831 protein-coding genes, 24 tRNA genes, 3 rRNA genes, 2 other RNA genes and 8 pseudogenes (2 of these 868 only partly in view) are annotated in these 919,284 nt (G+C 64.2%); 497 read left to right on the top strand and 371 right to left on the bottom strand.

Annotated elements, in window-relative coordinates; translation table 11 throughout:
- The 8 genes from LDZ26_RS09935 to LDZ26_RS09905 all read left to right on the top strand — a co-directional run.
- Positions 1-593, top strand: partial view of an integrase domain-containing protein gene (locus LDZ26_RS09935; RefSeq protein ID WP_244847088.1) — the 3' end only. It extends 688 nt beyond the left edge of the window; the window shows 593 of its 1,281 coding nt (coding positions 689-1,281); its start codon lies beyond the left edge, outside the window; the stop codon is at positions 591-593.
- 250 nt (positions 594-843) lie between these two features.
- Positions 844-2,067, top strand: coding sequence for an IS21 family transposase (istA, locus tag LDZ26_RS09930; RefSeq protein ID WP_244847086.1), 1,224 nt, complete (start codon positions 844-846; stop codon positions 2,065-2,067).
- The gene (gene istB, locus LDZ26_RS09925; protein WP_053572918.1) at positions 2,064-2,930 is read left to right on the top strand and encodes an IS21-like element helper ATPase IstB; all 867 of its coding nucleotides are present in this window, start codon (positions 2,064-2,066) and stop codon (positions 2,928-2,930) included. Before istA ends, istB begins: the two co-directional genes overlap by 4 nt.
- A gap of 1,100 nt (positions 2,931-4,030) precedes the next feature.
- Positions 4,031-4,165 (top strand): hypothetical protein, encoded by a 135-nt coding sequence (locus tag LDZ26_RS25535; protein ID WP_255774788.1) that lies wholly within the window; start codon positions 4,031-4,033, stop codon positions 4,163-4,165.
- Positions 4,166-4,405: 240 nt separating this feature from the next.
- Entirely contained in the window at positions 4,406-5,050 is a 645-nt protein-coding gene (locus LDZ26_RS09920) for a hypothetical protein (protein WP_244847084.1), read from the top strand.
- 99 nt (positions 5,051-5,149) lie between these two features.
- Entirely contained in the window at positions 5,150-5,803 is a 654-nt protein-coding gene (locus LDZ26_RS09915; protein WP_244847082.1) for a hypothetical protein, read from the top strand.
- A gap of 1,185 nt (positions 5,804-6,988) precedes the next feature.
- Positions 6,989-7,654 (top strand): nuclease-related domain-containing protein, encoded by a 666-nt coding sequence (locus LDZ26_RS09910; RefSeq protein ID WP_244847081.1) that lies wholly within the window; start codon positions 6,989-6,991, stop codon positions 7,652-7,654.
- A 687-nt stretch (positions 7,655-8,341) separates the two neighbouring features.
- On the top strand, positions 8,342-8,815 hold the full coding sequence (locus LDZ26_RS09905; protein ID WP_244847080.1) for a hypothetical protein: 474 nt from the start codon (positions 8,342-8,344) through the stop codon (positions 8,813-8,815).
- 608 nt (positions 8,816-9,423) lie between these two features.
- On the opposite strand, the gene LDZ26_RS09900 is transcribed toward LDZ26_RS09905, so the two are convergent.
- Genes LDZ26_RS09900 through LDZ26_RS09890 form a run of 3 tightly spaced genes read right to left on the bottom strand, consistent with a single transcriptional unit; the run spans position 9,424 to position 11,774 of the window.
- Positions 9,424-10,977: an IS66 family transposase gene (locus LDZ26_RS09900; protein ID WP_244847079.1), complete on the bottom strand. Its 1,554-nt coding sequence runs from the start codon at positions 10,975-10,977 to the stop codon at positions 9,424-9,426.
- Between the two features lie 30 nt (positions 10,978-11,007).
- Entirely contained in the window at positions 11,008-11,352 is a 345-nt protein-coding gene (tnpB, locus tag LDZ26_RS09895) for an IS66 family insertion sequence element accessory protein TnpB (protein WP_008343402.1), read from the bottom strand.
- Complete coding sequence (locus LDZ26_RS09890) at positions 11,349-11,774, bottom strand: transposase (protein WP_008343400.1); 426 nt, start codon at positions 11,772-11,774, stop codon at positions 11,349-11,351. The genes tnpB and LDZ26_RS09890 overlap by 4 nt, the downstream gene beginning before the upstream one ends.
- 525 nt (positions 11,775-12,299) lie before the next feature.
- Here LDZ26_RS09890 and LDZ26_RS09885 point away from each other — a divergent pair.
- The 5 genes from LDZ26_RS09885 (at position 12,300) to LDZ26_RS09865 (ending at position 19,011) form a co-directional block, all read left to right on the top strand.
- Entirely contained in the window at positions 12,300-13,040 is a 741-nt protein-coding gene (locus tag LDZ26_RS09885) for a hypothetical protein (RefSeq protein ID WP_244847078.1), read from the top strand.
- A gap of 1,119 nt (positions 13,041-14,159) precedes the next feature.
- Positions 14,160-15,008, top strand: coding sequence for a glycosyltransferase family 2 protein (locus tag LDZ26_RS09880; protein WP_244849146.1), 849 nt, complete (start codon positions 14,160-14,162; stop codon positions 15,006-15,008).
- Positions 15,005-15,955, top strand: a complete 951-nt coding sequence (locus tag LDZ26_RS09875; protein WP_244847077.1) for an SDR family oxidoreductase — start codon at positions 15,005-15,007, stop codon at positions 15,953-15,955. Before LDZ26_RS09880 ends, LDZ26_RS09875 begins: the two co-directional genes overlap by 4 nt.
- A 123-nt stretch (positions 15,956-16,078) precedes the next feature.
- Positions 16,079-17,128, top strand: coding sequence for a glycosyltransferase family 4 protein (locus LDZ26_RS09870; protein WP_244847076.1), 1,050 nt, complete (start codon positions 16,079-16,081; stop codon positions 17,126-17,128).
- Complete coding sequence (locus LDZ26_RS09865) at positions 17,125-19,011, top strand: nucleoside-diphosphate sugar epimerase/dehydratase (protein WP_244847074.1); 1,887 nt, start codon at positions 17,125-17,127, stop codon at positions 19,009-19,011. Before LDZ26_RS09870 ends, LDZ26_RS09865 begins: the two co-directional genes overlap by 4 nt.
- Positions 19,012-19,030: 19 nt before the next feature.
- On the opposite strand, the gene LDZ26_RS09860 is transcribed toward LDZ26_RS09865, so the two are convergent.
- The 3 genes from LDZ26_RS09860 to LDZ26_RS09850 all read right to left on the bottom strand — a co-directional run bounded on the left by LDZ26_RS09860 (position 19,031) and on the right by LDZ26_RS09850 (position 21,760).
- A complete protein-coding gene (locus LDZ26_RS09860; protein WP_244847073.1) occupies positions 19,031-19,954 on the bottom strand; it encodes a LysR family transcriptional regulator in 924 nt (307 codons plus the stop codon).
- Positions 19,955-20,050: 96 nt separating this feature from the next.
- Positions 20,051-20,638 (bottom strand): phosphatase PAP2 family protein, encoded by a 588-nt coding sequence (locus LDZ26_RS09855; RefSeq protein WP_244847071.1) that lies wholly within the window; start codon positions 20,636-20,638, stop codon positions 20,051-20,053.
- A gap of 39 nt (positions 20,639-20,677) precedes the next feature.
- Positions 20,678-21,760, bottom strand: a complete 1,083-nt coding sequence (locus LDZ26_RS09850) for a GlxA family transcriptional regulator (RefSeq protein ID WP_244847069.1) — start codon at positions 21,758-21,760, stop codon at positions 20,678-20,680.
- Positions 21,761-22,041: 281 nt separating this feature from the next.
- Between LDZ26_RS09850 and galU (LDZ26_RS09845) the strand changes: the two genes are divergently transcribed.
- Positions 22,042-22,986 (top strand): UTP--glucose-1-phosphate uridylyltransferase GalU, encoded by a 945-nt coding sequence (galU, locus tag LDZ26_RS09845; RefSeq protein WP_244847067.1) that lies wholly within the window; start codon positions 22,042-22,044, stop codon positions 22,984-22,986.
- A 66-nt stretch (positions 22,987-23,052) separates the two neighbouring features.
- On the opposite strand, the gene LDZ26_RS09840 is transcribed toward galU (LDZ26_RS09845), so the two are convergent.
- The gene (locus tag LDZ26_RS09840; protein ID WP_244849145.1) at positions 23,053-23,505 is read right to left on the bottom strand and encodes a GDP-mannose mannosyl hydrolase; all 453 of its coding nucleotides are present in this window, start codon (positions 23,503-23,505) and stop codon (positions 23,053-23,055) included.
- Positions 23,506-23,667: 162 nt separating this feature from the next.
- Positions 23,668-25,623 (bottom strand): hypothetical protein, encoded by a 1,956-nt coding sequence (locus LDZ26_RS09835; protein WP_244847065.1) that lies wholly within the window; start codon positions 25,621-25,623, stop codon positions 23,668-23,670.
- Positions 25,624-26,767: 1,144 nt separating this feature from the next.
- On the opposite strand from LDZ26_RS09835, the gene LDZ26_RS09830 reads away from it, so the two are divergent.
- The 9 genes from LDZ26_RS09830 (at position 26,768) to LDZ26_RS09790 (ending at position 39,335) form a co-directional block, all read left to right on the top strand.
- Positions 26,768-27,760, top strand: a complete 993-nt coding sequence (locus LDZ26_RS09830; RefSeq protein WP_244847064.1) for a GlxA family transcriptional regulator — start codon at positions 26,768-26,770, stop codon at positions 27,758-27,760.
- Positions 27,761-28,023: 263 nt separating this feature from the next.
- Positions 28,024-29,484, top strand: coding sequence for a mannose-1-phosphate guanylyltransferase/mannose-6-phosphate isomerase (locus LDZ26_RS09825; protein ID WP_244847063.1), 1,461 nt, complete (start codon positions 28,024-28,026; stop codon positions 29,482-29,484).
- Positions 29,485-29,603: 119 nt separating this feature from the next.
- On the top strand, positions 29,604-30,983 hold the full coding sequence (locus LDZ26_RS09820) for an undecaprenyl-phosphate glucose phosphotransferase (RefSeq protein ID WP_244847062.1): 1,380 nt from the start codon (positions 29,604-29,606) through the stop codon (positions 30,981-30,983).
- A gap of 50 nt (positions 30,984-31,033) precedes the next feature.
- A complete protein-coding gene (locus LDZ26_RS09815; RefSeq protein ID WP_244849144.1) occupies positions 31,034-32,188 on the top strand; it encodes a polysaccharide biosynthesis/export family protein in 1,155 nt (384 codons plus the stop codon).
- A gap of 102 nt (positions 32,189-32,290) precedes the next feature.
- The gene (locus LDZ26_RS09810; RefSeq protein ID WP_244847061.1) at positions 32,291-34,519 is read left to right on the top strand and encodes a polysaccharide biosynthesis tyrosine autokinase; all 2,229 of its coding nucleotides are present in this window, start codon (positions 32,291-32,293) and stop codon (positions 34,517-34,519) included.
- A 76-nt stretch (positions 34,520-34,595) separates the two neighbouring features.
- The gene (gene gmd / locus LDZ26_RS09805; protein ID WP_244847060.1) at positions 34,596-35,714 is read left to right on the top strand and encodes a GDP-mannose 4,6-dehydratase; all 1,119 of its coding nucleotides are present in this window, start codon (positions 34,596-34,598) and stop codon (positions 35,712-35,714) included.
- Positions 35,715-35,717: 3 nt separating this feature from the next.
- Positions 35,718-36,674, top strand: coding sequence for a GDP-L-fucose synthase (locus tag LDZ26_RS09800; RefSeq protein ID WP_206466804.1), 957 nt, complete (start codon positions 35,718-35,720; stop codon positions 36,672-36,674).
- A gap of 33 nt (positions 36,675-36,707) precedes the next feature.
- A complete protein-coding gene (locus LDZ26_RS09795) occupies positions 36,708-37,847 on the top strand; it encodes a glycosyltransferase family 4 protein (protein ID WP_244847059.1) in 1,140 nt (379 codons plus the stop codon).
- A 171-nt stretch (positions 37,848-38,018) separates the two neighbouring features.
- Positions 38,019-39,335 (top strand): glycosyltransferase WbuB, encoded by a 1,317-nt coding sequence (locus tag LDZ26_RS09790; protein WP_244847058.1) that lies wholly within the window; start codon positions 38,019-38,021, stop codon positions 39,333-39,335.
- A gap of 61 nt (positions 39,336-39,396) precedes the next feature.
- Here the strand turns inward: LDZ26_RS09790 and LDZ26_RS09785 are convergent, their stop codons facing one another.
- Positions 39,397-39,867, bottom strand: a complete 471-nt coding sequence (locus LDZ26_RS09785; protein ID WP_244847056.1) for a hypothetical protein — start codon at positions 39,865-39,867, stop codon at positions 39,397-39,399.
- 327 nt (positions 39,868-40,194) lie between these two features.
- Between LDZ26_RS09785 and LDZ26_RS09780 the strand changes: the two genes are divergently transcribed.
- From LDZ26_RS09780 to LDZ26_RS09770, 3 genes are all read left to right on the top strand, one after another.
- Entirely contained in the window at positions 40,195-40,827 is a 633-nt protein-coding gene (locus tag LDZ26_RS09780) for a DapH/DapD/GlmU-related protein (RefSeq protein WP_244847055.1), read from the top strand.
- Positions 40,828-40,928: 101 nt separating this feature from the next.
- The gene (locus LDZ26_RS09775; protein WP_244847054.1) at positions 40,929-42,650 is read left to right on the top strand and encodes an FAD-dependent oxidoreductase; all 1,722 of its coding nucleotides are present in this window, start codon (positions 40,929-40,931) and stop codon (positions 42,648-42,650) included.
- 114 nt (positions 42,651-42,764) lie between these two features.
- Positions 42,765-43,214, top strand: a complete 450-nt coding sequence (locus LDZ26_RS09770; RefSeq protein ID WP_244847053.1) for a hypothetical protein — start codon at positions 42,765-42,767, stop codon at positions 43,212-43,214.
- On the opposite strand, the gene LDZ26_RS09765 is transcribed toward LDZ26_RS09770, so the two are convergent.
- Together LDZ26_RS09765 and LDZ26_RS09760 are read right to left on the bottom strand one after the other, a co-directional pair.
- Positions 43,211-44,416, bottom strand: coding sequence for a glycosyltransferase (locus LDZ26_RS09765; RefSeq protein WP_244847052.1), 1,206 nt, complete (start codon positions 44,414-44,416; stop codon positions 43,211-43,213). The genes LDZ26_RS09770 and LDZ26_RS09765 overlap by 4 nt on opposite strands.
- A gap of 56 nt (positions 44,417-44,472) precedes the next feature.
- The gene (locus LDZ26_RS09760; RefSeq protein ID WP_244847051.1) at positions 44,473-45,951 is read right to left on the bottom strand and encodes a hypothetical protein; all 1,479 of its coding nucleotides are present in this window, start codon (positions 45,949-45,951) and stop codon (positions 44,473-44,475) included.
- A gap of 512 nt (positions 45,952-46,463) precedes the next feature.
- Between LDZ26_RS09760 and LDZ26_RS09755 the strand changes: the two genes are divergently transcribed.
- The gene (locus LDZ26_RS09755; RefSeq protein WP_244847050.1) at positions 46,464-47,618 is read left to right on the top strand and encodes an acyltransferase; all 1,155 of its coding nucleotides are present in this window, start codon (positions 46,464-46,466) and stop codon (positions 47,616-47,618) included.
- Between the two features lie 83 nt (positions 47,619-47,701).
- On the opposite strand, the gene LDZ26_RS09750 is transcribed toward LDZ26_RS09755, so the two are convergent.
- Positions 47,702-48,883 carry a glycosyltransferase gene (locus LDZ26_RS09750; protein ID WP_244847049.1) on the bottom strand — a complete coding sequence of 394 codons (1,182 nt, stop codon included), beginning with the start codon at positions 48,881-48,883 and terminating at the stop codon, positions 47,702-47,704.
- A gap of 371 nt (positions 48,884-49,254) precedes the next feature.
- On the opposite strand from LDZ26_RS09750, the gene LDZ26_RS09745 reads away from it, so the two are divergent.
- The 3 genes from LDZ26_RS09745 (at position 49,255) to LDZ26_RS09735 (ending at position 52,396) form a co-directional block, all read left to right on the top strand.
- The gene (locus tag LDZ26_RS09745) at positions 49,255-50,502 is read left to right on the top strand and encodes an oligosaccharide flippase family protein (RefSeq protein ID WP_244847047.1); all 1,248 of its coding nucleotides are present in this window, start codon (positions 49,255-49,257) and stop codon (positions 50,500-50,502) included.
- 1 nt (position 50,503) lies between these two features.
- Positions 50,504-51,586 carry a glycosyltransferase gene (locus tag LDZ26_RS09740; RefSeq protein ID WP_244847046.1) on the top strand — a complete coding sequence of 361 codons (1,083 nt, stop codon included), beginning with the start codon at positions 50,504-50,506 and terminating at the stop codon, positions 51,584-51,586.
- Between the two features lie 114 nt (positions 51,587-51,700).
- The gene (locus LDZ26_RS09735; protein ID WP_244847045.1) at positions 51,701-52,396 is read left to right on the top strand and encodes a dienelactone hydrolase family protein; all 696 of its coding nucleotides are present in this window, start codon (positions 51,701-51,703) and stop codon (positions 52,394-52,396) included.
- A gap of 58 nt (positions 52,397-52,454) precedes the next feature.
- Here LDZ26_RS09735 and LDZ26_RS09730 read toward each other — a convergent pair whose 3' ends face one another.
- The 5 genes from LDZ26_RS09730 to LDZ26_RS09710 form a co-directional block, all read right to left on the bottom strand.
- Entirely contained in the window at positions 52,455-53,564 is a 1,110-nt protein-coding gene (locus LDZ26_RS09730; RefSeq protein ID WP_244847044.1) for a glycosyltransferase, read from the bottom strand.
- A 69-nt stretch (positions 53,565-53,633) separates the two neighbouring features.
- Complete coding sequence (galE, locus tag LDZ26_RS09725; RefSeq protein WP_244847043.1) at positions 53,634-54,692, bottom strand: UDP-glucose 4-epimerase GalE; 1,059 nt, start codon at positions 54,690-54,692, stop codon at positions 53,634-53,636.
- A gap of 21 nt (positions 54,693-54,713) precedes the next feature.
- A complete protein-coding gene (locus LDZ26_RS09720; RefSeq protein ID WP_244847042.1) occupies positions 54,714-55,853 on the bottom strand; it encodes a glycosyltransferase family 4 protein in 1,140 nt (379 codons plus the stop codon).
- 37 nt (positions 55,854-55,890) lie between these two features.
- Positions 55,891-56,697 (bottom strand): glycosyltransferase, encoded by an 807-nt coding sequence (locus LDZ26_RS09715; RefSeq protein WP_244847041.1) that lies wholly within the window; start codon positions 56,695-56,697, stop codon positions 55,891-55,893.
- Complete coding sequence (locus LDZ26_RS09710) at positions 56,694-57,956, bottom strand: oligosaccharide flippase family protein (RefSeq protein WP_244847039.1); 1,263 nt, start codon at positions 57,954-57,956, stop codon at positions 56,694-56,696. Before LDZ26_RS09710 ends, LDZ26_RS09715 begins: the two co-directional genes overlap by 4 nt.
- 455 nt (positions 57,957-58,411) lie before the next feature.
- Between LDZ26_RS09710 and LDZ26_RS09705 the strand changes: the two genes are divergently transcribed.
- Positions 58,412-59,812: a phosphomannomutase/phosphoglucomutase gene (locus LDZ26_RS09705; RefSeq protein ID WP_244847037.1), complete on the top strand. Its 1,401-nt coding sequence runs from the start codon at positions 58,412-58,414 to the stop codon at positions 59,810-59,812.
- 52 nt (positions 59,813-59,864) lie between these two features.
- On the opposite strand, the gene LDZ26_RS09700 is transcribed toward LDZ26_RS09705, so the two are convergent.
- Positions 59,865-60,296, bottom strand: a complete 432-nt coding sequence (locus LDZ26_RS09700; protein WP_244847035.1) for a DUF29 domain-containing protein — start codon at positions 60,294-60,296, stop codon at positions 59,865-59,867.
- 182 nt (positions 60,297-60,478) lie between these two features.
- Here LDZ26_RS09700 and waaC point away from each other — a divergent pair, with 182 nt between their 5' ends.
- The 4 genes from waaC (at position 60,479) to LDZ26_RS09680 (ending at position 64,128) form a co-directional block, all read left to right on the top strand.
- Positions 60,479-61,474 carry a lipopolysaccharide heptosyltransferase I gene (waaC, locus tag LDZ26_RS09695; RefSeq protein WP_244847033.1) on the top strand — a complete coding sequence of 332 codons (996 nt, stop codon included), beginning with the start codon at positions 60,479-60,481 and terminating at the stop codon, positions 61,472-61,474.
- Between the two features lie 56 nt (positions 61,475-61,530).
- The gene (locus LDZ26_RS09690) at positions 61,531-62,415 is read left to right on the top strand and encodes a Kdo hydroxylase family protein (protein WP_244847031.1); all 885 of its coding nucleotides are present in this window, start codon (positions 61,531-61,533) and stop codon (positions 62,413-62,415) included.
- A 50-nt stretch (positions 62,416-62,465) separates the two neighbouring features.
- Positions 62,466-63,815 carry a lipid IV(A) 3-deoxy-D-manno-octulosonic acid transferase gene (waaA, locus tag LDZ26_RS09685; protein WP_244849143.1) on the top strand — a complete coding sequence of 450 codons (1,350 nt, stop codon included), beginning with the start codon at positions 62,466-62,468 and terminating at the stop codon, positions 63,813-63,815.
- Between the two features lie 130 nt (positions 63,816-63,945).
- Complete coding sequence (locus LDZ26_RS09680; protein WP_175944707.1) at positions 63,946-64,128, top strand: hypothetical protein; 183 nt, start codon at positions 63,946-63,948, stop codon at positions 64,126-64,128.
- 76 nt (positions 64,129-64,204) lie between these two features.
- Here LDZ26_RS09680 and ureG read toward each other — a convergent pair whose 3' ends face one another.
- The 18 genes from ureG to LDZ26_RS09590 form a co-directional block, all read right to left on the bottom strand.
- Positions 64,205-64,855, bottom strand: coding sequence for an urease accessory protein UreG (gene ureG / locus LDZ26_RS09675; RefSeq protein WP_244847030.1), 651 nt, complete (start codon positions 64,853-64,855; stop codon positions 64,205-64,207).
- Positions 64,856-64,880: 25 nt separating this feature from the next.
- Positions 64,881-65,561, bottom strand: coding sequence for an urease accessory protein UreF (locus LDZ26_RS09670; protein WP_244849142.1), 681 nt, complete (start codon positions 65,559-65,561; stop codon positions 64,881-64,883).
- Entirely contained in the window at positions 65,548-66,144 is a 597-nt protein-coding gene (ureE, locus tag LDZ26_RS09665) for an urease accessory protein UreE (protein WP_244847029.1), read from the bottom strand. The genes LDZ26_RS09670 and ureE overlap by 14 nt, the downstream gene beginning before the upstream one ends.
- Before the next feature lie 7 nt (positions 66,145-66,151).
- The gene (ureC, locus tag LDZ26_RS09660) at positions 66,152-67,858 is read right to left on the bottom strand and encodes an urease subunit alpha (protein ID WP_244847027.1); all 1,707 of its coding nucleotides are present in this window, start codon (positions 67,856-67,858) and stop codon (positions 66,152-66,154) included.
- A 16-nt stretch (positions 67,859-67,874) separates the two neighbouring features.
- Entirely contained in the window at positions 67,875-68,180 is a 306-nt protein-coding gene (locus LDZ26_RS09655) for an urease subunit beta (protein WP_206466784.1), read from the bottom strand.
- A 10-nt stretch (positions 68,181-68,190) separates the two neighbouring features.
- Complete coding sequence (locus LDZ26_RS09650; protein ID WP_008342482.1) at positions 68,191-68,493, bottom strand: urease subunit gamma; 303 nt, start codon at positions 68,491-68,493, stop codon at positions 68,191-68,193.
- Between the two features lie 89 nt (positions 68,494-68,582).
- Positions 68,583-69,302, bottom strand: a complete 720-nt coding sequence (locus LDZ26_RS09645; protein ID WP_244847026.1) for an amino acid ABC transporter ATP-binding protein — start codon at positions 69,300-69,302, stop codon at positions 68,583-68,585.
- Positions 69,289-69,939: an amino acid ABC transporter permease gene (locus LDZ26_RS09640; RefSeq protein ID WP_244847024.1), complete on the bottom strand. Its 651-nt coding sequence runs from the start codon at positions 69,937-69,939 to the stop codon at positions 69,289-69,291. Before LDZ26_RS09640 ends, LDZ26_RS09645 begins: the two co-directional genes overlap by 14 nt.
- Positions 69,936-70,625: an amino acid ABC transporter permease gene (locus tag LDZ26_RS09635; RefSeq protein ID WP_244847023.1), complete on the bottom strand. Its 690-nt coding sequence runs from the start codon at positions 70,623-70,625 to the stop codon at positions 69,936-69,938. The genes LDZ26_RS09640 and LDZ26_RS09635 overlap by 4 nt, the downstream gene beginning before the upstream one ends.
- 18 nt (positions 70,626-70,643) lie before the next feature.
- Positions 70,644-71,441 (bottom strand): transporter substrate-binding domain-containing protein, encoded by a 798-nt coding sequence (locus LDZ26_RS09630; RefSeq protein WP_244847022.1) that lies wholly within the window; start codon positions 71,439-71,441, stop codon positions 70,644-70,646.
- 175 nt (positions 71,442-71,616) lie between these two features.
- On the bottom strand, positions 71,617-72,477 hold the full coding sequence (locus tag LDZ26_RS09625) for an urease accessory protein UreD (RefSeq protein WP_244847021.1): 861 nt from the start codon (positions 72,475-72,477) through the stop codon (positions 71,617-71,619).
- 29 nt (positions 72,478-72,506) lie between these two features.
- Complete coding sequence (urtE, locus tag LDZ26_RS09620; RefSeq protein ID WP_244847020.1) at positions 72,507-73,199, bottom strand: urea ABC transporter ATP-binding subunit UrtE; 693 nt, start codon at positions 73,197-73,199, stop codon at positions 72,507-72,509.
- 15 nt (positions 73,200-73,214) lie between these two features.
- Positions 73,215-74,099 carry an urea ABC transporter ATP-binding protein UrtD gene (gene urtD / locus LDZ26_RS09615; RefSeq protein WP_244847019.1) on the bottom strand — a complete coding sequence of 295 codons (885 nt, stop codon included), beginning with the start codon at positions 74,097-74,099 and terminating at the stop codon, positions 73,215-73,217.
- Entirely contained in the window at positions 74,096-75,286 is a 1,191-nt protein-coding gene (gene urtC / locus LDZ26_RS09610) for an urea ABC transporter permease subunit UrtC (protein ID WP_244847018.1), read from the bottom strand. Before urtC ends, urtD begins: the two co-directional genes overlap by 4 nt.
- Before the next feature lie 3 nt (positions 75,287-75,289).
- Positions 75,290-76,906 (bottom strand): urea ABC transporter permease subunit UrtB, encoded by a 1,617-nt coding sequence (urtB, locus tag LDZ26_RS09605; RefSeq protein WP_244847017.1) that lies wholly within the window; start codon positions 76,904-76,906, stop codon positions 75,290-75,292.
- Positions 76,907-76,972: 66 nt separating this feature from the next.
- Entirely contained in the window at positions 76,973-78,274 is a 1,302-nt protein-coding gene (gene urtA, locus LDZ26_RS09600; protein ID WP_244847016.1) for an urea ABC transporter substrate-binding protein, read from the bottom strand.
- Between the two features lie 844 nt (positions 78,275-79,118).
- Positions 79,119-79,895: an SDR family oxidoreductase gene (locus LDZ26_RS09595; RefSeq protein ID WP_244847014.1), complete on the bottom strand. Its 777-nt coding sequence runs from the start codon at positions 79,893-79,895 to the stop codon at positions 79,119-79,121.
- Positions 79,896-79,906: 11 nt separating this feature from the next.
- On the bottom strand, positions 79,907-81,346 hold the full coding sequence (locus tag LDZ26_RS09590; RefSeq protein WP_244849141.1) for an aldehyde dehydrogenase family protein: 1,440 nt from the start codon (positions 81,344-81,346) through the stop codon (positions 79,907-79,909).
- A 188-nt stretch (positions 81,347-81,534) separates the two neighbouring features.
- Between LDZ26_RS09590 and ppa the strand changes: the two genes are divergently transcribed.
- The gene (gene ppa, locus LDZ26_RS09585; RefSeq protein WP_175944678.1) at positions 81,535-82,062 is read left to right on the top strand and encodes an inorganic diphosphatase; all 528 of its coding nucleotides are present in this window, start codon (positions 81,535-81,537) and stop codon (positions 82,060-82,062) included.
- An 88-nt stretch (positions 82,063-82,150) separates the two neighbouring features.
- Here the strand turns inward: ppa and LDZ26_RS09580 are convergent, their stop codons facing one another.
- Entirely contained in the window at positions 82,151-82,435 is a 285-nt protein-coding gene (locus LDZ26_RS09580) for a GIY-YIG nuclease family protein (RefSeq protein WP_244847013.1), read from the bottom strand.
- A gap of 148 nt (positions 82,436-82,583) precedes the next feature.
- On the opposite strand from LDZ26_RS09580, the gene LDZ26_RS09575 reads away from it, so the two are divergent.
- The 5 genes from LDZ26_RS09575 (at position 82,584) to LDZ26_RS09555 (ending at position 89,767) form a co-directional block, all read left to right on the top strand.
- A complete protein-coding gene (locus tag LDZ26_RS09575; RefSeq protein ID WP_244847012.1) occupies positions 82,584-83,726 on the top strand; it encodes a GNAT family N-acetyltransferase in 1,143 nt (380 codons plus the stop codon).
- Positions 83,727-83,795: 69 nt separating this feature from the next.
- Positions 83,796-85,850 (top strand): NAD(+) synthase, encoded by a 2,055-nt coding sequence (locus tag LDZ26_RS09570; RefSeq protein ID WP_244847011.1) that lies wholly within the window; start codon positions 83,796-83,798, stop codon positions 85,848-85,850.
- Between the two features lie 127 nt (positions 85,851-85,977).
- Positions 85,978-86,316: a P-II family nitrogen regulator gene (glnK, locus tag LDZ26_RS09565; protein ID WP_008342452.1), complete on the top strand. Its 339-nt coding sequence runs from the start codon at positions 85,978-85,980 to the stop codon at positions 86,314-86,316.
- A 117-nt stretch (positions 86,317-86,433) separates the two neighbouring features.
- Positions 86,434-88,191 (top strand): cation:proton antiporter, encoded by a 1,758-nt coding sequence (locus tag LDZ26_RS09560; RefSeq protein WP_244847010.1) that lies wholly within the window; start codon positions 86,434-86,436, stop codon positions 88,189-88,191.
- 136 nt (positions 88,192-88,327) lie between these two features.
- On the top strand, positions 88,328-89,767 hold the full coding sequence (locus tag LDZ26_RS09555) for a gamma-glutamyl-gamma-aminobutyrate hydrolase family protein (RefSeq protein ID WP_244847008.1): 1,440 nt from the start codon (positions 88,328-88,330) through the stop codon (positions 89,765-89,767).
- A 72-nt stretch (positions 89,768-89,839) separates the two neighbouring features.
- Here the strand turns inward: LDZ26_RS09555 and LDZ26_RS09550 are convergent, their stop codons facing one another.
- The 3 genes from LDZ26_RS09550 to LDZ26_RS09540 form a co-directional block, all read right to left on the bottom strand.
- Positions 89,840-90,532: a DUF2968 domain-containing protein gene (locus LDZ26_RS09550; protein WP_244847007.1), complete on the bottom strand. Its 693-nt coding sequence runs from the start codon at positions 90,530-90,532 to the stop codon at positions 89,840-89,842.
- 47 nt (positions 90,533-90,579) lie between these two features.
- The gene (locus tag LDZ26_RS09545) at positions 90,580-91,584 is read right to left on the bottom strand and encodes a hypothetical protein (RefSeq protein WP_244847006.1); all 1,005 of its coding nucleotides are present in this window, start codon (positions 91,582-91,584) and stop codon (positions 90,580-90,582) included.
- Positions 91,585-91,819: 235 nt separating this feature from the next.
- Positions 91,820-92,338, bottom strand: a complete 519-nt coding sequence (locus LDZ26_RS09540; protein WP_244847004.1) for a GNAT family N-acetyltransferase — start codon at positions 92,336-92,338, stop codon at positions 91,820-91,822.
- 187 nt (positions 92,339-92,525) lie between these two features.
- Between LDZ26_RS09540 and LDZ26_RS09535 the strand changes: the two genes are divergently transcribed.
- Positions 92,526-93,821 carry an MFS transporter gene (locus LDZ26_RS09535; protein ID WP_244847002.1) on the top strand — a complete coding sequence of 432 codons (1,296 nt, stop codon included), beginning with the start codon at positions 92,526-92,528 and terminating at the stop codon, positions 93,819-93,821.
- A gap of 75 nt (positions 93,822-93,896) precedes the next feature.
- Here the strand turns inward: LDZ26_RS09535 and LDZ26_RS09530 are convergent, their stop codons facing one another.
- A complete protein-coding gene (locus tag LDZ26_RS09530; RefSeq protein WP_244847001.1) occupies positions 93,897-95,747 on the bottom strand; it encodes a tetratricopeptide repeat protein in 1,851 nt (616 codons plus the stop codon).
- 116 nt (positions 95,748-95,863) lie between these two features.
- Here LDZ26_RS09530 and LDZ26_RS09525 point away from each other — a divergent pair, with 116 nt between their 5' ends.
- From LDZ26_RS09525 to LDZ26_RS09515, 3 genes are all read left to right on the top strand, one after another.
- Positions 95,864-96,214, top strand: coding sequence for a helix-turn-helix transcriptional regulator (locus LDZ26_RS09525; RefSeq protein ID WP_244847000.1), 351 nt, complete (start codon positions 95,864-95,866; stop codon positions 96,212-96,214).
- 25 nt (positions 96,215-96,239) lie between these two features.
- Positions 96,240-97,238, top strand: a complete 999-nt coding sequence (locus LDZ26_RS09520; protein WP_244846999.1) for a cation diffusion facilitator family transporter — start codon at positions 96,240-96,242, stop codon at positions 97,236-97,238.
- Positions 97,239-97,323: 85 nt separating this feature from the next.
- The gene (locus LDZ26_RS09515; RefSeq protein ID WP_244846998.1) at positions 97,324-99,072 is read left to right on the top strand and encodes an FAD-dependent monooxygenase; all 1,749 of its coding nucleotides are present in this window, start codon (positions 97,324-97,326) and stop codon (positions 99,070-99,072) included.
- 84 nt (positions 99,073-99,156) lie between these two features.
- Here LDZ26_RS09515 and LDZ26_RS09510 read toward each other — a convergent pair whose 3' ends face one another.
- Genes LDZ26_RS09510 through LDZ26_RS09495 form a run of 4 tightly spaced genes read right to left on the bottom strand, consistent with a single transcriptional unit; the run spans position 99,157 to position 104,400 of the window.
- The gene (locus LDZ26_RS09510) at positions 99,157-99,402 is read right to left on the bottom strand and encodes a formate dehydrogenase subunit delta (protein ID WP_244846997.1); all 246 of its coding nucleotides are present in this window, start codon (positions 99,400-99,402) and stop codon (positions 99,157-99,159) included.
- A gap of 3 nt (positions 99,403-99,405) precedes the next feature.
- The gene (gene fdhF, locus LDZ26_RS09505; protein WP_244846996.1) at positions 99,406-102,333 is read right to left on the bottom strand and encodes a formate dehydrogenase subunit alpha; all 2,928 of its coding nucleotides are present in this window, start codon (positions 102,331-102,333) and stop codon (positions 99,406-99,408) included.
- A gap of 28 nt (positions 102,334-102,361) precedes the next feature.
- Positions 102,362-103,918 carry an NADH-quinone oxidoreductase subunit NuoF gene (locus LDZ26_RS09500; protein ID WP_244846995.1) on the bottom strand — a complete coding sequence of 519 codons (1,557 nt, stop codon included), beginning with the start codon at positions 103,916-103,918 and terminating at the stop codon, positions 102,362-102,364.
- Complete coding sequence (locus LDZ26_RS09495; protein ID WP_244846993.1) at positions 103,915-104,400, bottom strand: NAD(P)H-dependent oxidoreductase subunit E; 486 nt, start codon at positions 104,398-104,400, stop codon at positions 103,915-103,917. Before LDZ26_RS09495 ends, LDZ26_RS09500 begins: the two co-directional genes overlap by 4 nt.
- Before the next feature lie 127 nt (positions 104,401-104,527).
- Here LDZ26_RS09495 and LDZ26_RS09490 point away from each other — a divergent pair, with 127 nt between their 5' ends.
- The 3 genes from LDZ26_RS09490 (at position 104,528) to LDZ26_RS09480 (ending at position 107,522) form a co-directional block, all read left to right on the top strand.
- Positions 104,528-105,598 carry a substrate-binding domain-containing protein gene (locus LDZ26_RS09490; protein ID WP_244846991.1) on the top strand — a complete coding sequence of 357 codons (1,071 nt, stop codon included), beginning with the start codon at positions 104,528-104,530 and terminating at the stop codon, positions 105,596-105,598.
- A 176-nt stretch (positions 105,599-105,774) separates the two neighbouring features.
- Entirely contained in the window at positions 105,775-106,044 is a 270-nt protein-coding gene (locus tag LDZ26_RS09485; protein ID WP_159836746.1) for a hypothetical protein, read from the top strand.
- 401 nt (positions 106,045-106,445) lie between these two features.
- Positions 106,446-107,522 carry a glycosyltransferase family 4 protein gene (locus LDZ26_RS09480; RefSeq protein WP_244846990.1) on the top strand — a complete coding sequence of 359 codons (1,077 nt, stop codon included), beginning with the start codon at positions 106,446-106,448 and terminating at the stop codon, positions 107,520-107,522.
- Between the two features lie 605 nt (positions 107,523-108,127).
- On the opposite strand, the gene LDZ26_RS09475 is transcribed toward LDZ26_RS09480, so the two are convergent.
- The 5 genes from LDZ26_RS09475 to ompA form a co-directional block, all read right to left on the bottom strand.
- Positions 108,128-110,542: an FG-GAP-like repeat-containing protein gene (locus tag LDZ26_RS09475; protein ID WP_244846989.1), complete on the bottom strand. Its 2,415-nt coding sequence runs from the start codon at positions 110,540-110,542 to the stop codon at positions 108,128-108,130.
- Positions 110,543-111,098: 556 nt separating this feature from the next.
- Positions 111,099-111,456, bottom strand: a transfer-messenger RNA (tmRNA) gene (ssrA, locus tag LDZ26_RS09470).
- 84 nt (positions 111,457-111,540) lie between these two features.
- Complete coding sequence (gph, locus tag LDZ26_RS09465; RefSeq protein ID WP_244846988.1) at positions 111,541-112,305, bottom strand: phosphoglycolate phosphatase; 765 nt, start codon at positions 112,303-112,305, stop codon at positions 111,541-111,543.
- A 4-nt stretch (positions 112,306-112,309) separates the two neighbouring features.
- Positions 112,310-113,008 carry a bifunctional 2-polyprenyl-6-hydroxyphenol methylase/3-demethylubiquinol 3-O-methyltransferase UbiG gene (gene ubiG / locus LDZ26_RS09460; RefSeq protein ID WP_175944635.1) on the bottom strand — a complete coding sequence of 233 codons (699 nt, stop codon included), beginning with the start codon at positions 113,006-113,008 and terminating at the stop codon, positions 112,310-112,312.
- Between the two features lie 183 nt (positions 113,009-113,191).
- Positions 113,192-113,857, bottom strand: a complete 666-nt coding sequence (gene ompA / locus LDZ26_RS09455) for an outer membrane protein OmpA (protein WP_175944633.1) — start codon at positions 113,855-113,857, stop codon at positions 113,192-113,194.
- A gap of 659 nt (positions 113,858-114,516) precedes the next feature.
- On the opposite strand from ompA, the gene gyrA reads away from it, so the two are divergent.
- The 16 genes from gyrA to cysM all read left to right on the top strand — a co-directional run bounded on the left by gyrA (position 114,517) and on the right by cysM (position 132,558).
- Positions 114,517-117,180: a DNA gyrase subunit A gene (gene gyrA, locus LDZ26_RS09450; RefSeq protein WP_244846987.1), complete on the top strand. Its 2,664-nt coding sequence runs from the start codon at positions 114,517-114,519 to the stop codon at positions 117,178-117,180.
- A 178-nt stretch (positions 117,181-117,358) separates the two neighbouring features.
- Entirely contained in the window at positions 117,359-117,967 is a 609-nt protein-coding gene (locus tag LDZ26_RS09445; protein ID WP_159838093.1) for a DUF2059 domain-containing protein, read from the top strand.
- A gap of 182 nt (positions 117,968-118,149) precedes the next feature.
- Positions 118,150-119,232, top strand: a complete 1,083-nt coding sequence (serC, locus tag LDZ26_RS09440; RefSeq protein WP_244846986.1) for a 3-phosphoserine/phosphohydroxythreonine transaminase — start codon at positions 118,150-118,152, stop codon at positions 119,230-119,232.
- Positions 119,233-119,276: 44 nt separating this feature from the next.
- Positions 119,277-120,359 carry a prephenate dehydratase gene (gene pheA / locus LDZ26_RS09435; RefSeq protein ID WP_244846985.1) on the top strand — a complete coding sequence of 361 codons (1,083 nt, stop codon included), beginning with the start codon at positions 119,277-119,279 and terminating at the stop codon, positions 120,357-120,359.
- Between the two features lie 60 nt (positions 120,360-120,419).
- Positions 120,420-121,346 carry a prephenate dehydrogenase/arogenate dehydrogenase family protein gene (locus LDZ26_RS09430; protein WP_244846984.1) on the top strand — a complete coding sequence of 309 codons (927 nt, stop codon included), beginning with the start codon at positions 120,420-120,422 and terminating at the stop codon, positions 121,344-121,346.
- Positions 121,347-121,363: 17 nt separating this feature from the next.
- Positions 121,364-122,668, top strand: a complete 1,305-nt coding sequence (gene aroA, locus LDZ26_RS09425) for a 3-phosphoshikimate 1-carboxyvinyltransferase (RefSeq protein ID WP_244846983.1) — start codon at positions 121,364-121,366, stop codon at positions 122,666-122,668.
- 58 nt (positions 122,669-122,726) lie between these two features.
- Positions 122,727-123,407 (top strand): (d)CMP kinase, encoded by a 681-nt coding sequence (gene cmk, locus LDZ26_RS09420; RefSeq protein ID WP_244846982.1) that lies wholly within the window; start codon positions 122,727-122,729, stop codon positions 123,405-123,407.
- 152 nt (positions 123,408-123,559) lie between these two features.
- Entirely contained in the window at positions 123,560-125,293 is a 1,734-nt protein-coding gene (rpsA, locus tag LDZ26_RS09415; RefSeq protein WP_175944619.1) for a 30S ribosomal protein S1, read from the top strand.
- Between the two features lie 22 nt (positions 125,294-125,315).
- Positions 125,316-125,645, top strand: a complete 330-nt coding sequence (locus LDZ26_RS09410) for an integration host factor subunit beta (protein WP_008342376.1) — start codon at positions 125,316-125,318, stop codon at positions 125,643-125,645.
- A gap of 306 nt (positions 125,646-125,951) precedes the next feature.
- Complete coding sequence (locus tag LDZ26_RS09405) at positions 125,952-126,245, top strand: lipopolysaccharide assembly LapA domain-containing protein (protein ID WP_244849139.1); 294 nt, start codon at positions 125,952-125,954, stop codon at positions 126,243-126,245.
- 77 nt (positions 126,246-126,322) lie between these two features.
- On the top strand, positions 126,323-127,498 hold the full coding sequence (lapB, locus tag LDZ26_RS09400) for a lipopolysaccharide assembly protein LapB (protein ID WP_244846981.1): 1,176 nt from the start codon (positions 126,323-126,325) through the stop codon (positions 127,496-127,498).
- Positions 127,499-127,573: 75 nt separating this feature from the next.
- Positions 127,574-128,965 carry a UDP-glucose/GDP-mannose dehydrogenase family protein gene (locus LDZ26_RS09395; protein WP_244846980.1) on the top strand — a complete coding sequence of 464 codons (1,392 nt, stop codon included), beginning with the start codon at positions 127,574-127,576 and terminating at the stop codon, positions 128,963-128,965.
- Positions 128,931-129,908: a D-glycero-beta-D-manno-heptose-7-phosphate kinase gene (gene rfaE1 / locus LDZ26_RS09390; protein WP_244846979.1), complete on the top strand. Its 978-nt coding sequence runs from the start codon at positions 128,931-128,933 to the stop codon at positions 129,906-129,908. The genes LDZ26_RS09395 and rfaE1 overlap by 35 nt, the downstream gene beginning before the upstream one ends.
- A 6-nt stretch (positions 129,909-129,914) precedes the next feature.
- A complete protein-coding gene (gene rfaD, locus LDZ26_RS09385) occupies positions 129,915-130,907 on the top strand; it encodes an ADP-glyceromanno-heptose 6-epimerase (RefSeq protein ID WP_244846978.1) in 993 nt (330 codons plus the stop codon).
- A gap of 74 nt (positions 130,908-130,981) precedes the next feature.
- Entirely contained in the window at positions 130,982-131,368 is a 387-nt protein-coding gene (locus LDZ26_RS09380; protein ID WP_244846977.1) for a helix-hairpin-helix domain-containing protein, read from the top strand.
- Between the two features lie 287 nt (positions 131,369-131,655).
- Positions 131,656-132,558 (top strand): cysteine synthase CysM, encoded by a 903-nt coding sequence (gene cysM / locus LDZ26_RS09375; RefSeq protein WP_244846976.1) that lies wholly within the window; start codon positions 131,656-131,658, stop codon positions 132,556-132,558.
- 53 nt (positions 132,559-132,611) lie between these two features.
- On the opposite strand, the gene mltB is transcribed toward cysM, so the two are convergent.
- Positions 132,612-133,769: a lytic murein transglycosylase B gene (mltB, locus tag LDZ26_RS09370; protein ID WP_244846975.1), complete on the bottom strand. Its 1,158-nt coding sequence runs from the start codon at positions 133,767-133,769 to the stop codon at positions 132,612-132,614.
- Between the two features lie 283 nt (positions 133,770-134,052).
- On the opposite strand from mltB, the gene LDZ26_RS09365 reads away from it, so the two are divergent.
- From LDZ26_RS09365 to LDZ26_RS09335, 7 genes are all read left to right on the top strand, one after another.
- Positions 134,053-134,976 (top strand): histone deacetylase family protein, encoded by a 924-nt coding sequence (locus LDZ26_RS09365; protein ID WP_244846974.1) that lies wholly within the window; start codon positions 134,053-134,055, stop codon positions 134,974-134,976.
- A gap of 178 nt (positions 134,977-135,154) precedes the next feature.
- Positions 135,155-136,189, top strand: coding sequence for a methionine ABC transporter ATP-binding protein (locus LDZ26_RS09360; RefSeq protein WP_244846973.1), 1,035 nt, complete (start codon positions 135,155-135,157; stop codon positions 136,187-136,189).
- On the top strand, positions 136,179-136,832 hold the full coding sequence (locus LDZ26_RS09355) for a methionine ABC transporter permease (protein WP_175944601.1): 654 nt from the start codon (positions 136,179-136,181) through the stop codon (positions 136,830-136,832). The genes LDZ26_RS09360 and LDZ26_RS09355 overlap by 11 nt, the downstream gene beginning before the upstream one ends.
- Before the next feature lie 23 nt (positions 136,833-136,855).
- Positions 136,856-137,653 (top strand): MetQ/NlpA family ABC transporter substrate-binding protein, encoded by a 798-nt coding sequence (locus LDZ26_RS09350; protein WP_244846972.1) that lies wholly within the window; start codon positions 136,856-136,858, stop codon positions 137,651-137,653.
- A gap of 172 nt (positions 137,654-137,825) precedes the next feature.
- On the top strand, positions 137,826-138,575 hold the full coding sequence (locus LDZ26_RS09345; protein ID WP_244846971.1) for an electron transfer flavoprotein subunit beta/FixA family protein: 750 nt from the start codon (positions 137,826-137,828) through the stop codon (positions 138,573-138,575).
- Between the two features lies 1 nt (position 138,576).
- Entirely contained in the window at positions 138,577-139,512 is a 936-nt protein-coding gene (locus LDZ26_RS09340; RefSeq protein WP_244846970.1) for an electron transfer flavoprotein subunit alpha/FixB family protein, read from the top strand.
- Between the two features lie 96 nt (positions 139,513-139,608).
- On the top strand, positions 139,609-141,399 hold the full coding sequence (locus tag LDZ26_RS09335; protein ID WP_244846969.1) for an acyl-CoA dehydrogenase: 1,791 nt from the start codon (positions 139,609-139,611) through the stop codon (positions 141,397-141,399).
- A 53-nt stretch (positions 141,400-141,452) separates the two neighbouring features.
- Here LDZ26_RS09335 and LDZ26_RS09330 read toward each other — a convergent pair whose 3' ends face one another.
- Complete coding sequence (locus LDZ26_RS09330) at positions 141,453-142,745, bottom strand: D-amino acid dehydrogenase (protein ID WP_244846968.1); 1,293 nt, start codon at positions 142,743-142,745, stop codon at positions 141,453-141,455.
- A gap of 142 nt (positions 142,746-142,887) precedes the next feature.
- Between LDZ26_RS09330 and LDZ26_RS09325 the strand changes: the two genes are divergently transcribed.
- Positions 142,888-143,376: an Lrp/AsnC ligand binding domain-containing protein gene (locus LDZ26_RS09325; RefSeq protein WP_175944590.1), complete on the top strand. Its 489-nt coding sequence runs from the start codon at positions 142,888-142,890 to the stop codon at positions 143,374-143,376.
- 71 nt (positions 143,377-143,447) lie between these two features.
- Positions 143,448-144,587 (top strand): PA0069 family radical SAM protein, encoded by a 1,140-nt coding sequence (locus LDZ26_RS09320; RefSeq protein WP_244849138.1) that lies wholly within the window; start codon positions 143,448-143,450, stop codon positions 144,585-144,587.
- 2 nt (positions 144,588-144,589) lie between these two features.
- Here the strand turns inward: LDZ26_RS09320 and LDZ26_RS09315 are convergent, their stop codons facing one another.
- Positions 144,590-145,093, bottom strand: coding sequence for an NINE protein (locus tag LDZ26_RS09315; RefSeq protein WP_244846967.1), 504 nt, complete (start codon positions 145,091-145,093; stop codon positions 144,590-144,592).
- A gap of 201 nt (positions 145,094-145,294) precedes the next feature.
- Here LDZ26_RS09315 and rpsP point away from each other — a divergent pair, with 201 nt between their 5' ends.
- From rpsP to LDZ26_RS09285, 6 genes are all read left to right on the top strand, one after another.
- Positions 145,295-145,549 carry a 30S ribosomal protein S16 gene (gene rpsP / locus LDZ26_RS09310; protein WP_175944588.1) on the top strand — a complete coding sequence of 85 codons (255 nt, stop codon included), beginning with the start codon at positions 145,295-145,297 and terminating at the stop codon, positions 145,547-145,549.
- Between the two features lie 92 nt (positions 145,550-145,641).
- Positions 145,642-146,373 (top strand): ribosome maturation factor RimM, encoded by a 732-nt coding sequence (gene rimM, locus LDZ26_RS09305; protein WP_244849137.1) that lies wholly within the window; start codon positions 145,642-145,644, stop codon positions 146,371-146,373.
- A gap of 28 nt (positions 146,374-146,401) precedes the next feature.
- On the top strand, positions 146,402-147,172 hold the full coding sequence (gene trmD / locus LDZ26_RS09300) for a tRNA (guanosine(37)-N1)-methyltransferase TrmD (RefSeq protein ID WP_244846966.1): 771 nt from the start codon (positions 146,402-146,404) through the stop codon (positions 147,170-147,172).
- Between the two features lie 133 nt (positions 147,173-147,305).
- Complete coding sequence (gene rplS / locus LDZ26_RS09295; RefSeq protein ID WP_159836713.1) at positions 147,306-147,695, top strand: 50S ribosomal protein L19; 390 nt, start codon at positions 147,306-147,308, stop codon at positions 147,693-147,695.
- Between the two features lie 144 nt (positions 147,696-147,839).
- Positions 147,840-148,496, top strand: a complete 657-nt coding sequence (locus LDZ26_RS09290; RefSeq protein WP_244849135.1) for a CoA pyrophosphatase — start codon at positions 147,840-147,842, stop codon at positions 148,494-148,496.
- Between the two features lie 101 nt (positions 148,497-148,597).
- Positions 148,598-149,536: a CobD/CbiB family protein gene (locus LDZ26_RS09285; RefSeq protein WP_244846965.1), complete on the top strand. Its 939-nt coding sequence runs from the start codon at positions 148,598-148,600 to the stop codon at positions 149,534-149,536.
- 3 nt (positions 149,537-149,539) lie between these two features.
- On the opposite strand, the gene LDZ26_RS09280 is transcribed toward LDZ26_RS09285, so the two are convergent.
- From LDZ26_RS09280 to LDZ26_RS09270, 3 genes are read right to left on the bottom strand one after another with little or no spacing between them, the layout of a single operon-like run.
- Entirely contained in the window at positions 149,540-149,863 is a 324-nt protein-coding gene (locus tag LDZ26_RS09280; protein WP_244846964.1) for a DUF2007 domain-containing protein, read from the bottom strand.
- A complete protein-coding gene (gene rsgA, locus LDZ26_RS09275) occupies positions 149,860-150,795 on the bottom strand; it encodes a ribosome small subunit-dependent GTPase A (protein WP_244846963.1) in 936 nt (311 codons plus the stop codon). The genes LDZ26_RS09280 and rsgA overlap by 4 nt, the downstream gene beginning before the upstream one ends.
- Positions 150,792-152,060, bottom strand: coding sequence for a M48 family metallopeptidase (locus LDZ26_RS09270; RefSeq protein ID WP_244846962.1), 1,269 nt, complete (start codon positions 152,058-152,060; stop codon positions 150,792-150,794). Before LDZ26_RS09270 ends, rsgA begins: the two co-directional genes overlap by 4 nt.
- 129 nt (positions 152,061-152,189) lie before the next feature.
- Between LDZ26_RS09270 and orn the strand changes: the two genes are divergently transcribed.
- On the top strand, positions 152,190-152,810 hold the full coding sequence (gene orn, locus LDZ26_RS09265) for an oligoribonuclease (RefSeq protein WP_244846961.1): 621 nt from the start codon (positions 152,190-152,192) through the stop codon (positions 152,808-152,810).
- Here the strand turns inward: orn and mog are convergent.
- Together mog and yjgA are read right to left on the bottom strand one after the other, a co-directional pair.
- Entirely contained in the window at positions 152,807-153,427 is a 621-nt protein-coding gene (gene mog / locus LDZ26_RS09260) for a molybdopterin adenylyltransferase (protein WP_244846960.1), read from the bottom strand. The two genes, orn and mog, sit on opposite strands and share 4 nt — an antisense overlap.
- The gene (yjgA, locus tag LDZ26_RS09255) at positions 153,417-154,031 is read right to left on the bottom strand and encodes a ribosome biogenesis factor YjgA (protein WP_244846959.1); all 615 of its coding nucleotides are present in this window, start codon (positions 154,029-154,031) and stop codon (positions 153,417-153,419) included. The genes mog and yjgA overlap by 11 nt, the downstream gene beginning before the upstream one ends.
- 192 nt (positions 154,032-154,223) lie before the next feature.
- Here yjgA and pmbA point away from each other — a divergent pair, with 192 nt between their 5' ends.
- On the top strand, positions 154,224-155,594 hold the full coding sequence (gene pmbA / locus LDZ26_RS09250; protein WP_244846958.1) for a metalloprotease PmbA: 1,371 nt from the start codon (positions 154,224-154,226) through the stop codon (positions 155,592-155,594).
- A 97-nt stretch (positions 155,595-155,691) separates the two neighbouring features.
- On the opposite strand, the gene LDZ26_RS09245 is transcribed toward pmbA, so the two are convergent.
- Positions 155,692-156,189 carry a dihydrofolate reductase gene (locus LDZ26_RS09245; RefSeq protein WP_244846957.1) on the bottom strand — a complete coding sequence of 166 codons (498 nt, stop codon included), beginning with the start codon at positions 156,187-156,189 and terminating at the stop codon, positions 155,692-155,694.
- Positions 156,190-157,118: 929 nt separating this feature from the next.
- On the opposite strand from LDZ26_RS09245, the gene LDZ26_RS09240 reads away from it, so the two are divergent.
- Together LDZ26_RS09240 and LDZ26_RS09235 are read left to right on the top strand one after the other, a co-directional pair.
- The gene (locus LDZ26_RS09240; protein WP_244846956.1) at positions 157,119-158,498 is read left to right on the top strand and encodes a sigma-54 dependent transcriptional regulator; all 1,380 of its coding nucleotides are present in this window, start codon (positions 157,119-157,121) and stop codon (positions 158,496-158,498) included.
- 149 nt (positions 158,499-158,647) lie between these two features.
- The gene (locus tag LDZ26_RS09235) at positions 158,648-159,619 is read left to right on the top strand and encodes a thymidylate synthase (RefSeq protein WP_244846955.1); all 972 of its coding nucleotides are present in this window, start codon (positions 158,648-158,650) and stop codon (positions 159,617-159,619) included.
- A gap of 50 nt (positions 159,620-159,669) precedes the next feature.
- On the opposite strand, the gene LDZ26_RS09230 is transcribed toward LDZ26_RS09235, so the two are convergent.
- On the bottom strand, positions 159,670-160,413 hold the full coding sequence (locus tag LDZ26_RS09230) for a helix-turn-helix transcriptional regulator (RefSeq protein WP_244846954.1): 744 nt from the start codon (positions 160,411-160,413) through the stop codon (positions 159,670-159,672).
- A gap of 137 nt (positions 160,414-160,550) precedes the next feature.
- Between LDZ26_RS09230 and LDZ26_RS09225 the strand changes: the two genes are divergently transcribed.
- Together LDZ26_RS09225 and LDZ26_RS09220 are read left to right on the top strand one after the other, a co-directional pair.
- Positions 160,551-160,694 (top strand): hypothetical protein, encoded by a 144-nt coding sequence (locus tag LDZ26_RS09225; RefSeq protein ID WP_244846953.1) that lies wholly within the window; start codon positions 160,551-160,553, stop codon positions 160,692-160,694.
- 53 nt (positions 160,695-160,747) lie between these two features.
- On the top strand, positions 160,748-161,263 hold the full coding sequence (locus LDZ26_RS09220) for an acyl-CoA thioesterase (RefSeq protein ID WP_175944551.1): 516 nt from the start codon (positions 160,748-160,750) through the stop codon (positions 161,261-161,263).
- Positions 161,264-161,293: 30 nt separating this feature from the next.
- Here LDZ26_RS09220 and fumC read toward each other — a convergent pair whose 3' ends face one another.
- Both fumC and LDZ26_RS09210 read right to left on the bottom strand, forming a co-directional pair.
- Positions 161,294-162,700 (bottom strand): class II fumarate hydratase, encoded by a 1,407-nt coding sequence (fumC, locus tag LDZ26_RS09215; protein WP_244846952.1) that lies wholly within the window; start codon positions 162,698-162,700, stop codon positions 161,294-161,296.
- A gap of 23 nt (positions 162,701-162,723) precedes the next feature.
- Positions 162,724-164,307 (bottom strand): phospholipase D family protein, encoded by a 1,584-nt coding sequence (locus LDZ26_RS09210; protein WP_244846951.1) that lies wholly within the window; start codon positions 164,305-164,307, stop codon positions 162,724-162,726.
- Between LDZ26_RS09210 and LDZ26_RS09205 the strand changes: the two genes are divergently transcribed.
- Entirely contained in the window at positions 164,297-164,536 is a 240-nt protein-coding gene (locus LDZ26_RS09205; RefSeq protein ID WP_244846950.1) for a hypothetical protein, read from the top strand. The genes LDZ26_RS09210 and LDZ26_RS09205 overlap by 11 nt on opposite strands.
- 268 nt (positions 164,537-164,804) lie before the next feature.
- On the opposite strand, the gene LDZ26_RS09200 is transcribed toward LDZ26_RS09205, so the two are convergent.
- From LDZ26_RS09200 to LDZ26_RS09190, 3 genes are all read right to left on the bottom strand, one after another.
- On the bottom strand, positions 164,805-166,958 hold the full coding sequence (locus tag LDZ26_RS09200) for a hypothetical protein (protein ID WP_244846949.1): 2,154 nt from the start codon (positions 166,956-166,958) through the stop codon (positions 164,805-164,807).
- Between the two features lie 524 nt (positions 166,959-167,482).
- On the bottom strand, positions 167,483-168,922 hold the full coding sequence (locus LDZ26_RS09195; RefSeq protein ID WP_244846948.1) for an MATE family efflux transporter: 1,440 nt from the start codon (positions 168,920-168,922) through the stop codon (positions 167,483-167,485).
- Between the two features lie 162 nt (positions 168,923-169,084).
- Positions 169,085-169,306: an RNA-binding S4 domain-containing protein gene (locus LDZ26_RS09190; protein ID WP_175944540.1), complete on the bottom strand. Its 222-nt coding sequence runs from the start codon at positions 169,304-169,306 to the stop codon at positions 169,085-169,087.
- Between the two features lie 286 nt (positions 169,307-169,592).
- Between LDZ26_RS09190 and LDZ26_RS09185 the strand changes: the two genes are divergently transcribed.
- From LDZ26_RS09185 to LDZ26_RS09175, 3 genes are all read left to right on the top strand, one after another.
- A complete protein-coding gene (locus LDZ26_RS09185; RefSeq protein WP_244846947.1) occupies positions 169,593-169,994 on the top strand; it encodes a hypothetical protein in 402 nt (133 codons plus the stop codon).
- Between the two features lie 83 nt (positions 169,995-170,077).
- The gene (locus tag LDZ26_RS09180; protein ID WP_244846946.1) at positions 170,078-170,338 is read left to right on the top strand and encodes a hypothetical protein; all 261 of its coding nucleotides are present in this window, start codon (positions 170,078-170,080) and stop codon (positions 170,336-170,338) included.
- Positions 170,339-170,467: 129 nt separating this feature from the next.
- The gene (locus tag LDZ26_RS09175) at positions 170,468-172,591 is read left to right on the top strand and encodes an ATP-dependent helicase (RefSeq protein WP_244846945.1); all 2,124 of its coding nucleotides are present in this window, start codon (positions 170,468-170,470) and stop codon (positions 172,589-172,591) included.
- Between the two features lie 12 nt (positions 172,592-172,603).
- Here LDZ26_RS09175 and LDZ26_RS09170 read toward each other — a convergent pair whose 3' ends face one another.
- From LDZ26_RS09170 to LDZ26_RS09145, 6 genes are all read right to left on the bottom strand, one after another.
- Positions 172,604-173,368, bottom strand: a complete 765-nt coding sequence (locus tag LDZ26_RS09170; RefSeq protein ID WP_244846944.1) for a DUF4088 family protein — start codon at positions 173,366-173,368, stop codon at positions 172,604-172,606.
- A gap of 142 nt (positions 173,369-173,510) precedes the next feature.
- Positions 173,511-173,834 (bottom strand): AzlD domain-containing protein, encoded by a 324-nt coding sequence (locus LDZ26_RS09165; protein WP_244846943.1) that lies wholly within the window; start codon positions 173,832-173,834, stop codon positions 173,511-173,513.
- Positions 173,831-174,508 carry an AzlC family ABC transporter permease gene (locus LDZ26_RS09160; RefSeq protein WP_244849134.1) on the bottom strand — a complete coding sequence of 226 codons (678 nt, stop codon included), beginning with the start codon at positions 174,506-174,508 and terminating at the stop codon, positions 173,831-173,833. The genes LDZ26_RS09165 and LDZ26_RS09160 overlap by 4 nt, the downstream gene beginning before the upstream one ends.
- A gap of 149 nt (positions 174,509-174,657) precedes the next feature.
- Entirely contained in the window at positions 174,658-175,506 is an 849-nt protein-coding gene (locus tag LDZ26_RS09155; RefSeq protein ID WP_244846942.1) for an AraC family transcriptional regulator, read from the bottom strand.
- Positions 175,507-175,585: 79 nt separating this feature from the next.
- Entirely contained in the window at positions 175,586-176,065 is a 480-nt protein-coding gene (locus tag LDZ26_RS09150) for a CreA family protein (RefSeq protein ID WP_244846941.1), read from the bottom strand.
- A gap of 285 nt (positions 176,066-176,350) precedes the next feature.
- The gene (locus LDZ26_RS09145) at positions 176,351-177,121 is read right to left on the bottom strand and encodes a FadR/GntR family transcriptional regulator (protein ID WP_244846940.1); all 771 of its coding nucleotides are present in this window, start codon (positions 177,119-177,121) and stop codon (positions 176,351-176,353) included.
- Positions 177,122-177,240: 119 nt separating this feature from the next.
- On the opposite strand from LDZ26_RS09145, the gene LDZ26_RS09140 reads away from it, so the two are divergent.
- The 3 genes from LDZ26_RS09140 to LDZ26_RS09130 are packed head-to-tail and all read left to right on the top strand — an operon-like array spanning position 177,241 to position 179,950.
- Entirely contained in the window at positions 177,241-177,984 is a 744-nt protein-coding gene (locus LDZ26_RS09140) for a (Fe-S)-binding protein (protein ID WP_244846939.1), read from the top strand.
- Positions 177,981-179,372 (top strand): lactate utilization protein B, encoded by a 1,392-nt coding sequence (locus LDZ26_RS09135; protein WP_244846938.1) that lies wholly within the window; start codon positions 177,981-177,983, stop codon positions 179,370-179,372. The genes LDZ26_RS09140 and LDZ26_RS09135 overlap by 4 nt, the downstream gene beginning before the upstream one ends.
- Entirely contained in the window at positions 179,369-179,950 is a 582-nt protein-coding gene (locus tag LDZ26_RS09130; protein WP_244846937.1) for an LUD domain-containing protein, read from the top strand. The genes LDZ26_RS09135 and LDZ26_RS09130 overlap by 4 nt, the downstream gene beginning before the upstream one ends.
- On the opposite strand, the gene lpxO is transcribed toward LDZ26_RS09130, so the two are convergent.
- The 4 genes from lpxO to fdxA form a co-directional block, all read right to left on the bottom strand.
- The gene (gene lpxO / locus LDZ26_RS09125; protein ID WP_244849133.1) at positions 179,944-180,846 is read right to left on the bottom strand and encodes a lipid A hydroxylase LpxO; all 903 of its coding nucleotides are present in this window, start codon (positions 180,844-180,846) and stop codon (positions 179,944-179,946) included. The genes LDZ26_RS09130 and lpxO overlap by 7 nt on opposite strands.
- Before the next feature lie 162 nt (positions 180,847-181,008).
- Positions 181,009-181,084: transfer RNA gene (locus tag LDZ26_RS09120), tRNA-Asn, on the bottom strand.
- A gap of 62 nt (positions 181,085-181,146) precedes the next feature.
- A tRNA-Asn gene (locus LDZ26_RS09115) sits at positions 181,147-181,222 on the bottom strand.
- Between the two features lie 131 nt (positions 181,223-181,353).
- Entirely contained in the window at positions 181,354-181,677 is a 324-nt protein-coding gene (gene fdxA, locus LDZ26_RS09110) for a ferredoxin FdxA (protein ID WP_175944513.1), read from the bottom strand.
- Between the two features lie 275 nt (positions 181,678-181,952).
- On the opposite strand from fdxA, the gene pncB reads away from it, so the two are divergent.
- The 5 genes from pncB to LDZ26_RS09085 all read left to right on the top strand — a co-directional run bounded on the left by pncB (position 181,953) and on the right by LDZ26_RS09085 (position 187,803).
- Positions 181,953-183,143: a nicotinate phosphoribosyltransferase gene (gene pncB, locus LDZ26_RS09105; RefSeq protein WP_244846936.1), complete on the top strand. Its 1,191-nt coding sequence runs from the start codon at positions 181,953-181,955 to the stop codon at positions 183,141-183,143.
- 129 nt (positions 183,144-183,272) lie between these two features.
- Positions 183,273-183,944: a lactate utilization protein C gene (locus tag LDZ26_RS09100; RefSeq protein ID WP_244846935.1), complete on the top strand. Its 672-nt coding sequence runs from the start codon at positions 183,273-183,275 to the stop codon at positions 183,942-183,944.
- Between the two features lie 5 nt (positions 183,945-183,949).
- Positions 183,950-185,359, top strand: a complete 1,410-nt coding sequence (locus LDZ26_RS09095) for a sodium:proton antiporter (protein WP_244846934.1) — start codon at positions 183,950-183,952, stop codon at positions 185,357-185,359.
- Between the two features lie 9 nt (positions 185,360-185,368).
- A complete protein-coding gene (locus LDZ26_RS09090) occupies positions 185,369-186,349 on the top strand; it encodes a D-glycerate dehydrogenase (RefSeq protein WP_244846933.1) in 981 nt (326 codons plus the stop codon).
- Complete coding sequence (locus LDZ26_RS09085) at positions 186,346-187,803, top strand: DNA recombination protein RmuC (RefSeq protein WP_244846932.1); 1,458 nt, start codon at positions 186,346-186,348, stop codon at positions 187,801-187,803. The genes LDZ26_RS09090 and LDZ26_RS09085 overlap by 4 nt, the downstream gene beginning before the upstream one ends.
- Positions 187,804-187,810: 7 nt before the next feature.
- Here the strand turns inward: LDZ26_RS09085 and LDZ26_RS09080 are convergent, their stop codons facing one another.
- The 6 genes from LDZ26_RS09080 to LDZ26_RS09055 form a co-directional block, all read right to left on the bottom strand.
- Positions 187,811-188,299, bottom strand: coding sequence for a GNAT family N-acetyltransferase (locus LDZ26_RS09080; protein ID WP_244846931.1), 489 nt, complete (start codon positions 188,297-188,299; stop codon positions 187,811-187,813).
- Positions 188,296-188,571: a hypothetical protein gene (locus tag LDZ26_RS09075; RefSeq protein WP_049655276.1), complete on the bottom strand. Its 276-nt coding sequence runs from the start codon at positions 188,569-188,571 to the stop codon at positions 188,296-188,298. Before LDZ26_RS09075 ends, LDZ26_RS09080 begins: the two co-directional genes overlap by 4 nt.
- An 84-nt stretch (positions 188,572-188,655) precedes the next feature.
- A complete protein-coding gene (glp, locus tag LDZ26_RS09070; RefSeq protein ID WP_244846930.1) occupies positions 188,656-189,957 on the bottom strand; it encodes a gephyrin-like molybdotransferase Glp in 1,302 nt (433 codons plus the stop codon).
- Positions 189,958-190,057: 100 nt separating this feature from the next.
- Positions 190,058-190,612, bottom strand: coding sequence for a molybdenum cofactor guanylyltransferase MobA (gene mobA, locus LDZ26_RS09065; RefSeq protein ID WP_244849122.1), 555 nt, complete (start codon positions 190,610-190,612; stop codon positions 190,058-190,060).
- A gap of 85 nt (positions 190,613-190,697) precedes the next feature.
- On the bottom strand, positions 190,698-191,804 hold the full coding sequence (gene moaA, locus LDZ26_RS09060; protein ID WP_244846929.1) for a GTP 3',8-cyclase MoaA: 1,107 nt from the start codon (positions 191,802-191,804) through the stop codon (positions 190,698-190,700).
- Between the two features lie 190 nt (positions 191,805-191,994).
- Positions 191,995-195,363, bottom strand: a complete 3,369-nt coding sequence (locus LDZ26_RS09055) for an Rne/Rng family ribonuclease (RefSeq protein WP_244846928.1) — start codon at positions 195,361-195,363, stop codon at positions 191,995-191,997.
- A gap of 895 nt (positions 195,364-196,258) precedes the next feature.
- Between LDZ26_RS09055 and LDZ26_RS09050 the strand changes: the two genes are divergently transcribed.
- Genes LDZ26_RS09050 through LDZ26_RS09035 form a run of 4 tightly spaced genes read left to right on the top strand, consistent with a single transcriptional unit; the run spans position 196,259 to position 199,311 of the window.
- A complete protein-coding gene (locus LDZ26_RS09050) occupies positions 196,259-197,254 on the top strand; it encodes an RluA family pseudouridine synthase (RefSeq protein ID WP_244846927.1) in 996 nt (331 codons plus the stop codon).
- Positions 197,255-197,914 carry an HAD-IA family hydrolase gene (locus LDZ26_RS09045; protein WP_206466723.1) on the top strand — a complete coding sequence of 220 codons (660 nt, stop codon included), beginning with the start codon at positions 197,255-197,257 and terminating at the stop codon, positions 197,912-197,914.
- Positions 197,911-198,297 carry a Rieske 2Fe-2S domain-containing protein gene (locus tag LDZ26_RS09040; protein WP_244846926.1) on the top strand — a complete coding sequence of 129 codons (387 nt, stop codon included), beginning with the start codon at positions 197,911-197,913 and terminating at the stop codon, positions 198,295-198,297. The genes LDZ26_RS09045 and LDZ26_RS09040 overlap by 4 nt, the downstream gene beginning before the upstream one ends.
- 45 nt (positions 198,298-198,342) lie before the next feature.
- The gene (locus LDZ26_RS09035; protein WP_244846925.1) at positions 198,343-199,311 is read left to right on the top strand and encodes a S49 family peptidase; all 969 of its coding nucleotides are present in this window, start codon (positions 198,343-198,345) and stop codon (positions 199,309-199,311) included.
- A gap of 12 nt (positions 199,312-199,323) precedes the next feature.
- On the opposite strand, the gene LDZ26_RS09030 is transcribed toward LDZ26_RS09035, so the two are convergent.
- Positions 199,324-200,043: an SAM-dependent methyltransferase gene (locus tag LDZ26_RS09030; RefSeq protein WP_244846924.1), complete on the bottom strand. Its 720-nt coding sequence runs from the start codon at positions 200,041-200,043 to the stop codon at positions 199,324-199,326.
- Entirely contained in the window at positions 200,040-200,651 is a 612-nt protein-coding gene (locus LDZ26_RS09025; RefSeq protein WP_244846923.1) for a Maf-like protein, read from the bottom strand. The genes LDZ26_RS09030 and LDZ26_RS09025 overlap by 4 nt, the downstream gene beginning before the upstream one ends.
- Before the next feature lie 292 nt (positions 200,652-200,943).
- On the opposite strand from LDZ26_RS09025, the gene LDZ26_RS09020 reads away from it, so the two are divergent.
- From LDZ26_RS09020 to nagZ, 22 genes are all read left to right on the top strand, one after another.
- Positions 200,944-201,561, top strand: a complete 618-nt coding sequence (locus LDZ26_RS09020) for a DUF177 domain-containing protein (RefSeq protein ID WP_244846922.1) — start codon at positions 200,944-200,946, stop codon at positions 201,559-201,561.
- Positions 201,562-201,694: 133 nt separating this feature from the next.
- Positions 201,695-201,874: a 50S ribosomal protein L32 gene (gene rpmF, locus LDZ26_RS09015; protein WP_159836666.1), complete on the top strand. Its 180-nt coding sequence runs from the start codon at positions 201,695-201,697 to the stop codon at positions 201,872-201,874.
- A gap of 139 nt (positions 201,875-202,013) precedes the next feature.
- Positions 202,014-203,156 carry a phosphate acyltransferase PlsX gene (plsX, locus tag LDZ26_RS09010; RefSeq protein ID WP_244846921.1) on the top strand — a complete coding sequence of 381 codons (1,143 nt, stop codon included), beginning with the start codon at positions 202,014-202,016 and terminating at the stop codon, positions 203,154-203,156.
- Positions 203,156-204,145 carry a beta-ketoacyl-ACP synthase III gene (locus LDZ26_RS09005; protein WP_175944475.1) on the top strand — a complete coding sequence of 330 codons (990 nt, stop codon included), beginning with the start codon at positions 203,156-203,158 and terminating at the stop codon, positions 204,143-204,145. The genes plsX and LDZ26_RS09005 overlap by 1 nt, the downstream gene beginning before the upstream one ends.
- Positions 204,146-204,278: 133 nt before the next feature.
- On the top strand, positions 204,279-205,211 hold the full coding sequence (gene fabD, locus LDZ26_RS09000; RefSeq protein ID WP_244846920.1) for an ACP S-malonyltransferase: 933 nt from the start codon (positions 204,279-204,281) through the stop codon (positions 205,209-205,211).
- A gap of 11 nt (positions 205,212-205,222) precedes the next feature.
- Positions 205,223-205,963 (top strand): 3-oxoacyl-ACP reductase FabG, encoded by a 741-nt coding sequence (fabG, locus tag LDZ26_RS08995; protein WP_244846919.1) that lies wholly within the window; start codon positions 205,223-205,225, stop codon positions 205,961-205,963.
- Between the two features lie 239 nt (positions 205,964-206,202).
- Positions 206,203-206,442, top strand: a complete 240-nt coding sequence (acpP, locus tag LDZ26_RS08990; protein WP_004197638.1) for an acyl carrier protein — start codon at positions 206,203-206,205, stop codon at positions 206,440-206,442.
- A gap of 146 nt (positions 206,443-206,588) precedes the next feature.
- Positions 206,589-207,827: a beta-ketoacyl-ACP synthase II gene (gene fabF, locus LDZ26_RS08985; protein ID WP_244846918.1), complete on the top strand. Its 1,239-nt coding sequence runs from the start codon at positions 206,589-206,591 to the stop codon at positions 207,825-207,827.
- Positions 207,828-207,846: 19 nt separating this feature from the next.
- Positions 207,847-208,320 (top strand): protein YgfX, encoded by a 474-nt coding sequence (locus tag LDZ26_RS08980; protein WP_244846917.1) that lies wholly within the window; start codon positions 207,847-207,849, stop codon positions 208,318-208,320.
- Between the two features lie 95 nt (positions 208,321-208,415).
- Positions 208,416-209,015 carry an RNA polymerase sigma factor RpoE gene (gene rpoE, locus LDZ26_RS08975; RefSeq protein ID WP_159836660.1) on the top strand — a complete coding sequence of 200 codons (600 nt, stop codon included), beginning with the start codon at positions 208,416-208,418 and terminating at the stop codon, positions 209,013-209,015.
- 83 nt (positions 209,016-209,098) lie between these two features.
- A complete protein-coding gene (locus LDZ26_RS08970; RefSeq protein WP_244846916.1) occupies positions 209,099-209,743 on the top strand; it encodes a sigma-E factor negative regulatory protein in 645 nt (214 codons plus the stop codon).
- 57 nt (positions 209,744-209,800) lie between these two features.
- Positions 209,801-210,787, top strand: coding sequence for a MucB/RseB C-terminal domain-containing protein (locus tag LDZ26_RS08965; protein ID WP_244849120.1), 987 nt, complete (start codon positions 209,801-209,803; stop codon positions 210,785-210,787).
- Positions 210,788-210,810: 23 nt separating this feature from the next.
- A complete protein-coding gene (locus LDZ26_RS08960; protein WP_244846915.1) occupies positions 210,811-212,349 on the top strand; it encodes a DegQ family serine endoprotease in 1,539 nt (512 codons plus the stop codon).
- Positions 212,350-212,359: 10 nt separating this feature from the next.
- A complete protein-coding gene (locus LDZ26_RS08955) occupies positions 212,360-212,620 on the top strand; it encodes a glutaredoxin family protein (protein ID WP_244846914.1) in 261 nt (86 codons plus the stop codon).
- Positions 212,621-212,752: 132 nt separating this feature from the next.
- Positions 212,753-214,543, top strand: coding sequence for a translation elongation factor 4 (gene lepA, locus LDZ26_RS08950; RefSeq protein WP_244846913.1), 1,791 nt, complete (start codon positions 212,753-212,755; stop codon positions 214,541-214,543).
- Between the two features lie 57 nt (positions 214,544-214,600).
- A complete protein-coding gene (gene lepB, locus LDZ26_RS08945; protein ID WP_244846912.1) occupies positions 214,601-215,494 on the top strand; it encodes a signal peptidase I in 894 nt (297 codons plus the stop codon).
- A 139-nt stretch (positions 215,495-215,633) separates the two neighbouring features.
- A complete protein-coding gene (gene rnc, locus LDZ26_RS08940) occupies positions 215,634-216,728 on the top strand; it encodes a ribonuclease III (protein ID WP_244846911.1) in 1,095 nt (364 codons plus the stop codon).
- 73 nt (positions 216,729-216,801) lie between these two features.
- Entirely contained in the window at positions 216,802-217,701 is a 900-nt protein-coding gene (gene era / locus LDZ26_RS08935) for a GTPase Era (protein ID WP_175944455.1), read from the top strand.
- Positions 217,702-217,717: 16 nt separating this feature from the next.
- Positions 217,718-218,602, top strand: a complete 885-nt coding sequence (recO, locus tag LDZ26_RS08930) for a DNA repair protein RecO (protein WP_244846910.1) — start codon at positions 217,718-217,720, stop codon at positions 218,600-218,602.
- Positions 218,599-219,372, top strand: a complete 774-nt coding sequence (gene pdxJ, locus LDZ26_RS08925; protein WP_244846909.1) for a pyridoxine 5'-phosphate synthase — start codon at positions 218,599-218,601, stop codon at positions 219,370-219,372. The genes recO and pdxJ overlap by 4 nt, the downstream gene beginning before the upstream one ends.
- A gap of 7 nt (positions 219,373-219,379) precedes the next feature.
- Positions 219,380-219,793 carry a holo-ACP synthase gene (gene acpS / locus LDZ26_RS08920; protein ID WP_244846908.1) on the top strand — a complete coding sequence of 138 codons (414 nt, stop codon included), beginning with the start codon at positions 219,380-219,382 and terminating at the stop codon, positions 219,791-219,793.
- 49 nt (positions 219,794-219,842) lie between these two features.
- Complete coding sequence (gene nagZ / locus LDZ26_RS08915) at positions 219,843-220,871, top strand: beta-N-acetylhexosaminidase (protein WP_244846907.1); 1,029 nt, start codon at positions 219,843-219,845, stop codon at positions 220,869-220,871.
- A gap of 73 nt (positions 220,872-220,944) precedes the next feature.
- Here the strand turns inward: nagZ and LDZ26_RS08910 are convergent, their stop codons facing one another.
- The 4 genes from LDZ26_RS08910 to earP form a co-directional block, all read right to left on the bottom strand.
- Complete coding sequence (locus LDZ26_RS08910) at positions 220,945-222,336, bottom strand: sigma-54 dependent transcriptional regulator (RefSeq protein WP_175944445.1); 1,392 nt, start codon at positions 222,334-222,336, stop codon at positions 220,945-220,947.
- Positions 222,337-222,521: 185 nt separating this feature from the next.
- Positions 222,522-222,854, bottom strand: a complete 333-nt coding sequence (locus LDZ26_RS08905; protein ID WP_244846906.1) for a BON domain-containing protein — start codon at positions 222,852-222,854, stop codon at positions 222,522-222,524.
- A gap of 299 nt (positions 222,855-223,153) precedes the next feature.
- Entirely contained in the window at positions 223,154-223,711 is a 558-nt protein-coding gene (gene efp, locus LDZ26_RS08900) for an elongation factor P (RefSeq protein WP_175944441.1), read from the bottom strand.
- Positions 223,712-223,964: 253 nt separating this feature from the next.
- On the bottom strand, positions 223,965-225,131 hold the full coding sequence (gene earP / locus LDZ26_RS08895) for an elongation factor P maturation arginine rhamnosyltransferase EarP (RefSeq protein ID WP_244846905.1): 1,167 nt from the start codon (positions 225,129-225,131) through the stop codon (positions 223,965-223,967).
- Positions 225,132-226,273: 1,142 nt separating this feature from the next.
- Here earP and ltrA point away from each other — a divergent pair.
- The 7 genes from ltrA to LDZ26_RS08860 all read left to right on the top strand — a co-directional run bounded on the left by ltrA (position 226,274) and on the right by LDZ26_RS08860 (position 232,144).
- Positions 226,274-227,974 carry a group II intron reverse transcriptase/maturase gene (gene ltrA / locus LDZ26_RS08890; protein ID WP_238215416.1) on the top strand — a complete coding sequence of 567 codons (1,701 nt, stop codon included), beginning with the start codon at positions 226,274-226,276 and terminating at the stop codon, positions 227,972-227,974.
- Between the two features lie 164 nt (positions 227,975-228,138).
- The gene (uvrC, locus tag LDZ26_RS08885) at positions 228,139-230,262 is read left to right on the top strand and encodes an excinuclease ABC subunit UvrC (RefSeq protein ID WP_244846904.1); all 2,124 of its coding nucleotides are present in this window, start codon (positions 228,139-228,141) and stop codon (positions 230,260-230,262) included.
- A 118-nt stretch (positions 230,263-230,380) separates the two neighbouring features.
- Positions 230,381-230,977, top strand: a complete 597-nt coding sequence (pgsA, locus tag LDZ26_RS08880; protein ID WP_244846903.1) for a CDP-diacylglycerol--glycerol-3-phosphate 3-phosphatidyltransferase — start codon at positions 230,381-230,383, stop codon at positions 230,975-230,977.
- A 157-nt stretch (positions 230,978-231,134) separates the two neighbouring features.
- Positions 231,135-231,210, top strand: a tRNA-Gly gene (locus tag LDZ26_RS08875).
- 94 nt (positions 231,211-231,304) lie between these two features.
- Positions 231,305-231,380 (top strand) — tRNA-Gly (locus LDZ26_RS08870).
- An 80-nt stretch (positions 231,381-231,460) separates the two neighbouring features.
- Positions 231,461-231,534 (top strand) — tRNA-Cys (locus LDZ26_RS08865).
- A gap of 115 nt (positions 231,535-231,649) precedes the next feature.
- Positions 231,650-232,144, top strand: coding sequence for a GNAT family N-acetyltransferase (locus tag LDZ26_RS08860; RefSeq protein ID WP_244846902.1), 495 nt, complete (start codon positions 231,650-231,652; stop codon positions 232,142-232,144).
- Between the two features lie 4 nt (positions 232,145-232,148).
- Here the strand turns inward: LDZ26_RS08860 and LDZ26_RS08855 are convergent, their stop codons facing one another.
- Both LDZ26_RS08855 and LDZ26_RS08850 read right to left on the bottom strand, forming a co-directional pair.
- Entirely contained in the window at positions 232,149-233,012 is an 864-nt protein-coding gene (locus tag LDZ26_RS08855) for a cytochrome c oxidase assembly protein (protein ID WP_244846901.1), read from the bottom strand.
- 1 nt (position 233,013) lies between these two features.
- Positions 233,014-233,646: an SCO family protein gene (locus tag LDZ26_RS08850; RefSeq protein WP_244846900.1), complete on the bottom strand. Its 633-nt coding sequence runs from the start codon at positions 233,644-233,646 to the stop codon at positions 233,014-233,016.
- Between the two features lie 287 nt (positions 233,647-233,933).
- Between LDZ26_RS08850 and otsB the strand changes: the two genes are divergently transcribed.
- Complete coding sequence (gene otsB, locus LDZ26_RS08845; RefSeq protein ID WP_244846899.1) at positions 233,934-234,686, top strand: trehalose-phosphatase; 753 nt, start codon at positions 233,934-233,936, stop codon at positions 234,684-234,686.
- A complete protein-coding gene (gene otsA, locus LDZ26_RS08840; protein WP_244846898.1) occupies positions 234,683-236,065 on the top strand; it encodes an alpha,alpha-trehalose-phosphate synthase (UDP-forming) in 1,383 nt (460 codons plus the stop codon). Before otsB ends, otsA (LDZ26_RS08840) begins: the two co-directional genes overlap by 4 nt.
- Positions 236,066-236,122: 57 nt before the next feature.
- Here the strand turns inward: otsA (LDZ26_RS08840) and LDZ26_RS08835 are convergent, their stop codons facing one another.
- The gene (locus tag LDZ26_RS08835) at positions 236,123-238,003 is read right to left on the bottom strand and encodes an ABC transporter ATP-binding protein (protein WP_244846897.1); all 1,881 of its coding nucleotides are present in this window, start codon (positions 238,001-238,003) and stop codon (positions 236,123-236,125) included.
- Between the two features lie 806 nt (positions 238,004-238,809).
- On the opposite strand from LDZ26_RS08835, the gene LDZ26_RS08830 reads away from it, so the two are divergent.
- The 3 genes from LDZ26_RS08830 to LDZ26_RS08820 all read left to right on the top strand — a co-directional run bounded on the left by LDZ26_RS08830 (position 238,810) and on the right by LDZ26_RS08820 (position 241,457).
- Positions 238,810-239,871, top strand: coding sequence for a glycosyltransferase family 4 protein (locus tag LDZ26_RS08830; RefSeq protein ID WP_244846896.1), 1,062 nt, complete (start codon positions 238,810-238,812; stop codon positions 239,869-239,871).
- 261 nt (positions 239,872-240,132) lie between these two features.
- Positions 240,133-240,930, top strand: a complete 798-nt coding sequence (locus tag LDZ26_RS08825) for a hypothetical protein (RefSeq protein WP_244846895.1) — start codon at positions 240,133-240,135, stop codon at positions 240,928-240,930.
- Between the two features lie 53 nt (positions 240,931-240,983).
- A complete protein-coding gene (locus LDZ26_RS08820; RefSeq protein WP_244846894.1) occupies positions 240,984-241,457 on the top strand; it encodes a DUF2214 family protein in 474 nt (157 codons plus the stop codon).
- Between the two features lie 93 nt (positions 241,458-241,550).
- On the opposite strand, the gene LDZ26_RS08815 is transcribed toward LDZ26_RS08820, so the two are convergent.
- From LDZ26_RS08815 to LDZ26_RS08800, 4 genes are all read right to left on the bottom strand, one after another.
- Positions 241,551-241,625 (bottom strand) — tRNA-Val (locus tag LDZ26_RS08815).
- 67 nt (positions 241,626-241,692) lie between these two features.
- Positions 241,693-242,430, bottom strand: coding sequence for a DNA polymerase III subunit epsilon (gene dnaQ, locus LDZ26_RS08810; protein WP_244846893.1), 738 nt, complete (start codon positions 242,428-242,430; stop codon positions 241,693-241,695).
- A gap of 22 nt (positions 242,431-242,452) precedes the next feature.
- Positions 242,453-242,914 (bottom strand): ribonuclease HI, encoded by a 462-nt coding sequence (rnhA, locus tag LDZ26_RS08805; RefSeq protein WP_244846892.1) that lies wholly within the window; start codon positions 242,912-242,914, stop codon positions 242,453-242,455.
- Positions 242,914-243,717: a class I SAM-dependent methyltransferase gene (locus LDZ26_RS08800; protein ID WP_244846891.1), complete on the bottom strand. Its 804-nt coding sequence runs from the start codon at positions 243,715-243,717 to the stop codon at positions 242,914-242,916. Before LDZ26_RS08800 ends, rnhA begins: the two co-directional genes overlap by 1 nt.
- 17 nt (positions 243,718-243,734) lie before the next feature.
- On the opposite strand from LDZ26_RS08800, the gene gloB reads away from it, so the two are divergent.
- The 7 genes from gloB (at position 243,735) to LDZ26_RS08765 (ending at position 253,609) form a co-directional block, all read left to right on the top strand.
- Positions 243,735-244,583, top strand: coding sequence for a hydroxyacylglutathione hydrolase (gloB, locus tag LDZ26_RS08795; protein WP_244846890.1), 849 nt, complete (start codon positions 243,735-243,737; stop codon positions 244,581-244,583).
- A 149-nt stretch (positions 244,584-244,732) separates the two neighbouring features.
- Complete coding sequence (locus LDZ26_RS08790) at positions 244,733-246,385, top strand: transglycosylase SLT domain-containing protein (protein WP_244846889.1); 1,653 nt, start codon at positions 244,733-244,735, stop codon at positions 246,383-246,385.
- A gap of 110 nt (positions 246,386-246,495) precedes the next feature.
- The gene (locus LDZ26_RS08785) at positions 246,496-247,728 is read left to right on the top strand and encodes a nitrate/nitrite transporter (RefSeq protein WP_244846888.1); all 1,233 of its coding nucleotides are present in this window, start codon (positions 246,496-246,498) and stop codon (positions 247,726-247,728) included.
- Between the two features lie 350 nt (positions 247,729-248,078).
- Positions 248,079-249,221 carry a glutamine-hydrolyzing carbamoyl-phosphate synthase small subunit gene (gene carA, locus LDZ26_RS08780; protein ID WP_244846887.1) on the top strand — a complete coding sequence of 381 codons (1,143 nt, stop codon included), beginning with the start codon at positions 248,079-248,081 and terminating at the stop codon, positions 249,219-249,221.
- A 21-nt stretch (positions 249,222-249,242) separates the two neighbouring features.
- Positions 249,243-252,497: a carbamoyl-phosphate synthase large subunit gene (gene carB, locus LDZ26_RS08775; RefSeq protein WP_244846886.1), complete on the top strand. Its 3,255-nt coding sequence runs from the start codon at positions 249,243-249,245 to the stop codon at positions 252,495-252,497.
- Between the two features lie 114 nt (positions 252,498-252,611).
- Positions 252,612-253,088, top strand: a complete 477-nt coding sequence (gene greA / locus LDZ26_RS08770) for a transcription elongation factor GreA (RefSeq protein WP_175944399.1) — start codon at positions 252,612-252,614, stop codon at positions 253,086-253,088.
- Entirely contained in the window at positions 253,088-253,609 is a 522-nt protein-coding gene (locus tag LDZ26_RS08765) for a DUF4149 domain-containing protein (RefSeq protein ID WP_370650545.1), read from the top strand. Before greA ends, LDZ26_RS08765 begins: the two co-directional genes overlap by 1 nt.
- A gap of 47 nt (positions 253,610-253,656) precedes the next feature.
- On the opposite strand, the gene LDZ26_RS08760 is transcribed toward LDZ26_RS08765, so the two are convergent.
- Positions 253,657-254,196: a YhbY family RNA-binding protein gene (locus LDZ26_RS08760; protein WP_244846885.1), complete on the bottom strand. Its 540-nt coding sequence runs from the start codon at positions 254,194-254,196 to the stop codon at positions 253,657-253,659.
- 364 nt (positions 254,197-254,560) lie between these two features.
- Here LDZ26_RS08760 and LDZ26_RS08755 point away from each other — a divergent pair, with 364 nt between their 5' ends.
- From LDZ26_RS08755 to phoR, 11 genes and pseudogenes are all read left to right on the top strand, one after another.
- Complete coding sequence (locus LDZ26_RS08755; protein ID WP_244846884.1) at positions 254,561-255,235, top strand: RlmE family RNA methyltransferase; 675 nt, start codon at positions 254,561-254,563, stop codon at positions 255,233-255,235.
- A gap of 173 nt (positions 255,236-255,408) precedes the next feature.
- The gene (gene ftsH / locus LDZ26_RS08750; protein WP_175944393.1) at positions 255,409-257,295 is read left to right on the top strand and encodes an ATP-dependent zinc metalloprotease FtsH; all 1,887 of its coding nucleotides are present in this window, start codon (positions 255,409-255,411) and stop codon (positions 257,293-257,295) included.
- A 195-nt stretch (positions 257,296-257,490) separates the two neighbouring features.
- A pseudogene (gene folP, locus LDZ26_RS08745) lies at positions 257,491-258,282 on the top strand (dihydropteroate synthase); the annotation flags it as partial.
- A gap of 116 nt (positions 258,283-258,398) precedes the next feature.
- Positions 258,399-259,757, top strand: a complete 1,359-nt coding sequence (gene glmM, locus LDZ26_RS08740) for a phosphoglucosamine mutase (protein ID WP_244846883.1) — start codon at positions 258,399-258,401, stop codon at positions 259,755-259,757.
- A gap of 206 nt (positions 259,758-259,963) precedes the next feature.
- On the top strand, positions 259,964-260,995 hold the full coding sequence (gene pstS / locus LDZ26_RS08735; RefSeq protein ID WP_244846882.1) for a phosphate ABC transporter substrate-binding protein PstS: 1,032 nt from the start codon (positions 259,964-259,966) through the stop codon (positions 260,993-260,995).
- Between the two features lie 164 nt (positions 260,996-261,159).
- A complete protein-coding gene (pstC, locus tag LDZ26_RS08730; RefSeq protein ID WP_244846881.1) occupies positions 261,160-262,143 on the top strand; it encodes a phosphate ABC transporter permease PstC in 984 nt (327 codons plus the stop codon).
- On the top strand, positions 262,140-263,027 hold the full coding sequence (gene pstA / locus LDZ26_RS08725; RefSeq protein ID WP_370650544.1) for a phosphate ABC transporter permease PstA: 888 nt from the start codon (positions 262,140-262,142) through the stop codon (positions 263,025-263,027). Before pstC ends, pstA begins: the two co-directional genes overlap by 4 nt.
- 15 nt (positions 263,028-263,042) lie before the next feature.
- On the top strand, positions 263,043-263,918 hold the full coding sequence (pstB, locus tag LDZ26_RS08720) for a phosphate ABC transporter ATP-binding protein PstB (protein ID WP_244846880.1): 876 nt from the start codon (positions 263,043-263,045) through the stop codon (positions 263,916-263,918).
- A gap of 42 nt (positions 263,919-263,960) precedes the next feature.
- Positions 263,961-264,665, top strand: a complete 705-nt coding sequence (gene phoU / locus LDZ26_RS08715) for a phosphate signaling complex protein PhoU (protein ID WP_244846879.1) — start codon at positions 263,961-263,963, stop codon at positions 264,663-264,665.
- 40 nt (positions 264,666-264,705) lie between these two features.
- The gene (phoB, locus tag LDZ26_RS08710; protein WP_159836615.1) at positions 264,706-265,407 is read left to right on the top strand and encodes a phosphate regulon transcriptional regulator PhoB; all 702 of its coding nucleotides are present in this window, start codon (positions 264,706-264,708) and stop codon (positions 265,405-265,407) included.
- Between the two features lie 39 nt (positions 265,408-265,446).
- Entirely contained in the window at positions 265,447-266,760 is a 1,314-nt protein-coding gene (gene phoR / locus LDZ26_RS08705; RefSeq protein WP_244846878.1) for a phosphate regulon sensor histidine kinase PhoR, read from the top strand.
- A gap of 36 nt (positions 266,761-266,796) precedes the next feature.
- Here phoR and ppk1 read toward each other — a convergent pair whose 3' ends face one another.
- Entirely contained in the window at positions 266,797-268,860 is a 2,064-nt protein-coding gene (ppk1, locus tag LDZ26_RS08700; RefSeq protein ID WP_244846877.1) for a polyphosphate kinase 1, read from the bottom strand.
- 260 nt (positions 268,861-269,120) lie between these two features.
- On the opposite strand from ppk1, the gene ppx reads away from it, so the two are divergent.
- Positions 269,121-270,629, top strand: coding sequence for an exopolyphosphatase (ppx, locus tag LDZ26_RS08695; RefSeq protein WP_206466690.1), 1,509 nt, complete (start codon positions 269,121-269,123; stop codon positions 270,627-270,629).
- A gap of 15 nt (positions 270,630-270,644) precedes the next feature.
- Here ppx and LDZ26_RS08690 read toward each other — a convergent pair whose 3' ends face one another.
- Entirely contained in the window at positions 270,645-271,466 is an 822-nt protein-coding gene (locus tag LDZ26_RS08690) for a GNAT family N-acetyltransferase (protein WP_244846876.1), read from the bottom strand.
- 126 nt (positions 271,467-271,592) lie between these two features.
- Complete coding sequence (locus LDZ26_RS08685) at positions 271,593-272,051, bottom strand: histidine phosphatase family protein (RefSeq protein WP_244846875.1); 459 nt, start codon at positions 272,049-272,051, stop codon at positions 271,593-271,595.
- A 121-nt stretch (positions 272,052-272,172) separates the two neighbouring features.
- Between LDZ26_RS08685 and LDZ26_RS08680 the strand changes: the two genes are divergently transcribed.
- Positions 272,173-272,249, top strand: a tRNA-Pro gene (locus tag LDZ26_RS08680).
- Between the two features lie 62 nt (positions 272,250-272,311).
- The gene (locus LDZ26_RS08675) at positions 272,312-272,491 is read left to right on the top strand and encodes a hypothetical protein (RefSeq protein WP_244846874.1); all 180 of its coding nucleotides are present in this window, start codon (positions 272,312-272,314) and stop codon (positions 272,489-272,491) included.
- Positions 272,492-272,754: 263 nt separating this feature from the next.
- Here the strand turns inward: LDZ26_RS08675 and LDZ26_RS08670 are convergent, their stop codons facing one another.
- The 3 genes from LDZ26_RS08670 to LDZ26_RS08660 form a co-directional block, all read right to left on the bottom strand.
- Positions 272,755-273,075, bottom strand: a complete 321-nt coding sequence (locus LDZ26_RS08670) for a hypothetical protein (RefSeq protein WP_370650542.1) — start codon at positions 273,073-273,075, stop codon at positions 272,755-272,757.
- A gap of 28 nt (positions 273,076-273,103) precedes the next feature.
- The gene (locus LDZ26_RS08665; RefSeq protein ID WP_370650672.1) at positions 273,104-273,766 is read right to left on the bottom strand and encodes a peptidoglycan DD-metalloendopeptidase family protein; all 663 of its coding nucleotides are present in this window, start codon (positions 273,764-273,766) and stop codon (positions 273,104-273,106) included.
- 164 nt (positions 273,767-273,930) lie between these two features.
- On the bottom strand, positions 273,931-274,836 hold the full coding sequence (locus LDZ26_RS08660) for an aldose epimerase (RefSeq protein ID WP_244846873.1): 906 nt from the start codon (positions 274,834-274,836) through the stop codon (positions 273,931-273,933).
- Between the two features lie 509 nt (positions 274,837-275,345).
- Between LDZ26_RS08660 and LDZ26_RS08655 the strand changes: the two genes are divergently transcribed.
- The 5 genes from LDZ26_RS08655 (at position 275,346) to LDZ26_RS08635 (ending at position 278,103) form a co-directional block, all read left to right on the top strand.
- Positions 275,346-276,176, top strand: coding sequence for an undecaprenyl-diphosphate phosphatase (locus LDZ26_RS08655; RefSeq protein ID WP_244846872.1), 831 nt, complete (start codon positions 275,346-275,348; stop codon positions 276,174-276,176).
- Positions 276,177-276,255: 79 nt separating this feature from the next.
- Positions 276,256-276,332 (top strand) — tRNA-Arg (locus LDZ26_RS08650).
- A 266-nt stretch (positions 276,333-276,598) separates the two neighbouring features.
- Positions 276,599-277,054, top strand: a complete 456-nt coding sequence (locus LDZ26_RS08645) for a hypothetical protein (protein ID WP_244846871.1) — start codon at positions 276,599-276,601, stop codon at positions 277,052-277,054.
- Positions 277,055-277,208: 154 nt separating this feature from the next.
- Positions 277,209-277,619 (top strand): RT0821/Lpp0805 family surface protein, encoded by a 411-nt coding sequence (locus LDZ26_RS08640; protein WP_244846870.1) that lies wholly within the window; start codon positions 277,209-277,211, stop codon positions 277,617-277,619.
- Positions 277,620-277,641: 22 nt separating this feature from the next.
- The gene (locus tag LDZ26_RS08635) at positions 277,642-278,103 is read left to right on the top strand and encodes an NUDIX hydrolase (protein ID WP_244846869.1); all 462 of its coding nucleotides are present in this window, start codon (positions 277,642-277,644) and stop codon (positions 278,101-278,103) included.
- A 14-nt stretch (positions 278,104-278,117) separates the two neighbouring features.
- On the opposite strand, the gene LDZ26_RS08630 is transcribed toward LDZ26_RS08635, so the two are convergent.
- Together LDZ26_RS08630 and LDZ26_RS08625 are read right to left on the bottom strand one after the other, a co-directional pair.
- Positions 278,118-279,059 (bottom strand): transporter substrate-binding domain-containing protein, encoded by a 942-nt coding sequence (locus LDZ26_RS08630; protein WP_370650541.1) that lies wholly within the window; start codon positions 279,057-279,059, stop codon positions 278,118-278,120.
- Between the two features lie 34 nt (positions 279,060-279,093).
- Positions 279,094-280,803, bottom strand: coding sequence for a glutamine--tRNA ligase/YqeY domain fusion protein (locus tag LDZ26_RS08625; protein ID WP_244846868.1), 1,710 nt, complete (start codon positions 280,801-280,803; stop codon positions 279,094-279,096).
- Positions 280,804-281,121: 318 nt separating this feature from the next.
- Here LDZ26_RS08625 and LDZ26_RS08620 point away from each other — a divergent pair, with 318 nt between their 5' ends.
- A complete protein-coding gene (locus LDZ26_RS08620) occupies positions 281,122-281,334 on the top strand; it encodes an ornithine carbamoyltransferase (RefSeq protein WP_175944351.1) in 213 nt (70 codons plus the stop codon).
- Positions 281,335-281,341: 7 nt separating this feature from the next.
- Here LDZ26_RS08620 and LDZ26_RS08615 read toward each other — a convergent pair whose 3' ends face one another.
- Positions 281,342-282,562: a CaiB/BaiF CoA-transferase family protein gene (locus LDZ26_RS08615; RefSeq protein WP_244846867.1), complete on the bottom strand. Its 1,221-nt coding sequence runs from the start codon at positions 282,560-282,562 to the stop codon at positions 281,342-281,344.
- A gap of 271 nt (positions 282,563-282,833) precedes the next feature.
- Between LDZ26_RS08615 and alaS the strand changes: the two genes are divergently transcribed.
- From alaS to LDZ26_RS08570, 9 genes are all read left to right on the top strand, one after another.
- On the top strand, positions 282,834-285,458 hold the full coding sequence (gene alaS / locus LDZ26_RS08610) for an alanine--tRNA ligase (RefSeq protein ID WP_244846866.1): 2,625 nt from the start codon (positions 282,834-282,836) through the stop codon (positions 285,456-285,458).
- A 138-nt stretch (positions 285,459-285,596) separates the two neighbouring features.
- Positions 285,597-285,833: a hypothetical protein gene (locus tag LDZ26_RS08605; RefSeq protein WP_244846865.1), complete on the top strand. Its 237-nt coding sequence runs from the start codon at positions 285,597-285,599 to the stop codon at positions 285,831-285,833.
- Between the two features lie 185 nt (positions 285,834-286,018).
- On the top strand, positions 286,019-287,074 hold the full coding sequence (locus LDZ26_RS08600) for a low specificity L-threonine aldolase (RefSeq protein WP_244849101.1): 1,056 nt from the start codon (positions 286,019-286,021) through the stop codon (positions 287,072-287,074).
- 96 nt (positions 287,075-287,170) lie between these two features.
- Positions 287,171-288,319, top strand: a complete 1,149-nt coding sequence (locus LDZ26_RS08595; protein ID WP_244846864.1) for an iron-containing alcohol dehydrogenase — start codon at positions 287,171-287,173, stop codon at positions 288,317-288,319.
- A gap of 3 nt (positions 288,320-288,322) precedes the next feature.
- Positions 288,323-288,760: a thioesterase family protein gene (locus tag LDZ26_RS08590; protein WP_244846863.1), complete on the top strand. Its 438-nt coding sequence runs from the start codon at positions 288,323-288,325 to the stop codon at positions 288,758-288,760.
- Between the two features lie 78 nt (positions 288,761-288,838).
- Complete coding sequence (locus LDZ26_RS08585) at positions 288,839-289,720, top strand: branched-chain amino acid ABC transporter permease (protein WP_244849099.1); 882 nt, start codon at positions 288,839-288,841, stop codon at positions 289,718-289,720.
- Positions 289,713-290,825, top strand: coding sequence for a branched-chain amino acid ABC transporter permease (locus LDZ26_RS08580; protein ID WP_244846862.1), 1,113 nt, complete (start codon positions 289,713-289,715; stop codon positions 290,823-290,825). The genes LDZ26_RS08585 and LDZ26_RS08580 overlap by 8 nt, the downstream gene beginning before the upstream one ends.
- A complete protein-coding gene (locus tag LDZ26_RS08575; RefSeq protein WP_244846861.1) occupies positions 290,822-291,559 on the top strand; it encodes an ABC transporter ATP-binding protein in 738 nt (245 codons plus the stop codon). Before LDZ26_RS08580 ends, LDZ26_RS08575 begins: the two co-directional genes overlap by 4 nt.
- Positions 291,556-292,254 (top strand): ABC transporter ATP-binding protein, encoded by a 699-nt coding sequence (locus tag LDZ26_RS08570; protein WP_244846860.1) that lies wholly within the window; start codon positions 291,556-291,558, stop codon positions 292,252-292,254. The genes LDZ26_RS08575 and LDZ26_RS08570 overlap by 4 nt, the downstream gene beginning before the upstream one ends.
- Before the next feature lies 1 nt (position 292,255).
- Here the strand turns inward: LDZ26_RS08570 and iolB are convergent, their stop codons facing one another.
- The 7 genes from iolB to LDZ26_RS08535 form a co-directional block, all read right to left on the bottom strand.
- Positions 292,256-293,062, bottom strand: coding sequence for a 5-deoxy-glucuronate isomerase (gene iolB / locus LDZ26_RS08565; RefSeq protein ID WP_244846859.1), 807 nt, complete (start codon positions 293,060-293,062; stop codon positions 292,256-292,258).
- On the bottom strand, positions 293,059-293,961 hold the full coding sequence (gene iolE / locus LDZ26_RS08560) for a myo-inosose-2 dehydratase (RefSeq protein WP_244846858.1): 903 nt from the start codon (positions 293,959-293,961) through the stop codon (positions 293,059-293,061). The genes iolB and iolE overlap by 4 nt, the downstream gene beginning before the upstream one ends.
- 23 nt (positions 293,962-293,984) lie before the next feature.
- The gene (iolD, locus tag LDZ26_RS08555) at positions 293,985-295,853 is read right to left on the bottom strand and encodes a 3D-(3,5/4)-trihydroxycyclohexane-1,2-dione acylhydrolase (decyclizing) (protein ID WP_244846857.1); all 1,869 of its coding nucleotides are present in this window, start codon (positions 295,851-295,853) and stop codon (positions 293,985-293,987) included.
- Positions 295,850-297,856: a 5-dehydro-2-deoxygluconokinase gene (iolC, locus tag LDZ26_RS08550; RefSeq protein WP_244846856.1), complete on the bottom strand. Its 2,007-nt coding sequence runs from the start codon at positions 297,854-297,856 to the stop codon at positions 295,850-295,852. Before iolC ends, iolD begins: the two co-directional genes overlap by 4 nt.
- A 17-nt stretch (positions 297,857-297,873) precedes the next feature.
- On the bottom strand, positions 297,874-298,662 hold the full coding sequence (locus LDZ26_RS08545; protein ID WP_370650540.1) for an ATP-binding cassette domain-containing protein: 789 nt from the start codon (positions 298,660-298,662) through the stop codon (positions 297,874-297,876).
- An 11-nt stretch (positions 298,663-298,673) separates the two neighbouring features.
- Positions 298,674-299,843 carry an ABC transporter permease gene (locus LDZ26_RS08540; RefSeq protein ID WP_244846854.1) on the bottom strand — a complete coding sequence of 390 codons (1,170 nt, stop codon included), beginning with the start codon at positions 299,841-299,843 and terminating at the stop codon, positions 298,674-298,676.
- Between the two features lie 144 nt (positions 299,844-299,987).
- On the bottom strand, positions 299,988-301,040 hold the full coding sequence (locus tag LDZ26_RS08535) for a sugar ABC transporter substrate-binding protein (RefSeq protein ID WP_175944318.1): 1,053 nt from the start codon (positions 301,038-301,040) through the stop codon (positions 299,988-299,990).
- 227 nt (positions 301,041-301,267) lie between these two features.
- On the opposite strand from LDZ26_RS08535, the gene LDZ26_RS08530 reads away from it, so the two are divergent.
- Genes LDZ26_RS08530 through LDZ26_RS08520 form a run of 3 tightly spaced genes read left to right on the top strand, consistent with a single transcriptional unit; the run spans position 301,268 to position 304,153 of the window.
- Positions 301,268-302,146 (top strand): MurR/RpiR family transcriptional regulator, encoded by an 879-nt coding sequence (locus tag LDZ26_RS08530; RefSeq protein ID WP_244846853.1) that lies wholly within the window; start codon positions 301,268-301,270, stop codon positions 302,144-302,146.
- The gene (gene iolG / locus LDZ26_RS08525) at positions 302,136-303,140 is read left to right on the top strand and encodes an inositol 2-dehydrogenase (protein ID WP_244846852.1); all 1,005 of its coding nucleotides are present in this window, start codon (positions 302,136-302,138) and stop codon (positions 303,138-303,140) included. Before LDZ26_RS08530 ends, iolG begins: the two co-directional genes overlap by 11 nt.
- Entirely contained in the window at positions 303,137-304,153 is a 1,017-nt protein-coding gene (locus LDZ26_RS08520; RefSeq protein WP_244846851.1) for a Gfo/Idh/MocA family oxidoreductase, read from the top strand. Before iolG ends, LDZ26_RS08520 begins: the two co-directional genes overlap by 4 nt.
- Positions 304,154-304,195: 42 nt before the next feature.
- Here the strand turns inward: LDZ26_RS08520 and LDZ26_RS08515 are convergent, their stop codons facing one another.
- Together LDZ26_RS08515 and LDZ26_RS08510 are read right to left on the bottom strand one after the other, a co-directional pair.
- A complete protein-coding gene (locus LDZ26_RS08515) occupies positions 304,196-304,531 on the bottom strand; it encodes a helix-turn-helix domain-containing protein (protein ID WP_244846850.1) in 336 nt (111 codons plus the stop codon).
- Positions 304,528-304,872 (bottom strand): type II toxin-antitoxin system RelE/ParE family toxin, encoded by a 345-nt coding sequence (locus LDZ26_RS08510; protein WP_244846849.1) that lies wholly within the window; start codon positions 304,870-304,872, stop codon positions 304,528-304,530. Before LDZ26_RS08510 ends, LDZ26_RS08515 begins: the two co-directional genes overlap by 4 nt.
- A 223-nt stretch (positions 304,873-305,095) precedes the next feature.
- On the opposite strand from LDZ26_RS08510, the gene LDZ26_RS08505 reads away from it, so the two are divergent.
- A complete protein-coding gene (locus LDZ26_RS08505; protein WP_206466644.1) occupies positions 305,096-305,323 on the top strand; it encodes a sulfurtransferase TusA family protein in 228 nt (75 codons plus the stop codon).
- 73 nt (positions 305,324-305,396) lie between these two features.
- Here LDZ26_RS08505 and galU (LDZ26_RS08500) read toward each other — a convergent pair whose 3' ends face one another.
- A complete protein-coding gene (galU, locus tag LDZ26_RS08500) occupies positions 305,397-306,278 on the bottom strand; it encodes a UTP--glucose-1-phosphate uridylyltransferase GalU (protein ID WP_244846848.1) in 882 nt (293 codons plus the stop codon).
- Positions 306,279-306,363: 85 nt separating this feature from the next.
- Complete coding sequence (locus LDZ26_RS08495; protein ID WP_244846847.1) at positions 306,364-309,231, bottom strand: valine--tRNA ligase; 2,868 nt, start codon at positions 309,229-309,231, stop codon at positions 306,364-306,366.
- A 208-nt stretch (positions 309,232-309,439) separates the two neighbouring features.
- Here LDZ26_RS08495 and LDZ26_RS08490 point away from each other — a divergent pair, with 208 nt between their 5' ends.
- The 7 genes from LDZ26_RS08490 (at position 309,440) to LDZ26_RS08460 (ending at position 316,436) form a co-directional block, all read left to right on the top strand.
- Positions 309,440-311,794: a UvrD-helicase domain-containing protein gene (locus LDZ26_RS08490; RefSeq protein WP_244846846.1), complete on the top strand. Its 2,355-nt coding sequence runs from the start codon at positions 309,440-309,442 to the stop codon at positions 311,792-311,794.
- On the top strand, positions 311,791-312,543 hold the full coding sequence (locus LDZ26_RS08485; protein WP_370650539.1) for a 5'-methylthioadenosine/adenosylhomocysteine nucleosidase: 753 nt from the start codon (positions 311,791-311,793) through the stop codon (positions 312,541-312,543). The genes LDZ26_RS08490 and LDZ26_RS08485 overlap by 4 nt, the downstream gene beginning before the upstream one ends.
- Before the next feature lie 180 nt (positions 312,544-312,723).
- Complete coding sequence (locus tag LDZ26_RS08480) at positions 312,724-312,984, top strand: hypothetical protein (protein ID WP_244846844.1); 261 nt, start codon at positions 312,724-312,726, stop codon at positions 312,982-312,984.
- 38 nt (positions 312,985-313,022) lie between these two features.
- Positions 313,023-313,445, top strand: coding sequence for a hypothetical protein (locus tag LDZ26_RS08475; protein ID WP_244846843.1), 423 nt, complete (start codon positions 313,023-313,025; stop codon positions 313,443-313,445).
- A gap of 135 nt (positions 313,446-313,580) precedes the next feature.
- On the top strand, positions 313,581-315,485 hold the full coding sequence (locus LDZ26_RS08470) for a propionate--CoA ligase (protein ID WP_244846842.1): 1,905 nt from the start codon (positions 313,581-313,583) through the stop codon (positions 315,483-315,485).
- 115 nt (positions 315,486-315,600) lie between these two features.
- Positions 315,601-315,993, top strand: coding sequence for a BPSL0067 family protein (locus tag LDZ26_RS08465; protein ID WP_244846841.1), 393 nt, complete (start codon positions 315,601-315,603; stop codon positions 315,991-315,993).
- On the top strand, positions 315,990-316,436 hold the full coding sequence (locus tag LDZ26_RS08460) for an STY0301 family protein (protein WP_370650538.1): 447 nt from the start codon (positions 315,990-315,992) through the stop codon (positions 316,434-316,436). Before LDZ26_RS08465 ends, LDZ26_RS08460 begins: the two co-directional genes overlap by 4 nt.
- 66 nt (positions 316,437-316,502) lie before the next feature.
- Here the strand turns inward: LDZ26_RS08460 and LDZ26_RS08455 are convergent, their stop codons facing one another.
- Positions 316,503-317,753 (bottom strand): MFS transporter, encoded by a 1,251-nt coding sequence (locus LDZ26_RS08455; protein WP_244846839.1) that lies wholly within the window; start codon positions 317,751-317,753, stop codon positions 316,503-316,505.
- A gap of 314 nt (positions 317,754-318,067) precedes the next feature.
- On the opposite strand from LDZ26_RS08455, the gene LDZ26_RS08450 reads away from it, so the two are divergent.
- Positions 318,068-319,735: a methyl-accepting chemotaxis protein gene (locus LDZ26_RS08450; protein ID WP_305038315.1), complete on the top strand. Its 1,668-nt coding sequence runs from the start codon at positions 318,068-318,070 to the stop codon at positions 319,733-319,735.
- Positions 319,736-319,965: 230 nt separating this feature from the next.
- Here LDZ26_RS08450 and LDZ26_RS08445 read toward each other — a convergent pair whose 3' ends face one another.
- From LDZ26_RS08445 to LDZ26_RS08430, 4 genes are all read right to left on the bottom strand, one after another.
- On the bottom strand, positions 319,966-320,244 hold the full coding sequence (locus tag LDZ26_RS08445) for a hypothetical protein (protein ID WP_244846837.1): 279 nt from the start codon (positions 320,242-320,244) through the stop codon (positions 319,966-319,968).
- Positions 320,244-321,236: a hypothetical protein gene (locus LDZ26_RS08440; RefSeq protein ID WP_244846836.1), complete on the bottom strand. Its 993-nt coding sequence runs from the start codon at positions 321,234-321,236 to the stop codon at positions 320,244-320,246. The genes LDZ26_RS08445 and LDZ26_RS08440 overlap by 1 nt, the downstream gene beginning before the upstream one ends.
- A 411-nt stretch (positions 321,237-321,647) precedes the next feature.
- The gene (locus tag LDZ26_RS08435) at positions 321,648-323,120 is read right to left on the bottom strand and encodes an HDOD domain-containing protein (protein ID WP_244846835.1); all 1,473 of its coding nucleotides are present in this window, start codon (positions 323,118-323,120) and stop codon (positions 321,648-321,650) included.
- Between the two features lie 141 nt (positions 323,121-323,261).
- Entirely contained in the window at positions 323,262-325,154 is a 1,893-nt protein-coding gene (locus LDZ26_RS08430) for a bifunctional diguanylate cyclase/phosphodiesterase (RefSeq protein ID WP_244846834.1), read from the bottom strand.
- 522 nt (positions 325,155-325,676) lie between these two features.
- Between LDZ26_RS08430 and LDZ26_RS08425 the strand changes: the two genes are divergently transcribed.
- Genes LDZ26_RS08425 through LDZ26_RS08415 form a run of 3 tightly spaced genes read left to right on the top strand, consistent with a single transcriptional unit; the run spans position 325,677 to position 328,079 of the window.
- A complete protein-coding gene (locus tag LDZ26_RS08425; protein WP_244846833.1) occupies positions 325,677-326,951 on the top strand; it encodes an EAL and HDOD domain-containing protein in 1,275 nt (424 codons plus the stop codon).
- A gap of 35 nt (positions 326,952-326,986) precedes the next feature.
- A complete protein-coding gene (locus LDZ26_RS08420; protein WP_244846832.1) occupies positions 326,987-327,556 on the top strand; it encodes a peroxiredoxin in 570 nt (189 codons plus the stop codon).
- 37 nt (positions 327,557-327,593) lie between these two features.
- Positions 327,594-328,079 carry a hypothetical protein gene (locus tag LDZ26_RS08415; RefSeq protein WP_244846831.1) on the top strand — a complete coding sequence of 162 codons (486 nt, stop codon included), beginning with the start codon at positions 327,594-327,596 and terminating at the stop codon, positions 328,077-328,079.
- 4 nt (positions 328,080-328,083) lie between these two features.
- Here LDZ26_RS08415 and cydB read toward each other — a convergent pair whose 3' ends face one another.
- Together cydB and LDZ26_RS08405 are read right to left on the bottom strand one after the other, a co-directional pair.
- Complete coding sequence (gene cydB / locus LDZ26_RS08410) at positions 328,084-329,091, bottom strand: cytochrome d ubiquinol oxidase subunit II (protein WP_244846830.1); 1,008 nt, start codon at positions 329,089-329,091, stop codon at positions 328,084-328,086.
- Positions 329,092-329,116: 25 nt separating this feature from the next.
- A complete protein-coding gene (locus tag LDZ26_RS08405; protein WP_244846829.1) occupies positions 329,117-330,580 on the bottom strand; it encodes a cytochrome ubiquinol oxidase subunit I in 1,464 nt (487 codons plus the stop codon).
- A gap of 215 nt (positions 330,581-330,795) precedes the next feature.
- Between LDZ26_RS08405 and sugE the strand changes: the two genes are divergently transcribed.
- The 6 genes from sugE to LDZ26_RS08375 all read left to right on the top strand — a co-directional run bounded on the left by sugE (position 330,796) and on the right by LDZ26_RS08375 (position 336,488).
- Positions 330,796-331,116, top strand: a complete 321-nt coding sequence (gene sugE / locus LDZ26_RS08400; protein WP_244846828.1) for a quaternary ammonium compound efflux SMR transporter SugE — start codon at positions 330,796-330,798, stop codon at positions 331,114-331,116.
- 271 nt (positions 331,117-331,387) lie between these two features.
- Positions 331,388-332,017 carry a DUF4126 domain-containing protein gene (locus LDZ26_RS08395; protein WP_244846827.1) on the top strand — a complete coding sequence of 210 codons (630 nt, stop codon included), beginning with the start codon at positions 331,388-331,390 and terminating at the stop codon, positions 332,015-332,017.
- 116 nt (positions 332,018-332,133) lie between these two features.
- Complete coding sequence (locus tag LDZ26_RS08390) at positions 332,134-334,623, top strand: ABC transporter permease (RefSeq protein ID WP_244849096.1); 2,490 nt, start codon at positions 332,134-332,136, stop codon at positions 334,621-334,623.
- 20 nt (positions 334,624-334,643) lie between these two features.
- On the top strand, positions 334,644-335,075 hold the full coding sequence (locus LDZ26_RS08385; RefSeq protein WP_244846826.1) for a group II truncated hemoglobin: 432 nt from the start codon (positions 334,644-334,646) through the stop codon (positions 335,073-335,075).
- Between the two features lie 91 nt (positions 335,076-335,166).
- Positions 335,167-335,898 (top strand): alanyl-tRNA editing protein, encoded by a 732-nt coding sequence (locus LDZ26_RS08380; RefSeq protein ID WP_244846825.1) that lies wholly within the window; start codon positions 335,167-335,169, stop codon positions 335,896-335,898.
- Positions 335,895-336,488 (top strand): DUF924 family protein, encoded by a 594-nt coding sequence (locus LDZ26_RS08375; RefSeq protein ID WP_244846824.1) that lies wholly within the window; start codon positions 335,895-335,897, stop codon positions 336,486-336,488. The genes LDZ26_RS08380 and LDZ26_RS08375 overlap by 4 nt, the downstream gene beginning before the upstream one ends.
- A gap of 13 nt (positions 336,489-336,501) precedes the next feature.
- On the opposite strand, the gene LDZ26_RS08370 is transcribed toward LDZ26_RS08375, so the two are convergent.
- From LDZ26_RS08370 to LDZ26_RS08325, 10 genes are all read right to left on the bottom strand, one after another.
- On the bottom strand, positions 336,502-337,248 hold the full coding sequence (locus LDZ26_RS08370) for an SDR family oxidoreductase (RefSeq protein ID WP_244846823.1): 747 nt from the start codon (positions 337,246-337,248) through the stop codon (positions 336,502-336,504).
- A 13-nt stretch (positions 337,249-337,261) separates the two neighbouring features.
- Complete coding sequence (locus LDZ26_RS08365; RefSeq protein ID WP_244846822.1) at positions 337,262-337,846, bottom strand: TIGR00730 family Rossman fold protein; 585 nt, start codon at positions 337,844-337,846, stop codon at positions 337,262-337,264.
- Positions 337,846-338,583, bottom strand: coding sequence for a TetR/AcrR family transcriptional regulator (locus LDZ26_RS08360; RefSeq protein ID WP_244846821.1), 738 nt, complete (start codon positions 338,581-338,583; stop codon positions 337,846-337,848). The genes LDZ26_RS08365 and LDZ26_RS08360 overlap by 1 nt, the downstream gene beginning before the upstream one ends.
- 161 nt (positions 338,584-338,744) lie before the next feature.
- Complete coding sequence (locus tag LDZ26_RS08355) at positions 338,745-339,320, bottom strand: diacylglycerol kinase (protein ID WP_244846820.1); 576 nt, start codon at positions 339,318-339,320, stop codon at positions 338,745-338,747.
- Positions 339,317-340,348: a glycosyltransferase family 1 protein gene (locus LDZ26_RS08350; protein ID WP_244846819.1), complete on the bottom strand. Its 1,032-nt coding sequence runs from the start codon at positions 340,346-340,348 to the stop codon at positions 339,317-339,319. The genes LDZ26_RS08355 and LDZ26_RS08350 overlap by 4 nt, the downstream gene beginning before the upstream one ends.
- 31 nt (positions 340,349-340,379) lie before the next feature.
- Positions 340,380-341,315, bottom strand: a complete 936-nt coding sequence (locus LDZ26_RS08345) for a UDP-2,3-diacylglucosamine diphosphatase (protein WP_244846818.1) — start codon at positions 341,313-341,315, stop codon at positions 340,380-340,382.
- Positions 341,316-341,420: 105 nt separating this feature from the next.
- Positions 341,421-341,924, bottom strand: a complete 504-nt coding sequence (locus LDZ26_RS08340) for an RDD family protein (protein ID WP_244846817.1) — start codon at positions 341,922-341,924, stop codon at positions 341,421-341,423.
- Positions 341,925-341,931: 7 nt separating this feature from the next.
- Positions 341,932-342,687 (bottom strand): DUF3106 domain-containing protein, encoded by a 756-nt coding sequence (locus LDZ26_RS08335; RefSeq protein ID WP_244846816.1) that lies wholly within the window; start codon positions 342,685-342,687, stop codon positions 341,932-341,934.
- 27 nt (positions 342,688-342,714) lie between these two features.
- Positions 342,715-343,167, bottom strand: a complete 453-nt coding sequence (locus LDZ26_RS08330; RefSeq protein WP_244846815.1) for a DUF3619 family protein — start codon at positions 343,165-343,167, stop codon at positions 342,715-342,717.
- A complete protein-coding gene (locus LDZ26_RS08325) occupies positions 343,164-343,727 on the bottom strand; it encodes an RNA polymerase sigma factor (RefSeq protein WP_175944243.1) in 564 nt (187 codons plus the stop codon). Before LDZ26_RS08325 ends, LDZ26_RS08330 begins: the two co-directional genes overlap by 4 nt.
- 368 nt (positions 343,728-344,095) lie before the next feature.
- Between LDZ26_RS08325 and LDZ26_RS08320 the strand changes: the two genes are divergently transcribed.
- From LDZ26_RS08320 to pssA, 5 genes are all read left to right on the top strand, one after another.
- Positions 344,096-345,859, top strand: a complete 1,764-nt coding sequence (locus tag LDZ26_RS08320; RefSeq protein WP_244846814.1) for an acetolactate synthase 3 catalytic subunit — start codon at positions 344,096-344,098, stop codon at positions 345,857-345,859.
- Between the two features lie 109 nt (positions 345,860-345,968).
- Entirely contained in the window at positions 345,969-346,460 is a 492-nt protein-coding gene (ilvN, locus tag LDZ26_RS08315; RefSeq protein WP_008341906.1) for an acetolactate synthase small subunit, read from the top strand.
- A 68-nt stretch (positions 346,461-346,528) separates the two neighbouring features.
- The gene (ilvC, locus tag LDZ26_RS08310; RefSeq protein WP_175944239.1) at positions 346,529-347,545 is read left to right on the top strand and encodes a ketol-acid reductoisomerase; all 1,017 of its coding nucleotides are present in this window, start codon (positions 346,529-346,531) and stop codon (positions 347,543-347,545) included.
- 106 nt (positions 347,546-347,651) lie between these two features.
- A complete protein-coding gene (locus tag LDZ26_RS08305; RefSeq protein WP_244846813.1) occupies positions 347,652-348,296 on the top strand; it encodes a phosphatidylserine decarboxylase in 645 nt (214 codons plus the stop codon).
- Between the two features lie 13 nt (positions 348,297-348,309).
- Positions 348,310-349,176 (top strand): CDP-diacylglycerol--serine O-phosphatidyltransferase, encoded by an 867-nt coding sequence (pssA, locus tag LDZ26_RS08300; protein ID WP_175944235.1) that lies wholly within the window; start codon positions 348,310-348,312, stop codon positions 349,174-349,176.
- A 74-nt stretch (positions 349,177-349,250) separates the two neighbouring features.
- On the opposite strand, the gene LDZ26_RS08295 is transcribed toward pssA, so the two are convergent.
- The 7 genes from LDZ26_RS08295 to LDZ26_RS08265 form a co-directional block, all read right to left on the bottom strand.
- A complete protein-coding gene (locus tag LDZ26_RS08295; RefSeq protein ID WP_244846812.1) occupies positions 349,251-349,961 on the bottom strand; it encodes a glycine zipper 2TM domain-containing protein in 711 nt (236 codons plus the stop codon).
- A gap of 374 nt (positions 349,962-350,335) precedes the next feature.
- Positions 350,336-350,869, bottom strand: a complete 534-nt coding sequence (locus LDZ26_RS08290; RefSeq protein ID WP_244846811.1) for a serine protease — start codon at positions 350,867-350,869, stop codon at positions 350,336-350,338.
- Between the two features lie 299 nt (positions 350,870-351,168).
- Positions 351,169-351,951 carry a hypothetical protein gene (locus LDZ26_RS08285; protein WP_244846810.1) on the bottom strand — a complete coding sequence of 261 codons (783 nt, stop codon included), beginning with the start codon at positions 351,949-351,951 and terminating at the stop codon, positions 351,169-351,171.
- Between the two features lie 301 nt (positions 351,952-352,252).
- On the bottom strand, positions 352,253-353,779 hold the full coding sequence (gene lysS, locus LDZ26_RS08280; protein WP_244846809.1) for a lysine--tRNA ligase: 1,527 nt from the start codon (positions 353,777-353,779) through the stop codon (positions 352,253-352,255).
- 84 nt (positions 353,780-353,863) lie between these two features.
- Positions 353,864-354,968, bottom strand: a protein-coding gene (prfB, locus tag LDZ26_RS08275) for a peptide chain release factor 2 (protein ID WP_244846808.1) whose coding sequence is annotated in 2 segments (ribosomal slippage) — positions 353,864-354,886 and positions 354,888-354,968 — 1,104 coding nt in all. Because the reading frame shifts where the segments join, the coding sequence is not laid out codon by codon here.
- 238 nt (positions 354,969-355,206) lie between these two features.
- Positions 355,207-356,907, bottom strand: a complete 1,701-nt coding sequence (recJ, locus tag LDZ26_RS08270) for a single-stranded-DNA-specific exonuclease RecJ (RefSeq protein ID WP_244846807.1) — start codon at positions 356,905-356,907, stop codon at positions 355,207-355,209.
- 12 nt (positions 356,908-356,919) lie between these two features.
- Positions 356,920-358,032 carry a regulator gene (locus tag LDZ26_RS08265; RefSeq protein ID WP_244846806.1) on the bottom strand — a complete coding sequence of 371 codons (1,113 nt, stop codon included), beginning with the start codon at positions 358,030-358,032 and terminating at the stop codon, positions 356,920-356,922.
- 221 nt (positions 358,033-358,253) lie between these two features.
- Between LDZ26_RS08265 and LDZ26_RS08260 the strand changes: the two genes are divergently transcribed.
- The 9 genes from LDZ26_RS08260 to ftsB all read left to right on the top strand — a co-directional run bounded on the left by LDZ26_RS08260 (position 358,254) and on the right by ftsB (position 369,212).
- The gene (locus tag LDZ26_RS08260; protein WP_175944223.1) at positions 358,254-359,507 is read left to right on the top strand and encodes a lipoprotein-releasing ABC transporter permease subunit; all 1,254 of its coding nucleotides are present in this window, start codon (positions 358,254-358,256) and stop codon (positions 359,505-359,507) included.
- Positions 359,500-360,213, top strand: coding sequence for a lipoprotein-releasing ABC transporter ATP-binding protein LolD (gene lolD / locus LDZ26_RS08255; RefSeq protein WP_244846805.1), 714 nt, complete (start codon positions 359,500-359,502; stop codon positions 360,211-360,213). The genes LDZ26_RS08260 and lolD overlap by 8 nt, the downstream gene beginning before the upstream one ends.
- Positions 360,214-360,237: 24 nt before the next feature.
- The gene (locus LDZ26_RS08250; protein ID WP_244846804.1) at positions 360,238-361,026 is read left to right on the top strand and encodes a TatD family hydrolase; all 789 of its coding nucleotides are present in this window, start codon (positions 360,238-360,240) and stop codon (positions 361,024-361,026) included.
- 83 nt (positions 361,027-361,109) lie between these two features.
- A complete protein-coding gene (locus LDZ26_RS08245) occupies positions 361,110-363,629 on the top strand; it encodes a ComEC/Rec2 family competence protein (protein ID WP_244849093.1) in 2,520 nt (839 codons plus the stop codon).
- Positions 363,630-363,657: 28 nt separating this feature from the next.
- Positions 363,658-364,461 carry an alpha/beta fold hydrolase gene (locus LDZ26_RS08240; RefSeq protein ID WP_244846803.1) on the top strand — a complete coding sequence of 268 codons (804 nt, stop codon included), beginning with the start codon at positions 363,658-363,660 and terminating at the stop codon, positions 364,459-364,461.
- Between the two features lie 158 nt (positions 364,462-364,619).
- The gene (locus tag LDZ26_RS08235; RefSeq protein WP_244846801.1) at positions 364,620-366,314 is read left to right on the top strand and encodes a CTP synthase; all 1,695 of its coding nucleotides are present in this window, start codon (positions 364,620-364,622) and stop codon (positions 366,312-366,314) included.
- The gene (kdsA, locus tag LDZ26_RS08230; protein WP_244846799.1) at positions 366,311-367,165 is read left to right on the top strand and encodes a 3-deoxy-8-phosphooctulonate synthase; all 855 of its coding nucleotides are present in this window, start codon (positions 366,311-366,313) and stop codon (positions 367,163-367,165) included. Before LDZ26_RS08235 ends, kdsA begins: the two co-directional genes overlap by 4 nt.
- A 179-nt stretch (positions 367,166-367,344) precedes the next feature.
- On the top strand, positions 367,345-368,628 hold the full coding sequence (gene eno, locus LDZ26_RS08225; RefSeq protein WP_244846797.1) for a phosphopyruvate hydratase: 1,284 nt from the start codon (positions 367,345-367,347) through the stop codon (positions 368,626-368,628).
- 119 nt (positions 368,629-368,747) lie between these two features.
- Positions 368,748-369,212, top strand: a complete 465-nt coding sequence (ftsB, locus tag LDZ26_RS08220; RefSeq protein WP_175944209.1) for a cell division protein FtsB — start codon at positions 368,748-368,750, stop codon at positions 369,210-369,212.
- 79 nt (positions 369,213-369,291) lie between these two features.
- Here the strand turns inward: ftsB and LDZ26_RS08215 are convergent, their stop codons facing one another.
- From LDZ26_RS08215 to LDZ26_RS08205, 3 genes are all read right to left on the bottom strand, one after another.
- On the bottom strand, positions 369,292-369,639 hold the full coding sequence (locus LDZ26_RS08215; protein ID WP_244846796.1) for a hypothetical protein: 348 nt from the start codon (positions 369,637-369,639) through the stop codon (positions 369,292-369,294).
- A 148-nt stretch (positions 369,640-369,787) separates the two neighbouring features.
- Complete coding sequence (gene hslO / locus LDZ26_RS08210; RefSeq protein ID WP_244846795.1) at positions 369,788-370,738, bottom strand: Hsp33 family molecular chaperone HslO; 951 nt, start codon at positions 370,736-370,738, stop codon at positions 369,788-369,790.
- Between the two features lie 60 nt (positions 370,739-370,798).
- Entirely contained in the window at positions 370,799-371,323 is a 525-nt protein-coding gene (locus LDZ26_RS08205; protein ID WP_244846794.1) for a gamma carbonic anhydrase family protein, read from the bottom strand.
- A gap of 186 nt (positions 371,324-371,509) precedes the next feature.
- Here LDZ26_RS08205 and LDZ26_RS08200 point away from each other — a divergent pair, with 186 nt between their 5' ends.
- From LDZ26_RS08200 to LDZ26_RS08155, 10 genes are all read left to right on the top strand, one after another.
- Positions 371,510-372,358: a ferritin-like domain-containing protein gene (locus tag LDZ26_RS08200; protein ID WP_244846793.1), complete on the top strand. Its 849-nt coding sequence runs from the start codon at positions 371,510-371,512 to the stop codon at positions 372,356-372,358.
- 49 nt (positions 372,359-372,407) lie between these two features.
- Complete coding sequence (locus LDZ26_RS08195; RefSeq protein WP_244846792.1) at positions 372,408-373,292, top strand: alpha/beta fold hydrolase; 885 nt, start codon at positions 372,408-372,410, stop codon at positions 373,290-373,292.
- Between the two features lie 88 nt (positions 373,293-373,380).
- A complete protein-coding gene (locus tag LDZ26_RS08190; RefSeq protein ID WP_244849092.1) occupies positions 373,381-374,211 on the top strand; it encodes a 3',5'-nucleoside bisphosphate phosphatase in 831 nt (276 codons plus the stop codon).
- Between the two features lie 146 nt (positions 374,212-374,357).
- Positions 374,358-374,987 (top strand): L-threonylcarbamoyladenylate synthase, encoded by a 630-nt coding sequence (locus LDZ26_RS08185; RefSeq protein WP_244846791.1) that lies wholly within the window; start codon positions 374,358-374,360, stop codon positions 374,985-374,987.
- 97 nt (positions 374,988-375,084) lie between these two features.
- Positions 375,085-375,750, top strand: coding sequence for a site-2 protease family protein (locus LDZ26_RS08180; RefSeq protein ID WP_159836517.1), 666 nt, complete (start codon positions 375,085-375,087; stop codon positions 375,748-375,750).
- A 4-nt stretch (positions 375,751-375,754) separates the two neighbouring features.
- Positions 375,755-376,957 (top strand): tryptophan--tRNA ligase, encoded by a 1,203-nt coding sequence (locus LDZ26_RS08175; protein WP_244846789.1) that lies wholly within the window; start codon positions 375,755-375,757, stop codon positions 376,955-376,957.
- Positions 376,957-377,565 carry a bifunctional 2-polyprenyl-6-hydroxyphenol methylase/3-demethylubiquinol 3-O-methyltransferase UbiG gene (locus LDZ26_RS08170; RefSeq protein ID WP_244846787.1) on the top strand — a complete coding sequence of 203 codons (609 nt, stop codon included), beginning with the start codon at positions 376,957-376,959 and terminating at the stop codon, positions 377,563-377,565. Before LDZ26_RS08175 ends, LDZ26_RS08170 begins: the two co-directional genes overlap by 1 nt.
- Positions 377,566-377,628: 63 nt before the next feature.
- Entirely contained in the window at positions 377,629-378,549 is a 921-nt protein-coding gene (gene dapA / locus LDZ26_RS08165; RefSeq protein ID WP_206466601.1) for a 4-hydroxy-tetrahydrodipicolinate synthase, read from the top strand.
- Between the two features lie 186 nt (positions 378,550-378,735).
- Positions 378,736-379,878, top strand: a complete 1,143-nt coding sequence (gene bamC, locus LDZ26_RS08160; protein WP_244846785.1) for an outer membrane protein assembly factor BamC — start codon at positions 378,736-378,738, stop codon at positions 379,876-379,878.
- A gap of 19 nt (positions 379,879-379,897) precedes the next feature.
- Positions 379,898-380,671 carry an MBL fold metallo-hydrolase gene (locus tag LDZ26_RS08155; protein ID WP_244846784.1) on the top strand — a complete coding sequence of 258 codons (774 nt, stop codon included), beginning with the start codon at positions 379,898-379,900 and terminating at the stop codon, positions 380,669-380,671.
- A gap of 111 nt (positions 380,672-380,782) precedes the next feature.
- On the opposite strand, the gene LDZ26_RS08150 is transcribed toward LDZ26_RS08155, so the two are convergent.
- A complete protein-coding gene (locus tag LDZ26_RS08150; RefSeq protein WP_236572749.1) occupies positions 380,783-381,037 on the bottom strand; it encodes a hypothetical protein in 255 nt (84 codons plus the stop codon).
- A gap of 264 nt (positions 381,038-381,301) precedes the next feature.
- Positions 381,302-382,540 carry a cupin domain-containing protein gene (locus LDZ26_RS08145; protein WP_244846783.1) on the bottom strand — a complete coding sequence of 413 codons (1,239 nt, stop codon included), beginning with the start codon at positions 382,538-382,540 and terminating at the stop codon, positions 381,302-381,304.
- A gap of 33 nt (positions 382,541-382,573) precedes the next feature.
- Here LDZ26_RS08145 and LDZ26_RS08140 point away from each other — a divergent pair, with 33 nt between their 5' ends.
- Positions 382,574-383,119, top strand: coding sequence for a peptidylprolyl isomerase (locus LDZ26_RS08140; RefSeq protein ID WP_244846782.1), 546 nt, complete (start codon positions 382,574-382,576; stop codon positions 383,117-383,119).
- Between the two features lie 53 nt (positions 383,120-383,172).
- On the opposite strand, the gene LDZ26_RS08135 is transcribed toward LDZ26_RS08140, so the two are convergent.
- From LDZ26_RS08135 to LDZ26_RS08115, 5 genes are all read right to left on the bottom strand, one after another.
- Positions 383,173-384,525 carry a hypothetical protein gene (locus tag LDZ26_RS08135; RefSeq protein ID WP_244846781.1) on the bottom strand — a complete coding sequence of 451 codons (1,353 nt, stop codon included), beginning with the start codon at positions 384,523-384,525 and terminating at the stop codon, positions 383,173-383,175.
- Positions 384,512-387,136, bottom strand: a complete 2,625-nt coding sequence (mutS, locus tag LDZ26_RS08130) for a DNA mismatch repair protein MutS (RefSeq protein ID WP_244849090.1) — start codon at positions 387,134-387,136, stop codon at positions 384,512-384,514. The genes LDZ26_RS08135 and mutS overlap by 14 nt, the downstream gene beginning before the upstream one ends.
- A 290-nt stretch (positions 387,137-387,426) precedes the next feature.
- The gene (locus LDZ26_RS08125; RefSeq protein ID WP_244846780.1) at positions 387,427-387,795 is read right to left on the bottom strand and encodes a YqjD family protein; all 369 of its coding nucleotides are present in this window, start codon (positions 387,793-387,795) and stop codon (positions 387,427-387,429) included.
- A gap of 183 nt (positions 387,796-387,978) precedes the next feature.
- Positions 387,979-389,277, bottom strand: coding sequence for a lysophospholipid transporter LplT (gene lplT, locus LDZ26_RS08120; RefSeq protein ID WP_244846778.1), 1,299 nt, complete (start codon positions 389,275-389,277; stop codon positions 387,979-387,981).
- A gap of 211 nt (positions 389,278-389,488) precedes the next feature.
- On the bottom strand, positions 389,489-390,292 hold the full coding sequence (locus LDZ26_RS08115) for an inositol monophosphatase family protein (protein ID WP_244846776.1): 804 nt from the start codon (positions 390,290-390,292) through the stop codon (positions 389,489-389,491).
- A 269-nt stretch (positions 390,293-390,561) separates the two neighbouring features.
- Between LDZ26_RS08115 and LDZ26_RS08110 the strand changes: the two genes are divergently transcribed.
- Both LDZ26_RS08110 and cysE read left to right on the top strand, forming a co-directional pair.
- Positions 390,562-391,329, top strand: coding sequence for an RNA methyltransferase (locus LDZ26_RS08110; RefSeq protein WP_244846774.1), 768 nt, complete (start codon positions 390,562-390,564; stop codon positions 391,327-391,329).
- A 195-nt stretch (positions 391,330-391,524) separates the two neighbouring features.
- Positions 391,525-392,319 (top strand): serine O-acetyltransferase, encoded by a 795-nt coding sequence (gene cysE / locus LDZ26_RS08105; protein ID WP_244846772.1) that lies wholly within the window; start codon positions 391,525-391,527, stop codon positions 392,317-392,319.
- On the opposite strand, the gene LDZ26_RS08100 is transcribed toward cysE, so the two are convergent.
- From LDZ26_RS08100 to LDZ26_RS08085, 4 genes are all read right to left on the bottom strand, one after another.
- Positions 392,314-393,123, bottom strand: coding sequence for a UDP-2,3-diacylglucosamine diphosphatase (locus LDZ26_RS08100; RefSeq protein ID WP_244846770.1), 810 nt, complete (start codon positions 393,121-393,123; stop codon positions 392,314-392,316). The genes cysE and LDZ26_RS08100 overlap by 6 nt on opposite strands.
- Positions 393,124-393,134: 11 nt before the next feature.
- Positions 393,135-393,626 carry a peptidylprolyl isomerase gene (locus LDZ26_RS08095; RefSeq protein ID WP_244846768.1) on the bottom strand — a complete coding sequence of 164 codons (492 nt, stop codon included), beginning with the start codon at positions 393,624-393,626 and terminating at the stop codon, positions 393,135-393,137.
- Between the two features lie 73 nt (positions 393,627-393,699).
- On the bottom strand, positions 393,700-394,278 hold the full coding sequence (locus tag LDZ26_RS08090) for a peptidylprolyl isomerase (RefSeq protein ID WP_206466594.1): 579 nt from the start codon (positions 394,276-394,278) through the stop codon (positions 393,700-393,702).
- 93 nt (positions 394,279-394,371) lie between these two features.
- A complete protein-coding gene (locus tag LDZ26_RS08085; protein ID WP_244846766.1) occupies positions 394,372-395,172 on the bottom strand; it encodes a M48 family metallopeptidase in 801 nt (266 codons plus the stop codon).
- A 463-nt stretch (positions 395,173-395,635) separates the two neighbouring features.
- On the opposite strand from LDZ26_RS08085, the gene cysS reads away from it, so the two are divergent.
- The 6 genes from cysS (at position 395,636) to LDZ26_RS08055 (ending at position 402,556) form a co-directional block, all read left to right on the top strand.
- A complete protein-coding gene (cysS, locus tag LDZ26_RS08080) occupies positions 395,636-397,033 on the top strand; it encodes a cysteine--tRNA ligase (protein WP_244846764.1) in 1,398 nt (465 codons plus the stop codon).
- 47 nt (positions 397,034-397,080) lie between these two features.
- Positions 397,081-398,121, top strand: a complete 1,041-nt coding sequence (locus LDZ26_RS08075; protein WP_244846762.1) for a DNA-3-methyladenine glycosylase — start codon at positions 397,081-397,083, stop codon at positions 398,119-398,121.
- A 127-nt stretch (positions 398,122-398,248) separates the two neighbouring features.
- Entirely contained in the window at positions 398,249-399,220 is a 972-nt protein-coding gene (locus tag LDZ26_RS08070) for an acetyl-CoA carboxylase carboxyltransferase subunit alpha (RefSeq protein WP_244846761.1), read from the top strand.
- Between the two features lie 49 nt (positions 399,221-399,269).
- Entirely contained in the window at positions 399,270-400,697 is a 1,428-nt protein-coding gene (gene tilS, locus LDZ26_RS08065; RefSeq protein ID WP_244846760.1) for a tRNA lysidine(34) synthetase TilS, read from the top strand.
- Positions 400,698-401,037: 340 nt separating this feature from the next.
- The gene (locus LDZ26_RS08060) at positions 401,038-402,288 is read left to right on the top strand and encodes an aspartate kinase (protein WP_175944160.1); all 1,251 of its coding nucleotides are present in this window, start codon (positions 401,038-401,040) and stop codon (positions 402,286-402,288) included.
- 175 nt (positions 402,289-402,463) lie between these two features.
- Positions 402,464-402,556: transfer RNA gene (locus LDZ26_RS08055), tRNA-Ser, on the top strand.
- Between the two features lie 226 nt (positions 402,557-402,782).
- On the opposite strand, the gene LDZ26_RS08050 is transcribed toward LDZ26_RS08055, so the two are convergent.
- The 12 genes from LDZ26_RS08050 to LDZ26_RS07995 form a co-directional block, all read right to left on the bottom strand.
- The gene (locus LDZ26_RS08050) at positions 402,783-403,988 is read right to left on the bottom strand and encodes a type VI immunity family protein (protein WP_244846759.1); all 1,206 of its coding nucleotides are present in this window, start codon (positions 403,986-403,988) and stop codon (positions 402,783-402,785) included.
- The gene (locus tag LDZ26_RS08045; RefSeq protein ID WP_244846758.1) at positions 403,985-405,334 is read right to left on the bottom strand and encodes a VRR-NUC domain-containing protein; all 1,350 of its coding nucleotides are present in this window, start codon (positions 405,332-405,334) and stop codon (positions 403,985-403,987) included. The genes LDZ26_RS08050 and LDZ26_RS08045 overlap by 4 nt, the downstream gene beginning before the upstream one ends.
- Positions 405,335-405,337: 3 nt before the next feature.
- Positions 405,338-407,713 carry a type VI secretion system Vgr family protein gene (locus LDZ26_RS08040; RefSeq protein ID WP_244846757.1) on the bottom strand — a complete coding sequence of 792 codons (2,376 nt, stop codon included), beginning with the start codon at positions 407,711-407,713 and terminating at the stop codon, positions 405,338-405,340.
- A gap of 1,255 nt (positions 407,714-408,968) precedes the next feature.
- Positions 408,969-409,733: a M48 family metalloprotease gene (locus LDZ26_RS08035; protein WP_244846756.1), complete on the bottom strand. Its 765-nt coding sequence runs from the start codon at positions 409,731-409,733 to the stop codon at positions 408,969-408,971.
- A 143-nt stretch (positions 409,734-409,876) separates the two neighbouring features.
- The gene (mdcH, locus tag LDZ26_RS08030; protein WP_244846754.1) at positions 409,877-410,824 is read right to left on the bottom strand and encodes a malonate decarboxylase subunit epsilon; all 948 of its coding nucleotides are present in this window, start codon (positions 410,822-410,824) and stop codon (positions 409,877-409,879) included.
- The gene (locus LDZ26_RS08025; RefSeq protein WP_244846753.1) at positions 410,821-411,459 is read right to left on the bottom strand and encodes a malonate decarboxylase holo-ACP synthase; all 639 of its coding nucleotides are present in this window, start codon (positions 411,457-411,459) and stop codon (positions 410,821-410,823) included. The genes mdcH and LDZ26_RS08025 overlap by 4 nt, the downstream gene beginning before the upstream one ends.
- 120 nt (positions 411,460-411,579) lie before the next feature.
- Positions 411,580-412,404 carry a biotin-independent malonate decarboxylase subunit gamma gene (gene mdcE, locus LDZ26_RS08020; RefSeq protein WP_244846752.1) on the bottom strand — a complete coding sequence of 275 codons (825 nt, stop codon included), beginning with the start codon at positions 412,402-412,404 and terminating at the stop codon, positions 411,580-411,582.
- The gene (locus LDZ26_RS08015; RefSeq protein ID WP_244846751.1) at positions 412,401-413,258 is read right to left on the bottom strand and encodes a biotin-independent malonate decarboxylase subunit beta; all 858 of its coding nucleotides are present in this window, start codon (positions 413,256-413,258) and stop codon (positions 412,401-412,403) included. The genes mdcE and LDZ26_RS08015 overlap by 4 nt, the downstream gene beginning before the upstream one ends.
- The gene (locus LDZ26_RS08010) at positions 413,255-413,569 is read right to left on the bottom strand and encodes a malonate decarboxylase subunit delta (RefSeq protein ID WP_244846750.1); all 315 of its coding nucleotides are present in this window, start codon (positions 413,567-413,569) and stop codon (positions 413,255-413,257) included. Before LDZ26_RS08010 ends, LDZ26_RS08015 begins: the two co-directional genes overlap by 4 nt.
- A 21-nt stretch (positions 413,570-413,590) precedes the next feature.
- Positions 413,591-414,466: a triphosphoribosyl-dephospho-CoA synthase gene (locus tag LDZ26_RS08005; RefSeq protein ID WP_244846749.1), complete on the bottom strand. Its 876-nt coding sequence runs from the start codon at positions 414,464-414,466 to the stop codon at positions 413,591-413,593.
- Positions 414,467-414,471: 5 nt separating this feature from the next.
- Positions 414,472-416,148 (bottom strand): malonate decarboxylase subunit alpha, encoded by a 1,677-nt coding sequence (mdcA, locus tag LDZ26_RS08000; RefSeq protein WP_244846748.1) that lies wholly within the window; start codon positions 416,146-416,148, stop codon positions 414,472-414,474.
- Positions 416,145-416,927 carry a GntR family transcriptional regulator gene (locus LDZ26_RS07995; protein WP_244846746.1) on the bottom strand — a complete coding sequence of 261 codons (783 nt, stop codon included), beginning with the start codon at positions 416,925-416,927 and terminating at the stop codon, positions 416,145-416,147. Before LDZ26_RS07995 ends, mdcA begins: the two co-directional genes overlap by 4 nt.
- A gap of 167 nt (positions 416,928-417,094) precedes the next feature.
- On the opposite strand from LDZ26_RS07995, the gene LDZ26_RS07990 reads away from it, so the two are divergent.
- The 3 genes from LDZ26_RS07990 to LDZ26_RS07980 all read left to right on the top strand — a co-directional run bounded on the left by LDZ26_RS07990 (position 417,095) and on the right by LDZ26_RS07980 (position 419,523).
- Positions 417,095-418,411 carry an MFS transporter gene (locus LDZ26_RS07990; RefSeq protein ID WP_244846744.1) on the top strand — a complete coding sequence of 439 codons (1,317 nt, stop codon included), beginning with the start codon at positions 417,095-417,097 and terminating at the stop codon, positions 418,409-418,411.
- A gap of 178 nt (positions 418,412-418,589) precedes the next feature.
- On the top strand, positions 418,590-418,940 hold the full coding sequence (locus tag LDZ26_RS07985) for a hypothetical protein (protein ID WP_175944137.1): 351 nt from the start codon (positions 418,590-418,592) through the stop codon (positions 418,938-418,940).
- Between the two features lie 211 nt (positions 418,941-419,151).
- Positions 419,152-419,523 carry a hypothetical protein gene (locus tag LDZ26_RS07980; RefSeq protein ID WP_244846742.1) on the top strand — a complete coding sequence of 124 codons (372 nt, stop codon included), beginning with the start codon at positions 419,152-419,154 and terminating at the stop codon, positions 419,521-419,523.
- An 80-nt stretch (positions 419,524-419,603) separates the two neighbouring features.
- Here the strand turns inward: LDZ26_RS07980 and fabI are convergent, their stop codons facing one another.
- Positions 419,604-420,395, bottom strand: a complete 792-nt coding sequence (gene fabI, locus LDZ26_RS07975) for an enoyl-ACP reductase FabI (protein ID WP_244846740.1) — start codon at positions 420,393-420,395, stop codon at positions 419,604-419,606.
- Positions 420,396-420,717: 322 nt separating this feature from the next.
- Between fabI and LDZ26_RS07970 the strand changes: the two genes are divergently transcribed.
- The 6 genes from LDZ26_RS07970 to LDZ26_RS07945 all read left to right on the top strand — a co-directional run bounded on the left by LDZ26_RS07970 (position 420,718) and on the right by LDZ26_RS07945 (position 429,027).
- The gene (locus LDZ26_RS07970; protein WP_244849087.1) at positions 420,718-422,541 is read left to right on the top strand and encodes an extracellular solute-binding protein; all 1,824 of its coding nucleotides are present in this window, start codon (positions 420,718-420,720) and stop codon (positions 422,539-422,541) included.
- Positions 422,542-422,551: 10 nt separating this feature from the next.
- Positions 422,552-423,592 (top strand): microcin C ABC transporter permease YejB, encoded by a 1,041-nt coding sequence (locus LDZ26_RS07965; RefSeq protein ID WP_244846738.1) that lies wholly within the window; start codon positions 422,552-422,554, stop codon positions 423,590-423,592.
- 1 nt (position 423,593) lies between these two features.
- The gene (locus LDZ26_RS07960) at positions 423,594-424,706 is read left to right on the top strand and encodes an ABC transporter permease (protein WP_370650536.1); all 1,113 of its coding nucleotides are present in this window, start codon (positions 423,594-423,596) and stop codon (positions 424,704-424,706) included.
- Positions 424,703-426,301, top strand: coding sequence for an ABC transporter ATP-binding protein (locus LDZ26_RS07955; RefSeq protein WP_244846736.1), 1,599 nt, complete (start codon positions 424,703-424,705; stop codon positions 426,299-426,301). Before LDZ26_RS07960 ends, LDZ26_RS07955 begins: the two co-directional genes overlap by 4 nt.
- Positions 426,302-426,448: 147 nt before the next feature.
- Positions 426,449-427,120 carry a C40 family peptidase gene (locus LDZ26_RS07950; RefSeq protein WP_244846734.1) on the top strand — a complete coding sequence of 224 codons (672 nt, stop codon included), beginning with the start codon at positions 426,449-426,451 and terminating at the stop codon, positions 427,118-427,120.
- Between the two features lie 362 nt (positions 427,121-427,482).
- The gene (locus LDZ26_RS07945; protein WP_244846732.1) at positions 427,483-429,027 is read left to right on the top strand and encodes a 2-isopropylmalate synthase; all 1,545 of its coding nucleotides are present in this window, start codon (positions 427,483-427,485) and stop codon (positions 429,025-429,027) included.
- A 77-nt stretch (positions 429,028-429,104) separates the two neighbouring features.
- Here LDZ26_RS07945 and LDZ26_RS07940 read toward each other — a convergent pair whose 3' ends face one another.
- Entirely contained in the window at positions 429,105-429,620 is a 516-nt protein-coding gene (locus tag LDZ26_RS07940; protein ID WP_244846730.1) for a hypothetical protein, read from the bottom strand.
- A 170-nt stretch (positions 429,621-429,790) separates the two neighbouring features.
- Here LDZ26_RS07940 and LDZ26_RS07935 point away from each other — a divergent pair, with 170 nt between their 5' ends.
- From LDZ26_RS07935 to LDZ26_RS07815, 25 genes are all read left to right on the top strand, one after another.
- A complete protein-coding gene (locus LDZ26_RS07935) occupies positions 429,791-431,068 on the top strand; it encodes a branched-chain amino acid ABC transporter substrate-binding protein (RefSeq protein WP_370650671.1) in 1,278 nt (425 codons plus the stop codon).
- Positions 431,069-431,275: 207 nt separating this feature from the next.
- Positions 431,276-431,545 (top strand): 30S ribosomal protein S15, encoded by a 270-nt coding sequence (rpsO, locus tag LDZ26_RS07930; RefSeq protein WP_175944121.1) that lies wholly within the window; start codon positions 431,276-431,278, stop codon positions 431,543-431,545.
- A 351-nt stretch (positions 431,546-431,896) separates the two neighbouring features.
- Positions 431,897-434,035 carry a polyribonucleotide nucleotidyltransferase gene (gene pnp, locus LDZ26_RS07925; protein WP_244846726.1) on the top strand — a complete coding sequence of 713 codons (2,139 nt, stop codon included), beginning with the start codon at positions 431,897-431,899 and terminating at the stop codon, positions 434,033-434,035.
- 218 nt (positions 434,036-434,253) lie between these two features.
- The gene (locus tag LDZ26_RS07920; protein ID WP_244846723.1) at positions 434,254-435,285 is read left to right on the top strand and encodes an NAD(P)H-quinone oxidoreductase; all 1,032 of its coding nucleotides are present in this window, start codon (positions 434,254-434,256) and stop codon (positions 435,283-435,285) included.
- A 171-nt stretch (positions 435,286-435,456) separates the two neighbouring features.
- Entirely contained in the window at positions 435,457-436,230 is a 774-nt protein-coding gene (tpiA, locus tag LDZ26_RS07915) for a triose-phosphate isomerase (RefSeq protein ID WP_244846721.1), read from the top strand.
- An 81-nt stretch (positions 436,231-436,311) separates the two neighbouring features.
- Complete coding sequence (gene secG / locus LDZ26_RS07910) at positions 436,312-436,698, top strand: preprotein translocase subunit SecG (protein ID WP_244846719.1); 387 nt, start codon at positions 436,312-436,314, stop codon at positions 436,696-436,698.
- Positions 436,699-436,825: 127 nt separating this feature from the next.
- Positions 436,826-436,910, top strand: a tRNA-Leu gene (locus LDZ26_RS07905).
- Positions 436,911-437,084: 174 nt separating this feature from the next.
- Positions 437,085-437,444, top strand: coding sequence for an NADH-quinone oxidoreductase subunit A (locus LDZ26_RS07900; RefSeq protein ID WP_159836469.1), 360 nt, complete (start codon positions 437,085-437,087; stop codon positions 437,442-437,444).
- Between the two features lie 61 nt (positions 437,445-437,505).
- Complete coding sequence (locus tag LDZ26_RS07895; RefSeq protein ID WP_006052903.1) at positions 437,506-437,985, top strand: NADH-quinone oxidoreductase subunit B family protein; 480 nt, start codon at positions 437,506-437,508, stop codon at positions 437,983-437,985.
- 20 nt (positions 437,986-438,005) lie between these two features.
- A complete protein-coding gene (locus LDZ26_RS07890; protein WP_244846717.1) occupies positions 438,006-438,608 on the top strand; it encodes an NADH-quinone oxidoreductase subunit C in 603 nt (200 codons plus the stop codon).
- Between the two features lie 9 nt (positions 438,609-438,617).
- Complete coding sequence (locus tag LDZ26_RS07885; RefSeq protein WP_244846715.1) at positions 438,618-439,871, top strand: NADH-quinone oxidoreductase subunit D; 1,254 nt, start codon at positions 438,618-438,620, stop codon at positions 439,869-439,871.
- Between the two features lie 168 nt (positions 439,872-440,039).
- Positions 440,040-440,525: an NADH-quinone oxidoreductase subunit NuoE gene (nuoE, locus tag LDZ26_RS07880; RefSeq protein ID WP_244846713.1), complete on the top strand. Its 486-nt coding sequence runs from the start codon at positions 440,040-440,042 to the stop codon at positions 440,523-440,525.
- Positions 440,522-441,844, top strand: a complete 1,323-nt coding sequence (gene nuoF, locus LDZ26_RS07875; protein WP_244846712.1) for an NADH-quinone oxidoreductase subunit NuoF — start codon at positions 440,522-440,524, stop codon at positions 441,842-441,844. The genes nuoE and nuoF overlap by 4 nt, the downstream gene beginning before the upstream one ends.
- A 49-nt stretch (positions 441,845-441,893) precedes the next feature.
- A complete protein-coding gene (gene nuoG, locus LDZ26_RS07870; RefSeq protein WP_244846710.1) occupies positions 441,894-444,230 on the top strand; it encodes an NADH-quinone oxidoreductase subunit NuoG in 2,337 nt (778 codons plus the stop codon).
- Positions 444,231-445,295, top strand: a complete 1,065-nt coding sequence (gene nuoH / locus LDZ26_RS07865; RefSeq protein WP_175944100.1) for an NADH-quinone oxidoreductase subunit NuoH — start codon at positions 444,231-444,233, stop codon at positions 445,293-445,295.
- A 35-nt stretch (positions 445,296-445,330) separates the two neighbouring features.
- A complete protein-coding gene (gene nuoI / locus LDZ26_RS07860; protein ID WP_159836462.1) occupies positions 445,331-445,819 on the top strand; it encodes an NADH-quinone oxidoreductase subunit NuoI in 489 nt (162 codons plus the stop codon).
- 131 nt (positions 445,820-445,950) lie between these two features.
- Complete coding sequence (locus LDZ26_RS07855) at positions 445,951-446,649, top strand: NADH-quinone oxidoreductase subunit J (protein WP_244846708.1); 699 nt, start codon at positions 445,951-445,953, stop codon at positions 446,647-446,649.
- Positions 446,650-446,669: 20 nt separating this feature from the next.
- Positions 446,670-446,975 (top strand): NADH-quinone oxidoreductase subunit NuoK, encoded by a 306-nt coding sequence (gene nuoK, locus LDZ26_RS07850; RefSeq protein ID WP_007588140.1) that lies wholly within the window; start codon positions 446,670-446,672, stop codon positions 446,973-446,975.
- Between the two features lie 17 nt (positions 446,976-446,992).
- A complete protein-coding gene (nuoL, locus tag LDZ26_RS07845) occupies positions 446,993-449,080 on the top strand; it encodes an NADH-quinone oxidoreductase subunit L (protein WP_244846706.1) in 2,088 nt (695 codons plus the stop codon).
- Between the two features lie 13 nt (positions 449,081-449,093).
- Entirely contained in the window at positions 449,094-450,584 is a 1,491-nt protein-coding gene (locus LDZ26_RS07840) for an NADH-quinone oxidoreductase subunit M (RefSeq protein ID WP_244846704.1), read from the top strand.
- Between the two features lie 25 nt (positions 450,585-450,609).
- Complete coding sequence (gene nuoN, locus LDZ26_RS07835; RefSeq protein WP_244846702.1) at positions 450,610-452,082, top strand: NADH-quinone oxidoreductase subunit NuoN; 1,473 nt, start codon at positions 450,610-450,612, stop codon at positions 452,080-452,082.
- Positions 452,082-452,402 (top strand): DUF2818 family protein, encoded by a 321-nt coding sequence (locus LDZ26_RS07830; RefSeq protein ID WP_244846700.1) that lies wholly within the window; start codon positions 452,082-452,084, stop codon positions 452,400-452,402. Before nuoN ends, LDZ26_RS07830 begins: the two co-directional genes overlap by 1 nt.
- Before the next feature lie 49 nt (positions 452,403-452,451).
- Positions 452,452-453,048 (top strand): NUDIX domain-containing protein, encoded by a 597-nt coding sequence (locus LDZ26_RS07825; RefSeq protein WP_244846698.1) that lies wholly within the window; start codon positions 452,452-452,454, stop codon positions 453,046-453,048.
- A 197-nt stretch (positions 453,049-453,245) separates the two neighbouring features.
- Positions 453,246-453,695 (top strand): DUF1178 family protein, encoded by a 450-nt coding sequence (locus LDZ26_RS07820; RefSeq protein ID WP_244846696.1) that lies wholly within the window; start codon positions 453,246-453,248, stop codon positions 453,693-453,695.
- 219 nt (positions 453,696-453,914) lie between these two features.
- Positions 453,915-454,370, top strand: coding sequence for a MaoC family dehydratase (locus tag LDZ26_RS07815; RefSeq protein WP_244846694.1), 456 nt, complete (start codon positions 453,915-453,917; stop codon positions 454,368-454,370).
- On the opposite strand, the gene LDZ26_RS07810 is transcribed toward LDZ26_RS07815, so the two are convergent.
- From LDZ26_RS07810 to LDZ26_RS07775, 8 genes are all read right to left on the bottom strand, one after another.
- On the bottom strand, positions 454,367-455,056 hold the full coding sequence (locus LDZ26_RS07810) for a glutathione binding-like protein (RefSeq protein WP_244846692.1): 690 nt from the start codon (positions 455,054-455,056) through the stop codon (positions 454,367-454,369). The genes LDZ26_RS07815 and LDZ26_RS07810 overlap by 4 nt on opposite strands.
- Before the next feature lie 116 nt (positions 455,057-455,172).
- The gene (locus LDZ26_RS07805; protein WP_244846690.1) at positions 455,173-456,399 is read right to left on the bottom strand and encodes an acyl-CoA dehydrogenase family protein; all 1,227 of its coding nucleotides are present in this window, start codon (positions 456,397-456,399) and stop codon (positions 455,173-455,175) included.
- Between the two features lie 22 nt (positions 456,400-456,421).
- Positions 456,422-457,519: a phosphotransferase gene (locus LDZ26_RS07800; RefSeq protein WP_244846687.1), complete on the bottom strand. Its 1,098-nt coding sequence runs from the start codon at positions 457,517-457,519 to the stop codon at positions 456,422-456,424.
- A gap of 29 nt (positions 457,520-457,548) precedes the next feature.
- Positions 457,549-458,274, bottom strand: coding sequence for a histidine phosphatase family protein (locus LDZ26_RS07795; RefSeq protein WP_244846685.1), 726 nt, complete (start codon positions 458,272-458,274; stop codon positions 457,549-457,551).
- Between the two features lie 4 nt (positions 458,275-458,278).
- Positions 458,279-459,067 carry an oxepin-CoA hydrolase, alternative type gene (locus LDZ26_RS07790; protein ID WP_244846683.1) on the bottom strand — a complete coding sequence of 263 codons (789 nt, stop codon included), beginning with the start codon at positions 459,065-459,067 and terminating at the stop codon, positions 458,279-458,281.
- Positions 459,064-460,605: a 3-hydroxyacyl-CoA dehydrogenase gene (locus tag LDZ26_RS07785; protein ID WP_244846681.1), complete on the bottom strand. Its 1,542-nt coding sequence runs from the start codon at positions 460,603-460,605 to the stop codon at positions 459,064-459,066. The genes LDZ26_RS07790 and LDZ26_RS07785 overlap by 4 nt, the downstream gene beginning before the upstream one ends.
- 62 nt (positions 460,606-460,667) lie before the next feature.
- Positions 460,668-461,849 carry a pyridoxal phosphate-dependent aminotransferase gene (locus tag LDZ26_RS07780; RefSeq protein WP_244846679.1) on the bottom strand — a complete coding sequence of 394 codons (1,182 nt, stop codon included), beginning with the start codon at positions 461,847-461,849 and terminating at the stop codon, positions 460,668-460,670.
- A gap of 42 nt (positions 461,850-461,891) precedes the next feature.
- Positions 461,892-462,386, bottom strand: coding sequence for a putative toxin-antitoxin system toxin component, PIN family (locus tag LDZ26_RS07775; RefSeq protein WP_244846677.1), 495 nt, complete (start codon positions 462,384-462,386; stop codon positions 461,892-461,894).
- A 55-nt stretch (positions 462,387-462,441) separates the two neighbouring features.
- On the opposite strand from LDZ26_RS07775, the gene yaaA reads away from it, so the two are divergent.
- Positions 462,442-463,221, top strand: a complete 780-nt coding sequence (yaaA, locus tag LDZ26_RS07770) for a peroxide stress protein YaaA (RefSeq protein WP_244846675.1) — start codon at positions 462,442-462,444, stop codon at positions 463,219-463,221.
- A gap of 24 nt (positions 463,222-463,245) precedes the next feature.
- Entirely contained in the window at positions 463,246-464,406 is a 1,161-nt protein-coding gene (locus tag LDZ26_RS07765; protein WP_244846672.1) for a M14-type cytosolic carboxypeptidase, read from the top strand.
- An 88-nt stretch (positions 464,407-464,494) separates the two neighbouring features.
- Here LDZ26_RS07765 and LDZ26_RS07760 read toward each other — a convergent pair whose 3' ends face one another.
- The 4 genes from LDZ26_RS07760 to LDZ26_RS07745 form a co-directional block, all read right to left on the bottom strand.
- Positions 464,495-465,094, bottom strand: a complete 600-nt coding sequence (locus LDZ26_RS07760; RefSeq protein ID WP_244846670.1) for a BspC domain-containing protein — start codon at positions 465,092-465,094, stop codon at positions 464,495-464,497.
- 147 nt (positions 465,095-465,241) lie between these two features.
- The gene (locus tag LDZ26_RS07755; protein WP_206466562.1) at positions 465,242-465,916 is read right to left on the bottom strand and encodes a hypothetical protein; all 675 of its coding nucleotides are present in this window, start codon (positions 465,914-465,916) and stop codon (positions 465,242-465,244) included.
- Positions 465,917-465,983: 67 nt separating this feature from the next.
- On the bottom strand, positions 465,984-466,793 hold the full coding sequence (locus LDZ26_RS07750; protein WP_244846668.1) for a response regulator transcription factor: 810 nt from the start codon (positions 466,791-466,793) through the stop codon (positions 465,984-465,986).
- A 187-nt stretch (positions 466,794-466,980) separates the two neighbouring features.
- Positions 466,981-468,192, bottom strand: a complete 1,212-nt coding sequence (locus LDZ26_RS07745; protein WP_244846666.1) for a DUF2863 family protein — start codon at positions 468,190-468,192, stop codon at positions 466,981-466,983.
- 617 nt (positions 468,193-468,809) lie between these two features.
- Between LDZ26_RS07745 and LDZ26_RS07740 the strand changes: the two genes are divergently transcribed.
- From LDZ26_RS07740 to LDZ26_RS07705, 8 genes are all read left to right on the top strand, one after another.
- Positions 468,810-470,341 (top strand): 16S ribosomal RNA (locus LDZ26_RS07740).
- Between the two features lie 64 nt (positions 470,342-470,405).
- Positions 470,406-470,482: transfer RNA gene (locus tag LDZ26_RS07735), tRNA-Ile, on the top strand.
- 4 nt (positions 470,483-470,486) lie between these two features.
- A tRNA-Ala gene (locus LDZ26_RS07730) sits at positions 470,487-470,562 on the top strand.
- A 291-nt stretch (positions 470,563-470,853) separates the two neighbouring features.
- Positions 470,854-473,736 (top strand): 23S ribosomal RNA (locus tag LDZ26_RS07725).
- A gap of 169 nt (positions 473,737-473,905) precedes the next feature.
- A 5S ribosomal RNA gene (gene rrf, locus LDZ26_RS07720) occupies positions 473,906-474,019 on the top strand.
- Together the 16S, 23S and 5S rRNA genes with 2 tRNA genes alongside form the textbook arrangement of a ribosomal RNA operon.
- 214 nt (positions 474,020-474,233) lie before the next feature.
- On the top strand, positions 474,234-475,097 hold the full coding sequence (gene imuA, locus LDZ26_RS07715; protein WP_175940535.1) for a translesion DNA synthesis-associated protein ImuA: 864 nt from the start codon (positions 474,234-474,236) through the stop codon (positions 475,095-475,097).
- Positions 475,042-476,640, top strand: a complete 1,599-nt coding sequence (locus tag LDZ26_RS07710; protein WP_244846664.1) for a DNA polymerase Y family protein — start codon at positions 475,042-475,044, stop codon at positions 476,638-476,640. Before imuA ends, LDZ26_RS07710 begins: the two co-directional genes overlap by 56 nt.
- A 5-nt stretch (positions 476,641-476,645) precedes the next feature.
- The gene (locus tag LDZ26_RS07705) at positions 476,646-480,110 is read left to right on the top strand and encodes an error-prone DNA polymerase (protein WP_244846663.1); all 3,465 of its coding nucleotides are present in this window, start codon (positions 476,646-476,648) and stop codon (positions 480,108-480,110) included.
- 1 nt (position 480,111) lies between these two features.
- Here the strand turns inward: LDZ26_RS07705 and LDZ26_RS07700 are convergent, their stop codons facing one another.
- Both LDZ26_RS07700 and LDZ26_RS07695 read right to left on the bottom strand, forming a co-directional pair.
- Positions 480,112-481,041 carry an SDR family oxidoreductase gene (locus LDZ26_RS07700; RefSeq protein WP_244846662.1) on the bottom strand — a complete coding sequence of 310 codons (930 nt, stop codon included), beginning with the start codon at positions 481,039-481,041 and terminating at the stop codon, positions 480,112-480,114.
- Positions 481,038-481,244, bottom strand: a complete 207-nt coding sequence (locus tag LDZ26_RS07695; RefSeq protein ID WP_175940532.1) for a heavy-metal-associated domain-containing protein — start codon at positions 481,242-481,244, stop codon at positions 481,038-481,040. The genes LDZ26_RS07700 and LDZ26_RS07695 overlap by 4 nt, the downstream gene beginning before the upstream one ends.
- Positions 481,245-481,338: 94 nt before the next feature.
- Here LDZ26_RS07695 and cueR point away from each other — a divergent pair, with 94 nt between their 5' ends.
- Both cueR and LDZ26_RS07685 read left to right on the top strand, forming a co-directional pair.
- Positions 481,339-481,725: a Cu(I)-responsive transcriptional regulator gene (cueR, locus tag LDZ26_RS07690; protein ID WP_244846661.1), complete on the top strand. Its 387-nt coding sequence runs from the start codon at positions 481,339-481,341 to the stop codon at positions 481,723-481,725.
- 222 nt (positions 481,726-481,947) lie between these two features.
- Positions 481,948-482,094, top strand: coding sequence for a DUF3563 family protein (locus tag LDZ26_RS07685; protein ID WP_175940530.1), 147 nt, complete (start codon positions 481,948-481,950; stop codon positions 482,092-482,094).
- A gap of 97 nt (positions 482,095-482,191) precedes the next feature.
- Here LDZ26_RS07685 and LDZ26_RS07680 read toward each other — a convergent pair whose 3' ends face one another.
- Positions 482,192-482,596 carry a DUF305 domain-containing protein gene (locus LDZ26_RS07680; RefSeq protein WP_244846660.1) on the bottom strand — a complete coding sequence of 135 codons (405 nt, stop codon included), beginning with the start codon at positions 482,594-482,596 and terminating at the stop codon, positions 482,192-482,194.
- 100 nt (positions 482,597-482,696) lie between these two features.
- Between LDZ26_RS07680 and LDZ26_RS07675 the strand changes: the two genes are divergently transcribed.
- Positions 482,697-483,041 (top strand): hypothetical protein, encoded by a 345-nt coding sequence (locus tag LDZ26_RS07675; RefSeq protein WP_244846659.1) that lies wholly within the window; start codon positions 482,697-482,699, stop codon positions 483,039-483,041.
- Between the two features lie 10 nt (positions 483,042-483,051).
- Here LDZ26_RS07675 and LDZ26_RS07670 read toward each other — a convergent pair whose 3' ends face one another.
- The gene (locus LDZ26_RS07670; protein ID WP_244846658.1) at positions 483,052-483,897 is read right to left on the bottom strand and encodes a 23S rRNA (adenine(2030)-N(6))-methyltransferase RlmJ; all 846 of its coding nucleotides are present in this window, start codon (positions 483,895-483,897) and stop codon (positions 483,052-483,054) included.
- A 480-nt stretch (positions 483,898-484,377) separates the two neighbouring features.
- Between LDZ26_RS07670 and LDZ26_RS07665 the strand changes: the two genes are divergently transcribed.
- From LDZ26_RS07665 to LDZ26_RS07605, 13 genes and pseudogenes are all read left to right on the top strand, one after another.
- Positions 484,378-485,520, top strand: a complete 1,143-nt coding sequence (locus tag LDZ26_RS07665; protein WP_244849083.1) for a patatin-like phospholipase family protein — start codon at positions 484,378-484,380, stop codon at positions 485,518-485,520.
- Between the two features lie 129 nt (positions 485,521-485,649).
- Complete coding sequence (locus LDZ26_RS07660; RefSeq protein WP_244846656.1) at positions 485,650-486,132, top strand: low molecular weight protein-tyrosine-phosphatase; 483 nt, start codon at positions 485,650-485,652, stop codon at positions 486,130-486,132.
- 127 nt (positions 486,133-486,259) lie between these two features.
- Positions 486,260-486,787: a Fe-S cluster assembly transcriptional regulator IscR gene (gene iscR, locus LDZ26_RS07655; RefSeq protein ID WP_040050918.1), complete on the top strand. Its 528-nt coding sequence runs from the start codon at positions 486,260-486,262 to the stop codon at positions 486,785-486,787.
- A gap of 91 nt (positions 486,788-486,878) precedes the next feature.
- Complete coding sequence (locus tag LDZ26_RS07650) at positions 486,879-488,102, top strand: IscS subfamily cysteine desulfurase (RefSeq protein ID WP_206466554.1); 1,224 nt, start codon at positions 486,879-486,881, stop codon at positions 488,100-488,102.
- Positions 488,103-488,150: 48 nt separating this feature from the next.
- Positions 488,151-488,579 (top strand): Fe-S cluster assembly scaffold IscU, encoded by a 429-nt coding sequence (gene iscU, locus LDZ26_RS07645; protein WP_244846654.1) that lies wholly within the window; start codon positions 488,151-488,153, stop codon positions 488,577-488,579.
- A gap of 99 nt (positions 488,580-488,678) precedes the next feature.
- Complete coding sequence (gene iscA / locus LDZ26_RS07640; protein ID WP_244846652.1) at positions 488,679-489,002, top strand: iron-sulfur cluster assembly protein IscA; 324 nt, start codon at positions 488,679-488,681, stop codon at positions 489,000-489,002.
- 84 nt (positions 489,003-489,086) lie between these two features.
- Positions 489,087-489,617: a Fe-S protein assembly co-chaperone HscB gene (hscB, locus tag LDZ26_RS07635; protein ID WP_244846649.1), complete on the top strand. Its 531-nt coding sequence runs from the start codon at positions 489,087-489,089 to the stop codon at positions 489,615-489,617.
- 75 nt (positions 489,618-489,692) lie between these two features.
- On the top strand, positions 489,693-491,558 hold the full coding sequence (hscA, locus tag LDZ26_RS07630) for a Fe-S protein assembly chaperone HscA (protein WP_244846647.1): 1,866 nt from the start codon (positions 489,693-489,695) through the stop codon (positions 491,556-491,558).
- A 25-nt stretch (positions 491,559-491,583) separates the two neighbouring features.
- A complete protein-coding gene (fdx, locus tag LDZ26_RS07625) occupies positions 491,584-491,925 on the top strand; it encodes an ISC system 2Fe-2S type ferredoxin (protein ID WP_206466551.1) in 342 nt (113 codons plus the stop codon).
- Between the two features lie 14 nt (positions 491,926-491,939).
- On the top strand, positions 491,940-492,137 hold the full coding sequence (gene iscX, locus LDZ26_RS07620) for a Fe-S cluster assembly protein IscX (RefSeq protein ID WP_175940519.1): 198 nt from the start codon (positions 491,940-491,942) through the stop codon (positions 492,135-492,137).
- A gap of 311 nt (positions 492,138-492,448) precedes the next feature.
- Positions 492,449-495,268: pseudogene (locus tag LDZ26_RS07615) on the top strand (xanthine dehydrogenase family protein molybdopterin-binding subunit).
- Complete coding sequence (locus tag LDZ26_RS07610; protein WP_244846645.1) at positions 495,265-495,837, top strand: (2Fe-2S)-binding protein; 573 nt, start codon at positions 495,265-495,267, stop codon at positions 495,835-495,837. The pseudogene LDZ26_RS07615 and the gene LDZ26_RS07610 overlap by 4 nt, the downstream one beginning before the upstream one ends.
- Positions 495,834-497,087: a cytochrome c gene (locus LDZ26_RS07605; RefSeq protein WP_244846643.1), complete on the top strand. Its 1,254-nt coding sequence runs from the start codon at positions 495,834-495,836 to the stop codon at positions 497,085-497,087. Before LDZ26_RS07610 ends, LDZ26_RS07605 begins: the two co-directional genes overlap by 4 nt.
- Before the next feature lie 45 nt (positions 497,088-497,132).
- On the opposite strand, the gene LDZ26_RS07600 is transcribed toward LDZ26_RS07605, so the two are convergent.
- Positions 497,133-498,071 carry a patatin-like phospholipase family protein gene (locus tag LDZ26_RS07600; protein WP_244846641.1) on the bottom strand — a complete coding sequence of 313 codons (939 nt, stop codon included), beginning with the start codon at positions 498,069-498,071 and terminating at the stop codon, positions 497,133-497,135.
- A gap of 303 nt (positions 498,072-498,374) precedes the next feature.
- On the opposite strand from LDZ26_RS07600, the gene gltX reads away from it, so the two are divergent.
- From gltX to LDZ26_RS07565, 7 genes are all read left to right on the top strand, one after another.
- Complete coding sequence (gene gltX, locus LDZ26_RS07595; RefSeq protein ID WP_244846639.1) at positions 498,375-499,781, top strand: glutamate--tRNA ligase; 1,407 nt, start codon at positions 498,375-498,377, stop codon at positions 499,779-499,781.
- 138 nt (positions 499,782-499,919) lie between these two features.
- Positions 499,920-499,995, top strand: a tRNA-Ala gene (locus tag LDZ26_RS07590).
- A gap of 155 nt (positions 499,996-500,150) precedes the next feature.
- Positions 500,151-500,226: transfer RNA gene (locus LDZ26_RS07585), tRNA-Glu, on the top strand.
- 76 nt (positions 500,227-500,302) lie between these two features.
- A tRNA-Asp gene (locus tag LDZ26_RS07580) sits at positions 500,303-500,379 on the top strand.
- Between the two features lie 73 nt (positions 500,380-500,452).
- Positions 500,453-500,528 (top strand) — tRNA-Glu (locus tag LDZ26_RS07575).
- Between the two features lie 74 nt (positions 500,529-500,602).
- Positions 500,603-500,679 (top strand) — tRNA-Asp (locus tag LDZ26_RS07570).
- Positions 500,680-500,835: 156 nt separating this feature from the next.
- Entirely contained in the window at positions 500,836-501,300 is a 465-nt protein-coding gene (locus tag LDZ26_RS07565; RefSeq protein ID WP_244846637.1) for a GNAT family N-acetyltransferase, read from the top strand.
- Positions 501,301-501,318: 18 nt separating this feature from the next.
- Here LDZ26_RS07565 and LDZ26_RS07560 read toward each other — a convergent pair whose 3' ends face one another.
- The gene (locus LDZ26_RS07560) at positions 501,319-502,161 is read right to left on the bottom strand and encodes a helix-turn-helix domain-containing protein (protein WP_244846634.1); all 843 of its coding nucleotides are present in this window, start codon (positions 502,159-502,161) and stop codon (positions 501,319-501,321) included.
- A gap of 116 nt (positions 502,162-502,277) precedes the next feature.
- On the opposite strand from LDZ26_RS07560, the gene LDZ26_RS07555 reads away from it, so the two are divergent.
- Positions 502,278-502,697, top strand: coding sequence for a gamma-glutamylcyclotransferase (locus LDZ26_RS07555; RefSeq protein WP_244846631.1), 420 nt, complete (start codon positions 502,278-502,280; stop codon positions 502,695-502,697).
- 90 nt (positions 502,698-502,787) lie between these two features.
- On the opposite strand, the gene LDZ26_RS07550 is transcribed toward LDZ26_RS07555, so the two are convergent.
- Positions 502,788-503,036: a hypothetical protein gene (locus LDZ26_RS07550; protein ID WP_244846628.1), complete on the bottom strand. Its 249-nt coding sequence runs from the start codon at positions 503,034-503,036 to the stop codon at positions 502,788-502,790.
- A gap of 285 nt (positions 503,037-503,321) precedes the next feature.
- Positions 503,322-503,834 carry a YdcF family protein gene (locus LDZ26_RS07545; RefSeq protein ID WP_244846625.1) on the bottom strand — a complete coding sequence of 171 codons (513 nt, stop codon included), beginning with the start codon at positions 503,832-503,834 and terminating at the stop codon, positions 503,322-503,324.
- Positions 503,835-504,318: 484 nt separating this feature from the next.
- On the opposite strand from LDZ26_RS07545, the gene LDZ26_RS07540 reads away from it, so the two are divergent.
- Positions 504,319-504,630 (top strand): hypothetical protein, encoded by a 312-nt coding sequence (locus LDZ26_RS07540; protein WP_244846623.1) that lies wholly within the window; start codon positions 504,319-504,321, stop codon positions 504,628-504,630.
- A gap of 168 nt (positions 504,631-504,798) precedes the next feature.
- Here LDZ26_RS07540 and LDZ26_RS07535 read toward each other — a convergent pair whose 3' ends face one another.
- Complete coding sequence (locus tag LDZ26_RS07535) at positions 504,799-505,050, bottom strand: hypothetical protein (RefSeq protein WP_244846621.1); 252 nt, start codon at positions 505,048-505,050, stop codon at positions 504,799-504,801.
- Positions 505,051-505,234: 184 nt separating this feature from the next.
- A complete protein-coding gene (locus LDZ26_RS07530; protein WP_035969202.1) occupies positions 505,235-505,636 on the bottom strand; it encodes a transposase in 402 nt (133 codons plus the stop codon).
- A gap of 401 nt (positions 505,637-506,037) precedes the next feature.
- On the opposite strand from LDZ26_RS07530, the gene LDZ26_RS07525 reads away from it, so the two are divergent.
- The 9 genes from LDZ26_RS07525 (at position 506,038) to truB (ending at position 518,325) form a co-directional block, all read left to right on the top strand.
- Positions 506,038-506,937, top strand: coding sequence for a LysR family transcriptional regulator (locus LDZ26_RS07525; protein WP_244849081.1), 900 nt, complete (start codon positions 506,038-506,040; stop codon positions 506,935-506,937).
- Positions 506,938-506,996: 59 nt separating this feature from the next.
- Positions 506,997-508,235, top strand: coding sequence for a pyridoxal phosphate-dependent aminotransferase (locus tag LDZ26_RS07520; RefSeq protein WP_244846619.1), 1,239 nt, complete (start codon positions 506,997-506,999; stop codon positions 508,233-508,235).
- 332 nt (positions 508,236-508,567) lie between these two features.
- The gene (scpB, locus tag LDZ26_RS07515; protein ID WP_244846616.1) at positions 508,568-509,509 is read left to right on the top strand and encodes an SMC-Scp complex subunit ScpB; all 942 of its coding nucleotides are present in this window, start codon (positions 508,568-508,570) and stop codon (positions 509,507-509,509) included.
- Between the two features lie 128 nt (positions 509,510-509,637).
- Positions 509,638-511,560, top strand: coding sequence for a 23S rRNA pseudouridine(2605) synthase RluB (gene rluB, locus LDZ26_RS07510; protein ID WP_244846613.1), 1,923 nt, complete (start codon positions 509,638-509,640; stop codon positions 511,558-511,560).
- A gap of 350 nt (positions 511,561-511,910) precedes the next feature.
- Entirely contained in the window at positions 511,911-512,369 is a 459-nt protein-coding gene (rimP, locus tag LDZ26_RS07505; RefSeq protein ID WP_175940666.1) for a ribosome maturation factor RimP, read from the top strand.
- A complete protein-coding gene (gene nusA / locus LDZ26_RS07500; protein WP_244846610.1) occupies positions 512,366-513,841 on the top strand; it encodes a transcription termination factor NusA in 1,476 nt (491 codons plus the stop codon). The genes rimP and nusA overlap by 4 nt, the downstream gene beginning before the upstream one ends.
- Before the next feature lie 92 nt (positions 513,842-513,933).
- Complete coding sequence (gene infB, locus LDZ26_RS07495) at positions 513,934-516,918, top strand: translation initiation factor IF-2 (RefSeq protein WP_244846607.1); 2,985 nt, start codon at positions 513,934-513,936, stop codon at positions 516,916-516,918.
- A gap of 96 nt (positions 516,919-517,014) precedes the next feature.
- Positions 517,015-517,392 (top strand): 30S ribosome-binding factor RbfA, encoded by a 378-nt coding sequence (gene rbfA, locus LDZ26_RS07490; RefSeq protein WP_175940501.1) that lies wholly within the window; start codon positions 517,015-517,017, stop codon positions 517,390-517,392.
- The gene (gene truB / locus LDZ26_RS07485) at positions 517,393-518,325 is read left to right on the top strand and encodes a tRNA pseudouridine(55) synthase TruB (protein WP_244846605.1); all 933 of its coding nucleotides are present in this window, start codon (positions 517,393-517,395) and stop codon (positions 518,323-518,325) included.
- 79 nt (positions 518,326-518,404) lie between these two features.
- Here the strand turns inward: truB and LDZ26_RS07480 are convergent, their stop codons facing one another.
- The 4 genes from LDZ26_RS07480 to LDZ26_RS07465 all read right to left on the bottom strand — a co-directional run bounded on the left by LDZ26_RS07480 (position 518,405) and on the right by LDZ26_RS07465 (position 523,417).
- Complete coding sequence (locus tag LDZ26_RS07480) at positions 518,405-519,964, bottom strand: DHA2 family efflux MFS transporter permease subunit (RefSeq protein ID WP_244846604.1); 1,560 nt, start codon at positions 519,962-519,964, stop codon at positions 518,405-518,407.
- Between the two features lie 24 nt (positions 519,965-519,988).
- The gene (locus LDZ26_RS07475) at positions 519,989-521,242 is read right to left on the bottom strand and encodes an HlyD family secretion protein (RefSeq protein WP_244846603.1); all 1,254 of its coding nucleotides are present in this window, start codon (positions 521,240-521,242) and stop codon (positions 519,989-519,991) included.
- A 52-nt stretch (positions 521,243-521,294) separates the two neighbouring features.
- On the bottom strand, positions 521,295-522,818 hold the full coding sequence (locus LDZ26_RS07470; RefSeq protein WP_244846602.1) for an efflux transporter outer membrane subunit: 1,524 nt from the start codon (positions 522,816-522,818) through the stop codon (positions 521,295-521,297).
- An 86-nt stretch (positions 522,819-522,904) separates the two neighbouring features.
- A complete protein-coding gene (locus tag LDZ26_RS07465) occupies positions 522,905-523,417 on the bottom strand; it encodes a MarR family winged helix-turn-helix transcriptional regulator (protein WP_175940496.1) in 513 nt (170 codons plus the stop codon).
- 333 nt (positions 523,418-523,750) lie between these two features.
- Here LDZ26_RS07465 and typA point away from each other — a divergent pair, with 333 nt between their 5' ends.
- The 6 genes from typA to LDZ26_RS07435 all read left to right on the top strand — a co-directional run bounded on the left by typA (position 523,751) and on the right by LDZ26_RS07435 (position 533,459).
- A complete protein-coding gene (gene typA, locus LDZ26_RS07460) occupies positions 523,751-525,574 on the top strand; it encodes a translational GTPase TypA (protein WP_244846601.1) in 1,824 nt (607 codons plus the stop codon).
- 356 nt (positions 525,575-525,930) lie between these two features.
- Entirely contained in the window at positions 525,931-528,792 is a 2,862-nt protein-coding gene (locus LDZ26_RS07455; protein ID WP_244846599.1) for a 2-oxoglutarate dehydrogenase E1 component, read from the top strand.
- A gap of 82 nt (positions 528,793-528,874) precedes the next feature.
- The gene (odhB, locus tag LDZ26_RS07450; RefSeq protein WP_244846596.1) at positions 528,875-530,188 is read left to right on the top strand and encodes a 2-oxoglutarate dehydrogenase complex dihydrolipoyllysine-residue succinyltransferase; all 1,314 of its coding nucleotides are present in this window, start codon (positions 528,875-528,877) and stop codon (positions 530,186-530,188) included.
- A gap of 88 nt (positions 530,189-530,276) precedes the next feature.
- The gene (gene lpdA, locus LDZ26_RS07445) at positions 530,277-531,707 is read left to right on the top strand and encodes a dihydrolipoyl dehydrogenase (RefSeq protein WP_244846594.1); all 1,431 of its coding nucleotides are present in this window, start codon (positions 530,277-530,279) and stop codon (positions 531,705-531,707) included.
- A gap of 89 nt (positions 531,708-531,796) precedes the next feature.
- Entirely contained in the window at positions 531,797-532,894 is a 1,098-nt protein-coding gene (gene zapE / locus LDZ26_RS07440; RefSeq protein ID WP_244846592.1) for a cell division protein ZapE, read from the top strand.
- A 148-nt stretch (positions 532,895-533,042) separates the two neighbouring features.
- Positions 533,043-533,459 carry a transposase gene (locus tag LDZ26_RS07435; protein WP_244846590.1) on the top strand — a complete coding sequence of 139 codons (417 nt, stop codon included), beginning with the start codon at positions 533,043-533,045 and terminating at the stop codon, positions 533,457-533,459.
- 76 nt (positions 533,460-533,535) lie between these two features.
- On the opposite strand, the gene LDZ26_RS07430 is transcribed toward LDZ26_RS07435, so the two are convergent.
- From LDZ26_RS07430 to LDZ26_RS07400, 7 genes are all read right to left on the bottom strand, one after another.
- A complete protein-coding gene (locus tag LDZ26_RS07430; protein WP_244846588.1) occupies positions 533,536-533,985 on the bottom strand; it encodes a DUF2147 domain-containing protein in 450 nt (149 codons plus the stop codon).
- A 107-nt stretch (positions 533,986-534,092) separates the two neighbouring features.
- Entirely contained in the window at positions 534,093-534,881 is a 789-nt protein-coding gene (gene surE / locus LDZ26_RS07425; protein ID WP_244846586.1) for a 5'/3'-nucleotidase SurE, read from the bottom strand.
- A gap of 71 nt (positions 534,882-534,952) precedes the next feature.
- The gene (locus LDZ26_RS07420) at positions 534,953-535,192 is read right to left on the bottom strand and encodes a hypothetical protein (RefSeq protein ID WP_244846583.1); all 240 of its coding nucleotides are present in this window, start codon (positions 535,190-535,192) and stop codon (positions 534,953-534,955) included.
- 180 nt (positions 535,193-535,372) lie between these two features.
- Positions 535,373-536,254 (bottom strand): DUF1571 domain-containing protein, encoded by an 882-nt coding sequence (locus LDZ26_RS07415; protein ID WP_244846582.1) that lies wholly within the window; start codon positions 536,252-536,254, stop codon positions 535,373-535,375.
- 123 nt (positions 536,255-536,377) lie between these two features.
- Positions 536,378-537,598, bottom strand: coding sequence for an MFS transporter (locus tag LDZ26_RS07410; protein ID WP_244846581.1), 1,221 nt, complete (start codon positions 537,596-537,598; stop codon positions 536,378-536,380).
- A gap of 291 nt (positions 537,599-537,889) precedes the next feature.
- Positions 537,890-537,976, bottom strand: a tRNA-Leu gene (locus LDZ26_RS07405).
- Between the two features lie 135 nt (positions 537,977-538,111).
- Positions 538,112-538,198: transfer RNA gene (locus tag LDZ26_RS07400), tRNA-Leu, on the bottom strand.
- Between the two features lie 255 nt (positions 538,199-538,453).
- Between LDZ26_RS07400 and rnr the strand changes: the two genes are divergently transcribed.
- The 6 genes from rnr (at position 538,454) to rpiA (ending at position 544,835) form a co-directional block, all read left to right on the top strand.
- Positions 538,454-540,931: a ribonuclease R gene (gene rnr / locus LDZ26_RS07395; RefSeq protein ID WP_244846580.1), complete on the top strand. Its 2,478-nt coding sequence runs from the start codon at positions 538,454-538,456 to the stop codon at positions 540,929-540,931.
- Between the two features lie 97 nt (positions 540,932-541,028).
- Positions 541,029-541,772, top strand: coding sequence for a 23S rRNA (guanosine(2251)-2'-O)-methyltransferase RlmB (gene rlmB / locus LDZ26_RS07390; RefSeq protein WP_244846579.1), 744 nt, complete (start codon positions 541,029-541,031; stop codon positions 541,770-541,772).
- 36 nt (positions 541,773-541,808) lie between these two features.
- On the top strand, positions 541,809-542,813 hold the full coding sequence (locus LDZ26_RS07385; protein ID WP_244846577.1) for an HNH endonuclease: 1,005 nt from the start codon (positions 541,809-541,811) through the stop codon (positions 542,811-542,813).
- 2 nt (positions 542,814-542,815) lie between these two features.
- Complete coding sequence (locus LDZ26_RS07380; protein ID WP_244849080.1) at positions 542,816-543,649, top strand: N-acetylmuramoyl-L-alanine amidase; 834 nt, start codon at positions 542,816-542,818, stop codon at positions 543,647-543,649.
- Between the two features lie 24 nt (positions 543,650-543,673).
- Entirely contained in the window at positions 543,674-544,069 is a 396-nt protein-coding gene (locus LDZ26_RS07375) for a SirB2 family protein (RefSeq protein WP_244846574.1), read from the top strand.
- Positions 544,070-544,148: 79 nt separating this feature from the next.
- Complete coding sequence (rpiA, locus tag LDZ26_RS07370) at positions 544,149-544,835, top strand: ribose-5-phosphate isomerase RpiA (RefSeq protein ID WP_244846571.1); 687 nt, start codon at positions 544,149-544,151, stop codon at positions 544,833-544,835.
- A gap of 71 nt (positions 544,836-544,906) precedes the next feature.
- Here rpiA and LDZ26_RS07365 read toward each other — a convergent pair whose 3' ends face one another.
- The 3 genes from LDZ26_RS07365 to LDZ26_RS07355 all read right to left on the bottom strand — a co-directional run bounded on the left by LDZ26_RS07365 (position 544,907) and on the right by LDZ26_RS07355 (position 549,017).
- The gene (locus LDZ26_RS07365) at positions 544,907-546,307 is read right to left on the bottom strand and encodes an undecaprenyl-phosphate glucose phosphotransferase (RefSeq protein WP_244846568.1); all 1,401 of its coding nucleotides are present in this window, start codon (positions 546,305-546,307) and stop codon (positions 544,907-544,909) included.
- Positions 546,308-546,335: 28 nt separating this feature from the next.
- Positions 546,336-547,082 (bottom strand): Crp/Fnr family transcriptional regulator, encoded by a 747-nt coding sequence (locus LDZ26_RS07360; protein ID WP_159836384.1) that lies wholly within the window; start codon positions 547,080-547,082, stop codon positions 546,336-546,338.
- 948 nt (positions 547,083-548,030) lie between these two features.
- Positions 548,031-549,017, bottom strand: a complete 987-nt coding sequence (locus tag LDZ26_RS07355) for a DUF1839 family protein (protein ID WP_244846565.1) — start codon at positions 549,015-549,017, stop codon at positions 548,031-548,033.
- 482 nt (positions 549,018-549,499) lie between these two features.
- Here LDZ26_RS07355 and LDZ26_RS07350 point away from each other — a divergent pair, with 482 nt between their 5' ends.
- The 4 genes from LDZ26_RS07350 (at position 549,500) to LDZ26_RS07335 (ending at position 553,753) form a co-directional block, all read left to right on the top strand.
- On the top strand, positions 549,500-550,033 hold the full coding sequence (locus LDZ26_RS07350; RefSeq protein ID WP_244846562.1) for a GNAT family N-acetyltransferase: 534 nt from the start codon (positions 549,500-549,502) through the stop codon (positions 550,031-550,033).
- A 126-nt stretch (positions 550,034-550,159) separates the two neighbouring features.
- On the top strand, positions 550,160-551,311 hold the full coding sequence (locus tag LDZ26_RS07345) for a glycosyltransferase family 4 protein (protein WP_244846559.1): 1,152 nt from the start codon (positions 550,160-550,162) through the stop codon (positions 551,309-551,311).
- Positions 551,312-551,883: 572 nt separating this feature from the next.
- Positions 551,884-552,645, top strand: a complete 762-nt coding sequence (locus LDZ26_RS07340) for a FadR/GntR family transcriptional regulator (protein WP_244846556.1) — start codon at positions 551,884-551,886, stop codon at positions 552,643-552,645.
- 136 nt (positions 552,646-552,781) lie between these two features.
- Positions 552,782-553,753, top strand: a complete 972-nt coding sequence (locus LDZ26_RS07335) for a Gfo/Idh/MocA family protein (RefSeq protein WP_244846553.1) — start codon at positions 552,782-552,784, stop codon at positions 553,751-553,753.
- 17 nt (positions 553,754-553,770) lie between these two features.
- Here the strand turns inward: LDZ26_RS07335 and LDZ26_RS07330 are convergent, their stop codons facing one another.
- The 6 genes from LDZ26_RS07330 to LDZ26_RS07305 form a co-directional block, all read right to left on the bottom strand.
- Positions 553,771-554,430 carry an amino acid ABC transporter permease gene (locus tag LDZ26_RS07330; RefSeq protein ID WP_244846550.1) on the bottom strand — a complete coding sequence of 220 codons (660 nt, stop codon included), beginning with the start codon at positions 554,428-554,430 and terminating at the stop codon, positions 553,771-553,773.
- Between the two features lie 152 nt (positions 554,431-554,582).
- Positions 554,583-555,383 carry a cystine ABC transporter substrate-binding protein gene (locus LDZ26_RS07325; protein ID WP_244846547.1) on the bottom strand — a complete coding sequence of 267 codons (801 nt, stop codon included), beginning with the start codon at positions 555,381-555,383 and terminating at the stop codon, positions 554,583-554,585.
- A 114-nt stretch (positions 555,384-555,497) separates the two neighbouring features.
- Entirely contained in the window at positions 555,498-556,529 is a 1,032-nt protein-coding gene (locus LDZ26_RS07320; protein WP_244846544.1) for a quinone-dependent dihydroorotate dehydrogenase, read from the bottom strand.
- Between the two features lie 96 nt (positions 556,530-556,625).
- Entirely contained in the window at positions 556,626-557,453 is an 828-nt protein-coding gene (locus LDZ26_RS07315; RefSeq protein ID WP_244846541.1) for an arginyltransferase, read from the bottom strand.
- A gap of 132 nt (positions 557,454-557,585) precedes the next feature.
- The gene (aat, locus tag LDZ26_RS07310) at positions 557,586-558,326 is read right to left on the bottom strand and encodes a leucyl/phenylalanyl-tRNA--protein transferase (RefSeq protein WP_244846538.1); all 741 of its coding nucleotides are present in this window, start codon (positions 558,324-558,326) and stop codon (positions 557,586-557,588) included.
- 16 nt (positions 558,327-558,342) lie between these two features.
- Positions 558,343-558,888: an NUDIX hydrolase gene (locus LDZ26_RS07305; RefSeq protein WP_175940470.1), complete on the bottom strand. Its 546-nt coding sequence runs from the start codon at positions 558,886-558,888 to the stop codon at positions 558,343-558,345.
- A gap of 193 nt (positions 558,889-559,081) precedes the next feature.
- Between LDZ26_RS07305 and glp (LDZ26_RS07300) the strand changes: the two genes are divergently transcribed.
- The 3 genes from glp (LDZ26_RS07300) to moaE are packed head-to-tail and all read left to right on the top strand — an operon-like array spanning position 559,082 to position 561,054.
- Positions 559,082-560,308: a gephyrin-like molybdotransferase Glp gene (glp, locus tag LDZ26_RS07300; RefSeq protein ID WP_370650535.1), complete on the top strand. Its 1,227-nt coding sequence runs from the start codon at positions 559,082-559,084 to the stop codon at positions 560,306-560,308.
- Between the two features lie 13 nt (positions 560,309-560,321).
- Positions 560,322-560,579 (top strand): molybdopterin converting factor subunit 1, encoded by a 258-nt coding sequence (gene moaD / locus LDZ26_RS07295; protein WP_035970519.1) that lies wholly within the window; start codon positions 560,322-560,324, stop codon positions 560,577-560,579.
- Position 560,580: 1 nt separating this feature from the next.
- Complete coding sequence (gene moaE / locus LDZ26_RS07290; protein WP_244846533.1) at positions 560,581-561,054, top strand: molybdopterin synthase catalytic subunit MoaE; 474 nt, start codon at positions 560,581-560,583, stop codon at positions 561,052-561,054.
- Positions 561,055-561,064: 10 nt separating this feature from the next.
- Here the strand turns inward: moaE and LDZ26_RS07285 are convergent, their stop codons facing one another.
- On the bottom strand, positions 561,065-561,607 hold the full coding sequence (locus tag LDZ26_RS07285; RefSeq protein ID WP_244846530.1) for a group III truncated hemoglobin: 543 nt from the start codon (positions 561,605-561,607) through the stop codon (positions 561,065-561,067).
- A 276-nt stretch (positions 561,608-561,883) separates the two neighbouring features.
- Between LDZ26_RS07285 and LDZ26_RS07280 the strand changes: the two genes are divergently transcribed.
- Complete coding sequence (locus tag LDZ26_RS07280) at positions 561,884-562,372, top strand: Rrf2 family transcriptional regulator (protein ID WP_244846527.1); 489 nt, start codon at positions 561,884-561,886, stop codon at positions 562,370-562,372.
- 184 nt (positions 562,373-562,556) lie between these two features.
- Positions 562,557-565,154: an ATP-dependent chaperone ClpB gene (clpB, locus tag LDZ26_RS07275; protein ID WP_244846524.1), complete on the top strand. Its 2,598-nt coding sequence runs from the start codon at positions 562,557-562,559 to the stop codon at positions 565,152-565,154.
- Between the two features lie 149 nt (positions 565,155-565,303).
- On the opposite strand, the gene LDZ26_RS07270 is transcribed toward clpB, so the two are convergent.
- From LDZ26_RS07270 to trxA, 10 genes are all read right to left on the bottom strand, one after another.
- Positions 565,304-565,771, bottom strand: coding sequence for a YidB family protein (locus tag LDZ26_RS07270; protein WP_244846519.1), 468 nt, complete (start codon positions 565,769-565,771; stop codon positions 565,304-565,306).
- A 31-nt stretch (positions 565,772-565,802) separates the two neighbouring features.
- Positions 565,803-566,366 carry a helix-hairpin-helix domain-containing protein gene (locus LDZ26_RS07265; RefSeq protein WP_244846517.1) on the bottom strand — a complete coding sequence of 188 codons (564 nt, stop codon included), beginning with the start codon at positions 566,364-566,366 and terminating at the stop codon, positions 565,803-565,805.
- A 257-nt stretch (positions 566,367-566,623) separates the two neighbouring features.
- The gene (gene pbpC / locus LDZ26_RS07260; RefSeq protein WP_244846515.1) at positions 566,624-568,909 is read right to left on the bottom strand and encodes a penicillin-binding protein 1C; all 2,286 of its coding nucleotides are present in this window, start codon (positions 568,907-568,909) and stop codon (positions 566,624-566,626) included.
- A 4-nt stretch (positions 568,910-568,913) separates the two neighbouring features.
- Positions 568,914-574,904: an Ig-like domain-containing alpha-2-macroglobulin family protein gene (locus LDZ26_RS07255; RefSeq protein ID WP_244846513.1), complete on the bottom strand. Its 5,991-nt coding sequence runs from the start codon at positions 574,902-574,904 to the stop codon at positions 568,914-568,916.
- A gap of 119 nt (positions 574,905-575,023) precedes the next feature.
- On the bottom strand, positions 575,024-576,385 hold the full coding sequence (locus LDZ26_RS07250) for an MATE family efflux transporter (protein ID WP_244849079.1): 1,362 nt from the start codon (positions 576,383-576,385) through the stop codon (positions 575,024-575,026).
- A gap of 43 nt (positions 576,386-576,428) precedes the next feature.
- A complete protein-coding gene (locus LDZ26_RS07245; RefSeq protein ID WP_244846511.1) occupies positions 576,429-578,192 on the bottom strand; it encodes a glycosyltransferase family 39 protein in 1,764 nt (587 codons plus the stop codon).
- A 236-nt stretch (positions 578,193-578,428) separates the two neighbouring features.
- Complete coding sequence (locus tag LDZ26_RS07240; RefSeq protein WP_175940459.1) at positions 578,429-578,683, bottom strand: type B 50S ribosomal protein L31; 255 nt, start codon at positions 578,681-578,683, stop codon at positions 578,429-578,431.
- Positions 578,684-578,838: 155 nt separating this feature from the next.
- Positions 578,839-579,666 (bottom strand): zinc-dependent peptidase, encoded by an 828-nt coding sequence (locus tag LDZ26_RS07235; RefSeq protein ID WP_244846510.1) that lies wholly within the window; start codon positions 579,664-579,666, stop codon positions 578,839-578,841.
- Between the two features lie 152 nt (positions 579,667-579,818).
- Positions 579,819-581,084 carry a transcription termination factor Rho gene (rho, locus tag LDZ26_RS07230; protein ID WP_159836362.1) on the bottom strand — a complete coding sequence of 422 codons (1,266 nt, stop codon included), beginning with the start codon at positions 581,082-581,084 and terminating at the stop codon, positions 579,819-579,821.
- A 291-nt stretch (positions 581,085-581,375) separates the two neighbouring features.
- The gene (gene trxA, locus LDZ26_RS07225) at positions 581,376-581,702 is read right to left on the bottom strand and encodes a thioredoxin TrxA (protein WP_008349330.1); all 327 of its coding nucleotides are present in this window, start codon (positions 581,700-581,702) and stop codon (positions 581,376-581,378) included.
- A gap of 351 nt (positions 581,703-582,053) precedes the next feature.
- Here trxA and ffs point away from each other — a divergent pair.
- The 9 genes from ffs to LDZ26_RS07180 all read left to right on the top strand — a co-directional run bounded on the left by ffs (position 582,054) and on the right by LDZ26_RS07180 (position 590,350).
- An RNA gene (gene ffs, locus LDZ26_RS07220) (signal recognition particle sRNA small type) lies at positions 582,054-582,152 on the top strand.
- A 129-nt stretch (positions 582,153-582,281) separates the two neighbouring features.
- The gene (locus tag LDZ26_RS07215) at positions 582,282-584,972 is read left to right on the top strand and encodes a DNA polymerase III subunit gamma/tau (RefSeq protein WP_244846508.1); all 2,691 of its coding nucleotides are present in this window, start codon (positions 582,282-582,284) and stop codon (positions 584,970-584,972) included.
- A gap of 135 nt (positions 584,973-585,107) precedes the next feature.
- A complete protein-coding gene (locus tag LDZ26_RS07210) occupies positions 585,108-585,434 on the top strand; it encodes a YbaB/EbfC family nucleoid-associated protein (protein WP_159836360.1) in 327 nt (108 codons plus the stop codon).
- 50 nt (positions 585,435-585,484) lie between these two features.
- Positions 585,485-586,081, top strand: coding sequence for a recombination mediator RecR (recR, locus tag LDZ26_RS07205; RefSeq protein WP_244846505.1), 597 nt, complete (start codon positions 585,485-585,487; stop codon positions 586,079-586,081).
- Positions 586,082-586,091: 10 nt separating this feature from the next.
- Positions 586,092-586,316, top strand: coding sequence for a DUF1653 domain-containing protein (locus LDZ26_RS07200; RefSeq protein WP_244846502.1), 225 nt, complete (start codon positions 586,092-586,094; stop codon positions 586,314-586,316).
- A gap of 31 nt (positions 586,317-586,347) precedes the next feature.
- The gene (locus LDZ26_RS07195) at positions 586,348-587,553 is read left to right on the top strand and encodes a CaiB/BaiF CoA-transferase family protein (protein ID WP_244846498.1); all 1,206 of its coding nucleotides are present in this window, start codon (positions 586,348-586,350) and stop codon (positions 587,551-587,553) included.
- 91 nt (positions 587,554-587,644) lie between these two features.
- Positions 587,645-588,682, top strand: a complete 1,038-nt coding sequence (locus tag LDZ26_RS07190; RefSeq protein ID WP_244846496.1) for an ABC transporter substrate-binding protein — start codon at positions 587,645-587,647, stop codon at positions 588,680-588,682.
- Between the two features lie 2 nt (positions 588,683-588,684).
- A complete protein-coding gene (locus LDZ26_RS07185) occupies positions 588,685-589,515 on the top strand; it encodes an ABC transporter ATP-binding protein (protein ID WP_244846494.1) in 831 nt (276 codons plus the stop codon).
- Between the two features lie 10 nt (positions 589,516-589,525).
- Positions 589,526-590,350, top strand: coding sequence for an ABC transporter permease (locus tag LDZ26_RS07180; RefSeq protein ID WP_244846491.1), 825 nt, complete (start codon positions 589,526-589,528; stop codon positions 590,348-590,350).
- Between the two features lie 12 nt (positions 590,351-590,362).
- Here LDZ26_RS07180 and LDZ26_RS07175 read toward each other — a convergent pair whose 3' ends face one another.
- The gene (locus tag LDZ26_RS07175) at positions 590,363-591,337 is read right to left on the bottom strand and encodes an NADPH:quinone oxidoreductase family protein (RefSeq protein WP_244846490.1); all 975 of its coding nucleotides are present in this window, start codon (positions 591,335-591,337) and stop codon (positions 590,363-590,365) included.
- A gap of 103 nt (positions 591,338-591,440) precedes the next feature.
- Between LDZ26_RS07175 and surE (LDZ26_RS07170) the strand changes: the two genes are divergently transcribed.
- From surE (LDZ26_RS07170) to rlmD, 6 genes are read left to right on the top strand one after another with little or no spacing between them, the layout of a single operon-like run.
- Positions 591,441-592,199 carry a 5'/3'-nucleotidase SurE gene (gene surE / locus LDZ26_RS07170; protein ID WP_175940449.1) on the top strand — a complete coding sequence of 253 codons (759 nt, stop codon included), beginning with the start codon at positions 591,441-591,443 and terminating at the stop codon, positions 592,197-592,199.
- A complete protein-coding gene (locus LDZ26_RS07165) occupies positions 592,196-593,191 on the top strand; it encodes a protein-L-isoaspartate(D-aspartate) O-methyltransferase (RefSeq protein WP_244846488.1) in 996 nt (331 codons plus the stop codon). The genes surE (LDZ26_RS07170) and LDZ26_RS07165 overlap by 4 nt, the downstream gene beginning before the upstream one ends.
- Positions 593,192-593,196: 5 nt before the next feature.
- Positions 593,197-594,150 carry a peptidoglycan DD-metalloendopeptidase family protein gene (locus LDZ26_RS07160; protein ID WP_244849076.1) on the top strand — a complete coding sequence of 318 codons (954 nt, stop codon included), beginning with the start codon at positions 593,197-593,199 and terminating at the stop codon, positions 594,148-594,150.
- A 13-nt stretch (positions 594,151-594,163) separates the two neighbouring features.
- Complete coding sequence (gene rpoS, locus LDZ26_RS07155) at positions 594,164-595,270, top strand: RNA polymerase sigma factor RpoS (RefSeq protein ID WP_244846487.1); 1,107 nt, start codon at positions 594,164-594,166, stop codon at positions 595,268-595,270.
- A 60-nt stretch (positions 595,271-595,330) separates the two neighbouring features.
- Positions 595,331-596,107, top strand: coding sequence for a 3'-5' exonuclease (locus tag LDZ26_RS07150; RefSeq protein ID WP_175940446.1), 777 nt, complete (start codon positions 595,331-595,333; stop codon positions 596,105-596,107).
- A gap of 60 nt (positions 596,108-596,167) precedes the next feature.
- Positions 596,168-597,586: a 23S rRNA (uracil(1939)-C(5))-methyltransferase RlmD gene (gene rlmD, locus LDZ26_RS07145; RefSeq protein WP_370650534.1), complete on the top strand. Its 1,419-nt coding sequence runs from the start codon at positions 596,168-596,170 to the stop codon at positions 597,584-597,586.
- Between the two features lie 75 nt (positions 597,587-597,661).
- Here the strand turns inward: rlmD and LDZ26_RS07140 are convergent, their stop codons facing one another.
- Positions 597,662-598,360, bottom strand: a complete 699-nt coding sequence (locus LDZ26_RS07140) for a Bax inhibitor-1/YccA family protein (RefSeq protein ID WP_244846485.1) — start codon at positions 598,358-598,360, stop codon at positions 597,662-597,664.
- A gap of 327 nt (positions 598,361-598,687) precedes the next feature.
- Between LDZ26_RS07140 and ndk the strand changes: the two genes are divergently transcribed.
- From ndk to LDZ26_RS07055, 17 genes and pseudogenes are all read left to right on the top strand, one after another.
- Positions 598,688-599,113, top strand: coding sequence for a nucleoside-diphosphate kinase (ndk, locus tag LDZ26_RS07135; protein WP_244846483.1), 426 nt, complete (start codon positions 598,688-598,690; stop codon positions 599,111-599,113).
- Positions 599,114-599,268: 155 nt separating this feature from the next.
- Positions 599,269-600,411: a 23S rRNA (adenine(2503)-C(2))-methyltransferase RlmN gene (gene rlmN, locus LDZ26_RS07130; protein ID WP_244849066.1), complete on the top strand. Its 1,143-nt coding sequence runs from the start codon at positions 599,269-599,271 to the stop codon at positions 600,409-600,411.
- Positions 600,412-600,596: 185 nt separating this feature from the next.
- The gene (locus tag LDZ26_RS07125; RefSeq protein WP_244846481.1) at positions 600,597-601,709 is read left to right on the top strand and encodes a helix-turn-helix domain-containing protein; all 1,113 of its coding nucleotides are present in this window, start codon (positions 600,597-600,599) and stop codon (positions 601,707-601,709) included.
- A 143-nt stretch (positions 601,710-601,852) separates the two neighbouring features.
- A complete protein-coding gene (gene ispG, locus LDZ26_RS07120) occupies positions 601,853-603,169 on the top strand; it encodes a flavodoxin-dependent (E)-4-hydroxy-3-methylbut-2-enyl-diphosphate synthase (RefSeq protein ID WP_175940440.1) in 1,317 nt (438 codons plus the stop codon).
- Positions 603,170-603,175: 6 nt separating this feature from the next.
- Positions 603,176-604,525, top strand: a complete 1,350-nt coding sequence (hisS, locus tag LDZ26_RS07115; protein WP_175940439.1) for a histidine--tRNA ligase — start codon at positions 603,176-603,178, stop codon at positions 604,523-604,525.
- Between the two features lie 134 nt (positions 604,526-604,659).
- Positions 604,660-605,289 carry a tetratricopeptide repeat protein gene (locus LDZ26_RS07110; protein ID WP_175940438.1) on the top strand — a complete coding sequence of 210 codons (630 nt, stop codon included), beginning with the start codon at positions 604,660-604,662 and terminating at the stop codon, positions 605,287-605,289.
- Between the two features lie 137 nt (positions 605,290-605,426).
- The gene (gene bamB, locus LDZ26_RS07105) at positions 605,427-606,569 is read left to right on the top strand and encodes an outer membrane protein assembly factor BamB (protein WP_244849050.1); all 1,143 of its coding nucleotides are present in this window, start codon (positions 605,427-605,429) and stop codon (positions 606,567-606,569) included.
- A gap of 361 nt (positions 606,570-606,930) precedes the next feature.
- The gene (der, locus tag LDZ26_RS07100) at positions 606,931-608,271 is read left to right on the top strand and encodes a ribosome biogenesis GTPase Der (RefSeq protein WP_175940437.1); all 1,341 of its coding nucleotides are present in this window, start codon (positions 606,931-606,933) and stop codon (positions 608,269-608,271) included.
- Between the two features lie 149 nt (positions 608,272-608,420).
- Positions 608,421-608,657 carry an RNA chaperone Hfq gene (gene hfq, locus LDZ26_RS07095; RefSeq protein WP_006999489.1) on the top strand — a complete coding sequence of 79 codons (237 nt, stop codon included), beginning with the start codon at positions 608,421-608,423 and terminating at the stop codon, positions 608,655-608,657.
- Between the two features lie 73 nt (positions 608,658-608,730).
- A pseudogene (gene hflX / locus LDZ26_RS07090) lies at positions 608,731-609,811 on the top strand (GTPase HflX); the annotation flags it as partial.
- A gap of 307 nt (positions 609,812-610,118) precedes the next feature.
- Complete coding sequence (gene hflK, locus LDZ26_RS07085) at positions 610,119-611,513, top strand: FtsH protease activity modulator HflK (protein ID WP_244846477.1); 1,395 nt, start codon at positions 610,119-610,121, stop codon at positions 611,511-611,513.
- Positions 611,514-611,525: 12 nt separating this feature from the next.
- On the top strand, positions 611,526-612,425 hold the full coding sequence (gene hflC, locus LDZ26_RS07080; RefSeq protein ID WP_244846474.1) for a protease modulator HflC: 900 nt from the start codon (positions 611,526-611,528) through the stop codon (positions 612,423-612,425).
- A gap of 55 nt (positions 612,426-612,480) precedes the next feature.
- Entirely contained in the window at positions 612,481-612,666 is a 186-nt protein-coding gene (locus LDZ26_RS07075; protein WP_175940433.1) for a DUF2065 domain-containing protein, read from the top strand.
- 90 nt (positions 612,667-612,756) lie between these two features.
- Entirely contained in the window at positions 612,757-613,929 is a 1,173-nt protein-coding gene (locus tag LDZ26_RS07070) for an ATP phosphoribosyltransferase regulatory subunit (RefSeq protein ID WP_244846471.1), read from the top strand.
- A 129-nt stretch (positions 613,930-614,058) separates the two neighbouring features.
- Positions 614,059-615,405 carry an adenylosuccinate synthase gene (locus LDZ26_RS07065; protein ID WP_244846469.1) on the top strand — a complete coding sequence of 449 codons (1,347 nt, stop codon included), beginning with the start codon at positions 614,059-614,061 and terminating at the stop codon, positions 615,403-615,405.
- Between the two features lie 104 nt (positions 615,406-615,509).
- Positions 615,510-616,070 (top strand): phosphoribosyltransferase, encoded by a 561-nt coding sequence (locus LDZ26_RS07060; protein WP_244846467.1) that lies wholly within the window; start codon positions 615,510-615,512, stop codon positions 616,068-616,070.
- A 285-nt stretch (positions 616,071-616,355) separates the two neighbouring features.
- On the top strand, positions 616,356-618,248 hold the full coding sequence (locus tag LDZ26_RS07055) for a potassium transporter Kup (RefSeq protein WP_244846466.1): 1,893 nt from the start codon (positions 616,356-616,358) through the stop codon (positions 618,246-618,248).
- Between the two features lie 75 nt (positions 618,249-618,323).
- Here the strand turns inward: LDZ26_RS07055 and LDZ26_RS07050 are convergent, their stop codons facing one another.
- Both LDZ26_RS07050 and LDZ26_RS07045 read right to left on the bottom strand, forming a co-directional pair.
- Positions 618,324-620,666 (bottom strand): Tex family protein, encoded by a 2,343-nt coding sequence (locus LDZ26_RS07050; protein ID WP_244846463.1) that lies wholly within the window; start codon positions 620,664-620,666, stop codon positions 618,324-618,326.
- Complete coding sequence (locus tag LDZ26_RS07045) at positions 620,663-621,043, bottom strand: hypothetical protein (RefSeq protein ID WP_244849183.1); 381 nt, start codon at positions 621,041-621,043, stop codon at positions 620,663-620,665. The genes LDZ26_RS07050 and LDZ26_RS07045 overlap by 4 nt, the downstream gene beginning before the upstream one ends.
- On the opposite strand from LDZ26_RS07045, the gene LDZ26_RS07040 reads away from it, so the two are divergent.
- The 3 genes from LDZ26_RS07040 to LDZ26_RS07030 are packed head-to-tail and all read left to right on the top strand — an operon-like array spanning position 620,940 to position 624,334.
- Positions 620,940-621,773: a colicin transporter gene (locus LDZ26_RS07040; RefSeq protein ID WP_244846462.1), complete on the top strand. Its 834-nt coding sequence runs from the start codon at positions 620,940-620,942 to the stop codon at positions 621,771-621,773. The two genes, LDZ26_RS07045 and LDZ26_RS07040, sit on opposite strands and share 104 nt — an antisense overlap.
- Before the next feature lie 51 nt (positions 621,774-621,824).
- A complete protein-coding gene (locus tag LDZ26_RS07035) occupies positions 621,825-622,046 on the top strand; it encodes a DUF465 domain-containing protein (RefSeq protein ID WP_175940425.1) in 222 nt (73 codons plus the stop codon).
- A 59-nt stretch (positions 622,047-622,105) separates the two neighbouring features.
- Positions 622,106-624,334, top strand: a complete 2,229-nt coding sequence (locus tag LDZ26_RS07030; protein ID WP_244846460.1) for an ATP-dependent DNA helicase — start codon at positions 622,106-622,108, stop codon at positions 624,332-624,334.
- On the opposite strand, the gene LDZ26_RS07025 is transcribed toward LDZ26_RS07030, so the two are convergent.
- Entirely contained in the window at positions 624,331-624,924 is a 594-nt protein-coding gene (locus tag LDZ26_RS07025) for a transposase (protein WP_244846457.1), read from the bottom strand. The genes LDZ26_RS07030 and LDZ26_RS07025 overlap by 4 nt on opposite strands.
- Positions 624,925-625,101: 177 nt before the next feature.
- The gene (locus LDZ26_RS07020; RefSeq protein ID WP_244846454.1) at positions 625,102-625,935 is read right to left on the bottom strand and encodes an outer membrane protein assembly factor BamD; all 834 of its coding nucleotides are present in this window, start codon (positions 625,933-625,935) and stop codon (positions 625,102-625,104) included.
- 223 nt (positions 625,936-626,158) lie between these two features.
- Here LDZ26_RS07020 and LDZ26_RS07015 point away from each other — a divergent pair, with 223 nt between their 5' ends.
- From LDZ26_RS07015 to LDZ26_RS06965, 11 genes are all read left to right on the top strand, one after another.
- Complete coding sequence (locus tag LDZ26_RS07015) at positions 626,159-627,331, top strand: RluA family pseudouridine synthase (RefSeq protein WP_244846452.1); 1,173 nt, start codon at positions 626,159-626,161, stop codon at positions 627,329-627,331.
- Entirely contained in the window at positions 627,328-628,170 is an 843-nt protein-coding gene (pgeF, locus tag LDZ26_RS07010; RefSeq protein ID WP_244846449.1) for a peptidoglycan editing factor PgeF, read from the top strand. The genes LDZ26_RS07015 and pgeF overlap by 4 nt, the downstream gene beginning before the upstream one ends.
- Positions 628,171-628,468: 298 nt before the next feature.
- Complete coding sequence (gene phaC, locus LDZ26_RS07005; protein WP_244846446.1) at positions 628,469-630,520, top strand: class I poly(R)-hydroxyalkanoic acid synthase; 2,052 nt, start codon at positions 628,469-628,471, stop codon at positions 630,518-630,520.
- 60 nt (positions 630,521-630,580) lie between these two features.
- A complete protein-coding gene (locus LDZ26_RS07000; protein ID WP_175940418.1) occupies positions 630,581-631,762 on the top strand; it encodes an acetyl-CoA C-acetyltransferase in 1,182 nt (393 codons plus the stop codon).
- A gap of 79 nt (positions 631,763-631,841) precedes the next feature.
- Positions 631,842-632,582 (top strand): 3-ketoacyl-ACP reductase, encoded by a 741-nt coding sequence (locus tag LDZ26_RS06995; RefSeq protein WP_244846443.1) that lies wholly within the window; start codon positions 631,842-631,844, stop codon positions 632,580-632,582.
- A 159-nt stretch (positions 632,583-632,741) separates the two neighbouring features.
- Complete coding sequence (phaR, locus tag LDZ26_RS06990; protein WP_244846440.1) at positions 632,742-633,317, top strand: polyhydroxyalkanoate synthesis repressor PhaR; 576 nt, start codon at positions 632,742-632,744, stop codon at positions 633,315-633,317.
- 174 nt (positions 633,318-633,491) lie between these two features.
- The gene (gene rimO / locus LDZ26_RS06985) at positions 633,492-634,829 is read left to right on the top strand and encodes a 30S ribosomal protein S12 methylthiotransferase RimO (protein ID WP_244849048.1); all 1,338 of its coding nucleotides are present in this window, start codon (positions 633,492-633,494) and stop codon (positions 634,827-634,829) included.
- Positions 634,830-634,832: 3 nt separating this feature from the next.
- Positions 634,833-635,765: a sugar kinase gene (locus LDZ26_RS06980; RefSeq protein ID WP_244846437.1), complete on the top strand. Its 933-nt coding sequence runs from the start codon at positions 634,833-634,835 to the stop codon at positions 635,763-635,765.
- Between the two features lie 36 nt (positions 635,766-635,801).
- A complete protein-coding gene (gene bktB / locus LDZ26_RS06975) occupies positions 635,802-636,986 on the top strand; it encodes a beta-ketothiolase BktB (RefSeq protein WP_244846434.1) in 1,185 nt (394 codons plus the stop codon).
- Positions 636,987-637,008: 22 nt separating this feature from the next.
- Positions 637,009-637,692 carry a hypothetical protein gene (locus LDZ26_RS06970; RefSeq protein ID WP_244846432.1) on the top strand — a complete coding sequence of 228 codons (684 nt, stop codon included), beginning with the start codon at positions 637,009-637,011 and terminating at the stop codon, positions 637,690-637,692.
- A gap of 32 nt (positions 637,693-637,724) precedes the next feature.
- A complete protein-coding gene (locus LDZ26_RS06965; protein ID WP_244846430.1) occupies positions 637,725-638,918 on the top strand; it encodes a cystathionine beta-lyase in 1,194 nt (397 codons plus the stop codon).
- On the opposite strand, the gene serB is transcribed toward LDZ26_RS06965, so the two are convergent.
- Together serB and LDZ26_RS06955 are read right to left on the bottom strand one after the other, a co-directional pair.
- Positions 638,919-639,758: a phosphoserine phosphatase SerB gene (serB, locus tag LDZ26_RS06960; protein ID WP_244846428.1), complete on the bottom strand. Its 840-nt coding sequence runs from the start codon at positions 639,756-639,758 to the stop codon at positions 638,919-638,921. It abuts the gene before it with no gap.
- Between the two features lie 444 nt (positions 639,759-640,202).
- Positions 640,203-641,159 (bottom strand): LysR family transcriptional regulator, encoded by a 957-nt coding sequence (locus LDZ26_RS06955; RefSeq protein ID WP_244846425.1) that lies wholly within the window; start codon positions 641,157-641,159, stop codon positions 640,203-640,205.
- 120 nt (positions 641,160-641,279) lie between these two features.
- Here LDZ26_RS06955 and LDZ26_RS06950 point away from each other — a divergent pair, with 120 nt between their 5' ends.
- The 11 genes from LDZ26_RS06950 to LDZ26_RS06900 all read left to right on the top strand — a co-directional run bounded on the left by LDZ26_RS06950 (position 641,280) and on the right by LDZ26_RS06900 (position 654,048).
- On the top strand, positions 641,280-642,296 hold the full coding sequence (locus LDZ26_RS06950; protein WP_244846423.1) for a zinc-binding alcohol dehydrogenase family protein: 1,017 nt from the start codon (positions 641,280-641,282) through the stop codon (positions 642,294-642,296).
- 148 nt (positions 642,297-642,444) lie between these two features.
- Entirely contained in the window at positions 642,445-642,999 is a 555-nt protein-coding gene (locus tag LDZ26_RS06945) for a DUF6013 family protein (protein ID WP_244846421.1), read from the top strand.
- Positions 643,000-643,199: 200 nt separating this feature from the next.
- On the top strand, positions 643,200-644,117 hold the full coding sequence (locus LDZ26_RS06940) for a Ku protein (RefSeq protein ID WP_244846418.1): 918 nt from the start codon (positions 643,200-643,202) through the stop codon (positions 644,115-644,117).
- A 75-nt stretch (positions 644,118-644,192) separates the two neighbouring features.
- On the top strand, positions 644,193-646,967 hold the full coding sequence (ligD, locus tag LDZ26_RS06935) for a DNA ligase D (RefSeq protein WP_244846415.1): 2,775 nt from the start codon (positions 644,193-644,195) through the stop codon (positions 646,965-646,967).
- 43 nt (positions 646,968-647,010) lie between these two features.
- Positions 647,011-647,247 (top strand): hypothetical protein, encoded by a 237-nt coding sequence (locus tag LDZ26_RS06930; RefSeq protein ID WP_244846413.1) that lies wholly within the window; start codon positions 647,011-647,013, stop codon positions 647,245-647,247.
- A gap of 209 nt (positions 647,248-647,456) precedes the next feature.
- Positions 647,457-648,074, top strand: a complete 618-nt coding sequence (locus LDZ26_RS06925) for a biliverdin-producing heme oxygenase (RefSeq protein WP_244846411.1) — start codon at positions 647,457-647,459, stop codon at positions 648,072-648,074.
- The gene (locus tag LDZ26_RS06920) at positions 648,071-650,452 is read left to right on the top strand and encodes an ATP-binding protein (protein WP_244846409.1); all 2,382 of its coding nucleotides are present in this window, start codon (positions 648,071-648,073) and stop codon (positions 650,450-650,452) included. The genes LDZ26_RS06925 and LDZ26_RS06920 overlap by 4 nt, the downstream gene beginning before the upstream one ends.
- Entirely contained in the window at positions 650,445-650,909 is a 465-nt protein-coding gene (locus LDZ26_RS06915) for a response regulator (protein ID WP_175940403.1), read from the top strand. Before LDZ26_RS06920 ends, LDZ26_RS06915 begins: the two co-directional genes overlap by 8 nt.
- Positions 650,910-650,983: 74 nt before the next feature.
- Positions 650,984-652,921 (top strand): response regulator, encoded by a 1,938-nt coding sequence (locus LDZ26_RS06910; RefSeq protein WP_244846408.1) that lies wholly within the window; start codon positions 650,984-650,986, stop codon positions 652,919-652,921.
- Positions 652,922-653,068: 147 nt separating this feature from the next.
- A complete protein-coding gene (locus LDZ26_RS06905; RefSeq protein ID WP_244846407.1) occupies positions 653,069-653,536 on the top strand; it encodes a VOC family protein in 468 nt (155 codons plus the stop codon).
- A 35-nt stretch (positions 653,537-653,571) separates the two neighbouring features.
- Entirely contained in the window at positions 653,572-654,048 is a 477-nt protein-coding gene (locus tag LDZ26_RS06900) for a VOC family protein (RefSeq protein WP_244846406.1), read from the top strand.
- Here the strand turns inward: LDZ26_RS06900 and fetB are convergent, their stop codons facing one another.
- Both fetB and LDZ26_RS06890 read right to left on the bottom strand, forming a co-directional pair.
- Positions 654,049-654,864: an iron export ABC transporter permease subunit FetB gene (gene fetB, locus LDZ26_RS06895; RefSeq protein WP_244846404.1), complete on the bottom strand. Its 816-nt coding sequence runs from the start codon at positions 654,862-654,864 to the stop codon at positions 654,049-654,051.
- Positions 654,861-655,568: an ATP-binding cassette domain-containing protein gene (locus LDZ26_RS06890; RefSeq protein WP_244846403.1), complete on the bottom strand. Its 708-nt coding sequence runs from the start codon at positions 655,566-655,568 to the stop codon at positions 654,861-654,863. The genes fetB and LDZ26_RS06890 overlap by 4 nt, the downstream gene beginning before the upstream one ends.
- 115 nt (positions 655,569-655,683) lie before the next feature.
- On the opposite strand from LDZ26_RS06890, the gene LDZ26_RS06885 reads away from it, so the two are divergent.
- Complete coding sequence (locus LDZ26_RS06885; RefSeq protein WP_244846401.1) at positions 655,684-658,047, top strand: AsmA family protein; 2,364 nt, start codon at positions 655,684-655,686, stop codon at positions 658,045-658,047.
- Between the two features lie 287 nt (positions 658,048-658,334).
- On the opposite strand, the gene LDZ26_RS06880 is transcribed toward LDZ26_RS06885, so the two are convergent.
- The 5 genes from LDZ26_RS06880 to LDZ26_RS06860 all read right to left on the bottom strand — a co-directional run bounded on the left by LDZ26_RS06880 (position 658,335) and on the right by LDZ26_RS06860 (position 662,577).
- Positions 658,335-658,580: a DUF2795 domain-containing protein gene (locus LDZ26_RS06880; RefSeq protein ID WP_175940396.1), complete on the bottom strand. Its 246-nt coding sequence runs from the start codon at positions 658,578-658,580 to the stop codon at positions 658,335-658,337.
- A gap of 33 nt (positions 658,581-658,613) precedes the next feature.
- A complete protein-coding gene (locus tag LDZ26_RS06875) occupies positions 658,614-658,874 on the bottom strand; it encodes a hypothetical protein (RefSeq protein WP_244846399.1) in 261 nt (86 codons plus the stop codon).
- Positions 658,875-659,110: 236 nt separating this feature from the next.
- Positions 659,111-660,847: a ClcB-like voltage-gated chloride channel protein gene (locus LDZ26_RS06870; protein ID WP_244846396.1), complete on the bottom strand. Its 1,737-nt coding sequence runs from the start codon at positions 660,845-660,847 to the stop codon at positions 659,111-659,113.
- A 148-nt stretch (positions 660,848-660,995) separates the two neighbouring features.
- Complete coding sequence (gene dkgB, locus LDZ26_RS06865; protein WP_244846394.1) at positions 660,996-661,799, bottom strand: 2,5-didehydrogluconate reductase DkgB; 804 nt, start codon at positions 661,797-661,799, stop codon at positions 660,996-660,998.
- A gap of 40 nt (positions 661,800-661,839) precedes the next feature.
- A complete protein-coding gene (locus LDZ26_RS06860) occupies positions 661,840-662,577 on the bottom strand; it encodes a glutathione S-transferase (RefSeq protein WP_244846391.1) in 738 nt (245 codons plus the stop codon).
- 218 nt (positions 662,578-662,795) lie between these two features.
- Between LDZ26_RS06860 and LDZ26_RS06855 the strand changes: the two genes are divergently transcribed.
- Positions 662,796-664,034, top strand: a complete 1,239-nt coding sequence (locus tag LDZ26_RS06855; RefSeq protein WP_244846388.1) for a cystathionine gamma-synthase family protein — start codon at positions 662,796-662,798, stop codon at positions 664,032-664,034.
- Positions 664,035-664,212: 178 nt separating this feature from the next.
- Here the strand turns inward: LDZ26_RS06855 and LDZ26_RS06850 are convergent, their stop codons facing one another.
- Complete coding sequence (locus LDZ26_RS06850; RefSeq protein WP_244846385.1) at positions 664,213-664,467, bottom strand: hypothetical protein; 255 nt, start codon at positions 664,465-664,467, stop codon at positions 664,213-664,215.
- 40 nt (positions 664,468-664,507) lie between these two features.
- On the opposite strand from LDZ26_RS06850, the gene LDZ26_RS06845 reads away from it, so the two are divergent.
- Positions 664,508-664,663, top strand: coding sequence for a hypothetical protein (locus LDZ26_RS06845; RefSeq protein ID WP_244846382.1), 156 nt, complete (start codon positions 664,508-664,510; stop codon positions 664,661-664,663).
- Between the two features lie 106 nt (positions 664,664-664,769).
- Here LDZ26_RS06845 and LDZ26_RS06840 read toward each other — a convergent pair whose 3' ends face one another.
- Complete coding sequence (locus LDZ26_RS06840) at positions 664,770-665,834, bottom strand: YeiH family protein (protein ID WP_244846379.1); 1,065 nt, start codon at positions 665,832-665,834, stop codon at positions 664,770-664,772.
- Positions 665,835-665,948: 114 nt separating this feature from the next.
- Here LDZ26_RS06840 and LDZ26_RS06835 point away from each other — a divergent pair, with 114 nt between their 5' ends.
- From LDZ26_RS06835 to LDZ26_RS06800, 8 genes are all read left to right on the top strand, one after another.
- On the top strand, positions 665,949-666,839 hold the full coding sequence (locus LDZ26_RS06835) for a LysR family transcriptional regulator (RefSeq protein ID WP_244846377.1): 891 nt from the start codon (positions 665,949-665,951) through the stop codon (positions 666,837-666,839).
- Positions 666,840-666,938: 99 nt separating this feature from the next.
- Positions 666,939-667,715: a sugar phosphate isomerase/epimerase gene (locus LDZ26_RS06830; protein WP_244846375.1), complete on the top strand. Its 777-nt coding sequence runs from the start codon at positions 666,939-666,941 to the stop codon at positions 667,713-667,715.
- A gap of 34 nt (positions 667,716-667,749) precedes the next feature.
- Positions 667,750-668,766 carry a sugar kinase gene (locus LDZ26_RS06825; RefSeq protein ID WP_244846373.1) on the top strand — a complete coding sequence of 339 codons (1,017 nt, stop codon included), beginning with the start codon at positions 667,750-667,752 and terminating at the stop codon, positions 668,764-668,766.
- Between the two features lie 76 nt (positions 668,767-668,842).
- On the top strand, positions 668,843-670,126 hold the full coding sequence (locus LDZ26_RS06820; protein WP_244846370.1) for an MFS transporter: 1,284 nt from the start codon (positions 668,843-668,845) through the stop codon (positions 670,124-670,126).
- A 151-nt stretch (positions 670,127-670,277) separates the two neighbouring features.
- Complete coding sequence (locus tag LDZ26_RS06815) at positions 670,278-671,249, top strand: D-glycerate dehydrogenase (RefSeq protein WP_244846369.1); 972 nt, start codon at positions 670,278-670,280, stop codon at positions 671,247-671,249.
- 125 nt (positions 671,250-671,374) lie between these two features.
- Complete coding sequence (locus tag LDZ26_RS06810) at positions 671,375-672,469, top strand: LacI family DNA-binding transcriptional regulator (RefSeq protein ID WP_244846367.1); 1,095 nt, start codon at positions 671,375-671,377, stop codon at positions 672,467-672,469.
- A 10-nt stretch (positions 672,470-672,479) separates the two neighbouring features.
- Positions 672,480-673,298: a YhfC family intramembrane metalloprotease gene (locus tag LDZ26_RS06805; protein WP_244846365.1), complete on the top strand. Its 819-nt coding sequence runs from the start codon at positions 672,480-672,482 to the stop codon at positions 673,296-673,298.
- Between the two features lie 14 nt (positions 673,299-673,312).
- The gene (locus LDZ26_RS06800; RefSeq protein WP_244846364.1) at positions 673,313-673,678 is read left to right on the top strand and encodes a DUF3022 domain-containing protein; all 366 of its coding nucleotides are present in this window, start codon (positions 673,313-673,315) and stop codon (positions 673,676-673,678) included.
- A 268-nt stretch (positions 673,679-673,946) separates the two neighbouring features.
- Here LDZ26_RS06800 and LDZ26_RS06795 read toward each other — a convergent pair whose 3' ends face one another.
- Both LDZ26_RS06795 and LDZ26_RS06790 read right to left on the bottom strand, forming a co-directional pair.
- The gene (locus tag LDZ26_RS06795) at positions 673,947-674,375 is read right to left on the bottom strand and encodes a PGDYG domain-containing protein (protein WP_244846363.1); all 429 of its coding nucleotides are present in this window, start codon (positions 674,373-674,375) and stop codon (positions 673,947-673,949) included.
- 168 nt (positions 674,376-674,543) lie between these two features.
- On the bottom strand, positions 674,544-675,077 hold the full coding sequence (locus LDZ26_RS06790) for a Spy/CpxP family protein refolding chaperone (RefSeq protein WP_244846362.1): 534 nt from the start codon (positions 675,075-675,077) through the stop codon (positions 674,544-674,546).
- Between the two features lie 231 nt (positions 675,078-675,308).
- On the opposite strand from LDZ26_RS06790, the gene LDZ26_RS06785 reads away from it, so the two are divergent.
- Both LDZ26_RS06785 and LDZ26_RS06780 read left to right on the top strand, forming a co-directional pair.
- Positions 675,309-675,764: an Lrp/AsnC family transcriptional regulator gene (locus LDZ26_RS06785; protein WP_244846360.1), complete on the top strand. Its 456-nt coding sequence runs from the start codon at positions 675,309-675,311 to the stop codon at positions 675,762-675,764.
- Between the two features lie 136 nt (positions 675,765-675,900).
- Positions 675,901-677,019, top strand: a complete 1,119-nt coding sequence (locus tag LDZ26_RS06780; RefSeq protein WP_244846358.1) for a saccharopine dehydrogenase family protein — start codon at positions 675,901-675,903, stop codon at positions 677,017-677,019.
- Positions 677,020-677,038: 19 nt separating this feature from the next.
- Here LDZ26_RS06780 and LDZ26_RS06775 read toward each other — a convergent pair whose 3' ends face one another.
- Together LDZ26_RS06775 and LDZ26_RS06770 are read right to left on the bottom strand one after the other, a co-directional pair.
- The gene (locus tag LDZ26_RS06775) at positions 677,039-677,623 is read right to left on the bottom strand and encodes an ATP-binding protein (RefSeq protein ID WP_244846356.1); all 585 of its coding nucleotides are present in this window, start codon (positions 677,621-677,623) and stop codon (positions 677,039-677,041) included.
- 17 nt (positions 677,624-677,640) lie between these two features.
- Positions 677,641-678,954: a sodium:proton antiporter gene (locus tag LDZ26_RS06770; protein WP_244846354.1), complete on the bottom strand. Its 1,314-nt coding sequence runs from the start codon at positions 678,952-678,954 to the stop codon at positions 677,641-677,643.
- A gap of 192 nt (positions 678,955-679,146) precedes the next feature.
- Between LDZ26_RS06770 and LDZ26_RS06765 the strand changes: the two genes are divergently transcribed.
- Positions 679,147-680,529: an FAD-containing oxidoreductase gene (locus tag LDZ26_RS06765; protein WP_244846351.1), complete on the top strand. Its 1,383-nt coding sequence runs from the start codon at positions 679,147-679,149 to the stop codon at positions 680,527-680,529.
- 1,086 nt (positions 680,530-681,615) lie between these two features.
- Here LDZ26_RS06765 and LDZ26_RS06760 read toward each other — a convergent pair.
- From LDZ26_RS06760 to LDZ26_RS06750, 3 genes are all read right to left on the bottom strand, one after another.
- The gene (locus tag LDZ26_RS06760) at positions 681,616-682,854 is read right to left on the bottom strand and encodes an MFS transporter (RefSeq protein WP_244846348.1); all 1,239 of its coding nucleotides are present in this window, start codon (positions 682,852-682,854) and stop codon (positions 681,616-681,618) included.
- Positions 682,855-682,885: 31 nt separating this feature from the next.
- Positions 682,886-684,055, bottom strand: coding sequence for a hypothetical protein (locus LDZ26_RS06755; protein ID WP_244846345.1), 1,170 nt, complete (start codon positions 684,053-684,055; stop codon positions 682,886-682,888).
- Between the two features lie 91 nt (positions 684,056-684,146).
- Positions 684,147-684,707 carry an ankyrin repeat domain-containing protein gene (locus tag LDZ26_RS06750; protein ID WP_244846342.1) on the bottom strand — a complete coding sequence of 187 codons (561 nt, stop codon included), beginning with the start codon at positions 684,705-684,707 and terminating at the stop codon, positions 684,147-684,149.
- A gap of 299 nt (positions 684,708-685,006) precedes the next feature.
- Between LDZ26_RS06750 and LDZ26_RS06745 the strand changes: the two genes are divergently transcribed.
- The 4 genes from LDZ26_RS06745 to LDZ26_RS06730 all read left to right on the top strand — a co-directional run bounded on the left by LDZ26_RS06745 (position 685,007) and on the right by LDZ26_RS06730 (position 688,847).
- On the top strand, positions 685,007-685,636 hold the full coding sequence (locus LDZ26_RS06745; RefSeq protein ID WP_244846341.1) for a DUF938 domain-containing protein: 630 nt from the start codon (positions 685,007-685,009) through the stop codon (positions 685,634-685,636).
- A 134-nt stretch (positions 685,637-685,770) separates the two neighbouring features.
- Positions 685,771-686,928: an aromatic ring-hydroxylating dioxygenase subunit alpha gene (locus LDZ26_RS06740; RefSeq protein WP_244846339.1), complete on the top strand. Its 1,158-nt coding sequence runs from the start codon at positions 685,771-685,773 to the stop codon at positions 686,926-686,928.
- A gap of 90 nt (positions 686,929-687,018) precedes the next feature.
- Positions 687,019-687,291, top strand: coding sequence for a hypothetical protein (locus LDZ26_RS06735; RefSeq protein ID WP_244846337.1), 273 nt, complete (start codon positions 687,019-687,021; stop codon positions 687,289-687,291).
- A gap of 320 nt (positions 687,292-687,611) precedes the next feature.
- Positions 687,612-688,847, top strand: coding sequence for a porin (locus LDZ26_RS06730; protein WP_244846335.1), 1,236 nt, complete (start codon positions 687,612-687,614; stop codon positions 688,845-688,847).
- Positions 688,848-688,925: 78 nt separating this feature from the next.
- Here LDZ26_RS06730 and LDZ26_RS06725 read toward each other — a convergent pair whose 3' ends face one another.
- On the bottom strand, positions 688,926-689,684 hold the full coding sequence (locus LDZ26_RS06725; RefSeq protein ID WP_244846334.1) for an SDR family NAD(P)-dependent oxidoreductase: 759 nt from the start codon (positions 689,682-689,684) through the stop codon (positions 688,926-688,928).
- Positions 689,685-689,889: 205 nt separating this feature from the next.
- Here LDZ26_RS06725 and LDZ26_RS06720 point away from each other — a divergent pair, with 205 nt between their 5' ends.
- The gene (locus tag LDZ26_RS06720) at positions 689,890-690,300 is read left to right on the top strand and encodes a hypothetical protein (protein WP_244846331.1); all 411 of its coding nucleotides are present in this window, start codon (positions 689,890-689,892) and stop codon (positions 690,298-690,300) included.
- A gap of 180 nt (positions 690,301-690,480) precedes the next feature.
- On the opposite strand, the gene LDZ26_RS06715 is transcribed toward LDZ26_RS06720, so the two are convergent.
- Positions 690,481-691,524 (bottom strand): DUF2235 domain-containing protein, encoded by a 1,044-nt coding sequence (locus LDZ26_RS06715; RefSeq protein ID WP_244846329.1) that lies wholly within the window; start codon positions 691,522-691,524, stop codon positions 690,481-690,483.
- Positions 691,525-692,082: 558 nt separating this feature from the next.
- Here LDZ26_RS06715 and LDZ26_RS06710 point away from each other — a divergent pair.
- Together LDZ26_RS06710 and LDZ26_RS06705 are read left to right on the top strand one after the other, a co-directional pair.
- A complete protein-coding gene (locus LDZ26_RS06710; protein ID WP_244848791.1) occupies positions 692,083-693,174 on the top strand; it encodes a hypothetical protein in 1,092 nt (363 codons plus the stop codon).
- Between the two features lie 7 nt (positions 693,175-693,181).
- A pseudogene (locus LDZ26_RS06705) lies at positions 693,182-693,456 on the top strand (porin); the annotation flags it as partial.
- 868 nt (positions 693,457-694,324) lie between these two features.
- Here the strand turns inward: LDZ26_RS06705 and LDZ26_RS06700 are convergent.
- The 3 genes from LDZ26_RS06700 to LDZ26_RS06690 all read right to left on the bottom strand — a co-directional run bounded on the left by LDZ26_RS06700 (position 694,325) and on the right by LDZ26_RS06690 (position 697,275).
- Positions 694,325-695,014, bottom strand: a complete 690-nt coding sequence (locus LDZ26_RS06700) for a bifunctional 2-polyprenyl-6-hydroxyphenol methylase/3-demethylubiquinol 3-O-methyltransferase UbiG (protein ID WP_244848789.1) — start codon at positions 695,012-695,014, stop codon at positions 694,325-694,327.
- 196 nt (positions 695,015-695,210) lie between these two features.
- Positions 695,211-695,858 carry a hypothetical protein gene (locus tag LDZ26_RS06695; protein WP_244848787.1) on the bottom strand — a complete coding sequence of 216 codons (648 nt, stop codon included), beginning with the start codon at positions 695,856-695,858 and terminating at the stop codon, positions 695,211-695,213.
- 22 nt (positions 695,859-695,880) lie between these two features.
- Positions 695,881-697,275, bottom strand: coding sequence for a selenium-binding family protein (locus LDZ26_RS06690; protein WP_244848785.1), 1,395 nt, complete (start codon positions 697,273-697,275; stop codon positions 695,881-695,883).
- Between the two features lie 152 nt (positions 697,276-697,427).
- Here LDZ26_RS06690 and LDZ26_RS06685 point away from each other — a divergent pair, with 152 nt between their 5' ends.
- Both LDZ26_RS06685 and LDZ26_RS06680 read left to right on the top strand, forming a co-directional pair.
- On the top strand, positions 697,428-698,255 hold the full coding sequence (locus LDZ26_RS06685; RefSeq protein WP_244848779.1) for a DMT family transporter: 828 nt from the start codon (positions 697,428-697,430) through the stop codon (positions 698,253-698,255).
- Positions 698,256-698,327: 72 nt separating this feature from the next.
- Positions 698,328-698,486 (top strand): hypothetical protein, encoded by a 159-nt coding sequence (locus tag LDZ26_RS06680; protein ID WP_175940360.1) that lies wholly within the window; start codon positions 698,328-698,330, stop codon positions 698,484-698,486.
- 33 nt (positions 698,487-698,519) lie between these two features.
- On the opposite strand, the gene LDZ26_RS06675 is transcribed toward LDZ26_RS06680, so the two are convergent.
- A complete protein-coding gene (locus tag LDZ26_RS06675; protein WP_244848770.1) occupies positions 698,520-698,837 on the bottom strand; it encodes a hypothetical protein in 318 nt (105 codons plus the stop codon).
- 166 nt (positions 698,838-699,003) lie between these two features.
- On the opposite strand from LDZ26_RS06675, the gene LDZ26_RS06670 reads away from it, so the two are divergent.
- Positions 699,004-699,915 (top strand): recombination-associated protein RdgC, encoded by a 912-nt coding sequence (locus LDZ26_RS06670; protein ID WP_244848768.1) that lies wholly within the window; start codon positions 699,004-699,006, stop codon positions 699,913-699,915.
- Positions 699,916-699,942: 27 nt separating this feature from the next.
- Here LDZ26_RS06670 and LDZ26_RS06665 read toward each other — a convergent pair whose 3' ends face one another.
- Positions 699,943-701,001, bottom strand: a complete 1,059-nt coding sequence (locus tag LDZ26_RS06665; RefSeq protein WP_370650670.1) for a diguanylate cyclase domain-containing protein — start codon at positions 700,999-701,001, stop codon at positions 699,943-699,945.
- A gap of 73 nt (positions 701,002-701,074) precedes the next feature.
- Positions 701,075-701,806: a hypothetical protein gene (locus tag LDZ26_RS06660; RefSeq protein ID WP_244848766.1), complete on the bottom strand. Its 732-nt coding sequence runs from the start codon at positions 701,804-701,806 to the stop codon at positions 701,075-701,077.
- 141 nt (positions 701,807-701,947) lie between these two features.
- Here LDZ26_RS06660 and LDZ26_RS06655 point away from each other — a divergent pair, with 141 nt between their 5' ends.
- The gene (locus LDZ26_RS06655) at positions 701,948-702,181 is read left to right on the top strand and encodes a hypothetical protein (RefSeq protein ID WP_244848764.1); all 234 of its coding nucleotides are present in this window, start codon (positions 701,948-701,950) and stop codon (positions 702,179-702,181) included.
- Positions 702,182-702,289: 108 nt separating this feature from the next.
- Here the strand turns inward: LDZ26_RS06655 and LDZ26_RS06650 are convergent, their stop codons facing one another.
- The 3 genes from LDZ26_RS06650 to LDZ26_RS06640 form a co-directional block, all read right to left on the bottom strand.
- Positions 702,290-703,156 carry a DMT family transporter gene (locus LDZ26_RS06650; protein ID WP_244848762.1) on the bottom strand — a complete coding sequence of 289 codons (867 nt, stop codon included), beginning with the start codon at positions 703,154-703,156 and terminating at the stop codon, positions 702,290-702,292.
- Positions 703,157-703,234: 78 nt separating this feature from the next.
- Positions 703,235-704,146 (bottom strand): YihY/virulence factor BrkB family protein, encoded by a 912-nt coding sequence (locus tag LDZ26_RS06645; RefSeq protein ID WP_244848760.1) that lies wholly within the window; start codon positions 704,144-704,146, stop codon positions 703,235-703,237.
- A gap of 103 nt (positions 704,147-704,249) precedes the next feature.
- A complete protein-coding gene (locus LDZ26_RS06640) occupies positions 704,250-704,453 on the bottom strand; it encodes a hypothetical protein (protein ID WP_244848746.1) in 204 nt (67 codons plus the stop codon).
- A 206-nt stretch (positions 704,454-704,659) separates the two neighbouring features.
- Between LDZ26_RS06640 and LDZ26_RS06635 the strand changes: the two genes are divergently transcribed.
- Positions 704,660-706,138 (top strand): NCS1 family nucleobase:cation symporter-1, encoded by a 1,479-nt coding sequence (locus tag LDZ26_RS06635; RefSeq protein ID WP_244848738.1) that lies wholly within the window; start codon positions 704,660-704,662, stop codon positions 706,136-706,138.
- Positions 706,139-706,163: 25 nt separating this feature from the next.
- Positions 706,164-706,365: pseudogene (locus LDZ26_RS25650) on the top strand (class II aldolase/adducin family protein); the annotation flags it as partial.
- A 113-nt stretch (positions 706,366-706,478) separates the two neighbouring features.
- Here the strand turns inward: LDZ26_RS25650 and LDZ26_RS06625 are convergent.
- Positions 706,479-706,907 carry a hypothetical protein gene (locus LDZ26_RS06625; RefSeq protein ID WP_244848736.1) on the bottom strand — a complete coding sequence of 143 codons (429 nt, stop codon included), beginning with the start codon at positions 706,905-706,907 and terminating at the stop codon, positions 706,479-706,481.
- A gap of 85 nt (positions 706,908-706,992) precedes the next feature.
- Between LDZ26_RS06625 and tehA the strand changes: the two genes are divergently transcribed.
- Positions 706,993-707,991 carry a dicarboxylate transporter/tellurite-resistance protein TehA gene (tehA, locus tag LDZ26_RS06620; protein WP_244848734.1) on the top strand — a complete coding sequence of 333 codons (999 nt, stop codon included), beginning with the start codon at positions 706,993-706,995 and terminating at the stop codon, positions 707,989-707,991.
- A gap of 712 nt (positions 707,992-708,703) precedes the next feature.
- Here tehA and LDZ26_RS06615 read toward each other — a convergent pair.
- The gene (locus LDZ26_RS06615; RefSeq protein ID WP_244848726.1) at positions 708,704-709,621 is read right to left on the bottom strand and encodes a LysR family transcriptional regulator; all 918 of its coding nucleotides are present in this window, start codon (positions 709,619-709,621) and stop codon (positions 708,704-708,706) included.
- Between the two features lie 201 nt (positions 709,622-709,822).
- Here LDZ26_RS06615 and LDZ26_RS06610 point away from each other — a divergent pair, with 201 nt between their 5' ends.
- The 3 genes from LDZ26_RS06610 (at position 709,823) to LDZ26_RS06600 (ending at position 711,242) form a co-directional block, all read left to right on the top strand.
- Entirely contained in the window at positions 709,823-710,179 is a 357-nt protein-coding gene (locus tag LDZ26_RS06610) for a hypothetical protein (protein WP_244848710.1), read from the top strand.
- Between the two features lie 26 nt (positions 710,180-710,205).
- Positions 710,206-710,448 carry a hypothetical protein gene (locus LDZ26_RS06605; protein ID WP_244848708.1) on the top strand — a complete coding sequence of 81 codons (243 nt, stop codon included), beginning with the start codon at positions 710,206-710,208 and terminating at the stop codon, positions 710,446-710,448.
- A 260-nt stretch (positions 710,449-710,708) separates the two neighbouring features.
- Positions 710,709-711,242: a cupin domain-containing protein gene (locus tag LDZ26_RS06600; RefSeq protein ID WP_244848706.1), complete on the top strand. Its 534-nt coding sequence runs from the start codon at positions 710,709-710,711 to the stop codon at positions 711,240-711,242.
- A gap of 21 nt (positions 711,243-711,263) precedes the next feature.
- Here the strand turns inward: LDZ26_RS06600 and LDZ26_RS06595 are convergent, their stop codons facing one another.
- Positions 711,264-712,205, bottom strand: a complete 942-nt coding sequence (locus LDZ26_RS06595) for a DMT family transporter (protein WP_244848704.1) — start codon at positions 712,203-712,205, stop codon at positions 711,264-711,266.
- A gap of 328 nt (positions 712,206-712,533) precedes the next feature.
- Here LDZ26_RS06595 and LDZ26_RS06590 point away from each other — a divergent pair, with 328 nt between their 5' ends.
- Complete coding sequence (locus tag LDZ26_RS06590; RefSeq protein WP_244848702.1) at positions 712,534-713,019, top strand: YqjD family protein; 486 nt, start codon at positions 712,534-712,536, stop codon at positions 713,017-713,019.
- Between the two features lie 563 nt (positions 713,020-713,582).
- Here LDZ26_RS06590 and LDZ26_RS06585 read toward each other — a convergent pair.
- Entirely contained in the window at positions 713,583-713,852 is a 270-nt protein-coding gene (locus tag LDZ26_RS06585) for a DUF1488 domain-containing protein (RefSeq protein WP_175940343.1), read from the bottom strand.
- A 221-nt stretch (positions 713,853-714,073) separates the two neighbouring features.
- Entirely contained in the window at positions 714,074-714,298 is a 225-nt protein-coding gene (locus tag LDZ26_RS06580) for a zinc ribbon domain-containing protein (RefSeq protein WP_244848700.1), read from the bottom strand.
- A gap of 151 nt (positions 714,299-714,449) precedes the next feature.
- Between LDZ26_RS06580 and LDZ26_RS06575 the strand changes: the two genes are divergently transcribed.
- Complete coding sequence (locus LDZ26_RS06575; protein ID WP_244848698.1) at positions 714,450-714,995, top strand: DUF4142 domain-containing protein; 546 nt, start codon at positions 714,450-714,452, stop codon at positions 714,993-714,995.
- A 70-nt stretch (positions 714,996-715,065) separates the two neighbouring features.
- On the opposite strand, the gene LDZ26_RS06570 is transcribed toward LDZ26_RS06575, so the two are convergent.
- On the bottom strand, positions 715,066-715,767 hold the full coding sequence (locus LDZ26_RS06570; RefSeq protein WP_244848696.1) for a carbonic anhydrase: 702 nt from the start codon (positions 715,765-715,767) through the stop codon (positions 715,066-715,068).
- A 31-nt stretch (positions 715,768-715,798) separates the two neighbouring features.
- Positions 715,799-716,014, bottom strand: coding sequence for a hypothetical protein (locus LDZ26_RS06565; protein ID WP_244848694.1), 216 nt, complete (start codon positions 716,012-716,014; stop codon positions 715,799-715,801).
- Between LDZ26_RS06565 and LDZ26_RS06560 the strand changes: the two genes are divergently transcribed.
- Entirely contained in the window at positions 716,013-718,610 is a 2,598-nt protein-coding gene (locus LDZ26_RS06560) for a tetratricopeptide repeat protein (protein WP_244848692.1), read from the top strand. The genes LDZ26_RS06565 and LDZ26_RS06560 overlap by 2 nt on opposite strands.
- A 5-nt stretch (positions 718,611-718,615) precedes the next feature.
- Here LDZ26_RS06560 and LDZ26_RS06555 read toward each other — a convergent pair whose 3' ends face one another.
- Complete coding sequence (locus tag LDZ26_RS06555) at positions 718,616-719,392, bottom strand: hypothetical protein (protein ID WP_244848684.1); 777 nt, start codon at positions 719,390-719,392, stop codon at positions 718,616-718,618.
- Positions 719,393-720,057: 665 nt separating this feature from the next.
- On the opposite strand from LDZ26_RS06555, the gene LDZ26_RS06550 reads away from it, so the two are divergent.
- The 3 genes from LDZ26_RS06550 (at position 720,058) to LDZ26_RS06540 (ending at position 725,173) form a co-directional block, all read left to right on the top strand.
- On the top strand, positions 720,058-721,395 hold the full coding sequence (locus LDZ26_RS06550) for a hypothetical protein (protein WP_244848677.1): 1,338 nt from the start codon (positions 720,058-720,060) through the stop codon (positions 721,393-721,395).
- Between the two features lies 1 nt (position 721,396).
- A complete protein-coding gene (locus LDZ26_RS06545) occupies positions 721,397-722,707 on the top strand; it encodes a cellulase family glycosylhydrolase (protein WP_370650655.1) in 1,311 nt (436 codons plus the stop codon).
- 123 nt (positions 722,708-722,830) lie between these two features.
- Positions 722,831-725,173, top strand: a complete 2,343-nt coding sequence (locus LDZ26_RS06540) for a GNVR domain-containing protein (RefSeq protein WP_244848675.1) — start codon at positions 722,831-722,833, stop codon at positions 725,171-725,173.
- Between the two features lie 6 nt (positions 725,174-725,179).
- On the opposite strand, the gene LDZ26_RS06535 is transcribed toward LDZ26_RS06540, so the two are convergent.
- The 3 genes from LDZ26_RS06535 to LDZ26_RS06525 form a co-directional block, all read right to left on the bottom strand.
- Positions 725,180-726,559 carry a glycosyltransferase family 9 protein gene (locus LDZ26_RS06535; RefSeq protein WP_244848674.1) on the bottom strand — a complete coding sequence of 460 codons (1,380 nt, stop codon included), beginning with the start codon at positions 726,557-726,559 and terminating at the stop codon, positions 725,180-725,182.
- A 211-nt stretch (positions 726,560-726,770) separates the two neighbouring features.
- Positions 726,771-727,226, bottom strand: a complete 456-nt coding sequence (locus LDZ26_RS06530; protein WP_244848672.1) for a hypothetical protein — start codon at positions 727,224-727,226, stop codon at positions 726,771-726,773.
- 250 nt (positions 727,227-727,476) lie between these two features.
- Positions 727,477-727,650, bottom strand: a complete 174-nt coding sequence (locus tag LDZ26_RS06525) for a hypothetical protein (protein ID WP_244848665.1) — start codon at positions 727,648-727,650, stop codon at positions 727,477-727,479.
- Positions 727,651-727,756: 106 nt separating this feature from the next.
- On the opposite strand from LDZ26_RS06525, the gene LDZ26_RS06520 reads away from it, so the two are divergent.
- Entirely contained in the window at positions 727,757-727,912 is a 156-nt protein-coding gene (locus LDZ26_RS06520; protein ID WP_244848664.1) for a hypothetical protein, read from the top strand.
- Positions 727,913-728,035: 123 nt separating this feature from the next.
- Here the strand turns inward: LDZ26_RS06520 and LDZ26_RS06515 are convergent, their stop codons facing one another.
- The 4 genes and pseudogenes from LDZ26_RS06515 to LDZ26_RS06500 all read right to left on the bottom strand — a co-directional run bounded on the left by LDZ26_RS06515 (position 728,036) and on the right by LDZ26_RS06500 (position 731,731).
- The gene (locus tag LDZ26_RS06515; protein ID WP_244848663.1) at positions 728,036-729,475 is read right to left on the bottom strand and encodes an ISNCY family transposase; all 1,440 of its coding nucleotides are present in this window, start codon (positions 729,473-729,475) and stop codon (positions 728,036-728,038) included.
- 150 nt (positions 729,476-729,625) lie between these two features.
- Positions 729,626-730,836 (bottom strand): annotated as a pseudogene (locus tag LDZ26_RS06510) (RNA polymerase sigma factor).
- A 74-nt stretch (positions 730,837-730,910) separates the two neighbouring features.
- Positions 730,911-731,309 carry a VOC family protein gene (locus LDZ26_RS06505; protein ID WP_244849037.1) on the bottom strand — a complete coding sequence of 133 codons (399 nt, stop codon included), beginning with the start codon at positions 731,307-731,309 and terminating at the stop codon, positions 730,911-730,913.
- Between the two features lie 68 nt (positions 731,310-731,377).
- Entirely contained in the window at positions 731,378-731,731 is a 354-nt protein-coding gene (locus LDZ26_RS06500) for a YciI family protein (protein ID WP_244848662.1), read from the bottom strand.
- A gap of 421 nt (positions 731,732-732,152) precedes the next feature.
- On the opposite strand from LDZ26_RS06500, the gene LDZ26_RS06495 reads away from it, so the two are divergent.
- Entirely contained in the window at positions 732,153-734,069 is a 1,917-nt protein-coding gene (locus LDZ26_RS06495) for a hypothetical protein (RefSeq protein WP_244848661.1), read from the top strand.
- 272 nt (positions 734,070-734,341) lie between these two features.
- A complete protein-coding gene (locus LDZ26_RS06490; RefSeq protein WP_244848660.1) occupies positions 734,342-734,719 on the top strand; it encodes a DUF2917 domain-containing protein in 378 nt (125 codons plus the stop codon).
- Between the two features lie 12 nt (positions 734,720-734,731).
- Here LDZ26_RS06490 and LDZ26_RS06485 read toward each other — a convergent pair whose 3' ends face one another.
- Both LDZ26_RS06485 and LDZ26_RS06480 read right to left on the bottom strand, forming a co-directional pair.
- Complete coding sequence (locus tag LDZ26_RS06485; RefSeq protein WP_244849035.1) at positions 734,732-736,342, bottom strand: tannase/feruloyl esterase family alpha/beta hydrolase; 1,611 nt, start codon at positions 736,340-736,342, stop codon at positions 734,732-734,734.
- Positions 736,343-736,525: 183 nt separating this feature from the next.
- On the bottom strand, positions 736,526-737,386 hold the full coding sequence (locus LDZ26_RS06480; RefSeq protein WP_244848659.1) for a LysR family transcriptional regulator: 861 nt from the start codon (positions 737,384-737,386) through the stop codon (positions 736,526-736,528).
- Between the two features lie 130 nt (positions 737,387-737,516).
- Here LDZ26_RS06480 and LDZ26_RS06475 point away from each other — a divergent pair, with 130 nt between their 5' ends.
- Positions 737,517-738,902 (top strand): DHA2 family efflux MFS transporter permease subunit, encoded by a 1,386-nt coding sequence (locus tag LDZ26_RS06475; RefSeq protein WP_244848658.1) that lies wholly within the window; start codon positions 737,517-737,519, stop codon positions 738,900-738,902.
- 70 nt (positions 738,903-738,972) lie between these two features.
- Positions 738,973-739,968, top strand: a complete 996-nt coding sequence (locus tag LDZ26_RS06470) for an aldo/keto reductase (RefSeq protein ID WP_244848657.1) — start codon at positions 738,973-738,975, stop codon at positions 739,966-739,968.
- Positions 739,969-739,983: 15 nt separating this feature from the next.
- Here LDZ26_RS06470 and rarD read toward each other — a convergent pair whose 3' ends face one another.
- A complete protein-coding gene (gene rarD / locus LDZ26_RS06465; RefSeq protein ID WP_244848656.1) occupies positions 739,984-740,862 on the bottom strand; it encodes an EamA family transporter RarD in 879 nt (292 codons plus the stop codon).
- A 225-nt stretch (positions 740,863-741,087) separates the two neighbouring features.
- Here rarD and LDZ26_RS06460 point away from each other — a divergent pair, with 225 nt between their 5' ends.
- Complete coding sequence (locus LDZ26_RS06460) at positions 741,088-742,143, top strand: AI-2E family transporter (protein WP_244848655.1); 1,056 nt, start codon at positions 741,088-741,090, stop codon at positions 742,141-742,143.
- A 53-nt stretch (positions 742,144-742,196) separates the two neighbouring features.
- On the opposite strand, the gene LDZ26_RS06455 is transcribed toward LDZ26_RS06460, so the two are convergent.
- The 11 genes from LDZ26_RS06455 to LDZ26_RS06405 form a co-directional block, all read right to left on the bottom strand.
- Positions 742,197-743,849, bottom strand: a complete 1,653-nt coding sequence (locus LDZ26_RS06455) for a SpoVR family protein (protein WP_244848654.1) — start codon at positions 743,847-743,849, stop codon at positions 742,197-742,199.
- The gene (locus LDZ26_RS06450) at positions 743,846-745,111 is read right to left on the bottom strand and encodes a YeaH/YhbH family protein (protein ID WP_175940321.1); all 1,266 of its coding nucleotides are present in this window, start codon (positions 745,109-745,111) and stop codon (positions 743,846-743,848) included. The genes LDZ26_RS06455 and LDZ26_RS06450 overlap by 4 nt, the downstream gene beginning before the upstream one ends.
- 171 nt (positions 745,112-745,282) lie before the next feature.
- Complete coding sequence (locus LDZ26_RS06445; protein WP_159836168.1) at positions 745,283-747,205, bottom strand: PrkA family serine protein kinase; 1,923 nt, start codon at positions 747,203-747,205, stop codon at positions 745,283-745,285.
- A gap of 325 nt (positions 747,206-747,530) precedes the next feature.
- Positions 747,531-748,292 (bottom strand): 2-keto-4-pentenoate hydratase, encoded by a 762-nt coding sequence (locus LDZ26_RS06440; RefSeq protein WP_244848653.1) that lies wholly within the window; start codon positions 748,290-748,292, stop codon positions 747,531-747,533.
- A 130-nt stretch (positions 748,293-748,422) separates the two neighbouring features.
- Complete coding sequence (locus LDZ26_RS06435; protein WP_244848652.1) at positions 748,423-750,114, bottom strand: methyl-accepting chemotaxis protein; 1,692 nt, start codon at positions 750,112-750,114, stop codon at positions 748,423-748,425.
- A 189-nt stretch (positions 750,115-750,303) separates the two neighbouring features.
- Complete coding sequence (gene rbsK / locus LDZ26_RS06430) at positions 750,304-751,248, bottom strand: ribokinase (protein WP_244848651.1); 945 nt, start codon at positions 751,246-751,248, stop codon at positions 750,304-750,306.
- 34 nt (positions 751,249-751,282) lie between these two features.
- The gene (locus tag LDZ26_RS06425) at positions 751,283-752,332 is read right to left on the bottom strand and encodes a LacI family DNA-binding transcriptional regulator (RefSeq protein ID WP_244848650.1); all 1,050 of its coding nucleotides are present in this window, start codon (positions 752,330-752,332) and stop codon (positions 751,283-751,285) included.
- 220 nt (positions 752,333-752,552) lie between these two features.
- Positions 752,553-753,560, bottom strand: coding sequence for an ABC transporter permease (locus tag LDZ26_RS06420; RefSeq protein WP_244848649.1), 1,008 nt, complete (start codon positions 753,558-753,560; stop codon positions 752,553-752,555).
- Positions 753,561-755,168 (bottom strand): sugar ABC transporter ATP-binding protein, encoded by a 1,608-nt coding sequence (locus LDZ26_RS06415; RefSeq protein ID WP_370650654.1) that lies wholly within the window; start codon positions 755,166-755,168, stop codon positions 753,561-753,563.
- Positions 755,169-755,339: 171 nt separating this feature from the next.
- Positions 755,340-756,302 (bottom strand): sugar ABC transporter substrate-binding protein, encoded by a 963-nt coding sequence (locus LDZ26_RS06410; RefSeq protein ID WP_244848648.1) that lies wholly within the window; start codon positions 756,300-756,302, stop codon positions 755,340-755,342.
- 179 nt (positions 756,303-756,481) lie between these two features.
- On the bottom strand, positions 756,482-756,763 hold the full coding sequence (locus LDZ26_RS06405) for a hypothetical protein (RefSeq protein WP_244848647.1): 282 nt from the start codon (positions 756,761-756,763) through the stop codon (positions 756,482-756,484).
- Positions 756,764-756,991: 228 nt separating this feature from the next.
- Here LDZ26_RS06405 and LDZ26_RS06400 point away from each other — a divergent pair, with 228 nt between their 5' ends.
- From LDZ26_RS06400 to LDZ26_RS06390, 3 genes are all read left to right on the top strand, one after another.
- A complete protein-coding gene (locus tag LDZ26_RS06400) occupies positions 756,992-757,294 on the top strand; it encodes a PsiF family protein (RefSeq protein WP_244848646.1) in 303 nt (100 codons plus the stop codon).
- Positions 757,295-757,517: 223 nt separating this feature from the next.
- Positions 757,518-757,988: a hypothetical protein gene (locus LDZ26_RS06395; RefSeq protein WP_244848645.1), complete on the top strand. Its 471-nt coding sequence runs from the start codon at positions 757,518-757,520 to the stop codon at positions 757,986-757,988.
- Positions 757,989-758,283: 295 nt separating this feature from the next.
- The gene (locus LDZ26_RS06390) at positions 758,284-758,874 is read left to right on the top strand and encodes a YSC84-related protein (RefSeq protein WP_175940651.1); all 591 of its coding nucleotides are present in this window, start codon (positions 758,284-758,286) and stop codon (positions 758,872-758,874) included.
- Positions 758,875-758,981: 107 nt separating this feature from the next.
- Here the strand turns inward: LDZ26_RS06390 and LDZ26_RS06385 are convergent, their stop codons facing one another.
- From LDZ26_RS06385 to mltG, 9 genes are all read right to left on the bottom strand, one after another.
- Positions 758,982-760,049, bottom strand: coding sequence for a glycosyltransferase family 4 protein (locus LDZ26_RS06385; RefSeq protein WP_244848644.1), 1,068 nt, complete (start codon positions 760,047-760,049; stop codon positions 758,982-758,984).
- A 242-nt stretch (positions 760,050-760,291) separates the two neighbouring features.
- Complete coding sequence (gene otsA, locus LDZ26_RS06380; RefSeq protein ID WP_244848643.1) at positions 760,292-761,677, bottom strand: alpha,alpha-trehalose-phosphate synthase (UDP-forming); 1,386 nt, start codon at positions 761,675-761,677, stop codon at positions 760,292-760,294.
- 138 nt (positions 761,678-761,815) lie between these two features.
- Positions 761,816-762,172: a Rap1a/Tai family immunity protein gene (locus LDZ26_RS06375; RefSeq protein WP_175940309.1), complete on the bottom strand. Its 357-nt coding sequence runs from the start codon at positions 762,170-762,172 to the stop codon at positions 761,816-761,818.
- An 85-nt stretch (positions 762,173-762,257) separates the two neighbouring features.
- Positions 762,258-762,992 (bottom strand): ankyrin repeat domain-containing protein, encoded by a 735-nt coding sequence (locus LDZ26_RS06370; RefSeq protein ID WP_244848642.1) that lies wholly within the window; start codon positions 762,990-762,992, stop codon positions 762,258-762,260.
- A 70-nt stretch (positions 762,993-763,062) separates the two neighbouring features.
- Positions 763,063-763,851: a TatD family hydrolase gene (locus LDZ26_RS06365; protein ID WP_244848641.1), complete on the bottom strand. Its 789-nt coding sequence runs from the start codon at positions 763,849-763,851 to the stop codon at positions 763,063-763,065.
- A 13-nt stretch (positions 763,852-763,864) separates the two neighbouring features.
- Positions 763,865-764,401 carry a GNAT family N-acetyltransferase gene (locus LDZ26_RS06360; protein ID WP_244848640.1) on the bottom strand — a complete coding sequence of 179 codons (537 nt, stop codon included), beginning with the start codon at positions 764,399-764,401 and terminating at the stop codon, positions 763,865-763,867.
- Positions 764,402-764,431: 30 nt separating this feature from the next.
- A complete protein-coding gene (locus LDZ26_RS06355) occupies positions 764,432-765,478 on the bottom strand; it encodes a DNA polymerase III subunit delta' (RefSeq protein ID WP_244848639.1) in 1,047 nt (348 codons plus the stop codon).
- Positions 765,479-765,494: 16 nt separating this feature from the next.
- Complete coding sequence (gene tmk, locus LDZ26_RS06350) at positions 765,495-766,115, bottom strand: dTMP kinase (protein WP_244848638.1); 621 nt, start codon at positions 766,113-766,115, stop codon at positions 765,495-765,497.
- A complete protein-coding gene (mltG, locus tag LDZ26_RS06345; RefSeq protein WP_206468128.1) occupies positions 766,115-767,125 on the bottom strand; it encodes an endolytic transglycosylase MltG in 1,011 nt (336 codons plus the stop codon). The genes tmk and mltG overlap by 1 nt, the downstream gene beginning before the upstream one ends.
- 252 nt (positions 767,126-767,377) lie before the next feature.
- On the opposite strand from mltG, the gene LDZ26_RS06340 reads away from it, so the two are divergent.
- The 3 genes from LDZ26_RS06340 to LDZ26_RS06330 all read left to right on the top strand — a co-directional run bounded on the left by LDZ26_RS06340 (position 767,378) and on the right by LDZ26_RS06330 (position 770,187).
- Positions 767,378-767,719: a hypothetical protein gene (locus tag LDZ26_RS06340; protein WP_244848637.1), complete on the top strand. Its 342-nt coding sequence runs from the start codon at positions 767,378-767,380 to the stop codon at positions 767,717-767,719.
- Between the two features lie 644 nt (positions 767,720-768,363).
- Positions 768,364-769,350, top strand: a complete 987-nt coding sequence (locus tag LDZ26_RS06335) for a folate-binding protein YgfZ (protein ID WP_244848636.1) — start codon at positions 768,364-768,366, stop codon at positions 769,348-769,350.
- A gap of 6 nt (positions 769,351-769,356) precedes the next feature.
- Positions 769,357-770,187 carry an NRDE family protein gene (locus LDZ26_RS06330; RefSeq protein ID WP_244848635.1) on the top strand — a complete coding sequence of 277 codons (831 nt, stop codon included), beginning with the start codon at positions 769,357-769,359 and terminating at the stop codon, positions 770,185-770,187.
- A gap of 587 nt (positions 770,188-770,774) precedes the next feature.
- Here the strand turns inward: LDZ26_RS06330 and LDZ26_RS06320 are convergent.
- The 8 genes from LDZ26_RS06320 to LDZ26_RS06285 all read right to left on the bottom strand — a co-directional run bounded on the left by LDZ26_RS06320 (position 770,775) and on the right by LDZ26_RS06285 (position 779,003).
- On the bottom strand, positions 770,775-771,731 hold the full coding sequence (locus LDZ26_RS06320; RefSeq protein ID WP_244848634.1) for an alpha/beta hydrolase: 957 nt from the start codon (positions 771,729-771,731) through the stop codon (positions 770,775-770,777).
- 2 nt (positions 771,732-771,733) lie between these two features.
- Positions 771,734-772,603 (bottom strand): SDR family oxidoreductase, encoded by an 870-nt coding sequence (locus LDZ26_RS06315; protein ID WP_244848633.1) that lies wholly within the window; start codon positions 772,601-772,603, stop codon positions 771,734-771,736.
- Between the two features lie 19 nt (positions 772,604-772,622).
- A complete protein-coding gene (locus tag LDZ26_RS06310) occupies positions 772,623-773,627 on the bottom strand; it encodes an NADP-dependent oxidoreductase (RefSeq protein WP_244848632.1) in 1,005 nt (334 codons plus the stop codon).
- Between the two features lie 14 nt (positions 773,628-773,641).
- Positions 773,642-774,127, bottom strand: a complete 486-nt coding sequence (locus LDZ26_RS06305) for a PaaI family thioesterase (protein ID WP_244849031.1) — start codon at positions 774,125-774,127, stop codon at positions 773,642-773,644.
- A gap of 5 nt (positions 774,128-774,132) precedes the next feature.
- Entirely contained in the window at positions 774,133-774,435 is a 303-nt protein-coding gene (locus tag LDZ26_RS06300; protein ID WP_244848631.1) for a Dabb family protein, read from the bottom strand.
- Between the two features lie 63 nt (positions 774,436-774,498).
- Positions 774,499-775,125: a bifunctional nicotinamidase/pyrazinamidase gene (gene pncA, locus LDZ26_RS06295; protein ID WP_244848630.1), complete on the bottom strand. Its 627-nt coding sequence runs from the start codon at positions 775,123-775,125 to the stop codon at positions 774,499-774,501.
- A 7-nt stretch (positions 775,126-775,132) separates the two neighbouring features.
- Entirely contained in the window at positions 775,133-777,217 is a 2,085-nt protein-coding gene (locus LDZ26_RS06290) for a 3-hydroxyacyl-CoA dehydrogenase NAD-binding domain-containing protein (RefSeq protein WP_244848629.1), read from the bottom strand.
- 127 nt (positions 777,218-777,344) lie between these two features.
- Positions 777,345-779,003, bottom strand: a complete 1,659-nt coding sequence (locus LDZ26_RS06285) for a 3-(methylthio)propionyl-CoA ligase (protein WP_244848628.1) — start codon at positions 779,001-779,003, stop codon at positions 777,345-777,347.
- Between the two features lie 176 nt (positions 779,004-779,179).
- Here LDZ26_RS06285 and LDZ26_RS06280 point away from each other — a divergent pair, with 176 nt between their 5' ends.
- From LDZ26_RS06280 to LDZ26_RS06260, 5 genes are all read left to right on the top strand, one after another.
- Complete coding sequence (locus LDZ26_RS06280; protein ID WP_370650669.1) at positions 779,180-780,715, top strand: YdiU family protein; 1,536 nt, start codon at positions 779,180-779,182, stop codon at positions 780,713-780,715.
- A 43-nt stretch (positions 780,716-780,758) separates the two neighbouring features.
- Positions 780,759-781,181, top strand: coding sequence for a peptide-methionine (R)-S-oxide reductase MsrB (gene msrB, locus LDZ26_RS06275; RefSeq protein ID WP_175940290.1), 423 nt, complete (start codon positions 780,759-780,761; stop codon positions 781,179-781,181).
- A gap of 140 nt (positions 781,182-781,321) precedes the next feature.
- On the top strand, positions 781,322-781,858 hold the full coding sequence (locus LDZ26_RS06270; protein WP_244848627.1) for a septation protein A: 537 nt from the start codon (positions 781,322-781,324) through the stop codon (positions 781,856-781,858).
- A gap of 17 nt (positions 781,859-781,875) precedes the next feature.
- Positions 781,876-782,169 carry a BolA family transcriptional regulator gene (locus LDZ26_RS06265; protein WP_175940650.1) on the top strand — a complete coding sequence of 98 codons (294 nt, stop codon included), beginning with the start codon at positions 781,876-781,878 and terminating at the stop codon, positions 782,167-782,169.
- Positions 782,170-782,251: 82 nt separating this feature from the next.
- On the top strand, positions 782,252-783,034 hold the full coding sequence (locus LDZ26_RS06260; RefSeq protein ID WP_244848626.1) for a peptidylprolyl isomerase: 783 nt from the start codon (positions 782,252-782,254) through the stop codon (positions 783,032-783,034).
- 140 nt (positions 783,035-783,174) lie between these two features.
- On the opposite strand, the gene purL is transcribed toward LDZ26_RS06260, so the two are convergent.
- Positions 783,175-787,212 carry a phosphoribosylformylglycinamidine synthase gene (purL, locus tag LDZ26_RS06255; protein ID WP_244848625.1) on the bottom strand — a complete coding sequence of 1,346 codons (4,038 nt, stop codon included), beginning with the start codon at positions 787,210-787,212 and terminating at the stop codon, positions 783,175-783,177.
- A gap of 389 nt (positions 787,213-787,601) precedes the next feature.
- Here purL and LDZ26_RS06250 point away from each other — a divergent pair, with 389 nt between their 5' ends.
- The 3 genes from LDZ26_RS06250 to pgi all read left to right on the top strand — a co-directional run bounded on the left by LDZ26_RS06250 (position 787,602) and on the right by pgi (position 792,364).
- Positions 787,602-788,894, top strand: a complete 1,293-nt coding sequence (locus LDZ26_RS06250; protein WP_244848624.1) for an FAD-dependent oxidoreductase — start codon at positions 787,602-787,604, stop codon at positions 788,892-788,894.
- A 97-nt stretch (positions 788,895-788,991) separates the two neighbouring features.
- Positions 788,992-790,545 carry an NAD(P)H-hydrate dehydratase gene (locus LDZ26_RS06245; RefSeq protein WP_244848623.1) on the top strand — a complete coding sequence of 518 codons (1,554 nt, stop codon included), beginning with the start codon at positions 788,992-788,994 and terminating at the stop codon, positions 790,543-790,545.
- Positions 790,546-790,741: 196 nt separating this feature from the next.
- The gene (gene pgi, locus LDZ26_RS06240; RefSeq protein ID WP_244848622.1) at positions 790,742-792,364 is read left to right on the top strand and encodes a glucose-6-phosphate isomerase; all 1,623 of its coding nucleotides are present in this window, start codon (positions 790,742-790,744) and stop codon (positions 792,362-792,364) included.
- 52 nt (positions 792,365-792,416) lie between these two features.
- Here the strand turns inward: pgi and LDZ26_RS06235 are convergent, their stop codons facing one another.
- A complete protein-coding gene (locus LDZ26_RS06235; protein ID WP_244848621.1) occupies positions 792,417-793,118 on the bottom strand; it encodes an ABC transporter ATP-binding protein in 702 nt (233 codons plus the stop codon).
- A gap of 58 nt (positions 793,119-793,176) precedes the next feature.
- Here LDZ26_RS06235 and LDZ26_RS06230 point away from each other — a divergent pair, with 58 nt between their 5' ends.
- Both LDZ26_RS06230 and LDZ26_RS06225 read left to right on the top strand, forming a co-directional pair.
- A complete protein-coding gene (locus LDZ26_RS06230; RefSeq protein WP_244849024.1) occupies positions 793,177-793,794 on the top strand; it encodes an arylesterase in 618 nt (205 codons plus the stop codon).
- A 117-nt stretch (positions 793,795-793,911) separates the two neighbouring features.
- Positions 793,912-794,253, top strand: a complete 342-nt coding sequence (locus LDZ26_RS06225; protein ID WP_244848620.1) for a hypothetical protein — start codon at positions 793,912-793,914, stop codon at positions 794,251-794,253.
- A 123-nt stretch (positions 794,254-794,376) separates the two neighbouring features.
- On the opposite strand, the gene LDZ26_RS06220 is transcribed toward LDZ26_RS06225, so the two are convergent.
- The 8 genes and pseudogenes from LDZ26_RS06220 to tig form a co-directional block, all read right to left on the bottom strand.
- Entirely contained in the window at positions 794,377-796,302 is a 1,926-nt protein-coding gene (locus tag LDZ26_RS06220; RefSeq protein WP_244849022.1) for a SurA N-terminal domain-containing protein, read from the bottom strand.
- A gap of 243 nt (positions 796,303-796,545) precedes the next feature.
- Positions 796,546-796,622: transfer RNA gene (locus tag LDZ26_RS06215), tRNA-Asp, on the bottom strand.
- A 42-nt stretch (positions 796,623-796,664) separates the two neighbouring features.
- A tRNA-Val gene (locus LDZ26_RS06210) sits at positions 796,665-796,740 on the bottom strand.
- 59 nt (positions 796,741-796,799) lie between these two features.
- Positions 796,800-797,020: pseudogene (locus LDZ26_RS06205) on the bottom strand (HU family DNA-binding protein).
- An 88-nt stretch (positions 797,021-797,108) separates the two neighbouring features.
- The gene (gene lon, locus LDZ26_RS06200; RefSeq protein WP_206468111.1) at positions 797,109-799,532 is read right to left on the bottom strand and encodes an endopeptidase La; all 2,424 of its coding nucleotides are present in this window, start codon (positions 799,530-799,532) and stop codon (positions 797,109-797,111) included.
- Between the two features lie 187 nt (positions 799,533-799,719).
- Positions 799,720-800,991, bottom strand: coding sequence for an ATP-dependent Clp protease ATP-binding subunit ClpX (gene clpX, locus LDZ26_RS06195; protein ID WP_106855990.1), 1,272 nt, complete (start codon positions 800,989-800,991; stop codon positions 799,720-799,722).
- Between the two features lie 170 nt (positions 800,992-801,161).
- Positions 801,162-801,815: an ATP-dependent Clp endopeptidase proteolytic subunit ClpP gene (gene clpP, locus LDZ26_RS06190; protein WP_014191278.1), complete on the bottom strand. Its 654-nt coding sequence runs from the start codon at positions 801,813-801,815 to the stop codon at positions 801,162-801,164.
- Positions 801,816-801,953: 138 nt separating this feature from the next.
- Complete coding sequence (gene tig / locus LDZ26_RS06185; RefSeq protein ID WP_244849014.1) at positions 801,954-803,300, bottom strand: trigger factor; 1,347 nt, start codon at positions 803,298-803,300, stop codon at positions 801,954-801,956.
- Between the two features lie 450 nt (positions 803,301-803,750).
- Here tig and LDZ26_RS06180 point away from each other — a divergent pair, with 450 nt between their 5' ends.
- Both LDZ26_RS06180 and LDZ26_RS06175 read left to right on the top strand, forming a co-directional pair.
- Positions 803,751-804,911: a glycerate kinase gene (locus LDZ26_RS06180; RefSeq protein ID WP_370650668.1), complete on the top strand. Its 1,161-nt coding sequence runs from the start codon at positions 803,751-803,753 to the stop codon at positions 804,909-804,911.
- Between the two features lie 148 nt (positions 804,912-805,059).
- Entirely contained in the window at positions 805,060-805,215 is a 156-nt protein-coding gene (locus LDZ26_RS06175) for a hypothetical protein (RefSeq protein ID WP_244848618.1), read from the top strand.
- A gap of 144 nt (positions 805,216-805,359) precedes the next feature.
- Here LDZ26_RS06175 and LDZ26_RS06170 read toward each other — a convergent pair whose 3' ends face one another.
- The 3 genes from LDZ26_RS06170 to LDZ26_RS06160 form a co-directional block, all read right to left on the bottom strand.
- Positions 805,360-806,775 (bottom strand): PepSY domain-containing protein, encoded by a 1,416-nt coding sequence (locus tag LDZ26_RS06170; RefSeq protein WP_244848617.1) that lies wholly within the window; start codon positions 806,773-806,775, stop codon positions 805,360-805,362.
- Between the two features lie 41 nt (positions 806,776-806,816).
- Entirely contained in the window at positions 806,817-809,159 is a 2,343-nt protein-coding gene (locus tag LDZ26_RS06165; protein ID WP_244848616.1) for a TonB-dependent receptor, read from the bottom strand.
- Positions 809,160-809,252: 93 nt separating this feature from the next.
- Positions 809,253-809,678: a DUF2946 domain-containing protein gene (locus LDZ26_RS06160; protein ID WP_244848615.1), complete on the bottom strand. Its 426-nt coding sequence runs from the start codon at positions 809,676-809,678 to the stop codon at positions 809,253-809,255.
- 255 nt (positions 809,679-809,933) lie between these two features.
- Here LDZ26_RS06160 and LDZ26_RS06155 point away from each other — a divergent pair.
- Positions 809,934-810,020: transfer RNA gene (locus tag LDZ26_RS06155), tRNA-Leu, on the top strand.
- 26 nt (positions 810,021-810,046) lie between these two features.
- Here the strand turns inward: LDZ26_RS06155 and LDZ26_RS06150 are convergent.
- Positions 810,047-810,433, bottom strand: a complete 387-nt coding sequence (locus tag LDZ26_RS06150; RefSeq protein WP_244848614.1) for a hypothetical protein — start codon at positions 810,431-810,433, stop codon at positions 810,047-810,049.
- A gap of 219 nt (positions 810,434-810,652) precedes the next feature.
- Here LDZ26_RS06150 and LDZ26_RS06145 point away from each other — a divergent pair, with 219 nt between their 5' ends.
- On the top strand, positions 810,653-811,495 hold the full coding sequence (locus LDZ26_RS06145; protein WP_244848613.1) for a squalene/phytoene synthase family protein: 843 nt from the start codon (positions 810,653-810,655) through the stop codon (positions 811,493-811,495).
- Between the two features lie 146 nt (positions 811,496-811,641).
- Here LDZ26_RS06145 and LDZ26_RS06140 read toward each other — a convergent pair whose 3' ends face one another.
- The gene (locus LDZ26_RS06140; RefSeq protein WP_244848612.1) at positions 811,642-812,592 is read right to left on the bottom strand and encodes a DUF1501 domain-containing protein; all 951 of its coding nucleotides are present in this window, start codon (positions 812,590-812,592) and stop codon (positions 811,642-811,644) included.
- Between the two features lie 20 nt (positions 812,593-812,612).
- On the bottom strand, positions 812,613-813,041 hold the full coding sequence (locus LDZ26_RS06135; protein ID WP_244848611.1) for a hypothetical protein: 429 nt from the start codon (positions 813,039-813,041) through the stop codon (positions 812,613-812,615).
- Positions 813,042-813,259: 218 nt separating this feature from the next.
- On the opposite strand from LDZ26_RS06135, the gene ompR reads away from it, so the two are divergent.
- The 4 genes from ompR to LDZ26_RS06115 all read left to right on the top strand — a co-directional run bounded on the left by ompR (position 813,260) and on the right by LDZ26_RS06115 (position 816,827).
- The gene (gene ompR, locus LDZ26_RS06130; RefSeq protein ID WP_008349770.1) at positions 813,260-813,985 is read left to right on the top strand and encodes a two-component system response regulator OmpR; all 726 of its coding nucleotides are present in this window, start codon (positions 813,260-813,262) and stop codon (positions 813,983-813,985) included.
- An 84-nt stretch (positions 813,986-814,069) separates the two neighbouring features.
- The gene (locus LDZ26_RS06125; RefSeq protein ID WP_244848610.1) at positions 814,070-815,440 is read left to right on the top strand and encodes an ATP-binding protein; all 1,371 of its coding nucleotides are present in this window, start codon (positions 814,070-814,072) and stop codon (positions 815,438-815,440) included.
- 214 nt (positions 815,441-815,654) lie between these two features.
- Entirely contained in the window at positions 815,655-816,203 is a 549-nt protein-coding gene (locus tag LDZ26_RS06120; RefSeq protein WP_175940269.1) for a peroxiredoxin, read from the top strand.
- A 99-nt stretch (positions 816,204-816,302) separates the two neighbouring features.
- A complete protein-coding gene (locus tag LDZ26_RS06115; RefSeq protein WP_159836112.1) occupies positions 816,303-816,827 on the top strand; it encodes a carboxymuconolactone decarboxylase family protein in 525 nt (174 codons plus the stop codon).
- 53 nt (positions 816,828-816,880) lie between these two features.
- On the opposite strand, the gene ispF is transcribed toward LDZ26_RS06115, so the two are convergent.
- Positions 816,881-817,372 carry a 2-C-methyl-D-erythritol 2,4-cyclodiphosphate synthase gene (gene ispF / locus LDZ26_RS06110; RefSeq protein WP_206468103.1) on the bottom strand — a complete coding sequence of 164 codons (492 nt, stop codon included), beginning with the start codon at positions 817,370-817,372 and terminating at the stop codon, positions 816,881-816,883.
- A gap of 34 nt (positions 817,373-817,406) precedes the next feature.
- The gene (ispD, locus tag LDZ26_RS06105) at positions 817,407-818,066 is read right to left on the bottom strand and encodes a 2-C-methyl-D-erythritol 4-phosphate cytidylyltransferase (RefSeq protein WP_244848609.1); all 660 of its coding nucleotides are present in this window, start codon (positions 818,064-818,066) and stop codon (positions 817,407-817,409) included.
- A gap of 203 nt (positions 818,067-818,269) precedes the next feature.
- Between ispD and mfd the strand changes: the two genes are divergently transcribed.
- From mfd to LDZ26_RS06080, 5 genes are all read left to right on the top strand, one after another.
- Complete coding sequence (gene mfd / locus LDZ26_RS06100; RefSeq protein ID WP_244848608.1) at positions 818,270-821,743, top strand: transcription-repair coupling factor; 3,474 nt, start codon at positions 818,270-818,272, stop codon at positions 821,741-821,743.
- Positions 821,744-822,292: 549 nt separating this feature from the next.
- Positions 822,293-823,285 carry a hypothetical protein gene (locus LDZ26_RS06095; protein ID WP_244848607.1) on the top strand — a complete coding sequence of 331 codons (993 nt, stop codon included), beginning with the start codon at positions 822,293-822,295 and terminating at the stop codon, positions 823,283-823,285.
- Positions 823,286-823,287: 2 nt separating this feature from the next.
- On the top strand, positions 823,288-823,596 hold the full coding sequence (locus LDZ26_RS06090; protein WP_244848606.1) for a hypothetical protein: 309 nt from the start codon (positions 823,288-823,290) through the stop codon (positions 823,594-823,596).
- A gap of 674 nt (positions 823,597-824,270) precedes the next feature.
- Positions 824,271-825,503, top strand: a complete 1,233-nt coding sequence (gene argE, locus LDZ26_RS06085) for an acetylornithine deacetylase (protein WP_244848605.1) — start codon at positions 824,271-824,273, stop codon at positions 825,501-825,503.
- Positions 825,504-825,532: 29 nt separating this feature from the next.
- Positions 825,533-826,537, top strand: coding sequence for a threonine/serine dehydratase (locus LDZ26_RS06080; protein WP_244848604.1), 1,005 nt, complete (start codon positions 825,533-825,535; stop codon positions 826,535-826,537).
- 53 nt (positions 826,538-826,590) lie between these two features.
- On the opposite strand, the gene LDZ26_RS06075 is transcribed toward LDZ26_RS06080, so the two are convergent.
- From LDZ26_RS06075 to LDZ26_RS06060, 4 genes are all read right to left on the bottom strand, one after another.
- A complete protein-coding gene (locus LDZ26_RS06075; protein WP_175940647.1) occupies positions 826,591-827,409 on the bottom strand; it encodes an ABC transporter permease subunit in 819 nt (272 codons plus the stop codon).
- A complete protein-coding gene (locus tag LDZ26_RS06070) occupies positions 827,409-828,317 on the bottom strand; it encodes an ABC transporter permease subunit (protein ID WP_244848603.1) in 909 nt (302 codons plus the stop codon). The genes LDZ26_RS06075 and LDZ26_RS06070 overlap by 1 nt, the downstream gene beginning before the upstream one ends.
- Entirely contained in the window at positions 828,314-829,486 is a 1,173-nt protein-coding gene (locus LDZ26_RS06065) for an ABC transporter ATP-binding protein (RefSeq protein WP_244848602.1), read from the bottom strand. Before LDZ26_RS06065 ends, LDZ26_RS06070 begins: the two co-directional genes overlap by 4 nt.
- A 122-nt stretch (positions 829,487-829,608) precedes the next feature.
- Positions 829,609-830,664, bottom strand: a complete 1,056-nt coding sequence (locus LDZ26_RS06060) for a polyamine ABC transporter substrate-binding protein (RefSeq protein WP_244848998.1) — start codon at positions 830,662-830,664, stop codon at positions 829,609-829,611.
- Positions 830,665-831,220: 556 nt separating this feature from the next.
- Here LDZ26_RS06060 and LDZ26_RS06055 point away from each other — a divergent pair.
- The 3 genes from LDZ26_RS06055 to LDZ26_RS06045 all read left to right on the top strand — a co-directional run bounded on the left by LDZ26_RS06055 (position 831,221) and on the right by LDZ26_RS06045 (position 834,201).
- Complete coding sequence (locus tag LDZ26_RS06055) at positions 831,221-832,552, top strand: Nramp family divalent metal transporter (RefSeq protein ID WP_244848601.1); 1,332 nt, start codon at positions 831,221-831,223, stop codon at positions 832,550-832,552.
- A 211-nt stretch (positions 832,553-832,763) separates the two neighbouring features.
- Positions 832,764-833,975 carry a phospholipase A gene (locus LDZ26_RS06050; protein WP_244848996.1) on the top strand — a complete coding sequence of 404 codons (1,212 nt, stop codon included), beginning with the start codon at positions 832,764-832,766 and terminating at the stop codon, positions 833,973-833,975.
- 22 nt (positions 833,976-833,997) lie between these two features.
- The gene (locus tag LDZ26_RS06045) at positions 833,998-834,201 is read left to right on the top strand and encodes a DUF1289 domain-containing protein (protein WP_244848600.1); all 204 of its coding nucleotides are present in this window, start codon (positions 833,998-834,000) and stop codon (positions 834,199-834,201) included.
- Positions 834,202-834,296: 95 nt separating this feature from the next.
- Here LDZ26_RS06045 and LDZ26_RS06040 read toward each other — a convergent pair whose 3' ends face one another.
- From LDZ26_RS06040 to LDZ26_RS06025, 4 genes are all read right to left on the bottom strand, one after another.
- On the bottom strand, positions 834,297-835,889 hold the full coding sequence (locus LDZ26_RS06040) for an ABC-F family ATPase (RefSeq protein ID WP_244848599.1): 1,593 nt from the start codon (positions 835,887-835,889) through the stop codon (positions 834,297-834,299).
- A 222-nt stretch (positions 835,890-836,111) separates the two neighbouring features.
- Entirely contained in the window at positions 836,112-837,557 is a 1,446-nt protein-coding gene (gene thrC, locus LDZ26_RS06035; RefSeq protein WP_244848598.1) for a threonine synthase, read from the bottom strand.
- A 15-nt stretch (positions 837,558-837,572) separates the two neighbouring features.
- Positions 837,573-838,889 (bottom strand): homoserine dehydrogenase, encoded by a 1,317-nt coding sequence (locus tag LDZ26_RS06030; RefSeq protein ID WP_244848597.1) that lies wholly within the window; start codon positions 838,887-838,889, stop codon positions 837,573-837,575.
- A 26-nt stretch (positions 838,890-838,915) separates the two neighbouring features.
- Positions 838,916-840,154, bottom strand: coding sequence for a pyridoxal phosphate-dependent aminotransferase (locus tag LDZ26_RS06025; RefSeq protein WP_206468098.1), 1,239 nt, complete (start codon positions 840,152-840,154; stop codon positions 838,916-838,918).
- A gap of 492 nt (positions 840,155-840,646) precedes the next feature.
- Between LDZ26_RS06025 and LDZ26_RS06020 the strand changes: the two genes are divergently transcribed.
- From LDZ26_RS06020 to LDZ26_RS05965, 12 genes and pseudogenes are all read left to right on the top strand, one after another.
- The gene (locus tag LDZ26_RS06020) at positions 840,647-841,021 is read left to right on the top strand and encodes an Mth938-like domain-containing protein (RefSeq protein WP_244848596.1); all 375 of its coding nucleotides are present in this window, start codon (positions 840,647-840,649) and stop codon (positions 841,019-841,021) included.
- Positions 841,022-841,352: 331 nt separating this feature from the next.
- Positions 841,353-843,026: a glycosyltransferase family 39 protein gene (locus LDZ26_RS06015; protein WP_244848595.1), complete on the top strand. Its 1,674-nt coding sequence runs from the start codon at positions 841,353-841,355 to the stop codon at positions 843,024-843,026.
- 85 nt (positions 843,027-843,111) lie between these two features.
- Positions 843,112-843,483 carry an SMR family transporter gene (locus LDZ26_RS06010; protein WP_244848594.1) on the top strand — a complete coding sequence of 124 codons (372 nt, stop codon included), beginning with the start codon at positions 843,112-843,114 and terminating at the stop codon, positions 843,481-843,483.
- Between the two features lie 35 nt (positions 843,484-843,518).
- Positions 843,519-844,676, top strand: coding sequence for a DegT/DnrJ/EryC1/StrS aminotransferase family protein (locus LDZ26_RS06005; RefSeq protein WP_244848593.1), 1,158 nt, complete (start codon positions 843,519-843,521; stop codon positions 844,674-844,676).
- A gap of 16 nt (positions 844,677-844,692) precedes the next feature.
- The gene (locus tag LDZ26_RS06000) at positions 844,693-845,736 is read left to right on the top strand and encodes a glycosyltransferase (protein ID WP_244848592.1); all 1,044 of its coding nucleotides are present in this window, start codon (positions 844,693-844,695) and stop codon (positions 845,734-845,736) included.
- Positions 845,733-846,719: a formyltransferase gene (locus LDZ26_RS05995; RefSeq protein ID WP_244848591.1), complete on the top strand. Its 987-nt coding sequence runs from the start codon at positions 845,733-845,735 to the stop codon at positions 846,717-846,719. Before LDZ26_RS06000 ends, LDZ26_RS05995 begins: the two co-directional genes overlap by 4 nt.
- A complete protein-coding gene (locus tag LDZ26_RS05990) occupies positions 846,716-847,762 on the top strand; it encodes a bifunctional UDP-4-keto-pentose/UDP-xylose synthase (RefSeq protein ID WP_244848590.1) in 1,047 nt (348 codons plus the stop codon). Before LDZ26_RS05995 ends, LDZ26_RS05990 begins: the two co-directional genes overlap by 4 nt.
- A 9-nt stretch (positions 847,763-847,771) precedes the next feature.
- Positions 847,772-848,668, top strand: coding sequence for a polysaccharide deacetylase family protein (locus LDZ26_RS05985; RefSeq protein ID WP_175940247.1), 897 nt, complete (start codon positions 847,772-847,774; stop codon positions 848,666-848,668).
- A gap of 59 nt (positions 848,669-848,727) precedes the next feature.
- Positions 848,728-849,189 (top strand): peroxiredoxin, encoded by a 462-nt coding sequence (locus LDZ26_RS05980; protein WP_244848589.1) that lies wholly within the window; start codon positions 848,728-848,730, stop codon positions 849,187-849,189.
- A gap of 381 nt (positions 849,190-849,570) precedes the next feature.
- Positions 849,571-851,454 carry a PhoH family protein gene (locus LDZ26_RS05975; RefSeq protein ID WP_244848588.1) on the top strand — a complete coding sequence of 628 codons (1,884 nt, stop codon included), beginning with the start codon at positions 849,571-849,573 and terminating at the stop codon, positions 851,452-851,454.
- Positions 851,455-851,647: 193 nt separating this feature from the next.
- Positions 851,648-852,823: pseudogene (locus LDZ26_RS05970) on the top strand (NlpC/P60 family protein); the annotation flags it as partial.
- A 606-nt stretch (positions 852,824-853,429) separates the two neighbouring features.
- Complete coding sequence (locus LDZ26_RS05965) at positions 853,430-854,236, top strand: SDR family oxidoreductase (RefSeq protein ID WP_244848587.1); 807 nt, start codon at positions 853,430-853,432, stop codon at positions 854,234-854,236.
- A gap of 48 nt (positions 854,237-854,284) precedes the next feature.
- On the opposite strand, the gene LDZ26_RS05960 is transcribed toward LDZ26_RS05965, so the two are convergent.
- The 8 genes from LDZ26_RS05960 to LDZ26_RS05925 form a co-directional block, all read right to left on the bottom strand.
- A complete protein-coding gene (locus tag LDZ26_RS05960) occupies positions 854,285-855,295 on the bottom strand; it encodes an inorganic phosphate transporter (protein ID WP_244848586.1) in 1,011 nt (336 codons plus the stop codon).
- 101 nt (positions 855,296-855,396) lie between these two features.
- Positions 855,397-856,023, bottom strand: coding sequence for a DUF47 domain-containing protein (locus tag LDZ26_RS05955; protein WP_175940242.1), 627 nt, complete (start codon positions 856,021-856,023; stop codon positions 855,397-855,399).
- Between the two features lie 137 nt (positions 856,024-856,160).
- Complete coding sequence (locus LDZ26_RS05950; protein ID WP_175940241.1) at positions 856,161-857,549, bottom strand: replicative DNA helicase; 1,389 nt, start codon at positions 857,547-857,549, stop codon at positions 856,161-856,163.
- A gap of 122 nt (positions 857,550-857,671) precedes the next feature.
- Positions 857,672-858,127, bottom strand: a complete 456-nt coding sequence (gene rplI, locus LDZ26_RS05945) for a 50S ribosomal protein L9 (protein WP_175940240.1) — start codon at positions 858,125-858,127, stop codon at positions 857,672-857,674.
- 28 nt (positions 858,128-858,155) lie between these two features.
- Positions 858,156-858,431 (bottom strand): 30S ribosomal protein S18, encoded by a 276-nt coding sequence (rpsR, locus tag LDZ26_RS05940; protein WP_007000150.1) that lies wholly within the window; start codon positions 858,429-858,431, stop codon positions 858,156-858,158.
- A gap of 2 nt (positions 858,432-858,433) precedes the next feature.
- Positions 858,434-858,733, bottom strand: coding sequence for a primosomal replication protein N (priB, locus tag LDZ26_RS05935; protein ID WP_159836079.1), 300 nt, complete (start codon positions 858,731-858,733; stop codon positions 858,434-858,436).
- Between the two features lie 45 nt (positions 858,734-858,778).
- Positions 858,779-859,150 (bottom strand): 30S ribosomal protein S6, encoded by a 372-nt coding sequence (gene rpsF, locus LDZ26_RS05930; protein ID WP_061117413.1) that lies wholly within the window; start codon positions 859,148-859,150, stop codon positions 858,779-858,781.
- A 142-nt stretch (positions 859,151-859,292) separates the two neighbouring features.
- Positions 859,293-860,255 carry a LysR family transcriptional regulator gene (locus LDZ26_RS05925; protein ID WP_244848585.1) on the bottom strand — a complete coding sequence of 321 codons (963 nt, stop codon included), beginning with the start codon at positions 860,253-860,255 and terminating at the stop codon, positions 859,293-859,295.
- A gap of 171 nt (positions 860,256-860,426) precedes the next feature.
- Here LDZ26_RS05925 and gcl point away from each other — a divergent pair, with 171 nt between their 5' ends.
- Genes gcl through LDZ26_RS05910 form a run of 3 tightly spaced genes read left to right on the top strand, consistent with a single transcriptional unit; the run spans position 860,427 to position 863,984 of the window.
- Positions 860,427-862,202 (top strand): glyoxylate carboligase, encoded by a 1,776-nt coding sequence (gcl, locus tag LDZ26_RS05920; RefSeq protein WP_244848584.1) that lies wholly within the window; start codon positions 860,427-860,429, stop codon positions 862,200-862,202.
- A 44-nt stretch (positions 862,203-862,246) separates the two neighbouring features.
- On the top strand, positions 862,247-863,047 hold the full coding sequence (gene hyi, locus LDZ26_RS05915) for a hydroxypyruvate isomerase (protein WP_244848583.1): 801 nt from the start codon (positions 862,247-862,249) through the stop codon (positions 863,045-863,047).
- Between the two features lie 28 nt (positions 863,048-863,075).
- Positions 863,076-863,984, top strand: coding sequence for a 2-hydroxy-3-oxopropionate reductase (locus LDZ26_RS05910; RefSeq protein WP_244848582.1), 909 nt, complete (start codon positions 863,076-863,078; stop codon positions 863,982-863,984).
- Between the two features lie 162 nt (positions 863,985-864,146).
- Here LDZ26_RS05910 and LDZ26_RS05905 read toward each other — a convergent pair whose 3' ends face one another.
- The 6 genes from LDZ26_RS05905 to LDZ26_RS05880 form a co-directional block, all read right to left on the bottom strand.
- Positions 864,147-865,160, bottom strand: coding sequence for an asparaginase (locus LDZ26_RS05905; RefSeq protein WP_244848581.1), 1,014 nt, complete (start codon positions 865,158-865,160; stop codon positions 864,147-864,149).
- 33 nt (positions 865,161-865,193) lie between these two features.
- Positions 865,194-866,120, bottom strand: a complete 927-nt coding sequence (locus LDZ26_RS05900) for a CysB family HTH-type transcriptional regulator (RefSeq protein ID WP_175940234.1) — start codon at positions 866,118-866,120, stop codon at positions 865,194-865,196.
- 39 nt (positions 866,121-866,159) lie between these two features.
- Positions 866,160-867,230, bottom strand: a complete 1,071-nt coding sequence (locus LDZ26_RS05895; RefSeq protein WP_244848580.1) for a sulfate/molybdate ABC transporter ATP-binding protein — start codon at positions 867,228-867,230, stop codon at positions 866,160-866,162.
- 15 nt (positions 867,231-867,245) lie between these two features.
- On the bottom strand, positions 867,246-868,148 hold the full coding sequence (cysW, locus tag LDZ26_RS05890) for a sulfate ABC transporter permease subunit CysW (protein ID WP_244848579.1): 903 nt from the start codon (positions 868,146-868,148) through the stop codon (positions 867,246-867,248).
- Positions 868,145-869,029: a sulfate ABC transporter permease subunit CysT gene (gene cysT / locus LDZ26_RS05885; RefSeq protein WP_244848578.1), complete on the bottom strand. Its 885-nt coding sequence runs from the start codon at positions 869,027-869,029 to the stop codon at positions 868,145-868,147. Before cysT ends, cysW begins: the two co-directional genes overlap by 4 nt.
- Positions 869,030-869,170: 141 nt before the next feature.
- Positions 869,171-870,217 carry a sulfate ABC transporter substrate-binding protein gene (locus LDZ26_RS05880; RefSeq protein ID WP_244848577.1) on the bottom strand — a complete coding sequence of 349 codons (1,047 nt, stop codon included), beginning with the start codon at positions 870,215-870,217 and terminating at the stop codon, positions 869,171-869,173.
- Between the two features lie 248 nt (positions 870,218-870,465).
- On the opposite strand from LDZ26_RS05880, the gene lexA reads away from it, so the two are divergent.
- The 3 genes from lexA (at position 870,466) to LDZ26_RS05865 (ending at position 872,284) form a co-directional block, all read left to right on the top strand.
- A complete protein-coding gene (gene lexA / locus LDZ26_RS05875) occupies positions 870,466-871,134 on the top strand; it encodes a transcriptional repressor LexA (RefSeq protein ID WP_175940229.1) in 669 nt (222 codons plus the stop codon).
- Positions 871,135-871,274: 140 nt separating this feature from the next.
- Positions 871,275-871,610 carry a hypothetical protein gene (locus LDZ26_RS05870; protein ID WP_244848994.1) on the top strand — a complete coding sequence of 112 codons (336 nt, stop codon included), beginning with the start codon at positions 871,275-871,277 and terminating at the stop codon, positions 871,608-871,610.
- Between the two features lie 80 nt (positions 871,611-871,690).
- Positions 871,691-872,284, top strand: coding sequence for a DUF2939 domain-containing protein (locus LDZ26_RS05865; protein WP_244848576.1), 594 nt, complete (start codon positions 871,691-871,693; stop codon positions 872,282-872,284).
- Positions 872,285-872,308: 24 nt separating this feature from the next.
- On the opposite strand, the gene LDZ26_RS05860 is transcribed toward LDZ26_RS05865, so the two are convergent.
- A complete protein-coding gene (locus LDZ26_RS05860) occupies positions 872,309-872,818 on the bottom strand; it encodes a universal stress protein (protein WP_244848575.1) in 510 nt (169 codons plus the stop codon).
- A 295-nt stretch (positions 872,819-873,113) separates the two neighbouring features.
- On the opposite strand from LDZ26_RS05860, the gene nodI reads away from it, so the two are divergent.
- Positions 873,114-874,067 (top strand): nodulation factor ABC transporter ATP-binding protein NodI, encoded by a 954-nt coding sequence (gene nodI / locus LDZ26_RS05855; protein WP_244848574.1) that lies wholly within the window; start codon positions 873,114-873,116, stop codon positions 874,065-874,067.
- Between the two features lie 5 nt (positions 874,068-874,072).
- Complete coding sequence (locus LDZ26_RS05850; RefSeq protein WP_255774908.1) at positions 874,073-874,921, top strand: ABC transporter permease; 849 nt, start codon at positions 874,073-874,075, stop codon at positions 874,919-874,921.
- 54 nt (positions 874,922-874,975) lie between these two features.
- Here LDZ26_RS05850 and gnd read toward each other — a convergent pair whose 3' ends face one another.
- From gnd to LDZ26_RS05835, 3 genes are all read right to left on the bottom strand, one after another.
- The gene (gnd, locus tag LDZ26_RS05845; RefSeq protein ID WP_244848990.1) at positions 874,976-875,977 is read right to left on the bottom strand and encodes a phosphogluconate dehydrogenase (NAD(+)-dependent, decarboxylating); all 1,002 of its coding nucleotides are present in this window, start codon (positions 875,975-875,977) and stop codon (positions 874,976-874,978) included.
- Positions 875,962-878,052: a transketolase gene (gene tkt / locus LDZ26_RS05840; RefSeq protein WP_244848573.1), complete on the bottom strand. Its 2,091-nt coding sequence runs from the start codon at positions 878,050-878,052 to the stop codon at positions 875,962-875,964. The genes gnd and tkt overlap by 16 nt, the downstream gene beginning before the upstream one ends.
- 350 nt (positions 878,053-878,402) lie before the next feature.
- On the bottom strand, positions 878,403-879,455 hold the full coding sequence (locus LDZ26_RS05835) for an NADP(H)-dependent aldo-keto reductase (RefSeq protein ID WP_244848572.1): 1,053 nt from the start codon (positions 879,453-879,455) through the stop codon (positions 878,403-878,405).
- Positions 879,456-879,657: 202 nt separating this feature from the next.
- Between LDZ26_RS05835 and LDZ26_RS05830 the strand changes: the two genes are divergently transcribed.
- The gene (locus tag LDZ26_RS05830) at positions 879,658-881,106 is read left to right on the top strand and encodes an MFS transporter (RefSeq protein WP_244848571.1); all 1,449 of its coding nucleotides are present in this window, start codon (positions 879,658-879,660) and stop codon (positions 881,104-881,106) included.
- A gap of 250 nt (positions 881,107-881,356) precedes the next feature.
- On the top strand, positions 881,357-881,554 hold the full coding sequence (locus LDZ26_RS05825; RefSeq protein ID WP_244848570.1) for a hypothetical protein: 198 nt from the start codon (positions 881,357-881,359) through the stop codon (positions 881,552-881,554).
- 14 nt (positions 881,555-881,568) lie between these two features.
- Here LDZ26_RS05825 and LDZ26_RS05820 read toward each other — a convergent pair whose 3' ends face one another.
- The 6 genes from LDZ26_RS05820 to dusA form a co-directional block, all read right to left on the bottom strand.
- On the bottom strand, positions 881,569-881,928 hold the full coding sequence (locus LDZ26_RS05820; protein WP_244848569.1) for a hypothetical protein: 360 nt from the start codon (positions 881,926-881,928) through the stop codon (positions 881,569-881,571).
- Positions 881,929-881,956: 28 nt separating this feature from the next.
- Positions 881,957-882,160 carry a hypothetical protein gene (locus tag LDZ26_RS05815; RefSeq protein ID WP_244848568.1) on the bottom strand — a complete coding sequence of 68 codons (204 nt, stop codon included), beginning with the start codon at positions 882,158-882,160 and terminating at the stop codon, positions 881,957-881,959.
- 45 nt (positions 882,161-882,205) lie between these two features.
- Complete coding sequence (locus LDZ26_RS05810) at positions 882,206-882,595, bottom strand: DUF5594 family protein (RefSeq protein WP_255774907.1); 390 nt, start codon at positions 882,593-882,595, stop codon at positions 882,206-882,208.
- A gap of 21 nt (positions 882,596-882,616) precedes the next feature.
- Entirely contained in the window at positions 882,617-882,919 is a 303-nt protein-coding gene (locus LDZ26_RS05805) for a hypothetical protein (RefSeq protein WP_159836054.1), read from the bottom strand.
- A 137-nt stretch (positions 882,920-883,056) separates the two neighbouring features.
- A tRNA-His gene (locus LDZ26_RS05800) sits at positions 883,057-883,132 on the bottom strand.
- Positions 883,133-883,259: 127 nt separating this feature from the next.
- A complete protein-coding gene (gene dusA / locus LDZ26_RS05795; protein ID WP_244848566.1) occupies positions 883,260-884,264 on the bottom strand; it encodes a tRNA dihydrouridine(20/20a) synthase DusA in 1,005 nt (334 codons plus the stop codon).
- Positions 884,265-884,407: 143 nt separating this feature from the next.
- On the opposite strand from dusA, the gene LDZ26_RS05790 reads away from it, so the two are divergent.
- Positions 884,408-884,650 carry a hypothetical protein gene (locus tag LDZ26_RS05790; RefSeq protein ID WP_244848565.1) on the top strand — a complete coding sequence of 81 codons (243 nt, stop codon included), beginning with the start codon at positions 884,408-884,410 and terminating at the stop codon, positions 884,648-884,650.
- Positions 884,651-884,752: 102 nt separating this feature from the next.
- A complete protein-coding gene (locus LDZ26_RS05785; RefSeq protein WP_175940213.1) occupies positions 884,753-885,178 on the top strand; it encodes a hypothetical protein in 426 nt (141 codons plus the stop codon).
- A 33-nt stretch (positions 885,179-885,211) separates the two neighbouring features.
- On the opposite strand, the gene LDZ26_RS05780 is transcribed toward LDZ26_RS05785, so the two are convergent.
- From LDZ26_RS05780 to LDZ26_RS05755, 6 genes are all read right to left on the bottom strand, one after another.
- Positions 885,212-886,324 (bottom strand): enoyl-CoA hydratase/isomerase family protein, encoded by a 1,113-nt coding sequence (locus LDZ26_RS05780; protein WP_244848564.1) that lies wholly within the window; start codon positions 886,322-886,324, stop codon positions 885,212-885,214.
- Between the two features lie 39 nt (positions 886,325-886,363).
- On the bottom strand, positions 886,364-886,996 hold the full coding sequence (locus tag LDZ26_RS05775; protein WP_244848563.1) for a TetR/AcrR family transcriptional regulator: 633 nt from the start codon (positions 886,994-886,996) through the stop codon (positions 886,364-886,366).
- A 73-nt stretch (positions 886,997-887,069) separates the two neighbouring features.
- The gene (locus LDZ26_RS05770; RefSeq protein ID WP_244848562.1) at positions 887,070-887,258 is read right to left on the bottom strand and encodes a hypothetical protein; all 189 of its coding nucleotides are present in this window, start codon (positions 887,256-887,258) and stop codon (positions 887,070-887,072) included.
- 199 nt (positions 887,259-887,457) lie between these two features.
- Positions 887,458-887,745 carry a DUF1488 domain-containing protein gene (locus LDZ26_RS05765; protein WP_244848561.1) on the bottom strand — a complete coding sequence of 96 codons (288 nt, stop codon included), beginning with the start codon at positions 887,743-887,745 and terminating at the stop codon, positions 887,458-887,460.
- Between the two features lie 177 nt (positions 887,746-887,922).
- A complete protein-coding gene (locus LDZ26_RS05760; protein WP_244848989.1) occupies positions 887,923-888,282 on the bottom strand; it encodes a hypothetical protein in 360 nt (119 codons plus the stop codon).
- Positions 888,282-888,554, bottom strand: a complete 273-nt coding sequence (locus tag LDZ26_RS05755; RefSeq protein ID WP_244848560.1) for a hypothetical protein — start codon at positions 888,552-888,554, stop codon at positions 888,282-888,284. The genes LDZ26_RS05760 and LDZ26_RS05755 overlap by 1 nt, the downstream gene beginning before the upstream one ends.
- A 328-nt stretch (positions 888,555-888,882) precedes the next feature.
- On the opposite strand from LDZ26_RS05755, the gene LDZ26_RS05750 reads away from it, so the two are divergent.
- The gene (locus LDZ26_RS05750; protein WP_370650667.1) at positions 888,883-889,200 is read left to right on the top strand and encodes a hypothetical protein; all 318 of its coding nucleotides are present in this window, start codon (positions 888,883-888,885) and stop codon (positions 889,198-889,200) included.
- Positions 889,201-889,237: 37 nt separating this feature from the next.
- Here the strand turns inward: LDZ26_RS05750 and LDZ26_RS05745 are convergent, their stop codons facing one another.
- Complete coding sequence (locus LDZ26_RS05745) at positions 889,238-889,735, bottom strand: heme-degrading domain-containing protein (protein ID WP_244848558.1); 498 nt, start codon at positions 889,733-889,735, stop codon at positions 889,238-889,240.
- A gap of 177 nt (positions 889,736-889,912) precedes the next feature.
- Positions 889,913-889,989: transfer RNA gene (locus LDZ26_RS05740), tRNA-Met, on the bottom strand.
- 230 nt (positions 889,990-890,219) lie between these two features.
- Between LDZ26_RS05740 and LDZ26_RS05735 the strand changes: the two genes are divergently transcribed.
- The 3 genes from LDZ26_RS05735 (at position 890,220) to LDZ26_RS05725 (ending at position 891,489) form a co-directional block, all read left to right on the top strand.
- A complete protein-coding gene (locus LDZ26_RS05735; protein ID WP_244848557.1) occupies positions 890,220-890,585 on the top strand; it encodes a DUF2946 domain-containing protein in 366 nt (121 codons plus the stop codon).
- A gap of 84 nt (positions 890,586-890,669) precedes the next feature.
- Positions 890,670-891,032, top strand: coding sequence for a copper resistance protein CopC (locus LDZ26_RS05730; RefSeq protein ID WP_244848556.1), 363 nt, complete (start codon positions 890,670-890,672; stop codon positions 891,030-891,032).
- Positions 891,033-891,039: 7 nt separating this feature from the next.
- Positions 891,040-891,489: a copper chaperone PCu(A)C gene (locus LDZ26_RS05725; RefSeq protein WP_244848555.1), complete on the top strand. Its 450-nt coding sequence runs from the start codon at positions 891,040-891,042 to the stop codon at positions 891,487-891,489.
- Positions 891,490-891,553: 64 nt separating this feature from the next.
- Here the strand turns inward: LDZ26_RS05725 and LDZ26_RS05720 are convergent, their stop codons facing one another.
- Entirely contained in the window at positions 891,554-894,115 is a 2,562-nt protein-coding gene (locus tag LDZ26_RS05720; protein ID WP_244848554.1) for a penicillin-binding protein 1A, read from the bottom strand.
- 552 nt (positions 894,116-894,667) lie between these two features.
- Here LDZ26_RS05720 and LDZ26_RS05715 point away from each other — a divergent pair.
- The 3 genes from LDZ26_RS05715 (at position 894,668) to LDZ26_RS05705 (ending at position 897,342) form a co-directional block, all read left to right on the top strand.
- The gene (locus LDZ26_RS05715) at positions 894,668-895,078 is read left to right on the top strand and encodes a hypothetical protein (RefSeq protein WP_244848553.1); all 411 of its coding nucleotides are present in this window, start codon (positions 894,668-894,670) and stop codon (positions 895,076-895,078) included.
- Between the two features lie 224 nt (positions 895,079-895,302).
- The gene (locus LDZ26_RS05710) at positions 895,303-895,983 is read left to right on the top strand and encodes a PspA/IM30 family protein (RefSeq protein WP_244848552.1); all 681 of its coding nucleotides are present in this window, start codon (positions 895,303-895,305) and stop codon (positions 895,981-895,983) included.
- A gap of 123 nt (positions 895,984-896,106) precedes the next feature.
- Positions 896,107-897,342, top strand: coding sequence for a tetratricopeptide repeat protein (locus tag LDZ26_RS05705; protein ID WP_244848551.1), 1,236 nt, complete (start codon positions 896,107-896,109; stop codon positions 897,340-897,342).
- Between the two features lie 312 nt (positions 897,343-897,654).
- Here LDZ26_RS05705 and glgX read toward each other — a convergent pair whose 3' ends face one another.
- The gene (gene glgX / locus LDZ26_RS05700; RefSeq protein WP_244848550.1) at positions 897,655-899,868 is read right to left on the bottom strand and encodes a glycogen debranching protein GlgX; all 2,214 of its coding nucleotides are present in this window, start codon (positions 899,866-899,868) and stop codon (positions 897,655-897,657) included.
- 193 nt (positions 899,869-900,061) lie between these two features.
- Here glgX and LDZ26_RS05695 point away from each other — a divergent pair, with 193 nt between their 5' ends.
- The 7 genes from LDZ26_RS05695 (at position 900,062) to LDZ26_RS05665 (ending at position 905,362) form a co-directional block, all read left to right on the top strand.
- On the top strand, positions 900,062-901,447 hold the full coding sequence (locus tag LDZ26_RS05695; protein WP_244848549.1) for a DUF2252 domain-containing protein: 1,386 nt from the start codon (positions 900,062-900,064) through the stop codon (positions 901,445-901,447).
- Between the two features lie 141 nt (positions 901,448-901,588).
- Positions 901,589-902,032: a large conductance mechanosensitive channel protein MscL gene (gene mscL / locus LDZ26_RS05690; protein WP_244848548.1), complete on the top strand. Its 444-nt coding sequence runs from the start codon at positions 901,589-901,591 to the stop codon at positions 902,030-902,032.
- A gap of 339 nt (positions 902,033-902,371) precedes the next feature.
- A complete protein-coding gene (locus LDZ26_RS05685) occupies positions 902,372-902,863 on the top strand; it encodes a hypothetical protein (RefSeq protein ID WP_206468060.1) in 492 nt (163 codons plus the stop codon).
- A 107-nt stretch (positions 902,864-902,970) separates the two neighbouring features.
- Positions 902,971-903,180, top strand: a complete 210-nt coding sequence (locus LDZ26_RS05680; protein WP_175940183.1) for a dodecin — start codon at positions 902,971-902,973, stop codon at positions 903,178-903,180.
- A 520-nt stretch (positions 903,181-903,700) separates the two neighbouring features.
- Complete coding sequence (locus tag LDZ26_RS05675; protein ID WP_255774934.1) at positions 903,701-904,228, top strand: PAAR domain-containing protein; 528 nt, start codon at positions 903,701-903,703, stop codon at positions 904,226-904,228.
- The gene (locus LDZ26_RS05670; protein ID WP_244848547.1) at positions 904,221-904,874 is read left to right on the top strand and encodes a M35 family metallo-endopeptidase; all 654 of its coding nucleotides are present in this window, start codon (positions 904,221-904,223) and stop codon (positions 904,872-904,874) included. The genes LDZ26_RS05675 and LDZ26_RS05670 overlap by 8 nt, the downstream gene beginning before the upstream one ends.
- A 5-nt stretch (positions 904,875-904,879) precedes the next feature.
- Positions 904,880-905,362 carry a hypothetical protein gene (locus LDZ26_RS05665; RefSeq protein ID WP_244848546.1) on the top strand — a complete coding sequence of 161 codons (483 nt, stop codon included), beginning with the start codon at positions 904,880-904,882 and terminating at the stop codon, positions 905,360-905,362.
- 167 nt (positions 905,363-905,529) lie between these two features.
- Here the strand turns inward: LDZ26_RS05665 and LDZ26_RS05660 are convergent, their stop codons facing one another.
- The 4 genes from LDZ26_RS05660 to LDZ26_RS05645 all read right to left on the bottom strand — a co-directional run bounded on the left by LDZ26_RS05660 (position 905,530) and on the right by LDZ26_RS05645 (position 910,437).
- On the bottom strand, positions 905,530-906,615 hold the full coding sequence (locus LDZ26_RS05660; RefSeq protein WP_244848545.1) for a BMP family ABC transporter substrate-binding protein: 1,086 nt from the start codon (positions 906,613-906,615) through the stop codon (positions 905,530-905,532).
- 189 nt (positions 906,616-906,804) lie between these two features.
- A complete protein-coding gene (locus LDZ26_RS05655; protein ID WP_244848544.1) occupies positions 906,805-907,734 on the bottom strand; it encodes an ABC transporter permease in 930 nt (309 codons plus the stop codon).
- Between the two features lie 22 nt (positions 907,735-907,756).
- Entirely contained in the window at positions 907,757-908,863 is a 1,107-nt protein-coding gene (locus LDZ26_RS05650) for an ABC transporter permease (RefSeq protein ID WP_244848543.1), read from the bottom strand.
- Positions 908,864-908,865: 2 nt separating this feature from the next.
- Positions 908,866-910,437 (bottom strand): ABC transporter ATP-binding protein, encoded by a 1,572-nt coding sequence (locus LDZ26_RS05645; protein ID WP_244848542.1) that lies wholly within the window; start codon positions 910,435-910,437, stop codon positions 908,866-908,868.
- A 270-nt stretch (positions 910,438-910,707) separates the two neighbouring features.
- Between LDZ26_RS05645 and LDZ26_RS05640 the strand changes: the two genes are divergently transcribed.
- Positions 910,708-911,640 carry a LysR substrate-binding domain-containing protein gene (locus LDZ26_RS05640; RefSeq protein WP_244848541.1) on the top strand — a complete coding sequence of 311 codons (933 nt, stop codon included), beginning with the start codon at positions 910,708-910,710 and terminating at the stop codon, positions 911,638-911,640.
- Between the two features lie 317 nt (positions 911,641-911,957).
- Here the strand turns inward: LDZ26_RS05640 and LDZ26_RS05635 are convergent, their stop codons facing one another.
- A complete protein-coding gene (locus tag LDZ26_RS05635; protein WP_244848540.1) occupies positions 911,958-913,328 on the bottom strand; it encodes an 8-oxoguanine deaminase in 1,371 nt (456 codons plus the stop codon).
- 467 nt (positions 913,329-913,795) lie between these two features.
- Here LDZ26_RS05635 and uraH point away from each other — a divergent pair, with 467 nt between their 5' ends.
- A complete protein-coding gene (gene uraH, locus LDZ26_RS05630; RefSeq protein ID WP_244848539.1) occupies positions 913,796-914,149 on the top strand; it encodes a hydroxyisourate hydrolase in 354 nt (117 codons plus the stop codon).
- Between the two features lie 76 nt (positions 914,150-914,225).
- Positions 914,226-915,419, top strand: a complete 1,194-nt coding sequence (locus LDZ26_RS05625; RefSeq protein ID WP_244848538.1) for a urate hydroxylase PuuD — start codon at positions 914,226-914,228, stop codon at positions 915,417-915,419.
- Between the two features lie 55 nt (positions 915,420-915,474).
- On the opposite strand, the gene ltaE is transcribed toward LDZ26_RS05625, so the two are convergent.
- From ltaE to puuE, 5 genes are all read right to left on the bottom strand, one after another.
- Complete coding sequence (ltaE, locus tag LDZ26_RS05620) at positions 915,475-916,494, bottom strand: low-specificity L-threonine aldolase (RefSeq protein WP_244848537.1); 1,020 nt, start codon at positions 916,492-916,494, stop codon at positions 915,475-915,477.
- 114 nt (positions 916,495-916,608) lie between these two features.
- Positions 916,609-917,109 carry an ureidoglycolate lyase gene (locus tag LDZ26_RS05615; RefSeq protein WP_244848985.1) on the bottom strand — a complete coding sequence of 167 codons (501 nt, stop codon included), beginning with the start codon at positions 917,107-917,109 and terminating at the stop codon, positions 916,609-916,611.
- Positions 917,109-918,119 (bottom strand): allantoicase, encoded by a 1,011-nt coding sequence (gene alc, locus LDZ26_RS05610; RefSeq protein ID WP_175940172.1) that lies wholly within the window; start codon positions 918,117-918,119, stop codon positions 917,109-917,111. The genes LDZ26_RS05615 and alc overlap by 1 nt, the downstream gene beginning before the upstream one ends.
- Positions 918,120-918,151: 32 nt before the next feature.
- A complete protein-coding gene (uraD, locus tag LDZ26_RS05605) occupies positions 918,152-918,673 on the bottom strand; it encodes a 2-oxo-4-hydroxy-4-carboxy-5-ureidoimidazoline decarboxylase (protein WP_244848536.1) in 522 nt (173 codons plus the stop codon).
- On the bottom strand, positions 918,670-919,284 hold the 3' portion of the coding sequence (gene puuE / locus LDZ26_RS05600) for an allantoinase PuuE (protein WP_244848535.1). The gene runs 342 nt beyond the window's last position; 615 of the gene's 957 nt are visible here — the last part of the coding sequence; the start codon falls outside the window, past its right edge — the gene reads right to left on this strand; it ends in the stop codon at positions 918,670-918,672. The genes uraD and puuE overlap by 4 nt, the downstream gene beginning before the upstream one ends.

The following is a 919,284-nucleotide window of genomic DNA, read 5'->3' as shown; positions in this document are numbered from 1 at the left end:
TCGCAAATCCGCGCACCGGCTCAATGGTTCCGGAGCCCTGGTCGCTCAAGCGGTGGTACCGCCATTTCTATCACGTCCTCCAGAAAGATGGCATCACGCGTAGTGGCTTGGGCGTCACAGTTCACGGACTGCGCCACGCTTACCTCCAGAAGATGTACGAGGATATAACCGGGGTGCCGGCGCCGATCAAACTGCCCGATCATCGGCCCGATCCGGAACTCCATCAAAGGGCCATGCAACAGCTGGTCGAAGCCGCGGGGCATAGCCTTGCAGCGAAGGCGACGGCCTACATCTCGACCTTCGCGACGGCGGAGCGCCTATCGCGACCTGTGGTGACTTTCGAGCGGGCGATTGCGGCTCTTGATGCGGCGAACGGCGTCAAATCAGAGGCGGCAAAGCGCCTGAAAATCTCCAGGCAGGCGTTTTATCGGATACTTGCAAAAGGCGGCCCGTTGCCGACTGCAACGCCTGCAAACGCCGCCGAGACCGGAGCACCGGCAACATCGGCGCCTAAGGAGGTCCTCCAAGGTCCACCGTTGGCTCTGACGGTCAACAATGCCACACCGGACCAGCCTTCACTGCTCGCCGAATAGGGTTGCCGTCGCCATCCGACGACGTGGCAGTCGTAATCATCTGCGACGGCTTTTGTCCTGAGATGCAGTCGATGGTCGACGCTTGTCGCGATGTGTCAGCGTCGGATAGATACTCCTCATTTTCGTCGAAGTAAATTTCCCCAGTTTTTTGTTTGGCGCCGCCGCGTAAGCGGTGGCGCCCCGTCGATCACCGACCATATAGGCCTTCGCATCCGTCGGGGAGATATCGGTGGTCGAGTTGGGAGAGGTTATGACGATTCTGGAATTGCATCGGCAAGGGCTGAGCATCTCGGCTATCGCCGCTCGACTAAATATGGATCGCAAGACCGTTCGCAAATACATTAAGAATGGTGTGCAGGCGCCTCGTTATGGTCCGCGTGCGCCGCGTCCTTGTGTCGTCGATTCGTTTGTCCATTACGTGACCGAGCGTGTGCGTGAGTACCCCGAGCTGAGCATCGAACGAGTTTTTCGCGAGGTTCAGGCGATGGGCTACGTCGGCGGCCGCACAGCATTGGGTGATTTGATCCGAGAAGTTCGTCCACCCAAGCAGCGCGGCTTCGAGGTGCGCTTCGAGACGCCGGCTGGAGCTCAAGCTCAGGTGGACTTTGCCCACTTCAATGTCGAATTTGATGACGTCCCTGGACAGCGGCGCTCGATCTGGTTGTTCTCGCTCGTGCTTGGACACAGCCGTTATTTGTGGGGCCGCTTCGTCGAGCACCAAGACCTTCAAACGGTTTTGCGCTGTCACATGGAAGCGTTTGAGCACATCGGCGGTGTTCCTCGAGAGGTGCTTTACGACCGCATGAAGGCGGCCGTGCTGGGCGAAGTCGAGAAGCACATCGTCTACAACGCAAAGCTAGTCGCATTCGCGCAGCACTATGGCTTTGCTCCGCGCGCATGCAAGGCATATCGCGCAAAGACTAAGGGTAAGGTCGAACGCCCATTTCGATACATCCGTCAGGACTTCTTCCTCGCTCGACGATTTCAGAATCTTGCCGATATGAATCGCCAGTTACGTGAGTGGCTTGACTCAGTAGCCAACGTTCGTGTGCATGGCACGACGCACCGAGTTGTCGCGGAGCATTTTCGCGAGGAGCGCCCGACGTTGCTAGCGCTTCCCGCCGGTTTGTTCAATGGCGTGATCCGACTCGAGCGGCGTGTGAGTCACGAAGGACTCGTCTCAGTCGGCGGAAACTACTATAGCGTGCCCGATCGAACGCGCAAACGCACCCTCGACGTTCACAGTCTGGCTCACGAGATCCGTATCTACGAGCAGGGCGAACTGCTGGCAGTGCATCCCGTGCTGGAAGGCCGACGACGAACGTCACTGCTGCCTGGCCATAGACGCTCCGGTAAGCGCAACCCGCAAACCAGACGCGCGCTTCCACCTTCGAAGGCAGGCGTCGCGCGGCGGCCCCTATCGTTCTATGATCAGGTCGCAAAACGCCTAGCCGACGCTGGGAGGCACGCATGAACAGCGTTCCAAGCTCGACTGTCGAGCGGATACAGCGTTACCTCGTTGGCTTGCGCATGCCACGCGCGCTCGAAGCTCTAGATGCCACTCTGAAGCGCTTTGAGCAGGGCGACAGTTCAATGCTCGAAGTGCTCGAGACGCTGCTGGGCGAAGAATTCACTACGCGCGAGACACGGCGTATTCGGATGGCACTACAGACAGCAAGACTGGGCACAATCAAGACGCTCGCCGGATATGACTTCAGTTTCCAGCCGAGCCTTGATCGTGATCGGATCATGACGCTGGCGCAGCTGGATTTCATCGAGCGGCGACAGGCGGTTCATTTCCTCGGGCCGCCTGGAACCGGTAAATCACACCTTTCCATCGCGTTGGGTGTCGAAGCGGTCCGCGCCGGCAAGAGCGTGTACTTCGGCTCGCTCGCTGAAATCGTCAACTCGATGGCGAAGGCCGAGCGCGAAGGCAATTTGCCGCAACGCGTGCGCTTCCTCGCGCGCAACAGCCTGCTTATTGTCGACGAAATCGGATATCTTCCCATCGGCTCAAACGGCGGCAACCTGTTCTTCCAACTGATCAACGCCTGCTATGAGCGATGCGCGATTATCTTGACTTCCAATCGCAGCTTCGGTGAATGGGGCGAGGTATTCGGCGACAGTGTCGTTGCAGCAGCACTGCTCGACAGGTTGCTGCATCACGCGATCGTGGTACAGATTGAAGGGTCTTCCTACCGTCTGCGCGAGCACGCCGATTTGCTCCCCGACCATTTACGCAACCGTCCATCATCTCTACACTCGGCATCCGCCGAAACGCCGCGCCGGCGCCCAGGCCGCCCCCGGAGGAGCTCACACGATCCCGAGAACGGCTGATCACCACGCAAATACAGGGTGGGGATTTTTACTCCGACAGTTTTGGGGAAACTAGGTCCGACGTTGACACGATGGACGGCCATCAGTCCAGTACCCAAGGCAGGCGAGGAAGAAGCCGTGCGCTTGCCTATACCCGCGTTGCTCGTCGCCTTTCGCCGTGTCGCTTGAGTTGCACCACCACGGAGGGGAAACCACCGTTCCCATTGACCGGGGGCATTTCACCATGTGGAAAGCGTGCCGAATAAGGGGGGTGTGAATATTCGGCACGCTTTGTAGCATGCTGATTAACTAGAAAAATCAAGGTGTTGGCTCACACTAAGAACGAAGAGGGACGCTATCCGGATAGCGTTGCTCCACGCTATAAGTGCGGTTCGCAGTACTTGGGTCGCCTCGACCTACGCAAGTAAACATGCAACATTCCGGCCTTAACGCGCTATCTCACGATATGAAAAGCATGCCGAATAAGGGGGTGAATTTCGGAACGTCCTGCAACAAATCAGTTTCCCATATAAATCCAGCGGTTGAGTGGGCGTAGAACGGTACGCGACGATCTCCCGGTGAACGTTGCTCGACGCTAGAACGCGGGCCCGCAGTTGTTGCGCGCCACGACCTAGGCAATTTGGCTACACGCAACACGCCGGCGAGGCCGGCGCCCGTCGGAAGTCTGGTCTGCCTAGCCATCTAAATCCGTCCGCGCCGGACGTGAATGAGTGTAATGACGAGGTAGTCGCAGAGTGCATGACCGCAGTCGTCGCCGGTTCGATGAGGTGTGGACCCATGCGATCGCATGGTCGTGCTCGTCCGGGAAGACGCGTGCAGATGCGTCCCTTGAAGCGTGTCGTCTTTTCGCCGGTCGTAGTTGTCGTGCACGGACTGTTTCTTGACGGGCAACCGAGCATTGCGGACCCGATCGCGCCGTTTCAAAACGTGAAAACCGTGCCGGATAAGGGGGGTGTAAATATTCGGCACGTTTCGGAGCAGGGCAGTTTCGCAATGAAATCAGACGGTTGCCTTTGCATAAGAATTGAGTGGGACGCTATCCGGATAGCGCTGCTCGACGCTAAGAATCCCGGCCCGCAGTACTTGCGCCACGACCCGGCATGGCGGTGATCGTCATCGATCCTCTTGTGCATCACTCGACGATCTTCGAGTTCAACGTCGAATGTTACCGCCGCCGCAAGGCCGGAGACAAACAGAACGCGCAAACGCCGGCCGTGCTGCTTGACGTTCTCTAGCGACGGTTTCCGCATCCCGGCGGTAGTCGCTCGGTCACACCGAACGATATCGCCGAAAGCTCGCATCCGTGGGAACTGCCTGTTTGCGATCGATATCACGGTCGCGCGAGGGAAAGAGATATGAAATTCGTCACCATAGTCCGTAATCGGTCGACTGACGCCCTCTACTATTTCCAGTGCTGAGCTGCACCCGGTTTCATCACGGGTAGTAGCGGACGACTAAAAAGGGAGGTAGTACCAATGGATGTGTGCGGGCACTGTGAACACGAGAGAAGCGATGAACTCTCCAAGGCCATACATTTACGCCTTGGTTACCGAGGATACCTAGGTAACCTCGACGGATTGACTGCAAAACGGCACAGATACATTGACTTCGCACATCACTTAAACGGCATCCTCTTCCGTTTCCTAGGAGACGACTTCGTTCTAGAGGAGGAATTGAGCGTGTTTGTAGGTCGGCCGTTTGCTACCCCAGTGATGCGCGCCGATAGCGTCCTCGTGACCTCCTTCGGGGTGTTCGTCATTGCTCGCATCAGCGCCAGCGGATACATCACCAGCGACGAGCAGCCTGGGGCACTCGGCGCACGCCACGGACTGGCCAATCGAGACGTTTTCAGCTATGAAGACCCCGCCCCCGTTGCGGGCGCGCTTAAGCTCGTCCTCAGAGGTTTGCCAGTCCCCGTCGAGGCCGTCACCATCTTTGACAACCCCGACTGCAAACTTGAAAACGCGCTCCCACTCAACATGTTGAAGCTGTGCGAGCTACACCACTTCTTGAGAGTTAAGGAAGAGCAGATGCGCGGTTACTATCGGCGAGTCGATATGGAAGACATATACCGGCGATTGCGAGCGTGTTGCAACAGACCAATTCACGGTAAGCATTGACCCGTGCCGTCCCATATCAGCTCGGCCCGCCACGCAATAGCAGCGCTCGTTACCTCATGACGGAACCCGGTAGTACCCGCAACCCAGCGATTACCTCGCATGTCACAATCTAACAAGATGAGTATGCAACAGCAATGCGCAACCTGTGGTTACTGGCACGATGCGCCCTTCATTCCAACGCGGGCCGTGCTCGGCCACCCGAAGGGAAACCCACGTGATACAAAGCCAGAGGAGCGACAACGAAAGATTGAAGCGTTCACTAGAAATCTGGGCGATGTCATGTCATCGATTGGCGCTGGCCATGCCCACATTGTTCAACAGCTCACGGTGCTGACGTCGCAGGGGATAACTGGTCCCGTGGCTCAAGCAGACTTCGTGGTTGTGACAGGCATTGGTGTGTTTGTCATCAGCCGGATGGAGGGCCATGGTTTCGTCAGCCGCGGCGAAGATCAGCACAGTCTGGTAGTGCAGGACTCAACTGGCGACATCCGCCGTTACAGATCGCCATTAAGATGCACCATGGCGGTGGTTGGCTTCCTGCGAGCGCTTTTCGCCGACTTCCCGGCTTCGATTGAGGCGCTCGCCGTCTTTGACGACGAGCGCTGCACGTTGGCTCGCGCGCTGCCGACGTCGCTAGTTACGATGAAGGAACTCGAACACTTTTTCCGCATCCGTCAAGACGCTGCATATTGCAAGGGCTGGAACTTGGAACGCAGCAAGATGACCGACCTGCTGCTCAGCGCTTGCAAGTAGCGGTGGCGGCCCACTAACCAACGCTCGATTGCGCCGACGCATTCCATCATCACGACCGGTGAAGGCATTCTCTTTGGGGAGCGTCTGCAGGCGTTCCCCCGAAGTTTCGCGAGCGATTCCTTGCGACGCTTAGCTATGTCGTGGGGTTGTGACGCCCAACTTCGCGCATCGGCGACGTGACGTAACCGACGCGCTTCGTTCGTATGTTGGTCACCGGCGCCAGTCCGCGAACTAGCATGCACGCGGGATGTCCAGAAAAGGCCACTACTCATTGCGTCGGCGGACTCATTAATAAGGAATCCAAATGCATTAGGCGGGCTTTGCGTCAACTTAAATCAACGTTTCACGCAGTCGGAAAACGGTTGCGTCAGCGCGGGTTGTAAAGCGACGTCTAATAAACGTGGTCGACCGCCGAGCGCGGCGGAGCCCTCGCAGGCTCGAGGTGTTGGAGGCGAACACTGAGATCGAAATCCGGCCTCATGCCGTCCCTATGCCTTGACATCGTGAACTCACAGGCATGCTGGATTTGTCCCAACGAGATGAGTGCAGACATGCCAATACACAAACGTTCCTGCCGCGCGCATTCCGCCCAGCGACCGGCGCCGACCCATGCTCGCGGTTCGATCGAACACCCGTCCGACCGCAAACGCACTCGCACGCCAGTGCGTGCAGCGCGCAAGCATCCCCTCCGGCAAGGGTTAGCACGATCAACAGGTCCGTCTGCCCTCAGCATACCGTCCCCAACGGTGCGTCTGCCCGCACGGTGCGCGGACGCCGAAATCCGACATCTTGAAGCGGTGATTCGTCACGTCACTCGCGCTCACGGCCCGTCTTTACATGCCTACCTGCCTCAGTCTTATTGGCTCGCACGGCTAGAGCGACTCAAGCAAAAGACTTGCCTCATCCCAACTCAGCAGCAGCGCATCGCGGCATTGCGAAGCTTGCTGCTGGAAAGCGAGCCGCACGAGTGTCAATGCGCGTAGGTTCGCCTGGCGGTGTTTTCATAGCGCAACCTATCCACCTTCTTATTGGCCAATTACCGCTCGCGTCACTCAAAGATGCTCGGTCGAGCTATGCCGCCAGGCGCGGTCGCGCGGGTGGCGGCCTGACTTGCAAATGAGACCGCAGTGGCATGCGATGACTTCCCTTGAAAGTCACCCCTATCAACGAAAGCCGAGGGACCAAATGAGAAAGCACAATCAAGACGGAATACCGACGCACGACGTGCCGAACGAGACGGCCTGCGCCGCTGACGATACCCTCAGCCATTCCCCGAGGACAAGGAAAGAGGCGACCAACGGTACGGAACGCCGTCAACGCGTGAGCCAATCGTTGCTAATGCGCATCGCGCCGATCTTTCAGCATGCGTGCGATGGCCGGGCGCATGTGCGCCATTCAATCGAACTCGAACATGCACCGGGCACCAAGAACCCGACAACACAGGTTGATTGCCTCGCGATCACACCGTTTGGCGTGTTCGTCGTGAACCACTTCCACTGGACAGGCCTGGTCAAACCGGGACCCAACGACGATGAACTGGCCGTCGTCGATGACCGTGGCGACGTGACGATTCATACGTCGCCGCTGCGCCGAGCGAAGCCGGCCGTGCGGCATTTGCGGTCGGTGCTGTCTCAGCATGACTGTCCGGTCGAGAGTATCGCCGTTCTAGGCGAAGCGGGCGGCAGCCTGCATCCGACCGTGCCGGATGGCGTCTTGACCTTGCCAGACGTGCACTACTTCGTGCGCACGAGGTTGAACCGCTTCCGCGCAACGCACCGGCGCTATTTAGATGTGGACAACCTCGCTTCCCATATCGACTGGCTTTGCTCTCGCGGGCGCTCGCGCCCGTGATACCGGTACCCGGAATCGCTGTTTCGTTATATCGCAGCGCGCCCGCCACGTTAAACCAGAGCCAACCCTCGAAAGTTGTCCGTGGCGCAGCGTCGGGCAAACCGATCTCTATCGCGCTCGAACGGCAACCGCCGCTTGAGCTGCCCGCTCCGTGAAATCGATATCCGCCAGCAGACAGAAAAGACGCCGTTTTTACGAAGCTTTCCAGCGGAAACGATCAAATGGGGGCGCTATATTGGTTGCACCTACCGCGTATTCACGCATCGACCTTGCCAAGCGCACGGCTGACGCGCGCTTGCCACTCCTTTTATGCCTGGCGGCTCGGGGAAAATGCAGTCCCGGCTCGCACGCGAGTTTATTGAGCAACCCGCCACCGTTTCCCATCGTTGTATCCGAGCGCTGGTCCCCAGTCGCGTCGTCCTTCAAGTTTGCGTGCAAGACAAGCGCGCTTGCGGCTATGAACGAAGCCGTTGTCTCACACCAACACAGTTATCTGTTCGGCGGACACGCCTGCGCACGCGTGGTCGCAGGACGTTGCTCGTCACCGTATTCAGCATCTCGCCGCCACGCTGGTTCGCTGCGCGATCAGTGATGGGTCGCGCACGATCCACCGCTGTCTTATTTCACCACCGTAGTCTGGCCCGGCAAACCGCCGAAGGCCGCTACTTTATTAGCCAAGGAGGCTTTATGAAACTCGCCGTACTAGAAGTCCGCTATGCAGGTGGCTTGATCCTGACCGACCGTGTCGTCGTTCAGGCGTCATCCCGCATTTTGCTGCCGCCGCGCTTGAGCGCGATGCTTACCGAACTCGAGAAGGCAGAGCGCCGCTCGTCGATTCGAGTTTCGGTAGACGGCGTCACCTATCGCGTAACAGGCGCCCCCGACGGCGAACTTGCGGTGGGGGCCAAACTGCCTTTGGGTGAGCGTCTAGTCACGACGCTGAAAAGTGTCGCAACTCCCAATCGCGCTCAACGGCGACTCAATCGGCGCTTCGCCCATATGCTGAGTGCCTTTTCGTTGATCGGCGCGTGCTACCTGGTTCAGTCAAGCAAGGACTGGGACGCAGGTGTCATCGTTGAAACCGCGTTGCTTTGCGTCACGTCCGCGGCTCTGTTCATCATCGGACATATGTGCTTTCCGGGTGACAACGAATCGACGTGACGATGATGCTGAAGCTTGCCTCATTGGCTTCTTCTTTGCAGTGGTTCGGCCGTTCGTCGACGCGACGTTGACTTCAAACTCGATCGACGTTGTTTGTGCAGACCACGCCGCTTGGCGTGGTCTGCCTCATTGCCGACTGGCGATTCCGCTCGCGCCACTTACGGGTCCAATCAATCCGGGCACTCACGTCTTGCTCAGAATTCCGGTCGTCACAGCCGCCGGGCCATGCGCCGCAGTGCGCCCTTCGTTGCTCCAGCGACAGAATCCTCTAACCGTCAATCTCTAAGGCGTTGTGCAGCCTCCGGCGTCGGCGTACTCGAACCGGGATGCTCTGCTTTGCCCGGCCTACGAGGGCCGGGTTAGAAGACCGACGCACAGCGAGATGCAAGGGCGAGGGTGCCTCCGGTGCCCACGAACTCAGTTGTCGTTGTTGGCGAGCGGCGTTCGTCGGCAACGGGACGCTCATCACCGTCACCGCTGCCACAACCGAAGAGCAGCGACGTAACCCCACCGTAAAAAGTAAGCACCTCGCGACGGCCGTTCGCAACGGGACGTTCGCGTGAGGCATGATCGGGGAATCAGGCTACGTGCTTCTCACTGGCCGGCAGTCAGGCAGTAGACGCGGGTAAGTCAGGGTGCGGAGGCAGCTTGCTGGCCATGTTCCAGGGCAGCAGTTCATCGACGCGGTTGATGGGATGGTCCGCGATATGAGTCAGGACGTATTCGAGGTAGACGCGCGGGTTGATCCCATTGAGCTTGCAAGTTCCGATCAGACCGTACATAGCGGCGGCCCGCTCGCCCCCGCTGTCGGAGCCCGCGAACAAGAAGTTCTTCCGGCCCAGACTCACGCAACGCAGCGCGTTTTCGGCCAAGGCGTTGCTGATCTCGGCGCGGCCCTCTTCGCCATACAGCACGAGGGCATCCCACTGGTTGAGCGAGTAACGGATCGCTTTGGCCAGCTCGGATTTCTTCGACAGCGTCGTGAGCTTGTCCGTCATCCACGCCTTGATCGCCGCCAGCAGCGGCACGCTTTTCTCCTGTCTTACTCGCAGCCGTTCAGCGACCGGTTTGCCACGGATGTGAGCCTCGATGCCGTAGAGCTCGCCGATCAATCCGAGCACCTGTCGAGTCGCTTCGGTGGGCGTGCGGGCGTGAACGTCGTATATGTACCGTCTCGCATGATCCCAACATGCAACCTCACGGACCTTCCCGCTCTCGTACAGCTCGTTGAAGCCGCCGTAGGCGTCGGCCTGCAGGATGCCCTCGAATCCGGCGAGATGGGTCTGTGGATGGATGCCCTTGCGGTCGGGCGAGTAGGCAAACCACACCGCAGCCGGCTCCGTCGAGCCCGAACGGCTGTCGTCGCGCACGTACACCCAGAGTCGCCCGGTCTTCGTCTTCTTGTTGCCCGGCGCGAGCACCGGGATCGGCGTGTCGTCCGCGTGCAGCTTCGACGTTGCCATCGTGTAGCGGCGCAGCGCCTCGGTCAGCGGCCCGCAAAGCGCCTCGCACTGGCCGACCCAGCGTCCCATGCTGGCCGGGTCGAGCTTCACGCCATCGCGCGCGGCAATCTGCGACTGCCGGTACAACGGAGTGTGGTCCGCGTACTTCGAGACGAGGATGTCGGCCAGCAGGCTTGGATGGGCGATACTGCGCGTGATCGGCAGGCCAGGCATAGGCGGCTGCGAGAAGTGGTGGCCGCACGGACAGACCGTCTTGTGTCGGATCGTGCGAATCACCTTGAACATCGCCGAGACGCGAGCGAGTTGCTCGGACACATTTTCTCCGAGCGGCTGCATGGCGCTGCCGCACTTCGGGCAGGTCGCGTCGGCTTCCAGCACGCGCTCTTCGCGTGGCAGATGCGGCGGCAGCGCTTCTTTCGGCGACGCGTCACCGACAGGCGTGCTCGCACTCGATTGGCGAGCACGTCGCACATCAGCGACGCCACGCTCACCGGTCAGATCCTCAAGGGCGGTCTCGAGCCGCGCGACCTCGCGGTCCAACTGCTCGGACTTGCGTCCGAACTGCATGCGCTTGAGCTTGTCGATCTGCGCCTTGAGTTGCTCGATCTCGAGATCGCGCTCGGCAAGCTGGGCACGGGCCTCGGCCAGCAAGGCCCGCAGGGTTTCGACATCGTCAGGAAATTCGGCGCCGTTCGACATGCGGCGCAGTTTACGAGCCTTCCGGGCGGTTTACAACATCGACATTGCAGCGGTCCGACGCGGCTGCCGCCAATCGATGCCTTCGAGCAACATCGACAGTTGCGCCGCCGTCAGATAGACCTTGCCGCCATCGGTCTGGGGCCAGACGAAACGGCCTCGCTCAAGCCGTTTTGCGAGGAGCCAGAGCCCGTCCTCGGTCGCCCACAGGACCTTCACGAGATCGCCGCGACGACCGCGGAAGATGAACACGTTGCCGCCCAGCGGATTCTCCTCGAGCGCCGTTTGTACCTTCGCCGCCAGTCCCTGGAATCCGCAGCGCATGTCGGTGACGCCTGCCACCAGCCAGACGCGTGTACCCGTAGGCAGCGCAATCACGATCGCACGCTCGCTAGTACGACCCGTAGCGTATCGGCATCGACGACGCCGTCAACCTTGACGACTACGCTGCCGATTCGAATCTCGATCGTCCCGGCGAGTGGCGTCCGATTGCCAACGTCCCGTGCTTCCGGCGTCATCGCCACGTGCGCGGGCAGCGTATCATGGACCACCGCCACTGGAATCATGGAAGTCGTTTCGGCCTGCAATTGCTCGCGATACCGACGCCGCCATGTGAACAGCATGTTTGCATTAATGCCACTCTCCCGGGCCAGCTTTGCGACCGACACGCCAGGCTCACATGCCGCGGCCGCAAGCCGGCGTCGAAATTCCGGATCATGGTTCGGGCGTCCCTTGCGGCTACCCGGCTTGGCTTCCGACTCTGTCACAGTGGTGTCCATCAAATCGAAAATGATGGGCACTACTTTGATCTCGTGCCGCGCCGGCGTCTACGACGGCCGCCGCGAGGTGCTTACCGTAAAAACAGCATCGCGCGGAAAAAGATCGGCGCCGGGCTAGCGCGCTGGCTTTCGGAACGTGCCAGCCGAGGCTTCACCAAGCGAGCCGTCGCCCGCACTTTCGTATCCGCCCCGCGATCTCCTCTTGCGGTCAGCGCACGCAGAGACGCCAGGGTTGACTAGCGCGCGCTGAAAGAACAGGAAGTGGCATCAAATCATCGCGTCATTGCATGGTCTTCACCGTGTCTCGCAAATGAACAACGAGGGAGAAAGATGGCTGCAAGAATGTGGGTAGCTAGGACAATGGACGGGCAAGAAGTCTCCGCCGAGACGATCGGTTGTCTCCAAGATCCTCCGCCGTTGAGATGTGTGTCTTGCAGCGCGCCCGTCAGTTACGTTCCGCAGCACGCACGCGAGAGTCGGGGCAAAGCCTACGCGGTCAAGGCTTATTTCCGCTTGTTTCCGAAGGGGGCGCATAACGAGCGCTGCATGTTCGATGTCGACGAGCAACTAAAAGTCATTGCGCGTCGTTCGTTTGGTCTCTTGCAGGCCATCGAACGAGGACAATATCGTTTTCGGCTGCTTGCGATTGATGATATACGCGACGTAGACACGGATTCAAAGCGTTCGAGAATATCTCCGAAGGGCGATATGGCAGGACACGGCAGTGCGTTGTTTTCAAGCGACCCTCGCCATCTTCTGTCTGCCTACATTAACGCGGCGAAGCGAGTTATTGAACTTCGAAGTTTGTGTGCGAGCGATTCCGATCTGAGTGAGCGTCTCCAGTTCGTCTTCAATGGGATGTCAGTAACCTGGGAAGACTTCTATTACGACGAAGCGCGGTTCCTCGCAGCCTATCGTTGGCTCGGTAAGACTGCAACTTCTTTTCCGGTCACGCTTGTGGGTACGGTGTCCAACATAGAGTCCATTGAAAGACATGGTCGATCTTTGTATGCCTTGCATATGAAGCCGTCAGCAGCACAGCCATATTTTCGTGACTCAACGGTGGGAGAACTCGCGCGCGCTACGGCATGGACCAGTCAAGCTGAATGGTTGCATCCGCTCAAGCGAAACGACACCGTGCTCGTTTTCGGCCATTGGCGGCATGCGACAGCCAATACAGTTACGACCCTTGCACGCAATGGCGATAACATCTTTCGAAAGTACCTGGAGCGGCAGTTGTCAATCTGGCTACATGTTAAGTCTCAGATATCGCGGATAGATGGGTAGTGGGCGATGGGGTCGCCATAGGTATTATCGTTACGTGGCGTCTGTTGAATAACGATTGTTCCGGATCTAGCGCGCGCATCGTTGCCATCGAAGGTCCGGTATGTTGCTCACTGCAGTCGGGCCCACGCGAATCGGAGCGGCAGCCTTACCGTTGCGCACCCGTCCTAGCAATAGCGCTTGAAAAGATTGTGATTGGACTTGGGTGAACACAAAGCTGGTCGTGGCGTCCGCGCGGACGTATCCTCAGTCGCTGCTCCTTTTCGTTGGGGGCTGCCAGTCATAGCACGCGTGCGTCCGGCAGCACTCAGGCTCCGAAGGCCCTCGCGGAAGCAGCGTCCCAGAGCCGCAGGCGCATTAATAAAACCGATTCGCGGTGCACGCTGTTAGAGAAGAGCGGAGAGCGCGCGCCGGCCGCAGCGTTAAACGCTGACAGCAACGGCGCTTGTCCGCGTCGTTGCTTGTATTAGTTTCTTGTGGCGCATCAGTGATGTCATTGCGCGTGCAATTCCATTGTGAAAGGGGAAGCGAGGCGCAGGGGTCACGGTACGGAGTTAATCTGTGTTGAACCTAGGCCTCTTGCTAGTCCTGAGAAATCCAATCCTCACCCCAAGAAAATGACCGGATATGCCAGTGTATTCTTGCGCGATCGACACCAATGGTTCCGTAATAGAGATGAGATTGAAGCAGCGAGTAAGTCAAGTGACTTGCTGCGTCGAATTCGATTTCGGCGCCTCCTGAACTGCGGGTCCACCTGTTCACAACCGTCCTCCCTATCGGAACTTCGAAGCACACGTCGTTCTTTCAACGTGACGGTGACGCGGCGGAGGCCGCGTCATGCCAATCAGAGAGAGTAGCCCGCGCGCTTGCACGAGCCCAACGCTCATACGCTGATTGCTCTCAAGCATTTGCTTCGCGCATGAATTCACTAACGTTTGAAAGAGCGCCGAGACGAGCACCTTCGGAGAATTCTCGGTTCGCAGGCGTCTAGAGTAGCGCAGGGCCATCGATCCCGCCGGTTAGCCGCGTTCGATTATTTCCTACGCGCGGCCGATTTCAGGGAAAATGCCGCATGCGTCGTCCGACAAAACATGCCGCAAATCCAGGATTCAGTCACCAAGGATGCAGTTGAACTCCCAATACGCCAGCGCAGGCTCAGCCCCATTGATAAGCGTATCTCTCGTTGTGTACCGCCCGCATCGGCAACTCCTCGTACGCACGCTGCATACGCTCGATACCGCGCTGCATCGCCTGTCGCTTGCCGATCAAAGCGCCTCTGCACCACTGTATTTAATAAACAACGGCACAGACGATGGATTCGACCTATCCGCGTTTGCCCGGGAAGCTGCGCGCCAGACTCACGTGATCGAAGGCCAGGGCAACGTCGGCTACGGCCGCGGCCACAATCTAGCCATCGAGCGCACGTCTAGCCGTTACCATGTCATCCTGAACCCCGACATCGAACTAGACGCTGACGCACTGACCCACGCGCTCGCCTTCATGGACGCTCACCCGGAAGTCGGTCTTCTTTCGCCGCAGATCATCGAAGACGACGGCAGCCGACAATTCCTCTGCCGCCGCTACCCGACAGTGTTCGACCTCTTCATTCGCGGCTTCCTCCCACGGAGCCTGAGAAAGCCATTCAAAGCGCGACTCGCGCGATACGAAATGCGCGACGTGATCGGAGACAAGGACATCGTCTGGGACCCGCCCATCGTCAGCGGCTGCTTCATGCTGTTTCGCACCGAAGTCCTGAAGAAGCTCGGTGGCTTCGATCCGCGCTATTTCCTCTATTTCGAAGACTACGACCTGAGCCTGCGCACGCACGACGTCGCGCGCGTGGCCTACGTGCCGTCCGTGCGCGTGCTGCATCATGGCGGCGACGCGGCCGGCAAGGGCTGGACGCACATCAAGCTCTTCATCGCGTCGGCGTACAAGTTCTTCAGCCGCTTCGGCTGGAAATGGCTATGACCGGGCGCATCGCCGTCACAGGAGCCAACGGCTTCGTCGGCCGCGCGGTCACGCGGGCGCTGATCGACGCGGGCAGAGAACCGCTAGGCATTGTTCGTCAGAGCGCGGGGCCGCATACCGTTCAAATCGAATCGCTCGATGCCATCACGCCCACCGTCTTCGAAGGCTGCGATGCGGTGATTCACCTCGCCGCGCGCGTGCACGTCATGCGCGACGCCGCCGCCGATCCGCTCGCCGCGTTTCGCGCGGTCAATGTCGACGGGGCGCTCCAGACCGCCGATGCCGCCCGTCGCGCCGGCGCGACGCGCTTCGTCTTCGTGAGCAGCATCAAGGCGCTCGCGGAGTTCGACCACGGCGAGCCGCTGAAGGAAACCGACGAGCGCCGTCCGCCGGACGCGTATGGCGTCTCCAAAGCGGAAGCCGAAGTCAGGCTCCAGGAGTTCGGCGCGCGCACCGGGCTCGAAATCGTGATCGCGCGTCCGCCGCTCGTCTACGGGCCCGAGGTGCGGGCCAACTTTCTGGCGCTGATGCGGGCGATCGCGAAGGGCATGCCGCTGCCCATCGGCGCGGTGACGGCGCAACGAAGCCTCGTCTATGTCGATAACCTGGCGAGCGCGCTCGTCGAATGCGCGACGAATCCCCGCGCGGCCGGCCACATCTTCCACGTAACCGACGGTGAAAATCCCGGCGTCGCCGAACTCGCGCGCCGGCTCGGGCATCATCTGAAGCGTCCGGCGCGTCTTCTGCCCGTGCCGGTCGGGCTGTTGCAAGCGGCGGGACGGCTCACCGGCAAAACCGCGCAGGTCGAGCGGCTCACCGGCAGCTTGCGTGTTGATTCGGCGCATATCCGCGATGTGCTAGGCTGGCGCCCCTCGTACTCGCTGGAGGCGGGTCTCGCAGCCACCGCCGCGTGGTTTCTCCAGCAACGTGCGGCAGAAGGACGCTAATTCCCGCCGGGTCGCGGCGAGTTAACGTCCGGTAACAACCGATAAGTGGCGGTAACACGCGGGTCAGCGCGGAACCGGCATCATCGGCTTAGCTTAAAAAACGTACACAAGGCCAATCGGGAAATGAGTGCCTCGCTGTTTCCTTTCCTCGTGCATTCGCCGTGGACAGCAGCCGTATGGGTCGCGGCTGCGTCGCTCGGAGTTTGCGCGTCGATCCTGTTCGCGCTGCTGCGCACCGGTCTCGCGTGGCGGCTCGCCACCGATATCCCGAACGATCGTTCGCTGCACACTCGCCCGACGCCGCGTGTCGGCGGATGGGGCATCGTGCCGGTCGCCGTCATCACGATGCTGCTGCTCACGCCGTCGATGTGGCTCGCCGCAGTGCTCGCCGCCGCGCTCGCCGCCGTGTCGCAGATCGACGATCGCCGCGGCCTGCCTGCGCGCGTCCGGTTCGGAGCGCATGTCGCTGCTGTCGCATTCTTGATCTTGCTGAACCCGGCTCCGGTGCCGTGGTGGGCGTTGGTCGCGGTCGGTTTCCTGATGGTCTGGCTCGTCAATCTTTACAACTTCATGGACGGTTCGGACGGGCTCGCGGGCGGCATGGCGCTCATCGGTTTCGGCGGCTACGCGGTCGCGGCGCTGTCCGGCCCCGTGCCGCAGATCGATCTGGGCATCGCCAGCGCGGCCCTCGCGGGCGCGGCGGCGGGATTTCTGCTCTTCAACTTCCATCCGGCACGAATATTTCTAGGCGATTCAGGGTCGATTCCTCTAGGATTCTTCGCAGGAGCACTCGGTTATTGGGGCTGGCTGAAGGGGACGTGGCCGGTCTGGTTTCCGGCGCTCGTGTTTGCCCCGTTCATCGGCGATGCATCCGTCACGCTGCTGCGGCGCCTCGCGCGCGGCGAGCAGTTCTGGCAGGCGCATCGCGAGCATTACTATCAGCGCATGGTGCGGCTCGGCGTGGGCCACGCGCGCACCGCGCTCGCTTGGTACGCGCTGATGCTGGCGGGCGTCGTTCTGGCCAACCTGGCGCTCGCGTTTGCGCCGGTGGGGCAGTGGGTCGCGGTCGCGGCCTGGGCTATCGTTTTGGTGGTGGCGGGACTCGCAGTCGATACATGCTGGCGGCGCCACGCGGCGCTGGCCTCCGAACACTCTCGAGGTAGTCGCGGATGATTCGATTCAAAGCTTCATGGCTTTCCGCAGGCGCCTTCACGTTCGACCTTTGCGCGGTCGCAGGCACCTGGCTTGCCGCTTACCTGATCCGCTTCAACGGCACGGTGCCGCATGACTTCCGGCACGGCGCGCTCGTTGCGCTGACGTGGGTGCTGCCCGTGTACGGCGTCATGTTCCGCGTCTTCGGGCTGTATCGCGGCATGTGGGTGTTCGCGAGCCTGCCTGATCTCATGCGCATTTCGAAGTCGGTGGTGGTCGGCGCGCTCGTCGTGATGATCGGCGCTGTCATGGCGCAGCCCACGCCCGTCATTCCGCGCTCGGTGCTGATTGTCGCGCCGCTGCTATTGTTTCTCGCGATGGGCGGCGCGCGGGCGCTGTATCGCGCGGGCAAGGAGTTTTATCTGTACGGTGGGCTCGTCGGGCAGGGCAAGCCGGTGATCGTGCTCGGCGCGGGCACGGCCGGCGCAATGCTGGCGCGCGAACTCGCGCGGTCGTCGGAATGGCGTCTCGTCGGCCTGCTCGACGACGATCCCGCCAAGCAAGGCCGCGAAGTGCTCGGCCACAAGGTGCTCGGCTCGTTCAGCGACTTGCCGAAGGTCGCGGAGCAGTACAAGACCGACTACGCGATCATCGCGATTCCGTCTTCCTCCGTCGATGAGCAGCGGCGGGTCGCGACGCTCTGCGTGCGCGCGGGCGTCAAGGTGATGGTGCTGCCCGCGCTCAATCAGTTGACGCAAGGCGAGGGCGGTTTCCTCTCGCGCGTGCGCCAGATCGACCTTGAAGATTTGCTCGGCCGCGAGCCGGTGAAGATCGACATGCCGCACGTCGAGCAACTGCTGCACGGGCGCGTCGTGATGGTGACGGGCGCGGGCGGTTCCATCGGTTCGGAGCTGTGCCGGCAGATTCTGCGTTTCTCGCCGGCGCAACTCGTCGCGTATGACTTGAGCGAATACGCGATGTATCGCCTCATCGAAGAGCTGCACGAGAAGTTTCCGGACTTCTCCGTGGTGCCGGTGGTCGGCGACGCGAAAGACTCGCTGCTGCTCGATCAGACGATGGCGCGTTTCACGCCGCATATCGTCTTCCATGCGGCGGCCTACAAGCATGTCCCGTTGATGGAAGAGCAGAACGCATGGCAGGCCGTGCGCAACAACGTGCTCGGCACGCTGCGCGTCGCGCGCTCGGCGATCCGCCATGACGTGCGGCACTTCGTGCTCATTTCCACCGACAAGGCCGTCAACCCGACCAACGTGATGGGCGCGAGCAAGCGCCTCGCCGAGATGACGTGTCAGGCGTTGCAGCAGACCGCGCCGCGCACGCAGTTCGAGACCGTGCGCTTCGGCAACGTGCTCGGCAGCGCGGGCAGCGTGATCCCGAAGTTCCAGCAGCAGATCGCGAAGGGCGGCCCGGTAACGGTCACGCATCCGGAGATCACGCGCTTCTTCATGACGATTCCCGAAGCCGCGCAGCTCGTGTTGCAGGCATCGAGCATGGGGCGGGGCGGCGAGATCTTCATTCTCGACATGGGGCAGCCGGTGCGCATCGTCGATCTGGCGCGCGACCTGATTCGCCTCTATGGCTATAGCGAAGAGCAGATTCGCATCGTGTTCACGGGCTTGCGTCCGGGCGAGAAGCTCTACGAAGAACTGCTCGCCGACGACGAAACCACCACGCGCACGCCGCATCCGAAACTGCGCATTGCGCAAGCGCGGGGCGTGCCGGACGGGTTCATCGACGAACTCTTGCCGTGGCTCATGCAGCATCGCGTGCTGTCGGACGACGAAGTGCGCCGCGATCTGCGCAGATGGGTGCCGGAGTATCAGACGGCCGCCGCGCCGGTGCTGCAAAGCGTGCAGGTCACGAAGGCGAAGGCGGCGAACTGATCGCTCGACGCTAGGACCGCTAGGACCGTGTTTCGCTCTCCTGAAACGCCGGCAGGCGCGCGTACAGTTCCGCGACCCAGTCGATGAATACGCGCACGCGCCGCGGCTGATGCCGATTCGCCGCATACAGCACCGACACGACGCGCGGTTGCGCCGGATAGTCCGCGAGCACGCGGCGCAACGCGCCGCTTTTCAGATGCGGATCGAGCGTATAGCTCGAACTCTGGATCAGCCCGAGCCCCGACAGACCGCACGCGACGTACGAATCCGCGTCGTTGACGGCGATCTTGTACTTGAGCGCGACGGCGCGCGTTTCGCCGTTCACGAGGAATTCCCAGTTGCGCACGCGTCCGGACTTGTTGAGCACATAGCCCACGGCCAGATGCCGGTCCAGGTCGTCGAGCGTCTGCGGCTCGCCGTATTGCTCGATATAGCCCGGCGACGCGCACGTGATCTGCGTATAAGCGCCGATGCGCTTTGCCACGAGTCCCACATCGCCGATCGCGCCCACGCGCACGACGCAATCCACGGCTTCTTCCACCAGATCCACCTGCCGGTCCGTGAGCACGAGTTCGATGCCGATATCGGGATACGCCGCGAAGAACTCCGGCAGCGCGGGAATGATGGTGTTCTTCGCCATCACTTGCGGCAGACTCACCTTGACGTTGCCCTTGGGACTCAGCTTCGAACGCGAGAGCGACGCCTCCATGTCGTCGACTTCCCCGAGCACGCGCACGCATCGCTCGTAATAGGCTTCGCCGTCTTCGGTGATGCTGATGCTGCGCGTCGTGCGATTGAGCAGGCGCGCGCCGAGATGCGCTTCAAGCGCCTGCAGCGTTCGCGACACGCTCGCGGGCGGCAGGCGAAGCGCGTCGGCGGCTTTCGAAAAGCTGCCCGCCTCGACCACGCGCGCGAAGACTTTCATTGCAAGGAAGCGGTCCATCCCGAGATCCCGAATCGTGAATATGAGCCTGTAATCAACAGAGGACCATACTTGGGGATCGCTCGCCGTGCGCCACGCACGGCGTGAGGCGTGGCGTCAGAGGCCGAGCCCCTTGCACAGCCACCACGAGTAATGCTCGATCAGCCGCTGAAACGGCGCGTGATGTCCGTAAGCAATGGACGACACCGCCAGCAGACCGACGCCCGCCACGACGGCGCGCGGCATCTTGCGCGGCTGCTCGAACACGCGCACGAGCAGCATCGTCGCGATGGCCGCGCCGAGCACCCAGCCCACGACGACTTCGCTCGGCGTATGCGCGTCCTGAATGATGCGGCTCGCGCCGATCAGCGCCGCGAGGCCAAGACCGCCCGCCGCGCCCAGCCGATACCACCAGCCGCCGAGGCTGCCCGCGAGCAGTCCGCCCGCGACCGTATAAATGGACGCAGCGAGCATAGTGTGCCCGCTGATCATGCGGAAATTGACCGCCGCCAGTTCCAGCCCGCAGCCCGCATACAGAATCTTCGAGAGTCCGACGAGGCCCATGCCGATGCCGAGCAGCACGGCCCAGCGCACGGCAAGGCGCATGGCCACCGAGCGCAGCCAGACCGCACAGACCAACGCGAGCGGCAGTAAAAGCGCCGCATCCCCGAGATTAGAAAAAATCCACAGTACCCGTTCTTGCATACGTATCCGTCTTAGGTATCCGTCGATGTGACGATGTTGTTATGAACTGTCCGCCTGCTTTCTGCGGCCGGCGAGCCGATATTCGGTCGGCGAAATCGAAAGGCGCTTGCGGAAAATCTTCGCGAGGCCGTCGCCGCTGCCCGCGCCGCAGCGCCGCGCGATCTTGTCCACCGGCAAGTCCGTCGCGGCGAGCAGCATGCAGCTTGCATCCAGGCGCGCCCGCAACAGGTATTCCGACGGCGTGAGCCCGATCTGCGCCTTGAAGCGCCGCAAGAAGTTGCGTTCGCTCATCGCGGCGACGCGTGCCGCATCCGTGATGGAAATCGGCTTCACGTAGTTCTCGCGGATCCAGCGCGCGGCAGCGTCGATCTTCTGGCGCACGCCGACGCTGTCGCTGTCGTCGAGCACCATCGCAAGCTTCTGCCACGCGCCCGGAATGGACCGCTCCGATACTTCGCGGGCCACGGCGGCGCCGTAATCGCGCTTGACCATCGAGAGCGCCGCGGCGATCGGGCCTTTCGGATCGTCGAGCGTGAGCGTCTGCTCGGCGATGCACAGCGCATTCGATAACGCCGGCGACAGCGCCGACGACAATGCCTGCGCGCCCGGCTCTTCGTTGAAATCGAGCGACCGATTCTGCAGCGTCAAATTCGCCGCCGCAAGAATGTGCGCGCCTTCGCCGATGGCCTTGATGAACGGAATCTTCGGCGCGACGCGGCCCAACTGCTTTCTCAGGAGCGCGTCCTGGCGAGCCAGCCGCGCGCCCGCGCCGCCCGCGATGAAAAGCGCATCGCAGTCGTTCATCCAGCGCGCTTCGATGCTTTCGGTCCAGATGCGCATGGAGCAGCTGCTTGCAATGCTGCCCCCCATGCTTGACACGAACTGCAGCGAATAGTTCGGCGTGCGCTGCGGGAAAGCGTGCGGCTCCCCACGTTCGACGCCGGCCGCGGGCAGGCGCACTTCATTCGCGAGCGAAAAGACCTCGGAGATCGAACTGACTTCCACGAGCGAGAAGTCCTCGAAGATCAGAATGCCGATCCGCTTTGCCGTGTCGGCGGACGGCGCATGACGTTCGGGCGAGCGCACCGCTTCGAGCCTGCCCGTACCACTGGCGTACATCATCGACTTTCTCCCTTTTTCCCTTTCATCCCCTTTGTTCGCGAAAGAACGTCGAAAGCGGGAAAAGTAAGCACACATGCGACGCACTATACGCGGCAGCCAACAGTCGCCGCGCCGCCAGTCTGAAAATGACGATGTGTTGGCAGATGATTTCGATATCGGACGAATAAGCTGATGCCACTCGTGTCGTCTGATGAAATCGGGCGATTGCGACTCTACGAAGAGGCGGCCGGTGCTCACACGGCGGCGCGCTGCCTCGTACAACAATTCAACAAGGTGAGCCGATGCTAAAAGTGCGCAAGGCGGTATTTCCGGTGGCGGGCCTCGGCACGCGATTCCTTCCTGCAACGAAGGCGAGCCCGAAGGAAATGCTTCCGGTGGTGGACAAGCCACTGATTCAATACGCGGTCGAAGAAGCGATGGCCGCAGGTATCACCGAGATGATCTTCGTGACCGGGCGCAGCAAGCGCGCGATCGAAGACCACTTCGACAAGTCGTACGAGATCGAAGCCGAGCTCGAAGCGCGCGGCAAGGAAAAGCTGCTCGAACTCGTGCGCGGCATTCTCCCGAGCCATGTGACCTGCATGTACGTGCGTCAGGCCGAAGCGCTCGGTCTCGGCCACGCGGTGCTGTGCGCGGAGAAGCTCGTCGGCGACGAGCCGTTCGCCGTAGTGCTGGCGGACGACCTGCTCGACGGCCAGCCGCCGGTGCTCGCGCAGATGGTCGAGGTGTTCGACCACTACCATTCGTCGGTGATCGGCGTCGAAGAGATCGACCGCAAGGATTCGCGCTCGTACGGCGTGATCGAAGGCAAGCCGTGGGACGACGGCCTCTTCAAGCTCTCGCGCGTGGTCGAAAAGCCGGAGCCGGCAGTCGCGCCGTCGAACTTCGGCGTGGTCGGCCGCTATGTGCTGATGCCGCGCATCTTCGAATTCCTGCGCTCGCAGAAGCCCGGCGCAGGCGGCGAAATTCAGTTGACCGATGGAATCGAGACGCTCCTTTCGCAAGAGCAAGTGCTGGCGTACCGGTATCGCGGCAAGCGCTTCGATTGCGGCAGCAAGCTCGGCTATCTGAAGGCGACGGTCGAATTCGCGCTGCGTCACCCCGAAGTGCGCGATGAATTCTCGGAGTATCTGCGCTCGCAGTTTGCGCCGGCGCCGGCTCCGGTGATCGAGCCGCTCGAGATCGAATCCGGTGATGCGGAAGACGAACTTCCTGTCGATGCCTAAGCCGTGTTGAATACGCTTCGAGGCGCTGATCGCGCCTCGAAGCGGTTATGCAGTTGCCCCACGCAGTTACCGAAAATACGCCTTCGTGTTCTCATGCACGTCTTCGCGTGCCAGCAGTTCATCCGCGAGTAGCCACTCGTATCCGCTGTGCTGATCGAATCGTCCGATCGGCACCGACCCACTCAAGCTCATTGCGTAAGCCAGCACGATGTAATGCGTGCCGAACCCCGGCGTTCCCGCGAAATTGTCGTCGTAGCGATGCTCGAAGACGCCATAGAATCGCGCCGACGATCGCTCCGCACTCGCGACACCCAGTTCGTTATGCACGATGCGCCTGAAGGCCGCATCGAGCGATTCGTCCTTCGCGATCCGTCCGCCCGGAACGAACCACGTATCCTGCGCGGGCCGGTTACGCCGCTGTCCGACGAGCACGCGCCGGTTGCCGTCGGTCACGATCAGATCGATCGAAACGAGCGGCGCGAGCCGTACCACTGTCATGAAATCCGCTTCGCTCAACATCGCCATTGCGTTGGTCATTTGCTTTAATCGTTATGAATGTTGTTGCCGGTCCCCGCTGAACCGTCTCAGCCCGGCGCGAACAGTGTAGCGTGAGGGTGCATGCGGCAGGCCGCCGCAGCACTGGTATTAAACGACTAAAGATCGCTTAGTCGTGCCATGGACTTATTGGCCGGCGTAACCCACTGGTTTCGTGACGTTCGCGCGCATGACATCGGCGTTGGTGGAGACGACGTAGACCGGCGCTTCGGTCAGCTTGAGCGCCACACGGCCGTCGCTATACGGCATCGTCGATGCGTTGCCCATCATGTCGAACACGGTCACCGTTCCAGACTTGCCCGGCGCATCCACGGCGAGGCTGTAGTCGACCGCATGCGTCGCGTCGAAACCGTTCGCGCCGGGCCACGACGCGTTGCTGTGCGTCCAGAGCGCCGTGACCACCTTGCCGCCATTGAGCCGCTGGAACGCATACGCATAGACGCCCTTGGGCGTGCCGTTGAGATAGCCGAGCGTCGTCGTGCCGTCGACGATGCGCGTCATCGCGGCCACGGCCATCGCGGCCGGCTTCGGGCTGATGAGCTTCTGACCGAATCCGCCTTGCGCGTTGACGAGATCGAAGAACACGCCGTAGCCCACCTCGGGCGGATCGGCGGCATAGAAGACGAAGCTCACGTCCGCGCCTTCGCCGAGCAGCATCAGATGCGTGCGCGCGAGCACTGCGCCCTGCGCGTACAGCACGTTCCAGTTCGGCGTGTTCGGCCCGTACTTGCTGCCGATGTCGTAGCTCACGCCCGTTTCCGTGACGAAGAGCTTCGCGCCCGGCTTCACGACTTCGCTCATCGTGCGGCGCAGTTCGCGCATGGCGGCGGGCATCGCTTTGGCGGCGGTCGCCGGGTTCGCATCGAAGCGTTCCGGCGGATGCGACGGCGACGTGCCCACGTCGTAATAGCCATGCGCGCTCACGCCATCCAGATACTTGCCGATGCCGAGCGGCGCGAGACGCTTGAGCCACGCCGCATTCGACGCGAGATTCGAAAGCGTCAGGCCCATCACGACGGCGTTCGGATCGCCCGCGTGAATGGCTTCGTGCGTGGCCTTGTACATCGCGACGAGATTGGCGTCGGAGTCGCGCCACGGCAAGCCGCCTTCATAGTCCGGCTCCCACGTCACCTGATAGTAGTTGTGCGACTGTCGCGGGAACCAGCGTTTCTGCACCGCGTTCGATTCGTCGCCGACGCGCTTCATGTAGTCGCGGTAGGCATCGAGCGATGCGGGCGCGTAGCTGTGCGTGGTCGTCTTCGTCGGGCTCGCCCATGCGGGAATGCCATCGAGCTGAATGAGGCGCAACAGGTTGCCGGGCTTGAAGAAGGGCGCGAGATTGTCCTTGGATGCATCGAACGTGTTCGGCCCTTTCTCCTCCGTCATGTACCAGTTGCGGTTGTCGTTGACCCACGTGAGGCCGAGGTCCGGGTACAGCGGCCGATAGCCGTCGCCCGAGCAGCATCCTTCGCCCGGCTTCAGATACGCCGCGCCCTGGCCGCCGAAGCGATGCTCGTCCGGATGCGCGAACGTCACGGCAGGCAGCGCCGACGACACGTCCGGCAGCACGCCGAACGTGGCGATGCCGGCGGGCCGCGTGCCGCGCATGGGCAACGCCTGCTTGGCCGATTCGAGCGATGCGCTCACCGCGAAGTAGCCCGACGCGCGAGACCTGCACGTGAGCGTGACCGTCGCGGCCCTCGCATCGACGGCGAAGCGGCCGCTCGCCTTCACCGTGTTCCAAGCATCGCGGATCTGCCAGTTCACCGTGTCGGCGGATGAGGCGCGCGTCGTAATCGCAATGCGCAGCGGCGCATCGAGCGGGAACATGCGCGTGCGGTCGCTGCCGGGCGTATCGGCTTCGATGACGGCAGCGTTCGCGCTCGTGGCGGCAGCCGCGCTGACCGGCGATGCAGGCCTTTCGCAGCGGAACGCGGGCGTATCGGACGCCGTGCGTTGTACCGCGACGGCGGGCAACTCGCGCGGCGGGGCTTCGTCGGAAGCCGCCTTGTCGCAGCCGGTGATCGTCAAGAGCGCGGCGCTGGCTATCGTCAGGCGACGCATACGTGGATATGGCTTCATGGTACGAACGTTCGGCAGATGAGCGCGGCGCGCGCGAAGTGGGCCAACGATGGCGCGCGCGGCCCTGCGCGACCGTGCGCGCACGCACGCGCGGATGCCCTTCGTCGGATGAATGCGTCACGCGAAGCTACGCATGTTCGCTTCGCCGCCGCGCGACATATCAGAATTGAAACAGGACATCCGCGACGTCATTAATGCGCTTGGCGAAAATGTCGGAAAACCTGACCGATGAATTCTTGCACGATGGTCGGCCTTCGAATTCCTTTCGAGCTTGCGCCATCCCTCGTACGAACTCACCGCTTTCACCCGACGATTACATGCTAACCATGAGCATCGGTATCTAATGCGCTTTCCCTGCGCCGCCGCAAACAACTAGCAATTGGCGGAAATGTCCGAAGGGCGAAGCCCCGCGTGTGCGCTGGTCGCGGGCCTGCGCGCGCGGTTCGCAGCGCAACATCGGCCCCGATTTTAAGCCAGCGGATTATGTCGCTTAATAATTAATCCGCCGGCATTTTAACGAGCGATCGCTTTCGGTTTCCGGTGGGATTATGAAAACGAAGTGGAGTTAATCGATTCCTTGAAATCCCATTAAATGCCTTGCACGGAAATTGGAATCGACATCCAACCGCTTCCCTGCGCATGAACCAGGAATTGCCGATTAGCGCTGTACATCAGCTCGTTGGCTTGTCGACCGATGTTTCACGAATGAATCAGTTTTGCCGGCCGCGAGACATCGCGCAATTAGTCTGAAACCCGCTCAGGGCCGGCCGGAGCGGGTTTGCGGCCGGGTCGGTGTCCCATCGCACAGAAGACTATTTACACCGCATCAAAGAATCGTGTAACCGTTTGTATGAGGAATCGGCAATTCTTTTCCGATCCGCTTTGATAAGCGCGGTCATCCTGATTCGAAGCGGGTTATCAATGTGCGCTCACCCTCATAACCGGACAGGTTTTGTGGTTCAGGCGCGAAAATCAGTCCACAAATAATCTTTGTCTGCTTATTATTCACACCAGCGGACCGATTCCGCCAACGTCTCGTTCCCATCGGTCACGGCAACCCGGCGAAGTTCGGGAAACGCCTTGATGCAACGCAATGGCCGAGTAACTCTTCCGCACCCTGGAAACAAAGCTGCAGAGGATGACCATGCCTTACGCCACACTCGAACCCGCTGTGATGGGTTGGACGCCTCCCTCGACGCGACCGTCGCAGGTCGAGGTCAAACGCATCGCGATACTGCTGTTCGACGGATTCTCGCTTTTGGGCGCGGGGATCGTCGCTGAAGTTTTTCACATGGCAAACGAACTGTCGTCGTTGAAGACGCGCGCCGAATGCACCTATGACGTGCGATTCCTGTCGGTCGAAGGCGGCAACGTGGCCTGCGCCTCGTCGGTGCGCGTCTGGACCGACGGACTCGACGCGCGCCATTACGGCGGCTTCGACGCGCTCTTCGTCGCGGGCGGCCGCGGCGCTGAAGAAGCGGCGAAGGACGAGCGCATCGTCGAATGGGTGCGCCGCATGAATTCGAAGACCACGGTCGTCAAGGCGATCTCCGAAGGCCGCAAGGTGCTGGAAGCAGCGGGCATCGGCGGCGATGCTCAGGCGCGCTACGGCAACGCGATGATCCAGCTGCGCGACGACGCGTCCGCCGACGGCGGCGACCGCTACGAGTCGATGAAGGGCGCGCTCATGCTCGTGAAGCGCGATCTCGGCCTCGACGTATCGCGCAGTGTCGCCGAACGCCTGATGCCGGGCTCGGCTGCGAAGCTCGTGTCGATTCTCGGCGACAGCGGCGCGGCCTCCGCGGGCGACAAGATTCGCGCGGCGGCGCGCTGGCTTCAGGACAACTGCGAGAGACCCATCTCCGTGGTCGATGCCGCGCAGGTCGCCGCCATGAGCGAGCGCAACTTCCTGCGCCGCTTCAAGATCGAGATGGGCATCACGCCATCGGACTATTTGCTTCAGGCACGCCTAGCCGTCACCTGCGCGCTGCTCACCGACTCGGAACTGCCGGTGGACAAGATCGCGCGGCGCAGCGGCATGGGCAACGGCGACCGGCTCGCCAAGATTTTCCGCAAGCGTCTTCTGATCTCGCCGACCGAATACCGGATGCAGAGCCGTCGCGAAGCCAACGGCTAAAGCGCGGCACGGCATGGCAGGAGACAGAAGGTCGAAGGTACAAGAATGCGCGCCGTCTTGTGTGTGATAGCGGACAGGGGTGGCGCAAAGCGTCGAACATTTGGCCGGACCATCTTGGTCCGCGGGCCAATCATTCTCGGGCGGCCAGTGGTACACAGCGCCGCGCACACGAACATGCAGGCAGGAGTCCTACGATGAGTAATGAGGCACGCACGGAAGGTGAGGTGATGGTAGGTAGGAGCGGTGAGGAGGCAGGCTCGGCTATGACGGCCGAGCCTTGCCGCCGGATCGTGCCGGTCATTCTCGCCGGCGGCTCGGGCACGCGCCTGTGGCCGATGTCCCGTGAGCAGTTTCCGAAGCAGTTGATCGGCATTGTCGGCCGCGACTCGCTTCTGCAGGCGACCGTTTCGCGCATGAAAGGCTTCAAGGGCGGCTTCGATGTCAGCGCCGAGCCGATCATCGTATGCGGCGAAGAGCATCGCTTCACGACGGAAGAGCAGACGCGCGAAAGCGGCGTGACGGCGCAGATCATCGTCGAGCCCGCGCGCCGCGATACGGCGCCCGCGCTCACGCTCGCCGCGCTCGCCGCATGCAAGGACGGCCGCGACGCGATCATGGTGGCGATGCCCGCCGATCACTCCATCGCGGACATCCCCGCGCTGCATCGCGCGATCGAGGTCGCGGCGGGGTACGCAGAGCGCGGCATGATCGCGACGCTCGGCATTCCGCCGACGCGCCCCGACACCGGCTTCGGCTACATCCGTCTCGGCGATGCGCTCGAAGACGGCGCGCATCGGATCCAGCGCTTCGTCGAGAAGCCGGCCGCCGAAGTCGCCGCGCAATACGTCGCGGCGGGCACGTACTGGTGGAACAGCGGCATTTTCGTGGTGCGCGCGAGCGTGTGGCTTGCGGCGCTGCAAGCGCTCAACGCCGACATGCACGCGGCCTGCTGCGCGGCCCTGAGCGAAGGCAAGGCCGACGGCAAGTTCTTCCGTCCGAACGCGGGCGAGTTCGGACGCGCGCCGTCCGATTCGATCGACTATGCAGTGATGGAGCACATCGGCACGGCGAACGCGCCGTTCGAAGGCGTGGTCGTGCCGCTCGTCGCGGGCTGGTCGGACCTCGGCTCGTGGGATGCCGTGTGGGACGCGATGGACAAGGACGACTCGGGCAACGTGGCGAGCGGCCGCGTGGTGTTCGAAGGCGCGACCTCCAGCTATGCGCGCTCGGAAGGCGGACGTCTCGTCGCGTGCGTGGGCACGACCAACATCATCGTCGTCGAAACGGATGACGCGGTGCTCGTCGCGGACCGTTCGCGCGTGCAGGACATCAAGGGCCTCGTCGCCCGCATCCGCGAACAGCATGCGCCCGAAGCGGACACGCATCGCAAGGTGCGCCGCCCCTGGGGTTTCTACGATTCCATCGAGCATGGCGAACGCTTCCAGGTGAAGCGCATCGTCGTGGCGCCGGGCGCGCGCCTGTCGCTGCAGATGCATCACCATCGCGCAGAACACTGGATCGTCGTGTGCGGCACGGCGCTCGTCACGCGCGGCGACGAAGAGTTCCTCCTGAGCGAGAACGAATCCACGTTCATTCCGCTCGGCGTGCGCCATCGTCTGGAGAACCCGGGCAAGGTGCCGCTCGAAATGATCGAAGTGCAGTCGGGCAGCTATCTCGGCGAGGACGACATCGTGCGTTTCGACGACAAGTACGGCCGCAACTGAGTAGCGCTTCGGGGGCAGTGAGACAGCTTTCTTGCAACGGCGGGCAACACACCAAGACCGGCATGCGAGGAGGAGACACAGGTAGTTCTTCAGCAAGTTGAATCGTTCGGGGAAGAGACATGCGCGATTTACAAGGGTTGCTCGCGCGCCTGTTCGACGTCGCCATGATCGTCGGCGGCGCGGCGGTGGCGTCGCAGATCAGGTTCGAGTACATAGAGGCACATGCGCATTCGGCAGCGTTCGTCGCGTTCGCGGCGGCGTTTTCGCTTGCGCTGTTTCCGGGCTTCGGCGTCTATGAATCATGGCGCGGCCGCAGCAAGGTGATGCTCGCCTGCCAGGTGTCGCTCGGCTGGCTGGTCGTGCAGGGCTGCGCGCTTGCGCTGATGTTCTCGCTGCACCGCCTCGACTACGTGTCGCGCCTCTGGTTCGCCTATTGGACGGCGGTATCGGGCGGGCTCATGATCGCGGGACGGCTCGCCATGCACGTCGTGCTGGCGCGCATGCGCAACGCGGGCATGAACCTGCATCAGGTGGCGATCGTGGGTTGCGGCAGGCATGGCAACTCCATCGCGAAGAAGCTGGACCGCGCGAAGAACTCCGGCTTTCGTGTGACCGCCGCGCTGAACGTCGCGCCGGAAGCGGGCCGGCTCAACACGCGCGTTCCGGTGTACGAAGACTACGACGCGTTCGTGAACTTCGTGCGCACGCAGAACGTGCATGAGGTCTGGCTCGCGTTGCCGTTGTCGGAGGAGCGCACCATCCTGCGCTTCGTGAACGAGTTTCGCGACGATCTCGTCAACGTGCGATTCCTTCCGGATGTGCGCAGTCTCGCGCTCTTCGAAGCGGGCGTGACCGATCTGCTCGGCGAAACGGCGATCAATCTCGTGGCTTCGCCGCTGTCGCAAAGCGCGCTGCTGCAGAAGGAAATCTTCGACCGTCTGTTCGCACTGCTTGCGATCATCGCCGTGTCGCCGTTGCTCATCGCCATTGCCATTGCGATCAAGCTCACGTCGCGCGGACCGGTGCTTTTCAAGCAACGCCGCAAGGGCGCGGATGGCCGCGTCTTCAAGATCTACAAGTTCCGTTCCATGCGTGTGCATACGGAACAGGCCGGCGTGCTTCGCCAGGCCACGCGCAACGATCCGCGCGTGACCCGTGTGGGAGCATTTCTGCGCCGTACCAGCCTCGACGAGCTGCCGCAGTTCTTCAACGTTCTGCTCGGCGACATGTCCGTTGTGGGCCCGCGTCCGCACGCACTGGAGCATGACGACCTGTATCAGAAGGTCGTGTCGGGGTATATCCATCGTTACCGGATCAAGCCGGGCATCACCGGCTGGGCCCAGGTTAACGGCTTTCGCGGGGAAACTGATCTGATTGAAAAAATGGAAGGACGCGTCGCTCACGATTTGTACTACCTCGGTAACTGGTCGTTCGGACTCGATATGAGAATCATCGCCGCTACGATCTTCAAGGGACTACGCCACACCAACGCATATTGATGCAGGGGACGACCATCATGCACAACCAACAACAACCGGGCACCACATCCATGGCCGCCAATACGAACGTGTCGGGCGTCTTCCGGCTCTCGAGCCTGGCAGCGGCCGCTTCACTCTGCGTCATCTTCGCGGGTTGCGCGCTCGCACCGGGCATGCACATGGACAAGCCCGCCGCGCTCACCGAAACGTCCAACGACCAGGGCGATCCGGTCACGGCGCAAAACATTCCGATCACGCCGATCGATCTCACGCTCGTGCGCAAGCTGAAGGCCGCGCAGCCGACCAGCTCGGTCGATCCGAACGCGAGCCTCTACGGCAAGGCGCGTGCATACACGCTCGGGCCGGGCGACGTGCTGCAGATCACCGTGTGGGATCACCCGGAACTCGTGGCCGCGGTCGGCCAGCCGCCGCAGCAGACGCGCCCCGCGGATGCCGCACCCGGCTTCGTGGTCGATGCCGACGGCAACCTGCAATTCCCGTACGTCAACCGCGCGATTCATGTCGCGGGCAAGACCGAATCGCAAGTGCAGCGGGAACTGTATAACGAGTTGTCCAAAGTATTCGTGAAGCCGCAGCTGACGGTGCGCGTCGCATCGTTCCGTGCGCAACAAGTCTATATCGACGGCGAAGTGCGCACGCCCGGCTCGCAGCAAATCAACGACATTCCGATGACGCTGACGGAAGCTATCGGCCGTGCGGGCGGTTTCGCACCAACGGCGGATCAAAGTCGTGTCACGCTTATCCGTGATGGTGTGACGTATCACATCAACATCGCCGGGATGACCGCGAAGGGCCGCAACCCGGCGGACATCCTGTTGAAGGGCGGCGATGCATTGCGCATCGATTCGCGTGAAGACAACGGCGTGTACGTGATGGGCGAAGTGACGAAGCCGGCAACGGTGATCCCGATGCGCAACGGCAAGCTGACGCTCTCGGATGCGATCTCGCAAGCCGGCAGCTTCAACGCCGAGACGTCGGACCCGAAGGAGCTGTACGTGATCCGCAATGGCCAGACGGACAACCCCGAGGTGTACAAGCTCGATGCGCGTTCCCCGGTGTCCATGCTGCTTGCGAACAGCTTCGAGCTGCAGCCGAAGGACGTGGTCTATGTGGACAACAACGGGCTCGTCCGCTTCAGCCGTGTCCTGAACCTGCTGTTGCCGGCGATCAACGCCGGTCTGACGGCAGCGGTCATCACCAAGTAAAAGCAATAGCAATAGCAAGCATTAGATTCTTGCAGTATGACCGGCGCGCAGGGGCGCGCCGGAGACCTTGTGCGACATTCAAAGAAATAAGCGAGCGAGACCATGGCCATGAACTTTGATGCACGCTACTCGGACGTCTCGACCGGCGACGAGTTGCGATTATCCGACTATCTGGCTGCCGTATTCGGCAACTGGAAACTCGTGACGGTCGTCATGCTCGCGGTGGTCGCGCTGGGGACGGCCTACGCGTTCATCGCGCCGCCGACCTACAAAGCGGACGCCCTCATCCAGGTCGAAGAGACCAACGCGAACAACAACGCCAACGCGAACGTCAACGCGGTGCAAGCCGTGTCGCAGATGTTCGATGCGAAGTCCACCACCGCCGCGCAGATCGAACTGCTGCGTTCGCGCCTCGTCGTCGACGACACGGTGCGCCGCCTGCACCTCGACATCAGCGCCGCGCCGCATTCCATTCCGGTGATCGGCGGCGCGGTCGGCAGCGTGTTCTCGATGCTGAACGTGACGCCGCCCGCGGGCTATCTGTCGCGCTTCGCATGGGGCAACGAACAGATCAGCGTGCCGCTCTTCGACACGCCGAAGGAACTCTACGACCAGAAGTTCACGCTGGTTGCAGGCGAAGACGGCACGTATGCGCTGAACGATCCGGAAGGCGTCGTGGTGCTCACGGGCAAGGTCGGCGAGGAAGCCACCGGCATGACCGCGCACGGCCCGGTCAAGCTGAAGGTGGAGAAGCTCGTGGGCGCGCCTGGCGTGCACTTCGACCTGCAACGCTTCTCGACGCTCACGACCATCGACAACCTGCAGCAGCGTCTGACCGTGGCTGAAACGGCGCTGCAATCGGGCATCATCAGCGTGAGCCTCGAAGGGCGCAATCCGAAGGAAGCGGCGCAGATCGTCAACAACATCGCGAACCGCTACGTGCAGCAGGATGCCGACAAGCGTTCGGCCGAAGCAGAACACACGCTGGCCTTTCTCGATCAGCAACTGCCTGTGCTGAAGAAGCAGCTCGACGATGCCGAACAGCGCTACAACACGTTCCGCAATCACCAGGGCACGGTTGACCTGAGCGAGGAAAGCCGTCTGTTGCTGCAACAGATCGTCGATAACAAGACCAAGCTCACGGACCTGCAACAGCAACGCGCCGAACTGTCGCAACGCTTCACGCCGAATCATCCGTCGGTGCAGGCACTGGATGCGCAGATCGCATCGCTGTCGGGCGCGCAGACGCGTCTTGGCAAGAGCGTGTCTACGCTGCCCGATACGGAGCAGACGGCACTGCGTTATCTGCGCGACGTCCGCGTGAACACCGAGCTGTACACGAACCTGCTCAACAGCGCGCAACAACTTCGCATCGCAAAGGCAGGGCAGATCGGCAACGTGCGCGTGGTGGACTACGCGCAAGCCGCCGACGATCCCGTGCGCCCGAAGCGCCTGCTCGTGATCCTGATTTCGGCTGGCGTGGGCCTCGTGCTCGGCGTGATCGTCGCGTTCATCCGCAAGTCGCTGTACGGCGGCGTGGAGCGTCCGGAAGAGATCGAAAAGCAACTGGGCGTGCGTGTGTTCGCCATCGTGCCGCGCAGCACGCAGCAACTGCGCCTGCAACGCAAGGTCGGCATGCGTCGCGAAGGTCTGCATGTGCTGGCCGCTCAGGCGCCGGAAGATGCAGCGGTGGAAGGCATTCGCGGCCTGCGTACGTCGCTGCAACTGCAAATGGCCGATGCGCGCAACAACGTGGTGATGCTCACGGGCTCGCGTCCGGAAGCGGGCAAGTCGTTCCTGTCGGTGAATCTCGCGACGCTCGTTGCATCCACGAGAAAGCGCGTGCTCCTGATCGATGGCGACATGCGTCGCGGCGACATCCACTCGCACTTCGGCGTGCGTCATTCGCCGGGTCTCTCGGATGTGCTGATGGGCGCAGACGTGTCGAGCGCGATCCTGCACGATGTGCTGCCGGGCGTGGACCTGATCACGAAGGGCTCGCTGCCGTCGCATCCGTCGGAACTGCTCGCCAGCGACCGCCTCGGCGAAGTGCTGGAGCAACTGAAGCAGATGTATGACCTCGTGGTCGTCGATACGCCGCCTGTGCTGGCTGTCACTGACGCGACGGTCATCGGCAAGCACGCGGGAACGAGCCTGCTCGTCGTGCGCCACGGCAAGAATCAGGTGCAGGAAATTGGCGAGACGATGAAGCGCCTGCATCACGGGGGCGTGAGCATGAAGGGCGTGTTGCTTACCGACGTTCCGCAATCGAAGATTTTGATGGGCAGCACCTACGCCGGCTACTACGGCTACGAGAGCATCGCCGAATAAGGCGAGCAATAACAGAAATAACAATGATGGCGCGTCGCCGCGCGCCAACTTCAGACCGCAGAATAAGAGGTTAAACATGGACCGCAAAGTTGCTTTGATCACGGGTATTACGGGGCAAGACGGGTCGTATCTTGCCGAACTGCTGCTCGAGAAGGGTTACGAAGTCCACGGCATCAAGCGCCGTAGCTCGCTCTTCAACACGGACCGCATCGATCATCTGTATCGCGATCCGCACGATCCGGACCAGCGTTTGTTCCTGCATCACGGCGACCTGACCGATTCGACGAGCCTCGTGCGCATCATCCAGCGCGTGATGCCCGACGAAATCTACAACCTGGCAGCGCAGTCGCATGTGGGCGTGTCGTTCGAAGAGCCGGAATACACGGCCAATGCCGACGGTCTCGGCGCGCTGCGCATTCTCGAAGCAATCCGCATTCTCGGCCTCGAAAAGAAGACGCGTTTCTATCAGGCCTCGACGTCCGAACTGTATGGTCTCGTGCAGGAAATCCCGCAGCGCGAAACCACGCCGTTCTATCCGCGCAGCCCGTATGCGGTGGCCAAGCTCTACGCTTACTGGATCACCGTGAACTACCGCGAAGCGTATGGCATGTACGCATGCAACGGCATTCTGTTCAACCATGAATCGCCGGTGCGTGGCGAGACGTTCGTGACGCGCAAGATCACGCGCGCCATTGCACGCATGGCGGTGGGCCTGCAGGAAGATCTGTACCTCGGCAATCTGTCCGCCATGCGCGACTGGGGCCATGCGCGCGACTACGTCGAGATGCAGTGGATGATGCTGCAACAGGAACAGGCCGAAGACTTCGTGATCGCCACGGGCGTGCAGTACAGCGTGCGCGAATTCGTGCAGCACGCGGCTGCCGAACTCGGCGTGCACGTTCGCTTCGAAGGCGAGGGCGTGAATGAAGTGGGTATCGTCGATCGTGTCGATAACCGCGACACCAAGTTCAAGCCGGGCCAGGTGATCGTCAAGGTCGATCCGCGCTACTTCCGTCCGACCGAAGTGGAAACGCTGCTCGGCGACCCCACGAAGGCGCACGACAAGCTCGGCTGGAAGCCGTCGACTTCCTTCGAGTCCCTCGTGAAGGAGATGGTCCGCGCGGACTATCAGATCGCCCGTCGCGACGCGCTCGTGACGCTCGCCGGTTTCAAGGCTCTCGAACATCACGAGTAAGCCATGAACAAGCACGCACGTATCTTCGTCGCGGGACACCGCGGCATGGTCGGCTCGGCGCTCGTGCGCCGTCTGAGCGCAGCCGGCTACGACAACATCGTGACGCGCACCAAGGCGCATCTCGATCTGACGGATCAGGGCGGCGTGAACCTCTTCTTCGAAGAAGAGCAGATCGACGTCGTGTTCCTGGCGGCGGCGCGCGTCGGCGGCATTCTCGCCAATTCGACGATGCCCGCCTCGTTCATCTACGAGAACCTCGCCATCGAAACGAACGTGATTCACGCGGCTTGCCGCTGGAACGTTTCGAAGCTCGTGTTCTTCGGGTCTTCGTGCATCTATCCGAAGGCGTGCCCGCAGCCGATCAAGGAGGAGTACCTCCTGCAATCCGCGCTCGAGCCGACCAACGAGGCGTATGCCATCGCGAAGATCGCGGGTCTCAAGATGTGCGAGGCGTACAACCGTCAATACGGCACGCATTTCGTCTCGCTCATGCCGACGAACCTGTACGGCCCGAACGACAACTACGACCTGAAGAGCAGCCACGTGCTGCCCGCGCTCATCCGCAAGGCACACGAAGCGAAGCTGCGCGGCGACGCGACGCTGCCCGTGTGGGGTACGGGCTCGCCGCGTCGCGAGTTTCTGCATGTGGACGATCTCGCCGATGCAGCGACCTTCCTGATGGAAAGCGACGTCAACGAAGGCGTGTTCAACGTCGGCGTGGGCCATGACCTGACCATCAGCGAACTGGCGCACACGGTATGCCGCGTGGTCGGCTTCGAAGGCGAGCTCGTGTTCGATGCGAGCAAGCCGGACGGCACGCCGCGCAAGCTGCTCGACGTGTCGAAGCTCGAAGGCATGGGCTGGAAGGCGTCGACCGGCCTCGAAGACGGCATTCGCGCGACTTATCGCGACTTCCTCGATCGCTACGCATCCATGCAGCCGGCGCCTGTCGCTGCCTGAAAACGCGTGGCATCCAGTCAAGGGAGAATAAAAATGGCTTCAGTGACCATATTTCATAACGTCGTCTGGTCGCGGCACAAGGGGGCGGTGCTGTCGGCGCTGCACAACATCGCGGGGTCCGGTTCCATCCGCTATTCGATGGTGCAGATCGCCGATACGGAGCACGATCGCATCGGCTTCTCCGATGTCGATTACTCGTATCACCGCTATCCGATGACCAAGCTCTACAGCGGCTGCTACGAGGACGTGCCGACGTGGCGCATGACGGTGCGTCTCGTGTGGGAAGTGCTCAAGGCGAAGTCGGATCTCGTGGTTCTTCCCGGTTATCACCGCCCCGAATATTGGGCGATGATGGCAGCGTGCATCGTGACCGGAAAGCGCCGCGCCGTGTTCTGCGATTCGACCGGCCGCGACAATCCGCGCCGCATGTTGACGTCGATTCCGAAGCGCGTGTTTTTTGCCCTGTGCGACGGCTACTTCGCATTCGGCACGCGCAGCCGCGAGTATCTGATGTCGCTCGGCGCGAAGCAGGAGAAGATCTTCATTCCGTGCCAGGCCGCCGCGCTGCCGCGCTCGTTCTCGCCGGAGACGGTGGTGGACGATCGCCTGGCGCATCGGCAGGGCAATAAGCCGGTGTTTCTGTTCGTCGGGCGCTTGTCGGCGGAAAAAGGTATCGATACGCTCGTCGATGCGTTCAAGCAGTTGAGAAAGAACGTGCCGAATGCGGAATTGCGCATAGTCGGCACCGGTCCTCTCGGGGATGATCTGAAGAAGCAGGTGGCCGAAGCCGGTCTGCAAGACGCCGTGCATTTCCTGGGCAGCCTTCAGGACGAGCCGCTCTCGCGCGAGTATTTCGGCGCCACCTGCATGGTGCTGCCGAGCAAGCGCGAACCGTGGGGTCTCGTGACCAATGAAGCGTTGAGTCACGGTTGCCCGGTGGTCGTGAGCGAGAGTTGCGGCTGCGTGCCGGAGCTGGTGGTCGAGGGCGTGTCGGGCTATTCGTTCCCCGCAGGCGATGTCGCGAGCCTGCATCGGACGATGCTCAAGTCGCTCGAAGCCTTCGCGGATACGGCAGGCGTCGCCAAGCGTTGTACCGATGTGATTCAGCGTTTCGATCCGCCTTCGGCTGCGGCGAACATCGCGCGGGGTTGCGCGCTGTTGCTGACGAATTGACGGTTCGGTGGTTCGTGGGAATCATCAACGGGGGAAACGTCAAGGAGGACGAACGGAAAGGGGAAGGGTGAGACGCCGTCGGGTCGCGGTCTTCGCGTCCCGATGGCTGGCGCTTTGCGGGCGAAAGGGCACGTTCGGGGCTCAGGGCGCGATTGTCGGGCGAGGGACCACATGAGAATACTGATCTACGGGCTGAACTATGCGCCCGAGTTGACGGGAACCGGCAAATACACGGCGGAAATGGCGGAAGCGTTGGCCCAGAACGGGCACGACGTGCGCGTCGTTTGTGCGCCGCCGTACTATCCGGAATGGAAGATCGGCGATGGCTATGCAAGCTGGCGGCATCGCTTCGAAACGCGCAAGGGCGTGCGTCTGTGGCGCGCGCCGTTGTGGGTGCCGAAAAAGCCGAGCGGCGCGAAGCGCATGCTGCATCTCGGCTCGTTCGCGCTGGCGTCGCTGCCTGCGCTCATGGCGCATGCGCTGTGGCGTCCGCATGTCGTGATGACGATTGCGCCGAGTCTGATGAACGCGCCGGGCGCGCTCGCGCTCGCCCGCCTGACGGGCGCGCGGTCATGGCTGCATATTCAGGACTTCGAAGTAGACGCTGCGTTCGACCTCGGCCTCTTGAAGAACGCACGCGCGGCGAAGAGCGCGCTCGCATTCGAACGCTGGCTGATGAAGCGGTTCGACGTGGTGTCGTCCATCTCGGACAAGATGGTCGAGCGCGCGGTGAAGAAAGGCGTGGCGCCTGCCGACGCCTTCCACTTCCCGAACTGGGTCGATACGACGGCGATCTACCCCATTGACGGTCCGAGCAGTTTCCGCAAGGAACTCGGCATCGGCGAGCACACGAAGGTCGTGCTCTATTCGGGCAACATGGGCGCGAAGCAGGGCCTGGAAGTGCTGGCCGAGGCCGCCGCCGCGCTCGCCGCCCGCGACGATATCGTGTTCGTGTTCTGCGGCAACGGCGCGACCAAGAAAAAGCTGCAGGAACGTTGCGCGGACCTGCCGAACACGCGCTTCCTTTCGTTGCAGCCTATCGAGCGTCTCAACGAGTTGCTCAACCTCGCGGACATTCACGTGTTGCCGCAACGCGGCGACGTGGCCGATCTCGTGATGCCTTCCAAACTCACGGGCATGTTCGCGAGTGCGCGCGCGGTCGTCGCGATGGCGCAGCCGGGCACCGAGCTGTACGAGGCTGTAGCCGGGCGTGGCGTGGTGATTCCGCCGGAGAACGTCGAGGCATTGACGGACGCCATCACCATGCTCGTCCGCAATCCGGCACTGCGTGCGCGCTACGGCGAAGAAGGGCGTCTGTTCGCGCAGGAACGCCTGTCGCCGCAGTCGGTGTTCGCGCGGCTGGAAGAACGCCTGAAGTCGCTGATCGGCGATACGGCCGACACCCGCCTGAGCGATGCCGTCGACATGTCCATCGCGCGCATCGCGGAGCGCGCGCCCATTCTGCCGCAGGTCGAGAAGATCGAGTAGCAGTCTTGCCGGCGATACGGGGCGTCATTCACGACGCGCCGTATCGCCGCGCGTCGTTTCATCAATAAGGCGATTTGTAGATGTCCCGCGCCCGCGCAGCTTTGGCCGGCGCCTTCAGGCCATTGGCCGTCGGATAGAGCGTGGCCGCTGCGCCTTGCGGCATCAGCATGGCTTTTGCGTCGCCCTGGCGTCCCACGCGCCGCAACTGCGCGCCGGCGCCCGGATTGCCCACGTATCCGTTCTGTTGCGCGAGCAGCTTGTCCGTCGGCGAGATGCCCTGCGCCGTCTGCGCATTGGTGATCGGGCCGCGCTGGCCGCCCCGGCCGTTGGTCGGCGCGCCGTACGGATCGGCATAGATATCCGGACTCCCAAGCAAATCCATTTCCGACGGCACGCCGCCGCCCGCCTGTTGCTTGCTGATGGCCGCATTGGCGAAGTTGCCCGCATGCGCAACGGACGATGCAGCGAGCGCGCAGGGCCCCAATGCAGCGATGAGAAGCGGCATGAGCGCCGCGCGTAGCTCGTGTTTCATGGTCTCTCCTGGCTGATTACGTTAAGCGTTATACAGAGCGCGCATCGGCCTATCGGTACGCTACGTCACGCGGCGCAATTGTTCGGATGCAGCATAGAGCGATGCATCAGCCGCCAGCGCCAAAAGTCTTGCCGTTACGGCCAACCGTGCCGCACCGCACATGGCGCTTCTTAACGTTCGCTGATAATCGGTTCACCGTACGCAGTCTTGAACGAAGAAGCGAGACGACACGGATGCGCGCACGCAAGGCGCGCCGACATACAAGGCCAATAAAGAGTCGCTTGCGCGTAAGGCGCAGCAGGCGGACAGCGAAACGGGCGGGGAACCATGGACAGAGCGATCGACGAGCGAGGCATCGGCGCGGCCAGCAGTGACGGCTTCGACGGCGTGCGCGAGACATCCGCGAGACGCGGCAAGGTGATCGACCTGTCACGCGCAGGCCCGGGCAATTTCGTGGCGAAGCGTAGCTTCGTGATCGAGCTCGTATGGTTCTTCGTCGAAGCATGCTTCATCAATAACAAGCTCATACCGGTTTCGTTCGTGCGGGTCGCATTGCTGCGCGCGTTCGGCGCGCGCATCGGCAGAAACTGTCGGATGCCGCATCCCATCCGGGTGAAAGCACCGTGGAATTTGAGTGTCGGCGACAACTGCTGGTTCGGCGTCGATGCATGGATCTATAACCAGACCGATATTCGCATCGGCTCGAATGTCTGCATTTCGCAGGGGACGTTTCTCACGACGGGATCGCACGATGCCGCCGGCAACATGGACTTGCAGGTCGCACCGATCGTGATCGAGGACGGCGTCTGGATCACATCCAGGTGTGTCGTGCAGATGGGCGTCACCATTGGCCGCTCGGCGCTCGTTACGCCGCAGTCGGTGGTGCATCGCTCGCTGGAAGCGGAAGGCGTATACGGCGGTAATCCGGTGCGCTTCATCAGAAAACGCTTCCCGGCGTGAATGGATATTGGCAGTCGAGAGTGCAGTGATCTTGTCGGGACCACACACCGAATGCGATCCTGCTACACCGCTTAAGCATAAAACAAGAAGGAGCACGGGGAATGTTCATTGACAGCCGCAGCCTTGACCAGGGCGCAGTCATAGAGACCACGGTTTGTATCGTCGGCGCGGGCGTGGCGGGGATCACGCTTGCACTGGAACTCGAAAAGCAGGGCATCGACGCGGTGCTGCTCGAAAGCGGCGGATACCGCGCCGATGACGAAACACGCGACCTGTATCGCGGCGAAAACGTTGGGGTTCCTTACGAATTCGCCGATGGCTGCCGCAGCCGCTTTCTCGGCGGCAGCAGCAATTGCTGGGGCGGATGGTGCCGGCCGCTCGACCCGTGGGATTTCGAAAAGCGCGACTGGGTGGCCGACAGCGGCTGGCCCTTCGGCCTCGAAGAGCTGCGTCCTTACTACGCGCGCACGCATGCGTTGTTGCAGCTCGGCGAGAACAACTTCGACCCGGCCTACTGGGAAGCGGCGGTTCATCGCCCGGACGTGCGGCGTCATCCGTTCCCGAGCGGGAACGTGCGCGACACGATCTCGCAGTTCAGCCCGCCCGTGCGCTTCGGCAAGGTGTATCGCAAGCAACTGCTGGCCGCGAAGAACGTGCGCGTATTCCTGTACGCTAACGCGCTGAACATCGATACCGATGGCGACGCGCGTTCGGTCACGAAGATCGATGTCGGCACGCTGTCCGGCCGCCGCTTCGGGATCCGCGCCAAGGTGTTCGTGCTCGCGACGGGCGGCATCGAAAATGCGCGCCTTCTGCTGTCGTCGAACAAGGTGCAGGCAGCCGGCGTCGGCAACCAGAATGACCTCGTCGGCCGATATTTCATGGACCATCCGCGGATCATGTCGGCGAACGTGCGCTTCAAGAAGGAATGGGCGCGCAACAAGCTCTACGACATCAAGTATCACTATCAGAACAAGGCGGTGTCCGCGCACGGCACGTTCATCTCGTCGCAGTTCGCGCTCACGCAACAAGTGCTCGAACGCGAGAAGCTGCTCAACGCGCGCGCATGGTTCTACTCGGTGTTCCGTGGCGAAAACACGAAGGGCTCCGAAGCCCTGATTCGCGCGAAGCAGGCGCTCTTGAAGAAAGACCAGCCCGGCTACAGCATGACCGGCGATGTCATGACCATGCTCGCGCATCCGGTCGATACCGCGTGCTTCGGTCTCGCGCGTCTGTTGCAGCCGCGTCCGCTCATCACCGAAGTGAAGATTCAGACGATCGTCGAAGCCGAGCCTAACCGCGACAGCCGCGTGACGCTGTCCGCGCAGAAGGACTCGCTCGGCATGAATCGCGTGAAGGTGAACTGGCAGGTGACCGAGCTGGTGAAGCGCACGTTCGACCGCACCGTCGCGCATCTGGCGGCGGAACTGCAACGCGGCGGCGTGGCCGACGTGACGCTCGACGAGCCGCTGGAAGGCAAGCCGTGGCCCGCGCAGCTGGAAGGCACGTGGCATCACATGGGTACGACGCGCATGCACGATTCGCCGAAGCAGGGCGTGGTGGATCGCAACCTCAAGATCCACGGCATGAGCAACCTGTATGTGGCAGGCAGCTCCGTGTTCCCGACGGTCGGCGCGAACTTCCCGACCATCACGATCGCCGCGTTGACGTTGAGGCTTGCGGCGCATCTGGGGCGCGTTATCAAGGGCGACGACACCATCGGCACGCTTGTCACGTCGTCGGGCACGCCGCTTCGTAACGAGACACCAGCCGAGCTTCCGATGGCGGCTTCGGCAATGCATATGCGGGGAGACCTGGCTTAAAAGCCGGCGTTTGGGGAAAGGGGACGCCGCCGGTCGAACGACCGGCGGCGTTTTCTTTTGGCGAAACGGTCGTCGCTATAATCGAAATCCGTTCCCGCTCATCGCTCATTCGCCGTGAAAAAGCTCACCGTTCTTGCGCTCGCTTCGTTATTCCTCGCTGCTTGCTCGTCCGCCGAAAAAGAGGCGCAGCGTGCGGAAGGGTTCTCGTACTCGGAACGATCGCTCGATATGGCGCAGCGCAATGCGACCGTCCCGTGCCGCGACGCCGCGCAATGCGATGCCATGTGGAAGCTGACCAAGCGTTATATCGAAGAGAATTCGAATCAGCCGGTGATTCGCGCGGATGCGGTGGCCATCGAAACGGATGTGCCTTCGCGTTCGGGCAAGCCCGTTTATTCGGCGACGCGTGTGGCGAATGGCAATGGCGCGACGATTGCGCTCTATGCGCAATGTCGCGGCATGTATGGCCCGGAACGGGCGCGGGGTTCGGATTACGACGACTGCGCGAGCAAGATCATCGCGGCGCAAAACCGCTTCGCCGCTTACTTACGCTCGGCTCATTAACGTTCGAAGGATGCGGACAGCATGCCTCGCGTGAGGCCGCCGTCGCGTTTGTTGGCCGTTTCCCGCAGCACGCGTGCGAGGTCCTTCGACATGGCTTCCACGTGAAAGCGTTGCATGAAGGTGGCGAGCGCCTGTTCGCGCATCGCGGCCGCGGCCTGTGGGTCCATGCGCAGCCATGTGGACAGGGCGTCGATGGTGCCCTCGACCGTATCGCTCGCGACGATGCCCGCGCCATCCTCTTGCACTTCGCGCCAGATGTTGACCTTGTCCGAGATCAGCACCGGCAGCTTGGAGCCAAGTGCTTCGGCCACCGCGATGCCGAAGTTCTCCTGATGCGAAGGCAGCGCGAAGGCATCGCTCGTGCGAAATGCGCCCCACTTGAGATCGCCGCTCAGCATGCCGGTCCACGTCACGCGGTCCTCGATGCCCAGTTCCTTCGATAGCGTGCGCAGTTGCGCGGCCCATTCGCTATCGTCGGGGCCGGCCATCACGAGATGCGCGCGGGCGTCGATATCGCGTACGGCAGCGAAAGCCTTGAGCAGCAGGTCGCAGCCCTTCTTTTCATGGATGCGGCCGAGAAACAGAATGGAACGCTTGCCGGCGAGCTGCGGGAATCGCGCCAGGAACGCCTGACGCAATGCGGTGGAATCCGCAGGCGGCTGGCGCGTGCCGAACGCCACCACTTCTTCCTTCGCGCGATACAGTCTGAACGATTCGCGCGCGAGCAAGCGTTCTTCCTGCGTCGTGAAGAGCACGCGCCTCGCATCGCGCAGTACGCGATATTCTGCCCACGGCCAATAGAGGCACTTCTTCAGATGCTTGAGCGGATACGCGCGTTTGAACCACGGATCGAGCATGCCGTGCGGGAACACGTAGTAGGGCACGTCGCTGTCGCGCAATGCCTTCCACGCGCCGAAGCTGTGGTACTGCCAGAGACCGTTGACGATCACCGCATCGAAGCGCGCGGCGTGCTCCTGCAGCCACGGCACGAGCCGCGGGCAGAACCGATAGAAGCCGCGCGACGGCCCGAGCGCGTGCAGACGCAACGGAAAGGCGCCGAGATAGGGCGCATCCGGCGCGTCGAGCGAGACGACTTCGATTTCATGCCCCATCGCCCGCATGCTGAGGCCGCTTTGCAGCACGCCTTCGGTTGGGCCGCCCGCGCGCGGATCGACAGTGGAAAGCAGATGCAGAATCTTCATGGCGAAACGATCCCCGGTTCGTTAGCGTATAAGGCCCGCTGGCTTTTCGAAGCCTTTTATGCGGACGGTGCGAAGCTGCTCGCTCCCGGCGGCGCGTCATGCCGGCTTTCGCCGTGATGCTCGTGTGCGAGTCCCGGTGCCTGCGCGGGCTTCAGTTCCGGCTGCGGGCCGTACGGACGCCATTCGGGGCGCCAGTCCGCGTGAATATCGTCGCGCGAGCGTCCGTAAGGCGTCCTGAACGAACGTCGATTCACCGGCTGCGTGCGCATGGTATGAGCGATCCGCGCGAATGCCGCGACGAGCAGACCCAGCGCCACGCCGAATACGATGCCCGAGAAGCGATTGCCGAGCGGATTGCCGCCGACGGAGGTGGCCGGCAGCGAGGCCACGACCAGCAACGCGCGGCCGAGCACCGGCAGATACATCGCGTCGGGCGCGCGATTGCGCCACGAGCGGTACGCCATGGATCCGCGGTAGAGCGCCCACAGCACGGCGAGAGGCAGTGCGATGCCGAAGAGAATGCCGCCCGCGAAGAACTGATAGACCCAGAAGTTATGGCCCGCGGCCCATTCCTTGATCGCGTAGAAGTCCTTCTTCGTGAACTGGCCCGCGAGGTCCGGCAGGTACGTCGGCGAATAGCGATAGTCGTGACCGTAGCCCTTGCCGACCAGCATCGCGAGCGTGTCGGACGTGGTCTGATCGTACTGGTCCTTCATTTCGGCCAGACGCGTGATGGTCGTCGGATCGCGGCCGGATTCGGTGGCTTTCGCGAAGTTCAGGCGCTGCGACCAGTGTTCGGCCACGCCGGGAAAGAAAGCGGCGGACGCAGCGACCATTGCGCCGAGCAGCGAGGCGATCATGATCGCGCGCAGCGCCGCCGTGAAGAGATGCTTGACGGACGGCGCGGCAAGCCACGTCGCATACGCGAAGAGCAGCACGGTGCCGACGAGCAGACTGCGCGTCACGCTCAACAGCTCGATCACGACGGTCGCAAGAAAGAGCAGCACCGTGAACTTGGTCATGCGCTTGGCGATGACGAACTCATGCAGCAGCAGCCCTTGCAAACAAAGGAACGTGACTGACACGATGCGAAAACGCACGTTCTCCAGCCCGCCGCCCGTGGCCATGCCATAGACGAAGCTGAAGATGAGCGAGGCGATCATCGACCAGTACATGGCGCGTTCGAACTGTTCGAGGCGTTGCGCATCCCACGGACGGCACGCGACGAGATAACCGAGCAGCATCAGCGCGAATGGCAGGATCACGCGCATGTAGTTGCCCGAGTCATTGCCCTGGATCATTTGCGTCGCGATACTGCCGACGATGGTCAGCATGAAGAGCGACGTAACCGATGTGCGAAGCCGCGAGCGTTGCGCAAAGCGTGGCGCAATCAGCAATAGCGCACCGCCTGCGAATATCGCGGGAACGGTAAGGAGAATCTGTATGGCTTTGCTGGCCGTTTCCGCACCCTTGAAGTCGAATGCGAGCGGAAGCAGAAATAGCCAGATCCAGACGACGGCGAACTTGTTGCGCATGGCGTTCTCTTTAGATGGCAAAGCTCGTCGAGCTTTACTTCTCGCGGTTGGATCCGCTTCGTGCCCTGGAAGCCTTGAGTCGCGTGTTGTGTGTTTGAATCAGCTTGAGCGACGGTCCCGGGTACCCCGTATTTGTGGGTCGAATATATCAGCGGCCAAAAGCGCACGCCGTCGCGGCGGCGTTTAGCGACTAGCGTTCGGCGCGAAACGACGGATGCCCATGTGCGCCGCGCCACGCTCGCTCAGGCGCCGTTCGCAGCGCGCGAACGGCTATGTTGTCGATGCCGCATAGCGCGCGCGGCGCTGTCCGCCAACGATGCGATTCTGGCGGATCACGCCGCAATTCCCGAACGATTATGGTCATGCCGGCAATTGGCCCTCGCGGGTCAGTGGCGGCATTGACCAAATGACATCCGCGATGCGCGTGCGTGCGCCGATATGAGGACTCCCGGCGGCGAGGCATCCAATACAACAGAAGCAGCATAAGACCATCGCAGAAGGGGGGGAAGGCCATGAGCCTTTTCGGCGCCACACGCATGCCAGGACCCAATCGATCGATCGAGCTCGATTTCATCCGGGGACTCGCCATCATCGCAGTCATGGGGTATCACTTTCACTCATACCCGACCGGCAGCGCGTTCATTGCCGCCATCGAGTATCCGCTCAAGAGCTTCGGGCACGAAGGCGTGAATCTGTTCTTCACGCTGAGCGGCTTTCTCGTCGGCGGTCTGTTGCTCAAGCAGTATGCGCAGGAAGGACGCATCGACGCGGCGCGCTTCATCGTACGACGTCTCTTCAAGATCTGGCCCGCGTACTACGCACTGATTCTTTTTCACGTGCTGGTGGGACGCCATCCGACGAATACGTTCCTCGTGCAGAACCTCACGCACATGCAGAACTATTTCGGTACGTCGATTGCGCAGACGTGGAGCCTCGCAGTGGAAGAGCACTTCTATCTCTTCCTGCCGTTGCTGCTGATCGTCTTCGCGCGGTGGCAGACGCGCATCAACACGATTCTCAGCGTGCTCGCCTCGATCTGCGTGGCGGTGCTGATTGCGCGGACCGTCGCGGTCTATAACGGCGATCTCGACGGCACGTTCTTCTATACGCAATACCGCATCGACAGCCTGTTGTTCGGGGTCATGCTCGCCGCGCTCTATTGGCTGAAGCCTGCGGTATATCGCGGTATCGCAGAGAGAAAGGGCCTATTGTTGGCCGCCGTCGCGGGGCTTGTGCTGTGGCTCGTGTTCGGCACGCGCAACGTGGAGCTGGATCAAAGCATCGGTTATACCGTGCAGGCCATCGGCTTCTGCGCGCTCATCGTGCTGACGGTCGAGTACTCGGGGCGCATTCGTGAGTCGCGGCTTTATCGGCTGATCGGGTGGATCGGCGTGTATTCCTATGGCATCTACCTGTGGCATTCGCTGGCGCTCGCACCGGGCGATATGCTCATCCGGAAGGCGGCCGCGCTGCATCTTCCGGCGATACCCGCGTGGGGCGTCATCATGGCGGCGCAGTTCGCCATTGCGATCGTAGTTGGATATGTGACGACGCGTGCAGTGGAGTTCCCGTTCCTGCGCATGCGCGATGCGCTCTTCCCCGCGAAGCGGAAAGTGCAGGCGCAGAACGTGGTGGACGCGGTGGAAGTGGTCGGAAAGCAGGCTTGATGCGAATCAGCCGGTTCCTGCGATGCTCGCAGGAACCGGCTTCATGCTTATTGCGTCATGCTCATTGCTTCATGCTTACTGCGTCAGGCGATCGCCTGACGCAGCGTTTCTTTGAATTGCCCGAGCGTATTGCGCTCCAGCAGATGTCCGGCAGCGACGGGCCGCTTGCGGCGCGCGAGAACATCGTCGAGCGCGCGATTGATCGAGCCCGGCGTGAGATCGTCGATCACCGGTCCTAGCTCGCCCGTGCGACAGAACCAACCGATCAGACCATCGGCCGTTGCAATGACCGGCTTGCCGAAGCGGAATGCCTGCACGAGCACGCCGCTCATGCCGTAGTGGCCTTTATAGCCGAGCCAGACGACATCGCAGGCCGAGAAGAGGTCGAGCTCCATCTCGCTCGAAATGAAGCGGTCCAGCACGATCGGCGCGGGCATGAGCTTGCCGGCGGCTTCGCTCAATAGCGCCCGCACGTCCTTGTCCTGAGCGCCGGCGATCACCAGCTTCGGCGTGTGCACGCCGTCCTTGCGCTGCGCCAACGCTTCGATCAGCTCGAAGATGCCCTTGCGGTCGTTGATCGCGCCATAGACCAGCACGTGCATGCCTTTCGAGAGGCCGAGCCTGCGCCTCGCAGCCGATGGCTCCGCAGCATGCGCATCGGGAAACGGATCGGCGAGATAGTCGATGCTCGTTCCGTGCGCATGGCCGCCGTTGCGCTTCCACCAGTCGGGCAGCGTCGGGTCGATGGTCAGGAGCGTCTTCATGCCGCCCACGCGAATGGCACGCGCAAATAGCCGCGACTTCACCGCATTGATAAGAGGCCGGCGCGGCGCGCGCACGCCGACGAGATGATGATGGAAGTTCGAGCGCATGGTGACGCCGACCCACGGCGTATTGCCGAACGGCGAGCGCAGAAACGGCAGCGCGAGCAGAAAGTAGTCGACGTACGGCACGACGACGAGCGCCACCTTGCGGTCGCGGCTCGCTACTGCATAGGCGTGTTTGAAGTTCGCATGCGCGCGCATATAGCTGATGGACCCGAGCCCCTTGCGCGTGCCGTGCTCCGGCGGCGCAACGAACGTGATGTTAAGCGCGTCGTTGCCTTGCTCCTGAATCTGCTTCACGAGCGCATGCCCGGCATTGCGCGGCTCAGTGACGATCAGGCAGCGCATGCCCGCTTCCATATAAGCATTCGCGGCCCATTGCGCGTAGCGCCAGCGGTGACCGCTGAAATCAGGCTCGATGATGAGAACGGTATCGTTCATCGTGAAGTGGCATCCGTCATGGTGTTTTCTAATCAGACACGGTGTGTCGTCGAAGATCGAACGTAACACCGCGCCCGCGCATTGAATGGCCATATTTCAGCGCTTATCCGCGTCGCGCGATGTGGTGAAGAACACCAAACGCCATCCGTCAACCCGCGATAACGCGCACCGTTGCCGAATAGTGCTACGCGTTGGCGTCCGCGACCCCGGCGCCCACGCTATTTTTCCCACAGTCGCCTGAAAAGAAGCGCGGCCTCGCGCGTACCTGTCGTTCAGACAGGGTGCGTGGGCGCGACGCGCAAGGTGGACCGCACGCGATACCGACATATCGCGGCGCCACGAATCGAAATGCAGCAGTACGGGGAATGTGAGTGAGATCTGTCCGGCTATCCTTCTTGCCAGCACGCGCGCGGTTCGAGCACGATGCGGCCTTCTGGGTGCTCCTTCAACAAGTGGTCGTGCGCGGCTTCGTCGCGCTGAAGTTTCTGGCCATCGGCCGTATTCTCGGGCCTGAAGCGATCGGCGCGGTCAGCATCGCGCTGCTCGCGGTCGCGATTGCGGAAGCGTTGTCCGATACCGGACTTGCACAGGCCGTCGTGCAAGGACGCGATGCACCCTCGCAAAGCGAGCTCGGCGCGGTATGGGCCACGCTCGCGATGCGCGGCGTAGTGATCGGTCTCTTGATCGCCGCGCTCGCGCCGTTCATGACGAGTCAGTTCCACATGACCGGCTCTGTCGGGCTGATTCTGCTTGCCGCCGCCTTGCCGATGGTGCGCGGCGTCGCATCGCCTGCGTACTTCACCGTGACGCGGCAGCGCGGCTTTCAGAAGCTCGCGGGCGTGGAGACGTCCGCCGCGTTCACCGACTGCGCTGTCGGCCTCCTATGCGCGTTGTCGGGCGCGGGCGCGTACTCGGTGCTGATCGGCCTCGTCGCGGGTGAGCTTCTCAAGACGACGCTGACGTGGACCGCCATGTCGCCGCGTCCGCCTGTCCGCTTCTCGTTCGCGGGCATTTCGCATTATGTGAACTTCAGCCGCTGGATCTGGGCGGGCAGCGTCGTCAATCTTCTGCTGAACCAGTTCGACAAGGTCGTCGTCGCGAAGCTGCTCGGTCCGCTGCAACTGGGCGCCTATCAGATGTCGTCGAAGCTCGCGCAAATGCTGCTTGCCGATGCCGCCATCGCGATGTCGCAGTATCTGTTTCCGACTTTCTCGGAGCATCATCGGCGCGATGTCGCGGGCGCGCGCAAGCTCTTTCGCCGCTATCTGCTGCTCGCGGCGGTGGGGCTCACCGTGCTCGTCGTTGCATTGCGCGTCGCGGCCGAGCCGCTCTTCAATCTCGTGCTCGGGCCCGCGTGGCTGTCGGCGGTGCCGCTCTTTCGCATCTTCGTCATCAACATGGCGATAGGCGCGGTGATCGCGGTGCTCGTGTCGTGGCTGCGCGCGAGCGGCATGCCGAAGGTGGCGACGCATGCGTCCATCGTGCAGGCAGTCGTGCTGTGCGTGACGGTGCCCATCGCCACGCATCTGTGGGGCGTGACGGGCATCGCATGGTCCATGACCGCGGGGCTTGCATCGGCAACGGCGTGGATGCTTTATCGCATCGTCAGGGAGGCTTGAAATGCGCATCGTACATCTCGTCCTGGCGCCGCGACTTTCCGGCGCCGAGGTATTGGCCAAAGACCTGGCGATTCACCAGCAAAGAAGCGGCGAAACCGTGGCTATTGCGTCGCTCATGCCGGCGCACGACGACTTCACCGCGCTGCAGGCGGAGCTCGTGGCGAACGGCGTGCAGTGTCTCTTTCCCGACCGCATGCATGGACGCTTCGGCAAGCTGTTGGAACTGCATCGAACGATCCGCGCGTATCAGGCGGACGTGCTCTTCGCGCACGCGACCATTCCCGCGTTCTACGCGCGCATGCTGCCGCTCGCCGTGCCGGTCGTCTATGTGATGCACTCGGCGACCAACGACTTCGAGAGCCGCATGTTCCGGCGCGTCGAGCGCATGCTCTCGCGTCGGGCGCGTGCGGTGATCGCGGTGTCGCCCGCGAATATCGACGATTACGTCGGCGCGGTCGGGCGTCATCCAGCGATGACGCTCATTCCGAACGGCGTCGACATGTCGCGCTTTTCGATGCGTTCCGCGAGCACGACGGGTCACGCATTCAAGCAGATCGTGCAGATCGGGCGCTATACGTCGGTGAAGAATCAGCTCTCGACCGTGCATGCGTTCGAACAGGTGGTTCAGCGCGTGCCGGATGCGCGGCTGCTGTTGTGCGGCGTGATCGAAGATCCCGCATATCACGCGGCCGTGGGCGATCTGATCGAGAAGCTCGGGCTTTCGAACAACGTGAGCTTGCAAGGTCCGCGTTCGGACGTGGCGGAACTGCTGTTCTCGTCGAATGTGTTTGCCATGCCTTCGCGGTCGGAAGGACACAGCATCGCGTTTCTGGAAGCGCTTGCGTCCGGCGTGCCCGTGGTCGCGAGCACGATCCGTCCGTTCAGCTTCGCGGCGGACTTTCCGAGCGTGCGCCTGTGCGATCCCGACGATACGAAAGCCTATGCGGATGCGCTCGTCGTCGCGCTCGGCCAGCCGCGCGCGCACCGGCCGCTCAACGGTCTGACGCTAGCGGACACAGCCGCGCGCTATCTCGCCGTCGCGCGAGATGTGACGCAGCGTGTGCCGCGCCCCGCGCCGGCCTGAAGCGGCAAGTTCTACGCGTAGCTGAAAAAACGCAGCGCGCGCCAGCCATTCAATGCTGGCGCGCGCTTCTTTTTTCGCCTATGAAATAGCGTAGTGCCGCTCAATGGAGACACCATGTCCGACATGCTCAGCATCTCGACGCCCGATGGCGATTTCGACGCCTACGTCGCGTATCCCGCGCAAACGCCCGCGCCTGCCATCGTCGTTCTGCAGGAGATTTTCGGCATCAACGGCGACATGCGCGAAACCACCGACGAATACGCGCGACAAGGCTATGTCGCGCTATGTCCTGACCTGTTCTGGCGAATCGACCCGAATGTGAATCTGACCGATCGCACCGAGGCCGAGTGGCAGCAGGCGATGAAGTACTACAACGCATTCGACCTGAACACGGGCGTCGAGGATATCGCCGCGACCATCGGGTTCGCACGCGGTCTGGGACAGGTGCGGGGCAAGGTGGGATCGGTCGGCTTCTGTCTGGGCGGCCTCTTGTCGTTTCTGACGGCCGCGCGCACCGATATCGACGCAGCCGTCTCGTACTACGGCGGCGGCACGGACCAGCACTTGAGCGAGCTGCCGAAGATCACGGCGCCCTTGCTCATTCATCTGGCGGAACAGGACGAGTTCATCGATGCCGATGCGCGCAATCGCGTACTGACCGCCGTGCAGGGGCACGCCAACGTCGAGGCGTACACGTATCCCGGATGTCATCATGCCTTCGCTCGCAATCGTGGCGTGCACTACGATGCGGCGGCGGCGCAACTGGCGAACACGCGCACGGCCGAGTTCTTCGCAAAGCACCTGAAATAAGGCATCAAAACGACAACGCCGCCCGGAAGGAGGCGGCGTTGTGTTCGTGCGCAAAGGACTACTTCTTCACCGGATGCGGCCGGCGAAATACCATCCAGCGCGGCACCTTGAAGCGCACGATGCTCACATAGAGCCAGACATAAGTGGCCGCGAACACCACGACGAAGCAGAAGAGATGCACCGTATGACGCCAGAAGAGCGTCGCGGGAATCACCGCAATGAGGCACAACAGCCACAGATAGGGCGACGTCAGCGAGTTTCGCCGCGTGAGCTCGCGGGCGTTCTGCACGCCGACGGCCCAGCGCATCAGCCGCTTATAGACGAGCATATGCAGATGCACGCCGTCCGGAATGCCGGGCGACATGCCGCGAATGAACTTCTTGCGATAGATCGAGAAGCAGGTCTCGAAGATCGGGTACATGAAGAGCAGCACCGGATACCACGCGGAAACGTCGCGGTTGCGCATGACGAGCATGATCGCGAGTTCGGCGAGCATGAAGCCGACGAAGTACGCGCCGCCATCGCCGAGAAAAATGAGGCCGGCGGGAAAGTTCCAGATGAAGAAGCCCATCACCGCGCCCATCATGATGAGCGATCCCGACAGCACCACCGGATCATGCACCTGGAACGCGACGTAAGCGAGCGACGCGAACATCATGAACGTGACCATCGACGCGAGGCCGTTGAAGCCGTCGATGATGTTCACTGCGTTGGCGAGCGCCGCCACGGCGAGCACCGTCACCGCGCATGAAATAATTGCGTAGGACAACAGAAAATCGAGCGGCGGCACGCTGATGCGCGTGACCGCGATATCGAGCAGCGCATACGCGAGACCCGCAGCGGCCATCGTGCAGATGAGACGCACGAGCGGCGTCACGCGCTTGGTCAGGTCTTCGAGAAGCCCGGAGAGAAACGCGGGCAAGCCGCACGCGATGATGCCGAGAATGCCGCCCGACACGAGCGGATAACTCCATCGCAATTGCACGGCGGAGGCGGTGAGTCCGCACAGAATGCCGACGCCGCCGATGCGCGGAACGGGCCGCGCATGAAATTTCTGCACGCCGGCGAGATCGGTATCGCCGAGCACGCCTTCCTGCAAGTGCGCAAAGCGCACGATCAACAAGGTCACGAAGAGCGAGACCAGAAAAGCAAGCGCAAAACTAAGCATGAAAGTAGACCAGTTGATGACAGCCGCCTCGCATCGCCGCTAATGGACGATGCGAGGCTCGGCGCCGCTTTATGCGAACCCTTGCGGATTCTGCGACTGCCAGCGCCAGTGATCGGCACACATGCGCTCGATGCCGTGCTCCGCGCGCCAGCCGAGCAGCTTCTCGGCGGCGGCGGGATCGGCGTAGCACGAGGCCACATCGCCGGGGCGGCGCGGCACGAGTTCGTACGGCACACGCTTGCCCGAGGCTACTTCGAACGCCTTCACGACATCCAGCACGCTATAACCGTGGCCCGTGCCGAGATTGACGACGAAACTGCGATCGAGCGAGCGCAGTGCGTCGATGGCCGCAATGTGTCCGCGCGCCAGATCGACCACATGAATATAGTCGCGCACGCCGGTGCCGTCGTGCGTATCGTAATCGCTGCCGAACACGCGCAGCTTGTCCAGCTTGCCGACCGCGACCTGCGCGACATACGGCATCAGGTTGTTCGGAACGCCTGCCGGGTCCTCGCCGATCAGGCCGCTTTCATGCGCGCCGACCGGGTTGAAGTAACGCAGCGTCGCGATGCGCCACGACGGATCGGAGACTTCGAGATCGCGCAGAATCTGTTCGGCGATGAGTTTCGACTGACCGTACGGGTTCGTCGCGGAAAGCGGAAAGCTCTCGTCGATGGGCACGCTTTGCGGCACGCCGTACACCGTGGCCGAAGAACTGAACACGAAGTTGCGGACGTTCCGTTCACGCATCACGTTGAGCACGGCGAGCAGGCTGCCGATGTTATTGCTGTAATACTCGATCGGCTTCGCGACCGATTCGCCCACGGCCTTCAGCGCCGCGAAATGGATGGCGCCAGTGATGGCGTGTTCGTCGAAGATGCGGTTCAGCGCGGCTTCGTCGCGCGCGTCTTCCTGATAAAACGCGACGCGCTTGCCCGTGATGCGCTCCACGCGGTTCAAAGATTCCGCGCGGCTATTGACGAGATTGTCGATGACCGCGACGTCGAAACCCGCGTCGAGCAATTCGACGCACGTATGCGAACCGATGAAGCCCGCGCCGCCCGTCACGAGAATCGTGCCCTTCGTACCTTTTCCAGCGTCGTTCGGCGACATGTTGCCGTTCATCATGTGCTCTCCAGGAAGCGCAAATCAGAGTGAAATGCCGGTAATGGCGTGTATTGTGCTCTTGTATCGTTCGACGACGTTCTTCTCGTCGAATTCGCGGGCGACTTTCTCGCGGCCGCGTTGGGCCATCGCCTCGCGTTCTTCGATCGGCAGCGTCAGCATGCGTTCGAGTTGCTCGGTGAGGCTGTCCGCGCTTTTGACCTCGCACAGCAGGCCGTTTATGCCGTGTTCGACCACTTCGCGGCAGCCGGGGACGTCGGTGGCGACGATCGGGCGGCCCATCGCGGACGCTTCCATCAGCGTGCGCGGCACGCCTTCGCGATACGACGGCAGCACGACGCAATCGGCCGCCGCAACGAGCGGGCGCACATCGTTCGCTTCGCCCAGATACTCGACGATATTCTCACGTTCCCATGCCTCGACGTCCGTGCGGCTGATCGCGCTGGGATTATCCACGCCCACGGGCCCGAGCAATTGAAACCGCGCGTGCGGATAACGCCTGCGCAAACGCCGCGCCGCCTCGACGTATTCGGCGACGCCCTTATCCCACAGCAGCCGCCCGATGAGTATGAACACGAAGTCTTCGCGGCGCGGCAAAGGCACGAGCGAGAAATCATCGAGATCGACGCCTTCTCCGTGCAAACGGCGCGCACGGTCAGGATGCGCGAGCAGGTTTTCATCGACAAAAGCCTGATGATCGTCGCGATTGAGGAACCACACTTCGCGCGGAAAGCGGAACGCGAAGCGATAGAGACGCTTGGCGATCTGCGCGGTGCGGCTCTTCTGAATGAACACGTAGCCGAGGCCGGTCGTCACCGCGATGGACGGCACGCGCGCCAGCATCGCGGCAAGCGAGCCGTAGATGTTCGGCTTGATCGTGTAATGAAACACGAGATGCGGGCGCGTCGCGCGATATTCGCGGTACAGCGCCATCATCGTCTTGAGGTCTTCACGCGGGTTCGTGCCTTTGGACGCCACCGGCAATTCCACGCAACGGCAGCCCATTCCGATGAGCGGCTCGAACGTGCGGTCGCGCGGCGCGATGATCGTCACTTGCGCGCCGCGTTCGGTCAACATGCGAAGCACGCCGCGACGATACGTATAAATGGCCCACGCGGTGTTGCACACGAGGGCGATGCGTAGGCTGGACTGGGCTTTGTTCATCCGGTGCTTATGGTTGTGTCGCGCGATGCCGCCGGCCTCATGCCGGCGACGATGCCTTGAAGAGCTTCGCCTTGAGTCCGCGCAGCGCGCGATAGGGCAGCAGCAAGTGAGCGATGCTTTTCGCGACGCCGATCCAGTCGAACGGATTCGCCGCACGGAAGTAACGCAATTGCAGGCGCAGCGTTGACAGCGTTTGTGTCCGGCGCTTGGTCGCGCTGATGCCCGCTTCGTTCAGTTCGTAAAAGAGGCCGAATTCCGGCAGATTCGCGCCGTCGTAGCGCGCCATGAGACGCAGCACGAGATCAAGGTCTTCAGCCGCACGATAGTCCGCGCGATAGTTGCCGACTTCGCGCACCGCATCGACACGCAGCATCAGCGACGGATGCGCGAAACATGAGCGCGCGAGCATGGCGCGGCGAATCGCGGCGGTATCGGTGGGCGGCGTGAGGTCGAAAAGCGGCGCGCCGTTCGTCGCGACGACATGCGTCCACATGCCGAGCACCGCCACATGCGGATGCGCCTCCAGATACGCGCGCTGTTTCGCGAGGCGGCCGGGTGTGGCGCGATCGCCTGCATCGATGCGCGCGGCGTAGCGGATGCCGCGTTCAGCGAGCGCGTCGATGCCCGCTTGCAATGCGCGCTCGATGCCGACGTTCTTCGCCATGCGCAAGATTTCGATGTCGAGGCCGTCGATAACAGGCGCGGCGATCGGCGGCGTGCTGCCGTCATCGACGATCAACACGCGCACCGGCGACGCCTCGCGAAACGACGCGAGCGTGCGTTCCACTTCGGACTGGCCGTTGAACGCAGGCATCAGGATGGCGACATCGGAGAGGGCGTTCATGCGCGCAGCCGGAATCGAATGTAGTAGAAGTTGACCGACGCCGCCGCGAGATAACCCGCCGCCAGACCGACGAGCGCGCCGTAGCCGTTGAAGCGGGGAATGGCCCATGCGTTCACCGCGAAGGCGACGGCGAGCGCAAGCAGCCACTTCGACAACAGCACGTACCTCGCCTGGAACTTCAGCACGACGAGATTGCCGATGGCCTCGATGCCGGCAGGTACCGAGAGCCACACGGCCCAGCGAAAGATGCTCGCCGCGCCCGCATAGTTCGGGCCGAACACGCGCGCGATGATGAATCCCGCGAGCGCATCGAGAACGGCGGCGCCCGCGATCATCAGCGCGGCGGTCATGGCGAAAAGGCGCAACAGATTGCGCTTGAGGCGCGGCGTTTCCTGCACGCGATACACGAACGCCGGCGCGATGGTCTGCGAGAGCATCAGCGCGAGCGCGATCCAGTTCTCGTTCAACTGTTGCGCAGCCGAATAGAGCCCGAGTTCCGCGAACGACACGCGATGCGCGAGCATCAACCGGTCGAGCTTGAGGAACAGATACATGCAAATGAGGCCGAGCCAGAACACGGTGCCTGCGCTCGCGAAGTGGCGAAAGAGCGTGCGATCGAAGCGCCAGCCGAGCGTGCCGCCATGACGCCGCATGTAATAGACGACGAGCGCAGCGCCGATAACCGCGGCTTCCAGCGCCCATAGCCAGCCGAAGCTCGACGCGCGCGCGGCCATGCGCACGAGCAGATACACGAGCGCGGCCTTTGCGATGGCCGTGAACATGCTCGCGATCAATTGCGGCTTGCTGTAGGTCATGCTTTGGAGCCACGCGTTGATGACGCCGATAAACGGCTCGCGAAACAGCATGGTGACGGCAAGCCCCGCGAGCATCGCGCCGACGAGCGGGTCCGTGCCGCCCGCCGCGATCCATGCCCACGTCAACAAGAGCGCGACGACGGACACGCTCATGCGCAGCACGAACGCGCTGCCGAGCACCGCGCCGGTCTCGGCGGGCGGCTTCGCGACGATGGTCGGCACGAGAATCTCCGCGCCGCACACCCATGTGATCGGCGCGATGACGAGCAAGAGCGTGTTCGCGTATTGCCATTTGCCGAACGCATCGGGGCCGAGATGGCGCGCAAGCAACCCCGAAATGACGATCGCGACGGCAATCTGCGTGAGCCGTTCCAGCCCTAGCCAGACGATGTTGGTAAGCGCGCGGGCGACGTCCGGATTGCCCGAGCGCATGAGCATCTTCATGCTTATCGTCCGCCTGCGAGATCAGGCACGCCGCCTGCTACCGGAACCTGTTCGCTGCGCAATGGCGTGCGGGGAAGCGTATCACCGTGAATGTCGGTGAAGTTTTGTGCGTTTGCGCGCGAACGCGCCTCATTCGTCGGGCAGAAGGCGAAAGAGCGTATAGGCATTGGATTAGAATGAATGCGCAGGCTTGAACCGCGGCGCGCAACGTCGAAGGCGCTGAAAGACAGCGATTATAAGTGCGAACGGAAAGGCTTCCTTCGCACGAGCTTTCAAACTGGCTTGCCTGTTTCGCGATGCTCGAATACACATGCGCAGCATTCGTCATGTCATGCCTCGCAGTCGTTCGCGCGCATGCCGGCGTGGTCGGGCGCGCTCATATCGTCACGACCTGCACGCCCTTATGGCTGCATCGCCGAGAATTCATCAATTAATACAGAAGAGGTAGCCATCTCATGAGCCAAGTATCCCAGTCCATTTTCAAGGCGTACGACATTCGCGGGATCGTCGGCAAGACGGTCGATAGCGATGTCGCGAAGAGCATCGGCCGCGCGTTCGGCAGCGAGATCCGCAAGCAGGGCGGCGATTCGGTCGTCGTCGCGCGCGATGGCCGGCTCTCCGGTCCCGAACTCGTCGGCGCGCTCGCGAACGGCCTGCGCGAAGCGGGCGTCGACGTGATCGATATCGGCATGGTGCCCACGCCCGTCGGCTATTTCGCGGCGAGCGTGCCGCTGCCTTTGCCAACGGGCGAGCGGCGCGTGGATTCGTGCATCGTCGTGACGGGCAGCCACAATCCGCCCGATTACAACGGCTTCAAGATGGTCCTGCGCGGCGCGGCCATCTATGGCGAGCAGATTCAGGGCTTGTATCAACGCATCGTCAATGACGACTTCAGCTCGGGCGAAGGCAGCTACACCGAGTTCGACGTATCGCAGATGTATCTGGACCGCATCGTGTCGGACGTGAAGCCGGTGCGCGGAATGAAGATCGTCGTCGATACGGGCAACGGCGTCGCGGGCGGACTCGCGCCGCGTCTTTTCAAGGCACTCGGCTGCGAACTCGTCGAACTCTTCACGGACATCGACGGCAACTTCCCGAACCATCACCCGGACCCGGCGCATCCCGAGAATCTGCAGGACGTGATTCGCGCGTTGAAGGAAACGGACGCCGAAGTGGGCTTCGCATTCGATGGCGACGGCGACCGTCTCGGCGTCGTGACGAAGGACGGCCAGGTGATCTACCCCGATCGCCAGTTGATGCTGTTCGCGCAGGAAGTGTTGTCGCGCAACAAGGGCGGCCAGATCATCTATGACGTGAAATGCACGCGCAATCTCGCGAAGTGGGTGCGCGATCAGGGCGGCGAGCCGGTCATGTGGAAGACGGGCCACTCGCTCGTGAAAGCGAAGCTGCGTGAAACGGGCGCGCCGCTCGCGGGCGAAATGAGCGGCCACGTGTTCTTCAAGGACCGCTGGTACGGCTTCGACGACGGCCTGTACACCGGCGCGCGCATGCTCGAAATCCTGTCGCGCGTGGACGATCCGAGCAAGCTGCTCAACGACCTGCCGAACTCTCTCTCGACGCCGGAACTGCAGTTGAAGCTGGAAGAGGGCGAGAACTTCGAACTCATCTCGCGCCTGCAGAAATCGGCGAAGTTCGAAGGCGCGGACGACGTGCTGACCATCGACGGTTTGCGCGTCGAGTACCCGGACGGTTTCGGTCTCGCGCGTTCGTCGAATACGACGCCCGTGGTCGTGATGCGTTTCGAAGCGGATAGCGAAGAAGCGTTGAAGCGCATTCAGGAAGACTTCCGCCGCGTGATTCTGGCGGAGAAGGCGGACGCGAAGCTGCCGTTCTGATCGGGGCTTTGCGAAGACGGCGCAATCGGGAGGTCGCGCCGTTTTTGTTTGCTTATTCGGGGTAGAACGCGGGCGAGAGGATCTGGTCAGTCGACCACGGAAGTTCTTCCGGAAAGACATCCAAGCCCGTTTCTTCAGCCGCTTTGGACACGGCATCGGCCCATGTACCTAAGAGCCAATCCGGGTCTCGCAATGAAGCGTTCAGACTGGGCGTCTTTTGCAGCGCCACGCCCACGGCGCGGCGCTGTTCCTTGATCGTGCGTTGCCAGCTCGAACCACGGCGTCCCGGCTGGTATTGCCATTTGAGCAAATGCGCCAGCAGCAGCGCCATGCGGCGCGCTAGATCGCGTTGCTCGCTCTTGCCCACGTCCTCGATTTCGTCTGCGATATGTTCTACGTCGATGGCCGAGAAGTCACCGGCACGCAGCAAGGCCGCCTGCTCGCGCGCCCAAGCCACGACGTCCTGTTCGTATCGTGTTGCCATCGCGAAGTCCTTTCCTGTTCGAATAGTCGGTTCAGCTTCATCGTCAGCGGGATATTACGGGCTTTTTTTGCGGTGGAAGGGCTTCGCGAGGCCATGAACCACCCCGCCTCCCAACCAACCCGCGCTAAAATCCCCGCTCCCGTTTCCTCTTCGTCGCGCGAGCCGCGCCTCTTTCTCACAGCGTGCAAAAGATCCTGATTGTCCGGGTGTCGTCGCTTGGCGACGTCGTTCACAACGTGCCGGCCATCGCCGACATTCGCCGCCGCTATCCCGATGCGCAAATCGACTGGCTCGTGGAAGAGAGTTTCGCGAGCCTCGTCGAACTCGTCAGTGGCGTGCGCCGCGCGATTCCGTTTTCGCTAAGACGCTGGCGCAAGGGCTTCGCGTCCGCGGCGAACTGGCGCGAGATCGCCAAGTTCCGGCGTGAACTGGCCGCCGAAAAGTATGATCTCGTCATCGATTGTCAGGGGCTCATCAAGACCGCATGGGTCGCGAGCTGGGCGCGCGGGCCGCTCGTCGGACTCGCGAATCGCACGGACGGCGCGGGCTTCGAATGGCCCGTGCGCTTCTTCTACGACCGGCGCGTGCCGATCGAGCCGCGCACGCATGTCGTCGAGCGCACTCGGCAACTCGTGGCCGCCGCGCTCGATTTGCCGCGGCCGCAGACGACCGATCACATCGACTTCGGCATCGACACGCGCCGCGCCGCGCTCGCCGTGTCCGCGCTCGGGCTGAATCTGCCCGTGCCGTACGTCACCTTCGTGCACGCCACGTCGCGCGCCGACAAGCAATGGCCCGAAGCCGCGTGGATCGAACTGGGACAGGCGCTCGTGACGCGCGGCGCGTCCATCGTCCTGCCGTGGGGCAGCGAGGCCGAGCGCGCGACGAGCGAGAAGCTCGCGAAGGAGTTCGGCGCGGCCGCCATCGTGCCGCCGAAGCTCTCGCTGCCCGCCGTGGTCGGCCTGATCGACGGCGCGGCCGCGACCGTCGGCGTCGACACGGGCCTCGTTCATATTGCCGCAGCACTGAAGCGGCCCACCGTCGAGTTGTACAATTTCTCGACCGCATGGCGCACAGGCGGTTACTGGTCGCCGAACGTGATCAACCTGGGCGACGCGAGCCGGCATCCGACGCTCTCGGAAGTGAAGGCCGCGCTCGCAGGTTTCGGCCTGCTGTAACGCGTCGGGTCAGTCGCCTTGGCGCCGTGCGCGAGCCAACTCAAGTTCGAGAGCACATGACGGAATCTCAAATCATCGAAGTCGCTTCGTGCGACTGGCAGGGCAAGAACCTGTCGGTGCCGCGCGAGGCGCTGCTTGCCGGCGTGGAAAACGGCAAGGTCCTCTATTTTCCCAATCTGCGCTTCGCAATCGAAGGCGGCGAGCGCGCGCTGCTCGACCCGAAGATCGCGGACCCGAAGCGCAAGAACATCAGCCTCGCGCCCAACGGCGGCGCGCTCAACGGCGTGCTCGGCGACCACGTGATGCAGTCGGCGGTGCGCTCGCTCATCGCGCGGTATCAGGCGAATGCGCGCTCGCTCGTCGACGGCCTCTTTCCCGAATACGACGGCAAGCTGCGCGTCGCGCCCACGAGTCTGCGGCTGCATCAGGTGGAAACGCGCGAAACGTCGTGGCGCAAGGACGATAGCCGCCTGCACGTCGATGCCTTTCCGTCGCGCCCCAACTACGGCGAGCGCATCCTGCGCGTCTTCACCAACGTGAACCCCAACGGCACGCCGCGCGTGTGGCGCGTCGGCGAGCCGTTCGAGCACATGGCGCGGCGCTTCTTGCCCGACATCAAGCCGCAGGCGCCGGGTTCGGCGTGGCTCATGAATCTGCTGCACATCACCAAGAGCAAGCGCAGCGAGTATGACCATCTCATGCTGCACCTGCACGACGCGATGAAGGCCGACCTCGATTATCAGAAGTCCTCGCCGCAGGAAACCATGCCGTTTCCGCCCGGCTCGGTGTGGATCTGTTTCTCGGATCAAACCTCGCACGCCGTGATGTCCGGCCAGTTCATGATGGAGCAGACCTTCTTCCTGCCCGTGAAAGCGATGGCGCGGCCCGATCACGCGCCGCTCGGCATCCTTGAACGGCTCAAGGGCAGGGCGCTCGTTTGAGCGGCGCCCGTTCTGCCGCCTCGGCGCCCGCTGCGCCGCTCTCGGCTGTCGTGCTGAGGGCGATCTATCGCGCGATGTGGTGGATCGTCGCGCCGCTCGCGGTGCTGCGGCTTCTCATCCGCTCGCGCAAGGAACGCGGCTATCGCGAGCATATCGGCGAACGCTTCGGACGCGGCCCCGCGCGCCGCGCCGACGATCTCGCGCCGCTCATCTGGGTGCATGCGGTGTCGGTCGGCGAGACGCGCGCCGCGCAGCCGCTCATCGAAGCGTTGATGAAGGCGCACCCCGAAGCGCGTCTGCTCATCACGCACATGACGCCGAGCGGCCGCGCAACGGGCGTCGAGCTCTTCGGCAATCGCGTGATGCGCAGCTATCTTCCGTACGATCTGCCGCACCTCGTGCGGCGTTTTTTGCGCGCGTTTCGGCCGTCGCTCGGCATCGTGATGGAGACGGAAGTCTGGCCGACGCTCATCGACGAATGCCGTCGCGCCGACGTGCCGCTCGTGCTGACGAATGCGCGCATGTCGGAGCGGTCGTATCGGCGGGCGGCGCGCTTTGGGCGTCCGGTGCGCGAAGTGTTCGGCGGCTTCTCGCGCGTGCTCGCGCAGACGCCATCCGATGCCGAACGGCTCACCGCGCTCGGCGCGCGCAACGTGGCGGTGCTTGGCAATCTCAAGTTCGACATGACCGCGCCGCCCGAACTCGTCGCGCGCGGGCAGGCATGGCGCGCGGCTATCGGCGAGCGGCCCGTCTGGGTCGCGGCGAGCACGCGCGAAGGCGAGGAATCGCTCGTGCTGCGCGCGTTCGCCGCTCTGAACGTGCCGAACGCGCTGCTTATTCTCGTGCCGCGCCATCCACAACGTTTCGACGAAGTCTCCGCGCTGATCGCGACCGCGGGCATGACGAGCGCGCGCCGTTCCGTGTGGGCGCCGAAGCCCGTGGCGGCGGGATCGGGCGCGGACGTGCCGCCGCCGTTGCCGTCGAGCGTGCAGGTTCTGCTCGGCGATTCGATGGGCGAACTCGGCGCGTACTATGCAGCGGCGGACCTCGCGTTTATCGGTGGAAGTCTGCTGCCGCTCGGCGGGCAGAATCTCATCGAAGCGTGCGCGGCGGGCGTGCCGGTGCTGATCGGCCCGCATACGTTCAACTTCACGCAGGCGACCAACGACGCCATCGCGGCGGGCGCGGCGTTGCGCGTCGACAGTCCGCAGACGCTCGCACAGGGCTTGCGCGAGCTCTTCAACGACAAGGCGCGCCGCATTGCGATGAGCGCGGCGGCGGCGGCGTTCGCGGCGCGGCATCGCGGAGCGACGGAACGGACGGTGGAAATCCTCGGCGTCATGCTGGAAGAAGAGAGCGGGCGGCTCGGTCAGGCGGACTCCGCGCGGTTCGTGGAATGACGCTTGCGAAACGATGAGTGGATCGATCGCTTATGCAGCAACAGGCATAAAGCGCACGGTCGGTCGGAAACAGGCGACCGGCAGACGCAGATCGACCCTTCAACGTTGTGCGAACGAAGAGGACTCCAGCATGAAGACAGCTCCGCCCACCAGCAAGACCGAGCAGGACGTCAAGGCAGAAAAACAGTCCGGCAAGCCTGCGACGACGAGCAGCAGCAAGCCCGCAAGCGGCCAGCATGCGGCGAATCACACCAAGGCCGGAAAGGACCACGGCGCGGGCGGCGGCGCGAAGCAGCGGCACGGGCCGCGCTGAACTGTTTCGCTGAACTGTTTGCTAGCCGGAACTGCGCGGCCACCGGCGACATCGTTCGCCGGTGGCCGCGCGGCATTCAGCCGATGAGCAGGCCCTTCTTCTCGATGAACGCAATCACGGTATCGAGCCCTTCGAGCGCCTTCAAGTTGCACATGACGAAAGGCCGCTCGCCGCGCATCTTTTTCGCATCGGATGCCATGACGTCCAGATTCGCGCCGACGTAGCGCGCGAGGTCCGTCTTGTTGATGACGAGCAGATCCGACTTCGTAATGCCCGGCCCGCCCTTGCGCGGAATCTTCTCGCCGCCCGCCACGTCGATCACGTAGATGGTCAGGTCCGAGAGTTCGGGGCTGAACGTCGCGGCGAGATTATCGCCGCCCGATTCGATGAAGACGATATCCGCATCCGGAAAGCGCGACACCATGCGATCCACCGCTTCGAGATTGATGGATGCGTCCTCGCGAATCGCGGTATGCGGGCAGCCGCCCGTTTCCACGCCCATGATGCGTTCAGCCGGCAACGCGCCCGCGACCGTCAACAGACGCTGATCTTCCTTCGTGTAGATGTCGTTCGTAATGGCGACGAGATCGTAGCGATCGCGCATCGCCTTGCAGAGCATTTCGAGCAGCGTCGTCTTGCCGGAGCCCACCGGTCCGCCGACGCCCACGCGCAACGGCGGCAGTTTTTTCGTTCGACGAGCGGCGGCGGAATAAGCGGGAGCGTTCATGCGATATCGGTTCTAAGCAGAGAAGTTACGAGCGAAAGAGCCGCGAGTATTGCGACTCGTGCCGCGCGGAAAGAATGCCGAGTTGCGGTGCGAATGTATTGATCTCATCGGGCGATGTAACCAGCGCGCGAGCCACCGCTTCGTCTATCGGCCCACGCAACGCGACGATGATGCGCTGACCCGCGAGTTGACCGAGCGGCACGGCCTTCAACGCGGCGGCCGCCTGATTCTCGACCCAGCTGAACGCATACGCGGCAAGCGCGGCATCGGGCGCGGCGTCGTGTGCATACGCGGCGAATGCGAACGCCGTCGGTTGCGCGATGGGCTTCATCGCGGCGAGCGTTTCACGGCGCGCCGCATCGCCCCATTCGAGCGATGCGCACAGTTGCGCGAGGGACCATCCCATCTGCTCGGTTTCGCGTCGCAGTTCGGCGGACTCGCGGCTTGCGATGTATTCGTCGTTCGCATGCGCGAGCGATGCTGCGTCGTGCGCGCGCCAGCGTTGCAACTGATGCGCGATGAAAGGTAGTTCGCCGCGCGCCAGCACGTTCGCGAGACCGCTTGCGATCCACTCGCGGGTGGTGTCGGCATCGCGAATGAAGCCGTGTTCGATCGCGGCTTCCAGACCCTGCGAATAACTGAACGCGCCGATAGGCAGGGCCGGCGACGCGAGATGCAAAAGCGCAGTGAGTTCAGTCGTGCGCATGACCGTGGTGGTGGTGATCGTGCGAATGATCATGTCGGCATGACGAATGATCGTGGCCGTGATGCTCGTGCCCATGATGCTCGTGATACACCTTCTGCGCGAGCGCATAGTCTTCGCTGAAGGTTTCGTCATGACCATGCTTGTGACCGCCGCCATACGCGCCGGTCTCCGGCTGGAACGGCTGCGATTCGCGCGTCACGGTGGCGCCGAGCCGCGCGACCATGTCTTCGAGCACGGCATCGGCTTCGAGCTTCAGATGATCCGCGTGAATCTCCACAGGCGTGTGCCGATTGCCGAGGTGATAGGCCACGCGCATCAGCGTGAGCGGGTTCAGCGCGCGCACGACGAGCACGTCTTCAGCCGCTGCGATGATACGCACGAGCCCGCCGTCGTCGGCCACGAGAACGTCGTCGTTCGCGAGCACGGTGCCGCGCGGCATCACGAGCGCGACTTCCTCGCCGTTATCGAGCGTGGCGGCGAGGCGGCTCCTGCAGCGCGCATCGAAAGCGAGCGTCAGCGTGGGCGCGCGCTTGATGAGCACGGATGCCAGTTTGGCGGTAAGACGTTTGTCGATGGTGCGCATGAGACGATCAGAACAGGAAGTAGCGTTGCGCCATCGGCAGCACGGTGGCGGGTTCGCAAGTGAGCAGTTGTCCGTTCGCGATCACCTGATAGGTCTGCGGATCGACGCTGATGGACGGCTGCCATGCATTGTGAATCATGTCGGCCTTCGTCACATTGCGGCAGTTCTTCACGACGACGACCTGTTTCTTCAGGCCATAACGATCGGTTATACGCGACTCCATCGCCAGTTGTGACACGAACGTAAGCGATGTCTTGCCGAGCGCGCCGCCGCGCGTCGCGAACATCTCGCGGTAATGCACCGGCTGCGGCGTCGGAATCGATGCGTTCGGATCGCCCATTTGCGCGAGCGCGATCATGCCGCCCTTGACGATCATCGCGGGCTTCACGCCGAAGAACGCCGGCTCCCAGAAGACGAGGTCGGCCCACTTGCCCGGCTCGATGGAACCGACTTCATGCGCGATGCCGTGCGTGATCGCAGGGTTGATCGTGTACTTCGCGACATAGCGTTTCGCGCGGAAATTGTCGTTGCGTGCGTTGTCCTCCGCAAGCGCGCCACGCTGCACCTTCATCTTGTGCGCCGTCTGCCATGTGCGGATGATGACTTCGCCCACGCGGCCCATTGCCTGCGAGTCGGACGACAACATCGAGAGCGCGCCGAGATCGTGGAGAATGTCCTCGGCCGCGATGGTCTCGCGGCGAATGCGCGACTCAGCGAACGCAATGTCTTCGGCAATCGACGGGTCCAGATGATGGCACACCATCAGCATGTCGAGATGCTCGTCGAGCGTGTTGACGGTGTAGGGCCGCGTCGGATTGGTGGAGGAGGGCAGCACGTTCGGCTCGCCGCACACCTTGATGATGTCCGGCGCATGACCGCCGCCCGCGCCTTCCGTGTGATACGTGTGGATCGTGCGGCCCTTGAACGCGGCGACCGTCGTTTCGACGAAGCCCGCTTCGTTCAGCGTGTCCGTGTGGATGGCGACTTGCGTGTCGGTATCGTCCGCGACGGAAAGACAGTTGTCGATGGCTGCGGGCGTCGTGCCCCAGTCCTCGTGCAGCTTGAGACCAATGGCGCCCGCCTTCACTTGCTCAATGAGCGGCTCGGGCAGGCTCGCGTTGCCCTTGCCGAGAAAGCCGAGGTTCATCGGCCAGCCATCGGCGGCTTGCAGCATGCGTTCCATGTGCCACGGCCCCGGCGTGCAGGTGGTCGCGTTCGTGCCGGTGGCGGGGCCGGTGCCGCCGCCGAGCATCGTCGTGACGCCGCTCGCGAGCGCCTCGTCGATCTGCTGCGGGCTGATGAAGTGGATATGCGTGTCGATGCCGCCCGCGGTCACGATCATGCCTTCGCCCGCGATCACTTCGGTGGCCGCGCCGATCGCAATGGTCACGTTCGGCTGAATGTCGGGATTGCCCGCCTTGCCGATCGCGAAGATGCGCCCGCTCTTGATGCCGATATCGGCCTTCACGATGCCCCAGTGATCGAGAATCAGCGCATTCGTGATGACCGTATCGACGACATCGGCGGACGTGCGTTGCGACTGGCCCATGCCGTCGCGAATCACCTTGCCGCCGCCGAACTTCACTTCTTCGCCGTACGTGGTGAAGTCCCGTTCGACTTCGATGATGAGATCGGTGTCCGCAAGGCGCACGCGGTCGCCGGTCGTCGGGCCGAACATTTCCGCATATGCGCGGCGGCCGATGCGTAGCGTCATGTCGTTGATGTCCTGATCAGAGTGGGCCCATTACGAGGCCGTTGAAGCCGTACACGTGACGATCGCCCGCGAGCGCGACGAGTTCGACCGTGCGTTCCTGTCCCGGCTCGAAGCGCACGGCGGTGCCCGCCGCGATGTTCAGCCGAAAGCCGCGCGTCTTCTCGCGATCGAAGAGGAGCGCCGTGTTGACTTCGTAGAAGTGATAGTGCGAGCCGACCTGCACGGGCCGGTCGCCGCTGTTCGCGACGACGACGGACACGGTCTCGCGGCCTGCATTGAGTTCGTGCTCGCCGTCGTCGATCAGATATTCGCCGGGAATCATCGCGTGCGTCTCAAGGAATGGGATGGTGGACGGTCACGAGCTTCGTGCCATCGGGGAACGTGGCTTCGATCTGTATGTCGGGAATCATCTCGGGCACGCCTTCCATGACGTCGTCGCGCGTGAGCAGCGTGGTGCCGTAATGCATGACTTCTGCGACGGTCTTGCCATCGCGTGCGGCTTCCATCAACGCGGCGGAGATGAACGCGACGGCTTCCGGATGATTGAGCTTGAGGCCGCGTGCGCGGCGCCGTTCGGCGAGCAGCGCCGCCGTGAAGATCAGGAGCTTGTCCTTTTCGCGAGGCGTCAGTTTCATGAACTTGTTCTATAGGCGATGGGCTTCGTCATGCTAGCACTTGCTCCCTGTTTCCGGGCCGCTTTGTGAGCGAGCTTTCAGCGGGCTTGTCATTGAATGAAGCGTTGCAGCTCGACGCTCGCGGGCCGCTCGAAGATCTGCTCGGGCGCGCCGGATTCCCACACGCGTCCGTGATGCATGAAGACGACCTTGTCGCTCACGTTGCGCGCAAACCGCATCTCGTGCGTCACCATGATGAGCGTCATGCCATCGCGCGCAAGATCTTCGACGACAGCCAGTACTTCGCCGACGAGTTCGGGATCGAGCGCAGAGGTGATTTCATCGCACAAGAGCACGCTCGGATTCATCGCCAACGCGCGTGCAATGGCGACGCGCTGCTGTTGTCCGCCGGATAACTGCTCCGGATAGGAATCGAACTTGTCGCCGAGGCCGACGCGTTCCAGCACCGTATGCGCACTCGCGCGCGCCTTCGCCTTATGAATCTTCTTGACGACCGTTTGCGCCAGCATCACGTTCTGCCCGGCGGTGAGATGCGGGAAGAGATTGTATTGCTGGAAGACCATGCCGACCTTGAGCCGCAGCGCGCGCAAGTCGGCGCGGCGCGCGTCGATATGCTCGCCGTCGATTTCGATCGAGCCTTCGTCGATGCTTTCAAGACCATTGAGCGTGCGCAGCAGCGTGCTCTTGCCCGAGCCGCTCTTGCCGATGATGGACACCACTTGCCCGCGCTCGACCGTGAAGTCGATGCCCTTCAGGACCTGATTCGAGCCGAAGTGCTTGTGCAGATTGCGCGTTTCAACGAGCGGCATGCCATTTCCTTTCGAGCGTGCGCGCAAAGCGCGTCAGCGGATAACAGAGAACGAAGTAGATGATCGCGACGAGGCCATAGACGAGAAACGGGCGGAACGTCGCGTTCGAGATCATCGTGCCGGCCTTCGTGAGTTCGGTGAAGCCGATGATGGAGACGAGCGCCGTATCCTTCACCGCCTGCACGGCGAAGCCGGCCGTCGGCCCGACGGCGATGCGCGTGGCCTGCGGGAGGATCACATGGCGAAGCTGCTCGAAGTAGCTCATTGCAAGGCTCGCGGACGCTTCCCACTGGCCCTTCGGCACCGCTTCGACCGCGCCGCGCCATATCTCCGCGAGATAGGCGCTCGTGAAAAGCGTGAGTCCGACAGTGGCGGCGAGCCACGGCGACACATCGATGCCGAGCAAAGGCAGCCCGAAGAAGACGAGGAACAGTTGCATCAGAAGCGGCGTGCCCTGGAAAAGCTGAATGTAGCCCTTCACCAGCGTGCGCAGGACTTCGTACTTCGACACGCGCATCACCAGAAGCGCGAAGCCGACGATGCCGCCGAGCACGAACGATACGATCGACAGCACGATGGTCCAGCGCGCGGCCAAGAGCAGGTTCTCGACGATTTGCGTGAAGGTGAATTCGATCATCGCGCGCGGCTTCCGTTGGCGCTTGCGCCGTGCATGAAAAGACGCTTGCCCGCAGCGTTGAGCGCCGCGCGCAGCACGAGCGCGAGCGCCAGATACGAAGCGGTGACGAGAAAGCACGTTTCGAATGCGCGAAAGTTGCGCGACTGGATATAGCTCGCGGCATACGTCAGATCGGGCACGGAAATCTGCGAGACCACGGCGGAGCCGAGCATCGTGATGACGATCTGGCTCGTGAGCGCGGGAAAGACCTTGGCGAGCGCCTGTGGCAGCACGACATGCCGAAAGGCTTCATTGCGCGACATCGCAAGCGACGCGGCCGCTTCGTGATGCCCCTTCGGCACCGCCGCGATGCCCGCGCGAATGATCTCGACGGAATACGCGCCGAGGTTCAACGTCATCGCGACAATGGCTGCGACGTACTCGCTCAGATGAATGCCGAGCGCGGGCAGCCCGAAGAACACGAAGAACAGTTGCACGATGAACGGCGTGTTGCGGATCGCCTCGACATAGCCGCCGACGAGCGAACGCAGCCACGCGCGATCGCTGTCGCGACCGGCTGCGCCGGCCACGCCGAGCGATACGCCAAGCGCGGTCGAGATGGCGGTCAGCGCAAGCGTCGTCGCCGCGCCGCTCGCAAACATGCCCCCGTAGTTCGCGAAGTCGGCGAATTCCAGTTGATAGGCCATGCGATGTAGCGCCTTGCGTTACAGACTGGCAGGCAGCGGCTGGCCGAACCACTTCTTCGACATGGCGTTGAGCGTGCCGTCCTTTTTCGCCTGCGCGATGGTGTCGTCGACCTTGGTCATCAAGCGCGGCTCGTTCTTGTTCATGCCGACGAAGCAGGGCGAATCCTTGATGATGAACTTCGCTTCGGGCCGACGCGGCGGATTCTTCGCAAGGATCGCCGCGGCGACGATATTGCCCGCCGCGATCAACTGAACCTGTCCCGAGAGAAATGCGGAGATGGTCGCGTTGTTGTCCTCGAAGCGTTTGATGGTGGCGTTCGGCGCCATTTGCGACAGCGCGATCTCCTCCAGCGCGCCGCGCGTCGCGCCTACGGTCTTGCCGGTGAGATCGGCCGGACCGCTCACCTTGATGTCGGCGGGACCGAAAACCCCTTGAAAATAGGGTGCATAAGGCGTCGAGAAGTCCAGCACCTTCTCTCGCTCAGGGGTCTTGCCGAGCGACGAAATCACCAGATCGACCTTGTTCGTCGTGAGATACGGAATGCGGTTCGCGCTGTTCACGGGCACGAGCTGGAGCTTGACCTTCATCGACTTGGCGAGCAATGCGGCCATGTCCACGTCATAGCCTTGCGGCTGCATGTCGGCGCCGACCGAGCCGAACGGCGGATAGTCCTCGGGCACGGCCACGCGCAGGGTGCCGCTCTTGGCGATGGTATCGAGCGCGTCGGCGTGTGCCTGCGCAGTAAAGGCGAAAAGCGGCGTGAGGGCGAGCGCGGCGAGTGCGGTGCGTCGCGCACGGAAGAAGAGCTTCGGCATGGATGATCCTTCGGGCTTTGTGACGGCCGCGTCGCATGCGCGGCTCTTGGAGCCGTGCTCTAAAGCGAGAGCCGTGCCATCGACGCTAAAGCCTTATGCCGTATGCGATGCCCGGCTGGTCACGCGGCCCTGCGCACACACGCGGGGCGCGCTCGTGCGCCGCGATGGTGCGTGCTCAAGTGGTCCACAACCTGAGCGGCCGCGCGGCCACGCCATGCACGAGCGGACGAAGCTGAGTCCAGCAATCGGTCAATGCGCGTTGCAGCGGCTCCATCGAACGGCTGATGGCGCGCACGATCAATACGCCGGGCGCTACGCACGATGCCCCTGCGCGCGTCTCATCATTGAACGGCAACTGCGCGGTGAGCGCCTCGGCCAACGCGTCGTCGCATGCGGGTCCGATGGCCCATAGCGTGCCATAGGCGGGATAGCCCGCGAGTCCTTGCGATGCATCGCGCAAGGGATCGTTCGCATCGATCAGCGCGCGCTCGAACCACAGCGTGCGTCCATCGCTATATGCGATACGCGACACCGCCTCGATGCGCCCCTGCGTCCAGCGTTCGCCGGCGGCGGCGCGGCCGAGCAGCATCGCATCCCAGCCGATGGCCGTTGCGCCATCGTCGAGCGTGACGTTGAACGCAAGCTCCACATTCGACGATTCGAACACGATGTTGTTCTGCGGTAGCCAGTCGAGCTTCGCGTGTCGCCCGAGATGAACGTCGATACGCTGCGTCGCGAGCTTGCCGTTCGCCTTGTACCACTTCGTCGCGCCGGGCGTTGTAATGACGGCATGCGTGTCTTCGCCGAGCTTTACATCGACGGATAGACGATCGCCACCCGCGACGCCGCCCGGCGGATGCACGATCACCGCGTGGCAGATATCGCCTTCGGGATAGAGCGGCCGTTGCACGCGCAGCGGACCTTCATGCTTGCGATGCGCGCATACCGTGCGGTCATGCTGCCGGGCAAAGCCGAGTTCGAGCGTGCCGCGCCAGACATCGGGATGAGCGAGCGCCGCGTGAGATTCGTGATGCATGGAAGCAATGCGTTATGAGCGGTCCACCATCATACGGCGATCAGCTCGCGCACTCCATGCGCATCCATCTCCGATCCCTCGCCGCCCGCGACGATCTCGCCGCGATTCATCACCCAATAGTGGTCCGCGAGTTCGCGGGCGAAGTCGTAATACTGCTCGACGAGCAGCACCGTCATGCCCATTTCATCGACGAGCTGGCGCAGCGTTCGGCCGATGTCGCGAATGATGGATGGCTGGATGCCTTCGGTCGGTTCATCGAGAATAAGCAGTTGCGGCTGGCTCATCAGCGCGCGGCCGATGGCGAGCTGCTGCTGCTGACCGCCCGACAGATCGCCGCCGCGCCGATGCTTCATCTCGCGCAGCACGGGGAAAAGCGCATAGATATGGTCGGGAATCTTCGAAGGCGCCTTGCGGCTCGCGGCGCCGACGAGCAGGTTCTCCTCCACCGTCAGACGCCCGAAGATATCGCGGCCCTGCGGAACATAAGCAAGACCGCTCGCGACGCGCGCATGCGTGGGCATCGACGAGAGCTTTGCGCCGCGCCATGTGATGCTGCCGCTTTTGGACGGCACCACGCCCATGAGACAGCGCAGCAGTGTGGTCTTGCCGACGCCGTTGCGGCCGAGCAGCACGGTGAGCTTGCCCTCGGGCACCGTCATCTTCACGTCGCGCAGAATGTGACTGCCGCCGTAATACTGATTGAGCGATTCGACTTCGAGCATGGAGTGGTTCCGGTATCAACGGCCAAGATACGATTCGATCACGGCCTCATCGCGCTTCACGCTATCGAGCGTGCCTTCGGCGAGCACGCTGCCTTCGGCCATGACCGTCACCTTGCCGCTGTCGCCCGCGAGCGCCGCGACGAACTCCATGTCGTGCTCGACCACCATTATCGAACATGAACCCCGTAGCGTGTTCAGCAATTCCGCGAGTTCCATGGTCTCGTGATCGGTCATGCCGGCAGCGGGTTCATCGAGCAAGAGCAGGGCGGGCTGCTGCATGAGCAACATGCCAATTTCGAGCCGCTGCTTCTGTCCATGCGACAACTCGCCGGCAAGCCGCGTCGCCTGATGCTCCAAGCGAATCAGTTCGAGCGTCTCTTCGATGCGCGCCTGCGCCGCGCGATCCAGCCGCGCGCGCAACGACGCGAACCATCGCTTGTCCGTCTTCATCGCGAGTTCGAGGTTCTCCCACACGGGATGATTCTCGAAGACAGTCGGCTTCTGAAACTTGCGGCCGATGCCCGTGCGCGCGATCACCGGCTCCGACATGCGCGTGAGATCGAACGTTTGACCGAGAAACACGCGGCCGTCGTCGGGCCGCGTCTTGCCGGTGATGACGTCCATCATCGTGGTCTTGCCCGCGCCGTTGGGACCGATCACGCAGCGCAACTCGCCTACGTCGATGGACAGCGTTAGCTTGTTGAGCGCACGAAAGCCGTCGAAACTGACGGTCACGTCTTCGAGATAGAGAATCGTTCCATGCGATACGTCGATCTCGCCGGGCTTGAGCACATGGCCGAGTCCGGAGTTGACGTTGATGTTCTTGTGGCCCGGCTCGTTCAAACCGGGCGGCTGAGGAATCGGCGGCAAGTCGACGATCAATGCGTGATACGCGGTCATTCTGCGGCGCCTCCTTGCGTCTTGCGGCGGGCGAGTCCGATAAGACCCATGATTCCGTTCGGCAACAAGAGCGGCACGAGCGTGAAGATAAGCCCGAGGAAGAAGAGCCAGTATTCCGCGAAATACGCCGTGAAAAAGCTCTTCGCGCCATTGACGGCGAACGCGCCGATGATCGGCCCGATGAGCGTCCCGCGTCCGCCGACTGCGACCCAGATCGCCATTTCGATGGAGTTGGCGGGCGACATCTCGCTCGGATTGATGATGCCGACTTGCGGCACGTACAGCGCGCCCGCGATGCCGCACAGCACGGCCGATACGGTCCAGATGAAAAGCTTGTACGCGAGCGGGCTATAGCCGAGAAACATGAGCCGCGCTTCGCCATCGCGCACGCCGGTCACCACGCGCCCGAGCTTCGACGTGACGATCCAGCGCGCCACGAGGAACGCGAGCACGAGCACCGCGAACGTGATGAGGAAGAGGACCGTGCGTGTTCCCGCATGCGTGATCGGAAAGCCCGCGATGCGCTTGAAATCCGTAAAGCCGTTATTGCCACCGAAGCCCGTTTCGTTGCGATAGAAGAGCAGCATCGCGGCGAAGGTCATGGCCTGCGTGATGATCGACAGATACACGCCCTTCACGCGCGAGCGAAACGTGAAGAAGCCGAAGACCCAGGCCAGCACGCCGGGCACGAGCACGACGAGCAAGAGCGCGTACCAGAGGTGCTCCGTGCCTTGCCAGTACCACGGCAGTGCGTGCCAGTCGAGAAACACCATGAAGTCCGGCAGATCGCTTTGATACGTGCCTTGGCGTCCGATGGAGCGCATCAGGTACATGCCCATCGCATAGCCGCCGAGCGCGAAGAAGAGCGCGTGGCCCAGGCTCAGAATGCCGCAATAACCCCAGACGAGATCGAGTGCGAGCGCGCCGATCGCATAGCACATGAGCTTGCCGACAAGCGTCATCGCGTAAGCCGACAAATGAAACGCGCTCGTTTCCGGCAGCACGAGCGCCGAGAGCGGCACGCAGATGCCCATTGCAACGATGAGCGCCAGCAACGCGATCCAGCCGTTGCGCGGCAACAGCGCGGCGCGCGGCGGCAGGCCGAGCGCGAAGCCTGCGTGCGCGGCGCTTGCATCCGGTTGCGGCGTGACGTCCAGATTGGCGGTGATGTTGGTCGAGGCGGTCATGGCTCAGGCCTCCGCGCTGCGGCCCTTCAGGGCGAACATGCCCTGCGGACGCTTCTGGATGAACAGCACGATCAGCACGAGCACCGCGATCTTCGCGAGCACCGCGCCCCAGAACGGCTCGATCGCCTTGTTGACGAGACCGAGCCCGAAGCCGCCGATCACGGTGCCCGCGAGCTGGCCTACGCCGCCGAGCACCACGGCCATGAACGAATCGATGATGTAGCTCTGCCCGAGGTCAGGGCCCACGTTGCCGATCTGCGAGAGCGCGCATCCGCCGAGCCCTGCGATGCCCGCGCCGAACGCGAACGCGTACGAATCGACGCGCGCGGTCTTCACGCCGACGCACGCGGCCATGCGGCGATTCTGCGTGACGGCGCGCACGAAGAGGCCGAGCCGTGTGCGCGTCAACGCGGCCCATGCAATCAGCACCACGGCGAGCGAGAACGCGAGAATCGTCAGGCGGTTATACGGCAGGATCAGGTTCTGCATCACCGCGACGCCGCCGCTCATCCACGAAGGATTCGTGACCTGCACGTTCTGCGCGCCGAATATCGTTCGCGTCGCTTGAATGAGGATGAGGCTGATGCCGAAGGTCGTCAGCAACGTTTCGAGCGGACGCCCATAAAGATGCTTCAGCACGAGCCTTTCCAGCACGATGCCGACGAGCGCAGCTGCAACGAACGATGCGGGCACCGCGAAGAGCGGATACCAGTTGAACGCGGCAGGCGCGTAATGCTGCACGAGGTTCTGCACGACATAGGTCGCATAAGCGCCGATCATCAGGAATTCGCCGTGCGCCATGTTGATGACGCCGATCAGGCCGTACGTGATCGCCAGTCCCAATGCGGCCAGCAGCAGCACGCTGCCGAGCGATAGACCGGCGAACAGCGTGCCCGCGATTTCGCTGCGGCGCTGGATAGAGTCGAGGGCTTCGATACCGGTCTGCGCCGCCGCGCGCACGCGTTCATCGGGTTCATTGAAGGTGCCATCGCTTTTCTTCGCGACGATGGGGCGCAGCAATTCATACATGTCGAGGTCATGCCGTGCTGCGACGAGTTGAGCGGCCTCGAGGCGCTTGTTCACATCGGGATCATGCAGCGCGGTCATCGCCCACAGCGTGTCGAGGCGCTTCTTCAACTCAGCGTCGGTCTCGGCGGCGCGGGCGCGATCGATGAGCGGCTTCATCGACGCGTCGGGGTTCTTCAACAGCGCGGCCACTGCTTCACGGCGCTTGGCCAGGTCCGGCGATGCGAGTTGAAGTCCGGATAGGGCGCCCGCTACTTTCGTGCGCAACTGGTTGTTCAGCGTGATCGCTTGCGCATCGGGCGCTTCCGCGATCTTGCCTGTGATGGCGTCCTTGTTGCCCTCGTCGGTCTGCACATAGACGTGGCCGTTATCGGTGGCGACGAGCGAACCGTCCGCGAGCGCATTGAGGACGGCGACAGAAGGTGCATCCGCATTCGCGATGAGCTTGTCGATGGCGGCGGACTTGGCCTGATAGTCATCGCCTGCAAGCGGCGCGAGTTCGTCGGCGGTCAGCGCGTGCGCGGTGAACGGCGTAAGCGCGATGCACAGCACGAGCATCGCACGCAAGAAGGGAAGCACAACGGAGCCGTTCATAAGGGCCTTTCTGATGAGACTCGAACGGCCGCGCGCAACGTCACGTCACGCGCGGCCTTGCTTGCGTTAGGCTACGCGCGAGCGCCGCAAGAACGACGGAATCGAGCTGACGACATCCGGCTTACCCTGATTGCCCGCGATATAGGGGCTCCACGGCTGCGCGCGAATCGCGGTCTTCGTTTTCCATACGACATTGAACTGACCGTCGCCGCGAATCTCGCCGATCATCACCGGCTTGTGCAGATGATGGTTGCCGTCCATCGTGAGCGTGAAGCCCGAAGGCGCGGCGAAGCTCTGGCCGATCATGGCGGTGCGCACCTTGTCCACGTCCGTGCTTTTCGCTTTCTCGACGGCCTGCTTCCACATGTGAATGCCGACGAAGGTCGCTTCCATCGGATCGTTCGTCACGCGCTTGTCGCCGCCCGGCAGGTTCTGCGTCTTCACCCATTCGGCGAACTGTGTCTCGAACTTCTTGTTGTTCGGGTTCTTGACCGACATGAAGTAGTTCCATGCGGCGAGATGGCCGACGAGCGGCTTCGTGTCGATGCCGCGCAGTTCTTCTTCGCCGACGGAGAATGCGACCACCGGCACGTCCGTCGCTTTCAGCCCTTGATTGCCGAGTTCCTTGTAGAACGGAACGTTCGAATCCCCGTTGATCGTCGAGACGACCGTGGTCTTTCCCCCTTGCGAGAAGGTCTTGATGTTCGCGACGATGGTCTGATAGTCGCTATGTCCGAACGGTGTGTAGACCTCCTGAATATCTGCATCCTTGACTCCTTTCGAATGGAGGAAGGCGCGCAGGATCTTGTTGGTCGTGCGCGGGTACACGTAGTCGGTGCCGAGCAGGAAGAAGCGCTTGGCGCTGCCGCCTTCCGGTCCCATCAGATACTCGACAGCGGGAATGGCCTGCTGGTTCGGCGCGGCGCCGGTGTAGAACACGTTGCGCGACATCTCTTCGCCTTCGTACTGCACGGGATAGAAGAGCAAGCCGTTGAGTTCCTCGAACACGGGCAGCACGGACTTGCGCGACACGGACGTCCAGCAGCCGAACACGCAGGCGACCTTGTCCTGCGTGAGAAGCTGACGCGCCTTCTCGGCGAAGAGCGGCCAGTTGGAAGCGGGATCGACGACGACGGCTTCGAGCTGCCGGCCCATCACGCCGCCGTTCTTGTTGATATCGGCGATGGTCATGAGCGCGGTGTCCTTGAGCGATGTCTCGGAGATCGCCATGGTGCCGGAGAGCGAATGCAGCACGCCGACCTTGATCGGGCCGGTATCGGCGGCTTGCGCCCTGGAGATGGGAAGCTGGCCTGCGAGGGCGAGCGCGCCCGACATGGAACCGAGCTTCAGCAGACTGCGTCGTTTCATTGATGTGTTCCCCTTGCCGATATGTTTGTGTTGCCCCGGGTGGAGCAGAGATGAGGCGGGTCGCTTGGCGTGGTTGACGGCTGACCGGCGGGGAAGGAATTGCAAGGGGTATGCCAATGGGGGCTTGACTCAAGGCTGGCGGGGGTTTGCGGGGGATGGTGGTGCGCTGGTCTGGTGGGCATGGATCGGCTGCGGACCCTAATTGGTGCATGCGGGATGGGGCTTGCATTGTTCCGGTGCGGCGGTGTTTTTTCCTGCGCATTTTTTTCGGAGCGCTCGTCTTGCTCTTTGTGTCGTGGCGACGGGAGCGCTCAAGTCCTTAACCCTGCAGTTGTGGTCGGCCGCCTCTTTGTCGCTATCACGGCACCCACCGGCTCGGACGCATAGGCGATTGGCGTCAACAAAAGTAGCGACATCGTGACCTCAGCACCGTGAGTTTTATGTTATGGTGGCATCGCTACATAGTTAGGAAAACAAAGTAAATGGCAGGAACTCGCGAGCGTTATGTGATTGCGGAGTGGGGCTGCGGCTCTGCTTGTGTCATGGCGGCGGTCATCGACAAGTCCTCAGGACGGGGCACGTCTCTGCCGTTTACCGTGTCTGACTGGCCGGTTGATGTGACAGAGCCACTGGAATATCGCGCGAATAGCTGCCTTGTGATCGTTCGAGGGAGTCGTAACGAAAGCCGTGAGCATGGGACCTATTACTATACGTTCGATGGTGCCCAGTTCCACTTGCTGGCTACGGAGCCCACGCACTCGCACTAGCAGGGCGCTTGCGCAGGCTCACACCGCTGCCGCGCAGCGTGCGATGCAAGCCCGGCACCCTGCACCCCCCCCAACCCTCAAACACACCTCCCCCCATCCACCTCCAGCGCCACCCCCGTAATAAACTCCGCATCATCCGAAGCCAGATAAAGCGCCGCATTCGCAATATCCTGCGGCGTCGACAAGCGCCCGAGCGGAATCGTCGCGAGAAACTTCTGGCGATTCGCGGGCGTATCCTCCATGCCCATGAATTCGGACAGCAACCCGGTCTCGCCCATCACCGGATTGATGCAATTCACGCGAATGCGGTCCGGGCCCAGTTCCACCGCCAGCGCCTTGCTCGCGACGATCACCGCTGCCTTGCTGCCGTTGTACCAGACGAGGCCGGGACGCGGCCGCACGCCCGCCGTCGATGCAATGTTGATGAACGCACCGCCGCCTTGCTCGCGAAAGTACGGCACGAACTGCTCGACGCTCCAGTAGATGCTCTTCACGTTCACCGCATACACGCGGTCGAACTCGGCCTCGGTGACATCCAGCACCGGCTTGTTACGGTGCGTCGTGCCCGCGTTGTTCACGACCACCTGCACGCTGCCGAAGTCCTGAATCGCGGCATCGAAAAGCGCCTGCCAGTCCGCGCGCTTCGTGACGTCGCCCGTGACCGCGATCGCGCGTCCATGCGTCGCCGATGACGACGACCCGAGCGCGATCTCGCTCGCCACGCGTTCGGCCGCCGGGCCGTTCAGATCGTTGACCACCACGTTCGCGCCTTCGCGTGCGAACGTCTTCGCAATGCCTTCGCCGAAACCCGAGCCCGCGCCCGTCACGATCACCGTTTTGCCTTGCAGTCGCATGTCGTCTCCTTTTATCCGTGTTTGATGGCAATAGTCTTGAGCGTCGTGAAGCCATACAGCGCCTCGAAGCCTTTCTCGCGTCCGTGTCCCGAATGCTTGACGCCGCCGAACGGCAATTCGATGCCGCCGCCCGCGCCATAGTTGTTAATGAACACTTGTCCCGAGCGCACGCGGCGCGCAAGACGCATCTGCCGCGCGCCGTCGCGTGTCCAGATGGCCGCGACGAGGCCGTAGTCCGTGCCGTTCGCGAGCCTGAGCGCGTCGGCTTCGTCGTCGAAGGGCATCGCGGCGAGCACCGGGCCGAACACTTCCTCGCGCGCCAGGCGATGCGTCGGCGGCACGTCGCGCAAAAGCGTCGGCGCCTGATAGAAGCCCGCTTCGGGCGCATCGGCGACGACTTCGCCATGCGCGGCCATCGCGATGCCGTCGTGCTGCGCATCGGAGAGAAAGTCCCACACGCGCTGCTGCTGCTTCGCGCTGATGAGCGGGCCGCAGTCCAGATCGAGCGCGCTCGGTCCGACCTTCAGCGCAGCGAACGCCGTTGATAACCGGTCGATGAGCGGCTCGTAAGCCGCGCGTTCGATCAGCACGCGGCTGCCCGCCGAGCACGTCTGTCCCGCGTTCTGCACGATGGCCGCGACGAGCACGGGCAGGGCGGCGTCGAAGTCCGCATCGGCGAAAACGATCTGCGGCGACTTGCCGCCCAGCTCCAGCGTGACGGGTACGTGGTTGTCGGCGGCCATCTTGGTGACCGCCGCGCCCGTCGCGGGGGAGCCCGTGAACGAAATGTGATCGATGCCCGGATGACGCGCGAGCGCCGCGCCGGCTTCGTGGCCGTAGCCGGTGACGATGTTGAGCGCGCCATCGGGCAGGCCCGCTTCGGCGGCGAGTTCGGCGACGCGCAACAGCGAGAGGCACGCGTCCTCGGCAGGCTTCACGACGCACGCGTTGCCGGTGGCGAGCGCCGCGCCGACGCTGCGCCCGAAGATCTGCAGCGGATAGTTCCACGGCACGATGTGCCCGGTCACGCCATGCGGCTCGCGGATGGTCAGCACCGTGAAGCCGGACTGATACGGCAGCGTCTCGCCGTGCAGCTTGTCGGCGGCGCCCGCGTAGAACTCGAAATAGCGCGCGATGCCGGTGGCATCGGCGCGCGCCTGCTTGAGCGGCTTGCCGGTGTCGCGCGCCTCGATCTGCGCGATTTCCTCGTGGCACGCGGCAATCAGCATCGAGAGCCGCGCGAGAATGCGGCCGCGCTCGGCTGCGCTCGTCGCGCCCCAGACGCCGTCGTATGCCGCGCGCGCCGCGCTCACGGCGCGGTCGATGTCCGCGCTCGTGCCGCGCGCAAGCTCCGCGAACACTTGCCCGTCGGATGGATCGACCACGGGAATCGTCTCTCCGCCCGATGCGGCGATCCATCGGTTGCCGATGAAATGCTTCGCTTCCTCCATGCGCGTCTCCTTGTCGGTTCGTTCGCTCACTGTGGTCGAATCGATTATCACGCACCCGGGCCGCCGGGCGCCTTTGGCTATAATGCCTGAGTGTCTCACCTGGCAGCGCCCGCGTTCCATTCGTGACGCGTCCGAACGCGCCGCACGCAATTCCCGGTTTCCGAACTCAACTTCTCCAGAGAGTGCTCATGAGCTTCAATAACGTACCTCCCGGCCGTGATCTCCCGCAGGATTTCAACGTCATCATCGAAATTCCCGCGCAAAGCGATCCGGTCAAATACGAAGCGGACAAGGACATGGGCCTGCTCGTCGTCGATCGTTTCATCGGCACCGGCATGCGCTATCCGGCCAACTACGGCTTCATTCCGCAGACGCTGTCGGGCGACGGCGATCCGGTCGACGTGCTCGTCATCACGCCGTATCCGCTGCTCGCGGGTTCGGTCGTGCGCGCGCGCGCGCTCGGCATGCTGCAGATGACCGACGAATCGGGCGTGGACGCCAAGCTCATCGCCGTGCCGCACGACAAGGTCTGCCCGATGACGGCGAACCTCAAGTCCGTGGACGACGTGCCCGAATTCCTGAAGGATCAGATCAAGCACTTCTTCGAGCAGTACAAGGCGCTCGAAAAGGGCAAGTGGGTGAAGGTGGAAGGCTGGGCGGGCATCGACGCCGCGCACAAGGAAATCACGGAAGGCATCGCGAATTACAAGAAGTAAGCGCGGAACTTTCCCGCGTTGTGATCAGACGCCGCCGTCCGCTCGCCGGGCGCGCGGCGTTTTGTTTTGATGCGCGGTCGTGATTCCATCAGCCGGTTTCCGCGCGCGGCAGCACCGAGTCCAGCGTGCGTTCGCCCGCGATCAACGCGCGCTTCTGCTGCACCGGCAGGCGTTTGACCCAGTACTCGGCGCGCGATGCCTCCGATCTTCCCGCCACCTCGAACGACGCGACCACGCGCAGCGGTTTCTTCGCCCGCGTATAGCGCGCGCCCTTGCCGGTCGCGTGCGCGGTGAAGCGCGCTTCGACATCCGTCGCGATGCCGGTGTAGAGACTACCGTCGTCGCATTCGATCAGATAGAGAAACCACGGCATCGCGTGTTTTACGGCTCGCAGACTTCGATGCCGCGCATTATCGCCGATGCAGCCGCGCGAGCACGCCGACGCCTTCGCGCGAGTTGCGCGAGAATAGCCGCTTTCGGGCGCGCGAGCGCCCATCGGTCCATTCTGCGAGGGTGCCTGTTTGAATCGCGAGATCGAAATTCATGTGGTCGATTCGCTCGACGACATTCCGGCCGACGACTGGAACCGGCTCGCCGGCGACAATCCGTTCGTGCGGCACGGCTTCTTGTCCGCGTTGCAAGAGACGCAATGCGCGGTCAAGCGCACCGGCTGGCGCGCGCATCATCTGATTCTGGAGCGCGGCGGGCAGTTTGCAGGCGCGATGCCGCTTTATCTGAAGTCGCATTCGCGCGGCGAATACGTGTTCGATCACGCGTGGGCCGACGCGTTCGAGCGGCACGGCCTGCGCTATTACCCGAAGGCGCTGTCGGCGGTGCCGTTTTCGCCGGTGACCGGGCCGCGGCTCATTGCCGCCGAGCACGAGGACCGCGTGCTGCTGGCGCGCGGCGCAATCGAGCTGACGCGCCGGCTCGACATCTCGTCGCTGCACGTTTTGTTTCCGCACGCGCAGGACATCGAGGCGCTCACGGACGCTGGCTACATGCTGCGCGAGGGCGTGCAGTTCCACTGGGAGAATCTGCCCGGCGACGGTTATGCGAGCTTCGACGCATTCCTCGCGACGATGAGCCACGACAAGCGCAAGAAGGTCAAGCAGGATCGCCGCCGCGTGATGGAGGCGGGCGTCACGTACACGTGGCTGCGCGGCGCGCAAATCGACGAGCGCGCGCTCGACTTCTTCTATGACTGCTACGAGAACACGTACCGCGAGCACTGGAACGCGCCGTATCTGTCGCGCGAATTCTTCGGCCGGATTCATGCGGATGCGCCTGAAAGCATGCTGCTCGTGATCGCCGAAGCGGACGGCCAGCGGCTCGCATGCGCGCTCGATATGATCGGCGGCGACGTCATGTATGGCCGCTACTGGGGCACGCGCGAGTTCATCTCGGGGCTGCACTTCGAGACGTGCTACATGCAGGGCATCGCGTATTGCATCGAGCATCGGCTCGCGCGCTTCGAAGGCGGCGCGCAGGGCGTGCACAAGATGTCGCGCGGGCTTCTGCCGACGCCGACGTGGTCCGCGCACTGGATCGCGGACGAGCGGTTCCGCGAAGCCATCGCCGAGTTTCTCGATGCCGAAACCGAAGCGATGGATCAGCACATCGAAGAGCTCGAAGCGCACACGCCGTTCAGAAAGAAGGGCTAGAACTGCGATAATCGTTGCGGCTCTTCCCACGTCCAAACAACGCTCCACGCGCCGAAGGTAACGACGACCATGAGCAAGAACTTCTTCAATCTGTATAGCCACGACTTCGCGCGCGTCGCGGTCGCCATTCCGAACTGCAAGGTCGCCGATCCCGCGTTCAACGCGGCGGGGACCATCGAACTTGCAGAGCAGGCGGCGGCGCGCGGCGCGGTGCTCGTCGCGTTTCCCGAACTGGGATTGTCCGCTTATAGCTGCGACGATCTCTTTCATCAGCGCGCCTTGCTCGACGCCTGCAAAGACGCGCTGCAAAGCATCGTCGATGCATCGAAGTCGCTCAAGGTCGCGATGATCGTCGGCATGCCGCTGCTCATCGAGCACAAGCTCTTCAACTGCGCGGTCGTGATCGCGGATGGCGTCATTCGCGGCGTCGTGCCGAAGAGCTATCTGCCGAACTACGGCGAGTTCTACGAAGCGCGGCAGTTCAGTCCCGCCGATGCCGCGACCACGCATACCGTCTCGCTGTGCGGGCAGGAAGCGCCCTTCGGCGCGTCGCTGCTGTTTCAGATCAAGAACTTGCCGCTTTTCCGCTTTCACGTCGAGATTTGCGAGGACGTGTGGGTGCCCATTCCGCCGTCGTCGTTCGCGGCGCTCGCGGGCGCGACGGTGCTCGTCAATCTGTCGGCGTCGAATATCGTCGTGGGCAAGTCGGCGTATCGGCATCAGCTGGTCGGCCAGCAGTCCGCGCGCTGTATCGCCGCGTATCTCTACACATCGGCGGGCGAGGGCGAATCGACCACGGATCTCGCATGGGACGGGCAGGGCCTGATCTATGAGAACGGCGAGATGCTCGCGGAATCGGAGCGATTCGCGGGCGAGTCGCACATCATCTTTGCCGATGTGGATCTCGAACGCCTCTCGCGCGAACGCATGCGGCAAACCACGTTCGGCCGATCGACGCAGCGGCACGCCGACGAAGTCGCGCAGTTCCGCGTGGTCGAATTCGATTTGCCGGCGCCCGTGGACGGCACCTTGCCGCTCGAACGCCGCGTGCAGCGTTTCCCGTACGTGCCGGCGGATGCCGCCCGCCGCGACGCGCGATGCAACGAGGTCTACAACATCCAGGTGCAGGCGCTGCTGCAACGGCTGCGCTCGTCGGGCATTTCGAAGGTCGTCATCGGTGTGTCCGGCGGACTCGACTCGACGCATGCGCTGCTCGTGTGCGCGAAAGCGATGGACCGCCTCGGCCTGCCGCGCTCGAACATCCTCGCCTACACGATGCCGGGCTTCGCGACGAGCGAGCGCACGCTCAGGCAGGCGCGCGAGTTGATGGAAGTGATCGGCTGCACGGCGGAAGAGATCGACATCCGCCCGAGCTGCACGCAGATGCTCGCCGATATCGGCCATCCGCATAGCGAGGACAATCAGCAATACGACATCACGTACGAGAACGTGCAGGCCGGCGAGCGCACGAGCCATCTTTTCAGGCTCGCAAATTTCCATAACGCGATCGTCGTCGGAACGGGCGATCTGAGCGAGCTTGCGCTCGGATGGTGCACGTACGGCGTGGGCGATCACATGTCGCACTACAACGTCAACGCGAGCGTGCCGAAGACGCTCATCACGCATCTGGTGCGGTGGGTCGCGGAGTCGGGCCAGATCGGCGATGCGGGCAGCGACGTGCTGGAGAACGTCCTCGCCACGGACATCAGCCCCGAGCTCATCCCGGGCAAGGCGAGCGGCGCGCTCGAACAGAAGACGGAGAGCGTGATCGGGCCGTACGAGTTGCAGGACTTCAACCTGTACTACACGGTCCGCTTCGGCTTCGCGCCGTCGAAGGTCGCGTTCCTCGCGTTCACGGCATGGCGCGACCGCGAGGCGGGCGCGTGGCCGGAAGGTCGGAACGTCGCGCGCAATCAGTACGGGCTCGCGGACATTCGCAAGAACCTGCGCATTTTTCTCGACCGGTTCTTCCGCACGAGCCAGTTCAAGCGTTCGTGCATACCGAATGCACCGAAGGTGGGCTCGGGCGGCTCGCTTTCGCCGCGCGGCGACTGGCGCGCGCCGAGCGATTCGCAGGCAACGGTCTGGCTCAACGATCTCGAACGCGTGCCGGAGAGCGAGTGAGCGCAAGGGCGGTTATCGCGGTTAACCAGGCCGATGACTCGATGAAAGGCGGCTAGAATCGAAGGCATCGGTCGCGCGAGCGACGACCCTTTCCCTGAACCGTCTGTTTTCCGAAGCGAGGTCCGCCATGAAACGCATCACCGCCATCATCAAACCGTTCAAGCTCGACGAAGTTCGCGAGGCGCTCGCCGAAGTCGGGCTGACGGGCTTGACGGTCACGGAAGTCAAGGGCTTCGGACGCCAAAAAGGGCACACCGAGCTCTATCGTGGTGCGGAGTACGTGGTGGACTTCCTGCCGAAGGTGAAGATCGAAGTCGTCGTCGCGAACGATCAGACCGATCAGGTCATCGACGCGATCATCGGCGCGGCGCGCACTGGCAAGATCGGCGACGGCAAGATCTTCGTGGCGGACGTCGAGCGCGTGATCCGCATCCGCACCGGCGAGGAGAACGAAGCGGCGGTCTGATCGTCCCACGCATCTCGCCTGCCACGCCCGCTCACCGTAGCGGGCGTTCGTTTTCGACGGCGGCGCATCGCCTGCTGTAACATCGACTGCCTATAATCTTCTTGTAAGGATCAGTCGATGCACCACGCGATCGGCTTCATTCAGGATCTCGCCGTCATCATGGCGATCGCGGGCGTCGTGACGGTGCTGTTTCATCGCCTGCGGCAGCCGGTCGTGCTGGGCTACATCGTGGCGGGCGTCATCATCGGGCCGTACACGCCGCCGTTCCAACTCATCAACGACGAAGCCACCATTCAGACGCTCGGCGAACTGGGCGTCGTGTTCCTGATGTTTTCGCTCGGGCTCGAATTCAGCCTGCGCAAGCTCTTTCGCGTCGGCGCGACGGCGTTCGTCGCGGCGCTGTCCGAGATCGTGCTGATGATCTGGATCGGCTACGAAATCGGCCGCTGGTTCGGCTGGAGCGCGATGGATTCGCTCTTTCTCGGCGCGATGCTCGCCATCTCTTCGACCACGATCATCGTGAAGGCGCTCTCGGAACTCGGGCTGAAAAGCGAGGGCTTCGCGCAACTCGTGTTCGGCATTCTGATCGTCGAGGACATTCTCGCCATCGCGATGCTCGTGCTGCTGTCGGGCATCGCCCAGACGGGTTCGGTGAGCGCAGGCGTGGCAGCCGTGACGCTCGGCAAGCTGCTGCTCTTCATGACGGTGTCGCTCGTGGTCGGCATCGTGGTCGTGCCGCGCGCGCTCGATTACGTGGCGCGTTCAAAAAGCGACGAGGTGCTGCTCGTCACGGTGCTGGGCTTCTGCTTCGGCTTCTGTCTGCTGGTCGTCAAGCTCGATTATTCGATCGCGCTCGGCGCGTTCCTGATCGGCGCGATCATGGCCGAATCGAAGCACCTCGCGCGCATCGAGCATCTGATCGCGCCGGTGCGCGACATGTTCTCCGCGATCTTCTTCGTGACCATCGGGCTCCTGCTGAATCCGTCGGTGCTGGTCGATTACGCGTGGCCGATCGGCGTCATCACGGTGGCGGTGGTGCTCGGCAAGATCGTGTCGTGCGGGCTCGGCAGCTTTCTCGCGGGCAAGGACGGACGCACCGCGATGCGCGTCGGCATGAGCGTCGCGCAGATCGGCGAGTTCTCGTTCATCATCGCGTCGCTCGGGCTGTCGCTGAAAGTGACGAGCAGCTTTCTCTATCCGATCGCGGTGGCCGTCTCCGCGCTGACGACGCTCTCCACGCCGTATCTGATGCGCGCCGCCGATCCGCTCACGCTGCGCCTCGCGCGCGCGATGCCCGCGCCGCTCGCGCACACGTTCGGCGCCTATTCGCAATGGCTCGCGAGCCTCGCGCCGGCCGCCGAGGGCGCGACGCTCGTCGCGATGACGAGGCGTATCGTGCTGCAGATCGCCGTGAATCTGGCGCTCGTCGCGGCGATCTTTCTTGGTGCATCGTATGCGGCGCCGTTTGCGTCGAGCCATCTCGCGCGCTGGCTCGAAACGGACAACGCGCAGCGCGTGGTGCTGTGGAGCGCCGCGCTCGTCATTGCGCTGCCGTTTCTGGTCGCGGTGTATCGCAAGCTGGAATCGCTCGCGCTGCTGCTCGCGGAAGTGAGCGTGCAGCCGGCCAAAGCCGGGCGCTTCACGCACGCCATCCGCTCGGCCGTCTCGGGCCTGATTCCGATTGTCGCGATGTTCGGCGTCTTTCTGCTCGTCGCGGCGCTGTCGGGCGGCATCCTCCCGCCGTTCGGCCTGATGCTCGGCGTGCTGCTGTGCGTGGCGCTCCTTTTGACCGTCTTGTGGCGCTGGTGCGTGAAGATCCACGCGACCCTGCAGATCGCGTTGCGCGAGACGCTGCAGGAACCGCGCGATCACTGAGCACGCTCACTGAGCGCGTGACATCGCTCGCGATAATGTGAGCAAATGTGTGCTGGTTTGCTTCACCGCGTTCGATGGGCGGATAATCGAAGCCTCTCCATTCTCCTAGTGGCGCTTTTGTGCGCCTGACATCGGGATGAGCGAAAAGAACACGTCGAACGACTCGGGCATCACCGGCAACAACGACATTTCCAACACGGCGGCGTCGCGGGGCGCGGACGCATCCGCCGCCGCGCAGGCGAGCGCGCGGGCATCGACGGATACGCCTTCGAGCGCGTCCACCGTCGAGCCCGTGGACCGCAACGCGGCGCGGCGCGAAGAGGCGCAGCAAACCGCCCGCGATGCGCGCGCCCATGTTGCGAGCGCCACCGCCGCGCAGGAAGCCGCGGTTCGCGCGGCAAGTCCCGCAAGTCCGGCGACTGCGGCAAGTCCGGCACGCGCCGAACGTGTCGATGCCAAGACGAGCCTCGCGCAGAACCTCGAAGCCGCGACCGAAGCCGAGGCGCAAAGCACGCAGGCCGAAGCCGTGCTGCAAGCCGAGGCTGCATTAGAGGCCGAGGCGGAAGTCCAGGCCGAAGCCGCGCTCTCGCGGCCCGCCACCGGCCTGCCCCCGGAATTCACCGCCGCGCCGGATTTCGGCAAGTTCAATCCGCCGCCCATTCCGCCGCAGTCCGCCGCCGAGACGACGGCGGCCCAGCCCGCCTATCTGAAGACGTCCGATTCGGCGTGGTCGGTGTTCGGCCGCATCGTCGCGGCGCGGGCGCGGCAGATCTTCGACCGCGCCGGGCAGCGCATCACGCAACGCACGCTGCGCATCGGCGTCTCGGCACGCATCTTTCATCCGGAGCCGGGCGCGAAGGGCTTGCGCGGCAAGACGTTGCAGTATCTCGAGGAATCCATCGCGCACTGGGTCATGTCGCGCGACGTGCTGGTGTTCATGATTCCGACGGTCGGTCATCAGGGCATGCTGCATCCGAGCAATATTCGCCTGCGTGACTACGCGAAACATCTCGACGGCTTGCTGCTGCAAGGCGGCGCGGACGTCTCGCCGCAGTCGTACGAGGAAGTGACCACGCGCCCGGAATGGCCCGGCGACCGCGTGCGCGACATGTACGAACTGGAACTGCTGCACGAGTTCGTCGAATCGGGCAAGCCGGTGCTCGGCGTGTGCCGTGGCTGTCAGCTGATCAACGTGGCGTTCGGCGGGACGCTGTACGGCGACATCGCTACCGACGTCCCGACTGCCGGCATCCACGTCAACGAGCATTACGACCAGCATCGTCACTCCATCCGGTTTCCGGACGGCTCGTCGCTCGTCAACATGTTCCCGAACCAGCGCGAAGCAATCGTCAATTCGATCCACCATCAGGCCGTGCGGACGCTGGGCCGCGATCTGAACATCGAGGCGGTGTCGTCGTCGGACGGGATCATCGAGGCGGTGCGTTATCGCAAGGCGCCGTTCGTGGTGGGCGTGCAGTGGCACCCGGAGTTTCATCGCGCGGGCGGCGACGAACTGCTCGATTGCACGCCGCTTCTCGATACGTTCCTGCGCGTGGCGCGCGAAACGCGGTTCTAGGCGCGCGGGTTCTTCCGTGCAAAAGCACAAGGCCCGCTGCATCGAGCGGGCCTTGTGCTTTTTTGCTTGCGATCAGCGCAGCGGGGTCGGTGGCGCGGACGTCAGACCTGCCTCGGTCGCGCGCTGAAGCTGCTCGACTTGCTGCTGCAGCGCGCGCAGCTTGCGTTCCGCTTCGAGCTTGTCGGTTTGCAATGCGGCGGATTCCGCTTGCAGCTTCTGCTGACGCTCCGACACCTGCGAATCCTGCTGCTGCGCGAGCGCGAGATCCGCGGACAAGCGGCTCGCCCGGTTCGACGACACCGCGATCACGCGTTCGAGCAGCGCCGTCTGCGCCTGCAACTGCGCGCGGCGAATTTCGCCGTCCGCGAGTTCGTAGCTCTTGCGCGCGAACTGCGCGTAGAGCGCTTCGGCGCGGCTGGCGTCTTGTGTCTTGACCACGCGCCACAACTGCGTTTCCTGCTGAAGCGCGACGTAATAGACCATGTCCTTCGGCAGAAAGTAGAGCTTCGCGCCGTAGCTCGCGTTACGCGTGGCGCGCAGTTCCGTGACGCTGCCCGCCTGCACGAGCTCCTGCAATTCGGCCAGGTTGCCGGCGGTGGGCGCGGAGCCGTCCGCTTTCACGTTCGACAAGTCCTCGGCGGGCAGTTGCGCGAGCGACGCTTGCGCGGCGTTTGCGACGGGCGCGGCGAATGCGCTGGCGAATGCGCCGAGGACGGACAGAGCGACAGCGAGCGTCGCGGTACGGATAAAACGTGAGTGCTTCATGTTGGCGTGATGCCGATAAGGTTGGCGGGCGGCGCGGGCCGTCCTGGCTAGTTCGAGGGCGCGTCGGCCGAACGGTGGTCCGCTCGCGACACGGCGTTGCTGTCGAGCGTCGGCGAGTGCTGAAGCACGGCGTAGAGCGCCTCGACGTTCATCGCGTTCGTCACGTTCGTCGCGCTGGCGGATGCGTTGTGGCGCGGCTCGCCGGCTCGCGCAATGGTCTGTCTGCCGTGCGCCGTCGCAATGTGGGATGCACGCTTGCCCTGCGCCGCCGACGCCGCCGACGCCGCCACGCGCGTGTGCGCTTGCCGGCGCGACGCCTTGACCGGCGACGTCGAAGCGGTGCGCGCGACGCTGCGCCACTTCATGCCCGCGTGGCGGACGCCGACATGGGTCGCGACCGGTGGCGCGGCGCTGTTATCCACGTGCGATGCCGCCTGAACCGCGCTCGCCGGCGCCGGTTCCGCGGCAACGACTTTGGCTTCGACGCCTGAAGCCGCGTGCGCGACGATGCGCGTCGTTTCGACCATTGCGGGCGGCGTCGATTGAACCGGAGCCGCCGATGAGAGGGCCGCCGGTTCGTCGCTTGCCGGACGGTGCTGGTAGCCGAAGAGCAGCCACGCGATCAACGCGGCGCACGCAATGGCGATGGCCGTGCGAAGCGGCTTGTGCGAAGCGCCTGCGCGGCTTTGCTCGGAGACCGGCGCGCTGACCGCGATCGGAATGGGCGCCGCGCCGGCTGGCGTTTCCTTGCGATGCGCCGCCGACGGTTCGGCCGCCTGCATCAGCTGCAGCATCTTCCGGCGAATCTGGTCCTCCGAGAACACGCCCCACAGGCTCGCCGCGCGATACGGCGAACTCGCGTCCGACAGACGCGCTGCTTCGACGTAAGCGGTCTCGAAGCGCGCCGCGCTGATCGGAACTTCGGAGTCCGAGCGAACGGGGCGCGTAGGCGCGGGCGACCACTCGCGACCGAACGTCAGCGACGGATCGGCGAGGGGGCGCAGCGGCGGCAGGCCCAGCTTGCCTTCGATGGCGATCAGAGGTTCGGTCATGGAGATTCCAGAAGCATGGGGCAGCATGGGGCATGCACGCGGGACCGGGCCGCGTCCAGGCCCGGAGTGCGTCGCGCCCGGCGATGGACGGGGCTTCGGACGCGTCCTGCGGCAAAGCCGAAGTTGACCCGCGATCATACGAAACGCCCGCGCACCACGCGACAGGATTACTCCGAAAGACGAATTTTTATAGGACCGCTGATTGACGAATGCAGGTGGCTGTGGTTGCGAGTCGTCAGGCAAATGCGCGAACGTAACGAAGACAGACGACATCGACGCCGCCCAGCTTGTCCTCTTCGCGTGCTGAGCGCGTCCAGCCGCGCGATTCGTAGAAGCCGATGGCCGCCGTGTTGGCTTCGAGCACCGACAGATGCAATTGACGCGCGCCGCGCGCTCGCGCCCACGCGGCGGCGGCATCGAGCAGGACGCTGCCCACGCCGCAGCCGCGAAACGCCGGCAACGCGTGCAGATTGTCGATCAGCGCGCTGCCGGTTTCATCCGGCGTTTCGACGCATACGAAGCCGGCAGGCTCGCCACCCGACTCGGCGATCAGCACGCACCCCGCGCCGCTCACGATGTCCTTCATGCGCGTTTGCCAGTGTTCCGCTCGTTCAAGAGGCAACGCTTCGTCGAGGTAAGCGTCCGGAAGCATGCCGCGATACGACGACGCCCAGCTTCGCGTATGCATCGATGCAATCAACTCCGTATCGTCGACGCCCGCTTCACGCAGGCTCAATTGAGTGGGTGTAGGCATATAGTCGGCAAACAGTAAGGCTAAATTAATGATAGTAGACGGAAATTGCGCGAACTTCGTGCAGCAACGCATGTGCAGGCGTTAAGATCCCACTAGACCCACGCTTACAAATAATGTAACGGGTTAACCCTAAGAAATCGGGACTCGCGGCCTCGCGCCGTGCGCTCGCCAAGATTCGAGAAAGTTCATGTCCACGACCCACGTTGCACCCGCCAATGAATCGAAGTTCAAGACGGTTTTTCGCGTCGTCAGCGGAAACTTCCTTGAGATGTACGACTTCATGGTTTATGGCTATTACGCCTCGGCCATCGCCAAGACGTACTTCCCGAGCGGCAGCGATTTCGCTTCGCTCATGCTCGCATTGTCCGTCTTCGGCGCGGGCTTTTTGATGCGCCCGGTCGGCGCCATCGTGCTCGGCGCGTACATCGACCATCACGGCCGGCGCAAGGGCCTCATTCTCACGCTCACGTTGATGGCGATCGGCACCGCGTGCGTCGCGCTCGTGCCGGGCTACGCGACCATCGGCGCGCTCGCGCCGATCGTCGTGCTCGGCGGGCGGCTGCTGCAAGGCTTCTCGGCGGGCGTCGAACTGGGCGGCGTGTCGGTGTATTTGTCCGAAATCGCGACCAAGGGCAACAAGGGATTCTATTGCTCGTGGCAGTCCGGCAGCCAGCAGGTGGCGGTCGTGTTCGCGGCGCTCATCGGCGTCATCATGAACCGCGCGCTGCCGCCGGAGCAAATGGGCGCGTGGGGCTGGCGCGTGCCGTTCCTGATCGGCTGCCTGATCGTGCCGTTCCTCTTCATCATCCGCCGCTCGCTGCGTGAGACGGACGAGTTCCTCGCGAGAAAGCATCGCCCGGACATGGGCCAGATCGCGCGCTCGATCTTGCAGAACTGGCCGATCGTCATCGCCGGCATGGGCATGGTCATCATGACGACGGTGTCGTTCTACATGATCACCGCGTACACGCCGACCTTCGGCAAGGAAGTGCTGAAGCTGTCGGCCATCGACGCGCTCGTCGTCACGGTTTGCGTCGGTCTCTCGAACCTCGTGTGGCTGCCGGTGATGGGCGCGTTGTCCGACCGCATCGGCCGCCGTCCGGTGCTGCTCTTCTTCACCATCGCGACGATTCTCACGTCGTATCCGGCGGTGCAGTGGCTGGTCGCGGACCCGTCGTTCGCGCGCCTTCTGATGGTCGAACTGTGGCTCTCGTTCCTGTACGGCAGCTATAACGGCGCGATGGTCGTGGCGCTCACCGAAGTGATGCCGGTCGAAGTGCGCACCACCGGCTTCTCGATGGCCTACAGCCTCGCGACGACCATCGGCGGCTTCACGCCCGCCATCTCGACGTATCTGATCCACGCGACCGGCAACAAGGCCGCGCCGGGCCTGTGGATGGGTCTCGCCGCCGTGTGCGGACTGATCGCGACGCTCGTGCTGTATCGCTCGTCCGAGGCGCGCAACCAGTACAAGACCGCCTGAGTTCGTCGCGAACCTTCTGCGTAGAACGCCTCGCGTCCATGTGACGCGAGGCGTTTTTTACTGGCGCGACGGAAATCAGCCGCGCAATGCGGCCGCGACTTGTGCGACCACGCCGTGCCAGTCGCCGGGCGCGCGCTGCCGCACGAGTCGCGCGTTCGGATACCACGCGCTGCGCTCGTCATCGACGCCCCAGCGCCAGTCGGCCGCGAACGGCAGCATCACCCAGACCGGTTTGCCGAGCGCGCCCGCCAGATGCGCGACCGATGTATCGACGCTCACGACCGCGTCGAGCCGGTCGACGATCGCGCCGGTATCCGCGAAGTTTTCGAGCCTTCCTTCGAAGCGATGTATCGACTTGGCCTGCGGATGCGCGAGCAGCACCGCGCGTTCATCTTCGGTGAGAAACGGCTGAAGCACGATCCAGTCGATGCCTTCCAGCGCGAAGAGCGGCGCGAGCGCCTCGACGGGCGCCGAGCGCGTCTCGCCGGGCTGCAACCGCCCGGACCACGCGATGCCGATCTTGCGCTTCGCCTGACCGCCCAGCGAGCCGCGCCATTTGCGGCGGTAATCGGCGGGCACGACGAGATACGGCGTGCGCGCGGGAAGCGCGTCCGGCGACGTGACGCCGAGCGCGAGCGGCAGGCTCAGGAGCGGGCAGAACGCGTCGGCGGTTGCGAGGGGAGCATCCGCGCGGCTTCTCAGTTCGATGCGCGCCGCATGCGCGGCCGGTGCCAGCAGCGGCACGAGCGCGGGCTGCACTTCCAGCACCAGCTTGCCGACGCGCTTTGCCGCATACGCCGCGAAGCGCACGAACTGCAGCGTGTCGCCGAAGCCTTGCTCCGCGCGCACGAGCAGCGTGCGGCCGGGCAGCGGTTCGCCCCGCCAGCGCGGCAGCGGCGGCGCGTTTTCGCTGCCGGGCGTCTTCAGGCGCCATTCGTATTCGGGCAGGCCGCGTTCGTAGTCGCCGGTGGCAAGGAGCGCGAGTCCGCGATTCAGATGCGCCGCGGGCATCTCGGCATCGAGCCGCAACGCCTGATCGAACGCGCGGATCGCGGCGGCGTGCGCGGCGAGCGCGAGATGCGAATTGCCAAGACACAGCCACGCGACCGCGTATTTCGGATCAAGGCCGACGGCGCGCTCGTAACACTGCACGGCTTCGTCGTGACGGTTCAGCTTGGCGAGCGCGTGTCCGAGCCCGAAGTGCCCCGGCGCGAAGCGCGGCTGCAGGCGCACCGTCTTCTCTAGCGAGGGCAGCGCTTCTTCGGGATGGCCGCGCGAATCCAGCAGATTGCCGAGATTGAAATGCGCGGCGACGTAGTCCGGCTCGGCGTCGATGGCCGCGCGAAAGTGCGCGATCGCGCCGAGCGGATCGCCGAGCGCGTTCAGCGCCATGCCGAGGTTGTTGTGCGCGCCGGCGTGTCGCGGCCGCAGGGCGAGCGCGCGGCGAAACGCGCGCGCGGCGTCCTCGTGGCGCGACAGCGACGCCAGCGCGTTGCCGAAGTTGTTCCACGCGGCCGGATCGTTCGGTTGCGCGCGCAGCGCCTTTTCGAAGGCATCGGCGGCGTCTTCGTGGCGACCGAGCGCCGTGTACGCGTTGCCGAGGTTGTACTGCGCGAGCGGGAAACCGGGCGCGAGCGTGAGCGCATTGCGAAAGCGTTCGATAGCGTCGTCCAGACGCCCGAGCGCCTTCAGCGCGTTGCCGAGATTGAGCTGCAGGGCGGCGTCCGTCGGGCGCAGATCGACGGCGCGCGCGACGAGCGCCGCAGCTTCTTCGTGCTGTCCCTGTTGATGACGCAGCACGCCGAGATAGTGCAGTGCTTCGACGTGGGAGGGTTCGGCGGCGAGCGCGGCTTGATAGTCGCGTTCCGCTTCGGTCAGGCGGCCGTCACGATGGGCCGCGAAGCCGCGGGCGAATACGGTGTCCATGACGAAGAAATTTTGCAAACCCCGCATTTTCCCACACTGGAAAGGCCCGCTCCGGATTCTTCTGTTGACATGTTGCGACAATGGTAACTAACATGTGAACACCTATTCATATGTTGATGACTCCGTTGGCCTCGTCTCCATTCGCGCTCGGCGGCGCGACTTCCGATGATCGCGTCGTTCCGCTCGCCGACCTGTTCCGTCTGCTCGGCGACCCGACGCGCCTGCGCATCGTGCTGGCGTGCGTCGAGCAGAAGCGCGCGGTCGGCTCCATTGCCGAATCGCTCGGCCTGTCGGGGTCGCTCGTGAGCCACCATTTGCGTTTGTTGCGCGCGGCGCGGATCGTGCGAGCGGAGCGGCAGGGCAAGCAGGTGTTCTACGTGGCCGCGGACCGCCACATCAGCGGCATGCTGGCGGAACTGCTGGAACACGTCGCCGAGCCGCAGTCCGACGCAACCGACATCAACTGACACCGACTCGAACACCGTCACGCTCATGAGCACGCATACGCATCACGAACACGATCACCACGATCACCACGATCACCACGCGCACGACCATCACGCCGCGCACGAAGGCCACAGCCACGGGGCGGGCGGGCATCATCATCACCATCACGCGCCGCAGGCCGGGCAAGGGCGCACGTTCGCGCTCGCGGTCGGGCTAAACGTGCTGATCGTCGTCGTGCAGGCGGTGTACGGTCTGCTCGCGCATTCGACCGCGCTGCTCGCCGACGCCGGCCACAATCTCTCCGACGTGCTCGGTTTGCTGCTCGCGTGGGGCGCGGTATGGCTCGGCACGCGCCGGCCGAGCGCGCGCTACACGTTCGGGCTCGGCAGCTCGTCGATTCTGGCTTCGCTCGCCAATGCCGCGCTGCTCTTGCTCGCGTGCGGCGCGATCATCCTCGAAGCCGTTCAGCGCCTCCTGAACCCGGCGCCCGTGGCGGGACTGGACGTGTTCATCGTCGCGATGGTCGGGCTCGTCGTGAACGGCTTCTCCGCGTGGCTCTTCATGCGCGGCAGCAAGGAAGACCTGAACGTGCGCGGCGCGTTCATGCACATGGCCGCCGATGCCGCCATTTCCGCCGCCGTCGCCGTGAGCGGGCTCGTCATCCTCTACACGGGATGGAACTGGCTCGACCCGGTGATGAGCATCATCGTGGTGGCCGTTATTTTGTACGGCACCTGGGGCCTCGGCCGGGACGCGATGCGTCTCGCGCTCGCCGCGGTGCCGCCCGGCGTCGACACGGCGCGCATTCGCGGCTATCTGTCGGGGCTGCCGGGCGTGCGCGGCGTGCACGATCTGCACGTCTGGGCGCTCTCGACCACGGAGAACGCGCTGACCGTGCACCTCGTCATGCCGCAGGGCCATCCGGGCGATGCCTTCTTGCAGGGCGTCGTCGCGACCTTGCGGCGCGATCACGCGATGCATCACACCACCGTGCAGGTGGACGTCACGGACAGCGCTTCCGAGTGCGTCTTGCAACACCGCTGAACTGTCGGAGCGAACCGCCGCAGGCAACCCGGCGTACACTAGCCGGAGACAAAAACCCGCTAAAAACCTGCCGGAGATTCCGTGCATGTTCACGCGCAAGCCGAATCCGAACGACATGCTCGACGTCGCGCCGGTGTTGATCGTCGGCGCCGGACCCACGGGCCTCGCCGCCGCGATGAGCCTCTCGCGCGCCCACGTTCCCGTGCGCCTCGTCGACCAGGCGCCGCAGCCTTCGCCGTATTCGCGCGCCATCGGCATTCAGGCGCGCACGCTCGAACTCTTCGAGCAGCATCGCACGGTGGAGCCGTTTCTCGAACTCGGGCATCGGGCGCGCGTCGCCAATCTCTATTCCAACGGCCAGCGCCTCGCGCGTCTCGACTTCGATCCGCTGCAAACGCGCTATCCGTATCTGCTCTTTCTGCCGCAATGCGAGACTGAGCGGCTGCTCGCCGAGCATCTTGCCGAGTCGGGCGTGAAGGTCGAGCGCGGCGTGGCGCTGACCGATTTCACGCAGGGCTCGGCGGGCATTCAGGCGACGCTGCGGCATCCCGGCGGACGCGAAGAAACGCTGCGCCCGTCGTACATGATCGCGGCGGACGGCGCGCATAGCATCGTACGGCACAGGCTCGATATCGGCTTCGAGGGCAAGACCTTCGACCAGACGTTCCTGCTCGCCGACGTTCAGGCCGATTACGACTGGCCCGACGACGAATTCCACATCTTTGCGTCACAAGAAGGGCTGGCCGCGCTCTTTCCGATGGGCGGCGGCCGCGCCCGTCTCATCGGCGATCTCGCGACGCACGCGACGCAAGCGACCCACGAGCCAACTCCCGCCGACGCGCCGAAGAGCGGTCCCGATCTCGACGAATGCCGCGCGCTCGTCGAGCGGCGCGTGCATCATCGCGTGAAGCTGTGGGACCTCGCGTGGTCGTCGTATTTCCGCGTGAACAGCCGCATGGTGGACCGCCTGCGCGTGCAACGCATCTTCCTCGCGGGCGATGCCGCGCACGTGCACAGCCCCGCCGGCGCGCAGGGCATGAACACGGGCATTCAGGAAGCGTTCAACATCGGCTGGAAGATTGCGCGCCTGCTCGCGGGCGGCGCGTCGGACCGCCTGCTCGACACGTACTACACGGAGCGGCATCCGATTGAACGCGACGTGCTGCGTCAGACGAGCATGCTCACGCAATTGGCGGAAGCCGGACACGGCCCGATGAAGCTGATGCGCGAGCACGTGATGCCCGCGCTCGCGGCTATCGGCCCGCTGCGCGACGCGATGCGCCGCACGGTAAGCGAACTGTCGATCAACTATCGCAAGAGCCCGCTCACGCTCGAACGGGTGCTGGATGGCGGACCGCGCGCCGGTGAACGCGCGCCGGATGCGCGCGTGCATGTCGTCGATGGCCCGCTCGGGCGTCTGCCGGGCGTCGGCTGTCTGTACGATCTGCACGATCCCGGTTGCTTCTCGCTCTTTCTGCTCGTCGATCCGACGGGCGAGGACGACATCGCGCTCGCGCCCGCGACCCTCACTGCGGCCCACGCGATGCGCGACAGCAATCTGGACGGCCTCGTGCAGTCAATCGAAGCGATTTTCTCGGACGCGGTGCGCATCTGGCGCATCACGGATACGAGCGGCGACGACGCGCAATCGCTCACCGATCAGTACGGCCGCACGCGCCCGGCGTTCTACCTCGTGCGGCCGGACGGCTATATCGCGGCGCGCGGGCGCGTGCCGGCGGATACGCAGGCGCTGTTGCGTCACTGCGAAACGTGGTTCGGCGCCGAACGTCCGGAAAGCGGCAAGCGCGCGGCGGGCGAGGACGCCGAAGACTGAGCGGTGAGCGGCAAAAGAAAACGCCCCGATACTGCCGGGGCGCAATGGGCACTACAGAGAGCCCGAATATCTCGAAGCGCGGTGTCAGGCGGTCGCCGCCTTCGGCTGCAGATCCGCCTTGTGGAGCGTGAGCGCCTCGCGCAGGATCGGCTCCATCGAGGCGCTTGCCTCCGGGTTATCCAGCGCGGTCAGAATCGCCACGCGCATGCGCGGTTCCCAGAAGCGGCGGATATGATCCGCCACGCCATCGACGGCTTCGGCATGATCCGGCATCGAATCGAAAAACTCGCCGATGCGGTTCGCCATCTCGATCAGATTATCCACGTCCATGTGTCATTTCCCTGAAGTGGTCGCGAGGCTGCGCATGTTGAGCAGTTCGAGCTGCTGCGTGCTGAAGCGCGAGTAGTCCTTCTGCCATTGCGACGGCTGCTCCACCGGCAACACCTGCACCGCCGTGACCTTGTACTCCGGGCAATTGGTCGCCCAGTCGGACGAATCGGTGGTGATGACGTTCGCGCCCGATTCCGGGAAGTGGAACGTCGTATAGACGACGCCCGGCTGCATGCGGTCGGTGATCTTCGCGCGCAGCACGGTCTGCCCGGCGCGGGATTCGATGCCGACCCAGTCGCCCGTCTTGATGCCGCGGTCCTCGGCGTCGTGCGGGTGAATCTCCAGGCGGTCCTCGTCGTGCCAGCGCGAATTTTCGGTGCGCCGCGTCTGCGCGCCGACGTTGTACTGCGACAGAATGCGCCCCGTCGTCAGCAGAAGCGGGTACTTGCGCGTGACCTTCTCCGGCGTCGGCACGAACTTCGTGATGACGAAGCGTCCCTTGCCGCGCACGAACTCGTCGATATGCATCGTCGGCGTGCCGTCGGGCGCCTTCTCGTTGCACGGCCACTGGATGCTGCCCATCTCGTCGAGCTTCTCGTACGAGACGCCGTGGAAGGTCGGCGTGAGGCGCGCGATCTCGTCCATGATTTCGGACGGATGCGTGTAGTTCATCTCGTAGCCGAGCGCGCGGGAAAGCAGGATCGTCACTTCCCAGTCCGAGTAGCCCGCGAGCGGCGGCATGACCTTGCGCACGCGTGAGATGCGGCGTTCGGCGTTGGTGAAAGTGCCGTCCTTTTCGAGGAAGGTCGAGCCCGGCAAGAGCACGTGCGCGTACTTCGCGGTCTCGTTCAGGAAGATGTCCTGCACGACGATGCATTCCATCGCCGACAGGGCGCCCGCGACATGCTGCGTGTTCGGATCCGACTGAACGATGTCCTCGCCCTGGCAATAGAGCCCCATGAACGTGCCGTGCGTGGCGGCATCGAACATGTTCGGGATGCGCAGGCCGGGCTCCGGTTGCAGCGTCACGTTCCACGCTTCTTCGAAGAGCGCGCGCGTCGCGGCATCGCCGATATGGCGATAGCCCGGCAACTCGTGCGGGAACGAGCCCATGTCGCACGAGCCCTGCACGTTGTTCTGGCCGCGCAGCGGATTCACGCCGACGCCTTCGCGGCCGACATTGGCCGTCGCCATCGCGAGGTTCGCGATGCCCATCACGGTGGTCGAACCTTGCGCGTGCTCCGTCACGCCGAGCCCGTAGTAGATCGCCGCGTTGCCGCCGGTCGCGTAGATACGCGCGGCTTCGCGGACTTGCTGCGCGGGGACGCCCGTGACCGCTTCCGTCGCCTCGGGCGAGTTTTCTTCGAGCGCGACGAAATCGCGCCATTGCTGGAACGCGCGCGGCTCGCAGCGTTGCGCAATGAATGCTTCGTCGAGCAAGCCTTCGGTGACGATCACATGCGCGAGCGCGTTGACCATCGCGACGTTCGTTCCCGGCCGCAGCGCCAGATGGTGCGACGCCTTCACGTGCGGCGTATCGACGATATCGATGCGGCGCGGATCGATCACGATCAGCGTCGCGCCCTCGCGCACGCGGCGCTTCAGGCGCGAGGCGAAGACCGGATGGCCATCGGTCGGGTTCGCGCCCATCACCACGATCACGTCCGACTTTTCGATGGACGCGAACGTCTGCGTGCCCGCGGATTCGCCGAGCGTCGTCTTCAGACCGTAGCCGGTCGGCGAATGGCAGACGCGCGCGCAGGTATCGACGTTGTTGTTGCCGAACGCGGCGCGCACGAGCTTCTGCACGAGATACGTCTCTTCGTTCGTGCAGCGCGACGATGTGATGCCGCCGATCGAATCGCGCCCGTACTTGTCCTGAATGCGGCGGAATTCGCTCGCCGCATAGCTGATCGCTTCGTCCCACGACACTTCGCGCCACGGATCGGTGATCTTCGCGCGAATCATCGGCTTCGTGATGCGGTCCTTGTGCGTCGCATAGCCCCATGCGAAGCGGCCCTTGACGCACGCATGGCCTTCGTTCGCCTGGCCGTTCTTGTTCGGCGTCATGCGCACGACGGTGTTGCCCTTCATCTCCGCCTTGAGCGAACAGCCGACGCCGCAGTACGCGCAGGTCGTCACGACAGAATGCTCCGCCTGGCCGAGCATGATGACGCTCTTCTCTTGCAGCGTCGCGGTCGGGCACGCGGCGACGCACGCGCCGCACGACACGCATTCCGATTCCATGAACGGCACGTTCTCGCTTGCCGCCACGCGCGATTCGAAACCGCGTCCGGCGATGGTCAGCGCGAACGTGCCTTGCGTTTCCTCGCACGCGCGCACGCAGCGATTGCAGACGATGCACTTCGACGGATCGTAGGTGAAGTACGGATTCGACTCGTCCTTCTTGTCCTTCAGATGGTTCGCGCCTTCGTAGCCGTAGCGCACTTCGCGCAGGCCGACCACGCCCGCCATGTCCTGCAATTCGCAGTCGCCGTTGGCGGGGCAGGTGAGGCAATCGAGCGGGTGATCGGAGATGTAAAGCTCCATCACGTTACGCCGCAGCAATTGCAGCTTGTCGCTTTGCGTGCGCACTTTCATGCCCGCTTCGACGGGCGTCGTGCAGGACGCCGGATAACCGCGCTTGCCTTCGATCTCCACGAGGCACAGACGGCACGAGCCCCACGGTTCCAGCGAATCGGTGGCGCAGAGCTTCGGCACGTTGACGCCCGCTTCGATCGCGGCGCGCATCACTGACGTGCCCGCGGGCACCGTGACCGACTGGCCGTCGATGTCGAGCGTCACGTCGATGTCGGCATGGCGCAGCGGCGTGCCGTAGTCGGTCTCGTCGAACGGATCGCGGCGTTGCACCGATGCCGCGCTCTTGCACGCGCAATTGCCCGAACCGCAGCCGTTGATGGTGTTGGACATGTTCTGTGTCTCCGTACTTTTATGCCGCTTATGCCGCTTTCCGTGCAGGCGTGCGGGGCAGGCCGAAGTCTTCGGGGAAATGATCGAGCGCGGAGAGCACCGGGAACGGCGTCATGCCGCCCATCGCGCAGAGCGAGCCGCCGATCATGGTGTCGCACAGTTCGCGCAACAGCGTGATCTGCCTGACCGACGTATCGCCTTCGCGGATCTTCGCGATGACTTCCTCGCCGCGCGTCGAACCGATGCGGCAGGGCGTGCACTTGCCGCACGATTCGATCGCGCAGAAGCGCATCGCGTATTGCGCGAGCTCGGCGAGATTCGAGGTGTCGTCGTGAATCACGAGGCCGCCGTGGCCGACCACCGCGCCGACCTTCGCATACTCTTCGTAGTCGAGCGGAATGTCCCACTGGCTTTCCGGCAGATACGTGCCGAGCGGGCCGCCCACTTGCACCGCGCGCGCCGGCCGGCCGCTCGCCGTCCCGCCGCCGAAATCGCGGATGAGTTCGCGCAGCGTCACGCCGAACGCGAGTTCGACGAGCCCGCCTTGCTTCACGTTGCCCGCGAGCTGGAAGGGCAGCGTGCCGCGCGAGCGGCCCATGCCGTAGTCGCGATAGAACGCCGCGCCCTTCGCGAAGATGATCGGCACGGTCGCGAGCGTAATCACGTTGTTGATGACGGTCGGCTTGCCGTACAACCCGGTGAGCGCCGGCACCGGCGGCTTCGCGCGCACGATGCCGCGCTTGCCTTCGAGCGATTCGAGCAGCGCCGTTTCCTCGCCGCAGACATACGAGCCCGCGCCCTTGGCCACGTAAAGCTCGAACGCGTGCGACGTGCCGAGCACGCTCGCGCCGAGCCATCCGGCTTCGCGCGCGTGGTCGATCGCGCGATTGAGCGTCGCGATCGAATGCGGATACTCGCTGCGGACGTAGATATAACCTTTGGTCGCGCCGGTCGCGACGCCCGCGATAATCATGCCTTCGATCAGCATGTACGGATCGCTTTCCATCACGAGCCGGTCGGAGAACGTGCCGGAGTCGCCTTCGTCCGCATTGCAGACGATGTACTTCTGGTCCGCCAGCGCCGCGCGCACCGTCTTCCACTTGATGCCGGCCGGGAACGCCGCGCCGCCGCGCCCGCGCAGGCCGGAATCGACGAGCGCCTCGCAGACCGCGTCGCCGTTCATCTCGAGCACGTTGCGCAGACCTTGCAGGCCGCCGAGCGACACGTAGTCGTCGATCGAGACCGGGTCCGTGATGCCGATGCGCGCGAACGTGAGCCGCTGCTGCTTCTTCAAATACGGAATCTCGTCGACGATGCCGACGTTCGTCTCGTGCGCGCCGCCTCCGTGGAAGCCTGCATCGAATAGGGCGGCGATCTCGTCTTCTTCGACGTTCGCGTAGCCGATGCGCCCTTGCGCCGTCTCCACTTCGACGAGCGGTTCCAGATACAAGAGCCCGCGCGAGCCGTTGCGCACGATCTGCACGTCGATGCCGCGTTGTGCTGCTTCGCTCGCAATCGCCTTCGCGATGCGATCGGCGCCGAGCGCGAGCGCCGACGAGTCGCAGGGAACGTAGATGCGCGTCATGCCGTCACCTCGCTGCTTTGCTTCGCCGCGTCGTACAGGCGATCGAATTTTTGCGGCGTCACCTTCGCGTAAAGCTCGCCGTTGATGGTCATGGCGGGCGAGAGCGCGCACTGGCCGAGGCAATACACGGATTCGAGTTCCGTGTCCTCTGCATGGCCGCTGTCGAAACGACAGCCGGTGTGCCCTTCGATGTGATCCTTCAGCGCCTCCGTCCCCATGCTGCGGCATGCTTCCGCGCGGCATAGCTGCACGGTCACGCGCGCGGGCGGCGCGGAACGGAAGTGATGGTAATAGGTGATCGTGCCATGCACTTCGGCGCGCGAAAGCGATAAGGTGCGAGCGAGCGGCGCGACGACTTCGGCCGGCACGAAGCCGGTTTCGTCCTGAATGGCGTGCAGGATCGTCATCAATGTCGCGCCTTGCACGGCGTGACGGCGCACGAGTTCGTCTGCTTCGGCGGCGGACAGCTGCGGTTGCGTCATGGGGCTCCTCCAAGGTCTCGGCATATGTTTTATCGGTGCATATATCAGTCGTATAATCGGGGCGCCGAGCCCGTGAAAGAACAATAGGCGTCGTGATATATCTTGGCAATAGGAAAGGACAATACATATGGTCGACGTCGAATGCCGCGCCGAACTCATCCTGCGCGACCCCGATGGCCGCGAAACCAGTCTCAGCGCGGTTGTCCCGCTTTTGCAGCTCGTGGCGCAGACGGGCAGCATCGCCAACGCAGCGAGCGCTAAGGGTTTGTCCTATCGCCATGCGTGGGGTCTGCTGCGTGAAATCGAGGCGCGGCTGGGCGGCGCGCTCGTCACGAAATCACGCGGGCGCGGATCGGTGCTGTCGGAACTCGGCGAGTCGGTGCTGCGTGCGCAGCGCCTTTGCGGCGATCGCCTCGAAGCGCCGTTGCAGGCAGTCGCCACCGATGTCGCCGACGAACTGAATCGCCGGCTCGCGGGCGAAGTATCGAACCTGCGCATTCACGCATCGCACGGCTACGCGGTCGCCACGCTCGTTCGCGCGCTCGGCGAACGGCGTGTGCCGGTGGACATCAAGTACCGCGAGAGCGCGGAAGCGGTGAGGGCGCTCGCGCGCAGCGAATGCGAGCTCGCCGGTTTCCACTTGCCTATAGGCAAGTTCCGCTCGACGTGCGCGGAAATCTATCGACCGTATCTCGATCCGAAGAAGCATCAGCTGATTCGCCTGACGCGGCGCACGCAGGGACTTTTTCTGCCGAAGGGCAACCCGAAGCAGATCAGCGGCTTGCGCGATCTGGCGCGCAACGACGTGCGTTTCGTGAACCGGCAGCCGGGGTCGGGCACGCGCATGCTGCTCGACCTGTCGCTGCGCGGCGTGGGCGTCGATCCGGACGAAATCAATGGTTACGCGTCGACGGAGCTCACGCATTCGGCCATCGCGGCGTTCGTCGCGAGCGGCATGGCCGACCTGGGCTTCGGCGTGCAGCCTGCGGCGCAGCACTTCGGGCTCGATTTCATTCCGGTCATCGACGAGGACTATTTCTTCGCCTGCGAGCGCGCACGGCTCGCCGAAGCGCGGCTCGTGAGCGTGCTCGGCGTGCTGCGCAGCGCGGCGTTCAACGAAAGCGTCGCGCACCTGGACGGCTACGATCCGCAACGCTGCGGGACGCTCTTGGAAGTCGAGGAGGGGCTTCACGGCTGAGTGAGCGAGCTTAGTCAGCGGGCCGACTGAGCGCCGACGCGCGAAACGGACGGTAAGACGAATCTCTCCCGTCGAAACCGCCGGCTTGAGCGAATTGCGTTAACCTAGCGGCTTCGGTTTTTCGTTTCAGCGTTTTCTTCTCGTTCCAGACGCGCCTTCGACGCGCGAAAATCGCCATGAAATTCACGTTGCTCGCTTCACTGTCCGCCGCGCTCGTCGCCGGCGCCGTTTATCTCGCTCCCGCCGCGTTCGCGCAGAATTCGCCCGGCATTCCTGGCGGCGTGTTGCAGGACAACTTCCGCATCAACGAGCATCCGCAGATGCCGTTCGCCGCCTCGGCGCCTTCCGACAAATATCAGCGCGGCACGTCCGCGATGCGCCGCCGCGGCGACAACGGCGACCCCGACGGCTGCAACCTCAAGTGCCCGAAAGACGGCAGCAATTGAAGCCGCATTAAGGCCGGATCAAAGCCGGATCAAAGCCGGACGAATCGCGGCGCGTGCAATGCGCGCCGTCAGCGTGTCTTTCCTTCCATCGCTTTTCCGTTGTATCGCTTCGCGCCATGTGCGCGCCGCCTCATACGGCAGCCATTGAATTCCGCAGCGACCGAAAAACACTACGAGATGGCCGACGTGCCATGCGAGCCAAGGAGTACCTTGATCGACGTGTCATCGAGCGATAGTTCGATGCGCACGGCCGTTTTTTCTCCGATCTAAAAACCATAAAAACAGGAAGTGCTCGGCTGCACGAACCACGCGAGACAGCGTGGGCAAGCGGCGACGGACGCCACGCAACCGTGGGCAGACGTGGCCCCGAACGCACTTCGGACCACCGAGGGACTGCACGCATGCGAATTCTCCAGGTCATACTGGCGCCTCGCCTTTCGGGGGCGGAAGTTCTCGCCAAGGGCGTCGCGATCGGTCATCAGCGCGCGGGACACAGCGTCTCGATCGCCTCGCTGATGCCCGAGCACGACGACTTCCGACACATCAGCGCAGAGTTGCGCGCGCACGGCGTTTCGTGCGTTTTCCCGGCGAAGAATCCGACGAAGCTGGGCCGGCTGCTGTTTCTGCATCGCGCGATCCGGTCGTTCAAGCCCGACATCATCTTCGCGCACGCGACCATTCCGGCGCTTTACGTGCGCGCGTTGCCGACGCGCGTGCCGATCGTCTGGGTCATGCACTCGGGCGCGAACGACTTCGCCAATGCCGCGCTGATGCGCGCCGAGCGCCTGCTGTCGAATCGCGCGAAGGCGGTGATCGGCGTATCGCAGAAGAACATCGACGACTACGTGAAGGAAGTCGGCCTGCATCCGTCGATGATCGTGGTGCCGAACGGCGTCGATGTCTCGCGCTTCGCCGACGATGCCGGGCCGCGCGTGCCCGTCGCGCACAAGCAGATCGTGCAGGTCGGCCGCTATATCCCCGAGAAGAATCAGTTGCAGACGGTCGAAGCCTTCGCGCACGTGGCCTGCGCCGATCGCGATGCGCGGCTTCTGTTGTGCGGCGTCGTCGAAAACCTCGACTATCACGCGGCGGTGATCGAGCGCGTCGCCCAGTTGGGGCTGAAGGATCGCGTGTCGATTCAGGGACCGCAGCAGAACGTCGCGCAGATTCTGCGGGCATCGAGCGTGTTCGCCATGCCGTCGAGCTTCGAAGCCCACAGCATCGGTTTTCTGGAGGCGCTGGCGTCGGGCATTCCGGTGGTGGGCAACGCCATTGCGTCGTTCGCGTTCGCGGGCGGTTTCCCGGGCGTGCAACTGCTCGATACGAGCGACACTGCCGCCTATGGCCGGGCGCTTCTCGATGCGCTCTCGCAGCCGCGCGCCACGCGCCCGCTGCAAGGACTGACGCTGCAAAGCACGGCCGACCGGTATCTTGCCATCGCGCGCGACGTGCTGGGTTTGCGCGTGGGGCTTGGTTGACGGGCGGGGGGCGGGAACGCGCGGTCCGAAGGGGACGGGGCGGCGCGTTAGAGCGATTCCGAATGCAATTGCGGCACGTCGCGGTGAACTATGCGTAGGCGTCCGTTAATCGGCAAGACTTGAAGATGACGCGCCGCGGATCGAAAGGGCGGCGTGCTTTCGTTTGCCGCCGCAGGAAGCGAGCGTCTCGATCCAGAGCGACTCTAATGTAATCCCGGCACGTCGCCCTGAACTGCGCGTAGGCGTCCGTTGAACGGCGAGACTTGCAGATCACGCGCCGGCCAGATCGAGAGGGCGGCGCATTTGTCGTTTGCCGCTTCAGTAAGCGAGCGTCTCCATCCGGAGCGATTCCGAATACAGTTCCGGCACGTCGCCCCCACTACGCGTCGGCGTTCGGTGAACGGCAAGCCTTGGAGATCACGCATGCTCGGATCGCGAGGGGCGGCGCATTGTTTGTTGCCGCCATAGAAAACGAGCGCCTTCAGCACAAACGATTCGGAGTACGCACGGGGCAAACTCGGCCAAGTCCGCGCGTGGGCCTGAGCGAAACAGCAACGATCAGAGAAGCCACGCGCCGACGCTCGAAGCACAAGCGCGGCGCGTTCTTATTTGCCGCCCCAGTAAGCGAGCGTCTTCAGCCAAAGTGATTCCGAATACAGCCCCGGCAAGTCGCCCCAGATCTGCACCGGTCCCAGCCTGAACGACGAGTCGACGTCATAGCCGGATAAGCTCGGCGCGCCGCCGGTGTAATAGAACTCCTTGAGAATCGCGTTCGCGCGGTGGAACAGGATCAGCGTGGCGTGATTGTCGTGGTCGTTGCGGCGAATCAGCGCCGGCATGGAATCGGCGTAGGACGTGCCGGGCAGCGTCGCGGTTTCCTCGGCCGGGCCGAACACCTTGCCGCCCTCGATGCCGAAGACGCGCGTGCTGGCCGAGTCCGCACGCGGCGCGAGCACCGCGAGGTCGTCGATGCCATCGCCGTCGATATCACCCGCCGCAACTTTCACGGACGCAGCGCGCAGTTGCGGGTACACGTTCGTGCGGTAGCTGGCTTCGAACGCGGCACCCGTGCTCGCCAGTTGCGAAAGCGCGAGCGCGCCGTTCACGTTCTCCATCGCGATGAGTCCCGCCCGCTCCGATCCCGCGACGCGCGCAGGCACGAAGCGGGCGCTCGCGGACAGCGCGGGCGCATTGAGCCAGAGCGCAGGGGCACTTGCCGTCGCTCCGTTCGATGCGAGCACCCAGAGGTCCAGCCCTGCGTCCTTGCGCTGCTGCGCGATCGCGACGTCGGCGCGGCCGTCGCCGTTGAAGTCGCCCGCGACGTATTGCTGCGCGGTGGCAGGCGTCCATTGGGCGCTCGTCTGGAACCACAGGCGCGGCGCTTCGAAGCGCGTGCCCGCGCTTTTCAGCACCCAGAACGCGGTGCCGCCGTTTCGTGGCGTGACCACCATCAGATCGGCGCGGCCGTCGCCGTCGAAGTCGCCGAGCAGAAAGCGCGCGCTGTCGAAGCAGAGCGTATCCGCCTCGCAGGTCGGCGAGCTCGCCTGCGGATCGAACGGCACGGCGTTCAGATACCACGGCGCGGCCTGGTCCATGCGCGACATCTCCGCGACCCAGACGTTGAACCCCGGCCCGTCCTTCCGACGCTGCACGTACACGGCGCTGTCGCGGCCCGTGCCGCGCACGTCGCCGAAGAGCGCGCCTTCCTGGCGGGTATCGGTCCACACGGTCTGCGGCGTCGGCGACCAGCGATACTCCGCCGTCAGAAGCGAGCAACTGCCGGCGGTGACTGCGCCGTTCTTCTCGCCCAGACAGTGATTGAGCGGCGTATAGACGAAGCCGAAATCCCACGGCGTCCACCGCTGCGACGCGCTCTTCGCGTTGCACGCTTCTTCGACGAGCCCCGCATCGCGTTCGGCGATGCACGCGTGGGTGGCGGCGTTCACGAGCAGCGCGTCGTTCTTTTCGCCGGGCGTCGCGGGCAACTGTTGCCAGAACCAGTTCTGCGATGCATCGCCCGAGCACGCGCCAAGGCGCGGTGGCCGCCCCGCGCCGCCGGATTGCAGGCATCGGCTCGAATATTCGTTGACGAGCTGAAACGGCCGCAACTGGAAGTCCGGGCCGGCGTCGTTGGCGCGCGCGCTGCTCCAGTAGCGGCGAGCCACCCAGTTGCCGTCCCACATGTATTCGTCGAAGACGTGGCCGGCGTCGTTGCCGTCGACGGAAAAGTAGCTGCCGACGACATCGCGCTTGCGCAGCGTCTCTTCGGCGTCGAGATTCTTGGGCAGGCCGCCGGTCGGGTAGGTGACGTGATAGCCGATCGGCAGATCGCGTTTCAGGCTCTGCGCGACCACGCGCGTAATGCGCGCCGCGTAGATGTGGTCCGGATGCTCCATGAACGCGACGGTGTCCGGATTGAGCGTGTAGATGGCGGTGGCCTGCGAGAGAATGGCGCGCACCGTCGCGGACAGGGACGCCCGATCGTACGTCGTCGCACCCGCGCCGTCGGACTGCATCGGATACGTGGTCACCGTCTGGCCGCGATCCCACAGCAGCCCGAGCGGAACCTTGCCGCCGCGCACGCCGCCGCCCGGCAGGCGAAGTTCGAGCAGCTTCACGCGCGGCTGTCCCGCAAGCACCAGTTGATGCACCGGCTTGCCCGCGAGCATGACGGTCGATTCCTGCCACCGGTCGGGCACGCCCGCCATGCGCGCGTAGGCGAGCTTGGTGCCGGTCTCGCGCAGCAGCACGTAGTCGAACTTGGCGCCGTTCGCGCCGCCGATCAAGTGGACGGTGGTGACGCACCAGCCGGCGTCGAGCTTGTCGCTGATGCCGGGATTCACGAACAGCAGGTCGTCGTCCAGATGCGCGACTACGGTAACGAGCGTGCCTGCGCGGCAATCGGCGGATGCGGACGCGGCGGCCGCCTGCGCGTACGTCGGAAAGAAGAGGGCGAGCATGGCCCACGCCAACGCGATCACGCTTGTTCGGATGTTCTTGGTGCCGCTTTCTCGATACATGCTTTTCCCGCCACGCGAGCCGGTTCGCCGGATAAAGCAGAAGATTGCATTCGCGGGGACGGCACGGTCGGTTGCCGAGCGAACACGTATGACGGATCCGAGCCCAGTCGGCCAGACGAAAAAAAGCCTCGCCGAATGGCGAGGCTAAAGTACCTGGAATGACTTCCCGTCCACGAGAACGAGAAGCGTCAGAAGCGTAACGTCGCTGCGCTAGGAGAAAAATCGGATTTGTCGGAGAACCGGCTTTGGATCGAGCCTGCGAACTCGAATCGTTGACTAAGCTCAGTCATGTAAGGGAAACGGAGGCGAATCGTGTTTTGATCGACAGATAGCTGACGCACAGCAATAGATTCGGACGGCTCCGATACGAACCGCGCACTGCGGCCTCTATTCTGTGGCCCGTAGCTCGCGTCGTCTCTGCCGCAGCTATGTCTCTCAAGGATGTTTGCCCCGCCTCGCGCGGGGCTTTTTTTCGTCTGCGCTGAGCGACAGACGCGCACGCTGCGCCAAACAAAAAACCCGCGACGCTTGCGCGATCGCGGGTTTCCAAATGGGGTGGTGGAGGCGGCGGGAATCGAACCCGCGTCCAGAAGCGCTCTACGACCAGTTCTACATACTTAGTTCTGTCTTTTGATTTAACCGCAACGACGCGGACGAACACGCTGCGTTACGGCGATTCACTAAATTTTCGATCTTGGCGTCGTGACGCCACCAAGACTTATCTGACGTATATGACCTCTCGCGGTATTGCTACCCTAACCCGTCAGCGAATTAGTGAGAGGACGGCGGCCCTTAGGCTGCCAGTGCGAACGTATCGTCGTTTGCAGTTACGTTTTTCCCATTGATTAACGAGGTGACGGGTCCTCGGTATGCCCTGACCGCTTCACAACCCCTGTCGAAACCAGGTCGCCCCCAGCGGAACTGAGATTATCCCACGAAATACTGTATGAGGCGAACGGCGGCTTTTTCAAGAGCCTTCATCCGCCGCGCACGCGCCGTCACGGGATCTCGCGCAGCAGCAGCTGCAATTCCCCGGTTGATTCGACGACGTGATCCGCGTGCCAGCGATGCGGCGGGATGTCGTCGCCGCAATAGCCGTACGCGGCGGCGACCGTGATCATCCCGGCGGCGAAGCCCGCTTGCACGTCGCGCAGGTCGTCGCCGACGTAGACGATGCGCTCCGGCGCCACGTCGAGCAAATCCGCCGCGTGCAAGAGCGGCGCGGGATGCGGCTTCGAATGCGGCGTCGTGTCGCCGCACACGAGGCAGCCGGCGCGCGTATCGAGCCCGAGCAGCGCGACGAGCGGCGCCGCGAGCCGCGTCACCTTGTTCGTGACGATGCCCCAGCGCACGCCACGCGCGTCGAGCTGGTCCAGCAATTCGATGATGCCGGGGAAGAGCGTCGTTTCGATGCAGAGGTCGGCCTCGTAATTGGCGAGGAATTCCTCGCGCATCGAGGCGAACTCGTGGTGCTCCGGCCCGATTTCGAACGCGCCGCCCAGCAACCCGCGCGCGCCCGCCGATGCGTATGGCCGCAGCGCCTCCAGCGGACGCATTTCGAGCCCGCGGTCGTGGCGCATCTTGTTGACGGCCGCCACGAGGTCCGGCGCGGTATCGGCGATGGTGCCGTCCAGATCGAACAGCACCGCTTGGCAGAGCCCGAGCGAGCGGCCATCGGCCGCGCGTTGCGGCTGCGGCGTGGGGTCGTCGGGCAGGGGCTTCGTCTCGACGATGCCCGTTTCGCCTTGTTCTTCCGGAGTCATGGCGTCACGCTTCCCGACGGCAAGCCATCATGTAGTTGATGCTCGTGTCGTTGGAAAGGCCGAAGTGCTGCGAGATCGGCCGGTACGTGATGCCCTTGATATCCACCGGCAAGAGCGACGCGGTGCGCGCGAACGTCGCCAGTTCCGAGGGCTTGATGAAGCGCGCGTAGTCGTGCGTGCCGCGCGGCAGCATCCGCGCGATGTACTCGGCGCCGATCACGGCGAAGAGATACGCCTTGGCGTTCCGGTTGAGCGTGGAGAAGAACACCCAGCCGCCGGGTTTGACGAGCGCGGCGCACGCCGCGACGGTGCCAGCGGGGTTCGGCACGTGCTCCAGCATCTCCATGCAGGTCACGACGTCGTACGAGCCCGGCTCGCGCGCGGCGAGCGCCTCCGCCGAGATTTCCTCGTACGCCACCTCGACGCCGCTTTCGAGACTATGCAGATCCGCGACGCCGAGCGCGTTCGACGACAGATCGATGCCTTTCACCGTTGCGCCGCGCGTAGCCATCGACTCCGACAAGATGCCGCCTCCGCAGCCGATGTCGAGGACACGCTTGCCCATCAAATGCGCATGCGCGTCAATCCAGTCGAGCCGCACCGGGTTCAGCTCGTGCAGCGGCTTGAATTCGGCGTTCGGGTCCCACCAGCGATGCGCGAGATCGCTGAATTTCTGCAGTTCGTGGGGATCGACATTCGTCATGAGGAAGACCTTGGCTAAACGTGAATCGGTAGGGTCGAGTATATAGGCGGTCAACAGGGCGGGCAAAACGCACGGCGCGTTCGGCGGCGGCATTCGGCAAGAAACTGCGTGAATGCGCCGCCGTAGGGCATAAAAAAACCCCCGCCGAGGCGGGGGTTCGAGTCTGCGGCAAGCCGGCAGAACTTACTGTTGCGGCTGACGCGTCGTGCCGACAACTTCGACTTCCACGCGACGATCCGGTGCGAGGCAGGCGATGAGTTGCTTGCGGTTCTTCTGCGTGCAGGAACCCTTCGTGACCGGGTCGCGCTTGCCCTTGCCTTCCGTGTAGATGCGGTTGGCTTCGATGCCCTTGCTGACCAGGTACGCCTTCACAGCTTGCGCACGGCGCAGCGACAGACGGTCGTTGTACTTGTCCGAACCGATGCGGTCCGTGTAACCCGTTGCAACCACGACTTCGAGGTTCAGTGCGCCGATCTTCGATGCGAGATCGTCCAGCGCGGTCTTGCCGGCCGGCTTCAGGACTGCCTTGTCGAAGTCGAACAGGGCGTCGGCCTGGTACGTAACCTTCTGGCTGGTGATAGCGGGTGCGGCGGGCGGCGGCGGAGCAACTGCCGGAGCCGGGGCTTGCGCGACCAGTGCGCCATCGCACTTCGCGTTAGCCGTGGCCGGCGTCCAGAATGCGTCGCGCCAGCACAGTTCGTTCGTGCCGTTCATCCACACATACTCGCCCGTGCCATTCACCCAGTTGTCATTGACGGCTTGTCGCGAGGCCGGCACCGATTGCGCCGAGGCCGATGCAGCCATAACTGCGGTAGCTGCAATGAACGCGAGCTTTGAAAGTTTATTCATATTTCTCCTCTCGAAATTGAGATTACCGCAGGTTTACTGCGAGCCTGTAGACGAAGACAAGTCATACATTGCTCGAAGTATAACATTCCCCTGCGGAACAAAACGCTTTGTATAGACTTCGAGCAGTGTCTAACTTTGTGCGTTGGCATTTTGCCATATCGTTCCCTTGCAACGATAAAAATATCCCCGCACCGAGTTCGGCCGCAACCTTATGTGGTGCCTCCGCAACAAGAAAGGGACAGGAACCGGCCGCGCGCCAAGGGGCGCCGAGCATGCGCATATCACGTGCCTGAGCGGCCTTTCCCGCACATTTTCATCGCCGCCGCTTCGCCGTTCGCGAAACGCTGAGGCGGCATGATAGCCCGGCTCGATGACCAATTGACGGAAATCGTTCCCCGGTTTTGTAAGTAATTGGTACAGCTTCACCGGACTAGGAATCCGTCCGACGCCGCTCCTACCGCGCACCAACACTATGTATACGCACGCCGCCGGGCGCGAAGGTGCCGCATGGTAGAATCTCGCGATGCGCTGCGTTCGCAGCGCCGCAGCGTACGCCGGCTACGCGCCTGGCCGGCGCAAGTCGCGCGGCCGGCTGGCGGGTGTCGCGAAACTCACGAACGCGCTGCCGTGTCGCTGCTGCACAGTTCAAGACACGGATAATGGATCAATTCGCCAAAGAGACTCTGCCTATCTCCCTCGAGGAGGAAATGCGCCGTTCGTATCTCGATTACGCGATGAGCGTAATCGTCGGGCGCGCGCTTCCCGATGTCCGCGATGGCCTGAAGCCGGTGCATCGCCGGGCGCTGTACTCGATGCATGAACTGAATAACGACTGGAATCGCGCGTACAAGAAGTCGGCGCGTATCGTCGGCGACGTCATCGGTAAGTACCATCCGCACGGCGACGCCTCGGTGTACGAAACCATCGTCCGCATGGCGCAGCCGTTCTCGCTGCGCTACATGCTCGTGGACGGGCAGGGCAACTTCGGTTCCGTCGACGGCGACAACGCCGCGGCCATGCGCTACACCGAAATCCGCATGGCGAAGATCGGCCACGAGCTGCTCGCCGACATCGACAAGGAAACCGTCGACTTCGGTCCCAACTACGACGGCAGCGAGAACGAACCGCTCGTGCTGCCGGCGCGCATTCCCAATCTGCTGATCAACGGCTCGGCCGGCATCGCGGTCGGCATGGCCACCAACATTCCGCCGCACAATCTGCGCGAAATCGTCGATGCCTGCCTGCACCTGCTGAACAATCCGGAATCGTCGGTCGACGAACTCATCGAGATCGTGCCCGCGCCGGACTTCCCGACCGCCGGCATCATCTACGGCGTGGCCGGCGTGCGCGACGGCTACCGCACCGGGCGCGGGCGCGTCGTCATGCGCGCGGCCACGCACTTCGAAGAGATCGACCGCGGCCAGCGCATGGCCATCATCGTCGATGAAATTCCGTATCAGGTGAACAAGCGCACGCTGCTCGAGCGCATCGCGGAACTCGTCAACGAGAAGAAGATCGAGGGCATCTCCGACATTCGCGACGAATCCGACAAGAGCGGCATGCGCGTCGTGATCGAGCTCAAGCGCGGGGAAGTGCCGGAAGTCGTCCTGAACAACCTGTACAAGCAGACGCAGCTTCAGGACACGTTCGGCATGAATCTGGTCGCGCTCGTCGACGGCCAGCCCAAACTGCTGAATCTGAAGGAAATGCTGGAGTGCTTCCTGTCGCATCGACGGGAAGTGCTGACGCGGCGCACTGTATACGAACTGCGCAAGGCGCGCGACCGCGGTCACGTGCTGGAAGGCCTCGCCGTGGCGCTCGCGAACATCGACGAGTTCATCGCCATCATCAAGGCTGCGCCCACGCCGCCGATCGCGAAGCAAGAGCTGATGAACCGTCCGTGGGACTCGTCGCTCGTGCGCGAAATGCTGACGCGCGCGGAGACGGAAGCCTCGGGCGGGCGCCTCGCGTATCGTCCGGAAGGGTTGAATCCGGCTTACGGTCTGCAGGAAGACGGCCTGTACAAACTGTCGGACGTGCAGGCGCAGGAAATTCTGCAGATGCGCCTGCAGCGCCTGACCGGCCTCGAGCAGGACAAGATCGTCGGCGAATACCGCGAGGTCATGGCGCAGATTGCCGACCTGCTCGACATCCTCGCGCGGCCGGAACGCATCCGGCAGATGATCGTGGAAGAACTCGGCCAGGTGCGCGCGGAATTCGGCGACGAGCGCCGCTCGCGCATCGAAATGAATGCGACCGAGCTCAATACCGAAGACCTGATCACGCCGCAGGAAATGGTCGTGACCATGTCGCATGCCGGCTACGTAAAGTCGCAGCCGCTTTCCGAATACCGCGCGCAGAAGCGCGGCGGGCGCGGCAAGCAGGCCACGCAGATGAAGGAAGACGACTGGATCGACACGCTCTTCATCGCGAACACGCACGACCATATGCTGTGCTTCTCGAACCGTGGCCGCGTGTACTGGGTCAAGGTCTACGAAGTGCCGCAAGGCTCGCGCAACTCGCGCGGCCGGCCGATCGTCAATATGTTCCCGTTGCAGGACGGCGAGAAGATCAACGTCGTTCTGCCGATCAAGGAATTCTCGGCGGACAAGTACGTGTTCATGGCCACCGCGCTCGGCACCGTCAAGAAGACGCCGCTCGAAGCGTTCAGCCGTCCGCTCAAGAAGGGCATCATCGCGGTCGGTCTGGATGACGGCGACTACCTGATCGGCGCGGCCATCACCGATGGCGCGCACGACGTCATGCTGTTCTCGGACTCGGGCAAGGCCGTGCGTTTCGACGAAAACGACGTCCGCGCAATGGGCCGCGAAGCGCGCGGCGTGCGCGGCATGCAGCTCGAAGAAGGGCAGCAGGTCATCGCGCTCTTGGTGGCGGGCGGCGAGAACCAGTCCGTCCTGACGGCCACGCAGAACGGCTTCGGTAAGCGCACGCCGATCAACGAGTACACGCGCCACGGCCGCGGCACCAAGGGCATGATCGCGATCCAGACGTCGGAGCGCAACGGCAAGGTGGTCGCCGCGACGCTCGTCGATTCGGAAAGCCAGATCATGCTGATCACCACGGCGGGCGTGCTGATTCGTACGCGCGTGTCTGAGATCCGCGAAATGGGCCGCGCAACCCAAGGTGTTACACTCATCAGCCTTGACGAGGGCACGAAGTTGTCGGGACTGCAGCATATCGCCGAGGCCGAGGCGGATGCCGAACTCGAAGAAGCGGACGCAGCCGATGCCGCCGCGGACGCCGACGCTTCCGCCGCACCGCCCGACGAATCTCAAGATGGCGACGCGGGCGAAGACGCCTGATATTTTTTGTGTCGCCGGTTTCTCGTTATCCGCTTTTGAAAGCCTGAATTGGTTAAGCTGCGCGACGTGAGCCTGAGGCCGGCGCTGCGATTCTCCATTGAGAACGCCAGCGCCGCTCATGCGGACGTGCAAGGCTCGTCGCGAGTGCTGAACTGAATATTTTTTACAGGGAGTAATGATGCAAGGACGTTTCAAGCAGTGGATGTTGCTGGCCGCTTTCGTGCCGACTTTCGCGATGGCTCAGTCGCTTCAGAACCAGGCGCCGAACCAGGCGGCGGCGCCGGCCGCAGCAGCACCGGTTGATCCTGCCAAGCAAGCTGCGATCAAGGATCTGCTCGACGCAATCGACGCGCAAAAGCTCGTCGGCGCAATCGGCAACAGCGCACAGATGCAAGCGAAGCAGCTCGTGCCGGCCATCCTGTCGGACGCGCTGTCGGAAAACAAGTCGCTGAACGACAAGCAGAAGCAGGCCGCTGTCCCGACGCTGCAGAAGAACGCAGTGCCGAAACTGGTGGACTCGGCAGGCCAGGTGTTCGCCACGGATAACTTCCGCCAGGACGCCATGAAGGCCCAGTACGACGCGTATGCGAAGTACTACTCGACCGACGAGATCAAGGACCTGACGAACTTCTACAAGAGCCCGACGGGCCGCAAGTTCATTCAAGTGCAAGACCAGGTCGGCCGTGACGTCGTCAACGGTCTGATGCAGAAGTACATGCCGCAAGCCATCAAGGCAACCCGCACGCAAGCGGACCAGGAAGTGGCGAGCGTCAAGCCGGGCAAGTAAGCACCGCGCGACAACCTGGAAACCCGCTACGGGGCGCTGCCCCGCGCGTTGGCGGGTTTTCAGGACAGTGCGATAATGGCTGTTTGTGCGAAAGCGCAAGCAGCCATTTCTTTTTCAGGCGCGCGTCATCCGCTGAATCCAGCGACTCGACCCAACGCCGCGCCTGCCATTCGGGATTCCACATGCGCGTGTTCAATTTCTCCGCCGGCCCGGCCGCGATGCCAGAAGAAGTGTTGAGGCAAGCTGCCGACGAAATGCTCGACTGGCACGGCAGCGGCATGAGCGTGATGGAAATGAGCCACCGCGGCGCCGAATTCATGTCGATCCACGAAGCGGCGCTCACCGACCTGCGTGAACTGCTCAAGGTGCCGGCTTCGCATCGCATTTTGTTTCTGCAAGGCGGCGGCATCGGCGAAAACGCCATCGTGCCGATGAATCTGCTCGGCGCGAAGAAGACCGCGGATTTCGTCGTGACGGGTTCGTGGTCGACGAAGTCCCTCAAGGAAGCGGAGAAGTACTGCACGCCGCACATCGCGGCTACGGGCAAGACGGAGCAAGGCTTCACGCGCGTGCCGGCCATCGGCGAATGGAAGCTCTCGGACGATCCCGCCTACGTGCATCTGTGCACGAACGAAACCATCGACGGCGTCGAGGCGTTCGACATTCCCGATCTCGGCGACATTCCGCTCGTCGCGGATGCCTCGTCGCATATCCTGTCGCGTCCGATGGACGTCGCCAAGTTCGGCGTGCTCTTCGCGGGCGCGCAGAAGAACATCGGCATGGCGGGCGTGACGGTGGTGATGGTGCGCGAAGACCTGCTCGACCGCGCGCTGTCCATTTGTCCGTCCGCGTTCGAATGGAAGACGGTCGCCGAGAACAACTCGATGTTCAACACGCCGCCCACGTACGCCATCTACATGGCCGGGCTCGTCTTCAAGTGGCTGAAGAAGCAGGGCGGCCTCGAGGCGATGGAAGCGCGCAACGTCGAAAAGGCGAAGCTGCTCTACGACGCCATCGACGCCAGCGATTTCTACGTCAACAAGGTCGAGCGGCAGAATCGTTCGCGCATGAATGTGCCGTTCTTCCTTGCCGATGAATCGCGCAATACCGATTTCCTGGCCGGCGCCAAAGCGCGCGGGCTACTGCAGCTGAAGGGCCACAAGTCCGTCGGTGGCATGCGGGCATCGATCTACAACGCGGTGCCGGTCGAGGGCGTCAGGGCGCTCGTCGACTATATGAAGGAATTCGAGCGGACGAGCGCGTGAACGCGCCGTCGCTCCTCTAACCGCATTCGCTCAACACGCACCGCATGGACGACGATCTCAATTCAAGACTCAAACCGCTGCGTGAGCGCATCGACGCGCTCGACGCACAACTCATCGCGCTCCTGAACCAGCGCGCTTCCGTGGCGCTCGAAGTGGGCGAGGTGAAGAAGCACTTCAACGCGCCGGTGTTTCGTCCGGAGCGTGAGATGCAGGTCATCGCGCGCTTGCAGGCCATGAGCGACGGCCCGCTCGCGGCCGACCACATCAGCGCCATCTGGCGCGAGATCATGGCCGCGAGCCGCGCGCTCGAACAGACGCTGCGCGCCGCGTTCCTCGGGCCGGTCGGCACCTACAGCGAACAGGCGATGTTCGAATACTTCGGACACTCGATCGAAGGTCTGCCGTGCCCGTCCATCGACGAAGTGTTCCGCTCGGTCGAAGCCGGCGCGGCGCAGTACGGCGTCGTGCCCGTCGAGAATTCGGCGGAAGGCGCGGTGTCGCGCACGCTGGATTTGCTGCTGCAAACGCAACTCGTGATCGGCGGCGAGCTGGCCCTGCCGATTCATCACAATCTGCTTACGGCCTCAGGCTCGCTGGAAGGCGTGACGCGCGTGTGCGCGCACCCGCAGGCGCTCGCGCAGTGCCAGCGGTGGCTTTCCGCGAACGTGCCGCATCTGGAGCGGCAGGCGGTGTCGAGCAATGCGGAAGCCGCGCGCATGGCCGTGGCGGACTCGACCGTGGCCGCGATCGCCGGCGACCGCGCAGCGACGCATTACGGCCTGGGCGTCGTGTACTCGCTGATCCAGGACGATCCGCACAACCGCACGCGTTTCGTGATTATCGGCAAGCAGCCGTCGGACGCGAGCGGCCACGATCAGACCTCGCTGATCGTGTCTGTCGCAAACGAGCCGGGCGCGGTGTTCAAGCTGCTGGAACCGCTCGCGAAGCACGGCGTCTCGATGACGCGCTTCGAGTCGCGGCCCGCGCGCGTCGGGACGTGGGAGTACTACTTCTATATCGATGTCGAAGGCCATCGCAACGATGCGTCGGTGGCCGCCGCGCTGGAAGAACTCGGGCAAAAGGCCGCGTTTCTCAAGATTCTCGGGTCGTATCCGCGCGCCCGGTAAAATTCGCGCTTTCAGCCGTTCCGTCTTCCGCGTCTTTCGACGCGCTTTTTGCGATGTCCCGTGGCCGCGTTCACTTCCAATAAACTGGTTATTTTCGGCGTCGGCCTGATCGGCGGGTCGCTCGCGCGCGCGCTGCGCGAACGCGCCGGGCTCGCGGGGCGCGTGGTCGGCGTCGGGCGCTCGGCGCAGTCGGTGGCGCGCGCGGTCGAACTCGGCGTGATCGACGAAGCCTCCGCGCTGGACGACGACGCCGCGCTCTCGCGCGCGTTGCACGGCGCCGATATCGTGCTGCTCGCCGCGCCGGTCGCGCAGACGCAGCCGTTGCTCGCGCGCATCGCGCCGTTTCTCGATGCGCAGACGCTCGTCACCGACGCGGGCAGCACGAAGAGCGACGTCGTCGCGGCCGCACGGGCGGCGCTGTCCGAACGCGTTGCGCAGTTCGTGCCGGGGCATCCGATTGCCGGGCGCGAGTCGAGCGGCGTCGATGCCGCGTTGCCTGATCTTTACGTCGATCGCAATGTGGTGCTGTGTCCGCTCGCCGAGAACGCGCCGGAAGCCGTCGAGCGCATCGCCGCGATGTGGCGGGCGACCGGCGCGGCGGTGCACACGATGAGCGAGGCGCAGCATGATCGCGTGTTCGCGTCGGTGAGTCATCTGCCGCATGTGCTTTCGTTCGCGCTCGTCGAGCAGATTCTCGAAGCGCCGGACGCGCAACTGAAGTTCTCGTTCGCGGCGGGCGGTTTTCGCGATTTCACGCGCATTGCGGCGTCGAGCCCGGAAATGTGGCGCGACGTGTGTCTGGCGAACCGCGCGGCGCTGCTCGCCGAGCTCGACGCCTACACCGACGTGCTCGCGCGGTTTCGCGCGGCCATCGACGCATCGGACGGCGCGGCGCTCGAAGCGGCGTTCGCGCGCTCGCGCGTGGCGCGCACGGAGTGGCAGGAACGCGGCGGCGTGAAGATTCCCGGCGATTCGCCCACGAAATAAGACACCCAGGAAACAGCATGGAACATCTCGATCTCGGACCCTTCGCGCGCGCGTCCGGCACGGTGCGGCTGCCCGGTTCGAAGAGCATCTCGAACCGCGTGCTGCTGCTCGCCGCGCTTTCGACCGGTGAAACGGCGATCACCAATCTGCTCGATTCCGACGACACGCGCGTGATGCTGGCCGCGCTCGAAACGCTCGGCGTGACGCTTCGGCGCGATGGCGAGCGGGTGATCGTGACGGGCACGGGCGGCGCGTTTCCGTCGAAGTCGGCGGAGCTTTTTCTCGGCAACGCGGGAACGGCGGTGCGTCCGCTGACGGCGGCGCTCGCGGTCAACGGCGGCGAATACCGCGTGCACGGCGTGCCGCGCATGCATGAGCGGCCGATCGGCGATCTCGTCGACGGGCTGCGTCAGATCGGCGCGAAGATCGACTACGAGCAGAACGACGGCTTTCCGCCGCTCAGGATTCACGCATCGAAAATCGCCGTGGACAAGCTCATTCGCGTGCGCGGCGACGTGTCGAGCCAGTTTCTTACCGCGCTTCTGATGAGCCTGCCGGTTATCGAGGGCCGCAGCGGCCCGGTGACGATCGAAGTCGAAGGCGAGCTCATTTCCAAGCCGTATATCGAGATCACCGTGCGGCTGATGGAACGCTTCGGCGTCACTGTCGAGCGCGACGGCTGGGCGCGCTTCACCGTGCCCGCGGGCGCGTCGTACCGGTCTCCCGGCGCGATCATGGTGGAAGGCGACGCGTCGTCCGCGTCGTATTTCCTGGCGGCGGGCGCCATCGGCCACGGGCCGGTGCGCGTGGAAGGCGTCGGGCGGTCGAGCATTCAGGGCGACGTCGGCTTCGCGGACGCGCTCAATCGCATGGGCGCGAACGTGATGATGGGCGACGACTGGATCGAGGTACGCGGCGTCGAGTCCGACGACGGCAAGCTCGCGCCCATCGACATGGACTTCAACCTGATTCCCGACGCCGCGATGACCATTGCCGTGGCCGCGCTTTTCGCGAACGGCACGACGACGCTGCGCAATATCGCGAGCTGGCGGGTGAAGGAAACCGACCGCATCGCCGCGATGGCGACCGAACTGCGCAAGGTCGGCGCGACGGTCGAAGAGGGCGCGGATCATCTGGTCGTCACGCCGCCGGCGAAGCTCACCGCGAACGCCGCCATCGACACGTACGACGATCACCGCATGGCGATGTGCTTTTCCCTCGTGAGTCTGGGCGGCGTGCCGGTGCGCATCAACGATCCGAAGTGCGTGAACAAGACTTTCCCCGACTATTTCGACCGTTTCGCGACGCTCGTCAGAACCTGAGCCGCGCCATGCCTTCCATCACGAAAACAGCAACAACGGGCCGCAACGGCCATACGCAATGAAACCGAGCCGTCCATTCGACCCCACTCCAGTCATCACCATCGACGGGCCGACGGCCTCCGGCAAGGGCACGGTCGCGGCGGTCGTCGCGGCCACGCTCGGCTTTCACCTGCTCGACAGCGGCGCGCTGTACCGGCTCGCGGCGCTCGCGAGCGTCCGCTACGGCATCGACAAGGGCGACGCCCCGGCGCTTGCAAACCTCGTCGGCGACCTCCATATCACCTTTCGCGAAGGATGCGCGCAGCTCGACGGCGTCGATGTGTCGACTGAAATCCGCGCCGAGGAAATTGGCAATCGCGCGTCCGCTATCGCGGTGCATCCCGAAGTGCGGCAGGCGCTCGTCGCCCGCCAGCGGGCGTTCCGCAAGCGCCCGGGGCTCGTGGCCGACGGCCGCGACATGGGCACGGTCATCTTCCCCGACGCGACGCTAAAGGTCTTCCTGACCGCGAGCGTCGAGGCCCGCGCGGCGAGACGCCATAAGCAATTGATGCAAAAAGGCTTTTCTGCTAATATGGATGACTTGCTGCGCGATTTGCGCGAACGCGACGCCCGCGACATGAACCGGGTAGCCGCGCCGCTCAAGCCCGCGGCGGACGCGAAGACGCTGGACACCTCCGGTTTGTCGATCGATCAAGCGGTCGAGCAGATCATCGGCTGGTACAGCGAAGTGCGCGTGTAGCTGAAACTGTAGTAGATGTGCCGGTTCGCCCGCCACGTGGTCGGCTGCCGGATAGTTGGGTGCTCCGTCATGTGGCGCAGCGTGTGTTAAACCCCTTAACCCCGTACGGCTTCGCGCATCGTCGGCCCTTGGCGGCCATTAGCGCAAAGGCTGTGCAAATATTGATTTTTATGTCCGACCTGCAAACCTCCACCCCGAATAACGAATCTTTCGCGGCTCTGTTCGAAGAGTCGCTGACCAAGCAGGACATGCGCGCCGGCGAAGTGATCTCCGCCGAAGTCGTGCGTGTCGACCACAACTTCGTGGTCGTGAATGCTGGTCTGAAGTCCGAAGCCTATATTCCGCTCGAAGAGTTCCTGAACGACGCGGGTGAAGTGGAAGTGCAGGCGGGCGACTTCGTTTCCGTCGCGATCGACGCGCTGGAAAACGGCTATGGCGACACCATCCTGTCGCGCGACAAGGCGAAGCGTCTGGCTTCGTGGCTGTCGCTGGAAAAAGCGCTGGACAACAACGAGCTCGTCACCGGCACCATCACCGGCAAGGTGAAGGGCGGCATGACCGTGATGGTCAACGGCATCCGCGCGTTCCTGCCGGGTTCCCTCGTGGACACGCGTCCGGTCAAGGACACGACCCCGTACGAAGGCAAGACGCTCGAATTCCGCGTCATCAAGCTCGACCGCAAGCGTAACAACGTCGTGCTGTCGCGCCGCGCCGTGATCGAAGCCACGCAAGGCGAAGAGCGCGCGAAGCTGCTCGAAACGCTGAAGGAAGGCGCGATCGTGGAAGGCGTGGTCAAGAACATCACCGACTACGGCGCGTTCGTGGACCTCGGCGGCATCGACGGCCTGCTGCACATCACCGACATCGCATGGCGTCGCGTGCGTCACCCGTCGGAAGTGCTGTCGGTCGGCCAGGAAGTCACCGCGAAGATCCTCAAGTTCGACCAAGAGAAGAACCGCGTTTCGCTCGGTATCAAGCAACTGGGCGACGATCCGTGGGAAGGCATCTCGCGCCGTTACCCGTCGGGCACGCGTCTGTTCGGCAAGGTCACGAACATCACCGACTACGGCGCATTCGTCGAAGTGGAATCGGGCATCGAAGGCCTCGTCCACGTGTCGGAAATGGACTGGACGAACAAGAACGTTGCACCGTCGAAGGTCGTGCAGCTGGGCGACGAAGTCGAAGTCATGGTTCTCGAGATCGACGAAGACCGCCGCCGTATCAGCCTCGGCATGAAGCAGTGCAAGCCGAATCCGTGGGACGACTTCAGCCGCAACTTCAAGAAGGGCGACAAGCTGCAAGGCGCGATCAAGTCGATCACCGACTTCGGCGTCTTCATCGGTCTGCCGGGCGGCATCGACGGTCTGGTTCACCTGTCGGACCTGTCGTGGTCGGAAACGGGCGAAGAAGCAGTTCGCAAGTACAAGAAGGGCGACGAAGTCGAAGCCGTGGTTCTGGGCATCGACGTCGAGAAGGAGCGCATTTCGCTCGGCATCAAGCAGCTCGAAGGCGATCCGTTCAGCAACTTCGTCGCGATCAACGACAAGGGCGCAATCGTCGACGGCGTCGTGAAGTCGGTCGATCCGAAGGGTGCGGTCGTCACGCTGTCGGGCGAAGTCGAAGGCTACCTGCGCGCTTCGGAAATCGCACAAGACCGCGTGGAAGATGCGCGCAACGTGCTGAAGGAAGGCGACAAGGTCAACGCGATGATCATCAACATCGATCGCAAGTCGCGCGGCATCAACCTGTCGATCAAGGCGAAGGATTCGGCCGAGCAGCAGGAAGCCATGCGCGGCCTGCAAGCTTCGGACTCGAACGCCGCCGCTACCGGCACGACCAACCTCGGCGCGCTGCTGAAGGCCAAGCTCGACGGCCAGAACAGCTAAGCCTTAACGGTACTGCTGCAGTATGACCAAATCGGAATTGGTCGCCCAGTTGGCCTCGCGATTTCCGCAACTTGTGCTCAAGGATGCGGATTTCGCGGTCAAGACGATGCTCGATGCGATGTCGGAGGCGCTTGCCAACGGTCATCGCATCGAAATTCGCGGCTTCGGCAGCTTCGGGCTCAACCGTCGTCCGTCGCGCGTCGGGCGCAATCCCAAGTCGGGTGAAAAAGTGCTGGTGCCGGAGAAATTCGTGCCGCATTTCAAGCCGGGCAAGGAATTGCGTGAACGCGTCGATGGCCGCGCAGGCGAGCCGCTGAAGGCGTCGAATGACGACGATGCGGACGATCTCTGATCGGCGCGCATCGCTACGAATCGTTGCGTGCGCGTGCGCGCAAGTGATCCGCCGCGGCGTCCGGCCATCAGGCAATCGACCAGAAAAGCACCCCTTGCGGGTGCTTTTTTTTCGCCCCGACGGGCTGCACGCCGCGCCTCGCGTTCGGTAACGCACATAGCTCAGCCATTTCGTCGGAGGCATGGGCCGCGCCGGTGCTTCGAAGCAAACGCATCCATTACAATACCGGTCACTTTGACTCGGGTAATCACGTAGGCCGAACGGCGAAGCGACGGCCGCGAGATGCACCGCCATTGCGAGACGTTCATGAAATTCATTGTCTGGCTGATCCGCGTTCTGGTCTTCGTGTTGTTGCTCGTGCTGGCGCTCGCCAACACGCAGCCGGCGACGCTGAATTTCCTCGCAGGCTACGCCTGGCAGGCGCCGCTGATCCTGATCGGCCTGGCGTTCTTCGCAGTAGGCCTGCTCGCCGGGCTCGTTTCGGCTGTGCCGGCGATGCTGCGCTTGCGGATCGAAAACGGGCGTTTGAAGCGCGACGTGCGCGCCGCACGGGAAACGCCGCTGGTCAAAGAAGAACCGCCGATGCCGCCGCTCATCTGACACGCGCATCGTCCGGCGGCGGCGCTTGCGCTCGATTCGCCCGAAGCAGACACCTAAACCGACTCACGAACATTCGCATGGATCTAGACTTCTGGTGGCTGCTCGTCATCCCGGTCGCTTTCGCGCTAGGCTGGATGGCATCCCGCTACGACCTGAAAACGCTGTTATCCGAGAATGCGAACCTGCCGCGCTCGTACTTTCGCGGCCTGAATTTCCTGCTCAACGAGCAACACGACAAGGCGATCGACGCGTTCATCGAAGTCGCCAAGCTGGACCCTGAAACCATCGAGCTGCACTTCGCGCTCGGCAATCTGTTTCGGCGGCGCGGCGAGACGGACCGCGCTATCCGCGTGCATCAGAACCTGTTGAGCCGGGCGGACCTGCCGGTTGCCGAACGCGATCACGCGCTGTACGAACTGGGGCAGGACTTTCTGAAAGCGGGCCTCTTGGATCGGGCGGAGGAAACGTTTCGGTCGCTGGAAGCCGGCGAATATTCGCTCGGCGCCCAACGCGCGCTGCTCACCATTTACGAGATCGAGAAGGACTGGCCGAAATCCATCACCACGGCCGAGCGCATCGAGAAGATGGGCGCGCCGTCGCTGCATATGGAAATCGCGCATTTCCACTGCGAACTCGCGCAGGAAGCGTTGCAGCGCAAGAATCTGGACGATGCGCGCGCCGAACTGAAGCTCGCGCTGGCGTCGAATCCGGACAACGTCCGCGCCACGATTCTCTCGGGCGACGCCGAAGCCGCTGCCGGAAACGTCGAAGCCGCGATCGCCGTCTGGAAGCGCGTCGAGGCGCAGAACGAAGCGTATTTGCCGCTCGTCGCCGAGAAACTGATGAAAGCGTACGCCGCGCTCGGGCGCAAGGAAGACGGCGTCGACTTGCTGATCGACTACGCGACGCGCTATCCGTCGAATGATCTGCTGGATGTCGCGTACAAGCATGTCCAGGAACTGCGCGGTCTCGATGCGGCGCACGCGCTCGTGCGCAGGCAAATGGAGATCGCCCCGAATCTCGCGGGCATGACGCGCCTGCTCGAAGCGCAGGAAGCAACCGCCGAGGAGCCGCGCCGGGGCGAACTGCAACTCATGCGCACGCTCGTCAAGCAACGCACCAAGAATTTGCCGCGGTATACATGTCAAACGTGTGGATTCCGCGCGCGCCTGTTTTATTGGCAGTGCCCCGGCTGCAGCGGCTGGGAGACTTACGCGCCACGACGCGTCGAACCGATCACGAGTTCGGCCTGAGTTCGCACACCATCGCGAGCGCGGCGTTTTCGCGCTCATCATCATCGCCGCTATCTTAGAAACCCACGGAGAGCTATGAAAGTTACCATCGTTGGTACGGGTTACGTCGGTCTTGTGACCGGTGCTTGCCTCGCTGAAATCGGCAATGACGTGTTTTGTGTCGACGTCGATCCGCGCAAGATCGAAATCCTCAATAACGGCGGCGTGCCGATTCACGAGCCGGGCCTTCAGGAAATGCTCAAGCGCACGCGTGCAGCGGGCCGCATCCAGTTCTCCACCGACGTGAAGGCGAGCGTTGAGCACGGCGACGTGCAGTTCATCGCGGTCGGCACGCCGCCCGACGAAGACGGCTCGGCCGACTTGCAGTATGTGCTCGCGGCTGCGCGCAACATCGGACGCTATTCGAACGGCTTCAAGGTGATCGTCGACAAATCGACGGTGCCGGTCGGCACGGCGCTGCAAGTCAGGCGTGTCGTGGAAGAAGAGTTGAAGGCTCGCGGCGTCGCCGACGGCTTCTCTGTCGTGTCGAATCCCGAGTTCCTGAAGGAAGGCGCCGCGGTCGACGACTTCATGCGCCCGGACCGCATCGTGATCGGCATCGACGACGATCAGGCCGGCAACCGCGCGCGCGAAATGATGAAGCGCCTCTACGCGCCGTTCAACCGCAATCACGAACGCACGCTCTACATGGACGTGCGCTCTGCCGAGTTCACGAAGTACGCGGCCAACGCGATGCTCGCCACGCGCATTTCGTTCATGAACGATCTGTCGAATCTGGCGGATGCGGTCGGCGCGGACATCGAATCCGTGCGTCGCGGCATCGGGTCGGACCCGCGCATCGGCTATCACTTCCTGTATGCGGGCTGCGGCTACGGCGGCTCCTGCTTCCCGAAGGACGTGCAGGCACTCGTGCAGACGGCGCGCGAAAACGGACATCGGCTGCAGATTCTCGAATCGGTCGAAGCGGTCAACAACGCGCAGAAGGAAGTGCTCGTCAACAAGATCGTCAAGCGCATGGGCGAGGACCTGCGCGGCCGCACGTTCGCCGTGTGGGGCCTTGCATTCAAGCCGAATACCGACGACATGCGCGAGGCGTCGAGCCGGCGTCTGATCGCGTCGCTGCTCGAACGCGGCGCGACGGTGCGGGCGTATGATCCTGTCGCCATGACTGAAGCGCAGCGCGTGTTCGCGCTCGATCTCGAAGGCCGCCGCGAGGACATGGAGCGTCTTCACTTCGTGCAAACGCAGCAGGAAGCCTTGACGGGCGCGGACGCGCTTGTCATCGTGACCGAATGGAAGGAATTCAAGAGCCCGGACTTCGGGCACTTGAAGAGCGAGCTGAAGATGCCGGTTATCTTCGACGGCCGCAATTTGTATGAACCGGAAGCGATGGCTGAACTAGGCATCGATTATTTTGCAATAGGACGTCCCCATGTCGAACTCGACGGCAATGGAAGCCGGCAATAGCCCGGCAAATATCCCAGTGGTGCCGCGCGCCCGCATTTCCGCGGCGCGCGTGCTGGTGGTCGGCGATGTGATGCTCGACCGCTACTGGTTCGGCGATGTGAACCGCATCTCGCCCGAGGCGCCCGTGCCGGTCGTGCACGTGCAGAAGAAGGAGGATCGCCTGGGCGGGGCGGCGAACGTCGCGCGCAACGCGGCGGCGCTCGGCGCGCAGGCGGGTCTGCTGTGCGTCGTGGGGCATGACGAGCCGGGCGAGCGCATCGTCGAGTTGCTCGGCGAAAGCCGGGTCGCCGCGCACCTCGCGCGCGACCCGGAGCTGCTCACGACGATTAAGCTGCGCGTGTTGTCGCGCCAGCAGCAACTGCTGCGCGTCGACTTCGAGAACACGCCGAATCACGAAGTGCTGCGCGCGTGCCTCGAACGCTTCACCGAACTGCTGCCGCAGCACGACGTCATTCTGATGTCGGACTACGCGAAGGGCGGTCTCACGCACGTCACGAAGATGATCGCCGACGCGCGCGAGGCCGGCAAACCCGTGCTCGTCGATCCGAAGGGCGACGACTGGGAGCGTTATCGCGGCGCGACGCTCATCACGCCGAACCGCGCCGAGCTGCGCGAAGTGATCGGCCACTGGAAGTCCGAAGAAGACCTGCACGAACGCGTGACGAGGCTGCGCGCGGATCTGGATCTCGGCGCGCTCTTGCTGACGCGCTCGGAGGAGGGCATGACGCTCTTCACGGAGAACCAGGTGCTGCACAATTCGGCGGAAGCGCGCGAAGTGTATGATGTGTCGGGCGCGGGCGACACCGTCATCGCAACGGTCGCGACGATGCTCGGCGCAGGCGTGCCGCTCGTCGATTCGATCGTGTATGCGAATCGCGCGGCCGGCATTGTCGTGGGCAAGCTCGGCACGGCGACCGTCGACTACAACGAACTCTTCGCCTGATCTCACATGACTTTCATCGTTACCGGGGCGGCCGGCTTTATCGGCAGCAATATCGTCAAGGCGCTCAACGAGCGCGGCGAGCATCGCGTGATCGCGGTGGACAACCTCACGCGCGCCGACAAGTTCAGGAATCTCGTCGATTGCGAGATCGACGATTACCTCGACAAGACGGAGTTCGTCGAGCGCTTCCGGCGCGGGGACTTCGGCAAGGTGCGCGCGGTGTTCCACGAAGGCGCCTGCTCCGACACGATGGAAACCGACGGCCGCTACATGATGGACAACAACTTCCGGTACAGCCGGGACGTGATGGACATCTGTCTCGCGCAGGGCGCGCAGTTTCTGTATGCGTCGTCGGCGGCGACCTACGGCGGGTCGAGCCGGTTTGTCGAGGAACGCGAAGTCGAGAAGCCGCTCAACGTGTACGGCTACTCGAAGTTCCTCTTCGACCAGATCGTGCGTCAGGTGTTGCCGAAGGCAGGCAGCCAGATCGTCGGCTTCCGCTATTTCAACGTGTACGGGCCGCGCGAGACGCACAAGGGGCGCATGGCGTCGGTCGCGTTCCACAACTTCAACCAGTTCCGCGCGGAAGGCAAGGTCAAGCTCTTCGGCGAGTACAACGGCTACGCGGCCGGCGAGCAGACGCGCGATTTCGTGTCCGTGGAAGACGTGGTGAAGGTCAATCTGCACTTCCTCGATCACCCGGAGAAGTCGGGCATCTTCAATCTCGGCACGGGGCGCGCGCAGCCGTTCAACGACATTGCGTCGACGGTCGTCAACTCGCTCCGCGCAATCGACGGCGAAGCGCCGCTGTCGCTCGCTGAACTCGTGCAGCGCGGGCTGATCGAGTACGTTCCGTTTCCCGACGCGCTGCGCGGCAAGTACCAGTGCTTCACGCAAGCGGACCAGACGCGCCTGCGCGCAGCCGGTTACGAAGCGCCGTTTCTTACCGTTCAGGAAGGCGTCGACCGCTACGTGCGTTGGCTATTCGGCCAGCTATAAACGCGTTCGAAGTCTCTCTACACTGGGTCTCGCGGTCGGCACTGTTCGCCGGCCGGTTCTTCTGGAGACTCAGTATGTTCAAGCAAGCCCTTTCGACCCTCGTTGCGCTCGCGCTCACCCTGTCCATCGGTTCGGCGCTCGCAGCGGTCGATGTCAACACCGCCAATACCGATGCCTTGCGCGGCATCAAGGGCATCGGTCCGGCGAAGGCGAAAGCCATTCTCGATGAACGTCAGGCGCACGGCCCCTTCAAGGATGCGGCCGATCTCAGCTCGCGCGTCAAAGGCATGGGCGGCAAGACGGTGCAACGGCTCACGGCCGAAGGTCTGACCATCGGCACGGCGTCGAAGACGGCGGCCACGGGCACGCCTGCGGCCACCGGCGCCAATGGCGCCAATGGCGTCAGCGCGACGCCCGTGCTGTCGTCGCAGGCGTCGAAGCCGGTGGTCGTCAAGAAGTAAGCGGTAGGGCGCGCGGCGCGGCTTGTCGGCGGCCGCGCCGCGCGCTGCAACGGGTTTCTTCGCTCCTTCAGCCTTCGGATGTTTGGGCTCCCGCGGTTTGCCTCGCCGCGGGTTTTTTGCATGACGAAAGATGCGCGCTCGGCCGCTCGCGTAGCCATCTGCGCAGGAGGGGCGAGGCGCATGGCGGGAAGCGGTGGGCTACAATCAGTGGACTCGCATATCCATATTCCGGCGAACGCGCGCACAAGCATGCGCAGTCGTTCCGTCGAACCCGAATTCGGTCCGCTATGGCTTACATGACTATCGAAGACACGATCGGCAATACGCCGCTCGTGCAACTCGTCCGCGTGGTGGACGATGAAATCCGCAGCCGCAACAACGTCGTGCTCGGCAAGCTCGAAGGCAATAACCCGGCCGGCTCGGTGAAGGACCGCCCGGCGCTGTCGATGATCAGGAAAGCTGAGGAGCGCGGCCGCATCAAGCCGGGCGACACGCTGATCGAGGCGACGAGCGGCAATACCGGCATTGCGCTCGCGATGGCAGCAGCCGTGCGCGGCTACAAGATGGTGCTCATCATGCCGGAGGACTTGTCCATCGAGCGGCGTCAGAGCATGGGCGCGTACGGCGCGCAGATCATCCTCACGCCGGTCACGGGCGGCATGGAATACGCGCGCGATCTCGCCGATCAGATGCAGCGCGACGGCCGCGGCATCATCCTCGATCAGTTCGCGAATCCGGACAATCCGCTCGCGCACTACGAAACCACCGGTCCTGAACTGTGGCGGCAGACCGAAGGACGCATCACGCATTTTGTCTCGTCGATGGGCACGACCGGCACGATCATGGGCGTGTCGCAGTATCTGAAGGAGAAGAACGAGAAGATCGAGATCATCGGCGCGCAGCCGGAAGAAGGCTCGCGCATTCCGGGCATCCGCAAATGGCCGGAAGCGTACCTGCCGAAGATTTTCGATCGCAGCCGCGTGGATCGCGTGGAGAACGTGAGTCAGGCTGCAGCCGAGGCGATGGCGCGGCGGCTCGCGTCGGTGGAAGGCATCTTCGCCGGCATTTCGTCGGGCGGCGCGTGCGAGGTCGCGCTGCGCGTTGCGCGTCAGCTCGAGAACGCGACCATTGTGTTCATCGTCTGCGACCGCGGCGACCGCTATCTGTCGACGGGCGTTTTTCCCGCCTGAGCACTGATTAATCGCGGTCCGCTTGGCACGGCGGACCGCCGAGAAAAACGCGCTTACTGCGACGCGTCGCCCGCCGCCATGCGCGCCTTGACGGCCTCGCCCAACTGATACACGGCGAGCGCGTAGAAGAAGCTGCGGTTGTAGCGCGTCAGCACATAGAAGTTCTTGAGGCCCAGCGTGTATTCCGTCGCGCGGCCCGGCGTCGGCAGGTCGACGACGGTCAGCGGCGTGGCCGCTTCCGCGCTCAGGTTCAGGGCCGGCTCGGTCAGCAGCATGCCGGCCTTCGTCAACTGCGCGAGCGACCAGTGCGGCTCGGGCTGCCCGTCGGCTGCGGCTTGCGCGATGCCCTGGCTGCCTTCATCGCCCGCAATGCGCCACACGACCGGACGACCCGGCTCCCAGCCGTTCTGCTTCAGATAATTCGCGACACTGCCGATGGCATCCGCCGGGCTCGTGCGCAAGTCGATGCGGCCGTTGCCGTCGAAGTCCACCGCGTACTGCACGATGCTGCTCGGCAGAAACTGCGGAATGCCGATCGCGCCGGTGTAAGAGCCGAGCACGGTGGTCGGATCGATTTGCGAATCGCGCGTCCAGACGAGCAGGTCTTCGAGATTCTTGCGGAACGTCGCCTGACGTTCGGCGCGGTTCGGCGTGTTCGGGTAGTCGAACGTGAGCGTGGTCAGCGCGTCGAGCGCGCGGAAATTGCCCATGTACTTGCCGTAGATGGTCTCGACACCGATGATCCCAACGATCACTTCCGGCGGCACGCCAAACTGCGCGGACGCGCGCTGCAACGTGGCCTGATTCGCGCGCCAGAACTTCACGCCCGCGTTGATACGAATCGGTTCGATGAAACGCGACTGGTACGTGCGCCAGTTCTTGAGCGAAGGCGTGGGCGACGGCAACACCAGCTTCACCGCCGTCGCGGAATAGCTCACGTGATTGAAGAGGTCGTGCAGCGCGGCGGGATCGAAGTCGTAGCGCGCGACCATGTCGTTGATGAACGCCTCGACATTCGGGTTGTTCGCGTACCGCTGCGGCACGATCTCTTCTTCGAACACTTGCCCTTGCGGCGTCGCGCTCTGCGGCTGCTGCGACTGCGCAAGCGCGCTGTTGCCGCAGACGCCGCCGATTGCGCACAGCAAGGAAGCGATGAACGCGCGCGTCAGCGGCTTGAGAGAGGAATCGAGCGAGGCAAACTGAAAAGTCATAGTGTGCTTGGTGAGCGATTGAGGGCGATGCCGGATGTTCTGCCGTCGCGTGCAGCTACTCGCAACGATTCTTGACCGGGCGCATTGGCCTGCAAGCTGCCGTCGGCGCTGGCTGCCGGGGCGTCGGGGCAGTATAACCGACGCCCCACGGTGCAATGCCCGCGCCAGCCCGCGAGCCGGCCGTTCCGAACGGTGTGGTAACTTAACGTCAAATGCGCGGCACAGGATCGCGTATGACGAAAAAAGACGAGACGCGCCGACGACAGCGGCACTGCGAGACATCATGGCCACCGGCTTCTACACCCACACCGACTGCCTGCAGCACGATAACGGCCAATGGCATCCCGAATGCCCGGCGCGCCTACAGGCCATCGAAGATCAACTCATCGCGAGCCGTATCGACGCCCTGATCGAGCGCGAAGAAGCGCCGCTCGCCGACGAAGCCGATCTGGCGCGCGTGCACACGCAGGCGCACATCGACTACATCAAGAGCCGCACGCCGGAGCAGGGGCGCAGCGAACTGGACCCGGACACGTCGATGTGTCCGCAGTCGTATCGCGCGGCGTTGCGCGCCGCGGGCGCGGCCATCGCCGCGACCGATGCCGTCATCGAAGGCCGCTACGACAACGCGTTTTGCAGCGTGCGTCCGCCGGGCCATCACGCGGAGCCCGCGCGCGCAATGGGCTTCTGTCTCTTCAACAACATCGCGATCGCCGCGCGTCATGCGCTGGAAGTGCACGGACTGCAACGCGTCGCGGTCATCGACTTCGACGTGCATCACGGCAACGGCACCGAAGCCGCGTTCACCGGCGACTCGCGCGTGCTGATGTGCAGCTTCTTCCAGCATCCGTTCTATCCGTTCAGCGGCGCGGACAGCCACGCGCCGAACATGGTGAACGTGCCGCTGCCCGCGCGCACGAAGGGCATGGCGGTGCGCGAAGTGATCGACATGATGTGGCTGCCGCGTCTGGAGGATTTCAAGCCGCAGATGCTGTTCGTCTCGGCCGGTTTCGACGCGCACCGCGAGGACGACCTCGGCAACATGGGACTCGTCGAAGACGATTACGCGTGGATCACCGAGCAGATTCGCGCGGTCGCCGAGCGCCATGCAGAAGGGCGCATCGTCAGTTGTCTAGAAGGTGGATACAACCTGTCCGCGCTCGGGCGCAGCGTCGTCGCGCATGTGCGGGCATTGGCGCAGATCTAGCAGAAGCGGCCAAATAGGCGTACGTAATTAGCCGATCCGAAATCGTTATTAAGCGGAAAGATCAGCGTCCTGTAAAATCGCGCTTCTCAAAAAGCGGCAATCCAACAAGCGGCGGCCGGCTGCGCGGGTGCTTTCACCTGGCGAAGCCTTCCGCCGTTTGCATTTTCCAGATCGGCGCATGATCGACATACGTAACCTCTCGCAGCGTTTCGCGGGACCCCGAGGCTGGGTCGAAGCGCTGCACAACGTCAACTTGACGATTCCCGCCGGCGAAGTGTTCGGCATCATCGGGCGCAGCGGGGCGGGCAAGAGCACGCTGGTGCGCACGCTCAATCTGCTGACGAGGCCGAGCGAAGGCAACGTGATCGTCGATGGACGCGATCTCACGACGCTGCGCCCGGACGACTTGCGCGCCGCGCGCCGCGACATCGGCATGATCTTTCAGCACTTCAACCTGCTGTCGTCGCGCACGGTGTACGGCAACGTCGCGCTGCCGCTCGAACTCGCGGGCAAGAAGCGCGCGGAAGTAGAAGCGGCCGTGCTGCCGCTGCTCGACCTCGTCGGCCTCACCACGCACAAGGACAAATATCCGGCGCAGATCAGCGGCGGGCAGAAGCAGCGCGTGGGCATCGCGCGGGCGCTCGCGAGCAATCCGAAAGTGCTGCTCTCCGACGAAGCCACGTCCGCGCTCGATCCCGAAACCACGCGCGCGATTCTCGACCTGCTGCGCAAGATCAATCGCGAGCTCGGGCTGACCATCGTGCTCATCACGCATCAGATGGAAGTCATCAAGCAGGTCTGCGACCGCGTGGCCGTGCTGGATGCGGGACGCGTAGTCGAGGAAGGCAAGGTCGTCGATGTCTTCATGCAGCCGCATCACGAAGTCACGCGCGCGCTCATCGGCGATGTCATCGCGCACGAACTGCCGCCCGCGTTGAAGGCGCGCGTCGCCGAGCGGCTGAAGAGCGGCAGCGGCCATTTGCTGCGGCTCGCGTTCACGGGCTCGGGCGTCGACCAGCCGATCCTTTCCGAGACGATTCGCCGCTACGAACTGGACTTCAACATCTTGCACGGCCAGATCGACGAGATTCAGGGTCAGGCGTTCGGATCGCTCGCCGTGCTGGCGGGCGGTCAGCCGGTCAAGGTCGCGGAGGCGATCGCTTATTTGCGCACGCAAGGCGTGGTGGTGGAGGAGTTGTCCCATGTTGAGTGAAATGTTCGACATGTTCGTGCAGTCGTTCTGGGAAACGCTGATCATGGTCGGCATCTCAGGGCTCGTCGGCGCGGCCGTGGGTCTGCCGCTCGGCGTGCTGCTCTATCTGACCGACCGCGACGGCGTGCTGCGAAACATGGCCGTGAACCGCGTGCTCGGCGGCATCGTCAATGCGGTGCGCTCGACGCCGTTCATCATCCTGCTCGTCGCGGTCATTCCGTTCACGCGGCTCATCGTCGGCTCGTCCATCGGCACGGCGGCGGCGGTCGTGCCGCTCACCATCGCGGCGGCGCCGTTCATCGCGCGGCTCGTCGAAACGGCGCTGCGCGAAGTGGATCGCGGTCTCATCGAAGCGGCGCAAGCCATGGGCGCGACCACGAGTCAGATCGTTTTCAAGGTGCTGCTGCCGGAGTCGCTGCCGGGCGTCGTCGCGGGACTCACCATCACGTTCGTCTCGCTGGTCGGCTATTCGGCGATGGCGGGCGCGATCGGCGGCGGCGGGCTCGGCGATCTCGGCATCCGCTACGGTTATCAGCGGTTCCTGCCGGAAGTCATGCTGGCGGTCGTCGTCATTCTCATCGTGTTCGTGCAGCTCGTGCAGTCGTTCGGCGACTGGCTCGTGCGCCGTCTGAGCCACAAATAATTCCACCGAAAAAAGGTCAGCACATGCAACGTCGATTCATCCTGAAGTTCGCCGCAGCGCTCGGCGCGGCATCGCTCATGAGCACGCTCGCGCACGCGGACGACAACGCCATCAAGGTCGGCGTGACGGGCGGCCCGCACGCGCAAGTGATGGAAGTCGTGAAGCAGGTCGCCGCGAAAAGCGGGCTGAAGATCACGGTCGTCGAGTTCTCCGACTACGTGCAGCCGAACGCGGCGCTCGCGGCGGGCGATCTCGACGCCAACAGCTACCAGCATCAGCCGTATCTGGACGCGCAGGTGAAAGACCGCGGCTACAAGCTCATCAAGGTCGCCGATACGGTCACGTTCCCGATGGGCATCTATTCGAAGAAGGTGAAGTCGCTGAGCGAACTGGGCAACGGCGCGCGCATCGCCGTGCCGAACGATCCGACCAACGGCGGCCGCGCGTTGCTGCTGCTGCAGAAACAGGGCTTGCTGAAGCTGCGCGCCGATGCGGGCCTGAAGGCGACGCCGCTCGATATCGTCGAGAATCCGAAGAAGCTGAAGATCGTCGAACTGGATGCCGCGCAGATTCCGCGCTCGCTCGCCGATGTCGACGCCGCCGCCATCAACACGAACTTCGCGATGGAAGCGGGCCTGAAGCCGAAGTCCGACGCCATCGCCATCGAAGATCCGCGCGGCCCGTACGCGAACGTCATCGCCATCCGCGCCGCCGACAAGGACAAGCCGTGGGTCGGCAAGCTCGTGGCCGCCTATCATTCGCCGGAAGTGAAGCAGTTCATCGAGGGCAAGTACGCCGGCGCGGTCATCGCGGCCTGGTGAACGTTGCCCAGCGCCTCCGGGTTTTTTGGGATGGAAAGCGAACGACCGTTCTTTTAGAGTAGCCTCAAATGTATTGCACGCTGACCCGGCTCGCTCGTCGATGGCCGAAGCGCAAACGCGCCGCTCGTATAATGAGGCTGGGTTGACGTAATCGTAACTTTGGAGCGTGTGGATGAAAATTCTGGTGCCAGTCAAGCGCGTGGTCGACTACAACGTGAAGGTCCGGGTGAAATCGGACAACACGGGCGTCGAACTCGCCAACGTGAAGATGTCGATGAACCCGTTCGACGAAATCGCCGTGGAAGAGGCGGTGCGGCTGAAGGAAGCGGGCGTCGCAACTGAAGTGATCGCGGTGTCGTGCGGCGTCACGCAATGTCAGGAAACGCTGCGCACGGCGCTGGCGATCGGCGCGGATCGGGCGATTCTCGTTGAAACGTCAGAAGAGTTGCAGCCGCTCGCAGTGGCGAAGCTGCTGAAGGCTTTGGTCGATCAGGAAAAGCCGGAACTCGTGATTCTCGGCAAGCAGGCCATTGACGACGATTCGAACCAGACCGGTCAGATGCTTGCCGCTTTGGCGGGTCTGCCGCAGGCGACGTTCGCATCGAAAGTCGTGATCGCCGATGGCCGCGCCACTGTCGCGCGTGAAGTGGATGGTGGCGCGGAAACGCTGTCGCTCAAGCTGCCCGCCGTCGTCACGACGGACCTGCGCCTGAACGAGCCGCGCTACGTGACGCTGCCCAACATCATGAAGGCCAAGAAGAAGCCGCTGACGACCGTGACGCCCGCCGATCTCGGCGTCGATGTCGCACCGCGTCTGAAGACGCTCAAAGTCACCGAGCCGCCGAAGCGCAGCGCCGGCGTGACGGTGCCCGACGTCAAGACGCTGGTCGAGAAACTGAAAACCGAAGCAAAGGTGATCTAACGTGACGACTCTCGTAATTGCGGAACACGACAACGCGTCGATCAAGGCGGCGACGTTGAACACGGTCGCGGCAGCGGCCAAGCTGGGCGGCGATATTCACATTCTCGTCGCGGGTTCGAACGCCCACGGCGCGGCGGAACAGGCGGCGAAGATCGCGGGCGTTTCGAAGGTGCTGCTGGCCGATGCGCCGCAACTCGCCGAAGGACTCGCGGAGAACGTCGAAGGCACGGTGCTGAATATCGCGAAGGATTATTCGCACATCGTCGCGCCCGCGACGGCTTACGGCAAGAACATCGCGCCGCGTATCGCCGCGCATCTGGATGTCGCGCAGATCAGCGAGATCACGGCTGTCGTCAGCGCCGATACGTTCGAGCGCCCGATCTACGCGGGCAATGCCATCGCGACGGTGCAATCGGCTGATGCCATCAAGGTCATCACCGTGCGCGCGACGGGCTTCGATCCGGTTGCGGCGGAAGGCGGTAGCGCATCGGTCGAGAAGATCGAAGCAGCAGCCGATGCAGGCGTCTCGCAGTTCGTGAACCGCGAAGTGACGAAGCTCGATCGCCCGGAATTGACAAGCGCGAACATCATCGTCTCGGGCGGGCGCGGTCTCGGCAGCGGCGAGAACTACACGCAAGTGCTGGAGCCGCTCGCGGACAAGCTCGGCGCGGCGCTTGGCGCATCGCGTGCAGCCGTCGATGCGGGCTACGTGCCGAACGATTATCAAGTGGGTCAGACGGGCAAGATCGTCGCGCCGCAGTTGTATGTGGCGGTCGGCATCTCGGGCGCGATTCAGCACTTGGCCGGCATGAAGGACAGCAAGGTGATCGTCGCGATCAACAAGGACGCCGAAGCGCCTATCTTCAGCGTGGCGGATTACGGCCTCGTCGGCGATCTGTTCTCGGTGGTGCCGGAGCTGGTCAAAGAACTCGGCTGATCGCGTGCGTCGCGAGCGGCGCCTGCAATAGAAGAACAAAGGGCGCGACAACCGTTGCGCCCTTTTTGCATCCGGAAACGATAGAGGAGACAAACGATGAGCTACCGCGCTCCCGTGAAGGACATGCTGTTCGTCATGAAGGAACTGGCCGATATCGACAGCATCGCGGCGCTGCCGGGCTTTGAGGACGGCAACTTCGACACCGCGCAGGCTGTCGTCGAAGAAGCCGCGCGTTTCTGCGGCGAAGTGCTTGCGCCGCTGAACGTCACGGGCGACAGGCAACCCAGCACGTGGGCGAACGGACAGGTGACGACGACGCCCGGCTTCAAGGACGCGTTTCGCCAGTTCGCGGAGGGCGGGTGGCAAGGCATCGTGCATCCGGCGGAGTTCGGCGGACAGAACTTGCCGAAGCTCATCGCGACCGCCTGCATCGAAATGCTCAACTCGGCCAATCTCTCGTTCGCGCTCTGTCCGCTGCTGACAGACGGCGCCATCGAAGCGTTGCTGACTGCCGGCAGCGAAGAGCAGAAGGCGCGCTATCTGCCGAAGTTCATTTCCGGCGAATGGACCGGCACGATGAACTTGACCGAGCCGCAAGCCGGCTCCGATCTCGCGCTCGTGCGCACGCGCGCCGAGCCGCAGGGCGATGGCACGTACAAGCTCTTCGGCACGAAAATCTTCATCACGTACGGCGAGCACGACATGACGGAGAACATCGTGCATCTGGTGCTCGCTCGCACGCCGGATGCGCCGGAGGGCGTGAAGGGCATCTCGCTCTTTATCGTGCCGAAGTTTCTCGTCAACCACGACGGGTCGCTCGGAGAACGCAACGACGTGCATTGCGTGTCCATCGAGCACAAGCTCGGCATCAAGGCGAGCCCGACCGCCGTGCTGCAATATGGCGACCAAGGCGGCGCGATCGGCTATCTGATCGGCGAGGAGAATCGCGGCCTCGAATACATGTTCATCATGATGAACGCCGCGCGTTTCGCCGTCGGCATGCAGGGCGTCGCGGTGTCCGAGCGGGCGTATCAGCAGGCCGTCGCGTATGCGAAAGAGCGCGTGCAGAGCCGCCCGGTGGATGGCAGCGCGAAAGCCGCGGTGCCGATCATTCAACATCCGGACGTGCGCCGCATGCTCGCCACCATGCGCGCCTATACGGAAGGCGCACGCGCGCTCGCGTATGTCGCCGCCGCGCATAGCGACCTGGCGCATGCGCATCCCGAGGAGCCGGTGCGCAAGCGGCATCAGGCGGTCTATGAATTCCTCGTGCCGATCGTCAAGGGCTTCAGCACCGAAATCTCGGTGGACGTCGCGAGCCTCGGCGTGCAGGTGCATGGCGGCATGGGCTTCATCGAGGAAACCGGCGCCGCGCAGCATTATCGCGATGCGCGCATCCTGCCCATCTACGAAGGCACGACCGCAATTCAGGCCAACGATCTGATCGGGCGCAAGACCGTGCGCGATGGAGGCGCGACCGCGCAGGCGCTGCTCGCACAGATCGACCAGACCATCGCGGCGCTCGCCGAGGTCGACGGGCAGGCGTTCAAGTCGATGCATCGTCATCTGAGCGCGGGCAGCTTGTCGCTCGCGCGCGTCATCGAGTTCGTCGTCGCGCGGTTCAAGAGCGATCCGAACGCGGTGTTCGCGGGCAGCGTGCCGTATCTGAAGCTCGCCGGCATTGTGCTTTCCGGCTGGCAAATGGCCCGCGCGATGCTCGTCGCGCAAGCGAAACGCGCCGAGGACGAGCCGTTCTATTCGGCGAAGATCGCCACCGCCGAGTTCTTCGCGGAACACATCTTGTCGCACGCGCCCGGCTTCGAGGCGGCGATCGTGAGCGCCAACGGACACGAAGGCGTGCTCGCCCTGAGCGAAGATCAGTTCTGAAAACGACGACGGCGCCCTTGCAGGCGCCGTCGTTCGATCAGCCGGTCAGAACGTCAGACTTTGGCGTAGGCCGGTCGCCCGGTGACGCTGGCATCGCCGAAATAGCGATGCACCGACAAGTCGTCCGAGCGGATAGCGGGCTGTCTGCCGGACATCAGGTCCGCGAGCAACTGGCCCGAACCGCACGACATCGTCCAGCCGAGCGTGCCGTGGCCGGTGTTGAGGAACAGATTGGGCACGGGCGTGCGGCCGACGATCGGCGTGCCGTCCGGCGTCATCGGGCGCAGGCCGGTCCAGAAACTCGCGCTCGCGGTATCGCCGCCGCCGGGGAACAGGTCGTTCACGCACATTTCGAGCGTCTCGCGGCGCGCCTGCTTCAGCGTCTTGTCATAGCCGACGATCTCCGCCATGCCACCGACGCGAATGCGGTCGTCGAAGCGCGTGATCGCAATCTTGTACGTTTCGTCGAGCACCGTGGAGACCGGGGCGCGCTTCGCATCGACGATCGGCGCGGTGATCGAATAGCCCTTCAGCGGATACACCGGAATCTTGACGAGATCGCCGAGGAGCTTCGGCGAATACGACCCGAGCGCGACGACATACGAATCCGCCGTGATGAGCTCGCTGCCGCATTGCACGCCGGCGATGCGGCCGTTGCTCACGCGCAGCGCGTCGATCGGCGTGTTGTAGCGGAACTGGACGCCGAGCGCTTCGGCCATCGCGGCCAAGCGCGTGGTGAACATCTGGCAGTCGCCGGTTTCGTCGTTCGGCAGGCGCAGGCCGCCCGTCAGCTTGTGCGACACCGCAGCGAGCGCGGGTTCGGCCTTCGCCAGTTCCGCCGCCGACAGCAATTCGAACGGCACGTTGGCTTCCTTCAGCACGGCGATGTCTTTGGCCGCGCCGTCCAACTGCTGCTGCGTGCGGAACACTTGCAACGTGCCGCCGGTGCGGCCTTCGTATTCAATGCCGGTGTCTGCGCGCAGTGCCTGCAGGCAATCGCGGCTGTATTCGGCGAGGCGCACCATGCGGCCTTTGTTCACCGTATAGCGCTCCTGCGTGCAGTTGCGCAGCATCTGCCACATCCACTGAAGCTGGCTCATCGTGCCGTCGAGGCGGATGGCGAGCGGCGCGTGCTTTTCGAACATCCATTTGACGGCCTTGAGTGGCACGCCCGGCGCGGCCCACGGCGACGCGTAGCCCGGCGAAATCTGTCCCGCATTGGCGAAACTGGTTTCGAGCGCCGGGCCGGCTTCGCGGTCGATGACCGTGACTTCGTGCCCGGCGCGGGCGAGGTAATACGCGCTCGTGACGCCGACGACGCCGCTTCCCAGAATAACGATTCGCATGTGATCTCCGTTTCCGATCCGACTGGACAGTCGCGAATCGCACGAGGTCTGCGACGGATTGTCCGGCTAGTGTTATCGCCTATACTATTGGCAGTAAGGCAGTTTTAGTTATTGTATTTCGCGGATTTTCAGGAAAGAGACGATGAGAACGCAGCGAAATCCGCTTCGGACGCTCGATAAACTCGATCACAAGATTTTGAGCATCCTGCAGCAGGACGGACGCATCGCGATGAAGGATCTGGCGGAGCGTGTCGGCCTGTCGGTGACGCCGTGCATCGAGCGCGTGCGGCGCATGGAACGCGACGGCGTCATCACCGGCTATTACGCGCGCGTGAACCCTGCGCAACTGGGCGCGGCGCTGCTCGTGTTCGTCGAAATCACGCTGGATCACAAGAGCGGCAACATGTTCGACCAGTTCCGGCGCGAGGTTCAGCGCATTCCCGAAGTGCTCGAATGTCATCTCGTTTCCGGTGATTTCGACTATCTGATCAAGGCGCGCATCGGCGAAATGGCCGACTACCGCAAGCTGCTCGGCGATATTCTTCTGCAACTGCCTGGCGCCGTGCAGTCGAAAAGCTACGTGGTGATGGAGGAGATCAAGGAGACGCTGACCATTCCGGTCGACGTCTAAAAAACCGCTTGCGGTCGCGGCGCGATACTGTATATTTGTACAGTACTTTACGACGCAATTCTGTGACCGCAATGCCCACGCCGGACGATGAATTTCCTGTCGCGCCGCCTTCGCCGCTGAAGGGGCGCGGCGCTGTGTCCAATCTTCAGGGGCGCTACGAGAAGGACGAGCGCGAGCGCGTCGACGACGGCTGGACGCACGGAACCGCCGACGACGAAGGCTCGCCGCCGCTGCGCACGCAGGTTTTCGAGGAACGCGCGAAGACCATTCTCACGCGCAACAACTCGCCGGACATCCCATTCACGGTTTCGCTGAACCCGTACCGCGGCTGCGAACACGGCTGCATCTACTGCTTCGCGCGTCCGACTCACAGCTATCTCGGCCTCTCGCCGGGGCTGGATTTCGAGAGCCGCATCTACGCGAAAATCAACGCAGGAGAATTGCTCGAGCGCGAACTGGCGAAGCCGAGCTACCAGCCGGATTCCATCGCGCTCGGCGTGAATACCGACGCGTATCAGCCGGTCGAGCGCGATCTGAAGCTGACGCGGCGGGTCATCGAGATTCTGCACGACTGCGGGCATCCGTTCGGGGCGATCACAAAGTCGTCGCTGATCGAACGCGATATCGACCTGCTCGCGCCCATGGCCGAGCGCAAGCAGTTCATGGCGGCGATCACCGTCACGACGCTCGACGCCGACATCGCGCGCACGCTGGAGCCGCGCGCCGCCACGCCGTCGCGCCGGCTGCGGACCATTCGCACGCTCGCCGACGCGGGCATTCCGGTCGGCGTCAGCATCGCGCCGGTGATCCCGTTCGTCACGGAACCGGACCTCGAGCGCGTGCTCGAAGCGTGCGCGGAGGCGGGCGCGACCACGGCGAGCTATATCGTGCTGCGCTTGCCGTGGGAAGTCGCGCCGCTTTTCAAGGACTGGCTCGCTGCGCATTTCCCGGATCGCGCGGACCGTGTGATGAGCCGCGTGCGCGACATGCGCGGCGGCAAGGACTACGACTCGGACTTCGCCACGCGCATGAAGGGCGAGGGCCTGTGGGCGGACATGCTGAAACAGCGCTTTAGTCAGGCGACGAAGCGGCTGGGTTTGAATCTGCGCAATCGCGGCATTCTGGATATGTCGGAGTTCCAGCGGCCAGCGAGCGTCAAGGTCCAGCGGGCGGCGCTGCCTGCCGCTGGCGGCCAGCTGGATCTATTCTGACCTTATTGCGACAACGTCTTGGCGGCTTCCACCTGGCCTTCGAAATACGTCTGGAACGTCAGGGCGAGGCCGGTCATCAACAGGAACGCGCCGATCAGCAGCGAGAAGATCACCACGAAGATCACCGTCCAGCCCGAGTGGCTTTGACGGCCGGTATGGGCGTTGAACTGCGCGTCCCACTTCGCGTCGGGCCGCAGTCCGTAGACGATTGCCGAGAGAAACGCCGCGAGCAGCGACACCGCGCCCGGCAGGGCGAGCGCCCAGCCGAGCACCGACGTACGCTCGGTCGCGGCGAGCAGCAGATAGCCGACCGCGCCCATCGCGATCCCGACGATATGCGCCCAGCCGTACTTGTCGCGCATGCCATATAGATAGAAGCGGTGAAGGCCGATGCTGCCGAACAGAAACGCGAGCGCGGCGGTCAGCGTTTTCGAACGGAAGTAGGGCGGAGCAGCCTTGCCGGCAGGCTTCGAGTCGCACGGCGCGGCAACGGACGAGGAAGTCATCTTGGAGAGCGGTGATCAGTGCAGATTCGTCATTTTACGATGCGGGGCGCGGCGCAGACAGAACGCGACATTTCGCTCGCAGCGGCTCCCGGCGCTGCACGTTGCCAGCAAAAAATGCGTTAAGTGTTTGTTAGGGCTTCGGATTCCCGTTATAATCGCGTGTTCTGGTAGTTCCGAACCCCGGTTTTCAAGGATTTCAGCATGGTCATCATCCGCTTGGCTCGTGGCGGCTCGAAGAAGCGCCCGTTCTACAACATCGTCGCAACCGATTCGCGTAGCCGCCGTGACGGCCGCTTCATCGAGCGCGTGGGTTTCTACAACCCGGTCGCCACGAAGGGCGAATCGCTGCGTATCGCTCAAGACCGCCTGACCTACTGGCAAGGCGTCGGCGCGCAACTGTCGCCGACCGTCGAGCGTCTGGTCAAGCAGTCGAAGCAAGCTCAGCCGGCTGCTTAAGCTGTCTCGCTGCTTTTCGATTGGGGCGACGCGTCACGCTTTCAAGCGTAACCGGTCGCCCGAGTCGCACATATTTGCCCAAAGGTTCGCTGATGCCCGCGCGTGATCCCCAAAACGGCCACGAGTCCGGTTCCGTCAGTCAACCGAAGCCGGGGCAACAGGAAGGTGCCGCCACGTTCGGCGCGTTCGTCCGCAAGCCGGGCGCGCGCCGCGTGGCGGCCGGCGTTTCGGACGCAGGCAAGACGGAAGGCGGCGTCGAGGTCATCGAGCCGGCGGAGCATCTGCCGGAAGATGCAGTCGAAGTCGGCTTTATCGTGGATGCCTACGGCCTGAAGGGCTGGGTCAAGGTCATGCCGCATGCGCACGGCAAGTCGGGCGGCGACGCGCTGCTTACGGCGAAGCGTTGGTGGCTCGTCAAGAATCGCGACCGCAAGTCCGCGCGCCGTTTGCAGTCGAAGGTGCACGGAGATTCGATCGTCGCGAGTCTGGCGGGTTGCGATGACCGCGACGCCGCGCTGACGCTGAAAGGCTACGCGGTGCATATCGCGCGCAGCGACTTTCCGAAGCTCGAAGACGAAGACGAGTTCTACTGGGTCGATCTGATCGGCCTCGATGTCGAAAACGAAGCGGGCGTGGCGCTTGGCCGCGTCGCCGACATGATCGACAACGGCGCGCACTCCATCCTGCGGGTCGAGTACCCGGCCACGAACAAGGATGGCGAGCCCGTCACCGGCGAGCGGCTCATTCCGTTCGTCGGCGTGTACGTGAAGACGGTGGATCGGGCGGCGAAGCGTATCGTCGTCGACTGGGACGCCGATTATTGAAAGCCATCGGCAGAACACGGAGAGGGCGATGCAGTTCGATGTCGTGACGCTCTTTCCAGAGATGTTTCGCGCGCTGACCGACTGGGGCATCACCAGCCGGGCGGTGAAGCAGGGGCGGTTCGGTCTGCGCACGTGGAATCCGCGCGATTTCACCACGGACAACTACCGCACCATCGACGACCGTCCTTACGGCGGCGGCCCCGGCATGGTCATGCTGGCGCGCCCGCTGGAAGACGCGATCGCTGCGGCCAGGACAGCGCAGCGCGAGCAAGGCATCGAGAACACGCGCGTCGTGATGATGTCGCCGCAAGGCGCGAAGCTCGACCATGATCGCGTGATGCGTTTCTCGCAGGAACCCGGCCTCGTGCTGTTGTGTGGCCGGTACGAAGCAATCGACCAGCGTTTGATCGATCGCGTGGTGGACGAGGAAGTGAGCCTCGGCGACTTCGTGCTCTCGGGCGGCGAATTGCCCGCCATGGCGCTGATGGATGCCGTCGTGCGCCACTTGCCCGGCGTGCTGAACGACGCGCAATCGGCGGTGCAGGACAGTTTCGTCGACGTATTGCTCGACTGTCCGCACTACACGCGCCCGGAGGAATACGAAGGCGTGCGCGTGCCGGATGTGCTGCTCGGCGGCCACCACAAGGAAATCGACGCCTGGCGCAGGCGCGAAGCATTACGCAATACGTTCATCAAGCGGCCCGATCTGATCGAGCGGGCGCGCAAAAGCAAGTTGCTGAGCGGTGCCGACGAGGCGTGGCTCGCAAGTCTCGCGAAGGACGCGTCGAAGCCGCAATAAGCTTCGGGCGACGAGCGGGACAAAAGGGGGCGCCGACCAACATCGGCGCCGGAAGTGAACCCATCCTCTACCGGGGCCTCATTACCAGAAGTCGAGGCACACAACTCCGGCAAGATGGCACAAGGAGTCAGTAATGAATCTGATTGAACAACTCGAGAAGGAAGAGATCGCACGCGTGCTGGGCGAGAAGGCCATCCCCGACTTCGGTCCGGGCGACACGGTCGTCGTCAACGTGAACGTCGTCGAAGGTACGCGCAAGCGCGTGCAGGCTTACGAAGGCGTCGTGATCGCAAAGCGCAATCGTGGCCTGAACTCGAACTTCATCGTCCGCAAGATTTCGTCGGGCGAAGGCGTCGAGCGTACGTTCCAGACCTACTCGCCGCTGCTCGCGAGCATCGTCGTGAAGCGTCGCGGTGACGTTCGTCGCGCGAAGCTGTACTACCTGCGCGAGCGTTCGGGCAAGTCGGCTCGAATCAAGGAAAAGCTGGTCTCGAAGGACCGTGCCGCTACCGCCGCCGAGTAAGTTCTCAGCAGCGCAGTCGCACCGGAAAAAGCACCCCTCGCGGGTGCTTTTTTCTTTTGTGTTCAAATCGTATCTTCCCCATTCAGGCTTGCGACCGTGTCCACTGGCAAGACATCGACTCCGCGCATTCTCGAACCCGAACAGATGCCCGTCGTCTCGACGGGCGAAGCCATGCCGTCCATTCCGCCGGAGCGCCTGACGCCCGACGGACTGCGCGAACGCTTCACGAAAGAACTGGAGTGGACGCAGGAGCCGCCCGAGCAGCGCATCAAGGCGATCGGCGGCGATCCGCGCGTCGCATCGGTGCTCGTGCCGCTCGTCGTGCGCGAGGGCGGGCTCACGGTGCTGTTGACTCAGCGCGCCGATCATCTCTCCGACCATGCCGGCCAGATCAGCTTCCCCGGCGGACGCCGCGAACCCGAAGACGCCGATGCCGCCGCCACCGCGCTACGCGAGGCGCGCGAGGAAGTCGGCCTTGGCGCGGAGCATTGCGAAGTCATCGGCGCGATGCCCGACTATCTGACCGGCACCGGCTTTCGCGTGACGCCGGTCGTTGCGCTCGTCTATCCGCCGTTCACGTTGAAGGCCGACACGAGCGAAGTCGCCGATATCTTCGAAGTGCCGCTCGCGTGGCTCATGAATCCGGCGAACCACGAAGTGCGCGTGTTCCGCTGGGAAGGCGGCGAACGTCGGTTCTTCGCCATGCCGTACACGCCGAGCGAAGGCAAGGCGCCGTACTTCATCTGGGGCGCGACGGCGGGCATGCTGCGCAATTTTTATCGCTTCCTCGCTGCACGTTAGCCACGCTCGCAACGCGCGCAGCGACCGATCGTACAAAACGCGCAAGGCGCTGTGCTATCGTTACGCGAAACTCGAATCAACCGACTGTTTCGGCGCTTCGCATGACTTTTTTCTCCGTATTGCTGGCTCTCATCATCGAGCAAGTGCGTGCCCTGTCGCCGCACAATCCTGTTTCGTCGTTGCTTCAGTATCATGCGGAATCCACCGCGCACGGCTTCGATGCCGGCAAGCCCAAGCACGGCGTCGTCGCGTGGCTGCTGGTGGTATTGCCGTGGACGCTCGCGGTCGGCCTCGTCTATTACGTGCTGTATCGCATCAACTTCGTTCTGGCGTTCTTGTGGAACGTGGTGATCGTGTACTTCACGCTCGGCTTTCGCCAGTTCAGCCACTATTTCACCGACATCCATCTCGCGCTCAATAACGACGACGTGCCACGCGCGCGCGAAGTGCTGACCGAATGGACCGGGCTGGATACCGTCGACATGCCCGTGAGCGAAATCGTGCGGCACACGCTGGTTCACGCGGTGGTCGCGTCGCACCGGCACGTGTTCGGCGTGTTCTTCTGGTTCCTTATTCCGATCGGTCCGGCGGGCGCGGTGTTCTATCGCATCGCCGAATATCTGGCGCGTGCGTGGGCGATGCCGAGCCCCGAGCGCACCGCGGAGTTCTCGTCGTTCGCGCAGCGGGCGTTCTTCGTGATCGACTGGATTCCGACGCGCCTGACCGCAATGGGCTTCGCGATCGTCGGCAACTTCGAGGACGCGATCTACGCATGGCGCAATCACGCGCGGCAATGGCCGGACTCGAACGACGGCGTGCTGCTGGCCGCAGGCAGCGGCGCGTTGGGCGCGCGTCTCGCGGGGCCGCTCGCCGAACCGTTGAGCGTGGAAGCGCTCGCTGTCGGCGATGCGAGTCCGCTTCCCGTCGGCGACGATTGCACGCCGCGCACGCTGCAATCCGCGGTCGGGCTCGTGTGGCGCGCCGTCATCTTGTGGATGCTGCTCTTGCTGATGCTTACCATCGCGGTGTGGCTAGCCTGAGCGTCAGCCGTCGAGCGGATCGCGCTCCGTCTGACATTGCCAGCACACGGTGAACTGCGGCTCCAGCCGTTCGCCGCAATGCTTGCAGAACCAGGGCCGGGCGTTCGCGTCCGGCCCTTTTTGCGCGCGGTCCAGCAGACGGCGCGCCAACGCTTCGTCGCGATCGTCGACGATCCAGATCTCAGGTGCGCACTGATCCGCCGGAATCTCGCCTAACGCACCGTTGAGATAGCGGTTGTGCAGCTCGCACGGCACGCCCGCTGTCGCCAGCACGTTCACCCAATGTTGCGCCGTGATCAGGTTGGGCGCCCAGGTGAGCCGTTTCATCGCACGATCTGGCTGGCTTCGTGGACGAGTTGCGCGTAGAGCGCATGCCGCTCCGGCCTGATCTTGCCGGCTTCGACCGCTTCGAGCACCGCGCACCCCGGCTCTTGCAGATGATGGCAGTTGTAGAAGCGGCAGTGGCCCAGATACGGGCGGAAGTCGGCGAATGCGCGTTCCAGCTGGCCTTCCGACAGGTGATGCAGGCCGAACTCCTGAAAGCCGGGCGAATCGATCAGCGAGCCGCCCCCGGGCAACGTGTAGAGGCGCGTGAACGTGGTCGTGTGACGGCCGCTGTTGAGCGCCGACGAGATCTCGCGCGTGGCGGCGTCCGCATCGGGCACGAGCAGATTCACGAGCGTCGACTTGCCCATGCCGGATTGCCCGAGCAGGATCGTCGCGCGGTTGTGCAGATGCGCATCCAGTTGCGGATGCACTTCGCCCGGACGCGCCTTCGCCGATAATTCGATCACCGTGTAGCCGAGCTCGCGATACGGCGCGAGGCGTTCTCGCGCGAGCGGCAGCGCGTCCGTCACGTCGGTCTTGTTGAGCACGATGAGCGCGTCGAGTTCGTGCGCTTCGGCTGCGATGAGCGCGCGCCCGAGCAGGTCTTCGCTGAAATGCGGCTCGGTGGCGAGCACGATCAGCAATTGATCGAGATTCGCCGCGAAGAGCTTCGACTTGAACTGGTCGGAGCGGTAGAGCAAATTGCGCCGCTCGTCGATCTCGACGATCACTCCCTGATCCGCCGACGACTGTTCGTACATCACATGATCGCCGACCGCGACGTCGCTCTTTTTGCCGCGCGGGAAGCATTGAAGCATCGCGCCGCCGTCGTCCGGCATCACGAGATAGTGCCGGCCGTGCGCGGCGATCACCGTGCCGCGCAGGCGCGCGGCGGACGACGCGCCGGTCTTGCGCGTGGCGCGCGTCGTCATGCGGCGTGTTGCATCAGACGGTCGATGCGCTGCGAGGCGGGTGGATGCGAATAATAGAACGCGGTGTAGATCGGATCGGGCGTCAACGTGGACGCGTTGTCCTCGTACAGCTTCACGAGCGCGTTGACGAGGTCCTTCGGGTCGGTCTGGCTCGCGGCGAAAGCGTCGGCTTCGAACTCGTTCTTGCGCGATGTCAGGCTGCCGAGCGGCGTCACGAAGAACATGAACACGGGCAGCACGAGCATGAACAGCACGAGCGCGAGCCCGTTGTTGCCGCCGATGAGCGACGGCCGCACGCCGAGGCCTTCGTAGAACCAGACCGTCTGCACGAGCCAGCCGAGCAGCGCGAGCATCGCGAGGCTGATGCCGAACATCACGATCATCAGCTTGAGCACGTGACGGCGCTTGAAGTGGCCGAGTTCGTGCGCGAGCACCGCTTCGATCTCGCTGCCGGACAGCCGCGCGAGCAGGGTGTCGAAGAACACAATGCGCTTGGCCGCGCCGAAGCCCGTGAAGTACGCGTTGCCGTGCGCCGACCGGCGGCTGCCGTCCATCACGAAAAGGCCCTTGGCGGCAAAGCCCGTGCGCGACATCAGGTTTTCGATGCGCGCGCGCAGCGCCTCGTCTTTCAGCGGCTCGAACTTGTTGAAGAGCGGCGCGATGAACGTCGGGTAGATGATCATGGCGAGCAACTGGAACGCGACCCAGACCATCCACGTCCACAGCCACCAGTAAGCACCGGCGCGATCCATGAGCCACAGCGTGAGCAGGAGCAGCGGCGCGCCAATCACGACGCCGAGCACCGTGCCCTTCACCAGATCGACGAAGAAGAGCTTCTTCGACATGCGGTTGAAGCCGAACTTCTCTTCCACGACGAAGTGGCGGATGTAGTCGAACGGCAGGTCGATGAGGCTCGTGATCGCGACGACCGAAGCCACCAGCGCGATCTGCCCGAGATAGCCGCGCCCGAGCCAGCCGGAGATGGCGGTATCGAGCGCCTGCACGCCGCCGAGCAGCGTCAGCGCGACCAGCACGACGGCGCTCGTCACGACTTCGATCATCGTGAGGCGCGTGCGCTCGATCGTGTAATCCGCTGCCCGCTGATGCGCCGCGAGCGGGATGGTGCCGGTGAACTGCGGCGGCACGCCGTTGCGGTGCGCGGCGACGTGGCGAATCTGGCGCGACGCGAGCCAGAGCTTGGTCGAGACCATCGCGGCGAGCGCCACGACGAAGAGGGTCGAGAAGGCGAGCGAGAGGTGGGTCATCCGGGCATTCCGATTGAACTATGCGAGAATTATAGGTTCTTGGCCGTGTCGCCGTTGTCACATCATGCCATCGCGGTGGCTTCCGAGATGCCTTCGGCCCGCGCCTCATTCTCTTCTCAGGCAGCATCCATGACTGACTCTTCCGACCGTCCCGCAAGCGCCGACCTCGCCGCCGAATCCGCACTCGCGCGCAGCGACATGAATCTCATCTGGCTCGACATGGAAATGACCGGGCTCGACCCGGACAACGACCGCATCATCGAAATCGCCGTGGTCGTGACGAACTCGACGCTCGACAAGATGGTGGAAGGTCCGGTGCTCGCCATCCACCAGACGGAAGAAGCGCTCGAACGCATGGACGAGTGGAACCGCAACACGCACGGCCGCTCGGGGCTGATCGAGCGCGTGAAGGCGTCCACGGTGGATGAAGCCGAAGCGACGCGGCAGATTCGCGAGTTTCTCGGCCAGTACGTGCCGCCCGGCAAGTCGCCGATGTGCGGCAACTCCATCTGCCAGGACCGCCGTTTCATGGCGCGCTGGATGCCGGAACTGGAGACGTTCTTCCACTACCGCAATCTGGACGTCAGCACGCTCAAGGAACTGTGCCGCCGCTGGCAGCCGGCCATCTATAAGGGCTTTCAGAAGCGCGCGATGCACACGGCGCTCGCCGACATTCACGAGTCGATCGACGAACTGAAGTACTACCGCGAGCACTTCCTGATTCCGGCGGCGGCGAGCAGCGCGTCTTAAACCTTCGGCGGCCGGATTGCGCTCTTGGGACGGAACGCGGCGACGACTTCCGGCAGCGTGTCGATATACGGCCCGCCGATCAGGTCGATGCAATACGGAACCGCCGCGAAGATGCCGGGCACGGTCGTCTTGCCGTCCGCGTCCTTCACGCCTTCCAGCGTCTCGCGAATCGACTTCGGCTGGCCCGGCAGATTGATGATGAGCGCGGCGTGGTCGGCGGTTTCGCGAATGACTGCCACTTGCCGCGAAAGAATGGCGGTCGGCACGAAGTTCAGGCTGATCTGGCGCATCTGTTCGCCGAAGCCCGGCATCGGCTTCGTGGCGACGGCGAGCGTGGCTTCCGGCGTCACGTCGCGGCGCGCGGGGCCGGTGCCGCCGGTGGTCAGCACGAGATCGCAGCCGAGCGTATCGACGAGTTCGATCAGCGTCGCGGAGATGGTGGCCGCGTCGTCCTGAATCAAGCGCGTTTCGGCGCGCCAGGGCGATGCCATCGCGCCGCCGAGCCACGCTTGCAGCGACGGCAAGCCCTTGTCCTCATACACGCCTTGCGACGCGCGATCGCTGATGGACACGAGTCCGACGATCAACTCGTCCGGATGACTGCGCTCAGGCTTCATCTTTGCCTTCCTCGTCGCCCTCGTTGCTCTCGTCGATGTCTTCGTCTTCCTCGTCTTCCACGCCCGCCGCGTTCTTGATCCACTGGAACAGCTCGCGGTAATAGCGCGGCGGCTTCTGCTGCTGGCGCTCCTTGCGCGCGTTGCGAATGAGCGTGCGGCCTTCCTGCGGATCGACGCCCGGATGCTCGCGAATGAAGTCGGTGAGCGCGGCGTCATCGGCGAGCAACTGTTCGCGTGCGCGTTCGATCCAGTGCAGCCGCGCCGTTTCCGCCTTGTTCACGCCGCGATGCGTGTCGAGCGCGGTGCGCAGCGCGGCGACTTCCTCGTCCGAAAGCGAGCGCATTACGCGCCCGACATACTGCAACTGACGGCGCTTGCCCTCGTGATCCGTGATGCGGCGTGCTTCGCGCACGGCGCTGTCGAGATCTTCGTTCATCGGCATGCGCTTGAGCGCGTCTTTCGGCAGCGCGATGAGCGCTTCGCCGAGCTCTTGCAGCGCGTGCATCTCGCGCTTCAGTTGCGATTTGCTCGGGCGGTCGTAGGCCTGATCGGGCGTGTCGTCGCGATCGGCTTCCATCGGTTGAATGCGGGTTTTACGGTTCATGGCGACATTGTAGCTTGCGCTCGCGCGCGAGCCGACGCGGTTGCGACGGGTGAACGCGCGCCGTCCTTGCTATGATCGCGTGGAGAGTCGGCGTGCGTCTTGAGCAACAACGGGCGCGACGACAGGCGCGACATTCATGACACGGAGCGCGACGGGCGCTTGCGCGGTCAACAAAACCGAAGGCAACGACACATGGCAGCAGACATCGACGTCAGGCAACGCTTTTTTCCGCACACGCAAGATGAGTTGAAGGAGATCGCGTCGGACATCCTGCGCTACGCGAAGGAACTCGGCGCGAGCGATGCCGCCACCGAAATCTCCGAAGGCGACGGCCTCTCGGTGAGCGTGCGGCGCGGCGAAGTGGACACGATCGAGCATAACCGCGACAAGATGGTCGGCGTCACGGTGTTCATCGGCAAGAAGCGCGGCAACGCGAGCACCGCCGACTTCACGCGCGAGGCGTTGCGCGACACGGTCGCGGCGGCGTACAACATCGCGCGATTCACGGCGGAAGACAGCGCCGCCGGGCTCGCCGAGGAAGAACTGCTCGAGAAGTCGCCGCAGGACCTCGATCTCTATCACCCGTGGGACATCGACGCCGAAGAGGCCGCCGACATCGCGCGCCGCGCCGAGGCTGCGGCATTTGCGGTCGACAAGCGCATCACGAATTCGGAAGGCGCGAGCGTCTCCGCGCAGCATTCGCAATTCGTGCTCGCCACTTCGCGCGGTTTCATGGCGGGCTATCCGTATTCGCGGCACTACATCGCATGCGCGCCGATCGCGGCGAGCGGCCGCGACATGCAGCGCGACGACTGGTACACGTCGAAGCGCGACGCCTCCGAGCTTGCCGATCCGGAAGCGGTCGGCCGCTACGCCGCCGAGCGCGCGCTCGCGCGACTGAACGCGCGCAGCCTCGACACGCGCAAGTGCCGCGTGCTGTTCGAAGCGCCGCTCGCTGCGGGCATTCTCGGCGCGTTCGTGCAGGCCGTGAGCGGCGGGGCGCTGTATCGCAAGACGACGTTTCTCGTCGACAGTCTCGGCAAGCCGGTGTTCGCGCCGCATATTCAGATCGTCGAGGACCCGCACGTGCGCGGCGGCATGGGCAGCGCGCCGTTCGACGAAGAAGGCGTACGCACGCAGCGGCGCAACGTCGTGGAAGACGGCGTGGTGCAGGGCTATTTCCTCTCGACGTATTCGGCGCGCAAGCTCGGCATGCAAACGACCGGCAACGCGGGAGGCTCGCACAATCTCTCGATGAAAAGCACGCACACGCAGCCCGGCGACGACTTCGAAGCCATGCTGAAGAAGCTCGGCACGGGCCTTCTGCTGACCGAGCTGATGGGGCAGGGCGTGAACTACGTGACAGGCGACTATTCGCGCGGCGCGTCGGGCTTCTGGGTCGAGAACGGGCAGATCCAGCACGCCGTGGAGGAAATCACGGTCGCGGGCACGCTACAGGAAATGTTCCGCCATATCGAAGCCGTGGGCGCGGACACGGTCGTGCGCGGCACCAAGGCAATCGGTTCGGTGCTGATCGAGCGGATGACGGTGGCGGGGCAGTAAGCGCCGCCTCCCGCGCTGCTGGCTAAACGAAAGGCCCCGGACGATGAGCAATCGTCCGGGGCCTTAGTCGTTGAGTCGCTGCGTCGTTGAGTCGTTGTCATGCGCGCCGCTCGTAAGTGACGAACGCGAACTCGAAGTCGTTGGGCGCCGCCGCGCGATGCCGCTCGCGCGACACTTCGCGCCACTGCGACGCGTCGGGCGCTGGGAAATGCGTGTTGCCGTCGAAATCGGCGTCGATTTCCGTGACGATCAGCTTGCTCGCGCGGTCCATCGCATCGCCATACAGCTGCGCGCCGCCGATCAGGAACGCTTCGGCTGCACCGTCGGCAGTTGCAAGAGCGAGGGCTTCGTCGATGCCCGTCACGGTGTCGCAGCCTTCGAAGCGGCGGCTGGCGTCGCGCGTCACGACGATATTGCGCCGCCCCGGCAACGGCCGCCCGATGGACTCGTGCGTCTTGCGTCCCATGATGATGGGCGCGCCCATCGTCGTGCGTTTGAAGAAGGCGAGGTCTTCGGGCAGGCGCCACGGCAGTTGGTTATCGCGTCCGATCACGCCGTTGCGTGCGCGGGCGACGATGAGAGTGAGCGTCGTCATGTGCAGTCAGGAGAGTGGCGGCGCGCGCCGCCGGGCCGGGCACGAATTCTAACCGACGCGCTCGCGGCGCGGCCCGCTGCCTTCGGCTAGCGCGCGCTCAGCCTCCGGATGCGTCGGCCGCGCCCTCGCAGTGGGCACGCGGGAGTTCCGGCGCGATCTCGTCCCATAGCGTCACGCTCGGGGTCGATGCCGGTCCGCGCCAAAACGAGGCGTCTGAATCATTGGCCGCGCTGTCGCTTATGCGAGACCAGTCGATTGCTTCCGTCTCGCACGCGTCCGACCGTGCATTAGCCATTGATTCAAGGCGCGGTAAATTGTGATCGAGAGCCATTGTGGACAAAGAAATACGAGTAATTAATTCCGCAGGTCGGTGCAGGGAATAAAAACGCTGGGCAACGGGTATCGAAGACATTCTCACCGCATCATAAGCGCAGCGCAGGTTATAGCTAAATGCATGCCATTCTCATCAACGCCTTGTCGGGCAATGCGTCGCGGGCACGAGTTGCGGTTGAATCAGCTAAAACCTCGGGAAAACGTTTCATCAGCGAAACGTGGGGCAAGAAAAGCCGAAAAGGCGGTCAGAATCGGTATAAGCTCTCGTCGTATAAAAAGCGCGACTCGAACTTGCAATAAATCCGTGCGAAGCTGGTCGCAACCCTTAGCCAGCAAGGTTTCGCGACCAGTCAAGGCGTTTGCGACGGTATTTGTTTTCGGTGATTCTGGGTTATAGTAGTCTCTTCAATGCGGTGCTGAATCAAACCAAAAGGGTTTCGCGGAAGGCTGCCGGCGCGGTGCGCGGCACGTTCCAGGGGGCGAGGTATCGAATTGCAAGTCCGGACGCATCACCTGCGAGGGCCAAGAATTCTGCTTGAAGCGAAAGCCTGAACTACGCGACCTTTTCAACGAACGTTGAACCAAGGATCTGAATAATGGACGTCGCTCGGCGGCAACTGATCTATGTGACTCGGGACCCCAGCGAAACGCTATGCGCGCGTTTCGAGGAACGCGGCTGGCAAATCGAGATCGTGGCAAGCGCGCGAGACACGCGCAAAGCGCTGCGCAGCGACCTCGCAATGGGCGGGCTGCTCGATTTATCGGGACATTTCGAATCACACGAACTGGCGGCGTTCGAATCGTCGCTGACCATGACCAACGTGGGCTGGGTGGCGGCAACCGTCGCCGGCCAGCTCGAAGACGCCGCGGTGCGCCGGTTGATCCGCGACTACTGTTTCGACTACGTCACGCTTCCCACTTCGAACGACCGCGTGGTCGATTCCGTCGGCCACGCCTACGGCATGGTCGCGCTGCACGACGCCGCCTCGAACGACGCGCGCAGCGAAGGCCGCGCCGAGGGCGAGATGGTCGGCTCGTGCGACGCCATGCTCGCGCTGTTCCGCTCGATCCGCAAAGTGGCGATGACGGATGCGCCTGTCTTCATCTCGGGCGAATCGGGCACCGGCAAGGAACTCACCGCCGTCGCCATTCACGAGCGCTCGGCGCGCCGGGATCAGCCGTTCGTCGCCATCAATTGCGGCGCGATTCCCGCGCATCTGCTGCAATCCGAACTGTTCGGCTACGAGCGCGGCGCTTTCACGGGCGCGAACCAGCGCAAGATCGGCCGCGTGGAAGCGGCCAACGGCGGCACGCTGTTTCTCGACGAAATCGGCGATCTGCCGCTCGAAAGCCAGGCGAGCCTGTTGCGCTTCCTGCAGGAGCGCAAGGTCGAGCGTCTGGGCGGCCACGGGTCCACGCCGGTGGACGTGCGCATCATTTCGGCGACGCACGTCGACATGCAGACCGCGATGATCGAAGGGCGTTTCCGCGCCGACCTGTATCACCGTCTTTGCGTGCTGCAGATCGACGAGCCGCCGCTGCGCGCGCGCGGCAAGGACATCGAACTGCTCGCGAAGCACATGCTCGACCGCTTCAAGAGAGACGCGAGCCGCCGCCTGCGCGGTTTTTCGCCGGATGCGATCGCCGCGATTCACAACTACGGCTGGCCGGGCAACGTGCGTGAACTGATCAACCGCGTCCGCCGGGCCATCGTGATGTCGGAAGGGCGGCAGATCACCGCGCGCGATCTGGAACTCGGCGAATATGTCGAAGTGGCGCCGGTCTCGCTCGCTCAGGCGCGGGAAGCGGCGGAGCGGCAGGCCATCGAACTCGCACTTCTTCGGCATCGCGGTCGGCTGGGCGACGCGGCGCAAGAACTCGGCATCTCGCGCGTCACGCTGTATCGGCTGCTGAGCGCGCACGGCATGCGTCACATCGAAGTGGACGCGCCCCCGGAACACGCCACGCGCGGCTAACCGACGCATTGTTTCTGCTCACCGGAACGGGCGCCGCATGGCGCCCGTTCTTCTTTTCGCGAACGTCAGCGCCGAGCCGGGCCGCTTGATAAAATCGGTGGTTTCCGCCTCTTTTCGCGTGGCCCGTGCCCGCATTCAAGGAACATCGAATGAAACAGTATCTCGAGCTCGTCCAGACGATCCTCGATACCGGCACGTGGCAGGAAAACCGCACGGGCATCCGCACCATCAGCATTCCGGGCGCAATGCTGCGCTTCGATCTGCAAGAGGGCTTTCCCGCCGTCACGACGAAAAAGCTCGCATTCAAGTCGGCGATCGGCGAAATGATCGGTTTTCTGCGCGCGTCGAAAAGCGCGGCGGACTTCCGCGCGCTCGGCTGCAAGGTGTGGGACGCGAACGCGAACGAAAATCCGCAGTGGCTGGAAAATCCGTATCGCCGCGGCACCGACGATCTCGGCGACGTCTACGGCGTGCAGTGGCGCAATTGGCCGGCGTACAAGCTGATCGACGCCGGCGCGGGCGACCAGATCGCCGATGCGACGAATCGCGGATACGAACTCGTGACGAGCTTCGTCGAGAACGGGCGCGAGCAGGTGCTGCTGTACAAGGCCATCGACCAGTTGCGCCAGTGTCTCGACACCATCATCGAACGGCCGACTGACCGGCGCATTCTCTTTCACGCGTGGAATCCTGCGAAGCTCGACGAGATCGCGTTGCCCGCGTGTCATCTGCTGTATCAGTTCATCCCGAACGTGGCGAAGGCCGAGATTTCGCTGTGCCTCTACATCCGCAGCAACGATGTCGGCCTCGGCACGCCGTTCAATCTGACCGAGGGCGCGGCGCTCCTGCATCTCGTCGGGCGGCTGACGGGCTACAAGCCGCGCTGGTTCACCTACTTCATCGGCGACGCGCACATCTACGAGAATCAGCTCGACATGCTCAACGAGCAGTTGAAGCGCGAGCCGTATCCGCTGCCGCAGTTGATCATCTCCGATCGCGTGCCGGACTACGCGGTGACGAAGCGCTATGAGCCGGAGTGGCTGGAGAAGGTCGAGCCGAAGGACTTCGCGCTGGAAGGCTACCGGCATCACGATCCGATCAGCGCGCCGATGGCGGTCTGATCGAATCGAGAACCTTTGCAACGCGCGGCCCCGGTCGCGCGTTTTTGTTTCTAGCGACCCGATAGGAACCCTTCGAAATGCCGCTGTCCGGCGGGCGTCACGCGCAACACGCGGCGTTTCGCCGTGTGCTCGATCCAGCCGTGCGTTTCGCAGGCTTCGAGGTACGCCGCGCCGAGCGCGCCGCCCAAATGCGGACGCCGCTCGCTCCAGTCGATGCACGTGCACGCGAAGCGCCGCCGCCGCGCGCGCTGCGCGGTCACGTCGATGCCCAATTCCGCGAAGGCCTGCGTTCCGTCGGGCGTGGTATCGAGCGCGGACGATTCGCGCGTCGCCGGATCGTCTTGCGGCGCCGCGAGCCAGCGCCGGGCGAGCATGCCGTCGAAGAGCCGCACGGCCAGTTCGCCCGCGAGGTGGTCGTAGCAGGTGCGCGCATAGCGCATGTCGAGCGGCACGGCGCTCGCCGGACGCTGCGGCGCGGCTTGCGGCGCGCTCGCGCGCGCGAGATTCGCGAGCGCCTCGATGGCGGCGGCGATATCCGGCGTCGCGATGCGGTAGTAGCGATGCCGCCCGCTGACTTCAAGCGCGAGCAGGCCGCCCTCGGTCAGCCGCGCGAGATGCGCGCTCGCGGCGGACGGCGAGAGGCCCGCGATCACCGTCAGTTCGCCGGCGGGACGCGCGGTGCCGTCCATCAGCGACCAGAGCATCGCGGCGCGGCCCGGATCGGCCAGCAGCGCGCCGATGCGCGAGAGGCCGGGACAATGCCGCGAACGGACGTCATCGAGAGCGGAATTCATGGCGGGAAGGTTCGCAACGGTCGATATCACTACTCTAGCGCGCCCGCGCACCCGACGTTTCACATCCGCGTGAAATGTCGATGCGGCGCTCGCGGCGCTAGAATGAGCGCTCGTATCACCACGCAGCAGGAACTCGTATGTCCAAGCTCATCATCGCAGCCGCGCTCGCCGTTCTCACCCTCTGCGCGGGCTGCGCGGGCGGACCGTCGTCGCCGTCGGCGGGCGGCGGCAGCATCACGATGTACGGCACCATCGATCAGGGCGTCACCGTCCACAACTAGCCGCCAATTTTCGCGGCCTATAATCGCGGCTTCTTTCTCCGCTGCGAGCCGCCATGACCACGCCGACCCCGCCCGCCGCCTTGCGCGCAGGCCGTGCCGAAACCACCTTCCGCTTCCTTGCCGAGCCGATTTCCGTCAACTTCGGCGGCAAGGTGCACGGCGGCGCGCTCATGAAATGGATCGACGAAACCGCCTACGCCTGCGCCGCGATGTGGAGCGGACGCTACGCGGTGACGGTGAGCGTCGGCAACATCCGCTTCAGGCGGCCGATTCTCGTCGGCAATCTCGTCGAGTTGCGCGCGCGCGTGGTGCTGACGGGCCGCACCAGCATGCACATTCACGTCTCGGTGCACGCGGGCGATCCGAAAGTCGGCGAACTGGAGCAGACCACCGACTGCCTGATGGTGTTCGTCGCCGTCGACGAAAAGGGGCAGCCCACGCCCGTGCCGGCGTTCGTGCCCGAATCGGAAGAAGAGAAACGTCTCGCGAAATACGCGATGGACGTGAAAGACGCGCTCGATGCAATCGTCGAGCTGAAGCCGGAAGAAGTGGCGGCGGGCAAGGTCTGACGCCGCCGCGTTCCTCCACGTCGTACGCGCCTATTTGCTGCCGACCATCTCGTGCGGCTTCACCCACTCGTCGAACTGCTGCTCGGTCACGTGCCCGAGCGCGAGCGCGGCGGCCTTGAGCGTCGTGCCTTCCTTGTGCGCTTTCTTCGCGATCTGCGCGGCCTTGTCGTAGCCGATGTGCGGATTGAGCGCCGTCACCAGCATCAGCGATTCGTTGAGCAGGCTGTCGATGCGCTGCTGATTCGCCTCGATGCCCACCGCGCAGTTGTCGTTGAAACTCTGCGCGCCGTCCGCGAGCAGGCGGATGGACTGCAGCACGTTATGCGCGATCATCGGGCGGAAGACGTTCAGTTCGAAGTTGCCGCTCGCGCCGCCGAAGTTCACCGCGACGTCGTTGCCGAACACCTGGCAGCAGAGCATGGTCACGGCTTCGGACTGCGTCGGGTTCACCTTGCCGGGCATGATCGAACTGCCCGGCTCGTTCTCCGGAATCGATAGTTCGCCCAGGCCGCAGCGCGGGCCGCTCGCGAGCCAGCGAATGTCATTGGCGATCTTCATCATGCTCGCCGCGACGGTTTTGAGCGCGCCGTGCGCGGCGACGAGCGCGTCGGCGGCGGCCATCACCTCGAACTTGTTGGGCGCGGTTTCGAACGGCAGGCCGGTCAGCTTGCCGATGGCCTGCGCTACTTTCACCGCGAACTCCGGATGCGCGTTCAGACCCGTGCCGACCGCCGTGCCGCCCTGCGCGAGCTGATAGAGATGCGGCAGCGTCGCTTCGACGTGGCGGATGCCCTGATCGAGCTGCGCAACGTAGCCGGAGAACTCCTGACCGAGCGTGAGCGGCGTCGCGTCCTGCAAGTGCGTGCGGCCGATCTTCACGATATCCGCGAACTGCTTCGCCTTCTTGTCGAGCGTCTCGCGCAGCGTCTTGAGCGACGGCACCAGATGCTTGACGATCGCATACGCGGCGGCGACGTGCATCGCGGTCGGGAACACGTCGTTGGACGACTGGCCGCGGTTCACGTCATCGTTCGGATGCACGAGGCGCTCTTCGCCGCGCGGCCCGCCGAGCAGTTCGCTCGCGCGATTCGCGATGACCTCGTTCAGATTCATGTTCGTCTGCGTGCCGGAACCCGTCTGCCACACGGCGAGCGGAAATTCGTCCGGATGCTTGCCGTCGATGATCTCGTCGGCGGCCTGCATGATCGCCTGCGCCTTCTTTGCGTCGAGCACCTTAAGGTCCTGATTCACCTCGGCGGCGGCGCGCTTGATGATCGCGAGCGCGGTGATGAGTTCGGGCGACTGCTTTTCCGTCGATATCTTGAAGTTCTGCAACGACCGCTGCGTCTGCGCGCCCCAGAGCTTGCCGTTGGGCACGGCGATCTCGCCGAACGTGTCCTTCTCCATGCGTACATCGCCCTGTGCGTTCTGTGTCATGGCCTGATGTTCCTTTGAAGTGGTCAAAGCTGTTCGTCGACGGGCAGCAGCTTGAAGAGGCCCGTCATCGCGTTACGGTAAAAGCCGGCGTCGGGATCGAAGTTATAGGTCACCGTGCCGATGTCTTCCTGGCTCGTCCACACGAGACCGGACTGCGGCGAGCCGGTGCGGCGCAACTCCGCCATCACCGCCGCGCTCGCCAGTTCCACGCGCCAGCTCGCTTTCGGCGAGATGCCTCGGTCGAACAGCGCCGCGACCTGCTCCGCGACCGGTTTGCTGTGAATCACGAGCGCCAGTTCGGTGTTGAGCCGCGCCGAGCGGGGATCGAGATTCATCGATCCGATCACGAGGATACTCCGATCGATCACATACGCCTTCGCATGCAGACTCGCGCGCGACGAGGAGCCGAAGAGGCCGGGCGGCGGGCGGCCTTCGCCTTCGGGCTGAAGCGGCTTGAATTCGTACAGTTCGACGCCGTTTTGCAGAAGCGGCATGCGATACGGCGCATAGCCCGCCTGAACCGCGACGGCATCCGTGGCGGCGAGCGAGTTCGTCAGCACCGCGACGCGCACGTGGCGGCGCGTCAGGTCGGCCAGCGCCTTCACGCCCACGTCGTGCGGCACGAAGTACGGCGACAGAATGAGGAACTCGCTCTGCGCGTTCTTCATCAGCTCGGCGAGCCGCGTCATCGGAGGGCTTTGGTAGTCGTCGCTCGGATGCTCGATTTTCGAGGGCGAATCCGCTTCGAACTCGGTCGGCGCCCAGACGAGGCCCATCTCGCCGCGTGAAATCTGCTGGGCGAGCGGTGTCGCGTTGAGCGGCTTGGCGTTCAGCGGGTCCGCTTGCTCGCGCCAGTGCTTGCGCAGATCCTCGCGCGTCTTGTCGAGTTCGGACGCATCGAACTTCTGCTTGTTCAGCACGCGCAGCGGGTAGGAGAGCGTGCTGTTCCAGTAATCGTCGAAGCTCGCGGAGACTTTGTGCACGACCGGGCCGGCCGTGAACATGTCGAGGTCGCGGAATTGCAGCGTGGGACTCGCGTTGAAGTATTCGTCGCCGAGATTCCGGCCGCCGACGATCGCGATCTGGTTATCCGCGATCATCGCCTTGTTGTGCATGCGGCGCGTGAAGTGGTTCAGGTTCGTGAAGAAGTTCTGCGTGCGCTCGGCGAAACTGCGCTGCGCGCTGCCGTACGGATTGAACACGCGTATCTCGATGTTCTCGTGCGAGTTCAGCGCCGCCATGATGCGGTCGATGTCCTTGAAGTTCAGGTCGTCGACCAGCATGCGCACGCGCACGCCGCGATCCGCCGCGTAGAGCGCCGCGCCCAGCAGCAGCTTGCCGGTGTTGTCCTCTTCGGCGATGTAGTACTGCATGTCGAGCGTCTTCGTCGCGGCGCGAGCCAGCGCGACGCGCGCCTGAAGCGCGTCCGATCCGGTCGGCAGAAGACGCACGGCCGATTCGTCCGGATGCTGCTTTTCGAGCGGCGCGAGCGCCGTTTGCAGCGGCGTCGGCTCCGTCGCGGGCAGCGCGTGCGTCACCGGACGATCGAACGCGGTGGCGGGCGGGCGCGTCGCGCATCCGGCGCAGAGCGCGGCGATGACCGCCATGACCGCGATGCGGCGCGTGCGGCTGACCCATCTTGTTGTTCTTGTCGCGACCGATGTGTTGTTCCGAACGCGCGCGACTTCCCATCCAGCTTGGTGGATTCCCCGGATTTCCGACACTTCGCTTCCTCTTTTTTGTTTATCTCGATTCGGCTGCTTCCGTGCGACCGCTTACAGCAACAGCAGCTTCGCGACGCAGCAAGAAGCGTTCTCGCCGCTGCAGCATCTCTAGAAGGTTCCAAAGACATTGGCGGGTAGCCCGGAAGTGAACAATTCGACGCGGAGGTATCCGGGGGACGCAGGTGAGGGGCGAAGAGAGCCTTCTCAAGTTTTCGGAGTCACCTGAGGTCATTGACCGAAGGGTACGCGCTGAAGCGTTGCGTGCCGCCCATCCACGTAGTTGCACGCTGGAGGCGCTATCGGATTAGGCGCCCGACTGCATCAGATGTCTGCTCGCCGGTTGGTTCTCCGCACCATTCGCCGGTGCCCGCTTCGGTCACTCAATCGAATGTCTCAAGTTCAATCCAAAGTGGATCCTTGCTCAACGCGAGCTGATCTCGGATCGCTTTCATGCGGGAAGTGTATTCGCGCTTTGGGTTATAAATGTAACCCGACACGTCTTTGCTCTTCTCTACTAAACCCTTCGATACAAGCATTGATAAGATTTTATCAATCAGCTTCTTATCGAAGTTTTGGCCGAAGCCACCTTTGTAAAGCGAATTTTCCTTTCGGCCACCGCCTCGTTGAAAGAAAATTTTGTGAACGATTGCGAGGAATAGCTTCTGTGCAGGTGGCAACCGGCTAGCCTTGATTCTAGAAGCGTTTGAAATATTGTCGGCACTATACAACTTGCAATCTTCGACCCAGTCCGGCAGCGCTGAGGCAGACGAAAGGCCGGTCGCTCGAACAATTTCTGTTTTTCTGATCGTCACTAAGGAATTGGCATCCACGAGGCAGTTGTCGAACGATGCCAGTTCGATGATACAGTCGGAGAATGCAATGTTTGAGAATGACCGAAACCCAAACGCTAGAAGGCATATATCAGCCCCAACAATCTGAGTTCCAGAAAAATCTAGCGGCTCGCCTCCCAATAGAAGCAAGGCCGCCGCGAGCTCACCTATAACTTGTGAATTCCGTGCTCCTCCTTGTCGGTGAACGAACGCAAGGACTTCCAATTCGAAATCGTAGGTGTCAATCCATTGAGCCAAGAAATAAAGCCCCAATGGTTCAAGCACTTGACTATAAGATTCATCAAGTACCTCGTGATTCTTATTAAGGACATCTTCTACGATGCATTCTGCGAACAGCAATTGAACGATGTAGGGGTCAACGAACTGCCTATCCGGAGACTCGGGTTCGATCCGTCCCAACGTACAGAGACGCGAAAGCATCAATTGTCCAGACTCGTCAGGTGCGTATCCCGTAGCCAATTCATATGCATGGTCCACGTCTTTGGGAGTGAGGCGTCCGAGATTTCGGCTACTCTTTCTGGTGAGGCGAGCGAGGTTGCCCAGAACGGTACGGACGGTGGAAGCTTCTATCGAGGTATGCATTTTCGCTTCGCGAACGCACACGGTATCTATGAATTGCCCCCAGAAACCGATTTCGCCTGCCTCTGACTTCAGAATTTCTTCAGCATCCTTTCGCTCGACCGTCGCGAGAATCTGAAACATTAGTGGCTTTTTCGGAAGCCACTTCGGTGCTCTGGCGCTCAGTCCGAGCGCCCTCAGGTAAGCGTCTGCTTCCGACTCCCCAAACTCTTCAGGGCATCGAACTATAGAATGCTCATTGTTGCGCAATGTGAGTCCAAGCGCATCTAAGAGTTCGGCGTCGTCATTAAAATAATGTGGCCGCCCAGTAATGATTGCCCCGCCGGCAGATAGCGATAGCAAGTCGCGCACACCGCTAAGTGCATGTTTGCGAATAGAGGCTCGTCGGTCCTCGCTATTTCCAAAGGTCTGTGTGCCGACTTCGTCAAAGCCATCGAGAAGCAGTAATATTCCGCCGGCGCGTAACAACTGCATCACGCGATCGACAGAATTCGAAAGACCCAGCCTTTGGAAGTGGCCCGCAATTATCTCGACGCCAGAAAGCGCGCCCCAATGTTCTCGCAGATTGATCGCAAGTGGATAGGCCGAAGCGCTTCGGAAGTTTTGTGCAAGTATTCTGAACGATTCGCGCACGCAACGGCTTTTCCCCGTTCCATATTCCCCCAACAGGACAAGGCGATTCTTCCTCGATAGCTTTTCACAAATATCTTGGACAGTGAGGGGCTTCGATTCCCCCGCCATGGAATACGTCACTGGAATGTATTCGTTCGAATCTGGCTGTCCAGTAATTGGATCGATTGCGCTGCCAAAAGTACTATTCAAACGAGCCGACTCGTAAGCGGGAAAGTCAAACGCCTGCTGAGCAAACGTCTTCGCAGACATGACCTGGATCTTGTGGGGTTTGCCAACGTCGACCATGCCTGGCGTAGGTTCCGACGCGAGAATGATATAGCCACGGGCAACAACAGATTGCGCCGCTTGACTGAACTTCACCGGCGCGATCTTGGCCACGTCCGTTCGGATCTTATCAAGGCTATGTTCTTCGGTGATCTCGAGGAGCACAATCTCGTCGTCTCCTATCCGTGCGACGCCGTCAAAATTCACCCCGTCGATTCGGTCGGGTACTACCGGTCTTTGCCAAACTATTTGGGCTAGGCTTCGAACATAGTGTTCAAGCGATCGCCAAGACTTATCCATTTTGAGCAACCTTTTTTTGTTTTCTCGATGCGCAGGTCGATGATCGGTCGAGACTAGGCGAACTACCCCTTGCTCTTCACGAGTCTAACATTGTCGGGCGACCAGTTCGTCGTTCCTGAGGCATTTGGCGGACCTATGCGTCCGTGCACCGCTTTTTTATTTCGGCAGTTCGACAAGGTGCCTTGCCCCATGCGTGAGCCGTTAGGCAGGGTGGAAGTAGAAGTGCGGCCCAGAGGGGACGTCACCGTGAACGGCCGGAAGAATCTCTCACCAACAACTCGGAAGAGCCGAAAAAAAAGCCCGCTCGGCAGAGCGGGCTATAACCCCTGTTACTGGAAGTCTCAAGGAGGAGACGGGTTCATGCTAACAACGCGCGCCACGAGCACCAACCAAGCATTCTTGCTTTGCATATGCGTGACACGTTGAACTCGTCAGGCGACGCTTTTCGAAGCAGCATCGACGCTTTCGTCGGCACGCGCGACGCCGGTTTCCACCAGCCGCCTGCTGATGCGATGAAAGCGCAGCGTCATCAACACGGCGACGCTCGCCAGTCCCGCGGCGAGCCCCCACCACAAGCCTTTTGCGCCCAGCTCGAAGTGAAACGCGAGCACATAGCCCGTCGGAAAGCCGACGCCCCAGTAGCCGAACGCGGCGGCGAGCATCGGCACGCGCGTGTCTTTCAGGCCGCGCAGGCAGCCCGAGCCGACCGTCTGCATGCCGTCGACGATCTGGAACACCGCCGCGACGCTCAACAGCGATGCGGCAAGCGCGACGGTCCGCGCATTGGCGGGATCGTCGAGATGCAGATACAGGCCGACGATCGCGCGCGGCGCGGTAATGAGCACGAGCCCCGAACACATCATGAAGCCGACGCCGAGCGCCAGCGCGACGAAGCCCGCGTGACGCGCCGCGACCGGCACGCCCGCGCCGGCCCAGTAGCCGACGCGCACGTTCGCGGCCTGCCCGATGGCAAGCGGCACCATGAATGCCGCCGACGCCACGTTGAGCGCGATCTGATGCGCGGCGAGCGGCGCTTCGCCGAGCAGGCCGACCATCATGCCGGTCGCGAGAAAGAGCGTCGATTCGACGCCATACGTGATGGCGACCGGCCAGCCGATGCCGAAGAGTTCGCCCATGAGCGGCAGATGCGGCCGCGCGGCGGCGACGAAATGGCGGTAGCGCGGGCGCAGATGCAGCAGCCCGACGAGCGCGAAGGCCGTCAGCCAGACGGTGATCGCGGTGGCCGCGGCCGAGCCGAGAAAGCCTTCGCGCGGCAGGCCGTACGCGCCGTGGATCAGCCCGTAGTTCAGAAAGCCGTTGACGAACACGCCGCCGATGGACACCCACAGCAGGCGCTTCGCCGCGCCGATGGCCGGCAGGAACGCGCGCATCATGCCGATGCCGATCAGGCTGCCCGGCGTGCCCCAGCGCAGCACCGCGCAGTATTCGCCGACGTTGTGCGCGAGCGTCGCGGGCTCGTGGAACGCGAGCAAAATCGGCTCGGCATACGACAGCAGCACGAACGCCGGCACGGCGAGCAGCACTGACAAGACGAGCCCCGTCCAGTAGATGCCGGGCACGCGGTGTTCCGCATCCGCGCCGCGCGCATGGGCGACGGCCACGCTCACCGACGTCAGTACGCCTTGCAGCAGCGTCACCACGACGAAGAACATGTTGGCGCCCAGACCGCCGGCCGCTAGCGCGTCCGGCCCGAGCGAGCCGAGCAGAATCGTGTCGGTGACGCCCATCGCCATTTGCGACAGTTGCGCGATGGCGAGCGGCGCGGCGAGGCGCGCGGTATCGACGGCATGGCGAGACAGACTCACGTGTCCCGAATGCGCGCGGGTCGCGCGGCTGGTGTGCGATTGCATGATCGAGAGAAAGAAGCGACAAAGGCGCGCGGACGCGTCCGTGTCGTGCGCTGAAACCGGAACGAAAGACGCCTAGCTTATTGCCTCGCGCGCGGCATGTCGATGACGCGCTCCGTTATGGCCGCCTTTTCGCAATCGGCCGGCGCATGGGCGCAAGCGGTATCAGTCGGGCGCGCGCACGCGGATCTTCTGGCCGTCGAGCATCACGACCTGACCCGCGCGGATCTTGCAGGTCTTGCGCAGTTCCACTTTGCCGTCGACGGTGACATCGCCCATCGCGACGCGCGCCTTCGCCGAGCCGCCGCTATCGGCAAGGCCCATGAGCTTGAGCAGGTTATGGAGTTCGACGTAGTCGCCCGTGAGGGTGAATTGAAGCTGCGGCATGGCGGGCGTTCGGATGCAGAAAGGCTTCGATGATAAACCAGCGCGGGATATCTTTCGGGCATAGGGCATGCTCATACACGATCGACCGTTCGGTTCGCCGCTTTAAGCAGATGTAGCGAAGTGAAACCGCCGGTAACAATGACCCGTTTCGCGAAACTCGCGCGTCGTCCGGCCGGTCTGTACGTTTGATCGATGCAGCTTCGGTCATCTTCTAAACGACAAGTCGCGTCATCGCGCTCGCAGTTGTCGAACGCGTTTGGCGGACATACCCAGAGAGGACAAGCTCATGACTAAGGCTCGAATTCTAATGATCGGCGCCGCTTTTGCCGCGATGGCTGCCACCGGCGCACAGGCGCAAACCGCCCAGCCGGCCGATTCCGCTGCCGGTCAGGCGCCGATGCAGGCCCAGCAGCAAGTGTCGCCGCCGCCGCAGAACGTGGTCGCGCCGGCATCGCCCGATCCGCTCGTGCAGAAGCGCAACGCCGACGCTGAGGCCAACGCCGAATATCGCGCGTCCAAGAAGGCGTCGAAGGCAGAGATGAAGGCTGCCGACAAACAGGCCAAGCAGCAGTACAAGGAGCAGGTCCGCAACGCGAAGATCAACCGCAAGGCCGACAAGGCCGCCGCGAAGGACGACCTCAACGCCGCGACCGACCGCACGCCGAAGGATGAAGGCGAGCAGCACTGATCGCGCAGAACGCCGCGAAGCCTCGGTGTCTCCGGCTTCGCGGCGGGAACACAAAGACCACTAACGACCACACGGAGGACGCCATGAATCGACGCACCCATACCTTGCTGGCTGCGCTCATCGCGGGCGCACTGACGAGCGTGAGCGCGGCACCGGCTTTCGCCCAAACGACGAGCGACGCGCCGACCCACGCCGACAAGAAGGCCGCGAAGAAGCAGGCCGAAGCCGACAAGGAATCCGCCGTCGCGCAGGCGAAGGCGGACAAGAAGAAGACCGAAGCGCAGTCGGAGGCGAACGAAGCCGCTGCGAAAGCGAACCTGAAGGACGCCAAGAAGGCGGACTGAGAGGCCGACTGAGCCGTTTCTGGCAAGCCGCGGCCCGTCGCAGGAAAGACGTGCCGCGGCAAAGACTTGCGTGCGCGGGTTGTATGGATATACAGTGTGCGTCACTTCTTTCGACGCCCGCTTTTCTCTGTGCTGACCCTTCCGGACGACACCGCCACCGCCGACGCCTCCTCGGAGAACGTTGCCGCCTACCTCGCCAAGCTCAACGATGCGCAGCGCCGGGCGGTCGAATTCGGCGTCGACGCGCCGGGGCGCTGCGGCGGTCCGTTGCTTGTGATTGCGGGCGCGGGCTCGGGCAAGACCAACACGCTCGCGCACCGCGTCGCCCATCTGCTGGTGAAGGGCGCGGATCCGCATCGCATTTTGCTGCTGACGTTTTCGCGCCGGGCGGCGCTCGAAATGACGCGGCGCGTGACGCGCATCGCGACGAGCGCGCTCGGCACGAAGAGCGCCATCGCGCAGGGGCTCACGTGGTCCGGCACGTTCCACGGCATCGGCGCGCGGCTGCTGCGCGATTACGCCGATCTCGTCGGCCTGGCGCCGTCGTTCACCATCAACGACCGCGAAGACTCCGCCGACCTGATGAACCTCGTGCGCCACGAGCTCGGGCTCTCGTCGAAAGAGAAACGCTTTCCCGCCAAATCCACATGTTTTGCCATCTATTCGCGCGTCGTCAACACGGGCGCGTCGCTCGCCACCGTGCTGGACCAGGCGTATCCGTGGTGCCGCGAGTGGGAAGCGGACCTGAAGCGCCTCTTCGCCGCGTACGTGAGCGCGAAGCAGGCGCAAAGCGTCCTCGACTACGACGACCTGCTGCTCTACTGGTCGCACCTCGCCGCCGAGCCGAGCATCGCGGCCGACTTGTCGAGCCGCTTCGACCACGTGCTCGTCGACGAATATCAGGACACCAACCGCCTGCAAGCCACCATCCTGCTCGCAATGAAACCGGACGGACGCGGCCTGACCGTCGTGGGCGACGACGCGCAGTCCATCTATTCGTTTCGCGGCGCGACGGTGCGCAATATTCTCGACTTCCCGCAGCACTTCGACCCGCCCGCCGCGACCGTCACGCTCGACCGCAACTATCGGTCGACGCAGCCGATTCTCGAAGCGTCGAACGCCGTGATCGGGCTTGCCACCGAGCGCTATACGAAGGATCTGTGGACCGACAAGGCATCGGCGCAAAGGCCGCGCGTCGTCTCCGTCGCGGACGAAGCCGATCAGGCGCGCTACGTCGTCGAGAAAGTGCTGGAGGCGCGCGAGGCCGGCATGAAGCTCAAGTCGCAGGCGGTGCTGTTCCGCGCGGCGCATCACAGCGCGACGCTCGAAATCGAGCTCACGCGGCGCAACATTCCGTTCGTGAAGTTCGGCGGCCTCAAGTTTCTGGATTCCGTGCACGTGAAAGACGTGCTCGCGGTGCTGCGCTGGGCCGAGAATCCGCGTGATCGCGTCGCGGGCTTTCGCGTCGCGCAACTGCTGCCGGGCATCGGGCCGGCGATCGCCGGGCGCCTGCTGGATAGCGTCGCGCAGGCCGAGCGCGCGCCGACTGCGATCGCGGCGTTCGGCGCGCCCGCGCGGGCGAGCGAAGACTGGCCGCGCTTCGTCGCGCTGATGGGCAAGCTGTGCGGGCGCGAATCGCCGTGGCCCGCCGAATTCGAGATGATCCGCCGCTGGTACGAGCCGCACCTCGAACGCAATCACGAAGACGCGGCTATCCGCATCGGCGACGTGTTGCAGATGGAAAGCATCGCGTCCACGTACCCGACGCGCGAGCGTTTCTTGACCGAACTCACGCTCGATCCGCCCGACGCGACGAGCGACGAGTCCGGCGTGCCGCTCATCGACGAGGACTATCTGATTCTCTCGACCATCCACTCGGCGAAAGGGCAGGAGTGGCGCAACGTGTTCGTGCTGAACGGCGTGGACGGCTGCATTCCGTCCGATATGGGCACGGGCAGCGACGAGGAAATCGACGAAGAGCGCCGCCTGCTGTATGTGGCGATGACGCGGGCGAAGGAAGATCTGCACATCGTCACGCCGCAGCGTTTTTACGTGCACAACCAGACGAATCTGGGCGATCGCCACGTGTGGGCGCAGCGCACGCGTTTCATCCCGCCGCAGCTGATGCAGCACTTCGAGGCAGGCGCATGGCCGCCGGTGCCGGTCGCGGCCGCGCCGACGGCGGCGGGGCTCGCCGCAGCGGCGAAAGCGAAGATCGATATCGCCGCGCGGCTGAAGGGAATGTGGGAGTAGGGCGTCGCTCGTTCAGCGCGGGGCGCGTGAAGCGCTCGGCACGCGCGGCGCGCTTCCGAAAATGCTGCGCAGCCACGCCGCGAAGCGCGTGAAGCCGTCGTAGGGTTCGTCGACGAACAGCTCCGGCCGCATCGAGCGCAGATACTCCAGCAGTTGCTGCGCTTCCTGTTTCTGGATCGATCCGTAGAAGATGCCGAGCCGCAGCAGCGCGCGCAGCTCGCCGAGCTTTTCGCGCGCAGTCGAGCCGACGTTCGTTTCGACCGCGATCTTCGCATCGAACACGCGCTGGCGCAGCGAATCGGCGAGCCGCCAGGCGGGCGTCTGCATCTTCTGTTCGACTTCGCGGATATCCACCGCCGCCGACTTGATCTGCGAGGCGAGCACGTCCACCTGCGAGGCGTCGCCCTTGGCTTCGGTGACGATGGCCGTCGCCCATTCGCGCGACGCTTTCACGAGATCCTCGGCGCTCCAGTCTGAGCGGATCGCAAACGCAAAGCCGTGCTCGGCCGCCTGCCGGATCAGGATTTCGACGACATCCGGGAACTCCTTGTCGAGCGCGCGCTTCGCCCACGCATACTGGCCGTGCGTGAGCATGCGCTGCACGGCCTGCTCGGTGAGCGGCGTGTCGTTGTCGAGCAGCTTCGCGCGCAGAAAGTCCTCGAACGACGGCGTGACGAACTGCGGGTCGAGCTTGAGCGACAGACGCAGGAACGCCTCGAAGTCGCGGTTCAGCGACGCGATCGTTTCATCGCGCAACGAAAGAGTGATTTGACGCATGTCGGTTTCCGGGTTCCGCGCTCGGCTGGCCCGATGGCGGGAAGTGCTGTCGGCCTGCCGCGCGGGCGGAGTCCGTTCGTTTCAGATAACGGCGGGCGGGCCGGAAACTTGAGGGCTTTCGGAAGACGCCTCGCTTTGGTATTCAGCGCAGCACGACGAGCTGCCAGACGAAGAACACGCCGAGCGATACGGCGATCGTCAGCAGCGCGCGGCGTGTCAGCGCGCAAACGACGATGGCCGCCAGCGCCGCGATCAGTTGCGGATTGCGCCACGTCAGCTCGGCGCCCTTGCCGTGCGGCGAAACCGTCATCGGCACGATGATCGCGGTGAGCACCGTCACCGGCACAAAGCCGAGCGCGGTGCGCACGACCGGCGCAAACGACAGCCGCTCGCCGAGCACGAACACGGCGGCGCGGATCAGATACGTGACGAGCGCCATGCCGACAATCAGGACGACGTAGTTCATTGCGCGCGCTCCTTGGCGTCTTTGACGCGGGGCCTTTGTTCGACGAGCGTGAGCAGCAGACCCACGGCGACGCCCGCGAGCACGGCCGCGAGCAGCCCGAGCTTGTACGGCCAGCCTTGCCACGCGAACGACAGCACGCCCGAAGCCAGCGCCGCCGCGACGAAGCGCAGCGCCACCAGTTGCGGCACGATGATCGCGATGAACGTGGCGACCATCGCGAAATCGAGCCCGAGCGACTTGAGCCCCGGAAACGCCGCGCCGAAGAAGAGCCCGATGAGCGTCCACGCTTGCCAGTTCACATACATCGCGATACCGGAGCCGAGGAAGTAGTGCGGCCCGGTCTCGCCCGGCGGGCGCGCTCGATAGTGCGCGTAGGCGACGGCGAACACTTCGTCGGTCAAGAGGCCGGCCAGCGCCCAGCGCCAGCGCGCGGGCAAGTGAGCGACGTAGGGCGCGAGCGTCGCCGAATAGAGCACGTGGCGCAGATTGACGACGAAGGTCGTCGCCCAGATGACGGCGAAGCTCGCGTGTCCCGCGATCATGCCGACCGCGATGAACTGCGCCGAGCCCGCGAAGACCGCGAGCGACATCAACTGGCCGTGCCAGAGCGTGAGCGGACTGGCAGTGACCAGCGTGCCGAAGATCACGCCGAAGGGCGCGGCGCCGATCATCATCGGAATGGTGTCGCGTGCGCCGGCGGCGAGTTCGCGCCAGGCGTTGCCGGATGGTGCGGATGGTGCGTTCAAAGTCGTCCTCCTGATTCGCGGAGGATAGGCCCATTACGGTGCGCGGGCTTGTACGTTCTTGCGGTGCCGGCCCTCACTCACCGCCAGCGCCCCGGCGCGACGCCGAACGCGCGCTTGAAATGCCGCGTGAAGTGGCTTTGATCGGTGAAGCCGCTCGCCGCCGCGACCTGCGCGATCGACGCCCCCGCGCGCAACGCCGGCAGTGCCCGCGCGATGCGCAACTGATTGCGCCACGCATGCGGCGCGAGACCGGTTTCGCGCGTGAAAAGCCGCGCCGCGTGAAAGGTGGAAAGCCCGACGACGCGCGCCAGTTCGGCAAGCGTGACCGGTTCGAGCAGATCGTCGGCGAGGCGTGATTTCATCGTGGCGACGCGGGCGGCATCGGCGGCGGGCGGCCCGCACGACGGGCGTTGCAGCGCGTGCCGGGCGAGCAGGGTCGTCACGGCATCGACGAGCGCGGTTTCGGCGGCGAGGGGATCGGCGCGGGCGGTGTCGTTTGTGGCATCGGTCGTCAGGCTTTCCAGCGCCCGATGCGCGCGCAAAAGCCGGCGCGCTAGGTCGTCGTCTCGGATGATCTCGGTCGAGAACCACGGCGAGGCCGCGCGCGGCGACAGTTCACGCGCGAGCGCTTCCACGAACGGCACGGGCAGATAGAACACGCGATAACGCCATCCCGTATCGACGGCCCGCGCGCCGGTATGCACCTCGCCCGGATTGATGACCGGCACCGATCCCGCTTCCGCCACATGATGCGAGCCGCGATAGTCGTAACACTCGGAACCCGCTTCGATGACCGGCACCGTGTACGCGTCGTGCCAGTGCGGCGTGAACGCGTGATCGTAGTACTCGGCCGTGACCATATCCGCGTCCGGCACCAGCGGCGAGCGCCAGTAACGCGCGGCGTTGCGAACGCGTGGGGCGCTCATCGGTAGATGCGAAGGGTGCGAACGGCGCGAAGGCGGATCGCCCAGTCTACCGCTTCCGTGCCCGGCAGGCGTCCGGCGCTCACTTGACCGGGATCGTCGTGCCTTCGGGCACCGGCACCGCCGTGACGCTGTTCTTCGCGCTGCCGCTCGCGACGCGGTCGCTGTACGTCAGGTACACGAGCGTGTTGCGCTTGGTATCGACGATACGCACGACATGCAGCGTCTTGAAGATGAACGACATGCGGTCCGTGAAGACATCGGTCTTCTGCTTGAGCGGCTGCGCGATCTTGATCGGCGCGACCTGACGGCAGGCGATGGACGCTTCTGTCGGGTCTTCCGCGATGCCTAGCGTGCCTTTCACGCCGCCCGTGCGCGCCCGCGACACGTAGCACGTCACGCCGGAGACGAGCGGATCGTCGTACGCCTCGACGCTCACGCGGTCGGAGCCGGTGAAGCGGAAGTTGGTATTGACGCTCGCGATCTCCTCGGCGTGCGCGAAGCCCGCGCCGAAAAGAAACAGGAGCGATGCGCTCAGAACAAACGGTGCGGTGCGCTTCATCGAGATCCCAGGCATAAAAGAAAAAGGGCGTCGTATTGTAGCGACGCCCTTCGGTCTCTTCGTTTCTTCTGCTGCGTGCGGCGCCGGCATCAATGGAAGATCAGATAAAGAATTACCAGCACCACGACCGGCACACCGAGCAGCCATCCGAGTAGGTAAGGCATATCGTCCTCCTTGCGCATGTTTGTTTTCGACGGTTCCAGTATCGCGGACCGCGAAGGCCCGCGTTAGCGGTGCGCGTCCGAAATGCGTGTAGGCGCTGTCCTATCAGGTCTTACGGCAGCGTTACGGATTGGTCATGCCATCATGAGATACGCCGTCGCGCGATTTCTTCGCTGGCCGGTCGCGATACAGCGCGCGCACATAGTCGAGATGCGCGCCTGCGCAGTCGCGCGCGCGGGCCGGATCGCGCGCCACGATGGCATCGAGCATCGCGCGGTGCTGTGCGAGCAGGTCGGCTTCCACGGCGTCGTCGTAATCGACCAGGCGATGCGACGTGAGCATCGACTCGCGCATCACTTCGTTGAGGCCGTGCATCACGTGCGTCAGCGCGATGTTGTGCGTCGCATCGGCGATGGCGAGATGGAAGGCGGCGTCTTTTTCCGCGATGCGCGTGCTTCTCTGGGCGACCGCGGCCTGCAGCGCGTCGAACGCGGCGGCAATGCGCGCGAGATCGGCATCGGTGGCGCGCTCGGCGGCGTAGGCCGTTGCGAGCGTTTCCAGGCCGTGACGCAGTTCGAGCACGTCGGCGCTCGCGTCGGGCTGCTGTTCGAGCAGTGCGGCGAGCGGATGCGAGACGAGCGGCGCCGTCACGTCCGACACGACGAAGCCGCCGCGCCCCGCCGCGCGGATGAATCCGTCCGATTCCAGACGAATGAGCGCTTCGCGCAGCGACGGCCGCGACACGTTCAATTGCTCGGCGAGATCGCGCTCGGCAGGCAGGCGCTGGCCGGGCAGCAGGGTGCCGTTCGAAATCAGTTGACGAATCTGGCCGGACACGACATCGGAGAGGCGCACGCGGGCGTAGGCGTGCGAGTGGACGGGCTGGAAGGTCATCGGTCGGAGCAACGCGGCGAGAGGCTTTGGATTACCCTAGTTTGACACGAAAGCCCCGCTTCCCTAAAGTCTTGGTCAGACCAAGCTGACCAACGCGGACTGTCCGCCAAGCGATCACCATGAAAGTTGCCCTTTTCGTCCCCTGTTTCATCGACGCGTTCTATCCGCAGATCGGCATCGCCACGCTGGAATTGCTGGAGCGGCTCGGCCTCGACGTCGACTATCCGCAGGATCAGACATGCTGCGGCCAGCCGATGGCCAATAGCGGCGCGCACGCGGACGCAGCCGGCGCGGAGCGCGTCTTCGCCCGAAACTTCGCGGATTACGACTATGTGGTCGGCCCGTCGGCGAGTTGCACGCATCACGTGCGCGAGCACTTCACGGCCATCGAGCAGACGAGCGCGGTCCAGAAGGTGCGCAAAAGCACCTATGAACTGGTCGAATTCCTGCACGACGTCTTAGAGGTGCGCGACTTTCCGTGGGCCGAATTCCCGCATCGCGTCGGCCTGCACAACAGTTGCAGCGCCGTGCGGCATCTGCGCGAGACGTCGAATTCGGAAGTCGCGGGCACGCCGTACTCGAAGCCGCGCGCATTGCTCGAACGCGTGAAGGGCATCGAGTTCGTCTCGCCCGCGCGGCCCGACGAATGCTGCGGCTTCGGCGGCACGTTTTCCGTCACCGAAGAGGCCGTGTCCGTGCGCATGGGCCAGGACAAGGTGCGCGACCACATCGGCGCGGGCGCGGAGTACATCGTCTCGGGCGACATGTCGTGTCTCATGCATCAGCAGGGCTGCGCCGAGCGCATGAAGCTCGACGCGAAGTTCATCCACATTGCGCAGGTTCTGAACGGAGCGCGGGCATGACGAAGACCGTTCGCATCGATCACGCGAAGGCTGCGGGCGCGTTCCTGCAGAAAGCCGACCACGTGGCGTTTCACGACAAGCGTCTCTGGGACTTGCGTTCGAAGCGCGACGCGCAGGCGCACGGCATTCCCGAGTGGGAAGCGTTGCGCAATCTGGCATCGGGCATCAAGGAACACACGCTGTCCAATCTCGCGGATTACATCGCGCAGTTCGCGGATCAGGCCGGAAAAAACGGCGTCGTCGTCCATTTCGCGGCGGACGCGGAAGAGCACAACGCGATCGTCTACAAGCTGATGAGCGAGCGTGGCATGACCACGCTCGTCAAAAGCAAGTCGATGCTGACCGACGAATGCTACATGCGCGACTATCTGGAGCCGCGCGGCATCACGGTGATGGAAACCGATCTGGGCGAGCGCATTCAGCAGCTCGATCATCAGGACCCGAGCCATATGGTCGTGCCCGCCGTCCACAAGCTGCGCGCGGACGTGGCCGAACTCTTCGGCAAGACCATCGGCACCGATCCGAAGAACAGCGACATCCACTATCTCGCCGAAAGCCAGCGCATGAACACGCGGCCGTACTTCGTGCGTGAAAAGACGGCGGGCATGACGGGCTGCAACTTCGCGGTGGCGGAGACGGGGACGGTCGTCGTCTGCACGAACGAGGGCAACGCGGATCTCTCGGCGAACGTGCCGCCGCTGCATATCGCGTCCATCGGCATCGAGAAGCTCATTCCGACCATCGCCGATCTCGGCGTGTTCGTGCGCATGCTCTCGCGCAGCGCGCTCGGCTCGCCGATCACGCAGTACACGTCGCACTTTCGCGCGCCGCGGCCGGGCACGGAGATGCACTTCATCCTCGTCGACAACGGACGCTCGGAACGGCTCGCGCTCGAAGACTTCTGGTATTCGCTCAAGTGCATCCGCTGCGGCGCGTGCATGAACACATGTCCGGTGTATCGGCGTAGCGGCGGGCTGTCGTATGGCGGCACGTATTCCGGGCCGATCGGCGCGATCATCAACCCGACTTACGACCTGAAGCGCTACAGCAGCCTGCCGTTCGCCTCCACGCTCAACGGCAGTTGCACGAACGTCTGCCCGACGAAGGTCAACATTCACGAGCAGATCTACAAGTGGCGCGCGGTGATCGCGGAGCGTCACGAAGTGCCGTTCGTGAAGCAGGAAGTGCTGAAGATGGCGGGGCGTCTGCTCGCGAGCCCGACGCTTTACCGCGCGACGGTCGCGTCGCTCGGCGGCGCGCTGAAGCGGTTGCCGAACTTCGTGCTGTACAACCCGCTCAACATCTGGGGCCGCGGGCGCGACTTGCCTGAAGCGCCGGCCGAGACCTTTCACGAGTGGTACAAGAAAAACCGGAAGCCTGCCAAATGACGACCCGCGATGCCTTTCTCGCAAAGATTCGCGCCGCGCAGCCCGCAGCGCGTCCGCGCCCCGAACTGCCGATTTTTCCGTCGCCGGAAGGCGATTTGCAGACGCGCTTCATCGCCGCGCTGACCACGATGGGCGGCACCACGGCGCACGCGCACAGCCTCGCCGAAGTAAAAGAGATGATCGCCGCGCGTTTCGGCGCGGATGCGGTCGTGGCGTCCGCCGTGCCGGGTCTCGAAGGGACTCGTGTTCTCACGCCGGATACGGCCCCGGCGTCGATGCAAGATGTCGATGTGGGCGTCGTGCGCGGGCGCTTCGGCGTCGCGGAGACGGGGTCCGCCTGGTTCAGCGAAGACGAGTACGTCGTCAATTCGATCGGCTATCTCGTGCAGCATCTCGTGGTGCTGCTCGACCCCGCGCAACTCGTCGACGGCTTGCAGCAAGTGTATCGACGGCCCGACTTCGAGTCGGCGCGCTATGCCGTGCTGGTGACGGGTCCGTCCGCGACGGCGGATATCGAAGGCGTGCTCATTCGCGGAGCGCAGGGCGTGCGTTCGCTGACCGTCGTGTGGATTCAGTAGCGCCAAAAGATTGCCACCGCGATGCCGCCGAACAGCAGCCACTTCACGATGTAATAGACGGTCCGGTTCCACGCCTTCAGCCGCTTGCCGACGAGCCGGATCGAATAGAGATACTTGAACGCGCGATTCAGGCCGCCGGTGCGGTCGCCGGTTTCGTTGGGCGAGGCCGCCGCGCGCATCAGAAAGCCGCCGACTGCGTTGTTCACTGCCTGCGCCCAGCGGTACTTCATCGGCCGCTCGATGTCGCAGAACAGAATGATGCGGTCTTTGTCCGTCGTGTTCTCGGCCCAATGCAGATAGGTTTCGTCGAAGACGACTTCCTCGCCGTCGCGCCACGAGTACCGCTCGCCGTCCACAACGATCGCGCAGCCGTCGTCGTTCGGCGTCACGAGCCCGAGGTGATAACGCAGCGACCCGGCATACGGATCGCGATGCAGCGTGAGTGTGCCGCCGGGCGGCAACATGGCGAACATCGCGGCTTTGACGCTCGGGATGTTCTGCAGAATCGAGAGCGTCTTCGGGCAGACCGCGACCGCCGACGGATGCGGCCGGTCATACCACTTCAGATAAAAGCGCCGCCAGCCGCGCCGGAAAAACGAGTTGAAGCCGATGTCGTTGTAGGCGCCGGCCGCCTGAATCTTGCTCGCTTCGTGCAGGGCGAGGGCTTCGGCGCGAATCGTCTGCCAGTGCGCCTTGAGCGGCGCCAAGTCCGGAAACAGGGAAGGGTGAAGGTACGGCGTGGACGGCACGCGCGAGAAAAGATAGACGAAGCCGTTTACCGGCGACATGAACGTCGAGTGGTCTGATAGCTGCCGGAAGAAACCGTGGCGGACCTTGCCTCGCCAGTGCGTGTACGCGGCACACGCGATAAACAGCATGAGAATCAGCCAGCGCATCTGCGTTTCCCCTTGCGTCACTGTCGCCGTTAGCGTCAACAAAACCTGACGGAATTATCGAACCGAAACGCAGTGTCTGCATAAACCGCCGGGCGAAGGGCAGAGCGCGCCCAGAAAGCAAAAAGCCCAGTCACGCGACTGGGCTTTATTGCTTGGAGCTTTTGGCTCCCCGACCTGGGCTCGAACCAGGGACCTACGGATTAACAGTCCGGCGCTCTACCGACTGAGCTATCGGGGAACATCTACAACAGTGCAACTGACTAAAAAGCCCAGTGAACTGACTGGGCTTTGCTGAATTCTTGGCTCCCCGACCTGGGCTCGAACCAGGGACCTACGGATTAACAGTCCGGCGCTCTACCGACTGAGCTATCGGGGAACATCTACAGCAGAGAAGCGGAATTATAGGGAGCGTCTCTTACCCTGTCAACGCCGATTCTTCACTCGAAACACCTTTTTGCACCGGCGCGAACTCGTCCTAACCTGACCACAGAAGGACTCCCGTCCGCCTCAACGCTCGAGCAGATTCAGTTTGTCCTTCACGTCCTTGAATTCGTCGGCTTCGGGCAGCGGCGCCTTCGTCTTCGTGATGCTCGGCCAGTTGCGCGCGAGGTCCGCGTTCAGTTCGATGAACTGCTGCTGGTCGCCGGGCACGTCTTCTTCGGCGTAAATGGCATTCACCGGGCATTCGGCCACGCACACGGCGCAGTCGATGCACTCGTCAGGATCGATCGCGAGAAAGTTGGGACCTTCACGGAAGCAATCCACCGGGCACACATCCACACAGTCGGTGTAGCGGCACTTGATGCAGCTTTCGGTCACAACGTGAGTCATTCAGGCTCCTGCATACGCAATTCGTGGGGGCGGCGTCCGGCAGCCTGCGTGGGCCAAGGCGGGTACGCGCGCCGAAACGCGTATTGTAGCGTAACGGTCAAAACGGGCGCGACCGCCGCGGGACGTGCCTTATATCGTTTTGGAATGTATGTATGCGCGGTTGCCAAAAAGGGTCGGCGAGCGTCTTGCCGGTCCGCGCATTCGGGTAACATGGCCCCAAGGCACGCCGCAGCAAGACGGCGCGCGGTCTCATCGCTCGATGTTCCAGCCAAACCATGATCATCAATTCGCTGCTCGATACCGACCTCTACAAGTTCACGATGATGCAGGTCGTGCTGCATCACTTCCCGGCTGCGCACGTGGAATATCGCTTCCGCTGCCGCACGCCGAATGTGGATCTCGTGCCGTACATCGACGAGATTCGCGACGAAGTGCGCCAGCTCTGCAATCTGCGCTTCCGTGAAGAAGAGCTCGACTATCTGCGGCGCATGCGCTTCATGAAGAGCGATTTCATCGACTTTCTCGCGCTTTTTCATCTCAACGAGAAGTCCATCCGGATTTCGCCGTCGCCGAAGAACAACGGCGAGATCGACATTCTGATCGAAGGGCCGTGGCTGCATACGATCCTGTTCGAGATTCCGGTGCTCGCGATCGTCAACGAGGTCTACTTCCGCAACACGCAGCGTCGGCCGGAGTACGAAACCGGGCGCGAGCGCCTGCGCGACAAGATCAAGCTGCTCGCCACGCCGCCCGAGTATTCCGATTGCAAGATCGCCGATTACGGCACGCGCCGCCGTTTCTCGAAGCAGTGGCACGAGGAAGTGGTGCTGACGCTCAAGGAGCGCCTCGGCGAACAGTTCGCGGGCACGAGCAACGTGTTCTACGCGATGAAGCACGGCCTGCGGCCGCTCGGCACCATGGCCCACGAGTATCTGCAGGCGTGTCAGGCGCTGGGACCGCGCCTGCGCGATTCGCAGATCTTCGGCTTCGAGATGTGGGCGAAGGAATATCGCGGCGACCTCGGTATCGCGCTGTCGGACGTGTACGGCATGAAGGCGTTCCTGCGCGACTTCGACATGTACTTCTGCAAGCTCTTCGACGGCGCGCGCCACGATTCGGGCGATCCGTTCGACTGGGGCGAGCGCCTCATCCGGCATTACGAAGAAAACCGCTGCGATCCGCGCACGAAGGTGCTCGTCTTTTCGGACGCGCTCGACATTCCCAAGGTGCTGCAACTCTACGAGCGTTTCCGTGGCCGCTGCCAGCTGGCGTTCGGCGTCGGCACGAATCTCACGAACGATCTCGGTTATCAGCCGCTGCAGATCGTCATCAAGATGGTCCGCTGCAATGGGCAGCCGGTGGCGAAGCTCTCCGATTCGCCCGGCAAGAACATGTGCGACGACAAGGCGTATCTCGCTTACTTGCGTCAGGTGTTCGGCATCGAGCAGCCGGTCGAGGAAAGCTGACACTGCACGCGGCCTATGCCGTTCGGCCGAGGTCCGTACACCCGGACCGGTCGATATAATCAGCGTCAGTCTTACGTCGCGCAGACACCGCCGCGACGTTCCCACGCACGCATCCACGAGGACGGCACCATGGACACATCGGCCGCGCGCCGCAACATTCTCGCGCGCATTCGCAGCGCGCAGGGCAGGAAAGGCGCGCCGACCGAGGCCGAGCGTGCCGCCGTCGAAGACTATCTCGCGCGTCATCCCGCCGGTCCGCGTCCGCCGCTTCCCGCCACGCGCGACGAACTGATCGCGCGTTTTCGTCTGGAGGCCGAGCGACTTTCGACGAGCGTCGCCGAAGTCGAGGCGCTCACCGACGCTCCCGCCGAAGCCGCGCGCTATCTCGACGCGCTCGGCCTTTCGCGCGATGTCGTCGCGTGGCCCACGCTCGCTGATCTGCCGTGGATGCAAGCGGGCATCGCCGCGTCGCTGCGCAAGCCCGTCGATGCGGACCTCGTCGGCATCACCGGCTGCTTTTGCGCGGCAGCGGAGACCGGCTCCATCGTGCTGCTGTCGGGACCACAGACGCCCGCGTCCGGCGCGCTTCTGCCGCAGACGCATATCGCCATCGTGCCGGCGTCACGCATCGTCGCCGCGCACGAAGACGCCTTCGCGCTGATGCGCGCCGAGCGGGGCGAGTTGCCGCGCGCCGTCAACTTCGTGTCGGGGCCGTCCCGCACGGGCGATATCGAACAGACCATCGTGCTCGGCGCGCATGGCCCGTATCGTGTCCACGCCATCATCGTGCGGGGAGCGTAAGGACAGTGCCGCGTTTCGTTTTGGGCTTTCTGCTGTCGCTTTGCGCGATCTCTGACGCTTCGGCCGCCGCGCTCGACGGCGCCTCCCTGTCGGCGGCGTGGGGCGTTCCGTTCATCGGCATCCTGCTGTCCATCGCGGTGTTTCCGCTCGTCGCCGGCAAAGTGTGGCATCGCCATTTCGGCAAGATCGCGGCGGCGTGGGCGCTGGCGCTCCTCGTGCCGTTCGCGTTCGCGTTCAGCATCGGCACGGCGTTCGGCGTGCTCGTTCACGCGATGCTCGAAGAGTACGTGCCGTTCATCATCTTGCTCGCCGCGCTCTATACGGTGGCGGGCGGCATCTGCGTGCGCGGCAATCTGCACGGCTCGCCGCGCGTGAACACCGCGTTGCTCGCGCTCGGGACCGCGCTTGCCAGCATCATGGGGACGACGGGCGCGGCCATGCTGCTGATCCGTCCGCTCTTGCGGGCCAACGATAATCGCAAGCATGTCGCGCATGTCGTGGTGTTCTTCATTTTTCTGGTGGCGAATGCGGGCGGTTCGCTCTCCCCGCTCGGCGACCCGCCGCTCTTTCTCGGCTTTCTGAACGGCGTCGATTTCTTCTGGACGACGCGTCATCTCGCGCTGCCCACGCTCTTCGTCTGCGGCGTGCTGCTCGCGCTCTTCTACGCGCTCGACAGCTACTTCTGGCATAGCAAAGAGGAGTCGCGACGGCCGTTTCTCGATCCGACGCCGGACACGCCCACGTTCGGCGTCGACGGCACCATCAATTTCGTACTGCTGGCGGTCATCATCGGGCTCGTGCTGATGAGCGGCTTGTGGAAGCCGGGCGTTGCTTTCGATGTGTTCGGCACGCACGTCGCGTTGCAGAACATCGTGCGCGATACCGCGCTGGTGCTCGTGCTGATTGCATCGCTCGCGCTCACGCCGAAGCGCGCCCGCGCGGGCAACGCGTTCAACTGGGCGCCGATGATCGAAGTCGCCAAGCTCTTCGCGGCCATCTTCGTCACCATCGCGCCGGTCATCACCATCCTGCGCGCCGGCGAGGCAGGCGCGTTCGCCGCAATCGTGCGCGCGGTATCGGATGCGAACGGCGAGCCTGCTCATCTCGCCTATTTCTGGGCGACGGGGCTGCTCTCGTCGTTCCTCGACAATGCGCCGACCTACCTCGTGTTCTTCAACCTCGCGGGCGGCGACGCAGACACGCTGATGACCACGGGCGCCACGACGCTCGCCGCCATCTCGGCGGGCGCGGTGTTCATGGGCGCGAATTCGTACATCGGCAATGCGCCGAATTTCATGGTGAAGGCCATCGCGGAATCGCGCGGCGTGCGCATGCCGGGTTTCTTCGGCTACCTCGGCTGGTCATGCGTCGTGCTGCTGCCGCTTTTCGCCGTCACCGGCTGGCTATTTTTCTAGGAGCATGAGATGAAGAAAGTGCTTGTGGCTCGCCCTACGTTTCCCGATGTGATCGAGCGCCTGAAACAGTATTTCGAAGTCGACGTGAACCTGGGCGACGTGCTGCCGCAAGATGAATTCGTGCGCCGGCTCGCCGATAAGGACGGCGCGTTCACGGCCGGCGAGATGGTCGGGGAGAAGGAACTGGCGGGCGCCCCGAACTTGAAGGTGGTCGCCAACATGGCGGTCGGCTACAACAACTTCGACATGCAGGCGTTCGACGCGCACAAGGTGCTCGGCACGAACACGCCGCATGTGCTGAACGAAAGCACCGCCGATTTCGGCTGGGCGCTGATGATGGCGGCGGCGCGCCGCGTCACCGAGTCCGAGCACTTTCTGCGCGCGGGCAAGTGGCAGAAGTGGTCGTTCGATTCGTTTCTCGGCGTCGACGTGTACGGCTCGACGCTCGGCGTGATCGGCATGGGACGCATCGGGCAGGCGCTCGCGCGGCGTGCGAGCGGCTTCAACATGCGCGTGATCTATCACAACCGCTCGCGCGTCGCGCCCGAAATCGAGGCGCAGCTCAACGCGGAATATGCGTCGAAGGAAGATCTGCTCAAGCGCGCGGACCACGTCGTGCTCGTGCTGCCGTACTCGAAGGAAAGCCACCACACGATCGGCGCGGCCGAGCTTGCGCTGATGAAGCCGACGGCCACGTTGACGAACATCGCGCGCGGCGGAATCGTCGATGACGCGGCGCTGATCGAAGCGCTGCGCGAGAAGCGCATCGCGGCAGCGGGCATCGACGTGTTCGAAGGCGAGCCGAATCTCAATCCCGGTTTCCTCGCGCTGGAGAACGTCGTGCTCACGCCGCACATCGCGAGCGCGACGGAGACGACGCGTCGCGCCATGGCGAATCTCGCCGCGGACAATCTGATCGCCGCGCTGGGCGAAGGCCCGCGCGCAGGCAATCCGCCGAATCCGATCAACGCTGGCGTGCTCGGCTCATGATCGAATTGCTGTACGGCGCGCTCGCGTTGCTCGCGGTCGCGCTGGTCATCGCGTTGATCGCGCTCGTCGCTGTCATGCGGCGTGCCGCGAACGTCGATATCGACGAGGAGTTCGCCGCGCTCACCGATCGCGTGAACGACATGGGCGAAGCGCATGCGCGCGCGCAGGAGCGGCTCGAACGCGGACTGCGCGGCGATATCGCGGAACATGCGCGCGTCTCGCGCATGGAATCGCAGGGCGGCTTCGCGCAGTTTCACCAGACGCTCGCGACGCAACTGGCGAGCACGTCGAGCGTGCAGAACGCGCAGTTCGACGCGCTTGCCCAGCAACTCGCGCAGCAAAGCCAGCAGGCGCGCGAAGATCAGAGCAATGCGCTGAAGCGTTTCGCCGATTCCATGACGCTGCATCTCGCGCAACTTTCGGAAGCGAACGACCGGCGTCTGGCGGAAGTGCGCGCGACGCTGGAAGCGCGTCTTAAGGACATCGAAGCGAACAACGCGGCGAAGCTCGAAGAAATGCGCCGCACGGTCGACGAGAAACTGCACGCGACGCTGGAGCAGCGGCTCGGCGAATCGTTTCGGCTGGTGTCGGAAAGGCTGGAGCAGGTCCATCGCGGGCTCGGCGAAATGCAGTCGCTGGCTGCAGGCGTCGGCGACCTGAAGAAGGTGCTCACCAACGTCAAAACGCGCGGCATCTGGGGCGAAGTGCAGCTCGAATCGCTGCTGGAGCAGTTGCTCACGCCCGATCAGTACGCAAAAAACGTCGCGACCGTGCCGAACAGCAACGAACGCGTCGAGTTCGCGATCAAGCTGCCGGGCCGGCACGACGCGCCGGGTATCGCCGGTTCATCGGGCGATGTCGCGACGCCGGTGTGGCTGCCCATCGACGCCAAGTTTCCCCGCGAGGACTACGAGCGTCTCATCGATGCGCAGGAGCGTGCCGATCCCGTCGCGGTGGAAGAAGCGTCGCGTGCGCTCGAAGGACGCTTGCGCGCCGAGGCGCGGGCGATCGCGCAGAAGTACGTCGCGCCGCCTTATACGACGGACTTCGCGTTGCTCTTCCTGCCGACCGAAGGCTTGTACGCCGAAGTGTTGCGTCGTCCGGGCCTGAGCGACTTCTTGCAACGCGAGTATCGCGTGAGCGTGGCTGGTCCGACGACGCTCACCGCGCTGCTCAACAGTTTGCAGATGGGGTTCCGGACGCTCGCCATCGAGAAGCGGTCGAGCGAAGTGTGGCAAGTGCTCGGCGCGGTGAAGACGGAGTTCGGCAAGTTCGGCGACGTGCTCGCGCGCACCAAGGCGCAGCTGGAAACCGTCACGCGGTCGATCGAGGCGGCGCAGACGCGCACGCGTCAGATGGGCAAGCGCCTGCGCGACGTGGAGGCGCTGCCGCACGAAAAGGCGGCAGGCGTGCTCGGAGATTTATCGTCGCCCGAGAGCGACGACGAGCTATGAATCGCGCTCAGGCCGCGCCGTCCGCCAGGCGATCCAGCGAATCGCCGGTAATGCGCACTACGCGCCAGTCCGGCAGCACCGTCGCGCCCATCTTCTCGTAGAAGTCGATGGCGTTCTGATTCCAGTCCAGCACCGACCATTCGAAGCGCCCGCACTGACGCTCGACGGCGAGCGCGGCCAGTTTCCTGAGCATCATCGTGCCGACGCCGCTGCCGCGCAGCGCGGGGCGCACGTAGAGGTCTTCGAGATAGAGACCGCGCTTGCCGAGGAAGGTCGAGAAGTTGTGGAAGAAGAGGGCATAGGCGACGACCTCGCCTGCCTGCTCCGCGACGAGCGCCTCCGCTGCCGGGCGCGCGCCGAACAGTGCGTCGCGCAAGCCGTCCTGCGTCACGACAAAGAGATGCGTGAGCTTCTCGAACTCCGCGAGTTCGAGCATCAGGCCGTAGATGGCGGCGATATCGGCGGGCGTGGCCGGACGAATGGACGCGGCGCTCATGCTTCTTCCGGTGCGTCGGACAGCACGATTTCGATGCCGCCGAAGCGCGACGCCACCCAGTTATAGGCGTGGCAGGCAATCCACAGCAGCACGAAGCCGAGAATCGCGTTGAGCAGCAGCGCGCTCGTGACCGTGCTCACCTCGACCGAGCCGTAGCGCACGAATGCGACCACGACGCCGAGCAGCACGATCGGCACGCTGAACGTCAGATACACGAGGATCAGCGCCTTGGCCGTCTGTCCCGGTGCGATGGATGAGATCTGCTTTTTCATGGGAGGAGAACCCCGTCTATCGATAGTTGGAATGTGGGCCGCCGCGGCTTCGCGCATGATGAGTTCGCTATTAACTGTTAGCTGTCAGATGAGGCCGTCGAACGGCACGATGTTCACTTCTTCGCCCGCGTCGATATCGGCGCGGTCGTGTTCCAGCACGATGAAACAGTTCGCCTCGCTCATCGAACTCAGCACGCCCGAGCCTTGCGGGCCGGTCGTCACGACGCTCCACAGTCCGGCGGCATCAAGCGTGGCGATGCCGCGCTGGAATTCTGTGCGGCCCGCGCGCTTGCGGATCGGCTCGCTGCAACGCGCCCGGATCACGATCGGCGCTTGCCGCGCGGCACCGGACATTGCGATCAGCGCCTCGCGCACGATGAAGTAGAAGGTCGCCATGACCGCGACCGGATTGCCCGGCAAGCCGAAAAAGAGCGCGGACTTGCCGGTGCCCGCACGCGGACCGGACCACAGACGGCCGAACGCGAGCGGCCGCCCGGGGCGCATCGCGATTTTCCAGAACGCCACGTCGCCGAGCGAGTTCATCAGTTCGCGCGTGAAGTCGGCATCGCCCACGGACACGCCGCCCGAGCTGATGACCACGTCCGCCGCTTCCGTCGCTTGGCGCAGCGCTTTTTCCAGCGACGCGCGATCGTCGCGAACAATGCCCAGATCGACGGTTTCGACATTCAGCCGGCGCAGCATCGCAAAAAGCGTGTAGCGGTTGCTGTCGTAAAGCGTGCCGGGCGTCAGTGGTTCGCCGACAGAGCGCAGTTCGTCGCCGGTCGAGAAGAACGCGACGACGAGGCGCTTCTGCACGTCGACCTCCGCGATCCCGAGCGACGCCAGCAAGCCGAGATCCGACGCGCGCACGACGCGGCCCGCGCGCAACGCCGGTTTGCCCCGCGCGAGGTCTTCGCCCGACAGCCGCCGGTTCTGGCCCGCGCGGACGGCGTCGGCGGAGAAGCGAATGGCGTCGCCTTCGCGCGTGACGAGTTCTTGCGGCACGACGGTGTCGCAGCCCTCGGGCATCAGCGCGCCGGTCATGATGCGCACGCATTCGCTCGCCGCCGGGCGACCCGCGAACGGCCGTCCGGCGAGCGCGGCACCCGCGACTTCGAGCGTCAAGGACTGCGTTGCCGACGAGAGTGCCGCGCCGGAGAACGCATAGCCATCCATCGCGGAGTTGTCGAACGCCGGCACGTCGATGGGCGAGACGACGTCGTCGGCGAGCACGCGGTTCAGCGCATCGAAGAGGGCGACGCGCTCCACCTGCGCCTGCCCGCGCGGCATTGCCCATTGACGCACGATTTCCTGCGCCGCCTCGACGGGCAACGCATTCGGATCGTAGTGAGCGACGCAACCGGACAGTGGCTTCAACGTGGTCATGAACTGGCGTGAGGCGCGACGTGCGCGAGAAGCGGCAGACGCCGCGTGACGAAAGGCCGCCGGTAGGCTGGCGCAATGCTGTGCGAGCGCCGGCGTCTCTCTACCGGCGCTCCAGCTCGGCTAGCTGGCGTAAATCATTAATATTGTAAAACGCGCGATCCTCGTGAAATGGCACTTGCACCGCCTTGTGGCGCGCGTACCACGCGCGTACTTTGCGCTCGCCGGCCGCGAGCCGGGCGTCGAGATCGTCGGCGAGCGAGGCGCGCTGAAGCGCGAAAACCGGATGCGCGATGCGTTCGCCGCCAGGTTCGATCGTCGCGGCATAGGCGATGTCGGCGTTTTCGGCGTCGAGCGCTTCGCCGAGCAGCACGCCGAGCCGTTCATCGACGAACGGGGCGTCGCACGGCGCGATCAGCACGAACTCGGTGTGCGCCGCCCGCAACGCCGCCGCGATGCCCGCGAGCGGACCGGGGTAGTCGCCGAGCGTGTCCGCGATCACCCGGGCGCCGAACGGCGCAGCGAGTTGCGAATATGCGTCGATGTTGCGGTTGGCGCTGATCAGCATGGCGCTCGCTTGCGGCGCGAGGCGGCGCAGCACGTGCAGCGCGAGAGGTTCGCCGAGAAACGGCTGCATGCCCTTGTCGACGCCGCCCATGCGCGAGCCGCGCCCGCCCGCGAGCACGAGCCCGGTGACGTTCGAAGCCAGAGCGGCGGGCGCAGTCGCGAACACGTTAAAAAACTCAGCCGCCGATGTACGACATTTCCACGCGCGGGCCGTCTTCGCGCGAGGCCGCCGACGCGCTGCCGCGCAACTGCGAGTAGCGGTCGCCGCGCGCTTCCCAGATGCGGGCGATGGCCGTGGCCACGTCTTCATCGCTCGCACCGCCGCGGATCAGCGCGCGCAGGTCGTGGCCCGCGGACGCGAAGAGGCACAGATAGAGCTTGCCTTCGGTGGAAAGCCGGGCGCGCGTGCACGAGCCGCAGAAGGCGCGCGTCACGCTCGAGATCACGCCGATTTCGCCGCTTCCATCGCGATAGCCCCAGCGCTGCGCGGTCTCGGCGGCGGTGTGCGCTTCGAGCGGCGCGAGCGGGAAGTGCGCGGCGATGCGCTCGACCACCTGCGCGGACGGCAGTACTTCGCCCATGTTCCAGCCGTTGGACGCGCCGACGTCCATGTATTCGATGAAGCGCAGAACCACGCCGCTGCCTCGGAAATGGCGCGCCATCGGCACGATTTCCTGGTCGTTCGTGCCACGCTTGACGACCATGTTCACCTTGATCGGCGCAAGACCGGCCGATTGCGCCGCCGCGATGCCGTCCAGCACGTCGGCGACGGCGAAGTCGGCGTCGTTCATGCGGCGAAAGAGGGCGTCGTCGAGCGCATCGAGGCTGACCGTGACGCGCGAAAGACCCGCGTCCTTCAGCGACCGAGCCTTGCGCGCCAGCAGCGAACCGTTGGTCGTAAGCGTGATGTCGAGCGGCCGGCCCTCGGGCGTGCGCAGTTGCGCGAGCCGGTCGATCAGGAATTCGATGTTCTTGCGCAGCAGTGGCTCGCCGCCCGTCAGGCGAATTTTCTCGACGCCGTGCGCGACGAACACGCGTGCGAGCCGCTCGATTTCCTCGAACGACAGCAGCGCGGAATGGGGGAGAAACGGATAGTCCTTGTCGAACACATCGCGCGGCATGCAGTAGACGCAGCGGAAGTTGCAGCGATCCGTGACCGAAATGCGCAAGTCGCGCAGGGGACGCGCGAGCGTGTCCGTCAGCAAGCCGGATGGCGCTGCGGCGGCGCCGGCGAAATCCGGAATCGCGCTGACATCGGCTAACGGGATGATGCGTCGGGACATGGCTGCTCGGGACTTCGGTCGAAAAGGCGATCAGCCCATTTTAGCGGAAGCGGGCAAGTCCGGCCGGGCACGGCCAGGCTCGGCGGACCGGGCTTTCCACTAGTGCGGAAAGAAAAAACGCCATCGACCTGAGGTCGATGGCGTTCTGCGTGCTGCATCGCGCGGTCCGGGAGACGGCCGCGCGACCCGGTCAGTGCGCGCTCTTGCCGGTTTCCACCTGCTGCATCGGGGCGGTGTCGAGCGGCGGAAGCGGCTTGCGCTCGCGCGGCACGCGCACCGGCGCCGGTTCCTGCGCGGCGGCGGCACTGGCCGCGCGCAGCTTGTCGGCGTCCGTGTTCACCCAGACGAGGCCGGCGGTGTCGAGCATCGGCTTCAACGCGTCGGTTCCCGTCGACGATGCGGCGGGCGTCGGTTGCGTCGCGGCAGGCTTCACCGGCTCGGACACGACCGGAACCTGCGGCTCTGTCGTCGGTTCGGGCTGCGCCATCGGCGCGGCTTCCGACTGGATCGGCTCGACGGCGGTTGCAGCCGGCGTCGAAGCGATCGCGGCGGTTTTCACCGGCTCGGAGACCACGGGTGCCACGGGTGCTTCGGGCGCCGTTTCCGCGTGGCTCGCAGCTTCGACGGGCTTCGGCTCGTCCACGACCACCGGCGCGAACGGATCGACCGGCTTCGTTTCCGCGACCTTCGACGACGGCCCGAACGGGTTCTCGACGGCCGGTGCCGCCGCGGGCTTCGCGAAGATGTCCGGCGCAGGCTGCGAATCCGCGTTGGCTTCTGCCTTCGCTTCTTCGCTCGCTTGCAACGGCTCGGCTTGCGCGGCCGGCGCTGCTACGGGCGCGGCTTCCTGCGGCTGCGCCTGGCGGCTGTCCGCAACCGGCTCCGACTCGGCTGCAACCGGACGCGTTTCACGGCGTGCGGCGGCTTCCTGCGCGGCTTCGGCGTCGAAGACACCGGCTTGCGCCGACACGCTTTCGGCTGCGCCTTCGGCTTCCGCGACATCGGCGGCGTGGTTCACGGTCATGCCTTCTTCATCGCGATCACGGCGACCGCCACGGCGGCCCCGGCGACGGCGGCGGCGCTCTTCGCCTTCGCGCGCGGCTGCGGCCTGATCGGCGGAGAGGGCATCGACGTCTTGCGGCAAAGCGTCGGCATCGAGCGGCGTGGTGTCCGCGATATCCGATGCGGTCGTCTCACCTTGCGTCAATGCTTCGACGGCGGCTTCCGGCTGCGGCTTGCGGCGCTCAGCGCGTTCGGGGCGCTCGGCACGTTCCGGACGCTCAGCACGCTCCGTCCGTTCGGCGCGTTCGCCACGGTCGGCCCGCTCGCCACGGTCCGGACGCTCGCGGCGTTCGGCACGCTCGGCGGCTTCCGGACGCGGTGCGCGCTCGGCGCCACGGTCCTGGCCGCGATCGCGCGTTTCACGCGGCTCACGAGCCTCACGCGGTTCGCGGGCTTCACGCGGTTCCCGCGTCTCGCGGGGTTCACGCGCCTCGCGCGGTTCCCGGGCTTCGCGCGGCTCCCGGACTTCGCGCAGTTCACGGCCTTCGCGTCCTTCGCGTGCTTCACGCGGCTCGCGGCCTTCACGCGTGCCACGTCCTTCGCGATCTTCGCGACGCGCAGGCTGACGGCTCGCACCGTTGCCGGCTGCCGCCGCGCCATTGGCGGCCGCGCCTTCACGGCCCGCGCCGCCGCGACGATTGCGATTGCGGTCGCCGCCGCCCGTACGTTCGCCGCGCTCGCCGCGTTCCGTACGCTCGCGCTGCGGGCGCGCTGCCGGCTGCGCTTCTACGGGCGCCGGCGCCGGCTTCACTTCAGGCTGAATGCCGAAGAGGTTCTTGATCCACGCGATGAAACCGCCCGTCGCCGGAACCGGGGTCGGTGCGGGCGCGGGCGCGGCCTCGACAGGCGCGGGCTTGACCGGCGCGCTCGGCGCCGGCTTCTCGGGCGTGATGCCCTTGACCGCCGCTTCCTGCTTCGGCTTCACTTCTTCGGCGCGCTTGCTGTAGCCGGTCTCGGATTCGAGTTCGCTCGCCGCTTCGACGGCCATCTTCCACGAGGCGCGCGGGTCGTCCAGACGCGCATCGTCGTGACGCAGGCGCTCCAGCTTGTAATGCGGTGTCTCCAGATGCTTGTTCGGAATCAGAACGACGTTGACCTTGAAGCGCGATTCGATCTTGTTGATTTCCGAGCGCTTTTCGTTCAGCAGGAAGGCGGTCACCTCGACCGGCACCTGGCAATGGATTGCCGCGGTGTTTTCCTTCATCGCTTCTTCCTGAATGATCCGCAGCACTTGCAGCGCGGACGATTCGGTATCGCGGATATGGCCCGTGCCGTTGCAGCGCGGGCAGGTCACGTGGCTGCCTTCGGACAGCGCCGGACGCAGACGCTGACGCGACAGTTCCATCAGACCGAAGCGCGAAATCTTGCCCATTTGCACGCGCGCGCGGTCGTGCTTGAGCGCGTCTTTCAGGCGCTGCTCGACTTCGCGCTGGCTCTTGGCCGACTCCATGTCGATGAAGTCGATCACGATCAGGCCGCCCAGGTCGCGCAGGCGCAACTGGCGCGCGACTTCGTCGGCGGCTTCGAGATTGGTGCGCGTGGCGGTTTCCTCGATATCCGCGCCCTTGGTGGCGCGCGCCGAGTTCACGTCGATGGCGACGAGCGCCTCGGTGTGATCGATCACGATCGCGCCGCCCGAGGGCAGCGGCACCGTGCGCGAGTACGCCGTTTCGATCTGATGCTCGATCTGGAAGCGCGAGAAGAGCGGCACGTCGTCGTGATAGCGCTTCACCTTTTGCAGGTTGTCGGGCATCACGATATCCATGAAGGCGCGCGCCTGGTCATGGATTTCGGTCGTGTCGATGAGGATTTCGCCGATATCCGGCTGGAAGTAGTCGCGAATCGCGCGGATGACGAGGCTCGATTCGAGATAGATGAGCATCGGCTGGCCGGCGACGCCGCTCTGCGACGCGGCTTCGATCGCGCGCCACAGTTGCATCAGGTAGTTCAGGTCCCACTGGAGCTCTTCCGCCGAACGGCCGATACCGGCCGTGCGCGCGATGATGCTCATGCCTTCGGGCAGTTCGAGCTGCGCCATGGTTTCGCGCAGTTCCTGCCGCTCGTCGCCTTCGATTCTGCGCGACACGCCGCCGCCGCGCGGGTTGTTCGGCATCAGCACCAGATAGCGGCCGGCCAGCGAAATGAACGTGGTCAGCGCCGCGCCCTTGTTGCCGCGCTCTTCCTTTTCGACCTGAACGATGAGTTCCTGGCCTTCGCGCAGCGCGTCCTGGATGCGCGCGGAGCGCATCTCGACGCCGTCGCGGAAATACTGGCGGGCGACTTCCTTGAACGGCAGAAAGCCGTGGCGGTCTTCGCCGTAGTTGACGAAGCAGGCTTCGAGCGACGGCTCGATGCGGGTGACGACTCCCTTGTAGATGTTGCCTTTGCGCTGTTCGCGCCCGGCGGTTTCGATGTCGATGTCGATGAGCTTCTGTCCATCGACGATGGCGACGCGCAGTTCTTCTTGCTGCGTCGCATTGAACAGCATGCGTTTCATTGAACGGCTCCAGAGCGGCTTTGACCCTTCCTCGTCTGGCGAATCGGCGCGGATTCGAACATCGGCGCGCGAAGCGGGAGGGCGGGCGTGCCACGCTTTTTGTGTTGTCACAAAAGCACGCCGGAGCGGATTTTAGGCGGGAGAATTGCCGAAAGCTGGCATCGGGCCGACGAATGCGGCGGCCGGGCCAAGGGGCACATGCGACAACGGCAGCGCGCGGAGGCGATGCGGCCCGTGGCAAGGACGAACGGCGGCGCGGGGCTTTCCGCGTCTCGAAGTGGACGCACGGAAAGCCGCAGCGCTCTCAACAGAGCCTTTCCCTCCCGACGGCGTACGCGAAAGGAAGAGCGGTGTCGCGCGAACCGGCGCGATGCTTCGTTACCGATCTTCGTCTTCGCGGACGTGCCGCGCCGGCAGCTGCGGGCTACGTGCTCCCGCCTGCTTGCCGTGTCTCGCCTCGTTGCGGCGTTTTCTTCGCGTCTCGCGCTTCGCAGAAATCAGCGCAGCAGCGAGATGCGTCGCCGTTGTTCGCAAATCGGCGAGCCCCGATGTGCCGTCTTCGCCCCTTGCTCGATGGCAGGGCTGAATCGGGCGGGCAACCGGTTGAACGCCCGGTTGCCATCAGTTCTCGCCGATGAAATTCTTTTTGACCAAAAATCCGTTACCGATCGGCGATCGACCCGACCGAACGCGCCTGTGGGCTCCGTCCCTGCCGGTGATATCGCCGTGCGTGCAACTCGTTGCTCGATTTTCCGGGCGAGCAACCGGCCCTGGGCGCAAGTAAAATAATGGTTTATCGCTTGCACCTGTACAGTCTGATGAATCGCGCCGTAGCTCCTCATGGGTAACTGAGTCGAGTCCGGCCTTTTCAGGCTGCTCGCAAATTATATTCAGAATGAATGAGTTAGGCAAAACATCCCATAAACAAGTTGCAAGCGAGCGCACGTCGATGATCGAAGTCGATGAAACCGCTGCCGGACAGCGCATCGACAACTTCCTTCTGCGCGTCTGCAAGGGCGTGCCCAAGAGCCATATTTACCGGATTCTCCGCAGCGGCGAAGTGCGCGTGAACAAGGGTCGCATCGACGCCGCGTACCGGCTGGAACTGGGCGATGTCGTGCGCGTGCCGCCGATTCGCATCGCGCAGGCCGACGAAGCGCCCGTCTCGTCGAATGCACCTGCCGCCGAATTTCCGATTCTTTTCGAAGACGAGCACCTGATCGTCATCGACAAGCCGTCGGGCGTCGCGGTGCACGGGGGCAGCGGCGTGGCGTTCGGCGTCATCGAGCAACTTCGCAATGCGCGGCCGCAGGCGAAGTTTCTGGAACTGGTGCATCGGCTGGACCGGGAGACGTCCGGCGTGCTCATGCTCGCCAAAAAACGTGCGGCGCTCGTCAATCTGCACGAGCAGATTCGCGAGAATCGCGTGGACAAGCGGTATTACGCGCTCGGACACGGCGACTGGCCGAGCGACTGGGGCCGGCGGCGCATCGTGAAGGCGCCGCTGCATAAATACGTGGCGGCGGACGGCGAGCGGCGCGTGCGCGTTCAGGAAAACGGGCTGGCGTCGCATACGGTGTTCAACTTGATCGAACGCTGGCCGGATTACGCGTGGGTCGAAGCGGAACTCAAGACCGGCCGCACGCACCAGATTCGCGTGCACATGCAGAGCATCGGCCTGCCGATTGCGGGCGACGCGAAATACGGCGACTTCGCGCTGAACAAGGAACTCGCGCGGCCGAGCGCGATGCCTTCGCTCAAGCGCATGTTTTTGCACGCCTATCGGCTGAAAATCACGCATCCCGCGACGGGCGCGCCGCTGCAGTTCGAAGCGCCGCTGCCCGCCGAGTGCAAGCGCTTCATCGAACAACTCAAAAACCGAGAGACATAAATGGCGCGGCAGCAATTCGATCTGATCGTTTTCGACTGGGACGGCACGCTCATGGATTCGACCGTCCATATCACGCGGAGCATTCAGGCGGCGTGCCGCGATCTCGGCTTGCCCGTGCCCGCCGACGAATCCGCGAGCTACGTGATCGGCCTGGGTCTCAAGGACGCGCTGCAAATCTGCGCGCCGACGCTCGACACGAAGGACTATCCGCGCCTCGCGGAGCGGTATCGCTTCCACTTTCTGACGATGGGCCAGCAAACCGAACTCTTCGCGGGCGTGCGCGAGCTGCTGCAGGAATTGCGCGACGAAGGCTATTTTCTGGCGGTGGCGACGGGCAAGAGCCGCGTCGGGCTGAACCGCGCGCTGGATCAGTCGCGCTTGACGAGCGTTTTCGACGGCACGCGCTGCGCCGACGAAACTTTCTCGAAGCCGCACCCCGCGATGCTTCAGGAACTCACGCGCGAACTCGGGCAGGACCTGTCCCGCACGCTGATGATCGGCGACACCACGCACGACCTGCAAATGGCGATCAACGCGGGCGCGGCGGGCGTGGGCGTCGCATACGGCGCGCATCCGGCGAATTCGCTCACCGCGTTGCAGCCGCGTTTTTGCGCGGATAGCGTCGCGTCGCTGGCCGGCTGGCTGCGGGAGCACGCATGAGCGAGCCGACACTGGAAGCGGTGCGCGTCTGCGCATCGGACCAACTGGTCGATGGCGGCGCGGGCGTGCGGCTCGGCGCGCAGGACGCGAGCGGCGAGGCGGTGGTTTTCTTCGTCCGCTACGACGGCAAGCCGTATGGCTACCTGAACCGCTGCGCGCACGTGCCGATGGAACTCGACTGGGCCGAGGGCCAGTTCTTCGAAAGCTCGGGCCTATACTTGATGTGCGCGACGCACGGCGCGATCTACGAGCCCGACACCGGCAAGTGCGTCGGCGGCCCGTGCCGCGGCGCGCGGCTTCGGCCTGTCGCGGTCGAGGAGCGCGAGACGCCGGAAGGCCGCGCGGTGTTCTGGCTCCCCGACGACGCGCTTCGCCCCGCCTGATTCCCCCATTTTTCTTTGACCCGGCTGCACGCCGGAAGACCACGCATGTCCGATAACCTTTCGCCCAACCCGCGCGGCAACGACAACTGGGAACGCGACGCGCTGGAACGCATCGCGCTTGCCGCGATTCGCGAGCAACGCGCGGCGCGCCGCTGGCGCATCTTTTTCCGCTTCGTCTTCCTCGCGGTGCTCGCGCTGATCGCGTGGGGCGTGTTCGATTTCACCGGCGATCACGTCGCCAAGTCCAGCAAGCACACGGCGCTGATCGATCTTCAGGGCGAAATCTCCGCGAACAGCGACGCGAGCGCCGACAACATCGACGGCGCGCTGCAAAGCGCGTTCGAAGACGATGGCACGGCGGGCGTGATCCTGCGCATCAACAGTCCGGGCGGCAGTCCGGTGCAGGCGGGCATCATCAATCGCGAGATTCGCCGGCTACGCGCGAAGTATCCGAAGACGCCGCTCTACGTTGTCGTCGACGACATGTGCGCCTCAGGCGGCTATTACGTCGCGGCGGCGGCGGACCGCATTTACGTGGATCGCGCGAGCATCGTCGGGTCGATCGGCGTGCTGATGGACGGCTTCGGCTTCACCGGCCTGATGGACAAGCTCGGCATCCAGCGGCGCATGCACACGTCGGGCGCGAACAAGGGCGCGTTCGATCCGTTCTCGCCCGAAACGCCGCAGATGACCGCGCACGCGCAGGACATGCTCGACGAGATTCACACGCAGTTCATCGACGCGGTGAAACAGGGACGCGGCAAGCGCCTGAAGGACGATCCGGATCTCTTCTCCGGCATGTTCTGGACGGGCGAGAAGAGCGTGCAACTCGGCTTGGCGGACGGCTTCGGCGACGCGAACTACGTGGCGCGCGAGATCATCAAAGAGCCGGATATCGTCGATTACACGCAAAAGGAAAGCATCAGCGAGCGCGTGGTGCGGCGCTTCGGCGCCTCCGTGGGCGATGCCGCCGTGCGCGCGCTGACGCTCGGCGGCAAGGTGCAGTTGCGCTGATTCGGGCCGCGCTTACGACGCGAGCAGCAGAAAAATGGCCGGGCGCTTGTGCAGGTCCGGCGCGGCGTGCTTTTTCCAGTCCGCCGCCGTGCGCGTGACGATTTTTTCGCCCGGCAGCGTCAGGTCCACGGCCACGCAGATCAGCGTCGAAGGCGCGCAGGCCGCGACGAGCGTGTCGAGCATCGCGCGGTTGCGGTACGGCGTTTCGATGAAAATCTGCGTCTGATTCGCCTTGCGCGACAGCTGTTCGAGCTCGCGCAGGCGCTTGCCGCGTTCCGCGGCATCCACCGGCAGATAGCCGTTGAACGCGAAGCTCTGGCCGTTCATGCCCGAGGCCATCAGCGCGAGCAGAATCGAACTCGGACCGACGAACGGCACCACTTTCACGCCGCGCTCGTGCGCCCGCCGCACCAGCAGCGCGCCGGGATCGGCGACGGCGGGGCAGCCCGCTTCTGAAACGAGGCCCGCGTCGGTGCCCGCGAGGATCGGCGCAAGAAGCCGGTCGAGTTCGGCGCGCGGCGTGTTCACGTTCAGCTCGCGTATCTCGATTTCCTGAATCGGCCGGTCGGTGCCGACTTTCTTCAGAAACGCCCGGGTGGTCTTCGCGTTTTCGCCGATGTAATAACCGAGCGCCGCAGCCTGCGCGCGCACCGGCTCCGGAAGCACGGACGCGAGCGCGGCGGCGTCGCCTTCGCCGAGCGTGTTCGGGATCAAATAGAGAACGCCGCTCATGCCGCCCCCAGAACAGGGAAGCCGGCGGCGCGGAGCATCTTCGTCAGCGCGATGAGCGGCAGGCCGATGAGCGCTGTCGGGTCGTCCGAGTCGATCGCATCCAGGAGCGCGATGCCCAGACCCTCGGATTTGGCGCTTCCCGCGCAGTCGTAAGGCGTTTCGGCGCGCAAGTAGGCTTCGATTTCGGCGTCGGAATAATCGCGAAAGCGCACGCGCGTGACGATGTCGGCGGATTGCACGTCGCCCGTGCGCGTGTCGAAGAGGGCGAGCGCCGAGTGGAATTCGACGCTGCGGCCACGCATCGACCGAAGCTGTTCGACGGCGTTGTCGTGCGTGCCCGGCTTGCCGAGCTGAAGGCCATCGAAGGTCGCGACCTGATCGGAGCCGATCACGAGCGCGCCCGCCGCGTCCGTCATGCGCTCGGCGGCGGCGCGCGCCTTCGCGATCGAAAGCCGCACGGCGGTGATTTCAGGCGTTTCGCCTTCGAGCGGGGTTTCGTCGATATCGGGCGAAACGACGTCGAACGGAAGGCGCAGGCGCTGCAGCAACTCGCGCCGATACGGCGAACTGGACGCCAGCACGAGGCGCGGCGCTTGAGGAATCGACATGTTCAAAACCGGTGAGATGGGTGGATAAGCCACAGACCGCGTGCGCAGCCTTAACTATTTGACTCGAAAGAATAAAGCCTATATGATTTTGGGCTTTTCATCGGCTGTCAGGGCATTGGCGCGGGCGGCAACGCAAATGAGTACGTCCCTGGCGTGCTCTGAGCGGACGGGCAGTGCATACTGAGCGCACGGTGAGCGCACGGAACACCAGCCGGTCGCATGCAAGCCGCACGAAAAAACGCTGCATCGGCCGATGAAAGAATGAACAACCCGGCATAAGGCAGGAGCGCGCATGACTCAGAATCCTGGCAAACCTGCGAGCCTCGCTGATCTGCGCGCGCTCGACCTTTACGATTTCGCCGAGAACAAGCGGCAGGCAGCGGGCGCGTTGCGTACGTCGCAAATGCCGCGCATGTTAGCCGAAGTACCGGCGGACGCGCCAGAGGACGACACGGTCTTCACCTGGCAGGGCGAGGGCTCGACCCAGCCGGAATTGCAGGACGACGGCACGGAAGCGCCGCAGCCGTATCTGCGCCTCGCGGTGCACGGTTCGGTGTGGCTCACGTGCCAGCGCTGTCTTTCGCCGTACTCGCAGCATCTCGACGTCGACGCGACGTATCGGATCGTCGCGACGGAGGAAGAAGCAGACGAGTATCCGCTCGACGAAGATGAAATCGAAGTGATCGTCGGCTCGCGCCAGTTTGATCTCATCGACTTGATCGAAGAAGAGCTGTTGCTGTCCTTGCCGCTCGTGCCGAAGCACAGCGTCTGTCCCGAAGTGCATGAAAGCCTGCTCGCAGGCAGCGCCGAGGACGACGCCGAAGAAGGCGGCGAGGAAGCCGAGAAACCGAATCCGTTTGCCGTTCTGGAAAAGCTCAAGACGAGCGGTCCGGACGACAAGAAGCATTGATGGCGCGGTGCGGCGAGTCTTCGCCGCACGCAATCTCCCGCTTCGAGCGGTGGGCCGGGACGGCCGGAGTTTTCCGCGAACGCGGAGACGGGCCGCCCTGTGTTAGAATTCGCAAAATTTTTCTGGAGTAATCATGGCAGTTCAGCAAAACAAGAAGTCGCCGTCCAAGCGCGGCATGCACCGTTCCCACGACTTCCTCCCGACGGCGCCGCTGGCTGTCGAGCCGAGCACGGGCGAAGCGCATCTGCGTCACCACGTGAGCCCGAACGGCTACTATCGTGGCAAGAAAGTCGTCAAGACGAAGAACGACTAAGCGTTCGTTCTCTGCTTTGCCGCGTGCGCATCGCCGTCTTGCGGTGGCTCGCGCCTGGCACGCTGTTGACACTTTCCCGGTACGACAAGAAGGCGGCATTTCACTGCCGCTTTTTTGTGCCTGAAATTCGTCGCTTTCCATGACCGTAAAGATAACCATTGACTGCATGGGAGGCGACCACGGTCCGGCCGTGACCGTTCCCGCCGCTGTCAATTTCGTGCGCTCGCATCCCGACGCGCACCTGATGCTCGTCGGCATCGAACAGGCGATCCGCGCCCAGCTGAAAAAGTCGAAGGCGCTCGACGAGCCGCGCCTGGCCGTCGTTCCAGCAACCGAAGTCGTCGCCATGGACGACCCGGTCGAAGTCGCGCTGCGCAAGAAAAAAGATTCGTCGATGCGCGTGGCGCTCAACCTCGTGAAAGAAGGCGAGGCGCAGACCTGCATTTCCGCGGGCAATACCGGCGCGCTCATGGCCGTGTCGCGCTACGTGCTCAAGACGCTCGCCGGCATCGAGCGGCCGGCCATCGCCTTTGCGATGCCGAGCCAGAAGGGCTATACGACCGTGCTGGATCTCGGCGCGAACGTCGATTGCGAGCCCGAGCATCTGCTGCAGTTCGCCGAAATGGGCCACGCGCTCGTGTCCGCGATCGAAGGCCGCGAGCGGCCGACCATCGGGCTGCTCAACATCGGTGAAGAAGTCATCAAGGGCAACGAAACGATCAAGCGCGCGGGCGAGCTGCTGCGCGCGAGCACGCTCAACTTCTACGGCAACGTGGAAGGCAACGACATCTACAAAGGCACGACCGATGTCGTCGTCTGCGACGGCTTCGTCGGCAATGTCGCGCTGAAAACGTCGGAAGGGCTCGCCAAGATGCTCTCCGACATGATCAAGGAAGAGTTCACGCGCTCGCTTTCGAGCAAGCTGATGGCGCTCGTCGCCATGCCGGTGCTCAAGCGGTTCAGAAAGCGCGTCGATCCGGCGCAATACAACGGCGCGGCGCTCCTCGGCCTGCGCGGGCTCGTGATCAAAAGTCACGGCTCGGCGGAAGCGTACGGTTTTGAGTGGGCGATCAAACGCGGGTATGATGCCGTCAAAAATGGCGTGCTCGAACGCCTCGTGCGCGCGATGGAGGAAAATGCGCTGTCCGCGCAAGATGCGGGCGCGAGCGCCCCGGCTGCCGATGCGCCCGCCGACGCGCTCGCGCTTCAGCCGCATTCCTCGCCCAACCCCTCGCCTAACCCGCCGGACGCGTCCGGCACCGCGCAACACACGAAGGCATAATGGCTCAATCCAATCTCTACGCTCGCGTGCTCGGCACTGGCAGCTATCTGCCCTCCGAGCGCATCACGAATCAGGCATTGGCGGACCGTCTCTCGCAGCAAGGCGTCGAGACGAGCGACGAATGGATCGTCGCGCGCACGGGCATTCACGCGCGGCACTTTGCGGCTCCCGATCAGACCACGAGCGATCTCGCGCTCATCGCTTCGCAAAAGGCCATCGCGGCGGCGGGCATCGATCCGCAGTCGATCGACCTCATCATCGTCGCCACGTCGACGCCCGACTTCGTGTTTCCGAGCACCGCGTGCCTCTTGCAAAACAAGCTGGGCATCAAGAACAACGGCGCGGCGTTCGACGTGCAGGCCGTGTGCTCGGGCTTCGCGTACGGCATGGCGACGGCGGACAGCTTCATTCGTAGCGGCATGCATCGCACGGCGCTCGTCGTCGGCGCGGAGACCTTCTCGCGCATTCTCGACTTCAAGGACCGCACGACCTGCGTGCTGTTCGGCGACGGCGCGGGCGCGGTCGTGCTTCAGGCGTCCGAAGAGCCGGGCGTGCTCGCGAGCGCGCTCCACGCGGACGGCAGCTACGCGGACATTCTTTGCACGCCGGGCAACGTGAACGGCGGCGTCGTGAGCGGCAGCGCGTTCCTGCACATGGACGGCCAGGCGGTGTTCAAGCTCGCCGTCAACGTGTTGGAAAAGGTCGCGATCGAAGCCCTGCAGAAGGCGCATCTCACGCCGCAGGAAATCGACTGGCTCATTCCGCATCAGGCGAACATCCGCATCATGCAGAGCACCTGCCGCAAGCTGCACTTGCCGCAGGAACGCATGGTGGTGACGGTCGGCGACCACGGCAATACCTCGGCGGCGTCGATTCCGCTCGCGCTCGACGTCGCGGTGCGCGACGGCCGCATCAAGCGCGGACAGAACGTGCTGATCGAAGGCGTCGGCGGCGGCTTCACGTGGGGCGCATCGGTCTTCCGCTACTGATTCTTTCATCCGTCTCCCTCCATTAATCTGCAACTGATCCGCTGCCGATGAAGCTGCGCGCCGCGTGCGCAACCGGCGCCGCCGCGTACGCCCTCGACGCACAAGCGGATCATTCCAATCCAACGAGGACGATATGAAATTTGCGTTCGTTTTCCCGGGCCAAGGCTCGCAATCGATCGGTATGCTCAACGCATTCGCCGATCACGCCGTGGTGCGCGAGACGGTGCAGCAGGCATCGGATGCGCTCGGGCAAGATCTCGCCAAGCTGATCGCCGAAGGCCCGGCCGAAGAGCTCAATCTGACGACGAACACTCAGCCGGTCATGCTCACGGCGGCGTACGCCATCTACCGCGTGTGGAAAAAGGAAACCGGCCTTACGCCCGCGCTGGTCGCGGGTCACAGCCTCGGCGAATACACGGCGCTGGTCGCGGCCGGCGCGCTCGCATTCGCGGACGCCGTGCCGCTCGTGCGCTTTCGCGCGCAGGCGATGCAAAGCGCGGTGCCGGTCGGCGAGGGCGGCATGGCGGCGATTCTCGGTCTCGACGACGACACCGTGCGCGCGGTGTGCGCAGAGAGCGCGTCCGCGGGCGTCGTGGAAGCGGTGAACTTCAATGCGCCGTCGCAAGTGGTGATCGCGGGCGCAAAGGCGGCGGTCGAAAAGGCCTGCGAAGTGGCCAAGGCGAAGGGCGCAAAGCGCGCGTTGCCGCTGCCGGTTTCCGCGCCGTTCCACTCGTCGCTGCTGAAGCCCGCATCGGACCAATTGCGCGACTATCTCGCGAATGTCCGCATCGAGCCGCCGCGTATTCCGCTGATCAATAACATCGACGTCGCGAAGGTCTCGGACCCCGCCGCGATCAAGGACGCGCTCGTGCGTCAGGCCGCGGGTCCCGTGCGCTGGGTCGAGTGCGTGCAGGCGATGGCGCGCGAGGGCGTCACGCATGTGATCGAATGCGGTCCGGGCAAAGTGCTCGCGGGGCTCACCAAGCGAATCGACGGCAATCTGGTCGGCGGCGCGGTGTTCGACCCCGCCTCGCTCGAGGAAACGCGCAAACTGATCGCTGGATAAGAGGCAACGACATGAACTTGGACAATCAGGTAGCTATCGTCACCGGCGCGTCGCGCGGCATCGGGCGCGCCATCGCGCTCGAACTCGCTCGTCAGGGCGCGACCGTCATCGGCACGGCCACGAGCGAAAGCGGCGCGGCAGGCATCAGCGAAGCGCTGGCGCAGGCGGGCGGCAAGGGCCGCGGCGCGGTGCTGAACGTGAACGACGCCGCAGCGGCCGACGCGTTCATCGATGCCACCGTGAAGGAGTTCGGCGGCCTCAACGTGCTCGTGAACAACGCGGGCATCACGAAAGATCAGCTCGCCATGCGCATGAAGGACGACGAATTCGACGCCGTCATCGACACGAACCTGCGTGCGGTGTTCCGCCTGTCGCGCGCCGTGCTGCGCCCGATGATGAAAGCGCGCGGCGGCCGCATCATCAACATCACGTCGGTGGTGGGCTCGTCGGGCAATCCCGGTCAGGCGAACTACGCGGCGGCGAAGGCCGGCGTCGCGGGCATGACGCGGGCGCTGGCACGCGAGATCGGCAGCCGCGGCATTACCGTGAACTGCATCGCGCCGGGCTTCATCGACACGGACATGACGAAGGTTTTGCCGGAAGAGCAGCGCACCGCGCTGACGGCGCAGATTCCGCTCGGCCGGCTCGGCAGTCCCGAAGACATCGCCCATGCGGTGGCGTTCCTGGCGTCGCCGTTTGCCGGCTACATCACGGGCACGACGCTGCACGTGAACGGCGGCATGTACATGTAATAGGCATTTCGCCAAATATCGCTTAATATCCGCGCGGCACACGGGCGCGCAAAATGCTCTTACCAGCATGCGCGCACCGTACAGCGCGGCAGCAACGAACGATGCAGGCCGTCGGCTCGCGCCTTGATGACGCGCAGCAGGCGGCGAAGCATGGAACTGACGCGCCGTATTTTGCGGGTACAAACCTGATAAAATGCGCGCACTCGTATTTTTGAACTTTTATTCCCTCGGAGGGCTGCATGGACAACATCGAACAGCGCGTGAAGAAGATCGTCGCCGAACAACTGGGCGTGGCGGAAGCCGAAATCAAGAACGAAGCGTCGTTCGTGAACGATCTGGGCGCTGACTCGCTCGACACGGTGGAACTGGTGATGGCGCTGGAAGACGAGTTCGGCATGGAAATCCCCGATGAAGAAGCCGAGAAGATCACCACGGTTCAGCAAGCGATCGACTACGCTCGCGCCAACGTCAAGGCCTAAGGCCGCACGCGCCAGCGACCCGTCGCTCTTCGAGCTTGAAGCATCGTCGCTGCAAAGACCGATTTAACAGCCACAGGGCACACAGGGCGGTTTCCTGTGGCCGCTGTGGCTTTTGCTTTTCGTCATTCTATGGATAAGGGGTTACCGTGAGCCGTCGTCGAGTTGTTGTTACAGGCCTTGGGCTCGTTTCGCCTGTCGGCAATACTGTTGCCGACGGCTGGGCCAATCTGGTGGCGGGCAAGTCGGGCATCGCCAACATCACGAAGTTCGACGCCGCGAACTTCTCCACGCGTTTCGCGGGCGAGGTGAAGGGCTTCAACATCGAAGACTACATGCCCGCCAAGGAAGCGCGCCACATGGATACCTTCATCCATTACGGCTTCGCGGCAGGCGTTCAGGCGATGCAGGACAGCGGCCTTGCGATCACCGACGAAAACGCGGAGCGCGTGGGCGTCGTGGTCGGCTCGGGCATTGGCGGGCTGCCGATGATCGAAGTCACGCAGACGGAACTGCTCAATCGCGGTCCGCGCCGCATCTCGCCGTTCTTCGTCCCGGCGTCGATCATCAACATGATCTCGGGCCATCTGTCGATTCGCTTCGGCCTGAAGGGTCCGAATCTGTCGATGGTAACGGCGTGCACCACCGGCCTGCACTGCATCGGTGAAGCGTCGCGCCTGATCGAATATGGCGACGCCGACGTGATGGTCGCGGGCGGCGCGGAAGCGACGGTTTCCCCGCTCGGCATCGGCGGCTTCGCTGCGGCGCGCGCGCTTTCGCAGCGCAACGACGACCCCGCGACGGCCAGCCGCCCGTGGGACACCGACCGCGACGGCTTCGTGCTCGGCGAAGGCGCGGGCGTCATGGTGCTCGAAGAATACGAGCATGCCAAAGCGCGCGGCGCGAAGATCTACGCGGAAGTGCTCGGCTACGGCATGAGCGGCGACGCTTACCACATGACCGCGCCGCCCGAAGACGGCGACGGCGGCCGCCGCGCGATGGTCAACGCGCTGAAGAACGCGAAGGTCAATGCGGACCAGGTCAACTACGTGAACGCGCACGGCACGTCCACGCCGCTCGGCGACATCGCGGAAACCATCGGCATCAAGCGCGCGCTCGGCGATCACGCGAAGAACATCGTCGTGAACTCCACGAAGTCGATGACCGGGCACTTGCTCGGCGGCGCGGGCGGACTGGAGTCGGTGTTCACGGTCCTCGCCGTGCATCATCAGATCTCGCCGCCGACCATCAACATCTTCAATCAGGACCCGCAGTGCGACCTGGACTACTGCGCGAACACGGCGCGGGAAATGAAGATCGACGTCGCGGTGAAGAACTCGTTCGGCTTCGGCGGCACGAACGGCTCGCTCGTCTTCAAGCGTTTCTGAGCACGGCGCACTCGTCGGGATGGGGGACACGATGACGGGCGCGCATCTGAATCGGCCGCATGGGGAAGCGGGCACGCCGCCGCGCATCCCCATGCGGCCTTCGCGCTTCCTGCTCGCGGCGCTCATCGGTTTTGTCGTTCTGGCGGACGCGGCCGTCTTCCGGGCTGTCTTTGCGCAATTAGGGCCGCTTCACGCAACCGTGGCCGCGCTCGCGTGTCTAGCGGTCCTCGCGCTCGCGGGCGTGCGCTGGACGCTGCGCCAACCGGCGGCCATCGGCCTGCACGCGGACGGCGTCACGGTGTGGAACCGCGCGGGCTACGCGCAGTACCGGCGCATCGTCGGCTGCGCGCAATGGGGCGTGGTCGTCGCTCTCACATTGTCATCGGAAAATGGCAGGCCGCGCGCGCTTCTCGTCGCGGCGGATTCCATCGATTCCGACACGTTCCGCCAGCTTGCCGTGCGCGCCCGCCGCGCGGCGAGCGCCTACCTGTAACGACTGTAACGGTAGATGAGCGTCCGGGATAACGCGAAGTCCGTGACGCTACAATACCCGTCCGCGCAACAGCCCCAAGTCAAACGGATTCCCAGGTGAGCGAAAAAGAAATCGACCAAGTGCTGGTCGAACGCGTGCAAAAGGGCGACAAAGCCGCGTTCGAACTGCTGGTCGCCAAATACCACCGCAAGATCATTCGACTGATCTCGCGCCTCGTGCGCGATCCCGCCGAAGTCGAGGACGTCGCCCAAGACGCCTTTATCAAAGCCTACCGCGCGCTGCCGCAGTTTCGCGGCGAATCCGCGTTCTACACCTGGCTGTACCGCATTGCCGTCAACACGGCGAAAAACTACCTCGCGACGCAGGGACGCCGCGCTCCCACTTCTACCGAAGCAGATGCGGAAGAAGCGGAAACTTTCTCCGACGCCGACCAACTAAGGGATATCAACACGCCCGAGTCAATGTTGATGAGCAAGCAGATCGCTCAAACGGTCAATGCTGCGATGGCGCTTCTGCCCGAGGAATTGCGCACCGCCATCACGCTCCGGGAAATCGAAGGATTGAGTTACGAGGAAATCGCGGAGATGATGGACTGCCCGATCGGCACCGTCAGATCAAGAATTTTCCGTGCTCGGGAAGCCATTGCGGCAAAATTGCGTCCGTTGTTGGACACACCCGAAGGCAAACGCTGGTAAGCCGGCTGGAACTTCGGGACAGGGACGCGATATCTGGGTTAGGTGGTGTCACTACGGCTGGTTTCGAAGGATTGGGGAGCATCATGGGGTCGGTCTCGATGCAGGCGCAGGGAAATTCGCAGGCAAGCTCGCGCGGAGAGCGCGTGTCGTCGTTCGTCGACGGTGAATCGCTCGGCGAAATCGGAAACATCGGTCAGTTCCTGGCGGAACTGACGAGCGAGGACCGCGCGGCGTGGTCCGACTATCATCTGATCGGCGACGCGCTGCGTTCCGACGATCTCGCCGAAAGCCCGGCGCGCAGCCGCGCGTTCATGGCGTCGTTCGCGTCACGCTTCGAGGCCGAAGCGCACGTGCTGGCGCCTGCGGCCCTGCCAGCGGCGTCGGCGCAAAAGGCGCGCAGCGGCATGCTGCGCCGGCGCGTGGTTCCGGCGTTCGCGGTGGCGGCCGCTGCGGCCACGCTCACGTGGATCGTCGTGCCGCAAATGCAGGGCGTCGGCTCGCAGTCGGGCGCGCAAGTGGCGAGCGTCGCGCAGCCGGATTCGGTGCAGCGCGTCGCGCTGGCGTCGGTGCCGGCCGTGACCACCGCCGCGCCGGTCGTCGAGGCGAACATCATCCGCGACGCGAATCTCGATCAATACCTGGAAGCGCATCAGCAGTTCTCGCAGCAGCCTGCGATGCCCGGCGCCATGCCACTGATTCGCGCCGCGGTGACAACGCAGAGCCAATAACTGAAGGCAGGTGTGCGGTTGAATAAAACTAGATATTGGGGGCGGCTGCCGGCATTCATGTTGTGTGCAGCCGCGTTGTTGTGCGCGGCATCCGCATCGTTCGCTGACAGCGGCAACGCGCCGGATCGCAAAACCGCCGCCAACCTGCTCAACCGCATTCAGGAAGCGGCCCAGCAGCAGAATTACGAGGGCACCTTCCTTTATCAGCGCGGCGCGACGGTGCAGTCGTCGCGCATCACGCACGTCGCCACCCGCGGCGACGGCGACTACGAATCGCTCGAAAGTCTCGACGGCGCGCCGCGCCGGATGCTGCGCCACGACGACGACATGCTCACGTTCGTGCCGGAGCGGCATCTGCTCGTCATGGAGCATCGGCAGAGCAAGGATTCGTTTCCGTCGCTGCTCGCCACGAGCGGCGATCAGGTGCTCGCGGTGTACGAGCCGAAGCTGGTCGGCACCGACCGAGTCGCGGGCATCGAGAGTCAGGTGATCGAGCTCGATCCGAAAGATGCCTATCGTTTCGCCTACAAGCTGTGGGCGGACGCGAAGACCGGTCTCTTGCTGCGCGCGCAGACGCTCGATCCGGACGGCCAGGTGCTCGAACAGCTTTCGTTCTCGCAGGTGCGCATCGGCGGAGCAATCGATAAAGCCTCGATCGCGAACGGCATGCGCGCCACGGCGGGCTGGAACGTCGTGCGCCCGCCGGTGCAGCCGGTCGACATGCAGGCGCAGGGCTGGCAGATCAAGCCGACCATCCCCGGCTTCAGGCTGATCCGCCAACTGCGCCGGCCCATGGCGTCGAGCGAGCAGGGCCAGCCGCCGATTCCGGTCGATCAGGCAGTGTTCTCGGACGGCCTCGCTGCCATTTCCGTGTTCGTCGAGCCGGTCGAGAAGAATTCCCGCAAGGAAGGCGCGGGCAATAACGGCGCAACGCATGTGCTCGTGAAGCGTCGCGGCGATTTCTGGATTACTTTGCTGGGCGAAGTGCCGCAAGCCACGTTGCAGCAATTTGCTTCTACCATAGAATACAAGCCTTCCAAGTAATCGAATCCCTCGGCCTTCCATCCATGAGCAACTACTCGCTGCGCAAGTTCATCGCGGCCGCGGCGCTCGCCGTGTGCCTGCCGTTCATCTCGCACGCGGCGGCGGCAGCGCCCACGGTGAACCTGCCGGACTTTACCTCGCTCGTCGACAAGGTCGGGCCTTCGGTCGTGAACATCCGCACGACTTCGCGCGTCGGCTCGTCGGGCGAGTTGCGCGGCTTGCCGCCGGGCCTCGACGAAGGCGACATGTCGGAATTTTTCCGCCGCTTCTTCGGCATTCCGATGCCGGGACAGCCCGGCTCGCCGCGCGGCAACGGCGGCGGTGGCGGCGGTGGTGGTGGCGGAGGCGATCAGGGCAAGGGCGGCAGCCGCAGCCTTCCCGATGACAGTCAGGACAACTCGGAGCAGAGCAGCGGCGTCGGCTCGGGCTTCATCCTCTCGACCGACGGCTACGTGATGACCAACGCGCACGTCGTCGACGACGCGGACACCATCTACGTCACGCTCACCGACAAGCGCGAGTTCAAGGCGCGGCTCGTCGGCGTCGATGAGCGCACGGACGTCGCGGTCGTGAAGATCAGCGCGTCGAACCTGCCGGCCATCACCATCGGCGATTCGAACAAGGTGCGCGTCGGCGAATGGGTGCTCGCCATCGGTTCGCCGTTCGGGCTCGACAACACGGTGACGGCCGGCATCGTCAGCGCCAAGGGCCGCGACACCGGCGACTACCTGCCGTTCATCCAGACCGATGTCGCGGTGAATCCCGGCAATTCGGGCGGTCCGCTCATCAACATGGCGGGCGAAGTCATCGGCATCAATTCGCAGATTTATAGCCGCACCGGCGGCTTCATGGGCATCTCGTTCGCGATTCCGATCGACGAGGCGATGCGCGTGGCGGATCAGCTGAAGACGTCGGGCAAGGTCACGCGCGGGCGCATTGCGGTCGCGATCGGCGAAGTCACCAAGGACGTCGCCGATTCGCTCGGCTTGCCGAAGGCGCAGGGCGCGCTCGTCAGCAGCGTCGAGGCGGGCGGGCCGGCCGACAAGGCGGGCATCCAGCCGGGCGACATCATCTTGAAGTTCAACGGCGCGAACGTGGAAACGGCGACCGACCTGCCGCGCATGGTCGGCGACAGCAAGCCGGGCATGAAAGCGACGATCACCATCTGGCGCAAGGGCCAGTCGCGCGATCTGCCGATCACCATCGCGGAAATGCAGCCGGACAAGGTCGCGAAGACCGAGCAGCGCCGCGCGCCGCAGCCTAAGGAGCGCGCGAGCAATTCGCTCGGCCTCGCGGTGAGCGACATTCCGGCTGAGCAGAAGAAGGCGCTCAAGCTCAGCGGCGGCGTGCAGGTGGATGCCGTCGAAGGGCCGGCGGCGCGTGCGGGCTTCCAGAAGGGCGACATCATCATGCGAATCGGCGATACGGACGTCACGAGCGCGAAGCAGTTCGAATCCATCGCGCAGGGGCTCGATGCCAGCAAGATGGTCGCGATTCTCGTGCGCCGTGGCGACAACACGCAGTTCGTGCCGCTGCGACCGCGCGTGCCGGCGCAGAAGTGACGACCGCGCGATGAGTGAAGACCACGCCGCGCTTTTCGTGCTGTACGGGCGCGCGTGGTGCCATCTGTGTGAGGAGATGCGCGCGGAGCTCGAACCCATCGCGCAACGCTTCGGCGTGGCGATCGAGTGGATCGATATCGACGACGATCCGCTCTTGGAGGCGCGCTACAACGAGCGCGTGCCGGTGCTGATGCTGGACGGCGTCGAGTTGTGCGAGCACCGGCTCGACGCGGATGCAGTCCTGGCGGCGCTCGCCTCGCGCCGTTTGTAGGTCAAAGCGCAGCCGAACGCCGAAAACGCCTGTCCACCCCCTTTTCGGCTAAAATGCAGAAGTTTTCCCCCAATTTTTCAAGGCGTGCTCCGCATGTGTGAGGGCGCGCCTTTTTCGCTTGATCGGCACTGAATGAATCATATTCGTAACTTTTCGATCATTGCGCACATCGATCACGGCAAGTCCACGCTCGCGGACCGCATCATCCAGTTGTGCGGCGGGCTGTCCGATCGTGAGATGGAAGCGCAGGTGCTCGATTCGATGGACCTGGAACGCGAGCGCGGCATCACGATCAAGGCGCAGACGGCGGCGCTCACCTACAAGGCGCGCGACGGCCAGGTCTACAACCTCAATCTGATCGACACCCCCGGACACGTCGACTTCTCGTACGAAGTCAGCCGTTCGCTTTCCGCTTGCGAAGGTGCGCTGCTCGTCGTCGACGCGAGCCAGGGCGTCGAGGCGCAGACCGTTGCGAATTGCTACACGGCAATCGAACTGGGCGTCGAAGTCGTACCGGTGCTGAACAAGATCGACTTGCCGGCCGCGAATCCGGAAAACGCGATCGCCGAGATCGAAGACGTGATCGGCATCGACGCGACGGACGCCGTGCATTGCAGCGCGAAGACCGGCCTCGGCGTGGAAGACGTGCTCGAATCGCTGATCGCGAAGGTGCCGCCGCCGAAGGGCGATCCGGACGCGCCGCTGCAGGCGCTCATCATCGACTCGTGGTTCGACAATTACGTCGGCGTCGTGATGCTCGTGCGCATCTTCAACGGCACGCTGAAGCCGAAGGACAAGATCAAGATGATGGCGACCGGCGCTCAATATCCGGTCGAGCATCTTGGCGTGTTCGCGCCCAAGTCGACCAACCTGTCGCAATTGTCGGCCGGACAGGTCGGCTTCGTGATCGCGGGCATCAAGGAACTGACGGCCGCGAAGGTCGGCGACACCGTGACGGTCGCGAATCGTCCGGCCGCCGAGCCGCTGCCAGGCTTCAAGGAAGTGAAGCCGCAGGTTTTCGCGGGGCTGTATCCGGTCGAAGCGAATCAATACGATGCGCTGCGCGAATCGCTCGAAAAGCTGAAGCTGAACGATGCCTCGCTGCAGTTCGAGCCGGAAGTGTCGCAGGCGCTGGGCTTCGGTTTCCGTTGCGGCTTCCTCGGCCTCCTTCACATGGAGATCGTGCAGGAACGGCTGGAGCGCGAATTCGACATGGACCTGATCACCACCGCGCCGACGGTGGTGTACGAAGTCGTCCAGCGCGACGGCAGCACCATTCAGGTCGAGAACCCGGCGAAGATGCCGGAGCCGTCGAAGATCGAGGAAGTGCGCGAGCCGATCGTCACGGTGAATCTGTACATGCCGCAGGAGTATGTCGGCTCGGTCATCACGCTGTGCACGAACAAGCGCGGCCAGCAGATCAACATGCAGTACCACGGCCGTCAGGTTCAGTTGACCTACGAAATCCCGATGGCCGAGATCGTGCTCGACTTTTTCGATCGCCTGAAGTCGACGTCGCGCGGCTACGCGTCGATGGACTACGAGTTCAAGGAATACCGCGCGGCGGATGTCGTGAAGGTGGACATGCTGATCAACGGCGACAAGGTCGATGCCTTGTCCGTCATCGTTCACCGCTCGCAAAGCCAGAGCCGCGGCCGCGAAGTCGCGTCGAAGATGCGCGAACTGATCCCGCGCCAGATGTACGACGTGGCGATTCAGGCGACCATCGGCTCGAACATCATCGCGCGCGAGAACATCAAGGCGCTGCGCAAGAACGTGCTCGCGAAGTGCTATGGCGGCGACATCACGCGCAAGAAGAAGCTGCTCGAAAAGCAGAAGGCGGGCAAGAAGCGCATGAAGCAGGTCGGCTCTGTCGAGATTCCGCAAGAGGCTTTCCTCGCCATCCTGCGCGTGGACGAATGACGTTCGCGCGCCGCCGGGCGCAGAACAACAACCGACGATAACAACCGGAAGCGATTGATGAATTTCGCATTGATTCTCTTGATCCTCGTCGTGGTGACGGGTATTGCATGGGTGCTGGACAAACTCGTGTTCGTCAAGCAGCGCCGTCGCGCGGCGGACGCTGCCGTGGCCGAGTTCGACCGCCAGCAGGAACGCGTCGGCGAGCGCTTTGCCGATGAAAACGCCGATCAAACGCGCGCGCGCCTGCGCAACGAGGCGCTGCGCCAGCCGTGGTGGCTCGAATACACGGCGAGCTTCTTCCCGGTGATTCTCGCAGTGTTCGTGGTGCGCTCGTTCATCGTCGAGCCGTTCAAGATTCCGTCCGGGTCGATGGTGCCGACGCTGCTCGTCGGCGACTTCATCCTCGTGAACAAATACGAGTACGGCCTGCGCCTGCCGATCAGCAACACGAAGCTGACGCAAGGCAAGCCGCTCACGCGCGGCGATGTCGTCGTGTTCCGCTACCCGAAAGACGAATCGGTCGACTACATCAAGCGCGTGATCGGCTTGCCGGGCGATACCGTCGCGTACGAAAACAAGCAGCTGACGATTAACGGCAAGCCGGTTCCGGAAACGCCGCAGCCGGACTACTTCGACGACGAGCGCATCGGCTACGCGAAGCAGTTCATCGAAGATCTCGACGGCCGCAAGAACGCCATCCTCAACAATCCGCAAGTGCCGCCGTTCGTCGTCGGCGCTGACGACTTCCCGTACCGCGACAACTGCGTCTACAACGCGCAAGGCGTGACGTGCAAGGTGCCGCCGGGCCATTACTTCATGATGGGCGACAACCGCGACAACAGCGCCGACAGCCGCTACTGGGGCTTCGTGCCGGACAACAACATCGTCGGCCGCGCGTTCTTCATCTGGATGAACTTCAGCAACCTGAAGCGCATCGGCTCATTCGAGTGATCCATCGCGGTGCCGTCGCGCTCGCGTCGGCGCTGCTTCGAAACGGCGTGAAGAAGCGCGGCTAAGACCGTCTCGCCACGCGTTTTCCCGGCTCGCCGGGCGGAATCGGCCGCCCGCGCGGGCGCGTTATACTCTGTCCATGCCATCTTCTCCGTTGGAAAGCCGGCTGCAGTATGAATTTCGCAATGCGGAATTGCTGCGCCAGGCGATGACCCACCGCAGTCACAGCGCCACGCACAACGAACGGCTCGAATTTCTCGGCGACTCCGTTCTCAATTGCGTGGTGGCGGCGCTTTTGTTCCAACGTTTCAGCAAGCTCGACGAAGGCGACCTCTCGCGCGTGCGGGCGAACCTCGTCAAACAGCAATCGCTTTACGAAATCGCGCAGGCGCTCAATGTGTCCGAAGGCTTGCGTCTGGGCGAAGGCGAACTGCGCAGCGGCGGCTTCCGGCGTCCGTCGATTCTGGCGGACACGCTCGAAGCAATCTTCGGCGCGATCTTCCTCGACGGCGGCTTCGACGCCGCGTTTGCCGTCATCAAGCGTCTCTATACGCCGGTGCTCGATCACATCGATCCGCGCACCATCGGCAAGGACGCGAAGACGCTGCTTCAGGAATATTTGCAGGGCCACAAGATCGCGCTGCCGACTTACACCGTGGTCGCGACTCACGGCGCCGCGCATAACCAGCAGTTCGAAGTCGAATGCTCGGTGCCCAAGCTCGATGTGAAAGTGTCCGGCTCCGGCGCGAGCCGCCGCGCGGCGGAACAGGCGGCGGCCAAGAAGGCGCTGGATGAAGTCATGGCCGCGGCGCCCACGCTCGGCGTGAAGCCGAAGCGCAAGGGCGCGCGCGCCGCCAAGCTCGCGCAGGTGGAAGTGGTGCCGGGCGTGACCGGCGTGCAGGCCGCGCTCGACTTGCGTTCGCCGGAGCGCCGCGAGCGCGATCGTCAGCGCAACCATTCCGCCGATGCGAGCGCGTCCGCCGAGCCGACGCCCGCCGCGCCGCTTGCCGTGATTCGCGCAACGCACGTCGAGCCGTCCGCTGCGTCGTATGCAGCCGCCGAGAAGCCGGAGCGGCACGTCATCCATCGCCCGGAGAAGGCGGTGAAGGGTGACGCGGCGCAAGCGACGGAGGCGAGCGCCGACAACGCGCCGCCCACCGACGACGCGCGCAGCACCGCCAGCGACGACGCCCCGGCCAGCCGCGTCGTGCGCGCCGCCGACGCCGGCCACTGACGCGCCTTCAGCCGCACATGCGCCATCGCGCCCTCGCAACATCGCGCTCAACGAACCTTCGCCGCACACCACTATGAACGCTCCCACATCTCCCGGTTTCCGCTGCGGCATGGTCGCCATCGTCGGCCGGCCCAACGTCGGCAAGTCGACGCTCATGAACGCGCTCGTCGGCCAGAAGGTGAGCATCACGTCGCGCAAGGCGCAGACGACGCGCCATCGCATCACCGGCATCAACACGGTCGAGGACGCGCAGTACATCTTCGTCGACACGCCCGGCTTCCAGACGCGCCACAGCGGCGCGCTCAACCGCTCGCTGAATCGCGCGGTGACGTCCACGCTGACGTCGGTCGATGCGATCCTGTTCGTGATCGAAGCGGGCCGCTTCGGTCCCGACGACGAGAAAGTGCTCGACCTGATTCCGGCCGGCACGCCGACGCTTCTGATCGCGAACAAGCTCGACCGCGTCGGCGACAAGGATTCGCTTTTCCCGTTCATGCAGCAGATGTCCGCGCGGCGCGACTTCCGCGAAATCGTGCCGCTCTCGGCGAAGAATCCGGACGACATCAAGCGGCTCATGTCGGTGGTGAAGCCGTATCTGCCGGAAGGCGAGCCGATTTACGGCGAGGACGATCTGACCGACCGCAGCGAACGCTTCCTCGCAGCGGAAATTCTGCGCGAGAAAGTCTTCCGCTGGACCGGCGACGAGTTGCCTTATACGAGCACCGTGCTCATCGACAAGTTCGAGACCGAAGGGCGCCTGCGCCGCGTGTTCGCGACCATTCTCGTGGAACGCGACGGCCACAAGGCGATGATCATCGGTCAGAAGGGTGCGAAGCTGAAGCAGATCAGCACCGAGGCGCGGCTCGACATGGAAAAGCTCTTCGACGGTCCCGTGTATCTGGAAACCTTCGTCAAGGTGAAAAGCGGCTGGGCCGACAACGAAGCAGGCCTGCGCGCGTACGGCTACGAGTGAGGCCCGGACGACGCTCATGGACGCCGGCTCGAACGACGCGTGGATGACCCCGCCCGCCGACGATCGTCCCGAGGACGACTTCGGCGCGAGCGAGCGCCCGGCGCCGAAGCGGCGGCGGGCATCGTCGTCAACAGCCGCGGGCACGGGCGGCACGGGCACGAACGCCCAACGCCCGCGCCCGCGCTCCGACTTTCGCGTCAGCGAGCAGCCGGGCTTCGTGCTGCATAGCTATCCGTATCGCGAGACGAGTCTCATCATCGACGTGTTTTCGCGCGATCACGGACGCATTGCGCTCGTCGCGAAGGGTGCGAAGCGGCCGCATTCCGCGCTGCGCGGCGTGCTGCAAACCTTCCAGCCGCTCGGCCTTTCGTGGACCGGCAAAGGCGAAGTCCGCACGCTGACCACCGCCGAATGGGTCGGCGGCATGCTGCCGCTGCGAGGCGACGCGCTCCTGTGCGGCTTCTACGTCAACGAACTGCTCGTCAAGTTCTGCGCGCGCGAAGACCCGCATCCCGCGCTCTTCAATCACTACGTGCTGACGCTGTCGCGGCTCGCGCACGACGAGCCCGCCATTCAAGTGCTGCGCTCGTTCGAACGCGTGCTGTTGCGCGAAACGGGCTACGCGATGGCGCTCACGCGCACGGTGGCGCGCCAGGCCGTGCTGCCCGAAGGCCGCTACACGTTCGATCCCGAGCGCGGCGTGCGCGAAGCGTCCGACGATCTCCCCGCGCAATGGCCGGTCATTGCGGGGCAGACGCTCATCGACATGGAGCGCGACGACTACACGAGCCCGCAAACCGGCGCGCAGAGCAAGACGCTGATGCGCTTTCTGCTCAACTATCATCTGGGCGGCGCGCCGCTCGCCACCCGTCAGATTCTGATCGACCTGCAAAATCTATGAGCTTCTTTCTCTCATCGCCCGCGAGCGTGATCGATCTCGGCGTGAACATCGATCACGTCGCCACGCTGCGCAACGCACGCGGGACGTCGTATCCCGACCCCATTCGCGCCGCGCTCGCCGCCGAAGAAGCGGGCGCGGACGCCATCACGCTGCATCTGCGCGAGGATCGGCGTCATATCGTCGATGCCGACGTGCGCACGCTGCGTCCGCTTTTGAAAACGCGCATGAATCTGGAATGCGCCGTCACGCGCGAAATGCTCGATATCGCGTGTGAAATCAAGCCGCACGATGTCTGCCTCGTGCCGGAAAAGCGCCAGGAATTGACGACCGAAGGCGGACTCGACGTCGCCGGCCAGTTCGAAGCGGTGAAGGCCGCGTGCGCGCAGCTCGCGGGCGCGGGCAGCCGCGTGTCGCTTTTCATCGATCCCGACGAGACGCAGATTCGCGCGGCGAAGGAAGCCGGCGCGCCCGTGATCGAACTGCACACCGGGCGCTATGCCGAAGCGCACGACGAAGCCGGGCAGCAGCGCGAATTCGAGCGCGTCGCGAAAAGCGTCGAGTTCGGCAATTCGCTCGGCCTGAAAGTGAACGCGGGCCACGGGCTGCATTACACCAACGTGCAGCCGATCGCCGCGCTCGATGGCATCGTCGAATTGAACATCGGGCACGCAATCGTCGCGCACGCGATCTTCGCGGGCTGGGACAACGCGGTGCGCGAGATGAAGGCGATCATGGGCGCTTCGCGTCTCGCCGCGCAAACGAAGCGTTGAGGCGGCCATGGCGATCTACGGAATCGGCACGGACCTCGTGCAAGTGAGCCGCGTCGCGGGCGTCATGGAGCGCACCAACGGGCGCTTCGCCGAGAAAGTGCTCGGCCCGGACGAACTGCGCATTTATCACGCACGGCGCGCGCGCTCGGAAGTGCGCGGCCTCGCGTTTCTCGCCACGCGCTTTTCCGCGAAGGAAGCGTTCTCGAAGGCGATCGGCCTCGGCATGCGCTGGCCGATGACATGGCGCGCGCTGCAAACGCTCAACGAGCCGAGCGGCAAGCCGGTGATCGTGGCGTCGGGCGAACTGGCCGAATGGCTCGCGCAACGCGGCATCACGGCGCAAGTGACGCTCAGCGACGAGCGGGACTATGCGGTGACGTTCGTTATCGCGGAAATCGCGGAAATCGCGGACAAGGCGTGACCTGCGCAACCATCACACATTCTCCACAACAAGAAGCCAATTGAATCCGATGAAACGCATTCCCGGCCCCGTCATGTTCGACGTCGCCGGCACGACGCTCACCGACGCGGATATCGAGCGCCTTTCGCATCCGATGACGGGCGGCATCATTCTCTTCGCGCGGCATTTTCAGGACCGCGCGCAACTGGTGGCGCTCACCGACGCGATCCGCGCGGTGCGCGACGACATTCTGATCGCGGTCGATCACGAAGGCGGGCGCGTGCAGCGTTTCCGCACCGACGGCTTCACGGTGCTGCCCGCGCCGGGCAAGCTCGGCGCGCTGTGGGACCGCGATGTTCTGGCCGCGAGCAAGGCGGCCACCGCGTTCGGTTACGTGCTGGCGTCGGAACTGCGCGCGTGCGGCATCGACATGAGCTTCACGCCGGTGCTCGATCTGAACTACGGGCAATCGCAGGTGATCGGCGACCGCGCGCTGCATAGCGATCCGCGCGTGGTGACGATGCTCGCGAAGAGCCTGAACCACGGTCTTGCGCTCGCGGGCATGGCGAACTGCGGCAAGCACTTTCCGGGGCATGGCTTCGCGGCGGCGGATTCGCACGTCGCGTTGCCGACGGACGATCGTCCGCTCGACGAGATCCTCGCTGCCGACGTGCGTCCGTATGATTGGCTCGGGTTGTCGCTCGCGTCGGTGATTCCGGCGCACGTCATTTACACGCAGGTCGACGACAAGCCCGCCGGTTTCTCGCGCATCTGGCTGCAAGACATTCTGCGCGCCAAGCTCGGCTTCAACGGCGCGATCTTCAGCGACGATCTTTCGATGGAAGCCGCCCGCGCGGGCGGCACGCTCACCGAAGCCGCGACGGCCGCGCTGGCGGCGGGTTGCGACATGGTGCTGATCTGCAATCAGCCGGACGAGGCGGGCAAGGTGCTGGAACAGTTGCGCTTCACGCCGACGAAGGCGTCGCAGCAGCGCATCAAGCAGATGCGTCCGCGCGGCAAGGCGCTGCGCTGGAGCAAGCTGCAAAGCCAGCCGGAATATCAGGCCGCGCGCCAGCTCGTGAAAACGGCGCTGGGCTGAACGGCTTGCCCGAATGACAAAACGCCACGGCAACTGCTTGCCGTGGCGTTTTCATTTGGCGACTCGCGTCGCTTTACGACGATTCCAGCTTCATGCGCTGGAGCTTGTTGTAGAGCGTCTTGGGACTGATGCCGAGCAGCGTCGCCGCGCGATGCCGCGTGCCGCCGACCGCTTCGAGCGTCGCGCGGATCAGCATGTCCTCGACATCGGCGAGCGCCGTGCCGACCGTCACCTGCACGCTGCTGCCGTTGAGGCCGCGCCCGCCGATTCCGCCCGGCTCGTCGACGCGCAACGTCTCGATCGTCTCGCCCGAGGCGTGATACGCGCGCCGCACGCGCTCGCGCATTTCGCGCACGTTGCCAGGCCATTCGTTCGCGAGGCATTCGCGCAGGAAAGCCGGGCTGATGCGCTTGGGCGACCCGCTCGTGATGCCGGCGATGTGGTTCTCGCGGTTCAATTCGTCGACGAACTGCTCGGCCATGAGCGCGATGTCGTCGTCGCGTTCGCGCAGCGGCGGGAGCACGATTGACGACGCCGAGAGGCGCTGGAACAGGTCTTCGCGCAGGGCGCCGCTCGACACGGCATCGCGGGCCGGCGCGCGCAACGCGGCGATCAGGCGGAAGTCCGTCATGATGCGATTGCTGCCGCCGACGCGCATGAACGTCTGCGAGTCCAGCGCGCGCAACAACGCTTCCTGTTGAGCGGCGGGCAGCGAGTCGATCTGATCGAGGAACAGCGTGCCGCCGCCCGCTTGTTCGAGCAGGCCCGGCTCGCGGTTTTCCGCGCCGGCGAACGCGTTGCGCTCGTGGCCGAAAAGGACGCTGTCCATCGAGCGGTGCGCGCCTTCTTCGCGGATCGTCGAGCAATCGAAGCTGATGAACGGCCCCTTGCGACGCCGGCTCAGCTGATGGATCGTGTGCGCCGCGAGCTTCTTGCCGGTGCCCGGCTCGCCGCTGATCAGCACGGCGGCTTCCGTGGGCGCGGTGTGCTCGATCTGATCGTAGACGTGCTGCATCGGCACGCTGCGCCCGAGCATGTCGCCGAAATGGCCGAGTTCGCGCAGCGTCGAGCGCAGCGCCTGCACTTCTTCCGTCAGCTCGTACGGACGCGGAATGCGCGCCAGAAGGCTGCGCAGACGCGGAATGTTGACGGGCTTCAGCAAGTAATCCCAAATACCGTGGCGCAGACCCTCGATCGCGCTTTCCACCGTCGCATTGCCCGTCATCACGATGACGGGAAGCGCGCCGTCGGGCGGTTGCGAGGGCAGGCTCGGCAGCAGGTCGAGGCCGCTGCCGTCGGGCAGGTTCAGGTCGATCAGCACGACGTCCGGAATGAAGCGCGTCAATGCGGAACGGGCTTCGGCCAGCGTCGTCGCGGTGTCGACCGAGAAGCCGTCGGCGGACAAGATCGCGGACAGGCCGGAAAGGCTATTGGGATCGTCTTCGACAATCAGAGCGTGTGGCATGGCAGACACAACGTATCAAAATGGACTGTAATTGCCGTTGCCGCATGCGTCGCCAGGCGAGGGCGGCGCTTGAAACTCGGGCGCTCGTGGGCGGGCTGCGGCGTCTCGTCCCGGTCGAACATCGGATCGGCGTGGCATCCCGCTGCGGTTTTCTTTTTGTCCTGCGATTGGATGGGGCTAGTGCGTCATTGCGGCTTCACGTGCAGATCGTTGTTGACGGATTGCACCCCCGACACGCTGCGAGTTACTGCGACGGCCTTCCGAATCTGTTCCTCCGAGTTCACGTTTCCGGACAGCACCACGACGCCGCGATACGTCGACACGCTGACCGCGAGCGACTTCAATCCCGGGTCGCCCAAGAGCGCCGTTTTCACGCGCGCAGTCACCGAGGCATCCGACGCGTAGTCTCCGGCGGATTCAGTGGTCGGTGCCGACGCGCATCCCGCCAGGAAGAAGGCGGGAAGAGCAAGCGCGGCGACCACCACCAGTCGGCCTGAGAGGGACGGCGAATTGCGCATGTCGTGTTGTTTAGTCCGTATTTAGCGAACTGAGCAGGAACTGTGCCAATTGATTATTGACGAACTGCCGTCCACCTCCGCGCTTGATTTCGAAGGGAAAAGGGGGCGCGAAGAACACGCGTTCGGAACGCGCACCGCCACGCCAGTTGCAACGATGACCGGTAAAGTTTGCCTGAAATTGTCAAAAACTTCATGCAAAAGAAAAAGCGCCCGCGATGGGGCGCTTTTTTGTGACAGCGGCGGGAGGCGGTTTCGGAACCGCCGCGCCGCGTGCGGCGCGAGAGCGTAATGGTTACGTCTTACGCGCGGCTGCGGTACTCGTTCGTGCGCGTGTCGATTTCGATCTTGTCGCCGATGTTGCAGAAGAGCGGCACTTGCAGTTCGAAGCCGGTGTGGAGCTTCGCGGTCTTCAGCACCTTGCCCGACGACGTATCGCCCTTGACGGCCGGTTCCGTGTAGACGATCTCGCGAACCAGCGTGGTCGGCAGTTCGACCGAGATGGCCTTCTCGTTGTAGAACACGACTTCGCACGCCATGCCGTCTTCGAGGTAGTTGAGCGCGTCGCCCATCATTTCGGCTTCGACTTCGTACTGGTTGTAGTCGGCGTCCATGAACACGTACATCGGGTCGGCAAAGTACGAGTACGTCACTTCCTTGCGGTCGAGCACGACGACGTCGAACTTGTCGTCCGCCTTGTAGACGGTTTCCATGCCCGCGTTGGTCAGCAGGTTCTTGAACTTCATTTTGACGACCGCTGCGTTACGGCCGGACTTGTTGTATTCGGCGCGCTGCACGACCATGGCATCGTTGCCGATCATGACGACGTTGCCGACGCGGAGTTCTTGTGCGGTCTTCATAAAACTGGATCCTTACGAATGAATATGGCCAGACTTGGCTGATTGGTGTTGATAGTGGCTGATCGGATTCGCGGCGCTGTCGGAACGTTTTCGTCATGGGCCTTTTCGTCATGGGCCGCGACAGATCCGCGCGACAGAAAGCGGCTTGCTCATCGGATAACCGCTTATTTTAACTGAGTTTTTGCTTATTTGGCGAGCCGGGCCGGCACCGTGCACGCTTTCATGCGATTCGGAAGACGGCGCGTTCGCGTGGTCACGCCGCCATGCGGGCCGCCACATGCGAGACCAGATTGCCGGCCAGATCGCCGACGCTCGCCAGTTCATCCGCCCAGGCCGGAGCCCGCGACTCGAATTCGCCCCGATGCCGCCAGAAGTCCGCCCAGTCCGGCGTGCCCGCGCCGTTCCATGCGTGCCAGAAGCGGCTGATCGACTGTTCCGCCGCTGGCGACATCCCGCGCGTAATGTGCGCGAGCGCGGCATCGAGCTTCGGCAGATGCGCGTCGTCGGCCTGCGGATAGATCTGCCAGATGAAAGGCTTTCGCGCCCACTGCGCGCGCACGAACGAGTCTTCGCCGCGCACGAAGTTGATATCGGATGCCCACAGCAGTTCGTCGAAACGCGGTTGCTCGACGAATCCGAGTGCGTGCGCCTGAAGCGCGCCCGCCTGCGCCGATGTGCCTGCCGCGAACCCGGGCAGGCCGAAGAAGCGCGCGACCGCGCCGGAGATGCGGCCTTCGGGCACAAGGAGAACGATGGGCGCCGCGCCGTCGCGCCATTGCGCGAGCAGCGCATCGACGGCGGGATTCTCGTACGCGAACAGGGAAACGACGGTCGAGCCGTCGTCCGGACGTTCGATGCCCACGCGTTCTCGCCACCACGCCGCTGCATCGAAGCGCGTGCGCGCGTTGTCCAGATCGCGCTCCTTCAACACGCCGCCCGTGCCCGCGCCCAGGCCCGGAAAGAAGAAGGTCTTGTCGAGCGGATAGCGCGGATGCGGCGAGGGCCGCAGATGAAAGTCCGCGACCCAGTCCTCGCCGCTCAGATATTCGAGGTTGATCCACACGGGCTTGCGCTCGCGCCGCGCCATCGCCGCGATGTACGCGTGCGGCAGCTCGCAGGCGAAGGCTTCGACGACGACATCCGCGATCTCGATCGTCTCGCCGGCATGCGTCGGCTCGCGCCAGTGCTCGATAACCACGCCCGCTGCCTCCTGCCGCACGAGCGACGCATCGACGGCGGGGCAGAGCGTGTGAAAAACGGCGAGGTCATCGACGAAAAGCCGCACGCGCCAGCCATGTTCCGCGCGCAGTTGACGCGCGAGCCGCCAGCACACGCCGATGTCGCCGAAGTTGTCGACGACCGCGCAGAAGATGTCGCAGGCGAGTTCCGGGGAGGAAGATGTCGTGGAGGCGGTGGACATGACGAGAGGGCGGCCGGCGGGACCGCGCCGTAATGTTCTAAACTGGCGATTCTAGTGCGACACGCACGCTCGTGTCCGTGGGCCTCGCGTTAAGAGGCATCGACTAGAGGGATATCGCCTGAGACTTCGGTCTTGGTCGCTCTACCCTCCGCAGGCGGCCCCCTTGTGGGCCGCGCCCTTGTAGTAGGGGTGGTTTCGGCCACTTCCCGGTTGGAACGAACCGCGGCGCAGCTTAGCCGTGGGACGTGTTGCATTAGTCTGGTTACCACCAGATTCCGCCCAGTCAGCGGCTTCACTTCCGCTGACAAAGCGGAGTGTTGTTTGCAGCGTTCGCCGCCTAGTGTGGTGAACCCGCTACACGATACGAGCGAAAGCTCGGGATGTCATTGTTCGGCCCGACCTGCTGTTTAGGGGAGGGCAGTGAACCTGCTGTACGACCAGCAGTAGCCTACGAGGACATGCGTCACTGGCAACGGTGGGGTGTGAAGCTCCTCGGACAATGTAGCCCCCGGACGTATCGGGCGAACCGCTCCCGTGAGGGACTGTTCGGAGACTCCCAGCAGCAAGGGGGTTGAGGAGCTAGGCTGGCTGATAGGGTTAATGTAAGTGAACTGCTGATAAACCTCGTTACCAGTGAGGAGCTGAAGCTGCTTGAATCATCGGGCTCTAACCAAAACGGTAGGTGGTCGGATAGCCCACTTAGAATTTGGGCTACGTCGTCACAGCACCACCGGGGGATAGGCAGAACCTACGTCAGTCGTGTGACATGCCGGGAACGTGGTAAGCCCGTATGGTCGCCAGCGCTGTGCGGCTGGCAGACGAACCGTAAGGAACGTTGTTGATCATGCGGGTATGGGAGGACGGAAAAAGCGAATGCCGGGCTGTAATGGCACGGATAGGGGTTGAGACATTATCCCACGCGAAAGCGGGCAGACTTCCGTCTGGTCTACCGTCGCAAGGCGGCTGACTACCCTCTGTAACTTGGTCAGGTGCGGGTGCATGCGCCCGTACTGAGGTGTTTGTCTGAGATAGGGGCGTGCGCGCTCTTATTGAGGTGTCTGTTGTTCCCCAGAGGGGTGTGTCTGCCCCTCTGGGGAAGATGCGCCTTCTGCCTGGGGACCTTTTCCAAGTAGGAGAGCAGCATGAAAGTATCTGGTCGAAAGACTGGATCTGCGCTTTCCCACGCGCCTGCCAACTGGAATGCCGTCAATTGGCGGCGGGTTGAACGGAACGTGAGAGGGATGCAGATTCGAATTGCGAAGGCGACGCGGGAAGGTGACTGGCGCAGGGTGAAAGCCTTGCAACGGATGCTTACCCGCATGTTGTCCGCAAAGTTGTACGCGGTACGACGTGTTACGCAGAACCAGGGTGCGCGAACGGCTGGAGTCGATCGCGAACTGTGGGAATCGCCTGAGAGCCGGTGGGAAGCCATCGGCAGGTTGAAGCGGCGTGGATATAAGCCTTTGCCATTACGGAGAGTCTTTATCCCCAAGGCCAATGGAAAGGAGCGTCCTTTGGGCATTCCGACCATGCGGGACAGGGCGATGCAAGCCTTGTATCTGCTGGCTTTGGAGCCGGTAGCAGAGTCGACGAGCGACCCGAACTCGTATGGGTTCCGGATCAATCGTTCAACGGCTGATGCTATGGGTCAGGTACGAGCTTGTACGTCCCGGAGGGATTCGTCCCGATGGGTACTGGAAGCGGATATCAAAGGCTGCTTTGACCACATCAACCATGATTGGCTGGAAAACCATGTCCCCATGGACAGGGAAATTCTCCGGAAGTGGTTGAAGGCTGGCCTGATTTACAAGGGGCAGCTACAGGCGACTGAGGCCGGTACGCCGCAGGGAGGCATCATCTCCCCGACGCTGGCCAACGTGACGCTGAACGGGCTGGAGCGTGAACTGATTGCGCACCTCGGTGCGAAATTCGGGATCGCAAAGGCAAAGAAGCTGAAAGTGAATGTGGTGCGATACGCGGATGACTTCGTGATCACCGGCGACTCGAAAGAGATTCTGGAAAACGAGGTCAGGCCTTGGGTGGAAGCATTCCTTGCTGTACGAGGCTTGCACCTGTCAGAGGCGAAAACGCGGATCACCCACATTGACGAAGGCTTCGATTTCCTTGGGTGGAATTTCCGGAAGTACTCGGGAAAGCTGCTCATCAAGCCGAGCAAGAAAAACGCGCAAGCGTTTTATCGCAAGGTGGCGGAAACGATCAGCGGCAACAAAACGGTAAAGCAGGAGGATCTAGTCCAACTGCTGAACCCGATGTTGCGCGGATGGGCGCAGTATCACCGTCCGGTCTCGGCCAAGCAGACGTACAGCCGGATGGAGCATCTGATTTTTCGGAAGCTCTGGCGGTGGTCGAAGCGGAGGCATCCGCAGAAGAGCGCTGTATGGGTGAAGCAGAAGTACTTTCACCCTGTTGGTGCCCGGAATTGGGTGTTTGCCGTTCGCACGGAGCGCGAGGACGGCAGTTGGGGGCTGAATGAGCTGTACCAGCTTAGCGGTACAGCTATCAAACGGCACACGAGGATCAAGGGCGAGTTCAATCCTTTTGATCCGAAGTGGGAGCAGTATGGCGAGACATTGCGGCAAGGGCGCATGTGGGAACAGATGCGTTACCGGAAGCAGTGGGCCGCGCTCTATCTGTCACAAAGCGGGCTATGCGCGCATTGTGGCTGTGCCTTGACGGACGAAACGGGTTGGCACGACCATCATCTGGAATATCGGATGCATGGTGGCACCGACGCCTTGTCCAACCGGGCGCTGCTTCACCCGCACTGCCACCGGCAAGTGCATGCTGGAAAACTAGTTGTAACTAAGCCGGTTCTGTCGTAGACAGAACTTTGTTTGTAGATTTGAGCCGTATGCGGGGAAACTCGCACGTACGGTTCTCGGGGGGCCCGGCTTTCGCAAGAAAGTCGGGCTACCCGACAGATACCGTCCGCCCCACGGCTCGCCGCCGCCCTTGTCCCTTCGCGCTTCGTCGCGATATTCGCTGCATGACTCAGACCGACGCCCCCGAATCCCATTTCGACCCGAAGAAGACGCTCGCGCAACTGCCGCATCTGCCGGGCGTGTACCGCTATTACGACGGCGACGGCAACGTGCTCTACGTCGGCAAGGCGCGCAACCTGAAGAAGCGCGTGTCGAGCTACTTCACGAAGACGCTGCATTCGCCGCGCATCGCGATGATGGTCACGCGCATCCGCAAGATCGAGACGACGGTGACGCGCTCGGAAGCCGAAGCGCTGCTGCTCGAAAACAATCTGATCAAGGCGCTCGCGCCGCGCTACAACATCCTGTTTCGCGACGACAAGTCGTATCCGTTCCTCAAGCTCACCGGTCATCAGTTTCCGCGCATGGCGTACTACCGTGGCGCGGTGGACAAGAAGAATCAGTATTTCGGGCCGTTTCCGAGCGCGTGGGCGGTGCGCGAGAGCATCCAGATACTGCAGCGCGTGTTCCAGTTGCGCACGTGCGAGGACTCGGTGTTCAGCAACCGCACGCGTCCGTGTCTCTTGCATCAGATCGGGCGATGCACCGCGCCGTGCACCGGCCTCATCACCGAGGAGGATTACGCGCGCGACGTGGCCAACGCGTCGCGCTTTCTGCTCGGGCGGCAGGGCGAGGTGATGAAGGAACTGGAGCAGAAGATGCACGCGTTCGCCGCCGACCTCAAGTTCGAGCAGGCAGCGGCCGTGCGCAACCAGATGAGTTCGCTCTCGACGGTGCTGCATCAGCAGGCGATCGAAGTCGGCAGCGACAGCGACGTGGATATCCTCGCGGTCGTCGCGCTGGGCGGCAAGGTGTGCGTGAATCTGGCGATGGTGCGCGGCGGGCGGCATCTGGGCGACAAGGCGTATTTCCCGGCGCATGTGGAAAGCGCGGTGGCGCTCGGCGGTGACGAAGACGACATCGAGGATGGCGAGCCGGGGGAAGAGGCGGTCGAGGGCGATGTTGGCGCGGATGTGGACGTGTCGGCGAGCGTGGTCAACGCGAACTCAGACTTGAACGCTAACGCCGAACCGCCACCCGATGCCAGCGCAGAGACAAAAGCCACTCCCGAACCCCACGAAGCCACACTCGAAGCCGAAGTGCTCGAAGCCTTCATGGCGCAGCACTACATCGGCAATCGCGTGCCGCCGGTGCTGATCGTGACGCATGCGCCGAGCCGCGAACTCGTCGATCTGCTCATCGAACAGGCGGGGCACAAGGTCGCGCTGCTGCGACAGCCGCAGGGCCAGAAGCGCGTATGGCTTTCGATGGCCGAGCAAAACGCGAAGCTCGCGCTTGCGCGTCTCTTGTCGGAGCAGGGCTCGCAGCAGGCGCGCACCCGCTCGCTAGCGGAAACACTCGGGCTCGACATGGACGATCTCGCGCTCATGCGCATCGAGTGCTTCGACATCAGCCATACGATGGGCGAGGCGACGCAGGCGTCGTGCGTCGTCTATCACCATCACAAGATGCAGACGGGCGAATACCGCCGTTACAACATCAACGGCATCACGCCCGGCGACGACTACGCCGCGATGCGCCAGGTGCTCACGCGCCGCTACGAGAAGATGGTCGCCCAGGCGGCCGCCAACGCGAACGAGGAAGCGGCGGCCCTGCAACCCGAAGACGCCGCCGATCCGAACGTCACGCCCGATGCGGCGCCCGCGGTCGCGGCAGGCGGCACGCTGCCGAACATCGTGCTGATCGACGGCGGCAAGGGGCAGGTCGAGATCGCGCGGCAGGTGTTCTCGGAACTCGGGCTGGATCACGGCATGCTCGTTGGCGTGGCGAAGGGCGAAGGGCGCAAGGTCGGCCTGGAGACGTTGATCTTCGCGGACGGGCGGCCGGCGCTCGAACTCGGCAAGGAAAGCGCCGCGCTGATGCTCGTCGCGCAGATTCGCGACGAAGCGCACCGCTTCGCGATCACCGGCATGCGGGCAAAGCGCGCGAAGGCGCGGCAGACGTCGCGGCTGGAGGAACTGGAAGGCGTCGGCGCAAAACGGCGCCAGCGGCTGCTGTCGCGCTTCGGCGGATTGCGCGGCGTGCAGGCGGCGAGCGTCGAAGACCTGGCGAGCGTCGAAGGCATTTCGCTTGCGCTCGCACAGCAGATTTACCGGCAGTTGCATTGACGAGCCCCGCCGCGCGGCCCGCTGCAAGCCGCGCCGCGCGGGGCGCGCGCCTTGTGAGCGGCAGAGCGACACGGCACAATGGCGGCTCCCTTACATGTCCTTCACTCGCTGATCGCCCATGCCGTTCAACTTACCGATCTTTCTGACGTGGTTGCGAATCGTGCTGATTCCGCTCGTCGTGGGCGTGTTCTATCTGCCGGACGTGATGTTGAGCCCGGAGCATCGCAATTTGCTCGCGATGATCATCTTCGTGCTCGCCGCGCTCACCGATTGGTTCGACGGCTTTCTCGCGCGCAAGCTGGATCAGACCTCCGCGTTCGGCGCGTTCCTCGATCCGGTCGCCGACAAGCTGATGGTGACGGCCGCGCTCCTCGTGCTCGTGCAGCTTTCGCGTCTGAACGCGGTGATCGCGCTCGTGATCGTCGGCCGGGAGATCACCATTTCGGCGCTGCGCGAATGGATGGCGCAGATCGGCGCATCGAAGAGCGTGGCGGTGAATTCGCTCGGCAAGTTCAAGACTGTCTGCCAGATGGTCGCCATTCCGATGCTGCTGTTCTACGGCCCGCTGCGCATCGCGGGCACGCAGTGGATCATGGACACGCGCGTGTGGGGCTTGTGGCTCATCGACGTCGCGGCTTTTCTCACCGTCTGGTCGATGCTGTACTACATGAAGCTCGCATGGCCGCAGATTCGGGAGCGCGGCGGCATGTTGTGAGCCGGTGTCGGCGTAGTGCAAAAAATTGCGTCGAACGCGAATAAACCGCATCAGAGACAGTTGACAGGTGCCTTTTCCTTCTACATAATCTCGTTTCTCTGATGCGCGACGCAAAGCAGCAAGCGAAATAAGCGAAGCGGTCAAGCAAGAAGTGAATGCGGGAGTAGCTCAGTTGGTAGAGCGCAACCTTGCCAAGGTTGAGGTCGCGAGTTCGAGACTCGTCTCCCGCTCCAGGTTTCGAAGTTTCCGGTGCAGGCAGCGCATGAGCGAAGCGGTACTGGAAACGGCAGCATCAGACATCAAGCAGTAAAGCAGCGCAGGATTTACGCGGGAGTAGCTCAGTTGGTAGAGCGCAACCTTGCCAAGGTTGAGGTCGCGAGTTCGAGACTCGTCTCCCGCTCCAGTCAAAGGGGAAGCAACGCTTCCCTTTTTGTTTGGTGAGTCAGCCGGCGTCGTTCGACCGGCGCGCACCACACCGCTTTCGGCGCGATAGCAAAGCGGTTATGCAGCGGCCTGCAAAGCCGTTTAGACCGGTTCGACTCCGGTTCGCGCCTCCACTTGAAAAGCCCTGACCCGTCAGGGCTTTTTCTTTATCCGCGCTTCACTCGATACCGATGCAACCGGCCGCGCGGCATAATCGCAGAACGCCCGTGCGATCCGATACCTATTCCCATGACCGACCGACTCTCCGACATTCAATGGCGCTGGAAGCCCTTCGACGACCTGACGCCCGCTGAAGTCTACGACATGCTCGCCGCCCGCAGCGCGGTCTTCGTCGTCGAGCAGAATTGCGTGTATGGCGATGTCGACGGGCTCGATACCAACGCGTGGCATCTTCTCGCGTACGGGCAAGGGGACAAGCGTCCGCGCCTGGCAGGCTATCTGCGCGTATTGCTGCCGGGCAATCCGGACGCGAGCGAGAAGGACGTGCGCATCGGCCGCGTGCTGACGACCGCCGGCTTTCGCGGCATGAAGCTCGGCAACGCCATGCTCGAACGCGCGCTGAAGCACATCCTCGAACAATGGCCGGACGAGCCCATCAGCCTGCACGCGCAAGCCCACTTGCAGCGGTTCTATGGCGCATTCGGCTTCGTCGCGTCCTCGGGCGTGCACGACGAGGACGGCATCCCGCATGTCTGGATGCGCCGTCCGGGCTTCGGCTCATGATGGCTCATGAAGCAGTCGCGCGCACCGGCTTGACCGGCGTCGCGCGCTCCTGACGCAGCCGCGAGCGCGCCGACAGCCGCAGCCAGTGGCGCAGCGCGATCAACGCGCCGATTACGCTCATCATGGAGCCGGGAATCCACAGCAAAAGACCGCCGATCTGCTGATCGCGCATCGGCGTGATCCAGGTGAACGCGCGGCCGCAGATCGAATAGATCGGATACAGCTCGTGCGGCGTGAAAAAGATGAACGCGCCGAGAATGATCTGCGGCGGAATCGCGGCGATCACGACGAGAATGCGTCGTCCCGGCGCGAGCCGCGCGGGCGGCGCGGGCCGCGGGTCCAGCACGAGCCACCAGAACAGCAGGCCGTCGATCACCATGCTCCAGTTCATCACGCGATAGAGCCGGGCATCGAGCATCGCCTTGAAGTGGATCGGCGAGAGCAGCCAGAAGTAGATCAGGCCGACGAACAGCAGCACCGCGACGGCCGGATTGAACACGATATCGAAGAACATGCGCGCGGCGCGCGTCTCGGTGAGCGGGCGCAGCCAGCGTTGCCGCCAGGCGAACGGCACCCCCGCGCGCAGCGCCGCGCCCGGATACGACAGCGCGATCAAAAACGGCCCGAGGTGATGCAGCACCAGATGTTGCAGCCGATGCATGAAGAACTCGTGCTCGAAGAAGTAATCGAGCCGCGTGTGCAGCGCCACGTAGAGCGCGCTCAAGCCCAGCCAGAACGCGATGTGCCGCGAGATCGACACTCGCGCATGCCGCGCGCCGCGCGCGAACAGAATTGCGGCGATGAGCACTGCGATCACGACCGTCGGCGACGGCTCCCACGGGTCGAGCCAATACAAGAGCGTGTCCATGTCACGCGTCCTTCGAATGGATGATGCGGCGCAGATCGGCCGCGATCGCGTCGATGGAGTCGCGGTCCGTCGCCAGCAGGCGCGCGTGGCCTTCGCGATCGAAGATATAGACGCCCGAGCTGTGCGAGACCTCGTAGGCGCCGTGCGGATCGCGCTTTTCCATCTGATACGCAATGCGATACCGCTGCGCGACCGCTTCGATGGCGCGGTCGCTGCCGGTCAGGCCGACGGCATGCTTTTCGTCGAACGCGCGGACGTACGCGCGCAAGAGCGGCGGCGTGTCGCGCGCGGGATCGACGGAGACGAACAGGATGCGCGTATTGTCCGCGTCGGGGCCCACGCGCTGTAAGACCTGCATCAGGCGCGCCATCGTTTCGGGGCACAGATCCGGACAATGCGTGTAGCCGAAGTAGACGAGCGTCGTGTGGCCCTCGAACGAGCGTCCGGTCACGGGCGCGCCGCTGTCGTCGGTGAGCGAGAAGTCGAGGTCGGGCAAGTCTCCCGAGACGTCCGTCAGATGCCACGGCTCGCCCGGCCGCGAGCACGCGGCGAGCGCGAGGAAAGCAAGCAGAGCGGCAAAACGGCGCCAGCGCGCGGCCGGCGTTAAAGGCGAAGCGGGGAACGAAGTGTGCATCGGGAGGATCGGGCCGCGATAGGCGGCGGGCTTTGACGGCAGGAACATCTGTCGCAAAATACACGCCTTTGCGGACCGAGGTGGCGCATCATCTACGTTGCGGACCATTTTTGAGACGATTTGCCGCACAATCCCGGCGTGCTGAAAGCTCGTCGAAGATGAACGGAAGGCTCGCCGAATGCGTCCGTCAGTCACGCGGCTTTCCGGACCGAAAGCTGGCGCACGTAAGATGCGCAACACTTCGCGCGCCGCGCGCCGTCAAAAGGGAAACCACAGGCCAACGACCGATGCAAATTCTTCCCGATTCCCTGTCTCTCGCCGAGACCGCGTTTTTCCTCGATTTCGACGGCACGCTCGTCGAACTCGCCTCCACGCCGGACGGCATTTTCGTGCCGCGATCGGTGCCCGACATTCTCGCTGCGTTGAGACGCGCGACCAACAACGCGGTCGCGGTCGTGTCGGGGCGGGGCATCGATAATATCGACTCGTTCTTGCAGATTCCGGATCTGCCCGTCGCGGGCATGCACGGCGCGGAGCGGCGCGACGCCAATGGCGATGTCCAGCGCATCGGCTTCAACGACGAGCGGCTCCTGCGCATGGAGCACGTGCTGGAGGGCGTGGTGAGCGCCAATCCCGGCATGCTGCTGGAGATCAAGGGCGCGGCGCTCGCACTGCATTACCGTAACGCGCCCGACCGCGAGCCGGCTGCGCGCGCGGCGACCGAGCGGCTCGTCGCCGACTACGCCGATGCCTACGTGCTCCAGCCCGGCAAGATGGTGTACGAGATCAAGCCGAAGGACGTGGACAAGGGCCGCGCGTTGCGCGCCTTCATGGCCGAGCCGCCGTTCACGGGCCGAAAGCCTGTCTTCATCGGCGACGATCTGACCGACGAAAAAGGCTTCGCGGTCGTCAACGAGTTCGATGGTCTGTCCATCAAGGTCGGCCCGGGCGAGACCGTGGCGCGCGCGCGTATCGAATCGGTGGAACTGCTGCTCGACTGGCTGCAAGTGATCGCGGGAACGGCGGGGAAGCACGCGTGAGCCGTCTGATTATCGTTTCGAACCGGGTCGCGCCGATTTCCGAGGGCGGTCCGGCAGCGGGCGGGCTGGCGGTCGGCGTCTACGACGCGCTCAAGGAAACCGGCGGCGTATGGTTCGGCTGGAGCGGCGAAGTGCTCTCCACGCCGCCCGACGGCATCACGCTGGAGGAGCACGGACCGGTGACGTTCGCGACCATCGGGCTCGTGCGGCGCGACTACGACCAGTATTACCGCGGCTTTTCGAATGCGACGCTGTGGCCCGCGTTTCACTATCGTCCGGACCTGATCGAGTTCGATCGCCACGAATACGACGGCTACTGCCGCGTGAATCACTGGCTCGCCGCGCGGCTCGCGCCGCTGCTGCGGCCCGACGACGTCATCTGGGTCCACGACTATCACCTGATTCCGTTCGCGCAGGCTTTGCGCGCGCTGGGCGTCGGGAATCGCATCGGCTTCTTTCTGCACATTCCGTTTCCCGCGTCGCAGATTCTGTTGAGCGTGCCGCGTCACCGCGAACTGGTCGAGGCGCTTTGCGCGTTCGATCTGCTCGGCTTTCAGACGGAGCCGGACGTGCGCGCGTTTTGCGATTACATCGAAAGCGAGGCGGGCGGGGCGCTCACGCGGCACGCTAACGGGCCTGTCGAAATTCACGCGTTCGGCCAGACGCTGAAGGCGGCGGCGTATCCGATCGGCGTCTATCCGGACGAAGTGCGCGCGCTCGCGAAGGACGGCGAGGGCGGGCGCGACGTGCAGATCGTCAAGGAGACGCTGCATCAGCGCAAGCTGGTGATGAGCGTCGACCGGCTGGATTACTCGAAGGGCCTCGTCGAGCGTTTTCGCGCGTTCGAGCGTCTGTTCGAGCACGATCCGCAGCAGCGCAACAACGTGTCGTTGCTCCAGATCGCGCCGCCGACGCGCACGGACGTCGACGCTTACCGCGACATTCGTCAGCAACTCGAAGCCGAATCGGGGCGCATCAACGGGCGCTATGCGGAGCTGGACTGGACGCCGATTCGCTATATCCACCGCCAGTACGAGCGGCCGGTGCTCGCCGCGCTCTTTCGCGAGGCGCATGTCGGCCTCGTGACGCCGCTGCGCGACGGCATGAATCTGGTCGCGAAGGAATACGTGTCCGCGCAGAACCCCGAGGATCCCGGCGTGCTCGTGCTCTCGCAATTTGCGGGCGCGGCGCGCGAACTGACGGCGGCGCTGATCGTGAATCCGCTCGACATCGACGGCATGGCGGATGCGCTCGCCACCGCGCTCGCGATGCCGCTCGACGAGCGCCGCGCCCGGCACCGGGAGATGTATGCGCTCTTGCGCGACAACAACGTATCGGTGTGGCGCGACAACTTCCTGCGGGACCTGAAAGCGCGATAGACGCAAAAAAGCCGCGTTTCCTTGAACAGAAAACGCGGCTTATTCGTCACTCGCTTGTCAGGCCGGCTGCTTGTGCGGCGTCGCGACGATGGAAGGCAGCTTGCCGTGTTGCTTCGCCAGCAACTCGCGATACAGCCCCGGACGCTCGCGCAGTTCTTGCGGCGAGCCGTCGTCGATCACGCGGCCCGCGCTCATCACGATGATCCGGTCGAAGTTCTGCAGCGTCGAGAGCCGGTGCGCGATGGCAATCACCGTGCGGCCGATCATCAGCCGGTCGAGCGCCTGCTGGATCGCTTCTTCCGACGCGCTATCGAGCGCGGACGTGGCTTCGTCGAGCAGCAGGATCGGCGCGTTCTTCAGAATGGCCCGCGCGATGGCGATGCGTTGGCGCTGGCCGCCCGACAGCTTCACGCCGCGATCGCCGACGATCGTGTCGAAGCCTTCCGGCATCGCCTCGATGAAGTCCGTGCAGCGCGCCTCGCGGGCGGCGGCGAGCACTTCCTCGCGGCTCGCATCCGGACGCCCGTACGCGATGTTCTCGAACACCGTGCGATGGAACAGCGAAATATCCTGCGGCACGAGCGCGATGGCGTGACGCAAGCTGTCCTGCGTGATCGTGGCGATATCCTGGCCGTCGATCTTGATGCTGCCTTTCTGCGTCTCGTAGAAGCGTTGCAGCAGGGCGAGCACCGTGGACTTGCCCGCGCCCGACTTGCCGATCAGGCCCACGCGCTGCCCCGGCTCGATATGCAGATGGAAGTTGTCGAGAATCGGACGGCGGCGCGGATACGCGAACGTCACGCCTTCGAAATCGACGCGCCCGCCTTGCGGCACGAGCTCCGTCGCGTCCGACCGGTCCGGCATGCCGTGCGGCTCCAGCAGCGTCTGCACGGCTTCGGCGAGACGCGCGACGTGCTGCGTCACATCGACGAGGGCGACGGCGAGATCGCGCGTGCCGTGCAGGATGGTGAAGCCGAGCGAGCTGACGAGCACGATATCGCCCGAGGTCGCGCGGCCTTGCGACCACAGCCACAGCGCCCAGCCGAGCAGGCCAGCGGAAAGAATCGCGGTGACGACCGCATGGAAGAGGCGCAGCTTTTCCAAGTAGAGCAGGCTTTGCTGACGCGCGACCATTTCGGCCTTCACAGTCGAGCCGAAGCGTTTCTGCTCGCGGAACGTCATGCCGAACGCGCGCACCAGCGCCATGTTGCCGATGACGTCGACGAGTTCGCCATCCACCGACGCCGCCTTCGACGCGAAGCTGTGATGCCGGGCCGATCCGCGCTTCGCGAGCCGGTAGAGCACGAGCGCGAGAATGATGGAGGCGGTCATGAGGCCCGCCGCCATCAACGGATTGACCGCGACGATCATCACGATTGCGCCCAGCACCGCGATGCACGGCGGCAAGACGTTCCACGCCATCACGTTTTCTGACGTGTAGATGGCGTTCGAGGTCGCGGTGATGCGGCTCGCGAGCATGCCGGGCTGCTTTTCGGAGAAGTACGTTGGCGAATGGCCGGACAGGTACGAGAACAGGTCTTTGCGCAGATCGCCCGTGACGATCACGAACACATGCGCGCCGACCCAGCCGCCGACCCGCCACAGCAGGTTGTCGGCGGCGATCAGGCCGACGAGGATCATGAACGCGCCCCAGAGCGGGCCGGGGTGGCCGCGCCCTTGACCGAGCACGTCGATCAGATGCTTGATCGCATATTGCGACGCCAGCGCGCAGCCGACGGCCGCGAAGACGCTCGCGAGCACGATGGCATGGGCGACCGGATGCCGGCGGATGTAGCGCATGAGAAACGCGAGCGGGCGGTGCGCATAGCTCGCGAGCTTGGCGTTGTGCGCGTTACGCTGGGAGACGGTGAGTTGGTCCAATGGTCTTTTTGGGTCGTAAAGCGGTTGAGCGTGTGTTGCGCCTTCGGGCGATGCCATGCGGATGCACTGCCTGTCCGATGCGTCGGCACGGCCGGCGCGAGTGACATCGAAACCGAGGCGGCGCGGCGCCGTCTCCATCGCTGAATTGTAGCCAGTAACCGGGCGTGCGAACGTCGTTCAGGCAAATGATGCGCGTCGGATGTTGCCGTCCGTACATCGACTGTGCGCTTCGCGTTGAAACCGCGAGCACGTCTCTTCGGCTTGGGCGCGCATTGTAAGCACATCGCGCGCATTTTTGCGATGAAGCGGCGGCTGGCGCGGCCCGCCGCGCGTGCTCCTGTCCGGGAGCTTCTCGCGCGGCAGCGTCGATATAAGCATGGGATGCGCCAGCATCCCGTTTCCAGGTGTCTCGCGATGATAACGAGCGAGTCGCCGCCCGTGCATCGCCGCAGCACGTGCTCCAATGTAGAACAACCTTAATAAACAGGGGTTTGTTAAATGTTTCCCCGGTGTAACAAGGTAAATAAGTTGAAATGACTCCCTGTCGCCGGTGTAAAAGGCTCCATAATGCGCTCCGGGTTTTCACTTAGACTTTTTGACAGCTTTCTGTAGGAAGTGGTCAACCGCCCGAGCCCGAGCGCGTTTATTGCTGGGCGCGGCGGTTTTTGAGATATGGCTCCGAAGTTGCTTGCGGCAACGCCCGCGTGGAGCCGGTGATCAGCGACCCGCTTTTTCACTCGAGCACCAGCCGCTGCCGAGGCCGCCGCGCCGCGAAAAGCTCTCGCCCGAGCCGAGCGATTCGCTCCCGATGTCAAACATGACAGCAGTACCTTGCCTGACCTTTTATTAGGAGTTTCACGATCATGCGAATCGCTCAAATCGCGCCCCTCCACGAGGCTGTTCCGCCGAAGCTCTACGGTGGCACGGAACGCGTGGTGTCTTATCTGACCGAGGCTCTTGTCGAGGCTGGACACGACGTCACGCTCTTCGCGAGCGGTGATTCGCAGACGTCCGCGAAGCTCGAAGCCTTCTGGCCGCAAGCGCTGCGCCTCGACCCGACCATCCGCGACACGATGGCGCCGCACATGCTGCTGCTCGAAGAAGTCCGCCGCCGCGCCGACGAGTTCGACGTACTGCACTTCCATATCGACTATTACCCGTTCTCGCTGTTCGCGCGCCAGCCGGTGCCGTTCCTGACGACGATGCACGGCCGCCTCGATCTGCCGGAACTGCAGCCGATTTTCAACACGTTCAAGGATGTGCCGGTGGTGTCGATTTCCGACAACCAGCGCCAGCCGCTGCCGCAAGCCAACTGGCTCTCGACGGTGTACCACGGCCTGCCGGAAAACCTGCTGAAGCCGATTCCGAACGTGAAGCCCGGCTATCTCGCGTTCCTCGGCCGCATCTCGCCGGAGAAGCGCGTGGATCGCGCCATCCGCATCGCGCAGGCCGCGGGCATGAAGATCAAGATCGCCGCGAAGCTGGACAAGGCCGACCGCGCTTATTACGAAGAAGAGATCAAGCCGCTCTTCGCGCTGCCGCACGTCGAGTACATCGGCGAGATCAGCGAGGCCGAGAAGACCGAGTTCCTCGGCAACGCGCATGCGCTGCTGTTCCCGATCGACTGGCCGGAGCCCTTCGGCCTCGTGATGATCGAGGCGATGGCCTGCGGCACGCCGGTGATCGCGTTCAATCGCGGCTCGGTGCCGGAAGTGATCGACAACGGCGTGTCGGGCTTCGTCGTGGAAGACGAACTCTCGGCGATCGCCGCGGTCAAGCGCCTCGACTCGCTGTCGCGCGCGAAGGTTCGCGAGACGTTCGAGACGCGCTTCTCGTCGAAGGTCATGGCGGCGCGCTACGTGCAGAACTACGAGGAACTGCTGCGCCAGAAGCGCCGCACCGTTCTGCGCGAAGTGAACGCCTGATAGCGGTAAGCCGTCCGCTGTCCTGCGGCCGCAGCAATGCGGCTCGGAGAACGCCCCGCCCGCCGAAAGGCGCGCGGGGCGTTGTCGTAATGGCACAGTCGCGGCGTAATTCGAGCGCCGCGCCGCATGCGCAAAGCGAAACCAATGACGGCCTCCGTAATCTCCCTATAATGTCCGAGCTTTGCGCTGCGCAAGGCGCAGTGGCCGCCCGCTCGCACAGACAGCGGCGGCAGGCAACGTTCGTGGACAGGAGCGCACCCTTTGGCGAGAACCAAGCAAACCAGCGCGAGCCCGGCACCGGGCGCAGGCACTCTGTTCGCGCTGCGGGCCATCGGCGTGATTCTCGCGGCGCGATGGGCGCTCTCCATGTCGCAGATGGGCTATCTCTCCTCGGTGCGCGCGATGACTTCGTCGCCGTGGGCGTGCCTCAATCTCGTCCTCATCTTCCTTTTGATCGTGCTGCCGGGCGCGAAGCCGCGCATGGAGCGTCCGCTGCATCCGTTGCCGCAGTGGCTTCGGCAGGCGCTGAGGCTGCTCGCGCTGCTGACCTTCGGCTTCGCGATTTTCTCGGTCGGGGCGTTCGTCTGGACGTCGGGCTGGCGGCGCTTCGTTCACGCGCTCGCTGAAACCAACGGCTGGCTGGCGGTCGCGCCGGCGCTCTATGCGGTGGTGATGTGGATTTGCCGGCCGCGCGCGCTGTGGCGCACGAACATCGCGGCGCGGCGCTTTGCAATCGGCCGCTATGCCATTTCGCTCGATCCGGTCACGCGCACGGCGATGGTCTGGGCCGAGAGCCGCAAGCTCGGCCAGTACGACGCACGAGAACTGTCGGTGAAGTGGCCGGTGCTGGCGGCATCGGCGCAGCCGGCCGCGGCGCCTGCGGTATCGAACGGTATCGCGCGGCGAAGCTGGTTCTCGCGGCGTCCGAAAGTGGAATTGCTGTGGGATTCACCTGCCGCGGCCGGTCACAATCGCACGACGGTTTTTCGCGCGCCGCTTTCCACCGAGAGCGACCGCAGCGCCGCACGCGCGCTCGACGCCACGCTAAGCCAGGTCTAAGCTGCGTCGCGCCGAGCCGTACCGATCTTTCTTGTCGACCGTGGGAGGAAAGCATGCTGATACGTTGGTTGCTCGCCGCGTTGCATCTGCTCGCCTTCGGCTTCGCGCTCGGTTCCGTGCTCGCGCGTGCGCGCGCATTGCGCCGGCTGGACGCGGCGGAGTCGGTGCAAGCGAACGCATTGCGTCTGCGTGACGTGTTCCGGTCGGATGCGCTGTGGGGCATCGCGGCTGTCGTCCTGATCGTCACTGGCCTGACGCGCGCGTTCGGCGGCTTCGAGAAGGGCGGCGCTTACTATCTGCACGAGCCGCTTTTTCACCTGAAGATGACCGCGCTCGTGGTCATTCTGCTGATCGAAGTCTCGCCGATGCTCGCGCTGATCCGCTGGCGTGCGGCGCTGGCGGAGGGCGGGGCAATCGACCTGACGCGCGCGCGGCGCTTCGCGTGGATGAGCGACGTTGAGGCGGCGCTCGTTATCGTCATGGTGATTGCGGCGAGCGGCATGGCGCGGGGCGTTTGGGCGACCTGAGTGCCTCGTTCGCGGGCGAAATGAAAAAGGCCCAAGTCGCTAGGCTTGGGCCTTTTGGTCTTCGGTGTCTTGGCGTTACCAGCACCAGAATTCTGGTGGGTAGTACTGGGATCGAACCAGTGACCCCTGCCGTGTGAAGGCAGTGCTCTACCGCTGAGCTAACCACCCGAAGAGATTGAGATTATGTCAGGACTATCTCGTCTCGTAAAGCGATTCTTTAAGCAATTTCGAAAAATTATGCGGCGACCGCATCCGGCTCGGTCTGCGGCGCTTCTGTCCGCCACACGCTCGTGCCCTTGAGCGCCTTGTCGAGATCGTTCAGCACCGCTTCGTGCGCGGCGAGTTCTTCGCCGCTCGCGACGATCACCGGCAGATCGAGGTCGTCCAGCGCGATGCGCGGCGCTGCCGTCGCGCCTTCCGTTTCGGCGTCGCCCAGCATGTCGATGACGAGGCTCTCCTGGCCGCGCGTCATCGCCAGATAGACCTCGGCGAGCAATTCGGAGTCGAGCAGCGCGCCGTGCAGCGTGCGGTGCGCGTTGCTGATGCCGAAGCGGTCGCACAGCGCGTCGAGCGAGTTGCGCTTGCCGGGGAAAATCTGCTTCGCGTGCGCGAGCGAATCGATCACGCCGGCGCAGATCTCGGACACCTTCGGCAGCCCGAGCAGCGCGAATTCCATGTCGAGAAAGCCGATATCGAAGGGCGCGTTGTGGATGATCAGCTCCGCGCCCGCGATGAAGTCGCGCAGTTGCGCGGCGATCTCCGCGAACTTCGGCTTGTCGCTCAGGAATTCGGTGGTGAGGCCGTGCACCGCCAGCGCGCCGGGGTCGCTGTCGCGTTCCGGGTTGACGTAAATGTGCAGGTTGTTGCCCGTCAGCCGGCGATTGATCAGCTCGACGCAGCCGATTTCGATGATCCTGTCGCCCGTGCGGGCATTCAGGCCGGTGGTTTCGGTGTCCAGTATCAGTTGGCGCATGAGTATTGTGTCAGTGCTGCGTTCAGCTTTCGGCAAGCGATGTCACGCCGCGATTGGCGAGCGCATCGGCGCGTTCGTTTTCGGGATGCCCGGCGTGACCCTTGACCCAGCGCCATTCGATCTGATGCTGCGCGACCAGCGCGTCCAGGCGCTTCCACAAGTCGGCGTTCTTCACGGGCGTCTTGGCGGCCGTCATCCAGTTCTTTTTCTTCCAGCCGTGAATCCACTCGCTGATGCCTTTCTGCACATATTGGGAGTCGGTGTGGATCACGGCGTGGCACGGCCGCTTCAACGCCTCGAGGGCGGCGATCACGGCCATCAATTCCATGCGGTTGTTCGTGGTCGCGGCTTCGCCGCCGAACAGTTCCTTCTCGAGCGAGCCGAAACGCAGCAGGGCGCCCCAGCCGCCCGGACCGGGATTGCCTTTGCAGGCGCCGTCAGTATAGATGTCGATTACTTTGGCCGATGCGGATTCGTCAGTCATCAATGCTCGTTGCGAGTGTGCGGGGCCGCGACCGGGGCGAGTCCGGGCGCGAGCGCGGGTTTCTTCAGCTTGCGTGGACCGATGAGCCGCATGCCGCGCACGCGCTTCACCGCCGTGATCATGTACGCGGCGCCGAAAATGGGCCACCAGCGGTCGCCGGCGGGCTCCATGAATTCATAACGCTGCAGCCATTTGTCCGTCAGCAGCGGCGGACGATAGCAGCCGAAGCGCCCGCGTTCAAGGTCGAAGCCGAGCAATTTGATCCAGTCCTTGATGCGCGTGAACGCGATCATGTCGTGCGCTTCCGGCACGAACGGGCGTCCCGCCACCTTGCCGAGCGACTGCCGCGCGCCCCACAAACTGAGCGAATTGAAGCCGAGAATGATCAGCTGGCCTTCGGGGACGAGCACGCGCTCGGCTTCGCGCAAGAGCCGGTGCGGATCACTCGAGAATTCCAGCGTATGCGGAAGCACGAGCAAATCGACGCTCTGCGCTTCGAACGGCAGATCCAGGAATTCGCACCAGACCGTGCTGCGTCCTTCCGGCGCGCTCGCGCCTCTTGAGGATGTGCGCGGCAGCGTGTACGGCGCGCTCGCGCCGCTTTCGGCGTCGAGCACGAGCGCGCGCCCGGTCATGCGATTCTCGCGCAGGGCATCCAGTTGCGGCATGCCGAGCTGAAGCGCGTGATAGCCGAAGATATCGCAGACCACGCGGTCGAGCTGCGCCTGCTCCCAGTCCAGCACGTAGCGTCCGGGCGCGGAGCTCGTCCAGGCGGGCCAGTCTATAATCGCTCGGTCAGACATGTTCGGATGCCGCGTAGATGATCGCCATGGATTCGTTTGCTGAAGATTCGTCCAAACGCGCGCCCAGGCGCGAACTCGAGTACGTGCCGGTCCCGGCCTTCGAAGACAACTACATCTGGCTCGTGTCGGATTCGCGCGATGCCGTCGTGATCGACCCGGGCGACGCCGCGCCCGTCGAGGCCTATCTCGCGGAACGCGGCTGGCGGCTGACCGCTATTTTACTCACGCACCATCATCGCGACCATGTCGGCGGCGTGAAAGCATTGCTCGATAGCCGATCGGACGAGGGCATTCCCGTGTACGGACCGGCGGGCGAGCGCATCGAGCATCTGACCGAGCGGCTGGCAGGCGGCGACACGGTGCGCATCGCGCAGCCGGAACTCAGCTTCATCGTCATGGATGTGCCTGGCCATACGGCCGGCCATATCGCGTATTTTCAGGAAGACGACAGCAGCGGCACGCCGCATGTCTTCTGCGGCGACACGCTGTTCGCGAGCGGCTGCGGGCGTCTTTTCGAAGGCACGCCGCAGCAGATGCTCACCTCGCTCGACGCGCTTGCGGCGCTTCCCGATGCGACGCTCGTGCACTGCGCGCACGAATACACGCTGTCGAACATTCGCTTCGCGCGGGCCTGCGAGCCGGACAGCGCGGCGCTCTCGCGCTGGAGCGACGAAGCGCAGGCGCTGCGCGCCGCCGGCAAGCCGACGCTGCCCACGACCATCGGTCATGAAAAAGCGGTAAATCCGTTCTTGCGCGTCGATCAGCCGGCAATTCAGGCGGCGCTTGTCGCGCAGTTCAAGGAGCCGGTCGCCGGCCGCACCGAGGCGTTTCGCATGCTGCGCGGATGGAAGGATAACTTCCGCTAATCGCAGGGAACTTCATCCAATACTTTAGGAACGGCGATAGATGCAAGATTTTGCAGGGGTTTTACGTGCATTCTTATTGACGTCCTAGGTTCGGTTCCGTACTATCGGCTCCAAATTTCCAGGCATATCTTTTGGAAGCCGAGACGTTCATGCGACTAACATTGAGCGCGCTATCCGTCCTGACGCTGGCCGCGTGTGCCAGCCAGGGGCCGACAGCGCCCGCCTCCGATCCTACTTCCGCTACTCCTACCGCCGCCTCGCAGCAACAAGTCGCCGACACGATTCGCCGCACCGCAGCCGCCAAGGAAACCATCAACGTCGACAAGACGCCTGTCACTTCGCTCGCCGGTTCGGCGGACTTGTGGAGCCGCATTCGCAATGGCTTCCAGATTCCGGACCTGCAAAGCGATCTCGTCGACATGCAGGTGAACTGGTACGCGCAGCGCCCGGACTACGTCGAGCGCATGACCACGCGCTCGCAGAAGTACCTGTATCACATCGTCGAGGAATTGGAGCAGCGCCATATGCCGACGGAACTGGCGCTTCTGCCGTTCATCGAGTCGGCGTACAACCCGCAGGCGCTATCGGTTGCGAAGGCGGCCGGCATGTGGCAGTTCGTGCCGGGCACCGGCCGCGACTACAACCTCAAGCAGAACATGTGGCAGGACGAGCGCCGCGACGTGCTCGCGTCGACGAGCGCCGCGCTGGATTACCTCTCGCGTCTGCATGACATGTTCGGCGACTGGCACCTGGCGCTCGCCGCGTACAACTGGGGCGAGGGCAACGTGCAGCGGGCCATTGCGCGCAACGAAGCGGCCGGTTTGCCGACCGACTACGAAAGCCTGCGCATGCCCAACGAAACGCGCAATTACGTGCCGAAGCTGCAGGCCGTCAAGAACATCGTGATGAGCCCGCAGCAGTACGGCCTCGCGCTGCCGGACATTCCGAATCACCCGTACTTCGTCACGGTCACGACCGCGCGCGATATCGACGTGACCATGGCCGCGAAGCTCGCCGGCATGAGCGTCGAGGAATTCCGCTCGCTGAATCCGTCGTTCTCGAAGCCGGTCATTCTCGGCGCGACGAATCCGCAAATCCTGCTGCCGTTCGACAACGCCGCCACGTTCCAGCGCAACCTCGGTTCGTACACGGGCGCGTTGTCGTCGTGGACCACGTACACGGTGACGGAGCGGGCGCGGCCCGCGGCCATCGCAGAAAAAATCGGCGTCGACGCGGACACGCTCATGTCGGTCAACCGCATTCCGGCGGGCATGCGTCTGAAGCCGGGTTCGACCATCGTCGTGCCGCGCACGGACGATGACGACGAAGACATCAGCGCGGACGTCGCCGCGAACGCAATGCTTGCGGTCGAGCGCGATGTGCCCGATACGCGCAAGATGGCCATTCGCGTGCGCCGCAAGCAGTCCATCGCGACGCTGGCGGACCGTTACAACGTATCGGTGGCGCAGGTGCGGGCCTGGAACCATACGCATCGCGACATGTTCATGCCGGGGCAAGTCGTCGTGCTGCACGTGCCGTACGGTCGTGCCGTGCCGGCCGAGCCCGGTCCGGTGCGCGTCGAGACGGTGGCGGCGTCGAGCCGTTCGTCGGGCGGCGTCAGCCGAATCGGCACGCATGTCACCGCGAAAACGCCGCACGGCAAGGCGCCGGGACATACGCTCACGCGCGTGTCGACTACGATCTCGCCGAAGACGGGCGCTTCGGCCAAGCCCGCTGCCTCGGCCAGAACGGAAAAGCACGCCGCCGCGCATTCGGGCGGTTCCAAGGCCAAGAAGAAATAAGGGCAGCGCGGCGCGCGCTTTCTGCTTATTCCACGCCGTCACCAAGGTGACGGCGTTTTCGTTTGGCGGCGCAGTTAAACTGGCGTTTCAAAAGAACAACTGTCCAGCGCATGCCGTCCTCCGTTCGTCTGCGGGTATTCTTCCTCTTCGCCGCCGGGTATTTCGTCTCGTACGTGTTTCGCGGCGTCAACCTCGGCTTTGCGCCGCTCATCACGCATGATCTCGGTCTGTCCGCCGCCGATCTCGGCTTGCTGACGTCGCTCTATTTCATCGGCTTCGCGATCGCGCAGATTCCGGTCGGCGTGCTGCTGGACCACTACGGCCCGCGCCGCGTCACCGCCGGCATGCTGGTGTTCGCGGCGGCCGGCATATGGACGTTCGGTGCGTCGCACGGGCTGGGCGGATTGATGGTGGGGCGTTTGCTGATCGGCATCGGCGTCTCCGTCTGTCTGAGCGCGGCGTTCAAGGCGTCCGCGCAGCATTTTCCGGTCGCGCGCCTGCCGCTCGTCAACGGCTTCACCATGGCGGTCGGCGGGCTCGGCGGGGTGGTGGTCGGCTCACCGCTCGCGTCGCTATTGCAAACGACTACGTGGCGACAGGTATCGATCGGCCTCGGCGTGTTCACGCTGGTCGTCGCGGCAGCCATCGCGCTGTTCGCGCCTCGCAACGCGGACTCGCATCATCAGGCCGACGTCATCAGCCAGTTCAAGGGCACCTGGCATATCCTCAAAAGCGGCGCGTTCTGGAAGATCGCGTCGTTCTCCGTCGTCACGCAGGGCGTCTTCTACGCGATGCAATCGCTCTGGATCCGCCCCTATCTGCTCGACGTGATGAACCTGACGCCCGCGCACGCCGCCGCGCTCGTCTCGGTGCTCGGCTTCGCGATGATGCTCGGGTGCGTCGGCTTCGGCGCGGCGGCGCGCGGCATGGAGCGGCGCGGCGTGTCGGTGTACGCGTTCTGCGGCGTGGGGATGGCGCTCTACGTTCTCGTGCAGGTGCTGATGGTGCTGCGCGTGCCGCTGCCGCCCGCGACGCTGCTCGCCGCCTACGGCGTGTTCGGCGGCACCGGCATTTTGAGCTACGCGGTGATGGCGGAGTACTTCCCCTCGCACATGATCGGCCGGGCGACGACGACGCTCACGCTCGTCATTTTCCTGCTGATCTTCGGGTTCCAGGTCGGCGTGGGCGCGGTGCTTTCGCATTGGACGCCGGAAGGCGGTCACTATCCGGCTGTCGCGCATGTGACGGTATGGAGCATTCTGATCGCGTTGCAATTGGCGAGCGCGGTCTGGTACGTGTTGCCCAGCCGCGTGCTGCACAAGACCAGACGGACTGCATCGTAGAGGCGTCGCAGGAAACGGGGCGCGGCAAGCAGAGACTTCCGAAATTTGGCGAAACGTCTGATTTCACGCTATAATTCGAAGGTTTGAGCATATCAACCCGCACCCTAGCGCCTACCTCCCATACACCGTCGTTCGCTGCGCCTGGCAGCGCGCGCTGCACGTCGCAATCGTCCGCTTGGCAACCTCGTTCGCTCGCTGCGAGCATGCCGGTCCGAGCTTCGATTCCCGGGTTTCCCGCGTGTAAGCCGCCGCCCTCGCGCAAGGATGCCCGCGCTCGCTTCGTGCCGCGGCCCCACGCCTGAATTTCGGACAGACAGGTCGGTAACAGGGTGTTCCCCAAGGAGCTTCCCGTGTTGCCGTCATTCTCCCCAGCACTTCTCGCACTTGCCGACGGCACGGTCTTTCGTGGTCAATCGATCGGCGCCGCAGGTTCGACGATCGGCGAAGTGGTGTTCAACACCGCGATCACCGGCTATCAGGAAATCCTGACCGATCCGAGCTACGCCCGCCAGATCGTCACCCTGACTTATCCGCACATCGGCAACGTCGGCGTCAACGCCGAGGACGTCGAAGCCAGCCGAGTCCATGCCGCCGGCCTCATCATCCGTGATCTGCCGGTGCTCGCTTCGAATTTCCGTTCCGAGCAAACCCTCTCCGACTATCTGAAGGCGCAGGGCATCCCCGCCATTGCGGGCATCGACACGCGCAAGCTCACGCGCATTCTGCGCGACAAGGGCGCGCAGAACGGCTGCATCCTCGCCGGCAGCGACGACGAGGCGAAGGCTCTCGAACTCGCGCGCTCGTTCCCCGGACTCGCCGGCATGGACCTCGCGAAGGTCGTGTCGACGAAAGAGCGTTACGAATGGACGCAGCGCGAATGGCGCCTCGGCAGCGGCTACGGCACGCAGGACGCGCCGAAATTCCGCGTCGTCGCGTTCGATTACGGCGTGAAGTACAACATCCTCCGCATGCTGGCCGAGCGCGGCTGTCACGTGACCGTGCTTCCCGCCGAAGCGACCGCCGCCGACGCGCTGGCGCTCAACCCGGACGGCATCTTCCTGTCCAACGGCCCCGGCGACCCCGAACCGTGCGACTACGCGATCGCCGCCACGCGTGAATTCATCGAGCGCGGCATTCCCACGTTCGGCATCTGCCTCGGGCATCAGATCATGGGGCTCGCCGTCGGTGCCAAGACCACGAAGATGAAGACCGGCCACCACGGCGCGAACCATCCGGTGAAGGACATGGAAGACGGCCGCGTCGTGATCACGTCGCAGAACCACGGCTTCGCGGTCGATGCCGCGACGCTCCCCGCGAACGCGAAGGTCACGCACGTCTCGCTCTTCGACGGCACGTTGCAAGGCTTCGCGCTGACCGACAAGCCCGCGTTCTGCTTCCAGGGCCATCCGGAAGCGTCGCCCGGCCCGCACGACATCGCGTATCTGTTCGACCGCTTCATCAAGCTGATGGAGACGGCGAAGGTCGCCGCATAAAGAACACCACAGAGCACAGTTATGCCGAAGCGCACAGACATCAAGAGCATTCTCATCATCGGCGCGGGCCCGATCATCATCGGTCAGGCGTGCGAGTTCGACTATTCCGGCGCGCAGGCGTGCAAGGCGCTGCGCGAGGAAGGCTACAAGGTCATTCTCGTCAACAGCAATCCCGCGACGATCATGACCGACCCGAACACGGCGGACGTCACCTACATCGAGCCGATCTCGTGGGAAGTGGTCGAGCGCATCATCGCGAAAGAGCGCCCGGACGCGATCCTGCCGACCATGGGCGGGCAGACCGCGCTCAATTGCGCGCTCGACCTGTTCCATCACGGCGTGCTGGAGAAGTACAACGTCGAGCTGATCGGCGCGTCGCCGGAAGCCATCGACAAGGCGGAAGACCGCCAGAAGTTCAAGGACGCGATGACCAAGATCGGCCTCGGTTCGGCCAAGTCGGGCATCGCGCATTCGATGGAAGAGGCGCTCGCCGTGCAGGCCCAGATCGCCGAAGCGACCGGCAGCGGCGGTTATCCGACCGTGATCCGGCCGTCGTTCACGCTCGGCGGATCGGGCGGCGGCATCGCGTACAACAAGGAAGAGTTCGAGGAAATCTGCCGTCGCGGTCTCGATCTTTCGCCGACGCGCGAGCTCTTGATCGAAGAATCGCTGCTCGGCTGGAAAGAGTACGAGATGGAAGTGGTCCGCGATAAAAAGGACAACTGCATCATCGTGTGCTCCATCGAAAACCTCGATCCGATGGGCGTGCACACCGGCGACTCCATCACCGTCGCGCCCGCGCAGACGCTCACCGACAAGGAGTATCAGGTGCTGCGTAACGCGTCGCTCGCGGTGCTGCGCGAGATCGGCGTGGACACGGGCGGCTCGAACGTGCAGTTCGCGATCAATCCGAAGGACGGCCGCATGGTCGTCATCGAAATGAATCCGCGTGTGTCGCGCTCATCCGCTTTGGCATCGAAGGCGACGGGCTTCCCGATCGCCAAGGTCGCCGCGAAGCTCGCATGCGGCTACACGCTCGACGAGCTCAAGAACGAAATCACCGGCGGGCAGACGCCGGCATCGTTCGAGCCGACCATCGACTATGTCGTGACGAAGGTGCCGCGTTTCGCGTTCGAGAAATTCCGCGAAGCCGATTCGCGTCTCACGACGCAGATGAAGTCGGTCGGCGAAGTCATGGCCATCGGCCGCACGTTCCAGGAGTCGTTCCAGAAGGCGCTGCGCGGTCTGGAAGTCGGCGTGGACGGTCTCGACGAAAAGACCACGAGCCGCGACGAAGTGATCCGCGAGATCGGCGAGCCGGGCCCGGACCGCATCTGGTATCTCGGCGACGCGTTCCGCCTCGGCCTCACGCCCGAGGAAATCTTCGAGGAAACGTCGATCGATCCGTGGTTCCTCGCGCAGATCGAACAAATCGTGCTGAAGGAAAAGGCGCTGCAAGGCCGCACGCTCGAAAGCCTCACGCGTGACGAACTGCTGTATCTGAAAAAGAGCGGCTTCTCGGATCGGCGTCTCGCCAAACTCACGGGCTCGACGCAAGCCGACGTGCGCAAGAAGCGCCATGCGCTGAAGGTGCGTCCGGTGTACAAGCGCGTCGACACGTGCGCGGCCGAATTCGCGACGAAGACCGCCTACATGTACTCGACCTACGAGGAAGAGTGCGAAGCGAATCCGACGGACAAGAAGAAGATCATGGTGCTCGGCGGCGGGCCGAACCGGATCGGGCAGGGCATCGAGTTCGACTACTGCTGCGTTCACGCCGCGCTCGCCATGCGCGAAGACGGCTATGAAACCATCATGGTCAACTGCAATCCGGAGACCGTGTCCACGGACTACGACACCTCCGACCGCCTCTACTTCGAATCGCTCACGCTCGAAGACGTGCTCGAAGTCGTCGATCTGGAAAAGCCGGTCGGCGTGATCGTGCAGTACGGCGGCCAGACGCCGCTCAAGCTCGCGCTGGATCTCGAGGCGAACGGTGTACCGATCATCGGCACGTCGCCGGACATGATCGACGCCGCCGAAGACCGCGAACGCTTCCAGAAGCTGCTGAAGGATCTGGATCTGCGTCAGCCGCCGAATCGCACCGCGCGCGCGGAAGACGAAGCGCTGAAGCTCGCGGAAGAGATCGGTTATCCGCTCGTCGTGCGTCCTTCGTATGTGCTGGGCGGCCGCGCGATGGAAATCGTGCACGAGCCGCGCGACCTCGAACGCTACATGCGCGAGGCCGTGAAGGTGTCGAACGATTCGCCGGTGCTGCTCGACCGCTTCCTCAACGACGCGATCGAATGCGACGTCGACTGCATCTCGGACGGCGAAGCCGTGTTCATCGGCGGCGTGATGGAGCACATCGAGCAGGCGGGCGTGCATTCGGGCGATTCGGCCTGTTCGCTGCCGCCGTATTCGCTGTCGGATGCGACCGTCGACGAGCTGAAGCGTCAAACCGCAGCGATGGCCAAGGCGCTGAACGTCGTCGGCCTGATGAACGTGCAGTTCGCCATCCAGCAGGTTCCGCAGGAAGACGGCACGAAGAAGGACGTCATCTACGTGCTGGAAGTGAACCCGCGCGCATCGCGCACGGTGCCGTATGTGTCGAAGGCGACGAGCCTGCCGCTCGCGAAAATCGCCGCGCGCGCCATGGTCGGTCAGACGCTCGCGCAGCAAGGCGTGACGAAGGAAATCGTGCCGCCGTACTTCAGCGTGAAGGAAGCGGTGTTCCCGTTCGTCAAGTTCCCGACCGTCGATCCGGTTCTCGGACCGGAAATGCGTTCGACCGGCGAAGTGATGGGCGTGGGCCGCACGTTCGGCGAGGCGCTCTTCAAGTCGCAGCTCGCGGCCGGTTCGCGCTTGCCGGAATCGGGCACGGTGCTTCTCACGGTGATGGACGCGGACAAGCCGAAGGCGGTCGAAGTGGCGAGCATGCTGCACGAGCTCGGCTATCCGATCGTCGCGACCAAGGGCACGGCTGCGGCCATCGCGGCGGCGGGCGTGCCGGTCAAGGTCGTCAACAAGGTGAAGGACGGCCGGCCGCATATCGTCGACATGATCAAGAACGGCGAGATCGCGCTCGTCTTCACGACGGTCGATGAAACCCGCGCGGCGATCGCCGATTCGCGCTCGATTCGCATGAGCGCGCAGGCCAATAAGGTCACGTACTACACGACGATGTCCGGCGCGCGTGCCGCCGTGGAAGGCCTGCGTTATCTGCGCGATTTGGAAGTCTATGATTTACAAGGCTTGCATGCTCGCCTAAACTAAGGCTTCGACGACTGGTCTAAGTAACACGAGCCGCGGTTGAGCGGTATCTCCTCATACGGGAGATGCGCTAACCGCGGTAATTTTTTTACGGCTGTTTTTTGCTTTGGGTTGTCTATGAGCACGATTCCCTTGACCAAGCGCGGCGCGGAGTTGCTGCGCGACGAATTGCAACGCCTGAAGGCTGTCGAGCGTCCGGCGGTCATCAACGCGATCGCGGAAGCGCGCGCGCAGGGCGATCTGTCTGAGAACGCAGAATACGATGCCGCGAAGGAGAAGCAGGGTTTCATCGAGGGCCGGATCGCCGAACTCGAATCGAAGCTGGCCGCGGCGCAAGTGATCGACCCGACGACCGTGGATGCCGACGGCCGCGTGGTGTTCGGCGCGACCGTCGAATTGGAAGACCTGGAATCCGGCGACACCGTGACCTACCAGATCGTCGGCGACGACGAAGCGGATATCGATCACGGCCTGATCTCGGTGAGCTCGCCGATTGCGCGCGCGCTGATTTCGAAGTCTGAAGGCGACGTCGCGTCGGTGCAGGCGCCGGGCGGCGCGCGCGAGTACGAAATCATCGCTGTCCGTTACGTCTGATGGCCATCGCGCACCGCGTTTTTCGCATCGTCAGCATGCTCTGGGTCGGCAGCCTGCTGACGCTCGGCCTCGTCGCCACGCCCGTTCTCTTTTCGATGCTGGACTCTGCCGTGGCCGGATCGGTGGCCGCGCAGTACTTCAGAATCGAGGCGTTCGTCGGCGTCGTCAGCGCGTTGGTTCTGATTCTGATCGGCAATCGCTTCGTGAAAAGCGGTATCGCCGACTATAAGCGCGTGCGGTGGATTGTCGCGGTCATGCTGGTGTGCGTGCTCGCCGGTTACTTCGCGTTGCAGCCGTTCATGAACTCGCTGCGCATGGCGGCGCAGGCAGCCGGCACCGATCTCGCCAGTTCGCCCTATGCGCGGCAGTTCGGCATTCTGCACGGCATATCGAGCGCCATCTATCTGATCGAATGTCTTTTCGGCATTGCGCTCGTGTGGCGCTTGCCGGGCAGTGCGCCTAGCGCCATCGTGCCGAAGAACAAGTCGGCGAAGATGGCGGCCAAGCGGGCGCGGAGCTGATCCGCGCCGTGGCCGCATGCGGCGCGAGCGTTCTCGCGCCGCGCTGCTTACTTCGCGGCCTGATGCTGGCGCTTCGAGCTCGTCTGACGCTTCTTCGCGCGCTTCACGTTACCGCCCGCGGTCACGCGCTCATTGCCGAGCACCTTGAGCGTCTGCTTCTTGGGCTTTTTGAACGCAGGCGCATCGCGCGAAATCTTTACGGCCTTGACGATGCGCGGCGCGCGGCCCTTCGAAGGACGCTCGACGGCTTCGGCCGCGCTCGGCGGCATGGTGCTGCGCGTGCGCGTTCCGCGGCTCTTGGCCGGCGCGGCGCCTTCGGGCCTCCAGATGACCAGCAGCTTGCCGATATGCTGGATAGGCGCTGCGTTCAGGCGGTCGCAGATTTCGTCGTAAATGGCGATGCGCGCCTCGCGGTCGTCGCCGAATACGCGAATCTTGATGAGCTGGTGCGCTTCGAGGTGCACGCCGATTTCGTTCAGCACGGCATCCGTCAAACCCTCCGCGCCGACGAGCACGACGGGCTTGAGCGCATGGGCCTGGGAGCGCAGGTCGGAGCGTTGGGCAGGAGAGAGTTCGAGAGCTGGCATGAGAAATTGGGGAGTCGACTAAAATAGGGCGGCGCGGGCCTGACGGCGTGCCAGACGCGTAATGCGAAGTGCGAAGAAGCCGGCAAGATGGCCTGGTTCGGCCGGCCGAGGTGGACCGCCGCCAAAAACAAAATAGGCCGGAGACGCGATTGCCGGGCGCATTCGAGCGCCCGCGGAAACGTTCCGGCCGACAAGACGGGTATTATCCGCTAAAAGCGCCGCATGTTGCTGCAAGTTTTCGCGCACGCAACGGCAAGCAACGACACGCAGGGGCACGCAATCCGGAGACCACGCATTGGCGCGCGTTGCTCGCGCCACCGAAACACCTTCCACGCCGCACGAACGCGGCATGAGTTCAGCTTGAATGGCAAAGAATCGCTTCAATCATTCGTGGTTGCATGACCACATCAACGATCCGTACGTGAAGATGGCGCAGCGCGAGGGCTATCGGGCCCGCGCGGCGTACAAGCTCAAGGAGATCGACGAGCAGGACAAGCTCATCAAGCCGGGGCAGGTCATCGTCGATCTGGGTTCGACGCCCGGAAGCTGGAGCCAGTACGCGCGCAACAAGCTCGCGCAGGGTTCGAAGCGCGACGCGCAGCGCGAAGGCGGCATCGACGGCACGATCATCGCGCTCGATATTCTGCCGATGGAGCCGATCGCGGACGTGACGTTCATCCAGGGCGACTTCCGCGAAGACTCGGTGCTCGCGCAACTGGACGAAATCGTCGGCGAGCGGCAAGTGGACCTTGTAATCTCCGACATGGCCCCCAACCTCTCCGGAGTAGCGAGTGCGGATGCGGCGCGGATCGAGCATCTTTGCGATCTGGCGCTGGAATTCGCTCAAAACCATCTGAAACCCGAGGGGTCGCTGCTAGTCAAATGTTTTCATGGCAGCGGCTATAGCCAGATCGTCGAGAAGTTCAAGCACCAGTTCAAAGTGGTCGCGCCGCGCAAGCCGAAGGCGTCCCGAGACAAATCGTCCGAGACTTTTATCCTCGGGCGGCGGCTCAAAAATCCGGCTGCAGGACCCGCTTAAACGATGTCGGCGAATTTCAGCGATATTTTCGCGGATTATGCCGAAAAAAGACCATCTAACGCTATTTAGGCGGTAGTGAAACCTTATGGCAGGGGTTAGCGGTCTGGATTAGAATGCTTTGGTGGCGCCGCAAGGTTTATGTAGGCGCCCGTCTATGAGTGAGGAGTGGTGCTTTGAACAACAATATGTTCTCTAAAGCGGCAGTGTGGCTCGTGATCGCACTGGTGCTGTTTACGGTGTTCAAGCAGTTCGATAAGCCCCGCGTCCAGGAAGGCGTGTCGTATTCGCAGTTCATGGACGACGCGAAGAACGGCAAGGTCAAGAACGTCACGGTTCAGGGGCGCAATCTCACGGTCACTCCGACAGACGGCCAGAAGTACCAGATCGTGTCGCCCGGCGACATCTGGATGGTCGGCGATCTGATGAAATACGGCGTTCAGGTCAGCGGCAAGGCTGACGATGAACCGAATGCGCTCGTCTCCGCGCTGTACTACCTTGGGCCGACGATCCTGATCATCGGTTTCTGGTTCTACATGATGCGGCAGATGCAGGGAGGCGGCAAAGGCGGGGCGTTCTCGTTCGGCAAGTCGCGAGCGCGGCTGATCGACGAAAACAACAACGCGATCAACTTCACGGACGTGGCCGGCTGCGACGAAGCCAAGGAAGAAGTGTCGGAACTGGTGGACTTCCTGCGCGATCCGCAGAAATTCCAGAAGCTCGGCGGGCGCATTCCGCGCGGCGTGCTGCTGGTCGGCCCTCCGGGTACCGGTAAGACGCTTCTGGCGCGCGCCATCGCGGGCGAAGCCAAGGTGCCGTTCTTCAGCATTTCGGGTTCGGACTTCGTGGAAATGTTCGTCGGCGTGGGCGCGGCCCGCGTGCGCGACATGTTCGAGCAGGCCAAGAAGCATGCGCCGTGTATCGTCTTCATCGACGAAATCGACGCGGTCGGTCGTCATCGCGGCGCCGGCATGGGCGGCGGCAACGACGAGCGCGAGCAGACGCTGAACCAGATGCTCGTCGAAATGGACGGCTTCGAGGCGAATTCCGGCGTGATCGTGATCGCCGCGACGAACCGTTCGGACGTGCTCGACAAGGCGCTCTTGCGTCCGGGCCGTTTCGACCGCCAGGTGTACGTCGGTCTGCCGGACATCCGCGGCCGCGAGCACATCATGAAGGTGCACCTGCGCAAGGTGCCGATTGCGAACGACGTGGACGCATCGGTCATCGCGCGCGGCACGCCGGGCTTCTCGGGTGCGGATCTCGCGAACCTCGTGAACGAAGCCGCGCTCTTTGCGGCGCGTCGCGGCAAGCGGATCGTCGAAATGCAGGACTTCGAGGACGCGAAGGACAAGATCTTCATGGGTCCGGAGCGCAAGTCGGCGGTCATGCGCGAAGAGGAACGCCGCAACACGGCGTACCACGAGTCGGGCCACGCGGTCGTCGCCAAGCTGCTGCCGCATGCGGACCCGGTTCACAAGGTCACGATCATGCCGCGCGGCTGGGCGCTGGGCGTCACGTGGCAGTTGCCGGAGCATGATCGCGTGAATCTGTATCGCGACAAGATGCTGGAAGAAATCGCGATCCTGTTCGGCGGCCGCGCAGCGGAAGAAGTGTTCCTGAACTCGATGTCGACCGGTGCTTCGAACGACTTCGAGCGCGCAACGAAGATGGCGCGCGACATGGTCACGCGTTACGGCATGTCCGACGTGCTCGGCACCATGGTGTACGTCGACACGGAACCGGATGGCATGTTCGGCAAGCTCGCGTCGAAGACGGTTTCGGAAGCGACGCTGCAAAAGGTCGATGCTGAAATCCGCCGCATTCTCGACGAGCAGTACGCGCTTGCGCGCAAGCTGCTGGAAGACAACCGCGAGAAGGTCGAAGCCATGACCAAGGCGCTGCTCGAATGGGAAACCATCGACGCAGACCAGATCAGCGACATCATGGCCGGCCGTCCGCCGCGTCCGCCGAAGAACATGCCGCCGCCGTCGGGCGATTCGCCTTCGAGCGGCAATAGCGGCACCGAAGTGAAGCCGGGCAGCGCAACCGCGCCGGCCTAAGCTTCCCGAGTCGTATCATGGGCCGGCGTGCAATGCACGCCGGCCCATTTTTATTTTCAGGCCCGCGTTCTGCCGGGTCGAACGCCCAGTCACTCGCTCTCGCCCATTCGCTTGACCACACTCACTGCCTCCCCCGTCCTCGCCGAGCCGCTGCAATGCGGACGTTTCACGCTGACGTTCGAACGACCGCTCGTCATGGGCATCCTGAACGTCACGCCGGACTCGTTTTCTGACGGCGGTCGCTTCCTTTCCCGCGACGCGGCGCTGGCGCGCGCCGAGCAGATGCTCGCCGATGGCGCGGACATGATCGACATCGGTGGCGAATCGACTCGTCCGGGCGCGCCGCCCGTGCCGCTCGACGAAGAACTCGAACGCGTCGTCCCGATTGTCGAAGCATTGCGCGGCGTGCAGGTTCCGCTTTCGGTCGATACATACAAGCCCGCCGTGATGCGCGCCGCGCTCGAAGCGGGCGCGGACATGATCAACGACATCTGGGGGCTGCGTCAGGACGGCGCGCTGGATGCGGTGAAGGACAGCAACTGCGGACTGTGCGTGATGCACATGCTCGGCGAGCCCCGCACGATGCAACTGCACGAACCGGTCTACGACGACGTCGTCGCGTCGGTGCGAGACTTTTTCGCCGAGCGGCTCGCCGCGCTCACGGCGGCGGACATTGCGGCGAATCGCATCACATTCGATCCCGGCTACGGCTTCGGCAAAACCGTCGGGCATAATTACACGCTACTTGCCGAACTCGCGGCAACGCTGCCAGTCGGCACGCATCGCGCGCTGCTGGCCGGCATGTCGCGCAAATCGATGCTCGGTGCCATCACCGGTCGCAGCGCGGGCGAGCGCGTATTCGCGAGCATCGCGGCGGCGGTGTGCGCTGCCGAACGTGGCGCGGCCATCATCCGTGTGCACGATGTGGCCGAGACCGTAGACGCATTGAAAGTTTGGCAAGCCACCAGGCAGGCGGCGCGTCGCGCGCACGATAGACGCGCTCGCGTCGCAGCACTGCGGCGAAGGCGCTCGCGCTCGCAGCTTTCCAACGAACAACGCGGATCAAAACAGGCGCCGTAATCCGCGAGGAGGGTCAGGCAACAATGGCAAGACGATATTTCGGAACGGACGGCATTCGCGGACGCGTCGGCGCGGCCCCGATCACGCCGGACTTCGTGCTCAGGCTCGGCTACGCGGCCGGCAAGGTGCTTGCGGGCGGCGACCGGTCGCTACAGAAGGGCAACCGGCCGACGGTGCTCATCGGCAAGGACACGCGCGTGTCCGGCTACATGCTGGAAGCGGCGCTCGAGTCCGGCTTCTCGGCAGCCGGCGTCGACGTGATGCTCGCGGGCCCCATGCCCACGCCCGGCGTCGCCTATCTGACGCGCGCACTGCGGCTGTCGGCGGGCGTCGTCATCAGCGCGTCGCACAATCCCTACGAGGACAACGGCATCAAGTTCTTCTCCGCCGATGGCAACAAGCTGCCCGACGAAGTCGAACACGAGATCGAGGCGCAACTCGAACAGCCGATGGACTGCGCGCCGTCGGAACGGCTCGGCAAGGCGCGCCGTCTCGACGACGCGGGCGGTCGTTACATCGAATTCTGCAAGAGCACGTTCCCCGCGAGCTTCGACTTGCGCGGCCTGAAGCTGGTGGTCGACTGCGCGCACGGCGCGGCGTACGACGTCGCGCCGCACGTGTTCCACGAACTCGGCGCGGAAGTGGTGCCGATCGGCGTGTCGCCGAACGGCTTCAATATCAACGATGGCGTCGGCGCGACGGCCCCGGATGCGCTCGTGCGCGCGGTGAAGGAGCATGGCGCGGATATCGGCATCGCGCTGGACGGCGACGCGGACCGGCTGCAGATCGTCGATTCGGCCGGGCGCCTCTATAACGGCGACGAGTTGCTCTACGTGCTGGTGAAGGATCGCATTGCGACGCACGGCAACGTGGAAGGCGCGGTCGGCACGCTGATGACGAACATGGCGGTCGAAGTCGCGCTGAAGGAGGCGGGCGTGCAGTTCGTCCGTGCCGCGGTCGGCGACCGCTACGTGCTCGAAAAGCTGCGCGAGCACGGCTGGCAGCTCGGCGCGGAAGGTTCGGGCCACATTTTGTCGCTGGATCGGCACTCGACGGGCGACGGCATCGTCTCGGCGCTTCTCGTGCTTGCGGCGCTCAAGCGCAGCGGCAAGACGCTCGCCGAACTGCTCGACGGCGTGAGCCTGTTCCCGCAAAAGCTGATCAACGTGCGCATGAAACCGGGCGCGGACTGGAAAAACAGCGACGCGATCCGCCGCGCCGTCGAGCAAGCCGAGCATTCCCTCGAATCGCGCGGCCGGGTCTTGATCCGCGCGTCGGGAACGGAACCGGTGTTGCGCGTGATGGTGGAAGCCGCCGCGCAGGCAGACGCCGTCCGGCACGCGGAAACGATTGCGCAGGTCGTGAAGGACGTGACTTCGTAAGCGTTCGCGAAAGAACGCGCATGTCGCCAAAAGCGGGCTTCGGCCCGCTTTTTTTTTGCCGTTGGCAGCCTGACGAATGAACGCTCGATCGACTTTCCGTTTGAAAGTCGGCTGTCATATGCCCTTAACCGAGAGTCACATTACTGTCACAGAGACTGCCTATATTTCGCGTGTCGTCCCACACGCTATTCAACCCTGGAGGTCTCATGAAATTGATGCACACCGCGCTCGCTGGCGTAATTGGCGCAATGCTGGCCATCTCTGCGCAAGCGGCCGATATCACCGGCGCGGGCAGTACCTTCGCAGCTCCGATCTACACCAAGTGGGCAGATGCCTATCAGAAAAGCGGCGGCGGCAAGGTCAACTATCAGGGCATCGGGTCGTCGGGCGGCGTGAAGCAGATCATCGCGAAGACGGTCGATTTCGCGGGCTCGGACGCTCCGCTGAAAGATGACGAACTCGCGAAAGACGGCCTCTTCCAGTTCCCGACGGTGGTCGGCGGCGTGGTGCCGGTCATCAACGTGCCGGGCGTGAAGGCAGGCGAACTGACGCTGTCGGGCCAGGTGCTCGGCGACATCTACCTCGGCAAGATCAAGAAGTGGAACGACCCGGCTATCGCGGCGCTGAACCCGAAGGCCAAGCTGCCGGACACGGATATCGCCGTGGTGCGCCGCGCGGACGGCTCGGGCACGAGCTTCATCTGGACGAACTATCTGTCGAAGGTCAACGCCGACTGGAAGTCGAAGGTGGGCGAGGGTTCGACGGTCAACTGGCCGACGGGAACGGGCGGCAAGGGTAACGACGGCGTCGCGGCGTTCGTGCAGCGTCTGCCGGGCGCGATCGGCTATGTCGAGTGGGCGTACGCGAAGCAGAACCACATGACCTACGTCGGCCTCAAGAACTCGGCGGGCACGGTGGTGGAGCCGAAGACGGAGACGTTCAAGGCGGCGGCCGCGGGCGCGGACTGGTCGAAGTCGTTCTATCAGATCCTGACGAACGAGCCGGGCAAGGACGCATGGCCGATCGTCGGCGCGACCTTCGTGCTGCTGCATTCGACGCAGGACAAGGCGGCGCAGGGCGCGGAAACGCTCAAGTTCTTCGACTGGGCGTTCAAGAACGGCGGCCAGGCTGCGAACGACCTCGACTACATCTCGCTGCCGGAATCGGTCGTGTCGGAAATCCGCACGCAATGGAAGGCGAAGGTCAAGGACAGCGCGGGCAAGCCGGTCGCGGAGTAATAGCCAGGAAGTATCGCAGTCAGACAAGCTGAAACTGTCCTAAGCTGAAGCGGCGGACAAATAAAGCAGCGTAAGCAGCAAAGAAGCAGCAAAGAAGCAGCAACAAGCCGCGCGGCGATCGAAAGGTTGCCGCGCGTCTGACACGTAGCGTAACCAAGGCTCCCATGTCGGACATCAACTTAGCGTCGGCACCGCCGGCGGCGCAATCGCAGCGCGCGCCGAGCCGTATCGGCGACATCATTTTCGGCGGCATCACGCGGCTCGCAGCCGTCGTGACGCTGCTCCTGCTTGGCGGCATCATCGTCTCGCTCATCATTGCGTCGATGCCGACCATCGAGAAATTCGGCCTCAGCTTTCTCTGGCGCGCGGAGTGGGATCCGCCCAGCGAGAGCTTCGGCGCGCTCGTGCCCATCTACGGCACCATCGCCACCTCGATCATCGCGCTGATCATCGCGGTGCCGGTGAGCTTCGGCATCGCGCTCTTTCTGACGGAACTGTCGCCGACGTGGCTGCGCCGGCCGCTCGGCGTCGCCATCGAACTGCTCGCGGCGATTCCGTCGATCGTCTACGGCATGTGGGGCCTGCTCGTATTCGCGCCGATCTTCGCGACGTACTTCGAAAAGCCCCTCGGCGCGCTGCTCGGCGGCGTGCCGCTCATCGGCGCGTTGTTTCAGGGGCCGCCCATCGGCATCGGCATTCTGTGCGCGGGCGTCATTCTCGCCATCATGATCATTCCGTACATCGCGTCCGTGATGCGCGACGTGTTCGAAGTCACGCCGGTGCTGCTGAAGGAATCGGCGTACGGCATCGGCTGCACGACGTGGGAAGTGATGTGGAAGATCGTGCTGCCGTACACGCGCGCCGGCGTGATCGGCGGCGTCATGCTCGGTCTTGGCCGCGCGCTCGGCGAGACCATGGCGGTGACCTTCGTGATCGGCAACACCAATCTGCTCGACAACGTGTCGCTCTTTTCGCCGGGCAACAGCATCACGTCCGCGCTCGCAAATGAATTCGCCGAAGCGAGCCCCGGCCTGCATACGTCCGCACTGATGGAACTGGGCCTGATTCTCTTCGTCATCACGTTCATCGTGCTCGCGCTTTCGAAGCTGCTCTTGATGCGCATGCAGCGTGCGGAGGGTGCAAAGTGAGCCGTCCCGCAACGTTCAATCAGGACCAAGAGCGCACGGTCGCCACGCGCATGAAGCTGCAACGCCGCCGCCGCGGCACCAACGCGATCGCGCTGACGCTTTCGCTCGCGGCCATGGCGTTCGGCCTTATCTGGCTCGTGTGGATTCTCTTCACGACGCTGAAGCTCGGCGTCTCGGGCCTCTCCGTCGAACTGTTCACGCAGTCGACGCCTCCGCCGAACACCGATGGCGGCGGTCTCGCCAACGCGATCGTCGGCAGTCTCATGCTCGTCGTGCTCGCAACGTGCATCGGCACGCCGCTCGGCATTCTCGCGGGCGTGTATCTCGCGGAATACGGGCAGAAGCGCTGGCTCGCGAACGTGACGCGCTTCATCAACGACATTCTGTTGTCCGCGCCGTCCATCGTCGTCGGTCTCTTTGTTTATGCGCTCGTCGTCGCGAAGATGGGGCGTTTCTCGGGCTGGGCCGGCGTGATCGCGCTCGGACTCTTGCAGATTCCCATCGTCATCCGCACGACGGAAAACATGCTGAACCTCGTGCCCAACGCGCTGCGAGAGGCCGCCTTCGCGCTCGGCACGCCGAAGTGGAAGATGGTGATGTCGATCACGCTGAAGGCGTCGGTTGGCGGCATCGTGACGGGCGTGCTGCTGGCGGTTGCGCGCATTGCAGGCGAGACCGCGCCGCTGCTCTTCACGGCGCTGTCGAACCAGTTCTTCACGCTCGACATGAATCAGCCGGTGGCGAACTTGCCGGTGACGATCTACAAGTTCGCGATGAGTCCGTTCCCGCAATGGCAAACGCTCGCGTGGGCCGGCGTGTTCCTGATTACGCTCGGCGTGCTGGGTCTGAATATCCTGGCGCGCGCGATTTTCTCCAAGAAATAAGGGTGGAGTGATTCCATGAACATGGTCGAAAGTGGTGTCAGCCACCTGAATTCGAAGACTGAAGACAAGCCGGTGGAGCGCGGCCCGGCGCCGGGCAGCGTACGTCCGACGCACGGTTCGCAACCGGCGGATTCCATCAAGCCGAAGATCGAGGTGAACAACCTCAACTTCTTCTACAACAAGTATCACGCGCTGAAGAACATCAACTTGCGCATTCCGGAGAAGAAAGTGACCGCGTTCATCGGTCCTTCGGGATGCGGCAAGTCCACGCTCTTGCGCACGTTCAACAAGATGTACGCGCTCTATCCGGAGCAGCGCGCGGAAGGCGAGATCCTGATGGACGGCGCCAATCTGCTCGACACGACCAAGGACATCTCGCTCTTGCGCGCGCGCGTCGGCATGGTGTTCCAGAAGCCGACGCCGTTCCCGATGTCGATCTACGACAACATCGCGTTCGGCGTGAAGATGTTCGAGCAGCTGTCGCGCTCGGAAATGGACGACCGCGTGGAATGGGCGCTCACGAAGGCTGCGCTCTGGACCGAAGTGAAGGACAAGCTCACGCAAAGCGGCTACGGTCTTTCGGGCGGCCAGCAGCAGCGTCTGTGCATTGCGCGCGGCATCGCCATCCGGCCGGAAGTGCTGCTGCTCGACGAACCGTGCTCGGCGCTCGATCCGATTTCGACCGGCCGCATCGAAGAACTGATCGCGGAGCTGAAGAGCGACTACACGGTCGTGATCGTCACGCACAACATGCAACAGGCCGCGCGCTGCTCGGACTACACTGCCTATATGTACCTCGGTGAATTGATCGAATTTGGCGACACGGAAAAGATCTTCATCAAGCCGGCCCGCAAGGAAACGGAAGACTACATCACGGGCCGCTTTGGCTGATCGGCCGGTCAGCCAACGAACAAAGGACTACAGGAGCAGAACATGTCCGATAAACATCTGTCGAGCCAGTTCGACGCCGATCTGAACGCGGTGTCCTCGAAAGTGCTGGAAATGGGCGGTCTCGTCGAGTCGCAGATCACCGCGGCGATGCAGGCGCTGAACGAATTCGACGTGCAGATCGCCGATCGGGTGATCGCGGCGGAAGCGCGCCTGAATACGATGGAAGTCGAAATCGACGAGGAGTGCAGCAACATCATCGCGCGCCGTCAGCCGGCCGCGCGCGACCTGCGTCTGCTCATGGCGATCTCGAAGACCATCACGAATCTCGAACGCGCCGGCGACGAAGCCGAGAAGATCGCGAAGCGCGTGAAGCGCATCAACGAAGACGGCGCGGGCCGCACGGTGAACATCGCGGAAATCAAGCTCTCGGGCGAGATGGCCGTGTCGATTCTGCGCCGTGCGCTCGATGCGTTCGCGCGTCTCGATACGGTCGCCGCCGCGCAGATCGTGCGCGACGACAAGGCCATCGACGACGAATTCCGCGCCTTCGTACGGAAGCTCGTGACCTACATGATGGAAGACCCGCGCACCATTTCGGCGGGGCTCGATTATCTCTTCATCGCCAAAGCGGTCGAGCGTATCGGCGATCACGCGAAGAACATCGCCGAGTTCATCATCTACATCGTGAAGGGCACGGACGTGCGCCACATCTCGCGCGACCAGCTCGAACGCGAGGCGCTCAGTTAATCCAACGATTCACTTCAAGCAAAAAGGTCAAGAGGTGCCGATGCCCAGCAGTATCCTCGTCGTCGAAGACGAACCCGCGATCTCCGAGCTGATCTCGGTGAATCTGCAACATGCGGGACATTGCCCGATTCGCGCCTATAACGCGGAGCAGGCGCAAAACCTGATCAGCGACGTGCTGCCCGACCTCGTGCTGCTCGACTGGATGCTGCCCGCGAAGTCCGGCATCGCGTTCGCGCGCGAGCTGCGCAACAACGAGCGCACGAAGCACATTCCGATCATCATGCTCACCGCGCGCGGCGACGAGCAGGACAAGGTGCTCGGACTCGAAATCGGCGCGGACGATTACGTGACCAAGCCGTTCTCGCCGAAGGAACTGATGGCGCGCATCAAGGCGGTGCTGCGCCGGCGCGCGCCGCAGTTGACGGAAGACGTCGTCGCGATCAACGGCCTGCGGCTCGATCCGGCGACGCATCGCGTGGCGGCGAATCATTCGGGCAACGACATCAAGCTCGATCTCGGGCCGACGGAGTTCCGCCTGCTGCATTTCTTCATGACGCATCCGGAGCGCGTGCACAGCCGCACGCAGCTGCTCGATCAGGTCTGGGGGGATCACGTGTTCGTCGAGGAGCGCACGGTCGATGTGCACATCAAGCGTCTGCGCGCCGCGCTCAAGCCCGCAGGCTGCGATGCTATGATCGAAACGGTACGCGGCAGCGGCTACCGGCTCGCGAAGGGCGCCTGAGCCCGCGCGCATCTTCGCCTTCATCGATCTCCCGACAACATGAATATCATCTGGACGCGTTCCATCGTGTCCCTCGCGCTCCTCGCGGTGCTCTGCGCCGCGATCGGCGCAATCGCGGGCGTGCGAGTAGCGCTCGCGGTCGCCGTCGTCATGCTCGTCGTGCAGAGCTTCGTGAGCACGTATCACACGCAGCGGCTGTGGCGTCTCCTGGACGCGCCGGTGTACGGCCAGGTGCCGAGCGCGCTCGGCATCTGGGGCGAGATCTATTACCGCCTGCACAAGCTCGCCAAACGCTGGCACGCGCAGGTGCGTCAGGTCGAGCAGCAGCATTCGCGCTTCATCCAGGCGATTCAGGCGTCGCCGAACGGCGTCGCGATGCTGGACGATCACGACCAGATCGAATGGTGCAACGCCATCGCGGAGAAGCACTTCGGGCTGGACGCGAAGCGCGATCTGCGGCAGCACATCACGCATCTCGTGCGTCATCCGGATTTCATCCGCTATCTGAATTCGCACCGCTACGAAGAGATGCTCATCATGCGGGGCATGGGCGCGAACCGGCAGCGCAGTGTCTCGGTGCAGGTGTTTCCGTACGGCGAGAATCGCAAGCTGATCCTCACGCAAGACATTACCGAACTCGAGCGCACCGATTCCATGCGCCGCGATTTCGTCGCGAACGTCTCGCACGAACTGAAGACGCCGCTCACCGTGCTTTCCGGCTTCCTCGAAACGATGCGCGAGTTGCCGCTCGACGAAGCCGACCGCGCGCGTTATCTCGACATGATGAATCAGCAGGCCATGCGCATGCAGAACATCGTGCGCGATCTGCTCGTGCTGGCGAATCTCGAAGGCGATGTCCATCCGCCCGGCGACGAACTGCTCGACATGCGCGCGGTGCTGCGTCATCTGGAAGACGACGCCAACAGTCTTTCGGGCGGACGTCATCGCATCCACTTCCATAACGACGACGCGCTGACCGTGGCCGGCGCGGAGACGGAACTGGTCAGCGCGCTCGGCAATCTCGTGACCAACGCGGTGCGCTACACGCCGGATGGCGGCAGCATCGACGTGTCATGGGAGCGCGTGGAGGATCGCGCGGTCTTTACCGTGCGCGATTCCGGCTTAGGCATTCCGGCGGAGCATATTCCGCGCTTGACAGAGCGCTTTTATCGCGTGGACCGGAGCCGTTCGCGCGATACGGGCGGCACGGGGCTCGGGCTTGCCATCGTGAAGCATGTGCTGCAACGGCATCATGCCGATCTCGACGTGAAAAGCGAAGTGGGGCGGGGCAGCACGTTCATCGTGCGCTTTCCCGCGTCGCGCACGGCATTGCGCAAGTCCGTGGCGGCTTGAATTCGCACGGCGCGTTGCGCGCCGTGTCGTCAGGAATCAGGAACAGAACTTCGCGAGCAGTCCCAACTGTGCATTGCGCAGCGCCTTGCCCGAACGGCGCTTGCGATAGTGCCCGTCGCTTTGCATGACCCAGGCCGACTGATTGTCGCCGAGACACACGGACAGGCCTTCGGCGATCACGCGGCGCTTGAGACGCCGGTCGCGGATCGGGAACGCCACTTCGACGCGGCGAAAGAAGTTGCGATCCATCCAGTCGGCGCTCGACAGATACACGTCTTCCTTGCCGTTCGCATAGAAATAGAAGATGCGGTGATGTTCGAGGAAACGCCCGACGATCGAGCGCACCGTGATGTTCTCCGACAGATCTTCGACGCCCGGCTTCAGCGAACACACACCACGCACGATCAGGTCGATCTTCACGCCCGCATGCGATGCCTCGTAGAGCGCCGCGATCACGGTCGGTTCGAGCAGCGCGTTCATCTTCGCGACGATGCGCGCCCGCCGTCCCGCGCGCGCATGTTCGGCTTCGGCGCGAATCGCTTCGATCAGCTTCGCATGCAGCGTGAACGGCGACTGCCATAGCTGATGCAGCGCAAGCTCGCCGCCGATGCCCGTCAACTGCTGAAAGACGTGATGCACGTCTTCGCACATCTGCTGATCGGCGGTCATGAGGCCGAAGTCGGTATAGAGACGCGCCGTGCGCGGATGATAGTTGCCGGTGCCGAGATGCGCGTAACGCTTGAGCACGGTCTTGCCGCCTTGCGACACGCGGCGCACGATCAGCATCATCTTCGCGTGGCACTTGTGGCCGACCACGCCGTACACGACATGCGCGCCCACCGCTTCGAGCTGCGACGCCCAGTTGATGTTCGTTTCTTCGTCGAAGCGCGCGAGCAGTTCCACCACCACGGTCACTTCCTTGCCGTTGCGCGCGGCCTGCATGAGCGCGTCCATCAGCGGCGAATCGGTGCCCGTGCGGTAGATGGTCTGCTTGATCGCCACCACTTGCGGATCTTTGGCCGCTTGCAACAGCAGTTCCAGGACGGGCTGAAAGCTCTCGTACGGATGATGCAGCAGGATATCGCCCTGATCGATGGCATCGAAGAGATTGGTCGTATTCGCAATCGACTTCGGCACCGACGGAATGTGCGGCACGAACTTGAGGTCCGGCCGGTCCACCATTTCGGGCAACTGCATGAGCCGCACGAGATTGACCGGTCCGTTCACGCGATAGCAGTCGCGCGGATTGAGCTGGCTTTCGTCGAGCAGACGGCGAATGAGATGCGGCGGCGTTTCCGCGGATACTTCGAGCCGCACCGCGTTGCCCAGATGCCGCGCGGGCAGTTCGCCCTGCAACGCGACGCGCAGATTCGTGATTTCGTCTTCGTCGACGAAAAGCTCGCTATTGCGCGTGATGCGAAACTGATTGCAGTTGCGCACCGTCAGATGCGGAAAGAGTTCGCTCACGAAGTGCTGCATGAAAGAACTCAGCAGCACGAAACCATGCGGATAACCCGAGAGCGCTTCCGGCATGCGCACGAGGCGCGGCAACGCGCGCGGCGCCTGCACGATGCCCATCATCGCCTGACGGCCGAACGCGTCGGTGCCTTCGAGTTCGACGACGAAGTTCAGGCTCTTGTTCAGCACGCGCGGAAAAGGGTGCGCGGGATCGAGCCCGATCGGCGTCAGCACCGGCAGCAGTTCGTTCTGGAAGTATTCGCGCGCCCACGCGGTCTGCTGTTCGCTCCAGGTCTCCGCGCCGTGAAAATAAATTCCTTCCATTTCGAGCGCGGGCAATACTGTCTCGTGCAGCATCGCGTATTGTTGATGCACGAGGCGTTGCGCGCGTTCAGAGACGAGATCGTAGACGTGTTGCAGCGACATGCCGTCCGGCGAGAGCGTGCCGGGGTTGTCGCGCATCTGCTCCTGAAGACCGGCCATGCGGACTTCGAAAAATTCGTCGAGATTGCTGCTCGTAATGCAGATAAAGCGCAGACGTTCGAGCAGCGGCACCGATGTGTCGGCGGCTTGCGCCAGTACCCGCTCGTTGAAACCCAGGATGCCTAGTTCACGGTTGAAGAGCGGATAACGTATGGACATCGGCTGGGCGTAAGGTGTCTCGATCGGAAGGGCAGAAAAGCGTTCGGATGATCTCACACTAGGATGTCTTTATTGTGACAGAACGATTTTCACAAATTCTACTCACATTGCGGATAGCGTCGCTAGCGGGCGCGCGCGTTCGCGCTTCTAGTTTGGTTTCCGATGTTCGCGCCGGCATGAAATAGAATTCGTGTCTCTCTCGGCAGCGTGTCGCTGACACGCGGTTGCGCTTTCTCACCTCACCGTTTCCCGGATATCCGATGGTCACTCATCCTCATCTTCTCGCCGCCGTCGACCTCGGATCGAACAGTTTCCGGCTGATCGTCGGCCGGGTCGAGGAAACGCCCGCGGGCAGCCAGATCTACCAGGTCGATGCGTTGCGCGAGCCGGTGCGTCTCGCCGCCGGTCTTTCGAAGGACAAGATGCTCGATCGCGCGTCGCAGTTGCGCGGCTGGGATGCGCTCAAGCGTTTCGGCGAGCGTCTGCGCGACTTCCACCCGGATCAGGTGCGCGCGGTCGCCACCAACACGCTGCGCGTCGCAAAAAACGCGCACGACTTCCTGATCGAAGCCGAAATAGCGTTGGGGTTTCCGATCGAAGTGATCGCGGGCCGCGAGGAAGCGCGCCTCATTTACGCGGGCGCGGCGCATTCGGTGCCGGCGAGCGCGGGCAAGCGGCTCGTCGTGGATATCGGCGGCGGATCGACGGAGTTCATCATCGGCGCGCATTACACGCCGATCCACATGGAAAGCCTGTACATCGGCTGCGTGAGCCACAGCCGCCAGTTCTTCCCGGCCGGCAACGTCGACGAATACACGATGCGTCAGGCCGAACTCGCCGCCAAGCGCGAGATTCAGATCATCTCGCGCGAATACAAGCAGACCGGCTGGGATCAGGCGATCGGCTCGTCGGGCACGGCGCGGGCGCTCGCCGAACTGGTCGAGGCGAACGGCTTCAACGATCCCGAGTACACGCACGGCATCTCGCGCGGCGGGCTGGAACGGCTGAAGCGCGCGCTCATCAAGGCGGAGAACGTGAACCGGCTGAAGCTCGTCGCGCTGAAGCCGGACCGCATTCCGGTGCTCGCGGGCGGCCTGTCCATCATGCTCGGCGTGTTCGAGGAACTGGGGATCGAATACGTCGATACGACCGACGCCGCGCTGCGTCTCGGCGTGCTGTACGACCTGCTCGGCCGCTCGCAGCATCAGGACATGCGCACGGTGACGGTCGAAGGCTTCAAGCGCCGTTACGGCGTCGATGCCGCGCAGGCGGAGCGCATCGGCAATCTGGCCATCAGCTTCTACGATCAGCTCGGCGAGCCGGACGGCGAGCGCAGCGCGGAGAACCGCATGTTTCTCGCGTGGGCGGCGTCGCTGCACGAGATCGGCTTGTCGATCGCGCACAGCGCGTACCACAAGCATTCGGCGTATATCGCGAGCAATGCCGACATGCCCGGCTTCTCGCGCACGGATCAGGCGCGGCTCGCGGCGCTCGTGCTCGGTCACGCGGGCAAGCTCGGCAAGCTCGCGCAGGCGCGCGGCGTCGACTGGACGCTGCTGTTCTGCCTGCGACTCGCCGCGCTTCTGTCGCGCCGCCGCACGGACGTCGGGCTGCCCGGCATCGAGGTGAAAGCCGCGGGCGGCGGCTTCGAAGTGCGTTTGCCGAGCGAGTGGGTCACGAACAATCCGCTGACCGACTACAGCCTCGCGCAGGAAGCGATGGAATGGGAAAAGATTGGGCGGCCGTATCGCGTGATCTACACGGATTGAGCATCCTCCCGACGCTTAACGTCCCGCGTCGCCCATGAAGTGCCGCGCGTAACGCGCGTTGATGTCGGAGAGGCGGAAGAGCGTCAGAAAATCCGCCGTGTTGAAGTCCGGGTCCCACGCGGGCGCGCCGCAAATCTTCGCGCCGAGGCGCAGATAGCCTTTGACGAGCGGCGGCGGGCTCACCGCGACGCCCGTGCGCAATTCCTCGACCGGCAGCGGCGTATGCGCGAACGCGCGGTACTCATGCGCGGTGAGCGCGTCCGTGGGCAGCGAAGCGTACAGATTCGCCGCGTAGTGACCGCCATCGTTCATGCCGACGCTCGCGCAGCCGAGCATCGTCTCATAGCCGTTCTGCATCATGTACGTGGCGAGCCCGCCCCACAGCGACATGATGACCGCGCCGTTGCGATAGTCCGGATGCACGCACGAGCGGCCCACTTCGACGAGCTTCGGCCGCAGATGCGTGAGACGCGACACGTCGAATTCGCTTTCCGCATAGAGACGGCCGATGCGCGCCGCCTGATGCGGCGGCAACGCGCGATAGGTGCCGACCACTTTCAGCGTATCGAGATCGCGCACGAGCAGGTGATCGCAATAGGCGTCGAACGCGTCGACGTCGAGCCCGGCGGGGCCCGACAGACGCGCGCCCATTTCCTCGGCGAACACGCGGTAGCGCAGACGCTGGGCTTCACGCAGCGCGTCGTCGGAGCGCGCCCACGCCACCTGCAAGCGGTGCTGACCGGCGACGGTCTCGGCCGTGCGCGGAAGGTGGCGGCGCGAATCGAGCGAGAGCGATGACGCTCCGAAGGGCAGGAAAGGCGTCGGCAGATCGTGCATTGGCATTCCTCGGCGGAAAGGTGACTAACTTTCCGCCAATGTAGGGATGCCGGGTGACGCTCGCATGGCGTGGCAGTGACGTTTCGATGAAACGACATATGCCTCGACGCCCCGCGAATTAGACGCTCAAAGCAAGTCCGGACACATCACCGCGCGCACCACGACTTGCCCGTCGCCGCCGCGCGAGCGGCCCTGAAACCACCACACGCCGCTTTTCTTGATGGACCAATCCGCTTCGTGTCCGGTCAGAAGGCGTGCGGCCACGCGCCCGAGCGTCGGTTGATGCCCGATCACGACGACCGTTTCGCTCACGCCATCGGGCCAGCCGGCGGCGTCGAGCACGTGCTGCGCGGTCTTGCCGGGCGCGAGATCGTCCACCACGCGATAGCGGTCGCCGAACGCTTCGGCGGTCTGGATCGTGCGCGTGGCGGGACTCGCGAGGAACAGGGCGTCGTCGTCGATGCGCGCCCTCAGCCACTTCGCGATGCCTTGCGCCTGCTTGCGTCCCCGCGAGGTGAGCTGACGCGCCAGGTCGCTCGACGCCTGGTCTTCGGCTTCGGCGTGACGCCAGAGAATGAGGTTCATCGATCGTCTCCAGAATGAATGGCTTTTGCCAATGGCTTAGAACGTTGCGTGCCCGCTCGTCGCGTCGCCGCGCCGACGCATTTGCGGATATGGGGCATCGACGCTACAATACGCGGCTCGTCGGAGCGTAGCGCAGCCTGGTAGCGCATCTGATTTGGGATCAGAGGGTCGAAGGTTCGAATCCTTTCGCTCCGACCACGATACAACGAAGGGGTTACAAGTCTCGGCTTGTAACCCCTTCGTCTTTTCCAGGAAACCTCATGCCGCGTATCGCTTTGTGGTTCGCATGCTCCGCCGTCTTCGCGCTCGCGCTGTCCGCGTGCGCCGATTCCTCCAGCCAGAAGCATCCTCCGCAAGATCCGCCCGACTATCACGGCGTGCCGACCGACACGCGTCCGCCGTCGATGTTGATCGCGCCGGCGCAGCCGCAGCCGAAGTAAGAAGGACCGCGAATCGGTCATAACGACTGAGCGACCGGCTCTAACGCGGATCGAAGCGAAATTCTTGCAGCACGGTTATGATGGGGCAACTCGTCGCAACTGGGTTTCGCCATGGATCTGTTGTGGGTTTTCGCTGCCGTCGCGCCTGTCGCGCTCGCTGGGCTTTTCGGGTTCGCCGCCCACATCGACCCGGCGTCAGGCCGCTGGCGCACGCGAAGGAGTACGCGAAAAGACACGCCTTCGGACGCGTGAGTGCGCAAGCCTTACTGCTTGCAGCGGATCACCATCGAACGATTCTTGATGTTCGCGCCGAAGATGCCCGCCACCGAACCGCCGGAAGTCGCGCCGTTGTCGGCGTCCTTCGAAATCACGTCGTAGCCGTACGCGCCGCACACTTCGCCCGCTTGTTTGTAGCACGCCGCCCAGCTCGTGCTCGCGTCGCTGCCGCTGCAATTGATGGCAAAACCCGTGTCGCCCGAGGGCAGGTACGTCATCGTGGCGGTGTGCGCGCAGCCGGCCAGCGCGCCGCTCAAGGCCGCCGCCGCGAACAGCGCGCCCGCGGTCATCGTGTTTGCGAATCTCATTCTCTTCCTCGTAACGGCCGCGCGCCTCTTAGCGCGGCGGCAAATAGCGCGACGGGTCCGTCGAGCGGCCCATGTAGCGCACCTCGAAGTGCAGCATCGTGCGATCGCTGTCCGTGTCGCCCATTTCGGCGATCCGCTGTCCCTGCTGCACCGTCTGGCCTTCCTTCACCAGCAGCGTGCGATTGTGGGCGTAGGCGGTCAGATAGTCGTCGTTATGCTTGACGATCAGCATGTTGCCGTAGCCGCGCAGGCCGTTGCCGGCATAGACGACGCTGCCGGTCGCCGCCGCCACGACCGGCGTGCCTGCCGAGTTCGCGATGTCGATGCCTTTCGAATTCTTGCCGTCGAAGCCGCGAATAACGGTGCCTTGCGCGGGCCACACCAGTGAGACGCCCGGTCCGGGCTTCGCCGGTGCATCGGCCTTTGCTTCGCTTCTTGCGTCGCTCTTTGCGGTCGTGGCGGCGCCCGCCGATGGCGCGCCGGACGCGCTTGCGCTGCCCGCAGGCGGCTCGACGCGCAGCACCTGGCCGACTTCGATGGCGTCCGGATTCGTGAGCGCGTTCCAGCGCGCGATGTTCCTGGTCGACGTGCGGTTCTCCCGCGCGATCTTCGAGAGCGTGTCGCCGCGCTGCACCCGATAGTATCCCGGCGCGACCGGGGCCGATCCGCACGCGGCGAGCGCGGCGACCAAGGATGCCACGACCGATGCTCGGACGACCTGTCCAATTCTTTTCTGCAAAACCTGACCTCGTAGAGCGCCGCCGCGCGTCGGGCGGCGGCGGATAGGAAGGCAGGATTTTACCGTCCCGCATTTGCGCGCACAGAAAGGCGCGTGCGTGCCGGCGCGCGCGGGCTTTAGGGCGCTGACGTGACCACGAGCCGAAGCGACGCCGTCTCGGTCTTGCCCGGCGCGAGCCAGCGCAGGCCGCGGCCGTTGTGGATGGCGTCGGGCAGGCCGATCCACGGCTCGACGCAATAGAAGTCCGACGTATCCGATTCGGTCCACGTCGTGACGGCGTACCACGGCACCGAATCCGGCTGTTGCAGCTCGAAGCTCACGGTGCGGTTCGGCAAGACGAGCCGCACGGGTTCATCGGAAGGCCCGGTCAGGCAGTGAAAGCAATCGACGATACTCGCATCCGCCAGCGAATAGCGCGGCGCGCCGGTTTCGGCATCGGTAATCGAACCGTCCGGCAACTGACGCCGCCGCTCCGTGCGCGGCAGCTCGACGCTGCTTTGCGCGCGCTGATCGTGCGGCAGATGAAAGTAGAAGTGGTGCCCCGCGTAGTAAGGCAGCGCGACTTCGCCCGGATTCGATGTCGTGAGTTCGACCTCCAGCGTCACGGCATCGATGAGACGGTAGGCCGCCTCGAAGCGGAATGCGAACGGGTAGCCCTCGCGCGTGGCATCGCTGTCGACCAGCGTCATCCGCACGCCGTGGCCGTCGGCATCGCGCGTGGAGGAGAAGGGCAGATTGCGCGCGAAGCCGTGCGTCGGCAGCGCATGCACGGCGCCGTCGGGATCGCGCCACTTGCCGATCTCGCCATCGACGAAATGCCGCCCGAGAAACGGGAACAGCAGCGGATTGCCGCCGCGGATCTTCGCGGCATTGGACCAGGCGGCTTCATCGAGCGAATCCGGCCAGTGGATGACCGACTCGCCGCCGACGCGCCAGGTCATGAGCCGGCCGCCCGCATGCGGCGCGAGCCGGATGACCGCGCCGTCGCGCTCGATTTCGATGACGTCTTTCTCGGATGACATGGTGGCAACGCACTCCGTTCAATGGCCGACTGGTTTAAGGATTCGTCGATTCTGCCTTGGATTGTTCTACGCATAAACCCTCTGCGGGAAACCGCGACTGCCCGGCGTCATCGCGATGTGTTGTTATATGTACCTAATGTGAGGAACCAGACGGACAGGAGTCGACATGGATCTGGCGATGGCAATGGGCGTCGCGATGTTTAGCCTCTTCGGCGGGAGCACGGCGCTCTTTCTTTATAAACTCAAAGGCTGAAACCCTAATAAACGGTCACGCGTTTCTTTCGGTTTTATTCGTCTCTGCTTACCGTTTTATTCTGATTCGCCGACGTTCTCCTGTCGGTGTCCATTTGTGTGCGCAAGCCGCTTGGCGCTGGGTTTTCCCCTAGGCATAATCGGTCCCGGCTTGCGCGCCGCACCATTTTTTCCCCATCTATCTTCGCTTCGCGTCATACGGCGCGGCGAGCGATTTCGCGGCGCGTCCTTCACTCCTCCACGACAAGGACCGACGCGTGACTCTCTGGTTTCTCGTATTTCTCAGCGTGCTTCAGGGCGTAACCGAACTCTTTCCGGTGAGCAGCCTCGGCCATACATTGCTGGTTCCCGGTCTTATCGGCATGCATATCGACAAGCACGCGCCGCAGTTGCTGCCGTTTCTCGTGGCGCTGCACCTCGGCACGGCGCTCGCGCTGCTCTGGTATTTCCGCAAGCGCTGGATTGCGCTGATCGGCGGCTGGTTCGCCTCCTTCGGCGGACGCCGCAACGATGACGCGCATATGATGTGGGCGCTCATCATCGGCACGATTCCGACGGGCATCGTCGGTCTGTTGCTGGAAAAGCGGCTGGAGGCGATTTTTCATGATCTGCGGATCGTCGCGGCGGCGCTGATCGTCAACGGCGTGTTGCTGTGGCTCGGCGATCGCCTGCAGAGAAGCCGCGCCGCGCGCGCGCCGGAGAAGCTCACGTTCAAGCAGGCGTTTCTCGTCGGCCTGGCGCAGATCGGCGCGCTGATTCCCGGCTTCTCGCGCAGCGGTCTGACGATGATCGCGGGCGTCAGCGCGGGTCTCACGGCCGAAGCGGCGGCGGAATTCTCTTTCCTGCTCGGCACGCCGATCATCTTCGCGGCGGGCGTGCTCGAGTTGCCGAAGCTCTTTCACGCGCCGGGCCAACTGTTCGACGCCATCCTCGGCGGCGTGCTGACGGGCATCGCCGCTTATCTGAGCGTGCGGTTCCTGATGCGCTATTTCGAAGGCCACGGCAAGCTCGCGTCGTTCGGCGTGTATTGCGTGATCGCGGGCATCTTCTTCCTGGGCTGGTTCATGATGCACCCCCAGCCGGTTTGATGCGCGTGTCCGCGCGGCATGTCGGATGAGGTAAAATCCCGGGTCTCCCCGCTGCGCGACTTCTTCGTGCAGCCGTCACCCGCCCTTAGCTCAGTTGGATAGAGCAACGGCCTTCTAAGCCGTAGGTCACACGTTCGAATCGTGTAGGGCGGGCCAGAGGAATATCGAAGGGCCACGCTTAGCGTGGCCCTTTGTCGTTTAGGTTCGCCGGTTTCGTGTCTGCTTCGTTTAATTAGACATCCTATTGAACGGATAAAGCTCAGATCATTCGCTCATCAAACTGGCCCGCTTCCTGCCCGTAGTCCGCACGCGCGGCGCCTCACGACAAACGCCTTCGAACGTCCGGAGCGCCGCTCGCTTGCGGTGCGCGCCTGCATCATCGCGGCGCGCGATGCACCGAATGAATCCGCGAAAGAGGGCGCATGAACAAACGAGCCTACGAATCGAGTACGGCGCAATGCGCGCTGTGGAACCGCAGGCAACTGCGCGTCGAACGCGATGCGCGGCGCGTGCTCGTCGCATCGACGGAGCGCGCGCTCGGCGAGTCGCTCGTCAAGCTGTTCGATCTCAAAGGCTTTCCCGCGCGATTCGTCGCCGACGTGTCTTCGCTCAGGCAAGGCGTCAGCGAATGGCATCCGCACGTGCTGTTCATCGATACGCGCATCGGCGGATGCGCGCACTACGCGCTCGTCCGCGAACTGCGGACCCATCCGGACGATGCGACGCGTCTCGTCGTCGCCATGAGCGGCTTTCTGCCTGAAGAGCCGCTCGCCGCGCTGAAAGAAGCGGGCTACGACGGTCATTGTCGCCGCCCGTGTCCGGTGTGGCAGATGACCGATATCCTCGACGAGTACTTCGCCTGTCACCTCGTGCGCTAACGGACATCCTTGTGTAACGAAGCGCGAGCTCGAAAGCGAGCCGAGATCGGTCAGAAAACCGACTGCCGCCCATGCTATTCTCGCTGCACGCCGGCTGGCGAGCGACAAGGTCGACGCGCCGGCGCCGCACGACTTCGCAACGAGGAGAATCTTCATGCCGATCCATCATCGAGCGCCCGCTCGCGCCTGCATCCGCACGACCGTGGCCGTCGCGTTCGCCGTCGCGTTCGCCGTCGCGAGCGCAGGCGCTTTCGCGGCCAACCTGGGCTTTCTGAATAACACGCCGATCACGTACATGAAGCAGCGCGATCTACAGGCGCTCAACAAGGCCGCGCAAACCGCGCTCGATACCGAGAAGGACGGCGAATCGCTCGACTGGAGCAACGCAGGCACCGGCAATACCGTGCCGATCGACGGCACCGTGACGCCGCAGAATACGTTCGATTCCGACGGGCTCAAGTGCCGCAAGATCACGCTGGTCGCCAACGCGAAAGGGCAGACGCAGACGTGGGCCCCGACCGCCTGCAAACAAGCCGACGGCAAATGGAAGCTGAAAAAACAATGAGCATGAGCGGAGCGAACGCGCGATGACCGGCCGCACCGTATCGTGCGGCGTCGTCATTCTGAACGCACAGGGCGACGTCCTGCTGTGCCATGCGACCGAAACCGCGCATTGGGACGTGCCCAAGGGTCAGGCCGATCCGGACGAGAACCCGCGCGATGCGGCGTTGCGCGAGCTCGTCGAAGAGACGGGCATCGTGCTGTCGGCCGAGCGCCTGGCGCATCTGAAAGATCTGGGCCGCTTCGTCTATCGACGCGACAAGGACCTGCACCTTTTCGCGGTGCGCGTCGCGGACGACGAAGTGGACCTGGCCAAGTGCGTGTGCGAGTCGTACTTCCCGCGCTATAGCGACGGCACCATGATTCCGGAGATGGACGCCTACCGCTGGGTCAGTCCCGCGGAAGTCGACCGCTTTGCGAGCCGCAGTCTCGCGCGGCTCTTTCAGACGACGCTTTCCCTCGCGGAACTGCACGAAACGCTCGACTGAACCCTACTCGCGCCTCAGTCGACCCGGTGATCGTTGGGATGCGCGAAGAGCGCCTTCATCTCCGGCGACATCGGGAATCGCAGATTGATGCCGTCGGGCGGAATCGGCTGCATGAACCACGCTTCGTAGAGCTTCGCGGCTTCGCCGCTGCGCTGCATGTTCGCAATCACGTCGTCGACCATGCGCTTGAACACCGGATCGCCCCTGCGCATCATGCAGCCGTACGTCTCGGTCGCGAGCGATTCGCCGGTCACCATATAGTCGCTGCGCGCCGTGCCTTGCTCGGCGATCTGCCCGTAGAGCAGCGGATCGTCCATCACGAACGCAACCGCGCGATCGTTCTTCAGTGCTCCGAACGCTTCCGCGTGATCGCGCGCGCTGATGATGCGCATGTTCAGCTTGCGCTCCAGCGTCATCTGCCGAAGGATGCGCTCATCCGACGTGCCCGCCGTCGTGGCGACGGTCTTGCCCGCGAGGTCCGCGTAGTCGCGAATGCCCGACTTGCGCTTCACCGCCATGCGGATGCCGTACTGAAAGATGCTGTTGGAAAACGCGACGAGCGGATCGCGCTCGGCGATATGCGCCGTCGAGCCGCATTCCAGATCGATCTGGTTGTTGACCACGTAGGAGATGCGGTTCGCGGACGTGACCACCACGTTCTTGATCGCGAGGTTCGGCATGTTGAGCCGCCGCTTGACTTCGTCGACCACCTTCAGCGCGATGGCGTACGAATAGCCCGTCGGCTGCTGCCGCACCATGTACGAGAACGGCACCGACGACTCGCGCGCGCCCAGCACGATGGCGCCGTTCTCCGCGATCTTGCGCAGCGTCGCCGACGGCGGCATCTGATCGATCGCCGCCTGCGCGGAAGCCGCATGTGCGGCCGGGCAGGCGAGCGCAAGCGCCGCCGCCATCGCGCAGACCATGCGAACTGCCGGCGGTTGTGGCACTTTCATGCGGTCCTCGCCCGGAGCGTGCGCCTTCGGGCGATCACGCCGGCTTGCCCCAGCTGTCGCGCAGGCTGACGATCCGGTTGAACACCGGCTTGCCCGGCTGCGAATCGACGCGGTCCGCGACGAAGTAGCCGTGCCGCTCGAACTGAAAGCGGTCTTCGGGCATGGCTTCGCGGGCGCTCGGCTCCAGATACGCGTTGACGACGCGCTTCGAGTCCGGATTCAGCGCGTCGAGAAACTCCGCGCCGCCCGCGCCCGGTTGCGGCTCCTTGAACAGCCGGTCGTAGATGCGCACTTCGGCGGGGTAGGCGGTGGCCGCGCTGACCCAATGGATCGTGCCCTTGACCTTGTACGCGTTCGCGCCTTCCGTGCCGGACTTGCTGTCCGGGAAGTAGTTGCAATGCACGGCGGTCACGTTGCCGTTCTCGTCCTTGTCCGCGCCCGTGCATTCCACGACGAAGCCGTACTTCAGTCGCACCTTGTTGCCCGGGAACAGCCGGAAGTAGCCCTTCGGCGGCGTTTCCTGGAAGTCCTCGCGCTCGATCCACAGTTCGCGCGAAAACGGAAACGTGCGCGCGCCACGGTCCGGATGATGCGGATGCACCGGCGCGCTGCACTCGTCGGTCTGGCCTTCCGGATAGTTGTCGATGACGAGCTTCAGCGGATCCAGCACGGCGATCGCGCGCGGCGCTTTCTCGTCGAGATCGTCGCGCAGCGCGCCTTCGAGCACGCTCATGTCGATCCACGAATCCACCTTCGTCACGCCGACGCGCTCCACCATCAAGCGGATGCTTTCGGGCGTGAAGCCGCGACGCCGTACGCCGACGATGGTCGGCATGCGCGGATCGTCCCAGCCATCGACGTGATGCTCCTGCACGAGTTGCAAGAGCTTGCGCTTGCTCGTGATCGCATACGTGAGGTTCAGGCGCGAGAACTCGATTTGCTGCGGCAGCGGACGCTTGAAGACGCCGTCGTTCGCGAGCTGCGCGAGAAACCAGTCGTACAGCGGACGATGATCCTCGAATTCGAGCGTACACAGCGAATGCGTGATGTTCTCGAGCGCATCCGACACGCAATGCGCATAGTCGTACATCGGGTAGATGCACCAAGTGTCGCCGGTACGGTAGTGATGCGCGAAACGAATGCGGTAGATGACCGGATCGCGCATGTTGAAGTTGGGCGAAGCCATGTCGATCTTCGCGCGCAGCACGTGCTCGCCTTCCTTGAACTCGCCCGCCTTCATGCGGCGGAAGAGGTCGAGGTTCTCTTCGGGCGTGCGGTCGCGATACGGCGAGTTGATGCCCGCTTCGGTGGCCGAGCCGCGCGTCGCGCGCATTTCCTCGGCGCTCTGGCTGTCGACGTACGCCTGACCCTTCGCGATCAGCATTTCCGCGAACTCGTACAGCTTGTCGTAGTAGTCGCTCGCGAAGTACTTGTGCTCGCGGCCGTCCTTGTTCCAGTCGTAGCCGAGCCACTTCACGGCGTCGATGATGGAGTCCACGTACTCGACGCTTTCCTTCTCGGGATTGGTGTCGTCGAAACGCAGATGGCACACGCCGCCGTAATCCGCGGCCAGCCCGAAGTTCACGCAGATGCTCTTCGCATGGCCGATGTGCAGGTAGCCGTTCGGCTCGGGCGGAAAGCGCGTCTCGACCCGCTGCGCCCATTTGCCGGAGCGGTTGTCGTCTTCAATGATGTTGCGGATGAAATTGGATGGCGCCGGGGCGTCGTTGCGATCGGTGTTCATGCGAAAAAGAGTGCCAACGGATGCGCTCGCGTGTGATCGGTTCGGCAACCGTTCCGCGCGGCTCGGAACGGGTTCGAATCATGACTGGATATCGGGTCGATTCTACCTTACGCAACCGGCGCGGGCAGGCGGGTTGCGCCTCGTCGCCGGCGGGTGGCGCGCGAGCCGTTTCGTAACGACCGTAACGGGACGTAAATCGCCTTGTGAGCCGCATCGGGCGGATTTTATGATCGGCTCGCCACGTCGGGTTTCGCCCCGGCGAAGCAGTACACAACAAGACATCACAACGACAACACAAGCAGAAGAAGGAACCCAGCCATGAAGAAGATCGCTATCACGACCATCAAGCTCGCCGCGGCAGCCGCCCTCGTTTCGAGCCTCGCCGCGTGCTCGGGTATGTCGCGCCAGCAGGCGCACGCCGGCGTCGGCGCCGCTGCCGGCGGCGCGCTCGGCTATCTCGTGACGGGCGGGCCGCTCGGCACCGTCGCGGGCGCGGCGGCGGGCGGGCTGATCGGCGCGGGCGTGCGCTGATCTCGGCTCAAATCGCCTTCGACGCCCGTAGTCGCGCGATTTTCTCGTCGTCGTAACCCAGCACGTCGGCGAGCACGCTCGCCGTATGTTCGCCGAGCATCGGCGGATGCGTGCGCGCTTCGGGCGGAGTCGCGCTCATCTTGATCGGGCTCGCGACGAGCTTTACCGCGCCGCCTTCCGGATGCCGCAAGTCGATCTGCATCCGCCGCGCGATCACCTGCGGGTCGTCGAACACTTCCGCGAGATCGTTGATCGGCCCGCACGGCACGCCCGCCGCTTCCAGCGCCGCAAGCCATGCGTGCTTGCCGCGCGCGCGCACCATGTCCGCGAGAATCGGCACGAGCAGGTCGCGATTGCGCACGCGCGAGGGGTTCGTCGCGAAGCGCGGATCGTCGGCCAGTTCCGCGCGTCCGCCCGCTTCGACGAACTTGCGGAACTGGCCGTCGTTGCCCACCGCGACGATGATCCAGCCATCGCTCGTCTGGAAGGTCTGATACGGCACGATGTTGGGATGCGCGTTGCCCCAGCGCACCGGCGGCTTGCCGCTCGCGAGGAAGTTCGTGTTCATGTTGGCGAGCATCGCCACCTGCACGTCGAGCAGCGCCATGTCGATGTACTGGCCTTCGCCCGTTCTGTCGCGATGACTCAGCGCCGCCAGGACGCCGACCGTCGCGTACATGCCGGTCATCAGGTCCGCGATGGCAACGCCGGCCTTCTGCGGGCCGCCGCCCGGCTGGCCGTCGCGCTCGCCGGTAATGCTCATGAACCCGCCGATGCCCTGAATGATGAAGTCGTAGCCCGCGCGCTGCGCATACGGACCCGTCTGCCCGAAGCCCGTTACCGAGCAATAGACGATGTCCGGCTTGACCTGCGCAAGCGATTCATAGTCGAGCCCGTACTTCTTCAACTGGCCGACCTTGTAGTTCTCCAGCACCACGTCGCTTTGCGCGGCGAGTTCGCGCACGATGCGCTGGCCTTCTTCGGTGGCGATATCCACCGTCACCGAGCGCTTGTTGCGGTTCGCCGCGAGATAGTAGGCGGCTTCGCGCGTGTCCTCGCCGTCGGGCGTCTTCAGATACGGCGGGCCCCAGTGGCGCGTGTCGTCGCCGGTTCCGGGCCGCTCGATCTTGATGACGTCCGCGCCGAGATCGGCCAGGGTCTGCGCGCACCACGGTCCCGCCAGCACGCGGGTGAGATCCAGTACGCGGATATGGCTCAGTGCTCCCATTCGATATATCGCTCGCTTGAATGTGGTTCGGTGAATCGGCTGCTGTTCACGCGACTGTCGCACGAAACCGCGCAGACGCGAAAGCAGGGCGGACGCGAACTGCGCGTAACGACTTTCGAGGACTCGCTCCAAGGCCGTTATCGGGCGGGGCCGCGCGGCGAATCCCGTATAATCGAACATTACGTCTGCCTGGCCGAAAGTCCTTGTCGCAAGGCCGTGCCGGGCAATACCAAAAACCGCATCAGAGAACGCAGACCGCGCCCCGTACGCCATGAAAGCCGCCGAAATACGCGAGAAATTCCTGAAGTTCTTCGAATCGAAGGGCCACACGATCGTCCGCTCGTCGAGCCTCGTGCCCGGCAACGACCCGACGCTGCTTTTCACGAACTCGGGCATGGTCCAGTTCAAGGACGTGTTCCTCGGCGCCGAATCGCGCCCGTACACGCGTGCGACCACCGCGCAGCGCAGCGTGCGCGCGGGCGGCAAGCATAACGATCTGGAGAACGTCGGCTACACCGCGCGGCATCACACGTTCTTCGAGATGCTCGGCAACTTTTCGTTCGGCGATTATTTCAAGCGCGACGCCATCCACTATTGCTGGGAGCTGTTGACGAAGGTCTACATGCTGCCGCCGGAAAAGCTCACCGTCACCGTCTATCAGGAAGACGACGAAGCCTACGATATCTGGGCGAAGGAAATCGGCGTGCCGACCGAGCGCATCATCCGCATCGGCGACAACAAGGGCGCGCGCTACGCATCGGACAACTTCTGGCAGATGGCCGATACCGGCCCGTGCGGTCCGTGCTCCGAAGTGTTCTATGACCACGGCCCGGAAATCTGGGGCGGCCCGCCGGGGTCGCCGGAGGAAGACGGCGACCGCTTCATCGAGATCTGGAATCTCGTGTTCATGCAGTTCAACCGCGACGCGCAGGGCAACATGACGCCGCTGCCGAAGCAGTGCGTTGATACTGGCATGGGTCTCGAACGTCTTGCGGCCGTGCTCCAGCACGTGCATAGCAACTACGAAATCGACCTGTTCCAGACGCTCATCAAGGCCGCCGGCCGCGAAACGAACACGGCCGATCTTGAGAACAACTCGCTGAAGGTGATCGCGGACCACATTCGCGCGTGCTCGTTTTTGATCGTCGACGGCGTGATTCCCGGCAACGAAGGCCGCGGCTACGTGCTGCGCCGTATCGTGCGCCGCGCGATCCGTCACGGCTACAAGCTCGGCAAGAAGAGCGCGTTCTTCCATAAGCTCGTGGCCGATCTCGTCGCGGAAATGGGCGCGGCCTATCCGGAACTGAAAGACGCGCAGCAGCGCGTGACCGACGTGCTGCGTCAGGAAGAAGAACGCTTCTTCGAGACGATCGAGCACGGCATGTCGATTCTCGAAGGCGAACTCGCGGAGCTGGAAAAGAAGGGCGTCAAGCAACTGGACGGCGAACTCGCGTTCAAGCTGCACGACACCTACGGTTTCCCGCTGGACCTGACGGCGGACGTGTGCCGCGAGCGCGGCGTGACGGTCGACGAACCCGCGTTCGACGACGCCATGGCCCGCCAGCGCGATCAGGCGCGCGCGGCCGGCAAGTTCAAGCTCGCGCAGGGCCTCGAATACTCGGGCGCGAAGACCACGTTCCACGGCTACGAGAAAGAGATTTTCGACGACGCGAAGATCGTCGCGCTGTATGTGGAAGGCGCGTCGGTTCAGGAGGCGCAAGCGGGACAACAGGCGGTCGTCGTGCTCGACCACACGCCGTTCTACGCGGAATCGGGCGGTCAGGTCGGCGATCAGGGCGTGCTCGTGAACGCGTCGACGCGCTTCGAAGTGGCCGACACGCTGAAAGTGCAGGCCGATGTCGTCGGTCATCACGGCACGGTCGCGCAGGGCACGCTCAAGGTCGGCGACGTGGTGAAGGCGCAGATCGACGCCGTGCGCCGCGCCCGCACCGCGCGCAACCACTCGGCCACGCACCTGATGCACAAGGCGCTGCGTGAAGTGCTCGGCGGCCATGTGCAGCAGAAAGGCTCGCTCGTCGATGCCGACAAGACGCGCTTCGACTTCGCGCATAACGCGCCGATGACGGACGAGCAGATCCGCCGCGTCGAAGAGATCGTCAACGCGGAGATTCTGGCGAACGCGCCGGGCGTCGTGCGCGTCATGCCTTACGACGAAGCGGTGAAGGGCGGCGCAATGGCGCTCTTCGGCGAGAAATACGGCGACACGGTGCGCGTGCTCGATCTCGGCTTCTCGCGCGAACTCTGCGGCGGCACGCACGTGCAGCGCACGGGCGACATCGGCTTCTTCAAGATCGTGATGGAAGGCGGCGTGGCGGCGGGCATTCGCCGCGTCGAGGCCATTACCGGCGACAACGCGGTGCGCTACGTGCAGGAACTGGAGGCGCGCATCAACGCGGCGGCGAGCGTGCTGAAGGCGCAGCCCTCGGAACTGACGCAGCGCATCGGACAGGTTCAGGAGCACGTGAAGTCGCTCGAAAAGGAACTGGCCGCGCTCAAGTCGAAGCTCGCGTCGAGCCAGGGCGATGAACTCGTCTCGCAAGCGGTGGACGTCTCCGGCGTTCATGTGCTCGCCGCCGAACTCGAAGGCGCGGACGTGAAGACGCTGCGCGAAACCGTCGACAAGCTGAAGGACAAGCTGAAGAGCGCGGCCATCGTGCTCGCATCGGTCGATGGCGGCAAGGTGAGCCTGATCGCGGGCGTGACGCCGGATGCATCGAAGAAGGTGAAGGCGGGCGAGCTCGTCAACTTCGTCGCGCAGCAAGTGGGCGGCAAGGGCGGCGGTCGTCCCGACATGGCGCAGGCGGGCGGCACGGAGCCTGCCAAGCTGCCGGCCGCGCTCGCAGGCGTGACAGGCTGGGTGCAGCAACAGCTCTAACGCAGCGCATCTGGCGTTAGGCAGTTCGAAGCGGCCCGATTCGGCGAAAGTCGATCGGGCCGTTCTTATTGTTGATTACAAGCTGTCAGGCATACGGCGTGCAACCTCGGTTTATCCAACCACAAAGGGAGATGAACCATGAATCGCACATTCGCATCCGTTTTGTTCGCCACCGCGATGATCGCTTCGACGGGAGCGGCGCAAGCGAAGGGCTGCATGGAAGGCGCGGCTGTCGGCGGCGTCGCGGGGCACGTGGCGGGCAAGCATGGCACGGCGGGCGCCGTCGGCGGCTGCGCGATCGGCCATCATGAAGCCAACAAGAAAGACAAGAAGGCTCAACAGGCAGCGGCAGCAAGCGCGCCGAGCGGCAAGTAAGCCGTAGCACGCGGGCGGCTGGCGGCCCACTTGCCGCTCGCTTGCCGCTCGCGTTCGCCGGTCGCGCGCAGAGCGGCATCGCTTGACCGCGCCCGCGCGACCGAACCGCTAAAATGGCCGGCATTGCGCACGGACGCATCACGCATACCGTTCGCGCGCAGCCCCGAGCCATGACAGCGATTCCCATGACAGCGCCCACGCCACTCACCCAGCATTTCGCCTCCGACAACTACGCCGGCATCTGCCCCGAGGCGCTCGCCGCCCTCGTCGAGGCCAACACCAGCGGCCACGAGCCTGCGTATGGCGACGATTCGTGGACCGCGCGCGTCTGCGACCGCATCCGCGAACTGTTCCAGACCGATTGCGAGGTCTTCTTCGTCTTCAACGGCACGGCGGCCAATTCGCTCGCGTTGGCTTCGCTGTGCCAGTCGTATCACTCGGTCATTTGCCACGAACTCGCGCATATCGAAACCGACGAATGCGGCGGTCCGGAGTTCTTCTCCGGCGGCTCGAAGCTGCTCACCGCGAAGGGCGAGAACGGCAAGCTCACGCCCGATGCCATCGAGGAACTCGTCACGAAGCGCGCCGACATCCACTATCCGAAGCCGAAGGTGGTCGCGCTCACGCAGGCGACGGAAGTGGGCACGGTCTATACCGTCGAGGAAGTGCGCGCGATCGCCGCAATCGCGAAGCGCCGGCATCTGAAGGTGCATATGGACGGCGCGCGTTTCGCGAATGCGGTCGCGACGCTGAACGTGCATCCGTCCGAGATCACGTGGCGCGCGGGCGTCGACGTGCTGTGCTTCGGCGGCACCAAGAACGGCCTGCCGGTCGGCGAGGCGGTCGTGTTCTTCGACAAGGCGCTCGCCACGGATTTCGCGTATCGCCTGAAGCAGGCGGGGCAGCTCGCATCGAAGATGCGCTTCATCTCGGCGCCGTGGCTCGGCCTGCTCGATGGCGACGTGTGGCTGCGCAACGCCCGTCACTCGAACGCAATGGCGCAACTCATGGCCGCACGCCTCGCGGACATTCCCGGCGTGAACGTCCTCTTCAAGCCCGAGGCCAACGCGGTGTTCGCGGAACTGCCCGCGCATGTGTCGGCGGCGCTGCGGGCGAAGGGCTGGCGCTTCTATCAGTTCATCGGCTCGGGCGGTTGCCGGCTGATGTGCGCGTGGGACACGAAGCCCGAAACCGTCGAGCGCTTCGCGGACGAAGTGCGCGCGCTGTGCGCCGCGCCCTGAATTCTGATTTGCGTTCGCGCGCGGCTGACCCGGATTGACACGTTCGCCGCGCGGCTCCTAACATGGCCGCAACCTAATTCCACCCCACCGAGCGCCATGGCTTTCATCTTCTATCTGACGCATATCCATCTCGGCTACGACTCGCTCGACATGCTGCAAAGCGAATGCGCGCGCATCGGCATGAAGCGGCCGCTCGTCATCACGGACAAGGGTGTCGCGGCGGCGGGGCTGTCCGCGCGCGTGATCGAAAGCGCGAAGCTCGGCGCGCCGCCCGTATTCGACGACACGCCGTCCAACCCGACCGAAGCGATGGTCATGGAAGCTGCCGCGCAGTACAAGCGCGAAGGCTGCGACGGGTTGATCGCGGTCGGCGGCGGTTCGGCCATCGATCTGGCGAAGGGCGTCGCGATTGCCGCCACGCATGACGAGCCGCTCACGCACTATGCGACGATCGAAGGCGGCAGCGGCAAGATCACCGAGCGCGCCGCGCCGCTCATCGCGGTGCCGACCACGTCCGGCACCGGCAGCGAAGTGGCGCGCGGCGCGATCATCATCCTGAACGACGGGCGCAAGCTCGGCTTTCATTCGTGGCACCTGCTGCCGAAATCCGCCATCTGCGATCCTTCGCTCACGCTCGGCCTGCCGCCCGGCCTCACCGCCGCGACCGGCATGGACGCGATCGCGCATTGCATCGAAACGTTCCTGGCGCCGGCGTTCAATCCGCCCGCGGACGGCATCGCGCTCGACGGGCTCGAACGCGCGTGGGCGAACATCGAGCGGGCCACGCGCGACGGTCAGGACCGTGACGCGCGCCTCAACATGATGTCGGCGTCGATGCAAGGCGCGATGGCGTTTCAAAAGGGACTCGGCTGCGTACATTCGCTGTCGCATCCGCTGGGCGGCCTCGCGGTGAACGGGCGCACGTCGCTGCATCACGGCACGCTCAACGCGGTCGTTCTGCCCGCCGTGCTGCGCTTCAACGAAAGCGCGCCGACAGTCGTCGCCGAACGCCGTCTCGCGCGCATGCGCCGCGTGATGAACCTCGCGGATAACGCGGATGTCGCGCAGGCGCTTCACGACATGACCGAACGCCTCGGCTTGCCGACGCGTCTGTCGCAAATGGGCGTGGACGAAAGCATGTTCGACAAGGTGGTCAAAGGCGCGCTCGCGGACCATTGCCACAAGACGAACCCGCGCGAGGCGAGCGCCGACGACTATCGCCGCATGCTGATGGAATCGCTCTGAACCATGACCAAGCCGGTTCGAACCACGCGAGCGGATTACCCGCACTTTCTCGCGATCAGCACGCGCTGGTCCGATAACGACGTGTATGGGCACGTCAATAACGTGGTCTATTACAGCTACTTCGATACGGTGGTGAACGAGTATCTACTGCGCCAGCGCGTGCTCGATTTCACCGGAGGCGAGACTATCGGGCTCGTGGTCGAGACGCACTGCAACTACTTCGCGTCGGTGGCGTTTCCCGAGCGCATCGACGCGGGCTTGCGCGTGGAGCGGCTCGGCACGTCGAGCGTGCGTTATGAAGTCGGCATCTTCGCGGAAGGCTCCGACGAGGCGGCCGCGCAGGGGCATTTCGTGCATGTGTACGTGGATCGCGTGACGCGCAGGCCAGTGCCGTTGCCCGCACCGCTCGTCGATGCGTTGAAGCCGTTGGTCAACGCCTGAACGCCTGAGGGTTTCGTGTCGCTTCAGTGGTTCACCGTCAGCCTGGTCAACGGCGTGAGTGTCGGGCTGCTGCTTTTCATGCTGTCGGCCGGTCTCACGCTGATCTTCTCGATGCTCGGCGTCCTCAACTTCGCGCACGCGAGCTTCTACATGCTGGGCGCGTATGTCGGTCAGGCGCTCGCGGTTCACGCCGGATTCTGGGTCGCGCTCGTTCTCGCGCCGCTCGCGGTCGGCGCGCTCGGCGCGCTGTTCGAGCGATATCTTCTGCGACGCGTGCATTCGCGCGGCGCGCTCGCGGAACTGCTGCTGACATTCGGCGCGGCCATGGTGATCGGCGAGGGCGTCAAGCTCGTCTGGGGCCTCGGTCCCTTGCCCGCAAACATTCCGCGCGCGCTCGACGGCCCGCTCTTCACGCTGTACGGCGCGGCCTTCCCGCGCTATCGCGTTTTCATGATGACGCTTTCCATCGCGATGCTCGGCGCGCTCGCCATCGTGCTTCGCACGTCCCGCACGGGCCTCGTCGTGCGCGCGGCGCTGACGCATCCGGCAACCGTCGAGACGCTCGGCCACGACGTGCCGCGCGTCTTCACGACGGTCTTCGCGGTCGGCACCGCGCTGGCCGCGCTGGCGGGCGTGATCGGCGCGCCGCTCGCCGTCATCGAGCCCGCAATGGCCGATGCGCTCGGGCCTATCGTCTTCGTCGTCGTGGTGATCGGCGGCATCGGCTCGCTGTCGGGCGCGCTCATCGCGTCGTTGTTGATCGGCTGCGCGCAGACCTTCGCTGTCGGCTCGACGGCGTCGGCGGGCAGCATCGCGGCATCGTTCGGTATCGCATTGCCCGATGCGTGGAGTGCGCTCACCCTCGCGCAGCTTGCGCCGGTCCTGCCGTATCTGCTGCTCGTGGCGATGCTCGCCGCGCGCCCGCACGGATTCATGGGCGAGCGCACGCGCGATGCATAGGTTAGTCGCGTTCGTTCTGCTGATGGCCGCGCTCGCGCTGCCGCCGGTTGTCTTCCATCAATCGTGGCTGCTCGCGTATCTCGCGCAGACGGCGACGTTGATCGTCTTCGCGCTCTCGTACAACCTGCTGCTCGGCGAAACCGGCTTGCTGTCGTTCGGGCACGCGGTGTATGCGGGCCTCGGCGCGTTCGCCGCCGCGCATGTGTTCAACGGCTTGCGCGTGCCCTTGCCGCTGCTGCCGCTCATCGGCGGATGCGCCGCCGCGCTGGCCGCCGTGCCCATCGGCGCGCTCTCGACGCAGCGCGCGGGCACCGCGTTCGCGATGATCACGCTCGGCATCGGCGAGCTCGTGGCGGCGAGTGTGTGGCTCGTTCCCGGCTGGTTCGGCGGCGAGGGCGGCGTGAGCATCGACCGCGCGAGCGGACCGCCGTTCTTCGCGTGGACGTTCGGTCCGCTGTGGCAGGCGTATGCGCTGATCGCGTGCTGGTGCATCGTCTCGACACTCGCGATGTTCGCGTTCACGCGCACGCCGATGTGCCGGCTCGCCAACGCCGTGCGCGACAACCCGGCGCGCGCCGCGGCCATCGGCTTCGCGCCGCGCCGCGTGCGCTTCACGATGCTTTTGGTGTCGGCGTTCTTTGCGGGCGTCGCGGGCGTGCTGTCGCTCGTCAGTGTCGAGCTCGTGTCGGCCGAAAGCGTCGGGCTCGCGCGCTCGACGGGCGTGCTCGTGGCAACGGTGATCGGCGGCACGGCGTCGTTCTTCGGTCCCGTGATCGGCGCGGTGCTGCTGACGTTCTTTAGCGTAGGCGTCGCGAGCGTGTCCGCCGCCTGGCCGATGTACCTCGGGCTTTTCTTCGTGTGGGCGGTCGTCGCGTTGCCGGAAGGCGTCGCGGGCATCTCGGCGCGTGACAGACGCGCGCTCGCCTTGCGCGTGCTTGGCGCGATTGCCTGGGGCGTTGCAGTGGTCGTCGCCGTCGAGACGCTCTATGCGCGCCACGCCGATGCCGCCACGCTGCCACGCGGCGCGTCATGGATCGCGGTGCCGTGTGCGTTGCTTGGGCTTTGGCTGGCCCGGATAAACGCACAAAGGAAGCACACGCGATGACCTCGGCACTGCACGTCGAAGGCATCGTCAAGCGATTCGGCGCGACCGAAGTTCTGCGCGGCGTCGATCTGCGCATCGAGAAAGGCGAGCGCCACGCGATCATCGGACCGAACGGCGCGGGGAAGTCGACGCTCTTCGATCTGATCTCGGGCCGCGCGAAGCCGGACGCGGGCCGCATCGTCGCGCGGGGCGTCGATATCACCGGCAAGCCGCCGCAGCGCGTGAGCCGCGTGCTCGCGCGCAGCTTTCAGACGACGAGCGTGTTCTCGCGGCTTTCGGTGCTCGACAACCTTCGATGCGCGGTGCTGGGCGCGGCGTCGTCGCGATGGGTGAACCGCTGGTTCCGCTCGCATGCGATCGACGAGCGTGCCCGCGCGATGCTCGAAGCAATCGGTCTTTCTTCGCGCGCCGACGAGCCTGCCGCGCGCCTCACGTACGCCGAGCAGCGCGCGCTGGATCTGGGCATCGCGCTCGCAACGGATGCGCCGCTCATTCTGCTCGACGAGCCCACTGCGGGCATGAATCGCGCGGAAGCGGCGCGCGCGCTCGCGTTGATTCGCGCGACGACGGAAGGGCGCACGCTGCTCGTCATCGAGCACGACATGGATGCGGTGTTCTCGCTTGCCCATCGCGTATCGGTGCTGGTTCGAGGGCGCGTGATCGCATCCGATACGCCCGATGCGATCCGCCGCCATCGTGATGTGCAGGAGGCTTACCTGGGAGCCGCGCCATGAGCGGGCTTTTGCGCATCGAGGACTTGCGCGCGTGGTACGGCGCGGCGCAAGTGCTGCATGGCGTGAACTTGTCGGTCGGGGAAGGCGAGGCGGTCGCGCTCGTCGGCCGCAATGGCTCGGGCCGTTCGACGCTCGCGAAAGCCATCATGGGCCTCGTGCGATGCGCGGGCAATATGCGTTATCGCGACGTGCAACTCGTCGGACAGCGTGCGTTTCGCATCGCGCGGCTGGGCATCGGCTATGTGCCGGAGACACGCGACGTATTTCCCGCCCTGAGCGTACGCGAGAACCTCGCGCTCGGCGAACGTAAAGGCACGCGCTTCACTTTCGACGATGCCTACGCGCTCTTTCCCGCGTTGAAGGAGCGCGCGTCGGTGAAGGCCGGCGCGCTATCCGGCGGCGAGCAGCAGATGCTGTCGCTCGCGCGCACGCTGATGGGCGATCCATCGCTCATCGTCATCGACGAACCCGGTGAAGGACTCGCGCCGCAAGTCATCGCGCAAGTGGCCGCATGCCTCGCGACGCTGCGTGAACGCGGCGTGGCGATATTGCTGATCGAAGAGCGGCTTGCGATCGCGCGCATGCTCGATGCGCGCGTCGCAGTGATGGGACACGGCGCGGTGCGCTTCGACGGTTCGCTCGCGCAACTCGATCAGCGTGGCGACGTAGTGCGCGAGTGGTTGTCGGTAGGGTGAATCAGCCCTGGCTGTCGCGCTCCACGATCCATTCGTGCTTCGGATCGTTCTTGAAGTGCCACGTCCGCTTGTCGCCCGCCATGACGTTCAGATAGTAGTTGTCGTACCCATACGGCACGACGACCGGGTGATAGCCGCGCGGCACCATCACGACATCGTGATCTTCCACGGCCATGGTTTCGTCGAGATCGCGTTCGTCGGTATAGACGCGCTGGAACGCAAAGCCCTGCGGCGGGTTCAAGCGATGATAATACGTCTCTTCGAGCGCGCTTTCAGTTGGTACGTTGTCCTGATCATGTTTATGCGGAGGATAACTCGATGCGTGTCCGCCGGGCGTTCTCACTTCCACCACGAGCAGCGACTCGGCGGCTTCGGTTTGCGGAAGAATATCGCAGACGTAGCGCGTATTCGCGTGTTTGCCGCGCGTCGAGCGTTTCATCTGCGAAGGCTCGATCAGACGCGGCGGATAGCGTCCCGTTGCAGGCGCGCTTGCCACCGCAAGCTCCGTTTCGCGCTCGGCGCGCACGATGGCGGCGAGCTTCGGCGGCACGTAGACCGCATACGGCGCGGCGTCTTCGAACACGCTGTCGCGCGAGCCGATGGACTGCCAATGCTCATCGCCCGCTTCGATGCTCACTGTCCCGGTCAGCACGACGATGCAGCTTTCGCGATCCGCGTCGTACACGTGCACGACATCGTCCGCATCCATGCGATACGCGGCGAAGCCCACATGCTTCCAGCCCGCGGAATCCGGTGTGACGCGCGCGATGGTCTGTCCTTCGCGCGATGCTTTCACTAGCAGGCTCATGCCGCCTCCTTGTACGTTGCATCGACGAGTGCGCGCAGCGTGCGATAGCCCCTGTCGGCATACGCATAGCTCGGCGCAATCACGGGATCCTGCTCCGCTTCCACCACGAGCCAGCCGCGATAGTCGTGCGCAGCAAGACACGCGACGATGCCGGGATAATCCACCGCGCCGTCGCCCGGCACGGTGAACGCGCCGTTGATGACCGCATCGAGAAAGCTCCAGTTGCGGTTACGCGCGAGCTTCACGATATCGGGCCGCACATCCTTGCAATGCACATGGCACACGCGCGCAATGTGCTTTTGCAGCACGCTCAACGCGTCGCCGCCGGCAAACGTGATATGGCCTGCATCGAAAAGCAGGCCGACGTCATCGCTCGTCAGCATCATCAAACGGTCCACGTCGGCCGGGGTTTCGACATACGCGCCCATGTGATGATGATAGGCGACGCGCACGCCCTTAGAAAGCGTGTATTCGGCAAAGCGGTTCAGCCGCTCGGCGTATTGCGACCATTGCGCATCCGAGAAGAAGCGCGGCCGCTGATACAGCGGACGAGGCGCGCCTTGAATCGAATCGGCGACTTCGCCATAGACCATCACGCTCGCGCCGTTTTGCGCAAGCAGGTCGAGATGCGGGCCTACAGCTTCGATCTCTTCTTCGGCGCTGCGTCGCGCGAGCTGGCCGGAATACCAGCCGGAGACGAGCGCCAGATCGTATTGCGCGAGCAGCGCCTTCAACGCTTGGGGTTCGCGCGGGAACTTGTTGCCGAGCTCGAAGCCTTCATAGCCGATGCGCTTGCCTTCGGTCAGCGCCACCGAAAGCGGCGTCTCGCCGCCGAGCGAAGGCAAGTCGTCGTTCATCCATGACAAGGGATTGATGCCGATGCGGACATTCAGGGGCATGGTGTCGTGTCCTTTGTTGATGCTTAGTCGATGTTGCCTGCGCGAGCCTTCAGCGCGCGTTCATACTTCGCGCGCGCGGACATGACCGCATCGCGATCCGAGACTTCGGGCACCGCCACTTCCCACCACCATCCGCCTTCTTCGGTGGTGCGGGCGGGATCGGTGTCGATGGAGATCAGATAGCTGCGGTCCGCAGCCCGTGCGCGCTTCATCGCGTCCTGCAGTTCGTTAATGTTTGCTACGTGTTCCGCGAGCGCGCCCATCGAACGTGCATGCATGGCGAAGTCGATATGCGGCGCGCCGGCTTCTCCTTGTCTGCAATCGTCGAGCAGATTGTTAAACGGCGCGCCGCCGCACGCCTGCTGCAAGCGGTTGATGCAGCCGTAACCGCGATTGTCGAGCAACACGACGATCAGCTTCGCGCCGAGCATCACCGATGTAGCGAGCTCGCTATTCATCATCAGATAGCTGCCGTCGCCGACGATCACGATCACTTCGCGCTCGGGCCGCGCGAGCTTCACGCCGAGGCCGCCCGCAATTTCATAGCCCATGCACGAATAGCCGTATTCGACGTGATAGCCGCCCGGCGCGCCCGTGCGCCACAGCTTCTGCAAGTCGGCGGGCAGCGTGCCCGCGGCGCAGACGACGATATCTTCAGCCGGCGATGCATCGTGCGAGCGTTGCACCGCGCCGATCACCTCCGCTTCGCGCGGCAAGCGGCCGTCCGGCGGCGGCGTGTTCGTCACGTGCGCGACGGTCTCGCGCCAGTCGTTCGACAGACGTTGCGCACGCGTGGTCCATTCGGGCGCGGCACGCCAGTCGCCGAGCGCTTGCGATAGGGCATCGAGCGCGAGACGCGCATCTGCTTCGACGGCCACGGCGTTTTGCTTGAGCGCATCGAATGGATTGGCGTTGATGGCGAGAAGCCTGGCCGCTGTGAAGAGCGTGTTCGATCCCGTCGTGAAGTCCTGCAAGCGCGTGCCGACGGCAAGCACGCAATCGCTCGCGTGCGCCAGTTCGTTCGCGGACGACGATCCCGTCACGCCGATGCCGCCCACGTTCAACGCGTCGTCCCATGCGAGCGCGCCCTTGCCGGCCTGCGTTTCCGCGACCGGGATGCCGTGCTTGTGCGCGAAGTCGCGCAGCGCCTCGGTGGCGAGGCCATACAGCACGCCGCCGCCCGACACGATCATCGGCTCGCGTGATCCACGCAGCAACGCGGCCGCACGCGCGATCTCGCGCGACGATGCGGCCGGCGCATGAAACTCGACTGCACGCGGCTGGAAGAACGAAGCAGGGTAGTCATACGCCATCGCCTGCACGTCTTGCGGCAGCGCGAGCGTCACGGGTCCGCATTGCGCGGCATCGGTCAACACGCGAATGGCGCGCGGCAACGCGATCAACAACTGCGCGGGATGCACGATGCGATCGAAATATCGCGACACGGCCTTGAGCGCATCGTTCGCGGATGCCCCGCCGTCATGCGCGTCTTCGACTTGCTGCAACACCGGATCAGGCGCGCGCGAGACGAAGATATCGCCGGGCAAGAGCAGCACCGGCAAGCGGTTGACGTGGGCAAGCGCGGCGGCTGTGACGAGATTCGTCGCGCCCGGGCCGATGGATGTCGTCACCGCCATCATGCGGCGCCGCATGTGCGCCTTGGCGAAGGCAATCGCGCTATGCGCCATCGCTTGTTCGTTATGCGCGCGATACGTCGGCAATTCCTCGCGATGCCGGTACAGCGCCTCGCCCATGCCCGCGACATTGCCATGCCCGAAGATCGCGAAGACGCCGCCGAACAGCGGCTCGCCGTGTTCCGTGGAGAGTGCCGCAAGATAGCGCACGAGCGCCTGCGCGGCAGTCAGTCTGATGGTGGAAGCCACTGCGTTCATGCGGCTTGCTCCTGGGTTGCGTGAAGGGTCTTGATATCGGCTGTCGTGTCCTGGGATGCGCGCGCATCGCGCCATGCCGCGATCAAGGTCTCGAAGGTGCGGCGCACGCGGGCGATGAGTTCGTCGTCGCTTATCTCGCCCGCAAGCCATGCGTGGCTCGGCTCATGAAAGATGGTGCGGCCTACCGTGAAGCCTTTGCATGCCTTCGACGATGCCGCTTGCCTGAAGCCATCGCGCAACTGATCGACGCCCGCCGACAATCCCAGCAGCACGACGCCGCGACAATACGGATCGCGCTCGGCGATCAAGCCATCGACGGCTTGCCATTGCGCGGCGCTCATCGGTTCGAGCTTCCACCATTCGGGGTATAACTGAAGGTTATAGAGCCGCTTCAGCGCGCGATACACGGTGTCGTCGGCAACGGGCGGTCCGTTCTTCGGCACGATCACTTCGAGCAGCAGTTCGTGGCCGCTTGCCTGCACTGCATGGTATAGCGCGCGCAACTGCGCTTCCTGTTCGAGGCGCACGTCATGCGGATGATCCGGGTGATAGTGAACGAGGCACTTCACCACATGCTCGCGCGGCCATTCGACGAGCGTCGTGCCGACCGATCGGCCATGATCGAAGACGAGCGGCATCGAGCCGGGCAACTCCACCGGCCGGCCGATCCACCAGCCGCGCCCAGTTGCCGCGTTCAGCGCATCCTGTCCGTAGCGGTCGTCGATCAACACGCCGATACGTCCTTCGAGTTGCAGTTCCTTTTCCGTCTGCGAGACCGCTTCGACGAACAAGCCCTTGAGCGCCGAGATGCGCGCTTCGCTCGCGCCCGTTTGCTGCGCGAGTTCGAAGAACTGGTTGCGATGATCGAACGCAAAGCCCAGCACTTCGTCCCATGCGTTGCGCGCAGGGCTCACGCGATGCAGCCGCGCGAGCGTCGCATCGCGGTCGGGGCGGCGCATGCGCGCCGGGTCCTGTTTTGCTGCGGCAAGGAAATAGTCGAGTTCGGCGGGCGTCGGCATGGCGGGCGCGCAGCCGTGTCGCGAAACGACGAGCGCGCCGCACGCATTGGCCGCGCTCGCGCAGGCTTCGAGCGGCGCATCGCGCAGCCAGCCGGAGAGGAAGCCGGAGGCGAACGCATCGCCTGCGCCGAGCACGTTCAGCACTTCCACTTCGACGCCGCCGTGAATGGGCGCATCGTCGATGGAAGCGGGCACCGCGCCTTCGATGATCGAACATCCGAGCGGCCCGCGCTTCACCACGAGCGTCGCGCTCGTGACGGTACGCACCATCATCAGCGCATCGATGAGACGGTCCTTGCCGCCCGCGATACGAAACTCTTCTTCGGTGCCGATCACGAGATCCATCAGCGGCAAGATGCGCTGCAAATGCGCGGTCACGCCTTCGTTGGCGACAAAGCGCGTCTCGCCGTCGGCCTTGCCCGTGAGACCCCACAGCACCGGCCGATAGTCGATGTCGAGTATCGTGCGCACCTGATTGCGCCGCGCATATTCGAGCGCGCGGCGGCTCGTGCGATTCACGTGCTCCGTCGAGAAGTGCGTGCCGGTGATGAGCAGCGCCTTCGATGACGCGATATACGCTTCGTCGAAGTCGCTTTCGTCGACGGCCATGTCCGCGCAATTCTCGCGATAGAAGACGAGCGGGAACGTATCGCGATCTTCTATGCCGAGCAGCACGAGCGCGGTCAGCCGCTCGGGATCGATTCGAACATGGCTGATATCGCAGCCTTCGCGCGCGAGCGTTTCGGTGAGAAAGCGCCCCATGTGGTCATTGCCGACGCGTGCGAGCATCGACGACTTGAGCCCGAGCCGCGCGCAGCCGAACGCGATGTTCGCCGACGATCCGCCCAGATACTTTGCAAACGTCGATACGTCTTCGAGCCGCGCGCCGACTTGCTGTGCATACAGATCGACGGCGAGACGCCCGAGGCACACGATATCGCGCGTGCGGTCCGGCGCGAAACGGGAAGTGTTTTGTGCAGGCATGAATGATGTCCTCGGTATCAGATGGTCGCGCCTTCGAGTTCGCCGATCATCTTCTGCATCTCCGCGCCGCCCGCCATCATGTCGAGCACTTCGTTCTTCGTGATGGTGTCCTTCGTGAAGGTGCCCATCGAACGGCCGCGGTTGAGCAGCGTGAAGGAATCGCCGATCGGATACGCGTGATGCACGTTATGCGTGATGAAGATCACGGAGATGCCTTTCGCGCGCGCCTTGTGAATGAGCTTGAGCACATTGAAGCTCTGCTTCACGCCGAGCGCGGCGGTCGGTTCGTCCAGAATGAGCACGCGTGCGCCGAAGTGAATGGCGCGCGCAATCGCGAGGCATTGCTTCTCGCCACCGGACATGGTGCCGATCGGCTGATGCGCATCGCGCACGTTGATGCCCATTTCCGCGAGCTTGGCGCGCGACGTTTCGGCGGCGAGGTCGAGGTCCATCACGCTGAATAGGCCGAAACGCTTCTTCTGCGGCTCGCGGCCCATGAAGAAGTTGCGCGCGACCGACAGCAGCGGCACGAGCGCGAGGTCTTGATACACCGTCGCGATGCCGAGATCGAGCGCCTCTTTCGGCGATTCGAAATGCACGGGCTTGCCATCGACCAGATACTGGCCGGCCGAAGGCGCATGCACGCCTGCCAGCGTCTTGATGAGCGTGGACTTGCCCGCGCCGTTATCGCCGAGCAGACAGTGCACTTCGCCGCGTTTGAGGCGCAACGTCACGCCGTTGAGCGCGATCACCTTGCCGAAGAACTTGCTGACGTTTTCCAGCGCGAGAATGTTGTCGTCGTTCATGGCGGTCGTCCTCATTGCGCCTGCGACACTCGGCGGCGCACGTAGTGATTGAAGAGCACGGCGATCAGCAGCATCACGCCGAGAAACACGCGGAACCAGTCGGAGCTGACGTTCGTGTACGTGATGCCGATTTGCACGACGCCGAAGATCAGGGCTCCGAAGCATGCGCCGACGACCGAGCCATAACCGCCCGTGAGCAACGTGCCTCCGATGACCGCCGCGATGATCGCTTCGAATTCCTTCTGCAAGCCGCGATCCGCCGCCGCCGAGCCGATATCGCACACTTGCAGCACGGCGAAGAGGCACGAGCAGAACGCGGTCAGCACGAAGAGCGAAATCTTCACGCGCTTGACCGGCACGCCGACGTTCTTCGCGGCGTTCGCATCGCCGCCGACCGCGAGAATCCAGTTGCCGTAGCGCGTTTTTGCAAGCACGAACGCGCCGATCGCCGCGAGCACGAGCCACCAGATGATGACCTTCGGGATGCCGGGCACGAGCGGCTCGCCGCTATCGAGCAGCTTGCCGATGCCCAGATGCGCGAGCCACGTGAAGAAGCCGTGCAGCGCGACGCCATGAAAGAACGTATCGGCGACCCAGTCCTTCTGCGCGAGATCGCCGACGCCGGAGATGATCGTGCGGTCCGCGAACATGATCGACAGCGCGAGCGTCAGCCCGCGCAGAATGAACAGAAACGCGAGCGTGACGATGAACGATGGCAGGCGCGTGCGCATCACGAGATAGCCGTTGAGCGCTCCGAGCAGCATGGACGAGACGAACGCGAAGAGAATGGCGAGCGAGATCGGCCAGTGGAAATAGACCGAGGGCAGCGCGACCATCATGCCGGCGAAGCCGATCATCGAGCCGATGGACAGGTCGAACTCGCCCGCGATCATCAACAGGCACGCGCCGACAGCTAGCAGTCCTAAGTAAGCGGCGACCTGTGACCAGTTCATCACGCCGTCGAGGTTGAACATGCCCGACGAACCCGCGCCGAAGCCGAATACGATGAATACCAGCACCGTGCCCGATATCGCGGCGAATTCCGGACGATTGAGCAGATGCCCGAACCACGACTGCCGGCGTACCCGCTCGTCCGATGGCCTGTCCTTGTCGGTCGCAGCGTCGGCGCTGTCGTGCTGAGGATTCGCGTGTGGAGGATAGTGCTTGCCGGCTACGCCCATGATGGCTCCTTGAAACGATCACAAATGCGGTACGGATGCGTGCGGTCCTGCCGCGTCCGGGAATGGACGCAGCAGCATGTCGATGTCTGAGAAACGCGGGCGGCGGCTCGCGTGACGCGCCGCCCGAAGAAGGTCAGCCGCGCATCAGCGATACTGCCCGGCGTACTTCACGACCTTGTCGAGATTGTCTTTAGTGATGAAGCCCGGGCCCGAGCGAATGTTCTTCGGCCCGTACGACGGCTGCAAGCCATAGGTTTCGAGGCGCGCCTTGAACTTCGGGTTCGCTTCGAGCAGCTGGCGGATCTTCGCCGGATCGGTGGTGTGTTCCTTCTTCACGATGGCGAGCACCGCGACCGGAATGTAGCCCTGCAAATACGGCTGCTGGTCGATGGCGAACTTGATCGTGCCGTCCTTGATCGCCTTCGCGATGTCGTCGGAGAAGTCGAAGGTCACGAAATAGACCTTGTTTTGCAGGCCCATTTGCGTCACGGCCTTGAGCGTCGCGGAAGCGGGCGTCGGTCCGAGCGTGAGAATAGCCTGCGTGTCCGGATGGTTGCGCAGGAACGCCGAGACCTTCGACTGGATCTCGGTCGGGTCCTGTCCCGAGTCGACCGTGGACGCCTTGTAGTCCACGCCGATGGCATCGGCGAAACCGCGGCAACGGTCGAACGACACGGTGTTCGTCGCGATATGGTTCACGCACAGGAACGACTTCACGCCGGCCGCTTTCGCCTTCTCGCCCGCCGCCTTGCCCGCCACGTATTCCGGCTGACCGATGTGCATGATCGCGCCGAGTTGCGCGCTTTGTTCCTCGGTGCCCGAGTTGATCGTGACGAGCGGGATCTTCTTGGCCGTCACCTTGTTGAGCGCGCTCTTCAGCACGTCGAAGTCCGCGATCGTCGTGATCACGCCGTCGTAATTGCGCGCGGCGGCCTGTTCGATGAGACGCGCCATGTCGGCGATGTCGCCGTTGGGCGGATTGCGATAGTCGGTCTGGACATTGAAGTCCTCGTCCGCCTGTTTGATCGCGTTCTTGATGGTGTTCCACCACGAGTCCGAGTCCGGCGCGTGGCTGATGAGCACGAATCTGGCGTCCGGCGCCGCGTGAGCGGGGGACGTCGTGAACAACGCGGCGCTGCACAGCGCAGCAGCAGCCGCCAGCGCGCGCAGCGCGGCCCGACCGTTGCAAAGGGTCATTGTCTCCACCTATCTCGGTTGTTGTCTGGTGTGATTTTCTGGCGAGCCGTTCGAGGGCCAGAGGCCCGTCAACCATGCTCACGAGCAAGAGTAGGTCAGTTTTCGGCGGTCTGCAATAGATATTTCAACGGTGCGACAAATGGAAAATGCTTTCCAAATTGCGGGCGGGCTTTCTATAATCGGCTGCACCGGCGCTCGCTTTCGGGCGCCGACGAACCGGGCTTTCCATGCAGGATGAAACCAGTACCGACGTTCTTCCCGTCGACGACCTGATGCAGCGGATCACCGATGCGTATGACTCGCTGCCGCGCCAGTTGAAGAGCGTGGCGTCGTACATCGAGCAGCATCGGCAGAGCGTGATGATGGACCGCACGAGCGATATCGCCGCGTCGTGCGGCGTGCATCCGTCCGCGGTCGTGCGTTTTGCGCAGCGTTTCGGCTTCTCCGGCTTCTCCGACCTCCAGGCGGTGTTCCGGCAGGCGTACGCGGGCGGCAGCACGGCGCAGAGCTATCAGCAGCGCATTCGCAAGCTGATCGACGAGAAAGCCGGCGTCGCCTCGGGTGTATCCGTGGCGCGCGAATTCATCGCGGCGAGCCGCGCGGGCCTCGACGAACTTGAAGCGGGTCTGGACGACGCGCAGTTCGAAGCCGCCGTCGAGATGCTCGAGAAGGCGGAGAACATCTATGTGATCGGCGTGCGCCGCTCGTTCGCGGTGGCGAGCTACATCGTCTATGCGCTCGGCCATACGAAAAAGCGCGTGCATCTGATCTCGGGTGTCGGCGGCATGTTCCGCGAGCAGATCCGCAGCGTGAAGAAGGGCGACGTGCTCATCGCGATCAGCTTCGCGCCGTACGGCAAGGAGACGCAATATTGCGTGCGCGCGGCGCAGCATCACGGCGCGGCGACGCTCGTCATCACCGATAGCCAGCTTTCGCCGCTCGCGCGTCATGCGAGCGCGAGTCTGCTCGTGAAGGAGGGCAGCGCGTTCGCGTTCCGCTCGCTCACGAGCACCATCTGCCTGTGCCAGGCGCTTTTCATCGCGCTCGCGTACCGGCTCGAATTGAACGTCGAAGAATCCAGGGAGACAGGCGGTTATGACGATTGACGTGGCAGTGTTTGGAGCGGGGCGCATCGGCAAGATTCACGCGGCGAATCTGGCGCGGCAGCCGGGCGTGCGGCTGAAGTATGTCGTCGATGTGAACCGTGACGCGGCGGCCGCGCTTGCGGAACAGCACGGCGCGCAAGTAGCCGATATCGACGGCGCAATGGGCGATGCGGCGATCGGCGCGACCGTCGTGTGTTCGAGCACGGACACGCACGCGGACCTCATCATGCAGTCGGCATCACAAGGCAAGCACGTGTTCTGCGAGAAGCCGGTGGACCTGACGCTCGAACGCGCGCGCGCCTGCGCCGATGCCGTTCAACGCGCGGGCGTCGTGTGCATGATCGGCTTTCAGCGGCGCTTCGATCCGACGTTCTCGGCGCTGAAGGCGCGCGTCGATGCGGGCGAGATCGGCGATCCGGAAATGCTGATCGTCACGAGCCGCGATCCGGGCGCGCCGCCGGTGGAGTACATCAAGCATTCGGGCGGCATCTTCAAGGACATGCTGATCCACGACTTCGACATCTTCCGCTGGATGCTCGACGACGAAGCCGAGACGCTGCACGCGACCGGCAGCTGCCTCTCCGATCCGGCTATCGCGGATGCCGGCGATATCGATTCGACCGCGGTCACGATCCGCACGAAGCGCGGCCGGCTGTGCCAGATCAACACGGCGCGGCGCGCGGCGTATGGCTACGACCAGCGGTTCGAGTTGCTCGGCAGCGCGGGCATGCTTCAGGCGGGCAATGTGCGGCCGACGGAAGTGACCGCGTATTCGAAGACGTCCGTCTCGACGGACGTGCCCGAAGCGTTTTTCCTCGAACGTTACCGCGCGGCGTATGCGCTCGAAATCGCGCATTTCTTCGATGCCGTCAATCATGGCAAGCCGGTCCGCACGACGGTCGCCGATGGCCTGAAGGCGCTGGAACTGGCCGAAGCCGCGACGCTGTCGTGGCGCGAGAAGCGCATCGTGCGGCTTGCGGAGCAAGCGGCGTGAGCGCGGTTCGTGTGGGCATCGTCGGGCTCGGGCGGCTGGGACGGCGCCACGCGGAGAACCTCGCGTGGCACGTGCCGGGCGCGAGGCTCGTTGCCGCGTGCAGTCCCGTCGACGAGGAGCGCGCGTGGGCGCGCGAACGCTTGCCGGAGCTTGCGCTCTACGCGGACTACGACGCGCTGCTCGCCGACGCATCGGTCGATGCGGTGTGGCTCGTCACGCCGACCTCGCTGCACGCGCGGCAGATCATCGCCGCGCTGGAGGCGGGCAAGCACGTCTTCTGCGAGAAGCCGCTCTCGCTCGATCTCGCCGAATGCGACCGCGTGATCGAAGCGCACGCGCGGCATTCGCACTTGCACGTGATGATCGGCTTCGTGCGCCGCTTCGACGCGAGTTACCGCGATGCGTTCGAGCAGGTCGGGAAGGGCGCGATTGGCCGGCCGTTCATGGTGCGCTCGCAGACCTGCGACAAGAATGACCCTGACGGTTTCTTCGTGCGCTTCGCGCCGACTTCGGGCGGACTCTTTCTCGATTGCAGCGTCCACGACATCGACCTCGCGCGCTGGATGCTCGGCAATCCGCGTGCGAAGCGCGTGTTCGCGAGCGGCACCATCGCGATTCACGAGGGCTTGCGCGAATGCGGCGACATCGACAACGGCGTGGGCGTCGTCGAGTTCGACGATGGCCGGCTCGCCGTGTTCTACGCCTCGCGCACGATGGCACACGGGCATGATACGCAGACCGAAGTAATCGGCACGGCGGGGGCGTTGTCGGTGGGGCGCAATCCGCGGTTGAATCGCGTCGAAATCGCGGATGAGCACGGCATGCGCAACGCGTGCACGCCGACGTTCTTCGAGCGTTTCGAGGATGCGTTCTTGCGCGAGGCGCAGGCGTTCGTCGCGTTGCTGAACGACGGCACGCCGACCGGTCTCACGCTCAACGATGCGCGAGAAGCGACGCGCATCGGGATTGCGCTGCGGGAAGCGTATGGGAGCGGGCGGCCGGTGGATCTGTGAGCGCTGCGGAACGCATCGCCCGCATTCGCGTTGATGCCGCCGTCAGCCCACGACCAACGAAACCGGCTTGCCGATGCGGGCGAGCATCTCCACGAGCGAGTCGATCGTGAACTTGCTCGACTTCTTGTTGACGACGTCCGATACACGTGGCCGGGTGACGTGGAGAATTTCGGCCGCATCGGCTTGCTTCAGGTTTTGGGCTTCGATCCAGGCCGCCAGCTCGTCCATGAGTTGCTGTTTGAGCAGCAGCGTCTGACCGATGAGCGCCTGCGATTCGGCTTGATACCGGCGTGCTTCCGCCGGCGCGAAACCCAGCTCTGCGAAGATGTTCGCACCTCGCTTGGTCACGTGCCGGACTTTGGTGTCGACCTTGTTCATGTTCGTGCCTTTCTTTCCCGAACGATCGCCCGATAGCGAGCGGCGGCGATTTCCCTGTCGTGCGTGGATGTTGCTTGCGATTTCTTCTGGAAGCAATGCAATACGAAAACGGCTTCTTCGAACTTCGCTACATACATGACGCGATAGATCCCGCTTGTGTCCCTGATGCGGATCTCCCGCACACCGGGGCCGACATCGTCGAAGGGCTTCCAGTCTTCGGGATCGAGCCCGACTTGTAGACGGCCAAGCTGGAACCCTGCTTCGCGCCGTGCCGCAGAAGGGAACTCAAGAATGTCGTCATAGGACGAGCCGACCCAGCGGATTTCTTTCTCATCGGTCATTGTACAAAATTTTATACAGCCTCGTCGACGCTTGCCGTCGAAAGACGCCTGGCAGAGAGAGACTGCGTAGGGTGGTGAACGAGAGTTTGAAAATCTATCCGCTCGCGCTGCGTGAAGTGGAAAACTCCCAGGCGAGAAGAGGGAAGGCAACGAGCGGCACCCGGTGGATCTCTGACCGCTGCGTTAAAATCGAACCATCAGGCACACGGAAGGTTCAATCGCGATGGAAGTTCACAAGGAAGTCGACGCACGCGGGCTCAACTGCCCGTTGCCGATTCTGCGGGCGAAGAAGGCGCTGGCCGACATGACGAGCGGCCAGATTTTGAAAGTACTCGCGACCGACCCCGGCTCGCAGCGCGATTTCGCCGCGTTCGCCAAGCAGACCGGCAATGAAATCGTCGAGTCGAGTTCGCAGGACAAGACGTTCATCTTCTTGATGCGGCGCCGCTGAGAATCAGAAGCGCAAAAGCAAAATGCCCGTCACGAGCGTGACGGGCATTTTTTTGTGCAAAGGCCGTTGACGCTTAGCCTTCGAGAACCGGCGAACGCGTGCGCAGGTATTCTTCGAAGTCCTTCGCCACTTCCGGATGGCGCAGCGCGAATTCGACCGTCGCCTTCAGATAGCCGAGCTTGCTGCCGCAATCGAAACGCGTGCCGTGATACTTGTACGCGAGCACTTGCTCGTCCGACAGCAGCGACTGAATGGCATCCGTCAGTTGCAGCTCGCCGCCCGCGCCGGGCTTTAGCGCGCGGATGTGGTCGAAAATGCGCGGCTTCAGCACATAGCGGCCGACCACGCCCAGGTTCGACGGCGCGACCGCCGGCTCCGGCTTCTCGACGATGCCCGACAGCTTGACGATGTTGTCTTCCCACTCCTTCCCGTCGATGATGCCGTACGACTTCGTCTCTTGCGGCGGGATCTCTTCCACGCCGATCACCGAGCTGTGATAGTGGTCGAACACCTCGATCATCTGCGACATGACCGGCGGCCTGCCGTACAGCAAGTCGTCCGCGAGGATCACGGCAAACGGGTTGTCGCCGACGAGCTTTTCGGCGCACAACACCGCGTGACCGAGACCGAGCGCTTCGGCCTGACGCACATAGAAGCAATCCACGTGGCTCGGCTTGATGCTGCGCACGAGCTCCAGGAGCTTCTCTTTGCCGCGCGCCTCCAGCTCGGCTTCGATCTCGTAGGACTTGTCGAAATGATCCTCGATGGCACGCTTGCTGCGGCCGGTGACGAAGATCATTTCGGTGATGCCGGCGGCCATCGCTTCTTCGACCGCGTACTGAATCAGCGGCTTGTCGACGACCGGCAGCATTTCCTTCGGGCTAGCCTTGGTCGCGGGGAGGAACCGCGTGCCGAGACCCGCAACGGGAAAAACCGCTTTGGTAACTTTTAGCATGTGATGACCCTGATCCTCTTAATCATTTAGAACATCGAGTGAAGCGACTGAACAGGGCGTAAAAACGACTCCCATTAAACTTCCATCACACGGGCAGCCGCAATAATTGCGCCTGGAGCTTCTCGATAGTGGTCTTGTATTCTGCCAGCCTTTTGCGCTCCTGTTCAACGACAGCGGCCGGCGCCTTTGCAACAAAGCTTTCATTGCCCAGCTTCGCGTTACATTTGACGATCTCGCCGCCAAGACGTTCGACTTCCTTCGTCAAACGCTCGCGTTCCGCCGCCACGTCGATCTCGACTTTCAGCACCAGCTTGTGCGTGCCGACGATCGCCACCGGCGCGCCATGCGCTTCTTTATCGAGCGCGGCTTCGTCGTCGATGATCTTCACTTCCGCGAGACGCGCGAGTGCCGCGATGTAGGGCGCGAACGACGAAAGACGCGCGGCGTCGCCATGCGCGAGCAAGGGCACCTTCACCGCGGGCGACAGGTTCATTTCGCCACGCAGATTACGACATGCGTCGATCACTGCTTTCAGTTCGGCGGCCCACTGTTCAGCGGATTCATCCAGCTTTTTCGTCTCGGCGCACGGATACGGCTGCGTCATGATCGACGCTTCGCCTTCTTTCGCGCCCGCCGGGTACGCGTCCGTCAACGGGGCGACCTTCTGCCACAACGCTTCGGTGATGAACGGAATGACCGGATGCGCCAAACGCAGCACCGTCTCCAGCACGCGCAAGAGCGTGCGGCGCGTGGCGCGCTGCTGCTCGGGCGTGCCGTTCTGAATCTGCACCTTCGCGAGTTCGAGGTACCAGTCGCAGTACTCGTCCCACACGAACTTGTAAATTGCGCTTGCGACATTGTCGAAGCGATAGTCCCCGAAGCCCTTCTCGACTTCCGCTTCCACGCGCTGAAGCAGCGACACGATCCAGCGGTCCGCCTGCGAGAAGTCGGTATAGCCGCCGGGTCCGCAGTCGCCGGGCTTGCAGCCGGCCGCGTTCGCGAAACCGCAATCGTGGCCTTCGCAATTCATCAAGACGAAACGCGTGGCGTTCCAGAGCTTGTTGCAGAAGTTGCGATACCCCTCGCAGCGTGCCAGATCAAAATTCACATTGCGACCGAGCGTGGCCATCGACGCCATCGTGAAGCGCAGCGCATCCGTGCCGAACGCCGGAATGCCGTCGGGGAATTCCTTACGCGTCTTCTTCTCGATCTGCGCGGCCTGCTTCGGATTCATGAGGCCGCTCGTGCGCTTGGCGACGAGCGTTTCGAGGTCGATGCCATCCACGATGTCGATCGGGTCGAGCGTGTTGCCCTTGCTCTTCGACATCTTCTGGCCTTCCGCGTCGCGCACGAGGCCGTGCACATAGACGGTTTCGAAGGGCACCTTGCCGGTGAAATGCGTGGTCATCATCACCATCCGGGCGACCCAGAAGAAGATGATGTCGAAGCCCGTCACGAGCACCGACGAAGGCAGGAACGCCTTCAGTTCCTTCGTCTCGTTCGGCCAGCCGAGCGACGAGAAGGGCACGAGCGCGGAGGAGAACCACGTGTCGAGCACGTCGTCGTCGCGCTTGAGCGAGCCGGTGTAACCCTGGCGCTCGGCGTCCGCGCGGGCTTCGTCTTCGGTCTTCGCGACGAAGATTTCGCCGTTCTCGCCGTACCACGCGGGGATCTGATGCCCCCACCACAACTGACGCGAGATGCACCAGTCCTGAATGTTTTCGAGCCACTGATAGTAGGTCGTGGTCCAGTTCTCCGGCACGAACTTGATCTCGCCGTTGCGCACGACATCGAGCGCGGTCTCTGCAATCGACTTGCCCGGATTGAACGTGCCTTCGGGTGCGGGCTTGCTCATCGCGACGAACCATTGGTCGGTGAGCATCGGCTCGATGACGACGCCCGTGCGGTCGCCGCGCGGCACCATCAGCTTGTGCGGCTTGACCGAATCGAGCAGACCTTGCGCTTCGAGATCGGCGACGACCTGCTTGCGCGCCTCGAACCGGTCCATGCCGCGATATTTCTCGGGCGCGTTGTCGTTGATCTTCGCGTCGAGCGTGAGGATTTCGATCTGCGGCAGCTTGTGGCGCTGGCCGACCGCGTAGTCGTTGAAGTCGTGCGCGGGCGTGACCTTCACGACGCCGGTGCCGAACTCGCGGTCCACGTAGTCGTCCGCGATCACGGGAATCTCGCGGTCACACAGCGGCAACACGACGCTCTTGCCGATGAGATGCGCATAACGCTCGTCTTCCGGATGCACCATCACGGCGACGTCGCCGAGCATGGTTTCGGGGCGCGTCGTCGCGACCGTGAGATGCCCCGAGCCGTCCGGCAGCGGGTACTTGATGTGCCACAGGCTGCCGTTCTCTTCCTCGCTCACGACTTCGAGATCGGACACGGCCGTGCCGAGCACCGGGTCCCAGTTCACGAGCCGCTTGCCGCGATAAATGAGCCCTTGCTTGTAGAGCGTGACGAAGACGTCGCGCACGGCGGCGGACATCTTGTCGTCCATCGTGAAGTATTCGCGCGACCAGTCGATCGACGCGCCGAGCCTGCGCACCTGCCGCGTGATGGTCGAGCCGGATTCCTGCTTCCACGCCCACACGCGCTTCAGAAACTCTTCGCGGCCCAGGTCGTGGCGCGAGATGCCTTGCGCGTCGAGCTGTCGTTCCACGACGATCTGCGTCGCGATGCCAGCGTGGTCCGTGCCCGGCACCCACAGCGTGTTTTCGCCGAGCATGCGGTGATAGCGCGTGAGGCCATCCATGATGGTCTGGTTGAACGCGTGCCCCATATGCAGCGTGCCGGTGACGTTCGGCGGCGGCAGTTGAATGGAGAAGTTCTTGGCACCTTCCTTGAAGGTCGGCGCGGAATAGCCGCGTTTCTCCCATTCCGGGCCCCACTGGGACTCGATGTTCTGGGGCTCGAAACTCTTCGCAAGCGTGCTGTCGCTCATCGTGAAATCTGCCGAAAAATGCGTGAAAAGATGCGGGGTAATCACCGATTATAAGGTTTGGACCGCGAAATCGGACGAATCCGGGCGCGGCCGGTCCATGGCCGCGAACGGTTCTCCGGGCGACGCCATCGGCGCGGTCTTATAATGGTCGGCTCGCCGGCGACTTCTTGCCGGCTTCTTCGGTGCGCTTGCCGCCGCTCACTTTCCCATGCCCGATTTACTCGCCAACCTCAATCCCGAACAGCTCGCCGCCGTGACGCTGCCGAACGAGCCCGCGCTGATTCTCGCGGGCGCGGGCAGCGGCAAGACGCGCGTGCTCATCACCCGCATCGCGTGGCTCATCCAGCAGGGTTACGCATCGCCGCAGACCATTCTCGCCGTCACGTTCACGAACAAGGCGGCGCGCGAGATGATGTCGCGCCTGTCCGCGCTTCTGCCCATCGACACGCGCGGCATGTGGATCGGCACGTTCCACGGCCTCTGCAACCGCATGTTGCGCGCGCATTACCGCGACGCGGGCCTGCCGCAGTCGTTCCAGATTCTCGATACGGCGGACCAGCTTTCCGCGATCAAGCGGCTCATGAAGGGCCTGAACGTCGACGACGAGAAGTATCCGGCGAAAAATCTCCAGTACTTCATCAACAACGCGAAGGAACAAGGGCTGCGTCCGAAGGATGTCGATGCGACCGACAACTTCAACCGCAAGTTCGTCGAGCTGTACGAGGCTTACGACCAGCAATGCCAGCGCGAAGGCGTCGTCGATTTTCCGGAGCTTCTGCTGCGCTGCTATGAACTGCTCGCGCACAACCCGCCGCTGCGCGCGCATTATCAGGCGCGCTTTCGCAATATCCTCGTCGACGAGTTTCAGGACACGAACAAGCTGCAATACGCGTGGCTGAAGCAGCTCGCGGGCGAGCACAACGCGATCTTCGCCGTGGGCGACGACGATCAGTCCATCTACGCGTTTCGCGGCGCGAACGTCGGCAACATGCACGATTTCGAGCGCGAGTTCCGCGTGCGCAATCTCATCAAGCTGGAGCAGAACTACCGCTCGCACGGCCATATTCTCGATACCGCGAATTACCTGATCGCGAACAACGCGCGGCGGCTCGGCAAGAATCTGCGCACCGACGCGGGGCACGGCGAGCCGGTGCGCGTCTACGAAGCCGCGACCGATTCGCAGGAAGCCGGCTGGATCGTCGAGGAAATCAAGGCGCTCATCAACACGGGACTCGCGCGCGGCGAGATCGCGGTGCTGTATCGAAGCAACGCGCAGTCGCGCACCATCGAACATACGCTCGTGAACGCGGGCATTGCGTATCGCGTGTATGGCGGCTTGCGGTTCTTCGAGCGTCAGGAAATCAAGCACGCGCTCGCATATCTGCGCCTGATCGACAATCCGAACGACGACACCGCGTTTGCGCGTGTCGTCAATTTTCCGACGCGCGGCATCGGTGCGCGTTCCATCGAGCAACTGGCCGACGCCGCGCGTCTCTACAACTGTTCGATGGCCGCCGCCGTGCCTTACGTGACCGGCAAGGCGGGATCGAGCCTCGGCGCGTTCGCGACGCTCATCGCGAAGATGCGCGCCGAAACGCAGCAGATGAGCCTGCCGGAAACGGTCGAATACGTCGTGCGCGCAAGCGGACTCGCCGCGTTCTACGAGACCGAGCGGGAAGGGCAGGACCGGCTCGAAAACTTGCAGGAACTGGTCAACGCGGCAGCGGCGTTCGTGAGCGAAGAAGGCTACGGACTGGACACGCCCGCGCGCTCGATTCCGTTGCGCCCCGGCGCGACCGCCGCGCAGGAGATCACGGCGGTCAGCGACGACGGCGAGATCGAAGTGCTGGATGCGCCCGGCATCGCCGATCCCGCGCAGAATCCGGACACCATGACGCCGCTCGCGGGCTTTCTGTCGCATGCATCGCTCGAAGCCGGCGACAACCAGGCGCAAGCCGGGCAGGACGCCGTGCAGTTGATGACCGTCCACGCGGCGAAGGGGCTGGAGTTCACGGCGGTGTTCATCACCGGGCTGGAAGAAGGACTCTTTCCGCACGAAAACAGCGCGCAGGAATCGGACGGCCTCGAAGAAGAGCGGCGGCTCGCGTATGTCGCGATCACGCGGGCGAAGGAGCGGCTGTATCTGTCGTTCGCGCAGAGCCGCATGCTGCACGGCCAGACGCGCTACAACATCCGCTCGCGCTTCTTCGACGAATTGCCGGAAGGCTCGCTCAAGTGGCTCACGCCCAAAGTGGAGGCGGGCGCGCGCTGGGGCGGACGCGCCGACAACGCCGGCTGGGGCCGCGACTGGTTCGCGCGGCCGGGACAGGAACGCGGCGGTCCGTCGACGGCGAGCGCGGCGCTGCCGTCGTTCGCGAACGAACAGCGCGCGGCCGATACCGGCTTCAAGGTCGGGCAGGCCGTCTTCCACACGAAGTTCGGCGAAGGCACCGTGACGGCGCTCGAAGGTTCCGGCGCGGACGCCCGCGCGCAGGTGCGCTTCAAGCGTCACGGCGAGAAATGGCTGGCGCTGGCGGTGGCCAAGCTACAGGCGGTCGAGTGAAGCGGCTTGCGATCATGGCGGCGCTGCCGCAGGAACTGGGCGATCTCATCGCGCACATGCGGGGCGCGGGCGACGTGCGCACGGTCACACTCGGCAAGCGCGAATATCACGTCGGCGAGGCGCATGGCGTGCCGGTTGTCGTGACGCTCGCGCGCATCGGCAAGGTCGCGGCGGCCGCGACGGCGAGCGCGCTCATCCACGTCTTCGGCGTCGATGCGATTCTCTTCACCGGCGTCGCGGGCGGCGTGCGGGCGGACGTGCGCGTGGGCGATATCGTCGTCGCGAACGCGCTGCTTCAGCACGATCTCGACGCGTCGCCGTTCTTCCCGCGCTACGAAGTGCCGCTGCTCGAGCGCACGCATTTCGACGCCGACAGCGCGCTGTCGGACGCGCTCGCCGCTGCGGCGCTCGCGTTCATCGAAACCGAAGGCGATGCGCTCGCCGAGCGCTTCGCGGTCGTGCGGCCGCGCGTGCATCGCGGGCTGGTGGTCAGCGGCGACAAGTTCATCGCGAGTCACGAGGCAGTGAGCGCGTTGCGCGTTGCGCTGCCGGATGCGCTCGCGGTCGAGATGGAAGGCGCGGCGCTCGCGCAGGTCTGCTACGAGCACGGCGTGCCGTGCGCCGTTGTCCGCACCGTTTCCGATACGGCCGATGCCGCCGCGCCCGCGTCCTTCGCGGAATTCTTGACGGCGATCGCGGGGATGTATTCGTCGGGGGTGTTGTCGCGGTTTTTGATGCGGGCTGGGTGAGCGGTTGAGGCGGTCGTTCGACCCGGGCCGTTTGCTCGCACTACTTCAACCACCGCAAGCAGCAGCGTGCGAATCGGCGGCTGCCACATCTTGCCGCATCCGTCCCATCACGCTTGTTATTGAGAATGATTCTCAATACAATGAGGTCATACATCGTGGATACACGACTGGAGGCCCAACGTGACCAACGATCCGAACCCCAACGCCGTAGCACACAGCGACCCGCCCGATGCGCACGCGGACCGCGCCATCGCAGCGAACGCCGCCAAAGTCCTGGAAACAACCCGCCGCGCTTGGGCCGAAGCGCCCGCCGCGCCGTCGTCCGCGAGCGTCGAATGCCCGCCGCCGCGCGCCGCGCGAAAAAAGCGCGTCGTGCCGCGCCGTTCCCGCTGGGCGAGTCTCGTCGCCGCCCTGAACGAATGGAGCCCGAAGCCGCTGTGATCGCCGCCGACCATACTTCCAAAGCCCTCGACACGTCCATGCTCGACGCAAGCCGCTTCCCGCTCGTGCGCGTGCGGCGCCGGGCGATGAAGCCCGGCTACGCGTTCGCGTGGTCCGCGCAGATGCGCCGGCTGCTCGCCCTCGCGACGCCGTTCGTCATCGTCGCGGAACACAGCGACGACGAAACGCCCGGCGACTTCGCTCTGCGCGCTGCTTGGCTGCGCACGCATCGCGTGGCGCTTGCGGCGTACTGCCGCGGATTCATCGTGATCGAACCGCGCATCGAGGCCCGGGCGACGACGCGCGAAACGCTGCGCGCGCTCACGCAAGACAGCGGCGTGCGAACGGTCGTTGTATCGAGCATGCGCGTGGCAGGCGAACTAGCGCCGGTGCTGCTCAGGCACGGCGCGGCACCGGCCAGCGCGCCGCGATCGCGCAGATCGGAGAGCCGCGCGGTCTGAACCCGCGGACCGCGCGCAGCTGCTCACACGATCAGGGCGCGCCCTCTCTAGCCAGCCATTCGCCCGCTGCTCTATGCTGTGGAGCGAGTCGATTTGCATCGACTCGCCACCGCTTGCATCTTGCAGAGGACGCGCATGCCGACTTACCGAGAAGCGTATCGCCAGTCGATCGAAGAGCCCGAAGCGTTCTGGGCCGAACAGGCCCGCCGCATCCATTGGCAGACGCCGTTCGAACAGGTGCTCGATGCGAGCAACCCGCCGTTCGCGCGATGGTTCGTCGGCGGACGCACGAACCTGTGCCATAACGCGGTCGATCGCCATCTCGCTTCGCGCGCGCAGCAGGACGCGCTCGTGTATGTCTCGACGGAAACGGGCATCGAGCGCCGCTACACCTACGCCGAGCTGCACGCGGAAGTGAACCGCATGGCCGCCGTGATGCGCTCGCTCTCGGTCAAGAAGGGCGACCGCGTGCTCATCTATCTGCCGATGATTCCCGAGGCGCTGTTCGCGATGCTCGCGTGCGCGCGCATCGGCGCGATCCATTCGGTCGTGTTCGGCGGCTTCGCGGCGCCGAATCTCGCGGCGCGCATCGACGATGCCGAGCCCACGCTCATCGTCACCGCCGATGCGGGCGCGCGCGCGGGCAAGGTGATCGACTACACGCCGCTCGTCGACGAAGCCTTGTCGCGCGCCGAATTCAAGGTGCCGCAAGTGCTTTTGATCGACCGGCAGCTTGCGCCCGAGCGCCTTCAGGCGAGTTATCTGGTCGCGTACGAGCCGCTGCGCGAGCAATTCTTCGACGCGCACGTTCCCTGCGAATGGCTAGAATCGAACGAGCCGTCGTATGTGCTCTACACGTCCGGCACCACGGGCAAGCCGAAGGGCGTGCAGCGCGATGTCGGCGGCTATGCGGTCGCGCTCGCGGCGTCGATGGAGCATATCTTTCAGGGCGCGGCGGGCGACACCATGTTCACGGCATCGGACATCGGCTGGGTCGTGGGGCATAGCTACATCATCTATGCGCCGCTGATTGCGGGACTCACGACCGTCATGTACGAAGGCACGCCCGTTCGTCCGGATGGCGGCATCTGGTGGCGGCTCGTCGAGCAGCACAAGATCAACCTGATGTTCACCGCGCCCACCGCGATCCGCGTCTTGAAGAAGCAGGACCCGGCGCTGATGGAGAAATACGACCTGTCGAGCCTGCGCACGCTTTTTCTGGCGGGCGAGCCGCTCGACGAACCCACCGCGCAGTGGATCCACAGCGCGTTGCAAAAGCCCGTGATCGACAACTACTGGCAGACGGAAACCGGCTGGCCGATGCTGGCGATACCGCGCGGCATCGAGGCATTGCCGTCGAAGCTCGGCTCGCCGGGCGTGCCGTCGATGGGTTTCAACCTGACCTTGCGCAACGAGCTGACCGGCGAGCCGTGCGCGCCGGGCGAGAAGGGCGTCGTGACGCTCGGCTATCCGCTGCCGCCGGGCTGCATGCAGACCGTCTGGGGCGACGACCGGCGCTTCGTCGAGACGTACTGGCAGAGCGTGCCGAACCAGATGGTCTATTCGACGTTCGACTGGGGCGTGCAGGACGAGGACGGCTACGTGTCGATACTCGGGCGCACCGACGACGTGATCAACGTGGCGGGGCATCGGCTGGGCACGCGCGAGATCGAGGAGGCGTTGTCGGCGCACGCGGCGGTCGCGGAAGTGGCGGTCGTCGGCGTGACGGATGCGCTCAAGGGGCAGACGGCAACGGCGTTCGTGGTGTTGCGCGACGCCGATCGCATCAATGCGCCGGGCGCGCGCGAAGGCATGGAAGCGGAGTTGTGCCACGCGGTCGATACGCAACTCGGCGCGATTGCGCGTCCGGCGCGCGTGCATTTCGTCACGATGCTGCCGAAGACGCGATCGGGCAAGCTGCTGCGCCGCGCGATTGCCGCACTGGCCGAAGGCCGCGATCCCGGCGATCTGCCGACGATCGAGGACGCCGGCGCGCTCGCGCAGATTCGGGCGGCGCTGGGAGCATTCGGCAAGCGATAAGGCAGACACGCGGCATTGATCTTACGCAAGCGGAGCCGCAATTCAACGCTCGCGGGCGATATTGCCTGATGCGGTGGCGCATACGATCAGGAGACCTTTTCAAAGGAGGGTCTCCATGTCATACCGATATTCCGACGCAGCCAGCCTGGAAGGCACCGACATGGTCGGATCGCACCAGTGCGTCGATCTGGTCAAGCACTATGCGCACGCGCCTGTCACCGCTTTGTGGCGCGAGGGGCAGCGCGTGCTCGACGCCACGTTGATTCCAGCGGGCACTGCCATCGCCACGTTCGTGGAGGGCAGATACCGTAGCCACGCTCACGGCAATCATGCCGCGCTTTTTCTGCGCCGCGAGGGCGATTGCATCTGGGTGATGGATCAATGGGCGAACGACGAAGACAACAAGCCGGTCGTCTCGTCGCGTGCCATTTGTCGGAAGGGGCGGCTGAAGAACGGCCACTACGCGGACCCGAGCAATAACGCCGACGCCTTTTCCATCATCGAATGAGGGCGCGCGTGATGTCATGCAGCAAGCCTCGGATGTGGGCGGCAATCGGCGCTGCACTTCTCGCGGCATCGGGTGCGGCTGCCGCCATGGAGATCGCATGCCCCGCGCGCGTGACGATGCAGCCGGCCCTCATCACCGATGCACCAGACGGATGGCAGCCGCAACAACGGCGCACGACGCTATCGGTGCAGGACGTCGTCGTGACGATCGGGCCGCCAGAGCAACGGCATGATCTGAAGCCGGACATCACGATGGTCAACGGCCGCAGGTCGTACAACTGGCGATTCGTCGCCGCCGAGAACGAGCACGGCGTCTGGCTATCGTGCGGATATGGCAACACGATACTGCTTTCGCAAAAGCTCTCGACGCCGGTAGCCCAGTGTCAGGCGCAGGAGCCCATCGTCGAAAACGGCTACAGGAAGCTTGTCATCACCTGTCGTTGAGCCTGCCCGCCAACACAGACGCCCGGCCACGTTTCCATGACCGGGCGTCCTACCGAAGCACGAGGCTCAAGCCTTCGCGTCGTGGGTCTTGGGCAGAAACACCGTCAGCACGCCGATCAACGGCAAGAACGCACAAAGCTTGTAGACAAAGTCGATGCTCGTCACATCCGCGAGATGCCCGAGCACCGCCGCGCCGACGCCGCCCATGCCGAACGCGAAGCCGAAGAACAGGCCCGCGACCATGCCGACCTTGCCGGGAATCAGTTCCTGCGCGTAGACCAGAATCGCCGAGAACGCCGAGGCCAGCACGAGCCCGATCACCACCGACAGCACGCCGGTCCAGAACAGGTTCACATACGGCATGAGCAAGGTGAACGGCGCGACGCCGAGAATCGATACCCAGATCACCGCCTTGCGTCCGACCTTGTCGCCCACCGGCCCGCCGATGATCGTTCCGGCCGCGACCGCCGCGAGGAACACGAACAGGTGAATCTGCGCGGCCTGCACCGACACGCCGAACTTGCTGATCAGATAGAACGTGAAATAGCTCGTGATGCTGGCAAGGTAGAAGTACTTCGAAAAGACGAGCAGAACGAGCACGCTCATCGCCAGCATCACCTTCTCGCGCGGCAGCGCCGCGTGCGCCGTCTTCGCGCGGCCTTTCTTGACCGCCGGATGACGCTTGTACCAGCGGCCGATGTTCGCGAGCACGACCATCGCGAGGAGCGCCGCCGCCGAGAACCACGCGATCGAGCGCTGGCCGTGCGGAATCACGACGAGCGCGGCAAGCAGCGGCCCGAGCGACGAGCCCGCGTTGCCGCCCACCTGAAAGAGCGACTGCGCGAGTCCGTGCTTGCCGCCCGACGCCATGCGCGCCACCCGCGACGATTCCGGATGGAACACCGACGAGCCGCAGCCCACCAGCGCCGCCGCGATCAGCAACGTGCCGAAGTTGCCCGCAATCGACATCAGCAGAAGACCGGACAGCGTGAAGCCCATCCCGACGGGCAGCGAATACGGTTTCGGGTGCTTGTCCGTGTACAGCCCGACGATCGGTTGCAAGAGCGACGCGGTGATCTGATACGTCAGCGTGATCAGCCCAATCTGCCCGAAGGTGAGCGCGAACTCGCTCTTGAACATGGGGTAGATCGCCAGAATCAGCGACTGAATCATGTCGTTGAGCAGATGCGAGAAGCTGATCGCGCCCAGCACGGAATACACGGTGCGCGGCGCCGGCGCGGGCGCCGCGCTGGCCGCATTCACTGCCGACGCGCCGCCCGAACTCGGGAAGGCGCCTTTGTCGATGCTTGTTTGCATGGTTGAAGTGAGGAGAAAGAAGCGGTGGTGTCGGATTCGTTCTGCTCGCGATTCATGCGCGAACCGAATGTCTGCACAGTGTAGGTTGGCTCGCTTGCGTTGTCATGCCAAGGTTTGTCGAGAATCGGACACGGCGTTGTCGATGCCGCGCGTATCGTCGGAACAAACGAATTTTGGCCGGTTATAAGACTGGCCGGGCATCGAACGACCGTACGTACCCGCTAAAGAAAAACGAGGCATATGCCGTAGAACAGCGATGTGGGCGTCCCGGACAGCGGGCGTACCGTTCGAAGAAAATCACTCGGGGATACATGATGAGACTCTTTCCGCTACGCGGCGCGCGAGGCGCCGGCCTGATGCCGAACGCCGCTTCGGGCCGGCCGGCACTCGCCGCAGGAAACCAGACGGCTTCGAAGCGCACGCTGTCCGTGAAGGCGACGTTGCGCCTCGCCTTCGGCCTCGTTCTGGCGGGCACGCTCGGCATCGGCGCGATTGCGCTCACGCAGATCAGCCGGCTCAACGGCGCGACGGAGTCCATCTATACGCAAGGCTATGTCGCGAGCCGGGCGGCCGAGGAAACGCGCGGCTATCTGCTGCGCGCGAGCCGTTCGCAGAAGATGCTGCTCACCGCATCGACGGCGAAGGAGCGCGACGACCTCGGTAACGAGATCGAACACGCGCTGACCGAGATCGGCAAGGAGCAGGCGCAACTGGCGCAGTACATCGACCATGCGGATACGGACGCGCTCGCGCAACAGAAGCGTTTTGCCGCCGCGCTCGCGACGTGGAGCGGCAACCTGCGCGGCTTCGTCAAGCTCGTGAAGGAGCAGCCGCTCGATCTCTCGCAGATGAACTGGCAAGTCGGCATGCAGGACGTCTCGCTGCTCGTCGAGACCAGCAAGCTGGAGAAGATGGTCGATGAGCTCGTCGCGCGCCGGGGCGCCGCCGCGAAAGCGACCATCGATGCCGCCGCGTTCATCTTCCATTCGTCGTTCGTGATGGTGGCGGCGCTGACGATTGCGCTTTTCGTGCTCGCGATCATCGTCAGCGAATGGGTCGTGCGGCGTCTGTCCGGACAACTCGGCGGCGAGCCGGGCTATGCGAAGGAAATCGCGAGCCGCATCGCGTCGGGCGATCTCGCTTATCCGATCCGCCTCAAGCGCCGCGACGACGCCAGCATGCTCTATGCGTTGTCCGAGATGCAGTCGGGCTTGTCGGCGACGGTCGGCGAGATTGCGGCGAGCGCGGAGGCGATCGCGTCGGCGTCGAGCGAAATCTCGACCGGCAACGTGGATCTGTCGCGCCGCACGGAAGAGCAGGCGGTCGCGCTGGAGAAGACCGCGGCCAGCATGGAGCAACTGACGTCGACGGTGCGCCAGAACGCGGATAACGCGATGCAGGCGACGACGCTTGCGCACAACGCGTCGGAGATCGCGGAGAAGGGCGGCAAGGTGGTGGGCCGCGTGGTCGAGACGATGGAGCGCATTGACGCGAGCGCGAAGAGCATCGGCGACATCATCGGCGTGATCGAGGGCATCGCGTTTCAGACGAACATTCTCGCGCTGAACGCGGCCGTGGAAGCGGCGCGCGCCGGCGAGCAGGGACGCGGCTTCGCGGTCGTGGCGGGCGAAGTGCGCGCGCTGGCGCAGCGGTCGTCGGCGGCGGCCAAGGAGATCAAGACGCTGATAGACACGTCGGTTTCGCGCGTGTCGGATGGCTCGACCTTTGCGCACGAGGCGGGCGCGACGATGGAGGAAGTGGTGCGCGCCGTGCGACGCGTGACGGACATCATGGGCGAGATTTCGGCGGCTTCGGCCGAGCAGAAGTCGGGCATCGAGGCGATTGGACACGCCGTGTCGCAGATGGACGCCGGGACGCAGCAGAACGCGGCGCTCGTCGAGCAGGCGGCGGCTGCGGCGCAATCGCTCGATGATCAAGCGCGCGCGCTTAAGGGGCTTGTTGGGAAGTTTCAGTTGGTCTGAGGGGTCTTTTTGTTGCGGGGTTGGGCGCGTGCGCGGGCTGTTGGCGTAGCCGTTGCTTTTTTAATTTAGAACGAACGAGCCGCGCAAGTTAGGCGCGCGAATGACCGGCGGCCAGTAAAGTCCCGCTTCGAGCGAAGCGGGACAAAGCGTTTGAAGTGTCACTCTGTTCTCGGCTTTTCCGTGAGCCATTCAACCGGCGAGGCAGTCGAGATTTGCAGACTGCAGTGTGACTATTCATTCTCAGGCAAGGCCGGCGGCTCCAATTTGACCTTCAACATGGGCTTTAACGCTGGATAATAAAGGGCAAGCACTGATAATGCCGTCGCGCCGAGCCGCTGAGCTACGGCATCGGTGAGTTCATGTTTGACGCTTTCGAGCGACCAGTCTGCTTTGACCGCACGGGCGACAAACGGCGCGATGTCAGCATCGTTCAAGGAACAGACCGTCAACTTGTCCGCCGCCTCGTCGTACGACACGACGACTGAACGTTTTGGGGGGGGATTCTTCATCAATACCCTCTGCATTGGTTGTAGTTGGCAAACGCCTGCGCTTTGCAAGCGACGTATGTATAGGAGTCCTGGGTCATTGCACTATAGAGCTTGCACTCGTCAAGCTCTCGCTCGTATTGAGCGTGGCATTCAGCTTCGTCAGCCTCGCTAACGCCACGCGCCGCAAGGGCGGTGACGTCGTCCTTCGAAGAGCCGTCGCCATACTCGAGCGGTTCCGTATCGCCGAGCGGTGCAGAGCCGTCGCCGTCGTCTGAGTCATCGTCACCGCCGCCGAGCAAAGCGCCCGCCGCTGAGTTCACCGCACCGAGCAAGTCGAACCCATTGTCCGCCGAAGCGGGAGCGCCTCGACTGGGTAACGGATCGAGCGTAGCGCCTGCAACGCCGCTAGCGGATGAGTCTAGCGCGGGGAGTTCGCCGTTTGCTCGCTTGAGGGCGAAGAACTTCGCGCTAGTCAAGACGTCAGCCGGGTACGAATAGCCACCGCCGCCTATTGCGGGCCAGTATTGCGGCGCGGGGTCGGGCTGCATGACGCGCGGCGCTGCCCTATAGCGGCGGTTCACTACAGGCACAAGCCGGCCGGATGCCACCGCATCCATCAGCAGGTTCTGCACTCCGATGTTGTCGGTTGGCAGCTTCCAGTGTGCCAACCGCAGCCAGTCGCGGACGAACGCCTGAATGTCGCGTAGCGCTTTCGCGCCGACAATGGAACGCAAATCCCAACCGGAGCGAAAGTGTCGAGCGAAAGCCGCCCGGTCGTCCGCAAGTTGCCTTAAGCGGAATTTCTCCCACAACTCGCCCTTATCGATTTCGCTGAGAGGTCTTGCATTCCACGAACGGGCAAGGGTTTCAAGCTCGGCGTCCGGATACAGCACGCGAGCCCACATATCACTGTATCCGCGCCCCCAACGGATGAGATCGTAATACTGGAACTCCGGAATGAGCATGCATTGCCACCCAGTTTCGAGTGGCACAGAAAGCGTATTCCACGTCATGACTTAGCCGTTCAGTCTTCGAACTTTCAGCGTAGCGCGCATTCATGAGCGAAGGTGCAAAATTGGGTCAAGGTTTCAGCAGGGTAGGGGGCCTCTGTGGGGTGACGTTGGACCTGGCCCTCGTGTGTCGTGCACGCGTCGCACGGAAAGGACGAGACAATAAAAAGCCCCGCTCGGCGAGAAGCGGGGCTAACGAATCAAAAAGTTGAATCCACTACTGCGTGTCGTGGCCAATTCGACGAAGCGTGTCAACCACGTCCGCGCACACCGGACGGCTATGTCTCCGGTTCATTCACAGCAGCAAAGAAAGTGACCCCCGCCCCGGGGAGGGGCAACGCTAATAGACCGACGCGAAAGCAAGTTCCCCGATGAAAGAGGGCGGCGAGAGCAAAAAGCCCAAAAGCCCTCAAATCAAATCAACTCAACTTCCTTCCAATTAGCATTGAAAAAAAAACGGCTAAGCTCCCGTGTGAGCTCATTGAGCGCTCCCATCTCCTGTGGAGAGATCTTGTGCACATGCTGCCCGACAGTCCAGTCGCCATAAACGAGCGCGACAGTCGAATCGTTCGCCTTCACGGGCAGCAGCACGAAAGCCTGCGCCTCGCCGAGCGTCTCCTTGTACCAGCGCGGCAAACGCGCGTCGATCCGCGGATCGTGCGCATTCTCGATGAAGATGCCCACAGGATTCGTGATCGCGAGATGGAACACATCCGGCCGGAACTCGGCGCTGAAACAAAGCGAAGAAAGCATCGGCTCGATGCCCGCGCCCATGCCGAGACGCGCCTGGAATTCATTGTTGGCCTGGCGCACGAAGACGACCGTGCGCGACAGACCGAGCCCCGCGAGCACCGCCTCCGACGCCAGCGCGAGCACCGGTGAGAGCGCGTTCTTCGACGGCAGCGAGCGCAAGTCGGCAAGACTCGCGCCGATGCGCGCCTCCGCCGATACGCTCGCCCGCGCCATCGCGTCCGCGTCCGCCTGTAGTTCGACAATCTCGCGCATCACGCCGTCGCCGCTGTCCTCGCTCGCGAGCGCAAGGCTCATCGACGCGAGCGTTTCCGCGTCCGCGTTGAGCGCGCCGCTGTAGCGCTCGGCGATATCGACGAGCATGGATTCGCGCCCGCCCGCCGCGACGTTCTGCGCGGTGAGCGCATCGGCGACTTCGGTCGAATAGTTGGTGACGGCCTGCAGCCAGCGCACGTGCTTCGGCACGGTTTCATCCGGCGGCGCGGTCGGGTCGCTCACGCGCATGCCGGCGCGGATCGTTTCCGGCAGGCGCCAGCGGTCCGCCGCCTCGATGCCGATTTCCTCGAACGTCACGCCGAGCAGCGCGGCGCACGCGCTGCTGTCGCTGATGTTCTCGGTGGCCGCCTTGCGGCGCAACTGGTCCCACTCGTGTTCGAGATAGAACGCGACGAGCAGCTTGCCGATCTGCCGCATCAGCGTGCAGACCACGGCTTCTTCCGCCGAACGCAGGTCGATGCGCTCGGTCACTTGCCGCGCGACCGTGCCCGAAAGCAGCGTGCGGTTGAGTTCGAGCTTGGCGTCGATGCGGCGCGGCGCGCTCTGATGAAAGTGGTCGACGAGCTTGAGCCCGACGACGAGATGCCCGACCGCGTCCATGCCGAGCACCATCAGCGCGCGGGTGACGGTCGTGATGTTGCCGCCGAAAGCCATGTACATCGCGGAATTCGCGAGCCGCAGCACCTTCTGCGTGAGCCCGAAGTCCGACAGCACGACTTGCACGAGTGCAGTGAAGTCGAGGTCGTCGTCGCTCATCGCGGACACGGTCGTGCGCAGCGCCTGCGAAAGCATCGGGAAGTCCCCGCGCTCGCTCATGCGCTGCCACAACTTGTCCAGTAGTTCGGCCTTGGTGCGTGCCATGCGTAAAAAAACCTGTTGTTGCGAGAACGGCTAACCCGAAGCGGCTCTGCCCGATTCATCATTCAGCGGCCGGTCCCGGAAGATACACGGATTCAGGGCGTTAAGGCGCGCTCTTTGATTAGAACACGAACATTCGTACGCTCATATTGTCTCGTGCAGCACGAGCGAACTCGATTGGAACGAACGCGCGAGTTCGTCCGACGGCATGGCCTGGCCAATCAGCCAGCCCTGTATGTGGTCGCAGCCCAGTTCGGCGAGCAAGTCACGCTGCGCCTCCGTCTCGACGCCTTCCGCGACGAGTTCCAGCCCGAGCGACTGCGCGAGCCCGACCACCGCGCCCACGATCGCGCGGTTGTTGCGCGACGTAATCAGGTTTTCGACAAAGCTGCGGTCGATCTTGAGCTTCGCGAGGGGAAAGCGTTGCAAATAGGCGAGGCTCGAATAGCCGGTGCCGAAGTCGTCCACGGCGAAGCGGATGCCGAGCGCGCGCAGTGCTTCGAGCAGGCGCGTCGCTTCTTCCGGGTCCTGCATCAACAGGCTTTCGGTGATCTCGAAGACGAGCCGCTCGGCGTCGATGCCCGTCAGCGCGATGGCTTCTTTCACCGCCGCCATGAAGCGCTTGTCGCGGAACTGCCGCGGCGACACGTTCACCGACACGTAATCGAGCCGGATGCCGATGGCGTCCCACTGCACGAGCTGCATGCACGCCGCCTTCAGCACCCAGTTGCCGAGATAGTTGATGAGGCCGATGGATTCCGCGAGCGGAATGAACGTCGAGGGCGGCACGAGCCCATGCGCCGGATGATGCCAGCGCATCAGCGCTTCCACGCCGACGACCGCGCCCGTGCGGATCTTCGTGATCGGCTGGAAAAAGAGCGAGAACTCGCCGTTGCGCACGGCCTCGTAAAGATCGGCTTCGAGCTTGAGGCGCTCCGCGTCGGCGGGATCGTCGTCGAGCGAATGGACGACGAGCGTGTTGCCGCCCGCGGCCTTCGCCTGCGCGAGCGCGAGATCGGCCATGCGCAGAAGGCTCGCCTGCACGCCGGACTTCGCGGTCGCGCCGTCTTTCACGGCGTGGTCCGGATACAACGCCACGCCGACGCTCGCCGACAAATGCGTGTGCTGTCCGCGATTCCGGTACGGCTGCGCGATGGCCGTCAGCAGCCGGCGCGCGAGATTCTCGGCGGCTTCGGCGGTCGCGCCCGCGGGCAGCAGCAGCGCGAACTCGTCGCCGGCCACGCGCGCCACGCGCTCGCCGTGCGTGGCCGTATGCTGAATGCGGCGCGCGGTTTCGCGCAGCATGTCGTCGCCGGCCTCGGAGCCGAGCGCCCGGTTGATGCGCTGATAGTCGTCGATATCGAGCAGGACGAGCGCCGTCTGCGTGCGCGTGCGTTCGGCCTCCGCCTGCATCGCGCCGACCGCCGCCTGAAGCGCGGTCGCGTTTTCGAGGCCGGTGAGCGGATCGTGATGCAGCGCGTGCGTGAGCGACGCTTCGCGTTCGCGCCAGCGCGACACGTCGAACGCGGCGAGCGCGAAGCCGGGCGTGCCCTGCGAGGCGGTCGCCAAAACCCGCAGCTCGACGCAGATCGGGTAGGTGAGCGACTTCACGAGATGGAGCGTCGCGCATTCGAGCTGGCCGCTCTCGCGCGCGCGGGCGACGAGCGCGTCAAGTTCGCCCGCTTCCTCGGACGGCACGAGATCGTGCAGCGTCAGCATGCTCAGGTAGTCGTGGTGATAGCCGATGAAGTCGATGCTCGCGTGCGACACGTACTGAAAGCGCAGCGCGTCGTCCACCTGCGCGAGGAAATCGACCGCGCCGAGCGTCGCTTCGAGCGCGGCGGCGGGCCTGCCCGCGCCGTGAGCAGTTAACGAGGCGGAAGCAGAGGCGGAGGAAGAGGCGGACGCGGGCGACCCAGCATCGTGCGCGTGTGCATCGCGGTCGTCTCGCGCGGCGGGTCTCCATGCGCGGCAAAGCACATCGAACGCGATGCGCCAGGGTGCGCGGCGGGAGACGGAAGTCCGGTTCGCTTGCATGGTCAGTTAAGGTTCTCGCGGCGGCGCGCAGCCAATGGTCGACGCACAAGCTGATCGTCGGATGCTTCGGCGGCGCGCGAATGCCGCTTCGAGCGGCTCGGCGTACGGCGCGCCGGCATGAGGCGCGGCACGCTCTATCAGGCGAGTTATCGGCGGATTGGCGAATTTCTTTAACCGTCATGCCGCGTCACGCGGGACGCCGGCGGCAATCAGGGAAAACGCGCGGCGCGGCCGTTGCGCGCCTGGCGTAAAACATGGACGCAAGGCGATTTTCGGTTACAGTGCGCGTTTCCGGCGACAAACGCCTCGGCCCCGGTCGCCATGTTGGCGGGCGTCCCGCGTTACGGTCGCCCGATTCGGGAATTCCCACACGTCACGCTTCATGATCGATTGCCTTCTATCGCCGACCCGCGCAGGTCGTTGCGGCTTCGAGACCGCTCAGGTGCGGGCGTCGGCGCAAACCTTTGCGCGCGCGGTCGTTGTCCTGCCTGACGGATTCGTCGGCCTCATTCGGTTTCCGTCATGCCCGATTCAACGCTGAAGCTGCGCGCCCGACGCGAGCCGAGCGTCTACGTCGGCCGTCAGCCGATTCTCGACGGCGCGGGCGCGCTCGCCGCCTACGAACTCCTCTTCCGCGACAGCCCGGAAAACCGCGCCCGCGTCGATAACGACGTGCAGGCGACGGCGCATGTCGTCGCGCGCACGGTCGGCGAAATCGGCGTGCCGGCCGTGCTCGGACTGCATCCCGGCTACGTGAACATGAGCCGCGAACTCATCTTCGACGACATCGTGCATCTCATGCAGCCCGAGCGATTCGTGCTCGAGTTGCTGGAGAGCATCGAGTTCGACGACGCGCTCTTCAAGCGATGCGCGCAGTTGCGCCGCGACGGCTTTCGCTTCGCGCTCGACGACGTGACGCGCCTCGACGATACATTGCTCGCCGCGCTGCCGTCGGTCGATATCGTCAAGGTGGACGTGCTCGCGGCCGAGCGCGCGCACTTGCGTGAACTGACGGCGCTCGTCAAGAAGCACGGCAAGCTGCTCGTCGCGGAAAAGGTCGAGACGCACGAGGATTTCGCGCAGGCGCGTGCATTGGGCTTCGATCTCTTTCAAGGCTATTTCTTCGCGCGGCCCCAAGTGCTGTCGGCGCGGCGCGCGAGCCCGGCACGCGGCACGCTCCTGCGGCTCTTGTCCGTGCTCGGCAGCGATCCGAGCCTGCGCGAGCTCGAAGTGGAGCTGAAGCGTAATCCTGACATCGTGCTGCAACTCATGCGCCTCGCCAATTCGAGCGCCCACGCGCGGGGGCGCAACGTGTCGTCGCTGAAGGAAGCCATGGCCGCCGCCGGCACGCGCCAGTTGATGCGCTGGACGCAACTGCTGCTGTACGCGGACGGCAGCGGCCTGCCGTGGCGCTCCGACCCGCTCTTGCAACTCGTCGGCACGCGGGCGCGCTTCATGGAACTGGCGGCGGATGCACTGCGTCCATCGGATGAAGCGTTCTCGGATGCCGCGTTCATGACCGGCATCTTTTCGCTCGTGCACGTGGTGGTGGATCTGCAGCCGGCCGAGATTGTCGATAAGCTGCATCTGACCGCCGATATTCGCTCGGCCATTCTCGCGGGCGAGGGCGAACTGGGCGCCCTGCTCGGCATCGCGCGGGCGACCGAACGCGGCGATGTCGAAGCCATCGACGCACGACGGCTCGCCGATCCGGCGCTCGACGCGCTGAGCCCCGCGCTTCTGGCTTCGCTTCAGGTGGAAGCGGCGGCATGGTTCGGCGAGCAAAGGCTCGACTGAACGCGGCACCAACCCGATCACGGAGACACATCCGCATGAAAAGAAGAACGAAGCTGGCAGGCGCGGCGCTTTCGGGCTTGATCGCGTGCGCGGTCGCGGCGTATCCGCTCTTGGCGCGCGCCACGCTCAAGCCGGGCGATGCCGCGCCTGCGTTCGTCACGCAGGCGTCGCTCGGCGGCAACGTCTTCGACTACTCGCTCGCCGACGCGCTCAAGAAAGGCCCCGTCGTGCTGTACTTCTATCCGGCGGCGTTCACGAAGGGCTGCACGATCGAAGCGCACGAGTTCGCCGAAGCGGTCGATCAATACAAGGCGCAGGGCGCGACGGTGATCGGCGTGTCGCACGACGATATCGGCACGCTGCAGCGTTTTTCAGTGAGCGAATGCCGCAGCAAGTTCCCGGTCGCCGCCGATACCGACGCGAAGATCATCGGCGCGTACGACGCCGCATTGCCCTTCAAGAGGTCGATGGCCAACCGCGTGTCGTACGTGATCGCGCCGGACGGCAAGGTCATCTACGAGTACACGAGTCTGTCGCCGGATCAGCATGTCGCGAACACGCTGCAGGCGCTGCGCGAGTGGAACGCGAAGCACAAGGCGCAGTGATGGCGGCCGCTCCGTTCGTTCGCAAAGGGTAGCCGTCATGCCGATCGTTCTCGCGCTTATCGCGCTCGCTGCGCTGATCTACGGCGCGGTGTGGTCCTTCGACGCGCTCGATGCGCGCTTCGGGCTGGGCGTCGCCGTCGGCGTCGCGGTGGTCGTGGCGGCGGCGGTCGCGGCGGGCATCGCGTACTGGCTCGCGCGGCGTCGCGAGATCGCGCCGAATCTGCCGCGCGTGAAGGGCGACGCCACCAACTGGACGCACGAACTGAAGCGCGACTGGGGCGGCGTGCGGCTCGCCGCGGGCAAGCGCCTGCTGGACGTGCGCGTAGGCGAGGCGACCGGCCACTACATCTTCGCCGACCTGCGCGACGCGCAACTCGCGCGGGACGACGCGCGTGGCGAGTGGCACGTCGTTCTCGATGTCGCCGACAAGGTTCACGGCCAATGGCGTCTGCCGATGGCCGACCGCGCCGAGGCCCGCAAGTGGACGCGCATTCTCTCGCTCGCGGTCCGGCAAAAGCTCTGATGCGTCATTCCACGTGATAGCCAATGTCGCTGCGCACCTTGCCGCGAAACACCCAGTACGACCACGTCACGTAGATCATCAGCACCGGCAGCAGGAACAGCGTTCCGATCAGGAAGAACTGATGCGTGATGGGCGCGGCCGACGCGTCCCATAGCGTCACCGAAGGCGGCGCGATGAACGGCCACAGGCTGATGACGAGCCCGGTGAACGCGAGGAAGAAAAGGCCCATCGAGCAGACGAAGGGCAGCACTTCGCGGCCTTTCGAGAGACTCGACCAGAGCTTCCACGCGAGAAAGGCCGTGAGCAAGGGCACGGGCGCGAACGCGAAGGCCATCGGAAAGCCGAACCAGCGCGCCGCGATGCGCGCGTCTTTCAGCGGCGTCCACAAGCTGATGAGCAGAACGAACGCCAGCACGCCGATGAGCGCGAAGCGCGCCATCTTGCGGCCCCACGCCTGCAAGTCGCCTTCGGTCTTGAGCACGAGCCACGTCGAGCCTTGCAGCGCGTAGCCGAAAATCAGGCCGACGCCGACCAGGAGCGGAAACGGCGCGAGCCAGTCCCAGCTCGTTCCCGAGTACTGCCGGCCCACGATCGGAAAGCCCTGAATGAACATGCCGAGCACGATGCCTTGCGAGAACGTGGCGAGCAGCGACCCGTACGCGAACGCGCGATCCCACAGCCACTTGCGCGCGCCGACGACCTCGCGGAATTCGAACGCCACGCCGCGAAAGATCAGCCCGAGCAGCATGAAGAGAATCGGGAAATAGACGGCCGGCACGATGATCGCGTAGGCGAGCGGAAACACCGCGAACAGTCCGCCGCCGCCGAGCACGAGCCACGTTTCGTTGAAATCCCAGACGGGCGCGACGGAGTTGATCATCAGATTGCGCTCGTCGTGGTCGCGGCGCAGCAGAAAGAGCATGCCGACGCCGAGATCGAAGCCGTCGAGCAGCACGTACATGAACACGGCCAGCGCGAGAATGGCGGCCCACAGCGGCACGAGATCGAGCATCGCGTTCTCCGGTTGTCAGGATGAGCTAGTTGGGCCGGCGCGGCGGCACGATGTCGTCGCTCGGCGCGACGTCCGCCGTCTGCCGCGAGGTGTCTCTGCTCGACGATACGGCCGAAAGCGGCCGCGCCGCGCGCGTCTTCGGCTGAAGCAGTTCGTTCTCGTGACCCTGCGTGGCTTCGGACGGACCGATGCGCACGAGACGCCGCAAGAGGATGTATCCCGAGCCGAAGATCACGGCGTACGCGAGCACGTAAAGCAGCCACGACAGCCCGACATCGCCGGTGGTGAGCGAGGGCGTCACCGAATCGCGGGTGCGCAGCACGCCGTACACGGTCCACGGCTGCCGGCCGGCTTCGGTCGTCGTCCACCCGGCGAGCACGGCGATGAAGCCGAGCGGCATCGCGAGCGTCGCCGCGCGCAGCCATCGCCTGCTGCGTTCGAGCTTGCCGCGCGCGAAGAGCACGATGCCCGACAGCACGATCGCGAGCATCAGCATCGCGATGCCGACCATGAGGTGAAACGCGAAGAACACGACTGCGACGGGCGGGCGGTCCTCGCGCGGAAAGTCCTTGAGGCCGCGCACGTAGCCGTTCGGATCGTGCGTCAGATAGATGCTGCCGAGCACCGGCACCGAGATCTCGAAGTGATTGCGCTCTTCGTCCTGATCGGGAATGGAGAAAAGATTGGCGGGCACGCGCGAGCCCGATTCCCATAGCGCCTCCATCGCGGCGAGCTTGGCGGGCTGATGCTTGAGCGTGTTGAGGCCGTGGGCGTCGCCGAGCACCATCTGCACGGGCACCATGATGATGAGAAAGATCAGCGACATCTTGAGCATCACGCGGCTTTCCTCGATCGCGCGCCCCTGACGCATATACATGGCGCCGACGCCGAGAATGACGAAGGCGGTGGTCACGAGAAACGCGCTGACCGTGTGGCTCAGCCGGAACGGAAACGACGGCGAGAAGATCACGTCGAAGAAGCTGACCACTTCGAAGCGGCCGTCGGGCATGAGGCGGTAGCCTTGCGGCGTCTGCATCCAGCTATTGACGGCGAGAATCCAGAACGACGAAATGAGCGTGCCGAGCGCGACGAACAGCGCGGACATCACGTGCGCCCACTGCGGCACGAGCTTGCGGCCGAAGAGCAGCACGCCGAGAAACGCCGACTCCAGAAAGAACGCGGTCAGCACCTCGTAGCCCATCAGCGGGCCGACGACGTTCGCGGTGCGGTCGGCGTAGCGGCTCCAGTTAGTGCCGAACTGAAACGGCATCACGATGCCCGACACCACGCCCATGCCGAACGACACCGCGAAGATCTTGAGCCAGAACGCCGACAGCCGCCGGTAGACATCGCGCTTGGTGATCCACCAGTTGACTTCCAGCGTGGCGATGAAACAGGATAGCCCGACGGTGAAAGCCGGCAGCAAGATATGAAACGCGATGACCCACGCGAACTGAAAGCGCGAGAGCAAAACCGAGTCGATATGCATGAACGCTCCTTGGCGATTCTTGCAACGTTTGCGTCGAACGATGCGACTGTACGCACGTCGTTCCTTAATACACCGTTTGCCGGCGCGGGACACGCGGCGCGCATGACCCTGTTTGCTACAATTTCGGCCTCGCGCTCATCAGCTAACCGCGTGCCGGACGACCGGGGCGCGCATCGACTCATTGGGGACGGCCCCATCTTCATGGGAGTGACCCGATGTCCTGGATTCTTCTCTTCATTGCCGGTCTGCTGGAAGTCGCGTGGGCGGCGGGCTTAAAGACGTCCGACGGCTTCACGAAGCTCGGCCCGTCCGTTTTCACGCTCGTGACGGCCATCGGCAGCTTCGTGCTGCTCGCGCTCGCCATGCGCCAGTTGCCGCTCGGCACCGCGTATGCGGTGTGGACGGGCATCGGCGCGGTCGGCGCGTTCGTGTTCGGCATCGTGTTCATGGGCGAGGCGGTGTCGGCGGCGCGCATCGTGAGCGCGGTGCTCATCATCGCGGGCTTGATCGGACTCAAGCTCACGTCGGGGCACTGAAAGGCGCGGGAACGGCAATCGCTTGGCCGCTGCGGTGCCACGCGCCCACTGCGGGCATTTTGCGTGGATATAATGATCTGAAGTCAGTCTGACGGGCGCCTCGCGTGCGGTTGCGGTTTTCGCGGCGGGAGGCTGGCGGTCCATCTTACGCGCGCCCGCGTCGCGGCTTCTTTCGGTCACGCTTCGGTCAGCGGAGCGGGCCGATTGTTTCAGCCGGTACAGCATCGAGCCGTGGCCCCAAGCGCGCGGCTGGCGCAACAAGGAGGCGGCAATGCTGGAATCACTTTCGCTCGCTGCGGGCCTTTCATGGGCGAGCGGGCTGCGCCTGTACCTCACGGTCTTCGTCGCCGGCCTGTTCGCCCGCATGGGCGTCATTCATCTGCCCGACACGCTCGCCGTGCTCGCTTCGCCGTGGGTAATCGGCGTCGCCGCGTTCCTCGCGTTCGTCGAATTTCTCGCCGACAAGATCCCCGCGCTCGATTCCCTGTGGGACGCCATTCATACGTTCATTCGCATTCCGGCGGGCGCCGTGCTCGCGGCGGGCTCGCTCGGCCACGCCGATCCGACGCTGCTCACCGTTGCCGCGCTCGCGGGCGGCACGCTCGCCGGGGCGTCGCATTTCGCGAAGGCCGGCACGCGCGCGCTCATCAATCTTTCGCCGGAGCCGGTGTCGAACTGGGCGGCATCCGCCACCGAAGATGTCGGCGCGACGCTCGGCCTCGTGCTCGCGTTCTTCGTGCCGCTCCTGTTCCTCGTCATGCTGATCGCGTTTCTGGTGGTGGCCGGCTGGGCGCTGCCGCGCCTCGTGCGCGGCGTGCACGGCGGCGTGTCGCGCATGGCCAAGCACATGCTGCCGGGCACGCATAACCCGATCAGCCGACTGCGGAGCAAGCACGATTGAGCACGGCGGCCAACGACAAACCGGCGGCCAAGGCGTCGCAAGGACCGCACGCGCCTCACCACACGCATCCGGGCGCCCGGCTCGACTTCCTCCAGACCGTGCGCCAGTCGTGGCGCATGACCGCGCGCGACTGGCGCGCGGGCGAACTCACGATGCTGTTGCTCGCGCTCGTGCTGGCGGTCGCCGCGTTGTCGAGCGTCGGTTTTCTCGCGGATCGCATGCGGCAGGGGCTGGCCCGCGACGCCCGCCAGATGATCGCCGCCGATTTCGTCGTGCGCGCCGATCACCCCGTCGATCCGATGTTCGCGCAAGAAGCGCGTGCGCTCGGGCTCGAAACGGCAGGCACGACCATCTTCCCGAGCATGGTCAGCTCGGCCGGGCAGACGCCGCTTTCGCGGCTCGCGGCGATCAAGGGCGTGACGCCGGGCTATCCGTTGCGCGGCGCGCTGCGCATCGCGCCCGGCCCCGATGCTCCTGACTCGCCCGCGCAAGGCATTCCCGCGCCCGGCACCGTCTGGGTCGATCCCGCGCTGCTCGACGCGCTCAAGACGAAAGTCGGCGGCGCGGTGAAGGTCGGCACGCGCACCTTCACGGTCGCGGCGGTCATCATGCGGGAAATGGACCGCGGCTTCTCGTTCGTGAACTTCTCGCCGCGTCTCATGATGCGCGCCGATGAAATCGCGGCGACGGGGCTCATCGGCTACGGCAGCCGCGTGACGTACCGGCTGCTCGTCGCGGGACCGGACGCGCAGGTCGAGCGGTTCGCGCAGTTCGCGCGCGGCAAGACCGACGGCGGCAAGCTGCGCGGCGTCGCGCTCGAATCGCTCTCGGACGGCCAGCCGCAAGTGCGGCAGACCATCGACCGCGCGAGCCACTTTCTTACGCTCGTCTCGCTCCTGACGGCGCTGCTCGCGGCGGTCGCCATCGCCATGGCCGCGCACCGTTTCGCGCGACGCCATCTGGACGGCTGCGCCGCAATGCGCTGCCTCGGCATCAGCCAGCGGACGCTGCGCGCGCTCTTCGTCAACGAATTCCTGGCGATCGGCGTGATCGGCAGCGTGGCGGGCATCGTGCTCGGGTTCATCGGGCATCTGGTGCTGCTGCGCGCGCTGGGTTCGCTCGTCGATGTCGAGTTGCCGCAGGCGAGCGTCTGGCCCGCGTTGCAAGGCATCGCGATGGGTCTCGTGCTGCTGCTCGGCTTCGCGCTGCCGCCGCTTTTGCCGCTCACGCGCGTGCCGCCGGTCCACGTAATCCGCCGCGAACTGGGCGATGCGAGCCGTATCGCGTATGCGGCGTACGGCGTCGGCGTGCTGCTCTTCGCGGCGCTGCTCGTGATCGCGGCGGGCGAGCTGAAGCTCGGCGTGATCGTCGCGGGCGGATTCGCGGCGGGGCTGCTGCTCTTCGGCGTGATCGCGCGGGCGGCGCTGTGGGCGGCGGCGCGCTTCGTGCGGCGCGAAAGGAGCCGCGCGGGCGTCGGCTGGCGCTATGCGCTCGCGTCGCTGGAGCGGCGCAGCGGCGGGAGCGCGTTGCAGATCACGGCGCTCGGCATCGGGCTGATGTGCCTGCTGCTGATCGGCATGACGCGCAACGATCTCATCAAGGGATGGCGCGACGCCACGCCGCCGGATGCGCCCAACGAATTCCTGATCGACATTCAGCCGGACCAGCGCGACGGCGTGCTCGCCTATCTGCACGGCCACGGCCAGCCCGACGCCGTGCTCTCGCCGATGGTGCGCGCGCGCCTCGTCGCGATCAACGGCAAAGCGGTGAATCCGGACAGCTACGACAAGCCGGACGCGAAGCGGCTGGTGGACCGCGAGTTCAATCTCTCCTACACGACCGCGCTGCCCGACGACAACCGCGTGACGCAGGGCGCGTGGTACGGCGCGAGCGGCAAGCCGCAGGTGTCGATGGAAGAGGGCATCGCGAAGACGATCCGCGTGAAGATGGGCGACATGCTGCGTTTCGACGTGGCCGGCCTGCCGGTGGAAGCGCCCGTCACCAGTCTGCGCAAGGTGGACTGGAATTCGTTCAAGGTGAACTTCTTCGTGCTGATGCCGCCCGAGGCGCTCGCGGACTTGCCCGCGACCTTCATCACGAGCTTCCATCTGCCTGCGAACGATCAGCGCATGATCGACGGCCTGATCGCCGCGTACCCGAACGTCACGGCCATCGACACCGCGCCGATTCTCGCGCAGATTCAGCGCACGCTCGCGCAGGTGATCGGCGCGGTGCAATTCCTCTTCATCTTCACGCTCGCGGCGGGCGTGCTCGTGCTGTACGCGGCGCTCGCCGGCACGCGCGACGAGCGCATGCGCGAGTCCGCGCTGTTGCGCGCGCTCGGCGCGTCGCACCGGCAAGTGCGCTCGGTGCAGGTCGCGGAGTTCGTCGCGGTCGGTGCGTTGTCGGGCTTCATGGCCGCGCTCGGCGCGCAGGGCATCGGCTACGTGCTCGCGTCGCGCGTGTTCGAGTTTCATATCGATTTCAATCCGTGGCTCGTGCCGGCGGGCGTCGTCGCGGGCATCGCGTGCGCGGGGCTCGGCGGCTGGCTCAGCCTGCGGCGCGTGCTGGCGCGCCCGGCGCTGCAATCGCTACGGGACGCATAGTTTTCCGTCAAAGCAAAGCAATGAGCGAAGTGAATCAACCGGCTTCCGAAGACGAAGCGACCAATCAACGAGCGCCGACCGCGTTCGAACTCATCGGCGGCGAGGAGCGCGTGCGCGCGCTCGTCGACCGTTTCTACGATTTGATGGACCTGGAGCCCGAGTTCGCGGGCATTCGCGCGCTGCATCCGCCGACGCTCGACAATTCGCGCGACAAGACCTTCTGGTTCCTGTGCGGCTGGATGGGCGGACCGGATCACTACATCAGCCGCTTCGGGCATCCACGGCTGCGGGCGCGGCATCTGCCGTTCGCCATCGCGTCGAGCGAGCGCGATCAATGGCTGCGCTGCATGGCCTGGGCGATGGAGGACATCGGTCTTGACGAGCCGCTGCGCGAGCGCCTGCTCACGTCGTTCTTCGATACCGCCGACTGGATGCGCAACCGTCCCGGCTGATTCGCCCGCTTGTGTACCGGGCGAGGCCGCGCCGCTTTGCGGCATCATCTGCGATCAACCGACCATCCAAGGCTTTCGAGGACACGAAGTCATGACTACACGCGCGCTCTTTCGCGAGGACGCTTATCAAAGACGCTGCGAGGCGACCGTCACCGCCATCGACGAGGCGGGCATCCATCTGGACCAGACCGTGTTCTATCCGCTCGGCGGCGGGCAGGCGGGCGACGCCGGAACGCTGACGCTCGCCGACGGCACGGTCGTCGCCATCGCGGATACGCGCAAGGCCAAGTTCGAAGGCGCGACGCCCGACGATGCCGTCCATGTGCCCGCGCCCGGTCAGGAAGACGCGCTCGCGAAGCTCAAGGTGGGCGACAGAGTGAGCGCGGAAATCGACTGGGAGCGGCGGTATCGGCATATGCGGCTGCACACCGCGAGCCACCTGATCTGCGCGGTGCTGCCGTATCCGGTCGATGGCTGCAGCATCACGACCGACTACGCGCGGCTCGATCTCGCGACCGTCGAGCCGATCGAGCGCGAAGCAGTGGAAGCGAAGCTGCGCGAGCTCGTCGGCGGCTCGCACGACGTGCGCACGGAATGGATCACCGATGACGAAATGTCCGCGCGCCCCGAACTCGTCCGCACGATGAGCGTGAAGCCGCCGATGGGTCTCGGCCGCGTGCGGCTTCTGCGCATCGAGAACGTGGACTTGCAGCCGTGCGGCGGCACGCATGTGCGCAATACCGGCGAAATCGGCACGCTGCGCATCGCCAAGCTGGAAAAGAAGAGCGCGCGCACGCGGCGGCTGGTGCTGGAACTGGCTTGACGGTCGTGACCGGCGACCGGCGCGCGCAGGGCGTGCTGGACTTTTGGTTCGGCGCGGAGGGTTCGCCCGAGTTCGGCACCGAGCGCAAGGAGTGGTGGAGAAAGAAGCGCGCATTCGACGCCATGCTGACCGAACGCTTCGGCGCGCTGCTCGACGAAGCGCAGGCGGGCGGGTTAGAAGAGTGGGAACGCGAGCCGCTTTCGGCGCTCGCGCTAATCGTGGTGCTGGATCAGTTCTCGCGCAACTGCTATCGCAACACGCCGCGCGCTTTTGCCGGCGACGCGCGGGCGCTCGCGGTCGCGAAGACGCTCGTCGAGCAGGGCGACGATTTGCGAATGCCGAGCGCCTGTCATCGCGCGTTCGTGTACACGCCGTTCGAACACGACGAAACGCTCGCCAGCCAGCGTGAATCGGTGCGCCTTTTCGCGAAACTGCGCGACGACACGGGCGTCGCGAGCTTCTACGACTCCGCGTTGAGACACGCGGAAGTCATCGAAAGATTCGGGCGCTTTCCGCATCGGAACAGGATACTCGGGCGCAAGACGCTGCCCGACGAAGAAGCGTGGCTCGCCGAGCACGGCGGCTTTTGAACGCCCGAGACGATCACCGTCCGCCCGTCACGTCCAGTATCGCGCCGGTCACATAGGACGACGCATCGGAGAGCAGCCAGACGATCGATTCTCCGACTTCGTCCGCCGTGCCGGGGCGTCCGAGCGGCGTGTGCACGCCGAGCACGTGCGCGCGGTCCGGCTTGCCGCCGCTCGCGTGGATGTCGGTTTCGATGAGGCCGGGGCGAATCGCGTTGACGCGCACGCCTTCCGGGCCGAGTTCCTTGGAAAGCCCGATGGTCATCGCGTCGATCGCGCCTTTGGAACCCGCGTAGTCCACGTATTCGTTCGGCGACCCGAGCCGCGCCGCCGCCGACGACACGTTCACGAGCGAGCCGCCGTGGCCGCCGCGCGAGCGCGACAGACGCCGCGCCGCCTCGCGCGCGCACAGATACGCGCCGAGCACGTTGGTGTCGAAGATGCGCTTGAGCCGCTCGATGTCCATGTCGGCCAGAGGCGCCCCCGGCGCGACGATGCCCGCGTTGTTCACCACGCCGTCGAGCTTGCCGAAGGCTTGCTCGGTGGCGTCGAACATGGAAATGATCGCGGCTTCGTCGCGCACGTCGCCGGCTATCGCGATGGCCTTGCCGCCCGCCGCGCGCACCGCCGCGACGGTTTCTTCGGCGGCTTGCGCGTTCGACGCGTAGTTCACGCCGACCGACCAGCCCCGCGCGCCCGCGAGAATGGCAGCCGACCGGCCGATGCCGCGGCTCGCGCCGGTGATCAGGATGACTTTGGACATCGCTCGACTCTCCTCAGACTGCGTTGCGTTTCTCGGACCACTTGTCGTTCGCGGGCGGTATGTAGGCCGCGAGCTTCGCGATCATCTCGTCCGGCTCGGCGGCCACCTGAATCATGTCCAGATACGGCTTGCGCATGAAGCCTTCCTCGATGGTATGACGCAGCATCGACAGAAGCGGGTCGAAATAGCCGTTCACGTCCAGGAGGCCGACGGGCTTCTGGTGATAGCCGAGTTGCGCCCACGTGTACACCTCGAAGAACTCTTCGTACGTGCCGACGCCGCCGGGCATCGCGACGAAGGCATCGGCGAGATCGGCCATCTTCTTCTTGCGCTCGTGCATGTCGGGCACGACGTGCAGTTCGGTGAGATCCGTATGGCCGACTTCCTTCGCGAGCAGCAACTCGGGAATCACGCCGACCGCGCGTCCGCCGGCGGCGAGCACTTCATCGGCGATCAGGCCCATCAGCCCGACGCGGCCGCCGCCGTAGACGAGCGACAGGTTCGCTTCAACGAGCGCGCGGCCGAACGCGCGCGCGGCTTCGGCATAGACGGGGCGGGCTCCGGTGGCGGAGCCGCAATAGACACACACTGCCTTCATTATCGGGAATCCTTCGGTGTTTCGTTCTTCGATGCGCTGGCGGCATCGTCGCGCGGCGGCAGGAAGTCCGCGAATCCGCGCTTGGGCATCTTACCGGACACCAGATCGTCGAAAAGCTGGCGCGAGCGGCCGCGCAGATACGGCGCCATGATCGAGATGATGTGCACGCTCACCTGATGAAGTTCCGCGCGAATCGCTTCCTGATCGTTGTACTTGCGCGGATTCATCACGTACTGATACGACAGCCAGTATGTGGCGATCACGCCGATGTTGGTCGCGATCACCTCGATCTCGGCGGGCGTCGCGACCATTTCCTGATCGGCGACGAGCGCCTCGCACAGCTGCTGCGCAAAGCGCACCTTGTGCGTGATGATCTGCTTGAAGTGCGTCTCCAGCGTGCGGTTGCGCGCGAGAAGGTCGTTCAGGTCGCGGTAGAGAAAGCGATACGTCCAGAGAAAATCGGCCATGTACTGCAGATAGGACCACATCTCGTCGATGGTCGGCCGGTGATCGTCCGGAAAGCGCAGGCGCTTCTGAATCTGCTGCTCGAACTGCGCGAAGATGCTGTTGATGATGTCGTCTTTGTTGCGGAAATGGTAGTACAGATTGCCTGGACTGATTTCCATCTCCTCGGCGATCGTCGTCGTGGTGACGTTGGGTTCGCCGATATCGTTGAACAACTTCAGCGACAGCTCGAGAATCCGTTCGCGGGTACGGCGGGGAGGTTTCGCTTCCATGTCGTCCGACCTTGGCATCCGGTTGCGGCGGCCTCGTGCAAGCATGCCCGCGTCCGGTTCCGTTGCTATTTTTGAGAATATCGGACGATTATAAACCGCTCGTTCTCCGTTCCGGACGCGGCCTCGCAGACCCGGCGACGACTTTACGAGATACCGCGCGCTCAAGCCAAAAGACGCCCGAGCCACGCAGCCGCAGCGGGCGCGTGCGGCCACAGAATCATGGCCCACGTGAGCACGCATACCGCGAGTGCGACCATCACGGCGGCGCTGCCGAAGTCCTTCGCGCGCTTCGAGAGTTCGTGGCGTTCCAGCGAGATACGGTCGATCGCTGCCTCGACGCTCGAATTCAGCAGCTCGACGATCAGCACCAGCAGCACCGAGCCGATCAGCGCGGCGCGCTCGACCGGCGCCACCGGCACAAACAGGCTGCACGGCAACAGAATGGCCGCGAGCGTCAGTTCCTGCCGGAAGGCGCTTTCCTCGCGGATCGCGATGCGAAAGCCCGCGATCGAGTTCTTCATCGCGTGCCAGGCGCGCGTGAAGCCGCGATTGCCCTTGTACGGATTGAAGGGCAGGTCGTCGGTGCCGAGCGGTTCGGTTGCCTGAGCGGGCGAATCGGGAGAATCGGGCAAATCGACGCCGGCGTCGGTTTCGTCGTCGAACGGGTCCATGATGCGGCCCGCCGCCGCGCGGGCGTTCGCTTCGGCGCGTTCCTCCGCCAACGGGCGACGCGTCATGCGGGCGCCCGGTCGGTGCGCGGCGCGCGCGGCTCGAACTGCCGCAGATGCGACGCGAACTGCTCGGACGCCGCGCGCCACGAGAAGCGTTCGGCCCAGGCGCGCGCGTCGGCACGGTCGATCTTCAGCGCCTGAAGGCACGCCTCGCGCAGGTCGTCGTCGAGCGCGCCGGGTCCGTGTTCGCCGAGCACGTCGATCGGACCCGTGACCGGATACGCCGCGATGGGCGTGCCGCAGGCCATCGCTTCCAGCAGCACGAGGCCGAACGTATCGGTGCGGCTCGGAAACACGAAGACATCGGCGGCGGCGTACACCTTCGCGAGTTCCGGCTGCGACAGCACGCCGAGATAGTTGACGTTCGTGTAGCGAGATTTCAGTTCGGCGAGCGCGGGGCCTTCGCCCGCGACCCATTTCGAGCCGGGCAGGTCGAGCTTCAGGAACGCTTCGACGTTCTTCTCGATCGCCACGCGCCCGACATACAGAAAGATCGGCCGCGCGGTGTTGAGCACCTTCGAGTCCATCGGATGGAAGATGTCGAGATCCACGCCGCGCGTCCACAGCACGACGTTCGTGAATCCGTAGGCTTCCAGATCTTTCTTGACCACGGGCGTCGGCGCCATGACCGCCTGCGACGGTCCGTGGAACCAGCGCAGAAAGCGATATGTCATCGCGAGCGGAATGCCGAAGCGCGCCTTCACGTATTCGGGAAACCGCGTGTGATAGGCGGTCGTGTACGGCAGCTTGTGACGCAGTGCGTACGCGCGGGCGGCGAGGCCGAGCGGGCCTTCTGTCGCGATGTGCAGCGCATCGGGATCGAACGCGTCGATGCGCTCGGCGACATGACGGCGCGGCATCAGCGACAGGCGAATCTCGGGATAGGTCGGGCAGGGAATCGTCTTGAATTCCAGCGGCGTGAGCATGTCCACGCGATGCCCGAGCGCCGTCAGTTCCTTGCTCGTGTTCTTGAGTGTGCGCACGACGCCGTTGACTTGCGGCTCCCATGCATCGGTCACGATCATGATCTTCATTGCGGTTCCTCGTGTGGCCTGATGGATGAGTTCACACCGTCGCGCGTGCTTTCGCGGCCGGCTGTCCGGGCGAACGCATGACGGTCCAGTAGACGACCTTAAGTTCGCCGTCGTACGTCTCGACGAGCGCGGAGAGACTCTCGACCCAGTCCCCGTCGTTGCAATACAGGATGCCGTCGATATCGCGAATCTCGGCCTTGTGAATGTGCCCGCACACGACGCCGTCGCAGCCGCGGCGGCGCGCTTCATCGGTCATCACACGTTCGAACTGCGAAATGAAATTGACCGCGTTCTTGACCTGATGCTTCAGGTACTGCGAGAGCGACCAGTAATTGAAGCCGAGCTTCGTGCGCACGCGATTGAACCAGCGGTTGAGCAGCAGGATCGCGGTGTACGCGGTGTCGCCGAGATAGGCGAGCCATTTGGCGTGCTGAATGACGCCGTCGAAGAGATCGCCGTGAACGATCCACAGGCGCTTGCCCGCGAGCGTCGTGTGAAACGCTTCGCCGCGCACGTGAATGTCGCCGAACGCGAGGTCGCAGAACTGGCGCGCGGCTTCGTCGTGATTGCCGGGGATATAGACGACTTGCGTGCCCTTGCGCGCCTTGCGCAGGATTTTCTGCACCACGTCGTTGTGCGCCTGCGGCCAGAACCAGCCTTTGCGAAGCTGCCATCCGTCGATGATGTCGCCGACGAGATACAGGTAGTCCGATTCGTGATGCCGCAGGAAGTCGAGCAGATACGCGGCCTGGCAGCCGCCGGAGCCTAAGTGGATATCCGAGAGCCAGATCGTGCGATAGCGATGCGTTCCGTCTGCCGATTCACCGTCGACGACGGGCGATGCGGCTTCAGGCGACGCAGGGGAATCGGGCACGAGCGCCGACGGATCGACGCGCAAGCCGGAACTGCGAAAACGATAAGCGGTGGAGGGATCGAATGCCGGCGTGACTGTCGGGTGGAGGGCCATTGGCTCGCGCATCGAGTTTTGGTATGCGCATTACGCCGTGCGGCCGTGACCGAGCCGTGACAGTCACGAGAAGTTCGTATTACAGGGGGACAGGCAGGGGATGACTTAGGCGGCGACGATGCGCGTGCCGGCGAGGCGGTCGTGCAGGAACTGGCGGGCGGGATCGAGCCACACGGCTGCCGCCCACAGCGCGATCCAGACGGCAAGCACGATCAGCGTCTGCGGCACCGCCAGCGAAAGGAGCGGGTGCAGCGCGAGCGGCGGAAGGAACCACAGCCACGCGAGCGCGTAGCGCGCGAGTGCTCGGCCGACAGTGAGCGGCTCGCCGCGCGCATCGACGACTTTCAGGCGCCAGGTTTTCATCGGCAGCGTCTGGCCGCCGTGCGTCCAGAACCACACGAAATACGCCGCCAGCACGAGACCGATCCACGACATCAGCCAGTCGTGATGCGTGAGTCCGTTGCGCTGCTGCGTGAGCGTGCTGAAGAGGTATCCGGCGATGAATACGACGCCGAACAGGATGACGCCTTCGTAGACCATCGTGGAGAGGCGCCGGCGCAGGCTGGGCGCGCGAAGCGGCGGGATCGTCGCGGTGGCGGAGACGCTCATCGCGCGATCAGGAACCGTTGTACATCGACGGCGCCTGCTGCGGCGAAACGGGAATCGGCGTGGCCGGGACGATGCTCGCGGCGTTCGGCACGGCGGGCTGCAACGGCGTGCCCGATGCCGGCGCGCCCGCGCCCGGCCCGGCTTCCGCGTGCGAAGCCGCGTGGCCCTGCTCGCGCGCCGCCACCAGTCGGTTGATGTCCTTCACTTCGGCCTTGCCGGTCGGCGGCGCGCTGACCACGGTGGGGCGGCGGCTGCGCTCGCTCGCGGCGAGCTTTTTCTTTTGTTCTTCCGAGAGCTTCTGATACGCGTCCCAGGCCTTCTCACGCTTGTCGGGCGGCACGAGCTTCGACACCTGGTAGTTTTCCCGCGCGACCTTGCGCTGGTCGGGCGTCATGCGCACCCATTCGTCCATGCGCTGCTGCAGCCGCTTCTGCGCTTCGGGCGACATGCGGTGATAGCGCGATGCGATCTTGAGCCACTTTTGCTTGCGCTCGTCGCTGAAGGAATCCCACTGCGTCGCGAAAGGCGCGAGCGCGACGCGCTGTGCCTCGGTCAGACGGCTCCACGAAAGCGGGTTGTCCGATGAAAGCGCGGCAAGCGGCGAGAGCGACCCGTCCGCGCCCGCGCTCGCGCCGCTGGGCGCGGCGGCGGACAGCGACGCCGTGGCGGAGGACGAATAGAAGCGCGGGTAAGTAGCGGCGAACGCGACCAGACCCGCAATCGCGCAGCCGAAGACAATCGCGAGACCGCGCTTGTAACTCACCCGAATTTCCCCCGCTCGGTTTGATGCTTAGTGATTGCGCGTCAGATACGCGTTGAAGCCGTGATCGAGATACGCGTCGAGCGGCAGGCTGTCGCTCATCATGGCCGCGTCGATGTCGGCCAGTTCGGCTTTGCGCTGCTGATCTTCCCAGTAAGCGATGCCCGCCAGCGCCACGGCGAGCGCGAACACCGGGCCCGCCAGCCCGAAGCCGCCCAAGCGCGCGAACAGGCTCTTGCGGCCGTGCGCGTCGCCGGAACCGCCGGCCGAGAGCGTGGCGCCCGCGCCGGCCAGCACCGGCGTGAACACAGGCGCAGCGGCGGCGACCGCCACTTTCTCGGGCTTCTTGCGCGCGATCGCGGCGCGGCGCGCCTCGGCGAGCCGATCCATCGCGGCGGCCGGAATGGCCGACGCGCTTTCGTCGAGCGCGCGCACGACCTTCAGCGCGAACTCGTTTTCCTTCGTTTCAAGAGCGGAACTCATAGCGTGATCCCTTTGGCTTTCAGGGCTTGCGCGAGAGCGTGCGTGGCGCGTGAACAGTGCGTCTTCACGCTGCCCTCGGAGCAGCCCATCGCGGCGGCCGTCTCTGCGACATCCATATCTTCCCAGTAACGCATGAGAAAAGCTTCTCGTTGACGCGCCGGTAATTTCTGGATTTCCGCGTCGATCAGGTTGAGCACCTGCTCGCGTTCCAGCCGGCTCTCACTGCTTTCGCTGCCGGTCGCGCCGTCCTCGGATTCGAAGGTTTCGAGCGGGTCGAACTCGTCGTCGTCGGCGCTGCCGAACGAGGAGAACAGGCTGATCCAGGTGTTGCGAACCTTCTGACGGCGAAAGTAGTCGTGCGTCGCATTCTGGAGGATACGCTGGAACAAAAGAGGAAGCTCGGCCGACGGCTTGTCGCCGTATTTTTCCGCGAGCTTGATCATGGCGTCCTGGACGATGTCGAGCGCCGCGTCGTCGTCGCGGACGGTGTACACGGTCTGCTTGAACGCGCGTCTTTCGACGCCCGCCAGAAAATCGGCGAGTTCCTTGTCTGATGCCATCCGTTGGGGACCCGGCGCAACGAATTTGCGTCGAAAGAGATTGTGGAGTTCCAGGAAAACCTGCGGATGCTAGCAAATTTTCGCTGTCGCGGGAGGATCGGGAAACGATTTGTTGCGCCGTATCGCGCACGGCAGGCGCGGGAAAAACGGCCGAACGGAGCACTCAGAGCGCGCCCGGGAAGTTTTTGCTTGACCGTGTGCGCAAAAACGGGCTATCGTTCCCGACTCGCATCATAAAGTGAATTGTCTGCTTTGAGGCGAGCCCAAGAAGTTCGCCTGTCAAACCAAGACGCGCCGCTTGAACCCGAGCCACAAGCCCGGCAGAGAGCACCCGATCAATTTTTTGCCGAAAATTCGAAAGGTGATGAATGAACATGCCTAGCGCGGAATTCTCCACGTCGGATACCACTCCCTCTCACGAAGCCGATTCCATCGGCGCGACGGTGCTCATGCGCGCGCTCGCCGACGAAAACGTCGAGTTCGTGTGGGGCTATCCCGGCGGCTCGGTACTCTACATCTACGACGAGCTGTACAAGCAGGACCAGATTCAGCACATTCTCGTGCGACACGAGCAGGCCGCCGTGCACGCCGCCGACGCGTATTCGCGCTCGACCGGCAAAGTGGGCGTGTGCCTCGTGACCTCCGGCCCGGGCGTCACCAATGCCGTCACCGGCATCGCCACGGCCTACATGGATTCGATTCCGCTCGTCGTCATCAGCGGGCAGGTGCCCACCGCGGCCATCGGCCTCGACGCGTTCCAGGAATGCGACACCGTCGGCATTACACGGCCCTGCGTCAAGCACAACTTCCTCGTGAAGGACGTGCGCGATCTCGCCGCCACCGTCAAGAAAGCCTTCTACATTGCGCGCACGGGGCGTCCCGGCCCGGTGCTGATCGACGTTCCGAAGGATGTGTCGAAAGCGCCGTGCCGCTACGAGCCGGTCAAGAGCGTGTCGCTGCGCTCGTACAACCCGGTCACGAAGGGCCACTCCGGCCAGATCCGCAAGGCGGTGCAACTGCTCTTGTCGGCCAAGCGGCCGTATATCTACACCGGCGGCGGCATCATTCTCGCGGACGCATCGCGCGAACTGAACCAGTTCGCCGATCTGCTCGGCTATCCCGTCACCAATACGCTGATGGGCCTGGGCGGCTATCGCGCGAGCGACAAGAAGTTCCTCGGCATGCTCGGCATGCACGGCACCTACGAAGCCAACATGGCCATGCAGCACTGCGACGTTCTGATCGCCATCGGCGCGCGCTTCGACGACCGCGTGATCGGCGACCCGAAGCACTTCGCTTCGTCGCCGCGCAAGATCATTCATATCGACGTCGATCCGTCGTCCATCTCGAAGCGCGTGAAGGTCGATATCCCGATCGTCGGCGACGTGAAGGAAGTCCTGAAAGAGCTGATCGAGCAGCTTCAGCACGCGGAGCACGGGCCGGACACGGCCGCGCTCAAGTCGTGGTGGGACGAGATCGAAGGCTGGCGCTCGAAAGACTGCCTCGCCTACGACCGCAAGAGCGAGATCATCAAGCCGCAGTACGTCGTCGAGAAGCTCGCGGAGCTGACGGACGGCAACGCCTTCGTGTGTTCGGATGTCGGCCAGCATCAAATGTGGGCGGCGCAGTTCTATCCGTTCAACAAGCCGCGCCGCTGGATCAACTCGGGCGGCCTCGGCACGATGGGCTTCGGCCTGCCGGCAGCGATGGGCGTGAAGATGGCGTATCCCGACGAGGACGTGGTCTGCATCACGGGCGAAGGCTCCATTCAGATGTGCATTCAGGAGCTCTCGACCTGCAAGCAGTACAACACGCCGGTCAAGATCATCTCGCTCAACAACCGCTATCTCGGCATGGTTCGCCAGTGGCAGCAGATCGAATACAAGAAGCGCTATTCCAGTTCGTACATGGACGCGCTGCCCGACTTCGTGAAGCTCGCCGAAGCGTACGGCCACGTCGGCATTCGCGTCGAAAAGACCGCGGACGTCGAACCGGCGCTCAAGGAAGCGCTGCGTCTGAAAGATCGCACCGTGTTTCTCGACTTCCAGACCGATCCGACCGAAAACGTATTCCCGATGGTGCAGGCAGGCAAGGGCATCACGGAAATGCTGCTCGGCTCTGAGGATCTCTAACGCGGCTTTGTCACGCGAGGCTCGCGCGCGCCCGTCTTCACAAAGGACGAGCGCCGCGCGCGGGTCTTTCGGACGAACGCTTCTTCTGGACATATCGGGAAACACGCACATGAAACACATCATCTCCGTACTGCTGGAAAACGAGCCGGGCGCGTTATCGCGTGTCGTCGGGCTCTTTTCCGCGCGCGGCTACAACATCGAAACGCTGACGGTGGCGCCGACCGAAGACAGTTCGCTGTCGCGGCTCACCATCGTCTCCATCGGCTCGGACGACGTGATCGAACAGATCACGAAGCACCTGAACCGCCTGATCGAGGTGGTGAAAGTGGTCGACCTGACAGAGGGCGCCCACATCGAGCGCGAGCTGATGCTCATCAAGGTAAGGGCAGTCGGCAAGGAACGCGAAGAGATGAAGCGGATGGCGGATATCTTCCGCGGCCGCATCATCGACGTGACCGAAAAGACCTACACCATGGAACTGACGGGCGCCTCCGACAAGCTCGACGCGTTCATTCAGGCGCTCGACGCCACGGCGATTCTGGAGACGGTTCGCACGGGCAGTTCCGGCATCGGCCGGGGCGAGCGCATCCTGAAGGTGTAGCACCACACGCAACTCGACTCATTTCCTCTGCTTCTCGCGGAGACAGACCCAGGACTCAAGGAACCACCATGAAAGTTTTCTACGACAAAGACGCCGACCTCTCCCTCATCAAGGGCAAGCAAGTCACCATCATCGGTTATGGCTCGCAAGGCCATGCGCACGCGCTGAACCTGAAGGAAAGCGGCGTGAACGTGACGGTCGGCCTGCGCAAGGGCGGCGCTTCGTGGAGCAAGGCCGAGAACGCCGGTCTGCCGGTCAAGGAAGTGGCCGAAGCGGTGAAGGGCGCCGACGTCGTGATGATGCTGCTGCCCGACGAGCAGATCGCCGAGGTGTACGCGAAGGAAGTTCACGCGAACATCAAGAACGGCGCGGCGCTCGCGTTCGCGCACGGCTTCAACGTGCATTACGGCCAGGTGATCCCGCGCGCCGATCTCGACGTCATCATGATCGCGCCGAAGGCGCCGGGTCACACCGTGCGCAACACGTACACGCAAGGCGGCGGCGTGCCGCACCTGATCGCGGTCGCGCAGGACAAGACCGGCTCGGCGCGCGACGTGGCGCTCTCGTACGCGGTGGCCAACGGCGGCGGCCGCGCGGGCATCATCGAAACGAACTTCCGTGAAGAGACCGAAACCGACCTCTTCGGCGAACAGGCGGTGCTGTGCGGCGGCACGGTCGACCTGATCAAGGCCGGCTTCGAAACGCTGGTGGAAGCAGGCTACGCGCCGGAAATGGCGTACTTCGAGTGCCTGCACGAATTGAAGCTGATCGTCGACCTGATCTATGAAGGCGGCATCGCCAACATGAACTACTCGATCTCGAACAACGCCGAGTACGGCGAGTACGTGACGGGCCCGCGCATCGTCACGGAAGAGACGAAGAAGGCGATGAAGGCCGTGCTGAAGGACATCCAGACCGGCGAATACGCGAAGAGCTTCATTATCGAGAACCGCGCCGGCGCGCCGACGCTGCAATCGCGCCGCCGCCTGACGGCCGAGCATCAGATCGAGCAAGTCGGCGAGAAGCTGCGCGCGATGATGCCGTGGATCGCGAAGAACAAGCTCGTCGACCAGTCGAAGAACTAAGTTTTTCGCGCGTCACGGTTCTTGCTGTCACGAAAGCCGCCCGAAGCCGCTGTGCCGAGGGCGGCTTTTGCTATCCTACGGGTTTTAAAAAACACAGACCTCGTTCATGAACTATCCCCATCCGATCATTGCCCGCGAAGGCTGGCCGTTCATCGCCATCGCGGCCGTCATTGCCATTCTCGTGCAGGCGGTCGGCGGCTTCGGCTTCGCCTGGATCTTCTGGCTGATCGTGATTTTCGTCGTCCAGTTCTTCCGCGATCCGCCGCGCCCCATTCCCACGCAGGCCAATGCCGTGCTGTGTCCGGCGGACGGGCGCATCGTCGCGGTGGAAACCGCGCATGATCCGTACGCGGGCCGCGAGGCGCTGAAGATCAGCGTGTTCATGAACGTGTTCAACGTGCACTCGCAGCGTTCGCCGGTCGATGGCGCGATCACCAAGGTGCAGTACTTCCCGGGTGCGTATCTGAACGCGGCCGTCGACAAGGCATCGACCGAAAACGAGCGCAACGCCATCGTGCTGCAGACGGCGACCGGGCATACGGTGACGTCGGTGCAGATCGCCGGGCTGATCGCGCGGCGCATTCTCTGCTACGTCCACGCGGGCGAGCCGCTCACGCGCGGTCAACGCTACGGCTTCATCCGCTTCGGTTCGCGCGTCGACGTGTATCTGCCGGTCGGCAGCCGGCCGCGCGTGGCGATCGGCGAGAAGGTGTCCGCCTCGTCGACGATTCTCGCCGAGTTCGCGGAATAACGCGGAGGCGTCGATGGCGGCATTCAAACCGCGCCGGAACCGCATGAACGGGGCGCCGCCGCGCGCGTTTCGTCGCAACAAGGCGGTGCAAGATGTCGGCGCCGTGGAAACGCGGCGCGCGAAGCGGCAGCAATTCCTGAGGAAGCGCGGCATCTATCTGCTGCCGAATGCGTTCACCACGGCCGCGCTCTTCTGCGGCTTCTTCGCCGTGGTGCAGGCGATGAACGTGCGCTTCGAGATCGCGGCCATCGCCATTTTCGTCGCGATGGTGCTCGACGGCATGGACGGCCGCGTCGCGCGCATGACGCATACGCAGAGCGCATTCGGCGAGCAGTTCGACAGCCTGTCGGACATGGTGTCGTTCGGCGTCGCGCCGGCGCTCGTCATGTACGAATGGGTGCTGAAGGACCTCGGGCGCTGGGGCTGGCTCGCGGCGTTCGTGTACTGCTCGGGCGCGGCGCTGCGGCTCGCGCGCTTCAACACGAACGTCGGCGTGGTCGACAAGCGCTATTTCCAGGGCTTGCCGAGTCCGGCCGCGGCGGCGCTGATCGCCGGCTTCGTGTGGCTCGCGACCGACAATCGCGTGCCGCTCAAGCTCGTGTGGCTGCCGTGGGTCGCGTTCGCGCTGACCGTCTACGCGGGCGTCACGATGGTGTCGAACGCGCCGTTCTACAGCGGCAAGGCGCTCGATGTGCGCTATCGGGTGCCGTTCGCGGGCGTATTGTTGGTCGTGGTGGCGTTCGTGCTCGTTTCGTCGGATCCGCCCGTCATGCTGTTTTGCCTCTTCGTGCTGTATGGCTTCTCGGGCTACGTCTGGTGGGCGTACATGGCCATGCGCGGCAGACCGAATCCGGCGCGCAGTTCTCAGCGCGACCACTAACGCGGGTTTTGGCGATACAAAAGGGCGGCGGGTTGCTGACCCCGTCGCCCTTTTTGCGTGAGGCGGTCGGCCTATCAGCCCGCGTCGACCAGCGTTCCGTTATGCACGCGCACATGCTGCCCCTGCGCGAACGGCGGCTGCTGATGATAGGTGAAATAACGCGTCTTGCCGTTTTCCATCCGCACGCGTACCGAGTAATCGGTCTCGCTGCGCAGGTGCTTTTCGACCGAGTTGCCCGCGAGCCCACCGCCGAGCGCGCCGAGCAGCGTCATCGCAGTGCGGCCGCCGCCGCGTCCGAACTGATTCCCGACGACGCCGCCCGCCACCGCGCCCCCGACCGCGCCGATGCCGGTTCCGTGCCCTTCGCGACGCACCGCGGAGATGGCTTCGACGGTGCCGCACGTTGAGCAATAGGCCGGGTGTTGCGGCGGCTGCTGTGCGTATGATGGTTGCGCAGGCTGCTGCTGTACGGGTGCTTGCTGTACCGGCTGAGTCGCGGTTTGCGCCGCCGGTGCAGGCGCGGGCGCGGTTTGCGCGACTACCGGCTGGGCGGCCGACGGCGCGGCGGGCGCGACCACTGGTTGTTGCTGGGCGACCGCGGCGGTCTGCGTCTGCGCGTTCTGCGCGGAATTGCTGTGCGCGCCGGGGAAGATCCCGGTCACGGCGGCCGTTGCCGCGAGGCTCGCGACGATGACTGCGCCCGCAGCCGTCGCAACCAGCGGATGCAGGCGGCGCGGCTCGCCCGTGCCGGGCGTGGGCGTGATGTTGTTGGTCCCGTTGTCCATTTTTGACCTCCGTTCGAGGCGAAGTGCCGATAGCGTCAATTCTGGCGCAGATGCCGCATCGGCGCTTTTTCAGGTTGTAACCGCGTTTTTCTTGGCAGAAGCACGTTGGATGCCAGGCGTGACGGGCGAATATGGATCTTCGGGGATTGCCGAGACAGGCCGTATGCGACCCAAAGCAGTCACCGACCGTGCTTGATAGCGGCCGCTCGACCGAGATCTCGAGGACCTGACACGGATGCGTGTAAGGGAGGAACGCGGCACTCACTGTGGACCGTCACGCATTTAAGGAGGGCACACATCGAGTCTCGCAGTCGCGTCGAACTGCCGGTTTTTATAGAGTCATTTATAATGAAGTTGGTCCGACTGCACGAAGTTTAACTCACTTGGTGAGGTGGGAAGGGATGATTCACTACATTTCCAACTTGGAATGCCTCGACCAGCGCTTCAATACGCCAAACCTTCCCCAAGCCGTAATCACCCTGTCCGCTCTTTCCCGTCGGCCCTGTGATGCGAGAGGAATAAATTCCGACGAGTCTATAGTCCGTTTCCCAATGTGGTGTCTGACTTGCGAACGCCCCTAGCGAGGCTAGGGCTTCTAGTGCGCCCGACTTCCCGGAAGAGACCTTTTCCAAAGTCTCGGCTTCTTCGAAAGTTGCCAGCATCTTTAGCCGCTTCTCGATCGCGAAAACGGGCGATCCAGACATTCCTGGCGCAGTGTTCGCATCAATCAAAAAATACGGCAAATCTTCATGCGACAGCAAAGGTTCACTTGCAATCGTTCCTCTCTTATAAACAGGAAACGGTTGAATGGGAATATATCCATAGGGGAACCCCACAATGAAAAGGTCAGCGCCCACACCCAAAGAAATGTCGGAAACAAGCGGTAATGCGCGGTTTGACAGGCACATACATTGTCTGGCATAGCCAACGGAATCGCCACGAAATCTACACCGCGCCCGCGCATTACAATTTCTCACCGGTCTACATTTTTGACAGGTTTCGTTTCCTTCACGGCATCAGGCCTCCGGGTTGCTAGCGACGTCGCATGTCGCGTAGAGTGACCAAAACGGGCGCCTTCCGCCAAATGCGGCCGGCCCTAGGCGACCCTGTTCCGCCGTTCAATTTTCTCGATGACAGACAGTCGAGGTTCAAGATATTGCTGGCAAAACGGCTGCCTCCGACTTACAGATGACGCTGTTACGGTGAATCAGGAATTGGCTGCCTCATCATCGATCAGGTGATCATCGACATAACGCTCATAAAGTCGCTCGTAGGCAATTGTCGGTGTTTTGTCGACGTAAGGCGTCGGCTGGGCAATGAGCAAAGGGCTCGCCTTAACTGAAGCAACGCCGTTTGATTGCTTCTCGACAGTGCGAATTAGACAGTAGATAATATATCGATTTTTGCCGCCAATTCGATGTATTGCCGACATGGACATCAAAAAGCTCGGATCCAGGATCCATTCGATTTTTAGATTTTTTCTTGAGTAACGAACGATAATCGGCGGCGTATTTGCGGCGATCGGAAATGTTGGGCGCTTCGCGGTTACACCACCAATGAAAAAAGCGTACTTGCCCTCTGTCGATTTTAACTTGTCAAATCCGCAAGATGCGACTGAATCTAGGTCAATGAAATCAGTCACTTTTGCAATCTCTTGCATTAGCTGTTTGTAATGTTCTGTCTCTTGATTAGTTATGTAATCGAAGAGATAACGTCCGCCAGAAAGATTGGTCTGAACGTATTTTTGGTCGAATGAATTGTTAGCACCGAGTATGCCCGCGCGTCGTAGGTTGGGTGTTAGGGACGTTTTGGGAATCTTCTTGAATAGCCGTACGCAAAGCTCCTCGATGCGCTTGACATTGACATAGTCAATCGCATCATCGTCGACTTCGATTGTTTGCGCGGCGCGCTGTGCATTTGCGATTTGAACTTGCTTTTCCCAATTTTCCTTGGCCTTACGGAGCTGTTTATCAGTAAGACGAAGGGTCAATCCACCTTGATGGGCTATATCATGATCACTAGGGCAAAGCACCGCAAGATTATTGTAGGTGTTGTCCTGAGTTTTCTCGTATTCGACATCATTTGATACTCGTTTCGATTAGAGACGCCAGGCTAAACTCCCGCATGCTTTCGACGCGGCGCCGCTCATTGTCAACGATGTATGCATTGGTGTCGACTGCTCTTGGCCGAACGAAGCCTATCGCGAACGGTTCCCCGGACATCCGCCAACGACCAAAAAAAACGCGCCCCGAAGGACGCGCTTTTCACCGGACACAAACCGCACTGTTCGTTCACTCTTCCCGACGCAGATGCGGAAACAGAATCACATCGCGGATGCTCGGGCTGTCGGTCAGCAGCATCACCAGACGGTCGATGCCGATGCCGCAGCCGCCCGTCGGCGGCATGCCGTACTCGAGCGCGCGAATATAGTCGGCGTCGAAGTACATGGCTTCCTCGTCGCCCGCGTCTTTCTGATCGACCTGCTTCTGGAAGCGCGCGGCCTGATCTTCCGGATCGTTCAGTTCCGAGAACCCGTTCGCAATCTCGCGGCCCGTGATGAACAACTCGAAGCGCTCCGTGATGCCCGGCACCGAATCCGACGCCCGCGCGAGCGGCGACACTTCCACCGGATAGTCGACGATATACGTCGGTTCCCACAACTGCGATTCCGCGGTCTCTTCGAAGAGCGCGAGCTGCAACGCGCCGATGCCTGCGTTCAGGAAGGCGGGCTGCGTCGTATCGACGCCGAACTTCTTCAGCTCCGCGCGCAGGAACACGGCGTCGGCAAGCTGCGCGTCGGTGTACTGCGGCGCGTACTTTTGAATCGCCTGATTGATGGTCAGGCGATGGAACGGCTTCGACAAATCCAGCTCGCGTCCCTGATACGTGATGGTCGCGGTGCCGAGCGCATCGACGGCGGCCTGACGGATCAGTTGTTCGGTGAAGTCCATCAGCCAGCGGTAATCCGTGTACGCCGCGTAGAACTCCATCATCGTGAATTCCGGGTTGTGGCGCGGCGACACGCCTTCGTTCCGGAAATTACGATTGATCTCGAACACGCGCTCGAAGCCGCCGACGATCAGCCGCTTGAGATAAAGCTCCGGCGCGATGCGCAGGAACATCTGCATGTCGAGCGCGTTGTGGTGCGTGACAAAAGGCTTCGCCGCCGCGCCGCCCGGAATCGGGTGCAGCATCGGCGTTTCGACTTCCATGAAGTTCGCCTGCGCCATGAAGTTGCGAATCGACGTGACGGCCTTCGTGCGCGCCATGAACGTCTTGCGCGACTCCGGCGTGACGATCAGATCGACGTAACGCTGGCGATAGCGCGTTTCCTGATCGGCGAGGCCGTGGAACTTGTCCGGCAGCGGACGCAGCGCCTTCGACAAGAGCCGCAGTTCCGTGCAGCGCACCGACAGCTCGCCCTTGTTCGTGCGAAACAGCACGCCTTTTGCCGCGATGATGTCGCCCAGATCCCACTTCTTGAATGCCTCGTAGACGTCCGCGCCGACATCGGCGGGCGTCACGAAGAACTGAATCTGGCCGCTGCCGTCCTGAACCGTCGCGAAGCTCGCCTTGCCCATCACGCGCTTGAGCATCATGCGGCCCGCGAGCGCGACGGGCAGGGGATTCGCTTCGAGCGTCTCCTTGTCGGTCTCGGCGTAGTCGCTTTGCAGCGCGGCCGCCTGATGCGTCGGGCGGAAGTCGTTCGGATAGGCGACGCCTTGCTCACGCAGCGAGCGCAGCTTGTCGCGGCGCTCGGCGATGATCTGGTTGTCTTCCAGTTCGGGAGCGGCGCTCGTCTGAGTCGGTTCGGTCATGATGATTCTTGGCTTTGGAATGCGGCAGATGCGCGGCGAATTTAACGAACGCGGCGCGACCGGAGGGCCGCGCCGCCGCAGGACTTAAACGCCCTGTTTCAGGCTCGCGCTGATGAAGTCGTCGAGGTCGCCGTCGAGCACGGCGCGCGTGTTGCTCATTTCGACGTTGGTGCGAAGGTCCTTCACGCGGCTCTGGTCGAGCACGTACGAGCGGATCTGATGGCCCCAGCCCACGTCCGTCTTGCTGGATTCGAGCTTGTCCTGCTCCGCCTGACGCTTGCGCATTTCGAATTCGTACAGACGCGCCTTGAGCATCTGCATGGCTTCGGCGCGGTTGCGGTGCTGCGAGCGGTCGTTCTGGCACTGCACGACGATGCCGGTCGGCGCGTGCGTGAGACGCACGGCGGAGTCCGTCTTGTTGATGTGCTGGCCGCCCGCGCCCGATGCGCGATACGTGTCCGTGCGAATATCGGCCGGATTGATCTCGATCTCGATGGAGTCGTCGATTTCCGGATACACGAACACCGACGAGAACGACGTGTGCCGCCCGCCCGACGAATCGAACGGCGACTTGCGCACGAGCCGGTGAATGCCGGTTTCGGTGCGCAGATAGCCGTACGCGTACTCGCCTTCGACCTTGATCGTCGCGCTCTTGATGCCGGCGACGTCGCCTTCGGATTCTTCGAGCACTTCGGTCTTGAAGCCCTTGCGCTCGCAATAGCGCAGGTACTGGCGCAGCAGCATGGACGCCCAGTCGCACGCCTCGGTGCCGCCCGCGCCCGCCTGAATGTCGATGAAGCAGTTGTTCGGATCGGCCGGATTCGAGAACATCCGGCGGAATTCCATGTCTTCGACGCGCGCTCTCAATGCGTCGGCGTCGGATTCGCAGGCGACGAGCGTGTCTTCGTCGCCTTCCTCGCGCGCCATCTCGAAGAGTTCTTCGGCGTCGCGCAGATCGTTGTCGAGGGCGGAAAGCGTCGACACCACGCCGTCGAGCAGCTTCTTTTCACGACCGAGCGCCTGCGCGTTCTTCGAGTCGTTCCAGACGTTCGGGTCTTCGAGTTCCTTGTTGACTTCGGCTAGACGCGCGGACTTGGCGTCGTAGTCAAAGATACCCCCGTAGCTCGCCCGCGCGGCGGCGCAGGTCGGCCAGAAGGCTTTCGATCGCGTTGAGACGTTCTGCTTCCATTGTCGATCTTCGGCTTCGTAAAAAGGTCAAATTATAGCCGATCGACACGCTTTTCCCGCGCTGGCGGCGCAGGCGGACGCACGCCGCTACGCGCGAAGCGGGGCGCTTTGTCGTCCGCGTGCAGGCGCCTCGCGCAAGGCTCGGTGTTCCTTGCCAGCGGGAACGCCGGCCGTAATCGCGCGACCGTATTGGCGAGCCGGCGATCAGTGAATGTTGCGCGGGCGCATGCCGACTCCGCTTAAGCCGCGTGCTCGACGATCAGCTGCACGCGCGCCACGCCGTTCCACGAATCGCTGACGAGCCGGTACGCGACCGTCGCGCGCGGTGGCAGCGGATCGACGTGGTTGAACCAGATCGCGTTGAAACGCTGACGACCGCGCATCAATTGCAGCTTCAGGTGCTTGTCTTTCACGAGCGATTGCGAAGCGACGTCGAACTCGCCCGAAAACGTCGGCGCCGGAAAGCCCTGTCCCCAGACCGCCGCGTCCAGCAGCTCGATGAATTGCGGCGTGAAGTACGCATCCTCCAGCTCGCCGTCCGTCTCGATGGTCCGCGAGAGCGCGTCGGCGGTCAGCCACTCGCGGCCGACCGCTTCGAACGCGTCGGTGAAGCGCGGAATGTCGGCGGTGGCGAGCGTGAGGCCCGCCGCCATCGCGTGGCCGCCGAACTTGTGGATGAGACCGGGCTCCCGCTTGCTGATGAGATCGACGGCATCGCGCAGATGGAAGCCCGGAATCGAGCGGCCGGAGCCTTTCGAGAGCGTGCCCGCGTCGTCGGCGTGCGCGAACGTGAACGACGGCCGGTGAAAGCGCTCCTTCAGCCGTCCCGCGACGATGCCGATCACGCCCTGATGCCAGCTCGCGTCGTAGAGCGTGAGCGTCGCGCGCTCGCCGGCATCGAACGATTGCAGTTCGGCGAGCGCCTGTTGCTGCATGCCGGCTTCGATTTCGCGCCGCTCGCGGTTCATCGCGTCCAGCTGCTGCGCGAGTTCCCATGCGCGGCCGATGTCGTCGGTCGTCAAGCATTCGATGCCGAGCGACATGTCCGAGAGCCGTCCCGCCGCGTTCAGGCGCGGCCCGAGCGCGAAGCCGAGATCGAAGCCCGACGCGGCGCGCGCATCGCGGCCCGCCGCGCGGAACAGCGCGGCGATGCCCGGCTGCATGCGGCCCGCGCGGATGCGCTTCAAACCCTGCGCGACGAGGATGCGGTTGTTGCCGTCGAGCTTCACGACGTCGGCCACGGTGCCGAGCGCGACGAGATCGAGCAAGCCGTCGAGACGCGGCTCCGGCGTGCGCTCGTACGCGCCGCGCCGGCGCAACTCCGCACGCAGCGCGAGCAGCACGTAGAACATCACGCCGACGCCCGCGATGCATTTGCTCGGAAAGCCGCAGCCCGGCTGATTCGGATTGACGATCGCGCGGGCGGCCGGCAGTTCGTCGCCGGGCAGGTGATGATCGGTCACGACGACGTCGATGCCGAGCGCGTTGGCCGCCGCGACGCCTTCGACGCTCGCGATGCCGTTATCGACGGTGATCAGCAAGTCGGGCGTGCCGAGCGGCGAGCGCGCGGCCAGTTCGACGATCTCGGGCGTCAGTCCGTAGCCGTATTCAAAGCGGTTCGGCACGAGATAGTCGATGGTCGCGCCGAACATGCGCAGGCCGCGCACGGCGACCGCGCAGGCGGTCGCGCCGTCGCAGTCGTAGTCCGCGACGACGAGCATGCGCTTGCCCGCCGCGAGCGCATCGGCGAGCACGGCGGCGGCGGCGTCGCAGCCCTTCAGGCCGACCGGCGCGTGCAGGCGCTTCAACTCGGTTTCGACTTCGTCCGGCGACGTGACGCCGCGCGCCGCGTAGAGCCGCGCGATCACGGGATGCAGGCCGTGGCGCATCAGGGCTTCGGCATCGGCGGGGGACGAGGCGCGGGTAACGATTCGCGTCATGCGGAAAGAGCCTTATTCGATGAGAAGCGCCGCAATCGGCCGGCGGCGCCAGAACTTGCGCAAGTCGCCGCGCGTGACCGATAGCGTGACCGAGCCGGTATCGCCGCATAACGTGAGACGCAGGCGCTTGAGCGAAGCGTTCGATAGCGCATCGAGCGCCGGCGCGAACCACGCGTCTTCGAGCGTCTTCAGCGCGGCGTTCCAGCGCGCCCAGTCCTGCTCGATGAAAGGCGCGGAGAACGGGTCCAGTTCGACGAGCGTCGCGCCTTCGCCGCCTTTCGGAAGCGCTGCAAACGACTCCGGCGGCGTCGACGGTTTCACGCCTGAAGCGAGCGCGAGGCCGCGCGTGGCGGCGGCATCGGACATTACGGCGGCGAACGGGCGCGTGACCGGACGCATCGCGCCTTGTCCGTGCAGCCAGATCGAATTGATCGGCGGCAGTCCGCGCGACTCGCGCTCGACGTTCAGCGGGTGCTCGAACCACGCCATCTGCACTTCGTTCTGCAACTTCATCCACGGGCGCGAGCGTTCGCCGGTGCGGGCTTCGTGCGGCAGCCAGATTTCGATGTTGCGTCCCGCCGCGCGCAACGGCGACGCGCCCGCGAGCGCGCCGAGCGCGTCGCCCGAAACGTACCAGCGCAGCGGCGTAGGCGCCTGCAACGCGAGCCCCAAGTCTTCGATAACCGGCCGCGCGGTGTCCAGCAGCGCGCGCGCTTCTTCGGTGCGCACGCCGAGCGTGGCCGGGTCGATCAACACGAGATGATCGTGCGCGATGCGGACATGAACCGGCTCGATGCAGGCCCAAAGGGCCGCGTCCCCGGCATCGGAGGCGCCGGGATCGCCGCCATCGGCGAGGAGCATGAAGGGCGCGAGCGGGGCGTCGTCGGCATAACGTTGGCCCGCGTTCGGCGAAGCGAGCCCGAAGCGTTGCGCGATCCAGCGCTCGTGCGGCAGCGTGCGCTGAAAATCTTCGCCGATCACGCGTTCTTCGAGCGTCGCGCGGGCGAGCAGCATGTCGAGCGCCGCGCTTTCCAGTCCGTGCAGCGCGGTTGCGGCGTCCGCCGCCGAGGGCAGGGCGAACGGCAGCAGAAGGTGAAGGTCGGGAACGGGCATGATGGTCGGCATTGTAGGGCAAAGCGGCAGGCGTGATCGGCGCGGGCGCGATGCGCCGAGCGCTGCACGACCCGCGCTTGTTACGGCGCCGACTCCAGGTGTGGCAAACTTTCGCAAATTTCGCGGCGCGCGGCGAATGGACCTGTCATGCGCCGCCATCAACGGGCGATTTACACGGCATTCGTCATGCGCCGTCGTACAGCCACGCAGCAACACCAGACACAAGGATTCGCTTGAAACTTCCGTACGAATGGCAGATCGGCTGGCGCTACACGCGCGCCAGCAAACGCACGACAGGCAACGGCTTCATCTCATTCATCGCGCTCGTGTCGATGGCGGGCATCGCGCTCGGCGTCGCCGCGCTGATCGTCGTGCTCTCGGTCATGAACGGCTTTCAGAAGGAAGTGCGCGACCGCATGCTCTCCGTGCTCGCGCACGTCGAGATCTTCTCGCCGACCGGCTCCATGCCCAACTGGCAACTGACCGCGCAGGAAGCCAAGCGCAATCCCGAAGTGATCGGCGCGGCGCCCTATGTCGAAGCGCAGGCGCTGCTCACGCGGCAAGGCGCGGTGAGCGGCGTCGCGCTGCGCGGCGTGGAACCGTCGCTGGAGCCGGAAGTGTCGGATATCGGCAAGGAGATGCGCGCCGGCAAGCTCGCGGACCTGGTTCCCGGTGAATTCGGCATCGTGCTCGGCGCCGATCTCGCGACCAACCTCGGCGTTATGACAGGCGACAAAATCACGCTCGTCGCGCCCGAAGGCACCATCACGCCCGCGGGCATGATGCCGCGCCTCAAGCAGTTCACGGTCGTCGGCATCTTTGAATCCGGTCACTACGAATACGATTCGACGCTCGCGCTCATTTCGATCCGCGACGCGCAGGCGCTCTTTCGCTTGCCCGCGCCGACCGGCGTGCGCCTGCGCCTGAAAGACATGCAGCGCGCGCCCGAAGTCGCGCGGCAACTGTCGCACACGCTCTCCGGCGAACTCTATATCCGCGACTGGACGCAGCAGAACAAGACGTGGTTCTCCGCCGTGCAGATCGAAAAGCGCATGATGTTCATCATTCTCACGCTGATCATCGCGGTGGCGGCGTTCAATCTCGTGTCGTCGCTCGTGATGACCGTCACCGACAAGCAGGCCGATATCGCCATTCTGCGCACGCTCGGCGCGCAGCCCGGCTCGATCATGAAGATATTCGTGGTGCAGGGCGTGACGATCGGCTTTATTGGCACGGCGCTGGGCGTGTCGCTCGGCTGCCTGATCGCGTGGAGCATTCCGTGGCTCGTGCCGATGATCGAGCATCTGCTCGGCGTGCAGTTCCTGCCGCCTTCGGTGTATTTCATCAGCGAGCTGCCGTCCGAGCTCGTGCCGGGCGATGTCATGAAGATCGGCGTCATCGCGTTTCTGTTGTCGTCGCTCGCGACGCTCTATCCGAGCTGGCGCGGCGCGAAGGTTCGTCCGGCGGAGGCGCTGCGCTATGAGTGACCTGATTCCGGCAAACAATATCGTGCTGCAGGCGTCCGCCATTTCGAAGGCGTTCGTGCAGGGCGGCTCGAACGTGCAGGTGCTCGACAACGCACAACTCGAAATCTATCGCGGCGAGAAGCTCGCGATCGTCGGCGCGTCGGGTTCCGGCAAGAGCACGCTCCTGCATGTGCTCGGTGGCCTCGATGAGCCGAGCGCGGGCAAGGTCTCGCTGCTCGGCAAGCCGTTCACAGAGCTGAAAGAGAAGGAGCGCAACGAACTGCGCAACCGCGCGCTCGGCTTCGTGTACCAGTTTCATCATCTGCTGCCCGAGTTCACCGCGGTCGATAACGTCGCGATGCCGCTGCGCATTCGCCGCATGAGCGAAGACGCCGCGCGCAAGGAAGCGATGGGCATGCTGGAGCGCGTCGGCATCGCGCATCGCGCGAAGCATCGGCCGGGCGCATTGTCGGGCGGCGAGCGGCAGCGCGTGGCTATTGCGCGGGCGCTCGTCACGCGCCCGGCGTGCGTGCTCGCCGACGAGCCGACCGGCAACCTCGACGGCGGCACCGCCGATACGGTCTTCAACCTGATGCTGGAGCTGTCGCAGACGCTGGAGACGAGCTTCGTGATCGTCACGCACGATCCCGATCTCGCCGCGCGCTGCGACCGCATCATGCGTCTGCGCGACGGCGTGCTGCACGAAGAGCCGCCGGTGCCGGTCTAAGCGCCGCGCGCCTCGGAGGACGCCATGTGGATCGACACGCACTGTCACCTCGATGCCTCCGAGTTCGACGCGGACCGCGACGCCGTGGTCCGCGCGGCCATCGACGCAGCGGTGACGCGCATCGTGATTCCGGGCGTCGAGCGGTCGAACTTCGATACGGTGCGCGCGCTGGCGCATCGCATCGAGGGCGGCGCGTATGCGCTCGGCATCCATCCGCTATTCACGCCGCGCGCCACCGACGATGATCTGCACGTGCTGCGCGAGCAGATCGCGGCGAGCATGGATGATCCGCGCTTCGTCGGCATCGGCGAGATCGGGCTGGATTACTTCGTGCCGACGCTCGACGACGCGCGCCAGCAGTTCTTCTACTACGAGCAACTGAAGCTCGCCCGCGAGTTCCAGTTGCCCGTGATTTGCCACGTGCGCAAGTCGCAGGACAAGGTGCTGAAGGGCCTGCGCGTGCACGACATTCATTGCGGCATCGCGCATGCGTTCAACGGCAGCTTCCAGCAGGCCGAGGCGTTCATCGCGCAGGGCATGCGGCTCGGTTTCGGCGGCAATCTGACGTTCGAGCGGGCGCGCCAGATCAGACGGCTCGCGGCCGATCTTCCGCTCGATGCCATCGTGCTCGAAACCGACGCGCCCGACATTGCGCCCGCCTGGCGCTACAAGGGCCGCAATACGCCGGATCAGGTCGCGGGCATCGCGAAGGTGCTCGCGCAACTGCGCGGCATCGGCGAAGACGCGCTTTCACTAGGCACAACGGCTAACGCCCACGCCGCGCTGCCCCGGCTCGCACTCGCGGCTTCATAATCGTTCACGGTTGCATTTGCTTCGGATCACTGATTTTGATCCGGGCGGATGCGTTTCGCGTGACGATAGAAGAGAGCAGAGGCGTGCGGGCGGTGTTGCTGTGTTTTGCATTGGGCGTTGCGTGGTTGCAGCAACAGGCCGCGTTGCCGGGTGTCGGCGGCTGGGCGGCTTGCTTCGCACTTGCTTGCGTGGCGGCGTGCGTCGGTTGCGTGCTGCGCGGGCGGCGGCGTATCGTGGCTTTCGCGATTGCAGCCGCTGCAATCGGCTTCGCCTACGCCGCCGTGCGCGCCGAAGTGCGCTTGCAGCAGCACTTGCCGGTCGAGTTCGAGCAGCGCGATATCGAACTGACCGGCTTCGTGCGCGGTCTGCCTGAGCCGCAAGCGGAAGGCACGCGCTTTCTCTTCGAAGTCGAGTCGAACGGCGCGCGCTTACGCGATTTCCCGCGCATCGTGAGGCTGCTTTCGATGCCCGCGACGCTGCCAGCGCTCGTGGCGGGTCAACGCTGGACGCTCACGGCGCGGCTCAAGCGCGCGCATGCCAACGCAAACTTCTCGTTGCGCGATAGCGAAGTGAGCTTGCTCGAGCGCGGCATTCGCGCGACCGGCTCGGTGTCCGCCAGCCGGCCCGCGCGACGCCTTCGCGGCGATGCGATCGGACCGTGGCTCACCATCGACCGGTGGCGCGCGCGCATCCGGCAGCGCATCGAAACCGTGATCGCGGATGCGCCGCATCGCGGGATCGTCGTCGCGCTGGCGGTGGGCGCGCAGGATTCCGTGAGCGATGCCGACTGGGCCATTCTGCGCGCGACCGGCACGAGTCATCTCGTCGCCATTTCCGGCCTGCACATCGGCTTCGTCGCGGGGCTTGCGGCGTTCATCTGCGGCTTCGTGTGGAAGCGCATCCGCTTGCGTGGCGTGCCGGCGCCGCTCGTCGTGGCGGCGCCGAAAGTGGCGGCGCTCGGCGCGGCGTCGTTCGCGGCGTTCTATGCCGCGCTCGCCGGCTTCAACGTACCCGCGCAGCGCACCTTGTGGACGCTCGCGGTGTTCGCCGTCGCGTTCGTCGGCGGGCGGCGGCCGGCGGCGTCGCTCGTGCTCGCGTGGGCGCTCGGGTTCGTGCTGATCGCGGACCCGTGGGCGGTGACATCGCCCGGATTCTGGCTCTCGTTCGTCGCGGTGGCGGCGATTCTGCATGCCATCGCGGCGTACGGCAGGCACGCCAAGAAAGCGCCGTCCGATGACACCGACGACTGGCTCGCGGGCATGGAGGCGCGTGATCCGGTGCTGCCGGATGAGGGCGCGTCGGGCGAAGCCGTCGCCGATGCGCCGTCGCGTAAGCCCTCGCGCTCGCTGACAAGCGCGTGCCGCCGCGCCGCTGACAAGATACGCGGGCATCTGGCATCGAGCGCACGCGTTCAATACGCCGTCACGCTGTCACTCGCGCCGTTGACCGCCTACTGGTTCTCGCAGATTCCGCTCGTCGGCCCGCTCGCCAACGCGTTCGCGATTCCCTGGATCAGCTTCGTCGTGACGCCGGCGACGCTTGCCGCGCTGATCCTTCCGGCACCGCTCGACGTACCGATGCTTCACCTAGCGCACGGCGCACTCTGCATCCTCTTCGACGCGCTCGAACGTCTAGCCGACGCGGGCCCCGCATGGTCGCTGTGGCGCTTGCCGCAGCCCGGCATGTTCGCGCTCGCCGCGTCGCTCGCGGGCGCGGCATGGGCGCTCGCGCCGCGCGGCTGGCCCCTGCGCTTCGCCGTGCCGCTCACGTGGCTGCCGCTTGTCATGCCGGCGTCGAGCGGCGTCGCACAAGGCGCGTTTCGCGTGACCGCGCTCGATATCGGACAAGGCTCGGCGCTCGTCGTCGAGACAGCGCGGCACACGCTGCTTTTCGACGCCGGTCCCGGCCCCGAGTCGACGCACGCGGGCGAGCGCATCGTCGCGCCGTATCTGCTTGCAACGGGCGTGCGTTCGCTGGATGCGCTCGTCGTGAGCCATTCCGATTCGGATCACGCGGGCGGCGCGCCCGCAGTGCTGCAAGCGGTCCCGGTGCGGCAACTGCTGGCGTCGCTGCCCGCAAGCCATCCGCTCTGGTCCGATGCCGGGAAGCGCGGCGGTGATACGCTGCGTTGCGTCGCCGGCCAGCACTGGACATGGGACCGCGTGGATTTCCGCGTGCTATGGCCCGACCCGGGGCCGCTCACGGGCACGCCGAATCATCAGGCTTGCGTGCTGAAGGTGACGAACGCGGCGGGGCGCGCCGCGCTTTTCACCGCCGATATCGAAGCGGACGTCGAACGCACGCTGCTCGCGCGCGATGCCGCCGCGCTGCGCGCCGACGTGCTGATCGTGCCGCATCACGGCAGCCGCACGTCGTCGACCGAGCCGTTCCTCGATTCGGTCGGGCCGCTCGCCGCGGTATTTCAGGTAGGCTATCGCAACCGCTTTCACCATCCAAATCCCACGGTGTACGCGCGCTACCGGTTGCGCGACATCGCGCTCACGCGCACCGACGAGGACGGCGCGGCGCGCATCGACATGGGTGAGGAGATCGTGCTCGATCGCTACCGGCAAACGCACGCGCGTTACTGGATGGGGCGCTGAAAACAATACGAAAAGAACGAGGAGCCGCTTGAAGGACATCATCCATTTCTCCCACGCGAACGGCTTTCCGGCGTCCACTTACCGCACCGTGTTCGCCGAGCTCGCGGACGACTATGAGATCCGCAGCATCGAACGATACGGGCACGATCCGCGCTTTCCGGTCACGCAGGGTTGGCCGCATCTCGCGGATCAACTGATCGAGGACATGAGCCGCTACCGGCAAGACAAGCATCCGAAGGTGTGGCTCGTCGGGCATTCGCTCGGCGGCTATCTTTCGCTGATGGCGGCGCAAAAGCGCCCGCAGTGGGTGAAGGGCGTGGTCATGCTGGATTCGCCGATCATCGCGGGATGGCGCAGCGGCCTGCTGCGCGCGACGCAATGGACTGGACTCGACGAACGCCTCTCGCCGGCGGCCGCGACGAAAAAGCGCCGCACGCACTGGGCGAGCCGCGACGAAGCGTGGCGGCATTTTCGCGCGAAGCCCGCATTTGCGCGCTGGGACGAGCGCATGCTGGCCGACTACATCGACTTCGGCATTCCGCAGACGCACGCCGACGGCACGCGCACGCTCTCGTTCGACCGGCACGTCGAATATCTGATCTATCGCACGCTGCCGCACACGCTCGGCGCGCGCTTCGCGCACGGCGCGCCGGTGCCCGTCGGCTTCGTCGCGGGCACGCATTCCACCGAAGTGCGGCAGGTCGGACTGCGCATGACGCGGCGCGTCGCGGGCGGGCATTTCGAATGGATCGAAGGCAGCCATCTCTTTCCGATGGAGCGGCCCATCGAGACGGCGCGCGCCATTCGGCGGCTGCTTCACGCGATGAGTTGATCGCTGTCGAAAGGGCGCGAGCGTGGAGGGAAATGGTGCGCGTGGATACCACGAAAAAGCACCGAAAAGCGGATCGGCAAGCGTGATTCCGGCGCGTCGGCCGCTGGGTCGCGGACGGCCTTTACGGTATAATCCGTTTTTCCCGCGAGCATCTAGCGATGACCAAATATGTATTCGTCACCGGCGGCGTAGTTTCTTCCCTCGGCAAGGGTATTGCCGCCGCCTCCCTCGCCGCGATCCTCGAATCGCGCGGTCTGAAAGTCACCCTCCTCAAGCTCGATCCCTACATCAACGTCGACCCCGGCACGATGTCCCCGTTTCAGCACGGCGAAGTGTTCGTGACGGAAGACGGCGCGGAGACGGACCTCGACCTCGGCCACTATGAGCGCTTCATCAGCACGAAGATGCGCAAGGCCAACAACTTCACCACGGGCCAGATTTACGAATCGGTGATCCGCAAGGAACGCCGCGGCGAGTATCTCGGCAAGACGGTGCAGGTCATTCCGCATATCACCAACGAAATCCAGGCGTTCGTCGAGCGCGGCGCGGCTGCGGCCACGTGCGGCCAGCCGGATGTCGCGATCGTCGAGATCGGCGGCACGGTGGGCGACATCGAATCGCTGCCGTTCCTCGAAGCCGCGCGTCAGATGAGCCTGCGCATGGGCCGCCACAGCGCCTGCTTCGTGCACCTGACGCTCGTGCCGTTCATCGCCACCGCGGGCGAACTCAAGACCAAGCCCACGCAGCATAGCGTGCAGAAGCTGCGCGAAATCGGTATCTATCCGAACGTGCTCTTGTGCCGCGCGGACCGCCCGATTCCGGACGACGAGCGCCAGAAGATTTCGCTGTTCTCGAACGTGCATGAGGAAGCGGTCATTTCGGTGTGGGACGTGGACAGCATCTACAAGATTCCGCAGATGCTCAACGACCAGGGCCTCGACGAAATCGTCTGCAACGAACTGAAGCTCTCGCCGAAGCCCGCCGACCTGAAGATGTGGTCGGACCTCGTCGAGAAGCTGGAGAATCCGAAGCACGAAGTGACCATCGGCATGGTCGGCAAGTACGTGGAACTCACCGAGTCGTACAAGTCGCTGATCGAGGCGCTGCGTCACGCGGCCATCCACACGTCGACCAAGGTCAACATCGAATATATCGATTCCGAGCAGATCGAAGCCGAAGGCGCCGATGGCCTGAAGCACCTCGACGCCGTGCTCGTGCCGGGCGGTTTCGGCCGTCGCGGCACCGAAGGCAAGATCAAGGCGATCCGCTATGCGCGCGAGTCGAAGACGCCGTATCTCGGCATCTGCCTCGGCATGCAGCTCGCGGTCATCGAGTTCGCGCGCGACGTCGCCGGCCTCGCGGACGCCAACAGCACCGAATTCGATTCCGGCACCACGAACCCGGTCGTCGCGCTCATCACCGAGTGGTACGACCGCGCGGGACGCATCGAAAAGCGCAGCGAAGAGTCGGATCTGGGCGGCACCATGCGCCTCGGCTCGCAGAAGTGCCCGATCAAGCCCGGCACGATGGCCGAGCGCATCTACGGCACGGATGTGAACGAGCGTCATCGTCACCGTTATGAGGTCAATAACCGTTTCGTGCCCCAGCTCGAAGCGGGCGGCCTTATCATCAGCGCCCGTACGCCGAGCGAGGACCTGCCCGAGATGATGGAGTTGCCGCAGTCGATGCATCCGTGGTTCGTCGGCGTGCAGTTCCACCCCGAGTTCACCTCGACGCCGCGCGACGGGCATCCGCTCTTCAAGGCGTTCGTCGAAGCGGCGCGCGCGCACAGCATCGCGGCGGGCGGCGAGAACGCTGCGCCGGTCGCGGCAACGGCGGGAGCACAGGCATGAAGCTCTGTCACTTCGAAGCGGGACTCGACCAGCCGTTCTTCCTTATCGCGGGCACGTGCGTCGTCGAATCGGAGCAGATGACCATCGACGTCGCGGGCCAACTCAAAGAAATCACGCAGAAGCTCGGCATCCCGTTCATCTACAAGTCGTCATACGACAAGGCGAACCGCAGTTCGGGCAAGTCGTTTCGCGGCCTCGGCATGAACGAGGGCTTGCGCATTCTCGGCGAAGTGAAGAAGCAACTCGGCGTGCCGGTTCTCACGGACGTTCACGCCGAGCATGAGATCGAAGCGGTCGCATCGGTCGTGGACGTGTTGCAGACGCCCGCGTTCCTGTGCCGTCAGACCGACTTCATCCACGCGTGCGCGCGCTCCGGCAAGCCTGTCAATATCAAGAAGGGCCAGTTCCTCGCGCCGCACGACATGAAGAACGTGATCGACAAGGCGCGCGACGCCGCGCGCGAGGCGGGGCTCTCGGAAGACCGCTTCATGGCGTGCGAGCGCGGCGTGTCGTTCGGCTATAACAATCTGGTGTCGGACATGCGCTCCCTCGCGATCATGCGCGAAACCAACGCGCCGGTCGTCTTCGACGCCACGCACTCGGTGCAGTTGCCGGGCGGGCAGGGCACGAGTTCGGGCGGCCAGCGCGAGTTCGTGCCGGTGCTGGCGCGGGCGGCGGTCGCCACGGGCGTCGCCGGGCTGTTCATGGAGACGCATCCTGATCCGGCCTGCGCGAAGTCGGATGGTCCGAATGCAGTGCCGCTCGCGCGCATGGAATCGCTGCTGACGACGCTCATCGCGCTCGACCGTGCGGTGAAGAGCGGACCGTTTCTCGAAAACGACTTCAACTAAAGCCCGCGCGCAGGGTTTTTAGGCTGCGTCACAGGGCGAACGAGCGCCGTAGTGAACCGGCCGCGCGCCGGAAGGTCTGAGCCAGGCCAACGAAGCGAGGCCAGTGCAGCAGAGCAGTAAAGCCAGCGCTGGCCGCTTCGATCGTGACTGACAGAATTCATCGTCAATTTGAGGAAACCATGAGTGCTATCGTAGATATCATCGGCCGCGAGATTCTCGATTCGCGAGGCAATCCGACCGTCGAATGCGACGTGTTGCTCGAATCGGGCACGATGGGCCGGGCCGCAGTGCCGTCGGGCGCATCCACGGGTTCGCGCGAGGCCATCGAACTTCGCGACGGCGAAGCCGGCCGCTACGGCGGCAAGGGCGTGCTGAAGGCAGTCGAACACATCAACACCGAGATCTCCGAAGCCATCATGGGCCTCGACGCCTCGGAGCAGGCTTTCCTCGACAAGACGCTGCTCGAACTCGACGGCACCGAGAACAAGTCGCGCCTCGGCGCGAACGCGCTGCTCGCCGTGTCGATGGCCGTCGCCAAGGCTGCCGCCGAAGAAGCCGGCTTGCCGCTGTATCGCTATTTCGGCGGCTCCGGCGCCATGCAACTCCCCGTGCCGATGATGAACATCGTGAACGGCGGCGCGCACGCGAACAACAGCCTGGACATTCAGGAATTCATGATCGTCCCGGTCAGCCAGCCGACGTTCCGCGAAGCGTTGCGTTGCGGCGCGGAAGTGTTCCATGCGCTGAAGAAAATCCTGTCGGATCGCGGCATGAGCACGGCAGTGGGCGACGAAGGCGGCTTCGCGCCGAACTTCGGCAGCAACGACGAGTGCCTGTCGACCATTCTGCAAGCCATCGAGAAAGCCGGCTACCGCGCGGGCGAAGACGTGCTGCTCGCGCTCGACTGCGCGGCGAGCGAGTTCTACCACGACGGCAAGTACCAGCTCGCGGGCGAAGGCCTGCAACTGTCGTCGGGCGAATTCGCCGACTACCTTGCAACGCTCGCCGACAAGTTCCCGATCGTCTCTATCGAAGACGGCATGCACGAAAGCGACTGGGACGGCTGGAAGACGCTGACCGAGCGCCTCGGCAAGAAGGTGCAGCTCGTCGGCGACGACCTTTTCGTCACCAACACGCGCATTCTGAAGGAAGGCATCGAGCGGGGCATCGCCAACTCGATCCTCATCAAGATCAACCAGATCGGCACGCTGACGGAAACCTTCGCCGCGATCGAAATGGCAAAGCGCGCGGGTTACACGGCGGTCATCTCGCACCGATCGGGGGAGACGGAAGATTCGACCATCGCGGATATCGCGGTCGGTCTGAACGCCGGCCAGATCAAGACCGGTTCGCTGTCGCGCAGCGACCGCATCTCGAAGTACAACCAGTTGCTGCGTATCGAAGAAGACCTCGGCGATATCGCAAGCTATCCCGGCAAGTCGGCGTTTTATAACTTGCGTTAAAAGTCCTCGCTAAAGCTTTCGCCGCTTTGGTCGATAAGGACGTTGATCTTATCTTCTGCCCGCCGCCCCGGCCTCGTGTCGAACGAGACCGAAGGGCGGCGCTTATTTCGGCTACGTGAATGCGGCTTGTAACTGTCGTTCTGGTCTTGTTGCTGGCGCTGATCCAGTACCCGCTCTGGTGGGGGCACGGCGGCTGGCTGCGCGTGCATGAATTGCAGCAGCAACTCGCGCAGCAGACGGACAAGAACACGAACCTGAAGCTGCGCAACGAACGCGTGCAAGGCGAGGTGCAGGACCTGCAAAGTGGCACCGCCGCCGTGGAAGAGCGGGCGCGCTATGAGATGGGCATGGTGAAGGACAGCGAGGTGTTCGTGCAGTTCGTCGCGCCCAATTCGACCGCGCCTGTCAACTCGGCGAACGTGCCGGGCATGAACGGCTCGACGCGCGGGCAGGTATCTGCCGCGCCGTTGCGCGTGGTGCCGAATCCGGTGTCGCGTTCGAAGCAGGAGTTGCGCGATCTGGATCGCAAGGCGCGCAAGGATAAAGCCGCCGAAGCGAAGAAGAAGCAGGGCGCAGGCGGGTGATTTGAAGCATTCAGCGGGCAAATAAAAATGGCGCAGTCGTGATCGACTGCGCCATTTTTTTTCGTTCCGCGCGAGCGGCTTACCACCACGTCCCGATGCCGACGCCCGTGCCCCAGTAAGGACCGCCCCAGCCGCCGCTCGAATAGCCGCCATACACGCCGATGGGCGGCGTGTAATAGCCGGACATCATCTTCGCGTTGTTGCCGGCAGTCGCGGCTTGCTGCGATTCGTTGAGCGCCTGCTTGTCGATCTCGTTGTAACGCTGCATCTGCTCGTCGGGCGTGAGCGTCTGCTGCGCCGTCGTCGGCGTGCTCGGCAGACGGCTGTAGATCGGCGATGGCCCCGGCGGATCCATCATGCAGCCGCTAACGAGCAGCGCGGCGGCGGCACACGACGAAAGTTTCAGCACTAGCAATGCGGTTTTCATTTGCGACCTCCAGCCGGTCGGACAACTAATCAAGCGTCAATCATAGCGCGCGGCGCGTGCTCCGAAACCCGCTCGCGGCGCGGTCGCTCCGGCCGGCCGGCGCGCGTCCGGCGCGCGCAGAGGCCCGCCGGACAAGGCATCGAGCCGATCAGTGCCGCTGATCCGATGCCGGACTCACGCCCTGCGACAGCTCTTTTGCGACAAAAAGTTGCGCAACGTCGACCGGGTCGAACTCGTAGCGTTGATTGCAGAACTCGCAGTGCACCTCCACGCTGCCGCGTTCTTCGATCACGCTGTCCACCTCTTCGCGCCCGAGCATCTTCAGCATGCCGCCGACCTTTTCGCGCGAGCAGGTGCACTGGAAGCGCGCCGGCGCGGGCTCGAAGTGCTGCACGTTTTCCTGCCAGAAGAGCCGCCGGAACACGGTTTCGGGATCTTCCTTCAGCAGTTCCTCGTTCGACAGCGTGCTGCCGAGATGACAGACGCGCTGCCACGTATCGGAGTCGTGCTCGCCCGGATGCGGAACGATGCCGCCATCGCCCGGCAGCTTCTGCAACAACATGCCGACGGCGCGGTCCGTATTCGCGGCGAGCCACAGGCGCGTGTCGAGCTGCTCGGAATGATGCATGTACTGTTCCAGCACCTCGGCCATCGACGCGAGCGGTCCGTGCTCGCCGGACAGCGGCACGATGCCCTGATACGGCTGCTGGCCCGGCTTCTTGTCGGACGGATCGAGCGTGATGACGCAGCGGCCGTGACCATTGCGGTTGAGCAGTTCCGCGAGCGGCATGTCGTCGCGAAGCGTGCTTTCCGCGCCTTCCGCGAGCTTGGCCGTCGCGCGCAGCGTCAGAGCCGAGCTGCATTGTACGACCAGCATCTTCACCGGACCGTCGCCGTAGATCTGCATGATGAGCGTGCCGTCGAACTTGAGGTTCGCCGAGAGCAGGGCGCACGCGGCCATCATCTCGCCGAGCACGTTGCGCACGGCGGTCGGGTACGCGCGGCGCGCGAGCACTTCCTGCCACGTATTGCGCAGCGAAACGATCTCGCCGCGCACCGGCGCCGCGTTGAACATGAATTTCTGCAACTGGTCGTTCACAACTCTTCCTTGGGTGTTGAGGCGGAACGTGCCGCTTCGCGTCTCGCGCAGCGCCGCCGTTCAGCCGATGCGCACGAGCTGCGCCTTATAGTATTCGCGCCGGTCGGCATAACTCGCCGTGGCCGCGCGCATGCGGGCGATGTCCGCCTCGCCGATTTCGCGCACCGCCTTCGCGGGCGCGCCGAGAATCAGCGTGTTGTCGGGAAAAACCTTGCCTTCGGTGACGATCGCGCCCGCGCCCACCAGACAGTTGCGGCCGATCACCGCGCCATTCAAGACCACCGCCTGAATCCCGATCAGCGACCCTTCGCCGACGGTGCAGCCGTGCAGCATCGCCTGATGGCCGACCGTGACGTTGGCCGCAATCGTCAGCGGAAAGCCGGGGTCGGCGTGCAGCACCGCGCCTTCCTGCACGTTGCTGCCGCGGCCGACGACGATCGGCTCGTTATCGCCGCGCAGCGCCGCGCCGAACCACACGCTCGCGTTTTCTTCGAGCGTGACGCGGCCGATGATGGTCGCGGTATCCGCGAGAAACACGCTTTCGTGAATGGTGGGGGCGTCGTCGCCGAGTTTGTAGATCGCCACGGTGTCTCCTCTGGCTTGCGTCTTCGATGATGGATGCCGGCCGCGCGACGCTAGAATGCGCGTCTTGGCTCGTCTCTGCGCCTACGCCGGCGCTATAGTTGCGCGATGTTTTGCCCTGCCGGATCATCATTTTAGCCGTTTGCGGCATTTCGCCGCCGGGCCTTCCTCTTCCGATCAGCCGCTGTCATGCCGAATCTTCCCCCGCCCGCCGATTTTCCGTGCGACACGTTCTGCGCGCGTCGCGCGGCGCTCGCGATTCTGCGCGAGCGCGAGCCGGTCGCGAAGGCGGAACGCGCTCGTACCCTTTACGAGAGCGTGCGATCCAGCGCGTTGCACGTGGATCCGGCGCTCGCGCTCGACGATCCCGGCGATCTGCCGGGACGCCCGGCGCGGCCGGAACTCGTCGAGCCTTCGTCGCTGAAACGGCGCGGCATGCAGTCGGAAGCCGGGCGCGCGGTGCTGCTGCACGCGCTCGCGCACATCGAATTCAACGCGATCAACCTCGCGCTCGACGCCGTGTGGCGCTTCTCCTCGATGCCAGCCGAGTTCTACGTCGACTGGCTCAAGGTCGCGGCCGAAGAAGCGCATCACTTCTCGCTGCTGCGCGCGCGTCTCGCCGAATTCGGGCACGCTTACGGCGACTTCCCCGCGCACGACGGACTCTGGGAAATGGCCGAGCGCACGCGCGGCGACGTACTCGCGCGCATGGCGCTCGTGCCGCGCACGCTGGAGGCGCGCGGGCTCGACGCGTCGCCGCCCATCCGCAAGCGGCTCGCGCAGGCGGGCGATCACGCGTCGGCGGCCATTCTCGACGTGATCCTGCGAGACGAGATCGGCCACGTGCTGATCGGCAACCGCTGGTTCCGCTCTCTGTGCGATCAGGCTGCGCTCGATCCGCACGTCACTTACGAACGCCTCGCCGAGCAGTATCACGCGCCGAAGCTGCGCGGCCCGTTCAACTTGGAGGCGCGCCGCGACGCCGGTTTCGACGAGGCCGAACTCCGCGCGCTCGCGGGACTCGACGCATCGGCGTAGCCGCTATACTGAACGGTCATCCTTTTTCACGAATTTCCCGAGGCGGACCATGAAAGAATCGCGCTCCGAGTTCGTCGATGCGCGCGGCGTGCGTCTGCACGTGCGCCACTGGGGCTCGCCCGACGCGCCCATGCTGTTCATGCTGCACGGCTGGATGGACGTCGCGGCGTCCTTCCAGTTCGTGGTCGACGCGCTCGCGGGCGACTGGCAAGTGCTCGCGCCCGATGCGCGCGGCTTCGGCCTGTCGGACTGGCCGGTCGCGCAAAAGGGCGGCGGGCACTACTATTTTCCCGACTATCTCGCCGATCTCGACGCGCTTCTCGACCATTACGCGCCCACGGACCAAGTCGATCTCGTCGGCCACAGCATGGGCGCGAACGTCGCGCTGCTCTACGCCGGTGTGCGGCCCGCGCGCGTGCGACGCGTGGTCGATCTCGAAGGCTTCGGACTGCCCGCGACGCGTCCCTCGCAGGCGCCGGGCGCGCTCACGCGATGGCTCGACGATCTGCGCGCGCCGCCGCCCTTGCGCTCCTATGCGAGCCTCGACGACGTGGCCGACCGCCTGATCCGCACGAATCCACGTCTCGCCCGGTCGCGGGCGCGTTTTCTCGCGCAGCACTGGTCGCGGCAAGAAGCGGACGGCGCGTTCCATCTGCTCGCGGACCCGGCACACAAGCTGCGTAGCCCTGTGCTGTATCGCCTCGACGAGGTGATGGCCGTCTGGTCGCGCGTGCAGGCGAAAGTGCTGCACGTGGAGGCGGAAGCGTCGCCGACGCTCGCGAGCTTCGCGGGCTCGATGCCCATCGCCGAGTTCAAGACGCGGTTCGCCGCATTCCCCGACTGGCGCGAAGAAATCGTCGGCGATGCGGGGCACATGATCCATCACGACCAGCCCGAGCGCATCGCCGCGCTGATCGAGGCGTTCTGCGCGTGACGGCTGGGCGTGCGCTGGCCGCTGGCGGTCATCGCGGTAAGCGTTGTTCCATGCCGTTCAAGTAAAATGACATTCCATGAAGCCGACCATCAACGCCGATCTGCATTGCCACTCCACCGTCTCGGACGGCCAGCTTTCGCCCGCCGAAGTGGCGGCGCGCGCGCATGCGGGCGGCGTCGAAATGTGGTCGCTGACCGACCACGATCAGCTGGGCGGACAGCGCGAGGCGCGCGCGGCGGCGGAGGTGCTCGGCATGCGCTATCTGCCGGGCGTCGAGATCTCGGTGACGTGGGCCTCGCGCACGGTGCATGTGGTGGGCATGAACGTCGATCCGGAGAATCAGGCGCTCGTCAACGGCCTCGCCTCGACGCGCAACGGACGCGCCGCGCGGGGCGTGGCCATCGGGGACGCGCTCGCGGCGGTGGGCATTCCGAACGCGTACGAAGGCGCGCTGCGCTATACCGACGACCCCGATATGATCTCGCGTACGCATTTCGCGCGCTTTCTCGTCGAAGAAGGCTACGCCGAGACGACCTCCGACGTGTTCGCGCGCTATCTCGGCGACGGCAAGCCGGGCTTCGTCGGACATCGCTGGGCCAAGCTCGCGGATGCGATGCAGTGGATTCGCGACGCAGGCGGCGAGCCGATCATCGCGCATCCGGGCCGCTACGACTACACGCCGGTCCAGTTCGCCGCGCTCTTCGACGAGTTTATCCAGTTGGGCGGCAAGGCCATCGAAGTCGTGACCGGCAGTCATACGCCCGACCAGTACCGCGAGTACGCTGATGTCGCGCGCCGTTACGGCTTCGAAGCGTCGCGCGGTTCGGACTTTCACGGGCCGGGGGAAGGGCGCGTCGATCTGGGCCGGCTTCCGCCGCTACCCGAGGACCTCACGCCCGTCTGGGCGCGCTGGCTGTAACGTCTCGGCGCGTGCCTTGCGCGCACGCGCATGGTCCTTGCCTCACGGCATCTATCGCACGTACGGTTTGGCCGAAGCGTCGCGCTCGCGCACTCACGCGCGAGGCGTACGCGTCCACGGGCAAGAACGACACAACAAGGCGTCCCATGTCCCAGTTCTTTCGTATTCATCCGGATAATCCGCAGCCGCGTCTGATCAATCAGGCGGTGCAGATCATCAAGGACGGCGGCATCGTCGCCCTGCCGACCGATTCGAGCTACGCGCTCGCCTGCCATCTCGACGACAAGACTGCCGTCGAGCGGCTGCGGCGCATTCGCGGCATCGACGACAAGCAACTGTTGTCGCTGCTCGTGCGCGATCTGTCCGAGCTCGCCAACTTCGCGATGGTCGACAACCGGCAGTATCGGCTGATCAAATCGGTCACGCCGGGGCCGTACGTGTTCGTGCTCCAAGCGACGAAGGAAGTGCCGCGCAGGCTGTCGCATCCGTCGCGCAAGACCATCGGGCTGCGCGTGCCGGATCACGAGATCACGCTCGCGCTGCTCGGCGCGCTCGGCGAGCCGCTGCTCGCGTCCACCCTGATCCTGCCGGGCGAGACCGAGCCGCTCAACGACGCCGAGGAAATCCGCGAGCGGCTGGAAAAGCAAATCGACCTCGTGATCGATGCGGGCGCGTGCCCGGCCGAGCCTTCCACGGTGATCGACCTGACGGGCGGCGAGCCGGTGCTGGTGCGCGCGGGCCGGGGCAGTCTGGAGCCGTTCGGCCTGGCGGCGTGAGCGCGGCCTCACGGCTGCGCATTTCCGAAGCCAGAAACGCCGCGCGCAAGCCGCGCCGCGCCTGCCGACGCCTGCCCGCTTGATACAATAGCGCCCTATGGATCCTTCCCTGATACAAACCATCGCGGTCTACGCGCTCCCGGTGATCTTCGCGATCACGCTGCACGAGGCCGCGCATGGCTACGCCGCGCGTCTGCTCGGCGACAACACGGCTTACGTGCTCGGCCGCGTTTCCATGAATCCGATGCGCCACATCGACCCGATCGGGACCATCGTCATTCCCATCGTGCTGTATTTCGTGACGAGCGGCGCGTTCATGTTCGGCTACGCGAAACCGGTTCCCGTCGCGTTCGGCAATCTGCGCAATCCGCGCTGGGGCGGCCTGTGGGTCGCGGCGGCGGGTCCGGGCAGCAACTTCGTGCAGGCGCTCCTGTGGGGCGTGCTCGCGGTGCTGCTCGCCGCCTTTCATGTCGATGAACCGTTCTTCACGCGCATGGCGGCAGCCGGCGTCGGCGTGAATCTGGTGTTCGGCGTGCTCAATCTCTTTCCGCTGCTGCCGCTCGACGGCGGGCGCATTCTGTCGGCGCTCTTGCCGGTGCGCGCGTCGCTTGCATTTCAGAAGATCGAGCCGTACGGTTTCTGGATCGTGATGGCGCTCATCATGACCAACGCGCTGACGCGCTTCTGGCTCGGCCCCCTCGTGAACGTGGGCTACGCGGCGGTGTCGGCCATTCTGAATCCCTTCGCTTCACTCTTTCCCTAAGATCATGTTCCCTGACCGTATCTTCTCCGGCATGCGGCCCACCGGGTCGCTGCACCTCGGCCACTATCACGGCGTGCTGAAAAACTGGGTGCGGCTGCAGTCCGAGTATCCGTGCTTCTTCGCGGTGGTGGACTGGCACGCGCTCACCACGCACTACGAGACGCCCGAGGTCATCGAGAAAAACGTCTGGGAAGTGCTGATCGACTGGCTCGCTTCCGGCATCGATCCGGCGCAGGCCACGCTCTTCATCCAGAGCCGCGTGCCTGAACACGCGGAATTGTCGCTCCTGCTCGGCATGGGCACGCCGCTCGGCTGGCTCGAACGCGTGCCGACCTACAAGGAGCAGATCGAGAAGCTGAAGGAAAAGGACCTGTCCACGTACGGCTTTCTCGGCTATCCGGTGCTGATGGCGGCGGACATTCTGCTGTATCGCGCGTCGCTGGTGCCGGTCGGCGAAGACCAGGTGCCGCACGTCGAAATGACGCGCGAGATCGCGCGCCGCTTCAACTATCTCTACGGCAAGGAGCCGGACTTCGAAGAGAAGGCGCTCGAAGCCGCGAAGAAGCTCGGCGGCAAGCGCGCGAAGCTGTATCACGAACTGCGCATCGCGTATCAGCAGGAAGGCGACGACGAGGCGCTCGAACAAGCCCGCGCAATGCTGCAGGAATCGCAGAGCCTGTCGATGAGCGACCGCGAACGCCTGTTCGGCTATCTGGAAGGCGCGCGCAAGCTGATTCTCGTCGAGCCGCAAGTGCTCTTGACGGAAGCGTCGCGCATGCCGGGTCTCGACGGGCAGAAGATGTCGAAGTCGTACGGCAACACCATCGGCCTGCGCGAGGACGCGGAAACCATCACGAAGAAAGTGCGCACCATGCCCACCGATCCGGCGCGCGTGCGCCGCACCGACCCGGGCGACCCGGACAAGTGCCCGGTGTGGCAACTGCATCAGGTCTACACCGATGAAGAGACGCACAAGTGGGTGCAGCAGGGCTGCCGCAGCGCGGGCATCGGTTGCCTCGACTGCAAGCAGCCGGTGATCGAAGGCATCTTGCGCGAGCAGCAGCCGATGCTCGAACGCGCGCAAAAGTACATGGACGATCCGTCGCTTCTGCGCGCGATCGTCGCCGATGGCTGCGACAAGGCGCGCAAGTTCGCGACGGAAACCATGCGCGACGTGCGCGAAGCAATGGGCCTGTCGTACAACTGATGGATGCCGGCACGCCGAGCGGCTGGGTCACGCGCTGGGCGCATCTCGTTGCGCCCGGCGCCGACGTGCTCGATGTCGCGTCGGGCAGCGGACGCCACGCGCGCTGGTTCGCGGAGCGCGGTCACGCGGTGCTCGCGGTCGATCGCGACGTCGAGGCGCTTGCGTCGATGTCCGCGTGCGACGGCGTCACGACGCTCGCCGCCGATCTCGAAGGCGCGCCGTGGCCGCTTCCAGCCGATCGACGGTTCGGCGCGGTCGTCGTCACGAACTATCTGCATCGGCCGCTCTTCGGTCATCTGATCGACTCGCTCGCACCCGGTGGCGTGCTCATCTATGAGACGTTCGCGGCGGGCAACGAGCGCATCGGCAAGCCATCGAATCCCGCGTTTCTGCTCGCGCCCGGCGAATTGCTCGACGCGGTTCGCGGCCGGCTTCGCGTGATCGCATGCGAAGATGGTTACGTCGAACGCCCGCGTGCTGCCTATGTGCAGCGAATTTGCGCGGTCCGCGAGCTACAGGCAACCGATAGCGCGCCATCGGGCGCAGAAAAACCGCTCACGGTTGGTAACACGTCTTCGGGTTCGCCTCGTTACGATTTGGCGGGCTAATCCGCTACAATCGCGTAATATCGCTTTTTGCGATTAAATTCACGATTAAATTCATAGAGTTTCATGACTAACGGAACTAACGGCGGGTCCAACGGCGGCGGCCTCCGGATTCGCGGCAGCATCCCTGCCATCGTCACACCGATGCACGAGGACGGTAGTCTCGATCTGCCGGCGTTTCGTAAGCTGATCGACTGGCATGTCGAGCAGGGCTCGAACGGGCTCGTGGTCGTGGGCACGAGCGGCGAGTCGGCCACGTTGTCGGTCGAAGAGCACGTGCTGATGGTGCAGACGGCGGTCGAGCACGCGGCCAAGCGGTTCCCGATCATCGCGGGCGCGGGCGGCAATTCGACGGCGGAAGCCATCGAACTGTCCAAGCAGGCCAAGAAAGTCGGCGCGGATGCCACACTGCAAGTCGTGCCGTACTACAACAAGCCGACGCAAGAGGGCATGTACCGGCACTTCCGCGCCATTGCGGAAGCCGTCGATCTTCCCGTGATTCTCTATAACGTGCCGGGCCGCACCGTTGCCGACATGAGCAACGAGACGATCCTGCGCCTGGCCGACGTGCCTGGCATCATCGGCGTGAAGGAAGCGACCGGCAACATCGATCGCGCGGCGCATCTCATCAAGCACGCGCCGGCCGATTTCGCCATCTTCAGCGGCGACGATCCCACGGCCATCGCGCTGATGCTGCTGGGCGGCCACGGCAACATTTCGGTGACGGCCAACGTCGCGCCGAAGCAGATGAGCGAGCTGTGCCGCGCCGCGCTCGCAGGCGACGCGATCACCGCGCGCCGCATCCATCTGAGCCTTTTGGAACTGCACAAGCAACTGTTCTGCGAATCCAACCCGATTCCGGCGAAATGGGCGCTGCAGGCGCTCGGCCGCATGGAAGGCGGCATCCGCCTGCCGCTCACGCCGCTCGACGCGCGCTTTCACGACATCGTGCGTGGCGCGCTGCAAAGCGCCGGGCTGCTCTCTTGACCGAAGCGCGGCGGCGCACTCGCGATATCGACGACACATCGAAATCGACGGCGCCGCTCAACGTGATCGAAGCGATCGCGACCCGTCATCAACCGCCGCTCATCGGCCTCGCTTGCCCGCGTTCGCACGCGCGACCGACGTGAGGCCATGCGTAACAGCACGTCATCTGCAGCAAAGAAGGACCTCATGAAACATTCCACTCTTCTTACTCAAGCCAAACGCCTGGGCGTGCTGTCGCTTGGCGCCGGCGTCGTCTTCGCGCTGGCGGGTTGCGACACGCTGAACGACTGGCTCGCGCCCGATCGCGTGAATTACAAGGCCGCTGAAACCGCACCGTCGCTCAACGTGCCGTCCGATCTCAGCACGGCCGACATCAGCCAGCGTTACGCCGCGCCGCCGCCGATCAACACGCTCGGCGGCACTGCGCAGCGCAACGCGACGCCCGCGGGCAACCTGACGCTCGGCGTGCCGAATGCGCAGGACCCCTACGGCATGCACGTCGAGAGCGACGGCGACCGCCGCTGGCTCGTCGTGGATGGCCGTTCGCCGGATCAGGTCTGGCCGCAGTTGCAGGAGTTCTGGACCGAGAACGGCTTCACGCTGAAAACCGACTCGGCGCAGACCGGCATCATGGCGACCGACTGGGCCGAGAATCGCGCGAACATTCCGAACGACTGGTTCCGCAACAGCGTCGGCAAGCTGCTGGACTTCGCGTATTCGTCCGGCACGCGCGACATGTTCCGCACGCAGGTGGATCGCGCGTCGGACGGCTCGACCGATATCTCCGTCACGCATAGCGCGATGGAAGAAGTGCTGACGGGTCAGGACAAGACCTCGTCGCGCTGGGAAACGCGTCCGCGCAATCCGGCGCTCGAAGCCGCGTTTCTCGCAAAGATGATGCAGAAGTTCGGCCTGACCGAAGATCAATCGAAGCAGCTGATCGCGCAGGCGCGTCCGGCGGGCGCGAAGGTCGCCGTCGAGCAGACGGCGGGCACCTCCACGCTCGATCTCGCCGAGCCGTTCGACCGCGCATGGCTGCGCGTCGGCCTCGCGCTGGATCGCACGAACTTCACGGTCGACAATCGCGACCGCGAGAAGGGCATCTACTACGTGCACTATTCGGATTCGATGGCGGAGCTGAAGAAGGAAGGTCTCCTTGGCAAGCTGTTCTCCAGCAATTCGCCGAAGCCCACGCGCCAGTTCCTCGTGAACGTTCGTCCGAAAGCGGATGCGCTCACGCAGGTCGCCGTCGTCGATGCGAACGGCCAGCCGGACAACTCGTCCGATGCGCAGCGCATCGTTTCGCTGCTTCACGCGCAACTCAACTGAGCCCGGGCGCCGAGCGATTGTGAGATTCGCCAGTCTGGGTAGCGGCAGTGAAGGCAACGCGCTGCTCGTCGAGTCGACGAGCGGCACGACCACCACGCGCGTGCTGCTCGATTGCGGTTTTTCCGCGAAGGAAGTAGAGCGCCGGCTTGCACGGCTCGGGTGCGCTGCGGCGCAACTCGATGCCATCGTCATCACGCACGAGCACACGGACCATATCGGCAGCGCGCTGACACTGGCGCGCAAGTGGTCCATTCCGCTGTATATGAGTTGGGGCACCGCGCGGGCGGTCGGCGCGGACGAAGCGAAGGTCGATCTGCGCGTGCTGTGGGGCGACGAGAGCGTCGCTATCGGCGATGTCAGCCTGCTGCCGTACACGGTGCCGCACGACGCGCGCGAGCCGCTGCAATATGTCTTTTCGGATGGCGCAAGCCGTCTCGGTGTCCTGACTGATGTCGGCGTGGCGACGCCGCACATCACGAGCGTTCTAAGCGGCTGCGACGCGCTCGTGCTCGAATCCAACCATGACCTCGCGATGCTCGCCGCAAGCCGTTATCCGGCGTCGCTGAAGGCGCGTATCGGCGGGACCCATGGACACCTGAATAACGATGCCGCCGCCGCGATCCTCGCATCGCTCGATCGTTCCAGAATGCGGCATCTCGTGGCCGCGCATCTGAGTCAGCAAAACAATCTGCCGCATCTCGCGCAGGGCGCGCTCGCGGCGGTGCTCGGCGCGTCGGCGGAGGATGTCGTGGTGGCATCGCAGGCGGATGGCTTCGACTGGTTGACGCTGTAGACAGCGAACCCGTGAGCACAAACAAAAAAACCGGCGCGAGCCGGTTTTTTTGTATGGGCCGCTTGAAGCGGCCCTGCCAGGCGTCACGCGCTGGCGTAAAGCCTGATGGCCTTACTGGCTTGCGCCCGAAGCCGGAGCAGCCGACGAAGCAGCAGCGTCCGAAGCAGCGCCAGCTGCCGAAGCTGCGTCGCTTGCAGCGGCCGATGCGCTCGATGCAGCAGCGTTTGCGTCCGAAGCGGCAGCAGCCGGAGCCGAAGCAGCCGACGAATCGCTTGCAGCGCTCGGAGCAGCCGTATCGCTAGACTTGTTGCATGCAGCCAGGGCAACAGCAGCCAACAGGGATGCTACGAGGAGGGATTTCTTCATGATCACGTCCTTTTATGGTTAAAGGTAAGCAACAGCGCAAAGTACCGGTAATGTGTGCTCCAACACCGACCTGGGCCGCTGTGGAGCCTCACAATTCTTTTTGTGTGAGACCTACACGGCTTGGCCGGAAATTATAGGCACTTTCGTAACGACCGTCGATAAATGCGGGGACGGTACGTTGTCTTTCTCATACAAACATTCGTATTGCGGAACAGCAAAACCAGGGCCTTCGGTGAATCGCCCGACGCGTTCGCGCAAAGCGTTTCAGGCCGGCGGGTCCGTCTGAATCCAGCCCGCACGATACCACTCGTGCAGCAGGGATGTCATTGCCGAATCGCCTGTAAGTGTTACAAAGCGTTTCGCCTCCAGACGCCGTTTGTCAGCCAACTCCGGCAGCCACTTTTTAGCCTTTGCGGATAACGCGGCCGCTTCGCCATTAACGAAATACGAGTGCGTGTTGTAGAGCAAATTCGTCTTTCTATCTAGTCTGATCCCTGTCTTTTTCGCTCGCTCAACAAATTTTTGCTCATTAAGCGCGCGGGAGGGCGGATCGAATACGACATTGGCTTTCGGTTCGCTCAGATAACTTCCGAGAAACTCGGCAACGTCCTTTTCATTCCAGGTGAGGTTCGCAAGGATCGCGCCAACGCGCTCGACGAGAAGCGCGGGCAACTCGCCCGGCTTCTCGACCGGCGGCTGCGCAGGATCGCGATAGCGCACATCGGCTTTGCCCGCGTTCGATTCGTCTCCCGCTCGCTCCGCGAGGTGATAGAGAAACTGCGCGGTGAGCTCACGAGCCGATGGCGCGCGAAAGCCGATGGAGCACGTCATGCATTCGCCTTCCGCGATGCCGTCGTGCGCGATATGCGGCGGCAGATACAGCATGTCGCCCGGCTCCAGCACCCATTCTTCTTCCGGCTCGAAGTGCTGTAAAACTTTCAACGGCAGGCCGGGTTTTAGCGAGAGATCCCGCTGCGCGCCAATGCGCCAGCGCCGCTTGCCGTGCACTTGCAGCAGAAACACATCGTAAGAGTCGAAGTGCGGGCCGACGCCGCCGCCGTCGGTGGCATAAGAGATCATGAGATCGTCGAGACGCGCGTCAGGAATGAAGCGAAAACGGTTCATCAGCGCATGCGCGCGCTCGTCGTGCAGGTTCACGCCTTGCACGAGCAAGGTCCATTCGCGCTTCCTGACGGAAGGCAGTTCGTCCGCCGCGAACGGGCCGTGCTCGAGATTCCACGTATTGCGAAAATGCGTGATGAGGCGCGATTCCACGTCGTCGAGATCGGCGAGTTCGAACAGGTCGTCGCGCGGAACGGGCGCGGATATGCCGGGGATCGCCTGACGGATCAGAAGCGGCTTTTTCTGCCAGTAACGCCGCATGAACTGTCGCGGCGTGCGGTTGCCCAACAACGGTGTGATCTCGTCGGGAAGCGGCGCGCCGGAGGGCTCGGAAAGGCTGGGAAGGGGTAAGGTGGGAACGTCTGAGGGCCGCTGGCGCATCGTATAATCGAGGCTTGTATCTTGGAGGATTCAATGAAAATTGCGAAAGACACTGTCGTTTCGGTCGCCTACAAGCTATCGGATGCGCAAGGCAATCTGATCGAGGAGAGCGACGAGCCGATGGTCTATCTGCACGGCGGCTATGATGGCACGTTCCCCAAGATCGAGGAAGCGCTAGACGGTCGCGAGCCGGGTTATGAAACGCTCATCCAGCTCGAGCCGCAAGACGCGTTCGGCGAATACGATCCCGAGCTCGTCAAAATCGAAGAGCGCAGCCGTTTTCCGGAGCCGCTGGAAGTGGGCATGCAGTTCGAAGGCACGCCCGAAGACAGCGACGACGATCTCGACGCGCTCATCTACACGGTGACGGATGTCGCGGAAGACAAAGTGGTGCTCGACGGCAATCATCCGCTTGCCGGCATGGCGCTGCGCTTTGCGCTGTCGGTGCAGGAAGTGCGCACGGCCACGGAAGACGAGGTGAAGCATCAGCACGCGCACGGCGTGGACGGCCTCGAAGTGCTGGATGAAGACGAAGACGACGACGAGCCGCGCACGGACTCCGGCCCGACGCTGCATTAAGCGCATCGGAGTTCTCAGGCGTCGTCGCAAAGCGCAGCTTCGGCTGCGCTTTTTTATTGCGGGGTGCCGTTGCCGGACACGCCCGACGCGGGCACCGGGAGAATAGGCGGCAACGCTTGCGGCGGAGTGAGAATGGGGGGCACGCCCGACGCCGGCTGCATGAGCGACGGCGGCGCGGGAATTTGCGTGGGCAAATCGTTACGCGGCAGCGCGGGCGGTGTCGATGCGGGCGCAGTCGGCACGTAATCGGGATATGAGCCGTAAGGCGCGCTCGACGGCGCGGATTGCGCGGGCGTTTCTGCTTTCTGCTCCGTCGCATCACGCTTGCGAGAGTCCTGCGCGTTACGCACATCGCGACTATCGCGCACCCGTAGCCGAAACGGCGGATGCCATCGCGCGTCGCTGACCACTTCGAGCCATTGCGACTGCGGTCGCTTCAGCGAAAGCGCGACGCGCGTCAGATTCGTCACGGTCAGCCCCTTGTCGTTGCGCAACGGCTGGTCGATATTAAACCCGTTCGGCTCGGACGCTTCCGTTCGATGAATGACGATCACCGGTCCGCGAAACGTCTCCGCCGCTTTCACGAGCGAGCGCTTCAGTTCGAGAAAGCCATCGCGCGGCTCGTTGGCGCGCGAAAAGCGCAGCCAAGCGAAACGGTCGCGCCGTTCATAACGCGCGAAGTCGGGATCGCCCTGAAGCACGATGACGAGCGCGCGCATGCCCGCGCGCCGCGCCGATTCGGCGGCGTGATCGAGCCAGAACGTCGTCGCCACCGTGCGATCCTCGAACTCGCCGTTGCGCCCGCCTGCCGTCAAGTAATGGTTGTTCGGACTCGGCGCATTCAGGCCGATGAACGCAATGCCTTCGGCCTGCCAGCGCACGTTTTCACGAAACGGCCGAAAGCGCGCAACGTCGCTTTCGCGCGTGAGCGTAAGCGGATTCTGTCCCAGGGAACTGGCATCCGCGAAAAAAAGCTGCCGAACGAAGTCGAGCCGTTCGACGGGATCGTACGCGCCGCCATGCGTCAGTCCGCAATCGGCCCAGTCGTGCTGGCCGAGCACCAGCACGAGCGGCGTTCGTGATGCATCCAGCAGATCGCGCCGCGACTGATAGATGCTGTCGCGGCAAGGCTCCGTTGGACCTTTCACGTTGCCGTCGTAGATGATGAAACCGACGTCGCGATCCCGCGCGATGGCATCGAGCATTTGACGCACGGGCGCTTCGTCGGCAGGGCGGGTGAGCGCGTCGGAGATGACAGCGAACGTCAGCGGATCGCCGTTCTGGGCGTGCGCCTGAGCGAACGCGCCCGCCAAGAGCGCCGTTACGAACGCGCCATTGCAAAGCCGTGCGGCCGCGCGCAAAAGACGCGACGCGCCAGTGCCGTCGATGCGCTCAGTGCGACGCATCCGGCGCCTGATTCGCCAGTTCATGCAGTTCGTAGAGCAAATCAAGCGCATCGCGCGGACGCAGGTCGTTCGGATCGAGCGCGCGCAGTTTGTCGAGCACCGGATGATCGGCCGCGGGTTGCGCGGCGGGTTCGTTACCCGCTTCGTCGTCGAACGCGTACGGCGGGCTCGCGAAAAGATCGAACTGCGCGGTCGGCTGCCCGATGGACTGCTGTTCCAGATGCACGAGATGCTTGCGCGCGGCGCGGATCACCGCTGACGGAACGCCCGCAAGCTGCGCGACCTGCAAGCCGTAGCTCTGGTTCGCCGGGCCTTCGTTGACCGAATGCAGGAACACGATGCCGTGATCGTGCTCGACTGCCGACAAGTGCACGTTCGCCGCCTGCGTGAACTCGGTGGGCAACTGCGTCAATTCGAAGTAATGCGTCGCGAAGAGCGTATAGCAGTGGTTGTGCGACAGCAGATGCCGCGCGATGGCCCACGCGAGCGCGAGGCCGTCGAACGTCGAGGTGCCGCGGCCAATCTCGTCCATGAGGACGAGGCTCGACGCGGTGGCGTCGTTGAGAATGGCGGCGGCTTCGGTCATCTCGACCATGAACGTGGACCGGCCGCCCGCGAGATCGTCCGCCGCGCCGATGCGCGTGAAGATGCGGTCGAGCGCGCCGAAACGCGCGCGCCTGGCCGGCACGTAGCTGCCGACATACGCCATCAGCGCGATCAACGCCGTCTGCCGCATGAACGTCGATTTACCGCCCATGTTGGGGCCGGTGATCAGCAACAGCTTGCGGTCGTCATTCAGGCAGCAATCGTTCGCGATGAACTGCTCGACCTGCGCCTCCACGACCGGGTGCCGTCCCTGTTCGATATCGATGCCGGCGTCCGCCGCGAACTCCGGCGCGACCCAATCGAGCGCGCGCGCACGCTCCGCGAACGCGCCGAGCAAGTCGAGTTCGGCGAGCGCGCTGGCGACGCGCTGACAGTCTTCAAGAAACGGCAACAGGTTTTGCAGCAGCGCTTCATAGAGCGCGCGTTCGCGGGCCAGTGCGCGTTCCTGCGCCGATAGCGCCTTGTCCTCGAACGCCTTGAGCTCGGGCGTGATGTACCGCTCCGCGTTCTTCAGCGTCTGACGGCGGCGGTAATCGTCCGGCACCTTGTCGGTCTGGCCGCGCGTCACTTCGATATAGAAGCCATGCACGCGGTTGTACTCGACGCGCAGGTTGCCGATGCCCGTGCGCGTGCGCTCGCGCGCTTCGAGGTCGATCAGGAATTGATCGCAGTTCTCCGAAATATCGCGCAGTTCGTCGAGATCGGCGTCGTAGCCGCGCGCGATCACGCCGCCATCGCGAATCAGCGCGGCCGGTTCGGGCGCGATGGCGCTCGCGAGCAGATCGAGGCATTCGTGCGGCGGTTCGAGCGCCGCGCCGATGCGCGCGAGCGCCGCCGGCTGCGCGGGCAACGCCGCGACGAGCGTCTGCAGTTCGGGCAGCGCGGCGAACGTGTCGCGCAGGCAGGACAGATCGCGCGGGCGCGCCGACAGCAGCGCGAGCCGCCCCGTGATGCGTTCGATATCCGAGATCTTGCGAAGCGCGGTTCGCAGCGCGTCGAGTCCGCTCGCAGCCGGCGCGTCGAGCAGCGCGCCGATCGCATGCTGGCGAGCCTGCGCGACGGACGCATCGCGCGGCGGATGATGCAGCCAGTGACGCAACAGGCGGCTCCCCATGCTCGTGCAGCAGGTATCGAGCAGCGAACAGAGCGTCGGCGATTCGGTGCCGCGCAGCGTTTCGGTCAGTTCGAGATTGCGGCGCGTCGCCGGGTCGAGCCCGATGTACTCCGACTCATGCTCGACCTTCAGGCTGCGCACATGGCGCAACTGCTGCCCTTGCGTTGCGGCGGCGTACAGCAAGAGCGCGCCCGCCGCGCCGCACGCGCAGGTGAGCGTTTCGCCGCCGAAGCCGTCGAGGCTCGCGACGTTGAGTTGCTCGCGAAGACGCTGCGTGCCGGAGCCGACATCGAAGTGCCAGGCGGGCACGCGCGTCGGCGCGGCGAGATTCGCGACGCCGAAAGTCGCCTGCATGTCGGTGACGGTATCGGCGATGAGCGTTTCCGACGGACGGATGCGCTCCAGCGCCGCTGCCACCTGCTCGGGCGCGACTTCCGCGAGCCGCAGCGCACCGCTCGCCAGATTGAGCCACGCGAGGCCGACGCTCGTCACCACGCCGCGCCGGTTGTGCGCGGGGCAGAGCGCGAGCAGATAGACATCGCTTTTGTCGGAGAGCAGCGCGGCGTCCGTGAGCGTGCCGGGCGTCACCACGCGCACGACCTTGCGCTCGACCGGCCCTTTCGACGTGGCCGGATCGCCGATCTGTTCGCAAATCGCGACCGACTCGCCGAGCTTCACCAGCTTCGCGAGATATTGCTCGCACGCGTGATGCGGCACGCCCGCCATGCGGATCGGATTGCCACCGGACGCGCCGCGTTGCGTGAGCGTGAGATCGAGCAGGCGCGCCGCTTTCTCGGCATCGTCGAAAAAAAGCTCGTAGAAATCGCCCATGCGATAGAAGACGAGCGTGCCGGGATGCTCCGCTTTAATGCGAAGGTACTGCTGCATCATCGGCGTGTGCTGCGCGAAGTCCGCCGGAAGCGCGGCGGCGGCCGGAGCGGAAGGAGAGTCGGGAGTTGCCGTGTGATTGCCCATCTTGCGTGCGGTAAGAGCCAACGGGCCGAACGCAACGCGCGTTCAGCCAAATTCAGCCGCGTTCAGCCAATAGTGCAAGAGTTTAACCTGCGGCGCTTGGGCGACGGAGGCGGCCGAAAGGCATAAGCCGCGCGACGGGCGACGCAAAAACAAGCGGGGCCGCCCTGCGGCGGCCCCGTTGTCACAGGCAAAGCAGGCGCGATGCTTTAGGAGCGTCCCGCCAGAAAGCCGACGAGCAGCGCGAGGCCCGCCACCGCGCCGAGCGTATGCCACGGCTTGTCATGGACGAAGTCGTCGGCGTAGCCCGCTGCGTCGCCGAGCTTGTCGGTGATGGCCGAGCTCGCGCCGTCCATTTGCGAGCGCGCGAACTTCAGCTTCGATTGCAGTCGCTTGCGCAGGCGGTCGGCGTCGATATCCTTCGCGCCCTGAAGCGAGCTTTCAAGATCGTCGAGCAGGCTGCGCAGCTGGTCGGTCGCCGAATCGACGACATCGCCCGCACCGCGCACGGCGCGCTGGCCGACATCGGCTGCGCCATTGATCTTGCTGTCGAGCGTCGAACGTGAAAACAGTCCCATTTCATTGCTCCTTTATTTGACGTGCCGGAGAATGGCTGCGCGCGAACTGTAGTTGCGTGATCCGGCCCGCGCGGCCTCTTGCGCTGATGCGCGTTCCCTGCTGTTACGACTCAAACCGTGCGCCGACGTTCCTGCCTGTTCAGACGCCGACGCGTGCAGCCGGATTCAACGGACAAGCAAGCTTCATTCCTCGACGAGCGCGCCCAGATCCACTTCGCGTTCGTTGCGGTTATGCCGGCGCATCGCGAGCGCCATCATCCCGCAGACGAAGACGCCGAACACGACGATGATCCACTGCACCGGCATCTTCTCCGTCAGGAGGAGCGCATAGGCGCCGAGCATCGCGAGCACGGCGAGGTTCTGGTTGAAATTCTGCACGGCGATCGAATGGCCCGCCGAAAGCAGCGTCGCGCCGCGATGTTGCAGTATCGCGTTCATCGGCACGATGAAAAAGCCCGACAGGCCGCCGAGCGCGATCATCAGCGGATAGGCCATCAGAATGTACGCCGGCGCGAAGAAAGGACCGATGTGCACGCCCGCGCCCGCCGGAAAGAGGTCCTTGTTGTAGAACGCCATCGCGACAGCCACCGCGCCGATCAGCACGCCGACCGGCAGCACCTTCAGCGACTGCCGCAGCACGATCCACGCGGACGCCGCTGCCGCGCCGAGCGCAATGCCGACACCCGTGATGCCTTGCAGAACAGCCGCCTTCGAAAGCGACAAGCCGAGGTTCGCATCGGCCCACTTCAGCACGAGCAGTTGCAGCGTGACGGCCGCGCCCCACAGGAGCGTCGTGACCCAGAGCGCGATCTGCGCGAGCTTGTCGCTCCACAAGACCTTGAAGCAGCGCGAGAAGTCGTGCACGAGGCGCGTGGGCTGCGTCAGCAAATTCGGATAGCGCGCGCCGGTATCGGGGATGAACGCGTTGATGACGGCCGCCGATGCGTAGATCAGCATGACGGCGAACATCGCGGCGTGTGCGGCGCTGGTGACGAGCGGCACATGCGCCTGCGACACCCAGCGTTCGACGACCTGGCTCACGAGCGCGCCGCCGATCACGGTGCCGATGATGGTCGAGCCGACCGTCGCCGATTCGAGCCACGCGTTGGCCGCGATCAGCTTTTGCGGCGGCAGCAGTTCGGTGAGGATGCCGTACTTGGCCGGCGAATACGCGGCCGCGCCGAGGCCGACCACGCCGTACGCGATCATCGGATGCACGCCCGCGATCATCAACGCGCAGCCGCCGGCCTTGAGCGCGTTCGAGATGAACATGACATGGCGCTTTTGCAGCGCATCGGCGAATGCGCCGACGAAAGGCGCGAGCACCACGTACGAAACGGTGAAGAAGATCTGCAAGAGCGGCGTGACCCACGGCGCGGAGCGCACGACGGCGAGCATCGCGATCGCGGCGATCAGAAGCGCGTTGTCCGCCAGCGACGAGACGAACTGCGCGGCGATGATCGTATAGAAGCCTTCTTTCATGGGTGCGGGCGACCGGGCGCGTGGCGCCGTGAACGGAAACTGAAAGGGAAGGGGAGAAAGCGCGCCCCGCTGAACGCGAAGCAAAAGATTGCACTCTAGCCGAGCGCGACTTTCGTTGCAGAGCACGCGGCGCGCCCGTCAGGCCAATGGAAACGGAGCGCGGCGGCGCGCGCTCCGGCAAAGCGATTGCGATTGTTTCGCGTGCGCCGGCTTATTCGCCGGTCAGACGCGTGCGCGAGTACATGTCTAGAATCTTGACCATCTGCGCGTACACCTTCGGGTTCGCGGCGACGATCTCGTTCTGAAACAGGAAGTCGGATTCGCCCGTGTAGTTGCCGACGAGCCCGCCCGCTTCGGTCACGATCAGGCTGCCCGCGGCGACGTCCCACGGATGAATGCCCTGCTCGAAGAAGCCGTCGAGGCGTCCGGCCGCGACGTTTGCCAGATCGAGCGCCGCCGCGCCCGGACGACGCAGACCGGCGCACGACATCGTCATTTCGCTGAAAAGGCGCGTGTAGGCGTTCAGGCCCTGGCCGTCGCGAAACGGAAAGCCCGTGCCGATGAGCGCATCGGAGAGACGGTCCAGCTTGCCGACGCGAATGCGCCGCTCGTTCAGATACGCGCCGCCGCCGCGCGAGGCGGTGAAGAGATCGTTGCGCGTCGGATCGTAGACGACGGCTTGCGTGACCGTGCCCTTGTGCGCGAGCGCGATCGAGACGCAGTAGTACTGGAAGCCGTGGATGAAGTTGGTGGTGCCGTCGAGCGGATCGATCATCCACTGATAGTCGGACTCGCGATCGTCCTGGCCGGAGTCTTCCGCGAGAATCGAATGATCGGGATAGGCGGTGTGCAGCGTCTCGATGATGGCCGCTTCCGACGCCTTGTCGACTTCCGTCACGAAGTCGTTGTGCTGCTTCTTGCTGACGAGGAGGCGGTCCAGGTCCAGCGACGCGCGGTTGATGATCTGTCCGGCGCGGCGCGCGGCCTTGACAGCGATGTTGAGCATCGGATGCATGAGCGAAATCCTTTGACCGCCGCGCGTTGCACTCACGTGCGCGGGCGATGGGTTGCAAGAAGGGTTGGCGACAACGACTAAGGTCGACGAAAGACGAATTGAATAAGAGCGGGGCGCCCGCAGACGTTCACGAAGCGCGAAGGGGCCATTTTACCCGAATGCGGCCGGGCGCAGCGAGGGCGGCCGACCGGGTCAATCGGCGATAACATAGCGGGTTACTCTCGCACTTATTCTCCAACCCGTCCGCAACTCAGAGCACGAACCGCGCCTTGGAATCCAACGATCTTTCTCTCCCCGCCGGTGGCTTCACGTCCACGCGATTCATCCTCGTCGAGCCGAGTCATCCGGGCAATGTGGGCGCCGCGGCCCGCGCGCTCAAGACGATGGGCTTTGCGCGCCTCGTGCTGGTCGCGCCGCGCGTGGCCGACGTGAAGAACGACCCCGAAGCCGTCGCGATGGCGAGCGGCGCGGACGACGTGCTCGCGTCCGCGCATGTCGTCGATTCGCTCGCGGATGCGCTCGTCGGCGTGCACTGGTCCGTCGCGCTGACCGCGCGCACGCGCGAGTACGGGCCGCCGCACATGCCGCCGCGTGTCGTGGGCGAGCGCGCGCGAGAGCTCACGCATCACGGCGACATTGCGCTCGTCTTCGGCAACGAGCGCACCGGGCTTTCCAACGCGGATGTCGAGCGATGCAGCGCGCTCGCGCATATTCCGGCGAACCCCGCGTATAGCTCGCTCAATCTCGCGCAGGCGGTTCAGGTGCTCGCCTACGAACTGCGGCTCGCGTTTCATCAGGCCGCGCCCGTCGCGACGCCCGGCGAAACGGTGGTGCAGCTTGCACCGAGCGATGAAATCGAAGGCATGTACGCGCACCTCGAAGAGGCATTGGTCGCGCTATCGTTCCTCGATCCGGCCAATCCCAAGAAGCTGATGTCGCGCGTGCGGCGTCTTTTTGCACGAGCCGGTCTCGAACGTGAGGAAGTGAACATTCTTCGAGGCATTGCAAAGCATATTCTTCTGCGTGGTAAGCCGTGAGCGCGACCGCGTTGTCATCGGGGGCATCGGGCGCGTCCTGCAACGGCGGCGCGCTCGTCCTACAATCGGCAAGAAACGGCGCGCCGTCATAAGCTTTGCGCTTTTCCAGCAAAGCAGAGCAAAGCCCGACATAGTGCGACCCAGTGCGACCCAGCGCGATCCAGCGCCATCCTTCCCCCGACCGAGACCACCGCCATGTTCGACCGATTTCGCGAAGACATCGCCGCCATTCGTGAGCGCGATCCCGCCGCTCGCAGCGTCTTTGAAGTCGTCACGTGTTATCCGGGCCTGCATGCCATCGTCCTGCATCGTTTCGCGCACGGCTGCTGGAACCGCGGCTGGCGCTGGCTCGGGCGCTTCGTCTCGCAGATCGCGCGTTTTCTGACCGGCATCGAAATTCATCCGGGCGCGACGCTCGGGCGGCGCGTATTCATCGATCACGGCATGGGCGTGGTGATCGGCGAGACGGCTATCGTCGGCGACGACTGCACCATCTATCAGGGCGTGACGCTCGGCGGCACGTCGCTCTCGCGCGGCGCGAAGCGGCACCCGACGCTCGAACAAGGCGTGATCGTCGGCGCGGGCGCGAAGGTGCTCGGCAGCTTCAGCGTCGGCGCGCAGGCGAAGATCGGTTCGAACGCCGTCGTCGTGAAGCCGGTGCCGGCGGGCGGCACGGCGGTGGGCAATCCGGCGCGCGTGGTGATGCCGGCGGTCGCGAAGAAGCCCGATGCGCGCGAGAACGCGAGCGCCGCATTCTGCGCGTACGGCATCACGCCGAATGCGGACGATCCCGTGTCGCTCGCCATTCACGGCCTGATCGATCACGCATCGACGCAGGCGCAGCGCACCGACGAGATCGTCGCGGCGCTGGAGCGGCTCGGCGCGCGCGTCGAGGCGCTGCACGGCGTGGACGGCGCGGCGCTGCTCGACCTGAAGCGCCTCTCAAAAGTGATAGAAGGCGAGGCGCGCAGCGCCGAACGTCACTTATAGCGGCAGCGCGCGCACGCCGCCGGCATCCAGACGTAGATAGCCGCCGCGCGGCGCGTCGATATCCAGTTCCCAATCGGGCAGCACCCAGCGCACGCCTTCCACTTCGCGATGCATCGCGGGACGGTGCGTATGGCCGTGAATCAGCGTATGCGTGCGGCTTCGGATGAAGAGCTCCGACACGGCCTTGCGCGTCACGTCGTATTTCGCCGATACGCCGTGCATGCGCGCGCCTTCGCTTTTGCCTCGCATGCGCTCGCCGATGGCGAGCCGTACGCCGAGCGGCAGCGCGAGAAAGGCGCGTTGCGCGTAGCGGTTGCGCGCGAAGCGTCGAAAGTGCTGATACGCGCGATCGGCGGTACACAGCGCGTCGCCGTGCGCGAGCACGATGCGCGTGCCGAACGCGGTCATCGCATACGGATCGGGCAGCAGCATGGCGCCGGCTTCGCGCATGAAACGTTTGCCCAGCAGAAAGTCACGATTGCCGTGCATCACATATAGGCCGATGCCGCGCTCCGAAAGCGTGTGCATGAGCTTGGTCATGCGCCGCGCGAAGCGTGCGCGCTCGTGGTCCACGGCGGGATCGAGCACGTCGTCGCCGACCCAGAACTCGAACAGGTCGCCGAGAATGAAAACGGAGTCCGCCTCGCTGGCCGTGACTTCGATGAAATGTTCGAACGCGGCGACCGTCTTCGGTATCGCCTCGCTCAAGTGCAGGTCCGAAATGAAAAACAGCGGGCGCGCGACGTGCGCGCTGCCCGCTGCCTCGTGTTTCGATTCGCGACCGAAAGACTTCGTATCGATCATGCGATGAACGATCAGACCACCACGGCCTTCTCGATGATCACGTCATCGACCGGCACGTCCTGGTGGAAGCCCTTCGAGCCCGTCTTGACCTTCTTGATCTTCTCGACGACATCCAGCCCTTCGACGACGCGGCCGAACACGGTGTAGCCCCAGCCTTGCGGCGTCGGCGACGAATGGTTCAGGAAGTCGTTGTCCTTCACGTTGATGAAGAACTGCGCGGTGGCCGAATGCGGGTCATTCGTGCGCGCCATCGCGACCGTGCCGGTGTCGTTCGTCAGGCCGTTGTTGGCTTCGTTCTGGATCGGCGCGTCAGTCGGCTTCTGCTTCATGCCCGGCTCGAAGCCGCCGCCCTGAATCATGAAGCCGTCGATCACGCGATGGAACACCGTGTTGTCGTAGTGGCCCTTCTTCACGTAGTTGAGGAAGTTCTCAACGGTCTTCGGCGCCTTCTCCGCGTCGAGTTCGAGCTTGATGACGCCGTGGTTCGTATGCAGTTCGACCATGTTCTTTCTCCGGTGTGTTGAATGAGCGCAATGCGCGGCGCGCGACCATCGCGCGCCGCCGCGAGTGTTCGTGTTACTGGGACACCACGGTGGCCGACTCGATGACGGTCGGCTTCTGCGGCACGTCGGCCATCGGCCCGCGCGTGGTGGTCGGGCTGCCTTCGATCTTCTTCACGACATCCATGCCCGAGACCACCTTGCCGAACACGGCATAGCCGTTGCCGTCCGGGTTCGGATAGTCGAGGCCGGCATTATCGACCGTATTGATGAAGAACTGCGCCGTTGCCGAATTCGGATCGCTCGTGCGCGCCATCGCGATGGTGCCGGTCGCGTTCTTCAGGCCGTTGCGGCTTTCGAGCGGAATCGGCGCGCGCGTGGGCTTCTCAGCAAAGCTCGTGCTATAGCCGCCGCCCTGAATCATGAAGCCGGGAATCACGCGATGAAAGATCGTGCCGCTGTATTGACCGGACTTCACGTAGGCGAGAAAGTTCTCGACCGTCTTCGGCGCCTTCTCGGGATACAGCTCGACGCGGATGTCGCCTTGCGACGTCTTGAAGAGCACGTTCGGATGCGCGGCCTGCGCGCTCTGAGCAAAGGCGGGGGCTGTCGCGATCAGGGCGGCGCCGGACAGCGCCAACATCAGCAATTTCATGAAGGTCCAATCCTCGATTGATGGATGCAAAGCGTCGTGCAATCGCGCGGCGCAGGACGACAGCTTACCGCCTGCGCGCGCGGGTTCTCCTGCTTACGGCTGGCCGTTGGGCGCGACATAGGGCGATGTCGGCAATGGGCCGCTCGGTCCGCCGAACGGCGAGTAGCTGTCGGGCGAAGGCATCGTCGTGACGTTGGAGCCCGGCGCGGGCGTCCACAGATCCGATGCCGCGCGCGGCGCCGACGCCGCCTGCGCGCCCGAAGCCGCAGCCGCTCCGCGCTTTCTCGGCGGCGGCGTGATGATGTTCTGGATGGCGGTCACGCGTTGCCGCGTGAGCGGGCTCGTCGAGCCGAGCGACTGCGCGCGCTTGTACGATTCGCTCGCAAGCCGCAGATACAGATCGCCGAGATTGTCGTAGGCGAGGGCATAGCCGGGATTCGCTTTCACGGCCGTTTCCAGCGCGACGCGTGCATCTTCGTAGCGGCCTTTCTTCGCGTACAGCGCGGCGAGATTGTTATACGGCTCGGGCAACTCGGGGTAGGCCTGCGTGAGCTCGGTGAACGCGGTGATGGCTTCGTCGTCGCGATTCAGACGTGCCAGCACCGTCGCGCGCTTGAACTTCGCCTGCACGTCGCGCGGATGCGTGGCCAGGCGCGCGTCCAGTTGCGTGAGCGCGGCGTTCCAGTCCTTGCCGGCGATGGCGGCGTCGATCTGCGGCGTATCGTCCGCCGTGGCCGTCGATACCTGCGCGAGCGCCGCGTTCGACCAGCCGAAGCATGCGGCAACGCCGAAGACGGCGACAGCGGCGGTGCGCACAAGCGTCGCGGCAAAGCGTGAGCGGAATTGGAAAAGGAAGCGATCGGCAGCGGGCCGGCGAGAGAATTGCAGAGGCATGCGCGCTTGGGCGTGAGTCACTTGAATATGGGTCAAGGAAGGAGGCGGGAAGAAAGCGAAGATAGCCGAGATAGCGGAGCGCGGGCTGCGAACGACCCGCGAAGCGACCGCCGGGCGACGCACGAAACACCATGAACGGCGGGGCCGAGAGCGAAGCGCAAAGCATGCGTCACATTGCCTGCCGTGCGGCCGCCAGGAGGTTTCATGGGCTCAAATCCGGGTGTTATACTCCGACCCATTCTAACAAAAGGTCCGGACGTTCCGCGCACGCGTCTTGCACACGACATACGCTCGTGCTCACGCGCTGCCGACATCGGACTGTCTTCGCCACTCGTGGCCGTCTCCGTCCTGGTCGCATGACCGTCGTGTTCGCGCTCGCGTGTGCGTCTTCTTCGCCCCGCAATATCGAGCACGCCGTTTGCGACTCCACGCACGGTTGGTTCCGGCTCACGCACTGTCCTCTATGAATTCGCTGCGCATCTACAACACGCTCGCGCGTGACAAGCAACCCTTCACGCCGCTTCGCCCCGGCGAGGTACGCATGTACGTCTGCGGAATGACGGTCTATGACTATTGTCATGTCGGCCATGCGCGCGTGATGGTGGTGTTCGATCTCGTGCAACGGTGGCTGCGCACGCTCGGCTACAAGGTCACGCACGTTCAGAACATCACGGACATCGACGACAAGATCATCCGCCGCGCGGTCGAGAACAACGAGCCGATCAAGTCGCTCACGCAGCGCTTCATCACGGCGATGCACGAAGACGCCGATGCGCTCGGCGTCGCGCGCCCGGACCTGGAGCCGCGCGCCACCGACTTCATCCCGCAGATGCTCGGCATGATCGATGCGTTGGAAGCCAACGGCTACGCGTATCACGCGAAGGACGGCGACGTGAACTACGCGGTGCGCAAGTTCGCGGGCTACGGCAAGCTCTCGGGCAAGTCGCTCGAAGACCTGCGCGCGGGGGAGCGCGTCGCGGCCAACGACGCGAAGGAAGATCCGCTCGACTTCGTGCTGTGGAAGCGCGCGAAGGAGGGCGAGCCCGCGGACTCGGGCTGGGACTCGAAGTGGGGACGCGGCCGTCCGGGCTGGCATATCGAATGTTCGGCCATGGCCTGCAAACTGCTCGGCGAACATTTCGACATTCACGGCGGCGGTCAGGACTTGCAGTTCCCGCATCACGAGAACGAGATCGCGCAAAGCGAAGGCGCGACCGGCCAGATCTTCGTGAACTACTGGATGCATAACGGCTTCGTGCAGATCGACAGCGAGAAGATGTCGAAGTCGCTCGGCAACTTCTTCACGATTCGCGAAGTGCTCGAAAAATTCGATGCCGAAGTGGTGCGCTTCTTTATTGCGCGGGCACACTATCGGTCGCCGCTGAACTACAGCGACGTGCATCTCGACGATGCAAGGAACGCACTGACGCGTCTATATACGGCGTTGAAGGATGTCGAGCCGGACAATCAGCAACTTGACTGGGACGAGGCGAACGCGCAGCGTTTCCAGTCTGCGATGAACGACGACTTCAACACGCCGGTGGCCGTGTCCGTGCTGTTCGATCTCGCAAGTGAAGTCAACCGCACGCGCGATGCCGCGCTCGCGCGCCAGCTGAAGGGCCTGGGTCAGGTGCTCGGTTTCTTCGGCCGCGAGCCGCGCGCCTTCCTGCAGCAAGCAGGCGGCACCGCTGCGGCAGAAGGCCTTTCGCCGCAAGAGATCGAAGCCAGAATCGCCGAGCGCATCGCGGCGAAGCAGGCGAAGAACTATGCCGAAGCAGACCGGATTCGCGCCCAGTTGCTCGAAGCCGGGATTGCGCTTGAAGACAAACCGGGTGGGTCGACCGAATGGCGTCGCGTTTGAGCGCGAACCTTCGAACCCTCTGATCGACTCGCCAGGCAGGAGGCAAGATGGCAACGGCCAGGAAGACGCCGGTCAAGCGACCCGCGTCAGGAAGTGCTGCGTCGCCCGCAACGAAGCGGACGCGCGGTGCGCAATTGAACGCAAGCACGCAGACCGCTTTGCAGACCGCTGGTGCCTCGACCGCAGCGCCGCGCAAGACCGCGCTCAAGCGGGCATCGAAGGACACGGCAGGCGCGCACGTGAACGGCGCGCGCCGCGTCAATGGCGAGGATGTCTCGGCGCGGACGTCGAAGGCTGACATCGCACCCGCGCCGCGAGCGAAGGGCAACGTCCGCGCATCCACGAGCGATGCGGCGAACGCGCAATCGCTCGTCGCGGACAAGGAGCCGGGCGAAGTCGTTCGCAAGTCGCGCGTGGTCACGGCCGATGCCGCCGTGCCCGCGCAAGTGGGCGGCCTCACGCGCGACATCGAGCGTCCCGATTACTGGGACAAGGCCTGCGCCGATCTCATGAAGCGCGACCGCATTCTCAAGAAACTGATCCCGAAGTTCGGGCAGATGCATCTCGTCAATCTCGGCGATCCGTTCTCGACGCTCGCGCGTTCGGTTGCCGGACAGCAGATTTCGGTGAAGGCCGCGCAAGCCATCTGGGAGCGCGTGAAGACCGCGTGTCCGACCATCTTGCCGGCGGATTTCATCGCGCTCGGCGCGGAGAAGCTGCAAGCGTGCGGCCTCTCGAAGCGCAAGACCGAGTACATCCTAGATCTCGCGCAGCACTTCGTCTCGGGCGCGCTGCACGTGGATACATGGGCGTCGATGGACGACGAAGCCGTGATCGCCGAGCTCACGCAGATTCGCGGCATCGGCCGATGGACGGCGGAGATGTTTCTCATCTTCAACCTGTCGCGCCCGAACGTGCTGCCGCTCGACGACCTCGGCCTCATTCAGGCGATCAGCGTGAATTACTTCAGCGGCGAGCCGGTCACGCGCAGCGAAGCGCGCGAAGTCGCGGCGAACTGGGAGCCGTGGCGAACCGTCGCGACGTGGTACATGTGGCGCAGCCTGAACCCGATTCCCGCAGACCACTGATTCGCAAGCGCATTTGCCGGGCTATCGTTGATTTATAATTGATAGTTCCCGCGCGTTTTTAACAGGGACGGAGGCGGTTAGAATAGACGCCCTTGCGCCCCTGCCCGTTGTTCAAGGACTCGAACACATGAAGACCACGTTTCTGGATTTCGAGCAGCCGATCGCTGAACTCGAAGCGAAGATCGAAGAACTCCGCTTCGTTCAGGACGATTCCGCTGTCGACATCTCGGAAGAAATCGAGCGGCTGTCGAAGAAGAGCCAGCAGCTCACCAAGGATTTGTACGCCAACCTGTCGCCGTGGCAGGTGTCGCAAATCGCGCGTCATCCGCAGCGTCCTTACACGCTCGACTATGTGAGCGAACTGTTCACCGACTTCCACGAACTGCATGGCGACCGCTCTTTCGCGGACGACCTCGCTATCGTCGGCGGCTTCGCGCGTTTCAACGGCCAGCCGTGCATGGTGATCGGCCATCAGAAGGGCCGCGACACCAAGGAGCGCGCGCTGCGCAACTTCGGCATGCCGCGTCCGGAAGGCTATCGCAAGGCCGAGCGGCTCATGCGCCTGGCCGAAAAATTCAGCATGCCGATCTTTACGTTCGTCGATACGCCGGGCGCGTATCCGGGCATCGGCGCGGAAGAGCGCGGGCAGTCCGAAGCCATCGGCCGCAATCTGTTCGTCATGGCCGAACTGAAGACACCGATCATCACGACGATCATCGGCGAAGGCGGCTCGGGCGGCGCGCTGGCCATTGCCGTCGCCGACACCGTGATGATGCTGCAGTTCTCCACGTATTCGGTCATCTCGCCGGAAGGCTGCGCGTCCATTCTGTGGAAGAGCGCGGCGAAGGCGCCCGAAGCGGCCGAGGCGCTCGGTTTGACAGCGCATCGGCTCAAGGCGCTCGGACTCATCGACAAGATCGTGAACGAGCCGCTCGGCGGCGCGCACCGCGATCCGAAGGGCATGGCCGCGCTGCTGCGCCGCGCGCTCGCCGATTCGCTGCGTCAGTTCCAGGGCATGAGCATGCAAGACTTGCGCGACCGCCGCTTCGACAAGATCATGGCCTACGGCAAGTTCAAGGAATCGATGCCCGGCGCATGATCGCGTCGTTCTGACGCTTGCTTCCTTCTTCCTTCTCCTCACGATTCTCGTGACATCCGACAGCGAAACCACGGCCGGCCGCCTCGTGCTCGAGGCGGTCCGCGCGGCGGTGGCCGATGCCGGACTCGCCGCTGATTCGCTGCTCGCCGTCGCATTGAGCGGCGGTCTCGATTCCACCGTTTTGCTCGATGCCGCCGTGCGCGTGTTCGGCGCGGCGCGCGTCGTCGCGTTCCACGTGCATCACGGCTTGAGTCCGAACGCCGATGCCTGGGCCGCGCACTGCCAGTCGTTCGCGGCATCGCTCGGCGTACGTTACGCGGCGCGCCATGTCGACGTGATGCGCGCGGGCGGCGAGAGCCTCGAAGCCGCCGCGCGCGATGCGCGTTATCGCGCGCTCGACGAACTCTGCGACGCGCACGGCGCGGCGGCGCTCCTGATCGCGCATCACGCAGACGATCAGGCGGAGACCGTGCTGCTGCAATTGCTGCGTGGCGCGGGCGTCGCGGGGCTCGCCGCGATGGCGCCGCAGCGGCTCGACGGCGCGAACGTGCCGCGCCTGCGACCGCTCTTGCGGCTCTTGCGGGCGCAACTGGAGCAGTACGCGCACGAGCGCGACTTAAGCTGGATCGACGACGAATCGAACGCCGATACCCGCTACGCGCGCAACGCGCTGCGCCACGACGTGCTGCCGGTGCTCGCCGTGCATTTCCCCGGCTTTCGCGATGCGCTCGCGCGCACCGCGTCACACGCGGCATCGGCGCAGCGGCTGCTCGACGATCTGGCCCGTCTCGACATGGACACCGCGCAGAGCGAAGAGGAGGGCGCGCTCGCCCTCGACGCGCTGCTCGCGCTCGACGACGAACGCGCCGTGAACGTGCTGCGCTACTGGATGCGCACGCGCGACTTGCCGGCTGCATCGACGGCGCGCGTCGCGGACATGCTGCGCCAACTCCGGCGCGCGGCGAATGCACGCGACGGTCATGCGCTGCGCGTCGATCACGCGGGGCGGTGTCTGCGCGTGTATCGCAACGCGCTCTTCTGGGAGACGGGCGACAGCGCGGATGCGCCCGACCTCGATCAGGGCGCGGCGGTGCCGAAGGCGCCAAGCGAATTGCACTGGCAGGGCGATGAAGTCTGGCGGCTGCCGCAGTGGCGCGGCTCGTTCGTGTTCGAGCCGGCCGCGTTGCCCGGTGTCGATGTCGTCGCGGAGGGTTTGTTACGCGCGGCGCCCATCGTCGCGCGTTCGCGTGCCGGAGGCGAGCGCATGCGCCTTTTCGCCGATGCGCCGAGCCGCACGCTCAAGAACCTGTTTCAGGAGCGCGGCGTGCCGGCGTGGAAGCGCGACGTGCCGCTGCTTTTCATTCGCGATGCGCTTCTCTTCGTGCCGCTCGTCGGCGTGAATCGCGAAGTGGCGCCGGAGACGGCGAATGCGCCGTTGCGCCGCATCGTCTGGCGGCCGGATTTGCTGCTGGCCTGAGGTCCGCCACGGAGCGGTCTGCGAAGGCGGTAAAATAGCGCGCTACGCCGCCCAATCTTGAAATTTAGGCCTCGTTCAGGTACCGTAACTCGTTTGCCCGCCACGCGCTTTGCGCGGCATCTCCGTTCAAAAGACGCGAATTTCGCCCGTGATGTGCCGCTTGCGCCCTTGCGCGCACAAGTCACTCCACGAGTGCGACTCCCTGGGCGGGTATGCGGCGGCACCCGCGTCTCGTGATTGGCTTTCCCTATCCGCGAAGCCGTCGAGCGCAACGCCATAGCAACACGAGCAGCACGCATCGAGCGCGTCAGCGCGGTTTTCCCTTCAGTTCAAAACGACAATGGCACTCATCGTACACAAATACGGCGGCACTTCGATGGGCTCGGTCGAGCGCATCAAGAACGTCGCCAAGCGCGTCGCCAAATGGCACAAGGCCGGCCACCGAATGGTCGTCGTGCCCTCGGCGATGTCCGGCGAAACCAACCGCCTGCTCGGTCTTGCAAAAGACATCACGGCGAACCCGGACCCGCGCGAACTCGACATGATTGCCTCCACGGGCGAGCAGGTGAGCGTGGGACTCCTCGCCATCGCGCTGCACGCCGAAGGCCTCGACGCCGTGAGCTATGCCGGCTGGCAGGTGCCCATCAAGACGGATAGCGCGTTCACGAAGGCGCGTATCAGCGAAATCGACGGCGAGCGCGTGCTGAAAGACCTCGACGCGGGCAAGGTCGTGGTCATCACGGGCTTTCAGGGCGTCGATCCGGAAGGCCATATCGCCACGCTCGGGCGCGGCGGCTCGGATACGTCGGCGGTCGCGATCGCGGCGGCGCTGAAGGCCGACGAGTGCCTGATCTATACCGACGTCGACGGCGTCTACACGACCGACCCGCGCGTCGTCGAAGAGGCGCGCCGGCTGGATCGCGTGACCTTCGAGGAAATGCTGGAAATGGCGAGCCTGGGCTCGAAGGTCCTGCAGATCCGCTCGGTGGAATTCGCCGGCAAGTACCAGGTGAAGACGCGGGTGCTGTCCAGCCTGACCGATCCGCTCATGCCGCTCGAGGCCGAGATGCACTCGGGCACCCTGATTACTTTTGAAGAAGACGAGAACATGGAAAAGGCAGTTATCTCCGGCATCGCGTTCCAGCGCGACGAAGCGCGCATCGCCGTCATGGGCGTGCCCGACAAGCCGGGCGTCGCGTATCAGATTCTCGGTCCGGTGGCCGATGCGAACATCGACATCGACATGATCATCCAGAACCAGAGCGTGAACGGCAAGACCGACTTCACGTTCACGGTGGGCCGCGGCGACTACCAGCGCGCGCTGGAGATCCTGAACGGCCAGGTAAAGGGCCACGTGAACGCGGAAACCGTGCTGGGTGATCCGAAGGTGTCGAAGGTGTCGGTCGTGGGCGTGGGCATGCGTTCGCACGTGGGCATTGCGAGCACGATGTTCCGCACGTTGTCGGAAGAGGGCATCAACATCCAGATGATCTCGACTTCGGAAATTAAGATCTCCGTGCTGATCGACGAGAAGTACACCGAGCTCGCGGTTCGCGCGCTGCACAAGGCGTTCGAGCTGGATCGCGGCTGAGCGCCTGACCGGCCGGCCGGGCGGCTTCGTACCTTGGCACTGTTGCGGTTCGGCTGTCGGCGAGATTCGAATTTGATCGATTGGAAAAAATCGTCATGCGAATTTGACCGCTGCGGCTGAACAGGCTATTATCTCGATCTCGTTGCACTGTACTCCCGGTGCAACGAAAAGTTTGGGAGACGTGGCCGAGAGGTCGAAGGCACTCCCCTGCTAAGGGAGCATCTGGCTAAGAACTGGATCGAGGGTTCGAATCCCTCCGTCTCCGCCAGTGGTAGGAAGGAAGCCCCGTAAGTTCACCGACTTACGGGGCTTTTGCTTTTTCGACGAGCAAAAAGCAACCCACGCTCCTGTAGCATCTCTACGTGACTATTCCGCAAAGCATATAGAACTCCAACGACACCTCATGAAGCGATACGAACCCATCGGATCAACTTGCTGGGAATCGCGCCGCCACTTGTTGCAAGTATGGGCGGCACATAGTTGGCGACAGGATATCAAAGTCCTCTGATTAGCCGCCATGTCACGGCGCGTCCCTCGATTTCGGGCATGGGCACGCCGTGAGCAACGGTCTGTGGGCCTAGGTGTTCGGCTTCCTCGCATAGCCATACGCCCGGCCAAGGGCATGGCGTGCCCGAGGCGATACGAAGAAAGCGGCGGGCTTCGCTCTTGGCCGACGACGACTCAACAGCATTATCGGAATCATCGGCCGCCCCGGTGGATGGCGCTCGTGGTCGGTCGAAGCGCCGCAGCCACGAATTACTAGTACGCCGGTTGAAACGCACTTCGCCGCCCACGGAGCCGTAATGCAGCGATCCGATATCATCTACGCGCAGCGGCTTGATGGCTTCGTTCACCTTGACGTAAAGCTCCGGTTGCGGATCGACATCAGCCTTCCCTAGTTGCGGCCAGTTGCCTGCCCGAATCATGCTACCCCATTCGTACGGTATGACCTCGATACGGTCGTCGTCGAGTTTGGTCCTTAGTTCTTCGGGCGTGCCAAGTTTGGCAAGCCAGTGGTGGGCGATGAAGGTGTACCAATTGAGGTTGGAATAGCCGTCACGCCACGACTTGTTGTCGGTGGGAATGCATACGTCTACGCCGCGATATGCCCACGCCGTTTCGTATTCGGTATGTTGGAAGTCCTCCCACGCGTGGGATTCCTGAACAGCGAGGCCTGCGGCCCCATGAATCGGCCGTAGAAGTTGGCACATCTCGGTCATTACCTTTTCGAAATGTGCTTGACCATCATTCTTTAACTCCTCTACCGGCAGATAAAATCGAACCTTCGTGAGTGATCCATGCACCTTTTCATACCAACCCTCGGGCGAGAAGACTCCAAACATGTAATCGCTGACCAGATCAAGATTCGGGCGCGACATCCACTTGAACTCCACTGCGTCGTTCAAGCCGATGGTTTCAATATAGCTAACACAATCGTGGAATTCTTCACGGCTATAAGGCCGTATACGCATTCCAAGGTCCTCACGATAGCCACCCTTCAACTTGCTGCCATAGTGTTTATCGTAAAGAGTAAATGCCTCGGCAATGTGCTTCCGTCTAATTGGCAAATAGGCATCCACAAGATGGAAGACAGCCACTAAGCCAACCTGCTGCACAGGCTTTGTCGTGTCAGCTTCATCCACAAATGTGAAATTCCAGCGCTCGGTTTCGAATGCTTCGAAGAACTCTTGTTCGTTCATTGTGCGATCCTCGGCGCATCGGGCCAGAAGAGATAGTGTTTTTCTTCTTGAGGTTGAAATCGCTGCTGTTTTTCCCACTCCCAATAAGCATCCCAACGGCGCTGCGGTTCAGGCGAAAGAGCAGGCGTGGTCGCTTGGGGTAGGTCGGCGGGCCGTGCAGCAAGCTTGTCGGCAGCGGTCCCCGCTGCTGCTGCCGTACCCGTCGCGCGCGCTACGCGGGCCGCACGCAAATAGCGATTGAACTGAATGACTTCGGCTCCCGCATTAGCCTCGATGGTGGTTGCTTCCCCTGCGGCAGCACCACCGGCAGCCGGGACGGCTGCAATGGCGAGGATGCCCGCGCCAACGACGACGAATGGTGCGGCTAGCGTCATCTCGATCTGCGCCACGCCTTGACGGCGGCGCGCTTCCGCCTCGGCAGGATCGGGGAGCGCGCTCATCACAGGCGTACCCGGAGGCGGTGGCTTGACTTCGAGTTGTCGCCGTGCCAAATCGTGTTCTGCATCAATGAGGCCCGCCAGCAATTGATAAGGATCGGCCATGGCGCGTGTCGGCAGACTCATCGCTTGTCCCACAGGTTTGTAGACGGGCTCTTTCTGGGCAGCACGCATCCAGTCTCGGCGAAGGCGCTTGTCTGCAATCTCACAGCGGGATATTTCGAGCAACCGAAAATTGCTCTTCAGGCCAGCAATGTTTTCATAGGCACGCTGCTGTCTTTCTGAAAGATAGTCCCCCGGAAACTTCATCTCGATCACACATGCCAGATTGGGCTGACTGTACTGCGCCTCTCCGGGGTTGTTGAAGCTTTGCAGCCGCAGCGCATCGGGAATACGCAGCAGCCCGCGCACGCCGCCCTGTACGTCGGTCCACAGGCCACGCTTGTCCACATCGTCGGGTAGGGGAAGCGCAATCGTCGATTCGAGTTCGTCTTTGCCGATTAGGTCGCGTTCCACTTCCAGCGCCGCGTAATCGGGCATGATCTCGGTAGTGATCTGCTTATAGAACGAGAGCGGAAAGCGACTGGGCCGCCACGATTCTCCACGACTCATCAGCGGCTTCGGTGGTGAGACGGTCATGTCGTAACCAACCTCGCCGCAGTACGGAAAGTGATATTTGAATAGTTCATTATCGGCGCGTACGAGCGTCGTGACGGTACGCTGGTACATGGGCCGTCCGTCCTTTGCCCGCCGATACGGATTGCGTTTGGCGTAGACGGCTTTCTCGCACAGATACCAGAGGTCCAGCGGATTGACCACGGGTAAAACGGTTCCTTCAGCGTTGGATTTCGTGGTGGTGCGCGCGCCGCCACTGGGCGCGCGTGATGCGGTGCGCGGTAGGTTTGCCATGGCTTAGTGCTGGTCTGGTGCGGGATTGCGCAGAAAATCGATCTTGAAATCAGCGTGCTGATCCCAGTACGATGAATTGAGCATCAGTTGTTGTGCGGGGTCGGGGTGAGCTTCTGCGCTCAGCAACTCGCTGTTTTCGGTGTTCACAACCTGCGTGCGTCCCTGCGCGTCGGACCGACTTTCCACCTCGCCCTTGCCCCAGCGTTGCAGGCGGTAAGGGTGATTGCGCAGGACTTTGCCCGTGATTGCATCCTGCAAAACGAAGAACTCCTGATACGGGCCATTAGGTAGCCCCTCCGCGGGATTTCCGTCAACCGCCTTGGCATGACCGACGCCGCCATCGCCGATCGACACCGGGCCTTTGAACCGAATCGCCATACCTTCGATGGTGACGCCGCTATTGTCGAGAGTGATCGTGCCGCCCGGTCCCTGGATCACCGCACGATCAGCGGCCTGCAATAGATACTTTTGCGTTTGGCGTTCGATGCGTTGTCCCGTGATAAGCCTGTAACGCCCCTGCACGGATTGTTCAACATGGCCGCCGACGTCCACGATATGGTTCGCCGTCGTCTGCTCCTTGCGATGGTTGCCAACCGTTTCAACGCGGTCCTTAGCGACAGCAATCGTGTGATTGCGCTCGATTATGAGGAACGCATCCTGTCCAACGCTATGACGCCGCTCGCGACCGATGGACACCTGCTCATCATTGCCTACCGTCTCCGTGCGGTCGTGCCCGATACCGATCGATTGGTCATGCTCGACATTCTCGTGGTGGTCATGCCCTACGAAAGTCGTCTCGTCATGATTCACGTGGATGTTCTGATCCTTCTGCGCGTGGACGTAGATTTCCTCCTGCCCGGCTTCGTCCTCGAAACGCAGTTCGTTGAAGCCATCGCCCTTATGCGTTTGGCTTTTGATGGTCATGCGCGTCTTGTGGCGTGGCAGTTCGTAGGGCGGCAGGTTCAGGGCGTTATAGGCGCGGCCGATGATGATCGGCTGGTCGCAATCAACATCGAGCCAGTCCACAATCACTTCCTGTCCGATACGCGGTATCGCCATGTGCCCCCAAGTAGCACCGGCCCAGTTTTGCGCCACGCGAATCCAGCAGGAACTATGTTCGTCGTTTTTGCCTTCGCGATCCCATGCAAATTGAACTTTGACCCGGCCATGCTGGTCCGTATGGATTTCCTCTCCCGCAGGGCCGGTGACGGTCGCTATGTGCGGTCCGTCGATACGCGGCTTCGGCAGCAGCGGCGCTTTCCATTCCACATCGTCCGGTATGAGATCGGCGGTGCAGCGATACAGCGTGCCTTCGATGGTGTCGGCGGATTCTTCCTGCTGACTGGTGCGCTGTACGCCACGATGCCGGATGCGCACAGGACGCCAGCTACGGTTCAACTCCTCGCGCGGATGCCCCGTCAGTTCGAAGGCCAGACCGGGCGTGAGGCGCGCGTCGTCGCCTTCGGCGCGGACCATCTGCGCATCGCCGCGCAAGGCCAGCAGCCGCGTTTGCGTAAAAGGTCGTCCCGCTTCGTCTGTCTTGTATCGTCCGGGATACCCGAAATTTTCATAGCCCGAGCCTTGATGACCGAGGCTTGCCCCAGTGCTGCTATGCTCGTGGGCATACCTCGGATTACGGAACGTATAGTCACGTCGCGTCACGCGGCTGGTTCGTACCCGTTCGGCGTAACGGAAGGTACGCAGCGCGGGTTCGGGCGCGTCGCCGCCGGGGTTCGGGTTGTACGAAACCGGGGCGCCGCCGATTGCGCCGTGCACAATCAGGCGATCATTATGGATCAGGCGGTGGCCTTGTCCTGTGTGGACGAAGCTGTAGATCAGTCCTTCTTCGGCTGCAATCCGGTCGCAGAACGCGAGAGTGGTCTCGCCGGGTTGCACGCAAAATTCGCGCGTCTGGTGAACGCCATAGATCCGTTGCTCGTAGTCCGTAATTCTCTGTTCGGTCATGAGCGTTTGCAGGATTTCCGGAACGTTTTTCAGTTGGAAAGCACGCCAGTTAGAGCGTATTGCGGCGCGGGCGTATGCAGGCTCAATGGTCGCCTTATATCGGCTGCGCCTGAAGCCTGTCTCGCCTTGTTCGAAAGTGCTGACTAGCCCATGTACATACCGCACGGGCGTGTCGCCCCGCCAGATCGTAAGCAACGCGGGCTGATCGAGAATCGAACCGAAATCGACCGCGGGGTTCTCGCTGGATAGATGGACGACAAGTTCGAAGCATGACGAAATTGCTTCATCGAGATCGAACTCAACTACATTGAAAGGACCACCACCGGCAAGTTCGATAGTAAAGCGCATATCGCTTTGTTGAGGCATAGAGGTGCTCGGGTTGAAGTCGATAACGTCATGCAATGCGTACGGCATCAGATAGCACAGCGCCATCACATGGTAAGGAATACGAAGAATAGACGCTACCCCTATCAAGCGGTTCGGGTATGGGAAAAATCCCATTCTCCCGGTAGTTGAATTCGGCTTATCGCTGATTGTTAGATGGGAAAACAAGCGCGAAGGCGATGCTCCGCAAACTATCGCATGGGAGCGGGCGCCGTCTCGAATTGTCCGCACTCAAAACTGGCTTATATCGGATGCTTCCGGTATTCCACGGATGCGATCGCTGCCAGTGCGGACATCCTCTTAGCGTTGTAGCTCGGCGCGAATCCCGCGTCATGGCGCCCGTATGGCGGTTTGCGAAAGTAACGACCCGCGCCGCCAGTAGATTCTGCTTTGGGAAATCAATCGAAGCGCATCGCATGGTCCGTTGTCTTTCTGGTCGCCGGTGCCCTATTATCGTGGCAATCGGCGGTCTGGATCAGTCGCTTGTCGCGGCGGCTATCCTGGCCGCTGTTCAGCATGCATTGGCATGATTGCTGGGACCACTGAACACGGCAACGTGTCTGCATTTGCCTATGCCCTGATCTTTGGATCCGCTTTTGCGCCGAGCGCAGTATGCGATCAATGGCTTCAAACATGCTGAGAACCCATCGTCGCGAGCGTTGGCGTTACTACTGACTCTAGGTGCAGTTCGTTTCTATCTGTTCTACCACGCTGCCGTATGGCATCGACTGATTTGTTTTGAAAGCGCCGCACACGCGGGGCTCTTGGTGTCAATCACCGACTATCCCGCGCCACGCTTCGGTCAACGAGCGGCGTTATTGAACAGGGTGGATGTCTTTAGTTGATACGCCGCCTTGATCGAATGCTTCTCCGACGAGATAGCGGACGGAGACGCTTTCTTCTAACTAAGCACCAGAGCTGCTCCAAAGCGTGCACTGGCGACTCGTCCTGGGGTGTCGCCTTGCCGACGGCGCGACGAAGAACGGACGTGCAATATGACGCTGACTCCATACCGCTTGACGAGCGCCGGCGCGGGGGCAATAGGGCGACGCATGCAGTGCTTCGCCTCCCCGCTCGCCAGTGTTTGTCGAGACACCGGCTCCAACGTCGAATTCACTCCCTCCGCGCCTCGCACGTCGACGCCGACAACAGCAGGCCGGCAATCGCAACAACGCAAACGACCCCGCGGTGCCATGCATCGAATCCACATCCTACCCAGGCACCGCGTGCTCATCACTCAGTGACTCGTGCGCATCTGTTCCCGCTCGCGCGACTCAAAACAACCTCACTTCGCCGCAAGCCTCTCCTCGATATGCTTCGCCCGCGACGGCGACGACGGGTGAGAACTCAGCATGCTCGACTTCCCGCCATCCAGCGCCGCGAGCTTCTGGAACGCGGTGACGAGTCCCGCCGGGCTGTAGCCCTTCTTCTTCTGCATATCGAACGAATAATCGTCGGCGGCGCTTTCCTGCGACTGCGAGAACTGCGCGTTGACAAACTTTTCCGAGAGATCGCCGAGCTGCGATGCCGACAGGCTGCCGACCACGCCGCCCGCCGACGACGCCACCGAGCGCGCCGCCGATGTCGCATAGGCCACCTGCATCGCCTTCTTCGTGTGGCCGAGCGCCACGTGGCCCATTTCATGGCCGACCACGCCGCGCACTTCGTCGTCGTTCATCATGTCCATCAGGCCGCTATAGACGCGCACGCAGCCGTTGGCCATCGCCCATGCATTGACATCCTTCGTGATGTACACCTTGTAGTTCACCGGCACGCCGTTGATGTTGTCGCCGAGCTGCTTCGAGATGCGGTTCAGGCGCTGCGCGTATGCGCTGGACGCCGGCGCGATCTTGTTCTGCGCATCCATCTCGGCGCACGACTTGTCGGAGAGCTGGCGCACGTCGGCGTCGCTGAGCGTGAACGCTTGCGTGGCCATCTGGCCGGATTGCAGCAGCGTGTCCGGGCTCAGGTTGGCGACGTTGCCACAGGAAGCGAGCGCGAAGGCTGCGGATGCTGCGGAGGCTGCGATTGCAATGCGAACGTGTTTCATGGTCTGCCTTATGAGTTGTTGTGGTCGATCCGCGATGATTCACGGACGGAGCGCAATGCTCACGGGCGAGCGCGTCGTAAGCTATCCGAAAATTCCTATTTTGCTGACGGCTCGATGACGAAACGCCGACGGACCGCGCAGATTCATTCATCCGCGCGGCGGCATGCCGCGCGCACGCGCGCCGCAGTCGATGCCACCGGCGACGCATCCATCGCGATTCCCGGCACATCGGGCAGGGCTTCGGCGAGAAGCTGCGTGAGCGTGCGGCCGGGCGGCATTTCGACGAACACGTTAGCGCCGCGCTCGGCAAGCGCGATCGTCGAATCGTGCCAGCGTACCGGATAACGCAGGTTCGTCGCGAGGTCTTCGCGGATCGCATCGGCGCGCCCGAGCGCGCGCGCGCCGCGGTTGCCCACGTAAGCGATGCGCGGCGCGACGAAGCGCACCTTGTCGGCCGCTTCGGCGAGGCGCACGGCCGCGTCGTCGAGCAACACGCAATGCGACGGCACGCTCACCGCGAGCCGGTCCGCCTTGCGCGCGCCGCGTGCGAGCGCGGCTTCGCGCACGGCGTCGAGCGCTTGATTGCTGCCCGATACGACGATTTGCCGCGGCGCATTCAGATTGCCGATGTAGGCATCGGCGCGAGCCTCCTCGCGAACCTTTTCGATCACACCCGCAACCTCGCGTTCGTTCAGGCCGAGTATCGCGAGCATGCCGTAGCCGCGCGGATACGCGTCCTGCATGAGCGTGGCGCGCAGGCGTACGAGCCGCAACGCGTCGTCGAAAGCAATCGCGCCGCAGGCGACGGCCGCGCCGTACGCGCCGACGGACAAGCCCGCGACGGCGTGCGGTTCGATGCCTTCTTCAGCGAGCGCCCGCGTGGCTGCGACGCCCGCCACGGTCAGCGCGATCTGCACCGCGACGGTCGATGCGAGCGCGTTCGCGTCGTCCAGCGAGAGCACGTCCTGACCGAGAATGGCCGACGCCTCGGCGATCGTGCGCGCGATAGCCGGATGCGGCTTCTCGCCGCCCATGCGATGCAAAAAGCCCGGCGTCTGCGCGCCTTGTCCCGGGAAGAGATACGCGATCATGGCACGGCCCACGGATCGGCGGCGAGACGTGGACCGTCCGCGTGACGGAGCAGCACGCGGACGTTTTGCCGGGCATAGTCGGCAAGCGAGAACGCGGCGTCCGTCGTTTCGATTTGCACGTCGATACGCGTGCCGACGCAGCGCGCTTCGTGCGAGAGCGCATCCAAGAGACGCGACGCATCGGCGTGCGAGAGCGGCTCGGGCGCTCGCACGATCACGTCGAGATCGCTGCTTGCCGTGACCGTCGGCTGGCCGCTCGCCAGTTCGAAGCCCGTGCTTCCGGCGGGGCCCCAGGCGAGTCCCGAAGCGTCGAAGATCGGCGCGACGGCGCGCAACAGCGCGAAGGCCGGCATGTCTCTGCGCGATGCGGCGGGCTCGCGCAGCCGCAATGCTTCGGGCGTCAGCACGCACTCGATGTCACGCGCCTCGACCCACGTGCCGAATCGCTCGCTGCGCGTCGTCCCGCGTATGCCGACGGCGATGGCGCTACCCATGCGCGGCGCGCGCCGCACGACGACGAACGGCGCGCGAGTGAGCGATGCTTCGACCCACGAGCGAGCGTCGGGAAAGGGCGGGGCAGCCGGGGACAAGGCCAGCAAGTCGTGCGGGCGCGGTTCGTGCGGCGGGGAGGTCATCGCGCGGTCAACTTCCTATCCGATGGTTGGGCGGCGCGGCACGCCGAAGCGCCGCACACGCCGCACAGGCCGAATGCGCCCAACCGCCCGAACGCTCTAAACGCCCCGACTCGTCCGCCATCACCGCTCCCATTGCTCGCGCATCCGCCGCCGCACTTCCACCGACGCCGCCCGCGTGCGCTTCGCATCCGCCGACGCCAGCCGGTTCGATAAATCGCGCGGTCCGCCACGCGCATCTACAACCGCCGCAGCCAGCGATGCCTTGACGCGTTCGATATCCGCCTCTGAAGGCGCATCCGCATTCACGCCTTCGATCAGTTCGTGCAGCAGTCCGAGCTTCGCGTACGCGCTCATCTTGTACGACATCGGCAAGACCGTATCGCCGAGCGCATCGAGGCTCTCGACGCTGCGCCGCGTGACGCGCGCCGCCGCTTCCTTGCCCATGGCGTGCACCGCCGTGCCCGACGCATCGAGAGCGACGATCCGGTTCGCCTGATAGCCGTGCGCGAGATACGCGCCCGACATCGCCGGCCCGACGATCAGCGCGATCACCGGATGCCCGGCGAGCCGCGCGCTCGCGTAGGCATCCACCGCGGCGGCGCACGCGAGATGGATGCCGAGCAACTCCTCGCGCCGTCCGTACGCCTGGCTCTTCACATCGACGATGGCGACGATAGGCCGCCTGGACTCGGCGTCGCGGTCGGCGTCGATCACCTCGCGCACCGCGCGCGCGAGCAGCCAGCCCTGTTCGAGCCCGACCACGTTCTCGGTCGCGCGCGGGAAGCGGTTGTGCGGATCGGGCACCACGGCGATGAAGCGCGCCGCAGCGCCATCCAGTTCGCCGTCGCGCGCGCGGACCGGGCCGCTTTCGGCGTCGGCAGGTGCCGTCGTTAGCGCATCCAGCCAGCACGCGCCGCGCGAAGTCATGGCGTTGATCGTGCTCATCGTTGCAATCCTCTAGTCTGGTTCCACAGCGCGCGCAGCGTGTCGGGATCGATCGCATCCGGATTCACGCGCGCAAGGCGTTCGATGAACCCGTCCACGTCCTCGCTGCGATGCCGCGCCGGCATGCCCCGCGCGAACGCCGCGAGCACCGCGTCGCGAACCTGCGCCGTATCGTCTTCGACGAGCGTATCCGCCAGCCCGACCGCCACGCGCTCTTCGCCGCCGATCATCGACCAGATGAGCCGGCGATCTCCGGCGTCCAGTTCCTCGATGCCCGCTTCCTGCTCGATCACTTCCGGGCCGTTCATGCCGAGCCGCGCCTGCCGCGTCATCACGAGTTCCGTGCACAGGGCCGCAGCGAGCGACATGCCGCCGAAGCAGCCGACCATCCCGCCGATCACGCCGACCACCGGCACATGCCGCCGCAGCGCGACGATAGCCGCCTGAATCTCCGCGATCGCCGCGAGGCCGAGGTTCGCCTCCTGTAAGCGCACGCCGCCGGTTTCGAAGAGGATCACCGGACGAATCGCGCGACCCGCTTCGAGTTCGCCGAGCGCAAGTTCGAGCGCGGCCGCGATCTTCGCGCCCGAGACTTCGCCGATGCTGCCGCCCTGAAACGCCGGCTCGATGGCCGCGATGACGGCCGGCTCGCCGCCGAGCGTGCCGCGTGCGATCACCGCGCCGTCGTCGGACTGGCAGACGATGTTCTGCATGGCGAGCCACGGCGATTCGAGGCGGTCGAACGGGCCGAGCAGTTCGCGGTACGTGCCCGCATCGAGCAAGGCGCGGGCGCGTTCGCGCGCCGTCATTTCGATGAAGCTGTGCCGCGCGAGAAACGTGTCGTGTGCATTCATCGCGCCTCTCCCTGTTCCTGCGCGTCGCTGGCTTCTGCCGCTTCCGAAAGGCGCAGCATCACGACGCCGGGCGTCGCGCCGAAGTCGTTGAGTTCGAATTTCGCGGCACCGTCGTAGCGCTGGAAGAAGCGGTCGAGCACGCTTTTCCATACGTGCTCGTAGCCGTCGACGCTCGTGCGGATCACCACTTCCGCGTTGGCCGTCTGCGATGGCGTGAGCAGCACTTCGAGATCGCCCGATCCGACCACGCCGACGTGCGCGCGGCGCGTGACGGGCCGTTTCGCGGGGTATTCGTATCGCATGTTTTCCATCTTCGTTCCTCTGGTTGCGTTTCAGGACGATTGCCCGAGGCTGTCGAGAAAGAGCGTGGCGGCAAGCAGGTCGGCCGCGCCGCCCGGCGATGCGTTCAGCGCCAGCAAGTCCGCGTCGAGCCGCGCGAGCGCCGCGCGTCCCGCTGCATGCGCCAACCCGCCGTGGTCGATCACGCACCGCGCGCCGTCTTTCGCGACGGCGAGCGCTTCCATGCCGCCGCGATGCAAGAGGCACGTATCGTCGAGCGAGGCCATGATGGCGACGAGCGCGTCGAGCCGCGCGTGAGTGTCGGAGAGGCCGCGGCGGCGCGCATCGGCGAGCGCCGGCAAGCCCATTCGCAACGCGTGCGGAAAGCCCTCGCGCGCTTCGCCGCGCGCGCCCGCGACACGAAAGCGCGCCGTCACGCGTGCGCCGTGGCTCGCCTTTGCGGACGCGGGCGCGAAGCGGTCGTCGTAGCGCGCGATGCACGCCGCCGACGCGCAGATCGCCTCGCTGTCGCCGGGCGCATGCATCGCGGCGCCCGCGCACAACAAGCCGACGATCCAGATCGCGCCGCGATGCGCATTGCTGCCGCCGGTCGCGCGCAGCATCGCGGCTTCGCCTTCGCGGCCGATGCGCGCGAGCCGTTCGCGCAACGCCTGCGACGGCGCCACGCCCGACGCGGCCCGCGCGATGGCGAGAAACGTCGGATGCAGCGCGTGCGCCGAGCGCAGCATCGTGTCGAGATCGAGATCGCGATGCGCGCCGCTGCCGCGTTCGTCGACGAGCGCGGGCTTCGGCGTGAGACGCGCCTCGGCGATCAGCGCATCGACGGCGAGCTCGGCGATGACAGGCGCAGGCGCGGCGCGCGCGCTCCGGCACCCGTCATCGCGAAGGAGGGGAAGGGCGGCGGTCATCGCGCTCACCAGCTTCTGAAGCGCGCGGGCGGCGCATACAGACCGCCCGACCACGCGACGAGATCGTCGATGCTGCGCGCGGCGAGGAGCGAGCGTTTCGCGTCGCCGCGCCGCACGCCGAGGTCTTCCGGGAACGCGACGATGCCGCGCCGCCGCAGCTCGGCCGTCTTGTTCGCATCGGCGCGCATGCCGATGGGCGTCACGCCGGCCACGGCGGCGAGCGCCGCGCGCCGTTCGTCGATGCCTTCGGCCGCGTGCAGGTAGGCGATGCCTTCTTCCGTCACCACATGCGTGACGTCGTCGCCGTAGATCATCACGGGCGCGATCGGCATGCGGCTCTTTTCGCCGACGGCGATGGCGTCGAGCGCATCCACGATGGTCGGCTCGCCGCCTTTCTTGTACGTCTCGGCGGTCTGCACGACGAGCTTGTGTCCCCGTGCGATGGCCGGATTCGGGCCGTCGTTTTTCAGGAGCTTGAGCCACGCCTCGCTCGAATGTCGGCGTCCGCGCGGATCGTGGCCCATGTTCGGCGCGCCGCCGAAGCCCGCGAGCCGTCCGAGCGTGACGGTCGATGAATTCGCGTCAGCGTCCATCTGCAAGGTCGAGCCGATGAAGAGATCGACGCCATACTGTCCCGCAAGCTGACAGAACACGCGATTCGAGCGCAGGCTGCCGTCGCGTCCGGTGAAGAACACGTCCGGGCGCGCCGCGATGTACTTCTCCATGCCGACCTCGCTGCCAAAGCAGTGCACGCTTTCGACCCAGCCGCTTTCGATGGCGGGAATCAGCGTCGGGTGCGGATTGAGCGCCCAGTGCGTGCAGACCTTGCCCTTCAGGCCGAGCGATTCGCCGTACGTCGGCAGAAGCAGTTCGATGGCCGCCGTGTCGAAGCCGATGCCGTGGTTCAGCGACGTGACGCCGTAGCGCGCGTAGATGCCGCGAATCGTCATCATCGCCATCAGGATTTGCAGCTCACCGATATGGCGCGGATCGCGCGTGAAAAGCGGCTCGACGGCGAACGGCCGGTCCGCCTTCACGATCACGTCGACCCACGAGCCGGGAATATCGACGCGCGGCAGTTCGTCGACGATTTCGTTGACCTGCGCGATCACGATGCCATGCCGGAACGCGGCCGCTTCCACGATGGTCGGCGTGTCTTCGGTGTTCGCGCCGGTGTACAGATTGCCGTGGCGGTCCGCCTTCTCCGCGCAGACGAGCGCGACGTTCGGCGTCAGATCGATGAACATGCGCGCGTACAGTTCGATGTACGTATAAATCGCGCCGATTTCGAGCAGCCCGTCTTCCAGCAGTTGCGCGACGCGCAGGCTCTGCGGGCCGGCATAGGCGAAATCGACCTTGCGCGCGATGCCCTGTTCGAAGAGCGTCAGATGCTCGGGCCGGCTGATGCTCGAAATCAGCAGATGCACGTCGTGCACGCGCTCGGGATCGAGCCGCGCGAAGGCGCGCGACAGAAAATCCGCCTGCTTCTGGTTGTTCCCTTCGAGCGCGACGCGGTCGCCCGTGACGATCAACGCATGCAGCGCGTCCACGATGCGTTCGCTGTCGAGCACCGGACCGTCGAGCCACGGCTCGATCAGCTTCAGGCGGCGCGCTTTTTCCTGGGCGCGCGTGTTCCAGCTTCGGGATGGCGTGAGGGCATCGGCGGAAGGGGACGAATTCATCGGTCGGCCTGTCGGGAAGACGTTCGTGAGGATTGAGCGGCGGAAGCACGCGCGCGGCGCTTGTTTTTCACCTCTTTCGTTGCAGCGAGCGCCTGCGCATCGGCGAGAAAGCGGTGAATCAGCTCGCCCGTCGCGAGCAAGTGGCGTGCGACGAGCGTCTGCGCAGCTTCGATGTCGCGTGCGGCGAGCGCATCGAAGATCGCGCGGTGCTCGGCATCGGAGGAATCCTTGTGGATCGGCAAGCCGAGCTTGAGACGCAGATACCGCACGCCGCGCCGATGCATCTGGCCGATCAGCTCCATCAGATGCGGGCGATTAGCCGGCGCGTACAGGCTCGTATGGAACTGCTCGTTGCGCATGACGTAGAGCGCGGGGTCCGGCTCGTTCTCGGCGGCTTCGAGCAGCCGTTTGCATTCCGCGAGCGTGTCCGGCGTGTGGTGCGCGATGGCGATGCCGATGGCGAGACTTTCGAGCGATGCGCGAATCTCGTAGATCTCGCGCGCTTCGTCCGCCGATTGCGGGCTGACCGCGGCGCCGCGATTCGGCTCGATCTTTACCCAGCCTTCGCTTTCCAGTTGCCGGAAGGCTTCGCGCACGGGTATCGCGCTCACCGAGAACTGCCGGGCGATCGCATCCTGACGCAGCGGCTCGCCGGGCGTGAGCGAGCCTTCGACGATGGCGGCGCGCAACGCATCCGCGATGAAGCGCGAGGTGCTCTGGCGCGGCTCGAACTGCGCGTCGCGAAACGAAGCCGCTTGTGAAGAGAGATTTGTCGACATGGCTGCTAGGTGAAAGTGCGGGGTTGTCGCGTCCCGTTGTTCAAATATTATATATAAAACCGTACGCCGAACTACGGTGCTTTCCCTAGACGCCGACACTCGAACCGATAACACGCGCGTCGAAATTTCCGTCAGTTGCCGACCTGCAGAGAAAGGAGAGACACGCCATGCCAAGCACGCTAGATCGACCGATCAGCGCCATGCGCGCCACGAGGACACCGCTCAACCGTTCGCAAATCACCGGCTTCTGGGGCGCATGGGCGGGCTGGACGCTCGACGGGATGGACTCGTTCATTTACGCGCTCGTGCTCGCGCCGGCGCTGACCGAGCTGCTGCCGCGCTCCGGCTATGCCGCGACGCCCGCGAACGTCGGTCTCGCCGGATCGATTCTTTTCGCGCTGTTTCTGGTCGGATGGGGACTGTCGTTCATCTGGGGGCCGCTCGCCGACCGCTTCGGGCGCACCAAGGTGCTCGCAGCGACCATCTTCACGTTCGCCATCTTCACCGGGCTGGCCGCCACCGCGCACACGGTCTGGGCGCTCGGCATCTACCGCTTCTTCGCCGGCGTCGGCATAGGCGGGGAGTGGGCGCTCGCCGGGACCTACGTCGCGGAAGCATGGCCGGAAGACCGCCGCAAAATGGGCGCGGGCTATCTGCAAACCGGCTACTACGCGGGCTTTTTTCTCGCGGCGGCGCTGAACTACACCATCGGCGCGGCGTTCGGCTGGCGCGCGATGTTTCTCGTCGGGCTGTTTCCGGTCGTCGTGTCGATTCTCGTGCTGACGCGCGTCAAGGAAACCGACAAGTGGGAGCGCGCCGAAGCCACGGCGGCACCCGCGGTCAAGCATCAGAGTCCGCTGCGCGCCATTTTCTCGGCGCAGTATCGCAAGCGCACCATCGTCGCGGCCGTGCTGCTGACGGTGGCGATCATCGGGCTGTGGGCCGGCGCGGTGTATGAACCGTCGGCGGTCATTCAGCTTGCGACGCGCGCCGGCATGAGCAAGCCCGAAGCCGCGCGCATGGCGTCGATCGCGACGGGGCTCTTGTCCATCGGCACGATCATCGGCTGTCTCGCGCTGCCGCCGATGGCCGAGCGCATCGGCCGGCGCAAGACGCTCGCGGTGTACTTCGTCGGCATGGCGGCGTCCATCGCGCTGTCGTTCGGCTGGGCGTTCTATCTGAACAACGGGCTCGTGCCGTTCATCGCGCTTCTGTTCGTGCTCGGCTTCTTCGGCGGCAACTTCGCGCTCTTCAGCCTCTGGCTCCCCGAGCAGTTCGAGACCCGCGTGCGGGCGACGGCGTTCGCTTTCTGCACGTCGATCGGGCGTTTCTTCGGCGCGATCGTGAACTTCGGGATCGGCGCGATGGTTCTGAACATGAAGACGCTCGGCGTGCCGATCGCGCTCACGGGCATTGCGTTTTTGATCGGCCTCGCGGTCATTCCGTTCGCGCCGGAAACGAAGGGCCAGGAACTGCCCAACTGATTGGTATGACATGCGGTACTATCGCGGCGGCCCTGCGTGGGCCGCCGTTTGTTTTTGGCGCGGCAGCGCTTGGCTTTTCTGGCTGGTAACGCGAGGTTACGAACTCGAACAACTGTCTGGCAAATCGTTCGATATAGTCGATTCAACACAACAAACATCCCATCGAGGTGGGCTTCACATGAACAAGGTTTCGAAGGCTTCCGTGGCGTATGCGCTCGTGCTCGGCGGCTTGACGGTGTCGGGCGCGGCAATGGCGGGAGTGTCGGTGGGCGTGAACATCGGGGTGCCCGCGCCGGTCTACGTCGCGCCGGCGCCGGTGTATGCGCCGCCTCCGCCGCCCGTCGTGTACGCGCCGCCGCCGCCGGTCTATGCGCAGCCGGCCGTCGTGATCGGCTGGCACGGCGATCGTTACTGGGACGGGCGTCGCTATTGGGATCGCGACGACTGGTATCGGTATCACGGCCGCGGCCATGCGTATGGCCACGAGGAGCACGGCCACGGAGACCACGGGCGTCACGGCTGGCATTGAGCCGGCAACTCGCTCGACAGCTTCTCCACAGAAAAGCCACCCGTACGAACGCCGGTGGCTTTTTGTTTTGCAGCTTCCCATGTAACGAAAAGTAAGCTTTCCTCTGACTTAACGGCGAAATGCGCACGAACTTACAAAGCGGAAATATCCGGCTGAAAGCATTCCGTTATATTTCGTGGCATCCAACAACGAGTAAACGAGGACCGAAGCCATGAAAGTCAATACGACGAGGGCGTCGCTCGCAGTCGCGCTAAGCGTCGGAGCTTGGGCGGCGGGCAGCTCCGCGCAAGCGGCGGATGTGCACGTCGGCGTGAACATCGGCGTTCCGGCGCCGGTGTTTGTCGCGCCGACGCCCGTGTACGCGCCGCCGCCGCCGCCGGTGATCTACGCGCCCGGGCCGATGTATGCGCCGCCGGTCGTGATCGGCTGGCACGGCAACCGGTATTGGGACGGACGACGCTACTGGAGCCGCGCCGACTGGAATCGCTATCACGGCTACGGCCATGGATACGAGCACAGACACGGCAACGGCCACGGTAATGGCCACGGGAACGGTCACGGCCACGGTCACGGCCACCGTTGATCTCGCTCGACCGCCGCCAAACGACAAAAGGGCCGTTCCGCGAAGGAACAGCCCTTTTTAACGCGATGCCGCGAGAGCGCTTACTCGCCGATGCCCGCCATGCCGCCGACGACCGCGTGGAAACCGGCATCGACATGCACGATTTCCGCGCTCACGCCGCCCGCCAGGTCCGACAGCAGGAACGCGGCGACGTTGCCCACCTGTTCGATCGTCACGTTGCGCTTGAGCGGCGCGTTGTCTTCCACGAAATCGAGGATCTTGCCGAAGCCTTTGATGCCGCTCGCCGCCAGCGTCTTGATCGGGCCGGCCGAGATGCCGTTCACGCGCACGCCTTTCTGGCCGAGCGATGCCGCGAGATAACGCACGCTCGCTTCCAGCGACGCCTTCGCGAGACCCATCGTGTTGTAGTTGGGAATCGCGCGTTCCGCGCCGAGATAGCTGAGCGTGAGCAGCGACGCGCTGTCCGAGAGCATGGAATGCGCGGCCTTGGCCAGCGCCGGGAAGCTGTATGCGGAGATGTCGTGCGCGATGCGGAAGTTCTCGCGCGTCATGCCTTCGAGGAAGTCGCCGGCAATCGCTTCGCGCGGCGCGAAGCCGATGGAATGCACGAGGCCGTCGAGCGTATCCCAGCGTTCCTTGATCGACGAGAAGAGCGCTTCGATGTCGGCGTCGCTGCTCACATCGCACGGGTAGACCATGTCGCTGCCGAATTCGGTCGCAAATTCGGTGATGCGGTCCTTGAAGCGCTCGCCGACATACGTGAACGCCAGTTCCGCGCCCTCGCGCTTGCAGGCCTGTGCGATACCGTAAGCGATCGAGCGGTTCGACAGCAAGCCGGTCAGCAGAATTCGTTTTCCAGCGAGAAAGCCCATGAATGCTCCTTGAATGTCAATGTCACGCGAGGCTCGCAAGGCGTCTCGATTGCGGGCTTCGCGTCGGGTGCGGCGCGCATCGGTCGGGCGGGACGTAGGGGCATCAGAGGAGACGCCTTCCGTGCGCCAAACCGCATGGCGTTTTGATTGGGTAGAATTCTCTCACATCGCCAGAGCCGTCCGGCCGCTCGCTCGGGTCCTGCGTCTCGCGTTTCGTGAGCGCCGGGCCATTCACTCATCTCGCAAGGAGCCTATGACCGGGCTGTCGACGTCCCGCCTGCCGTTCGCATCACCGCCCGCGCGGGGCAAGCGCCTCGCGCTCATGCTCGCCGCCAGCGTCGCCTGGGTCGCCTGCTTCCCGGGCAGCCCGGCGTTCGCCGCGCACGCCTACGCGCAGTACGGCGAGCCGAAGTATCCGCCGGACTTCAAGCACTTCGATTACGTGAATCCCGACGCGCCGCGCGACGGCACGCTGGTGCTCGCCAATCCGAGCCGCCTGACGAGCTTCGACAAGTTCAATCCGTTCACGCTGAGAGGCAATGCCGCGCCGGGCCTCGGGCTCATGTTCGAAAGCCTGACGACAGGAAGCTCCGACGAAGTGGCGAGCGCCTATTGCCTGCTCGCGGACAATATCGACGTGGCGCCGGACGGATTGTCGACGACCTTCCACATCAACCCGAAAGCGCGCTTCAACAATGGCGATCCGGTCACGGCCGAGGACGTCAAGTTCTCCTTCGAGACGCTCAAGAGTCCGAAAGCCGCGCCGCAGTTTTCGGTGTACTTCGGGCAGATCACGCGGGCGGTTGTCGTCGACCGGCTGACTATCCGCTTCGAATACAAAGTGGCGACGCGCGAAATGCCGCTGCTCGCGGGCGGCATTCCGGTGTTCTCGCGCAAATGGGGCATGCGGCCCGACGGCACGCGCATCCCGTTCGATCAGCTCGCGTTCGAAAAGCCGATTGCGAGCGGCGATTACGTGATCGACTCGTTCGACAACGGCCGCACGATCACCTACAAGCGCGATCCGCACTACTGGGGCGCGTCGCTGCCGGTGCGCGTCGGCACGCACAACTTCGCGCGCATCGACTACAAGCTGTATTCGGACGCCACCGCGCGGCTCGAAGCGTTCAAGGCCGGCGAGTACGACGTGCTCGTCGAAAACGTCGCGCGAAGCTGGGTGCGGCGCGATATCGGCAAGCGGTTCGATAGCGGCGAACTCATCAAGCGCGAGTTTCCGCATCACAACGGCACCGGCATGCAGGGCTTCTTCATGAACCTGCGCCGGCCGCTTTTCAAGGACGTGCGCGTGCGGCAGGCGCTCGATCTCGCGCTCGACTTCGAGTGGCTCAACCGGCAACTGTTCTTCAACCAGTACAAGCGCACGGACAGCTTCTTCGTCAACACGGACCTGCAGGCGAAAGGCATGCCGAGCGAAGGCGAGCTCGCGATTCTCAATCCGCTGCGCAACAAGCTCGATCCCGCGGTCTTCGGCGAGATGCCGAAGCAGCCCGACACCGATCCGCCCGGCTCGCTGCGCGCGAATCTCATCAAGGCGCGCGAGTTGCTGGCGCAAGCCGGCTGGACGTATCGCGACGGCGCGCTGCGCAATGAGAAGGGCCAGCCGTTCGTGTTCGAGATACTCGACGACACGGGCGGCGGCGCGTCGATGGAGCCGGTCGCGGCCGCGTTCGGACGCAACCTGCAGAAGCTCGGCATCACGATGAACTTCCGCACGGTCGATTACGCGCTGATCCAGAAGCGCCTCGATGCGTTCGACTTCGACATGACGAGCGTGCGTCTGCCCGACGTGCAGGTGCCGGGCACCGAGCAGGTGTCGCGCTTCGGCAGCAAATACGCGGACGAGCAGGGCTCGGACAACCTCGCGGGCGTGAAGTCGCCGGCCATCGACGCGATTTTGCGCAAGGTCGTGTCCGCGCAGACGCGCGATCAGCTCGTGGATGCCACGCACGCGCTCGACCGTGTGCTGATGAACGGCTATTACGTGATTCCGCACTGGTATTCGGCGACGCATCGGGTGGCGTACCGCAATACGCTCGGCTATCCGTCGACGCTGCCGCTTTATTACGTCGCGGATGAGTGGGTGCTCTCGACGTGGTGGCAGAAGCCCGCGGCGGTATCTAAATAAGGACGACGCGATGTGGAGCTACATCCTTAAACGCATTCTGTTGATGATCCCGACGCTCGTCGGCGTGCTCACGCTGACCTTCGTCGTGATCCAGTTCGTGCCGGGCGGTCCGGTGGAGCAGGCCGTTCACGATCTGCGGCGCGGCAACGCGGAAGGCGGCGCGGCGTTCGGCATGCGCTCGCACACCGGCGTCGATGCACAGCAGATCGCGCAACTCAAGGCGCTTTACGGCTTCGACAAGCCACCGCTGCAGCGTTATTTCCTGATGCTCGGCAAGTTCGCGCGCTTCGATCTCGGCGAGAGCTACTTCCGGCATCAGAGCGTGTGGTCGCTCATCGTGTCGAAGCTGCCGGTGTCCATCAGCATCGGCTTGTGGACGTTCTTCATCACGTATCTGATATCGGTGCCGCTCGGCATCGCGAAGGCCGTGAAGAACGGCTCGAAGTTCGATGTCGCGACGAGTCTCATCGTCCTGATCGGCTTTGCGATTCCCGGCTTTGTGCTGGGCGTGCTGCTGCTCGTGCTGTTCGGCGGCGGAACGTTCTGGCAACTGTTCCCGCTGCGCAATCTGACTTCGGACAACTGGGCGACGCTCTCGCTCGGCGGGAAAATCCTCGATTATCTGTGGCACATCACGTTGCCCGTGGTGGCGTCGGTGGTCGGGAGCTTCGCCGTGATCACCATGCTGACGAAGAACGCGTTCCTCGACGAAATCCGCAAGCAATACGTGCTCACCGCGCGCGCGAAGGGCCTGGGCGAGCGGCGCGTGCTCTGGAAGCACGTGTTCCGCAATGCGCTTTTGCCGCTGATCGTCGGCTTTCCGGCGGCGTTCATCGGCGCGTTCTTCACGGGCAGCCTGCTGATCGAGACGCTCTTTTCGCTCGACGGCCTCGGGCTGCTTTCTTACGAATCGGTCGTGCGGCGCGATTATCCCGTCGTGCTCGGCACGCTGTATCTCTTCACGCTGATCGGCCTCGCGACGAAGCTCATCTCGGACCTTTGCTACGTATGGGTCGATCCGCGCATTCAATTCGAGCAACTGGAGCGTTGACTTGAACCGAGCCGCATCGTCGCGCCGCGCCGCGACCGCAACAGACGGCCAGCCGCTGCGCCCCGAAGTCTCGACGACGCCCGGGCGGCGCGTGTGGCAGCGTTTCCGACGCAACCGGCTGGGGTACTGGAGCCTCGTCGTGTTCGTCGCGGCGTTCGTCATCAGCCTCGCGGGGCCGCTGTGGTCGAACGACAAGCCGCTCGTCGTGCGCTATCAGGGGCAGTTCTACTTTCCGCTCGTCAAGACTTACGCCGAGACGACCTTCGGCGGCGACTTCCCGACGCCCGCCGATTATCTCGATCCGTTCGTGCGCGACCGCTTCAACGCGCCGGGCAACTTCGCGGTCTATCCGCCGAATCACTATTACTACGACACGCTCAATTACTTCTCGAAGGGCTCGAACCCGGCGCCGCCGTCGCGCGAAAACTGGCTCGGCACCGACGATCGCGGCCGCGACGTGTTCGCGCGGCTCGTCTACGGCTTTCGCGTGTCGGTGCTGTTCGCGCTCGTGCTGACGGCCATCGGCACCGTGCTCGGCGTCGTCGCGGGCGCGGTGCAGGGTTACTTCGGCGGACGCATCGACATTACCGGGCAGCGGCTGATCGAAATCTGGAGCGCGCTGCCGGAGCTTTATCTGCTCATCATCTTCGCGTCGATCTTCGAGCCGAGTCTGATCCTGCTCATCGTGCTGCTGTCGCTTTTCGGCTGGATCGGCCTGTCGGATTACGTGCGCGCGGAGTTTTTGCGCAACCGCACGCAGGACTATGTGCGCGCCGCCCGCGCGATGGGCTTGTCCAACTGGCAGATCATCTGGCGGCATGTGCTGCCCAATAGCCTGACGCCCGTCATCACATTCCTGCCGTTTCGAATGAGTGGGGCGATTCTCGCGCTCACGAGCCTCGATTTTCTCGGGCTGGGTGTGCCGTCGCCGACGCCGTCGCTCGGTGAACTGCTCGCGCAGGGCAAGGCCAATCTCGACGCGTGGTGGATTTCGGTCTCGACCTTCGGCGTGCTGGTGGCGACATTGCTTCTGCTCACCTTCATGGGCGATGCGCTGCGCAATGCGCTCGACACGCGCATCGCGGATGCGGTCAAGGCCGGAGGCGGTCAATGAGCGCGCCGCTCTTGTCGATCGACAATCTGCGCGTGCGCTTCGGCGACACGCTCGCCGTCGATGGCGTGACACTCGACGTTCGCGCGGGCGAACGCGTCGCGCTCGTCGGCGAATCGGGCTCGGGCAAGAGCGTGACCGCGCTGTCGGTGCTGCGTCTTTTGCGCGATGCCGAAGTGACGGGCGCCATCCGCTTCGCCGGTGAAGACCTGCTCGCGAAAAGCGAGCGCGAGATGCGCGGCCTGCGCGGCTCGGACATCGCGATGATCTTTCAGGAGCCGATGACCGCGCTCAATCCGCTGTACACCGTCGGCGATCAGATCGGCGAGACGATCCAGCTTCACGACGGCGCGACTCCGCGACAGGCCCGCGAGCGCGCCATCGCGCTCTTGGCGCGCACGGGCATTACGGAACCGGAGCGGCGCGTCGACAGTTATCCGCATCAGCTTTCAGGCGGCCAGCGCCAGCGCGTGATGATCGCGATGGCGCTCGCGTGCCGCCCGCGTCTCTTGCTCGCCGACGAGCCGACGACCGCGCTCGACGTGACCATTCGCGCGCAGATCGTCGAACTGCTGCTGGAGCTTCAGCGCGACGAGGCCGAGAAGCGCGGCATGGCGGTGCTGCTCATCACGCACGATCTGAATCTGGTGCGGCGTTTCGCAGAGCGCGTGGCCGTGATGGAAAAGGGCGTGCTGGTCGAAAGCGGCGCGGTCGACACGATCTTCGAGTCGCCGCAGCACCCGTACACGCAGCGCCTGTTGAACAGCCGGCCCGAGCGGCGCGTGCTGCCGGTCCTGCCGATCGCGCCCGTGCTGCTCGATGCGAAAGACGTGCGCGTGGAATATCCGACGCGGCTGCCGGGCTTTCAGGGGTGGTTCCGGCGCGGCCGCTTCAAGGCCGTCGACGACGTGACGCTCTCCGTGCGGCAGGGAGAAACGCTCGGCATCGTCGGAGAATCCGGCTCCGGGAAGTCGACGCTCGCGATGGCGCTGCTCGGCTTGCAGCGCATCTCGCACGGAAGCGTGCAGTTTCAGGGCAGGGCGCTCGGCGATTTTCACGGGCGCGAAAAGACCGTGTTGCGCTCGAATCTGCAAGTGGTGTTTCAGGACCCGTTCAGTTCGCTATCGCCGCGCCAGACGGTGGAGCGCATCGTCGGCGAAGGGCTGGCGCTGCATCGCCCGGAACTGGATGCGGCCGCGCGCCGCGCGAAGGTGATTGCCGTGCTGCGCGAAGTCGGGCTGGATCGCACGGCGCTCACGCGCTACGCGCACGAGTTCTCGGGCGGGCAGCGGCAGCGCATCGCGATTGCGCGCGCGCTCGTGCTGGAACCGAGCATTCTCATTCTCGACGAACCGACGAGCGCGCTCGATGTCTCAATCCAGACTCAAGTTCTGGCGCTGCTTGCCGACATTCAGAAGAAGCACAATCTGGGATATGTGTTTATCAGCCACGACTTGCAGGTGATCGGCGCGATGGCGCATCGCGTCGCGGTCATGCGAGATGGAAATGTCGTCGAGGCTGGTGAAGCAGAGAAGATTTTTGCGAATCCTTCCGACGAATACACACGAAAGCTACTGGCGGCAGCCCTGAATTCCTAAAATTCTTTCTTTTTCGTCAATTGCGTGTCCGTCTCAATTGTATTTTCCTATTTCTTTTGACAGTTAAATACTTTGTGGCTAGTATGCGTTCAAACTTTCACATATCTCACTGATTTTTCAGTCTTTAATTGTAAAACCTACCGACCGATGCAACCACTCACGTTGACTCAGACATGTGCGCGCGCTGCCGCGGGCATGTTGCTCGGCCTTCTGATGACCACCACTTCCGGCGCTTTCGCCGACGAAGTCAGCAGTAACAGCCAAAATGCCGGCAACGGCATCTCCACCGCTTCCAAAGCCGCCGACACTGCGGCCGTCGCAGCCACGGCGGATACCGCCAGCGCACCGCGCGGCGCGAAGGCGTTCTTCTCCGGCGTAGCGAGCAAGGCAGGCGACGTCGTCGTCGGCGCGCTCAACATGATCGGCGTGCGCTATCGCTGGGGCGGCGACACGCCGGATTCGGGCCTCGATTGCAGCGGCTTCGTGCGCTACGTCTTTCAGGACACGCTCGGCATGACGCTGCCGCGCCGCGCCGAAGAAATGAGCCGCGTCGGCGAGAAGGTCCGCGTGTCGGATCTCAAGCCGGGCGATCTCGTGTTCTTCAACACGATGCGCCGCTCGTTCTCGCATGTCGGCATCTATATCGGCGACAACAAGTTCGTGCATTCGCCGTCCACCGGCAGCACGATCCGCGTCGACGACATGGAAAACGGCTATTGGGAAAAGCGGTTCACGGGCGCTCGCCGCATCGAGAACGCGCAGTTCAACGACGGCGCTGAATTGCGTCAGCGCGTGAGCGCGACGCTCGGCGGTTACTGACCGACCCCTTTGCTTCACACGCGCATCACAAAAGCCTGCGTTCTCGCGAATGCAGGCTTTTTGTTTTGTCGCGTCGTCGCGAAGTGGGCTATTGATGCGATCGCAAAGCCTCATTGCACGCGTCTTCGAAAGCCGTTATAGTTTTCGAATGAACATTTCTCTGTTCCTTCTCTCGTCTTCCTCGGCTGGTGCGTTCCTACGCGCACTATCGCTACTAGCGCGCCTACCGCGCTGATCTGTCTCGCCTCCCGTCTGCTCGTTCAAGGTTTTCGACGCCAGCGGTGGCGCGAACACCCGGATTCCCTTTGTCGTTCTATCTCGATATTTCCAACAATCGATAAATCTCCCCACAGGAGCCCAACATGGCAGCAGACAAGTTGATCATCTTCGATACGACCTTGCGTGACGGCGAGCAGTCCCCCGGCGCTTCGATGACGAAAGAGGAGAAGATCCGCATCGCGAAGCAACTGGAGCGCATGAAGGTCGACGTGATCGAGGCCGGTTTCGCCGCCAGTTCCAACGGCGACTTCGACGCGATCCAGACGATCGCCTCGCTCGTGAAGGACAGCACGGTCTGCTCGCTTGCCCGCGCCAACGACAAGGACATCCAGCGCGCCGCCGATGCGTTGAAGCCCGCGAACCGCTTCCGCATTCACACGTTCATCGCCACGTCCGCGCTGCATATGGAAAAGAAGCTGCGCATGTCGCCGGAGCAGGTGTACGAACAGGCGCGGCTCGCGGTGCGCTTCGCCCGCAAGTTCACGGACGATGTGGAGTTCTCACCGGAAGACGGCAGCCGCTCGGATATCGACTTTCTGTGCCGCGTGCTCGAAGCGGTGATCGACGAAGGCGCGCGCACGATCAATATCGCCGACACGGTGGGTTATGGCGTGCCGGAACTCTACGGCAACCTCGTGAAGACGCTGCGCGAGCGCATCCCGAATTCGGACAAGGCCATCTTCTCCGTTCACTGCCACGATGACCTCGGCATGGCGGTGGCGAATTCGCTCGCGGGCGTGCAGATCGGCGGCGCGCGTCAGGTGGAATGCACGATCAACGGCCTGGGCGAGCGCGCGGGCAATACGTCGCTCGAAGAAATCGTGATGGCGGTCAAGACGCGCAAGGATTATTTCGGGCTCGACCTGGGTATCGACACGACGCAGATCGTGCCGACTTCGAAGCTCGTCTCGCAGATCACCGGCTTCGTCGTGCAGCCGAACAAGGCGGTGGTCGGCGCGAACGCGTTCGCGCACGCGTCGGGCATCCACCAGGACGGCGTGCTGAAGGCGCGCGACACCTACGAAATCATGCGCGCCGAAGACGTGGGCTGGAGCGCGAACAAGATCGTGCTCGGCAAGCTGTCCGGCCGCAACGCGTTCAAGCAGCGTCTCGAAGAACTCGGCGTGCAGCTCGAATCGGAAGCGGAAGTGAATGCCGCGTTCGCGCGCTTCAAGGATCTGGCGGACCGCAAAGCCGAAATCTTCGACGAAGACATCATGCAGATCGTCTCCGAAGAATCGCCGGAAGCGCAGGCGAAGGAGCATTTCCGCTTCGTTTCGATGAAGCAGCATTCGGAGACCGGCGAGCAGCCGCAGGCGCGCGTGGTCTTCGCGGTGGATGGCACCGAATTGACGGGCGAAGCACGCGGCAACGGCCCGGTCGATGCCACGCTGCACGCGATCGAATCGAAGGTGGAAAGCGGCGCGGAACTCGTGCTGTACTCGGTCAACGCGATCACGACCGGCACGCAGGCGCAGGGCGAAGTGACGGTGCGGCTGTCGAAGAGCGGGCGTATCGTGAACGGCGTCGGCACGGATCCGGATATCGTCGCCGCTTCGGCGAAGGCGTATATCGCCGCGCTCAACAAGCTGCATTCGAAGGTCGAAAAGCTCAATCCGCAGCTTTGATCGGCAGCTTTGATCCGCACAGAGTCGCAATAACGCAGAAGCCCTCCTCGGAGGGCTTTTTTTCCGCGCGCCGCCTGTCAGAACAGACTGCGCCGATCGGGATCGTGCAGCGGATCGGGCGATTTCTGCATCAGGCGCAGGACGCCCTCATCGTCGAAATAGAAGCTGTACATCAAGTACCAGAAGTTCGCTTCCATATAGCGATACGTCCAGACTTCGCGCTTCATCAGCGGGTAATACGACGTTTCCACCGGCCGGCCGAAGTTCACGAGCACGTCTTTCTTGGTCCACGTGCCGATTTGCGCCTTGTAGAACTCGTTCTCGTCGAGCACCTGACGCACGCTGACGATCTTGCCCGAGGCGTCGATGTCCGCGGCGGTCGTGAATTCGCCGAGCGGCTGCGTCGGCCACATCAGGCGCTTGCCGCCGTTCGGCAGGTCGTAGACTTCGCGCGGCGGGCCGAGGCGGGCGACGATGGTCGAGGCATCCGCGCCTGCCTGATAGTTCTGCCACGGCTGCGCGCAACCCGCGAGCAGCAACGCCGTCCCGGCGCAGACGAGCGCGCCGCGCAGACGGTTGAATGAGTGCAGCATTGAAGCCTCCACGTGCAGGTTCCTCGCGATGGCGAGGGCTTTTCTTCGCTTTCCCCGATTTTGACATGCGGCGCAAGAACCATGCGTCGCGCCGGCTTGCATCGCGCCCGCGCCGCAGCCTATGATCCGCGCTTTGATCTTCGGAAAGAGCGATGGCAAGCCTCAGTCTCATGAAGTCGCGCGCGCGGTGGCTGCGGATCGCGTTGACGTGTGTCGCGTTGACGTGCATAGCGAAGGCGAACGCCGCCGATCTTGCGCCCATTAAGCTCGCGATGATCGAAGGCATGTCCGGGCCATTTGCCAACGCGGGCGCGGCGGTCGAGCGCAATCTGCGCTTCGGCGTCGAGCGGGTGAATGCGCGAGGCGGCGTCAAGCTGGCGGACGGCATGCATCCGCTCGAGCTCGTCGTGCTCGACGGCAAGGGCAGCAGCGAGGCGAGTCTCGTGCAGTTGCGCGCGGCCATCGACGAGAAAATCGGCTTCGTCATGCAGGGCAACAGTTCGGCGGTGGCGGCGGCGCTGGTCGCGGCCATCGACAAGCAGAACGAGCGCGAGCCGGAGCATCGCGTCCTGTTCCTGAATTACTCCGCCGACGATCCCGCGCTCAGCAACGACGCGTGCAGCTTCTGGCACTTCCGTTTCGACGCGCACGCCGGCATGCGCATGGACGCGCTCGCAGACGCGCTGCAAGGCGATCGCGCCGTGAAGAAGGTCTATCTGCTGAATCAGGACTACAGCTTCGGCCACGACGTGAGCCGCGAGGCGCGGCGCGCGTTGCATGAAAAGCGGCCCGACATTGCGATTACGGGCGACGAGTTTCATCCGGTCGGGCGCGTGAAGGACTTCGCGCCGTATATCGCGAAGATTCGCACGAGCGGCGCGGATGCCGTCATCACCGGGAACTGGGGCAACGACCTGACGCTGCTCGTGAAGGCGGCGCGGGAGCAGGGGCTCGGCACGAAGTTCTACACGTTCTACGGCAACAGTCTGGGCGCGCCCGCCGCGCTCGGCGATGCCGGCGTGAAGCGCGTCATCGCGGTCGCAGACTGGCATCCGAACGCGGGCGGCGCGGCCTCCGACGCGTATTACCGCGCGTTCCGCGCCCGTTTTCCCGCCGCCTCCGACGATTACCTCGTGCTGCGCATGCCGCTCATGATCGACATGCTCGCCACCGCCATGACGCGCGCCGGCAGCGCGGACCCGCTCGCCGTGGCGCGCGCGCTCGAAGGCATGCAGTTCGATGGCGCCGGCTTCCATCCATCGACCATGCGCGCGTCGGATCATCAACTGATACAGCCGCTCTACGTGATGGAGATGGACAAGGCCGGGACGCCGGGCGTGCGCTTCGACAACGAAGGTTCCGGCTACGGCTTCCGCACGCTGCTATCGGTGCCCGCCGCCGACACCGCGCCCCCGACCACGTGCAAAATGACGCGCCCGTCGCGTTGAGCGCATGGAGCCGTCCGCTCGGGAAAGCGCGGTGTGCTATACTCTGCGCTTCGTTTTTGGCTGGATGTGTGCCTGCAAGGCGCGCGCAATGCCGGGAACGAAGTGAAATTGGGTCCGACTCGTCGAGTTGTCGAGTTGGGCCTGTCGACGCAATCCACGGCACGGCCTTTCTTCCGTGACCGCCTGTCTGTATCAAAGGAAAAGCAAATGTCCGTAGCAGAAATCAAGAAGTCCGACGTCGTCGCTGAATACGCGCGCGGCGCCAACGATACCGGCTCCCCCGAAGTGCAAGTCGCACTGCTCACGAGCCGCATCAACGAACTGACCATCCACTTCAAGGCCCACACGAAGGATCACCACAGCCGCCGCGGTCTGCTGCGCATGGTCAGCCGTCGTCGCAAGCTGCTCGACTACCTGAAGGGCAAGGATGCGGATCGTTACCGCTCGCTGATCGAAAAGCTGGGTCTGCGCAAGTAATTGGCCTCTGGCGTGGCTTCGCGGCCAGTGTTCTAACGAAGTGCCTGTGTCAGTTCGCTGATGCAGGCATTTTGTTTTTGCGCGATCCGCTCGCGAAGTGGTGCCGGATCGGTTTCATCGGCCGGCACTTCGTAGTTAGTCGTTCTCGGCAGTCATCGCTTTACCCGACACTCGGTCCAGCCTCGCGGCAGAGCTTTGTGTCATTCCAGCGCGGCCCCGCGGCCCGTTCGCGCGCCGCCCTGGAATGGCATAACACACCTCTCACGCGCGGCCCGGGACCGTCCCGCCCAGCGCCGCAGAGACAGCTCACGCGCTCGACCGAAGGCGCGGCGCAACATAGAAGGAGTCGCAATGTTTAATAAGATCGTTAAAGAGTTCAAGTGGGGGCAACACAACGTCCGCCTGGAAACGGGTGAAATCGCGCGTCAGGCAAGCGGCGCGGTGATCGTCGATGTCGAAGACACCGTGGTGCTCGCGACCGTCGTCGGCGCGAAGACGGCGAAGCCGGGCCAGGATTTCTTCCCGCTGACCGTCGACTATCTGGAAAAGACCTACGCCGCCGGCAAGATTCCGGGCGGCTTCTTCCGTCGCGAAGGCCGTCCGTCGGAAGGCGAGACGCTCATCTCGCGCCTGATCGACCGTCCGCTGCGCCCGCTTTTCCCGGAAGGCTTCTATAACGAAGTGCAGGTCGTGATTCACGTCCTGTCGCTGAATCCGGAAATCCCGGCCGATATCCCCGCGCTGATCGGCGCGTCCGCTGCGCTCGCGGTGTCCGGTCTGCCGTTCAACGGCCCGGTCGGCGCGGCGCGCGTCGCCTACATCAACAACGAGTACGTGCTGAATCCGACGCGCGCGCAGATGAAGGAATCGGCGCTCGATCTGGTCGTCGCGGGTACGGAGCGCGCGGTGCTGATGGTGGAATCCGAGGCGCAGCAGCTTTCGGAAGAAGTGATGCTCGGCGCGGTCGTGTTCGGCCACGAGCAGATGCAAGCCGCAATCGACGCGATCCACGAACTGGTCCGTGACGGCGGCAGGCCCGAGTGGGACTGGCAGCCGGCGCCGAAGAACGAGGCGCTGATCGCGCGCGTCACCGAAATCGCGAAGCCGGAACTCGAAGCTGCGTATCAGTTGCGCAACAAGCAGGCGCGCTCGACGAAGCTGAAGGAAGTCTATGCAGCGACGTCGGCGAAGCTCGCCGAGGAAGCGGCGGCATCGGGAACGGCAGCTGCGGATGCGGCCACCGTCGGCAACGTCCTGTTCGACATTGAAGCGAAGATCGTCCGCTCGCAGATCCTGAACGGCGAGCCGCGTATCGACGGCCGCGACACGCGCACGGTGCGCCCGATCGAAATCCGCACGGGCGTGTTGCCGCGTACGCACGGCTCGGCGCTCTTCACGCGCGGCGAGACGCAGGCGCTCGTGATCGCGACGCTCGGCACGAAGGGCGACGAACAGAACATCGACGCGCTCGAAGGCGAATACCGCGAGCGCTTCATGCTCCACTACAACATGCCGCCGTTCGCCACGGGCGAAACCGGCCGCGTCGGTTCGCCGAAGCGCCGCGAAATCGGCCACGGGCGCCTTGCCAAGCGCGCGCTCGTCGCGTGCCTGCCGAGCGCCGACGAATTCGGCTACTCGATCCGCGTCGTGTCGGAAATCACGGAATCGAACGGTTCGTCGTCGATGGCTTCGGTCTGCGGCGGCTGTCTCGCGCTGATGGACGCCGGCGTGCCGATGAAGGCGCACGTCGCCGGCATCGCGATGGGCCTGATCCTCGAAGGCAACAAATTCGCGGTTCTGACCGACATTCTCGGCGACGAGGATCACCTGGGCGACATGGACTTCAAGGTGGCCGGCACCGCGCAAGGCGTGACCGCGCTGCAGATGGACATCAAGATCCAGGGCATCACGAAGGAAATCATGCAGGTCGCGCTCGCGCAGGCGAAGGAAGGCCGCATGCACATCCTCGGCAAGATGACCTCGGCGGTGCCGGGCACGAACACGGAACTGTCGGAATTCGCGCCGCGCATGATCACGCTGAAGATCAATCCGGAGAAGATCCGCGACGTGATCGGCAAGGGCGGTTCGGTGATCCGCGCGCTGACCGAAGAGACGAACACGACCATCGACATTTCGGACGACGGCGTCGTGACCATCGCGAGCACGAGCGCCGAAGGCATGGCCGAGGCGAAGAAGCGCATCGAGAACATCACGGCGGAAGTGGAAGTGGGCCAGGTGTACGAAGGTCCGGTGCTCAAGCTGCTCGATTTCGGCGCGATCGTGAATATCCTGCCGGGCAAGGACGGTCTGCTGCACATCTCGGAGATCGTCAACGAGCGCGTGAAGGACATCAACGATTACCTGAAGGAAGGCCAGGTCGTGAAGGTCAAGGTCATCCAGACGGACGAGAAGGGCCGCGTGCGTTTGTCGGCCAAGGCGCTCTTGCACGAAGCCGCGCAACAAACCGAACCGACGCAGCCGCAGCAGTAATGCGGTAATGTGTAGACGGCCGGCCGCATCCGCGAGCCGGCCGTTTTCTTGTATGGCGTCAATTGGACGATGCGGGACGATGCAGGACTATGCATTGTCCGATGCGTCGCCGGACCCGATGGCACTGTGGAGCGTGAATTGCTCGGCGCGTGCACAGCGCCATCCGGTTCGAGCCGTTCGAATCGATCCATCCCGCCATGCCCATCCAGGGGAATGCTATGAAGGCCGTCGAAATCACCGAGTTTGGCGCACCCGAAGTTCTCAAGCTGGGCGAGCGCCCGATGCCCGAAGCCGGCAAGTGCGAGGTGCTCATCAAGGTGGCGGCTTCCGGCGTGAACCGGCCGGACGTCTTTCAGCGCAAGGGCGCCTATGCGCCGCCGCCGGGCGCGTCCGACCTGCCGGGACTGGAAGTGGCGGGCGAAATCGTCGACGGCGACCTCGATTCGAAGCACAACCCGTTCGGTCTCAAGAAAGGCGATCGCGTGTGCGCGCTGCTCGCGGGCGGCGGCTATGCCGAGTATGCGGTGGCGCCGCTGGAGCAATGCCTGCCGGTGCCGGCCGGTTTGTCCGATATCGAAGCGGCATCGCTGCCGGAAACGTTCTTCACGGTATGGAGCAACGTCTTCGAGCGCGCGCATCTCGGCTCGGGCGAAAACGGCGACGAAGAGACGCTGCTCGTGCAAGGCGGTTCGAGCGGCATCGGCGTCACGGCCATCCAGATTGCGCGCGCGCTCGGCTTTCGGGTGTTCGCGACCGCGGGCAGCGACGAAAAGTGCCGCGCGTGCGAGACGCTCGGCGCCGAGCGGGCGATCAACTACAAGACGGAGGATTTCGTCGAAGTGGTGAGGTCGCTCACGAACGATCGTGGCGTCGACGTGATTCTCGACATGGTCGCGGGCGACTACCTGCCGCGCGAGCTGAAGGCCCTCGCTGATGGCGGGCGCATCTGCGTGATCGCGCTCCTGGGCGGCGCGAAGGCGGAAATCAACCTCAACGACATTCTGCGCCGCCGGCTCGTCATCACCGGCTCGACGCTGCGTCCGCGTCCCGTCGCGTTCAAGGCGAAGATCGCCGCGAAGCTGAAGGAACGCGTATGGCCGGAAATCGAGGCAGGGCGCATCAAACCGGTCATTCACCAGGTGTTTCCGGCAAGCGAGGCGGCGGCCGCGCATGCGCTGATGGAAAGCAGCACGCATGTCGGCAAGATCGTCCTCGACTGGACGGAGAACGGGCAACAAAGCGGGCAGTAGACGCGACTCGGTTATCGGCGGTTTGACCGAGTTATCTGTAACACAGTAAAATCGCCTGTTTTGCAAGCAGTTCGCAGTTTGTAGCGGTTCATTCCCATAACGCGGCGGCTGATTGAAAAGCACGGCCGCTATAACTAAAGCGGCTGTCGCAAGCCGCCGAGTGACGAGACAATGTCGAGACAACGAGCGAAACTGGTGGTCGGCAACTGGAAGATGCACGGCCGCATGCAGGAAAACGCGGTTCTGCTGACCGAGGTGGCGTCGGGGGCATCGGCTCTGCGCAACGGCGTGGACGTCGGCGTGTGTGTGCCGTATCCGTATCTCGCGCAGGCGCAGGCGCTGCTGGACGGCTCGGTGGTGCGCTGGGGCGTGCAGGACGTGTCGGCGCATGCGCAGGGCGCGTACACAGGCGAAGTCGCGGCCGAGATGACGCTCGACTTCGGCGCGACCTACGCGATCGTCGGGCATTCGGAGCGTCGCGCGTATCACCAAGAAACGCCGGAACTGGTCGGAGCCAAGGCGCGCCGCGCGCTCGAGGCGGGACTGACGCCCATCGTCTGTGTCGGCGAAACGCTCGGCGAACGCGAGCGCGAAGCGACGGAGCAGGTCATCGGCGCTCAACTAGATGCGGTGCTTCTGATGCTGGACGAGGAGCAGGCGGCGCGCATTGTCGTCGCGTACGAGCCGGTCTGGGCGATCGGCACCGGCAAGAGCGCGACGGCCGACCAGGCGCAGCGCGCTCACGCGTTCCTGCGCAAGAAGCTGGCCGAGAAGGGTGCCGCCGCAGCCGAAGTGCCGCTGCTCTATGGCGGCAGCGTCAAACCCGAGAACGCGCAGGAATTGTTCGGGCAACAAGACATCGACGGCGGGCTGATTGGCGGCGCGTCGCTGAAGTCGAAAGATTTTCTTGCGATCTGCGAGGCAGCGCGAACCGTGTTGCAATAAGCGGTTCGTGGCGAAAGCAGTCGAAAGAGCATGTCGCGACACGTGAGTGTCGCGGAAACATCAAGATCCAGGTGAGTTGAAATGCTGTATTTGAAGACATTGATTATCGTCGTCCAGTTGCTGTCGGCGCTTGGCGTGATCGGGCTCGTGCTGCTACAGCACGGAAAGGGCGCCGACATGGGCGCGGCGTTCGGCAGCGGCGCGTCGGGCAGTTTGTTCGGCGCGACCGGCTCGGCGAACTTTCTTTCGCGTACCACCGCTGTGCTCGCCGCGATCTTCTTCGTCACGACGCTCGCGCTCACGTACCTCGGAAGCTACAAGCCGCAGACTTCGGCAGGCGTTCTCGGCGCAGGTCCGACGTCTGCTTCTTCGCCTGCTGCGGCAGGAAAGAGCGCTTCGGCTCCGGTGAGCGCGCCCGCGTCGGCCGCTGCTGCCACTTCTGCACCCGGCGCGGACGTGCCGAAATAACGCCAAAACAAATTTTCGCGAAATTCGTGTTTTGTGCGTTGAACAATTCGTGGGACCTAGTTATAATTCAAGTCTTGAAGCGATTCGCGGCAATTAAGAAGTTTGTTTTCCCGGATTGCAGTACAGTGCCGACGTGGTGAAATTGGTAGACACGCTATCTTGAGGGGGTAGTGGCGAAAGCTGTGCGAGTTCGAGTCTCGCCGTCGGCACCAAAAGTTATCCAATGCCAGCCGCATGCATCGCTTCGGCTGGCATTGTCACTTCTGGAGTACCCTTACGATATCGTTGATATCGTGAGCGGTCCCAAGTGAATCCCGTCGCCGGGTGGTCTGTCCCGGCAAGCATCTCAATCATCACTGACCGAAACTACCGATCAGAGGAAAGCCTTGAACCTCGCACCCTATTACCCCGTCTTCTTGTTTCTTGTGGTGGGCCTTGGTTTAGGTATAGCGCTGGTCAGCATCGGCAAGATTCTCGGTCCCAACAAGCCCGACACCGAAAAGAATGCCCCGTACGAATGCGGCTTCGAAGCATTCGAAGACGCGCGTATGAAGTTCGATGTGCGCTACTATCTCGTCGCAATTCTTTTCATCATCTTCGACCTTGAGACGGCGTTCCTGTTTCCGTGGGGCGTGGCCCTGCGCGACATCGGCTGGCCCGGCTTCATGGCCATGATGATCTTTCTGCTCGAATTCCTGCTCGGCTTCGCCTACATCTGGAGAAAGGGCGGTCTCGACTGGGAATGACGGGTAGATCACCGGATTCATGGGCGGCTTTGGCTGGCTGCTCATCTGGAGTGGAAATCAAATGAGTATCGAAGGGGTCTTGAAGGAAGGCTTTGTCACCACCACGGCTGACAAGCTGATCAACTGGACGCGCACCGGCTCCCTGTGGCCGATGACGTTCGGTCTCGCGTGCTGTGCGGTCGAGATGATGCATGCGGGCGCCGCCCGTTACGACCTGGACCGCTTCGGCGTGGTGTTCCGTCCGAGCCCGCGCCAGTCCGACGTGATGATCGTCGCCGGCACGCTGTGCAACAAGATGGCGCCCGCGCTTCGTAAGGTGTACGACCAGATGGCCGAGCCGCGCTGGGTCATTTCCATGGGTTCGTGCGCGAATGGTGGTGGCTACTACCACTATTCGTACTCCGTCGTGCGCGGCTGCGACCGTATCGTTCCGGTCGACGTCTATGTCCCGGGCTGCCCTCCGACGGCCGAGGCGCTGGTCTACGGCGTGATCCAGCTGCAGGCGAAGATCCGCCGCACGAACACCATCGCCCGTCAATAAAGGCCTGAGCCTCCCCAACTATGGCAAGCAAACTCGAGACCCTCAAAGCGAACCTCGAGGCGGCGTTTGGCGACCGTCTCCAGAACATCACCGAGTCGCTGGGTCAGGTGACGGTCGTCGTGAAGGCGGCCCATTATCTTGAAGTCGCGACCCGGCTGCGTGACGACCGCTCGCTCGGCTTCGAGCAGCTGATGGACCTCGCCGGCATCGATTATTCGACCTTCGGCGACGGCGTCTACGAAGGCCCGCGCTTCGCGGCCGTCGTTCATCTGCTCTCCATTTCGAACAACTGGCGCCTGCGCGTGCGCGTGTTCGCTCCGGACGACGAAGTGCCCATCATCCCGTCGCTCGTCGATATCTGGTCGTCGGCCAACTGGTACGAGCGCGAAGCATTCGACCTGTACGGCATTGTGTTCGAAGGCCACCCCGATCTGCGCCGCATTCTCACGGACTACGGCTTCATCGGCCACCCGTTCCGCAAGGACTTCCCGGTGACGGGCTTCGTCGAAATGCGCTACGACCCGGAAGAGAAGCGCGTCGTGTATCAGCCTGTGACGATCGAGCCGCGCGAAATCACGCCGCGCGTGATCCGCGAAGATCGTTATGGTGGTCTGAAACATTAAGAGAGCGTCATGGCAGACATCAAGAACTACACGCTGAATTTCGGCCCGCAGCACCCTGCCGCGCACGGCGTGCTGCGCCTCGTGCTCGAACTCGACGGCGAAGTGATCCAGCGCGCCGATCCGCACATCGGCCTCTTGCATCGCGCGACCGAAAAGCTCGCCGAAACCAAGACCTTCATTCAGTCCGTGCCGTACATGGACCGTCTCGACTACGTGTCGATGATGGCGAACGAGCACGCCTACGTGATGGCCATCGAAAAGCTGCTCGGCATCGACGTGCCGATCCGCGCGAAGTACATCCGCGTCCTGTTCGACGAAATCACGCGCGTGCTGAACCATTTGATGTGGATCGGCTCGCACGCGCTCGACGTCGGCGCGATGGCGGTCTTCCTCTACGCGTTCCGTGAGCGCGAAGACCTGATGGACGTGTACGAAGCCGTCTCGGGCGCGCGCATGCACGCGGCGTATTACCGTCCGGGCGGCGTCTATCGCGATCTGCCCGACGCAATGCCGCAATACAAGGTCTCCAAGATTCGCAATGCGAAGGCGCTGGAGAAGATGAACGAGAACCGTCAAGGTTCGCTGCTCGATTTCATCGAAGACTTCTTCAATCGCTTCCCCGGCTATGTCGACGAGTACGAAACGCTGCTCACGGACAACCGCATCTGGAAGCAGCGTCTCGTCGGCATCGGCGTGGTCAGCCCCGAGCGCGCGTTGCAGCTCGGCTTGAGCGGCGCGATGCTGCGTGGTTCGGGCATCGAATGGGATCTGCGCAAGAAGCAGCCGTACGAAGTCTACGATCAACTGGACTTCGACATTCCGGTGGGCGTGAACGGCGACTGCTACGACCGCTATCTCGTGCGTGTCGAGGAAATGCGTCAGTCCACGCGTATCGCCAAACAGTGCATTGCCTGGCTGCGCAAGAATCCCGGCCCTGTGATGGTCGATAATCACAAGGTTGCGCCGCCGTCGCGCGTCGGCATGAAGAGCAACATGGAAGAGCTGATTCACCACTTCAAGCTCTTCACGGAAGGCTTCCACGTGCCGGAAGGCGAGACCTACGCCGCGATCGAGCATCCGAAGGGCGAGTTCGGCATCTATCTCGTGTCGGACGGCGCGAACAAGCCGTATCGCCTGAAGATCCGCGCGCCTGGTTTCGCGCATCTGGCCTCGCTGGACGAGATGGCGCGCGGCCACATGATCGCCGACGCCGTCACGATCATCGGAACGCAAGACATCGTGTTCGGCGAGATTGATCGCTGATTCCGTCGTCCGCTCGCACGGCGCGCTCGTTGGCCGGGCCGCCGTTGCGCTGAATCGAGCGCAAAGCGTTGAAGCAATTACAGGAAACCGCAGGACGCCAGGTCTGCCGCAATAAGATGCCCGCGGCAGGTTTTCGTTCGGTAGGAATTGAAAGAGTCGTGTCTGAAAATGATCTCAGCTGAAGGCCTGAAAGAAATCGATCGTGCGATCGCGAAGTATCCCGCCGAGCAGAAGCAGTCGGCGGTGATGGCTGCGCTTGCTGTCGCTCAGGAAGAGCACGGATGGCTCTCGCCCGAACTCATGAAGTTCGTCGCCGACTATCTGAGCATGCCGCCAGTCGCGGTGCAGGAAGTCGCCACGTTCTACACGATGTACGAGCTCGCGCCGGTCGGTAAGCACAAGATCACGCTCTGCACGAACTTGCCCTGCCAGCTCGGCCCGGACGGCGGCTCGGATAGTGCTGCTCAGTATCTCCGGCAGAAGCTCGGCATCGACTTCGGCGAAACCACGCCCGACGGCAAGTTCACGCTGAAAGAAGGCGAGTGCTTCGGCGCGTGCGGCGATGCGCCTGTCGTGCTGGTGAACAACCATCGCATGTGCAGCTTCATGAGCCGCGAGAAGATCGACCAGTTGATCGAGGAACTATCGAAATGACGTCTCTCCACGATCGTCACATCAAGCCGCTGATCCTCGCTGGCCTCAATGGCGAGAACTGGCATCTCGAAGATTACGTTGCGCGCGGCGGCTACAAGCAGCTGCGCCGCATTCTGGAAGAGAAGATTCCGGCCGAGCAGGTGATTGCCGACGTGAAGGCGTCGGGTCTGCGCGGCCGCGGCGGTGCGGGCTTTCCGACCGGCCTGAAGTGGAGCTTCATGCCGCGTCAGTTCCCGGGGCAGAAGTATCTCGTGTGCAATTCGGACGAAGGCGAGCCGGGCACGTTCAAAGACCGCGACATCCTGCGCTGGAACCCGCACGCGCTGATCGAAGGCATGGCCATCGGCGCGTATGCGATGGGCATCACCGTCGGCTACAACTACATCCACGGCGAGATCTGGGAAGTCTATAAGGTGTTCGAAGCGGCGCTGGAAGAAGCGCGCGCAGCCGGCTATCTCGGCGCGAACATCCTCGGCTCCGGCTTCTCGTTCGAGTTGTACGCTCACCACGGCTACGGCGCGTACATCTGCGGCGAAGAAACCGCGCTGCTCGAATCGCTGGAAGGCAAGAAGGGCCAGCCGCGCTTCAAGCCGCCTTTCCCGGCGAGCTTCGGCGTGTACGGCAAGCCGACCACGATCAACAACACCGAGACGTTCGCTGCGGTGCCGTTCCTGCTGGAAATCGGGCCGCAGAATTACCTCGAAATCGGCAAGCCGAACAACGGCGGCACGAAGATTTTCTCGGTGTCGGGCGACGTGAATCGTCCGGGCAACTATGAAATTCCGCTCGGCACGCCGTTCTCGACGCTGATGGAACTGGCGGGCGGCGTGCGCGGCGAGTCGATCAAGGCGGTGATTCCGGGCGGGTCGTCCGCGCCGGTGGTGCCGGGCGAGATGATGCTCGCGACCGATATGGACTACGATTCGATCGCCAAGGCGGGTTCGATGCTCGGCTCGGGCGCGGTCATCGTGATGAACGAAACGCGGTGCATGGTGCGTTCGTTGCTGCGCCTGTCGTACTTCTATTACGAGGAGTCGTGCGGTCAGTGCACGCCTTGCCGCGAAGGCACGGGCTGGCTGTATCGCGTGGTGCATCGCATCGAGCACGGCCTCGGCCGCAAGGAAGACCTGGATCTGCTGAATTCCGTCGCCGAAAACATCATGGGCCGCACGATCTGCGCGCTCGGCGATGCGGCGGCCATGCCGGTGCGCGGCATGCTGAAGCACTTCTGGAACGAATTCGAATATCACGTCGAGCACAAGCACTGTCTCGTCGGCGGGCACGCGCATCATGCGGCGTCCGAGGCGCTTACCGCGTAATCAGGCGCACAGTCAGTTGCGCGAAAGAGGTTGAGGACCATTCCCCATCATGGTTGAACTAGAAATTGACGGCAAGACGGTCGAGGTGCCCGAAGGCAGCATGGTGATCCAGGCTGCGCACAAGGTCGATACGTACATTCCTCACTTCTGCTATCACAAGAAGCTGTCGATCGCGGCGAACTGCCGGATGTGCCTCGTCGAAGTCGAAAAGATGCCGAAGGCCGTCCCCGCGTGCGCCACGCCCGTTTCGGCCGGCATGGTCGTGCGGACCGCCTCCGACAAGGCCGTGAAGGCGCAACAGTCGGTGATGGAGTTCCTGCTGATCAATCACCCGCTGGACTGCCCGATCTGCGATCAGGGCGGCGAGTGCCAGTTGCAGGATCTGGCCGTGGGTTACGGCAAGTCCCAGTCGCGCTACAACGAAGAAAAGCGCGTGGTGTTCCACAAGAACGTGGGCCCGCTCATCTCGATGGAAGAGATGACGCGCTGCATCCACTGCACGCGCTGCGTGCGCTTCGGCCAGGAAGTCGCCGGCGTCATGGAACTCGGCATGCTGGGCCGCGGCGAGCATTCGGAAATCACGTCGTTCGTCGGCAAGACGGTGGATTCGGAACTGTCGGGCAACATGATCGACCTGTGCCCGGTCGGCGCGCTCACGAGCAAGCCGTTCCGCTACAGCGCGCGGACGTGGGAATTGTCGCGCCGCAAGTCGGTGAGCCCGCACGATTCCGTCGGTTCGAACCTGGTCGTTCAGGTGAAGAACAACCGCGTGATGCGCGTTCTGCCGATGGAAAACGAAGCCATCAACGAATGCTGGATCTCGGACAAGGACCGCTTCTCGTACGAAGCGCTCAACAGCGACGAACGCCTGACCACGCCGATGCTCAAGCAGGGCGGCAAGTGGATCGAAACGGACTGGCAGACGGCGCTCGAGTACGTGGCGAAGGGCATCAAGGGCATCAAGGCGGATCATGGCGCGAACGCCATCGCCGCGCTCGCGACGCCGCATAGCACGGTCGAAGAACTGTATTTGCTGAAGCAGTTCGCGGAAGGCGTCGGCTCGCCGAACGTCGATTTCCGTCTGCGTCAGAACGACTTTTCCGCGCCGGTGGGCGCGGGCGCGCCGTGGCTGGGCGTGAAGATCGCGGATCTGTCGAACGTCGATACGGCGTTCGTCATCGGCTCGTTCCTGCGCCGCGATCATCCGCTTTTCGCCGCGCGTCTGCGTCAGGCTGCGAAGAACGGCGCGATGCTCACGTTCCTGAACGCCAGCAACGACGACTCGCTGATCCCGACCGCGCATCGTCTGGTCGCTGCGCCCTCGGCGTGGCTCGACCAGCTCGCGGGCATCGCCGGTGCGATCTCGGAAGCGCGCGGCGTCGCGCTGCCGGACGCGTTCGCCGGTCGCGAAGTGTCGGCCGCCGCGAAGGACGTGGCGGCATCGTTGTCGGCGGGCGAGAAGCGTGTCGTGCTGCTCGGCAATGTGGCGGTCCAGCATCCGGACTTCGCGCAGAGTCAGGCGGCGGCGCAGTGGATCGCCGACAACACCGGCGCGACGCTCGGCTTCCTGACTGAAGGCGCGAACTCGGTGGGCGGCTATCTCGTCGATGCGCTGCCGGGCGAGGGCGGTCTCGACGCCCGCGCGGCGTTCGAACAGCCGCGCAAGGGCTACGTGCTCTTCAATGCAGAGCCGGAACTCGATGCGGCGAACCCGGCGCAGGCCGTCGCGGCGCTGAAGGCCGCCGAAATGGTGGTCGTGCTGTCGCCGTTCACGCACGGCATGGAGTACGCCGACGTGCTGCTGCCCATCGCGCCGTTCACGGAGACGTCGGGCACGTTCGTCAACGCGGAAGGCACGGCGCAGTCGTTCAACGGCGTCGTCCGCGCATTGGGCGAGACGCGTCCGGGCTGGAAGGTACTGCGCGTGCTGGGCACGATGCTCGGCCTGCCGGGCTTCGAATTCGACACGGCGGAAGAAGTGCGCGTCGCGGCGCTCGGCACGGGCGACCTCACGGCGCGTCTGTCGAACAAGACGACGGTCGCACCGAAGGGCGCTGCATCGAACATTTCGGTGAAGGGCGGCTTCGAGCGTCTCGCCGACGTGCCGATCTATCACGCGGACCCGCTCGTGCGCCGCGCGCCGTCGCTGCATCTGACGGCAGCGGCACGCGACGCGAATGTCGCGGGCTTGCCGACGACGCTTTTCGACAAGCTCGGCCTGAAGGACGGCGACGTCGTGCGCATCAAGCAAGGCGACCTGTCGGTGGTGATGCCCGCGGTGCGCGACGCGAACCTGGCGGAAACGGTGGTCCGCGTGTCGGCGGCTACCGCGGCTGGCGCCGCACTCGGCGGCCTGTTCGGTGAACTGGTAGTGGAGAAGGCGTAAATGGGCTTGTTCGATACGATCAACGCAGGCGGCACGCAGCTTCTGGGCGTTGCCTGGCCGACCGTGTGGGCGCTGGTGCGCATCCTCGTGGTTGCGGTGGTGATCCTGCTGTGCGTCGCGTACCTGATTCTTTGGGAACGCAAGCTCATCGGCTGGATGCACGTGCGTCTCGGCCCGAACCGCGTCGGCCCGGCAGGCTTGCTGCAGCCGATTGCGGACGTGCTGAAGCTGCTGCTGAAGGAAGTCATTCAGCCGACGCAGGCGAGCAAATGGATCTACGTCATCGCGCCGATCATGACCGTGGTGCCGGCCTTCGCTGTCTGGGCGGTCATTCCGTTCCAGGCGAAAGCCGTGCTAGGCAACATCAACGCGGGTCTCCTGTACATCATGGCGATCTCGTCGATCGGCGTGTACGGCGTGATTCTCGCGGGCTGGGCGTCGAACTCGAAGTACGCGTTCCTCGGCGCGATGCGCGCGGCGGCGCAGATGGTGTCCTACGAAATCTCGATGGGCTTCGCGCTCGTCGTGGTGCTGATGGTCGCGGGCACGCTGAACATGTCGGACATCGTCGCTTCGCAGCAACGCGGCATTTTCGCGGGCTTCGGCGTCAACATCCTGTCGTGGAACTGGCTGCCGCTTCTGCCGATGTTCGTCGTGTACTTCATCTCGGGCATCGCAGAAACGAATCGTCACCCGTTCGACGTGGTGGAAGGCGAATCGGAAATCGTCGCGGGTCACATGATCGACTACTCGGGCATGGCGTTCGCGCTGTTCTTCCTCGCCGAGTACATCAACATGATCGTGATCTCGGCGATTGCGACGACCCTGTTCCTGGGCGGCTGGGACGCGCCGTTCGGCTTCCTGTCGTTCATCCCGGGCGTGTTCTGGTTCGTGCTCAAGGTTTTCTTCCTGCTGTCGGTCTTCATCTGGGCCCGCGCGACGTTCCCGCGCTACCGCTATGACCAGATCATGCGTCTCGGCTGGAAGGTGTTCCTGCCGGTCTCGGTAGTGTGGGTGGTCGTGATCGGCTTCTGGATCATGTCGCCGCTCAACATCTGGAAGTAGTCGGACGAACCCAGGACAAGAGCGGACCAAACATCATGAACGCAATTCAGAACTTCTTTAAGACCTTCTTCCTGACCGAACTGCTGAAGGGTCTGGCGCTGACGGGCCGTTATACGTTCCAGCGCAAGATCACGGTGCAGTTCCCGGAAGAAAAGACGCCGGTGTCGCCGCGCTTTCGCGGGCTGCACGCGCTGCGCCGCTATGAAAACGGCGAAGAGCGCTGCATCGCGTGCAAGCTGTGCGAAGCGGTGTGCCCGGCGCTCGCCATCACTATCGAATCGGAAACGCGCGCGGACAATACCCGCCGCACGACGCGCTACGACATCGACCTGACCAAGTGTATCTTCTGCGGCTTCTGCGAAGAGAGCTGCCCGGTCGATTCGATCGTCGAGACGCACATCCTCGAATATCACGGCGAAAAGCGCGGCGATCTGTATTTCACGAAGGACATGCTGCTTGCAGTGGGCGATCGCTACGAGACGGAAATCGCCGCATCGAAGGCGGCCGACGCTCCTTACCGTTGATGCGAAGCGGATGCCGGCGTGGCCGCCGGCGTCCGAGTCGAAGTCAAAGCGATTCTGCTGTTGCTGTTGGCGCGTTGCGCCGCGCGCCGACACACCCTGCCTGATGATGGCCTAACGATGAACCGGTAATCATGGAATTCACAACCGTACTGTTCTATATCTTCGCGCTGCTGTTGACCGTGTCCGCGCTGAAGGTGATCACCTCGCGCAATCCGGTGTCATCCGCGCTCTTTCTCGTGCTCGCGTTCTTCAACGCGGCCGCGATCTGGATGCTCCTGCAAGCCGAATTCCTCGCGATCCTGCTGGTTCTCGTGTATGTCGGCGCGGTGATGGTGCTGTTCCTCTTCGTCGTGATGATGCTCGACATCAACATCGACGTGCTGCGGCGCGACTTCAAGCGTTTCGTGCCGCTCGCGACCATCGTCGGCGCGATCATCGTCATCGAAACGGCGCTGATTCTGTGGCACGGCTACGGCGCGACGGTCACGCCGCTGCGTGATGCGGGCACGGCCGCCGCGGGCGCCGGCGTGAGCGGTGCGGCGCTGATGCCGAACACGCAGCTCATCGGCAAGGTCATTTACACGGACTACATCTTCGCGTTCGAAATCGCGGGTCTCGTGCTGCTGGTGGCGATCATCGCGGCCATCTCGCTGACCGTGCGCGACAAGAAGGACAAGAAGACGCAAACCGTCAGCAAGCAGGTCAAGGTTCGCCGCCAGGACCGCGTGCGTCTCGTGAAGATGCAGGCTGAAAAGCAGGCGCCGGATGCATCGGTGGAACCTGCCGTGACCGGCAACATCGGCGCGGGCACCGTGGACAACAAGGGCTGAGCGCGAAGGAGAGAACAAACATGTTGAGTCTTGCCCATTACCTCGTGCTCGGCGCGATCCTTTTCGCGATCAGCATCGTCGGCATCTTCCTGAACCGCCGCAACGTCATCATCATCCTGATGGCCATCGAACTGATGCTGCTTGCGGTGAACACCAATTTCGTCGCGTTCTCGCACTATCTGGGCGACGTTCACGGCCAGATTTTCGTGTTCTTCGTCCTGACCGTGGCCGCTGCGGAAGCCGCGATCGGTCTCGCGATTCTCGTGACCCTGTTCCGTAGCCTCGACACGATCAACGTCGAGGACCTCGATCAGCTCAAAGGTTAATTTCAGGCTAGGCTGTTATGTCCACGACACTCAATGAAAACCTCCTGCTCGCGGTCCCGCTGGCTCCGCTCGCGGGCTCGCTGATCGCGGGGCTGCTCGGGAAGACGGTGGGGCGCAAGGGCTCGCACCGCGTCACCATTCTCGGCGTCTTCATCTCGTTCATCCTGTCCGCGTTCGTGTTCTACGACGTGATGATGGGCGCGAGCTTCAATGGCACCGTCTACGAATGGATGACGATGGGCTCGCTGAAGATGGAAGTCGGCTTCCTCGTCGATTCCCTGACGGCGATGATGATGGTCATCGTGACCTTCGTCTCGCTGATGGTGCACATCTACACCATCGGCTACATGGCGGAAGAAGACGGATATCAGCGCTTCTTCTCGTACATTTCGCTCTTCACGTTCTCGATGCTGATGCTCGTGATGAGCAACAACTTCCTGCAGCTGTTCTTCGGCTGGGAAGCAGTGGGTCTCGTCTCGTATCTGCTGATCGGCTTCTACTTCACCCGCGAGAGCGCGATCTACGCGAACATGAAGGCGTTCATCGTCAACCGCGTCGGCGACTTCGGCTTCCTGCTCGGCATCGGCCTGCTGCTGGCGTTCGCCGGTTCGCTGAACTACGGCGACGTCTTCGCGCAAGGCGAAAAGCTCGCGGCCATGACGTTCCCGGGCACGAGCTGGGGCCTCCTGACCGTGGCGTGCATCTGCCTCTTCATCGGCGCGATGGGTAAGTCCGCGCAGTTCCCGCTGCATGTGTGGCTGCCGGATTCGATGGAAGGCCCGACGCCGATCTCCGCGCTGATTCACGCGGCAACGATGGTGACGGCCGGTATCTTCATGGTGACGCGCATGTCGCCGCTCTTCGAGCACTCGGATGCCGCGCTGTCGTTCGTGACGGTCATCGGCGCGATCACGGCGTTGTTCATGGGCTTCCTCGGCGTCGTGCAGAACGACATCAAGCGCGTGGTCGCGTATTCGACGCTCTCGCAGCTCGGCTACATGACGGTCGCGCTCGGCGTCTCGGCGTACCCGGTCGCGGTGTTCCACCTCGGCACGCACGCGTTCTTCAAGGCGCTGCTGTTCCTCGGCGCGGGCTCGGTCATCATCGGCATGCACCACGACCAGGACATGCGCAACATGGGCGGGCTGGCGAAGTACATGCCGATCACCTGGATCACGTCGCTGATCGGTTCGCTGGCGCTGATCGGTACGCCGTTCTTCTCGGGCTTCTATTCGAAAGACTCGATCATCGATGCGGTGAAGCTCTCGCATCTGCCGGGTTCGGGTTTCGCGTATTTCGCGGTGGTGGCGAGCGTCTTCGTCACGGCGCTGTACTCGTTCCGCATGTACTTCCTCGTGTTCCACGGCAAGGAGCGGTTCCGCGGTCCGAAGCATCCTGATTCGCCGATGGGCGCCGAAGAGGCGACGCACGGTCAGGGCCACGGTAGCGACAATCATGGTCACGCACACGGCCACGGTCACGATGACCACAGCCACGGCCACGCACACGAGCCGCACGAAAGCCCGTGGGTCGTCACGCTGCCGCTGATCCTGCTGGCGATTCCGTCGGTCATTATCGGCGCCATCATGATCGGCCCGATGCTCTTCGGCGACTTCTTCTCGCACGGCGTCGTGTTCGACAAGGTGATCTACATCGCCGAGAACCACGAAGGCATGCGCGAAATGGCCGAAGAGTTCCACGGCTGGTTCCCGATGGGCCTGCATTCGGTCGCAGGGCTGCCGGTGTGGCTCGCGCTCGCGGGCGTGATCGTCGCGTGGTTCCTGTACATGAAGCGTCCGGATCTGCCGCCGGTCATCCGCCGCCGCTTCGGCCCGATCTACACGCTGCTCGACAACAAGTACTACTTCGACAAGATCAATGAAGTGGTCTTCGCCCGGGGCGCGGTCGCCATCGGTCGCGGGCTGTGGAAAGAGGGCGATGTGGTCGTCATCGACGGCGTCGTCAACGGCAGTGCGCGGTTCGTCGCCTGGTTCGCCGGTGTGATCCGCTTCCTTCAATCCGGTTACATCTATCACTACGCGTTCGCCATGATTATCGGCATGTTGGGGCTCTTGACCCTGTTTGTAACGCTCGGCGGCAAATAAGGCGAGGGACCCTATGCACTCTTTTCCGATTCTCAGTGTCTCGATCTGGCTGCCGATCATCTTCGGCGTCCTGGTCCTGGCTGTAGGTTCTGACCGTAACCCGGCGCCCGCGCGCTGGGTCGCGCTGATCGGCTCGGTTCTCGGTCTGATCGTGACCCTTCCGCTGATCACCGGCTTCGATACGTCGAGCGCCGCGCTGCAATTCGTCGAACAGGCGAACTGGATCGAGCGGTTCAACATCACGTATCACCTGGGCGTCGACGGCATCTCGATGTGGTTCGTCGTGCTGACCGCGCTCATCACCGTGATCGTCGTGATCGCCGGGTGGGAAGTCATCACGGAGCGCGTCTCGCAGTACATGGCTGCGTTCCTGATCCTCTCGGGCATCATGATCGGCGTGTTCTCCACGGCCGACGGCCTGCTGTTCTACGTGTTCTTCGAAGCCACGCTCATTCCGATGTACATCATCATCGGCGTGTGGGGCGGCCCGAATCGCGTGTATGCGGCGTTCAAGTTCTTCCTGTACACGCTCGCCGGCTCGCTCCTGATGCTGGTTGCGTTGCTGTACCTGTACACGCAGACGCACACGTTCGATCTCGCCACGTGGCAAGCCGCGAAGATCGGCATGACGCCGCAGGTGCTGCTCTTCATCGCGTTCTTCCTGGCGTTCGCCGTGAAGGTGCCGATGTGGCCGGTTCACACCTGGCTGCCGGATGCGCACGTCGAAGCGCCGACGGGCGGTTCCGTCGTGCTGGCGGCGATCATGCTGAAGCTCGGCGCATACGGTTTCCTGCGCTTTTCGCTGCCGATCGCGCCGGACGCGAGCCACTTCCTCGCGCCGGTGGTCATCACGCTGTCGCTGATCGCGGTCATCTACATCGGTCTCGTCGCGATGGTGCAGGCCGATATGAAGAAGCTCGTCGCGTATTCGTCGATTGCGCACATGGGCTTCGTCACGCTCGGCTTCTTCATCTTCAGCCAGCTCGGCGTGGAAGGCGCGATCATCCAGATGATCTCGCACGGCTTCGTCTCGGGCGCGATGTTCCTGTCCATCGGCGTGCTGTACGACCGCGTGCATTCGCGTCAGATCGCGGATTACGGCGGCGTCGTGAACACCATGCCGAAGTTCGCCGCGTTCTCCATGCTGTTCGCGATGGCCAACTGCGGTCTGCCGGGCACCTCCGGTTTCGTCGGCGAGTTCATGGTGATTCTGGCTGCCGTGAAGTTCAACTTCTGGATCGGCTTCCTCGCCACGTTCACGCTGATTCTCGGCGCGGCCTACACGCTGTGGATGTACAAGCGCGTGTATTTCGGCGCGGTTGCGAACGACCACGTCGCGAAGCTCGCGGACATCAACAAGCGTGAGATGTTCATGCTGCTCGTGCTCGCGCTGTTCACGCTCTATATGGGCCTGCATCCGAAGCCCTTCACCGACGTGATGCACGAGTCGGTGGCAAACCTGCTCTCCCACGTCGCGCAGTCCAAGCTGCCGCTGGCTCAGTAACGCCGTGCGGAGGAACTAAAAGATCATGCAAAACGCCCCTATGAGTGTCCTGTTGCCCGACGGCATCCTGATGGCCGCCGTCGTCGTGGCCTGGTTGAACGACACGATGTTCGGTCCGTCGAGCCGCCGTACGACCTACGCGATCGCGCTGGTCTCGACCATCGTCGTCGGCGTGTGGTTCGCGTTCTCGGCGCTCGATCCGACGCCGCATTACTTCTTCGCGCGCATGTATATCGTCGATCCGTTCGCGAGCGCGATGAAAGCGGTCGTGACGCTCGGCTACGCGGTGTCGATCATCTACTCGCGCAAGTATCTGGAAGACCGCGATCTGTTCCGCGGCGACTTCTTCCTGCTCGGCCTGTTCTCGCTGCTCGGCCAGTGCGTGATGATTTCGGGCAACAACTTCCTCACGCTGTACCTCGGCCTCGAACTGATGTCGCTGTCGCTGTACGCGGTCATCGCGTTGCGCAAGGACGTGCCGCAGTCGAACGAATCGGCGATGAAGTACTACGTGCTCGGCGCGCTCGCGTCCGGCTTCCTGCTCTACGGCATCTCGATGCTGTACGGCGCGACCGGCTCGCTCGAACTGAACGAAGTGCTGAAGGCCGTGGCGTCGGGCCGCATCAACGACGCAGTGCTGCTCTTTGGCGTGATCTTCATCGTGGCGGGCGTGGCGTTCAAGATGGGCGCGGTGCCGTTCCACATGTGGGTGCCGGACGTCTATCAAGGCGCGCCGACGGCCATGACGCTGCTGACCGGCGGCGGCCCGAAGGTCGCGGCGTTCGCGTGGGGCCTGCGCTTCCTGGTGATGGGTCTGCTGCCGTTCGCGGTCGACTGGCAGGAGATGCTGGTGATTCTCGCGGCGCTGTCGCTGATCGTCGGCAACGTCACGGGTATCGTGCAGAAGAACATCAAACGGATGCTGGCGTACTCGGCCATCTCGAACATGGGCTTCGTGCTGCTCGGCCTACTGGCCGGCGTGGTCGACGGCAAGGTGACGGGCGCGGCGGGCGCATACAGCTCGGCGATGTTCTACAGCATCATCTATCTGGTGACGACGCTCGGCACCTTCGGCGTCGTGATGCTGCTCGCGCGCCGCGACTTCGAAGCCGAACAGATCGACGACTTCAAGGGCCTCAACCAGCGCAGCCCGGTCTTCGCGTTCGTCATGATGGTCATGATGTTCTCGCTCGCCGGCATTCCGCCGACGGTCGGCTTCTACGCGAAGCTCGCCGTGCTCGAAGCGACGATGAACGCCGGTCTGACGTGGCTTGCCGTGCTGGCCGTGCTGACGTCGCTCGTGGGCGCGTTCTACTACCTGCGCATCGTCAAGCTCATGTACTTCGACGCGCCGCAAGACGCATCGCCGATCGTCGCGGATGGCCTGAATCGTTCGCTCTTGGCGTTCAACGGTTTGGCCGTGCTGGTGCTGGGTCTGGTTCCGGGCCCGCTGATGACGGCTTGCCTGCAAGCAATCACGCATACGCTGCCGCTGTAATGTCGGCTGCGGGCTGGTTTATCGTGCTGTTGGCGCTCGTCGGCGCCAACGTGCCGTTCCTGAACCAGCGCCTCTTCGCTGTCGTGCCGGTGCCGCTGCCGGCACCGACGCGCCATCAGCCGGCGAAGAAGAGCGCATGGATCAGGATCGGTGAGTTGATCGTTCTCTACTTCGTGGTCGGCGCGCTCGGCTTCATGCTCGAAGCGCGCGCCGGCAACCGTTTCGACCAGGGATGGCAGTTCTACGCCATCACCTTCAGTCTGTTCGTGGTGCTCGCGTTTCCGGGCTTCACCTATCAATATCTCGTCAAACGCCGCTGATGGCTTCGCGCCCTCGGCGGCTGTTTGCTTAACCGGCACAGGGTGCAAGATGGCAGACCAGTTCTCCGCTTCCGATAACGACGACGGCCTCATCGAGAAGAAGGTCGAAAGCGTCACGCTGCATGAAGGCAAGTTCCTCACGCTCAAGCGCGATACGGTGGCGTTGCCCGACGGCAAGCACGCCACGCGCGAGTTTGTCGAGCACCCGGGCGCGGTGATGATCCTGCCGGTTTTCGACGATGGCCGCGTGCTGCTCGAACGTCAGTTCCGCTATCCGGTCGGGCGCGTGCTGCTCGAATTTCCGGCAGGCAAGCTCGATCCGAACGAGGACGAACTGACGTGCGCGAAGCGCGAATTGCAGGAGGAAACCGGCTACACCGCGCGCGAATGGGTGTTCCTGACGCGCATTCATCCGGTCATTTCGTATTCGACGGAATTCATCGACCTGTATCTGGCGCGCGGTCTCACGGCTGGCGACGCGAAGCTCGACGAAGGCGAGTTCCTCGAAACGTTCATCGCGGACGAGGCGCAGTTGATGGCGTGGGTCAAGGACGGCACGATCAGCGATGTGAAGACGATCATCGGCGCGTTCTGGCTGGAGAAAATTCGCTCGGGCGAATGGCAGGCGGGCAGGGCGGCTGAGTAAGACGCCGGCTGGCTCTGTCATCACGGAAAGCGGCCGCGTTGGCCGCTTTTGTCGTTTTGACGCCCGCGCTCGGCGGCGAAAGCGCCGAACAGCTAGAATCTGACGTCGCTCGCTCCTGTACGTCGCGGCATGACGGGCCAACGCACGATCGTTCGCAAAACGCGATTCTGAGATAAACTCACCGAAGTCCCATCAGCATGAAGGTCCTCGATTTAAAGTGCTCGCACGAACATCGCTTTGAAGGCTGGTTTGCTTCGACCGAAGAATTCGAGTCGCAGCTGGGCCGCAAGCTGGTCGCGTGTCCCGTCTGCTCGACGACGGATGTCAGTCGCATGCCGTCCGCGCCGCGCCTGAACTTGTCTTCGGCGCGTGGGGAGGCGGAGGTGCAACCGCAAGCGCCGAAGGCATCGCCGGATGCGGCCGCCATGCAGGCGCGCGCGCTCCAGTTCATGCGAGAACTGATCGAGAAGACCGAGAACGTGGGCGAGCGTTTCGCCGAAGAGGCGCGGCGCATCCATTACAACGAAGCGCCGGCGCGCAATATCCGCGGCGTCACGACGCCCGAAGACGCGCACGCTTTGCTGGAAGAAGGCATCGAAGTAATGCCGCTGCCCGTGCCGGCCGCGTTGAAGGAGCCGCTGCAGTAATGACTGAACGCGGCGTCTTCCCGGCTTCGGCCCGACAAGGAGACATCGCGTATGAGTCGTCATTCTTTCCGTGCGTATCACGGCTGCCGTCTTGGCGCCGTCTCGCCCCGCATCGCCACCAAATTCCCCTGTATCGATCGCACCGATCCCGCTTCCCTGAGCGCGATCCGGCGCTTCCTGCCGCCTTCGATTGTCCGACGCTAATAAGAGGACCTACGCATGACCTACAGTTTCGAGGATTTCGAAGTCGGCGCGGCGGTGACGCTGAGCGCGCATACGTTCAGCCGCGAGGAGATCATCGACTTCGCGAGCCGCTACGATCCGCAGCCGTTTCATCTCTCGGACGAAGCGGGAAGGGCATCGCACTTCGGCGGACTTGTCGCGAGCGGATGGAACACGTGCTCCGCGATGATGGGCATTCTCGTGCGCGACATGCTCGCCGATTCGACGTCGATGGGCTCGCCCGGTCTCGACAACATTCGCTGGCTCAAGCCCGTGCGCGTCGGCGATTCGGTGCGGCTCACCGTGCGCGTGCTGGACAAGCGCGTGTCGAAGAGCAAGCCGGACCGCGGCATCGTCTCGACACGCTGGGAAGCGCACAATCAGGACGGCGAACTGGTGCTGACGGTGGATTCGGCTGCGCTCTTCGGCCTGCGGACGCCTGCCGCGAGCTAGCGCTTCGCGTACTGCGTCGCGCCGAACAGCACTTCCTTCTCCTTGTCGGTGAAGGGCTTGCGTTCGCGCGCCAGCACCTGCACGCCGCGCTCCACGGCCGGCCGCGCCGCGATCGCATCGAACCAGCGCCGCACGTTCGGGAATTCATCGAGCACGATGCCCTGGTTCTCCCACGAACGCGTCCACGGGAAGGTCGCGATGTCCGCAATCGTGTACTCGTTGCCCGCGAGGTATTGCGTGACGCCGAGCTGCTTGTCCATCACGCCGTACAGCCGGCGCGCTTCGTTCGTGTAGCGGTTGATCGCGTAGTCGATCTTCTCGGGCGCGTAATTGCGAAAGTGGTGCGTCTGTCCGAGCATCGGTCCGACGCCGCCCATCTGGAACATGAGCCATTGAATCGTCGTGTAGCGGCCGATGGCATCCGGGGGCAGCAGTTTGCCCGTCTTCTCCGCGAGATACACGAGGATCGCGCCGGATTCGAACAACGCGAACGGCTTGCCTTCCGGACCGTCGTTGTCGATGATCGCGGGAATCTTGTTGTTCGGGCTGATCGCGAGAAAGTCGGGCTTGAACTGGTCGCCCGCACCGATATCGACGGGATGAGCCCGGTATTCGAGGCCGGTTTCCTCCAGCATGATGTGAATCTTGTGCCCGTTGGGCGTCGGCCAGCTATACACGTCGATCATGTGCGCTCCTCAGTCGTGCGGATGACGCATTCACGCGCGGCTCGCGGAATGGCAGCGAAAATTAGAGCATGTTTGTGCGCGCCGTGCAGAGCCCGCCCGCGGCTCGCAACGGCGAATCAGTCGCGCGGTTCCATGTATTTCGCCAGTTCCAGTTTCGCGATGGCATTGCGATGCACTTCGTCCGGCCCGTCCGCGAGCCTCAACGTGCGCGCCGATGCATACGCGTACGCAAGCGGAAAGTCGTCGCAAATGCCCGCCGCGCCGTGCGCCTGAATCGCCCAGTCGATCACCTGACACGCGACGTTCGGCGCGACCACCTTGATCATCGCGATCTCGCCGCGCGCGCCCTTGTTGCCAACGGTATCCATCATGTATGCGGCCTTCAGCGTCAGCAGCCGCGCCTGTTCGATCATGATGCGCGCTTCGGCGATGCGCTCCTGCGTCACGCCATGCTGCGCGACGGGCTTGCCGAACGCGACGCGCGAAAGCGTGCGCTTCGCCATGAGTTCGAGCGCACGCTCTGCAAGTCCGATCAGCCGCATGCAATGATGGATGCGTCCCGGCCCGAGCCGCCCCTGCGCGATCTCGAAGCCGCGTCCTTCGCCGAGCAGGATGTTGTCGGCCGGCACACGGACCTTGTCGAGCGTGATGTCCATGTGACCGTGCGGCGCGTCGTCGTAGCCGAACACGTTCAGCGGGCGATGCACGGTGATGCCTTCTGCATCCGCCGGCACGAGAATCATCGACTGCTGCGCGTGCTTCGGCGCGTCGGGGTCGGTCTTGCCCATCACGATGAACACCTTGCAGCGCGGATCGCCCGCGCCGGACGACCACCACTTATGACCGTCGATGACGTAGCTGTCGCCGTCGCGCGTGATGCTGCAGCGGATATTCGTCGCATCCGATGACGCGACTTCCGGCTCCGTCATCAAAAACGCCGAGCGGATCTCGCCCCGCAGAAGCGGTTCGAGCCATTGGGCTTTTTGCGCATCGGTGCCGTAGCGTTCGATCGTTTCCATATTGCCCGTATCGGGCGCGCTGCAATTGAAGACTTCCGGCGCCCACGGCACGCGGCCCATGATCTCGCAAAGCGGCGCGTATTCGAGATTCGTCAGACCGGCACCGCGTTCCGACGACGGCAGGAACAAGTTCCACAGCCCTTCGCCGCGCGCTTTGTCCTTCAGCGCTTCGATGAGGCGCGTCGGAACCCACGCGTTGCCGGCCGCGCGATTCGCCGCGATCTCGTCGCGGAATGCATCCTCGTTCGGATAGATATGCGCGTCGAAGAAAGCGTGCAGTCTCGCGCGCAACGCCTCGACTTTCGGCGTGTAGTCGAAGTTCATCGGCTCGTCTCCTGATCCGTTGTCATGCGCCGACTTTCTGCGCGTATTGCCACGCGAGTTCGGCCATCGGCCGGGCGCGGCGGCCCGCGTCGATGGCCTGCGCGCTCGCCGCCGTGCCATCCACGACGCGCTTCATGATGCCTTGCAGGATCGCGGCGATGCGGAACATGTTGTAGGCGAGATAGAAGTTCCAGTCGCCCTCGATATTCAAGCCCGTCCGCTCGCAATAACGCGCGACGTACGCGGCTTCGTCGGGAATGCCGAGCGCGGTCCAGTCCAGGCCGGCGATGCCGCGGAACTGCGACGGATCGACATGCCACGCCATGCAGTGATACGCGAAATCGGCGAGCGGATCGCCGAGCGTCGAGAGCTCCCAGTCGAGCACGGCGAGCACGCGCGGTTCGCTCGGATGGAAGATGAGGTTATCGAGCCGGAAATCGCCATGCACAACACTCGCCTTCGCCGCTGCCGACGCAGGGACATGCCGCGGCAGCCAGTCGATCAGGCGGTCCATCGCGTCGATCTTCTCGGTCTGCGACGCGACGTACTGCTTGCTCCAGCGCCCGATCTGCCGTTCGAAGTAATTGCCCGGCTTGCCGTAGCTGCTAAGTCCGGCCGCTTCGACATCGACCGTATGCAGCGCCGCGATCACGCGGTTCGTTTCGTCGTAGATCGCGGCGCGTTCGGCGGGCGTCATGCCGGGCAGCGACGGGTCCCACAACACGCGGCCTTCGACGAACTCCATCACGTAGAACGCGCGGCCGATCACGCTTTCGTCTTCGCACAAGGCGAGCATGCGCGCGACAGGCACGCCTGTAGCGGCGAGCGCATCCATCACGCGATACTCGCGCTCGATTGCATGCGCCGACGGAAGCAGCTTCGCGGCGGGGCCGGGCTTCGCGCGCATCACGTACGCGCGCGACGGCGTGACGAGCTTGAACGTGGGGTTGGACTGGCCGCCCGCGAACTGCTCGACGCCGAGCGGACCGGCGAAGCCATCGACGTGCGCGGCGAGCCACGCAGCGAGCGCATCGGTGTCGAAGCGTTGGGCTTCGTGCACGGGGCGCGTGCCTTCGAATGCTGAAAAGTCGGAGTGCTGATTTGTCTCGTTGTCTGCCATCGTCTCCTCCGTTTTTGTATGCGCGATGCTTAGTCCATGTCGCTCGCCTTGAACTTCACGAACTGCGCGTAGAGCAGTTCCATCGTCGTGTTCCGCACGTCCGCGTGCAGCGGCGAGGGCGGCGAATGATTGATGGCGTGGACGACCCAGTCGCCGGGTTTGTCGCCGACATCGAGCGCGTTGATGCAGCCCGTCGCCTGCGACAAATGCCCGAAGAACGCGCGCCCGCCAGCCGTGATCGCATGCGAGAGCAGCGCGCGATTGACGCCGCCGTGCAGCACGAGCAGCACCGTGTCCCACGACGTATCCGCGCGCAGCCTCGTCATGGCGGGCAGCGCGCGGTCGAGCAACTGGCCGATGGTCTCGCCGCCCAGGAACTGCGTCTCTTCGGGCACGACGCCGTCGAACACCGAAAGAAACGCGCGCTCGATGTCGCTCGTCGAAAGGTTCGCGAGCCGTCCTCCGCGAATCTCCTGCCACTCGGGCCAGATTTCGATCTGCGCTGCCTGTCCCGTTTCCGCGAGCACGCGCTCGGCCGTTTCGATCGTACGCGGCAGGCCGCTCGCAATCACGCGATCGAAGCGGACGTTTTGCGCGGCGAACTCGCGTCCCGCCGCGCTCGCTTCCTCGCGGCCACGCGCGTTGAGCGGCACGCTTTCAGGGTCGATGGCGCGGCCGGTGTCGTCGAAATAGGTCACATCGCCGTGACGCATCAGGAAGATGCGCCGCCGCTTCGGCAGGTCGTAGTGAGCCATGATTTCAGCGATAGTTCGGCTGGCGCTTTTCAAGGAAAGCGGTGATGCCTTCGAGCGCGTCGCCGCGATGAAGCGCATCCACGAAAGCGTCGCGCTCCATATCGAGATGCGCGGCGAGCGGCTGCACGTCCGCCGCGTTCATCAGCGACTTGATGCGCGCGAGCGCCTTGGGCGACACGCTGCCGAGATCGTCGGCCCACGCGATAGCGGCATCCAGCGCGATGCCTTTTTTCGTCAGCCGGTTGACGACGCCGACCTCGTGCAGACGCGACGCGCCGATGGGCTTCGCTTCGAGCAGCACCTCGCTCGCGAGCGTGCGCGGCAACGCGCGCGTCAGGAACCATGAAGCGCCGCCATCCGGCGTGAGGCCCACGCGCGCATACGACATGACGAACTTCGCGTCGTCGGCGGCGACGATCAGATCGCACGCTAGCGCAAGCGAGAAGCCCGCGCCGGCGGCCGCGCCTTCGACCGCCGCGATGACCGGCTTCGTCGAAGCCCGCAGCGCGCTGATCCATTCGGCGAGCAAGTCGATGCTCTCTGCCTGCACCGACGGGTCTTTCGCGCGGTTTTCCAGCAGCCGGTTCAGGTTGCCGCCCGCGCAGAAGAAGTTGTCCGCGCCGGTCAGCACGATCGCGCGCACGGAGTTGTCGCGCTCGGCCGTTGAAAGCGCTTCGATGCCGGCCGCGTACATGTCCGGATGCAGCGCGTTGCGTGCGCCCGGATTGGACAGCTTGAGCACGAGCGTGGTGTCGCTGCCTGCGGGCCGGTGTGTCAGCAGTTCGGCGCTCATCGGAGCTCCTCGGTATGGGTAAGCGAAAGTCCGAGCTGCGCGCGGCGCGTGAGCCACGGAGAAGGGCGGTAGCGCGGATCGCCGAGCGCGCTCTGGATGTTGCGCAGAATCGTGAGAATGGTCGTGGCGCCGAGCGAATCGCCGAGCGCGAGCGGCCCGCGCGGATAGCCCAGGCCGAGCGTCACCGCGAGGTCGATGTCCTCCGGCGTCGCGATGCCTTGTTGCGCGATGTCGCAGCCGATATTCACGATGGTCGCGACCACGCGCTGCGCGACGAAGCCGGTCGAATCGCGGATGACGGTGACCGGCACGCCGTCGGCGGCAAAGAGCGCGTGCGCTGCGTCGCGCATGGCGGGCGTGGTCGCGGGCGTCGTCATGATGGTGCGGCGCGCGACGGTATCGAGCGGAAAGAGCGTATCCACGGCGACGACGCGCGTGGCGTCGAGATGTTCGGCGACGGCGGTCGTGGTCGCGTCGAAGCCAAGCGGCGTCACGACGATGAGCGAATCGGGCGCGGGCGTGTTGCCGGTGTCGATGTGCACGGCGGCGTCGTGCTTCGCGATGACTTTCAGCACCTGCTCGCGGGCAGCGGGCGACGCGCGGCTGATCCACACGCGCGCCGGCAGTTGCGTCGGCGCGGGCGGCTCGTCCGGCACTTGCTGCTTGCCTTCCACGTAGCGATAAAACCCTTCGCCCGCCTTGCGCCCGATGAGCCCGCCCGCGAGCCGCGTCCCGGTGATGGGCGACGGCGTGAAGCGCGGCTCCTCGTAGAACTGGTGATAGATCGACTCCATCACCGGATGCGAGACGTCGAGCGCGGTGAGATCCAGCAGTTCGAACGGCCCGAGCCGGAAACCGGCCTGCTCGCGCATGATGCGGTCGATGTCCGCGAAGCTCGCGACGCCTTCGCTCGCCACGCGCAGGCCTTCGGTGTTCATGCCGCGCCCGGCGTGGTTCACGATGAAGCCCGGCATGTCTTTCGCGCGCACCGGCGTGTGACCCATGCGGCGGGCGAGTTCCATTAGCGCGTCGCCGGCTTTTCGGTCGCCGCGCAAGCCGTCGATGACTTCGACCACGCGCATCAGCGGCACCGGGTTGAAGAAGTGAAAGCCCGCGACGCGTTCCGGTTTCGCGCAGCCCGCCGCAATCGCGGTGATGGACAGCGACGACGTGTTCGACGCCAGAATGCACGCGTCGCCGACGACCGCTTCCAGTTCGCGAAAGAGTCCGCGCTTGATTTCGAGGTTCTCGACGATCGCCTCGACGACCGCGCCGCAGTCGGAAAGCTCGCCGATGTCCTGCGCGTCATGGACGCGGGCGAGCGCGGCGTGCGCGTCCGCTTCCTTCAGCTTGCCCTTGGCGGTGAGCTTGTCGAACGTGTCGGACAGATACGCACGCGCGGCCGAGAGTGCTTGCGGGTTCGCATCGTAGAGACGCACGGTCAGTCCGGCGAGCGCCGCGATCTGCGCGATGCCGCGCCCCATCGCGCCGCTGCCGACGATGCCCAGGGTTTCGATCTTGTATTCCTGCGGACTCATGATGCGGTTCGACTCCTCGATGTTCTCTGTGTGGTCTATCGTGTCCGGCAGCAAGACGACGCTCAGAGCTTGCGCAGTCGGTCCAACGCGAGCGCGAGCGTCTCTTCCTTCTTCGCGAAGCAGAAGCGCACGACGCCCGACTCGTGAGACTCGTGATAGAACGCCGACACGGGAATCGCCGCGACGCCGATCTCGCTCGTCAGCCATTGCGAGAACTCGGCTTCGGGCATGTCGCTGATCGCCGAATAATCGACGCATTGGAAGTAGGTTCCGTCGCAGGGCAGAAGCGAGAAGCGCGTATCGGCGAGCCCGGCGCGGAAGAAGTCGCGCTTTCTCTGATAGAACGCGGGCAATTCAAGGTAGGGCTTCGGATCTTCCAGATAATGCGCGAGCCCGACTTGCATCGGCGTGTTCACCGTGAACACATTGAACTGATGCACCTTGCGGAACTCGGCGGTCAGCGCGACGGGCGCGGCCACATAGCCGATCTTCCAGCCGGTCACGTGAAACGTCTTGCCGAAACTGGACACGACGAAACTGCGCTTCGCGAGCTCCGGATAGCGCGACACGCTCTCGTGCGGCGCGCCGTCGTAGACCATGTGTTCATAAACTTCGTCGGAGACGATCAGCAAGTTCGTCCCGCGCACGATGTCTTCGAGCTTGCGCATGTCCGTATCGCGCCAGACGCGGCCCGTCGGATTGTGCGGCGTGTTGATCATCAGAAGGCGCGTCTTCGGCGTGATCGCGGCGGCGATCTTGTCGAAAGGCAGCGCGTAGTCGGGCGCTTCGAGCGAGACGAACACCGGCTTGCCGCCCGCCAGTTCGATGGCCGGCACGTAGCTGTCGTACATCGGCTCGATCACGACGACTTCATCGCCCGGATGCACGCAGCACAGCACGGCCGTGAGCAGCGCCTGGGTCGCGCCGGCCGTGACGGTGATCTCGCGGTCGGCGTCGTAGGCGCGGCCGTAGAGCGCCTCGATCTTGCGCGCGATCGCCTGGCGCAACGGCGCGGCGCCCGACATCGGCGGATACTGGTTGTGGCCGTCGCGCATGGCGGACGCGACGGCATCGACGATGCGCGCATCGCAGTCGAAATCGGGGAAGCCTTGGCCCAGATTCACCGCGCCTTTTTGCGCGGCGAGCGCGCTCATCACGGTGAAAATGGTCGTGCCGACATTCGGCAGACGCGACGGGAAGGACAGATCGGGTGCAGCCGGATTCTTTTCGTGCGTAGCGTTCATAGCGTAGGAGGACGTGGGCTGAGCGGTATTCACATGCGGTAATCAGGCGAGGGCGGCAAGGGCGACAAGGGCGGCGTGCGCTTCGAGCGCGGCGACGAACGGCTTGGGCTCGGCGATGCGAAACGCGAAGTCGCGCGCGACGCGCCGCGCGAGCTTCAGCACGGCGCGATCTTTCGAGACGAGCCAGTCCGCCTGCGATGCCTGCGCGAGTTCGAGAAACTTCTGGTCGTCGCGGTCGCGGCACTTCGGCAGAGCAGGCGCGTCCGGCAATGCTTCGGGCGCGACCAAGCGCGACAGACTACCAAGCGTCGCGAGCGCCGCCGACTTGTCGATGCCCATGCGCACGAAATGCGGATAGTCGAGCACGTATGTCAGTTCGGCAAGGCATCGCGCGTCGATCAGCGCATCGAGCGCGCGGGCTTCGAGCGCGGCGCGGATCGGCCGCGTGGCCGGATCGTCGAACACGAGTATGTCGATCCACACGTTTGAATCGAGCACGACCCGCAGATTGTGAGGCGGCGCGGCGGAATTTTCCATTCGATACAATCGGGGGTTTATGCCTATGTCGCCGGCGGGGTGCCGGCGAGCCTCCATGATAATCGTTCTCTCGCCCGCCAAATCGCTCGACTACGAGACGCCCGCTCACATCAGGAAGCACACGCTGCCCGAATTCGTCGATGACGCCGCCGAGTTGATCGAAGGCTTGCGCCAGCTTTCGCCGCAGCAGATCGGCGGCATGATGGGCATCTCGGATCAACTCGCGGCGCTGAACTTCCAGCGTTATGCCGAATGGTCGAAGACGTTCGACGCGCACAATTCGAAGCAGGCGGTGCTCGCCTTCAATGGCGATGTGTATGAAGGCTTCGCGGCGAAGACGCTCACTTCCGCGGATCTCGACTACGCGCAGAATCATGTGCGCGTGCTGTCAGGCTTGTATGGACTGCTGCGGCCGCTCGACCTGCTGCAGCCGTATCGGCTGGAAATGGGCACCAAGTTCAAGAACGCGCGCGGCAAGGATTTGTATGCGTTCTGGGGCGAGCGCATCACGGCGGCGCTCAATGCGCAGTTCAAGCGGCAGCGCGGCGCGCGCGTGCTGGTCAACTGCGCATCGGAGGAATATTTCAAGTCGGTGAAGCCGAAGCAGCTCGACGTGCCCGTCGTCTCGCCGGTCTTCGAGGACTGGAAGGGCGGCCGCTACAAGATCATCAGCTTTCACGCGAAGCGCGCGCGAGGCCTGATGGCGCGCTACGCGGTGCAGAACAGAATCGACGAGCCCGAGGCGCTGAAGGGCTTCGACAGCGAAGGCTACCGGTTCGACGCGAATGCATCGAACGATACGACTTATGTGTTTCGCCGCCGCGTCGCGGAGTGAGACAGGCGCATCAAGGACATCATCATGAGCATTTCGATTACCAGCAATTTCGACGCAGGCGCGATCGACATCATCGACGCGAGCAATCCCGCGAACATTCGCCTGCGCGTGCGTCCGGACACGAAGGCCGACTTCGCGCAGTGGTTCTACTTTCGCGTCTCGGGCGCGCGCGGCGAGCGCCTCGTGATGACGTTCGAGAACGCGGCGCAGTGTGCCTTCCCCGATGGATGGCGCGACTATCGGGCGGTCGCGAGCTACGATCGCGTGAACTGGTTTCGCGTGCCGACGCAGTACGACGGCCGCGTGCTGACGATCGATCACACGCCGGACTTCGATCGCGTGTACTACGCGTACTTCGAGCCGTATACCGAGGAGCGCCACTCGGAGTTTCTCGGCGCGGTTCAGCAGATGCCGCATGCAACGTTGACGGAACTCGGCCGCACGGTCGAGAACCGGCCGATGTCCTTGCTTACGCTCGGCCTGACCGACGAGGCGGCCGCGCGTCCCAAGAAGAACATATGGATCATCGCGCGCCAGCATCCCGGCGAGACGATGGCGGAATGGTTCGTCGAAGGACTCGTGAAACGTCTTGCAGGCTGGGGCGACTGGTCAGGCGATCCGGTCGCGCGGGCGCTCTTCGATCGCGCGGTGTTTCATATCGTACCGAACATGAATCCGGACGGCAGCGTGCTCGGCAATCTGCGCACGAATGCGGCGGGCGCGAACCTGAATCGCGAATGGATGGAGCCGAGCGCCGAGCGCAGTCCCGAAGTGCTGGTCGTGCGCGACGCGATTCGTGCGACGGGTTGCGACATGTTCTTCGATATCCACGGCGATGAGGCCATTCCGCACGTGTTCGTCGCCGGGTCGGAGATGCTGCCGGCCTTCACCGAGCAACAGGCGAAAGAGCAGAAGGCGTTCGTGCAGTTCTTCAAGCAGGCAAGTCCTGACTTTCAGGATGTGCACGGCTACGAGAGCGGCAAATATCGGGAAGATGCGCTGAAGCTGGCGTCCAAGTACATGAGCAACGAATACAAGTGTCTGTCGCTCACGCTCGAAATGCCGTTCAAGGACAACGCTGATCTGCCGGATGAGCGCGTCGGCTGGAACGGTGAACGCAGTGCGGCGCTCGGTGCCGCCATGCTGCAGGCGATTCTTTGGCAGTTGCAGGCGTGCGCGGCTTGATAGCGACCGCTATCCGCAAACAATGAAAAGGGCGTGGCCGTCTTGCGATGGCCACGCCCTTTGTTCATGCCTCGCCGCCTTAGGCCGGCTAGTGTTTCTTCGACGCCTTTTTCGCGCTTTTGCTGCTTGTGCCGCCGCTCGTGCTCTTGCCTGCCGCTGCCGCTTTCTTCGACGACGACTTCGTCTTCGCGCCGTGCTTGCCTTTCTTGCCGGACGTGCTGCGCGGCTCTGCATGCGGACGCAACGGCGGAACCGGGTCGTTCCATCCGAAGGCGAGCATCTGACTGCCCACATAGCCACAACGGAATTTGAGCGGCGTCGGATCTTTCTCGCCGCTTTTCGCGACGCCTTGTCCTTCGACGGTCACGACATTGTCGACCTTGATGCGCTGCTTCTTCTCGTCGAACGAGTCGTTCCACGGTTCGATGGTGGAATGCGATGAATCGAATGAAGCAGGCGAGAATTCGACATGATCGAACGCCGCCGACGTGCTGGCGATGAAGTTGCCATGCGCGGCGCAATCCGCAACCAGCGGATTGGCGTTGAAATCGGTCACGAAGTGATGAACCAGTTCATTGCGCTCGTCGAGCGTATCGGCAAAGGCGGACGTCGCGCACAGAAGCGCTGCGCATACCGCGAACCGGCCGACGAGCCTCATCAGCCGGCGCGGTGCAAAGTTACTTTCCATCAATTTGGCGCTAAGAAGACACGGGCAAGTAAGATGCCCCGTGTGGGGAAGGAGTTCAATCTTATCGCACTTTGTGCGCGTATCGGACCGCCGGCCATGCGAGAGGGCGCGGTCTGCCGTGTGGGTGGACGTTCTTCTAGGTCGACGTCAAACTCGCGGACCACGGTCCAGGCGATAGCGGCGCACGTCATACGTGGTGATCCACGCCGGCTTATACACGGTGATGAGAATGGTGAGAAGTCCGGTAAACAAGGACTCACCGGCACCGAGCAATAGCGATCCGCGCGTGAATGCAGCGGGTACATTCACCGCACCGCCGGCAAGCGCTGCCTCGAGCAACACGGTCGAGCCGCAAGCAGCCGCCACTGCTGCGGCCGACACGATAAACCCGTGGCCTGCGATGAAGGTGAACAGGTTGCGCGGCAGCCATGCATTGGACAGACGCTGCAGCAGTGTGGAGACCGCGACGGGCACGGCGCCGAAAAGAAGGTACGTGATTGCGACCGAGAGCCAGGAGGCATCGAGCACCACGGCAGCGAGCCCAGTGCTCGCGGCAGTGCCGATGAGCGCGAGCCGCCAGTCGAAGAGCGTGACCATCAGCGTGGCGCCCAGCAAGTGGATGACGGGTCCGTCATCGAACCATGCGTTGCAGGCCCATAGCACCGTTACCGAGACGATCACCCCAAGCCAGACGTGCTGGAGGGTGGCGTCATGCAGGCGATTGAACGGCCGCTGCACGAGGACGAGTGCAAGCAGCCCCGCGGCAACAATCCAACTGCCGACGGTCAGCCAAAGCGGTAGCGGTGTATAGAAGAACCCCATGCCTGCATATTACTCGTTACGTTTGAAACGTGTGCGCAATCAACGAACCCGGATCGCGTGATTGTTGCTAGAACGACGCCTCGGGCTCTGCTGCCATGGGTAGCGAAGCGCCGTCCTGGTTCTCGATCGGCGGATATTTCGCGCGCCGCCTGCGCAACGGGACCACATTGGACTCGCCCGGCGTTGCGCGGATGGCTTGTTCGGCGTCGCTACGCAGAATCTCCAGATACGAATTCTGCACGCCGTTGTAAATGGCGACTGCCGCCGCTCGGTTCGGTGCCCCGAGCTGCTGGAAGATACTTGCAAGATGAATCTTGACCGTGCCTTCGCTAATGCCGAGCGTCTTCGCAATCATCTTGTTCGTGCTTCCCATATGCACGCACCGCATGATCTGTTGCTGGCGCGGCGAAAGCGTCGGATGAACGCGCGCGCTGTCCGGCATCGCGGCAAGGGCGTGCTGACGGCGAATAGGCAGATCGCGGATGGGCGCGAGATCGATGACATCCGGCGGAACATAGTGACCGCCGATGAGTACCATTTCGAGCGCGCGCAGAATGAGGATGGGCTCGAGCGTGCGAGGAATGACGCCCATTGCGCCCGCGCTCATGAGCATGTAGACCTGTGCGGCACCGGAGCGGTCCACCATGACCGCGGCGGGAACGGCGGGCGCGTTGTCGAGCAGCGTTTCGAGTTCGCTCATGCGCATGCTCTCCGCCCAGTCGATCACGATCATGCGAGCCTCGATGCGCTTGAGCGCAGATGCCGCCTGCCGCCAGTCTCTTGCTTCGGTGAACTGCGCTTGACGTGCGACACGGCGCAGCAGTGTTTTCAGGCCCGCACGGCGCTCCGCGTCCGAACCCATGATGATTATTTTCATGCTCAACCTCTTGTCAATACATCCGACGCCCACTCGCGGCGGAACTAAACGCCAGCGAATGTCGGCGTTGACGTGATATTGACAAACTTCTTGCGGTTGCGCCCCCTATCCGAATGGCATAGGCGAAAAAGCACAAAGCCCCGCATGAGTGCGGGGCTTTGCCAGGCTGCCGAAGCATTGACGCATGTCAATGGAAGTGGGGCTGAGCGGGTTCGGCGTCCTCGGGCATCTCGGCGTGGACGATCTCGCCCAGCGGATCGGCGTAGAGCGGCACCCCGCAGTCATCGCAAAACTCTGGCTCGAAGCGTCCGGCGTGGCGGCGAACGTCGGTGACGCCGGACTTTCTGAGCAACTCGACGATCTCTTCCACCGGACCGTCGGCGCCTTCGAGTTCGGCTTCATCTTCGAGGCCTGCCTCGCCGTTCTCGCGCCCGTACAGCGGCCAAACGACGCCGTAGATCACATCGTTGCTGCCGCGCCGTGTGAATCCGATGCGATATTCGTCGATGCGGCGCTCGCCGAAGCCCGCGATGACCGCGCGCAGCTCCTGCGGGCCGGTGCCGAGCGTATCGAAAAGATAGCGAACAGCAGTGCGCACGGTGTGAGGGCGCACTTGCTCGTCGGCATCCCGGCATGCCGAATAGTAGGCATCCGGCAACAAACATTCGAATTCGCAGCCGGGAAGAATACTCGCAAAGCTGGCGCCGCCCTGAGCCGCCCATTGTTCGAGACATTGACTCCGCTCGATGCGCGCTCCGTTCTCGTCTTCCTGCCAGCGGAAGAAAGCCTCGCCTGCCGGCACAACGGCGACAGCGAGCAGAAAGCGCGGATCGGCGAGGATCGGTGACGTTTCCGGCAAGTCCGCCAGGTTCATACGTGCGCTGGCACCGCCGAGCGCGGCCTGCGTCAACTGTTGCGCGAGGCGAGCTGTGTCGACATGATGCCGCGGCAGCTGGTCGATGCTGTACAGATACGGCGCGACGGCTACGCGTGCGCCGCCAGCCAGCACGTGCGCCTGCAGTTGCGTGCGGAGCGCTTCGACGGACTCGCTTTTGAGCGTGCCTGATGGAATCGCATAGCGCGTCCACGCGAGCACCGGCGCCGCGATCAGGAGAGACTCGTGCGGCACGCCATCGATATCGACCTTGAACGACTCGCTATGCGTTTCCGCCATGTCGGCCAACGCGCCGTAGGCGTCGGGATGATTCTGCTGCAGGTGATCCAGCGCAGCATCAAGAGTTGTTTGGTTGCCGTTGCGCACCAGTTTGGCGATGAGAGTGTCCAGGCGGCCCTCCCAGAAGCGATCTTCGACGCGGCTGCCCGAGGCGAAAAGCGCGAGAGAGAGGCTGACGAGTTTGTCCGCGTCTGGAGGGAGGCGTTTAGCGGTTCGCGTGCGCATATCAATACAGGTTCATTTGGGCGAAGAACCTTTTATTGTAGTCGTTCGGCTGGCTGTTTTACGGGATGTGCGCGTCGTCGGTCGATAGAGGCGGGGGAGGGCCGTTGGCCTTTCAAGCGATCGCAATTTTTTTTCGACAGAGCCCTTGCGGTCGGCGCCGGCACTCACTAGAATTCCGTTCCTTCGCGATTCAACGAACGCGAAGGAAGCGGGAACGGTGGTGTCGTGTCGTGGTTGGGCTTGGGAGGTGGAAGTGTTCCAAGCGCGGTTGACGAGTGAAATGCTTCAAAAACTTGTTGACACTGATCGAAACGACGTACATAATCTCGTTTCTCTGCTGCTGATGCAGCGACGCAAGACGAAGCGGTGCTGAGCGAGGTTCTCGGTACGGTGAAGTAAAAAGTCTTGGCGGATTGCTCTTTAAAAACTAACAGCCGATAAGTGTGGGCGCTTGATGGTGAGTGCGGCCGGTTCTTCGGAGCCGGGCAAGCAAAAGTATCAAGAGTCTCACACGAAGTATCAGAGGAAGGTTTGTCTGTCGAGAGACGGATTAATCATCGTCAGTACGTTGAGTGAGCGACCGGTTCTTAGATGAACCGAAAACAGTAACAGGCATTGAACTGAAGAGTTTGATCCTGGCTCAGATTGAACGCTGGCGGCATGCCTTACACATGCAAGTCGGACGGCAGCGCGGGCTTCGGCCTGGCGGCGAGTGGCGAACGGGTGAGTAATACATCGGAACGTGTCCTGTAGTGGGGGATAGCCCGGCGAAAGCCGGATTAATACCGCATACGATCTACGGAGGAAAGCGGGGGATCTTCGGACCTCGCGCTGTAGGGGCGGCCGATGGCAGATTAGCTAGTTGGTGGGGTAAAGGCCTACCAAGGCGACGATCTGTAGCTGGTCTGAGAGGACGACCAGCCACACTGGGACTGAGACACGGCCCAGACTCCTACGGGAGGCAGCAGTGGGGAATTTTGGACAATGGGGGCAACCCTGATCCAGCAATGCCGCGTGTGTGAAGAAGGCCTTCGGGTTGTAAAGCACTTTTGTCCGGAAAGAAAACTTCGTCCCTAATATGGATGGAGGATGACGGTACCGGAAGAATAAGCACCGGCTAACTACGTGCCAGCAGCCGCGGTAATACGTAGGGTGCGAGCGTTAATCGGAATTACTGGGCGTAAAGCGTGCGCAGGCGGTCTGTTAAGACCGATGTGAAATCCCCGGGCTTAACCTGGGAACTGCATTGGTGACTGGCAGGCTTTGAGTGTGGCAGAGGGAGGTAGAATTCCACGTGTAGCAGTGAAATGCGTAGAGATGTGGAGGAATACCGATGGCGAAGGCAGCCTCCTGGGCCAACACTGACGCTCATGCACGAAAGCGTGGGGAGCAAACAGGATTAGATACCCTGGTAGTCCACGCCCTAAACGATGTCAACTAGTTGTTGGGGATTCATTTCCTTAGTAACGTAGCTAACGCGTGAAGTTGACCGCCTGGGGAGTACGGTCGCAAGATTAAAACTCAAAGGAATTGACGGGGACCCGCACAAGCGGTGGATGATGTGGATTAATTCGATGCAACGCGAAAAACCTTACCTACCCTTGACATGGTCGGAATCCTGCTGAGAGGCGGGAGTGCTCGAAAGAGAACCGGCGCACAGGTGCTGCATGGCTGTCGTCAGCTCGTGTCGTGAGATGTTGGGTTAAGTCCCGCAACGAGCGCAACCCTTGTCCTTAGTTGCTACGCAAGAGCACTCTAAGGAGACTGCCGGTGACAAACCGGAGGAAGGTGGGGATGACGTCAAGTCCTCATGGCCCTTATGGGTAGGGCTTCACACGTCATACAATGGTCGGAACAGAGGGTTGCCAAGCCGCGAGGTGGAGCCAATCCCAGAAAACCGATCGTAGTCCGGATCGCAGTCTGCAACTCGACTGCGTGAAGCTGGAATCGCTAGTAATCGCGGATCAGCATGCCGCGGTGAATACGTTCCCGGGTCTTGTACACACCGCCCGTCACACCATGGGAGTGGGTTTTACCAGAAGTGGCTAGTCTAACCGCAAGGAGGACGGTCACCACGGTAGGATTCATGACTGGGGTGAAGTCGTAACAAGGTAGCCGTATCGGAAGGTGCGGCTGGATCACCTCCTTTCTCGAGCTTCGCACGAAACTAGCAAGCGCTCACGCTTATCGGCTGTGGTTTAGAAACAGGCTAAGGGTCTGTAGCTCAGTCGGTTAGAGCACCGTCTTGATAAGGCGGGGGTCGTTGGTTCGAATCCAACCAGACCCACCATACCGGGGGATTAGCTCAGCTGGGAGAGCACCTGCTTTGCAAGCAGGGGGTCGTCGGTTCGATCCCGTCATCCTCCACCAATCTTCAATGCCAAGTGTTTGACACGAGCACTTGGCATTGGCGATTGCTAGCCAGTTGATGCTGTGGGTATTGCAAGACACCTATCGGCTAAACGTTCTTTAACAATCAGGAAGAAGTAGTAAAGAGATTATCTGAAAGCACTTAGAGATGGGTGTGAGTAGGGTAGTCAGGGTAGTGATTGTATCGAGTATGAAAAGTGATCTTAATTGATGACTTGGAATACGGCACAACGCGAATACTCAGCCTGTAGCGTGTGAGTCTAGAGCAGCAAAGAGACACACTCGTTATAGGGTCAAGCGAACAAGTGCATGTGGTGGATGCCTTGGCGATCACAGGCGATGAAGGACGCGGTAGCCTGCGAAAAGCTTCGGGGAGCTGGCAAACGAGCATTGATCCGAAGATGTCCGAATGGGGAAACCCACTCCGTATGGAGTATCCATAGCTGAATACATAGGCTATGTGAAGCGAACGCGGTGAACTGAAACATCTAAGTAACCGCAGGAAAAGAAATCAACCGAGATTCCCAAAGTAGTGGCGAGCGAAATGGGAAGAGCCTGTACTCTTTATTTGTATTGTTAGCTGAACGCTCTGGAAAGTGCGGCCATAGCAGGTGATAGCCCTGTAAGCGAAAACAGTATGAAAGAACTAGGGGTACGACAAGTAGGGCGGGACACGTGAAATCCTGTCTGAAGATGGGGGGACCATCCTCCAAGGCTAAATACTCGTGATCGACCGATAGTGAACCAGTACCGTGAGGGAAAGGCGAAAAGAACCCCGGGAGGGGAGTGAAATAGATCCTGAAACCGCATGCATACAAACAGTCGGAGCCCTGTCAAGGGGTGACGGCGTACCTTTTGTATAATGGGTCAGCGACTTACGTTCAGTAGCGAGCTTAACTGATTAAGGCAGGCGTAGCGAAAGCGAGTCCGAATAGGGCGATCAGTTGCTGGGCGTAGACCCGAAACCAAGTGATCTATCCATGGCCAGGTTGAAGGTGCGGTAACACGTACTGGAGGACCGAACCCACTAACGTTGAAAAGTTAGGGGATGAGCTGTGGATAGGGGTGAAAGGCTAAACAAACTTGGAAATAGCTGGTTCTCTCCGAAAACTATTTAGGTAGTGCCTCGTGTATCACCTTCGGGGGTAGAGCACTGTCATGGTTGTGGGGTCCATTGCGGATTACTACGCCATAGCAAACTCCGAATACCGAAGAGTGCAATCACGGGAGACAGACATCGGGTGCTAACGTCCGGTGTCAAGAGGGAAACAACCCAGACCGCCAGCTAAGGTCCCAAAGATTGGCTAAGTGGGAAACGAAGTGGGAAGGCTAAAACAGTCAGGAGGTTGGCTTAGAAGCAGCCACCCTTTAAAGAAAGCGTAATAGCTCACTGATCGAGTCGTCCTGCGCGGAAGATGTAACGGGGCTCAAGCCAGTCACCGAAGCTGCGGATGCGTGTTTTACACGCATGGTAGGAGAGCGTTCCGTAAGCCTGCGAAGGTGCGTTGAAAAGCGTGCTGGAGGTATCGGAAGTGCGAATGCTGACATGAGTAGCGATAAAGGGGGTGAAAAGCCCCCTCGCCGTAAGCCCAAGGTTTCCTACGCAACGTTCATCGGCGTAGGGTGAGTCGGCCCCTAAGGCGAGGCAGAAATGCGTAGCTGATGGGAAGCAGGTCAATATTCCTGCACCATTGTTAGATGCGATGGGGGGACGGATCGCGGAAGGTTGTCCGGGTGTTGGACGTCCCGGTCGCTGCATTGGAGAAGGTGCTTAGGCAAATCCGGGCACATAATTCAAGGGTGTGGCGCGAGTGACTTCGGTCACGAAGCAATTGGAAGTGGTTCCAAGAAAAGCCTCTAAGCTTCAGTCTAACGATGACCGTACCGCAAACCGACACAGGTGGGCGAGATGAGTATTCTAAGGCGCTTGAGAGAACTCGGGAGAAGGAACTCGGCAAATTGGTACCGTAACTTCGGGATAAGGTACGCCCTGGTAGCTTGACTGGCCTGCGCCAGGAGGGTGAAAGGGTTGCAATAAACTGGTGGCTGCGACTGTTTAATAAAAACACAGCACTCTGCAAACACGAAAGTGGACGTATAGGGTGTGACGCCTGCCCGGTGCCGGAAGATTAAATGATGGGGTGCAAGCTCTTGATTGAAGTCCCGGTAAACGGCGGCCGTAACTATAACGGTCCTAAGGTAGCGAAATTCCTTGTCGGGTAAGTTCCGACCTGCACGAATGGCGTAACGATGGCCACACTGTCTCCTCCCGAGACTCAGCGAAGTTGAAGTGTTTGTGATGATGCAATCTCCCCGCGGCTAGACGGAAAGACCCCATGAACCTTTACTGTAGCTTTGCATTGGACTTTGAACCGATCTGTGTAGGATAGGTGGGAGGCTATGAAACCGGAACGCCAGTTTCGGTGGAGCCGTCCTTGAAATACCACCCTGGTTTGTTTGAGGTTCTAACCTTGGTCCGTGATCCGGATCGGGGACAGTGCATGGTAGGCAGTTTGACTGGGGCGGTCTCCTCCCAAAGCGTAACGGAGGAGTACGAAGGTACGCTAGGTACGGTCGGAAATCGTGCTGATAGTGCAATGGCATAAGCGTGCTTAACTGCGAGACCGACAAGTCGAGCAGGTGCGAAAGCAGGTCATAGTGATCCGGTGGTTCTGTATGGAAGGGCCATCGCTCAACGGATAAAAGGTACTCTGGGGATAACAGGCTGATACCGCCCAAGAGTTCATATCGACGGCGGTGTTTGGCACCTCGATGTCGGCTCATCTCATCCTGGGGCTGTAGCCGGTCCCAAGGGTATGGCTGTTCGCCATTTAAAGAGGTACGTGAGCTGGGTTTAAAACGTCGTGAGACAGTTTGGTCCCTATCTGCCGTGGGCGTTGGATATTTGAAGGGGGCTGCTCCTAGTACGAGAGGACCGGAGTGGACGAACCTCTGGTGTACCGGTTGTCACGCCAGTGGCATCGCCGGGTAGCTATGTTCGGAAGAGATAACCGCTGAAAGCATCTAAGCGGGAAACTCGCCTTAAGATGAGATATCCCCGGGGCTTCGAGCCCCTTGAAGGGTCGTTCCAGACCAGGACGTTGATAGGTCAGGTGTGTAAGTGCAGTAATGCATTGAGCTAACTGATACTAATTGCCCGTAAGGCTTGATCCTATAACCAGTGTGTTTCGCAGTGAGTTAGCGCTTTAGCGCTTACTCAATGCAACCCCCGAAGGGGGCCACTGGCTGAGTAGCGACTGTGCCCACAGTCACTGCCCTAACACACTACTTCTTCCCCGATTGGTTGTAGCGCCCCCCAAGGCGATACAACATCCCCTTTATGCCTGATGACCATAGCGAGTCGGTCCCACCCCTTCCCATCCCGAACAGGACCGTGAAACGACTCCACGCCGATGATAGTGCGGATTGCCCGTGTGAAAGTAGGTAATCGTCAGGCTCCCCCTCGCAAAACAAAAACCCCACCCCGAAAAGGTGGGGTTTTTGCGTTGGACTCACGAAAAGCCCCTCCTCACCCGCTCCCCGTCCCACCTCTTCGGGTCTTTCCGCCCATTCCCCAGCGCACTCCGAAATACTGTATAAATGTACAGTATCAACCGGAGCCGCTTCGTGTTTACGCATGAGCGGACTCTGCATCCGGCAGACGGGAATCCATGGGTGCCGCACTTTCATTACTGGACATCGGACTGACTTCGCGCCTACAGCAGCAGCTATGGCAAGGCGAGCAGTTCACCACCTCGCATTCAGGCGTCGTTCCGAGCGGCTATCGGATGCTTGATCTGGCGTTGCCAGGCGCAGGCTGGCAGCCGGGCACTGTGACCGAAGTGCTGATCGAAGAAAGCGGCGTCGGTGAAATCCGGCTGCTCGCGCGCACGTTGCGGGACTTGACGACGGTTCAAAGCCGCTCCGTCGTCTTCATCGCGCCCCCCTGGATGCCCAATCACGCCGCGTTTCGGGCAATGAACATCGCGCCGAATAAGCTCGTCTGGGTCAAGGCGCCCGACGATCAGGTGCTGTGGGCCGCGGAGCAGTCGCTCAAGCAGGAGGGCATCGGCGCTGTGTTGATCTGGCTCCCCAAGGCGCGCCCCGAAGCCTTGCGGCGATTGCAAGTTGCTGCACAAGAGTCGCAATCGCTGGCGTTCCTGTTTCGTCCATTGAATGCCGCGAAGCAATCATCGGCGGCGCCGCTGCGAATGGTCTGCAAGCCGATGCTGCCCGCAGCCGCACCGACGATGAATCGTCGCGAATGGATGCAAGTCGTCATGCTGGAGATCAGCATCATCAAGCGACGCGGTCCGTTGCTCGAAAAGCCGTTGCATTTGCGCTTGCCGCTGCAGTTGCCCGCGTTGCCCGAGCATTTGCGCCGCGCCAGCCAGCAAAGGAAAGCACGAGAGGTCAAACATGTTGTGGATAGCGGTGACATTGCCGCTTTTATCGCTCGAAGCAGTCAAGCCGCCATCGATGCCATGCGCATCGGCCGGTTCGATTTCGCCTGGAGCGAGGCCGACGCCGAATGACCGCGCCGACACGCCAGTCGCGCAGGACATCGATCAGCCCTGTTTCGCGCTCGCCGATCACGCGCGCATTCTGCTGCCCGACCTCATCGCGTTCCGGCTGGGGGTGAGGCCCGGCAGCACGCGCTCTCACGCGTTCGCGCTGGCGCCGCGGCTGACGCTGCTCGCGGTCGATGTCAACGCGGAGCAGCGCGCGCTCGAAGCAGTCGCGCTGGCGTTGCTCGCGTTCACGCCGAAGGTCGTGCTCGCGCATGCGAATACGGTGCTGCTGGAAGTCGGTGCGAGCACGCGGCTTTTCGGCGGGCTGCGGCCACTGATCGCCAAGGTGGCGTCGACGGTGAAAGGATGCGGCTTCACGTCGCGAATGGGCTGCGCGCCGACCGCGTGGGGCGCCTGGCTGCTCGCGCATGCGCGCACTCGCCGCGTGACGCGTCGCGTGCGCATCGTGAAGGAGACGACGCTCGTGCGCGTGCTCGACGCGTTGCCGGTGTCCCTCGTTCCGTCGGCGGAATCGCATGGGAACGTGTTCGAACAGATCGGCTGTTCGACGCTCGCCGATTTGCGCCGCCTGCCGCGCAAGGGCGTCGCGCGTCGGTTCGGGCAGGGCATTCTGCAATGGCTCGCGCAGGCTTACGGCCTGGCGCCCGATCCGCGCGAGGCGTTCTGTGCGCCGGCATCGTTCGAGGCGCGGCTGGAATTGCAGGCGCGCGTGGAAAGCGCCGAGGCGCTGCTTTTCGCAGCGCGCCGGCTCGTGCTGCAACTGGCCGGCTGGCTGAGCGCGCATCACGCCGCGGTGAGCGAGTTCTCGCTGCTGCTGGAGCACGAACTGGCCGCGCGCCACGCGCCGAAAACATCGACGCTCAAGGTCGCGTGGGCCGTGCCGACGCGCGACGCCGATCATGTCCTCTGGCTGCTGCGCGAAAAGCTGAATCAGACGACGCTCGCAGCTCCGGTCATCGAGATGAAGCTGTTTGCCGACAAAGTCTGCGAGCACGCGCCGCCGTCCGACACGCTGTTTCCGATGCCCACTTCCGATAACGAATCGATGGCGCAACTGCTCGAACGTCTGAGCGCGCGCCTGGGCGCGGAGAACGTCGTGCAACTGGTTGCGCGCGAGGATCATCGGCCGGAAGCGGCGATGACGGTCGAGCCTTATCAGGCAGCGCGCGAGGGCAAGCCCAAGCGCGCAAAGAAGCCGAAGCATGTCGAGAGCGCATCCGACGAAGTCCCCGAAGAAGCGCAGGAAGACGAGCCAGAGACCGAAACCGACGAGCCGCTGCAACTTCCCGATCGGGCCGTGCCTTCGCAGCCGCGCCCGTCGTGGATCCTCGAAACGCCGCAAAAGCTGCAGTTGCGCAACGAGCGGCCGTTCTATCGCCGTCCGCTGAAGCTCATCAGCCGGACGGAGCGCATTGAAGCGGGCTGGTGGGACGGCAACGGCGTCCAGCGCGATTACTACGTCGCCTCCGACGATCGCGGCCGCATGTTCTGGCTGTATCGCGAGCGTCTGAGCGGCGCGTGGTTCCTGCACGGATTCTTTGGATGACGCCGATGGACGATCTCAACGACATCATCGGTCTGGCCGACGACGGCGGAGACTTTTCCGGCGCCGTGTCCGCGTCCACGCTTCTGCCCGGATACGCCGAGCTGCATTGCATCAGCAATTTCTCGTTTCTGCGCGGCGCGTCGCATCCGCAGGAACTGGCCGCCGCGGCGCTCGAGCACGGCTATACCGCACTCGCGATCACGGACGAATGCTCGCTCGCGGGCGTCGTGCGCGCGCACGCCGCGATCAAGGACATCGAGGCCAAGGTAAAAGCCGCGGTCGAAGCCGCGCGGCTCGCCGGGCAGCCGTTGCCCCACCAATCGACACTCAAGCTAATCATCGGCAGCGAATTGAATCTGACCGATGCCGACGGCCAGCCGTTCTGCACGCTCATCGCGCTGGCGACGAACCGCGAAGGCTACGGCAATCTGTCCGAGCTGATCTCGCTCGCGCGCTCGCGTTCGCCGAAGGGCCAATATCGGCTGGGGCCCGAAGATTTCACCGATCCGGCCGCGTCGTCCAATGTCACGGATGCCGCCGATCTGCGCGGCGACATCGCGCATCTGAAGCATTTGCCCGACTGCCTGCTGATTCTCGTGCCGCAACGCGCGGCCACGCTCGCCGACACGCTCGAACGCGCGCACTGGCTCGCCAGCTTCGCGGCGGGCCGCGCGTGGCTTGCGCTGGAACTCTGGCAGGACGGCAGCGACGACGAGCGCCTCGCTTCGTGCCGCGTCATTTCGGAGGCGAGCGGCCTGCCGCTCGTCGCGGCAAGCGGCGCGCTGATGCACGCGCGCTCGCGCAAACCCTTGCAGGACACGCTGACTGCCGTTCGCCTCGGCCGTCCGCTTGCCGAATGCGGCTATGCGCTCGAAGCAAACGCGGAGCGGCATTTGCGCACGCGCCTGCGTATCGGCGCGCTGTATCCGAAGGCGGCGATCGCGGAAACGCTGAAAGTGGCCGCCCGCTGCACGTTCCGTCTCGACGAGCTTCAGTACGAATATCCCGAAGAGCTCGTGCCGCCGGGCGAAACGCCCGCGAGCTATCTGCGCAAACGCGTGATGGCGGGCGCGAAAGTGCGCTGGCCGAACGGGTTCGATGCCGACACCATCGGTCTCATCGACAAGGAACTCGCGCTCGTCGCCACCCTGGGCTACGAGAAATACTTCCTGACGGTCTACGACATCGTCGCCTTTGCCCGCAGCAAGGGCATTCTGTGCCAGGGGCGCGGCTCGGCGGCGAATTCGATCATCTGCTTCTGTCTTTTCATCACCGAACTCGATCCGGTCAGAATGGGCCTGCTGGTCGAGCGATTCATCTCCCAGGCGCGCAACGAGCCGCCCGATATCGACGTCGATTTCGAGCACCAGCGGCGCGAGGAAGTCATTCAGTACATTTACCGGAAATACGGGCGGCATCGCGCGTCGCTGGCGGCGTCGGTCACGACGTATCACACGCGCAGTGCGCTGAAGGACGTGGGCCGCGCGCTCGGACTGGATGCCTCGCTGATCGAGCGCATCGGCAAGGCGCAGCAGTGGTGGGACGGGCCGTCGGCGGTGGCTGGCTATCTGCGGGAAGCGGGCTTCAGCGAGGACTCGCACATCACGCGGCATCTGATTCGCCTGACGCGCGAACTACGCGGCTTTCCGCGCCACTTGTCGCAGCACGTCGGCGGCTTCGTGATCGCGCGGGAACGGCTGTCGCGGCTCGTGCCGATCGAAAACGCCGCGATGAAAGACCGCTGCGTGATCCAGTGGGACAAGGACGACATCGATCAGCTCAAGCTCCTGAAAGTGGACGTGCTCGCGCTCGGCATGTTGTCGGCGATCCGCCGCGCGCTCGAATTCGTCGCGCTGCGGCGGGGCATCCCGCAATTCGGCCTGTCGCACATTCGCCGCGAGGACAAAGCCGTCTACGAGATGTGTTGCCGCGCGGACACCATCGGCGTCTTTCAGATCGAGTCGCGGGCGCAGCAGAGCATGTTGCCGCGCTTGCGGCCGCAAAAGTATTACGACCTCGTGATCGAAGTGGCGATCGTGCGGCCCGGCCCGATTCAGGGCGGCATGGTGCATCCGTATCTGCGGCGCAAGCAGGGTCTGGAGGAAGAGGATTATCCGAAGGAAGAACTGCGGCCCGTGCTCGGCCGTACGCTCGGCGTGCCGATTTTTCAGGAACAGGTGATGAAGCTCGCGATGGTCGCGGCAGGCTATACGGCCGAGCAGGCCGACCAGCTGCGCCGCGCGATGGCCGCCTGGCGACGCGGCAGCCATCTGGAAGAGTATCAGGCCGATCTCATGAAGAAGATGCTCGCGCGCGGCTACGAGCACGAGTTCGCGGCGCGCGTCTGCAAGCAGATCGAGGGTTTCGGCGAATATGGGTTCCCGGAAAGCCATTCGGCGAGTTTCGCGCTGCTCGTCTATTTCAGCGCGTGGATCAAGCGTTACGAGCCCGCCGCGTTTCTGGCCGGCCTCCTGAATAGTCAGCCGCTCGGCTTTTATTCGCCGTCGCAACTCGTGCAGGACGCGCGGCGGCACGGCGTGGACGTGTTCGCGCCGGATGTTTCGCTGAGCGACTGGGAATCGGTGCTCGAATTGCCGCCGGGCAAGGGCGAGCGCGTCGTTTTCGATGCCGGCAAGGAGCAGCGGCGTCAGCAGTTTTACGGCGCGCCGTTGCCGCATCAGATGTTTCGCAAGACCATGCGGCGCGGCGCGCGCAAGCTCGCCGCGCGTGTCCAGCTGCCGGCGCAGCAATACGGTGCGGGCGGGCCGGGCGTGCGCATCGGCCTGCAACTCATCAAAGGTCTGCCGCAAGCCGCGGCCGAGCGGATCATGATCGCGCGGGCCGAGGCGCCTTTCCTCGATGTCGACGATCTCACGCGCCGCGCCGCCTTATCGCGCCGGGAATTGGAGGCGCTCGCAGCGGGCAACGCGCTCGCGAGCATCGCGGGGCACCGGCGTCAGGCATGGTGGGCGGTGACCGCACAGCAGCGCGCGCCGGAATTGCTGCGCGATGCGCCGATGCCCGAGGCGCCGCTCGCGTTGCCGCAGGCATCGGAGGGCCGCGAAATCGTCGATGACTACGCGAGTCTCGGGCTCACGCTCAATCGTCATCCGCTCGCGCTGCTGCGTGCGCGGCTGGCGCGGCTGCGTTTCCGGACGGCCGCTGATCTGGCGGAACTCAAGACCGGGCGCATCGTGCGGGCGTGCGGCATCGTGACGGTGCGGCAACGGCCGGGCACGGCGAACGGCACGATCTTCGTCTCGATCGAGGACGAAACCGGCGCGATCAACGTGATCGTCTGGCCGGGGCTCGTCGAGAAGCAGCGCAAGGTGTTGCTCGGCGCGTCGCTCCTCGGCGTGCATGGCGTGTGGCAGAACGAGGGCGACGTGCGGCATCTGGTCGCGCAACGGCTCGAAGATCACACGGCGCTGCTTGGACGCCTTGCCGCGTCGAGCCGCGACTTTCACTGAGTTACAACGACGGCAGCGCCGGATAATTCGCGAGCAGCCGTTCGATCGCCGTATCGAACGGTGTGCGCCGCCCGATGCCGAGCGCCTCCAGGCGGCCCGAATCCAGATGGCAATCGCGCGGGCGCGGCGTCGCGTCGGTCGGCTCCCGTTGCGCGACGAGCTTCGCGTCCACCTTCAGCACACGCGCGATGCGTTCGGCGATATCGAACTTCGTCATCGGTTCGTCGCCGGACCATTGCGTGATGCCGGAAATCGTCGCGCCGCGAGCGTGATGTTCGAGCATGCCGCGGATCACCACCGCGACGTCCGGTGTGTAGGTCGGGTAACGCGTCGCCCACGCATCCATCGAAGCCGGCGCTTTTGCAGATTCGGCGGAGGCGACGATGGCGGGCGTCAGGCTCGTCACCGCCGATTCGGTCCAGTCGACGACCGGTCCGTAAAGCAGCGGCAGACGCAGCACGCACGATCGCGGATCGGCTTCTAGCAACGCGCGCTCGCCGTCGAGCTTGCTGCGCCCGTAGGCGTTCAGCGGCGCGGGCGTGTCGTCGGGGAAGTAGGGCGCAGACGTGCCGTCGAAAACATAGTCCGTCGAAATCGACAGGACCCACGCGCCGAGCGCGCTCGCTTCCGTAGCGATGACGCGCACGGCGTCCACGTTGAGCGCGCGGGCGAGCGGCGGGTCGTTCTCGCACACATCCGGCCGACGCTCCGCTGCCGCGATCACGAGGGCATCCGGTTTTTCCCGGCGCAGAAAGGCGCGCACGGCGTCGTGATCGCGGATATCGAGCGGCACGCTGTTCGCACCCGCGCGCCGATGCGCGGTACGCACGACGCGCCACTGCGCCAAGCCGGCGAGTTCGGCGGATATGGCGCGCCCCAGAAGACCGGACGCGCCGATCAGCGCGACAGTGAACCCCCGACCGCCTGTCATGCGGAAGCTGCGCCTACGACGGTATAGCCGGCATCGTCGATGGCGTCCTTCAGCGCCTGTTCCGTCTGCGTCGATTCGACCGCGACCGTACCGCGCTCCAGATCGACGCGAACCTGCGCCTCTGGGTCGATCTCCTGAATCGACCGCGTGACGGCAGCGACGCAATGCTGGCAACTCATGCCTTGGACTTCGAATTCGGTCATATCCGTTTCCTCTTTAAATGGGTGGAAGTATCGACATCGTATACCTTGCCATGATGGGAACGTGTAGAGTCGGCGGAAAGTCGAGGAGAACAGGATGAACATTGGCGAAGCGGCCCGCGCGTCGGGCGTCACTGCGAAGATGATCCGGTATTACGAGAGCGTCGGCTTGCTCACACCGGTCGGACGGACGTCATCGGGATACCGCGTGTACGGCGAACAGGAAGTGCATGCGCTGCGGTTCGTGCGGCAGGCGCGGCGTCTGGGCTTTCTCGTCGAGGATATCCGCAAGCTGCTCGCGCTGTGGCATGACCGGACGCGAGCCAGCGCCGAGGTGAAGGCAATCGCGCTGGAACATGTCGCGGAGCTCGATCGCCGGATCGCGGAGCTGACGGACATGCGCGACACGCTGTCACACCTCGCAAGGCATTGCCAAGGCGACGAGCGCCCGGACTGCCCGATTCTGGACAAATTGGCGCAGTGAGTGCACTAAGACAGTGCACATTTCTGCGATGTCCTATCCTTATTTCGTCGAATCAATAACTTAGGGAGTTGCCCGTCGAGCACCATTCCGAAAAGGAATGCACCCCATGCGGGCATTTCACTCACACGACTCAGATGAGTCAGCTATAATCCGGGTTATCCCTAACGCGGGTTATCCCTGACCCGAACCGCCAGGGACCAGCACTAATCCTTGGAGAACACCATGTTTGCAATTCTGCTCGAAAAACTCAGCATCTGGTTTGAAGCCGCCGAACAGCGCCGCCGCGAAGAATACCTGGCTCAATCGTCGGACGTCGTCCAGCTCGAAAAGCGTATCCGTTCGCTCGAAAACAACGGCTACAACATCTGAAGCCCGGGTCCGCGCGCCGCGAAGCGCGCCAGGTGTTGAATGAAAAGCCCCGTCATGCGGGGCTTTGTCGTTTCTGCGGCTTTCATTCGAAGCGACGTCACTTCTGCGCCGGATGCGTCGCCAGCCACTGTTTCATGAACGCGATTTCCTTCTCTTGCGCGGCGACGATGTCCTTCGCCAGCTTGCGCAGTTTCGCGTCCTTGCCGTACTTCAACTCCACCTTCGCCATTTCGACCGCGCCTTCATGGTGCGGAATCATGTGCGCGACGAAATCGCGGTCGGCGTCTCCGGTGTACTGAACGTCTGACATTCTCGACATCATGGATTCATCGGCGGCCTGGAAAGCTGCGTTCGAGGGCGCATCCTCGTTGGCGGGCATGCCATGCTTCATGCCCGACATGCTGTCGTGCGAAGACGCCGCTGTCTGGGCGAAGCCGCTTACGCTGAAGGAAACGGTGATGACGGCGAGTACAGCGCGCAGCAGATTCCGTGTCGACTTCATAATTCTCCCGAAAGAACGGTCAATGTGGATGTGAGCGCCTAGCCTAAAGCTTGCCACCGGGGTAAGGTAAAGCCGTTTCGTCTACCGAATAGAGCGATCGATGACACGCCACCTCTCCAAGACGACGCAGACGCGCCTCGTTGCGGCCTGCGCAGCGTATGCCGTGGCACTTTGCCACGGCGACCTGGCATTCGCCAAACCCGGCGGCGAACCGCTCGTGCTGGATACTCAAACCGGCATTCATAGCGGCGTGAGCGGGACGGTCCTGCAAAGCGCGCCCCTCGGCGCGCCGGGCATGGTCCCGATGGCGACGTTACCCGGACTGCCGCCACAGGAGCAGCAGCCGATCGTGGTTTCGCCGTACATCGAATATGGCGGGCAGACGGCAACGCCCGCGACGACCAACCCGAGCCACTCGCGCAGGCGACGGGAAGCCTACCCCTGATCCGACGCAATCAATCCGCGCGCTGCTCCAGTTTGAATGCAGCGCCCGCATCCTGGCCGAGCGCATCGACCAGATAGGGCAACGCCTGCTTCAACTCGCTCGCGAGCTTATACGGCGGATTCAGGACGAACATGCCACTGCCGAACAAGCCGAGGCCGTCCGCCGGCGGCGTCTTGACGGTGAGCGTCGCGTGCAGCCAGCCCGTCGGCTGGATGGCCTTCAGCTGATCGGCGAAACGCTGCGACTCCATGCGCGAGACTTGCGGATACCACACCGCATACGTCCCGGTGGCAAAACGCCTGAGCGATTCTTCAAGGCATTCGACCGTCCGCGCATAGTCGCGCTTGTCTTCGTAGGACGGGTCGATCAGCACCAGCGCGCGGCGCGGCGGCGGAGGAAGAATCGCCTTGATGCCTTCGAATCCGTCGCCGTCGTAGATCATCGCGCGGCGGCCGGCGTCGCGGAAGTTATGACGCAGCACGTCGATCTCCGTGCTGTGCAGTTCGAACAGCCGCATGCGGTCCTGTTCGCGCATCGCGCGCCAAGCCAGATACGGCGAGCCCGGATAAAAGCGCAATGCGCCGTCCGGATTCAACGCCTTCACTTCGTCGACGTAATCGGCAAGCAACGGCGGCAAGTCGGTGCGATCCCACAATGGCGCAATGCCCGATTCGTACTCCGCGTTTTTCGCCGCGAAACCTTCCGCCAGCGAATACACGCCTGCACCGGCATGCGTGTCGATGTACCAGTACGATTTGTCTTTCAGCCCGAGATATCGAAGCATCTGAACCACAATGGCGTGCTTCAGCACATCGGCGTGGTTGCCCGCGTGAAAGGCGTGACGGTAACTGAGCATGACGAGTGACCCGCAAGAAGCGATGAAAAGCGAAAGCGATCAATTGTAGCGGAGCACGTAGGCGCGGTTATTCGGCTCGGCCGGCCGCTGGGGCGCACCGCTACGTTCGTGCACAATAGCCGCTCCCGGGTTTCGCGCAATAGCTGGCCAAACGGGCTAGGCGATCCATGCGAGCGAACGCGAATCCTCCTATGCCAAACGGCCAGCTTGATGGTCGCATGGTTCGCATGTTGTCATTCAGTCTTCCGACAGGAGGTTAGACGGCGGTGGTCATAGGCGCGGCAAGCGGCATCGGCCGCGCCATGGCGTGTCGACAAGGTCGGAGACGTGGCGCAGACCACGTTCGAATGGGCGCCGCTCACGGGCAATCGTTTGTGGTGAGCCGCGGCCGGAACATGCAATAAGGAACGAGGCCTCATGTCAGAAAGCGACGACAACCCAGCCCTCGGACGCGAACGCAGCCACGAACAAGCGCCGCGCATGAGCCTGCCGCCCTACGAGACCATCGCGCTCGTGCTTCAGGGCGGCGGCGCGCTCGGCGCGTATCAGGCCGGCGTCTACCAGGGCTTGCACGAAGCGGATATTCACCCGAACTGGATCGCCGGCATCTCGATCGGCGCGATCAACACAGCGATCATCGCGGGAAATGCGCCGGAGAATCGCGTCGAGCGGCTGCGGGAATTCTGGGAAACCATCTGTCAGCCGGCGTTCGGCTTTCCGTTGCCCGCGTTCGTCGAGCGCGCGTTCTTCAATTCGAGCGACCAGATCCGAAAGGCTTTTACCGCGTTGCAGGCGGTCGATGCGCTCGTCGAAGGGCAGAAGGGGTTCTTCGTGCCCCGCTTTCCGCCGCCGTCGCCGGTGGCATCGAGTTCGCCTGAGACCGCGAGCTATTACGATACGGCTCCGCTCAAGGCTACGCTCGAACGCCTTTGCGACTTCGACCGCATCAATTCGGGCGAGACGCGCGTGTCCGTCGGCGCGGTGAACGTGGCAACCGGCAACTTCGCGTACTTCGACAACACGCGGACGAAGCTGCGCGCCGAGCATTTTCTGGCCTCGGGCGCGCTGCCGCCCGGCTTCGCCGCCGTGGAGATCGACGGACAGTTCTACTGGGACGGCGGCCTCATGTCGAACACGCCGCTCTACGAGGTCGCGCAGGCCACGCCGCGCCGCGATACGCTCGCGTTCCAGGTCGATCTCTGGAGCGCGCGCGGGCCGGTGCCGGACAATATCGTCGATGTCACGGGCCGCATCAAGGACATACAGTATTCGAGCCGCACGCGGCTCGTCACGGACGAGATGCAGCGCGCCCAGCGGTACCGCAACGTCCTGAAGCACGTCCTCGACCTCGTACCCGAGGCGCTTCGCGACACCGACGAGTGGTGCCGACGCGCCGCCCAACTGGCCTGCTCGAAGCGCTACAACATCATTCACCTTATCTATCGGCAGAAGGAGTACGAGGGCCAGTACAAGGACTATCAGTTCGGCTTCTCGACAATGCACGAGCACTGGGAGACTGGCCTCGCCGACATCCGCCGCACGCTGGCGCATCGCGACTGGCTCGACATGCCGAACGGCGAGAGCGGCTTCGTCACGCACGACATTCATCGCGAGAAGCGTTGATCCTGCGCGGGAGAGAGCGCCGGTCGCCGCCCGTCCGGGCGCATTCAGACGAGCCTTTGTATAATCCGAGCGCATTCGAACGCGCGGTTGTCTGCGCGGCGTCCAACACCCATTTTCCCGTTCGGCCCGATGAATTCGATCGCGATCTGCTTCGTCTGTCTCGGCAACATCTGCCGGTCGCCCAGCGCGGAAGCGGTCATGCGCGAACTGGTCGAGCGGGCGAGACTAGCTGACCGGATCCTTATCGATTCAGCGGGCACCGGCGACTGGCACATCGGCCAGCCGCCGGACGAGCGCGCGCAGCGCGCAGCGAAAAAGCGCGGCTACGACCTGTCGACGCTGCGCGGCCGTCAGGTGGCGGCAGAAGATTTCGCCCGCTTCGACCTGTTCATCGTCATGGACGACGCCAACGCTGCCGCGCTCGCCTCGGTCTGTCCGCCGGAGTACCGGGACAAGATCCGGCTCTTGATGGAGTTCGCCACCCGCGACGACACCCGCGTGGTCGTCGATCCGTATTTCGGCGGCGACGAAGGCTTCGAGCGCGTGCTGGACCAGTGCGAGGACGCCTGCGAGGGCTTGTTGAACGCGTTGCGGGCCCAGCTGCGGCCGTAGCTCGCGGGCGCTGCCGGGGGCGAAAAGATCGACTAAATCGTTACTTATTCCGCCCGGATACTTGACTAAAACTGTGGGATATTTATACTTGACGAAAATCATCGAGTATTAGCGTTAGCCCCCAATTATGAGACTCACCACGAAAGGCCGTTTCGCCGTCACGGCGATGATCGACCTGGCGCTGCGCCAGGAGCAGGGCCCGGTGACGCTGGCAGGCATCAGCCAGCGCCAGCGCATCTCGCTTTCCTATCTCGAACAACTGTTCGGCAAGCTGCGCCGGCACGAGATCGTCGAATCGGTGCGCGGTCCGGGCGGCGGGTACAACCTCGCGCGCCGGGCGGAGAACGTCACGGTGGCGGACATCATCATCGCGGTGGACGAGCCGATCGACGCCACCCAGTGCGGCGGCAAGGGCACGTGCGAAGGCACGAAGCAGCACGACGGCCACTGCATGACCCACGAACTCTGGGCGACGCTCAATCAGAAGATGGTCGAGTATCTCGATTCCGTCTCGCTGAAAGATCTGGTCGACCAGCAGCGCGCCCGCGAAGGCTCGGCGGCGGTGCTGCGCGACCGGCGCGCGGAACCGGCGGGCGTCGAGGCGGCGCGCGTCGTGCCCAAGGGTCCGAATTCCATTTTCAATCTGGCTGGCTGAGCCCGCCCGGCCGCCGCGAACCGCAGAACGTACTGCAACGCGGCGCCAGCGACCCAGCCATGCGATTTGACCGATTTTCCCGGAGCGACTGATGAACAACGATATCCCCCACCTGCCCATTTACATGGACTACAGCGCGACGACGCCGATCGATCCGCGCGTGGTGGACAAGATGATTCCGTATCTTCGCGAGCAGTTCGGCAATCCGGCCTCGCGCAGCCATCAGTACGGCTGGGATGCGGAGCGCGCAGTCGAGGAAGCGCGCGAGCAGGTCGCGGCGCTGGTGAACGCAGATCCGCGCGAGATCATCTGGACGTCGGGCGCGACCGAATCGGACAATCTCGCCATCAAGGGCGCGGCGCACTTCTACAAGAGCAAAGGCAAGCACATCATCACGGTGAAGACCGAGCACAAGGCCGTGCTCGACACCTGCCGCGAGCTCGAGCGCGAGGGCTACGAAGTCACGTATCTGGACGTGAAGGAAGACGGTCTGATCGACCTCGACACGTTCAAGGCGGCAATCCGCCCCGACACCATTCTCGTTTCCGTGATGAGCGTGAACAACGAGATCGGCGTGATTCAGGACATCGAGGCGATCGGCGAGATCACGCGTGAGAAGGGCATCATTTTTCACGTGGATGCGGCGCAGGCCACCGGCAAGATTCAGATCGATCTGCAGAAGCTGAAGGTCGACCTCATGTCGTTCTCGGCGCACAAGACGTATGGCCCGAAGGGCATCGGCGCGCTGTATGTGCGTCGCAAGCCGCGCGTGCGCATCGAAGCGCAGATGCACGGCGGCGGCCACGAGCGCGGCATGCGCTCCGGCACGCTCGCGACGCATCAGATCGTCGGCATGGGCGAGGCGTTCCGCATCGCGCGCGAAGAAATGGCGACGGAAAACGAGCGCATCCGCATGTTGCGCGACCGGCTGCTGCACGGCCTGCAGGAAATCGAAGAGGTGTACGTCAACGGCGACATGGAACGCCGCGTGCCGCACAACCTCAATATCAGCTTCAATTTCGTCGAAGGCGAGTCGCTGATCATGGCGGTGAAGGACGTGGCGGTGTCGTCGGGTTCGGCGTGCACGTCGGCCTCGCTCGAGCCGTCTTATGTGCTGCGCGCCCTCGGCCGCAACGACGAACTCGCGCACAGCTCGATCCGCTTCACGGTCGGCCGCTTCACGACCGAGCAGGACGTCGATTACGTCGTCAACCTGCTCAAGAGCAAGATTGCGAAACTGCGCGATCTGTCGCCGCTCTGGGAAATGCACAAGGACGGCATCGACATTTCGAGCATCCAGTGGGCGGCGCACTGAACGAAGCACACTGCGTCCGCGCGAAACGAACATACGGAGAGTTGAATCATGGCTTATAGCGACAAGGTTCTGGACCACTACGAAAACCCGCGCAACGTCGGCTCGTTCGCGAAGGACGACGACGCTGTCGGCACCGGCATGGTCGGCGCGCCGGCATGCGGCGACGTGATGAAGCTGCAGATTCGCGTGGGCGCGGACGGCGTCATCGAGGACGCAAAGTTCAAGACGTACGGCTGCGGTTCGGCCATCGCGTCGAGCTCGCTCGTGACCGAATGGGTGAAGGGCCGCACGCTCGACGAGGCGCTGTCGATCAAGAACACGCAGATCGCCGAAGAACTGGCGCTGCCGCCGGTGAAGATCCACTGCTCGATTCTGGCGGAAGACGCGATCAAGGCAGCGGTCGCCGACTACAAGCAGCGTCACGGCGCGGCGGACCGCCAAGCCGAAGAGGCTCAGGCAAAGCAGCACGCAGCGTAAGCTGGCATCACGCAGGTGGCAGGGAAAGGCCGCAGCGCCGCCGCACGAACGCGGCGGCGCTGCGGGAAGCACGATTTGAGCGCGAGAGACGCGACGACTATGGCAATCACGTTGACGGAGAAGGCGGCACAACACGTGCAGAAGTATTTGACGCGGCGCGGCAAGGGCGTGGGCCTGCGCCTGGGCGTGCGTACGACCGGCTGCTCGGGTCTGGCGTACAAGCTCGAATATGTCGACGAACTGGCGCCCGAAGACATGGTGTTCGAATCGGCGGGCGTGAAGATCATCATCGATCCGAAGAGTCTCGCGTACCTCGACGGCACCGAGCTCGACTTCGCGCGCGAAGGGCTGAACGAAGGTTTCCGCTTCAACAATCCGAACGCGAAAGACGAATGCGGCTGCGGCGAATCGTTCCGCGTGTGACGCGCGTGACGCCGGCGGTTTCGGCACAAGAGGCGGCGCGGGCCGCCTTTTTCATTCGCGCATCCCGAACTCATTGACAACGCCATGGCAACGCTCACCGACAGCCACTTCGATCTCTTCGGCCTGCCGCCGACTTTCGCGGTTGACCGCGACCGGCTCGACGACGCCTACCGCACCGTGCAGGCGCAAGTGCATCCCGACCGCTTCGCCGCCGCCGGCGACGCGCAGCGCCGGCTCGCGATGCAGTGGGCCACGCGCGCCAACGAGGCGTATCAGACGCTGCGCGATCCGCTGAAGCGCGCGCGCTATATGCTGTCGCTGCGCGGCATCGACGTCGGCGCGGAGAACAACACGGCGATGGAGCCTGCGTTCCTGATGCAGCAGATGGAATGGCGCGAGAATATCGAAGATGCCGCCGCGGCAAAGAACGTCGGCGCGCTCGAATCGCTGCTGACCGAACTGCGCGACGAAGAGCGCGTGCGCTTCGCCAAACTGGAAGCGCTCATCGACAGCAATGCGGATCAGGCGGCGAGCGAAGCGGTGCGTCAGCTGATGTTCATCGAGCGCGTCGCGCATGAGATCGGCGCGCAGATCGAGCGGCTGGAAAACGCCTGAAGCCGAGCGCACTCGCACTCCAGCACGACAAGAAAACACAGGCCCAGCGCGCCACACAACCCCACAAGACCAACGATGGCTTTACTGCAAATCTCAGAACCCGGCATGGCGCCCGCGCCGCACCAGCGGCGCGTGGCGGTCGGCATCGATCTCGGCACCACGAACTCGCTCGTGGCCGCCGTGCGCAACAGCGTGCCCGAAGCGTTGCCCGACGAGGACGGCCATGTGCTGCTGCCGTCGGTGGTGCGCTATCTGGAGAAGGGCGGCCGGCGCATCGGCCGTATCGCGAAAGAGGAAGCCGCGACGGATCCGCGCAACACGATCGTGTCGGTGAAGCGCTTCATGGGCCGCGGCAAGAGCGAAGTGGAAGGCGCGGAAAACGCGCCGTACGATTTCGTGGACGCGCCCGGCATGGTGCAGATTCGCACGGTCGATGGCGTGAAGAGCCCGGTCGAAGTGTCGGCGGAGATTCTCGCGACGCTGCGCTACCGCGCGGAAGACACGCTCGGCGAGGATCTCGTCGGCGCGGTCATCACCGTGCCCGCCTACTTCGATGAAGCGCAGCGCCAGGCCACCAAGGACGCGGCGAAGCTCGCGGGCCTCAACGTGCTGCGCCTGCTCAACGAGCCGACGGCCGCGGCCATCGCGTACGGCCTCGACAACGCTTCCGAAGGACTGTACGCCGTCTACGATCTCGGCGGCGGCACCTTCGATCTGTCCATTCTGAAGCTCACGAAGGGCGTGTTCGAAGTGCTCGCGGCGGGCGGCGATTCCGCGCTCGGCGGCGACGACTTCGATCACGCGCTGTATCGCCATGTGCTGACGGAAGCCGGCATTCAGCCGAAGACGCCGGAAGACGTGCGCCTGCTGCTCGATCGCGTGCGCACGGCGAAAGAGGCGCTGTCGTCGGCGAGCGAAACGCGCGTGCAGGCGAGCTTGTCCACGGGCGAAACCGTCGACGTGGCCGTGACCGAAGCGCAGTTCGCCGCGCTCACCGAATCGCTCGTCGCGCGCACGCTCGGGCCGACGAAAAAGGCGCTGCGCGACGCGAAGGTGACGCCCGCCGATATCAAGGGCGTCGTGCTGGTCGGCGGCGCGACGCGCATGCCGGTGATCCGCCGCGCGGTCGAAGCGTTCTTCGGCCAGCCGCCGCTCGTCAATCTCGACCCGGATCAGGTCGTCGCGCTGGGCGCGGCGATTCAGGCGGACCTGCTCGCGGGCAACCGGCGCGGCGAGGGCGACGACTGGCTGCTGCTCGACGTGATTCCGCTGTCGCTCGGCGTCGAAACGATGGGCGGGCTCACCGAGAAGATCATTCCGCGCAATTCGACCATTCCGACGGCGCGCGCGCAGGACTTCACGACCTTCAAGGACGGCCAGACGGCGATGGCGATCCACGTCGTGCAAGGCGAGCGCGAGCTCGTCTCCGACTGCCGCTCGCTCGCGCGTTTCGAGTTGCGCGGCATTCCGCCGATGGCGGCGGGCGCGGCGCGCATCCGCGTCACGTATCAGGTCGACGCGGACGGGCTGCTGTCGGTGTTTGCGCGCGAGCAGACGTCGGGCGTGGAGGCGTCGGTGGTGGTGAAGCCGTCGTACGGTCTCGCCGATGACGACGTCGCCCGCATGCTCGAAGAGAGCTTCAAGACCGCCGAGGTCGACATGCGCGCCCGCGCGCTGCGCGAGGCGCTCGTCGAAGCGCAGCGCCTGATTGAAGCGACGCAGGCCGCGCTCGCCGCCGACGGCGAATTGCTCGACGAGGCCGAACGCGCGCAGATCGAAACGCTCATCGGCGAACTGGCGGCGCTGTCGCAAGGCGAGTCCGTCGAAGAGATCGACGAGGCGACGAAGGCGCTCGCCGCCGCCACCGACGAATTCGCCGCGCGCCGCATGAACAAGAGCATTCGCCGCGCGCTCGCGGGCCGCAAGCTCGACGACGTCTGATCCACTCAAGCATTCACGGAAAACCATGCCTCAAATCGTTGTGCTGCCTCATGTCGAACTTTGCCCGGACGGCGCGGTGATCGACGCCGATGTCGGCAAGAGCATCTGCGACAACCTGCTGGAACACGGAATCGAGATCGAGCACGCGTGCGAGAAGTCGTGCGCGTGCACGACCTGTCACGTCATCATCCGCGAGGGCTTCAACGCGCTCGAACCGTCCAGCGAGGACGAAGACGATCTGCTCGACAAAGCCTGGGGTCTCGAGCCGACATCGCGGTTATCATGTCAGGCGATGATGCCCGCCGAGGACGACCTGGTGGTCGAGATTCCCCGGTACTCCATCAATCACGCCAAAGAAAATCACTGACAGGAGGCTCGCCCATGAAGTGGACAGATACTCAGGAGATCGCGATGGCCCTGACCGACGCGCACCAGGATGTCGATCCGCAATATGTGCGTTTCACGGACCTGCATCGCTGGGTGACCGAACTGGAAGGTTTCGACGACGACCCGCAGAAATCGAACGAAAAGATCCTCGAAGCCATTCAGGCCGCGTGGATCGAAGACGCGGACTACTGAGTCCGCCTCTTCACTGATTGCCAAACGACGGCGGCGCTCGCAAGAGCGCCGCCGTTTTTGTTTGCGCGAAGCGCCGGCCAATCTTGACAGAACTTGACGCGGCGCGCGTTGTTGCGCGCCTATCCGCCCCTTAAAATCGCGCCCTCTGCGTGCCGGCAAGCGATGCCGGCCGTCACCATAACGTCCGGACGCCGTCGCTGCTCGCGGGTAAATCCTTTGCATTGCAAACGAATTTCACGATGACCGCGCCACGGCGGCGCGGTCGTCAGCGCCTGCGCGCGTCCAAAAGGCGTTCATTCGAGGAGAAGCACATGGGGAAACTCGGCCTGTCGCGTCGCGGTTTTCTGAAGGCGGGGGCGCTCGCGGGCGTGTCCGTGTTCATCGCGCCTTTGGGCAGCCGCGCGTTCGCCGCGCTGTTCGAAGAGCACATTCTGACGCCCGTTCAATGGCATGCGACAAGCGGCTATCCGAAGTTCCGCATCGACGGCATCGCAAAGGTGACGGGCGACAAAGTCTTCGCACGCGATATCCGCGCGAAGGACATGCCGCATTGGCCGCAAGAACAGTCGCATGCGCTGATCCTGCGCACGACGCTCGCGGATCGTCTCTTCGAAGGCATCGACCTTTCGATTCTCGGCGGCGGGCTCGCGCCCGATCGCGTCGTGACGGCGGATGACCTCGCCCGCGACAAGCTCGCGTTTCCCGCCTTCTATGGCGACGACATGCTGCTGCCCGCCGGCAAGACGCCCGCTTATCTCGGTCAGGCGGTCGCCATCCTGATCTATCACGACTTCGCGCGCTTCCGTCTCGCGAAGGACAAGCTCCAGTTCCGCGAAGGCGTCGTCCGCTATGGCGCGACGACCGGTTTCATCGAGCGCGATCCGTGGGCGTCGTTTCGCTTCGTGCGCGTGGGCGGCAAGACGCCGTTCGACGACGACGCGTTCTCCAGCCTGAAAGACTCGCCGCTTTTCCCGCACATGATGAAAAAGCGCGAGCCCGTGTGGGCCGACGCCAACGAACACGGCAAGCTCGACGAGCAGGGCATGTTCCACGCGCAGGCCATTGCTAACGCGCTGGATCATCCGCCGGGAGAATGGCTTGTCGTCGATCGCGAATACAAGACGCAGTCCGTCGACACCGCCGCGCTGGAACCCGACAACGCGAACTGCTGGTACGACGCGGCAACGCAGTCGCTGCACATGGTCGTGCCGACGCAAGGGCCATACGAAGTCGCGCAGAGCGCGCTCGAAATGGCGGCGAAATCGCGCTTCACGGTGAAGAACTTGTTCCTGCATCCGTGCTACACGGTCGGCTACGGCTCGAAGGATCACTTCAACGTGCCGTTCTACGGGCTCGTCGCGGCGATGTACGGCGACGGCCGCCCGGTGCGTCTCGCGTTCGACCGCTTCGAGCAGTTTCAAAGCTCGCTCAAGCGACACGCGTTCGACATGCGCTATCGCATGGCGGTGGACAGGAAGACCGGCAAGATTCAGGCATTCAAGGGCGAGTTCATCGCGAATGGCGGCGGACGCTGCAATTTCTCGCCGTCAGTGGCGATGGTCGGCGCGACCGCCGCGCAATCCATCTATTACATTCCGCAGAGCGACCTGACGGCAGTCGCCATCGCTTCGCGCGCCGTCGATGCCGGCTCGGCGCGCGGCTACGGCACGCTGCAAAGCATGGCGGCGACCGAAATGATGATTGACGACATCGCCGCGCAACTCGGCATGGACCCGATCGACCTGCGTCTTGCGAACGTCATGCGCACCGGCATGAAGAACACGCAGGGCGCGATTCCGGCAGGCGCCGTGCGCGCGGAAGACGTGCTGCGTCAGGCGAAGGAACATCCGCTGTGGACCGGGCGCGCGCAACGCAAGACGGAGTATGAAGCCGCGCATCCGGGCATGCGCTACGGCGTTGGCTTTGCGTGCGTGCAGAAAGACTTCGGCACCGGCGCAGAGAGCGCGTTCGCCAAGGTGGAATTCAGCGCCGACGGACGCATCGCGCTGTCGCACTCGGGCGCGGAGATCGGCACGGGATCGTCCACGGCGCAGGCGCTCGTCGTCGCGAAGTGGCTCGGCAAGCCCGCCGCCTAGGTCCACATGGCCGTCACCGACTGGGCGGATCTGCCGGTCGTCACGAGCGGCGATCCGTACCTCATGTCGCAGGCCGAGCAGGACAGACTGAGCGCGAATCCGCGCTGGTCGCCCGCGTACATGTCGCCGGCGAGCGCGACGAATTCCGCCTACTACTTCTCGCACGCGACGCGCGAGGCGGCGCGCGTGCTGTTCCGCCACGGCCTCTGGCCCGCCGCGATGGCGATCTGGGGGCAAGGCATCGGCGGCGGTCAGGCGGCATCGTTCGTCGTGCGAATCGAAGACGCGCGCTGGAGGGACGGCAAACTGTCCGCCGACGGTCTGGAGCCGATCCCGTTCGACGTCCTCGCGAAGAAGGCGCACGAACTGGGACTCGCGACCGGCGCGGTCGTGCACACGTTCAACCGCTGGCAGTGGAGCGAAGCGCAGTTCGATATCGGAGGCACGGCCGATCAGTTGCCGCTCGACGGCTTGTCGGTGCGCTTAGGCAGCGGTGCCGCCGACAAGGGCAAGGCGACCGCCAACGGGTATCGCGTGCTCGACCGCAAGCGCGTGACGATTCCGCCCGTGCAGCGCAATAACGCGATGGTCACGTACTACAGCGCGGTAGGCACGCTCGTCGAACTGGCCGTGAACGAGGCAAGCGGCAAGGTCGAACTGCTGTCGCATCACTCGATTCTCGAATGCGGCAATCCGATCGCGCCGCAACTCGTCTCGGGGCAGTTGCAGGGCGGCCTCGCGATGGGCATCGGGCACGCGCTGCACGAGTATCTGCCGCTCTACGAAGACGGCCCCGGCAACGGCACGTGGAACTTCAACCGCTACCGGCTGCCGCTCGCGAGCGATGTCGCGGTGTGGAATCAGACCGGCGACGTGCTGCCGCCGCTCAGTGAGACCGATCCGCCGAAAGGCATCGCCGAAGTGGTGATGATTCCGGTGGTCGGGGCTATCGTCAACGCGATCGCGCACGCGATCGGCCATCGCTTCACCGATCTGCCGGTGACGCCGCAAAACATTCAGGAGGTGCTCGCATGACGGCCATCCCATCCGCCGCGGGCGTCGACATGCGCTCGCTTTCGATGACGATCAACGGCAACAAGGTCGGCCCGATGCCGGTGCCGTCCGGTTTGCCGATGATCGACTTTCTGCACGAATACGCCGGTCTCACGGGCTCGCGGCTCGGCTGCGGACAGGGCGTGTGCCACGCGTGCGTGGTGATCGTCGATCACGCGGACGGCACGAGCGAGGAAGTGCGCACGTGCATCAACGGCGCGCATTTTTTCGACGGCAAGACGGTGCGGACCATCGAAGGGCACGCGAAGCGCAACGAACACGGCGAGGTGGTCGAGCTGTCGCCGGTGCAGCAGCAGTTTCTCGATCATTTCAGCTTCCAGTGCGGCTATTGCACGCCCGGTTTCGTCAACGCGACGACGGTGCTGATCGAGCGGCTCAAGCGCGAGCCGATCGCAAAGGATCAGATCGAAGCGACGATCATGGCCGCGCTCAACGACCACATCTGCCGCTGCACGGGCTATGTGCGCTACTACGAAGCCGTGAAGGACCTCGTGCTTGCCACGCCCGGACTCGTGAAGGACGCCGCATGATGACATCGATCAAGACGCGCACCATGCGCCGCTCGTTCATGCGCGTGCTTCCCGTTGCACTGACCGCGCTCGCGCTGTCCGCCTGCCATAGCGAACGCGACGTCGCGCAGAAGACTGCGGCTTCGCCAGAAGTCGTCGCTCGCGGACGCTATCTCGCGCAAGCGGCCGACTGCGCTGCCTGCCACACGGCCGAAGGCGGCGCGCCGTTCGCGGGCGGCGTGAAGCTGGAGTCGCAATTCGGCACGTTCTATGGCAGCAACATCACGCCCGATGCGAAGTACGGCATCGGCAAATGGACCTCCGACGCGTTCTACGGGGCGCTGCATGACGGCAAGACGCCGAACGGCAAGCTCTATCCCGCGATGCCGTACACGTCGTACCGGCAGATGTCGCGCGAGGACAGCGACGCTATCTACGCGTACCTGATGGCGCAGAAGCCCGCGGCGGTGCCGAATGTCGAAGCGAATCTGCGCTTCCCGTTCAACGTGCGTTTCGCGGTGCGGTTCTGGGACATGCTGTTCCTGAACGACGCGCTGCCCGACGCATCCACGGGACAATCGGCCGACTGGACGCGCGGCCGCTATCTTGCCAATGCGCTCGGGCACTGCGCGGAATGCCACACGCCGCGCGGCGCGTTCGGCCAGCTCGCTAACGCGAAGACGCTGCAGGGCGGCGCGCTCGGACGCATCGCCGCGCCGGATATCACGCCGGCTGCACTGGCGGCGCGCGGCTGGACCGGGGCGGACTTGCAGGCGTACTTCTCGACGGGCGTCGCGCGGCAGGGATCGGCTTTCGGCGAAATGCATCCGGTCGTGTATCTGAGCACGCAGCATCTGGCTCGCGATGACGCCCGTGCTCTCGCGACGTATCTGCTCGGCGACGCGCCTCCCGCGCCAGCGCCGGTGAAGCTGCGATCGGCCGACGCGGCGCAACTCGCAGCCGGCCGCAATCTGTACCTCGATTCATGCGCCGGCTGTCACGGACGCGAAGGCGAGGGCAAGCCGCACGTCGCCGTCGCGATGAAGGACAACTCGACGCTGCGCCAGGGCGACGCGCGCAATCTGATCGTATCGATGCTCGACGGCATCGAAGCGCAGCCGTTCGCCGGCGTCGAACGCATGCAGCCGATGCCGGGCTTCGCCGCGACGTACAGCGACGAGCAGATCGCGCAGTTGGCCAACTATCTGCGGGCGACATGGGGCGGCCAGCCTGGCGATGTCACCGCCGACAAGGTGAAGTCGCTGCGCTGATGTACGAAGGCCACGCATTGCGTGGCCTTCTTGTTTTCGATGCGGTCAAACGCGCATGCCGCGCTCGGCCAGTTGCCGCTGCAACGTCGGCCACATTTTCGACACCGCTTCTTCGCCGGCAAGAATCGCGGCGTTGCGCTGGCTGAAGTCGCTGTTGCTCATCGCGTTCAGATTCGGGCGGATGACCGCGTTCGCGTATTTGTCGAGCTCGTAAGCCTTGATCGACTGGCCCATGATGGTGAACGTCTGCATCAGCACGTCGAACGAACTCTGCGTGAGCGCCGTTTCGGGCCGCGCGGAGATATCGACGGCGATCACGAAATCCGCGCCCATCTTGTGCGCGAACGCGGCAGGCACCGGGCTTACGAGTCCGCCATCGACATATTCGTGATCGCCGATCTTCACCGGCTCGAAAACGGACGGCACGCTGCACGACGCCCGCACGGCGACGCCGGTATTGCCGCGTTGAAACAGAATCGGCTGGCCGCTTTTCAGGTCGGTGGCGACAATGCCGAGCGGCTTCGCCATCTTTTCGATCGGCCTGTTGTCGAGCGTCTTGTTCAGGAAGTTCTGCAACGCCACGCCTTGCAGAATGCCGCGCGCGCGAAAGGGCATCGCCCAGTCGCTGATGGAGGCTTCGTCCATCGTCAGCGCGAGCTTGTTCATCGCGATGCCGGTCATGCCGGACGCGTACAGCGCGGCGATCACCGAACCCGCGCTCGTGCCCGCCACCAGATCGACGCGCACGTTGCGCGCTTCCAGCGCCTTGATGACGCCGATATGCGCGAACCCGCGCGCCGCGCCGCCGCCGAGCGCGAGGCCGATTCGCGCGGCGCGTTGCGGGTCCGGGGCAGGCGTAGTTGCGACCGGCGCGCTCTTGCCGCCGAGGCCGCCGCCGCTCGTGCTCGTGCAGGCCGCGAGAATGGACGACGCCGCCGCGAGCGAAAACGCGCGGCGGGAAATGAGACGTGACGATGAATTCAAGTGAGACTCCAGCGATGCGGCGAGTGTGCGATTGCATGCGCGTTTTCCGGTGCAATGAAAACGGCGCGCACATCATAAAGCAAAAGGCGCGGGCTCAGGCGCGAGGCGGGCGGCGGGTATAATTTCGGGTCATCGAGCCGGTGCCCGACGCGTGTTCGACGTGCGTGCAACCCGGCCGGCAACCGCTTTCGTGCAAGAGCCAACGGCGCTTCCACGCGCCGCCCGTTCGCCTCTTCGCTCTCTCGCTCGGCTGCTTCTTTCGCCGGGTGAGCGCAAACATTCGAGTACATCGAGAAAACAGCAATGACCCAAGTCCGTACCCGCTTTGCCCCGAGCCCGACCGGCTTCATCCATCTCGGCAACATCCGCTCCGCGCTCTATCCGTGGGCGTTCGCGCGCAAGATGAAAGGGACGTTCGTGCTGCGTATCGAGGATACGGACGTCGAGCGTTCGACAGAGGCGTCCGTCGACGCGATTCTGGAAGGCATGGCGTGGCTCGGCCTCGATTTCGACGAAGGCCCGTTCTATCAGATGCAGCGGATGGACCGGTATCGCGAGGTCGTCGGCCAGATGCTGGAGAAGGGCCTGGCGTACCACTGCTACATGTCGACGGAAGAACTCGACGCGTTGCGCGAGCGTCAACGCGCCGCTGGCGAAAAGCCGCGCTACGACGGCACGTGGCGTCCGGAACCGGGCAAGACGCTGCCGCCGATTCCGGAAGGGGTGAAGCCGGTGGTGCGCTTTCGCAATCCGCTGACGGGCGTGGTCGCGTGGGACGACGCGGTGAAGGGCCGAATCGAGATCTCGAACGAAGAGCTCGACGACCTCGTGATCGCGCGCCCCGACGGTACGCCGACGTACAACTTCTGCGTGGTGGTCGACGATCTCGACATGAAGATCACGCACGTGATCCGGGGCGACGACCACGTGAACAACACGCCGCGCCAGATCAACATCCTGCGCGCGCTCGGCGGCGAAACGCCGGTCTATGCGCATCTGCCGACCGTGCTGAACGAGCAGGGCGAAAAGATGAGCAAGCGTCACGGCGCGATGGCGGTGATGGGTTACCGCGATGCCGGGTACTTGCCGGAGGCGGTGGTCAACTATCTGGCCCGGCTCGGCTGGTCGCACGGCGATGCGGAGATTTTCTCGCGCGAGCAGTTCATCGAATGGTTCGACCTGGAGCATCTCGGCAAGTCGCCCGCGCAATACGACCACGACAAGCTCAACTGGTTGAACGCGCACTACATCAAGGAGGCGGACAACGCGCGCCTCGCCGGGCTGACGCGGCCGTTCCTGCTGCAAGCCGGGATCGACGCCGCGGCACTCGACAACGGCGCGCCGCTCGATCAGGTCGTCGGGCTGCTCAAGGACCGCGCGTCGACGGTGAAGGACATCGCCGATAATGCCGCGATGTTCTATCGCGAGCCCACGATCGAAGCGGACGCGTTCGCGCAGCATGTGACCGACGCGGTGCGCCCGGCGATCGCGGACCTGCGCGCGGCGCTCGAACAAGCCGAGTGGAGCAAGGAGGGCATCTCGGCGGCATTGAAGGCGACGCTCGGCGCGCACAAGCTCAAGATGCCGCAACTCGCGATGCCGGTGCGCCTGCTCGTCGCGGGCACGACGCATACGCCGTCCATCGACATCGTGCTGATGCTGTTCGGCCGGGATGTGGTGCTGCGTCGTCTGGAGCGCGCGGCCGCTTGAGCGCAGACGCGCGCAAGGAGGCCGAGGAAGCCCTTGCGCGCGTTCGCGAAGTGATAAGTGAAAAAATTGTCGGTTCTATCGCCAGAAGGTATTTACAACTTCAAAAACGGCCTATAGAATCTCGTTTCTGTTCTGCAAGGGGGTATAGCTCAGCTGGGAGAGCGCTTGCATGGCATGCAAGAGGTCAGCGGTTCGATCCCGCTTACCTCCACCAAGAACAGATGAAGTGATTGCGAAGTTGTTCTCCGGGTTTCGGAAGTCGCAAAAAATACTTCACAAGTAACGCGAAGTTGTTTAGAATCTCGGTCTTCGCTGATTTGCAGCAGTTAATTAGCGAAGCAAGCGGTAAAGACAGAATCACAAGTTTCTGTCCCCTTCGTCTAGAGGCCTAGGACATCACCCTTTCACGGTGAGTACAGGGGTTCGAATCCCCTAGGGGACGCCAGATTTGAGGCGGCTGCTAGAAAATGCGCTGTCGGTTTCATGAGGTGACTAGAGCCTCGTGGAGCAAGGAAAGAGCTGGAGCGGTAGTTCAGTTGGTTAGAATACCGGCCTGTCACGCCGGGGGTCGCGGGTTCGAGCCCCGTCCGCTCCGCCAACGTTTTGCGAGCAGGAAATACTCCGGCTGATCAGCCGGTTTTTTTTCGCCGCAGGATTGCAAGAAGTTTGTTGTCCCCTTCGTCTAGAGGCCTAGGACATCACCCTTTCACGGTGAGTACAGGGGTTCGAATCCCCTAGGGGACGCCAGAAGATCGGCGGCTGCTAGTACCAAGCGCTGCACATTTTTCGAAGGTTGATCTTCGAGAAACGATGAAAAAGTTGGAGCGGTAGTTCAGTTGGTTAGAATACCGGCCTGTCACGCCGGGGGTCGCGGGTTCGAGTCCCGTCCGCTCCGCCAGCTTGTTGTGAAAAAATCCAGCCTTCGGGCTGGATTTTTTTTGCCCTTTTTTTCGCTTCTTCGGATTCGCCCTTCTCACCGGAATCGCATTTTCCATTGCCAGCAAGCGCGCGCTGTCTTAGTGTGGAGGCACTGTCCCGTGCCTGCATGCGTGCGATGCTCGACCCGACCGAAGACCTCTCGCTCTACCAACTCCGCCAGGCGACGATGGCCGACTTCGCCTTCGCCGAGGCCCTCACGCACGACAACATGGTCGGTTATTACCGGCGTCACAATCTTGTCTGGCGCGGCGACCTGTTTCTTTCCAGCTGGCGCGAGTCGGAGAACTTCATCCTTCAGGCAGACGGCGTGCCCGTCGGCGTCATGCGCGTGACCGAAGAAAACAACTCCCTGCATATTCGCGACGTCCAGATTGCGCCGGGCTACCGGGGACGCGGCGCGGGCACGTTCCTGTTGAACACGGCGCATCGCTGGGCGCGGGCCCGCGGGCTGGCGGAATGCCAACTGCGCGTTTTCGTCGACAACCCGGCCGCGCGCCTTTATATGCGGCTCGGATATCGTCCTGCCGGACCCAGGCTGGCCCAGCTCGGCGCCATTCGACATATGGTCCGGCGAGTCTGAGCCGACGCAGGGGCGGCATCAGACGCCGTGCGTGTCGTTCTGATCGCGCTCGTCGCTGGCGTCGCGGGCGAAGAACGCGCGTGGACTCTCGCCGAAGGCACGGCGAAACATCGCCGAAAATGCGCTCTGGCTCTGATACCCCAACTCACGCGCGACCTGTGAAAGCGGCCGGCCCTGACTCAGCAAAGGAATGGCGCGTGCCAGCACCGCCTGCTGCCGCCACTGCGAAAAGCTGACGCCGAGTTCGCGTCTGAACAGGCGTGCGATGGTGCGCGTGCTCGCGCCGGCTTCCGACGACCAGCGTTCGAGATCGGAGTGCGAAGGGTCCGCGAGCACCGCGTCGCACAGCGCGCGCAGGCGCTTCTCGTTCGGCATCGGCACGGAGAGCGGCAGCGGCTGCGAGCGGATGATCTCGTCCAGTGCGAGCGTGCCGAGCAGGCGCTCGCGTTCACGCGTGATGGACGCTTCGTCCAGCGCCGCGATCACCTCGCGCAACAAGGGCGACACTTCCACCACGCGGCACGCGCCGAGCCCGGCCGGCACGACGCTCGCGTCGACGTAGAGCGTGCGCAGATACGCATCTTCCACGATCAACACTTCGTGCGTGACGTTCGGCGGCACCCAGATGGCGCGCGAGGGCGGCACCATCCACGTCGAATCGGCGGTTGCCACGCGCAGCACGCCCCGCGACGTGTAGGCGACTTGCGCCCACGGATGCGTATGCAGCGCGATCCGCACGCCATAAGGCACCGGGCGCGAGCGAACGCGGATCGGATGGACGAGCGTCGGCGAGTGCTCGACGGGAATGTCGAGGTGTTCGACCTGCTCGAAAGGCGGGCGCGGATCGGCGAACGTGGGCATGGCGGCTCGTCGGGCGGCCGACCTGGCCGCGATCCGCCGATCTTACAGTCCGTCCGCGCTTTATTGGGCGGCGATAATGCGCGTCTCGGCGACTAGCGAACGGAGCGGTTCCTTCGATGCAATATGTTTTCGTGTACGGCACGCTGCGCGCGGGCGAGATCAACGACATCAATCGCGCGGCTGAGCGCAGCGGAATTGCGGCGCCGCAATGGATAGGCACGGCGCATGTGCGTGGACGACTTTTCGATTTCGGCTCGTATCCCGGCCTCGTCCTTGACGAGGAGAGCGGCGCACCGGTCAAAGGGGATATTTATCGCATCGACGATGCGCTCGTCGCCGTGCTGGACGAGATCGAGGAAGTGTATCCGGGCGTCGAGGGACTCTTTCGTGCGCACCGGCTGCATGTGGACGTCGAACTGGACGGCGAGGCTACGCATGTCGATTGCCTCGTCTATCCGGTAGCGGCGAGTGCGGTGCAGGGCTTGCCGCGCATCGAGGGCGGCGATTGGGTGGCGCATCGCGCAGCGCGCGGTTGAGCCCATAACGCATTTCGCCGTCATCGCGATCATGCACTGCGATGACGGCGCGGCGCGACCCGCCGAAAAGCAGGCCGGCGACCGAGGGCCTTACTCGGCCGAATGGTGCATCGACTTGCCGTGCGACTTCTTGTGATGACCCGACTTGTGCGTCGAGCTCGATTGATCCATCTGCATGTTTTGCATGCTGGATTGCTGCGATTGCAGATTCTGCGCGCGCGATTCGATGTCCGCGATCCGTGCGGGATCGGTGCTCATCGTCACGCCTTGTTCGCTCTGCGCGTACGCCGATGCGACCGCGCTCAGGGACAACAGAACAGCCAGGGACACTTTCTTCATTGTTACCTCCTAGTAGCAGTTGAACCCGGGAATCGCCTGTCCGATCCGGTTGGAAAGACACATACATCAGAGCAAAAATCGCTCCCGCCTGGCGTTGGCGCGCATCCGTGACGGGATGCGTACGGGAACGAGCCCACGCCTGACTGCGTCCATCATAGGCCGAGATCAGGTCAGCGGTGTGTCGGACGACGATACCGGCCCGGCCATGCAGCCGGAGCGGAATCATACCGGCGCGCACAGGTACTTTCTAGTCCTGATTATTTTGATATACGCCGATTCCGTGCCTCAGTACAGATGCAGCCAGCGCCAGACGTGAAAACGCGCGAGCCCGACCAGTTCGTGCAGCGCGAGTTCGCTGTTCTCCAGGCTTCTGTATCGCGGCAACAACGTCAGCCGATTCTCACGCACGTCCGAGACGTAGGGCTGCGGCTCGTAGCCGAACGCTTCGAACGCCAGGACCGAACGTCGCATGTGATACGCGGATGTGATGACGATCAAGGCAGTGTCATGGGCGTTGCCTAAGATAGCGGCTACGTTCTGCGCGTTCTGGTACGTGTTGAGGCTTTTGTTCTCGCGCGTGAGATCGGCCGGTGCGACGCCCTGCGCCACGACATACGGCGCGTAGTTGTCGGCTTCGGCCTGTCCGTGATGCTGGGGATCGCCGCCGCTCAAAATCACGCGGCATGAAGCGCCGGTGGCACGGCATTGCCGATACACCCGCGCCGCCGCGGCGATGCGCGGCATCGAATCGCTTTTCGGGACCAGTTGGCCGTGACGCCGGTCCGTGCCCCCGCCCATCAGGACGATGGTGGTTCTCGGCGCGAACGAGGGCGGTATGGTCTCTGCGTAGCTGTGCTGCGCGATCCGGAGGAGCGGCCTTGTCAGCCAACCGCTACCGAGCCCCCAGGCCAGGAGAAGGGTGACGATGACAATCGCCGCACGAAGGCGCTTGCAAAACGCGAACAGTGCAAAAAAAAGCAGCAATAAAGTAAATAGAACCAATTTAATTGGAGTAACGTATTGGTTTCAGGGCAATTTGCTCCGTCATCGCGTGGTCAGAGCGCATCGGCGGTTGTCGCAGGAAAGCGCGTGATCAGCGCGCTCTCAACGGGGGCTTTTAATAGAAAGCAGCACCTAGCGCAAGCGGCGGCCAAACATTCAGGCAGCGAACGCTTAAATCGTTCGCTCGCGTGAGATTCGGCGCGCCGCGTTTAGTCGACGTCGCGGACCGTCTTGCGACCGTCACGAGCGTCGTCATGGCTGCACAGGAAGAAAAAACGAGATGACCACGTATTCCAACGAAGCGGTACTCGAAGCACTTCGCCGGGCGCAGTATCGTCAAGTTCCGTGGGCGAAACGCCCCAAGGGTTTCGACCACCTTCGCGCCCTCGGGCTGCTCGAGCTCGCGCGGCAACGCACCGTCGCGCCGGCGCCGGGATTTCATGCACCCGTGGATATCGCCGTCGTCACCGAACGCGGGAAACAGGAATTCACGCGGCTCTCGCGCGATGAGCGTTCCATCGACTGGGATTTGCGGCGCACCGAACCGTACATCTTCGGTGGCCACGAAGCGGTGCTCGAAGTCAGATTTTGAGGCGACGCGCCTAGCGCGAGAGCGTGCGAAGTCCGGCCGAAAAAAAGCCCGTGTCCGAGGACACGGGCAGACCGGATTCCACTGTTGCCATGCTGTGCTCATGGCATTGGGTGTGACTGCGGCCGACTCGCCGGGTTCCGCGCGAATCGAGACTCGTCGCCCGAAGATTCAGTGATGCGGCGAGCGCTCGTCGCGGTCGTTGTCCGGCCGAGCGCGTACGTTGCTCGCAATGTCACCGCGTAAATCGCCGCGCGGCGCGGGCGGCGTGGCGGCGCGAGCGCGCGCGGCGTCAGGCGACGCAGGCGCCGCCGTCTTCGCCGAGAGGTGCAGATCGGATGCAGGCGGCTGCGCGTGAGCAACGAACGCCACGTCGGCGAGCCCCGCCAAGACGCCACGCACGAGCAGTGTCGAAACCTTCATGAGAGTGTCCTGAAGCCCTGATCGGACCTGTTGGGTCACTCGTCACGCTAAGCCTCGATTCGTCGCGGCGCTGTAAGCAATCGTAAAGAGTTGTATCGCGCAACGAACCGCGCGAGGTCGGCAAAGCAACGCCCGAAAACAATCGAAGCCGGCAGAACCGGCTTCGACGTGTCGTGCAGAGCGCTTAGGCCATCTTGGCCGGCGCGCGCCACGATTCGGGATTGGTCCAGAACGCGCCGCGCAGCCGATCGCGGCTCGGCGGAGCCGGCGGCTTCACCGCGCTCGAACCGATACGCCCGCGCAGCGACACCTCGCGGCCGTTGCTCGACAGACGCTTTACGATTTCCGCGAGCGTGCCGTCGGCTTGCCATTCGTCGAAGCGCCGGCGGCAGGTCGGAGGCGAGGGATAACGGCCCGGCAGCTTCGACCAGCCTTCGCCCGTCGACAAAACCCACAACACGGCGTTGACCACCGATCGCGCTTCGACGCGCGGCCGGCCGCGCCGCTCGCTGCGCGCGGGCTCGGAACAGAACAACGCCTCAACCAGCGCCCACTCGTTATCTCTCAAATCGTCGAACAGCACCATATCTCACCTCAGCGAAGCTAACCCCGGTGCGCTGCCCCGCGCCGCGCACTCTGGTCGAATCCGATGAACGAATCCAGGGAAGGCCGAAGCGGCTGCGGCAAACCAGTTTCCGTTACGTCCGCTGTGCTTCGACCTCTGTGCGCAATGAAATGCGAGAACCATGCCATGCACGTCGCGAAATCCGGGAAACCCGCATGGCAGTAGGCTGACGCGATGCCAGCATGGCCCGTATCAGACCCGAATCCGATTGATTAAGAAATCGGGACAATCACCAATCCTGTGCAGGAAGCCCTTCCGGCGTGCGTTTCGGACGGTTTGCTGCACCGCAGCGAAACGGTCGCGAGCGACTATAATTCCGCATGAGATCACGCTTTTCATGAATCCCCGGAATGAACGCCTCCCTGAACGTCACGTTGCGCCAACTGCGCGTTTTTATCGAAGTGTCGCGGCTGCGCAGCTTCAGCCGCGCCGGCGCCGAGATCGGCCTGACGCAGTCAGCGGTGAGCCGCTCCGTGCGCGAACTGGAGAGCGAAATCGGACTGAAGCTGATCGACCGGACCACGCGCGAAGTGCAGCTCACCGATGTCGGGGTGGATCTCGTCGGCACCGTGTCGCGGCTGCTCGCCGATCTGGACGAGGCGCTACGTGAAGCGCGCGATCTTGGGCAGCAGCGTCGCGGCCGGGTGATCGTCGCGGCGAGCCCGACGATCGCGTGCCGGCTGATGCCGCGCGTGATCGCGTCGTGCTCGCGGCAGTTTCCGCTCGTTACGCTCAGCCTGCGGGACGACGTCCAGTCGGACGTGCTGCGCAAGGTGAAGTCGGGCGAAGTGGATTTCGGCGTCGTGATCGGCCCGTTCGCAGCCGACGATCTGCACGGCGAAGCGGTGATGACCGATTCGTTCTGCCTCGTCGCGCGGCGCGATCATCCCCTCGCGCACGAACGCGCCGCGCCCTGGGAGGCCCTCGCGGGCGAGCGGCTCGTCATGCTGGACTACGCATCGGGCAGCCGGCCGATCATCGATGCCGTCATGCAGCAGCATGGTGTCGAAGCGCAGGTGGTGCAGGAGCTCGGTCATTCGGCGACCGTGTTCGGGCTGGTGGAAGCGGGCGTCGGCGTGAGCGTGCTGCCGTGGCTCGCGCTGCCGTTGCCGGCGGATTCGTCGCTCGTCGCGCTGCCGCTGGAGCCGCGCGCCGAACGCACGGTGGAACTGGTGCGGCGGCGCGATCGCTCGCTGTCGCCGGCGGCGCAGTCGGTGTGGTCGCTGATCGCAGGGCTGCCGCGACGCGCCGAAGAACTCTGAAGGCCGCGCGCTTTTTAACGCGCTCGCGTTAGACTTCTTCCTTTTCGACGGAGCGGGCGATGAGTGAATCGGAAGGCGCGGTAATCGCTGAATTGAGCGGCTTGACGGCGCAGACGCACACGGGCGGCGCGCCAAACGCGCGCGACGCCGTGCGGGCGTTGCGTCCCTCGCAGATTCGCGAAGTCGCGAACGCCGGATTCGGCGTGCCGGACGTGCTGCCGTTCTGGTTCGGCGAATCGGACCGGGTCACGCCCGAATTCATCCGCGATGCGGCGAGCCGCGCGCTCGCCGACGGCGCGACGTTCTACACGCACAATCTCGGCATCGCGCCGCTGCGCGACGCGCTCGGCCGCTACGTCAGCGCGCTGCACGGCGCGACGCCCGCCGATCACATCGCGGTGACCAGCGCGGGCGTGAACGCGCTGATGCTTGCGGCGCAACTCGTCGCGGGCGCGGGCGACCGCGTGGTCGCGGTAACGCCGCTGTGGCCGAACCTCGTCGAGATTCCGAAGATTCTCGGCGCGACGGTCGAAACGGTCTCGCTGACTTACGGCGAGCGCGGATGGACGCTCGACCTCGACCGGCTGCTCGCCGCGCTCACGCCGTCCACGCGCATGCTGATGATCAACTCGCCGAACAACCCGACCGGCTGGACGATGACGCGCGACGAGCAGCGCATCGTGCTCGACCACTGCCGACGCCACGGCATCTGGATCGTGGCGGACGAGGTCTACGAGCGACTGTATTACGGTCCGGGCGCGAACGTGGCGCCGTCTTTCCTCGATCTCGCGGATCGCGACGAGCGCGTGATCGCGGTCAATTCGTTCTCGAAGGCGTGGCTCATGACCGGCTGGCGGCTCGGCTGGCTGGTCGCGCCCGCGCGCCTGATGGACGATCTCGGCAAGCTCGTCGAATACAACACGTCGTGCGCGCCGTCGTTCGTGCAGCAGGCGGGCATCGTCGCGGTGGAACAGGGCGAGTCGTTTGCGCAGTCGCTCGTCGCGGACCTGCGCGCGAGCCGCGATCATCTGGTGACCGCGTTGCAGAGTATCGAAGGCGTCGACGTGCGCGCCCCCGACGGTGCGATGTACCTGTTCTTCTCGCTGCCGGGTGCCGAGCGGAGCCTGGAACTCTGCAAGGCGCTGGTGAAAGAGGCGGGACTCGGGCTCGCGCCGGGCAGCGCATTCGGCGCGGAAGGCGAAGGCTTCGTGCGCTGGTGCTATGCCTGCGATCCGGCGCGCCTCGACGAAGGCGTCGAACGCCTGCGGCGCTTTTTGTCGGACCGAGGCGCTAAGTGAGGGCTAAGTGAGTGCGAAGTGAGTAGAGCCGGGCGTAATCGATCACCTTTACGCCCCGGTTCTTTTTGCGTAATATGGCGCTCAGTCACGCGCTTTCGCCTAGGAAAGCGCCACCTCGTCCGGCTGGGATGGCCCGGCGATTCGCTCACCGATCGCCCATTGTCGCCTCTCCCCGGTGCGTGCTCCCAATCAATATGACCGATTACAATCGGGCGAGCGCGTCTAGAAACTCCGCGTCCAGCTTTATCGTGCGCACCGCTTCGGTGACGTCCGAACTCGCTCAGGCTCGTTTTGAACCGGATCATTGACCATTAAGGGTTGACCGAAGCTGCATGAATACCCAAGAGGCGAAAATCGTCCTCGAGACTGCTTTGATCTGCGCGCAGGAACCGCTGCGGGTGAGTGAATTGCGCAAGCTCTTCGCCGAGGACATTTCGGCCGATACGGTGCGCACGCTGCTCGAAAGACTACAGGCTGATTGGTCGGGGCGCGGCGTCGAGCTGGTGGCGCTTGCGTCGGGATGGCGCTTTCAGAGCAAGCCCGCCATGCGGACTTATCTCGACCGGCTCAATCCCGAAAAGCCGCCGAAATATTCGCGGGCGGTGCTCGAAACGCTCGCCATTATTGCTTATCGGCAGCCGGTCACGCGCGGCGATATCGAAGAGATCCGCGGCGTGACGGTGAACACGCAGGTGGTGAAGCAACTGGAAGATCGCGGGTGGATCGAGGTCATCGGACATCGCGACGTGCCCGGCCGGCCCGCGCTGTACGCCACGACCAAGCAGTTTCTCGACGACCTCGGCCTGACCGCGCTCGACGAACTGCCGGCGCTGGACAATCCGTCGGCGCAGTTCGAGGCGTCGCTGCTCGCGCAGCATTCGATCGATTTTCCGGACGGCGCAGCCGCGCAGGCGTCTGCTGGCGAAAACGCGGTGGACGACACGACGGCTGTCGCGCATCCGGAGCATGTGCGCGAGGCCGCGATGCCTGACGTCACCGACACGCCGGACGCTTCGCCGAGCGATGCATCCGAGGCCGGAACGCTTCGTGCGAGCGAAGAGACGGACGGGCCCGTGTTGACCGAGGTCCGCCTGATGCCCGCGACCGATGCATCCGATTCAGAAGAAGCGCCTGCGTTGGCCGACGCAGGCGACGCTGGCACACATCGAGAACACGATGCGACCGACGCCCGCCGATCGAGCGGCGTCGAGCGGAACGACGCCGACCTGAACGGCGGCGACTCCGACGAAGAACCGAAGGCGCGCCGCGCCTGACGCAATTGCATGGCCCCTGACTCAACCGGCTCTCGATAAAACATCACGTCGAAGACGACGAGCCGGACCGGTCAGCGGAAATTTTTGACGCGCCCGCCAGGGTGCGCAATTCGACATTTGAGGTTGTTTTGACACACTCCCACGACAGCGATTCGCCCGAATCCGCGCGCCCCGTGCATGGCGCGGACGCCCATGAGTCGGCCGATGCCGGCGAACTCACGCGCACCGACGAAAGCGCAGAAGGCGACGATCGTCCGCGCCGCGGCCTGCGCCGCGGTCCGCGCAGTCTGATCGCACGCCGCCGGGCTGTCGCCAAAACGAAGGGCGCGGATGGCGCGCCGGACGCAGCGACGGAAGCGTCGCCGTCGGAGGGCGCCCCTGCCGAGCAGGCGCGTGCGCCGCGCAAGGAAGCGGGCGCGAAGGCGCCGCGAAAACCGGCAGCCAAGCGAGACCCGAAGCGCGACACTGCGGAAGGCCAGCCGAACGCCGCGCGGCAAGGCGGCCGCAAGCGTGGGCGTCGCGATGACGGAGAAGTTGCCGTGGAAGCGTCTGGCGAAGTCGCAGCGGCCGCGCCGCGCGAGGGCGCGCAGCGCAAGAATCCGCCACAGAAACGTGAACGGCAGCCGCGCAACGGCAAGCGCAACGATGCAGGACCGGCGACAGTCGAGAGCGCGGCGTCCGCCGCCGTCGACGACGTCTTCGCGTACGTCACGTCCCCGGCATTCGACGCGGACAACGGCTCGGGGGGCGTGCGCGCGCCGATGCTGCGCCGTGGCCGCAACGCGCCCCAGCAAAAGCGCGTGCTGGAACCGGACGACGACGCCCCGAAGCTGCACAAGGTGCTGGCCGACGCCGGCATGGGCTCGCGGCGCGACATGGAGGAACTGATCATCGCGGGGCGCGTGTCGGTGAACGGCGAGCCGGCGCACATCGGGCAGCGCATCATGCCGACCGACCAGGTGCGCATCAACGGCAAGCCGCTCAAGCGCAAGCTCGCGAGCAAGCCGCCGCGCATTCTGCTGTATCACAAGCCGACGGGCGAGATCGTCAGTCACGCAGACCCGGAAGGCCGTCCGTCCGTGTTCGACAAACTCCCGTCGATGAAGACCGCGAAGTGGCTCGCGGTCGGGCGGCTCGACTTCAACACGGAAGGGCTCCTGCTGCTCACAACGTCCGGCGATCTCGCAAACCGGTTCATGCACCCGCGCTATAGCGTCGAGCGTGAATATGCGGTGCGCGTCGTCGGTCAGTTGTCCGAGGCGATGAAGCAGAAGCTGCTAAAAGGCGTGGAGCTCGACGACGGCCCCGCCAACTTCCTGCGCATCCAGGACGGCGGCGGCGAAGGCACGAACCATTGGTATCACGTCGCGCTGGCCGAGGGCCGCAATCGCGAAGTGCGCCGCATGTTCGAGGCGGCCGGGCTCATGGTCAGCCGCCTGATCCGCACGCGCCACGGTCCGATCGCGTTGCCGCGCGGTCTCAAGCGTGGCCGGTGGGAAGAGCTGGAAGACAACCAGGTGCGCAGCCTGATGGCGGCAGTCGGCCTGAAGGCGCCGACCGCCGAGAAGGGCGGGCGCAGCGCCGCGCCGCGCGTTCAGCCCGATCCGATGCAGACGTCGATGGGCTTCATCACGCGCGAGCCGGTCTTGAGCTCGCACTTGCGCGCGGCGCAGACGCCGGCGCGCGGCGGTCGGCGCGGCGGCGCGGGCGGGCTTCCCGGCGCGTTCGGCGCGAGCGGGCTGGGCAGCATGGGCGGCTTCGGCGGCAACACGGGCAATACCGGCAACGCCGGAGGCCCGGGTCGACGAGGTGGCCGCGAGCCGAACGGCAACCGCATCGGCAACGAGCCGAATGGCAATCGCGCGAACGGCGGCCGCTCGGGTCAGCGCAATGCGCGCGGACAGGGTCCACAAGGCATGAGTGGGCCGGCCAAGCGTCCGGCGGGCGGCAACGGCCCGCGCGGCAATCGTCAGGGCGGCGGGCAACAAGGCGCGGGACAAGGCAAGCCCGGCGCCGGACGCGGCCCGCGCAACCGCACGCGCGGACGTTGAACACGCGTTGACGAGCCGTTTCGGTCGGCCGCGGGTGCGCCTGCGGCCGATCCGCCGAATCGCCTCGCCGAGCCATCGGCATAAAGCAAAAAAGCATGCGAACTGGCACGAAACGGGCCCGATCGCGCGCTTTACGTTTGCGTTTATCCCGAAAAATGGCTAAAATCACAAAGTCGCTGGGCACATAGTTTTTTGCGCTGCCCGGGTGCGACCTCGGTTGAAAAAGATGGGCGTTGCGCCCATTTTTTTTTGGCTTTTTGGTTCGGCATCTCGGGAGCAGGGGTGCGCCCAGTCAAGGCGCTCGCCCGCAGGTGTTTCGCGGCGCGGGCGCGAAACACCTTGGAGTTACTGTGCAACTGACGGAACTGATTGAAACCACGGTCTCGAGCCTGGGCTACGAGCTTGTCGATCTCGAACGTTCGGGAGGCGGCATGCTGCGTATTTATATCGACCAGCCGGCCGGTATCGCCATCGAAGACTGCGAGAAAGTCACGCGTCAGCTTCAGTATGTGCTCGAAGTCGAAAACGTCGATTACGACCGCCTCGAAGTCTCGTCGCCGGGGCTCGACCGCCCGCTCAAGAAGCTGGCCGACTTCGAGCGTTTCGCCGGCAACGAAGCCGTCATCACATTGAAAAAGCCGCTGGACGGGCGCAAGTCGTTCCGCGGCGTTCTGCACGCCCCCGAGGGCGACAAGATCGGTTTGGAATTCGAAGGGAAGGACGGCGCCGCGATGCTCGATTTCACGCTCGCGGACCTCGATAAAGCACGTCTCGTCCCCAAAGTTGACTTTAGGAGCCGCAAACAATGAGTCGCGAAGTTTTGATGCTGGCGGATGCGCTGGCGCGCGAAAAGAACGTCAACAAGGACGTGGTGTACGCAGCTCTGGAGGCTGCGCTTGCTTCGGCAACGAAGAAGCTGTTCGAGGAAGATGTCGATATCCGCGTCGCGATCGACCGTGAAAGCGGCGAGCACGAGACGTTCCGCCGCTGGCGCGTGGTGCCGGACGAGGCCGGCCTTCAGGAGCCCGACCAGGAAATTCTGCTGTTCGAAGCTAAGGAGCAAAAGCCCGACGCGCAAGTGGACGACTACATCGAGGAACCCATTCCGTCGATCGAATTCGGCCGCATCGGCGCGCAGGCCGCCAAGCAGGTCATTCTGCAGAAGGTGCGCGACGCCGAGCGCGAGCAGATCCTGAACGACTTTCTCGAGCGCGGCGAAAAGATCATGACCGGCTCGGTCAAGCGTCTGGACAAGGGCAATTTCATCGTCGAATCCGGTCGCGTGGAAGCGCTGCTGCGCCGCGACCAGCTGATTCCGAAGGAAAACCTGCGCGTGGGCGACCGTGTGCGCGCGTACATCGCGAAGGTGGACCGCACGGCGCGCGGTCCGCAGATCGAACTGTCGCGCACCGCGCCCGAGTTCCTGATGAAGCTGTTCGAGCTCGAAGTGCCGGAAATCGAGCAAGGGCTGCTGGAAATCAAGGCGGCCGCGCGCGATCCCGGCGTGCGTGCGAAAATCGGGGTGATCGCCTACGACAAGCGCATCGATCCGATCGGAACGTGCGTAGGCATCCGCGGTTCGCGCGTGCAGGCCGTGCGCAACGAGCTCGGTGGCGAGAACGTCGACATCGTGCTATGGTCGGAAGACCCCGCGCAGTTCGTGATCGGCGCCCTCGCGCCGGCAGCCGTTCAGTCGATCGTCGTCGATGAAGAAAAGCATTCGATGGACGTCGTCGTGGACGAGAGCGAGCTCGCGGTCGCCATCGGCCGCAGCGGCCAGAACGTTCGACTCGCCAGCGAGCTCACCGGCTGGCAGATCAATATCATGACGCCGGACGAATCGGCGCTGAAGCAGAACGAAGAGCGCGGCAAGTTGCGCAGTCTGTTCATGGCGCGTCTGGATGTGGACGAGGAAGTCGCCGACATCCTGATCGACGAAGGCTTCACGAGCCTCGAAGAAATCGCCTATGTGCCGCTCAACGAGATGCTCGAAATCGAAGCGTTCGACGAAGACACCGTGCACGAGCTGCGCAACCGGTCGCGTGACGCGTTGCTCACGATGGCGATTGCCAACGAGGAGAAGGTCGAAGGCGTAGCGCTCGATCTGAAGAGCCTCGACGGCATGGACAACGAGCTTCTCGCGAAGCTCGCGGAGCATCAGATTCAGACCCGCGATGACCTCGCGGAGCTGGCAGTAGATGAACTGGTCGAGATGACCGGGATGGAAGAGGATAACGCTCGCGCGTTGATCATGAAAGCACGTGAACACTGGTTCCAGTGAGAAATGACCATGGCGCACTGAAATATCGCGGCCAGTTCGGCCGCATGACCCGATCTAACCGCAAGGACTGATCCTTGCATCAAGAGGAATGAATGGCGAGTAACAACGTAGCCCAATTTGCCGCGGAACTCAAAATGCCTGCGGGCGTGCTGCTCGAGCAGTTGCAGGCGGCTGGCGTCCAGAAAGCGAGCGCGAACGACGACCTGTCCGAAACGGACAAGGCGCGTCTGCTCGATCATTTGCGCAAGTCGCACGGGTCCGCCGATGCCGACAAGCGCAAGATCACTCTGACCCGCCGGCATACGTCGGAAATCAAGCAATCCGACGCAACGGGTAAGGCTCGCACCATTCAGGTCGAGGTGCGCAAGAAGCGTGTGTTCGTGAAGCGCGACGAGGCCGGCATCGAGCAGCCGGCCGAGACGCCGAATCATGTCGAAGACGAAGTCGACGAGGCCGAACTGCAGCGCCGCGAGGAAGAAGCTCGCCGCGCCGCGGAGCAACTCGAGCGCGAAGAGCGCGAGTTGAAGGAGCGTCAGGCGCGTCTGGAACAGGAAGAAGCGGAGCGTCGCGCCCGCGAGGAAGCGGCTGAAGCCGAGCGTCGCCGCCAGGAAGCGGAAGCCGAGCGCCGTGCGCAAGCCGCCGCGCAGGCGGCCGAGATTTCGCGCGCCGCACAGGCAGCGCGTCAGGAAGCCCGTACGCCTGTCGCTGCCGAGGTGAAGGCCGAGGCCAAGCCGCCGAAGCAGGACGATACGGCCCAGCGCGAAGCCGCCGAAAAGGCAGCGGAAGAGAAGGCGGCGAGCGAACGCGCCGCCCAGCGCGAAGCCGCGAAGAAGGCGGAAGACGCCGCGCGCGAAGCCGCCGAGAAGGCGCGTCTCGAACAGGAAGCCATCGCGAAGCGCCGTGCAGCGGCGGAAGCCGAAGCGCGCGCCATTCGCGAGATGATGAACACGCCGCGCAAGGCGCAAGTCAAGGCGCCGGAACCGGCGCCTGCGGCGAAGCCCGCCGAAGCGGCCAAGGCTGCCGAAGCGAAGGGCACGCTGCACAAGCCGGCGAAACCCGAAGGCGCGCAAGCCGCGCGTCCGGCAGCCGCGAAGAAGCCGGCGCCAGGCGCGGCAGCGCCCGCCACGACGGCGCCGACCGGCGACAAGAAAAAAACCGGCGGCAAGGGCGGCTGGCAGCAGGACGACGCATCGAAGCGCCGCAGCATCAAGACGCGCGGCGACACGAGCGGCGGCGTCGATCGCGGCTGGCGCGGCGGTCCGAAGGGCCGTGGCAAGCATCAGGAACAGACGTCGTTCCAGGCGCCGACCGAGCCGATCGTCCGTGAAGTGCACGTGCCGGAAACCATCTCGGTGGCCGATCTCGCGCACAAGATGTCGGTGAAGGCTTCGGAAGTCATCAAGGTGATGATGAAGCTCGGCCAGATGGTCACGATCAACCAGGTGCTGGACCAGGAAACGGCGATGATCGTCGTCGAGGAACTGGGCCACCGCGCGGTCGCGGCGAAGCTGGACGATCCCGAGGCGCTCCTCATCGAAGGCGAAGCCGCCGAGGAAACGGCGGAGCGTCTGCCGCGTCCGCCGGTCGTTACCGTCATGGGTCACGTCGACCACGGCAAGACCTCGCTCTTGGACTACATCCGTCGCGCGAAAGTGGCGGCGGGCGAAGCGGGCGGCATCACGCAGCATATCGGCGCGTATCACGTCGAAACGCCGCGCGGCGTCATCACCTTCCTCGATACGCCGGGTCACGAGGCCTTCACGGCCATGCGTGCGCGCGGCGCGAAGGCAACCGACATCGTCATTCTGGTGGTCGCGGCCGACGACGGCGTGATGCCGCAGACGAAGGAAGCGATCGCTCACGCGAAGGCGGGCGGCGTGCCTATCGTCGTGGCGATCAATAAGATCGACAAGCCGGAAGCGAACCCGGACCGCGTGAAACAGGAACTGGTCGCGGAAGGCGTGGTGCCGGAAGAGTACGGCGGCGATTCGCCGTTCATCGAAGTGTCGGCGAAGACCGGCAAGGGCATCGACGATCTGCTGGAAAACGTGTCGCTGCAGGCCGAAGTGCTGGAACTGACCGCTCCGGTCGACGCCGGCGCGAAGGGTCTCGTGATCGAAGCGAAGCTCGACAAGGGCAAGGGTCCGGTCGCGACCATTCTGGTGCAGTCGGGCACGCTGAACCGCGGCGACGTGGTTCTCGCGGGCAGCGCCTACGGCCGCGTGCGCGCCATGCTGGACGAAACCGGCAAGCCGACGAAGTCCGCGGGCCCGTCGATTCCGGTAGAGATTCAGGGTCTGTCGGAAGTGCCGGCGGCGGGCGAAGAAGTCATCGTGTTGCCGGACGAGCGCAAGGCGCGCGAAATCGCGCTGTTCCGTCAAGGCAAGTTCCGCGACGTCAAGCTCGCCAAGCAGCAGGCCGCGAAGCTCGAGAACATGCTGGAGCAGATGGGCGAAGGCGAAGTGCAGAACCTGCCGCTCATCGTGAAGGCGGACGTGCAGGGTTCGCAGGAAGCGCTCGTGCAATCGCTGCAGAAGCTCTCGACCGGCGAAGTGCGCGTGCAGATCGTGCACAGCGCGGTCGGCGCGATCAGCGAGTCGGACGTCAACCTGGCGACGGCGTCGAAGGCGGTCATCATCGGCTTCAACACGCGTGCGGATGCGCAAGCTCGCAAGCTGGCCGAATCGAACGGCATCGACATTCGCTACTACAACATCATCTACGACGCAGTGGATGAAGTGAAGGCGGCGATGTCCGGCATGCTCGCGCCGGAGAAGCGCGAGACGGTGACGGGCACGGTCGAGGTGCGTCAGGTCATTCGCGTGCCGAAGGTCGGTCTGATCGCGGGTTGTATGGTGACGGACGGTTTCGTGAAGCGCACGTCGTCGGTTCGCGTGATCCGCAACAACGTCGTGATCCACACCGGCGAGCTGGATTCGCTGAAGCGCTTCAAGGACGACGTCAAGGAAGTGCGTCAGGGCTTCGAGTGCGGTATCTCGATCAAGAACTTCAACGACATCGTCGAAGGCGATCAGCTGGAAGTCTTCGAAGTGACGGAAGTGGCTCGCACGCTGTAATGCATTAGTACGCCGAGCTCGAGGCGGAGCGGGCCTGACGGCTCGCTCCGCCTTTTTTATTTGGCGCGGCGATAGAGAAGGGAAGGAACCAAGATCATGGCTAAAAGACGTACGTCCACGAATCGCAACGTGCAGATTGCGGACCAGATTCAGCGCGATCTCTCGGAACTGATGCGCGAGGTGAAGGACCCGCGCATCGGCCTAGTGACGATGCAGAGCGTCGAACTGACGCCCGACTACGCGCACGCGAAGGTCTACTTCACGACGCTGACGGGCGATCCCAAGCAGACCGAAGAGGCGCTCAACCACGCAGCCGGTCATCTGCATAACCTGCTGTTCAAGCGCCTGCACATCCATACGGTGCCGACGCTGCATTTCCACTACGACAAGACGATCGAGAAGGCCGTCGAGATGTCGCGCCTGATCGATGAAGCGAACGCGACGCGCGCCAAAGACGACGAAGAAGGTGCGTGAGTGAAAGGCGGTCCGAAGATCCCGCGCCGCGCGCTCGACGGCGTGTTGCTGCTGGACAAGCCGCTCGGCTTGTCGAGCAACGACGCGCTCATCAAGGCCAAGCGCCTTTATCTGGCGAAGAAGGCGGGTCACACGGGCACGCTCGATCCGCTTGCCACCGGTCTCTTGCCGCTGTGCTTCGGCGAGGCGACGAAGTTCTCGCAAGACTTGCTCGAAGCCGACAAGACGTACGAAGCGACGATGCGCCTCGGCATTCGCACGACGACGGGCGATGCCGAAGGCGAGGCCGTAGAAACGCGCGACGTCCTGTGCGACGAAGCGGCCGTCGAAACGGCGATGCAGCGGTTTCTCGGCGAGATCGTTCAGGTGCCGCCGATGTACTCGGCGCTCAAGCGCGACGGCAAGCCGCTGTACGAATACGCCCGCGCCGGGCAGACGGTCGAGCGCGAAGGCCGTCACGTGACGATTCACGCGTTGAAAATGGTTGCCTGCGCGCTGCCGCTCGTGACGTTTCGGGTGACGTGCAGCAAGGGCACGTATGTGCGGACGCTGGCGGAAGATATCGGCGAGGCGTTGGGCTGCGGCGCGCATCTGACGGCGCTGCGTCGCACCGGTGTCGGCGCGTTGACGCTCGAAGGCGCGGTCACGCTGGATGCGTTGGCCACTGCGGCCGAGCCGGAGCGCGACGCCTGGCTGCGCCCGGTCGATGCGCTATTGTCGACGTTTCCGGCCGTGCATCTGCACGACGATGCGACGCGGCGCTTCAGGCACGGTCAGCGGCTGCGCCTGGACGAACTGGGCGAACCGGCATCCGTTTGGCAGGCTGAGGACACGCGAGTGCGCGTCTATGACGATGCGGGAAAGCTCCTCGGCGTCGCGCGAGCAGCGGAGGGCGTGCTCGCCCCTGAGCGCTTGGTGGTGAGCGGGTCTTGACTGACCGCCGCGAGCGCATCCACAAACAAAAAGGAGAGGCCAGCGCCTCTCCTTTTTCATTTCCGCCGATGCATCCAGTTCAATGCGCCGCCGATGCCGCCGCTGCCGAATCGCCGCCGCCCGAGCGCTCGGGACGCGTGATCCAGATCAGCGCGATCAGCGCCACGAAAATCCCCGCCGAGATATAGAACATGTCGTTCACGCCGAGCTGCGCGGCCTGCTGCGTCGCCATGCTGTTGAAGAGTCCGTAAGTCTGCTCCTTTGACATGCCGAGCGCGCTCATCTGTTGCATGGAATTGGCGAAGGTCGGGTTATACGCGTTCGCCTGTTCGACCAGTTGCGCGTGATGCACGATCGACCGATGCTCCCACGCCGTCGAGAAGATCGACGTGCCGATGCCCCCGCACATGATCCGCACGAAGTTCGACAAGCCCGAAGCCGCAGGAATGCGATGCCCGGGCAAGCCCGACAGCGTGATCGACACGAGCGGAATGAAGAAGCCCGCCATGCCGATGCCCTGAATGAGCGTCGGCAGCGTCAGCGTCCACGTATCCACGCCGGTCGTGTAGCGCGAACGCATCCAGAAGCACAGCGCGAACACGAGGAACGCGGCCGTCGCGATGCGCCGCGGGTCCGTGCGCGGCAGGAACTTGCCCGTGATTGGCGAAAGCAGAATGGCGAACACGCCGACCGGCGCCATCACGAGCCCGGCGTTCGTCGCGGTGTAGCCGATGTCCGTTTGCAGCCACAGCGGCAGCAGCACGAGATTGCCGAAGTACAGCCCGTAGCCGATCGACAGCGCAATGGTGCCGCCCGTGAAGTTGCGCAGTTCGAAGAGCGACAGGTCGACGACCGGATGCTCCGCCGTCAACTCCCACACGATGAAGAACGCGAACGAAATCACCGCGATCAACGCGAGCACGACGATGGTCGTCGAGTTGAACCAGTCGAGGTCCTTGCCCTTGTCGAGCATGATCTGCAACGAGCCGACCCAGATCACGAGCAGCCCGAGGCCGACCGTGTCGATGGGCGCCTTGCGAATCGCGGAATCGCGGTCGCGGAAGATGGCGAACGTGGCGAGCGCCGCCGCGATGCCGACCGGGATGTTCACGTAGAAGATCCACGGCCACGAGATGTTGTCCGAGATCCACCCGCCGAGCACCGGCCCCGCGACCGGCGCGATGAGCGTGGTCATCGACCACATCGAGAGCGCCATCGGCGCTTTTTCGCGCGGATAGCTTGCAAGCAGCAGCGTCTGCGACAGCGGAATCATCGGCCCGGCAACCGCACCTTGCAGCACGCGCGCGGCGAGCAAGAACGGCAGCGTCGGCGCGAGACCGCACAGCCACGACGCGAGCACGAACAGGATGATCGAGCCGAGGAACAGGCGCACTTGTCCGAACCGCTGCGTGAGCCAGCCGGTGAGCGGCACCGAGATCGCGTTGGCGACCGCGAACGACGTGATCACCCACGTGCCCTGATCCGACGACACGCCGAGATCGCCGGAGATCGACGGAATCGAGACGTTCGCGATCGACGTGTCGAGCACGTTCATGAACACCGCGAGCGACACGGCGATCGTCCCGATGACGAGCTTGCCGCCCGAAAGCGGCGGATGGACGACGTTAGCTTGAGACATGTGTTGGTTCCGCGAAGCGGCGGTTTACATCAGCTTGGCGGCCGACGCGGACTTCGTCGCGTTGCCGCGCGAAGCCGCGGGCGAGCCCGTGCCTTGCGTGCCCGAGCCGCTGCCGGCGTTCTGCTGGATGATGCGCGCGATTTCCGCGTCGGCCTGGGCGCCGTACTTGTCGAACACGTTCGTCTGATACACGGTGTTCGGCACGTTGCCCAGCTGGCCGCCTTGCTCGTCCTTGATGGTGACGTCGACGTTCATCGAGAGGCCGATGCGCAGCGGATGCTGCTCCAGTTCCTTCGGGTCGAGCTCGATACGCACCGGCAGGCGCTGCACGACCTTGATCCAGTTGCCGGTCGCGTTCTGCGCGGGCAGCAGCGAGAACGCCGAACCCGTGCCGGCCGAGAAACCGATCACCTTGCCGTGGAACACGACGCCCGAGCCATAAAGGTCGGCCGTCAGTTCGACCGGCTGGCCGATGCGCATGTGCTTCAGCTGCACTTCCTTGAAGTTCGCGTCGACCCACACGCCGTTGAGCGGCACGATTGCCATCAGCGGATTGCCCGGCGCGACGCGCTGGCCGACCTGCACCGAACGCTTTGCGACATAGCCCGTGACCGGCGCGGGCAGCGTGTTGCGCGCGTAGTTGATGTACGAGTCGCGCACCTTCGCGGCGGCGGCCAGCACGTTCGGATGGTCCGCGATAGTCGTGTTCGCCGTCAGCGACCGGTTCGAGGCCAGTTCCTGCTGCGCGGCGTCGAGCGCGGCCTGGGCGCTGCGCACGGCGTCGCGTGCGTGCGAGATTTCTTCCTGCGAGACCGCGCCCGTTTGCGCCACCGTCAGGCGGCGGCGCAGGTCGTCTTGCGCACGCGACAAGTCCGACTTGCGCAGCGCGACTTGCGCTTCGTACTGGTTGTTATTGACGAAGAACGTGCGAACCTGCCGCACCGTCTGCGCTAGATTCGCTTCGGCCTGATCGAGCGCGACTTTCGAATCCGCCGGATCCAGCGCGACGAGCGGATCGCCGACCTTCACAGTCTGCGTGTCGTCGGCGTTCACGGACACTACGGTGCCGACCACCTGCGGCGTGATCTGCACGACGTTGCCGTTGACGTACGCGTCGTCCGTCGACTCGTGGAAGCGGGCGACGAGGAAGTAGTACAGGCCGTATGCGATGGCGGCGATGAGAATGACGAGGACGATCAGCGTCATCAGCATGCGGCGCTTGCCACTGCTCTGCTTCGGCGCAGGCGCGTTGGCCGCGGTTTGTTGAGGGTCGCTCATGAAGGGCTCCGAAAAATCCGTGTTGGTCTTGATGCGTGTTCTTTTGAGTTGCTCAGTTCGACGGCGCGGCTTGAACTGCGGCCTGCCGTTGCCCGCTGCCGTCGATGGCGAGATTCGTGCTCGTGGCGTCGAAACCGCCGCCGAGCGAACGAATCAGCGCGATTTGCAGATCCGAGCGCTTCAGGCGCAGGTTCGTCACCGTCTGCTCGTTCGCGAGGCGGTTTTCGTCCGCCGTGAGCACTTGCAACTGTGGCGAAAGACCGGCCTTGTAGCGGATCACCGCCAATTGATAGGCGCTCGTCGCTGCGGCGAGCGCGCGTTGCGCGTCGGCCATCTGCCTGTCGAGCGAGCGGATCGCGGAGATGTTGGTCGCCACGTCGTTCAGCGCGTTCACGAGCGTCTGATTGTAGTTGGCGACGACGTTGTCGAAATCGGCGTAACGGCCTTTCAACTGCGCGCGCAACGCGCCCGCGTCGAAGATCGGCAGGTGAATGGCCGGTCCCGCCTGAATCTGCCGGCTGCTCGCCATCAGGAAGCGGCTCCACCCGAACGCGTCGAAACCGAAGCTCGCCGCGAGATTGATGTCGGGGAAGAACTCGGCCTTGGCTTCCGCGATGTCATGCGTGGCCGCTTCGACCTGCCAGCGCGCCGCGACGATATCCGGGCGGCGCGAAATGAGGTCGGCCGGCACGTTGTCCGGCAGCGTCACGTTGACGTTCGGATCGATCACCGGATTGGCGATCTGCGAGCCGCGATCCGGACCCTTGCCGAGCAGCGCGGCCAACTGATAGCGGACCGACTGGATCTGCCCGTCGAGTTCGCTCAGGTTCGTCTGGCTCGTCGCGACATTGCCTTCGGCCGTGCGGCGTTCGACGTTCGTATCCAGGCCCGCGGTCACGCGTCCGCTCGTGATCCGGCCGACGTCCTCGCGATTGGCGATCTCTCGCTGCGTGACGTCGCGCAGCGCGTAGAGCAGGGCGAGCTGGTTATACGTGCGCGCCACGGACGCGGCGAGCGTCACGCGTGCCTGCTGCATGTCGGCCTCGGCGGCCTTCTGCTGCGACACGGCCATGTTCAGGCGCGAGCGGTTCTTTCCCCACAGGTCGAGATCCCACGACGCGCTGGCAAGCACGTTGTTCTCGCTGAACCACGTGCCGCCGTAGGGCGGCGGAAACAGGGCGTTGCCCGAATAGAGCTCGCGCGTCCATGAATACTGCGCGTTCACGTGCGGATAGAGCGTCGAGCGCGAGCTTTCGATATACGACGATGCCTTCGCGATGCGCGCCTGCGCCTGCGCGATGCTCGGATTATCCGCGACGGCTTCGTCGATCAGTTGCGGCAGTTGCGGGTCGCCGAACTGCTTCGCCCAGTCGAGGCTCGGCCACTGGCCGCCTTGCCCCGGCACGCTCTCAGTCGACTGCAAGGCGTCGGGCGTGGTGATCTGCTTGTCGCTCGAGATGCCCGCGTAGTTCGCGCAGCCGGCGACCGCAAGCGCGGCCACGGCGGCCGCGACGGCGCTTTTCGCGCCGCGCAGCGCGCTTTTCGGCCTGCACGCGGACAAGGAAAGGTGTTTCATCGCTCGTCTCTTGAGATGAGTGTTAAAGATGGACGTTGCAACCAATTCTTGGATGGTCAAGCTGGGTTCCCCGGTCCATTTGCTTGTCACCGCAATGGCATACCAGGCTTATCATTGCCGCCTGCGGGACACGCGGCAGGATCGCACGTATTGGCGAGAATGCGGCGAAGCATGCTCTTCAGGAAGCCGACTTCCTCGGGCGTGAAGCCCGCGAGCAACGCGTCCAGCACGCGCGTGAAGATGGCCGGCACCTTCTCGGCCATCGCGCGGCCGTCGGCCGTCAGCGCGAGACGCACGACGCGCCGGTCTTCCTCGCTGCGCACGCGCGAAAGCAGGCCGCGCTTTTCCAGCCGGTCGATCAGGCGCGTGACCGCGCTCGCGTCGATGCCGTATTCCCGCGCAATATCCGCCGCCGTCAGGCACTTGCCGACCGCCAGCATGAACACGATGCTCGCCTGCGTGCTCGTGATGCCGAGTTCGGACGTGGTGTGCTGCGTCACCATGTTCCACAGCGTCGAGCGCACGCGGCTCAGCAAATAGCCGACGCTTTCGCTCAACACGTAGTTGTCGATCGCCGTGGGTTTCGGAGCGTCGCTCATGAAAAATTTTGTGCGAGTGCAATAGTTGACTAGGCAGGATTATAGGGGCGTCAATCCGCCGCTGCAACGGTCTTTTCTGAGAATGCTTAACAATCGGCGGCGCAAGGGAGCGCCGTATGGATGCACTTCGATGCTGAAACGTGAGCGTGCTATAATTTACGGTTCTCACCGCGCCGGGCCCGAAGAGTCATTCCGAGCAGTCACCAAGCAGTCACGCCAAGCAAAAGCTGGATGTGACTCTGTGACGCTTATCCGAGGGTCTGCCGAGCCATCAGCCATTGAGCGTTCTGCTTGGCGGCCCCGCTCCGACGGCGCACAACCAAGATACCTCTTATGACTCGCGCCCTCCGCAATATCGCCATCATTGCCCACGTCGACCACGGCAAGACCACGCTCGTCGACCAGTTGCTCCGTCAGTCGGGCACGTTCCGGGAAAATCAACAAGTCGCCGAGCGCGTCATGGACTCGAACGACATCGAAAAGGAACGCGGCATCACGATTCTCGCGAAGAACTGCGCGGTCGAATACGAAGGCACGCACATCAATATCGTCGATACGCCGGGACACGCCGACTTCGGCGGCGAAGTGGAACGCGTGCTGTCGATGGTCGATTCCGTGCTGCTGCTCGTCGATGCCGTCGAAGGCCCGATGCCGCAAACGCGCTTCGTCACGAAGAAGGCGCTGGCGCTCGGTCTTAAGCCGATCGTCGTCATCAACAAGGTGGACCGTCCGGGCGCGCGTATCGACTGGGTGATCAACCAGACTTTCGATCTGTTCGACAAGCTCGGCGCCACTGAAGAACAACTCGACTTCCCGATCGTCTACGCGTCGGGCCTGAACGGCTACGCGAGCCTCGATCCGGAAACGCGCGAAGGCACCATGCGTCCGCTCTTCGAAGCCATTCTCGAACACGTGCCGGTGCGCCCGGCCGATCCGGACGGCCCGCTGCAGCTTCAAATCACTTCGCTCGACTACAACACGTACGTCGGCCGTATCGGCGTGGGCCGCGTCGCACGCGGGCGCATTCGCCCCGGCATGCAGGTCGCGGTGCGCTCGGGTCCCGACGGCGCGATCCTGAACCGCAAGATCAACCAGGTGCTGTCGTTCCACGGCCTCGAGCGCGTGCAAGTCGAGGAAGCGCAGGCAGGCGATATCGTGCTGATCAACGGCATCGAGGAAATCGGCATCGGCGTGACGATCTGCTCGCCGGACAATCCCGAGGCGTTGCCGATGATCACCGTCGACGAACCGACGCTCACGATGAACTTCCTCGTGAACTCGTCGCCGCTCGCGGGCAAGGAAGGCAAGTTCGTGACGAGCCGCCAGATTCGCGACCGTCTCACGAAGGAACTGAACCACAACGTCGCGCTGCGCGTGAAGGACACCGGCGACGAAACCACGTTCGAAGTCTCGGGCCGCGGCGAACTGCACCTGACGATTCTCGTCGAGAACATGCGCCGTGAAGGCTACGAGCTGGCCGTGTCGCGTCCGCGCGTCGTGCTGCAGGAAATCGACGGCGTGAAGTGCGAGCCGTATGAAAACCTGACGGTCGATATCGAAGACCAGCATCAGGGCGGCGTCATGGAAGAGCTTGGCCGCCGCAAGGGCGAAATGCTCGACATGACCTCTGACGGCCGCGGCCGCACGCGCCTCGAATACAAGATCTCGGCGCGCGGGCTGATCGGTTTCCAGAGCGAGTTCCTGACGCTCACGCGCGGCACGGGTCTGATGAGCCATACGTTCGATTCGTATGCGCCCGTCAAGGAAGGCTCGGTCGGCGAGCGCCGCAACGGCGTGCTGATCTCGCAGGACGACGGCGCGGCTGTCGCCTACGCGCTGTGGAAGCTGCAGGATCGCGGTCGCATGTTCGTGTCGCCGGGCGATGCGCTCTATGAAGGCATGATCATCGGCATTCACAGCCGCGACAACGACCTCGTCGTGAATCCGATCAAGGGCAAGCAGCTGACCAACGTGCGCGCGTCGGGCACCGACGAAGCCGTGCGCCTCGTGCCGCCGATCCAGCTTTCGCTGGAGTACGCGGTCGAATTCATCGACGACGACGAACTCGTCGAAGTGACGCCGCAGTCCATTCGTCTGCGCAAGCGTCACCTGAAGGAACACGAGCGCCGCCGCGCAAGCCGCGAATCGGCGGAGTAAATCGCCTCCGACATTGCAGTCCAAGAGCCGCCTTCGGGCGGCTTTTTGCATTCGATGCTTGGCCGCCATGCATTAAAGAATAGTCAATCGAAGCCGACAATCACGCATGGCCAGCGCTCTTGCATCGACCGGAAACGCCCGCACATGCCCGTTGCAGAAGGGCGAATGCCTGTGCAACGGTGCGACGTCCGGTCATATGACGAATGCATCTGTGCTATGCTATTCGGATTAGTTGTCGCTTTTTAGGTCCTTCCAAGCAGACTTGATTCGCGCAATCCGCTAAACGGTCAGGCCGTGTCGCGGAAGGTTTTGTAACCCGCACTTCCTCGAGAAACTCGAAGAAAGGTGAGCGTAAAATGATGAAGCAATTCCAGTCGAACTCCTATTTGTTCGGCGGTAATGCTCCGTACGTCGAAGAGTTGTACGAGGCATATCTCGATAATCCCGCGTCAGTGCCCGAGACCTGGCGAGCCTATTTCGACGCGTTGCAGAACGTGCCCGCGTCGGACGGCACGAACCACAACGACGTGGCCCACGGCCCGATCGTCGAGTCGTTTGCCCAGCGCGCGAAGTCCAACGGCTTCGTTCAGCGCGAAGGCGCCACCGAAGATCTCGCTACCGCGCGAAAGCAAGTCTACGTTCAGTCCCTCATCGGCGCGTATCGCTTCCTCGGCTCGCAATGGGCCAATCTCGATCCGCTCAAGCGCCGCGAGCGTCCGCATATTCCCGAACTCGAGCCTGCGTTCTACGACTTCACCGAAGCCGACATGGACCAGACGTACAGCGCCACGAACCTGTATTTCGGTTTCGAGCGCGCGACGCTGCGCGAGATCGTCAAGGCATTGCGTGACACGTACTGCGGCACGATCGGCGCCGAGTACATGTACATCAGCGATCCGGAACAGAAGCGCTGGTGGAAGGAGCGTCTCGAATCCATCCGCTCGACGCCGAACTTCTCGAACGACAAGAAGAAGCACATCCTGAACCGCCTGACGGCCGCCGAAGGCCTCGAGCGTTTCCTGCACACCAAGTACGTCGGCCAGAAGCGTTTCTCGCTGGAAGGCGGCGAGAGCTTCATCGCGTCGATGGACGAAGTCGTGCGTCACGCGGGCAAGAACGGCGTGCAGGAAATCGTCATCGGCATGGCGCACCGTGGCCGTCTGAACGTGCTGGTCAACACGCTCGGCAAGATGCCGGCGGACCTCTTCGCCGAATTCGAAGGCAAGCACGTGGACGACCTGCCGGCCGGCGACGTGAAGTACCACAAGGGTTTCTCGTCGGACGTGTCGACCGAAGGCGGCCCGGTTCACCTGTCGCTCGCGTTCAACCCGTCGCACCTGGAAATCGTCAACCCGGTGGTCGAGGGTTCGGCGAAGGCGCGCATGGATCGCCGTGGCGATGAAGAAGGCCTGCAAGTGCTGCCGGTGCAGATTCACGGCGACGCGGCCTTCGCGGGCCAGGGCGTCGTGATGGAAACGCTGAATCTCGCGCAAACGCGCGGCTACGGCACGCACGGCACGCTGCATATCGTCATCAACAACCAGATCGGTTTCACGACGTCGGACCCGCGCGATTCGCGCTCGACGCTGTACTGCTCGGACGTCGTCAAGATGATCGAAGCGCCGGTGCTGCACGTGAACGGCGACGATCCCGAAGCGGTCGTGCTCGCCACGCAGCTCGCGATCGACTTCCGCATGAAGTTCCACAAGGACGTGGTGGTGGACATCGTCTGCTTCCGCAAGCTCGGCCACAACGAGCAGGACACGCCGGCGGTTACGCAGCCGCTGATGTACAAGACCATCGCGAAGCATCCGGGCACGCGCGCGCTGTACGCCGAGAAGCTCGTGCAGCAAGGCGTGATCACGGCCGAAGACGCCGACAACTTCGTGAAGGCGTACCGTCAGGCGATGGACGAAGGCCATCACACCATCGATCCGGTGCTCTCGAACTACAAGAGCAAGTACGCGGTCGACTGGGTGCCGTTCCTGAACCGCAAGTGGACGGACGCCGCCGACACCGCCGTGCCGCTCGCCGAACTGAAGCGCCTCGCTGAGCGCATCACGACGATTCCGGAGAACTTCAAGCTGCATCCGCTCGTCGAGCGCGTGATCAACGATCGCCGCGCGATGGGCCGTGGCGAAGCGAAGCTCGACTGGGGCATGGGCGAGCATCTCGCGTTCGCGTCGCTGGTGGCATCGGGCTATGCCGTGCGTCTGACGGGCCAGGACTCGGGCCGCGGCACGTTCACGCACCGCCACGCGGTGCTGCACGACCAGAACCGTGAGCGCTGGAACGACGGCACCTACATTCCGCTGCAGAACATCGCCGACAACCAGGCGAAGTTCACGGTCATCGACTCGGTGCTGTCGGAAGAAGCGGTGCTCGGCTTCGAGTACGGCTATTCGACCGCCGAACCCAACACGTTCGTCGCGTGGGAAGCGCAGTTCGGCGACTTCGTGAACGGCGCGCAAGTGGTGATCGACCAGTTCATCTCGTCGGGCGAAGTGAAGTGGGGCCGCGTCTCCGGTCTCACGATGATGCTGCCGCACGGCTACGAAGGCCAGGGTCCGGAGCACTCGTCGGCGCGCATCGAGCGTTTCCTGCAACTGTGCGCGGATCACAACATGCAAGTGGTCCAGCCGACGACCCCGGCGCAGATCTTCCATCTGCTGCGCCGTCAGATGATCCGCCTGTTCCGCAAGCCGCTCATCATCGCCACGCCGAAGTCGCTGCTGCGTCACAAGGAAGCGGTGTCGGACCTGTCGGAACTGGCGAAGGGCTCGTTCCAGCCGGTCATCGGCGAAGTGGACGAAAGCATCGACGCGAAGAAGGTCAAGCGCGTGGTCTGCTGCTCGGGCCGCGTGTACTACGACCTCGTCGCGCATCGCCGCGAAGCGAAGGCGAACGACATCGCCATCGTGCGTATCGAGCAGTTGTATCCGTTCGCGCACAAGCAGTTCGACGCGGAACTCAAGAAGTACGAAAACGCGACCGAAGTGGTCTGGGTGCAGGACGAGCCGCAGAACCAGGGTGCCTGGTTCTACATCGAGCACCATCTGCGTGAAGGCATGAAGGAAGGGATGAAGCTGGCCTACAGCGGCCGTCCCGCTTCCGCCTCGCCCGCGGTCGGCTACTACGCGAAGCACTACGAGCAGCAGAAGGCGCTGGTTGAAGGCGCGTTCGGCCGCCTGAAGGGTGCGCAGACCATCGCGAAGTAATCGTTGCCTGATCGGACCGGCGTGCGGGAAGCGCGCCGGTTCCGACGCTCGTACACACAGAACGCATTAGGACAATACAGAAATGGCTATCGTAGAAGTCAAGGTTCCCCAGCTTTCCGAGTCGGTCTCGGAAGCAACCATGCTGCAATGGAAGAAGAAGCCGGGCGAGGCAGTCGCCCAGGACGAAATCCTGATCGAAATCGAAACCGACAAGGTCGTGCTCGAAGTGCCCGCGCCGTCGGCTGGCGTGCTCGCGCAAGTCATCAAGCATGACGGCGATATCGTCACGGCTGACGAGATCATCGCGAAGATCGACACCGAAGCGAAAGCAGGCGAAGCGCCCGCAGCCGCCGCCGCTGGCGACGCAGAAGTGAAGCCGGCGCCGCAAGCCGAGCCGGCCGTGGCGTCGTCGTCGGCGACCGCGCAAGCGACCGCCTCCGCGACGGGCGGTTCGGTCACGGGCGGCGCGGCATCGCCCGCCGCGACGAAGATTCTGGCCGAGAAGGGCGTGTCCGCCGACCAGGTGTCGGGCTCGGGCCGCGACGGCCGCATCACGAAGGGCGACGCGCTCGCCGCGCAAGCCGGCGCGCCCGCCGCCGCCAAGGCACCGGCACCGGCTGCTGCGCCCGCGAAGGCCGCGAAGCCTGCGCTGCCGCAAGTCAACGCGCCGGCATCGGCCGATCAGTGGCTGAAGGATCGCCCGGAACAGCGCGTGCCGATGTCGCGTCTGCGTGCGCGTATCGCCGAGCGTCTGCTCGAATCGCAGCAAACCAACGCCATCCTGACGACGTTCAACGAAGTCAACATGGCGCCGGTCATGGACCTGCGCAACAAGTACAAGGACCGCTTCGAGAAGGAGCACGGCGTGAAGCTCGGCTTCATGTCGTTCTTCGTGAAGGCGGCCGTGCACGCGCTGAAGAAGTTCCCGCTCGTGAACGCATCGATCGACGGTAACGACATCGTCTATCACGGCTACTTCGACATCGGTATCGCGGTCGGTTCGCCGCGCGGTCTGGTCGTGCCGATCCTGCGCAACGCGGATCAGATGAGCCTCGCCGACATCGAGAAGAAGATCGCCGAATTCGGCGCGAAGGCGCGCGACGGCAAGCTGTCGATCGAAGAAATGACGGGCGGCACGTTCTCCATCTCGAACGGCGGCGTGTTCGGCTCGATGCTCTCGACGCCGATCATCAACCCGCCGCAGTCCGCCATTCTCGGCGTGCACGCGACGAAGGAACGCGCTGTGGTCGAAAACGGCCAGATCGTGATCCGCCCGATGAACTACCTCGCGCTGTCGTACGACCACCGTATCATCGACGGCCGCGAAGCCGTGCTGTCGCTCGTCGCCATGAAGGACGCGCTGGAAGATCCGGCCCGTCTGCTGCTGGACCTGTAAGAAAGCAATTCGCCTCGATGCGCGCGATAGGCTCGCGCGCATCGCACGAGGCAGCTCCGCATGAGCGGAGATAGACCAAAGGAAAGTCATGTCCAAGGAATTTGATGTCGTCGTGATCGGCGCGGGCCCGGGCGGCTATATCGCGGCGATTCGCGCAGCGCAACTCGGCAAGACGGTTGCGTGTATCGAGAAGTGGAAGAACCCGGCCGGCGCGCTGAAGCTCGGCGGCACCTGCCTGAACGTGGGCTGCATTCCGTCGAAGGCGCTGCTCGCGTCCTCCGAAGAATTCGAAAATACGTCGAAGCATCTGGCCGATCACGGCATCAGCGTGTCGGACGTGAAGCTCGATGTGTCGAAGATGCTGGCGCGCAAAGACGGCATCGTCGACAAGATGACGAAGGGCATCGAGTTCCTGTTCCGCAAGAACAAGGTCACGTGGCTCAAGGGTCACGGCAAGTTCACCGGCAAGACGGACGCCGGCGTGCAGATCGAAGTGTCGGGCGAAGGCGAAACGGAAACCGTCACGGCGAAGAACGTGATCATCGCGACGGGCTCGAAGGCGCGTCATCTGCCAGGCATTCCAGTCGACAACAAGCTGATCGCCGACAACGAAGGGGCGCTCTCGTTCGACTCCGTGCCGAAGAAGCTCGCCGTGATCGGCGCGGGCGTGATCGGTCTGGAACTCGGCTCGGTGTGGCGTCGTCTGGGCGCTGAAGTGACGGTGCTCGAAGCGCTGCCGCAATTCCTCGCCGCAGCGGACGATTCGCTCGCGAAGGAAGCCGCCAAGCAGTTCAAGAAGCAAGGGCTCGACATTCACCTCGGCGTGAAGATCGGCGAAGTGAAGACGACCGGCAACGGCGTCTCGATCGCGTACACGGACAATCAGGGCAACGCGCAAACGCTGGAAGCGGACCGCCTGATCGTCTCCGTCGGACGCGTGCCGAACACCGACAACCTCGGTCTGGAAAGCATCGGCCTGAAGGCGAACGAGCGCGGCTTCATCGACGTGGACGATCACTGCGCGACGAGCGTGCCGGGCGTGTACGCTATCGGCGACGTCGTGCGCGGCCCGATGCTCGCGCACAAGGCGGAAGACGAGGGCGTGGCGGTGGCGGAAATCATCGACGGACAAAAGCCGCATATCGACTACAACTGCGTGCCGTGGGTCATCTACACGGAACCGGAAATCGCGTGGGTCGGCAAGACCGAGCAGCAACTGAAGGCCGAAGGCCGCGAGATCAAGACCGGGCAGTTCCCGATGATGGCCAATGGCCGGGCGCTTGGCATCGGCCGGGCGGAAGGCTTCGTCAAGATGATCGCGGACGCGAAGACCGACGAGATTCTCGGCGTGCATATCATCGCAGCGGACGCGTCGGATCTGATCGCGGAAGCGGTCGTCGCGATGGAGTTCAAGGCGGCGTCGGAAGACATCGGCCGCATTTGCCATCCGCATCCGTCGCTGTCTGAAGTGATGCGCGAAGCGGCGCTCGCGGTCGACAAGCGCGCGTTGAACATGTAATTCGGCTCGACTTCGGGCAACAAGCAGGGCATCGCACACGAAGGCGAGCGGATCAAACCGCTCGCCTTCGTCACATCGAACGGCAGAAGATGAACGTCACCGAATACTACGAAAACGAACTGCGCACGCGGGGCTACCAGTCCGACGAAGCGCAGCTGGCGGCGGTCGCTCGCCTGCAACGCTGCTACGAAGAATGGGTCGCGTACAAGGCGCGACGCTCGAACGCAATCAGGAAGTTTCTCGTGCATCCGGAGTTGCCGCGCGGAATGTACATGTGGGGCGGCGTCGGGCGCGGCAAGAGTTTTCTGATGGACAGCTTCTACGCCGTCGTGCCGGTGCAGCGCAAGACGCGCCTGCATTTTCACGAGTTCATGCGCGAAGTGCATCGGGAACTGGAGGAGTTGAAGGGGCAGGCCGATCCGCTCGATGAACTGGCGCGGCGCATCGCGAAGCGTTACCGGCTGATCTGCTTCGACGAATTCCACGTCTCCGACATTGCGGACGCGATGATTCTGTATCGCCTGCTGGACCGCCTGTTCAACAACGGCGTGCAGTTCGTGATGACGTCCAACTACGAGCCGGACACGCTGTATCCGGAGGGCTTGCACCGCGACCGGCTGCTGCCCGCCATCGAGTTGCTCAAGAAGAATCTCGACGTGCTGAATGTCGACGCGGGCACCGATTATCGCAAGCGCACGCTGTCGCAAGTGCAGGCGTATCACACGCCGCTCGGCGCGGCGGCGGACAAGGCGCTGCGCGCGGATTACGCGAAGCTCGCCGCCGTGCCCGACGAAAGCCCGATCCTGCATATCGAGAAGCGCGAGATCAAGGCGCTGCGCAAAGCCGATGGCGTCGTGTGGTTCGACTTCGCGACGCTCTGCGGCGGCCCGCGCTCGCAGAACGACTATCTGGAGATCGCGAACCGCTTCCACGCGGTCATCCTGTCGGACGTGCCGCAGATGTCGCCGCGCATGGCGTCCGAAGCGCGCCGCTTCACGTGGCTCATCGACGTCTTCTACGACCACAAGGTCAAGCTGCTGATGTCGGCGGCGGTGCCGGCAGAGGACTTGTATGTGGAAGGGCCGATGGCGAACGAGTTCGCGCGCACGGTCTCGCGCATCGTCGAAATGCAGTCGCAAGAGTATCTGGAGGCGCCGCGGCGGCTCGCGAACATTTCGCTTACCTGAGCTAATACGAGAATCAAAAACAGGCGTCTAGCCAAATGGCATAAGGCTTCCGCCGGATTTTCAAGATTAGGACCTCTCTGATTTGCCGGTTGAAGGGCACTCGGTATTGTTCTGGCCAGTTAATCAGCAGCCAATTGGAGAGAATGCCGTGAAACCCTACCGCGATATGTCCGACGAAGAATGGCAGATGGTCGCACCGCTGCTTCCGGAATTGCGTCCGCGCTCGGAGTTGCGCGGCCGTCCTCTGGCCAACACTCGCGCCGTGCTCAACGGCGTGCTCTGGGTCATGTACAGCGGCGCGTCGTGGTCCACGCTGCCGCGCAAATATCCGTCGTATCAGACGTGCCATCGCCGCTTCAAGGCGTGGCATGAGTCGGGCGTGTTGCTGCGGGTGATGACACAGCTCTTCGGCCCCGCCGGTGAATCGCTGTACGGCCTGATGACGTCCCGCATGCGCGTGCCGGCCGAATTGCCGGTTGCGACCGCGGAAGCCTTGGAGCCGATGCGCGCCATCGCGGCGGCGCGCTCGCCGCAAGGCGATGAACCGGTTCGTCACGCTGCCTGAACTGCGCGCTGAACCAAAAGAAACGGGCGGAAGACACGCAGTCTTCCGCCCGTTTTTCTTTGCGCGTGAAGAAACGCTACTGTTGCCGCACCCACGTTTGCGAGCGCCCGAGCAGCGACACGCCGATATAACCGCGCACCACCAGCTTCTGCCCGCCGTCTTCCAGCTTCATCTTGCACTTGTACAGCTTGCCGTTTTCCGGGTCCAGAATCTGGCCGCCTTCCCACGTATCGCCGTTCTGCTTCATGCCCGTGATGATGGTCATGCCCTTCACCAGTTGATCCTTCCGGTCGTCGGTGCACGCGGTGCAGCGCCGGTCCGGATGATCGAATTCGCCGATGCCGCGCACTACCTTGCCGGAAAGCTGCCCGTTACCGTCGTCGATGATCTGGATGATCGCCTTCGGCTTGCCGGTGGCGTCATCGATGGTTTGCCAAGTGCCCGCCGGCGACGACGCCTGCGCGAACGCGCCCGCCGCCGACACCGCGATAAGCGCGCCAGCCGCGATGCGGACGAAGTGCTTCATATTGCCTCCTTGTTTTTGTGATGGTGGCGCCCGAAGCGTTGCCCGGCGCGTTGCCGACGCAGCATACGAGGAACCGTGCGTTGCGTCTGGGAGGAAAGGCTCTAGGCTTAAGCGCCGCCGCGCAGACCGGCTTCGAGTACGTCGAACGTGCGCGGATCGGTGCGATCGAAATGCAGCGGCGTCACCGAAATGCGCTTGCTTGCGACAACGGCGGTTTCGCTGTCGGGCGCATTCTCGCGCTGACCGCGCTGGAATCTCAGCCAGAAGTAGTCGATGCCGCGCGGATCGGTCTCATCGAGCACGTCGATGCCTTCCACGAGCCCGACGCCCTGCCGCGTCACGGTGAGCGGACCGGCCGCGGATGCATCGCAGTCCGGAAAGTTGACGTTGAGACACGTCGGTGCGTCGTGCGAGATGGCGAGCAACTGACGGATCACGCCGGGCGCGAGCGCGCGCGCCGTATCCCAGCGCACGCTTTGACGGTCGGAAAACGTCTGACTGAGCGCAATCGAAGGCAGGCCGAGCAGAAGGCCCGTCATCGCCGCGCCCACGGTGCCCGAGAACATCGTCTCGACGCCGAGGTTCGCGCCGCGATTGATGCCCGAGAGCACGAGCGTCGGCGGCGCGTCTTTCATGAGATGCCGCGCGGCCATCACGACGCAATCGCCGGGCGTGCCCTGAACGCCGAAGCGCCGCTCGCCCTGACGCGAGATGCGCAGCGGCGAATGCAGGCTGATGGAGTGCGAAGTACCGCTCTGATCGTGCTCGGGCGCGACGACCCAGACTTCGTGCGCGAGTTCTGCGGCAACGGCTTCGAGCACGGCTAGGCCGGGCGCGTCGATGCCGTCGTCGTTGGTCAGCAGCACACGTTGAACGATGGGTTCCATGGCGGGCATCGCGAATCACTCCTCGGTCGGTTAAGAAGGTCGACCGATTATTACAGAGATCGCGACGGCTAGACGGGCGCTTACTTGACGCCCAGGCCGCGCAGAACGGCGTTGCCGTCGTCGGTGAGGCGCACCTTCGGACCGTCCGCGTCGGGCGAGACGATTTCCACGTAGCCGTATTCCTGCAGCGAGGTTACGTCGGGCGGCGCGGCCATCGCGTCGATCGGCGCGTGCATCAGCAAAAGCAGCGTGGCGATTTCGTGATGACTCAAGAGCCGTTTGATGGCTCGCACCGGAGCCGAAGCAGAGCGGAGGTTCATGCGCGAACTCCTTGGTTTACATGACGATTCGCGCCGCGGGCAGCGCGGCGTCGTGGATGTCGATGATGAAGTGCGGCAAGCGTATCGGCCGAAACTTAGGCGAGACTTAAACGCTGCTTAAACGCTGCCCATAGGCGGGATGCGCGTGTTACCGCGCATGTCACGCAATCGGCGCGCGCTTCAGAACCGGTAGTCGGGGTTGCGCGGATCGAATGTCAGGCCGTCGAACGGCTTCGGCTCGATGTGCTCGAAGACGGCGCTTTCGAACACTCTGCCTTCGTTGTCGAAGGATTCGACCGCGCGTATCAGCGGCGCTTCGAGATCGAGGTCGAGCAGTTCGCGCTTCGCATAGAAGTCGGGCTGCCCGGCCGGCGCGACATACGTCAACGCGACGACGCGCGCGCCGTTGACGGTCGTCACCGCGATATCCGACGGCCGCGTGATGCCGGCGTCGGCGAACTTCCTGCCTTCGTCGATAAAACGCTGCGTCACGGCATCGATGCCGAGTTCGCGGATCGAATGATTCGATTGCGCGCGGGCGAGCGGTCCGTTCAGCGATGTCCACATCGGCACGACACCGAGCAAGCCGCCGAGATGGCCGTAGAGTTCGCCGGGGCGCCTGGACGCGTCGTAGATGACTTCCTGGCCCGCATGGGCGCCATCGGGCAGCCATCTGGCGTAGACGCGCAGCGGTTCGCGCGTGACGCGCACGAGCATGTGGTCGGGCCGCTCCGGCCATTTTCCGCCGATGCGCTCGCGTCGAACGATCGTGAATTCGCAGGATGCATAGCGGGCTAAGCCATCGCGCAGGTAGCGCGGCAGCGTCGCGGGATCGAGCGCGCGGAAGAGGGCGACGAGTTCGTCGTCGCTGAGGCGCGCGAGCGTGCCGTCGGCGGCGGCGCGTGCGAGCCATTGGGCTTGTTGGTCGGCGGTCTGGGTGGCGATTTCGTTGACCGCCGGCTGTGGAGTCGCTCGGGCGGGCGCGGGGCTAGCGGTGATCGACGCTGACAGCGCGCACGCGAGCGTCGAGTAGAGGAGGCGACGGACGTGCGTTTGCGTCATGACTTGTCTTCCCGTTTGACGGTGCCGGAGCGGTCCCGTGTAAACGGCCAAGTGCAAGCATTCTTCCGTTGAGCGCACGCGGGAGTCGTGGGGTGAGGCGTTTCGACAGGTCCGCCCCAAGCCCTATCCCGTCGCCCCCACTTCCTGCGCCGACCGCGTCATATCGATCCCCCTTCGCTCCCGGCTAAAGAAAATCAACGCCGCGATCACCACCGCGACGGTACCCGCGACGATCGCCATCGCCATGCCGTAGTTGTTTCCGTGAGAAGTGGCAATCGACGCCTGCATCGTCGCATTGATTGCGGCCAGCAAATTGCCCAGTTGATACACGAGCCCAGGAAAAGTGGCGCGAATCTCATCCGGCGATATCTCGTTCAAATGCACCGGAATCACGCCCCACGCGCCTTGCACTGAGATCTGCATCAGAAACGCGCCGATTGCCAGCGCAACCGGAGTCACCGAAAACGCCCACACATAAAGTACCGGCAACGCAATCAGTGCGGCGATGAAAATCGTCACGCGCCGCCCGATTCGCTCCGACAACGACCCGAAAAACAGCCCTCCGACAATCGCGCCGATATTCAGCACGATGGTAATGATGGACACCGTATGCGGATCGAAGTGATGCTGTTCGCGCAAAAACGTCGGATAAAGATCCTGCGTGCCGTGCGAGAAGAAATTGAATGCGGTCATCAGAACGATCGCGTAGAGAGAAAGCGTCCAGTTCTGTTTGAGCGTCGCGAGGAGGCCCGGACGTTTGCGCTTTTCCATCGCTTGCCATGCGGGCGATTCGGGCACATGCGCGCGAACATAAAGCACGAGCAGCGCGGGCGCCACGCCGACGAAAAACATCCCGCGCCAGCCGACGAACTGATACAGCACGCCGAATACGATTGACGCGAGCAGATAACCGCTCGGATAACCGGCTTGCAGCAAGCCGGAGACGAAGCCGCGCGCCTTGGGCGGCACGGTTTCCATCGTCAGGGCAGAACCGACGCCCCATTCACCGCCCATCGCGATGCCGAAGAGCGAGCGCAAGATGAGAAGCGTCGTCAGATTGGGAGAGAGGCCGGATAGCAATTCCAGCAATGAATAACACGCGATATTCACCATCAGCGTCGGACGGCGGCCGAACTTGTCCGCGAGCCGGCCGAAAATCAGCGCGCCGATAGGGCGCATGGCGAGCGTGAGCGTGATCGCAAACGCGACTTCGGGAATCTTCGTGTTGAATTCCGCGGCGATGTCTTTCAGGACGAAAACCATCAGGAAGAAATCGAATGCGTCCAGCGTCCAGCCGAGATAAGCGGCAATCGTCACGTTTCTTTGTTCTCGCGTCCAACTCATCGCCTCGGTCTCCGAATCAGTATTGATCAGCTTGATATGCAATGCGGTTGCACGCGGCGCTCATGCGGTCACGCGGGCAGGACGAGTGTACGCCGCTGTTTACGAGCGTGCTGAACGTTACTGATGGAGAAAAGACGATAGCGCGGCCGATCCATTCATTTCGCTTTAACCCGGTCAGAAGCCGAATAAAAACGAAAGCAAAACGAAGCCGCTTATAAGAAAGAAAACCGCGCGCGGAAAACAAAAAGCCCCACGTGCATTTGCGTGGGGCTTTTCGCGGGAAAGGGACCTTGGTGCCCAGGAGAGGACTCGAACCTCCACGGTGTTGCCACCGCTAGGACCTGAACCTAGTGCGTCTACCAATTCCGCCACCTGGGCCAAGGGGTACAGCGAGCCCGCTATTTTAGCGGGAAGCCGAGCCGTGTCAACTGCGCTTCACGACTGGCAGGAGCCGAAAAACACGGTCTCCGCATAAAAAGAAAACGCCACCCGAAGGTGGCGTTTCCTGACATCTGGTGCCCAAGAGAGGACTCGAACCTCCACGGTGTTGCCACCGCTAGGACCTGAACCTAGTGCGTCTACCAATTCCGCCACCTGGGCAAGGGTGCGTTGCTGCGTATTTCTTTGTCTGCGTCAGCAGCAAAGAACGCCATTATAGCGACTCGCGAGCCGCTGTCAAGCGTTTCATCGCCGGTCGCGGCGGGGCCAGCGTTTGCTGCAATGGCAACGAGCAAGCGCCGGCCTGGCGGCCGGAGTCCACAATAGGCAGTGTTAGAATGATTTCAACGATTGCCGCTCGACTAACGGCAAAACACGGCGAAAGTCCAGTCCAACGAGAAGAACTCTATTAAGCCCTTGAGCAAATATCCGTATCCGATTCCCAGCCGCGAAGAGATTCTCGGTGTGCTGCGCACGAGCGAAACGCCTCACTCCGCGAACGACATCGCCGAGGCCCTGTCGATCAAGCGCCAGGAGCGCGAAGGATTTTTCAAGCGACTGGCGGCCATGGAACGCGACGGGCAGATTCGGCTCGACAAGCGCGGCCATTATCAGCTCACGCATCCGTCGAACTTCGTCGCGGGGCGCGTGCAAGGTCATCGCGACGGCTTCGGTTTCCTGATCCGCGATGACGGCCAGGACGATCTGTTCCTGCCCAACGGCGAAATGCAGAAGGTCATGCACAACGACCGCGTGCTCGCGCGCATCGTTGGCTACGACCGGCGCGGGCGGCCCGAAGGCCATATCGTCGAAGTCACCGACCGCGCGAACAAGCGCATCATCGGGCGGCTCGTGAATGAAAACGGCGCGCTCATTCTCGTGCCGGAAGACAAGCGCATCGGCCACGACATTCTCATCACGCAGAACCCGAAGAAGGCGAAAGTGGGGCAGGTCGTGTCCGTGGATCTGACGGACTTTCCGAGCCGCCATTCGCAGCCGCTCGGGCGCGTGGCCGAAGTGATCGGCGATATCGACGATCCCGGCATGGAAATCGAGATCGCGGTGCGCAAGTACGGCGTGCCGCATCAGTTCAGCGATGCGGCGCTCGCCGCCGCCGCGAAGCTGCCCGACGAAGTGCGGCCGGTGGACATCCGCCATCGCGTCGATCTGCGCGACGTGCCGCTCGTCACGATCGACGGCGAAGACGCCCGCGACTTCGACGACGCCGTGTATTGCGAGCCCGTCGCCGTCGGCCGCGGACAGGGCTTCCGCCTGCTCGTGGCGATCGCCGACGTGTCGCACTACGTGCGCCCGAACGAGCCGCTCGATGTCGACGCGCTGGACCGCAGCACGTCGGTGTACTTCCCGCGCCGCGTGATCCCGATGCTGCCCGAGAAGCTCTCGAACGGGCTGTGCTCGCTGAACCCGGACGTCGACCGCTGCGTGCTCGTGTGCGACATGATCATCACGGCGCGCGGCGAGATCAAGGCGTACCAGTTCTATCCGGGCGTCATGCACTCGGCGGCGCGGCTCACGTACACCGAAGTCGCGGCCGTGCTCGCCAACACCAAGGGCCCGGAAGCCGCGCGGCGCGCGGAACTGGTGCCGCAGTTGCAGAACCTTTACGGCGTCTTCAAGGCGTTGCACGCGGCTCGCCAGAAGCGCGGCGCGATCGACTTCGACACGACGGAGACGTATATCGTCGTGAACTCGCAGGGCAAGATCGAGCAGATTTTGCCGCGTCATCGCAACGACGCGCATCGGCTGATCGAAGAGTGCATGCTCGCGGCGAACGTCTGCGCGGCGGACTTTCTGAAGCGCAACAAGCATCCGGGCCTGTACCGCGTGCACGCGGGGCCGACCGAGGAAAAGCTCGAAAACCTGCGCCAGTTTCTGCGTGGCGTCGGCCTGACGCTGACGGGCGGCGACAAGCCGCACGCGAGCGACTACGCCGCGCTGATCGCGCAAATCCGCGACCGGCCCGACGCGCAGATGCTTCAGTCGATGGTGCTGCGATCGATGCAGCAGGCCGTCTACAGTCCGGACAACATCGGTCACTTCGGGCTCGCGTACGAGGCCTACGCGCACTTCACGAGCCCGATTCGCCGCTATCCCGACCTGCTCACGCACCGCGCCATTTACGCGATTCTGCAGGGCAAGAAATACGTGCCGGATATCGGCCATGACGTTTCGCTGAGCACGGGCTTGACGAAAGCCGCGCGCGAAATGCAACTGGCCGACGACAGCGCGCGCGGCCGGTCGCGCAACAGTGTCGCGGTGTGGGAAGAACTCGGCCTGCATTGCTCGTCGAACGAGCGTCGCGCCGACGAAGCGTCACGCGACGTCGAAGCCTGGCTCAAGTGCTATTTCATGCGCGACAAGCTCGGCGAGGAATACGGCGGCATGGTGAACGGCGTGACGTCGTTCGGCATCTTCGTGCAGCTGGACTCGCTCTTCATCGAAGGGCTCGTGCATGTGACGGAGCTCGGCTCGGACTACTTCCAGTACGACGAGATCAAGAACGAGCTGCGCGGCGAGCGCACCGGCATCCGCTATCGCATGTTCGATCGCGTGCGCGTGCAGGTGGGCCGCGTCGATCTCGATGCACGCAAGATCGACTTCCGTCTGGTGCGCGATACGCCCGTGAAGCCGTCGCCGCGTTCGTCGTCGGGCGCGGGCGATCACGGCGCCTCGGGCGCGAATGGCGCGAATGGCGCAGCGGGTCCGCGCATTCGTCCGCTGAACGACGACGCGCCGAGCACGCGTCAGCGCGGCGGCACGAAGAAGGGCGCATCACCGGCGGCGCGCGGCGGCGCGGCGAAGAAACGCGGGGGGACGTCCAACTCGGCGTCGAAGTCGGCGGCGCAGGGGCGGCCGGCGCGCAAGAAACGCTAGGCGGCGCTCATCGCGTCAACGAATACGCGCGGTCCGGTGCGCTTTGCGCCGGGCCGCGTCGTGCTTTTCATGGTCATCACGAAGGTTCGAATCAGTCATGTCTCGTCTCAAGGTTCTTTACGGGTTCCACGCGGTGACGGCGCGCGTGCGGGCGGATGCCTCGTCTATCGAGGAAGTGTTGTACGACCCCACGCGGAAGGACCGGCGCATGCAGGACTTCCTGCGTGCCGCGAAGGACGCGGGCGTGCGTCTGATCGCCGCCGACGAAGGGCGTCTGTGGGGCCTCGCGGGCAATATCCAGCATCAGGGCGTGATGGCCCGCGCGCACGACTTGCCGCTCGCGCAGAACCTCGCCGAACTGCTCGACGGCATCTCGGGAACGCCGTTGCTGCTCGTGCTGGACGGCGTCACCGACCCGCATAACCTCGGCGCATGCCTGCGCGTCGCGGACGCGGCGGGCGCGCACGCGGTCATCGCGCCGCGCGATCGTTCGGCGGGCCTCAACGCGACCGCCGCGAAAGTGGCGAGCGGCGCGGCCGAAAGCGTGCCGTACATCACGGTGACGAACCTGGCGCGCGCGCTGCGCGAACTGAAGGACGCCGGCGTCTGGGTGATCGGCACGGCAGGCGAAGCGACGGCGAGCGTCTACGAGACGAAGCTCGACGGCCCGGTGGCGATCGTCGTGGGCGCGGAAGGGGAGGGCATGCGCCGCCTCACGCGCGAAACGTGCGACGAGATCATGCATATCCCGATGGCGGGCGCGGTGGAGAGCCTGAACGTGTCGGTGGCGAGCGGGGTGTGCCTGTTCGAGGCCGTGCGGCAGAGGATGGTGAAGAAGTAACTTAACAATACCGACGGACGTGGCAGTAACTTGTCGATGGCATCCCTGAACACGCTTCTTCAACAATTGGCTCCTCGTCACCGAGCTGCCTTGCAATGGTTCCAAACTAACAAGGGCCAAGAGATAGCCTGGCCTAAGCCCTTGCCCGATGGAACATTCCTCGTCAATAAGGCCAAGGGAATTCACAAACCTGCTGGTCTGGAATACGCCGTCAGCGTGCGTCAATCGCTGAATGGGCCTTATGCAGATCATGACCCAACTGCAAATCCAGACGGGTCATGGACATATCGGTATTTCCAGGAACAGCAGGACCCGAGCAAGCGCGACAGTCAATTCACCAATCTCGCTCTGCTAGCCTGTCAGCGAGACGGGATTCCGGTCGGGGTCATGCGCCAAGTCAAAGCTAAGCCCCAGCCGCGCTACCTGGTGCTAGGCTTGGCATTCGTGACGGGTTGGCACGAGGGCTACTTTCAGTTGGTTGGTCCGAGCGGAGATCGCTACGATGACTTTGCGCAACAAATAGATCTACTTGAGGAGGCGATCCATACATCCGCCCCGTTTCGCCCTTCGAGTGTTGAAGACGCCCGCCGATGGGTGGAAGCGTCGATAGTTTTGCGTGAAGGTCAACCGGCATTCCGCCGATCCATGCTTGAAGCTTACGAACGCCGCTGCGCCATCTCCGGATGCGATGTGATTCCGGTCCTGGAAGCAGCGCACATTTGCCGGTACATGGGCAAAGAAACCAACGTCGTCTCAAACGGACTCTTGCTTCGGTCCGACCTGCACACGCTCTACGACCGCGCATTGATTGCCATCGAGCCCGACACACTTCGTGTAATGGTTTCTCCAGAGCTAAGGCACAGTGAATACGAGCGGCTCGCCGGTCAGTCGATCCGATTACCGAGGAACCCTGAGTCTCGGCCGAGCTTCGACGCACTCTTGGCTCATGCGCTCTTCGTCCGTTCGATATGGGACGGTTCGAATGATGGGGACGCGCGACGACGCGAACAGGCCGGCTATGAGCGTGGGATGCATTCGTGAACATCAATCGCACGTTCGCACGCCTAACCGCACTACTGCTCGCTCTAACACTCACCGCCTGCACCCCCACCATGCAAAACCGCGGCACCTACATCGCCGACACCCAACACCACGCGAAAAACGCCGATTCGCGCGTGCGTTTCCTCGTCATGCACTACACGGAAATCGACGAAGCGCGCTCGCTCGCCGTCCTCACGGGCGATGAGGTCAGCGTCCACTACGTCGTGCCGGACGCGCCGCGCATCGAGAACGGCGAGCCGGTCGTCTATCAACTCGTGCCCGAAGACAAGCGCGCGTGGCATGCCGGCCAGAGCTACTGGCAGGGCGCGACGGAACTGAACGCGTCGTCCATCGGCATCGAAAACGTGAATCTCGGACCGATCGATACCCCCGCCGGCCGAACCTGGCAGCCGTATCCGCCCGCGCAGGTCGATGCGCTCGTGAAGCTCTCGCGCGACATCGTCGAGCGATACGGCATTCCGCCGACGCGCGTGGTCGGCCATAGCGATATCGCGCCGCAGCGCAAGATCGATCCCGGCCCGCTCTTTCCGTGGCGCACGCTGTACGAGGCGGGCATCGGCGCATGGCCCGACGACGCGACCGTCGCCGCGCATCTCGCGGGCCGCGATCCCAAAGCGCCGTGCGACGTGCGCGCGTTGCAGGAAAAGCTGAAACGCTACGGCTACGACGTCGCCACCGACGGCATCCTCGACGAGAAGACGCGCCGCGTCTTCGGCGCGTTCCAGATGCACTTCCGGCCCTCGGACTACGCGGGCGACGCGGACGCGCAAACCGACGCCATCGCGCAGGCCTTGCTGGACAAGTACTTCCCCTGACCGTTGCGTTAGACAAAAGAAGAAATGGGCGACTATTTTCTGCCGCTGCGCGCGCTCCATATGACGTGCGCGGGCCTGAGCATCGCGGGCTTCGTTGTGCGCTGGATCTGGATGCTGACGGACTCGCGCCTTCTCGCCGCGCGCGCGACCAGAATCGTGCCGCATATCGTCGATACGCTCTTGCTCGCGAGCGCCGTTGCGCTCGTCGCGATCATCGGCTTCGGGCCGAACGCGGCGTGGCTCGGCGCGAAAATCGCCGGCCTCGTCGTCTACATCGTGCTCGGCACGTTTTCCCTCAAGCGCGGCCGCACGAAAGGCGCACGCGCTGTTTTCGGCGTGCTGGCGGCCATCGTGTTCGCGTTCATCGCGTCCGTCGCGCGCACGCACGATCCGCTCGGATTCCTGCACGGCATGCTCTGACCGCCTGCGCAAAAAGCGCGGGAAGGCGGCGCGCGCTCCGATAAAATCGCGTTTTACCCTCACGCGCAGCACCATTTCCATGACTCAGGACGAACTCAAGCAGCGCGTCGGCCAGGCCGCGGCCGACTACGTGAACGCGCACGTGCCCGAAGGCTCGATCATCGGCGTCGGCACCGGATCGACGGCCAATTGCTTCATCGACGCGCTGGCCGCCTCGAAAGCGCGTTATCGCGGGGCCGTTTCGAGTTCGCTCGCGACGACGGCGCGGCTCGAATCGCACGGCTTCAAGGTGTTCGACCTGAACGACGTGGACACGCTGCCGGTCTACGTGGACGGCGCCGACGAGATCGACGCGAGCGGCGCGATGATCAAAGGCGGCGGCGGGGCGCTCACGCGCGAGAAGATCGTGGCGTCGGTGGCGGAGGTATTCGTGTGCATTGCGGATGCGAGCAAGCGCGTCGACGTGATGGGCACGTTCCCGCTGCCCATCGAAGTGGTGCCGATGGCGCGCACCGCGATCGGCCGCAAGGTCACCGCGCTCGGCGGCGTGCCGATCGTGCGCGTGACGCAGGACGGCATGCCGTTTATCACCGACAACGGCAACGAGATCATCGACGTGAAGGGCCTCTCCATTACGGACCCGCGCGGACTCGAAGCGCAGATCAACGCGTGGCCGGGCGTGGTGACGGTGGGTCTGTTCGCGGCGCGCGGCGCGGACCTGTGCCTGCTCGGCACGGAGCAGGGCGTCGAGCGCATCGACTACTGAAGCGCCTTAGCCAAGCGCAACGGGCCCGGCAACGCGAGTCGCCGGGCCCGTTTTCTTTCGATGCAGCGCGCTCAGTACGCGTTTCGTCCGATGAAGCCCTTGAACAGCGTCATCGCGACGATCTTGATGTCGAACCAGAACGACCAGTTGTGAATGTAGAACAGGTCGAATTTCACGCGGTTCTGCATCTTCTCGACCTTCTCGGTCGCGCCGCGATAGCCGTTCACCTGCGCCCAGCCGGTAATGCCCGGCTTGATGCGGTAGCGGAACATGTAGCCGTAGACGAGATCCTTGTACAGATCGTCGTGTTCGATCGCATGCGGACGCGGCCCGACCACCGACATGTCGCCGAACAGCACGTTGATGAACTGCGGCAGTTCGTCGAGGCTCGTGCGGCGCAGGAAAGCGCCGATCTTCGTCACGCGCGGGTCGTTGCGCGTCGCCTGCGTCACGTGTCCCTTCGACTCGCGATGCACGGCCATCGAACGGAACTTGTAGATCTTGAACGGCCGTCCGTCGGCGCCCTTGCGGTTCTGCGTGAAGAACACCGGCCCTTCGGACGTGGCCTTGATCGCGATCGCAATGCTGATCATGATCGGCGAGAGCGCGAGCAGCGCGGCCGCGGCAAAGCAGCGGTCGAACAGCATCTTCGGCCACATCTGCAAGGTGCTGACAGGCGACGTCGTCAGGTTGATGGTCGCGAGCCCCGCGACATCGGTCATCGAATGATTGAAGAGCGAGATGCTGCGCGTGTCCGGAATGAGCCGCAGATTCACGAAGTCGTGCCGCAGCGCATGCACGAAGCGATAGATCGTGTGTTCCTGCGAAAGCGGCAGCGCGAGCCACACTTCGTTGATGTCCTCGGCGCGCACTTTCTCGACGAGCTCGTCGAAATCGTTGAGCACCGGCAGGCGCATGGACGCGCCGGGCCGGCTGCCGAGGCCGCTCGCATGCAGTTCTTCGTCGCCCGTCGTGTCGAGCAGACAGACGGGCGTGAAGCCTTGCTCGGGCGTGCTCGACAGATGCGCGAGCAGCGTGCGCGCGAAGCCCTGCGCGCCGACGATCGCCACCGTGCGCTGGTTGAAGCCGCGGCCGCGCATGATACGAAGGCTCGCGTACACCACGCATTTCGCGACCACGATGAGCGCGCCGGAGATGAGCGTCGAATACGTGAACCACAGCCGCGACACCGCATCCATGCGATGCAGCGTGAAGGCGAGCAGAAGCGCCGCGGCGGCCACCGTCATCCACGCGAGCGTGACGCGCGCCAGCATCATCGGAAGCGGCTTGCCGCGCCAGGCTTCGTACACGCCGAACGTCGGGAACAACAGCAATGCCAGCACGCTATTGAATGCGATCAGGAGCTTCTCGATATCGCTGAATTCGAGCGAGGAAAAGCGCATCGAATGCGCGATCACCCCGCCCGCGATGACGAAGAACACGTCCAGACAGCGCGCTGTCCAGCCGAACATATCGTGACTTTTATTGTGCATCCGTATCTCAGACACTGGAGGCCGAAGCCGTCTCCTGCGCGCGCAGACGCGGCAGCAGGCGGTCGAACTCACGTTTGACGAGGCCGTAGCATTCGCAGGCGCGCGCTTCCAGCCCTTCGCGATCCACCACCTTGATGCAGCCGCGGCTATGGTGGATGAGGCCCGCATCGTGCAGCTTGCCGGCCGCTTCGGTCACGCCTTCGCGGCGCACGCCGAGCATGTCGGCAATCAGCTGCTGCGTGACTTGCAGTTCGTTCGACGCGGTGCGGTCGATTTCGATCAGAAGCCAGCGGCACAACTGCTTGTTAAGCGAATGATGACGATTACATGCTGCGGTCTGCGCGACTTGCGTGAGCAGGGCCTGCATGTAGAGGAGCATCAGGCGGCGCAGAAAGTCCGAACGTCCGAACTGTTCGCGCAGCGCCTGGGCGCTCATGCGATACGCAAAGCCCGGGCACTGCACCTGGACACGCGTGGGCATGGTTTCGCCGCCGGTCAGGACCGGCACGCCCGTCATGCCTTCGCGGCCGACTGCGGCGATTTCGACCGACCCGCCGTCTTCCATCGTATGCAGCAAAGAAATGATGGCGGTGGTCGGGAAGTACACGTGATGAATACGTTGGCCCGAATCGCAGAGCAGTTGCTCGGTGCGGAGTTGAACCAGTTCGAGATGCGGAGTCAGAGCTTGCCACTCATGTGCCGGAAGGGCGCCGAGGAGGTGGTTGCCGTGCAGGTCGGACTGAAGGGTCAGCATGTTTGTTCTCTCGTAACTTCGCGCGTTGCGCTTCACTTTTTTCTTTACTGGTGTGATCGTTCTCGGGTCGCGTCTGTCGCGGCTATGAAAACGTCTCACACCAGCCCCGTTTAACAGCCCGTGCTCGCTTGAGTTGATTTAGTAGATCGCGTCGCTTCGGGTTGCGCGACTCTTTTAGCGAGGACTGTGCCAATGCGGCGAACGTCAATGCTGGTGGGGCCTCACTGCTCGAACCCCCACTGTGGTGCGGCGCAGCGTCGTCTTTTTGTTTCAGTCTTGAACATCGGTGGTCTTAGGAATCCCCATGCGCCCGGAGGGGTATCGTCAGCGCAAACCGCTCGCGGACGGGGCCGGGCTTTGACGATCACCGTGCGATAAGCCTCAGAGGCCCGCGTCCCGCCGAGAGAACCCCTCCTTTTGTAGGGACATTGAAAATTGATTCATCTGTGTTCCATCATGTTCGTGCCCTAACGAACGCGCTGCCGCCGCAAGCCCTCTTGCCTCCCGCGAGAGCCTTGCTGCACAAGCCTTGGCGCGCAGTGAAGAATGTGTTCCATGGCAATTTCGCAAACGGCTAAACGTTGCGCCCGTTGCACGAAACGGCTCGTCTGTGGGCTAGGCCGCGCCCGAATGCGTGAATCGTGCCTGCAAGAGGGCGTGACTTCGCCCACATAGGGCATGGGAGCGACCGGCTTTTCCCTCAAAAACCCCGATGCGCGCGTCAAACGTTTGCGAAAGGCGCATGGGTTCCGAGCGTCGACCCGATATCCGGGCGTGCGTGACGAACGTATGGAACGCGCCATTACGCAGCGCGGAAATGTTTCATCGGGGACAATAGGATCGTTGCCGCTCGTCGCATCTCACCATGCGGGCGTGAAATGCGCATGACGCGACGGGAATCATCGCGATGTCATGCGCGTGTGGGCGACGCACACCGCAGTCGAACGATCAGCAGACGATAGCCGCCAGCGTGGGCACCACGCGTTCATACGCGGCTTCCATGATGTCGAACGACGCGTCGCAGAGATCCGCTTGCCCGTTCGCAAGCGCCCTCGCGAGCCGGCATTGCAGAGCCATCGCTTCGCTCGCAATCGCGCGCGCGCCCACGTGGGTCGTCACCGGAATGTCGAAGCCCTGTTCGCGCATCCATTCGAGGTAATGAGCGAGCAGTTCGAAGTTGCCGCCGAGCTGACGCATCACATGAGACGCATAAGGCCGCGCATACGCTTCTCCGCGCTCGAGCATCGTTTCGACGTGTGCGGGAAACGCGCTGCGCCAGCGCGATATCGGGTTGTGCATCGGACGGCGCAGCAGATGCGCGCACAACAGGTCCGCCGACGCTTCCGCAAGCGGTGTCCCGCCGAGCGATTCGCGCGCGCGCTTGACGAACTCGACATGCGGGAACAGTGCTTGCCCTTGCGTTGTGCCCGTTGCACCGGTTGAAGCCGCATCGTGCGCAGTGCTGGTTCCCAGCACGCCGTCGTAGTCGTCGCCGTGAAGAAGGTGATAACCGCTGTGATGAAAGTAACCGAGTCGTCGTGCGTTGGGGTCGATCACATCGATGGCGATGGTCGTCTTCACATGCTCGCGCCGATAGTGAGTCGCGCGCATGTCGGGCAAGAAGAAGGCATCGCCCTCGACGAGCACCGTATTGCCCCGGCGCGTTTGCACGAGCGCGCGTTCTTCGAGCGAGCCGAATACGGCGAGTTCGTGGACCTGCAGGCCGTACAGCTTTTCGATGTCTTCACGAGGCGGACGGCCGAGCGTGAACTGATCGTCCTCGAAGTCCTGCGCGACCGTGTAGGCCAGCATGGCAAGCGGTTCGAGTTGATTGCCATGCAGGAGTTCGATCCACAGATCGACAGGGTCCGCTCCATCGCGCCAGATGCGTTCGGCACGATGCAGCCCATGCGCGCGATGACGTTTCGCGCGCATGCGCAAAGGGTCGAGTGAAACGACGCGTGAACGACTGACGCCGGAACTCGTCATACCGCTGGTATGAAACGCGCTCATGGGCTTACCTCGGGCCTGAAAAGCCGGCAACCGATACCGCGTGCGCGCCGAAGCATTCGTTGTTTTTACCTGCGCTTTTATCGCCTTTGTTTTTATCGCTTATTGAGGCGCCGCGTTCAATGGCGGGTTGCATTGTGATTTTCCCATGAAGGTGCGCAACGACGCGAGCGCTATCGCGGCACGTGCGCGAGTCGCCCGCGTGGCGCGGGACTCGGCTGAGATGTCGTGATGGATCTCGTGAAGGCGTCCTTTTCCCCGAAGACGCCCTCTTGTGTGGTTGACCTTATTTGACGGGGCTGCAAGCCCTGGAGTCGGTGCGCCCCCGCACTGAAAGCTTGTTTCGCGGGACGTAACGTTCAATCGTCGCAACGCCGGTGAGAAACCGGCAGCAAGGAGAACAACCAATGAATTGGAAGACCCTGGATTTCGAACAGCTCACTGCGCGCGAGCTTTATCTGATTCTGCGTGCGCGCAGTGCGGTGTTCGTCGTCGAGCAGTCGCATGTGCATCTCGATGCGGACGGCCGCGATGAAACCGGCGTGCACGTCTTCGCAACCGACGACATGACGCGCCCGATGCCGGTGCTCGCTTACGCCCGCATCCACGAAGGCGATATCGAAGATCCCGAAGTCGTCGTGGACAAAATCCTGACGAGTCCGCTGCGCCGTGGCGATGGCACCGCGCACGCGCTCATCGAGCGCGTGCTCAACGTGTGCGCCGAACGTTGGCCGGGCCGCGCGGTGCGGCTAACGGCGCCCGTGAGTTTGCGTGCGTTCTACGAAGCGTTCGGCTTTCGCAAGACCGAGGGGCCGTTCCTCGAACACGGCATGCCCTACATCGGTCTGACAAGAAAAAGCCGCACGGCGCGCGAAACGAGCGCCAGCAAGTCGCAGCAAGCGGGCGCCAACGCGTTCGCCAATACGTACGAACTGCTCTGAAGCGAGACGCGCGCCCCGAGTCTTTCTCGTGTGCGTCTCTGCGGTATCCGTAGCTCTTCTTCATAACGATAACGAACCGCGCGGCCGGCGCATTCACGTATGCCGGCACGCGCAACCGGCACCCTCATGCGAATAGTCCATCTCGCCAATCACGCGCAGATCATCGGCAACGGCACCGTCAACATGATGGTCGATCTCGCATGCATCGAGGCGCGCATGGGACACGACGTGGTCGTCGCTTCGTCGGGCGGCGGCTTCGAGCCGCTGTTGCGGCGTCATGGCATCACGCACATTCCTTTGCAGCAGTCGAGACAGCCCTGGCGCGTGCCCTCGATGATCGCGGGCTTCAATCGTCTCATCGATCGCTTCGATCCCGACATCGTTCACGCGCACATGATGACGGGCGCGCTCATCTCGCGTTTCGGCAGCATGCGCCGCCGCTTCGCGCTCGTGACCACCGTGCATCACGAACTCCAGAAGAGCGCGTCGCTCGTGCGCGCGGGCGACCGCATGGTCGCCGTGAGCGATGCCGTCGCGCGTACGCTCGAGGAGCGCGGCATCGGACGCGAGCGCGTATCGGTCGTGCTCAACGGCGCGGTCGGCGCGCCGCGCCTCACGTGCCGTCCTGCGGCGCGCCCGGTGCCGATGAAGCGGCCGAGCGTCGTCTGCGTCGCGGGAATGTATCGGCGAAAGGGCATCGCGGATCTTTTGAAGGCCTTCGCGATGGTGCGCGAACAAACGGCGCATCAGCGCGACTTCATCGCGGAGCCGCACCTGTACCTGATCGGCGATGGTCCCGAGCGCGAGTCGATGGAGGCGCTCGCCGCCGAACTCGGCCTGCAATCCGCTGTTCATTTCACGGGCTTCGTGACGGACCCGCGCCCTTATCTCGCGAACGCCGATGTCTTTGCGCTCTTATCGCATCAGGACCCGTGTCCGCTCGTGATCGCCGAGGCGCGCGAAGCGGGCTGCGCCATTCTCGCGACGCGCGTGGGCGGCATTCCCGAATTGCTCGATGGCGGTGGCGCGGGCGTGCTCGTCGCGCCGGGCGATCCGGCGCAGGCCGCCGTGAAATTGCGCTGGCTCCTGCTCGACTCGCAAGCCCGCGGGCAGTATGCGTCGCGCGCGCGGGAAGACATTCAGCGGCTTTCAGTCGAAAGAGTCGGTAGCGAATACGTGGCCATCTATCAGCAGACACTTGCCGAGCGCGAGTCGCTGCAACGCCGCGATCAACGCATGCACGCGAGGCGTCCGCGCGCCTCGGACGGCGCCATGTAAGCGCCCCCATACGCCGCTCGCAACCATGCGACCGCGCTCCAAAGCGGCATTCTCATGAACTAAGCACTGCATGAGAATTTCGCCAATCGCGTCATACAATAGCCGCCCCCGCGCGAGTGAGCGTTCGCGTTCGCACAGAAAGCCTACGAGATGCTTGCTCAAATGAGTGCATGAACGGCTGACGTTTTCTGGCCGAATAAAACACACAAATACGCCGCGCCGAGACGCCGTCATTCATCAGTTTCCCTGAGGAATGACGGCGCCCGCGCGGCGCGAGCACAGGAATTCGAGCGTACGAATGCGGCGACGCATACGGCAACGCATACGGCAACGCATACGGCAACGCGTGATGCAACGATTAGGAACGGCGGCAAGCGAAGGCGGCTTCGATGGCGACCAAAGGGAATACCCTCTCAGGAAATTCCTCACTGGTTTTCGACGCAACGAAGCCGCAACGTGTAGTGCGACGAATGGATGTTCGGAAATTCGTCGCCTTGGCCGCCACGGGACGCGTGAGAGCGACGCGCACAGACACACATGGGCTACGGACAGGCGGATAGGGGAGAAGCGTGATGGATGAAAACAAAGAGCGGTCGCTGGTGGCGAAGGTCATGGACGGGCTCGTATCGGGGATCGTCGAGCAGAAATACGGCGCGATACTGCCGCCGCAAGACATCCTTTCCAAAGAGTTCGACGTGAGCCGCACCGTCATGCGCGAAGCGCTCTCGATGCTGCTCGCCCGTCACATGCTGGACGTGCGGCCGAAGACCGGCACGCGTATCCGGCCGATGAGCGACTGGCGTCTCATCGACGAAGACGTGGTGTCGTGGCGTTTTCGCGCGAAGCCGGATCAGACTTTCTTGCGGGATGTAATCGAATTCCGCATGCTGATCGAGCCGCGCGCTGCCGCGCTCGCCGCTGCGCGCGCGACGCCCGACGAGATTGCCGGCATCCGCGACGCGTTCGATACGCTTTCGCGCCTTCAGGTCGGCGAGCCCGAGTATCAGGCCGCGGACGAAGTGCTGCACACGCGCATCGTGGCCGCGAGCGGCAACCAGTTCTTCCGGCAGATGACGGCCATCGTGCGCGGCGCGCTCGTGACCGTGAATCCGATCGTGGACGGCATCGAGTCCGTGCGCGAGGCGACGCTCGCGGCGCAGCGCAGCGTCGTCGAGGCGATCGAGGCGAAAGACCCGGCAGCCGCCGAACGCGCGACGCGCTCGCTCGTCGATCTCGCGGCGGAGGAAGTGGGGCGCGCGTTCTCGCTCGAACGCATGAGTCAGCCGAGCCAGCCGGTCTCGCCGCCGGACGTGAACGCGTCGGCGGGAGCCTGAGCGGTCTATACCGCGCTGGTTGACGCGAAGCAATTGCATCGTCCGATGAAAGCCGGGCCTCGTGCCCGGCTTTGTCGTTTCCGCGCGGCGCGATCAGGCACAATCCCCGCACGACATACATCCGGAGGCAACCTACATGGAATCGATACGCTGGGGCATCGTCGGCGCGGGGCGCATCGCGCGTCGCTTTGCCGAGAGCCTGCAACACGTGGAGGGCGCGACGCTCGCGGGCGTGTCTTCGCGGCGGCCCGAGTCGGCGCGCGCGCTCGCCGAGCCGTTCGGCGCAGCCGCATTCGATGACTTCGACACCTTGCTCGCGAACATCGACGCGCTCTACGTCGCGACGATGCAGGACAGCCATCCGCACTATGCGTTGCGCGCGTTCGCCGCGGGCAAGCCGGTGTTATGCGAGAAGCCCGCCGCCGTGAACGCGCGGACCTTGCAGCAGATGATCGACGTGGCTCGCGGCGCGAAGGTCCTCTTCATGGAGGCGATGAAGCCGCCGTTCTACCCGCTGTATCGGCGCTTGCGCGAGCATTTGCAGGCCGATCCGATCGGCGATATCGGCCTCGTGCGCGCGGGCTGCTCGATGGCGAACGTGCCGGCGGATCATCCGTCGTTTTCGCTGGACGCGGGCGGCGGCGCGTTGCTCGATATCGGCATCTACGAAGCGTTTCTCGCGGTCGACTGGCTCGGCGAGGCGCTCGACGTGCAGACGATCGGTCGCGTCGGCGCGACGGGAGTCGATGTCTTCGCGAGTCTGAACGTGCGGCACGAGCGCGGCATCGCGCAACTATTCTGCGGAATGGACCTGCAAGGACGAGGCGACGCGCTCATCGGCGGCACGAAAGGCACCGTGACGATTCACGAGAACTGGTGGAACCCGGCTCGCGCGACCATCGCCTATACGGACGGCCGCAAGGTGGAACTCGACGAGCCCGTTTCGGGCGGCGGCCTCAACTACGAGACCGCGCACTTCTGCGAGCTGCTGCGCGCGGGTCTGACCGAAAGCCCGGTGATGCCGCATGTCATGTCCATGCGCATGATGGCGATCATGGACGCGGCGCGGCGCGATCTGGGCGTGCGCTTCCCGTTCGAAGAAGACTGAACGAGGCTGCGCGCGCGTTAGTGCCGCCCGGGCAGCGCGAGCCGCCGCTCGAACACGCGCTGAACGACTTCCAGCACGCTGCACAGCAGCCAGTAGACCAAGGCCGCCGCAAGATAGAGCGGCAGCGGCTGATAGGTCGCCGCGATCACTTCCTGCGCGCTGCGCAAAAGCTCGGTCACGGTGATGACCGAGACGAGCGACGTATCCTTGATGAGACTGATGAGGCTGTTCGAAAGGCTGGGCACCGCGATGCGCAGCGCCTGCGGCCCGATCACGTAGCGCAGCGTCTGCGTGCGCGACAGGCCGAGACTGTACGCCGCGAGCCATTGCCCGCTGTGAATGCCGAGGATCGCGCCGCGCATGCTTTCCGACAGATACGCCGCCACGTTCGCCGATAGCGCGATGACGCCTGCGGGCGTCGGTTCGAGCGATATGCCGAGGCTCGGCAAGCCGTAATAGATCACGAAAATCTGCACGAGAAGCGGCGTGCCGCGCATCACACTGACGTAGACGCGCCCGATGCCGACGAGCGCGCGGTTGCGGCTGATGCCCATCAACGCCAGCACCGTGGCCGCGATGAGGCCGAAGAACATCGAGTACAGCGCGAACTTGATCGTCAGCAGCGCGCCTTGCGCCAGCACCGGCGCGGACTGAACCAGCAGGGAAGTGGTCGACATGAACGGGAAAACGTAAGCGGAAAGCGCGCGGGGCGAAAAGAAAAGCCGGGCGGCGCGCGAAAGCGCACATCATAAACCGGGCGCGAAAAAGAGAAGGGCGGCACCGTGAGACGATGCCGCCCGATCATGCGTGCGCTCGCGTGTCTGCGTGCTTACTTCGCCGGCTTCGTCACGTCGATGCCGAACCACTTGTCGGAGATCTTCGCAAACGTGCCGTCCTGTTCGAGCTGGGTCATCGCGTCGTCGATCGCCTTCGCGAACTTCGGATTGCCCTTCTTGAACGGAATGCCCGACGGATTACCCGCGCCGACGTTCGCGCCCGTGCGCAGCGGCAACTGCGAGTTCTTGAGCAAGTACGCGAGCATCAGGCGGTCGTTGAGCGCGGCGTCCAGACGGCCCGCGGCCAGATCGCGCAGATATTCCGGCGCGCCCGGATACGTCTTCACGTCGATGCCCGGCACGGACTTCGCCATGTCCATGTAGTTCGTGCCGAGGCCGACGCCGAGCTTCTTGCCCTTCAGCTCTTCGAGCGACTTGAATTCGCGCTTGTCGTCGGCGCGCTGGATCAGCTGCGCGTTCGAGTACGTGTACGCCGGCGAGAAGTCGAGCGTTTCCTTGCGCTTGTCGGTGATGCCGACCTGGTTCACGATCACGTCGAACTTGCCTGCCTGCAGGCCCGCGATGATGCCGCTCCACTCCGTCGTGACGAACTCGGGCTTCACGCCGAGCTTCGCGGCGACGGCCTTCGCGATATCCACGTCGAAGCCGACGAGCTCGCCCGACGGCGCCTTCGAGTTGAACGGCGGGAACGTGCCTTCCAGACCGACGCGCAGCGTGCCGCGCTGCTTGACTTGGTCGAGCAGGTCTTCTGCGTGCGCCGTGGCCGTGACCGCGGTGAACGCCGCGCCGATCAGGCTTGCGGCGACGAGCTTCTTGAGCGTGGACAGGTTCATCGTGTTGTTCTCCTCGTGTTGGCAAAGTGGCACGCCGCTTCTTTCCGCGCCGCGCCCGATAGGTGCGGGATCATAGAGAAACTGCAACCGGCGCGTAAGATCGTTTGCTTATGTCTATATTCCCTGCGCGAGCGACTCGACGCATTCGGTGACGAGCGCCGGCCCGCGATAAATCAGCCCCGTGTAAACCTGCACGAGCGATGCGCCCGCCGCGAGCTTCGCGCGCGCATCCGCGCCGGAGAAGATGCCGCCCACGCCGATGATCGGCACCTCCGTGCCCACTTCCGCGCGCAGTTTGCGGATCACTTCGTTGGATGCATCGAACACCGGACGCCCCGACAGGCCGCCCGCTTCGTCGCCGTGCGCCATGCCCGCGACGGCCGCGCGCGAAAGCGTCGTGTTGGTGGCGATCACGCCGTCGATGCGATGCGCGAGCAGGGTGCCCGCGATTGACTTGATCTGCTCGTCGTCGAGATCGGGCGCGATCTTCAGCGCGAGCGGCACGAGCTTGCCGTGCAGATCGGACAAACGCTGCTGCTTGTCCTTCAGCGCGCCGAGCAGCGCGTCGAGCTCGCCCGCGCCCTGAAGTTGCCGCAGGTTCTTCGTGTTCGGCGACGAAATGTTGATCGTCACGTAGCTCGCGAACGGATACACGCGTTCGAGACAGTACAGATAGTCTTCGGCGGCGCGCTCCATCGGCGTATCCGCGTTCTTGCCGATGTTGAGCCCGAGCACGCCGCGATACCGCGCGGCCTGCACGTTCGCGACGAACTGATCGACGCCGCCGTTGTTGAAGCCCATTCGGTTGATGAGCGCGCCGGCTTCCGGCAAACGGAAGATGCGCGGGCGCGGGTTGCCCGGCTGCGCGCGCGGCGTCACGGTGCCCACTTCGATAAAGCCGAAGCCGAGCGCGGCGAGTCCGTCGATGCACGCGCCGTCCTTGTCCAGCCCCGCCGCGAGGCCGACCGGATTCCTGAAGGTGAGGCCCATCACGGTGCGCGGCGAATCGGGGCCGCGCTTGCCGAGCACGCCGGCCAGTCCGGTGCGGCCGGCCGCGCGGAGCATGCGCAAGGTCAGGTGATGCGCGTCTTCCGCGTCCATGCGAAAAAGGCGCGAACGCGCGAGCGGGTAGAGAGAACTGAACACGGATGAGCGCCGGCGACGGCGAATTTTTTTAAGACCGCTATTTTAGCGGCTTTGCGACGTGCGCCCGGAGCCGGATGAAATGGCCCGCGGACGCCGTTACTTGGGTTGGCCGAGCCCGTTGCTGCGGCCCGGCATCGGCAGGGCGCCGGCAGAGTGCGTCGTCGCGGGATCGAGCACGGACCAGCGGCCATCGACGAGCCCTTCCAGCGGCCGGAAATTGGCCTTGTACGCCATCTTTTCGCTCTCGCGTATCCAGTAGCCGAGATACACGTGCGGCAAGTCGAGGCTTCGCGCCTGCTCGATCTGCCAAAGGATATTGAAGGTGCCGTAGCTCGTCCTCGCCAGGTCGGGCTCGAAGAACGTGTACACGGACGAGAGCCCGTCGCCGAGAATGTCGATCATGCTGATCATGCGCAGCGCGCCGGGCGCATCCGGCTTGTCAGCAGAGGCCGGTTCGCGGAACTCGACGAGCCGCGAGTTGATCCTGCTTTGCAGCAGGAACTGCTCGTACTGATCGCGGCTGTCGCGGTCCATGCCGCCGCCCGCGTGCCGCGCCGACTGATAGCGCATGTAGAGCGCGTAGTGCTCTTCGTCGTAATGCAGGGGCGCCACGCTCGCAATCAGATTGCCGTGCTGCTTCCACACGCGCCGCTGCGCGCGGTTCGGCGCGAAGCGCGCGACGGGCACGCGCACCGGCACGCAGGCGCGGCAGCCGTCGCAGTACGGGCGATACGTGAAGACGCCCGAGCGCCGGAAGCCCGCCTTGACGAGTTCCGTGTAGACGTCGGAGTTGATCAGGTGGCTCGGCGTCGCGACTTGCGAGCGCGCCACGCGCCCTTCCAGATAACTGCAAGGGTAAGGCGCTGTTGCATAGAATTGCAGCGCGGAAAGCGGTGACAGTGGCAGCTCGTTCGGATGTGTCACTTTGGCGGCTCTCGCAGGCGTCGTCTCTTCATTGCCGCGTGCGCTTCGCTGTCGGCGAAGGCGTGCGCGGCGGATCGTGCTTGTCTGAGTACTCGCGTCGCAAACGGTGCGCCCGGCGCGGGCTTCGGATGATCAGGGCGCGGCCGTGCCGATGAGGTCGATGAGCACGGACTTGTCGAAATGCCACGGGATCGGCGCTTCGGCGACCGCGCGGCGCAGATGCGCGACGAACGCGCGGCGCGGGATCTCGCGGCCGCCCAGCGACGCCAGATGCGACGTGTTCTGTTGGCAGTCTATCATCTCTATTTTGTGGCGGCGCAAGTGTCCGACAAGTGCGGCGAGCGCGATTTTCGAGGCATCCGTTTGGTGCGCGAACATGGATTCGCCGAAGAACATGCGCCCGAACGACACGCCGTACAGCCCGCCCACGCGCACGCCGTCGCGCCAGGTCTCGATGCTGTGCGCCTCGCCCGCGCGATGCAGCGACGTATAAGCCTCCACGATATCCGCCGTGATCCACGTGCCGCGCTGGCCTTCGCGCGGGGTGTCGGCGCAGGCGCGCATCACGGCGGGAAAGTCGTGGTCGACGCGCACTTCCCACGCATCGTCGCGAAGAACGCGTTTCAACGTCTTGCGCAGCGAATGCGACACCTTGAACTCGGCGGGCACGAGCACCATGCGCGGATCGGGACTCCACCACAGCACGGGCTGGCCGTCCGAATACCACGGGAAGATGCCGCGCCGGTAGGCGTCGACGAGCCGCGAGGGCAGCAGATCGGCGCTCGCGGCGAGCAGCCCCGGCGCGCCGCTCGATGCGCCGAGCGCGCGCTCGACCGGCGGGAACGGATCGTCGTGAGCGAGCCAGGGAACCATGATCGTCCGGCGCCGTTCAACCTTCGCGCAGCGTGCGGAAAATGTCGCCGGTATGCAGCGTGAAGTTGCCGGCGGCGCGGTCGGCGAAGAAAAAGCGCAGCGTCTGGCCGACGGTCGGGAACGCGATCTCGTCCCACGGAATTTCGCTCTCCTCAAAGAGCCGCACTTCCAGACTTTCCTCGCCGGGGTCCAGTTCGATATCGAGCAGCCGCGCGAGGTAGAACAAATGCACCTGATGCACGTGCGGCACGTTCAGCAGCGTGAAGAGGCTTTGGATTTCGACGCGCGCGCCGGCTTCTTCCAGCGTTTCGCGGGCGGCGCCTTCGCTCGTCGTCTCTTCCATTTCCATGAAGCCGGCGGGCAGCGTCCAGTAGCCGTAGCGCGGCTCGATCGCGCGGCGGCACAGAAGCACCTTGTCATCCCATACGGGCACGGTGCCCACGACGTTGCGCGGGTTCTGATAGTGCACGGTGCCGCAGTTGTTGCAGACGAATCGCTCGCGGTTGTCGCCGGGCGGAATGCTCAGGCCGACCTCGTGGCCGCAGACGGAACAGAATTTCATGGAAATGGACGCTGGAAGTGTGCTGCGAGTGTATCACTGGGGCGGGGCAGCTTTCGCGCGCGGCGCGGGTGTCGGGCGCCGTGCGATGAGTCGCTACAATAGTTGCCGATTACCTCATTTTTCCATTCCTTCAGCGCGCCGCGCTCCCAGCGAAGCCATGTCCTCTCCGTCAGCCGGTTCCTCTCGTCCTCCGATGCTCGCCACAGCCGATGCCCTCGGTCGTCTGCTCGACGCCGCGCGCCCGGTGACGGACACGGAGCGTATCGACACGCTCGACGCGCTCGGTCGCGTGCTCGCCGCCGACGTGGTTTCACCGCTCGACGTCCCGCCGATGCACACGAGCGCGATGGACGGCTACGCGGTCCGCGCCGCCGATCTGGCCGCTGCCAGCGACGCCGCGCCGGTCGCGCTGCGCGTCTCGCAGCGCATCCCGGCCGGACACGCGGCCGAGCCGCTCGCGGCAGGCACGGCGGCGCGCATTTTCACGGGCGCGACGGTGCCGCCCGGCGCGGATGCCGTCGTGATGCAGGAAATGGCGCAGGCGTCCGACGATGGCACGGTTGCCTTCACGCAGCCGCCCGCTGCCGGCGAATGGACCACGCGGCAGGGCGCGGACATCGAGCGCGGCTCCGTCATTCTGCGCGCGGGCACGCGGCTCACGCCGCAGGCGCTCGGTCTCGCGGCGTCGGTCGGCTGCGCGGCGCTCGATGTGACGCGGCGCGTGCGCGTCGCGATTTTCTTCACCGGCGACGAACTGCGCATGCCCGGCGAGCCGCTCGCGCCCGGCGCCATCTACAACTCGAACCGATTCACGCTGCGCGCGCTGCTCGCGAAGCTCGGCTGCGACGTAACGGACTTCGGCATCGTGGCCGATTCGCTCGATGCCACGCGCGACACGCTGCGCCGCGCCGCGCTCGACCACGATCTGATTCTGACGTGCGGCGGCGTTTCCGTCGGCGAGGAAGATCACGTGAAGCCGGCGGTCGAAGCAGAAGGGCGCATCGCGATGTGGCAGATCGCGATGAAGCCGGGCAAGCCGTTCGCGTTCGGCGCGGTCCGGCGCGGCGAAGGCGGGCAGGAGGCGTTTTTCATCGGCTTGCCGGGCAATCCCGTTTCTAGCTTCTGCACGTTCCTGCTGTTCGTGCGGCCGTTCGTGCTGCGCCTCGCGGGCGTCGAGCATGTCGCGCCGCGCGTCTACTCCATGCGCGCCGACTTCACGCAGAAGAAGGGCGATCGCCGCAACGAATTCCTGCGCGCGCGCGTGAACGAGGCCGGCGGCCTCGATCTCTTCCCGAACCAGAGTTCGGCGGTGCTGACGTCCACCGTCTGGGGCGACGGCCTCATCGACAATCCGCCGAATCACGCGATCAGCGCGGGCGAGACGGTGCGGTTCATTCCCTTTTCAGAGTTGATGCGGTAAGGAACGAAGTCCCATGAAAGTCGAACTGAGATTTTTTGCGAGCGTGCGCGAGGCACTGGGCGTCGCGAACGAGACGGTGAGCGTGCCGGATACGGTCGTCAATGTCGGTGACGTGCGCGCGTGGCTGCGCATGCGCGGCGGCGTGTGGGCCGAGACGCTCGCGGAAGGCCGCGCGCTGCGCATGGCCTGCAATCACGTGATGACGAACGCATCGCAGCGCATCACCGATGGCTGCGAAGTCGCGTTCTTTCCGCCGGTCACGGGTGGCTGACATGGGAACGCATGCGAAAGTCCGCGTGCAGGAAGCCGATTTCGACATCAGCGCCGAAGTGGCCGCGCTGCGCGCCGACAATCCGAAGGTCGGCGCGGTCGCGTGCTTCGTCGGCACGGTGCGGGATCTGAACGAAGGCAGCGCCGTCGAGACGATGGAACTGGAGCACTATCCGGGCATGACGGAGAAGTCACTCGAAGCGATTGCCGATCAGGCGCGCGAACGGTGGCGCGGCTCCGACGTGCTCATCGTGCATCGCGTGGGCAAGCTCAAGCCGCTCGATCAGATCGTGCTCGTCGCGACGACGGCGATGCATCGCGCGGAAGCGTTCGAATCGTGCGCGTTCGTGATGGACTATCTGAAGACGCAGGCGCCGTTCTGGAAGAAGGAGAAGACCGAGCAGGGCGAGCGTTGGGTGGACGCCCGCGAATCGGACGACGCGGCGCTCGCGCGCTGGACGCCGCCTGCGGGTTGAACCCCGCGCGTCAGTCTTCGTCGGCGGGCTTGCCGACGAACTTTGCCGGAAACGGCTCGCCTGCCGGGCGCTCGGGGAAACGCGGCTCATCGCGGCCGCCGGTGCGCTGGCGCTTGAGCGCCGCGAGCAGGGCTTCCTGCTCCTCGGGAATCCGGTAGTCCCAGCCGAACTTGCTCAACTGGAGACTCTGCGCGATGCGCAGGGCCGGCTCCATGAACTGCACCGCCGCGGCGGGCTCGTAGCGCGCTTCGACGGTGTGCAGAAACAGCGACAGCCAGCGCGCGAAGTGCTGCGGCTCGATGCCCGCGAGCGGCCGGTGCGCCTCCTGCACGTTCCCCCGATACTGCTTCGAGCCGAGCACGAGGCTCGACCAGAACGTCGTCATCTTCGCGAGATGCTCGTCCCAACGGCCTTCGAGTTGCCGCGCGAAGATCGGGCCGAGCAGCGGATCGTCGTCCACGCGGCGATAGAACGCCTCGACCAGCGCGCGGATGTTCGTTTCTGTGGGCTCGCGCTCGCGGGTGATGGCGTGGCTCGTTTCGTCTCGGTTCATGGCTGAAGACTTCATGGCTGCAAACGGTAAGCTGGCGTCACAGGCCGAATCATCGCTAATCCGGCTGACGCAGGCACCCAAGTGGCGCAGAATGTGGACAGTGCTCTGGCGCGTGACGGATGTGTCGCGGCTGCCGCGAGCGGATATTAGACCCTGTGACGCTCGCGCGGGCGATGGCCCCGGCCGCCGCGCGGATTTGTCCCGGCCTCGTTCGCCCCGTCAGTCGATTCACGCAACCTCGGCTTTTTTCCACCCGCCGTCCGACGCGCCCAGGCCATGCAACTGACCGACTACACCGATTATGCGCTGCGTGTGCTGCTGTATCTGTCCGTGCGGCCCGCGCGGCTCTCGACGATTCGGGAGATCTCCGACGCCTACGGCATCTCCAAGAATCACCTGATGAAGATCGTCCAGCAGCTCGGCAATCTCGGCTGGGTGGAAACCGTGCGCGGACGTCACGGCGGCCTGCGGCTCGCGGCGCGCTCGCGCGGGCTGACCATCGGCGATATCGTCCGGGAAACCGAGGGCGACTTCGCGCTCGTCGGCTGCTTCGGCGAGCGAACGGACGGCCGCTATTGCGCGATCCAGCCCGCTTGCCGCCTGCGCGGCGTGCTCGCGGCGGCGCGCGATGCCTTCCTCGCCGAACTCGACAAGCACACGGTCGGCGAACTGTCCGAGCCGGCGAGCGATCTCGCGCGGCTGCTGGGCATCGCGCCCGTCGATGCTGTGTACGCGGCTGCGCTCGTTCCGGGCGCTTCGTCCTGACCGACGCTTCCGCCCGATCACGCGGCACTGAACGAAACCTGCACAGCGCGGTCTTTCGAAAGCGCCGCCGCGCTGATCGGACGCGGCCGAACTCGCAGAAAATCCCCGGAATGAGCGGTTTGCGCGCTTGAAACCGCCCGAAAGCGCCTCATTTTGGTCGTATTCGAATTGGAGCTCACCAAAAATGAGAATCGACAAACTCACTACCAAATTCCAGGAAGCACTCTCGGACGCGCAAAGCCTGGCTGTCGGCAACGACAACCAGTACATCGAGCCCGTGCATCTGCTTGCCGCGTTGATCGCGCAACGCGACGGCTCCGCGCGCTCGCTGCTTTCGCATGCCGGCGTGCAGGTTCAGGCGTTGCAGGCCGCGCTCAACGAGGCGATCAGCCGCCTGCCGCAAGTGCAGGGCACGGACGGAAACGTTCAAGTAAGCCGCGACCTCGCGGGTCTTTTGAACAACGCCGACAAGGAAGCGCAAAAGCTCAACGACACCTACATCGCGAGCGAGATGTTCCTGCTCGCCGTGGCGGACGACAAGGGCGAAGCCGGGCGCATCGCGAAGCAGCACGGGCTCACGCGGCGCGCGTTGGAGGCGGCCATCAACGCCGTGCGCGGCGGCGCGCAGGTGAACAGCCAGGACGCCGAGAGCCAGCGCGAGGCGCTGAAGAAATACACCGTCGATCTGACCGAGCGCGCCCGCGCCGGCAAGCTCGACCCGGTGATAGGCCGCGACGACGAAATCCGCCGCTCGATCCAGATCCTCCAGCGCCGCACGAAGAACAATCCGGTGCTGATCGGCGAGCCGGGCGTCGGCAAGACGGCCATCGTCGAGGGCCTCGCGCAGCGCATCGTCAACGGCGAAGTGCCGGAAACGCTCAAGGGCAAGCGCGTGCTGTCGCTCGACATGGCGGCGCTGCTCGCGGGCGCGAAGTATCGCGGCGAGTTCGAGGAGCGGCTCAAGGCCGTGCTGAACGACATCGCGAAGGACGAAGGGCAGACCATCGTCTTTATCGACGAAATTCACACGATGGTCGGCGCAGGCAAGGCCGAAGGCGCAATGGACGCGGGCAACATGCTGAAGCCGGCGCTCTCGCGTGGCGAGCTGCACTGCATCGGCGCGACCACGCTGGACGAATACCGCAAGTACATCGAAAAGGACGCGGCGCTCGAACGGCGCTTCCAGAAAGTGCTGGTCGATGAACCGTCGGTGGAAGCGACCATCGCGATCCTGCGCGGCTTGCAGGAGAAGTACGAGCTGCACCACGGCGTCGAGATCACGGACCCGGCTATCGTCGCGGCGGCGGAACTGTCGCATCGCTATATCACGGACCGCTTTTTGCCGGACAAGGCCATCGACCTGATCGACGAAGCCGCGTCGCGCATCAAGATGGAAATCGATTCGAAGCCCGAAGAGATGGACAAGCTCGACCGCCGTCTCATTCAGCTGAAGATCGAGCGCGAGGCCGTGAAGAAGGAGAAGGACGAAGCATCGCAGAAGCGCCTCCAACTGATCGAAGAGGAAATCGACCGGCTGAACCGCGAGTATTCGGACCTCGAAGAAATCTGGACCGCTGAAAAGGCGGCGGTGCAGGGCAGCGCGCAACTGAAGGAAGAGATCGAGAAGGTGCGCGCCGACATCGCGCGTTTGCAGCGCGAGGGCAAGCTCGAAAAGGTTGCCGAGTTGCAGTACGGCAAGCTGCCCGAACTGGAAGCGCGCCTGAAGCAGGTCACGCAGGCGGAATCGGAGGAACAGAACAACCCGACGCGCCCGCGTCTGTTGCGCACGCAAGTCGGCGCGGAGGAAATCGCGGAAGTGGTGTCGCGTTCCACCGGCATTCCCGTGTCGCGCATGATGCAGGGCGAGCGCGAGAAGCTGTTGCAGATCGAGAGCAAGCTGCACGAGCGCGTCGTCGGCCAGGACGAGGCGATCGGCGCGGTCGCGGATGCGATTCGCCGTTCGCGCGCCGGTTTGTCGGACCCGAACCGTCCGTATGGATCGTTCCTGTTCCTCGGGCCGACGGGCGTCGGCAAGACCGAGCTGTGCAAGGCGCTGGCGGCGTTCCTGTTCGATTCCGAGGATCATCTGATCCGCATCGACATGAGCGAGTTCATGGAGAAGCACAGCGTCGCGCGGCTGATCGGCGCGCCGCCGGGATACGTCGGCTACGAGGAAGGCGGTTATCTGACCGAAGCCGTGCGCCGCAAGCCGTACAGCGTGATCCTGCTCGATGAGATCGAGAAGGCGCACCCGGACGTGTTCAACGTGCTGCTGCAAGTGCTCGACGATGGCCGCATGACGGATGGCCAGGGCCGCACCGTGGACTTCAAGAACACGGTGATCGTGATGACCTCGAACCTCGGTTCGCAGGTGATTCAGGGCATGGTCGGCGAGCCGCAGGAAGCCGTGAAGGACGCGGTCTGGGAAGAAGTGAAGCTGCATTTCCGGCCCGAGTTCCTGAACCGTATCGACGATGTCGTCGTGTTCCACTCGCTGGATCGCGCGAATATCGAGTCGATCGCGAAGATTCAGTTGCAGCGTCTGCACGACCGGCTGGCGAAGCTCGACATGCAGCTGGACGTGTCCGATGCCGCTCTGGAGCAGGTCGGCAAGGTGGGCTACGACCCGGTGTTCGGCGCGCGGCCGTTGAAGCGCGCGATTCAGCAGGAGATCGAGAACCCGGTCGCCAAGCTGATCCTGGCCGGGCGCTTCGGACCGAAGGACGTCATTCCGGTCGATGTCCGGGACGGCGAGTTCGTCTTCGATCGCGTGGTGCACTAAGGTCCAGTAAGGCGCATTTCTTTCGAAGGCAACGAAGCGATTCGTTGCCTTTTTTATTTCCCGCGTTATGCGCGCGACGGCTGCAAAAAGCAAAAGCCCCGCGCCGGCGTAAGCCGGGCGCGGGGCCTAGAGCGATACGAAAAACGCGCTTATCCTTGCTTCGGCTCCTCGCTCTTGCCAAAGAGGCCCGCGAGACCGCCGAGCGAGCCGAGCACGCCCGTCAGGTCGAGCTTGCCTTCGGGCGGGACTTCGCCGTTGGGCGTCGCGCGATCGACGATATGCGGCAGAACCGCCGCAAGCATGCCGGAGAGCTGATCGCCCGAAACGCCCGCCTTCTGCGCGAGCGCGCCGACGTTGTCCGCGCCGAGCACGTTGGTCAGGAGGCCCGGGCTGATCGGCTTGTTTTCGCCATTGCCGATCCACGACGAGACGATATCGCCCGCGCCGTTCTGATGGAAACGCTGAATCAGCCCCATGATGCCGCCGGGCTGACTGTTCACGAATTCGAGCGCCGCCGCAATCAGCGCGGCCTGGCTGGATTGGCCGGCTTGACCGGATTGGCCGCCTTGTTGCGACGAATTGCCGAGGGAAGAGGCGAGGATATCGAGTAGGCTCATGGCAGTCTCAGTACTAAAGGTTGCAGATGGATTACAGGCTGGCGGCCGACGCGCTCGCCGCCTTGTCTTTCTTTCGCTTCGATTTCGAGGGCTTCGCGTCGCTGGTTGCCGCCGCAGCCGTGGCGCTCGACTTCTTACCGGAAGCAGTGGTGGAAGCGGAAGCACCCGCCGGGCCCGATGCCGGGGCGACGGCCGGCGTCTGTGCGGCCGTGGCTGCGGGCGATGTCGCAGCGGTCGCCGCCGCCGATGACTTGATGGTCGAGTTCGGCGCGGCCGCGCCGTGAGAAGCCGTGGCGGCGGGCTTCGATGCCTTGCCGGTCGGCGGCAGCGAAGAGCCGCCGATGGTCAGGCCGTTCTCTTCGAGCTTCGCGACCGACTTGGCGCCGAGTCCTTTCACGCGGTTGGCGAGATCGTCGGCGTCCTTGAACGGGCCGTTCTTCGTGCGTTCGTCGACGATCGCCTTCGATTTGACGGGCCCGAGGCCCTTGACCGAATCGAGCGCGGCCTGATCGGCGGTATTGACATCGACGGCGGCGAACGCCGCGCCGATGGACAGCATGAACGCGAGGCACAGCATCAACAGCTTTCTCAGCATGACGACACTCCAGGCAGATTAACGGAACGAAGGAAACGAAGGCCGCACGGTCCGGCAAACGGACGATGCCGTTAAGGATAGGACAAATCCGTCTTTCGAACGCGGGCTGTCCGCATTGTGCATGAGGCCGGGGAATGCGCTCCGTCGGCGCACAATCTTTAACGTTGCAGGGCGTGCGACGAACGGCCGGATTGTGCCCGCGAGCAAATGAGTCGTTGAAACGCTTCGTCGTGCCAACCGTATGCCAGCGCCGGCAGCTATTTCACAGCAGGCGCGGCAGTTCTCGCGAAGGCGCCCCGTACTTCGAAACCGACCGAATCGATCACCTCGCCGCGCGCATCGACGAGTTCGAGCCGATGACGGCCAGGCCACGGCAGCCACGCGGCGCGGGCGTCGCGGCTGAACGGCTTGCCGTCGAGCCGCCAGCCGAGTTGGCCGCTGCCGCCCGTGCGTTCGAACCACACGCGCTGGCGCGCGGGCGGAATGTCGGGATCGAGCGCGAAGATGGTGCCGTCGGTCGGCGCGCCGATCCTGGCCGGGCTCGCGTCGGGGCTTGCAGCGGGGCTTGCCGCGCTCTGCGAGCGTTCGCGGCGGCGAGCGTGCGCATCGGCTTCCGTTCCTGCCGCTGCATTCGCCGTCAGACCGATCGTGTTCATCTCCGTGCCGCGCAGGAACCATTCGTCGCGCGCCGGCTCGACGTCGTTCTGATACGCGACGCGGGCCTTCACGACGCCCGGCGGCGCATCCGGCGCGCGGCTGATTGCGCGGCTGATTACGCGGCGGTGCAGATAATTGACGATCGCATTCCAGGCCGGGGCCGCGCCGGTGACGCCGGAGACGTCCCACATCGGCGCGCCGTCCGCATTGCCGACCCACACGCCCACCGTGTAGCGCGACGTGAAGCCCACCGCCCAGTTGTCGCGCATGTCCTTGCTCGTGCCGGTCTTCACCGCGCTGAAGGTGCGCGTCGCGAGCACGCTGTCGAAGCCGAACGTGCGCGTGCGGGCGTTGTTGTCCGAGAGGATGTCGGTGACGATGAAGCTCGCCTGCGGGCTGAACACGCGCTGGCCGGCAGGCGCAGAAGCGTGGCCCGCGAGATCGAAAAACGGCCGCGCGATGCCGCCGTTGGCGAGCGCCCGATACGCGTTGGCAAGCGAAGCCAAGGTCACGTCGGCGCTGCCGAGCGCGAGGCTAAAGCCGTAGTAGTCGCCGGTGCGCGTGAGCGGCAGGCCGAGCGCGACCAGCGTGCGCGCGAACCGATGCGGCGTGACGAGCACGAGCGCGCGCACGGCCGGCACGTTCAGCGACGAGCCGAGCGCCGTTCTCACGCTGACCCAGCCTTTGAAGTCGTGATCGTAGTTCTGCGGGATATAGAGGCCGCCGCCCGTGGCGAGGTCGAGCGGCGCATCATCGAGCAAGGTCGCGGCGGTCAGCCGCTTTTCGTCGATGGCTTGCGCATAGAGAAAAGGCTTGAGCGTCGATCCGGCCTGACGCGCGGCGAGCACGGCATCGACTTCCGGCGCATTCGACAAACCGCCCGCCGATCCGACCCACGCCAGCACGTCGCCCGATGCATTGTCGATGACGATCGCCGCCGCGTCGTGCACATTGCGCGGATGCGCGCGCGCGTTGAGCTCGGCGAGCGTGCGCGAGAGCGTATCGCGCGTGAAGCGTTGCAGCCGCGCGTCGAGCGTCGAGCGCACGCGCTCGCCCGCCGCCGGATGCGCTTCGCCGGCGATGCGCCGCGCGAGATGCGGGGCGAGCGCCTCGTCGCCGGAAGCGAGCGCCGGCGCGGCGGCGCTGCGCGTGAGCGTCAGTTGCGCGTAGCTGTCGAGATTGGCGCACGGGTCGGGGTCACGCGAATGGCCGGCCGCGCGCAAGCCGTTCATGTCGCGCAGAATCACGCACGCGCGCGCGGCGACCTTCCCGTACGACGCGTTCGGCGCACGCACGAGCGCGGCGGCCAGCGCGGCTTCGCGCTCGTCGAGGCCGGAGGGCGCCTTGCCGAAAAGCGTCTGCGAGAGCGCCGACAGCCCGACGATCTCGCCCCGGAACGGCACGAGGTTCAGATACGCCTCGAGAATCTGATCCTTGCGCCACGTGCGTTCGAGCCATAGCGCGCCGACTGTCTGCTGCGCCTTCTCGCCGATACTGCGCCGTCCGGCGGGCTTGCGGCCTTCATCGCCGATCAGGCCGGTCAACTGCATGGTGACGGTCGATGCGCCGCGCGTGCGCGTATTCCACAGATTCGCCCAGGCGGCGGCCGCCGCGCCGCGCCAGTCGACGCCCGCGTGCTCGTAGAATCGTTTGTCCTCCGAAACGACGATGGCTTCGCGCAATGCCGGCGATACGTCTGCGAGCGCAACCCAGTCGCCGCGCCGCGCGCTTGCGTCGATGCGCGTGCGCTGCAGCGTTTCGCCGTTGCGGTCGAGCAGCAGCCAGTCGGAACTGCGCCAGTTCGCGCGCACGTCGTCGAAGCTGGGCGCGGCGTGCGCCGCCGCGCTCAAAATGCATGCGATCACGAAACAGGCGGCGCGTGTCATCGCGTCATCTCGCGGCGAGCGGCTTCACGACCATCCGCGCATTGGGCAGCGCGCCGAAGGTCGACGGCGCATAGAGCGCCTCCACGCGCGTCGGCGGCAGGCCGAAGCTGCCGGCGTTGTTCAGTCGCATCGTGTATTCGACATGCAGCTTGCCCTTCGGCAGATAGTCGAAATACGCGCGATAACCGTCGAACGCGCGCTCCACGTACACCGGCCATTGGCCGCTGTTTTGCTCGCCTTGCGTGGCGGATTCCGAATCGCGGCCGAGTCCGGAGCCGAGGATGGTCGCGCCGGCGGGAATCGGATCGTTGACCACGACCCAGGTCATGTCGCTTTGAGCGTCGATGTCGAGGCTCACGCGCACGACATCGCCACGCGAGAGCACGTCTTTCACGGCCGGTTCAACCGGCGTGATGATCTTCGCGATGCGGTAGCCTGCCGCAAACGGTGCTTTCAGCGCGACGGCGGCGAGGCTTTCGATCGTCGCCCACGGCTTGCCGGTGCCTTGCTGCGTGAGCATGAGAGAGCCGGTCGACCATGGCAGCAGGGCGCTGCGCGTGTTCGGGGTGCGCGTGATCGGCGTGGCGGACGCCATCGCGGCGGGCGCGGCCGCGGCCCAGTTCACCGTTTGCGACGACGCGCCGAGGCGGATGTCCGTGCTGCCCGTGACCGGCGTGCTTTCGAACACGCGTGAGAACCGCGCGACCGCGAGCGAGCCCCACAGGTTGGCCGTCGTGGTGGACCATGCGCCGTTCGTCTGCAACGCGAGCAGGCCCGCGACGAGGCGCGGCATCTCGTCCTTCCAGCCGGGCGCGTCGGCAAAAAGCAGCGCGGTGCGCGCGGCGTTGGTCTCGACGCCGGTCATGAGCCACCAGAGATCGTCGTCCGGCGCGGTCGAGAACGTCAGACGCGTGCCCTGATACGTGAGCCGCGCGCGGACGATCTGCTCGGCCTGCGCGCGCTTCGCTTCGCGGTCCGCAATGCCATCGACGCGCGAGAGGATCGCGTAGTAATCGAGCACGGCGGAAGTCGGCCACTGGTTCGGCGCGATGGTGATCGAATCCAGCATGCGCGGCTGCGCGAGGCCATAGCGCGACAGGGCTTCGATGGCCGCCAGCTTCTCGAAGTCGAAACCGTTGCGCGGCGCCCAGACATTGCGTTGAATCTTGCCGTCGACGAAGTTCGTTAGCGCCGCCGTGAGCCTGTCGCGCAGATCGGCGGGCAGGGCGAAACGGCGGTCTGCCTTGGCCGCTTCGTCGGTCACGGCGAGCAGGTAGGCGGTGAGCGTCGGACTGCCGGTCGGACGCGAGTCGTCGTACGGCGGGAAGTAGTTCGCGAGGCCATCGGCATCCAGATACGTGGCCATATGCGCGAGCACCGCTTGCCATTGCGCCGCGTCCATCAGCCCGAGCGCGCGCGAAGTCTGCTGCTCCAGGCAACCGTACGGATAATCGAGGAACCAGCGGCGCACGCCCGGCAAGCCGTCCGCGAGCTTCGGCTGCAACGACACCGCGATGCCGCCGCGCACCGCGCCGGCAGCCGTCTTCGTGGCGTCGGCGGGCGGCGCGACCGGCACGCTCAACGTGCCGTCGACTTGCGCGATGGTCGCCTGCTGCACTGTGACGGGAATCGCCGCGACGATGCGCTGCGTGAGCTTCAGCGCATCGCTGGCCTTGCCGGTGCCTTGTTCGACGGCGCTCACGTTCCACGCGAGGCTCGCGGACGATTCGCCGCCGGGCATATCCGGCGGCGTCACGTCCCATGCGACTTCCTGCGACGACTCCGCCGCGAGGGAAACTGTGCGTGCATCGAGCGCGAGCGATCCGGCGCGCGGCGTCACGAGCACGCGCATCGCGCGGGGCGTGGTATTGCGCAGCGTGAACTGAGCGCGGAACGTATCGCCCACGCGCACGAGCGGCGGCAGGCCGGAGACCAGTTGCAGGTCCTGACTGGTCTGGATGGTTGCGCTGCCCGTGCCGAAGCGGCCCGCGCCGACCGCCGCGATCGCGACGATCCGAAAGCGCGTGAGCGAATCGTTGAGCGGCACGTCGAGCGTTGCCTCGCCGTTCGCATCCAGCGTCACGCGCGGATTCCACAGCAGCAGCGTGTCGAAAAGCTCGCGCGTCGCGCTATGGCCGCCGCCGCCGCCCGCAGGCACCGCCTTGCGCCCGAAGTGCCGCCGCCCGATGATCTCCATCTGCGCCGTCGATGTCTCGACGCCATACGCGCGCTGCTGCAGCATCGCATCGAGCACGTTCCAGCTTTGGTTCGGCATGAGTTCGAGCAACGCTTCGTCGACCGCTGCGACGGCGATCTGCGTGCCCGCGGGCGCGGCCTTGCCGTCGGGCAGGGCGACTTTCACCTTCACGCGCGCCTTGCCGCGCACCGCATACGACTTCGCGTCCGGGCTCACGCTGACCGCGAGCCTGTGCGACGCGATGCCGACCTTGATCGACGCCAGTCCATAGCGGAACGCGGGCTTCGACAGATCGACGAGCGGCGTCGGCGCCTGATACTGACGGCCTTCGTACCAGAACGCGCGCGCCCATTCGACCGGCGCCTTCCAGCCCCAGGTGAAGAACGAGTACCACGGCACGTCGCGCAAGCGGCCGCGCAGCGCGAGCACCGACACATACACGTTCGGCCCCCATGCATCCTGCACCTTCAGGTCGATCGTCGGGTCCTTGCCGTTCAGCTCGACGACATGCGTTTCCACGATGCCTTCCCGTTCGACTGCGACGAGCGCCGTCGCCGAACGAAACGGCATGCGCACCTGGAACCGCGCGGTCTCGCCCGGCTCGTAGCTGGTTTTCTCCGGCAACACGTCGATGCGGTCGGTGTTCTCGCCGCCGAACCACAGTTCGTCTTCGCGCGTGACCCAGACGGACGTCGTCGCGTTGGCTTCGCGGCCGTCGCCATCTTTCGCGACCGCGATCAGATCGATATTGCCCGGCTGCTTGAGCTTCGCTTCGCACGACAGCAGGCCGTGGTCGTCGCTCTTGCCGCTGCACAGCGTGCCGAGATCGTTCGTCTCGGTGTGGTTGTCGTAGGCGTAGAAGCCGCCGACCATGCGCTTGCGCGAGCTCGTCATCGCGTGGACGACGCCCTTGATCTGCATCGGCACGCCGGCGCGCGGCTTGCCTTGGAGATCGAGCGCGATGGCCTGCACCGGCACCGTGCTGCCGACCGACACCCACGAGCCCGATTTCACGCCGACCGCCACGGCGGCGGGCCAGAGCATGGTGTTGCCGCTGATGGTCTGCACTTCGCCGTTCGGATCGGCGAAGGTGGCTTCAAGCGCAAGGCGCTTAGGCGCATCGACGGCGGGCAGCGGGGCGACCGTCAACTTGCCGACGCCGTCACGGTCGAGCGTGATGCGCTCCTTGTCGGCGACGAGCTTCGTCGTGGCGTCGCTTTGTTGCTGCTGCGCTTCGTCGTCGTCGTTCTGGTCCTCGGCGGGCGCGCTCGCGCCGTCGTTAGCCGGCTTGCGATACGGCGCGAAGCTGAAGGCGTCGTATTGCGAAGCGAAGGGCGACGCGATGTCTTTCACGAGCGCCGACACGGCCACAGGCACCTTCGACGCCGCGCCGCCCTGCACGTATTCGAGCCGCACGGCGACGGGCGCCTCGCGCGCCGCGATCAGTCCGGCCGACTTGCTGTCGCCGGCAGAAATCGAGCCTTTGAACACCGGCAGCCGGAATTCCTCCACGCGAAAGCTCCCGGTCTCAAACGACTCCGTGACGCGGGCGTCGTCGTCATCGCTCGTGCCTTGGGCGGTGCCGTCGTCGAGCGAGACGCTGTACTCGCCGAGCTTCGCCGCTGTCGGCACGGTAAAGCTCGAGTCGGCGCTGTGATCGGCGGCCCACGTCAGCGGCAGATGCCACGTCTGTCCGCTGCCGACATGTCGAATGGTCACGCGCGTCGGATAACGCTTCGGAAAGGCGAGGCCGCCGAGCGTCTCGACGCGCATCAGATGCTTCATCGACACGGTTTCGCCTGCGCGCAGCAACGTGCGGTCGAACACCGTGTGCGCGCGGGTGGTGCGCCTGCTGCTCATGTCGGTCGGAACGTTGAAGCGCCACGATTCGATGCCGCGGTTCCAGTCCGACAACACGAAAGCCATGTCCGGACCGGTCGCGGGATCGTTCACGCGCGCCGACACGAAGAAGCCGCCGTAGGCGAGGCTGTTTTCGTTGCACTCGTGCAGCGGCGCGAGCGGCTTGCCGATTCTCGCGATGCCTTCTGCGTCGGTGATGCCGGTGGCGACCTGTTCGCCGTTGCAGTCGGTCACGCGCACTTGCGCGTTCGGCACGGGCTTGCCCTTGTCGAGCGTCGTGACCCACACGAGGCTGTTCTCGCGCCCCTGCTTCAGATGCACGCCGAGGTTCGTGACGAGCACGGAGGTGCGCACATACATCGCCTGATGCTTCGCCATCAGCGACGCTCCGAGCGCGGGCGACGCCAGTTCGACCACATAGAAGCCGGGTTTGCCAAGCGGAATGCCGACGACTTCGAACGGCCGCAGCGCCTTCGGATCGGCTGCCGGCAGCGTCAGCGTTTCGACGCCCGCGTGCTTGCTCAGAAGCGAGAGCGAGCGCGCGTCGAAGTACACACCGCCTGTCGTGTTCGTGACGATCGGCGCGATGCCGTTACTCAACGCATGCGGCGCGAGCGATTCCACGGTTCTTTGACCGATCGACATACCGCCGAATGCTTCGACGGTTTTCATCCATTGGCGGATGTCCGTGTCCGCATCGACCCTGAGGCTCGTGATCTTCGACGTGCCGGAATTGAGCCCTTGCACATGCAGATCCGCTTCGACATGACGCAGCGTGACGGGCAGCATCGCGGGCATGTTCGGTTCCGCGAAGCTTTCGATGATGCCGAACTCGCCCGACGAGAACTTGGCGAGCGGCGGCATCGGCGCGGTCTGCGTTCTGAGCGGGAAGAAATCGGCGTTGGCGAGCTTGCGGCCGCTCACGTCTTTGAGATCAGCGGGTGCTTCGATCGTGAGGCTCGCGCGCTCGGGCAGCGGCGTGGCGAATTCCACGTCGCTCACCTCGTCGTCCTTGTTGTCGGGATCGAAGTGCGGCGCGGCGGTGCCTTTCGGTCCGCGCAGGACGAACTTCTGTGCGTCGGCGCGGCTGATCGGCGCGGTGAAGGTGACGCGCAGCGGCCGCAGCGGCGTGCATGGCGCCTGCGCGTTCTCGCGCTCGCACGTGAAGCCTGCCTTGAACGGCTCGCGCACTTTGAAATCGAAGCGCCGCTCGACATCGTTCGGAATGCCGCTCGGTCCTGTCACGCCGACGCCGTAGACGAGCTGCATCTTGGTCGCGGAGGGCAGCGCCTGCTGGCATGCGAGCGTCAGAACGCGGTCGCTTTCTTTCTCGTAGTGGAATTGCTTGAGGATCGCGCCGCGCGTGGCGGAGTCGAGCATGCGCACCGGGATGCGATTGCCGATCGCGTTCGATTCGCACCACACATGATCGAGCACGGAAGCCTGCGTCGCCGGGCCATTCAGGCGCAACACGAACGCCTGGTCTTCCTCGATGTCGCCGTAGTCCGGTTGAATGGCCGTCACGAACGGCCCGCCAGTCTCGAACGTAAAGTGGCTCGGGCCCGCGAGCGCATTGCCTGCGGTGGACTTGAGGCCGGCGTCGAGGTCGAGCGCGCAGCGCACGCCGGGCGGCAGATCGGCGGCGAAGTCGAAGGCCCATGTTTTCTGGTCGATCCAGCGGGCGCTGCCCGCGGTGGCCGCTGCCGGCGCGCCGCTACACGACACCTTGCCGGGCGCGGCCGCGGCGGGATTGCCGAACGCGGTCATCGGCTCGTCGAACTTGACGACGACCTGTCTTGCCTGCGTGACCTTGCCTTGCGGCGAGACGCTGACGGCGCGCGCGGCATCGGCACGATGCACGGCGGCGCTCAGGCCAAGCGCTGCCAGCACGGTGGTTGCGGCCAGGATCCATTTTTGTGTGTTCGTAACGCGGCTCATCCACTCGCTCCGAGATTCCTCGGGCGAGATTTTACGGGACTCCTACCGAAATCTTTCTACGCGGCACGGCCATCGACGCTTTTCGACGCTTTCTTCCGTTTTTGATGGGACGCGCTCGTTCAGTCCGCATCCGCCGTATCGAGATGCCGCACGCTCACGCGCCGCCAGTAGGCGAAGAGTCCGACGCCCGCCACGCCGAGGCTCAGCGAATTGGCGATCCAGAATCCGCGCGCGCCTTGCAGCCACGCGGGCACCGCGCCGCCGACATCGAAGCCGAGCAGATAACCGCCGCCGAGCCCGATGCCCCACAGCGCGATCGCGTAGATGATCGTCGGCACGAGCGTGACCTTGTACGCGCGGAGAATGAACGCGGTGGTGATCTGCAACGCGTCGCAGAGGTGATAGACGACGATGATGAGCACGAGCGGCATCGCGGCCGCGATAACGTTCGCATCCGGCGTATAGGCCGCGATGATGTGCGGCCGCGCGGCGAGCAGGATCACGCCGTAGACGAAGGCCAGCACGCACGCCATGCCGATGCCGTGCCGCGAAATCGACGCGGCGTCGTCGAAGCGCCGCGCGCCGAGCGCCTGCGAAACCAGCGTGGACGACGCGATGCCGATGGCAAGCGGCGTCATGTAGAGCACCGCGCCGAGGTTGCCGGCGATCTGATGGCCCGCGAGCGTGGTCGTGCCGAAACGCGAGATGAAGAGCGCCATGAACGTGTACGACGTCACTTCGATCAGATAAGACAGCCCCATCGGAATGCCGAGCCGCAAGAGCGCGACTTGCCGCCTGAACGCGGGCCACGAAAAGCGCGAGAAGATGCCGAACGGGCGGAAGAACTCGAACTTCACGAGCACCGTCATGCCGACCGCCGCCAGCACCCAGTTGATGAGCGTGCTCGCGAGCGCGCAGCCGGGGCCGCCGAGCGCCGGCACGCCCGCGCCGCCGAAGATGAACCACGTATTGAGCGGAAACTTGAGAATCAGGCCGCCGACTTGCAGAAACATCACGAGCCGCGGCTTGCCGACCGCGTTGGTCAGCGAGCTGTAGACGCGAAACGCGAGGCTCGCGGGCAAACCGAACGACAAGATGCGCAGATACTGCACCGTGCGTTCGTGCAGCGCGGGCGGCGCCTTGGCAAGACTCAGAAGCGGCTCGGGGAAGAAGAGCAGCACGAAGCCGATCACCGTCAGCGCCACCGCGAGCCACAGCGCCTGACGCGTCTCCTCGCCGATCTCCCTCTCGCGTCCCGCGCCGAAAAGCTGTCCGGCAATCGGTTGAAGCGCCACGAGAATGCCCGTCAGGCCGATGTAGATGGAGATATAGACCGACGAGCCGAGGCCGAGCGCGGCGAGATCGGTGGCGGAGAAGCGGCCGACCATCGCGGTATCGATCACGCCGAACGCGATCACCGCGAGCTGGCCGATCAGCACCGGCCACGCGAGCGCCGCGATGGTGCGCACGTCGCGCCACATGCCGGCGTGGCCGTTGGGGATCGAGAGCTTCGGGAGCATCGTCTTATTGTGTCCGGCGCAGCGTGCGCGGGCGCAACGGCTTCTTCGCCGGCGGCGCGGGGCGCTCGATGCGCACGTAGAGGCGGAAGCGTTCGTCGCGGTCGGCGGCGCGGCGGCCTTCCCACACGAGCTTCCACTGGAACGTCGAGATGGACGGCGGATCGCCGTAATCGGCGCGATCCTGTCGGAGGATCACATCGCAATCTTCGTCGAACGCGAAATGCATGCCGCCGAAATAGGCGAAGGTCGCGATCTGCGCATCGCCAAGACGCACCGGCGAAATGCACGTGTAGTCGGGCGGAAGATGATCCGCGATCTGCTCCGCGACGTCGCGATACGTGCGGCTGTAGTTGACGACCGGCAGCCAAAGGGTCATGAGCAGCACCCACATCAGCGTGGTGCCCGCGCTCGACAAGACGACGCTGCGCCACAGCACCTTCGGATGCCGCGCAAGCCGCCAGCGCGCGAGCAGGAACCAGCAGACCGTCACCGCCACCGCGCACACGAAGGAAATGAGCTTGAACTCGGGATGGAAGCCCGGCACGAGACGCGCGAGGTTGCGCGCCATCGGCGCCGGAAAGCCGATCATGCCCGCCGTCCACACGAGCCACACCAGCGAGCCGATGATTGTGAAGCTGAGCATCGCGAACCAGTCGATCGCGTTGATCGCGCCGCGCTTGAGCGTCGGCAGCGCGAAGGTCGCGAGCACGGACAGCGGCGGCAAGAGCAGCAGGAAGAGGCGGTTGGTCTCTTGTGCCTGCAACACGACGAGCACCAGCAGCGGCCCGATGATCGACAACGGCACCGCTACGTGCGGCGAGCGGCGCATGCCGCCCCAGCTCACGAACGCCCACACCGCGAGCGGCCACGCGGGCCACGCGAAGAGCGGCAGGTTCTTCATCGCGTAGCCGAAGACGATCGACGGCGGCCCGGCGAACGTATAGAAGCTCGTGCGCCACCATTGGCGCAGCCACCATTCGCCGTCGTCGGGAAAGAAGTGCAGCGTCGGCAGCACCCATGCGGCGATCAGCACGACGGCGACCGGCAGGCCGTAGATCAACAGGGGCGCGGCGCGCACCTGACGCACGATGATCGTCATGGCCAGCGTGCAGAGCAGCAGCGCGAAGACGAGCACCGGCGAACTCGACAGCCCGACGACGCCGATCGCCGCGCCCCACACGAGCGCGCCGTGTACCGGCTTGTCGAGGCTGCGCACGAGGCCGTAGATGAGCATGGCCGTGCCGGCGAACTGCGCGAGCTGCGGCGTGGTTTCGTGGCCGCGCTCGGCGAGGCCGAAGCACGCGAGCAGAATCAGGAGCGCGCCATCGGCGAGGGTGCGGCCGTAGTCGCGCGGTTCCGGCTCGCCGCCGAACGCGTACTTGAACGGCTGCGCTTCTTCGCGGCGGCCGAGCAGATACGTCGAATACCAGACGAACGCGCACGCGAGACAGAAGAGCAGACCCGTCACGACGCGCGACGCGTTGCTCGCATCGACCCACGGGCTCAGGAGGCGGATCGACGTCGCGCCGAGCCAGTACATCAGCGGTCCGTCGGCGGTCGGCGCCTTGCCGAGCAGGTTCGGCAGGAGCCAGTCGCGGGCGTCGCCGTTGGCCATCGTCCACATCACGCCGAAGCCCGCTGCGTCTTCGTTCTTCCAGGGATCGCGGCCGAAGAGGCCGAACGACGCATACGTGATGCAGATGGCGAGCAGGAGCCAGCGCGGCAGGGCGCTGGTGGCGGAGGCGGTCAGACGAACGACAGATCGCATGCGAGAAGGCTTGATGGAGAGACGGACCGCCAGGAGGCGTGCGCAAAAAAGCGCGGCGGGGCCGGAGCATCCGGCATTGTAGTCGGGCAGCGGCTTCTCTAGCGTCTTGGCGCGTCGGCATGTAACCGCACGCAACAACGCTCGCCGAAGGTGCGGCGACAGACGCAGCGACAGAAGACGCAGTGACAAAAAAGGGCAGCCAAAGCTGCCCTTTTTGCTGGACCCTGAAGCCCGACTTACTTCTTGGTGGAGAAGCGCGCGAACTTGTTGTTGAACTTCTCGACGCGGCCGGCCGTGTCCATGATCTTCTGCTGGCCGGTGTAGAACGGGTGCGATTCCGACGACACTTCGATCTTCGCGAGCGGGTACGTCTTGCCGTTGTACTCGGCGGTTTCGCGCGTCTGGATGGTCGAGCGGGTCACGAACTTGAAGTCGTTCGACATGTCGACGAACAGGACTTCGCGGTAATCCGGGTGAATGCCTTCTTTCATGATCTTTCCTGGTATCTGGCGGTAGCCAACCCGCTGCACCGTTCACGGTGGCTTTAGCGAGTCACTTGCCTGGGGGTCGAAAAACGAAGATTATGCCAGAAAATCAGTCGGTTGATACTTTTTCCGAGACGTTTGCACGACTCAGTGTGCAGAACTCAACCCGCCAGCGCGCCCACGTTCGCCGGGTCTTGACGGTAATAACGCGCGAGCAGCCGATACAACTCGGGATACTCGGCCTCGAAAGCCTGCGGCGTGACGAAGAGCGCCTCGCTGCATACCGCGAAGAATTCCGACGGATGGTCCGCCGCATACGGATCGATCAGCGATTCGCGCTCGAAGCGCGCCCAACGGCGCTTCGGCACCGCGTCCACGCGCGCGCAGAACTGGTCGTACGCGTTGTCGAACACGTCGGACCATGCGGCGTGGTCGAGCGGCGCGTGCCAGCGTCGAAAGAGCGGCGGATGTCCGTCAGCCTCGCCGTTCAGCATGTCGATCTTGTGCGCGAACTCGTGGATCACGACGTTGTAGGCGTCGGAGCCGTCCGCCATTTGCGCGTCCTCCCACGAGAGCACGACCGGGCCGCCTTCCCATGCCTCGCCGCTCGCGTCGTGCTCGATCTCGTGAACCACGCCGGCTTCGTCCTCCACGGTCTTCTTGATCACGAACTCGCCCGGATAGACGATCACGCCGACCCAGCCGTCGTACAGATCGAGGCTCAGGTTGAGCACCGGCAGGCACGCCTGCGCGGCGATCGCGACGATCATCTCGTCGGTCAGTTCCAGTTCGTGCGCGGTGGAGAACGACTTCTGCGCGATGAACAGGCTCGTCAGCTCGCGCAGGCGGTCGCGGTCCGGCGCGCTGAGGTGGCCGAAAAACGGGAAGGCGTCGAGCGTGCGCTGCCAGAGGGCGTCGTCGATGGCGTACTTGCGCAGCGCGCGTTCGCGGCGTTGCGCGCCGAACCAGCGGGTGAAGAGGTTGGGCATCGGTCGGTCGAGTGGTTGCGCGGGATGACCCGGGGAACAGACCGAATTGTACGGATGCGCGCGGCCGGCATCGCGGCCGCGGAGCACGCGCGGATAAAAAAACCGCCTGACGATGCAGGCGGTTCCCTTAAAGCGCGAAGCGGTACGGAGAATCAACCCCCGCCGCGACGCATCAGGTCGAAGAACTCGGAGTTGCTCTTCGTCTGGCGGATCTTGTCGAGCAGGAATTCCATCGCTTCGACTTCGTCCATGTCGTGAATGAACTTGCGCAGCACCCAGACCTTTTGCAGCAGATCCGGCTTGATCAGCAGTTCTTCGCGGCGCGTACCCGACTTGTTCAAGTTGATGGACGGATACACGCGCTTTTCCGCGAGACGGCGCTCCAAGTGCACTTCCATGTTGCCGGTGCCCTTGAACTCTTCGTAGATCACGTCGTCCATGCGGCTGCCGGTTTCGATCAGCGCCGTGCCGATGATGGTGAGCGACCCGCCTTCTTCGATATTGCGCGCCGCGCCGAAGAAACGCTTCGGGCGCTGCAGCGCGTTCGCATCGACACCGCCCGTCAGCACCTTGCCCGATGCCGGCACGACCGTGTTGTAGGCGCGCGCGAGACGCGTGATCGAGTCGAGCAGAATCACGACGTCATGCTTCATCTCGACGAGGCGCTTCGCCTTTTCGATGACCATTTCGGCCACCTGCACGTGACGCGCGGCGGGTTCGTCGAAGGTCGAGGCGATCACTTCGCCCGCGACCGAGCGCTGCATTTCGGTGACTTCCTCGGGACGCTCGTCGATCAGGAGCACGAACAGCACGACGTCCGGATGATTCGCCTTCACCGCATGCGCGATGTGCTGAAGCATCACGGTCTTGCCCGACTTCGGCGATGCGACGAGCAGCCCGCGCTGGCCCTTGCCGATCGGCGCGATCATGTCGATGATCCGGCCCGTGACGTTTTCCTCGCCGCGCATTTCGCGTTCGAGCGGCAACGGCTTATTCGGATGGAGCGGCGTGAGGTTCTCGAACATGATCTTGTGTTTCGAGGCCTCGGGCGGCTGCCCGTTGACTTTGTCGACCTTCACCAGCGCGAAATAACGTTCGCCGTCTTTCGGCGTGCGCACTTCGCCTTCGATCGTGTCGCCGGTATGCAGATTGAAACGGCGAATCTGCGACGGGCTGATATAGATATCGTCCGTACTCGCGAGATACGAAGTCTCGGGCGAGCGCAGAAACCCGAAGCCGTCGGGCAGCACTTCGAGCGTGCCGTCGCCGAAAATCGTGTCGCCAGCCTTGGCGCGCTTTTTAAGAATCGCGAACATCAATTCCTGCTTGCGCAGGCGGTTCGCGTTTTCGATCTCCAGGCCATTGGCCATCTCGATCAGTGCAGACACGTGCTGAGACTTGAGCTCGGATAAATGCATACGGATTTCCCGCCAGGGAGAAGAGGTGCGACAGAAAGATTTGGGGAAGAGGTGAGCGGAACCGCTCTAGACTTAATACTGCTAGTTAATACTTCTTGAAGTCTTGTGATTCTAGCATAGCACACGCCGCGCAGGCCTCTAATAGGCCGGGGACGGGGCTTTTCGGCCGATGTTGTCGTGCGACAACATCGGCTCACGCGCTTTTCATTCGAATCGCGCGAAATCGCGCGGAATGGCGCGCAATCGCGCAGAGCGGGCGCCGATGAAAGCCGACGCCCGCCTGTGGTGCAGTTACAGGTTGCTGTCGAGGAACGCGGTCAGTTGCGACTTCGACAAGGCGCCGACCTTTTGCGCGGCGACCGCGCCGTTCTTGAACAGGATCAGCGTGGGAATGCCGCGCACGCCGAACTTGACCGGCGTCGACTGGTGTTCGTCCACATTGATCTTCGCGATCTGCAGGCGATCGCCGTAATCCTTCGCGACTTCGTCGAGGATGGGGGCAATCATCTTGCACGGACCGCACCACTCGGCCCAGAAGTCGAGCAGGACAGGTTTATCCGACTTGACGACGTCCTGTTCGAAAGAAGCGTCGCTGATGTGCTTGATTGATTCGCTCATTGTCTGAATACCTCTATTGATTCGAGGCCCGCGTTGGAATGCTCGCCACGATACACGAAAACTGGAAAAGGATTTCGCCGCTCATTTGCCGCTGAAGCTGCACCGCTGAAACTACAGTTCATGAGCGAACGAATGTCCCGCCACCGCGCCCGCCGATTCGAGCCTGAGCACGCACGGTCACAGGTGAGTCACATGCCATCTTAGCCTACTTTGCTATCCGTTGCCCGTGCCCGATAGCGACGATCTGAGGGCGAAAGCACGAAGCACAAGAGCACGGTCGCGCGTTGCCTTCGTAGCGAGCTTCGCGACCAGCCTTCCGGGCGGCGCGCCGAGCGTGATACAATTCGTCGTGACGGGCCTCCTCGCATGGTGGCGCGGTCAACCTGGTCAGGTCGGGAACGAAGCAGCCACAGCCGCTTTCCACCAGTGCCGAGGGTCGGGCTCGTCACCTTCCGCTTTTTCTCGCTTCTCTCCTCCAGCATTTCCCTGTTTCTCCAGTGCGGCGACAGCCTCCCTGGACGCTTGCCGCGTCCCGCTCTCGCGCGTTTGCCGCAAGTCGTTGCTGATACAATTTCGCGCATGACCTATCAAGTTCTCGCACGCAAATGGCGGCCGAAATCGTTCGAGTCGCTCGTCGGCCAGGAGCATGTCGTTCGCGCGCTCACGCACGCGCTCGACGGCGGCCGTCTGCATCACGCCTATCTGTTCACGGGCACGCGCGGCGTCGGCAAGACGACGCTTTCGCGCATCTTCGCGAAGGCGCTCAATTGCGAGACCGGCGTGAGCTCGAAGCCGTGCGGCGTGTGCCGCGCGTGCAGGGAAATCGACGAAGGCCGCTTCGTCGACTATGTGGAAATGGACGCGGCGAGCAATCGCGGCGTCGATGAAATGGCCGCGCTTCTGGAGCGCGCGGTGTATGCACCGGTCGATGCGCGTTTCAAGGTCTATATGATCGACGAAGTGCACATGCTCACGAACCACGCCTTCAACGCCATGCTGAAGACGCTGGAAGAGCCGCCGGCGCACGTCAAATTCATTCTGGCCACGACCGATCCGCAGAAGATTCCGGTGACGGTGCTCTCGCGCTGCCTGCAGTTCAACCTGAAGCAGATGCCGGCGGGGCATATCGTCTCGCATCTCGAGCACATCCTAGGCGAAGAGCACATCGCGTTCGAGCCGCAGGCGCTGCGGCTTCTGTCGCGCGCGGCGGACGGCAGCATGCGCGACGCGCTTTCGCTGACCGATCAGGCTATCGCGTATTCGGCGAATCAGGTGACCGAGGAAGCCGTGCGCGGCATGCTCGGCGCGCTCGATCAAAGCTATGTGATCCGTCTGATCGACGCGCTCGCCGCCGGCGACGGCGCGGGCGTGCTCGCCATCGCGGACGAAATGGCGCTGCGCAGCCTGTCCTTTTCGACCGCGCTGCAGGATCTGGCGAGCCTGCTGCATCGAATCGCGTGGGCGCAGTTCGCGCCGTCGTCGGTGTTGGACGAGTGGCCCGAAGCCGAAGATATCCGCCGCTTCGCGGACGCGCTGTCCGCGGAGCAGGTGCAGTTGTTCTATCAGATCGCAACCGTCGGCCGAAGCGAACTCGGCCTCGCGCCGGACGAATACGCGGGCTTCACGATGACGCTGCTGCGCATGCTGGCGTTCGAGCCCGCGGGCGGGCCGGGCGGTGGCGGCGGCCTCGCGGTGAACGCGCCGCAAGCGACGAAGCCGCAGCGCAGCGCGGCGCTCGCCGGTGCAATGGCCGAGCGCGCGGTGGCGCCCGCGCCGGTCGCCGCGAAGGCGGCGAGCGGGGCATCTGCGGCGACGGGCGAGCCGCAAGCGCAGGTCCGTGATCGAAGCGTCGTTTCTCCGGCGCACGCGTCGCCTGCATCGAGTTCCGGCGACGAAGCATCCGCGATGAATGGCGAACGCTCGGATGCGTCGCGCGGTTCCACGATTGGTCCGGAAGACAAAGCCGCCGATGTTGGTAGCGCACCGCCAGCCGCATCGCTTGTGTCGGCTACTCGCTCGGAAGACGAAGCCGGCGAGAGAGACAACGCACCGTCAGCCGCGTCGCTCGTTTCCGCGACTCGGACTAAAGACGAAGCTGCCGAGGCGGACAACGCAGCGCCAGCCGCATCGCTCGTCCGCGCGACGCCGCGCCAGGACGAGACAGCGGATGCCAGCAACGCACCGTCAGCCGCGTCGCTCGTTTCCGCGACTCGGCCGAAAGACGAAGCTGCCGAGGCGGACAACGCGCCGCCAGCCGCATCGCTCGTCTCCGCGACGCGGCCGGAAGACAACGCAGCCAACGAGCCGCCAGCCGCCCCCGCGCCGCTTTCCGCCGCCGCGCGACAGACGGTGGACGCCGCTGCTTCCGTGGAGTCTCCCGCACCCTCCCGCGCCGGAAGCGGAGCCAGCGCCGCGCTCGAAGTGCTGCGCAGTGCAGGCATGCGGCTGTCGTCGGATCGCCCGGGGCGCGGAGCGGCAGCGGGGCAGGCGAACGCGCCGGCCGCTGCGCCCAAGCCTGTCGCCAACGTCGCCAAGCCTGCCGTGAAAGTTCAGGTTCCGGAGCCGCGCCGCCCGGCGGCGCAAGCGGCATCCGCGTCGACAGCGGCGTCGGCACCCGCAGCCGCGCCCGAGCCGCAAGCCAAGCCCGCCGCGAAAGTCATCCCGCCGTGGGAGGACATGCCGCCGGACGACTACGCCCCGGCATCGTCGGAAGATGCGTATTTCATGCCGCCCGACGACGGTTATATCCCCGCGTTCGACAACGGCCCCGACGACATGCGCTTCGGCAGCGAACCCGCGCCGAAGCCCGCGCCAAAGGTCGACACCGCGCCGTTGCCGCCCGCCGTTGCGCTCGATGCGCTCGGCGTCGACATCGAATGGGCGGCGCTCGTCGTCGATCTGCCGCTCAAAGGCGTCGCGTATCAGCTCGCGTTCAACAGCGAATTGACCGCCTGCGACGCGAATTCGGTCACGCTCACTGTCGCCGTGCCGATGTACAAGGACGCCGGCCACGTCGCGAAGCTCAAGAGCGCGCTTGCCGAAAAACTCGGCCGCGCCGTCGAAGTCAATGTGAGCGTCGGTCCCGCGCGCCGCACGGCCGCCGCGCTCGACGCAGCCGAACGTGCGAAGAAGCAGCAGGAGGCCGAGCAGGAGATCCAGCGCGATCCGTTCGTGCAGTCGCTCATCCGCGATTTCGGCGCGAGCATCGTGCAAGGCTCGATCAGGCCGCTTGCCGCATCGGGCGGACATACACCGGGCGCATCCGCCTGACGGGCACGGTACAGTAAGCAGCAAGACACGCCGCACACTCGCCGCATGTGCGGCTTGAATCCCGAAGCGCGCCGCCGCACGTCGCGGCGCGCTCGCCGCCATCCGCATATCCGCTTTTCAGGAAGGAGCCGCACCATGATGAAGAACCAACTCGCCGGGCTGATGAAGCAAGCTCAGCAGATGCAGGAAAACATGAAGAAGATGCAGGACCAGCTCGCGCTGATCGAGGTCGAGGGCCAGTCGGGCGCCGGTCTCGTGAAAGTGACGATGACCTGCAAGAACGACGTGAAGCGCGTGCAGATCGACCCGAGCCTGCTCGCGGACGACAAGGATATGCTCGAAGACCTCGTCGCCGCCGCGTTCAACGACGCCGTGCGCAAGGCCGAAGCCACCACGCAAGAAAAAATGAGCGGCATGACCGCCGGCATGCCGATGCCGCCGGGCTTCAAGCTGCCGTTCTGATCGCGCGCGCCGGAGCGCATTCGGCGCGTTTCGACGCCAACGAAGGACACATGAAACAACCTTCCGCCCTCTCGGCGCTCGTCGAGGCGCTGCGCGCGCTGCCGGGCGTCGGCCCGAAATCCGCGCAGCGCATGGCGTATCACCTGATGCAGCACGACCGCGCTGGTGCCGAGAAGCTCGGCAATTCGCTGCTGTTCGCGACCGAGCACCTGCGTCACTGCGAGAAGTGCAACACCTTCACCGAGGCGCCGGTCTGCGAAGTCTGTCTCGATCCGGAGCGCGACCCGGCTCTGCTGTGCGTCGTCGAGACGCCCGCCGACCAGATCATGCTCGAACAGACGCTCACGTATCGCGGGCTGTACTTCGTGCTGATGGGGAGGCTGAGTCCGCTCGACGGCATCGGGCCGAAGGAGATTCACTTCGAGCGCCTGATCAACCGCGCGCTGGACGGCGTCGTGCAAGAGGTCGTGCTCGCGACGAACTTCACCAACGAAGGCGAAGCCACCGCGCATTACCTCGCACAGACGCTCAAGGCGAAAGGGCTGAAGGTGACGCGGCTCGCGCGCGGCGTGCCGGTGGGCGGCGAGCTCGAATATGTCGATGCGGGCACCATCGCACGCGCGATGCTCGACCGGCGCTCCGTATAAGGAAGACTCCATGACAGAAACCGAAGCACTCGCGCTCGCCACGCATCGGCATTACAAGGGCGGGCTGTATCGCGTGATCGGCGTGGCCCGGCACTCCGAAACGGAAGAAGCGATGATCGTCTACGAACACCTGTGGCCGCACGAGCGCGGCTTGTGGGTGCGGCCCGCCGCGATGTTCAACGAGACGCTCGCCGACGGCACGCCGCGCTTCAAGCCGCTGGATCTGCCGCTCTGAAAGCCCGTACAAAAACAAAGGAGACGAAAACATGAGCGCAACCGCGGGGCCGCTCGCCGGCGTCAAGGTGCTCGAATTGGGCACGCTCATCGCGGGGCCGTTCGCCGCGCGCTTCATGGGCGAGTTCGGGGCGGACGTCATCAAGATAGAAGACCCGAACGGCGGCGATCCGCTGCGCAAGTGGCGCAAGCTGTATCCGGAAGTCGGCGGCACGTCGCTCTGGTGGGCGGTGCAGGCGCGCAACAAGAAGTCCGTGACCGTGAACCTGAAGGCCGAAGAGGGCAAGGAAATCGTCCGGCGGCTCGCGAAGGAAGCGGACATCGTCATCGAGAACTTCCGGCCGGGCTTGCTCGAAAAGCTCGGTCTCGGCTATGAGACGCTCTCTGCCGAGAACCCCGGCCTCGTGATGGTGCGGCTTTCCGGCTACGGCCAGACCGGACCGTATCGGGACCGTCCGGGCTTCGGCGCGATTGCCGAATCGATGGGCGGCCTGCGGCACATCACCGGCTATCCGGACTTGCCGCCGCCGCGCATCGGCATTTCCATCGGCGATTCGATTGCCGCGCTGCACGGCGTGATCGGCGCGCTGATGGCGCTGCATCATCGGCAGGTGAACGGCGGCAAAGGGCAAGTGGTCGACGTCGCGCTCTACGAAGCCGTCTTCAACATGATGGAGAGTGTCGTGCCCGAATACGGCGTGTACGGTCTCGTGCGCGAGCGCACGGGCGCGTCGCTGCCGGGCATCGTGCCGTCGAACACGTATCCGTGCCGCGATGGCAGCATCGTCATCGGCGGCAATAGCGATCCCATCTTCAAGCGGCTGATGACCGCCATCGACCGCGCCGATCTCGCGAACGATCCGGCGCTCGCCTCGAACGACGGCCGCGTGCCGCGCACGCAGGAAATCGACGACGCCATCGCCGCGTGGCTCTCGACGCGCAGCATCGACGAGGCGCTCGCCGTGCTGAACGCCGCCGACGTGCCGGCCGGGCGCATCTACAGCGTCGCCGACATGTTCACGGACCCGCAGTACATCGCGCGGCAAATGCTGCAACGCTTCCCCTGGCAGGACGGCCGCGAGATCACGCTGCCGAACGTCACGCCGAAGCTGTCCGACACGCCCGGCGAGACGCGCTGGCTCGGGCCGCAACTCGGTGAACACACCGATGAAGTCCTTACAACGCTCGGGTATCATCCCGACGATATCGCGCGACTGCGGGCGGCCAAGGTGATCTGAGCGAATCGCGTCGCCCGGCCGGCAGCGCAGACCAGAACGACAAGCAACCGGAGCGCTTCATGCGACATCCGGTCGACAGGAGACAACAACGATGAAACGCAGGACGTTCATCGCGAGCGGCGCCGTGCTCGCGGGTAGCGCAGTGTCGGGCATGCCGCTCGCGTTCGCGCAAGGCAAGCCGGAACAGACGAAGGTGTCGATCGCCGTCGGCGGCAAGAACCTTTTCTACTATCTGCCGCTCACCATCGCGGAGCGCCGCAACTACTTCAAGGACGAAGGACTCGATATCGAGATCGCCGATTTCGCTGGCGGCGCAAAGGCGTTGCAGGCGGCGGTCGGCGGCAGCGCGGACGTCGTGTCCGGCGCGTTCGAGCACACGCTGCTGCTGCAAGCCAAGAATCAGTATTTCCGCGAATTCGTGCTGCAAGGTCGCGCGCCGCAGATCGTGCTCGCCGTATCGAAGAAGGCGATGCCCAACTACAAGTCCGTCGCGGACCTGAAGGGCAAGAAGATCGGCGTGACGGCGCCGGGTTCCTCGACGTCGATCATGGCGAGCTTCGTGCTCGCGAAGGCCGGTCTCAAGGCGACGGACGTGTCGTTCATCGGCGTCGGCGCGGGAGCGGGCGCGATCGCGGCGCTGGAATCCGGCCAGATCGACGCCATGGCGAACCTCGATCCCGTGATGACCAAGCTCGACCGCGCGGGCGAGATTCGCATCGTCTCGGACACGCGCACGCTCGCGGATACGCGCACCGTGTTCGGCGGCAACATGCCCGCCGGGTGTCTCTACGCGTCGCAGAGCTTCATCAGCAAGAATCCGAACACGACGCAGGCGCTCACCAACGCGATGGTGCGCGCGCTGAAGTGGCTGCAAACGGCATCGGGCAAGGAACTGATCGCGACGGTGCCGGAAGGCTATCTGCTCGGCGACCGCGCGCTGTATCTCGATTCGTGGCAGCACGTGAAGGAAGCCATGTCGCCCGATGGCCTGATGCCGGAGGACGGCCCGGCCACGTCGCTGAAAACGCTCCAGGCGTTCGACGAAACCGTGAAGGGCAAGCCGATCGACTTGTCGAAGACCTGGACGAACGACTTCGTGAAGAAGGCGCTCGCCTCGGTCAAGGCGTGATCGTGGCGACGCCCTTGGAAGCCGCGCTGGCGTTGCACGACGTGACCTGCACGTTCGCGTCGCGCGAGAATCGTAAGGACCGCTATACCGCCGTTCGCAATACCACTTTGGCCATTGCGCCGGGCGAGTTCGTGTCCGTCGTAGGCCCGACCGGATGCGGCAAGTCCACGCTGCTCAACATCTCGGCGGGCTTGCTGCAGCCGTCGTCGGGTACCGTCAGCGTGTTCGGCGAACCGCTGAAAGGCATCAATCGCCGCGCCGGCTACATGTTTCAGGCCGACGCGCTGATGCCCTGGCGCTCCGCGCTCGACAACGTGACCGCGGGCCTCGCGTTCGACGGCGTGCCCAAGGACGAAGCGCGCTCGCGCGGCGAGGCGTGGCTGAAACGCGTGGGGCTGTCCGGCTTCGGCGATCGCTATCCGCATCAACTGTCGGGCGGCATGCGCAAGCGCGTCGCGATGGCGCAGACCCTGATTCTCGATCCCGACATCATCCTGATGGACGAGCCGTTCTCCGCGCTCGACATCCAGACGCGGCAGTTGATGGAGAACGAGCTGCTCGAACTCTGGGCCGCGAAGCGCAAAGCCGTGCTCTTCATCACGCACGATCTGGACGAAGCCATCTCCATGTCCGACCGCGTCGTCGTGCTGTCGGCGGGGCCGGGCACGCATCCCATCGGTGAATTCGCGATCGACCTTCCGCGTCCGCGCGATGTCGCCGAGATTCGCTCGCATCCTCGCTTCGTCGAATTGCACGCGCAGATCTGGGGCGTGCTGCGCGAGGAAGTGCTCAAGGGTTATCAGCAGCAATTGAAGCCCGCCGTCGCCGGATAAGAATACGAACATGTGGAACAAGCTGCGCCCCAATCGGGCCAATCTCGCGCTGTGGCAATGGCTGTTGCTCGTCGCGTGCTTCGTCGTGTGGTACGTGCTTACGAGCCCGACGCTCTTGCCGCCTTTTTATTTCGACGACGCCAACAAGGCCGCGTTCTTCTTCGGCGAGCCGCAAAAGGTGCTCGTGCGCATCTGGGAATGGTTCAGCGGCGGCGAGATTTATATCCACCTTTGGGTGACGCTGATCGAGACGGTGCTCGCCTTCGTCATCGGCACGGTGTCGGGGCTCGCGGTCGGCCTCTGGCTGGCGCTCGCGCCGACGACGAGCGCGCTGCTCGACCCCTACATCAAGGCCGCGAACTCCATGCCGCGCGTGATCCTCGCGCCGATCTTCGCGGTGTGGTTCGGGCTCGGCATCTGGTCGAAGGTGGCGCTCGGCGTGACGCTCGTTTTCTTCATCGTCTTCTTCAACGTCTATCAGGGCGTGAAGGAAGTGAGCCCGGTCGTGCTCGCGAACGCGCGCATGCTCGGCGCGAACCGCAAGCAACTGCTGCGTCATGTGTATCTGCCGAGCGCGACGAGCTGGGTGTTTTCGAGCCTCCATACGTCGGTCGGCCTCGCGTTCGTCGGCTCGGTGGTGGGCGAGTATCTCGGTTCGGCGCGCGGCGTCGGCTATCTGATTCTTCAAGCGGAAGGCACGTTCGATATCAACACCGTGTTCGCCGGCATTCTCGTGCTGACCGCGTTCGCGCTGGTGCTCGACGGACTGGTGGCGCTCGTCGAGCGGCGGCTGATGAAATGGCAGCCGAAAACCGGCAATACCGAGAAGCTGTGAGATAGCAGCGATCTACGGCTCGATCACGACCTTGCCCGTCACGCGGCGATTCATCATGTCGTCGAGTGCTTGCGGCGTCTCTTCGAGCGTATAGCGTTTCGTGACGACGGGGCGCAGCTTGCCTGCTTCGATCCATTCGACCATCGTCGCGAATTCGCGGTCCGCGAGCGCGTGCTCGCGGCGCATGTGATCGCCCCAGAACACGCCGACGATGCTCGCGCCTTTCAGGAGCGCGAGGTTCAGCGGCAGCTTGGGAATCTCGCCGTTCGCAAAGCCGACGACGAGATATCGCCCGCGCCACGCGATGCTGCGAAACGCCGGTTCCGCATACGCGCCGCCGACAGGATCAAATATGACATCCGGACCGTTGCCGCCGGTCAGCGCCTTGATGCGCTCGCGCAAGTCTTCCTGCGTGTAGTCGATGACATCGTCCGCACCGTGCTCGCGGCAGAACGCGAGCTTCTCCGCGCTCGATGCCGCCGCGATCACCCGCGCGCCGACGATCTTGCCGATCTGCAGCGCCGCCAATCCGACGCCGCCCGCCGCGCCGAGCACGAGCAGCGTCTCGCCGGCCTTCAGCTCGCCGCGATCGACGAGCGCGTGATACGACGTGCCGTAGGCGAGCGTGAACGCGGCGGCCTCTGCAAAATCGACATGATCGGGCAGCGCAATGCACGCCGTCTCGCTCGCGCGCACCTGTTCGGCGAACGCGCCGTGCGCCGTGTAGGCGGCCACGCGCATGCCGGGCGTGAAGCGCGTCACGCCCGCGCCGACTTCGCGCACCACGCCCGCCAACTCCGCGCCCGGCGTAAAGGGCAGCGGCGGCTTGAATTGATACTTGTTCTGAACGATGAGCACGTCCGGAAAATTGACACTCGCCGCCTTCACGTCGATGATGATTTCCCCGGCTTCGGGGTGCAGGTCCGGCAGCGTCTCGATGGTGAGCGTGTCGGGTAAACCGTACTGATTGCAGCGAACCGCGCGCATGTCGTCTCCTCGTCGTCGAGGCGGTCAGTGTAGGGCAGCGCGGCGCTCCGGACGAGCCCGCGCGCGCGTTCGCGCGTCATCTTTCCTCGGTTACAATCGTCAGATGCGAATCCTACTCAGCAACGACGACGGCTATCTGGCGCGCGGCATCAACGTGCTGCACGACGCCTTGCAACCGCTCGGCGACGTGACCGTGATGGCGCCCGAGCAGAACTGCAGCGGCTCGTCGAACTCGCTCACGTTGTCGCGGCCGTTGAGCATCCATCGCGCGCCGAACGGTTTCAACTTCGTGAACGGCACGCCGACCGATTCCGTGCATATCGCGCTTACCGGCATGCTGGACGAGCAGCCGGACCTCGTGGTGTCGGGTATCAACAACGGCCAGAACGTCGGCGAGGACACGCTGTATTCGGGCACGGTCGCCGCCGCCACCGAAGGCTTCATGTTCGGCATTCCGGCCATCGCGTTTTCGCTCGTCGGCCGCGACTGGCTTCATCTGGAAGATGCAGCGCGCGTCGCGGCGGAAATCGTCGCGCATTTTCTCGAGCATCCGATGCCGGGTCATCCGTTGCTGAACGTCAATATTCCAAGCCTGCCGTACGATCAGCTCGGCGAATGGCGCGTGACGCGCCTCGGCAAGCGGCATCCTTCGCAGCCGGTCATCCGGCAGACGGATCCGCGCGGCAATCCGATCTACTGGATCGGGCCGTCGGGCGATGCGCTCGATGCCAGCGAAGGCACCGATTTTCACGCCGTCGCGAACGGCTACGTCTCCATCACGCCGCTGCAACTCGACCTGACGCACACAAAGCTCATGGCCGAGACCCGCGAATGGGCCGCCGCCGGGAGCCGCCGCTCATGACGGACGAGCGCGCCAAGCGCTTTCCGCTGGCGCTCGCGGACCTGGTACGCGAGCCACGCAAGCCCGGCGGCCGCGCGGATGCGTCGCGCGTGAAGCCCGCGGCCACGCCCGGCGCGTTGCGATCGGCGGGCGGCGCGCAGAAAGCGGCGTCGGCGTTTCCGTCGAAGCTTGGGAGCGAGAAACCGGTTTCCGCCGCGACGCGCAGTCCGGCGCAGGCGCCCCATCCAAGAACGAGCGCGTTGCGCACCACGCAGCGTCCCGCCGAGCGCAATCCGACTGCGAACACCAACGCCGCAACGAAGAAGGGCGCGCCCAACGTCGCGCTGACGAGCACGCAGACGCTCACCTCCGAACGCGTGCGCGAGCGCATGGTCGAGCGGCTGCGCGGGAACGGCATCACCGATCCGCGCGTGTTGAACGCCATGTCGGTCGTGCCGCGCCACATGTTCGTCGATCCGGGGCTCGCCGCGCAGGCATACGAAGACGCGGCGCTGCCAATCGGCCACCATCAGACCATCTCGAAGCCTTCCGTGGTCGCGCGCATGATCGAACTGGTCGCGGCCGGCCGCACGCTCGACAAGGTGCTGGAGATCGGGACCGGCTGCGGTTATCAGGCGGCGGTGCTGTCGCAGGTCGCAACCGAGGTTTATTCGATCGAGCGAGTGCGGCCGCTGTCCGAGCGCGCGAAGCTCAATCTTCGGCCGCTGCGCGTGCCGAATATCCGGCTCCACTACGGCGACGGCCGTCTCGGCCTGCCCGCGGCCGCGCCGTTCGATGCGATCGTCATCGCGTGCGCGGGGCTCGACGTGCCGCAGGCCTTGCTGGATCAACTGGCGGTCGGCGGCAGGCTGGTCGCGCCGGTCGGATCGCAGGCCGCGCAGTCGCAGGTGCTGACGCTCGTCACGCTCGTCACGCGCGTTTCGGCGACGCAGTGGCGCGAGTCGCAGCTGGATCGCGTTTTCTTTGTACCTTTGAAATCCGGAGTGATTTGACACCGATGAGTATCTTGCGTGCTTGGCGAGTAGGGAGTGCGAACGTTCGCCTGACGGCGGCGCAGCGCAGCGTGTGCGTCGTTGCGCTAACCGTGCTGGCGGCGTGTTCGACGCGCATGGACATGGCGCCGGTGGTGGATAGAACCGGCGCGCCCATCGGCACGGACGCCGCGCAGGCCGCCGCGTCCAACGGTCCGCCGCCGCCGGGCTTCTACCGCGTGAAACCGGGCGACACCCTATATCGGATCGCACTGGAAAACGGTCAGAATTATCACGACATCGCTGCCTGGAACAATCTGACCAACCCGAATCAGATCGAGGTCGGTCAACTGGTGCGCGTCGCGCCGCCGGGAGCGAATGTCGCCGCCGCGACGCCGGGTGTGTCGACCGCGCCGATCGCGGGTGGCGCGGTCCAAGCGCAGCCGCTCAACGGCGGCGCGCAGCAGCCGGGCGCGACCACGGGCACGACAACGGGTACGACCCAGCCGCCGTACTACGGGCCGAGTTCCGGCATGGGAACCGCGCCGGGCGCAGCGGCAGGCGCGGTGCCGGGCGTGGCGGCGGGCGTCGACAACAGCGCAACGGCGGCAGCGCAGCCGGCGTTCATCTGGCCGGCGCGCGGCCCGATTCTCGGCACGTTCGACGACGCGAGAAACAAGGGGCTGAATATCGGCGGTGCGGCGGGAGATCCGGTCAACGCTTCGGCGGATGGGCGGGTGGTCTACTCCGGAAATGGGCTGCGCGGCTACGGCAATCTCATTATCATCAAGCACGATGCGACTTTTCTCACGGCGTATGCACATAACCGCGCTTTGATGGTAAAAGAGGGAGACGCGGTGACTAAAGGGCAGAAAATCGCTGAGATGGGGAACAGCGATTCGGACCGTGTGATGTTGCATTTCGAAGTTCGCCGGCAGGGTAAACCTGTTGACCCACTGAAGTATTTGCCGCCGCGATAAAAGCGGAGCCATCATGCCGAAAACGAAGCGCCGCCTGCCGCAAGCCGAGACTGAGACGATCAGCCGACCTTTGCAAGTGTCGGTGGAAGAGGGCGCTTCTACCCGCGACGAGGACGCCGAGAACATCGACGTCGATGTCGATTCCGACGAAGACGGCGCGGGCCGCGGCAAGCGCGCGGAAGAAGGCGCTGAAACCGCCGACGGCGCAAACGATTCCCCGCCCGACGCGGACGACTTCCGCTCGTTGCTTCAGGCCGAACTCACGGCCGACACTATTCAGCATTACCTGAATCGCATCAGCGTGAAGCCGCTGCTCACCGTCGAGGAGGAGCAGCGGTATTCGCGTCTCGCGAAGGCGGGCGAGTTCGAAGCGCGGCAGGTCATGATCGAGCGCAATCTGCGGCTGGTCGTCAGTATCGCGAAGGGTTATCTGAATCGCGGCGTGCCGCTGCTCGATCTGATCGAAGAGGGCAACCTCGGCCTCATGCACGCCATCGAGAAATTCGATCCGACGCGCGGTTTCCGCTTCTCGACCTACGCGACATGGTGGATACGTCAAAGCATCGAGCGAGCCATCATGAATCAGGCGCGCACGGTGCGGCTGCCGGTTCACGTGATCCGCGAGCTGAATCAGGTGCTGCGCGCAAAGCGCCATCTGGAGAAGAACTCTGCCAACGCGACCGATCCCGTGGCGCCCGAACGCCGCGACGCCAGCATCGACGACATCGCGTATCTCACCGGCAAGACGCCCGAGGAAGTCACCGACATTCTCGCGTTGAACGAACACACCGCTTCGCTCGACGCGCCGCTCGACCTCGATCCGGGCAGCAGTCTGCTCGACCTGCTTTCCGACGACCAAAGCCAGTCGCCGGATGCCGAAGTGCAGCACCGCGAACTGGAAACGCTGACGCGGCTGTGGCTCTCGCGGCTGTCGGACAAGCATCGGCATGTGATCGAGCGACGTTTCGGACTCAATCACATCGAGCCAGCCACGCTGGAAGAGCTGGCCGACGAAATGGGCCTCACGCGCGAGCGCGTGCGCCAGATTCAGCAGGAGGCGCTCGTGAGGCTCAAGCGTTTCTTCGCGTCCAACGGCGTTCGCAAGGACGCCGTGCTTTAACGCTTTCCTGGCGCCTGCGAGGGCGTCGTTGCATGTGTTCTGCCGCATTCCCAGGATTCAATGACACCGATTCTCGTATTCGACATCGAGACGATCCCCGATGTCGACGGCATTCGCCGTCTCGAAGATTTGCCCGCCGATCTTTCGGATCGCGAAGTCGCCGACTATGCGTTCCAGATGCGCCGCGAGCGCGTCGGCAACGATTTTCTGCCGCACCATCTGCAACGCGTCGCGGCCATATCCTGCGTGTTTCGCGACAACAACGGCTTTCGCGTGCGCTCGCTCGGCGCGCCCGGCGACGGCGAGGCGGCGCTGATTCAGTCGTTTTATCGCGTGATCGAGAAATACACGCCGCAACTCGTTTCATGGAACGGCGGCGGCTTCGATCTGCCGGTGCTGCATTACCGCGCGCTCGTGCACGGCATCGCCGCGCCGCGGTATTGGGACCTGGGGCAAGACGACCGCGAGTTCAAATTCAATAACTACATCAGTCGCTATCACATGCGGCATATCGACCTCATGGACGTCCTCGCGATGTATCAGGCGCGCGCCAACGCGCCGCTCGACGCGCTCGCGAAGCTCTGCGGCTTTCCCGGCAAGCTCGGCATGGACGGCGGCAAGGTCTGGGATGCCTTCTGCGACGGCCAGCTCGACGAGATCCGCAACTATTGCGAGACGGACGTCGTCAATACGTATCTGATGTATTGCCGCTTCCAGTTGATGCGCGGCGGCTTCTCGGCCGATGAATACAGCGACGAAGTCAACTTCGTGAAGAACGCGCTCGCGCAGGAGACGTCGCCGCACTGGGCCGAGTATCTGGCCGCGTTCGGCCGATGAGTTCTTGACGCTTCGTCTACAATCTCGCCTCCGCTATCACGTCAGTCAGGAAGTACGCAGGTGTCTGAAGCCGCTCGAAAAAATCCGCACCGCCGCCGCGCGGCGCCCGCGAAGTCCGTCACGCCCGATCCGTCGTTCGTCGCGCCTGAAATCGAAATCGACGCGCTCGATATGGACGCGCGCGGCGTCGGCCGCACGGTCAACGAGGACGGCGAGCCGGGCAAGGTCATCTTCGTGGAAGGCGCGCTGCCGGGCGAACGGGTCAGCTATTCGAGCTATCGCAAGAAGCCGAGCTTCGAGCAGGCGCAGGTCGTGAAAGTGCTGCGCGAAGCGGTGATCCGCACGAAGCCGAAGTGCCAGTTCTTCGGCACGTGCGGCGGCTGCTCGATGCAGCATCTCGACGTGCGCGCGCAGATCGCGGTCAAGCAGCGCGTGCTGGAAGACAATCTTCAGCATCTGGCGAAATTGCGCGCGGAAACCATGTTCCGGCCGATTCACGGTCCGTCGTGGGGATACCGCTACCGGGCGCGGCTGACCGTGCGCCACGTCGAAAAGAAGGGCGGCGTGCTGGTCGGCTTTCATGAGCGCAAAAGCAGCTACGTCGCTGACATGGCGAGCTGCGAAGTGCTGCCGCCGCACGTTTCCGCGATGCTCGTGCCGCTGCGTCATCTGGTGGCGGGCCTGTCGATCCGGGATCGCATGCCGCAAATCGAGCTGGCAGTGGGCTCGGACGTGACGGCGCTCGTTCTGCGCATTCTCGAACCGCTGACCGAAGCCGACGAAGCGTTGCTGCGCGCGTTCGCCGACGAGCACAACGTGCAGTTCTGGCTGCAGCCGAAGGGCCCGGACACCGTCTATCCGTTCTATCCGCTCGACCGAGAACTCGGGTACACGCTGCCAGAATTCGACATTCGGATGCCGTTCAAGCCGACCGACTTCACGCAGGTCAATCATCAGATCAACCGTGTGCTCGTGTCGCGCGCGTTGAGCCTGCTCGCGGCGGAGCGCACCGATCGCGTGCTCGATCTGTTCTGCGGCATCGGCAATTTCACGCTGCCGCTCGCAAGAGTGTCGCGCGAAGTGGTGGGCATCGAAGGCAGCGAAGCGCTGACGGCTCGCGCGCTCGAGAATGCGAAGGCGAACGGCGTCGATGGACACACGTCCTTCGCGTGCCGCAATCTGTTCGAAGTCACCGCCGACGACATGCGCGCGCTCGGCCGCTTCGACAAGTTCCTGATCGATCCGCCGCGCGAAGGCGCGCTCGCGGTGTCGAAGGCGCTCGCGGACATCGCGCAGAGCGGCGACGACGCGATGTTGCCGAAGCGCATCGTCTATGTGTCCTGCAATCCGGCGACGCTCGCGCGCGATGCCGGCCTGCTCGTGCACGAGGCCGGTTACCGGATGAAGGGCGCGGGCGTCGTGAACATGTTCCCGCATACATCGCACGTCGAATCGATCGCGCTGTTCGAGCGAGACTGATCGTCGCGCGTTTTCAGCAGGCAAAGAAAAACCGGCCCGAAGGCCGGTTTTTCGTTTCAGCGAAGCGTTTCGCGATCAGTTGCGATTGCCGCCGAAGATGCCGAGCAGCGCCAGCAGGTTCGTGAAGACGTTGTACAGGTCGAGGTAAATGGCGAGCGTCGCGCTGATGTAATTCGTCTCGCCGCCGTTCACGACGCGCTGCACGTCGAACAGCATGTACGCGGAGAAAATCACGATGGCGAGCACGGAGATCGTCATCATCAGCGCCGGCAGTTGCAGGAAGATGTTCGCGAATGCGGCGAGCAGAATGACGAGCACGCCCATGAACAGGAACTTGCCCAGCCCCGAGAAATCACGCTTGCTGACCGTCGCGATGGTCGCCATGGCCGCGAAAATCACGCCTGTGCCGCCGAAGGCCATCATGATGAGCTGCGGCCCGTTCGAGAAGCCGAGAATGAAGCTCAAGAGACGCGAGAGCATGAGCCCCATGAAGAACGTGAAGCCGAGCAGGACGACCACGCCCATGCCGCTGTTCTTCGTCTTTTCGATCGCGAACATGAAGCCGAACGCGATGGCTAAGAACGCGATGAAGCTCATTGCCGGGCTCGTGGCCGCGAACAGCGAAAAGCCTGTCGCGACACCGATGTACGCGCCGAGAACCGTCGGCACCATCGAGAGCGCCAGCAGCCAGTAAGTATTGCGCAGCACCTTGTTGCGCACCTCGACCGAGGTGACGGCGCCAGTGCGGCCGAAGCCGTAGGGTGATTCGTTCATGGTTTCTCCTTGCTCCAATTGTCCGTCGTTCAGTTTTACCGCTACGTTCTGATTACACGGGATCCTAACGTCGCTGACTTAAGCCAATATGAGTATCGCAATGGTGCACGGCCGGTTCCATTGAGATACCGCGTTTTGCTCCAATATGGCGGCGGCGCGCGCAGAATTCAATGCTTGCCCGCTCTATTTCAGAGCCCGCATGCAGCCAGCCGACGCATGCTTTGATCCTTACGGCACCGTAAGGTTTCAATCGCAATCATACCTTGCTTCGTGCTACAATTGTCGATTCGTTTTAATCCGTAAACCGTTCATTTTTTGGAGTTTTTCATGGCGATCGAGCGCACCCTGTCGATTATCAAGCCGGACGCAGTGGCAAAGAACGTTATCGGCCAGATCTACAGCCGTTTCGAGAACGCTGGTCTGAAGATCATCGCGTCGCGCATGGTTCATCTGTCGCGCGCCGACGCAGAGAAGTTCTACGCGGTGCACGCCGCGCGTCCGTTCTTCAAGGACCTCGTCGAGTTCATGGTGTCGGGTCCGGTCATGATCCAGGTGCTGGAAGGCGAAAGCGCAATCGCCAAGAACCGCGACCTGATGGGCGCAACCGATCCGAAGAAGGCTGACAAGGGCACGATCCGCGCCGACTTCGCCGACAGCATCGACGCGAATGCCGTGCACGGTTCCGACGCTCCGGAAACGGCGCGCCAGGAAATCGCGTTCTTCTTCCCCGAAGTGAACGTCTACTCGCGTTAATTCGTGTGCTGGTCGCCGCGCCTGTTCAAAGGCGCGGTCAAACGCGCCTCAGCACAAGAATAGCTGCAAAATGAGTTGTGAATAAGCAGGAATTTGGCGCGAACGGTCCCGGGCAAGCGCCCGGGCTTCGCAATCTGGAAATGGCAGAACTCGACATGACGAGCAGCAGCACCGTCAATCTTCTCGATCTCGACGCCGCCGGGCTGGTCGCGTACTGCGGCAGTCTCGGCGAAAAGCCGTTTCGCGCCAAGCAATTGCAACGCTGGATTCATCAGTTTGGCGCCGACGACTTCGACGGCATGACGGATCTCGCGAAATCTTTGCGCGAAAAACTCAAGGGCCGCGCCACGCTGGCGATGCCCGACATCATTCGCGACCACGTTTCCGCCGATGGCACGCGCAAGTGGCTGATCGACGTCGGCAACGGCAACGCGGTCGAAACCGTGTTCATCCCCGAAGAGACGCGCGGCACGCTGTGCGTGTCGTCGCAGGCGGGGTGCGCGGTCAACTGCCGGTTCTGCTCCACCGGCAAGCAAGGCTTCTCGCGCAATCTGACGACCGGCGAAATCATCGGTCAACTGCGCATGGCGGAATTCGCGCTGCGCAAGTCGCTCGGCCGCGACGTCGGCGGGCCGGGCAAGGGCGAGCGCGTCGTCACCAACGTCGTGATGATGGGCATGGGCGAGCCGATGCTGAACTACGACGCCGTCGTGCCGGCCATGCGGCTGATGCTCGACGACAACGCCTACGGCCTGTCGCGCCGCCGCGTCACGCTGTCCACGTCCGGCGTCGTGCCGATGATGGACCGGCTCGCGGCCGATCTTCCCGTGGCGCTCGCGGTGTCGCTGCACGCGCCGAACGATCCGCTGCGCGACATGCTCGTGCCGCTCAACAAGAAGTATCCGTTGCGCGAGCTGATGGCGGCGTGCCAGCGGTATCTGAAGGTCGCGCCGCGCGACTTCATCACGTTCGAATACTGCATGCTGGACGGCGTGAACGACAGCGAGGCTCACGCCCGCGAATTGCTCGCGGTGACGCGCGACGTGCCGTGCAAGTTCAACCTCATTCCGTTCAATCCGTTCCCGGAATCCGGCCTCACGCGCTCGAAGAACGAGCAGATCAAACGGTTCGCGCAGGTGCTGATCGACGCGGGCGTCGTCACGACGGTGCGCAAGACGCGCGGCGACGACATCGACGCGGCATGCGGTCAGCTCGCGGGCGCGGTGCAGGATCGCACGCGGCTCGCCGAGCGCACGAACCGCGCGGGAAGCAAGGTGATCGAGGTGCGCGCGGTCTGACGGATTCGCGGCTGCGCCCACGCGTCGACATGGCCAGACCGCAACGACCATGAGGCAATCGCCGCGCGAAGGCGAACATTTTGTTATAAAGCGGTCTGCAACGGCGCCGGGGTTGTATCGTTCAGTGCTTTTGAACCTGACGGCGCAGCAGCGCAATATAAAAGAATCGATGCGAGGAATTTGGGATGAGTGAGCCGCAACACCCGACGCCTTTCGGCAGTCATACCGACGAAATGTCCGGCGATCAGCATGATGCGCGGACGCGGGTCGGAGGGGCGGCATCGCGCGCGAGCCAGCCGGAGACGCTGGACTCGTTGCAGGCAGTCGGCGCGCGTCTCGTGCAACTCCGGCACGCGAAGGGCTGGTCGATCGACGACGTGTCCGCCCGGCTCAAGGTGTCGCCGCAGAAGCTCGCCGCGCTAGAGGAAGGCGACATCAGCCAGTTGCCCGACCGGACGTTCGCCGCGGGAATCGTGCGCAGCTACGCGAAGGTGCTCGGCGCCGACCCGGCGCCGTTCACGCAGGCGTTTCGGCGGGACGGCGTGCCTGTCGAGCACAATCTGAAGGTGCCGGCGTCGTCCGGCGCGGGCTTGCCGCGCGGCCGCGTGTCGGTGCCGCTCGGCAATTCGTCGGGCCGCAAGCGTTCGTGGCTGTGGGGCGTCGCGGCGATCGTCGCGGTGCTCGCGGCGCTGGTGATGTGGCATACCGGCGGCGATTCTTCGGCGTGGCTCGCGCGGCTCAAGTCGAGCACCGGCGCGGGGCTCGCGTCGACGTCCGCCGACAAGCCGGCCGCGTCGCAAGTCGCGACGCCCGACGAGGCCGCCGCTGCGAACACCGGCGAGGCCTCGCTGCCCGAAGTGGCGGCCGCGCCCGGCGAGCAGCCGATGCCGCGTCCGCTCGGCACGAACGCGCTGCCGGCGTCGTCGTCCACCATCACGGCAGTGCAGAGCGCGAGCGCGCCCGCAGTCGCCGCGCCGGCGGCGAAGGCCGCATCGGCGGCTGTCGCGGCGGCACCGGCTTCGGCAGCGACCGTGGCGACCACGGGCAAGGGCGCGAACGCCGTCGAACTGAAAGTGAAGGGAGATAGCTGGTTCAGCGTGCGCGGCAAGGACGGCAAGGAAGTGTTCTCCGGCCTGGTGCGCGCGGGCAGCACGCAGCGCGTAGAAGGCCAGGCGCCGTTCAAGGTGACCGTCGGAAACGCGCGAGGCGTCGAGTCGCTGTCGGTGGACGACGAGCCCGTCGACGCCAAGAAGTATTCTTCCGCCCGCGGAAACGTCGCGCGCTTCTCGTTGCCGTAAGGCCATCACGCGGGCGGCTTGCGGCTGCCCGCGACGCGCGGACAAGTCAGGGGCGCCGCGGTCTTTGCCGTGACGCCCGTTCGAGGTTCCATTCAAGCAACTCCGGCTGCCTGTCAGCGCCCCGGTTGCCAAAGGGTTTTTCGATGCAATCCGAAGCTCAATCCCTGATTAGCAGCAAAATCTGTTCGACGGAGCCGGTTTTCGGCGGCCCGTTGCCGCGGCGGTCGTCGCATGCGGTGGACGTGCGCTGGGGCGGCCAGCTCGTGACCATCGGCGGGGATGCGCCCGTGCGCGTCCAGTCGATGACCAACACCGATACGGCGGACGCGATCGGCACCGCGATCCAGATCAAGGAACTCGCGCAAGCCGGCTCGGAACTCGTGCGCATTACGGTAAATACGCCGGAAGCGGCGGCGGCCGTGCCGCACATTCGCGAGCAGCTCGACCGCATGGGCGTGACCGTGCCGCTCGTCGGCGACTTCCACTACAACGGCCACTTGCTGCTGCGCGATCATCCCGCGTGCGCCGAGGCGTTGTCGAAGTATCGGATCAACCCGGGCAACGTCGGACAGGGCGCGAAGCGCGACACGCAGTTCGCGCAGATGATCGAAGCGGCCATTCAGTACGACAAGCCGGTGCGCATCGGCGTGAACTGGGGCAGTCTCGATCAGGACCTGCTCGCGCGCATGATGGACGAAAACGCCGCCCGCGCGACGCCGTGGGAGCTGCAAAGCGTGATGTACGAGGCGCTGATCCAGTCGGCCATCGGCTCGGCGGAACGCGCGGTGGAACTGGGGCTCGGACGCGACAAGATCATCCTGTCGTGCAAGGTGAGCGGCGTGCAGGACTTGATCGCGGTTTATCGCGAGCTGGCCAAACGCTGCAGCTTCGCGCTGCATCTGGGCCTGACCGAGGCGGGCATGGGCTCGAAGGGCATCGTGGCGTCCACGGCGGCGCTGTCGGTGCTGCTGCAAGAGGGCATCGGCGACACCATCCGCATTTCGCTCACGCCCGAGCCGGGCGGCGCGCGTACCGGCGAAGTGGTCGTCGGACAAGAGATTCTGCAGACCATGGGCCTGCGCTCGTTCACGCCGATGGTCATTGCGTGTCCCGGCTGCGGCCGCACGACCAGCACGCTGTTCCAGGAACTCGCGTCGCAGATTCAGACCTACCTGCGCAACTCCATGCCCGTCTGGCGCGATCAGTATCCCGGCGTCGAAAAGATGCACGTCGCCGTGATGGGCTGCATCGTCAACGGGCCGGGCGAGTCGAAGCACGCGAACATCGGCATCAGCCTGCCGGGTTCGGGCGAGAATCCGGCCGCGCCGGTGTTCGTCGACGGCGTTAAGGTGAAGACGCTGCGCGGCGAGCGCATTGCCGAAGAATTCCAGCAAATCGTTAGCGACTACGTCGAGCGCACTTACGGCAAGCGCGTCGAAACGTCCGCGGCATCAATCTAAAGACAGATGACTGAACAGAAGAAACGGCTCGCGAAGCTGACGGGCGTGAAGGGCATGAACGACATCCTCCCGCAGGATGCCGCGTTGTGGGACTTTTTCGAAACCACCGTGAAGTCGATGCTGCGCGCATACGGCTATCAGAACATTCGCACGCCGATCGTTGAGCATACGCAGCTTTTCACGCGCGGTATTGGCGAAGTGACCGATATCGTCGAGAAGGAGATGTACAGCTTCACCGACGCGCTGAACGGCGAGCATCTCACCATGCGCCCGGAAAACACGGCGGCCGTCGTGCGCGCGACCATCGAGCACAACCTGCTGTACGACGGCCCGAAGCGCCTGTGGTACATCGGCCCGATGTTCCGGCACGAGCGTCCGCAGCGCGGGCGTTATCGCCAGTTTCATCAGGTCGGCGTCGAGGCGCTCGGCTTCGCGGGTCCGGACACGGACGCCGAAATCATCATGATGTGTCAGCGCCTGTGGGACGACCTCGGGCTGACGGGCATCCGCCTCGAACTGAACTCGCTCGGTCAGGCGCACGAACGCGCGGCGCACCGCGAGAAACTCATCGCGTATCTGGAACAGCACGTCGATGTACTCGACGAGGAAGCGAAGCGCCGTCTCTACACGAATCCGCTGCGCGTGCTCGACACGAAGAATCCGGCGATGCAGGAGATCGCGCAGAACGCGCCGAAGCTCGTCGATTTTCTCGGCGATGAGTCGCGCAAGCACTTCGAGGGCGTGCAGCGGCTGCTGAAGGCCAACAATATTCCGTTCACGATCAACCCGCGTCTGGTGCGCGGCCTCGACTACTACAACCTCACCGTGTTCGAATGGGTGACCGACAAGCTCGGCGCGCAGGGCACGGTGGCGGGCGGCGGGCGCTACGATCCGCTGATCGAGCAGCTCGGCGGCAAGCCGACCGCCGCTTGCGGCTGGGCGATGGGCGTCGAGCGCATTCTCGAACTGCTGAAGGAAGAAAATCTGGTGCCGGAAGCCGAAGGCACGGACGTCTACGTGGTGCATCAGGGCGAGCAGGCGGCAGAGCAGGCGTTCATCGTGGCCGAGCGTCTGCGCGACACGGGGCTCGACGTCATTCTGCATTGCAGCCCGGACGGCGCGTCTTCCAGCTTCAAGTCGCAGATGAAAAAGGCGGACGCAAGCGGCGCGGCGTTCGCGGTGGTGCTAGGCGAGGACGAACTCGCGCAGGGCATGATCGGCGTCAAGCCGCTGCGCCGCTCGGGCGACGAAACGTCCGACGCGCAAAAGAACGAGCAGGTGAACGTTCCGGCGGAAGACTTGACCGAATACCTAATCAATGCGATGGTTGCAACCGCCGCGGACGAGGATGCCTAAACGTTAGGCATCGAAGCGAAGCCGTGCGCATCCGGCGGAATCGAGTGCAAGCGCGTGCATGCACGTGCAAGCGCGTTCCGCCATCGCGCCACGCGAACGAAGGGCCATGAAACGCAGGAAGGAATAGCTGGACGATGAGTTACCACGACGAACAAGAATCGCTGGAAAGTGTCAAGGCCTGGTGGGCCAAATGGGGTAACACCACGACGTGGATCGTGCTCGTGGCGCTCGTCGTTGCGGCCGCTTTCAACGGCTGGAACTACTGGCAGCGGCGTCAGGCTGCCGAGGCTTCGGTGCTGTACGACCAGCTTCAGCAGGCGGTCAACGGCAGCGACCAGAAGCTCGTCGCGCGGGTGGCATCGGACATGGAAGACAAGTTCGGCCGCACCGCTTACGCCGAGATGAGCGCGCTTCTGGCCGCGAAGTCCCTGTATATGGCAGGCGATACGGCCGGCGCGAAGGCGCAGTTGCAGTGGGCCGTCGATCACGCGAAAGACGACGAGTACAAGCAGATCGCGAAGCTGCGCCTCGCGCTCGTGCTCTCCGACGAGAAGAATTACGACGCGGGCCTCAAGCTCCTCGCCGACGCGCCGCTCGATGCGTTCAAGGGCGTGATCGCGGACCGCCGGGGCGATCTGCTCGCCGCGCAAGGCAAGCGCGACGATGCGCGCGCCGCGTACCAGACGGCGCTCGCGGCGCTGCCCGCGAACGACACGTCCGCGCGGCAACTCGTCCAGTTCAAGCTCGATGCGCTCGGCGGCTGATCCGCATCGCTTCCGACGTTCGGCGCTCCGCTAGCGCCGAAGCCGTTTCGCCAATCAAGCCGCCGCGCCGCGCGTCGCCCGCAAGCGATTCGCGGCCGCGCCGGTCAACCGAATTCACATTCATGTTGCGTCCTCCGATGATCCAATTGAAACGCTACGCCGTGCCGCTCGCCTGCGCGATGACCGTGCTTCTGGCCGCCTGTTCGTCGACCAAGGACGAGCGCCGCGTGCCGACGCCGCTCGTCGAATTCAAGCCGGTGCTGAACGTCACTCAGGCGTGGAAGGCCAGCGTCGGCAAGGCCGGCCGTTATCTGTTCTCGCCGGTCGCGGTGGGCGACGCCGTGTACGCGGCGGGCGAGAACGGCACCGTCGCGAAGATCGACGCGAAGACGGGTCAGGACGTCTGGCGCACGAAGCTCAAGGACGACCTGTCGGCGGGCGTCGGCAGCGACGGCAATCTGACGGCGGTCGGCGGCCTGAAGGGCGCGGTCTACGTGCTCGGACCCGACGGCAAGCAGTTGTGGACGGCCACTGCGCCGGGCGAAATCATCTCGCCGCCGCTTGTCGGCAACGACCTCGTGATCGTGCGCACCATCGACGGCAAGGTCGTCGCGTTCAACGCGCAGACCGGCGAGCAGAAGTGGATCTTCCAGTTGCGCGCCGTGCCGCTGAACCTCCGCGTGGCCGCCGGCATGACGTTCGCCGGCAGTCAGGCGGTGCTCGCGGGCTTCCCGGGCGGCAACTTCGCCGCGATCAACCTGCAAACGGGCGATGCCTACTGGCAAGCGCCGGTGTCGTACCCGAAGGGCGTGACGGAAGTCGAGCGTATCAACGACGTCACGGGCGCGCCCGGTCTCGTCGGCGCGCAGACCTGCGCGGTCACGTTCCAGGGCAAGATCGGCTGCTTCGACGCCAATTCGGGCCGTGCGGTGTGGGAGAAGAACTTCTCGAGCGACAGCGGCCTCGCGCAAGACGAGCAGATCGTCGCAGCGGGCGACGACTGGTCGGTCGTGAATGCGTTCCGCGCCGCCGACGGTTCGCCCGTCTGGAAGAACGACAAGCTCAAGAACCGTCAGGTGAGCGTTCCGTTCATCCTCGGCCGCGCGGTCGTTCTGGGCGACTACAAGGGCTTCGTGCATTTTCTGAGCACGGACAGCGGCGAACTCGTGGGCCGCGTGCCGACCGACGGCAGCGCGATTACCGCCGCGCCGGTGCTGGCGGGCAATACGCTCGTCGTGCAGACGCATGACGGCGATCTCTACGGCTTCCGTCCGCAGTAAGTCTCGGAACGGCGCTCCGGCTCGCCAGAGGCGAAGCGCCGCAGAAAGCCGCGCTGGCAGGTTGGTCCGCGCGGTTTGCAGGAAAGAGGGCGCGTCCACCGTACGCGCCCGGCAACAACACTCAGTACGCAGGGCCTGACAGAACAAAGCGCGTCGCGCAGTGACGCGGCGCGAGAATAGCCCTCGGACAGACAGAACAACGGCGCACGGCGCCGGCGCTCGATCGCCACGCACCCTCGCGTGGCTCGGGCCGAATCCATGCTAATTTTCGACAAGCGCAGCCATTGCGCGGCGTAGGCGGGACTGACGTTCGCACCGCACGTTTCGCGTTCGCCTTGCGTTCAACCGTGAACAACATCTGATGAAACCCGTGATTGCCCTCGTCGGGCGCCCCAATGTGGGGAAATCGACTCTCTTCAACCGGCTGACGCGTTCGCGCGATGCGCTCGTCGCCGACCTGCCTGGCCTCACGCGCGACCGCCATTACGGCGAAGGCCGCGTCGGCGGCGAACGGCCGTATCTCGTCGTGGATACGGGCGGCTTCGAGCCGGTGGCGAAGGACGGCATCCTGCACGAAATGGCGCGGCAGACGCGGCAGGCCGTGGAAGAAGCGGACGTCGTCGTGTTCATCGTCGATGGACGCAACGGGCTCGCGCCGCAGGACAAGTCCATAGCGGACTATTTGCGCAAGACCGGCCGGCCGCTCTTTCTCGTCGTGAACAAGGCCGAGGGCATGAAGTACACGGCGGTCGCGTCCGACTTCTACGAGCTCGGTCTAGGCGATCCCCGGGCGATCTCGGCCGCGCACGGCGACGGCGTGACCGAGATGATCAACGATGCGCTCGACATCGCCTATGCCGGTCATGCGGAAGAGAGCGAGGAAGAAAAGGCGCAGCACGGCGTGAAGATCGCCATCGTCGGGAGACCGAACGTCGGCAAGTCGACGCTCGTGAACACGCTGATCGGCGAGGAGCGCGTGATCGCGTTCGACATGCCGGGCACCACGCGCGATTCGATCTATGTTGATTTCGAGCGACAAGGCCGCAAATACACGTTGATCGACACGGCCGGCCTGCGTCGCCGCGGCAAGGTGTTCGAGGCGATCGAGAAGTTCTCGGTCGTGAAGACACTGCAGTCGATCTCGGATGCGAACGTCGTGATTCTGCTGCTCGACGCGCAGCAGGACATCTCGGATCAGGACGCGCATATCGCGGGCTTCGTCGTCGAACAGGGACGCGCGCTAGTCGTAGGCGTGAACAAGTGGGACGGTCTGGACTCGCATGTGCGCGAGCGCACCAAGGCCGATCTCACGCGCAAGCTCAAGTTTTTGGACTTTGCTAAATTTCACTACGTCTCGGCGCTGGAGAAAACCGGCATCGGCGCGCTGATGAAATCGGTCGACGACGCCTACGCCGCCGCGATGGCCAAGCTGCCGACGCCGAAGCTCACGCGCGCGCTGATCGAAGCCGTCGAGTTTCAGCAGCCGCGCCGCCGAGGGCCCGTGCGGCCGAAGCTTCGCTATGCGCACCAGGGCGGTCAGAATCCGCCGATCATCGTCGTGCATGGCAACGCGCTCGATGCGGTCACGGATACCTATAAACGGTATCTGGAAGGGCGCTTTCGAGAAACTTTTGGACTGGCCGGCACTCCATTGCGCATAGAGTTCCGCTCGAGCAAGAACCCTTATGCGGACAAGGACTGAGAGCCGCTTCAGTCAAGCGTTGCGGCCCGATTGGCCGGGTGGCCGATCTCTTGCCGAAACGAAAATCGGCTATAGTGTAGCGATTGTCGGCGGATCTCTTTTTCTTCGTCCACAATACTTCTAACCTGCAAAAAAATACGGAGTTTGCTATGAGCAACAAAGGGCAATTGTTACAAGACCCGTTTTTGAACGCGCTGCGTAAAGAGCACGTGCCGGTGTCCATCTATTTGGTCAACGGCATCAAGCTTCAAGGGAACATCGAATCGTTCGACCAGTACGTTGTGTTGCTCAGGAATACGGTCACCCAGATGGTCTACAAGCACGCCATTTCCACGGTCGTGCCGGCCCGTCCGGTGAATTTCCATCCGGACGCCGAATCGTCCTAAACCTCGTCGCGACCGGCGGCAAGATCGCAGCTAAATGCGACTCGCCGGTCGCTTCAAAAACGAATACATCAATTTGATTAACGCCGCACTCGTCGGCATCGACTTCGGCAAGATCGATTTCGAAGCCAGTCTCGAAGAACTCAGTCTGCTCGCAGAAAGCGCGGGCGCCCATCCCGCCGTCACGCTCACCGGGCGCAGGTCCAGTCCGGACGCCAAAATGTTCATCGGCAGCGGAAAGGTCGAAGAGCTGCGCCTTTCCTGCGAAGCGAACGACGTCGAACTCGTCATCTTCAATCACGCCCTCGCACCGGCGCAGCAGCGCAATCTCGAGATGGCGCTGAACCGCCGCGTGGTGGATCGCACGAGCCTCATCCTCGATATCTTCGCGCAGCGCGCCCGCAGCCACGAAGGCAAGTTGCAGGTCGAACTCGCGCAACTGCAATATCTGTCGACGCGGCTGATCCGCGCGTGGACTCACCTCGAACGGCAGAAGGGCGGCATCGGCTTGCGCGGTCCCGGCGAAACGCAGCTGGAAACCGACCGCCGCTTGATCGGCGAACGCATCAAGGCGCTCAAGACGCGTCTTGCCAAACTGCGCCGCCAGCACGGCACGCAGCGCCGGCAGCGCACGCGCAATCGCACGTTGTCGGTGTCGCTCGTCGGTTATACGAACGCGGGCAAGTCCACCCTCTTCAATGCGCTCACGAAGGCGCAGGCGTATGCGGCCAACCAGTTGTTCGCCACGCTCGACACCACTTCGCGCCGCGTGTTTCTCGGCGAAGAAGCGGGGCAAGTGGTGGTGTCCGATACGGTCGGCTTCATCCGCGAGTTGCCGCACCAGCTCGTCGCCGCATTCCGCGCGACGCTGGAGGAAACCGTTCATGCGGATCTGCTGCTGCATGTCGTGGATGCATCGAGCCCCGTGCGCCTGGATCAGATCGATCAGGTGAACGAGGTATTGCGCAGCATCGGCGCGGAATCCATCCGCCAGATTCTCGTCTTCAACAAGATCGACGCGGTGCCGGAACTCGCGGCCCGCGGCGAGGCGGTTGAAAGGGACGAGTATGGTAATATTTCGCGCGTCTTTTTGAGCGCGCGCACTGGTCAGGGACTCGACGAACTGCGCGCCGCCATCGCCGAAATTGCTGCGGCCGACGAAGGCGAACCCGAAGAAAGCCTGCCCAGCGTGCTCGCCGAAACACAAGCGCCGGCGGAGACGCCGGAAATGTCGGGAACGCCGGAAGTGTCGGATGAGCCGGAAGCCACGGAAGCCACGGACGTCACACAATCCGGGCAACCCGCGCAGTCCGGGCCGAACGAGACACACGACGCCAACGCGCAGCCGGAAGACCACCGGCCAGCCGAACAACGTGACGGCCACCAGGTTCCCGAGCACGGACACTGAACTGCTCCGCAATACCGACGCGGCATCGAACCGGCTGTCTAATGGTGAATCACCGAGTGAACGATTACAACGAGCGCACTAACAGGCAGCGCATGCGCGCCGTCTTTTCCATCAACGATCCGCGCTGGGGGCGGGGCGACGCCAATGGTGTAAAGAACGACGCGAAGCGTCCGCAAGACGGCAAGCGCGGCAACGGCAAGGAAGAAGGCCCGCCCGACCTCGATGAGATGTGGCGCGAGTTCAACCGCCGGATCGCGGGCATCTTCGGCCGCAAGCCGGGCGGCGGCATGCCGCGCGACAGCGGCCGTGGCACGAAGATCGGGGTCGGCATCGTCATCGGCGTGTTGATCGCCATTTATCTCGGCAGCGGCGTGTTCGTGGTGCAGGACGGGCACGTGGGCGTGGTGTCCCAGTTCGGCCAGTACCGGCAGACGGTGCCGCAGGGCATCCACTGGCGCTTGCCGTATCCGTTCCAGTCGCACGATATCGTCGATACGTCGCAGATCCGCTCGGTCGAGATCGGGCGCGGCGTCGCGCTCGCGCAGGGCAACGTGCGCGATGCATCGCTGCTCACGAACGAGGCCGACATCCTCGACGTGCGCTTCGCGGTGCAGTATCAGATCAAGTCGCCGACCGACTTCCTGTTCCGCAATTTCGATCCCGACCAGAGCGTGACCGAAGCCGCGCAAGCCGCCATCCGCGAGATCGCAGGCGCGTCGGCGACGGACGATCTGCTCTACAAGGACCGCGACACGCTGCGCGCGCGTCTGGCCGAGACCATCCAGCACTCGCTCGACGCATATCGCACCGGCTTGCAGGTCACGGGCGTCACGGTGCAGAGCGTGCAGGTGCCGACTCAGGTGCAGGCGGCGTTCGAAGAAGCGTCGCGCGTGCGGCAGGACAACGAGCGCGCCCGCGACACCGCCGAAGCCTACGCGAATCAACTGCTGCCGCGCGCGAAGGCCGATGCCGCGAAGATGATCGACGAAGCGACCGCCTACAGCAATCGCCAAGTCACGCAGGCGCAGGGCGACGCCGAACGCTTCAAGCAGGTCTACGCCGAATACTCGAAGGCGCCCGCCGTCATTCGCCAACGCATGTACCTGGACACGATGCAGCAGATCTACTCCCGCACCACGAAGGTCTTCGTGGACAGCAAGGCCGGCAACAACGTGGTGTATTTGCCGCTCGACAAGCTCGTCGAAGCGAATCGTCAGCAGGCGAAAGACGCAGCCGCGAACACGGCCGACGCCGCGTCGGCCAGCGCGCCCGCTGCGGCTAGCGCCGAAGTGCGCGCGCCAAGCGCGACGGCAGGCTCGGCTGCAGCCGCTTCCGTGCCCGCAAGCGGCGCGGCAGGTGCGAGCGCGCCGAACGCCGCGAGCGGCGCAGGCGATCCGCTGCGCTCGCGCGATGCGTTCCGCTCGCGCAGCCGTCAAGACGATCTGCAGTAAGGAGCGCTCAACATGAATCGAATCATTGCGCTCGTCGTCGCAGTCGTGGTCGTGCTCTTCATCGGCTCGTCGATGGTCTTTACCGTCGACGAACGGCATGCCGGCGTCGTGGCCGCGCACGGCGACAGCAACCCGCGTCTCGATGGCCCCGGCCTGCACTTCAAGCTGCCGCCGCCGTTCCAGACGCTCACACTCATCGACACGCGCACACTCACCATCGACGAGGGCGGGGCGGACCGCTTCACCACGGCCGACAAGAACGAAGTGCTGGTCAACACGGTCATCAAGTATCGCGTGGCGGATCCGCTGAAGCTTTTCGTGAGCAACGAAAAGAACACGCAGAGCGCGCAGGAACGCCTCGCCGCGCTGACCCGCACCGCGCTTGCGAGCGCGTTCGCGAATCGCTCGCTGAACGATGCGCTCGGCAATCAGCAAGCGCTCGAAACCGAGGCGCAGAAGGCGGTGGAAGGCGCGGCATCGGGGTTCGGCGTGAAGCTGGTCGATCTGCAGATGACGCGCGTCGACTTTCCGTCGGCCGTGGCGGATTCCGTCTACAAGCGCATGATCGCCGCGCGCCAGCAAGCGGCCGCGAACGAGCGCGCGAAGGGCACCGCGGACGCCGACAAGATCAAGGCCGACGCCGAGCGCGAGCAGCAGCAGATTCTCGCCGACGCCTACAGCCAGGCGCAGTCCATCAAGGGCGAAGGAGACAGCAAGGCGGCAGCCATCGCCGCCGATGCCTATGGACGCGACCCGCAGTTTTACCAGTTCTATCAGAGCCTCGAAGCGTACAAGAAGACGTTCAAGCCGGGCGACGTGATCGTGGTCGACCCGAGCAGCGACTTCTTCCGTTTCATGAAGAGCCCGAACGGCGGCGTCGACACGTCCGCCTCCGCCGCGCCGAAGCGCTGACCGCACCCCGCGCCGCGCGGCTTTCTCGTCGAGCGGCGCTCATCCTCCGTAGACAATGGTCGAGACGATACTGCTCGCTCTTGCGTTGATGTTGATTATCGAAGGCATGTTCCCCTTCGTCTTTCCGACGGCCTGGCGCGATACGTTCCGCCGCATCGCCGAGCGCCCGCCGCATCACATCCGCATCGGCGGATTGATCGCGATGGTGCTCGGGTTGATTCTGCTCGTTATCGCGACGTAGCCGCGAAGCCGCGTCTTTTCGCCTATCTTTGTCCTTATCCTTCCATGCGCGCCGCGCTTTGACGCGTCGCGCCCCGCAGGAAACGTATCGATGTCCACCTGGCTTCTTCCCGAGAATATTGCCGACGTGTTGCCGTCGGAAGCGCGCAAGATCGAAGAACTGCGCCGGCGCCTTCTCGACCGCTTCCGTTCGTACGGCTACGAGCTCGTCATGCCGCCGATGCTCGAATACCTCGAATCGCTGCTGACGAGCGGCGGCAGCGACCTCAATCTGCGCACGTTCAAGCTCGTCGATCAGCTGTCGGGGCGCACGCTCGGCCTGCGCGCGGACATCACGCCGCAAGTCTCGCGCATCGACGCGCACTTGCTGAACCGGCAGGGCGTCACGCGCCTGTGTTATGCCGGCGTCGTGCTGCACACGCGTCCGCGCGGCCTGCACGCCACGCGCGAGCAGATTCAAATCGGCGCGGAAATATTCGGCCACGCCGGCCTCGAAGCGGACCTCGAAATTCAGCAGCTGATGCTCGACTCGCTGCATTTCGCCGGTCTGACGAAAGTGCGGCTCGATCTGTGCCATGCGGGCGTGCTGGCGGCGTTGCTGGAACTGGAGCCGGCGGCGGCATCGCTCGGCGAGGCGCTCTACGACGCGCTCGCGAGCAAAGACGTGCCGCGTCTGAACGAACTGACAGCGCATCTCGGTCAAGTGCCGCGCGAGGCGTTGCGCGCGTTGCCCTCGCTGTACGGCGATGCCTCCGTGCTCGAGACGGCGCGTGCGCGTCTGCCGAATCTGCCGGTCATCGCCCGCGCGCTCGACGATCTCGCGTTCCTCGCGTCTCAAGCGGATGGCGCGGAACTGATGATCGACCTCGCCGATTTGCGCGGCTACGCATACCACAGCGGCGTGATGTTCTCGGCGTACGTCGATGGCGTGCCGAACGCGGTGGCGCGCGGCGGCCGTTACGACGACGTGGGCCTCGCCTACGGCCGGGCGCGCCCCGCGACGGGCTTCTCGCTCGATCTGCGCGAAGTGGCGCGCATTTCGCCGGTCGATGCGCGCGGCAGCGCGATCCTCGCGCCGTGGAAGCACGACGAACCGCTGCGCGCGGCAGTCGCGGCATTGCGCGATGCCGGAGAAGTCGTGATTCAGGCGCTGCCGGGCCACGATCACGACCTCGACGAGTTCGCGTTCGACCGCGTGCTGATCGAACGCGACGGCCGCTGGGAAGTGGAAGAGCGCGTGACGCCGGCGCGCGCAGGCGTCTGATCGGCAAGGACTTTTGCGAAGACGCGCGTGCGCGCGCCGACGTGACGGAATCGCGAAACGCATCCCGAAAAATTCGGAACGCGCCGCGAACATAGGTAAAATACGTTTTTAACCAGCTAACGAATCAACATGTCTGCCAGTGCAGTGAATGTGAACCCGGGGCGCAATGTCGTCGTGGTGGGCACCCAATGGGGTGATGAGGGCAAGGGCAAGATCGTCGACTGGCTGACGGACCACGCCCAGGGCGTCGTGCGCTTCCAGGGCGGTCACAACGCCGGACACACGCTCATCATCGGCGGCAAGAAAACCATTCTGCGCCTCATCCCGTCGGGCATCATGCGCGCGGGCACGGCCTGTTACATCGGCAATGGCGTCGTGTTGTCGCCCGAGGCGCTCTTCAAGGAAATCGACGAACTGGAAGGCGCGGGCATCGACGTTTCCAAGCGCCTGTTCATCTCCGAAGCCGCCACGCTGGTTCTGCCGTACCACGTCGCCATCGACCAGGCGCGCGAAGCCAAGCGCGGCGCCGGCAAGATCGGCACGACGGGGCGCGGCATCGGCCCGGCGTACGAAGACAAGGTCGCGCGGCGCGGCCTGCGCGTGCAGGATCTCTTCGACCGCGCCGTGTTCGAAGAGCGTCTCTCCGAAGCGCTCGACTTCCATAACTTCGTACTGACGCAATACCTCGGCGCGAAGGCCGTCGACTTCCAGCAAACGCTCGATACGATGCTCGGCTTCGCCGACCGTCTCGCGCCCATGGTCACGGACGTCTCCCGCCGTCTCTACGACGAAAACCACGCTGGCCGCAATCTGCTGTTCGAAGGCGCGCAAGGCACGCTGCTCGATATCGACCACGGCACGTATCCGTTCGTTACGTCGAGCAACTGCGTCGCGGGCGCGGCGACGGCCGGCGCGGGCGTCGGCCCGCAGAAGCTGAACTACATTCTCGGCATCACGAAAGCGTATTGCACGCGCGTCGGTTCGGGCCCGTTCCCGAGCGAGCTGTACGATGCGGAGAACGCGCAGCGTCAGGACCAGGTGGGACTGAACCTCGCCACGGTCGGCAAGGAATTCGGCTCGGTCACGGGCCGCCCGCGCCGCACCGGCTGGCTGGATGCCGCCGCGCTGCGCCGTTCCATTCAGATCAACGGCATCTCGGGCCTGTGCATGACCAAGCTCGACGTGCTCGACGGCCTCGAAGAAGTGAAGCTGTGCGTCGGCTATACGCTCGACGGCAAGCCGGTCGACATCCTGCCGCGCGGCGCATCGGAAGTGGCGCGCTGCGAGCCGGTCTACGAGACCTTCGGCGGCTGGAAAGAGAGCACCATCGGCATCACGCAGTGGGACAGCCTGCCGGAGAATGCGCGCGCTTATCTCACGCGCGTGCAGGAAGTGGCCGGCGTGCCGATCGACATGGTTTCGACCGGTCCGGACCGCGACGAAACCATTCTGCTTCGTCATCCGTTCAAGGTCTGAGCGCGCGTTAGCCTCGACCTGAACCGGACGCTGTAAAGAATGTGGCCGCTTCATGCGGCCACATTTCGTATATAACCGCAGTATGCAATCGAAAGAGCCTCACCATGATCGCGATGACCGACCCGCGTAACGACGACAAGAATCTCTGGGTCAACTGGGACGAATATCACCGGTTGATCGAACTGCTCGCGCTGAACGTGCACGACTCCGGATGGAAGTTCGACAAGATCCTGTGTCTCGCCCGTGGCGGCCTGCGCGTGGGCGACCAGCTGTCGCGCATCTACGACCTGCCGCTCGCCATTCTCGCGACGAGCTCGTATCGCGAAGCCGCGGGCACGCAGCAGGGCGATCTCGACATCGCGCAGTACATCACCATGACGCGCGGCGAGTTGTCGGGCAACGTGCTGCTCGTGGACGATCTCGTCGACTCGGGCGTGACGCTCGCGCGCGTGCAGGAGCATCTGAAGGAGCGTTATCCGGCGATCACCGCCGTGCGTTCCGCGGTGCTGTGGTACAAGGCGTGCTCGAAGGTGAAGCCGGACTACCACGTTCAGTTTCTCGAAACGAATCCGTGGATTCATCAGCCGTTCGAGGAATGGGACACGGTGCGTCCGCACAACCTCGGCGCGTGGATCAAGCGAGGCATGCAAAACGGCCGCGCGTAAGCGAGCCACCGCTTTGTTTCGACAAGAGGCGCCGTTGCGCCCGGGCTCGCGCCCGGCGCAACGGCGTTTTGCATTTCGGGCCGCTTTCACCGCGAACCACGCATCAAGCTAACAGAAGGATGCGTGAAAGCACGCACGACCTGCCGACGCGTTTGGGGCGCGATGCTAAACTTCCAGTCGCGCCTGTCGTGGCAAGTGAGCAACATGCGAGAGGCCGTTTTTGCGCGCGGCGTTAGATAGAATGGCGTTCGGTTTTTTACCGCTCTGGACGGACATTTCGTTTTTATGACTACCCTGACTCACGCGCAAGAGCGCAAACAGCCGTTGCCTTCGCTTGCGCTCGCGGCCATCGGCGTCGTCTTCGGCGACATCGGCACGAGTCCTCTTTATGCGCTGAAGGAAGCCTTCAGTCCCTCGCACGGCATCGGTCTTTCCGAAGCCTCGATTCTCGGCGTCATCTCACTGCTCTTCTGGGCCATCGTGATGGTGGTCGCGATCAAGTACGTGCTCTTCGTCATGCGCGCCGACAACAACGGCGAAGGCGGCGTGTTCGCGATGATGACCCTCGCGCTGCGCAGCGTGAAAGATCCCGGCCGACTCTCCGGCGTGCTGATGATGCTCGGCATCTTCGGCGCGTGCATGTTCTATGGCGATGCCGTCATCACGCCGGCCATGTCCGTCATTTCGGCGGTGGAAGGTCTGGAAATCGCGGCGCCCAAGCTGTCGCCGTACGTGATTCCGATCACGATGGTCATCCTCATCATGCTGTTCTGGATTCAGCGGCACGGCACGGCGGTCGTCGGCAAGCTGTTCGGGCCGATCATGCTGCTGTGGTTCCTGACGCTCGCCGTGCTGGGCGCGTATCACATCGCGCTCGCGCCGGGCGTGCTGATCGCGCTGAATCCGTACTATGCGATCTCGTTCATGGCCGACCATGTGCTGCAAGCGTACATCGTGCTCGGCTCGGTGGTGCTGGTGCTGACGGGCGCGGAGGCGCTCTACGCGGACATGGGGCACTTCGGCGCGAAGCCTATCCGCTTCGGATGGTATGGCATCGTGATGCCGTCGCTCTTGCTGAACTACTTCGGCCAGGGCGCGTTGCTGATGCATTCGCCGAAGGCCATCGAGAGTCCGTTCTTCCTGCTCGCGCCGGAATGGGCGCTGCTGCCGCTCGTGATTCTCTCGACCATCGCCACCGTCATCGCGTCGCAAGCGGTCATCTCGGGCGCGTACTCGCTCACCAGCCAGGCCATCCAGCTCGGCTACGTGCCGCGCATGAAGATCCTGCATACGTCGGAACTGGCCATCGGGCAGATCTATATCCCGCTCGTCAACTGGATGCTGCTGTTCATCATTCTGTGCATCGTCGTCGGCTTCAAGAGCTCGGAGAATCTGGCGGCGGCCTATGGTCTCGCCGTCACCGCGACGATGCTCGTGACCACCATCCTCGTGTCGGTCGTGATGACGAACCTGTGGGGCTGGAACCGCTTTCTCGTCGGCGGGATGATTGCCGTGTTCCTCGTCATCGACATCGGCTTCTTCGGCGCGAGCCTGTTGAAGATCGAGCAGGGCGGCTGGCTGCCGTTGTGCATCGGCGGGGCGCTCTTCTTCCTCTTGATGACGTGGTACAAGGGCCGCATGATCGTGAAGGACCGCACCGCCGCCGATGGTATTCCGCTGATGCCGTTCCTTCAGGGCTTGCTGGCGCATCCGCCGCATCGCGTGTCGGGCACGGCCATCTATCTGACGGGCAGCGATTCGCTCGTTCCGGTGAGCCTTCTGCATAACCTGAAGCACAACAAGGTGCTGCACGAGCGCACGATTTTCCTGAACTTCCTCACGCGCGATATTCCGTACGTGGACGACTCGCATCGTCTGGACGTGAAGGACATCGGCGGCGGGCTGTTTCTGGTGAAAGCGGCGTACGGCTTCAACGAAACGCCGGACGTGAAGGCCGTGCTCGAGCAGATCACGCGCACGCACGCGATGACCTTCGAACTGATGGACACCTCGTTCTTCATGGCGCGCGAAACGGTCGTGCCGACGGAGCTTCCGGGCATGTCGGTATGGCGCGAGCGTGTCTTCGCGTGGATGCATCAGAACGCCGCGAAGCCGACCGATTTCTTCAGCATTCCGGCGAACCGCGTGGTCGAACTCGGGACCAAGATCGAGATCTGACCGCGCTTCCGAGCATGCATCGCAAACAAAAAACCCACGCCGCGGAGCGTGGGTTTTTCGTTGGAGGCTGCCGAATCAGCGTTTGAGTTTCGCGAACGCCGCGGCCATCGCGCCTGCCGGTTCCGGCTCGCGGCGTTGGTTCGGACGCGCGTCGCGCCCGCCGCCGCCCGCGCGCCGATCCTGCCCGCCGCGCGCAGGCGCACCCGCGTTGGCTGCGGACGCGGGAGCGAAGTCGTCGTCGAGGCGCATCGTCAGCGAGATGCGATGGCGCTTGACGTCGGTTTCGAGCACTTTGACCTTCACGACCTGACCGGCTTTCACGACTTCGTGCGGGTCCTTGATGAACTTCGTCGACATGGCCGACACGTGCACGAGTCCGTCCTGATGCACGCCGATATCGACGAACGCGCCGAAGGCCGCGACGTTCGTCACCACGCCTTCGAGCACCATGCCCGGCGCGAGGTCCGAGATTTTCTCGATGCCTTCGCGGAACGTCGCGGTCTTGAACTCGGGGCGTGGATCGCGGCCCGGCTTCTCCAGTTCCGCGAGAATGTCGCGCACGGTCGGCAGACCGAAACGATCGTCGACGAATTCGGCCGGCGAGAGGCCCGCGAGCGCCTCGCGCTTGCCGAGCACATCGCCGACGTGCTTGTTGATCTTCGCGAGGATGCGCTCGACCACGGGATACGCTTCCGGGTGCACCGACGAGCGGTCGAGCGGATTCTCGCCGTTGTTGATGCGCAAGAAGCCCGCCGCCTGCTCGAAGGTTTTGTCGCCGAGACGCGGAACCTTGCGCAAATGCTCGCGCGACGGGAACGGCCCGTTGGCGTCGCGGTACTCGACGATATTGCGCGCGAGCGTCGCATTGAGACCCGACACGCGGGCGAGCAGGGCGACGGAAGCCGTGTTCGCATCGACACCCACGGCGTTCACGCAGTCTTCCACCACGGCATCGAGCGAACGCGCGAGTTCACGTTGATTCACGTCATGCTGATACTGACCGACGCCGATGGCTTTCGGCTCGATCTTGACCAGTTCCGCGAGCGGGTCTTGCAGACGCCGCGCGATCGACACCGCGCCGCGCAGCGATACGTCCAGTTCCGGAAACTCCTTCGCCGCGAGTTCGGACGCCGAATACACCGACGCGCCCGCTTCCGACACGACGATCTTTTGCAGCTTCAAATCCGGATGCTTCGCGATGAGTTCGCTCGCGAGCTTGTCGGTTTCGCGCGATGCCGTGCCGTTGCCGATCGAAATGAGTTCGGCCTTCGTCTCGCGTGCGATTCGCGCGAGCTTCGCAAGCGAGCCGTCCCAGTCGCGGCGCGGCTCATGCGGGTAGATCGTATCGGTGGCAAGCAGCTTGCCGGTGCGATCGACGACCGCCACCTTCACGCCGGTGCGCAGACCGGGATCTAGACCGATCACGGCTTTCGGACCCGCGGGCGCGGCCAGCAGCAAGTCTTTCAGATTGCGCGCGAACACGCGTATCGCTTCGTGTTCGGCTTCTTCGCGCAGTTGCGTGAGCAATTCGTTCTCGATATGCGGCTGCACCTTCACGCGCCAGCACCAGCGGCAGACATCGGAGAGCCACTTGTCGGCCGGGCGGTTGCGATTCGAGATGCCGACATGGTGCGCGATCATCGCTTCGCACGGATGCGGCACTTGTGTATCGAGTTCTTCGCCGAGACCGAGCTTCACCGACAGCACGCCGGCATTGCGCCCGCGAAAGAGCGCGAGCGCGCGATGCGACGGCACCGTGCGCACCGTCTCGCTGTAGTCGTAGTAATCGCGGAATTTCTCGCCTTCTTCGCCTTCCTTGCCGTCCATCACGCTCGATATCACGAGCCCTTGATTGAACAGATAGTCGCGCAGCTTGCCGAGAATCTCTGCGGTCTCGCCGAACTGCTCCGAGAGAATGTCGCGCGCGCCGTCGAGCGCGGCTTTCGTGTCCGCGACGCCTTTCTCCGCATCGACGAACTTCGCGGCTTCCGTGTGCGGATCGAGCGTCGGATCGGCGAGCAGTGCCTGCGCAAGCGGCTCCAGCCCGGCTTCGCGCGCGATCTGGGCGCGGGTGCGGCGCTTCGGCTTGTACGGCAGATAGAGGTCTTCGAGCACCTGCTTGCTGTCGGCGCCTTCGATCGCGCCGCGCAGTTCGTCGGTCAGCTTGCCTTGCTCGTCGATGCTTTGCAGGATCGCCGCGCGTCGGTCTTCGAGTTCGCGCAGATAGAGAAGGCGTTCTTCGAGCGTGCGCAGCTGCGTGTCGTCGAGATTGCCGGTGACTTCCTTCCGATATCGGGCGATGAACGGGACAGTCGAGCCTTCGTCGAGAAGCTGCACGGCGGCGGCGACCTGGCGCGGCTGCACGGTGAGCTCGGTGGCAATGCGCTGTACGATCTTGAGTGCTACGGTTTCCGTCATGATTGCGCTGTCTGCTGGCTCGTCGGAAAGCGGCGCGGGCGTCGTAGCATCGCCGTGTCGGACGGGCGGCGCCCGAAGCCTCGCGGCGCGCCGCGACGAGCGATGGGCCGGGTTTCTGAGCGGGGCATTTTGCCATAAATGCCGAAGCGCTCCGGCGCGCGGTGATAGAATTTCGGGACCGCGCACGCCCGTTTTTCACCTTCGCGCACCTGATTCCTTATCACGTTGCCGTTCATCAACTTGCTCAATTTTCGCCTTACGAAGCTCGCGCCGATGGCCGTTGCCGCCTCGTCGATATGCGCGCTTGCCGTCGTCTTGCCGCAGCATGCGAACGCCCAGACGCCGAAGCCCATCGACCCGACGACCGCGGTGAGCACGCAGCCGCTCGATGCGTCCCAAAGCGGCCCGGCCAGCGCCGACAGCAGCGTCGACAACAGCGCGGACAACAGCGCGGACGCCGCTCTTCGAGCCGGCTTCGAGCGGCGTCAGAAGGCGCTCGACCAGCGCACGTCGGAGAACGACTATCGCTATGGCGTGAAGCAGCACGACTGCTACAGCAAGTTCTTCGTGAACCATTGTCTCGACAATGCGCGCACCGAGATGCGCGAGGCGCGTCAGCAGATCCGGCGGGAGCAGCTCGCGCTGAACGACGAGCAACGCGCAGAACGCGTGAAGGAGCGCGACCGGCAGACGGCGCTGAAGCAGGCGCAATACGAAGCCGACGCGCCGCAACGCGCGGCCAACGAGCGGTCGAACCAGCAGGCGTACGAGGACAAGCAGCGCCAGAACGCGCTCGCCGCCGCGCAGCGCAACGCGGAAGCCCCGCAGCGCGCGGCGAACCAGAAGGCTTACGATCAGAAGCAGGCGGACTACCAGAAGAAGCTGGAGGACGCGCGCGCCCGCGGCGTGCAGGAAGCGCAGGAGCGCGAACTGAAGGCGCAGCGATTCGAGCAGAAGCAGCAGGAAGCCGCGCAGCATCGCGCGGAAGTGGAGGCGCGTCAGAAGGAAGCCGCCCGCAAGCAGCAGGAAAAGGCACAGCAGGCCCAGCAAGAGCAGTCGAAGCAGCAACAGCAACAGCAGCAACAACAGCAGCAGCAAGGCAAGTAGCGCCAAGTCGGCGCGAAGACCGGACCGGGTGTCCCGGGCAAGGAGGCGAGCATGCAGCAACGCTTGAACGCACCCCGACAAACCGCAGCGGATGCCGCGATGATCCGCGACCGGATCGCGCAATTGCAGGACGAGCATCGCGGTCTGGACACGCTCATCGGCAAGCTGTCCGGCATCGACGACCTCGAGCTGCGGCGCTTGAAAAAGCGCAAGCTGAAGGTGAAAGACACCATCCTCCTGCTGCAATTGCAGCTGGACACAGACCCGCACTGAGCGGCCCCGACGCGTGGCGCACGGCACGAAACCGCAGTATTCGCAGGATCAGGCTCCCTTTGAACTCTCCCGCCCAACCGTCCGATGCCGCGAGCGCGCCGCTCGCGCTGACGAACAAACGCAGCGTCGAACTCGATGCGATTTTCTCCGCCGATGGCCTGCTCGCCCGCGCCATCGACGGCTATCGGCCGCGCGCATCGCAGATCGAAATGGCGCGCTCGGTCGCCGCGGCGATGGAAGCGTCCGGCCGCGCAATGCCCGAGCCCGCGATGTTCGAAGCGCAGCGCCGCCCCGCGCGCAAGCTCGGGCCGTCGGACAAGCCGCATGCGCCCGACGACGAAACGGCCGACGACGTCGGCATCGCGACCGCGAAGGCCGCCATCGACGGCGGCGAGAACACGTTGATCGTCGAAGCCGGCACCGGCACGGGCAAGACCTACGCGTACCTCGTTCCCGCCATGTTGTGGGGCGGCAAGGTCATCGTCTCGACGGGCACGAAGCATCTGCAGGACCAGCTCTTCCAGCGCGACATCCCGACCGTGCGCGACGCGCTCGCCGTGCCGGTGTCGGTCGCGATGCTCAAGGGCCGCGCGAACTACCTTTGTCATTACTATCTGGAGCGCACCGCCGACAACGGCCGGCTGCCCTCGCGGCAGGACACGTCGCATCTGCAGGAGATCGTGCGCTTCGCGAAAATCACACGCACCGGCGACAAGGCCGAACTCGCGAGCGTCCCCGAAAACTCGCCCGTCTGGCCGATGGTGACGCCCACGCGCGACAACTGCCTCGGTCAGGAGTGTCCGCACTACAAGGACTGCTTCGTGATGCAGGCGCGCAAGGAGGCGCAGCAGGCGGATATCGTCGTGGTGAATCACCACCTGTTCTTCGCCGACGTGATGCTGCGCGATACCGGCATGGCCGAATTGCTGCCGATGGCCAACACCATCATCTTCGACGAAGCGCATCAGTTGCCCGAGACGGCGACGCTCTTCTTCGGCGAGACGCTTTCGACCACGCAACTGCTGGAACTGGCGCGCGATACCGTCGCGGAGGGCTTGAGCCACGCGCGCGACGCGGCGGACTGGACCAAGCTCGGCGCGGCGCTGGAGCGGGCGGCGCGCGACCTGCGGCTCGCGTTTAAGGAAGATTCGGCGCGCTTCTCGCTCGGCCAGCTTCCGGACGGGCATCCGCTCTTCGAGGCGCTCGACACGCTCGAAACGCATCTCGATGCGCTCGCGGCGGCGTTGTCGTCGCATGCGGAGCGGGCGGAATCGCTCCAGGCGCTCGTGCGGCGCGCTCGCGAGTTGCAGGACTTGCTCGCGGGCTGGACCACGCCGCCGACGCCGCTCGAACGCGCCGTCGCGGACGACGAAGACACCGCGCAACAGACGGCGAAGGACGAGCCGAACGAGATGGTCCGCTGGGTCGAGGTGTTCTCGCACACGGTCCAGTTGCACGAAACGCCGCTATCGGTGGCGCCGATCTTCGCGAAGCAGCGCGCGGGCGTGCCGCGTGCGTGGATCTTCACGTCGGCGACGCTTTCGGTGCGCGGCGACTTCACGCACTACGCGGCGCAAATGGGCCTGAACGCGCGGCGCTCCATGACGCTGCCGAGCCCGTTCGACTATCCGACCCAAGGCCTCTTGTACGTGCCGCGCAATCTGCCGCAGCCGTCGTCGCCCCAGTTCACGGATGCGGTCTTCGAGGCGGCGCTGCCCGTCATCGAAGCGGCCGGCGGCGGCGTGTTCGTGCTCTGCACGACGCTGCGCGCGGTCGATCGCATTTCGGCGCGGCTGCGCGACGTGATCGAGCGTCGCGGTTGGCAGAATCCGCTGCTGGTTCAGGGCGATGCGAGCCGCACGGAACTGCTCGACCGCTTCCGCGCCTACGGCAACGCGATCCTCGTGGGCAGCCAGAGCTTCTGGGAAGGCGTCGATGTGCGCGGCGATGCGCTTTCGCTCGTCGTGATCGACAAGCTGCCGTTCGCGCCGCCGGACGATCCGGTGCTGGCCGCGCGGCTCGATGCGCTCACGAAAAAAGGACTGAGCCCGTTCGCCGTGCATCAGTTGCCGCAGGCGGTCATCACGCTGAAGCAGGGCGCGGGCCGCCTGATCCGCGCGGAAACGGATCGCGGCGTGCTGATGATCTGCGACACGCGCCTCGTCGACAAACCGTACGGACGGCGCATCTGGCAAAGCCTGCCGCCGTTCAAGCGCACGCGCGAGCTCGATGTCGTGCGCGCGTTCTTCAGCGATTCGCGCAGTTCGGCGGTGGAACTGGCCGACTAGCTTTTCGTGACGCTGCGCACGTTGAAGATGGCCTGAGCGAGCCGCGCGGCGCGCTCGGCTGCGGCTTGTTCCGCGCCACGCGCGAGGCGCACGTGCATCGATTGACGGCCGTACGCGCCACCGAAGCTCGGCCGCGTGGCAGGCTTGCCGGCAACGGGCGTCGGCGCGGTTTCATCACGCCGCGCCGGCGCGTCGGCGAAGATGCGCGCGTTGACGATCGCGCCCGGCTTCACGCGGATGCCGTTCGACGCCAGCGCGCGGTTGACCTCGGCCGCCAGCGGCTGCGCCCGTTCCCGCGACTGCAAGTCACCGCGAAACTCACCGATAGCGCGCGCGTCGGGAAAGCCGTCGCGTGCGGCGTCGATACGCGCGAAGCGCTGAAGGCCGATGCTGTCGATGAGCGCGTCCGCGCAATCACGATCCGATAGACCGAACCAGCCTTGCAGCAGGCAAATGCGCAGCATGCGCTCGGTGGTCGCCCGCGCCTGAACGTTCGGCTGGACGATCGCGCACAGCGTCGGCCACGGCAGCAAGGAATCCATCGTGTCGAGAAATGCATCGCGCTGGGTGCGCGGAACGGTTACCGCCATACTGGTCTCTTGCAAGAAACGGGGCGCAGGCGAGGCTTCGCTTGATGCGATGCCTGCCGATGCCTTAAGCATTGCTAATTTTTGTTGCCAAGTGACAAAAATCTGGACGAAAAAATAGGGCGATTCAACGCCCTTGCAAACGAAGCCGGCGCAAGCGCGCCGGCCGTTCGACATGCATTACCAGATCTGATACCAGGGCTTATCCGTGCCCGCGCGACGCTTGCCGGTGACATACGGGCTGTCCGGGAACGTCGCCGCCAGAACGCGCTTGGTGTCGTCGGCGAGTTGCGGCTGATCGAGCCTCTGATACGACATCATCATGATATGCAGCGCGTCTTCGGTCGCCGGGGCGTTCTTGTATTCGCGAATGGCGAGCTGCGCCCGGTTGATCGCGGCCACATACGCGCCACGGCGGAAATAGTAATCGGCGGCATGCACTTCATGCGACGCCAGCGCGTTGACGATATAGCGCATGCGCTGCGCGGCGTCGGGCGCGTATTTGCTTTGCGGATACTTGTCGACAACGACCTTGAACGCGTCATACGACTCGCGCAGCGACTTCGGATCGCGCTCGCTCATGTCCTGGCCGGAGAAGCGGCCGAAGAGACCGAGGTCGTCGTTGAAGTGGATCATGCCCTTCAGATAATACGCATACGCGATATCCGGATGATCCGGATGCAGGCGAATAAAACGGTCGATGGCCTGATCCGCCGAGGCGGTTTCGCCGTCCTTCCAGTTGCAGTACGCGACGTTGATCTGCGCCTGCTGCGCGAAGTGGCCGAACGGGTCGCGGCCTTCGAGCGCCTCGAAATACTTGGCGCACTTGCCCCAGTCGCTGCCGGATAGCGCGTCCTGGGCCTCCGTATATAATTTGTTGTTATTCCACGTTGCCGTTTCGTCGGTTTTCTCGGGCAGGCCGTGGCAGGCCGTGACGATGGCGACGCTCGCGGCCAGCGCCAGATACTTGATCGATCGCTGCATCGCTCGATGAATGGTGTTGAAGGCTCGCATCAGTGCTTGCATTTCCTGGGCTGATTTCTGGCTTGCTTCTTAACTGATTCCAACTGTTTGCGGCAGTACTTCCGGTGCAGTCTTTGCGCACGGCGCGCTGCTCGGTCAATCGCCTCGTTTCGTCATTCGTAACGGTTGCGCGTGATGACTCGTCAAGGCTGTCGGCTTCGATCGGGACCGCGGCCGTGGGTCGTGGTCGACTTCCCGTCAATCTCTCGTTCACATGACTCGCTCAAGTACTCGTCGTACCAAAGACCAACTCAAAGATTATAGCCCATGCGCCAACGGCGACGACTCGGCTTTGCCCGAATCGGAAGCCGGCGCGGGACAGCAACCAAGCGCCGATGCGCCCCGCACGGCGCGCGTGCCCGACGAACTCGCGGGCGACCGGCTCGACAAGGTGCTTGCCAAGGTTTTCCCGGAGTTTTCGCGCAGCCGTCTGCAAAGCTGGATCGAAGAGGGCCGCGTGCTGGTGGACGGCGCGAGCGCGAAAGTGCGCCAGCCGGTGCCGCTCGGCGCGACCATTTCGCTCGTCCCGGACCTGTTGCCCGAGCAACTCGCCTTCACGCCCGAGCCGGTGCCGCTCGACATCGTGTACGAAGACGAGGCGCTCGTCGTCATCAACAAGCCTGCGGGGATGGTCGTGCATCCCGCGGCCGGCAACTGGAGCGGCACGCTGCTGAACGGCCTGCTGCATCGCTACGGCAGCGCCGCGGCCGGCTTGCCGCGCGCGGGCATCGTGCATCGGCTGGACAAGGAGACGTCCGGGCTGATGGTGGTCGCCCGCACGCTCGAAGCGCAAACGGACCTCGTGCGTCAGTTGCAGGCGCGCACGGTCAAGCGCCGCTATGTCGCTTTCGTGTGGGGGACGATGCCGGAAGACGGCACCATCGACGCGCCCATCGGCCGCGATCCGCGCGAACGCACGCGCATGACGGTCGTGCAGAGCGCGGCGGGCAAACCCGCGCGCACGCACTTTCGCACCATCGACCGGGCGAGATGGCAAGGCCAGCCGGTGAGCGCCATTCATTGCGATCTCGAAACGGGCCGCACGCACCAGATTCGCGTGCATTGCGCGCACGTCGGACATCCGCTTTTAGGCGATCCGGTCTACGGGCGCGCGCGCGGCAAGCGTTCGGTGACGCCGCTGCCCGACGGCTTCGCGCGGCAGGCGCTGCATGCGTGGCGGCTCGGCCTCATCCATCCGGTGACGGGCAAGGCAGTGCACTGGCGCGCCGACGTGCCCGAGGATATGACCGCGCTTGCCGCCGCACTCGGATTCGGACGCGAAGAAGAAGCGGAATTCGACGACGAAGACGAAGACGAGGAATTCGTGCAGGTCTACGAGGCGGACGAAGATTGGGAAGACGACGATTACGAGGACGACGAAGCATGACCGATTCACACGCGGCGCAGTCACAAGCATTGGACCCGAAACACTGCCTCTGGCCGCAATGGCGCGTGGCGCCGCGCGTCCGCGCATTCGTGACGACGCGCGCGGGCGGCGTGAGCGAGGCGCCGTATGAGGGCGGCGCGCCGCAAGCGGGCGGTTTGAATCTGGGTCTTTCGACCGGGGATGCGCCCGCCGCCGTGCAGGAGAATCGCCGCCGCGCGCTCGCGCTGACCGGCGCGCACGACGCCGCGTGGCTCGAACAAATCCACGGCACGCAAGTGGAAGACGCCCACGCGGTCATCGACGCGCGCGCGTCCGGACCGACGCGGGCCGACGCGAGCGTGACGGATCGGGCGGGCGTCGTCTGCGTCGTGATGACGGCGGACTGCCTGCCCGTGCTCTTTTGCGATGACGAAGGCCGCGCGGTCGGCGCGGCCCATGCGGGCTGGCGCGGGCTCGCGGGCGGCATCGTCGAGAAGACCGGCGAGCGCGTGGCGACGCTCGCGGGCGCGCCGGCATCGGCACTCAACGCTTATCTCGGACCGGCGATCGGACCAGATGCGTTCGAAGTCGGCGAAGACGTGCTCGACGCGTTCGTCGCCACGAGCGGGGCGCATCGACGCGATGCGACCGCGGCCGCGTTCAAGGCAGCCGGCACGCCCGGCAAATACTTCGCGGACATTTACGCGCTCGCGCGGTTGCGGCTCGCCGATATCGGCATCGACGCGGCGCGCATTCACGGTGGCACGCACTGCACGGTGACCGAAGAAACGCGCTTCTATTCCTACCGGCGCGACCGCGTGACGGGCCGTATGGCCGCGATGATCTGGCTCGCCGACTGATCGAGAAGCCGCATCACCCGACGCGCGGAAACGCGCGGCAAACAGGCATTTCTTTCATGGGGGAAAACGATAATTATAAAAACATCGCACTGCGGCAAAATCGGGACGAAGCATTGACATGCTTGACGCCCAAGCGCAAGAATGTTCCCAGAATTGTGTTCAATCGGGCACGGCGTAGCGAGGGCGGCTTCCGCCCGGCGCGCAAAGGCGCACCCATACTTTCGCGCGCTGGCCGAGACGGCCCGGCAATGCCTGCATCAGCAATCAGTCTTTCGAGACTCAGAGGTCAAAGGCGGGTATGGCTTCCAATACATCCTCTTCATCTTCCCGCTCCCGTACCGCCGCCGAAGACAGCACCCCGGCGCAGCCAGCAGCCGACAACACGGCAGGCGTACAGCAGGCATTCGAGCAATGGCTGAATGCGTGGCGCGCGGTCGCCGATCCGGCGCAGTGGGCGAAGTTCACTCAACAGACGAATTCGGCGAATCCGGCGGCTGACGGCGCGTCCGCGAACGGCGGCGCTTCGCCTTCTTCGGCATTCGGCGGCTTCCCGTTCCACGGTTTCGGCGGTCTGCCCGGCGCGCTTCCAGGTGGGTTTCCGACCGCTTTTCCGACCATCGCGAGCATGCCGCAGATGCCGGATCTCGCGAAGATGAACGGTCTCGCCGAATTCGCGAAGCTCGCGAGCAGCATGCCGGGCTTCGGCGCGGCGATGCAGGGCCTGCCGACGCTGCCCAAGATTCCGACGGCGGCCATCGCGCCCGAGCGCCTGCATCAGCTGCAAAGCGACTACACGCGCGACGTCGGCGAACTGATGAAACAGGCGAGCGGACAGAGCATCGATCCGGCCGCGCTCAAGGATCGGCGCTTCAAGGACACCGCGTGGCAATCGACGCCCGCGTTCGCGTTCACGGCCGCGTGGTATCTCCTGAACGCGCGCTATCTTCAGGAACTCGCCGACGCCGTGCAGAGCGATCCGAAGACGCGCGAACGCATTCGCTTCGCCGTGCAGCAGTGGGCCGCCGCAGCCGCGCCGAGCAACTATCTCGCGCTCAATCCCGAGGCGCAGAAGGCGCTCATCGAAAGCAAGGGCGAAAGCCTGCGTCAGGGCATGCTGAACCTGCTCAACGACATGCAGCGCGGCAAGATCTCGCAGTCGGACGAATCGGTGTTCGCCATCGGCAAGAACGTCGCGACGACCGAAGGCGCGGTCGTGTACGAGAACGAGCTCATGCAGCTCATTCAGTACAAGCCGCTCGCGCCGAAGGTCTACGCGCGCCCGCTTCTGATCGTGCCGCCGTGCATCAACAAGTTCTACATCCTCGATCTTTCGCCGGAAGGCTCGCTCGTGCGTCATGCGCTCGAATCGGGCCAGCAGGTGTACATGATCTCGTGGCGCAATGCGGACCAGTCCATTGCTCACAAGACATGGGACGATTACGTCGGCGAAGGCGTGATGCAGGCGATGAGCGTGGTCTCCGACATCTCCGGCGCGGACAAGATCAACACCCTCGGCTTCTGCATCGGCGGGACGCTGCTCGCAACCGCGCTCGCCGTCGAGAAGGCGCGCGGCAACGAGCCGGCCGCGTCGATGACCTTGCTTACCTCGATGCTCGACTTCTCCGACACGGGCGTGCTCGACGTCTTCGTCGACGAGGCGCATGTGGCGATGCGCGAGCAGACCATCGGCGGCAAGAACGGCGCGCCGCCGGGACTCATGCGCGGCATCGAGTTCGCCAATACGTTCTCGTATTTGCGCCCGAACGATCTCGTGTGGAACTACGTCGTCGATAACTACCTGAAGGGCCGCACGCCGCAAGCGTTCGATCTGCTCTACTGGAACAGCGATTCGACGAACCTGCCCGGTCCCATGTGCGTCTGGTATTTGCGCAATACGTATCTGGAGAACAAGCTGCGCGAGCCGGGCGGGGTGACGGTGCTCGGCGTGCCCATCGACTTGTCGACCATCACGACGCCGACATTCATCTATGGCTCGCGCGAAGACCATATCGTGCCGTGGAAATCGGCGTATGCTTCGGCGCCGCTGCTCTCCGGGCCGCAGACCTTCGTGCTCGGTGCATCGGGGCATATCGCGGGCGTGATCAATCCGCCGTCGAAAAACAAGCGCAGTTTCTGGATGCTCGATAGCGCGGGCGAGGGCCTGCCGGAGACCGCCGACGCGTGGTTCGAGGCCGCGAGCGAGCATCCCGGCAGCTGGTGGCCGGCGTGGACGCAGTGGCTCGCCACGCAGTCCGGCGAGCAGCAGAAGGCGAGCGCAGGGCTCGGCTCGAAGGATTATCCTGTGATCGAGGCGGCTCCGGGCCGTTACGTCCTCAAGCGCGACAGTTGACAGGCGCGAACGGATTGCCCGCACAAACCGCTCTAACATTCGATGCCAAAGGAAACGGAAATGACTGACGTAGTGATCGTATCGGCCGCGCGCACCGCGGTCGGCAAATTCGGCGGCTCGCTTGCGAAGATCGCAGCGCCGGAACTGGGCGCAACCGTGATTCGCGCGGTGCTCGAACGCGCGGGTCTCAAGCCCGAGCAAATCAGCGAAGTCATTCTGGGTCAGGTGCTGACCGCGGGCTCGGGTCAGAACCCGGCGCGCCAGTCGGTCATCAAGGCCGGCTTGCCCGAAATGGTCCCCGGCATGACGATCAACAAGGTCTGCGGCTCGGGGCTGAAAGCCGTGATGCTCGCGGCCAACGCGATCATCGCGGGCGATTCGGAGATCATCGTCGCGGGCGGCCAGGAGAACATGAGCGCGGCGCCGCACGTGCTGCCGGGCTCGCGCGACGGCTTTCGCATGGGCGATGCCAAGCTGATCGACTCGATGATCGTCGATGGCCTATGGGACGTCTATAACAACTACCACATGGGCACGACGGCCGAGAACGTCGCGAAGGAATACGGCATCACGCGCGAAGCGCAGGACGCGTTCGCGGCGCTGTCGCAGAACAAGGCGGAAGCCGCACAGAAGGCCGGCCGCTTCAACGACGAGATCGTGCCGGTTTCGATTCCGCAGCGCAAAGGCGAGCCGATCCAGTTCGCCACCGACGAGTTCGTGCGCCACGGCGTCACCGCCGAAGCGCTCGCGGGACTGAAGCCCGCGTTTTCGAAGGAAGGCACGGTGACGGCGGCGAACGCATCGGGCATCAACGACGGCGCGGCGGCTGTCGTCGTGATGTCGGCGAAGAAGGCCGAGGCGCTGGGATTGACGCCGCTTGCGCGCATCAAGGCGTACGCGAGCGCGGGCGTCGATCCGAAGATCATGGGCATGGGCCCCGTGCCGGCATCGAAGCGCTGTCTGGAACGCGCGGGCTGGAGCATCGACGATCTCGATCTGATGGAGATCAACGAAGCGTTCGCCGCGCAGGCGCTCGCGGTGCACAAGCAGATGGGCTGGGATCAGGAAAAGATCAACGTGAACGGCGGGGCGATTGCGATCGGGCATCCGATCGGCGCATCGGGCTGCCGCATTCTGGTCACGCTGCTGCACGAGATGCAGAAGCGCGATGCGAAGAAGGGCCTCGCGTCGCTGTGCATCGGCGGCGGCATGGGCGTCGCGCTGGCGGTCGAGCGGCTGTAAAGCAAGGCCGCGTCGGAATAGGGAAGGGACAAGCGGGCCGCGCTCTCGGGCGCACCGCATAACGAACGAGGAGTCGAGCATGACGAAGCGCGTAGCGTATGTAACCGGCGGGATGGGCGGCATCGGCACCAGCATTTGCCAGCGGCTGCACAAGGACGGCTTCACGGTCGTGGCAGGTTGCGGTCCGAACTCTCCGCGCCGGGTGAAATCGCTCGAAGACCAGAAGGCGCTCGGCTTCGACTTCATCGCCTCCGAGGGCAACGTCGGCGACTGGGAATCGACCAAGAACGCGTTCGACAAGGTGAAGGCCGAAGTCGGCGAAGTAGATGTGCTCGTCAACAACGCGGGCATCACGCGCGATGTCGTGTTCCGCAAGATGACGCACGAGGACTGGACCGCGGTCATCGACACGAACCTGACCAGTCTCTTCAATGTCACGAAGCAGGTGATCGACGGCATGGTCGAGCGCGGCTGGGGCCGGGTCATCAATATTTCGTCGGTGAACGGGCAGAAAGGCCAGTTCGGCCAGACGAACTATTCGACGGCCAAGGCCGGCATTCACGGTTTCACGATGGCGCTCGCGCAGGAAGTGGCGACCAAGGGCGTGACGGTCAACACGGTCTCGCCGGGCTATATCGGCACGGACATGGTGAAGTCCATTCGCCCGGAAGTGCTGGAGAAGATCGTCGCGACCATTCCGGTGCGGCGTCTCGGCACGCCGGACGAAATCGGCTCGATCGTCGCGTGGCTCGCGTCGGAGGAATCGGGTTTCTCCACCGGGGCGGATTTCTCGCTCAACGGTGGTTTGCACATGGGCTGACGGGCGCGATCGCCGGCGGGCGCATGGGGCGCCCGCGCCGGCGAATGCCGCCTGCCGGATACATCAACGATGCGGCGAACCCGCAGCAACGCTTTTTTGCGACAACGCAAGACATGCTTGCTGCCATCGCAGTAAAGTCTCGCGTTTTGAAGGCGTTCAATGACCACCACGACTACTACAAAGAAATCCGCCGAACGACTCATCAAAAAATATCCGAACCGGCGGCTCTATGACACGGAGACGAGCACTTACATCACGTTGTCCGACGTGAAGCAGCTCGTGCTCGATCAGGAAGACTTCAAGGTGCTCGACGCCAAGTCCAACGACGACCTGACGCGCAGCATCCTTTTGCAGATCATTCTGGAAGAAGAGAGCGGCGGCTTGCCGATGTTCTCGTCCGTGATGCTCTCGCAGATTATCCGCTTCTACGGCCATGCGATGCAGGGCATGATGGGCACGTATCTGGAGAAGAACATTCAGGCGTTCATCGACATCCAGCAGAAGCTCTCGGAGCAGAGCAAGGGCATCTACGACGGCAACGCGCTCAATCCGGAAGTCTGGTCGCAGTTCATGAACATGCAGGCCCCGATGATGCAGGGCATGATGACGAGCTACATCGAGCAGTCGAAGAACATGTTCGTGCAGATGCAGGAGCAGATGCAGAATCAGGCGAAGACGATGTTCAACACGTTCCCGTTCCCGACGCCGAGCGCGCCGTCAGGGGACAAGAAGTAAGGAAGCCGGGCGTTCTCGCTTCGGGCGAGCCGGCCCGGAACGGCTTCGAAGGATGCTCCGGGGTAAAATACGGGATTGGCCTCGTGCGTCCGGCGACGCCCCTCATCCGACCGTTTCCCCGTGAAAAATTCCTTAGATTCAATCGTCAAGACGAACTCCGCGCCGAAGATCGGCATGGTCAGCCTCGGCTGCCCGAAAGCCCTCGTCGATTCGGAGCAGATCATCACCCAGTTGCGCGCCGAGGGTTATCAAATCTCCGGCAGCTATGACGGCGCCGACCTCGTCGTCGTCAACACCTGCGGCTTTATCGACGAAGCCGTGCAGGAAAGCCTCGACGCCATCGGCGAGGCGCTCAACGAAAACGGCAAGGTCATCGTGACCGGCTGCCTCGGCGCGAAAAAGAGCGCGAGCGGCAACGGGCTCATCGAGGAAGTGCATCCGAAGGTGCTGGCCGTCACCGGCCCGCACGCGACCAACGAAGTGATGAACGCGGTCCACGCACACTTGCCGAAGCCGCACGACCCGTTCGTCGATCTCGTGCCGCCCGCCGGCATCAAGCTCACGCCGCGCCATTACGCGTATCTCAAGATTTCCGAAGGCTGCAACCACCGCTGCACGTTCTGCATCATTCCGTCGATGCGCGGCGATCTCGTTTCGCGTCCCGTCGCCGAAGTGATGCTCGAAGCCGAGAATCTCTTCAAGTCGGGCGTGAAGGAACTGCTCGTCATTTCGCAGGACACGAGCGCGTACGGCGTCGATGTGAAGTACCGCACCGGTTTCTGGAACGGCAAGCCGCTCAAGACGCGCATGACCGAACTCGTCGGCGCGCTGGGCGAACTGGCCGCGCAGTACGGCGCGTGGGTGCGCCTGCACTACGTGTATCCGTATCCGAGCGTCGATGAAGTCATCCCGATGATGGCGGAAGGGCCGCTCAAGGGCCACGTGCTGCCGTATCTCGACGTGCCGTTCCAGCACGCGCATCCGGAAGTGCTGAAGCGCATGAAGCGCCCGGCCAATGCCGAAAAGGTGCTGGAGCGCGTGAAGGCATGGCGCGCCATGTGCCCGGATCTGACGATTCGCAGCACGTTCATCGCGGGCTTTCCGGGCGAGACGGAAGAGCAGTTCCAGACGCTGCTCGACTTCATCGAGGAAGCGGATCTGGATCGCGTCGGCTGCTTCGCGTATTCGCCGGTCGAAGGCGCTACCGCCAACGAACTCGACGGCGCGCTGCCCGACGACGTGCGCGAGGAACGCCGCGCGCGCTTCATGGAACTGGCCGAGGAACTGTCGGCAAAGCGCATGAGGAAGAAAGTTGGCAAGACGCTGAAAGTGCTCGTCGATGAGATCAGCGCGGAAGGCGGCATCGGGCGCACGGCGGCGGATGCGCCGGAAATCGACGGCGTCGTGTATATCGCGCCGCCGACGAAGGCCTCGAAGCGCTACAAGGCGGGCGACTTCGTTTCGGTGAAGATCACGGGCGCGGACGGCCACGATCTCTGGGGCGAGGTCTGATCGATGAGCCCGACGACGCCCCACACGCCGCACATCCTCGCGCTCGGCGAGGCGATGATCGAGTTCAATCAGTCGAGACGTGACGAGCCGACGTATCTGCAAGGCTTCGGCGGCGACGTATCGAACTTTCTGATCGCGGCGGCGCGGCAGGGCGCGGCGACGGGCTTCGTCTCCGCGGTCGGCAACGATGGGTTCGGGCAACTGCTGCTCGATCTGTGGCGCGCGGAGAACGTCGACACGTCCGCCGTTCGCGTCGACCCGGACGCGCCAACGGGCGTCTATTTCGTGTCGCACGGCGCGAGCGGGCATCGCTTCGACTATCTGCGCGCGGGGTCGGCGGCGAGCCGCTATGCGCCGTCGCATCTGCCGCTCGACATGATCGCGGCCGCGAAAGTCGTGCATCTGTCGGGCATCAGTCTCGCCATCGGCGTGAGCGCGTGCGATGCCGCGTTCGCCGCCATCGACCATGCGCGCAGCAACGGCGTGCGGGTCAGCTTCGACACGAACCTGCGGCTGAAGCTCTGGCCGCTCGCGCGCGCCCGCGCGGTGATGCTCGAAGCGATCCGCCAGAGCGATATCTGTCTGCCGAGCTGGGACGACGTCACCGTGCTCACGGGCCACGAAGACAAGGACGCCATCGTCGACACGCTGCTCGCGCTCGGCCCGACAATCGTCGCGATGAAGCTCGGCCCGGAAGGCGCGTATATCGCGACGCCGGACGAGCGGCGCGTGGTGCGGGGCCGCGTCGTGAATGCGGTCGATGCGACCGGCGCGGGCGATTGCTTCGGCGGCGCATTCATCGCGCGGCTCGTCGCGGGCGACGATCCCTTCGCGGCGGCGCACTACGCGAACGCGGCGGCGGCGTTATCGACGCAAGGCTTCGGCGCGGTCGCGCCGATCCCGGACCGGGCGGCCGTCGAACGCGCGCTGGCGTGAGCTTTCATAAAACCATTCGATAGGAAAGGAGACGACATGGAACGCGAAGTGGTGGTGGCAAGCGGCGTGCGCACGGCAATCGGCGGTTTCGGCGGCGCGCTGAAGGATTTCGCGCCGACCGATCTCGGCGCGCGCGTGGTGCGCGAGGCGCTGTCCCGCGCGAGCGTCGCGGGCGAGGAAGTCGGACACGTCGTGTTCGGCAACGTGATCCAGACCGAGCCGCGCGACATGTATCTCGCGCGCGTCGCGGCGCTCGACGGCGGCGTGTCGCAGCACGCGCCCGCGCTCACCGTGAACCGGCTGTGCGGCTCGGGCTTGCAGGCGATCGTGTCGGCCGCGCAGTCGATTCTGCTCGGCGATGCGGACATCGCCATCGGCGGCGGCGCGGAAAGCATGAGCCGCGCGCCGTACGTGATGCCCGCCGCGCGCTTCGGCCAGCGCATGGGCGATGCGCGCGTCGTCGACGTGATGCTCGGCGCGCTGAACGACCCGTTCCACAAGATTCACATGGGCGTGACGGCCGAGAACGTCGCGAACCAGTACGGCATCACGCGCGAGGCGCAGGACGCGCTCGCGCTGGAATCGCACCGTCGCGCGGCCAACGCCATCGAGGCCGGCTACTTCAAGGAGCAGATTCTGCCGATCACGCTGGCATCGAAGAAGGGCAACACCGTGTTCGAGCGCGACGAGCACGTGCGCATGAACGCGACGGCGGAAGACTTCGCGAAGCTGAAGCCGGTGTTCGCGAAGGAGAACGGCACGGTGACGGCGGGCAACGCGTCCGGCATCAACGACGCGGCGGCGGCCGTCGTGCTGATGGAACGCGGCGTCGCGGAGAAGCGCGGCGCGCGGCCGCTCGGGCGGCTCGTGGCGTACGCGCACGCGGGCGTCGATCCGACCATCATGGGCATCGGCCCGGTGCCGGCCACGCGCAAGGTGCTGGAGCGCGCCGGGCTTTCCGTCGACGATCTCGACGTGATCGAAGCCAACGAAGCGTTCGCCGCGCAAGCGTGCGCGGTCACGCAGGAACTGCGGCTCGATCCCGCGAAGGTGAACCCGAACGGCTCGGGCATTTCGCTCGGGCATCCGATAGGCGCGACCGGCGCGCTCATCACGGTGAAGGCGCTGTACGAGCTCCAGCGCATTGGCGGGCGTTACGCGCTCGTGACGATGTGCATCGGCGGCGGGCAGGGGATCGCCGCGATCTTCGAGCGTATTTGACGTGGTATCGAAGGAAAGAAGGATGAGAGAAGCAACGAAGGCAACGAATCGGCCGGGCTTGCGGGCCGCGCTGACGATGACCGCGGGCTTGGCCGCGGCGCTCGCGCTCGCGGGCTGCAATTCGCCGATGCCGCCGGATGCATCGGCGTCGGCGTCCGCGAGCGCCCGAAGCGCGCCGAGCGGCGAATCGTATGGCGCCGACAAGGCGATCCGGACGCTCGCGCTGCCGCCGCAAAAGCCGCTGGCGCCGAATCCGGAGTACGCGCGCTTTCCGCGCTACGTGGGCACGCTCGGCGGCAAGCAGATCGAGATGAAGCTCGGCGCCAAGACCGATGACGCGTCCGGCGTGCATGGCGAGTATCGCTTCGTCGGCAGCCCGACGGTGATTCTCGTGGCGGGCGATCGCGACGGCGAAACGCTCGAAATCGAGGAGTCGAACGACGGGACGCACATCACCGGCAACTGGGTCGGCAAGTTCGAGGCGGACGGAAGCGTCTCGGGCGAACGCATGGACCCGGACGATTCTAATGCGCAGCCTTTCGAGTTGCGGCCTGCCGTGGCCGGCGTAATGCTGCCGCGCGCGCCGGCTAGCACCGGCACTGTTGCCGCGCCCGCCGCGCCTTCGCTCGAACCCGCGCCGCCTGCGTTGCCTTCCTCGCCGCCGAATGCCGTGGGCGGCACGACGAACGTCATCATCGGCGAATAACGCCTTCTTTCATTCACGCTGACAGCAAGCCCATGACCGATTCCAGCAGCAAGGACCGAGACCTGCAAACGCGCATCGTCCAGCCGGACGACCGCATCACGCCCGGCTTCGAGTCGTTCTCCGTGCCGGTGGCGCGGGCATCGACGGTCGTTTTTCCGGACCTCGCGACCATGCGCGCGCTCGTCTGGAGCGACGACTCCAAGTGGCGCTACGGCCTGCACGGCACCCCGACGACGATCGCGCTCGCGCAGCGCCTGGCCGCGATCGAGGGCGGCGAGCACGCGCTTTTGCAGCCGTCCGGCCTCGCGGCGATCTCGAACGTGTACTTCGGCCTCGTCAAAGCGCGCGATCACGTGCTCGTGCCGGACAACGCGTACTCGCCGAATCGCGAGCATGCGGACTGGCTCGCGAGCGACTTCGGCCTCGAAGTCAGCTACTACGATCCGATGATCGGCGCCGGCATCGCCGATTCGATCCGTCCCAACACGAAGCTCATCTGGCTCGAAGCGCCCGGTTCGGTCACGATGGAAGTGCAGGACGTGCCGGCGATTACGGCGGTCGCGCGGGCGCGCGGCATCGTGACCGCGATCGACAACACGTTCTCGGCGGGACTCGCGTTCAAGCCGTTCGATCACGGCGTCGATATTTCGGTGCAGGCGCTGACGAAGTACCAGTCGGGCGGCAGCGACATTCTGATGGGCGCAACCATCACGCGCGATGTCGAATTGCACAAGAAGCTCAAGCGCGCGCGCATGCGGCTGGGCGTCGGTGTGTCGGCGGACGATGCATCGCTCGTCTTGCGCAGCCTGCCTTCGATGAAACTTCGTTACGAAGCGCACGACCGCTCGGCGCTCGCGCTCGCGCGTTGGCTCAAGACGCGCCCCGAAGTGGCCGCGGTGCTGCATCCCGCGCTCAATGATTGCCCCGGCCACGAGTTTTTCGCGCGCGACTTTTCGGGCGGCGCGGGCGGTCTGTTCTCGATCGTATTCGATGCCCGATACAGCGCCGAAGAGGTCGATGCGTTCGTCGAGGCGCTCAATCTTTTTTCGATCGGCTGGAGCTGGGGCGGCGCGCATAGCCTCGCGATGCCCTACAACGTGCGCTCGATGCGCACTGCGTCGCAATGGCCGCACGAAGGCGTGCTGGTGCGGCTGTACGTGGGTCTGGAAGACGAAGCGGACTTGCGCGCGGACATCGAATCCGCGCTCGGCAAGGCGTTCGCGTAATCAGAACAGGCGAAGCAGTCCGTCCAGTCCGACGAAGTTGAACGCGACGCTCGCCGACTCGCGCACGACGGGCTTCGCACGAAACGCCACGGACAGGCCGGCTTCGGCCATCATCTTCAGATCGTTGGAGCCGTCGCCCATTGCAATCGCCCGCTCGGGATCGATGCCGATCTTCTCGCACGTCTCGCGCAGCGTGCGCGCCTTCACGTCGGCATTCACGATTTCACCGATGACCTTGCCGGTCAGCTTGCCATCGACGATTTCCAGCGTGTTCGCGCGCGTGTAGTCGAGCCCGAGACGCGTTTTCAGGCGCTCGGTGAAGAACGTGAAGCCGCCGGACACGAGCAGCGTCTTCAGTCCCGCCGCGCGCGCGCCTTCGAGCATGCGTTCCGCGCCCGGCGACAGTCGCAGGCGTTCTTCATAGACGCGTTCGAGCGCCGTGGCGTCGAGCCCCTTCAGCAGAGCGACGCGGCGCGTCAGGCTTTCGTTGAAGTCCTTGATCTCACCGCGCATCGACGCTTCCGTGATGGCAGCGACTTCGGCCTTCAGCCCGCAAAAGTCCGCGATCTCGTCGATGCATTCGATGGTGATCAGCGTCGAGTCCATGTCCATGGCGACGAGACCGAAATCGGAAAGCTGCGCTTGCGGCTCGATGTACGCATAGTCGAGCGCGTGCGACCCGCAATACGCATCGACGTCGGGACGCTGAAGCGGATCGGCATCGACGAGGCGCAAGAGCGTGTCGTCGATACGTGAAGCCGTGCGCGAGCGGGCGAGGGCGGCAAGCGGCCGCAAGTGCGAATCGGCGATCGGGGCGGGGCTTTGAATGACGAGGTTCATCGGAGCGGATTTTTGTCGAGCGATGGCGCGGGAACCGGGTATTGTACGGGGCGAGCGTTGTTTCGACGCCGGGCGGGCATGCTTGGCATTTTGCATGCAGCATCATGCATGCGGCATGCAGTACGCGAACCTCCCTACCGCATGACCGCAGCCGGTTCGACTCGCCAATACAGCGGCTCGCCGAACCGCTTTGCGAGATGTCCGAGCGGGGGCTACCTCAACGCTGGCGAGCAGCGTTGGCATCTTGCATGCGGCACAGGGCCCGTTGCATGCAAAACACAGAACTCCCTACCGCACGACCGCAGCCTATTCGACGGTCTCGGTACGGCCGGTGGCCGAACCGCCCCGCGCGATGTACGCGAGGGGCGCGACCTCGACCCCGCGCGGGCATGCTTGGCATTTTGCATGCGGCATCATGCATGCGCATGCGAAACGCAAAACCTGCTAACGCATCACCGCCGCCGGATCGACGTCCCAATAAGGCGGCTCCCCGAACCTGCCCGCAAGAAACTCGATGAACGCCAGCGTCTTCGGCGGAACGAACGCGCGACTCGGATACACCGCCCAGATCGCGACAGTCTGCGCGATCGGATAGTCATCGAGCACGGTGACGAGTTCTCCGCTCGCGAGCAACGGCGCCACGCTCCACGTCGACTTCAGCCCGATGCCGATGCCCGCCGCGAGCGCATCGCGGATCACTTCGCCGTTGTCCGTGACGAGCCGGCCGGACACGCGTACATCGATCACGCCGGTCGGCGTGACGAAACTCCAGTCGCGCTGATCGGCGAGAATCACGCATTCGTGCTGCGCAAGATCGGCGGGATGGCGCGGCGTGCCGTGTTTCTCCAGATAAGCAGGCGACGCACACAGCACGCGCCGGTTGCTCGCGAGCTTGCGCGCGACGAGCGTCGAGTCCTTCAACGCGCCGATGCGTATTGCAAGGTCGATGCCTTCATCCACGAGATCGACGATCTGATCCGTCATGCGCAAGTCCATCGTCACGCTTGGATACTGCGCGAGAAATGCCGGAATCAGCGGCGAGATGTGCTGACGGCCGAGCGAAGAGGGCATCGTCACGCGCAGCCGCCCATGGGGCTCCGCGAGCGCCCGGCCGACCGATGCGCGCGCCGCTTCTGCCGCTTCCAGCAACTGGCGCGCATGCGCCGCGAAGATCTCGCCTTCCTGCGTGACGCTCACGCGCCGCGTCGTCCGGTGCAGCAGCCGCGCGCCCAGCATGCGCTCCAGACCCGCGATCCGCGCGCTCGCCACGGCCGGCGACAAGCCAAACTCGCGCGCCGCCGACGACAGGTTCGCCAGCGCCGCCGCGCGCACGAAAAGGCTCACGTCGAGCAGATCGAGCCGGTCCCGCGCGTGTCCTTCAACCCATGCGTCGCTCGCCATTCGATGGATTCCCCGAAAAATGTTTCCTGCATTATCGCGGTTTTGCGAAAGCGCGACGCGCGCTACGATGCAGTCACCGTTTGCATTAAGAATCCAAAGTCACCTCACCAAGGACACATCATGAAAGCCATCGGTTTGACCCGCTACTTGCCGATTTCGAACCCCGAATCGCTCGTCGACATCGAGCTCGATAAGCCCACGCCGACCGGTCGCGATCTGCTCGTGAGAATCGAGGCCATCGCGGTGAATCCTGTCGACACCAAAGTGCGCGCGCCGAAGGACAAGATCGAGGACAGCCCGCGCGTGCTCGGCTGGGACGCAGCCGGCGTCGTGGAAGCCGTCGGTCCGGACGTCTCGCTCTTCAAAGTGGGCGATGCCGTCTATTACGCCGGCGACATCACGCGGCAAGGCGCGAACAGCGAATTCCATCTGATCGACGAGCGCATCGTCGGCGCGAAGCCCAAGTCGCTCGACTTCACGCACGCGGCCGCGCTCCCGCTCACCACGCTCACGGCATGGGAAGCGTTGTTCGACCGGCTGAAGGTGTCCGCCGAAGGCAAGGACGCGGGCAAGACCGTGCTCATCATCGGCGGCGCGGGCGGCGTCGGCTCGATCGGTATTCAGCTCGCCAAGCAAGTCGCGAAGCTCCATGTGATCGCGACAGCGTCGCGGCCCGAGTCGGCGAAATGGGCGACGGAGCTGGGCGCGGATCGCATCGTCAATCACTTCGAGAACATTCCGGCGCAACTGAAGGACGCCGGCACCCCTCAGGTCGACTATGTGCTCATCTTCAACGACACCGACAAGCATTTTCCGGCCGCGGCCGAAGTCGTGAAGCCGCAGGGCAGCATCTGCACGATCGTCGAGAATGCAGCGCCGCTTCCCGTCGAACTGCTGAAGGCGAAAAGCGCGGCGTTTCACTGGGAGTTCATGTTCACGCGAGCGATGTTCCAGACGCCCGACATGATCGAGCAGCACAAGCTGTTGTCCGAAGTGGCGCGGCTGATCGACGCAGGCATCATCCGCACGACGCTCGGCAAGAACCTCGGAAAGATCGACGCCGCGAACCTGAGAGAAGCGCATCGCCTTCTGGAAGAAGGGCGCGCGATCGGCAAGCTGGTGATGACGGGTTTCTGAAACGCTTCGGCGCATTCTTTCCGGCGTGCGCGGGCTCGGGTTTTCCCCGACGAAGCCCGCGCATCCTCGGCGCTAGACTGACTCCGCCTTAAGCCGATCCGGCGCTCGCCGCGCCGGATTGCTCTCGCGCTTATTCAGGAGATGCCGGATGAATCGACTCTCAAACGCAGTGCGCGGCGCCTTCGCCGCCGTGGTCGCTGGCGGCGTGCTCGCGGCCGCGCACGCCACGCCCGGCATTCGCGTCTTGTCCGAAGCGCCGAACGACGGGCCGATCAAATACACGGTCAAGATGACGTCGAAGACCTTCGGCAACGAACAGGAGACGCGCACGATCCGCTCCGGCCAGAGCGACGACTTCACCTGGCAGGCGGCCGCCCCCAAGGGCGCGCAGGCGGTGCCGGACGCTTGCCCGCAGCTTTCGTCGATCCCGCGCGGCGCCGACGGCGCAGCGGTGCGCCAGGTGCAGATCCGCTTTGCGCCCGTCGTCGCGGACAACGGTTCGGCCAACGTGCAACTGAGCTTTCGGGGCTATGCGCCGAAGGGCACGAGCAAGGTCACGGTCGGAGGCAAGGCATTGCAGTGTCCCGTCGATTCACGCGTCAGCCAGATCGTGCGTTTCAGCATGCCGACGTCGACCGGATCGAAGAAGACCGTCACGCTCGATGACGGCACTCAACTGACCATCACGGCGAGCCGGAAGTAAGTCGCTCGCGCCGCGTCTTAACGCGGTAGTTCGTCTCGCAACTAACGGTCTTTATCGCCGGCCTACGCCAGCAACAGGCGGTCGACGACGTTGGCATCCTTCCTGCTACCAGAACCGATGCGCATGGCGTCGCGCCCGAAACGCGCCGCCGACATGCCAACCGCCAACGCATCGACCGTTCCGACAGCGAGGTAATCGCGATGCCGCACATGATCTGGAAAGGCGCGATCAGCTTCGGGCTGGTCCACGTGCCTGTGCAACTCTATCCGGCCACGCAGTCGGAGAAGGTCGGCTTCAATCTGCTCGACAAACGGTCGATGGACCCCATCGGCTACAAGCAGATCAACAAGAACACAGGCAAGGACGTCACGCGCGACAACATCGTGCGAGGCTTCGAGTACGAGAAGGGCAAGTACGTCGTGATGACCGATGCCGAAATCCGCGCGGCCAATCCCGAATCGACGCAGACGGTCGATATCCTCTCGTTCGTCGATGCCCCCGAGATCTCGTTCCTCTCGCTCGACACGCCGTACTACCTCACGCCCGACCGCAAGGGCGAAAAGGTCTATGCGCTCCTGCGCGACGCGTTGAAGGATACCGGCAAGGTCGGCATCGCGAGCGTCGTGCTGCATAACAAGCAGCATCTCGCCGCGCTGATCCCGGTCGGCCCCGCGCTCGCGCTCAATACGCTGCGCTGGGGCGACGAAGTGCGCGACTTCAGCCAGTTCACGTTTCCGGACGATGACACCAAGAAGGCCGGCGTCACGACGAAGGAACTGGACATGGCCAAGCGTCTGATCGACGACATGAGCGACTCGTGGGACCCGACCAAGTATCACGACACCTTCCGCGACGACATCATGGCGCTCGTCGAGAAGAAGGTGAAGGAAGGCAAGGTCGCCGAAGTGATGAAGTTCGAGGAAGGCGGCGAGGAGAAGGCGAGCGCGGACATCCTCGACCTGTCCGAACTGCTCAAGCGCAGCCTGAAGAAAGGCGGCGCGCCGAAGCGCGGCGGCAGTTCCCGCAATGCCGACGACGGCGGCGACGACGCAGGCAAGGAAGCCGCCGAGGAACCCGCGCGCCCGGCGCGCAAGACGGCGCGTCGCAAGAGGGCGTAGGGAGCGTAGAGGGCGTAGGGGGCGCAGGGGGCGATCAGGCGCCCATCGGACGACACGAAGAAGGACTCCACGACGATGACGGGCAAGCTCGAAACCTATCAGCGGATGCGGCGTTTCAATGAAACGCCCGAGCCTTCGGGCGAAAAGGCCGTCGCGCGCAAAACGGCGCGCCGCAAGAAGGCGCCCGCGCAGGCGCTTTCTTTCGTGATTCAGGAACACGACGCGCGGCGGCTGCACTACGACTTCCGGCTGGAACTCGACGGCACGCTGAAGTCGTGGGCGGTGCCCAAAGGGCCGAGCCTCGATCCGTCGGTGAAGCGCCTGGCGGTGCATGTCGAAGATCACCCGATCGACTACGGCTCGTTCGAAGGCGACATTCCCGAGGGCAATTACGGCGCGGGCAGCGTCATCGTATGGGATCGCGGGACGTGGGCGCCGCAGACCGGCACCGCCGAAGACGCCGCCCGCGAGTACGAAAAGGGCAAGCTCAAGTTCACGCTCGACGGCGAAAAGCTGCACGGCGGCTGGACGCTCGTGCGCAGTCACATGCGCGGCAGCGGCGACAAGGAACAGTGGTTCCTCATCAAGGAACGCGACGAGGAAGCGCGGCCCGAATCCGAATACGACGTACTCCTGAAGAAACCCGGCAGCGTGCTTTCCGACTCGCTCGGCGCGCGGCTCGAAAACGGCGAACTGCGCGAGCGCAACGAGCGCAAGGCGAAGCCGGCGGCGCGCAGAACGGTGCCGCGCCCGCCGAGCGACGCATCGAGCGGGCATGCGCATCCGGATATCGTCGCGACGCGCAATAGCGAATCGCTGCGGGCGCTGTCGCACGATCCGGCTATCGAAGGCGCCGAGAAAGCCAAGCTCCCCGCGCTTCTGAAGCCGCAACTCGCCACGCTCGTCGATGCCGCGCCGCCCAGCGACGACTGGTCCTACGAGATCAAGTTCGACGGTTATCGCGTGCTCGCGCGCATCGAGCGAACGAAGGGCAAGAGCGATATCCGCATCTTCACGCGCAACGGCAACGACTGGACGGCCAAGTTCCCGAAGCAGGTGAAGGCGCTGGAGAAGCTCGATATCGAGAGCGGCTGGCTCGACGGCGAAGCGGTCGTGCTCGACGACCGCGGCTTGCCGGACTTTCAGGCGCTGCAAAACGCGTTCGATGTCGGGCGTCCGCAGGGCATCGTCGTGTACTTCTTCGACCTCGCGTTTCTGAACGGCTACGACCTGCGCAATGTGCCGCTCGTGCAGCGCCGCGCGCTCTTGAAAGCGATCGTCGAACCGGTCGACGACCCGGCCTTGCGCTATTCCGAAGACTTCGCCTTCAGCGCCGACGACCTGCTCAAGAGCGCATGCGACATGGCGCTCGAAGGGATCATCGGCAAGCGGATCGACTCGACGTATGTGTCCGGGCGCAGCAACTCGTGGATCAAGCTCAAGTGCCGGCGCCGACAGGAGTTCGTCGTCGCGGGTTACTCGGAGCCGTCCGGCAGCCGCGGAAAGTTCGGCGCGCTCCTGCTCGGCGTGTACGACGCGAAGGGCAAGCTGCAATACGCGGGGCGCGTGGGCACCGGCTTCGATCACGCGATGCTCGTTGCGGTCAAGAAGGAGCTCGACAAGCGCGCGACCGATCGCATGCCGTTCGAGAAAGAGCCGCAGGAACGCAGCCGCACGCCGGTGCATTGGGTGAAGCCCGAACTCGTGGCCGAGTGCAATTTCGCGGAATGGACCAAGGAGCGCATCGTGCGACAAGCATCGTTCGTCAGTCTGCGCGACGATAAACCGGCGCGGCAGATCGTGAAGGAAGAGCCGACATCGGCCGAAAAGGTCGATGCCGAGGAAGAGAAGACAGTGACGCCCAAAGCGCGAAAGACGGCGGCGAAGACCGCAAAAAAAACAGCGGCCAAAACAACGGCCACAACGGCCTCGAAGTCCCGCGCGAACGCGACCGAAATCGAAGGCGTGAAGATCAGCCATCCGGACCGCGTGATCGACAAGTCGACGGGCCTGAGAAAGATCGATGTCGTCGAATACTACGCGTCGATTGCCGAATGGATGCTGCCGCACTTGCAGGACCGGCCGGTGTCGCTCGTGCGCGCGCCCGACGATATCGGCGGCGAACTGTTCTTTCAGAAGCACAGCGCGCGGCTCGCGATTCCGCACATCACGCAGCATCCGGACGTCGATCCCGGGCATCCGCCGCTTCTGACAGTCGAATCGGCGCAGGCGCTCGTCGGCACCGCGCAGATGGGCACCATCGAACTGCATACGTGGAACTCGGTGGCGTCGAATATCGAAAAGCCGGATCGCATGGTGTTCGATCTCGATCCGGGCGAGGGCGTCGGCTGGGATCGCATGGTGGAAGCGGCCAAGCTGACCCGCAGCCTGCTGGAAGAACTCGGGCTCACGTCGTTCTGCAAGACGAGCGGCGGCAAGGGGCTGCATGTGGTCGTGCCGCTCGCCAAGCAGGCAGGATGGGACGAGATGAAGGGCTTCTCGCAGGCCGTCGCGCAGTTCATGGCCAAGACGCTGCCGAAATTCTTTTCGGCGAAAATGGGCATGCAGAATCGGCAGGATAAGATCTTCGTCGATTACCTGCGCAACAATCGCGGCTCGAGCACGGTCTGCGCATTCTCGCTGCGGGCGCGGCCGGGCATGGGCGCGTCGATGCCGATCAGTTGGGACGAACTCGACGACACCACGCGCGGCGACCAGTGGAACATCGGCAATGCGCGCGAGCGGATGGACGCGCTCACGGCCGATCCATGGGAAGGCTATGCCAAGGCGCGCCAGCGGCTCACGGCGCAGATGAAAAAACGTCTGGGCATCGACGGCTCGCGCGGGTGATTCACGACATCGGAGCGCAAACGTAGCGCAAGCGGAGCGCATCATGAAGCAGGCGAAGGACGAACCCGAAAAGGACGAACCCAGAAGCACGCCCGAAGCGCCTCGGGACGACGAGGCCAACGCAACCAGCGACGACCGCGCGAAGCCCCCGCTGCCTCACGAGTCGGATCAGAGCGTGCAGTCGCAAGATGAGGAAACGCCGCGCAATGTAGGCAAGCAGGCGCATGAGGACATCGAACGCGGTCTCGTCGATACGGACCGAAGAAGCAGCGAACCATGACGCGCAGACCGGGCCGATGTGCCGCCCCAAGCGCCGATGTCCATGACATCGAAGGGGCGCCTGCGTAGAATGATCGTCTGTCTCAAAAAAAACGGGTAACACAGCCTGTTTTTACCGGACGCCACGCGCAACGGTCCTCCGGCCGGTAAGACGTTCCAGCCAGCTTGCCTTTTGCCGCATATCCGGCGCAACAAGCCTTACAACCGAACATGCGACACGACCTTCTGTCCCGCCTGAAGCAAGAAACCGCTGCGTGTCATTCCCGTCTGGAGCATGCGCTCGATCTCATGCGGGACGGCTTGCAGCGCGACGATTACATCGCGCTGCTCGAACGTCTATACGGCTACGTGGCCCCGTGGGAAGACGCGGTCGGCGCATGCCTGCCTGCGTCGCTGCACGCGTTCTTCGATGAACGCCGCAAGACGTCGCTGCTCGCCGCCGATCTCGTCGCGCTCAGTGGCGATGTCGCAGTGGCCGAGTCCATCGTGATCGCGAACGCGCGGAGCTTGCCGCCGATCGCCGATCTCGGCAGCGCATTCGGCTCGCTCTACGTGATGGAAGGCTCGACGCTCGGCGGGCGCTTTATCGCGCCGCACGTGGCCGAGCAACTGGGCCTCGCGCCGGGCGTCGGCAACGCCTACTTCGACGGCTACGGCGCGCGTACGGGCAGCATGTGGAACGCGTTCCGCGAAACCGCCGTCTCGGTCGTGCCGGAGACGGGATACGACGCCGCGGTGAGCGCCGCCATCGGCACGTTCGAGAGTCTGCAGGCGTGGCTGTGCCTCGAATCGTCCGACGCGCGAGCGATTTCGGGAGCCGCCGCATGAGCAATAACCCAGCGAATCCTTTGAGCGCAAGCCACGTTGCGGGTCCACCGGACGCGGAAGCGCGCCGCCTCACGCTCGATTCGGGCGTGGCGAGCAAGGACTGCGACGCCGAGCCGATTCACATTCCCGGCGGCATCCAGCCTCACGGTTATCTCGTGGTGCTGGCCGAAGGCGCCGGCGATCAAACCGGCCCGCGCATCGCGCAGGCAAGTGAGAACCTCGCGGCGCTGACGGGCGAAAGCGTCGAGGCGCTGCTCGGCAAGCCGCTCGATGCGCTCGTCGGCGAGGACGCCGCGCGGCGCGTTTTGCGCGCCGCATCGACGATGCAGCTGGAGGACTCGCCGCTCTATGTCGGCGCCACCGACAAGCCCGCGCGGCTCGATGTCACGGTTCACCGGCACGACGGCGTGCTGATCGTCGAAATGGAAGCGACCGCCGAGCCGGACGAAGCGGCGTTCTCGTCGATGTATCCGCTCGTGCGCACGTTCGCCCGCGATCTGCAGGATGCCACCACGGTCGAGGAGCTCGCGGAACTGGCCGTGCGCGAAGTCCGCGCCATCTGCGGTTTCGGCCGCGTGATGCTCTACAGCTTCGACGCGGAAGGCCGCAGCCACGTGCTCGCCGAAGACCGCGACCCGCGCTATGCGTCTTTCCTGCATCAGTTCTTTCCGGCATCGGACATTCCGACTCAGGCGCGCGCCCTGTACCTGCGCAACCGCATCCGCCTCGTGTCGGACGTGAACTACGTGCCCGCGCGCCTCGTCCCGGCCGTCAACCCGGTCACCGGCCGCCCGACCGATCTCAGTTTCGCCGCGCTGCGCAGCTTCTCGCCGGTGCATCTGGAGTACATGCGCAACATGGGCACGCATGCGTCGATGTCGGTGTCGATCGTCGTGCGCGGGCAGTTGTGGGGGCTTATCTCCTGTCACGATCACGACGCGCGCCGCGTGCCGTTCAGCACGCGCGTGGCGGTCGAGCATCTCGGGCACATGCTGTCGCTGCAAATCGAGGCGAAGGAGGAGCGCGAACAGGGCGAATATCTCGCTGAATTGCGCCGCACGATGGCCCGCCTCATCGCCGCGATGAGCGAGCACGAGAGCTTCGTCGCCGGTCTGCAAGACGTGCCGCGCGATCTGCTCGGCTTTACGCGTTCCGAAGGCGCGGCCATCGTGATGAACGACCAGATCACGCTGATGGGCAAAACGCCCGACGAAGAGACGGTGCGCGCGCTCACGCTCTGGCTCGCGGAGAACACGTCCGGCGTCTGGTCGACGGATTCGCTCGCGCGCCAGTGGCCGCCGGGGCAGGCGCATCAGGACACGGCGTGCGGCGTGCTCGCCGTGCCCGTGTCGCAGATCTTCCGGAACTATCTGCTGTGGTTCCGGCCGGAGGTCATGCAGACCATCAAGTGGGCCGGCGAGCCGGTAAAGATTCGCGGCGAGGACGGCGCGAGCGCGCCGCGCACGAGCTTCAGCCCCTGGCTCGAAACGGTGCGCGGCCATTCGGTGTCGTGGCGCCAGGCCGAACTCGAAGTCGCGAGCGAATTGCGCGGCGCGCTGCTCAACATCGTGCTGCGCCGCGCGGAAGAGCGCGCCGAAATGGCGACGGAACTCGCCCGCGCCAATAAGGAACTCGAAGCCTTTTCCTATTCCGTGTCGCACGACCTGCGCGCGCCGCTGCGCCATATCGCCGGTTACGGAGACCTGCTGCGCGAGCTGGAAGCCGAGCGCATGTCCGACAAGAGCCGCCGTTTTCTCAACAACATGCTGGAATCGGCGCGCTTCGCGGGCACGCTCGTCGACGATCTTCTGACGTTCTCGCAGATGGGCCGCGCCGCGCTGCGCCCCGCGCCGGTCGACCTCGGGCAACTGGTGCGATTCGTCGTGCGCGAGTTCGACTCGGAAACTGTCGGACGGCACATCGAATGGGTGATCGGCGAGCTGCCGCGCGTCACCGGCGACGCCGCTTTCCTGCAACTCGCCGTGCGAAATCTGATCTCTAACGCGGTGAAATATACGCGGACGCGGGAATCGGCGAAAATCGAGATATTCGCGACTCGCAGCGGCGACGAGCACATCATCGGTGTGCGTGATAACGGCGTCGGGTTCGACATGAAGTACGAAGGCAAGCTCTTCGGCGTGTTCCAGCGGCTGCATCGCGCGGAGGAGTTCGAAGGCACGGGAATCGGCCTCGCGAACGTGCGGCGTATCGTCGAGCGGCATGAAGGGCGCACGTGGGCCGAAGGGCGGCTGGGCGAGGGCGCGGTATTCTATTTCTCGCTGCCGGTCGAGTTTCACAGCGTGACGGGCCGCGAGGCCGGCAAGCCGAAGGCCGCATCTGCAACGTCAGTGACAAAATCAAGACCAGACCATGCTTAAACCGATACTGCTCGTCGAAGACAATCCGAACGACCTCGAGCTTACCCTCGTCGCGCTGGACAAGAGCCAGCTCGCCAACGAAGTGATTGTTGCGCGCGACGGTCAGGAAGCCATCGACTATCTCACGTGCGAGGGCCAGTGGAAGGAACGCGCGCCGGGCAATCCGGCTGTCATTCTGCTCGATCTGAAGCTGCCGAAAATCGACGGCCTCGAAGTGCTCGACATGGTGCGGTCGAACGCCGGGCTCAAGAGCATTCCGGTCGTCATGCTGACGTCTTCGCGCGAGGAGCAGGATCTCGTGCGCAGCTACGAACTCGGCGTGAACGCCTATGTGGTGAAGCCGGTGGAATTCGCGGAATTCGTCGAGGCCATCAGCGATCTCGGCGTTTTCTGGGCCGTGCTGAACGAGCCGCCGCCGGGCTCCACGCGGTTTCGTCGTCCGTCGGCGGGGCAGTGACGGTTGTGCCCATGTTCGCCGTCGTGACTTTCTCAGCGCCCGCGCGCCCGCTTTCGAGCGAGGCCGCCTAGACCATGCAGCCCCTGCATCTGCTTCTCGTCGAAGACAACGCACTCGATGCGGAACTGACGATCGCCCAGCTCGAACGCGCCGACTACATCGTGGACGCGACCATCGTCTACGACTCCGCGAGCTTCATCGCCGCGCTCGACAGCCAGCGCTTCGACGTGATTCTCGCCGACTTCGTGATGCCGACGTTCTCCGGCATCGAGGCGCTGTCCATTGCGAGCGAGCGCACGCCGGACACGCCGTTCATCTTCGTGTCGGGTCTGCTCGGCGAAGAACACGCCGTCGACATGCTCAAGCGCGGCGCGACCGATTACGTGCTCAAACAGCGTCTGCAACGCCTGCCTGCGGTGGTGCGCCGCGCGATGCGCGAAAGCGCGGAACGCGAGCAACGCATCGCGGTGGAGCGGGCGCTGCGCGAGACCGAAACGCATTTTCGCCTGCTGATCGACGCGCTGAAGGATTACGCGGTCATCACGCTCGATCCCGAAGGCCGCATCCGCACGTGGAACGCGGCGTCCGAGCGGATTCTGGGCTTTCCGGCGCAGGACGTGCTCGGGCAGAGCGCGAGCATCTTCTATAGCCAGGAAGACCGCGAAGCCGGCGTGTACGACAACGAACTGGACACGGCGCGGCGAGAAGGCAGTGCGAGCGACGATCGCTGGCTGTGGCGCAAGGACGGGCACTCGTTCTTCGCATCCGGCGTGACGACCGCGATTCGCACCGAGCATGACGAGCTGATCGGTTTCTCGAAGATCGTGCGCGACGCGACCGACGCGCACATGGCCGCCGACGCGCTGCGGCTCGCGAAGGATCAGGCGGAATCCGCGAACCGCGCGAAGGACCATTTTCTGGCGGTGCTCTCGCATGAACTGCGCACGCCGCTCACGCCCATTCTGGCGGCCGTGCGGCTGCTCGAAATCAAGCATCCGCTGCCGCCCGACGCGCACCCGACGCTCGATCTCATCCGCCGCAACGTGGAACTGGAAGCGCGGCTGATCGACGATCTGCTCGATCTCACGAGCATCGCGCGCGGCAAGCTGAGTCTGAACTTCGCGAACGTCGCGCTCGATACGCTGCTCACGAGCGCGGTCGATATGTCGGAGGCCGATCTGCGCGCGAAGCAGCTCACGCTCGAAACGCGGTTCGAGGCGGAGCGTTTCGTCGTGCTCGGCGATGCCGCGCGGCTTCAGCAGATCATCTGGAACTTGATGAAGAACGCGGTCAAGTTCACGCCGGCAGGCGGGCGTATCGAAGTGCGCACGTGGAACCCGGACGACCGGACCATTGCGGTGTCGGTGACGGACAGCGGCATCGGCATCAGCGCCGAGGCGTTGCCGCGCATCTTCTCGGCGTTCGAACAGGCCGACGATTCCATCACGCGCTCTTTCGGCGGATTGGGCCTCGGTCTTGCCATCGCGAGCACGCTCGCGCAGAAGCACGGCGGCACGCTCTCGGCGCATAGCGACGGCCGCGACATGGGCGCGCGTTTCACGCTGACGCTGCCGCTCGCGCGCGTGCAGCCCACGCACGAAGCCGCGCCGCTGCCGGAAGCCGCGCGCCACGAGAACGGCCGCGCGTTGCGCGTGCTGCTCGTCGAAGACAACGAGCAGACGTCGTCGGCCATGGCGGAAGTGCTGGAGATGCTCGGCCACGATGTCGCGGTCGCCACGACCGTCGCGGCGGCGCTCGAGCGCGCAAAGGGCGCGCCGTTCGACTTGCTGGTGAGCGATATCGGCTTGCCGGATGGCAGCGGTCTCGATATCGCGCGCGCATGGCGCGCACTTCAGCCGGACAAGCCTTCGGTCGCCATCACGGGATACGGCATGGACGAGGACATCCGCCGCTGCCGCGAGGCAGGTTTTCGCGATCATCTGACGAAGCCCGTCAACTTCTCGCGGCTCGAAGCGCTGATTCGCTCGCTCGCGGAACAGCTTTCGCAGTAGCTTCCGAAGCAGCGCCTTCGGTGCGTGCGGGTCTGCAAAAATTTGCGCCGGCTGCGCGGAACGATGTCGATTGACGGCATGCTTGCACGTCGTAGGACAGAGAGCGGGTGCGCCCGCTCGTCCACCACGTTCAATCACGGAGCCACCATGTCGCACAGTCCCGTCAAAGCCATTCCCGAAGGCATGCACTCGCTCACGCCGCACCTCGTCTGTGCGGGCGCAGCCGAGGCCATCGAGTTCTACAAGCGCGCGTTCGGCGCCGTCGAGATCGGACGCCTTCCCGGCGACGACGGCAAGCTCATGCACGCGATGGTCAAGATCGGCGATTCCATGCTGATGCTCGTCGACGAGCACCCGGACTTCGGCATGCTCGGCGCGAAGTCGCTGAAGGGCTCGCCCGTCACCATCCATCTGTACGTGGAAGATGTCGACGCCACGGTGAAGCAGGCCGAAGCCGCCGGCGCGCGCGTCACGATGCCCGTGGCCGACATGTTCTGGGGCGACCGCTACGGGCGTCTGGAAGACCCGTTCGGGCATCAGTGGTCGGTCGCCACGCACAAGCGCGATGTGAGTCCCGCCGAGATGCAGCAGGGCAAGTGCGCGCCCCGCGAATGACGTCACGCGCTATCCGAATCCCAAGGAGAAAGCTCATGCAGAAGATTTCGCCCTGTCTGTGGTTCGAGGCCGACAATGCGCAGGAGGCCGTCGACTTCTACCTCACCGTGTTCGACAACGCGCGCATCGTCGAAACCATGCGCCATACCGAAGCCAGCCCCGGCCCCGCGGGCAGCGTCCTTGCCGTGCTGTTCGAGCTCGACGGCGAAGAGTTCATGGCGATCAACGGCGGCTCGCAGTTCAAGTTCACGCCCGCCATTTCGCTGTTCGTGAACTGCGAGAGCCAGGAGGAGATCGACCGGTACTGGGACAAGCTGCTCGACGGCGGGCAGGCGCTCGCGTGCGGCTGGGTGACGGACCGCTTCGGCGTGACGTGGCAGATTGCGCCGTCGCGGCTGCGCTCGATGCTTCAGGACCCCGACCCCGCCAAAGCCAACCGCACCATGCAGGCGATGATGAACATGATCAAGCTGGACATCGCGGCGCTGGAGCGCGCTTACCGGGGCCAGTGATCACGCGCGGCGCTTCTTCGCCTTGCGCTCGACGAGCTTCGACGCATTGAAGCGGTGGTCCGGCGAGAAGAGCCGCCGGTACGTCATCACGACCGCGCCGACGACGCCCAGCCCCGACGCCGCCGCGATCAGGAACATGATGACGATCTGATAGCGCACCGCCTGCAACGGCGACTGCCCCGCCAGCACTTGCCCGGTCATCATGCCGGGCAGGCTCACGAGACCGACCACGGCCATCTGGTTGAGCGTCGGAATCATGCCCGCGCGCACTGCCTGGCGCGCGGGCCCTTTGGCCGCTTCCCAGCGCGTCGCGCCGAGCGCGAGCGACATCTCGACCGCCCCGCGTCCAGCGGTCAGCTCTTCCGTCATGCGTTCGATGCCGAGCGACACGCCCGTCAGCGTATTGCCGAGCACCATGCCGAGAATCGGAATCGTGTATTGCGGCTCGTACCACGGATGAATGCGGATCACCACGAAAAGCCCGAACGCGCCGATGAGCCACGAACTGCCCCAGATCGACACGATGCTGTCCACGTGCTGACCGGCATACGTGCGCCGCCCGCGACCGGACGCCGCGAGCCCCGCAATCACGGTCATCAAAACCATGAGCGGCAGCACGACATACCAGCGGCTGAACGCGAACACCCAGCCCAGCACGTAGCCGATAAAGAGCAGCTGCACGACGGTGCGCACCGCCGCGATCAAAAGCCGCCGCTCCAGCCCGAGGTCGAGCGCGACAGAAAGCGCCCCGTTCACGACGATGAGCGCCGCCGCGAGCCCGATATCGACCAGGCTCAGATCTTGGAAACCGTTCACGCGGCCTCCGCGGTTTCGGTAAGCGTGCCCGCCGACATCGCGAGATGGCGCGTGGCGACGCGGCGCGCCTGCTCCGGATCATGCGATACCCAGATGCACGCGCGCGCTTGCGCGCCGTCCGAATGGTCGCCCCCGTCGAACCATGCGCCGACGAGCGCTTCGATCGCGCGCACGGACGCGGGATCGAGCGAGGCGGTCGGTTCATCGAGCAGCAGCACGTCGGGGGCGAGTTGAAGCACCCGCACGAACGCCGCGATCTGCGCTTCGCCGCCCGACAACTCGCTTGCGAGCTTGTCGAGGAAATCCGCGCTGCGACCGGCTGCGTGCGCGAGCCGCGCGCCGGCGTCGCGATCGAAACGCGCATCACGATAGGTCTTCAGCGTGTACGGATAGCGCAGGTTGTCCTCGACGGTGCCGTCGAGCATGGCGGGCCGCTGCGCGATATAGGCCACGCGCCGCCGATACGCCGGAATGCCCGCGCGTTCTATGCGCTCGCCGCGCCACGTGACGACGCCCGCTTCGCACGGATCGAGCAGCGCGAGCGTGCGCAGGAACACGCTCTTTCCCGACCCCGAGGGCCCGGTGATGGCGACGCGTTCGCCCGCGCGCAGCGTGAAATCGGCGGGATGCAGCAGTACCGTGCCGCGCAGCGCATCGCGGCGCGCGACGCCCTTGGCCGCCACGAGCGGTCTGTCGTTAGCCATCTGCGGAAATCGTGGGGAGTTTCTTGTGGCCGTCATCTTACGCGGGCTCGCGGACATGAGCCGGGCACATGTCATGCTGGCGCGAAGTGAATCAGAAAAAACGGATGGAGAGGTCATGGCGCAAGCCCGAACCGCCGGAAAAATCGGAAAGATCGCAGCATGGTTCTTCGCCATTCTCGCGGTCCTGATCGCCGTGCTGGTGATCGTGTTCCTGACCTTCGACTGGAACCGGCTGCGGCCCTGGATCGACGACAAGGTCTCGCAGGCGATCGGCCGTCAGTTTCAGATCACGGGCGACCTCAAGGTGGGCTGGCGCCGTCCGCCGCACGAAACGGGCTGGAAGCGGTGGGTTCCGTGGCCGCGCTTCTCCGCCGAGAAAATCACCATCGCGAACCCGAACTGGGCGCGCCAGCAGCACTTCGCCACGCTCGATGAAATCGACTTTCAGGTCGCCGTGCTGCCGCTTCTTGCGCATGACATCGTGATTCCGAACATCAACCTCGTGAATCCGTCCATCGACATCGAACGGCTGAAGGACAATCGCAACAACTGGACGTTCAAGTTCAAGCAGTCGAGCGAGCCTTCGACATGGAACCTGACGCTCGGCGACATTTCGCTCGCCAAAGGCACGATCGGCGTCCATGACGAGGTGACCAAGACGCAGATGGACATCGTTGTCGATACGCTCGGCCAGGCCGTGCCCATCGGCGAAGTGATGAAGCAGCAGGAAGCCGCATCGACGAAATCGTCGGCGGAGATGGTCGGCAAGGGTGGGGCGGCCAAGCTCAGCAAGCAGGCGGATGCGGCGGCGGCATCGGAAGCGTCGGCTGCATCGGCGGCGGCAGCGGCGCATGCCTCGGCGCCGAATCCGGCGAGCACATCCGCGAACAAGAGCATCACGACCAAGGACGCGCCGAAGCCGCCGATTCCGCCGTATGCGTTCGGGTGGACCGCGAAGGGCACGTACAACAACGGCAAGGTCTCGGGCGAAGGCAAGCTCGGCGGCGTCCTGGCGGTGCAAGACGCGCAACGCCCGTTCCCCGTTCAGGCCGATGTGCGGCTCGGCGATACGCATATTGCATTCGTCGGCACCGTGACCGATCCCGCGCATCTCGCGGCGGTCGATCTGCGGCTCTGGGTGCAGGCGGTCAGCATGGCGCATTTATATACGTTCACCGGCGTTACGCTGCCGGAGACGCCGCCTTTCGCTACGGAAGGACGCCTGACCGGACAGTTCAGGGAAGAAGGCAACGTCTTCCACTACGAGAACTTCACCGGGCGCGTGGGCGGCAGCGATATCAACGGTTCGCTCGTCTATGCGGCCAGAAAGCCCCGGCCGCTCTTGCAGGGTGAACTCGTATCGCACCTGCTGCAGTTCTCCGATCTCGCGCCGATCATAGGCGCCGACTCCAACGCAAGCAAAGAGAAGCGCGGCGACGCGAAGAAGCAGCCGTCGGCCAAGGCGCTGCCGACCGAGGAATTCAAAACGGACCGCTGGAAGGCCATCGACGCCGACGTCAAGTTCACCGGCCAGCGCATCATCAAGGACCCGAAGCTGCCGATCACCGACCTCTACACGCATGTCGTAATGAAGGACGGCGTGCTCTCGCTCGAGCCGCTCAAGTTCGGCGTCGCAGGCGGCACGTTTGCATCCAATATTCATCTCGATGGCAGCGATGCGCCGCTGAAGGGCAAGGTGTCGGCGGAGGCGCGGCATCTGAAACTGAAGCAGCTGTTCCCGACCAACAAGACGATGCAATCCGCGCTCGGCGAAGTGAACGGCGATGCCGCGCTGTCCGCGACTGGCAATTCGCCTGCGGCGCTCGCCGCGAGTTCGAACGGCGAGGTGAAGGCGCTGATCACCGAGGGCACGGTGAGCCGGCTCTACATGGAGGCGGCGGGCCTGAACGTGGCGAACGTGGTCTACGAGAAGCTCTTCGGCAACCGGGACGTGAACATCAATTGCGCGGCCGCGGACTTCGTGGTGACGAACGGCGTGCTGGATTCGCGCGTCTTCGCGCTCGATACGGACGATGCGGTGATCAACGTGGACGGCACCATCAACCTGAAGACCGAGGACATGGATCTGGGCATCCATCCGCACACGAAGGGATTCCGCGTTTTCTCGCTGCGCTCGCCGTTGTACGTGAAGGGCACGTTCAAGGAGCCGAAGGTCGGCGTGAATGTGGGCGCGCTCGCGGTGCGCGGAGGCGCGGCGGTGGGGCTCGGACTGATCAACCCGTTCGCGGCGCTGATTCCGCTCATCGCGCCGAGCAACAACAAGCCGCTGCCGTGCGGGCAGATGCTCGCCGACATCCAGAAGCCGCCGACCGCGCCGCCGGCGGGGCAGAAGGCGAAGGCGAAGGCTGCGCCGGCGTATATGTCGTCGGGCGCGGCGGCCGCGGGTGCCGCCGACAAGGCGCCGAAGAAGCCGGCGGTGCCGGGGGCGGCAAGTGCGGGGCAGTATCGGGGGAGTTGATTGCTTCGGGATCTGTGGCGCGCGCGTCTTGCGCGCCACGTTCGATGCGCATGCGGCGATGGCTCAAGTCGATTGTGCGTGCAAGCGTGACTCTTTTCGACGCGCGGCTTGGTTTCGCTTCGCCGTCAACGACTTAATGCAGTTCTCGGCAGGTTATCAACAGGGTGATGCACGGTTTATGTGGATAGCGTTGCGCGCCCGCGCGTGAAAGCAGAAGCGTGGCGCATCCATCTGCAAGGTCGCCAGCGGACCGATGCTTCGTTGACTGGCTTACGGGGCGACGCCCGTCACCCCGCGATCCCCGGCCCGCCATTACTCCCCAGCAACTGCTCGACCGAATCCGCATCCGCGTAATCCTGTTCCGGCAGGCCATCGAATACGTTGATCACATCGTTGCTCGCGCCCGCCTGCCGCGCCGCTTCGACTAACGCGTCCTTGTTCGCGGGAAACTGCACCATGCGCAGCGTCTGCGCGATCTCGTCGTCGATCGGCTCGTCGTTCAGAAAGTGGTTTTCTGCGGGCTTGTCGGTCATCGTCGAATCCGTTGTCATGAAATTGATGAGCGTTCAGGTCAGCACCTGAATCGGCTGACTCGCCATGCCGCGGCTGGGCGTGCGCGATTTCGGCAGCGGCACATGACGCCAGCGGGCGTGGTCGAGATTCTGCGCGCTGATATCCGGCGCAGGCGGCGACACCGGCCCGGCATTCACACGCAGCGCGGCGCGCGTCGCCGACGCGACCGTCGAATCCGTCGAACTCGTATGCAGCGGCGCGGCGTAGCACGACACCGAAACCAGCGCCATCGACAACAACGTTGAGGTCTTCATCGGGCAACCCCTCCTCACGTAAGCAGCCAGAGCATCAAGCAGCATCAAGCAAAGCCTATGCCGATGGTTCTTCGGCCTGGCTTTCGCGCGTCTGAAGCGTCGCTTCGGATCGCGAACGGGCGCGACGAACGGGCGTCGCGCGACCGAACTTCGAGTGATGCGTGAACTCGCCATTCGCGCCCCGGACGCGCATCCTCCCGACGCTGCGAGCCACGAAATTGCATGGCCGCGCAGTTTCAGCGCGTGGTCGGGTTCAGACGGAAGTATGCGTCCAGAAGCGAGGTCTTGTACACGACGCCCAGCAGGAGCGGCGCGGATTTGCGCTCGATCACCGGCAGCCGTTCGCCCTGGAACGCGAGAAAGTGCTGTAGCGCCTCGCCGAGCGACATGTCGGGCGTGAGCACGTCGAATTGCGGCTGAAGATAATCGGCGGCGGTCTTCGTCGCCGTGTCGTGAGCGTCGAGCAGATCGGACGTGATGTCCTTCAGCGCGACGACGCCGCGAAAGCGCCCGGCTTCATCGATCACGTAGAGGTACTTCACCGGATACTCGAGGAACACGCGCGTCATGTCCTTCACGTTCGCCGTCAGCGGCACGACCGTATCGGCGGGCTTGACGAGCTCGCGCATCTGCGTCGCGGCGAGGCGCAGCCGCTCCTTTTCCTCGCGCGTGCGGCGCAGCGTGACTTCGTACATCGACGTCTGCTCGGACGTGCGCGCGATGAAATACGCGACGACGCACGAGAGCATCAGCGGCAGCACGACCTGATACGAGAGCGTCATCTCGAAGATCATGAGGATCGCCATCAGCGGCGCGTGCGTGGCGGCGGCGAGAAAGGCGCCCATGCCGACCATCGCGTAGGCGAACGGCGCGGACGTCGAATGCGGCCAGACGCCGTGCACGCCCATCCCGAAGAGACAGCCGAGCACCGCGCCCACGAAGAGCGTCGGCGTGAAGATACCGCCGACCGCGCCGGAGCCCGCGGTCGCTGCCGTCGCGATGGTCTTGAAGACGAGCACCGTGAGCAGCGCCGTCCAGGTCCACGGTTGATGCAGCAGCGAGTTGACGACTTCATAGCCATTGCCCCAGACTTCCGGCCACCATACGGAGATGATGCCGACGATCAGTCCACCGAGCGCGAGCCGCACCGGCAAGGGCAACGGCAGTAGCGCGAAGCGCCGTTTCGACGCCGCGAGCAGCCGCAGAAAATGCGGCGCCAGCGCGCCGCACAGCAGGCCGAGCACCACGAAAAGCAGCACTTCGACGCCCGCGATGGTCGGGAACACCGGCATCTCGTAAGGCGGCCGGTAGCCCGCGAACTCGCGCATCGTGATGTTGGCGACGACCGACGACACGACGATGGGCCCGAAGCTCTCCATCGCCATCGAGCCAAGCACGATCTCCGTGACGAAGAACGCGCCGGCGATCGGCGCGTTATACGCGGACGTGATGCCCGCCGCCGCCCCGCACGCGACGAGCAGTCGCAGGCGCGGCGGGTCGAAGTGGACCCATCGGCCGATGAGCGACGAGACGAGCGCGGCAAGCTGCACCATCGACCCTTCACGGCCGATGGAGCCGCCGCTCGTGATGGTGAAGAGCGACGACAGGCTTCGCCAGACCGTTTGCGAGACCGGCACCGCGCCGTCGCCGATGGTGACGGCTTCCATGTAATCGGCGTTCGCGTGCTTCTTCTCATGCCGCCGCGCCGCGATCAGGCAAAAGCCCGCGACGAGTCCGCCGGCGGCCGGCAGCGCGATGCGCGCGGGCCACGGCAGCAGGGTCGCCAGCGCGACGAGTCCCTCGGAGTGATTGCCCAGCAGCCGCTGCGAGAGCGCGATGCCTTCGCGAAAGACGGTCGTCGCAAACGCGCCCGCCACGCCGACGACCACCGCCCAGATGAGCATCGTGTGCGAGTCGGACAGCCGAAAGAGTCGTTGCGCGTGCGTGCGCAGCTTGAGCAGGAACGAGAGCACGGGTCGATTAGCTGTAAGCGTGGATAGCTTAGAAGCAAAAGGAATAAAGCGCCGCAAGGATAGCATTGCGCGCGGGCCCCGCAGAGCGCGCGCCCGCAAAAAAGCCCGGCGCGCGACAGCGGACCGGGCTCGATGGTGCGCGGGCTGGCTACCACTTCGGCGCGAACGACGGATTCGCGTTGCGCTTGCCTTCGTCGAGCTTGTCGATTTTGGCGATGTCGTCGGCATCGAGCTTGAGCTTTTGCGCGTCCCAGTTGGCTTGCTGGTGCTCCGCATTGGTCGATGCCGAGAGCACCACGATGTCGCGCGACAGCAGCCACGCGAACGTCACCTGCGCAGGCGTCGCGCCGTGCTTCGCGGCGATCGCCTTGATGGTCGTGTCGTTGTGGGCGCGGCCTTCGCCGAGCGGCATGTAAGCGGTGACTTTCACGCCGAGCCGCTGCGTCGCTTCGACGAGCGGGCGGTTGGCGAGGAACGGGCTGACCTCGATCTGGTTCGTGACGATCTCGCGCCCGCCCGGCGCATTCAACGCTTCTTCGAGCAGCGGCGCGGTGAAGTTCGACACGCCGTAGTGGCGGATCAGGCCGAGTTGCTGCGCTTCCTGCATCGCGGCGAGCGTTTCGGCGATGGGCACCGCGCCGTCGGGCGACGGCCAGTGGACGAGCGCCAGGTCGATGGTGCCGATATCGAGCTTCGCGTGGCTGTCCTTCAGGCTCGCGATCAGCTTGTCGTGCGCGAGGCGGTCCCACCAGACTTTCGTCGTCACCCAGACGTCGTCGCGCGCGATGCCCGATTCGCGCACGCCCCGGCCGACGGCGGCTTCGTTGTTATAGAACTGCGCCGTGTCGATATGGCGATAGCCGATTTGCAGCGCGCTCTTGACGGCTTGCGTGGTTTTGTCTGCATCGACGCGAAACGTGCCGAGACCGAAGGAAGGAATCGTTTCGACCATGCTGGCTCCTTTGTTGAGGTAGGTTAGGCCAGGACGCGCTTCACTGCGCGTCCTGATCGAGTTCGGGGTAGTGCCGGAAAATGCCCGATTCATTGAACGGAATGCGCCGCTCGGAATCCACGTACGCCGCGATGTTCGGCCGTTCGAGCACGGCGTCATGCAGCGCCGACACGCGCGGATAGTGCTTGGCGAATGTCTTCATCGCGCGAGGGAATGCATAATGCAATCCCTCGACGATCTGGAACATCGAAAGGTCGACATAGGTGATGGTGTCGCCGACCATCTGCGTGTCGCCGTGCGGGTTCTGCTTGAGCACGCGCTCGAAATAGCCGATGAACTTCGGCACGCGCTTCTCGATGAAATTCTTCGTGCGAATCTTCGCGGCGTCTTTCTGGTCTTCGTAATACAGATCGGTGGCGAGCGGATGATGCGTATCGTGTACCTCGGCCACGAGATCCGCGATGGTCAGCTGCAATCCATGCGCGACGTAGCGCAAGGCTTCGTCTTTCGGCGCAAGGTTCAGCTTCGGACCCAGATAGAGCAGGATGTTCGCCACCTGCGGCACGATGAGTTCGCCGTCTTTCAGGAACGGCGGCGCAAACGGAATATGCGGCTCTGTCTTGCTGTTGAGCAGCTTCATCATGGCGTCCATGCCATAACCGCTCTTCTTCGATGCGCGGGCGACATCGATGTACTCCGCACCCGCATCTTCCAGCGCGAGCCGCACGAATTCCCCGCGGCCCTGCAAGCCGTCCCAGTAATACAGTTCGTAAGCCATGCGTGAACTCCTCGTCGATCGGCCGCAAGCGGCAGAGGCATCGTTGCTGCTATTGAAGCACGATGCGCGCGGCGTGAAGCGTGATCGAAGCAACGCCTATACCCGCGCGGAGCGGCGATTGCGTGAAAACCTGCGGTGTAGAATGGCCTTTTGCATGCGGTCTACATAACGCCGCATGCAGCATGCAAGCGATACATCGACAAGCAAGCGGAGAAGGGATGGACAAGCAAGGCTTCACCACGAGCATCGTTCACGGCGACCGCAACGCGGGCGTCGAACATGGCGGCCTGCGCCAGCCGATCCATACATCGGTGCAGTACGGGTTCGAGCGCGTCGAAGACCTGATCGGTGTGTTCCAGGGCACGAAGAAGGGCGGCTATAACTACGCGCGCCAGGGCACGCCGACAACCGCCGCGCTCGAACGCAAGCTCACAATGCTGGAAGAAGGCGTCGGTTCGATCTGCTTCAGCACCGGCATGGCTGCGATCACGGCGGTCTTCCTGACGCTGTTGCGCGCGGGCGATCATCTCGTCGCGAGCCGTTATGTGTTCGGCAACACGAACAGCCTCTTCAATACGCTCCGCACGCTCGGTATCGAGGTGACGACGGTCGATGCCGGGAAGACCGACCATGTCGCCGAGGCCATCACCCCGAAGACACGCATGGTCTTCGTCGAAACCATCGCGAATCCGGGCACGCAGGTGCCGGACCTCGCGGGTATCGGCGAACTCTGCCGCGAGCGCGGGCTGGCTTATGTCGTCGATAACACGATCACGTCGCCCGCGCTTTTCAAGCCGAAGCACGTCGGCGCGAGCCTCGTCGTCAATTCGCTGACGAAGACCATCGCAGGTCATGGCGCGGCGCTCGGCGGCGCCGTCACGGACACGGGGCTTTTCGACTGGAGCCAGTATCCGAACATCGCCGACGATTACCGCCGTGCCGGTCCGAAGGAACAAGGGCTGTTGCAGATCCGCAAGAAGGGCCTGCGGGACATGGGCGCCGCGCTTTCGTCCGAGCAGGCGCATCAAATCGCGCTCGGCGCCGAAACACTGGCGCTACGCGTCGCGAAGTGCAGCGACAACGCGCTTGCCCTTGCGCGCTTTCTGGAAGGTCACGAGGCCATCGGGCGCGTGTTTTATCCGGGGCTGGAGAGCCATCCGCAGCATGGCATCGCGAAGTCTTTGTTCAAGAGCGGCTCGTGGCTGCTTTCGTTCGAGTTGCGCAATCCCGACAAAATGCTCGACGTCGTCAATGCACTGCAACTGCCGGTGAAGGCGACGGGTCTGGGCGATACGCGCACGCTCATCATTCCTGTCGCGCCGACGATCTTCTTCGAAGCGGGCTCGCAAACGCGCAAGGCGATGGGCATTTCCGACGGCATGATCCGGCTGTCGGCGGGCATCGAAGAGACCGACGATCTGATCGCGGATTTCGAGCAGGCCCTTCGGCTTGCCTGACCAGAGAGACTGCCTTCGGGCGGTCCTTCTGATCTAGTTAGGACTATCAAATAAAATGCGGCTAGCCCGTTCGTCGTGGTAGCTTCACAAACGGGCGAGCCGCAAAATGAGGCGCACGCGAGCAGAAATGTCTGCGAGGCCCGGTCACTCGACAAGCAACCGAGCCGAAGCGCGCGGCTTAGCGATGGTGCTCGGCGTAATAGACCGCAGCTTGATCGAGTTCGGCCTGAGCCTGCTTCAACAACTGCTTTGCCTTCTCTGCGTGACCGCCGAACTGACCGCGACCGGCCGATTGCGCGGCCTCGATGTGGCGGTACCCCTGATCGACGAGCTGATGCGCGCCTTCGATGTCGTGATTGACTGCACCGCCAGCAGCCATCGCCGTCGTAGCGGCGATTGCGAGGGCAGCAGCAGTGATGATCGAGCGTTTCATATGTCTTTCCCAGTTACGTTGTTGAGCAGCAGACGACACGATGAGAGACAGTCTCTTCCTGTCGTTCACGGCGAATCGCACTGCTTTGCAGGCAATCGCCGACGCATACAACGTGGCCGAAGCATATGCCGCTGACTTTGCCGATCTTCGTTTTGGTAACCGCGAATTACGAGATGAGCCGGTTAGGATTCTGTGATCGCAAAGGAAAGTTAGTACTACGGTGAATCGTACGAGCTTCGTCGCGCTAAAGCGAAAGCGCGTCTCTATGAATTGGACGCCGCATTTGCACACTCACGAGCGGATCAACCGAAAAGGCGTTCAACGCCGTACGTTATCGCCAGGCCGCCCACCACCAGCCACACGTAGAGAATCGCGCCCGTTGCAATCGCCCGCGGGCCGGCTTCCCGAATCTGCGCGATGCGCGTTTCCATGCCGAGCGCGGTCATCGCCATCGTGAGCGCGAAGGTGTCGAGCGTGTTGAGCGTGCTCGTGGCGCTTTCCGGCAGGATATGCAGCGAATTCACGACGACGAGCGCGAGGAATCCGAGCGCGAACCACGGCACCGCGAGCTTGCCTTTTCCTTTGTTGACGCTCGCTGTCGCATCGCCGCGTGCCCGGTTGATCCATACGCCGACCACGAGCAGCACCGGCACCAGCAACATCACGCGCGTCATCTTGACGATGGTGGCGATGTGCGTCGCCTCCGGGCTCACGTTGCTCGCCGCGCCGACGACCTGCGCGACTTCGTGGATCGTGCCGCCGAAGAAGAGCCCCGCGCCGAGCGTGTCGAGATGCAGCCATCCTGCATGCAGTGCGATCGGGTAAAGGAACATCGAGAGGGTGCCGAACAGCACGACGCTTCCGACCGCCATCGCGCTCTTGTGCGGCTTGGATTGCAGCGTCGATTCGAACGCGAGCACGGCCGCCGCGCCGCAGATTGCGCTGCCGGCCGCCGTGAGGAGCGCCGTATCGCGGTCGAGCTTCATGAGCTTCATGCCCACCCACGTACCGATAACGAGTGTGCTCACGACGACGAGCGTCGATACGGCGAAGCCCGGCAGGCCAACTTGCGCGATCTCCTGGAGACTCACGCGCAGTCCGAAGAATGCCACCGCAATGCGCAGGAGCTTGCGCGCCGAAAAGTTGACGCCGGCTGCCCAGCTCTGCGGCATGCCGTCCTTGAGCGCATTGCCGTAGAGCGCGCCCGCCACGATGCCGACGATCAGCGGGCTGATCCCGAGCCCGGCGATGGCAGGCAGCGCGGACAACCGCGTGACCGCCGCGGCGAACAAGGCGACGAACAGAATGCCGTTGAGCTGACCACGGGTGGACGAACCGGAGGCAAGCGAGGCGGGGACGGTGGACATATGCGGCGTCCTTCAATGGGCGTTGAGCAATGCCGCTATCCTAGTTCGGATATATGCATATGAGAAATCGTGATTTAGAATGCCAAATATCCATTTTACGGATACTTCCGCGCCGTGACCCCCGACCAGTTGATAACCTTCGCCACCGTAGCGGAGCACGCCAATATAAGCCGGGCGGCGGTCGCGCTCCATCTTTCGCAGCCCGCCGTTTCGGGCCAGCTCCGTTTATTGAATGAAGAATTCGGTGAACCGCTGTACCAGCGCGACGGCCGCGGCATCCGACTCACGCCGGCGGGCGAAGCGCTGCTCGGATACGCCACGCGCTTGCGGGAGGCGTTCCAGCAGGCGCATGCGCTGCGCGACGCCATGCGCGGGTTGGAAAGCGGGACGTTGCGCATCGGCGCGAGCACGACGCCCGCCAGTTATCTGCTGCCATACCTGATCGCAGCGTTCCGCAAGCGCTACCCGGAGGTCGTCGTCACGACCATCGACGGGAACACGGCGGAAATCGTCGCGGCGCTCGGCTCGCTCGATGTCGCGATCATCGAGGGACCCACCGGCCTCGGCTTGCCGCCAACGGCGGGCGTGACGCCGTGGCTCGACGACGAAATCGTGGCGATCGTGCGCGCCGGGCATGCGCTCGCCGACGGCCGCGCCGGCGCGACGCTGGAGGGCATCGGCGAGCATCCGCTGGTGTTGCGCGAGCGCGGTTCGGGCGTGCGCCAGATCGTGGAGCGGGCGTTCGGCGAACGTGGCGTCGACATGCGTGTGGCACTAGAGATCGCAGGCGTGGAGGGCGTGAAAGAAGCGGTGCGGGCGGGCATGGGCATCGGCTTCGTTTCCGCGATGTCCATCCGTCACGAGGACAATGCGCTGCGGCGTCTGCATATCGCGCCCGAGCCGCTCATGCGCCGTTTCTCGATTCTGTTGCCGCATGCAGCCGCGCCGTCGCGCGCCGCCGCGCGTTTTGTCGAGATCTGCGAAGACCGCGCCGCCCTCGGCTAGGGAATTCCACTATGGCGCGAGCGGGTGCTCAGGGCGCAGTATCCGGACTCAGTCAGGCGCTTCGGCGTCTTTTTTGCAAAAGGGATTGGAACCGGTTCCATGAGACAGTCGAGCAGCAGCGCGAAAACTGAAGTTGTGATTGTCGCGAGCGCGTTCGGCGTCGATGCGATCCGTCGCGATGGCCATGCCGCGTGGGCGGAGAAAGCGTCGCTCTCGGGCGCAGACGGTTTCGAAGTTCGTCGCGAACTGTGCGCCGACGCCAGCCTGGACGCACTCGCGCGGCTCGGCGAGCGCATCAGGGCAGCTGGCTTATGGGCCGTGCATTCGACGCCTGCGACCCTGTTTACTGCCGACGGCTCGCTCGACCACGAAGCGCTTGCGCTCGCAATCGATGAAGCGCGGGCGTTGGGTGCGCGCATCGTCAAGCTGCAATTAGGCGGCGACGAGCGCGGCGTGGCGACGGATTCGGCGACGCTGGAGGCGCTCACGCGCGCCATCGACGGCTCTTCGGCTCGGGTGCTGGTCGAGAACGGTCAATTGCGTGCCGGCGGTTTGCCGAATGCATTCGAAATGCTATTCGCCGCGCTGCCGGCCGACAGTGGTCTTGCAATGACGTTCGATACCGGCAACTGGCGCTGGGCCGATGTCAATCCGCTCGACGCCGCCAAGCGGCTTGGCCGGCATGTCGGCTATATACACTGCAAGGCGACGCAAGGCGAGGGCGCCCGGCGCTTCGCCGTCGCGCCGGCCCACGACGACGCGCAGTTCGCCGCAATCCTCTCGCATTTGCCGTCCGATGCGCCACGCGGCATTGAATTTCCGTTCCGCGACGAAGCCGACGCGGCGACTCAGGTGGCGCGCATCGCGGCGTTCTGATTTGAATTCTGTACGCACAAGACAAGGATCGAACATGCAGGTTGAGCACGAAGCTCTGGACGTCGTCACCTACGGCGAAGCGATGACGATGTTCGTCGCCGCAGAAACGGGTGATCTCGCGTCGGTCGGCCACTTCACGAAGCGCGTCGCCGGGGCGGATCTGAACGTCGCCATCGGCTTGTCGCGGCTCGGCTTCAAAGTCGGCTGGATGAGCCGCGTCGGCCGCGATTCGTTCGGCCGCTACGTCCTCGACGTGCTCGCGGAGGAAGGCATCGACGCGCGCTGCGTGAGCATCGACGAGCGCTATCCGACAGGGTTTCAGCTGAAGGGCAAATGCGACGACGGCAGCGATCCGGCAGTCGAGTATTTTCGCAAGGGCTCGGCGGCAAGCCATCTTTCGGTCGACGACTATGTCGCGGATTACGTGGTCGGCGCGCGTCACCTGCACCTCACAGGCGTCGCGCCGGCGATCTCCGCAAGCTCGCGCGAACTCGCGTTCCACATGGCCCGTGAAATGCGCGCCGCAGGCAAGTCGATCTCCTTCGATCCGAACCTGCGCCCGACGTTATGGCCGTCGCGGGAAGCCATGGCCGAATCGTTGAACGCGCTCGCCGCGCTCGCCGACTGGGTTCTGCCCGGCGTGAGCGAGGGCCTCGTGCTTACCGGTTATGCGGCGCCGGAGGACATCGCGGCGTTCTATCTCGACCGCGGCGCGAAAGGCGTGGTCGTCAAGCTCGGCGCAGAGGGCGCATACTTCCGCACCGCCGATGGCGACTCAGGCGTCGTTGCCGGCGTGCCGGTCACGAACGTGGTCGATACCGTCGGCGCCGGCGATGGCTTCGCAGTCGGCGTCGTGAGCGCGCTGCTCGAAGGGCGCAGCGTGCGCGATGCAATCGCACGCGGCAATCGCATTGGCGCATTGGCGATTCAAGTGATCGGCGACAGCGAAGGCCTGCCGACGCGCGAGGCGCTAGATGCGCTCGAATCGCAGGACCAGAGCGGCAAAAACGACAAAAACGACAAGACGGCCCGAGCCGCGATCATCGTCTGACATCGCCAGACGACATCGAGGCGAACTCGATCACGAGCGAGCCCTAAACACCCGACACTCAGCGTTCGGAGACAACATGCACACATCCTCGACCCCCACGCTCGCCGTGCGCCGCTGGTGGGCGATCATGCCGATCGTCTTCATCACGTACAGCCTCGCGTATCTCGACCGCGCGAACTACGGCTTCGCCTCGGCCGCCGGCATCAATCAGGATCTCGGAATCAGCAAGGGACTGTCGTCGCTGATCGGCGCGCTGTTCTTTCTCGGCTATTTCTTCTTTCAGATTCCGGGCGCGATCTACGCAGAACGCCGCAGCGTCAAGAAGCTCGTGTTCTGGAGCCTCGTGCTCTGGGGCGGATGCGCGGCGGCGACGGGCATGGTCAGCAACATTCCGTCGTTGATGGCCATTCGCTTCGTGCTCGGCATCGTCGAAGCCGCAGTGATGCCCGCGATGCTCGTCTTCATCGCGAACTGGTTCACGAAGTCCGAGCGATCGCGCGCCAATACGTTCCTCATTCTCGGCAATCCGGTGACGGTGCTGTGGATGTCGGTCGTGTCCGGTTATCTCGTGAATTCGTTCGGCTGGCGTCACATGTTCGTCGCCGAAGGTCTTCCGGCGATCGCGTGGGCGGTGATCTGGTGGTTCATCGTCAAGGACAAGCCCGCGCAGGTGAGCTGGCTTTCGGATCAAGAGAAGCGCGATCTCGATGCGACGCTGCGCGCGGAGCAGGCCGCGATCAAGCCGGTTAAGAACTATCGCGAGGCCTTCAAATCGCCCGCGGTCATGAAGTTGTGCGCGCAGTATTTCTGCTGGAGCATCGGCGTGTATGGCTTCGTGCTGTGGCTTCCGTCGATTCTGAAGAGCGGCTCCACGCTCGGTATGGTCGAGACGGGATGGCTTTCGGCTGTGCCTTATCTCGCGGCCACCATTGCGATGCTGCTCGCCTCGTGGGCCTCCGACAAGCTCCAGGCACGCAAGGCGTTCGTGTGGCCCTTCCTGCTGATCGGCGCGGTGGCGTTCGCGGGTTCGTATCTGCTTGGGACAACTAATTTTTGGGCGTCGTACACCTTGCTCGTGATTGCCGGTGCCGCCATGTATGCGCCGTACGGGCCTTTCTTTGCGATCGTGCCCGAGTTGCTGCCGAAGAACGTCGCAGGCGGAGCGATGGCGCTTATCAATAGCATGGGGGCGCTGGGCTCGTTCGTGGGTTCCTACGTGGTCGGATATCTGAACGGCGCGACCGGGTCGCCAGCGGCCTCGTACGTGTTCATGAGCGTTGCGCTCTTGCTTTCCGTTTGGTTCACGTTGGCTGTCAAGCCTCAAGCCGCCGTTCCGGCTTCGCGGGTTTTGCGGTCTTGACGTATGCGGTTTGGTGGGACTTGCTTTGTCGGTATGTTGACGTTGAATCGCTTTATGAGGCAGCAACGCAGATACACCGACGCGAGTACAAGTTCCACGAAGAATGAATGCTGACGGCCCGCTCAAGGGCGACTTGAACCCATTGCCGACCATGACTCAGAAAAAGATCGTAGCCTACAAGCCCTTACCGCCCGACGTGGAAGCGTACCTTCGCACGCACGCGGAAGTCATCAATGTCGATCCGAAGGACCACGCCGCGTTCGTAGCGGCGCTCAAGGACGCCGACGGCGCCATCGGCGCAAGCGTGAAGATCACGCCCGACATGCTCGAAGGCGCCACGCGCCTGAAGGCGTTATCGACCGTATCGGTAGGCTTCGACAACTTCGACGTCGACGACCTGACGCGTCGCGGCATCGTCCTGACGCACACGCCCGACGTGCTGACCGAATCCACCGCCGATACGGTCTTCGCGTTAATCCTTGCAAGCGCGCGCCGCGTCGTCGAACTCGCCGAATGGGTGAAGGAAGGCAACTGGAAAGGAAGCATCGGCGAAGCATGTTTCGGCGTCGACGTGCAGGGCAAGACGCTTGGTATCGTGGGACTTGGCCGCATCGGCGGGGCAGTCGCGCGGCGTGCCGCGCTCGGCTTTCGCATGAACGTGCTCTATACGAACAGGCAGCCCAACGAGCAAGCCGAGCAACAATACGGCGCGAAGCGCGTGCCGCTCGACGAACTGCTCGCGCAGTCCGATTTCGTGTGTCTGCAAGTGCCGCTCACGCCCGAAACGCGCGGTCTCATCGGCGCCAATGAACTGAAGAAGATGAAGCCGAACGCGATCCTCATCAACGCGTCACGCGGGCCGACCGTCGATGAAACCGCGCTCATCGAAGCGCTGAAAAACGGCACGATCCGCGCCGCCGGCCTCGATGTGTTCCAGCAGGAGCCGCTGCCAGCCGATTCGCCGCTCCTTTCGATGAAGAACGTCGTCGCGCTGCCGCACATCGGCTCGGCCACGCACGAAACGCGGCATGCAATGAACCGCAATGCCGCCGAGAATCTGATCGGCGCGCTCGACGGCACGCTCACAGAAAACATCGTCAATCGCGAAGTGCGCATGCGCTAACCGCGATGGGATCGGCGCGTCGCATGCGATAACATGCGCTTGGGCGGCACGCTTGCACCGCCTCGCATTTTGTATGCAACGTGCATCGGCGCTCGACGAGCACGAGCCAGTCCTCACGACACATCATGTCCGACGATCCCAACAAGCAGACTCTTCGCCCGCTGACTTTCGCCGCCCGACGCGCGACGATCACCGACGTCGCACGCGAGGCCGGCACCGGCAAGACCAGCATTTCGCGTTATCTGAACGGCGAGACGGGCGTGCTGTCGCTCGAATTACGCGAGCGCATCGAAGCGGCCATCGCGAAGCTCGACTATCGGCCGAACCAGATGGCGCGCGGCCTGAAACGCGGGCGCAACCGGTTGATCGGCATGTTGCTCGCCGACCTCACGAATCCCTATTCGGTCGAAGTGGTGCAAGGCGTCGAGGCCGCCTGCCATGCGCTCGGCTACATGCCGCTCATCTGCCATGCCGCGAACGAGGTCGACATGGAGCGGCGTTATCTGCAACTGCTCACCACTTACCGCGTGGAAGGCGTGATCGTCAACGCGCTCGGCGTGAAGGAAGAACTGCTGCAGGGCTTCACGCAAGGCGGCATTCCGGTCGTGCTCGTGGACCGCACGGTCGAAGGCATCGTCACCGATATGGTCGGGCTCGACAATCCTGCCGCCGTCGCGCTCGCCACGCGTCATCTCGTCGATGAAGGCTTCGACGAGTTGCTCTTCATCGTGCAGCCGGTGACGCACGTGAGTTCCCGACGCTTGCGCGAAGCCGCGTTCCGCGAGGCCGTCGCGGCGCTCGGCGCAAGCGGTTCGACGCTCGTGCTCGATCTCTCGGATGCCGCATCCGCGCTCGCCGAAATGGACCGGCGTGTCGATGCCGCGCGCTCGGCCGGCAAGCGCGTGGCGCTTTTCGCGGCAAACGGGCCGGTTGCGCTGCGCGTCGCCGTGCACTTGAAGGAGCGGCACGGCCCGGACTGGCAGGCGAGCGTCGCGCTGCTCGCCATCGACGATTCGGAATGGGCGGAACTCGCGGGCATGACGGCGGTTCGCCAGCCCACCTACGACATCGGCCGGCGCGCGGTCGAGTTTCTGCACGAGCGGCTCGGCGGTGCGTTGATGCCGGCGCGCGAGTGCCTGCTGCCGGGCGAACTCATCGTGCGGTCCTCGACGCAACGCTCGGCCGGCGTCACACAACAGCCGGCGACTCACGGACTCTGAAGGCACCTGAATGGTCAGCATCCCGACGCTGGCGGGCCTCGTATTCGTGACGCTCGTCGTCGCGGCCATGCCCGTCGTGTTGTACCGCAAGCTGCGCACGCGCTTTAGGCTGGTGCCGCGCGAGCCGATTCTCGGCATCGCGGTCTTCGCGCTCTTTGCGATGGTCATCGAGCGCGCGCTGCACGGCTTCGCGCTCGGCAATGCGGTGACGTCGCATTGGCTGTCGAATCCTGTCGTGTTCGTCGTGTACGGCGCCCTCGCGGCGGGCGTATGCGAGGAAGCGGGGCGCTTCGCCGGCATGAAATGGCTGATCCGGCGCGAGCCCGGTGCGCTCGAACGACACGGCCCGGCGCTCGGCTACGGCATCGGTCATGGCGGGGCGGAAGCCTGGATCGTCGGCGCGCTGGTGCAGGCGCAGTGGATCTTGTATGCAATCCTCGCGAATAACGGCACGCTCGACGCGCATTTCGAAAGCGCGCCGCTCGACGCCCTCGCGCGCATTCACATGATCCTGATGAGCTTGTCGCCGGTGTCGGCGGGCATCTTTCTGGTCGAGCGCGTGAGTGCATTCGTCTTCCAACTTGGCTTCTCGGCGCTCATGTGGCAACTGCTGCGCGAGCGCTCGCGTGGTGCGCTCGGCGTGCTGATCGCCGCTCATGCGCTTGTCGGACTGCCCGCTGCGCTGTTTCAGGCGCGCATGATTCCGCTCGTCGCGGCGGATGCGGTGTATCTCGTGCTGGGCGTCATCGTCGCGCTGGCGCTCGTGCGCTACTATCGCCGCGCCGCCGAAGCCGACAATTCATCGACTCCCGCCGCCCGCCAACCCTGAACGACCGAAACCGAATGGACGATTACCAATACGACTGCGCGAGCGCGGATATCGACATGCTCGCACACGTGATCAGCGATCTCTTCCCCGAGCAGACGCAGTTCGCCGAACGCATCGACGACAGCGGCCGCACTTCGCTGATGATTCACTACATCGCGATGCGCTTCGGCTCGACGGCGCGGCGCATTACCATCGATGTGCGCTTCGATCCGGGCGCGCTCGCGCGATACCGCGCGCTGCCGCCGCGTTTGCAGGCGCGCAGCTACGCGGTGCTGCGGGCCTATGTCGAGGCGACGCTCGGCTCGCTCGAAGAGCGTTATGCGAACGGGGAGGCCGTCCCGCGCGAGGTCGAGATCGAAATGGGGGAGGACTTTGCTTGAGTGCTTGAGTGCTTGAGTGCTTAGGGCTGCGCGTTGAAGGCGTTCTAGGCGCCTTCATGCGGTAGAGGCGCTCGCACCGCTCGGATGGTCGAAACGCAAGGCCTTGCGGCGCTCAGTACGCGAGCAGTTGCTGGGCGTCTGAAGGCGGGCGCTTAGAGGCCATTGCATCGCGCGCTCTGAGGCGCTATCGAAACTGAAAGTGTATTCAGGTGTCCTTATTAGTATTGCGAGGCGCAAGAGATGTGACTCGCGTCAAACGTAGAGAACCTCAGACCGCGCGATACACCTTCGCGAATCGCGCCGCCTTCACCACGCCATAATCGCCCGGTGCATACTGCATTACCCAGTCGCCGGGCTCGCCTGTCAGCACGTCGCCCGCAGCGGAGCGCGCGATCCTGAACGGTTCCTGCATCTGCTTGGCGAGCACGACGCTCGGCCGGTTGCGATACGTGCCCGGCTCGCCATGCACGATGCCGCCTTCGGGCGTGTACTTCGCGTCGAAACGTTCGCGCGACACGACCCAGCGTTCGCCCGATGCGCCCGTCACTATGGCGTCGCCCGCCACATAGCGGTTCGGTCCTTCGAGACTCATCAGTTCGCCGGCGGCAGCCGCGAATTCGACGGCCACGGCCTCGTTCTTGACGACGCGGCGCGCGACGGGATCGTTGAAAAGGTCGGGTGGGGCGAGTTCGAGCATGGGAAAAAGGAAGACATGAAGACGAGGTCAAGACCGCGATGCTAACGGCTATTGGAGCATTTTGCATCCATTACGCGGCACGCTGCACGCAGCATGCCGCGTGGAAAATGCAAAAAGGCCCGCATCGATGAGATGCGGGCCTCTCCTTGCGCGACAATCGCCGCGTACTTAAGGCTTCGTCGCCGATGCAGCGTCTGCACCGGATGCGCGCGGGTGCCGCGGGCCATGTTCACGGCGACCGTGGTGTTCGCCTTCCTGACGGAAGCTCGTGTCGGCGAGCTTCTTCTGTTCGGGCGAGAGGCTCGCATACAGCGGCTCGAATGCGTCGACCAGACGCTTCGTGCCGTCCGCGTTGGCTTGCGTGATCTGCTGATACTGCTTTATGTCGTCGAGTGCGGACATGGTCTCGCGCTGCGCAATGCGTTGGCGATACAGGTCCGCCATCGTGCGGGCGTTTTGACGCATGGCGTCGGCGAACGGCGCCCACTGCGCTTCCTGTGCGGACGTGATCTTTAGACTCGAATGCAATTGGGCGATGCGTTCTTCGACGCGCGCTTCGCGCTTCGAACCTGCCGGCGCGGCCGCGGACGCAGGTTGCGCGGCCACGGCAGGAGCGGATGCGCTTGCCACAGGCGCCGACGATTGTGCAAAGACCGCCGTGACGGCGCAGGATGCCGCCAGTGCGACGAGTGTTTTTTTCATTCGTAAACCTTTCGATCAATGGAAAAGTGGCGAGCCGCGTGGCCTAACCCTGCTCATGGTGCGGGCCGGCTCGACCGCGAGAATGACGCCATCGCCCGATATTAGTATCACGAATGAGCGACAATTCGCCTGCATTGCCACAACTGCTTACATTCGATACGTCTCTGGAAAAATGCGCATCGAATAACGAATGCAAAACGAAGTCACGCAAAGTCAAGCGAAGGGAACCGTATGAGACCACCGCGCCTCGATCAACTCGATGACACCGACCGCAATCTGGTCGCGCTGTTGCAGACCAATGCCCGCGACAGCGTGGCAAATCTCGCGCGGCAGCTCGGCGTCGCGCGCACGACGGTCATTGCCCGCATCGCGCGGCTGGAGAAGAACAACGTGATCGCGGGCTACGGCGTGCGGCTCGGACAGGACGTGCTCGACGCGAGCATTCAGGCGTACGTCGGCATCAAGCTCGCGCCGAAGTACGGTCGCGATGTGCAGAAGCGCCTCGCCCGCATGCCCGAAGTCCAACTGCTTTGCGCGGTGAGCGGCGAATTCGATTACGTCGCGTGGCTGCGGGCGGATTCGCCCGACCGTCTCAACGACATGCTCGACGAGATCGGAGCGCTCGAAGGCGTGGAGCGGACGACGACCTCGATCATTCTTGCACGCAAGATCGACCGCACCGGCTAAGGCATGCAAAATACAAATCGCATCATGCGGTCGTCAAAATGACGAAAACCATCGCCACTTCGCATCATTTTGCGTCTAGGATCAATATTCACGGGCTCCTACACTGAGGCGTTCATGCCCCAACAAGGAGACGAAAATGAAAGTGGCACTGGTCGGCGCCGGATTGATCGGTCAAAGCATTGCGCATCTGCTGCGTGAAACGGGCGACTTCGAGGTTGTCGCTTTTGATCGCGACGAACACGCGCTCGCGCAACTCGACGCGCAGGGCATCGCGACGCGCCGCGTCGATTCGGCCGATACGCCCGCCCTGCGTCATGCGCTCGGCGGCTTCGATGCGCTCGTCAATGCGCTGCCGTATTACCTCGCGATCGGCGTGGCATCCGCGGCAAAGGCGGCGGGTGTGCATTACTTCGATCTGACCGAGGACGTGCGCGCGACGCATGCGATTCGCGCCATCGCCGACGGATCGCATACTGCATTCATGCCGCAGTGCGGGCTCGCGCCGGGTTTCATCGGCATCGTCGCGCACGATCTCGCCGGACGGCTCGATAACCTGCGCGAAGTGAAGATGCGCGTCGGCGCGCTGCCGCAGTTCCCGACCAACGCGTTGAAGTACAACCTGACGTGGAGCATCGACGGACTCATCAACGAGTATTGCCAGCCGTGCGAAGCCGTGCGGGAAGGCCGCACGCAATGGGTGCAGCCACTGGAAGGCGTCGAGCATTTCTCGCTGGACGGCATCGAGTACGAAGCGTTCAACACGTCGGGCGGACTCGGGACCTTGTGTGAAACGCTGGCGGGAAGAGTCGAGACGCTGGACTACAAGTCGGTGCGCTATCCGGGGCATCGCGACCTGATGAAGTTCCTTCTCGACGACCTGCGTATGTCTACCGATCGCGACGGCCTCAAGGCCATGCTCAAGCGCGCGGTCCCATCGACGGCGCAGGACGTGGTGCTGATCTTCGTCACGGTGACGGGCATGCGCGGCGGCGGCAGCGATCAACTGGTCCAGCACGTCTTCACGCGCAAGATCGTCGCGAAGGATGTATGCGGTATGCCAATGAGCGCGATCCAGATCACGACGGCGGGCGCCGTGTGCGCTGAACTGGATCTGTTCCGCGAAGGTCTCTTGCCGCAGAGCGGCTTCGTGCGGCAGGAGCAGGTTCCGCTGGATGCATTTCTCGCAAACCGCTTCGGCAAGCTCTACGAAGGCGCGAACGCGCTGGAGACGGCGCGCCACCTTGCGGTCGCATAGACGCTCTCGGTCCTCTCAGTCATGTGTGAGCGACGAGGCGCGCCAGCAGACGCGCCTCGTCGTCCGCGGTCGAGGCCGTGTTGTCGAACATCAGCAGATCCGCGGCGAGCGCATCGTCGGGAAAGAAAAGACGCTGCCGGTAGTCCTCCCAGTGCGCCAGTTTGTATGCATCATTCGGATCCGCACGCGCGGCAATTCGCTCCCGCGCCACGTCCTCTCCGACGTGCACCCACACGACGCGAATCGTCACATCGTCGTCGACGCCGAGCCACGCGCGATCGAAGAGCCGCCGCTCGCGCACTTCGCGCGACAGCGGCGCGACCACGACCACGCTCACGCCCAGCGCGAGGTTCTCCGCAGCAGTATCGACGAGACTTCGGTACTCCGGGTCGCGCAAATGCTTGATGAATAGCGGGCTGTCGCGATCGTGCGGGTCGCCCGTCAGCGCGCCGATGGCCGCCGCGCTATACGCGCCGTAGAGCGTGTCTTTGTCGAGCATACAGAACGGCTCGCCTGTCTCGCGCATGAGCGGCGCAAACAGGCGCTTCGCGAGCGTCGTCTTGCCGGTTCCGGCGTGACCGCAGAAGAAGAGCAGATGCTTCATGAGAACGTATCTTGTATTCAATCGTTGGCATGCGCGCGCTGATAGCGGTTCATCAGCGGTGTCGATGTCACGCCGTGCACGATAACCGACGCTGTTATCGCCGCGATGATGATGGGCGTCAGCGGGCCGGCGACCTGCTTCGGCGCGTGCTCGATCGCATAGAGCAGATAGTAGAACGAGCCGACTCCGCGGATCCCGAACCAGCCCATCAAGAGACGCTGCCCGCGCGACGCGCACGAGCCGACGAGCGACGCCTGCACCGCCAACGGCCGTATCACGAGAAATAGCCCGCCTAAGATCATCACCGCGCGCCACGTGAAGAGATCGCGCCACATCGTCGCGAGCACGGAGCCGACGAGCAGCATGATCGTCACTTCGGCGATGCGTTCGAGTTCGATCGTGAAGCCGTGCACGCGCTCGGCCATGAACGCGTATGCGCGATCGGGATCGGATGCGGTCGCGCTGATGTCGCCGACATCCACGGTGCCGACCGCTTCGCGCGCGCCCTTGTCGCCGCTTTGGCGATGCTCGACGCGCCGCATCGCGAGGCCTGCCGCGAACACGGCGAGGAACGAATACGAATGCAGCAACTCGGCGACGCCGTACGACAGCGCGATCAGACCGAGCGCATAGAAGCCTTCGGAGCCCAACGCTTCGCCGTGACGCGTGCGCAGGTAGGCCACCACGCGCACCGTCAGTTCGCCGAGCAGCCAGCCGCTTGCAAGCGCCGCCAGCGTGCCCCATACGGCCTGCAGCACGAAGCTCCACTGCAACGCGTCGTGCGGCGATGCTTCGAAGCGGCAGACGGCAATGCCAAGGAGTGCGAACGGTAGCGCGATGCCGTCGTTCAGGCCGCCTTCGGCGGTCAACGAGAAACGCAAGAGATCCGTGTCGCCGGGGGCTTCGACCTGCACGTCGTGCGCGAGGACGGGATCAGTGGGCGCGAGCATCGCGGCCAGCAAGAGCGACGCGCCCCACGTCATGCCGAGCCCGTACGTGCATAGCAGCGTGAGCGCGGCGATGGTCAGCACCATCGCAACGAAGCCCAGACGCAGCGGCAGCAGCCAGCGGCGGTCGGTCGGCGGCACGCGCAGGCGCAGCCCGATCGCGAAGAGCGACACCAGCATGGCGACTTCGGTAATGAGGCGCAGGACGGCCGTGTCGCCGTCGAGCCTGATATGCAGCATATTCGCGACGCCCGGCCCGAGCACGAAGCCGATGGCCAGATAGCACATGGCGGTGCTGATCGGAAGGCGTTTGAACGTCGAGCTGGCGAGCGCCATGAGAATGAGCACGCCCCCGACGACGAGAAACCAGATCGTCTCGGTCATGAAAGCCTTGAAGCGTGAGTCGGTTCGAGCCGGGCGAAAGGCCAATGGGGTGGGGCGAGCACGGAACATGCCCGTGCGCGGCGTTCGGCGTAAGATGGCCGGGCATTGCCATCGGCTCGTCTTCGTCCGCGTCTTCGTCTTCGTCTTCGTCTTCGTCTTTGCGTTGCGCACAACGGTCAGGGAGGCTCCAGCATGTCACAGCATTTCGACGCAGTCGTCATCGGTACAGGGCAGGGCGGCTCGCCCCTTGCAGTGCGGCTCGCGCAGAGCGGCAAGCGCACGGCCGTCATCGAGCGGCATCTTTTCGGCGGGACCTGCGTGAACTTCGGCTGCACGCCGACCAAAACCTATGTCGCGAGCGCGCGCGCGGCGCATGTTGCGCGCACGGCAGCGAAATACGGCGTGGATATCGGCGGGCTCATTACGGTCGACATGGCGCGCGTGAAGGCGCGCAAGGACGAAGTGATCGGCGCATCGCGCAACGGCATCGAGCAATGGCTCAATCAAACGCCGAACGTGACGGTATTCAAGGGCCATGCACGCTTCACCGGTCCGCACGCGCTCTCTATCGAAGGCAGCGACGGCGAAACACACGAGATCGACGCCGGCATGATCTTCATCAACACCGGCACGCGCGCCGCGGTGCCGGCCATCGACGGGCTCGACAGCGTGCCCTATGTCACCAATTCGAACATACTCGAACTGACGCACGTGCCCGAGCATCTTGTGATCGTTGGCGCGAGCTATATCGCGCTGGAGTTCGGGCAGATGTTCCGGCGCTTCGGCAGCCGCGTCACGCTGCTCGTGCGCGGCGATCGCATTTTGACGCGCGAGGACGCCGATATCGCTCGCGCGATCCAGGACGTGCTCGCGCGCGAAGGCATCGAATTCCGCTTCGGCGCTGCGCCGCAGCGCGTCGAACGGACGAACGACGGCGTGCGCATCTCGCTGCGAGACGAATCCATCGACGCGTCGCATCTTCTCTTTGCAACGGGACGCACGCCGAATACCGACGATCTCGGACTCGACAAGGCGGGCATCGACGTGAACCGGCACGGTCTGATCGACGTGGACGGCCAGTTGCGCACGGAAGTGGATGGCGTCTGGGCAATCGGCGACGTGAACGGGCGCGGCGCTTTCACGCATACGTCGTGGAACGACTATGAGATCGTCGCGGCCAATCTGCTAGATGGCGAATCGCGCAGCGTCGATACGCGCATCATGACGTACGCGGTGTTCGTCGACCCGCCGTTCGCCCGCGTCGGCATGAGCGAGGAGGACGTGAGGCGAGACGGCCGCGACGCGCTGATCGCGACGATGCCGATGTCGCGCGTCGGCCGGGCGCGGGAACGCGGCGAGACGGACGGCTTCATGAAGGCGCTCGTCGATGCGAAGACGAAGCGCATTCTCGGCGCGGCGATTTTCGGCATCGAGGGCGACGAAGTGATTCATACCTTCGTCGACATCATGAATGCGGACGCGCCCTACACCACGCTGCAACGCGCGATGCATATTCATCCGACGGTGAGCGAGCTTGTGCCGACTTTGTTGGGCGATCTGAAGCCGTTGAGGTGAGGGGATGGCGGTGGCTGCATCTAAGACGCGGCGGCATTCTGAATGCCAACGGGGGAGGCAGGGCGGGGCATGCACATTCAACCGTTGATTCACGAGGTGACGTAGCTTTGTCGGGCGACCTGAAGCCGCTCGCACACCCGAGCCCGCCGCGTCTTTGCGTATCGGGCGACGGCATTATGAATGCCAGCGCGCCTGGGTTTTGCGTACTAGGCGACGGCATCCTGAATGGCAACCGCCATTCACTGCGCGCCGCCCGATGAACGTTGAACCGAAGGTCAGCGACCTGATGTCGCGTTTGCTGGGTGACCTAAAGCAGCCGACATATCCGCGCCCGTTGCGTTTCCTGTAGAGCGCGACGGCATTTTGAATGCCGTCGCGCGACGCAAGACGCTCGACGCGGCTTGAAGTGCAACTGACGCTGCGCGGGTTGGCGCTAGCTCTCTCGGGCGACCCGAGGCCGCTCGCACAACCGAGCGCGCCGCGTCACTACGTCTTGGTCGACGGCATTATGAATGCCAACCCGCCAACGCTGCCTGCCTTAAATGCGCAGTTAGCCGAAGGTGTGTCGATGTAGCCGTTGTAGGCGACCTGGAGTCGCCGACATAACCACGCCGTCACGTTTCCTGGGAAGCACGGCGGCATTTTGAATGCCGACGCGCGAGTCACCGCGCGCCGTGCAAGTCAACCGATAGTGAGCAAGTTGACGCTAGGGTCATCCGGCGACCGAAGCCGCTGGCACAACGGAGCGCGCCGGAGTTGTGCGTACTCGGCGACGGCATTATGAATGCCAACACGCCTACACTGCCTGCAACTCGATGCGCGTCGAACCGAGGGTGAGCGACCCGATGTGGCCGTTGCGCGGCGACGTTGAGCAGCCGACACAAGCGCGCCCGTCGCGTCTCGGATGCACGGCGCGACGGCATCGTGAATGCCCGACACCGCATACACAGCGCGATGCACAGCGATGAGACGGCTGGGCTACTGGTGCCGACGTTTCCTGACCTTCTTAAGCCAACCGCCGCGTCGCGCGTCTCTTGCAATCTGAATGCCGACGCGCCATACAACGAAGACCGCCCCGACCACGCCTCAAGCCTCCACCGGCGGCTTCTGCACGTTCTTGGGCGCCACCGCCGTCCCCCGCGTTTCCGGCATCGCGAGCCAGACGAGCGCGACCGCGATCGCGCCCGCCGCCGCCAGCCCGAAGAAGCTCATCGCCGTGCCGAAGCGGTCGGCGGCGAAACCGGCCGCCGCCGTCGAGAGCGTCGCGCCGACGCCCGCCGCGAGGCCGAAGAAGCCGATCGTCAGGTTGTAGTGGCCGCGTCCGCCGGCGACATCGGCGGCGATCAGCGGCAGCATCACGCCGAACACTGCTGCGCTGATGCCGTCGAGCATCTGCACCGGTACGAGCAGATACGGACTGCTGACGCCCGCGAACAGCAGCGCGCGCACCGGCAACGCACAGAAGCCGAGAATCAACACCGGACGCCGTCCCCACTTTTGCGCCTGCCGTCCGACCCAGGGCGAAAGGGCCGCCACGATGAACTGCGGCACGATGATGCACGCCGCGATCACGAGTTGAACGTTGTCGCCCATGTGCGCCGTGACTTCGCCGGCGGCGAGATTCAACATCGCCGCGTTCGAGAGGTGGAACAGCACGACGCACGCAGCAAAAATGAGCAGGCGCTTGTCTTTCAGCAGTTCGCGCAGCGATTCGCGCTCCTCGCCCTCCGGCGTGAGCTTCGGCTTGCCGGGCGTGCGCGGCACGGCGGGCAGCGGCTCGTAGTGAATCATCCGCAGCGCGACAATGGCGGGCAGCGCGAGCGCCGCCGTCAGGAAGAACACCGAGCGCAGCGACAGATACTCGCCGAACGCGCCCATCAGCGCCGCCGTGAGCGCGCTGCCTATGGACGCCCAGCGCGCATTGCGCCCGAGCCGGTCGCCGAGATCGGCGCGCGAGACGAGGGCGAGCGAGATCGCGGCCATCGCCGGGACCAGCATGCAGCTCGCGAAGCCGTGCAGCACTTCCGCCGCGAACACGGGGACGAAGGTCGGACTCGCGGCGAGCAAGAGCGCGCTCGCGATGATCGCGACGATCGCCGAAAGGGCAGCGAACTTCTTGTTGCGCATGGCGTCGACGAGCGCGCCCGCGGGAAGCTGGCTCGCCATCGCGCTGATCGTGCCGACGGACAGCATCAGGCCGATCTCGCCCTGCGTCCACTTGTTGGCCGCAAGGTACGAAGCGATGAACGGGCCGAAGCCGGTCTGCACGTTGGCGACGAAGAAGTTCAGCCAGTCGAGCGCGCGCAGACTGCGTGCAATTACCATGTCGTGAATCGCTTATCCATGTGGTGTTCCGTTATCGGGCCGGGCGCGCGCCGGACGACGGCGTTTGCGCCGCGACCGCGCCCGAGGCGGTCGTGCCGCCGGAGTTGGCCGAGCCCGCTGCGCTCGCCGCGCCGCTCGCCGCCGCCGACGAAGCCGGCGCGGGAACGACCGGCGACACGATCTTGATCGGCTGCTCGGGCGCATAGGTGGGCGCGGCTTTCAGTTGCGCGTCGTTGAAATCCATCTGCAGCGCAAGCTGCTTGTTGCGCGATACCACCTGCAGATCGCTCCAGTTCACCGCGACGTGGCGCTTGTCCGCGGCGAGCGAGCTTGACAGATCGACGACGAGCGCCTGCGGTTGCGCCTGCGAATCGACGAGCACGTCGACCACGCGGCCGATGCGCGCGCCGTTTTTCTGCGTCACCGTCGAATCGACGAGCTGCATGAAGTTCGGCGGCGCCTCGCTGACGGGCTGCGGCCTCGGCACCGGGTCCGCCGCCGGCTTGCCCTTCGCGGGCGGCGGCGGTGGCAGGAAGGTGATCGGCGGGGTCTTGGAATTCGGCGTGAAGCGAAACGCCGTCCACGGGAAATTGACTTTGCGATCGCCGATGCCCATGAAGCCCGACAGGTTGACCATCAGCAACTTGGGTTTCGCCGACGGATCGACGTACAGATCGACCGCGCGGCCGACCACCTTGCCGTCGGGACGCTGAACTTCGGCATCCAGCAGGCCGTGAAGCTGGTCGTGCTGCATGAGGCGCGTCGAGATGATCTGCGGCGGGGGCGGCGGCTCGGGCGGTTCCGGCGGCGGCGTCACGACCGGCTCCGGCGGCTTCGGTTTCACGACGCGGCGCTTCGGCTTCGGCGCGGGGGCCGGCTTCACGGCGGACGCGGGCTCCGGCACGGTGACGACGGGCGCCGGTTCTTCCGGCTCGTTCGTTTCAGTCTCGCTCGGCCCCGGAATGTACGAATGCTCGACGATGGGCGCGGGCGTCTGCTGCTGAAAGATCCCGCAGGCCGACAGGCTGCACGCGCCCAGCACGACGAGCACCGAGGAAAGCCGCAGCGCGCGCACGCGTTGGACGGGCGCGCATACCAGAGCGAACAGCCGCGCCCCCGCGCCTCCGATCAAAAGAGCGGGCGCCACGGCGGCCGCGCCGACCGACGACGCATCGCCCCGATGCGAGATACCGCCTGCCATCACAAACGCTCCATGTGTCCGGGCCGCCTTCCAGTTCTTGTTGATGTCGATGAACGCGCTGCGCGCTCGCGTCCCTGTTCGTTCGATGCGCTCATGCGCCGCGCGCCGCCGGGTCCGCGTTCTTGGCGAGGCGCGCCGCCGTGTCGGACGCGCCCATTCTCGCGGCGGCTTCGCGCGCGGACAAGCCGCCCTGATCGCGGGCGTCCGGATTCGCGCCGCGAGCGATCAGCAGATCCAAAATCTCGACGCGGTTGAACATGGCCGCGATCATCAGCGCGGTGCGGCTATCGGGCGATGCGCCTTCGACATCCGCGCCGTGATCGAGCAGCGTCTCGGCGACGTCCTTGAAGCCCTTGAACGCGGCCCCGGCAATCGGCGTCTGGCCGTTGTCGTTGCGCATGTCCGGATCGGCGTTGTGTCCGAGCAGCACGCGCACCGCGTCGGCGTGGCCGTGATAGCTCGCGAGCATCACGAGGCTGTCGCCCTTGTCGTTGCGCAGGTTCGGCGGCAAGCCCTTCTGAAGCCAGACTTCGAGCAGGGCGGCATCGCCCCGGCGCGCAGCGTTGAAGACTTCGTTCGCAAACGCGATGGTCTCTTCGTCGGGGCCTTCGCGCCCCGGCTGCTCCGGGTTCTGATTGCTGTCCTGCTGCATGTTTGGCTCCGTGTCGGGCGCTCTGCGGCGCGCCGTTTCGTCGTGATGCATTCGATGATGCGCGTGGCTTGCGCAAACGCTCGAAAGAGGCGAGCGCGCGCCGGTTCATCGGCAGCATACACAGGTTGATGATGCTCCGCGCCCGAGTGCGTGCCTGCGCCGACGGTCGATGGAGAGCCCGGGCAGCACGTTTTACGCCAAGGCTTTCGCCGCTTGCGACGGCTTGACGCCGCAGCGCGCGCGCCCTTAGTCTCGATGCAACTATGTGCAACCATCTGCCGCCTGCGCGATTACGCTCGATGCAAGCTCCAAATCCTCAAGCCAGCGTGCGCCGCCGCGCGCCCGCCGCCGAACGCAATCGCGATGCGATTCTAACGGTGCTCGCACGCGTGCTGCCGCCAGGCGGCACGGTTCTCGAAATCGCGAGCGGCACCGGCCAGCATGCGGTGCATTGCGCGGCGGCGCTGCCGCACATCCTCTGGCAACCGAGCGATCCGGACGCCGCCGCCCGCGATTCCATCGCCGCGTGGCGCGCGCATGCCGGCCTCTCGAACCTCGCCGCGCCGCTTGCCATCGACGTGACCGAGCGCGACTGGGGCATCGGCGACGTGGCGGCGGTCGTCTGCATCAACATGATCCATATCGCGCCGTGGCAAGCGGCGGAGGCGCTTTTTCGCGGGGCGGCCGAGCGGCTGGCTGCGGGCGGCGTACTGTACCTGTATGGGCCGTATCGGCGCAACGGGGCGCACACCGCGCCGAGCAACGAAGCATTCGATGCGCAGCTGCGCGCCATCGATCCGCGCTGGGGCGTGCGCGACATGGAAGCCGTCGAGGCGCTCGCGCACGACGCGCGATTCACGCTCGCCGAAGCCGTTCCGATGCCGGCGAACAACTTCAGTCTCGTGTTCGTGAAGGACGCGAAGCGGTAGGCGCCGCCGCCTGCGGCTTTTCGCTCGCGCCGAAATACGCGTCGCCGTGTAGACTGCGGAGGTGGTTGGTCGTGTCGTTCTTGCGCCGCTCCGACGGCGCGTACCCTGATCTCCCTCTACCGGAGGCGTTCTACATGCACGCAGCGTTGCCGCAAGGCGATGAGGATGGCGCTCTCACCGAAACGCCGGGAACCCCGCGCGACTTGCGCCGCACCGACATCCATCCCGATCACTGGTATCCGCTCGCGTGGTCGGGCGAAGTCAAGCGCGGCCGCGCGCACGCGGTGCGCTTCGCGGGCGACCCGATCGTGCTCGTGCGCACGGACTCGGGCAAGGTGTTCGCGCTCGAAGACCGCTGCGCGCATCGGCAAGTGCCGCTCTCAGCGGGCGTGGTCGACGGCGAGTCCATTCGCTGCTGCTATCACGGCTGGACCTACGACTGCACCGGCCGCTGCACCGACATTCCGTATCTCGGCCGCGAGCGTCTGCCCAACGGCGTGCGCGCGTATCCGTGCCGCGAGGAAGCGGGGCTCGTCTTCGTCTTCACGGGCGACCCGCAGCGTGCCGCCGCCGCGAAGTTTCCGTCGCTCGTGAGCGCGACGGACAAGGCCTACAAGACGCGCCGCTTCGGCCGCGAAGTGAAGTGCCATTACACGTTCATGCACGAGAACCTGATGGACATGAACCATCAGTTCCTGCATCGCCGGCAGATGGGCAGCATGCGGGCGCGCTCGCTCGGGCGTCGCCGGGGCGAGGACTGGATCGAAGTGGACTACACCTTCGCGCGCGAAGCGGGCAAGCAGCCGATCGGCGAGGCGCTCGTATTCGGGCAAAAGCGCGGCGAGAAGCCGGACGCGTCGCAGAAAGACGTCATGACGATCCGCACGGACTACCCGTACCAGACGCTCAAGATCCGCACGAAGGACGAGACCATGGTGATGGACCTGTGGATCGCTTACGTGCCGCTCGACGCCGAGCAGCGCACCAACCGCACCTTCGGCCTGTTGTCGATCCGCCGCCCGAAAATCTCCGGCCTGCTCGACGTCGCCTGGCCGCTGCTCGTGTGGTTCACCGAGCGCATTTTCAAGGAAGACCGGTGGATCGTGGAGCGCGAGCAGGAAGCGCACGACCGGCAGGGCGCGGACCACAATCACGAAGTCTTTCCGGTGATCAACGAACTGCGCGCGCTTCTGATGGAGCATGGCGTGCCGCATCGTGCAGCCGGCGCGCATCCGGGCGACGGCCGGCGCGTGCATCGCATCGTACCCGTGCAGGAAGTGCCCGCACCGTGAGCGCGACACCGCGGCGCGGCGTTCCCGGATTGCGGCCGTCGCGCGGCGGCGTTATACAGGAAGCGTGCACAGCTACGAAGGCAGACCATCATGAAAGACGACCCGACCGATCCGCGCCCGCTTTCCCCGAACGTGGACGAAGCGCATCCGGATGTCGAGCATTTCGATGCGGCCATCACGCACGTCGATGAATCCGTCGCCGCCGGACGAATGGCCGCAGGGGCGGCAAAGGGCATCTTGTACAGCCTGATCGAGACGCTCGGCACGCTCGTCGGCGATCCCGATCTGCCTTCGCACGCCCGCTCGGGCTATGAAGGGCTGCTGGAGACGGCTCGGGAACTGCGCGCGAAAATCGAGCAGTAGCGTTCTTGCGTCGGGCTTTAAGGCCGTAGTCCCTCTCTCTCTTCTGCAAGCGCCGCGCGGCTCACCGGCCGGCACGCGGCCCGCACTGCGTTGGTTTTCTGTCAGTTTCGTGCCTGGTTGCCAAATATTTGCGCGCTAGCAAATACTGGTTAACCACACGGTGAAAAAAAAAGACACCAGTACGCGCGATTCTTTCGAATTCCATCCGCAAGCCATACACTTGCCAGCGATAAAAGTTGCGCTCGCGGCGCGATAGCGCGCCGGTTTCGGCGTCGACGACGAAGAATCCGCTCATACCGCATAAAGCAAGAGGAGAAGAAATGAAGGGCTTCAAACTGACCAAGGCCGCCGTCATCGCCGCGACCGCGTTCGCAGCCGCCGCGCCGGCGTTCGCGCAAAGCAGCGTGACGCTGTACGGTATCGTCGACGATTCGATCGTTTATCAGAACAGCCAGACCAATCTGGCGAAGACCCAGCCGGGTCGTTCCAACGTCAAGCTCGCCTCGGGCATCTGGGCGGGTAGCCGCTTCGGCCTGAAGGGCGCTGAAGATCTGGGCGGCGGCAACAAGGCCATTTTCCAGTTGGAGTCCGGCTTCAACATCAACAACGGCGCGCAGCAGTACGCCAACGCGATGTTCGGCCGCCAGGCATGGGTCGGTCTCACGAATGCGAACTACGGCACGTTGACGGTGGGCCGTCAGTACACGTCGTACTACACGCTGATGTCGCCGTATAGCCCGACGAACTGGCTGACCGGCTACTTCGGTGCGCACCCGGGCGATCTGGACGAACTCGATACGATCTACCGCGCGAACAACTCGGTCGTCTATACGTCGCCGAAGCTGTATGGCGTGACGGTCAGCGGTTCCTACTCGTTCGCCGGCGTGCCCGGCAGCGTCTACCAGGGCTCGACGTGGTCGGCGGCGGTCCAGTATCAGCAAGGCCCGATTGGCGGCACGGTGGCGTTCACGCGCATCAACAACGCGACGGTCGGCGGCGGCGTCTATAGCGATGCATCGACGACCAACACCGCAGGCCAGTCGGGCGTGTCGGCCGTGACCAACGGCTATCAGGGCGCGCAAGCCCAGAACCGCTTCGCGGTAGGCCTCGGCTACACGTTCAACAGCGCGTGGGACATCACTGCGACCTATACCAACGTTCAATATGTTCCGGGCGTCAACTCGAAGTTCACCGACGAAGCCGTCTTCAATACGGCCGGCACGGTGCTGCACTGGAAGGCGACGTCGGCATGGGACTTCGCGGCAGGCTACAGCTACACGTGGGCGAGCAAGGCGAACGGCATCTCGGATGCCGCGTCCTACCACCAGTTCAACCTGTCCCAGTACTACTCGCTGTCGAAGCGTACCGGCCTGTACGCACTGGAAGCGTTCCAGCGCGCCAACGGCCGTACGCTCGCGCAGCCGAACTTCTCGCCGACCGGCGCGGTGAATGCACAGACGGCCGCAAACGCGACCATCGGCGACGGCTTCAACACGGCTCCGTCGGCGTCGCGCAGCATGTTCGGCGCAGGCGTGGGCATTATCCACCGCTTCTAAGCCGCACCTGCTTCACAGCGAACCGGACGCCTCGGCGTCCGGTTTTTTTTTCGCCTTCACTCGCGCGACCGCGTCTTATCAGATGAACATCCCGCCCGACACCTCGACGCGCTGCGCCGTCATCCAGCGGTTGCCGTCGGAGAGCATCGCGGCGATCGCGCCGCCTATGTCGTCCGGCAGCCCCACGCGCCCGAGCGCCGTGTTCTGCGCGACGAATTCGTTCACTTCCTGATCGTCGCGCACGACGCCGCCGCCGAAATCCGTTTCGATCGCGCCGGGGGCGATGGCGTTGACCGTGATGCCGTGCGGCCCCAACTCCTTCGCGAGATAGCGCGTGAGCACTTCGACGCCGCCTTTCATCGCCGCATACGCCGCGTAGCCCGGCAGCGCGAAGCGCGTCAGTCCGCTCGATACGTTCACGATGCTGCCTTCCTCGTGCAGGAACGGCAGCAGCGCCTGCGTCAGGAAGAAAGGCCCCTTCAGGTGAATGTTCACGAGCTGGTCGAACTGCTCGGGCGTGGTGTCGGCGAAAGGCGCATGTATGCCGATTCCCGCGTTGTTCACGAGAAAATCGAAGTTCGTCCGATCGAACGATTGTTCGAGCGCCTTGCATACTTCATCCGCGAAGGCGCCGAAGGTTTCGCTTCGGGAGACGTCGAGCTGCAACATCGCGCACTTGCAGCCGAATTCCTCGATCTCGCCGGCCACGGCCTCGGCCGCGGCGGCGTCGCTGTGCCACGTCCCGATGATGCCCACGCCCTGCTGCGCGAGCTTCAGTGCCGCGCTGCGCCCGAGCCCGCGGCCCGCTCCCGTGATGACTGCGACTTTCGCGCTCATGGTTCCGTCCACTGGCTGCTCCTTTGGGTTTGTCCCGCGTGTTGCGTTCCGCGAGTGGTACTTCGCGCATTGCATCGCGGTGACTACAGCACTTTAGGACGACGCGGCCCGCAATGGAAACGTTGCGCGATGTTCTTCGGGGCACCGCATCGGGCGCGTGGCTTGCTTCGAAAAGACGACCGTAAGCATCCGAGGAGAAACAGCGATGACAGCGCAAACGAATTCGAATGCAAAAGACCAGACCGGCTCGACGTCGGGCTCGGGCGACCCGGTCGGACTAGAGCGGCCTTTTCGCCTGTTCGCCGTGGAGCAGCGCGTGCTGGCGCAGAACGTCGATGGCAAGGTCATCGACATCGGCGCGATGGAGTCGAAGGGCGGGGAATACTGCGCGCGCCTGGACGTGGACGACATCACGGTCGAGCCGAAGCGCAGCCCCGAGCTTGCGCTGAAGGCGCTGGTCGACAAGCTGACCTTCGACTATCTCGACGGCCTTTTCACGAGCGAAGGCGAAGCCGAGGTGGCGGGCCGCCTGCAGGATTTCCCGAGCGTCGAGTTCGAACTGGAAGAGCCGCTGCCGCGAGACATGGTGGATCGAACGCCGCCGCATCTCTTCTGAGAGAGCACTCGTTGTTGCGACCGGTGCGCGGAAGACGCACTCAAAATACTGGATGGTCGGCGTTGGTTCACAAAGCCAAGATCGACCGGCTCTTGAGCGTGTCCGGCGACGCGCGGCTCTTCGAGCAGACGTCCTTCAGCGGCATATTCTTCTGTGTGAATTTTTGCATGCAGAACGCCCTCACGTTCCGACCGGGAGCGCGCGCAACTGGTCACGCAGAGAAGGGAATGCATCCAAAAAGCTGGACGCGCCGAGCCTGTTCGCAAGGCTGATGTCCACTGTCTCGTTGAGCGCGGCTCCAGCGACGCGCGGCTCTTTCTTGCACACGTCTTCGAGCAACGGGTTCATCTTCGTGAATTCTGTATACGAGTCGATCGGTTCGCACGAGTAAGCCTCTTTCGGAATCTCGATCGGCTTGTCGAATGTGAGGCCGTGCAATTGCCCCTTCTGCCGTAGCCATTCCGCCGGAATCAGCGGCAGTAGGTCGGCGGGATCGCGCGGCGGGCTTAAGTAGCCGCCGCCCACGTTCGCGTGCGCGCCGGCAAACCATCGCTGCTCGAGCGGCAGCGTCCCGCGGTCTTCGGTTCCCTTCGTCCAAAGCGTAGGCTTGTAGAGCGAGCGGAATTCGTTCGCGGCTATCGCGTGATACGCGGCGCGCGTGCTGTTGGCGAGCGTGGTGTCGTGGAAGTTGTAGTAGCTGGAGAAGCCCGGCACCGGCAGCCCGCCGATAGGAATGCCGAGTTCGCCGACGGTATCCCATACGCCGATGAACGCGACGTCCACTTCGCGCGAGAACTGCTTGCGGTACGCCCGCACAGAGTCGTCGGATGGCCCGACGCCCTGGTCGCGATAAATGCCGTACGCCTGATCGATGGACGCATCGCTCCAGTCGTTCGACAGACCGCATTTGCGGATGAGGCCGGCCAGGCTGCGTGCGGAGTAGGCGCCGCGCGAGAAGCCGAAGATATAGATCGATGCATCGGGTCTGTATCGCTGGCAGAGCCACGCGTAGCCGCTCTTGATGTTCGCGGAGAGGCCGTCGCCGAACGCGCCGCCGAGGAACTTGTTCGCCAGTGCGAAGAGCCCGTTGCCCTGTGTGCCGACGCCCGGCACGTACAGCGTCTCCTGATCGTCGGTCTCGGGCGCGAGCTTGTAGAGCAGGTAGGCGTTGGTGCGGTCGTTCGGCTCGTTCCAGGTGCCGTCGAAGAAAATGGCGAGTCTCATGGCGAGCGTCTCCTGAACGTAGCCTTTCAGCTAAGAAATAGGAGATGCCCGCGCCGCCCGCAAGGCCGCCTTTGCATGCAACATGCAGACGGCGCGGCGACGCTGTATTTTGGCGGATACGGGAGAGGCTTGCGATCGAGCATCGACGCACGCCTCCCGTCTTCCTGCGGAGGTGAATGATGAATACCAAACGCCTGACGGCTGTCGCCCTGATCACGGGCACGATGCTCGCGAGCGGGGCGGCGCATGCACGCGACGATGGCCCGCGTTTCGCGCAGGATCGTCTCGATGCACTCGTCGCTCATCATGCGCAGGCGAGTCGGCACATATCGCATGGGCGTGGAAAGCCAACGCCGCCCGAGCGCCGCGACGCGCCAAAAGACGCTTCCTGAACGTAGTTGCGTGGCTAGCTGGTCCCGTTGCTTCGCCCGATGCAACGGACGGGAAGGCTCGTGCCCGAGCGTCCAAGACTGAAAATGGTATGAGAATTGCTGTCGGCCCCGAGGCTCCGCGGCCACCGCGCCGACGATCCTTCTCGCTGACCTCACTCAAGGCCATATGAACCGGACGACATCGACCAGCAAATCAACGAAAGCCCTATCCATCGCACTGCTCAGCGCGACATTCCTCGCGGCGGGCTGCTCGGGCATCGGCCCCACGCGGCTGAAGGCCGATCAGGTCGACTACGCCCGCGCCCTCGGCGACGCGCAAAAGCGCGAGATCCTAGCCGCGATCGTCGGGCTCCGCTTCGCCGATGCGCCATCGTTTCTCACGGTAAGCAGCATCATCGCCGCCTACACATTCGATGCAACGGGCGGCGCAATTTTGAATGCAGGTTCCGGCGCACAGCCGAATTACGCGCAAGCGTCGGGCAGCGTCTCGTATTCGAACCACCCGACGTTCACCTTCACTCCGACTACCGGCGATGCGTACGCCAGCGCGTATATTCGCCCGTTGTCACCGACGCTCGTGCTGCCGCTCGCGGAAAGCGGGATTCCGGTCGACTTGTTGCTGCGCATCACCGCCCAATCCGTCGCGGGGCTGCAAAACGGCAACGCGCTCGGCGGCCCCAACGCGTCGGGCGCGCCGGAGTTTTTCCTGTTGATTCAGGCGCTGCGCCGTCTGCAACTCGCCGGCGAGCTGAACGTGGAAACGCGCGATCAGGATCACCAGCCGCGCATCTTCATGACGCTAGGCGCGACGCGCAGCGGCGCGAACAAGCAGACCGTCGACGACCTCGCGCTCGTGCGCAGGCTTCTGCACCTCTCACCCAAGATGAAGACCTACGAGATCGTGTACGGACAGTCGGCGGATCGCGATCGCATTCCGATGGTCACGCGCTCGGTGCTCGGCATCCTCACCGATCTCGGCGCGCAAATCCCGGTGCCCGATTCGCAGGTCGGCAGCGGGGCGACGAAGCCGACAATCGGGCTGATCGGCGGCGAAACGCGTCCGACGATCGTCGTGAAAGTCGGCGAGAAAGCGCCGCCGGACGCCTACGTGAGCGTGCTTTACGACAAGTCGAACTACTGGATCGACCGCGCCGACTTCGACTCGAAGTACGCATTCACCGTGGTGCAGAACCTCATGGCTCTCGGCGAGGTGACGGATACGGCGAAGGCGCCGGTCGTCACGATTCCGGCCAACTGACGCGCGGACGGCTCCTGCAATCGACATCGCGCGCGGCGCAGGCCAGTACGTGTTCGGTCCGTTCACGGTCGGCGCGTCGTACAGCTTCGCGCAGTACAAGAACGACGCCAGCTCGCTGTTCCAGCAGCAAGAGAAGTTCAACGTCGGCAACGGCTACGTGGACTTCCAGCTGACGCCGGCCACGCTGCTGGGCCTCGGCTACACGTACACGCAAGCAAGCCCGACACGTCGGCTAACTATCACCAGGTCAGCCTAGGCGCCGACTACTCGCTGTCGAAGCGCATTTTGCATGCAGCGTGATGCATGTAGAATGCCAGCCGCAATCTGTCCGCATGTGCATAGGCTGACTCCCGCGTTCAGCCGCAGCAACGCGCGGCTCGATGCGTTGCTTTCCGAAAGGCGCCGCTAACCTTGAAGCGGACGCGGGCGGGAACACTCCGCGACGCGGTTTGCCCGCTCACCTGAACCTCGCCTTGCGCACCTGGCATGTGTCATGCAGCGTCTCGCGTGCAGAATGCCGGCGGCAGCCTGTCCGCATACGCATATGCATACGCATTCGCATACGCTGACGCTCGCGCTGAGCCGCAGCGATGCGTGTTGCCTGCGTACCTTGACCTGGCCCGCGCGCCCTGCATTCTGCATGCGGCGTGTTGCGTGCACAATGCCCGCCGCAACCTGTCCGCATACGCATACGCTCCCGTTCAGCCGCAGCGACGCGCGGCTCGATGCGTTGCTTTCCGGAAGGCGCCGCTATTCTGGAAGCGGACGCGAGCGCAAAGTGCCGCGACGCGCGTTGCCCGCTGACCTTAACCTCGCCCGCGCCCGCGCCCTCGCATCTCGCATGCGGCGTGTTGTATGCAGAATGCCGCCGCCTGTCCTCGCGCGTGTGACGCCGCCGTTCCCCGACCGGCGACCCGTGCCTGCACGCGTCGCTTTCTGAACGGAGCCGTCAGCAGCAACGCGCACGCGGGCAGAAAAATGCTCGTCGGTGCCGGTTCCTCGCAGACCTGAACCTCCGAAACGCGCGCGGCAACGCGTGACATCGCAGAGAATTACTGCGCCCGATCTGCGCGGCTGCCTTCCTCAGGCGCACACCCTTTTCGAAAGCCCGGTCGGCCGCCGAACGAACGCACCCCGCAATCAACAAGCCCTAACCCCGCCCACGCCCCCTGCAAACCATAAAGTACTGCGAACTAACCCACCAAGGCGCATGCCGCACCGGACTGGTATGCACCGCATCCACAACGAAGCGCTCGCTCACAAGCTCGCGAAGCTCGCGAAAGTCGAAGCCCTTGTGCGTCGTGCGCGGGTTCGCCGGCCGGCTCACGCGCATGCCGATCATCGCCTTGAGCAATTCCGCGGGCGTGTATTCCGACTTCAGTGTGCGGCTGCGAATCATCCAGTTCGACACCTTCGGCGCAATCGCGAGGCCATACATGATCGGCACTGAAATGACGAGCGCGCCGTCCGTCTTCAGAATGCGCGCGGCGTCATCGAGCAGCGCGTCCACTTCGCGCGGATAGAGATGCTCGCAGACCTCGAATGCCGTCAACACGTCCACGCTTTGCGATGCAACCGTGTCCAGCGACTCCGCGTACTTCACTTCGGCGAAGGCGGGCGCCATGAACTTGTCATGGCCGATCAACGTGATGTCCCGCCGCGACTCGCCGAGCGTATGCAGAAAAAGGCCCGGTCCCGCGCCGAAGTCCAGCACGGTTCCGCGTGCGGGGCATAGACCGGTGACGAGCTCGGTCGCCATGGTCATGCGCGTGCGATGCGCGAAGCGCGCGAGCGGATTGATCGAATTGACGGTTTGTTCTTCGTACGAGATTTCGCGCATGACAGAGTCCCCGTTGTTATCACTCTTATCGGACCGGCCGGGTCCGTATCCTGGCGCAGCACAGCGTTTTTTATTCGTCGTTTTCGGCGATATTGCCGGGACGCGCGGACTCGTGCAATCGGCGGCGGTAGGCGTTAGACGCCGAACTTCTGCCGCCGCCCGCCATCGCCCCGGGCAACGAAAAGCGGCATCCACGCTACACCCAGAGCCAGATGCCGCATGCGATCAGCGCCACACTCCAGAGCCAGTCGACGTTGACCCAGCCCGTGCGCAGAAACGCGAGGCCGGTACGCTCGTGCAGCGACATGGCGGCCAGCGCGATGACCGCGATCACAGCGAGCATCGCCACGGTATGCACGGACAGCGCGAGCGCGCCGGCTTCGAACGCAGTCGCCGACGATGCGCCCACCGCGCCCGCTGCACCCGCGCCTCCGCAGAACGGCAGCAGGGCGGGCACGAGCATGAGACCCGCGCCGTGCGCGCTGGACATGACGAACGACCATAGCGCGAGACCCGCAAGACCGGTCCGCATGCCCACTGTCGGCCGTCCGCGATGCCCGCGCCACGCACGCCACACGCCCCAGCCGATCAGACACACGCCCGAGCCGCGCGCAAGCGTCTGATGGCCGACCACCGAGCCGAGCGTCAGCACGCCCGCGAGCACCAGCGCCACCGATACCGCATGCCCGAGCGCAATCGGCACGAGCGACACCAGCACCACGCGCCTGCTATGCGCATAGAGACCGAGCGCGAGCGCGAAGAGCCAGCCCATCGCGGGATTGACGCCATGAAACGCGCCGAGGCCCGCCGCCGTGAGCCAGAGCGAAGGCGGAGCGGTACTCATGCGATGACGTCCGACGTGAGCATCACGGATAACAATAGGAGTCCGAAGAACAATCACCGCCTTGCAGCCGGATCTGATGCGGGCGATGTCCCTTGGGCCAGTCGATGAAGAACTTCTCGTCGATGGAAAGGCCGCCGTCCGGACCCGCGTCGAGCTTGACCATCCATCCGTCGATGCCTTGGGGGTAGAACTGCGCATCGACCGCGCCGTAGAGCGAGTTGGTGAAGTACACGCGTCGTCCGTCGCGGCTGACTTCGACCATCTGCGGGCCGCCGTTGAGCGAACCGTTCTTCGCGTCCGCATGCGTCGCGCGCGCGACCACGCCGCCGATGCGGACCTTGCCCGTGAGTCTCGGCGCGAAGGGATCGGAGACATCGTATTGCAGCATGTCGCCCGTGCCCCAGCATGACACGTAGAGAAAGCGGTCATCCATCGAAAGGTCGATGTCCGACACGAGCGGCGGCACCGCGCCGAAGCCCTGCAAGAGCGGGGGTAGCACCGACGCATCGGCGGGCTCGGCCGGAATGTCGATCACTTTCTTCACGGCCCATGTGTCCTTGTCGCGATACCACGTCCAGATCGACGAAGAGAGGTCCTTCAGGCTGATGACGCAATTGACGAAGCCATACGCCTTGGTCGGATCGTGGGCGGGCCGCAGTTCGAAGACGAGTTGATACTCGTCGCCGAAGTCGATCTCCTGAACATGCTTTCGCTTCGTGAAGTCCCAGAAATGCAGCTTGCGCCCGTATTTCGCGCCGAGCAGCAGTTCGGGCACGAGTCCCTCTTCGAAGGTGTCCGGCGTGCCCCATTCGCTCGTGACCATCGTGTCGTAGCCGAGATGCCACCAGCCGTCGTAGGCCAGTTGCTGCGGTCCGCGATCCACTTCCCAGCGGCCCAGCGGATCGAAGCTCTGTTGATCGAGCATGAGCACGCCGCCAGGCGCCTTGCCTTCGGCGTTGCCGAGCGCGGTGACATAGATGCCGCCCGGTCCGCAATGAACCGTGTGCGGACGCGTATAGCCCGTTTTCTCGGCGAGTTCTTCAGGCTCGATGGTCTTCACGATGACCGGATTCTTCGGGTCAGGCTTCGTATCGACGATATGAATCCGCGACGAACGCAGTCCCGGCACGACGAGATAGCGCCGCTCCATATGCGGATGCGGCGCGTTCGGGCACAGACACGAAGAGCATGCGTTCCAGCCGAAGTGATGCAGTTCGTCGCCCGCGTCGGGCATCGCCAGTTCGCCGACGATCTGCGCATAGCTCGATGAGTCCGGGTCCACATCGACGACGGCGAGCTTGTCCGGACTCTTGCGCTCGGGATCGAACGTCGCGACGTAAGCGAGCGTTTCGCGGGGCGCCTTCGCGGCAAGACGCGGGGAAGGGTAGAAGCTCGGGTCGGGTTTCCATGTCGCCATGTCGTGTCTCCCTCATGCGGTCATCTGCACTATAGGACATGGTTTGAGCGCGTGCGGCGGCTCGCATATAAGGGATTGCGCAATACAAAGCTGTCGCGCCGCGATCCCGTCTGCCTTAGACTGGGGACTTCTCAAAGAGGACGGTTCGACGGATGTTCAGCTACGTAGGCGGCTGCGTGCTCTTCGCCGCACTTTTACACGCGACCTGGAACGCGATGCTGCACGGCAACGCGGACCGCTTCCTCTCCATGACGTGGATGAGCGTCTGCATCGGCATCGTGTCCGTCGTGGCGATTCCGTTTCTGCCGCTGCCCGCGAGCGGCGCGTGGCCGTGCATCGTGGCGTCGGGGCTCGTGCATATCGGCTACAACATGGCGCTCGTACGCGCCTATCAGGGTGGGGACCTCGGCGCGACGTATCCCATCGCGCGCGGCTCCTCGCCGATGCTCGTCGCACTCGGCGCGGCATTCTTCGCGCGCGAGCATCCGGGCGCGCTCCCCGTGGCGGGCATCGTGCTGGTATCGGCGGGCATCGTGTGGCTGGCGTTGCAGCGCGGCAATGTGTCGGGAAAGGGCGCGTTGGCCGCGTTCGTCACGGGCGCGACCATCGCCGTGTACACCGTGATCGACGGCATCGGCGTGCGGGCTTCGGGCCACGCGCTCTCGTACACGGCGTGGATGTTCGCGTTCTATTTGCTGATGCTGCCGCTTTTCATCGCGCTGCGAGGGCGGCATGCGTTGCGCGCGCCCGCCGCCGTCGTGGCGCAAAACGTGGCGGGTGGGCTCGTATCGGTGGCCGCATACGGCATCGTCATCTGGGCGATGCAGTTCGGCGCGATGGGCGCGGTCTCCGCTCTGCGCGAGACGAGCGTCGTGTTCGCGGCGCTGATCGGGCGCATCTTTCTCGGCGAGCAATTGACGGCGCAGCGCCTGCTGGCGTGTTGCGTGATCGCGGCGGGCGCGGTGTGCATCGGCGCGTGAGATTCGCGTGTTCCGCGGCGGCGCAAGCACCTACAATGAAAGCGTTGCCCCTCGAGCCCGAAGGAGGTTGCGATGACCGAGCCGATGATCAGCTTGATGGTGGGAGTCGTCGTGGTGCTATGCGCCATCGTGATTCTCGTCATGCATCACAAGCATCCGAACATTCATCCGCCAAAAGCGCGCTGGCTGGACACGCATCCGCCGCGAGACTGGACGCATCGCAGGCACTGAACGAGCGTGCGGACGCAAACGGCGCTGGTTCTATCAACGCCGCGGGCCTTTCATCGCTTCGGCTTCCATTGCCGCGTGCCATTCCTCGCTGCTTTCGATCGGGTCCATGACATCGTCGATGAAAGCCGAAGCCCGTTCGGCCACCGCGCGCGCGTCATCGTCCGCGACTTCATCCATCGCGCTTTCTTCGTTGGGCGGCTCCAGCATGTCGCGCAGCATCGCGCGCAATTCGGGCGTCTTCCACGGCTCGCCGCGCTGCTTTTTCTTCTTGATGTAGTGCCTGACTTCGGCGTCCTGCTCGGGCGTGAGGGGTAGCCCGCGGAACGTGCGGCTCGCGTCTAGATCGATCATTCCAGCCTCCTCGCCCGATGCACGCGTGCGACCGGGCGCCCTCAGTGTAGTCCCGTTTCTGCCGATGGATGCGCCGCATCGAATCGCATGAAGCCGGCGGCTCGCGCCACGCCGCATGCGTCGTATAGAATGGCCCGCTTTTCCGAACAACATCGAAAGCGCCGCCATGTGGTTCAAGAATCTTCAGCTTCACCGTCTTCCCGTTCACTGGACCGTCACGCCCGATCAGATGCAGCAGTGGCTCGCGCCGCTTGCATTCAGCGATGCATCGAGCATCGAAAACGAGCGGCGCGGCTGGGTCTCGCCGCGCGGCGACGATGCGCTCGTCTACACCGTGAATCGCCAGATGCTGCTCACGTACCGCGCCGAGAAAAAGCTCTTGCCCGCGTCGGTGGTCACGCAGTTCACGAAGGAACGCGCGCTGGAACTCGAAGAGCAGCAGGGCTTCAAGCCGGGCCGCAAGCAGATGCGGGAACTGAAGGAGCAGGTGACCGATGAACTGCTGCCGCGCGCGTTCAGCATTCGCCGCGATACGCGCGTGTGGATCGATCCGGTGCACGGCTGGCTCGCCATCGACGCGGCATCGGCCACGCTCGCCGACGACATCATCGGCTTGCTGGTGAAGTCGGTCACGGACTTGCCGCTCGCGAGCGTGCGGGTCGCGCGCTCGGCCGTGTCGGCGATGACCGAATGGCTGCTGACGGGCGACGCGCCCGCGGGCTTCACGCTCGATCGCGATACGGAACTGCGTTCGGCGGGCGAGGGCAACGCGACCGTGCGCTACGTCGGTCACGCGCTGGAGGCGGAGGACATGCGCCGCCATATCGAAGCGGGCAAGCAGTGTATGCGTCTTGCGATGACCTGGGACGACCGCGTGTCGTTCGTGCTCACGCCGTCGCTCACGCTCAAGCGCGTGAGCCCGCTCGACGTCATCAAGGAAGCAGCCGATCCCACCGCCGCGAACGACGACGAACGCTTCGAATCGGATTTCCTGCTGATGACGGGCGAACTCGCGCGCCTTTTTGCGGCGCTGACCGAAGCGCTCGGCGGCGAAGAAGACCTGCGCGCGGCGGCCTGACGCGGCCACTCGCGCGGCAAAGCGCAGTTATGAGGCCGCCGACGCGAACGCGTAGCCGTTCTTGCCGTTGCGCTTGACGGCGTACATGGTTTCGTCGGCGGCGGCGACGAGCCGCCAGTAATCGGTCACGCGATCCGGAAAGCTCGCTATGCCGATGCTCGCGCGCACGAGCGACAAGCCCATGCGCGTGTCCGTTTCCGCGACGCAATGGATGATGCGTTGCGCAATGGCCGCCAGTTCCAGATCGCTCGAAAACTCCCTGACCAATACCGCGAATTCGTCGCCGCCGATGCGCGCGACGATATCGCTGTTGCGCACGGTCTGCCGAAAGCGCCGCGACACCGCGATCAGGAATTCATCGCCGATGCGGTGGCCGTGCGTGTCGTTGACGCGCTTGAAGCCGTCGAGGTCGATGTACAGCACGGCGATGCGCTTCGCTTGCGAGCCGTCGGCGAGCGCCTCCGCCGATTCCTCCAGCGCAGCGAAGAGCTTGCGGCGATTGGGCAGGTCGGTCATCGCGTCGTGCAGCGACGCATGCTCGAATTCGCTGGAGATGCCGACAAGCTGCCGATTGCGTTTTGCATACATGCCGAGCGCCGTGATGAGCACGCCGAACACGACCGCCGATAACGCAATCAACGTGTGCGAGGCGCTCACGATGCGCCCCCGCACGTCGCTGCTCGCGCGATCGCGTTGATCGCGCCAGTAGGCGTCGGCGGAATCGAGCGCGGCGCTCGCCCGGTTGAAGTCCGCTGCCGCCGATAGCGCGGATGGCGGCAACGCCGGCGCGGGCGTCGGACTCGACGTGATGAGCGCGTGCAGGCTCGTGAGCCGCGCGGCCCACTCGATGCGGGCCTCGCGGTATGCGGCGCGATGTTGCGGGTCGGTGGCGGATGCGTCCTTCAGCGCGATCGCGGAAGCGCGCGCCGCGTCCGCGCGGTCGACGGCCTGAAGCACGAGCCCGACGTATTCCTGCTGAAGCTGCGCGGAAAAAATCCCGCGCACCTGATACGCGAGAAAGAGCAGGCCGACGAGAAGACACAGCAACGCGGCGGCGGCCATCGGCGCGGGGCCGGGCATGCGCAGCCGCCCGGCCTGCTTGCGGGCCTCGTCGAGCGCGCGTGCGGCGCGTGCCGCGAGCGCATGCGTCGCGCCGTGCTCACGGACGGGAATATTCCTCTCGCTGGCCGGATGTGGCATTGCGTCGATAGCTCACTCGATGAAAGAACGCCCCCACGCGGGCAAAGAGTCCGGGCTCGGCCCTGGCACGCGACGCCCGATGCCGGGCAGCCTCTTTCGCTTGCGCCGTGCGCACCGGCTGGCCGCTTGCGCCGCGACTCGGGCGATTCGCCGCGACGGTCTGCGACGCGGGACCGGCCGCCGTTCGCGACGGCGACGCCGCATCCTGCGACGCACCAGCGACGGTCGCGGCCGTGGCCATCGGCGCCACCGCGACCGGCCCGAGGCTCGTGGTGTCGGCGGGCGGGTCATCGGCGAGCGCGGTGGTGTCCGCGTGCGCCGCGACGAGGCTCGCGGTGGGCGGCGGCTGCACGACACCCGACGACAGCGTTTGCGCAGGCGGCCCCGCGGCGATCACCGGCTGGTCGATGCCGAGCGTGCGGCGCGCGCTCGCCATTGCTTCGGTATAGACGCGCTGGTCGTGGTTGAACCACATGCTGTAGGCGACCGTGCCGAGCACGCCGATGCCGAGCGCGCTGGCCGACGCCATCCAGAGCGCGAGCCGCCCGAAGCGCAGGGGCGCGCGCGGCGCGTCGAGATCGTCGTCGAAGTCGAGCGCGGTCTCGGACGCGGCAAGCGGTACGGAAGGATCGTTCGCTGGCGTCGCGACGCCAGCGAACGGCTCTTCAGGTAGTTCAGCGTGGTGAGGCATGGCTGCGCTCTCCAGAACATGTACATCAGCGGCGGACACCGGTCGCGCGCGTGCTCGTGCGCGGGTCGCCGCAGGAAGCCGGATGAAGCGCGCAAGCGAAGCGGCTGAGAGCCGTTGCGCTGCGCGCGTCATTCGAAATGAATGGTCAAACTGAAAAAGCGTGCGGCCGATCTCGACGGCGTTGTCCTGAGCGCGGCTCATCCGGGCGCGCAGAACGGCCGTTCGGCCTGCGACGATGTAACGCTTGCCGCAGGCCGGCAAAATCTGCCAACTGCCAGCAGCCACGGTGATGCGCGTCGCGCGCTGCCGGCGACAGGCGGCACCGGGCGCGAGGCTACGGCACGTGACCGTTTTGAATACCGAATACTACCGTAGCATCGTGCAGGCCAGCCGACCGCAATCGCCATTCCTCAGATCAGCGACACCGCGTTTCGTTGTCTCGCGCACAGACGGAAGCGGTGCGTTCAAGCGTGGCCGCACATTCTAGCGTTTTCGGCGATTCACTATGACGAGCGCGATACCGCCGAGAATCGCCACTGAACTGACGACGAGCCGGACATTGAGCGCTTCGCCGAGCAGCGCGACGCCGCCCGCCGCCGCGAGCACCGGCACGCTCAGCTGCACCGTCGCGGCGGTCGCGGGATCGAGCCGTTTCAGCGCCGCGTACCAGACGAGGTATCCGAGCCCCGACGTCAGCGCGCCCGAGGCAAGCGCATAGCCGAAGCCAGCTGCGTCGAATGTCGCGTTCCTGTAAGCGAGCGCGAAGACCACCGTCGCGATAGGGAAGGCGCGCAGAAAATTGCCGGCCGTCGCGGCGGTCGGATCGGCGAGACCGCGGCCTCTCAACGAATACACGCCCCAGCCGATGCCCGCCACGAGCATCAGCGCCGATGACCACGGCTGCGGCGCGGCCAGCCCCGGCAGCACGAGCCACACAAGGCCGGCGAGCGCGAGCGTGAGACCTAGCCATTGACGCGCCGTGAGCCGTTCGCCGCGAAAGAGACCGTAGCCGATCATCGTCGCCTGCACCGCGCCGAACAGCAGCAGCGCGCCTGCGCCGGCCGGCAGCGCGACGTAGGCATAGGAGAAGGCGACGGCGTAGAGCGTGAGCATCGCGGCCGACGCCCAGCTTCCGGCGCGCCGCGCATCGCCGCCGCGCGCTGCGAGAATCAGCCACAGCACGAGCGCCGCCGACGCGATGCGCACGAACGTGAACGTCGCGGCATCGATTCGCGTGCCCTTCAGCGCCAGGCGGCACAGCAGCGAATTGCCGGCGAACGCGAGCATCGCGAGCGCGGCGAGCGTGGCGGTGCGCGCCGGCGACGACGCATCGGGATAGGGCTCGTCCATCGAAAGTCCCGGCGATGGCAACGCGCCCAATGTATCCCAACCGTGCCGCGCGGGCATCGCGCGGTGTCAGTCGGCGTGTCAGTCGGTGCGAAAGGCGGGCGGCTTGTCCGGCTGCGGCAAGCCGAAACGCTCGAACTCCGAAATCACCTGCGCGCCGAAGAGCAACAGCGTAGCGAGCGCTTCGAGGCTGAAGAGCACGACGATGGACGTCGTCAGCGACCCGTACACGACGCTCACCTGCGAAAGCGTCGCGAAGTACCAGACGAGCACGTGGCGCGTGATCTCCCAGAGCAGGGCGGCGGTGATGCTGCCGAGCAGCGCAAGCCTGAACGACGGCCGCCCCACCGGCATCACGAGATAGATCGACGTCAGCACGAACACTTCGCCCGCCACGCCGAGCAGATAGAGCAGAAGCCGCGACGCGCCCTTGAGCGACACCTCGAAGCCGAGCAGGGTGACGCTGTTATCGCCCATCGCCTGAAGGCCGTTCGACACCAGCGTGACGATCAGCATGCCCACGCCGAGAAACAGGATGTAGCAGTACGGCAGCAGCGCGGACCAGAGAAAGTGGCGCCGCCGGATGGCGACGCGGTGCACGAAGATGACCGACATCGCGTTTTCGAGCACGGTGAAGGCGAGCGAACTGAAGAAGACCATCGTGACGAGGAGCAGCCAGCCGATCACCGCGCGATGCGTCAGAAAATTGGCGAGCTCGCGCACGATGGCGCGCGCCTGTCCTGGCACGAGCCACTCCAGCAGATGCGCGAGCGTGTCCAGCAACTCCTGCTGACCGACGAACTTCGACAGCACGATCACGATGAGAATCAGGAGCGGCACGATGGAAAGCAGCGCGTAATACGCCACCGCGCCGGCGAGCAGCATGCCCTGATTGGCGCGGAATGCCTTCACGGTCCGCGTGAGAAAGCCGAGCGGATGGCGCGCGACGCTTTTGACCTGTGGCCCGAGCACGGGGCCGAGAATCTTCGACATGGAACCTCCGCGGCGCGTGTGCGGCCCTCGCACGATGGCGAGCCCCATGTTCAGGGCGACGGGACGACAAGCCGCGAAGCAACTTGCACGCCCGAAGCTGCGTCTATCCCGCGCGATGCACCTTGGTGCGGCGTGCGGCGGCTTGCTGCGCGGCTTCTTCGAACGCGATGTCGAGCAGCGCATCGACGTCTTGCGCCGGCAAGTCGGCCGCGTCGATGCGGCGCAACCGGCAGATGAGCGCGAGGGCTTCGGCGGCAGCGGCGAAGGCGAGATTCACATCGCGGGCGGGAAGGCGTTTTTTTCTCATGCCTCGCATATCGGCAAGCGCGCGGTTTTACTTTAATCTCTCTGTAACGGCGGGCGCGCGCCCGTCGCGGCCGGGCCCGCGCGCTTTCCCTCGGATCTGGCGATTCGCATCTCCATCGCGGTTTCATTTGTCGGCCGTTTGCGTTGCAGGCAACGCGACCCAACGTTGCTCAATGCGGCTCGACGCTTTGAACAGAGGGGACGATCATGCCAGCTTCGCACGTCGCTAATAGCTCCGCTCTCGGTCCGGGCGCCGATGTGGACGTCGTCGATGCCGACGAGCGCCTCTACAACCACGACCTCGCGCCCGTGCCGCGAGCGCGGCGCACATGGACCGGCTACAGCATCTTCGCGATGTGGATGTCGGACGTGCACAGCGTCGGCGGCTACACGTTCGCGGCGAGCCTCTTTCTGCTCGGGCTCTCCGGCTGGCAGGTCCTGCTTGCGATGACCATCGGCATCCTGGTGGTCTATGTGCTGATGAACTGGGTCGGCAAGCCGAGCCTCGTGCACGGCATTCCGTTCCCCGTGATGGCGCGCGTCTCGATGGGCGTGATGGGCGCGAACCTCGCCGCGCTGATTCGCGGCGTCGTCGGGATTGTCTGGTATGGCGTGCAGACGTATTTCGCGTCGAAGGCAGTGGCCACGCTGCTTCTGCTTTTCGTGCCGTCGGCCGTAGCGTTGCGCGATTCGAGCTTTCTGCGGCTCGACATGCTCGGCTCGGTCAGCTTTCTCTTCATGTGGCTGCTGCAACTCGTGATCTTCCAGCGCGGCATGGAGATCATCCGCAAGTTCATCGACTTTTGCGGGCCGGCGGTGTACGTCGTGATGTTCTTTCTGATGGGATGGATTCTGTATCGCGCGGGGCTCGGGAGCCTGAATCTCACGCTCTCGGGAAAGGTGCTGCCGGGCGACGAGCAATTGCACGCGATGGTCAACGCCATACTGCTCGTCGTGAGCTATTTCGCCGCGCTGCTGCTGAATTTCGGCGACTTCTCGCGCTTTGCGAAGAGCGAGCGGCAGATGAAGATCGGCAATTTTCTCGGCCTGCCGTTCAACTTCATCGCGTTCGCCGTCATCACGGTGATCGTCACGGCGGGCAGCGAGAAAGTATTCGGCGCGATGATCATGGACCCGGTCGAGATCGTCTCGCGCATCGACAACAAGCTCGCGGTGGCGGTCGGCAGCATTACGTTCGTGATCGCCACGATGGGTATCAATATCGTCGCGAACTTCGTCTCGCCGGCCTACGACATCGCCAATCTGTTCCCGAAGCACGTGGACTTCAAGAAGGGCGGACTGATCGCGTCGGTGCTCGCCGTGCTCGTGTGTCCGTGGATCTTCGTCGATAGCCCGAAGGCGATCACGATCTTCGTGTCGGTGTTCGGCGCGGTGCTCGCGCCGCTCTATGGCGTGATGATCGCCGACTATTACCTCGTGAAGCGTCAGCACGTGAACGCCGCCGAGCTTTACACGATGCAGCCCGGCTCGCGCTTCTATTACGACGGCGGCTGGAACAAGGTCGGGCTCGCGGCGCTGATCGTTTCCGGCGTGATCTCGGTCGGCTGGGAACTGTCGACGCAACTGCTCAAGGTGCTGCCGCCGAACAATCTCGGCTGGATGATCGGCGCGGTGGCGGGGGCGTTGCTTTATATCGTGTTCATGCGCGTTGCTCGGCGTACTTGATGCGAACGGCGGGTTCACGCGACGACACGGCCAACGCGCTGCAAGCCGCCGAGACGCCGAGACGCTGAGCGCTTGCGTGATGCATCTCCATGTGCGCGAAGCCATTGCCGTATCCGCGCAGGCGCACGGTCTGCTGCCGGCGTCCCAGCACGCGATGCGCTTTCACGGCCATCTCGCGCGCTCGCCGGCCGAAGGCGAGGCTCGCGGCACGCCTCGGCGGGCATCGCTGAGCCCGAGTCCTCGGCCCATCGAGCCGCCCGGCATTTGCATGGCGGGCGTGTAGCTCGCCACGCGGACATCGGCATATGGCCGTCGTCGCTGCCGTCGCTTTCACGCAAATTCACTTTAGCCAGCGGCGGACATCCTGTTCCCAGTCGGGTTGTCCGCAATTCGGCGGATTCTCCGGACCTAGCACGGTGATGTAACCCTGCGTCTTCATGCACGCCTCATAAGCCCGAACCTGCGCGCACCGGCCCGGGCCCGCTTTGCGCGACGAGGCTTTGCAGGTGTCCATCGCGCGGTCCATGCCGCTGAAGTCGGCGTTGACGGATTCGCTGGCAGGCGGCGGATTCGCGTTCGCCGAGAATTCGACCGGGCCGGTGCAGGCGGCAAGCGCGAGCGGAACCAGGGTGACTAGCGTGCGTGGGATGCAATATGCCATCGTGTCGTTTCCTCCCGTGAATGATGCGGTGGATGTTACGCGCAGTTCGGAACCGCGGAGCATCGCGAGTCTGAGACGATCGAGCAGCCGAACGAGACGTTGCGACATTCGCGCCGCCGGCGCTCGCCACTAAGCTTTCTCCAACGACGAAGCACGCAACCGCGCGCTTCCGTCATCCGACAAGGAGAATGCAATGGACAAAATTCAACCGGCTACTCGTCCCGGCCCGATGCCGGTGGCGTTCTTCGGCATCGCAGTGGGCGCGCTCGCGCTGGCCGGTGCATGGCGCGCCGCTGCTCGCGTGTGGCATGTTCCGCACGGCGTGCCGGATTTGCTTACGGCGGGCGCGCTCGTCGTATGGATTGCGCTTCTCGTCGCTTATGGCCGCAAGTGGCTGAGTCAGCGCGACGAGGCTATCGCGGAGATGCGGCATCCGGTGCAGTCGTCGTTTGCGGCGCTGGTCCCGGTGTCGACGATGCTCGCCGCGCAAGCAGTGCAGGCCGTTTCGCGCGAACTCGCGGTCGGGCTCTTCGTCGTGGGCGTCGTGAGCCAGCTTGCGCTCGGGGCGTTCCTGCACGGGCGCTTCTGGCAAGGCGGCCGCAAGCCCGAACTGACGACTCCGGCGATGTATCTGCCGTCAGTCGCGCCGAGCTTCGTCGCGGGCACGGCGGCCGCCGCCTTCGGCTGGACGCAACTCGGCGCGTTGTTCTTCGGCGCGGGCGTGTTCTCGTGGCTCGCGATCGAATCGATTCTGCTTCATCGCGCCGCCGTGCACGAATCGCTCGCCGATGCGCTGCGCCCGACGCTCGGCATCCAGCTCGCGCCGCCGGTGGTCGGAGGCGTGTCGTATCTCGCGATCACGCACGGCGTGCCGGATGTCTTCGCGTACATGTTGCTCGGCTACGGCCTCTATCAGGCGATGATTTTGACGCGCCTCGTGCCTTGGATCCGTCAGCGCGCGTTCACGCCTTCGTACTGGGCGTTCAGTTTCGGCGTGGCCGCGTTGCCGACGATGGCGATCCGCATGCTCGAGCGCGGCGCGCAGGGTCCGGTGGAATGGATCGCGGTGGGTTCGTTCATCGCGGCGAATGTGGTGATCGCGGGGCTGATTGCTGGAACGGTTCGGGCGGCTTTGCAAGGGCGGCTGGTGCCGGTGGTTCCGGTAGTGCCGGTGCAGGCGACGCAGGCGTGACGTGGGCGGGGAGGCGGTCGCCGGTGATGGGTTGATGGCGGCCGTCTTCGTTGGGAGTGAGCGGATCGGAGAGGGTGGACGATGTGGGTCGAGGCATGTGGCGGCAGGTAGCGGCGAACGAAAAAATCGAAGGCAGACGCCGGACGCGGGACGCCGAATGCTGAGTGCCGAATGCCGAATGCCGAATGCCGAATGCCGAATGCAAAACGCCAAAAGTTAGAAGCCAAGACTCGTTTAGGCAACTGGCAAACGCCGCCCACTACGCCCCGCTTCGCGCACCTTAACGGATAGGCTCGGTGCCGCGGTAATGCCGGCCGTCTCCCTTGGGAGTGAACTGATCGAACAGGCGGCGGCGAACGCCAAGAGTCAAAGGCATGCGGAATGCAGACTGCATAACGCCAAACGCCAAACGCCAAACGCCAAACGCCAAACGCCAAACGCCAAACGCCAAACGCCAACGCGAGAAGCCAAACTCGTGCAGGGCAACCAGCAAACGCCGCACACACGCCCAGCTTCGCGCACCCTTAACCGATCGGCTCGGTGGCGGGGTAATGCCGGCCGTCTCCTTTGAGATTGAACTCGTCGAAGAGGAGCGGCGAACGCCAACCCTCAAAGGCACGCAGAATGCCGAATGCATAATGCCAAACGCCAAACACAGATCATTTCAGCGCGACCTGCAAGCCCCGCCCACCACCCCCAACTCCCCGCCCCCTCACCCCATCTGCTCCGCCAGCGTCCCCTCGACGAATTCCTTCAGAAACGCCACCCACGTCTTGATCTTCGCATCGAGATATTGCCGCGACGCATACATCGCGTAGATCGTCATGGTTTGCAGTTCCCACTCGGGAAGCACGCGCACGAGTTCGCCGCTTCTGATAGACGGCAACGCCGAGAGCGCAGGCAGCGGCGCAATGCCGAAGCCATCCGCGACCGCGAAGGCGAGCGCATCCGCCGAGTTCACCCGCAGGCGCCCCGGCGGTAGATCCACCTCGGCGCGTCCACGCGGGCCCTCGAACGCCCAGCGATCGACCGGAAAAAACGTGGTGACGAGCTGCAGGCAAGCATGCTTCGACAGATCGTCGATATCGCGCGGCACGCCCGCCCGCTCCAGATAGCGCGGCGACGCGCACAGCACGCTCGGCATCGAGCAGATGCGCGTCGAGACAAGCGCCGAGTCCGGCAGCGCCGATGTCGTCACCTGCACGAAGACGTCGTAGCCTTCGTCGAGCATGTCGGGCACGTTCTGCGACAGCGTCAGCTCCACGCGAACCTGTGGATGCGCTTCGAGATAGCGCGTGAGCGCGGGCACCACGTAGTGATGCCCGAACGTGATCGGCGCATGCATGCGCAGCAGGCCGCTCGGCAGCACGCGGGCGTCGCCGGCTTCGGCTTCAGACAGATCGACTAGCTCGATTACTTCCTTGCATCGCGCGAGATAGCGGTTGCCGGCATCCGTCAGCGCGACGCGCCGCGTCGTGCGATTCAATAGCCGCGTGCGCAAGTGCGTCTCCAGATCGGTGATGGCCCGCGATGCTTGCGCCGTCGTAATGTCCAACTGTTGCGCCGCCGCCGTGAAGCTCGACGCTTCCGCCACGCGCGCAAAAATCCGCATGCTCCGCAACAGGTCCATTCGCTCGCAGCCTTTTTTGACGAAGCCCGCACTATCCCACCGGGCGCCCGGGCGCGCAACCGCTGGCGGCGACATCACCGATGCGCAGACCGACCGTTCGTTTCAACGTTCACATCTGTTACAGGCGTTGTAACGCAAGCGCCGACGCGCCCGCCTAACATGCGGTCATGGCCGTGCTGCGGCCGTCAGGCAGAGGACAACATGAAGGTCAAAACAACTATCGGACTGGGAATCGCCGCATGCGCCGCGCTCGTTTGCGACGCGGCATTCGCGGGAGTAAGCATCGGGGTCAATCTGGGCGTGCCGCTCGCGCCGGTTTATGGTGCGCCCGCGCCGGTGTACGTCGCGCCGCAACCCGTGTACGCGCCGCCGCCGCCCGTGTATGTCGAGCAGCCCGCGCCCCCGCCCGTCGTGTATCAGCCCGCGCCTGTAATGGTCGCGCCCGCGCCGGCTATCGTCGTCGGCTGGCACGGCGACCGTTACTGGGACGGCTCCCGCTATTGGGACCGTCGCGACTGGTACGCGCATCACGGCGGCTATGGGCATCGCCATTGGTAAGACCGGGACGTCGGGGAGCCTACATCATGAAAAAGCACATTAACAACACGCCGGCTCGGCGTATCCCGCGTCTGGCGATCGTATCCGCGACGCTCGCGCTCGCGGCGACGTTGAGCGGCTGCGTCTACGCGCCTCCGTATGCTTATGCGCCCGCGCCGGCTTATGGCTATGCGCCCGCGTACGGCTACGGTTATGCGCCGGCGTATTACGCGCCATCGGTATCGGTGGGCGTTGGCTTCGGCGGATATGGACACTGGCACGGCCGCTGATCTCCGGGAGCCGGCGACGCGTGCAAACGCGATGAGTATTCGTCGGCGTTGGCTTCGGCGGATATGGACACTGGCACGGCCGCTGATCTCCGGGAGCCGGCGACGCGTGCAAACGCGATGAGTATTCGTCGGCGTTGGCTTAGGCGGATATGGACACTGGCACGGTCGCTGATCTCCGGGAGCCGGCGACGCGTTGAAACCGGGCATAACGACAGGAACACCCGTTGCTGCGCTGCTCTCGATTCCACGGAGAAACGCATATGGCCGAGCACACCGAAACCGAGCAGGCGGCCGACGCCCGCTGCGAGTCGTTCATGCTCGCGGCGAACGGCTGGGTGCCGAACAACGCGCGCCTGCCGGTACTCGTCTGGCACGGCGCGATCGATCCTCAGGACCGCGATTGCGGCAGCCGCTTCGAAGCGCTTTTCGCGCGGAACGGCTGGCCGCCGCAATGGCGCGACAGCGTTTTCGACTATCACCATTTCCATTCGACGGCGCACGAGGCGCTGGGCGTGGCCTCAGGCGAAGCCGAACTGATCATCGGCGGACCGAAAGGGCGCGTGATCGCCCTGCGCGCGGGCGATGCCCTGATCCTGCCCGCCGGCACCGGCCATTGTCTGCTGACGAGCGGACGCCGCTTTCAGGTGATCGGCGCGTATCCGCCGGACCAGCAGTGGGACATTCGCCGCGAGGCGCTTTCCGACGACGAGCGGCGCGCGATGGATGCCTTGCCGTTTCCGAAGAGCGATCCTGTCGGCGGAGAAGAAGGACCGCTCACGCGCTTGTGGCGATAGGCGGCGCACGGCGCGCGCCGTTCACTGTTTCGCGCATGCGGCGCGGCGTTCGCGCACGAGCGGCACGCGCTTGACGACGCCCGTCGCGAGCGCGGTGCCCGCCAGCACGACGGCGCAAGCCGCGGCCATGCCCGCCGACACGCGCTCGGCCAGAAAGACCGCGCCCCACAGAATCCCGAAGATCGGAATCACGAACGTGACGGTGATCGCCCGCGCCGGGCCGGCGACCGCGATCAGATGGAAGAAGACCATGTAAGCCACGCCCGTGCACGCGATGCCGAGGCCGAGCACCGCGCCCCACGCGCTCGGCGACACCGTGCCCGCGGGCCACGCGACGAGCGCGAACGGAAGCAGCACGAGCGTCGCTGCGCTCATCGTGCCGGCCGCCACGGTCAGCGAATCGACGCCTGTCAGATACCGCTTCGTGTAACTGGCGGCGATGCCATAGCAGAGCGTCGCGGCCAGCGCGGCGAGGGCCGCGAGCGCCGTGGTCATCGGCGCGACCGGGGGCGTCGTCGAGTCGTGGACGAACATCTGATCCCACACGAGCGCCATCACGCCCGCGAAACCGATGGCCAGTCCGGCCACACGCAGGCGGCTCAACCGATCGCCGAGCCACAGGTAGGCGACGAGCGCGCCCCACAGCGGCGTCGTCGCATTGATCACGGAGGTGACGCCGGCGGTCAACGTCAATTCCGCATAGGCGAAGAGACAGAACGGCGCGGCGGAGTTGAAGACGCCGACCACGAGCAGCGGCCACGCGCGCTCGCGTATGGTCGCGAACGCTTCGCGCGGCGAGCCGCGCAGCATCAACACGATGAGCAGAAACGCAGCGCCGATGCCCACGCGCAGCGCCATCAGCGGCGCGACGCCGAGATCGGTCACGCCCACGCGAATGAAAAGGAAGGAGCCGCCCCATAGCGCGGCGAGGAGGAGCAATTGGGCCAGGTCGACGGGATTCATGACGGGCTTCGCGTAAAGAGTGGATGAAGCCATCGTAGCGGCGCGCAAACGCGCGATGCTTCGCTGCGGCGTGAAACGAAAGATGCAACCGAAAGATGCATGAGCCGACGGCTTCGTCCGATGGAGGAGCATCGTAGGCGCGCGGCTGGGCGTCGGCAAACGAGCAATTCTCACCGGTATGTGAAAGAAATTGCGATGCCATGAGCGCATTGCGCGTTTCGCCTATGCCATACGGACGAGTGGCGTGCGTCGGCCGTCGGTGCGACTCTTGCTGACACGACGACGGACGGATCACGCAGTGCCATCAACCACGCGAAAGGAGAGCGCCATGGAGAACGTCAACGCCAATGCCAACGCTAAAGGGAACGCTGCGTCATCGACCGGCGAACCCGCCGTGTCGCGCAAGGCCGTGGAGCGCGCGATGGACGCCGCACTCGGGCCGGGCATGGAGCAGAGCGGCGAGAGCAAAACGGCGGCGCACGCGCCCGGCGCCGCGCAACAGCCCGCGCGCAATGCTCCCTATCCCGCGCCCTATCATGCGCACGGCAGCGTGCTGGAAGGCGGGGATAGCCCCGCCGTGCTTGGTCAGCCTGCGTCGGCCTCGGCCCAAGGGCAGGGCAGTCCGTTGCGTCCCGAGCGCCTGTCGGCGGGGCGCCGGGCGCAGCGCGTCATCTCGGGGGCGCAGGATGTCGCCGTGGCACGTTACCGGCTCGTCACGGAAGGCACCGACGACTTCGTTCACGACAACCCGTGGAAGTCCATCGCGATGGCGGCGATAGGCGGGCTGATCGTCGGGCTGCTGATCGCGCGCTGACGCGGGGAGATTCGTCCTCGCTGAAGCGATGAACGGCGCGGTGCCTCATTGCCGCGCCGGAGGGCTATGAATGCATCGACGAATCGGACAAGGCGGTCCTGCCGAATCGCAGACCCAAAGCACGCCGCTTATTAATTGCGCATTGAGAATCGAGTGCAGGCGGTCGTCTTGTGCTGATGCTTGTCGTGCGCGGCTTGGAAGCCTGCGACGCTGCCGCAGCGGTCGCGCTCATGTCGTCCTGGCCGCCGCAGGCGCTTTTCGTGGGCACGCGCACCGGCGCGAATGAAGGGTTGCCGTCCGTCGACAGATCGCATCGGCACGCGCTTGCGCGTATCCTGCGCCGGCCGGCATGAACTGATGCTGATCGCGCTCGTCAAGCACGCAGTCGCTGTTCCGCGCGACGCGTACGGGTTGAGTCGGAAGCCTGGCCGGTGTGACGGCTGAGGGACACGTGATCGCGTCCGTTCGCGCGCTGATGCGTTGCGACGAGCGACGGCCGCGCCGTAGCGTCGACGCTGCCGTCGATTGAATCGATCCGACGGCGGCGGCGATATATGAACGCTTCAGGCCGTCTTCTTGAAGTCGTTGGTTTCGAGTTCCACCGACTGGCCGCCATTGCGCTCCAGCGCCCGGCGCGCCGCTTCTTCGATCTGCAGACGTCCGCCTTCGAACGCGCTCAAGATGGCGTGCGACGAGGTTCCGCTGTTACCGAAGTGGTCGTTGAGCGCGTCGAGGGACACGCTGCACCAGACTTCGCGGCCGTCCACCGACGCTTCGAATGCGACACGCGCTGCCGCTACCACATGACGCCGCCCGCTGAACTCTATCGTCATCCTGATCACCTCCTGTTATTCGTTTGAGTTACACGTTGGGAAAAAAGGGAAAGTGGAAAGGCTTGATACACGCTCACCGTCACGCTTCAGACAAAGTGGACGGATGCCGGGGTGATGCCGGGGCCGCATTCATCATACGCCGCGCGGCGCGTTCGCAGGGAAATGCAACGCGTATGCCTGGCCGCGCGTCGAAGCCGGCGCGGGCATCGGCGACGACCGTTTCAGCAGCAGAGGCAGCCGCCGCGATGCCGCATGCCGTAACTGCCGACGTCGTCGTTTTGGGGCTGCGAGCTGCCGCCGCTGCTCCCGACGGACGGCGCGCCGACGGTCACGCGGACGGCCGTCGCGCCGCACGTGGGGCAGGCGGCTGGGTCGTCGCGTTCGGAGATGCGGCGGACTGCTTCGAATGCGCCGCACTCGGAGCACGCGTAGTCGTAGACAGGCATGGCGTCTCGGTAAAGGAATGGGAAGAGAAAGTGTAGCAAGCCAGCATGAGAGACGGGCAGCAATACCTATTCCGGTTGCGCGGGCGTTTATCGGCTGCTTGGCATCGCCATTGCTATCAAAGGGGAGCTATCACCGCCAAAGGAGGCATCAATGAAACGCAATGCAGTTCTGCTCACCGCGCTGGCATCGGCGCTATTCGCCGCCGCGCCGGCAGTCACGCTCGCGCAGACGCAGGCGGCCAGCACCACGATGGCCAACGAGTTGCCGTCGCCTGACAAGGAATTCGTGCAGGCCGCGTCGAAGTCCAGTTCCACGGAAATCGACGCCAGCAAGCTCGCGACCAAGCAATCGCAAGACAAGGACGTGAAGAACTTTGCGCATCACATGATGGTCGATCACACGAAGCTGACCATGCAGCTCAAGATGGCCGCGCCGCACGGCATCGCCGTACCGAAGGACAATTCGGACACGGCCGTGCTCGACTCGCTCAAGGGGCTGAAGGGCAAGGAGTTCGATACCGCCTATATCCAGAAGGTCGGCGTCCAGGGCCACCAGGAAGCGGTCGAAGCGTTCAGGAAGGAAGCCGAAGGCGGCCAGAACGCGGACCTGAAGAAGGCCGCGCAGAAGGCATTGCCTACCATCGAGCAACACCTGAAGATGGCGCAGGACCTCGCCTCGAAGAAGGGCGTGCAGTAAGCGTAAGCATCGAAACGGCCGCGCGGCGTTGAGCGCCGCGCCGCCTTTCCTTGCGGTCCCTCTGCTCCTGTCAGCGCGAGCCGCTGTGCAGGAGTCGGTCGCGCGCTTGCGGAATCGACTCGAACGCGCCGGCGTACTCATCGAATACGGACACCTCGCCCTGTCCGATGTCGTAGACCCAGCCCTGCACTTGTAGCTTGCCGAGCGCGAGCCGTCCGGCCACCGCCGGGTGCGTGCGCAGATGCGTGAGCTGAAGGCGGATGTTTTCTTCGACCATCGCCTGCACGACACGGTTTTCGTCCAGTTTCCTCGTCATCACGACACTGCGCGCAGCTTCCGCGTTGCGCAGCCACGCGTGGACCGTCGGCATTTCATCGGCAATGGTCGCACCGGACGCGAGGCCCTTCATGGCGCCGCAATCCGAGTGGCCGCAGATGACGATCTGGCGCACGTTCAACGCCAGCACCGCGAATTCCACCACGGCCGAAACGCCTCCGAGCATTTCCCCATAAGCCGGCACGATATTGCCGATATTGCGGCACACGAAGAGTTCGCCCGGGTGCGTCTGGGTAATCATCTCGGGCGACACGCGCGAGTCGGCGCAGGTGATGAAAAGCGTGTGCGGCGCCTGCTGATGCGCAAGGCTCTTGAAAAGCGCCTCGCGGTCGGGAAAGACGAAGCGGCTGAAGTCTTCGGCGCCCTGCAGCAGGTACAGCAGATCGGGGTTATCGGCGCCTTTGCGCTCTTCGTTCATCGTCAATTTGTCGGACATGGGACCTCTTTGTTTTACAGACCGGCGCGCATTACGCGCCGCAACCGAGAGCTTGCGGGGTTTTGAGATGATCTGCAAGCGGCACGAGCGGCAAGAGCGGCACCGACATGCGCGCCGCGCTGCGGCGCCATTCGCCGCGTTTCGGTTTTTGCGCGGCTTTATAGTTCTTGACGAATTCGTGCCGGACCTCTGTTAGTTTTACGCTCCAAAAATTCCCCGAACAGCGGTTCCGCGCGTTTTCGCTCATGGTCTTCGATCCGAATCTCTATCACACCGCAGCGGCTCATTATTCGAGCGGAGACTATGAGGCGGCGCTGCATGTGCTTCAGCCCATGCTCGAAGATGCGCCAGCCGACGCGGAAGTCCTGAATCTGGCGGCCATCTGCTGCTATCGACTCAACCGCCCGGACGATGCGGAAGCGAACTGGCGCCGCGTCATCCACGCGCATCCGGAGCATGCGGGAAGCTACGGCAATCTGGCGAATCTGTTGATGGCGCAGGGCCGGCTCGCGGATGCCGAGTCCGTCTACCGCAAGGCCGTCGCCCTTCGCCCGGCGTTCGCGCAAGCCCATTACAACCTCGGCAATCTGCTGCGCGCGTGCCATCGCGCCGACGAAGCGGAAGCCTGTTTTCGCGAGGCGCTGCGCCTCTGCCCGAATCTGGCAGAAGCGCATTACAACCTCGCAAGCCTGCTGAAAGACGGTGGACGACTGGCGGAAGCCGAAGCCGCCTACCGCGACGCCGTCACGGTGCGTCCCGACTACGCCGAAGCCTTTAACAATCTCGGCAATCTGCTGCGCGAGCAGGGCCGGCTCAAAGAGGCGCGGACCGCGCTCAGGCGCGCGGTGGCGCTGCGTCCGACCTTCGACATCGCGCATCAGAATCTGGGGCTGGTGCTTCAGCAAATGGGCCAGTTCGCGCGGGCGCAGGCGTTCCACCGGCGCGCGACACAACTGACGCCCGCTTATGTCGAGGCGCACTGCAGTCTCGGCGATGCGCTTTTCGCGACCCGGCGCGTGGCGGAAGCGACGGCCGCGTTCGAAGCGGCGCTCGCCGTTCGCCCGGACTGCACGCAGGCGCTCTTGGGCCTCGCGCGTGCGCGGCGTGAGACCGGCGGCATCGCGGAAGCGGAGCGCATCTATCGCGAAGTGCTCCAGATGCACCCGGACCACGGGGACGCTCGCGCGGGCCTCGCTCAAATGCTGCACGAAGCAGGCCGCATGAAAGAAGCGGAAGCGGCGTATCGCGCGCTGATCGCGCAGCATCCTCGCAACCCGGACCTGCACTACAACCTGGGCGTGCTTCTTTCGCGGGAAAATCGCCTGCCTGAGGCGGAGGCCGCCTATCGCCGCGCGATCGCGCTGCGCCCAAACAGCGCTGATGCCTACACGAATCTGGGCCGCGTCGTGCGGGACATGAACCGGCTGCCGGAGGCGGAGGCCATTCTGAGGCAATCGATCGCAATCGCGCCGCACTCCGCCGAGGCTCATAACAACCTCGCGAGCGTGCTGAAGGACATGGGCCGGATGGATGACGCCATCGAAGCGTTTCTCCGCGCCGTTGCCTGCGCGCCCGACAACGAATGCGTGCATCGCAATCTCAACTACGCGCTGACCTATTACGCCGAAGACTCGAGGACCATTCTCGACGAATGCCTGCGCTTCTCTGCGCGACACGAAGCCCCGTTGCTTGAACGCGCCGTGATGTATGCGAATGACCGGGCGGCGTCGCGGCGGCTCCGAATCGGCTATGTCGCGCCGGACTTCCGTATGCATTGCCAGTCGATGTTCACGGCGCCCGTTTTCGCACAGCACGACCATGCATCGTTCGAGATCTTCATCTACGCGAGCGTGGCGCATCCGGACGCGGTGACCGATCAGCTTCGCGGCATGGCCGATGTCTGGCGCGACGTGCACGCGCTCGACGACGAAGCGCTCGCGCAACTGATCCGCGATGACCGCATCGACGTGCTCGTCGACCTCACCATGCACATGGCGGGCGGGCGTCCGCTTTTGTTCGCCCGGCGGCCCGCGCCGGTGCAGGTTCAGTGGCTCGCGTATCCGGGCACGACGGGCAGCCGCGCGATCGGCTACCGGCTCACCGATCCGTGGATCGATCCGCCCGGTCAGCCGGGCGTCGCCGAACGCTACAGCGAGCGCTCGCTCTGGCTGCCGGAGACGTTCTGGTGCTTCGATCCGCGCATCGCGATGGGCGATGCACTCGATATGCCCGACGTCGGCCCGCTGCCCGCCGAACGCAACGGCTTCATAACATTCGGATGCCTAAATAATCCGTGCAAGGCGTCGGAGCGCACGCTTCGCATGTGGGCCGCCGTGCTGGCCGCGACGCCTAATGCGCGCTTCGTTTTGCTCGCGGAGCGGGGCGCGCGCGAACGCTTCACTGCGCGCCTGAGCGCGTTGGGCGTGGACATGTCGCGCGTGGCGTACGTCGGTTATCAGGAGCGCAGCGCGTACCTCGACACCTACAATGCCATCGACATCGGCCTGGATACCTTCCCGTACAACGGTCACACGACGAGCCTCGACGCGCTGTGGATGGGCGTGCCGGTGCCGTCGCGCGCGGGCGAGACCGCTTGCAGCCGCGCGGGACTGAGCCTGCTCATGAACCTCGGCTTGTCCGAACTGGTTGCGCATGACGACGCGGCTTACGTCGACATCGTCACGCGCCTTGCCGGCGATATCGCGCGTCTTGCCGGACTGCGCGCATCGCTGCGTTCTCGCCTCGAACATTCGCCGATGATGAACGCCCCGCGCTTCACGCGCAATCTGGAAGACGCCTATCGCGCGATGTGGCGCGAGTGGTGCGCCACGAGCGCCGACTGAACCGCTCAGAACGCGTCGAGGCCCGTGACGGTTTCCACGGGAAGCACGGCGTCCGCGGGCGCGGCTAGCTCACGCCGGCGCAAGCGGTTGATCGCCGAGAGTCCCAGCGACAAGCCCGGGTCCAGATAGTGAATGACGAGGCTGCGGCGCTCGCCCGCGAGGACATCGAGATTGCAGTGCTGCATCAGGAATCCGTTGAAGACGTAGACGTCGCCCGCGAAGCCCCGAATGCGCGAGCACAGGCCCCGTTCGAGATGCCGCTCGGTGCGCGCCGCGCGAAGCGGGAAGGGCAGGCCGCGCTCGCCCCACTGCATGCTCTTGCGCAAGAGGTTGTCGCGGCGTCGCGGAATCTCGCGTGTTCTCGGATAGACGACGAGATCGCCGCTCTTGTCCTGATCGCTGGCTGTCTTCAGCACGATCACGAGCGTGAGCACCTGCGAGTCGAAGTGGCGGCAGTGACTGCCCGCGGTTGTCGTGCTGCTTCCGATGCGAAGACCGAACCACGGTCCGACCGTCGCGGTGACCTGCATGGTCGACCTGAGCCAGTCGGATGCGGTGCGCACGGCCTCGTTCTCCAGCGCCCTGAAGGCGGGGATGTCGCGCAAGGTAAGCACGACGTTCTTCGCGCTGCCGAAAAACTGCTCGTGGTCTTGCGTGGCTTCATAGGCCGCGTCCAGCATGCAGTTGATGGCGGAAAGCGTGGCCTGCGGCACGACGGATTCGAATACCGCAATGCTGCCCTTCGATGCCTGCGTCAACGCGGCACGGTCTTGTGCGTTCATATGCGCTCTCGGAGATGACGTGTAAAAGACGGCGATTCGTTGCGGGCGCAACTTCATCGAGGGCCGGGCGGCACGGGCCCCGAGGCTGAGAGCATGGCGATGCCGTTCACGTATGCGGCACGGCAGGCGTGCGTGCTGGTCTGACTCATGGCGAGCCTCTTTGAGTTATTCGATTCGTTCGATACCGCGACCCCGCGCGTCCGGCCCCGACCGCCTTCCGGTGCGCATTCCTTTCCGGCTTGTTTGCTACGTAATCCTATACGTCGCCATTTATGCCGATATGACTCTAATGTACGACGTCACGGGCGTTTGCGACACATGACGACGACGAGGACAAACCCGTAGCGGTAACACAATAAGCCGGCTTATGTTCGGTAACCATCGCAAAGAACGCTCGGGTGCCGACATCGGCGCCTGCATGTCGCGGCTTATGAGCGCAAGCGGACATAGCAAACGTGAGCGTGGACCATCGACCGCATCGAGCGTGCGTCGGCGCACGGAGGGGGGGCGACCGCGACGGTAAGTTTTCGGCAACGGGGGCGGGCCTGGCCGGGTCCGTCGCGCTGGAAGCACAGCGCATACAACAAGAGGCGATCGGCGGCGACGTGGGCGACATGAGCGACACGGGCGACCGGCGATCCCCGGCGACATGCGACGGTGAAACAATGGAAAGGGCATCGCTCGAAGACAAACTGTGGGTCGCGACGTTTCTCGCTGCCGTGGGAAGCGACGTGCTCTCGGGCGTCGTGCGCTACTACACGTCGATGGCCGGCGTGCCGCAGGCCGCGTATCTTCCCAAAGTGGTCATGGTCGCGTGGGTGCTGTTCACGCTCATCAAGCGCCCGAAGGCGAGCCACGCGCTGATTGCGCTCTACATGCTCGCGCAGTCGTGCGTATCGCTTTCGCATGGCGTCGTGCCGCAAGCTGTGGCGTTCTGGGTGTGGACGGTGACGCCGATGCTCTTTGCGCTCACGGCGCCGCGCAGCGCGCTCGCGCTGCTCAACGCGCGTACCGCGACAACCGGCTTCGTCGTGCTCGCCGCGCTATGCGGCATCGGCATTCTCGCCAACACGTTCATGACGCTGCCGTGGGTCGGCGCGAGCGTATCGGTGGGCGGCCACAACGTGCGCGTCGCGGTGTCCTCATATGTCGGGATTGCATCGCGGCTCTCGGGCTTCGGCCGCGACAGCGCATCGACGGGACTCATGGCCGGTCTGCTCACCACGTGGCTTCTCATGCGGACCGACAATCGCTGGTTGCAGTGCGCGTTGCTCGCGGCAGCGGGCGCGGCCATTCACGCCACCACCAACAAGACGGCGCCCGTGGCGCTCGCGCTTGTCGTCGGTGCGCACTGCCTTTTCTCGACGATGACGATGAAGCGCGCCTGCCTGTGGGCGACTGCCTTCGCCATCGGCTTTCCGCTCGCGTCGTTCATCGCGGCCTCGGCATTCAATCTCTCAGGCACCGGCTACATGACGCTCGCATCCTTCCAGGATCGCATGTTCAATACATGGCCGATTCTGATAGAAGGACTCCTGAAGAACAAGCGGATATGGCTCGGGCTCGGACCGGGAGGCTTCGGCTCGGCATCCACCTACTATGAGAACGCCTTCGGCTTCAATGTGGCCTATGCGGACAACACCGTGCTGTATGCGCTTGCGAGCTTCGGCATGTTCGGCGCGGTGGCGCTCATCGGCTTATTCGTGCGCGTAATGCTGAGGGCGCAGGCCGAGGACAGACCGTCCTGGGCGATGCTGCTTTATCTGCTGTTCGCCTGCGCGACGACCGATGTCTGTGAATCGATCGGCTGCCTGCTGTTCCTCGGCATCACGCTCGCTTATCTGCGTGAGAACGGGCTCGCCGTGGAGCCGCGCATGTGGCGCATGCCGCTGCCGTTGACGGCAACGCAGTGGCGCGCGCGCATGCCGGCGATGCATGCGATGCCGTCGGTCAAGAGCGAGACGATGCTCGAATCGGCGCATGACGGACTGCGGAGCCTCTGACATGATCCGCACGAAAAGCATCGCCCGGCATATCGCGGTAGCGGGCGCGGTGGCCGCATGCATCACGATGCTGCCCGCATCCGCCACGCCCGATGTAACGCTCGACGGCTCGCCGGTGTCGCTCGAGCGCGCTTATGTCGCGTTGCCGTCGTTCGCCGGGGCACGGGCGAATACCGGCGTCGCGATCCATCAGATCGGCGATACGCAACTCCTCGACGCCGTGAAGGACGTCGGCTTCTCGTTCGTGCGCACAGATCTCTTTTGGGAAGCAGTGCAGGCGCCGGACGGCTGGCATTTCGGCGAATTCGACGGTCTCGTGAACAACCTGAAGGCGCGCGGTCTCGGCGCGCTCTTCATTCTCGGCTACAAGCATTACGCGTATAGCCCGGACCAGCCGCCGACGTCCGCGCCGCAACTTGCCGCGTTTCAGACCTACACGTATCAGGCGGCATACCGTTATCGCAGTGCGCCGGTACGCTTCGAAGTGTGGAATGAGGAAGATCATAAGGACTACTGGTTAGCTACGCCGTCAGCGACTGCCTATCGCGCATTGCTTCAGACGGCGGTGAAAGCGGCACGGGCCGCCAATCCCAGCGTCGTCATTGCGACCGGTGGCGTGCAGCAGGTCGATCGCGACTTCATACGCGCGGTGGGCGATATCAGCGCGACGCAAACGGGGCCGGACGCCGTGAGCGTCCATCCGTACCGGCAGCAAGAACCGGAGACCGTGCTCGGCGACTATCGTGCGTTGCGCGAGGACCTGTCGACGTATGCAAGGCGTCCGCAAGTGTGGGCCACCGAATGGTCATACCCGAGCGTCGGCTATCACTATGTAGCTGATATCGGCAATGGTCATTCCAGCGAAGCGCGTGCGAGACAGGCGAACTACGCAGTGCGATTGCTGTTGATGAACTGGATCGCGCAAGTGGGGCTGACGTCCTACTACGACATGCGCAACGACGGCAATGACCCGAAGGAGATGGAACATAACTTCGGTCTGCTGGATGCGCAGAACGGAAAGCTGCCGGCGTATCGAGCCGTGAAGCATCTGTTCGCCTTCACGGCGGATGCGAAGAACGCGCGGTATTTCATCGACGAGAAGGCGCAGTACATCGTGCTCAAGCTCGACGATGCGCAGGCAACGAAATACGTGGTCTGGTGCTACGGCGCCGGCAACGTCGTGAACTTGGATGTGTCGCGTCTGCCTGCGGGCGCGCGAATCACGGATTTGTATGGCGTCGCGCGAGGCGGGCAGAAGGTGCTCGCCGTGACGGAAGTACAAGGACCGGTCTTCGTGACTGTGTCCTCATAGCGGTTCGTGGTACGAATCACAGGCGCATGCGAGGGAATGCGCCTGTGTCGAAATGCACTGACGTCCTGGGTCTTTTACTTCTCGTAGGGATATAACATGCTTTCATATAATATGCGCCCGGCCATGACGCCAGTTCCGCAACGCGGCGACGGTCTCGTCGATCTGTGGCGCAGCGTGGTGCGCCACAAGACCTTGTTGGGCGCAGTCACCGGCACATGCTGCGCGGCCGGTGTGCTGTACGTGCTGCTCGCCACGCCGCAATATCGCGCCGAAGCGCTGTTGCGCGTGCAAAGCAAGGCGGGCACGTCGATCAGCGCGCTATCTGACGTCTCCGGCTCGATGGCCGCCGACGCCTCCGCGAACGACGAAAGCGACGTGCTGACGTCACGCTCGGTCGTGAGCGCGGCTATCGCGCAGACGGGGGCGGAGACCGTCGTCGAGACGAAGAGCCACTTTCCGTTGATCGGCAGCTATCTGGCGTCGCGCCACGCGAGCGACAACGAACTCGCGCCATCGTTCTTCGGACTCGATCAATATGCTTGGGGCGGCGAGCGCCTGAAGCCCGGCGTGTTCACGGTTCCCGAATCCGCTTACAAGGCGAAGTTCCGCGTCGTCGCGGGACCCGCGGGACGCTGGACACTCTACGACAAGGACGACAGGCAACTCGCGCAAGGGCGCGTCGGCGAGACGGTGCCGTTTCAGGTGAGCACGCCGGAAGGGCAGGCGCCCGGCGAAGTGCGCATCGACACGCTGCGCGCGCGCCCGGGCATCAGCTTCGAACTGCGCAAGTACTCGCAGCAGATGACGTTCGACAACGTGATTTCGCGGCTGCGCACATCGATTCCGCCGCGTGAATCGTCGTTGCGCGACCCGTCGCTGATCCACCTGAGCTATCAGGCGGAATCGCCGCTGCTCGCACAGGCCATGGTCAACGCGATCATCAAGACGTATCAGCAGCGCGACGTCGAACGCCGTGCCGCGCAGGCGCAGACGAGCCTCGACTTCCTGAAGCAGCGCCTGCCCGCGCTGAAACAGGATCTCGAAGCGGCCGAGCGGCGCCTCAATGCGTTCCGCACGCAAACGGGCACCGTCGACATGGCGCAGCAGAACACCGCGCTCATCACGCGCATGAGCCGGCTGGAAGAACAGCAGACGACGCTGCAACTCGCGCTCGATGCCGCGCAGCATCGCTATAAGCCCGACAACGAGAACTATCAGAGCGCGCTCACGCAGTTGAATCAGGTGAAGCGCGAGATTGCCGATACGTCGAAGATCGCGGCGAATCTGCCGACCGTGCAGCGGCAATACGTTGAGCTTGCGCGCGATGTCGCCGTCACGACGCAGCTTTACACGAGCGTGCTCACCAATGCGCAGCAACTGGAAGTGGCGGCCGCCAGCACGCCGCCCGGCGTCGCGGTGGTGGATTGGGCCGTCGCGCCCGAGAAGCAGTCGTGGCCGCGCGCGTGGATCGTGCTGCTCGGCTCCGTCTTCGGCGGCCTCTTTATCAGCACTGTTTCGATCTATCTCATCGCATTGAATCGGCGGGAACTTCGAAGTCCCGAAGAAATCGACCAGTTCTCGCAGTTGCCGCGTCTTGCCGTCATCGCACGTTCGACGGCGCAGCTGCGCCAGGACGTGCGTGCGCTGACGCACAACGCCGCGCCCGCGAAACTGCTCGCCATGACGAGTCCGACCGACCCGAGCATCGAGGCGTTGCGCTCGTTGCGCAACAGCGTCCGCGCGATGCTGAGCGGCGCGCCCGTGCCGATGGTTCATGCGGGACTCGGCGGCGGACTCAACTCGCTGAACCCGATGAACGCGATGCCCTTCGGCACGACCACGACCATGATGAATCCGCGCTACGTCGCAAGCGCCGACGATCGTCACGGCAAGGTCATCCTCTTCACCGGCCCGACGCAGGGCGTGGGCAAGAGCTTCGTTTCGTCGAACTTTGCTTATCTGCTGGCGGAAACGCGTGCGTCCGTCTTGCTGATCGACGCGGACATGCGGCAGGGGCGTCTCCGTCATCTCGTCGATGGTCGCACCGGGCCCGGTCTCGCTGAAGTACTGGAAGGCTCCGCTCACGTGGATGAAGCGATCGTCTCGCTCGGCGGCGGTCTTTCGATGATGGACGCGGGCGCGTTCTATCCCGAGAATCCCGCGGAACTGCTCGGCCGTCCGGCGTTCCAGGAGACGCTGTCCATGCTGCGCGACATCTACGATTACGTCGTCATCGATTCGCCGCCGGTGCTTCCGGTCAGCGATGCGCTGTCCATCGCCATGCACAATTGCGATCTCGTGCTGCTGGTGTCGCGGGCGGACCGGACGGGCGCGCGGCAACTCGAAGAGACCTTGCGCCGGCTTGAAAACGTGGGCGCGAAAGTGGGCGGCCATGTGTTCAACGGCTTCGCGCCGGGCCGCTACGGCGCGCGCGAGGAGTACGGCTTCAGGGCAGTCGCGCGCTGAAAGGGGCTAGCGTGCGTCGGCACTGAGCAGTCGCTGCAACGTGCCGACCACGTCGCCCCATGCGCCCAGTTCGCGCGCCCGGACGAGCCGCATGTTCGGATACCAGGCCGTCGTTGCGCCTTCGCGCTCGTAACGCCATTCGGCCACGTGGTTCAGAAAGAGATAGGTGCGCTTGCCGAGCGCGCCGGCGAAATGCGTGAGCCCGCCGTCGTTGCCGATGAACGCATCCAGCCGATCGATGAGCGCCGCCGACTGACCGAGCGTCATGTCGAGATCGAGCGTCGTGAAGCGGTCGAGATCGTTCGAGCGCGGGTCGTTCAGCCAGCGGCGGCGTTCGAAGCCGCGCTGCATGACGACCCAGTAGACGTCGCTCTGTGTGTCGAACAGCGGGTCGAGGTCGGGCAGGGTGAGGCTGCGGCTCGCGAAGTTGTTCGCCGATTCGCACGATGACCAGAACACGCCGACGCAGCGCCGGCCGCGCGCGCGATGCCAGATTCGGTCGATGACGGCATCGACGCTCGCCGGGTCCGCGGGTTCAATGTACCGGTGCGACGTCGCGTGGCCGAGCACCGGGAAAAGGGCGGTGAAAAGCGTGAACGGGTCCGTCCACATCGCCCCGTCGCCCGCTGGCCTCGTGAAGCCGGCGGCTTGCATCGCCCGGACGTAGTCGGCGCGGTCGGTCTCCGGCGTCGCGACGCGGAAGAGCTCGGTGTCGTAGTCCACGGCGACGCCCATCGCCTGCAACGCGCCGATATAGCGCGCCCAGTTCACCAGATCGCCGAAGCCCGATGCGATGAGCTGCACGGACATGCGCGCTGGCAGAGCGCGTTGACCGGCCCAGTAGCCTTCGCGGTTCACATGCGGGAAAAGCACGCGCCGCGCGTCGTCGGACGACCAGTACTGATGCATCGCCTCGACGCCGTGCTCGATGCCGTGAAGCCGCATGCGGCTGCGCGCCTGGTGATGACCGAGCACGAAGGCGGAATGCTCGTCAATGCCGTCCGGTCTCAGTTCCAGTACGCGGTTGTCTTCGCCGAGATAATGCCATCCGTACACGCGCCACAGAAAAGCGGCGATTTCCGGCGTCGACGCTTTCTGCGCGAACGATTCGATTCCCGCGAGCGCGACTTCTTTCAAGCCGAGATGCCCGGCGACGTCGCACATGCAATGGACGTGAAAAGCGAAAGAATCCGATAGACGCGTGAGCATGAAACAAATATCGAGCGCCTGAAGAAATTGTCCCGCCCGCAGATGCACGATTGCGCGCCAATGCCAGTATTCGGCCGTGTTGCCATCCGCCGCGCGCCGTTCGTCGAGAAAGCGCGAACATGCCTCGACATCGCCTGCGTAGAGTTTCGGATAAAGGTCGTCGTATTGTTCGAGCATGCTGTCGTGTCGTGGAGGGTGCGCGAAGTGGGCTTGAGCCTGGACGCAAGCGTGTTACGCGACTATGGCACGATGCCGGGGAACGTTTCGCTGAGTGAACGAATCGTCGAAAAAATTTGACGATTGTGCGCGCGTGCTTTCAGTATAGGTCGTTGTTTTTGTCTGGGCGAGCAGGGCGCAAAGCGTATTGGTGAAGCGCCTGTTCCTCGCGCTAAAACGCGTAAAGCTCCGGCAGTCGTTCGCTCAGCTTGCGTGCTTGATACAACATGCGGTGCGTCTTCGGCGACAACACGTTGAATTCTCCTCTCAGCAAGCGGCTCACGATCTGTACGACGTCCTGTAACTCGTCGGCTTTATCGGCGACGCTCGGTCGGTTCAGATGCGTCATTTTCTCAAGAATCTGCGGATCAGTGACCGTGGTATGCAGAAGAACCGAAACGCGAGGATACCGATTAATGAAAGCAGTAAGTGAATCGATATTGCCGAGATCGAGATCGTGCTGCACGAAGGCGGGATCGAGAATGAGATAATCGATATGGCCGCAATGTAGCCGGTCCATTAACTCGACCCTGCATGACGATATTTCGACAAGTACCGGAAGGTTGCTTTCGCTTAGAAGCAATTTCAAGCCTTCCGAGATCATCGGTGTCGTGTCGGCGATAAGCACTCGATGTAAAGCCTTTCCTCTTTTCATCCTTGATCCCCAAATCGGCTGAGAGATTTGCGAGCCAAACTAGGATAACGCGGAAGTCCGGTTCCACGTATGATTTTTATGCGTGTTTTCGCGAATATCTCTTACTGAGCATTTTCTGATTAGATTCTGATGCTTTTAGGAATGCTCTAGGACGTTGAGCAAGCGCTGAGACGAGTTTGGGCGCGCCGATTATCGACGCGCGCCATTCACGGGCAAAGCGGTATCAGCGATCGTCCGGACGCGGAACGCCTGCCGGACTCGGCGGATCGCGCAAATCGGCGTCCGCTTGCGGCGGATGCGGCGGGTCTTCCGGCTGGGCCGGGCCCAGATCGGTCAATCCCTCGGAGTCGATTGGATTCTCCGGTGGTTTATTCGTTGAGTCGGTCGATGCGGACATGGTTGGCTCCTGTTGTCGAATACATTGACGCGGGAGCAACGCGCATTCCGCAATCAGGCATTGTCGATGCTGTTTGTCCGCAGCAATCTCAACAAAGGAGACGACCATGAGCATTCCGCAAAACGAACCCGGCACGGATGTCGTCGATACGGACAAGGCGACTCAGCCCGCGCCGAAGTCAGATGATCCGCCGACCGATATGCCGCTGACCGAGGCGGACGACGGCAACACGCGCACGCCGGGAGCGCCGGCGCAGGAATAAGCACGCGTTTGGGTCGGCGATGAGCCGCCGACCGTTCCTTAAGCGGCTAATAATGTTGCCGCTAAGTTCAAATGTCGGGGTTACCGCTAAATAGAAATGTCGCGTTTTGCACGGATGTTTGGCTTACTTGCATTCAGGTTTCGGGGTTGGGGCGGCGCAGCCGCCCCCCCGTTCCCTCATTGTTTTTGCGCTGACTTCGAGAATCGCTTCGTTCATGTCTGCGATGCTCAACGCGCGTTGCTTCTTCAGTCCTTCGAGCGCCTTCTTGGCTCGAACCTGTTCGCCGCGATGCGTGCGTGACGGTGCATCGCACGACCGACGATCGTCTCGTTTGGCTTGCAGCAACCGTGCAGCTTCGAGTGCGTGCGCCAAGCGCTTGTTGTCGACTTCCGCACCCTGATCAATCCTCGCAATACGGTCGTAAGTGCCGCAGGAAAGCACCTCGCCGCCAGCCTGAACCTCGACGCAGCCACTCGGATACTCGACCACCTCGACTTGCTGGTGAATCAATAGGCGATTGGCGGGCGTGTCTTCCAGCAGATACATCACGCGGTCGTATTGCACCGTCAGCGCGTGGGTGACCTTGCGCCAGACGCGATGCGCCAGCAGTTGCGTCAAATCGTCGTCGGCGCGCAGGGGCCGATGGGCATCGTGGTTGCTGCGTGGCGGCTTGCCAAAGCGCTGATTGAAATCAGCAATGAAGGAGGGCGCATAAGCGTTGGCCGCTTCCCAGGTGCTGATCCCGCGCAAGCGCAATTCCTTGACCAGCCGGTCCTGCAAGGTCAAATTGGCGCGCTCAACGCGCCCCTTGGCCTGACTCGTATTCGCGCAGAACGCGTCGATGTTCAGTTCGTACAAGGCCCGCCCGAACTGCGTCACGCCCTTGCCAGCGGTCTGTGAGCGGTTCTTGACGTAGAAGACGCTGGCCTTGTCGCTATAGAACGCGATCGGCTTGCCATGTGCGCGCAGGTACTTCGATAGCGCCTCGAAATAGCTGAAGGTCGACTCGGTGGCCGTAAAGTGCAGCGTCATCAGCCGGCCCGTCGCATCGTCGATGAATACCAGCAGCGTGCACGCCGGCGCACGATCCTCGAACCAGCGGCGATCGCTGCCATCAATCTGGATCAACTCGCCCAGACACGCGCGGCGGTTGCGCGGCTGGTGAATCCGCGGCGGGCGCTGTTTGCGAGGCACCCAAAGGCCCGCCGCCGTCATCAGGGAGCGGACCGTCTCGACGGCCAGTTCGATGCCGTGGCATTCCCTTAACTTCTCGCACGCCAGTGTCGGGCCGAAGTCCGTATAGCGCGCGCGGATCAAGCTGATCGCGCGCTGCGCGACGCCATCTGGCAGCCGATGATTACTCGCGCGTCCGCGCTTGCCCGATACCAGCCCGCACGCGCCGTCAGCGCCATACCGCCGCACCAGCCGCTCGACCTGCCGCACACTCAGGCCCAGGCGCTCGGCGGCACGCCCTGGCTTGAGCCGTTGCTCGGCGACGGCCTGAATCACCTTGAGTCGGTCCAGTTCGCGCATCGACATCGTGATCGTCCCAGTCGAGTTCATGGTCCGCGCTCCAGAAACGCTTGTCTGGCCACGAACCTACGGCAAAATGCGACATTTCTACTTAGCAGAAACACGACATTTGAACTTGGGACCTACAAATAAAAATGCGCTAATTTATCTTATGTCAAATTGGATAGGCGCGGCGACGACTCACCGAAGCGTCCGACTGCGCTCCAACAAGAACTCCCGCTCCCGCGCATTCCTCGCCAGCCCCGCCGCCCGCGCAAATTCATCCCGCGCTTCATCCATGCGACCAAGCCGCGCCAGCAAATCCGCGCGCACGCCGGGCAGCCAGTGATAATTCTTCAATGCGGGACCTTCCCGCAACCGGTCGACGATCGCGAGCGCCGCCTCCGGCCCCGACGCCATGCTCACCGCGACCGCGCGATTGAGCTCGACCACGGCGTCGGCGCCACGTCCATCAGCGCATCGTAAAGCGCGACGATCATCGGCCAATCGGTCTCGGCGGCGCTCGGCACGCGCGCATGGCATGCCGCCAGCTCCGCCTGCAACGCATACACGCCGCGCGCGCCGCCCAACGCCGCCGCGCGCCGCAGCGCCGCGAAGCCGCGCTGAATCAGCAACGGGTCCCAGCGGCTGCGATCCTGATCCGGCAACAGCACCGGGCGGCCTTCACGGTCCACGCGCGCCTTCATCCGCGATGCCTGAATCTCCATCAGCGCGACGAGGCCGTGTACCTCGCTTTCGTGCGGCATCAGTTCGGCGAGAATGCGGCCGAGCCGCAGCGCGTCGTCGCACAGCGCGGGCCGCATCCAGTCGTCGCCGGCCGTGGCCGAGTAACCCTCGTTGAAAATGAGATAGATGACTTCGAGCACCGATGCCAGCCGCGCCGCGCGCTCGCCGGCCTTCGGCACCTCGAACGGCACGCGCGCCGCCGACAGCGCGCGTTTGGCCCGCACGATGCGCTGCGCGATCGTCGGCTCCGGCGCGAGAAACGCCCGCGCGATTTCGTCCGTCGTGAGCCCGCCCAAGAGCCGCAGCGTCAGCGCGACGCGCGCATCCAGCGACAGCACCGGATGGCAGGCCGTGAACACGAGCCGCAGCAGATCGTCGCCGATGTCGTCGTCGCGGGCGGCGTCGAGGAAATCGACGAAATCGGGCGTGATGTGCCGCTCCTGCGCGTCCAGATCGCGGCCGAGTTCCTCGTGCTTGCGCGCGTGCAGCGCGTACTGACGCAGACGGTCGAGCGCCCGGTTCTTCGCTGTCGTCATGAGCCACGCTCCCGGTTTCTCCGGCACGCCTTCGCGGCTCCAGTGCTCGAGCGCCGCGACGAACGCGTCCTGCGCCAGCTCTTCCGCGAGCGCGACGTCATGCACGACGCGCGCCACGCTCGCAATCACTTTCGCCGATTCGATGCGCCACACCGCCTCGATGGTCCGCCGCGTCGCTGCATCGCGTTCGTCCGACGACGCGCTCACGCCGCTTCCGGATCCATATGCACCAGTTCCCAGGTGTGGCCGTCGAGGTCTTCGAACGCGTGGCCGTACATGGACCCGTGATCCTGCGGGGCGCGCGGCGTCCGGCCGCCCGCGGCCACCGCTTTGGCCACGAGTTCGTCCACTTCCGCCCTGCTCTCGCATGACAGGCACACGAGCGCCTCGACGCTCTCGTGCGCATCGACGAGCGTCTTGTCCGTGAACGTCTTGAAGAACGCCTCGGTCAGCAGCATCGCGTAGATGTTCTCGCCGATGACGAGGCACGCGGCGGCGTCGTTCGTGAATGCGGGGTTGAAGTGAAGGCCGAGCGCCTTGAAAAACGTCATTGATTGCTTGAGGTCGCGAACCGCCAGGTTCACGAAGATCTGCTTGTGCATGGCGTGAAGCTCCGTTTTCATGGGATGTCGTTCGAACGACGATCGAAGCACGCGGAAATCGACACGCGTCACAGATAGCACGGCCCGAGCTTGCGGACCTCGACCGTGCACCATGCCGCCGCCGGGCACTCTGCGGCAATCGCCACCGCTTCGGCGTGCGTCTCGCAATCGAGCAGGAAGAAGCCACCGATCATTTCCTTCGCTTCCGCGAACGGCCCGTCGATGACGCGCGCGTCGCCTCTGACTGTGGAAACGCGCGACGCGTCCTTGAGCGACGTCAGCGATTCGCACGCGCGCAAGACGCCGCGTGCCTTCAGTGTGTCGGCGAACTCGACCATTTGCCGGTACGCTTCCCGCCCTTCCTCGGCCGTGCGCTGCGCGCGCTGATCGACGGGTTCAACGATGAGCAACAGAAAAGCCACGGCGGTCTCCTTTCGTGAAGTTATGTGCCGACAAAGTTAAACCGGCATCGCGCGGACGGCAACCTCGAACGTTCAGCTCATTGATATGATGAATAAGGCTAATTGTCCTACGTTACAAGACGTTACCAGCTGTTACGTGCCATTGTCTGAATTATCCCGTAGTATTTGCCTCCGTCGGCCGGTAAGACGATTGCGCAGAAGCAATTAGTACCGCCCGATGTCGCATGCCCTCAGTAGAGCGTCGCGCGGCGGTGGCCACCGCTGTACGTCCGCTTGTCCATCACGACGGCGCATTCGTTCGCTTCTTCGAGATCCGGCCCGAAGCCGGGAGAGGCGAATACGTCGGTTCCCTGCCCGTCCCGAACCCGATGCCGAAGGCGTCGCCGGTCGCCTGCGCGCGTCCGTTCATGCATATGAATCCATGAAGAAGAATACTTTCCTCCTTTCGACGCTCGTTCTCGCTCTCGCCGGTTGTGGCGGCAACGACGACGCCTCTTCGCCCGCCTCCGTCATGAACGCAGCGGACGGTTCAACGGCGGCCGACCCGACTGCGGTCGCCAAGGCGGCGAGCGCGCAGTCGATGACCTGCGGCGCGCCCACGGCAACCGCAGCCTCGGGCGGCAGCGGACAGATCACGGCGGACACGCCGAGCAGCGACGGCTCGCGCATGTTCCCCGCCGGCACGAAGTTCCAGGTGGCGATCACGACGCGCGCGGCTTCAGCCGACACGCTCAAGTGGACCATCGCCGATGCGCTCGGCAAGACGGTCGCGAGCGGCAGCTTCCCCGCGCCCGCAGTGGCCACGAAGACCACGCTCACGTGCTCCTCGACGCTCGCCGGTTATTTCGCGGTTTCCGCGACGCTCGTCGATCACGGCGGACAGGTGCAGACGGCCGGCACGCGCCCGAACGGCATCGCCACCTTCGGCGTGATTCCGGACCTCGGCGGCGTGATCCCCGCCGTCACGTACGCGAAGCAGGAACAGCATCGCTTCGGCATGCAGGGCTTCAACGGCAACGGCACGATGCTCGCCGCGCTCGGCATCTCGTCGACGATCGACGACCGCCAGATGTCCGTGATGGAGCCGAACGGCCGCTTCGCCTTCAACCCGAACGCCAACAACCTCGACCCGTTCTATACGTCCGGCAAGATCATGCGCCTCGTCCGTCTGGACGGCATTCCGGGCGGCGCGAGCATGCACGGCCTGAGCCCCGACTACAGCTACATCCCGAACGACCTGAACTACTACGCGAACTACATGGGCCGCGTCGGACAGGAAACCGAGGCGATGCGCGCGCGTTACTACCCGACCATGTCGGCGAACTACTATCAGGTGACGTGGGAGCCGTACATCCTGTGGAAGGACACGGACGTGAACTTCGTCGCGCTGTACAAGGCGGCGTATCAGGGCCTGCATTCGAAGGACCCGCACGCGGTCGTGATGGGTCCGGCCGAGCCGTTCCCGTCGCTCACCACCGAGCGCCTGAAGCGCCTCGCGCCGCTCGGCCTCGCGCAGTATATCGACGGCATCGCGACGCATGGTTACTACGATGCGGGCACGTCGCCGTCGCATCCGCCGGAGCGTCATCACACGGACGCGAACGCCGCCGATGCCGCGAACTCGCTGCTCAACGAGATGCGCAACCTGCGCGCGGAAATGGCGAAGGACTACAAGCCGAACATGAAGCTCTTCGTGACCGAGACGGGCATCAGCTATGACATCGGCGCGAACTACGGTCCGAACTATCCGACGCCGAACATTCTGTTCGCGCACGGTGCGGTCGTCGCGCGCGCGCATATCATTCTGCTCGGCGAAGGCGCGGATCAGACCTATGTGTTCTTCGGGCCGGACTTCCCCGGCGAGCCGGGCTACGGCACGTTCTTCGATCTGGATCATCCGCAGGCCGCGTTCGGCACGACGAACATCAGCCCGAAGCCGGCCGCGATGGAAGTCGCCGCGATGACCCGCGTGCTCGACGGCACCACCACGCTCGGTCCCGTGAACAACCTGCCCTCCGGCGTGTACGCCTACGCGTTCCAGCAGCTCGGCAACGGCAAGGTCATCACCGCGCTCTGGACGCACAACAACGCGGTGTGGCCGGCTTCGAACGGCGCATTCAGCACGACTTACAGCACTGCCTACAAGCTCGACGTCGATGCAGCCGGCACGAGCGGCACGGTCAAGCTGATCGACGCGATGGGCAACGTGTCGAGCGCGCCGTACACGAACGGCGTGGTGACGCTCACGCTCACCGAGTCGCCGCAGTACGTCGTTTCGACCAACGCGGATGTCGCGAAGAAGAACGCAACGAAGCCTCAGGGTTACACCGGCATGTGAACTCCGCGCCGTAGGAATGCGAACGCGCCCGCTATCGCGATATTGACAGCGCCGCGCGTTCGCATCGATACTGCGTTCATGCACGCAATCCTTTCCCTCGCCATCGCCGCGATTAAAAACCCAGTGAACGCCATCATCGGCGGGTCATCGGGAGAACGCGTGCGCTAGCGAGACAGGCAAGCAAGTCGATTCCGAAGGCCCCGCCGCAAGACGGGGCCTTTTTGTTGCATGCGTGCCTGGCCTTCCGTCTTCGGCTAATCAAGGAGAGCAAGATGGAAGAGCTGTCGCAAGTGGTGGAAGGGCGTGGCGCGCGCCACGGCGTCGCCTCGGGCAAGCTGCATGCGTCGGGCGCGCGCGTGGTCGTGTATGTCGAGGTGCTGCCGCATCAGACGGTCTCGTGGCGGCTCGCGCGGGATGCCGACTTGCGCGCCGATGCCTCGATATGGCTCACGCGTCATCAGGACCCCTACGATTACTGGCTCAAGCCCGGCGATGTCGTGCGGCTTGCGCGCGGCGAACGCGTGTGGCTGTCGTCGGAGTCGGAGCGCGCGGTCGAGGTGTCGCTGACTTCGTATCGCGCGCAGCAGGTCAGGCCCGCGTGGTCGCGCTTCATCGCTCGGTTCGTGCCGCGTGCGGTGAACGCGCTTTGATGTGCGCCACGGTCACGGCGCGGTACAGCGGAAGCTCGCGGCCAGGTTCACTCGTCCCTTGCCGAGATAGCGCGGATAGCCGGGGTATCGACAGATGGGACGCGTGCGTCCGTTGGTGGCCGGCGCGATGTCCGTGCCGATGAGCGTCTCCGGCGCGACGCCGTTCGTCACCCACTCGTCGAGCGCGCCGAGTTCGTCCCATGCGGGAATGAACACGCCGTTGCCGTGCTGAAAGCCCGGCACCATGTAGAGCCGCATGAACGAATCGACGGTCTCCTGACCATATCGCTCGACGAGTCCGCGATAGAACGCGATCGTCTGGTTCGGGCTGATGACTTCGTCGGCGAGGCCGTGCATGGCGACGAGCTTGCCGCCGTGCGCGATGAACGCGGAGAAATCCGGGTTCATCGCGCCGACCGTGTAGGCGAGCGTGACGAGCCGCTGCCGGTAGCGGCCGGGATTGTCGATATCGAACGAGAGTCCGCTCACCGCCGCGTCGCGCGTGACGAAGTGGCGGACATACGCGTCGCCCTGCGCGAAGAGATAGCCGTTCGCGGCGAACGTCGGCGGGTTCAGGAGCGTGGCCGAATCGCCGAGGCCGAGCATGCCGGAGAAGTCCACGCCCTGGAACACGTTGTAGCCGGGATACATCGCGACGCCATAAGCAAGCGGATAACGCAACGAAAGACCGTCGCGCAGCAGTTCCAGCGTGCCGAGCTGCGCATCGGAGAGGCAGCTGTCGCGCAGGGAAGGACGCTGGCCGTTCGCGCAGCGCAACGACGCGATGATCTGCGGTTCCAGTTGCCGGCACGCTTCGACATTGCCGACGATGCCGTCTGCGAGACCGTCGAGCCGGTCGCATTCGTGGACCACCGTCTCGTACACGCGCCGTTGCTGCGCGAGCCCGACGAAGCCGCCCGGCTTCGCGTAGGACGCCTGCCCTACTTTCACGCCGAGCAGCCGCACGCCCGAAAAGTTGATGGCGGGCGCGTTGGCGATCACGCCGTCGTAGTCGTTCGGAAACCGTTCGATGACGGTGAAGCCTTCGCGTCCGCCCGTCGAGCCGCCCGCGAAGTAGATCTTGTCGGGCAAACGTCCGTAGCCCATTTCGATCAGCGCGAGCGCGACATCGCGCGTTTTCTTCAGGTGCGCGAAGCCGAAATTGACGATGGCTTCGTCGTTGACCGCGAAATCCGCGCGCCCCGAATTGCCGACATGCCCCGAGTCCGAGCCGAAGGTCGCATAGCCGCGCGCGAGCGGCGTCGAATCGGGCGCGAAGGGCATCGGCTCGGTGCCGGAAACCAGCACGCCGTTGTAGCCGCCGCCGCCCATTTGCAGCGCGCGCCCGTTCCAGCGGCTCGGCAAGTTCACTTCGAAGCGGATGTCGGGCGTCGTCTCCTGAATCGCGCGGATGATGCCGGTCACGCGGCAGTACTCGCCGTTGCGATTGCCCGGCGCGGCCGCCTTGACCGCCGACGCCGTGACGATCAACGCGCCGCGCGTCGGCAGGCCGATGGTCGACGCGGGCACCGTCTTGCCGGCGAGGTCATCGCAGTGCCGGGTCACGTACGCGGCGGCGTGCGCGCGCGAGAGCGGCAGGAACGCAAGCGCGGCGACGAGCAATGCCCGGCACGCGCGGCGCGAGGCATCGGCAAGGAAAAGACGGCGGAGAGAAAGCACGGGCTGGAGTGGATACTTCAATGGCCGCTCAATAGATAAGAAGCGTTTCGGGTTAGCCATTCGGGGCCGCCGCCCGGCGTTGCGGCGGCACGACGTGATTGATCCGCCCAAAGCACGCCGCATTCCCTACTCCCCGTCCCACTCCCCGCGCAAATCGCTCGTCTCCAGAAGCTGGAGCAGCGTCTCCGCCGGCCGGCTCAGATGCTTCGCGCCGAACGCGATGAACTCCACCTCGGGCAAATCCGGCAGCTCCGCGCGATTGACCGGCGGCGCGAGCCCGCGGCCCGCCAGAAAGTGCGAGCGCACCGTGAGCCCGAGCCCGCCGCGCGCCGCCGCGATGCAGCCCGCGTGGCTGCTGCTCGTGCAGACCATTTGCCAGCGCGCGCCGGTCATCGCGAGCGAATCGAGCACGACGGCGCGCGTGACGCTCGGCTCGGCGACGAGAATGAGCGGCAGCGGCAGCGCTGTATCGACGACGGTTCCCGGCTTCGCGAGCCATTCCAGCCGCCCGCTGAAAAGCCGCGTGCCGCGCGCATCGCCGAGACGCCGCTTGCCGACGGCGAGATCCAGTTCGCCCGCGTCGACCAATTGATACAGCCGCCCGGTCATGCCGATGGTGATTTCCAGTTCCACGTCCGGATGCGAGTCGCGAAACGCGGCGAGCACGCTCGGCAACGGTCCGAGTGCGAGATCGTCGGATGAGCCGAGCCGCACGCGTCCGCGCAGCCGAGGCGAGCGGAACTGCGATTCGGCGTGCGACATCGCTTCGAGAATCACGCGGGCGTGGACGAGCATGGCTTCGCCGTCGGCGGTGAGCGCGAGCGAGTGCGTGTCGCGCAGGAAAAGCCGCCGGCCGACGCTCTCTTCCAAGCGCCGGATATGCTCCGACACGCTGGATTGACGCAAGCCGAGTTGCCGCCCGGCTTCGGTGAAACTGTGCGACGCGGCCACCGTCGCGAAAGTGTTCAGCCAGAGCGGATTGAGCATCCGCGCATTGTGATCGGCAAAGCCGATAACAGTCAATGCGGTTAGCGGGGTTCCCGATAACGCCCGCAGTCACTAAGATTTCACACATGCGCTGAAAACGGTTCCAGCGCGACTGCCCGCTCTCTCCCTCATGACCAGACAGTCTTCGCACACGGCGCTTTTGTGGATCGTCGCCGTGGGCTTTTTCATGCAGGCGCTCGATACGACGATCGTCAACACGGCGCTGCCTTCCATCGCGCGGGACCTGCACGCCGCGCCGCTCGCGATGCAGTCGATCGTCGTCGCGTACACGCTCACGATGGCGCTGCTCACGCCCGCCTCCGGCTGGCTCGCCGACCGCTTCGGCACGCGGCGCGTGTACTTCGTGTCGATCAGCTTGTTCGTCGTCGGATCGCTCGCCTGCGCGGGCGCGCATTCGCTCAACCAACTCATCTTTGCGCGCGTGCTGCAAGGCATCGGCGGCTCGATGCTGCTGCCGATCGGCCGCCTCGCGGTGTTGCGCGCCGTCAGCGGCGAAGCCTATGTCTCCGCGCTCGCGATGATTTCCGTCGCCGGACAAGTCGGCCCGATTCTCGGCCCGACGCTCGGCGGCTGGTTCGTCCAGTCTTTCACATGGCACTGGATCTTCCTGATCAACGTCCCGATCGGCGCGGCCGGCCTCTATGCGGTGCAGCGTTTCCTGCCCCACGACACGCTGCACGACGCGCCGCCCTTCGACTTCATCGGCTGCGGCTTGCTCTCGCTGTGCATGGTCGCGTTTTCGCTCGCGCTCGATAGCCCGGTGCAAACGCATCGCGGCGCGGTGTCGGCGGCGCTCTTCGCGGTCGCGGCGGCGTCCGCGTTCGCCTACATTCCGTATGCGCGTTACCGGCGCAATCCGCTCTTCAAACTCGCGCTTTTTCGCGAGCCCAATTTCAGCGTCGGCCTGATCGGCAATCTGCTGTGCCGCATCGGTTCGAGCGCGGTGCCGTTTCTGCTGCCGCTCATGATGCAACTGGACCTCGGCTATAGTCCGCTGCATTCCGGGCTCATGATGCTGCCCATCGCGATTGCGGGCACCGTCTCCAAGCGCTGGATCGCGCGGCTCGTCAAGCGTTACGGCTACGACACGTTCCTGTTGGTCAACACGGCGCTCGTCGGCGCGTCGATCGTCGCGTTCGCGGCTTTCTCGCCGTCATTGCCGCTCGCCGCCGAAATCACAATTCTCGCGATCTTCGGCGCGTGCAACTCGATGCAGTTCGCCGCGATGAACAGCGTCACGCTCAAGGGCTTGTCAAAGCAGGACGCCGGCAGCGGCAACAGCCTGTTCTCGATGGTGCAGATGCTCGCCATCGGCCTCGGCGTGTCGATCGGCGGCTCGCTCGTGCAGGTCTTTGAGGGACACTTCGGGTCGGCGTCGCTCGGCTTCAAACTGAGCTTCGTGTGCATGGGCGTGGTCACGCTGCTGTCGGGCGCGGTGTTCCGCCGGCTCGATTCCGCGCCGCAACCGTCCGCGCCGACGCCCGCTGCGCGATAAGCAGGCGCGCACGGTACGGGCTATCCTGCCCGTTGCCGCACGCCTTCTTCCCTTCTTCTGGAGCGCAACCGTGCAATACCGCAAATTCGGCAGCACCGGACTCACCGTATCGCGTCTCACCCTGGGCACGATGACTTTCGGTCTGCAGACCGACGAGAACGTATCGCGCAGCATCATGGACCGCGCGAGCGAGGCAGGCGTGAATTTCATCGATACCGCCGATGTCTATCCGCTCGGCGGCACGCACGATATCGTCGGCCGCACGGAGGAGATCGTCGGGCGATGGCTTTCCGGCAAGCGCGATCAGTTCATCCTCGCGACGAAGGCCGTCGGCGTGATGGGACCGCTCGACTGGAACAAGGGCGCGTCGCGCAAGCACCTGCTCGACGCCATCGACGCGTCGCTCAGACGCCTGAACACCGATTACGTCGATCTGTATCAGCTGCATATGGACGACCGCGACACGCCGCTCGACGAAACGCTGGAAGCGCTCGACGTGATCGTGCGGCACGGCAAGGCGCGTTATATCGGCGTGTCGAATTTTCTGGCGTACCGGCTCGCGCGGACGCTGGGCCGCGCCGACGTGCTGCGTACCGCGCGCTTCGTCTCGGTGCAGCCGCGCTACAACCTGCTGTTCCGGCAGATCGAGCGCGAGTTGCTGCCGCTAGCGATAGAAGAAGGGCTCGCCGTGATTCCGTACAACCCGCTCGCAGGCGGCCTGCTGACCGGCAAGCACAAGCACGGCGCGGCGCCTTCCGAGGGACGCTTCACCGCGACCGTCGGCAAGGCGGGCGAGATGTATCAGGAGCGTTACTGGCACGAGCGCGAGTTCCAGACCATCGAGAAGCTGAAGGAAATCGTCGCGCCGACGGGGCGGTCTATGGCGAACACGTCGCTCGCTTGGGTGCTGGAGAATCCCGCGGTGACATCGGCGATCATCGGCGCGAGCCGCCCTGAGCAACTCGACGATACGCTCGCTGCCGTCGATCAGCCGCTCGATCCGGAGATCAAGGCGAAGCTCGACGACGCGACCGTCGAATACCGCTGGGGCGATGCATCGCGGTAAAGAGCACTGTTCGGCTCAAGCTGCCCGCGCCCGCCGCGCCGAATAGACGCCTTCTAGCGAATACAGCGCGAGCGCGGTCCAGATGGCGCCGTAGCCGATCAGCTGATCGTGCCCGAACGCCTCCTGATAGATCGCCACGCCGATCAGCAGTTGCAGCGACGGCGTGATGTATTGAATGAGCCCGAGCATGGACAGCGGAATGCGCCGCGCGCCGGCGGCAAACAGCAGTAGCGGCACGGCCGTCACCGGTCCGGCCGCCGCGAGCAGCAGCTTTACGCCGATGGTCGCGTGCGCGAAGCCGCTTGCTCCGTGCGAGCCGAGCACGAACAGATACAGCAGCGCGACCGGACACAGCAGCATGGTTTCGAGCGTCAAGCCTTCGAGCGCGCCGAGCGAAGCCGTCTTGCGCAGCAGGCCATAGCCGCCGAACGTGAGCGCCAGCGCGAAGCTGATCCAGGGCGGCGCGCCGTTCACCCATGTGAGCCAAGCGACGCCCAGCGCGGCCACGATCACGGCCATCCACTGCACCGGCCGCAGGCGTTCGTGCAGGAACGCCATGCCGAACAGCACGTTGACGAGCGGATTGATGAAGTAGCCGAGACTCGCCTCGACGATGCGCCCCGCGTTCACCGCCCAGATATAGATGCCCCAGTTCGCGGAGAGCAGCACCGCGCTCGCCGCGAAGCGCGCGAGGAGCCGCTTGTCGCGCAGCACGGGCACGAGCCATTGCCATTGACGGCGCGCGGTCAGCACGATCAGCAGAAAGAGCATCGACCACGCCATGCGGTGCGCGAGCATTTCTATCGCGCCGATCGAATGCAGCGCCTTGAAGTAGATCGGGAAAAGACCCCAGATGGCAAAAGCCGCGAATGCGTAGACGACGCCTGGATTCATGGTTCGATGCGTGACGCAGATGTAAGCCGTCCGGACGCGGCCGGAAGCCGTCTGCAAGGAATGGAAGCCGGATTTTAGTCGATGCGGACGACCGAAAACGCGCATCTCGCGAACGTCAGGCGAGCTTCGTGCTCCGAGGCGTGCGTGCAAGCGCGCCGACAGCGCGTGCTAGCATGGCCCGCTAACCGTCGCCCTGCCCCTTTTTGCCTTTTCCCGTCGCCGCTAATGAACAACCACCAGTCCGTTCACCAGAGCTTCTTCCATATCCTGCTGTTCGTCGTGACCGTCGCGCTCGGCTGGGTGCTTTTGCCCTTCTTCGGCGCGATCTTCTGGGGCGCGATTCTCGCGCTGCTTTTTCAGCCGATGCAGCGCTGGCTGACGGTGCGCTTCGGCAAGCGCCGCAACCTCGCCGCGCTCACGACGCTCGCTGCCGCCATTCTGATCGTCATCATTCCGGTGTCGGTGGTCGCGGTGACGCTCGTGCAGGAAGTGGCGCTCGTCTATACGCGCATCAAGAGCGGCGATCTGAACTTCGGCATGTACTTTCAGCATGTGCTTCATGCGCTGCCGGCGTCGGTGCAGCAACTGCTCGGGCGTTACGGCCTCGACGACATTCCCGGCGTGCAGAGCAAGCTGATGGAAGGCGCCTCGCGCATCAGCCAGTTCGCGGCGGCGCAGGCGCTGCTCATCGGTCAGAACACGTTCCAGTTCATCGTGAGCTTCGGCGTGATGCTCTATCTCGTGTTTTTCCTGCTGCGCGATGGCGTCGAGATCGGGCGACGCATCCGCCGCGCGCTTCCGCTCGACCCGGCGCCGAAGCAGCATCTGATCGCGAAGTTCACGACCGTCGTGCGCGCGACGGTCAAGGGCAACATCGCGGTGGCCGCCGTGCAGGGCTTTCTCGGTGGGCTGATCTTCTGGATTCTCGGCATCAACGGCTCCTTGCTATGGGGCGTGCTGATGGCGTTTCTCTCGCTGTTGCCGGCGGTGGGCGCGGCGCTCGTCTGGGCACCGGCCGCGCTGTACTTTTTCATGACTGGCGAAATATGGCGCGGGCTCGTGCTGGTGGCGTTCTGCGTCGTCGTGATCGGGCTCGTGGATAACGTGCTGCGTCCGATCCTCGTCGGCAAGGACACGAAGATGCCGGACTGGGTCGTGCTGATCTCGACGCTCGGCGGCATGGCGTTATTCGGCATCAACGGCTTCGTGATCGGGCCGCTCGTGGCGGCGCTGTTCATGGCGAGCTGGGATATCTTTTCGCAGGACGAGGACCCGCAGTAGCCAAGAAAAATGGCTCCACGAAGGAGCCATTTCTCATTGAACCCGCATTTCGATCAGCGCGAATTCGGCGCGGTATATCTGCAATCGAAGCGCTTTCTCACCGTGCCGTTCTCATCGACGCTTTCCAGATACACGTCGAACTGCCACAAGCGCGCCATGTGCTTGAGCACTTCGTCGCTGTCGTTCGACAGATGGCGATTGTCGGTCATGAAGTGACGCAGCGTGAGACTGCGGTCGCCGCGCGTGTTCACCGAATACACCTGAATATTCGGCTCGCGGTGATGAATGTCGTACTGCCGCGACAGCGCCTGCCGCACATAGCGATAGCCGCTTTCATCGTGAATAGCCGAGACTTCGAGCGCGTCGCGCATGTCGTCGTCGAGAATCGAGAAAAGGCGCATCTCGCGGATCAAATGCGGCGACAGATACTGCGCGATGAAGCTCTCGTCCTTGAAGTTGCGCATCGCGTAGTGCAGCGATTCCAGCCAGTCGCTGCCCGCGAGATCGGGGAACCACTCGCGGTCCTCGTCCGTCGGGTTCTCGCAGATGCGGCGAATGTCGCTCATCATCGAAAAGCCAAGCGCATACGGGTTGATCCCGCTGTAATACGGCTTCGTCACGGGCGGCTGATAGACCACATTCGAATGCGAATGCAGGAACTCCATCATGAAGCCGTCTTCTAGCCGGCCTTCGTTGTACAGCGTATTCAGCAGGGTGTAGTGCCAGAACGTGGCCCAGCCTTCGTTCATCACCTGCGTCTGCCGCTGCGGATAGAAATACTGTCCGACCTTGCGCACGATGCGAATGACTTCGCGCTCCCAAGGTTCGAGCAGCGGCGCATTCTTCTCCGCGAAGTACAGCAGATTCTCCTGCGGCTCCGGCGGATAGCGGCTTTCGATTTCCTCGGCGGACGGCGCCTTCTTGTTCGGCAGCGTGCGCCACAGTTCATTCACCTGCGATTGCAGATACGCCTCGCGCTCGCGGCGCATCGCGGCTTCTTTCGCGAGCGACAGCTTCTGTGGGCGCTTGTAGCGGTCCACACCGTAGTTCATCAGCGCGTGGCACGAGTCGAGCAGTTCCTCGACGCGATCCAGCCCGTGACGCTCCTCGCATTCCGCGATGTAATTCTTCGCGTACACGAGGTAATCGATGATCGCATGGGCGTCCGTCCACAGCCGGAACAGATAGTTGCCCTTGAAGAACGAGTTATGCCCGTAAGCGGCATGCGCGATGACGAGCGCCTGCATCGTCATCGTGTTCTCTTCCATCAGATACGCGATGCACGGATTCGAGTTGATGACGATCTCATACGCGAGGCCCATCTGCCCGCGCCGGTAGCTTTTCTCCGTCGAGAGAAAGTGCTTGCCGAACGACCAGTGCCGATAGTTCACCGGCATGCCGACCGACGCGTACGCGTCCATCATCTGCTCGGCGCTGATGATTTCTAGCTGGATCGGATACACATCCAGACCGTAGCGATTTGCGACGCGCGAGATTTCGGCGTCGTACTCCTCGATCAGCTCGACGCTCCAGTCCGATGGGCATGGCAGCGGCCGCCGTTTTTCTGCAACGTTCATGCTCACCTCGTGCGTCGTGGCAGACGCATTGCGTTGCCCCGCTTCCGGTCCGAGTTTCGACGGCGCACGATCGTCCGTGCCGTCGAGATGATATCCACGCGCTTCGTTGTTCACGTGCCTCGTCGTCATGCGGCCGCCTGTTGTTTTTCGAAGAGTTCGCGGAACACCGGATAAATGTCCGAGGCCGAGTCGACCTTCTTCATCGCCAGTTCAGGCGCGCCGGCCGCAAGTTGAGCATACTCCAACCACAGGTTCTGCTCTTCTGGCGCGACTTGAATATACGCAAAATACCGCACCTTCGGCAGGATGTCCTCCGCGAGGAGCTTGCGGCACTTCGGAGAATCGTCGGTCCAGTTGTCGCCGTCCGAAGCCTGTGCGCCGTAAATGTTCCATTCAGTCGGCGAGTAGCGCTCGTCCATGATCTTCTTCATGAGTTCGAGCGCGCTCGACACCACCGTGCCGCCGCTTTCCGTCGAATGAAAGAACGTGTCTTCATCGACTTCTTCGGCGCGCGTATGGTGACGGATGAACACGACCTCGATCTTCTCGTAGTTCCGCTGCAGGAAGAGATAGAGCAGGATGAAGAAACGCTTCGAGAGATCCTTGCGCTGCTCGTCCATGGAACCGGAGACGTCCATCAGGCAGAACATCACCGCCTTGCTCGAAGGCGTGGGCTGCTTGACACGGTTGATGTAGCGCAGATCGAATGGATCGATAAACGGAATGCGCGTGATCCGCCCCTGCATGATGACGATATCCGCTTCCAGCCGCGCGATGTCGTCCGGATTGCCGTCTTCTTCCTTCAGTTGTTCGAGCTGGCGTTCCATCTCGCGCAATTGGGCCGACAGCGGCCAGCCGAGCGCGATGCGCCGCCCGAGCGCGCTGCGCAGCGAGCGCACCACGTCTATGTTGTTCGGCGTGCCTTCGGCCGCCCAGCCCGCGCGCACGTTCTTCCACGTCGGCACGGCGAGCAGTTGCGTCTTGACGAGGCGCGGCAGTTCGAGATCGTCGAAAAAGTACTGCATAAATTCTTCGCGCGACAGCTCGAAGACGAAATCGTCCTGGCCTTCGCCCTCGTTGCTCGCGCTCTTGCCGCCGCCGCCCGAGCCGCCTTGCGGACGCGGGATCTTGTCGCCGCGCACGTAGTCGGCGTTGCCCGGATGCACGTATTCACGCTTGCCGCCCGGACCATGCCGGAACGACGGCTCCGCGATGTCCTTCTTCGGAATCGTGATGCTCTGCGTGCTTTGAATGTCTTTGATGCTGCGATCGCGCACCGCGTCGGAAACGGCGCGGCGAATGTAGTTCTTGACGCGTCGCAGGAAGCGTTCGCGGTTCGCGATGCTCTTGTTCTTGCCGGCTAACCTGCGGTCGATGATTTGGTGCAGCACATCCAGTCTCCCGCAAAAATGGCGAGTGTGCGAGGCGCCGCATGTTTGCGCCGCGCGTGGGCGCCTCTCGCTCGCAATCTGCCCGCTTGGCCATCCGGATGCAAGCATCGAACCCGGACGGCGCGGACCTGCACTGCTCTACTGCTGCTGCAACTACGTTGCGGCGCGTGCTTAAGACGACTTGCGCACGCGCAGATACCAGTCGCACAACAAACGCACCTGCTTCGGCGTATAACCCTTCGCGACCATGCGATTCACGAAGTCCTCGTGCTTGCGTTGCTCTTCGGCCGATCCCTTCGCATTGAAGGAGATGACCGGCAACAGTTCCTCCGTGTTCGAGAACATCTTCTTTTCGATCACGACGCGCAGCTTCTCGTAGCTGATCCACGCGGGATTCTTGCCGCCGTTGTTTGCGCGCGCACGCAGCACGAAATTCACGATCTCGTTGCGGAAATCCTTCGGGTTGCTGATGCCCGCGGGCTTCTCGATCTTCTCCAGCTCCGCGTTGAGCGCGGCGCGGTCGAAGCTCTCGCCGGTGTCGTGATCGCGGAACTCCTGATCCTGAATCCAGAAGTCCGCATACGTCACATAGCGATCGAAGATGTTTTGTCCATACTCCGAATACGATTCCAGATAAGCCGTCTGAATCTCCTTCCCGATGAACTCGGCGTAGCGCGAAGCCAATACGTCCTTGATGAACGACAGGTACTTCTGCTCCGTTTCCGGCGGGAACTGCTCGCGCTCGATTTGCTGTTCGAGCACGTACATGAGATGCACCGGGTTGGCCGCGACTTCGGTGGAATCGAAGTTGAACACGCGCGACAGAATCTTGAACGCGAAACGCGTGGACACGCCCGTCATGCCTTCGTCGACGCCTGCGAAATCGCGATACTCCTGATACGACTTTGCTTTGGGATCAGTGTCCTTCAGGTTCTCGCCGTCATAGACCTGCATCTTCGAAAAGAGGCTCGAATTCTCCGGCTCGTGCAAACGCGTGAGCACGGCCATCTGCGCCATCATCTTGAGCGTGCCCGGCGCGCACACCGCTTCCGCGAGCGAAGAGTTGCGCAAGAGCTTCTCGTAGATCTTCACCTCTTCGCTATAGCGCAGGCAGTACGGCACCTTCACCACGAAGATTCGATCGAGCAGCGCCTCGTTGTTCTTGTTGTTGCGGAAAGCCTTCCATTCCGATTCGTTCGAGTGCGCGAGAATCACGCCGTCGAACGGAATGGCGCCGAAGCCTTCCGTGCCCTTGAAGTTGCCTTCCTGCGTGGCGGTCAGAAGCGGATGCAGCACCTTGATCGGCGCCTTGAACATTTCGACGAATTCGAGCAAGCCCTGATTCGCGAGGCACAGGCCGCCGGAATAGCTGTAAGCATCGGCGTCGTCCTGCGAGTAGGTTTCGAGCTTGCGAATGTCCACCTTGCCGACGAGCGAGGAGATGTCCTGATTGTTCTCGTCGCCCGGTTCCGTCTTCGCGATGCCGATTTGCCGAAGTATCGACGGATAGCGGCGCACCACGCGGAACTTGCGGATATCGCCGTTGTATTCGTGCAGGCGCTTGACGGCCCACGGCGAAAGAATGCTCTTCAGGTAACGGCGCGGAATGCCGTACTGTTCCTCGAGCACCGGACCGTCTTCGTCGTAATCGAAAAGACCGAGCGGCGATTCGTTCACGGGCGAACCCTTGAGCGAATAGAACGGTACGCGCTCCATGAGTTGCTTGAGCCGTTCTGCAATGGACGACTTGCCGCCGCCCACGGGACCGAGCAGATACAGGATCTGCTTTTTCTCCTCTAAACCCTGCGCGGCGTGCCTGAAATACGACACGACGTTCTCGATCACTTCCTCCATTCCGTAGAACTCGCGGAACGCCGGATACACCTTGATGACCTTGTTTGCAAACACACGCGATAAACGCGGATCGAGGCGAGTGTCGACCATTTCCGGTTCCCCGATGGCCGTCAGCATGCGTTCGCCCGCTGTTGCATATGTGGCAGGATCTTCCTTGCAGAGCGCGAGATACTCTTCGAGCGAGAATTCCTCCTCGCGCGTTTTTTCGAAGCGGGTCGCGAAACTGCTGTAGATATCCATGCTACCTCCTCGCCGAAGTCAGAAAGCCTTGGTCGTCTCAACGCGCGTTATCGAAACGACATCGCTTGAATTCATCCTAAACCCTTTCGAATTTTTTTTCACGCACTTGCTTGGTTGATTTGCTTAGAAGCTGCTCGGAACAATCACTAGCTTGGTAGGTTATTTTCGTTCACCTACAATCCTCAGTCCCAAGATGTCGTTCGTATCTGCGCGCGCATGTCATGCAGCGTGCGCTTCGCGTGTGCTTCGGCATGTTCGCTGTGCCGCGCTTGCTTCATCGCTACACCGCGACCTTCCGCCAAAGCATGTTCGCGAGCGCATGTGGTCACGTCAGCACCAGCTCCAGTTCTCCGATGCGATCAATGGAGCCGTGCACCATGGCCGGTCCTTCCACGCGATACGCGCCCGTGTAAGAGCCCGTCGTGATGGTCCAGAAAGGCTCGACCGTCAAACCCATGCGCGAACAATGGTTAACGAGCCAGGGCAGCAGTTCGCGAGGATCGCCCGCCGGATTGCCGAGGGTAGCCGGAGCAATCCCCACGCCATCGAGCGTGAGTTCAAGCCGTGGCGCAAGAAAATCGAAGCCCGGCGCGACGACCTCGTAAGGTTCCATGCCGCTCGTGATGAGCGCGCCGTTGTTCTGCGAGTCCGCAAGCTGCGCGAGCGGATCGAGATTGGGCCATTGCGCGAAACGGCTATCGACCACTTCGAGCGCGACTGCAATGCCGCCGATCGCCGCGAGCACTTCGGCGCGCGTGTAAGGATCGTTCTTCGGGGGCAGCGCATACGCGAAGCGAAACGCAATCTCCAGTTCCACTAGCACGCGAAAGAAGCCTTCGAAAGGAAGGCGCGCGGGCGAAACATAGACACATTCCGCGTCGATGGGCGCGCCCGCCGCGAGCGCATCGGGCGCGCGCGCGCCGATCTTCCATGCGCCGATGCGCGCGTGGCTGTCGCGCAGGACTTCGTGCTGGATGGCGTAAGCGGTGGGTGCGTCGGCGGGGAGATCGCGCGGCTCCAGCGTTTCGATCAGTCGATGCTGACGCCGGGCCGCGACGAGCTTGGCGGCAAGTGTCGATCCGGTCATGTCGATCCCCTCGTGTGAATGGTGACGCGCAGTGTCGTCAGTGTACGGGTTACCGGACCGGAGGTGCTTCACGTTGCCCGCGTGATGCAATGTCCTGCATACGCGCAATGCGGGCAACGGCATCAAAGCGTCAGAACGTCTCCCAGTCGCCTCCCGCCGTCGACAATGCGGCGGGCTTCGCGGTCGCTACGGGCTTCGTAGTTGCCACAGGCGGCGCGACGCGCTTCGGCTTCGCGGATACGGTGGCCGGGACTTGCACGGAAGAAGCAGCAAGCCCCGCGCCTTCAGTCACTTGAAACACTGCGACCGCCTGACGCAGGCGCGCGGCCTGATCTTCAAGCGACTGCGCCGCCGCCGCCGCTTCTTCCACGAGCGCCGCGTTCTGCTGCGTGACTTCGTCCATCTGCGTGACGGCGCGCGAGACCTGCTCGATGCCGGTCGTCTGCTCCGCCGACGCCGCCGCGATCTCGCCCATGATGTCGGTCACGCGTCGCACCGCGCCGATGATCTCGTTCATCGTGCGGCCCGCTTCGTCAACGAGCGTGGTGCCCGACTGCACGCGCGCGACCGAAGTGTCGATCAACTCCTTGATTTCCTTCGCCGCCGTCGACGAACGCTGCGCGAGATTGCGCACTTCGCCTGCCACGACCGCGAAGCCGCGCCCTTCTTCGCCCGCGCGCGCCGCTTCGACGGCCGCGTTGAGCGCGAGAATGTTGGTCTGGAAAGCGATGCCTTCGATGATCGCGATGATGTCCGCGATCTTGGCCGAGCTGCGGCTGATTTCGCCCATCGTATCCACCACTTGCGTGACGACGGCGCTGCCCTTGCCCGCAATCTCCGACGCGTTGGCGGCAAGCGTGCTGGCCTGACGCGCGTTATCGGCGTTCTGGCGCACCGTGCTCGTCAGTTCCTCCATGCTCGATGCCGTTTCCTGCAACGCGGACGCCTGTTCCTCGGTGCGCGACGACAGATCGGTGTTGCCCGCCGCGATCTGCTGCGTGGCCGACGCGATCGATTCGCTGCCCGAGCGCACCGTGCGAACCGTCGTCAGCAGACTCGCGCGCATCTTCGCGAGGCCTTCGAGCAGAAGGCCCATTTCGTCGCGCGAGGTCACGACCACGTCGCGGCGCAGATCGCCGGCGGCGATGGCTTCGAAATGCGCGAGCGCGGCTTCGAGCGGCCGCCCGATGGCGCGCCGCAACGCGACCCACGCGAACGCCGCCGCCGCGAGGCCGAGCGCAATGGCCGAAAGACTCAGCGCGCGGAACCACGAATAGCGGCTCTGCGCGTCTTCGTAGCTCTTCTTCGAGGCCTCGGTGAGAAACGAGCGCAGCGCGTCGTTTGCGTTGGCGAGCTCGTTGTAGGCCGCCTGCATCGCCTTGGCCGCTGCAATCATGCCCGTGCGGTCGTCCGCCGTGACGGCCGCCAGTCCCTTGTCGACGGCGCGTTGAAGCGCGAGCCGCTTGTCCTGCGACGCGTCGGCAAGACGACGCTCGTCGGGCGTCTGCGGCAGCGACATGTAGTTCTTCCAGAAGGCGTCGGCGCGCTCACGCATCATGCGCGAACGCTCGATGGTCGCGGCCACCTCGGCCGTGCCGGCAAGCAGCGCCGCGCGGTCGAACACGAGCCGTTCGCGCGCCGCGTACATTTCGCTGTTGCCCACCGCGATGGCGCCCGGCATCTGCACCGAGTACGTGTCGAGGAAAGCCTCGTTCGTGCGGCCCATGCCCGCGAGCCCCAGTGCGCCGATAGCGATGAGCAGCGCGCCGAGAAACGCCATCGAGATGCCGATGCGTGCCTTGATCGTCAAAGCCTTTTTCATGGATGTGTCCTGATGCCGATTCGAATGTGCGCGGGCGTGGTGACGCGTTAAACCGCGATCGGGCGGACGCGCACCTGCGCAGCCGCTATGGATGTAAACGGCATGCAAGCTACGGGACTTGAGAAGGTTCTTTCCCTGATAGGGAAAACGACGCGTTGCGCGCGCCGTTATTCAGCACATGTTGAAAACTTATGCTGCGATTTCGCCGCGTCGCGGAATGGACGGCTGCGCGCCCTCGCGCGTGACGGCGAGCGCGGCGGCGCGTTGACCGAAGGCGATCGCGTCCGCGACGGCGCTGCCGCGCGCCAGTTCCGCCGTGAACCCGCCGATGAACGTATCGCCGGCGGCGGTCGTGTCGACGGCCTCGACCTTCGGCGACGGCAGATGCTGGCCGTCGCTGTCGTCTCCCAGCAGCGCGAACACGCCCTGCGCGCCGAGCGTGACGATCACGTTGCGCGCGCCCTTCTCCTTGAGCGCGCGGGCGGCGCGGCGCGCATCGTCGGGCGTCGCGATGGCGATACCCGAAAGCGTCGCGGCTTCCAGTTCGTTCGGAATCAGATAGTCGATGAGCGCGAACCAGTCGGCGGGCAGCGTGCTCGCCGCAGGCGCGGGATTGAGAATCGTCGTGCGGCCGAGCCGGCGGCCCGCGGCCAGCGCCGCGCGCACGGTTTCCGGCGGCGTTTCGAGCTGGCAGACGATGACATCGGCGCGTGCGAGCAGCGCGTCCTGTTCGTCGATGACCGCAGGCGTGACCTGCGCGTTGCTGCCCGCGACGATGACGATCGCATTCTGGCTCGCGTCGTCCACGATGATGAGCGCGACGCCCGTCGGCGCATCCGCGCTCGTCGCGAGCGCCGCGCAGTCGATGCCTTCCGCTTCGAGGCCCGCGCGCAGCGTCGCGCCGTTCGCGTCGCCGCCGACGCAGCCGACCATCGCGACCTGCGCGCCGAGACGCGCGGCCGCCACCGCCTGATTCGCGCCCTTGCCGCCCGGCGCCTGCACGAAAGCGGAGCCGGCGAGAGTTTCGCCCGGCTTGGGCAGGCGCGGCGCGCGCGCGACGAGGTCCATGTTGAGACTGCCGACCACCACCACGCGCCCGCGCGTGCCTGCTTCACTCGTTGCGTTGTCGCTCATCGCGATGAAATCCTGCTGTGGTTGTTAGTCCGCGTTATTCCGCTCTGGCGTCTGCCACTGCGCCGCTCTCGGCGCAGCGCGACTCGGGCACGACCGCCGTGGATTCGCGCAGCACGAGACGCGGCGGCACCACGCGGCGGCGCGTCGTGCCGCCGAGCTTGCCGACGATGCGCTCAATCAGCGTCTGCGCCGCCATCTCGCCGAGCGCGCGCACCGACTGGCCGACCGTCGAAAGCGCCGGATACGTGTAGCGCGACAATTCGACATCGTCGAAGCCGATGATCGAGCAATCGTCCGGCACGCGAATCTTGCGCTCGGCCGCCGCCCGCAGCGCGCCGATGCCCATCATGTCGTTGCACGCGAAGATCGCGGTCGGCTTCATCGCGTCGAAAAGCTGCGAGGCCGCAGCATAACCGCCCGTCGCGGAAAAGTCGCTCTGGACAATCGCGTTCGGCTCGATCTCGACGCCGCGCTCGGCCATTGCGCGGATAAAGCCGTGCAGGCGCATGGCGCTCACCGCTGTCGCCACCGGCCCGGTGATGCAGCCGATCTCCGAATGCCCCGTTTCCAGCAGATGCTTCGTCGCGATATACGCGCCTTTCTCGTGGTCGATCTGCACGAGGTCCGCCGAGACGCCCTCGATGTTGCGGTCCACGATCACGAGCGGCTCGCGCGCGCCCGCCAGACACTGCGCGAGCACCGCGTCCTCGCCCGCCGATGCGATCACGAGGCCGTCGATGCGCTTTTCCTGCAAGACGCGCAGATAGTTGCGCTGCTTGCCCGGATCGTCGTCCGAGTTGCAGAAGAAGACGCAGTAGCCGTTTTTCGCGCAGCCGTCCTCGACCCCGCGCGCCAGTTCGGCGAAGTACGGATTCGTCGCGTTCGGCACGAGCAGCCCGATGGTCGCCGTGGACTTCGCCTTGAGCGAGCGCGCCACTGCCGACGGCACGTAGTCCAGCTCGCGGATCGCGCGCTCGACCTTCGCCCGCACGTCGGCCGACACCGGCCTTGAATTGTTCACTACGTGGGACACCGTCGTAAACGACACCCCAGCAATGGCTGCCACGTCCTTGATCGTCGCCATACATCGTCCTTCGCTTTGCTTTGGTCCAACTTCTTTTATTGACCGGAAACGTCCTCTCGCGCGGCCCTCACGCGCCCGGCCGCTTTCCTTACGCTCGCCGCTCTTGACGGCGAAGCGACTGCCCGGTCATCTCTATTTGACTGCGCTCATGTTTAACGTCGCCGCCCACCCCGTTGCGAGGCACCGACGTGCTGCCTGCTGCCCTCTGCCCTCTGCTCTGTCAACCGCGCCTGCGTCGGCTCCGGTAGGTATCCAGCACCACCGCGACCACGATCACCGCGCCGGTGATGATGCGCTTGGTCGGCTCGTTCGCGCCGATCTGCGCGAGCCCCGCCGCCAGCACCGAGATGATGAGAACGCCGAAGAACGTGCTGATGACCGAGCCGCGCCCGCCCATCAGACTCGTTCCGCCGATCACCACCGCCGCGATCACCTGAAGCTCCACGCCCGCGCCCGCGTTCGGATCCGCGGCTTCGAGACGGGAAATCTGGAACAGCGCGGCCAGTCCCGACAGCGCGCCCATCAGCGCGAAAACGATGACCTTGTACGGCCGCGGATCGACACCCGCGAGCCGCACCGCTTCCTCGTTCGTGCCGATGCCTACCAGATAACGGCCGAAAATCGTCCGGGTCAAGACCCAATGCGCAAGAATCATCACCGCGACCGCAATCAGGAACGCCAGCGAGATGCCGAAGGCGATCGGATTCGACAGAAAATCGAACGCATCGCCGATATACGCGGTGCGCGAGTTCGTCATCTGATACGCGAGCCCGCGCGCCGCCTCCAGCACGCCGAGCGACACGATGAACGACGGAATGCGCCACGCCACCGTGACGAGTCCCGTGACCGTGCCCGTCAGCGCGGCGGCGGCTAGTCCGATGAGCGCCGCCGGAAGCGCGGGCCAGTGCCACTTCAGCGCGGCCACGCTCACCACCGAGGCGCCGAGCGCAAGGACCGAGCCCACCGACAAGTCGATGCCCGCGATGATCAGCACGAACGTCATGCCGACCGACATCACGACGAGATCCGGTATCTGGTTCGCGATCGTGCTGAACGTGTCGTACGTCAGAAAGTGGGAACTCAGCACGGAGAAAAGCGCGATCATCGCGGCGAGCGCGCCGGCCAGTCCCAGATAATTGGAAAAGCCCAGGCGCGTGCCCGCGCCTTTCGCGTTCTTGCCGCTTTTCGGCGCATCGGCTGGCAGATTCGCTTCGGTCTGTCCGGTCATTCAATGCTCCAGCAAATTGTCTTGTTCGGGCGGCTTCGCGTCGGGCGCGAGCGGCTCGTGCAGAATCGCCTCGCGCTTCGCATAGCCGGCGAACGCCGCCGCGAGCAGCGCATCCTGCGTCCAGTTCGCGCGCTCGAACACGCCGGTCATTCGCCCCGCCGACATCACGCCGATCCGGTCGCAGATCAGCATCAGTTCGCGCAGATCGCTCGACACCACCACGAGCGCGCGGCCTTCGCGGGCGAGCGCGCCCATGAGCCCGTAAATATCGAACTTCGCGCCGACGTCGATGCCGCGCGTCGGTTCGTCGAAAAGCAGCACGGCGCAGTCGCGGGCGAGCCAGCGGCCGATCACCACTTTCTGCTGATTGCCGCCCGATAGTTCCGACACCGCTTGCGCCGGCCCCGACGTGCGGATGCGCATGGCGTCGATCTGGCGCGCGGCGAGCGCGGCTTCGCGGCGCGTGTCGATCACGCCGTGACGCGCCACCGCGCCCACATTGCCGAGTGAAACGTTCGCGGCGATGGGCAAGCCGAGCAGCAGGCCCTCGCCCTTGCGGTCCTCCGTGATGAGCGCGATGCCGTTTTTCACGGCATCCGACGGCGACTGGATGTTCACCGGGCGCAGTGCCTCGCCGCCGCGCGAAACGGACACCGTGCCGCCGTCCGCGCGATCCGCGCCGTAGATCAGGCGCATGAGTTCCGTGCGCCCCGCGCCGATCAGCCCGCTGATGCCGAAAATCTCGCCCGCGCGCACTTCGAACGACACATCGCGCACGGCCGGGGCGCGCGTCATGCCGTCCACTTTCAGCGCGACGCTGCCGAGCTTGCGCTCGCCGAGGTCGATGCGTTCGCCCAGTTCACGGCCCACCATCAGCGTGACGAGCTGGTCGCTGGTCAGCGCGTTCATCGGCCCGACGTGCACGAGCCGGCCGTCGCGCAGCACCGCCGCGCGCTCCGCGATGCGCCTCAGTTCTTCCAGACGATGCGAGATATAGACGAGCGCCACGCCGCGCGCCTTGAGCCGCGCGATCTGCTCGAAGAGGAGATCGACTTCGCGTGCGGTGAGCATCGCGGTGGGTTCGTCGAGAATCAGCACGCGGCAATCGCCGATCAGATTGCGCGCGATTTCGACCATCTGCTGATGCCCGATGCCGAGATCGCCGACGAGCGTGTCCGGGTCGATCGCATCGAGCCCGACTTGCGCCATCGCGTGGCGCGCGTCCTCGGCGAGCCGCTTGCGGTCGATCCAGCCGATTTTCAGGCGCCCTTTCTGCGGCAGGCGGTTGAGGAAGAGGTTCTCCGCGACCGAGAGCGTCGGCAGCAGGTTCAGCTCCTGCATCACCATGCGCACGCCGAGCGCTTCCGCTTCGGTGCGGCTGTGCGGGGCGTACGGCTGGCCCGCGAGCGTCATCGTGCCCGTGCTCGGATTCGTGAGACCGCCGATGATCTTCGAGAGCGTGCTCTTGCCCGCGCCGTTCTCGCCCGTCAACGCGAGCACTTCGCCCGGCGAGAGTCCGAGCGATACGTCGGCCAGCACCGGCTCGACATAGGTCTTGCCGATTCCCGTGACGGTGAGCACGCTCGCGTCGTGCGCGTCTTTCATCATGGCGTAAGGTCGCTCAAGGCGGTCGGTGCATCCTCGGCAAAGTTGTGCATGCGTTGCGGCGGGACGGCGGCCGGCGCGCTCCGCCGTCCATCAACCGCGCTCGTGCATCTTAACGGCATGATGGCCGCGAACTTGAGGACGAACGGTTCGCGGCGCAACGCTCGCTGCGCTTTACTTCGTCACGAGATCGACGGGCGTTTCCACCACGGTCGAGAGCTCCGACTGCTTCTTGTGCCCGGAAATGGCCTTGAGCGCCACGTCGATGCCGAACACCGCCTGCTTCGCCGCGTATTGATCCGCGGTGGCGAGCACGCGGCCGTCCTTCAGCATCGGCTTGATGGCGTTGATGTTGTCGTAGCCGACCACCTGCACCTTGCCGGCCTTGCCCGCCGCGCGCACCGCCGACACCGCGCCGATGGCCATGTTGTCGTTGCCGCAGAGCAGCGCCTTGACGTTCGGGTTCGCGTTGAGAATCTGCGACGCGACGGCGTTGCCCTTGTCGATTTCCCAGTCGCCGGACTGAAGCGCGACCACCTTCATGCCGGCCGCGTCCATCGCGTCCTTGAAGCCGGCCGTGCGCTGCTGCGCGTTGGTCGTCGTGGAAACGCCCTCGATGATGCCGACTTCGTCGCCCTTCTTCAGGCGCTTGGCGAGATAGTCGCCGACCTGGCGCGCGCCCTTGCGGTTGTCGGGGCCGACGAACGGCACGTTCAGATCCTTCGACTTGAGCACGTCCTGATCGAGCCGATTGTCGATATTCACGACGACGATGCCCGCGTCCGCCGCCTTCTTGATGACCGGCACGAGCGCCTTCGAATCCGCCGGCGCGATGACGAGCGCATTCACCTTCGAGACGATCATCTGCTCGACGATGCGGATCTGCGCGGCCGTATCGGTTTCATCCTTGATGCCGTTGGTGATGAGGTCGAACTTGTCGGCGTTGTGCTGCTGATAGTCTTTCGCGCCGTTTTCCATCGTGAGGAAGAACTCGTTGGCGAGCGACTTCATCACGAGCGCGACCTTGGGCTTGCCGGCGCTCTGCGCGAACGCGGGCGATGCGGCAAAAGGCAGCGCGCTGCACGCAACGAGCGCGACGGCGGCTGACAGGACGCGACGGCGAATGGCTGACTTCATGCGGTTCTCCTCCAGTGTTTTGATTGATTTGTGCGCACGCGAAACGTGGGCGGTTCAACGTTTGCCGCCGTCGATTCTCGTTCGTGGGAGGCGCGCGGTCAATCGGGCTAACGTGCACTGGGCGCTTCGGACGCACGCGCAATGTGGTCTTGCGCGCGTTCGGCGCCAGCCGCAGGCGCTCAGAGATCGGCGACGGACTGGCCCTCGATCTCGTTGTCGATGATCTTGCGGCCATAGTCGATGCCGGCGCGCGTCGCATCGATCGGGCTTTCGAACGGCGCCTGCTCCGGCACGCCGAACATGGCGGAGCGGCCGCTCTCGCCGGCCGCGTCGCGCGAAATGGTCACGAAGATGTCGAAGTGGCGCGGGCCGTCATCCGGCTCGTCACGCTCTTTCGCGCGGCGCATGGCCTGCACGTGGATAGCGAAGCCCTTGTAGTGATCGGCGAGCGGTGTGGACATGAAGCGGCTCCTGTCTTGGGATGAAGGATCGAAGCAACCGGATGACGAACACTGCGTCCGCTCGCCGGCGAAAGCGCGTTGCAAGGCGGCGGCGCGGCGGTCAATGGATCAACTCGAAGATTTAACCTTATCGCACACTCAGTTGAAACCTGCTTTGCCATAATGCGCGAGCGAGACGTCGAAACTCGCGCATTCAAGAAGAATCGTCAATCACTCAGGGAGCGTCACATGACCATCCGAGCCACTGCCCTTATCGCTGTTTTGAGTCTTACGCTGGGCGCGCATACGGCTTTCGCGGCCAATAGCCAGCAGTCGAAGATGAGCGACTGCAACAAGCAGGCAAGCGACAAGAAAGGCGACGACCGCAAGGCGTTCATGAAGAGTTGCCTGTCCGCCACGCCCGCCGCCTCCGCCGCCTCCGCGCCGATGACCCAGCAGCAGCGCATGACTGCGTGCAACAGCCAGGCATCCGGCAAGAAGGGCGACGACCGCAAGGCGTTCATGAAGAGTTGTCTCAGCAGCAAGGGCTGATCGCGGCGCGGGCCGCATCGTCTGATTCGCGCCGCGTCGATCGCATGCGGCGCGTCCAGTCTGCCCTCCTCTCCGTACATATTGCACTGCACCCAAGCAAGTGTTTCGCACCGCCGTCTTTTTCTCATAAGATGGCGCGAAGGCGGCCCTTCACGAATACAAGAAACACGCCATCGGCCGCCGCTCGTCAAGCGTGGCGACAAGCCTCGCATGGAGGCATCGGATGGCATGGAGATACAAGAACCGCTGGTTCCGCCGGTGGCTCGTGACGATCACCTTCTGGGCCGTGCCCGTGATGATCGTCGCGGTCAACGAGGTGCGCGAGGAAATGGCCTACAACACGGTCGATCTTCAGAAGGCGCTCTCGACCTGGGAACTCACCGATGCACAGCGGTCCGCGGGCGCCGCCGCCCGTTGCCACGGCGCGCCGGACGAAGCGCGCGCAGCCGGCTGCCCCGCCGATGTTCTAAAGGCCAACGCCCGCCGTCATCAGGAAGCGCTCGACGAATACGCGCATCGCAAGGCGACGCTCGCCGACTATCTGTGGCACGCCTTCATCGGCTATTGGGTCGTGCCGGCGGCGTTTCTGCTTGCCGTTGGCATCGTGATCGGCGGCATCAAGCGCGCATTGCGGCGGCCGTCGCGCGTGCCGGACCCCGTTCCTCCGACCAAAGTAAAAACGACGAGCCAGTGACGGCGGCGCTCCGGGTACGGTCGTTGCTACTTGCTACGCGGCGTTGCCGCCGTCACCGAGACCGGTGCGGTGAAATTAATGCAGGGCTTCAGGCAGCGGGGCGGGCGAAATAGCCGGCCATTCGCCGTCGTCCAGTGGACGACGCGCGGATGCGACGCAGGGCTTGCGCGGCACGCGCGGAACGCGGTATCTGTGTCCGGTGCGAGCGTCGCGTTGTCGCGTCGCTGTGCTATAACTTGGCGTGCCTCACCCTCCCGCACTATGGGGTTTCCTAATTCCACGATGGAGAACAATGATGCAAAGACGAAACTTCATGCTCAAGACGACGGCCGTGTTGGCGCTGGGAGGCCTCGCGCTTGCCGGTTGCACGACGAATTCGAATACCGGCGCTGAGAAGGCCGCCGGCAGCGCGGACGATCGCCGCAGCATCGACGCGGACGTCGACAGCACCATCCAGCGGCTCTATGCGACGGTTCCCGGCTCGCGCGAACTGGTCGCGAAGTCGCGCGGCGTGCTCGTGTTCCCGTCCGTGATTCAGGCAGGCTTCATCGTCGGCGCGCAGTACGGCAAGGGCTCGCTGCGCGTGGGTGGCAGCACGGTCGGCTACTACAGCACGACCTCCGGCTCGTTCGGCCTGCAAGCGGGCGCGCAGTCGAAGTCGATCATCTTCCTCTTCATGACGCAGGACGCGCTCGACAAATTCCGCAATTCGGACGGCTGGTCGGCAGGCGCCGATGCATCCGTGGCGCTCGTCAAGATGGGTGCGAACGGCGCGGTCGACACGACCACCGCCACCAACCCTGTGGAAGCGTTCGTGCTGACGAACGCGGGCCTGATGGCCGACGTGTCGCTCCAGGGCACGAAGGTGACGCGCCTGAAGATGTAAGGCGGCGCGCGCCGTCTCACGGTCCCGGCGGAAATCATGACCGCCGTGTGACGCGACTCACGGTCGCGTCACACGGCGGTCTACTTTTTTGGTGCCTGGATTTGAACTCAGGTCGCCGCGCGATCGATCAGCTTGAAGCGCGAGCGCTTTTGCGCGCGCACCACGGCCTGATACGCGTCGAGATATTGCCGCGCCATGCGGTGCGACGTGAAGCGCTCCTCGAAGCGCCTGCGCACGCCCGCGCGTGAGAGCGTATGCAGCCGGTTCACCGCCGCCACCGCGCCGATCTCGTCTTCCACGACAAAGCCCGACACGCCCTCGTCCACCACTTCCGGCACCGCGCCGCGATTGAACGCGATAACGGGCGTGCCGCAGGCCATCGCCTCGATCATCGCGAGTCCGAACGGCTCGGGCCAGTCGACCGGGAACACCAGCGCGTGCGCGCCCGACAAGAAGTCCGCCTTCTGCGCGTCGTTGATCTCGCCGATGAACTGGACATAGGGCAACTCCAGCAGCGGCGCGATCTCGCGCTCGAAATATTCGTGGTCGGCTGCATCGACCTTGGCCGCGATCTTGATCGGCAAGCCGCAGCGCCCCGCGATGCGTATGGCCGTATCGACGCGCTTTTCCGGCGAGATGCGCCCGAGGAAAGCGAGATACTTCTGCTCGACCGGCTGCGGCACATAACGCATCTCCGGCAGGCCGTGATAGACCGTCGAAACCCACTTCGCCTGCGGCAACGGATGGCGCTGCGAATCCGAGATCGAGATCACGGGCGCGGTGTTGAACGTGTCGAACACCGGCTGCTGCTCCGGCAAGTCGAGCCGCCCGTGCAAGGTCGTGACGAACGGCGTGTCCTGCCGGTTGAAGAGCGAGAAGGAGTAATAGTCCATGTGGAAATGCAGGACGTCGAACTCCTCGGCGCGGCGGCGCACTAGTTCCATGAGCAGCATATGCGGCGCAATGCGGTCGCGAATTGCCGGGTCGAGGCGCAGCGCGCGCGGCCAGACGGCTTCGAGCTTCGCCGTGGTTTTCGAGTCGCCGGTGGCGAACAGCGTCACATCGTGGCCAAGCTCGACGAGCGCCTCCGTGAGATACGACACGACGCGCTCCGTGCCGCCGTAGAGCTTGGGCGGGACCGACTCGGTCAACGGGGCAATTTGGGCAATTCTCATCGTTCTCGTCTCCATGCGAACTTCGACGTGCGAGCGTGTGCTCGTGTTCTGAATGCGTCGCGCGAGATCGAGTATGACAGCAGACTGTCAGCCGGCTAACGAGGGTTTCCCTCGATCGTTGGATGCGGCAAGCCGGCCGCCGCGCGACGATTCATTATCGACGGCGAAGCGGCGCGAACCGGCGTTCTCTTGCACTTTCATCGCTCTGTTACAGACCGGAAACAAACCGTTTCGCGCGCCTGTTACTTGCGTCGCACGCCGCGAAGGTCGGCGAGGAAATCGTCGCGCCATACGCCGAGATTGTGCTTGCGCAGCGCCGCCATGTTGGTCTGGTAACGCTGCTGGCGCTCGGCGAGCGGCATGGCGAGCGAACGGGCGAGCGCGTCGCTCATGCCGACGACATCGTGCGGATTCACCATCACCGCGCCGGTCATTTCGCCCGCCGCGCCCGCGAACTGCGAGAGCACGAGCACGCCGGGATCGTCCGGATTCTGCGCGGCGACATATTCCTTCGCGACGAGATTCATGCCGTCGCGCAGCGGCGTCACGAGCCCGATCTGCGATTCGCGGAAGAGCGACATCAATTTCCAGCGGTCATAGCGCTGGTTCAGATAGCGGATCGGCGTGTAATCGAGGCCGGAATAGCGCCCGTTGATGCGCCCTGCTTCGTATTCGAGGTTCTGGCGGATCTGCTGATACGTTTCGACGTCCGAGCGCGTGGGCGGCGCGATCTGCACGAGCGTGACGTTGCCGCGCCATTCGGGCGATTTCTCCAGAAAATGCTCGAACGCGCGAAACCGTTCGACGAGCCCTTTCGAATAATCCAGCCGGTCCACGCTCATGATGAGCTTGCGGCCTTCGAGGCTCTGCTTCAGGTCCATCACGTCCTGCCGCGCCTCGCCGCGCTGCGCCTGTTCCGCGATCTCGTCGGGGAATACGCCGATGCGATACACGCCCGTCTTCAGCTTGCGCCCGAACGCATCGACGTGGCCGTCCGCGGTCGCCGTGCCGTGCGCGTGCCGCACGATGTAGTCGTGAAATGCGGTCTGATCGCCTTCGGTCTGGAAGCCGACGACGTCGTAGCAGCACAACGACCGCACCAGTTCCTCATGCGGCGGAATGTTGAGCAGAATCTGCGGCGACGGAAACGGGATATGCAGAAAGAAGCCGATCCGGTTCGTGATGCCCGCGCTGCGCAGCGCCTCGGCGAACGGAATCAGGTGATAGTCGTGGACCCAGATGACGTCGTCCGGCTCCAGCAGCTTGATGAGCTTGTGCGCGAGCCACGAATTCACGCGGCGATAGCCGGCGTATTCGTCGCGGTCGTAGACGGCCAGATCGTTGCGATAGTGGAAAACGGGCCACAGCATCGCGTTCGAGAAGCCGCGGTAGTACTGGTCGTAGTCCTTCTTCGGCAGGCCGACGGTGGCGAACGTCACGGCGCCGTCCTGCACGAGCGTGGGCCCCTGATTCGCGACGCTCTCGCTCACCACGTCCCCGCTCCAGCCGAACCAGACGCCGCCGCTGTCCTTCAGCGCGCCGAACACGCCGACGGCGAGCCCGCCGGCCGAGCCCTTGGTTTCGGTCGGCGTGGCGACCCGGTTGGATACGACGACGAGACGGCTCATATGCTTTCCTCTTGCGTTTTTTGTGTGATGTGGGCGGATCGCTGGATCGCTGTCCGACGTTCGACTAGCAAACGGCGTGCGGGTTTCCGCGCCGCGTCCGATCACCCGAGCCGCTGCAAGAGGCGCGTCGGCGTCCGTTCAGCGTTCCGCCTTGCAGGGAAACGCCTTGCCGAGACCGAGCGAAACCATCGTCGTGGCGTTGAAATTCGCCTTGTCGGGGTTGTCCGCGATGTACTTGCGCACCGCGTCCGTCAGTTGCTGCGGCTTGACGTCGGCCGGCAGGCAGAAGTACTGGCCGACTTGCGGCCCCGTCGTGCCGCCGATGGCTTCGATCGTGTTGTACACGCCGTCGGCCGCGCCTTCGATATAGGCGGCGCACGCGGTACGCGAGTTCGGGTCGGTCTTGATGCAGAGCTTGTTGAGATCGTTGCCGGTGAATGCGAACGCGCACACGGGCGTCGCAAGAACACAGGCGATGGCGAATTCCCGCAGCATGGTCTTCCTTGTCTGTTGAGCGGCGGCGTATTGGGGCGAGGCGGCCGCGCCTGACCGCGCTCGCCCGGTTTCGAGCGTAGCGGTGTTATTTTGACCCATTTGCGCCGCTTTGAGCAGCGCCGCCTTGCATGGCGTCGAGGCGCGCCTGCAAACCTTCCGCGACGTCCTTCTCGTTGTATTTACGGGCGAAGTCCACTGCCGTCATGCCGATCTGGTTCTTCACGCGCAAATCGGCGCCCTGATCGAGCAGCAGCTTGCACGTCGACAGATGGCCGCCGCGCGCCGCCATCATGAGCGGCGTCGTGCCGTTCGGCGATCCGGCGTCGATGTAGGCGGAGTGGTCGAGCAGGATCTTCACGATGTCGTCGTGGCCGTTGGTCGCCGCGTAATGAAGCGGCGTCCAGCCTTTCTTGTTCACTTCGGCGTCCTTCGCGATCAGCAGATTCACGAACGTGGCGTCGCCGTTGAGCGCGGCGATCATCATCGCGTTCTCGCCGGCGGAATCCAGCTTTTCGAGGTCCGTGTTCGGATTGTCGGCGAGCAACTGGCCGACCTTGTCCGACTTCTCCCGCGCGGCAATCACGAGCAGCGGCGCGCCGGTGTTATCCACCGTATTCGGGTCGGCGCCCTGCGCGAGCTGCTTCTTGACCTCGGACACGTCGTCGAACTTGACTGCCTTGATGAGCGAGTCCACGGAAGCGGCCCAGACCGGCTGCGCGAATGCGCACGCCGCGACCAGCGCGCCCGCGAAAAGCCCGCGCACCGCCGCGCGCCTGCCGGCCTGCGTGCGTGCGTTCGTGGCGGACTGAGTGGAAATCATCGAGGAATTGTTCATAGTGGACCTTCGAATTGCCATGAAACGATGAATCGCGACGCTCGCCTGACCGTGCTCAGGCAGCCGCGCGTGCGATCTTGAAAAGCCGGAAGAAGTTGTCGGTGGTCGCTTGGGCCACCGCTTCGTCCGTCTGCTCGCGCAACTGCGCGATGAAACGTCCGACATAACTCACGTACGCAGGTTCATTCGGCTTGCCGCGATACGGCACCGGCGCGAGATACGGCGAGTCGGTTTCGATCAGCAGCCGGTCGAGCGGCACGCGCCGCGCGACGTCCTGCACGTCCGTCGCTTTCTTGAACGTGACGATGCCGGAGAGCGAGATGAAGAAGTTCTGCGCGAGCGCCGCTTCCGCCACGTGCCAAGGCTCGGTGAAGCAGTGCATGACGCCGCCCGGTACGCTCGCGCGCTCCTCCTCCATGATGCGCAGCGTGTCTTCCGACGACGACCGCGTGTGGATGATGAGCGGCTTGCCCGTCGCGTGCGCGGCGCGGATATGCGTGCGAAACCGCTCGCGCTGCCATTCCATGTCGGCGATGCTGCGGCCTTCCAGCCGATAGTAGTCGAGTCCCGTCTCGCCGATCGCGCAGACCTTCGGATGCGCGGCCAGCTCGACCAGTTCCGCGACGCTCGGCTCCTTCGCGTCCTCGTGGTCCGGATGGACGCCGACCGACGCATAGACGTTCTCGCATCGCTCGGCGATATCGAGCACCGAGGGCAGCGTCTCCAGATCCACCGACACGCACAGCGCATGCGTGACCGCGTGCTCGCGCATCTTGTCGAGCACGTCCGGCAGCCGGTCGGCCAAGCCTTCGAAATTGATGTGACAGTGCGAATCGACGAACATCCCGTGCTCCTTGCTACTGATTCTGACTCAGGCCGTTTTTTCGTTGCGGCGCGCTTTCCAGCCGCAAGCCGAGAATGACGAGATCGCGTTCGACGCCATCCAGCACCGCGACGCGCGGCAGCGTGCCCCACGCTTCGAAGCCGAAGCTCCCGAAAAGTCTCATGCTCGGCTCGTTATGGCCGAAGACGAAGCCGAGCACCGTATCGACTTGCAGCGACGGCGCCTTGTCCAGTGCTTCGCGCAGCAGTTGCTTGCCGAGCCCTTTGCCGCGTGCGCGCTCGTCCAGATAAATGCTCACTTCGACGGTGCGCGCATACGCCGGCCGGCCGTAGAAATCCGAGAAACTCAGCCACGCGATCACGCCGCCGCTCTCTTCGACCACCCACAGCGGCCGCGCGTTCGGGCCATGCGAATGGAACCACGCGAGACGGCTTTCGACGCTGACGGGATCGAGATCCGCGGTCACCTGCCGCGAGGCGATCGTCGAATTGTAGATGGCGACGATGGCGGGCAGGTCGTCGAGGGTGGCGTCGCGATACGTGAGACTCATGGGCGGTGGCGTTGAGAACGGAGCGAAGGATCAGGCGGTGAAAATCCCGCGATACGCGAGAAACAGTTCTTCGAAGACGAGCCGCGCGTTCAGCGGATGGTTCTCCACTGCGCGCTGACGCGTGACGGCCTTGATGCAGCGGGCGAGCGCGGCAGGATCGGCGGCTTGCGCGCAGCGCGCGAGCGCCTTGCCCGCGCCGGGGAAATAGCGCGGCCGGCCGGCGGTGCGCTGTGCGAGCACGTCGTAGAGCCAGCGTTGCAGCCAGCCGAGGACCATCGGTACGGGCAGCTTCTGCAAGTTTTCGCCGCACGCGAAGGCATCGCAGTTCGGGCCTGCGGCGAGTTGCGCGAGCGTGAAATCGCGTAACGCGCGGTTTTCGTCGTGCGCGAGCGCCAGCGCGGCGAGCGGCGCGCCGCCCGCTTCGGCGAGCAGGCTCGCGGCATCGTCCACGCCTTGCGAGGCGAGCCACGCGCGCGCGGCGTCGGCATCGGGCAGGCTCATCGGCCATTGACGGCAGCGGCTGATGATCGTCGGCAGCAAGCGGTCGATCCTCGCCGACACGAGCAGAAACACGACGCCCGATGGCGGCTCTTCGAGCGTTTTCAGAAGCGCATTCGACGCCGCCACGTTGAGCGCCTCGGCCGGATACAGCAGCACCACGCGCAAGCCTCCGCGATGCGAGCCGAGGCTGCAAAAGTCCAGCAGCGCGCGCACCTGCTCGATCTTGATCTCCTTGCTGGGCGCGCGCGATTTCTTGCCTTCGCCATCATCGGCTTTGTCGGCTTTATCGGCGGATGCGTCGTCCGCGCCCGACGGTCCGGCTAGCGCGGCAAGCGCCTCGGGTAGCACGGCGCGGTAATCCGGGTGATTGCCTTGCGAGAACCACAGGCACGCGGGGCATGTGCCGCACGGCTCGCCGTTGCCGGCGGGCGTCTCGCACAAGAACCCCTGCGCGAGATGCTGCGCGAACGCGAGCTTGCCGATGCCCGCCTCTCCGTGCAGCAAGAGTGCGTGCGGCCAGTGCGCGCGCAGTTGCTGGAGGCGTTGCCAGTCGTCGGTTTGCCAGGGGTAGATCATCTTCTGTGCCGTAGTCTCAAAGGCCCGCGATCACGTCTTTCAGACGCTCGCGGATCGCGTCGATCGGCTGAGTCGAATCGACGATGACGAAACGCTCCGGCGATTCCGCCGCGCGACGCAAATATTCGGCGCGCGTGCGCTCGAAGAAAGCGTCCGACTCGCTCTCGAACTTGTCCGGCGCCCGCGCGGCGGAGCGGCGGTCGCTCGCGGTCTCGGTCGGCACGTCGAAAAGCACGGTCAGATCCGGATGGAAACCGCCCTGCACCCATCGCTCCAGCGCTTCCAGCTTGTCGCGCGGCAGACCGCGCCCGCCGCCCTGATACGCGAAAGTCGCATCCGAGAAGCGGTCGGACAGCACCCAGTCGCCACGCGCGAGCGCCGGTTCGATCACCTGCGCCAAATGCTCGCGGCGCGCGGCAAACATCAGGAGCGCCTCGGTTTCGAGGTCCATCGGCTGATTCAGCAGAATGCCGCGTAGCGTTTCGCCGAGCGCGGTGCCGCCGGGTTCGCGCGTCATGACGACATGGTGGCCCCTCGGCGCGATTTTCCCTTCGAGCTGCTGCCGGAACCAGTCGAGATGCGTGGTCTTGCCCGCGCCGTCGATGCCTTCGAACGTGATGAAAGTGCCGCGCGCCATCATTGACCCCGGATGTACTTGTCGACGGCCCTGTTGTGGTCGCCCAGATTGTCGGAAAAGATGCTGCTGCCGTCGCCGCGCGCCACGAAATACAGCGCGCTGCTCGGCGCGGGGTTCAGCGTGGCGCTGAGCGCGGCCACGCCCGGCAACGCGATCGGCGTCGGCGGCAGGCCCATGCGCGTGTAGGTATTGTACGGAGTGTCCGTCTGCAGGTCCTTTTTCTTCAGATGACCTTCGTAGGTCGAGCCGAGTCCGTAGATCACGCTCGGGTCCGTCTGAAGCGGCATGCCGATGCGCAGCCGGTTCGCGAACACCGCCGCCACGAGCGGCCGGTCGGACGCCCGCCCCGTCTCCTTCTCGACGATCGACGCCATGATGAGCGCCTCGTACGGCGTCTTGTACGGCAGGTTGGGTGCGCGCGTCGCCCAGGCTTCGGCGAGGCGCTTTTGCATCGTGCGATACGCCCGCTTGTAGACGGCGAGATCGCTCGTGCCCTTGTCGAAGAGATACGTGTCCGGGAAGAACAGGCCCTCGGCGGATGCTTTGTCCACTTCGGTCGCGCCGATGGCTTTCAGCAAGTCGATGTCGCTCATGCCGGCCGTGTCGTGCGTGAGCGCGGGATTGCCGTCCAGTTCGCTGCGCATTTTCTGCAGCGTCCATCCTTCGATGACGGTCGCAACGTATTCGTTCACGTCGCCGCGCGCGATTTTCTGCAGCACCTCGTAGGGCGTGATGCCGCTCTTGAACGCGTAGTTGCCGGATTTGAGCTGCGCGGACAGGCCGAGCACGCGCGTCATCAGCACGAACAGTTCGGGCTCGACCGGCACGCCGCCGCGATTCAGCTGCGCGCTTACGCTGCGCAGGCTGCTGTGCGGCTTGATGGTGACATCGAGTTCGGCGGGGGACAGCGTCATCGGCCGATTGGCCCAGTAATAGACGCCGCCCGCGACGGCCGCTGCGAGTATCGCGACGAGCAGCGCCGCCACGACGCATTTCTTCAGGAAAGACACGACGATTAGAGGCAGTAATGGAGTGATGACGGAGAGGTGCGCGCCGGTCAGGTCAGCGCGCGACTTCCCTCTTGCAGCCCTTCGGCCGATTTCGACCCGTATTGTATAGATGCGGCCACGCTTCGGTCAGAGCGGACCGGTTGCAGAATGCGAACGATCGGGCGAACGCGGCACGGCACTTGCGACTCATTCAATTAAGCAGGCGATGAGCGTCTGCCTCATTTTTGGAGAACGACCAAGGAGGAAGAGATCATGAGCAAGGCGATGAGCACATTGATCGCGGCGGTTGCCGCGCTGACTCTGTCGGGCGGCGCGTTCGCGCAGGCGGGCGGCGGCGGCTCGGCGGGCGGTTCCAACGGCGGTTCGACGGGCAGCACGGCGAGCCCGGCCAACCAGGTCAATCAGGGCAACCAGGGCAACGGAGCGACGGGCGGCTACGGCTCACCGGGCGCGACCGGCTCCGCCAGCGGCATGTCCGGCGGCGCGCCGAACTCGGGGCTGCCGAGCAGCACGAACGGCACTACCACTACGGCTCCTGCCACGAGCAATAACACGCTCGCGACGCCGAGTGTGAGGTCGCCGGCGGGGCAGTAAGCGCTGACTAAGGCTGACGAAGACGGATGTGTGGCGCGGGTGATCGCGCCACTTCTATGAAAGCGGTAGCACGGAAGGCCGCACAAGCCGCTGCTGCCGCTTCGCGGCGTTCCGAGGATAACGGCGGGTGGAACGCCCGCCGCCTCTAATTTCAGCCACCGAAAATAACGAACAAGCGCGAGCAAGCGCACGCCGACCGGCAGGCGGCCGTCGCGGCACGGGCGTAGTCGGCCGTTTCGACTAGCGCCCCCACTCTGCGACGGGGCGCGCGGTCGATCGCCACGGAACGCACGGACCGCAAAAGCGAGTTTCCGGCACGTCTTTGGCCAAGCCCCCGGGCGGCGCACACAACACGATGCAAGAGCGACGGTCTCGGCAGAGCCTAGCAACGCATCGGCCGATGGCGAGAAGCGTCGACTGGCCGCGCATGCGAAGCGACTGCGGTGGCCCTGCGCAGACATGCTGCCTACGCCAACGCGATAGCCATGCGCCGCGATGCGTCGCCATCAGGCCGTAACCCGCCGATCCCCAGCCCTCCTGCGTGCGCCCTAAAAACACGCCCCGCCCAACCCCCATATAATGACTTGCCACCTGCGCGGGGCCGGATCGACCGGCCGCGCCTTTCGCATCGACACATCGTCCCTATGAATTCCCAGACCAGTTCCCTCGCCGCCGCCGATTTCGAAGCCGTCAGGACCGCGGGCGTCCACATGCCGCTCACGCAGTTCGGCGTGATCGACGTGAAAGGCGATGACGCCGTCGCGTTCCTGCATAACCAGCTGACCAACGACGTCCAGCATCTCGACGCCTCAACCGCGCGCCTCGCGGGCTATTGCTCGGCCAAGGGCCGCCTGCTCGGCTCGTTCCTCATGTGGCGCACAGCGGACGCCGTGCGTCTCCTGATCTCGCAGGACATTCAGGCGCCCGTGCAAAAGCGCCTGTCCATGTTCGTGCTGCGCGCGAAAGCCAAACTCTCCGACGCGACGCCCGAAGTCGCGGCCGTCGGTTTCGCGGGCGATGTGCGCGCGGCGCTCTCCGGCATCTTCGACGCGCTGCCCGATGGCATCCACGTCAAGGTGGAAGGTCCGCACGGCGCGCTGATCCGCGTGCCTGACGCCGCGGGCCGTCCGCGCTTTCTGTTGGTCGGCCCGAAAGCCGATATCGAGGCGCAGTTGCCGAAGCTCGACGAAACGTTGCGGCGCGGGCCCGCCGAACTGTGGGACTGGCTCGACATTCACGCGGGCGAGCCGCGCATCACGCAGCCGACCGTCGAGCAGTTCGTTCCGCAGATGGTCAACTTCGACGTGCTGGGCGGCGTCAACTTCAAGAAAGGCTGCTATCCGGGTCAGGAAGTGGTGGCGCGCAGTCAGTATCGCGGGACCATCAAGCGGCGCACGGCACTCGCGCATGGCGAAACGGCCGCGCCCGGCGCGGCGCTCTTTCATTCCGACGATCCCGGCCAGCCCTGCGGCATGGTCGTCAATGCGGCGCCGGCCGAAGGCGGCGGCGTCGATTGTCTCGTCGAAATCAAGCTCGCGGCGCTCGATAACGGCTCGGTGCACGTCGGCGCCGTCGACGGTCCGCGCCTCGACTTCCTGCCGCTGCCGTATGCGTTTCCGTCCGACGTCTGACCGCTCATGTGCCTGATCGTATTCGACTGGCAGCCGGACGCCCGCCCGGACGCGCGTTCCGGCGACGGTCGCGCGCTGCTGACGCTCGCCGCGAACCGCGACGAGTTCTTCCGCCGCGACGCCGAGCCGATGCACTGGTGGGCCGATGCGCCCGGCGTCCTGGCCGGCCGCGATCTGACGGGCGGCGGCACGTGGCTCGGCGTGAGCCGCGTCGGCCGCTTCGCCGCGCTGACGAACTATCGCGCGCCGAGCGAAATGCGCGCCGACGCGCCCACGCGCGGCACGCTCGTGAGCGCGTTTCTCGCGGGCGAGCGCGAAGCGCCGCTGGACTATCTGCGGCGCGTGGCCGAGCAAGGGCACCGCTATAACGGCTTCAATCTGCTGTGCGGCGATTTCGCGCGACGCGAGCTCGGCTGGTACGGCAATCGCGCCGACGCGCCGCCCGCGCTGCTCGAAGCCGGCGTGCACGGTCTCTCGAACAGCCTGCTGAACACGCCGTGGCCGAAGCTCGTCGCGCAGCGGCAGGCGCTCGCCGATCTGATCCATGCCGGCGAGCATCCGGCGCTCGACGTGCTGATCGACACGCTGCGCGATCCGCGTATCGCCGATGACGAACATCTGCCGTCCACCGGCATATCGATCGAGCGCGAGCGCGTGCTGTCGGCGGCGTTCATCGAGACGCCCGAATACGGCACGCGCAGCACGACCGCGCTGCGCGTGCTGCCGACCGCGCGCGGCTTCTCGCTGGCGATCAAGGAGCGCAGCGATGACGACGGCTCGCATCGCGTCGTCAGGCCGGGGAATGTTGAGCGGGCGTTTTCGTTTGAGATTGCGTGAGCGTGGCTTTTGGCGTCCGCGCCGCATCTGCGTTCGCCGCATCAGACACCAAACGGCTCATCGCGGCGATAACGGACGGCTCGCATCGCCGAGTTGGGGGACGCTCGACCATGCTGCGCCTGTGTTTTCGCATACGCCTCTCAGCGCCGCTACCGCATCCGCGCGCTCCTTCCGCACTTCTGGCACGAAGCCGCACATCCGGAAGAACGGGTGGATCAAGCACGGCGATAACGGACGTCTCGCATCGTCGAGTTGGGGGACGCTCGAAATTGCGCGCCTGAGCTCTCAAACGCGCCCTTCACCGCCGCTAGCGCAACCCCATGCGCCTGCGCCACTTCGGGCACGAACCGCCATGAAGAACACGCGAATCACGCGCGGCGCTGACGGACGGCTCGCATCGAGTTGGGAACGTTCGACCATCCTGCGCCTCACGTTTCGAACGCGCCTTTCGGCGCCGCTACCGCATCCGCGCACGCCTGCGCCACTTCCGGCACGAAGCCGCCCATCCTGAAGAACGCGTGGATCAAGCGCGGCGATAACGGACGGCTTGCATCGTCGAGTTGTCAAACGTTCGCGGTTGCCGCACCTCAGCTCTCCAACGCCCCCTTCAACGCCGCCACCGCATCCGCGTGCGCCTGCGCCACTTCCGGCACGAAGCCGCCCATCTTGAAGAATTCGTGGATCATTCCTTCGTAGCGCGCGAGCGTCACGGGCACGCCCGCGGCCGCGAGCTTCGCCGCATACGCGATATCTTCATCGTAGAGCGGATCATGGTCCGCTGCCGCGATCCACGCCGGCGCCACGCCCGCGAAATCCGGCTGGCCGCCCGCTGCATCGAGCGGGGCGAAGCGCCAGTCGTCGCGGTCGCGGTCGTCGCGCAGATATTGGGCGAAGAACCACTGAATCGTCTCGCCCGAAAGCAGATAGCCCTCGGCCAGCCGCGCATGCGAGTCGCTTCGCTGCCGCGCGCTCGTGCCCGGATAGATCAGCAGTTGCAGCCGCAACGCGATGCCCGCGTCGCGCGCGAGCACCGCGCAGACCGTGGCGAGCGTGCCGCCCGCGCTGTCGCCGCCGATGGCGAGCCGCGCCGGATCGATGCCGAGCATCGGCGCTTCCCGCGCGAGCCATTGCAGCGCGTCGAACGCGTCGTTCACGGCGACCGGAAACTTGTGCTCCGGCGCGAGCCGGTAATCGACCGATACCACCGCGCAGCGCGCGTCGTGCGCGAACTTGCGGCAAAGCGCGTCGTGCGTCGCGATGCTGCCCACCGTGAAGCCGCCGCCATGCAGATACAGCAGCGCGGGCGCGGGCTCAGCCCAACTCGGCGCGGCGGGATGATAGACGCGCACGCCGATCTCGGCGCCATCGCGCGTGGGGATACGCATGTCTTCGACGCTATGGAGCGGCAACGGCGCGATATCGAGAATGGGCGCGCTCATCGCATAGGCGGCGCGCGCCTTGCCGGGCGTGAGCGTGTGATACGGCGGACGGTTTGCGCGCGCGACCATGTCGAGGATCTGCGCGATCTTGGGATTGAGCGGCATCGTCACGCGTCCCGCTTGGTTTCGCCCTTGACCGACATCGGATCGCTCGGATTGCGCAGTTGCGCGATATCGTCGAGCCGCAGTCGAATCGACGCCATGATGCCCGGATGCGTGATCACATAGAAACGGCCTTCGCGGACCGCGTCGAACGTCATCTCGGCGATGTCGCGCGCCGAGAGCCGCCCGCTTTCCACCGCGCGCGTCAACTGCCGCGCGGCCATTTTCTGCGATGCGGTGAGCGGCGCCTCATTGGCCAGCGCGTCGGGCCGCGAGCGTTCGGCGTTTGCAATGCCGGTCGGCACGAACGCCGGGCACAGGAGCGACACGCCGATGGACGCGCCCGCGAGCCGCAGATCGTGATACAGCGTCTCGGTCAGCGCGACGACCGCATGCTTCGATGCGTTGTAGACGCCCATCGCGGGCGCGGCCAGCAGCCCCGCCACCGACGCCGTGTTCACGATATGCGCCGGTTCCGCGTGCTTCAGCATGATCGGCGTGAACGCGCGCACGCCGTTCGCCACGCCCATGACGTTCACGCCGAAGACCCACTGCCAGTCCTTCGCGGTGTTCTCCCAGACGAAGCCGCCCGCGCCCACGCCTGCGTTGTTGAAGAGCAGATGCACGCCGCCGTAGGCATCGAGCGCGGACTGGGCGAGCGCATCGACTTGAGCCGCATCGGAGACGTCCGTGCGCACGCCGAGCGCATCGCTGCCTTGCGCGCGCACGGCGTCGACGGTGGCGGCGAGCGCGGCGTCGTCGATATCGGCGAGCACGAGCTTCATGCCGAGCGACGCGGCCTTGTGCGCGAACTCGCGGCCAAAGCCGCTGCCCGCGCCGGTGATGACCGCGACCTTGCCTTCGAAACGATCCACGCGAATTCCTCTGCTGTCCTTAGATCAGCTTGACGAGTTGCTTGCCGAAGTTCTTGCCGCGCAAGAGGCCGAGGAACGCCTCCGGCGCGCTTTCGATGCCTTCTGCAATCGTCTCGCGATACTTGAGCTTTCCGGTCGCGACGGCAGCGCCCAGTTCCTTCAACGCCTGCGGCCACACGTCCATGTGCTCGCTGACGATGAACCCTTGCAGCTTGAGCCGCTGCGTGAGCAGAAGCGCGGGCGCTTTCATCGGCAAGGGCTTGCCGTCATAGCCCGAGATCATGCCGCACAGCGCGATGCGTCCGAACGCGTTCATGCGCGCGAGCACCGCGTCGAGCACTTCGCCGCCGACGTTCTCGAAGTAGCCATCGACGCCGTTCGGTGCGGCCGCTTTCAGATCGTCGCGCAGATTGCCCGCCTTGTAGTCGACGCACGCATCGAAACGAAGCGTCTCCACCACATAGCGGCACTTCTCCTCGCCGCCCGCGATGCCGACCGCGGTGCAGCCCGCCGCTTTCGCGAGTTGCCCGACGACGCTGCCGACCGCCCCGCTCGCCGCCGATACGACGACCGTCTCGCCCGCCTTCGGCTCGATGATGCGGTTAAGCCCGTACCACGCCGTCACGCCCGGCATGCCGACCGGCCCGAGATAGGCCGAAAGCGGCACATGCGTCGTATCGACGATCTGCAGGCCTTTGCCATCGGACGTGCCGTATTCCTGCCAGCCGAACATGCCGACGACCTTGTCGCCCGGCTCGAACGCCGGGTTGCGCGATTCGATCACTTCGCCGACCGTTCCGCCGATTATCACTTCGTCGAGCGGTTGCGGCGGCGCGTACGACTTCGTGTCGTTCATCCGTCCGCGCATGTACGGATCGAGCGAAAGATAGTGATTGCGCACGCGCACCTGGCCTTCGCCGAGCGGCGCGAGCGGCGTTTCGACGAGCCTGAAGTTGTCCGCCGACGCTTCGCCCTGCGGGCGCGAAACGAGCAGTATCTGACGATTGATGTTGGCGTTTGCCATAGGGAGTCTCCTGATCAGGCGTCGCTCGGTCCGGGCGTGGCCGCCGGATCGGAGCGCAGTTTCTGACGCACGACGTCGCGGCCCACCGCGAGCCGCTTCATGTACTTGAACGTGCCGAGCGCCTTCGCCACGAAGTGCCCTTCGCTGTCGCGGATTTCGCCTTCGCAGTAGGCCATCGTCGTGGACCGATGCAGCACGCGGCCGTAGCCGCGCAACTCGCCGCGCCCCGGCTGCATGAAGTTCACCTTCATCTCGACGGTGACGACGCCGACGCCGTCGCCCGCGACACTGCGCGCCGCGATGGCGAGCGCCGCGTCGAGCAAGGTCATCGTGACGCCGCCATGCGCGATGCCCCACGTGTTCAGATGCGCTTCGCTGAGCGGCAGGCGCACTTCGCCTTCGCCATCGACGGCTTTCACGAGTTGCACGCCGAGCGCGTCGATGAACGGGCTTTCGATTGCGATGGCGTGGTTCGCGGGTTGTTTCTGCGTATCGGTCATCGCGATCACACTTCGTAGTCGAGGCATTGACGCGCTTCGTGAACCGCCGTCACGAAGTCCTTCACCGCGAGATGCTTCGGGTGCGTTTGATACGCCTGCAGCGAAGCGGTGTCGTCGAAGTCCGAGACGAGCACGACGTCATACGTGCAGTCGAAGCCCGGCTGCGCGATGCCGACCTCGAAGTGTCCCTGCCCTTTCACGAGGCTGCGGCAGGTTTCGAGCTTAGTCTTCAGCTTTTGCGCGTTCTCCGCGCGACTGGCGCCCTCGGCGGTCTCTTTCAACTTCCACATGACGATGTGACGTAGCACGGCGGCTCCTGTAATGCGAATGAACGAACGAAGCGCCAAGCGTAGCAAAAATCGCGAGCAGCCTTAGCCGGCGTCATCGTCCGACCGCACCCGCGCGACGCCCGCCGCGCGCATGTCGGACCACGCGCGGTCGAGCGAGCCGTTCAGGTCGATGGCGCGGCACGCGTCTTCGATCACGCTCGCCTCGAAGCCCGCGGCGCGCGCATCGAGCGCGGACCACGCGACGCAATAATCGGTGGCGAGTCCTGCGAGCCATACGCGCTTCGCGCCCACTTCGCGCAGATAGCCGGCGAGTCCGGTCGGCGTCGCGCGATCCGCCTCGACGAACGCCGAATAGCTGTCGACGCGCTCGTGATGTCCCTTGCGCACGATCAGCCGCGCATGAGGCACATCGAGGTCGCGATGCAGCGCCGCGCCCTGCGTGCCCTGCACGCAATGCGGCGGCCACAGCACCTGTTCGCCATAAGGCATCGCGATGGTCTCGAACGGCGCGCGTCCCGCGTGATTCGCCGCGAACGACACATGCGACGCCGGATGCCAGTCCTGCGTCAGCACCACATGCGAGAACGCCTTTGCCAGCCGGTTGATGACGGGCACCACTTCATCGCCCCGCGCGACTGCAAGCGCGCCGCCGGGCATGAAGTCGTATTGCACGTCGACGACAAGAAGCACTTCTTCCGCTGATTTCATTCGGCACTCATGCATTGAAGCGGCCGTTGATGGCCGCCAGTTCGATGATGCGCGCAGCCGGCTGCCACGCTTCGCCGTTGCGTTGCACGGCGTACTTGCGCATGGCGCGCTCGACGTTCGGCAGGCCGAGCGTGTCGGCATGAAACATCGGCCCGCCGCGCCAGAGCGGAAAGCCGTAGCCCGTCAGATACACGATGTCGATATCCGATGCCTTCGCCGCGATGCCTTCTTCCAGAATCTTCGCGCCCTCGTTGACGAGCGACAGTACGAGCCGCTCGACGATCTCGTCGTCGCTTAGGTCGCGCCGCGCGATGCCCTGTTCCTTCGAATACGCGACGATCATCTCAATCACTGCCTGCGACGGCTTCGCCTCGCGCGAGCCCACCTCATAGTCGTACCAGCCCGCGCCGGTCTTTTGCCCGAAGCGGCCGGTCTCGCACAGCCGGTCCGCGACGCCGGAATAGCGCATGTCCGGCTGCTCGCGATAGCGCCGTTTGCGGATCGCCCAGCCGATGTCGTTGCCCGCGAGATCGCTCATGCGGAATGGACCCATCGCGAAGCCGAACGTCTCGATTGCGCGGTCGACCTGCGCCGGCAGCGCGCCTTCTTCGAGCATGAAAAGCGCCTGCCGCAGATATTGCTCGACCATGCGGTTGCCGATAAAGCCGTCGCACACGCGCGCCACCACGGCCGTCTTGCCGATCTTTCTGGCGAGTTGCATGACGGTCGCGAGCACGTCTTTCTCGGTCTTTTGGCCGCGCACCACTTCGAGCAACTTCATGACGTTGGCAGGACTGAAGAAGTGCATGCCGATTACATCGCCCGGACGCTGCGTGAATGATGCGATCTTGTCGAGATCGAGTGTCGACGTATTCGACGCGAGGATCGCGCCGGGCTTCGCGATTGCGTCAAGTTGACGGAAGACTTCCGCCTTCACGTCGAGGTCTTCGAACACGGCTTCGACGATCAGATCGGCTTGCGCGAGATCGGCGTAATCGAGCGTCGGATGCACGAGCTGCATGCGGGCTTCGACCTGTTCCGGCGTGAGCTTGCCCTTTTTCACCTGCGCTTCGTAGTTGCGCCGCACGGTCGCGAGGCCGCGATCGAGCGCATCCCGTTTCGTTTCCAGCAGCACGACCGGCAAGCCCGCGTTGATGAAGTTCATCGCGATGCCGCCGCCCATCGTTCCTGCGCCGATCACGCCGATGCGTTCGATTTTTCGAACCGGCGTAGACGACGGCACATCGGCGATCTTGCTTGCTGCGCGCTCGGCGAAGAACGCATGCCGCAGCGCGAGGCTTTCAGGCGTCTGCACGAGAAAGAGAAAGCACTCGCGCTCGAAGGCGAGCCCGCGATCGAAGCCTTCCTTCGCGCCCATCTCAATGGCATCGATGCACTTGTGCGGCGCGGGGAAGTGCCTGGCTTTCTCGGCAATCGCCTGGCGTGCGGACTCGAAGCAACGCGCGGCATCGTGATGCGTAATCGGGCGATCGCGCACTTTCGGATGAGCACCGCCTCGTTCGGCCATGCGTCGCGCGAAGCCGATGGCCGCATCCAGCAAATCGTCTTGCGCCATTTCGTCGAAGAGCGCGGTGTCGGCGAGCTTTTCGGATCGCACCGGCGTGCCGGACACGATCATGTCGAGCGCGCGTTCTAGTCCGACGACGCGCGGCAGACGCTGCGTGCCGCCCGCGCCCGGCAGCAGGCCGAGCTTCACTTCCGGCAGCGCGATCTGCGCGCCCGGCAACGCGATGCGGTAATGCGCCCCGAGCGCGAGTTCGAGCCCGCCGCCCATCGCGACCGCGTGGATCGCGGCGACGACCGGCTTCTCGCTGCCCTCGACGGCCTTGATGACGGTGGCGAGCGTCGGTTCCTGCGTTGCTTTCGGCGTGTTGAATTCGGTGATGTCCGCGCCGCCCGAGAACGCCTTGCCCGCGCCGATCAGCACGATCGCATGCACCGACGCATCGCTTCCCGCCCGCTCGATGCCCTCGACGATGCCAAGCCGCGTCGAATGTCCGAGCCCGTTGACCGGCGGATTGTCGAGCGTGATGACGGCGACGCCTTCGCGGATCGTGTAGTCGACTGCCATGGATGTTCCCTCTCGCGTGATGGCTCATTGTGGGCGATCGGGGAAAAATACACAAAGACGAACGACCGTGCAATTCGGCTGTGCCCTCGTGCGCTGCGAGCAGGAACGCCCTGCGGCGCGAGGCTTGTCAGACGGCCTTTTCTTCCGCGACCGGCAGCACATGATCGCGGTACTGCTCGCGCAGCCGCACCTTCTGGAGCTTGCCCGTGGCGGTATGCGGCAACTCGTCGGCGAACACGACGTCATCCGGAATCCACCACTTCGCGACCTTGCCTTCGTAGAACGCGAGCAATTCGTCGCGCGTGAGCGTCGCGCCCGGCCGCAGTACGGCGACGATCATCGGCCGCTCAGTCCACTTCGGATGCGAACACGCGATGCACGCGGCCTCCGCCACTTGCGGATGCGACATCGCGATGTTTTCCAGATCGATCGAGCTGATCCATTCGCCGCCCGACTTGATCACGTCCTTGCTGCGGTCGGTGATGTGCATGAAGCCGTCGGCGTCGATGGTCGCGACGTCGCCGGTCGGGAACCAGCCGTCGACGAGCGGGGATTCGTCGCGGCGGTAATAGCGGTCGATGATCCACGGCCCGCGCACGTAGAGATCGCCGAACGACTGGCCGTCCCACGGCAGTTCGCGGCCGTCGTCGCCGACCACTTTCATGTCCACGCCGAATAGCGCATGCCCCTGCTTTTCGCGCGATGCGCGCTGCTCCTCCGGCGTGCGCTGCTTCTGGCGGAACGACAGCCGCGCGAGCGTGCCGAGCGGCGACATCTCCGTCATGCCCCACGCGTGAATCACTTCGACGCCGTACTCTTCTTCGAACGTGCGCAGCATCGCGGGCGGACACGCGGAGCCGCCTATGACGGTGCACTTGAGCGTCGTGAAGCGCTTGTCCGCCTGCTTCATATAATTCAGGAGTCCGAGCCAAACCGTCGGCACGCCCGCCGAAAACGTGACGCCTTCGGCTTCCATCAGTTCATGGAGCGACTTGCCGTCGAGGTCCTTGCCCGGAAACACGAGCTTCGCGCCGACGAGCGGTCCGGCATGCGGAATGCCCCACGCATTGACGTGGAACATCGGCACGACGGGAAGAATGGCATCGCTCGACGAAGCGCCCATCGCATCGGGCAGCGCGGCGGCGTACGCATGCAGCACGGTCGACCGATGCGAATACAGCGCGCCCTTCGGATTGCCGGTCGTGCCCGACGTGTAGCAGAGAAACGAGGCTTGCCGTTCGTCGAGCATCGGCCATTCGAACACGCCGTCCTGCGGCGCGATGACGCTTTCGTAGCTCATCACGGGCACGCTCATGTCGCCGAGATGTTCGGCGATGCACGCCGCATCGCCCAGTGCGATCCAGCCCTTCACGTTCGGACAATGCTGCGCAATGCGTTCGACGAGCGGCCAGAACGTCATGTCGAAGAAGACGTACGAATCGTCAGCGTGGTCGATGATGAAGGCGATCTGATCCGGAAAGAGCCGCGGATTGATGGTGTGGCACACGGCGCCCATGCCGCTCACGCCGTAATAGCACTCCAGATGCCGATAGCCGTTCCACGCGAGCGTGCCGATGCGCTCGCCCTGTTCGACGCCGAGCGCGATGAGCGCCTGCGCGAGTTGCTTCGCGCGCTTTTCGCAATCGCGATACGTGTAGCGATGAATGTCGCCCTCGATGCGCTTCGACACGATCTCCGTATCGCCGAAGTGGCGCGCCGCATGCGAGAGCAATGACGACGCGAGCAGCGGAATGTCCATCATCTGACCGTAAAGCGGCGACGCCATGTGTGAAGTCCTCGACGAATGGATGCTGTGACAGCTGCCCGAGTGCCGCCCTGCAGGCCCGCGGGCGCGGAATTACAATATCGTTTAACTCAGAGGCGCTCAACATGTCGTTTTCCCCAAGCAATGCCGTGCGCGCAACGACTGGCGCAGCCGAATCGGAACCTGGCGCGCAGTCGATGCCGCAGTCGATGCAAGAAGTCGCCGAGTCGATCCTAAGCAACCGTCCCGGCTCGTTCGCCTCGCTCGGTCCCGCGTTTCTCACCCGCCTTCCCGCCACGCCCGTTCCCGATCCGTATGTCGTCGCCGTGTCGCGCGAGGCGGCCGAACTGCTTGGCTTCGACGCGCGCATCGCAGAAGAAGAACCGACCGCGTTCGCCGCTTACTTCGCGGGCAACCCCACGCGCGAGTGGCCGCCCGAGGCGCTGCCCTATGCCGCGGTCTATTCGGGGCATCAGTTCGGCGTGTGGGCCGGTCAATTGGGCGATGGCCGCGCGCTCACGCTCGGCGAAGTCGATCGCGCGGGCGCGCGCCTCGAAGTGCAGCTGAAAGGCGCGGGCCGCACGCCGTATTCGCGCATGGGCGATGGCCGCGCGGTGCTGCGCTCGTCCATCCGCGAATTCCTGTGTTCGGAGGCGATGCATCATCTCGGCATTCCGACGACGCGCTCCCTCGGCGTCATCGGTTCCGACCTGCCGGTGCGCCGCGAGACCATCGAGACGGCGGCGATCGCCACGCGCATTGCGCCGAGCTTCGTGCGCTTCGGCAACTTCGAGCACTTCTATGCGAACGAGCGTGTGGACGATCTGAAGACGCTGGCCGACCACGTCATCGAGCGTTTCTATCCGCAGTGCCGCGACGCGGACGATCCGTATCTCGCGCTCCTCGATGAAGTCGTGCGACGCACGGCGGAACTCATGGCGCAATGGCAAGGCGTGGGCTTCTGCCACGGCGTGATGAATACCGACAACATGTCGATTCTCGGCCTCACCATCGACTACGGTCCGTTCGGCTTCATGGACGGCTTCAACGCGCATCACATCTGCAATCACTCGGACACGCAAGGCCGCTATTCGTATAGCCGGCAGCCGCAGGTCGGCTACTGGAATTTGTTCTGTCTTGCGCAGGCGCTCGTGCCGCTTGTCGGCGCCAAGCTGCCGGAAGAAGGTCGTGCGGAACGCGTGGTCGAAGAAGCGCAGAAGGCGCTCGAACGCTACAAGACGTATTTCGCGCCCGCGCTGGAAGACAAGATGCGCGCAAAGCTCGGTCTCGAAACCGCGCGCGAAGGCGACGACAAGCTCGCCAACGGCCTGCTGGAAATCATGCATGCGAATCGCGCGGACTTCACGCTGACGTTCCGCAATCTGTCGAAGCTCGCGAAAGCGGATGCATCGGGCGATGCGCCCGTGCGCGATTTTTTCCTCGATCGCGCGGCGTTCGACGCCTGGGCCGTGCAGTATCGCGAGCGCCTCGCGCACGAACCGCGCGACGACGCGGCCCGCGCCGCGGCGATGAATCGCGTGAATCCGAAGTTCGTGCTGCGCAATCATCTGGCCGAGCAGGCCATTCGTCAGGCGAACGAGAAGGATTTCTCGGAAGTCGCGCGCCTGCTCGACCTGCTGCGCCGCCCGTTCGACGAGCAACCCGAAAACGAGGCGTACGCTGGCCTGCCGCCGGACTGGGCGAGCGATCTGGAAGTCAGTTGTTCTTCCTGAGCCCGCCCCCAACTACACAGCCCAGAGCAACGAAAGGAAGACCATGAACCGAGACGACACCCCCGGCGCCACCGAACATCCGCTGCAAAAGGACGACGCGGTTTACCGCCGCGAACTCAACGAAATGCAATATCAGGTCACCCGCCATGCGGCGACCGAACGGCCGTTCACCGGCGAGTACTGGGATCACTTCGAGCGCGGCGTGTACGACTGCGTGTGTTGCGGCACGCCGCTCTTCGAATCCGACACCAAGTTCGACGCCGGCTGCGGCTGGCCGAGCTACTTCAAGCCGATCAACGGCGAAGTGATCCAGGAAAAGACCGACCGCTCGCACGGCATGCTGCGCATCGAAGTGCAGTGCAAGAACTGCGGCGCGCATCTCGGCCATGTGTTCGAGGACGGCCCCGCGCCGACCGGCCTGCGGTATTGCATCAACTCGGCTGCGCTACAATTCGAACCCAAGTAACCGGGTTCAGCCTTGAACGGACACGGGCCAGCACACTCGCTCGTGGCCGACGCCTGACCCGCGCCCGCTCTCCCGAGCGGGCGTTCGTTTAGCGTCATCGCGCCCCGCATCGCACCATTCGCCTCATCTTCCGGACGCCAATGAAATTCCTGTTCGATCTGTTTCCGATCATCCTCTTTTTCGTCGCTTTCAAGATATGGGGCATCTATACGGCGACGGCCGTGGCGATCGCGGCGACGCTCGTGCAGATCGCGTGGGTCGCGTTCCGGCACCGCAAGGTCGATCCGATGTTGTGGGTAAGCCTCGGCGTCGTCGTCGTGTTCGGCGGCGCGACGCTCGTGCTGCATAACGACACGTTCATCAAGTGGAAGCCCACTGCCCTCTACTGGCTCTTCGCGTTCGCGCTGATCGTCGCGCAACTCGGCTTCAGGAAGAATCTGATCGAAGCGATGATGGGCAAGCAGATCGTGCTGCCGCATCGCGTATGGGGACAGCTGAATATCGCGTGGGCGGTGTTCTTCGCGCTGCTCGGCATCGTGAATCTCTTCGTCGCCTATCACTTCACCACCGACCAGTGGGTCAACTTCAAGCTCTTCGGCGCGACGGGCTGCCTCGTGCTGTTCATCGTCGCGCAGAGTTTCTGGCTCGCGAAGTACATGAAGGAGGACAACCAGTGACCGCTCCGTTCGATTTCATGGCCGCCAGCGCGCAGGACAAGATCGCGCATCTCGAAGCGCGGCTGAATGCCGCGCTCGATCCGCAGTCCGTCCATATCGAGGACGACAGCGCCGCGCACGCGGGCCACACAGGCGCCGCGTCGGGCAGTCACTACACGGTGACGATCGTCGCCGAACGCTTTGCCGGCAAGGCGCGCGTGGCGCGGCATCGGCTGGTGTATGATGCGCTGGCCGAAGAAATGCGGCGCGGCGTGCACGCGCTCGCCATCCGGGCTTATACGCCGCAAGAGTTCGCAGAACAATTCGAATAAATCGCGGTTCGGCCCGATCTCGCTAAACCCGCCTTTGAAGGCGTCTGTTTGTTCAGTCTGTTCGTTCAGTTAGGAACCTCCGATGACTTTGAAAAAAACCCGCGTCTGGGTGTTGCTGGCTGCGTTCGCGGCGGCTCCCGCGTTTGCGCAGAACATCGCCGTCGTGAACGGCACGCCGATTCCCACGTCGCGCGCCGATGCGCTCGTGAAGCAACTCGTCCAGCAGGGTCAGCAGGATTCGCCGCAACTGCAACAGGCCGTGCGCGAAGAACTGATCAACCGTGAAATCCTGATGCAGGAAGCCGCCCGCGAAGGCGTGGCGAATCGCCCCGACGTGAAGGCGCAACTGGCCGTGGCGCAGCAGACCGTCGTGCTGCGCGCGATGATCGAAGACTACCTCGCGAAGAACAAGCCGACCGACGCCGAAATCAAGGCGCGCTACGACCAGCTCGTGAAGCAGCAAGGCGGCGGCAAGGAACTGCATCTGCATCACATCCTCGTGGAGAACGAAGACCAGGCCAAGGACCTGATCGCGAAGATCAAGGGCGGCGCGAGCTTCGAAGATCTGGCGAAGCAGTACTCGAAGGACCCGGGATCGGGCAAGAACGGCGGCGATCTCGACTGGTCGTCGCCGTCGGCGTACGTGCCGGAATTCGGCGCCGCGGCCGAGAAGCTCAAGAAGGGCGAAGTCACGGCCGCGCCGGTCAAGACGCAGTTCGGCTGGCACATCATCCGCCTCGACGACAGCCGCGACGTCGCGCCGCCGCCGTTCGATCAGGTCAAGGCGCAAATCGCGCAGCAAATGCAGCAGGAAAAGCTGCAGGCGTTCGAAGAGAATCTGCGCAAGAAAGCGGTCATCAAGTAATCAATCGCCTCCTTGCCGCGCGTTCGCGCCATGTACGACAAAGCCGCCCTCGGGCGGCTTTGTTGCTTCTAGAACCGCGTAGCGCAAAAAAAAGCCCCGGCAGCCGAGGCTCCGGGGCATGACTCTACGCTTACGCGCGATTAGCCGAGGAAGCGTCGCGCATTCTGGAACGCGCGCAGCCACGGGCTCGCGTCGGTGGTCCAGTCGGCGGGCGTCCAGCTCATCTGCACATTGCGATGCACGCGCTCCATGTGCGGCATCAGCACCGTGAAGCGGCCATCGGGCGTCGTGACCGACGTGATGCCCTGCGGCGACCCGTTCGGGTTGAACGGATACTGCTCCGTCGCGTTGCCGCGATGATCGACGTAACGCATCGCGACGAGCGCGCTCGCCGCATCGCCCTGTTGCGAGAAGTCCGCGAAGCCTTCGCCGTGCGCGACCGCCACCGGAATGCGCGAGCCTTCCATGCCGGCGAAGAAGATCGACGGCGAGCTTTGCACTTCGACCAGCGAGAAGCGCGCCTCGAACTGCTCGGACTTGTTGCGCGTGAACTTCGGCCAGCTTTCCGCGCCCGGGATGATCGACGCGAGGCTCGACATCATCTGGCAGCCGTTGCAGATGCCGAGCGCGAACGTGTCCTGGCGCGCGAAGAACGCCGCGAACATGTCCGCGAGGCGCGGATTGAAGCGGATGGTCTTCGCCCAGCCCTCGCCCGCGCCAAGCACGTCGCCGTACGAGAAGCCGCCGCACGCCACCGCGCCCGCGAAATCGGCGAGCGTCGCGCGGCCTTCCAGCAGGTCGCTCATGTGCACGTCGTGCGCGTCGAAACCGGCGCGGTCGAACGCGTACGCCGTCTCCAGATGCGAGTTCACGCCCTGCTCCCGCAGAATCGCCACGCGCGGGCGCTTGTTCGTCGCGATGAAAGGCGCGGCTACGTCTTGCGCCGGATCAAACGTAAGCACGGGCGAAAGGCCCGGGTCGCTCGCGTCGAGCAGCGCGTCGTATTCGGCGTCCGCGCAGGCCGGGTTGTCACGCAGACGCGCGATGCGCCAGCTCACCTCGCTCCATGCGCGATGCAGTTCGACGCGCGGCGCATCGAAGATCTTCTTCGCGTCGCGATAGATCTCGACCGCATCGCGCTCGTTCGGCTTGCCGATCACATGCGAGCACGCCGACAAACCGTGTTCGCGCAGCGCGGCGAGCACCGCGTCGCGGTCGGCCGCGCGCACCTGCACGACCGCGCCGAGTTCTTCGGCGAAGAGCGCGCGAACGGTGCGGTCGTCGCGGCGGCCGCTCGTCTGCTTCGCCCAGTCCTTGGCGTCGCCGTAATCGGATTCGTGTTCGGCGTCGAGCGTCAGCATGTCCACGTTCAGCGACACGCCCGCGTGCCCCGCGAACGCCATTTCGCAGACCGTCGCCCACAGACCGCCGTCCGAGCGGTCGTGGTACGCGAGCAGCTTGCCGTCCGCATTGAGCGACTGGATGGCGGCGAAGAAGCGCTTCAGGTCTTCGGCGTCGTCCACGTCGGGAACGGCGTCGCCGACCTGCTGCGTGACCTGCGCGAGAATACTGCCGCCGAGGCGATTGCGCCCGCGCCCGAGATCGATCGCGATCAGCACGGTGTTCGTATCGGCGACGAGTTGCGGCGTCAGATGCCGGCGCACGTCTTCGACCGGCGCGAAAGCCGAGATGATGAGCGACACCGGCGACACCACTTCCTTTTGCGCGCCGCGCGCGTCCTGCCATTTGGTGCGCATCGACAGCGAATCCTTGCCGACCGGGATGCTGATGCCGAGCGCCGGGCACAGTTCCATGCCGATCGCCTTCACCGTTGCATAGAGCGCGGCGTCTTCGCCCGGGCTGCCGCACGCGGCCATCCAGTTGGCCGAGAGCTTCAGCTTGTTCAGCGATTCGATCGGCGCGGACGCGATGTTCGTCACCGCTTCGCCGACGGCCATGCGGCCGGAAGCCGGCGCGTCGATCACGGCGAGCGGCGTGCGCTCGGCCATCGTCATCGCTTCGCCGCGAAAGCCCGCGTAGTCCATCGTCGTGATCGCGCAGTCGGCGACGGGCACTTGCCACGGACCCACGAACTGGTCGCGCGCGGTCGTGCCGCCCACCGAGCGGTCGCCGATGGTGATCAGAAACGACTTGCTCGCCACCGTCGGATGCTTCAGCACGTCGAGCGCGACTTCCGACAGCGCGAGGCCGGTCACGTCGACCGGCTCGAACTGCGCGCGCTCGCGCTTCACGTCGCGATGCATCTTCGGCGGCTTGCCGAGCAGCACGTCCATCGGCATGTCGACCGGCTGCTGGCCTTCGTTCTCGTCGTCGATCAGCTTCAGTTGACGCTCTTCCGTCGCCACGCCGACGACCGCGACCGGGCAACGCTCGCGCGCGCAGATGGCTTCGAACGCGGTCAGATCGGCGGGTGCAATCGCCAGCACGTAGCGCTCTTGCGCCTCGTTTGACCAGATTTCGCGCGGCGACAGCCCGCTTTCTTCCAGTTGCACCTTGCGCAGTTCGAAGCGCGCGCCCTTGCCCGCGCCGTCGACCAGTTCCGGGAACGCGTTCGAGATGCCGCCCGCGCCGACGTCGTGAATCGACAGAATCGGGTTGCGCTCGCCCATCTGCCAGCACGCGTTGATGACTTCCTGCGCGCGGCGCTGAATTTCGGGATTGCCGCGCTGCACGGAATCGAAGTCGAGCTCGGCGGTGTTCGCGCCCGTCGCCATCGACGAAGCCGCGCCGCCGCCCATGCCGATGCGCATGCCCGGCCCGCCAATCTGGATCAGGAGCGTGCCGGCCGGCAAGTCGTGCTTGTGCGTGTGCTGGTCCGAAATATTGCCGATGCCGCCCGCAATCATGATCGGCTTGTGATAGCCGCGCACGCGGCCGGCCACGTTCTGCTCGTAAGTGCGGAAATAGCCGCCGAGATTCGGCCGGCCGAATTCGTTGTTGAAGGCAGCCGCGCCGATCGGGCCGTCGATCATGATCTGCAACGGCGAAGCGATGCGGTTCGGGCGGCCATACGGCTCGTGCGAGTCGGCGGGATTGCGCGCGGACGGCGGCGTGGCGCTGTCGCGGGCGTTTTCCCACTTCTGACGCGCATCGGGCAGGTCCAGATTCGACACCGTGAAGCCCGCGAGACCCGCCTTCGGACGCGCGCCGCGGCCGGTCGCGCCCTCGTCGCGGATTTCGCCGCCCGAGCCCGTCGCCGCGCCCGCGAACGGCGAGATGGCGGTCGGGTGATTGTGCGTCTCGACCTTCATCAGCGTGTGCGTCAGCTCGACATGGCGCTCGTAGTGCTCGCTCTCGCCGCGCGGGAACCATCGTTCCGCCACGCCGCCTCGCATGATCGCCGAGTTGTCCGAATACGCGACGATCGTCCCTTCGTGATTCAGCTTCTCCGTATTGCGGATCATCTGAAAGAGCGACATGTCCTGCTTCTCGCCGTCGATGGTCCACTCGCCGTTGAAAATCTTGTGGCGGCAGTGCTCGCTGTTGGCCTGGGCGAACATCATCAGTTCGACGTCGGTCGGATTGCGCCCGAGGGCTTGGAACGCGTTTACCAGATAGTCGATCTCGTCGTCCGCCAGCGCGAGGCCCAGTTCGACGTTCGCCGCTTCCAGCGCCGAGCGCCCGGTGCCGATGATATCGACCGTTTGCAGCGGCTTCGCGGGCAGTTCATCGAAGAGATGCAGCGCCTGATCGCGCGATGCCGCGACGCTTTCCGTCATGCGGTCGTGCAGCGCGGCCGCGACCTGCGCGCGTGCTTCGTCCGACAGCGCCTTCTTGCCGCCGAGCAGCCCGCTTTTCATGACGACCGAATACTCGACGCCGCGCTCGATGCGCCGCACTTGCGTCAGACCGCAGTGATGCGCGATGTCGGTCGCCTTGCTCGCCCACGGCGACACCGTGCCGAAGCGCGGCACGACGAGGAACGTTTCGACGTGGCCGCGCTCTTTCTGGTCCGCGAACCGCGTGCCGTAGTGCATCAGCGCGTGGATGCGGTTCGTGTCCTCGTCGCTGAGCGGCTCGGACGCGTTGACGAAATGCAGGAATTGTCCGCGCACGCCGACGATGTTGGCGTCGATGCGGGCAAGCGTTTCGAGAAGACGAGTCTGACGGAAATCGGAGAGGGCCGAAGCGCCGGGGAAACACGAGAAATGGGCCATTGTGACGGTGCGTCGATGACGTCTGTGAGCCGCTCGATGGCACTCGGCGCGCCGAGTGCGGGAAAGCGGCGTGAGGCGGAGTGAAGACCGCGATTATAACCCGGATGCGTCTCGAAATCGGCTGCGCCCGGCCGGGCAGTGCTGTCGTGGTGGCGCCCGTCATCCTGAAATTCGCGGCTCGGTCGCACGGCTTGCTGACATGCTTTTTGACACATGAGCGGTGCTGGAATGGCCGTCCCTGGACGACGCATTTGGCGCTATCATGGCGCGCTTTCTTCGGGCGCGGCATGCCGCCGCGCCTGCCGTCTTACCGTCAGGACACGCGGCTTGCCGGGCGCTCGATGCGCCGCGCCGCGCGTGCGTTCTCCCGCCCTCGGGCACAAAAAGTCATGGATGTCATCGTCATCGGCGGAGGAATCGCCGGCATCGCCACCGCTTATCAGTTGCACGCGGCCGGGCATCGCGTCTGTGTGATCGAGCGCCACGCGACCGTCGCGCAGGGCGCGACGTACGGCCAGGGCGGCGCGCTCTTGCCCTCGCCGCTCGACGTCTGGTTCGGGCCGACATTCATGGCGTCGAGCCGCGCGAAGCAAAGCGGCATGATCGTGAAAACGGGCTTCGACGGCGCCGCGCGCGATTTTCTCAAGCGACTCGGCGAGTTGCGCGATCCCCAGGCGTTCGCGGCGCAGTACGCGCGCCTGCAGCCGCTTGTCGAACTGTCGCGGCGCGCGCTCGCCGATATCGAAGCGCGCTTCGAGCTCGACTACGAGCAGCGCGTCGGCATGCTGCACGTCTTCCGGCACGCCCGCGAACTCGACGACGCGCAAGCCGCCATCGACCTTCTGAAGAGCTTCGGCGTGCCGCACCGGCAGCTTGCGCCGGACGAATGCGTGCGGGCGGAGCCTTCGGTGCCGGACGATCCCGCGTTCGCGGGCGGCGTTCTGCTCCCCGAAGAACGCACCGCCAATTGCCCGCTTTTCACCAAGCAACTGAAGCAATTGCTGGAAGAAGCCGGCGTCGAGTTCCGCATGAATTGCGAAGTGGCGTCCATGCGGCTCGAAGACCGGCGCGCCGCGGTCGAGCTTGCCCGCTCCAGGGACGACAAGAAGCGCCACGCCGAGGCAGAAGTCATATCCGCCGATGCGGTCGTCGTCGCGGCGGGCGCGGATACGCCCGCGCTCGTCGGCGGCTTTCGCTCCACGCCTTCGCTGTTTCCGCTGCGCCTGCACACGCTGACCGCGCCCGTCGCCTACGAGGAACGCGCGCCGCATATCACGGTGATCGATTCGGTGAAGCGCATTACGATGTCGCGGGTGCATCAGCGGCTGCGCGTCGGCGGCGCGGGCGTTTTCCAGAGTTTCGCGAAAGCCGACAAACCCGCGCACGCCGGGCTCGCGCGCCGCGCCTTCGACGTGCTCGGTCAAGGCACGCACGACTGGATCCCGGGTGCCGCGCGCGTATCGGCTGCGCGGTCGTGGGACGGCTTGCGGCTGCTTTCGGCGGACGGGCTGCCGGTCGTCGGCGCGACGCGGCATCCGCGTCTTTTCATCAACGCGGCGCACGGTCCCGCCGGCTGGGGCCTCGCGTGCGGGTCTGCCAAAGTGGTCGCGGATCTCGTCTCCGGTGTCGCGCCCGATCTTCCCGCCGAGACGCTCGCGGCCATCGGCATGGAACGCTTCTAAGCGCTTCTGACTCACTTTTGACGCGCGAACTCAGCGCCGCATGTGGCGTGGCATGAAGGGTGCGGGCCGGACCATCGCCGATTCTTTCTACGCGAACATGACTGCATCCGCTTCCTACTTCACGCCCGACGACGACGCGCTCCCGCTCTTCACGCTCGCGGAACTGCGCAGCCTCGAAGCGCGAGCCGCCGCCGCGCTGCCGCCGCACACGCTGATGGCCCGCGCCGGCGCGGCCGCCGCGCAGTATCTGCTCGATGCCCTCTCCCGCGATCCCGACGCCCGCGCGCTGCCCGTATGGATCGCGGCCGGCCCCGGCAACAACGGCGGCGATGCCCTCGTGGTTGCCGAGCATCTGCACCGCGCGGGCGTGGCCGTCGAGGTTTGCATGCCGATAGCCGTGAAGCCCGACGACGCGCGCTGGGCGCTCGATGCCGCGCAGGCGGCCGGCGTGCCGATCAAGAGCGAACCGCCCGCCTCCTTCGACGGTTTCGGCTGGCTCGTCGACGGCATGTTCGGCATCGGACTCACGCGCCCGCTCGACGGCGTCTTCGCGACGCTGGCTGCGCGCATGTCGCGTCGCGCGCGCGAGTCCGGCCGGGTGCTCGCGCTCGACGTGCCGAGCGGCCTCGACAGCGATACCGGCGCGCCCGTGGGCGGCGGCGAGGCGCTCTGCGCGAACACGACGATCACCTTCATCGGCGCGAAGCCGGGACTCATCACCGCGCTCGGCCGCGATCTATGCGGCACGCTGCACGTGGCGACGCTGGACGTGGAGCCGCCCGCCGCGCCTTCGATCATGCTCAACGCGACAGCGCTTTTCCGGGCGAGCCTGCCGCCGCGCGACTTCGCGACCAACAAGGGCACGTTCGGCACGCTGGCCGTCGTGGGCGGCGACACGGGCATGTGCGGCGCGCCGATCCTCGCGGCGCGCATGGCGCTCTACGCGGGCGCGGGCAAAGTCCACGTCGCATTTCTGGGCGAAGGCGGCCCGCCCTACGACCCGCCGCATCCCGAGCTGATGCTGCACCACGTCGACGGCTTCGCGCTCGACAAGACGGATGCGCTGTCCATCGGCTGCGGCATGGGGAAGACGGATCGCGCGAAGCGCGTGCTCGCCGATGTGCTCAAGCTCGACATGCCGAAGCTGCTCGATGCCGACGCGCTCAATCTCGTCGCGACGGACGACGCGCTCGCGGGCGAAGTCGCGGCGCGCGGCCGCGCGGGCGATCCGTGCGTGCTGACGCCTCATCCGCTGGAGGCCGCGCGGCTTCTGCAATCCGACGCGAAAGCCGTGCAGGCGGACCGCATCGCCGCCGCGCGCCAGCTCTCGGCGCGCTACGCGGCTGTCGTCGTGCTGAAAGGATCGGGCACGGTGATCGCGTCGCCGGATGGCCGCGTCGCCGTGAATCCGACCGGCAACGCCGGACTCGCCACCGGCGGCACCGGCGACGTGCTCGGCGGATTGATCGGCGCATTGCTCGCGCAAAAGCTGCCGCAGTACGAAGCCGCGCTCGCGGGCGTCTATCTGCACGGACTCGCCGCGCAGACCCTGACCGGTCGCGGCATCGGACCGGCGGGGCTCACGGCGGGCGAACTCGCGCCCGAGGTGCGCGGTCTCATCAACCGCCTGCTTTATCCGCCGAACGGCTGACGCCGCCGCGCTTGTGACGGCTTGCAAGCATTCATTCGCGCATCGTCGCTATACTCCCTTTGATTCGTTGCTTCGATTCGGGCATCCGCGGCGGCACGCACCGCGTTCACGAACCTTCGATGGTCGCAGTACGCAGCCTCGGCAAACCGCATCCGCACGGACGTTTCCCACTGTCACTCTGGACTATCAGACCGCTATGACGCTCAAATCGCACCCTGCCTGGTCGGCGCTCCAATCGCACTACGATGCCATCTCCGGCGAGCGCCTGCGCGACTGGTTCGCGCCGCAAAACGACACGGCGCCGACGCGCGCCGAGCGCCTGACGTTCGAAGGCGGCGGCCTCACGATCGACTTCTCGAAGAACCGCATCACCGACGCCACGCTCGAACTGCTCGTCCAGCTCGCCGAAGAAGCCGGCGTCACGAAGCGCCGCGACGCGATGTTCGCCGGCGAGACCGTGAACGTCACCGAAGGCCGCGCCGCGCTGCACACGGCGCTGCGCGCGCAGTCGCCCGATGCGCCGTTCCACGAACAGGTGCAGAAAGAAAAGGCGAAGATGGCCGCGTTCGCCGACAAGGTCCGCGACGGTTCGTGGACCGGCTATACCGGCAAGCGCATTCGCCATGTGGTGAACATCGGCATCGGCGGCTCGGATCTCGGGCCGAAGATGGTCGTGCACGCGCTGCATCATCTCGCGTCGAAGGAACTGGACACGCACTTCGTCTCCAACGTCGACGGCGCCGATCTCTACAGCGTGCTGCAACAGATCGACGCGGAAGAGACGCTCGCCATCGTCGTCTCGAAGACCTTCACCACGCTCGAAACCATGACCAACGCGCACTCCATGCGCGACTGGTTCCTGGAACAGGGCTGTCCGGAAGACCAGCTGTCGAAGCACTTCGTCGGCGTGTCGGCGAATACGGCCGAGGTCGTGAAGTTCGGCATCGCGAAGGAGAACGTCTTCGAGATGTGGGACTGGGTCGGCGGGCGCTACTCGCTGTGGTCGGCGGTCGGACTGTCGATCATGCTGTCGGTCGGGCCGCAGAACTTCGAGGCGCTGCTGCAAGGCGCCGACGCGATGGATCAGCATTTCCGCACCGCGCCGCTCGCGCAGAATCTGCCGGTGCTGATGGGCATGATCGGCATCTGGTATCGCAACTTCTTCGGCTCGCAAAGCGATCTCGTCGCGCCGTATTCACAGGCGCTGCACTATCTGCCGTCGTATCTCCAGCAACTGGAGATGGAAAGCAACGGCAAGTCCGCGACGCTCGACGGCGGCATGGTCGACTACCCGACCGCCGCCGTGATCTGGGGCGAGCCCGGCACGAACGGCCAGCACGCGTTCTTCCAGATGCTGCATCAAGGGCCGACCATCATTCCGATCGACTTCATCGCGCTGCTGACGCCGGAACATCCGCTCGTCGATCATCACGCGAAGCTGCTCGCGAACTGCTTCGCGCAAAGCGAGGCGCTGATGCTCGGCCGCACGCTGGAAGAAGCGAAGAAGGTTGCGGGTCGGGGCAAGGAAGAACTCGCGACGCACCTGAGCTTCCCCGGCAACCGGCCGACGACGACCATCCTGCTCGACGCGCTCACGCCGCAGTCGCTCGGCGCGCTGATCGCGCTTTACGAGCACAAGGTGCTGGTGCAGGGAACGGTGTGGGACATCAACTCGTTCGACCAGTGGGGCGTCGAACTGGGCAAGATTCTCGGTAAGGTCGTCGAGGCGGATATCACGGCAGCGAGCGTGGACCCGGCCAAGCACGATTCGTCGACGTCCGCGTTGATCGAGCGCGCGCGCAAGGCGCTCAGGCGTTGAATTGCCGTTCGTGCTGACGCCCGCATCCTCGCCGATGCGGGCGTTTTCACGTCTAGACGGCGAGGCCGTTGACGAGACGCCCCGCTTCGATCGTGACCGTCGCGTCGCAGCGTTTCGCGAGTTCGGTGTCGTGGGTGACGAGCACGAGCGTCGCGCCGTTGCGCGCGTTCATCTTGAACATCAAGTCGATGATCGCGTAGCCGGTCGCGGCGTCGAGGCTGCCCGTGGGTTCATCGGCGAAAAGAATGGCCGGATGCGTGACGAAGGCGCGTGCAAGCGCGACGCGCTGTTGTTCGCCGCCCGAGAGCAGTTTCGGATAATGCCCGGTCCGCTGCGAGAGTCCGACCTGATCGAGCAGCGAGCGCGCGCGCTGCGCGATCTGTTCGTGCGGCATCTCGGCGCGCAACTCGAGCGGCAGCATGACGTTTTCGAGCGCGGTCAGGTGCGGCATCAACTGGAACGACTGGAACACGAAGCCGACCGCGCCGCTTCTGAGCGCGGCGCGCTCATCTTCGTTCAGCGCCGACAGCTCCTTGCCGAGCAGGCGAACCGAGCCGTCGCTCGCGCTGTCCAATCCCGCGAGCAAGCCGAGCAACGTCGACTTGCCCGATCCCGATGCGCCGACGATCGCCACGCTGCTACCGTTCGCGATGGACAAGTCGATGTTGTCCAGAATCGTCAGCTCGCCCGTGGCGTCCTTCACCCGTTTGCTCAATCCCCGAACTTCGATGACCGGCTCAGTATTGTTTTGCATGGACACCTTGAATAAGAACTGGAGCGCGCGCGGCTTCGTGAAGGCTGCGATCGCGAGCATGATGTTGTCGGCGGCCGCTTTCTCGAATGCTCAAGCTGCCGATGCGCAGACGAAGCCCGCGATCGTCGTGCTGGGCGACAGTCTTTCCGCGGAATACGGCCTGCCGCGCGATACCGGCTGGGTCGCGCTGCTGCGCGAGCGGCTGGCCAAAGAGCGTCTCGATTATAGCGTCGCCAATTCGAGCATCAGCGGCGACACGACGAGCGGCGGACGCGCCCGGCTCACCGCCGTGCTGGCGCGCATCAAGCCGTCGGTTGTCATCGTCGAACTCGGCGCCAACGATGCGCTGCGCGGCGTGCCGCTCGCGACCACGGAGGCGAACCTTCGCGGCATCGTCGACGCGTCCCAGGCGGCGCATGCGAAGGTGCTGCTCATCGGCATGTATGTGCCGCCCAACTACGGCCCGGACTATTCGCAAAAGTTCCACGCGGTGTACGAGCGCATCGCGAAGGACAAGCACGCCGCGCTCGTGCCGTTCCTGCTCGCGGGCATCGAAGACAAGCCCTCGATGTTCCAGTCCGACCAGATTCATCCGACGGCTCAGGCGCAGCCATTGCTATTGAACAACGTCTGGCCGACGTTGAAACCCTTGCTCGGCGCAAGCGCGTCGCAATAGCGCGACGCAAGCGCCGTAGTGCCGGGAAAAACGCGAAACGCGGCCACGATTCACTCATCGACTCTCGCGTCACTCTTATAACCCGCTCGACATCGGGCGACTCTACAAGGAGGTCACGTGAAATATTTCCCCTTGCTCGCATTGACCGTTGCGATCTCTGCCTGTGCTGCGCAGCCGCCTGCCGGCGTGCAACAAGTCGGCACGAGCCAGAAGGCGCCGAAGGTGGTCGCGCAATGCATCGCCCAGCAGTGGGCGACGAAGTCGCAGCAACAGGTGATTTCGCAAGACACGCTCGCGAACGATCAGGCCGTCGACGTCTTCGTTCCGGGCCAGCAGCCGCCTAACGGCGCAGCGGCCGTGGTGCGTCCGTCGTGGTCCGGTCCGGGTACGTGGGTCGGCTTCCGCGCCTCGGGCGCAGCCGGCAGCGACGCGACCGGCGACATTCAAGGCTGCCTGTAAGTCCGCGTTCGCTCTGTGATGTGCCGAGACATCGCAGGGAACTGACTCGCGGATGCCCGCCAAGACAAAGCCCCCGCTCCTTCCGGATGCGGGGGCTTTTTCGTTATCGACGCGTGAGAATGCTTACTCGTTCGCGGACGGCACAGGCGCTGCGCTGAGCTTGACCTTCGAGCGCGCCTTGAGCGAGTCGATATAGGCTTCCATTTCGGCCTGCCCGTAGACCTGCGCAATCTGCTGCTGCGCGCCCGCGAGGCGGTCCGCTGCGACCGGGGCGGCCTTCTCGATGCCGTTCACGCGATAAATGGCGTAGCCGTCCGCGCCGAGATCGACGCCCACATAAGCCGGCAGTTTCGATGCGTCCGCCTTGAAAATCGCCGCGAGCGCGGCAGGCGGCAAGCCTTGCGCGTCGTTGCGCGAGACGGTGACGGCCGACGTGAAACCGTCCGCCGACTTCGACTTCTGCAATTCGGCGAGCTTGGCTTCGCCTTCCTTGTGCGCGAGCGCCGCAGCCTGTTCCGCGACGACCTTCGTGCGCACCGCATCCTTGACGGCGTCGAACGCCGGCACCGTAGGCGCCTTGTAGTCGGTCACGCGAGCCGCGATCAGCGTGTTGTTGCCCACATCGATCGCCTGCGTGTTGTAGCGCTGCTTCACCGAATCCGGCGCGAAGACGGCCGCGAGGAACTTGGCGTTGTTGAGCGGATTGTCCGGCGGCAACTGCGTATTCGGCTTCGGCCCGACCGTGGCGGTCTGGATCGTCAGCTTGTACTTGTCGGCGGCGGGCTGCAGCGACTTCTCTTTCTCATAGACGAGGTCCGTGAAGCCCTGCGCGCTGTCCGCGAAGCCCTTTCCGCCCTGCTGCGCGGCGTACTCCTTCGCGACGGCGTCCTTCACCTCGTCGAACGGCTTGGTCGCGGCGGGCTTCACGTCCGTCGCCTGAATGATGTGATAGCCGAAGTCCGATTCGACGATGTTGCTGACCTCGCCCTTTTTCAGGCTGAACGCGGCGTCGTCGAATGCCTTGCCGCCCGCGATCTGCCCGGGCGCGAAGTAACCGAGATCGCCGCCCTTGTCGGCCGAGCCCTGGTCATCCGAATTCTTCTTGGCAATCTCCGCGAACTGGTCCGGGTGCGCCTTCACTTGCGCGAGCAGACCTTCGGCCTTTTGCTTCGCCTTGGCCTTGTCGGCGGCGCTGGCGTCCTTCGGCGCGTTGATCAGAATGTGGCTCGCGCGCACTTCGCCCTGCGTGCGGTAACGCTGGATGTTGTCGTCGTAGTACTTCTTGAGGTCGGCGTCGCTCGGCTTCGATGCCGCCGCGAGCGTGGCCGGCGACAGCACGAGATACTGGATCGTCGCCGTCTCGGGCGTCGCGAATGCGTTGCGATGCGCGTCGTAGTAGGCGTGCAGTTGCGCGTCGGTCGGCTGGACCTTCGCGGTGTAGTCCGCGCTGCGCAGCGACAGGCCCTGCACCGACCGGCGCTGCTCGGCCAGCTCCGTCAGGTTCTGCGCGAGCGACTTCGAGGTGAACGCGCTCTGCTGAATGCTCGACGGAATCTGGTCGTTCGCGATCGTGTAACGCATGCGTTCGTCGTACTGCGCGGGCGTCATACCCTGCATCGCGAGAAGCTGCTTGTAACGGTCGAGGTCGATGGTGCCGTCCGGCTTGCGCAGCGACGCAATGCCGGGATCGGACAGCAGCGCGCGGCGCACGGCGTCGTCGGAAGCCGTGAGATGCAGGCGCTGCGTTTCGTCGGCCATGACGCGTTGCTGCACGAGGCTGTTGACCATCGCGCTGCGCGTCTCGGGCGAGTCGAACATCTTGGGGTCGAACTGCGCGCCGAGCATGGCGCGGGCGCGGTCGACTTGCTGCCGGAAGGCGCTTTCATATTCGGCGCGCGTGATCTTGTGACCGTTCACGCTGGCGACGTAGGCGCTTTCGTCGAAGAAGTTGCTGAAGCCCTGAATCCCGACGATACCCAGTCCGGGCACGATGATGAGAATCAGCAGGGCCATCATCAGGCGCTGGTGGTTGCGGAAGAAGTCGAGCATGCGTTGCGCTGCGAGGTTAGACAAAACGCTCGATATTACAACAGCGGGAGGGGAAAAGGCGAAAGCCGGCGGCGTTTTGCGCTTTTTGATGCGGCGATCTTTCGTTTATCCGACGCGCGATGTCTCATCCTCGCCGGAATCGTTGCGCGAACTGCAACTGAAGGATCGTTAGGATACTTAACGAATGCCGCCGAAAAGAAAAATCCCGCAAGCCGTGAAGCTTGCGGGATTTCCAGTCGTTCTTGGCGGAGCGGACGGGACTCGAACCCGCGACCCCCGGCGTGACAGGCCGGTATTCTAACCGACTGAACTACCGCTCCTGGGTGCTGCTACTGCATCAATGTACTGCGTGCCGCTGGAAGTGGTGGGTGCTGAGAGGCTCGAACTCCCGACCTACGCCTTGTAAGGGCGCCGCTCTACCAACTGAGCTAAGCACCCGGATTCCTGTTCGGCTGGAACAGAAGAACCGGTGATTTGCACCGTTCCCAGCGAGTCAGCTAGTTTAGCGCATCCTTCAGGGCTTTGCCAGCACGGAACTTGGGAATTTTTGCCGCTTCGATGGTGATCGCCGCGCCCGTGTGGGCGGCGCGCTCCCTACCGCCAAGGTGCCGAGTCCGTCCAGCGTCACCGAATCGCCCTTCTCCAGCGTCGCGCGCACGCAGTCGATGACCGCTGCGCGATATGGTCGATCAGTCCCGTTTTGATCGTCGCGCCCGATTGGAACCGTGCTTAAGTGATCTAGAAGCGGGCAGCCGAAAAAAAACCCGCGGACGAAGCCGCGGGTTTCGATTGATGCCTTGAGACGCTCAGTGCTTCACGACGTCGCCCGTAGCGGGCTGGTCTTTCTGCGCTTCCGCTGCCACCGGGGTTGCTTTCGCTTCCTCTTCCGGCAGCGGTTCGGGCAGACGTTCCAGCGCCAGTTCAAGCACGCGGTCGATCCAGCGAACCGGCACGATCTCGATGGCGTTCTTCACGTTGTCGGGGATGTCGGCCAGGTCCTTCGTGTTCTCTTCCGGGATCAGCACGAGCTTGATGCCGCCGCGATGCGCCGCCAGCAGCTTCTCCTTCAACCCGCCGATCGGCAGCACTTCGCCGCGCAGCGTGATTTCGCCGGTCATCGCCACGTCCGCGCGCACCGGAATGCCGGTCAGCACGGACACGAGCGCCGTCGTCATCGCGATACCGGCGGACGGACCGTCCTTCGGCGTCGCGCCTTCGGGCACGTGGATGTGGATGTCCTTCTTCTCGAACGACTCATCCGTGATGCCGAGACGCCGCGAGCGCGAGCGCACGACCGAGCGCGCCGCTTCGACCGACTCCTTCATCACGTCGCCGAGCGAACCCGTGCGGATCACGCCGCCCTTGCCCGGCATGACCGCCGCTTCGATCGTGAGCAGATCGCCGCCCACTTCCGTCCACGCGAGACCCGTCACCTGACCGATCTGGTTTTCCTTCGCGGCCAGACCGAAGTCGTACTTGCGCACGCCGAGGAACGTGTCGAGGTTCGAACCGTCCACCTTCACCGCGCCATCCGCCTTCTTCAAGAGCAGCATCTTCACGACCTTGCGGCAGATCTTCGACACTTCGCGCTCGAGCGAACGCACACCCGCTTCACGCGTGTAGTAGCGAATGATGTCGCGGATGGCCTGCTCCGCCACCTCGATCTCGCCTTCCTTCAGGCCGTTGTTGCGCTTTTGCTTCGGCAGCAGATAACGCTGCGCGATGCTGACCTTCTCGTCCTCGGTGTAACCCGAGAGGCGAATCACTTCCATCCGGTCGAGCAGCGGCGGCGGAATGTTCAGCGAGTTCGACGTCGCGACGAACATCACGTCCGACAAGTCGAAGTCCACTTCGATGTAGTGGTCCGCGAACGTATGGTTCTGCTCCGGGTCCAGCACTTCGAGCAGCGCGGAAGCCGGATCGCCGCGGAAATCCATGCCCATCTTGTCGACTTCGTCGAGCAGGAAGAGCGGATTGCGCACGCCGACCTTCGCCAGGCTTTGCAGAATCTTGCCCGGCATCGAGCCGATATACGTGCGACGGTGGCCGCGAATCTCGGACTCGTCATGCACGCCGCCGAGCGCCATGCGCACGAACTTGCGATTCGTCGCGCGGGCGATGGACTGCCCGAGCGAGGTCTTGCCGACGCCCGGAGGCCCGACGAGGCACAGGATCGGCGCTTTGACTTTCTCGACGCGTTGCTGAACCGCGAGATATTCGAGAATGCGTTCCTTCACCTTTTCGAGGCCAAAGTGATCTTCGTCCAGCACGCGTTCGGCGTTCGAGAGGTCGTTGTTGACCTTGCTCTTCTTGCGCCACGGCAGGCCGATCAGCGTGTCGATGTAATTCCGCACGACGGTCGCTTCCGCGGACATCGGCGACATCAGCTTCAGCTTCTTGAGCTCGGCGTCGGCCTTCTTCTTGGCTTCCTTCGGCATGCGCGCGGCGGCGATGCGCTTCTCGAGTTCTTCGAGATCCGCGCCTTCTTCGCCTTCGCCCAGTTCCTTCTGGATGGCCTTGACCTGTTCGTTCAGGTAGTACTCGCGCTGGCTCTTTTCCATTTGACGCTTCACGCGCCCACGGATGCGCTTCTCGACCTGCAGAATGTCGATTTCCGCTTCGAGTTGCGCGAGCAGGTGCTCCAGCCGCTCGATGACCGGGAACATCTCGAGGATGTGCTGCTTCTGGTCGAGCTTGAGCGGCAGATGCGCGGCGATGGTGTCGGCCAGACGACCCGCCTCGTCGATACCCGACAGCGAGGTCAGGATCTCCGGCGGAATCTTCTTGTTGAGCTTCACGTACTGATCGAACTGCGAGACGATCGCGCGGCGCAGGGCTTCGGTCTCGGCGCTGTCGGCGTGGTCCGGTTCGAGCGGCATCACGTCGCAGGAGAACTGCGTTTCCTGCTCTTCGATCGAGAGCGTTTTCGCGCGCTGCAAGCCTTCGACGAGCACCTTCACGGTGCCGTCCGGCAGCTTCAGCATTTGCAGGATGTTGGCGACACATCCCACTTCGTACATGTCTTTTTCGGTCGGCTCATCTTTCGCCGCCGTTTTCTGGGCGACGAGCATGATGTGCTTGCCGCCTTCCATCGCGGCTTCGAGTGCCTTGATCGACTTGGGCCGCCCAACGAAGAGCGGAATCACCATGTGCGGGAACACGACTACGTCGCGCAGCGGGAGCAGCGGCAACGTGATGCGTTCCTGCGGGAGGAGTTGGGTTCCTGACATTTCATTTCCCCATTAATGGAATCGGTTCGTTCGTAAGTAAGGCCGTTAAGAGCTATTGCAAGCCTTTATCGGAAGGGAAAAGTCGGTAGTCCAAGTTCGTCAGTAACGTCCACAAGATAAACCGAAAAATAAAAACAAAGGCCGTTCACGTCGCCATGAACGGCCTTTCGCCGACACACAGCCCGATTTAGTTCGACCCTGCTACTTTCGGTGCGTCTTCGTAGATGAGCAACGGTTTGCCGTCGCCGTCGATGGTGTTGTCATCGACGATCACCTTCGACACGCCCTTCATCGTCGGCAGTTCGTACATCACGTCGAGCAACGCCTGTTCCAGAATGGAACGCAGCCCGCGCGCGCCGGTCTTGCGGCGAATCGCCTTTTGCGCGATGGCCTGCAGCGCGGCCGGACGAATCTCCAGTTCCACGCGTTCCATGGCGAAGAGCTTGTGATACTGCTTCACCAGCGCGTTCTTCGGCTCGATCAGAATCTTCACGAGCGCGGCTTCGTCCAGCTTGCCGAGCGTCGCCACGACGGGCAGACGGCCGATCAGCTCCGGAATCAGGCCGAACTTGATCAGATCTTCCGGCTCGACTTCGCGCAGCACTTCGCCAGCGTCGCGATCCTGCTTGCTCTTCACGCTCGCGCCGAAACCGATGCCGGTCTTTTCCGTGCGGTCCGTGATGACCTTTTCCAGACCGTCGAACGCGCCGCCGCAGATGAACAGGATGTTCGTCGTATCGACCTGAATGAAGTCCTGATTCGGATGCTTGCGCCCGCCCTGCGGCGGCACCGATGCCATGGTGCCTTCCACGAGCTTCAGCAGCGCCTGCTGCACGCCCTCGCCCGACACGTCGCGCGTGATGGACGGGTTGTCCGACTTGCGGCTGATCTTGTCGATTTCATCGATATAGACGATGCCGCGCTGCGCCTTGTCGACTTCGTAGTTGCAGTTCTGCAGCAGCTTCTGAATGATGTTCTCGACGTCTTCGCCGACGTAACCCGCTTCGGTGAGCGTGGTGGCGTCCGCGATCACGAACGGCACGTTCAGCATGCGCGCGAGCGTCTGCGCGAGCAGCGTCTTGCCGGAGCCGGTCGGCCCGATCAGCAGGATGTTGCTCTTCGACAGCTCGATGTCGTCCTTCTTGTCGAGGTGCTTGAGCCGCTTGTAATGGTTGTACACGGCCACCGCGAGAATTTTCTTCGCGCGTTCCTGGCCGATGACGTACTGATTCAGGATGTCGCTGATTTCCTGCGGGCTCGGCAGGTCGGACTTGGTCAGCCCGGCCTCTTCCGCCGCGCCGGCCGCTTCATCGCGAATGATCTCGTTGCACAGGTCGATACATTCATCGCAGATGAACACCGACGGGCCGGCAATGAGCTTCTTCACCTCATGCTGGCTCTTTCCGCAGAACGAGCAGTACAGCAGCTTTTCGCTGCTGGAACCTTTTTTGTCCGCCATAAATGTGTAAGCCTCCGGACACTCTTGTTACATGATACGCCCTTCGATCCGGCCACGCAGATTCGACTCCGCGCGCCCGCCACGAAAGGCGTTTTGGCGTTGCGCCGCATGCGCCATCCGCATTGTCCGGCCCTGTTTCCGGGGCCGGCGCGGCGCCGCTCCGGACGCCTTCAGGGACGCTTGTGCAGCACCTGGTCGACGATGCCGTAGGCTTGCGCGTCGTCGCCCGACATGAAATTGTCGCGATCCGTGTCGCGCGCGATGCGCTCGACCGGCTGACCCGTGTGATGCGACAGCAACTGGTTCAGACGCTCCTTCAGGTACAGAATTTCCCGCGCCTGAATTTCGATGTCCGACGCCTGGCCGCGCGCGCCGCCGAGCGGCTGGTGAATCATCACGCGGGCGTTGGGCAGCGCGACGCGCTTGCCCTTCGCGCCCGACGCCAGCAGGAACGCGCCCATGCTGGCAGCAAGCCCCATGCACAGCGTGGAGACGTCCGGCTTCACGAACTGCATGGTGTCGTAGATCGCCATGCCGGCCGAAACCGAACCGCCCGGGCTGTTGATGTACAGGCTGATGTCCTTGTCGGGATTCTCGCTTTCCAGGAACAGCAGCTGGGCGACGACGAGATTCGCCGACTGGTCGTTGACCTCGCCGACGAGGAACACCACGCGCTCCTTCAGGAGCCGGGAATAGATGTCGTAGGCACGTTCGCCACGGCCGCTCGTTTCCACGACCATCGGGACGAGGCCGAGCGCCTGGGCTTCGAAGTCCCGCGGAGCGTGGGACGCCAACGTATCGAGCAATTCAGCGCGAAAGGTCATGCAATTTCCTTGTTCGGAATAGGGATACTGATCGACGAAGGAACATCCAAAAGAACGGCACGTGCATGCACAACTTTAATGCAAAAAAGGCGTGCGGGCCGCCCTCCGACGACCCCGCACGCCCCTTGGCATTCCGCGTCAGGCTTGCGCCGTTGCGCTGGCCAGTTCCTCGAAGCTGACTTCCTTGTCGGTTACCTTGGCCTTGCCGAGCACGAATTCGACGACGTTGCTTTCCACGACGTACGCTTCCATTTCGGCGAGGCGCTGCTGGTTCGAATAATACCAGCGGACGACTTCCTTCGGGTCTTCGTAGCTTTTCGCGAATTCGTCCACTTCAGCGCGGATCTGTTCGGGCTTCGCCTGCAGGTCGTTAGCCTTCACCAGCTCGGCCAGCACGAGGCCCAGCTTGACGCGGCGCTCGGCCTGCTCGGCGAACATTTCCGCCGGAATCGGCGCGTCCGCTGCATTCGGCACGCCGCGCTGCTGCAGGTCCTGACGGGCCATTTCCACCAGGCGCTGCTGATCCTGCTCGATCAGCGCCTTCGGCACGTCCAGTTCGGAAATCTTCAGAAGCGCGTCCATGACCTGGTTCTTCACGATCTGCTGCGTGCGGCGCTTGGCTTCGCGTTCCAGGTTGTCCTTGATCTCGGCGCGCATCTTCGTGAGATCACCGTCTTCGATGCCAAGCGACTTCGCGAATTCCGCGTCCACTGCCGGCATATGGGGCCATTCGACCTTTTTCACAGTGATCGTGAATTGCGCCGTCTTGCCCGCCACTTCCTTGCCGTGATAGTCCTCGGGGAACTTCAGGTCGAACTCGCGCGTTTCGCCGACCTTCAGGCCGGTCGCCGCCTGTTCGAACTCGGGCAGCATGCGGCCTTCGCCGAGCACGAACGCGAAGTCCTGCGCGCTGCCGCCTTCGAATTCCACGCCGTCCAGCTTGCCGACGAAGTCGAGCGTCACGCGGTCGCCGTTTTGCGCCGCCGTGTCCGCGCCGCCGTCGCCGTGCTCGCCGCCTTCGCCGCGCGCATGGAAGTGCACGCGCTGCTTGCGCAGGATTTCGAGCGTGCGGTCGACTTCGGCTTCCGAAATGGTGGTGACGGTGCGCTCGATTTCAGCGGTGGCGACATCGCCCAGCTTCACTTCCGGATAGACCTCGAAGGTCGCGTCGAACGCATACGCGTCGGCGGCCGGCTCGGCCTTCGGCGCGAAGCTCGGCTGGCCCGCGACGCGCAGGTTTTCCGCGCGCGTGACATCGAAGAACTCCTTGCCGACCTTGTCGCTCAGCACTTCGGCCTCGACCTGGCCGCCGTACTGCTGCGTCACCATCTTGAGCGGCACCTTGCCCGGGCGGAAGCCCGGCATGCGCACGTTCTTGGCCAACTGACGGATGCGCGAATCCACTTCCTTCTGCACCGAGTCTTTCGGCAGGGAAATGGTCAGGCGGCGTTCGAGCTTGCCGAGGTTTTCAACTACGTTAGCCATGGCTTCAATCGTCCTAGAGTGATTCGGTGTTCGTTCGGTGGTCGGTTCTTCCGCGGTTCTAAAGGCGCGGGTCCGGTGAGCTTGCCGGCGCTCGCCACGCTTCGACGCCCGATTCGCGAAAGCGCATGTCATGCGCGTTTCGAAGACGCCCGGACCGTCGCCGAGCGAGTCAGCCAACAGAGCCCAGCATTTTAGCAAACAAATCAGGCGGGCCTGCTTGCGGGAACCGGCATGGAGCGTTTCTCGGGCGTTTTGGCGGATTTAGGACGCGGATACGGCGTAAATCCCCGTTTTCCGGACGGTCGCGGCCACGCACAATTCCCGCTATCGCAGCCGCGCTATTTTGCCGGAGACGGCGCGCTGCTAAGCTTGCCGCGCGTCGTTGACGAATCTGCGCGCAGTCGTCCGACGCCGCGCCTCAAACAGAACATTCGAGACACCATGCCCACTATGTCCGCCACGCCCGCCACGTCTGCCACGCCCGCTCCCGTCGTCGTCATCGCGCCCGATTCGTTCAAGGGATCGCTCTCTGCGCAAGGCGTCGCGGACGCGATCGCGGAAGGCATCAGGCGGGCGCGGCCGGACGCCGAAATCCGCATTCGCCCGATGGCCGATGGCGGCGAAGGCACCCTCGACGCGATGCTCGCGGCCGGCGGCGAGCGCCGCATGCTCAACGTGCGCGGCGCGGCGGCGGCACGCCGCGACGCCGCGACGGGACTGCTCGCCGACGGCAGCGCGATGATCGAGACGGCGGAAGTCGTCGGCATCACGGACCCGGACGGCATGGCCGTCCCCGTCACCGAACGCAGCACGCTCGGCATGGGCGAGGCGATCCGCGCGCTCTTCGACTCCGGCGCGCGCCGGTTCTTCGTCGCGCTCGGCGGCAGCAGCACGAACGACGGCGGCGCGGGGCTGCTCGTCGGCCTCGGCGTAAAGCTCTTCGATGCGGACGGCAACGAACTCGCGCCGGTGCCGTCGTCGCTGGGGAGAATCGCGCGGGTCGACGCATCGGGGCTCGACCCGCGCGTCAAGGAAGCGGAGTTCGTCGGCATGTCGGATGTCGATAATCCGCTCACCGGCGAGCACGGCGCGACCGCCGTCTTCGGGCCGCAGAAAGGCGTGACGCCGGAGCAGATCGCCACCATCGACGCCGCCCTCGCCCATTTCGCGGACCGTCTCGAACCGGCGATGGGTCTCGTGAAACGAAACGAGCCGGGCGCGGGCGCGGCGGGCGGTCTCGGCTTCGCGCTGCACATGCTGGGCGCGCGCTTCGAGACCGGCGCGGAAGTCGTCGCGCGCGAGATCGGTCTGGACGCGGCGCTGGAAGGCGCGAACTGGCTCATCACGGGCGAAGGCCGCTCCGACGTGCAGACGCTGCACGGCAAAGCGCCCTTCATCGCGTGCAAGCATGCGCGGGCGTCGGGCGTGCCGGCGTCGCTGCTCTCCGGCGCGGTCGATCCGGCCGCGCTGCCGCGCCTCTCGGAGTTTTTCAGCGGATGCTTCTCGCCCGCGCCCGGCCCCATCACGCTCGATGTCGCCATTCGCGACGCCGCGCGTCTGCTCGCCAACGAAGCGGAGCAACTGACGCGCTTGAAGTTCGGCGTCGCATGAGAATGAGGCGGCGCTAGCTTTGCGCCTGTGACGCGCTCCGATTCTCGCCCGCGCCCCGTCCGATCACGCTCGATGTCGCCATTCGCGACGCCGCGCGTTTGCTCGCCAACGAAGCGGAGCAACTGACACGCTTTAGGTTCGGCGTCGCATGAGAAGAGGTGGCGCTAGCTTTGCGCCTGCGACCGCGCTCCGATTCTCGCCCGCGCCCGGTCCGATCACGCTGGATCTCGCCATCCGCGACTTCGCGCGTCTGCTCGCCAACGAAGCGGAGCAACTGACGCGCTTGAGGTTCGGCGTCGCATGATAAAGAGGCGGCGCTAGCTTTGCGCCTGCGACCGCGCTCGTATTCTCGCCAAAGCCCGGCCCGATCACGCTCGATGTCGCGATTCGCGACGCCAAACGAAGCCGAGCAACTGACGCGCTCGAAGTTCGGCGTCGCGTAAGAGCGTCAGCTTTGCGCTCGTGCCCGCGCGCCGAACGCGAGGCGGTCGAAAGACCAGACGGCGAGCATCGTCAGCCCCATCAGCGGAAAAACCGCGCCGACGAGCGCGAGGCCGGCGCGCCACGCGCGCATCGGCGGGCGTTTCGCGGGCCGCGACGGCGCACCGAGCGCGCGCGATGGACGGCGCTTGATCCACATCACGAAGCCGGTGACGGACAGCGCGGCCAGCCCGAGCGAGATCGCCGAACACACGATCTGATTGGCAAGGCCGAAGTAGCGGCCCATGTGCAAGGACGTGCCATACGAGATGAAGCGCGCGACCGTGCCATAGGTGCCGTACGAGATGTCGGACAGCACGCGGCCGCTGTACTGGTCGATGTGCAGCGTGCGTTCCGAGCGCGGATCGGCGGGAAAATACGACACCGTGTAGACGCCCGTCGATGACGTAGGCAGCGCGATGCCGTAGTCGCTCGTCACGCCCTGTTTCCCGGCGAGCGCGATGACATCGTCGAGCGAGAGCCTCGCCGCCGACGACGCCTTCGCGGTCTGCGGCACGTCCGTCGCGCCGACGGCCCACGGCGTCTGATGCAGCGGGAGATCGTCCATTTTCATCGGCATGGCGTGCATCGCGTGATCGGCCGGCACGCTCGAATGCACATGCGCTTCGCCCCACGCGCCTTTCGGATAGCCGATCGATGCCGAAGTCGCGAGCGCCTTGAACTGCTTGCCCCACGATCCAGACCACGGCAGTCCACTCAGCACGAAGAAAAGCGCGCCGATGGCGAGCCACACGCCGCCCACCGCGTGCAGATCACGCCACCACGCGCGGCCTTCGAGCGTCAGACGCGGCAGCCACACGCCGCCCGCGCGACGGCCCGCGCCGCCCCACGGCCACCACAGCGCGACGCCCGTGCCGATCATCACGAGCGTCCAGCATCCCGCGAGTTCCATCGCGAGTTCGCCGGTCTTGCCAAGCATGAGCCCGCGATGCAGATTGCGGATCTGCTTCATCAGCCGATGCTCGACGGAGAGCGTGCCGAGCACCGCGCCGTCGTACGGATTCACGTACACGCTCTCGCTCTCGCCGGAAGGCAGGCGGAACACGAATTCGGCGCTGCGCGTGCGACGCGTGTCGATTTGCGCGAGCGTCGGCACCGCACCGCGCGGCTCGCGGGCGACGGCTTTGGCGAGCAGCGCATCGGTGGAAAGGCGCGGGCCGTGCGTATCGGCGACGACCATGCGGTCGCGGTACAGCATCGGCTCGATCTGCGGCTGAAAGCAGTACAGCGTGCCCGTGATGGCGAGCACGATGAGAAGCGGCATCACGAAAAGGCCGGCGTAGAAGTGCCAGCGCCACAGCGTGCGGCGCTCGGCGACGGCGTCGCTCTGGGTCGAAGCGGGCGTGGAGGAATGTGCGTGCATGACGTGTCCTTTGGAATCGAACGAATGCGAATGAATGGAGATCAGATGCCGATGCGCCCTTCGACATAGAACGTGCGTCCCGCATACGGATGAAACACGTAGTAGCGGCGATCGAACAGGTTGTCGACGCCGATGCCTAGCTCCGTGCGCTTGGTCGGCTTGTAGGAGAACTTGGCATCGACGACGGCGTAGGTGCTCGTGCCGCCATACGTGTCCGGATTGATGTCCGTGTTGGTGAGCGTGTTGTACTGGCGTCCCGAATAACGCACCGCGAGCGTCGCGGCGGTTTTCGCGTTCGCGCGATACGTCGCCACCGCGTTCGCGCGCCACAGCGGAATGCGATAGAAGTACTTGCCCACGGACGCCGGATTGCCGCTGTTGGCGAGAATCTTCGACTGCGTGTACGCGACGTTGGCCGCGAGATCGAGTCCGCGCAGCCACACGTCCTGCCCTTCGTAGCTCGCTTCGGCGCCGCGCGAACGGACCTTGTCGATGTTCTGAAAGTTGGTGACGTTCGGAATGACGGTCGTGTTCGTCTGACTCAGGATGGTGTTCTTTACGTCATCCTGAAAGAGCGTGAAGCGGTACAAGCCGTTGCCGTGCGTCCATTCCGCGGTCAGTTCTTTCGAAAGATCGTCTTCGGGCTGGAGGTTCGGATTGCTGTTGACGATCGACACGCCGTTGATCTGCCCTTGGAACAGCTCGCCGACCGTCGGAAAGCGATACGCCCGCCCGATGGATGCGCGCAACGTCAAGTCGTTGGTGGCGTCGAACGAAAGCGACGCCTTGGGCGACCAGTGGCTCTGGCTCGCATCGCCGTAATTGAGCGATGTCGCGCCGACAGCCCGCGTGCCGTCATAGGCATTCCAGTTCTCATAACGCACGCCGTAGGTGAACGCCCAGCGCGGCAGGAAGCGCCAGGCGTCCTGCGCATAGACCGCTTGCGTGCGCGTGCGCCCGCCGAACGCGTTGGCGAACGAGATGCCCGCGCCATCGCGCCACGCGGCCGCGTTCGAGCTCACGTTGTCGAGAAAGTAATTGTCGTAGTGATAGCCGAACGACAGCGCATGCGCGGCGACTCCCGAGCGCACGGTCGGCGTCCAGCTCGTGCGCAAATCGAGCGACTTCCATCCCGAGCCTGACCCGTCCGTGAGCGTGCCGGGGCCGTCGCCGGGCACGCCGGAACTCGCGGTGCGCGCGATGCTCTGCGTGATGTCGAAGTACGACGCGACGGCTTCCGCGTTCCAGCCGGTGTCGTGGTGCGTGCGCAGCGTGAGGCCGTAGAGAAAGTTCTCGCTCGATCCCATGCTCGGCGCGAACGTCGCAGCGGGAATCGTGTATTCGAAGCCGCCGATGTTCACGCGCCCGCTGTACACCGGGTTGCCGGCCGCGTCGCGCAGAAAGGTCGTCGTATCGCTGTTGTACTTCTGATGCCAGTAGCCGAGCGTGAAGCCGGCTTGCAGCGTGCTCGTGATGTCGTAGGCGAGCTTCACGCGCAACTGGTCCTGAAACGTGCGCTCGATGCCCTCGGACGCCGTGCCGAGCACCGCCGTGCGCGCGCCGTTCTGATCGTTGTAGAACGTCGCGCCGGTCACGGGCTGGTCGGCGGCGGCGGCGGGCGTCTTCGATTGCGCGAGCGTCGCGAATTGCAGCGGCTGCCCGGTGTTTTCCAGATGATCGACGCCGATCAGAAACGACAGCTTGCCGATGCGGTCGCCGACGGTCGCGGTCGTGTTCGTGCCGTTGAAGCTGCGGTTGATGCCGAAGAGATCGAAGTGCTGCGTGAAGGCCTGCACTTTCGCGTCGGCTTCGAACTGCGTCGGCATGCGCGTCGTGACCGCGACGGTCGCGCCGATCGAGTTGCCCGGATAGAGCGCCGAGTAAGGACCATAGATGACGTCCGTGCGCGCGATGTCGTCGGCGAAGACCATCGACCAGCGCGGCGCGAAGGTGAACGTGCTGCCGAGAAAGTTGCTGAGCAGAAGGCCGTCGGCATACACGAGGCCGCGCGCCGTCTGCGCGTTGCTCGAGCCGCGCACGGCAATCGGCGCGTTCACGTCGCCGATGAAGCGCTTGCGCACGGCCATGTTCGGCGCGTACTTGAGGACGTCTTCGGGCGTGACGACGTTCCAGTACTGCGACTCGTCCGCCGTGACGGTCGCGACGCTCGCCGGCAGGTTCGGATCGAGCGGCGATTTCACGGGCGCTGACTGCGCGGTCACCAACACGGGTGCGAGCGTGGTGTCGGTATCGGAAGCGGCTGCGGTTGCCGGCGTGGCCGGCCATGCGGCATGAGCGAACAAGGACAGCGGCAATGCGGCGTGCAACGACGCGACGGCGCGCCGGCGCGAATGCCGGCGCGCTCGCGTGAGGAGCGTGAACATGGTGAGTTCCTGAATGAGCTGACGAGCGAACGCGCGCGCCGCCGGGCGCTCAGGCGCCGGGCAAGAATCGCTGCGATCGGACGAAGAACGGCTTCAGGAAAGGACGGGCGGCGCGCGCGCAGACGCGGCGTTGAATGACTTCGAGCGGGCGGCGTCGACCGCGACGACGGGCGCCGCGCGCGTGACGCGCTCGACAGGCGTGACTGCATGCGCCGCCGCCAACGCGACCGGCAGATGATGCGCGAGCAGCCCGCAATACGCGCAGGCGTCGAAGTGGCCAGCGGCGTCGTGATGGCCCGCGTGCTCGTCGGCGTCCGCATGCGCGGCATGGTGATCAGCGTGCTCGCCGCCGTGCGCGAGCAGTCCGGCGACCGTATCGACGGTACAGAGCGCGGCTTGGAGATCGAGCGCCGCGTTGCGCGCGGCGATGCTCTGGCTGATGACCGGCGCGACAATGGCGAGCCACATGGCGGCGATGCCGAGCCATGCGACGAAGCGATTGCGCGCGTTGCGGGTCATTGAGGGGCGGGAAAGCGAAACGGAAGGTTTGAGCGAGATTCTAGGCAGACGTCTGCCTCGCCGCAATGCTGAAGCACATATCGCCAGCATCGCGCGCCGCATGGCGCAGCGACCCATGCAATCGTCACGCAAATTCCCAGACATCGCCTGACGAATGCGTTAGAATGCCCGGCTTGGCACAGTGGACCAGTGCCGGACACGGGGGATGTCAAGTGCGGCAGGATCGAATCCGCTGCCTCGCAAAGCCCCCGTGCTGCGAGGATGGCGAAATTGGTAGACGCACCAGGTTTAGGTCCTGACGCCCGCAAGGGTGTGGGGGTTCGAGTCCCCCTCCTCGCACCACTCCCCCCACCGCTCGTTCAGAGCGCCTACAGCGCGATGTCGCTCAGTTCGACCATCATCACTTCGCCCTTCTCCTGCGATCGTCCCGCGAAGTCCACGCCCGTCTGATTCATCAGCTTCCTGATCTCTTCCGGCACGCGCTCACTGGCACGCGCGGCGGCAATCGGCCGGTCCAGGTTCGATAGAAACTGGCGCACGCTCGACGGCGGCAAGTACACGAACACGTTGAGCGGATACGACGCTTTCGCGTCCGCTCGACGCGCCGCCGTGATGTGCAGCCCGGGCGTCGGCGAGACGCTCATCTGACGCGGGCATACGCGAAAGTCGAAGCCGAGGCCCGTTGCCACGCTCCTGACGATAAGCGGCAGGCACTTGTCTCCGAACTGTTTGTTTTCCGTTTTGCTGAGTGGCATGGCTGCTATCTCCGTTGGTCTCGCGCTTGTGCGTGTTTCGCGCAGTGTTGCGCGGGCCGTTCGCCGCGTCGGTGGGTCGGCGCACACGCGATGGCCGCGCGGCGCGGGCGGCTGCGAATGGCGCGCCGCGATAAAATGAGCGCCCGCCTCGCTCGACGCCTTGTGAAACCGCGAGCACAGAACAACCTATCCGCCTTCCCCACCAGAAGCTTCCCGTCCGTGAATTTCGACGACTATTGCCAGCAAAAGGCCGCTCCCGAAGGCTCAGGCACCTACTACGCGCTGCGCCGGGCCCCGGCCGCGCGTCAGCCGCTTCTCACCGCCCTCTACGCGCTCTATCGCGAACTGGAGGAAACGGTGAAGGAGACGAGCGATCCGACCATCGGCCGCACCAAGCATGTGTGGTGGCAGAGCGAACTCGAGCGGCTCTATCTCGGCGAGCCGACGCATCCGGTGACGAAGGCGCTGCAGGCTCATGCCGATGGGAGCGGCGTGCTCGACGAAGAAGGCCGCGCGGCGCTGGCGATGCTCGTCGACGGTTTCTCGATGGACCTCGACCAGGCGCGCTATCTGGACTGGCCGGGCCTGCGGCGGTATCTGGACCAGACGGGCGGCGCGTTCGCGACCGCCGTCGCGCGTGCCACCGCGCGTCCGACCGCGCGTGACGACGTGTCGTCGTGGGCCGCGCCGCTCGGCTCGGCGCTGCTGCTCGCTGAACGCGTGCAGGAAATAGGCGACGACGCGCGCAACGGCCGCGTCTACGTGCCCATCGACGAGTTGCAGCGGTTCAATGTCACGGCGGCGGATATCATCAACCGCAAGTACAGTGACGCTTTCACCGAACTCATGCGTTATCAGACCGAGCGCGCGCGCCGCTCGCTCGATGAGGCGCTTGCCGCCATCCCGCCCGCCGAGCGTGCCCCGCAGCGCGTGTTGCGGGCACAGGCGGCGCTGTCGCTGGCCCGCTTCGATGAAATCGAGCGCGAAGGCTTCAAGGTGTTGCACCAGCGCATTACGCTCACGCCGATTCGCAAGCTCTGGATCACGTGGCGCACGCGCTGAGTGGGATGCTCATGCGCGCCCGACCGGCAGCGGCGCGGCCACCGCTTGCGAACATCGGCGAACTTGGTGAGCATGAATCGAACGCGCGGATAACGGCAGCGGCGCGAACGGCCGCTCAAAAACGGCGCACGCGCTAACCGAAAACCTCACGCGCGCACGACCGGCAACGGCGCGAACGGCCGCCCAAGAACATCGGCGGCGTTCGCGTTCCAGCATGCATCGAGCGCCGTGGCGCAAAGCCGCCTGAAGTCGACGGCGGCCGTGAGCCCGCCCTCCGCGTCCAGTGCGTCGAGTCGCGGCGCTTCGCCGAAGAGACCGCCGCGCACCGCGCCGCCCAGCATGAACTGCGGTGCGGCCGCGCCATGATCCGTGCCGCGTGTGTCGTTCTCGCGCGCCGATCGTCCGAACTCCGAACGAGTCATCACGAGCGTGCTGCGCCAGTCGTCTGTCGCGAGCAACGCGGCCCGCAGCAAAGCAATCCCGTCCGCAAACTGCGCGAGCAGCGCCGCATGTCGCGCCGCCTGATGCTGATGCGTGTCGAAGCCATCGAGCGTGAGTCTGATCAGCGCGACGCCGCCCTGCGCGCGATTCGCCGCGATGACGTGCGCAGCCGCCTCGCAAGATGCGGTGAAGGATCGCGTATCGAATGGCGTGCTTGCCGGATGAACCATCGCGGTTTGCGGCGCCTGCACGCGCGCGAGCCACGCGTCGCGACGATATTCGTCCGCCTCGGATGCCGTGTGCCAGATCTGCTGCGCGCGATAGTGCGAGCGGTTCGGCCGCGCATAGCCGACGCCCTGCACGATGGCGCATTCGCCCGCCTGCCACGCGGACATCAGACCACGCAGCGACGGATGCAGGCCGGTGCGCTCGTCGATGCGCAACGCGTGATCCCGCGAAATGGCGAGCGTGGGCCGCAGCGCGTAGTAGCGCGGATCGGCGATAGGAATCACCGTGTTGAGTCCGTCGTTGCCGCCGTTGAAGTCGACGAGAACGAGCGCCCGCGTCAACGGGCGGCGCGCTTCGGATGCCCGGCAGAGCGCGACCGGCTGCACGGCGACGACGCTTGCGATCGACAGGAACTCACGTCTGTTCATCGCGTTCGTCCCTGTGCGAATCAGCGTTTGTAAAGATCCCGTACCGCTTCTTCGATGTGCTGACGCAAGAGCCGCCGCTCGTCGGCCGTCATGACGGTGTGGCGCGGCGGTCGCGCGGGCGGTGTGTCGTCGACTTGCTGCACGGGCTGCAGCGCGGCGGGCTTGGTGTCGCGCTCGCGCTTGTTCGAGCCTCTGCCGGTGCGATCCTGCGCGCGTATCATGCGGCCGTCGTAGCGACCGGCGGGCATGTGAACGGAGCGGTCGAACTCGTTGGACGGTGCCGACGACGACGGAAACGTAGCGAGGCGGGATGATTGCGCATAGGCATGCTGTGCGCTCAGTACAGCGTACAGCGCACTTGCCACTAACGTCTTTCTGAAAATGCGCTCGGTGCGCACAGGTCCGCGCCGCCGCGCTCCCTTCATGTTGTTCCCTTCGTTGCTCGACAACCGGACAGCCTCATTCTTTTCATGCGTCTCACGCGGCCTGGTCGCGCCGCACGGGGCCGCTGGTGTAATGGAGTATCTACCGAATGGCGGGCTTAGGTAAAGCAGTGTACGCAGAGAAGTCAGGGCCCGTGCCACAGGCCCCGTAAATTTTGTAACTAACTGTTACACTCGCTTTTGTTACAAACTCGGCGTTTGAACAAACGCGCTAAGATGCCGCCATGGAAACCAAAAATCCTTCGAAAATTCTGGTAGTCGATGACGATCCGCGCCTGCGCGATCTGCTTCGGCGTTATCTCGGCGAGCAGGGCTTCAACGTGTATGTCGCGGAAAACGCCCCGTCGATGAATAAGCTCTGGGTGCGCGAGCGTTTTGACCTGCTCGTGCTGGATCTCATGCTTCCGGGCGAAGACGGCCTTTCCATCTGCCGGCGTCTGCGCGGCAGCAACGACCGCACGCCCATCATCATGCTCACGGCAAAGGGCGAAGACGTGGACCGCATCGTTGGCCTGGAAATGGGCGCGGACGATTATCTGCCGAAGCCCTTCAATCCGCGTGAACTCGTCGCGCGCATTCATGCGGTGCTGCGGCGTCAGACGCCGTCGGAATTGCCCGGCGCGCCCTCCGAGACCACGGAAGTATTCGAGTTCGGCGAATTCGCGCTGAATCTCGCCACGCGCACGCTGACCAAGAACGGCCAGGAGATTCCGCTGACCACCGGCGAATTCTCGGTGCTCAAGGTGTTCGCGCGTCATCCGCGCCAGCCGCTGTCGCGCGAAAAGCTGATGGAACTCGCGCGCGGCCGTGAATACGAAGTGTTCGATCGCAGCCTCGACGTCCAGATTTCGCGTCTGCGCAAGCTGATCGAGCCGGATCCGAGCAGCCCGCGCTTCATTCAGACGGTGTGGGGTCTCGGCTACGTCTTCATTCCCGACGGCGCAGCTTAAAGCACGTCGCGCCGCCTAGTCCCACGCACTTCAAGCGAGTCCGATACGCTTTATCCCCTTCACCGAGCGGAACCCGATAGACCCATGCGCATCGACAGGCGGCTACTGGCGCTTGCGTTCGGCGGCCTGTTCTGGCGAACCTTCGCGCTGATCGCGCTGCTCATCGCGGTCAGCCTCACCGCCTGGTTTCAGAGCTTTCGCGTGATCGAACGCGAGCCGCGCGCGCAGCGCGTGGCGCTTCAGCTCGTCGCCGTCGTGAAGCTCACGCGCACCGCCCTTCTCTATTCCGATCCCGATCTGCGCCGCGCGCTGCTGCAGGACCTGGAAAGCAACGAAGGCGTGCGCGTGTATCCGCGCGAGACCACGGACAAATACAAGCTCCAGCCGGACGAATCGCTCAACCGCCTGATCGAGCGCGACGTGCGCGGGCGGCTCGGCAACGATACGATCATCGCGCAGTCGGTCAACGACATTCCGGGCGTCTGGATCAGCTTCAAGATCGACGATGACGACTACTGGGTGGCGCTCGACCGCGATCAACTCGACACCGTGACGGGCCTGCAATGGGCCGGCTGGGGCGTGTTCGCGCTCGCGCTGTCGCTCTTCGGCGCGGCCTTCATCACGAGTCTCGTGAACCGGCCGTTCGCGCGGCTCGCGCTCGCGGCGCGCAAGGTCGGCTCCGGACAGTCGCCGGAACCGTTGCCGGAACGCGGCATGGGCGTCGCCGCCGAAACTAACCGCAGCTTCAACCAGATGGTGCAGGACCTCGAACAACTCGAAGCGGACCGCGCGCTGATGCTCGCCGGCATCTCGCACGATCTGCGCACCCCGCTCGCCCGCCTGCGGCTCGAAACGGAAATGAGTCCGTCGGACGAAGCCACCAAGCTCGCGATGATCGACGACATCGAGCAGATGGACATGATCATCGGCCGCTTTCTGGACTACGCGCGGCCGATGCAGCGCATGCCCGAAGCCGTCGATCTCTCGATGATCGCCAGCGAACTCGCCGCGCGCTTCCAGGCGGATGAAGGCGTCGTGATGCGCACGGACCTCGCGCCGGGCGCGGTCATCGAAGGCGATCCGACGGATGCGCGGCGCGTCGTCGGCAATCTGCTCGAAAACGCCCGCAAGTATGGCCGCAGCGAACGCGACGATATCGCCCGCATCACGCTGCAAACGCGCGTGGCTCACGGGCGCGTCGAGCTGTCCGTGATGGACGAAGGCCTCGGCATCCCCGACGATCAGGTGGCGCTCATCACGCGGCCCTTCTATCGCGTGGATGCGGCGCGCACGCAGGCCAACTGCACGGGCCTCGGCATGGCGATCGTGCAGCGGCTCGTCACGCGGCAGCGCGGCGCGCTCAGGCTGCGCAATCGCACGCCGCTGCCCGGCTTCGAAGTGACCATCGACTTCCCGCAGATGAAGGGCGCGCGCTTCGACGGCCCGCGCGACTAGCCCACGTATTGACCTGCGCGTTCAACCCGCGACTCGCTCGCACGTTCGAAAAAAGCTATCTGCGTCATTGGGCAAACCTTTTGAAGCGGTTCTGCCATGGGGTTATGATGATCCGGTTCGACGCGCGGCATCCACGGCCATGCTGTCATGCGCGCGTTACCGCTTTCCGGTAGTTTGGCTTGAGTTGTCCTTTCAACGAACACAGGAGCGTTGCATGAAGACCGTTGGCGATAAAGTCGAAGCATTCACCGTCACCGCTGCAAAACCCGGCTTCAACAACCACGAGGAAAACGGCCAGTCCGCCTTCGAGGAAATCACCGAGCAGTCGTTTCCGGGCAAGTGGAAGATCATCTACTTCTATCCGAAGGACTTCACGTTCGTGTGCCCGACCGAAATTGTCGAGTTCGGCAAGCTCGCGAAGGACTTCGAAGACCGCGACGCCGTGCTGATGGGCGGCAGCGTCGACAACGAATTCGTCAAGCTCGCGTGGCGCCGCGAGCACAAGGACCTGAACAAGCTGAACCACTATTCGTTCGGCGACGTGAAGGGCGAGCTGATCGACCAGCTCGGCGTGCGCGATAAGGAAGCGGGCGTCGCGTTGCGCGCCACGTTCATCGTCGATCCGGACAACGTCATTCAGCACGTGTCGGTCAATAACCTGAACGTAGGCCGCAATCCGGAAGAAGTGCTACGTATTCTGGACGGCCTGCAAACCGACGAGCTGTGCCCGTGCAACCGCGCGGTCGGCGGCGCGACGCTCTGAACCTGATTGGCGCTCGAGCGCATGCGTGAGCCCGCCGTCTTTCGAGTGCAAGCTCGGGAGCCGGCGGGCTTTTTCAACGCCATCGAATAGGAGAAATCAATGGAATTCCTGTCGTCGATCAAGGAGCTGGTTCCCGATTACGCGAAAGACATTCGCCTGAACGTCGACGGCACGATCGCCCGTTCGTCGCTGGAAGGCAATGACGCGGTGGGCGTCGCGCTCGCTGCGGCTTACGCGGCCAAGGCGACGAAGCTCGTGTCGATCATTCGCAATGCCGGCGTGCTCTCGCCCGAAGAGACGAACGCGGCGCTCACGGCGGCTGCGCTGATGGGCATGAACAACGTCTGGTATCCGTACCTGGAGATGGCCGACAACGCCGACCTGAAGACGCAGCCCGCCGGACTACGCATGAACGCCTACGCTTCGCATGGCGGAGTGGACAAGCGGCGCTTCGAGATGTATGCGCTTGCGGCGTCGATCATCGGCAAGTGCCATTTCTGCGTGAAGTCGCACTACGAGAATCTTGTGACCGAAGGCATGTCGACGACGCAACTGCGCGATGTCGGCCGCATCGCCGCCGTGATCGGCGCGGTGGCGCTCACGATCGAAGCCGAAGGGAAGTAACGCGCGCCTCGGCGAAGGCAGACGCCACGTCGCTCGAACGTGGCGTCGCTCGTTCAGTGGTCGATCGACGTGCGCCGCAACAGCACGGCCGCCTGTGCTTCGATGCCTTCCTTGCGGCCGAGATAGCCGAGCTTCTCGTTGGTCTTCGCCTTCACGTTGACGCGATCGACCGGCAAGTCGAGATCGGCGGCGATGTTCTCGCGCATCGCCTCGATATGCGGACTCAGCTTCGGCGCCTGCGCGATCACGGTGCTGTCGACATTCGCAATCGCGAAGCCCGCCTCCGACACGCGCTTGGCCGCCTCGCGCAGCAGCACGCGGCTGTTCGCGCCGGCGAACTCGGTGGCCGTATCCGGAAAATGCCGGCCAATGTCGCCGAGCGCCGCCGCGCCGAACAGCGCGTCGGTGATCGCGTGCAGCAGCACGTCGGCATCCGAATGGCCGAGCAGCCCGCGTTCGTACGGAATCGTCACGCCGCCGATGATGAGCTCGCGCCCTTCGACGAGCTGATGCACGTCGTATCCTTGTCCGATTCTGAAATCCATCGATGCCACCTAGCAGTAGAGAGTGAGCGGTCCGTCAGGCGCGCGCCGAAAGAATCGCGCTGGCGAGACCGAAGTCTTCCGGATAAGTCACCTTGAAGTTGCGCAGGCTGCCCTGCACGAGCTTCGGCGAGTGGCCGAGCCATTCGATGGCGCTGGCTTCGTCCGTAAGATCGTGGCCGTCGCGGCGCGCACGATCGATCGCTTCGCGCAACATGCCGAGCCGGAACATCTGCGGCGTCTGCGCCTGCCATAAGCCGTCGCGCGATTCGGTCCGCGCGATGCGCGCGCCGCCTGCCGGCGCATCGGGCATGGTCGGTGCGACGCGCTTTAACGTATCCGCGACCGGCAGCGCGAGAATGCCGCCGACGGGATCGTCGCGCAATTCGGCGACGAGCTTGCGAATCAGCTCGGGCGTGATGCCGGGACGCGCGGCGTCGTGCACGAGCACCCAGTCGTCGTCGCGCGCGCCGAATTCCGCCAGCGCGACGAGGCCGTTATAGACCGACGCCTGCCGCGACGCCCCGCCCCGGCGCTGCACCACGAAGCGCAGGCCGGCGAAGCGGCGCGCGTCGAAGTGATGATCGTCCGGTGCGAGGACGACGAGTGTCTGCGAGAATTCGGGGCACGCGTCGAATGCGGCGAGCGTGTAGCCGAGCATCGGCCGTCCCGCGACCGTCTGGTATTGCTTGGGCATCGGCGCGCCGGAGCGGCTGCCGGTTCCGGCGCAGGGAATGAGCGCGAAAAGACGCGCAGTGGTAGACGGGGCGGCGGGCGAAGTCACGAGAGAATCATGTGGCCGAGTCAAAGTGAAGCCCGGATTTTATAATAGGTCTTTCGCGACCACGTCCGGCGCGCGGCTTTTCAGTGGCAGCGCGCGGGCGGTTCAATGCACACCTTATGTCTTCGAAAGCCGTCAACGCGCAGTCCACTTCCCCCATCGCGCTCGTCAAGGCAGGTCAGCGTTTCGTCTTCGACGGCGCTTCCGGCTCCGCCGATGCGCTCGCCATCGCGCGATACCTCGCGGCGCATCGCGAGGCGGTGCCGCTTCTGACGGTGGTTTGCGCGAGCGCCGTCGACGCGCAGCGCCTCGCGGCCGAGTTGCCCTACTTCGCGCCGGACGCCCGCGTGCGCCTCTTGCCCGACTGGGAAACGCTGCCCTACGACACGTTCTCGCCGCATCAGGACCTCGTCTCCGAGCGGCTCGCGACGCTGCACGATCTCGGCGAAGGACGCTGCGACATTCTCATCGTGCCGGCGACGACGGCGCTGTATCGCATGCCGCCCGCGTCCTTTCTCGCGGCCTACACGTTCTCCTTCACGCAAGGCGAGCGTCTCGACGAAGCCAAGCTCAAGGCGCAATTGACGCTCGCGGGCTACGAGCACGTGAGCCAGGTCGTGCGGCCGGGCGAATACTGCGTGCGCGGCTCGCTGATCGACCTGTATCCGATGGGCTCGCCGCTGCCGTATCGCATCGACCTGTTCGACGATCAGGTGGATTCGATTCGCGCGTTCGATCCCGACACGCAGCGCAGTCTCTATCCGGTGCGCGACGTGCGCCTCTTGCCGGGCCGCGAGTTTCCGTTCGACGAAGCCGCGCGCACCGCCTTTCGCAGCCGCTGGCGCGAAGTGTTCGAGGGCGATCCGAGCCGCTCGCAGATCTATAAGGACATCGGCAACGGCGTGCCGTCGGCGGGCATCGAATACTATCTGCCGCTCTTCTTCGATGAAACCGCGACGCTCTTTCACTACTTGCCGCAAGGCTCGCAGCTCGCGTTCATCGGCGATCTCGACGCCGCGATAAAGCGCTTCACGCACGACACGAAGCAGCGCTACGAATTCCTCTCGCATGACCGCGAGCGTCCGCTGCTGGAGCCGCGCCGACTCTTTCTCACGGACGACGACTTCTTCACGTTCGCCAAACCGTTCGCCCAACTGAAGTTTCCGCCGACGCCCGAAGGCGGCTGGGCCGTGCCGCTACCGGGCCTTGCCATCGACCGTCACGCGGACGAGCCGCTGCTCGCGCTGCGTCACTATCTGGAGCAGACGCCGAACCGCGTGATGCTCGTCGCGGAATCGGCGGGCCGGCGCGAGACCATTCAGCAATTGCTCGCGGACAACGGCTTGCGCGGCGAGTTGCACGACGCGTTCCAGGAATGGCTCACGAGCGACGCGAAGTTCACGCTCGGCATCGCGCCGCTCGCGAACGGCTTCGCGCTGCCCGTCGAGCAACTCGCGATCATCACGGAGACCGAACTGTACGGGCCGCTTGCGCGCCGCGCCGGGCGGCGGCGTCAGGAACAGGCGAGCAACGTCGATTCGATGGTGCGCGACCTCGCCGAACTGAAAGTCGGCGACCCGGTCGTGCACGCGCAGCATGGCATCGGCCGATACATGGGCCTCGTGTCGATGGACCTCGGCGAAGGCGAGACCGAGTTTCTGCACCTCGAATACCAGAACGAATCGAAGCTGTACGTGCCGGTCGCGCAGTTGCATGTGATTTCGCGCTACAGCGGCGCGGACCCGGAAAGTGCGCCGCTTCACACGCTAGGCTCCGGCCAGTGGGAGAAAGCGAAGCGCAAGGCCGCGCAGCAGATTCGCGATACCGCCGCCGAGTTGCTGAACCTGTACGCCCGCCGCGCCGCGCGCGAAGGCTTTGCGTTCAAGCTCGATCCGCGCGACTACACCAAGTTCGCGGAGAGCTTCGGCTTCGAGGAAACGCCGGATCAGGCGGCGGCGATAGCATCGGTGATCGCGGACATGACGAGCGGCAAGCCGATGGACCGCCTCGTGTGCGGCGACGTCGGCTTCGGCAAGACGGAAGTCGCGCTGCGCGCCGCGTTCATCGCGGTGATGGCGGGCAAGCAGGTGGCGATTCTTTCCCCGACGACGCTGCTCGCCGAACAGCACACGCAGACCTTCACGGACCGCTTCGCGGACTGGCCGGTGCGCATCGCGGAGTTGTCGCGCTTCAAAAGCACGAAGGAAGTATCGCAGTCGGTGCAGCAGATCAACGAAGGCTCGGTCGATATCGTGATCGGCACGCACAAGCTCTTATCGAGCGATGTGAAGTTCAAGCGGCTCGGGCTCGTCATCATCGACGAGGAACACCGCTTCGGCGTGCGGCAGAAAGAGGCGCTCAAGGCGCTGCGCGCCGAGGTCGACGTGCTCACGCTGACGGCGACGCCGATTCCGCGGACGCTCGGCATGGCGCTCGAAGGCCTGCGCGATTTCTCGGTTATTGCGACCGCGCCGCAAAAGCGTCTCGCGATCAAGACCTTCGTGCGCCGCGAGGAAGACGGCGTGATTCGCGAGGCGATGTTGCGCGAACTCAAGCGCGGCGGTCAGGTGTACTTCCTGCACAACGAAGTGGAGACGATCGACAACCGCCGCGCGATGCTGGAGGCGCTCGTGCCCGAAGCGCGCATCGCGGTTGCGCACGGGCAGATGCACGAGCGCGAGCTCGAACGCGTGATGCGCGATTTCGTCGGCCAGCGTGCAAACGTGCTGCTGTGTACGACGATCATCGAAACGGGCATCGACGTGCCGAGCGCGAACACGATCATCATGCATCGCGCGGACAAGTTCGGGCTTGCGCAGTTGCATCAGTTGCGCGGGCGCGTCGGGCGCTCGCATCATCAGGCGTACGCGTATTTGCTCGTGCATGATCCGCAGTCGCTGACGAAGCAGGCGCAGCGCCGGCTCGAAGCCATTCAGCAGATGGAGGAACTCGGCTCCGGCTTCTATCTCGCGATGCACGACCTCGAAATTCGCGGTACCGGCGAAGTGCTCGGCGACAAGCAATCTGGCGAGATTCACGAGATCGGCTTCCAGCTTTACACCGACATGCTCAACGACGCGGTGCGCGCGCTGAAGGACGGCCGTGAGCCGGACCTCAACGCGCCGCTCGCCGCGACGACCGAGATCAATCTGCACGCGCCGGCCATTTTGCCCGCCGATTACTGCGGCGACGTGCAGGAGCGTCTGTCGCTCTACAAGCGGCTTGCGAACTGCGAATCGAGCGATGCGATCGACGGCATTCTCGAAGAACTCGTCGACCGCTTCGGCAAGCTGCCGCCGCAGGCGCATGCGCTTGTGGAGACGCATCGGCTGCGATTGGCCGCGAAGCCACTCGGCATTTCCAAGATCGACGCGGCCGAGCTTTCCATCGCGTTGCAGTTCGTGCCGAATCCGCCCGTCGATGCGATGAAGATCATCGAGATGGTGCAGAAGAACAAGCACATCAAGCTCGCGGGGCAGGATAAGTTGCGGATCGAGACGCGTAGTCCGGATTTGGCTGTGCGGATTGCTACGGTGAAGGAGACGTTGCGGGCGCTTGGCGGGCCGGTGAGGAAGGCGGTTGCGGCTCGGTGAGCGTTCTGTTTTGTGAACCGCGTGGGTTGCGGCGGGCTTTGATCCCAATGAAGTCGAGCGGCGCGCCGAGTTGTTCGTCTGCCGAGTAAGACGGCTGCGTCTCGCGCGCGAAGGGTTAGCGACAAGAGACAAACGCGCTCTAGCAAAGCGGGCGATGCCGTTGCGAGGGTCGGGTCTCTTCAGAACCTATCGTGGTCTTACTTTGACGTGCGCCAATCCAATCAGCGATTCATTCGCGATTTGCAAGCGGTCAACGCGCGGCGCTGCGTGATCTTTGCTGTCTACTACGCACACGAATGGACCGGACCTCTCTGCTCCACGTAGCAGCTTCTGCAGTCCGCAAATCATTTTTCCTGTATTTTCGCCCCGCTTCTCCGGAGTGGGGTTTCTTACATTCGCTTCTCGTTCGCGCGCTTGTGCGCTCAGAGGTTGACCTTGTTTTGCAACTTCGTTCTCGAATGCGCAGTACGCTGAAAGCTGGAAAACAGAACCGGCTAACTTACGCCGTGGAACACGCTTTACGTGCCACTCGAAACTGGATGGCAATGCATGCTCATTCCGGAGTTCCAGTATTACGATCTCACCCGTTGGGGGCGCGGATACAGTGATATGTCGGCTCGCGCGCTGTATCCGGACGCCGAGCGTGAAACGCTTGCCCGTTCGTGGAATGCGCGACCTTCGAGCGAAATCGATAAGGGCGAGTTGTGGGAGAAATTCCGCTTAAGGCAACTTGCGGACGACCGGGCGGCTTTCGCTCGACACTTTCGCTCCGGTTGGGATTTGCGTTCCATTGTCGGCGCGAAAGCGCTACGCGACATTCAGGCGTTCGTCCGCGACTGGCTGCGGTTGGCACACTGGAAGCTGCCAACCGACAACATCGGAGTGCAGAACCTGCTGATGGATGCGGTGGCATCCGGCCGGCTTGTGCCTGTAGTGAACCGCCGCTATAGGGCAGCGCCGCGCGTCATGCAGCCCGACCCCGCGCCGCAATACTGGCCCGCAATAGGCGGCGGTGGCTATTCGTACCCGGCTGGCGTCTTGACTAGCGCGAAGTTCTTCGCCCTCAAGCGAGCAAACGGCGAACTCCCCGCGCTAGACTCATTCGCTAGCGGCGTTGCAGGCGCTACGCTTGATCCGTTACCCAGTCGAGGCGCTCCCGCTTCGGCGGACAATGGGTTCGACTTGCTCGGTGCGGTGAACTCAGCGGCGGGCATCTTCCTTGGCGGCCGTGACGATGACTTAGACGACCACACGGACGTAGCGGAATTATTGGATGGCGAAGAGAACGATGACAGCGACGACGTCCCGACACCGCTCGGCGATGCGGAAGCGTTCGAATATGGCGATAGCTCACCGACGGACGAGGTGACCGCGCTCGCTGCGCGTGGTGTGAGCGAGGAGCACGAAGCAGAATGTGCCGCACTGTATGACCGAGACATGGATGAATGCAACTTTGCGCGCGCGATTTATCAAGACCCTCGCACCTACGCTTTGTGCGCAGAGCGCGCTTTTTCGAATTACCAAACCTGTAGAGGATATTGAGAATGTCGAAACCCCCACGCGCGACGATTGTTTTCTATGACGAAGAAACACAGCAATTGAAACTGTGTACCGTGTTTCGTCGTGAAGTACAGGCTGTCATTGACCGCGAAATGGCGAGGAGCGGTGGCATGACAATTCCTCCAGACGCCCCAGAGGATAGTTCATTGCCGATCGGGGACGAGGACGCACGCAAGCTCGGCGCTATGGCGATTCTCATGCAAGCAGGCGTGCATGGGGAATTGCGCAAACGACTACGCATCACTACCGCAGAACCGGTTAAGTGGACGACTCCCCAACCACCGACCGAATGACAATCTCGTATAACAGAATGACGAAACGGGCATGGCGGTCCTCGACGAGGCATCGGTCCATCCAGAATTGCGCGACTGCTTATCAATCTTGACTGAATCGCCGAAAGAAAGGCTTAAGCCAAGGCCAAAAGCAGACGCAGTTCCAATCCAACAAGAGAGCCGCCGCTCGAATCGCTTTGTCCTGCTTCCGACTGCCTCGGGAGCGAACCTGACCACGCGCCCAGCGTGTCAAGCGTTACCCTCGTTAGGTCTTCGTTGAGCAATATGCGCGCGGCATTGTCGAACGTCCGCGTACCGGCATGAGCAGCACGGAGCGCCTCTGCGCGCGGCCCTCAGCGTTCTTGATCCGCGCGTAAATGGCAATGCGACCGTCGCGGGTAAGGTGCTGGCCTAACTCCGAGACGAACGCCTCGCGCGTCCATGCCGACTCGCGCGAGTGCCCCCGCCTCGGGGAAGGCCACGCCATGACCGATACGGACACAAGTTCCCCGACGATGTAAGTCGGAAGAAGGCGAGAACGCTGAGAGACAACCGATGCCCGCCGCGGGATAAACGGCACTACCAGACCGCCGCGAAACGAAGCCCCGACAAACGCACCGGCAGTTAGATAAACCCCGCCCGACCCGCCCCATTCTTTTCAGCTATGATCGAACCCTACCCGCAGGAGAGAAAAAATGTCACAGGTCGCTGACCCGGCGCATCGGCAGCAAGAAGCCGCAACAAGCTCGAGCAACCCGAAATCCCTGCCGTGGATCTCACGGCTCATTTCCTTCGATACGGTAAGCCGCAATCCCAACCTCGGCCTCATCGAAACCGTCCGCGACGACTTGCGCAAATCGGGCATCGAAGCCGTCATCACGACCGATCCGCGCGGCCAGTGGGCGAATCTCTTCGCGACCGTGCCCGCGCACGACGGCGAGACCAACGGCGGCATCGTGTTGTCGGGCCATACGGACGTCGTGCCGGTCGACGGCCAGGACTGGGCAAGCGATCCGTTCAAGCCGGAAGTCCGCGACGGCCTGCTCTACGGCCGCGGCGCGTGCGACATGAAAGGCTTCATCGGCGCGGCGCTCGCGATGCTGCCCGTCATGCAGTCGACCAAGCTCGCGAAGCCCATCCACTTCGCGCTTTCGTATGACGAAGAAATCGGCTGCGCAGGCGCGCCGCTCATGATCGAGGACCTCAAGAAGCGCGGCGTGCGCCCCGACGGCTGCATCGTCGGCGAACCGACGTCCATGCGCCCGATCATCGCGCACAAGGGCATCAACGCGTTTCGCTGCTGCGTGCGCGGCGCGGCGGCGCATTCGTCGCTGACGCCGAAGGGTCTCAACGCCATCGAATATGCCGCGCGCCTGATCTGCTTCATCCGCGATGTCGCCGACGAATTCCGCGCGAAAGGCCCGTTCGACGAACTGTACGACGTGCCCTTCACCACCGCGCAGACGAGCACCATTAAGGGCGGCAACGCGCTCAACACCGTGCCCGCCGAATGCACGTTCGACTTCGAATTCCGCAATCTCCCGACGATGGACCCGGAAGCCATCTTCGCGCGCATCGAGTCGTACACGCGCGAGACGCTCGTGCCGAAGATGCAGAAAGAGCACGCGAACGGCGCCATCGAGTTCTCGAAGATCGCGTCCGCGCCGGGGCTCGATGCCACCGAGCAGGCCGCCATCACGCAACTCGTGCGCGCGCTCACCGGCAACCAGGAAAAGCGCAAGGTCGCCTACGGCACCGAGGCGGGACTCTTCGCGCTCGCAGGCGTGCCGAGCATCGTGTGCGGGCCGGGCAACATCGAGCAGGCGCACAAGGCGAACGAGTACGTGTCGCTCGAACAACTCGCCGCCTGCGAAGCGTTCCTCGGCAAATTCATTCACAGCATGTCGGTCGACGCGCAGGCGCGCTGATCGGTCCATCGGAAAACGCATTGCACGCCATGTCCAGCGCGATACAGCCTACCGACAACACGATCGACGGCACGCCGATCCCGACGCTCGACGAGATCGCCGAACAGCATATGGCGCTCGCGCCGTGGGTCGCGCGCACGCCGGTTTTCGAGCGGCACGACTTTCCGAAGCTGGAAGGCACGCCCGTCACGTTTAAGTTCGAACTGTTGCAGGCGAGCGGCACGTTCAAGGCGCGCGGCGCGTTCTCGAACATCCTCGCGCTGACCGAGAGCGAGCGTGCCGCGGGCGTCACCTGCGTGTCGGCGGGCAATCATGCGGTCGCGGTCGCTTACGCGGCGCAGCGCATGGGCGTCGGCGCGAAGGTCGTCATCATCAAGACGGCGAACCCGGCGCGCGTCGAGTTGTGCCGGCGCTTCGGCGCGGACATCGTGTTCGCGGAGAACGTCGCGGACGCATTCGATGTCGTGCGGCGCGTCGAAGCAGAAGAAGGACGCGTGTTCATCCATCCGTTCAACGGCTATCGCACGGTGCTCGGCACGGCGACGCTCGGCTATGAGTGGACATCGCAAGCGCCCGATCTGGATGCGGTCATCGTGCCGATCGGCGGCGGCGGGCTCGCTGCGGGCGTCTCGACCGCGATGCGCCTCGCGAATCCCGCGCTGCACGTGTACGGCGTGGAGCCGGAAGGATCGGATGCGATGAGCCGCAGCTTCGCGGCCAACCATACGGTGAAGATGGGCGCGATGCACGGCATCGCCGATTCGCTGATGGCCCCGCATACCGAGCAGTACAGCTACGAGCTGTGCCGCCGTCATATCGACGCCGTCGTAACCGTGTCCGACAGCGAGTTGCGCAACGGCATGCGGCAGTTGTTCAGCGAACTGAAGCTGGCGGTCGAGCCGGCGTGCGCGGCGTCCACCGCCGCCCTGCTCGGCCCGCTGCGCGAGACCTTGCAAGGCAAGCGCGTGGGCCTCCTGCTCTGCGGGACCAACACCGACGCCGACACCTTCGCGAAGCATATCGCCACGCCCTGATGTGCAAACGGCCCCTTCCGGGGCCGTTTTTTACGCTTGCATGCGTGAACGCATCAACTCACCGCCGCGAGCCGCCGCCGCTCGCTGCGCTGCATGAAGACGTTCGCCGCGATCACGCCCACCGTCACCAGCGCGATAAAGAGCGTCGCCAACGCATTCATCTCCGGATTCAGGCCGAGACGCACGCGCGAAAACACGACGAGCGGCAGCGTAGTCGATCCCGGTCCGGACAGGAACGCCGACAGCACGAGGTCGTCGATAGACAGCGTGAACGACAGCAGCCAGCCCGCGACGAGCGCTTGCGAGATGAGCGGCAACGTGATCGAGAAGAACACGCGCAGCGGGGTTGCGCCCAGATCGAGCGCGGCTTCCTCGAGCGACGGATTCAGTTCCCGCACGCGCGATTCCACGATGATCGCGACATACGAGATGCACAGCATCACGTGCCCGATCCAGATGGTGAAGATCCCGCGCCCTGCCGGCCAGCCGATCAGCTTCGCCATTTCGACGAAAAGCAGCAGCAGCGAGATGCCCTGAATGACTTCGGGAATCACGAGCGGCGCGTTGATCATGCCGGTGTACAGCGTGAAGCCGCGAAAGCGCCCCATGCGAGCCAGCACGAAGCCCGCCCATGTGCCGATGACGACCGACGCGCACGCCGTCAGAAACGCGATGCGCAGCGACAGCCACGCGGCATTGATGAGTTCGTCGTCGGACCACAGCGCGCGATACCACTTCAGCGAGAACTCGGTCCACACGGTGACGAGCGGCGAGTCGTTGAACGAGTACACGACGAGGCTGATGATCGGGATATACAAGAACGCGAACCCGATTCCCAACGCCGTGATTTGCAGCGAACGGCTCGGCTTGATCATCGGTTTTGCTCCAGTTGCTTCGCCTGGAAGTGCTGGAAAAGCGCCATCGGCACGAGCAGCAGCAGGACCATCGCGCACGTGACGGCAGAAGCCATCGGCCAGTCGGCGTTATCGAAGAACTCGTTCCACATGACGCGGCCGATCATCAGCGTATCCGCGCCGCCGAGCAGTTCCGGAATCACGTACTCGCCCACCGCCGGAATGAACACGAGCAGGCATCCCGCGATGATGCCGTTCTTCGACAGCGGCAGCGTGATCTGCACGAACGCCTTCCACGGCTTCGCGCCCAGGTCGTAGGCGGCTTCGAGCAAGGTCAGGTCCATCTTCACGAGATGCGCGTAGAGCGGCATCACGAGAAACGGCAGATACGAATACACCATGCCGATATAGACGGCGATATTCGTGTGATACAGCTCGATCGGCGTATGAATCAGGCCGATGGACATCAGGAAGCTATTCAGGAGTCCGTTGTTCTTGAGAATGCCGATCCACGCGTACACGCGAATCAGGAACGAGGTCCAGAACGGCAGCATCACGGCCATCATCAGCACGTTGCGCGTGGCCGGATTGGACCGCGCGATGTAATACGCCATCGGATAGCCGATCAGGAGGCACAGCACCGTCGAAACCGCCGCGACCAGCAGCGAATTCATGTAGGTCGCGAAGTACAGGCTGTCGGTCAGCAGGAACGCGTAGTGCGAGAAATCGAGCGCGATGTTCATCACGCCGTCTTTCATCGCCACGAGTTGCGTGTACGGCGGAATGCCGAGTTCGCTGTCCGCGAAGCTGATCTTCACGACCAGCAGGAACGGCACGAAGAACAGCAGCAACAGCCACAGATACGGCCCGGCGATGACCGCGGTGCGCCCGCTCACGCCGATGCGCTTGAGCACGTTCATCATCATGACGTCAGCACCACGCCCGCCGACGCGCTCCAGCGCACGTAGACTTCGTCGTCGAATGTCGGCGATTCGATCTCGCCGATCGCGAGGCTGGACAAATTCGCGACCACGGTTTTGCCGCTTTCGAGCGTCACGTGATAGAGCGTGTAGCCGCCCATGTACGCGATGTTGCTGATCTTGCCGCGCCCCCAGTTGAACGCGCCTTCGGGCGGCTTGCGCGTAAGCGCGATGCGCTCGGGACGCACCGAAATGGTCACGGGCATGCCGAGCGGCCCGGTGATGCCGTGACTCACGTACAGGCGCACCGGCAGTTCCGCCGATTCCACGAAGATGTGGTCCGGCTCGTCTTCGACCACCGTGCCGTCGAAGAGATTCGTCGAGCCGATGAACTGCGCCGAGAAACGCGTGTTCGGATACTCGTAGACATCATGCGGCGTGCCGAGCTGCACGATGCGGCCTTCGCTCATCACGGCGAGGCGGTTCGCCATGGTCATCGCTTCTTCCTGGTCGTGCGTGACCATGATGCAGGTGACACCGACCTTGTCGAGAATGTTCACGAGCTCCATCTGCGTGCGCTGGCGAATCTGCTTGTCGAGCGCGGACATCGGCTCGTCGAGCAGAAGCAGCTTCGGACGCTTGACGAGACTGCGCGCGAGCGCCACGCGCTGCTGCTGGCCGCCGGAAAGCTGATGCGGCTTGCGCTTCGCGAACTGCGCCATCTGCACGAGTTGCAGCGCGTTCTCCACGCGGTCCTTCAGCTCGCCGCCCTTCACGCCTTCCTGCTTCAGCCCGAAGGCGACGTTCGACTCCACGCTCATGTGCGGAAAGAGCGCGTAGGACTGGAACATCATGTTGACCGGCCGGCGGTAAGGCGGCATCTTCGCGAGGTCTTCGCCGTCGATCAGAATCTGCCCTTCCGTCACGGATTCGAGGCCCGCGAGCATGCGCAGCAGCGTCGACTTTCCGCATCCGGAACTGCCGAGCAGCGCGAAAAGCTCGCCCTTCTTCACCGACAGATCGACGCCCCGAACGGCCACCGTCTCGCCGAATTTCTTGACGACGTTCACGACCTGCACGAAGTTGTCGTCCGTGCCCGGACCAGATACCGCACTGCCCGGCTGCGGCCGGCCCGATTTTGGCGCTGCCTTCAACGCGCTCGACTGCTCACTCATGATTGCCTGTTCGACTCCTGCACCTGTGGTTCGCCGCTAGTCACCTGCGCCGACGAATCACGAACAAAGCCCCCGGAGGTCCGAGGGCTTCGTCATTTCAATGAATAACCGGTTCTCTCGACTTAGCGGCCGGACTTGAATTCCGTCCAGAGCCGCGTCTGCAAACGCTGGATCTCGGGCGGCAACGGCTTCAGCAGGAACAGGGTCTTGAGGACGTCCTGCGGCGGATACACCGCCGGGTCGTCCGCCACGTCCTTGCTCACGTACTTGCGCGCTTCCAGATTCGCGCTCGGGTAGTACACCCCGTTGGTGATCGCGGCATGGACCTGCGGCGTCTCGATGTAGTTGATCCACTCGTGCGCGGCTTCCTTGTTCTTCGCGTCCTTCGGAATGGCCATCACGTCGAACCAGATCGGCGCGCCGCCCTTCGGAATGTAGTAATCGATCTTGAACGGCTTCTTCGCCTCGACGGCGCGGTGCTTGGCGATCACCACGTCGCCCGACCAGCCGTACGTGAAGCAGACGTCGCCGCCGACCATGTCGTTGATATAACCCGACGAATTGAACTGCGTGATGTAGGGGCGAATCTTCTTCAGCATCGCGAGTGCTTCGCGATAGTCCGCCGGATTCGTGCTCATCGGGTCCTTGCCGATGTAGTGCAGCGCGGCCGCGAACATCTGGTCCGGCGCGTCGAGCACCGACACGCCGCATGCCTTCAGCTTCGAGATGTTCTCCGGCTTGAAGAGGATGTCCCAGTTGTTCAGTTCGGCGTTCGCGCCGAGAATCTGCTTCGCCTTGTCGACGTTATAGCCGAGGCCGGTCGTGCCGTACGCCCAAGGCACCGCGTATTTGTTGCCGGGGTCCGCGCCCGCGACGAGTTGCATCAACGTGGGATCGAGATACTTCAGGTTCGGCAACTTCGACTTGTCGAGCGGCGCGAAGATGTTCGCGGCAATCTGCTTGCCGGCGTAATTGCTCGTCGGCACGACGATGTCGTAGCCCGAGTTACCCGTGAGCAGCTTGGCCTGCAGGGTGTCGTCGCTGTCGTAGTTGTCGTACTTCACCTTGACGCCCGTCTGCTTGGTGAAGTTCGGGATCGTGTCCTTGGCGATGTAGTCCGACCAGTTGTACACGTTGAGTTGCGTATCTTTCGCCGATGCCCCGAGCGGAAGCAGCATCGCCGCGCACCCGAGCGCGCCCGCGAGCTTCGCCAGTTTGTTGTTCATCTCGATTCTCCCTTGTTCCGACTTCTCGATGGCATCGCGCACGCGGTCCGCCTCTTCTGGTCGAGCAGCCCGCGACAGCCTGTAAAACCCCGAAAACTACCACTAAACCGAAGTGCGACAAAAAATAATGCGCCGCTTGTCGCGCAAAGCACACGGGCGACGGCGCCGACGCCCTTCGCCCGCAAAAGTGCGCGCATTTTAGCCCCTATTCGCCCCGGGCGACACCGGATAAAACCACGCGCTTCAGTTCGCAGAACGTCATGGCGCGAGACATTCGCCCGTCCGGCGGTCGCGTGGCGCTTTCATCCCGCCGCGACAAGGCGCGCGTCGCGTTTTTGGGCTTCGGAAACAGTCAGCGGAACAGTCGTTGCTTAACCAACCGGCGTGCGTCGCGGGAAAGCGTCGCCGTCGTGGCATCCGTCACGCTTATCCGTCACGCACGCTGCCACGGCGGCCTCGGGAACCGCCCGAGCGCGCCGTCGCACCGCACTTCGAGGCCACTGTCTGCATGAACACCAATCCGTCCGCGCTTGCTCAACTCTCCGCCTCGAAGTCCGGCGCACCGTCGCGCCCCGGCACGCGCGATGTCCCGCCCCGGCGCCCTCGCGGCCGCTGGTATTCGTTCGCCGGAGCCGGCGCGCTCGTCGCCGTCGGCTACATGGACCCCGGCAACTGGGCGACGGCGCTTTCCAGCGGCGCGCGTTACGGCTATCAGCTGCTCTTCGTCGTGCTGCTCGCGAGCCTGATGGGCATGCTGCTCCAGTGGGTCGCCTCGCGCGTCGGCGTCGTCACGGGGCGCGATCTCGCGCAGCTCTGCCGCGAACGCTACAGCCGCCGCACGACCATCCTGCTGTGGCTCGCGTGCGAAGTCGCGATCATCGCGTGCGATGTCGCGGAAGTGGTCGGCAGCGCGGTTGCGTTGCAGATGCTGCTCGGCGTCTCGCTCACGGTAGGCGTGCTGATGTCGGCGGTCGGCACGTTCGCGATGCTGGCGCTGCAAAGCCGCGGCAAGCGGCCGTTGCAGCGCGCCGTGACCGCGCTGATCCTGTTCGTGAGCTTGTGCTTCGTGATCCAGCTTGCGCTCGCGCATCCGGCGTGGCATGAGGCGCTGGCAGGCTTCGCGCCGCCGCGCGCCCTGATCCGCGACGCCGGCATGCTGTGGCTCGCGGCCGGCGTGCTCGGCGCGACCGTCATGCCGCACAACCTCTATCTGCACTCGTCGCTCGTGCGGGACCATGCGGCGGACCGCGACGACGAAGCCATCGGCGACGCGCTGAAGGGCGTGAACATCGACACGTTCGCGTCGCTTGGCATCGCGTTCATCGTCAACGCGTCGCTCTTGATCGTGGCGGCCGCCGTCTTCCACGCGGGCGGCCACGCCGAAGTCGACGATCTCGCGGACGCGCATCGGCTCATCGCGCCGCTCGTCGGCAGTCACTGGGCGGGCATTGCGTTCGCGTCGGCGCTCCTCGCGTGCGGACTCAACGCGACGGTGACCGGCACGCTCGCCGGCCAGGCCGTGATGGAAGGCTTTCTGAACCTGAAGGTGGCGCGCTGGGCGCGGGCGCTGCTCACGCGCGGGCTGGCGATCGGCCCCGCCCTCGCGGCGGTCGCCAGCTTCGGCCAACACGGCTCGAACTCGCTGCTCGTCGCCACGCAGGTCGTTCTCAGCGTGCAGCTGCCGCTCGCGGTGATCCCGCTCGTGCGTTTCGCTTCGGATGCCGGGCTCATGGGCCGCTGGCGCGTCGCGCGGGTGCCGCTCGTGCTGTCGTGGGGTTGCGCGGGCGTGATCGTCGCGCTCAATGCCGCGATGCTCTGGCAAGCGGCGACGGGCCATTGAACGTGCCGCATCGCAGACGAGAGCGAGCCGGCGTCCGGGCAAGGTCGGCGTCATCCGGTTAGGATCGAAGGTTATCGCGCTTCGTCGGACGCAGCGAGACCGCAGTCCGACGATCCCCCTTTGCCAACAGGATGCCGACTACATGGCCTCAGGCCCCCGCTTGCTTACGATTCCGTTCATCGACCTCCCAACCCGCCGCGCGCTGCGGTGCATGTTCCTTGTGTTCGGTCTCTCGACCGGCACCGCCGCGCACGCGACCGTCGCCGTGCTGCAACCGGCGCGCGAAGCGGCGGCCACGCAGCCGCTCGAACTGACGCTGCTCTACACCGACGACGACAGCAAGCCGCTCACCGTGGACGTGCCGAAGCAACTCACCGTGCGCCTGACCAACGGCGACTTGCCGCCCGCGCCGCTCGCTCTCGCGCGCGATCCGAAGACGCCCGACCGCCTGCGGCTCGCGCCGGGACAGTATCGGCGTGTGCGCTATTCAGCGCCGTGGCCGGACTCGGCGCGCGGCACGATCAAGATCGATCCTGTGGGCTTCGATGCCTCGCCGATGCTCGTCACGCTGAACCGCGGCGAGGATCAGATGCAGGTGGTCGCCGCGGAGAAGCGCGAGACGCAAGCCGCGACGCCGACGCAACTCGCAAGCGCGGCGGCCGTTGCGAACACGTCCGCCGTACCGACCACGACGACCGACACCATGCTCTCGGGCCGCTTCTCGACCTTCGAGCCGATCTACTTCGCCGACGGCCACAACGGCGACAATCTCGCCAAGTTCCAGTTCAGCTTCAAATACCGGCTGCATCTGCCCGACGATCCGCGCTCGCGCGGCTTTCTGGACAACCTGTATTTCGCGTACACGCAGACGTCCATCTGGGATCTGTCGGCACCGTCCGCGCCCTTTCGCGACACGAGCTATCAGCCGCAGCTTTTCTACTACGTGCAGGACACCGGCTGGAAGAGCCCGCTCTTCACGCGCATGGGCGTGACGGCGGGTATCGGGCATGAGTCGAACGGGCGAAGCGGCGCAGAGTCGCGTGGAATCAATATCGCCTTCGTGCGGCCAACGTGGGATTTCGGCGACATCAACAGCAATCACCTGACGCTATCACCGAAGTTCTATTACTACCTGTCGAAGAGCGACAACCAAGATATCGCGGATTATCGCGGCTATGTCGATTTCCTCGTGAAATACGGCAGCCCGGATGGCTGGCAGCTCGCGACGACACTGCGCAAGGGCACGAAGCACTGGTACGGCAGCGTGGATTCGCAACTGACCTATCCGCTCGCGAAGCTGATCGGCAGTGCGTGGGGCGGCTATGTGTTCGTGAGCTATTTCAACGGCTACGGCGAGGACATTCTGGACTACAACCAGCGACATCACTGGATCGCGCGGATAGGCTACAGTATTGCCCGCTGATTCTTTTCCTACGATCCCGCTCATGTCTTCGATTCTTCACGACCTTCCCGACAGCCCTTGCATCGGCGTGTGCTCCACGCTTTTCGACGAAGTCTGCAAAGGCTGCGGCCGCACGGCGGGCGAGGTCTCGAACTGGGTGTTTCTGAGCGACGAGGAGAAGCGCGGGATCTGGGAGCGGATCACGCGCGAGGCAACCGCGATGCGGTTTCGCAATGACAAGGTGTGAGCGTTGGCGGTTGCCTGACACGACAAAACGGGCGTCTGCAAACGAAAAAAGCCGCGAACGCGGCTTTTTTCCCTTCAGCGGCCGAACTCGCCGACTTACTGAATCCCCTGGCTCGCCAGAAAATCCTCGTAGTTCCCGCCGAAGTCCCGCAGCGTGCCGTCCGTCTTCACTTCGATGATCCGGTTCGCCAGCCCGCTCACGAACTCGCGGTCGTGCGACACGAAAATGAGCGTGCCTTCGAACTTGTCCAGCGCGATCTGCAGCGACTCGATCGACTCCATGTCCATGTGATTCGTCGGCTCGTCCATCAGCAGCACGTTGTGGCGGCCGAGCATCAGCTTGCCCCAGATCATGCGGCCCTTCTCGCCGCCCGACAGCACCTTCACGTTCTTCTTGATGTCGTCCGCGTTGAACAGCAGCCGGCCGAGCGTGCCGCGCACCATCTGGTCGTCGTCGCCTTCCTGACGGTACTGGTCGACCCACTCGGTCAGCGTCTCGTCCTTCGGAAACTCTTCGTACGTGTCCTGCGGCATGTAGCCGACATTCGCGTTTTCCGCCCACTTGACCGTGCCGCCGTCCAGTTCCAGCGCGCCCTTCAGCGCCTTGAGCAGCGTGGTCTTGCCCGCGCCGTTCTCGCCGATGATCGCGATTCGTTCGCCCGGCTGCACGCTCAAGTTGAAGTTCTGGAAGATGGTGCGGTCGTACTTCTTCGTGATGCTGTCGGCCACCACCGCGATGTTATGCAGCTTCTTCTCGAAGTCGAAGCGGATAAACGGGTTCTGCCGCGACGACGGCTTGAATTCCTCGATCTTGATCTTGTCGATCATCTTCAGGCGGCTGGTGGCCTGGCGCGCCTTCGACTTGTTGGCCGAGAAGCGGCGCACGAAGTCCTGCAGGTCGGCCACGCGTTCCTTCGCCTTGGCGTTCGCGGCCTGCTGACGCTCGCGCGCCTGCGTGCTCGCGAGCATGTAGTCGTCGTAGTTGCCCGGCCAGATTTTCAGCGTGCCGTAGTCCATGTCCGCCATGTGCGTGCAGACCTGGTTCAGGAAGTGCCGATCGTGCGAGATGATGATCATCGTCGAGTTGTACTGGTTGAGCACGTCTTCCAGCCAACGGATCGAGTTGATGTCGAGGTTGTTGGTCGGCTCGTCCAGGAGCAGCACGTCGGGCTTCGAGAACAGCGCCTGCGCGAGCAGCACGCGCAGCTTCCAGCCCGGCGCGATGTTGCTCATCGGGCCGTTGTGGTCGGCAATGTTGATGCCGATGCCGAGCAGCAGTTCTCCCGCGCGCGCTTCGGCGGTGTAGCCGTCGTATTCCGCGAACTTCGCTTCGAGTTCGGCGGCGCGCATGTAGTCGTCGTCGGTGGCGTCGGGGTTCGCGTAGATCGCGTCGCGCTCGGTCATCGCGGCCCACATTTCGGTGTGGCCCATCATGACGACGTCGAGCACGCGCATGTCTTCGTACGCGAACTGGTCCTGACGCAGCTTGCCGAGACGCACGTTCGGCTCCAGCATGACGTTGCCGGAACTGGGTTCGAGATCGCCGCCCAGAATCTTCATGAACGTCGACTTGCCGCAGCCGTTCGCCCCAATCAGGCCATAGCGATTGCCTTCGCCGAACTTGACCGAGATGTTCTCGAAGAGGGGCTTGGGCCCGAATTGCATGGTGATATTGGCGGTAGACAGCACGGCGCGTCCTTTCGAATGGAGTACGGCGAAAAACCTGAGATTTTAGCAGCTTTTGACGGCTTTTTCGCCGTCTGAAGCCGTTATGCGGGCGGTTGTCCGGCGCGGCATCCGGCAAAAATGCCCGCGATGCGGCCGTCCGGCCGCGAAGCGCGCGCCGAAAGCGCCGCGGGGGCGCGGCCCTCGTTGGACCGCGCCCCCGCGCGTCGTCTCGCCCCCGAACCCTCAGGTCCGCTCGGCGATATAAGCCTTCACGACAGCCGCATCGGCAGGAACGATATCGAACCTTTGTGGCAGTTTTTCAAGTCCCACGAATGCAGCCGGCCGCTCGGGCTCGCGTTCGAGCGCCTCGCGGATGGTTTCGCCGAATTTGATCGGCTGCGCCGTCTCCAGCACGATCATCGGCACGCCGGGCTTGAGATTCTCGCGCGCGACCTTGACCCCGTCCGCGGTGTGCGTGTCGATCATCGTGTCGTAGCGTTCGAAGACGTCGCGGATGGTTTGCACGCGGTCGTCGTGGCCGCTCTTGCCCGACACGAAGCCGAACTGCTTCACGCGGGCAAAGTCGCCGCTCGCCGCGAGATCGAACCCGCCCTTCTCCTCGACATCGCGGAAAAGTTGCACGACGCGCGCCGGATCGCGGCCAAGCAGGTCGTACACGAAACGCTCGAAGTTCGACGCCTTCGAAATGTCCATGCTCGGCGATGTCGTGTGATACGTCTCCGCCGCGCCGCGCACGCGATACACGCCCGTCCTGAAGAACTCGTCGAGCACGTCGTTTTCGTTCGTGGCGACGACGAGCTGGTCGATCGGCAGGCCCATCATGCGCGCGATATGTCCCGCGCACACATTGCCGAAGTTGCCGGACGGCACGGTGAACGACACGCGCTCGTCGTTGCTCTTGGTCGCGGCGAAATAGCCCTTGAAGTAGTAGACGACCTGCGCCACGACGCGCGCCCAGTTGATCGAATTGACCGTGCCGATCTTGTGCTTGGCCTTGAACGCATGATCGTTCGACACGGCCTTCACGATGTCCTGGCAGTGGTCGAAGTTGCCTTCCACGGCCAGATTGAAGATGTTCGGGTCCTGCAGCGAAAACATCTGCGCGGTCTGGAACGCGCTCATCTTCCTGTGCGGCGACAGCATGAAGACGCGCACGCCGGTCTTGCCGCGCATCGCGTATTCGGCGGCGCTGCCGGTGTCGCCCGACGTCGCGCCGAGGATGTTCAGTTGCTCGCCGTGCTTGGCCAATGCGTACTCGAACAGATTGCCGAGCAGTTGCATGGCCATGTCCTTGAACGCGAGCGTCGGACCGTTCGAGAGTTCCAGCAGCGAAAGCGGCGCGCCGTTTTCCACGCCGAGCGTTTTGAGCGGCGTGATCTGCGAGGCGCTTTCTTCGTGGCGCACATTGCTGTAGACCTGCGCCGTGTACGTCTTGCGCGTGAGCGAGCGCAGATCGTCGGCGGGAATGTCGTCGCTGAATTTCGAGAGCACTTCGAATGCGAGATCCGCGTACGACAGCGTGCGCCAGCGCGCGAGTTCATCGGCCGATACGCGCGGATACTCCGCCGGCAAGTACAAGCCGCCGTCCTTCGCAAGACCGCCGAGCAGGATGTCGGAAAACGTGTGGCGCTCGCCGGTGCCGGCGCCGCGCGTCGAAATGTAGTTCATGTCGCTTTCCTGCGCTTAATTGAGGGCTGCGATGCGCAGCTTCGTCACCTTCGAGACCACCGTCGCGAGCGCCTCGATCTCGGCGATCGCCGCGTTCGCGTTCTTTTCCACGGTCTCGTGCGTGATGAGGATGATGTCCGTTTCGCCCTCGTGGGCGCCATCGACCTGTTGCGATTCCTTTTGCAAGAGCGCGTCGATGGAAATGCCCTTGTCCGCCAGAATGCGCGTGATGTCGGCGAGCACGCCCGTGACGTCCGCCACGCGCAACCGCAGGTAATAGCCGCTCGTGATCTCGTCGATCGGCAGGATCGGCGTGTTCGAAAGACTATCGGGCTGGAAAGCCAGATGCGGCACGCGATGCTCCGGATCGGCGGTATGCAGCCGCGTCACGTCCACGAGATCGGCGACCACGGCCGAAGCTGTCGGCTCCGCGCCCGCGCCCTTGCCGTAGTAGAGCGTCATGCCGACCGCGTCGCCATGCACGACGACCGCGTTCATCGCGCCTTCGACGTTCGCGAGCAGGCGCTTTTCCGGCACGAGCGTCGGATGCGTGCGCAGCTCGATGCCCTTCTCCGTGCGCCGCGCGATGCCGAGCAGCTTGATGCGATAGCCGAGATCCTCGGCGTAGCGCATGTCGATGGCCGCGAGCTTGCTGATGCCTTCCACGTACGCGCGGTCGAACTGCACCGGCACGCCGAACGCGATTGCGCTCATGATCGTGATCTTGTGCGCGGCGTCCACGCCTTCGATGTCGAAGGTCGGATCGGCTTCCGCGTAGCCCAGCTCCTGCGCGGCCGAAAGCGCCGTCGCGAAGTCGATGCCGCGGTCGCGCATCTCCGAAAGAATGTAGTTCGTCGTGCCGTTGATGATGCCCGCGATGGCCTCGATGCGGTTCGCGGTCAGCCCCTCGCGCAGCGCCTTGATGATCGGAATGCCGCCCGCCACCGCCGCCTCGAACGCGACCATCACGCCCTTCGCGCGCGCCGCTTCGAAAATCTCCGTGCCGTGGACCGCGAGCAGCGCCTTGTTCGCGGTCACGACGTGCTTGCCGTTGGCGATCGCGCGCAGCACCAGTTCGCGCGCGAAACCCGTTCCGCCGATCATTTCGCACACGATATCGATGGCAGGATCGTCGACGACCGCGTGGAAGTCGTCCGTGACCGCGACGCCCTCCGCCGCCTTGGCCTTGGCCGGCGTGCGCACCGCGATGCGCGCGATCTCGATGCCGCGGCCCGCGCGTCGTTTGATTTCTTCCTGATTGCGCCGCAGCACCGTGAAGGTGCCGCTGCCCACCGTGCCGAAGCCCAAGAGTCCTACTTTGATCGGTTCCATACTGCGCGAGTCTTATAAAGGGAGATTTAAGCGGAGTGCCGTTTGCGATAGCCGTCGAGGAAGCGCGCGATGCGGTTGATCGAATCGGCCAGATCGTCGATGTTCGGCAGGAAGACCACGCGGAAGTGATCCGGCGTCGGCCAGTTGAAGCCGGTGCCTTGCACGAGCAGAACGCGCTCTTCGAGCAGCAGGTCCGTGATGAACTGCTGGTCGTCGGCGATCGGGTACATCTTCGGATCGAGCTTCGGGAACATGTAGAGCGCGGCCTGCGGCTTCACGCAGCTCACGCCGGGAATGGCCGTGAGCATGTCGTAGGCGAGATCGCGCTGCTTGAAGAGCCGCCCGCCCGGCACGATCAGGTCGTTGATGCTCTGATAGCCGCCGAGCGCCGTCTGAATGGCGTACTGGCCGGGAACGTTCGGGCACAGGCGCATCGACGCGAGAATGCCGAGCCCTTCCAGATAGTCCTTCGCGCGGCGACGGTTCTCTTCGATCAGCCCCGAAATCGCCATCCAGCCCGCGCGGTAGCCGCACGAGCGGTAGCTCTTCGAGAGGCTATTGAACGTGACCGTGATGACGTCTTCGGACAGCGCGGCCATCGACGTATGCGTCTTGCCGTCGTAGACGATCTTGTCGTAGACCTCGTCCGCGAAAATGATGAGACCGTGTTCGCGCGCAATGCCGATCAGTTCCAGCAGCAGTTCGTCCGAATACAGCGCGCCCGTCGGGTTGTTCGGATTGATGACGACGAGCGCCTTCGTGTTCGGCGTGATCTTCGCGCGGATATCGTCGAGATCCGGCATCCAGCCGTTGCCTTCCTCGCACATGTAATGGCGCGGCGTGCCAGCCGAAAGGCTCACGGCCGCGGTCCACAGCGGATAGTCGGGCGCGGGCAGCAGCACTTCGTCGCCGTCGTTGAGAAGCGCCTGCATGGCCATCACGATCAGCTCGGACGCGCCATTGCCGATGAAAATGTCGTCCAGTTCGACGCCCGCCACGCCCTTTTGCTGCGTGTAGTGCATGATCGCCTTGCGCGCCGCGAACACGCCCTTGGAATCCGAATAGCCCGACGAGCCGGGAAGATTGCGGATCATGTCCTGAATGATCTCGTCCGGCGCCTCGAAGCCGAACGGCGCCAGATTCCCGATGTTCAGCTTGATGATGCGATGCCCTTCCTCTTCGAGGCGCTTCGCGTGCTCGAGCACGGGTCCGCGGATGTCGTAGCAGACGTTTTGCAGCTTGTTGGATTTAAGGATCGGTTTCACGGCTAGCGGCTCTTATGTTGAACGGGCTGTCGGGTTCGCTTGTTGTGCGGCTGCTGAAGCGGGCGATTTCGGCGGCCGCCGCGCCGTTCGGACGCGCGGCGCCGCTCGAAGTATCGCCGAAGTGTCGACGAGTATCGACGAAACAGCGCCGGACAGGCAAAGCGGGATGTTACGGAGTTGTGCGGCCGACCCAGCCGTTTGGCTTTGCGCAATGGCCGGCGCCGCGATTGACGCCGGGCCAGATAGGGCAAGGGCGCTGCCGGCCGGATTGCGTGTCGATGGCGGCTTGTGGCGGCACGCGAGCGCAACGGGCGCCGCAAGCGAACCCGGCGGCCGGAAAGTTATAATTTACTGATTATGGCTCAGTTCCGCAATGCACCATCGTGCGCCATCGGCGGGAGCGCTCCGCCCCGTTCAAGTGCCGCGCCGGATCGGTCGCGGCGCGTCAGCCGGAACCAGGCCCGCCCCCTCTTTCCTTGCCGGATCATCGTTTTGAAACTTCATCAGGAATCCAGCGGCGCGCTCAACACCATCACGAGCTACGGCGAAGGCTTCGTGGCCGTCAATCTCCAGCGCCACGAAGGCAGCGTCATCATCGTGCCGGACGCGCCCGTGCAGGACTGGCCCGTCACCGCGTTCGACGCCCTCACCCCCGCCGACTTCGATGCGCTCATCGAAGCCGCGCCCGAAGTGGTGATCTTCGGCAGCGGCGCGAAGCTGCGCTTTCCGCATCCGCGCCTCGTCGCGAATCTGGCGAAGCACCGCATCGGCGTCGAGACAATGGACTTCGGCGCGGCCTGCCGCACCTACAACATTCTGATGTCCGAGGGGCGGCGCGTCGCCGCGGCGCTTTTGATCGAAGGGTGATGTCGACCGGAGCTTCAATAAGCGTCCGATAAGCCGGGGTCAGGCACACTCACGGCTCCCACGGCCGCCGCGCGGGGTTTGCATGCGCCAGTAAGCGTGCGCCAAATTGACGAATCGCGGCCGTCCGTGCGATACACTCCCGCCCGGCGCGCGCACGCCGCCGCGTCCCGCATGCCCTGGCCGATGAACTTCGGCGGCTCATGCGTGCCTCAAGATGCGGCGCGCACCGGGAGCATGAAAGCGCCGGAAGCACGAAAGCGCGGGCATCGCGCCTCGCCAAGCCATTTCGAATCACTAGCGCCGCAATTGCGGCATCGGACAGGTCGACTTCATGAACGATACGCCTTCGCGGCTACCGCTCACACGTCTTTCGCTCATTCTTCTCGTACTCGCGCTCGCGATCGTCTGGTTCGCGCCGCTCGGCCTGCGTCATCTGGTGCCGAGCGACGAAGGCCGCTACGCGGAAATGGCGCGCGAGATGTTCGTGACCGGCGACTGGATCACGCCGCGCTACAACGGCTACAAGTATTTCGAGAAACCGCCGCTGCAAACCTGGGCGAACGCGCTGACGTTCGCGTGGTTCGGCATCGGCGAATGGCAGGCGCGGCTCTACACCGCGCTCACAGGCTTCGCGGGCGTGCTGCTCGTCGGCTACACCGGCGCGCGCGTGTTCAACGCGATGACCGGTTTCGCCGCCGCGGTGATCCTCGCGACGTGCCCGTACTGGAACCTGATGGGCCACTTCAACACGCTGGACATGGGCCTGTCGTTCTGGATGGAAGTGACGCTGTGCGCGTTGCTGCTCGCACAGCGCCCCGGTCTGCCGACGCGGCAGGTGCGCCTGTGGATGTGGCTCTGCTGGGCCGCGATGGCCGCCGCCGTGCTCTCTAAGGGCCTGGTCGGGCTGATTCTGCCGGGCGCGGTGCTCGTGCTCTATTCGCTGGTTTCGCGCGACTGGGCGCTGTGGAAGCGGCTTTATATCGGCAGCGGGCTGATCGTGTTTCTCGTCGTGGCCGCGCCGTGGTTCGTGCTCGTGCAGATGAAGAATCCCGAGTTCTTCGATTTCTTCTTCATCGTCCAGCAGTTCAAGCGCTATCTGACGCCCGAGCAGAACCGCCCCGGCGCGTTCTATTACTTCGTGCCGGTGCTGATCGTCGGCTTCCTGCCGTGGCTGTCCATCGCGTTCCAGAGCGTGCGACACGGCATCAAGACGCCGCGCCAGCCGAACGGCTTCGCGCCGGTGACGATGCTGCTCGTCTGGTCCGCGTTCATCTTCCTGTTCTTCAGCGCATCGCATTCGAAGCTGATTTCCTACGTGCTGCCCATTGCGCCGGCCATCGCGCTCGTGCTGGGGCTGTATCTGCCGTCGCTCACGCGCACGCACTACCGCAGGCATCTGATCGGCTATGCGGTGTTTCTGATCGCCGCGGCGTTCGGCGCGATTTTCATCGGCCGGGCCGGCAGCGCGAATACGCCGAATGCGCTGTATCGCGAGTTCCAGGTGTGGGTCTATGCGGGACTCGCGGTGGCGTTCGTCGTGACGATCGTCGCGCTGTGGCTGAACCGCCGCAGCGTGCTCGCGGGCGCGGCGGGACTCGGCGCGGCGTGGCTGCTGCTCGGGACCATCGCGGGCACCGGCCACGACGTCTTCGGCACCGACAGCTCGGGCGTGAAGCTCGTCCCCGCCGTGAAGGCCGCGATGGCGAAGCTGCCGCCCGACACGCCGTTCTATTCGGTGGCGAAGCTCGATCACACGATGCCCTTCTACCTCGGCCATACGATGATCATGGTGCAGGAAGCCGACGAGCTGAACTTCGGCGTGCATGCGGAGCCGCAGAAGTGGCTGCCGACGCTCGACGACTGGGTGAAACAATGGGACGCCGACCGCTACGCGCTTGCGCTGCTGCCGCCGTCGCGCTATGACGACATGCTCGCGCGCCATGTGCCGATGCAGGTCATCGCCCGGGACGCCCGCCGCGTGATTGTCGAAAAACCGCAGCCCTGATGGCGCGGCGCCGCCCCGCCAAAGTGCCGCCGGCGCACGAGCGTTCGGCATCCGGCGGCGAACCGAGTATCCTTATTCTTCATCGATGAACCCGATTTCCTTCACTTGCATCGTCATCGGCGTATTGTTGAATGCTTGCGCCCAGTTGCTGCTCAAGGCGGGCGTGAACGCCGTCGGCCATTTCGACATGACGCCGGCGAACATTCTGCCGGTCGGTTTCAAGATCGCGACGCAGTGGCCTATCATCGGCGGCCTCGCGTGCTACGTGGTGAGCGTGGTCGTGTGGATCGTCGGGCTGTCGCGCGTGGACGTTTCGGTCGCCTACCCGATGCTCTCGCTCGGCTACGTCGTCAACGCGTTCGCGGCATGGTATTTGTTCGGCGAAGTGCTGTCGGTGCAGCGGCTCGTCGGCATCGGCATCATTCTCGTCGGCGTGGCCGTGCTCGCGCGCGGCTGACCCCGGATTCTCTCCACTCTTTAAGCACACACTCCATGACTCAGACCTCGCGGCCGTTCCTGCCCTTCGTCAAGCCCGAGATCGACGAAGAGACCATTCAGGGCGTCGTCGACGTGCTGCGCTCCGGCTGGATCACCACCGGCCCGCAGAATCAGCAGTTCGAAGCGGAGCTGTCCGCGTACTTCGGCGGCCGTCCGGTGCGCGCGTTCAATTCCGGCACCTGCACGATGGAAATTGCGCTGCGGATCGCGGGCGTCGGCGCGGGCGACGAAGTCATCACCACGCCGATGACCTGGGTCTCAACCGCGAACGTCATTCTGGAAGTGGGCGCCACGCCGGTTTTCGTCGATATCGACCCGGTCACGCGCAACATGGACCTGAACTTGCTGGAACGCGCGATCACGCCGCGCACGAAAGCGCTGATGCCGGTGTATCTCGCGGGCCTGCCGGTGGACATGGACCGGCTCTACGAGATCGCGCGCGCCCACAAGCTGCGCGTGATCGAAGACGCCGCGCAGGCGGTCGGCGCCAGCTGGCGCGGCAAGCGCATCGGCTCGTTCGGCGATCTGGTGTCGATCAGCTTTCACGCGAACAAGAACGTGACGTCGATCGAAGGCGGCGCGCTCGTGATGAACAACGAAGACGAAGCGGAACTCGCGCGCAAGTACCGGCTGCAAGGCATCACGCGCACGGGCTTCGACGGCATGGACTGCGACGTGCTGGGCGGCAAATACAATCTCACGGATGTCGCCGCGCGCGTCGGTCTGGGCTCGCTGCGCCGGATCGAGTCGATCACGGAACGCCGCCGCGAACTGGCGCGTCTCTACTTCGACGCGTTCGAAGGCGGCGCGGCGGCGCGGCTCGGCGTCGGCCTGCCGGTGAAGAACTTCGCCGACAGCAACTGGCACATGTTTCAGATCGCGCTGCCGCTGGAAAACCTGCGCCTCACGCGAGCGGAGTTCATGTCGCAACTGAAGGAGCGCAATGTCGGCAGCGGCGTGCATTATCCGGCGCTGCATCTGTTCACGCTTTACCGCGAGCGCGGGTTCAAGGAAGGCATGTTCCCGCATGCGGAGCGCTTCGGCGCGAGCACCGTGACCTTGCCGCTCTTTCCGGGCATGAGCGCGGACGATGTCGCGCATGTCGTGAAGTCCGTCGACGAAATCTGCGAGCAGTATGGACACAATCGTTAAGGAAACGCACAGCCACATGAGTCATACCGATTTTCCGGCGAGTTCGCCCGAGGTCTCGGTCATCATTCCGGTGTACAACGAGGCGGACGGCCTCGCCGCCCTGTTCGATCGTCTGTATCCGGCACTGGATGCGCTCGGCGCGTCGTATGAAGTCATCTTCATCAACGACGGCAGCCGCGACAAATCCGCCGCGCTCCTCGCGCAGCAGTTTCACGCGCGCCCCGACACGACGCGCGTCATTCTGCTCAACGGCAACTACGGCCAGCACATGGCGATTCTCGCGGGCTTCGAGCAGTCGCGCGGCGAGATCGTCGTGACGCTCGACGCCGATCTGCAGAATCCGCCGGAAGAAATCGGCAAGCTCGTCGCGAAGATGCGCGAGGGCTACGACTACGTCGGCACCATCCGCCAGCAGCGGCAGGACAGCCTGTGGCGCAAGAAGGCGTCGCGCGCGATGAACCGCCTGCGCGAGCGCATCACGAAGATTCGCATGACCGACCAGGGCTGCATGCTGCGCGCGTACAGCCGGCACATCATCGACACGATCAACCGCTGCGGCGAGATCAACACGTTCATTCCGGCGCTCGCGTACACGTTCGCGCAGAATCCGATCGAAGTGGACGTCGCGCACGAGGAGCGCTTCGCGGGCGAATCGAAGTACTCGCTCTATAGCCTGATTCGCCTGAACTTCGACCTCGTCACCGGCTTTTCGGTGGTGCCGCTGCAATGGCTGTCGTTCATCGGCGTGATTCTGTCGGTCGGCTCCGCGGGCCTCTTCGTGCTGCTCTTGATTCGCCGCTTCATGTTCGGCGCGGAAGTTCAGGGTGTGTTCACGCTCTTCGCCATCACGTTCTTCATGCTCGGCGTCATCATCTTCGCGCTCGGGCTGCTCGGCGAATACATCGGCCGCATCTATCAGCAGGTACGCGCGCGCCCGCGTTATCTCGTGCAGACGATTCTTGAACAACGCGACGGGCTTTCCATCGCGAGCAAGCCGATGCAGGAACCCGTGCAGCCGGTCGCCGCCGCCGTGATCGGCCGCGAGGAACCGGGCCGATGAAGCCGCGCGCCGTCGTCTTCGCGTATCACAACGTCGGCGTGCGTTGTCTGCAAGTGCTGCTCGCGCGCGGCGTGGATGTCGCGCTCGTCGTCACGCACGAGGACAGCGCGAGCGAAAACATCTGGTTCGGCAGCGTCGCGCAGGTCGCGGCGGCACGCGGCATCGAAGTCATCACGCCGGCCGATCCCAAAGCGCCCGACGTGCACGAAGCCGTGGCGAAAGCCGCGCCCGATCTCATCTTCTCGTTCTATTACCGGCACATGCTGCCCGTCGCGCTGCTCGCGCTTGCAAAACGCGGCGCGTACAACATGCACGGCTCGCTCTTGCCGAAGTATCGCGGCCGCGTGCCGACGAACTGGGCGGTGCTCAACGGCGAGACCGAAACCGGCGCGACGCTGCACGAAATGGCCGAAAAGCCCGACGCCGGCGCGATCCTCGCCCAGACGCCCGTGCCGATCCTGCCGGACGACACCGCCGCGCAGGTCTTCGACAAGACCGTGGTCGCCGCCGAGCAGACGCTCTGGCGCGTGCTGCCCGCCCTGCTCGCCGGCGAAGCGCCGCATCTGCCGAACGATCTGGCGTCTGGCAGCTACTACGGCGGGCGCAAGCCGGAGGACGGCCGCATCGACTGGACGCAGCCGGGAGAGCGCGTCTACAACCTGATTCGCGCGGTTGCGCCGCCTTATCCTGGCGCCTTCACCGATATCGGCGAGCATCGCTTCATCGTCGCGCGCGCGCGGCTCGTGCCCCCGACCGGCGCGCCCGGCTTAGCGGCCGCGCGGCTCGCGGCAATGGCCAGTTTGCCGCCGGGCCTGACGGTGACGGATAATGCGCTGTTTGGCGTCTGCGGCGATGGCCGCGTGATCGCCGTGTACGAGCTGCGTCACCGGCTGCTCGACAGCGCGTCGCAACCTTTGGGCGAAGAACGCGCCGTCGATTCCGCCGAATTCGGCCGACTCATTCAATCCTCTCGTCATTCATGAAAAAAGTTCTCATCCTGGGCGTCAACGGCTTCATCGGCCATCACCTGTCCAAGCGCATCCTCGAAACCACCGACTGGGAAGTCTTCGGGATGGACATGCAAACCGATCGTCTGGGCGACCTCGCGAATCACGAGCGGATGCATTTCTTCGAAGGCGACATCACCATCAACAAGGAGTGGGTCGAGTATCACGTGAAGAAGTGCGACGTGATCCTGCCGCTGGTTGCCATCGCCACGCCCGCGACTTACGTGAAGCAGCCGCTGCGGGTGTTCGAACTGGACTTCGAGGCGAATCTGCCGATCGTGCGTTCGGCCGTGAAGTACGGCAAGCATCTCGTGTTTCCGTCGACGTCCGAGGTGTACGGCATGTGCACGGACGAGCAGTTCGACCCGGAAAATTCCGTGCTCTCGTACGGTCCCATCAACAAGCCGCGCTGGATCTACGCGTGCTCGAAGCAGCTGATGGACCGCGTGATCTGGGGCTACGGCATGGAAGGGCTCAACTTCACCCTCTTCCGCCCGTTCAACTGGATCGGCCCGGGCCTCGACTCCATCTACACGCCGAAGGAAGGTTCGTCGCGCGTGGTGACGCAGTTCCTCGGCCATATCGTGCGCGGCGAGAACATCAGCCTCGTGGATGGCGGCGCGCAGAAGCGCGCGTTCACGGATATCGACGACGGCATCGGCGCGCTGATGAAGATCATCGAGAACAAGGACGGCGTGGCAACGGGCAAGATCTATAACATCGGCAATCCGAAGAACAACTTCTCGGTGCGCGAACTGGCGAACAAGATGCTCGCGCTCGCGGGCGAGTTCGCCGAATACGCGGATACGGCCAAGCACGTGCAACTGGTCGAGACGTCGTCGGGCGCGTACTACGGCACCGGCTATCAGGACGTGCAGAACCGCGTGCCGAAGATCGACAACACGATGCAGGAGCTCGGCTGGGCGCCGCAAGCCACGATGGACGACGCGCTTCGCAAGATCTTCGAGGCGTATCGCGGACACGTGGGCGAAGCCCGCAAGCTCGTCGAACAGGCGTAAGACCGCAGCGTGGCCCGCATCGTCCTCAAAATCGACGTCGATACGCTGCGCGGCACGCGTGAAGGCGTGCCGAACCTCGGGCGCCTGCTCGACAAGTACAACGCCCGCGCGACGTTCCTTTTCAGCCTCGGCCCGGATCACACCGGCTGGGCGCTGCGCCGCGTGTTCCGGCCCGGCTTTCTGCAAAAGGTGTCGCGCACGTCGGTGGTCGAACACTACGGCATCAAAACGCTGATGTACGGCGTGCTGCTGCCGGGGCCGGATATCGGCCGGCGCGCGGTGTCGGAGATGCGCGCGATCCACGAAGCCGGCTTCGAATGCGGCATCCATACGTGGGATCACGTCTACTGGCAGGACAACGTGCGTTCGCGCGACCGCGCGTGGACCGTCGCGCAGATGCAGCAAAGTCACGCGCGCTTCGTCGAGATCTTCGGCGCGCCGCCCGTCACGCACGGCGCGGCGGGCTGGCAGATGAACGGCTATGCGTTCGAGCAGATCGACGCCTGGGGCATGCGCTATGCCTCCGACGGACGCGGACACACGCCGTACATTCCGGTGCTCGACGGCCGCACGCTCGCGCACATTCAGATGCCGACCACCCTGCCCACGCTCGACGAAGTGCTCGGCGTGAACGGCGTCGACGAGAGCAACGTCGCGGCGCACGTCTTGCGTCATACGGCGAATAACCCGCACGATCAGGTGTTCACGCTGCATGCCGAGCTCGAAGGCCAGAAGCTCGCGCCGGTATTCGAGCAGCTGCTCGCGGGCTGGCGCGCGCAGGGACACAGCTTCGCCACGATGGGCGACTATCATGCGACGCTCGACCGCGCGAGCTTGCCGTCTTATCCCGTGACGTGGGGCGAGATCCCGGGCCGCGCGGGCGAGCTGATCGTGCAGCCGGGCTGAGACGCCGTTTTGCATCGGCGATACACAGCGAACACAAGACAACAACAGGAGAAACCTTCGTGCCAGTCGCAGTCGACCAGCCCGTTCCCGACTTCACCGCGCCCGCCACGGGCGGCGAGTTCACGCTTTCCAGCCTGCGCGGCCAGAAAGTCGTGCTCTTCTTTTATCCGAAGGACAACACGCCGGGCTGCACCACGGAGAGTCTGCAATTTCGCGACCACTACGACCAGTTCAAGGCGGCGGGCGCGGAGATTGTCGGCATCTCGCGTGACAGCGTGAAGTCGCACGACAACTTCAAGGCCAAGCTGGAACTGCCCTACACGCTCGTCTCCGACGCCGATGAAGCCATTTGCTCGCTGTTCGACGTCATTAGGATGAAGAAGATGTACGGCAAGGAAGTGCGCGGCATCGAGCGTTCGACGTTTCTGCTCGACGCTGACGGCGTGCTGCGGCGCGAGTTTCGCGGCATCAAGGTGCCAGGGCACGTAGAGGCCATCGTCGAGGCTGTACAAGCCATTTGAGGCACGCTATATTGATTCGCAATGAGCGCCTGTCCACCCCATTCCTCAAGCCTTTGCGCGAGCCGCCGTATGCCGTCTGGCGCGGTCGGCATGGACCCGGGCTATGTGGAACGGGCACGGCGCAGGCGCTCTGAAAGAGAAGTCAGCCGCTGGTTCCGGTAGCCGGAACGGCGGCTTTTTTATTGGTGTCGCGCGCTTCCTCGCTTTTGTCGTGGGCGCGACGCAACCTCAAGGAGCAGATCGAAACCTAGGCGAACCGGCGTTTTCGACAACGAAGCGCGCCACCGGGCGCAAACTGCGGCACACGTAGCTTACGGGCGGACGAGCAGGATGCGACAGGCGGCGCACGATACACGACCCGATTCCTTTCGAGGGAACACCATGCCTTTGCCTACCGCCCCGGCCAAGCTCGGCCATCTCCTTCCGGCCGAAGAGTACAAGGCCAAAGCCCGGCCTTCGAAGCAGCCGAAAAAAGCGGCTGCGGCGAGCGACGACGACGCCATCGGCTCGGTCGAGACCGTTGCCGCCGAGCGTCCCGCCGCTGCGAATGCGGCCACCACGCTGCGCTCCATCGCCAGTGACGTGCTCGCGCAGGCGCCGCAAGACGCATCGACCGAGACACCCGCCGCTGCTGCGCCGGTTGCGCCCGTTGCGTCCGCCCCGCGCGGCCGTCGCACGAAGCAGACTGCCGCGCTGTTGCAACCCGTGCCCGCTGCGCGCCAGAAAGACGAAGAGACGAGCGAGGAAGCCCGTCCCGTCAAGCGCGAGGCGCGCGCGGACGCGCCCGCCGCGACGCCGGCTCCGAGCGCCGCGCCCGTCAAGGACGCGCGCACGCAGAACAAGCGCCGCCAGCGCGGCGCGGTCGAGGAGGAACTGCACAAGCTCTTCGTGCTCGACACCAACGTGCTGATGCACGACCCGAGTTCGCTTTTCCGCTTCGAGGAACACGACGTCTATCTGCCGATGATGACGTTGGAAGAGCTCGACAATCACAAGAAGGGCATGTCGGAAGTGGCGCGCAATGCGCGTCAGGTGAGCCGCACGCTCGACGCGCTCGTCGCGCACGCGGGCCAGATGTCGGAGGGCATTCCGCTGGCCGCGCAGGGCAACCGCGACGCGCTCGGCCGCCTCTACTTCCAGACGACGCTGACCGACATCGAGCCGGTCGAAGGCTTGCCCGTCGGCAAGGCGGACAACCAGATTCTCGGCGTCGTGCGCGCGCTGCAGAAGGAGCGGCCGGACCGGCAGGTCGTGCTGGTGTCGAAAGACATCAACATGCGCATCAAGGCGCATGCGCTCGGGCTGCCCGCCGAGGACTACTTCAACGATCAGGTGCTGGAAGACAAGGACCTGCTCTATTCCGGCGTGCGCGCGCTGCCTCAGGATTTCTGGACGAAGCACGCGAAGGGCATGGAAAGCTGGCAGGACACCAAGACCGGCACCACGTATTACCGCGTGACCGGGCCGCTCTGCCCGTCCATGCTCGTCAACGAGTTCGTCTATCTCGAGCCGCAGAACGGCGAGCCGTCGTTCCACGCGGTCGTGCGCGAACTGAACGGCAAGACGGCGCTCTTGCAGACGCTGCGCGACTACGGGCATCACAAGAACAATGTGTGGGGCATCACGGCGCGCAATCGCGAGCAGAACTTCGCGCTGAATCTATTGATGAATCCGGAAGTCGATTTCGTCACGCTGCTCGGTCAGGCGGGCACCGGCAAGACGCTGATGGCGCTCGCAGCCGGCCTCGCGCAAGTGCTCGACGACAAGCGCTACAACGAGATCATCGTGACGCGCGCGACGGTGCCGGTCGGCGAGGACATCGGCTTTCTGCCGGGTACCGAGGAAGAGAAGATGCAGCCGTGGATGGGCGCCTTCGACGACAACCTCGAAGTCCTCCAGAAAACCGACGACGCCGCCGGCGAATGGGGCCGCGCAGCCACGCAGGAATTGATCCGCTCGCGGCTGAAGGTGAAGAGCATGAACTTCATGCGCGGGCGGACGTTCGTCGATAAATACGTCATCATCGACGAAGCGCAGAACCTGACGCCCAAGCAGATGAAAACGCTCGTCACGCGCGCCGGTCCGGGTACGAAGATCGTGTGCCTCGGCAATATCGCGCAGATCGACACGCCGTATCTGACCGAGGGGAGTTCGGGGCTGACTTACGTCGTCGACCGCTTCAAGGGCTGGACGCACAGCGGCCATGTGACGCTGGCGCGCGGCGAGCGTTCGCGGCTCGCGGATTACGCTTCGGACATTCTGTAACGCCACGCGCGGTTCGATGAAACGGCCCGGTGGAGCGATCCGCCGGGCTTTTGTTTTGTTTACGCGTTCCGCTCTCGCAACACTTATCGCACAAAGTTAAAGTGGAACCTCACGATGTCTTGCCGCACGGCCGTGCGGCGGGCTAGTATCGGCGGACTGTCTTCTCTTCGGCGAGCGCGCTCGCTCGGCTTCAATGCGTCGAATCTGGCTACCGCTTTTCGTGTCCGTCCTGCTTGCTGCGTGCGGAAGCGCGCCGCAACAAGCGGCGCGTAAGCCTGCGGTCTCGGCCAGCACGACGCCGCGCGCGTATAAGCCGCCGTCGGGCTTCCCGAACTTCGTCGATCACAGCGTCGGGCGCGAGGAGATCTCCATTCAGGCGATGTCGCTCGTCGGCGTGCCCTATCGCTGGGGCGGCAATACGCCCGAGGCGGGTTTCGATTGCAGCGGGCTCGTGCGCTATGTGGTGGATCGCGCCGCATCCGTGAATCTGCCGCGCACGACCGCCGAAATGAGCGGGCGCGGAGAATCCATCGAGCCGGACGAAGTCGCGCCCGGCGATCTGATCTTCTTCAACACGACCGGGCGACCGCATTCGCACGTCGGCATTTATGTCGGCAAGCTGCGTTTCGTGAATGCGCCGTCGACGGGCGGCACGGTGCGGCTCGATTACCTGACGAATCCTTACTGGGCGAAGCGGTTCGACGGCATTCGCCGCGTCGCGCCGCCGAAGACGGCGCCGACGCCGTTCGATGCGCCGACGTATGTGGCGGGGCGTGGGGCGGGGTCCGAAGAGGCAACTGCCAGCGCGATTGCGGTCGAGCGACCGTCGACGTCAATCGGCGCAGCGACTTCGGCTTATGCGGGCCGCGCGCCTGTCTCAGCGACGACGGCCGGGGTTTCCGTCGCCTCCGTCTACGCCCGCCAAAAGCCGGCCGCCACCACCGGCGCGGACCCTTTCGAGCCGCCGCCAGCGTCGATGAACGCTGCGCAGAGGCAATCGTCTGCTGCGGCTTCGGCTTACGCGCGTCAAACGCCCACCGCAGCCGCCAGTGCTGACGCCTTCGAACCGCCGCCCGCTTCGTTGGGCGCGGCGCAGCGGCAATCGTCGGCTTCGGCTTATGCGCGCGGTACGTCTGGGGTACCCGTCAATGCTGATGCCTTCGAACCACCGCCCGCATCGTTGAACGCCGCGCAGCGGCAATCGTCTACTGCGGCTTCGGCTTACGCACGTCAAACGCCCACCGTAGCCGCCAGCGCGGACGCCTTCGAACCGCCGCCCGCTTCGTTGGGCGCGGCGCAGCGGCAATCGTCGGCTGCGGCTTCGGCTTATGCGCGTCAAACGCCCACCGCAGCCACCAGCGCGGACGCCTTCGAACCGCCGCCCGCTTCGTCGAGCGCCGCGCAGCGGCAATCGTCTGCTGCAGCTTCGGCCTACGCGCGTCAAACGCCTGCCGCAGCCGCCAGCGCGGACGCCTTCGAGCCGCCGCCCGCTTCGTCGAGCGCGGCGCAGCGGCAATCGTCAGCAGCGGCTTCGGCTTACGCGCGTAAAACGTCCACCGCAGCCGCCAGCGCGGACGCATATGAACCGCCGCCCGCATCTTTGACCGCCGCACAGCGTCAGTCGCAGACAGCCAGCAGAAGAACAACCGCGTCCGCGAGCCAGGCACCCGACCCGATTCAGGCCGCCGCCGATGCCTACGAGCCTCCGCCGCCACTCTCACGCGCCGCGCGGCAGCAAGCGCAAGCGGCCATGGCGTCGCAGGCCGCCGAACCGCCCGTGCGCGCGATGCGGGCGTCGACGGGCTCGCTTACTCCGCCGCGCGCCGCATCGAACGACGACCCCATCGCCCGGTTCGCAACAGGCGCCGACTGACGCGACGCAAGCCGCGCAATGCGACACCCCGCGCCCTGCTCTGCTATCGTGTCCGATACTTCCTCGACAGCGGCATCAAAGAACCGATAGGAGCGCAAGATCATGGATCTGGGACTGGCCGGCAAGGTCGTGTTGATCACGGGCGGCAGCAAGGGAATCGGCTTTGCGTGCGCGAAGGCGTTCGCGGGCGAAGGCGCGAAAGTCGCAATCGTCTCGCGCGATGCCGCGAATCTCGCCCGTGCGCGCGAACAACTCGCGGCCGACGGTCATCACGTCCACCTCGCGCGCGCCGATCTGCACGAGGCGCATAGCGCGGAAGACGTGGTCGAAGAAGCAAGCGCGGCGCTCGGTCCCATCGATATTCTCGTCAACAGCGCAGGCGCCGCCCGCCGCTACGACCCCGATACGCTCGACGCCGCCGCCTACAAGGCCGCGATGGACGCAAAGTACTTCTCGTACGTCTATCCGCAACAGGTCGTGCTCAAGCGCATGGCCGAACGCCTGCGCAACGACCCCGGCGCGGAGCCGGGCGCGATCGTCAATATCGTGGGCATGGGCGGCAAGATCGCGACGGACATTCATATCGCGGGCGGCGCGGCCAACGCGGCGCTCATGCTCAATACGGTCGGCCTCGCGCATCACTACGCGAAGCTCGGCATTCGCATCAACGCGATCAATCCGGGCGCGACGCTCACCGAGCGCGTCGAGGAAGCGCTGCAACTGGAAGCGCAACGACAAGGCGTCACCCGCGATCAGGTGCTCGCCGAAAGTCAGGCCAAGGTGCCGCTCGGGCGTTACGCAAAACCGGAGGAGATTGCCGACGTCGCCCTCTTTCTGGCGAGCCGCCGCGCGAGTTATGTGTCGGGCGCGATCATCCCGATGGACGGAGTGTCGTCGCCGATCATCTGATGCGCCGCGGCCCGCTTTCTCACGCGGGCCGCGGGCCAAGCTGACTGCTTACAGGAAGCGGTGTCCGATCCACCAGCCCGCCGCGGCGAGCGCTGACGAAGCCGGAATCGTCAGAATCCACGCCCACACGATGTTGCCAGCGACGCCCCAGCGCACCGCGCTGAACTTCTGCGTCGCGCCCACGCCGACGATCGCGCCGGTGATGGTGTGCGTCGTGGAAACGGGAATACCGAGGAACGATGCGACGAAAAGCGTGATCGCCCCGCCCGTCTCCGCGCAAAAGCCGCCGACGGGCTTGAGCTTCGTGATCTTCTGGCCCATCGTGCGCACGATGCGCCATCCACCGAACAGCGTGCCGAGCCCCATCGACAGATAGCAGAGCCCGATGACCCAGATCGGCGGCGCGTCCGAGCCCACGGAAGCGTAACCGGTCGCGATCAGCAGCATCCAGATGATGCCGATGGTCTTCTGCGCGTCGTTGCCGCCGTGCCCGAGCGAATACAGTCCAGCCGAGAGCAGTTGCAGGCGCCGGAAACGCCGGTCCACTTTCGACGGCGGCGTGCGGAAATACAGCCACGACACCAACAGCATGAAGAACGAGCCGAGCACGAAGCCGAGCAGCGGCGAGATGAAGATGAACGCCACCGTTTTCAGAAGCCCGTCCCAGTTGAGCGAACCCCAGCCCGACTTCGCGAGCGCCGCGCCGACGAGCCCGCCGATCAGCGCATGCGACGAGCTCGACGGAATGCCGTACACCCACGTGACGATGTTCCAGCCGATCGCCCCCACCAACGCGCCGAAGATGACGTAGTGATCGACGATGTCCGGGTCGATCGTTCCCCTGCCGACCGTCGCGGCAACTTTCAGGTGGAAGATGAAATACGCGATGACGTTGAACGCCGCCGCGAACGCGACGGCTTGCTGCGGCTTCAGCACGCCGGTCGAAACGACCGTCGCGATGGAGTTGGCGGCGTCGTGGAAGCCGTTCATGAAGTCGAACACGAGTGCGACCATGACGAGCGTAGCGACTGCCCAGATAGCGAGTTGAATCGAATGCATCAGTTGGTGTGGTATTGACCGGCGCTGTACTGACGGCCGGTCTGTGTCGTCATCGCCCGCCGCATCCAATCAGCCTGCGCGAACGGGCTTGGGCGGCATGATCAGGCGTTTTCCAGCACGATGCCTTCGATGATGTTCGCGACATCCTCGCACTTGTCGGTGATCGTCTCCAGAAGCTCGTAGATCGCCTTCAGCTTGATGAGCGTCTTCACGTCGTCTTCTTCGCGAAAGAGCTTCGACATGGCCGAGCGCAGCACGCGGTCCGCGTCCGACTCCAGGCGGTCGATTTCTTCGCAGATCTTGAGAATCTCGCTCGCGCGTTTCATGTCTTCCAGCAGACTCACGGCCTGCTGAACGCGCAGACACGTGGCCGTGCAGATATGCGCGAGCTGGCTCGCTTCCGATGTCACCGCGCGCACGTCGTACAGCGAGATGGCCGTGGCGACGTCCTCCATCAGGTCGAGGATGTCGTCCATCGTCGTGATGAGCTTGTGAATCTCGTCGCGGTCGAGCGGCGTGATGAACGTCTTGTGCAGCAAATCGATGGTTTCGTGCGTGAGCTTGTCGGCACGCTTTTCGTTGGTCTGGACGTTCTGCTTGTGGACCTCGGCTTCGTCGAGGTTGTCGATCAGCAGTTCGAGCTCGCGGCTTGCATCGACCATGCATTTCGCGTGCGCGTTAAAAATCTCGAAGAATTTGCCCTCGGTGGGCATGAAACGACCGAACATGAAAGTCCCGATAGATGGGTCAATGAGGCTGACATCAAACCGACATATTGTACCTGCGCGCAGCACCCCGCGCACCGCGCGCGGACGCCGCGTGCATGGGGCTTGATCGAAGGCTTGACAGTCTTGCTGGAACGGGGCTATTCGCCGCCGTAGAAGCTCTGGACGCCGGCGAAGTTGTCGAACTTCGTATACTGGCCGTGGAACGTCAGGCGAACCGGCCCGATGGGACCATTACGCTGCTTGCCGATGATGATCTCCGCGGTGCCCTTGTCCGGACTGTCGGGGTTATACACCTCGTCGCGGTAGATGAAGAGGATCACGTCGGCGTCCTGCTCGATAGCGCCGGATTCGCGCAGGTCCGACATGATCGGCCGCTTGTTCGGACGCTGTTCGAGACCGCGATTGAGCTGCGACAGCGCGATCACCGGAACGTCGAGTTCCTTCGCGAGGCCCTTCAGCGAACGCGAGATTTCGGAGATCTCGGTCGCGCGGTTCTCGCCGCCGCCGGAGCCGGACATCAGCTGCAAATAGTCGACGATGATCAGCCCGAGCTTGCCGCACTGGCGCGACAGGCGCCGCGCCCGCGAGCGCAGTTCCATCGGATTGAGGCCACCGGTTTCGTCGATGAAAAGCTGCGCCTCGCTCATTTTCTGCACGGCATGCGTGAGCTTCGGCCAGTCTTCGTCGGTGAGGCGGCCCGTGCGCATGCGGTGCTGATCGAGCCGGCCGACCGAACCGAGCATACGCATGGTCAGTTGCGTGCCGGGCATTTCCATCGAAAACACGGCAACGGGCAAGCCGTACTCCACGGCCACGTATTCGCCGATGTTCATCGAGAACGCCGTCTTACCCATCGACGGGCGCCCCGCCACGATAATCAGTTCGCCGCCGTGCATGCCCGAGGTCATGCGGTCGAGATCGACAAAGCCGGTCGGCGTGCCGGTGACATCGCTCGGATTGGCCGTGTGGTAAAGCGTGTCGATGCGCTCGACGACCTGCGTCAGCAGCGGTCCGATTTCGAGGAAGCCTTGCGTGCCGCGCGCGCCGTCCTCGGCGATGGAGAACACGCGCGCTTCGGCTTCGTCCAGAATCTGGCGGACTTCCTTGCCTTGCGGATTGAACGCGTCGGCGGAGATTTCATCGGCCACGGACACGAGACGGCGCAGCACCGCGCGGTCGCGCACGATTTCCGCATAGCGGCGGATATTCGCCGCGCTCGGCGTGTTCTGCGCGAGCGCGTTCAGATACGCGAGGCCGCCCACTTCCTCGGCCTTGCCGGCCATCGTCAGCGATTCGTAGACGGTGATGACGTCGGCCGGCCGGGTCGCGGCGATCAGCTTGCCGATATGCTCGTAAATGATGCGATGGTCGTAGCGATAGAAGTCGCTCTGCGACATCACGTCGGCGATGCGGTCCCATGCCGCGTTATCCAGCAGCAAGCCGCCGATCACCGATTGCTCGGCTTCGATCGAGTGCGGCGGAACCTTCAGCGCGTCGAGTTGCGGATCTTTGGACGGTGCGTTCATGGGGTGGAATTATCGACGAAATCGGCCATGCGGTGTATTGATCGGACAAACAAAAAAGGCAGGAACCCGCGAAGGTTCCTGCCCTTTCTTACTGCTCGCGAAGCCGAAGCCTCGCGTGAAACTTAGGCGTGTTCGCCGAGCACCGACACCGTGACGTCGACCACGACGTCCGTGTGCAGCGCCACTTGAACCGGATGGTCGCCGACCATCTTCAGCGGGCCTTGGGGCAGACGCACTTGCGCCTTTTCCACTTCCGCGAAGCCTTGCGACTTCAGTGCTTCGGCGATGTCCGCGTTCGTGACCGAACCGAACAGACGGCCGTCGACGCCCGCCTTCTGCGAGATCTGAACCGTGAAGCCGTTCAGCTTGTCGCCTTGAGCTTGCGCTGCAGCCAGCTTTTCAGCGGCGTTCTTTTCGAGTTCGGCGCGGCGAACTTCGAATTCGGCGATCGCGTCCTTGGTCGCGCGGCGAGCCTTCTTGCCGGGGATCAGGAAGTTACGTGCGTAGCCGTCCTTAACCTTGACGATGTCGCCCAGGTTGCCCAGGTTGACGACCTTTTCCAAAAGAATGATTTGCATTTTTGGCTATTCCTTATGCGTCGTCTGATTAGGCCTTGTGCAGGTCGGTGTACGGCAGGAGCGCGAGGAAACGCGCGCGCTTGATTGCCGTGTCGAGCTGGCGCTGATAGTGCGCCTTCGTGCCAGTCAGACGAGCCGGCGTGATCTTGCCGTTTTCGCCGATGAAGTCCTTCAGCGTTTCCGTGTCCTTGTAGTCGATGTACTCGACGCCGGCTGCCGTGAAGCGGCAGAACTTCTTGCGCTTGAAGAGCGGGTTTTGTTGCTGACGACGCTTGTCGAATTTCTTACCAGTCGGGCGGGGCATGTTCAGTCCTTTCCAATGTCCTGCAATTCTGTGATGTGAAACACCAGGGTTCGGGAGTTACGGCCTTTTTTGGCCAGAAAGCCGGTGAAGCGCGTTTCGACGCCCATCGGACAGCTTTCCAGCCTGCCGCTCGCTTCTCCGGCGGCGACCGCGGGCAGTGTCAGTTCGATCTTCCGGGCGATGCCCGCTTCGACGACTTCCGCCGCGTGTTGCAACGTGCAGCTTGCGATCGGGATGCCGGCGGGCGTGTATCGCACCGGTTCGCGTTCCACGACGCTCGCTGTCAGTTGCAGCCGGTTCACGAGTGAGTTTCGGTTCCCTGGTGGCTTGACAGTGTTGAACTGTCCTTAAGCCTGCGCTTCGGACGGCTGGCTGGCCGCCTTCTTGGCTTCTTCGCGCTGCACTTCCTTCATCATCGGCGACGGGCCGGTTTCGGCCTTCTTCATCTTGACGATGAGGTGGCGCAGAACGGCGTCGTTGAACTTGAACGCGTGTTCGAGTTCTTCGAGCGTCGCCTGGTCGCATTCGATGTTCATGCAGACGTAGTGAGCCTTCGCGAGTTTCTCGATCATGTAGGCCAGTTGGCGGCGGCCCCAGTCCTCGATACGGTGGATCTGGCCACCGTGCGACGTGATCGTGCTCTTGTAACGCTCGATCATCGCGGGCACTTGCTCGCTTTGATCGGGATGCACGATAAAGACGATTTCGTAATGACGCATATTCACTCCTTTTGGCTACTTGTGGATTAAAGCCGCCCGGGCGTCGGACCGGTGCGGCAAGTGAGAAGCCAGCGAGTATATAACGTTTGGCCGCCGGAGGGCAAGCCAAACCGGAGTTTTCCGACTGACTTTCGCCGCTTTTTCAACCATTTAGCGCGCCCGCGCTCGCCTGCCCATGCGCTTCGTCAGGCGGCTCGGCCGCGCGGCTCCAATAACCGGGCTGCGCGTAGATTTCCTTGAGATAATCAATGAAGTAGCGCACGCGCGCCGGCACGTAACGTTGTTGCGGGTAGACGGCGAGGATGTCGTAGTCGGGCAATTCGTACTCGTCCAGCACGGTTTCGAGCTCGCCCGCCGCCAATTGGCGCTGAATTTCCCACGTCGAGCGCCAGCCGAGCCCGAGTCCCTCCGACACCCAACGATGCAGCAGTTCGCCGTCGTTGCAGTCGAGGTTGCCGCTCACGCGCACGGTCGCCAGCTTGCCATTGCGCCGGAAATACCAGCCGCGGTTCTGCCCGCCTTGCAGGTTGAACGCGAGGCAGTTGTGATTCGGCAGGTCGTCGAGCGATTTCGGCTTGCCGTGCTTGCGGAAATACGCGGGCGTGCCGCACACCACGCGCCGGTTGCTCGCCAGCTTCACCGCGACGAAGTTCGGATCGACCGCCCCGCCGATGCGAATCGACAGATCGTAGCCCTCGCGCACCAGATCCACGACGCGGTCGGTCAGATTGAACGACATCTGCAATTCGGGCTTGTCGGCAAGGAACGCCGGCGCGTGCGGCGCGACGTGCATGCGCCCGAACGCCGCCGGGGCCGACACGATCAGATGCCCGCCGACCGCGCGCCGCCCCGCCGCGAGTTCGTTCTCCGCCTGATCCCACTCGGCGAGCAGATTCTTGCAGCGGTCGAGAAACGCCGCGCCCTCCTCGCTGACGACGAGCCGCCGCGTCGAGCGGTACATCAGCTTGACGCCGAGACGCTTTTCGAGCGCGTCGATGCGCCGTCCGAGAATGACCGGCGACACGCCCTCTTCCAGCGCCGCCGCCGCGAGGCTGCCGGCTTCCGCGACGCGCACGAACGTCTCGATCTGCTTGAAGCGGTCCATTTTCCTGTCTCCTGTGCCCAGCCGCGCCGCTGCGTCATTCGAAACTTTTTGTTTGGGAAAAAGCGACTCTGACTGATCTTATCAAACCTTTTTCACAATCTTAAAGTGCAACGGAACCCTGCTTCGATGCAGACAGCGATAACGGAAAGAGACTGAAGGAAGGAGACATTCATGGCCAAGATGAGAGCCGTCGACGCAGCCGTCCTCGTGCTGGAAAAGGAAGGTATCGACACCGCGTTCGGCGTGCCGGGCGCCGCTATCAACCCGTTCTACTCGGCGATGAAAAAGTCGGGCAGCATGAGCCACGTGCTCGCGCGCCACGTCGAAGGCGCGTCGCACATGGCCGAAGGTTATACGCGCGCCGCGCCCGGCAACATCGGGGTATGCATCGGCACGTCGGGGCCGGCGGGCACGGACATGATCACCGGCCTCTACTCCGCTTCCGCCGACTCCATTCCGATTCTCGCGATCACCGGGCAGGCGCCGCGCGCGCGTCTCTACAAGGAAGACTTCCAGGCGGTCGATATCGAATCGATCGCCAAGCCCGTCACGAAGTGGGCCGTGACCGTGCGCGAGCCGGCGCTCGTGCCGCGCGTGTTTCAGCAGGCGTTTCATCTGATGCGCTCGGGCCGCCCCGGCCCGGTGCTGGTGGATCTGCCGATCGACGTGCAGCTCGCCGAAATCGAATTCGACATCGACACTTACGAGCCGCTTCCGGTCTACAAGCCGAAAGCGACGCGCGCGCAGATCGAAAAGGCGCTCGCGATGCTCAACGACGCCGAGAAGCCGCTCATCGTCTCCGGCGGCGGCGTGCTGAACGCGGCGGCCGAAGACCTGCTCGTGCAATTCGCCGAAACGCTGGGCGTGCCCGTCATCCCGACGCTGATGTCGTGGGGCGCGATTGCCGACGATCACCCGCTGATGGCCGGCATGGTCGGCTTGCAGACGTCGCATCGCTACGGCAACGCGACGATGCTCGCGTCGGACTTCGTGCTCGGCATCGGCAATCGCTGGGCGAATCGGCATACGGGCAGCGTCGAGGTCTACACCAAGGGCCGCAAGTTCGTTCACGTCGATATCGAGCCGACGCAAATCGGCCGCGTGTTCGGACCGGACCTCGGCATCGTCTCGGATGCGAAGGCGGCGCTCGAACTCTTCGTCGAAGTGGCGAAGGAATGGAAGGCCGCAGGCAAGCTGAAGGACCGTAGCGCATGGGTCGCGGACTGCCAGCAGCGCAAGCGCACGATGCAGCGCAAGACGCACTTCGACAACGTGCCGATGAAACCCCAGCGCGTCTACGAAGAGATGAACCTGGCGTTCGATCGCGACACGTGCTTCGTGACGACGATCGGTCTTTCGCAGATCGCCGGTGCGCAGTTTCTGCATGTGTTCAAGGCGCGCAACTGGATCAACTGCGGTCAGGCCGGCCCGCTCGGCTGGACGATTCCCGCTGCGCTCGGCGTGCGCGCGGCGGACCCGCAGCGCAAGATCGTCGCGCTCTCGGGCGACTACGACTTCCAGTTCATGATCGAAGAGCTTGCGGTGGGCGCGCAGTTCAAGCTGCCGTACGTGCATGTCGTCGTGAACAACTCGTACCTCGGTCTCATTCGTCAGGCGCAGCGCGGCTTCGACATGGACTACTGCGTGCAGCTCGCGTTCGACAACATCAACGCGCCCGAACTGGAAGGCTACGGCGTGGATCACGTCGCGGTCGCCGAAGGCCTCGGCTGCAAGGCGCTGCGCGTGTTCAAGCCCGAGGACATCGCCGGTGCGCTGAAAGAGGCGCAGGCGCTCGCGGCGGAACATCAGGTGCCGGTCGTCGTCGAGATGATTCTCGAACGCGTGACCAACATCGCGATGGGCACCGAGATCGACGCCATCAACGAGTTCGAAGAACTCGCCGAGAGCCGCGCCGACGCGCCGACCGCCGTCACGCCGCTCGACTGAAGCATCAACCGACGACCCACTGACCGACCATCAGGAAAAGAACAATGCCGAAATTCGCCGCGAATCTGACGATGCTCTTCAACGAAGTCCCGTTCCTCGACCGCTTTGCCGCGGCGGCGAACGCGGGCTTCGAGGCAGTCGAATTCCTGTTTCCGTATCCGTATTCGATCAGCGATCTCAAAGCGCGCGTAGAGGACAGCGGCTTGCAGATCGTCCTGCACAACCTGCCTGCCGGTAACTGGGAAGCAGGCGAGCGCGGGATCGCGTGTCTGCCGGATCGCGTCGCCGAGTTTCGCGACGGCGTGCCGCGCGCAATCGAATACGCGCGTGCGCTCAACGTACCGCAACTGAACTGCCTCGTCGGCATTCCGACAGCGGGCGTCTCGGCGCAGCAGGCGCGCGAAACGATCATCGAGAACCTTCGTTTCGCCGCCGATGCGCTGAAGCAGGAAGGCATCCGTCTGCTCGTCGAGCCGTGCAATTCATACGACATTCCGGGCTTCGCGCTGAACCGTTCGCACGAAGGGCTCGACGTGATTCGCGCGGTCGGCTCCGACAATCTCTTTCTGCAATACGACATCTATCACATGCAGCGCATGGAAGGCGAGCTGGCCGCGACGATCAGGAAGAACCTGCCGTCGATCGCGCACATCCAGCTTGCCGACAACCCCGGCCGCAACGAACCCGGCACCGGCGAAATCAACTACGCGTTTCTGTTCGATCTGCTCGATTCGATCGGCTACGACGGCTGGATCGGCTGCGAGTACAAGCCGCTCGCGGGCACGGAAGCCGGGCTTGGCTGGCTGCGCTCGATTGCAACGGACAAGGCGCGCGCCGCTGCCTGAACCACGACACAAAGGAGGAGCACACAGTATGGCAACGATCGGTTTCATCGGCCTCGGCATCATGGGCGCGCATATGGCGCGCAACCTCATCAAGGGCGGTCACGCGCTCGTCGTGAACGGCAAGTATCCGGTGCCCGACGATATCCGCGCGCAAACGAAAGTCGTCGCGGACTCGACGGCCGTCGCGCAGGCAAGCGAGATCGTCATCACGATGGTGCCCGACACGCCCGATGTCGCCAACGTCTTGTTCGCCGATGACGGAGTGGCCAAGGGCTTGAGCCACGGCAAGCTCGTGATCGACATGAGCTCGATCAACCCGCTCGACACGCAGGAGTTCGCCAGGAAGATCAACGCGCTCGGCTGCGATTACCTCGATGCGCCCGTGTCCGGCGGCGAAGTCGGCGCGCGCGAAGCGACGCTCACGATCATGGTGGGCGGCCCGGAGAAGTCGTTCAACGTCGCGAAGCCGCTCTTCGAACTGATGGGCAAGAACATCTCGCTCATCGGCGACAACGGCGCGGGACAGACGTGCAAGGTGGCCAACCAGATCATCGTCGCGCTGAACATCGAAGCGGTCGCGGAGGCATTGCTTTTCGCATCGCGCTCCGGCGCCGATCCGGAACGCGTGCGCAAGGCGCTGATGGGCGGGTTCGCGTCGTCGCGCATTCTCGAAGTGCACGGCGAGCGCATGACGAAGCGCACGTTCAATCCCGGCTTCAGGATCGAGTTGCATCAGAAGGACCTGAACCTCGCGCTCGACGGCGCGCGCAAGATGGGCCTCGCGCTGCCTCACACGGCGAGCGCACAGCAGTTGTTCAGCGTGTGCGCAGCCAATGGCGGCAAAGCGTGGGATCACTCGGCGCTCGTGCGCGCGCTCGAGATCATGTCGAACTTCCAGGTGGCGGAAGAACCGCAGCAAGCGAAGGCGGCTGCCTAAGCTCGCCTGAACCGTGGGGCGTCCCGCGTATGGGCACGCGGGACAAATGCCGCTCTGGGCTGAGGGCGGCAAGTGGGGTCCGAGAGCGGCACTCGGCGGCGCGCCGGGTTAGCCTTGGTCGGTCAGACGGTTTGCCGTCGGGTGTCCGCGTCGGATTCGCGTTCAGTAGGTATCGAAGAGGCGTTGCAGCGCCGCGGCGTCTTTCACGCCGGCCGATAGCGCCAGCATCAACAGCACACGCGCCTTGTATGGATTCAGCGTTCCCGCGCTGACCGTGCCGAGCGCCTCGTCGCTGGCTGCGCCGTTGCGCATCACGTGTCCCGAGCCGACGCGCGATGCCCGCACGACCGCGACGCCCGCCTTCACCGCATCGCTCACGGCTTCTGTGATGCTCTCGTGCATCGAACCATTGCCCGTCCCCCCGACGACGATTCCCTTCACTCCGGCCGCGACGAGCGCATCGACCGCGACGCGCGAAACGCCCGCATAACTCGCGACGATCTCGACCATCGGCCAGTTTTCGGCCACGGCGAATTCGCTTGCCGTCGTATGCGGCTTCGTCGCCGTACGCTGGAATTCCACGCGGCCGTCCTGCACAAAACCGAGCACGCCGGTTTCGGGCGAGCGAAAGGCATCGACGGCATAGGTGCTCGTCTTCGTCACGTCGCGGGCGCTGTGGATCTGGTTATTGAACGCGACAAGCACGCCCTGCCCTGCGGCATGCTTCGAAGCCGCGACCGTGACCGCGTTGAGCAAATTGAGCGGGCCATCGGCGGATAGCGCGGTCGATGGCCGCATCGCCGCGGTCAGCACGACAGGCTTCGTGGTCTTCACGGTCAAGTGCAGCAGATACGCCGTTTCTTCGAGCGTGTCCGTGCCATGCGTGATGACGATGCCGTCGATGTCGTCCTGCGCGGCGAGTTCGTTGATGCGCGCGGCGAGCGTCGTCCAGAGCGCCAAGCTCATGTCCTTGCTGTCGATGCTCGCGATCTGTTCGGCATGAATTCGCGCGACGGACGCGAGCGCAGGCACCGCATTGAGCAGCTTGTCGACGCCGACGACGCCCGCCTTATAACCGGCCGTGGACGCAGCATTGCCGGCCTGTCCGGCGATCGTGCCACCCGTTGCAAGGACGGCGATGCGAGGGGGAATGCGAGGGAGAGTCTGTGTGTTCATGCCGGCGATTGTAAATCAGCCGGCATGCGTGTTTCAGGCCGCTTCGCGCAGTTGTGCGGCGATCTGCGCTTCGTCGAGTTGCGGCGCGAACATTTCGATCAGCCGGTACGCATACGCGCGCAGGAACGCGCCCTTGCGCAAGCCCACGCGCGTGGTGCTCGCCTCGAACAAGTGCTGCGTATCGAGCGCGACGAGTTCGGTGTCGCGCTTGGCGTCATAGGCCATCGCCGCGACGATGCCGATGCCCATGCCCAGTTCCACATACGTCTTGATCACGTCCGCGTCGATGGCGGTGAGCACGATGTCCGGCATCGCGCCCGCGCTCGCGAACGCCTGGTCCACGTGTGAACGCCCCGTGAAATCCTGATCGTAGGTGACGATCGGATATTCGGCGATCTGCTCCAGCGTAATGTCTTTGCGCCCCACGAGCGGATGATCCTTCGGCACCACGACCGTGTGATGCCACGAATAGCACGGAAACGTGACGATGTCGGGATAGCGGTCCAGTGCCTCGGTCGAAATGCCGATATCCGCCTCGCCGTTCACGATCATCTGCGCGATCTGTTGCGGACTGCCCTGCCGCAGCGCCAGATGCACCTTGGGAAATACTTCGGTGAACTGACGGATCACTTTCGGCAGCGCGTAACGGGCCTGCGTGTGCGTCGTGGCGACCACGAGATGCCCGTTGTCCTGATCTGCGAACTGGCGCGCCACGCGCCGCAGGTTCTCCGCATCGAGCAACATGCGCTCGATCAGCTGATGCACCTGCTTGCCCGGTTCGGTCAGCCCCGTAAGCCGCTTGCCCCGCCGGATGAAGATATCGACGCCCAGTTCGTCTTCGAGATCCTTGATCTGCTTGGACACGCCCGACTGCGACGTGTACAGCACGTTCGCTACTTCCGTCAGATTCATGTTCTGACGCACGGCCTCGCGCACGAAGCGCAGTTGCTGGAAGTTCATGGTTCGCCTCTCTTGTCTTGCTGCCGTTTTATGGATGTCTCATTGCGCCGGAAAGACGCGCAGCGCGCGCGGCACGGCGCGCACGCCATCGCCGATATCGAGCTTCAGCGCGCGCCATGCTTCCCGATCCAGTTCCGCTTCGAGCACGCCGCCTGCGTCGCCTTCGAGTTCGACACGCACCGAGCCGCCGAGCGTCACCACGCGCCGCACGCCGACCACGATACCGTCGCGATGCGCGAGACCCGCCGCATCGTCGGCGCGGTACAGCGCGAGGTCGTGCGGCCGCACATAAGCGAGCGCGCGGCCGCTGAAGTGCGCCTGTGCGGCGATGGCTTGCGCCGCGCCATCCGCGACGAAGCCGCCCGCATCGACATGACCTTGAAGGCGGTTCGCCGCGCCGAGGAATTCATACACGAACGACGTTTGCGGATGATCGTACACATCCTGCGGGCTGCCGACCTGCTCGACGCGGCCATGATTCATCACGACGATGCGATCCGCCACTTCGAGGGCCTCTTCCTGATCGTGCGTGACGAAGAGCGTGGAGATATGCAGATCGTCGTGCAGGCGGCGCAGCCAGCTTCGCAGTTCCTTGCGCACTTTCGCATCGAGCGCGCCGAACGGCTCGTCGAGCAACAGCACTTTCGGTTCGACAGCGAGTGCCCGTGCAAGCGCGATACGTTGCCGCTGCCCGCCCGAAAGCTCCGAAGGAAACCGCTGCGCGAGCCAGTCCAGTTGCACGAGCTTGAGCAATTCGTGCACTTTCTCGCGGATCACGGCTTCCGACGGACGCTCGCGGCGCGGCTTCACGCGCAGACCGAACGCCACGTTTTCGAACACCGTCATGTGCCGGAACAGCGCGTAATGCTGGAAGACGAAGCCCACTTGCCGGTCGCGCGCGCCCACTTGCGCGACGTCTTCGCCATTAAGCAGGACCTGACCGGCATCGGCATATTCGAGGCCTGCGATCACGCGCAGCAGCGTGGTCTTGCCGCATCCGGACGGTCCGAGCAGCGCGACGAGTTCGCCCGCGGGAAAGTCGAGCGTGACGTTGTCGAGCGCGGTGAAATCGCCGAAGCGCTTTTGCAGATTGCGAACGATGATGCTCATGATGTGTCCTTTGCCTTAGTTCTTGGCGCCTGCATCGGCGAGCGATTGCGACATGCGGCGTTCCGCGACGAGCTTGAGTCCGAGCGTCACGAGCGCGAGCAACGCGAGCAGCGAGGCGACGGCGAACGCGGCCGAGAAGTTGTATTCGTTATAGAGGATCTCGACGTGCAGCGGCATGGTGTCGGTCTGTCCGCGAATGTGGCCCGATACCACCGATACCGCGCCGAATTCGCCCATTGCGCGTGCATTGCAGAGAATCACGCCATACAGCAGGCCCCACTTCACGTTCGGCAGCGTGACGCGGCGAAAAATCTGCCAACCCGAAGCGCCCAGCACATGCGCGGCTTCTTCCTCGTCGTTGCCTTGCGCCTGCATCAGCGGAATCAGTTCGCGCGCGACGAACGGAAACGTCACGAAGATCGTCGCGAGCACGATGCCCGGCACCGCGAAGATGATCTGCACGTCGTGCGCCGCGAGCCACGGACCAAACCAGCCTTGCGCGCCGAACATCAGCACGTAAATGAGGCCGGAAATCACGGGCGAAACCGAGAACGGCAAGTCGATGAGCGTGGTCAAGAGCGCCTTGCCGCGAAAGTCGAACTTCGCGATCGCCCACGATGCCGCGAGTCCGAACACGACGTTGAGCGGCACGGCAATCGCCGCCGTCGTCAACGTGAGCTTGATGGCGGACCACGCGTCCGGGTCTTTCAGCGACTCGAAGTAATAGTCGATGCCCTTCGCGAACGCTTGCGCGAACACCGCGACGAGCGGCACCACGAGAAAGAGCGCGAGGAACAGGAGCGCGATGCCGGTGAGCAGCCAGCGCACCGCGCGCGGTTCGGTGACGGGATCGAGCGTGCGCGCATCGCGCGGCGCAGCGGTGTTCATCGCGATGGCTTTCGTGTCGGATGTGCTCATGCGTGGCTCCCTTGCGCCGATACCGCGTGCGCAGGAACAGCGCCCGTGCGGCTCGTGCGCCGTTGCAGGAACCATTGCAGCGTGTTGATGAGGAGCAGCATCAGGAACGACACGCACAGCATGACGACGGCGAGCGCAGTGGCGCCCGCATAGTCATACTGTTCGAGCTTCGTGATGATGAGAAGCGACGTGATTTCCGACTTCATCGGCACGTTGCCCGCGATGAAAATCACCGAGCCGTATTCGCCGAGCGCGCGCGCGAATGCCAGCGCAAAGCCGGTAAGAAGCGCCGGAAAGAGCGACGGCAGCACGACGCGGCGAAACGTCAGCCAGCGCGTCGCGCCGAGGCACGCGGCGGCTTCTTCCTGCTCGCGCTCGAAGTCTTCGAGCACCGGCTGCACCGTGCGCACGACGAACGGCAAGCCGATGAACGTCAGCGCCACCAGCACGCCGAGCGGCGTGAACGCGACCTTCACACCGAGCGGCGCGAGATACTGCCCGATCCAGCCGTTGCCCGCATACACGGCCGCGAGCGAGATGCCCGCCACAGAAGTCGGCAACGCGAACGGCAAATCGACGATGGCGTCCACGATGCGCTTCATCGGAAAGGTATAGCGCACGAGCACCCACGCGACGAGAAAGCCGAACACCGCGTTGATGAGCGCGCCGCCGAGCGCCGCGCTGAAAGTTAGCCGATACGACGCCAGCACGCGCGGCGATGTCACCGCGCGGACGAACTGCGCCCAGTCGAGCGTCGCCGTCTTCGCGAACGTGGCGGCGAGCGGTATCAACACCACGAGGCTCAGATACGCGAGCGTGATGCCGAGCGTCAGGCCGAAGCCTGGCAGCGCGCTCGGCTTGCGCAAAGTGAAAGTCGTCATCCTTGCTTTGGTCCTGTTCCAGTGCGCCGGGGAGCGCGTGTCATCGAATGCTTGTGTGACCGGCGGCGTCATGGCGCGCCGCTTCGGTTTGCTTACGTTTTGCGCTTATTGCGGCGCTTATTGCGGCTCTTACTGCGGCTCTTATTGCGGTTGATAGATCGAGTCGAACACGCCGCCATCGGCGAAATGCGTCTTCTGCGCCTTGGTCCAGCCGCCGAACGTGTCGTCGATGGTGTAGAGCTTGATCTTCGGGAACTGCTTCGTGAGGTCGGCCGGCACCTTGTCCGAGCGCGGACGATAGAAGTTGCGCGCGGCGATCTGCTGACCTTCGTCGCTGTACAGATACTTCAGATACGCCTCGGCGAGCTTGCGCGTGCCGTGCTTGTCGACGACCTTGTCGACCACCGCGACCGGCGGCTCGGCCAGAATGCTCACTGAAGGCACCACGATCTCGAACTTGTCCGGACCGAACTCCTTCAGCGACAGAAACGCCTCGTTTTCCCACGCGATCAGCACGTCGCCCTGACCGCGTTGCACGAAGCTCGTCGTGGCGCCGCGCGCGCCGGAGTCGAGCACGCCCGCGTTCTTGTACAGCTTCGCGACGAAGTCCTTCGCGGTTTGTTCGTTGCCGCCGGGCTTGTGCTGCGCGTAGGCCCACGCGGCGAGATAGTTCCAGCGCGCCCCGCCCGATGTTTTCGGGTTCGGCGTGACGATGGAGACGCCCGGCTTCGTGAGGTCGTCCCAGTCCTTGATGTGCTTCGGGTTGCCCTTGCGCACGAGGAATACGATCGTCGACGTGTACGGCGAGGCGTTATCCGGCAGCCGCTTCTGCCAGTCGGCGGCCACGAGTCCCTTGCCCGCGAGCGCGTCGATGTCGTAGGCGAGCGCGAGCGTCACGACGTCCGCCTGCAGGCCGTCGATGACCGCGCGCGCCTGTCCGCCGGAGCCGCCGTGCGACTGCTTGAACGTGACGGTCTCGCCGGTTTCGGCCTTCCACTTCTTGGCGAATGCCTGATTGAAGTCCTGATACAGCTCGCGTGTCGGGTCGTACGACACGTTCAAAAACGACGTCTGCGCGTGTGCTTGCGTGCTCGTCGCGACAATCGCGCCGATGCCCGCCGCCGTCAGCGCGAGCGCGGTCAACGCTTTGCGTGCTTTGGTCCCCAATCCCGCTTTCGTGCTTTGCATTCCCCGTTCTCCGTCTTATCCAATTGACGGAATCAGTCTATCGGCGGGCCTATATGAACAGAAATAATCGTTTTTCAGTCTTTTATATCCAAACCTGCTAAAGCCTGAGGAGCGCGCTCGTGTGGGGTCGCACGTCGGCCCGTGTTGCGGTTTCGCGCGGAACTTAAAGTAATGCTTGAAAAGCGCGGAATACTGTATAAAAATACAGTCATCTGTTGATCCATACAGTGCACGAGAGGCCCGAGCCAGTGACCAGAACCTCAAAACTTACCGCGCGTCAGCAGCAGGTCTTCGAACTGCTCCAGCGCGCAATCGAGCGCACAGGTTTCCCGCCGACGCGCGCGGAGATTGCGGCGGAGCTCGGCTTTAGCTCCGCGAACTCTGCGGAAGAGCATCTGCGGGCACTGGCGCGCAAGGGCGTCATCGAACTGGCGGCGGGTTCGTCGCGCGGCATCCGGCTGATTGGCGACGCAGGCCGTTCAGAAGACGTTCCGCACCAGTTCACCTTGCCGCACGCGAGCATCATGCAGCTCTCGCTGCCGCTCGTGGGCCGCGTGGCGGCGGGCAGTCCCATCCTCGCGCAGGAGCATATTTCGCAGCATTACGCGTGCGATCCCGCGCTGTTCTCGAGCAAGCCCGACTACCTGCTGAAAGTGCGCGGCTTGTCGATGCGCGACGCCGGCATCCTGGACGGCGACCTGCTCGCCGTTCAAAAACGCACCGAGGCGAAGGACGGACAAATCGTCGTTGCGCGGCTCGGCGACGACGTCACGGTGAAGCGTTGGAAGCGCCGCCCGGACGGCGTCGAGCTCATCGCGGAGAACCCGGACTACGAGAACATTTTCGTGCGGTCCGGCAGCGGAGACTTCGCGCTGGAAGGCATTGCAGTGGGCCTGATCCGCTCGGGCGAGTTCTAGTCAGCGGCGGCAGCGCGCTTTCAAGCGTCGCTGTGCGCCTTTTCACGCCACGCACGACGCGGCGCGTTTCGATTACATCAAGCACGGACGGCAGCCGCTCGCGGCACGCCGGGGTGCGTCCTATCGTCTGGAGAGTCATGATGGAACGTTTTGCCCGTTTGCTGCCCTTTCGCCAGTTCGGCCGTCTGCGTCATCTGCGTGCGTTGATTCCTTGCGGCGCCGCAGCGCCTTCGCGGGCCAAGGCTGCGCCGGATCTCTTCGACTCCATGCCCGCGCTGCCGTCTCGCCAGCCAGCGTTCGCGCGCGTGTCGCTGACGCAGACGGTCCACGCGGAGCCGCCGCGGAGTGCTCCCGTACGCGTCTATCGAAGCGAGTCGCGGCTGATCCTGGTCGGCAAGATCAGCGAAGTGTCGCGCATGATCGACCGCTGCATCGACGAGGAGCGCGCCGGTCTCACGGGCGGAACGGTGGCGTGAACTGGCGGCGGGTCGGGGAATTTGTCGTGCGTCGGCGTGGTCCATTCTGCATTGACCTTTGCTGAAGGCTTCGCCGTCGCATGTCCCGCGCCGCTCGTTTCGTTGTCGCCACGCTCGCCGCCGTATTGCTCGTCGCGGCGCTCGGCTTCGTCTACGCGTCGCCGTATATCGTGCTGGACCGCGTCAAGCGCGCAGCCGACGCGCGAGACGCCCAAACGGTCAACGAATACGTCGATTTCCCGGCGTTGCGCGCGAGCTTGAAGGACCAGATCGCCGCGCTGCTCACGCGGCGCATCGATGTGCAGAAGAGCGGCAACCCGCTCGCCATCATCGGCGCGATGATCGGCGCGGCGCTGGTCGGCCCGCTCGTGGATTCGTATGCGACGCCGGACGGAGTCGCCGCCATCCTGAACGGCATACCGCCGCGCGGCAATCCCGGCGAACGTCCGCCTGCGGCGGGCCAGGCCGATGCCAATGCGTCCGCGCCTGCAAGCGCTTCCGTGAGTGCGTCCGAGCCGGCTCCGCAACCGCCGCAGACGACGGCCGGCTATCGCGGCATCAACACGTTCGTCGTGACGTACCAGCACGGCGCAGGCGATGCCCGTTATTCCGCCATCTTTCACCGCAGCGGCCTCGTGTCCTGGAAGCTCGTCGCCGTCGACCTCAACGGCTGACGCGCCTTCTCCAACCATCCACGCTCACGCGCCCGCTTCGGCCTTCGCCGGCTTCGCGGCATACGCAGCGGCATCTTCCGCTTCCGCCGATTCGCCTGCCTGACAGACGGCAACCAGAATGCTGCACGACACGCGATCGAGCAAAGGCGTGTTCCCCGCGCCCATCCACCAACGTGCCAGCCCGCTCCGGCAGCGGTGCCCGACGACGACGAGATCGACCTTTAGGCTGTCGGCCAGCGCGGCGATTTCGTCGATCGGATGGCCGAACGCGAAATGCCCCTGCGCTGACAAGCCGCGCTCGCGCAGCCACTCGACGCCTTCCTGCAGAATATCGCGCGCCGCTTCTTCGAAGCGCCCGCAGGCCATATCGGTCAGCAATCCGGCGCTCTGCGCAATGCTCGACCGCATGTCGACCACCGCGAGCACGTGCGTTTCCGCGTTGAGGTCGAGCGCGAGATTCGCGCCCTGTCGCAGCGCCTTGCGGCCCTCTCTGGAACCGTCGTAGCACAGCAGAATCTTTCTGTAGCTTGTCATGATGCCTCCCTGCCGCATCGCGGATTGACTGCGGCGTAACTTCATGATCCTGTGCCGCGCCAGACGTGGCAACGATGGAAAACGCTAACTTCAGGCATGAGCGCGCCGAACACGCGCCACGTTGAGCGAAGACTAGCTGGCCGCGTGCCAGATTGCGTTAAAGCCCGTCGCACAAGGCTCCGCGGCTTCCGGCATGCTCGCACGATTCGCCCGGCGCACCGCTTCTGCCCGCGCAAGCGCCGCGCCGGTGCGTTCGATTACACTAGCTCGCTGAACTTTCCCCGGCAGGAAACGCATGACACAGCGCACCACGCGCGAGCACGCCCCCGAATCGGCCGGCGCGCCCGCCATCGAATTCAGCGAAGTCATCAAAAGCTACGGCGCGAAGAACGTCGTCGACGGCCTGTCGTTCGACGTGCGCCCCGGCGAATGCTTCGGCTTGCTCGGTCCCAACGGCGCGGGCAAGACGACGACGCTCAGGATGCTGCTCGGCATGACGTCGCCCGATCACGGAAACATTCGGCTCGTCGGCGAACCGGTGCCGTCGCGCGCTCGTTTCGCCCGCGAACGCGTCGGCGTCGTGCCGCAGTTCGACAATCTCGATCCCGACTTCAGCGTACGCGAGAACCTCGTCGTCTTCGGCCGCTACTACGGCATCGCGGGCGCGCGCATGGACGCGCTCGTGCCGTCGCTGCTCGAATTCGCGCGGCTCGAAAATAAGGCCGATGCGCGCGTCGGCGAATTGTCCGGCGGCATGAAGCGGCGGCTGACCCTGGCGCGCGCGCTCGTCAACGATCCCGACGTGCTGATCATGGACGAACCGACGACCGGTCTCGACCCGCAGGCGCGCCATTTGATCTGGGAGCGTCTGCGCTCGCTGCTCGCGCGCGGCAAGACCATGCTGCTCACGACGCATTTCATGGAAGAAGCCGAGCGCCTGTGCGACCGCGTCTGCGTGATCGAGGAAGGCCGGAAGATTGCCGAAGGCCGTCCGCGCGACCTGATCGCATCGGTGATCGGCTCGGACGTGATCGAGATTTACGGCCCGGACCCGCAGGCGCTGGCCGCCGAACTGCAACCGCTCGTCGAGCGCATGGAAGTGAGCGGCGAGACGCTCTTTTGCTACGTCGACGATCCGCAAGCCGTGCATGCGCGCGTCAAGGGGCGCGAGGGCGTGCGTTATCTGCATCGACCGGCGAATCTGGAAGACGTTTTCTTGCGGCTGACCGGCCGCGAAATGGTGGATTAATCGCGATGGAAACCTTCGATCAGCCGCGCGTCGCAAGCAAAAAGCCCAGCGAGACGCACCCGCGCGACGCCGCGCCGTTGACGAACGCGCTGCCCGCGAACGCCACGCACTGGATGTCGGTCTGGCGGCGCAATTATCTCGTCTGGAAGAAGCTCGCGGTCGCCTCGATGATCGGCAACCTCGCCGACCCGATGATCTATCTGTTCGGCCTCGGGCTCGGTCTCGGGCTGATGGTCGGCCACGTCGAGGGCGTGTCGTATATCGCGTTTCTCGCCGCGGGCACGGTGGCCTCCAGCGTGATGATGTCCGCGAGCTTCGAAGCGATGTACTCCGGCTTCTCCCGCATGCACGTGCAGCGCACGTGGGAAGCGATCATGCACACGCCGCTCACGCTCGGCGATATCGTGCTCGGCGAAGTGGTCTGGGCCGCGAGCAAGTCGGTGCTCTCGGGCGTCGCGATCATGCTGGTCGCGGGCGCGCTCGGCTACGCGAGTTTTCCGTCGATGCTGCTCGCGCTGCCGGTCATCGTGTTGACCGGGCTGGCCTTCGCGAGCACCGCGATGATCGTCACCGCCATCGCGCCGAGCTACGACTTCTTCATGTTCTATCAGACGCTCGCGCTCACGCCGATGCTCCTGCTCTCCGGCGTCTTCTTTCCGGTCGCGCAACTGCCCGCGCTCGCGCAGCATGTGACGCAGGCGCTGCCGCTCGTGCACGCCGTCGAACTGATTCGGCCCGCGATGCTCGGCCGCCCGCTCGACGGTTTCGCGCTGCACGCGGGCGTGCTGGCCGCTTATGCCGTGCTGCCGTTCTTCGTCTGTGCGTGGCTGTTCCGGCGTCGCATGATGAAATGAAAAACGGCGATGGACCGTCGCGGTTCATCGCCGTCTAACCCGACACTCAGCGCGTCACTTCGCCGGAAACTCCTTGTGGCCGCCGAAGCCGAAGCGCATTGCGGATAGCATCCGCTCGGGGAACAGATCGGCGTCGCGCGAGCGGAAGCGCGTGTACAGCGCCGCCGAGAGCACTTGCGCGGGCACGGCTTCCTCGATGGCCGCCTCGATCGTCCAGCGCCCTTCGCCGCTGTCCGCCACGATGGTCGAGAAGTGTTCGAGCCCGCCGTCGCTCGCGAGCGCGCCCGCCGTCAGATCCAGCAGCCACGACGACACGACGCTGCCGCGCCGCCACACTTCCGCGATATCCGCGAGGTCGAGCGAATAGCGCTCGTTCTCCGGAAGGTCCGTCGATTCCTTGTGCTTCAGAATGTGGAAGCCTTCCGCATACGCCTGCATCAACCCGTACTCGATGCCGTTGTGCACCATCTTCACGAAATGCCCCGACCCGACCGGCCCGCAATACATGTAGCCGTTCTCGACGCGCGGATCGCGTCCTTCGCGGCCCGGCGTCGCGGGAATGTCGCCGCGTCCCGGCGCGAGCGTCGCGAAGATCGGATCGAGCCGGCTCACGACGGCCTCGTCGCCGCCGATCATCATGCAGTAGCCGCGCTCCAGTCCCCAGATGCCGCCCGAGGTGCCGACATCGACATAATGCACGCCCTGCTCCCTGAACTGCGCGGCGCGGCGAATGTCGTCCTTGTAGAAGCTGTTGCCGCCGTCGATCACCACATCGTCCGCTTGCAGGATTTTGTGCAGATCCGAAAGCGTGTCTTCGGTGATCTTGCCGGCAGGCAGCATCAGCCAGATGACGCGCGGCGCGGCGAGCTTCGCCACGAGTTCGCCCAGATCCTTCGCGCCGGTCGCGCCTTCGCTCGCGAGCGCGTCGGTGGCTTGCGGATTGTGGTCGTACACGACGCATTCGTGTCCGTCGCGCATCAGGCGGCGGCCGATGTTGCCGCCCATGCGCCCTAGCCCTACGATGCCGATCTGCATGTCGATCACTCCCCGGCCGATTTGACGCGCTCGATCTGCTTCTTCGCCGCTTCGTAGACGCCTTCGAGCGTGAAGCCGAACTTCGTCTTCAGCGCCTTCAGCGGCGCCGACGCGCCGAACGTGTGCATCACGATGGTCGCGCCGAAGCGCCCCACGTAGCGGTCCCAGCCGAGCGTCGCGGCCTGTTCGACGGCCACGCGCGCATGCACATCGGGCGGCAGCACCGAGTCCTTGTATTCGTCGTCCTGCTTTTCGAAGATGTCCCACGACGGCATGGACACGACGCGCGCCGCGATTCCCTCGCTCGTGAGCTTCTCCCATGCCTCGACGCACAGCGAGACTTCGCTGCCGGTCGCGAGCAGCAGCACTTCCGGCTTCTTGCCGCCTTCGGCATCCGCGAGCACGTAGGCTCCGCGCCGCACGCCTTCAGCCGATCCGAACTTGGTGCGGTCGAACGTCGGCAGCGGCTGGCGCGTGACGACGATGCACGACGGCTCCTTCGAGAACGACAGCGCCACGCGCCACGCCTCGCTCACTTCGTTTGCATCGGCCGGACGCAGCGTGCAGAGTCCCGGCACGCCGCGCAGCGAAGCCAGCTGCTCGATCGGCTGATGCGTCGGACCGTCCTCGCCCACGCCGATGGAATCGTGCGTGAACACGTAGATCACCGGCACTTCCATGATCGCGGAGAGGCGGATGGGCGGCTTCATGTAGTCGCTGAAAATCAGGAACGTGGACGCGAACGGCCGCATGTTCGAGAGCGCGAGCCCGTTGGCGACCGAGCCCATGCCGTGCTCGCGAATGCCGAAGTGCAGATTGCGCCCGGCGTAGTTGTCATGCTCGAAACTGCCTGCGCCTTCGAACTTGAGATTCGTCTTGGTCGATGGCGCGAGGTCCGCCGCGCCGCCGATCATCCACGGAATGCGCTTCGCGATGGCGTTGAGCACCTTGCCCGACGATTCGCGCGTCGCCATGCCCTTCGCGTCCGCCTCGAACGTGGGGATGTCGGCGTCCCAGTCGTCGGGCAGCTTGGATTCGAGCATCTGCCAGAGCTGTTTCGCCAGATCCGGGTCCTGCTTCTCGTAATCGTCGAAGCGCTGCTTCCACTCGGCATGCGCCGCCTTGCCGCGCGCGCCCATGCCTTCGGCGAAGTGCTGCATGACGCCGTCGGGCACGAGGAACTGCGCGTCTTCCGGCCAGCCGTAGAACTTCTTCGCGAGCTTGATTTCCTCGTCGCCGAGCGCCTCGCCGTGCGCCGCCGCCGTGTCCTGCTTGTTCGGCGCGCCCCAGCCGATGATGCTCTTCACGACGATCAGCGTCGGCTTGTCGGTCGACGCCTTGGCTTCCTTGAGCGCGGCTTCGAGCGCGTTGGCGTCGTTGGCGTCGTCGACGTGCAGCGTGTTCCAGTTGTAGCCGCGAAAGCGCGATTCCACGTCGTCGCTGTATGCGAGGTCGGTGTGGCCTTCGATCGTGACGCGGTTGCTGTCGTAGATCCAGATGAGGTTGGACAGCTTCAGATGCCCGGCGATCGATGCGGCCTCGTGCGAGATGCCTTCCATCATGTCGCCGTCGCCGCATAGCGCGTAGACGCGGTAATCGAAGAGCGGCGCGCCCGACTTGTTGAAGTGCGCTTCCTTCCAGCGCGCGGCCATCGCCATGCCGACGCTGTTGCCCAAGCCCTGGCCGAGGGGCCCGGTCGTGGTCTCGACGCCGGTGGTCATGCGAAATTCAGGGTGGCCGGGCGTCTTGCTGTCGAGCTGGCGGAACTGCTTGATATCGTCGAGCGACACGGCCGGCTTGCCGGTCGGCTTGCCGCTTTCGTCCACTTCCTTGACGCCCGCGAGGTGCAGCAGCGAATACAGCAGCATCGACGCGTGCCCGACCGACAGCACGAAGCGGTCGCGGTTCGGCCAGAGCGGCGCGTCGGGGTCGTAGCGCAGATGGTATTGCCAGAGATGGAACGCGACGGGGGCGAGCGCCATCGGCGTGCCGGGGTGGCCGGAATTGGCCTTTTGCACGGCGTCCATCGACAGCGTGCGGATCGTGTCGATCGTGAGGCGATCCAGATCTTGGGACTGCGGCGTTGCTTGAGACATGAGCGACGACTCCTTTCGCGAAGAGCGCGCTGAGGCACGACGGGCGCCTCAGCGGCAACCAGGACCATCGAGCAAGCGCAGTGCCTTGCTACAGGCACCGCGCCCGGGTGTGAGCGGCCGCGCGCAGCCGTTTCATGCTGGCGCGGCGGCTTTCGGCAGGACGCGAACGCGCGGTGTTCGAATGCGCGTTCGGTGTTTCAGCCGGGCGACGCGATGCAACGAAGGCGCATCGCCCGGATAGTGCATGCGGCTTCTGAGCCGCGAAAGCGCTTGAACATCAATGCTGACACATTCGCGGCGCGGCGGCCCGAATCATGGCTATGAGTCATGGCGCGACTCATGGCCATGAATCACGGCGCGGGATTCGGCTGGCGCTCGTGCAGCGCCTCGATCTCGGCCAGAATGTCATCGGACAGTTCAATGTCCACGCTCGCGATATTTTCCTTCAACTGCGCCATCGACGTCGCGCCGATGAGCGTACTCGTCGTGAAAGGCCGCGTGTTGACGAACGCGAGCGCGAGCTGCGTCGGGCTCAGACCGTGGCGCTTCGCCAGTTCGACGTAAGACGACGTCGCGGCGACCGCTTGCGGCTTGCTGTAACGCTGGAAGCGCTCAAAGAGCGTGATGCGCGCGCCCGCCGGACGCGCTCCGCCCTCGTACTTGCCCGAGAGCCAGCCGAACGCGAGCGGCGAGTACGCGAGCAGACCGATGCCTTCCTTGTGCGTGAATTCGGACAAGCCCAGTTCGTAGGTACGATTCACGAGGCTGTACGGATTCTGAATGCTGACGATGCGCGGCAGCCCGGCCTTCTCCGCTGCGCGCAGGAATTGCGACACGCCCCACGGCGTTTCGTTCGACACGCCGACATAGCGAATCTTTCCTGCCTTGACGAGATCGCCGAGCGCGGCGAGCGTTTCCTCGATCGGCACCGTGTATTCGTCGTCGATGTACGGATACGCCGAACGGCCGAAGGTCATCGTGCTGCGGTCCGGCCAGTGCAGCTGATACAGGTCGACGTAATCCGTCTGCAGGCGCTTGAGGCTGCTGTCGATCGCCTCGTTGATGTTCTTGCGGTCGAACTGGTTGCCCGCGCCGCGAATGTGACGCGGGTTGTGCGGCTGGCGCGCGGGCCCGGCGATCTTGGTCGCGAGCACGATATCGCCGCGTTTGCCCGCGTTCTTCGCGAGCCACGTGCCGATGTATTCCTCGGTGCGGCCCTGCGTTTCGGGGCGCGGCGGGACCGGGTACATTTCGGCGGCGTCGATCAGGTTCACGCCTTGCGCAAGCGCATAGTCGATTTGCTCGTGCGCCTCGCTCTCGGTGTTCTGCTCGCCCCAGGTCATGGTGCCGAGCCCGATGAGGCTCACGTCGACGCCCGAATCGCCCAGTTTCCGATACTTCATCGCTCAGTTCCTTTTTGTTGACGCCTGCTGGCGCGGTTCCACGGCGGCATTGCCGACAACCGCAGAAGCTACCATAGGCGCGCGAGGTCTGCTCCGCCGATAGAATGCAAGGCTTGGCGATGCAGCGAAACGGGTTCCGGAGCTTGCAGTTCGCTTGATGTGGCTTACCGATAACGTCTTCCAACGACAAACCACGCAGCCGATGTCATCCTCCACGACGCCCAGCCAGTCCGACGACGCGAAGCCCGGTTCGTCGCTGATCGTTTCCCTCGTCGCCGCGACTTTCTTCATGGAGAATCTGGACGGCACGATCATCGCGACCGCCATGCCGCAGATGGCGCACTCGTTCGGCGTGCATCCGGCCGACATGAGCCTCGGCATCACCGCGTATCTTCTGACGCTCGCCGTCTTCATTCCGATCAGCGGCTGGGCGGCCGACCGCTTCGGGCTGCGCACGGTGTTCGGCAGTGCGATCGCGGTGTTCACGGCGGCCTCCGTGCTGTGCGGCGCGACGTCGACGTTGCCGGCGTTCACCGCGGCGCGCGTGCTGCAAGGCATCGGCGGCGCGATGATGGTGCCGGTCGGCCGCCTGGCCGTGCTGCGCGCCACGCCGAAGGACGGACTGATGCGCGCGATCGCCATCATCACCTGGCCGGGTCTCGTCGCGCCGGTCATCGGACCGCCGCTCGGCGGCTTCATCACGACGTATTCGTCGTGGCGCTGGATCTTCTATCTGAACGTGCCGCTCGGTCTGATCGGCTTGCTGCTGACGCTGCGCCATATCGACAACGTGCGCGAAGACGCGAACCGCCGCTTCGATTTCGCGGGCTTCGTGCTGTGCGGCATCGCCTGCACGACGCTGCTCTACGCGATGGAACTGATCGGCCGCAACGACGCGTCGTGGAGCATGATTGGCGTGCTCGTCGCTGTGGGTATCGCGGCGGGCATGGCGTCGTGGCGATATCTGCTTCGGACGAAACAGCCGGTGGTCGATCTGTCGGCGCTCAAGGTGCACACCTTTGCCGTGGCGATGGGCGGCGGGTCGCTCTTTCGAATCGCGATCAGCGCCGCGCCGTTCCTGTTGCCGCTCATGTTTCAGGTGGGCTTCGGCATGAACGCGTTCATGTCGGGACTGCTCACGCTCTCCGTCTTCGCCGGCAATCTCGCGATGAAACTCGTCACCACGCCCGTGATGCGGCGCTTCGGCTTCAGGCCGGTGCTGGTGGTCAACGGGCTCATCGCCGCGCTTTCCCTTGCCGCGATGAGCCTGCTCGCGCCTTCGACGCCCACGCTCGTCATCGTCGTCGTGCTGTTCGTGAGCGGCCTGTCGCGCTCGCTGCAATTCACCGCGCTCAATACGCTCAGTTTCGCCGACGTGCCGAAGACGCAGATGAGCGGCGCCTCGGCGCTATCCAGCACGCTGTTTCAAATGTCGATGGGCGTGGGCGTCGCGGCCGGCGCGATCGCGCTGCGCATCGGCGAGTGGCTGCACGGGCATGACGCGCATTCCATCGGTCCGGAAGACTTCGGCGTGGCGTTTTTGATCGTGGCGTTGATCGGAGCGCTGGGCGTGATCGATCTGTGGCGTCTGCCCAAGGATGCAGGGGCGCTGGTTTCGGGGCATGTCAAAGGGAAGGCTACGGAGCGTTAGGCGCGTCAGAGGCGCGGAGTTCGAGCCTTGCAGAACTGGAAGCGTTGGTGTCCTGCAAGGCTCGCCCGGGCGGGGACGCTTACAAGACTCCGAACGGTTCAGACGTTCAGAGCGGCTGCTGGTTCGAAGCTCTAGAAAGGCCCCCACGTACCAAAGGCTCGGAAGGTTTGGGACGCTTTCAAGACTGCCAACAGTTCCAGATAGATCGGACCAGGTTAAAGGTTTGCGTGCTGGCGCCGTAAACGCGCGTATGAACCTGCAAAGTCTCGAATCCCTCGCCGCTCTGAGCGAAGCCGTCGCCGTGATCCGCCATGCGCGCGGGCTGAAGAATCCGGACGACCTGCCGACCGGCACGCCCGAATGGCAAACCGTCAGCGACGCCTTCGCGGACGACTTCCTGCGCGCCCTCGACGGCGAGCCGACCGTCCGCGCGTGGTGGACGATCTAGGCTTCGAAGAAGCGCTAGCGTCTCAGTGAATCCAGCCACCCGAGCGCAATCGCCGCATTGACGATCACGCCGGCGGTCGCCGCCAGCGCCGCGATCATCGTCCAGAACGCCGACCGGCGCGATGCCTCCGCGGATTCGCGAGCAAGTTGCGCAGCGTCGTTGGCCGACGACACCGACGCGAACATCGCCCGGAACTGCTCGTCCTGGCGCGCGGTGTCCTTCGCGTGCAGCCATGCGCGCTTATGCGCCGCTTCGGGGTCAGCGGACTGCGCCGCGTCGAGTTCCGCGCGTATCGACGCTTCGCCGGCTGCTTCGTAGCTACGAAAACGCGCCTCTCGCGTTTCGTCCGCGTTTTCTTTTTGATGCTCGGCCATATCCGCTCGCGCGCCGCTTAAGAAGCGCCTAGCGGTCGCTTGACATCGCCTTCAGGCGATCGTTGCCGGCATCGCGCGCGGCGTCGGCCGTGGCGAAGTTGTCTTCGGACACCAACGCGCGCTTGACCTCGCCCGCCGCGAAATCCACGAGCGTGATGACCCACACGAATCCGCCGCCCTGTTCCGCCGTCTGCACGAATGCACGCAGCTTGCCTTCATTCGACGATGTCATCTGATCCTCCACGTTGGTCCGGATGCTTCTGACAAGGCGCGGCGCTCACGCCTCGAAGTCCAGTCCGCCAAGCAGCACCGACGGCTCCGCCTGCGAGCGCGTCGGCACATCCACTTCGCGGGCGTCCTGCCATGCGCGCAGCTTGTCGCCGAGCGCGTCGAGATAACGCTGCAAACGCGCTTCGCCGCCGGGACGCAGCAATCGCTCGATCTCTTCGTCGTCCCACGTCAGGAAGACGTTCATGTCGAACGGATAACGCCGCGTGCGCGCGCCACGATCCGACGGCGGCGCGCTCACGCGCAGCCGCGCCGGCTCGCGCGGATTGCCGCCGGGCACGACTTCGACGCGCAATTTCTGATCGACCACGCGGGCCACGCCCTCGGCGATGCGCGGCATGATTTCGGTTTCGAACCTGTGCGCCTGTTCGCGATTCAACGCCTACCCCTTGGAACTGATTCAGACGGGCGGCAAGTCTTCGAGCGATTTCTCGATCTGCCCTTCCTGCACGCGCGCCTCGATGCCCACGTGGCCGTTCGAGTACGGCAATGCGGTGACTTTGGGTCCGAGAAACGTTCGCCCGCCGAGCCTGAAGAGCGTGCGGACTTCCTTGCCGCTTTTGATGGCGTCCACGACTTGATGGACGTCCACGATGGTGGTCGGCGCCGCCCAGTCGTTCGTGGCGGAATCGAAGCTGCCCCAGCGCACATTGGTCACGCGGTCGTTGACCCAACGCACGCCGTCGATCGCCAAAGTAGCCATAGCTGTCTCCGTGGTCGTTCGTTCGGGGTGGTGGTGCGTTGATGCTAGCACGGTGGGCGCGCAGTGCGTGTGCTGTGTTTAGTGGTGGAAAAGCAAAAAGCCCGGTCGCGATGACCGGGCTTTTCGTATGAATTCTTTGGGGTGGCTGATGGGACTCGAACCCACGACGACAGGAATCACAATCCTGGACTCTACCAACTGAGCTACAGCCACCGCTGACAACTAATTTGCTACGTCTCGTATTGGCAAGATTGCCTGCCAATCGAGAAGCGAGATTATACGAACAAAGTTTCTGCTTGCCTAGTGCTCTTGAGCATTCTTTTACGATCGATGCGTGCGGTCAGGACTCCACCGCTTCCGCCGCTTCGCGCAAGTAGGTGCGCGCCTCGTCGAAGATGCTCAGATCGCCCTTCGCAAGCCGGCGGCTGTCCGACAGCGTGCGCCGCCATCCCCGCGCGCCTGCGACGCCGCGATACAGGCCCAGCGCATGGCGTGTCACCGCGCCGAGATACGTGCCGCGCGCAAGTTCGGCGCGCGCATAGTCGATCAGTTGAGCTTCGATTTCCTCGCGCGTCGGCACCGGCGTCGTCGCGCCGTAGAACCGCGAATCGACACCCGCCAGCACATAAGGGTTGTGGTAGGCCTCGCGCCCGAGCATGACGCCATCGACATGCTTCAGGTGCTCCTCCACTTGGTCGAGCGTCGTGATGCCGCCGTTGATCGAAATCTCGAGATGCGGGAAGTCGCGCTTCAACCGGTACGCGTAGTCGTACTTGAGCGGCGGAATCTCGCGGTTCTCCTTCGGGCTCAGGCCCTTCAGGATCGCATTGCGCGCATGGACGATGAACACTTCGCAGCCCGCCTGCGCCACCGTGCCGACGAAATCGCGCACGAACGCGTAGTCCTCGACCGCATCGACGCCAATGCGATGTTTGACCGTCACCGGAATCGACACCGCATCGCGCATCGCCTTCACGCAGTCCGCGACGAGATCCGGCTCTTTCATCAGGCATGCGCCGAACGCGCCCCGCTGCACGCGCTCCGACGGGCAGCCGCAGTTCAGGTTGATCTCGTCGTAGCCCCATTGCTCGCCGAGTTTCGCGCTCTTCGCGAGATCGGCCGGTTCGCTGCCGCCCAATTGCAGCGCGACGGGCGCTTCCGCCGGCGTGAACGCGAGATGACGCGCGACATCGCCGTAAAGCAGCGCGCCGGTCGTCACCATTTCGGTGTAAAGCCACGCGTGATGCGACACCATCCGATGCAGCGAGCGGCAATGGCGATCCGTCCAGTCCATCATCGGGGCGACGGACACACGGCGGGGGCTGTTTTTCGAAGCGGCGGACATGGCAGACGTCTGGTTCGGCTAATCCGCAATTTTACCGCAGCGCGCAATGGGCGGTTCCCGGCGCGCATCCCGAATCTTTCGCCGCGCCGGCTGTCACACCGAACATGCGACGCCCGCGTGCGTCGCGCCTCGCGGAGACTGACATGAAAAGCATATCGATCGCGGCCGCTGCGCTGCTGTGCGCGGCGTTCGCCGCACAGGCGCAAACCGCGCGACCGGACGAAGGCGCGTCCATGGTCAAGCCGCCCAGCGCGCCCGGCTCGCCGGCAACGAGCGCCGCGCGCCCCGACAATCCCGACAACATGCCGGTCAAGCGCCCCGCCCCGCCGCCCAACAGCGACCGCATGCTGCATCACAGTCCCGCGAGCGACGCCATCGCGAAGTAGGCATCGGCTCCGGCTGGCGGGCGCGCGCCCCTATCGCCCCTATAATGGCGCTCGTCCCGATTTTCGCGCGAACCGCGTTCTCGCCTGCCAGCGGGTAAGCCAATGCAAAAACTCATTCTGCCGTTCGTCTCCGGTTTTCTTGCCGCACTCTTCTTTCGCGAATCGACGCTCGCGCTGCTGCACGCAGCCGGAATGATCGACGCCGCCGGCTTTTCGACCGCGCCGTTCCTGCCGCTCGGCATTCCCGAATTCATCGCCAATGCGTTGTGGAGCGCCGTGTTCGGCGTGTTGATGGCGTGGCTGTTGCGCGTCGCGCCCGAACACCGCGCGCCGTGGATCGGCGCGCTCGTGTTCGGCGGCATCGTGCTGACGGCGGTCAGCGCGTTCGTGATCGATCCGGCGCGCGGCATCTGGCCGAGCGGCAACATGCTGCCGCGCCTCGCGCCGGGCTTCATTGCAAACGCGATCTGGGGCTGGGGCGCGCTGGTGTTCATGCGCGCTTTCATGGCGGGCAGCGAGACCGCCTGAAAGCAAGCACAAGCGGCGAAGCAGCCGCTTCCGTTAGTCCTTCAATGAGCGCAGCGGATGCGTCGCCGGCGTCCAGGCGCTGTCGAACATGCGCTCGACGTCATCGGGCCGCACGTCTTCAGCGCGCGCCACTTTCCATTGCGGCTGGTTGTCCTTGTCGACGATGCGCGCCCGGATGCCTTCCAGCACGTCGCCCCGCTCGAAGACCGAGCGCGTGAGATCGAGATCGCGGCGCAGCGTTTCGGCCATCGTCGAGAAGCGCGCGCGGTCGACTTGCTGAAGCGACACATCCACGGACAGCGGCGAACGCTCGCGCAATGCGGCCGCCGTCGCGCGCAGCCATTCGTTGCCGGACGCTTCCGCGTCCCGCTCCAGCGAAGCGAGAATGGCCGCGCCGTTGCCGGCCGCGAAGTGCTTGTCGATGAGCGTGCGTGCCTCGGCGAGCGCGCTGGTATCCGGAATCGGCGAGACCTTGTACTTCGTGGTCTCGTTCTCGACGAAGCGCACAATCGCGACGCCATCCAGGAAACGCTGATGACGCAGCGATTCGATCAGGCCGGGCAGCGCGCCGTCGTCGAGATACGCGTCGGCCAGGCGGGCATAGAGCGCGTCCGCCGGGCCGATGCTCGCGCCGGTGGCGGCGAGATAACGGCCGATCGCGCCGGGCGCGCGGGCGAGAAACCAGCTCACGCCGACATCCGGAAAGAGACCGATGCGCGTTTCCGGCATGGCCATTTTCGTGGATTGCGTGACGATGCGCAGTCCGCCCGTATGATGCGCGCCCTGCGAAATGCCCATCCCGCCGCCCATCACGACGCCGTTCACGACGGCGATATACGGCTTCGGGAACGTGAAAATGGCGTGATTGAGCTTGTACTCTTCGGTAAAGAAGGCGTCGATGGAATCGCGGTCGCCGGCCTTCGCGGCTTCATAGAGAAAACGGATGTCGCCGCCGGCGCAGAACGCGCGCACGTGCGGGCTGTAGACGATTACGGCGCGAATCGCCTGATCGTGACGCCACGCGCGCAATGCCTCGCCGATGGCGTGCAGCATCGAGGGCGTCAGCGCGTTCAACGCTTTCGGGCGATCGAGCGCAATGAAGCCGATGCCGTTAGCGGTGTCAATACGAATGTCTTCGGTGGTCATCGTGTCGAGAAGTCGAAACGGTTCGTACGGTCACTTCACTCAGCAGGCGGCGAGCCACGCATCGAGCGACAACTCGACGAGTTCTCTCGCCGCGACGTCGGCGCTTGCCGCGCCGTTCAATTGTAGCGCGGTGATGCCATGCAGGTTCGCCCAGAAAGCCTGCGCGCAGGCAGCCGCAGCCGTGCCGTACGGCAGCCTTGCAAGCCGGTTCCCTGCCTGCAGTTCAAGGAATGCGTCCGCTATCAGCAAAAGCATGGCGGCGCTGTCGTCCGGGACGTTCGCGCCGTTGGCAGACACATGGTCCATGAACATCAGGCGGTAGGTTTCCGGCTCGCTGAGTCCGAACTGCACATAGGCGCGGCCTAACGCTTTCAGGCGCGCAGCGGCATCCGCGATGCTCGCGTACGGCGCGAACGCCGCGCGCAGTTGCGCGTGACCTTCTTCGCGCAACGCCCGCTCGATCTCGCCGCGATTCCGAAAGTGCAGATACAGCGCGGCAGGCGAGTAATCGATCGCTTCCGCGAGCTTGCGCATCGAGAGGGACGCGAGCCCTTCCCGTTTCACAATGCCGCGCGAGACTTCGAGTATGCGCTCACGCAGCGCGTCGCGCTGCTGCTTCTTGTTATGTCGTGACTGGCGCGTGCGCGCGTCGTCGACACTCATACGAGGCATGGCCGGCTCCGCCCGTTTGGATGTCGCTTTCGAAGACGAGTCGCGAACTGGCGAACTCGAGGACCGGAGAGGGTCAGACGATCATCTGACCGTCGTCGTCGCGCCGAGATCCGGATGCCGCGCGATACAGCGGCTCCTCGGACTCGCCGAGCACGACCGACGAAAACACGATGCAAAATCCCAGAATCAGGACACCGACAGCCGCCCAGATGAGCCACACTGCATTGGACTCGACGAGCGCGTGAAGAAAGGAATGAAACATGACGACCCCGCGCGATTTTTATAATGGCTGCTCAACCAATTGCGAACGCTCGTGAGCAAGCGACATGCCGTGCGAATCGCATCGCAAGCGGCACAATGGCAGGATCTTACTCTGTTGCTGCGCTGCGGGAAAGCGCACGCAGCCCTTTGGCGCGGGCTGGACGGTCGATCAGACGCTTCACGCCGTACACGCGCTGCCGCTATTCGACGATCACGCGCCCCGGCGGAAAGTGGCCGCTTCTCAGCAGCACCGGCATGCCCTGGGTGACCTGCAGATGTTCGCGCGCCACGGCTTCGATGCGGGCGCGGCCTGCATCGAAGGCATCGATCCAGCCGGCGCTGTCGAAAGTCTTCGCGCCGAAGTGATCTTCGAGCGCTTCGACGGAAATCGCGCATGGCACGCGTCGGCCATCGACGAGCGCGGCGAATTCGATCGTGAGATTGGAATCGCGATAATCGGGCGCGTCGGAAAGAAAACGAATGTTCATGAGACTCTCGTGGATCGGGCGGCGGACGGCAGGTGGTGCTCGCACCCGCACGCGGTGAGGTTGACGCATTGGGTTCGGTACGCGGGCACCGCTTCGCTGGCGTGCGCGTGAATCGATTCGCGGTCTATGGTACTCGCGCTCGCGCCGCGGGGTCCAGCGGCGCGGCGCGCGGGCACCTCAGGGATCGAGCACGTCCTCGTTCACGTCCACGACGAGCAGTGAACTCGCGAGCGGGTCTGTGTAGTTGAAATCGAGCGAACGCGTCATCTCGCGCACACGCTCGCAGACGCGCTGCCGCGCTTCATCCGACAAAGGCGGATAGTCGCGCAGCACCCGTGCGTCGAAGCGGTAATGCACGCCCCAGCCGATATTCCCCGCATGATTCGCCACCCCGCCCGTGCGCCAGCTCACGAATAGCGCGGGCGCCGCATCGGCTCCGCCGCCGATCTCGATGATGTCCGCGCCGATCGGAAACAGGTCGACGAGGCAGTTCGCGATATCGTAGAGCACCGCATGGCGAAGATGGATCGGGCGCATCACGTCGGTTGCAGCAGTCGGTCGATGTAATCGCGCGCCGCCTTCTCGACGCTTGCGAGCGCGTCGTCTTCCGTGGCGAAGCGCTGCTCGGGACCGAGATCGACCAGCGCCTCGAAGTGACGCGGCTCGTCGGGGCCGTTCTGCGCGAGACTCACGGACCCTACATAAATCGCCGTGCCGGCGTCACCGGGCTTCGAGTCGTGCGCCGGAACGAGCCGCGCCGATGCGCTGATGTAATAGCCTCGATAAGGGCCCGTCACTCTGTCGACCATTCCATTGCCTCCGTATGTATTCCGGGATGTGTGTTCGGTCGCGCTCCATCATGCGTTGGACGGCAAATCGCACCGATGCCCCGGTAGTCATAAGGCGCGCGACGCGGAAAATAGTTCACGACTCAGCGGCGGTGATCGGTTCCGCGAGTTCGTCGATTCACGCATCGCAAGCATTGCGCCCGCACAGCTTGGCACCCGTGCGCTCGGCGTCATGCAAGCGGCCTATGGGACAATGCTCATCCCAAAATACGGCGGCTCCGAACACAACGAGGAAAAGATGAATCGAAACGATCGGCCGATGCGCCGACTCCCGGCGTGCGCAAGCACGATGCCGAAAGCATTGCGCGCGGCGAGCATTGGCGCGGCAATCGTACTGGTCGCCAGCCTCGGCGCGTGCGCGTCGTCGAACGAAGCGTCGCTGATCAATTTGCCGGATGGCCAGACGGGCTATGCCGTCAATTGCAGCGGCGCGGACGCAGGCTCGAGCTGGGCGAGCTGCTATGTGCTCGCGGGCAAGGCGTGCGGCGCGACCGGCTATGACATCGTCTCGAAGGACAACGAGGAAGGCGGGCCGAGCGGCGGCGGCATCAGCAACGTAATCTCGGCGAACGTGAAGAACCGTTCGATGATCGTACGGTGCAAGTGAGCCAGCCGGCGACTCCTTCGCCCGCGTGGCCGCGCCTTCAGCTATGGTCCAGCGACAGTGCCGCGAAACTGTGGCCGAGCACGGCGCAGAGCGCTTCGACGACCATCTGGTGATCGCCACGCTGCGGCAGGCCCGACACCGTCACTGACCCGATGACGCCCGCACTCGCGACGCGGATCGGGAAACTGCCGCCGTGCGACGCGAACTGCGCGGGATCGAGGCCGAACTTGTCGGCGAGCGTGGTGCCCGCCTGTTGCAGCGTGAGACCGATGGCATACGAGCTGCGTCGAAAGTGCTCGACCGTCTTCGATTTGCGCTCGGCCCAGCGCGCGTTGTCCGGGCTCGTGCCATCGAGCGCGGCGAAAAACAGCCGTTGACCGAAGGTGCGCACGTCGATCACCACGGCAGCATCGCGTGCCAGCGCCATCTCGCGCAACTGCGTGCCGAGTTGCCACGCCTGATCGGCGTGAAACTGCGGAAAGACAAGCGTGTTTTCCTGATGCGCGATGGTTTGCAGGTCGTGCGGAATGTCCATGAGCGGCGCCTTTTCGTTAGCGTGGTGTCGGTTGTCGAATGCGGGATTTTGACACGGGCGCGCGCTAGGGGGAGCGCTAAGGTGAGCCATTCGATAGGAATACTGACGCTCGGAGAAAATGAACCGGCGGAAAAACAGAAAGGGGTTACAGGCCGAAGCACTGTAACCCCTTGAATGTGGTTGCGGGGGTAGGATTTGAACCTACGACCTTCGGGTTATGAGCCCGACGAGCTGCCAGACTGCTCCACCCCGCGTCCGTCGAAGAAAAGATTATAGGGCATCGTTTATGGAAAAGCAACGGTCCATGACGATTGATGCTTGATAAGCTGCCCGAGCGCTGCGTCGATTCGACTCGTCCCGCACCGGGCGCATCAGTAAAGCCGCACTTTCATGCATGGCATAATCGCCCGTTCAGCGGCATCGGTTATCGCGGTTATCGGTTATCGGCTCGGGAACAGGCATGCATTCCTTGCGGCGCGGCATCATGAGAAAGATCGGCGGCATCGCGGCGGTATGGGCGATGCTGCTTCTCTCGCTCGCGCCCGTCGTATCGCAGACGCTGAACGCCGAGCCTTTCGAAGCGCTGCTCGCATCGATATGCGCGTCGCGCATCGATACGCCTGATGACATCCACTCGGCGCACCATGCCGGCCACAGCGCCGTCGGCGCGCTCGACGCGTGCGGCTATTGCGGCTTCGTCGGACACGCGCCGGCGCCGCCGAGCTTCATTCAGGCGACTGCGTTCGCGAACTTCTCGCGCGATGCTTTCTCGGTAGCCAGCGGAGACAGCGCGTCAGATCTCAAACGCTTCACTAGCGCTCAGCCTCGCGCGCCTCCCGTATTCGCCTGAATCGCCCGCTATTCCGCACGCGTGATCCGCTTCTATGCGAAGCGAAAGGCGCGTCGCGACACCATGTTTTCGACAGGACACACCATGACGTTTCAATCCGCATTGCGGAGCGTGCTCGCGTTCGCGCTGGCCGCTTCAACACAACTGGCGCTCGCGCACGCGCTGCCGAAGCTCCAGCAGCCCGGCCCCGGCGCGACGGTCAGCGCGCCGCACGAAGTCTCCATCGAGTTCGGTGAACGCATCGAGCCGACTTTCAGTTCGCTCCTCGTCACCGACGCACACGGCACGCAAGTCAACACCGCGAAGTCGGCCGTCGATGCGAACGACAAGAAGCACATGAGCGTCGCCCTCGGCGATCTCGCGCCGGGCGTCTATACGGTGCAATGGACCGCGGTCGCAGCCGACGGTCATCGCACGCAAAGTCACTACAACTTCACGGTCAAGTGAGGCCGCTTTGAACAAGAACACATTCCTCTCGGGCGCGCTCGCATGCGCGTCGTTCGCCGTCTTCGCCAGCGCCGCGCACGCGGCCACGCTCGAAGCGCATGATTGCTGGGTCCGTGCGATGCCGCCGACCCTGCCGTCGTCGGGCTACTTCGTCGTGTCGAATAACGGCGATTCGCCCGCGACGCTCACCGCCGCGACGAGTCCCGCATTCGCCATGACGATGATGCACAAGTCGGAGAACAAGGGCGGCACGGCAACGATGGCGGCCGTCGCTACCGTCGAGGTGCCCGCGCACGGCTCGCTGGAATTCGCGCCGAAGGGCTATCACCTGATGATGGAACAGCCCGCCAAGCCGCTCAAGGTCGGCTCGACGATTCCGCTCGCCCTCACCTTCTCCGACAAGAGCACGCTCAACGTGGAGTGCGCGGTGAAATCCGCGGCGACGGTCGGCAAGTAACTCGCCGCCGAACGCAAAAAAAAAACGCGCCAGCCACGGCGCGTTTTTTCTTGAAGCAAGCCGATCAGGGCCGGTTGAACATGTCCATGATCTGCTTGCGCTCGTCGGTGGTGACTTGCGGCACCGGCGGCGCCTGCATGCCCGCCGGGCCGACGCCGCCCGCGGTCGTCGAATCGCCCGCCATCGGGTTCGTATTGTCGAGACCGATGCTCGCGACGAAGCCCGCGCCCGGCGTGCGGTCCGCGAAGAACAGTTCGCCGTCGACGGTCGTCACGCCGTCGGGCATGGCCATCTGCTGTTGCGGAATGCCGCGCAGCGCGCGTCCCATGTACTCGACCCAGATCGGCAACGCGAGCTGTGCGCCGAACTCCTTCGTGCCGAGGGACTTCGGCTGGTCGTAGCCCATCCACGCCACCGCGACGAGCTGATGCTGATAGCCCGCGAACCAGCCGTCCTTCGCCTCGTTGGTCGTGCCGGTCTTGCCCTGCAAGTCGTTGCGCTTGAGCACGTTGGTGCCCGAGCCCGTACCCGACGTCGCGACCGTGTGCAGCAGGCTGTTCATCACGTACGCGTTGCGCGGTTCGAGCGTCTGCGGCGCATTCGCGCCGGCGGTCAGTGGATCGGCGCGCGAAATCACGGTGCCGCGCGCATCCGCCACCTGCGCGATCAGATACGGATTGATGCGATACCCGCCGTTCGCGAACACCGAATACGCGCCGCTCAGTTGCAACGGCGTGACGAGCCCGGCGCCCAGCGCGAGCGGCAGATACGGCGGCGTCTTGTCCTTGTCGAAGCCGAACTTCTGCGTGACGAAGTCCTGCGCGTAGCCCGTGCCGATATACGACAGGATGCGGATCGACACGAGGTTCTTCGACTTCTGCAAGCCGGTGCGCATGGACATCGGGCCGTCGGGCTGATCGTCGTCCTTCGGCTCCCACGGCTCGCCGCCCGCGGGCGCCGGGAAGTACAGCGGCGCGTCGTTGATGATGGTCGCCGGTCCGAGCCCCTTGTCGAGCGCCGCCGAGTAGATGAACGGCTTGAAGCTCGAACCCGGCTGACGCCACGCCTGCGTGACGTGATTGAACTTGTTCTTGTTGAAGTCGAAGCCGCCCACGAGCGCGCGGATCGCGCCATCTTGCGGCACCATCGAGACGAGCGCGCCTTCCACCTGCGGCAACTGCGTGACCTGCCAGTTGTCCTTGGCGTCCTTCGTCAGGCGGATGATCGACCCTGGCCGAATGGCGAGCGCCTTCGACGCATTGCTGCGCAAGGCCGCTGCCACGAAGCGCAGTCCTTCGCCTGCGATCGTCGCCGTCTCGCCGCCGACGAACTGCGCGCTCACTTGCTTCGGGCTCGCCGCCGTCACCACGGCCGCGACGAGATCGCCATTGTCCGGATGATCGACGAGCGCGTCTTCGATGGCTTCGGCGCGGTCATCCGCCGCCGACGGCAATGCGATGTTGCCTTCCGGCCCGCGATAGCCGTGACGCCGCTCGTAGTCCATCACGCCTTTGCGCACGGCGCGGTAAGCGGCGTCCTGATCGGCCGAGTCGATAGTCGTCGTCACCGTGAGGCCGCGCGTGTAGGTCTCTTCCTTGTACTGCGCGTACATCATCTGCCGCACCATTTCCGCGACGTATTCCGCATGCACGCCGTACTCGGTGCCCGCCGACTTCGTGTGGATTTCCTCGGCGACGGCCTGATCGTACTGCGCGCGCGTGATGAAGTTGAGGTCCAGCATGCGCTTCAAGATGTACTGCTGGCGCACCTTCGCGCGCTTCGGATTCACGACCGGGTTATACGCGGACGGCGCCTTGGGCAGACCCGCGAGCATCGCGGCTTCGGCGAGCGTGATGTCCTTGAGGTCCTTGCCGAAGTACACGCGCGCGGCGGCCGAAAAGCCATACGCGCGCTCGCCCAGATAGATCTGGTTCATGTACAGCTCGAGAATCTGGTCCTTCGTGAGCGCGCGCTCGATCTTGTACGCGAGCAGCATCTCGTAGACCTTGCGCGTGTATGTCTTCTCGCTGGACAGAAAGAAGTTGCGCGCGACCTGCATGGTGATCGTGCTCGCGCCCTGCGATGCGCCGCCGTGCATCAGGTCGGTCACGCCCGCGCGCAGGATGCCGATGAAATCGACGCCGCCGTGATCGTAGAAGCGATAGTCTTCGATCGCGAGGACCGCTTTTTTCATCTGGTCCGGGATGTCCTGAAAGCGCACGAGGCTGCGCCGCTCTTCGCCGAATTCGCCGATCAGCACGTGATCGGCCGTGTAGACGCGCAGCGGCACCTTCGGCCGATAGTCGATGAGCGCATTGAGCGACGGCAGGTTCGGCTCCATCACGACGAGCGCATAGCCCACGATGAGCGCGCCGACCACCGCCGCCACTGCAGCGAGACCCGCGAACCACAGCGCGATGCGCCCGAATACCGAGCGGCCGCCATCGCGCCCGTCCCGGTCATTGCGGCCGTTTCGACCGTTTCGACCGTTGCGACCATTGCGGCCGTTGCCACCCCTACCGCCGCCGTCGCGGCCTGCCCCCGAGTCGTTGCGTGAGTCGTTCCAGCGCGGCTCGCGATCGTGTCGCGATGAATTCGAAGAGTCGGGGCGTTTGATGATAGGCATGACTGGGATGGTTCGGCGCGCTTTATAGCGCGCTTGGTGGCGCGCACTGCGCGGGTCGAAAGAAGCGGATCAGGCGGCGGACAAAGCGCGCGAGGAAGAACGCAAGCGCGGCAACGACCGGCGAGCGAATGCGTGAGCCGGTCCGACCGAGGAGTAACGGCACATTTTAAAGAATTCGGACGGACCGCTACAGAATGCGCAGGCATTTTTTGTAAGCAAATGACGTCGGGCGACTCGAAGAAGCGGGCCAACGACAACGTGCGCTTACCCACAGAAAGTGTTGAGAGCCTTGTGGACAACCCTATGAGAAAATCGTTAAGCCGTTGATCGGGCGCGCTTTTTCGTGCACGCTCATACGCTGAGCCACGGCGCGCATTCCGGCGACGATAGGCGACCGCGAGCACGCACAGCCGCCTCGCGAACCGATATGATGGATACATGTATAGCCGGGGCTTTTCGCCGGCGAACGACCTGCGGTAACGAAGTGAGCGATCCCGGGATCGGGACCGCGCATGCGATGTTTGCAATCGCCTTACTGTCTGCGAGCCGCTCATGACGACCAAGCCTACCGAACGCATCGTTGTATTCGTGACCCCCGCGCAGAAGCTCGCCATCAGCAAGACCGCGGACGACCTCGGCATCAGCGTGAGCGAACTCATGCGGCGGGCGGTGCTCAACTTCAACGCGACGAGCGAGCAGATCAAGGTGGCGGGCATCGTCGACCGTCTGCGCGCGCCGAAAGCCCCCGATCCGCTCGATGTCGCGCTGCGCAGCGTGGCAGCGAAGGCAGCGGCCCGCGAGGCGCGCGAAGCCGCCGCGGGCGCGGCCAAGATCGCGCGAACGCAGGCTGCGGCGGCGGCTGCATCGACGGTGGCGACGGCAAGCGTTCCCGTGAGCCGCGACGACACCGACAGCGCCGGCGAAGACGCCTCGCTGACCGGCGACGAACGGCTCGGCGGTTAGGCTCGTCCACAGTTCTCTCTTCACGGCGCGCGTCTGCGTAGCCGTTACATTCCTTCACCTTGCTTAAGTCCATATTAAGTCGCGACGTGCTCTAATGAACGGGTAAACCCGCGCGTGAATGCGGCTTGCTCGCGCTTGCATTCCAGGCGCGGCGCCTCAGATTCGATGCGCGGCGCGCCAGCCGCGGTCTAGTGGTCCGTGGTTTTCATCCAGGAGATACATACATGTCGCTTTTCGATTCCATCTCGCGCACCGTCAAAGGTCTGCTGAACGATGCCGCCGACACCATGCAGGATCCCTCGCGCGACGCCCGCCAGATCGTGCGCGAACTGGACGACAGCATCGCGAAGGCGGAGAACTCGCTGATCGAGATCGAGGCGCAGGTCGCCACGCAGCAGAGCAAGCGCGACGCCGCCGCCGAGAAGGCGAGGAAGTACGAAGACGGCGCCAAGCGCGCGCTGCAAAGCGGCGACGAAGGTCTCTCACGCGAGGCGCTCGCGGCACAAGCCAACGCGGAAACGGAGCGCGACGCGCTCGCCGCCGAACTGCAAACGCTCGTGCCTTCGGTCGATCACCTGAAGCAGCAGATCGCCGACATGCGCCAGCGCCGCAACGATCTCAACGCGCGCTCGAACATCCTCCAGGCGAAGCAGCAGATCGCGCAGGCGAAGGACACCGCCGCGACGGCGCTCGGCGGCATCGGCGGAAAAAATCTGTCGGAAGATTTTCAGAAGCTGGAGGACAAGGTCCAGCTCGCGAACGCCCGCTCCGACGCGCGCCTGAATTCGGCGGACCAGAAGTCCGGCAAGGCGCTCGACGACAAGCTGGCTGCGCTCAATCGCGGTCCTTCGGTGGAAGACCGTCTGGAAGCGCTGAAAAAGCAGTTGAATACGCCGGCGCAGTAACCACGGTGGCTGCCGCCGCCGCTTCGCGGACTCTTGCGCTTTCGGGTATCCGCCTTGCGATGTCTCGGCAATCACCGATCGCAGCTTCGAATGGAGACGGGCGTCACAACGCCCGGCCCGCACATGAAAAAGACTTTGACGGCTCTCGCCTTATCGATGTCCCTCGCGCTGTCGGTCGCTTCGCCGCTCGCATTGGCCGCCGTGCCGACCGCGCAGCAGGTCGAGCAATCGATGACGCAGGGCGACTGGCAGAAAGCCGACGCGCAGTTGAGCGAAGTGCTCGGCGCGCATCCGAAGAACGCGCACGCGCATTATCTCTACGCGCAGGTGCTGGACCGCGAAGGCCGCGCGAGCGACGCGCTTTCGCACTTGCAGCAGGCGAAGACGCTCGATCCGTCGCTGAGCTTCACGGACCCGTCGCGCTTCGCGTCCACCGAGGCGCGCATCCGCAACGACGCCAACCGCGCCAATGCGACGACTAATCGTGCGTCCAACGGATCGGTCGCGCTGAATCCGTTCAACCCGGCGCAAGCCGCCGCGCCGCAGAAGCATGGCCCGTCGATGAGCATGTGGATCGGCCTCGCGGTACTGATCGCGGCGATTGCGCTGGTGCTGCGCTGGGGCCTGCGACGCGCCCGCGCCCGCGACGACGGCCGCAGCCAGGACGACCGCCGCGCGCAGCTCAAACGCGCGACCGAGTTGCTCAACGACGTGCGCACGCTGAAGCTCGACGTGAGGCTCTCGACCGCGCCCGGTCATGAGGCGCTTCTGCGCGACGTCGAAAGCGCGGAAACGCAGTTGCGCGAGATGGTGGAGTCGCTCTCAAACGCGAAGAATCCGGTGCCGCCGTACGCCATCGAGGATCTCGAGAACCAGGTGGCGAGCCTGAAGGCGCGCGCCGAAGGCCGGCCGGATCCAAATGCGGCGAATGCGGCGAATGCCGGTGCGCAAGGCCAGTCGCCGTTCGCGCAGGAAGCCGACCGCTTCGGGCGCGGCCAGCAGCCATACGGTCCGCAGGCGCCGTATCCGCAGCAGGGACCGTATCCGCCGCAAGGGCAGCAGCCGCCCGTCATCATCCAGCAAGGCGGCGGCGGGTTCGGTGGCGGCATGGGCGGCCTGTTGACCGGCGTGCTGCTCGGCGAAGCCATGTCGCACGGACGCGACCGCGTGATCGAGCGCGAAGTGCCGGTCGAACGCCGCGACGCCGGCAACGACAATGGCGGGCTGGACTTCGGCAATAACAACGGCGGCGGCCTGGACTTCGGCAACGGATCGAACGACTGGGATGACGGCGGCGGCAGCGGCGGCGGAGGCGGTCTCGATCTCGGCAGCAACGACGACAACTGGCGCGACACCTAAAGCGCTTCGTCGAGCCACAAGCAAGCAAGGCCCCGCTCGCGGGGCCTTATTCTTTTCTATGCTTGCTTCAGCCGCCGCCCAAAAAGCGCAGCAACGCCCACAGAAACTTGAAGAAACCGACGACGAATTCCCAGATGCGTTCGAGCTGATCCCACGTCGCCACGCGCCAGAACGTGTGCAGGATCATGCGAGGGGGCTTGAAAGAGGCATCGTGGAAACAAAAAAGGCGGCCTGCGCCGCCTTTTGCGAATGCAAAGATCGCATGATAACCAATCGGCGTGAGCTCCCGCGTGATCGGCGGGAGCACATGCGTCAACTGGCGGACGGCGTGTCGCCCTGCTCCGGCGGCACTTCGTCGGTCAACGCCTCCTCCAGCCGCTCGAATACGCGTCTCGTCGCGCCGCGCGCCTGAAGCGCGAAAAGCAGCAGCGACCGGCCCGTGACCTGATAGACATCGCCCGAATCGAACTGCGGCAGTTCCTCGCGGACAGGCGCGTTGGTGTCGATCAGACAGCTCCACTGATCCGGTCCAGGAATGTCCGGCAGCGTGAAATCGACGACATCGTGGTACGCGTTCACGATCAACAGAAGCGTCGCGTCCGATGCCGGCTTGCGGATGCCGGTGGCCTGCGCGCGGCCGTCGATCACCACGCCGAAGCAGCGCATGCCGGGGTCGTCCCACTGCTCGGGCGTGAGCGCGTCGCCGCTCGGGCTGAGCCAAGTCACGTCGGCCACTTCCAGGTCTTCACGGACTTCGCCCGTCAGGAAGCGCTGGCGCCGCAGCACCGGCAGCGTATGACGCAGCGTCGTCAGCTTGCGCACGAACTCGGTCAGCGCGCGGCCGTCGTCGTCGATGCCTTCCCAGTCGACCCAGCTGATCTCATTGTCCTGACAATAGGCGTTGTTATTGCCCTGCTGCGTGCGGCCGAACTCGTCGCCCGCGAGAACCATCGGCGTGCCTTGCGAGAACAGGAGCGTCGCGAGCAGATTGCGCTTCTGCCGCTCGCGCAACGCGCGGATCTCCGGGTCGTCGGTCGGACCTTCGACGCCGCAGTTCCACGATTTGTTGTCCGAATGACCGTCCTTGTTGTCTTCGCCGTTCGCCTCGTTGTGCTTGTCGTTGTAGGAAACGAGATCGTTAAGCGTGAAGCCGTCGTGCGCCGTGATGAAGTTCACGCTCGCCCACGGACGGCGCCCGCGCTTGTTGAACTTGTCGCCCGAAGCGGTGATGCGCGTCGCCAGTTCGGCGGATTCGCCTTCGTCGCCCTTCCAGAACGCGCGCACGGTATCGCGATAGCGGTCGTTCCATTCGGCCCAGCCCGGCGGGAAGCCGCCGACCTGATAGCCGCCCGGACCGCAATCCCACGGTTCCGCGATCAGCTTGACGCTCGAGAGAATCGGGTCCTGGCGGCAACTGTCGAGGAAGCCGCCGCCTTCGTCGAAGCCATACGGCTCGCGGCCGAGAATGGTCGCGAGATCGAAACGGAAGCCGTCGACGTTCATCTCCGTCACCCAGTAGCGCAGGCTGTCGGTGACCATCTGCAAGACGCGCGGATGCGAGAGATTGAGCGTGTTGCCCGTGCCCGTGTCGTTGATGTAGTAGCGCGTCTGCTCGGGCATCAGCCGGTAGTACGACGCGTTGTCGATGCCGCGGAACGATAGCGTCGGCCCGCGCTCGTTGCCTTCGGCCGTGTGGTTGTAGACCACGTCGAGAATCACTTCGAGGCCGGCCTCGTGCAAGCGGTCGACCATCTCCTTGAACTCCGCGACGACGCCCGGCCCACGCGAGAAATAGCGCGGATCGGCCGCGAAGAAGCCGATGGTGTTGTAGCCCCAGTAGTTCGTGAGGCCCTTGTCGAGCAGATAGCTGTCGTTCACGAACGCGTGGATCGGCAGCAGCTCGACGGACGTCACGCCGAGGCTCTTGATGTAGTCGACCACTTCCTTCTGCCCGAGCCCTTCGAAGGTGCCGCGCATGTTTTCGGGAATCGCCGGATGGCGCTTCGTGAAGCCGCGCACGTGCGTTTCGTAGAAGATGGTGTGTTCCCACGGCACGCGCACGCGCGTCGCATGCGTCCACGTGAAGTTCTGGTCGATCACCTGGCATTTCTGCATGAACGGCGCGCTGTCGCGTTCGTCGAACGTGAGGTCGTCGCCCTCTGCGTTGAGCGTATAGCCGAAGAGCGCCGGGTCGAACTTCATCTCGCCGACGTGCGCTTTCGCGTACGGGTCGAGCAACAGCTTGTTCGGATTAAAGCGATGTCCGTTCTCCGGCTCGTAAGGCCCGTGCACGCGGTAGCCGTACACAGCGCCCGGCTTGAGGCCATGCAGATAGACGTGCCAGACTTCATCGGTGTATTCGGGCAGCTCGATGCGCTGCGTTTCCTGCTCGCCTTTCTCGTCGAAGAGGCACAGTTCGACTTTCGTCGCGTTGGCGGAAAACAGGGCGAAGTTGACGCCGTTTCCGTCCCACGTCGCGCCAAGCGGAAACGGGGACCCTTCGGCAATGCGGAATTGATTCGGCATGAGGATGATCTGCAGAGAATGACGCGCGATGCGTCGGTATAGGGGTGCCGCATTGCACGGCATTAAGCGGATTGGGTAAGAGCAAGGCATGTGCCCGCAACCACGACGCCAGCGCCTCCTTAAGCCGCCGTGAACTGCGGTATGCTGACCTGTCCATCGCACATGCAGCATTCGCTCGCCGAAGGAGACACGTTTGTCCACGCGCTTCAACTCCATCCCGACGACATCGCAAGCAAGCGGCACCGCCGACGAAAGCCGCGCCGCCGGCCGCGCGCTGCGCGACGCCATCCCTTTCGAGGCCCACGCGAACTGGCAGCCCGAGCCGGACCGCCCCGATCCCGTCGAGCGCGTGCTCGCCGTCAACGCGGGACGGCAGGCGCGGCTCGTGCCGCTGCGCATGTCGCGCATGGCCGAATCGCCGTTCGCGTTTCTGCGCGGCGCGGCGACCGTCATGGCCTGGGATCTGTCGAGATCGCCGTCGATCGGCCACAACGTGATGATCGACGGCGACGCGCACATCAACAATTTCGGCCTCTTTCGCACGCCGCGTCAGGACGTCGTGTTCGATCTGAACGATTTCGACGAGACGATCGTCGCTCCGTGGGAATGGGACCTCAAGCGCCTGACCGCGAGCATCAACGTCGCGGCCCGCGAAAACAGCGTGGACATGGAAGGCCGGGAGCGCGCCGTGCGTTCCGCGTGCGAGGCGTACCGCACGACGATGAACGAACTGCGCCAGGTAAGCCCCTACGATCTGTGGCAGATGCGCTCTTACGCGAGCGCCCTGCACATCGACGCGCCCACGCATCTCGACGCCGACGAAAAGGCCACCATCGAGCGCACGGTCGAGCGCGCGATGAAACGCTCGCACGCAACGATGCTCGCCAAGGTCGCGGAGCCGGCCGGCAAAAGCTGGCGCTTCAAGGTCGATCCGCCGATCCTCACGCAACTCGACGCCGCCGAGAAGAATCACGTCATCGACGGCTTCAGGGCGTATCTGCAGACCATCGCGGGCGAGTGGCGCATGATGCTCGAACGCTACGATGTCGTCGATGTCGCGCATCGCGTGGTGGGCGTCGGAAGCGTCGGCACGCGTGCGTATCTCGTGCTGCTGATCGGCCGCGCGCTCGGCGACCCGATCTTCATGCAAGTGAAGGAAGGCATCGTGCCGGCTGCCGCGCCGTTTGTGCCGCCGCTCGAAGAACCGTTCCGGCATCAGGGCAGGCGCGTGGTGCACGGACAGCGGCTCCTGCAAAGCTCATCCGATGCGCTGCTCGGCTGGACGACCATCGCCGGGCGCGATTTCTACGTACGCCAGATGAAGCAGATCCGCGGCTCCGTTCCCGTCGACTGGCTGCATGGCGCCACGTTCGACTTCTACGCGTGGTGTCTCGGACTGCTGCTCGCCCGCGCGCATGCGCGCACCGGCGACCCGGCGCTGATCGCGGGCTACTGCGGCGCATCCGACAAGCTCGACGCCGCCTACGCAACGTGGGCCGAGCGATACGGCGCCCAGACCGTCGCGGATCACGCGGCCTTTTGCGCGGCGATCAGCGTGGGGCGCGTTCAGGCCGCGTAGTCACTCGCCCGCGACGCGCAACCGGATTGACTATCATTGCCTTGCCTGCGAGCGAAATGCAAAGCATGCTTAGCGGCGTGCGATCGCGGTCTGCTGCACCCTCACAACAATCGTCTCGGACCTGAAAGGAGGAATCCCCGCATGAGCATGATCGAAGAATTCAAGAATTTCGCCCTCAAGGGCAACGTCATGGACCTCGCCGTGGGCGTCATCATCGGGGGCGCGTTCTCGACTATCGTGAACTCCGTCGTCAAGGATTTGATCATGCCGGTCGTCGGCCTCGCGACAGGCGGCCTCGATTTCTCGAATCTCTTCATCCGGCTCGGCCACATACCGCCGACCTTCAAAGGCAATCCGGATTCGTACAAGGATCTCCAAACGGCGGGCGTGGCGGTGTTCGGCTATGGCTCGTTCATCACCGTGCTGATCAACTTCATCATCCTGGCATTCATCATCTTTCTGATGGTCAAGTTCATCAACAATCTGCGCAAGCCCAACGAAGCGGCGGCACCCGCCGCGCCGCCCGAAGACGTGCTGCTTCTGCGCGAGATCCGCGACGAACTCAAAAAGACGCCGCGCGTCTAGACGAGCGTGGGGGTCGCGCGCAACCGGCAGGCCCTGAGAGCCCCGCTTTGGGGCGCCCTATCCGCCTTTCCTTAGCATGGGCGCTTTTTTTCTTCGCGAAGGCTATTCGCGCGGCGCACAGCAGGACTATTATTGAGACAGATGTCAGATAGATACCCATAGGAAATGCCGAGGGGATGCCAGCGGGCCGCCAACGGGTCATCGGCACGATTCATGCGCTTCTGACGCCTGTCGGCAATTTTGCCGATCGCGCGTTCCGGAGGCCCGAATCACCGTGACCCGATCACATCGATGCGCTATAAAAGATCGACGTGCGGCACGCAAGACGGGAGTGGCCGCATGAGGACGCTGCGTTTCTTGCAATTCTTTTTCAGGCGAGTTTTTATGTCCTTCCCGAAAAAGCGTAGACGCGTGAAGGCTGATGGCGATGAGTCGTTTCTCGCCGTGCTGCGGCATTTCAAGCCGTTCGGCCAGCTCGATACCAAGATTGCACGCGCTCGCGCGCAGGACGAACCGGTGCTGTACGCCCATGCGCTGCCAGGACTCGATGTCCTGCTGTGCAGCGTGCGCGGCGCCCAGCCGCCCTACCCGGCCATCGACGAGCTGCACCGGCGCTGCGTCGAATCCATTACGAATGCTCTGGAGCAGCCGCTCGACGGGCTCGAGAACGGCGGCTACTGGTACGAGGCGAATGGCTTCGGCTTTCTTGTGTTCGCAAGCCGCGCCCGCACGCAGATTCTGAGCGAATTCGGTGCGACCGTTTCGGCTCGCAGACGCCGCGGCACGCGCCGTCAGGATGCAGGCGACGCCGCTTCGCGTCCGCTGCGTTGACCGTCGGCATTTTGCATTCGATATCTTCCGCGTGACACGGCGGCCTTGCTGCGCCGTGGCGCGCGCCTTGCTGGATCGAAGTCCGAGCAAACCACAAGGAGAACAGCATGTCGGATCACGTCTATAAGCAGATCGAACTCACCGGCTCCTCGACGCAATCGAGCGATGACGCTGTGCGCGTCGCGCTGGCGAAGGCCTCGAAGACCTTGCGCAATATGCACTGGTTCGAAGTGACCGAGACGCGCGGGCATATCGAAAACGGCGAAGTCCTGCACTGGCAGGTGACGATCAAGGTGGGGCTGCGGATCGATGATTGAGCGTCGAGTGTTGGCGTTTTGCATGCCGTAAGTGGAAACCGCGCCGAAGGAAAATGCCGTTCAGTCAGTGACCGAACGGCATTTTCGCTTCCTGGGAGTTCTTTTTCGGAAGGCAGACCGTTCGGGCTGCCTTTATTACGGTCAGTGCGACGCACTTGGCATCGTCGCAGACGAATCGATCAATGTCATCACTGTGTGGGTTCAAGGCTTACAGAAGGATAAGATTTGTCGGATTGCGTTCCTTCCTCGTTTAGCTAGCGGGAGGCGGTGTGCTCTACGCCCGAGAAGCGTGAAGGAACTCAAATGACGAACAGACAAATAGCAGCTATCCGCCCTCCAATTCCCACCCGTTCGCGCATTCCGTGCGGCAAGCGGACCGCAACGTTGAAACCCGAACTGCAGTATTGCGAAATTCCGTTTGACGGACTGGCTGGCGGTGTCCGATATCAAAGCGGTTCGGAGACAAGCCACGAGCGGCTCTGTGACCTTCGCCAACTGCGCATCAGCCGGAGCCGTGCATATGCGTAAGGCTCTCGTGGTACAAGGCAGTCCTACCACTACGGGCGGGATAGTCATCGGCGGCTCAGCTACTCACATGACAGACCACGGTAAGCCGTTTGCGCTGTACGGCGACGAAGCCACATGTGGCAAGTGTAGAGGCGCGTTCAAGATCATCGGTACGGCGACACGGCGATGCTATCGGGGACGAGCGGACGTATTAGAGGGCGACTTGGTCTCGTGTCCGTGCGCTCAAAACCGGGTGATGGCAAGTCCCAATCCCAGCTGTTTCTATGATGACGGCGATGACGGGAGCCTTATCGCCCAAACGGGGAACGCTGTAACCGCATCGCCGAATACCTACGACGAGCAATATGTCTTGCGCGATGCCGCGACGGGACAACCGCACGTAGGCGTTAGTTACCAGATTATTTCCTCGTCGGGTCCGATTTGGCGTGGGCTTACTGACGGCAAAGGAAGAACGCAACGACTAACGACCAGCGGCCCCGAAACGCTCAGCCTCGAGATAATGGAAGATAAGAATGTCTGACACCGATTATGTAATCGCTCACGACTCAGCGGAGACTAACGCGGTGCCGAGGTCGCAGGTGCATGTTGATCTGGACATGACGCCAATATGCTCGAACATGAGCAACAAGGAGTTCAGGGAGTCGGTTGTCAAATCGCGCGCCGAAGCTCTCGACCTGATTCAAACCCGTATCGCGGCGGTATCGAAGTGGGACGCACGGGAACAGGCGCGCGTGAAAAAATGGTTAGGTCGCTCTGATGACGTTACGCGTTCCGTTTTGGACGCCGGACTACCGAAGCTTTTGAGCGCCATGGCCGACCTGAAGCCGGAGAATATCATTCGATGGGACGCGCAGAAACAACGCAACATCACGTGCACCATATTTCCAGATAATGGCAGTACGGACGCGGCTGTCTGCAAACCTGATACAGCGAGGCGCATGATCGCCATATATCCGCATTTCTGCAGTTCGCCAAGATCGCAACTATGGCATGGATGTCAGGTGCTGACGCTAATACACGAGTGTACGCATTTCACGGACGTGTTTGACTCCATCGACGCAATGTATGGGGTGAGCGTCGGTTTGGCATTCTGGGCACAAGGGAATCCGGATCAGGCGATACGAAACGCCGACAGCCTGGCGTGTTATGTCGGAATTGAGGATTAGCAGTCATGGCCGAATTAACGCTGCGTGCCACAATTCGCGCAACGCTTTTTTCCTGCGTGGTGTGGTCGGCAGTCAATGCGAACGCATGCACGATCTCGGAAGATATGGAAGCCAGTCTGCCACTCAACTCCGTGGAAATCCCGAATTCTGCCCGGCTCCGAATCGCCGACATGGTATTTGCCGCGCGCCAGTGGCCGGATGTCGACATCCGAGGGATCGTGTACGCGGGGGGATATGCGAAAGAGCGCGATCCAAACGCACTGGCCGACCAAAGAGCGTCCGCGCTTGAGCCCTATCTACTTCAGCTTGGCATCAAGGAGGAAAACATCTGGCTGAACAAGAGAATCATCAGAAAACCAGATGCAGCAGATGACGGCAGTCAGACGCTGAATCAGATCGGTGTCACGTTGGTGCCGATATGCCGAGGCGGATGCGATCGGCTTTGCGACGATCCGCGAATAACGCCTGTGAGCAAGGTCATCAAGTAAGGCCGAGGCATTCCGTCGTTACCGCCGCGCCTCAGCGGTTATATCGCACGCGCACAGCAAAGCGCGCTTCCTCGTAGTCCATCCACAGGTGGCAACAAAAAGCCGCTCCGATGGCAATCGGAGCGGCCTGCCAAGTCCGTCTGAGCGGCCTGACAACCACCTCCGCCTTACTTCGGCAGCGACCCTTCGACCCCTTCCACATACCAATTAATACGCTGCAGTTCCGGATCCGACAGCGTCTTGCCCGTCGGCACCTTCTCCGCGCCCGACTGATCCTTGATCGGACCGCTGAACACATCCCACTTGCCCGAGTGCAGTTCGTCACGCTTGGCGGCAACGGCCTGCACCGCCTTCGCCGGAATCGCGCCGGTGTTCAGGTCCTCCAGGTCCACGGCCTTCTGCGGGATGCCGAGCCAGACCGGATCGTTCTTCCATTTGCCGTCGATCACCTTCTGGATCACATCGTTGTAGTACACGCCCCAGTGCGTGACCACCGAGCCGAGATGCGCATCCGGGCCGAACTTCTTCATGTTCGAGTCCCAGCCGAACGCGTGCACATGCTTTTCGTTCGCGGTGTTGAGCGTCGCGTTGGAGTCCGTGTTCTGCAACAGCACGTCCGCGCCCTGCCCGATCAGCGTCTCGGCCGCCTGCTTTTCCTTGCCCGGATCGAACCAGCTATTGATCCAGATGACCTTCGTATGGATCTTCGGATTTACCGAACGCGCGCCCAACGTGTACGCGTTGATGTTGCGGACCACTTCGGGAATCGGCACTGACGCGACGAAGCCGAGCGTATTCGTCTTCGTCACATAGGCCGCCGCGATGCCCGCGAGATACGCGCCCTGGTACATGCGCACGTCGTACGTGCCGAAATTCTTCGCCTTCTTGAAGCCCGTTGCGGTCAGAAAGATCGTGTCCGGAAAGTCCTTCGCGACCTTCAGCTGGAAGTCCTGATAGCCGAAGCTCGTGCCGAAGATCACCTTGTTGCCCTTGTTCGCCAGATCGCGGAACACGCGTTCCGAGTCCGCGGATTCCGGCACGTTTTCCACGCGCGTGATCTTGATCTTGTTGCCGAACTTCGCTTCGGCTTCCTTGCTGCCGGCGTCGTGCGCGAAGGTCCAGCCCGCATCGCCCGGATTGCCGAGATAGACGAAGGCGACGCCCGGGGCGTCGGCCGCCTGCGCACTCGCGGCGGCGAGCGTCGCGGAGAGCGCGACAGTGGCCGTGATCGCCTTCAGCCAGGTTTTCTGCATCGTGATGCTCCTCTTTGGATGTTGTATGCAAAACGGAAAACGGTTCGCCTGAAGTTTCGTCGGTCAAAAAACGCGGCGGAATCTCAGGCGCGCGCGGTGCGGTGGCGGAACAACACACCGATCGCGCAAATCGAATGCGGCACTTTACATGCGGTACCGTGAATGCAAAATGCCGGCGCGCCGCACGCATCAGCTCGCAGCGAAAAACGGCTTGCCGAGCGATGCAGGCGCATTGAGCTTGATCGTGTTCGGGTTGCGCGAGATCAGCACGAGCACGACGATGGTCGCGATATACGGCAGCATCGCGAGGAATTGCGTCGGCACCGGCACGCCGATGGCCTGCGCGTAGAACTGCAGCGCCATCACCGCGCCGAACAGCAGCGCGCCGATGAGGAGCCGCCCCGGCCGCCACGTCGCGAAGACGACGAGCGCGAGCGCAATCCAGCCGCGTCCCGAGGTCAGTTGCTCCTGCCAGACGTGCAGATAGACGATCGAGTAGTAACCGCCCGCGATGCCCGCCATGCCGCCGCCGAAAAGCGTCGCGCCATAGCGCACGCCGACCACCGGAAAGCCGACCGAATGCGCCACCGCCGGCGATTCGCCGACCGAGCGCAGCACGAGCCCCGCGCGGGTCTTGTACAGGAACCAGCCGATGACCGCGAACATGAAGAACGCGAGATAGCCGAGCGGCGTCAGCGAGAAGATCGCCGGGCCGAGAACGGGAATCGACGAGAGGCCGGGAATCGGCAGCACGTCGATGGTCGCGCGCACTGCAGCCGACGTGTACGGCTTGCCGACGTACGCCGAGAATCCGATGCCGAAGATCGTCAGCGACAGGCCCGTGGCGACCTGATTCGCGAGCATCGTGATGGTGAGGAAGCCGAAGAGCAGCGCCATCGCGAGCCCGGCGAACACCGACGCGAGAATGCCGAGCCACGGACTGCCCGTGATCGACGTAACCGCGTAGCCCGTGACCGCGCCCATCAGCATCATGCCTTCGACGCCCAGGTTGAGCACGCCCGACTTCTCCGCGACGAGTTCGCCCGCGCCCGCGTACATCAGCGGAATCGCCGCGATGACCGCGCTCGATGCGAGATTGCTGGCTTGATTGATATCCATCTTCGAGTTCTCTTATGCGGTCTCAGGCAGCGCGGTGCGCCGGGGTCCTGCGCCTGATGCGGTAATTCACGAACAGATCGCAGCCGAGGAGACAAAACAGCAGCAGCCCCTGGAACACGCCCGCGAGCGCCTGCGGCAATTGCAGCGATGTCTGCACCGCTTCGCCGCCGAGATACAGCAGCGCCATCAACAGACTCGCGAGCACGATCCCCACCGGATGCAGCCGCCCGACGAACACGACGATGATCGCCGTGAAGCCGTAGCCCGGCGACCAGCCGGCCTGAAGCTGCCCGATCGGTCCCGCCACTTCGCCCACGCCCGCGAGACCCGCGAGTCCGCCCGAAAGCAGCAGCGAAGTCCAGATCGTCTTCTTGTCCGAGAAGCCCGCGTAGCGCGCGGCGAGCGGCGCGAGGCCGCCGACGTTCATCCGGAACCCCGCGAAACTCTTGCGCATGAAAAGCCAGACGAGCGGAATCGCGATCACCGTCAGAAACACCGACGCGTTGATGCGCGTGCCCTTCAGGAAGCTCCAATGCCAGTCGCCATAGAGACGCGGGAACAAGGCGTCGTCGACGAACATCGCGGAAATCGGGAAATTCATGCCTTCCGGGTCGCGCCACGGGCCGCTCACGAGATAGATCAGCAATTGCGCCGCAACATACGTGAGCATCAGGCTCGTGAGAATCTCGTTGGTGTTGAAGCGGCTTTTGAGCAGCGCCGGAATGGCGGCCCACAGCATGCCGCCCGCGATGCCGCCGATCACCATCAGCGGCAGCGTCCACCAGCCGGATGCATCGCCGACGTGAATGGCGATGCCGCCCGCAACGATGCCGCCGAGCAGCATCTGTCCTTCCGCGCCGATGTTCCACACGTTCGCGCGATAGCCGACCGCGAGCCCCAGTCCGATCAGGCACAGCGGCGACGCCTTCAGCACGAGTTCTGACCAGCCGTTCACGGTGGAAAGCGGCTCGACGAAGAACGCGTGCATCGCGCGCAGCGGGTCCTGCCCGACGATGCTGAAAATCAGGAAGCCGATAAGCAGCGTCGCCACGGCCGCCACCACCGGAACCGCAAGCTGCATGGCGCGCGAGGGCGTCGGGCGCGCTTCGAGTCGATACGGAAAAATCATGCTTATTTGCTCAAAGAATCGAGTTCGGCCGCGGGCGCGCGCTTGCCCTCGAACAAGCCCGCCATGAAGAGGCCGATTTCCTCGGCGTTCGTCTCGCCCGTCGCGCGCACCGGCGAGAGCTTGCCGCGCGCGAGCACCGCGAGCCGGTCGCAGATGTCGAACAGTTCTTCGAGCTCTTCGGAGATCACGAGAATGGCGACGCCGCGCGACGCAAGATCGAGCAACTGCTGGCGGATGAAACCGGCCGCGCCGACATCGACGCCCCAGGTCGGCTGCGCGACGACGAGCACCTTCGGCGCCTGCAAAATCTCGCGTCCGACGATGAACTTCTGCAAGTTGCCGCCCGACAGACTCTGAGCGAGCGCGCCGCTGCCGCCGCAGCGCACGTCGAAGGCCTGAATGCAGCGATCAGCAAAGCTGCGCACCGCGCCCGAGCGAATCCAGCCGCCGCGCACCATCTGTTGCCGATGCGCGGTCAAGAGGCCGTTTTCCGCGAGCGACATCGCCGGGACCGCGCCGCGCCCGAGCCGTTCTTCCGGCACGAACGCGAAGCCGAGCCGCCGCCGCGCGCCCGCCGTGAGCCGGGCGGCGGGCGTGCCGCAAATCGACACGGCATCGGCCGCGACGTGGCGATCGCGTATTTCACCCGACAGCGCCGCGAGCAGTTCCGCCTGGCCATTGCCCGACACACCCGCGATGCCGAAGATTTCGCCCGCGCGCACCTCGAACGACACGTTCTGGAGCGACGTGCCGAACGGGTCCGGACTCGCCACCGAAAGATTCCTGACCGCGAGCAGCGCATCGCCGGGCGTGTGGGCGCGGCGCGTGTAGTCGGGCAGCGAATGACCGACCATCGACTGCGCGAGCGACGCATGCGTTTCCTTGCGCGGATCGACATTGCCGGTCACGCGGCCCCCACGCATCACCGTCGCGTTCTCGCACAGCGCCTGGATTTCGTCGAGCTTGTGGCTGATGTAGAGAATGCTGCAACCCTCGGCCGCGAGCCGGCGCAGCACCGTGAAGAGCTTTTGCACGGCCTGCGGCGTGAGCACGGAAGTCGGCTCGTCCATGATGAGCAGCCGCGGGTTCTGCAACAGGCACCGCACGATCTCCACGCGCTGCCGCTCGCCGACCGTCAGGCTATGAACGTGCCGCTGCGGATCGACATCGAGCCCGTAGTCCTTCGACACATCCCGAATGCGCTTTGCCAGCGCCTTCATGTCGAACTTGTCGTCGAGCGCGAGCGCGATGTTTTCGGCGACGGTCAGCGTTTCGAACAGCGAGAAGTGCTGAAACACCATGCCGATGCCGAGCTTGCGCGCCGCGGCCGGACTGCCAATGTCGACGGTCTCGCCCTGCCAGCGGATCTCGCCTTCGTCCGGGCGCACCGCGCCGTAGATGATCTTCATCAGCGTGGACTTGCCCGCGCCGTTTTCGCCGAGCACCGCGTGGATCTCGCCGGGCATGACGACGAGATTCACGCCGTCGTTCGCCTTGACGGACGGGTACTGCTTGCTGATGCCGGACAACGCCAGGCGCGGTGGCGTTGTCGACTTTTGAATGGCGTCGCCCATTGAGCTCTGAATATGCGTCCGGCCACCGAGCAGGCCGGACTGGGAAGAATTACCGCGAGAGCGAGCGCAAGACACCGTTGTCGCACGAACTCATATCGCGGGCAGAATTTACAGAATTCGAGGCACTAAGTCGATCACTCAAAATTAGCGCGACTCCCCGCCTAGCGAGCATTTGCGGGTTAGTCACACCTTGACGCAAACTCTAAGTCATATTAAAAATGATATGTTGTACCCCGCCGTCGATCAGCCAGAACATATAGTGGAGATAACATGAGTCAGCAACGTGAGGCGATCGATACGTACTTATTGCGCGTCTTGCATACCTTGCTGATGGAACGCAGCGTCACCCGCGCGGCCGTCAAGCTCAATCAGTCGCAACCCGCCATCAGCGCCGCGCTGCGCCGCCTGCGCGACATCACCGGCGACCCGCTGCTCGTGCGCGGCAAATCCGGCATGGTGCCGACCGAATACGGCCTGCGCCTGCTCGAACCGACGCAGAACGCGCTGCGCGAAATCGAGCGGATCAAGGTCCAGCAGCACAACTTCGACCCTTCGACGTCCGTGCGGTGCTATCGCATCGGCTGTCCCGACTATCTCAACGTGCTCTTCGTGCCGACCGTCGTCGAGCGTTTCCGGCAGGCCGCGCCGAACGCGACGCTCGAGTTTCATTCGCTCGGCCCCGCGTTCGATTACGAACTGGCGCTCGAAGACGGCAAGCTCGATATCGTCGTCGGCAACTGGCCGGAACCGCCCGAGCAACTGCATTTGTCGAATTTGTTCGTCGACAAGATCGTGTGTCTCGTCAGCAACACGCATCCGTTCGCCAAGCGGGGCGGACTCACGCTCGATCAGTATCTCAACGCGCCGCACCTTGCGCCGACGCCCTATTCCGTCGGTCAGCGCGGAGCAATCGACGTGCATCTGGCGCGCGAACGTCTGAAGCGCCATGTCGTCGTCACGCTGCCGTACTTCAATCTTGCGCCTTACGTGCTCATCAAGTCGGACCTCGTCTTCACGACCACGCGCCTGTTCGCCGCCCATTACGCGAAGTTTCTGCCGCTCGCGGTGGTGCCCGCGCCGCTCGACTTCCCGCCCATGCAGTATTACCAGCTTTGGCATGAGCGGTGTCACTACTCCGACGAAGTCCGCTGGCTGCGCAGCCTCGTCGCCGAAGCGACGCGCTCGCTGATCGAACAGCCCTGACGCTAGCGAACCCTGTGCGCGTTTTGCTCTGAGGCGCGCGTCGCGGCTTCGGTGCGCCGGTTCGTCAGTTAGCGCGCCAGCATGTTGTGCCGCTCGACGACCCCACGCTTTGACAACCACTGTCCCGCGCACTGCCACGGCACGCCCTTTGCCTTGAGGCGCGGCATCCCGCCGTCAGTGCGCCGCGTTGGCCAATTTGCGCGCCAGCGTGTTATGCCGCTCGACGATCGCACTCTTTCACGACCACTTTTCCCGACGATCACGCTCGTCGCGCACTGCGACGACGCGCGCGTCGCCTTGAGCCGCGCGTCGCGCGCTTAATGCGCCGCATTCGCCAGTTCGCCCGCCAGCGCGTTATGCCGCTCCACCGCCGCGCGCAAATCCACCGTCGTCAGGCGCCCTTCCTTCACGACCACTTTTCCGTCGATGACGCTCGTCGCGACCTGCGACGGCGCGCAGAACACGAGCGCCGCGACGGGATCGTGCAGCGCGCCCGCGAACGCCGGCTGCGACAGATCGAACGAGACGAAATCCGCCGCCATGCCGGGCGCGAGCGCGCCGATGTCGTCGCGGTTCAGCACTTTCGCCCCGCCGAGCGTCGCGATTTCGAGCGCTTCGCGCGCGGTCATCGCGTCCGGTCCGAAGCCGACGCGCTGAAGCAACAGCGCCTGCCGCACTTCGCCGACCATTTGCGCGCCGTCGTTCGATGCCGAGCCGTCCACGCCGAGCCCGACCGGCACGCCCGCGTCGCGCATGGCGCGAATCGGCGCGATGCCGGACGCAAGCCGCATGTTCGAGCACGGACAATGCGCCACGCCCGTTCCCGTGCGCGCGAAAAGCTCGATGCCCGGTTTGTCGAGCTGAACACAATGCGCGTGCCATACGTCATGGCCGACCCAGCCCAGGTCTTCGGCATATTCGGCGGGCGTCATGCCGAACTTCTCGCGGCTGTACGCGACATCGTTCACGTTTTCCGCCAGATGCGTGTGCAGCGACACGCCGTACCGACGCGCGAGCGCCGCGGAATCGCGCATCAACTCGCGGCTCACCGAAAACGGCGAGCACGGCGCGACGACCACGCGCAGCATCGCGTAGCGGCCTTCGTCGTGATACGTCTCGATGAGGCGCTGCGAGTCCTTCAGGATCGCGTCTTCCTTCTCGACGACCGAATCCGGCGGCAGCCCGCCGTCTTTCTGGCCGACGCTCATGCTGCCGCGCGCCGCGTGAAAGCGCATGCCGATCTCGCGCGCCGCCGCGATGCTGTCGTCCAGCCGGCTGCCGTTCGGATAGATATACAGGTGATCGCTCGACGTCGTGCAGCCGGAGAGCAGCAGTTCGGCCATCGCGGTTGTCGTGGAGACCGCGATCATCTCGGGCGTCAGATGCGCCCAGATCTTGTAGAGGTTCGTGAGCCAGCCGAAAAGCTCGGCGTTCTGCGCGGCCGGAACCGCCCGCGTCAGGCTCTGATACATGTGGTGATGCGTGTTGACGAGGCCGGGAATGACGAGATGCCCGCGCATGTCGAGCACGTCGTCGGCGGTCTGCGGAAGCTCGCTCGTCGGCCCGACCGCCACGATGCGGTTGCCTTCGATAAAGAGGCCGCCATCGGCGATTTCGCGGCGCTCTGCGTCCATCGTGACGAGCATGTGGGCGTTCTTGACGAGCAGGCTGCGGGGTGTCGCATTCATCGAATGTTCTCCGGAAACGGGTTGCATCAGGGTAAGAGGACCAGTGAAAGCCCCGGTTACCCAGCGAATGAACGCCGTCTTCGGGACGCGGCTCGATTGCGCGCGGTGTCACTGTCGGCAGCCAAAAACATCGCCGCAATCACGGGGCCGCCATAGTCGACTTCAGCCCGGCGATATATTTGCGAATTTTGGCGCAGGTAGCATCGCAGCAAAAGCCGTGCAGATTGCCCGCGCGTCGCGGTCCGAGACCAGCGGCGGCGCTCATGCGGCCGGCATTATCTTTCCTATCGCGGACGCACAGCGCGTCTCGAATTTCTACAATGCTGTACACGGCGCGCATCTGAAACGCCGACGGGTATGTAGCCACTGACGTGGAGCCTCGATCCGCCGCCGCCGCACGGTTCCCCACAGTGCGGATTTCGGATCGATGCGCGAGCCGGACATCGCACAACACAAGGAACATGCGAATGGGCAAGCTCACCACCCACGTCCTCGACACCGCGCACGGCCGCCCCGGCGCGAACATACAAGTCGAGCTCTTCGCGCTATCCGGCGACACCCGGCGCGCAATCAAGACCACCCTGACCAACGACGACGGCCGCTGCGATGCGCCGCTGCTCGAAGGCGCGGAACTCGAAACCGGCGAATACGAACTCGTTTTTCACGCGGGCGATTATTTCGCCGCGCTCGGCGTGAACGTGCCCGAGCCGCGCTTCGTCGATCGCGTCGTGTTGCGCTTCGGCATCGCGGACGCCGCCGCGCATTATCACGTGCCGCTTTTGGTTTCGCCGTGGGCGTACAGCACGTATCGCGGCAGCTAACACGCGCCAGACATAGCGATCACAGCACGCCGCGCATCGACGGCGTGCGCATAACGAATCGGTAGTGGAGGAGTTCATGGAAGGCTTTATCACCGACTGGCTGAACCTGGTCTTGCGCTGTCTGCACGTGATCGTGGCGATCGCGTGGATCGGCGAGTCGTTCTATTTCGTCGCGCTCGACAACAGCCTGAAACCGCCGCAGGACCCGAACGCGCGCCGGCGCGGCGTGTTCGGCGACTTCTGGCACGTGCATGGCGGCGGCTTCTATCACATGCAGAAGTATTCGGTCGCGCCGCAGGACATGCCGGAGAATCTGCACTGGTCGTTCTGGCCGTCCTATACCACGTGGATGTCCGGCTTCGGCCTCTTCTTCGTGCTGTATCTGTTCTCGCCCAGCACGTATCTGATCGACAAGACCGTGCTCGACATGGGACCGGTCGTTGCCGTGTCGGCGGCGCTCGGCTTTCTGATGGCCGGGTGGATCGTCTACGATTCGCTCTGCCGCCTGCTCGGCCACAACGACAAGCTGCTCGGCATTTGCGTCGGCATCTACGTGCTGATCGCGGCATTCGTCGCGTGCCATGTGTTCTCGGGCCGCGCGGCGTATCTGATCACCGGCGCGATGATCGCGACGATCATGTCGGCGAACGTGTTCTTCGTCATCATTCCGGGACAGCGCAAGATGGTCGCGGCGATGCTCAAGGGCGAAACGCCGAACGCCATCTACGGCAAGCGCGGCAAGCAGCGTTCCGTGCATAACACGTACTTCACGCTGCCGGTCGTCTTCGCGATGCTGTCCAACCACTACGCGATGACCTACACGCACAAGTACAACTGGGTGATCCTCGTGCTCATCATGCTGGCGGGCGCGCTGATCCGTCAGTTCTTCGTGATGCGCCATCGCGGGCAGGTGCTGTGGTACATGCCGGTCGCGGGTCTCGTGCTGGTGCTCGGCGCGTTCGCGTGGACGATGCCCGCGCCGACCGCGCCGGTCGCGCAAGCCGCGGGCGCGCCGACGATCAAGGTCGCCGACATTCAGCCGATCATCCAGCAGCGTTGCGCGGTATGCCACTCCGCGCATCCGACGATGATGGGCAGCGCGCCGGCAGGCGTTCTGCTCGACACGCCCGCCGAGATTCGCCAGAACGCGCAGCGCGTGCATCAGCAGGCGGTGACGCTGAAAGCGATGCCGCTCGGCAACGTCACGCAAATGACGGATGCCGAGCGTCAGAAGATCGCCGCTTGGTTTGACGGAGGCGCGGTGCAGTAAGCGTCGCGTCGCTGCGAGACGGCCCGGATCGGCTTCTGCCGCGCGGGCCGTTTTTTTATTGCGCGGCGAAGTAGCCTTTGACCGCGCCGATGACCGTATCGATATCCTCGCGCGACACATCGCGATGCGTCACGAACCGCGATGCGTAGAGCATCTGCGTGAGAATGCCGCGTTCCTTGAGCCACGCTTCGAGCGGCGCGCAATGCTTCTCGGGAATCTGCGCGAACACCATATTGGTGGCTTGCGCCTGAATTACGATTCCATCGATCTCGGCGAGCCCCGCTGCGAGCCGCGCCGCGTTGTCGTGATCCTGCGCGAGGCCGTCGACGTGATGGTCGAGCGCGTGAAGGCACGCCGCCGCGAGCACGCCCGCCTGCCGCATGCCGCCGCCGAGCACCTTGCGCCAGCGGTGCGCGACATCGACGAGCGCCTTGCTGCCGACCAGCACCGAACCGACGGGCGCGCCGAGCCCTTTCGAAAAGCAGATGGAAACGGTGTCGAACGGCGCGCACAGTTCGCTCACCGGCCTATCCGACGCCACCACCGCGTTGAAGATGCGCGCGCCGTCCAGATGCGTCGAGAGGCCGCGATCGCGGGCCAGCTTCGTCGCCTGCGCCACGTATTCCGCCGGCAGCACTTTCCCGCCGATGGTGTTCTCCAGCGCGAGCAGGCGCGAGCGCGCGAAGTGATCGTCGATGGGCTTGATCGCCGCCGCGATCTTTTCGAGCGGCAACGAGCCGTCGGGCGCGTTCTCGATAGGCTGCGGCTGGATGCTGCCGAGCACCGCCGCCCCGCCGCCCTCGTATTTATACGTATGCGCCGCCTGCCCGACGATGTACTCGTCGCCGCGCGCACAGTGCGCCATCAACGCGGCGAGGTTGCTTTGCGTGCCGCTCGGAAAGAACAGGCCCGCTTCCTTGCCGGTGCGCTCCGCGAGCGTGGACTGGAGCTTGAGCACCGTGGGATCGTCGCCCCAGACGTCGTCGCCCACTTCGGCGGCTGACATGGCGGAGAGCATCGCTTGGCTCGGGCGGGTGACGGTATCGCTGCGTAGGTCGATCTGGCGTGCTGGCATCGTGAGTCGCTTGGTCGGAGTGAGCGGCATAGTGTAGCGCGCAACAAAAAAGACCGGCCATGCTGCGCCGGTCTTTCCGTGACTGCCAGGGGCACTCCCACTCCGCGCGATGACTCAGCGCAGCGCCTCTTCTGTCAGCCACAACGACTCGCTCAGGTCCTGCTCGTTCAGATTCAAGCCATCGCCACCGCGATCGACGACGATGAAATCGCTGACCTTATCCAGCGCAATGAGCGGATGATGCCAGACGCCTTTCGCGTAATTCACGCCCTGCCAGCCGCGCGTGACGAAGGCGCGAATCTGCGATTCGTCGAGGTCTCCCGCCGGCGCGACGACCACGAGATACGGCCGCTCGTCGAGGGGAATGAACGCCTGCGAGCCGAGCGGATGACGCTCCATCATCTTCACTTCGAACGGCAGCACGCGCGGCTGTCCACGGAAGAGATTCACGAGCGTGCGGCCGCCCTCGTCCGTCACGTCGACCTTGCAGAGATCGTGAAAGCGGATCGTCGTGCCGAGGTTGATCGGGATCTGCTTCGCGCCGTCGAGCTCGATCACATCGCCGAAAGGCTCGAACGCCGCGCGCGTCAACGGTTCGATCGCGAGCGTCTTCATCATGCAAGCGTTCCGAAAAGACGCAGGCGCGAGACGCCGCCGTCCGGGTAGATGTTGAAGCGCACGTGCGTGACTGGGCCGAGCGCCGCGAGTTCGGACTCGAAGAAATGCTGCTTGTCCATCTGCAGCTTCTGTTCCGACAACAGCACCGGCCAGAACATGGCCTGCGTGACGAGCGAGCTGTCCGTGCCGCCCTTCACATACGCCGCCTGCAGCGAGCAGCGGTCGGGGAAATTGCCCTTGAAGTGCGCGGTATCCACTTCGACCTTCTTGATGATGCCCGGCTGCGCGAGCGCGACGATACACCAGTCGTTGCCCGGCTCGCGGCGGCGGCGCGTTTCCCAGCCATCGCCCATATTGACGCCGCGGCCCGGCATCAGAAGCGTGGACGCGAGACCGAAGTGCTGGTTGTTCGTGCCGACCATATACGCGCCGTTTTCCATCGCGGCGAGATCGAACAGTTCGTTGCGATCCGCGTTGCGCCAGTCGAGCTGCGGCTGACCGTACACGCGCAATCGCGCGATGCCGCCGTCCGGATAGATGTTCACGCGCAAGTGCGTGAACGGCTCGGCGGATGCGACATCCAGATAGTGATGGCTATTGCCCTGCAGCGTCGTCGACGGCACGATTTCCGTCCATTGCGTGGACTGGCTCGGCGCGCCATCGGCGACATGCGCGCCCTCGATGGACGCCGCCGGCGGGAAGTTGCCCGTGAAGTGGCTCGTATCCAGATCGATGCCCTTGATCACGCCCGGCCGCGCCAGCTTGACGATGCACCAGTCGTAGCCGGTCGTGCGCTTGCGCCGCGTTTCCCAGCCGTCCATCCACTTGCCATGTTCGTCGTATTTGCCGGGGATGAACACGGCCGGCTCGGGGTTCAGCATGCGTTCCTTCGGCGCGAAGAAATCGTCGCTCGCCTCGAGTGCCTGCGCGCCCAGACGCGGGTCCGCGAGATTCACATAGCGGCGCGTGAAATCGGGCGCGTTGGGATCGAGTGTCGGAATTGCCATTGTCTGCGTCCTGTTGTCGTTGCTAGGAAGGATCAGGCGCGAATCAGGTCGTCGAGCCTGAAGCGCGCGATCCGGTAAATCTGGTCGAGACTCGTACGAAGTTCTTGGGCGCGGTCGTGATTCACGCGCGCCTCGAAGTTCGCGATGATGCCGTGACGGTCATACCCGCGCACCGCGAGAATGAACGGGAAGCCGAACTTCTCGCGATACGCCGTGTTCAGCGACTGGAGCTTGTCGAACTCTTCCTGCGTGCAGAGGTTGAGGCCTGCGCCGCTCTGCTCACGCGTCGATTCGGCCGTGAGTTCGCCGCGCACCGCTGCCTTGCCCGCGAGTTCCGGGTGCGCGTTGATGAGCGCGAGTTGCTTCTCTTCGCCCGCCGTTTCGACTGCTTGCGACATGGTCGCGTGCAATTCGTCGATGCTCGAAAACGGGCGCTTCTCAGCCGCAATCTCCGCGACCCACGGCGAATGCTCGAAGATGCCGGCGAGCACGGTCACGAACGCGTCGGCGGGCATGGTGTTGAGTTGGTCGAGTGTGGTTTGCATCGCCTTCATGCCGCCGTCCCGTTGTCTTCTTTCGTTTGATCGGAAGGGTGATGTTCGCGCCAGTGCCGCGCGATATCGACGCGCCGCGTCACCCACACGCGGTCGTGCTTTTCGATGTGATCGAGAAACTTCTGCAGCCCGCGAAAGCGCCCGGGACGACCGAGCAGCCGGCAGTGCATGCCGATGGACAGCATCTTCGGCGCTTCGTCGCCTTCTTCGTAGAGCACGTCGAAGGCATCGCGCAGGTACGTGAAGAAGTGGTCGCCCGTATTGAAGCCTTGCGGCGTGGCGAAACGCATGTCGTTGGTGTCGAGCGTGTACGGCACGATGAGTTGCGGCGTGCTCTTGCCGTTGCCGAGATCGACGTCCATCCAGAACGGCAGGTCGTCGCCGTAATAGTCCGAGTCGTACAGAAAGCCGCCGTATTCCGCCACCAGCCGATGCGTGTTCGGACTGTCGCGGCCCGTGTACCAGCCAAGCGGCCGCACGCCCGTCACGCGCTCGATGGCTTCCATGCCGAGGCGCATATGCTCCGCTTCGCGCTCCGGCGACATGTCCTGATAGTGAATCCAGCGATACCCGTGGCACGCGATCTCATGCCCCAGTTCCACGAACGCCCG

Origin of the sequence: Caballeronia sp. SL2Y3, from assembly GCF_022879575.1 — a bacterium.
Lineage (GTDB): Bacteria > Pseudomonadota > Gammaproteobacteria > Burkholderiales > Burkholderiaceae > Caballeronia.
Note: the sequence above shows the minus strand (reverse complement) of the source record. Positions and strands in the feature narration are given on the sequence as shown.

Coding starts and splice junctions, on each gene's coding strand:
- istA (WP_244847086.1), top strand. CDS start 844: ATGACGATTCTGGAATTGCATCGGCAAGGGCTGAGCATCTCGGCTATC.
- istB (WP_053572918.1), top strand. CDS start 2,064: ATGAACAGCGTTCCAAGCTCGACTGTCGAGCGGATACAGCGTTACCTC.
- LDZ26_RS25535 (WP_255774788.1), top strand. CDS start 4,031: ATGGCGGTGATCGTCATCGATCCTCTTGTGCATCACTCGACGATCTTC.
- LDZ26_RS09920 (WP_244847084.1), top strand. CDS start 4,406: ATGGATGTGTGCGGGCACTGTGAACACGAGAGAAGCGATGAACTCTCC.
- LDZ26_RS09915 (WP_244847082.1), top strand. CDS start 5,150: ATGTCACAATCTAACAAGATGAGTATGCAACAGCAATGCGCAACCTGT.
- LDZ26_RS09910 (WP_244847081.1), top strand. CDS start 6,989: ATGAGAAAGCACAATCAAGACGGAATACCGACGCACGACGTGCCGAAC.
- LDZ26_RS09905 (WP_244847080.1), top strand. CDS start 8,342: ATGAAACTCGCCGTACTAGAAGTCCGCTATGCAGGTGGCTTGATCCTG.
- LDZ26_RS09900 (WP_244847079.1), bottom strand. CDS start 10,977: ATGTCGAACGGCGCCGAATTTCCTGACGATGTCGAAACCCTGCGGGCC.
- LDZ26_RS09885 (WP_244847078.1), top strand. CDS start 12,300: ATGTTCGATGTCGACGAGCAACTAAAAGTCATTGCGCGTCGTTCGTTT.
- LDZ26_RS09880 (WP_244849146.1), top strand. CDS start 14,160: ATGCAGTTGAACTCCCAATACGCCAGCGCAGGCTCAGCCCCATTGATA.
- LDZ26_RS09875 (WP_244847077.1), top strand. CDS start 15,005: ATGACCGGGCGCATCGCCGTCACAGGAGCCAACGGCTTCGTCGGCCGC.
- LDZ26_RS09870 (WP_244847076.1), top strand. CDS start 16,079: ATGAGTGCCTCGCTGTTTCCTTTCCTCGTGCATTCGCCGTGGACAGCA.
- LDZ26_RS09865 (WP_244847074.1), top strand. CDS start 17,125: ATGATTCGATTCAAAGCTTCATGGCTTTCCGCAGGCGCCTTCACGTTC.
- LDZ26_RS09860 (WP_244847073.1), bottom strand. CDS start 19,954: ATGGACCGCTTCCTTGCAATGAAAGTCTTCGCGCGCGTGGTCGAGGCG.
- LDZ26_RS09855 (WP_244847071.1), bottom strand. CDS start 20,638: ATGCAAGAACGGGTACTGTGGATTTTTTCTAATCTCGGGGATGCGGCG.
- LDZ26_RS09850 (WP_244847069.1), bottom strand. CDS start 21,760: ATGATGTACGCCAGTGGTACGGGCAGGCTCGAAGCGGTGCGCTCGCCC.
- galU (WP_244847067.1), top strand. CDS start 22,042: ATGCTAAAAGTGCGCAAGGCGGTATTTCCGGTGGCGGGCCTCGGCACG.
- LDZ26_RS09840 (WP_244849145.1), bottom strand. CDS start 23,505: ATGTTGAGCGAAGCGGATTTCATGACAGTGGTACGGCTCGCGCCGCTC.
- LDZ26_RS09835 (WP_244847065.1), bottom strand. CDS start 25,623: ATGAAGCCATATCCACGTATGCGTCGCCTGACGATAGCCAGCGCCGCG.
- LDZ26_RS09830 (WP_244847064.1), top strand. CDS start 26,768: ATGCCTTACGCCACACTCGAACCCGCTGTGATGGGTTGGACGCCTCCC.
- LDZ26_RS09825 (WP_244847063.1), top strand. CDS start 28,024: ATGACGGCCGAGCCTTGCCGCCGGATCGTGCCGGTCATTCTCGCCGGC.
- LDZ26_RS09820 (WP_244847062.1), top strand. CDS start 29,604: ATGCGCGATTTACAAGGGTTGCTCGCGCGCCTGTTCGACGTCGCCATG.
- LDZ26_RS09815 (WP_244849144.1), top strand. CDS start 31,034: ATGGCCGCCAATACGAACGTGTCGGGCGTCTTCCGGCTCTCGAGCCTG.
- LDZ26_RS09810 (WP_244847061.1), top strand. CDS start 32,291: ATGGCCATGAACTTTGATGCACGCTACTCGGACGTCTCGACCGGCGAC.
- gmd (WP_244847060.1), top strand. CDS start 34,596: ATGGACCGCAAAGTTGCTTTGATCACGGGTATTACGGGGCAAGACGGG.
- LDZ26_RS09800 (WP_206466804.1), top strand. CDS start 35,718: ATGAACAAGCACGCACGTATCTTCGTCGCGGGACACCGCGGCATGGTC.
- LDZ26_RS09795 (WP_244847059.1), top strand. CDS start 36,708: ATGGCTTCAGTGACCATATTTCATAACGTCGTCTGGTCGCGGCACAAG.
- LDZ26_RS09790 (WP_244847058.1), top strand. CDS start 38,019: ATGAGAATACTGATCTACGGGCTGAACTATGCGCCCGAGTTGACGGGA.
- LDZ26_RS09785 (WP_244847056.1), bottom strand. CDS start 39,867: ATGAAACACGAGCTACGCGCGGCGCTCATGCCGCTTCTCATCGCTGCA.
- LDZ26_RS09780 (WP_244847055.1), top strand. CDS start 40,195: ATGGACAGAGCGATCGACGAGCGAGGCATCGGCGCGGCCAGCAGTGAC.
- LDZ26_RS09775 (WP_244847054.1), top strand. CDS start 40,929: ATGTTCATTGACAGCCGCAGCCTTGACCAGGGCGCAGTCATAGAGACC.
- LDZ26_RS09765 (WP_244847052.1), bottom strand. CDS start 44,416: ATGAAGATTCTGCATCTGCTTTCCACTGTCGATCCGCGCGCGGGCGGC.
- LDZ26_RS09760 (WP_244847051.1), bottom strand. CDS start 45,951: ATGCGCAACAAGTTCGCCGTCGTCTGGATCTGGCTATTTCTGCTTCCG.
- LDZ26_RS09755 (WP_244847050.1), top strand. CDS start 46,464: ATGAGCCTTTTCGGCGCCACACGCATGCCAGGACCCAATCGATCGATC.
- LDZ26_RS09750 (WP_244847049.1), bottom strand. CDS start 48,883: ATGAACGATACCGTTCTCATCATCGAGCCTGATTTCAGCGGTCACCGC.
- LDZ26_RS09740 (WP_244847046.1), top strand. CDS start 50,504: ATGCGCATCGTACATCTCGTCCTGGCGCCGCGACTTTCCGGCGCCGAG.
- LDZ26_RS09735 (WP_244847045.1), top strand. CDS start 51,701: ATGTCCGACATGCTCAGCATCTCGACGCCCGATGGCGATTTCGACGCC.
- LDZ26_RS09730 (WP_244847044.1), bottom strand. CDS start 53,564: ATGCTTAGTTTTGCGCTTGCTTTTCTGGTCTCGCTCTTCGTGACCTTG.
- galE (WP_244847043.1), bottom strand. CDS start 54,692: ATGATGAACGGCAACATGTCGCCGAACGACGCTGGAAAAGGTACGAAG.
- LDZ26_RS09720 (WP_244847042.1), bottom strand. CDS start 55,853: ATGAACAAAGCCCAGTCCAGCCTACGCATCGCCCTCGTGTGCAACACC.
- LDZ26_RS09715 (WP_244847041.1), bottom strand. CDS start 56,697: ATGAACGCCCTCTCCGATGTCGCCATCCTGATGCCTGCGTTCAACGGC.
- LDZ26_RS09710 (WP_244847039.1), bottom strand. CDS start 57,956: ATGAAGATGCTCATGCGCTCGGGCAATCCGGACGTCGCCCGCGCGCTT.
- LDZ26_RS09705 (WP_244847037.1), top strand. CDS start 58,412: ATGAGCCAAGTATCCCAGTCCATTTTCAAGGCGTACGACATTCGCGGG.
- LDZ26_RS09700 (WP_244847035.1), bottom strand. CDS start 60,296: ATGGCAACACGATACGAACAGGACGTCGTGGCTTGGGCGCGCGAGCAG.
- LDZ26_RS09690 (WP_244847031.1), top strand. CDS start 61,531: ATGACGGAATCTCAAATCATCGAAGTCGCTTCGTGCGACTGGCAGGGC.
- LDZ26_RS09680 (WP_175944707.1), top strand. CDS start 63,946: ATGAAGACAGCTCCGCCCACCAGCAAGACCGAGCAGGACGTCAAGGCA.
- ureG (WP_244847030.1), bottom strand. CDS start 64,855: ATGAACGCTCCCGCTTATTCCGCCGCCGCTCGTCGAACGAAAAAACTG.
- LDZ26_RS09670 (WP_244849142.1), bottom strand. CDS start 65,561: ATGCGCACGACTGAACTCACTGCGCTTTTGCATCTCGCGTCGCCGGCC.
- ureE (WP_244847029.1), bottom strand. CDS start 66,144: ATGCGCACCATCGACAAACGTCTTACCGCCAAACTGGCATCCGTGCTC.
- ureC (WP_244847027.1), bottom strand. CDS start 67,858: ATGACGCTACGCATCGGCCGCCGCGCATATGCGGAAATGTTCGGCCCG.
- LDZ26_RS09655 (WP_206466784.1), bottom strand. CDS start 68,180: ATGATTCCCGGCGAATATCTGATCGACGACGGCGAGCACGAACTCAAT.
- LDZ26_RS09650 (WP_008342482.1), bottom strand. CDS start 68,493: ATGAAACTGACGCCTCGCGAAAAGGACAAGCTCCTGATCTTCACGGCG.
- LDZ26_RS09645 (WP_244847026.1), bottom strand. CDS start 69,302: ATGCCGCTCGTTGAAACGCGCAATCTGCACAAGCACTTCGGCTCGAAT.
- LDZ26_RS09640 (WP_244847024.1), bottom strand. CDS start 69,939: ATGATCGAATTCACCTTCACGCAAATCGTCGAGAACCTGCTCTTGGCC.
- LDZ26_RS09635 (WP_244847023.1), bottom strand. CDS start 70,625: ATGGCCTATCAACTGGAATTCGCCGACTTCGCGAACTACGGGGGCATG.
- LDZ26_RS09630 (WP_244847022.1), bottom strand. CDS start 71,441: ATGCCGAAGCTCTTCTTCCGTGCGCGACGCACCGCACTCGCCGCGCTC.
- LDZ26_RS09625 (WP_244847021.1), bottom strand. CDS start 72,477: ATGCATCACGAATCTCACGCGGCGCTCGCTCATCCCGATGTCTGGCGC.
- urtE (WP_244847020.1), bottom strand. CDS start 73,199: ATGCTCGAAGTCGAATCGCTCAATCAGTATTACGGCGGCAGTCACATT.
- urtD (WP_244847019.1), bottom strand. CDS start 74,099: ATGACCGCGTATCACGCATTGATCGTCGACTTGCCGCCGATTCCTCAG.
- urtC (WP_244847018.1), bottom strand. CDS start 75,286: ATGACCGCCTCGACCAACATCACCGCCAATCTGGACGTCACGCCGCAA.
- urtB (WP_244847017.1), bottom strand. CDS start 76,906: ATGAACGGCTCCGTTGTGCTTCCCTTCTTGCGTGCGATGCTCGTGCTG.
- urtA (WP_244847016.1), bottom strand. CDS start 78,274: ATGAAACGACGCAGTCTGCTGAAGCTCGGTTCCATGTCGGGCGCGCTC.
- LDZ26_RS09595 (WP_244847014.1), bottom strand. CDS start 79,895: ATGCGACTGCAAGGCAAAACGGTGATCGTGACGGGCGCGGGCTCGGGT.
- LDZ26_RS09590 (WP_244849141.1), bottom strand. CDS start 81,346: ATGGAGGAAGCGAAGCATTTCATCGGCAACCGATGGATCGCCGCATCG.
- ppa (WP_175944678.1), top strand. CDS start 81,535: ATGAGCTTCAATAACGTACCTCCCGGCCGTGATCTCCCGCAGGATTTC.
- LDZ26_RS09580 (WP_244847013.1), bottom strand. CDS start 82,435: ATGCCGTGGTTTCTCTATCTGATCGAATGCGACGACGGTAGTCTCTAC.
- LDZ26_RS09570 (WP_244847011.1), top strand. CDS start 83,796: ATGAGCAAGAACTTCTTCAATCTGTATAGCCACGACTTCGCGCGCGTC.
- glnK (WP_008342452.1), top strand. CDS start 85,978: ATGAAACGCATCACCGCCATCATCAAACCGTTCAAGCTCGACGAAGTT.
- LDZ26_RS09560 (WP_244847010.1), top strand. CDS start 86,434: ATGCACCACGCGATCGGCTTCATTCAGGATCTCGCCGTCATCATGGCG.
- LDZ26_RS09555 (WP_244847008.1), top strand. CDS start 88,328: ATGAGCGAAAAGAACACGTCGAACGACTCGGGCATCACCGGCAACAAC.
- LDZ26_RS09550 (WP_244847007.1), bottom strand. CDS start 90,532: ATGAAGCACTCACGTTTTATCCGTACCGCGACGCTCGCTGTCGCTCTG.
- LDZ26_RS09545 (WP_244847006.1), bottom strand. CDS start 91,584: ATGACCGAACCTCTGATCGCCATCGAAGGCAAGCTGGGCCTGCCGCCG.
- LDZ26_RS09540 (WP_244847004.1), bottom strand. CDS start 92,338: ATGCCTACACCCACTCAATTGAGCCTGCGTGAAGCGGGCGTCGACGAT.
- LDZ26_RS09535 (WP_244847002.1), top strand. CDS start 92,526: ATGTCCACGACCCACGTTGCACCCGCCAATGAATCGAAGTTCAAGACG.
- LDZ26_RS09530 (WP_244847001.1), bottom strand. CDS start 95,747: ATGGACACCGTATTCGCCCGCGGCTTCGCGGCCCATCGTGACGGCCGC.
- LDZ26_RS09525 (WP_244847000.1), top strand. CDS start 95,864: ATGACTCCGTTGGCCTCGTCTCCATTCGCGCTCGGCGGCGCGACTTCC.
- LDZ26_RS09520 (WP_244846999.1), top strand. CDS start 96,240: ATGAGCACGCATACGCATCACGAACACGATCACCACGATCACCACGAT.
- LDZ26_RS09515 (WP_244846998.1), top strand. CDS start 97,324: ATGTTCACGCGCAAGCCGAATCCGAACGACATGCTCGACGTCGCGCCG.
- LDZ26_RS09510 (WP_244846997.1), bottom strand. CDS start 99,402: ATGGACGTGGATAATCTGATCGAGATGGCGAACCGCATCGGCGAGTTT.
- fdhF (WP_244846996.1), bottom strand. CDS start 102,333: ATGTCCAACACCATCAACGGCTGCGGTTCGGGCAATTGCGCGTGCAAG.
- LDZ26_RS09500 (WP_244846995.1), bottom strand. CDS start 103,918: ATGACGCGCATCTACGTTCCCTGCGACTCGTCGGCGCTCGCGCTCGGC.
- LDZ26_RS09495 (WP_244846993.1), bottom strand. CDS start 104,400: ATGACGCAACCGCAGCTGTCCGCCGCCGAAGCAGACGAACTCGTGCGC.
- LDZ26_RS09490 (WP_244846991.1), top strand. CDS start 104,528: ATGGTCGACGTCGAATGCCGCGCCGAACTCATCCTGCGCGACCCCGAT.
- LDZ26_RS09485 (WP_159836746.1), top strand. CDS start 105,775: ATGAAATTCACGTTGCTCGCTTCACTGTCCGCCGCGCTCGTCGCCGGC.
- LDZ26_RS09480 (WP_244846990.1), top strand. CDS start 106,446: ATGCGAATTCTCCAGGTCATACTGGCGCCTCGCCTTTCGGGGGCGGAA.
- LDZ26_RS09475 (WP_244846989.1), bottom strand. CDS start 110,542: ATGTATCGAGAAAGCGGCACCAAGAACATCCGAACAAGCGTGATCGCG.
- gph (WP_244846988.1), bottom strand. CDS start 112,305: ATGACTCCGGAAGAACAAGGCGAAACGGGCATCGTCGAGACGAAGCCC.
- ubiG (WP_175944635.1), bottom strand. CDS start 113,008: ATGACGAATGTCGATCCCCACGAACTGCAGAAATTCAGCGATCTCGCG.
- ompA (WP_175944633.1), bottom strand. CDS start 113,857: ATGAATAAACTTTCAAAGCTCGCGTTCATTGCAGCTACCGCAGTTATG.
- gyrA (WP_244846987.1), top strand. CDS start 114,517: ATGGATCAATTCGCCAAAGAGACTCTGCCTATCTCCCTCGAGGAGGAA.
- LDZ26_RS09445 (WP_159838093.1), top strand. CDS start 117,359: ATGCAAGGACGTTTCAAGCAGTGGATGTTGCTGGCCGCTTTCGTGCCG.
- serC (WP_244846986.1), top strand. CDS start 118,150: ATGCGCGTGTTCAATTTCTCCGCCGGCCCGGCCGCGATGCCAGAAGAA.
- pheA (WP_244846985.1), top strand. CDS start 119,277: ATGGACGACGATCTCAATTCAAGACTCAAACCGCTGCGTGAGCGCATC.
- aroA (WP_244846983.1), top strand. CDS start 121,364: ATGGAACATCTCGATCTCGGACCCTTCGCGCGCGCGTCCGGCACGGTG.
- cmk (WP_244846982.1), top strand. CDS start 122,727: ATGAAACCGAGCCGTCCATTCGACCCCACTCCAGTCATCACCATCGAC.
- LDZ26_RS09410 (WP_008342376.1), top strand. CDS start 125,316: ATGACCAAATCGGAATTGGTCGCCCAGTTGGCCTCGCGATTTCCGCAA.
- LDZ26_RS09405 (WP_244849139.1), top strand. CDS start 125,952: ATGAAATTCATTGTCTGGCTGATCCGCGTTCTGGTCTTCGTGTTGTTG.
- lapB (WP_244846981.1), top strand. CDS start 126,323: ATGGATCTAGACTTCTGGTGGCTGCTCGTCATCCCGGTCGCTTTCGCG.
- LDZ26_RS09395 (WP_244846980.1), top strand. CDS start 127,574: ATGAAAGTTACCATCGTTGGTACGGGTTACGTCGGTCTTGTGACCGGT.
- rfaE1 (WP_244846979.1), top strand. CDS start 128,931: ATGTCGAACTCGACGGCAATGGAAGCCGGCAATAGCCCGGCAAATATC.
- rfaD (WP_244846978.1), top strand. CDS start 129,915: ATGACTTTCATCGTTACCGGGGCGGCCGGCTTTATCGGCAGCAATATC.
- LDZ26_RS09380 (WP_244846977.1), top strand. CDS start 130,982: ATGTTCAAGCAAGCCCTTTCGACCCTCGTTGCGCTCGCGCTCACCCTG.
- cysM (WP_244846976.1), top strand. CDS start 131,656: ATGGCTTACATGACTATCGAAGACACGATCGGCAATACGCCGCTCGTG.
- mltB (WP_244846975.1), bottom strand. CDS start 133,769: ATGACTTTTCAGTTTGCCTCGCTCGATTCCTCTCTCAAGCCGCTGACG.
- LDZ26_RS09365 (WP_244846974.1), top strand. CDS start 134,053: ATGGCCACCGGCTTCTACACCCACACCGACTGCCTGCAGCACGATAAC.
- LDZ26_RS09360 (WP_244846973.1), top strand. CDS start 135,155: ATGATCGACATACGTAACCTCTCGCAGCGTTTCGCGGGACCCCGAGGC.
- LDZ26_RS09355 (WP_175944601.1), top strand. CDS start 136,179: ATGTTGAGTGAAATGTTCGACATGTTCGTGCAGTCGTTCTGGGAAACG.
- LDZ26_RS09350 (WP_244846972.1), top strand. CDS start 136,856: ATGCAACGTCGATTCATCCTGAAGTTCGCCGCAGCGCTCGGCGCGGCA.
- LDZ26_RS09345 (WP_244846971.1), top strand. CDS start 137,826: ATGAAAATTCTGGTGCCAGTCAAGCGCGTGGTCGACTACAACGTGAAG.
- LDZ26_RS09335 (WP_244846969.1), top strand. CDS start 139,609: ATGAGCTACCGCGCTCCCGTGAAGGACATGCTGTTCGTCATGAAGGAA.
- LDZ26_RS09330 (WP_244846968.1), bottom strand. CDS start 142,745: ATGCGAATCGTTATTCTGGGAAGCGGCGTCGTCGGCGTCACGAGCGCG.
- LDZ26_RS09325 (WP_175944590.1), top strand. CDS start 142,888: ATGAGAACGCAGCGAAATCCGCTTCGGACGCTCGATAAACTCGATCAC.
- LDZ26_RS09320 (WP_244849138.1), top strand. CDS start 143,448: ATGCCCACGCCGGACGATGAATTTCCTGTCGCGCCGCCTTCGCCGCTG.
- LDZ26_RS09315 (WP_244846967.1), bottom strand. CDS start 145,093: ATGACTTCCTCGTCCGTTGCCGCGCCGTGCGACTCGAAGCCTGCCGGC.
- rpsP (WP_175944588.1), top strand. CDS start 145,295: ATGGTCATCATCCGCTTGGCTCGTGGCGGCTCGAAGAAGCGCCCGTTC.
- rimM (WP_244849137.1), top strand. CDS start 145,642: ATGCCCGCGCGTGATCCCCAAAACGGCCACGAGTCCGGTTCCGTCAGT.
- trmD (WP_244846966.1), top strand. CDS start 146,402: ATGCAGTTCGATGTCGTGACGCTCTTTCCAGAGATGTTTCGCGCGCTG.
- rplS (WP_159836713.1), top strand. CDS start 147,306: ATGAATCTGATTGAACAACTCGAGAAGGAAGAGATCGCACGCGTGCTG.
- LDZ26_RS09290 (WP_244849135.1), top strand. CDS start 147,840: ATGCCCGTCGTCTCGACGGGCGAAGCCATGCCGTCCATTCCGCCGGAG.
- LDZ26_RS09285 (WP_244846965.1), top strand. CDS start 148,598: ATGACTTTTTTCTCCGTATTGCTGGCTCTCATCATCGAGCAAGTGCGT.
- LDZ26_RS09280 (WP_244846964.1), bottom strand. CDS start 149,863: ATGAAACGGCTCACCTGGGCGCCCAACCTGATCACGGCGCAACATTGG.
- rsgA (WP_244846963.1), bottom strand. CDS start 150,795: ATGACGACGCGCGCCACGCGCAAGACCGGCGCGTCGTCCGCCGCGCGC.
- LDZ26_RS09270 (WP_244846962.1), bottom strand. CDS start 152,060: ATGACCCACCTCTCGCTCGCCTTCTCGACCCTCTTCGTCGTGGCGCTC.
- orn (WP_244846961.1), top strand. CDS start 152,190: ATGACTGACTCTTCCGACCGTCCCGCAAGCGCCGACCTCGCCGCCGAA.
- mog (WP_244846960.1), bottom strand. CDS start 153,427: ATGAAGCCTGAGCGCAGTCATCCGGACGAGTTGATCGTCGGACTCGTG.
- yjgA (WP_244846959.1), bottom strand. CDS start 154,031: ATGAACCGTAAAACCCGCATTCAACCGATGGAAGCCGATCGCGACGAC.
- pmbA (WP_244846958.1), top strand. CDS start 154,224: ATGGCAGCAGACATCGACGTCAGGCAACGCTTTTTTCCGCACACGCAA.
- LDZ26_RS09245 (WP_244846957.1), bottom strand. CDS start 156,189: ATGACGACGCTCACTCTCATCGTCGCCCGCGCACGCAACGGCGTGATC.
- LDZ26_RS09240 (WP_244846956.1), top strand. CDS start 157,119: ATGGACGTCGCTCGGCGGCAACTGATCTATGTGACTCGGGACCCCAGC.
- LDZ26_RS09235 (WP_244846955.1), top strand. CDS start 158,648: ATGAAACAGTATCTCGAGCTCGTCCAGACGATCCTCGATACCGGCACG.
- LDZ26_RS09230 (WP_244846954.1), bottom strand. CDS start 160,413: ATGAATTCCGCTCTCGATGACGTCCGTTCGCGGCATTGTCCCGGCCTC.
- LDZ26_RS09225 (WP_244846953.1), top strand. CDS start 160,551: ATGTCCAAGCTCATCATCGCAGCCGCGCTCGCCGTTCTCACCCTCTGC.
- LDZ26_RS09220 (WP_175944551.1), top strand. CDS start 160,748: ATGACCACGCCGACCCCGCCCGCCGCCTTGCGCGCAGGCCGTGCCGAA.
- fumC (WP_244846952.1), bottom strand. CDS start 162,700: ATGACACAGAACGCACAGGGCGATGTACGCATGGAGAAGGACACGTTC.
- LDZ26_RS09205 (WP_244846950.1), top strand. CDS start 164,297: ATGACCGCCATGACCGCGATGCGGCGCGTGCGGCTGACCCATCTTGTT.
- LDZ26_RS09210 (WP_244846951.1), bottom strand. CDS start 164,307: ATGGCGGTCATCGCCGCGCTCTGCGCCGGATGCGCGACGCGCCCGCCC.
- LDZ26_RS09195 (WP_244846948.1), bottom strand. CDS start 168,922: ATGCAATCGCACACCAGCCGCGCGACCCGCGCGCATTCGGGACACGTG.
- LDZ26_RS09190 (WP_175944540.1), bottom strand. CDS start 169,306: ATGCCGCAGCTTCAATTCACCCTCACGGGCGACTACGTCGAACTCCAT.
- LDZ26_RS09185 (WP_244846947.1), top strand. CDS start 169,593: ATGACTAAGGCTCGAATTCTAATGATCGGCGCCGCTTTTGCCGCGATG.
- LDZ26_RS09180 (WP_244846946.1), top strand. CDS start 170,078: ATGAATCGACGCACCCATACCTTGCTGGCTGCGCTCATCGCGGGCGCA.
- LDZ26_RS09170 (WP_244846944.1), bottom strand. CDS start 173,368: ATGCGTCAAATCACTCTTTCGTTGCGCGATGAAACGATCGCGTCGCTG.
- LDZ26_RS09165 (WP_244846943.1), bottom strand. CDS start 173,834: ATGAACTACGTCGTCCTGATTGTCGGCATGGCGCTCGTCACGTATCTG.
- LDZ26_RS09160 (WP_244849134.1), bottom strand. CDS start 174,508: ATGATGATCGGCGCCGCGCCCTTCGGCGTGATCTTCGGCACGCTGGTC.
- LDZ26_RS09155 (WP_244846942.1), bottom strand. CDS start 175,506: ATGAGCGCCCCACGCGTTCGCAACGCCGCGCGTTACTGGCGCTCGCCG.
- LDZ26_RS09150 (WP_244846941.1), bottom strand. CDS start 176,065: ATGAAGCGCACCGCACCGTTTGTTCTGAGCGCATCGCTCCTGTTTCTT.
- LDZ26_RS09145 (WP_244846940.1), bottom strand. CDS start 177,121: ATGACCTTCCAGCCCGTCCACTCGCACGCCTACGCCCGCGTGCGCCTC.
- LDZ26_RS09140 (WP_244846939.1), top strand. CDS start 177,241: ATGAAAGTTGCCCTTTTCGTCCCCTGTTTCATCGACGCGTTCTATCCG.
- LDZ26_RS09135 (WP_244846938.1), top strand. CDS start 177,981: ATGACGAAGACCGTTCGCATCGATCACGCGAAGGCTGCGGGCGCGTTC.
- LDZ26_RS09130 (WP_244846937.1), top strand. CDS start 179,369: ATGACGACCCGCGATGCCTTTCTCGCAAAGATTCGCGCCGCGCAGCCC.
- lpxO (WP_244849133.1), bottom strand. CDS start 180,846: ATGCGCTGGCTGATTCTCATGCTGTTTATCGCGTGTGCCGCGTACACG.
- fdxA (WP_175944513.1), bottom strand. CDS start 181,677: ATGACTCACGTTGTGACCGAAAGCTGCATCAAGTGCCGCTACACCGAC.
- pncB (WP_244846936.1), top strand. CDS start 181,953: ATGATCATCAATTCGCTGCTCGATACCGACCTCTACAAGTTCACGATG.
- LDZ26_RS09100 (WP_244846935.1), top strand. CDS start 183,273: ATGGACACATCGGCCGCGCGCCGCAACATTCTCGCGCGCATTCGCAGC.
- LDZ26_RS09090 (WP_244846933.1), top strand. CDS start 185,369: ATGAAGAAAGTGCTTGTGGCTCGCCCTACGTTTCCCGATGTGATCGAG.
- LDZ26_RS09085 (WP_244846932.1), top strand. CDS start 186,346: ATGATCGAATTGCTGTACGGCGCGCTCGCGTTGCTCGCGGTCGCGCTG.
- LDZ26_RS09080 (WP_244846931.1), bottom strand. CDS start 188,299: ATGAGCGCCGCGTCCATTCGTCCGGCCACGCCCGCCGATATCGCCGCC.
- LDZ26_RS09075 (WP_049655276.1), bottom strand. CDS start 188,571: ATGAAAAAGCAGATCTCATCCATCGCACCGGGACAGACGGCCAAGGCG.
- glp (WP_244846930.1), bottom strand. CDS start 189,957: ATGACCACGTTGAAGCCACTGTCCGGTTGCGTCGCTCACTACGATCCG.
- mobA (WP_244849122.1), bottom strand. CDS start 190,612: ATGGGCGGCGTCGACAAGGGCATGCAGCCGTTTCTCGGCGAACCTCTC.
- moaA (WP_244846929.1), bottom strand. CDS start 191,804: ATGTCCCGACGCATCATCCCGTTAGCCGATGTCAGCGCGATTCCGGAT.
- LDZ26_RS09055 (WP_244846928.1), bottom strand. CDS start 195,363: ATGAAACGCATGCTGTTCAATGCGACGCAGCAAGAAGAACTGCGCGTC.
- LDZ26_RS09050 (WP_244846927.1), top strand. CDS start 196,259: ATGAATGAGTTAGGCAAAACATCCCATAAACAAGTTGCAAGCGAGCGC.
- LDZ26_RS09045 (WP_206466723.1), top strand. CDS start 197,255: ATGGCGCGGCAGCAATTCGATCTGATCGTTTTCGACTGGGACGGCACG.
- LDZ26_RS09040 (WP_244846926.1), top strand. CDS start 197,911: ATGAGCGAGCCGACACTGGAAGCGGTGCGCGTCTGCGCATCGGACCAA.
- LDZ26_RS09035 (WP_244846925.1), top strand. CDS start 198,343: ATGTCCGATAACCTTTCGCCCAACCCGCGCGGCAACGACAACTGGGAA.
- LDZ26_RS09030 (WP_244846924.1), bottom strand. CDS start 200,043: ATGAGCGGCGTTCTCTATTTGATCCCGAACACGCTCGGCGAAGGCGAC.
- LDZ26_RS09025 (WP_244846923.1), bottom strand. CDS start 200,651: ATGTCGATTCCTCAAGCGCCGCGCCTCGTGCTGGCGTCCAGTTCGCCG.
- LDZ26_RS09020 (WP_244846922.1), top strand. CDS start 200,944: ATGACTCAGAATCCTGGCAAACCTGCGAGCCTCGCTGATCTGCGCGCG.
- rpmF (WP_159836666.1), top strand. CDS start 201,695: ATGGCAGTTCAGCAAAACAAGAAGTCGCCGTCCAAGCGCGGCATGCAC.
- plsX (WP_244846921.1), top strand. CDS start 202,014: ATGACCGTAAAGATAACCATTGACTGCATGGGAGGCGACCACGGTCCG.
- LDZ26_RS09005 (WP_175944475.1), top strand. CDS start 203,156: ATGGCTCAATCCAATCTCTACGCTCGCGTGCTCGGCACTGGCAGCTAT.
- fabD (WP_244846920.1), top strand. CDS start 204,279: ATGAAATTTGCGTTCGTTTTCCCGGGCCAAGGCTCGCAATCGATCGGT.
- fabG (WP_244846919.1), top strand. CDS start 205,223: ATGAACTTGGACAATCAGGTAGCTATCGTCACCGGCGCGTCGCGCGGC.
- acpP (WP_004197638.1), top strand. CDS start 206,203: ATGGACAACATCGAACAGCGCGTGAAGAAGATCGTCGCCGAACAACTG.
- LDZ26_RS08980 (WP_244846917.1), top strand. CDS start 207,847: ATGGGGGACACGATGACGGGCGCGCATCTGAATCGGCCGCATGGGGAA.
- LDZ26_RS08970 (WP_244846916.1), top strand. CDS start 209,099: ATGGGGTCGGTCTCGATGCAGGCGCAGGGAAATTCGCAGGCAAGCTCG.
- LDZ26_RS08965 (WP_244849120.1), top strand. CDS start 209,801: ATGTTGTGTGCAGCCGCGTTGTTGTGCGCGGCATCCGCATCGTTCGCT.
- LDZ26_RS08960 (WP_244846915.1), top strand. CDS start 210,811: ATGAGCAACTACTCGCTGCGCAAGTTCATCGCGGCCGCGGCGCTCGCC.
- LDZ26_RS08955 (WP_244846914.1), top strand. CDS start 212,360: ATGAGTGAAGACCACGCCGCGCTTTTCGTGCTGTACGGGCGCGCGTGG.
- lepA (WP_244846913.1), top strand. CDS start 212,753: ATGAATCATATTCGTAACTTTTCGATCATTGCGCACATCGATCACGGC.
- lepB (WP_244846912.1), top strand. CDS start 214,601: ATGAATTTCGCATTGATTCTCTTGATCCTCGTCGTGGTGACGGGTATT.
- rnc (WP_244846911.1), top strand. CDS start 215,634: ATGCCATCTTCTCCGTTGGAAAGCCGGCTGCAGTATGAATTTCGCAAT.
- era (WP_175944455.1), top strand. CDS start 216,802: ATGAACGCTCCCACATCTCCCGGTTTCCGCTGCGGCATGGTCGCCATC.
- recO (WP_244846910.1), top strand. CDS start 217,718: ATGGACGCCGGCTCGAACGACGCGTGGATGACCCCGCCCGCCGACGAT.
- pdxJ (WP_244846909.1), top strand. CDS start 218,599: ATGAGCTTCTTTCTCTCATCGCCCGCGAGCGTGATCGATCTCGGCGTG.
- acpS (WP_244846908.1), top strand. CDS start 219,380: ATGGCGATCTACGGAATCGGCACGGACCTCGTGCAAGTGAGCCGCGTC.
- nagZ (WP_244846907.1), top strand. CDS start 219,843: ATGAAACGCATTCCCGGCCCCGTCATGTTCGACGTCGCCGGCACGACG.
- LDZ26_RS08910 (WP_175944445.1), bottom strand. CDS start 222,336: ATGCCACACGCTCTGATTGTCGAAGACGATCCCAATAGCCTTTCCGGC.
- LDZ26_RS08905 (WP_244846906.1), bottom strand. CDS start 222,854: ATGCGCAATTCGCCGTCCCTCTCAGGCCGACTGGTGGTGGTCGCCGCG.
- efp (WP_175944441.1), bottom strand. CDS start 223,711: ATGAAGACCGCACAAGAACTCCGCGTCGGCAACGTCGTCATGATCGGC.
- earP (WP_244846905.1), bottom strand. CDS start 225,131: ATGTCCACCGCCTCCACGACATCTTCCTCCCCGGAACTCGCCTGCGAC.
- ltrA (WP_238215416.1), top strand. CDS start 226,274: ATGAAAGTATCTGGTCGAAAGACTGGATCTGCGCTTTCCCACGCGCCT.
- uvrC (WP_244846904.1), top strand. CDS start 228,139: ATGACTCAGACCGACGCCCCCGAATCCCATTTCGACCCGAAGAAGACG.
- pgsA (WP_244846903.1), top strand. CDS start 230,381: ATGCCGTTCAACTTACCGATCTTTCTGACGTGGTTGCGAATCGTGCTG.
- LDZ26_RS08860 (WP_244846902.1), top strand. CDS start 231,650: ATGACCGACCGACTCTCCGACATTCAATGGCGCTGGAAGCCCTTCGAC.
- LDZ26_RS08855 (WP_244846901.1), bottom strand. CDS start 233,012: ATGGACACGCTCTTGTATTGGCTCGACCCGTGGGAGCCGTCGCCGACG.
- LDZ26_RS08850 (WP_244846900.1), bottom strand. CDS start 233,646: ATGCACACTTCGTTCCCCGCTTCGCCTTTAACGCCGGCCGCGCGCTGG.
- otsB (WP_244846899.1), top strand. CDS start 233,934: ATGCAAATTCTTCCCGATTCCCTGTCTCTCGCCGAGACCGCGTTTTTC.
- LDZ26_RS08835 (WP_244846897.1), bottom strand. CDS start 238,003: ATGGCATCGCCCGAAGGCGCAACACACGCTCAACCGCTTTACGACCCA.
- LDZ26_RS08830 (WP_244846896.1), top strand. CDS start 238,810: ATGCGAATCGCTCAAATCGCGCCCCTCCACGAGGCTGTTCCGCCGAAG.
- LDZ26_RS08820 (WP_244846894.1), top strand. CDS start 240,984: ATGCTGATACGTTGGTTGCTCGCCGCGTTGCATCTGCTCGCCTTCGGC.
- dnaQ (WP_244846893.1), bottom strand. CDS start 242,430: ATGCGCCAACTGATACTGGACACCGAAACCACCGGCCTGAATGCCCGC.
- rnhA (WP_244846892.1), bottom strand. CDS start 242,914: ATGACTGACGAATCCGCATCGGCCAAAGTAATCGACATCTATACTGAC.
- LDZ26_RS08800 (WP_244846891.1), bottom strand. CDS start 243,717: ATGTCTGACCGAGCGATTATAGACTGGCCCGCCTGGACGAGCTCCGCG.
- gloB (WP_244846890.1), top strand. CDS start 243,735: ATGATCGCCATGGATTCGTTTGCTGAAGATTCGTCCAAACGCGCGCCC.
- LDZ26_RS08790 (WP_244846889.1), top strand. CDS start 244,733: ATGCGACTAACATTGAGCGCGCTATCCGTCCTGACGCTGGCCGCGTGT.
- LDZ26_RS08785 (WP_244846888.1), top strand. CDS start 246,496: ATGCCGTCCTCCGTTCGTCTGCGGGTATTCTTCCTCTTCGCCGCCGGG.
- carB (WP_244846886.1), top strand. CDS start 249,243: ATGCCGAAGCGCACAGACATCAAGAGCATTCTCATCATCGGCGCGGGC.
- greA (WP_175944399.1), top strand. CDS start 252,612: ATGAGCACGATTCCCTTGACCAAGCGCGGCGCGGAGTTGCTGCGCGAC.
- LDZ26_RS08765 (WP_370650545.1), top strand. CDS start 253,088: ATGGCCATCGCGCACCGCGTTTTTCGCATCGTCAGCATGCTCTGGGTC.
- LDZ26_RS08760 (WP_244846885.1), bottom strand. CDS start 254,196: ATGCCAGCTCTCGAACTCTCTCCTGCCCAACGCTCCGACCTGCGCTCC.
- LDZ26_RS08755 (WP_244846884.1), top strand. CDS start 254,561: ATGGCAAAGAATCGCTTCAATCATTCGTGGTTGCATGACCACATCAAC.
- glmM (WP_244846883.1), top strand. CDS start 258,399: ATGGCAAGACGATATTTCGGAACGGACGGCATTCGCGGACGCGTCGGC.
- pstS (WP_244846882.1), top strand. CDS start 259,964: ATGAAATTGATGCACACCGCGCTCGCTGGCGTAATTGGCGCAATGCTG.
- pstC (WP_244846881.1), top strand. CDS start 261,160: ATGTCGGACATCAACTTAGCGTCGGCACCGCCGGCGGCGCAATCGCAG.
- pstB (WP_244846880.1), top strand. CDS start 263,043: ATGAACATGGTCGAAAGTGGTGTCAGCCACCTGAATTCGAAGACTGAA.
- phoU (WP_244846879.1), top strand. CDS start 263,961: ATGTCCGATAAACATCTGTCGAGCCAGTTCGACGCCGATCTGAACGCG.
- phoB (WP_159836615.1), top strand. CDS start 264,706: ATGCCCAGCAGTATCCTCGTCGTCGAAGACGAACCCGCGATCTCCGAG.
- phoR (WP_244846878.1), top strand. CDS start 265,447: ATGAATATCATCTGGACGCGTTCCATCGTGTCCCTCGCGCTCCTCGCG.
- ppk1 (WP_244846877.1), bottom strand. CDS start 268,860: ATGTCCATACGTTATCCGCTCTTCAACCGTGAACTAGGCATCCTGGGT.
- ppx (WP_206466690.1), top strand. CDS start 269,121: ATGGTCACTCATCCTCATCTTCTCGCCGCCGTCGACCTCGGATCGAAC.
- LDZ26_RS08690 (WP_244846876.1), bottom strand. CDS start 271,466: ATGCACGATCTGCCGACGCCTTTCCTGCCCTTCGGAGCGTCATCGCTC.
- LDZ26_RS08685 (WP_244846875.1), bottom strand. CDS start 272,051: ATGAACCTCATTCTCTGGCGTCACGCCGAAGCCGAAGACCAGGCGTCG.
- LDZ26_RS08675 (WP_244846874.1), top strand. CDS start 272,312: ATGCCGCGTATCGCTTTGTGGTTCGCATGCTCCGCCGTCTTCGCGCTC.
- LDZ26_RS08670 (WP_370650542.1), bottom strand. CDS start 273,075: ATGAGATTCGCAAACACGATGACCGCGGGCGCGCTGTTCGCGGCGGCG.
- LDZ26_RS08660 (WP_244846873.1), bottom strand. CDS start 274,836: ATGTCATCCGAGAAAGACGTCATCGAAATCGAGCGCGACGGCGCGGTC.
- LDZ26_RS08645 (WP_244846871.1), top strand. CDS start 276,599: ATGAACAAACGAGCCTACGAATCGAGTACGGCGCAATGCGCGCTGTGG.
- LDZ26_RS08640 (WP_244846870.1), top strand. CDS start 277,209: ATGCCGATCCATCATCGAGCGCCCGCTCGCGCCTGCATCCGCACGACC.
- LDZ26_RS08635 (WP_244846869.1), top strand. CDS start 277,642: ATGACCGGCCGCACCGTATCGTGCGGCGTCGTCATTCTGAACGCACAG.
- LDZ26_RS08630 (WP_370650541.1), bottom strand. CDS start 279,059: ATGAAAGTGCCACAACCGCCGGCAGTTCGCATGGTCTGCGCGATGGCG.
- LDZ26_RS08625 (WP_244846868.1), bottom strand. CDS start 280,803: ATGAACACCGATCGCAACGACGCCCCGGCGCCATCCAATTTCATCCGC.
- LDZ26_RS08620 (WP_175944351.1), top strand. CDS start 281,122: ATGAAGAAGATCGCTATCACGACCATCAAGCTCGCCGCGGCAGCCGCC.
- LDZ26_RS08615 (WP_244846867.1), bottom strand. CDS start 282,562: ATGGGAGCACTGAGCCATATCCGCGTACTGGATCTCACCCGCGTGCTG.
- alaS (WP_244846866.1), top strand. CDS start 282,834: ATGAAAGCCGCCGAAATACGCGAGAAATTCCTGAAGTTCTTCGAATCG.
- LDZ26_RS08605 (WP_244846865.1), top strand. CDS start 285,597: ATGAATCGCACATTCGCATCCGTTTTGTTCGCCACCGCGATGATCGCT.
- LDZ26_RS08600 (WP_244849101.1), top strand. CDS start 286,019: ATGACAGCGCCCACGCCACTCACCCAGCATTTCGCCTCCGACAACTAC.
- LDZ26_RS08595 (WP_244846864.1), top strand. CDS start 287,171: ATGGCTTTCATCTTCTATCTGACGCATATCCATCTCGGCTACGACTCG.
- LDZ26_RS08590 (WP_244846863.1), top strand. CDS start 288,323: ATGACCAAGCCGGTTCGAACCACGCGAGCGGATTACCCGCACTTTCTC.
- LDZ26_RS08585 (WP_244849099.1), top strand. CDS start 288,839: ATGCTGTCGGCCGGTCTCACGCTGATCTTCTCGATGCTCGGCGTCCTC.
- LDZ26_RS08580 (WP_244846862.1), top strand. CDS start 289,713: ATGCATAGGTTAGTCGCGTTCGTTCTGCTGATGGCCGCGCTCGCGCTG.
- LDZ26_RS08575 (WP_244846861.1), top strand. CDS start 290,822: ATGACCTCGGCACTGCACGTCGAAGGCATCGTCAAGCGATTCGGCGCG.
- LDZ26_RS08570 (WP_244846860.1), top strand. CDS start 291,556: ATGAGCGGGCTTTTGCGCATCGAGGACTTGCGCGCGTGGTACGGCGCG.
- iolB (WP_244846859.1), bottom strand. CDS start 293,062: ATGAGCCTGCTAGTGAAAGCATCGCGCGAAGGACAGACCATCGCGCGC.
- iolE (WP_244846858.1), bottom strand. CDS start 293,961: ATGCCCCTGAATGTCCGCATCGGCATCAATCCCTTGTCATGGATGAAC.
- iolD (WP_244846857.1), bottom strand. CDS start 295,853: ATGAACGCAGTGGCTTCCACCATCAGACTGACTGCCGCGCAGGCGCTC.
- iolC (WP_244846856.1), bottom strand. CDS start 297,856: ATGCCTGCACAAAACACTTCCCGTTTCGCGCCGGACCGCACGCGCGAT.
- LDZ26_RS08545 (WP_370650540.1), bottom strand. CDS start 298,662: ATGAACGACGACAACATTCTCGCGCTGGAAAACGTCAGCAAGTTCTTC.
- LDZ26_RS08540 (WP_244846854.1), bottom strand. CDS start 299,843: ATGGGCGTAGCCGGCAAGCACTATCCTCCACACGCGAATCCTCAGCAC.
- LDZ26_RS08535 (WP_175944318.1), bottom strand. CDS start 301,040: ATGACCCTTTGCAACGGTCGGGCCGCGCTGCGCGCGCTGGCGGCTGCT.
- LDZ26_RS08530 (WP_244846853.1), top strand. CDS start 301,268: ATGCAGGATGAAACCAGTACCGACGTTCTTCCCGTCGACGACCTGATG.
- iolG (WP_244846852.1), top strand. CDS start 302,136: ATGACGATTGACGTGGCAGTGTTTGGAGCGGGGCGCATCGGCAAGATT.
- LDZ26_RS08515 (WP_244846850.1), bottom strand. CDS start 304,531: ATGAACAAGGTCGACACCAAAGTCCGGCACGTGACCAAGCGAGGTGCG.
- LDZ26_RS08510 (WP_244846849.1), bottom strand. CDS start 304,872: ATGACCGATGAGAAAGAAATCCGCTGGGTCGGCTCGTCCTATGACGAC.
- LDZ26_RS08505 (WP_206466644.1), top strand. CDS start 305,096: ATGGAAGTTCACAAGGAAGTCGACGCACGCGGGCTCAACTGCCCGTTG.
- galU (WP_244846848.1), bottom strand. CDS start 306,278: ATGCTAAAAGTTACCAAAGCGGTTTTTCCCGTTGCGGGTCTCGGCACG.
- LDZ26_RS08495 (WP_244846847.1), bottom strand. CDS start 309,231: ATGAGCGACAGCACGCTTGCGAAGAGTTTCGAGCCCCAGAACATCGAG.
- LDZ26_RS08490 (WP_244846846.1), top strand. CDS start 309,440: ATGCCCGATTTACTCGCCAACCTCAATCCCGAACAGCTCGCCGCCGTG.
- LDZ26_RS08475 (WP_244846843.1), top strand. CDS start 313,023: ATGCTCGACGCAAGCCGCTTCCCGCTCGTGCGCGTGCGGCGCCGGGCG.
- LDZ26_RS08470 (WP_244846842.1), top strand. CDS start 313,581: ATGCCGACTTACCGAGAAGCGTATCGCCAGTCGATCGAAGAGCCCGAA.
- LDZ26_RS08465 (WP_244846841.1), top strand. CDS start 315,601: ATGTCATACCGATATTCCGACGCAGCCAGCCTGGAAGGCACCGACATG.
- LDZ26_RS08460 (WP_370650538.1), top strand. CDS start 315,990: ATGAGGGCGCGCGTGATGTCATGCAGCAAGCCTCGGATGTGGGCGGCA.
- LDZ26_RS08455 (WP_244846839.1), bottom strand. CDS start 317,753: ATGCAAACAAGCATCGACAAAGGCGCCTTCCCGAGTTCGGGCGGCGCG.
- LDZ26_RS08450 (WP_305038315.1), top strand. CDS start 318,068: ATGAGACTCTTTCCGCTACGCGGCGCGCGAGGCGCCGGCCTGATGCCG.
- LDZ26_RS08445 (WP_244846837.1), bottom strand. CDS start 320,244: ATGAAGAATCCCCCCCCAAAACGTTCAGTCGTCGTGTCGTACGACGAG.
- LDZ26_RS08440 (WP_244846836.1), bottom strand. CDS start 321,236: ATGACGTGGAATACGCTTTCTGTGCCACTCGAAACTGGGTGGCAATGC.
- LDZ26_RS08435 (WP_244846835.1), bottom strand. CDS start 323,120: ATGGCACGCACCAAGGCCGAACTACTGGACAAGTTGTGGCAGCGCATG.
- LDZ26_RS08430 (WP_244846834.1), bottom strand. CDS start 325,154: ATGCAAGCGAACCGGACTTCCGTCTCCCGCCGCGCACCCTGGCGCATC.
- LDZ26_RS08425 (WP_244846833.1), top strand. CDS start 325,677: ATGCCCGATTCAACGCTGAAGCTGCGCGCCCGACGCGAGCCGAGCGTC.
- LDZ26_RS08420 (WP_244846832.1), top strand. CDS start 326,987: ATGAAAAGAAGAACGAAGCTGGCAGGCGCGGCGCTTTCGGGCTTGATC.
- LDZ26_RS08415 (WP_244846831.1), top strand. CDS start 327,594: ATGCCGATCGTTCTCGCGCTTATCGCGCTCGCTGCGCTGATCTACGGC.
- cydB (WP_244846830.1), bottom strand. CDS start 329,091: ATGCTCGATCTCGTGCCGCTGTGGGCCGCCATTCTCGCGCTGGCCGTG.
- LDZ26_RS08405 (WP_244846829.1), bottom strand. CDS start 330,580: ATGCATATCGACTCGGTTTTGCTCTCGCGCTTTCAGTTCGCGTGGGTC.
- sugE (WP_244846828.1), top strand. CDS start 330,796: ATGTCCTGGATTCTTCTCTTCATTGCCGGTCTGCTGGAAGTCGCGTGG.
- LDZ26_RS08395 (WP_244846827.1), top strand. CDS start 331,388: ATGCTGGAATCACTTTCGCTCGCTGCGGGCCTTTCATGGGCGAGCGGG.
- LDZ26_RS08390 (WP_244849096.1), top strand. CDS start 332,134: ATGACCGCGCGCGACTGGCGCGCGGGCGAACTCACGATGCTGTTGCTC.
- LDZ26_RS08385 (WP_244846826.1), top strand. CDS start 334,644: ATGAGCGAAGTGAATCAACCGGCTTCCGAAGACGAAGCGACCAATCAA.
- LDZ26_RS08380 (WP_244846825.1), top strand. CDS start 335,167: ATGACTACACGCGCGCTCTTTCGCGAGGACGCTTATCAAAGACGCTGC.
- LDZ26_RS08370 (WP_244846823.1), bottom strand. CDS start 337,248: ATGTCCAAAGTCATCCTGATCACCGGCGCGAGCCGCGGCATCGGCCGG.
- LDZ26_RS08365 (WP_244846822.1), bottom strand. CDS start 337,846: ATGAAGGCAGTGTGTGTCTATTGCGGCTCCGCCACCGGAGCCCGCCCC.
- LDZ26_RS08360 (WP_244846821.1), bottom strand. CDS start 338,583: ATGGAAGCGAAACCTCCCCGCCGTACCCGCGAACGGATTCTCGAGCTG.
- LDZ26_RS08355 (WP_244846820.1), bottom strand. CDS start 339,320: ATGACGCGTCGCCCGTTGGCGGAGGAACGCGCCGAAGCGAACGCCCGC.
- LDZ26_RS08350 (WP_244846819.1), bottom strand. CDS start 340,348: ATGAAGATCATGATCGTGACCGATGCATGGGAGCCGCAAGTCAACGGC.
- LDZ26_RS08345 (WP_244846818.1), bottom strand. CDS start 341,315: ATGGCCCTCCACCCGACAGTCACGCCGGCATTCGATCCCTCCACCGCT.
- LDZ26_RS08340 (WP_244846817.1), bottom strand. CDS start 341,924: ATGAGCGTCTCCGCCACCGCGACGATCCCGCCGCTTCGCGCGCCCAGC.
- LDZ26_RS08330 (WP_244846815.1), bottom strand. CDS start 343,167: ATGAGTTCCGCTCTTGAAACGAAGGAAAACGAGTTCGCGCTGAAGGTC.
- LDZ26_RS08325 (WP_175944243.1), bottom strand. CDS start 343,727: ATGGCATCAGACAAGGAACTCGCCGATTTTCTGGCGGGCGTCGAAAGA.
- LDZ26_RS08320 (WP_244846814.1), top strand. CDS start 344,096: ATGAACATGCCTAGCGCGGAATTCTCCACGTCGGATACCACTCCCTCT.
- ilvN (WP_008341906.1), top strand. CDS start 345,969: ATGAAACACATCATCTCCGTACTGCTGGAAAACGAGCCGGGCGCGTTA.
- ilvC (WP_175944239.1), top strand. CDS start 346,529: ATGAAAGTTTTCTACGACAAAGACGCCGACCTCTCCCTCATCAAGGGC.
- LDZ26_RS08305 (WP_244846813.1), top strand. CDS start 347,652: ATGAACTATCCCCATCCGATCATTGCCCGCGAAGGCTGGCCGTTCATC.
- pssA (WP_175944235.1), top strand. CDS start 348,310: ATGGCGGCATTCAAACCGCGCCGGAACCGCATGAACGGGGCGCCGCCG.
- LDZ26_RS08295 (WP_244846812.1), bottom strand. CDS start 349,961: ATGGACAACGGGACCAACAACATCACGCCCACGCCCGGCACGGGCGAG.
- LDZ26_RS08290 (WP_244846811.1), bottom strand. CDS start 350,869: ATGTGCCTGTCAAACCGCGCATTACCGCTTGTTTCCGACATTTCTTTG.
- lysS (WP_244846809.1), bottom strand. CDS start 353,779: ATGACCGAACCGACTCAGACGAGCGCCGCTCCCGAACTGGAAGACAAC.
- recJ (WP_244846807.1), bottom strand. CDS start 356,907: ATGACGCGAATCGTTACCCGCGCCTCGTCCCCCGCCGATGCCGAAGCC.
- LDZ26_RS08265 (WP_244846806.1), bottom strand. CDS start 358,032: ATGCCGACCATCATGCCCGTTCCCGACCTTCACCTTCTGCTGCCGTTC.
- lolD (WP_244846805.1), top strand. CDS start 359,500: ATGAGTGACCTGATTCCGGCAAACAATATCGTGCTGCAGGCGTCCGCC.
- LDZ26_RS08250 (WP_244846804.1), top strand. CDS start 360,238: ATGTGGATCGACACGCACTGTCACCTCGATGCCTCCGAGTTCGACGCG.
- LDZ26_RS08235 (WP_244846801.1), top strand. CDS start 364,620: ATGACCAAATATGTATTCGTCACCGGCGGCGTAGTTTCTTCCCTCGGC.
- kdsA (WP_244846799.1), top strand. CDS start 366,311: ATGAAGCTCTGTCACTTCGAAGCGGGACTCGACCAGCCGTTCTTCCTT.
- eno (WP_244846797.1), top strand. CDS start 367,345: ATGAGTGCTATCGTAGATATCATCGGCCGCGAGATTCTCGATTCGCGA.
- ftsB (WP_175944209.1), top strand. CDS start 368,748: ATGCGGCTTGTAACTGTCGTTCTGGTCTTGTTGCTGGCGCTGATCCAG.
- LDZ26_RS08215 (WP_244846796.1), bottom strand. CDS start 369,639: ATGAAAACCGCATTGCTAGTGCTGAAACTTTCGTCGTGTGCCGCCGCC.
- LDZ26_RS08200 (WP_244846793.1), top strand. CDS start 371,510: ATGCCGAATCTTCCCCCGCCCGCCGATTTTCCGTGCGACACGTTCTGC.
- LDZ26_RS08195 (WP_244846792.1), top strand. CDS start 372,408: ATGAAAGAATCGCGCTCCGAGTTCGTCGATGCGCGCGGCGTGCGTCTG.
- LDZ26_RS08185 (WP_244846791.1), top strand. CDS start 374,358: ATGTCCCAGTTCTTTCGTATTCATCCGGATAATCCGCAGCCGCGTCTG.
- LDZ26_RS08180 (WP_159836517.1), top strand. CDS start 375,085: ATGGATCCTTCCCTGATACAAACCATCGCGGTCTACGCGCTCCCGGTG.
- LDZ26_RS08175 (WP_244846789.1), top strand. CDS start 375,755: ATGTTCCCTGACCGTATCTTCTCCGGCATGCGGCCCACCGGGTCGCTG.
- LDZ26_RS08170 (WP_244846787.1), top strand. CDS start 376,957: ATGGATGCCGGCACGCCGAGCGGCTGGGTCACGCGCTGGGCGCATCTC.
- dapA (WP_206466601.1), top strand. CDS start 377,629: ATGACTAACGGAACTAACGGCGGGTCCAACGGCGGCGGCCTCCGGATT.
- bamC (WP_244846785.1), top strand. CDS start 378,736: ATGAAACATTCCACTCTTCTTACTCAAGCCAAACGCCTGGGCGTGCTG.
- LDZ26_RS08150 (WP_236572749.1), bottom strand. CDS start 381,037: ATGAAGAAATCCCTCCTCGTAGCATCCCTGTTGGCTGCTGTTGCCCTG.
- LDZ26_RS08145 (WP_244846783.1), bottom strand. CDS start 382,540: ATGCGCCAGCGGCCCTCAGACGTTCCCACCTTACCCCTTCCCAGCCTT.
- LDZ26_RS08140 (WP_244846782.1), top strand. CDS start 382,574: ATGAAAATTGCGAAAGACACTGTCGTTTCGGTCGCCTACAAGCTATCG.
- LDZ26_RS08135 (WP_244846781.1), bottom strand. CDS start 384,525: ATGCGTCGCACTGAGCGCATCGACGGCACTGGCGCGTCGCGTCTTTTG.
- mutS (WP_244849090.1), bottom strand. CDS start 387,136: ATGATGCAGCAGTACCTTCGCATTAAAGCGGAGCATCCCGGCACGCTC.
- LDZ26_RS08125 (WP_244846780.1), bottom strand. CDS start 387,795: ATGGGACTGTTTTCACGTTCGACGCTCGACAGCAAGATCAATGGCGCA.
- lplT (WP_244846778.1), bottom strand. CDS start 389,277: ATGAAAGAAGGCTTCTATACGATCATCGCCGCGCAGTTCGTCTCGTCG.
- LDZ26_RS08115 (WP_244846776.1), bottom strand. CDS start 390,292: ATGCATCCGATGCTCAACATCGCTGTCAAGGCCGCGCGCCGCGCCGGA.
- cysE (WP_244846772.1), top strand. CDS start 391,525: ATGTTCGACCGATTTCGCGAAGACATCGCCGCCATTCGTGAGCGCGAT.
- LDZ26_RS08100 (WP_244846770.1), bottom strand. CDS start 393,123: ATGATCGATACGAAGTCTTTCGGTCGCGAATCGAAACACGAGGCAGCG.
- LDZ26_RS08095 (WP_244846768.1), bottom strand. CDS start 393,626: ATGGTCGAACTGCATACGAACCACGGCGTCATCAAGCTCGAACTCGAC.
- LDZ26_RS08090 (WP_206466594.1), bottom strand. CDS start 394,278: ATGAAATTGCTGATGTTGGCGCTGTCCGGCGCCGCCCTGATCGCGACA.
- LDZ26_RS08085 (WP_244846766.1), bottom strand. CDS start 395,172: ATGCCTCTGCAATTCTCTCGCCGGCCCGCTGCCGATCGCTTCCTTTTC.
- cysS (WP_244846764.1), top strand. CDS start 395,636: ATGAATTCGCTGCGCATCTACAACACGCTCGCGCGTGACAAGCAACCC.
- LDZ26_RS08075 (WP_244846762.1), top strand. CDS start 397,081: ATGGCAACGGCCAGGAAGACGCCGGTCAAGCGACCCGCGTCAGGAAGT.
- LDZ26_RS08070 (WP_244846761.1), top strand. CDS start 398,249: ATGAAGACCACGTTTCTGGATTTCGAGCAGCCGATCGCTGAACTCGAA.
- LDZ26_RS08060 (WP_175944160.1), top strand. CDS start 401,038: ATGGCACTCATCGTACACAAATACGGCGGCACTTCGATGGGCTCGGTC.
- LDZ26_RS08050 (WP_244846759.1), bottom strand. CDS start 403,988: ATGAACGAACAAGAGTTCTTCGAAGCATTCGAAACCGAGCGCTGGAAT.
- LDZ26_RS08045 (WP_244846758.1), bottom strand. CDS start 405,334: ATGGCAAACCTACCGCGCACCGCATCACGCGCGCCCAGTGGCGGCGCG.
- LDZ26_RS08040 (WP_244846757.1), bottom strand. CDS start 407,713: ATGCCGTACGCATTGCATGACGTTATCGACTTCAACCCGAGCACCTCT.
- LDZ26_RS08035 (WP_244846756.1), bottom strand. CDS start 409,733: ATGAAACACGTTCGCATTGCAATCGCAGCCTCCGCAGCATCCGCAGCC.
- mdcH (WP_244846754.1), bottom strand. CDS start 410,824: ATGATCGCGTATCTCTTCCCGGGACAAGGCGCGCAGACGCCGGGCTTT.
- LDZ26_RS08025 (WP_244846753.1), bottom strand. CDS start 411,459: ATGACCTCCCCGCCGCACGAACCGCGCCCGCACGACTTGCTGGCCTTG.
- mdcE (WP_244846752.1), bottom strand. CDS start 412,404: ATGAGCACGATCAACGCCATGACTTCGCGCGGCGCGTGCTGGCTGGAT.
- LDZ26_RS08015 (WP_244846751.1), bottom strand. CDS start 413,258: ATGAATGCACACGACACGTTTCTCGCGCGGCACAGCTTCATCGAAATG.
- LDZ26_RS08010 (WP_244846750.1), bottom strand. CDS start 413,569: ATGGAAAACATGCGATACGAATACCCCGCGAAACGGCCCGTCACGCGC.
- LDZ26_RS08005 (WP_244846749.1), bottom strand. CDS start 414,466: ATGACCGCCGCCCTTCCCCTCCTTCGCGATGACGGGTGCCGGAGCGCG.
- mdcA (WP_244846748.1), bottom strand. CDS start 416,148: ATGAATTCGTCCCCTTCCGCCGATGCCCTCACGCCATCCCGAAGCTGG.
- LDZ26_RS07995 (WP_244846746.1), bottom strand. CDS start 416,927: ATGTCGACAAATCTCTCTTCACAAGCGGCTTCGTTTCGCGACGCGCAG.
- LDZ26_RS07990 (WP_244846744.1), top strand. CDS start 417,095: ATGCCAAGCACGCTAGATCGACCGATCAGCGCCATGCGCGCCACGAGG.
- LDZ26_RS07985 (WP_175944137.1), top strand. CDS start 418,590: ATGAACAAGGTTTCGAAGGCTTCCGTGGCGTATGCGCTCGTGCTCGGC.
- LDZ26_RS07980 (WP_244846742.1), top strand. CDS start 419,152: ATGAAAGTCAATACGACGAGGGCGTCGCTCGCAGTCGCGCTAAGCGTC.
- fabI (WP_244846740.1), bottom strand. CDS start 420,395: ATGGGCTTTCTCGCTGGAAAACGAATTCTGCTGACCGGCTTGCTGTCG.
- LDZ26_RS07970 (WP_244849087.1), top strand. CDS start 420,718: ATGCTCGCCGCCAGCGTCGCCTGGGTCGCCTGCTTCCCGGGCAGCCCG.
- LDZ26_RS07965 (WP_244846738.1), top strand. CDS start 422,552: ATGTGGAGCTACATCCTTAAACGCATTCTGTTGATGATCCCGACGCTC.
- LDZ26_RS07955 (WP_244846736.1), top strand. CDS start 424,703: ATGAGCGCGCCGCTCTTGTCGATCGACAATCTGCGCGTGCGCTTCGGC.
- LDZ26_RS07950 (WP_244846734.1), top strand. CDS start 426,449: ATGCAACCACTCACGTTGACTCAGACATGTGCGCGCGCTGCCGCGGGC.
- LDZ26_RS07945 (WP_244846732.1), top strand. CDS start 427,483: ATGGCAGCAGACAAGTTGATCATCTTCGATACGACCTTGCGTGACGGC.
- LDZ26_RS07940 (WP_244846730.1), bottom strand. CDS start 429,620: ATGCTGCACTCATTCAACCGTCTGCGCGGCGCGCTCGTCTGCGCCGGG.
- LDZ26_RS07935 (WP_370650671.1), top strand. CDS start 429,791: ATGAAGTCGCGCGCGCGGTGGCTGCGGATCGCGTTGACGTGTGTCGCG.
- rpsO (WP_175944121.1), top strand. CDS start 431,276: ATGTCCGTAGCAGAAATCAAGAAGTCCGACGTCGTCGCTGAATACGCG.
- pnp (WP_244846726.1), top strand. CDS start 431,897: ATGTTTAATAAGATCGTTAAAGAGTTCAAGTGGGGGCAACACAACGTC.
- LDZ26_RS07920 (WP_244846723.1), top strand. CDS start 434,254: ATGAAGGCCGTCGAAATCACCGAGTTTGGCGCACCCGAAGTTCTCAAG.
- tpiA (WP_244846721.1), top strand. CDS start 435,457: ATGTCGAGACAACGAGCGAAACTGGTGGTCGGCAACTGGAAGATGCAC.
- secG (WP_244846719.1), top strand. CDS start 436,312: ATGCTGTATTTGAAGACATTGATTATCGTCGTCCAGTTGCTGTCGGCG.
- LDZ26_RS07895 (WP_006052903.1), top strand. CDS start 437,506: ATGAGTATCGAAGGGGTCTTGAAGGAAGGCTTTGTCACCACCACGGCT.
- LDZ26_RS07890 (WP_244846717.1), top strand. CDS start 438,006: ATGGCAAGCAAACTCGAGACCCTCAAAGCGAACCTCGAGGCGGCGTTT.
- LDZ26_RS07885 (WP_244846715.1), top strand. CDS start 438,618: ATGGCAGACATCAAGAACTACACGCTGAATTTCGGCCCGCAGCACCCT.
- nuoE (WP_244846713.1), top strand. CDS start 440,040: ATGATCTCAGCTGAAGGCCTGAAAGAAATCGATCGTGCGATCGCGAAG.
- nuoF (WP_244846712.1), top strand. CDS start 440,522: ATGACGTCTCTCCACGATCGTCACATCAAGCCGCTGATCCTCGCTGGC.
- nuoG (WP_244846710.1), top strand. CDS start 441,894: ATGGTTGAACTAGAAATTGACGGCAAGACGGTCGAGGTGCCCGAAGGC.
- nuoH (WP_175944100.1), top strand. CDS start 444,231: ATGGGCTTGTTCGATACGATCAACGCAGGCGGCACGCAGCTTCTGGGC.
- nuoI (WP_159836462.1), top strand. CDS start 445,331: ATGAACGCAATTCAGAACTTCTTTAAGACCTTCTTCCTGACCGAACTG.
- LDZ26_RS07855 (WP_244846708.1), top strand. CDS start 445,951: ATGGAATTCACAACCGTACTGTTCTATATCTTCGCGCTGCTGTTGACC.
- nuoK (WP_007588140.1), top strand. CDS start 446,670: ATGTTGAGTCTTGCCCATTACCTCGTGCTCGGCGCGATCCTTTTCGCG.
- nuoL (WP_244846706.1), top strand. CDS start 446,993: ATGTCCACGACACTCAATGAAAACCTCCTGCTCGCGGTCCCGCTGGCT.
- LDZ26_RS07840 (WP_244846704.1), top strand. CDS start 449,094: ATGCACTCTTTTCCGATTCTCAGTGTCTCGATCTGGCTGCCGATCATC.
- nuoN (WP_244846702.1), top strand. CDS start 450,610: ATGCAAAACGCCCCTATGAGTGTCCTGTTGCCCGACGGCATCCTGATG.
- LDZ26_RS07830 (WP_244846700.1), top strand. CDS start 452,082: ATGTCGGCTGCGGGCTGGTTTATCGTGCTGTTGGCGCTCGTCGGCGCC.
- LDZ26_RS07825 (WP_244846698.1), top strand. CDS start 452,452: ATGGCAGACCAGTTCTCCGCTTCCGATAACGACGACGGCCTCATCGAG.
- LDZ26_RS07820 (WP_244846696.1), top strand. CDS start 453,246: ATGAAGGTCCTCGATTTAAAGTGCTCGCACGAACATCGCTTTGAAGGC.
- LDZ26_RS07815 (WP_244846694.1), top strand. CDS start 453,915: ATGACCTACAGTTTCGAGGATTTCGAAGTCGGCGCGGCGGTGACGCTG.
- LDZ26_RS07810 (WP_244846692.1), bottom strand. CDS start 455,056: ATGATCGACGTGTATAGCTGGCCGACGCCCAACGGGCACAAGATTCAC.
- LDZ26_RS07805 (WP_244846690.1), bottom strand. CDS start 456,399: ATGAACTTCGACTACACGCCGAAAGTCGAGGCGTTGCGCGCGAGACTG.
- LDZ26_RS07800 (WP_244846687.1), bottom strand. CDS start 457,519: ATGGCAGACAACGAGACAAATCAGCACTCCGACTTTTCAGCATTCGAA.
- LDZ26_RS07795 (WP_244846685.1), bottom strand. CDS start 458,274: ATGGCTCACTACGACCTGCCGAAGCGGCGGCGCATCTTCCTGATGCGT.
- LDZ26_RS07790 (WP_244846683.1), bottom strand. CDS start 459,067: ATGAGCGCCGAACTGCTGACACACCGGCCCGCAGGCAGCGACACCACG.
- LDZ26_RS07785 (WP_244846681.1), bottom strand. CDS start 460,605: ATGAGTCCGCAGGAATACAAGATCGAAACCCTGGGCATCGTCGGCAGC.
- LDZ26_RS07780 (WP_244846679.1), bottom strand. CDS start 461,849: ATGAACGCTACGCACGAAAAGAATCCGGCTGCACCCGATCTGTCCTTC.
- LDZ26_RS07775 (WP_244846677.1), bottom strand. CDS start 462,386: ATGGAAAATTCCGCCGCGCCGCCTCACAATCTGCGGGTCGTGCTCGAT.
- yaaA (WP_244846675.1), top strand. CDS start 462,442: ATGATAATCGTTCTCTCGCCCGCCAAATCGCTCGACTACGAGACGCCC.
- LDZ26_RS07765 (WP_244846672.1), top strand. CDS start 463,246: ATGAGCATTTCGATTACCAGCAATTTCGACGCAGGCGCGATCGACATC.
- LDZ26_RS07760 (WP_244846670.1), bottom strand. CDS start 465,094: ATGGAAAGTAACTTTGCACCGCGCCGGCTGATGAGGCTCGTCGGCCGG.
- LDZ26_RS07755 (WP_206466562.1), bottom strand. CDS start 465,916: ATGGGGTTCTTCTATACACCGCTACCGCTTTGGCTGACCGTCGGCAGT.
- LDZ26_RS07750 (WP_244846668.1), bottom strand. CDS start 466,793: ATGAAAATAATCATCATGGGTTCGGACGCGGAGCGCCGTGCGGGCCTG.
- LDZ26_RS07745 (WP_244846666.1), bottom strand. CDS start 468,192: ATGCGCACGCGAACCGCTAAACGCCTCCCTCCAGACGCGGACAAACTC.
- imuA (WP_175940535.1), top strand. CDS start 474,234: ATGGGTGCCGCACTTTCATTACTGGACATCGGACTGACTTCGCGCCTA.
- LDZ26_RS07710 (WP_244846664.1), top strand. CDS start 475,042: ATGCCATGCGCATCGGCCGGTTCGATTTCGCCTGGAGCGAGGCCGACG.
- LDZ26_RS07705 (WP_244846663.1), top strand. CDS start 476,646: ATGGACGATCTCAACGACATCATCGGTCTGGCCGACGACGGCGGAGAC.
- LDZ26_RS07700 (WP_244846662.1), bottom strand. CDS start 481,041: ATGACAGGCGGTCGGGGGTTCACTGTCGCGCTGATCGGCGCGTCCGGT.
- LDZ26_RS07695 (WP_175940532.1), bottom strand. CDS start 481,244: ATGACCGAATTCGAAGTCCAAGGCATGAGTTGCCAGCATTGCGTCGCT.
- cueR (WP_244846661.1), top strand. CDS start 481,339: ATGAACATTGGCGAAGCGGCCCGCGCGTCGGGCGTCACTGCGAAGATG.
- LDZ26_RS07685 (WP_175940530.1), top strand. CDS start 481,948: ATGTTTGCAATTCTGCTCGAAAAACTCAGCATCTGGTTTGAAGCCGCC.
- LDZ26_RS07680 (WP_244846660.1), bottom strand. CDS start 482,596: ATGAAGTCGACACGGAATCTGCTGCGCGCTGTACTCGCCGTCATCACC.
- LDZ26_RS07675 (WP_244846659.1), top strand. CDS start 482,697: ATGACACGCCACCTCTCCAAGACGACGCAGACGCGCCTCGTTGCGGCC.
- LDZ26_RS07670 (WP_244846658.1), bottom strand. CDS start 483,897: ATGCTCAGTTACCGTCACGCCTTTCACGCGGGCAACCACGCCGATGTG.
- LDZ26_RS07665 (WP_244849083.1), top strand. CDS start 484,378: ATGAGCCTGCCGCCCTACGAGACCATCGCGCTCGTGCTTCAGGGCGGC.
- LDZ26_RS07660 (WP_244846656.1), top strand. CDS start 485,650: ATGAATTCGATCGCGATCTGCTTCGTCTGTCTCGGCAACATCTGCCGG.
- iscR (WP_040050918.1), top strand. CDS start 486,260: ATGAGACTCACCACGAAAGGCCGTTTCGCCGTCACGGCGATGATCGAC.
- LDZ26_RS07650 (WP_206466554.1), top strand. CDS start 486,879: ATGAACAACGATATCCCCCACCTGCCCATTTACATGGACTACAGCGCG.
- iscU (WP_244846654.1), top strand. CDS start 488,151: ATGGCTTATAGCGACAAGGTTCTGGACCACTACGAAAACCCGCGCAAC.
- iscA (WP_244846652.1), top strand. CDS start 488,679: ATGGCAATCACGTTGACGGAGAAGGCGGCACAACACGTGCAGAAGTAT.
- hscB (WP_244846649.1), top strand. CDS start 489,087: ATGGCAACGCTCACCGACAGCCACTTCGATCTCTTCGGCCTGCCGCCG.
- hscA (WP_244846647.1), top strand. CDS start 489,693: ATGGCTTTACTGCAAATCTCAGAACCCGGCATGGCGCCCGCGCCGCAC.
- fdx (WP_206466551.1), top strand. CDS start 491,584: ATGCCTCAAATCGTTGTGCTGCCTCATGTCGAACTTTGCCCGGACGGC.
- iscX (WP_175940519.1), top strand. CDS start 491,940: ATGAAGTGGACAGATACTCAGGAGATCGCGATGGCCCTGACCGACGCG.
- LDZ26_RS07610 (WP_244846645.1), top strand. CDS start 495,265: ATGACGGCCATCCCATCCGCCGCGGGCGTCGACATGCGCTCGCTTTCG.
- LDZ26_RS07605 (WP_244846643.1), top strand. CDS start 495,834: ATGATGACATCGATCAAGACGCGCACCATGCGCCGCTCGTTCATGCGC.
- gltX (WP_244846639.1), top strand. CDS start 498,375: ATGACCCAAGTCCGTACCCGCTTTGCCCCGAGCCCGACCGGCTTCATC.
- LDZ26_RS07565 (WP_244846637.1), top strand. CDS start 500,836: ATGCTCGACCCGACCGAAGACCTCTCGCTCTACCAACTCCGCCAGGCG.
- LDZ26_RS07560 (WP_244846634.1), bottom strand. CDS start 502,161: ATGCCCACGTTCGCCGATCCGCGCCCGCCTTTCGAGCAGGTCGAACAC.
- LDZ26_RS07555 (WP_244846631.1), top strand. CDS start 502,278: ATGCAATATGTTTTCGTGTACGGCACGCTGCGCGCGGGCGAGATCAAC.
- LDZ26_RS07550 (WP_244846628.1), bottom strand. CDS start 503,036: ATGAAGAAAGTGTCCCTGGCTGTTCTGTTGTCCCTGAGCGCGGTCGCA.
- LDZ26_RS07545 (WP_244846625.1), bottom strand. CDS start 503,834: ATGGGCGGGGGCACGGACCGGCGTCACGGCCAACTGGTCCCGAAAAGC.
- LDZ26_RS07540 (WP_244846623.1), top strand. CDS start 504,319: ATGACCACGTATTCCAACGAAGCGGTACTCGAAGCACTTCGCCGGGCG.
- LDZ26_RS07535 (WP_244846621.1), bottom strand. CDS start 505,050: ATGAAGGTTTCGACACTGCTCGTGCGTGGCGTCTTGGCGGGGCTCGCC.
- LDZ26_RS07530 (WP_035969202.1), bottom strand. CDS start 505,636: ATGGTGCTGTTCGACGATTTGAGAGATAACGAGTGGGCGCTGGTTGAG.
- LDZ26_RS07520 (WP_244846619.1), top strand. CDS start 506,997: ATGAGTGAATCGGAAGGCGCGGTAATCGCTGAATTGAGCGGCTTGACG.
- scpB (WP_244846616.1), top strand. CDS start 508,568: ATGAATACCCAAGAGGCGAAAATCGTCCTCGAGACTGCTTTGATCTGC.
- nusA (WP_244846610.1), top strand. CDS start 512,366: ATGAGTCGCGAAGTTTTGATGCTGGCGGATGCGCTGGCGCGCGAAAAG.
- infB (WP_244846607.1), top strand. CDS start 513,934: ATGGCGAGTAACAACGTAGCCCAATTTGCCGCGGAACTCAAAATGCCT.
- rbfA (WP_175940501.1), top strand. CDS start 517,015: ATGGCTAAAAGACGTACGTCCACGAATCGCAACGTGCAGATTGCGGAC.
- LDZ26_RS07480 (WP_244846604.1), bottom strand. CDS start 519,964: ATGTCTCAAGCTAACGTCGTCCATCCGCCGCTTTCGGGCGGCAAGCTC.
- LDZ26_RS07475 (WP_244846603.1), bottom strand. CDS start 521,242: ATGAGCGACCCTCAACAAACCGCGGCCAACGCGCCTGCGCCGAAGCAG.
- LDZ26_RS07470 (WP_244846602.1), bottom strand. CDS start 522,818: ATGAAACACCTTTCCTTGTCCGCGTGCAGGCCGAAAAGCGCGCTGCGC.
- LDZ26_RS07465 (WP_175940496.1), bottom strand. CDS start 523,417: ATGAGCGACGCTCCGAAACCCACGGCGATCGACAACTACGTGTTGAGC.
- typA (WP_244846601.1), top strand. CDS start 523,751: ATGACTCGCGCCCTCCGCAATATCGCCATCATTGCCCACGTCGACCAC.
- LDZ26_RS07455 (WP_244846599.1), top strand. CDS start 525,931: ATGATGAAGCAATTCCAGTCGAACTCCTATTTGTTCGGCGGTAATGCT.
- odhB (WP_244846596.1), top strand. CDS start 528,875: ATGGCTATCGTAGAAGTCAAGGTTCCCCAGCTTTCCGAGTCGGTCTCG.
- lpdA (WP_244846594.1), top strand. CDS start 530,277: ATGTCCAAGGAATTTGATGTCGTCGTGATCGGCGCGGGCCCGGGCGGC.
- zapE (WP_244846592.1), top strand. CDS start 531,797: ATGAACGTCACCGAATACTACGAAAACGAACTGCGCACGCGGGGCTAC.
- LDZ26_RS07430 (WP_244846588.1), bottom strand. CDS start 533,985: ATGAAGCACTTCGTCCGCATCGCGGCTGGCGCGCTTATCGCGGTGTCG.
- surE (WP_244846586.1), bottom strand. CDS start 534,881: ATGCCCGCCATGGAACCCATCGTTCAACGTGTGCTGCTGACCAACGAC.
- LDZ26_RS07420 (WP_244846583.1), bottom strand. CDS start 535,192: ATGAACCTCCGCTCTGCTTCGGCTCCGGTGCGAGCCATCAAACGGCTC.
- LDZ26_RS07415 (WP_244846582.1), bottom strand. CDS start 536,254: ATGACGCAAACGCACGTCCGTCGCCTCCTCTACTCGACGCTCGCGTGC.
- LDZ26_RS07410 (WP_244846581.1), bottom strand. CDS start 537,598: ATGAGTTGGACGCGAGAACAAAGAAACGTGACGATTGCCGCTTATCTC.
- rlmB (WP_244846579.1), top strand. CDS start 541,029: ATGTCTCGTCTCAAGGTTCTTTACGGGTTCCACGCGGTGACGGCGCGC.
- LDZ26_RS07385 (WP_244846577.1), top strand. CDS start 541,809: ATGGCATCCCTGAACACGCTTCTTCAACAATTGGCTCCTCGTCACCGA.
- LDZ26_RS07375 (WP_244846574.1), top strand. CDS start 543,674: ATGGGCGACTATTTTCTGCCGCTGCGCGCGCTCCATATGACGTGCGCG.
- rpiA (WP_244846571.1), top strand. CDS start 544,149: ATGACTCAGGACGAACTCAAGCAGCGCGTCGGCCAGGCCGCGGCCGAC.
- LDZ26_RS07365 (WP_244846568.1), bottom strand. CDS start 546,307: ATGTTCGGCTGGACAGCGCGCTGTCTGGACGTGTTCTTCGTCATCGCG.
- LDZ26_RS07360 (WP_159836384.1), bottom strand. CDS start 547,082: ATGCTGACCCTTCAGTCCGACCTGCACGGCAACCACCTCCTCGGCGCC.
- LDZ26_RS07355 (WP_244846565.1), bottom strand. CDS start 549,017: ATGCGCGCGAAACGTCATCGCGCGCATGGGCTGCATCGTGCCGAACGC.
- LDZ26_RS07350 (WP_244846562.1), top strand. CDS start 549,500: ATGAATTGGAAGACCCTGGATTTCGAACAGCTCACTGCGCGCGAGCTT.
- LDZ26_RS07345 (WP_244846559.1), top strand. CDS start 550,160: ATGCGAATAGTCCATCTCGCCAATCACGCGCAGATCATCGGCAACGGC.
- LDZ26_RS07340 (WP_244846556.1), top strand. CDS start 551,884: ATGGATGAAAACAAAGAGCGGTCGCTGGTGGCGAAGGTCATGGACGGG.
- LDZ26_RS07335 (WP_244846553.1), top strand. CDS start 552,782: ATGGAATCGATACGCTGGGGCATCGTCGGCGCGGGGCGCATCGCGCGT.
- LDZ26_RS07330 (WP_244846550.1), bottom strand. CDS start 554,430: ATGTCGACCACTTCCCTGCTGGTTCAGTCCGCGCCGGTGCTGGCGCAA.
- LDZ26_RS07325 (WP_244846547.1), bottom strand. CDS start 555,383: ATGAACCTGTCCACGCTCAAGAAGCTCGTCGCCGCAAGCCTGATCGGC.
- aat (WP_244846538.1), bottom strand. CDS start 558,326: ATGGTTCCCTGGCTCGCTCACGACGATCCGTTCCCGCCGGTCGAGCGC.
- LDZ26_RS07305 (WP_175940470.1), bottom strand. CDS start 558,888: ATGAAATTCTGTTCCGTCTGCGGCCACGAGGTCGGCCTGAGCATTCCG.
- glp (WP_370650535.1), top strand. CDS start 559,082: ATGCTCGCCACAGCCGATGCCCTCGGTCGTCTGCTCGACGCCGCGCGC.
- moaD (WP_035970519.1), top strand. CDS start 560,322: ATGAAAGTCGAACTGAGATTTTTTGCGAGCGTGCGCGAGGCACTGGGC.
- moaE (WP_244846533.1), top strand. CDS start 560,581: ATGGGAACGCATGCGAAAGTCCGCGTGCAGGAAGCCGATTTCGACATC.
- LDZ26_RS07285 (WP_244846530.1), bottom strand. CDS start 561,607: ATGAACCGAGACGAAACGAGCCACGCCATCACCCGCGAGCGCGAGCCC.
- LDZ26_RS07280 (WP_244846527.1), top strand. CDS start 561,884: ATGCAACTGACCGACTACACCGATTATGCGCTGCGTGTGCTGCTGTAT.
- clpB (WP_244846524.1), top strand. CDS start 562,557: ATGAGAATCGACAAACTCACTACCAAATTCCAGGAAGCACTCTCGGAC.
- LDZ26_RS07270 (WP_244846519.1), bottom strand. CDS start 565,771: ATGAGCCTACTCGATATCCTCGCCTCTTCCCTCGGCAATTCGTCGCAA.
- LDZ26_RS07265 (WP_244846517.1), bottom strand. CDS start 566,366: ATGCTGAGAAAGCTGTTGATGCTGTGCCTCGCGTTCATGCTGTCCATC.
- pbpC (WP_244846515.1), bottom strand. CDS start 568,909: ATGACACGCGCCGCCTGTTTCGTGATCGCATGCATTTTGAGCGCGGCG.
- LDZ26_RS07255 (WP_244846513.1), bottom strand. CDS start 574,904: ATGAGCCGCGTTACGAACACACAAAAATGGATCCTGGCCGCAACCACC.
- LDZ26_RS07250 (WP_244849079.1), bottom strand. CDS start 576,385: ATGTGGCGCGACGTGCGCACCATCGCGGCGCTCGCGTGGCCGGTGCTG.
- LDZ26_RS07245 (WP_244846511.1), bottom strand. CDS start 578,192: ATGCGATCTGTCGTTCGTCTGACCGCCTCCGCCACCAGCGCCCTGCCG.
- LDZ26_RS07240 (WP_175940459.1), bottom strand. CDS start 578,683: ATGAAAGAAGGCATTCACCCGGATTACCGCGAAGTCCTGTTCGTCGAC.
- LDZ26_RS07235 (WP_244846510.1), bottom strand. CDS start 579,666: ATGCCCAACCTCTTCACCCGCTGGTTCGGCGCGCAACGCCGCGAACGC.
- rho (WP_159836362.1), bottom strand. CDS start 581,084: ATGCATTTATCCGAGCTCAAGTCTCAGCACGTGTCTGCACTGATCGAG.
- trxA (WP_008349330.1), bottom strand. CDS start 581,702: ATGAGCGAATCAATCAAGCACATCAGCGACGCTTCTTTCGAACAGGAC.
- LDZ26_RS07215 (WP_244846508.1), top strand. CDS start 582,282: ATGACCTATCAAGTTCTCGCACGCAAATGGCGGCCGAAATCGTTCGAG.
- LDZ26_RS07210 (WP_159836360.1), top strand. CDS start 585,108: ATGATGAAGAACCAACTCGCCGGGCTGATGAAGCAAGCTCAGCAGATG.
- recR (WP_244846505.1), top strand. CDS start 585,485: ATGAAACAACCTTCCGCCCTCTCGGCGCTCGTCGAGGCGCTGCGCGCG.
- LDZ26_RS07200 (WP_244846502.1), top strand. CDS start 586,092: ATGACAGAAACCGAAGCACTCGCGCTCGCCACGCATCGGCATTACAAG.
- LDZ26_RS07195 (WP_244846498.1), top strand. CDS start 586,348: ATGAGCGCAACCGCGGGGCCGCTCGCCGGCGTCAAGGTGCTCGAATTG.
- LDZ26_RS07190 (WP_244846496.1), top strand. CDS start 587,645: ATGAAACGCAGGACGTTCATCGCGAGCGGCGCCGTGCTCGCGGGTAGC.
- LDZ26_RS07180 (WP_244846491.1), top strand. CDS start 589,526: ATGTGGAACAAGCTGCGCCCCAATCGGGCCAATCTCGCGCTGTGGCAA.
- LDZ26_RS07175 (WP_244846490.1), bottom strand. CDS start 591,337: ATGCGCGCGGTTCGCTGCAATCAGTACGGTTTACCCGACACGCTCACC.
- surE (WP_175940449.1), top strand. CDS start 591,441: ATGCGAATCCTACTCAGCAACGACGACGGCTATCTGGCGCGCGGCATC.
- LDZ26_RS07165 (WP_244846488.1), top strand. CDS start 592,196: ATGACGGACGAGCGCGCCAAGCGCTTTCCGCTGGCGCTCGCGGACCTG.
- LDZ26_RS07160 (WP_244849076.1), top strand. CDS start 593,197: ATGAGTATCTTGCGTGCTTGGCGAGTAGGGAGTGCGAACGTTCGCCTG.
- rpoS (WP_244846487.1), top strand. CDS start 594,164: ATGCCGAAAACGAAGCGCCGCCTGCCGCAAGCCGAGACTGAGACGATC.
- LDZ26_RS07150 (WP_175940446.1), top strand. CDS start 595,331: ATGACACCGATTCTCGTATTCGACATCGAGACGATCCCCGATGTCGAC.
- LDZ26_RS07140 (WP_244846485.1), bottom strand. CDS start 598,360: ATGAACGAATCACCCTACGGCTTCGGCCGCACTGGCGCCGTCACCTCG.
- ndk (WP_244846483.1), top strand. CDS start 598,688: ATGGCGATCGAGCGCACCCTGTCGATTATCAAGCCGGACGCAGTGGCA.
- rlmN (WP_244849066.1), top strand. CDS start 599,269: ATGACGAGCAGCAGCACCGTCAATCTTCTCGATCTCGACGCCGCCGGG.
- LDZ26_RS07125 (WP_244846481.1), top strand. CDS start 600,597: ATGAGTGAGCCGCAACACCCGACGCCTTTCGGCAGTCATACCGACGAA.
- ispG (WP_175940440.1), top strand. CDS start 601,853: ATGCAATCCGAAGCTCAATCCCTGATTAGCAGCAAAATCTGTTCGACG.
- hisS (WP_175940439.1), top strand. CDS start 603,176: ATGACTGAACAGAAGAAACGGCTCGCGAAGCTGACGGGCGTGAAGGGC.
- LDZ26_RS07110 (WP_175940438.1), top strand. CDS start 604,660: ATGAGTTACCACGACGAACAAGAATCGCTGGAAAGTGTCAAGGCCTGG.
- bamB (WP_244849050.1), top strand. CDS start 605,427: ATGATCCAATTGAAACGCTACGCCGTGCCGCTCGCCTGCGCGATGACC.
- der (WP_175940437.1), top strand. CDS start 606,931: ATGAAACCCGTGATTGCCCTCGTCGGGCGCCCCAATGTGGGGAAATCG.
- hfq (WP_006999489.1), top strand. CDS start 608,421: ATGAGCAACAAAGGGCAATTGTTACAAGACCCGTTTTTGAACGCGCTG.
- hflC (WP_244846474.1), top strand. CDS start 611,526: ATGAATCGAATCATTGCGCTCGTCGTCGCAGTCGTGGTCGTGCTCTTC.
- LDZ26_RS07075 (WP_175940433.1), top strand. CDS start 612,481: ATGGTCGAGACGATACTGCTCGCTCTTGCGTTGATGTTGATTATCGAA.
- LDZ26_RS07070 (WP_244846471.1), top strand. CDS start 612,757: ATGTCCACCTGGCTTCTTCCCGAGAATATTGCCGACGTGTTGCCGTCG.
- LDZ26_RS07065 (WP_244846469.1), top strand. CDS start 614,059: ATGTCTGCCAGTGCAGTGAATGTGAACCCGGGGCGCAATGTCGTCGTG.
- LDZ26_RS07060 (WP_244846467.1), top strand. CDS start 615,510: ATGATCGCGATGACCGACCCGCGTAACGACGACAAGAATCTCTGGGTC.
- LDZ26_RS07055 (WP_244846466.1), top strand. CDS start 616,356: ATGACTACCCTGACTCACGCGCAAGAGCGCAAACAGCCGTTGCCTTCG.
- LDZ26_RS07050 (WP_244846463.1), bottom strand. CDS start 620,666: ATGACGGAAACCGTAGCACTCAAGATCGTACAGCGCATTGCCACCGAG.
- LDZ26_RS07040 (WP_244846462.1), top strand. CDS start 620,940: ATGGCCGTTGCCGCCTCGTCGATATGCGCGCTTGCCGTCGTCTTGCCG.
- LDZ26_RS07035 (WP_175940425.1), top strand. CDS start 621,825: ATGCAGCAACGCTTGAACGCACCCCGACAAACCGCAGCGGATGCCGCG.
- LDZ26_RS07025 (WP_244846457.1), bottom strand. CDS start 624,924: ATGGCGGTAACCGTTCCGCGCACCCAGCGCGATGCATTTCTCGACACG.
- LDZ26_RS07020 (WP_244846454.1), bottom strand. CDS start 625,935: ATGCGAGCCTTCAACACCATTCATCGAGCGATGCAGCGATCGATCAAG.
- LDZ26_RS07015 (WP_244846452.1), top strand. CDS start 626,159: ATGACTCGCTCAAGTACTCGTCGTACCAAAGACCAACTCAAAGATTAT.
- pgeF (WP_244846449.1), top strand. CDS start 627,328: ATGACCGATTCACACGCGGCGCAGTCACAAGCATTGGACCCGAAACAC.
- phaC (WP_244846446.1), top strand. CDS start 628,469: ATGGCTTCCAATACATCCTCTTCATCTTCCCGCTCCCGTACCGCCGCC.
- LDZ26_RS07000 (WP_175940418.1), top strand. CDS start 630,581: ATGACTGACGTAGTGATCGTATCGGCCGCGCGCACCGCGGTCGGCAAA.
- LDZ26_RS06995 (WP_244846443.1), top strand. CDS start 631,842: ATGACGAAGCGCGTAGCGTATGTAACCGGCGGGATGGGCGGCATCGGC.
- phaR (WP_244846440.1), top strand. CDS start 632,742: ATGACCACCACGACTACTACAAAGAAATCCGCCGAACGACTCATCAAA.
- rimO (WP_244849048.1), top strand. CDS start 633,492: ATGGTCAGCCTCGGCTGCCCGAAAGCCCTCGTCGATTCGGAGCAGATC.
- LDZ26_RS06980 (WP_244846437.1), top strand. CDS start 634,833: ATGAGCCCGACGACGCCCCACACGCCGCACATCCTCGCGCTCGGCGAG.
- bktB (WP_244846434.1), top strand. CDS start 635,802: ATGGAACGCGAAGTGGTGGTGGCAAGCGGCGTGCGCACGGCAATCGGC.
- LDZ26_RS06970 (WP_244846432.1), top strand. CDS start 637,009: ATGAGAGAAGCAACGAAGGCAACGAATCGGCCGGGCTTGCGGGCCGCG.
- LDZ26_RS06965 (WP_244846430.1), top strand. CDS start 637,725: ATGACCGATTCCAGCAGCAAGGACCGAGACCTGCAAACGCGCATCGTC.
- serB (WP_244846428.1), bottom strand. CDS start 639,758: ATGAACCTCGTCATTCAAAGCCCCGCCCCGATCGCCGATTCGCACTTG.
- LDZ26_RS06955 (WP_244846425.1), bottom strand. CDS start 641,159: ATGGCGAGCGACGCATGGGTTGAAGGACACGCGCGGGACCGGCTCGAT.
- LDZ26_RS06950 (WP_244846423.1), top strand. CDS start 641,280: ATGAAAGCCATCGGTTTGACCCGCTACTTGCCGATTTCGAACCCCGAA.
- LDZ26_RS06945 (WP_244846421.1), top strand. CDS start 642,445: ATGAATCGACTCTCAAACGCAGTGCGCGGCGCCTTCGCCGCCGTGGTC.
- LDZ26_RS06940 (WP_244846418.1), top strand. CDS start 643,200: ATGCCGCACATGATCTGGAAAGGCGCGATCAGCTTCGGGCTGGTCCAC.
- ligD (WP_244846415.1), top strand. CDS start 644,193: ATGACGGGCAAGCTCGAAACCTATCAGCGGATGCGGCGTTTCAATGAA.
- LDZ26_RS06930 (WP_244846413.1), top strand. CDS start 647,011: ATGAAGCAGGCGAAGGACGAACCCGAAAAGGACGAACCCAGAAGCACG.
- LDZ26_RS06925 (WP_244846411.1), top strand. CDS start 647,457: ATGCGACACGACCTTCTGTCCCGCCTGAAGCAAGAAACCGCTGCGTGT.
- LDZ26_RS06920 (WP_244846409.1), top strand. CDS start 648,071: ATGAGCAATAACCCAGCGAATCCTTTGAGCGCAAGCCACGTTGCGGGT.
- LDZ26_RS06915 (WP_175940403.1), top strand. CDS start 650,445: ATGCTTAAACCGATACTGCTCGTCGAAGACAATCCGAACGACCTCGAG.
- LDZ26_RS06910 (WP_244846408.1), top strand. CDS start 650,984: ATGCAGCCCCTGCATCTGCTTCTCGTCGAAGACAACGCACTCGATGCG.
- LDZ26_RS06905 (WP_244846407.1), top strand. CDS start 653,069: ATGTCGCACAGTCCCGTCAAAGCCATTCCCGAAGGCATGCACTCGCTC.
- LDZ26_RS06900 (WP_244846406.1), top strand. CDS start 653,572: ATGCAGAAGATTTCGCCCTGTCTGTGGTTCGAGGCCGACAATGCGCAG.
- LDZ26_RS06890 (WP_244846403.1), bottom strand. CDS start 655,568: ATGGCTAACGACAGACCGCTCGTGGCGGCCAAGGGCGTCGCGCGCCGC.
- LDZ26_RS06885 (WP_244846401.1), top strand. CDS start 655,684: ATGGCGCAAGCCCGAACCGCCGGAAAAATCGGAAAGATCGCAGCATGG.
- LDZ26_RS06880 (WP_175940396.1), bottom strand. CDS start 658,580: ATGACCGACAAGCCCGCAGAAAACCACTTTCTGAACGACGAGCCGATC.
- LDZ26_RS06875 (WP_244846399.1), bottom strand. CDS start 658,874: ATGAAGACCTCAACGTTGTTGTCGATGGCGCTGGTTTCGGTGTCGTGC.
- dkgB (WP_244846394.1), bottom strand. CDS start 661,799: ATGGTCGAAACGATTCCTTCCTTCGGTCTCGGCACGTTTCGCGTCGAT.
- LDZ26_RS06860 (WP_244846391.1), bottom strand. CDS start 662,577: ATGGCTTACGAACTGTATTACTGGGACGGCTTGCAGGGCCGCGGGGAA.
- LDZ26_RS06855 (WP_244846388.1), top strand. CDS start 662,796: ATGGACAAGCAAGGCTTCACCACGAGCATCGTTCACGGCGACCGCAAC.
- LDZ26_RS06850 (WP_244846385.1), bottom strand. CDS start 664,467: ATGAAACGCTCGATCATCACTGCTGCTGCCCTCGCAATCGCCGCTACG.
- LDZ26_RS06845 (WP_244846382.1), top strand. CDS start 664,508: ATGAGAGACAGTCTCTTCCTGTCGTTCACGGCGAATCGCACTGCTTTG.
- LDZ26_RS06840 (WP_244846379.1), bottom strand. CDS start 665,834: ATGTCCACCGTCCCCGCCTCGCTTGCCTCCGGTTCGTCCACCCGTGGT.
- LDZ26_RS06830 (WP_244846375.1), top strand. CDS start 666,939: ATGAGACAGTCGAGCAGCAGCGCGAAAACTGAAGTTGTGATTGTCGCG.
- LDZ26_RS06825 (WP_244846373.1), top strand. CDS start 667,750: ATGCAGGTTGAGCACGAAGCTCTGGACGTCGTCACCTACGGCGAAGCG.
- LDZ26_RS06820 (WP_244846370.1), top strand. CDS start 668,843: ATGCACACATCCTCGACCCCCACGCTCGCCGTGCGCCGCTGGTGGGCG.
- LDZ26_RS06815 (WP_244846369.1), top strand. CDS start 670,278: ATGACTCAGAAAAAGATCGTAGCCTACAAGCCCTTACCGCCCGACGTG.
- LDZ26_RS06810 (WP_244846367.1), top strand. CDS start 671,375: ATGTCCGACGATCCCAACAAGCAGACTCTTCGCCCGCTGACTTTCGCC.
- LDZ26_RS06805 (WP_244846365.1), top strand. CDS start 672,480: ATGGTCAGCATCCCGACGCTGGCGGGCCTCGTATTCGTGACGCTCGTC.
- LDZ26_RS06800 (WP_244846364.1), top strand. CDS start 673,313: ATGGACGATTACCAATACGACTGCGCGAGCGCGGATATCGACATGCTC.
- LDZ26_RS06795 (WP_244846363.1), bottom strand. CDS start 674,375: ATGCTCGAACTCGCCCCACCCGACCTTTTCAACGATCCCGTCGCGCGC.
- LDZ26_RS06790 (WP_244846362.1), bottom strand. CDS start 675,077: ATGAAAAAAACACTCGTCGCACTGGCGGCATCCTGCGCCGTCACGGCG.
- LDZ26_RS06785 (WP_244846360.1), top strand. CDS start 675,309: ATGAGACCACCGCGCCTCGATCAACTCGATGACACCGACCGCAATCTG.
- LDZ26_RS06780 (WP_244846358.1), top strand. CDS start 675,901: ATGAAAGTGGCACTGGTCGGCGCCGGATTGATCGGTCAAAGCATTGCG.
- LDZ26_RS06775 (WP_244846356.1), bottom strand. CDS start 677,623: ATGAAGCATCTGCTCTTCTTCTGCGGTCACGCCGGAACCGGCAAGACG.
- LDZ26_RS06770 (WP_244846354.1), bottom strand. CDS start 678,954: ATGACCGAGACGATCTGGTTTCTCGTCGTCGGGGGCGTGCTCATTCTC.
- LDZ26_RS06765 (WP_244846351.1), top strand. CDS start 679,147: ATGTCACAGCATTTCGACGCAGTCGTCATCGGTACAGGGCAGGGCGGC.
- LDZ26_RS06760 (WP_244846348.1), bottom strand. CDS start 682,854: ATGGTAATTGCACGCAGTCTGCGCGCGCTCGACTGGCTGAACTTCTTC.
- LDZ26_RS06755 (WP_244846345.1), bottom strand. CDS start 684,055: ATGGCAGGCGGTATCTCGCATCGGGGCGATGCGTCGTCGGTCGGCGCG.
- LDZ26_RS06750 (WP_244846342.1), bottom strand. CDS start 684,707: ATGCAGCAGGACAGCAATCAGAACCCGGAGCAGCCGGGGCGCGAAGGC.
- LDZ26_RS06745 (WP_244846341.1), top strand. CDS start 685,007: ATGCAAGCTCCAAATCCTCAAGCCAGCGTGCGCCGCCGCGCGCCCGCC.
- LDZ26_RS06740 (WP_244846339.1), top strand. CDS start 685,771: ATGCACGCAGCGTTGCCGCAAGGCGATGAGGATGGCGCTCTCACCGAA.
- LDZ26_RS06735 (WP_244846337.1), top strand. CDS start 687,019: ATGAAAGACGACCCGACCGATCCGCGCCCGCTTTCCCCGAACGTGGAC.
- LDZ26_RS06730 (WP_244846335.1), top strand. CDS start 687,612: ATGAAGGGCTTCAAACTGACCAAGGCCGCCGTCATCGCCGCGACCGCG.
- LDZ26_RS06725 (WP_244846334.1), bottom strand. CDS start 689,684: ATGAGCGCGAAAGTCGCAGTCATCACGGGAGCGGGCCGCGGGCTCGGG.
- LDZ26_RS06720 (WP_244846331.1), top strand. CDS start 689,890: ATGACAGCGCAAACGAATTCGAATGCAAAAGACCAGACCGGCTCGACG.
- LDZ26_RS06715 (WP_244846329.1), bottom strand. CDS start 691,524: ATGAGACTCGCCATTTTCTTCGACGGCACCTGGAACGAGCCGAACGAC.
- LDZ26_RS06710 (WP_244848791.1), top strand. CDS start 692,083: ATGAACCGGACGACATCGACCAGCAAATCAACGAAAGCCCTATCCATC.
- LDZ26_RS06700 (WP_244848789.1), bottom strand. CDS start 695,014: ATGCGCGAAATCTCGTACGAAGAACAAACCGTCAATTCGATCAATCCG.
- LDZ26_RS06695 (WP_244848787.1), bottom strand. CDS start 695,858: ATGAGTACCGCTCCGCCTTCGCTCTGGCTCACGGCGGCGGGCCTCGGC.
- LDZ26_RS06690 (WP_244848785.1), bottom strand. CDS start 697,275: ATGGCGACATGGAAACCCGACCCGAGCTTCTACCCTTCCCCGCGTCTT.
- LDZ26_RS06685 (WP_244848779.1), top strand. CDS start 697,428: ATGTTCAGCTACGTAGGCGGCTGCGTGCTCTTCGCCGCACTTTTACAC.
- LDZ26_RS06680 (WP_175940360.1), top strand. CDS start 698,328: ATGACCGAGCCGATGATCAGCTTGATGGTGGGAGTCGTCGTGGTGCTA.
- LDZ26_RS06675 (WP_244848770.1), bottom strand. CDS start 698,837: ATGATCGATCTAGACGCGAGCCGCACGTTCCGCGGGCTACCCCTCACG.
- LDZ26_RS06670 (WP_244848768.1), top strand. CDS start 699,004: ATGTGGTTCAAGAATCTTCAGCTTCACCGTCTTCCCGTTCACTGGACC.
- LDZ26_RS06660 (WP_244848766.1), bottom strand. CDS start 701,806: ATGCCTCACCACGCTGAACTACCTGAAGAGCCGTTCGCTGGCGTCGCG.
- LDZ26_RS06655 (WP_244848764.1), top strand. CDS start 701,948: ATGGTCAAACTGAAAAAGCGTGCGGCCGATCTCGACGGCGTTGTCCTG.
- LDZ26_RS06650 (WP_244848762.1), bottom strand. CDS start 703,156: ATGGACGAGCCCTATCCCGATGCGTCGTCGCCGGCGCGCACCGCCACG.
- LDZ26_RS06645 (WP_244848760.1), bottom strand. CDS start 704,146: ATGTCGAAGATTCTCGGCCCCGTGCTCGGGCCACAGGTCAAAAGCGTC.
- LDZ26_RS06640 (WP_244848746.1), bottom strand. CDS start 704,453: ATGAGAAAAAAACGCCTTCCCGCCCGCGATGTGAATCTCGCCTTCGCC.
- LDZ26_RS06635 (WP_244848738.1), top strand. CDS start 704,660: ATGCCAGCTTCGCACGTCGCTAATAGCTCCGCTCTCGGTCCGGGCGCC.
- LDZ26_RS06625 (WP_244848736.1), bottom strand. CDS start 706,907: ATGTCGCAACGTCTCGTTCGGCTGCTCGATCGTCTCAGACTCGCGATG.
- tehA (WP_244848734.1), top strand. CDS start 706,993: ATGGACAAAATTCAACCGGCTACTCGTCCCGGCCCGATGCCGGTGGCG.
- LDZ26_RS06615 (WP_244848726.1), bottom strand. CDS start 709,621: ATGGACCTGTTGCGGAGCATGCGGATTTTTGCGCGCGTGGCGGAAGCG.
- LDZ26_RS06610 (WP_244848710.1), top strand. CDS start 709,823: ATGAAGGTCAAAACAACTATCGGACTGGGAATCGCCGCATGCGCCGCG.
- LDZ26_RS06605 (WP_244848708.1), top strand. CDS start 710,206: ATGAAAAAGCACATTAACAACACGCCGGCTCGGCGTATCCCGCGTCTG.
- LDZ26_RS06600 (WP_244848706.1), top strand. CDS start 710,709: ATGGCCGAGCACACCGAAACCGAGCAGGCGGCCGACGCCCGCTGCGAG.
- LDZ26_RS06595 (WP_244848704.1), bottom strand. CDS start 712,205: ATGAATCCCGTCGACCTGGCCCAATTGCTCCTCCTCGCCGCGCTATGG.
- LDZ26_RS06590 (WP_244848702.1), top strand. CDS start 712,534: ATGGAGAACGTCAACGCCAATGCCAACGCTAAAGGGAACGCTGCGTCA.
- LDZ26_RS06585 (WP_175940343.1), bottom strand. CDS start 713,852: ATGACGATAGAGTTCAGCGGGCGGCGTCATGTGGTAGCGGCAGCGCGT.
- LDZ26_RS06580 (WP_244848700.1), bottom strand. CDS start 714,298: ATGCCTGTCTACGACTACGCGTGCTCCGAGTGCGGCGCATTCGAAGCA.
- LDZ26_RS06575 (WP_244848698.1), top strand. CDS start 714,450: ATGAAACGCAATGCAGTTCTGCTCACCGCGCTGGCATCGGCGCTATTC.
- LDZ26_RS06570 (WP_244848696.1), bottom strand. CDS start 715,767: ATGTCCGACAAATTGACGATGAACGAAGAGCGCAAAGGCGCCGATAAC.
- LDZ26_RS06560 (WP_244848692.1), top strand. CDS start 716,013: ATGGTCTTCGATCCGAATCTCTATCACACCGCAGCGGCTCATTATTCG.
- LDZ26_RS06565 (WP_244848694.1), bottom strand. CDS start 716,014: ATGAGCGAAAACGCGCGGAACCGCTGTTCGGGGAATTTTTGGAGCGTA.
- LDZ26_RS06555 (WP_244848684.1), bottom strand. CDS start 719,392: ATGAACGCACAAGACCGTGCCGCGTTGACGCAGGCATCGAAGGGCAGC.
- LDZ26_RS06550 (WP_244848677.1), top strand. CDS start 720,058: ATGGAAAGGGCATCGCTCGAAGACAAACTGTGGGTCGCGACGTTTCTC.
- LDZ26_RS06545 (WP_370650655.1), top strand. CDS start 721,397: ATGATCCGCACGAAAAGCATCGCCCGGCATATCGCGGTAGCGGGCGCG.
- LDZ26_RS06540 (WP_244848675.1), top strand. CDS start 722,831: ATGACGCCAGTTCCGCAACGCGGCGACGGTCTCGTCGATCTGTGGCGC.
- LDZ26_RS06535 (WP_244848674.1), bottom strand. CDS start 726,559: ATGCTCGAACAATACGACGACCTTTATCCGAAACTCTACGCAGGCGAT.
- LDZ26_RS06525 (WP_244848665.1), bottom strand. CDS start 727,650: ATGTCCGCATCGACCGACTCAACGAATAAACCACCGGAGAATCCAATC.
- LDZ26_RS06520 (WP_244848664.1), top strand. CDS start 727,757: ATGAGCATTCCGCAAAACGAACCCGGCACGGATGTCGTCGATACGGAC.
- LDZ26_RS06515 (WP_244848663.1), bottom strand. CDS start 729,475: ATGAACTCGACTGGGACGATCACGATGTCGATGCGCGAACTGGACCGA.
- LDZ26_RS06505 (WP_244849037.1), bottom strand. CDS start 731,309: ATGCACAAGCAGATCTTCGTGAACCTGGCGGTTCGCGACCTCAAGCAA.
- LDZ26_RS06495 (WP_244848661.1), top strand. CDS start 732,153: ATGAAGAAGAATACTTTCCTCCTTTCGACGCTCGTTCTCGCTCTCGCC.
- LDZ26_RS06490 (WP_244848660.1), top strand. CDS start 734,342: ATGGAAGAGCTGTCGCAAGTGGTGGAAGGGCGTGGCGCGCGCCACGGC.
- LDZ26_RS06480 (WP_244848659.1), bottom strand. CDS start 737,386: ATGCTCAATCCGCTCTGGCTGAACACTTTCGCGACGGTGGCCGCGTCG.
- LDZ26_RS06475 (WP_244848658.1), top strand. CDS start 737,517: ATGACCAGACAGTCTTCGCACACGGCGCTTTTGTGGATCGTCGCCGTG.
- rarD (WP_244848656.1), bottom strand. CDS start 740,862: ATGAATCCAGGCGTCGTCTACGCATTCGCGGCTTTTGCCATCTGGGGT.
- LDZ26_RS06460 (WP_244848655.1), top strand. CDS start 741,088: ATGAACAACCACCAGTCCGTTCACCAGAGCTTCTTCCATATCCTGCTG.
- LDZ26_RS06455 (WP_244848654.1), bottom strand. CDS start 743,849: ATGACGACGAGGCACGTGAACAACGAAGCGCGTGGATATCATCTCGAC.
- LDZ26_RS06445 (WP_159836168.1), bottom strand. CDS start 747,205: ATGGATATCTACAGCAGTTTCGCGACCCGCTTCGAAAAAACGCGCGAG.
- LDZ26_RS06440 (WP_244848653.1), bottom strand. CDS start 748,292: ATGACCGGATCGACACTTGCCGCCAAGCTCGTCGCGGCCCGGCGTCAG.
- LDZ26_RS06435 (WP_244848652.1), bottom strand. CDS start 750,114: ATGAAAAAGGCTTTGACGATCAAGGCACGCATCGGCATCTCGATGGCG.
- rbsK (WP_244848651.1), bottom strand. CDS start 751,248: ATGAGCGACAACGCAACGAGTGAAGCAGGCACGCGCGGGCGCGTGGTG.
- LDZ26_RS06425 (WP_244848650.1), bottom strand. CDS start 752,332: ATGGCGACGATCAAGGACGTGGCAGCCATTGCTGGGGTGTCGTTTACG.
- LDZ26_RS06420 (WP_244848649.1), bottom strand. CDS start 753,560: ATGACCGGACAGACCGAAGCGAATCTGCCAGCCGATGCGCCGAAAAGC.
- LDZ26_RS06415 (WP_370650654.1), bottom strand. CDS start 755,168: ATGATGAAAGACGCGCACGACGCGAGCGTGCTCACCGTCACGGGAATC.
- LDZ26_RS06410 (WP_244848648.1), bottom strand. CDS start 756,302: ATGAAGTCAGCCATTCGCCGTCGCGTCCTGTCAGCCGCCGTCGCGCTC.
- LDZ26_RS06405 (WP_244848647.1), bottom strand. CDS start 756,763: ATGTCCACACCGCTCGCCGATCACTACAAGGGCTTCGCTATCCACGTG.
- LDZ26_RS06400 (WP_244848646.1), top strand. CDS start 756,992: ATGACCATCCGAGCCACTGCCCTTATCGCTGTTTTGAGTCTTACGCTG.
- LDZ26_RS06395 (WP_244848645.1), top strand. CDS start 757,518: ATGGCATGGAGATACAAGAACCGCTGGTTCCGCCGGTGGCTCGTGACG.
- LDZ26_RS06390 (WP_175940651.1), top strand. CDS start 758,284: ATGCAAAGACGAAACTTCATGCTCAAGACGACGGCCGTGTTGGCGCTG.
- LDZ26_RS06385 (WP_244848644.1), bottom strand. CDS start 760,049: ATGAGAATTGCCCAAATTGCCCCGTTGACCGAGTCGGTCCCGCCCAAG.
- otsA (WP_244848643.1), bottom strand. CDS start 761,677: ATGAGCCGTCTCGTCGTCGTATCCAACCGGGTCGCCACGCCGACCGAA.
- LDZ26_RS06375 (WP_175940309.1), bottom strand. CDS start 762,172: ATGCTGCGGGAATTCGCCATCGCCTGTGTTCTTGCGACGCCCGTGTGC.
- LDZ26_RS06370 (WP_244848642.1), bottom strand. CDS start 762,992: ATGATTTCCACTCAGTCCGCCACGAACGCACGCACGCAGGCCGGCAGG.
- LDZ26_RS06365 (WP_244848641.1), bottom strand. CDS start 763,851: ATGTTCGTCGATTCGCACTGTCACATCAATTTCGAAGGCTTGGCCGAC.
- LDZ26_RS06360 (WP_244848640.1), bottom strand. CDS start 764,401: ATGAGTCTCACGTATCGCGACGCCACCCTCGACGACCTGCCCGCCATC.
- LDZ26_RS06355 (WP_244848639.1), bottom strand. CDS start 765,478: ATGATCTACCCCTGGCAAACCGACGACTGGCAACGCCTCCAGCAACTG.
- tmk (WP_244848638.1), bottom strand. CDS start 766,115: ATGGCGCGCGGCACTTTCATCACGTTCGAAGGCATCGACGGCGCGGGC.
- LDZ26_RS06340 (WP_244848637.1), top strand. CDS start 767,378: ATGAGCAAGGCGATGAGCACATTGATCGCGGCGGTTGCCGCGCTGACT.
- LDZ26_RS06335 (WP_244848636.1), top strand. CDS start 768,364: ATGAATTCCCAGACCAGTTCCCTCGCCGCCGCCGATTTCGAAGCCGTC.
- LDZ26_RS06330 (WP_244848635.1), top strand. CDS start 769,357: ATGTGCCTGATCGTATTCGACTGGCAGCCGGACGCCCGCCCGGACGCG.
- LDZ26_RS06320 (WP_244848634.1), bottom strand. CDS start 771,731: ATGCCGCTCAATCCCAAGATCGCGCAGATCCTCGACATGGTCGCGCGC.
- LDZ26_RS06310 (WP_244848632.1), bottom strand. CDS start 773,627: ATGGCAAACGCCAACATCAATCGTCAGATACTGCTCGTTTCGCGCCCG.
- LDZ26_RS06305 (WP_244849031.1), bottom strand. CDS start 774,127: ATGACCGATACGCAGAAACAACCCGCGAACCACGCCATCGCAATCGAA.
- pncA (WP_244848630.1), bottom strand. CDS start 775,125: ATGAAATCAGCGGAAGAAGTGCTTCTTGTCGTCGACGTGCAATACGAC.
- LDZ26_RS06290 (WP_244848629.1), bottom strand. CDS start 777,217: ATGGCAGTCGACTACACGATCCGCGAAGGCGTCGCCGTCATCACGCTC.
- LDZ26_RS06285 (WP_244848628.1), bottom strand. CDS start 779,003: ATGGCGTCGCCGCTTTACGGTCAGATGATGGACATTCCGCTGCTCGCG.
- LDZ26_RS06280 (WP_370650669.1), top strand. CDS start 779,180: ATGCCGCAGTCGATGCAAGAAGTCGCCGAGTCGATCCTAAGCAACCGT.
- msrB (WP_175940290.1), top strand. CDS start 780,759: ATGAACCGAGACGACACCCCCGGCGCCACCGAACATCCGCTGCAAAAG.
- LDZ26_RS06270 (WP_244848627.1), top strand. CDS start 781,322: ATGAAATTCCTGTTCGATCTGTTTCCGATCATCCTCTTTTTCGTCGCT.
- LDZ26_RS06265 (WP_175940650.1), top strand. CDS start 781,876: ATGGCCGCCAGCGCGCAGGACAAGATCGCGCATCTCGAAGCGCGGCTG.
- LDZ26_RS06260 (WP_244848626.1), top strand. CDS start 782,252: ATGACTTTGAAAAAAACCCGCGTCTGGGTGTTGCTGGCTGCGTTCGCG.
- purL (WP_244848625.1), bottom strand. CDS start 787,212: ATGGCCCATTTCTCGTGTTTCCCCGGCGCTTCGGCCCTCTCCGATTTC.
- LDZ26_RS06250 (WP_244848624.1), top strand. CDS start 787,602: ATGGATGTCATCGTCATCGGCGGAGGAATCGCCGGCATCGCCACCGCT.
- LDZ26_RS06245 (WP_244848623.1), top strand. CDS start 788,992: ATGACTGCATCCGCTTCCTACTTCACGCCCGACGACGACGCGCTCCCG.
- pgi (WP_244848622.1), top strand. CDS start 790,742: ATGACGCTCAAATCGCACCCTGCCTGGTCGGCGCTCCAATCGCACTAC.
- LDZ26_RS06235 (WP_244848621.1), bottom strand. CDS start 793,118: ATGCAAAACAATACTGAGCCGGTCATCGAAGTTCGGGGATTGAGCAAA.
- LDZ26_RS06230 (WP_244849024.1), top strand. CDS start 793,177: ATGATGTTGTCGGCGGCCGCTTTCTCGAATGCTCAAGCTGCCGATGCG.
- LDZ26_RS06220 (WP_244849022.1), bottom strand. CDS start 796,302: ATGCTCGACTTCTTCCGCAACCACCAGCGCCTGATGATGGCCCTGCTG.
- lon (WP_206468111.1), bottom strand. CDS start 799,532: ATGTCAGGAACCCAACTCCTCCCGCAGGAACGCATCACGTTGCCGCTG.
- clpX (WP_106855990.1), bottom strand. CDS start 800,991: ATGGCGGACAAAAAAGGTTCCAGCAGCGAAAAGCTGCTGTACTGCTCG.
- clpP (WP_014191278.1), bottom strand. CDS start 801,815: ATGACCTTTCGCGCTGAATTGCTCGATACGTTGGCGTCCCACGCTCCG.
- tig (WP_244849014.1), bottom strand. CDS start 803,300: ATGGCTAACGTAGTTGAAAACCTCGGCAAGCTCGAACGCCGCCTGACC.
- LDZ26_RS06180 (WP_370650668.1), top strand. CDS start 803,751: ATGTCCGCCACGCCCGCCACGTCTGCCACGCCCGCTCCCGTCGTCGTC.
- LDZ26_RS06175 (WP_244848618.1), top strand. CDS start 805,060: ATGAGAAGAGGTGGCGCTAGCTTTGCGCCTGCGACCGCGCTCCGATTC.
- LDZ26_RS06170 (WP_244848617.1), bottom strand. CDS start 806,775: ATGCACGCACATTCCTCCACGCCCGCTTCGACCCAGAGCGACGCCGTC.
- LDZ26_RS06165 (WP_244848616.1), bottom strand. CDS start 809,159: ATGTTCACGCTCCTCACGCGAGCGCGCCGGCATTCGCGCCGGCGCGCC.
- LDZ26_RS06160 (WP_244848615.1), bottom strand. CDS start 809,678: ATGACCCGCAACGCGCGCAATCGCTTCGTCGCATGGCTCGGCATCGCC.
- LDZ26_RS06150 (WP_244848614.1), bottom strand. CDS start 810,433: ATGCCACTCAGCAAAACGGAAAACAAACAGTTCGGAGACAAGTGCCTG.
- LDZ26_RS06140 (WP_244848612.1), bottom strand. CDS start 812,592: ATGAACAGACGTGAGTTCCTGTCGATCGCAAGCGTCGTCGCCGTGCAG.
- ompR (WP_008349770.1), top strand. CDS start 813,260: ATGGAAACCAAAAATCCTTCGAAAATTCTGGTAGTCGATGACGATCCG.
- LDZ26_RS06125 (WP_244848610.1), top strand. CDS start 814,070: ATGCGCATCGACAGGCGGCTACTGGCGCTTGCGTTCGGCGGCCTGTTC.
- LDZ26_RS06120 (WP_175940269.1), top strand. CDS start 815,655: ATGAAGACCGTTGGCGATAAAGTCGAAGCATTCACCGTCACCGCTGCA.
- LDZ26_RS06115 (WP_159836112.1), top strand. CDS start 816,303: ATGGAATTCCTGTCGTCGATCAAGGAGCTGGTTCCCGATTACGCGAAA.
- ispF (WP_206468103.1), bottom strand. CDS start 817,372: ATGGATTTCAGAATCGGACAAGGATACGACGTGCATCAGCTCGTCGAA.
- ispD (WP_244848609.1), bottom strand. CDS start 818,066: ATGCCCAAGCAATACCAGACGGTCGCGGGACGGCCGATGCTCGGCTAC.
- mfd (WP_244848608.1), top strand. CDS start 818,270: ATGTCTTCGAAAGCCGTCAACGCGCAGTCCACTTCCCCCATCGCGCTC.
- LDZ26_RS06095 (WP_244848607.1), top strand. CDS start 822,293: ATGCTCATTCCGGAGTTCCAGTATTACGATCTCACCCGTTGGGGGCGC.
- LDZ26_RS06090 (WP_244848606.1), top strand. CDS start 823,288: ATGTCGAAACCCCCACGCGCGACGATTGTTTTCTATGACGAAGAAACA.
- argE (WP_244848605.1), top strand. CDS start 824,271: ATGTCACAGGTCGCTGACCCGGCGCATCGGCAGCAAGAAGCCGCAACA.
- LDZ26_RS06080 (WP_244848604.1), top strand. CDS start 825,533: ATGTCCAGCGCGATACAGCCTACCGACAACACGATCGACGGCACGCCG.
- LDZ26_RS06070 (WP_244848603.1), bottom strand. CDS start 828,317: ATGATGATGAACGTGCTCAAGCGCATCGGCGTGAGCGGGCGCACCGCG.
- LDZ26_RS06065 (WP_244848602.1), bottom strand. CDS start 829,486: ATGAGTGAGCAGTCGAGCGCGTTGAAGGCAGCGCCAAAATCGGGCCGG.
- LDZ26_RS06060 (WP_244848998.1), bottom strand. CDS start 830,664: ATGCTGCTTCCGCTCGGGGCATCGGCGAAAGATACGCAACTCAACGTG.
- LDZ26_RS06055 (WP_244848601.1), top strand. CDS start 831,221: ATGAACACCAATCCGTCCGCGCTTGCTCAACTCTCCGCCTCGAAGTCC.
- LDZ26_RS06050 (WP_244848996.1), top strand. CDS start 832,764: ATGTTCCTTGTGTTCGGTCTCTCGACCGGCACCGCCGCGCACGCGACC.
- LDZ26_RS06045 (WP_244848600.1), top strand. CDS start 833,998: ATGTCTTCGATTCTTCACGACCTTCCCGACAGCCCTTGCATCGGCGTG.
- thrC (WP_244848598.1), bottom strand. CDS start 837,557: ATGAACTACATTTCGACGCGCGGCGCCGGCACCGGCGAGCGCCACACG.
- LDZ26_RS06030 (WP_244848597.1), bottom strand. CDS start 838,889: ATGGAACCGATCAAAGTAGGACTCTTGGGCTTCGGCACGGTGGGCAGC.
- LDZ26_RS06015 (WP_244848595.1), top strand. CDS start 841,353: ATGAACGATACGCCTTCGCGGCTACCGCTCACACGTCTTTCGCTCATT.
- LDZ26_RS06010 (WP_244848594.1), top strand. CDS start 843,112: ATGAACCCGATTTCCTTCACTTGCATCGTCATCGGCGTATTGTTGAAT.
- LDZ26_RS06005 (WP_244848593.1), top strand. CDS start 843,519: ATGACTCAGACCTCGCGGCCGTTCCTGCCCTTCGTCAAGCCCGAGATC.
- LDZ26_RS06000 (WP_244848592.1), top strand. CDS start 844,693: ATGAGTCATACCGATTTTCCGGCGAGTTCGCCCGAGGTCTCGGTCATC.
- LDZ26_RS05995 (WP_244848591.1), top strand. CDS start 845,733: ATGAAGCCGCGCGCCGTCGTCTTCGCGTATCACAACGTCGGCGTGCGT.
- LDZ26_RS05990 (WP_244848590.1), top strand. CDS start 846,716: ATGAAAAAAGTTCTCATCCTGGGCGTCAACGGCTTCATCGGCCATCAC.
- LDZ26_RS05975 (WP_244848588.1), top strand. CDS start 849,571: ATGCCTTTGCCTACCGCCCCGGCCAAGCTCGGCCATCTCCTTCCGGCC.
- LDZ26_RS05965 (WP_244848587.1), top strand. CDS start 853,430: ATGGATCTGGGACTGGCCGGCAAGGTCGTGTTGATCACGGGCGGCAGC.
- LDZ26_RS05960 (WP_244848586.1), bottom strand. CDS start 855,295: ATGCATTCGATTCAACTCGCTATCTGGGCAGTCGCTACGCTCGTCATG.
- LDZ26_RS05955 (WP_175940242.1), bottom strand. CDS start 856,023: ATGTTCGGTCGTTTCATGCCCACCGAGGGCAAATTCTTCGAGATTTTT.
- LDZ26_RS05950 (WP_175940241.1), bottom strand. CDS start 857,549: ATGAACGCACCGTCCAAAGATCCGCAACTCGACGCGCTGAAGGTTCCG.
- rplI (WP_175940240.1), bottom strand. CDS start 858,127: ATGCAAATCATTCTTTTGGAAAAGGTCGTCAACCTGGGCAACCTGGGC.
- rpsR (WP_007000150.1), bottom strand. CDS start 858,431: ATGCCCCGCCCGACTGGTAAGAAATTCGACAAGCGTCGTCAGCAACAA.
- rpsF (WP_061117413.1), bottom strand. CDS start 859,150: ATGCGTCATTACGAAATCGTCTTTATCGTGCATCCCGATCAAAGCGAG.
- LDZ26_RS05925 (WP_244848585.1), bottom strand. CDS start 860,255: ATGGACCGCTTCAAGCAGATCGAGACGTTCGTGCGCGTCGCGGAAGCC.
- gcl (WP_244848584.1), top strand. CDS start 860,427: ATGGCCAAGATGAGAGCCGTCGACGCAGCCGTCCTCGTGCTGGAAAAG.
- hyi (WP_244848583.1), top strand. CDS start 862,247: ATGCCGAAATTCGCCGCGAATCTGACGATGCTCTTCAACGAAGTCCCG.
- LDZ26_RS05910 (WP_244848582.1), top strand. CDS start 863,076: ATGGCAACGATCGGTTTCATCGGCCTCGGCATCATGGGCGCGCATATG.
- LDZ26_RS05905 (WP_244848581.1), bottom strand. CDS start 865,160: ATGAACACACAGACTCTCCCTCGCATTCCCCCTCGCATCGCCGTCCTT.
- LDZ26_RS05900 (WP_175940234.1), bottom strand. CDS start 866,120: ATGAACTTCCAGCAACTGCGCTTCGTGCGCGAGGCCGTGCGTCAGAAC.
- LDZ26_RS05895 (WP_244848580.1), bottom strand. CDS start 867,230: ATGAGCATCATCGTTCGCAATCTGCAAAAGCGCTTCGGCGATTTCACC.
- cysW (WP_244848579.1), bottom strand. CDS start 868,148: ATGAGCACATCCGACACGAAAGCCATCGCGATGAACACCGCTGCGCCG.
- cysT (WP_244848578.1), bottom strand. CDS start 869,029: ATGACGACTTTCACTTTGCGCAAGCCGAGCGCGCTGCCAGGCTTCGGC.
- LDZ26_RS05880 (WP_244848577.1), bottom strand. CDS start 870,217: ATGCAAAGCACGAAAGCGGGATTGGGGACCAAAGCACGCAAAGCGTTG.
- LDZ26_RS05870 (WP_244848994.1), top strand. CDS start 871,275: ATGGAACGTTTTGCCCGTTTGCTGCCCTTTCGCCAGTTCGGCCGTCTG.
- LDZ26_RS05865 (WP_244848576.1), top strand. CDS start 871,691: ATGTCCCGCGCCGCTCGTTTCGTTGTCGCCACGCTCGCCGCCGTATTG.
- LDZ26_RS05860 (WP_244848575.1), bottom strand. CDS start 872,818: ATGACAAGCTACAGAAAGATTCTGCTGTGCTACGACGGTTCCAGAGAG.
- nodI (WP_244848574.1), top strand. CDS start 873,114: ATGACACAGCGCACCACGCGCGAGCACGCCCCCGAATCGGCCGGCGCG.
- LDZ26_RS05850 (WP_255774908.1), top strand. CDS start 874,073: ATGGAAACCTTCGATCAGCCGCGCGTCGCAAGCAAAAAGCCCAGCGAG.
- tkt (WP_244848573.1), bottom strand. CDS start 878,052: ATGTCTCAAGCAACGCCGCAGTCCCAAGATCTGGATCGCCTCACGATC.
- LDZ26_RS05835 (WP_244848572.1), bottom strand. CDS start 879,455: ATGAAGTATCGGAAACTGGGCGATTCGGGCGTCGACGTGAGCCTCATC.
- LDZ26_RS05830 (WP_244848571.1), top strand. CDS start 879,658: ATGTCATCCTCCACGACGCCCAGCCAGTCCGACGACGCGAAGCCCGGT.
- LDZ26_RS05825 (WP_244848570.1), top strand. CDS start 881,357: ATGAACCTGCAAAGTCTCGAATCCCTCGCCGCTCTGAGCGAAGCCGTC.
- LDZ26_RS05820 (WP_244848569.1), bottom strand. CDS start 881,928: ATGGCCGAGCATCAAAAAGAAAACGCGGACGAAACGCGAGAGGCGCGT.
- LDZ26_RS05815 (WP_244848568.1), bottom strand. CDS start 882,160: ATGACATCGTCGAATGAAGGCAAGCTGCGTGCATTCGTGCAGACGGCG.
- LDZ26_RS05805 (WP_159836054.1), bottom strand. CDS start 882,919: ATGGCTACTTTGGCGATCGACGGCGTGCGTTGGGTCAACGACCGCGTG.
- dusA (WP_244848566.1), bottom strand. CDS start 884,264: ATGTCCGCCGCTTCGAAAAACAGCCCCCGCCGTGTGTCCGTCGCCCCG.
- LDZ26_RS05790 (WP_244848565.1), top strand. CDS start 884,408: ATGAAAAGCATATCGATCGCGGCCGCTGCGCTGCTGTGCGCGGCGTTC.
- LDZ26_RS05785 (WP_175940213.1), top strand. CDS start 884,753: ATGCAAAAACTCATTCTGCCGTTCGTCTCCGGTTTTCTTGCCGCACTC.
- LDZ26_RS05780 (WP_244848564.1), bottom strand. CDS start 886,324: ATGACCACCGAAGACATTCGTATTGACACCGCTAACGGCATCGGCTTC.
- LDZ26_RS05775 (WP_244848563.1), bottom strand. CDS start 886,996: ATGCCTCGTATGAGTGTCGACGACGCGCGCACGCGCCAGTCACGACAT.
- LDZ26_RS05770 (WP_244848562.1), bottom strand. CDS start 887,258: ATGTTTCATTCCTTTCTTCACGCGCTCGTCGAGTCCAATGCAGTGTGG.
- LDZ26_RS05765 (WP_244848561.1), bottom strand. CDS start 887,745: ATGAACATTCGTTTTCTTTCCGACGCGCCCGATTATCGCGATTCCAAT.
- LDZ26_RS05760 (WP_244848989.1), bottom strand. CDS start 888,282: ATGCGCCCGATCCATCTTCGCCATGCGGTGCTCTACGATATCGCGAAC.
- LDZ26_RS05755 (WP_244848560.1), bottom strand. CDS start 888,554: ATGGTCGACAGAGTGACGGGCCCTTATCGAGGCTATTACATCAGCGCA.
- LDZ26_RS05750 (WP_370650667.1), top strand. CDS start 888,883: ATGCCGAAAGCATTGCGCGCGGCGAGCATTGGCGCGGCAATCGTACTG.
- LDZ26_RS05745 (WP_244848558.1), bottom strand. CDS start 889,735: ATGGACATTCCGCACGACCTGCAAACCATCGCGCATCAGGAAAACACG.
- LDZ26_RS05735 (WP_244848557.1), top strand. CDS start 890,220: ATGAGAAAGATCGGCGGCATCGCGGCGGTATGGGCGATGCTGCTTCTC.
- LDZ26_RS05730 (WP_244848556.1), top strand. CDS start 890,670: ATGACGTTTCAATCCGCATTGCGGAGCGTGCTCGCGTTCGCGCTGGCC.
- LDZ26_RS05720 (WP_244848554.1), bottom strand. CDS start 894,115: ATGCCTATCATCAAACGCCCCGACTCTTCGAATTCATCGCGACACGAT.
- LDZ26_RS05715 (WP_244848553.1), top strand. CDS start 894,668: ATGACGACCAAGCCTACCGAACGCATCGTTGTATTCGTGACCCCCGCG.
- LDZ26_RS05710 (WP_244848552.1), top strand. CDS start 895,303: ATGTCGCTTTTCGATTCCATCTCGCGCACCGTCAAAGGTCTGCTGAAC.
- LDZ26_RS05705 (WP_244848551.1), top strand. CDS start 896,107: ATGAAAAAGACTTTGACGGCTCTCGCCTTATCGATGTCCCTCGCGCTG.
- glgX (WP_244848550.1), bottom strand. CDS start 899,868: ATGCCGAATCAATTCCGCATTGCCGAAGGGTCCCCGTTTCCGCTTGGC.
- mscL (WP_244848548.1), top strand. CDS start 901,589: ATGAGCATGATCGAAGAATTCAAGAATTTCGCCCTCAAGGGCAACGTC.
- LDZ26_RS05685 (WP_206468060.1), top strand. CDS start 902,372: ATGAGGACGCTGCGTTTCTTGCAATTCTTTTTCAGGCGAGTTTTTATG.
- LDZ26_RS05680 (WP_175940183.1), top strand. CDS start 902,971: ATGTCGGATCACGTCTATAAGCAGATCGAACTCACCGGCTCCTCGACG.
- LDZ26_RS05675 (WP_255774934.1), top strand. CDS start 903,701: ATGCGTAAGGCTCTCGTGGTACAAGGCAGTCCTACCACTACGGGCGGG.
- LDZ26_RS05670 (WP_244848547.1), top strand. CDS start 904,221: ATGTCTGACACCGATTATGTAATCGCTCACGACTCAGCGGAGACTAAC.
- LDZ26_RS05665 (WP_244848546.1), top strand. CDS start 904,880: ATGGCCGAATTAACGCTGCGTGCCACAATTCGCGCAACGCTTTTTTCC.
- LDZ26_RS05660 (WP_244848545.1), bottom strand. CDS start 906,615: ATGCAGAAAACCTGGCTGAAGGCGATCACGGCCACTGTCGCGCTCTCC.
- LDZ26_RS05655 (WP_244848544.1), bottom strand. CDS start 907,734: ATGGATATCAATCAAGCCAGCAATCTCGCATCGAGCGCGGTCATCGCG.
- LDZ26_RS05650 (WP_244848543.1), bottom strand. CDS start 908,863: ATGATTTTTCCGTATCGACTCGAAGCGCGCCCGACGCCCTCGCGCGCC.
- LDZ26_RS05645 (WP_244848542.1), bottom strand. CDS start 910,437: ATGGGCGACGCCATTCAAAAGTCGACAACGCCACCGCGCCTGGCGTTG.
- LDZ26_RS05640 (WP_244848541.1), top strand. CDS start 910,708: ATGAGTCAGCAACGTGAGGCGATCGATACGTACTTATTGCGCGTCTTG.
- LDZ26_RS05635 (WP_244848540.1), bottom strand. CDS start 913,328: ATGAATGCGACACCCCGCAGCCTGCTCGTCAAGAACGCCCACATGCTC.
- uraH (WP_244848539.1), top strand. CDS start 913,796: ATGGGCAAGCTCACCACCCACGTCCTCGACACCGCGCACGGCCGCCCC.
- LDZ26_RS05625 (WP_244848538.1), top strand. CDS start 914,226: ATGGAAGGCTTTATCACCGACTGGCTGAACCTGGTCTTGCGCTGTCTG.
- ltaE (WP_244848537.1), bottom strand. CDS start 916,494: ATGCCAGCACGCCAGATCGACCTACGCAGCGATACCGTCACCCGCCCG.
- LDZ26_RS05615 (WP_244848985.1), bottom strand. CDS start 917,109: ATGAAGACGCTCGCGATCGAACCGTTGACGCGCGCGGCGTTCGAGCCT.
- alc (WP_175940172.1), bottom strand. CDS start 918,119: ATGGCAATTCCGACACTCGATCCCAACGCGCCCGATTTCACGCGCCGC.
- uraD (WP_244848536.1), bottom strand. CDS start 918,673: ATGAAGGCGATGCAAACCACACTCGACCAACTCAACACCATGCCCGCC.